This window comes from Brevundimonas sp. (assembly GCF_965227765.1).
Lineage (GTDB): Bacteria > Pseudomonadota > Alphaproteobacteria > Caulobacterales > Caulobacteraceae > Brevundimonas.
This window is the reverse complement of the sequence record NZ_OZ245778.1, coordinates 1,238,165-2,134,474: the sequence shown is the minus strand read 5'-3', so window position 1 is coordinate 2,134,474 and position 896,310 is coordinate 1,238,165. Positions and strand designations below refer to the sequence as shown.

Annotated in this window: 874 protein-coding genes, 21 tRNA genes, 1 other RNA gene, 1 pseudogene and 3 riboswitches (2 of these 900 only partly in view); of the genes and pseudogenes, 414 read left to right on the top strand and 483 right to left on the bottom strand. The window is 66.6% G+C overall.

Features of this window, described 5'->3' with window-relative positions:
• The 4 genes from ACO05L_RS10405 to ACO05L_RS10390 all read right to left on the bottom strand — a co-directional run.
• Positions 1–392, bottom strand: partial view of a lasso peptide biosynthesis B2 protein gene (locus ACO05L_RS10405; RefSeq protein ID WP_421729103.1) — the 5' portion only. The gene continues 262 nt to the left of window position 1, outside the view; 392 of the gene's 654 nt are visible here — the first part of the coding sequence; the start codon lies at positions 390–392; the stop codon falls past the left edge of the window.
• A gap of 22 nt (positions 393–414) precedes the next feature.
• Positions 415–537, bottom strand: a complete 123-nt coding sequence (locus ACO05L_RS10400; RefSeq protein WP_421729102.1) for a hypothetical protein — start codon at positions 535–537, stop codon at positions 415–417.
• 71 nt (positions 538–608) lie between these two features.
• Complete coding sequence (locus ACO05L_RS10395; RefSeq protein ID WP_421729101.1) at positions 609–731, bottom strand: hypothetical protein; 123 nt, start codon at positions 729–731, stop codon at positions 609–611.
• Positions 732–846: 115 nt separating this feature from the next.
• Complete coding sequence (locus tag ACO05L_RS10390) at positions 847–1,332, bottom strand: helix-turn-helix domain-containing protein (RefSeq protein ID WP_421729100.1); 486 nt, start codon at positions 1,330–1,332, stop codon at positions 847–849.
• 98 nt (positions 1,333–1,430) lie between these two features.
• Here ACO05L_RS10390 and ACO05L_RS10385 point away from each other — a divergent pair, with 98 nt between their 5' ends.
• From ACO05L_RS10385 to trbB, 4 genes are read left to right on the top strand one after another with little or no spacing between them, the layout of a single operon-like run.
• Positions 1,431–2,198: a hypothetical protein gene (locus ACO05L_RS10385; RefSeq protein WP_421729099.1), complete on the top strand. Its 768-nt coding sequence runs from the start codon at positions 1,431–1,433 to the stop codon at positions 2,196–2,198.
• Position 2,199: 1 nt separating this feature from the next.
• Positions 2,200–4,080 (top strand): type IV secretory system conjugative DNA transfer family protein, encoded by a 1,881-nt coding sequence (locus ACO05L_RS10380; protein ID WP_421729098.1) that lies wholly within the window; start codon positions 2,200–2,202, stop codon positions 4,078–4,080.
• On the top strand, positions 4,067–4,516 hold the full coding sequence (locus tag ACO05L_RS10375; protein ID WP_421729097.1) for a hypothetical protein: 450 nt from the start codon (positions 4,067–4,069) through the stop codon (positions 4,514–4,516). Before ACO05L_RS10380 ends, ACO05L_RS10375 begins: the two co-directional genes overlap by 14 nt.
• Positions 4,516–5,472: a P-type conjugative transfer ATPase TrbB gene (gene trbB, locus ACO05L_RS10370; protein ID WP_421729096.1), complete on the top strand. Its 957-nt coding sequence runs from the start codon at positions 4,516–4,518 to the stop codon at positions 5,470–5,472. The genes ACO05L_RS10375 and trbB overlap by 1 nt, the downstream gene beginning before the upstream one ends.
• Positions 5,473–5,478: 6 nt before the next feature.
• Here trbB and ACO05L_RS10365 read toward each other — a convergent pair whose 3' ends face one another.
• The 5 genes from ACO05L_RS10365 to ACO05L_RS10345 form a co-directional block, all read right to left on the bottom strand.
• Positions 5,479–6,321: a DUF1206 domain-containing protein gene (locus ACO05L_RS10365; RefSeq protein WP_421729095.1), complete on the bottom strand. Its 843-nt coding sequence runs from the start codon at positions 6,319–6,321 to the stop codon at positions 5,479–5,481.
• A 151-nt stretch (positions 6,322–6,472) separates the two neighbouring features.
• A complete protein-coding gene (locus ACO05L_RS10360; protein ID WP_421729094.1) occupies positions 6,473–6,652 on the bottom strand; it encodes a CsbD family protein in 180 nt (59 codons plus the stop codon).
• A 126-nt stretch (positions 6,653–6,778) separates the two neighbouring features.
• Positions 6,779–8,053 (bottom strand): Y-family DNA polymerase, encoded by a 1,275-nt coding sequence (locus tag ACO05L_RS10355; protein WP_421729093.1) that lies wholly within the window; start codon positions 8,051–8,053, stop codon positions 6,779–6,781.
• On the bottom strand, positions 8,050–8,499 hold the full coding sequence (locus ACO05L_RS10350) for a LexA family protein (RefSeq protein ID WP_421729092.1): 450 nt from the start codon (positions 8,497–8,499) through the stop codon (positions 8,050–8,052). The genes ACO05L_RS10355 and ACO05L_RS10350 overlap by 4 nt, the downstream gene beginning before the upstream one ends.
• 277 nt (positions 8,500–8,776) lie before the next feature.
• The gene (locus ACO05L_RS10345) at positions 8,777–8,962 is read right to left on the bottom strand and encodes a hypothetical protein (RefSeq protein WP_421729091.1); all 186 of its coding nucleotides are present in this window, start codon (positions 8,960–8,962) and stop codon (positions 8,777–8,779) included.
• A gap of 315 nt (positions 8,963–9,277) precedes the next feature.
• Between ACO05L_RS10345 and ACO05L_RS10340 the strand changes: the two genes are divergently transcribed.
• From ACO05L_RS10340 to ACO05L_RS10295, 10 genes are all read left to right on the top strand, one after another.
• On the top strand, positions 9,278–9,724 hold the full coding sequence (locus tag ACO05L_RS10340) for a hypothetical protein (protein WP_421729090.1): 447 nt from the start codon (positions 9,278–9,280) through the stop codon (positions 9,722–9,724).
• Between the two features lie 364 nt (positions 9,725–10,088).
• The gene (locus ACO05L_RS10335) at positions 10,089–10,646 is read left to right on the top strand and encodes a type 1 glutamine amidotransferase domain-containing protein (RefSeq protein WP_421729089.1); all 558 of its coding nucleotides are present in this window, start codon (positions 10,089–10,091) and stop codon (positions 10,644–10,646) included.
• A gap of 1,114 nt (positions 10,647–11,760) precedes the next feature.
• A complete protein-coding gene (locus tag ACO05L_RS10330; RefSeq protein WP_421729088.1) occupies positions 11,761–12,987 on the top strand; it encodes a glycosyltransferase family 4 protein in 1,227 nt (408 codons plus the stop codon).
• Complete coding sequence (locus ACO05L_RS10325; protein WP_421729087.1) at positions 12,890–15,046, top strand: catalase; 2,157 nt, start codon at positions 12,890–12,892, stop codon at positions 15,044–15,046. The genes ACO05L_RS10330 and ACO05L_RS10325 overlap by 98 nt, the downstream gene beginning before the upstream one ends.
• Positions 15,047–15,102: 56 nt before the next feature.
• Positions 15,103–16,017 (top strand): glycosyltransferase, encoded by a 915-nt coding sequence (locus ACO05L_RS10320; RefSeq protein ID WP_421729086.1) that lies wholly within the window; start codon positions 15,103–15,105, stop codon positions 16,015–16,017.
• Positions 16,014–17,063 carry a glycosyltransferase gene (locus ACO05L_RS10315; protein WP_421729085.1) on the top strand — a complete coding sequence of 350 codons (1,050 nt, stop codon included), beginning with the start codon at positions 16,014–16,016 and terminating at the stop codon, positions 17,061–17,063. The genes ACO05L_RS10320 and ACO05L_RS10315 overlap by 4 nt, the downstream gene beginning before the upstream one ends.
• On the top strand, positions 17,060–18,193 hold the full coding sequence (locus ACO05L_RS10310; protein ID WP_421729084.1) for an acyl-CoA dehydrogenase family protein: 1,134 nt from the start codon (positions 17,060–17,062) through the stop codon (positions 18,191–18,193). The genes ACO05L_RS10315 and ACO05L_RS10310 overlap by 4 nt, the downstream gene beginning before the upstream one ends.
• Positions 18,187–18,867: a PIG-L deacetylase family protein gene (locus tag ACO05L_RS10305; protein ID WP_421729083.1), complete on the top strand. Its 681-nt coding sequence runs from the start codon at positions 18,187–18,189 to the stop codon at positions 18,865–18,867. The genes ACO05L_RS10310 and ACO05L_RS10305 overlap by 7 nt, the downstream gene beginning before the upstream one ends.
• Positions 18,864–19,451 carry an SAM-dependent methyltransferase gene (locus tag ACO05L_RS10300; RefSeq protein ID WP_421729082.1) on the top strand — a complete coding sequence of 196 codons (588 nt, stop codon included), beginning with the start codon at positions 18,864–18,866 and terminating at the stop codon, positions 19,449–19,451. The genes ACO05L_RS10305 and ACO05L_RS10300 overlap by 4 nt, the downstream gene beginning before the upstream one ends.
• Positions 19,448–20,302 (top strand): glycosyltransferase family 2 protein, encoded by an 855-nt coding sequence (locus ACO05L_RS10295; protein ID WP_421729081.1) that lies wholly within the window; start codon positions 19,448–19,450, stop codon positions 20,300–20,302. The genes ACO05L_RS10300 and ACO05L_RS10295 overlap by 4 nt, the downstream gene beginning before the upstream one ends.
• A gap of 253 nt (positions 20,303–20,555) precedes the next feature.
• Here ACO05L_RS10295 and ACO05L_RS10290 read toward each other — a convergent pair whose 3' ends face one another.
• On the bottom strand, positions 20,556–21,698 hold the full coding sequence (locus ACO05L_RS10290) for an alpha/beta hydrolase family esterase (RefSeq protein ID WP_421729080.1): 1,143 nt from the start codon (positions 21,696–21,698) through the stop codon (positions 20,556–20,558).
• Between the two features lie 854 nt (positions 21,699–22,552).
• Between ACO05L_RS10290 and ACO05L_RS10285 the strand changes: the two genes are divergently transcribed.
• From ACO05L_RS10285 to ACO05L_RS10230, 12 genes are all read left to right on the top strand, one after another.
• Entirely contained in the window at positions 22,553–22,873 is a 321-nt protein-coding gene (locus ACO05L_RS10285) for a TrbC/VirB2 family protein (RefSeq protein WP_421729079.1), read from the top strand.
• Positions 22,873–23,136 carry a VirB3 family type IV secretion system protein gene (locus ACO05L_RS10280; RefSeq protein ID WP_421729078.1) on the top strand — a complete coding sequence of 88 codons (264 nt, stop codon included), beginning with the start codon at positions 22,873–22,875 and terminating at the stop codon, positions 23,134–23,136. Before ACO05L_RS10285 ends, ACO05L_RS10280 begins: the two co-directional genes overlap by 1 nt.
• 6 nt (positions 23,137–23,142) lie before the next feature.
• Positions 23,143–25,566 carry a conjugal transfer protein TrbE gene (trbE, locus tag ACO05L_RS10275; protein WP_421729077.1) on the top strand — a complete coding sequence of 808 codons (2,424 nt, stop codon included), beginning with the start codon at positions 23,143–23,145 and terminating at the stop codon, positions 25,564–25,566.
• Entirely contained in the window at positions 25,517–26,269 is a 753-nt protein-coding gene (locus ACO05L_RS10270) for a conjugal transfer protein TrbJ (protein ID WP_421729076.1), read from the top strand. Before trbE ends, ACO05L_RS10270 begins: the two co-directional genes overlap by 50 nt.
• 12 nt (positions 26,270–26,281) lie before the next feature.
• Positions 26,282–27,703, top strand: coding sequence for a P-type conjugative transfer protein TrbL (trbL, locus tag ACO05L_RS10265; protein WP_421729075.1), 1,422 nt, complete (start codon positions 26,282–26,284; stop codon positions 27,701–27,703).
• A 1-nt stretch (position 27,704) separates the two neighbouring features.
• Positions 27,705–28,388: a conjugal transfer protein TrbF gene (gene trbF / locus ACO05L_RS10260; protein WP_421729074.1), complete on the top strand. Its 684-nt coding sequence runs from the start codon at positions 27,705–27,707 to the stop codon at positions 28,386–28,388.
• Positions 28,367–29,413, top strand: a complete 1,047-nt coding sequence (locus tag ACO05L_RS10255; protein ID WP_421729073.1) for a TrbG/VirB9 family P-type conjugative transfer protein — start codon at positions 28,367–28,369, stop codon at positions 29,411–29,413. Before trbF ends, ACO05L_RS10255 begins: the two co-directional genes overlap by 22 nt.
• A complete protein-coding gene (locus tag ACO05L_RS10250; protein WP_421729072.1) occupies positions 29,410–30,573 on the top strand; it encodes a TrbI/VirB10 family protein in 1,164 nt (387 codons plus the stop codon). The genes ACO05L_RS10255 and ACO05L_RS10250 overlap by 4 nt, the downstream gene beginning before the upstream one ends.
• A complete protein-coding gene (locus ACO05L_RS10245) occupies positions 30,570–31,082 on the top strand; it encodes a S26 family signal peptidase (RefSeq protein WP_421729071.1) in 513 nt (170 codons plus the stop codon). The genes ACO05L_RS10250 and ACO05L_RS10245 overlap by 4 nt, the downstream gene beginning before the upstream one ends.
• Positions 31,076–31,681, top strand: coding sequence for a lytic transglycosylase domain-containing protein (locus ACO05L_RS10240; RefSeq protein ID WP_421729070.1), 606 nt, complete (start codon positions 31,076–31,078; stop codon positions 31,679–31,681). The genes ACO05L_RS10245 and ACO05L_RS10240 overlap by 7 nt, the downstream gene beginning before the upstream one ends.
• Positions 31,678–31,959 (top strand): hypothetical protein, encoded by a 282-nt coding sequence (locus ACO05L_RS10235; RefSeq protein WP_421729069.1) that lies wholly within the window; start codon positions 31,678–31,680, stop codon positions 31,957–31,959. Before ACO05L_RS10240 ends, ACO05L_RS10235 begins: the two co-directional genes overlap by 4 nt.
• Positions 31,960–32,082: 123 nt before the next feature.
• Positions 32,083–32,562 (top strand): helix-turn-helix transcriptional regulator, encoded by a 480-nt coding sequence (locus tag ACO05L_RS10230; protein ID WP_421731674.1) that lies wholly within the window; start codon positions 32,083–32,085, stop codon positions 32,560–32,562.
• On the opposite strand, the gene ACO05L_RS10225 is transcribed toward ACO05L_RS10230, so the two are convergent.
• The gene (locus ACO05L_RS10225) at positions 32,559–32,951 is read right to left on the bottom strand and encodes a hypothetical protein (protein WP_421729068.1); all 393 of its coding nucleotides are present in this window, start codon (positions 32,949–32,951) and stop codon (positions 32,559–32,561) included. The two genes, ACO05L_RS10230 and ACO05L_RS10225, sit on opposite strands and share 4 nt — an antisense overlap.
• 80 nt (positions 32,952–33,031) lie before the next feature.
• Between ACO05L_RS10225 and ACO05L_RS10220 the strand changes: the two genes are divergently transcribed.
• Positions 33,032–33,271, top strand: a complete 240-nt coding sequence (locus ACO05L_RS10220; RefSeq protein ID WP_421729067.1) for a hypothetical protein — start codon at positions 33,032–33,034, stop codon at positions 33,269–33,271.
• 241 nt (positions 33,272–33,512) lie between these two features.
• On the opposite strand, the gene ACO05L_RS10215 is transcribed toward ACO05L_RS10220, so the two are convergent.
• Positions 33,513–33,587 (bottom strand) — tRNA-Asn (locus tag ACO05L_RS10215).
• A gap of 65 nt (positions 33,588–33,652) precedes the next feature.
• Between ACO05L_RS10215 and ACO05L_RS10210 the strand changes: the two genes are divergently transcribed.
• The gene (locus ACO05L_RS10210) at positions 33,653–34,453 is read left to right on the top strand and encodes a TrmH family RNA methyltransferase (protein ID WP_421729066.1); all 801 of its coding nucleotides are present in this window, start codon (positions 33,653–33,655) and stop codon (positions 34,451–34,453) included.
• Positions 34,454–34,775: 322 nt separating this feature from the next.
• On the opposite strand, the gene ACO05L_RS10205 is transcribed toward ACO05L_RS10210, so the two are convergent.
• Both ACO05L_RS10205 and ACO05L_RS10200 read right to left on the bottom strand, forming a co-directional pair.
• Entirely contained in the window at positions 34,776–35,474 is a 699-nt protein-coding gene (locus tag ACO05L_RS10205; RefSeq protein ID WP_421729065.1) for a pirin family protein, read from the bottom strand.
• 160 nt (positions 35,475–35,634) lie between these two features.
• Positions 35,635–35,708 (bottom strand) — tRNA-Cys (locus ACO05L_RS10200).
• 128 nt (positions 35,709–35,836) lie between these two features.
• Here ACO05L_RS10200 and ACO05L_RS10195 point away from each other — a divergent pair.
• The 5 genes from ACO05L_RS10195 (at position 35,837) to ACO05L_RS10175 (ending at position 42,582) form a co-directional block, all read left to right on the top strand.
• The gene (locus ACO05L_RS10195) at positions 35,837–36,466 is read left to right on the top strand and encodes a protein-L-isoaspartate O-methyltransferase family protein (protein WP_421729064.1); all 630 of its coding nucleotides are present in this window, start codon (positions 35,837–35,839) and stop codon (positions 36,464–36,466) included.
• 147 nt (positions 36,467–36,613) lie between these two features.
• Positions 36,614–38,155 carry a TolC family outer membrane protein gene (locus ACO05L_RS10190; RefSeq protein ID WP_421729063.1) on the top strand — a complete coding sequence of 514 codons (1,542 nt, stop codon included), beginning with the start codon at positions 36,614–36,616 and terminating at the stop codon, positions 38,153–38,155.
• Positions 38,156–38,333: 178 nt separating this feature from the next.
• Complete coding sequence (locus ACO05L_RS10185; protein WP_421729062.1) at positions 38,334–38,942, top strand: DUF2497 domain-containing protein; 609 nt, start codon at positions 38,334–38,336, stop codon at positions 38,940–38,942.
• Between the two features lie 116 nt (positions 38,943–39,058).
• Positions 39,059–41,851 carry a valine--tRNA ligase gene (locus ACO05L_RS10180; RefSeq protein WP_421729061.1) on the top strand — a complete coding sequence of 931 codons (2,793 nt, stop codon included), beginning with the start codon at positions 39,059–39,061 and terminating at the stop codon, positions 41,849–41,851.
• Complete coding sequence (locus tag ACO05L_RS10175) at positions 41,848–42,582, top strand: TlyA family RNA methyltransferase (protein WP_421729060.1); 735 nt, start codon at positions 41,848–41,850, stop codon at positions 42,580–42,582. Before ACO05L_RS10180 ends, ACO05L_RS10175 begins: the two co-directional genes overlap by 4 nt.
• A 205-nt stretch (positions 42,583–42,787) precedes the next feature.
• On the opposite strand, the gene ACO05L_RS10170 is transcribed toward ACO05L_RS10175, so the two are convergent.
• Positions 42,788–43,507 (bottom strand): hypothetical protein, encoded by a 720-nt coding sequence (locus tag ACO05L_RS10170; protein ID WP_421729059.1) that lies wholly within the window; start codon positions 43,505–43,507, stop codon positions 42,788–42,790.
• Between the two features lie 177 nt (positions 43,508–43,684).
• Here ACO05L_RS10170 and ACO05L_RS10165 point away from each other — a divergent pair, with 177 nt between their 5' ends.
• On the top strand, positions 43,685–44,929 hold the full coding sequence (locus tag ACO05L_RS10165; protein WP_421729058.1) for a class I SAM-dependent RNA methyltransferase: 1,245 nt from the start codon (positions 43,685–43,687) through the stop codon (positions 44,927–44,929).
• Here the strand turns inward: ACO05L_RS10165 and ACO05L_RS10160 are convergent.
• Positions 44,926–45,990 carry a PA0069 family radical SAM protein gene (locus ACO05L_RS10160; protein WP_421729057.1) on the bottom strand — a complete coding sequence of 355 codons (1,065 nt, stop codon included), beginning with the start codon at positions 45,988–45,990 and terminating at the stop codon, positions 44,926–44,928. The two genes, ACO05L_RS10165 and ACO05L_RS10160, sit on opposite strands and share 4 nt — an antisense overlap.
• A gap of 272 nt (positions 45,991–46,262) precedes the next feature.
• Here ACO05L_RS10160 and gdhA point away from each other — a divergent pair, with 272 nt between their 5' ends.
• The 4 genes from gdhA (at position 46,263) to ACO05L_RS10140 (ending at position 50,837) form a co-directional block, all read left to right on the top strand.
• Positions 46,263–47,612 (top strand): NADP-specific glutamate dehydrogenase, encoded by a 1,350-nt coding sequence (gdhA, locus tag ACO05L_RS10155; protein ID WP_421729056.1) that lies wholly within the window; start codon positions 46,263–46,265, stop codon positions 47,610–47,612.
• A 308-nt stretch (positions 47,613–47,920) separates the two neighbouring features.
• The gene (gene lon, locus ACO05L_RS10150) at positions 47,921–50,338 is read left to right on the top strand and encodes an endopeptidase La (protein ID WP_421729055.1); all 2,418 of its coding nucleotides are present in this window, start codon (positions 47,921–47,923) and stop codon (positions 50,336–50,338) included.
• A gap of 90 nt (positions 50,339–50,428) precedes the next feature.
• Positions 50,429–50,704 (top strand): HU family DNA-binding protein, encoded by a 276-nt coding sequence (locus ACO05L_RS10145; protein ID WP_421729054.1) that lies wholly within the window; start codon positions 50,429–50,431, stop codon positions 50,702–50,704.
• Positions 50,705–50,763: 59 nt separating this feature from the next.
• A tRNA-Val gene (locus ACO05L_RS10140) sits at positions 50,764–50,837 on the top strand.
• A gap of 133 nt (positions 50,838–50,970) precedes the next feature.
• On the opposite strand, the gene ACO05L_RS10135 is transcribed toward ACO05L_RS10140, so the two are convergent.
• Positions 50,971–51,210: a hypothetical protein gene (locus tag ACO05L_RS10135; protein WP_421729053.1), complete on the bottom strand. Its 240-nt coding sequence runs from the start codon at positions 51,208–51,210 to the stop codon at positions 50,971–50,973.
• Between the two features lie 222 nt (positions 51,211–51,432).
• Between ACO05L_RS10135 and ACO05L_RS10130 the strand changes: the two genes are divergently transcribed.
• Positions 51,433–51,576 carry a hypothetical protein gene (locus ACO05L_RS10130; RefSeq protein ID WP_421729052.1) on the top strand — a complete coding sequence of 48 codons (144 nt, stop codon included), beginning with the start codon at positions 51,433–51,435 and terminating at the stop codon, positions 51,574–51,576.
• Positions 51,577–51,657: 81 nt separating this feature from the next.
• Here ACO05L_RS10130 and ACO05L_RS10125 read toward each other — a convergent pair whose 3' ends face one another.
• Complete coding sequence (locus ACO05L_RS10125; protein ID WP_421729051.1) at positions 51,658–55,002, bottom strand: autotransporter outer membrane beta-barrel domain-containing protein; 3,345 nt, start codon at positions 55,000–55,002, stop codon at positions 51,658–51,660.
• 302 nt (positions 55,003–55,304) lie between these two features.
• Here ACO05L_RS10125 and ACO05L_RS10120 point away from each other — a divergent pair, with 302 nt between their 5' ends.
• On the top strand, positions 55,305–56,555 hold the full coding sequence (locus tag ACO05L_RS10120) for a glycosyltransferase (protein WP_421729050.1): 1,251 nt from the start codon (positions 55,305–55,307) through the stop codon (positions 56,553–56,555).
• Positions 56,556–56,705: 150 nt separating this feature from the next.
• On the opposite strand, the gene ACO05L_RS10115 is transcribed toward ACO05L_RS10120, so the two are convergent.
• Positions 56,706–56,782, bottom strand: a tRNA-Asp gene (locus ACO05L_RS10115).
• 269 nt (positions 56,783–57,051) lie between these two features.
• Between ACO05L_RS10115 and ACO05L_RS10110 the strand changes: the two genes are divergently transcribed.
• The 30 genes from ACO05L_RS10110 (at position 57,052) to ACO05L_RS09965 (ending at position 83,742) form a co-directional block, all read left to right on the top strand.
• Positions 57,052–57,429 (top strand): NADH-quinone oxidoreductase subunit A, encoded by a 378-nt coding sequence (locus ACO05L_RS10110; RefSeq protein ID WP_421729049.1) that lies wholly within the window; start codon positions 57,052–57,054, stop codon positions 57,427–57,429.
• The gene (locus ACO05L_RS10105) at positions 57,399–58,025 is read left to right on the top strand and encodes a NuoB/complex I 20 kDa subunit family protein (RefSeq protein WP_421729048.1); all 627 of its coding nucleotides are present in this window, start codon (positions 57,399–57,401) and stop codon (positions 58,023–58,025) included. Before ACO05L_RS10110 ends, ACO05L_RS10105 begins: the two co-directional genes overlap by 31 nt.
• Positions 58,026–58,114: 89 nt before the next feature.
• The gene (locus ACO05L_RS10100) at positions 58,115–58,708 is read left to right on the top strand and encodes an NADH-quinone oxidoreductase subunit C (RefSeq protein ID WP_421731673.1); all 594 of its coding nucleotides are present in this window, start codon (positions 58,115–58,117) and stop codon (positions 58,706–58,708) included.
• Positions 58,709–58,803: 95 nt separating this feature from the next.
• Complete coding sequence (locus ACO05L_RS10095) at positions 58,804–59,982, top strand: NADH-quinone oxidoreductase subunit D (RefSeq protein WP_421731672.1); 1,179 nt, start codon at positions 58,804–58,806, stop codon at positions 59,980–59,982.
• Entirely contained in the window at positions 59,982–60,380 is a 399-nt protein-coding gene (locus ACO05L_RS10090; protein WP_421729047.1) for a hypothetical protein, read from the top strand. Before ACO05L_RS10095 ends, ACO05L_RS10090 begins: the two co-directional genes overlap by 1 nt.
• On the top strand, positions 60,377–60,712 hold the full coding sequence (locus tag ACO05L_RS10085; protein WP_421729046.1) for a nuclear transport factor 2 family protein: 336 nt from the start codon (positions 60,377–60,379) through the stop codon (positions 60,710–60,712). Before ACO05L_RS10090 ends, ACO05L_RS10085 begins: the two co-directional genes overlap by 4 nt.
• Position 60,713: 1 nt before the next feature.
• Positions 60,714–61,382: an NADH-quinone oxidoreductase subunit NuoE gene (gene nuoE, locus ACO05L_RS10080; RefSeq protein WP_421729045.1), complete on the top strand. Its 669-nt coding sequence runs from the start codon at positions 60,714–60,716 to the stop codon at positions 61,380–61,382.
• Positions 61,379–61,645, top strand: a complete 267-nt coding sequence (locus ACO05L_RS10075) for a hypothetical protein (protein WP_421729044.1) — start codon at positions 61,379–61,381, stop codon at positions 61,643–61,645. Before nuoE ends, ACO05L_RS10075 begins: the two co-directional genes overlap by 4 nt.
• A gap of 2 nt (positions 61,646–61,647) precedes the next feature.
• Positions 61,648–62,961 carry an NADH-quinone oxidoreductase subunit NuoF gene (gene nuoF, locus ACO05L_RS10070; RefSeq protein ID WP_421729043.1) on the top strand — a complete coding sequence of 438 codons (1,314 nt, stop codon included), beginning with the start codon at positions 61,648–61,650 and terminating at the stop codon, positions 62,959–62,961.
• A 29-nt stretch (positions 62,962–62,990) separates the two neighbouring features.
• Positions 62,991–63,470: a hypothetical protein gene (locus ACO05L_RS10065; RefSeq protein WP_421729042.1), complete on the top strand. Its 480-nt coding sequence runs from the start codon at positions 62,991–62,993 to the stop codon at positions 63,468–63,470.
• Positions 63,470–65,521 (top strand): NADH-quinone oxidoreductase subunit NuoG, encoded by a 2,052-nt coding sequence (nuoG, locus tag ACO05L_RS10060; protein WP_421729041.1) that lies wholly within the window; start codon positions 63,470–63,472, stop codon positions 65,519–65,521. Before ACO05L_RS10065 ends, nuoG begins: the two co-directional genes overlap by 1 nt.
• 3 nt (positions 65,522–65,524) lie before the next feature.
• Entirely contained in the window at positions 65,525–66,589 is a 1,065-nt protein-coding gene (gene nuoH / locus ACO05L_RS10055) for an NADH-quinone oxidoreductase subunit NuoH (protein ID WP_421729040.1), read from the top strand.
• 184 nt (positions 66,590–66,773) lie between these two features.
• The gene (gene nuoI, locus ACO05L_RS10050) at positions 66,774–67,265 is read left to right on the top strand and encodes an NADH-quinone oxidoreductase subunit NuoI (RefSeq protein ID WP_421729039.1); all 492 of its coding nucleotides are present in this window, start codon (positions 66,774–66,776) and stop codon (positions 67,263–67,265) included.
• A 72-nt stretch (positions 67,266–67,337) separates the two neighbouring features.
• The gene (locus ACO05L_RS10045) at positions 67,338–67,967 is read left to right on the top strand and encodes an NADH-quinone oxidoreductase subunit J (protein WP_421729038.1); all 630 of its coding nucleotides are present in this window, start codon (positions 67,338–67,340) and stop codon (positions 67,965–67,967) included.
• Complete coding sequence (nuoK, locus tag ACO05L_RS10040) at positions 67,964–68,269, top strand: NADH-quinone oxidoreductase subunit NuoK (RefSeq protein WP_421729037.1); 306 nt, start codon at positions 67,964–67,966, stop codon at positions 68,267–68,269. The genes ACO05L_RS10045 and nuoK overlap by 4 nt, the downstream gene beginning before the upstream one ends.
• An 8-nt stretch (positions 68,270–68,277) precedes the next feature.
• On the top strand, positions 68,278–70,365 hold the full coding sequence (gene nuoL / locus ACO05L_RS10035; protein WP_421731671.1) for an NADH-quinone oxidoreductase subunit L: 2,088 nt from the start codon (positions 68,278–68,280) through the stop codon (positions 70,363–70,365).
• Positions 70,366–70,367: 2 nt separating this feature from the next.
• Complete coding sequence (locus tag ACO05L_RS10030; RefSeq protein WP_421729036.1) at positions 70,368–71,852, top strand: NADH-quinone oxidoreductase subunit M; 1,485 nt, start codon at positions 70,368–70,370, stop codon at positions 71,850–71,852.
• 7 nt (positions 71,853–71,859) lie between these two features.
• Entirely contained in the window at positions 71,860–73,305 is a 1,446-nt protein-coding gene (nuoN, locus tag ACO05L_RS10025; RefSeq protein ID WP_421729035.1) for an NADH-quinone oxidoreductase subunit NuoN, read from the top strand.
• A gap of 4 nt (positions 73,306–73,309) precedes the next feature.
• Positions 73,310–74,059, top strand: a complete 750-nt coding sequence (locus ACO05L_RS10020; RefSeq protein WP_421729034.1) for a biotin--[acetyl-CoA-carboxylase] ligase — start codon at positions 73,310–73,312, stop codon at positions 74,057–74,059.
• Entirely contained in the window at positions 74,056–74,835 is a 780-nt protein-coding gene (locus tag ACO05L_RS10015) for a type III pantothenate kinase (protein WP_421729033.1), read from the top strand. The genes ACO05L_RS10020 and ACO05L_RS10015 overlap by 4 nt, the downstream gene beginning before the upstream one ends.
• Positions 74,836–76,512 carry a ribonuclease J gene (locus ACO05L_RS10010; protein WP_421729032.1) on the top strand — a complete coding sequence of 559 codons (1,677 nt, stop codon included), beginning with the start codon at positions 74,836–74,838 and terminating at the stop codon, positions 76,510–76,512.
• Positions 76,513–76,540: 28 nt separating this feature from the next.
• Complete coding sequence (locus ACO05L_RS10005; protein WP_421729031.1) at positions 76,541–77,086, top strand: hypothetical protein; 546 nt, start codon at positions 76,541–76,543, stop codon at positions 77,084–77,086.
• Positions 77,086–77,343, top strand: a complete 258-nt coding sequence (locus ACO05L_RS10000; RefSeq protein WP_421729030.1) for a DUF1467 family protein — start codon at positions 77,086–77,088, stop codon at positions 77,341–77,343. Before ACO05L_RS10005 ends, ACO05L_RS10000 begins: the two co-directional genes overlap by 1 nt.
• Positions 77,344–77,439: 96 nt before the next feature.
• Complete coding sequence (gene proS / locus ACO05L_RS09995; RefSeq protein WP_421729029.1) at positions 77,440–78,753, top strand: proline--tRNA ligase; 1,314 nt, start codon at positions 77,440–77,442, stop codon at positions 78,751–78,753.
• Positions 78,750–80,051 (top strand): lipoprotein-releasing ABC transporter permease subunit, encoded by a 1,302-nt coding sequence (locus tag ACO05L_RS09990; RefSeq protein ID WP_421729028.1) that lies wholly within the window; start codon positions 78,750–78,752, stop codon positions 80,049–80,051. The genes proS and ACO05L_RS09990 overlap by 4 nt, the downstream gene beginning before the upstream one ends.
• On the top strand, positions 80,044–80,745 hold the full coding sequence (locus ACO05L_RS09985; protein ID WP_421729027.1) for an ABC transporter ATP-binding protein: 702 nt from the start codon (positions 80,044–80,046) through the stop codon (positions 80,743–80,745). Before ACO05L_RS09990 ends, ACO05L_RS09985 begins: the two co-directional genes overlap by 8 nt.
• Before the next feature lie 80 nt (positions 80,746–80,825).
• The gene (locus ACO05L_RS09980; RefSeq protein WP_421729026.1) at positions 80,826–81,374 is read left to right on the top strand and encodes a cytochrome b; all 549 of its coding nucleotides are present in this window, start codon (positions 80,826–80,828) and stop codon (positions 81,372–81,374) included.
• A 142-nt stretch (positions 81,375–81,516) separates the two neighbouring features.
• Entirely contained in the window at positions 81,517–81,963 is a 447-nt protein-coding gene (locus tag ACO05L_RS09975; protein WP_421729025.1) for a YceI family protein, read from the top strand.
• Complete coding sequence (locus tag ACO05L_RS09970) at positions 81,960–82,880, top strand: L-threonylcarbamoyladenylate synthase (protein ID WP_421729024.1); 921 nt, start codon at positions 81,960–81,962, stop codon at positions 82,878–82,880. Before ACO05L_RS09975 ends, ACO05L_RS09970 begins: the two co-directional genes overlap by 4 nt.
• A 49-nt stretch (positions 82,881–82,929) precedes the next feature.
• Positions 82,930–83,742, top strand: a complete 813-nt coding sequence (locus ACO05L_RS09965; protein ID WP_421729023.1) for an endo alpha-1,4 polygalactosaminidase — start codon at positions 82,930–82,932, stop codon at positions 83,740–83,742.
• Positions 83,743–83,751: 9 nt separating this feature from the next.
• On the opposite strand, the gene ACO05L_RS09960 is transcribed toward ACO05L_RS09965, so the two are convergent.
• The 6 genes from ACO05L_RS09960 to ACO05L_RS09935 all read right to left on the bottom strand — a co-directional run bounded on the left by ACO05L_RS09960 (position 83,752) and on the right by ACO05L_RS09935 (position 89,779).
• Positions 83,752–83,964: a hypothetical protein gene (locus ACO05L_RS09960; RefSeq protein WP_421729022.1), complete on the bottom strand. Its 213-nt coding sequence runs from the start codon at positions 83,962–83,964 to the stop codon at positions 83,752–83,754.
• Positions 83,965–84,025: 61 nt separating this feature from the next.
• Positions 84,026–85,423, bottom strand: a complete 1,398-nt coding sequence (locus ACO05L_RS09955) for a serine hydrolase (RefSeq protein WP_421729021.1) — start codon at positions 85,421–85,423, stop codon at positions 84,026–84,028.
• 103 nt (positions 85,424–85,526) lie between these two features.
• Positions 85,527–86,609, bottom strand: a complete 1,083-nt coding sequence (locus ACO05L_RS09950) for a patatin-like phospholipase family protein (RefSeq protein ID WP_421729020.1) — start codon at positions 86,607–86,609, stop codon at positions 85,527–85,529.
• Positions 86,610–86,632: 23 nt separating this feature from the next.
• Positions 86,633–87,451 carry a 3-hydroxybutyrate dehydrogenase gene (locus ACO05L_RS09945; protein WP_421731670.1) on the bottom strand — a complete coding sequence of 273 codons (819 nt, stop codon included), beginning with the start codon at positions 87,449–87,451 and terminating at the stop codon, positions 86,633–86,635.
• 109 nt (positions 87,452–87,560) lie between these two features.
• Positions 87,561–88,325: a peroxide stress protein YaaA gene (gene yaaA, locus ACO05L_RS09940; RefSeq protein WP_421729019.1), complete on the bottom strand. Its 765-nt coding sequence runs from the start codon at positions 88,323–88,325 to the stop codon at positions 87,561–87,563.
• Positions 88,326–88,372: 47 nt separating this feature from the next.
• Entirely contained in the window at positions 88,373–89,779 is a 1,407-nt protein-coding gene (locus tag ACO05L_RS09935; RefSeq protein WP_421729018.1) for an FAD-binding oxidoreductase, read from the bottom strand.
• A 54-nt stretch (positions 89,780–89,833) separates the two neighbouring features.
• Between ACO05L_RS09935 and ACO05L_RS09930 the strand changes: the two genes are divergently transcribed.
• From ACO05L_RS09930 to ACO05L_RS09915, 4 genes are all read left to right on the top strand, one after another.
• Positions 89,834–90,271, top strand: coding sequence for an NUDIX hydrolase (locus ACO05L_RS09930; protein ID WP_421729017.1), 438 nt, complete (start codon positions 89,834–89,836; stop codon positions 90,269–90,271).
• Between the two features lie 111 nt (positions 90,272–90,382).
• Positions 90,383–90,727 carry a hypothetical protein gene (locus tag ACO05L_RS09925; protein WP_421729016.1) on the top strand — a complete coding sequence of 115 codons (345 nt, stop codon included), beginning with the start codon at positions 90,383–90,385 and terminating at the stop codon, positions 90,725–90,727.
• Between the two features lie 176 nt (positions 90,728–90,903).
• Entirely contained in the window at positions 90,904–91,902 is a 999-nt protein-coding gene (locus tag ACO05L_RS09920; RefSeq protein WP_421729015.1) for an SPFH domain-containing protein, read from the top strand.
• Positions 91,899–92,357, top strand: a complete 459-nt coding sequence (locus ACO05L_RS09915) for an NfeD family protein (protein WP_421729014.1) — start codon at positions 91,899–91,901, stop codon at positions 92,355–92,357. Before ACO05L_RS09920 ends, ACO05L_RS09915 begins: the two co-directional genes overlap by 4 nt.
• Here ACO05L_RS09915 and rnhA read toward each other — a convergent pair.
• Positions 92,354–92,836: a ribonuclease HI gene (rnhA, locus tag ACO05L_RS09910; RefSeq protein WP_421729013.1), complete on the bottom strand. Its 483-nt coding sequence runs from the start codon at positions 92,834–92,836 to the stop codon at positions 92,354–92,356. The two genes, ACO05L_RS09915 and rnhA, sit on opposite strands and share 4 nt — an antisense overlap.
• Before the next feature lie 103 nt (positions 92,837–92,939).
• On the opposite strand from rnhA, the gene ACO05L_RS09905 reads away from it, so the two are divergent.
• From ACO05L_RS09905 to tatC, 3 genes are read left to right on the top strand one after another with little or no spacing between them, the layout of a single operon-like run.
• Positions 92,940–93,158, top strand: a complete 219-nt coding sequence (locus ACO05L_RS09905) for a twin-arginine translocase TatA/TatE family subunit (protein ID WP_421729012.1) — start codon at positions 92,940–92,942, stop codon at positions 93,156–93,158.
• Positions 93,159–93,187: 29 nt separating this feature from the next.
• A complete protein-coding gene (gene tatB, locus ACO05L_RS09900; RefSeq protein WP_421729011.1) occupies positions 93,188–93,880 on the top strand; it encodes a Sec-independent protein translocase protein TatB in 693 nt (230 codons plus the stop codon).
• On the top strand, positions 93,877–94,755 hold the full coding sequence (gene tatC / locus ACO05L_RS09895; protein WP_421729010.1) for a twin-arginine translocase subunit TatC: 879 nt from the start codon (positions 93,877–93,879) through the stop codon (positions 94,753–94,755). Before tatB ends, tatC begins: the two co-directional genes overlap by 4 nt.
• Positions 94,756–95,110: 355 nt before the next feature.
• Here tatC and glnA read toward each other — a convergent pair whose 3' ends face one another.
• From glnA to cysG, 7 genes are all read right to left on the bottom strand, one after another.
• Positions 95,111–96,520 carry a type I glutamate--ammonia ligase gene (gene glnA, locus ACO05L_RS09890; RefSeq protein WP_421729009.1) on the bottom strand — a complete coding sequence of 470 codons (1,410 nt, stop codon included), beginning with the start codon at positions 96,518–96,520 and terminating at the stop codon, positions 95,111–95,113.
• Between the two features lie 70 nt (positions 96,521–96,590).
• A complete protein-coding gene (locus ACO05L_RS09885; protein ID WP_421729008.1) occupies positions 96,591–96,929 on the bottom strand; it encodes a P-II family nitrogen regulator in 339 nt (112 codons plus the stop codon).
• A 175-nt stretch (positions 96,930–97,104) separates the two neighbouring features.
• Positions 97,105–98,136 carry a cysteine synthase A gene (locus ACO05L_RS09880; protein WP_421731669.1) on the bottom strand — a complete coding sequence of 344 codons (1,032 nt, stop codon included), beginning with the start codon at positions 98,134–98,136 and terminating at the stop codon, positions 97,105–97,107.
• Positions 98,137–98,306: 170 nt separating this feature from the next.
• Complete coding sequence (locus ACO05L_RS09875) at positions 98,307–99,431, bottom strand: phosphoadenylyl-sulfate reductase (RefSeq protein ID WP_421729007.1); 1,125 nt, start codon at positions 99,429–99,431, stop codon at positions 98,307–98,309.
• Positions 99,418–101,085, bottom strand: a complete 1,668-nt coding sequence (locus ACO05L_RS09870; protein ID WP_421729006.1) for a nitrite/sulfite reductase — start codon at positions 101,083–101,085, stop codon at positions 99,418–99,420. Before ACO05L_RS09870 ends, ACO05L_RS09875 begins: the two co-directional genes overlap by 14 nt.
• Positions 101,085–101,363, bottom strand: coding sequence for a DUF2849 domain-containing protein (locus ACO05L_RS09865; RefSeq protein ID WP_421729005.1), 279 nt, complete (start codon positions 101,361–101,363; stop codon positions 101,085–101,087). The genes ACO05L_RS09870 and ACO05L_RS09865 overlap by 1 nt, the downstream gene beginning before the upstream one ends.
• Positions 101,360–102,760 (bottom strand): siroheme synthase CysG, encoded by a 1,401-nt coding sequence (cysG, locus tag ACO05L_RS09860; RefSeq protein ID WP_421729004.1) that lies wholly within the window; start codon positions 102,758–102,760, stop codon positions 101,360–101,362. The genes ACO05L_RS09865 and cysG overlap by 4 nt, the downstream gene beginning before the upstream one ends.
• A gap of 138 nt (positions 102,761–102,898) precedes the next feature.
• Between cysG and gcvA the strand changes: the two genes are divergently transcribed.
• Positions 102,899–103,828, top strand: coding sequence for a transcriptional regulator GcvA (gcvA, locus tag ACO05L_RS09855; RefSeq protein ID WP_421729003.1), 930 nt, complete (start codon positions 102,899–102,901; stop codon positions 103,826–103,828).
• Between the two features lie 203 nt (positions 103,829–104,031).
• Here gcvA and mdoH read toward each other — a convergent pair whose 3' ends face one another.
• From mdoH to ileS, 3 genes are all read right to left on the bottom strand, one after another.
• Positions 104,032–105,966: a glucans biosynthesis glucosyltransferase MdoH gene (gene mdoH, locus ACO05L_RS09850; RefSeq protein ID WP_421729002.1), complete on the bottom strand. Its 1,935-nt coding sequence runs from the start codon at positions 105,964–105,966 to the stop codon at positions 104,032–104,034.
• A gap of 124 nt (positions 105,967–106,090) precedes the next feature.
• A complete protein-coding gene (locus ACO05L_RS09845) occupies positions 106,091–107,872 on the bottom strand; it encodes an acyltransferase family protein (RefSeq protein ID WP_421729001.1) in 1,782 nt (593 codons plus the stop codon).
• Between the two features lie 105 nt (positions 107,873–107,977).
• Positions 107,978–110,896, bottom strand: a complete 2,919-nt coding sequence (gene ileS, locus ACO05L_RS09840) for an isoleucine--tRNA ligase (protein ID WP_421729000.1) — start codon at positions 110,894–110,896, stop codon at positions 107,978–107,980.
• A gap of 273 nt (positions 110,897–111,169) precedes the next feature.
• Between ileS and ACO05L_RS09835 the strand changes: the two genes are divergently transcribed.
• A complete protein-coding gene (locus ACO05L_RS09835) occupies positions 111,170–111,709 on the top strand; it encodes a DUF3828 domain-containing protein (protein WP_421728999.1) in 540 nt (179 codons plus the stop codon).
• Here the strand turns inward: ACO05L_RS09835 and ACO05L_RS09830 are convergent.
• From ACO05L_RS09830 to ACO05L_RS09820, 3 genes are read right to left on the bottom strand one after another with little or no spacing between them, the layout of a single operon-like run.
• Positions 111,706–112,641: a bifunctional riboflavin kinase/FAD synthetase gene (locus tag ACO05L_RS09830; protein ID WP_421728998.1), complete on the bottom strand. Its 936-nt coding sequence runs from the start codon at positions 112,639–112,641 to the stop codon at positions 111,706–111,708. The two genes, ACO05L_RS09835 and ACO05L_RS09830, sit on opposite strands and share 4 nt — an antisense overlap.
• A 23-nt stretch (positions 112,642–112,664) precedes the next feature.
• A complete protein-coding gene (locus ACO05L_RS09825) occupies positions 112,665–113,117 on the bottom strand; it encodes a MaoC family dehydratase (RefSeq protein WP_421731668.1) in 453 nt (150 codons plus the stop codon).
• A 41-nt stretch (positions 113,118–113,158) separates the two neighbouring features.
• Positions 113,159–114,028, bottom strand: a complete 870-nt coding sequence (locus ACO05L_RS09820) for a TIGR01459 family HAD-type hydrolase (RefSeq protein WP_421728997.1) — start codon at positions 114,026–114,028, stop codon at positions 113,159–113,161.
• A 116-nt stretch (positions 114,029–114,144) separates the two neighbouring features.
• Between ACO05L_RS09820 and ACO05L_RS09815 the strand changes: the two genes are divergently transcribed.
• On the top strand, positions 114,145–114,489 hold the full coding sequence (locus ACO05L_RS09815) for a glycine zipper domain-containing protein (protein ID WP_421728996.1): 345 nt from the start codon (positions 114,145–114,147) through the stop codon (positions 114,487–114,489).
• A gap of 3 nt (positions 114,490–114,492) precedes the next feature.
• Here the strand turns inward: ACO05L_RS09815 and ACO05L_RS09810 are convergent, their stop codons facing one another.
• Both ACO05L_RS09810 and ACO05L_RS09805 read right to left on the bottom strand, forming a co-directional pair.
• A complete protein-coding gene (locus ACO05L_RS09810; protein WP_421728995.1) occupies positions 114,493–115,767 on the bottom strand; it encodes an EAL domain-containing protein in 1,275 nt (424 codons plus the stop codon).
• A gap of 91 nt (positions 115,768–115,858) precedes the next feature.
• Complete coding sequence (locus ACO05L_RS09805; RefSeq protein ID WP_421728994.1) at positions 115,859–115,981, bottom strand: hypothetical protein; 123 nt, start codon at positions 115,979–115,981, stop codon at positions 115,859–115,861.
• On the opposite strand from ACO05L_RS09805, the gene ACO05L_RS09800 reads away from it, so the two are divergent.
• Positions 115,980–116,750 carry an SDR family NAD(P)-dependent oxidoreductase gene (locus tag ACO05L_RS09800; RefSeq protein WP_421728993.1) on the top strand — a complete coding sequence of 257 codons (771 nt, stop codon included), beginning with the start codon at positions 115,980–115,982 and terminating at the stop codon, positions 116,748–116,750. The two genes, ACO05L_RS09805 and ACO05L_RS09800, sit on opposite strands and share 2 nt — an antisense overlap.
• Positions 116,751–116,805: 55 nt before the next feature.
• Complete coding sequence (locus tag ACO05L_RS09795) at positions 116,806–117,747, top strand: lysophospholipid acyltransferase family protein (RefSeq protein WP_421731667.1); 942 nt, start codon at positions 116,806–116,808, stop codon at positions 117,745–117,747.
• Here the strand turns inward: ACO05L_RS09795 and ACO05L_RS09790 are convergent.
• From ACO05L_RS09790 to ACO05L_RS09780, 3 genes are all read right to left on the bottom strand, one after another.
• Positions 117,696–118,238 carry a response regulator gene (locus tag ACO05L_RS09790; RefSeq protein WP_421728992.1) on the bottom strand — a complete coding sequence of 181 codons (543 nt, stop codon included), beginning with the start codon at positions 118,236–118,238 and terminating at the stop codon, positions 117,696–117,698. The genes ACO05L_RS09795 and ACO05L_RS09790 overlap by 52 nt on opposite strands.
• A gap of 146 nt (positions 118,239–118,384) precedes the next feature.
• Positions 118,385–119,227 (bottom strand): M23 family metallopeptidase, encoded by an 843-nt coding sequence (locus ACO05L_RS09785; protein WP_421728991.1) that lies wholly within the window; start codon positions 119,225–119,227, stop codon positions 118,385–118,387.
• Positions 119,224–119,445 carry a DUF2093 domain-containing protein gene (locus ACO05L_RS09780; protein ID WP_421728990.1) on the bottom strand — a complete coding sequence of 74 codons (222 nt, stop codon included), beginning with the start codon at positions 119,443–119,445 and terminating at the stop codon, positions 119,224–119,226. Before ACO05L_RS09780 ends, ACO05L_RS09785 begins: the two co-directional genes overlap by 4 nt.
• Positions 119,446–119,632: 187 nt before the next feature.
• On the opposite strand from ACO05L_RS09780, the gene ACO05L_RS09775 reads away from it, so the two are divergent.
• Positions 119,633–120,523, top strand: coding sequence for an SGNH/GDSL hydrolase family protein (locus ACO05L_RS09775; protein ID WP_421728989.1), 891 nt, complete (start codon positions 119,633–119,635; stop codon positions 120,521–120,523).
• 1 nt (position 120,524) lies between these two features.
• Here the strand turns inward: ACO05L_RS09775 and xseA are convergent, their stop codons facing one another.
• The gene (xseA, locus tag ACO05L_RS09770; RefSeq protein ID WP_421728988.1) at positions 120,525–122,150 is read right to left on the bottom strand and encodes an exodeoxyribonuclease VII large subunit; all 1,626 of its coding nucleotides are present in this window, start codon (positions 122,148–122,150) and stop codon (positions 120,525–120,527) included.
• Between the two features lie 64 nt (positions 122,151–122,214).
• On the opposite strand from xseA, the gene ACO05L_RS09765 reads away from it, so the two are divergent.
• The 3 genes from ACO05L_RS09765 (at position 122,215) to ACO05L_RS09755 (ending at position 124,189) form a co-directional block, all read left to right on the top strand.
• A complete protein-coding gene (locus tag ACO05L_RS09765) occupies positions 122,215–122,373 on the top strand; it encodes a hypothetical protein (RefSeq protein WP_421728987.1) in 159 nt (52 codons plus the stop codon).
• 56 nt (positions 122,374–122,429) lie between these two features.
• Positions 122,430–123,707 (top strand): phosphoribosylamine--glycine ligase, encoded by a 1,278-nt coding sequence (gene purD, locus ACO05L_RS09760; RefSeq protein ID WP_421728986.1) that lies wholly within the window; start codon positions 122,430–122,432, stop codon positions 123,705–123,707.
• 236 nt (positions 123,708–123,943) lie between these two features.
• Positions 123,944–124,189: a type II toxin-antitoxin system RelE/ParE family toxin gene (locus ACO05L_RS09755; RefSeq protein ID WP_421728985.1), complete on the top strand. Its 246-nt coding sequence runs from the start codon at positions 123,944–123,946 to the stop codon at positions 124,187–124,189.
• Here ACO05L_RS09755 and ACO05L_RS09750 read toward each other — a convergent pair.
• The 14 genes from ACO05L_RS09750 to ACO05L_RS09685 all read right to left on the bottom strand — a co-directional run bounded on the left by ACO05L_RS09750 (position 124,186) and on the right by ACO05L_RS09685 (position 138,535).
• Positions 124,186–124,872 (bottom strand): murein L,D-transpeptidase catalytic domain-containing protein, encoded by a 687-nt coding sequence (locus tag ACO05L_RS09750; protein ID WP_421728984.1) that lies wholly within the window; start codon positions 124,870–124,872, stop codon positions 124,186–124,188. The two genes, ACO05L_RS09755 and ACO05L_RS09750, sit on opposite strands and share 4 nt — an antisense overlap.
• A gap of 377 nt (positions 124,873–125,249) precedes the next feature.
• Positions 125,250–126,263 carry a tetraacyldisaccharide 4'-kinase gene (gene lpxK, locus ACO05L_RS09745; protein WP_421728983.1) on the bottom strand — a complete coding sequence of 338 codons (1,014 nt, stop codon included), beginning with the start codon at positions 126,261–126,263 and terminating at the stop codon, positions 125,250–125,252.
• Entirely contained in the window at positions 126,260–127,555 is a 1,296-nt protein-coding gene (locus ACO05L_RS09740; protein ID WP_421728982.1) for a 3-deoxy-D-manno-octulosonic acid transferase, read from the bottom strand. Before ACO05L_RS09740 ends, lpxK begins: the two co-directional genes overlap by 4 nt.
• Position 127,556: 1 nt before the next feature.
• On the bottom strand, positions 127,557–128,243 hold the full coding sequence (locus ACO05L_RS09735) for a lysophospholipid acyltransferase family protein (RefSeq protein ID WP_421728981.1): 687 nt from the start codon (positions 128,241–128,243) through the stop codon (positions 127,557–127,559).
• 1 nt (position 128,244) lies between these two features.
• Positions 128,245–130,092 carry an ABC transporter ATP-binding protein gene (locus ACO05L_RS09730; RefSeq protein WP_421728980.1) on the bottom strand — a complete coding sequence of 616 codons (1,848 nt, stop codon included), beginning with the start codon at positions 130,090–130,092 and terminating at the stop codon, positions 128,245–128,247.
• 73 nt (positions 130,093–130,165) lie between these two features.
• The gene (locus ACO05L_RS09725) at positions 130,166–130,381 is read right to left on the bottom strand and encodes a hypothetical protein (protein ID WP_421728979.1); all 216 of its coding nucleotides are present in this window, start codon (positions 130,379–130,381) and stop codon (positions 130,166–130,168) included.
• Positions 130,378–130,650: a hypothetical protein gene (locus tag ACO05L_RS09720; RefSeq protein ID WP_421728978.1), complete on the bottom strand. Its 273-nt coding sequence runs from the start codon at positions 130,648–130,650 to the stop codon at positions 130,378–130,380. Before ACO05L_RS09720 ends, ACO05L_RS09725 begins: the two co-directional genes overlap by 4 nt.
• Positions 130,651–130,717: 67 nt before the next feature.
• Positions 130,718–130,969, bottom strand: a complete 252-nt coding sequence (locus ACO05L_RS09715; protein WP_421728977.1) for a DUF4170 domain-containing protein — start codon at positions 130,967–130,969, stop codon at positions 130,718–130,720.
• 34 nt (positions 130,970–131,003) lie between these two features.
• Positions 131,004–131,798: a 3'(2'),5'-bisphosphate nucleotidase CysQ gene (locus tag ACO05L_RS09710; RefSeq protein ID WP_421728976.1), complete on the bottom strand. Its 795-nt coding sequence runs from the start codon at positions 131,796–131,798 to the stop codon at positions 131,004–131,006.
• On the bottom strand, positions 131,795–133,150 hold the full coding sequence (locus ACO05L_RS09705) for a TldD/PmbA family protein (protein ID WP_421728975.1): 1,356 nt from the start codon (positions 133,148–133,150) through the stop codon (positions 131,795–131,797). Before ACO05L_RS09705 ends, ACO05L_RS09710 begins: the two co-directional genes overlap by 4 nt.
• Positions 133,151–133,207: 57 nt before the next feature.
• Positions 133,208–133,615, bottom strand: a complete 408-nt coding sequence (locus tag ACO05L_RS09700; protein ID WP_421728974.1) for an MAPEG family protein — start codon at positions 133,613–133,615, stop codon at positions 133,208–133,210.
• A 2-nt stretch (positions 133,616–133,617) separates the two neighbouring features.
• Positions 133,618–135,411, bottom strand: a complete 1,794-nt coding sequence (locus ACO05L_RS09695) for a M14 family metallopeptidase (RefSeq protein WP_421728973.1) — start codon at positions 135,409–135,411, stop codon at positions 133,618–133,620.
• A gap of 59 nt (positions 135,412–135,470) precedes the next feature.
• Positions 135,471–136,046 (bottom strand): hypothetical protein, encoded by a 576-nt coding sequence (locus tag ACO05L_RS09690; RefSeq protein ID WP_421728972.1) that lies wholly within the window; start codon positions 136,044–136,046, stop codon positions 135,471–135,473.
• 122 nt (positions 136,047–136,168) lie between these two features.
• The gene (locus ACO05L_RS09685; protein WP_421728971.1) at positions 136,169–138,535 is read right to left on the bottom strand and encodes an ATP-dependent helicase; all 2,367 of its coding nucleotides are present in this window, start codon (positions 138,533–138,535) and stop codon (positions 136,169–136,171) included.
• A gap of 198 nt (positions 138,536–138,733) precedes the next feature.
• Here ACO05L_RS09685 and ACO05L_RS09680 point away from each other — a divergent pair, with 198 nt between their 5' ends.
• Positions 138,734–138,949 (top strand): hypothetical protein, encoded by a 216-nt coding sequence (locus ACO05L_RS09680; RefSeq protein ID WP_421728970.1) that lies wholly within the window; start codon positions 138,734–138,736, stop codon positions 138,947–138,949.
• 42 nt (positions 138,950–138,991) lie between these two features.
• Here ACO05L_RS09680 and ACO05L_RS09675 read toward each other — a convergent pair whose 3' ends face one another.
• From ACO05L_RS09675 to ACO05L_RS09665, 3 genes are read right to left on the bottom strand one after another with little or no spacing between them, the layout of a single operon-like run.
• Positions 138,992–139,708, bottom strand: coding sequence for an SIMPL domain-containing protein (locus tag ACO05L_RS09675; protein ID WP_421728969.1), 717 nt, complete (start codon positions 139,706–139,708; stop codon positions 138,992–138,994).
• Positions 139,709–139,756: 48 nt separating this feature from the next.
• On the bottom strand, positions 139,757–139,978 hold the full coding sequence (locus tag ACO05L_RS09670; RefSeq protein ID WP_421728968.1) for a ribbon-helix-helix domain-containing protein: 222 nt from the start codon (positions 139,976–139,978) through the stop codon (positions 139,757–139,759).
• 6 nt (positions 139,979–139,984) lie between these two features.
• Positions 139,985–140,467 (bottom strand): YbaY family lipoprotein, encoded by a 483-nt coding sequence (locus tag ACO05L_RS09665; RefSeq protein ID WP_421728967.1) that lies wholly within the window; start codon positions 140,465–140,467, stop codon positions 139,985–139,987.
• Positions 140,468–140,577: 110 nt separating this feature from the next.
• Between ACO05L_RS09665 and ACO05L_RS09660 the strand changes: the two genes are divergently transcribed.
• Together ACO05L_RS09660 and ACO05L_RS09655 are read left to right on the top strand one after the other, a co-directional pair.
• Positions 140,578–141,339 carry a Coq4 family protein gene (locus ACO05L_RS09660; RefSeq protein WP_421728966.1) on the top strand — a complete coding sequence of 254 codons (762 nt, stop codon included), beginning with the start codon at positions 140,578–140,580 and terminating at the stop codon, positions 141,337–141,339.
• A gap of 115 nt (positions 141,340–141,454) precedes the next feature.
• Positions 141,455–142,399 (top strand): DMT family transporter, encoded by a 945-nt coding sequence (locus ACO05L_RS09655; RefSeq protein WP_421728965.1) that lies wholly within the window; start codon positions 141,455–141,457, stop codon positions 142,397–142,399.
• Positions 142,400–142,401: 2 nt separating this feature from the next.
• Here the strand turns inward: ACO05L_RS09655 and ACO05L_RS09650 are convergent, their stop codons facing one another.
• Positions 142,402–142,587: a DUF4169 family protein gene (locus tag ACO05L_RS09650; protein ID WP_421728964.1), complete on the bottom strand. Its 186-nt coding sequence runs from the start codon at positions 142,585–142,587 to the stop codon at positions 142,402–142,404.
• A gap of 72 nt (positions 142,588–142,659) precedes the next feature.
• Between ACO05L_RS09650 and ACO05L_RS09645 the strand changes: the two genes are divergently transcribed.
• Complete coding sequence (locus ACO05L_RS09645; RefSeq protein WP_421728963.1) at positions 142,660–142,896, top strand: DUF2171 domain-containing protein; 237 nt, start codon at positions 142,660–142,662, stop codon at positions 142,894–142,896.
• A 19-nt stretch (positions 142,897–142,915) separates the two neighbouring features.
• Here the strand turns inward: ACO05L_RS09645 and ACO05L_RS09640 are convergent, their stop codons facing one another.
• Complete coding sequence (locus ACO05L_RS09640) at positions 142,916–144,199, bottom strand: patatin-like phospholipase family protein (RefSeq protein ID WP_421728962.1); 1,284 nt, start codon at positions 144,197–144,199, stop codon at positions 142,916–142,918.
• 102 nt (positions 144,200–144,301) lie between these two features.
• Between ACO05L_RS09640 and ACO05L_RS09635 the strand changes: the two genes are divergently transcribed.
• Positions 144,302–144,694, top strand: a complete 393-nt coding sequence (locus tag ACO05L_RS09635; protein WP_421728961.1) for a YccF domain-containing protein — start codon at positions 144,302–144,304, stop codon at positions 144,692–144,694.
• 97 nt (positions 144,695–144,791) lie between these two features.
• Positions 144,792–145,199 (top strand): hypothetical protein, encoded by a 408-nt coding sequence (locus ACO05L_RS09630; protein ID WP_421728960.1) that lies wholly within the window; start codon positions 144,792–144,794, stop codon positions 145,197–145,199.
• A gap of 106 nt (positions 145,200–145,305) precedes the next feature.
• Here ACO05L_RS09630 and fumC read toward each other — a convergent pair whose 3' ends face one another.
• Positions 145,306–146,697: a class II fumarate hydratase gene (gene fumC, locus ACO05L_RS09625; RefSeq protein ID WP_421728959.1), complete on the bottom strand. Its 1,392-nt coding sequence runs from the start codon at positions 146,695–146,697 to the stop codon at positions 145,306–145,308.
• A 77-nt stretch (positions 146,698–146,774) separates the two neighbouring features.
• Between fumC and ACO05L_RS09620 the strand changes: the two genes are divergently transcribed.
• Positions 146,775–147,407 (top strand): peptidylprolyl isomerase, encoded by a 633-nt coding sequence (locus tag ACO05L_RS09620; protein ID WP_421728958.1) that lies wholly within the window; start codon positions 146,775–146,777, stop codon positions 147,405–147,407.
• A gap of 7 nt (positions 147,408–147,414) precedes the next feature.
• Positions 147,415–147,777 (top strand): RusA family crossover junction endodeoxyribonuclease, encoded by a 363-nt coding sequence (locus ACO05L_RS09615; RefSeq protein ID WP_421728957.1) that lies wholly within the window; start codon positions 147,415–147,417, stop codon positions 147,775–147,777.
• A 2-nt stretch (positions 147,778–147,779) separates the two neighbouring features.
• On the opposite strand, the gene ACO05L_RS09610 is transcribed toward ACO05L_RS09615, so the two are convergent.
• The 3 genes from ACO05L_RS09610 to miaA all read right to left on the bottom strand — a co-directional run bounded on the left by ACO05L_RS09610 (position 147,780) and on the right by miaA (position 149,681).
• Positions 147,780–148,271, bottom strand: a complete 492-nt coding sequence (locus ACO05L_RS09610) for an SspB family protein (protein WP_421728956.1) — start codon at positions 148,269–148,271, stop codon at positions 147,780–147,782.
• 161 nt (positions 148,272–148,432) lie between these two features.
• Positions 148,433–148,799: a transfer-messenger RNA gene (ssrA, locus tag ACO05L_RS09605) on the bottom strand.
• Positions 148,797–149,681 carry a tRNA (adenosine(37)-N6)-dimethylallyltransferase MiaA gene (gene miaA / locus ACO05L_RS09600; RefSeq protein ID WP_421728955.1) on the bottom strand — a complete coding sequence of 295 codons (885 nt, stop codon included), beginning with the start codon at positions 149,679–149,681 and terminating at the stop codon, positions 148,797–148,799. The genes ssrA and miaA overlap by 3 nt, the downstream gene beginning before the upstream one ends.
• 74 nt (positions 149,682–149,755) lie before the next feature.
• Here miaA and ACO05L_RS09595 point away from each other — a divergent pair, with 74 nt between their 5' ends.
• Entirely contained in the window at positions 149,756–150,838 is a 1,083-nt protein-coding gene (locus ACO05L_RS09595) for an Mrp/NBP35 family ATP-binding protein (protein WP_421728954.1), read from the top strand.
• 126 nt (positions 150,839–150,964) lie between these two features.
• Positions 150,965–152,062, top strand: coding sequence for an NADH:flavin oxidoreductase (locus ACO05L_RS09590; protein WP_421728953.1), 1,098 nt, complete (start codon positions 150,965–150,967; stop codon positions 152,060–152,062).
• Here ACO05L_RS09590 and ACO05L_RS09585 read toward each other — a convergent pair.
• Genes ACO05L_RS09585 through ACO05L_RS09575 form a run of 3 tightly spaced genes read right to left on the bottom strand, consistent with a single transcriptional unit; the run spans position 152,059 to position 153,646 of the window.
• Entirely contained in the window at positions 152,059–152,379 is a 321-nt protein-coding gene (locus tag ACO05L_RS09585) for a YbjQ family protein (RefSeq protein ID WP_421728952.1), read from the bottom strand. The two genes, ACO05L_RS09590 and ACO05L_RS09585, sit on opposite strands and share 4 nt — an antisense overlap.
• Positions 152,380–152,395: 16 nt before the next feature.
• Positions 152,396–152,923: a dihydrofolate reductase gene (locus tag ACO05L_RS09580; protein ID WP_421728951.1), complete on the bottom strand. Its 528-nt coding sequence runs from the start codon at positions 152,921–152,923 to the stop codon at positions 152,396–152,398.
• A gap of 57 nt (positions 152,924–152,980) precedes the next feature.
• Positions 152,981–153,646, bottom strand: coding sequence for an aquaporin (locus ACO05L_RS09575; protein ID WP_421731666.1), 666 nt, complete (start codon positions 153,644–153,646; stop codon positions 152,981–152,983).
• 186 nt (positions 153,647–153,832) lie between these two features.
• Here ACO05L_RS09575 and ACO05L_RS09570 point away from each other — a divergent pair, with 186 nt between their 5' ends.
• Positions 153,833–154,420: a hypothetical protein gene (locus tag ACO05L_RS09570; RefSeq protein ID WP_421728950.1), complete on the top strand. Its 588-nt coding sequence runs from the start codon at positions 153,833–153,835 to the stop codon at positions 154,418–154,420.
• 1 nt (position 154,421) lies between these two features.
• On the opposite strand, the gene ACO05L_RS09565 is transcribed toward ACO05L_RS09570, so the two are convergent.
• Entirely contained in the window at positions 154,422–155,279 is an 858-nt protein-coding gene (locus ACO05L_RS09565; RefSeq protein WP_421728949.1) for a thymidylate synthase, read from the bottom strand.
• Positions 155,280–155,419: 140 nt separating this feature from the next.
• On the bottom strand, positions 155,420–155,962 hold the full coding sequence (locus ACO05L_RS09560) for a DUF924 family protein (protein ID WP_421728948.1): 543 nt from the start codon (positions 155,960–155,962) through the stop codon (positions 155,420–155,422).
• Between ACO05L_RS09560 and ilvC the strand changes: the two genes are divergently transcribed.
• Positions 155,961–156,980 carry a ketol-acid reductoisomerase gene (gene ilvC, locus ACO05L_RS09555; RefSeq protein ID WP_421728947.1) on the top strand — a complete coding sequence of 340 codons (1,020 nt, stop codon included), beginning with the start codon at positions 155,961–155,963 and terminating at the stop codon, positions 156,978–156,980. The genes ACO05L_RS09560 and ilvC overlap by 2 nt on opposite strands.
• 42 nt (positions 156,981–157,022) lie before the next feature.
• Here ilvC and ACO05L_RS09550 read toward each other — a convergent pair.
• A tRNA-Pro gene (locus ACO05L_RS09550) sits at positions 157,023–157,099 on the bottom strand.
• Between the two features lie 155 nt (positions 157,100–157,254).
• Between ACO05L_RS09550 and ACO05L_RS09545 the strand changes: the two genes are divergently transcribed.
• The 5 genes from ACO05L_RS09545 to ACO05L_RS09525 all read left to right on the top strand — a co-directional run bounded on the left by ACO05L_RS09545 (position 157,255) and on the right by ACO05L_RS09525 (position 159,045).
• A tRNA-Gln gene (locus ACO05L_RS09545) sits at positions 157,255–157,328 on the top strand.
• Positions 157,329–157,458: 130 nt separating this feature from the next.
• Positions 157,459–157,947 carry a helix-turn-helix domain-containing protein gene (locus ACO05L_RS09540; RefSeq protein WP_421728946.1) on the top strand — a complete coding sequence of 163 codons (489 nt, stop codon included), beginning with the start codon at positions 157,459–157,461 and terminating at the stop codon, positions 157,945–157,947.
• Positions 157,948–158,003: 56 nt separating this feature from the next.
• Positions 158,004–158,327 carry a hypothetical protein gene (locus ACO05L_RS09535; protein WP_421728945.1) on the top strand — a complete coding sequence of 108 codons (324 nt, stop codon included), beginning with the start codon at positions 158,004–158,006 and terminating at the stop codon, positions 158,325–158,327.
• 15 nt (positions 158,328–158,342) lie between these two features.
• Positions 158,343–158,807 carry a hypothetical protein gene (locus ACO05L_RS09530; protein ID WP_421728944.1) on the top strand — a complete coding sequence of 155 codons (465 nt, stop codon included), beginning with the start codon at positions 158,343–158,345 and terminating at the stop codon, positions 158,805–158,807.
• A 16-nt stretch (positions 158,808–158,823) separates the two neighbouring features.
• On the top strand, positions 158,824–159,045 hold the full coding sequence (locus ACO05L_RS09525) for a hypothetical protein (RefSeq protein ID WP_421728943.1): 222 nt from the start codon (positions 158,824–158,826) through the stop codon (positions 159,043–159,045).
• Between the two features lie 3 nt (positions 159,046–159,048).
• Here the strand turns inward: ACO05L_RS09525 and ACO05L_RS09520 are convergent, their stop codons facing one another.
• Positions 159,049–159,930, bottom strand: a complete 882-nt coding sequence (locus tag ACO05L_RS09520; protein WP_421728942.1) for a LysR family transcriptional regulator — start codon at positions 159,928–159,930, stop codon at positions 159,049–159,051.
• A gap of 88 nt (positions 159,931–160,018) precedes the next feature.
• Between ACO05L_RS09520 and ACO05L_RS09515 the strand changes: the two genes are divergently transcribed.
• From ACO05L_RS09515 to ACO05L_RS09490, 6 genes are all read left to right on the top strand, one after another.
• Positions 160,019–161,161 carry an isovaleryl-CoA dehydrogenase gene (locus ACO05L_RS09515; RefSeq protein WP_421728941.1) on the top strand — a complete coding sequence of 381 codons (1,143 nt, stop codon included), beginning with the start codon at positions 160,019–160,021 and terminating at the stop codon, positions 161,159–161,161.
• Positions 161,158–162,774, top strand: a complete 1,617-nt coding sequence (locus tag ACO05L_RS09510) for a carboxyl transferase domain-containing protein (RefSeq protein WP_421728940.1) — start codon at positions 161,158–161,160, stop codon at positions 162,772–162,774. The genes ACO05L_RS09515 and ACO05L_RS09510 overlap by 4 nt, the downstream gene beginning before the upstream one ends.
• 13 nt (positions 162,775–162,787) lie before the next feature.
• Positions 162,788–163,162 (top strand): hypothetical protein, encoded by a 375-nt coding sequence (locus ACO05L_RS09505; protein ID WP_421728939.1) that lies wholly within the window; start codon positions 162,788–162,790, stop codon positions 163,160–163,162.
• A 37-nt stretch (positions 163,163–163,199) separates the two neighbouring features.
• Complete coding sequence (locus tag ACO05L_RS09500; protein WP_421728938.1) at positions 163,200–165,068, top strand: biotin carboxylase N-terminal domain-containing protein; 1,869 nt, start codon at positions 163,200–163,202, stop codon at positions 165,066–165,068.
• An 86-nt stretch (positions 165,069–165,154) separates the two neighbouring features.
• A complete protein-coding gene (locus ACO05L_RS09495; RefSeq protein ID WP_421728937.1) occupies positions 165,155–166,363 on the top strand; it encodes an NAD(P)/FAD-dependent oxidoreductase in 1,209 nt (402 codons plus the stop codon).
• A gap of 141 nt (positions 166,364–166,504) precedes the next feature.
• Positions 166,505–166,960: a response regulator gene (locus ACO05L_RS09490; RefSeq protein ID WP_421728936.1), complete on the top strand. Its 456-nt coding sequence runs from the start codon at positions 166,505–166,507 to the stop codon at positions 166,958–166,960.
• 15 nt (positions 166,961–166,975) lie between these two features.
• Here the strand turns inward: ACO05L_RS09490 and ACO05L_RS09485 are convergent, their stop codons facing one another.
• The 7 genes from ACO05L_RS09485 to ACO05L_RS09455 form a co-directional block, all read right to left on the bottom strand.
• Positions 166,976–168,166 (bottom strand): hypothetical protein, encoded by a 1,191-nt coding sequence (locus ACO05L_RS09485; protein ID WP_421728935.1) that lies wholly within the window; start codon positions 168,164–168,166, stop codon positions 166,976–166,978.
• Between the two features lie 220 nt (positions 168,167–168,386).
• Positions 168,387–168,710 carry a hypothetical protein gene (locus ACO05L_RS09480; protein WP_421728934.1) on the bottom strand — a complete coding sequence of 108 codons (324 nt, stop codon included), beginning with the start codon at positions 168,708–168,710 and terminating at the stop codon, positions 168,387–168,389.
• A gap of 53 nt (positions 168,711–168,763) precedes the next feature.
• On the bottom strand, positions 168,764–169,420 hold the full coding sequence (locus tag ACO05L_RS09475) for a hypothetical protein (RefSeq protein WP_421728933.1): 657 nt from the start codon (positions 169,418–169,420) through the stop codon (positions 168,764–168,766).
• 112 nt (positions 169,421–169,532) lie between these two features.
• Positions 169,533–170,087, bottom strand: coding sequence for a GNAT family N-acetyltransferase (locus ACO05L_RS09470; protein WP_421728932.1), 555 nt, complete (start codon positions 170,085–170,087; stop codon positions 169,533–169,535).
• Positions 170,084–172,312 carry a S9 family peptidase gene (locus ACO05L_RS09465; protein ID WP_421728931.1) on the bottom strand — a complete coding sequence of 743 codons (2,229 nt, stop codon included), beginning with the start codon at positions 172,310–172,312 and terminating at the stop codon, positions 170,084–170,086. Before ACO05L_RS09465 ends, ACO05L_RS09470 begins: the two co-directional genes overlap by 4 nt.
• A gap of 95 nt (positions 172,313–172,407) precedes the next feature.
• On the bottom strand, positions 172,408–174,192 hold the full coding sequence (locus tag ACO05L_RS09460) for an acyl-CoA dehydrogenase (RefSeq protein ID WP_421728930.1): 1,785 nt from the start codon (positions 174,190–174,192) through the stop codon (positions 172,408–172,410).
• A 100-nt stretch (positions 174,193–174,292) separates the two neighbouring features.
• A complete protein-coding gene (locus tag ACO05L_RS09455; RefSeq protein WP_421728929.1) occupies positions 174,293–174,769 on the bottom strand; it encodes a hypothetical protein in 477 nt (158 codons plus the stop codon).
• A gap of 169 nt (positions 174,770–174,938) precedes the next feature.
• Between ACO05L_RS09455 and ACO05L_RS09450 the strand changes: the two genes are divergently transcribed.
• From ACO05L_RS09450 to lpxB, 20 genes are all read left to right on the top strand, one after another.
• Positions 174,939–175,667, top strand: coding sequence for a response regulator transcription factor (locus ACO05L_RS09450; protein WP_421728928.1), 729 nt, complete (start codon positions 174,939–174,941; stop codon positions 175,665–175,667).
• A gap of 482 nt (positions 175,668–176,149) precedes the next feature.
• A complete protein-coding gene (gene dnaE / locus ACO05L_RS09445; protein WP_421728927.1) occupies positions 176,150–179,626 on the top strand; it encodes a DNA polymerase III subunit alpha in 3,477 nt (1,158 codons plus the stop codon).
• Positions 179,627–179,747: 121 nt separating this feature from the next.
• Positions 179,748–181,184 carry a D-alanyl-D-alanine carboxypeptidase/D-alanyl-D-alanine endopeptidase gene (gene dacB, locus ACO05L_RS09440; RefSeq protein WP_421728926.1) on the top strand — a complete coding sequence of 479 codons (1,437 nt, stop codon included), beginning with the start codon at positions 179,748–179,750 and terminating at the stop codon, positions 181,182–181,184.
• Positions 181,185–181,294: 110 nt separating this feature from the next.
• Positions 181,295–181,891 carry a DUF4142 domain-containing protein gene (locus ACO05L_RS09435; RefSeq protein WP_421728925.1) on the top strand — a complete coding sequence of 199 codons (597 nt, stop codon included), beginning with the start codon at positions 181,295–181,297 and terminating at the stop codon, positions 181,889–181,891.
• A gap of 227 nt (positions 181,892–182,118) precedes the next feature.
• Positions 182,119–183,027, top strand: a complete 909-nt coding sequence (gene rpsB / locus ACO05L_RS09430) for a 30S ribosomal protein S2 (RefSeq protein WP_421728924.1) — start codon at positions 182,119–182,121, stop codon at positions 183,025–183,027.
• A 90-nt stretch (positions 183,028–183,117) separates the two neighbouring features.
• Positions 183,118–184,062, top strand: a complete 945-nt coding sequence (gene tsf / locus ACO05L_RS09425) for a translation elongation factor Ts (protein WP_421728923.1) — start codon at positions 183,118–183,120, stop codon at positions 184,060–184,062.
• A gap of 148 nt (positions 184,063–184,210) precedes the next feature.
• Positions 184,211–185,827, top strand: coding sequence for a M20/M25/M40 family metallo-hydrolase (locus tag ACO05L_RS09420; protein WP_421728922.1), 1,617 nt, complete (start codon positions 184,211–184,213; stop codon positions 185,825–185,827).
• Positions 185,828–185,945: 118 nt separating this feature from the next.
• Complete coding sequence (gene pyrH, locus ACO05L_RS09415; RefSeq protein WP_421728921.1) at positions 185,946–186,689, top strand: UMP kinase; 744 nt, start codon at positions 185,946–185,948, stop codon at positions 186,687–186,689.
• A 27-nt stretch (positions 186,690–186,716) separates the two neighbouring features.
• Complete coding sequence (frr, locus tag ACO05L_RS09410; protein WP_421728920.1) at positions 186,717–187,274, top strand: ribosome recycling factor; 558 nt, start codon at positions 186,717–186,719, stop codon at positions 187,272–187,274.
• A 40-nt stretch (positions 187,275–187,314) separates the two neighbouring features.
• Positions 187,315–188,088, top strand: a complete 774-nt coding sequence (uppS, locus tag ACO05L_RS09405; protein ID WP_421728919.1) for a polyprenyl diphosphate synthase — start codon at positions 187,315–187,317, stop codon at positions 188,086–188,088.
• Positions 188,088–188,906 carry a phosphatidate cytidylyltransferase gene (locus ACO05L_RS09400; protein ID WP_421728918.1) on the top strand — a complete coding sequence of 273 codons (819 nt, stop codon included), beginning with the start codon at positions 188,088–188,090 and terminating at the stop codon, positions 188,904–188,906. Before uppS ends, ACO05L_RS09400 begins: the two co-directional genes overlap by 1 nt.
• Positions 188,903–190,114 carry a 1-deoxy-D-xylulose-5-phosphate reductoisomerase gene (dxr, locus tag ACO05L_RS09395; protein WP_421728917.1) on the top strand — a complete coding sequence of 404 codons (1,212 nt, stop codon included), beginning with the start codon at positions 188,903–188,905 and terminating at the stop codon, positions 190,112–190,114. Before ACO05L_RS09400 ends, dxr begins: the two co-directional genes overlap by 4 nt.
• 38 nt (positions 190,115–190,152) lie before the next feature.
• The gene (locus ACO05L_RS09390) at positions 190,153–191,370 is read left to right on the top strand and encodes a M50 family metallopeptidase (RefSeq protein ID WP_421728916.1); all 1,218 of its coding nucleotides are present in this window, start codon (positions 190,153–190,155) and stop codon (positions 191,368–191,370) included.
• Between the two features lie 62 nt (positions 191,371–191,432).
• Complete coding sequence (gene bamA / locus ACO05L_RS09385; RefSeq protein ID WP_421728915.1) at positions 191,433–193,970, top strand: outer membrane protein assembly factor BamA; 2,538 nt, start codon at positions 191,433–191,435, stop codon at positions 193,968–193,970.
• 34 nt (positions 193,971–194,004) lie between these two features.
• Complete coding sequence (locus ACO05L_RS09380; RefSeq protein WP_421728914.1) at positions 194,005–194,589, top strand: OmpH family outer membrane protein; 585 nt, start codon at positions 194,005–194,007, stop codon at positions 194,587–194,589.
• A 7-nt stretch (positions 194,590–194,596) separates the two neighbouring features.
• Positions 194,597–195,613, top strand: coding sequence for a UDP-3-O-(3-hydroxymyristoyl)glucosamine N-acyltransferase (gene lpxD, locus ACO05L_RS09375; protein ID WP_421728913.1), 1,017 nt, complete (start codon positions 194,597–194,599; stop codon positions 195,611–195,613).
• A complete protein-coding gene (fabZ, locus tag ACO05L_RS09370; protein WP_421728912.1) occupies positions 195,610–196,098 on the top strand; it encodes a 3-hydroxyacyl-ACP dehydratase FabZ in 489 nt (162 codons plus the stop codon). Before lpxD ends, fabZ begins: the two co-directional genes overlap by 4 nt.
• Entirely contained in the window at positions 196,095–196,883 is a 789-nt protein-coding gene (gene lpxA / locus ACO05L_RS09365; RefSeq protein WP_421728911.1) for an acyl-ACP--UDP-N-acetylglucosamine O-acyltransferase, read from the top strand. Before fabZ ends, lpxA begins: the two co-directional genes overlap by 4 nt.
• Positions 196,884–196,893: 10 nt before the next feature.
• Entirely contained in the window at positions 196,894–197,733 is an 840-nt protein-coding gene (lpxI, locus tag ACO05L_RS09360) for a UDP-2,3-diacylglucosamine diphosphatase (RefSeq protein ID WP_421728910.1), read from the top strand.
• Positions 197,730–198,905 carry a lipid-A-disaccharide synthase gene (gene lpxB, locus ACO05L_RS09355; protein WP_421728909.1) on the top strand — a complete coding sequence of 392 codons (1,176 nt, stop codon included), beginning with the start codon at positions 197,730–197,732 and terminating at the stop codon, positions 198,903–198,905. Before lpxI ends, lpxB begins: the two co-directional genes overlap by 4 nt.
• Positions 198,906–198,942: 37 nt before the next feature.
• On the opposite strand, the gene gltA is transcribed toward lpxB, so the two are convergent.
• Together gltA and gltX (ACO05L_RS09345) are read right to left on the bottom strand one after the other, a co-directional pair.
• Positions 198,943–200,244, bottom strand: coding sequence for a citrate synthase (gene gltA, locus ACO05L_RS09350; RefSeq protein WP_421728908.1), 1,302 nt, complete (start codon positions 200,242–200,244; stop codon positions 198,943–198,945).
• Positions 200,245–200,308: 64 nt separating this feature from the next.
• Positions 200,309–201,730 (bottom strand): glutamate--tRNA ligase, encoded by a 1,422-nt coding sequence (gene gltX / locus ACO05L_RS09345; protein WP_421728907.1) that lies wholly within the window; start codon positions 201,728–201,730, stop codon positions 200,309–200,311.
• Between gltX (ACO05L_RS09345) and ACO05L_RS09340 the strand changes: the two genes are divergently transcribed.
• The gene (locus ACO05L_RS09340; RefSeq protein WP_421728906.1) at positions 201,729–203,900 is read left to right on the top strand and encodes a ComEC/Rec2 family competence protein; all 2,172 of its coding nucleotides are present in this window, start codon (positions 201,729–201,731) and stop codon (positions 203,898–203,900) included. The genes gltX (ACO05L_RS09345) and ACO05L_RS09340 overlap by 2 nt on opposite strands.
• A gap of 19 nt (positions 203,901–203,919) precedes the next feature.
• Here ACO05L_RS09340 and lexA read toward each other — a convergent pair whose 3' ends face one another.
• The 4 genes from lexA to ACO05L_RS09320 all read right to left on the bottom strand — a co-directional run bounded on the left by lexA (position 203,920) and on the right by ACO05L_RS09320 (position 207,150).
• Positions 203,920–204,615: a transcriptional repressor LexA gene (lexA, locus tag ACO05L_RS09335; RefSeq protein WP_421728905.1), complete on the bottom strand. Its 696-nt coding sequence runs from the start codon at positions 204,613–204,615 to the stop codon at positions 203,920–203,922.
• A 90-nt stretch (positions 204,616–204,705) separates the two neighbouring features.
• Positions 204,706–205,509 (bottom strand): indole-3-glycerol phosphate synthase TrpC, encoded by an 804-nt coding sequence (trpC, locus tag ACO05L_RS09330; RefSeq protein ID WP_421728904.1) that lies wholly within the window; start codon positions 205,507–205,509, stop codon positions 204,706–204,708.
• Positions 205,506–206,555 carry an anthranilate phosphoribosyltransferase gene (trpD, locus tag ACO05L_RS09325; RefSeq protein ID WP_421728903.1) on the bottom strand — a complete coding sequence of 350 codons (1,050 nt, stop codon included), beginning with the start codon at positions 206,553–206,555 and terminating at the stop codon, positions 205,506–205,508. Before trpD ends, trpC begins: the two co-directional genes overlap by 4 nt.
• Positions 206,556–206,559: 4 nt before the next feature.
• Positions 206,560–207,150 carry an anthranilate synthase component II gene (locus ACO05L_RS09320; RefSeq protein ID WP_421728902.1) on the bottom strand — a complete coding sequence of 197 codons (591 nt, stop codon included), beginning with the start codon at positions 207,148–207,150 and terminating at the stop codon, positions 206,560–206,562.
• Positions 207,151–207,266: 116 nt separating this feature from the next.
• On the opposite strand from ACO05L_RS09320, the gene ACO05L_RS09315 reads away from it, so the two are divergent.
• Positions 207,267–207,473, top strand: a complete 207-nt coding sequence (locus ACO05L_RS09315) for a peptidoglycan-binding protein (protein ID WP_421728901.1) — start codon at positions 207,267–207,269, stop codon at positions 207,471–207,473.
• 15 nt (positions 207,474–207,488) lie between these two features.
• On the opposite strand, the gene ACO05L_RS09310 is transcribed toward ACO05L_RS09315, so the two are convergent.
• The 3 genes from ACO05L_RS09310 to ACO05L_RS09300 form a co-directional block, all read right to left on the bottom strand.
• Complete coding sequence (locus ACO05L_RS09310) at positions 207,489–208,811, bottom strand: acetyl-CoA hydrolase/transferase family protein (RefSeq protein WP_421728900.1); 1,323 nt, start codon at positions 208,809–208,811, stop codon at positions 207,489–207,491.
• An 84-nt stretch (positions 208,812–208,895) separates the two neighbouring features.
• Positions 208,896–210,470 (bottom strand): anthranilate synthase component I, encoded by a 1,575-nt coding sequence (gene trpE, locus ACO05L_RS09305; protein WP_421728899.1) that lies wholly within the window; start codon positions 210,468–210,470, stop codon positions 208,896–208,898.
• Positions 210,467–212,389 (bottom strand): peptidyl-prolyl cis-trans isomerase, encoded by a 1,923-nt coding sequence (locus tag ACO05L_RS09300; protein ID WP_421728898.1) that lies wholly within the window; start codon positions 212,387–212,389, stop codon positions 210,467–210,469. The genes trpE and ACO05L_RS09300 overlap by 4 nt, the downstream gene beginning before the upstream one ends.
• A gap of 175 nt (positions 212,390–212,564) precedes the next feature.
• Here ACO05L_RS09300 and tpiA point away from each other — a divergent pair, with 175 nt between their 5' ends.
• The 3 genes from tpiA to ACO05L_RS09285 all read left to right on the top strand — a co-directional run bounded on the left by tpiA (position 212,565) and on the right by ACO05L_RS09285 (position 215,601).
• The gene (gene tpiA / locus ACO05L_RS09295) at positions 212,565–213,314 is read left to right on the top strand and encodes a triose-phosphate isomerase (RefSeq protein ID WP_421728897.1); all 750 of its coding nucleotides are present in this window, start codon (positions 212,565–212,567) and stop codon (positions 213,312–213,314) included.
• Between the two features lie 78 nt (positions 213,315–213,392).
• Entirely contained in the window at positions 213,393–213,794 is a 402-nt protein-coding gene (gene secG, locus ACO05L_RS09290; RefSeq protein ID WP_421728896.1) for a preprotein translocase subunit SecG, read from the top strand.
• Between the two features lie 157 nt (positions 213,795–213,951).
• The gene (locus ACO05L_RS09285; RefSeq protein ID WP_421728895.1) at positions 213,952–215,601 is read left to right on the top strand and encodes a CTP synthase; all 1,650 of its coding nucleotides are present in this window, start codon (positions 213,952–213,954) and stop codon (positions 215,599–215,601) included.
• An 83-nt stretch (positions 215,602–215,684) separates the two neighbouring features.
• Here the strand turns inward: ACO05L_RS09285 and ACO05L_RS09280 are convergent, their stop codons facing one another.
• The 3 genes from ACO05L_RS09280 to ACO05L_RS09270 all read right to left on the bottom strand — a co-directional run bounded on the left by ACO05L_RS09280 (position 215,685) and on the right by ACO05L_RS09270 (position 219,875).
• Positions 215,685–216,662, bottom strand: a complete 978-nt coding sequence (locus ACO05L_RS09280) for a peptidase (RefSeq protein WP_421728894.1) — start codon at positions 216,660–216,662, stop codon at positions 215,685–215,687.
• A gap of 136 nt (positions 216,663–216,798) precedes the next feature.
• Positions 216,799–218,136, bottom strand: coding sequence for an HlyD family type I secretion periplasmic adaptor subunit (locus ACO05L_RS09275; protein ID WP_421728893.1), 1,338 nt, complete (start codon positions 218,134–218,136; stop codon positions 216,799–216,801).
• Positions 218,133–219,875, bottom strand: a complete 1,743-nt coding sequence (locus tag ACO05L_RS09270; RefSeq protein WP_421728892.1) for a type I secretion system permease/ATPase — start codon at positions 219,873–219,875, stop codon at positions 218,133–218,135. Before ACO05L_RS09270 ends, ACO05L_RS09275 begins: the two co-directional genes overlap by 4 nt.
• A 214-nt stretch (positions 219,876–220,089) precedes the next feature.
• On the opposite strand from ACO05L_RS09270, the gene eno reads away from it, so the two are divergent.
• The 7 genes from eno to lpdA all read left to right on the top strand — a co-directional run bounded on the left by eno (position 220,090) and on the right by lpdA (position 227,559).
• On the top strand, positions 220,090–221,367 hold the full coding sequence (gene eno, locus ACO05L_RS09265; RefSeq protein WP_421728891.1) for a phosphopyruvate hydratase: 1,278 nt from the start codon (positions 220,090–220,092) through the stop codon (positions 221,365–221,367).
• Positions 221,368–221,467: 100 nt separating this feature from the next.
• A complete protein-coding gene (locus tag ACO05L_RS09260) occupies positions 221,468–221,797 on the top strand; it encodes an FtsB family cell division protein (protein WP_421728890.1) in 330 nt (109 codons plus the stop codon).
• Positions 221,798–221,921: 124 nt separating this feature from the next.
• Positions 221,922–222,968 (top strand): pyruvate dehydrogenase (acetyl-transferring) E1 component subunit alpha, encoded by a 1,047-nt coding sequence (gene pdhA / locus ACO05L_RS09255; protein ID WP_421728889.1) that lies wholly within the window; start codon positions 221,922–221,924, stop codon positions 222,966–222,968.
• Positions 222,965–224,371 carry a pyruvate dehydrogenase complex E1 component subunit beta gene (locus ACO05L_RS09250; RefSeq protein WP_421728888.1) on the top strand — a complete coding sequence of 469 codons (1,407 nt, stop codon included), beginning with the start codon at positions 222,965–222,967 and terminating at the stop codon, positions 224,369–224,371. Before pdhA ends, ACO05L_RS09250 begins: the two co-directional genes overlap by 4 nt.
• The gene (locus tag ACO05L_RS09245; protein WP_421728887.1) at positions 224,368–225,669 is read left to right on the top strand and encodes a pyruvate dehydrogenase complex dihydrolipoamide acetyltransferase; all 1,302 of its coding nucleotides are present in this window, start codon (positions 224,368–224,370) and stop codon (positions 225,667–225,669) included. Before ACO05L_RS09250 ends, ACO05L_RS09245 begins: the two co-directional genes overlap by 4 nt.
• 5 nt (positions 225,670–225,674) lie before the next feature.
• Positions 225,675–226,163: a glutathione peroxidase gene (locus ACO05L_RS09240; RefSeq protein WP_421728886.1), complete on the top strand. Its 489-nt coding sequence runs from the start codon at positions 225,675–225,677 to the stop codon at positions 226,161–226,163.
• Positions 226,156–227,559: a dihydrolipoyl dehydrogenase gene (gene lpdA / locus ACO05L_RS09235; RefSeq protein ID WP_421728885.1), complete on the top strand. Its 1,404-nt coding sequence runs from the start codon at positions 226,156–226,158 to the stop codon at positions 227,557–227,559. Before ACO05L_RS09240 ends, lpdA begins: the two co-directional genes overlap by 8 nt.
• 32 nt (positions 227,560–227,591) lie before the next feature.
• Here the strand turns inward: lpdA and ACO05L_RS09230 are convergent, their stop codons facing one another.
• The 8 genes from ACO05L_RS09230 to ACO05L_RS09195 are packed head-to-tail and all read right to left on the bottom strand — an operon-like array spanning position 227,592 to position 233,581.
• A complete protein-coding gene (locus tag ACO05L_RS09230) occupies positions 227,592–227,774 on the bottom strand; it encodes a DUF3606 domain-containing protein (protein ID WP_013269402.1) in 183 nt (60 codons plus the stop codon).
• Positions 227,775–227,828: 54 nt separating this feature from the next.
• On the bottom strand, positions 227,829–228,956 hold the full coding sequence (locus ACO05L_RS09225; RefSeq protein ID WP_421728884.1) for a PLP-dependent cysteine synthase family protein: 1,128 nt from the start codon (positions 228,954–228,956) through the stop codon (positions 227,829–227,831).
• 54 nt (positions 228,957–229,010) lie between these two features.
• Positions 229,011–229,442 carry a GNAT family N-acetyltransferase gene (locus ACO05L_RS09220; RefSeq protein ID WP_421728883.1) on the bottom strand — a complete coding sequence of 144 codons (432 nt, stop codon included), beginning with the start codon at positions 229,440–229,442 and terminating at the stop codon, positions 229,011–229,013.
• On the bottom strand, positions 229,439–230,269 hold the full coding sequence (locus ACO05L_RS09215; protein WP_421728882.1) for an MBL fold metallo-hydrolase: 831 nt from the start codon (positions 230,267–230,269) through the stop codon (positions 229,439–229,441). Before ACO05L_RS09215 ends, ACO05L_RS09220 begins: the two co-directional genes overlap by 4 nt.
• Entirely contained in the window at positions 230,266–231,063 is a 798-nt protein-coding gene (locus ACO05L_RS09210; protein WP_421728881.1) for a TatD family hydrolase, read from the bottom strand. The genes ACO05L_RS09215 and ACO05L_RS09210 overlap by 4 nt, the downstream gene beginning before the upstream one ends.
• On the bottom strand, positions 231,063–232,061 hold the full coding sequence (locus tag ACO05L_RS09205) for a DNA polymerase III subunit delta' (protein WP_421728880.1): 999 nt from the start codon (positions 232,059–232,061) through the stop codon (positions 231,063–231,065). Before ACO05L_RS09205 ends, ACO05L_RS09210 begins: the two co-directional genes overlap by 1 nt.
• The gene (tmk, locus tag ACO05L_RS09200; RefSeq protein WP_421728879.1) at positions 232,058–232,684 is read right to left on the bottom strand and encodes a dTMP kinase; all 627 of its coding nucleotides are present in this window, start codon (positions 232,682–232,684) and stop codon (positions 232,058–232,060) included. The genes ACO05L_RS09205 and tmk overlap by 4 nt, the downstream gene beginning before the upstream one ends.
• A gap of 48 nt (positions 232,685–232,732) precedes the next feature.
• The gene (locus tag ACO05L_RS09195; protein WP_421728878.1) at positions 232,733–233,581 is read right to left on the bottom strand and encodes a septal ring lytic transglycosylase RlpA family protein; all 849 of its coding nucleotides are present in this window, start codon (positions 233,579–233,581) and stop codon (positions 232,733–232,735) included.
• Between the two features lie 109 nt (positions 233,582–233,690).
• On the opposite strand from ACO05L_RS09195, the gene ACO05L_RS09190 reads away from it, so the two are divergent.
• Positions 233,691–233,780, top strand: a tRNA-Ser gene (locus ACO05L_RS09190).
• A gap of 67 nt (positions 233,781–233,847) precedes the next feature.
• On the opposite strand, the gene ACO05L_RS09185 is transcribed toward ACO05L_RS09190, so the two are convergent.
• From ACO05L_RS09185 to ACO05L_RS09135, 11 genes are all read right to left on the bottom strand, one after another.
• Entirely contained in the window at positions 233,848–234,351 is a 504-nt protein-coding gene (locus tag ACO05L_RS09185; RefSeq protein ID WP_421728877.1) for a tyrosine phosphatase family protein, read from the bottom strand.
• The gene (gene cobS, locus ACO05L_RS09180; protein ID WP_421728876.1) at positions 234,348–235,115 is read right to left on the bottom strand and encodes an adenosylcobinamide-GDP ribazoletransferase; all 768 of its coding nucleotides are present in this window, start codon (positions 235,113–235,115) and stop codon (positions 234,348–234,350) included. The genes ACO05L_RS09185 and cobS overlap by 4 nt, the downstream gene beginning before the upstream one ends.
• Complete coding sequence (cobT, locus tag ACO05L_RS09175; RefSeq protein WP_421728875.1) at positions 235,115–236,125, bottom strand: nicotinate-nucleotide--dimethylbenzimidazole phosphoribosyltransferase; 1,011 nt, start codon at positions 236,123–236,125, stop codon at positions 235,115–235,117. Before cobT ends, cobS begins: the two co-directional genes overlap by 1 nt.
• Positions 236,122–237,609 (bottom strand): cobyric acid synthase, encoded by a 1,488-nt coding sequence (locus ACO05L_RS09170; protein WP_421728874.1) that lies wholly within the window; start codon positions 237,607–237,609, stop codon positions 236,122–236,124. The genes cobT and ACO05L_RS09170 overlap by 4 nt, the downstream gene beginning before the upstream one ends.
• Positions 237,597–238,472 carry a cobalamin biosynthesis protein CobD/CbiB gene (locus tag ACO05L_RS09165; RefSeq protein ID WP_421731665.1) on the bottom strand — a complete coding sequence of 292 codons (876 nt, stop codon included), beginning with the start codon at positions 238,470–238,472 and terminating at the stop codon, positions 237,597–237,599. Before ACO05L_RS09165 ends, ACO05L_RS09170 begins: the two co-directional genes overlap by 13 nt.
• Before the next feature lie 70 nt (positions 238,473–238,542).
• Positions 238,543–239,310, bottom strand: coding sequence for an ABC transporter ATP-binding protein (locus ACO05L_RS09160; RefSeq protein ID WP_421728873.1), 768 nt, complete (start codon positions 239,308–239,310; stop codon positions 238,543–238,545).
• Positions 239,307–240,290, bottom strand: a complete 984-nt coding sequence (locus ACO05L_RS09155) for a FecCD family ABC transporter permease (protein ID WP_421731664.1) — start codon at positions 240,288–240,290, stop codon at positions 239,307–239,309. The genes ACO05L_RS09160 and ACO05L_RS09155 overlap by 4 nt, the downstream gene beginning before the upstream one ends.
• Positions 240,290–241,180: an ABC transporter substrate-binding protein gene (locus ACO05L_RS09150; RefSeq protein ID WP_421728872.1), complete on the bottom strand. Its 891-nt coding sequence runs from the start codon at positions 241,178–241,180 to the stop codon at positions 240,290–240,292. Before ACO05L_RS09150 ends, ACO05L_RS09155 begins: the two co-directional genes overlap by 1 nt.
• A complete protein-coding gene (gene cobO / locus ACO05L_RS09145) occupies positions 241,180–241,800 on the bottom strand; it encodes a cob(I)yrinic acid a,c-diamide adenosyltransferase (RefSeq protein ID WP_421728871.1) in 621 nt (206 codons plus the stop codon). Before cobO ends, ACO05L_RS09150 begins: the two co-directional genes overlap by 1 nt.
• Positions 241,797–242,774, bottom strand: coding sequence for a threonine-phosphate decarboxylase CobD (gene cobD / locus ACO05L_RS09140; protein ID WP_421728870.1), 978 nt, complete (start codon positions 242,772–242,774; stop codon positions 241,797–241,799). The genes cobO and cobD overlap by 4 nt, the downstream gene beginning before the upstream one ends.
• A 5-nt stretch (positions 242,775–242,779) precedes the next feature.
• The gene (locus tag ACO05L_RS09135; protein ID WP_421728869.1) at positions 242,780–244,759 is read right to left on the bottom strand and encodes a TonB-dependent receptor plug domain-containing protein; all 1,980 of its coding nucleotides are present in this window, start codon (positions 244,757–244,759) and stop codon (positions 242,780–242,782) included.
• A 153-nt stretch (positions 244,760–244,912) separates the two neighbouring features.
• Positions 244,913–245,119: riboswitch (cobalamin riboswitch) on the bottom strand.
• 5 nt (positions 245,120–245,124) lie between these two features.
• Here ACO05L_RS09135 and cobU point away from each other — a divergent pair.
• On the top strand, positions 245,125–245,670 hold the full coding sequence (cobU, locus tag ACO05L_RS09130) for a bifunctional adenosylcobinamide kinase/adenosylcobinamide-phosphate guanylyltransferase (protein WP_421728868.1): 546 nt from the start codon (positions 245,125–245,127) through the stop codon (positions 245,668–245,670).
• 15 nt (positions 245,671–245,685) lie between these two features.
• Here cobU and ACO05L_RS09125 read toward each other — a convergent pair whose 3' ends face one another.
• The 3 genes from ACO05L_RS09125 to ACO05L_RS09115 form a co-directional block, all read right to left on the bottom strand.
• Positions 245,686–246,306 carry a hypothetical protein gene (locus ACO05L_RS09125; RefSeq protein ID WP_421728867.1) on the bottom strand — a complete coding sequence of 207 codons (621 nt, stop codon included), beginning with the start codon at positions 246,304–246,306 and terminating at the stop codon, positions 245,686–245,688.
• Between the two features lie 131 nt (positions 246,307–246,437).
• The gene (rpmF, locus tag ACO05L_RS09120) at positions 246,438–246,620 is read right to left on the bottom strand and encodes a 50S ribosomal protein L32 (RefSeq protein WP_421728866.1); all 183 of its coding nucleotides are present in this window, start codon (positions 246,618–246,620) and stop codon (positions 246,438–246,440) included.
• A gap of 121 nt (positions 246,621–246,741) precedes the next feature.
• Positions 246,742–247,296, bottom strand: a complete 555-nt coding sequence (locus ACO05L_RS09115) for a GNAT family N-acetyltransferase (protein WP_421728865.1) — start codon at positions 247,294–247,296, stop codon at positions 246,742–246,744.
• Between the two features lie 8 nt (positions 247,297–247,304).
• On the opposite strand from ACO05L_RS09115, the gene ACO05L_RS09110 reads away from it, so the two are divergent.
• Positions 247,305–247,646 (top strand): hypothetical protein, encoded by a 342-nt coding sequence (locus tag ACO05L_RS09110; RefSeq protein WP_421728864.1) that lies wholly within the window; start codon positions 247,305–247,307, stop codon positions 247,644–247,646.
• Between the two features lie 24 nt (positions 247,647–247,670).
• Here the strand turns inward: ACO05L_RS09110 and ACO05L_RS09105 are convergent, their stop codons facing one another.
• The 3 genes from ACO05L_RS09105 to lipA are packed head-to-tail and all read right to left on the bottom strand — an operon-like array spanning position 247,671 to position 250,208.
• A complete protein-coding gene (locus tag ACO05L_RS09105) occupies positions 247,671–248,786 on the bottom strand; it encodes an NAD(P)/FAD-dependent oxidoreductase (RefSeq protein WP_421728863.1) in 1,116 nt (371 codons plus the stop codon).
• A complete protein-coding gene (locus ACO05L_RS09100; RefSeq protein WP_421728862.1) occupies positions 248,783–249,238 on the bottom strand; it encodes a type II toxin-antitoxin system RatA family toxin in 456 nt (151 codons plus the stop codon). The genes ACO05L_RS09105 and ACO05L_RS09100 overlap by 4 nt, the downstream gene beginning before the upstream one ends.
• A gap of 7 nt (positions 249,239–249,245) precedes the next feature.
• Complete coding sequence (lipA, locus tag ACO05L_RS09095; protein WP_421728861.1) at positions 249,246–250,208, bottom strand: lipoyl synthase; 963 nt, start codon at positions 250,206–250,208, stop codon at positions 249,246–249,248.
• Between the two features lie 186 nt (positions 250,209–250,394).
• Between lipA and ACO05L_RS09090 the strand changes: the two genes are divergently transcribed.
• Both ACO05L_RS09090 and ACO05L_RS09085 read left to right on the top strand, forming a co-directional pair.
• A complete protein-coding gene (locus tag ACO05L_RS09090) occupies positions 250,395–251,951 on the top strand; it encodes an AMP-binding protein (protein ID WP_421728860.1) in 1,557 nt (518 codons plus the stop codon).
• Positions 251,952–251,977: 26 nt separating this feature from the next.
• On the top strand, positions 251,978–252,394 hold the full coding sequence (locus tag ACO05L_RS09085; RefSeq protein WP_421728859.1) for a DoxX family protein: 417 nt from the start codon (positions 251,978–251,980) through the stop codon (positions 252,392–252,394).
• A 283-nt stretch (positions 252,395–252,677) separates the two neighbouring features.
• On the opposite strand, the gene ygiD is transcribed toward ACO05L_RS09085, so the two are convergent.
• The 6 genes from ygiD to ACO05L_RS09055 all read right to left on the bottom strand — a co-directional run bounded on the left by ygiD (position 252,678) and on the right by ACO05L_RS09055 (position 255,970).
• A complete protein-coding gene (gene ygiD, locus ACO05L_RS09080) occupies positions 252,678–253,439 on the bottom strand; it encodes a 4,5-DOPA dioxygenase extradiol (protein ID WP_421728858.1) in 762 nt (253 codons plus the stop codon).
• A gap of 4 nt (positions 253,440–253,443) precedes the next feature.
• On the bottom strand, positions 253,444–254,046 hold the full coding sequence (gene wrbA / locus ACO05L_RS09075; protein WP_421728857.1) for an NAD(P)H:quinone oxidoreductase: 603 nt from the start codon (positions 254,044–254,046) through the stop codon (positions 253,444–253,446).
• Positions 254,047–254,119: 73 nt separating this feature from the next.
• On the bottom strand, positions 254,120–254,614 hold the full coding sequence (locus ACO05L_RS09070; protein WP_421728856.1) for a hypothetical protein: 495 nt from the start codon (positions 254,612–254,614) through the stop codon (positions 254,120–254,122).
• Positions 254,611–255,447, bottom strand: a complete 837-nt coding sequence (locus ACO05L_RS09065; RefSeq protein ID WP_421728855.1) for a D-alanyl-D-alanine carboxypeptidase family protein — start codon at positions 255,445–255,447, stop codon at positions 254,611–254,613. The genes ACO05L_RS09070 and ACO05L_RS09065 overlap by 4 nt, the downstream gene beginning before the upstream one ends.
• Entirely contained in the window at positions 255,444–255,728 is a 285-nt protein-coding gene (locus ACO05L_RS09060) for a type II toxin-antitoxin system RelE/ParE family toxin (protein WP_421728854.1), read from the bottom strand. Before ACO05L_RS09060 ends, ACO05L_RS09065 begins: the two co-directional genes overlap by 4 nt.
• Positions 255,725–255,970, bottom strand: a complete 246-nt coding sequence (locus ACO05L_RS09055; protein WP_421728853.1) for a hypothetical protein — start codon at positions 255,968–255,970, stop codon at positions 255,725–255,727. The genes ACO05L_RS09060 and ACO05L_RS09055 overlap by 4 nt, the downstream gene beginning before the upstream one ends.
• A 128-nt stretch (positions 255,971–256,098) precedes the next feature.
• Between ACO05L_RS09055 and ACO05L_RS09050 the strand changes: the two genes are divergently transcribed.
• Genes ACO05L_RS09050 through ACO05L_RS09035 form a run of 4 tightly spaced genes read left to right on the top strand, consistent with a single transcriptional unit; the run spans position 256,099 to position 259,497 of the window.
• Positions 256,099–257,475 carry an MFS transporter gene (locus tag ACO05L_RS09050; RefSeq protein WP_421728852.1) on the top strand — a complete coding sequence of 459 codons (1,377 nt, stop codon included), beginning with the start codon at positions 256,099–256,101 and terminating at the stop codon, positions 257,473–257,475.
• A gap of 26 nt (positions 257,476–257,501) precedes the next feature.
• On the top strand, positions 257,502–258,281 hold the full coding sequence (gene mazG, locus ACO05L_RS09045) for a nucleoside triphosphate pyrophosphohydrolase (RefSeq protein WP_421731663.1): 780 nt from the start codon (positions 257,502–257,504) through the stop codon (positions 258,279–258,281).
• A gap of 2 nt (positions 258,282–258,283) precedes the next feature.
• The gene (locus ACO05L_RS09040; RefSeq protein WP_421728851.1) at positions 258,284–258,952 is read left to right on the top strand and encodes an HAD family hydrolase; all 669 of its coding nucleotides are present in this window, start codon (positions 258,284–258,286) and stop codon (positions 258,950–258,952) included.
• Positions 258,949–259,497: a DUF1643 domain-containing protein gene (locus ACO05L_RS09035; RefSeq protein ID WP_421728850.1), complete on the top strand. Its 549-nt coding sequence runs from the start codon at positions 258,949–258,951 to the stop codon at positions 259,495–259,497. The genes ACO05L_RS09040 and ACO05L_RS09035 overlap by 4 nt, the downstream gene beginning before the upstream one ends.
• 7 nt (positions 259,498–259,504) lie before the next feature.
• Here the strand turns inward: ACO05L_RS09035 and ACO05L_RS09030 are convergent, their stop codons facing one another.
• Positions 259,505–259,909, bottom strand: coding sequence for a hypothetical protein (locus ACO05L_RS09030; RefSeq protein WP_421728849.1), 405 nt, complete (start codon positions 259,907–259,909; stop codon positions 259,505–259,507).
• Between the two features lie 113 nt (positions 259,910–260,022).
• On the opposite strand from ACO05L_RS09030, the gene ACO05L_RS09025 reads away from it, so the two are divergent.
• On the top strand, positions 260,023–260,436 hold the full coding sequence (locus tag ACO05L_RS09025; RefSeq protein WP_421728848.1) for a protease inhibitor I42 family protein: 414 nt from the start codon (positions 260,023–260,025) through the stop codon (positions 260,434–260,436).
• Between the two features lie 79 nt (positions 260,437–260,515).
• Here ACO05L_RS09025 and clpX read toward each other — a convergent pair whose 3' ends face one another.
• Positions 260,516–261,781, bottom strand: a complete 1,266-nt coding sequence (gene clpX, locus ACO05L_RS09020; protein ID WP_421728847.1) for an ATP-dependent Clp protease ATP-binding subunit ClpX — start codon at positions 261,779–261,781, stop codon at positions 260,516–260,518.
• A 199-nt stretch (positions 261,782–261,980) separates the two neighbouring features.
• Here clpX and ACO05L_RS09015 point away from each other — a divergent pair, with 199 nt between their 5' ends.
• Positions 261,981–262,628, top strand: a complete 648-nt coding sequence (locus tag ACO05L_RS09015) for an HAD-IB family hydrolase (RefSeq protein WP_421728846.1) — start codon at positions 261,981–261,983, stop codon at positions 262,626–262,628.
• Here the strand turns inward: ACO05L_RS09015 and ACO05L_RS09010 are convergent.
• The 4 genes from ACO05L_RS09010 to tig all read right to left on the bottom strand — a co-directional run bounded on the left by ACO05L_RS09010 (position 262,625) and on the right by tig (position 265,899).
• A complete protein-coding gene (locus ACO05L_RS09010) occupies positions 262,625–263,176 on the bottom strand; it encodes a cytochrome b (protein WP_421728845.1) in 552 nt (183 codons plus the stop codon). The two genes, ACO05L_RS09015 and ACO05L_RS09010, sit on opposite strands and share 4 nt — an antisense overlap.
• Positions 263,177–263,339: 163 nt before the next feature.
• Positions 263,340–263,660 (bottom strand): hypothetical protein, encoded by a 321-nt coding sequence (locus ACO05L_RS09005; RefSeq protein WP_421728844.1) that lies wholly within the window; start codon positions 263,658–263,660, stop codon positions 263,340–263,342.
• Between the two features lie 73 nt (positions 263,661–263,733).
• Positions 263,734–264,375 (bottom strand): ATP-dependent Clp protease proteolytic subunit, encoded by a 642-nt coding sequence (locus ACO05L_RS09000; protein WP_421728843.1) that lies wholly within the window; start codon positions 264,373–264,375, stop codon positions 263,734–263,736.
• Positions 264,376–264,555: 180 nt separating this feature from the next.
• Positions 264,556–265,899, bottom strand: a complete 1,344-nt coding sequence (gene tig, locus ACO05L_RS08995) for a trigger factor (protein WP_421728842.1) — start codon at positions 265,897–265,899, stop codon at positions 264,556–264,558.
• Positions 265,900–266,134: 235 nt separating this feature from the next.
• Between tig and ACO05L_RS08990 the strand changes: the two genes are divergently transcribed.
• Complete coding sequence (locus ACO05L_RS08990) at positions 266,135–266,836, top strand: MBL fold metallo-hydrolase (protein ID WP_421728841.1); 702 nt, start codon at positions 266,135–266,137, stop codon at positions 266,834–266,836.
• A 10-nt stretch (positions 266,837–266,846) separates the two neighbouring features.
• On the opposite strand, the gene ACO05L_RS08985 is transcribed toward ACO05L_RS08990, so the two are convergent.
• Entirely contained in the window at positions 266,847–267,155 is a 309-nt protein-coding gene (locus ACO05L_RS08985) for a DUF883 family protein (protein ID WP_421728840.1), read from the bottom strand.
• Positions 267,156–267,297: 142 nt separating this feature from the next.
• Between ACO05L_RS08985 and ACO05L_RS08980 the strand changes: the two genes are divergently transcribed.
• Both ACO05L_RS08980 and ACO05L_RS08975 read left to right on the top strand, forming a co-directional pair.
• Positions 267,298–267,471 carry a hypothetical protein gene (locus ACO05L_RS08980; protein ID WP_421728839.1) on the top strand — a complete coding sequence of 58 codons (174 nt, stop codon included), beginning with the start codon at positions 267,298–267,300 and terminating at the stop codon, positions 267,469–267,471.
• Positions 267,472–267,571: 100 nt separating this feature from the next.
• The gene (locus tag ACO05L_RS08975; RefSeq protein ID WP_421728838.1) at positions 267,572–267,799 is read left to right on the top strand and encodes a general stress protein; all 228 of its coding nucleotides are present in this window, start codon (positions 267,572–267,574) and stop codon (positions 267,797–267,799) included.
• A 107-nt stretch (positions 267,800–267,906) separates the two neighbouring features.
• On the opposite strand, the gene egtB is transcribed toward ACO05L_RS08975, so the two are convergent.
• From egtB to ACO05L_RS08955, 4 genes are all read right to left on the bottom strand, one after another.
• On the bottom strand, positions 267,907–270,075 hold the full coding sequence (gene egtB, locus ACO05L_RS08970; RefSeq protein ID WP_421728837.1) for an ergothioneine biosynthesis protein EgtB: 2,169 nt from the start codon (positions 270,073–270,075) through the stop codon (positions 267,907–267,909).
• Between the two features lie 92 nt (positions 270,076–270,167).
• Complete coding sequence (locus ACO05L_RS08965; RefSeq protein WP_421728836.1) at positions 270,168–271,382, bottom strand: acyl-CoA dehydrogenase family protein; 1,215 nt, start codon at positions 271,380–271,382, stop codon at positions 270,168–270,170.
• A 78-nt stretch (positions 271,383–271,460) separates the two neighbouring features.
• Entirely contained in the window at positions 271,461–271,766 is a 306-nt protein-coding gene (locus ACO05L_RS08960; protein WP_421728835.1) for an SCP2 sterol-binding domain-containing protein, read from the bottom strand.
• 61 nt (positions 271,767–271,827) lie between these two features.
• The gene (locus ACO05L_RS08955) at positions 271,828–272,388 is read right to left on the bottom strand and encodes a DUF1453 domain-containing protein (protein ID WP_421728834.1); all 561 of its coding nucleotides are present in this window, start codon (positions 272,386–272,388) and stop codon (positions 271,828–271,830) included.
• Between the two features lie 128 nt (positions 272,389–272,516).
• On the opposite strand from ACO05L_RS08955, the gene ACO05L_RS08950 reads away from it, so the two are divergent.
• The 5 genes from ACO05L_RS08950 (at position 272,517) to ACO05L_RS08930 (ending at position 277,696) form a co-directional block, all read left to right on the top strand.
• A tRNA-Ser gene (locus ACO05L_RS08950) sits at positions 272,517–272,608 on the top strand.
• 143 nt (positions 272,609–272,751) lie between these two features.
• Complete coding sequence (locus ACO05L_RS08945) at positions 272,752–274,338, top strand: exopolysaccharide biosynthesis polyprenyl glycosylphosphotransferase (RefSeq protein WP_421728833.1); 1,587 nt, start codon at positions 272,752–272,754, stop codon at positions 274,336–274,338.
• Positions 274,339–274,366: 28 nt separating this feature from the next.
• Positions 274,367–275,830, top strand: a complete 1,464-nt coding sequence (locus ACO05L_RS08940; RefSeq protein ID WP_421728832.1) for a lipopolysaccharide biosynthesis protein — start codon at positions 274,367–274,369, stop codon at positions 275,828–275,830.
• The gene (locus ACO05L_RS08935; RefSeq protein WP_421728831.1) at positions 275,827–276,759 is read left to right on the top strand and encodes a glycosyltransferase family 2 protein; all 933 of its coding nucleotides are present in this window, start codon (positions 275,827–275,829) and stop codon (positions 276,757–276,759) included. Before ACO05L_RS08940 ends, ACO05L_RS08935 begins: the two co-directional genes overlap by 4 nt.
• 1 nt (position 276,760) lies before the next feature.
• The gene (locus ACO05L_RS08930) at positions 276,761–277,696 is read left to right on the top strand and encodes a glycosyltransferase family 2 protein (RefSeq protein WP_421728830.1); all 936 of its coding nucleotides are present in this window, start codon (positions 276,761–276,763) and stop codon (positions 277,694–277,696) included.
• Between the two features lie 4 nt (positions 277,697–277,700).
• On the opposite strand, the gene cysS is transcribed toward ACO05L_RS08930, so the two are convergent.
• Positions 277,701–279,110 (bottom strand): cysteine--tRNA ligase, encoded by a 1,410-nt coding sequence (cysS, locus tag ACO05L_RS08925; protein WP_421728829.1) that lies wholly within the window; start codon positions 279,108–279,110, stop codon positions 277,701–277,703.
• A 130-nt stretch (positions 279,111–279,240) separates the two neighbouring features.
• Between cysS and folE the strand changes: the two genes are divergently transcribed.
• The 6 genes from folE (at position 279,241) to ACO05L_RS08895 (ending at position 284,630) form a co-directional block, all read left to right on the top strand.
• Positions 279,241–279,858 carry a GTP cyclohydrolase I FolE gene (gene folE, locus ACO05L_RS08920; RefSeq protein ID WP_421728828.1) on the top strand — a complete coding sequence of 206 codons (618 nt, stop codon included), beginning with the start codon at positions 279,241–279,243 and terminating at the stop codon, positions 279,856–279,858.
• 74 nt (positions 279,859–279,932) lie between these two features.
• Positions 279,933–281,297 carry a DNA repair protein RadA gene (radA, locus tag ACO05L_RS08915; protein WP_421728827.1) on the top strand — a complete coding sequence of 455 codons (1,365 nt, stop codon included), beginning with the start codon at positions 279,933–279,935 and terminating at the stop codon, positions 281,295–281,297.
• 33 nt (positions 281,298–281,330) lie between these two features.
• Entirely contained in the window at positions 281,331–281,927 is a 597-nt protein-coding gene (locus tag ACO05L_RS08910) for a CvpA family protein (protein WP_421728826.1), read from the top strand.
• 48 nt (positions 281,928–281,975) lie between these two features.
• Entirely contained in the window at positions 281,976–283,481 is a 1,506-nt protein-coding gene (gene purF, locus ACO05L_RS08905) for an amidophosphoribosyltransferase (protein WP_421728825.1), read from the top strand.
• A gap of 6 nt (positions 283,482–283,487) precedes the next feature.
• Complete coding sequence (locus ACO05L_RS08900) at positions 283,488–283,838, top strand: VOC family protein (protein WP_421728824.1); 351 nt, start codon at positions 283,488–283,490, stop codon at positions 283,836–283,838.
• 36 nt (positions 283,839–283,874) lie between these two features.
• Positions 283,875–284,630, top strand: a complete 756-nt coding sequence (locus ACO05L_RS08895) for an SDR family NAD(P)-dependent oxidoreductase (protein ID WP_421728823.1) — start codon at positions 283,875–283,877, stop codon at positions 284,628–284,630.
• Between the two features lie 12 nt (positions 284,631–284,642).
• Here ACO05L_RS08895 and ACO05L_RS08890 read toward each other — a convergent pair whose 3' ends face one another.
• From ACO05L_RS08890 to ACO05L_RS08855, 8 genes are all read right to left on the bottom strand, one after another.
• Complete coding sequence (locus ACO05L_RS08890) at positions 284,643–285,116, bottom strand: lysozyme inhibitor LprI family protein (protein ID WP_421728822.1); 474 nt, start codon at positions 285,114–285,116, stop codon at positions 284,643–284,645.
• Between the two features lie 9 nt (positions 285,117–285,125).
• Positions 285,126–286,739, bottom strand: coding sequence for a ribosome biogenesis GTPase Der (der, locus tag ACO05L_RS08885; protein ID WP_421728821.1), 1,614 nt, complete (start codon positions 286,737–286,739; stop codon positions 285,126–285,128).
• Positions 286,740–286,771: 32 nt separating this feature from the next.
• A complete protein-coding gene (locus ACO05L_RS08880) occupies positions 286,772–288,205 on the bottom strand; it encodes a PQQ-binding-like beta-propeller repeat protein (protein WP_421728820.1) in 1,434 nt (477 codons plus the stop codon).
• A gap of 44 nt (positions 288,206–288,249) precedes the next feature.
• Positions 288,250–288,987 carry a tetratricopeptide repeat protein gene (locus ACO05L_RS08875; RefSeq protein ID WP_421728819.1) on the bottom strand — a complete coding sequence of 246 codons (738 nt, stop codon included), beginning with the start codon at positions 288,985–288,987 and terminating at the stop codon, positions 288,250–288,252.
• A 109-nt stretch (positions 288,988–289,096) separates the two neighbouring features.
• Complete coding sequence (gene panB, locus ACO05L_RS08870; RefSeq protein ID WP_421728818.1) at positions 289,097–289,933, bottom strand: 3-methyl-2-oxobutanoate hydroxymethyltransferase; 837 nt, start codon at positions 289,931–289,933, stop codon at positions 289,097–289,099.
• 1 nt (position 289,934) lies between these two features.
• Positions 289,935–290,354, bottom strand: a complete 420-nt coding sequence (locus ACO05L_RS08865) for a hypothetical protein (RefSeq protein ID WP_421728817.1) — start codon at positions 290,352–290,354, stop codon at positions 289,935–289,937.
• Positions 290,344–290,901, bottom strand: a complete 558-nt coding sequence (locus tag ACO05L_RS08860) for an RNA polymerase sigma factor (RefSeq protein WP_421728816.1) — start codon at positions 290,899–290,901, stop codon at positions 290,344–290,346. Before ACO05L_RS08860 ends, ACO05L_RS08865 begins: the two co-directional genes overlap by 11 nt.
• A gap of 24 nt (positions 290,902–290,925) precedes the next feature.
• Positions 290,926–291,318 (bottom strand): DUF6249 domain-containing protein, encoded by a 393-nt coding sequence (locus ACO05L_RS08855; RefSeq protein WP_421728815.1) that lies wholly within the window; start codon positions 291,316–291,318, stop codon positions 290,926–290,928.
• A 199-nt stretch (positions 291,319–291,517) separates the two neighbouring features.
• Here ACO05L_RS08855 and ACO05L_RS08850 point away from each other — a divergent pair, with 199 nt between their 5' ends.
• Positions 291,518–291,757 (top strand): hypothetical protein, encoded by a 240-nt coding sequence (locus tag ACO05L_RS08850; RefSeq protein ID WP_421728814.1) that lies wholly within the window; start codon positions 291,518–291,520, stop codon positions 291,755–291,757.
• Here ACO05L_RS08850 and ACO05L_RS08845 read toward each other — a convergent pair.
• Positions 291,754–292,101: an arsenate reductase gene (locus tag ACO05L_RS08845; RefSeq protein WP_421728813.1), complete on the bottom strand. Its 348-nt coding sequence runs from the start codon at positions 292,099–292,101 to the stop codon at positions 291,754–291,756. The genes ACO05L_RS08850 and ACO05L_RS08845 overlap by 4 nt on opposite strands.
• 69 nt (positions 292,102–292,170) lie before the next feature.
• Positions 292,171–293,730: a carboxylesterase/lipase family protein gene (locus ACO05L_RS08840; RefSeq protein ID WP_421728812.1), complete on the bottom strand. Its 1,560-nt coding sequence runs from the start codon at positions 293,728–293,730 to the stop codon at positions 292,171–292,173.
• A gap of 149 nt (positions 293,731–293,879) precedes the next feature.
• Here ACO05L_RS08840 and ACO05L_RS08835 point away from each other — a divergent pair, with 149 nt between their 5' ends.
• Both ACO05L_RS08835 and ACO05L_RS08830 read left to right on the top strand, forming a co-directional pair.
• Positions 293,880–295,355 (top strand): sensor histidine kinase, encoded by a 1,476-nt coding sequence (locus ACO05L_RS08835; RefSeq protein ID WP_421728811.1) that lies wholly within the window; start codon positions 293,880–293,882, stop codon positions 295,353–295,355.
• On the top strand, positions 295,352–295,720 hold the full coding sequence (locus ACO05L_RS08830; protein WP_421728810.1) for a response regulator: 369 nt from the start codon (positions 295,352–295,354) through the stop codon (positions 295,718–295,720). The genes ACO05L_RS08835 and ACO05L_RS08830 overlap by 4 nt, the downstream gene beginning before the upstream one ends.
• Here the strand turns inward: ACO05L_RS08830 and ACO05L_RS08825 are convergent.
• From ACO05L_RS08825 to ACO05L_RS08810, 4 genes are all read right to left on the bottom strand, one after another.
• Entirely contained in the window at positions 295,710–298,823 is a 3,114-nt protein-coding gene (locus ACO05L_RS08825) for a class I SAM-dependent DNA methyltransferase (protein WP_421728809.1), read from the bottom strand. The two genes, ACO05L_RS08830 and ACO05L_RS08825, sit on opposite strands and share 11 nt — an antisense overlap.
• Positions 298,824–298,886: 63 nt before the next feature.
• Positions 298,887–300,110, bottom strand: coding sequence for an imidazolonepropionase (gene hutI, locus ACO05L_RS08820; RefSeq protein ID WP_421728808.1), 1,224 nt, complete (start codon positions 300,108–300,110; stop codon positions 298,887–298,889).
• Positions 300,107–300,826 (bottom strand): histidine utilization repressor, encoded by a 720-nt coding sequence (gene hutC / locus ACO05L_RS08815; protein ID WP_421728807.1) that lies wholly within the window; start codon positions 300,824–300,826, stop codon positions 300,107–300,109. The genes hutI and hutC overlap by 4 nt, the downstream gene beginning before the upstream one ends.
• Entirely contained in the window at positions 300,823–302,226 is a 1,404-nt protein-coding gene (locus tag ACO05L_RS08810) for a formimidoylglutamate deiminase (protein ID WP_421728806.1), read from the bottom strand. The genes hutC and ACO05L_RS08810 overlap by 4 nt, the downstream gene beginning before the upstream one ends.
• Before the next feature lie 116 nt (positions 302,227–302,342).
• On the opposite strand from ACO05L_RS08810, the gene hutG reads away from it, so the two are divergent.
• The 3 genes from hutG to hutH are packed head-to-tail and all read left to right on the top strand — an operon-like array spanning position 302,343 to position 306,372.
• The gene (gene hutG / locus ACO05L_RS08805; RefSeq protein WP_421728805.1) at positions 302,343–303,185 is read left to right on the top strand and encodes an N-formylglutamate deformylase; all 843 of its coding nucleotides are present in this window, start codon (positions 302,343–302,345) and stop codon (positions 303,183–303,185) included.
• A complete protein-coding gene (gene hutU / locus ACO05L_RS08800; RefSeq protein ID WP_421728804.1) occupies positions 303,182–304,846 on the top strand; it encodes a urocanate hydratase in 1,665 nt (554 codons plus the stop codon). The genes hutG and hutU overlap by 4 nt, the downstream gene beginning before the upstream one ends.
• Positions 304,843–306,372 carry a histidine ammonia-lyase gene (gene hutH / locus ACO05L_RS08795; protein WP_421728803.1) on the top strand — a complete coding sequence of 510 codons (1,530 nt, stop codon included), beginning with the start codon at positions 304,843–304,845 and terminating at the stop codon, positions 306,370–306,372. The genes hutU and hutH overlap by 4 nt, the downstream gene beginning before the upstream one ends.
• Here hutH and ACO05L_RS08790 read toward each other — a convergent pair.
• A complete protein-coding gene (locus tag ACO05L_RS08790; RefSeq protein WP_421728802.1) occupies positions 306,369–307,538 on the bottom strand; it encodes an MFS transporter in 1,170 nt (389 codons plus the stop codon). The genes hutH and ACO05L_RS08790 overlap by 4 nt on opposite strands.
• Before the next feature lie 49 nt (positions 307,539–307,587).
• Between ACO05L_RS08790 and ACO05L_RS08785 the strand changes: the two genes are divergently transcribed.
• From ACO05L_RS08785 to ACO05L_RS08775, 3 genes are read left to right on the top strand one after another with little or no spacing between them, the layout of a single operon-like run.
• Positions 307,588–307,959, top strand: coding sequence for a DUF423 domain-containing protein (locus ACO05L_RS08785; protein WP_421728801.1), 372 nt, complete (start codon positions 307,588–307,590; stop codon positions 307,957–307,959).
• Positions 307,960–308,019: 60 nt separating this feature from the next.
• Positions 308,020–308,994 (top strand): prolyl aminopeptidase, encoded by a 975-nt coding sequence (pip, locus tag ACO05L_RS08780; protein ID WP_421728800.1) that lies wholly within the window; start codon positions 308,020–308,022, stop codon positions 308,992–308,994.
• An 11-nt stretch (positions 308,995–309,005) separates the two neighbouring features.
• Complete coding sequence (locus tag ACO05L_RS08775) at positions 309,006–309,455, top strand: hypothetical protein (protein WP_421728799.1); 450 nt, start codon at positions 309,006–309,008, stop codon at positions 309,453–309,455.
• Positions 309,456–309,467: 12 nt separating this feature from the next.
• On the opposite strand, the gene rodA is transcribed toward ACO05L_RS08775, so the two are convergent.
• From rodA to ACO05L_RS08750, 5 genes are all read right to left on the bottom strand, one after another.
• Entirely contained in the window at positions 309,468–310,625 is a 1,158-nt protein-coding gene (rodA, locus tag ACO05L_RS08770; RefSeq protein ID WP_421728798.1) for a rod shape-determining protein RodA, read from the bottom strand.
• On the bottom strand, positions 310,622–312,655 hold the full coding sequence (gene mrdA, locus ACO05L_RS08765; RefSeq protein WP_421728797.1) for a penicillin-binding protein 2: 2,034 nt from the start codon (positions 312,653–312,655) through the stop codon (positions 310,622–310,624). The genes rodA and mrdA (ACO05L_RS08765) overlap by 4 nt, the downstream gene beginning before the upstream one ends.
• Positions 312,652–313,170 carry a hypothetical protein gene (locus ACO05L_RS08760; RefSeq protein WP_421728796.1) on the bottom strand — a complete coding sequence of 173 codons (519 nt, stop codon included), beginning with the start codon at positions 313,168–313,170 and terminating at the stop codon, positions 312,652–312,654. Before ACO05L_RS08760 ends, mrdA (ACO05L_RS08765) begins: the two co-directional genes overlap by 4 nt.
• On the bottom strand, positions 313,167–314,273 hold the full coding sequence (gene mreC / locus ACO05L_RS08755; RefSeq protein WP_421728795.1) for a rod shape-determining protein MreC: 1,107 nt from the start codon (positions 314,271–314,273) through the stop codon (positions 313,167–313,169). Before mreC ends, ACO05L_RS08760 begins: the two co-directional genes overlap by 4 nt.
• Positions 314,274–314,398: 125 nt before the next feature.
• Positions 314,399–315,439 (bottom strand): rod shape-determining protein, encoded by a 1,041-nt coding sequence (locus tag ACO05L_RS08750; protein WP_421728794.1) that lies wholly within the window; start codon positions 315,437–315,439, stop codon positions 314,399–314,401.
• Positions 315,440–315,885: 446 nt separating this feature from the next.
• Here ACO05L_RS08750 and ACO05L_RS08745 point away from each other — a divergent pair, with 446 nt between their 5' ends.
• Positions 315,886–317,088 (top strand): pyridoxal phosphate-dependent aminotransferase, encoded by a 1,203-nt coding sequence (locus ACO05L_RS08745; protein WP_421728793.1) that lies wholly within the window; start codon positions 315,886–315,888, stop codon positions 317,086–317,088.
• A gap of 48 nt (positions 317,089–317,136) precedes the next feature.
• On the opposite strand, the gene ACO05L_RS08740 is transcribed toward ACO05L_RS08745, so the two are convergent.
• Entirely contained in the window at positions 317,137–318,105 is a 969-nt protein-coding gene (locus tag ACO05L_RS08740) for a polyprenyl synthetase family protein (protein ID WP_421731662.1), read from the bottom strand.
• A 181-nt stretch (positions 318,106–318,286) separates the two neighbouring features.
• Here ACO05L_RS08740 and ACO05L_RS08735 point away from each other — a divergent pair, with 181 nt between their 5' ends.
• The gene (locus ACO05L_RS08735) at positions 318,287–319,066 is read left to right on the top strand and encodes a tRNA1(Val) (adenine(37)-N6)-methyltransferase (protein WP_421728792.1); all 780 of its coding nucleotides are present in this window, start codon (positions 318,287–318,289) and stop codon (positions 319,064–319,066) included.
• A gap of 22 nt (positions 319,067–319,088) precedes the next feature.
• On the opposite strand, the gene ACO05L_RS08730 is transcribed toward ACO05L_RS08735, so the two are convergent.
• From ACO05L_RS08730 to ACO05L_RS08715, 4 genes are all read right to left on the bottom strand, one after another.
• Positions 319,089–319,343, bottom strand: a complete 255-nt coding sequence (locus ACO05L_RS08730; RefSeq protein ID WP_421728791.1) for a hypothetical protein — start codon at positions 319,341–319,343, stop codon at positions 319,089–319,091.
• A 149-nt stretch (positions 319,344–319,492) separates the two neighbouring features.
• Positions 319,493–319,891, bottom strand: coding sequence for a DUF1489 family protein (locus ACO05L_RS08725; RefSeq protein ID WP_421728790.1), 399 nt, complete (start codon positions 319,889–319,891; stop codon positions 319,493–319,495).
• A 45-nt stretch (positions 319,892–319,936) separates the two neighbouring features.
• A complete protein-coding gene (locus ACO05L_RS08720; protein ID WP_421728789.1) occupies positions 319,937–320,434 on the bottom strand; it encodes a hypothetical protein in 498 nt (165 codons plus the stop codon).
• A 53-nt stretch (positions 320,435–320,487) separates the two neighbouring features.
• Positions 320,488–321,357 (bottom strand): 50S ribosomal protein L11 methyltransferase, encoded by an 870-nt coding sequence (locus ACO05L_RS08715; protein WP_421728788.1) that lies wholly within the window; start codon positions 321,355–321,357, stop codon positions 320,488–320,490.
• A gap of 85 nt (positions 321,358–321,442) precedes the next feature.
• Here ACO05L_RS08715 and ACO05L_RS08710 point away from each other — a divergent pair, with 85 nt between their 5' ends.
• Positions 321,443–322,096: a hypothetical protein gene (locus ACO05L_RS08710; RefSeq protein ID WP_421728787.1), complete on the top strand. Its 654-nt coding sequence runs from the start codon at positions 321,443–321,445 to the stop codon at positions 322,094–322,096.
• A gap of 78 nt (positions 322,097–322,174) precedes the next feature.
• Here ACO05L_RS08710 and ACO05L_RS08705 read toward each other — a convergent pair whose 3' ends face one another.
• The 3 genes from ACO05L_RS08705 to ACO05L_RS08695 all read right to left on the bottom strand — a co-directional run bounded on the left by ACO05L_RS08705 (position 322,175) and on the right by ACO05L_RS08695 (position 323,933).
• Positions 322,175–322,387 carry a DUF3126 family protein gene (locus tag ACO05L_RS08705; RefSeq protein WP_421728786.1) on the bottom strand — a complete coding sequence of 71 codons (213 nt, stop codon included), beginning with the start codon at positions 322,385–322,387 and terminating at the stop codon, positions 322,175–322,177.
• A 72-nt stretch (positions 322,388–322,459) separates the two neighbouring features.
• Positions 322,460–323,290 carry a serine O-acetyltransferase gene (gene cysE / locus ACO05L_RS08700; protein ID WP_421728785.1) on the bottom strand — a complete coding sequence of 277 codons (831 nt, stop codon included), beginning with the start codon at positions 323,288–323,290 and terminating at the stop codon, positions 322,460–322,462.
• A 22-nt stretch (positions 323,291–323,312) separates the two neighbouring features.
• Positions 323,313–323,933: an NUDIX domain-containing protein gene (locus ACO05L_RS08695; RefSeq protein WP_421728784.1), complete on the bottom strand. Its 621-nt coding sequence runs from the start codon at positions 323,931–323,933 to the stop codon at positions 323,313–323,315.
• Positions 323,934–324,050: 117 nt separating this feature from the next.
• On the opposite strand from ACO05L_RS08695, the gene ACO05L_RS08690 reads away from it, so the two are divergent.
• Positions 324,051–324,659, top strand: a complete 609-nt coding sequence (locus ACO05L_RS08690) for a nitroreductase family protein (RefSeq protein ID WP_421728783.1) — start codon at positions 324,051–324,053, stop codon at positions 324,657–324,659.
• On the opposite strand, the gene ACO05L_RS08685 is transcribed toward ACO05L_RS08690, so the two are convergent.
• From ACO05L_RS08685 to ACO05L_RS08675, 3 genes are all read right to left on the bottom strand, one after another.
• Entirely contained in the window at positions 324,656–325,414 is a 759-nt protein-coding gene (locus tag ACO05L_RS08685) for a DUF817 domain-containing protein (protein WP_421731661.1), read from the bottom strand. The genes ACO05L_RS08690 and ACO05L_RS08685 overlap by 4 nt on opposite strands.
• Before the next feature lie 119 nt (positions 325,415–325,533).
• Positions 325,534–325,995, bottom strand: a complete 462-nt coding sequence (gene queF, locus ACO05L_RS08680) for a preQ(1) synthase (protein WP_421728782.1) — start codon at positions 325,993–325,995, stop codon at positions 325,534–325,536.
• Positions 325,996–326,070: 75 nt separating this feature from the next.
• Positions 326,071–327,816, bottom strand: a complete 1,746-nt coding sequence (locus ACO05L_RS08675; RefSeq protein ID WP_421728781.1) for a class I SAM-dependent methyltransferase — start codon at positions 327,814–327,816, stop codon at positions 326,071–326,073.
• 94 nt (positions 327,817–327,910) lie between these two features.
• Here ACO05L_RS08675 and ACO05L_RS08670 point away from each other — a divergent pair, with 94 nt between their 5' ends.
• From ACO05L_RS08670 to ACO05L_RS08660, 3 genes are all read left to right on the top strand, one after another.
• Complete coding sequence (locus tag ACO05L_RS08670; RefSeq protein WP_421728780.1) at positions 327,911–330,133, top strand: RNA degradosome polyphosphate kinase; 2,223 nt, start codon at positions 327,911–327,913, stop codon at positions 330,131–330,133.
• A gap of 75 nt (positions 330,134–330,208) precedes the next feature.
• Complete coding sequence (locus ACO05L_RS08665; protein ID WP_421731660.1) at positions 330,209–331,636, top strand: Ppx/GppA family phosphatase; 1,428 nt, start codon at positions 330,209–330,211, stop codon at positions 331,634–331,636.
• A gap of 38 nt (positions 331,637–331,674) precedes the next feature.
• On the top strand, positions 331,675–332,031 hold the full coding sequence (locus ACO05L_RS08660) for a VOC family protein (protein ID WP_421728779.1): 357 nt from the start codon (positions 331,675–331,677) through the stop codon (positions 332,029–332,031).
• A gap of 3 nt (positions 332,032–332,034) precedes the next feature.
• On the opposite strand, the gene rnd is transcribed toward ACO05L_RS08660, so the two are convergent.
• Positions 332,035–333,183 (bottom strand): ribonuclease D, encoded by a 1,149-nt coding sequence (gene rnd / locus ACO05L_RS08655; RefSeq protein ID WP_421728778.1) that lies wholly within the window; start codon positions 333,181–333,183, stop codon positions 332,035–332,037.
• 79 nt (positions 333,184–333,262) lie between these two features.
• On the opposite strand from rnd, the gene purM reads away from it, so the two are divergent.
• Both purM and purN read left to right on the top strand, forming a co-directional pair.
• Entirely contained in the window at positions 333,263–334,294 is a 1,032-nt protein-coding gene (gene purM / locus ACO05L_RS08650; RefSeq protein ID WP_421728777.1) for a phosphoribosylformylglycinamidine cyclo-ligase, read from the top strand.
• 10 nt (positions 334,295–334,304) lie between these two features.
• On the top strand, positions 334,305–334,889 hold the full coding sequence (purN, locus tag ACO05L_RS08645) for a phosphoribosylglycinamide formyltransferase (RefSeq protein ID WP_421728776.1): 585 nt from the start codon (positions 334,305–334,307) through the stop codon (positions 334,887–334,889).
• 72 nt (positions 334,890–334,961) lie between these two features.
• On the opposite strand, the gene ACO05L_RS08640 is transcribed toward purN, so the two are convergent.
• Together ACO05L_RS08640 and ndk are read right to left on the bottom strand one after the other, a co-directional pair.
• The gene (locus ACO05L_RS08640) at positions 334,962–335,162 is read right to left on the bottom strand and encodes a glycine zipper 2TM domain-containing protein (protein ID WP_421728775.1); all 201 of its coding nucleotides are present in this window, start codon (positions 335,160–335,162) and stop codon (positions 334,962–334,964) included.
• A gap of 117 nt (positions 335,163–335,279) precedes the next feature.
• Complete coding sequence (gene ndk, locus ACO05L_RS08635; RefSeq protein WP_421728774.1) at positions 335,280–335,699, bottom strand: nucleoside-diphosphate kinase; 420 nt, start codon at positions 335,697–335,699, stop codon at positions 335,280–335,282.
• Positions 335,700–335,836: 137 nt separating this feature from the next.
• Here ndk and ACO05L_RS08630 point away from each other — a divergent pair, with 137 nt between their 5' ends.
• Together ACO05L_RS08630 and ACO05L_RS08625 are read left to right on the top strand one after the other, a co-directional pair.
• Positions 335,837–337,726, top strand: coding sequence for an ABC-F family ATP-binding cassette domain-containing protein (locus ACO05L_RS08630; protein ID WP_421728773.1), 1,890 nt, complete (start codon positions 335,837–335,839; stop codon positions 337,724–337,726).
• A 1-nt stretch (position 337,727) separates the two neighbouring features.
• A complete protein-coding gene (locus ACO05L_RS08625; RefSeq protein ID WP_421728772.1) occupies positions 337,728–337,988 on the top strand; it encodes a DUF2164 domain-containing protein in 261 nt (86 codons plus the stop codon).
• Between the two features lie 15 nt (positions 337,989–338,003).
• Here ACO05L_RS08625 and ACO05L_RS08620 read toward each other — a convergent pair whose 3' ends face one another.
• A complete protein-coding gene (locus tag ACO05L_RS08620; protein WP_421728771.1) occupies positions 338,004–338,312 on the bottom strand; it encodes a hypothetical protein in 309 nt (102 codons plus the stop codon).
• Positions 338,313–338,441: 129 nt separating this feature from the next.
• Here ACO05L_RS08620 and ACO05L_RS08615 point away from each other — a divergent pair, with 129 nt between their 5' ends.
• Complete coding sequence (locus ACO05L_RS08615) at positions 338,442–339,239, top strand: DUF4198 domain-containing protein (protein WP_421728770.1); 798 nt, start codon at positions 338,442–338,444, stop codon at positions 339,237–339,239.
• A gap of 93 nt (positions 339,240–339,332) precedes the next feature.
• Positions 339,333–341,312, top strand: coding sequence for a M61 family metallopeptidase (locus ACO05L_RS08610; RefSeq protein WP_421728769.1), 1,980 nt, complete (start codon positions 339,333–339,335; stop codon positions 341,310–341,312).
• 45 nt (positions 341,313–341,357) lie between these two features.
• Here the strand turns inward: ACO05L_RS08610 and ACO05L_RS08605 are convergent, their stop codons facing one another.
• The 18 genes from ACO05L_RS08605 to rpsL all read right to left on the bottom strand — a co-directional run bounded on the left by ACO05L_RS08605 (position 341,358) and on the right by rpsL (position 355,291).
• A complete protein-coding gene (locus ACO05L_RS08605; RefSeq protein ID WP_421728768.1) occupies positions 341,358–342,038 on the bottom strand; it encodes a type 1 glutamine amidotransferase domain-containing protein in 681 nt (226 codons plus the stop codon).
• Positions 342,039–342,179: 141 nt separating this feature from the next.
• Entirely contained in the window at positions 342,180–342,563 is a 384-nt protein-coding gene (gene rplL / locus ACO05L_RS08600) for a 50S ribosomal protein L7/L12 (protein WP_421728767.1), read from the bottom strand.
• A gap of 77 nt (positions 342,564–342,640) precedes the next feature.
• Positions 342,641–343,156, bottom strand: a complete 516-nt coding sequence (rplJ, locus tag ACO05L_RS08595; RefSeq protein ID WP_421728766.1) for a 50S ribosomal protein L10 — start codon at positions 343,154–343,156, stop codon at positions 342,641–342,643.
• A 323-nt stretch (positions 343,157–343,479) separates the two neighbouring features.
• Positions 343,480–343,929, bottom strand: a complete 450-nt coding sequence (locus ACO05L_RS08590; protein WP_421728765.1) for an NUDIX hydrolase — start codon at positions 343,927–343,929, stop codon at positions 343,480–343,482.
• Positions 343,929–344,930: an inorganic phosphate transporter gene (locus tag ACO05L_RS08585; protein ID WP_421728764.1), complete on the bottom strand. Its 1,002-nt coding sequence runs from the start codon at positions 344,928–344,930 to the stop codon at positions 343,929–343,931. The genes ACO05L_RS08590 and ACO05L_RS08585 overlap by 1 nt, the downstream gene beginning before the upstream one ends.
• Complete coding sequence (locus tag ACO05L_RS08580) at positions 344,931–345,584, bottom strand: DUF47 domain-containing protein (RefSeq protein WP_421728763.1); 654 nt, start codon at positions 345,582–345,584, stop codon at positions 344,931–344,933.
• A gap of 190 nt (positions 345,585–345,774) precedes the next feature.
• Complete coding sequence (rplA, locus tag ACO05L_RS08575) at positions 345,775–346,461, bottom strand: 50S ribosomal protein L1 (RefSeq protein ID WP_421728762.1); 687 nt, start codon at positions 346,459–346,461, stop codon at positions 345,775–345,777.
• Between the two features lie 3 nt (positions 346,462–346,464).
• On the bottom strand, positions 346,465–346,896 hold the full coding sequence (rplK, locus tag ACO05L_RS08570) for a 50S ribosomal protein L11 (protein ID WP_421728761.1): 432 nt from the start codon (positions 346,894–346,896) through the stop codon (positions 346,465–346,467).
• Positions 346,897–347,095: 199 nt separating this feature from the next.
• Positions 347,096–347,689, bottom strand: coding sequence for a transcription termination/antitermination protein NusG (nusG, locus tag ACO05L_RS08565; protein WP_421728760.1), 594 nt, complete (start codon positions 347,687–347,689; stop codon positions 347,096–347,098).
• A 16-nt stretch (positions 347,690–347,705) separates the two neighbouring features.
• Positions 347,706–348,008, bottom strand: coding sequence for a preprotein translocase subunit SecE (gene secE / locus ACO05L_RS08560; protein WP_421728759.1), 303 nt, complete (start codon positions 348,006–348,008; stop codon positions 347,706–347,708).
• Positions 348,009–348,080: 72 nt separating this feature from the next.
• A tRNA-Trp gene (locus ACO05L_RS08555) sits at positions 348,081–348,156 on the bottom strand.
• Between the two features lie 244 nt (positions 348,157–348,400).
• Positions 348,401–349,735 (bottom strand): hemolysin family protein, encoded by a 1,335-nt coding sequence (locus ACO05L_RS08550; protein ID WP_421728758.1) that lies wholly within the window; start codon positions 349,733–349,735, stop codon positions 348,401–348,403.
• Positions 349,736–349,786: 51 nt separating this feature from the next.
• On the bottom strand, positions 349,787–349,963 hold the full coding sequence (locus tag ACO05L_RS08545) for a hypothetical protein (RefSeq protein ID WP_421728757.1): 177 nt from the start codon (positions 349,961–349,963) through the stop codon (positions 349,787–349,789).
• A 161-nt stretch (positions 349,964–350,124) separates the two neighbouring features.
• On the bottom strand, positions 350,125–350,640 hold the full coding sequence (locus ACO05L_RS08540; RefSeq protein WP_421728756.1) for a hypothetical protein: 516 nt from the start codon (positions 350,638–350,640) through the stop codon (positions 350,125–350,127).
• Positions 350,641–350,867: 227 nt separating this feature from the next.
• A complete protein-coding gene (tuf, locus tag ACO05L_RS08535; protein ID WP_421728755.1) occupies positions 350,868–352,058 on the bottom strand; it encodes an elongation factor Tu in 1,191 nt (396 codons plus the stop codon).
• 86 nt (positions 352,059–352,144) lie between these two features.
• Positions 352,145–354,226 (bottom strand): elongation factor G, encoded by a 2,082-nt coding sequence (gene fusA / locus ACO05L_RS08530; RefSeq protein WP_421728754.1) that lies wholly within the window; start codon positions 354,224–354,226, stop codon positions 352,145–352,147.
• A gap of 147 nt (positions 354,227–354,373) precedes the next feature.
• Positions 354,374–354,847 (bottom strand): 30S ribosomal protein S7, encoded by a 474-nt coding sequence (gene rpsG, locus ACO05L_RS08525; RefSeq protein WP_421728753.1) that lies wholly within the window; start codon positions 354,845–354,847, stop codon positions 354,374–354,376.
• 69 nt (positions 354,848–354,916) lie between these two features.
• The gene (gene rpsL, locus ACO05L_RS08520) at positions 354,917–355,291 is read right to left on the bottom strand and encodes a 30S ribosomal protein S12 (protein ID WP_013269204.1); all 375 of its coding nucleotides are present in this window, start codon (positions 355,289–355,291) and stop codon (positions 354,917–354,919) included.
• A 372-nt stretch (positions 355,292–355,663) separates the two neighbouring features.
• Between rpsL and ACO05L_RS08515 the strand changes: the two genes are divergently transcribed.
• Genes ACO05L_RS08515 through ACO05L_RS08500 form a run of 4 tightly spaced genes read left to right on the top strand, consistent with a single transcriptional unit; the run spans position 355,664 to position 360,128 of the window.
• The gene (locus tag ACO05L_RS08515; RefSeq protein ID WP_421728752.1) at positions 355,664–357,301 is read left to right on the top strand and encodes an efflux RND transporter periplasmic adaptor subunit; all 1,638 of its coding nucleotides are present in this window, start codon (positions 355,664–355,666) and stop codon (positions 357,299–357,301) included.
• Entirely contained in the window at positions 357,298–358,014 is a 717-nt protein-coding gene (locus tag ACO05L_RS08510; protein ID WP_421728751.1) for an ABC transporter ATP-binding protein, read from the top strand. The genes ACO05L_RS08515 and ACO05L_RS08510 overlap by 4 nt, the downstream gene beginning before the upstream one ends.
• A complete protein-coding gene (locus ACO05L_RS08505) occupies positions 358,011–359,246 on the top strand; it encodes an ABC transporter permease (protein ID WP_421728750.1) in 1,236 nt (411 codons plus the stop codon). Before ACO05L_RS08510 ends, ACO05L_RS08505 begins: the two co-directional genes overlap by 4 nt.
• A 6-nt stretch (positions 359,247–359,252) precedes the next feature.
• Complete coding sequence (locus tag ACO05L_RS08500; protein WP_421728749.1) at positions 359,253–360,128, top strand: hypothetical protein; 876 nt, start codon at positions 359,253–359,255, stop codon at positions 360,126–360,128.
• A gap of 73 nt (positions 360,129–360,201) precedes the next feature.
• On the opposite strand, the gene rpoC is transcribed toward ACO05L_RS08500, so the two are convergent.
• On the bottom strand, positions 360,202–364,395 hold the full coding sequence (gene rpoC / locus ACO05L_RS08495; RefSeq protein ID WP_421728748.1) for a DNA-directed RNA polymerase subunit beta': 4,194 nt from the start codon (positions 364,393–364,395) through the stop codon (positions 360,202–360,204).
• Between the two features lie 97 nt (positions 364,396–364,492).
• The gene (gene rpoB, locus ACO05L_RS08490) at positions 364,493–368,605 is read right to left on the bottom strand and encodes a DNA-directed RNA polymerase subunit beta (RefSeq protein ID WP_421728747.1); all 4,113 of its coding nucleotides are present in this window, start codon (positions 368,603–368,605) and stop codon (positions 364,493–364,495) included.
• A 333-nt stretch (positions 368,606–368,938) separates the two neighbouring features.
• Between rpoB and ACO05L_RS08485 the strand changes: the two genes are divergently transcribed.
• Both ACO05L_RS08485 and ACO05L_RS08480 read left to right on the top strand, forming a co-directional pair.
• Positions 368,939–369,448 (top strand): FKBP-type peptidyl-prolyl cis-trans isomerase, encoded by a 510-nt coding sequence (locus ACO05L_RS08485; protein ID WP_421728746.1) that lies wholly within the window; start codon positions 368,939–368,941, stop codon positions 369,446–369,448.
• 103 nt (positions 369,449–369,551) lie between these two features.
• On the top strand, positions 369,552–371,516 hold the full coding sequence (locus tag ACO05L_RS08480; protein ID WP_421728745.1) for a M61 family metallopeptidase: 1,965 nt from the start codon (positions 369,552–369,554) through the stop codon (positions 371,514–371,516).
• 55 nt (positions 371,517–371,571) lie between these two features.
• Here ACO05L_RS08480 and ACO05L_RS08475 read toward each other — a convergent pair whose 3' ends face one another.
• The 5 genes from ACO05L_RS08475 to ACO05L_RS08455 are packed head-to-tail and all read right to left on the bottom strand — an operon-like array spanning position 371,572 to position 374,471.
• Positions 371,572–371,859, bottom strand: coding sequence for a hypothetical protein (locus ACO05L_RS08475; protein ID WP_421728744.1), 288 nt, complete (start codon positions 371,857–371,859; stop codon positions 371,572–371,574).
• The gene (locus ACO05L_RS08470) at positions 371,856–372,164 is read right to left on the bottom strand and encodes an I78 family peptidase inhibitor (protein ID WP_421728743.1); all 309 of its coding nucleotides are present in this window, start codon (positions 372,162–372,164) and stop codon (positions 371,856–371,858) included. Before ACO05L_RS08470 ends, ACO05L_RS08475 begins: the two co-directional genes overlap by 4 nt.
• A 29-nt stretch (positions 372,165–372,193) precedes the next feature.
• Positions 372,194–372,535, bottom strand: a complete 342-nt coding sequence (locus ACO05L_RS08465) for a hypothetical protein (RefSeq protein WP_421728742.1) — start codon at positions 372,533–372,535, stop codon at positions 372,194–372,196.
• The gene (locus ACO05L_RS08460) at positions 372,532–372,996 is read right to left on the bottom strand and encodes a DNA polymerase III subunit chi (protein ID WP_421728741.1); all 465 of its coding nucleotides are present in this window, start codon (positions 372,994–372,996) and stop codon (positions 372,532–372,534) included. The genes ACO05L_RS08465 and ACO05L_RS08460 overlap by 4 nt, the downstream gene beginning before the upstream one ends.
• Positions 372,996–374,471: a leucyl aminopeptidase gene (locus ACO05L_RS08455; protein WP_421728740.1), complete on the bottom strand. Its 1,476-nt coding sequence runs from the start codon at positions 374,469–374,471 to the stop codon at positions 372,996–372,998. The genes ACO05L_RS08460 and ACO05L_RS08455 overlap by 1 nt, the downstream gene beginning before the upstream one ends.
• A 143-nt stretch (positions 374,472–374,614) precedes the next feature.
• Here ACO05L_RS08455 and ACO05L_RS08450 point away from each other — a divergent pair, with 143 nt between their 5' ends.
• The 7 genes from ACO05L_RS08450 (at position 374,615) to ACO05L_RS08420 (ending at position 383,739) form a co-directional block, all read left to right on the top strand.
• Positions 374,615–375,745: an LptF/LptG family permease gene (locus ACO05L_RS08450; RefSeq protein ID WP_421728739.1), complete on the top strand. Its 1,131-nt coding sequence runs from the start codon at positions 374,615–374,617 to the stop codon at positions 375,743–375,745.
• Complete coding sequence (gene lptG / locus ACO05L_RS08445; RefSeq protein WP_421728738.1) at positions 375,742–376,875, top strand: LPS export ABC transporter permease LptG; 1,134 nt, start codon at positions 375,742–375,744, stop codon at positions 376,873–376,875. Before ACO05L_RS08450 ends, lptG begins: the two co-directional genes overlap by 4 nt.
• Positions 376,876–376,909: 34 nt before the next feature.
• Positions 376,910–379,360: an LPS-assembly protein LptD gene (locus ACO05L_RS08440; RefSeq protein ID WP_421728737.1), complete on the top strand. Its 2,451-nt coding sequence runs from the start codon at positions 376,910–376,912 to the stop codon at positions 379,358–379,360.
• Positions 379,361–379,445: 85 nt separating this feature from the next.
• Positions 379,446–380,786 carry a peptidylprolyl isomerase gene (locus ACO05L_RS08435; RefSeq protein WP_421728736.1) on the top strand — a complete coding sequence of 447 codons (1,341 nt, stop codon included), beginning with the start codon at positions 379,446–379,448 and terminating at the stop codon, positions 380,784–380,786.
• A gap of 5 nt (positions 380,787–380,791) precedes the next feature.
• Entirely contained in the window at positions 380,792–381,787 is a 996-nt protein-coding gene (gene pdxA / locus ACO05L_RS08430) for a 4-hydroxythreonine-4-phosphate dehydrogenase PdxA (protein WP_421728735.1), read from the top strand.
• A 9-nt stretch (positions 381,788–381,796) separates the two neighbouring features.
• A complete protein-coding gene (gene rsmA, locus ACO05L_RS08425; protein WP_421728734.1) occupies positions 381,797–382,609 on the top strand; it encodes a 16S rRNA (adenine(1518)-N(6)/adenine(1519)-N(6))-dimethyltransferase RsmA in 813 nt (270 codons plus the stop codon).
• The gene (locus ACO05L_RS08420) at positions 382,609–383,739 is read left to right on the top strand and encodes a pyridoxal phosphate-dependent aminotransferase (protein ID WP_421731659.1); all 1,131 of its coding nucleotides are present in this window, start codon (positions 382,609–382,611) and stop codon (positions 383,737–383,739) included. Before rsmA ends, ACO05L_RS08420 begins: the two co-directional genes overlap by 1 nt.
• On the opposite strand, the gene gmk is transcribed toward ACO05L_RS08420, so the two are convergent.
• From gmk to fabG, 6 genes are all read right to left on the bottom strand, one after another.
• Positions 383,736–384,377 carry a guanylate kinase gene (gmk, locus tag ACO05L_RS08415; RefSeq protein WP_421728733.1) on the bottom strand — a complete coding sequence of 214 codons (642 nt, stop codon included), beginning with the start codon at positions 384,375–384,377 and terminating at the stop codon, positions 383,736–383,738. The two genes, ACO05L_RS08420 and gmk, sit on opposite strands and share 4 nt — an antisense overlap.
• Complete coding sequence (locus tag ACO05L_RS08410; protein WP_421728732.1) at positions 384,367–385,254, bottom strand: YicC/YloC family endoribonuclease; 888 nt, start codon at positions 385,252–385,254, stop codon at positions 384,367–384,369. The genes gmk and ACO05L_RS08410 overlap by 11 nt, the downstream gene beginning before the upstream one ends.
• Positions 385,251–386,444 (bottom strand): endolytic transglycosylase MltG, encoded by a 1,194-nt coding sequence (mltG, locus tag ACO05L_RS08405; RefSeq protein WP_421731658.1) that lies wholly within the window; start codon positions 386,442–386,444, stop codon positions 385,251–385,253. The genes ACO05L_RS08410 and mltG overlap by 4 nt, the downstream gene beginning before the upstream one ends.
• A gap of 8 nt (positions 386,445–386,452) precedes the next feature.
• Positions 386,453–387,733: a beta-ketoacyl-ACP synthase II gene (gene fabF / locus ACO05L_RS08400; RefSeq protein ID WP_421728731.1), complete on the bottom strand. Its 1,281-nt coding sequence runs from the start codon at positions 387,731–387,733 to the stop codon at positions 386,453–386,455.
• Positions 387,734–387,901: 168 nt separating this feature from the next.
• Positions 387,902–388,141 carry an acyl carrier protein gene (locus ACO05L_RS08395; protein WP_421728730.1) on the bottom strand — a complete coding sequence of 80 codons (240 nt, stop codon included), beginning with the start codon at positions 388,139–388,141 and terminating at the stop codon, positions 387,902–387,904.
• A 165-nt stretch (positions 388,142–388,306) separates the two neighbouring features.
• On the bottom strand, positions 388,307–389,047 hold the full coding sequence (gene fabG / locus ACO05L_RS08390; protein WP_421728729.1) for a 3-oxoacyl-[acyl-carrier-protein] reductase: 741 nt from the start codon (positions 389,045–389,047) through the stop codon (positions 388,307–388,309).
• Positions 389,048–389,117: 70 nt separating this feature from the next.
• Between fabG and ACO05L_RS08385 the strand changes: the two genes are divergently transcribed.
• On the top strand, positions 389,118–390,422 hold the full coding sequence (locus tag ACO05L_RS08385) for a serine hydrolase domain-containing protein (protein WP_421728728.1): 1,305 nt from the start codon (positions 389,118–389,120) through the stop codon (positions 390,420–390,422).
• 124 nt (positions 390,423–390,546) lie between these two features.
• On the opposite strand, the gene fabD is transcribed toward ACO05L_RS08385, so the two are convergent.
• A complete protein-coding gene (gene fabD, locus ACO05L_RS08380; RefSeq protein WP_421728727.1) occupies positions 390,547–391,497 on the bottom strand; it encodes an ACP S-malonyltransferase in 951 nt (316 codons plus the stop codon).
• A 446-nt stretch (positions 391,498–391,943) separates the two neighbouring features.
• Between fabD and rpsF the strand changes: the two genes are divergently transcribed.
• From rpsF to ACO05L_RS08360, 4 genes are all read left to right on the top strand, one after another.
• A complete protein-coding gene (gene rpsF, locus ACO05L_RS08375) occupies positions 391,944–392,330 on the top strand; it encodes a 30S ribosomal protein S6 (protein ID WP_421728726.1) in 387 nt (128 codons plus the stop codon).
• A gap of 12 nt (positions 392,331–392,342) precedes the next feature.
• Complete coding sequence (gene rpsR, locus ACO05L_RS08370) at positions 392,343–392,633, top strand: 30S ribosomal protein S18 (RefSeq protein ID WP_421728725.1); 291 nt, start codon at positions 392,343–392,345, stop codon at positions 392,631–392,633.
• Between the two features lies 1 nt (position 392,634).
• Entirely contained in the window at positions 392,635–393,219 is a 585-nt protein-coding gene (gene rplI, locus ACO05L_RS08365; RefSeq protein ID WP_421728724.1) for a 50S ribosomal protein L9, read from the top strand.
• A 179-nt stretch (positions 393,220–393,398) separates the two neighbouring features.
• On the top strand, positions 393,399–394,883 hold the full coding sequence (locus ACO05L_RS08360) for a replicative DNA helicase (protein ID WP_421728723.1): 1,485 nt from the start codon (positions 393,399–393,401) through the stop codon (positions 394,881–394,883).
• 10 nt (positions 394,884–394,893) lie between these two features.
• Here the strand turns inward: ACO05L_RS08360 and ACO05L_RS08355 are convergent, their stop codons facing one another.
• Complete coding sequence (locus ACO05L_RS08355; RefSeq protein ID WP_421728722.1) at positions 394,894–395,217, bottom strand: hypothetical protein; 324 nt, start codon at positions 395,215–395,217, stop codon at positions 394,894–394,896.
• A gap of 57 nt (positions 395,218–395,274) precedes the next feature.
• On the opposite strand from ACO05L_RS08355, the gene alr reads away from it, so the two are divergent.
• From alr to ACO05L_RS08295, 12 genes are all read left to right on the top strand, one after another.
• The gene (gene alr / locus ACO05L_RS08350) at positions 395,275–396,315 is read left to right on the top strand and encodes an alanine racemase (RefSeq protein WP_421728721.1); all 1,041 of its coding nucleotides are present in this window, start codon (positions 395,275–395,277) and stop codon (positions 396,313–396,315) included.
• A 133-nt stretch (positions 396,316–396,448) separates the two neighbouring features.
• Entirely contained in the window at positions 396,449–396,895 is a 447-nt protein-coding gene (locus ACO05L_RS08345) for a biopolymer transporter ExbD (protein WP_421728720.1), read from the top strand.
• A gap of 131 nt (positions 396,896–397,026) precedes the next feature.
• Entirely contained in the window at positions 397,027–397,863 is an 837-nt protein-coding gene (locus ACO05L_RS08340; RefSeq protein ID WP_421728719.1) for an aldo/keto reductase, read from the top strand.
• Positions 397,864–397,883: 20 nt separating this feature from the next.
• Positions 397,884–398,132, top strand: a complete 249-nt coding sequence (locus ACO05L_RS08335; protein WP_421728718.1) for a helix-turn-helix domain-containing protein — start codon at positions 397,884–397,886, stop codon at positions 398,130–398,132.
• On the top strand, positions 398,132–398,788 hold the full coding sequence (locus ACO05L_RS08330) for a Pr6Pr family membrane protein (RefSeq protein ID WP_421728717.1): 657 nt from the start codon (positions 398,132–398,134) through the stop codon (positions 398,786–398,788). The genes ACO05L_RS08335 and ACO05L_RS08330 overlap by 1 nt, the downstream gene beginning before the upstream one ends.
• A 37-nt stretch (positions 398,789–398,825) precedes the next feature.
• Positions 398,826–400,358: a UbiD family decarboxylase gene (locus ACO05L_RS08325; protein ID WP_421728716.1), complete on the top strand. Its 1,533-nt coding sequence runs from the start codon at positions 398,826–398,828 to the stop codon at positions 400,356–400,358.
• Positions 400,359–400,409: 51 nt separating this feature from the next.
• Complete coding sequence (locus tag ACO05L_RS08320) at positions 400,410–401,750, top strand: O-antigen ligase family protein (RefSeq protein WP_421728715.1); 1,341 nt, start codon at positions 400,410–400,412, stop codon at positions 401,748–401,750.
• Positions 401,719–403,842 (top strand): DNA topoisomerase IV subunit B, encoded by a 2,124-nt coding sequence (gene parE / locus ACO05L_RS08315; protein WP_421728714.1) that lies wholly within the window; start codon positions 401,719–401,721, stop codon positions 403,840–403,842. The genes ACO05L_RS08320 and parE overlap by 32 nt, the downstream gene beginning before the upstream one ends.
• Before the next feature lie 57 nt (positions 403,843–403,899).
• On the top strand, positions 403,900–404,466 hold the full coding sequence (locus tag ACO05L_RS08310) for a peptidase S14 (protein ID WP_421728713.1): 567 nt from the start codon (positions 403,900–403,902) through the stop codon (positions 404,464–404,466).
• A 178-nt stretch (positions 404,467–404,644) separates the two neighbouring features.
• Positions 404,645–406,282, top strand: coding sequence for a DEAD/DEAH box helicase (locus ACO05L_RS08305; RefSeq protein ID WP_421728712.1), 1,638 nt, complete (start codon positions 404,645–404,647; stop codon positions 406,280–406,282).
• Between the two features lie 110 nt (positions 406,283–406,392).
• Entirely contained in the window at positions 406,393–407,448 is a 1,056-nt protein-coding gene (locus ACO05L_RS08300; RefSeq protein ID WP_421728711.1) for a diguanylate cyclase domain-containing protein, read from the top strand.
• A 44-nt stretch (positions 407,449–407,492) separates the two neighbouring features.
• Entirely contained in the window at positions 407,493–408,263 is a 771-nt protein-coding gene (locus ACO05L_RS08295) for a lysophospholipid acyltransferase family protein (protein ID WP_421728710.1), read from the top strand.
• On the opposite strand, the gene ACO05L_RS08290 is transcribed toward ACO05L_RS08295, so the two are convergent.
• Genes ACO05L_RS08290 through ACO05L_RS08250 form a run of 9 tightly spaced genes read right to left on the bottom strand, consistent with a single transcriptional unit; the run spans position 408,255 to position 415,560 of the window.
• On the bottom strand, positions 408,255–408,635 hold the full coding sequence (locus ACO05L_RS08290) for a TfoX/Sxy family protein (RefSeq protein WP_421728709.1): 381 nt from the start codon (positions 408,633–408,635) through the stop codon (positions 408,255–408,257). The two genes, ACO05L_RS08295 and ACO05L_RS08290, sit on opposite strands and share 9 nt — an antisense overlap.
• A 6-nt stretch (positions 408,636–408,641) precedes the next feature.
• Positions 408,642–409,037 (bottom strand): HesB/IscA family protein, encoded by a 396-nt coding sequence (locus ACO05L_RS08285; RefSeq protein WP_421728708.1) that lies wholly within the window; start codon positions 409,035–409,037, stop codon positions 408,642–408,644.
• An 8-nt stretch (positions 409,038–409,045) separates the two neighbouring features.
• Positions 409,046–409,444, bottom strand: a complete 399-nt coding sequence (locus tag ACO05L_RS08280; protein ID WP_421728707.1) for an SUF system Fe-S cluster assembly protein — start codon at positions 409,442–409,444, stop codon at positions 409,046–409,048.
• Positions 409,444–410,688 (bottom strand): aminotransferase class V-fold PLP-dependent enzyme, encoded by a 1,245-nt coding sequence (locus tag ACO05L_RS08275; RefSeq protein WP_421728706.1) that lies wholly within the window; start codon positions 410,686–410,688, stop codon positions 409,444–409,446. The genes ACO05L_RS08280 and ACO05L_RS08275 overlap by 1 nt, the downstream gene beginning before the upstream one ends.
• Positions 410,667–411,701 carry a Fe-S cluster assembly protein SufD gene (gene sufD, locus ACO05L_RS08270; protein WP_421728705.1) on the bottom strand — a complete coding sequence of 345 codons (1,035 nt, stop codon included), beginning with the start codon at positions 411,699–411,701 and terminating at the stop codon, positions 410,667–410,669. The genes ACO05L_RS08275 and sufD overlap by 22 nt, the downstream gene beginning before the upstream one ends.
• Positions 411,698–412,447: a Fe-S cluster assembly ATPase SufC gene (sufC, locus tag ACO05L_RS08265; protein ID WP_421728704.1), complete on the bottom strand. Its 750-nt coding sequence runs from the start codon at positions 412,445–412,447 to the stop codon at positions 411,698–411,700. The genes sufD and sufC overlap by 4 nt, the downstream gene beginning before the upstream one ends.
• Before the next feature lie 13 nt (positions 412,448–412,460).
• On the bottom strand, positions 412,461–413,927 hold the full coding sequence (gene sufB, locus ACO05L_RS08260; RefSeq protein WP_421728703.1) for a Fe-S cluster assembly protein SufB: 1,467 nt from the start codon (positions 413,925–413,927) through the stop codon (positions 412,461–412,463).
• Positions 413,927–415,072, bottom strand: a complete 1,146-nt coding sequence (locus ACO05L_RS08255) for a cysteine desulfurase family protein (RefSeq protein ID WP_421728702.1) — start codon at positions 415,070–415,072, stop codon at positions 413,927–413,929. The genes sufB and ACO05L_RS08255 overlap by 1 nt, the downstream gene beginning before the upstream one ends.
• Positions 415,069–415,560: an Rrf2 family transcriptional regulator gene (locus ACO05L_RS08250; RefSeq protein WP_421728701.1), complete on the bottom strand. Its 492-nt coding sequence runs from the start codon at positions 415,558–415,560 to the stop codon at positions 415,069–415,071. Before ACO05L_RS08250 ends, ACO05L_RS08255 begins: the two co-directional genes overlap by 4 nt.
• Positions 415,561–415,716: 156 nt before the next feature.
• Between ACO05L_RS08250 and ACO05L_RS08245 the strand changes: the two genes are divergently transcribed.
• On the top strand, positions 415,717–416,367 hold the full coding sequence (locus ACO05L_RS08245; RefSeq protein WP_421728700.1) for an alpha/beta hydrolase: 651 nt from the start codon (positions 415,717–415,719) through the stop codon (positions 416,365–416,367).
• A gap of 53 nt (positions 416,368–416,420) precedes the next feature.
• Positions 416,421–417,239, top strand: coding sequence for a transporter (locus ACO05L_RS08240; RefSeq protein ID WP_421728699.1), 819 nt, complete (start codon positions 416,421–416,423; stop codon positions 417,237–417,239).
• Between the two features lie 4 nt (positions 417,240–417,243).
• Here the strand turns inward: ACO05L_RS08240 and ACO05L_RS08235 are convergent, their stop codons facing one another.
• Genes ACO05L_RS08235 through ACO05L_RS08220 form a run of 4 tightly spaced genes read right to left on the bottom strand, consistent with a single transcriptional unit; the run spans position 417,244 to position 419,866 of the window.
• Positions 417,244–417,795 (bottom strand): 2'-5' RNA ligase family protein, encoded by a 552-nt coding sequence (locus ACO05L_RS08235; protein WP_421728698.1) that lies wholly within the window; start codon positions 417,793–417,795, stop codon positions 417,244–417,246.
• Between the two features lie 5 nt (positions 417,796–417,800).
• Positions 417,801–419,006 carry an exo-beta-N-acetylmuramidase NamZ family protein gene (locus ACO05L_RS08230; protein ID WP_421728697.1) on the bottom strand — a complete coding sequence of 402 codons (1,206 nt, stop codon included), beginning with the start codon at positions 419,004–419,006 and terminating at the stop codon, positions 417,801–417,803.
• Positions 419,003–419,542, bottom strand: coding sequence for a DOMON-like domain-containing protein (locus ACO05L_RS08225; protein ID WP_421728696.1), 540 nt, complete (start codon positions 419,540–419,542; stop codon positions 419,003–419,005). The genes ACO05L_RS08230 and ACO05L_RS08225 overlap by 4 nt, the downstream gene beginning before the upstream one ends.
• Before the next feature lie 30 nt (positions 419,543–419,572).
• On the bottom strand, positions 419,573–419,866 hold the full coding sequence (locus ACO05L_RS08220; protein WP_421728695.1) for a hypothetical protein: 294 nt from the start codon (positions 419,864–419,866) through the stop codon (positions 419,573–419,575).
• Positions 419,867–420,155: 289 nt separating this feature from the next.
• Between ACO05L_RS08220 and tyrS the strand changes: the two genes are divergently transcribed.
• The 4 genes from tyrS to ACO05L_RS08200 all read left to right on the top strand — a co-directional run bounded on the left by tyrS (position 420,156) and on the right by ACO05L_RS08200 (position 423,915).
• Positions 420,156–421,430 carry a tyrosine--tRNA ligase gene (tyrS, locus tag ACO05L_RS08215; RefSeq protein ID WP_421728694.1) on the top strand — a complete coding sequence of 425 codons (1,275 nt, stop codon included), beginning with the start codon at positions 420,156–420,158 and terminating at the stop codon, positions 421,428–421,430.
• Between the two features lie 138 nt (positions 421,431–421,568).
• Positions 421,569–422,033, top strand: coding sequence for a peroxiredoxin (locus ACO05L_RS08210; RefSeq protein WP_421728693.1), 465 nt, complete (start codon positions 421,569–421,571; stop codon positions 422,031–422,033).
• A 183-nt stretch (positions 422,034–422,216) separates the two neighbouring features.
• On the top strand, positions 422,217–423,368 hold the full coding sequence (locus ACO05L_RS08205) for a peptidoglycan DD-metalloendopeptidase family protein (protein ID WP_421728692.1): 1,152 nt from the start codon (positions 422,217–422,219) through the stop codon (positions 423,366–423,368).
• Positions 423,352–423,915 (top strand): bactofilin family protein, encoded by a 564-nt coding sequence (locus ACO05L_RS08200; RefSeq protein ID WP_421728691.1) that lies wholly within the window; start codon positions 423,352–423,354, stop codon positions 423,913–423,915. The genes ACO05L_RS08205 and ACO05L_RS08200 overlap by 17 nt, the downstream gene beginning before the upstream one ends.
• 48 nt (positions 423,916–423,963) lie before the next feature.
• Here ACO05L_RS08200 and prfB read toward each other — a convergent pair.
• From prfB to ACO05L_RS08180, 4 genes are all read right to left on the bottom strand, one after another.
• Positions 423,964–425,086 (bottom strand): peptide chain release factor 2 gene (gene prfB / locus ACO05L_RS08195; protein WP_421728690.1). Its coding sequence is split into 2 segments (ribosomal slippage): positions 423,964–425,016 and positions 425,018–425,086, totalling 1,122 coding nucleotides; the frame shifts between segments, so codons are not numbered across the junction.
• Between the two features lie 116 nt (positions 425,087–425,202).
• Positions 425,203–427,593 (bottom strand): penicillin-binding protein 1A, encoded by a 2,391-nt coding sequence (locus ACO05L_RS08190; protein ID WP_421731657.1) that lies wholly within the window; start codon positions 427,591–427,593, stop codon positions 425,203–425,205.
• Between the two features lie 101 nt (positions 427,594–427,694).
• On the bottom strand, positions 427,695–428,429 hold the full coding sequence (locus ACO05L_RS08185) for an exonuclease domain-containing protein (protein ID WP_421728689.1): 735 nt from the start codon (positions 428,427–428,429) through the stop codon (positions 427,695–427,697).
• A 54-nt stretch (positions 428,430–428,483) separates the two neighbouring features.
• Positions 428,484–429,665, bottom strand: coding sequence for an N-acetylmuramoyl-L-alanine amidase family protein (locus ACO05L_RS08180; protein ID WP_421728688.1), 1,182 nt, complete (start codon positions 429,663–429,665; stop codon positions 428,484–428,486).
• A gap of 572 nt (positions 429,666–430,237) precedes the next feature.
• Here ACO05L_RS08180 and ACO05L_RS08175 point away from each other — a divergent pair.
• From ACO05L_RS08175 to ACO05L_RS08165, 3 genes are read left to right on the top strand one after another with little or no spacing between them, the layout of a single operon-like run.
• Positions 430,238–432,997: an Rne/Rng family ribonuclease gene (locus ACO05L_RS08175; RefSeq protein WP_421728687.1), complete on the top strand. Its 2,760-nt coding sequence runs from the start codon at positions 430,238–430,240 to the stop codon at positions 432,995–432,997.
• Between the two features lie 58 nt (positions 432,998–433,055).
• Positions 433,056–434,480 (top strand): M48 family metalloprotease, encoded by a 1,425-nt coding sequence (locus ACO05L_RS08170; protein ID WP_421728686.1) that lies wholly within the window; start codon positions 433,056–433,058, stop codon positions 434,478–434,480.
• A 47-nt stretch (positions 434,481–434,527) separates the two neighbouring features.
• The gene (locus ACO05L_RS08165) at positions 434,528–435,322 is read left to right on the top strand and encodes a thioredoxin domain-containing protein (RefSeq protein ID WP_421728685.1); all 795 of its coding nucleotides are present in this window, start codon (positions 434,528–434,530) and stop codon (positions 435,320–435,322) included.
• A 12-nt stretch (positions 435,323–435,334) separates the two neighbouring features.
• Here ACO05L_RS08165 and ACO05L_RS08160 read toward each other — a convergent pair whose 3' ends face one another.
• From ACO05L_RS08160 to thiS, 5 genes are all read right to left on the bottom strand, one after another.
• Positions 435,335–437,047, bottom strand: coding sequence for a hypothetical protein (locus tag ACO05L_RS08160; protein ID WP_421728684.1), 1,713 nt, complete (start codon positions 437,045–437,047; stop codon positions 435,335–435,337).
• 93 nt (positions 437,048–437,140) lie between these two features.
• Positions 437,141–437,644 carry a DUF3224 domain-containing protein gene (locus ACO05L_RS08155; protein WP_421728683.1) on the bottom strand — a complete coding sequence of 168 codons (504 nt, stop codon included), beginning with the start codon at positions 437,642–437,644 and terminating at the stop codon, positions 437,141–437,143.
• A gap of 75 nt (positions 437,645–437,719) precedes the next feature.
• Positions 437,720–438,514 carry a thiazole synthase gene (locus tag ACO05L_RS08150; protein ID WP_421728682.1) on the bottom strand — a complete coding sequence of 265 codons (795 nt, stop codon included), beginning with the start codon at positions 438,512–438,514 and terminating at the stop codon, positions 437,720–437,722.
• Between the two features lie 65 nt (positions 438,515–438,579).
• Positions 438,580–441,000, bottom strand: coding sequence for a membrane-bound PQQ-dependent dehydrogenase, glucose/quinate/shikimate family (locus ACO05L_RS08145; protein ID WP_421728681.1), 2,421 nt, complete (start codon positions 440,998–441,000; stop codon positions 438,580–438,582).
• Positions 441,001–441,116: 116 nt separating this feature from the next.
• Positions 441,117–441,314: a sulfur carrier protein ThiS gene (thiS, locus tag ACO05L_RS08140; RefSeq protein WP_421728680.1), complete on the bottom strand. Its 198-nt coding sequence runs from the start codon at positions 441,312–441,314 to the stop codon at positions 441,117–441,119.
• Positions 441,315–441,421: 107 nt separating this feature from the next.
• Between thiS and aroQ the strand changes: the two genes are divergently transcribed.
• The 4 genes from aroQ (at position 441,422) to aat (ending at position 444,472) form a co-directional block, all read left to right on the top strand.
• Positions 441,422–441,895: a type II 3-dehydroquinate dehydratase gene (gene aroQ, locus ACO05L_RS08135; protein ID WP_421728679.1), complete on the top strand. Its 474-nt coding sequence runs from the start codon at positions 441,422–441,424 to the stop codon at positions 441,893–441,895.
• Positions 441,896–441,913: 18 nt separating this feature from the next.
• Positions 441,914–442,423, top strand: a complete 510-nt coding sequence (gene accB, locus ACO05L_RS08130; protein ID WP_421728678.1) for an acetyl-CoA carboxylase biotin carboxyl carrier protein — start codon at positions 441,914–441,916, stop codon at positions 442,421–442,423.
• A gap of 7 nt (positions 442,424–442,430) precedes the next feature.
• Positions 442,431–443,783: an acetyl-CoA carboxylase biotin carboxylase subunit gene (gene accC, locus ACO05L_RS08125; RefSeq protein ID WP_421728677.1), complete on the top strand. Its 1,353-nt coding sequence runs from the start codon at positions 442,431–442,433 to the stop codon at positions 443,781–443,783.
• Positions 443,784–443,866: 83 nt separating this feature from the next.
• Positions 443,867–444,472 (top strand): leucyl/phenylalanyl-tRNA--protein transferase, encoded by a 606-nt coding sequence (gene aat, locus ACO05L_RS08120; RefSeq protein WP_421731656.1) that lies wholly within the window; start codon positions 443,867–443,869, stop codon positions 444,470–444,472.
• Here the strand turns inward: aat and ACO05L_RS08115 are convergent.
• On the bottom strand, positions 444,439–445,092 hold the full coding sequence (locus ACO05L_RS08115; RefSeq protein ID WP_421728676.1) for a DUF2155 domain-containing protein: 654 nt from the start codon (positions 445,090–445,092) through the stop codon (positions 444,439–444,441). The two genes, aat and ACO05L_RS08115, sit on opposite strands and share 34 nt — an antisense overlap.
• On the bottom strand, positions 445,092–445,484 hold the full coding sequence (locus ACO05L_RS08110; protein WP_421728675.1) for an NADH:ubiquinone oxidoreductase subunit NDUFA12: 393 nt from the start codon (positions 445,482–445,484) through the stop codon (positions 445,092–445,094). The genes ACO05L_RS08115 and ACO05L_RS08110 overlap by 1 nt, the downstream gene beginning before the upstream one ends.
• Positions 445,485–445,686: 202 nt before the next feature.
• Here ACO05L_RS08110 and ACO05L_RS08105 point away from each other — a divergent pair, with 202 nt between their 5' ends.
• From ACO05L_RS08105 to ACO05L_RS08095, 3 genes are all read left to right on the top strand, one after another.
• A complete protein-coding gene (locus ACO05L_RS08105; protein ID WP_421728674.1) occupies positions 445,687–448,425 on the top strand; it encodes a TSCPD domain-containing protein in 2,739 nt (912 codons plus the stop codon).
• A gap of 96 nt (positions 448,426–448,521) precedes the next feature.
• The gene (locus tag ACO05L_RS08100) at positions 448,522–449,010 is read left to right on the top strand and encodes a pentapeptide repeat-containing protein (RefSeq protein WP_421728673.1); all 489 of its coding nucleotides are present in this window, start codon (positions 448,522–448,524) and stop codon (positions 449,008–449,010) included.
• Positions 449,011–449,104: 94 nt separating this feature from the next.
• Positions 449,105–449,998 (top strand): pentapeptide repeat-containing protein, encoded by an 894-nt coding sequence (locus ACO05L_RS08095; RefSeq protein ID WP_421728672.1) that lies wholly within the window; start codon positions 449,105–449,107, stop codon positions 449,996–449,998.
• 44 nt (positions 449,999–450,042) lie between these two features.
• Here ACO05L_RS08095 and aspS read toward each other — a convergent pair whose 3' ends face one another.
• Complete coding sequence (gene aspS, locus ACO05L_RS08090) at positions 450,043–451,872, bottom strand: aspartate--tRNA ligase (protein WP_421728671.1); 1,830 nt, start codon at positions 451,870–451,872, stop codon at positions 450,043–450,045.
• 173 nt (positions 451,873–452,045) lie between these two features.
• On the opposite strand from aspS, the gene ACO05L_RS08085 reads away from it, so the two are divergent.
• From ACO05L_RS08085 to ACO05L_RS08075, 3 genes are all read left to right on the top strand, one after another.
• A complete protein-coding gene (locus tag ACO05L_RS08085; protein ID WP_421728670.1) occupies positions 452,046–452,330 on the top strand; it encodes a YciI family protein in 285 nt (94 codons plus the stop codon).
• A 94-nt stretch (positions 452,331–452,424) separates the two neighbouring features.
• A complete protein-coding gene (locus tag ACO05L_RS08080) occupies positions 452,425–453,102 on the top strand; it encodes a chromosomal replication initiator DnaA (protein ID WP_421728669.1) in 678 nt (225 codons plus the stop codon).
• A 93-nt stretch (positions 453,103–453,195) separates the two neighbouring features.
• Positions 453,196–453,504: a CsbD family protein gene (locus ACO05L_RS08075; protein ID WP_421728668.1), complete on the top strand. Its 309-nt coding sequence runs from the start codon at positions 453,196–453,198 to the stop codon at positions 453,502–453,504.
• 83 nt (positions 453,505–453,587) lie between these two features.
• Here ACO05L_RS08075 and clpA read toward each other — a convergent pair whose 3' ends face one another.
• From clpA to ACO05L_RS08060, 3 genes are all read right to left on the bottom strand, one after another.
• Positions 453,588–455,903 carry an ATP-dependent Clp protease ATP-binding subunit ClpA gene (gene clpA, locus ACO05L_RS08070; protein ID WP_421728667.1) on the bottom strand — a complete coding sequence of 772 codons (2,316 nt, stop codon included), beginning with the start codon at positions 455,901–455,903 and terminating at the stop codon, positions 453,588–453,590.
• 12 nt (positions 455,904–455,915) lie between these two features.
• Entirely contained in the window at positions 455,916–456,248 is a 333-nt protein-coding gene (gene clpS, locus ACO05L_RS08065) for an ATP-dependent Clp protease adapter ClpS (RefSeq protein ID WP_421728666.1), read from the bottom strand.
• Between the two features lie 186 nt (positions 456,249–456,434).
• A complete protein-coding gene (locus ACO05L_RS08060) occupies positions 456,435–456,905 on the bottom strand; it encodes a phasin family protein (protein WP_421728665.1) in 471 nt (156 codons plus the stop codon).
• A gap of 319 nt (positions 456,906–457,224) precedes the next feature.
• Between ACO05L_RS08060 and ACO05L_RS08055 the strand changes: the two genes are divergently transcribed.
• A complete protein-coding gene (locus ACO05L_RS08055; RefSeq protein ID WP_421728664.1) occupies positions 457,225–458,709 on the top strand; it encodes a serine hydrolase in 1,485 nt (494 codons plus the stop codon).
• Between the two features lie 9 nt (positions 458,710–458,718).
• On the opposite strand, the gene ACO05L_RS08050 is transcribed toward ACO05L_RS08055, so the two are convergent.
• The 3 genes from ACO05L_RS08050 to ACO05L_RS08040 form a co-directional block, all read right to left on the bottom strand.
• Entirely contained in the window at positions 458,719–459,144 is a 426-nt protein-coding gene (locus ACO05L_RS08050; RefSeq protein ID WP_421728663.1) for a molecular chaperone DnaJ, read from the bottom strand.
• Between the two features lie 31 nt (positions 459,145–459,175).
• Positions 459,176–460,009: a division plane positioning ATPase MipZ gene (locus ACO05L_RS08045; protein WP_421728662.1), complete on the bottom strand. Its 834-nt coding sequence runs from the start codon at positions 460,007–460,009 to the stop codon at positions 459,176–459,178.
• A 122-nt stretch (positions 460,010–460,131) separates the two neighbouring features.
• Positions 460,132–460,557, bottom strand: a complete 426-nt coding sequence (locus tag ACO05L_RS08040) for a hypothetical protein (RefSeq protein ID WP_421728661.1) — start codon at positions 460,555–460,557, stop codon at positions 460,132–460,134.
• A gap of 314 nt (positions 460,558–460,871) precedes the next feature.
• Between ACO05L_RS08040 and panC the strand changes: the two genes are divergently transcribed.
• Positions 460,872–461,756 carry a pantoate--beta-alanine ligase gene (gene panC, locus ACO05L_RS08035; RefSeq protein ID WP_421728660.1) on the top strand — a complete coding sequence of 295 codons (885 nt, stop codon included), beginning with the start codon at positions 460,872–460,874 and terminating at the stop codon, positions 461,754–461,756.
• Positions 461,757–461,806: 50 nt separating this feature from the next.
• On the opposite strand, the gene ACO05L_RS08030 is transcribed toward panC, so the two are convergent.
• Positions 461,807–462,595: a chorismate mutase gene (locus ACO05L_RS08030; RefSeq protein WP_421728659.1), complete on the bottom strand. Its 789-nt coding sequence runs from the start codon at positions 462,593–462,595 to the stop codon at positions 461,807–461,809.
• 294 nt (positions 462,596–462,889) lie between these two features.
• A complete protein-coding gene (locus tag ACO05L_RS08025; protein WP_421728658.1) occupies positions 462,890–463,462 on the bottom strand; it encodes a prephenate dehydratase domain-containing protein in 573 nt (190 codons plus the stop codon).
• A gap of 99 nt (positions 463,463–463,561) precedes the next feature.
• Between ACO05L_RS08025 and ACO05L_RS08020 the strand changes: the two genes are divergently transcribed.
• Positions 463,562–464,779, top strand: a complete 1,218-nt coding sequence (locus ACO05L_RS08020; RefSeq protein WP_421728657.1) for an FAD-dependent oxidoreductase — start codon at positions 463,562–463,564, stop codon at positions 464,777–464,779.
• Here ACO05L_RS08020 and ACO05L_RS08015 read toward each other — a convergent pair.
• The 4 genes from ACO05L_RS08015 to ACO05L_RS08000 all read right to left on the bottom strand — a co-directional run bounded on the left by ACO05L_RS08015 (position 464,757) and on the right by ACO05L_RS08000 (position 469,683).
• Positions 464,757–466,127 (bottom strand): class II 3-deoxy-7-phosphoheptulonate synthase, encoded by a 1,371-nt coding sequence (locus ACO05L_RS08015; protein WP_421728656.1) that lies wholly within the window; start codon positions 466,125–466,127, stop codon positions 464,757–464,759. The genes ACO05L_RS08020 and ACO05L_RS08015 overlap by 23 nt on opposite strands.
• Before the next feature lie 81 nt (positions 466,128–466,208).
• The gene (gor, locus tag ACO05L_RS08010; protein ID WP_421728655.1) at positions 466,209–467,603 is read right to left on the bottom strand and encodes a glutathione-disulfide reductase; all 1,395 of its coding nucleotides are present in this window, start codon (positions 467,601–467,603) and stop codon (positions 466,209–466,211) included.
• 138 nt (positions 467,604–467,741) lie between these two features.
• Entirely contained in the window at positions 467,742–469,058 is a 1,317-nt protein-coding gene (locus tag ACO05L_RS08005; RefSeq protein ID WP_421728654.1) for a surface lipoprotein assembly modifier, read from the bottom strand.
• The gene (locus ACO05L_RS08000; RefSeq protein WP_421728653.1) at positions 469,051–469,683 is read right to left on the bottom strand and encodes a transferrin-binding protein-like solute binding protein; all 633 of its coding nucleotides are present in this window, start codon (positions 469,681–469,683) and stop codon (positions 469,051–469,053) included. The genes ACO05L_RS08005 and ACO05L_RS08000 overlap by 8 nt, the downstream gene beginning before the upstream one ends.
• A gap of 659 nt (positions 469,684–470,342) precedes the next feature.
• On the opposite strand from ACO05L_RS08000, the gene ACO05L_RS07995 reads away from it, so the two are divergent.
• Positions 470,343–470,687, top strand: coding sequence for a RidA family protein (locus ACO05L_RS07995; protein WP_421728652.1), 345 nt, complete (start codon positions 470,343–470,345; stop codon positions 470,685–470,687).
• Between the two features lie 13 nt (positions 470,688–470,700).
• On the opposite strand, the gene rpiA is transcribed toward ACO05L_RS07995, so the two are convergent.
• Positions 470,701–471,384 carry a ribose-5-phosphate isomerase RpiA gene (rpiA, locus tag ACO05L_RS07990; protein ID WP_421728651.1) on the bottom strand — a complete coding sequence of 228 codons (684 nt, stop codon included), beginning with the start codon at positions 471,382–471,384 and terminating at the stop codon, positions 470,701–470,703.
• A complete protein-coding gene (glmU, locus tag ACO05L_RS07985) occupies positions 471,381–472,745 on the bottom strand; it encodes a bifunctional UDP-N-acetylglucosamine diphosphorylase/glucosamine-1-phosphate N-acetyltransferase GlmU (RefSeq protein ID WP_421728650.1) in 1,365 nt (454 codons plus the stop codon). The genes rpiA and glmU overlap by 4 nt, the downstream gene beginning before the upstream one ends.
• 67 nt (positions 472,746–472,812) lie before the next feature.
• On the opposite strand from glmU, the gene ACO05L_RS07980 reads away from it, so the two are divergent.
• Positions 472,813–473,547, top strand: coding sequence for an HAD hydrolase-like protein (locus tag ACO05L_RS07980; protein ID WP_421728649.1), 735 nt, complete (start codon positions 472,813–472,815; stop codon positions 473,545–473,547).
• Positions 473,548–473,779: 232 nt separating this feature from the next.
• Here ACO05L_RS07980 and ACO05L_RS07975 read toward each other — a convergent pair whose 3' ends face one another.
• Complete coding sequence (locus ACO05L_RS07975) at positions 473,780–474,178, bottom strand: winged helix-turn-helix transcriptional regulator (protein ID WP_421728648.1); 399 nt, start codon at positions 474,176–474,178, stop codon at positions 473,780–473,782.
• A gap of 112 nt (positions 474,179–474,290) precedes the next feature.
• Here ACO05L_RS07975 and ACO05L_RS07970 point away from each other — a divergent pair, with 112 nt between their 5' ends.
• The 4 genes from ACO05L_RS07970 (at position 474,291) to ACO05L_RS07955 (ending at position 478,434) form a co-directional block, all read left to right on the top strand.
• Entirely contained in the window at positions 474,291–475,037 is a 747-nt protein-coding gene (locus tag ACO05L_RS07970; RefSeq protein ID WP_421728647.1) for an SDR family oxidoreductase, read from the top strand.
• Positions 475,038–475,204: 167 nt separating this feature from the next.
• A complete protein-coding gene (locus ACO05L_RS07965; RefSeq protein WP_421728646.1) occupies positions 475,205–476,494 on the top strand; it encodes a dicarboxylate/amino acid:cation symporter in 1,290 nt (429 codons plus the stop codon).
• A gap of 86 nt (positions 476,495–476,580) precedes the next feature.
• Positions 476,581–476,655, top strand: a tRNA-Val gene (locus ACO05L_RS07960).
• A gap of 87 nt (positions 476,656–476,742) precedes the next feature.
• Positions 476,743–478,434 (top strand): MHYT domain-containing protein, encoded by a 1,692-nt coding sequence (locus tag ACO05L_RS07955; RefSeq protein ID WP_421731617.1) that lies wholly within the window; start codon positions 476,743–476,745, stop codon positions 478,432–478,434.
• Positions 478,435–478,444: 10 nt separating this feature from the next.
• Here ACO05L_RS07955 and ACO05L_RS07950 read toward each other — a convergent pair whose 3' ends face one another.
• From ACO05L_RS07950 to ACO05L_RS07940, 3 genes are read right to left on the bottom strand one after another with little or no spacing between them, the layout of a single operon-like run.
• Positions 478,445–478,987, bottom strand: a complete 543-nt coding sequence (locus ACO05L_RS07950; protein WP_421731616.1) for a hypothetical protein — start codon at positions 478,985–478,987, stop codon at positions 478,445–478,447.
• Positions 478,912–479,802, bottom strand: coding sequence for an NAD(P)-dependent oxidoreductase (locus tag ACO05L_RS07945; RefSeq protein ID WP_421731615.1), 891 nt, complete (start codon positions 479,800–479,802; stop codon positions 478,912–478,914). The genes ACO05L_RS07950 and ACO05L_RS07945 overlap by 76 nt, the downstream gene beginning before the upstream one ends.
• Before the next feature lie 10 nt (positions 479,803–479,812).
• Positions 479,813–480,319: a flavin reductase family protein gene (locus tag ACO05L_RS07940; RefSeq protein WP_421731614.1), complete on the bottom strand. Its 507-nt coding sequence runs from the start codon at positions 480,317–480,319 to the stop codon at positions 479,813–479,815.
• A 98-nt stretch (positions 480,320–480,417) separates the two neighbouring features.
• Here ACO05L_RS07940 and ACO05L_RS07935 point away from each other — a divergent pair, with 98 nt between their 5' ends.
• Positions 480,418–481,320, top strand: a complete 903-nt coding sequence (locus tag ACO05L_RS07935; RefSeq protein ID WP_421731613.1) for a flagellar motor protein MotB — start codon at positions 480,418–480,420, stop codon at positions 481,318–481,320.
• A 163-nt stretch (positions 481,321–481,483) separates the two neighbouring features.
• Positions 481,484–482,221 (top strand): arginyltransferase, encoded by a 738-nt coding sequence (locus tag ACO05L_RS07930; RefSeq protein WP_421731612.1) that lies wholly within the window; start codon positions 481,484–481,486, stop codon positions 482,219–482,221.
• Between the two features lie 198 nt (positions 482,222–482,419).
• Here ACO05L_RS07930 and ACO05L_RS07925 read toward each other — a convergent pair whose 3' ends face one another.
• The 4 genes from ACO05L_RS07925 to ACO05L_RS07910 form a co-directional block, all read right to left on the bottom strand.
• Positions 482,420–483,460: a M48 family metallopeptidase gene (locus ACO05L_RS07925; RefSeq protein ID WP_421731611.1), complete on the bottom strand. Its 1,041-nt coding sequence runs from the start codon at positions 483,458–483,460 to the stop codon at positions 482,420–482,422.
• A gap of 10 nt (positions 483,461–483,470) precedes the next feature.
• Complete coding sequence (locus ACO05L_RS07920) at positions 483,471–484,040, bottom strand: LemA family protein (protein WP_421731610.1); 570 nt, start codon at positions 484,038–484,040, stop codon at positions 483,471–483,473.
• 74 nt (positions 484,041–484,114) lie between these two features.
• Positions 484,115–486,322, bottom strand: a complete 2,208-nt coding sequence (parC, locus tag ACO05L_RS07915) for a DNA topoisomerase IV subunit A (protein WP_421731609.1) — start codon at positions 486,320–486,322, stop codon at positions 484,115–484,117.
• 105 nt (positions 486,323–486,427) lie between these two features.
• Positions 486,428–487,591 (bottom strand): acyltransferase family protein, encoded by a 1,164-nt coding sequence (locus tag ACO05L_RS07910; protein WP_421731608.1) that lies wholly within the window; start codon positions 487,589–487,591, stop codon positions 486,428–486,430.
• A gap of 184 nt (positions 487,592–487,775) precedes the next feature.
• Between ACO05L_RS07910 and ACO05L_RS07905 the strand changes: the two genes are divergently transcribed.
• Positions 487,776–489,515: a cytochrome c biogenesis protein DipZ gene (locus tag ACO05L_RS07905; protein ID WP_421731607.1), complete on the top strand. Its 1,740-nt coding sequence runs from the start codon at positions 487,776–487,778 to the stop codon at positions 489,513–489,515.
• Here ACO05L_RS07905 and ACO05L_RS07900 read toward each other — a convergent pair.
• The 4 genes from ACO05L_RS07900 to ACO05L_RS07885 all read right to left on the bottom strand — a co-directional run bounded on the left by ACO05L_RS07900 (position 489,512) and on the right by ACO05L_RS07885 (position 493,082).
• Positions 489,512–491,098 carry an ATP-binding protein gene (locus tag ACO05L_RS07900; protein ID WP_421731606.1) on the bottom strand — a complete coding sequence of 529 codons (1,587 nt, stop codon included), beginning with the start codon at positions 491,096–491,098 and terminating at the stop codon, positions 489,512–489,514. The two genes, ACO05L_RS07905 and ACO05L_RS07900, sit on opposite strands and share 4 nt — an antisense overlap.
• 95 nt (positions 491,099–491,193) lie before the next feature.
• A complete protein-coding gene (recO, locus tag ACO05L_RS07895; protein ID WP_421731605.1) occupies positions 491,194–491,925 on the bottom strand; it encodes a DNA repair protein RecO in 732 nt (243 codons plus the stop codon).
• The gene (locus tag ACO05L_RS07890) at positions 491,925–492,410 is read right to left on the bottom strand and encodes a nuclear transport factor 2 family protein (protein WP_421731604.1); all 486 of its coding nucleotides are present in this window, start codon (positions 492,408–492,410) and stop codon (positions 491,925–491,927) included. Before ACO05L_RS07890 ends, recO begins: the two co-directional genes overlap by 1 nt.
• A 60-nt stretch (positions 492,411–492,470) precedes the next feature.
• Complete coding sequence (locus ACO05L_RS07885) at positions 492,471–493,082, bottom strand: flavodoxin family protein (RefSeq protein WP_421731603.1); 612 nt, start codon at positions 493,080–493,082, stop codon at positions 492,471–492,473.
• 129 nt (positions 493,083–493,211) lie between these two features.
• Here ACO05L_RS07885 and ACO05L_RS07880 point away from each other — a divergent pair, with 129 nt between their 5' ends.
• The 5 genes from ACO05L_RS07880 to ACO05L_RS07860 all read left to right on the top strand — a co-directional run bounded on the left by ACO05L_RS07880 (position 493,212) and on the right by ACO05L_RS07860 (position 495,475).
• Positions 493,212–493,559: an ArsR/SmtB family transcription factor gene (locus tag ACO05L_RS07880; RefSeq protein WP_421731602.1), complete on the top strand. Its 348-nt coding sequence runs from the start codon at positions 493,212–493,214 to the stop codon at positions 493,557–493,559.
• On the top strand, positions 493,543–494,046 hold the full coding sequence (locus ACO05L_RS07875; RefSeq protein WP_421731601.1) for an SRPBCC family protein: 504 nt from the start codon (positions 493,543–493,545) through the stop codon (positions 494,044–494,046). The genes ACO05L_RS07880 and ACO05L_RS07875 overlap by 17 nt, the downstream gene beginning before the upstream one ends.
• Before the next feature lie 24 nt (positions 494,047–494,070).
• Positions 494,071–494,553: an SRPBCC family protein gene (locus ACO05L_RS07870; protein ID WP_421731600.1), complete on the top strand. Its 483-nt coding sequence runs from the start codon at positions 494,071–494,073 to the stop codon at positions 494,551–494,553.
• A gap of 77 nt (positions 494,554–494,630) precedes the next feature.
• Positions 494,631–495,074: a VOC family protein gene (locus ACO05L_RS07865; RefSeq protein ID WP_421731599.1), complete on the top strand. Its 444-nt coding sequence runs from the start codon at positions 494,631–494,633 to the stop codon at positions 495,072–495,074.
• Between the two features lie 2 nt (positions 495,075–495,076).
• Positions 495,077–495,475, top strand: coding sequence for a DoxX family protein (locus ACO05L_RS07860; RefSeq protein WP_421731598.1), 399 nt, complete (start codon positions 495,077–495,079; stop codon positions 495,473–495,475).
• Between the two features lie 20 nt (positions 495,476–495,495).
• Here ACO05L_RS07860 and ACO05L_RS07855 read toward each other — a convergent pair whose 3' ends face one another.
• A complete protein-coding gene (locus ACO05L_RS07855; RefSeq protein WP_421731597.1) occupies positions 495,496–495,621 on the bottom strand; it encodes a hypothetical protein in 126 nt (41 codons plus the stop codon).
• Between the two features lie 261 nt (positions 495,622–495,882).
• Between ACO05L_RS07855 and topA the strand changes: the two genes are divergently transcribed.
• Complete coding sequence (topA, locus tag ACO05L_RS07850) at positions 495,883–498,567, top strand: type I DNA topoisomerase (protein ID WP_421731596.1); 2,685 nt, start codon at positions 495,883–495,885, stop codon at positions 498,565–498,567.
• 57 nt (positions 498,568–498,624) lie between these two features.
• Here the strand turns inward: topA and ACO05L_RS07845 are convergent, their stop codons facing one another.
• From ACO05L_RS07845 to dusB, 7 genes are all read right to left on the bottom strand, one after another.
• Positions 498,625–500,262, bottom strand: a complete 1,638-nt coding sequence (locus ACO05L_RS07845) for a Na+/H+ antiporter (RefSeq protein ID WP_421731595.1) — start codon at positions 500,260–500,262, stop codon at positions 498,625–498,627.
• A gap of 2 nt (positions 500,263–500,264) precedes the next feature.
• Positions 500,265–501,587 (bottom strand): GTPase HflX, encoded by a 1,323-nt coding sequence (gene hflX / locus ACO05L_RS07840; protein WP_421731594.1) that lies wholly within the window; start codon positions 501,585–501,587, stop codon positions 500,265–500,267.
• A gap of 184 nt (positions 501,588–501,771) precedes the next feature.
• Entirely contained in the window at positions 501,772–502,017 is a 246-nt protein-coding gene (gene hfq, locus ACO05L_RS07835; RefSeq protein WP_421731593.1) for an RNA chaperone Hfq, read from the bottom strand.
• A 138-nt stretch (positions 502,018–502,155) separates the two neighbouring features.
• A complete protein-coding gene (locus tag ACO05L_RS07830) occupies positions 502,156–503,019 on the bottom strand; it encodes a D-amino-acid transaminase (RefSeq protein ID WP_421731592.1) in 864 nt (287 codons plus the stop codon).
• Positions 503,019–504,428: a sigma-54-dependent transcriptional regulator gene (locus tag ACO05L_RS07825; RefSeq protein ID WP_421731591.1), complete on the bottom strand. Its 1,410-nt coding sequence runs from the start codon at positions 504,426–504,428 to the stop codon at positions 503,019–503,021. The genes ACO05L_RS07830 and ACO05L_RS07825 overlap by 1 nt, the downstream gene beginning before the upstream one ends.
• Positions 504,429–504,437: 9 nt before the next feature.
• Positions 504,438–506,702 (bottom strand): ATP-binding protein, encoded by a 2,265-nt coding sequence (locus ACO05L_RS07820; RefSeq protein ID WP_421731590.1) that lies wholly within the window; start codon positions 506,700–506,702, stop codon positions 504,438–504,440.
• Positions 506,699–507,754, bottom strand: coding sequence for a tRNA dihydrouridine synthase DusB (gene dusB / locus ACO05L_RS07815; RefSeq protein WP_421731589.1), 1,056 nt, complete (start codon positions 507,752–507,754; stop codon positions 506,699–506,701). Before dusB ends, ACO05L_RS07820 begins: the two co-directional genes overlap by 4 nt.
• Positions 507,755–507,831: 77 nt before the next feature.
• Here dusB and ACO05L_RS07810 point away from each other — a divergent pair, with 77 nt between their 5' ends.
• A complete protein-coding gene (locus ACO05L_RS07810) occupies positions 507,832–508,983 on the top strand; it encodes a bifunctional 2-C-methyl-D-erythritol 4-phosphate cytidylyltransferase/2-C-methyl-D-erythritol 2,4-cyclodiphosphate synthase (protein WP_421731588.1) in 1,152 nt (383 codons plus the stop codon).
• Here the strand turns inward: ACO05L_RS07810 and ACO05L_RS07805 are convergent.
• Together ACO05L_RS07805 and ACO05L_RS07800 are read right to left on the bottom strand one after the other, a co-directional pair.
• Positions 508,980–509,225, bottom strand: a complete 246-nt coding sequence (locus ACO05L_RS07805; RefSeq protein ID WP_421731587.1) for a hypothetical protein — start codon at positions 509,223–509,225, stop codon at positions 508,980–508,982. The genes ACO05L_RS07810 and ACO05L_RS07805 overlap by 4 nt on opposite strands.
• Position 509,226: 1 nt before the next feature.
• Positions 509,227–511,542 carry a fused MFS/spermidine synthase gene (locus ACO05L_RS07800; RefSeq protein ID WP_421731586.1) on the bottom strand — a complete coding sequence of 772 codons (2,316 nt, stop codon included), beginning with the start codon at positions 511,540–511,542 and terminating at the stop codon, positions 509,227–509,229.
• An 87-nt stretch (positions 511,543–511,629) separates the two neighbouring features.
• On the opposite strand from ACO05L_RS07800, the gene ACO05L_RS07795 reads away from it, so the two are divergent.
• Entirely contained in the window at positions 511,630–512,121 is a 492-nt protein-coding gene (locus ACO05L_RS07795; RefSeq protein WP_421731585.1) for a CinA family protein, read from the top strand.
• Positions 512,118–512,351 (top strand): sulfurtransferase TusA family protein, encoded by a 234-nt coding sequence (locus ACO05L_RS07790; RefSeq protein ID WP_421731584.1) that lies wholly within the window; start codon positions 512,118–512,120, stop codon positions 512,349–512,351. The genes ACO05L_RS07795 and ACO05L_RS07790 overlap by 4 nt, the downstream gene beginning before the upstream one ends.
• Here ACO05L_RS07790 and ACO05L_RS07785 read toward each other — a convergent pair.
• Complete coding sequence (locus tag ACO05L_RS07785; protein WP_421731655.1) at positions 512,317–513,159, bottom strand: YihY/virulence factor BrkB family protein; 843 nt, start codon at positions 513,157–513,159, stop codon at positions 512,317–512,319. The genes ACO05L_RS07790 and ACO05L_RS07785 overlap by 35 nt on opposite strands.
• Positions 513,160–513,481: 322 nt before the next feature.
• Here ACO05L_RS07785 and ACO05L_RS07780 point away from each other — a divergent pair, with 322 nt between their 5' ends.
• Positions 513,482–514,813, top strand: coding sequence for a diguanylate cyclase domain-containing protein (locus tag ACO05L_RS07780; RefSeq protein ID WP_421731583.1), 1,332 nt, complete (start codon positions 513,482–513,484; stop codon positions 514,811–514,813).
• A 19-nt stretch (positions 514,814–514,832) separates the two neighbouring features.
• On the opposite strand, the gene ACO05L_RS07775 is transcribed toward ACO05L_RS07780, so the two are convergent.
• The 3 genes from ACO05L_RS07775 to ACO05L_RS07765 are packed head-to-tail and all read right to left on the bottom strand — an operon-like array spanning position 514,833 to position 519,086.
• Entirely contained in the window at positions 514,833–515,327 is a 495-nt protein-coding gene (locus ACO05L_RS07775; RefSeq protein ID WP_421731582.1) for a GNAT family N-acetyltransferase, read from the bottom strand.
• 1 nt (position 515,328) lies between these two features.
• The gene (gene mfd / locus ACO05L_RS07770) at positions 515,329–518,775 is read right to left on the bottom strand and encodes a transcription-repair coupling factor (protein ID WP_421731581.1); all 3,447 of its coding nucleotides are present in this window, start codon (positions 518,773–518,775) and stop codon (positions 515,329–515,331) included.
• Positions 518,775–519,086, bottom strand: a complete 312-nt coding sequence (locus tag ACO05L_RS07765; RefSeq protein ID WP_421731580.1) for a succinate dehydrogenase assembly factor 2 — start codon at positions 519,084–519,086, stop codon at positions 518,775–518,777. Before ACO05L_RS07765 ends, mfd begins: the two co-directional genes overlap by 1 nt.
• A 218-nt stretch (positions 519,087–519,304) precedes the next feature.
• Between ACO05L_RS07765 and ACO05L_RS07760 the strand changes: the two genes are divergently transcribed.
• Together ACO05L_RS07760 and recG are read left to right on the top strand one after the other, a co-directional pair.
• Entirely contained in the window at positions 519,305–519,964 is a 660-nt protein-coding gene (locus ACO05L_RS07760; RefSeq protein WP_421731579.1) for a hypothetical protein, read from the top strand.
• Positions 519,965–519,995: 31 nt separating this feature from the next.
• Positions 519,996–522,086 carry an ATP-dependent DNA helicase RecG gene (recG, locus tag ACO05L_RS07755; RefSeq protein WP_421731578.1) on the top strand — a complete coding sequence of 697 codons (2,091 nt, stop codon included), beginning with the start codon at positions 519,996–519,998 and terminating at the stop codon, positions 522,084–522,086.
• Between the two features lie 105 nt (positions 522,087–522,191).
• Here recG and ACO05L_RS07750 read toward each other — a convergent pair whose 3' ends face one another.
• The 4 genes from ACO05L_RS07750 to kdsA are packed head-to-tail and all read right to left on the bottom strand — an operon-like array spanning position 522,192 to position 526,653.
• Entirely contained in the window at positions 522,192–523,304 is a 1,113-nt protein-coding gene (locus ACO05L_RS07750; RefSeq protein WP_421731577.1) for a DUF3089 domain-containing protein, read from the bottom strand.
• Positions 523,301–524,302, bottom strand: coding sequence for an ADP-glyceromanno-heptose 6-epimerase (rfaD, locus tag ACO05L_RS07745; RefSeq protein ID WP_421731576.1), 1,002 nt, complete (start codon positions 524,300–524,302; stop codon positions 523,301–523,303). Before rfaD ends, ACO05L_RS07750 begins: the two co-directional genes overlap by 4 nt.
• On the bottom strand, positions 524,299–525,768 hold the full coding sequence (gene rfaE2 / locus ACO05L_RS07740; RefSeq protein ID WP_421731575.1) for a D-glycero-beta-D-manno-heptose 1-phosphate adenylyltransferase: 1,470 nt from the start codon (positions 525,766–525,768) through the stop codon (positions 524,299–524,301). Before rfaE2 ends, rfaD begins: the two co-directional genes overlap by 4 nt.
• An 18-nt stretch (positions 525,769–525,786) precedes the next feature.
• Complete coding sequence (kdsA, locus tag ACO05L_RS07735; RefSeq protein ID WP_421731574.1) at positions 525,787–526,653, bottom strand: 3-deoxy-8-phosphooctulonate synthase; 867 nt, start codon at positions 526,651–526,653, stop codon at positions 525,787–525,789.
• A 121-nt stretch (positions 526,654–526,774) separates the two neighbouring features.
• On the opposite strand from kdsA, the gene ACO05L_RS07730 reads away from it, so the two are divergent.
• Positions 526,775–528,238 carry a cryptochrome/photolyase family protein gene (locus tag ACO05L_RS07730; protein WP_421731573.1) on the top strand — a complete coding sequence of 488 codons (1,464 nt, stop codon included), beginning with the start codon at positions 526,775–526,777 and terminating at the stop codon, positions 528,236–528,238.
• A 40-nt stretch (positions 528,239–528,278) separates the two neighbouring features.
• Complete coding sequence (gene sseA, locus ACO05L_RS07725) at positions 528,279–529,115, top strand: 3-mercaptopyruvate sulfurtransferase (RefSeq protein WP_421731572.1); 837 nt, start codon at positions 528,279–528,281, stop codon at positions 529,113–529,115.
• Here the strand turns inward: sseA and ACO05L_RS07720 are convergent.
• From ACO05L_RS07720 to ACO05L_RS07710, 3 genes are read right to left on the bottom strand one after another with little or no spacing between them, the layout of a single operon-like run.
• On the bottom strand, positions 529,112–529,996 hold the full coding sequence (locus ACO05L_RS07720) for a hypothetical protein (RefSeq protein ID WP_421731571.1): 885 nt from the start codon (positions 529,994–529,996) through the stop codon (positions 529,112–529,114). The two genes, sseA and ACO05L_RS07720, sit on opposite strands and share 4 nt — an antisense overlap.
• Before the next feature lie 22 nt (positions 529,997–530,018).
• Positions 530,019–531,368 (bottom strand): dicarboxylate/amino acid:cation symporter, encoded by a 1,350-nt coding sequence (locus ACO05L_RS07715; protein ID WP_421731570.1) that lies wholly within the window; start codon positions 531,366–531,368, stop codon positions 530,019–530,021.
• Between the two features lie 18 nt (positions 531,369–531,386).
• The gene (locus ACO05L_RS07710; RefSeq protein WP_421731569.1) at positions 531,387–532,508 is read right to left on the bottom strand and encodes an amino acid ABC transporter substrate-binding protein; all 1,122 of its coding nucleotides are present in this window, start codon (positions 532,506–532,508) and stop codon (positions 531,387–531,389) included.
• A gap of 99 nt (positions 532,509–532,607) precedes the next feature.
• Between ACO05L_RS07710 and metC the strand changes: the two genes are divergently transcribed.
• The gene (gene metC, locus ACO05L_RS07705) at positions 532,608–533,780 is read left to right on the top strand and encodes a cystathionine beta-lyase (RefSeq protein WP_421731568.1); all 1,173 of its coding nucleotides are present in this window, start codon (positions 532,608–532,610) and stop codon (positions 533,778–533,780) included.
• 6 nt (positions 533,781–533,786) lie between these two features.
• Here metC and ACO05L_RS07700 read toward each other — a convergent pair whose 3' ends face one another.
• The 10 genes from ACO05L_RS07700 to ACO05L_RS07655 form a co-directional block, all read right to left on the bottom strand.
• Positions 533,787–534,050, bottom strand: coding sequence for a hypothetical protein (locus ACO05L_RS07700; RefSeq protein WP_421731567.1), 264 nt, complete (start codon positions 534,048–534,050; stop codon positions 533,787–533,789).
• 20 nt (positions 534,051–534,070) lie between these two features.
• Positions 534,071–534,147, bottom strand: a tRNA-Arg gene (locus ACO05L_RS07695).
• Positions 534,148–534,273: 126 nt separating this feature from the next.
• Positions 534,274–534,579, bottom strand: a complete 306-nt coding sequence (locus ACO05L_RS07690; protein ID WP_421731566.1) for an ETC complex I subunit — start codon at positions 534,577–534,579, stop codon at positions 534,274–534,276.
• Positions 534,580–534,711: 132 nt separating this feature from the next.
• Positions 534,712–534,788 (bottom strand) — tRNA-Pro (locus ACO05L_RS07685).
• Positions 534,789–534,851: 63 nt separating this feature from the next.
• Complete coding sequence (locus ACO05L_RS07680; protein ID WP_421731565.1) at positions 534,852–535,325, bottom strand: DUF192 domain-containing protein; 474 nt, start codon at positions 535,323–535,325, stop codon at positions 534,852–534,854.
• 32 nt (positions 535,326–535,357) lie between these two features.
• Positions 535,358–535,930, bottom strand: coding sequence for a cold-shock protein (locus ACO05L_RS07675; RefSeq protein ID WP_421731564.1), 573 nt, complete (start codon positions 535,928–535,930; stop codon positions 535,358–535,360).
• Between the two features lie 249 nt (positions 535,931–536,179).
• Positions 536,180–536,254: transfer RNA gene (locus ACO05L_RS07670), tRNA-Glu, on the bottom strand.
• A gap of 69 nt (positions 536,255–536,323) precedes the next feature.
• Positions 536,324–538,156, bottom strand: coding sequence for a single-stranded-DNA-specific exonuclease RecJ (gene recJ / locus ACO05L_RS07665; protein ID WP_421731563.1), 1,833 nt, complete (start codon positions 538,154–538,156; stop codon positions 536,324–536,326).
• Position 538,157: 1 nt separating this feature from the next.
• Positions 538,158–539,135, bottom strand: a complete 978-nt coding sequence (gene glpX / locus ACO05L_RS07660; protein ID WP_421731562.1) for a class II fructose-bisphosphatase — start codon at positions 539,133–539,135, stop codon at positions 538,158–538,160.
• A gap of 63 nt (positions 539,136–539,198) precedes the next feature.
• Positions 539,199–539,645: a hypothetical protein gene (locus tag ACO05L_RS07655; RefSeq protein ID WP_421731561.1), complete on the bottom strand. Its 447-nt coding sequence runs from the start codon at positions 539,643–539,645 to the stop codon at positions 539,199–539,201.
• A gap of 84 nt (positions 539,646–539,729) precedes the next feature.
• On the opposite strand from ACO05L_RS07655, the gene phaC reads away from it, so the two are divergent.
• Both phaC and ACO05L_RS07645 read left to right on the top strand, forming a co-directional pair.
• The gene (gene phaC / locus ACO05L_RS07650; protein ID WP_421731560.1) at positions 539,730–541,751 is read left to right on the top strand and encodes a class I poly(R)-hydroxyalkanoic acid synthase; all 2,022 of its coding nucleotides are present in this window, start codon (positions 539,730–539,732) and stop codon (positions 541,749–541,751) included.
• Positions 541,748–542,122: a hypothetical protein gene (locus ACO05L_RS07645; protein WP_421731559.1), complete on the top strand. Its 375-nt coding sequence runs from the start codon at positions 541,748–541,750 to the stop codon at positions 542,120–542,122. Before phaC ends, ACO05L_RS07645 begins: the two co-directional genes overlap by 4 nt.
• A 1-nt stretch (position 542,123) precedes the next feature.
• On the opposite strand, the gene msrB (ACO05L_RS07640) is transcribed toward ACO05L_RS07645, so the two are convergent.
• The 5 genes from msrB (ACO05L_RS07640) to ACO05L_RS07620 all read right to left on the bottom strand — a co-directional run bounded on the left by msrB (ACO05L_RS07640) (position 542,124) and on the right by ACO05L_RS07620 (position 546,088).
• Positions 542,124–542,636, bottom strand: a complete 513-nt coding sequence (gene msrB / locus ACO05L_RS07640; RefSeq protein WP_421731558.1) for a peptide-methionine (R)-S-oxide reductase MsrB — start codon at positions 542,634–542,636, stop codon at positions 542,124–542,126.
• 217 nt (positions 542,637–542,853) lie between these two features.
• Positions 542,854–543,789, bottom strand: coding sequence for an N-acetyl-gamma-glutamyl-phosphate reductase (gene argC, locus ACO05L_RS07635; RefSeq protein WP_421731557.1), 936 nt, complete (start codon positions 543,787–543,789; stop codon positions 542,854–542,856).
• Positions 543,790–543,862: 73 nt separating this feature from the next.
• The gene (rpsI, locus tag ACO05L_RS07630) at positions 543,863–544,360 is read right to left on the bottom strand and encodes a 30S ribosomal protein S9 (protein WP_421731556.1); all 498 of its coding nucleotides are present in this window, start codon (positions 544,358–544,360) and stop codon (positions 543,863–543,865) included.
• A gap of 2 nt (positions 544,361–544,362) precedes the next feature.
• Positions 544,363–544,839 (bottom strand): 50S ribosomal protein L13, encoded by a 477-nt coding sequence (gene rplM / locus ACO05L_RS07625; protein ID WP_421731555.1) that lies wholly within the window; start codon positions 544,837–544,839, stop codon positions 544,363–544,365.
• A 190-nt stretch (positions 544,840–545,029) separates the two neighbouring features.
• Entirely contained in the window at positions 545,030–546,088 is a 1,059-nt protein-coding gene (locus ACO05L_RS07620) for a COX15/CtaA family protein (protein ID WP_421731554.1), read from the bottom strand.
• 150 nt (positions 546,089–546,238) lie between these two features.
• Between ACO05L_RS07620 and ACO05L_RS07615 the strand changes: the two genes are divergently transcribed.
• Together ACO05L_RS07615 and ACO05L_RS07610 are read left to right on the top strand one after the other, a co-directional pair.
• Positions 546,239–546,490: a transglycosylase gene (locus ACO05L_RS07615; protein WP_421731553.1), complete on the top strand. Its 252-nt coding sequence runs from the start codon at positions 546,239–546,241 to the stop codon at positions 546,488–546,490.
• The gene (locus ACO05L_RS07610) at positions 546,487–546,711 is read left to right on the top strand and encodes a DUF2842 domain-containing protein (protein WP_421731552.1); all 225 of its coding nucleotides are present in this window, start codon (positions 546,487–546,489) and stop codon (positions 546,709–546,711) included. The genes ACO05L_RS07615 and ACO05L_RS07610 overlap by 4 nt, the downstream gene beginning before the upstream one ends.
• A gap of 28 nt (positions 546,712–546,739) precedes the next feature.
• On the opposite strand, the gene ACO05L_RS07605 is transcribed toward ACO05L_RS07610, so the two are convergent.
• From ACO05L_RS07605 to ACO05L_RS07570, 8 genes are all read right to left on the bottom strand, one after another.
• Complete coding sequence (locus tag ACO05L_RS07605; protein WP_421731551.1) at positions 546,740–547,303, bottom strand: NADPH-dependent FMN reductase; 564 nt, start codon at positions 547,301–547,303, stop codon at positions 546,740–546,742.
• 126 nt (positions 547,304–547,429) lie between these two features.
• Positions 547,430–547,506: transfer RNA gene (locus ACO05L_RS07600), tRNA-Pro, on the bottom strand.
• 81 nt (positions 547,507–547,587) lie between these two features.
• A complete protein-coding gene (locus ACO05L_RS07595; protein WP_421731550.1) occupies positions 547,588–548,046 on the bottom strand; it encodes a MerR family transcriptional regulator in 459 nt (152 codons plus the stop codon).
• Between the two features lie 5 nt (positions 548,047–548,051).
• Positions 548,052–548,393 carry an integration host factor subunit alpha gene (locus ACO05L_RS07590; protein WP_421731549.1) on the bottom strand — a complete coding sequence of 114 codons (342 nt, stop codon included), beginning with the start codon at positions 548,391–548,393 and terminating at the stop codon, positions 548,052–548,054.
• 43 nt (positions 548,394–548,436) lie between these two features.
• Positions 548,437–549,414 carry a beta-ketoacyl-ACP synthase III gene (locus tag ACO05L_RS07585; RefSeq protein ID WP_421731548.1) on the bottom strand — a complete coding sequence of 326 codons (978 nt, stop codon included), beginning with the start codon at positions 549,412–549,414 and terminating at the stop codon, positions 548,437–548,439.
• Positions 549,411–550,481, bottom strand: coding sequence for a phosphate acyltransferase PlsX (gene plsX, locus ACO05L_RS07580; RefSeq protein ID WP_421731654.1), 1,071 nt, complete (start codon positions 550,479–550,481; stop codon positions 549,411–549,413). The genes ACO05L_RS07585 and plsX overlap by 4 nt, the downstream gene beginning before the upstream one ends.
• A gap of 155 nt (positions 550,482–550,636) precedes the next feature.
• On the bottom strand, positions 550,637–551,152 hold the full coding sequence (locus tag ACO05L_RS07575) for a YceD family protein (RefSeq protein ID WP_421731547.1): 516 nt from the start codon (positions 551,150–551,152) through the stop codon (positions 550,637–550,639).
• Positions 551,149–551,784: a ubiquinol-cytochrome C chaperone family protein gene (locus ACO05L_RS07570; protein ID WP_421731546.1), complete on the bottom strand. Its 636-nt coding sequence runs from the start codon at positions 551,782–551,784 to the stop codon at positions 551,149–551,151. The genes ACO05L_RS07575 and ACO05L_RS07570 overlap by 4 nt, the downstream gene beginning before the upstream one ends.
• On the opposite strand from ACO05L_RS07570, the gene ACO05L_RS07565 reads away from it, so the two are divergent.
• A complete protein-coding gene (locus ACO05L_RS07565) occupies positions 551,783–552,286 on the top strand; it encodes an outer membrane protein assembly factor BamE (protein ID WP_421731545.1) in 504 nt (167 codons plus the stop codon). The genes ACO05L_RS07570 and ACO05L_RS07565 overlap by 2 nt on opposite strands.
• A gap of 103 nt (positions 552,287–552,389) precedes the next feature.
• Here ACO05L_RS07565 and ACO05L_RS07560 read toward each other — a convergent pair whose 3' ends face one another.
• From ACO05L_RS07560 to ACO05L_RS07490, 15 genes are all read right to left on the bottom strand, one after another.
• Positions 552,390–554,537 (bottom strand): sodium-translocating pyrophosphatase, encoded by a 2,148-nt coding sequence (locus ACO05L_RS07560; RefSeq protein ID WP_421731544.1) that lies wholly within the window; start codon positions 554,535–554,537, stop codon positions 552,390–552,392.
• 191 nt (positions 554,538–554,728) lie between these two features.
• A complete protein-coding gene (locus ACO05L_RS07555) occupies positions 554,729–555,169 on the bottom strand; it encodes a hypothetical protein (protein WP_421731543.1) in 441 nt (146 codons plus the stop codon).
• Between the two features lie 23 nt (positions 555,170–555,192).
• The gene (gene thiL, locus ACO05L_RS07550) at positions 555,193–556,212 is read right to left on the bottom strand and encodes a thiamine-phosphate kinase (RefSeq protein ID WP_421731542.1); all 1,020 of its coding nucleotides are present in this window, start codon (positions 556,210–556,212) and stop codon (positions 555,193–555,195) included.
• A 4-nt stretch (positions 556,213–556,216) separates the two neighbouring features.
• Positions 556,217–556,747: a transcription antitermination factor NusB gene (nusB, locus tag ACO05L_RS07545; RefSeq protein ID WP_421731541.1), complete on the bottom strand. Its 531-nt coding sequence runs from the start codon at positions 556,745–556,747 to the stop codon at positions 556,217–556,219.
• Positions 556,747–557,214: a 6,7-dimethyl-8-ribityllumazine synthase gene (gene ribH, locus ACO05L_RS07540; RefSeq protein ID WP_421731653.1), complete on the bottom strand. Its 468-nt coding sequence runs from the start codon at positions 557,212–557,214 to the stop codon at positions 556,747–556,749. Before ribH ends, nusB begins: the two co-directional genes overlap by 1 nt.
• A complete protein-coding gene (ribB, locus tag ACO05L_RS07535) occupies positions 557,211–558,344 on the bottom strand; it encodes a 3,4-dihydroxy-2-butanone-4-phosphate synthase (RefSeq protein WP_421731540.1) in 1,134 nt (377 codons plus the stop codon). Before ribB ends, ribH begins: the two co-directional genes overlap by 4 nt.
• Positions 558,341–558,931, bottom strand: coding sequence for a riboflavin synthase (locus ACO05L_RS07530; RefSeq protein ID WP_421731539.1), 591 nt, complete (start codon positions 558,929–558,931; stop codon positions 558,341–558,343). The genes ribB and ACO05L_RS07530 overlap by 4 nt, the downstream gene beginning before the upstream one ends.
• Position 558,932: 1 nt before the next feature.
• Entirely contained in the window at positions 558,933–559,583 is a 651-nt protein-coding gene (locus ACO05L_RS07525; protein ID WP_421731538.1) for a RibD family protein, read from the bottom strand.
• Positions 559,583–560,056 (bottom strand): transcriptional regulator NrdR, encoded by a 474-nt coding sequence (nrdR, locus tag ACO05L_RS07520; RefSeq protein ID WP_421731537.1) that lies wholly within the window; start codon positions 560,054–560,056, stop codon positions 559,583–559,585. Before nrdR ends, ACO05L_RS07525 begins: the two co-directional genes overlap by 1 nt.
• 7 nt (positions 560,057–560,063) lie before the next feature.
• On the bottom strand, positions 560,064–561,350 hold the full coding sequence (gene glyA, locus ACO05L_RS07515; RefSeq protein WP_421731536.1) for a serine hydroxymethyltransferase: 1,287 nt from the start codon (positions 561,348–561,350) through the stop codon (positions 560,064–560,066).
• Positions 561,351–561,425: 75 nt separating this feature from the next.
• Complete coding sequence (locus tag ACO05L_RS07510) at positions 561,426–561,599, bottom strand: DUF6898 family protein (protein WP_421731535.1); 174 nt, start codon at positions 561,597–561,599, stop codon at positions 561,426–561,428.
• Entirely contained in the window at positions 561,592–561,984 is a 393-nt protein-coding gene (locus tag ACO05L_RS07505; protein WP_421731534.1) for a hypothetical protein, read from the bottom strand. The genes ACO05L_RS07510 and ACO05L_RS07505 overlap by 8 nt, the downstream gene beginning before the upstream one ends.
• A gap of 67 nt (positions 561,985–562,051) precedes the next feature.
• Entirely contained in the window at positions 562,052–563,278 is a 1,227-nt protein-coding gene (gene hemA / locus ACO05L_RS07500) for a 5-aminolevulinate synthase (RefSeq protein WP_421731533.1), read from the bottom strand.
• A gap of 128 nt (positions 563,279–563,406) precedes the next feature.
• Positions 563,407–564,279: a class I SAM-dependent methyltransferase gene (locus ACO05L_RS07495; protein WP_421731532.1), complete on the bottom strand. Its 873-nt coding sequence runs from the start codon at positions 564,277–564,279 to the stop codon at positions 563,407–563,409.
• Between the two features lie 295 nt (positions 564,280–564,574).
• Positions 564,575–565,621 (bottom strand): enoyl-CoA hydratase/isomerase family protein, encoded by a 1,047-nt coding sequence (locus ACO05L_RS07490; RefSeq protein ID WP_421731531.1) that lies wholly within the window; start codon positions 565,619–565,621, stop codon positions 564,575–564,577.
• 123 nt (positions 565,622–565,744) lie between these two features.
• Here ACO05L_RS07490 and hemB point away from each other — a divergent pair, with 123 nt between their 5' ends.
• Complete coding sequence (gene hemB, locus ACO05L_RS07485) at positions 565,745–566,752, top strand: porphobilinogen synthase (protein WP_421731530.1); 1,008 nt, start codon at positions 565,745–565,747, stop codon at positions 566,750–566,752.
• Here the strand turns inward: hemB and ACO05L_RS07480 are convergent, their stop codons facing one another.
• Positions 566,753–569,089 carry a caspase family protein gene (locus tag ACO05L_RS07480; RefSeq protein ID WP_421731529.1) on the bottom strand — a complete coding sequence of 779 codons (2,337 nt, stop codon included), beginning with the start codon at positions 569,087–569,089 and terminating at the stop codon, positions 566,753–566,755.
• A 220-nt stretch (positions 569,090–569,309) separates the two neighbouring features.
• Here ACO05L_RS07480 and ACO05L_RS07475 point away from each other — a divergent pair, with 220 nt between their 5' ends.
• Together ACO05L_RS07475 and ACO05L_RS07470 are read left to right on the top strand one after the other, a co-directional pair.
• Entirely contained in the window at positions 569,310–571,460 is a 2,151-nt protein-coding gene (locus ACO05L_RS07475) for a DEAD/DEAH box helicase (protein ID WP_421731528.1), read from the top strand.
• 135 nt (positions 571,461–571,595) lie between these two features.
• Positions 571,596–572,240 (top strand): Crp/Fnr family transcriptional regulator, encoded by a 645-nt coding sequence (locus ACO05L_RS07470; protein ID WP_421731527.1) that lies wholly within the window; start codon positions 571,596–571,598, stop codon positions 572,238–572,240.
• A gap of 28 nt (positions 572,241–572,268) precedes the next feature.
• On the opposite strand, the gene ACO05L_RS07465 is transcribed toward ACO05L_RS07470, so the two are convergent.
• A complete protein-coding gene (locus ACO05L_RS07465; protein WP_421731526.1) occupies positions 572,269–575,700 on the bottom strand; it encodes a calcium-binding protein in 3,432 nt (1,143 codons plus the stop codon).
• 174 nt (positions 575,701–575,874) lie between these two features.
• Here ACO05L_RS07465 and ACO05L_RS07460 point away from each other — a divergent pair, with 174 nt between their 5' ends.
• Complete coding sequence (locus ACO05L_RS07460; RefSeq protein ID WP_421731525.1) at positions 575,875–576,717, top strand: Ku protein; 843 nt, start codon at positions 575,875–575,877, stop codon at positions 576,715–576,717.
• 167 nt (positions 576,718–576,884) lie between these two features.
• On the opposite strand, the gene ligD is transcribed toward ACO05L_RS07460, so the two are convergent.
• Together ligD and ACO05L_RS07450 are read right to left on the bottom strand one after the other, a co-directional pair.
• Positions 576,885–579,470, bottom strand: a complete 2,586-nt coding sequence (gene ligD / locus ACO05L_RS07455) for a DNA ligase D (RefSeq protein WP_421731524.1) — start codon at positions 579,468–579,470, stop codon at positions 576,885–576,887.
• A gap of 132 nt (positions 579,471–579,602) precedes the next feature.
• Positions 579,603–580,385 (bottom strand): hypothetical protein, encoded by a 783-nt coding sequence (locus tag ACO05L_RS07450; protein WP_421731523.1) that lies wholly within the window; start codon positions 580,383–580,385, stop codon positions 579,603–579,605.
• A gap of 113 nt (positions 580,386–580,498) precedes the next feature.
• Here ACO05L_RS07450 and ACO05L_RS07445 point away from each other — a divergent pair, with 113 nt between their 5' ends.
• Positions 580,499–581,113: a TIGR00730 family Rossman fold protein gene (locus ACO05L_RS07445; protein ID WP_421731522.1), complete on the top strand. Its 615-nt coding sequence runs from the start codon at positions 580,499–580,501 to the stop codon at positions 581,111–581,113.
• A gap of 125 nt (positions 581,114–581,238) precedes the next feature.
• The gene (locus tag ACO05L_RS07440; protein ID WP_421731521.1) at positions 581,239–581,541 is read left to right on the top strand and encodes a CC_3452 family protein; all 303 of its coding nucleotides are present in this window, start codon (positions 581,239–581,241) and stop codon (positions 581,539–581,541) included.
• A gap of 108 nt (positions 581,542–581,649) precedes the next feature.
• Here ACO05L_RS07440 and gltX (ACO05L_RS07435) read toward each other — a convergent pair whose 3' ends face one another.
• A complete protein-coding gene (gltX, locus tag ACO05L_RS07435; protein ID WP_421731520.1) occupies positions 581,650–583,002 on the bottom strand; it encodes a glutamate--tRNA ligase in 1,353 nt (450 codons plus the stop codon).
• Positions 583,003–583,123: 121 nt separating this feature from the next.
• Between gltX (ACO05L_RS07435) and mutL the strand changes: the two genes are divergently transcribed.
• Genes mutL through ACO05L_RS07420 form a run of 3 tightly spaced genes read left to right on the top strand, consistent with a single transcriptional unit; the run spans position 583,124 to position 585,781 of the window.
• Positions 583,124–585,010 (top strand): DNA mismatch repair endonuclease MutL, encoded by a 1,887-nt coding sequence (mutL, locus tag ACO05L_RS07430; protein ID WP_421731519.1) that lies wholly within the window; start codon positions 583,124–583,126, stop codon positions 585,008–585,010.
• Position 585,011: 1 nt separating this feature from the next.
• The gene (locus ACO05L_RS07425; protein ID WP_421731518.1) at positions 585,012–585,320 is read left to right on the top strand and encodes a DUF3601 domain-containing protein; all 309 of its coding nucleotides are present in this window, start codon (positions 585,012–585,014) and stop codon (positions 585,318–585,320) included.
• A complete protein-coding gene (locus ACO05L_RS07420; RefSeq protein WP_421731517.1) occupies positions 585,317–585,781 on the top strand; it encodes a low molecular weight protein-tyrosine-phosphatase in 465 nt (154 codons plus the stop codon). The genes ACO05L_RS07425 and ACO05L_RS07420 overlap by 4 nt, the downstream gene beginning before the upstream one ends.
• Here ACO05L_RS07420 and rsmD read toward each other — a convergent pair.
• Positions 585,768–586,331 carry a 16S rRNA (guanine(966)-N(2))-methyltransferase RsmD gene (gene rsmD, locus ACO05L_RS07415; protein ID WP_421731516.1) on the bottom strand — a complete coding sequence of 188 codons (564 nt, stop codon included), beginning with the start codon at positions 586,329–586,331 and terminating at the stop codon, positions 585,768–585,770. The two genes, ACO05L_RS07420 and rsmD, sit on opposite strands and share 14 nt — an antisense overlap.
• Before the next feature lie 4 nt (positions 586,332–586,335).
• Positions 586,336–587,895 (bottom strand): pseudouridine synthase, encoded by a 1,560-nt coding sequence (locus tag ACO05L_RS07410; RefSeq protein ID WP_421731515.1) that lies wholly within the window; start codon positions 587,893–587,895, stop codon positions 586,336–586,338.
• 12 nt (positions 587,896–587,907) lie between these two features.
• Here ACO05L_RS07410 and tadA point away from each other — a divergent pair, with 12 nt between their 5' ends.
• Together tadA and ACO05L_RS07400 are read left to right on the top strand one after the other, a co-directional pair.
• On the top strand, positions 587,908–588,369 hold the full coding sequence (gene tadA / locus ACO05L_RS07405) for a tRNA adenosine(34) deaminase TadA (RefSeq protein ID WP_421731514.1): 462 nt from the start codon (positions 587,908–587,910) through the stop codon (positions 588,367–588,369).
• Positions 588,370–588,377: 8 nt separating this feature from the next.
• Positions 588,378–588,800, top strand: coding sequence for an MliC family protein (locus ACO05L_RS07400; RefSeq protein ID WP_421731513.1), 423 nt, complete (start codon positions 588,378–588,380; stop codon positions 588,798–588,800).
• A gap of 3 nt (positions 588,801–588,803) precedes the next feature.
• Here the strand turns inward: ACO05L_RS07400 and aroB are convergent, their stop codons facing one another.
• Both aroB and ACO05L_RS07390 read right to left on the bottom strand, forming a co-directional pair.
• Complete coding sequence (gene aroB, locus ACO05L_RS07395; protein WP_421731652.1) at positions 588,804–589,907, bottom strand: 3-dehydroquinate synthase; 1,104 nt, start codon at positions 589,905–589,907, stop codon at positions 588,804–588,806.
• 4 nt (positions 589,908–589,911) lie between these two features.
• Positions 589,912–590,490, bottom strand: coding sequence for a shikimate kinase (locus ACO05L_RS07390; RefSeq protein ID WP_421731512.1), 579 nt, complete (start codon positions 590,488–590,490; stop codon positions 589,912–589,914).
• Between the two features lie 72 nt (positions 590,491–590,562).
• On the opposite strand from ACO05L_RS07390, the gene ACO05L_RS07385 reads away from it, so the two are divergent.
• Complete coding sequence (locus tag ACO05L_RS07385; RefSeq protein WP_421731511.1) at positions 590,563–591,477, top strand: tyrosine recombinase; 915 nt, start codon at positions 590,563–590,565, stop codon at positions 591,475–591,477.
• Positions 591,478–591,486: 9 nt separating this feature from the next.
• Here the strand turns inward: ACO05L_RS07385 and ACO05L_RS07380 are convergent, their stop codons facing one another.
• Positions 591,487–591,792, bottom strand: a complete 306-nt coding sequence (locus tag ACO05L_RS07380) for a YdeI/OmpD-associated family protein (RefSeq protein WP_421731510.1) — start codon at positions 591,790–591,792, stop codon at positions 591,487–591,489.
• A 194-nt stretch (positions 591,793–591,986) separates the two neighbouring features.
• On the opposite strand from ACO05L_RS07380, the gene ACO05L_RS07375 reads away from it, so the two are divergent.
• The 3 genes from ACO05L_RS07375 (at position 591,987) to ACO05L_RS07365 (ending at position 594,093) form a co-directional block, all read left to right on the top strand.
• Positions 591,987–592,937 carry an acetyl-CoA carboxylase carboxyltransferase subunit alpha gene (locus tag ACO05L_RS07375; RefSeq protein WP_421731509.1) on the top strand — a complete coding sequence of 317 codons (951 nt, stop codon included), beginning with the start codon at positions 591,987–591,989 and terminating at the stop codon, positions 592,935–592,937.
• 83 nt (positions 592,938–593,020) lie between these two features.
• Positions 593,021–593,608 (top strand): response regulator, encoded by a 588-nt coding sequence (locus ACO05L_RS07370; RefSeq protein WP_421731508.1) that lies wholly within the window; start codon positions 593,021–593,023, stop codon positions 593,606–593,608.
• On the top strand, positions 593,605–594,093 hold the full coding sequence (locus tag ACO05L_RS07365; RefSeq protein WP_421731507.1) for a chemotaxis protein CheE: 489 nt from the start codon (positions 593,605–593,607) through the stop codon (positions 594,091–594,093). The genes ACO05L_RS07370 and ACO05L_RS07365 overlap by 4 nt, the downstream gene beginning before the upstream one ends.
• A gap of 3 nt (positions 594,094–594,096) precedes the next feature.
• Here ACO05L_RS07365 and ACO05L_RS07360 read toward each other — a convergent pair whose 3' ends face one another.
• The 3 genes from ACO05L_RS07360 to ACO05L_RS07350 are packed head-to-tail and all read right to left on the bottom strand — an operon-like array spanning position 594,097 to position 598,048.
• Positions 594,097–596,004, bottom strand: a complete 1,908-nt coding sequence (locus ACO05L_RS07360) for an ABCB family ABC transporter ATP-binding protein/permease (RefSeq protein ID WP_421731506.1) — start codon at positions 596,002–596,004, stop codon at positions 594,097–594,099.
• Positions 596,005–596,047: 43 nt separating this feature from the next.
• Entirely contained in the window at positions 596,048–597,064 is a 1,017-nt protein-coding gene (locus tag ACO05L_RS07355) for a threonine aldolase family protein (RefSeq protein ID WP_421731505.1), read from the bottom strand.
• Between the two features lie 3 nt (positions 597,065–597,067).
• Positions 597,068–598,048 carry a mechanosensitive ion channel family protein gene (locus ACO05L_RS07350; protein ID WP_421731504.1) on the bottom strand — a complete coding sequence of 327 codons (981 nt, stop codon included), beginning with the start codon at positions 598,046–598,048 and terminating at the stop codon, positions 597,068–597,070.
• Between the two features lie 121 nt (positions 598,049–598,169).
• Here ACO05L_RS07350 and ACO05L_RS07345 point away from each other — a divergent pair, with 121 nt between their 5' ends.
• Entirely contained in the window at positions 598,170–598,820 is a 651-nt protein-coding gene (locus ACO05L_RS07345) for a hypothetical protein (protein WP_421731651.1), read from the top strand.
• On the opposite strand, the gene ACO05L_RS07340 is transcribed toward ACO05L_RS07345, so the two are convergent.
• The 4 genes from ACO05L_RS07340 to ACO05L_RS07325 all read right to left on the bottom strand — a co-directional run bounded on the left by ACO05L_RS07340 (position 598,817) and on the right by ACO05L_RS07325 (position 603,390).
• On the bottom strand, positions 598,817–600,505 hold the full coding sequence (locus ACO05L_RS07340; RefSeq protein ID WP_421731503.1) for a cisplatin damage response ATP-dependent DNA ligase: 1,689 nt from the start codon (positions 600,503–600,505) through the stop codon (positions 598,817–598,819). The genes ACO05L_RS07345 and ACO05L_RS07340 overlap by 4 nt on opposite strands.
• Positions 600,506–600,605: 100 nt before the next feature.
• A complete protein-coding gene (locus ACO05L_RS07335; protein ID WP_421731502.1) occupies positions 600,606–601,103 on the bottom strand; it encodes an RcnB family protein in 498 nt (165 codons plus the stop codon).
• 94 nt (positions 601,104–601,197) lie between these two features.
• The gene (locus ACO05L_RS07330; protein ID WP_421731501.1) at positions 601,198–603,027 is read right to left on the bottom strand and encodes an ATP-binding protein; all 1,830 of its coding nucleotides are present in this window, start codon (positions 603,025–603,027) and stop codon (positions 601,198–601,200) included.
• A 117-nt stretch (positions 603,028–603,144) separates the two neighbouring features.
• Positions 603,145–603,390: a BolA family protein gene (locus ACO05L_RS07325; RefSeq protein WP_421731650.1), complete on the bottom strand. Its 246-nt coding sequence runs from the start codon at positions 603,388–603,390 to the stop codon at positions 603,145–603,147.
• A 105-nt stretch (positions 603,391–603,495) separates the two neighbouring features.
• On the opposite strand from ACO05L_RS07325, the gene ACO05L_RS07320 reads away from it, so the two are divergent.
• A complete protein-coding gene (locus ACO05L_RS07320) occupies positions 603,496–604,170 on the top strand; it encodes a J domain-containing protein (protein ID WP_421731500.1) in 675 nt (224 codons plus the stop codon).
• Positions 604,171–604,204: 34 nt separating this feature from the next.
• On the opposite strand, the gene ACO05L_RS07315 is transcribed toward ACO05L_RS07320, so the two are convergent.
• The gene (locus ACO05L_RS07315; RefSeq protein WP_421731499.1) at positions 604,205–604,414 is read right to left on the bottom strand and encodes a hypothetical protein; all 210 of its coding nucleotides are present in this window, start codon (positions 604,412–604,414) and stop codon (positions 604,205–604,207) included.
• 146 nt (positions 604,415–604,560) lie between these two features.
• Between ACO05L_RS07315 and ACO05L_RS07310 the strand changes: the two genes are divergently transcribed.
• The 3 genes from ACO05L_RS07310 (at position 604,561) to map (ending at position 607,051) form a co-directional block, all read left to right on the top strand.
• Positions 604,561–605,988: a helix-turn-helix domain-containing protein gene (locus ACO05L_RS07310; RefSeq protein WP_421731498.1), complete on the top strand. Its 1,428-nt coding sequence runs from the start codon at positions 604,561–604,563 to the stop codon at positions 605,986–605,988.
• A 71-nt stretch (positions 605,989–606,059) separates the two neighbouring features.
• Complete coding sequence (locus ACO05L_RS07305) at positions 606,060–606,287, top strand: ParD-like family protein (RefSeq protein WP_421731649.1); 228 nt, start codon at positions 606,060–606,062, stop codon at positions 606,285–606,287.
• The gene (gene map / locus ACO05L_RS07300; protein ID WP_421731497.1) at positions 606,284–607,051 is read left to right on the top strand and encodes a type I methionyl aminopeptidase; all 768 of its coding nucleotides are present in this window, start codon (positions 606,284–606,286) and stop codon (positions 607,049–607,051) included. Before ACO05L_RS07305 ends, map begins: the two co-directional genes overlap by 4 nt.
• Here the strand turns inward: map and ACO05L_RS07295 are convergent.
• Positions 607,048–608,946, bottom strand: coding sequence for an acyltransferase family protein (locus tag ACO05L_RS07295; protein ID WP_421731496.1), 1,899 nt, complete (start codon positions 608,944–608,946; stop codon positions 607,048–607,050). The two genes, map and ACO05L_RS07295, sit on opposite strands and share 4 nt — an antisense overlap.
• Before the next feature lie 122 nt (positions 608,947–609,068).
• Here ACO05L_RS07295 and ACO05L_RS07290 point away from each other — a divergent pair, with 122 nt between their 5' ends.
• Complete coding sequence (locus ACO05L_RS07290; protein ID WP_421731495.1) at positions 609,069–609,785, top strand: 2OG-Fe(II) oxygenase; 717 nt, start codon at positions 609,069–609,071, stop codon at positions 609,783–609,785.
• 4 nt (positions 609,786–609,789) lie between these two features.
• On the opposite strand, the gene ACO05L_RS07285 is transcribed toward ACO05L_RS07290, so the two are convergent.
• Positions 609,790–610,773: a helix-turn-helix transcriptional regulator gene (locus ACO05L_RS07285; protein WP_421731494.1), complete on the bottom strand. Its 984-nt coding sequence runs from the start codon at positions 610,771–610,773 to the stop codon at positions 609,790–609,792.
• A 90-nt stretch (positions 610,774–610,863) separates the two neighbouring features.
• Here ACO05L_RS07285 and ACO05L_RS07280 point away from each other — a divergent pair, with 90 nt between their 5' ends.
• Positions 610,864–611,100, top strand: a complete 237-nt coding sequence (locus tag ACO05L_RS07280) for a hypothetical protein (RefSeq protein WP_421731493.1) — start codon at positions 610,864–610,866, stop codon at positions 611,098–611,100.
• 7 nt (positions 611,101–611,107) lie between these two features.
• On the opposite strand, the gene ACO05L_RS07275 is transcribed toward ACO05L_RS07280, so the two are convergent.
• Positions 611,108–612,139, bottom strand: a complete 1,032-nt coding sequence (locus tag ACO05L_RS07275) for an acyltransferase family protein (RefSeq protein WP_421731492.1) — start codon at positions 612,137–612,139, stop codon at positions 611,108–611,110.
• A gap of 134 nt (positions 612,140–612,273) precedes the next feature.
• Complete coding sequence (locus ACO05L_RS07270; RefSeq protein WP_421731491.1) at positions 612,274–612,711, bottom strand: cupin domain-containing protein; 438 nt, start codon at positions 612,709–612,711, stop codon at positions 612,274–612,276.
• A 126-nt stretch (positions 612,712–612,837) separates the two neighbouring features.
• Between ACO05L_RS07270 and ACO05L_RS07265 the strand changes: the two genes are divergently transcribed.
• A complete protein-coding gene (locus tag ACO05L_RS07265) occupies positions 612,838–614,718 on the top strand; it encodes a patatin-like phospholipase family protein (protein ID WP_421731490.1) in 1,881 nt (626 codons plus the stop codon).
• 76 nt (positions 614,719–614,794) lie between these two features.
• Here the strand turns inward: ACO05L_RS07265 and ACO05L_RS07260 are convergent.
• The 13 genes from ACO05L_RS07260 to ACO05L_RS07200 form a co-directional block, all read right to left on the bottom strand.
• Positions 614,795–614,871: transfer RNA gene (locus ACO05L_RS07260), tRNA-His, on the bottom strand.
• A 176-nt stretch (positions 614,872–615,047) separates the two neighbouring features.
• The gene (locus ACO05L_RS07255) at positions 615,048–615,764 is read right to left on the bottom strand and encodes a TonB family protein (protein WP_421731489.1); all 717 of its coding nucleotides are present in this window, start codon (positions 615,762–615,764) and stop codon (positions 615,048–615,050) included.
• Between the two features lie 12 nt (positions 615,765–615,776).
• Positions 615,777–616,214, bottom strand: coding sequence for a biopolymer transporter ExbD (locus ACO05L_RS07250; protein WP_421731488.1), 438 nt, complete (start codon positions 616,212–616,214; stop codon positions 615,777–615,779).
• Between the two features lie 5 nt (positions 616,215–616,219).
• The gene (exbB, locus tag ACO05L_RS07245; RefSeq protein ID WP_421731487.1) at positions 616,220–617,122 is read right to left on the bottom strand and encodes a tonB-system energizer ExbB; all 903 of its coding nucleotides are present in this window, start codon (positions 617,120–617,122) and stop codon (positions 616,220–616,222) included.
• 405 nt (positions 617,123–617,527) lie between these two features.
• Positions 617,528–617,603, bottom strand: a tRNA-Phe gene (locus ACO05L_RS07240).
• A gap of 62 nt (positions 617,604–617,665) precedes the next feature.
• The gene (locus tag ACO05L_RS07235) at positions 617,666–617,845 is read right to left on the bottom strand and encodes a DNA gyrase inhibitor YacG (protein WP_421731486.1); all 180 of its coding nucleotides are present in this window, start codon (positions 617,843–617,845) and stop codon (positions 617,666–617,668) included.
• A 2-nt stretch (positions 617,846–617,847) separates the two neighbouring features.
• Entirely contained in the window at positions 617,848–618,870 is a 1,023-nt protein-coding gene (locus ACO05L_RS07230; protein ID WP_421731485.1) for a ribonuclease E/G, read from the bottom strand.
• Positions 618,867–619,475, bottom strand: a complete 609-nt coding sequence (locus ACO05L_RS07225) for a Maf family protein (protein WP_421731484.1) — start codon at positions 619,473–619,475, stop codon at positions 618,867–618,869. The genes ACO05L_RS07230 and ACO05L_RS07225 overlap by 4 nt, the downstream gene beginning before the upstream one ends.
• An 11-nt stretch (positions 619,476–619,486) precedes the next feature.
• On the bottom strand, positions 619,487–619,708 hold the full coding sequence (gene infA / locus ACO05L_RS07220; RefSeq protein ID WP_013269122.1) for a translation initiation factor IF-1: 222 nt from the start codon (positions 619,706–619,708) through the stop codon (positions 619,487–619,489).
• A 124-nt stretch (positions 619,709–619,832) separates the two neighbouring features.
• Entirely contained in the window at positions 619,833–620,315 is a 483-nt protein-coding gene (locus tag ACO05L_RS07215; RefSeq protein WP_421731483.1) for a UPF0262 family protein, read from the bottom strand.
• Positions 620,312–620,818, bottom strand: coding sequence for a DUF2948 family protein (locus ACO05L_RS07210; protein ID WP_421731482.1), 507 nt, complete (start codon positions 620,816–620,818; stop codon positions 620,312–620,314). The genes ACO05L_RS07215 and ACO05L_RS07210 overlap by 4 nt, the downstream gene beginning before the upstream one ends.
• The gene (murA, locus tag ACO05L_RS07205) at positions 620,808–622,112 is read right to left on the bottom strand and encodes a UDP-N-acetylglucosamine 1-carboxyvinyltransferase (RefSeq protein WP_421731481.1); all 1,305 of its coding nucleotides are present in this window, start codon (positions 622,110–622,112) and stop codon (positions 620,808–620,810) included. The genes ACO05L_RS07210 and murA overlap by 11 nt, the downstream gene beginning before the upstream one ends.
• A gap of 127 nt (positions 622,113–622,239) precedes the next feature.
• A complete protein-coding gene (locus ACO05L_RS07200) occupies positions 622,240–622,404 on the bottom strand; it encodes a hypothetical protein (RefSeq protein WP_421731480.1) in 165 nt (54 codons plus the stop codon).
• 95 nt (positions 622,405–622,499) lie between these two features.
• On the opposite strand from ACO05L_RS07200, the gene ACO05L_RS07195 reads away from it, so the two are divergent.
• Positions 622,500–622,574, top strand: a tRNA-Thr gene (locus ACO05L_RS07195).
• 84 nt (positions 622,575–622,658) lie between these two features.
• On the opposite strand, the gene ACO05L_RS07190 is transcribed toward ACO05L_RS07195, so the two are convergent.
• The 4 genes from ACO05L_RS07190 to lipB all read right to left on the bottom strand — a co-directional run bounded on the left by ACO05L_RS07190 (position 622,659) and on the right by lipB (position 626,246).
• Positions 622,659–623,276, bottom strand: coding sequence for a hypothetical protein (locus tag ACO05L_RS07190; protein WP_421731479.1), 618 nt, complete (start codon positions 623,274–623,276; stop codon positions 622,659–622,661).
• A 75-nt stretch (positions 623,277–623,351) separates the two neighbouring features.
• Positions 623,352–623,843, bottom strand: coding sequence for a peptide-methionine (R)-S-oxide reductase MsrB (gene msrB, locus ACO05L_RS07185; RefSeq protein ID WP_421731478.1), 492 nt, complete (start codon positions 623,841–623,843; stop codon positions 623,352–623,354).
• A 73-nt stretch (positions 623,844–623,916) separates the two neighbouring features.
• The gene (locus ACO05L_RS07180; protein WP_421731477.1) at positions 623,917–625,398 is read right to left on the bottom strand and encodes a hypothetical protein; all 1,482 of its coding nucleotides are present in this window, start codon (positions 625,396–625,398) and stop codon (positions 623,917–623,919) included.
• A gap of 131 nt (positions 625,399–625,529) precedes the next feature.
• A complete protein-coding gene (gene lipB / locus ACO05L_RS07175) occupies positions 625,530–626,246 on the bottom strand; it encodes a lipoyl(octanoyl) transferase LipB (protein WP_421731476.1) in 717 nt (238 codons plus the stop codon).
• A 73-nt stretch (positions 626,247–626,319) separates the two neighbouring features.
• Here lipB and ACO05L_RS07170 point away from each other — a divergent pair, with 73 nt between their 5' ends.
• From ACO05L_RS07170 to ACO05L_RS07145, 6 genes are all read left to right on the top strand, one after another.
• Positions 626,320–626,571 (top strand): FliM/FliN family flagellar motor switch protein, encoded by a 252-nt coding sequence (locus tag ACO05L_RS07170; RefSeq protein ID WP_421731475.1) that lies wholly within the window; start codon positions 626,320–626,322, stop codon positions 626,569–626,571.
• 64 nt (positions 626,572–626,635) lie between these two features.
• A tRNA-Leu gene (locus ACO05L_RS07165) sits at positions 626,636–626,720 on the top strand.
• Positions 626,721–626,791: 71 nt separating this feature from the next.
• Positions 626,792–628,201: a magnesium transporter gene (gene mgtE / locus ACO05L_RS07160; protein WP_421731474.1), complete on the top strand. Its 1,410-nt coding sequence runs from the start codon at positions 626,792–626,794 to the stop codon at positions 628,199–628,201.
• 64 nt (positions 628,202–628,265) lie between these two features.
• Complete coding sequence (locus tag ACO05L_RS07155; protein WP_421731473.1) at positions 628,266–629,969, top strand: lysozyme; 1,704 nt, start codon at positions 628,266–628,268, stop codon at positions 629,967–629,969.
• Positions 629,970–630,053: 84 nt separating this feature from the next.
• On the top strand, positions 630,054–630,242 hold the full coding sequence (locus ACO05L_RS07150) for a DUF3008 family protein (protein WP_421731472.1): 189 nt from the start codon (positions 630,054–630,056) through the stop codon (positions 630,240–630,242).
• Positions 630,243–630,381: 139 nt separating this feature from the next.
• Positions 630,382–631,158 (top strand): exopolysaccharide biosynthesis protein, encoded by a 777-nt coding sequence (locus tag ACO05L_RS07145; protein WP_421731471.1) that lies wholly within the window; start codon positions 630,382–630,384, stop codon positions 631,156–631,158.
• Positions 631,159–631,416: 258 nt separating this feature from the next.
• Here ACO05L_RS07145 and flaF read toward each other — a convergent pair whose 3' ends face one another.
• Together flaF and flbT are read right to left on the bottom strand one after the other, a co-directional pair.
• Complete coding sequence (gene flaF / locus ACO05L_RS07140) at positions 631,417–631,782, bottom strand: flagellar biosynthesis regulator FlaF (protein WP_421731470.1); 366 nt, start codon at positions 631,780–631,782, stop codon at positions 631,417–631,419.
• Positions 631,745–632,167 carry a flagellar biosynthesis repressor FlbT gene (flbT, locus tag ACO05L_RS07135; RefSeq protein ID WP_421731469.1) on the bottom strand — a complete coding sequence of 141 codons (423 nt, stop codon included), beginning with the start codon at positions 632,165–632,167 and terminating at the stop codon, positions 631,745–631,747. Before flbT ends, flaF begins: the two co-directional genes overlap by 38 nt.
• Before the next feature lie 137 nt (positions 632,168–632,304).
• Between flbT and ACO05L_RS07130 the strand changes: the two genes are divergently transcribed.
• The 8 genes from ACO05L_RS07130 (at position 632,305) to ACO05L_RS07095 (ending at position 637,737) form a co-directional block, all read left to right on the top strand.
• A complete protein-coding gene (locus ACO05L_RS07130; protein WP_421731468.1) occupies positions 632,305–634,107 on the top strand; it encodes a tetratricopeptide repeat protein in 1,803 nt (600 codons plus the stop codon).
• Between the two features lie 80 nt (positions 634,108–634,187).
• Entirely contained in the window at positions 634,188–634,655 is a 468-nt protein-coding gene (locus ACO05L_RS07125) for a hypothetical protein (protein WP_421731467.1), read from the top strand.
• On the top strand, positions 634,652–634,852 hold the full coding sequence (locus tag ACO05L_RS07120) for a hypothetical protein (protein WP_421731466.1): 201 nt from the start codon (positions 634,652–634,654) through the stop codon (positions 634,850–634,852). Before ACO05L_RS07125 ends, ACO05L_RS07120 begins: the two co-directional genes overlap by 4 nt.
• Positions 634,853–635,118: 266 nt before the next feature.
• Positions 635,119–635,478: an AtpZ/AtpI family protein gene (locus ACO05L_RS07115; RefSeq protein ID WP_421731465.1), complete on the top strand. Its 360-nt coding sequence runs from the start codon at positions 635,119–635,121 to the stop codon at positions 635,476–635,478.
• A 4-nt stretch (positions 635,479–635,482) separates the two neighbouring features.
• Positions 635,483–636,271, top strand: coding sequence for a F0F1 ATP synthase subunit A (locus tag ACO05L_RS07110; RefSeq protein ID WP_421731464.1), 789 nt, complete (start codon positions 635,483–635,485; stop codon positions 636,269–636,271).
• 58 nt (positions 636,272–636,329) lie between these two features.
• Complete coding sequence (locus ACO05L_RS07105; protein WP_421731463.1) at positions 636,330–636,554, top strand: F0F1 ATP synthase subunit C; 225 nt, start codon at positions 636,330–636,332, stop codon at positions 636,552–636,554.
• A 77-nt stretch (positions 636,555–636,631) separates the two neighbouring features.
• Positions 636,632–637,225: a hypothetical protein gene (locus tag ACO05L_RS07100; protein WP_421731462.1), complete on the top strand. Its 594-nt coding sequence runs from the start codon at positions 636,632–636,634 to the stop codon at positions 637,223–637,225.
• Entirely contained in the window at positions 637,222–637,737 is a 516-nt protein-coding gene (locus ACO05L_RS07095) for a F0F1 ATP synthase subunit B (RefSeq protein ID WP_421731461.1), read from the top strand. Before ACO05L_RS07100 ends, ACO05L_RS07095 begins: the two co-directional genes overlap by 4 nt.
• 62 nt (positions 637,738–637,799) lie before the next feature.
• Here ACO05L_RS07095 and ACO05L_RS07090 read toward each other — a convergent pair whose 3' ends face one another.
• The 6 genes from ACO05L_RS07090 to gcvT all read right to left on the bottom strand — a co-directional run bounded on the left by ACO05L_RS07090 (position 637,800) and on the right by gcvT (position 643,653).
• Positions 637,800–638,252, bottom strand: coding sequence for a DUF6789 family protein (locus ACO05L_RS07090; protein WP_421731460.1), 453 nt, complete (start codon positions 638,250–638,252; stop codon positions 637,800–637,802).
• Between the two features lie 162 nt (positions 638,253–638,414).
• Positions 638,415–638,819 (bottom strand): PGPGW domain-containing protein, encoded by a 405-nt coding sequence (locus ACO05L_RS07085; RefSeq protein WP_421731459.1) that lies wholly within the window; start codon positions 638,817–638,819, stop codon positions 638,415–638,417.
• A gap of 265 nt (positions 638,820–639,084) precedes the next feature.
• Complete coding sequence (gene gcvPB / locus ACO05L_RS07080; RefSeq protein WP_421731458.1) at positions 639,085–640,656, bottom strand: aminomethyl-transferring glycine dehydrogenase subunit GcvPB; 1,572 nt, start codon at positions 640,654–640,656, stop codon at positions 639,085–639,087.
• A gap of 11 nt (positions 640,657–640,667) precedes the next feature.
• Complete coding sequence (gene gcvPA / locus ACO05L_RS07075) at positions 640,668–642,014, bottom strand: aminomethyl-transferring glycine dehydrogenase subunit GcvPA (protein WP_421731457.1); 1,347 nt, start codon at positions 642,012–642,014, stop codon at positions 640,668–640,670.
• 144 nt (positions 642,015–642,158) lie between these two features.
• Entirely contained in the window at positions 642,159–642,524 is a 366-nt protein-coding gene (gene gcvH, locus ACO05L_RS07070; protein WP_421731456.1) for a glycine cleavage system protein GcvH, read from the bottom strand.
• Positions 642,525–642,534: 10 nt separating this feature from the next.
• Positions 642,535–643,653, bottom strand: a complete 1,119-nt coding sequence (gene gcvT, locus ACO05L_RS07065; RefSeq protein WP_421731455.1) for a glycine cleavage system aminomethyltransferase GcvT — start codon at positions 643,651–643,653, stop codon at positions 642,535–642,537.
• A 55-nt stretch (positions 643,654–643,708) separates the two neighbouring features.
• A riboswitch (glycine riboswitch) is annotated at positions 643,709–643,811 on the bottom strand.
• 4 nt (positions 643,812–643,815) lie between these two features.
• Positions 643,816–643,913: riboswitch (glycine riboswitch) on the bottom strand.
• A 137-nt stretch (positions 643,914–644,050) separates the two neighbouring features.
• Between gcvT and ACO05L_RS07060 the strand changes: the two genes are divergently transcribed.
• Positions 644,051–645,019, top strand: coding sequence for a class 1 fructose-bisphosphatase (locus ACO05L_RS07060; protein ID WP_421731454.1), 969 nt, complete (start codon positions 644,051–644,053; stop codon positions 645,017–645,019).
• On the opposite strand, the gene ACO05L_RS07055 is transcribed toward ACO05L_RS07060, so the two are convergent.
• Entirely contained in the window at positions 645,001–646,023 is a 1,023-nt protein-coding gene (locus tag ACO05L_RS07055) for an adenosine deaminase (RefSeq protein WP_421731453.1), read from the bottom strand. The two genes, ACO05L_RS07060 and ACO05L_RS07055, sit on opposite strands and share 19 nt — an antisense overlap.
• A gap of 71 nt (positions 646,024–646,094) precedes the next feature.
• Here ACO05L_RS07055 and ACO05L_RS07050 point away from each other — a divergent pair, with 71 nt between their 5' ends.
• On the top strand, positions 646,095–646,250 hold the full coding sequence (locus tag ACO05L_RS07050; RefSeq protein ID WP_421731452.1) for a hypothetical protein: 156 nt from the start codon (positions 646,095–646,097) through the stop codon (positions 646,248–646,250).
• On the opposite strand, the gene argS is transcribed toward ACO05L_RS07050, so the two are convergent.
• Together argS and ACO05L_RS07040 are read right to left on the bottom strand one after the other, a co-directional pair.
• Positions 646,251–648,053, bottom strand: coding sequence for an arginine--tRNA ligase (gene argS, locus ACO05L_RS07045; RefSeq protein WP_421731451.1), 1,803 nt, complete (start codon positions 648,051–648,053; stop codon positions 646,251–646,253).
• Entirely contained in the window at positions 648,050–648,493 is a 444-nt protein-coding gene (locus ACO05L_RS07040) for a hypothetical protein (protein ID WP_421731450.1), read from the bottom strand. Before ACO05L_RS07040 ends, argS begins: the two co-directional genes overlap by 4 nt.
• 431 nt (positions 648,494–648,924) lie before the next feature.
• Between ACO05L_RS07040 and ispH the strand changes: the two genes are divergently transcribed.
• The gene (gene ispH / locus ACO05L_RS07035) at positions 648,925–649,899 is read left to right on the top strand and encodes a 4-hydroxy-3-methylbut-2-enyl diphosphate reductase (protein ID WP_421731449.1); all 975 of its coding nucleotides are present in this window, start codon (positions 648,925–648,927) and stop codon (positions 649,897–649,899) included.
• Here the strand turns inward: ispH and scpB are convergent.
• From scpB to ACO05L_RS07010, 5 genes are all read right to left on the bottom strand, one after another.
• Positions 649,896–650,525: an SMC-Scp complex subunit ScpB gene (gene scpB, locus ACO05L_RS07030; RefSeq protein ID WP_421731648.1), complete on the bottom strand. Its 630-nt coding sequence runs from the start codon at positions 650,523–650,525 to the stop codon at positions 649,896–649,898. The genes ispH and scpB overlap by 4 nt on opposite strands.
• Positions 650,526–650,557: 32 nt before the next feature.
• A complete protein-coding gene (locus ACO05L_RS07025; RefSeq protein ID WP_421731448.1) occupies positions 650,558–651,382 on the bottom strand; it encodes a segregation and condensation protein A in 825 nt (274 codons plus the stop codon).
• Positions 651,383–651,384: 2 nt separating this feature from the next.
• Complete coding sequence (nagZ, locus tag ACO05L_RS07020) at positions 651,385–652,470, bottom strand: beta-N-acetylhexosaminidase (RefSeq protein WP_421731447.1); 1,086 nt, start codon at positions 652,468–652,470, stop codon at positions 651,385–651,387.
• 9 nt (positions 652,471–652,479) lie between these two features.
• Positions 652,480–653,229: an SPOR domain-containing protein gene (locus ACO05L_RS07015; protein WP_421731446.1), complete on the bottom strand. Its 750-nt coding sequence runs from the start codon at positions 653,227–653,229 to the stop codon at positions 652,480–652,482.
• An 87-nt stretch (positions 653,230–653,316) separates the two neighbouring features.
• A complete protein-coding gene (locus ACO05L_RS07010; RefSeq protein WP_421731647.1) occupies positions 653,317–654,528 on the bottom strand; it encodes a deoxyguanosinetriphosphate triphosphohydrolase in 1,212 nt (403 codons plus the stop codon).
• 138 nt (positions 654,529–654,666) lie between these two features.
• Between ACO05L_RS07010 and erpA the strand changes: the two genes are divergently transcribed.
• The gene (gene erpA / locus ACO05L_RS07005; protein WP_421731646.1) at positions 654,667–654,984 is read left to right on the top strand and encodes an iron-sulfur cluster insertion protein ErpA; all 318 of its coding nucleotides are present in this window, start codon (positions 654,667–654,669) and stop codon (positions 654,982–654,984) included.
• A 6-nt stretch (positions 654,985–654,990) separates the two neighbouring features.
• On the opposite strand, the gene ACO05L_RS07000 is transcribed toward erpA, so the two are convergent.
• Positions 654,991–655,875, bottom strand: coding sequence for a LysR substrate-binding domain-containing protein (locus tag ACO05L_RS07000; protein WP_421731445.1), 885 nt, complete (start codon positions 655,873–655,875; stop codon positions 654,991–654,993).
• A 94-nt stretch (positions 655,876–655,969) separates the two neighbouring features.
• Here ACO05L_RS07000 and bla point away from each other — a divergent pair, with 94 nt between their 5' ends.
• Complete coding sequence (gene bla / locus ACO05L_RS06995; RefSeq protein WP_421731444.1) at positions 655,970–656,911, top strand: subclass B3 metallo-beta-lactamase; 942 nt, start codon at positions 655,970–655,972, stop codon at positions 656,909–656,911.
• A 27-nt stretch (positions 656,912–656,938) separates the two neighbouring features.
• Here bla and ACO05L_RS06990 read toward each other — a convergent pair whose 3' ends face one another.
• The 4 genes from ACO05L_RS06990 to ACO05L_RS06975 form a co-directional block, all read right to left on the bottom strand.
• Complete coding sequence (locus ACO05L_RS06990; RefSeq protein ID WP_421731443.1) at positions 656,939–657,697, bottom strand: 3-oxoacyl-ACP reductase; 759 nt, start codon at positions 657,695–657,697, stop codon at positions 656,939–656,941.
• Positions 657,694–658,467: a prephenate dehydrogenase/arogenate dehydrogenase family protein gene (locus ACO05L_RS06985; RefSeq protein ID WP_421731442.1), complete on the bottom strand. Its 774-nt coding sequence runs from the start codon at positions 658,465–658,467 to the stop codon at positions 657,694–657,696. The genes ACO05L_RS06990 and ACO05L_RS06985 overlap by 4 nt, the downstream gene beginning before the upstream one ends.
• Positions 658,464–659,795, bottom strand: a complete 1,332-nt coding sequence (locus ACO05L_RS06980; RefSeq protein WP_421731441.1) for a dihydroorotase — start codon at positions 659,793–659,795, stop codon at positions 658,464–658,466. The genes ACO05L_RS06985 and ACO05L_RS06980 overlap by 4 nt, the downstream gene beginning before the upstream one ends.
• Before the next feature lie 251 nt (positions 659,796–660,046).
• Positions 660,047–661,009, bottom strand: coding sequence for a glycosyltransferase family 9 protein (locus ACO05L_RS06975; protein ID WP_421731440.1), 963 nt, complete (start codon positions 661,007–661,009; stop codon positions 660,047–660,049).
• Between the two features lie 81 nt (positions 661,010–661,090).
• On the opposite strand from ACO05L_RS06975, the gene ACO05L_RS06970 reads away from it, so the two are divergent.
• Genes ACO05L_RS06970 through ACO05L_RS06955 form a run of 4 tightly spaced genes read left to right on the top strand, consistent with a single transcriptional unit; the run spans position 661,091 to position 663,784 of the window.
• Complete coding sequence (locus ACO05L_RS06970; protein WP_421731439.1) at positions 661,091–661,636, top strand: hypothetical protein; 546 nt, start codon at positions 661,091–661,093, stop codon at positions 661,634–661,636.
• A 40-nt stretch (positions 661,637–661,676) separates the two neighbouring features.
• Positions 661,677–662,486: a YgfZ/GcvT domain-containing protein gene (locus tag ACO05L_RS06965; RefSeq protein WP_421731438.1), complete on the top strand. Its 810-nt coding sequence runs from the start codon at positions 661,677–661,679 to the stop codon at positions 662,484–662,486.
• A gap of 51 nt (positions 662,487–662,537) precedes the next feature.
• The gene (locus tag ACO05L_RS06960; protein WP_421731437.1) at positions 662,538–663,137 is read left to right on the top strand and encodes a DNA-3-methyladenine glycosylase I; all 600 of its coding nucleotides are present in this window, start codon (positions 662,538–662,540) and stop codon (positions 663,135–663,137) included.
• Between the two features lie 26 nt (positions 663,138–663,163).
• The gene (locus ACO05L_RS06955) at positions 663,164–663,784 is read left to right on the top strand and encodes a ribonuclease HII (RefSeq protein WP_421731645.1); all 621 of its coding nucleotides are present in this window, start codon (positions 663,164–663,166) and stop codon (positions 663,782–663,784) included.
• Here the strand turns inward: ACO05L_RS06955 and ACO05L_RS06950 are convergent.
• The 7 genes from ACO05L_RS06950 to bglX form a co-directional block, all read right to left on the bottom strand.
• On the bottom strand, positions 663,781–664,431 hold the full coding sequence (locus ACO05L_RS06950; protein ID WP_421731436.1) for a hypothetical protein: 651 nt from the start codon (positions 664,429–664,431) through the stop codon (positions 663,781–663,783). The genes ACO05L_RS06955 and ACO05L_RS06950 overlap by 4 nt on opposite strands.
• Before the next feature lie 66 nt (positions 664,432–664,497).
• On the bottom strand, positions 664,498–664,662 hold the full coding sequence (locus ACO05L_RS06945; RefSeq protein ID WP_421731435.1) for a hypothetical protein: 165 nt from the start codon (positions 664,660–664,662) through the stop codon (positions 664,498–664,500).
• A gap of 53 nt (positions 664,663–664,715) precedes the next feature.
• Positions 664,716–665,756 (bottom strand): DNA adenine methylase, encoded by a 1,041-nt coding sequence (locus ACO05L_RS06940; RefSeq protein WP_421731434.1) that lies wholly within the window; start codon positions 665,754–665,756, stop codon positions 664,716–664,718.
• 10 nt (positions 665,757–665,766) lie between these two features.
• Complete coding sequence (gene pyk, locus ACO05L_RS06935; RefSeq protein WP_421731433.1) at positions 665,767–667,206, bottom strand: pyruvate kinase; 1,440 nt, start codon at positions 667,204–667,206, stop codon at positions 665,767–665,769.
• Between the two features lie 131 nt (positions 667,207–667,337).
• On the bottom strand, positions 667,338–668,783 hold the full coding sequence (locus ACO05L_RS06930; RefSeq protein ID WP_421731432.1) for an alkaline phosphatase PhoX: 1,446 nt from the start codon (positions 668,781–668,783) through the stop codon (positions 667,338–667,340).
• Positions 668,784–668,889: 106 nt separating this feature from the next.
• Positions 668,890–669,918, bottom strand: a complete 1,029-nt coding sequence (locus ACO05L_RS06925; RefSeq protein WP_421731431.1) for an SMP-30/gluconolactonase/LRE family protein — start codon at positions 669,916–669,918, stop codon at positions 668,890–668,892.
• Positions 669,915–672,263 (bottom strand): beta-glucosidase BglX, encoded by a 2,349-nt coding sequence (gene bglX / locus ACO05L_RS06920; protein WP_421731430.1) that lies wholly within the window; start codon positions 672,261–672,263, stop codon positions 669,915–669,917. The genes ACO05L_RS06925 and bglX overlap by 4 nt, the downstream gene beginning before the upstream one ends.
• Positions 672,264–672,388: 125 nt before the next feature.
• Here bglX and ACO05L_RS06915 point away from each other — a divergent pair, with 125 nt between their 5' ends.
• Positions 672,389–673,675: an MFS transporter gene (locus ACO05L_RS06915; RefSeq protein ID WP_421731429.1), complete on the top strand. Its 1,287-nt coding sequence runs from the start codon at positions 672,389–672,391 to the stop codon at positions 673,673–673,675.
• A gap of 16 nt (positions 673,676–673,691) precedes the next feature.
• On the opposite strand, the gene ACO05L_RS06910 is transcribed toward ACO05L_RS06915, so the two are convergent.
• Entirely contained in the window at positions 673,692–674,795 is a 1,104-nt protein-coding gene (locus tag ACO05L_RS06910; RefSeq protein WP_421731428.1) for a Gfo/Idh/MocA family protein, read from the bottom strand.
• Between the two features lie 136 nt (positions 674,796–674,931).
• Here ACO05L_RS06910 and ACO05L_RS06905 point away from each other — a divergent pair, with 136 nt between their 5' ends.
• The 3 genes from ACO05L_RS06905 to ACO05L_RS06895 all read left to right on the top strand — a co-directional run bounded on the left by ACO05L_RS06905 (position 674,932) and on the right by ACO05L_RS06895 (position 680,171).
• Entirely contained in the window at positions 674,932–676,236 is a 1,305-nt protein-coding gene (locus ACO05L_RS06905; RefSeq protein WP_421731427.1) for an MFS transporter, read from the top strand.
• A gap of 20 nt (positions 676,237–676,256) precedes the next feature.
• Positions 676,257–677,894 (top strand): glycoside hydrolase family 43 protein, encoded by a 1,638-nt coding sequence (locus tag ACO05L_RS06900; protein WP_421731644.1) that lies wholly within the window; start codon positions 676,257–676,259, stop codon positions 677,892–677,894.
• A gap of 114 nt (positions 677,895–678,008) precedes the next feature.
• Positions 678,009–680,171 (top strand): alpha-glucuronidase family glycosyl hydrolase, encoded by a 2,163-nt coding sequence (locus ACO05L_RS06895; RefSeq protein ID WP_421731426.1) that lies wholly within the window; start codon positions 678,009–678,011, stop codon positions 680,169–680,171.
• 11 nt (positions 680,172–680,182) lie between these two features.
• On the opposite strand, the gene ACO05L_RS06890 is transcribed toward ACO05L_RS06895, so the two are convergent.
• Entirely contained in the window at positions 680,183–681,208 is a 1,026-nt protein-coding gene (locus ACO05L_RS06890) for a LacI family DNA-binding transcriptional regulator (RefSeq protein WP_421731425.1), read from the bottom strand.
• 289 nt (positions 681,209–681,497) lie between these two features.
• On the opposite strand from ACO05L_RS06890, the gene ACO05L_RS06885 reads away from it, so the two are divergent.
• The 4 genes from ACO05L_RS06885 (at position 681,498) to ACO05L_RS06870 (ending at position 687,983) form a co-directional block, all read left to right on the top strand.
• Complete coding sequence (locus ACO05L_RS06885; RefSeq protein WP_421731424.1) at positions 681,498–684,611, top strand: TonB-dependent receptor; 3,114 nt, start codon at positions 681,498–681,500, stop codon at positions 684,609–684,611.
• 126 nt (positions 684,612–684,737) lie between these two features.
• Positions 684,738–685,460 carry a SapC family protein gene (locus ACO05L_RS06880; protein ID WP_421731423.1) on the top strand — a complete coding sequence of 241 codons (723 nt, stop codon included), beginning with the start codon at positions 684,738–684,740 and terminating at the stop codon, positions 685,458–685,460.
• Positions 685,451–686,482 carry a cupin-like domain-containing protein gene (locus tag ACO05L_RS06875; protein ID WP_421731643.1) on the top strand — a complete coding sequence of 344 codons (1,032 nt, stop codon included), beginning with the start codon at positions 685,451–685,453 and terminating at the stop codon, positions 686,480–686,482. Before ACO05L_RS06880 ends, ACO05L_RS06875 begins: the two co-directional genes overlap by 10 nt.
• 10 nt (positions 686,483–686,492) lie before the next feature.
• The gene (locus tag ACO05L_RS06870) at positions 686,493–687,983 is read left to right on the top strand and encodes a tryptophan halogenase family protein (protein WP_421731422.1); all 1,491 of its coding nucleotides are present in this window, start codon (positions 686,493–686,495) and stop codon (positions 687,981–687,983) included.
• Between the two features lie 21 nt (positions 687,984–688,004).
• Here ACO05L_RS06870 and ACO05L_RS06865 read toward each other — a convergent pair whose 3' ends face one another.
• A complete protein-coding gene (locus ACO05L_RS06865) occupies positions 688,005–689,792 on the bottom strand; it encodes an IlvD/Edd family dehydratase (protein ID WP_421731421.1) in 1,788 nt (595 codons plus the stop codon).
• A gap of 92 nt (positions 689,793–689,884) precedes the next feature.
• A complete protein-coding gene (locus tag ACO05L_RS06860) occupies positions 689,885–690,616 on the bottom strand; it encodes a FadR/GntR family transcriptional regulator (RefSeq protein WP_421731420.1) in 732 nt (243 codons plus the stop codon).
• A 170-nt stretch (positions 690,617–690,786) separates the two neighbouring features.
• On the opposite strand from ACO05L_RS06860, the gene ACO05L_RS06855 reads away from it, so the two are divergent.
• Complete coding sequence (locus tag ACO05L_RS06855) at positions 690,787–693,204, top strand: glycoside hydrolase family 3 N-terminal domain-containing protein (protein ID WP_421731419.1); 2,418 nt, start codon at positions 690,787–690,789, stop codon at positions 693,202–693,204.
• A gap of 64 nt (positions 693,205–693,268) precedes the next feature.
• Here the strand turns inward: ACO05L_RS06855 and ACO05L_RS06850 are convergent, their stop codons facing one another.
• Complete coding sequence (locus tag ACO05L_RS06850) at positions 693,269–694,972, bottom strand: glycoside hydrolase family 43 protein (protein WP_421731418.1); 1,704 nt, start codon at positions 694,970–694,972, stop codon at positions 693,269–693,271.
• An 81-nt stretch (positions 694,973–695,053) separates the two neighbouring features.
• Between ACO05L_RS06850 and ACO05L_RS06845 the strand changes: the two genes are divergently transcribed.
• The 6 genes from ACO05L_RS06845 to ACO05L_RS06820 all read left to right on the top strand — a co-directional run bounded on the left by ACO05L_RS06845 (position 695,054) and on the right by ACO05L_RS06820 (position 702,429).
• Positions 695,054–696,235, top strand: coding sequence for an endo-1,4-beta-xylanase (locus ACO05L_RS06845; RefSeq protein WP_421731417.1), 1,182 nt, complete (start codon positions 695,054–695,056; stop codon positions 696,233–696,235).
• Positions 696,236–696,282: 47 nt separating this feature from the next.
• Entirely contained in the window at positions 696,283–697,440 is a 1,158-nt protein-coding gene (locus ACO05L_RS06840) for a fumarylacetoacetate hydrolase family protein (RefSeq protein ID WP_421731416.1), read from the top strand.
• The gene (locus ACO05L_RS06835; RefSeq protein ID WP_421731415.1) at positions 697,437–698,195 is read left to right on the top strand and encodes an SDR family NAD(P)-dependent oxidoreductase; all 759 of its coding nucleotides are present in this window, start codon (positions 697,437–697,439) and stop codon (positions 698,193–698,195) included. Before ACO05L_RS06840 ends, ACO05L_RS06835 begins: the two co-directional genes overlap by 4 nt.
• A gap of 57 nt (positions 698,196–698,252) precedes the next feature.
• A complete protein-coding gene (locus ACO05L_RS06830; protein WP_421731414.1) occupies positions 698,253–699,686 on the top strand; it encodes a sugar porter family MFS transporter in 1,434 nt (477 codons plus the stop codon).
• Between the two features lie 80 nt (positions 699,687–699,766).
• On the top strand, positions 699,767–701,209 hold the full coding sequence (locus tag ACO05L_RS06825) for an aldehyde dehydrogenase family protein (protein WP_421731413.1): 1,443 nt from the start codon (positions 699,767–699,769) through the stop codon (positions 701,207–701,209).
• A 191-nt stretch (positions 701,210–701,400) separates the two neighbouring features.
• A complete protein-coding gene (locus ACO05L_RS06820; RefSeq protein WP_421731412.1) occupies positions 701,401–702,429 on the top strand; it encodes a LacI family DNA-binding transcriptional regulator in 1,029 nt (342 codons plus the stop codon).
• On the opposite strand, the gene ACO05L_RS06815 is transcribed toward ACO05L_RS06820, so the two are convergent.
• Complete coding sequence (locus ACO05L_RS06815; RefSeq protein WP_421731411.1) at positions 702,411–703,943, bottom strand: tryptophan halogenase family protein; 1,533 nt, start codon at positions 703,941–703,943, stop codon at positions 702,411–702,413. The genes ACO05L_RS06820 and ACO05L_RS06815 overlap by 19 nt on opposite strands.
• Before the next feature lie 186 nt (positions 703,944–704,129).
• Between ACO05L_RS06815 and ACO05L_RS06810 the strand changes: the two genes are divergently transcribed.
• Genes ACO05L_RS06810 through ACO05L_RS06800 form a run of 3 tightly spaced genes read left to right on the top strand, consistent with a single transcriptional unit; the run spans position 704,130 to position 706,979 of the window.
• Positions 704,130–705,311, top strand: coding sequence for an SGNH/GDSL hydrolase family protein (locus ACO05L_RS06810; protein ID WP_421731410.1), 1,182 nt, complete (start codon positions 704,130–704,132; stop codon positions 705,309–705,311).
• Positions 705,308–706,228: a polysaccharide deacetylase family protein gene (locus ACO05L_RS06805; protein WP_421731409.1), complete on the top strand. Its 921-nt coding sequence runs from the start codon at positions 705,308–705,310 to the stop codon at positions 706,226–706,228. Before ACO05L_RS06810 ends, ACO05L_RS06805 begins: the two co-directional genes overlap by 4 nt.
• Positions 706,229–706,232: 4 nt before the next feature.
• Positions 706,233–706,979, top strand: a complete 747-nt coding sequence (locus tag ACO05L_RS06800) for a DUF6445 family protein (RefSeq protein ID WP_421731408.1) — start codon at positions 706,233–706,235, stop codon at positions 706,977–706,979.
• On the opposite strand, the gene ACO05L_RS06795 is transcribed toward ACO05L_RS06800, so the two are convergent.
• A complete protein-coding gene (locus ACO05L_RS06795) occupies positions 706,976–707,971 on the bottom strand; it encodes a cupin-like domain-containing protein (RefSeq protein ID WP_421731407.1) in 996 nt (331 codons plus the stop codon). The genes ACO05L_RS06800 and ACO05L_RS06795 overlap by 4 nt on opposite strands.
• Positions 707,972–708,106: 135 nt before the next feature.
• Entirely contained in the window at positions 708,107–711,310 is a 3,204-nt protein-coding gene (locus ACO05L_RS06790) for a TonB-dependent receptor (protein ID WP_421731406.1), read from the bottom strand.
• 225 nt (positions 711,311–711,535) lie between these two features.
• On the opposite strand from ACO05L_RS06790, the gene ACO05L_RS06785 reads away from it, so the two are divergent.
• From ACO05L_RS06785 to ACO05L_RS06770, 4 genes are all read left to right on the top strand, one after another.
• A complete protein-coding gene (locus ACO05L_RS06785; protein WP_421731405.1) occupies positions 711,536–713,041 on the top strand; it encodes a tryptophan halogenase family protein in 1,506 nt (501 codons plus the stop codon).
• Between the two features lie 8 nt (positions 713,042–713,049).
• Positions 713,050–714,537, top strand: a complete 1,488-nt coding sequence (locus ACO05L_RS06780; RefSeq protein WP_421731404.1) for a tryptophan halogenase family protein — start codon at positions 713,050–713,052, stop codon at positions 714,535–714,537.
• A gap of 14 nt (positions 714,538–714,551) precedes the next feature.
• Positions 714,552–716,063 carry a tryptophan halogenase family protein gene (locus tag ACO05L_RS06775; RefSeq protein ID WP_421731403.1) on the top strand — a complete coding sequence of 504 codons (1,512 nt, stop codon included), beginning with the start codon at positions 714,552–714,554 and terminating at the stop codon, positions 716,061–716,063.
• 129 nt (positions 716,064–716,192) lie between these two features.
• Positions 716,193–718,808, top strand: coding sequence for a glucokinase (locus ACO05L_RS06770; RefSeq protein ID WP_421731402.1), 2,616 nt, complete (start codon positions 716,193–716,195; stop codon positions 718,806–718,808).
• Positions 718,809–718,821: 13 nt separating this feature from the next.
• Here the strand turns inward: ACO05L_RS06770 and ACO05L_RS06765 are convergent, their stop codons facing one another.
• Complete coding sequence (locus ACO05L_RS06765) at positions 718,822–719,808, bottom strand: glycoside hydrolase family 5 protein (protein ID WP_421731401.1); 987 nt, start codon at positions 719,806–719,808, stop codon at positions 718,822–718,824.
• Positions 719,809–720,061: 253 nt separating this feature from the next.
• Between ACO05L_RS06765 and ACO05L_RS06760 the strand changes: the two genes are divergently transcribed.
• Positions 720,062–722,593 carry a glycoside hydrolase family 3 N-terminal domain-containing protein gene (locus tag ACO05L_RS06760; protein WP_421731400.1) on the top strand — a complete coding sequence of 844 codons (2,532 nt, stop codon included), beginning with the start codon at positions 720,062–720,064 and terminating at the stop codon, positions 722,591–722,593.
• Positions 722,594–722,660: 67 nt separating this feature from the next.
• Here ACO05L_RS06760 and araD1 read toward each other — a convergent pair whose 3' ends face one another.
• Positions 722,661–723,650 (bottom strand): AraD1 family protein, encoded by a 990-nt coding sequence (araD1, locus tag ACO05L_RS06755; protein ID WP_421731399.1) that lies wholly within the window; start codon positions 723,648–723,650, stop codon positions 722,661–722,663.
• 24 nt (positions 723,651–723,674) lie between these two features.
• Positions 723,675–724,820 carry an aldose epimerase family protein gene (locus ACO05L_RS06750; RefSeq protein WP_421731398.1) on the bottom strand — a complete coding sequence of 382 codons (1,146 nt, stop codon included), beginning with the start codon at positions 724,818–724,820 and terminating at the stop codon, positions 723,675–723,677.
• Positions 724,821–724,945: 125 nt separating this feature from the next.
• On the opposite strand from ACO05L_RS06750, the gene ACO05L_RS06745 reads away from it, so the two are divergent.
• The 4 genes from ACO05L_RS06745 (at position 724,946) to ACO05L_RS06730 (ending at position 731,599) form a co-directional block, all read left to right on the top strand.
• Positions 724,946–726,259: a sugar MFS transporter gene (locus ACO05L_RS06745; protein ID WP_421731397.1), complete on the top strand. Its 1,314-nt coding sequence runs from the start codon at positions 724,946–724,948 to the stop codon at positions 726,257–726,259.
• Positions 726,260–726,291: 32 nt separating this feature from the next.
• Positions 726,292–727,221, top strand: a complete 930-nt coding sequence (locus tag ACO05L_RS06740; RefSeq protein WP_421731396.1) for an alpha/beta hydrolase — start codon at positions 726,292–726,294, stop codon at positions 727,219–727,221.
• 59 nt (positions 727,222–727,280) lie between these two features.
• Positions 727,281–729,953: a glycoside hydrolase family 3 C-terminal domain-containing protein gene (locus ACO05L_RS06735; RefSeq protein WP_421731395.1), complete on the top strand. Its 2,673-nt coding sequence runs from the start codon at positions 727,281–727,283 to the stop codon at positions 729,951–729,953.
• A gap of 62 nt (positions 729,954–730,015) precedes the next feature.
• Positions 730,016–731,599: an alpha-N-arabinofuranosidase gene (locus ACO05L_RS06730; protein ID WP_421731394.1), complete on the top strand. Its 1,584-nt coding sequence runs from the start codon at positions 730,016–730,018 to the stop codon at positions 731,597–731,599.
• A gap of 357 nt (positions 731,600–731,956) precedes the next feature.
• On the opposite strand, the gene ACO05L_RS06725 is transcribed toward ACO05L_RS06730, so the two are convergent.
• Positions 731,957–733,405: a M20/M25/M40 family metallo-hydrolase gene (locus ACO05L_RS06725; RefSeq protein WP_421731393.1), complete on the bottom strand. Its 1,449-nt coding sequence runs from the start codon at positions 733,403–733,405 to the stop codon at positions 731,957–731,959.
• An 82-nt stretch (positions 733,406–733,487) separates the two neighbouring features.
• Positions 733,488–735,350, bottom strand: coding sequence for an ABC transporter transmembrane domain-containing protein (locus ACO05L_RS06720; protein WP_421731392.1), 1,863 nt, complete (start codon positions 735,348–735,350; stop codon positions 733,488–733,490).
• A gap of 131 nt (positions 735,351–735,481) precedes the next feature.
• Here ACO05L_RS06720 and rpmE point away from each other — a divergent pair, with 131 nt between their 5' ends.
• A complete protein-coding gene (rpmE, locus tag ACO05L_RS06715) occupies positions 735,482–735,706 on the top strand; it encodes a 50S ribosomal protein L31 (protein ID WP_421731391.1) in 225 nt (74 codons plus the stop codon).
• Positions 735,707–735,898: 192 nt separating this feature from the next.
• Positions 735,899–737,494, top strand: coding sequence for a L,D-transpeptidase family protein (locus tag ACO05L_RS06710; protein WP_421731390.1), 1,596 nt, complete (start codon positions 735,899–735,901; stop codon positions 737,492–737,494).
• A gap of 45 nt (positions 737,495–737,539) precedes the next feature.
• On the opposite strand, the gene ACO05L_RS06705 is transcribed toward ACO05L_RS06710, so the two are convergent.
• From ACO05L_RS06705 to ACO05L_RS06695, 3 genes are all read right to left on the bottom strand, one after another.
• The gene (locus tag ACO05L_RS06705; RefSeq protein WP_421731389.1) at positions 737,540–738,061 is read right to left on the bottom strand and encodes a DUF1465 family protein; all 522 of its coding nucleotides are present in this window, start codon (positions 738,059–738,061) and stop codon (positions 737,540–737,542) included.
• Positions 738,062–738,175: 114 nt separating this feature from the next.
• Positions 738,176–738,382, bottom strand: a complete 207-nt coding sequence (locus tag ACO05L_RS06700) for a DUF1192 domain-containing protein (RefSeq protein WP_421731388.1) — start codon at positions 738,380–738,382, stop codon at positions 738,176–738,178.
• 83 nt (positions 738,383–738,465) lie between these two features.
• Positions 738,466–739,137 carry a beta/gamma crystallin-related protein gene (locus tag ACO05L_RS06695; protein ID WP_421731387.1) on the bottom strand — a complete coding sequence of 224 codons (672 nt, stop codon included), beginning with the start codon at positions 739,135–739,137 and terminating at the stop codon, positions 738,466–738,468.
• A 237-nt stretch (positions 739,138–739,374) separates the two neighbouring features.
• Between ACO05L_RS06695 and ACO05L_RS06690 the strand changes: the two genes are divergently transcribed.
• Positions 739,375–740,040, top strand: a complete 666-nt coding sequence (locus tag ACO05L_RS06690) for a DUF1013 domain-containing protein (protein WP_421731386.1) — start codon at positions 739,375–739,377, stop codon at positions 740,038–740,040.
• A 76-nt stretch (positions 740,041–740,116) separates the two neighbouring features.
• On the opposite strand, the gene ACO05L_RS06685 is transcribed toward ACO05L_RS06690, so the two are convergent.
• Entirely contained in the window at positions 740,117–740,290 is a 174-nt protein-coding gene (locus ACO05L_RS06685; protein WP_421731385.1) for a YdcH family protein, read from the bottom strand.
• A gap of 127 nt (positions 740,291–740,417) precedes the next feature.
• On the opposite strand from ACO05L_RS06685, the gene ACO05L_RS06680 reads away from it, so the two are divergent.
• The 9 genes from ACO05L_RS06680 (at position 740,418) to rpmG (ending at position 749,049) form a co-directional block, all read left to right on the top strand.
• Positions 740,418–741,044 (top strand): UbiX family flavin prenyltransferase, encoded by a 627-nt coding sequence (locus ACO05L_RS06680; RefSeq protein ID WP_421731384.1) that lies wholly within the window; start codon positions 740,418–740,420, stop codon positions 741,042–741,044.
• Positions 741,041–741,562 carry a TIGR02444 family protein gene (locus ACO05L_RS06675; protein WP_421731383.1) on the top strand — a complete coding sequence of 174 codons (522 nt, stop codon included), beginning with the start codon at positions 741,041–741,043 and terminating at the stop codon, positions 741,560–741,562. The genes ACO05L_RS06680 and ACO05L_RS06675 overlap by 4 nt, the downstream gene beginning before the upstream one ends.
• Before the next feature lie 50 nt (positions 741,563–741,612).
• A complete protein-coding gene (locus ACO05L_RS06670) occupies positions 741,613–741,837 on the top strand; it encodes a YdcH family protein (RefSeq protein ID WP_421731382.1) in 225 nt (74 codons plus the stop codon).
• Between the two features lie 11 nt (positions 741,838–741,848).
• Positions 741,849–743,822 (top strand): penicillin-binding protein 2, encoded by a 1,974-nt coding sequence (gene mrdA, locus ACO05L_RS06665; RefSeq protein WP_421731381.1) that lies wholly within the window; start codon positions 741,849–741,851, stop codon positions 743,820–743,822.
• Between the two features lie 52 nt (positions 743,823–743,874).
• Positions 743,875–746,220, top strand: a complete 2,346-nt coding sequence (gene rnr / locus ACO05L_RS06660; RefSeq protein WP_421731380.1) for a ribonuclease R — start codon at positions 743,875–743,877, stop codon at positions 746,218–746,220.
• A gap of 16 nt (positions 746,221–746,236) precedes the next feature.
• Positions 746,237–746,908, top strand: coding sequence for a hypothetical protein (locus ACO05L_RS06655; protein ID WP_421731379.1), 672 nt, complete (start codon positions 746,237–746,239; stop codon positions 746,906–746,908).
• Between the two features lie 84 nt (positions 746,909–746,992).
• Positions 746,993–748,030, top strand: coding sequence for a DUF4424 domain-containing protein (locus ACO05L_RS06650; protein ID WP_421731378.1), 1,038 nt, complete (start codon positions 746,993–746,995; stop codon positions 748,028–748,030).
• A 145-nt stretch (positions 748,031–748,175) separates the two neighbouring features.
• The gene (locus ACO05L_RS06645) at positions 748,176–748,754 is read left to right on the top strand and encodes an NUDIX hydrolase (protein WP_421731377.1); all 579 of its coding nucleotides are present in this window, start codon (positions 748,176–748,178) and stop codon (positions 748,752–748,754) included.
• A gap of 127 nt (positions 748,755–748,881) precedes the next feature.
• Entirely contained in the window at positions 748,882–749,049 is a 168-nt protein-coding gene (gene rpmG / locus ACO05L_RS06640; protein WP_421731376.1) for a 50S ribosomal protein L33, read from the top strand.
• An 82-nt stretch (positions 749,050–749,131) separates the two neighbouring features.
• Here rpmG and ACO05L_RS06635 read toward each other — a convergent pair whose 3' ends face one another.
• Positions 749,132–750,496, bottom strand: a complete 1,365-nt coding sequence (locus tag ACO05L_RS06635; RefSeq protein WP_421731375.1) for a PleD family two-component system response regulator — start codon at positions 750,494–750,496, stop codon at positions 749,132–749,134.
• Positions 750,493–750,882, bottom strand: a complete 390-nt coding sequence (locus ACO05L_RS06630) for a response regulator (protein WP_421731642.1) — start codon at positions 750,880–750,882, stop codon at positions 750,493–750,495. Before ACO05L_RS06630 ends, ACO05L_RS06635 begins: the two co-directional genes overlap by 4 nt.
• Positions 750,883–751,024: 142 nt before the next feature.
• On the opposite strand from ACO05L_RS06630, the gene ACO05L_RS06625 reads away from it, so the two are divergent.
• The 4 genes from ACO05L_RS06625 to ACO05L_RS06610 all read left to right on the top strand — a co-directional run bounded on the left by ACO05L_RS06625 (position 751,025) and on the right by ACO05L_RS06610 (position 753,982).
• Positions 751,025–751,315: a hypothetical protein gene (locus tag ACO05L_RS06625; protein ID WP_421731374.1), complete on the top strand. Its 291-nt coding sequence runs from the start codon at positions 751,025–751,027 to the stop codon at positions 751,313–751,315.
• Positions 751,315–752,571, top strand: a complete 1,257-nt coding sequence (locus ACO05L_RS06620; RefSeq protein WP_421731641.1) for a DNA polymerase IV — start codon at positions 751,315–751,317, stop codon at positions 752,569–752,571. The genes ACO05L_RS06625 and ACO05L_RS06620 overlap by 1 nt, the downstream gene beginning before the upstream one ends.
• 44 nt (positions 752,572–752,615) lie before the next feature.
• The gene (locus ACO05L_RS06615) at positions 752,616–753,356 is read left to right on the top strand and encodes a polysaccharide deacetylase family protein (protein ID WP_421731373.1); all 741 of its coding nucleotides are present in this window, start codon (positions 752,616–752,618) and stop codon (positions 753,354–753,356) included.
• A gap of 188 nt (positions 753,357–753,544) precedes the next feature.
• Positions 753,545–753,982 carry a hypothetical protein gene (locus ACO05L_RS06610; RefSeq protein ID WP_421731372.1) on the top strand — a complete coding sequence of 146 codons (438 nt, stop codon included), beginning with the start codon at positions 753,545–753,547 and terminating at the stop codon, positions 753,980–753,982.
• Between the two features lie 16 nt (positions 753,983–753,998).
• Here the strand turns inward: ACO05L_RS06610 and ACO05L_RS06605 are convergent, their stop codons facing one another.
• Positions 753,999–754,922, bottom strand: coding sequence for a hypothetical protein (locus ACO05L_RS06605; protein ID WP_421731371.1), 924 nt, complete (start codon positions 754,920–754,922; stop codon positions 753,999–754,001).
• 108 nt (positions 754,923–755,030) lie between these two features.
• Between ACO05L_RS06605 and ACO05L_RS06600 the strand changes: the two genes are divergently transcribed.
• The gene (locus ACO05L_RS06600; protein WP_421731370.1) at positions 755,031–755,489 is read left to right on the top strand and encodes a RidA family protein; all 459 of its coding nucleotides are present in this window, start codon (positions 755,031–755,033) and stop codon (positions 755,487–755,489) included.
• Positions 755,486–756,646 carry a GNAT family N-acetyltransferase gene (locus ACO05L_RS06595; protein ID WP_421731369.1) on the top strand — a complete coding sequence of 387 codons (1,161 nt, stop codon included), beginning with the start codon at positions 755,486–755,488 and terminating at the stop codon, positions 756,644–756,646. Before ACO05L_RS06600 ends, ACO05L_RS06595 begins: the two co-directional genes overlap by 4 nt.
• Here the strand turns inward: ACO05L_RS06595 and ACO05L_RS06590 are convergent.
• The 6 genes from ACO05L_RS06590 to crcB all read right to left on the bottom strand — a co-directional run bounded on the left by ACO05L_RS06590 (position 756,643) and on the right by crcB (position 760,371).
• Positions 756,643–756,945 (bottom strand): transcriptional regulator, encoded by a 303-nt coding sequence (locus ACO05L_RS06590; protein ID WP_421731368.1) that lies wholly within the window; start codon positions 756,943–756,945, stop codon positions 756,643–756,645. The genes ACO05L_RS06595 and ACO05L_RS06590 overlap by 4 nt on opposite strands.
• Positions 756,942–757,388, bottom strand: a complete 447-nt coding sequence (locus ACO05L_RS06585) for a hypothetical protein (RefSeq protein ID WP_421731367.1) — start codon at positions 757,386–757,388, stop codon at positions 756,942–756,944. Before ACO05L_RS06585 ends, ACO05L_RS06590 begins: the two co-directional genes overlap by 4 nt.
• 78 nt (positions 757,389–757,466) lie before the next feature.
• Positions 757,467–758,231 carry an ATP12 family chaperone protein gene (locus tag ACO05L_RS06580; RefSeq protein ID WP_421731366.1) on the bottom strand — a complete coding sequence of 255 codons (765 nt, stop codon included), beginning with the start codon at positions 758,229–758,231 and terminating at the stop codon, positions 757,467–757,469.
• A gap of 6 nt (positions 758,232–758,237) precedes the next feature.
• Positions 758,238–758,927, bottom strand: a complete 690-nt coding sequence (locus ACO05L_RS06575; protein WP_421731365.1) for an HAD-IA family hydrolase — start codon at positions 758,925–758,927, stop codon at positions 758,238–758,240.
• The gene (locus ACO05L_RS06570; RefSeq protein ID WP_421731640.1) at positions 758,924–759,901 is read right to left on the bottom strand and encodes an RluA family pseudouridine synthase; all 978 of its coding nucleotides are present in this window, start codon (positions 759,899–759,901) and stop codon (positions 758,924–758,926) included. The genes ACO05L_RS06575 and ACO05L_RS06570 overlap by 4 nt, the downstream gene beginning before the upstream one ends.
• A 74-nt stretch (positions 759,902–759,975) precedes the next feature.
• Positions 759,976–760,371: a fluoride efflux transporter CrcB gene (crcB, locus tag ACO05L_RS06565; protein WP_421731364.1), complete on the bottom strand. Its 396-nt coding sequence runs from the start codon at positions 760,369–760,371 to the stop codon at positions 759,976–759,978.
• 244 nt (positions 760,372–760,615) lie between these two features.
• On the opposite strand from crcB, the gene ACO05L_RS06560 reads away from it, so the two are divergent.
• Positions 760,616–761,890 (top strand): hypothetical protein, encoded by a 1,275-nt coding sequence (locus ACO05L_RS06560; RefSeq protein WP_421731363.1) that lies wholly within the window; start codon positions 760,616–760,618, stop codon positions 761,888–761,890.
• Positions 761,891–761,895: 5 nt separating this feature from the next.
• Here the strand turns inward: ACO05L_RS06560 and ACO05L_RS06555 are convergent, their stop codons facing one another.
• From ACO05L_RS06555 to ACO05L_RS06530, 6 genes are all read right to left on the bottom strand, one after another.
• Complete coding sequence (locus ACO05L_RS06555; RefSeq protein ID WP_421731362.1) at positions 761,896–762,396, bottom strand: CC0125/CC1285 family lipoprotein; 501 nt, start codon at positions 762,394–762,396, stop codon at positions 761,896–761,898.
• 53 nt (positions 762,397–762,449) lie between these two features.
• Positions 762,450–763,181: an RluA family pseudouridine synthase gene (locus ACO05L_RS06550; RefSeq protein ID WP_421731361.1), complete on the bottom strand. Its 732-nt coding sequence runs from the start codon at positions 763,179–763,181 to the stop codon at positions 762,450–762,452.
• A gap of 9 nt (positions 763,182–763,190) precedes the next feature.
• Positions 763,191–763,634: a hypothetical protein gene (locus tag ACO05L_RS06545; protein WP_421731360.1), complete on the bottom strand. Its 444-nt coding sequence runs from the start codon at positions 763,632–763,634 to the stop codon at positions 763,191–763,193.
• 66 nt (positions 763,635–763,700) lie between these two features.
• Positions 763,701–765,011 (bottom strand): replication-associated recombination protein A, encoded by a 1,311-nt coding sequence (locus ACO05L_RS06540; RefSeq protein WP_421731359.1) that lies wholly within the window; start codon positions 765,009–765,011, stop codon positions 763,701–763,703.
• A 51-nt stretch (positions 765,012–765,062) separates the two neighbouring features.
• Complete coding sequence (locus ACO05L_RS06535) at positions 765,063–766,457, bottom strand: Do family serine endopeptidase (protein WP_421731639.1); 1,395 nt, start codon at positions 766,455–766,457, stop codon at positions 765,063–765,065.
• 96 nt (positions 766,458–766,553) lie between these two features.
• Positions 766,554–767,795 carry a TCR/Tet family MFS transporter gene (locus tag ACO05L_RS06530; RefSeq protein WP_421731358.1) on the bottom strand — a complete coding sequence of 414 codons (1,242 nt, stop codon included), beginning with the start codon at positions 767,793–767,795 and terminating at the stop codon, positions 766,554–766,556.
• A 336-nt stretch (positions 767,796–768,131) separates the two neighbouring features.
• On the opposite strand from ACO05L_RS06530, the gene leuA reads away from it, so the two are divergent.
• The gene (gene leuA / locus ACO05L_RS06525) at positions 768,132–769,799 is read left to right on the top strand and encodes a 2-isopropylmalate synthase (RefSeq protein WP_421731357.1); all 1,668 of its coding nucleotides are present in this window, start codon (positions 768,132–768,134) and stop codon (positions 769,797–769,799) included.
• Positions 769,800–769,908: 109 nt separating this feature from the next.
• Positions 769,909–771,369: a mannitol dehydrogenase family protein gene (locus ACO05L_RS06520; RefSeq protein ID WP_421731356.1), complete on the top strand. Its 1,461-nt coding sequence runs from the start codon at positions 769,909–769,911 to the stop codon at positions 771,367–771,369.
• Between the two features lie 38 nt (positions 771,370–771,407).
• On the opposite strand, the gene ACO05L_RS06515 is transcribed toward ACO05L_RS06520, so the two are convergent.
• Entirely contained in the window at positions 771,408–773,000 is a 1,593-nt protein-coding gene (locus tag ACO05L_RS06515; protein ID WP_421731355.1) for an alpha-amylase family glycosyl hydrolase, read from the bottom strand.
• A gap of 233 nt (positions 773,001–773,233) precedes the next feature.
• Between ACO05L_RS06515 and ACO05L_RS06510 the strand changes: the two genes are divergently transcribed.
• The 4 genes from ACO05L_RS06510 to ACO05L_RS06495 all read left to right on the top strand — a co-directional run bounded on the left by ACO05L_RS06510 (position 773,234) and on the right by ACO05L_RS06495 (position 780,503).
• Positions 773,234–774,067 (top strand): outer membrane protein, encoded by an 834-nt coding sequence (locus tag ACO05L_RS06510; protein ID WP_421731354.1) that lies wholly within the window; start codon positions 773,234–773,236, stop codon positions 774,065–774,067.
• Between the two features lie 95 nt (positions 774,068–774,162).
• The gene (locus tag ACO05L_RS06505; RefSeq protein WP_421731353.1) at positions 774,163–775,164 is read left to right on the top strand and encodes an NAD(P)H-quinone oxidoreductase; all 1,002 of its coding nucleotides are present in this window, start codon (positions 774,163–774,165) and stop codon (positions 775,162–775,164) included.
• A gap of 120 nt (positions 775,165–775,284) precedes the next feature.
• Positions 775,285–776,988, top strand: coding sequence for an MFS transporter (locus ACO05L_RS06500; protein WP_421731352.1), 1,704 nt, complete (start codon positions 775,285–775,287; stop codon positions 776,986–776,988).
• A 104-nt stretch (positions 776,989–777,092) separates the two neighbouring features.
• Positions 777,093–780,503, top strand: a complete 3,411-nt coding sequence (locus tag ACO05L_RS06495; RefSeq protein ID WP_421731351.1) for a PAS-domain containing protein — start codon at positions 777,093–777,095, stop codon at positions 780,501–780,503.
• Between the two features lie 18 nt (positions 780,504–780,521).
• Here the strand turns inward: ACO05L_RS06495 and ACO05L_RS06490 are convergent, their stop codons facing one another.
• Positions 780,522–781,139, bottom strand: coding sequence for a response regulator transcription factor (locus tag ACO05L_RS06490; protein ID WP_421731350.1), 618 nt, complete (start codon positions 781,137–781,139; stop codon positions 780,522–780,524).
• 164 nt (positions 781,140–781,303) lie between these two features.
• Here ACO05L_RS06490 and ACO05L_RS06485 point away from each other — a divergent pair, with 164 nt between their 5' ends.
• Positions 781,304–782,662, top strand: a complete 1,359-nt coding sequence (locus ACO05L_RS06485; protein ID WP_421731349.1) for a DcaP family trimeric outer membrane transporter — start codon at positions 781,304–781,306, stop codon at positions 782,660–782,662.
• A 72-nt stretch (positions 782,663–782,734) separates the two neighbouring features.
• The gene (gene acs, locus ACO05L_RS06480; RefSeq protein ID WP_421731638.1) at positions 782,735–784,615 is read left to right on the top strand and encodes an acetate--CoA ligase; all 1,881 of its coding nucleotides are present in this window, start codon (positions 782,735–782,737) and stop codon (positions 784,613–784,615) included.
• 123 nt (positions 784,616–784,738) lie between these two features.
• On the opposite strand, the gene ACO05L_RS06475 is transcribed toward acs, so the two are convergent.
• Positions 784,739–786,340 carry an isocitrate lyase gene (locus ACO05L_RS06475; protein ID WP_421731348.1) on the bottom strand — a complete coding sequence of 534 codons (1,602 nt, stop codon included), beginning with the start codon at positions 786,338–786,340 and terminating at the stop codon, positions 784,739–784,741.
• Positions 786,341–786,497: 157 nt separating this feature from the next.
• On the opposite strand from ACO05L_RS06475, the gene ACO05L_RS06470 reads away from it, so the two are divergent.
• Complete coding sequence (locus ACO05L_RS06470; protein ID WP_421731347.1) at positions 786,498–787,919, top strand: helix-turn-helix domain-containing protein; 1,422 nt, start codon at positions 786,498–786,500, stop codon at positions 787,917–787,919.
• A 5-nt stretch (positions 787,920–787,924) separates the two neighbouring features.
• Here ACO05L_RS06470 and ACO05L_RS06465 read toward each other — a convergent pair whose 3' ends face one another.
• The 30 genes and pseudogenes from ACO05L_RS06465 to rpsJ all read right to left on the bottom strand — a co-directional run bounded on the left by ACO05L_RS06465 (position 787,925) and on the right by rpsJ (position 805,566).
• Positions 787,925–789,436: an amino acid permease gene (locus ACO05L_RS06465; protein WP_421731346.1), complete on the bottom strand. Its 1,512-nt coding sequence runs from the start codon at positions 789,434–789,436 to the stop codon at positions 787,925–787,927.
• Positions 789,437–789,564: 128 nt separating this feature from the next.
• Positions 789,565–790,185 carry an FMN-binding negative transcriptional regulator gene (locus ACO05L_RS06460; protein WP_421731345.1) on the bottom strand — a complete coding sequence of 207 codons (621 nt, stop codon included), beginning with the start codon at positions 790,183–790,185 and terminating at the stop codon, positions 789,565–789,567.
• Positions 790,186–790,349: 164 nt separating this feature from the next.
• Complete coding sequence (gene rplQ / locus ACO05L_RS06455; RefSeq protein ID WP_421731344.1) at positions 790,350–790,766, bottom strand: 50S ribosomal protein L17; 417 nt, start codon at positions 790,764–790,766, stop codon at positions 790,350–790,352.
• Positions 790,767–790,872: 106 nt separating this feature from the next.
• Positions 790,873–791,892, bottom strand: coding sequence for a DNA-directed RNA polymerase subunit alpha (locus ACO05L_RS06450; protein ID WP_421731343.1), 1,020 nt, complete (start codon positions 791,890–791,892; stop codon positions 790,873–790,875).
• Positions 791,893–791,994: 102 nt separating this feature from the next.
• Positions 791,995–792,384, bottom strand: a complete 390-nt coding sequence (gene rpsK / locus ACO05L_RS06445) for a 30S ribosomal protein S11 (protein ID WP_013268944.1) — start codon at positions 792,382–792,384, stop codon at positions 791,995–791,997.
• A gap of 9 nt (positions 792,385–792,393) precedes the next feature.
• Positions 792,394–792,762, bottom strand: a complete 369-nt coding sequence (gene rpsM, locus ACO05L_RS06440; RefSeq protein WP_421731342.1) for a 30S ribosomal protein S13 — start codon at positions 792,760–792,762, stop codon at positions 792,394–792,396.
• Between the two features lie 148 nt (positions 792,763–792,910).
• Positions 792,911–793,627: an energy transducer TonB gene (locus tag ACO05L_RS06435; protein ID WP_421731341.1), complete on the bottom strand. Its 717-nt coding sequence runs from the start codon at positions 793,625–793,627 to the stop codon at positions 792,911–792,913.
• Positions 793,628–793,732: 105 nt separating this feature from the next.
• Positions 793,733–794,293, bottom strand: a complete 561-nt coding sequence (locus ACO05L_RS06430; RefSeq protein ID WP_421731340.1) for an adenylate kinase — start codon at positions 794,291–794,293, stop codon at positions 793,733–793,735.
• A 52-nt stretch (positions 794,294–794,345) separates the two neighbouring features.
• Positions 794,346–795,725 carry a preprotein translocase subunit SecY gene (secY, locus tag ACO05L_RS06425; RefSeq protein ID WP_421731339.1) on the bottom strand — a complete coding sequence of 460 codons (1,380 nt, stop codon included), beginning with the start codon at positions 795,723–795,725 and terminating at the stop codon, positions 794,346–794,348.
• 262 nt (positions 795,726–795,987) lie between these two features.
• Positions 795,988–796,449: pseudogene (rplO, locus tag ACO05L_RS06420) on the bottom strand (50S ribosomal protein L15); the annotation flags it as partial.
• A gap of 200 nt (positions 796,450–796,649) precedes the next feature.
• Complete coding sequence (gene rpmD, locus ACO05L_RS06415; RefSeq protein WP_421731338.1) at positions 796,650–796,838, bottom strand: 50S ribosomal protein L30; 189 nt, start codon at positions 796,836–796,838, stop codon at positions 796,650–796,652.
• 2 nt (positions 796,839–796,840) lie between these two features.
• Entirely contained in the window at positions 796,841–797,458 is a 618-nt protein-coding gene (gene rpsE, locus ACO05L_RS06410) for a 30S ribosomal protein S5 (protein ID WP_421731337.1), read from the bottom strand.
• An 11-nt stretch (positions 797,459–797,469) separates the two neighbouring features.
• Complete coding sequence (gene rplR, locus ACO05L_RS06405) at positions 797,470–797,826, bottom strand: 50S ribosomal protein L18 (protein ID WP_421731336.1); 357 nt, start codon at positions 797,824–797,826, stop codon at positions 797,470–797,472.
• A 3-nt stretch (positions 797,827–797,829) separates the two neighbouring features.
• Entirely contained in the window at positions 797,830–798,363 is a 534-nt protein-coding gene (rplF, locus tag ACO05L_RS06400) for a 50S ribosomal protein L6 (protein WP_421731335.1), read from the bottom strand.
• Between the two features lies 1 nt (position 798,364).
• The gene (gene rpsH, locus ACO05L_RS06395; RefSeq protein ID WP_183213196.1) at positions 798,365–798,763 is read right to left on the bottom strand and encodes a 30S ribosomal protein S8; all 399 of its coding nucleotides are present in this window, start codon (positions 798,761–798,763) and stop codon (positions 798,365–798,367) included.
• Between the two features lie 15 nt (positions 798,764–798,778).
• A complete protein-coding gene (gene rpsN / locus ACO05L_RS06390) occupies positions 798,779–799,084 on the bottom strand; it encodes a 30S ribosomal protein S14 (RefSeq protein WP_421731334.1) in 306 nt (101 codons plus the stop codon).
• A 19-nt stretch (positions 799,085–799,103) separates the two neighbouring features.
• Positions 799,104–799,664, bottom strand: coding sequence for a 50S ribosomal protein L5 (gene rplE, locus ACO05L_RS06385; RefSeq protein WP_421731333.1), 561 nt, complete (start codon positions 799,662–799,664; stop codon positions 799,104–799,106).
• The gene (rplX, locus tag ACO05L_RS06380) at positions 799,664–799,972 is read right to left on the bottom strand and encodes a 50S ribosomal protein L24 (protein WP_421731332.1); all 309 of its coding nucleotides are present in this window, start codon (positions 799,970–799,972) and stop codon (positions 799,664–799,666) included. Before rplX ends, rplE begins: the two co-directional genes overlap by 1 nt.
• 2 nt (positions 799,973–799,974) lie before the next feature.
• Positions 799,975–800,343, bottom strand: coding sequence for a 50S ribosomal protein L14 (gene rplN, locus ACO05L_RS06375; protein ID WP_421731331.1), 369 nt, complete (start codon positions 800,341–800,343; stop codon positions 799,975–799,977).
• A 15-nt stretch (positions 800,344–800,358) separates the two neighbouring features.
• Positions 800,359–800,610: a 30S ribosomal protein S17 gene (rpsQ, locus tag ACO05L_RS06370; protein WP_421731330.1), complete on the bottom strand. Its 252-nt coding sequence runs from the start codon at positions 800,608–800,610 to the stop codon at positions 800,359–800,361.
• 9 nt (positions 800,611–800,619) lie between these two features.
• On the bottom strand, positions 800,620–800,817 hold the full coding sequence (gene rpmC / locus ACO05L_RS06365) for a 50S ribosomal protein L29 (RefSeq protein WP_421731329.1): 198 nt from the start codon (positions 800,815–800,817) through the stop codon (positions 800,620–800,622).
• Positions 800,817–801,257, bottom strand: a complete 441-nt coding sequence (gene rplP / locus ACO05L_RS06360; protein ID WP_207870906.1) for a 50S ribosomal protein L16 — start codon at positions 801,255–801,257, stop codon at positions 800,817–800,819. The genes rpmC and rplP overlap by 1 nt, the downstream gene beginning before the upstream one ends.
• A gap of 5 nt (positions 801,258–801,262) precedes the next feature.
• Positions 801,263–802,012 carry a 30S ribosomal protein S3 gene (gene rpsC / locus ACO05L_RS06355; RefSeq protein WP_421731328.1) on the bottom strand — a complete coding sequence of 250 codons (750 nt, stop codon included), beginning with the start codon at positions 802,010–802,012 and terminating at the stop codon, positions 801,263–801,265.
• The gene (gene rplV / locus ACO05L_RS06350; RefSeq protein WP_421731327.1) at positions 802,012–802,392 is read right to left on the bottom strand and encodes a 50S ribosomal protein L22; all 381 of its coding nucleotides are present in this window, start codon (positions 802,390–802,392) and stop codon (positions 802,012–802,014) included. The genes rpsC and rplV overlap by 1 nt, the downstream gene beginning before the upstream one ends.
• Position 802,393: 1 nt before the next feature.
• Positions 802,394–802,672, bottom strand: coding sequence for a 30S ribosomal protein S19 (gene rpsS / locus ACO05L_RS06345; protein WP_013268924.1), 279 nt, complete (start codon positions 802,670–802,672; stop codon positions 802,394–802,396).
• Positions 802,673–802,674: 2 nt separating this feature from the next.
• On the bottom strand, positions 802,675–803,508 hold the full coding sequence (rplB, locus tag ACO05L_RS06340; protein WP_421731326.1) for a 50S ribosomal protein L2: 834 nt from the start codon (positions 803,506–803,508) through the stop codon (positions 802,675–802,677).
• 4 nt (positions 803,509–803,512) lie between these two features.
• Positions 803,513–803,815, bottom strand: a complete 303-nt coding sequence (locus ACO05L_RS06335; protein ID WP_131249468.1) for a 50S ribosomal protein L23 — start codon at positions 803,813–803,815, stop codon at positions 803,513–803,515.
• Positions 803,815–804,483 carry a 50S ribosomal protein L4 gene (gene rplD / locus ACO05L_RS06330; RefSeq protein WP_421731325.1) on the bottom strand — a complete coding sequence of 223 codons (669 nt, stop codon included), beginning with the start codon at positions 804,481–804,483 and terminating at the stop codon, positions 803,815–803,817. Before rplD ends, ACO05L_RS06335 begins: the two co-directional genes overlap by 1 nt.
• Entirely contained in the window at positions 804,483–805,238 is a 756-nt protein-coding gene (gene rplC / locus ACO05L_RS06325) for a 50S ribosomal protein L3 (RefSeq protein WP_421731324.1), read from the bottom strand. The genes rplD and rplC overlap by 1 nt, the downstream gene beginning before the upstream one ends.
• A 22-nt stretch (positions 805,239–805,260) precedes the next feature.
• A complete protein-coding gene (gene rpsJ, locus ACO05L_RS06320; RefSeq protein ID WP_003164367.1) occupies positions 805,261–805,566 on the bottom strand; it encodes a 30S ribosomal protein S10 in 306 nt (101 codons plus the stop codon).
• Between the two features lie 703 nt (positions 805,567–806,269).
• Here rpsJ and ACO05L_RS06315 point away from each other — a divergent pair.
• Positions 806,270–807,013 carry a hypothetical protein gene (locus ACO05L_RS06315; RefSeq protein WP_421731323.1) on the top strand — a complete coding sequence of 248 codons (744 nt, stop codon included), beginning with the start codon at positions 806,270–806,272 and terminating at the stop codon, positions 807,011–807,013.
• 70 nt (positions 807,014–807,083) lie between these two features.
• Here ACO05L_RS06315 and ACO05L_RS06310 read toward each other — a convergent pair whose 3' ends face one another.
• The 3 genes from ACO05L_RS06310 to ACO05L_RS06300 form a co-directional block, all read right to left on the bottom strand.
• Positions 807,084–807,959 (bottom strand): GIN domain-containing protein, encoded by an 876-nt coding sequence (locus tag ACO05L_RS06310; protein ID WP_421731322.1) that lies wholly within the window; start codon positions 807,957–807,959, stop codon positions 807,084–807,086.
• Between the two features lie 112 nt (positions 807,960–808,071).
• Positions 808,072–808,998 carry a cupin-like domain-containing protein gene (locus ACO05L_RS06305; RefSeq protein WP_421731321.1) on the bottom strand — a complete coding sequence of 309 codons (927 nt, stop codon included), beginning with the start codon at positions 808,996–808,998 and terminating at the stop codon, positions 808,072–808,074.
• The gene (locus ACO05L_RS06300) at positions 808,995–810,167 is read right to left on the bottom strand and encodes a GNAT family N-acetyltransferase (protein WP_421731320.1); all 1,173 of its coding nucleotides are present in this window, start codon (positions 810,165–810,167) and stop codon (positions 808,995–808,997) included. The genes ACO05L_RS06305 and ACO05L_RS06300 overlap by 4 nt, the downstream gene beginning before the upstream one ends.
• Positions 810,168–810,297: 130 nt before the next feature.
• Between ACO05L_RS06300 and ACO05L_RS06295 the strand changes: the two genes are divergently transcribed.
• From ACO05L_RS06295 to ACO05L_RS06280, 4 genes are all read left to right on the top strand, one after another.
• Complete coding sequence (locus ACO05L_RS06295; RefSeq protein WP_421731319.1) at positions 810,298–810,507, top strand: hypothetical protein; 210 nt, start codon at positions 810,298–810,300, stop codon at positions 810,505–810,507.
• Between the two features lie 29 nt (positions 810,508–810,536).
• A complete protein-coding gene (locus tag ACO05L_RS06290; RefSeq protein WP_421731318.1) occupies positions 810,537–811,364 on the top strand; it encodes an SGNH/GDSL hydrolase family protein in 828 nt (275 codons plus the stop codon).
• Positions 811,365–811,422: 58 nt separating this feature from the next.
• Positions 811,423–812,205 carry an FkbM family methyltransferase gene (locus tag ACO05L_RS06285; protein WP_421731317.1) on the top strand — a complete coding sequence of 261 codons (783 nt, stop codon included), beginning with the start codon at positions 811,423–811,425 and terminating at the stop codon, positions 812,203–812,205.
• 266 nt (positions 812,206–812,471) lie between these two features.
• Complete coding sequence (locus ACO05L_RS06280) at positions 812,472–813,071, top strand: FkbM family methyltransferase (RefSeq protein WP_421731316.1); 600 nt, start codon at positions 812,472–812,474, stop codon at positions 813,069–813,071.
• Here the strand turns inward: ACO05L_RS06280 and ACO05L_RS06275 are convergent.
• Positions 813,068–814,393, bottom strand: coding sequence for a lipopolysaccharide biosynthesis protein (locus ACO05L_RS06275; RefSeq protein ID WP_421731315.1), 1,326 nt, complete (start codon positions 814,391–814,393; stop codon positions 813,068–813,070). The genes ACO05L_RS06280 and ACO05L_RS06275 overlap by 4 nt on opposite strands.
• Before the next feature lie 269 nt (positions 814,394–814,662).
• On the opposite strand from ACO05L_RS06275, the gene ACO05L_RS06270 reads away from it, so the two are divergent.
• From ACO05L_RS06270 to ACO05L_RS06255, 4 genes are all read left to right on the top strand, one after another.
• On the top strand, positions 814,663–816,585 hold the full coding sequence (locus ACO05L_RS06270; protein WP_421731314.1) for a hypothetical protein: 1,923 nt from the start codon (positions 814,663–814,665) through the stop codon (positions 816,583–816,585).
• On the top strand, positions 816,576–817,280 hold the full coding sequence (locus ACO05L_RS06265) for a polysaccharide biosynthesis/export family protein (RefSeq protein ID WP_421731313.1): 705 nt from the start codon (positions 816,576–816,578) through the stop codon (positions 817,278–817,280). The genes ACO05L_RS06270 and ACO05L_RS06265 overlap by 10 nt, the downstream gene beginning before the upstream one ends.
• Positions 817,277–818,041 (top strand): WecB/TagA/CpsF family glycosyltransferase, encoded by a 765-nt coding sequence (locus tag ACO05L_RS06260; RefSeq protein ID WP_421731312.1) that lies wholly within the window; start codon positions 817,277–817,279, stop codon positions 818,039–818,041. The genes ACO05L_RS06265 and ACO05L_RS06260 overlap by 4 nt, the downstream gene beginning before the upstream one ends.
• Positions 818,042–818,121: 80 nt before the next feature.
• Positions 818,122–819,375 carry a hypothetical protein gene (locus tag ACO05L_RS06255; RefSeq protein ID WP_421731311.1) on the top strand — a complete coding sequence of 418 codons (1,254 nt, stop codon included), beginning with the start codon at positions 818,122–818,124 and terminating at the stop codon, positions 819,373–819,375.
• Here ACO05L_RS06255 and ACO05L_RS06250 read toward each other — a convergent pair.
• The 3 genes from ACO05L_RS06250 to ACO05L_RS06240 form a co-directional block, all read right to left on the bottom strand.
• Positions 819,288–820,643 carry an exopolysaccharide biosynthesis polyprenyl glycosylphosphotransferase gene (locus ACO05L_RS06250; protein WP_421731310.1) on the bottom strand — a complete coding sequence of 452 codons (1,356 nt, stop codon included), beginning with the start codon at positions 820,641–820,643 and terminating at the stop codon, positions 819,288–819,290. The two genes, ACO05L_RS06255 and ACO05L_RS06250, sit on opposite strands and share 88 nt — an antisense overlap.
• Positions 820,644–820,747: 104 nt before the next feature.
• Positions 820,748–821,851, bottom strand: a complete 1,104-nt coding sequence (locus ACO05L_RS06245) for an acyltransferase family protein (RefSeq protein WP_421731309.1) — start codon at positions 821,849–821,851, stop codon at positions 820,748–820,750.
• Between the two features lie 80 nt (positions 821,852–821,931).
• Complete coding sequence (locus ACO05L_RS06240) at positions 821,932–823,971, bottom strand: phytase (protein ID WP_421731308.1); 2,040 nt, start codon at positions 823,969–823,971, stop codon at positions 821,932–821,934.
• 421 nt (positions 823,972–824,392) lie between these two features.
• Here ACO05L_RS06240 and ACO05L_RS06235 point away from each other — a divergent pair, with 421 nt between their 5' ends.
• Positions 824,393–826,942 (top strand): TonB-dependent receptor, encoded by a 2,550-nt coding sequence (locus ACO05L_RS06235; RefSeq protein ID WP_421731307.1) that lies wholly within the window; start codon positions 824,393–824,395, stop codon positions 826,940–826,942.
• A gap of 76 nt (positions 826,943–827,018) precedes the next feature.
• A complete protein-coding gene (locus ACO05L_RS06230; RefSeq protein WP_421731306.1) occupies positions 827,019–828,293 on the top strand; it encodes a histidine-type phosphatase in 1,275 nt (424 codons plus the stop codon).
• A 73-nt stretch (positions 828,294–828,366) separates the two neighbouring features.
• Here ACO05L_RS06230 and iolG (ACO05L_RS06225) read toward each other — a convergent pair whose 3' ends face one another.
• Both iolG (ACO05L_RS06225) and iolG (ACO05L_RS06220) read right to left on the bottom strand, forming a co-directional pair.
• Complete coding sequence (iolG, locus tag ACO05L_RS06225) at positions 828,367–829,344, bottom strand: inositol 2-dehydrogenase (RefSeq protein ID WP_421731305.1); 978 nt, start codon at positions 829,342–829,344, stop codon at positions 828,367–828,369.
• A gap of 2 nt (positions 829,345–829,346) precedes the next feature.
• Positions 829,347–830,342: an inositol 2-dehydrogenase gene (iolG, locus tag ACO05L_RS06220; protein ID WP_421731304.1), complete on the bottom strand. Its 996-nt coding sequence runs from the start codon at positions 830,340–830,342 to the stop codon at positions 829,347–829,349.
• Positions 830,343–830,489: 147 nt separating this feature from the next.
• Between iolG (ACO05L_RS06220) and ACO05L_RS06215 the strand changes: the two genes are divergently transcribed.
• From ACO05L_RS06215 to ACO05L_RS06190, 6 genes are all read left to right on the top strand, one after another.
• Positions 830,490–831,383 (top strand): MurR/RpiR family transcriptional regulator, encoded by an 894-nt coding sequence (locus tag ACO05L_RS06215; protein WP_421731303.1) that lies wholly within the window; start codon positions 830,490–830,492, stop codon positions 831,381–831,383.
• Positions 831,384–831,473: 90 nt separating this feature from the next.
• Positions 831,474–833,420 carry a bifunctional 5-dehydro-2-deoxygluconokinase/5-dehydro-2-deoxyphosphogluconate aldolase gene (locus ACO05L_RS06210; protein WP_421731302.1) on the top strand — a complete coding sequence of 649 codons (1,947 nt, stop codon included), beginning with the start codon at positions 831,474–831,476 and terminating at the stop codon, positions 833,418–833,420.
• Positions 833,417–835,246 carry a 3D-(3,5/4)-trihydroxycyclohexane-1,2-dione acylhydrolase (decyclizing) gene (gene iolD / locus ACO05L_RS06205; protein ID WP_421731301.1) on the top strand — a complete coding sequence of 610 codons (1,830 nt, stop codon included), beginning with the start codon at positions 833,417–833,419 and terminating at the stop codon, positions 835,244–835,246. The genes ACO05L_RS06210 and iolD overlap by 4 nt, the downstream gene beginning before the upstream one ends.
• Positions 835,243–836,127 carry a myo-inosose-2 dehydratase gene (gene iolE, locus ACO05L_RS06200; protein WP_421731300.1) on the top strand — a complete coding sequence of 295 codons (885 nt, stop codon included), beginning with the start codon at positions 835,243–835,245 and terminating at the stop codon, positions 836,125–836,127. The genes iolD and iolE overlap by 4 nt, the downstream gene beginning before the upstream one ends.
• Positions 836,127–836,936, top strand: a complete 810-nt coding sequence (iolB, locus tag ACO05L_RS06195; RefSeq protein ID WP_421731299.1) for a 5-deoxy-glucuronate isomerase — start codon at positions 836,127–836,129, stop codon at positions 836,934–836,936. The genes iolE and iolB overlap by 1 nt, the downstream gene beginning before the upstream one ends.
• Before the next feature lie 67 nt (positions 836,937–837,003).
• A complete protein-coding gene (locus ACO05L_RS06190) occupies positions 837,004–837,282 on the top strand; it encodes a hypothetical protein (RefSeq protein ID WP_421731298.1) in 279 nt (92 codons plus the stop codon).
• A gap of 15 nt (positions 837,283–837,297) precedes the next feature.
• Here the strand turns inward: ACO05L_RS06190 and ACO05L_RS06185 are convergent, their stop codons facing one another.
• Genes ACO05L_RS06185 through queC form a run of 3 tightly spaced genes read right to left on the bottom strand, consistent with a single transcriptional unit; the run spans position 837,298 to position 839,031 of the window.
• Positions 837,298–837,666 carry a 6-pyruvoyl trahydropterin synthase family protein gene (locus ACO05L_RS06185; protein ID WP_421731297.1) on the bottom strand — a complete coding sequence of 123 codons (369 nt, stop codon included), beginning with the start codon at positions 837,664–837,666 and terminating at the stop codon, positions 837,298–837,300.
• A gap of 1 nt (position 837,667) precedes the next feature.
• Positions 837,668–838,303 (bottom strand): 7-carboxy-7-deazaguanine synthase, encoded by a 636-nt coding sequence (queE, locus tag ACO05L_RS06180; protein ID WP_421731296.1) that lies wholly within the window; start codon positions 838,301–838,303, stop codon positions 837,668–837,670.
• The gene (gene queC, locus ACO05L_RS06175) at positions 838,300–839,031 is read right to left on the bottom strand and encodes a 7-cyano-7-deazaguanine synthase QueC (RefSeq protein ID WP_421731295.1); all 732 of its coding nucleotides are present in this window, start codon (positions 839,029–839,031) and stop codon (positions 838,300–838,302) included. The genes queE and queC overlap by 4 nt, the downstream gene beginning before the upstream one ends.
• Before the next feature lie 202 nt (positions 839,032–839,233).
• Here queC and ACO05L_RS06170 point away from each other — a divergent pair, with 202 nt between their 5' ends.
• Positions 839,234–840,856: a response regulator gene (locus ACO05L_RS06170; protein ID WP_421731294.1), complete on the top strand. Its 1,623-nt coding sequence runs from the start codon at positions 839,234–839,236 to the stop codon at positions 840,854–840,856.
• Positions 840,857–840,877: 21 nt separating this feature from the next.
• On the opposite strand, the gene ACO05L_RS06165 is transcribed toward ACO05L_RS06170, so the two are convergent.
• A complete protein-coding gene (locus tag ACO05L_RS06165; protein WP_421731293.1) occupies positions 840,878–841,894 on the bottom strand; it encodes a ligase-associated DNA damage response exonuclease in 1,017 nt (338 codons plus the stop codon).
• 59 nt (positions 841,895–841,953) lie between these two features.
• Here ACO05L_RS06165 and ACO05L_RS06160 point away from each other — a divergent pair, with 59 nt between their 5' ends.
• The 6 genes from ACO05L_RS06160 (at position 841,954) to ACO05L_RS06135 (ending at position 844,911) form a co-directional block, all read left to right on the top strand.
• Complete coding sequence (locus ACO05L_RS06160) at positions 841,954–842,439, top strand: PaaI family thioesterase (protein WP_421731292.1); 486 nt, start codon at positions 841,954–841,956, stop codon at positions 842,437–842,439.
• Complete coding sequence (locus tag ACO05L_RS06155; RefSeq protein WP_421731291.1) at positions 842,436–842,834, top strand: PaaI family thioesterase; 399 nt, start codon at positions 842,436–842,438, stop codon at positions 842,832–842,834. Before ACO05L_RS06160 ends, ACO05L_RS06155 begins: the two co-directional genes overlap by 4 nt.
• 60 nt (positions 842,835–842,894) lie before the next feature.
• Positions 842,895–843,248: a hypothetical protein gene (locus tag ACO05L_RS06150; protein WP_421731290.1), complete on the top strand. Its 354-nt coding sequence runs from the start codon at positions 842,895–842,897 to the stop codon at positions 843,246–843,248.
• A gap of 78 nt (positions 843,249–843,326) precedes the next feature.
• Positions 843,327–843,671 carry a hypothetical protein gene (locus tag ACO05L_RS06145; protein ID WP_421731289.1) on the top strand — a complete coding sequence of 115 codons (345 nt, stop codon included), beginning with the start codon at positions 843,327–843,329 and terminating at the stop codon, positions 843,669–843,671.
• Between the two features lie 89 nt (positions 843,672–843,760).
• The gene (locus ACO05L_RS06140; protein WP_421731288.1) at positions 843,761–844,189 is read left to right on the top strand and encodes a hypothetical protein; all 429 of its coding nucleotides are present in this window, start codon (positions 843,761–843,763) and stop codon (positions 844,187–844,189) included.
• A 77-nt stretch (positions 844,190–844,266) separates the two neighbouring features.
• Positions 844,267–844,911 carry a S24 family peptidase gene (locus ACO05L_RS06135; RefSeq protein ID WP_421731287.1) on the top strand — a complete coding sequence of 215 codons (645 nt, stop codon included), beginning with the start codon at positions 844,267–844,269 and terminating at the stop codon, positions 844,909–844,911.
• Positions 844,912–844,977: 66 nt separating this feature from the next.
• Here ACO05L_RS06135 and ACO05L_RS06130 read toward each other — a convergent pair whose 3' ends face one another.
• Together ACO05L_RS06130 and ACO05L_RS06125 are read right to left on the bottom strand one after the other, a co-directional pair.
• Positions 844,978–845,454, bottom strand: coding sequence for an SH3 domain-containing protein (locus ACO05L_RS06130; protein ID WP_421731286.1), 477 nt, complete (start codon positions 845,452–845,454; stop codon positions 844,978–844,980).
• A gap of 170 nt (positions 845,455–845,624) precedes the next feature.
• A complete protein-coding gene (locus ACO05L_RS06125) occupies positions 845,625–847,295 on the bottom strand; it encodes a lysine--tRNA ligase (protein ID WP_421731285.1) in 1,671 nt (556 codons plus the stop codon).
• A gap of 195 nt (positions 847,296–847,490) precedes the next feature.
• Between ACO05L_RS06125 and ACO05L_RS06120 the strand changes: the two genes are divergently transcribed.
• The 6 genes from ACO05L_RS06120 (at position 847,491) to ACO05L_RS06095 (ending at position 852,020) form a co-directional block, all read left to right on the top strand.
• Entirely contained in the window at positions 847,491–848,777 is a 1,287-nt protein-coding gene (locus ACO05L_RS06120) for a D-amino acid dehydrogenase (protein ID WP_421731284.1), read from the top strand.
• Between the two features lie 64 nt (positions 848,778–848,841).
• Entirely contained in the window at positions 848,842–849,939 is a 1,098-nt protein-coding gene (gene queA / locus ACO05L_RS06115; protein WP_421731283.1) for a tRNA preQ1(34) S-adenosylmethionine ribosyltransferase-isomerase QueA, read from the top strand.
• The gene (locus ACO05L_RS06110; protein ID WP_421731282.1) at positions 849,936–850,418 is read left to right on the top strand and encodes a hypothetical protein; all 483 of its coding nucleotides are present in this window, start codon (positions 849,936–849,938) and stop codon (positions 850,416–850,418) included. The genes queA and ACO05L_RS06110 overlap by 4 nt, the downstream gene beginning before the upstream one ends.
• A complete protein-coding gene (tgt, locus tag ACO05L_RS06105) occupies positions 850,415–851,530 on the top strand; it encodes a tRNA guanosine(34) transglycosylase Tgt (RefSeq protein ID WP_421731637.1) in 1,116 nt (371 codons plus the stop codon). Before ACO05L_RS06110 ends, tgt begins: the two co-directional genes overlap by 4 nt.
• Before the next feature lie 15 nt (positions 851,531–851,545).
• A complete protein-coding gene (locus tag ACO05L_RS06100) occupies positions 851,546–851,863 on the top strand; it encodes a hypothetical protein (RefSeq protein ID WP_421731281.1) in 318 nt (105 codons plus the stop codon).
• Between the two features lie 80 nt (positions 851,864–851,943).
• A tRNA-Lys gene (locus ACO05L_RS06095) sits at positions 851,944–852,020 on the top strand.
• An 18-nt stretch (positions 852,021–852,038) separates the two neighbouring features.
• Here the strand turns inward: ACO05L_RS06095 and ACO05L_RS06090 are convergent.
• Positions 852,039–853,802, bottom strand: coding sequence for an ATP-binding protein (locus tag ACO05L_RS06090; protein WP_421731280.1), 1,764 nt, complete (start codon positions 853,800–853,802; stop codon positions 852,039–852,041).
• Between the two features lie 144 nt (positions 853,803–853,946).
• Between ACO05L_RS06090 and ACO05L_RS06085 the strand changes: the two genes are divergently transcribed.
• The 3 genes from ACO05L_RS06085 to ACO05L_RS06075 all read left to right on the top strand — a co-directional run bounded on the left by ACO05L_RS06085 (position 853,947) and on the right by ACO05L_RS06075 (position 860,379).
• Complete coding sequence (locus ACO05L_RS06085) at positions 853,947–854,204, top strand: hypothetical protein (protein WP_421731279.1); 258 nt, start codon at positions 853,947–853,949, stop codon at positions 854,202–854,204.
• A 77-nt stretch (positions 854,205–854,281) separates the two neighbouring features.
• The gene (locus ACO05L_RS06080) at positions 854,282–856,138 is read left to right on the top strand and encodes an autotransporter assembly complex protein TamA (protein WP_421731278.1); all 1,857 of its coding nucleotides are present in this window, start codon (positions 854,282–854,284) and stop codon (positions 856,136–856,138) included.
• Positions 856,135–860,379 carry a translocation/assembly module TamB domain-containing protein gene (locus tag ACO05L_RS06075; RefSeq protein WP_421731277.1) on the top strand — a complete coding sequence of 1,415 codons (4,245 nt, stop codon included), beginning with the start codon at positions 856,135–856,137 and terminating at the stop codon, positions 860,377–860,379. Before ACO05L_RS06080 ends, ACO05L_RS06075 begins: the two co-directional genes overlap by 4 nt.
• 4 nt (positions 860,380–860,383) lie before the next feature.
• Here ACO05L_RS06075 and ACO05L_RS06070 read toward each other — a convergent pair whose 3' ends face one another.
• Together ACO05L_RS06070 and ACO05L_RS06065 are read right to left on the bottom strand one after the other, a co-directional pair.
• The gene (locus tag ACO05L_RS06070; RefSeq protein WP_421731276.1) at positions 860,384–860,719 is read right to left on the bottom strand and encodes an arsenate reductase family protein; all 336 of its coding nucleotides are present in this window, start codon (positions 860,717–860,719) and stop codon (positions 860,384–860,386) included.
• Complete coding sequence (locus ACO05L_RS06065; RefSeq protein ID WP_421731275.1) at positions 860,716–861,258, bottom strand: hypothetical protein; 543 nt, start codon at positions 861,256–861,258, stop codon at positions 860,716–860,718. Before ACO05L_RS06065 ends, ACO05L_RS06070 begins: the two co-directional genes overlap by 4 nt.
• 99 nt (positions 861,259–861,357) lie before the next feature.
• Here ACO05L_RS06065 and ACO05L_RS06060 point away from each other — a divergent pair, with 99 nt between their 5' ends.
• Genes ACO05L_RS06060 through ACO05L_RS06040 form a run of 5 tightly spaced genes read left to right on the top strand, consistent with a single transcriptional unit; the run spans position 861,358 to position 867,681 of the window.
• Entirely contained in the window at positions 861,358–862,608 is a 1,251-nt protein-coding gene (locus ACO05L_RS06060; RefSeq protein ID WP_421731274.1) for a hydrolase, read from the top strand.
• A 1-nt stretch (position 862,609) separates the two neighbouring features.
• Positions 862,610–863,617, top strand: coding sequence for an arginine N-succinyltransferase (locus tag ACO05L_RS06055; RefSeq protein WP_421731273.1), 1,008 nt, complete (start codon positions 862,610–862,612; stop codon positions 863,615–863,617).
• Between the two features lie 4 nt (positions 863,618–863,621).
• Positions 863,622–865,040: a succinylglutamate-semialdehyde dehydrogenase gene (gene astD / locus ACO05L_RS06050; RefSeq protein ID WP_421731272.1), complete on the top strand. Its 1,419-nt coding sequence runs from the start codon at positions 863,622–863,624 to the stop codon at positions 865,038–865,040.
• Positions 865,037–866,383 (top strand): N-succinylarginine dihydrolase, encoded by a 1,347-nt coding sequence (gene astB / locus ACO05L_RS06045; RefSeq protein ID WP_421731271.1) that lies wholly within the window; start codon positions 865,037–865,039, stop codon positions 866,381–866,383. Before astD ends, astB begins: the two co-directional genes overlap by 4 nt.
• Complete coding sequence (locus ACO05L_RS06040; protein WP_421731270.1) at positions 866,380–867,681, top strand: MFS transporter; 1,302 nt, start codon at positions 866,380–866,382, stop codon at positions 867,679–867,681. Before astB ends, ACO05L_RS06040 begins: the two co-directional genes overlap by 4 nt.
• 173 nt (positions 867,682–867,854) lie before the next feature.
• Here the strand turns inward: ACO05L_RS06040 and phhA are convergent, their stop codons facing one another.
• Positions 867,855–868,730: a phenylalanine 4-monooxygenase gene (gene phhA, locus ACO05L_RS06035; RefSeq protein ID WP_421731269.1), complete on the bottom strand. Its 876-nt coding sequence runs from the start codon at positions 868,728–868,730 to the stop codon at positions 867,855–867,857.
• A gap of 69 nt (positions 868,731–868,799) precedes the next feature.
• Positions 868,800–869,114, bottom strand: a complete 315-nt coding sequence (gene hspQ, locus ACO05L_RS06030) for a heat shock protein HspQ (RefSeq protein WP_421731268.1) — start codon at positions 869,112–869,114, stop codon at positions 868,800–868,802.
• 159 nt (positions 869,115–869,273) lie between these two features.
• On the opposite strand from hspQ, the gene ACO05L_RS06025 reads away from it, so the two are divergent.
• Entirely contained in the window at positions 869,274–870,434 is a 1,161-nt protein-coding gene (locus ACO05L_RS06025; protein WP_421731267.1) for a Ppx/GppA phosphatase family protein, read from the top strand.
• On the opposite strand, the gene ACO05L_RS06020 is transcribed toward ACO05L_RS06025, so the two are convergent.
• From ACO05L_RS06020 to ACO05L_RS05975, 10 genes are all read right to left on the bottom strand, one after another.
• Positions 870,401–871,300 (bottom strand): peptidylprolyl isomerase, encoded by a 900-nt coding sequence (locus tag ACO05L_RS06020; protein ID WP_421731266.1) that lies wholly within the window; start codon positions 871,298–871,300, stop codon positions 870,401–870,403. The genes ACO05L_RS06025 and ACO05L_RS06020 overlap by 34 nt on opposite strands.
• A 22-nt stretch (positions 871,301–871,322) precedes the next feature.
• The gene (locus tag ACO05L_RS06015; protein ID WP_421731265.1) at positions 871,323–872,228 is read right to left on the bottom strand and encodes a peptidylprolyl isomerase; all 906 of its coding nucleotides are present in this window, start codon (positions 872,226–872,228) and stop codon (positions 871,323–871,325) included.
• Positions 872,225–872,713: a pantetheine-phosphate adenylyltransferase gene (gene coaD / locus ACO05L_RS06010; protein WP_421731264.1), complete on the bottom strand. Its 489-nt coding sequence runs from the start codon at positions 872,711–872,713 to the stop codon at positions 872,225–872,227. The genes ACO05L_RS06015 and coaD overlap by 4 nt, the downstream gene beginning before the upstream one ends.
• 84 nt (positions 872,714–872,797) lie before the next feature.
• Positions 872,798–874,042 carry an MFS transporter gene (locus tag ACO05L_RS06005; RefSeq protein ID WP_421731263.1) on the bottom strand — a complete coding sequence of 415 codons (1,245 nt, stop codon included), beginning with the start codon at positions 874,040–874,042 and terminating at the stop codon, positions 872,798–872,800.
• Entirely contained in the window at positions 874,039–875,097 is a 1,059-nt protein-coding gene (locus ACO05L_RS06000; RefSeq protein WP_421731262.1) for a LacI family DNA-binding transcriptional regulator, read from the bottom strand. Before ACO05L_RS06000 ends, ACO05L_RS06005 begins: the two co-directional genes overlap by 4 nt.
• Before the next feature lie 73 nt (positions 875,098–875,170).
• Positions 875,171–876,715 (bottom strand): tryptophan halogenase family protein, encoded by a 1,545-nt coding sequence (locus tag ACO05L_RS05995; RefSeq protein ID WP_421731261.1) that lies wholly within the window; start codon positions 876,713–876,715, stop codon positions 875,171–875,173.
• Between the two features lie 11 nt (positions 876,716–876,726).
• Complete coding sequence (locus tag ACO05L_RS05990) at positions 876,727–878,262, bottom strand: tryptophan halogenase family protein (protein WP_421731260.1); 1,536 nt, start codon at positions 878,260–878,262, stop codon at positions 876,727–876,729.
• 130 nt (positions 878,263–878,392) lie between these two features.
• Complete coding sequence (locus ACO05L_RS05985; protein WP_421731259.1) at positions 878,393–881,464, bottom strand: TonB-dependent receptor; 3,072 nt, start codon at positions 881,462–881,464, stop codon at positions 878,393–878,395.
• 88 nt (positions 881,465–881,552) lie between these two features.
• Entirely contained in the window at positions 881,553–883,838 is a 2,286-nt protein-coding gene (locus ACO05L_RS05980; RefSeq protein WP_421731258.1) for a beta-glucosidase, read from the bottom strand.
• A 334-nt stretch (positions 883,839–884,172) separates the two neighbouring features.
• A complete protein-coding gene (locus ACO05L_RS05975; RefSeq protein WP_421731257.1) occupies positions 884,173–886,713 on the bottom strand; it encodes a glycoside hydrolase family 3 N-terminal domain-containing protein in 2,541 nt (846 codons plus the stop codon).
• A 228-nt stretch (positions 886,714–886,941) separates the two neighbouring features.
• Between ACO05L_RS05975 and ACO05L_RS05970 the strand changes: the two genes are divergently transcribed.
• Positions 886,942–888,075, top strand: coding sequence for a L,D-transpeptidase family protein (locus ACO05L_RS05970; protein WP_421731256.1), 1,134 nt, complete (start codon positions 886,942–886,944; stop codon positions 888,073–888,075).
• Here the strand turns inward: ACO05L_RS05970 and ACO05L_RS05965 are convergent.
• From ACO05L_RS05965 to ACO05L_RS05950, 4 genes are all read right to left on the bottom strand, one after another.
• A complete protein-coding gene (locus tag ACO05L_RS05965; RefSeq protein WP_421731255.1) occupies positions 888,072–889,676 on the bottom strand; it encodes a carboxylesterase/lipase family protein in 1,605 nt (534 codons plus the stop codon). The two genes, ACO05L_RS05970 and ACO05L_RS05965, sit on opposite strands and share 4 nt — an antisense overlap.
• Positions 889,677–889,841: 165 nt before the next feature.
• Positions 889,842–891,032 carry an elongation factor Tu gene (gene tuf / locus ACO05L_RS05960; RefSeq protein WP_421728755.1) on the bottom strand — a complete coding sequence of 397 codons (1,191 nt, stop codon included), beginning with the start codon at positions 891,030–891,032 and terminating at the stop codon, positions 889,842–889,844.
• Positions 891,033–891,084: 52 nt separating this feature from the next.
• Positions 891,085–891,158 (bottom strand) — tRNA-Gly (locus ACO05L_RS05955).
• 95 nt (positions 891,159–891,253) lie between these two features.
• Positions 891,254–891,337, bottom strand: a tRNA-Tyr gene (locus ACO05L_RS05950).
• Between the two features lie 145 nt (positions 891,338–891,482).
• On the opposite strand from ACO05L_RS05950, the gene rlmB reads away from it, so the two are divergent.
• From rlmB to ACO05L_RS05935, 3 genes are all read left to right on the top strand, one after another.
• A complete protein-coding gene (gene rlmB, locus ACO05L_RS05945) occupies positions 891,483–892,376 on the top strand; it encodes a 23S rRNA (guanosine(2251)-2'-O)-methyltransferase RlmB (RefSeq protein WP_421731254.1) in 894 nt (297 codons plus the stop codon).
• A 61-nt stretch (positions 892,377–892,437) separates the two neighbouring features.
• Positions 892,438–893,247 carry a TerC family protein gene (locus ACO05L_RS05940; RefSeq protein WP_421731253.1) on the top strand — a complete coding sequence of 270 codons (810 nt, stop codon included), beginning with the start codon at positions 892,438–892,440 and terminating at the stop codon, positions 893,245–893,247.
• Positions 893,244–893,576: a rhodanese-like domain-containing protein gene (locus tag ACO05L_RS05935; protein WP_421731252.1), complete on the top strand. Its 333-nt coding sequence runs from the start codon at positions 893,244–893,246 to the stop codon at positions 893,574–893,576. The genes ACO05L_RS05940 and ACO05L_RS05935 overlap by 4 nt, the downstream gene beginning before the upstream one ends.
• A gap of 4 nt (positions 893,577–893,580) precedes the next feature.
• Here ACO05L_RS05935 and metG read toward each other — a convergent pair whose 3' ends face one another.
• Positions 893,581–895,287, bottom strand: coding sequence for a methionine--tRNA ligase (metG, locus tag ACO05L_RS05930; protein ID WP_421731251.1), 1,707 nt, complete (start codon positions 895,285–895,287; stop codon positions 893,581–893,583).
• Positions 895,288–895,357: 70 nt separating this feature from the next.
• On the bottom strand, positions 895,358–896,310 hold the 3' portion of the coding sequence (gene metH / locus ACO05L_RS05925) for a methionine synthase (RefSeq protein WP_421731250.1). 1,714 nt of this gene lie beyond the right edge of the window; 953 of the gene's 2,667 nt are visible here — the last part of the coding sequence; the start codon falls outside the window, past its right edge; the stop codon is at positions 895,358–895,360.

Below are 896,310 nucleotides of genomic sequence, written 5' to 3'. Positions count from 1 at the left end.
GATATCGGTCCGCCGCCAGACGACTGGATGAGCTGCCTGAAGGTCTTGCCGCGAAAGGCCAGTGTCGCCGTGGCGAGGACGGCCAGGGTTCTGGCCATTTCAAACAGGGCGGGCCGTTCTGCAGCTTGGATCCGGCCGTGGGGCGCGGCCGGACGGCGGTCGAGGGTCTCCGGCTTCGACGACGAGGCCAGGCCGGCCTCGATCAGCTGCTCCGCCTGCTCTTGCCCGGGCGCGATCAGGACGCAGGTGTCCGGCCGCAGCCAGTCGCCCGCGTCCGGAAGGCAGGCATATTCGTCGGCGTCCACGCACAGAACGACAAGGTCCTCGTGGACGCGGGCGAAAAAGACGCCCTCGGCGGGCCAGATCTCTCTGGTCATGACAGTGATGTGCATCTGATCGCCAGGGCCATCGGCGTCAGCCGAGCGCGTCCGGCGTGCGGTTGGGAGTCAGGCCGAGCTCGAGGAACGGTCCGTCGATCCCCTTGGTGAGGCGGGTGGCGCGGCCGAGCACGAGCAGTCGATGTCCGAAGAAGGTCATTGGGTCGTCTCCGAGATGAGGGGGAAACCGGATCGCGGGCGACCGGCGTCGCCGGCCGCCCGCGGCCTTGTTCAGCCGGCCGGGGTGCGGCTCTTGATGATGCCCAGTTCGAGGAAGGGTCCATCGAAGCCGTCGCGGGTCAGGGTCCTGGCGCTGCCGAAGCTGACGAGGCGGAGCGTGTTTGCAGTGGTCATCACAGTCTCTCCTTGGTTGATCGCCACGGATGTGGCGCAACCAGTGAGCGCGCAGACCCCGCGGCAGCCAAGCTATATCTGGAGTATATTCAGGCCCTAACAGGCCTATATTCCGCTAGCGCCCAGGCCTGGGCCGTCTGGCGTTGAGATCGTTGACGCCTTTCTCCAGCCAGTCTGCAGCGGGGTCGCCGCCGCCCAGGGACGCCGCCAGCTCCGAGAACATGCGGATGACGGCGTTGGCGAGGGTTCGGCTGTCCAGGGCCTGGATACGGTCCCCCATGAGGTCGTTGAAATTCTTCACCCCGACCGTGACGATGGTGCTCATCTGGTTGTCGCAGGCCCGCAGGGCGTAGGCCGGAGACCCTATGGCCACGGCGTGGAGAATGGCCTGGGGGTCGCTCCGCGTGACCGCCGCGAACCGATAGATCTGTTCGAGGTTCATCCGCTTCATTCCCGCTTCGAACCTCTGGTAGGTTCTCAGCGGCATATGCATGCCTGCGGCCACCTCGCCCGGGCTCATGGCCCGGTGCAAACGGATACGCTTCAGACCTTCCGACAGGACCGCGCCGTCCCAGGAGGCGGAAGCCGTCTGTTCGTTCATGGGAGCTCCCGGGCAGGCTGACGATCGAAGATCCATGGTGGGATCAGACTGTCGCCGGATCAACGCCTGCGTGTAGGGTTGCGAACAGAAACCTCCGGGTGCGCCATTTTGTGGCGCGCGTCGCGCCTCTAACCGGCGCGGTCTGGACGAAATGCGGCGCAGCGCACCGGCCACGCTTCACAACCCATTGGCGAGAGAGGCTGTGCGCTCATAGTACGGCTTTTTTCCGGGAGGGCCTCGTGAGCCGAAAGCGCGATCCTTTCACCCTTGCCCTCGAGAGCTTGCGGTCGCGGGCGGAAGAGGGGGTCTATGCGCCGGGCGCGCCCGTCATCATTATCGAGGAGGCCCGACGCCTCAGCCTCTCGACAACGCCGGTTCGAGAAGCGCTCGGATGGCTCTGCGGCTACGGCTTGATGGAGCGAGGCGCTCTGGGCGGGTTTCTGGCCCCCCGGCTTGATCCCGCGCTTGTCCGCGATCGACTGGCGTTTCGGCTGCACTGTCTCGCCACGGCGGTGAATGGCGCCGGACAGGCCCATCGCGCGCGCAACACCGGCCCTGCGCCCGACCGGGTTCGACTGAGTCTGGCGGATCATCTTCTGCGCGCCGTTCAGGAGACAGGCAACGCCGCGCTCATTGACGCCTATCAGAGAGTCAACAGCCAGCTGATCCAGCTCGCACCGGCGGAGCGAAGGCTCTTCGTGGATATCGACGCCGAAGCCGAAGCTCTGGTGTCTCTGTTCGAAGGTCCTCCCGGCGGCGGTCTGCCGGAGGCGCTGACGGCCTATCATCACCGCCGAATGGAGGCCGCGCCGCTGCTGGTCATCGAAACCAAGTCAGGGCGCAGCCCTCCGCCCGGGGAGGTTTGAGATGCGCGCCCGGCTCCTCGGCGCCACCGTCGGTCTGGTCCTGGGCCTGCAGGGCGCTAGCCAGGCCTTCGCCTGGATTTACAATTGGGATGACGCGCTGGGGGTAGGGTTTCCTGTCGGACGGCGAGCGGTGGTTTATCCGCCGTGGGCCATACTCGCCTGGAAGTCGGAGTTCGGGACAGAGGCGCAGGCCGCCGTCGCACGCAGTGCGCCCCTCGTCATGCTCGGAGCCGTCCTGGGCCTGGGGATCGGGACGGTGCTGGAGGGCGACGGGCGGGCGAAACGCATCCGCGGCTGGGGCGGGTTGAGGGAGGCCCGCGAGGCCGGTCTTCTCGCCCGGGCGGGCGCCGTCATCGGGGTGATGGACGGCCGGCTACTCGCCACGACGGACCTGCGGCCCACGCTCGTGACGGGCGGCACGCGCAGCGGCAAGGGCCGGGGACATGTGACGCCGACCCTGTTGTCCTGGCCCGAAAGCGTCCTCGTCCATGATCCCAAGCGGGAACTGTGGTCTGTGACGGCCGGGTGGCGTGCGCGCTTCTCCCACGCCCTGTATTTCGATCCGCGCGATCCGGCGTCGGCGCGCTGGAACCCGCTGTCGGAGATCCAGCCTGGGCCGGGCGAACTGGCGCAGGTGCAGCGGCTGGTGGCGATCCTGTCGGACCCGGGCGGGGCGCGCGACGACGAGGCGATCTGGGACAAGGCGGCCTCGGAGATCCTTGAGGCGGTCATCTTGCACGTCCTCTACACGGCGGACGATCGCGACAAGACCCTGCTCAAGGTGCGCGAGCTGCTCGCCGATCTCGATGACGCCGCCGACGTCATGGTCAAGACCCTGCATCGTCCCGGCGCGGGCGGCGAGCCCGAGACCCATCCCTTCATCCGGACGGCGGTCAAGGGCTACGCGGCCATGCATGATCGGTTCAGGACATCCGTCCAGGGCACGGCGCGATCCTATCTCAAATGGCTGGCGGGCGAGGATCTGGAGCGGGTGCTGTCGGCCTCCGACTTCGCCATGGGCGACCTGATGTGCGCCGAGGCGCCGGTGTCCCTCTTCGTGCAGGTCGCGCCCGCCGATGCGGCGGCGCTTCGCCCGCTCGTCCGGTTGCTGTTCTACGCCGCGGCGCAATCCTTGACGGCTGAGGAAAAGCGCGACGCCACCGGCCGGGAGAAGCACCACAAGCTGCTGATGGTGATGGACGAGTTCCCGTTGCTCGGCCGTCTGGCCTTCTTCGAGAAGTCGCTGCGACTGATGAGCGGCTATGGGGTCAAGGCGATGTTCGTGGCCCAGTCGCTCAATGACATCGTCGAGACCTATGGTCCGCACAACACCATCCTCGACAACTGCGCCGTCTACACCGCCTTCTCCGCGCTCGACCCCCTGACGCAGGACAAGGTCTCCAAACTCACCGGCACGGTGACGGAGACGCGAACCAGCCGCAGCGGACCGGCGCTGCTGGGCTCGGGTCGCAGTTCGGTGTCACGCACCGAGACGGAGCGGCCCCTGCTGGAGCCGGGCGAGATCAGGGCCCTTCCGGACGACCAGCAACTGATGTTCGTCGCCGGCCATCGGCCGCTGCGCACGGACAAGCTTCTCTACGACAGGCGCGAGCCGTTCCGGAGCCGGGCCAAACTCCCGGCTCCTGATCAGGCGGCGGGGATCGACGTCCCGCCCCGGCGACCCCACCCCTGGGCCGGCCGCCGAAGCCTGGGGGAGGACGCCGAGGCCGCGCTGCCCCTGTTCAAGGAGGTGGCGGCGGCGATGGACGACAAGAAGGTCGCCGCCCGCGCCGTCGAAATCTTCGGCCGGGTCAGTCAGGAGATGGCCGCCCAGGAGGCCGCCCTCAACGCATTGCAAGGATTGGGACATGCCCAGGACTAACCCGCCGGCCATCCGCGTGCAGGTGTATCTGGCCGACCCCAGGGTCGCCAAGGCGCTGGACCGTGAGGCCCGTGCGGCCCGCATACCCCTGAGCCAGGCGGCGGGCCGGGTCATCGCCAGAGGATTGCAGCGCTCGCCCCAGGCCGATCCGGAGGACCGCTTGCTGCGACTTGACCGGTCGCTGCGCGATCACATGCGATCCACTGCGCGCGACATGCAGATCATCCAGGAGCTGATGGTCGAGGTGGCGCGCGCCTTCTTCCTTCGTCTTCCCGACGCGCTCGTCGACGAGACCCCGACCGTGCAGGCCGCGGTCGACCGGCGGATCGAGCGGCTTCTCGACGCGACGGCGGCCCGGATCGTCGCGGGCGGCGCCCGGACCGAAGAGGCGCGGCGGGCGCCGGAGGAAGGTCGCTCGTTCGATCCGACCGCCTGATGGCGGTCCATCCGATCGTCGCGGAGCGCAAGCTGGAGGCCCTGCGCCATGCCCTGGGCCCCATCGTTCTCGCCGCCCTCGAAGAGCCGGCCGTGGTCGAGATCCTGGCCAACCCCGACGGCCGACTGATCCTCGACCGCAGCGGGGCGGGCCGGTCGGACACGGGTGAGACCCTGGCCCCGGAGGCGCGCGAGCGCGCCATCAAACTCATCGCGGACTATGTCGGAGAGGGGGTGGCGCGGGAGGATCCGCGATTGTCGGGGGTCCTGCCGGGTACGGGCGAGCGGTTCCAGGGTCTGTTGCCGCCCGTCGTGTCGGCCCCGGCCTTTTCCATACGCAAGCGGCCGGCGGTGATCTGGGGTCTGGACGACTATGTCAGGGCCGGGACGATGACGCCGGGCCAGGCGGCGGTGCTCCGGCAGGCCGCCGAGGATCGCCACAACATCATGATCTCGGGCGGCACGGGGTCAGGCAAGACCACTCTGGCCAATGCTGTTCTCGCGGAGCCGGCCTTCGCCGAGGACAGGGTGTTCCTGATCGAGGATACGCCAGAGCTGCAATGCTCGGCCTGGGACGTCGTGTCGGTCCTGACGCGAAGGGCGCCGATCTGTATCGGCGTCGTCGATCTTGTCAGAGACGCGCTGCGGATGAGGCCGGACCGGATCGTCGTCGGGGAGATGCGTGACGGCGCCGCCGCCCTGGAGACGTTGAAGAGCTGGAACACCGGCCATCCCGGGGGCCTGTCGACCATTCACGCCAACTCCGTCGACGACGTGCTCAGGCGGATCGAGGATCTGACCGCGGAAGTCAGCGCCAACCCATCGCGCCGGGCCATTGGCCAGGCCATCGACCGGATCGTCCACATCTCGCGAACCTCGAGCGGACGCCAGGTCGAGGCGATCCTGGCGGTCGACGGCTATAGGGACGACGCCTACCAGCTTCGCCGACTGGGTTGAGCGGGATCAGCCGAGGCTCAGGGTCTTGGGCGGGCGGATTCGCCGGAAGCGGGCTTCGATGAAGGCGAAGGCGCCGAAGGCGATGAAGCCGAGTGCCGTCACGCCAACCAGCCAGCCGCCGCCCGGTTGTTGGCGAATGGCCTCGAGCGAGGATCCGAAGCTGCGAACCTCGGCGGCGCGGGCGTGCCAGCCGGCGATCAGGACGAACACGCCGAGGGGCAGATAGGCGGCGCCGCGCACCGTATATCCGACGCGCGCCAGCAGGCAGAGCCGCCGGCGCCAATGTTCGGAACAGCTCAACGCCTCGCCGAAGTCCACCCGCAGACCGGTGACGATATTGCCGACGCCGACGCCCAGGACGACCAGACCGACGAGCATCAGGACGATGTCGCCGAACGGCAGGCCCAGCAGGATGGCGGCCTTCGCCTGGTTCTCGGCGATGTCTTCGGCCGCCATCCTCGGGCCGACCTCATCCAGCAGTTCGAACACCCCGGCCGCAAGGAGGGCGTAGACCAGGCCGCTGACGGCCTGTCCCAGGCGCGTCGCCGCGCCGCGCCAATCGCGACCCTCGTGATCCGCATCCCAGACCGCCTGGAGGACGCGCCAGGCGACGAACGCCCACAGGCCGAGGCCGAGCAGGATGAGCCAGAGACGCCCGAACGGCTGGGATGCGAGCCAGGGCGCCACGCCCTGCGATCCGAGGGTCTGTCCGCCCAGACCCGAAGCCGAGGCGAGCATGAGCAGGCCGACCGAGAGATAGACGAAACCCCGGGCTCCATAGCCGGCGCGCGCGGCCATGGCCGTCCAGGCCCGGACGCCTTCGGGCTTGCGGCGCCGGCGGCTGCGCAAGGCTGTGAGGTTTGCCTGGAGGCGCGACAGGACCGCAGCGGGCGCACGGGAGGTCAAGACGCGAACCTGATCAGCTCAGGCTGCACGCCACGCATGACGAAGCCGCCGACGTCGCCGCCGGCGGCTCCGACATCCGGTCTTCCGGTGAGGCTCAGTCGGTCGCCTTGTGGACAGCGTCCTTGGCCTTGCCGAAGGTCTCCTTGGCCGCGCCGGCCGCGCGATCGCCGAGGCCGTCCGCAACCAGCTTGTTGTCGCCGATCGCCTTGCCGACGCCTTCCTTGGCTTCGCCAATGTGTTTCTGGGCGGCGCCTTCGATGCCTTCCTTGCTCATGATCGTCTCTCCTGTCGGCCTTGCCGACGATACGTCCCTCGGGAGCGAATGGCGGGCTGTGGGAAAGCTCGAAATGTGTGTGTGTTCCGCACGCCGCCGCATCGAGCCTCCCTTCCGCGCCCCAAGTCATGGCGCTTTCCGCGCGAACAGGACCGGCGCCTCCGACAGTCGGGTCGTATAGGCCGGGCTTCGCATGTCCGCCTTCAGCATCCAGGCGCGCCTGACGCCGGTGCTCGCGGGAAACAGAGCGCCTCGGCCATAGCGCCCGCTGAGCGCGTCCAGCGCGACCATGAGGGCGTCACGCCGGGGGTCGGCGACATCAATCAGAGCCTTGGGCGCCTGGTCTGGCCGCAGCAGACCTTCCAGGATGACACCGGCCTTGGCGTAGCGGAATCCGTCGGCCCACAGCCGGCGCGTGACAGTCGACGCTGTCCGCACCAGTTCGAGCGTGTCCGCGGTCGGTTCGCGGAGCCGCCCCAGGCCGCTGACGGATCGTTTCGGGCCGTCGCGGAATTCGCCGGTGTGGAAGAAGACGGTCAGGTGGGGCGCCAGCACCCCGTGCCGCCGTAGCTTCTCTCCGGCGCGGGCGGCGTAGAAGGTCGTGGCCTGCAGCATGTCGGCGAGGGTGGTGACCGGCTCGCCGAAGGACCGCGTCACGGCGATGCCTTTGCGGACAGGCGGCGTCAGTTCGAGGTCCTGGCATCTCACCCCGTTCAGCTCGCGGACAAGGCGCTCGCCCGTGACGGTCAGGAGCGCGCGTGCGAGGGAGGGCTCGAGCAGTCGCAGGTCCGCGGCCGTATGGACGCCGATCGTCGCCAGCTTCGCCCTCGAGGCCCGGCCGACGCCCCAGACGTCCGCCGCCTCGACCAGGGGCAGGAGCCGATCCTGTTCGGCGCGGGCGGTAAGGTCGCAGACCCCATCGAGCTCGGGCCGTGTCTTGGCCAGATGGTTGGCCACCTTGGCGAGGACTCGCGTGGGTCCCAGGCCGACGCAGGTCGGGATGCCCGTCCAACGACGCACGGTCCGCCGCATGCGGCGGGCATGCGCGGCCGGCTCGGGCAGGCCGGTGAAGTCCAGAAAGCTCTCGTCGATCGAATAGATCTCGACCTCGTCGGCGAAGGCCCGGTAGACCTCGTTCACCCGTCGGCTCATGTCGCCATAGAGGACGTAGTTGGACGACCGGGCGACGACTCCATGGGCTTTGCAGAAGTCGCGGATCTTGAACCAGGGGGCGCCCATGGGAATGCCCAGGGCCTTGGCCTCCGAGGTCCGGGCGATGGCGCAGCCGTCGTTGTTGGACAGGACGATGATGGGCCGGCCTTCGAGCGCCGGCTCGAACACACGCTCACAGCTGCAGTAGAAGCTGTTGGCGTCGGACAGGGCGTAGACCGTCTCGTTCATCTCGGCGGGGGCCGATGCGGCGTGAGGGACCAGGTGATGACGCCCCAGATCAAGGCTTCGGAGGTCTCATCCAGAACCAGGGGCGTCATGGCCACGTCCGCGAAATCCAGCGCCAGGCGGCCGCTCGGGAGACGCAGCACGCGCTTGGCGCTGGGCAGGCCGTCGATCACGGCGACCACCACATCGCCCGCCTTGGGCACGAGAGAGCGGTCGACCACGACATAGTCGCCGTCATGAATTCCCGCGCGCACCATGCTGACCCCGGAGACCCGCCAGATGAAGGTCGCGGTCGGGTTGGTGACGATCAGCGTCGAGGGATCGAGGGCGTCTTCGACGTAGTCGTCGGCGGGGGAGGGGAAGCCGGCGCAGAGCCGCACGCCCATGAAGGGCACCGGCACGACCTGGCGCAGCCGGGCGACGGGCGTCATTCCAGCAGGCAGGGTCATCTAGAACCAGAGCTTCAGGGCGTCCGCCGAGATCGGTCCCTCCCGGGCGCTGCTGTTCCGGGTGTAGCTGACCCGCGCTTCACGGGATCCGCAATGGCATCGAAATCGCGAGGATCGTCCCTCGGTCGGCCAGTTCCGGGCCCCGCCAAACAGGGGACGGGGATCGAGCAGGGCCGCCCGGTCGCAGCCGGGCCGATCGCAGGCGACGATCATTCGGCGCCCGTGCTCGGGCTCTACGTCTTCCCGCGGGCGGCGGGGCGCGTTGGGGTCCGGCATCTCACTGGACCCGGGACGAACAGCCCAGGGCCTTGAGCTGGAGGCTGGCGGCGGACGCCAGGATCGCGCCCGGCGCACAGGCCTCCACGCGGTCCAGGACAAGTCGCGCTGCACCCGACGGATCGGCCAGTTTGCCGAGTTCTGCATCGAGCTCGGCCAGCATGGCCGCCAAGGGTCCGTCGTTCATGTCTCACTCTCCAGATTGCCGACCCGTCGAGCCTTGTGCCTCCGCCTGCCGCGCAACGGCAAGTCAATTGTTCTCTCTTTGTTCTGTTATCGACAGGTTCGGTGAAACCCGGGGCGCGAGCGGCTCAATCGCGCAACAGCATCCGTGTGGCGGTGTCGGCGCGGGGCCGGGAGGGCGGCAGCCGGCGCTCCAGCTCAGCGAGGACGTGAACTAGTATCGGCGGGCCGACTCCACCGTCGCAGCCAGAATGGTCGCGGATCGGCCGGGCCCCACCAGCGTTTTGCGCTGGGGATTGCATCCGACGTGGAGACGATCATGACGACCAAGCGCCGGAGCGTCGCTTCAAGGGGCGGTCTGAGAGCGGCGAGCGCGAAGGCGTCAACACCGCCGGTCACGCCGGACGGCCGCTACATCGTCGTGCGCGGCCGCCTGTGGCGGCGATCCAACCCCGGCTTGCCGGAGCCGCGTCGCCTGGCCCTGGTGGAGGAACTCATGGAGGCGCGCCGAGCCGTACGCGACGCCCTGAAATCGGAGGCGGACGGGGCGCTGGCGGCGGCCCGAAGGCGCGTCGACGCCGCCAAGGTCGGGCTTGGCGAGCGCGGTCCGGTCTGGTGGACCGACGGGACCGCGGACCTGAACCGCCATATGGCGCGAAACACCCCCTATGCGGATTGGTTCGCCGGCCTCGAGGCCGCCGAGGAACCCGCGAGCGGCTCCGAACATAGGGGCCGGCGGGCCAGACGTCCGTCCGGAGGCGCCTGAGCCATGGCTGACGAGAGCGGATCGTCCCCTGTCCGCACGAAGCCGCGCTGAACCTTGCCCAAGGCGAGGCGGGGTCCGGGCGCCAGATGTGGAACCTGCGGCCAGTCCCTGTTTCAGGGCGGGCCGGTCGATCTCACAGCCGCCGGTCTCGAGCGCCACGCCATGAAAGCAGATCCGCCCGTGGTGATCGACTTCTGGGCCGCCGCGACTGATCGAGACAGCGCGGTCGGCCAGACCCGCCGCCGCCCCACGCGGAGCCGGCGTTCGCGACACCCCCTGTCGAACCCACCGGCGTCGAAACCCCTGAGGGGAACGATAAGCAGGGTTCCCGGTTAGCCCTGGCTCAATCCATAGGAGTCCAGATATGGCTGACGCCGTTCTCGCCGGAAAAAAGATCGCGGTCCTCGCCACCGACGGTTTCGAGCAGGTCGAACTGACCCAGCCGGTGGAGGCCCTGAAGGCCGCCGGCGCCGAGGTCGAGATTGTCGCGCCCCAGGCCGGCCGCATCCAGGGTTTCAAACACCATGACAAGGGTGACTGGACGTCGGTGGACCGTAAACTGTCCGAGGCCGATGCAGGCGCCTATGCCGGCCTGCTCCTTCCGGGCGGCGTGATCAATCCGGACGCGCTCAGGCTTGAGGAGGACGCCATCGCCTTCATCCGGGCCTTCGTGGACGCCTCCAAGCCGATCGCCGCGATCTGCCATGGGCCCTGGACTCTGATCGACGCGGGCGGGGTTGAGGGGCGTCGCATGACGTCGTGGCCCTCGTTGCGCACCGACCTCACGAACGCGGGAGCCGAGTGGGTTGATGAGGCGGTTGTCGTCGACAACGGCCTGGTCACGTCACGCAAGCCGGACGATCTGCCTGACTTCTGCGCCAAGATGATCGAGGAGTTCGCCGAGGGTCGCCACAAGGTCTGAAGTCAGGGCTGCGTCGACCGGGCGATGACACCGTAAAGTTCCGCCGGGTAACGAGGACTGCCGAACCGTTGAAAGCCTGTGACGGGTCCGGCAGTCCTGTCGCTTCCATGGCCGCGAAGTCTCTCAATGTTTGAGCCTGCTCCCGCCGGCGATTTGGCTGGAAAGCTGACCCGGAAGCCGTCGAGCGTACCCGCTCATTGTGATGCCCAAGCCAATCGATCCAGCCCTGGCGACAGAGCGCAGCCGGGCTTTACGCGGCGAACCGTGGTTCCAACCTGCACGCTCCAGACGTTCGGCGCGCCTGGGTTGGCCGCTGGCTGATCATGGGGTCTCAACGGAGACTGACCATGACCCCCACACCCGAACTCATCCTCGCCTCGCCACCCTCGTCACCGCAGTGTCCAGCCTCGTCTGGACGCTGCGCCGGCGGCGCTAACCCTCAAAGGTCGCGCCGACGGATGGCGCCGATGATCGTCCGGGCCATGGAGATGGCCCGTCGATGTCCGCGGTTGATGAGGCCGCTGTCTCGAAGTCATCAGCCCCGAACGATGGACAGAGCCGGTCCATGCCCAGTCGCCCACTGCGATCTCAATCCATGGGATGCCGTGTCGAGCATCTGGAGAGCCGAGGGGCCCGCCAAGGCTTTGGAAGGCGGGCCCGTGCGCCCGGGATGGCGTTGAAAGTCCGGGTCACAGAACCCGGGCGCCTTGGCTTAGGGCCGGTCCTGGCCAGACCGAACTCCCGTCATCCGCGTGCAACGCCTGACGTCGGATGGCGTCGGTATCGGTAGGCGCCCATCGCGCGGCAAGGCCAGTCTCCTGGTCTGGACTGTAACACCTAGACATCATGGGCGCGCGGCAGGCAGGCGAAGACTATAGACGCGGACGAACCGTAGCGCTTGACGGCGAAAGACCAGAAGCGAGCGGGCTCGGCTTGGTCAGAACTGGGAAAGTCGTTTTCCCGACATTTTGAGCGTTTCTCGTTTCTGCGGCCGAAAAGGCGCGAAAACTCGCCGCACGCCTTCGTGTCGACTGCCCGACACTGGAACCCCGTCATCGGAGACGGGTTTGAGAGCGCCTGAAGCAACGACGTTTCGGGGCAGGGGGACATAGGCTTGCGCATCGGCGTCATCGCTCATTTGAAACATCCGATCGCCGAACCCTTCGCGGGCGGACTGGAGATGCACACCCACCTCCTGGCCTCTTCGCTGCGGCGACGCGGTCATGCGGTGACCGTCTTCGCCTCGACCCGCTCCGAACCCGCGCTTGGGCTGGAGGCGATCTGTGACGAGACCAGCCTGAACGCCGTCGGATCAGCCGAGGCCGAGGATGTGGCCTTCTTCAAGGAGCACCACGCCTATCTGTCCCTGCTGAACGGGCTGAGGGACCGGGACTTCGACCTGATCCACAACAACTCGCTGCACTATCTGCCCGTGGCCATGGCCGACACATTGCCCATGCCCATGGTGACGACCCTGCACACGCCACCGTTCTGCTGGCTGGAAAGCGGGGTTCGGGTCGCGCGCAGCCGCAACAACCGCTTCATCGGCGTCTCGGAGACCATCCGCGCCGCCTGGGCGCCGGTGACCCCGATCGAAAGTGTGATCCTCAATGGCATCGACCTCAATCGTTTCGGCTTTGCTGAACAGCCCGCCGCCGATCCCTATCTCGTCTGGTACGGTCGGATCGTGCCGGAGAAGGGGTTGCATTTCGCGCTCGATGCGGCGCGCCTCGTCGGTCTTCCCATCCGGTTTGCGGGACCGGTTCTCGACCACGACTATTTCGACACCGAGATCGCGCCACGAATGGCCGATGGCGCGAGCCTCTATCTCGGTCATCTGGGCCATGAGGAACTGGCGGTCGTCATCGGCGGCGCCCGGGCCTTCCTGTGCACGCCGTGTTGGGAAGAGCCCTATGGTCTGGTGGTGGCCGAGGCCCTGGCGTGCGGTGTCCCGGTCGCCGCCTTCGCGCGGGGCGCCATTCCGGAAATCCTGACCCAGGACTGCGGTGTCCTGGCGCGCCCCGACGACGCCGTCAGCCTGGCGGCCTCCGCGTCTCGGGCGCTGGGGCTGTCACGCCGCGCGTGCCGCCGCCGCGCGGAAAGCCTCTGCGACGCCGAGGTCATGATCGACCAATACGAAGCCCTTTACCGCGAGTGCGTCGATGCCCGCGCGCCGGTCCGTCGTGACCCCCGATACGCCGTCCTTCCCCACAGTCTGCCCCCTCTGACTCGGAGTTCCGATCATGCCACCGACCAAAGCCAAGACAACGCCGGCGAAATCGCCTTCCAAGACCTCTGCCAAACCCGCAGCCAACCCCGTGTCGGATCGTTCGACGTCTGAGGTCACTGTGGGGAACGGGGGCGAGGCGCACCAGACCGCCGCCACGCCCGAGACCCGCCTGACGACCAACCACGGGGTTCCGATCAGCGACAATCAGAACACCCTTTCGGCCGGGCCCCGCGGCCCGCACCTGCTCGAAGACTTCGTACTGCGCGAGAAGATCCAGCATTTCGACCACGAGCGAATCCCCGAACGGATCGTGCACGCGCGCGGTTCGGCGGCGCACGGGGTGTTCGAACTGACCGAAAGCCTGGCCGAGTTCACGACCGCGAAAATCCTGACAGAGGTCGGCGTCCAGACCGAACTGTTCACCCGGTTCTCGACCGTGGCCGGCGGCGCGGGGTCGGTCGACACGCCCCGGGACGTGCGTGGCTTCGCGGTCAAGATGTACACCGTCGAGGGCAACTGGGACCTGGTCGGCAACAATATCCCGGTCTTCTTCATACAGGACGCCATCAAGTTTCCCGACCTGGTCCATTCGGTGAAGATGGAGGCCGACCGGGGCTATCCGCAGGCGGCTTCGGCCCATGACACCTTCTGGGACTTCATCGGCCTGATGCCCGAGAGCACCCATATGGTCATGTGGCAGATGTCGGACCGGACGATTCCGCGCTCCTACCGGATGATGGAAGGGTTCGGCGTCAACACCTTCCGGCTGGTCAATACAGCGGGTGAGGCGACCCTGGTCAAATTCCACTGGCGGCCCCGGCTGGGAACCCAGTCGACCTGCTGGGACGAGGCGGTGAAGATCGCCGGCGCCGACCCGGACTATCACCGCCGCGACCTGTTCGACGCGATCGACAAGGGCGACTTCCCCGAATGGGATTTCGGCGTCCAGTTGCTGACCCAGGAACAGGCCGACGCCCTGCCGTTCGACATTCTCGATGCGACCAAGCTGATCCCCGAGGAGCTCTATCCGATCCGGGTCGTCGGCAAGATGACCCTGAACCGCAACCCCGACAACTTCTTCGCAGAGACCGAGCAGGTCGCCTTCCTGCCGACCAACATCCCGCCCGGCATCGATTTCTCGGAAGACCCGCTCCTGCAGGGCCGCTTGTTCTCGTATCAGGACACCCAGCTGTCGCGCCTGGGCACGGTCAACTTCCATCAGATCCCGATCAACCAGGCCAAGGGGTGCCCGTTCCAGAACTTCCAGCGCGACGGTCACATGCAGATGGCCGTGCCGAAAGGACGCGCCAACTATGAGCCCAACAGCCTTGCCGACGCCGGCGAGATCGGCGGGCCGCGCGAAGATCCCAAAGGCGGGTTCACCAGCTTCCAGGCTCCCGTGGAGGGGGCCAAGGTGCGGATCCGCGCCGAGACCTTCGCCGACCATTTCAGTCAGGCGCGGCTCTTCTTCCGCAGCCAGACCAAGATCGAGCAGGCGCACCTGGCGTCGGCCCTGGTGTTCGAACTCTCCAAGGTGACGCTGGAACACGTCAGGCTCCGCGTCCTGTCCAATCTGCTGAACGTGGACGAGAGCCTGGCGGCGCGGGTCGCCGACGGTCTCGCCATGGATCTGCCAGCGGCGTCGCCGCCGGCGTCCGAGCCCTTCGACATGGATGACAGTCCGGCCCTGCGCATCGTCGGCAAATATCCGGAGACGCTGAAGGGACGGCTGGTCGGAATCCTCGTCACCGACGGCGCCGACGGCAAGGTCGTGACGACGGTCAGGACGGCCGCCGAGGCAGCCGGCGCCCAGGTCCAGCTGATCGCGCCCAAGGTCGGCGGGGTGACTTTGAAGGACGGGTCGAAACTGAAGGTCGATCGACAGCTCCAGGGCGGGCCGTCGGTGTTGTTCGACGCGGTCGCTCTGGTCCTGTCCGAGGACGGTTGCGCCATGCTGTTGGGCGAAGGCGCGGCGGTCGATTTCGTTAAGGACGCCTTCGGCCATCTCAAGGCCATCGGGCATACGGCCGAGGCCCAGCCTCTGCTGGACAAGGCGGGAGTGGTTCGCGACGACGGGGTCGTGGATGTGACGAAGTCCGCCAAGGGGTTCATCGTGCCCGCCAGCACCCGTCAGTGGGCGCGCGAGCCCAGCGTACGGATCCTCGCCTGATAGCGGGGGCGACATGGACGGCAGACGCGCCGGGCCCCAGGCCCTGGTGCGTCTGCGTGCCCGCGCGCAACGAGGCCGAACGGCTGGACCGGCTGCTGGACGCCCTGGCCGATCAGGACATCGAGGGCCCCATCCGGGTGGTCCTGGCGCTGAACAACACCACGGATCGCTCCGCGCAGATCGCTGCGCAGGCGGGGCTCCGGCATGGGGACAGACTGTCGCTCCTTATCGACGACCATGTGTTTGCGCCGGACCTCGCCCATGCAGGCTCCGCGCGCCAACGCGCCATGGCGCTCGGGTCTGGCCTGCTGGGCCAGGATCGCGCTGGGGTGCTGATCAGCACCGATGCCGACACGCGACCACCCCCGGACTGGGTGCGCCGCAATCTCGAAGCGGTCGACGGGGGCGCCGATCTGGTGGGGGGGAGGCTGGCGTGGGACGAGGCCGAGGCCGTCTCGCCGCCCATCCGGCACGCCCGCGCCCTGTGGGATGAATACTGGACGCGGGTGCGGGCCATAGAGGACGAACTCGATCCGTCGGCCTGCGATCCGGCGCCGAGACACGGCGATCATACGGGGGCGAGCCTGGCGATCACCATCGACGCCTATTCGACAGCCGGAGGCGTGCCCCTGATCCCGAGCGGGGAGGACCGGGCCCTGGTTGCTGCGGCCGTCGGCGCCGGTCGGCGACTGGCGCATCCCCTGAACGTCTGGACCCGGGTCTCGCCCAGGCTGGACGGGCGGGCTGTGGGCGGCATGGCCGAGGATATGCGACGTCTGCAGGCGGAGGCCGTCGAAGGCCGTCACCCGACCGCCCCGGACTTCGCCCACTGGCGCGCGCGGGCCCTGTGGCGGCGCGATCTGCGGGCGCGCCTTGGTCCCGCAGCGATGCTCGCGGCGGAGGCGGCCCTGCCGCCCATGCCGCACGACATGGTCCTTCGCCGGTCAGCCGCGCCGGGCGATGCCTCATGATCGGCTACTATGTGCACCATCACGGCGCCGGCCATCTGGCGCGCGCCCTGGCGATCACATCGCCCGAACCCGACGCCTTCACCCTGCTCGGCACGGGTCTGGCGGGACGAACCCACCCGGTTGCAGCGATCGATCTGCCTGATGATCGACCGGCCGAGACGGCGGTCTTCGACGGCGAGGACGGGACGGCGGATCGGCCTGAGGCTTTGCATTATGCGCCTCTGAACCACGACGGCGTTCGGCGCCGCGTGGCTCAACTGACGGCCTGGATCCAGGCGGCGCGGCCGGCCCTGATGGTGATCGATGTCTCGGTCGAGGTCGCCATGCTCGCCAGGCTGACCGCCACCCCGACGGTCGTGGTTCGACTGACGGGCGACCGCACCGACCCGGCCCATCTCGACGCCTTCCGGGGCGCCGCCGCCATCCTGTCGCCTTTCCATCCCGATCTCGAAGACGCCGCAACCCCGGACTGGGTTCGGGCCAAGACCCGCTATGCGCCGCGTCTCGTTCGACCGGTCGCCAGGGCGACGGTCGACGAGACGGTTGTCGCGGTCGTGTTCGGCGCGGGCGGCGGGCAGGCCGATGGCGAGGCCCTCGCGGCCGCCGCGCGCTCTACGCCGGAACTGAGCTGGCGTGTGCTGGGTCCGATGTCCCCTGCGGCGAGCCCGCCGGCCAACCTGACCGTCCTCGGCTGGGTCGAAGATGTCGACGCTGAGCTCGCCGGCGCCGGGGTCGTGGTCGGCTCAGCCGGCAATGGGGTGGTCGGGGCGGTGTTGAGCGCAGACCGACCCTTCGTTTGCCTGCCCCAGCCGCGCCCCTTCCACGAACAGCTTTCGACAGCGCGCGGCCTCGCCGCCCAGGGCGCAGCGGTGCAGCTCGACGCCTGGCCCGCCGCGAAGGCCTGGCCAGACCTGCTTGCGGCCGCTCGCGGGCTGGCCGGCGTCTCGCGCCGTCGGCTGCGCGACGGCGCAGACGCCGCTGACATCCGCCGCTGGCTGCTGGACGGCGCCGGTCGACCCGCCCCCGCAACCCGAGCCCCGCAATGACCTCGCCTACCGTCCGCCCCCCGTCATCCGCCCGGCCGCCACTCCGGGATCGGACTCTCGCCCTGCAGGACGCCTTGGTCCTCCTGGGCGAGCAGTACGACGCCGCGCCGGTCTTCCCGACCGACAGCCTGAAGGCCCTGGTCGAGGCCGATCTGCACCGAAGCTTCGCGCCGGTCGACGCCGGTGGCGAGCGGTTCGAAAGCGAGACGGCGGAGGCGCTGGCCCTGCTCGACGTCTTGCGGATCCTGGGTCGCGCCGACCTGAGCGTGGGTCGGCTGTACGAGGGCCACGTCAATGCGTTGAAGCTGTACGCCTGGTATGGCTCGGCCGAGCAGACATCCTGGCTGTCCGGGGTCCTGAACGACGGGGCGATGTTCGGGGTATGGGCGACGGAGCCCCAACCCGGCGTCCGGCTGCAGGAGACGCCCGACGGGCCGCGGCTTGAGGGCGGCAAGGCGTTCGCCACGGGGGCGGGTGGGCTGGCCTATGCGCTCGTCACGGCCCAGCCCCTGGAAGGCCCCCGCCGTCTGGTCGTCGTTCCGGCGAACCAGACCCACCGCGCCGACCTCAGTGGCTGGCGGGTCCGGGGGATGCGGGCGACGGGCAGCGGGCTCTATGACCTGACCGGTCTGAGGCCGGCGTCCCGCGACCTGATCGGCGAGCCTGGGGACTATGACCAAGATCCCCGGTTCACCGCCGGGGCCTGGCGGTTCTGTGCGGTGCAGCTGGGCGGGGTCGAGGGCCTGCTGGTCGCGCTGCGCGCCGCCCTGTCGGACGTCGCCCGCGCCGATCCCATCCAGAGGGCGCGGTTCGCCGACGCCGTGGCGGCGACCCGCACGGCCGGGCTGTGGGTCCGCCAAGCCGCCTTGCGCGCAGCCCTCGACGATCCCGACGCGCCGGACTTCGCGCGTATGACGAGAGGCGTGGTCGAGCGATCCGCCCTGGAGGTGATGGAGCTTGCCGCCCGGGCGGTCGGCACACGCAGCGCCTTTGACGGTCAGAGGATCGACAAGATCACCCGTGATCTCAGCCTCTATCTGCGGCAGGCCGGACCTGACCACGCCAAGGACCAGGCGGCCAAGGCCTGGCTGGTCCGCGACGTCTGGGGCGAGGCGGACCGGCTGTGGTAGGCGCCCGCCCCCTGTCGGACAGCCGATGGCGGCGCGCCCGCTGGCTTGTGATCGCGCCCCATGCCGACGACGAGACCCTGGGCGCCGGCGCCCTGATCGCCGAGGCGGCGGAGCAGGGCCAGCTGGCGGGGGTCGTCTACCTCACCGACGGCACAGGGTCCCATCCGCATGCCGACGCCGCGAGCCGCGCGCGTCTCAAGGCTCTGCGGCGTTTGGAGGCGCTTAAGGCCTGCCGGATCCTCACGGGCGGCAGGAACTGCCCGCTGATCTTTCTGGACTGGCCCGACGCCGGGCCGCTGGTTCCGCAGAGCGCGGGCCACCAGACGTCCGTCCGACAGCTGGCCGCCCTGTGCCGCCGCAAGCGTGTGGACGCCATCGCCGTGACCTCGGAGGCCGAACCCCATTGCGACCACGCCGCCGCTGGCCAGCTGGCGCACGCGGCGGCCCGCGCCGCCCTTCGGCCCGTGGCGGTGTTCGACTATCTGGTCTGGAGCGAGACGGCGCCGCCGGGACCGGTGTTCGTCACCCGGCCTATCAACCCCGGCCGACGTCGCGCCGCCCTGGCCGCACATCGCTCCCAGCTGACGCCGGTCTTCGGCGAGGGATTCCGGCTGCCGTCGCCTCGGCGGCGCATGCCGGATCGCGACCGGCTCTATCCAAGGGCGCGCCCATGACCCGACACGACAGAAGCCTCGGCGCCGAGTATTTCGAGGCGATGTTCCAGGGCGACCCTGACCCCTGGAAGCTTGAGACCAGCCTCTATGAGGCCGCCAAGTTCGACCAGTCGATCGCAGCCCTTGGCCGCCGGGTCTATGACAGGGCTTTCGAAGTGGGCTGCGCCGGCGGCTCTTTGACCGAAAGGCTCGCGCCCCACTGCGCCCGCCTGCTGGCCATCGACATCAGCGAGACGGCCGTGGCCCGGGCGCGGCGCCGTTGCGCGGCGCTCGGCCAGGTTCGCATCGAACGGATGGCGTTTCCGCGAGCGGTCCCGTCGATGACCCCCTTCGACCTGATCGTCCTGTCCGAGGTCGCCTATTATTGGGACGGCGGCGACCTCGACCGGGCGGCCGGCGCCGTCCGCAACGCGCTGGCGCCCGGCGGCGACCTGCTGCTGGTCCACTACACCGGCGAGACCGACTATCCGCACTCCGGCGACCAGGCGGTGGAGACGCTTAAGGAGGCTTTTGCCGGCGACGTGGAGATCCTCAGGGCGGAGACCCACGACCGCTATCGCCTCGATCTCTGGCGGCGGCGATGACGGGGTTGAGCGTCCTGACCCTGGTCAAGAACCGGGCGCTTCATCTGGACCGATTGATCGAGGGGCTGGACCGCAGCGCTTACAGGCCGCTTGAACTGATCATCGTCGACATGAGCGACGAGCCCGTCGAACCCAGATCGCGCGGGGGCTTTCCGACGACGACCGTGCCGCTGGCCGCCGAAGGCCTGCCGCTGGCGGCCGCCCGCAATCTGGCGGCGGAGCGGGCCCGGGGCGATCGGCTGTTGTTCCTCGACGTCGACTGCATCCCCACGACCGGTTTGGCCGGCCGTATGGATGAGGCGCTGCGGGACGAGGACGCCCTCGTCTGCGCCGAAGTCCGGTATCTGGCGGCCGACGCCGTGCATGAGGACTGGACCGAGACCGGCCTGGCCGAGGCGGCGCGGCCCCATCCGGTCCGGGACTTCCCGACCTCGGGTCGGCGTTACGAGACGAACGCCGGGCTGTTCTGGTCTCTGACCTTCGGCATCCGGCGAGACACCTTCGCTCGCGTCGGCGGATTCGATGAAGGGTTCGAGGGCTATGGCGCTGAGGACACAGATTTCGGATTCCGGTGTCGCGAGGCGGGCCTGCCCCTGGTGTTCATCGGCGGGCCGGGGTCGTTTCACCAGCATCACGGCGTCTATGATCCCCCGCTTCAGCATTTCGAGCCGATCCTCGAGAACGCCCGCCGCTTTCGCCAGCGCTGGGGATTCTGGCCGATGGAGGGATGGTTGAAGGCCTTCGCCGAGCGCGGTCTTGTCGGCTTCGACGGCGCGACGCTGGAGCGATTGCGGGCTCCGACCCCGCAAGAGATCCAGAACGCCAGAAAAACCGGGGACGCGCGGTTCTGAAGACGGTCGGGTCGCCGCGCCGCTGCAGCCCTTCAGAGAGGACCATCGGTCGCCTTTTGGGCCGCGTCCTCAGCCCGGCCGAGGCCTTTCCCTCGCGCCTGCGCCTGCGCGGGCCTTGGGGCCCTTTTCGACGAGCTCGTCATTTCCGATCGCCTTGACCGAGGTCGTCAATGGTCAAGCCCAAGGTGCGGCGTCGGCCATGCCGTCCTCCGTCCGTTCGGCGCATCGGGCCCGGACTGGGTCGGCATCGAGCCTAGCGCATCAGCCCGGCGCGGCGCAGGGCGTCTTCGATGACGCCCTGGATCGATCCGGCTGCGGGGTGGGTCACGGTTTCCACCTGCGTGACCGACGGCGTCACCTCCCGCGGGCCGCCGCCCTGCGCCGAGGTCTCGTGCTCGCGCGGCTGGCGCTCAAGAGGCTCAGGCGATGGCGCGGGGTCGGGCCGGTCGGGCTTCGCGAGCTTCCACCGCGTCACGAGGGTGCGCGTGGCGGACAGGCCGGCTTCGAGGAAATAGGGTCCGGCGGCGCCGCAGGGCTGATCGCCGTGGGTTTCGATCGGAACCCCATGGCCCATGCCCGCAATCCGATAGTCCTCCACCACGACCTTGCCGCCGGCCCCGCGCCAGAGCCGGTGGATGTGGCCTGCGACACGGCGCACCTCGTCCGGCTCCGCCTTGAGAGCGTGCACCCCGACCCACTGAGCGACAAGGGCGTCGGCATTGACGGCTGCGACCGTCTGATCGGCGTCGCCGTGCCAGATGGATATCGGCGGCCAGGGCCCCGCATGATCGGAAGCGGCGAGGACAGCTGTGGTGGAGGCCGCAGCACCAGCAAGGCCATGGCCCCGCATTCGGTCGAACGCCTCAGGGACAGAGGCGGCCGCGCCATAGGGCAGGCCGGCTATGACGGCTCCGCCAGCGAAGATTTCGGGATAGGTCGCGAGCATCGCCGTGGCCATGGCGCCGCCCGCCGAGAGGCCGGTGACAAAGATCCGGGATCGATCGATGTCGTGCTGGAGGACGACGGTCTCGATCGCCGATCGGATCGAGGCGGCCTCGCCGCGCCCGCGTTCGACGTCCGAGGTCACATACCAGTTGAAACAGCGTCCGGGATTGTTCGCCGCTTGCTGCTCCGGATAGAGGACGACGAAGCCATTGCGATCCGCCAGGCTCGACCAGCCGGATCCGGCGTCATAGGCCGCCGCCGTCTGGGTGCAGCCATGCAGGACGACCACGAGCGCCGGGCGGCGATCCAAATCGGTCGGAACGTGTTGATGGGCCTTCAGCCCTCCGGGATTCGGCCCCATGATCGCGACCGGCTCGAGCCTGGACGATGCGGGGTGAGCGGCGGACGCGCGATGTTTCAGACGCGAGAGAGTGTCGGCGAGATTTCGCATGGCGGCTCCGCTGACAGCTTGGACCGGCCCGTCAGCTTATGTTGCAGTGCAACATATAGGGTCTTGATCGCCGACTGCAACGACCGGCGCCGGCCTTGGTTGACCGCGCCCAATGTCGCGTCTGGCTGGCGAAGGCCAGCGCGGCTTGAGCCGCGTGTCCGCCTGGCCAAGCTGGACACGGAGGCCGAGGCCGAGGCCGAGGCCGGGGTCGCGGCCGCTACGCGATCCGAGGCATCCCCTGTCTGATCCTCGTCAGGAAGGGGCGAGAGCTCGCCCGGACGTCCGGCGTGATGCCGACCTCGGCGATCATCGACTGGGTCGATCAAAACCTTCAGGGCGTGAAGCTGAGCGGTCATTGAGGCGCCCGCCAGGCTCAGGGCGTTTCGACGGTCCCGACCCGCTTTCGAACACGACGATCTGGGCACGGCGCTCGCTCTCTGACGCGCGTATCGGCGGGTCCTGGCGCCGTCAGGGTCAGGCACCGGCGGCTTGAGTCTTCGCCTGTCGAGGATCTCCGCGTCGATCGATTTGGGTCCAAAGGGGGGCGTCGGCGGCCGAACTCAAGTCCCCGGCATTAGGGGCGACCCTCGGAAGGCCAGAGAATTGTGCGGCCTGGGCGCATGAAAGCGTTGATCCCATCGCGTTCTTTTCAAGTCGTCAAAAGTCTTGGCCCAAGTCGGCTTGACGTGTTGATCAGAAATGAGGCCACGGCTTTCGCAAGTCTGGACAAGTCATATTTGACTATAGAGCAACTCAACCTAAACTTTTGAATATTTGACGTTGACAACCTGCAGGTATTTTTGCTTGCAATGAGTCGCGGCGTGCTGAAACGCGCTGAAGCACAGGAACACAACATGCAACGGATGCTTGGGCGCGGCCTGTTTGGCGCCGCGATGACGTGCGGCCTGCTGGCGGCCGGGCCCGCTTTGGCCGGAGGATCGGGAATGCCGTGGGAAGGCCCTCTGCAGCAGGTGGTCCAGTCGATCACCGGACCCGTGGTCCAGGCGGCGGCCGTGGTGGCCGTGGTGGTCTTCGGCGCCGGCATCGCCATGAGCGAGAACGGCTCTTCGATGCGCCGGGGGCTCGGGATCATGTTCGGCCTGTCCATCGCCTTCGCCGCCTCGACCTTCTTCCTCGATTTCTTCGGCTTCGCCGGCGGCGTGGAGATCGGGTGATGAGTGCGCAGCCGGACGGTTGGGAGCTGCCCGTGGCCCAGGCCCTGTCCGAGCCGGTGCTGATGGCTGGCATGCCGCGGGAATACGCCATCGCCATGGGGACGATCGCCATGGTCCTGGGTCTGGCCCTGCGGATCTGGTGGCTGGGCCTGCTGTGGTGGGCGGCGGCCCACGCCATCGGCCTCTGGGCCGCGCGGTCCGATCGTCGCTTCTTCGAGGTGCTGCGCCGTCATCTGCGCACCCCCGGCCATCTGGACGGCTAGGGCGCGATGCGGTTCCTCGACGAGCATCGCCGCCGGCCCGCCGCCCTGGCCGATCATCTGCCCTGGGCCGCCCTGGTCGCGCCGGGCGTGGTCCTCAACAAGGACGGCTCCTTCACGGCGGCCTTCCGCTTCCGCGGGCCGGACCTGGAATCCTCGACCGAGGACGAGCTGATGGCCGTGCGGGCCCGGCTGAACAATGCGCTGAAGCGGCTTGGCACCGGATGGTGCCTGCATATGGAGGCGCGCCGCCGGCCCGCCTCGGCCTATCCCGAGAGCGACTTCGACCTCGACGTCGCCTGGCTTCTGGACGCGGAGCGCCGGAGCCGCTTCGAGACCGCCGATCCGGCCTTCGAGACCGATTTCCGCCTCGCCCTGACCTGGCTGGCCCCGGCCGACGAAGCCCGCCGGATGGAGCGCTGGCTGTTCGACGGCCTGGCCCGCGGCGGCCATGACTGGCGCCAGTCGCTGGCGACCTTTTCGCGTGAGGCCGACACCATTCTGGATCTGCTGTCGGACGGCCTGCCGGAGATCGACCGCCTCGACGACGCCGACCTCCTGACTTGGCTGCACGACAGCGTCTCCCCGACGCCGTTTCCGATCCGGCCGCCAGAGACGCCGATGTTCCTCGACGCCTGGCTGGCCGACGCCGGCCTCACCGGCGGGGTCTCGCCCCGGCTCGGCGACCGTTGGCTCAAGGTCGTCGCCGTCCGCGGACTGCCGTCCGTGACCCGGCCCGGCCTTCTAGACGCCCTGGGCTCCCTGCCGTTCGAATACCGCTGGACCGCGCGCTGGATCGGCCTGGACAAGGCCGAGGCCGAGCGGGAGATCGTCAAGCTGCGCAAGCGCTGGTTCGCAAAGCGCAAGGGCGTCGGCGTCCTGCTGCGCGAGGCCATCACCAAGGAGGAGGTTCCACTCCTCGACACCGATGCGGCCTCCAAGACCGAGGAGTGCGATGGGGCGCTGGCGGCCCTGGGCGCCGAGGCCTGCGCCTTCGGCTATCTGACCCTGACAGTCTCCGTGCTGGACGCCTCCGAGGCGGGGGCGTCGGCCAAGGCCCGCGCGGTCGAGGCCGCGCTCAACGCCCAGGGACTGGTGGCGCGGATCGAGGACCTCAATGCGGTCGAGGCCTGGCTGGGGTCCTTGCCGGGCGAGCCCTATGCCGATGTGCGCAGGCCCCTGGTGTCGACGCTCAACCTCGCGGATCTGTTGCCGGTCTCGGCGGTCTGGGCCGGGCCGGCGGAGGACGCCAGTCTCCAAGCTCCGCCGCTGGCCACCGCGCGCACGACCGGATCGAGCCCGTTCCGGCTGGTCCTGCACGTCGGCGACGTCGGCCACGCCATGGTAGTGGGCCCGACCGGATCGGGCAAAAGCGCGCTGCTGTCCTTTCTGGCCCTGCAGTGGTTCCGCTATCGGGGCGCAAGGGTCGTCTTCTTCGACAAGGGCCGGTCGGCGCGCGCCGCCACCCTCGCTGCGGGCGGATGCTGGCGGGCTCTGGAGCCCGGCGCCCGGTTCTCGCTCCAGCCGCTGGCGGCGATTGACCGGGAGGAAGAGCGCGCCTGGGCGTCGGAATGGATCGCCGAGACCGTTCGCCTGGCCGGGCTCGATCCGGTCCCAAGGGTGCGGGAGGAGATCTGGGGCGCCCTGTCAGCCCTGGCGGAGGCGCCGGTCGGCCAGAGGACCCTGACCGTCTTCTGCGCCCTGGTGCAGGACAAGGCCGTGGCGGCGGCGTTGGAGCCTCTGACCCTGAAGGGCCCGCACGGCGCTCTACTCGACGGGGCGGGCGAGACCCTGGAGCCGACCCGGTTCGACACCTTCGAACTGGAGACCCTGATGGGGACGCCGTCGGCGGTGGCGCCGGTGCTGTCGGCCCTGTTCCATCATCTTGAGCAGAGCTTTGACGGCCGGCCCACCCTGCTGGTGCTCGACGAGGCCTGGCTCTTCCTGGGCGAAACGGCCTTCGCAGCCAGGATCCGGGAGTGGCTCAAGACCCTGAGGAAGAAACGGGTCTGCGTGGTCTTCGCCACCCAGAGTCTCGACGACGTGGCGGCCTCCTCGATCTCGGCCAGTCTGATCGAAAGCTGCCCGACCCAGGTCTTCCTGCCCAACCCCCGGGCGCTGGAACCCGCCTCGGCAGAACTCTATCGCGGCTTCGGACTGAACCGGCGTCAACTGGAGCTGATCGCCTTCGCCACGCCCAAGCGCGCCTACTATTGGCGCCAGCCCCGGGGACGGCGGCTCTTCGACCTGCGCCTGACCGGCGTGGCCCTGGCCCTGTGCGGATCATCCGCGCCCGAGGACCAGACCCTCATCGACGCCATCCTGGAACGAACCGGCGACGCGGACTTCGCGCGCGAATTTCTCAAAGCCAAGGGAGTGCAGAATGTGGATTCCGTCTTCGACGCCTTCGCCCCGAGCCTCGCGGCCGAATAGGCGGCTTCAACGCCTGGCCACGGGGCTGGTCACCGTCAGCCTCCTGGCGGCCGCGCCGGTTGCGGCGCCGGCCCAGCAGGTCGTGTTCGACCCGCGCAACCACATCGAGAACGCGCTGCAGGCGGCGCGTCAGCTGGAGAGCCTAGCCAATGAGGCGCGGAGCCTGGCGGGCTCGCCCTACAGCCATCTGACCCAGTCCAGTCAGGCCTTGCGCGAGATGGCCGATCTGGCGCGGACCGCGCGGGGAATAGCGAGTTCCGTCAATGGCCTGGAGCAGCAGTTTCAGTCGCTGTACCTGGATGATCTGTCCGGGTCGGACAGGTTGCGCCTGCTCGAGCAGGGCCAGGCAAGGACCGCTGTTGCGCGGCACACGGCCGAAGATGTGGCGCGTACAGCGGCCGAACTCGAACGGCTGGGGCAGGGGCGGGCGGCCCGACTGTCGGGCGCCCTGTCGGCCAGCGAGGCCGCCGAAGGCCAGACGGCGGCCACCCAGTCGACCAATCAGCTGCTGGCTGTGCTGGCCGAGGATATGGCGGCGCTGCGCACCATCATGCTGGCCCAGTCGCGCCTGATGGCCGAGGCCACGGCGCGGGACGCGGCCAGCCAGGCCGCAGGCGACGCGGCGCGGCGTCAACGCTGGGGCGGACCCGTCGCGACGCCCGCGGCTCCGGTGTTCGATCCCCTGTCCCACGCGGGCGACTGAGGGGGCTGGGCGATGTCGGTCGGATCCGAAACCCCCAATGAGCTCATGGTGGTGTTCTCCAACACCGTCTCGGCCGGGTTCGACGCCCTGCAGGGGTCGGTCAACGGCGTGTTCGGCCTGCTCATCGTCCTGGTCGTCGCCCTGACCGGCATCCAGTGGGCGATGTCGCCCAATCGCGAGATCCTGGCCGCAGGGTTCGGAAAGGTCCTGCTGATCGGGGCCTTCGCCTGGCTCATCAACGACTGGCAGCAGTTGTCGGAGACGATCTACGCCGGCTTCATCGAACTGGGGCTGACCGCGGGCGGCGGCTCGCTCAGCCGCGCCGACTTCCTCAATCCGGGCGCGATCCTCGCCCAGGGTTGGGAGATCGTGAAGGCTCTGGGTGAGACGCCGGCGCCCGTCGACAACCCCCTCGACGTGGTCCGCAACATGGCCGACGCCCTGGTTCTGGGCCTGGCCATGATCGGCATCATGCTGGCCTTCGCCGTGCTCGCGTTGCAGATCATCGTGGCCCTGCTGGAGTTCAAGATCGTCACCCTGGGCGGCTTCGTCCTCCTGCCCTTCGGCATCTGGAACAAGTCCGCCTTCCTGGCCGAGCGCCCCCTGGGCTATGTCGTCTCTTCGGGCCTAAAGGTCCTGGCCCTGGCCATCGTCATTTCGGGCGCGCGCACGGTCTTCGACCAGCTCCAGCCCTCGGCCAACCCGGACATCTACGAGGCCCTGAGCATCCTCGTCGCCTCGATCCTTCTGGCCATGTTGGCCATGTTCATTCCCAACCTCGCTTCGGCCCTGGTGACGGGCGGTCCGGCGCTGGGCGCAGGCGCGGCCCTGACCGGCGCGCTCGCCGTCGGCGGCGCGGGACTTCTCGCCGGCGCCGGCGTGGCGGGCGCGGGCGCTGCAGCGGGCGGCGGCGCACGCATGGCCGGGCCGGCGAAGGCCGCAGCCGGGGCCGGATCGGGGCGATCCCCCACGCCAGGCGGCGGCGCGACGTCTCCCGGCGGCTCGCCGCCGCCCAGACCCTCAAACGACAATCCCTCGCGTGCGGGGCCGCGGCCTTCATCCGGCGGCGTGTCAGCCCGGCCCACCGCATCGGGGCTCCGCGAGCCCACCTTGGTCTGGCGGCCTGAAGACCTCTCGGCGTCGGGAGAGACTTCCGCCGCCGATGTGGGACCGGCAGGGTCAGCGTCGGCGCCCGGCGTAGCGTCGAGCGGCGGGCGGCCGGCCGGCAAGATCGCTGCGGAAGCGGAAGGCGCGCGCCGTGACTTTCACCGGGCTGCCGCTGCCGGCTCGGACGGTCGCGCGGGCAAGGCCTCGCCGTCGGGCCGGTCGGTCGCCCTGCAGGCCTTCTTTGTCGCCAACGCCGGTCGCGGCCTGATGCCCGGCGGCGAAACAAGCGGCGTCCTGTCCCCCAATCTGAAGACCGAGGAGAGTTGAGATGCATCCCTTCTTCCGACCCAGACGCGCCATGGCCTCGGCGCCGGACTCCACCCCCTACCAGCGGGCGGGTCAGGTCTGGGATGACCGCATGGGCCTGTCCCTCGCCCACGCCCGCAACTGGCGCCGGATCGCTCTGGCCAATCTCGTCCTGGCCGGCTTCCTCGGCGCGGGCTGGTGGGTCCAGGCTGACCGGGCCGTGGTCAAGCCGTTCGTGGTCGAGGTGTCCGACTGGGGCGAGACCCAGAGGATCACCGCCATCGGCGGCCGCTATGAGCCCAACGAGGCCCAGATCGGCCATGCCCTGGCCGGCTGGGTCCGGGACGTTCGCTCCAAGTCGATCGACCCGATCGTGATCCGGCAGAACTGGCTGCGGGCCTATGACCTGATGACGCCCAAGGCCGCGAGCTTCCTCAACGCCTGGGCCCAGACCCACGACCCCTTCGCCGAGGTCGGGCGCGAGGCCGTCAATGTCGAAATCCTAAATGTTGTCAAACGGACAGAGCGGACTTTTGATCTTCAGTGGCGAGAGACGCGCTTCGTGAACGGGCAGTCGGCCGGAACCGAGCGATGGCGCGCCCTGATCACGACGACGACCCAGCCCCCTCGCACCGAGGCCGAGCTGATGAAGAACCCCCTGGGCCTGAAAATCGAGGACATCTCATGGACCCCCGACGCTTCCTGATCCTGATCGCCAGCGGCCTGCTGCTGTCCGGGTGCGCGCTCTTTCGGGGGCCGCCGCCATCGTCCGCAGCCGTTGCCTTCGAAACAGCCGTCGTTCCGGTCACTCCGGACCTTCTATCGACTGACCCTGTGGTCGACGAGGTCATCGAGGGTGTGGCGGCCGAGCCGGCCATCGCAGCGCCCGTCGATGTTGCGGGACCCCAACCTTATGAGGCGGCTGCCCCGTCGCCGGCGTCCGAACCCCTGCGGCCCGGCGCGGCCAGCGGTCGCGAGGCGATCGCGGCGGCCAATGTCGCGGCCCGGGCGGCCTCCCGGTCCGACGATTTCGTCGGCGGCGTCCAGGTGTTCGCTTGGTCGCCGGGCCGGGTGTTCGAGGTCTGGACCGCGCCCTTGCGGGTCACGACCCTGACGCTGTCGCCCGGCGAGACCATCCTGTCCAAGGCCGCCGGAGATACAGTTCGCTGGCAGATCGGCGAGGCCAGCTCCGGGGCCGGTTCCGAGGCGCGGACCCACGTGATGCTCAAGCCGCTGGCGCGCGGGCTGGAGACAAACCTCATCCTGACGACGAACCGTCGCATCTATCTCATTGATCTGAAGAGCGGGGGCACGGACGCGTTCAACGCCGCCGTGGCCTGGGACGCCCAAGCCCCCTCGGCAGGGACGATGGCCGTGTCCTCGCCCGTGGCCCTGGCAGACGTCCGCGTCCCGGACCCCGTGGTGATGCCGGACGGGCCGCTCGACGGCCGCTACCGGATCGAGCCCCAGGGCCGACGCGCGCGCTGGACCCCCACGGCCGTCTTCAACGACGGGGTGCGCACCTTCATCACCCTCGACCCTGACGTCGATGTCGACGAGGCGCCGGTGCTGTTCGTGCTCGCGGCCGACGGCGAGGCCCAGATGGTCAACTACCGCCAGGTCGGAGGCCTCTTGGTCGTCGACCGCGTCTTTGACCGGGCCGAGCTCAGGCTCGGCGACCGCCACCCCCAGATCGTTCGTATCCGCCGTGTCTCAGGAGGCCGCTCATGACAGAGTTCGACAGCCCGGAGCCCGTCCCGACGGCGCCTCCGCCAAAGCAGCCGGCGCCGGGGCTCGACGCCCGGGCGGCCCGACCTCAAGCCGTCCGGCTGCGCAAGTCGGTCGTCCAGATGCTCGTGATCGGCGGCGCCGTTCTGGTCTCGGGCTCGCTGGCCTGGGCCTTCGTGGTCCAGCCCGAGATGCGCGACGCGGCGCGTATCCGAAAGGCGGAGGATCGTGAGGACAGCGCGCGCGGCTCGGTGCGGCCGACCGAGGCCGTCACCGATCAGCCCGCCACCTATGACCGGCTTCCGGAGCCGCGCGGAGTTGGGTCGGAACCGGCGACGGCGACGACGGATGCACCAGCCGGCGCGGTCCGGAGAGAGGTCGCGTATGCGCCGTCGTACCGAGCGGCGTCGCCAGTACGGCCTGCGGGACCCAGTCCGCGCCAGCTGGCGGTTCAGTCGGGCCTGTTCTTCGCACAGGCGGCGCCGGGCCAGAGCGCCAGTGCGACGTGGTCCACGCCGACCCAGGAGCGTACGGCGCGGGCGGATCCGGATCTAGGGGCGATCTACAGCGGCCACAGCCTGGTCGCGCCCCTGTCGCCTTTCGAGCTGAAGGCGGGTGCCATCGTACCGGCGGCCTTGCTGACCGCCGTCGACACCTCGCGGGCCGGCCCGGTCGTGGCGAGCGTGACCCAGAACGTCTATGACTCGATCAGCGGACGGCATCTGTTGCTGCCCCAGGGCACGCGGCTGATCGGAACGTCCGAGGGCGAGAGCGCCTACGGCGACCGGCGCGCCTTCCTGACCTGGGAGAGGCTGATCCTTCCCAACGGCAAGAGTCTCCTCCTGACCTCGGAAGCCGGGGTCGACGCCCTGGGCGCCGTGGGCGTGCGCGGCCAGGTCGACCGACGGCTGTTTCCCCTGTTGGTCGGGACCCTGTTCGCCGGCGCCATCACCACCCTGGGCCAAGTCGCGCGGGATGGAGAGCGCGGCTCGGGCGGCCTGCTCGGCGATGCGGGCGACGCGGCGGCGATCGAAGGCTCGCAGGTCGGCGGACGGCTGGTCGATCGCGAGCTCGGCGTGAGGCCGTCGATCCGTCTGCGAGCCGGAGCGCCGGTCCGGGTCATGATCACCAAGGACCTCATCCTGGAGCCGTACCGGCCATGACCTCGCCCCTCGAGAATGGAAACCGCTGGGCGGTGCTCGGCGCCGCCGTCTTCGTCATGACCTGCGTCGGCCTGATCGTGGAACAGGTCCCGGCCATAGCCCTGGTCAATGAGAGCCCGAGCCTGCCCAAGGGCCTCTACGTCCGCCAACCCGGTGGAAGGCCGGACAGGTCCGCCATCGTGGCCGTCCTCCAGCCACCGTCGGTCCGTCAGTATCTCGCCAGCCTGGGCATGCCGACGGACGTGCTGCTGATCAAAAGGGTCGCGGCCGTCGGCGGCGAGGTGGTCTGCCGACGGGATGGCACGATTACGACGCCGGATCGCGTGGTGCAGGCCGTGATGCGGGATCGGCGGGGCGTCGTCTTGCCGGCCTGGGAAGGGTGCCGACGGCTCGCGCCCGGCGAACTCTTCCTTCTCGGGGACACGGCCTCGAGCTTCGACAGCCGCTATTTCGGGGCCGTTCGGCGCGATCAGGTCCAGGGCGTCTACCGGACGGGACTGACATGGTGAGGTTCATCGTCTTGGCATCAGTCCTTGGGACTGTGGCGTCCTCCGCGTCCGCCCAGGCCGTGGACTGGCGACGGGCGGGCGGCGATCTGTTCGGGGGGGGGGCGGTCGAGGCGGCCTCCGACATGTCTCCTGTTGAGGCGGAGCCGGCGAGGCTCCGTGCGCTTAGCCAGCCGTTCCAGGAGGCCATCGACGCCGCGGCCCTGGCGCACGGACTGGATCCGAAGCTCCTCCACGCCCTCGTCGTGACGGAAAGCGCCTATCGGGCAGACGCCGTCTCTCCGGCAGGGGCAGGCGGCCTGACCCAGCTGATGCCGGGGACGGCCTTCGACCTTGGTGTCAGGGATCGCTTCGATCCCATTGAAAACTTGAGAGGAGGGGCCGACTATCTGGCCCGCCAGATTGTACGCTTCGGCGACCTCAGGCTGGCTCTGGCGGCCTATAACGCGGGGCCGGCCAGGGTGGCGCGCCTGGGCCGGGTCCCGGACATCGCAGAGACACGGGCGTATGTCGTCACCGTTATTGATTGCTACCTCGCCCTCGCTGCAGCGCGGGGCGTCTTGAACTCGAGACAGTGTCAGCCGAGCGAGCCGACGCCATGATCGGCGGCCCAGATCCTGCCGGGAACCGGACCTGCGTCGACGACGACGATCTACTGACCCGCGCCGAGGCCTCCGCCTTTCTCGCTCTGCTGGGCGTCCGCCTGAAACCGGCGACCCTTGCGCGTCTGTGGTCGACCGGTTCGGCCGGCCCGCCGTGTCGCCACATCCGCGCCAAGCCCTTCTACCCGCGAGGGTTGCTGCGGCAGTGGGCCAACAGCCAGATCACCGATATCAGGGCCGGGGCGCCCCCCGCCGCCCAAGGCCGGCGCCGTGGTTGATCCCATGGGCGCATCTGCGACTGTCGCCTGGAAAGGCAGCGACTGCGCCGAGGGGGCGAAGGACGCGACGGTGTTGTGGCGGATGTTCGCGGTTCGGGCCTGGCGGCCATCCGGAGGGCCGTCATGACAAGCGATCCCCGGTGCGGGCCCGTAGAATCCGGAGGGCCTGACGATCGTCTGCTGACCTGGGACCGGGTCCAACCGATCGCGGGCATCAGTCGGACGACTGCGTGGCGCATGCAAAAGGCGGGCGATTTTCCGGAACCCGTGACGATTTCCCCCAAACGGGTGGGTTGGTGGGAGAGCGAACTCAATGCCTGGAAGGCCAGCCGAAAGGCCGGCGATCGTCCAAAGCCCCTTGCGCCGCCCCGGGCGCCCCGCCTGATCCAGACCGCCCGGTCGCCGCGGACGGCCCTTGAGCCGGTCCATGACCCGCACTCGGAGCCGCCGTCGCCGACGATCGCGGCGCCCAAGCGCGTGTCTCAGGAATGCACTTTCGTTCAAGCCGACTTGCCGCTGGGGGCGCCCGTCGCGAACGCCCAACGGTCCCGGTCTTCGCGGAAGCGGATCGTATCGCCGGATCAGATCGACTTCGGGTTCTAGGACGGGGTGCGGTCGTCAGAAGCCGCCGGGGCTTGCGCCAGTCGCCGTCGCACGGCCTTCATGAGGTTGGCGTCCAGCTTGGGTTTCTCCCACCTGGCGGCTCCGCCCAGCGGGCGCGCCGCCGCCTCCGGATAGGTCAAATAGGTAAACACGCGATCGACCACCTCGATCATCAAGGTCTTCATCTCGACGTTCGATATCCGGCTCAACGCGTTCCATGGAATTTCCCCATGAGGCGAGACGACCGTCACGTCGCTATAATCGCCGACCACGGAATCGGGGAAGGTTCCTGCGTGCAAATCTTCCAGGCCGGTGTTGCGCATGCAGGTCTCGACGATCGACAGGGCCAGCCATTCAAGGTCAGGCGCGCCACGGGTCTCGTCGGTCATAAGCGGATGTCTCTTGGAGGCGCGGGCCAAGGCGGGCCGCGCATATTGACGGGACGGCGGACGCGGATGAGCATCTTACCATGTGGGGAATCGTTCTGACCAACGCGGCTGGCGAGGCGATTGACCAGTTCGTCTTCGACGGCCCGATTGAAGGCGTGCGCGACGGCTGTCGCCGGCATCTCGAAGCCCGGCCTGACGCGACCCAGGCCCGGCTGGTCTCTCCCGACGGCTTGCTCGATTACGTCTACCCTGAGCGTCCGGGGCCTCTAGGGCGCGCCGCGCCCGGCCCTCGCAAGCGGCAAGTGGGCCGGGTGGCGTGAGCGGCGATGGAGATGTTGAGGTGAACCCGTCCACGCGAAACGGGACTCCCTCGCCAGAGACGTGATTCGTGCCGAATGCCGAAGACGACCGACGATGTCGTTGGTGACGTCGAAACGAGGTGCGGCGGTGTGAAAAGTTGTGGAGAACACGCCCCAGCCCGGTCGGCTTTGGGGGTGATTTTGGGGGTTGTCGATGTTCTTCAGCAAAACCGCTGTAAAAACAATCGTATAAAGCCCGAGTTGGCTCCGCGGGTAGGATTCGAACCTACGACCAGCCGATTAACAGTCGGCTGCTCTACCACTGAGCTACCGCGGAACAGATACTCGGGAGGCGGGCCTATAGCAGCGGGTTCGCGACGATTGCAACGGATAATCTCTCTGATGACCATCATCTCCATCGACGACCCCAAAGATCCGCGCATCGCCGCCTATCAAGACATCCGGGAGCGGGACCTGACAGGCAGGGAGGGGCTGTTCGTCGCCGAGGGGGAGGTGGTGCTGCGAACCCTGGTGTCGCCGTCCTCGCGATGCCGTCCGCGCTCGATCCTGCTGGCGGCCAAGCGGGTGGAAGGGTTGCGCGACGTGATCGCGGCGGCGCCTGTGGGCACGCCTGTCTATTCCGCCAGCCAGGCTGTGCTGGACGCCGTGGCGGGGTTTCCACTGCATCGGGGCATACTGGCCTTGGGCGAGAAGCCGTCGCCTATGGCGGCCGCGGATATGCTGGCCGGGCTCGGTGAGGATGCGGTGGTGGTGGCGGCCTCGGGAATCGGCAATCACGACAATATCGGCGGAATTTTCCGCAACGCGGCGGCGTTTGGTGCGGGCGGAGTGCTGCTGGACGACCTGAGCGGCGATCCCTTTTATCGCAAGTCGATCCGGGTCTCGGTCGGGGCGGTGCTGAGAACCCCGATCGCGGCGCCCCTGCCGCTACACGCCTTGGTCGATGCGCTGGAGGCGCAAGAGTTCGAGGTCATCGCCCTGACGCCATCGGCCAGTGAGCCCTTGTCGGCCCTAAGGCCGGGCGGGCGACGAGCCCTGTTGCTGGGATCCGAGGGGCCGGGGCTGCCGGATGACATTATTCGTCGCTGCCGGGCAGTGGGAATACGGATGTCGGGCGGATTCGATTCCCTGAATGTCGCCGCGACCAGCGCGGTGGCTCTGCATCAACTGACGGCGGGGTAGGGCGGCGGTTCGCTCGTTTGGCGAGTCGCGGCGAGGCAATGCGCCTGAACGGCGACAATCCTAGGAATATGAGCGCGTTAACGCTTTATGCACCTTGATGAATGGCTCAGCTTGTGACGCCATGGCGGTTCAGCGGGGGGAAGCACCGTCATGCACAGCGTCTTGTACTACGTCAGCCGCAACGCCCGGGTCGCCATGGCCGTGGGCATCGTCTTAGCCTGCGTCAGCACGGCGGGCGCGATAGGCTGGATCACCGCACCCGTCTGAGGGTGCGAGCAGAGTGCGGGAGGCGCGGCTCGCACCACGCCTCCTGCTTTCTTCATCAGGCCGCGTCGACCAAGACCAGTTCCGCGTCGTCCAGAGCCTTGACCGTCAGCCGGTCGACATCGGCGATGGCCAGGCCGTCGCGAGCCTCGGCGACGACGCCATTCACCTCAATCCGACCCTTGGCCGCGACCAGATAGCCGCGGCGCGCGGCGCCTAGGTCATAGTCGGCGCTTTCGCCCGCCCTTAGCGTGGCCGCCACGACGCGAGCGTCGGTGCGGATGCGGAGGGCGTCAGCGTCGGTGTCGAACCCGGACGCCAGAACCACGAACTGACCGGCCCGTTCGCCCTTGGGGAAGGGCTTGGCGCCCCAGGACGGCGCGCCGCCCCGCTCGGTGGGCATGATCCAGATCTGGAACAGGGTCGTGGTGGTTGATTCGGCATTGTATTCGGCATGACGGATGCCTGAACCTGCGCTCATCACCTGAACGTCGCCGGCCTCGGTCCGGCCCTTGTTGCCCAGGCTGTCCTCGTGGCTGATCGCGCCCTCGCGGACATAGGTGATGATCTCCATGTCGGCATGGGGGTGGGGCGGAAAGCCAGCGCCGGCGGCGATCTCGTCGTCGTTCCAGACGCGCAGATTGCCCCAACTCATGCGCGCGGGGTCATAATAGTTGGCGAACGAAAAATGGTGTTTTGCATTCAGCCAGCCGTGGTCGGCTCCGCCCAGGCTGTCGAACGGTCTGCGCTCGATCATCGTCGTATCTCCGGCCGCCAGCCATCCGGCAGCCTCTGCTTGAAACCCAGATAGGGATGAACCGACGAACTGCAATAGTCAAAGTTACAGATCGTGATGTGGCGCGCTGCTGGACCGGGGGGCGGTCCCCGAAGGGAAGTCTCTTCATTGGAAAGGGAGGTGGAGGCCTGACCCGGAATCGAACCGGGGTGCAAGGATTTGCAGTCCTCTGCGTAACCACTCCGCCATCAGGCCGTAAGGGACTTTTGAAAGGCCCCTTGATCGCGAGGGGCGTCAGCTATCAGATCGGATTGTCCGCTGCAACGTACCAACCTATAAGCGCGCCAGATTCCTAAGAATCCGCTGCCAAAGGACCCTTCGCCATGGATTTTGTCGCCGCCCGCAAGGTCATGGTCGATTCTCAGGTGCGCGTGAACGACGTCACGGACCGGGGTTTGCAGGCCGCATTGCTGTCCGTGCCGCGTGAGCGGTTCTGTGCGCCGGGCCGCGCCTTCTCGGCCTATGCCGAGGTCGAGGTCGAGATCGCAGGTAGTCGCCGCCTGATGATGGCGCGCGACATCGCCAAGATGATCGACGCCCTGAACCCCCGCGCCGGCGAGACCGCCCTGGCCATTGCAGGCCCCTATGCCGCCGCCGTCCTGGCCTGCATGGACCTGGCTGTCACGGCCCAGGAAGCCGACGAAGCCGTCTTCTCGGTGGTGGGCGACGCCCTGTCGGAAGCCGGCGTGCAGACGGTCGTGGCCCCGCTCGGTCAGCCGTCAGGCGACGGATACGACATCATCGTCAGCGAGGGCGGCGTCTCCGTTCGCCCCGACGCCTGGATCGCGGCCCTGAAGGTCGGCGGTCGCCTGGCCGTGGTTGAACGCACCGGACCCGGCGGAAAGGCTGTGCTTTATGTTCGCGGAGCCGAAGGCGTTTCACGGCGCGAACTGTTCGACAGCACGCCGTCTGTGCTGGCGGAAATGTCGCCCGCGCCGGTTTTCGCACTCTGAGACACGGTCGAGCGACGGACTTGGGTGGCGCTCGCGTGAAAAAAACTTAACTGGCGTATCCGGTGTGCAAGCGCGCACTAGGGCGTCATTCGAGATACTGATCACAAGAGACAGGCGAGCCCGCTGGGACGCCATCGGGAACTGAGCATGATGAAACGATCGTCCGCCCTGGCTTCGGTCGCCCTGATCGCCGTCACGAGCGGCCTTGCCGCGCCCGCCTTTGCGGAGACGCTGCAGGAGGCCATCGCCCTGGCCTATCGCACCAACCCGACCCTGCTGGCCCAGCGGGCCAACCAGCGCGCGCTGGACGAAAGCGTACCCCAGGCGCGGGCGGGCCTGCGCCCGACCATCGACGCCAGCATCGGCGCCAGCTACTCCCGCACCGATTCGAAGGGTTCTACGACCGCAGGCATCGACGTCGACGGCGATGGCATCATCGACATCCCCGGCACGACGACCGGCGGCGTGACCGAGACCGACAGCGGTTCGGCCAGCGTCGGCCTCTCCCAGACCATCTATTCCGGCGGCCGCATCGGCCACGGCATCGGCGCGGCCGAGGCCAATGTCCTGGCCGGTCGTGAGAACCTGCGCGCGGTCGAGCAGCAGGTGCTGGCCTCCGTCATCCAGGCCTATGTCGATGTGCAGCGCGACATGGAGATCCTGACCATCCGCCAGGACAACCTGACCGTCCTGCGCCGCCAGCTGGACGAATCCAACGCCCGCTTCGAGGTCGGCGAGATCACCCGCACAGACGTGGCCCAGTCCGAATCGCGCCTGGCCCAGTCGCAGGCCGACCTGGCCAACGCCCAGGCCCAGCTGTCGGTGTCGCGCGCCGCCTATGCCGCCGTTATCGGCCAGGCCCCGACCAATCTGGAAACCCCGCCCATGCTGCCGGGCGTGCCCACCGACTTCGACATCGCGCTCGACGCTGGCCTGAAGGAAAATCCCGGCGTTCTGGCCGCCCAGTACGCGCTGCAGGCGGCCGAGAGCCGTGTGGCCCAGGCGCGTTCGGCCTATCTGCCGTCCGCCCGTCTGACCGCCTCCTATGGCGGCAGCGACGATCTGGATCGGTTCGACCTGACCCAGCGCACCAGCTTCCAGGCCGGCGCCTCGGTGTCGATCCCGCTGTTCACCGGCGGGCTGAACCGCTCGCAGGTCGCCCAGGCCCTGGAACAGGCCAACGCCGCCCAGATCCAGGTCGAGGGCGAGCGTCGCGGCGTGTTGCAGGACGTGTCGTCCGCCTATGCCCAGGTGATCTCGACCCGCGCCGCCCTGACCGCCGGTCAGGAAGCCGTGCGCGCAGCCACCGTCGCCGCCGAGGGCGTGCGCCAGGAGGCTCAGGTCGGCCTGCGCACTACGCTGGATGTGCTGAACCAGGAACTGGAACTGCGCTCGGCCCAGGTCACCCTGGTCAGCGCGGTGCGCAACGAATACGTCGCCCAGGCCCTGCTGCTCAGCGCCATGGGTCGCCTGGAGGGCCAGAACCTGGATCCGGCCATTGAGGTTTATGACGCCGCAGAGAACTACCGCGCTGTGCGCAATCGCGGCGCCCTGCCTTGGGACGGCGTGATCGAGGCCATCGACCGGATCGCCGCTCCGCCGGTCATGCCCGCCAGCGACGCCGAGGATGCGCCTATCGACACCCAGCTGAAGTCCGAGATCGTCCAGACGGCTCCGGTCCAGGACTGACCGGCGCAGGACTGCCGGTTCAGGATTAACCAGACAGGCGAAAACGCCCGTTGATTCCGGCGGGCGTTGATGCGACGAAAAGGTGGTCGGGGGCGGTGACATTGTCATGACTCCCGCAATCGTTTTCGCACGTCCCTTTCGTGCGCTCCTTCCGGCGCGCTCTTCCAGGTGTTTATTGATGACCGACCAGTCCGCCCAGGAACCGACAATGGAAGAGATCCTGGCGTCGATCCGCCGGATCATTTCCGAAGACGACGCGCCTGCCGCAGAGGCTGCGCCCGAAGTCGCGCCCGAGCCCTTTGCTGCGCCGGAGCCGGCGCCCGAGCCTGCGCCGATCGCCGAGGCTGCTCCGGCGGCCGCTGAAGCCCCTGCCGCGCCGGAGCCCGCTCCCGTCGAGGAAGACGTTCTGGATCTGACCGAAATCTATCAGGCCCCCGCCGCCGAGACGATCGGCGACCTGGACGTGTCGACGCCGGAAGCCGAACCCGAACCCTATACCAGCGCCTATGCCGCGCCCGAGCCCGCCGTCGCGCCTGCGGCCTCGTATGACGCCCTGGTCGGCGAGAGCGCCTCGGCCAGCGCCGCATCGGCCTTCGCCGGTCTGGCCGCCAGCTTCGCCCGGCCCGAGCCCGTCGCCGAGACCGGCGGCACCGGCCCGACCGTCGACGAACTGGCCCGCGCCCTGCTGCGGCCGATGCTGAAGGACTGGCTCGACGCCAACCTGCCCGGCATCGTCGAGACGGCGGTACGCAAGGAAGTGGAACGCATCGCCCGCTCGGCCGGCTAGCCCTCTTCGCGCCACGCGACTACAACACAAGGGGGCGGTTCCGACGGGACCGCCCCTTCTGCTTTCTGGAATGCCCCTGAAGCCGCCTTGCGGAACGACAGGGAACAAGGACGACCATGCTCGACAAGACCTTCGACCCCAAGGCCGCCGAACCTCGCCTGTACGCCCAGTGGGAAGCCTCGGGCGCATTCGCCCCGACCGAGGGCGCGGCCGAGGCCTATTCGATCGTCATTCCGCCGCCGAACGTGACGGGGTCGCTGCACATCGGCCATGCACTGAACAATACGCTGCAGGACATCCTGGCCCGCTATCACCGGATGAAGGGCAAGTCGGTGCTGTGGCTGCCGGGCACGGACCACGCGGGCATCGCCACCCAGATGGTGGTCGAGCGCCAGATGGCGGCGAAAGGCAATGCCGGTCGGCGCGAGATCGGCCGCGACGCCTTCGTCCAGAAGGTCTGGGACTGGAAGGCCGAGAGCGGCGGGACCATCGTCCAGCAGTTGCGCCGCCTGGGCGCGTCCTGCGACTGGTCGCGCGAGCGGTTCACCCTGGACGAGGGGCTGAACGCCGCCGTCCGCAAGGTGTTCGTGCAACTGCACAAGGAAGGCCTGATCTATCGCGACAAGCGGCTGGTCAACTGGGACCCGCAGTTCCAGACGGCGATCTCGGACCTTGAGGTCGAACAGCGCGAGGTCGAGGGCGCGTATTGGCATTTCGCCTATCCACTGGCGGATGGCGTGACGTTCGAATACCCGACCGAGTTCGACGATGAGGGCAGGGCGACTGCGTTCGAGACGCGCGACTATATCGTCGTGGCGACCACGCGGCCCGAGACCATGCTGGGCGACACGGGCGTCGCCGTGCACCCTACCGACGAACGCTACAAGGGGCTGGTCGGCAAGGAGGTCATCCTGCCGATCACCGGCCGTCGCGTGCCGATCGTGGCCGATGAGTATGCCGACCCGACCAAGGGCTCCGGCGCGGTCAAGATCACGCCCGCCCACGATTTCAACGACTTCCAGGTCGGCAAGCGGGCAGGGCTGGCCTCGATCAACATCCTGAACCAGTTCGCGGCGATCCTGGACTGGAAGGACACCCCGACCGGTCTCGACGAGACACAGGACCAGTTCGATCCTGAAACGCCCGAGTTTGTGGTCGCCTCCATCCCCACCGAACTGCGCGGTCTGGACCGGTTTGTCGCGCGCAAGGCCATCGTCGCCCGCGCCGAGGCCGAGGGCTGGCTCAAGGAAATCGAGAAGACCAGACACGTCGTCCCGCACGGCGACCGTTCCGGCGTGGTCATCGAACCCTGGCTGACGGATCAATGGTACGTTGACGCTCACACCCTGGCCCAACCGGCGCTGAAGGCGGTCGAAACCGGGGCGACGGTGTTCGAGCCCAAGTCCTACGAAAAGATCTATTTCGAATGGCTGCGCAACATCGAGCCATGGTGCATCTCGCGTCAGCTGTGGTGGGGTCACCGCATCCCAGCCTGGTACGGTCCGAACGGCGAGATCTATGTCGCCGAGACCGAAGAAGACGCGCGCGAACTGGCGATGGCCGACTATGATTCCGAGGTCGCCCTGACCCAGGACGAGGACGTCCTCGACACCTGGTTCTCGTCGGCGCTCTGGCCCTTCTCGACCATGGGCTGGCCCGACAAGACGCAGGATCTGGAGCGCTTCTATCCGACCAGCGATCTGGTGACCGCCGCCGACATCATCTTCTTCTGGGTCGCCCGGATGATGATGATGGGCCTGCATTTCATGGACGAGGCGCCGTTCAAGCGCGTCATAATCAATGGCCTCGTCCGCGACGAGAAGGGCCAGAAGATGAGTAAGTCCAAGGGCAATGTCATCGACCCCCTGGGCATCATCGACGAGCTGGGCGCTGATCCGCTGCGCTTCACCATGGCCATCCTGTCGGGCACGCGCGACATCAAGTTGTCGAAGGAGCGCATTGAAGGCTATCGCAATTTCGGCACCAAGCTGTGGAACGCCGCCCGCTTCAGCCAGATGAACGAGGCCGTTCGCGTCGAGGGCTTTGACCCGGCCACCGTCGAACAGACGATCAACCGCTGGATCCGCGGCGAGCTGCTGAAGGCCGAACGCCAGGTTTCGGAAGCCATCGAGGGCGGACGGTTCGACGACGCCGCCAGCGCCCTGTACCGCTTCGTCTGGAACGTCTTCTGCGACTGGTATGTCGAGCTGTCCAAGCCGGTGCTGCAAGGCACGGACGAAGCCGCCAAGGCCGAGACCCGGGCCATGACCGCCTGGACCCTGGACCAGACGCTGAAGCTGCTGCACCCCGTCATGCCCTTCATCACCGAAGAGCTGTGGGACGAACTGGGCAAGGAAGGCCCGGCGCGGGACGAGCCGTCGTTGATCGCCGCCACATGGCCGGCTCTGCCCGACAGTTTCGTCGATACGGGCGCCGAGGCCGAGATCGGCTGGCTGGTCGATCTGATCACCGAGGTGCGCCAGCTCAAGGCCGAGATGAACGTGCCGCCGGGCGCCAAGCCGCCGCTGTCCTTCGTGTCTCCGGACGCTGAGACCGCAGAACGGATCGCATGGCATCAACCGTTGATCCTGACCCTGGCGCGGGTGTCGGAGATCACCGTGGCCGAGGCCGCGCCGACCGGTGCCGTGACCTTCGTCATCGGCGGTTCGACCGCAGCCCTGTCGCTGGCCGGGACCATCGACGTGGCGGCCGAGAAGGCGCGGTTGACCAAGGCCATCGCCGGGGCGACGTCGGACGTGGATCACATCAACAAGAAGCTGGGCAATCCCAATTTTGTGGCCAAGGCCGCGCCCCCCGTCATTGAGGAGCAGCGCGCCAAACTGGCCGATGCGCAAGAAGCCAAGGCCAAGCTGGTCGCGGCCCTTGATCGTCTCGGTTCGTTGAATTGAGCCGCGTCCGGCTGGACCAGCTTCTGGTCACGCGCGGCCTGTCCGAAAGTCGGGCCAAGGCGCGTGCAGCGATCGAGGCTGGCGGGGTGACCGTGGACGGTGAAGTGGTCACGTCAGCCTCGCGCCAGGTCGAGGACAACGCCGTTGTCACCGCCGTCGAGGCGCACCGCTTCGTCGGTCGTGGCGCGCTGAAGCTGGATCACGCCCTGACCCTGTGGCCCGTTGCGGTCGATGGCAGGGTGGTGCTGGACGTCGGCGCCTCGACCGGCGGCTTCACCGAGGTCTGTCTGGAACGCGGGGCCGCCAAGGTCTTCGCCGTCGATGTCGGTTCGGGCCAGATGCATGCGCGGGTCGCCGCTGACGCGCGTGTCGTCAATCTAGAACAGACGGACGCGCGCAACCTGGACGCCTCGATCATCACCGATGCGCCGCAGCTGGTGGTGTGCGACGCCAGTTTCATCGGCCTGGCCAAGGTGCTGCCGGCGGCTTTGGGCCTGGCCGAGGGCGGCGCGGACCTAGTCGCTCTGATCAAGCCTCAGTTCGAGGCGGCGGGCCCCAAGGCCATCGGCAAGGGCGGCGTGGTGAAGGACCCCGAGGCTCACGCCGCTGCGGTGTCGGGCGTCGCCGACTGGCTGGCCGGCATCGGCTGGACCGTTCGCGAAACGACGCCCAGCCCCATCACCGGCGGCGACGGCAATGTCGAGTTCCTGCTGTGGGCGACAAAGGCCTGACAGCCCGCCCAACGGCGAATCTGTGCAAGCCTTGAGCCTCTGTCGCTCAAGCAGCGAGGCTCCGCGAGCCGAGCGTTAGCGACCCCTCTTCAAAATTGAGAAACCGCCGGTGGAGTGATCCACCGGCGGCTCCCGTCACTTCGCCGATCGACAGGGGGGCTGAAAAAAATCGACGGAGTGAGTCTCTGTGGCCAGCGTGGCGCAATCAGCGCGGACGCCAGCCGTAATTCTGGTCGTACCAGTAGCGACCGTCCGGGCTGTACTGGACCTGGCTGGAGGCATAGCCGCCGGACGAATAGCCACCTGAGCTGTAGCCGTAACCCGACTGCTGTTGGACACCCTGCGAGCTGTAGCCATAGCTAGGCTGGGTGTAATAGCCCGCGTTGGACTGGCTGTAGCCATAGCTGGAACCGCCGCTGGAATAAGGGCCGTAGCCGTTGGCGTCATAATAGACCTGACCGCCCTGACCTTGGCTGTAGCCCTGATCGTAATAGCCACGGTTGTCGCCGTACTGGTCATAACCGGACTGATCGTAACCCGAGTTGTCGTAATAACCGCGGTCGTCGCGCCGATTGTCGGCATAGCCCTGTTGCTGATAGCAGGCGTCGCTGGAGCCACGGCCCACGCTGGCGCCGACGGCGGCGCCCAGCAGGCCGCCGATGATCCGACCGCCGGTACGACCGCCGCCGCTGGCGATATTGTTGCCGGCGACGACGCCCAGGCCGCCACCAATCAAGGCGCCTGCGCCGGTGCGGCCCGAACGTTCGCGGTCGCAACGCTGTTGCTGATAGCTCTGGCTGTTGTTGTAGTAGCCTTGCTGGCCGTAGTTCTGAGCCGAGGCGGCGGCCGGGACGGCGAGCGTCGCGGCGGCGGCCAGAGCGGCGAACACGGCCCCGCCGGAGATGTTGAACTGACGCGTGGACATCGCTGTCATCCTCGTTCCTGTGAACAGATGCGCGACCAACGGTCTGGCGGCGTCTCTGTTGCATTGAGGATTAACGGGGCGAAGCTGAACGGCCTTTGACGGCGGCGTTCATCTCCGTTCATCTTTCGAGTCCAGTGCGGATTTCGCTTCTGGGGCCGCTGAGGCTAGAAGCGCGCGATGAGTCAATTGCTGGAAATCTCGCGCGTCGGCGGACAGGGCGACGGTATCGCCCAAACCCCCGCCGGCCCCGTCTTCGTGCCCCTGAGCCTGCCGGGCGAAACCGTGCGCGCCGAGGTGAGGGACGGCCGCGCCGAGAGCGTCGAGATCGTCACCGCCAGCCCCGACCGGATCATGCCCGTGTCGCCCCATTACGGCGATTGCGGCGGTTGTTCGCTGCAGCACTGGGCGACCGGGCCGTATCTGGAGTGGAAGCGCGAGCAGGTCAGGCTGGCGCTGGGTCGCGAGGGGATCGAGACCGAGATCGAGGCGACGGTCGCCGTGCCCATGGCGTCGCGGCGTCGGGTGGCCCTGCACGCGCGGCGCACGCCGGAGGGGCGGGTCATTCTGGGGTTCAAGGCCCGCAAGTCCTGGCGTCTGGTCGAGGTCAGCGAATGCCCGGTCGCCGATCCGCGTCTGGTCGCGGCCTTTCCGGCCCTGGCCAAGGTGGCGGCGGCCTTCCTGGAACACCCCAAATCGGCGCCGACCCTGCACGCCACCTGGACCCTGGACGGGCTGGACGTTGACGTGACTGGGGTCGAACGCAAGTCGGGGGGACTGTCGCGAGACCGCCAGATGCAGGCCATCCGGGCCGCCAACGAGGCCGGCCTGGCGCGGCTGAGCCTTGCCGGCGAGACCTTGATCATGGAGCGCCAGCCGAGGGTGATGTTCGGCAAGGCGACCGTGCCCCTGCAGCCCGGAGGCTTCTTGCAGGCGGTGCCCGAGGCCGAATTGGCCATGACCTCTCGCGCCGTGGCGGCGGTGAAGGGGGCCAAGAAGATCGCCGACCTGTTCTGTGGTTCAGGGGCCTTCACCTTTCCCCTGGCGACCGTGGCGCCCGTGCTGGCGGCGGACGCTTCTCAGGCCGGGATCTGCGCGCTGAAGGCGGGGGTCGGCACCGCCTCGGGCCTGCGCCAGATCACGGCCGAGGCGCGTGACCTGTTCCGCCGCCCCCTGTCGCCCTTCGACCTGAAGGGCTGCGACGCCATCGTCTTCGATCCGCCCCGCGCCGGCGCCGTCGACCAGACCGCCCAGATCGCCGGGACCAAGGCCGCCGTCGTGGTGGGGGTGTCGTGCAATCCTGCGACCTTCGCGCGCGACGCCCGGATGCTGATCGACGCCGGTTTCCGGCTGGAGACGGTGACGCCGATCGACCAGTTCCTGTGGTCGGCCCACGTCGAGCTGGTCGGCGTTTTCCGGCGTTAGCCGAACAGTTCGAGCTGGGGCCGCGCATCGGCCGGCACCCGGAACTTCGTGATGTCCAACACATGCCGCTGCTGGTCCAGGCCATAGCGTTTAATGGCGGCCTTGAAGCGGACGCCGATCAGCTCGGCGACCGGGCCGGTTCCCTTCATGCGCTGGGACCAGTCGGCGTCGTAGTCCTTGCCGCCCCGGGTCTGGCGGATCAGGGACATGACCCGGTCAGCGCGGTCCGGGCGGGCGTCGGCCAGCCATTCGCGGAACAGGTCCTTGATCTCCAGCGGCAGGCGCAGGGTGACGTACATGGCGGTCTGGGCCCCCGCCTTGGCCGCTGCCTCGAGGATGGACTCCAGTTCGTGGTCGTTGAGGCCGGGGATGACGGGGGCGAAGCCGACGCCGACCGGAACGCCCGCGTCGGCCAGAACCTTGATAGCATCCAGACGCCGCTGCGGGGTCGAGGCGCGAGGCTCCATGGCGCGGGCCAGGCCCCGGTCAAGGGTGGTGATGGAGACGAAGGCGGTGGCCAGGCCTTCGCGCCCCATCGGCCCCAGGATGTCGGCGTCACGTGTGATTAGGTTCGACTTGGTGATGATCGAGAAGGGCTGATTGAACCGCTGCATGACCTGCAGGATCGACCGCGTCGACTTCAGCTCGCGTTCGACGGGCTGATAGGGATCGGTATTGCCGCCTATGTGGATGCGTTTGCAGACGTATTTGCGGGCGGAGAGTTCCTGTTCCAGGAGACGCGCGCCTTCGGGCTTGAAGAAGATCCGGCTCTCGAAATCCAGGCCCGGGGATAGGCCCATCCAGGCATGGGATGGACGGGCGTAGCAGTAGATGCAGCCATGTTCGCAGCCTTTGTAAGGATTGATGGAACGGTCGAAGCCGATGTCTGGACTGGTATTCCTAGTGATCAGGGTGCGGGCGTGCTCGGCCGTGAGCGTCGTCCGAAGTGGGGCAGGGGCTTCGTCCTCCGGCGTCCAACCGTCGTCGAAAGCTTCAGACGTCGTGACCTCGTAACGACCGGTGGCATTCGAACGCGCGCCTCTTCCTTTTGCGGCTTCCATAGGAGGAGGGTGAGGCAGAGTCGAGAACAAATCAAGAACAAAAGGAATGTCGCCGCGATTCAGCGGCGGTTCAAACCTTTCCACGCATGGACATTATGGAGCCTTGCCTCCCTGCGAGCGGAATTCTTGGCAGGTTTCGACCCGCTTGGGTCTCTCAGGCGGCAAGAAATAGCTCGCCCGGCGAGATAATCCTCCAGATCGACTATTTCTTGCTATGGAGCCCGCCGACCGGCGGCGCTTCTGCGTCGCCGCAGACTTATGCGGAGAACCACATGACCCTGATTGACGAAAAGCTGGAGCCCATCCTGGCGGAGGTTCTGCGCCGCAACGCCGGTGAGGCCGAGTTCCATCAGGCGGTTCGCGAGGTCCTTGAGAGCCTGGGCCGGGTCGTCGCCAAACACCCCGACTATGCCGACGACGCCCTGATCGAGCGCATCTGCGAGCCCGAGCGCCAGATCATCTTCCGCGTGCCGTGGGTGGACGACGCCAATCAGGTGCAGATCAACCGCGGCTTCCGCGTGCAGTTCAACTCGGCGCTGGGGCCGTACAAGGGCGGGATCCGCTTCCACCCTTCGGTGAACCTGGGGATCATCAAATTCCTCGGCTTCGAACAGATCTTTAAGAACGCCCTGACCGGCCTGCCGATCGGCGGCGGCAAGGGCGGGTCCGACTTCAACCCGCGGGGGCGCTCGGACGGCGAGATCATGCGATTCTGCCAGTCCTTCATGACCGAGCTGTATCGGCATCTGGGCGAGTACACCGACGTTCCGGCCGGCGACATCGGCGTCGGCGCGCGCGAGATCGGCTTCATGTTCGGCCAGTACAAGCGCCTGACCAACCGCTACGAGGCGGGCGTCCTGACGGGCAAGGGTCTGGTTTACGGCGGTTCGCGCGCCCGCACTGAGGCCACCGGCTACGGCACGGTCTATTTCGTCGAGCGTATGCTGGCGACCAAGGGAATCGAGATGGCGGGCAAGCGGGCCGTGATCTCCGGCTCCGGCAATGTCGCGGTCTATGCGATTGAAAAGGTCCAGGAGTTTGGCGGCAAGGTGATCGCCTGCTCCGATTCGAACGGCTATATCGTCGACGAGGCGGGCATCGACCTGGATCTGGTGAAGCAGATCAAGGAACGGGGGCGTGGGCGGATCAGCGAATACGTCGAACTGCGCGGCGCGGGCGCCCACTATGTCGAGGGCGGCTCGATCTGGGACGTGGCATGCGACGTCGCCCTGCCTTGCGCCACCCAGAACGAGCTGACCGGCGCCGAGGCCAGGCAGTTGATCGCCAACGGCGTTGTGGCGGTGGGCGAGGGGGCCAACATGCCCTGCACGCCCGAGGCGGTGCGTCTGTTTCAGGAGGCCGGCATCATGTTCGCGCCGGGCAAGGCGGCCAATGCGGGCGGCGTGGCCACCTCGGCTCTGGAGATGCAGCAGAACGCCTCGCGCGACAGTTGGAGCTTCGAGGACACGGAAACACGCCTGGCCGGCATCATGCACTCGATCCACGACCGTTGCGCCGAGACCGCAGACGAATACGGCGTGCCGGGCGACTACGTCCTGGGCGCCAATATCACTGGCTTTGTGCGGGTCGCCGAGGCGATGCGCGCCTTTGGCGTGATCTGAGGCCGCCGTCCGCATCGCGGGTGAGGTCGCCGGGTCACACCCCGATGCGGCGGTGATTTCGTCGGGTTCGGCGATGGGCGCATGGTCGTGCCGTTGTGGAAACGGGGGTTGCATCATCTGTGCAGCTTGGCGGCTTAATCACGCTTGTGTGGACCGTCCGCCGGTCACGCTTGAACCCTGCGTCCCAAAGACCACATACTCATCCGAACGCCGTCGGAATCGACGGGTCGCTTCGTGGGGCTGCTGCATAGCGCGGGGCATTGCGAAGGCGACGGGCCGGAGATCTCCGATGGCCCTGGAGTGCATCAATGTCTGAGTCCGAAACCAAAACCCCGTCGACCCTTACACTGCCCGTGTTGCCGCTTCGGGACATCGTGGTGTTTCCGCACATGGTCGTGCCCCTGTTCGTGGGGCGTGAGAAATCCGTCCGCGCGCTGGACGAGATCATGAAGGGCGAGAAGCAGATCCTGCTGGCGACCCAGAAGAATAGCGTCGATGACGATCCGACGCCCGACGCCATCTATCCCGTCGGCGTGCTGGCCACGGTGCTGCAGCTGCTGAAACTGCCTGACGGCACCGTGAAGGTGCTGGTCGAGGGCAAGGGCCGAGCTCGCCTGACCAAGTTCACCGACCGCGAGGAGTATTTCGAGGCCGAAGCCGAGACGATCGCCGACGAGCCGGGCGAACCCGCCCAGGCCGAGGCCCTGCTGCGCGCCGTGGTCGAGCAGTTCGAGAACTATGTGAAGCTGAACAAGAAGGTGCCGCCCGAGGCCCTCAGCTCCATCCCCCAGATCACCGAAGCCTCCAAGCTGGCGGATTCGGTCGCCGCCCACCTCTCGGTCAAGATCGCCGATAAGCAGAGCCTGCTGGAAACCATCGACGTGCCCAAGCGGCTGGAGAAGGTCTATGGCCTGATGGAGGGCGAAATCTCCGTCCTGCAGGTCGAGAAGAAGATCCGCTCGCGCGTGAAGCGCCAGATGGAGAAGACCCAGCGCGAATATTATCTGAACGAGCAGATGAAGGCGATCCAGCGCGAGCTGGGCGAGACCGACGACAGCCGTGACGAGATCATGGAGCTGGAGAAGCGCATCCGTAAGACGCGCCTGTCCAAGGAGGCAAGGACCAAGGCCGAGTCCGAGGTCAAGAAGCTGCGCAACATGAGCCCGATGTCGGCCGAATCGACCGTAGTTCGGAACTACCTCGACTGGCTGCTGTCCGTGCCATGGGGCAAGACCAAGCAAAAACCGATCGACCTGAACAAGGCCGAGGCCATCCTCGAGGAGGATCACTATGGCCTCGAGAAGGTCAAGGAACGGATCATCGAGTATCTGGCGGTGCAAGCCCGCACCAACAGTCTGAAAGGCCCCATCCTGTGCCTGGTCGGCCCTCCCGGCGTCGGCAAGACCTCGCTGGCCAAGTCGATCGCCAAGGCGACGGGGCGTGAGTATGTGCGGATGTCGCTGGGTGGCATGCGCGACGAGGCCGAAATCCGCGGTCACCGCCGGACCTATATCGGCTCCATGCCCGGCAAGATCATCCAGTCGATGAAGAAGGTGAAGACCACCAACGCCTTCATCCTGCTGGACGAGATCGACAAGCTGGGCGCCGACTGGCGCGGCGACCCGTCTTCGGCCCTGCTGGAGGTGCTGGATCCCGCACAGAACAACGCGTTCGGCGACCACTACCTCGAGGTCGACTACGACCTGTCGAACATCATGTTCGTGACGACGGCCAACAGCCTGAATATGCCTCAGCCCCTGATGGACAGGATGGAGATCATCCGGGTGTCGGGCTACACCGAGGACGAGAAGGTCGAGATCGCCAAGCGTCACGTACTGCCCAAGGTCACGACTGACAATGGCCTGACGCCGGCCGAGTTCGTGGTGCCCGACGACCAGATCCGCAACCTGATCCGCTACTACACCCGCGAAGCCGGCGTGCGGTCGCTGGAGCGGGCTCTGGGTGGGCTGGCGCGCAAGGCAGTGCGCGAGATGGCCAAGGAAAAGACGCTGTCGATCACCATCGACGACGCCAAGCTGGCTCAGTACGCAGGCGTGAAGAAATTCCGCCACGGCGAAACGGACGAGGAAGATCAGGTCGGCATCGTCACCGGCCTGGCCTGGACCGAGTTCGGCGGCGACATCCTGACCATCGAAGCGCTGAAGATGCCGGGGCGCGGTCGCATGACCGTCACCGGCAACCTGAAGGATGTGATGAAGGAATCCATCTCGGCGGCGGCGTCCTACGTCCGCAGCCGGTCGCTGACCTTCGGCGTCAAGCCGCCGGTGTTCGAGAAGACCGACATCCACGTCCACGTGCCGGACGGCGCCACGCCCAAGGACGGTCCGTCCGCCGGCGTCGCCATGACGGTGGCCATGGTCTCGGTCCTGTCGGGCGTGCCGATCAGGAAGGACATCGCCATGACCGGCGAGATCACCCTGCGCGGCCGCGTCACCGCCATCGGCGGCCTGAAGGAGAAACTGCTCGCGGCCCTGCGTTCCGGCATCAAGACGGTGCTGATCCCGCAGGAGAACGAGAAGGATCTGGCCGACGTGCCTGACAATGTGAAGGACGCCCTGGAGATCGTGCCGATCTCGACGGCCGACGAGGCCCTGAAATGGGCCCTGGTCGGCGCCCTGACCCCGGTCGAGTGGGACGAGGCGGCTGAGCCTCTGACGCCTGCGCCACCGCCCGCTGTCGACGGGACGACCGTCGTCAGCCACTGAGCAATCTGACTGCAAGCCTGTGAAACGCGGCCCGGATTCGTCCGGGCCGCGTTTTGCGTTCTAGGATCGGCGCCGAGCGGGAGCGGACGAATGACCAAGGCGGAACTGATTGCGGCGATGGCCGAGGCGGCAGGGATCAGCCGTGACCGGGCGAAACTGGCCCTAGAGGCCTTCACCGACACGGTGACCGGTTCTTTGAAGTCGGGCCGCGATGTCCGCATCATCGGCTTCGGCAGCTTCGTTGTGGTCGATCGCAAGGCCGGCGCGGGCCGCAACCCCCGAACGGGCGAATCGATCGCACGACCTGCCTCGCGCTCGGCGCGTTTCCGGCCCGGCGAAGGCCTCAAGAGCGCACTGAACGGCTGACGCGACCCTGCGCGGGGTTGAATGTCAGGACGGGGGCGGGCAAACAGGCCGCGCGGTATGGGCGGCTAGCTCAGCTGGTCAGAGCATCTCGTTTACACCGAGAGGGTCGGCGGTTCGAACCCGTCGCCGCCTACCGTATCTTACAACGACGTAGCGTGGCCCACTGACGCGCGTGCCCGGATTGTTCCCCGAAATGGAGCGAATGTTCCGTTTCAATCTATGCTCGACGGGACCGCTTCTGGCCCTGATCCGACGGGCTCAGCGGCTCAGGCGTTCGATTCGCTGGACCTGAGGGCGTCGCGCCGAGAGCGCTCTTCTGCAACCGCCGCCCGTACGAGATCCTGAATGCGCACAAAGGCCGCCGCCCGCCAAGCCATCGCCTCGCCCTGCATGTCTTGTCTTTCCGGCCCGGTCAGCAGCCGGGCGTTCCTGTCTGCTTTCCAAGCATAGATATAGCACTGCTCGATTGTGGGGCCGGGAGGAATGAACACGAGCGTCGAAACCATCAACTGTGACGGCTTCCAAACGCGCGCTAAAGGGCGGCGATCCACTCGGTTTAAAATTACGGTTTCGAAGGATTGAGGCTTGCTATCCCCGAAGGCTGAACGGCCCGAAGAACGACGATCATCGAAATTTGATTTTTACTCACGGGCGAGTGGGGTCAAGGTCGCCGGGCCGCCGTTCTCCCCGACTGTCGGCACACCGGATAGACCTAAAGGAGATGCGAAATGGCGCCTTCGCTCGCCCTATTGCTTCTGCTCGCAGTGCTGTGCGCCTGCAGCCTGCTCTGGCTCATGTTCGCCGAGCGGTTGGGCCTGAAATGGCCGATGCGGCGCCGGCGTCGGCGGCGCTCGCGCGATGACATGCTCTAGGGTCTGGGCGGAGGCCTCGACACATGAAAAAGGCCGCCGGATCGCTCCGGCGGCCTTTGTCGTTTCTTATCCAGACCCGGATCAGAACTTGAAGCTGGCCCGCAGCAGCAGGGTGTAGCGAACATAGTCCTCGATCTTTTCGGCGTCGGCCGAGAGGGAGATCATGCCCCGCTCGTTGCCCACCGAGATCCGCAGGCCGGCCAGGGGACCGCCGCCCTCGATGCTGTCGGGCGTCAGAGTGAAGCCCGAGCCGCTGGAACCGAAGCGGGCGGTCGTGTCGCCCACGTCCACCGAGATGTTCTGGCGCCAGCCCAGGCGCAGTTCCGGGCGGATCCAGCCATTTGTGCCAAAGCCATAGCCGATGTTGACGGCAGCCACCGACGACAGGATGTGTCCGTCGCGGTCGTCGATCTCGAGATCGAAGCCGTCCGCGCCGCCGGTCTCGGTGTGCGAGTCCTCCGACAGGGAGAAGTATTCGACATAGGCTTCCGGTCGGATGTTCAGCCGGCCGATGTTGCGCTCGTAGGAAGCGCCGGCCGCCAGGGCCAGGGTGAAGCCGTTCCAGCTGGATTCGTTAGAGATGTTGATGCCGTCGGCGACGATGGCGCGGGTCGAATCGAAGCTGGCGTAACCGCCGGCGGCTCGAGCCCAGGTGGTCCAGTTCTGGCCTTGGGCGCGCCAGTAGAGGCCCAGTTCCAGCAGGCTGGCCGACAGGACTTCCTCGGCCTCGGCCTCGGGGTCCTCGATATCGGACGAGGTGAAGGCGACCGAGAAGCCGAACGCGCCATAGTTGGTGCCACGCTCCACGCCGCCGGCGACGCCGAAGCCCTCGGATTCGAAGCCGTAGGTGTCGGTCTTGTCTTTCTCGGCGTAGAAATTGATCTCCTGCACCCAGGCGCTGGTGGTGCCGGGCGAGGAGACGGCGTTGCGGCCCGTGAGGGCGCGGGTGACAGCGTCGACGCCCGACGCCAACGACAGAAGCGGACCGCCAGAATGGTCGGGCAGGATCTGTTCGTACAGGTTGATGAAGCCGTCCCGCCCGGTCTGGGCCAGGAAGGCGGCCAGCAGAGCGTCGTCATCGCCCAGAGCGGAGTAGAAGGCGTCAAAGGCCTGGGCCTCGACCTTGATCAAGTCGGCCTCGGCTGCGGTGCGCCTGCGGGCGTCGATATAGACCTCGCCGGCCGCGACATCGGCGTCGGCCGTCACGACATAGAGATAAGGGGCCGCGACCAGGTCGCCGCCGACATCCACGTCGCCATAGTTCAGCGTGCCGGCCTTGATGACCGTAAAGCGATCCGGCGCTTCCAGCAGCGAGCTGAAGCGAACGCTCAGGCCCGCGCCGTCGGCCAGGGTGGCCGTGCCGGATACATTGAACCCACCGGCCGAGCCGTCGGTCGGATCGACCGTCACGACCAGGCCGCCATCGGCGCCGACGTTCAGCTCGGTGATGTTGATGGCCGAGGTCTGGCGCGCGTCGAGCACGCCCTTGGTCACGTCGATGCTGAGCAGGCCGTCGGAATCCGACAGAGCGCCGCGATAGGTCGCGCCGCCGCTGATGGTGAAGCTGTCAGCCCCGGCGCCGAAGGCGATGTCGCCCAGGACGTCGCCGTTACGCAGTTCGACAGTGTCAGCGCCCGAGCCCAGCAGGATCGAGCCGACGATGATCGGCTCCTTGCCATTGGACACGCCGTCGCCATCTGCGTCGGCCAGCGGCGTCTCGTCATCCGGGTCGATATCGACAATGCCGTCCTGGATGAAGGTGACGCCCGAGGTGTTGGCGCGCAGATCGACGGCGACCGTGACGCCCGTGACGACTTCGTCGCCCGCGTCGGTGTTGTCGTCATCCAGATCCTTGGCGTCATCATTGGGAACGATCGTCGCCAGGATGCCGCCGTTGTTGGTGAAGCTCGTCAGGGTGCCGGACAGATCACGGATGCCGGTCGCGTCCGCCTTCTCGCCACCCACGGCGGCGGTGATGGTGCCCGTATTGGTGAAGGACGGCAGCGAGGCGCCGGCGTCGATCAGGACGCCCACGATCTGATCGGCGGTTTCCGTCACCGACTGGGCGGTGATCGAGCCCGCGTTGAGGAACAGAGGCGTGGAGGCGCCGTCGGCCAGTCGCACAGCCGTGCTGTCGCCGCCGTTCGACAAGGCCGAGATGGTGCCCTCGTTGCTGATGCCGTTGGCGATGATGGTCGCCTGACCGCCGTCGACGCCGATTCGCAGCGCCTGGGCGTCAATGCCGGCGTAGATGCCGCTGGCGGAAATGGACCCCCGGTTGACCAGGCCATAGGCGTTGGCGCCCGTGCCGACCACGCCGATGTTCACCGCAGCGGTCGCCGAGCCGATCTCCAGCGCGGCGGCACCGCCGATGGAGTTCAGGGACGCCGTGCCTTCGTCTGCGTCCAGGATGCCGTCGCCGTCGCGGTCGGTGTCTTCACTGTTCTTCTTGCCGTCGCCGTCGTCGTCCTCGTCGCCGTTCTTGACGCCGTCACCGTCCTCGTCGCCATCGACGCCGCCGACATAGGCCGGGCCGGTATCCAGCAGGACCCCGCCAGCGACATTGCCCGCCACGCGAACGGCGGGACCGCCCTGCAACAGGTCTTCGGCAGGATTCAGGTTCTCGAGATAGACCCGGCCTTTGACGACACTGGCTTCGTCGGTCGGCTTGGACGGCGGCAGGGTGGTGTAGCGATAGCCGGTCGCGGCGACCGAGGTCTGGATCTGCAAGGTGCCGCCGACATCGCCGTCGACGGCGACGCCAACCGCGTTCTCGCCCTGAACCGTGATGGCGCCGGCGGAAAGCACCACGTCGCCGGAAATGTCGCCCGTGGTGTGGACGCCGAAGCTGTTGTTGCCGGTGACCGAAATGGCGCCCAGCGAGGTCAGGTTGCCCGTCAGCGGGGCTTCGATCGACACGCCGGCAGAGTTGTTGCCTTCGACCGTGATGCCGCCGGTCCGCTCGATCAGGACATTGCCGACCAGGGGCGCCGCGCCTGTGACCCGCACGCCGTAACGGTCCGTGCCATTGGCGAAGGGGCCGTCGGGAATGCCATCGTCGTCGGTGTCCAGATCGTCAGTCGAGTTGATGTTGTCGGTGATGCTGATGACGCCGCCGACCGTGACGTTGCCGGTATTGCCGCCGCGAGCCAGAATCGCCGTCGCGCCATTCGCCGCATTGGCCATGGTGATCTTGGACCCGCTGTCGAGGTCGATCGAGTGGCTCGAATCGAGGGTCGCGGCGACGCCCGAGGTCAGGGTGATGCTGCCGGCGCTGGCCAGACGAATATTGTCGGCCGCCGAACCCGTGGCGTTGGAGGTCAGGATCGGCGTCGTGCGGCCGGTGGAGACCACGAACTCAGCCTGAGCGCCTGAGGCGGCCATCAGCGGAGCGAGCGCAGCGGCGGCCGCGAGCAGTTTACGCATTCGGTAGAGACCTCTGTGGACACACACGCGAGCGGGTGCAGGCAACCCTCTAACAGGGGCCGCGCCAGACTGCCTCAAGTTTCGCGAATTTGAGGCGAATGCAAGGCCGAAACACTGTGTTTCGGCGTGAGGCCGGGTGTCAACAAGCTGCAACCCGCCCGGGGAAAGGCGCGGGTCGGCGTCGAGGGCTTGAGCTTGGCTTTGGACGGGTCTACGGGCGCTGCATGGTCAAGCGTAAACCCGCCGCACGCATCCAAAAACGCCGATCGCACGTTGGCGACGCGACAGCGGAGAGCGACCCCATGAACATGACTGGCCTGGACGTGCAGGAAAGCGAGCTGCGACTGATCCCCGGCCTGGACGAAGAGGTCGCCGAAACCCTGCGATTCCTGAAGGCCTCGACCGCCGATCCCAGGCCGCGACTGGTCGACACGACAATGTTGTACGCGCCCCGCTCGGGAGGGGTGAAACGCTACCTGCTGTCCAAGAAGGCCTGGCTGGAGACGCATCGGCCGGGAGTGAGCCATGCCCTGGTCGTGCCGGGCGCGCGCCATGAGGCGGGGGCGGACGGAATTATCAAGCTGCACGCGACCAAGCTGCCATTCGGCGACGGCTATCGCTGGCCCTCGTCGGTCAAGCGGTGGGGCGCCTGGGTGGCGTCGATGAAGCCGTCGATCATCGAGGCCGGCGACCCCTACACGCCAGGCCAGGGCGCTCTGGAGGCCGGTCAGCGGGCCGGCTGCCCCGTCGTCGGCTTCTGCCACTCCGATCCTGCCGGTCTGGCGGCGCTGCATTTTGGCGAATGGGCCAAGAAGCCCGTCGAGAAACGCTGGGCCCGGCTGTTCAGCCAGTTCGACCGCGTGGTCTCGCCCAGCAAATTCATCGCCCAGCGGCTGGAAGAGGCCGGGGTCGGCAATATCGTCGTGCGGCCCTTGGGGGTCGAGGTCGACACCTTCCATCCCTCGCGGCGTGATCGCGACTGGCTGCTGAAGCGGCTGGGGCTGGGCGCAGACGCCCGCCTGCTGTGTTTCGCCGGGCGCCCGGCGCGCGAGAAGAACATCGATGTGCTGATCGAGGCTGTCCAGAAGCTGGGCGACCCCTATCACCTGGTGTTGGTCGGGGCAGGGCAGGGGATGCCCGCCGAGGACCGCGTCATCGCCCTGCCTTATGAGAAAGACCCCCGCGCGGTGGCCCGGATCATCGCCAGCTGCGACGCCTTCGTCCACGCCAACGACAAGGAGCCGTTCGGCCTGATCGTGCTGGAGGCCATGGCCTGTGGCCGCCCTGTGGTGGGCGTCAACGCGGGCGGCGTCGCGGAGACCGTGACGAATGACGTGGGCCAGCTTGCGGCCTCTGCAGACCCTGACGAGTACGCCGCAGCCATCGAGGCCCTGTTCGAACGCGACATCGAGGCCATAGGCGCGGCGGCGCGCGTGCATACGGTCGAGCGCTTCGCCTGGAATCGGGTCTTCGAGGACCTGTGCATGGTCTATGCCGACGTCAGCGGCCAGGCGGCCTTCGTGCGCCCTGCCGAGGATGTCGCCGTCCACTAGCCGCTGATCTCGACGCGTGAGTTCCGTCGTCGCCATTGAGGTGACGAAAGGGCTAACGCCTGCGCGAAACATGAAGTGAAGATGGATTGGGACTGCTACTCCCCCGGGGCGGGGCGCGCCACTTAGACCTTGAAATCTGTAAGGAATAAGTGGCGCGAGTGACGGGACTCGAACCCGCGACCTCCGGCGTGACAGGCCGGCACTCTAACCAACTGAGCTACACCCGCATTCGTTCGCGACACTGTTGCGCCGCGGCGAGGGGCGGTGTTTAGGCGGGGGCGCCTCGACCTGTCAACGACGATTTGACGATCCGTGACGCTTTTCTTTCGACCCTCGCCAAACCGTCCTGGAGCCGAGTTTTGGCGATCACTGGCGTGCGAACCATTCGCAAGAAAAACCTTTCCCTGCTTGGGTTTGAACGGCGGCGCTCTTGGGTCTAAGAAGCGCCGAATCCCCGTTTTCGCCCGGCTCCTCCCCGGCGCGCGAGGCTATCGGAATGAATGAATTTCTCCTGCAATACCTGCCGATCGTGATCTTCGTCGGGATCGCGACCTTGGTCGGCGTCCTTTTCCTGGTCGCGGCGTGGCTGATGGCCCCGTCGAACCCCGACTCGGAAAAGCTGTCGGCCTATGAATGCGGGTTCAACGCGTTCGACGACGCACGCATGAAGTTCGATGTGCGGTTCTACCTGGTGTCGATCCTGTTCATCATCTTCGACCTGGAAGTGGCCTTCCTGTTCCCGTGGGCGGTGTCGATGTTCGACCTGTCGCGCGGCGGCATGATCTTCGCCTTCTGGTCGATGATGGTCTTCCTGGGCGTGCTGACCGTCGGCTTCATCTACGAATGGAAGAAGGGCGCCCTGGAATGGGAGTAGTCGCACCCACCAGCCCGGTGACCCCAGGCCTCGTCAACGCCGCAGGCGTTCCCTTCGGTCAGGGCGCGCGCTCGACCGTCGAGGGCTATGATCCCAAGCTGCACGACAAGTTCTTCGAGGCGGTCAACACCGAGGTGACCGAGCACGGCTTCCTGACCGCGCCGCTGGACGACGTAATCCAGTGGGCCCGCACCGGCTCCCTGATGTGGATGACCTTTGGTCTGGCCTGCTGCGCCGTGGAGATGATCCAGGCGTCGATGCCGCGTTACGATCTGGAGCGCTTCGGCATGGCTCCGCGCGCCAGCCCGCGGCAGTCCGATCTGATGATCGTCGCTGGCACCCTGACCAACAAGATGGCCGCCCCCCTGCGCAAGGTCTATGACCAGATGCCGGACCCGCGTTACGTCCTTTCGATGGGCTCGTGCGCCAACGGCGGCGGCTATTATCACTACAGCTACAGCGTGGTTCGCGGTTGCGACCGGGTCGTGCCGGTGGACGTCTATGTCCCCGGCTGCCCGCCGACGGCCGAGGCCCTGATCTACGGGCTGCTGCAACTGCAGAAGAAGATTCGCCGCACCGGGACGATCGAACGATGAGCGCGGAAGCCTTCATTCCGCCGCTGCCGCAGGGACACCTGGCGGCGGTCGCGCATAACGAGTCGGTCCTGACGCCCCTGGGCCAGGAGATGGTCGCCGAGCTGTCGGTCGATGCGACCGTGGCCTATGGCGAGCTGACCTTGGTCTGCCACCGCGACCGGATCGTCGAGGTCATGACCAGCCTGCGCGATCGTTTCGGCTTCCAGCAGCTGCTGGACGTCTGCGGCGTGGACTTTCCCGAGCGGGCCGAGCGGTTCGACGTGGTCTATCACCTGCTGTCGATGACGCGGAACGCGCGCATCCGCGTGAAGGTCTCGACCGACGAACAGTCCCCCGTGCCCAGCGTGGCGGATGTCTATTCGTCCGCCGACTGGTTCGAGCGTGAGGCGTTCGACATGTACGGCATGCTGTTCAGCGGCCACCCCGACATGCGCCGGCTGCTGACCGACTATGGTTTCCAAGGCCATCCCCTGCGCAAGGACTTCCCCATGAGCGGGTATGTCGAGGTGCGCTACGACGAGGAGCAGAAGCGGGTGGTCTATGAACCCGTCAAACTGACCCAGGAATTCCGCAACTTCGATTTCCTGTCGCCGTGGGAAGGCGCCGAATATCCGGCGCCCGTCCTGCCCGGTGACGAGAAGGCCGTCGGTTCGGCCGGCACGCCCTCGGGAGGCAAGGTCTGATGGCTGACGGACCCGCAGCGACCCCGGTCGTGAATCCCACTCTGGCTGACGACATCGACGTCTTCGGCGACGTGCGCACCAACCATGCGCGCGAGATGGACGAGCGCAAGTTCACCATCAACTTCGGTCCGCAACACCCGGCCGCGCACGGCGTGCTGCGTCTGGTGCTGGAGCTGGACGGCGAAGTCGTGGAACGCGTCGATCCGCACATCGGTCTGCTGCATCGCGGCACCGAAAAGCTGATGGAGGCCCGTACCTATCTGCAGAACGTGCCGTATCTGGACCGTCTCGACTATGTCGCGCCGATGAACCAGGAGCACGCCTTCTGCCTGGCCATCGAGCGGCTGCTGGGCATCGAGGTCCCGTACCGCGCCCAGCTGATCCGGGTGCTGTATTCGGAAATCGGCCGCATCCTGTCGCACATGCTGAACGTGACGACCCAGGCCATGGACGTCGGCGCCCTGACGCCGCCTCTGTGGGGCTTCGAGCAGCGCGAACAGCTGATGGTCTTCTACGAGCGGGCCTGCGGCGCGCGCCTGCACGCCAACTACTTCCGTCCCGGCGGCGTGCATCAGGACCTGCCGATGGCCCTGATCGACGACATCCACGCCTGGTGCGAGAAATTCCCCGCTGCGCTGAAGCAGATCGAGGAACTGGTCACCGAGAACCGCATCTTCAAACAGCGCAACGTCGACATCGGCGTGGTGTCGAAACAGCAGGCGCTGGATTCGGCCTTCACCGGCGTCATGCTGCGCGGCTCGGACATCGCCTGGGACCTGCGCAAGTCGCAGCCTTATGAATGCTATGCCGAGCTGGATTTCGATATCGTCGTCGGCAAGAACGGCGACTGCTGGGACCGCTATCTCTGCCGCGTCGAGGAGATGAAGCAGTCGAACCGGATCATGGAGCAGTGCATCCACAAGCTGCGCAACTGCCCCGGCGAGCCGGTCATGATCGAGGACAACAAGATCGTTCCGCCGCGTCGTGGCGATATGAAGCGGTCGATGGAGTCCCTGATCCACCACTTCAAGCTCTACACCGAAGGCTTCCGCACGCCGCAAGGCGAGGTCTATGCCGCCGTCGAAGCGCCCAAGGGCGAGTTCGGCATCTATCTGGTCTCGGACGGCACGAACAAACCCTACCGGGTGAAGATCTCGGCGCCGGGCTTCCGTCACCTTCAGGCCATGGACTGGATGAACCGCGGTCACATGCTGGCTGACGTTTCGGCCATCCTTGGCTCGCTCGACATCGTGTTTGGCGAGGTCGATCGCTGATGGGTTTCGAGACCGTCCCTCAGTTTACGACGACGCAAGGAGTCTGGTTCGCCGTGCTGCTGGCGTTCGGCGTCGCGGTGCAGTTCGCCTTTTCGCCCAAGCGCCGCGCGGTGATGGGGAATATCCGCTTTGTCATGGCCGACGTCTTCCGCACCGCCCCGGCCATCGCCGGCGTGACCCTGGTGCGCGGGGCCTATCGACTGGGTTATCTGAACGAGGGCAGGGGCTTTCTGGAGGCCAATCTGCGTTCGATCGTCTGGATGAGTGGCTTCATTTTCGTCGCCCAACTGGCGACGCGGTTCGTCCCGCCGATGTCTTGGCTGGCGCGCGATCTGCGCAACGCCGGTCGCAACGTCTGGAGCGAGCGGCTGAACCGCTGGATGGGGAAAGCCGCATGAGCGTCGAAGCCATCGTTCAAGGCCAACTGGACGCCTATAACGCCCAGGATATCGAGGCCTTCATCCCGCATTTCGCCGACGACATCACCGTGTCGGACCTGAACGCCGAGCCCAACCTGACGGGCCTGGACGCCTATCGCGAGCGGCATGTGAACATGTTCGCCCAGTTCCCCGGCAACCGGGCCGAGCTGGTGTCGCGCACCGTCATCGGCCGCACGGTCATCGATCATGAGCGGGTCTTCCGCTCTCCCGACGCCACGCCCTTCGAGGTCGCGGCCATCTATACGTTCGCCGGCGACAAGATCGCCCGCGTTGATTTCGTGAAGGCGTAGAATGTCTGTTCGTCGTCTCGCCAAGGTCCAGCCCGCTTCGTTCGCCTTCTCCAAGGCGACCAAGGCCAAGGCCGACTGGTGGATTCAGAAATACCCCGCCGACCGCAAGCAGTCGGCCGTGATCCCGATCCTGTGGCTGGTGCAGAAGCAGGAAGGCTGGGTCTCCGAACCCGCCATCCGCGCCATCGGCGAACTGCTGGGCATGGCCTATATCCGGGTGCTGGAGGTCGCGACCTTCTACACCATGTTCATGCTGGAGCCGGTCGGTTCGGCCGCCCTGATCCAGGTCTGCGGCACCACGCCCTGCATGCTGCGCGGCTCGGGCGAGCTGATGAAGGTGTGCAAGAGCCGCATCGGTCCCAAGCAGACCCTGTCGGCCGACGGCAAGTTCTACTGGGAAGAGGTCGAGTGCCTGGGCGCCTGCGTCAACGCGCCGATGGCCATGATCAACGACTATTATTTCGAGGATCTGACCGCCGCCGACATGGACAAGATCATCGACGACTTCGCGGCCGGCAAGACGCCCAAGCCGGGTCCGCGCGTCGATCGCGTCAACTCGGCGCCCGAGGGCGGCGCCCTGGTCCTGAACGATCCCAAACTCTATGACGGCTCGGCGGCCAAGCCGATCAAGAAGCTGCCGAACAGCGCGCCCGTGAAGGCGCCCGCATGAGCCAGAACGAACAGAACGCCGACTTCGACGTCGCCGCCTATCGCGCCGAGATCCGCACCGTTGGTCGCACCCAGCGTCTGGCCGGGTTCGGCCTGGTCCTGATCGGCGCGGTCCTGGTCTGGGCGGCTTCCCAGGCCGGCGCCGCCGCCGGTATCGTGCAGACCGTCGGCTATGTCGCCCTCGGCTGTGGCTGGGCCCTTATGCTGGCCGCCATCTTCCTGCGCACCCGTTATCACCGCCGTCGTCTGCGGGAGTTGAAGTGAAAATGGTCGGTATTCTCGAAGACAAGGACCGGATCTTCACCAACCTGTACGGTCTGCAGGACTGGGGTCTGGAAGGCGCGCGCAATCGCGGCTGCTGGAACGCGACCAAGGACATGCTGGACATGGGCCGCGACTGGCTCATCACCAACGTCAAGAACTCGGGCCTGCGGGGACGCGGCGGCGCCGGCTTCTCGACCGGCCTGAAGTGGTCCTTCATGCCCAAGGAGGTGAAGGATCGTCCTCACTACCTGGTCGTCAACGCCGACGAATCCGAGCCCGGCACCTGCAAGGACCGGGAGATCATGCGTCATGATCCACACCTGCTGATCGAAGGCTGCCTGATCGCCTCGTTCTCCATGCAGGCCCACGCCTGCTACATCTATCTGCGCGGCGAATATGTGCTGGAACGCGAGCGGATGGAGGCTGCGGTCAAGCAGGCCTATGAGGCCAAGCTGATCGGCAAGAACAACGTCCACGGCTGGGACTTCGACGTCTATATCCACCACGGCGCGGGCGCCTATATCTGCGGCGAAGAGACCGCCCTGCTGGAAAGCCTGGAAGGCAAGAAGGGCCAGCCCCGCCTGAAGCCGCCGTTCCCGGCCGGCGCCGGCCTGTACGGCTGCCCGACCACGGTGAACAACGTCGAATCCATCGCCGTCGTGGGCACCATCCTGCGTCGCGGGGCCGACTGGTTCGCCGGCTTTGGTCGCGCCAACAACACCGGCACCAAGCTGATGTCGATCTCGGGCCACGTGAACCGCCCGTGCAATATCGAAGAGTCGATGTCGATCCCGCTGCGTCAGCTGCTGGAAGAGCATTGCGGCGGCGTGCGCGGCGGCTGGGGCAACCTGAAGGCCGTGATCCCGGGCGGCGTCTCCGTGCCGCTGATCACCCGCGACATGGCCGAAACGGCGCTGATGGACTTCGACAGCTTGCGCGAAATGCGCTCGGGTCTGGGCACCGCCGCCGTCATCGTCATGGACCAGGACACCGACCTGGTGAAGGCGATCGCCCGCATCAGCTATTTCTACAAGCACGAGAGCTGCGGCCAGTGCACGCCGTGCCGCGAAGGCACCGGCTGGATGTGGCGCGTGCTGGAGCGGATGGCCGTGGGCGAGGCGGATCCGTCCGAGATCGACCTCTTGCTCGACGTCGCCGGCCAGATCGAGGGCCACACCATCTGCGCCCTGGGCGATGCTGCGGCCTGGCCCGTTCAGGGTCTGATCCGGCATTTCCGCCACGAGATCGAGGACCGCATCCAGACCTACCGCAACGCCCGTGCGAACTTCGCCGGCCACGCGATCGCGGCTGAATAATGCGGGCGGCGATCATCATCGCTGGAGGAATGCTGACGCTGGGCCTGGGCCTGAGCGCCTGCAAGCCCGAGCCGCTGAAGTCCGAGCCGACGCCGGCCGAACGGGTCGAGATGCGGGCCGCCGCGTCCGACGCCTCGACCACGCCGACCGGTCCGCTGTCGGCTGTCGATCTGCGCCGCGTCTGTCGTGCGGCTCTGGCCGCGGTTCACGGTCAGGCGACCTCGGCCATCGAGATCACCGGGCTGGAGGGCCAGGTCGTCAACGCCCAGTGGCGGGCGCCGGTCGACGGCGGGCTGATGAAGGCCCAGTGCCGCACGGATGGCGATCTGGTCACCTGGAAGCCGCTCGAACTGCCCGATCCCGCCGACATCCGCTGGATGAACGAAGCCGGTGATCCGGTGAACACCTTCGCCATCAAGGGCGATGTCGTGACGGTCACCCAGACCTATCCCGACGCAACGATTCAGGCGGAGGACTTCGACGTCCCCGCAACTCAAGAGGCCGTCTGATGCCGATCGCCAAGGTTAACGGCGTGGAAACCGAGTTCGAGCCCGGCATGACCGTGCTCCAGGTCGCCGAGCGCGCCGGACACGAGATTCCGCGTTTCTGCTATCACGAGCGGCTGTCGATCGCCGGCAACTGCCGCATGTGCCTGGTCGAGGTGAAGCCCGGACCGCCCAAGCCCCAGGCTTCGTGCGCCCTGCCGGCCGCCGAGAACCAGGAAATCTTCACCGACACGCCGATGGTCAAGAAGGCCCGCGAAGGAGTGATGGAGTTCCTGCTCATCAACCACCCGCTGGACTGCCCGATCTGCGACCAGGGCGGCGAGTGCGACCTTCAGGACCAGTCGGTCGGCTATGGCCGCGACGGCTCGCGCTATGCCGAGAACAAGCGCGCGGTCGAAGAAAAGAACATGGGTCCGACGATCAAGACCTTCATGACGCGGTGCATCCAGTGCACCCGCTGCGTGCGGTTCGTGTCGGAAATCGCGGGCGCGCCGGACATCGGCATGATCAGCCGCGGCGAAGACGCCGAGATCACCACCTATCTGGAAAGCGCTGTCGGTTCGGAACTGTCGGGCAACGTCAATGACCTGTGCCCTGTCGGCGCCCTGACGCACCGGCCCTGGCAGTACCACTATCGTCCGTGGGAACTGAAGAAGACCGAGACCATCGACGTCATGGACGCCCTGGGATCGAACATTCGCGTCGATGCGCGCGGCGCCGAGGTGATGCGCGTGCTGCCGCGCGTCAATGAGGGCGTCAACGAGGAATGGCTGTCGGACAAGAGCCGCTATGTCGTCGACGGTCTGCAGAAGCGCCGCCTGGACCGGCCCTATGTGCGTGAGAACGGCGCCCTGCGCGGCGCTTCGTGGGACGAGGCCCTGTCGACGGTGGCCGACAAGCTGAAGGCCGCTTCGGCCGACCGCATCGGCGTCATCGCTGGCGATCTTCAGGACGCCGAGTCCATGAAGGCGACGCTGGACCTGTTCCGCGCCCTGGGATCGGCCAACACGGACTGCCGCCAGGACGGATCGGTTCTGGGTTACGGCCCGCGTGAAAGCTGGCTGTTCAACTCGACCCTGCGCGGCGTCGAACAGGCGGACGCGGTCTTGCTGATCGGCGTCAATCCGCGCACCGAGGCGCCCCTGCTGAACACCCGGCTGCGCAAGATCTGGCTGTCCGGTCAGGCGAGCGTCGGCGTGATCGGCGAACAGGCCGACCTCAGCTACGAATACGCCTACCTGGGCGCCGGTTCGAAGACCCTGGCCAAGCTGCCCAAGTCGGCGATGGACTTGCTGACCCAGGCCGAACGCCCCGCCATCATCGTCGGCGGCGACGCCCTGAGCGGGGAGGGCGGCGCCGCTGTCCTGAACGCCCTGGGCGTGCTGGCCAAGAAGGTCGGCGTCATTGTCGACGGCTGGAACGGCTTCAACGTCCTGCATCACGCCGCCTCGCGCGTCGCGGGTCTGGACATGGGCTTCGTGCCGGCTGACGGCGGCCTGACGGTCGCGCAGATGCTGAAGCCGGATGCGCTGGACGTGCTGTTCCTGCTGGGCGCCGACGAGGTCAATGCGACCGCCTCGAACGCCTTCCGCGTCTATCTGGGCAGCCACGGGGATGCGGGCGCGCACGGCGCCGACGTCATCCTGCCGGGCGCGGCCTATACCGAGAAGGCCGGTCTGTATGTGAATACCGAAGGCCGGGTGCAGATGGCCGAACGCGCCGTCTTCCCCAAGGGCGAGGCCAAGGAAGACTGGGCCATCATCCGCGCCCTGTCGGAACGCGTCGGCCAGACCCTGGGCTACGACACCCTGGATCAGTTGCGCACCAAGCTGATGGGTGACCATCCGACGTTTGGCCGCATCGACGCCCTCCCGACGCCGGTTGCCGGTTTCGATCCGTCGAAGCTGGGCGCCAAGGGCGATCTGGGCGACCGTGTCTTCTCGTCGGCCGTGGCCGACCCCTATCTGAACAACCCGATCGCGCGCGCCAGTGCGACGATGGCCGAACTCAGCGCCCTGCGCATGAGCCCGGCCGCGGCCATGGCGGCGGAGTAGACGATGGAATTCTGGACCACACCTCTCGGCTGGACCCTGGCCACGACCGGCGCCGTTCTGCTGGTGACCGTTGGCGTGCTGATCGCCGTGGCCTTCCTGCTGCTGGCCGACCGCAAGATCTGGGCGGGCATCCAGATGCGCAAGGGACCCAATGTCGTCGGGCCGTTCGGCCTGCTTCAGTCCTTTGCCGACATGATCAAGTTCGTGCTGAAGGAGGTCGTCGTCCCGGCGGGCGCCGACAAGGCGGTCTTCCTGCTGGCGCCGATCATCACCGTGATCACGGCCTTCATCGTCTGGGCGGTCATTCCATTTGCGCCGGGCTGGGTCATTTCCGACCTGAACATCGGCATCCTGTATGTGCTCGCGATCAGTTCGCTGGGCGTCTACGGCATCATCATGGGCGGCTGGGCTTCGAACTCGAAGTATCCGTTCCTGGGGTCGCTGCGTTCGGCAGCGCAGATGGTGTCCTATGAGGTGTCGATCGGTCTGGTGATCATCAACGTCATCCTGCTGGCCGGGACGATGAACCTGTCCGAGATCGTCAATGCTCAGCAAGGCTGGTTCTGGAACTGGTTCGGCTTCGGCGGCGGCGCCAACACCTGGCCGACCATCATCATCATGTTGCCGATGTCGGTCATCTTCTTCGTCTCGGCCCTGGCCGAGACCAACCGTCCGCCGTTCGACCTGCCCGAGGCCGAGTCGGAACTGGTCGCCGGCTATCAGGTCGAATACTCTTCGACCCCGTATCTGCTGTTCATGATGGGCGAGTACGTCAACATCATCTTCATGTGCGCGATGATCTCCATCCTGTTCTTCGGGGGGTGGAATCCGGGCGTGTCGCAGGTCTGGCTGGACGCCCTGCCGGGCTGGCTGGAACAGACGATCTATTTCCTGACCTTCTGCGCCAAGACCATCTTCTTCTTCGTCATCATCTCGATGGTGAAGGGCTTCGTGCCGCGCTACCGCTATGACCAGCTGATGCGTCTGGGGTGGAAGATCTTCCTGCCGACCTCGCTGGTCGCCGTGGTCGCCATCTCGGCGTGGCGCGTCTTTGTGGTGGGGTCGTGATCCGGATGGCCCTGATCCTGAGCCTGACCGCAGCAGCCTCGGCCTGCGCGCCTTATGAGGCCCCTCAGCCCACGTCCTCCTATCAATGGGAGCGCCAGCAGAACGAAATCCGCGGGCGTATGTGTGCGACCATGGACAAGAACAGCCCGCGCTATGCGCGCGATTGCGCTGGAGTTTCTCACTGATGTTCAACCGCCTTGCCCAGACCGTGAAGGGTGCGTTGCTGATGGATGTCGGCGGCGCCCTGGTGCTGACCTTCCGCGAGATGCTGCGCCCGAAGATGACGGTGAACTATCCGTTCGAACGCAACCCTCAGTCGCCGCGTTTCCGGGGTGAGCACGCCCTGCGCCGTTACGCCAACGGCGAGGAACGCTGCATCGCCTGCAAGCTGTGCGAGGCCATCTGTCCGGCCCAGGCCATCACCATCGAGGCCGAACCGCGCGCCGACGGCAGCCGGCGCACGACCCGCTACGACATCGACATGGTCAAATGCATCTATTGTGGTCTGTGCCAGGAGGCCTGCCCGGTGGACGCGATCGTCGAGGGACCGAACTACGAGTTCGCCACCGAGACCCGCGAAGAACTGTATTTCGACAAGGAACGCCTGCTGGCGAACGGTGACCGCTGGGAGCGGGCCATCGCGAAGAATCTGGAACTCGACGCGCCTTACCGTTAAGGCGCAATCGCTGAACGGCCCTCGATTCCCCGGGATCGCGGCCAAGACTTTGAAGGGGGCGTCGTCCCACCCATGCTGCAAGGCATAGCGTTCTATCTGCTGGCGGTCGTCGCCGTGGTCAGTGGCCTGTTGGTCGTGACCGCGCGAAATCCCGTGCACAGCGTCCTGTTCCTCATCCTGACCTTCTTCACGTCGGCGGGCCTGTTCGTCATGCTGGGGGCGGAGTTCCTGGCCATGCTGCTGGTCGTCGTCTACGTCGGCGCGGTGGCGGTGTTGTTCCTGTTCGTCGTCATGATGCTGGACGTTGACTTCGTCAGGCTGCGCGAGGGCTACGCCCGGTATCTGCCGCTGGCGGCCATTGTCGCCCTGGTGCTGCTGGTCGAGATGATCCTGATCACCGTGACCGTGGTTTCCGGCGGTGCGGCGGCGGATGCGACCGCGCCGGTCGCGGCCACGCCGGACGCCTCGAACATCGAGACGATCGGGCGGGTGCTCTATACGGACTATGTCTACTTCTTCCAGGCGTCCGGGATCGTGCTGCTGATCGCCATGATCGGGGCCATCGTCCTGACCCTGCGTCACAAGCCGGGCGTTCGTCGTCAGAAGATCCACGACCAGGTGACCCGCAACGCCAAGACCGCCATCGAGATCAAGTCCGTCCAGACGGGCGCCGGAATCTCGACCGAGGAGCTCAACCGATGATCGGCCTGCAGCACTATCTGGTGGTCGCCGCCATGCTGTTCACCGTTGGGGTGTTCGGCATCTTCGTGAACCGCAAGAACGTCATCATCATCCTGATGTCGATCGAGCTGATCCTGTTGGCCGTGAACATCAACTTCGTCGCCTTCTCGGCCTATCTGCACGACGTGCAGGGGCAGATCATGGCGATGTTCGTCCTGACCGTCGCCGCCGCCGAGGCCGCCATCGGCCTGGCCATCCTGGTGACCTTCTTCCGTAACCGCGGCGACATCGCCGTGGACGACGCTTCCGTGATGAAGGGCTGATCGTGAATATCGAACTGCTCGTCACCCTGGGCGTCTTCGCCCCGCTGCTCGGCGCAGCAATCGCCGGCTTCTTCGGCCGCCGCATCGGCGACATCCCCTCGCAGGTCGTCACGACCGGCCTGCTGTTCTTCTCGTGCGTCGCGTCCTGGATCGTGTTCGGGTCGTGGACCTGGGGCCATATGGAGGCCTTCACGGTCGAACTGGCGCCCTTCATCACCGTGGGCGACTTCCAGTCCGTCTGGTCGATCCGCGTCGACGCCCTGTCGGCGACCATGCTGATCGTGGTGACGACGGTGTCCTCGCTCGTGCACCTCTATTCCTGGGGCTATATGTCCGAGGACGACAGCCGGCCGCGCTTCTTCGCCTATCTGTCGCTGTTCACCTTCATGATGCTGGCGCTCGTCACCGCCGCCGACTTCATGCAGATGTTCTTCGGCTGGGAAGGCGTGGGCCTGGCCTCCTATCTGCTGATCGGATTCTGGTACAAGAAGCCCACGGCCAGCGCCGCCGCCATCAAGGCCTTCGTCGTCAACCGCGTCGGCGACTTCGGCTTCATGCTGGGCATCATGACGGTGTTCTGGATGTTCGGCACGATCCAGTTCGCCGAACTGTTCCCCCTGATCGCCACCAAGGCCGACACCACCTGGCATTTCATCGGCCGCGACTGGTCGGCGCTGGATCTGGCGGGCGTGCTGCTGTTCATCGGCGCCATGGGCAAGTCGGCGCAGTTCTTCCTGCACACCTGGCTGCCCGACGCCATGGAAGGCCCGACGCCCGTGTCGGCCCTGATCCACGCGGCGACCATGGTCACCGCAGGCGTCTATATGGTCTGCCTGCTGAGCCCGATCTACGAATACGCACCGACCGCCTCGCTGATGATCGCCATCACCGGCGCCATCACGGCCCTGTTCGCCGCGACGGTCGGCCTGATGCAGAACGACATCAAGCGGGTCATCGCCTATTCGACCTGTTCGCAGCTGGGCTACATGTTCTTCGCAGCGGGCGTCGGCGCCTATCAGGCCGCGATGTTCCACCTGTTCACCCACGCCTTCTTCAAGGCCCTGCTGTTCCTGGGCGCCGGTTCGGTGATCCACGGCATGCACCACGAGCAGGACATGCGGAAGATGGGCGGGCTGTGGAAGCTGCTGCCGGTCACCTATGCGGTGATGACCATCGGCACCATCGCCATCACCGGCCTGGGCATCCCCGGCGTCGGCGGTTTCGCGGGCTTCTATTCCAAGGACTCGATCATCGAGAGCGCCTTCGCGGCGGCCTCGAGCGGTCATTCGCCGGCCGGCTATTTCGCCTTCTTCATCGGCATCCTGGCGGCGGGTCTGACGGCCTATTATTCGTGGCGTCTGGTGTTCATGACCTTCCACAACAAGCCTGTGTGGAAGGAAGAGGACGGCCATGCTCATGCGCATGACGACCATGCCTCGCACGCCCAGCTCGAAACCCATTCCGAGCCCATCGCCGACGATCACCACGACGATCACGCTCACGACGATCACGGGCATCATGGTCCGCTGAAGCCGCACGAGAGCCCGTGGGTCATGCTGGTTCCGCTGCTGGTCCTGTCGGTCGGCGCCGTGGCTGCGGGCATCGTGTTCGCGCCGCACTTCATCGGCCATCACGAAGCCGAATTCTGGCGTGGAGCTATCTTCTCGGGCGCGCACAACCACGTCCTGCACGACAGCCATTCGGTGCCGTTGTGGGTCAAGTGGTCGCCGCTGGTCCTGACGCTGATCGGCACCTTCGCCGCCTGGTGGATCTATGTGGTCCGCGAGGGCTGGGCGCGGCAACTGGCGGATCGCCAGACGCCGGTCTGGGCCTTCCTCTACAACAAGTGGTATTTCGACGAGTTGTATGACGCGACCTTCGTCAAGGGCACCAAAGCCCTGGGCGACCTGTTCTGGAAGATCGGCGACGTGAAGATCATCGACGGGTTCGGACCCAACGGCGCCGCCTGGGCGTCGCTGAAGTCGGCCGGTTGGCTGTCGCGGTTCCAATCCGGCTACGTCTATTATTATGCGTTCGTGATGTTGCTCGGCGTCGCCGGCTTCCTCGCCTTCGTCATCTATGCGTTCGGAGCGTGACCGTGCCCGCAATCCTGAGCATCGTCACCTTCCTCCCGCTGGTCGGCGCCGCCGTCCTGCTGGGCGCACGCTTCCTGTCCAAGACGGCGGATGAGGCGGCTCCTGCCGCGCGCTGGATCGCCCTGGGCACGACCCTTCTGACCCTGGCCGTCTCGGTCGTGCTGGTCATGGGCTTCGATGCGTCGAACCCCGGCTATCAGTTCGTCGAGTTCCATCCCTGGTTCGCAGGCGCCGCCTATCACCTGGGTGTGGACGGGATCTCGATCCTGTTCGTGCTGCTGACGGCCTTCCTGCTGCCGATCTGCATCCTGTCCAGCTGGAAGTCGATCGAGACGCGCGTCGTCGAATACATGATCGCCTTCCTGGTGCTGGAGACCCTGGTCATTGGCGTGTTCACCTCGCTGGACCTGTTCCTCTTCTACATCTTCTTCGAAGGCACCCTGGTGCCGATGTTCCTGATCATCGGCATCTGGGGCGGGGCGAACCGGATCTACGCATCCTACAAGTTCTTCCTCTACACCCTGCTGGGGTCGGTCCTGATGCTGCTGGCCATGCTTTGGATGGCCCATGAAGCGGGCACCACCAGCATCCCCGAGCTCAAGGCCTTCGCCTTCGACGCCCGTTATCAGCCCCTGCTGTGGCTGGCCTTCTTCGCCTCGTTCGCGGTCAAGATGCCGATGTGGCCGGTGCACACCTGGCTGCCCGACGCCCACGTTCAGGCGCCGACGGCGGGTTCGGTCATCCTGGCCGGCATCCTGCTGAAGCTGGGCGGTTACGGCTTCATCCTGTTCAACGTGCCGATGTTCCCCATCGCCTCGCAGATGTTCCAGCCCCTGGTCTTCACCCTGTCGGTGATCGCCGTGGTCTATACCTCGCTGGTCGCCTTCCGGCAGACGGACATCAAGAAGCTGATCGCCTATTCCTCGGTGGCCCACATGGGCTTCGTGACCATGGGCATCTTCGCCGGCAACGCCCAGGGCATGCAGGGCGCCGTGTTCCAGATGCTGAGCCACGGCCTGATCTCGGGCGCGCTCTTCCTCTGCGTCGGCGTGGTCTATGACCGGATGCACACCCGCGAGATCTCGGCCTATGGCGGCCTGACCGCACGGATGCCCTGGTACGCAGCCATCTTCCTGATGTTCACCATGGCCAACGTCGGCCTGCCGGGCACCTCGGGCTTCATCGGCGAGATCCTGACCATGACGGGCGTCTATCAGGCCTCGACCTGGACGGCCTTCGTGGCGGCGACGGGGGTCATCCTGTCGGCGGTCTATGCCCTGAACCTGTACCGCAACGTCATGTTCGGCGAGATCACCAACCCGGCGATGAAGACCATCATGGACATCGACCGGCGCGAGCTGGCGCTGTTCGTGCCCCTGATCGTCGGCACCATCTGGCTGGGCGTCCAGCCTGACCTGGTGCTGAACACCACCGCCGCTTCCGTCGATGCGGTAGTCGCCGCCTACAACGCCGCGATCGGCGGGTGAGACCCTGATGCCTGATCTGTCCTCCGCACTTCACCTGGCCGCCCCTGAGCTGACCCTGGCCATCGGGGCCCTGTTCCTGCTGGTCATCGGCGCCTTTGCGGGCGCACGCTCGGCCTGGGCCATCTCGATCGCCTCGGTCGTCCTGCTGATCGCCGCCTCGGCGCTGGCCGTGACCGGTCCGCTGGGCCAGGCCTTCCACGGCGCCTATGTGGCCGACCCGCTGGCCGTCTATGGCAAGGTGGTCATCTATCTGGCCTCGGCCGTGGCCATCGTGCTGGGCGCAGGCTGGATGAGCCGCACCCGGATCGCCCAGTTCGAATACCCGATCCTGATCGTTCTGGCCGCCGTCGGCATGAGCATGATGGCGTCCTCGGGCGACCTGATCTCGCTCTATGTCGGGATCGAGCTGCATTCGCTGGCCCTCTATGTTCTGGCCGCCTTCCACCGCGACAACCTGAAGGCGTCCGAAGCGGGCCTGAAGTATTTCGTCCTCGGCGCCCTGTCGTCGGGCCTGCTGCTGTACGGCGCCAGCCTGATCTACGGCTTCACCGGCTCGATGCGGTTCGAGGACATCGCCGCCGTCGCCGCGCAAGGCGATGTCGGCCCCGGCCTGATCTTCGGCCTGGTCTTCCTGGTCTGCGGACTGGCGTTCAAGGTCTCGGCCGCGCCCTTCCACATGTGGACGCCCGACGTTTACGAAGGCGCACCGACGCCGGTCGTGGCCCTGTTCGCCACGGCGCCCAAGATGGCCGCGATGGTCCTGATCATCCGCACCCTGGACGGCGCGTTCGGCGGCATTCATGACCAGTGGGCGCAGGTTCTGGTGCTGATCTCGCTGATCTCGTTCGCCGTCGGCGCCTTCGCTGGTCTGGCGCAGAAGGATCTGCAGCGTCTGCTGGCCTATTCGTCGATCATCAACATCGGCTATGCCCTGCTGGGCGTGACGGCGGGGACGGCCATCGGCATCCAGGCCACGCTGATGTTCATGACGCTCTATGTCATCGACCAGTTCGGCTTCTTCGCTCTGCTGCTCAGCCTGTCCAAGGGCGGCAAGCCGATCCGCCGCATCGCCGATCTGGCCGGTCTGAAGAAGGATCGTCCGGTCACGGCCATCGCCATCACCGTGCTGTCGCTGTCGCTGCTGGGTATGCCGCCGTTCGCGGGCTTCTGGGCCAAGTTCTACGTCTTCGGCGCCGCCGCCGAGGCGGGGTACTGGATGGTCGGCGCCGCCGGTCTGGTGGCCTCGGTCGTGTCCGCCTTCTACTATCTGCGGATCATCAAGCTGATGTGGTTCGATGCGCCGCTGGACGACGTGAAGACCGACCCGGCGCCGTTCGAGGCCAAGTGGATCGCCTTCGCCTGCGCCGCCTTCTCCTTCCCGCTGGTGATCGTCGGTCTGACGTGGCTTGAGCCCCTGACGCGCGCCGCTGCGGCCGGCTTCGGAGCCGGGTAGGGCGTTGGACGCCGCCTCCATACTGCTGCTCGAAGAGACGGATTCCACCAATGCCGAGGCCCGACGCCGGGCCGAGGCCGGCGAGACCGGCCCCCTGTGGATCGTCGCCCGGCATCAGAGCGCCGGTCGCGGGCGTCGGGGTCGCGAATGGGTCAGCGAGACGGGCAATCTGTACGCCACGCTTCTGACCACCACGGCGCGCGCCCCCGCCGAGGCGGCCCAGATCACCTTCGTCGCCGCCCTGGCGGTCGCCGATCTGCTGGACACCTTCGTGCCGCCGCCGCTGGTGACGATCAAATGGCCCAATGACGTGATGATCGAGTCCGACAAGGCCTCGGGCATCCTGGTCGAGTCGGGTCCGCACGAAGGCGGCGGGCTCTGGCTGGCAGTCGGGATCGGGGTGAACCTGGCCCAGGCGCCCTCGGGCACCGAACGCCCGGCGACGGCCATGGGCGCGCATCTGAAGGGCGACGTCCTCTATGCCCCGCCGATCGAAGCCGCCGCCGAGATCCTGGCCGAGGCCTTCGCCGTCTGGACCGAACGTTGGAACAGCCTGGGCTTCCAGCCCATTCTCGACGCCTGGATCGCCCGCATCCGGGGGCTGGACGGCCCCTGCACGGCGCGCCTGGGCCACGAGACCCTGACCGGCATGGCCGAAGGGGTCGAGGCGGACGGCGCGTTGCGGCTGCGGCTGCCGGACGGTTCTCTGCGGCTGATCTCGGCCGGCGACGTCTTCTTCGGGAAACCCGCGTGATGCTGCTGGCCATCGAACAAGGCAACACCAACACCCTGTTCGCCGTTCACGACGGCCAGGACTGGATCGCCCAGTGGCGCACGGCGACCGAGGCCAATCGGACGGCGGACGAATACGCCGTCTGGCTGACCCAGTTGCTGCACATGAACGGGCTGGCCTTCGCCAACCTGAGCGGCTGCATCATCTCCAGCGTGGTGCCTCAGTCGATCTTCAACCTGCGCAACCTGGTGCGGCGCTACATGAACGTCGAACCCCTGGTGATCGGCGAGGGCGCCAAACTCGGCATCGAGGTGCGCATTACCAAGCCGACCGAGGCAGGCGCCGACCGGCTGGTCAACGCCATCGGGGCGCATCTGGCCTATCCGGGCGACCTGCTCTTGATCGACAGCGGCACCGCCACCACCTTTGACATCGTGGCCGCAGACGGCGCGTTCGAGGGCGGGCTGATCGCCCCCGGCATCAACCTGTCGCTCCAGGCCCTGCACGAGGCCGCCGCAAAATTGCCCCGCATCGCCATCCAGAAGCCCGATCGCGTGATCGGCAAGGACACGGTGGCGGCGATGCAGTCCGGTGTCTTCTGGGGCTATATCGCCCTGATCGAAGGCCTGGTGGATCGTATCAAGACCGAGTGGGGCAAGCCCATGACGGTCGTCGGCACGGGCGGCGTCGCCTCCCTGTTCGAGGGCGCCACGACAAGTATTGACCGGTTTGATCCGGACCTGACCATCCGCGGCCTGCTGGAAATCTGGCGCCGCAATACCGATACGAAAGACTGAATGAAAAAGAACGCAAACGACGAACTCGTCTTCCTGCCGCTGGGCGGCTCGGGCGAGGTCGGAATGAACCTCAACGTCTATGGCTACGGACCCGAGGCCCGCCGCGAGTGGCTGGTCGTCGACGTGGGCGTGACCTTTGGCGACCCCTCGACGCCCGGCATCGACGTGATCGTGCCCGATCCCGCCTTCCTGGAAGGCGAGACCATCCGCGGCATCGTCCTGACCCACGCGCACGAGGACCACATCGGCGCCCTGGGCTGGATCTGGTCGCGCATGAAGGCGCCCCTCTACGCCACGCCCTTCACCGCCTTCCTGATCCGCGAGAAGCTGCGCGAAGCGGGCATCCTGGATCAGGTGACGATCCACGAGGTGCCGCTGGGCGGGACGTTCAAGCTGGGCGCCTTCGAGGTGACCATGGTCACCATGACTCACTCGATCGCCGAGCCGAACGGCCTGGCCATCAAGACGCCCCTGGGCACGGTGCTGCACACCGGCGACTGGAAGATCGACGACGGCCCGGTGATCGGTCAGAAGACCGACAGCGACAAGCTGACGCAACTCGGTGACGAGGGCGTTCTGGCCATGGTCTGCGATTCCACCAACGTCTTCGTCGAAGGTTCGGCGGGGTCGGAATCCGGCGTCGCCACAGAACTGGACAAGCTTATCGGCAGCCTGAAGAAGGGCCGGATCGCGGTCGGCTGCTTCGCCTCCAACGTCGCCCGCATGGACAGCGTGATCCGCGCCGCCGAGCGGGCAGGGCGTCGCGTCTTCCTGGCCGGGCGGTCGATGAACCGCATCACCGCCGCCGCCAAACACGTCGGCCTGTTGCAGAATGTGCGCAAATTCCTGTCGGACGAAGAGGCCCGCGTTTGGCCCGCCGACGAGATCATGTATCTGTGCACCGGCAGTCAGGGCGAGGCCAATGCGGCCCTGTCGCGCGTCTCGACCGGCACCCACCCGACGGTGAAGCTGAGCCAGGGCGACCACTGCATCTTCTCGTCGCGGGTCATCCCCGGCAACGAACTGTCGATCGGCCGTCTGCAGGACCGCCTCGCCGACCGTGGCGTGCGCCTCTATACCGAGAAGGATCACCCCGGCATCCACGTCTCGGGCCACCCCTGCCGCGACGAACTGCGCCAGATGTACGCCTGGGTCCGGCCGCAGATCGCCGTGCCGACCCACGGCATGCGCCGCCACCTGGTCGAGCACGCCCTGCTGGCCCAGGAGGTCGGCGTCAAGCAGACCGTCACCCCGCGCAACGGCGACATGGTGCGCCTGGCCCCCGGCCTGCCCACCATCATCGACGAGGTGCCCAATGGTCGCCTGTTCGTCGACGGCGGCCTGTTGACCTCCGAACAGGGCGAGGCTCTGCGCGAGCGGCGTCACGCCTCGACCAATGGCGTGCTGGTCGTGGCCTTCGCCATGGACGGACGCGGCAAGATCGCCTCGGACATCGACATCCGCGCCATCGGCATGCCCGGCGATGACGAGAACCCGCTGGGCGATGCGCTGGACGATCTGGCCGAGCGTGTCGAACAGGTGGTCGCAAGCCTGAAGAACGAACAGCGCTTCGACGACGGCGCGGTCGAACAGGCCGTGGCGCGGGTGCTGAAAAAGGCCTCGCAGCAGATCTGGGACCGCCGTCCCATCGTCGAGACGGTCGTCCTGCGTCTGTGATAGACAGGGCGGGAACGGAGACGGCATCATGCGTTCGATCCTGATCGCGACGGCGGCCGTCCTGACCCTGTCCGCTTGCGGCCAGGGTGGGGATCAGGAAGACGCTGTCACGTCGTCGGGCGCTCCGGCGCCTCTGGCGGGACCGGAAACGATCCCGCCAACGCCCGCCGGCGACTTCCAGACCGGCGAGGCGGTGATCGCCGCCCTCTACGCCCTGCCGTCGATCCCGACCGATCCGGTCGCCATCCGCCGCTTCTTCCCCGAAGAGTTTGTGGCCGGCTTGACGCCGCCCGAGGGCGAGGTCGGCATGATCGACTTCGACTACCGCATCAGCGGCCAGGACGGCGCCGCTGACGGTCTTAGCATCGAGGAGATGGCGGGCGGGCCGACCGGCAGTCTGCTGGTCAGCCATTTCACCAATCTGGGCGTGGCCAAGGACATCACCTGGGTCGTCTGTCGCCAGCCGACCGGCGCTCTGCGGATCGTCGATGCGCGGTTCCCTGGCGCAGGTGACCAAGACCCCTGGACGCTCCGAGACCTGCTCGACCTGCCCAAGCGTGGAGACGCATGCTGATGCCTATCGGTCCCCTGACGATGTTCGCCATATATGTCATCTGCTGGTGGACGGTGCTGTTCGGCGTCCTGCCCCTGGGCATGGCGCAGGAAGATCAGACGCCGCCCAAGGACGGCGCCCAGTGGGGCGCGCCGGTCAATCCGAACCTGAAGAAGAAGTTCATTACCACCAGCTGGGTTGCGGCCATCGTCTGGGCCATCGCCATGGTGCTGATCTACACGGGCTGGCTGCCGCTGCCGCGCACCGGCCAGGGTTGAGCCGCGCCCGCGGGGCGAACACCGCGGGTTCTGCCTAGCTTTCGCCCCCGATGACCCGCTAAAGCCGTGTCTTGTCTTTGCCTTGAGAGTCACGCCATGCGCCTGTCGCGCTATTTCATGCCCATCCTGAAGGAAGCCCCTTCGGACGCCCAGATCGTCTCGCACAAGCTGATGCTGCGCGCCGGCATGATCAAGCAGGAGGCCGCCGGCATCTATGCCTGGCTGCCGCTGGGCCTGCGAGTGCTGAACCGGATCGAGCAGATCGTGCGCGAGGAACAGGAGCGGGCAGGGGCGGTCGAACTGCTGATGCCCACCCTGCAACTGGCCGACCTGTGGCGGGAATCGGGGCGCTACGACGCCTATGGCCCCGAGATGCTGCGCATCACCGACCGGCATGAGCGCGAACTGCTGTATGGCCCCACGAACGAGGAGATGGTCACCGACATCTTCCGCAGCTTCGTGAAATCCTACAAAGCCCTGCCGCTGAACCTGTTTCACATCCAGTGGAAGTTCCGCGACGAGCGCCGGCCGCGCTTTGGCGTGATGCGCGGGCGCGAGTTCCTGATGAAGGACGCCTATTCGTTCGACATCGACGAGGCCGCCGCCCGCACGGCCTATAATCGGATGTTCGCCGCCTATCTGAACACCTTCGCGCGCCTGGGACTGAAGGCCGTGCCGATGCGCGCCGACACCGGCCCCATCGGCGGCGACCTGAGCCACGAGTTCATCGTCCTGGCCGAGACCGGCGAGAGCGAGGTCTTCTGCGACAAGAAGCTGGTCGAGATGGCGCCTCCCGGCCACGACCTCGACGCCGAGGCGCTGCAGGGCGTGTTCGACGAACGCACGGCCCTGTATGCCGCGACCGAGGAAATGCACGACGCGGCCCAGTTCGAGACCCAGACCGCCGAGGCCGACCGTCTGTCGGCGCGCGGCATCGAGGTCGGCCACATCTTCTATTTCGGCACCAAATACTCGCTGGCGATGAAGGCCAATGTCGCCGGTCCGGATGGCAAGGATACGCCGGTCCACATGGGCAGCTATGGCGTCGGGGTATCGCGTCTTCTGGGCGCGATCATCGAGGCCAGCCACGACGACGCCGGCATCATCTGGCCGGATGCGGTGGCGCCTTTTGACGTCGTCGTCATCAACCTGCGCGCCAGCGACGAGGCGGTTTCGGCGGCCTGCGAGGATGCGGTCAAGCAACTGGAAGCCGCCGGCAAGGATGTCCTCTACGACGACACTGACGAGCGTCCGGGCGGCAAGTTCGCCACCGCCGATCTGATCGGCGTGCCGTGGCAACTGACTATTGGTCCCAAGGGTCTGGCCGACGGCGTGGTCGAGCTGAAACGCCGCGCCACGGGCGAGAAACAGACTGTGCCCCTGGCCCAGGCGCTGGAGATCATCGGTTGACGGACACCACGGCCCCCAAGCCCATCAAGCCCGCCGGCGCCTTCTCCAGCTGGGAGATCGGCCTGGCGCTCCGTTACCTGCGCGCCAAGCGCAAGGAGGGCGGGGTGGCCCTGATCGCCATCATCAGCTTCGTCGGTATCGCCCTGGCGGTCGCCGTGCTGATCAGCGTGATGAGCATCATGGCCGGGTTCCGTTCGGAACTGCTGGGCCGGATGTTGAGCTTCAACGGCCATATGTACGTCCAGGGCCAGGTCTTGACCTCGCCCGATCGCGACGCCGCCGTGGCGCGCATCCGCGCGGTGCCGGGCGTGGTCAGCGTCAGTCCCCTGATCGAGACCCAGGCCCTGATCCGCGCCAACGGCGTGACGACCGGCGCCATGGTGCGCGGCCTGCGTCCGCAGGACCTGGGAACCATGTCCTATGTGGCCTCCAGCCTGTCGGCCCAGGCCAAGGCCAGCTTCGGCCAGGGCGCCTATGGCGGCGACCGGGTTCTGGTCGGTCAGGCGCTGATGGATCAGATGGGCCTGAAGGTCGGCGATCCGATCCAGGTCTATTCGCCCACCGGCGCCGACAGCGCCTTTGGCAATCTGGGCGGGCTGGAGAAGACCTACTTCGTCGGCGGCGCCTATTCGTCGGGCACGGCCGATTTCGACCGCGCCTTCATCTTCATGCCGCTGGAACAGGCGCAGCTGTTCTTTGGCAAGGAGGGCGTCTGGGATGTGATCGAGATGAAGGTCGCCGAGCCGGATCAGGTGCAGAAATACCTGGCCCCCGTTCGTGACGCGGTCGGGGCCGGCGCCCTGGTCACCGACTGGCGCGAGCGCCTGGCCGCCTTCTGGGGCGCGCTGAAGGTCGAGCGCGTGGCCATGAGCATCATCCTGGGCCTGGTCGTGGCCATCGCCGCCATGAACATCATCTCCGGCATCGTCATGCTGGTGAAGAACAAGGGCCGCGACATCGCCATCCTGAGGACCATCGGGGCCAGCCCGTCGTCCATCCTGCGAGTCTTCTTCATGGCCGGCGCCACCATCGGCGTGGCGGGGACGCTGGCGGGCTTGATCATCGGCCTGCTGTTCTGCCTGAACATCGGCGCGATCCAGCATTTCCTGGAAGCCCTGCTGGGGGTCCAGCTGTTCAACGCCGACGTCTATATGCTGGACGCCATTCCGGCCCTGGTCGATCCGGTCGACGTCTTCTGGGTCGCCGTCTGGTCCCTGGTCATGAGCTGTGCCGCCAGTTTCCCGCCGTCGTGGAATGCGTCGCGCATCGATCCGGTCGAGGCCCTGCGCTATGAGTAGTCCTGTCCTGAGCCTGCGCGGCATCACCCGCACCTACACCACCGGCCGGGGCGACCTGACGGTGCTGAAGGGCGTGGATCTGGATGTGAATCCAGGCGAAATCGTCGGCCTGATCGGGCCGTCGGGTTCGGGCAAGTCCAGCCTGCTGCACGCCGCCGGCCTGCTGGAGCGGCCCACCTCGGGCACGGTCATGATCGACGGCGAGGATGTCGGCGCGCTGGACGAGCGGGCGCGCACGCGCATCCGCCTGAGCCGTATCGGCTTCGTCTATCAGTTCCACCATCTGCTGCCCGAGTTCGACGCCCGCGATAACGTCGCCCTGCCGATCCGCATCGCCGGTCACAAGGAGGCTGACGCGCGGCGCATGGCCGAGGAGTCGCTGGCCGCCCTGGGTCTGGCCGAGCGTGTCCTGCACCAGCCGGCCCAGATGTCGGGTGGCGAGCAGCAGCGCGTCGCCCTGGCCCGCGCCCTGGCCAACAGGCCGCGCCTGCTGCTGGCCGACGAGCCGACCGGCAACCTGGACCCCGCCACCAGCCAGACGGTGTTCGAGGCCCTGCACGACCTGGTCAAGAACACCGGCGTCGCCGCCCTGATCGCCACCCACAACATGGAGCTGGCCGGGCATATGGATCGGGTCTTCGCGCTGAAGGACGGTCATCTGGAAGAACGTCCGGCCGAAAGCCAGGCCTACTGAGGGCTTTGGCGTCGTCGGAACGCTTGGCGGAATCCGCGACTTCGGCCAGTCTGGCGACCTGTGAATCGAGAGCGTGACCTATGGCTGAACCGAGAAACCGCTACTCGACCGTGTCCCTTGTGCTGCACTGGGGCATCGCCGCCCTGGTGCTGGGCCAGATCATCCTGATCACCGCCGCCGAGGCCGAAGGGTCCAACCGCGGTCTGTGGATGATGCTGCACAAGTCGGGCGGGATGGCGATTCTGATCCTGACCCTGACGCGGATCGGCTGGCGTATCGCCAACCCGGCAATCGCCCTGCCGTCCGCCCTGCCGAAATGGCAGAAGGTTTTCGCCCGGACGACCCATGTGCTGTTCTACGTCGTCCTGCTGGTCTTGCCCCTGACGGGATGGCTGGCTGGATCGGCCATGCAGCGCGGGTTCGAATTCTATGGCCTGTTCGACTTCCCCCTGCTGCCGGTCGGCGGCGGACGTGAGACGGCGCGCGCATTGATGACCATCCACACCAGCCTGCCCAAGCTTCTCTATGTGCTGGTCTTCCTGCACGTCGCGGGCGCGCTGAAGCATCAGTTCATCGACCGCGACAACGTCCTGCACCGGATGATCCCTCTGATCCCGCGACGGCCCTAGGTCGATGGATCGACGACTGACCCGGCGGTCTGTGTTCGGCGCTTTTGCGGGGCTGATCCTATGCTGCGCGGCCCCTGCGGGCGCCGTTCCAGACGCCGGGCGCTGGGCTGTCGTTCGCGAAAATTCCAGCATTACCCTGTCGGTGCGCGCTTTCGGGGCCAACCATGCGGGCCGGTTCGGCGACTGGTCCGGCGACATCCGCTTCGACCCCGAGCTCCCGGAGCAGGCGAGGGTGGCCATCACCGTGCGAGCGGCCTCCCTGCGAATGGACCAGACGGCGCTGACTAACCGCGCGACGGGTCCGGCGTTTCTGGACACCACGACCCACCCCGAAATCCGTTTCCAGCTTCGGTCGCTGGAGTCGCTTGCGCCTGATCGCTTCACCGCGCGCGCCGATGTGACGGTCAAGGGGCGTACCCGGCCGGTCGTCTTCCCTGTGACCTTGCGCGTCCAGGGCGACACGGCGCAGATGACCGGCGGCTTCTCGCTGGATCGCGGAGCCTATGACATCGGAACAAGTGGACCGTGGAACGGGATGATCGCCAGACAGGTGCGGGTGGACGTGTCCCTGGCCACGCGTCGCGCGTGACCCATAAAGTCGAAGACGCCGCAGCGGCTTTGAAGGCGGGCGGGCTGATCCTGCTGCCCACCGAGACCGTCTATGGGTTGGGCGCCGACGCGTCGAACGCGGAGGCGGTGGCCGCCATCTTCGAGGCCAAGGGAAGACCGCGCTTCAATCCTTTGATTTCTCACGTCTCTGATGCCGGGGCGGCAGAGGCCATCGCCGTGTTCGATCCAGCGGCGCGCGCTTTGGCCGAGGCCTTCTGGCCCGGACCCCTGACCATCGTCGCTCCCGTTCGTGACCGCGACCGCGTCTGCGATCTGGCGCGGGCGGGCCTCGATAGTGTCGCCGTGCGAGTTCCCGGCCATGCCGGGGCGCGAGCGGTGATCGCGGCTTTTGGCGGCGCGGTCGTCGCGCCCTCGGCCAATCGATCCGGGCGGCCCAGCCCGACCACCTTCGCCGACGCGGTGGAGGAGACTGGCTTTGCCGTCCAGGCCGCCGTCGACGGCGGGGACTGCGCCGTGGGGGTCGAAAGCACGGTCGTCTCGGTGCTGGGCGATGGTGTGGCCCTGTTGCGTCCCGGCGCCGTGACCCGCGCAGAGATCGAGGCCCTGGTCGGTCCGGTGAACGAGCGTGCTGACGAAGGCCACCGATCGCCCGGCCGCCTGACCACTCACTACGCCCCCGACGCCCCGGTGCGGATCGAGGCGGATGGCGCGCACGAGGGAGAGATCCTGCTGGGATTCGGCGCCGGTGTCGGCGATCCGCGCTGGAGCCTGAGCCCGACCGGAGACCTGCGCGAGGCGGCGGCGAACCTGTTTCGGATGCTGCGCGAGGCCGATCGCGAACGGCCGGTCGGCATCGCTGTATCGCCCGTGCCTTTGGTCGGGCTGGGCGAGGCCATCAATGACCGGCTGAGGCGTGCGGCGGGCTTTGTCGGCTAGGGCGGATATGCAAGGCTGCGCCGCTCGGTCCGACACGGAAACACCTCCCATGCGCGCCATCGCTACTCTCCTGATCGCGTTGATGGCGGGATCGGCCAGCGCCGACACCCGGGCTTCCGATGTCGAGCAGCGCTGGGTCGCTGCGTCTTCGGGGGCCGTCGATTACCAGCTGGGCGGCGCCTATCCGCCCCCGCCGGGCGTCACCATCGTCGTGCGGGACCGCAAGGCGGCTCCGGCCCCAGGCGTGTTTTCAATCTGCTACGTCAATGGTTTCCAGACCCAGCCGGGGGAGGCCGGCGAATGGCTGGAGCGGCATCCGGACCTGATCCTGCGTGACCCGCAAGGAAAGCCGGTCGCAGACCCGAACTGGCCGGACGAAATGCTGCTGGATACGCGGACAGAGGCGCGGCGTCTGGCCATTGCCGACATCGTCGGCTCCTGGATCGACGGCTGCGCGGATGCGGGCTTCGACGCGGTCGAGTTCGACAATCTGGATACCTGGGCGCGAGCCGAGGGGCTGACCCTGCGGGACAATCTGGCCCTGGCTGAACAGCTGGTCCAGCGCGCCCACGGGCGTGGCCTCTGGGCGGCGCAGAAGAATGCGCTTGAGCTGGGACAGTCCGCCATCGACGCAGGATTCGATTTCGTCATCAGCGAGGAATGCCTCGTCTGGCGTGAATGCGAAGGCTACCGCCGCCTGTATGGCGACCGGCACATCGATGTCGAATATATCGATGATCTTGAGCTTGAGGGTTTTCTGGCAGGGTGCGGGGCAGCCCTGCCGCATTTGTCCGTATTCCGGGATCGCGGCCTCGCGTCGCCGGGGTCTGCGGCATACACCCGCGCCGTCTGCCCGACCTGAGGCGCGGCGTCAGGGCCGGGTCTTGATTTCCCAGTCCAGCAGCCAGCGACCGGGGCCTTCGCGTTTCAACTCGGCGACGGAGGTGGTCACCTCGCGATCGAAACCGTCCAGCACCACCGTCCGGCCGCTGATCGAGGCTATGGTGGCGTTGGTCTGCCAGAAGGGGCCGGCGCCCCGGCCCATCGAGAATCGGATGTGAACGGTGTCGTTGGGTTGCGGCATGGAGGTTCCCTGGGAGGCGCGGCGATGTGCGCCTCCCAGGGAGGTCCGTCAATGCGTGGGGCTATTTCTTGCGGGCCGGAATCTCATGGCCGCCCTGATGCAGGACCAGGCCGTCGACCGCACCCGCCGCATCGCGAGAGAATATGATCCGGGCGTCGACGACGGTGAGGAAGAAGGCGTCGGGGCTCTCCGCGAACAGTTCGGACGCCTGTTGACCGGTGGCCTGGGCCGTCAACTTGCCGTCCGCCTCGACGACGGTGAAGCCGAAGCCCGGCGTGACCTCGTACACGCCGGCATAGGCAGCCAGCGCCTCGCCCGAGACCGCAATCGCCTGGCGTTCACCGGGCAGGGTCACCGTGCCGCCGCGCGCCAGGCTCATCAGGTCGGCGCCGATTTTGTCGGGCGCGCTGCCGTTCAGATTGCCCAGCACCACCACCGTCGTGCGGGCGTCGGCGTCGTATCCCAGATAGGTGTTGAAGCCCTGGATGCCGCCGCTGTGGCTGATGACCCGGCGCCCGTCGATGGTTCGGACCTGCAGGCCCAGGGCGTAGTCGTTGAGATTAGGGGTGGTCAGGCGGGCCAGGCTTTCGGCCTTCAGCACCGTGGCGCCGAACAGTCCCTGTTCCCATTTCAGCAGGTCGCGGGTGGTGGAATAGAGCCCGCCGGCGCCCTGGGGCACGGTCATGTCGGTATAGTCGGCGTTGACGATTCCGTCGTCGGTCGGCGTATAGCCAGAGGCTCGTTGGGGCAGGATGGCGGCATGGGTGTCATAGCCTGTGTCGGCCATGCCGAGCGGCTGGAACAGGTTGGCGGCCACGAACTCCGCATAGGTCTGGCCGCTCACCTTCTCGATGATAGCGGTCAGCAGGACATAGCCCGAGTTGGAATAGGCGAACTGCTCGCCAGGTGTGAAGTCCAGGGGCAGGTCCCGGAACCGTCCGATCAGGGCCGTCACAGTCGTCGGCTGCGTGGCCAGGGCGGCGTAGTCCTCGAAGCTGGTGAAGTTGGGAATGCCCGAGGTGTGGGCCAGCAGGTCCTTGACCGTCACCGCGTCCCAGGTCGCTGGCGCATCCGGCAGATAGGTCTTCACCGGCGCATCGACGTCGACCAGGCCCCGCTCGCTGAGCAGCAAGACGGACACCGCGGTGAACTGCTTGGTCACCGAGGCCAGACGGAATTTGGTGTCGCCGGCATTGGGAATGTTCCACTCGCGGTTCGCCAGCCCATAGCCTTGATCCAGCAGGATCTCGCCGTCGCGGGCGACCAGGACCGAACCGGAAAAGGCGTCGCTGTCGCTCGAGGCGCGAATGATCTGATCCATGCGGGCGGCGTCCGGTGTCACGTCCCCGGCGTTTGCGGGCGCTGCCGTGACGGCCAGGGTCGCGAAAGCGATGGCCAGAAGCCCGGTCCGACGGTGACGGTGACGGTGCGGGCGATGGGGCGGATTGAAATGGTGCAAGGCTTAGCTCTCCGGGCGTGACCGTCACGCTCGAGGTGAGAGGCTTGCGGGGCCGAGTTCGGATGCAACTGTCGAGGTTACTTCTCTGTAAGGCCGCACGACCTCAGCCGAAGCGGGCCTGGAGGTCGACGCTGGAGCGCAGGCCCACATCGGCGAAACAGGCGTCGAGCCACTCGTCCGCCGCCGCCCGACCGCGCGTCTTCAGGTCGTTGAGGAAGGTCCATTCGGTGTTGAACTTGGACCCCAGCGACAGGTCGCCCAGCCAGCCGTCAGCCTCGATGGCGTGCATCAGGATGTGGCGATAGCGGCCCTTGGCCGAGGCCTTCAGCTGGTTCTCCTCGATCAGCTCCTGGACGAAGGCGACGGCGCGCAGTTCGGCCACCAGGGGCGCAGAGAAGGCGATCTCGTTCAAGCGGTCGACGATCTCTCCGGCGGCCTTGGGCGTCTCGGCCCGCTCGAACGGATTCAACGTCATCAGCAGGACGTCGTCGGGCGTGTCGGCATAGAACAGTGGCCACAGCGGGGGATTGGCCAGATAGCCGCCGTCCCAATAGGGCTCGCCCTCGATCTCCACGGCCTGGAACAGATGCGGCAGACAGGCAGAAGCCAGCAGGACCTGATCAGTGATCTCGGCCGTTGTGAAGATGCGAGCCTTGGCGTGGCGCACGGCGGTGGCGGCGACGAACAACCTGACATCGGAGGCGCGAACCGCCTCGAAATCGATTGCCGCGCCCAGAACCCGTTTTAGAGGATTCAGATTGAAGGGATTGAATTCATAGGGGCTCATCGTTCCGGCGAGCGTCTCGACCGAACGCCACATGGGCGTGTCCTTGAGCCAGTTCGGCGTCATGGCCGAACTCCAGGCCGCGCTGTCGCCAAAGACGTTCTTGCCGCCCGACTGGTTGGTTTCACGCCACAGCTTGTCGAGGGCGGCGCGCGCGCCTTCAGCCCCGCCGGTGGCCAGTCCCGAGACCAGGGCGGCGGCGTTCATCGCACCGGCCGAGGCGGCCGTCACCGCGCGGATATCGAGGCAGTCCGCCTCAAGCAGCCGGTCGAGTACGCCCCACTGGAAGGCGCCGTGAGCGCCGCCGCCCTGCAGCGCGAGGCAGATGGGGCGTTTGGTGGGCGGTGACGCGTCTGCGGGGCCGGCGGAGCGGGGAGAGGCCTTGCGGTTGAAAAGCGCCATCCCGTTCCTTTTTCCGTCTTGAGCTATTGAGCGGTCCAGCCGCCGTCGATGGAGAAGCTGGCCCCGTTGGCCGACGCCCCCAGATCGCTGACCAGATAGAGGAAGATGCCGGCCAGCTCGTCCGTCGTGACGAACTTCTTGGTCGGCTGGGAGGCCAGGATGACGTCCTTGACCACGGCCTCTTTTGATATGCCGCGCGTGCGGGCCTGATCGGCGATCTGGGCGGCGACCAGGGGGGTCTCGACGAAGCCGGGGCAGATGGCGTTGCAGGTGATGTTGGACTGGGCGACTTCCAGCGCCACGGTCTTGGTGAAGCCGATGACGCCGTGCTTGGCCGCGACATAGGCCGACTTGAACGGGCTGGCGACCAGGCCGTGGGCCGAGGCGACGTTGACGATGCGGCCGCGCCCCTGGGCCTTCATGATCGGGATGGCCGCCCGCGTCGCATAGAAGGTCGAGGACAGGTTGATGGCGATGATCTTTTCCCACTGGTCAGAGGGGAATTTCTCGACCGCCTCGACGTGCTGGATGCCCGCATTGTTGACCAGGATGTCCACGCGACCCAACTGGTGCTTGCCATAGGCCACCATGTCGGCGACCTCCTCGCCGTTCAGCATGTTGGCGGCGTGATAGCGGACGCGGACGCCGCAGCTGGCCTCCATCTCGGCGCGGGTGCGCTCGATCTCGGACGGATCGCCCAGGCCGTTCAGCACCACGTCGCCGCCGCGCGACGCCACAGCCCGCGCCAGGGCCAGGCCGATGCCGGAGGTCGAGCCGGAGATGACCGCGACCTGACCCTTCAGGTCATTGGGATCGCGATAGACGGGACGTTGGTTGTCCATGGCGTCGGACTTGTTCCGTTGAAACATGGCGGCGTTTCCAGATGCGTTTCTGATTTGTCGGCAGACTAGGGCGTCATGACGCCGATGGCGACACGGCCGTTCGATTATTTCATTCGCGCGTGAATATCCAGTCGGTGTCGGTCGAGGCGGTCTTGTCGAGGCGATAGCCGTCGCGGTCGAACCGCTTCAGGTCCTCGGGATTGTCGATCCGCTCGTCGATGGCGAACCGGGTCATGGTCCCGCGCGCCTTCTTGGCGAAGAAGGAGACGATCTTTCGCTTCTCGCCCACGCCTTCGTAGAAGTTGGGCGTGATGATCGGCGTCTTCAGGGCCTTCTTGTCGACCGCGCCGAAATACTCCTGGCTGGCCAGGTTGACGACGACCGGATGTGCGCTGTCCGCCAGGTCGGCCTTGATCATCTTGGCGATCCGGTCGCCCCAGAAGTCGTAGAGGCTCTCGCCGCGCCGGGTCTTGAGGCGGATGCCCATCTCCAGCCGATAGGGCTGGATCCGGTCCAGCGGACGCAGCAGGCCATAGAAGCCCGACAGGATGCGGACGTGGTCCTGGGCGAAGGCGAGCCCCTGTTTGTCCAGGGTGCGGGCGTCTAGGCCCTGATAGACGTCGCCGGCAAAGGCCAGGGCCGCCTGGACGCCGGTGTCCAGCGCCTCGGGATCGAAGGCCTTGAACCGTTCCTGGTTCAGCTTGGCCAGATCGGCGGAAATGCCCATCAGGGCGCGCAATTGGGCCTGCGTCTGATTGCGCGCGGTCTTGGACAGGGTCGCCGTGTCCTCGACGAACCGGCGCTGGGTCGCCGGGGTGTCCGGCGACGGCTCGGTGAAGTCCAGCCGCTTGGCGGGGGAGAGCAGGATCAGCACGGGCGGGTCTTTCGGTAAGGCGAATCGATGACGCGGATCAGCACACCTTAGAACAGGACCGCCGGGTTCATGATCCGTTGCGGATCGATGGCGGCGCGGATGGCGCGCATGGTCTCGATCTCGAGCGGGGTCTTGTAGCGTCGGACCTCGTCGGTCTTCAGCCGGCCCAGGCCGTGCTCGGCGCTGATCGAGCCGTCGTAGCGGGCGACGATGTCGTGGACGACATGCGAGCCTTCCTTCCAGCGGCCGATGAAGGCCGGGATGTCCTGACCGACGCCGGGGATGACATCATAGTGCAGGTTGCCGTCGCCGATATGGCCGAAGACCGAGACGCGGGCGCCGGGATGGAAGCGTTCGACGGCGGCGGTGGCCTCGTCGATGAACTCGGCGATGCGGCTGATGGGGACCGAGACATCGTGTTTCCAGCCGCCGCCCTCGGGCTTCAGCGCCGCCGAATGTTCTTCGCGCAGGCGCCAGAAGGCGGCGCGCTGGGCGTCGTTCTGGGCGATGGCGGCGTCGTTGATCAGGCCTTCCTCGAAGGCGACCTCCAGCAGCCGTTCCATCTGGGCCTCGGCGCCGCCGGGCGTGCCGGAGGTGATCTCGATCAGCACCGACCAGTCGGGAATGGGGTCCAGAGGCCAGCGGGTGTCGGGGATGTTCTTCAGCACCAGTTCGGCGCCCAGGCGCTTCATCAACTCGAAGGCCTCGACCCCGCCGCCGGTCTCGGCCTTGGCGCGGGCCAGAAGTTCGATGGATGCCGCCGCCGACTCCAGCCCGACCATGGCCACGGCCCGGCTGCGCATGACGGGAAACAGCTTCAGAGTCGCGGCGGTGACCACGCCCAGCGTGCCCTCGGCGCCGATCAGCAACTGCTTCAGGTCATAGCCGGTGTTGTCCTTGCGCAGCCGCTTCAGGCCCTTGAAGACCTCGCCATTGGGCATGACGGCCTCGATTCCAAGCACCAAGTCGCGCATCATGCCGTAGCGCAGCACCTGGGTGCCGCCGGCGTTGGTCGAGATGACGCCGCCCAGGGTCGCGGTGCCTTCGGCGGCGAGGCTGAGCGGGAAATAGCGGTCGGCGGCGGCGGCGTGCTGCTGGGCCTCCAGCAGGGTGACGCCGGCCTCCAGCGTCATGGCGTCGTCCAGGGGCGTCACGTCACGCACGGTGCGCAGACGGCGCGTCGACAGCAGCACCTCGCCGAACGGGATCTGGCCGCCGACCAGGCCGGTGTTGCCGCCCTGGGGTATGATCGCCACGCCGTGCCGGGCGCAGATGGTCACCGCGCGAGACACCTCGTCGGTCGAACCCGGCTTCAGCAGAATGGGGGTCTCGCCCGTCCAGCGGTTGCGCCATTCGGTCAGATGGGGCGCAATCTCGAACGCGTCCTGGGTCCAGCCGGAGGGGCCGAGGGCAGCCTTGAGTTCGTCGATGGCGGCGGGGGAGGGAGGGGTCATGGTCGCCTTTTGTCAAAACCCTTCGCGCGGCGAAAGCGAAAGCTATGCTGAGGCATGATTAGCCGTCCTGCATCCCCCGTTCCCGCCGTCGGCGTCGTCTGCCTGAGGGGTGACGAAGTGCTATTGATTCGGCGGGGCAAGCCGCCCCGAATGGGCGAGTGGAGCCTGCCCGGCGGCCGGATCGAGCCAGGCGAGCGAGCGGTGGATGCGGCCTTGCGCGAACTGGCCGAGGAGACGGGGGTCGAGGCGCGCATCGCAGGTCTGCTCGATGTGGTCGACGGCCTCTTTCCCGAGGCCGGGATGCACTATGTGCTTATCGATTATGCGGCCATTTGGCACGGTGGCGAACCCGTCGCGGGCGACGATGCGACTGAAGCCCTGTTCATGCCGCTGGAACGGGCGCTGGCTGCCGTGGGCTGGGGCGAAACCCGTCGCATCATCCGGCTGGCGGTCGAGCGTTTCGGTTCGAGAGCGGCGACCTGCGAACCCTGATATTATGGGCGTGACAAGGCGGTGGCGGTCTGCAACACCGTGCGCGACAGAGCCGGTTCGCCGGACTGGGGCAAATACCTCGGCATCGCGCCGAACCTTGGGGACTATATCATGATCAAACTCACGATGGCCGCTGCGGCCGCCGCCATGCTGCTCGTCGCGCCTGTGGCCGCTTCGGCCCAGGTGACCGAGCCCGTCAGCTTCACGCTGAACAACGAGACGGACCACATCCTGGTCTCGCTCTACATCTCGGTGCCTTCGACCGACGAATGGGAAGAAGACATCTTCGGCGACGGCATGCTGGACGCCGGCGACAGCGTCGAGGTCACCATCGACGACAACCTGTCCGACTGCGAATACGACCTGAAGGCCGAGTTCAGCGACGGCACCGAACTGGCTCTCGGTTCGGTCGACTTCTGCGAACTGGACGGCGGCTCGATCGACGTTTCCGAGTAAGCATTTCATCTCGGTGAAATCAGAGGGGCGGTCCCGCGAGGGGCCGCCCCTTTTGCTTGTGCGGAAAGGGTGGCTCAAAGCTCGCCAGGTGCGGCGTCTCGGCCCTTATCCGGTTTTCGTGGCGCTGAGGGCCTTGGGGCGATAGCGTGTGCGTCAAAACAGGGCAGGACGCGATCATGAGCTATATCTTCTTCACCTTCGCGGTGATCTTCGCCTTCGTGCTGTTGTTCAGCGTCATCAAGATCGTGCCCCAGGGGCGTGAGTTCACGGTCGAGCGGTTCGGCCGCTACACCAAGACGCTGAAACCGGGGATCAGCATCCTGACCCCCTTCGTCGAGCGGATCGGCCGGCGCATGAACATGATGGAGCAGGTCCTGGACGTGCCCCAGCAGGAGGTCATCACCAAGGACAACGCCATGGTGAAGGTGGACGCCATCGTCTTCATCCAGGTGATGGACGCCTCGGCCGCCGCCTACCGCGTCGAGAACCTGCCCTATGCGATCACCCAGCTGTGCTCGACCAACCTGCGCACCGTGGTCGGTTCGATGGACCTGGATGAGGTGCTGTTCCAGCGTGACAACATCAACTCGCGCCTGCTGACCGTGATCGACGCGGCGACCGAGCCCTGGGGCGTCAAGGTCAATCGCATCGAGATCAAGGACCTGACCCCGCCCGTCGACATCACCAACGCCATGGCCCGCCAGATGAAGGCCGAACGCGAGCGCCGCGCGGTCATCACCGAGGCCGAGGGCGAGAAACAGGCCGCCATCGCCCGCGCCGAGGGCGCCAAACAGTCCGCCATCCTGCAATCCGAGGGCCGCAAGGAAGCCGCCTTCCGCGACGCCGAGGCCCGCGAGCGCGAGGCCGAGGCCGAGGCCAAGGCGACGGCCATGGTGTCCGAGGCCATCGCCCGCGGCGACGTCAACGCCATCAACTACTTCGTGGCCCAGAAGTATGTGGAGGCCTTCGCCGAACTGGCGCGCAACCCGACCGCCAAGACCGTCATCGTCCCGGCGGAGATGAGCGGCCTGGTCGGCACCATCGCCGGCATCGGCGAAATGGTCGGCCTGGCTCGGGATCAGCAGGGCGAGCGTCGCGCTCAGCCGGCCCCTGCGCCCCGCAATGCGCCAACGCGGACGCCCCGTGGAGGCGGCTCGGTGCCGTCCACGTCATGACCCCCTTGCTCGATCTCTACGCCAGCCAGCCCTTCTGGTTCTGGCTGGCGGCGGCCGTCCTGCTGCTGGCGGTCGAATCCGCCGCCTCGACCGAATGGCTGCTGTGGCCGGCGGTGGCGGCGGGCGTGGTGGCGGTGGTCACCGCTCTGGGCCTCAGGATCGGGTTTGCGGGCGAGGCGGGCGTCTTCGCCGCCCTGACCATTGCGGCGACCCTGTTGTCGCGGCGGCTGGTGCAGCGGGTCAATCCGGCCGACGCGCCCGACATCAATGATCGCGACAGTCGGCTGATCGGCCAGCGCGCCCAGGTCGTCGCGCCCTTCATCGAGGGCCGGGGCCGGGTCTTCGTCTCCGGCGCCGAATGGGCGGCCGAGATCGAGGGCGAACCCGTCATGGTCGGCGAGAGCGTGATCGTCGAACGCCTGACCGGATCGGGGCTGAAGGTGCGCGCGGTCTAGGAGGCCGTGCGCGAGGCTGCGCGCATCTCGGCGATGCCGCGATTGGCCAGCTGGTCGGCGCGTTCGTTGAGGGCGTGGCCGGCGTGGCCCTTGACCCAGTGCCATTTCACATTGTGACGGGCGCGGGCGACGTCCAGCCGCTTCCACAGGTCGTCGTTCTTGACCGGCTTCTTGTCCGCCGTCTTCCAGCCGCGCGCCTTCCAACCGTGGATCCAGCTTGTGATGCCGTCCATGACGTATTTGCTGTCGGTGTGCAGGTCGATCTCGCAAGGGCGGGTCAGGGCCTCCAGCGCCATGATCGCGGCGGTCAGCTCCATGCGGTTGTTGGTGGTCAGGGGCTCGCCGCCCGACATTTCCTTGGACTTGCCGCCCGCCTGAAGAATAGCGCCCCAGCCGCCGGGGCCGGGGTTGCCCTTGCAGGCCCCGTCGGTGTGGATGATTACGTGATTGGCCGGAGCGGTCTTGGCGGGTGCGTTCATGCGGGTGTGACTACAGGTTCGATTGCCGCGCCGCCAAGCATTAGCCTATATGGCGGCTGAGATTTGTAGTCGGCCGAATCCGGCCGCTTGAGGAGACGTTGTCATGGGCAGCATGAGCATCTGGCATTGGGCCATCGTCATCGTCGTGGTCGCCCTGCTGTTTGGCGGCAAGGGCAAGATCTCCAACCTGATGGGCGACGCGGCCAAGGGCATCAAGGCCTTCCGCGAAGGCCTCAAGGACGAAGACAAGAAGGACGGCCCGAGCGAAGGCGTCAGCTCGCTGCCGCGCACCGAGGCCGAAAAAGAAGAGCTGAAGCGCTAGTCGCCAGCTGAGCGGAAAGACACGCGCGCATGGGTGGCCTGGGTCCCGGTATCGGGGGCAGCGAGTGGTTTATCATCGGCCTGGTGGCCCTGCTGGTCGTGGGGCCCGAGCGGCTGCCCGGACTGTTGCGTCAGCTTGGCAAGATGGTCGCCAAGGCGCGCGGCATGGCCAACGAGTTCCGCGCCAGCTTCGACGAAATGGCGCGCCAGTCCGAGCTGGATGAACTGCGCAAGGAGGTCGAGGCGCTGCGGACGGGGCAGGGGGCCTATTCGTCTCCCGTGCAACTCGGGGCCGAGGCCAATGCCGTGTTCAAGGACATCTCTTCCGATCTGAACAAGCCGCTGTTTGCGGCGACCCCCGCCGCCCAGGTTCCCGCCGCCGCCACGCCGGCGCAGGCCGATACGCCGGCGGCGACGACCGAATGGCCGGATGGCGAGCCGGTCATGCTGCCGATCTCGGAGCCCTCGTTGGTTGAGCCCCATCCCGTGACGCCCAAGCCCGCCAAGGCCACTCGCGCCAAGGCGGCTCCCGCCAAGGCGGCTCCCGCCAAGACGGCTCTCGCCCGCAAGGCGCCGACGAAGACGGCGGCTGCCAAGACGGCGCCTGCGAAAACCTCGGCCAAGGCTGTACCCGCCGCTGCCAAGCCTAGCCATGCCAAACCCGCAGCGGCCAAGCCGAAGACGCCGCGCGCCGCGCCGCGTAAAGCCAAGCTCGACCTATGACCGACCGCAACGAAGCCGAGATCGAGGCGTCGCGCGCGCCGTTGATGGATCATCTGATCGAGCTGCGCGGCCGACTGCTGATCTGCGTTGTCGGCTTCGTGCTGGGTTTCATCCTCTGCTTCTCCTTCGCCGGGCCGATCTATGTCTTCCTGGTCAAGCCGTTCGCGGCGGCGGCGGCCCTGCATGCCCAGGCCAATGGCGGCCATGTCTCGCCGTTCGACCTGATCTTCGTGACGGCGGGCATCCAGCCGATGCCGCATGTCACCGCAGCCAACACCCAGCTGATCTACACCGCCCCGCTGGAGATCCTGTTCACCAAGATGAAGCTGGCCGGGTTCGGCGCCATCGTGGTGGCCTTCCCGCTGATCGCCTGGCAGCTGTATCGGTTCGTGGCGCCCGGCCTGTATCGCAACGAGCGCGGCGCCTTCCTGCCCTTCCTGGTCGCGGCGCCCCTGCTGTTCCTGCTGGGCGCGGCCCTGGTCTATTTCGTCATGCTGCCCTTCGTGATGTGGTTTTCGCTGAGCCAGCAGATCACGTCGGATACGGTCTCGGTCGCCCTGCTGCCCAAGGTGTCGGAATATCTGAACCTGGTGACGGCCCTGCTGCTGGCCTTTGGCCTGTGCTTCCAGCTGCCGGTGGTCATGACCCTTCTGGGCATGGCCGGGCTGATCTCGTCCAAGCTGATGGCCGCCAGCCGCCGCTACGCCATCGTGGCGGTGGTGGTCGTGGCCGCAGTCGTCACCCCGCCCGATCCCATCAGCCAGCTGATGCTGGCCGTGCCCCTGGTGCTTCTCTACGAGGTGTCGATCTGGTGTGTGCGCCTGATCGAGCTGCGCCGCGGCAAGGATGAAGAGACCGACGCCCTCGTCGTCTGAGGCCGCGTCGGGCTGAGCGTCCCTTTCGACTAGGGCGCGCATACAAGCGAAGTGCTCGTCGTAATCTGCACCGTCATCCTCGCCCTTGTGGCGGGGATCCAGAAACACCGTCGTCGATTTGGGCCGCGGTTCGTTACTGCATCCGCCAATGCCTCCAACGACCGACCAGCCCGAGTCTGGATCCTCGCCACAGGGGCGAGGATGACGATCCCACTTGGACGATCGGAGCCGGACGCGACAACGGCGCACGGGGCTCACGAATGTTCATCCGGGCGCAGACAAGCAAAAGGCGCCGGACGTTTCCGTCCGGCGCCTCAAGATCGTCGGGGCGGAGCCTAAGCTCCGCCGCCTCGGATCAGCAGCTGTAGTACATGTCGAATTCGACGGGGTGCGGGTGCAGTTGCAGGCGCGCGACCTCTTCCATCTTCAGCTCGATGTAGCTGTCGATGAAGTCGTCATCCATGACGCCGCCCTTCTTGAGGAAGGCGCGGTCCTTGTCGAGGTTCTCGAGCGCTTCCTTCAGCGAGCCGCAGACCTCGGGGATCGAGCCGCGCTCTTCGGGCGGCAGGTCGTAGAGGTTCTTGTCGGCGGGGCCGCCCGGATCGATCTGGTTCTCGATCCCGTCCAGACCGGCCATCAGTAGAGCGGTGAAGGTCAGGTAGGGGTTGCCCATGGGGTCGGGGAAGCGGGCTTCCAGACGCTTGCCCTTGGGCGACGAGACCCACGGAATACGGATCGAGGCCGAGCGGTTGCGGGCCGAATAGGCCAGCTTGACCGGGGCTTCGTAGCCGGGGACCAGGCGCTTGTAGGAGTTGGTGGTCGAGTTGGCGAAGGCGTTGATGGCCTTGGCGTGCTTGATGATGCCGCCGATGTACCACAGACATTCCTGGCTCAGACCGGCGTACTTGTCGCCGGCGAACTGGGGCTTGCCGTCCTTCCAGATCGACATGTGGACGTGCATGCCCGAGCCGTTGTCGCCGAACATGGGCTTGGCCATGAAGGTCGCCGACTTGCCGTAGGCGGCCGCCACGTTGTGGATGATGTACTTATAGAGCTGCAGGCGGTCGGCCATGGTCAGCATGTCCGAGAACTTCAGACCCAGCTCGTGCTGAGCCGGGGCCACCTCGTGGTGGTGCTTCTCGGGCTGCATGCCCATGTCGCGCATCACGCCCAGCATCTCGGCGCGCAGGTCCTGGCCGGAGTCGACCGGGTTGACGGGGAAATAGCCGCCCTTGGGCCCAGGGCGGTGGCCCATGTTGCCCTCGGTGTATTCCGAGCCCGTGTTGGCCGGCAGTTCGGTGGAATCGTAGCTGTAGCTGGTGTTGTGCGGCTGGGTGCTCCAGCGCACGTCGTCGAAGATGAAGAACTCGGCTTCGGGGCCGAAATAGACCACGTCGCCCACGCCGGCAGACTGCACATAGGTGAGGGCCTTCTTGGCCATCGAGCGGCTGTCGCGGTTGTAGGGCTCGCCGGTGTCCGGGTTCATCACGTCGCAGAACAGGAACATCGTCGTCGCCTGATAGAACGGGTCGATGTAGGCCGTCGTCAGATCGGGCTTGAGCAGCATGTCCGACTCGTTGATGGCCTTCCAGCCGGCGATGGACGAGCCGTCGAACATCGTGCCTTCGGTGAGGAATTCCTCATCGACAAGATCGATGTCGAAGGTGACGTGCTGCAGGCGGCCCTTTGTGTCGGTGAACCGGACGTCGACGTATTTCACGTCCTTGTCCTTGATCTCCTTCAGGATCTTGTCGGCGGTGCTCATTCTCGGGTGGTCCTGTTTCTTCTGGGAGGAAAACGCACGCTCGCCGACGCAGGGTCGGCGTTAGTCGGGGTCAGACCGCCTGGGCTCCGGTCTCGCCGGTGCGGATGCGGATGACGTCGATGACGTCGGTGACGAAAATCTTGCCGTCGCCGATCTTGCCGGTTCGGGCGGCGGTCTGGATCGCTTCGACCACGGCCGGATAGAGGTCGTCGGAGACCACTACCTCAAGCTTGATCTTGGGCAGGAAGTCGATGACGTACTCGGCCCCCCGATACAGCTCGGAATGACCCTTCTGGCGACCATATCCCTTGGCCTCCAGCACAGTCATGCCCTGCACTCCGATGTCCTGGAGCGCCTCCTTCACATCGTCCAGCTTGAACGGCTTTATGACGGCTTCGATTTTCTTCATGGTGACCCCGAAGTCCCTGGAACAACGCCAGACACTCGGGAATGGAGGGGACATCGCATTGCAACATAACGCAAGAGCCGAAATGCAATTTCATCATGTCCGTGCACGGATCCCGGCACGAAGAGTGCGCTGAAACCCCCGGATTCGACCTTTAGGCGAATAAAGGTCGTCGGCCTCAGGCCTGGGCGACGATCTGCTGGGTCCAAGGCGGAACCGGCAGGCCCTTGGAGCGCAGGAAGTCGGCGTTGAACAGCTTGGACGCATAGCGCGAGCCGGGATCGCACAGGCAGGTGACGATGGTCTTGCCGGGGCCCAGGTCGCGGGCCAGACGCACCGCGCCGGCCAGGTTGACGCCCGCCGAACCGCCCAGCGACAGCCCTTCCTCGCGCACCAGGTCGAACAGGATGGGCAGGAACTCCGCGTCCTCGATGCGGTAGGCGTGGTCGGGCCTGAAGCCCTCCAGATTGCCCGTGATGCGGGCCACGCCGATGCCCTCGGTGATGGAGGAGCCCTCGGACGTCATCTCGTTCTTGGTGAACCAGTTGAACATGGCGGCGCCCGCCGGGTCGGCCAGGCCGATGGCGATGGCGGAATTCTGCTCGCGCAGATACTGGGCGACGCCCGTGATGGTGCCGCCCGAGCCGACGGCGCTGACGAAGGCGTCGACCTTGCCGTCCGTCTGGGCCCAGATCTCGGGGCCGGTGGTGGTGTAGTGGGCGTCGCGGTTGGCGGTGTTGTCGAACTGATTGGCCCAGACCGCGCCGTCGGGTTCGCTCTCGTTCAGCTCACGGGCCAGCCGGCCCGAGTGATGGACGAAATGGTTGGGGCTGGAGAAGGGGGCGGCGTCCACCTCGACCAGGCGGGCGCCCAGGGACCGGATGGCCTGTTTCTTCTCGTCGGACTGGGTCCGGGGCATGACGATGACGACGGGATGGCCCAGCGCGGCGCCGACCAGGGCCAGGCCGATGCCGGTATTGCCCGCCGTGCCCTCGACGATGGTCCCGCCGGGCCTCAGCGCGCCGGACGCCAGGGCGCCCTGGACGATCGACAGGGCCGCCCGGTCCTTGATGGAGCCGCCGGGGTTCATGAATTCCGCCTTGCCCAGGATTTCGCAACCCGTCTCGTCGGAGAGGCGGTTGAGGCGGATCAGCGGGGTATTGCCGATCAGGTCGATGACGGAGCGGGTAACGGTCGGTTGGGTCACGATAGGCAGTCTTTCAGTACCGCCCCGTCGTCATCCTCGGGCTAGACCCGAGGATCGGACGCAGGGCGAGGAGAACCTGTGAGCAGGCCGCGATCCGTGCGCCCGTCTCTTCGTCTTGAATGATGACCGTCCGGCCCTCGGGTCAAGCCCGAGGGTGACGGTTCAGACCGGCCTCACGCCGCAATCGGCTGAGAGCGGCCCAGATGGATGCCGCACTCGGTCTTGTCCAGTCCCGACCAACGGCCGGCGCGAGCGTCCTCGCCCGCCTCGACAGCGCGGGTGCAGGGCCAGCAGCCGATCGACAGATAGCCCTGATCGACCAGGGGGTGACGCGGCAGGTCGTGGGCGACCAGGTGATCCTCGACGTCCTCGGCCGTCCAGGCGGCCAGCGGGTTGATCCGCAGCACCCCGTCCAGCACCTCGAAGGGCAGAAGCTCTGCCCGGTCTTCATTCTGGTAGCGTTTGCGGCCGGTGATCAGGGCGCTGAAGCCCGCCGTGGCGCGGGCCAGGGGGCGGGTCTTCCTCAGGTCGCAACAGGCGTCGGCGTCGGTCTTCCACAGGTCGTCGCGCGCATCCAGATCGGCCTTCTCGGTCGCATCCGGCGTGACCAGACGCACGTCCGACAGGCCGAGTTTCTCGCTCAGTTGGCTGCGATACTGCAGGGTCTGGAAGAAGTGCTGGCCGGTCTCGAGGAAGACGACCGGCACGGACGGGTCCTGCTCGGCGATCAGGTGCAGCAGGGCGGCGGATTCGGCGCCGAAGGACGAGATGGCGGCCGTGTTCAGCCCCAGGGCCGGGTCGAGGGCGACCTTGAGGATCTGGGCCGGGCCAGCCTGGTGCGGGGCGGTGGCGACCTGAGCGTTCAGCCGGTCGGCCAAGGCTTGCAGGTCGCCGTCAGGCTTTGGGGGCGTCTCCTCGGGAGGCGTGGACGCGCGGGCGGCGGCGCGGCGCTGCCAGATGGTCTGGGCCTTTTCCTCGGCGGGCTGATAGGCGGCGTCGAAGGCCGTATCCATCCGCTTCCAGGTCTCGATGTCCGCGCCCGGCGACAGTTCGACGGCGTCGAAGCCCGAGCGGCGCAGGTGGCGGGCCTGGTCTGGCAGGACATGACCGGCGGCGATCAGGCGACCGGCATAGCCCCGCTCGCGCAGGACCGAGGCCAGGGAAAAGCCGCGACCGTCGCGAAAGGCGTCGAACTCCAGCACCAGGGCGTCGGTGTTGGCGGCTGCGGCCTCGACCTCTTCCAGCGGGGTCGTGACGCTCAGACGGGGGCCGTTCTGGACGGATTCAAGCCACTGCATCGGCGGTCTCGTAGATGGCGTCGCGGAAGGGATCGGCGCCCAGGCGCCGGACGGTGTCGATGAAGCGCTCGCCTTCGATGCGAACCTCCAGATAGCGGTCCAGGGCGCGGCCAATAGCGGGCGCGACCTCTTCGGACGGCAGGCTGCGGCCCACGATCTCGCCCAGAGCGGCCTGTTCGTCCGGCGAGCCGCCGACCGTGATCTGGTAATATTCCTCGCCCTTGCGATCGACGCCCAGCACGCCGATGTGGCCGACGTGGTGGTGACCGCAGGCGTTGATGCAGCCGCTCATGTTGATGCGGACGGGGCCGACGCGCTCCTGATAGTCGAAGTCGCCGAGTTGGCGCGACAGGGCCTGGGCGACCGGGATCGACCGGGCGTTGGCCAGGCTGCAATAGTCCAGGCCGGGGCAGGCGATGATGTCGGTGACCAGGTCGGCGTTGGGCGTGGCCAGACCGGCGGCCAGCAACTCGCGCCACAGGGCGGGCGTGTCGTCCAGCCGGACGTGGGGCAGGACCAGGTTCTGCTCATAGGCCGCGCGGACCTCGTCGAACGAATAGCGCTCGGCCAGGTCGGCGACGAGATCCATCTGGGCGTCGGTGATGTCGCCGGGCACGCCGTCAACCGGCTTCAGCGAGACGATGACCGAGGCGTAGCCCGCCTGCTTGTGGCGGCGGATGTTGTTGCGGCTGAAGCGGGCGAAGTCGGGGTCGGCCAGGACCGCGCGGTCGAAGGCCGCTGAGGTTTTCGGCAGGTCGGCGAAGACGGGCGGGGTGAAATAGGACTGGATGCGGGCCAGCTCCGCGTCGGGAATCCGCAGGTCCTCCTGGCGCAGGGTGGCGAAATGCTTGTCCACCTCCTCGCGGAAGGCGTCGATGCCCAGGGAGGCGACCAGGATCTTGATCCGCGCCTTGTGGATGTTGTCGCGCCGTCCCAGCAGGTTCCAGGCGCGCAGGATGGCGGTCAGATAGGCCAGCAGCTCATGGCCGGGGACCGCCGGGGCGATCTCCTGGGCGATGTGGGGCAGGCGGCCCTGGCCCCCGCCGACGAAGACGCGGAAGGCGGTGCCGCCGTCTGCGCCCTTGACGATCTGCAGGCCCACATCGTGGGTGCGGATCGCGGCGCGGTCCTTCTCGGCCGCGACGACGGCGATCTTGAACTTGCGCGGCAGGAAGGAGAACTCGGGGTGGATGGTCGACCACTGGCGGATGACCTCGCACCAGGGCCGGGGATCCTCCAGCTCGTCATCGGCGGCGCCGGCGAAGACGTCGGTCGTGGTGTTGCGGATGCAGTTTCCGCTCGTCTGGATGGCGTGCATCTCGACGTCCGCCAACTCGCTGAGAATGGCGGGCAGGTCGGTCAGGGCGGGCCAGTTGTACTGGATGTTGCAGCGGGTGGTGAAGTGGCCGTAGCCCTTGTCATAGGTGCGGGCGATATGGGCCAGCCGCCGCATCTGGGCGCCGCTCATGACGCCGTAGGGGACGGCGACGCGCAGCATATAGGCGTGCAGTTGCAGATAGACGCCGTTCATCAGGCGCAACGGCTTGAACTGGTCCTCGGTCAGGGCGCCGGACGCGCGGCGTTCGACCTGGTCGCGGAATTCCTCGACCCGCTCGCGGACCAGGGCGGCGTCGAACTCGTCGTAGCGATACATCAGGCGGGCTCGTGTTTCTTCAGGCTGTTGCCGACGGTGGGGCCAGCCGAACGGATGGTTTCCTTCAGCCGATCGCGGCCCGAAGGCGTGTGGCCGGTGACCTCGACCAGATAGGGATTGACGAAGATGGCGGGCTGGCCGGCGGCTTGGGCCAGGGCGGCGTCGGCGGCCTCGGGCTCGAACACGGCGGCGGCGGTCAGGCTGTCGACCACGGCGCCGGCCTCGCCGAGATAGATGACGCGGCCGTCCGACAGGCGGTTGGCGGTGATGATCTTCATGCTGCGGCCTCTGCGCGGACATCCAGTTGGGCGGCGCTGAAGGCGGCGCATTCGCCTACGAACAGCAGGGCTGGGCCGGTCAGGCTGGCGCGGGCGACCATGGCGCCCAGGTCGGCCAGGACGCCGTTGATGACACGCTCGTCAGGACGGCTGCCGTTCTCGACGATGGCGACCGGTGTCTGGGGATCGCGCCCGGCCTCGATCAGGCTGGCGGCGGTCTCGGCCGCACGGCCTGCGCCCATATAGACGGCCAGGGTCTGGTTCGGACCGGCCAGGCGTTGCCAGTCGGGCGCTGTGCCGCCGGGCTTTTCCTGGGCCGTGACGAAGGTGACCGACTGGGCGTGGTCGCGGTGGGTCAGGGGGATGCCGGCCGAGGCCGCGCAGCCGATGGCGGCCGTGATGCCGGGCACGACGAAGACGGGGACGCCCGCCTTGCGCATGGCCTCAAGCTCCTCGCCGCCGCGTCCGAAGACGAAGGGATCGCCGCCTTTCAACCGGACGACGCGCTGGCCCTTCCTGGCCTCGGCGATCATCAGGGCCTCGATCTGATCCTGGGGCACCGAGTGGTCGGAGCGCGACTTGCCGACGTAGAGGCGGTGGGCGTCGCGGCGGGCGCGGTCCAAGATGGCTTCGGGCACCAGCTTGTCATGGATGATGACGTCGGCGTCCTGAAGCACACGCAGGGCCTTCAGCGTCAGCAGTTCGGGATCGCCGGGGCCGGCGCCGACGATGTGGACCAGGCCCTGTTCGGGGCCAGTCTCGATCTCGCTGGCGGCGTTCAGCAGACGCAGCATCTCGCGGCGGGCCTCTGCGGTCCGGCCCGAGGCGGCCAGATCGGCGGCGGGACCGCGGAAGGCCTTCTCCCAGAACCGGCGGCGCGCCATGAAGTCGGGGACGCTGGCGATGACGGTGTCACGCAGGCTGCGGGCCAGTTTCGCCACCTCGGTCAGGCCTGCGGGCAGGACGGCCTCGATGCGGCTGCGCACGTCGCGGGCCAGGATGGGGGCCGAGCCGCCGGTGGCCACGCCGATGACGACCTCGTCGCGGTCGATCAGGGCGGGGGTGTGGAAGTCGCTGAGGGCGGGCTTGTCGACCACATTGACCTGGGCGCCGGCGGCGCGGGCCAGGGCGGCTAGGTCGTGGCAGACGGCTTCGTCCTCCACGGCGATGAAGACCAGGCGGGCGCCGCTCAGGTCGGCGGCGACGGGCAGGTGCTGGATGGGGGCGGGGCCGCCTTGCAGGGCGCTGGCGCCGACAGGCGCGCCATTGGGGGCGAACCAGATCAGGTCGGCGGGCGTCTTGCCGAACAGGCGCAGCTTGGCCAGTGCGGCCTCGCCGTCGCCGATGATGACGACGCGGGCGCCGTCCATCGGAATGGATGCTAGAAAGACTCTCATGACAGCTCCGCCGGCCTCGATCGGGCGGGGGGCGTCAGTGGGCGCAGCCAGTCCGTGGGTCGTCGCAGGACAGTCGACTTTCGCCCCTTCGATCACAAACCAGATTGTCTTTGTCGCGCTGATAGGATTTCTACGGGCATGGCCAGACCGCTTCTTCCCCTCAACGCCCTGCGCGCCTTCGAGAGCGCAGCGCGGAATCTGAACTTTTCACGCGCCGCCGACGAGCTGTCGGTCACACCCGGCGCCGTCAGCCAGCAGATTCGCTTGCTGGAGGACATCGTGGGAGGGCCTCTGTTCAAGCGCGAGGCCAAGGGTCTGCAACTGACCGACCTGGGCCGCGCCGCCGTGCCCCTGCTGCGTGAGGGCTTCGAGCGGCTGATGGACGCCTCGGCCCTGCTGCGCGAGCCGCCGCGCAGGAAACAGGTCTCGATCAGCGTGGCCCCGTCCTTCGCCTCGAAATGGCTGATGCCGCGCATGGACGATTTCCACGCCGCCCATCCGGAGGTCGAGGTCTGGATCTCTGCCGACATGGAGCCTGCGGCGCTGGGCGAGGGCAAGGCGGACCTGGCCGTGCGCTATGGTCCCGGCGACTATCCCGGCCACGTCTCCGAACGGCTGATGACCGAGACGGTGCTGCCGGTCGTGGCTCCGCAACTGATGGCCTCTGGCAAGCCGATCCTCAAGCCCGCCGATCTGATCCACCACACCCTGCTGCACGACATGTCCGAGGACGGCGACGCGGGCCGCCCCGACTGGGCCATGTGGCTGAAGGCGCGCGGCGTGCGCCATCCCGATCCGCGCCGCGGCTCGCGCTTCAACCAGGCGTCGATGCTGATCGAGGCGGCCGAGGCGGGGCGGGGCGTGGCCCTGGCCAAGCGGACCCTGGCCCAGGCCGATCTGGCGTCGGGCCGGCTGGTGGCGCCCTTCCCGGACGGGTCGGAGGCCGTGGGCTTTGCCTATTATGTCGTCCTGCCCAGGGACCGGCCGCCGTCGCCCAGCGCTGCGGCCTTCGTCGCCTGGCTGAAACAGCAGGCGATCCACCACGAGAACAGCATGGGCGAGCTGTAGCGGCGGCTTCTTGCTTTCGTCGTCCTCCGGGCCGCGAAGCGGAACCGGGGGACCCAGCGGCGCCGAAGGCGATCTGTTCACGCCGGATGGTGGAAGCGATCTTGTGCGCGACAGCTTCCTGCTCGCGCAGGCCGCTGGGTCCCCCGGTCTGCGCCGCGAAGGCGCGGCTTGCCGGAGGATGACGAACGCGGGTGCGCGGTTGTTTACGCCGACTGCAACGCCCGCAGGGCGCGGACGCGGGCGTCGTCCTGCATCAGGTTGGGACGCATGGGACCGTGCAGGACGGTGGGCATGGCGCTTTGCTGGTCGCCAGCGGGCGTGACTAAAAAGCCGTTGCGGGCCAGGGCCTCGCCGGTCGCGCGGCGCGAGGTCCAGACGGCGATCAGGGCGGCCAGCAGCAGGGGCATGACGATCGGCACGAAGAACATGGCCAGGTCGGGACGGAAGGCCAGGGCGGCGACAAAGCCCAGGCCCACGGCCATCTGCCAGCGCATGGCGCGCAGGGCGTCGCCCCAGCTGATGCCGTCGGTGTCGCGTTCCTGGGCGTGCCAGCCGGCGTCCTGACCGCACAGGATCTTGAGGATGGCCTTGGTGTTGGCGACCATCAGGATGGGGGCCAGCAGGGCCGACATGGTGATCTCGGCGGCCATGCCCTTGAGGATCTGGCGACCGCCGCCGAAGGCGCGACGCTCGCGCGGACGCGACAGGACCAGGACGGCGCCCATGATCTTGGGACCGATCAGCAACACCCCGGCCAGCACCGAGGCCAGCATGAAGGGCGTGAACTGGGGCTTCAGGAAGTAGAAGAACGAGGCCCAGTCGATTGGGTAGTAGAGCTGGATCACCAGTCCGGTCACCAGTGACGCGAACCACAGCGGCGAGGCGACATAGGACAGGATGCCCATGAACAGTTGCAGGCGGCTCATGCCCGTCAGGCCGCGTGCGCCGATCAGGGCGGCGTGCTGCAGGTTGCCCTGGCACCAGCGGTGATCGCGGCGGATGAAGTCGGTGATGGTCGGCGGGGTTTCCTCGCACGAACCGTCCAGGGCGGCGGTGACGTGGACGGCCCAGCCGGCGCGGCGCAGCAGGGCGGCCTCGACGACGTCATGGCTCATGACGTGACCGCCGAAGGGTTTGCGGCCCGGCAGGTGCGGCAGGCCGCAGGCCTCGGCGAAGGCGCGGGTGCGCAGGATGGCGTTGTGACCCCAGTAGGAGCCCTCGGAACCCGTCCACCAGGCCAGGCCGGCGGCGGCGACGCGACCGTACAGGCGCACGCTGAACTGCGACACGCGGGCGAAGGGGGTCTGGGCCTTGACGATGGTCGGGGCGGTCTGGATCAGGCCGATGCCCGGATTGCGCTCCATGGCGTCGACCAGACGCAGGACGGTCTCGCCGGCCATGGTCGAATCGGCGTCGAGCACCAGCATGAAGTCGTAGGCGGCGCCGAAGCGACGGGTCCAGTCGGCGATGTTGCCGGCCTTCTTTTCCACGTTCTCTTCGCGGTGACGATAGAAGGCGTTCGAGTGGGCCCGCAGGCGGAAGGAGGCGAAGGCGGACTGTTCGGCCAGCAGGGCTTCCAGCTTGTTGGTGTCGGACAGCACGAACAGGTCGAAGGCTTCGGTCACGCCCAGGCGGGCCAGACCCGCGTCGATGGCCGCCAGACGGGCCAGGGCCGTGTGCGCGTCCTCATTGTAGAGCGGCATCAGCAGGGCCGTGCGCGTGGTCGGCGCCGCCGGATGGGGCGCGAAGGCCAGGTCTTTCTGCTCGCGGTTGGTCATCAGCACCCACAGGCCGATGGCGGCGTTCGAGAACCAGCAGCCGATCGAGGCGATCAGCACCAGGAACAGGCCAAAGGCCGTGATTTCCAGCCCATCCCAACCCTTGCGGCCGTACAGGATGAAGGGCGCCACGGCGGACAACAGGGTGATGAGGGTCGTCAAACCCGCCAGCACCAGACGGCGCCGGCCCACATCGGCCGGGGCGGTGGCGGTCGGGCCGGTCATCGCGGCGTGATCGGGGGCGACGTGGAGATCCTGGATCGCCATGTCCAGCGGCGCATCAGCAGGCAGCCAGCTGTCTGCGGGGAAATCCACCGCATCAACCAGAAAGTCCTCGCGACGCATGGCCAGGCTATTCATCGGCGTATCGATTTCCCCGAAAAGTCCGCCCGCAAAGACGGGAGCGACGTGCGGACTACTGCATTGCAGCATGAACGCATTTTCGTGAAAATCAATCACGCATCTGTGATCTGCCCGTGTTTTTTTACAGGACGGGGCTCTCGCTCTCGTGAGCATGGGCTCGGAGGCGACGTCCCATAACATAGGCGGCGATGCCGACCCAGGCCACCAGGACGAGGGCGTAGGCCCTTTCCCACCACCCGACATTGGCGTCGTTCACCGTGCCCGGAAAGACCATGTGGTGGGTGGTCAGGGTCAGGGCCGTCATCACCACGACGACGACGATCAGGAACAGTTTGAAGAGCGGGAAGTCCTTGCGCCCGCGCAGGCCCCACAGCAGCAGCAGGGGCGCGAACTGGATTCCCAGGGCCAGATTGATGGCGGTGTGGCGCGGATCGGGCCAGGGAAAGACGCAGGCCAGCGCAAGGCCGATGGCGGCCAGGACGAACACCACGGCCGTCAGGCCGCCGGTGACCCGCGCCTCGCTCAGCGCCACGATGGCCAGGCCGAAGCCGACGCCTGCGACCGCGGCCATCAGGGCGGCGATGAAGACGCCGACGTTGAAGATCATCGGATTGGTCGCCGACGCCCCGCCCAACTCGCTCAGGTACTGGCTCGCATTGTCGAAGCCCGGATAGGCCAGGATGGCGATCCCCACCGCGCTGACGGCCAGAGCGGGCGCCAGGGCACCGACGCCCAGCAGCAGGCGACGGCGGCGGTAAAGCGGCGGGTTGGGCGCAGCGGGCAGGGGACGCAGACCCCAGATCGGCCTCAGGATCGGAATCCGACGCACGATCTCGTAGATCAGCAGACTGCCGCCCAGAGTGATGGCGATCAACAGCGGCGGCTCGACCCAGATCGACAACCCGGCCGGCCGGATCAACCACAGGGCGACGACCAGAATGGTCTGGTGCGCTAGGTAGCAGGTGAAGACCGCGTCGTTCAGATAACGCAGCACGGGGCCCGATGTCTGACGCAGGTATTTGCTGGCGAACCCCAGCATGGCCGAGATCACGGCCCATTGGTCGATGGCCACGATCAGGTTGCGAGGCGCACCGAGGAAGGCCCCGCCGCCGGGATGCCAGACCTGCAGCATCATGACGGGCAGGGCGCAGGCGCCGACCGCGACCCCGACCCATCGGAAACGCTCCAGGTCGCGCCAGATGCTCTCCTGGCGCACGATGAAGAAGCCGAACAGGAAGGCGCCCAGGGATAGCAGGTGGTTGTACCAGTCCCAGAAGATGTAGTTGGTGATCCCGAACATCGGGAAAAGCAGGACGCGGATCACGATCAGATAGACCACCGGGATGATCAGCACCCGCCAGCCGCTCAGCATCGGCCCGATGCGGGCGTCGACGGCGGCGATCCAGGCCGGGCGGTTCAGCAGGCCGACGACAACGAAGCTATAGACCGCGATATAGACGACAAACCACAGGTGGTTCAGCGGCACGCCGTTCGACAGGCCGCGCGGACTGAATTCGTGCCACAGCCAGGCCAGATAGCCGCTCGAGAAGCCGCCCTTGTCCATCGCCTCGATCCACGACTGGATCGACACCAGGACCAGAACCCCGAAGATCAGCGGCGGACCCAGCCGGGCGATGCGCAGCCGGGCCACCTGACGCGGGGTCTTGCGGTCGGTCATGAAGCGGACGGCGCAGCCCGACACCAGAAACAGCAGGGTCAGCCGCCAGGGATTGGTGACCAGCACCGCCTCGCGAATCCACTCCAGCGTATGGGCCGAATGGACGTGCCAGTCATAGGGACCGTAGGCGAGACCGACGTGATAGACGATCAACAGACCGAACGCCCCGATCCGAAGCCAGTCGAGGTCGTTCCTGCGTGTCGATACGGGTGAAGCGGAGGTCACGGCCTCCCTATGGGGGAGGCGAGCGGGGCTGTCCACGCTGGGTTGCCTCCCAGTAAGTCCTCATTCCGCTCATCCCGACTTTCGCCGGGATGAGCGGAGGTGGTGTTAGCGTTGCGCGTCCCAGTAGCGCACGGCGTCCGCATCGCGAGCACTCAGCTCGGGATAGTCAGCGTCCGAGCCGACGTCCGGGACACGCCGCCAGGAACGGGCGCATTTGGGATGATCGGCTAGATTGACCTCGACGACGGGGGCGTCGCCGCCGACGACCAGTTCGGCGCCCGAGGTGCGGAACACCTCGGCGGCGTCGAGGCCGTCGAACGGGGCGAAGGCTTCGGCAGGCGCCGTCACGGTCGGCCAGGCGTCCAGCGCCCCGCCGATGGTCTTGGCGCGCCGCGATTCCTCAAGCTTCTCGTTGACCACTTCCAGCAGGGACTGGACGCCGGCCCAGCGCTGGGCCTCCGCTGCATTGCGCCACTGATCCGGCGTCTGGGGGATCACCCGCGCGCAGTTAGTCTCCGCGTCCGGGAAGCGGGTCGTCCAGGCCTCTTCCATGGTGAAGGGGGTCAGTGGGGCCAGCCAGGCGGTCAGGCGCATGAAGACTTCGTCCATCACCGTGCGGGCCGCGCGACGGCGGATCGCGTCGGGGCGGTCGCAGTAGAGGCTGTCCTTGCGGATGTCGAAATAGAGGGCCGACAGGTCGTTGGAGCAGAACTCCAGCACCGGCCGAACGACATCCTGGAAGCGATACTCGGCATAGGCCTTGCGGACATGGGCATCGAGTTCATGCAGGCGGTGGAGAATGAACTTCTCCAGCGGCGGCATCTGCTCGTAGTCGGTCAGCCGCTCGGCCTCGTCGAAACCTTCCAGCGCGCCGAGCAGATAGCGGACCGTGTTCCTCAGCTTGCGATAGGCGTCGACCGTGGTCTGCAGGATCTGTTTGCCGATCCGCTGGTCCTCGGAATAGTCCACCAGGGCGACCCACAGGCGCAGGATGTCGGCGCCGGATTCCTTGATGACAACCAGAGGGTCGGTGGTGTTGCCCTTGGACTTGGACTGCTTCTCGCCGTTTTCGTCCAGGGTGAAGCCATGGGTCAGGACGGCCTTGTACGGCGCACGGCCGCGCGTGCCGCAACCTTCCAGCAGGGACGACTGGAACCAGCCGCGGTGCTGGTCCGAACCTTCCAGATAGAGGTCGGCGGGCCAGTGGGTCGGACGGTCACCGACATAGCCGTTCTCGGGCAGGCGCGGGTCCAGAGTGAAGGCGTGGGTCGAGCCGGAATCGAACCAGACGTCGAGGATGTCCTCGATCTTTTCGTAGCGGTCGGCGTCATGGCCGCCCAGGAAGTCGCTGTCCGGCGCGGTGAACCAGATGTCGGCGCCATGCTCGGCTATGGCGGCGACGATGCGGGCGTCGACGTCATCGTCATGCAGCGGCTGGCCGGTTTGCTTGTCCATATACATGGCCAGAGGCGTACCCCATGCGCGCTGGCGGCTGACCAGCCAGTCGGGACGGCCCTCGACCATGGAGCGGATGCGGTTGCGCCCGGCCTCGGGGTGGAAGTCGGTATGGTCGATGGCCTTCAGCGCCGTCTCGCGCAGGGTGTCGCCCGACTTCAGGGGCTGATCCATGCGAATGAACCACTGGGGGGTGTTGCGGAAGATGATCGGCGCCTTGGAGCGCCACGAGTGCGGATAGGAATGCTCCATCCGGCCGCGCGCCAGCAGCGTCCCCGCCGCGATCAGCTTTTCCATCACCGCGCCGTTGGCGGGGCCGAACTTGCCGGTCTTCTTGCCCTCGGTCTCCAACACCTTGAGGCCGGCGAACAGGGGGACGTGGTCGTAATAGGCCCCGTCGGGATCGACGGTGTCGGGCACTTCCTTGTGGCCGTGCGCCTTCCAGACCTCGAAGTCGTCGGCGCCGTGGCCCGGCGCGGTGTGGACAAAGCCCGTACCCGCGTCGTCGGTGACGTGATCCCCGGACAGCAGGGGCACAGAGAAGCCATAGCCGGGATCGAGCGCAGCCAGAGGGTGGGCGCACTCCAGCCCCGACGGATTGATGGCGTCGATACGGGTCCAGGCGGCGATCTTGGCGGCCTTGAACACGTCTTCGGCCAACTTGTCGGCGACGATCAGGCGGTCGCCCGCCTTGGCCCAGGGTTCGAACTCCAGCCCCGTCTCCATCGCCTGGACCTCATAGAGGCCGTAGCTGATCTCGGGGCCATAGGAGATCGCCCGGTTGGCCGGGATGGTCCAGGGCGTGGTGGTCCAGATGACGATCGAGGGCGTCGCGTTGCGGAAGGCCAGAAGGTCGTCGTCATGGTCGTCGGACGCGGCGATGACCGGGAACTTGACCCAGATCGTGGGCGAGACGTGGTCGTGGTACTCGATCTCGGCGTCGGCCAGTGCCGTGCGCTCGACGGGCGACCACATGACCGGCTTGGAGCCACGATACAGCTGGCCAGAGTTCTTGAACTTGTGGAACTCGGTAACGATGGCCGCCTCGGACGCAAAGTCCATCGTGGCATAGCGGTTCGCGAAGTCGCCGGTGATGCCCAGGCGTTTGAACTGGTCGCGCTGCAGGTCGATGTATTTGCCTGCGTATTCGCGGCAGGCAGTGCGGAACTCTTCCTTGGAAACCTCGTCCTTGCGACGGCCCTTGGCGCGGAACTGTTCCTCGATCTTCCACTCGATCGGCAGTCCGTGGCAGTCCCAGCCGGGCACATAGTCAACGTCGTTGCCGAGCAGGAACTGCGACCGGACGACGAAGTCCTTCAGCGTCTTGTTCAGCGCATGGCCGATATGGATGTCGCCGTTGGCGTAGGGCGGGCCGTCGTGCAGCACATACAGAGGCGCGCCCTGGGCCTGACGGGTCGCGCGCAGGGTTCCGTACAGGTCGCCCCACTGTTCGATGATCAACGGCTCCTTCTGCGGCAGGCCGCCGCGCATGGGGAAGGGGGTCTCGGGCAGGAAGACCGTCTCGCGGTAATCGCGGGCGGCGGGAGCGGTGGAGGTGTCGTCGGCCATGCGGAAAAGTCTCGGCGTCTTGGGGTGATCGTTCGCGGTGTCTCGATTTGGGCTTCGGCAGGCGAAGCAGTCGATCCCAGCGTGGGCGGGGCTGAAGTCAGCCCACGGCGCTACGCCGGGCGGCTAATCGAAATCGGGCGAATAAGGACGCGGACGGTCATGGTTGGCGTTGTCTAGCAGAGCCAAAGGCCGATGCGCCAGCCTTGGCGGTGGATCGGATGCTTGTCAGTTCGGGGCGCGGGCCGGATAGTCCGGGCAGAGCCGGAGGAAGCCATGCGTCTCATCCCGATCATTGTTGCGGTAGCCACCATTTCCGCCTGTTCCGACCAGACGGCTCAGCCCGCCAAACCGCCGGCCGCCGAGACCTCGCCGCCTGGACGCCAGGCAATCTATGCTGCGGCGGGGACGACGCCCGAAGCCTTCGTCCGCGCCCTGTACGCGCCGTTCGTGGCTGGAGGGCCGCGCGAGGCCCCGCCCGCGCCAGGTCAGGACCCGATCTATACCCGGATGATGAACGCCACGATCGGCGCCGACTTCCGCATCGCCAAGGGCGAGGTTCCGTCGCTGAACTACGACCTGATCTGCGGCTGCCAGGATCAGGGGGTCTTCACGCTCGATTCGGTCGTGGTGACCCAGGGCGGGACCAATGCGGCGGACGCGGCCGTGGTCTTCACCAACGCCGGCGAGACCACCCGCCAGACGCTGAAGCTGCAGCGCGAGGGCGGTAACTGGAAGGTGGACGACATCGTCGGCGCCGACGGCAAGTCGGTGCAGGACGAGACGATCAAGCTTATCGAGGCGGCGGGGGGCTAGGGTTTCAGCACGGCCCTGGCAGCCTCCGCATCGGCGTCGATCTGGACCTTGAGGGCGTCCAGGCTGTCGAAATTCATCTCGCCGCGCAGCAGGGCGACCAGTTCCGTCTCGACCGTCTGGCCGTAGAGGCTCTCGTTGAAATCGAACAGCCAGACCTCGAGCAGGGGCTCCTCGATCTCGAACATGGGACGGACGCCCAGGTTGGCGACGCCGTCGATGACGCGACCATCCGGCAGACGGGTGCGGGTTGCGTAGACGCCGTAGGCTGGGCGCATATAGCCGCCCAGTCGCACATTGGCCGTCGGCACGCCTATGGTGCGGCCTCGCTTCTCGCCGTGAACGACCTCGCCTGCGATGGCGAAGGGGCGGCCCAGGATGACGGCGGCCCGGTCCATGTCCCCGGCCTTCAAGGCCTCTCGCACGGCGCTGGACGACAGTTTCAAGCCGTGGGGGTCGTCGTGGCGGCTCACCCTGGAAACGGTGAAGCCAAGGCCTTCGCCTTGGGCGGCCAGGGCCTGGGGCGATCCGGTCCGGCCCTTGCCATAGGTGAAGTCAAAGCCGACCGCCGCGTGGCGAATGCCCAGGCCGGTGTGGAGAACCTTTTCAGTGAAATCCGTGTCGCTCATCGCCGCCATCTCGGCGTCGAAGGGCAGGACATAAAAGCGTTCCACGCCCAGCGGCTCCAGCGCCCGCGCCATCTGGTCGAGGGTCATCAGGCGAAACGGCGCCGCGTCCGGCTGGAACCAGCGTCGCGGATGCGGGGCGAAACTGACCACGCCCAGCGGCGCACCGATCTGGTCGGCGACGACTTTCGCGGCAACGATGACGGCCTGATGCCCACGATGGACGCCGTCGAAAGCGCCGATGGCGACGGCGGCGCCCTTCGAGGTGTCGGGCAGGTCGCGCCAGTCGCGGATGACCTGAATGGTCATAGAATCAATCCTTGGACGAAGTCTCAGTCCTTGGCGGGACGGCGGCGGCGAGGGACGCGGACGGTCGCCTCGCCGTCCATGATCATGTCGTCGCCGACATAGCCTTCGCATTTCAGCACGACGCGGGCGCTGACCTCGTCCACGGACGAGACGGTGATTCGGGCCACGACTACGTCGCCGATACGGACCGGCTTATGGAAGGCCAGGGTCTGGCTCAGGTAGATGGCGCCGGCGCCGGGCAGGATGGTGCCGACCACGGCCGAGCCGAAAGACGCACTGAGCAGGCCGTGGGCGATTCGCCCGCGATAGGCCGTCTTGGCGGCGAAGGCTTCGTCCATGTGGACAGGGTTGAAGTCGTCGGACGCCTCGGCGAACTGCTGGATGCGCTGTTCGGTGATGGTCACGGGCTTTTCGGCGACCATGCCGACCGAAAGCTCTTCAAGGATATAGCCGCCCGAGGGGTGTGGTCCGGTAATCATAGGGGGGTGTTAGCCGGGCTGCGGCGATTTGGCGATAGTCACCACTTCAGATCGAGCGCGGCATAGCGGGCATAGGTCGTCTCGGCCTTCAGCAGATCGGCGGCCAAGGCCGGGTCCAGACGGCGGTCTGCACCTTTTGCAGCGTCGCCGTGGATGCCCTGGGCGATGAACAGGCAATCCAGGCCTTGCTGGTTTGCGCCCAGGACATCGGTGATCACTCCGTCGCCGATGCACAGAACGCGCGAACGGTCTGGCGCTCGGCCCAGCAGGCGCTCAGCCTCAGTCATCGCCAGGTCGTAGATGGGGGCGAAGGGCTTGCCGGCCATGGTCACCCGTCCGCCCAGGTCTTCGTAAAGGTCGGCCAGGGAGCCGCCGCAATAGATGATCTGGTCCCCACGCTGGACGATGCGATCGGGGTTGGCGCAGATCAGCTCCAGCCCCCGCTCGGCGGCGGGCGTGAGGCGATCACGATAATGTTCGGGCGTCTCGGTCTCATCGTCGATCATGCCGGTGACGGAGATGAAGGCGGCGTCTTCGGCGTTGGTCGCCAGATCCAGCCCCAGACCTTCGTACAGGACCATGTCACGGTCCGGACCGATGATCCAGACCGGGCCGGGCGCCCGCTTGGCCAGTTCGGCGCGGGTGGCGTCGCCGGAGGTGACGAAGGCTTTCCAGCTTTCGCGCGGCACGCCCAGGCCGTCCAGCTGGGCGACGACGTCGGAGGCGGGGCGGGGCGAGTTGGAGATCAGGACGACGTGCCCATTCTCGCGGTTGAACCGCGCCAGGGCCTCGCAGGCCTCGGCCCAGCTTTCGCGGCCGTTGTGGATCACGCCCCACACGTCGCAAAGCAGGATGTCATAGTCGGCGGCGATCTCGGAGAGACCGTTGAGGGCGTGGGGCAGGGTCATGGCGGCTGTCTAGCCGGTCTCCCTGCCTGGGTGAAGCGGCCCGGGTGAAGGCGGCGGTTCGGAACGGCCACGCTGGTTGGGGAGTTGAGGTCGCATCGGATCTGGAGAGACACACCATGCGCAAGATGATGATCGCCGGCGTCCTGGCCGCAAGCACTGCGGCTATGGCGGCCTGCGCCACCAACGGCGGATACGCCTCACAGTGCGAGCGCGACTATGCCGTCAACCGCGAGCGGGCCACCGCTTCCGGGGCGCTTCTGGGTGCGGCCATTGGCGCGGCTCTGGCCGGCAGCGGTGATCGCGAGAAGGGCGCCGCCATCGGCGCGGCAGCGGGCGGGCTGCTGGGCAATCAGTTGACGGCGCGGGAAGACCCCTGCGGCTATGGCTTCGGCGGCTATAACAACGACGGTCGCTACGGCTATGACCGAGTGCCGCGCCGCGGCGACTACGGCTACTACTGAGGATCAGGCGTAGCGGCGGCGCTTTTCGGCGCTGAGCAGGGTCGAGCGGACGAAGTCGGCAGGCGGGTCCGTCTCGGCCAGCACCTGTTCCTTGATGGCGCGGGGCTCGCCGAACAGATGGCCCTGTCCCATGGCGATATCGAGTTCCAGGATGTCGACGATCTGGCGCTCGGTTTCGCATTTCTCGGCAATCACCTCGATGCCGTATCGGCGGGTCAGGCCAGCGAAGTCGGCGGCCTGAATGTCGCGCAGGGACGGAATGGGCGAACCCCCGTCCAGGTCCAGAAGCTGTTCGATCAGCAGGTCGGCCGCCACCTTCACGAAGCGCACGTCCGAACGTTGCAGGTCGGCGAAGTTCAGGTCCAGTGTTTGAACCTTGTCGATGGAGAAGCGGAAGCCCAGGTCGGCCAGCCGCGCCATGTTGCGGGCCTCGACCGCGCCGCGCGCGTCGAAGGTCGCCTGGCCCAGCTCGAAGATCAGCGCCTGGTTCAAATCGCGGTTCTCGGACAGGAAGTCGAGGAACTGCGGGAAGAAGGTCTCATCGCCCAAGGAGGACAGGGCCACGTTGCAGAAGACCCCGACCTTGCGGTCCTGGCGGGCCAGCCGGCGCACGATCTGGGCGCAACGGAACAGAAGCAGGTTGTCGATGGCGGGCACCAGACCCTCGCCCTCGGCGACCGACAGGTATTCGGCGGGCATCATCACCCGGTCGGTGGAATCGCGCAGCCGAGTGAAGCTCTCGTAGAAGATGGTCCGCCGCTGCGGCAGGCTGACGACGGGCTGCAGATATAGGTCGACGCGGTTCTCGCTGAGCGCGTCGTGGACCGTCTTCAGCAGAAGGTTCGACTGCTGGTGGCGGCGAGCGTCAGGACTGTCGGGCGCGACCATGGGCGTGACCGTGAGCCGTTGCTCGATCGATTCGCTCATCTGCTGGATCAGGTCTTCCAGGATACGGACCTCGCCGGTCAGTTCCTCGGTCCGCGTCAGCGCGCCGGCCTCGATGGCGTGGGCCAGTTCGGTCATCGCGCCCTGGGTGGTTTCCATGACCTCGGCCAGCAGGCGGTGCGCATCGCGGACCTGAGCGATCTCGGCCTTCAGGGCATGACGCCCAGCGAGGCCTGTGGCCACGGCGTGGATCGCCGCCAGCAAACCGAGGGTCCCCAGGCTCGCCGCCACGCCGGGGCCGAGGCCAAGACCAGCCCGCCACAGGAAGGCGCCGACCGTCATCGCCAGGAAGACGTATCCAAACGCCAAAAATCCGGTTGTCAGTACGCGCATGGCCGCCAAACTGCGGAACGAGAGGCCGTTCCCGGGTGGAATCGCTCGAGTATCGGGGTAACCTTGAGTCGCCGCTAGTGCCCTTGGCCGATCAGTGCCGGAAATACCGCCCGGATGACGCCGGGTCACCGTTGTCGCCACCCGTCGCGGCGCCGTAGGGGTCGTTATCGGCAATCGCGGGCGACAGACCCGCATCCCCGGAGAGACGACGCATGGAACTGTTCGACCTGACCGGCAAGGTCGCCGTCATCACCGGGTCATCGCGCGGCATCGGCCTGTCCATCGCCCAGCGACTGGCCGAGCACGGCGCGCGGGTGGTCATCTCGTCGCGCAAGGCCGGCCCCTGCGACGAGGCGGCCGCGGCGATCAATGCGAAATACGGCGAGGGCCGCGCCATCGCCGTGCCCGCCAACATCGCCTCGAAGGAAGACTTGCAAAGACTGACAGACGAAACCCTGGCTGCATTCGGACAGATCGACATCCTGGTCTGTAACGCTGCGACCAACCCCTATGCCGGGCCGATGGCGGGCATCAACGACGAGCAGTTCGGCAAGATCCTTCAGAACAACGTGGTCTCCAACCACTGGCTGATCCAGATGGTCGCGCCCCAGATGCTGGAGCGAAAGAACGGCTCGATCATCATCGTCTCGTCCATCGGCGGCCTGCGCGGCAACGCCCTGATCGGCGCCTACAACATCTCCAAGGCCGCCGACATGCAACTGGCCCGCAACCTGGCGGTGGAGTGGGGGCCGTCGAACATTCGGGTCAACTGCATCGCCCCCGGCCTGGTCCAGACCGACTTCGCCAAATACCTGTGGGAGAACCCCGACCTGCTGAAGCAGGTGACCGAGCCGGCGCCCCTGAAGCGGATCGGCCAGCCCGACGAGATCGCCGGCGCCGCCGTCTATCTGGCGTCGCCGGCCTCGGCCTATATGACCGGCCAGACCCTGGTGGTGGACGGCGGGATCACCATTGCCTGGTGATCGCGACAATCGCCCCGTCAATGCCAAGCCGGGCAGCGCCAAGCCGGTCAGTGTTCTGGGCGAGGTCGGCGTCTGGCGCGACCTGAGATGGCGGCTGGAGGCGCTGGCCTTCTCTGGGCTGTTCGCCCTGCTGCGCGCCCTGGGCGTCGAGAGGGCCTCGGCCTTCGGCGGCTGGGTGCTGCGCAAGCTGGGGCCGCTGACGGGGACGCGAAAGACCGTGGCCCGCAATCTGCGTATCGCCTTCCCGGATCTGGACGCCGAGGCGCTGGCGGCGCTGACCGAGGCGCAATGGGATCAGACGGGGCGCACCTTCGCCGAACTGGCCGTGATGGATCGTCTGACGCCCGAGGGCGGACGGATCGACGTCGTCGGCCTGGAGCGGCTGCACGCCATACGCGACAGCGGTCGGCCCGTGGTGTTCGTCTCGGGTCACCTGGCCAATTTCGAGGTCATGGCGGCCGTGATCCTGGCGGCGGGGGTGCCGTGCCAGGTGACCTATCGCCCGACCAACAACCCCTATGTCGATCAGATCATCCGCAGCAGCCGCGAGCGTTACGGTATCAGGATGTTCGCGCCCAAGGGCGGGGACGGCGCCAAGGAACTGCTGGCGGGCCTGAGCCGAGGCGAGTCCGTGGCCCTGCTGAACGACCAGAAATTCTCGGAAGGCCCGGAGGTCACGTTCTTTGATCAGCCGGTGAACGCCGCGCCGGGACCGACCCGTCTGGCCCTGAGGTTCGGGACTGTCCTGTTGCCCATGTCGGTGGTCCGGCTGCCGGGCGTGCGGTTCCGCGTCACCGCACATGAGCCGATCACGGTCGAGAACACTGGCGACCGGCCGGGCGACATCCGTCGTGGCGTCCAGGCCGTGACCACCTTTGTCGAGGATCGTGTGCGCGAACGGCCCGAGGACTGGTTCTGGGTCCACAAGCGGTGGCCCGAACGGGTCTATGCGGCGCTGGGTTCCGCGGACGCAGCGTCCGAAGCCGGAGCGTCCTGAGCCTGGGGGTCTGACGACCGGCGCATGAGGCCATTGTATTTCGCGGGCTTCAGCCGCCGCCGGTCCGGGCCGAAATAGCCCTCGGTCTTCACGAAGGCGCGGGGGCGAATGATGACGGCCTGGATGCGGTCGAACAGGGCCTTGGCCGTGATCGGCTTGGCCACGAACTCGTTCACCCCGGCGTCACGCGCCTCCATAACCCGGCCCTTTTCCGAGTGGCCGGTCATCATGATGATGGGCAGGTAGGGATTGCCGCTGTCGGGGCTGTTGCGCACCAGCCGGGTAAACTCGACCCCGTCCAGCGGGAACATATTGAAGTCAACGATGGCCAGGTCGGACGGATGCTCGCGCAGGGAGTGAAGCGCCATGGCGCCGTCCGAAACCTCGCGGATGTGCCGAACGCCTGCCGACTTCAGGATCGCGCCTGTGATCGCCCTCATGTGCTGGTTGTCATCGACCAGCAGGATGTTCAGCGAATGGAGCGATGACATGAGAGCCCAGGGCAGAGTGCCGTGATCCGGCAGGCGTATTGAAACTACGGCGTTTTCACGGAGCGGTCCATCATCCCTCATTCCGTCAGGTCGCCAAGGCGGACAATCTTTTTGAGTGTGCTTCCGCGGCTATGGTCGGCAGGGTTCTAAGGTGCGCCAGCGCCGACCATCAGGGATGGGGCCAGGTTGCGGTCGCGCCATTTCATCCGCCAGCAAAGGTGCGGCCCGGTGGCGCGGCCGGTCGCTCCGACGCGGCCGATGATCTCGCCCTGCGCGAGCCGCTGGCCTGCGCTCACGTCGATGCGGGACTGATGTAGGTAGGCGGTGATCAGGCCCTGGCCGTGATCGATCAGGACAAGGCCGCCCTCGAAATGCATGCTCGGTCGGGCGAAGGCGACCGTGCCTGCGGCGGGGGCGCGGATCGGCGTGCCGGCGGGCGCGGCCAGGTCGATGCCGTAGTGGGGCCGAGCGGGCGTGCCGTTCAGCACCCTCTGACTGCCCCACAGGCTGGTGACGCGATAGGCGTCCAGCGGCCAGGCGAAGCCGTCCTTGAAATCGTCGGCATCGACACGGCTGGCGAAGCCCTCCGCCTTCATCTCCACCTCGCGCGCGATCCGGGCCAGCAGCTCCGGGTCGGAGGGTGTGACCGTGGCGGGTGGCAGGCCGTTGATGCGGGTCGAGGGAAAGGTCCCGCGCGCGATGTCGAGCGTGCGCGCGGCACGGGCGGATGGGCTGCGGGCCTCGATGCGGACACTGGCCGGGGCGTCCCGGTCGAAGCCGACGACGAACAGGCCGCGCTGTGAGGCCGTGGTCAGGGCCTCGCCGTCAACGAAGATCAGGGCGCGGGGCCAGGTCTTGCCCATGGCGTAACCGCCCTGAATCAGTCGGCCATTGAGGACGAGGTCGTTGGATTGGTTCTGCGCATGGGCGAGGCCGGCCATCAGCGTCGATCCGGCGCCGACCATCACGCCCCGCCGGGTGTTTGTCACCCGGCTGGACCCGATCCGGCAACCATCCGCGTCAGGGCCTCGGCCGGACTGGCGTAGGGCTCCTGAAGCTCGGCCGACCAGTAGCGCAGGCCTTCGAGCGGGATCGGCCGCTGGCTGACGGCGCAGATCACAAAGGCGCCGGGTTTCAGTACGGCGAACTCTCCGTCGCCATAATGGAGGGTGGCCGGGGCGGCGGAGGAGGGGTCGTGAGCGTTCATGGGCCAAGGATAGCGCGGCTCGCGCGGTGGCGCGAGACCGGCGTAGGCTGTTCACGCAGGCGTCAGCTGTCTGCCCGAGGGTTTGCCCACTGGCGGTTCGCGTTTGCCGATGCGGCGAAGCGGCGGCCTCGCCCTTGCGATCCCGCGTCCGCCGATGCGTGATGGCGGCTTGGCTGGAGGTCTGCCCGTGTTTCGCAAATGGATGGGTCGTGCGTGTCTGGCTGTGCTGACGCTTGTGTTGGCGGCGGTCGTTGCAGGCGTGGGTGTCGCCTGGCTTCAGGGACGCCACACGCCTCAGGGGCGGCCTGAATATGTCGCGCTGGGCAGTTCTTTTGCGGCTGGGGCGGGGCTGGGTGCGCTCGAACGGGGCAGTCCGCTGCTGTGCGCCCGAAGCGTCAACGGCTATCCCCAGCAGCTGGCGCGGATGCGAGGCCTGGCCATCATCGACATGAGTTGCGGCGGGGCGGTGACCCGGCATCTGCTGCACGGGGGACAGGTCTTCCAGGGTCCGCAGATCCGGGTGATCGACGCCCACACCCGGCTGGTGACCTTGACGGCGGGAGGCAACGACATCGGCTATGTCGGGGACCTGTCCCTGCTGGCGGCGCGCGACTCTGACACGGTGTTTGGCTGGCTGGTCCGGACGCTGTGGAAGGGACCAAAGGCGCCTGGCGAGCGCGACTATGCCGGGCTCGAGGCCCAGTTGACCGAGACCCTGCGCGCCGTTCGCGCCCAGGCGCCCGAGGCCGTCGTGGTCGTGGCCACCTATCCGACCCTGTTGCCGAGTGCTGGAACCTGCGCTCGGATCGGGCTGACACAGGCAGAGGCGGATCAGATGCGTCAGGTCGGCGACCAACTGGCCGCAACGACCCGCGCGGCGGCAAAAACGGGCGGCGCCATCCTGGTCGACATGCACGTCCTCGGAGCCGGGCATGACCCCTGTTCTGCATCCCCCTGGACCAACGGTTGGATCGAGGTGAAGGGCGGCGCCTTCCACCCCACTCTTGCGGGCGCGGAGGCGACGGCGCAGGCGATTTCCGCCGCTCTGAATGCGGCGCAGGCATCTGGCGCCCGTTGACCTAGAACAGGTCGCCCTGGTCGATGGACGGCGGCCTGGCGCGCGGCGGGGCCGGCTTGGGCTTGGATGCCGGAAGAGGCGCAGCCTGCCTCGCGTCACTGTCGCCGCCATCGACATGGGCACCATGGGCGCCGTCGGGGAAGACGAGGGTGATGGCCTGACCGGCCGTCAACTCGGCGGCGCTGGCCACCATCCGGCCCTCGGCGTCGTCGATGCGGGCGAATCCGGGCTTGGGCCGCTTGGGATCGAGGCTGGTCAGGGCGCGGCTCAGGGCGGCGAGCCGGGCCTCGGCCCGTTCCAGCGACTGAGGCACGGGCCGCGACAGGCGTGCCGACACGCTGTCGAGGCGAGAGACGCGCTGGTCCAGGCGACGATGGATCGGGTCCAGCGACAGGCGGCCCGCCACTTTCAACAGCCGACGCTCATGCACGGCGGCGTTGGCGCCCAGGGCCGCACCGAGGCGGGCGGATTGGCCCTCCAGACGTGCCGTGCGCTGTTCGATGGCGCGCTCCAGCAGGGCCGGGGCGAATCGGCCGCCCACCGTGACCAGGCGGCGGTGATGCAGGTCGGTGTTTCGCGTCAGACCCGAAGCCAGGCGGCTGGCGGCGTAGTCGAGCCGTTGTTGGGCCACGGCGACCAGTTCCTCTGGCCGGGCGGGCAGGCCGCGCGCGACGGCCCGCAGCCGCGTGCGACGGTCGTCCAGCAGCCTGGCCCCGGCCCGGTCCAGCCGACGCTCCATGTCCGAAACCGCGAAGCGCAGGTCGCTGAGGACCGGGGTGGCGATCTCGGCGGCGCCCGTGGGGGTCGGCGCGCGGCGGTCGGAGACGAAGTCGATCAGGGTGGTGTCGGTCTCATGCCCCACGGCCGAGATGATCGGGATGGTCGCGGCCGCCACAGTGCGGGCCAGGCCCTCGTCGTTGAAGCACCACAGGTCCTCTACCGAGCCGCCGCCGCGCGCCACGATCAGCAGGTCGGGGCGCGGGATAGGGCCGCCCGGCGTCATCGCATCGAAGCCCTTTATGGCCTTCGAGACCTGGCCACAGGCGGCGTCGCCCTGGACCACCACGGGCCAGACGATGACATGGCACGGCCAGCGCTCGGCGATGCGGTGCAGGATGTCGCGGATCACGGCGCCGGTCGGACTGGTGATGACGCCGATGGTCGTGGGGAAGGCGGGGATGGGCTTCTTGCGCGCGCCCTCGAACAGGCCTTCGCCGCTGAGCTTGACCTTCAACCGCTCCAACTGGGCCAGCAGGGCGCCGGCCCCGGCGGCCTCCATGGATTCGATGACGATCTGATAGGAGGACCGGGCCGGGTAGGAGGTGATCTTGCCGGTGACGATGACTTCCAGGCCGCTTTCCGGCTGGACGCCCAGACCGCGCACCGCGCCCTTCCAGACCACGCCGTCGATGGCCGACTTGTCGTCCTTCAGCGTCAAATAGACGTGGCCAGAGGCGTGGCGGTTGACCTTGGAGATCTCGCCCCGCAGCCGGACATGGCCGAACCGGTCCTCCAGCGTGCGTTTCAGGGCGAACGAAAGCTCGCTGATCGACAGCGGCGGGTTGTTGTCCCGCGCGGGTGCCACAGCCTCTGCTGGGCCTTCGAACACATAGGAGTCGTCTGACATGGCTGCAGACTAGCGCGGAGAAGCATTGGCGGGAACGGCGCCAACGGCGAGCCGTTCGTCTTTCATGGCCGCTGACCCTCCCGGAACCGATCCCGCAGACCAGAACCCGCGAGAACGCGATCTTCAGCGCCGCAGCGACGGACCTGCTGTCAGTCCCTGGCTGATTATCGGCCTGATCCTGATGGCCGGGGCGCTTGTCTATGCGGTTTCGGCCCTGCTCTAGGCGGCTCTTGCCAAGGCCCGCTTGACCAGAGAGGCCATCACGGCCATTCCGCGCCTATGAACATTCTGCTCGTCGGATCGGGAGGGCGCGAACACGCCCTGGCCTGGAAAATCGCCCAGTCGCCGCTGTGCCGGCGGCTCGTCATCGCGCCCGGCAATCCGGGCATGGAGAAACTCGGGGAGCTGCGCGGCGATGTGAAGGCCGATGACGCCGACGGGCTCGCGGCCCTGGCGCGCGAAATTAAGGCGGATCTGGTCGTGGTCGGGCCTGAGTTGGCGCTGGCGGCGGGTCTGGCCGACCGACTGGCGGCGGCGGGCATCCCCTGTTTCGGCCCCACGGCCAAGGCGGCGCAGCTGGAAACCTCCAAGGCCTTCTCCAAGGCCTTCCTGGAACGCCACGAAATCCCGACGGCGGGATACGGCGTCTATGACCAGGTCGCCGACGCCAAGGCCGCGCTCAGCGTGTTCAAGCCTCCCTATGTGATCAAGGCCGACGGTCTGGCCGCTGGCAAGGGAGTGGCCATCAGCCCCGACAAGCGTGACGCCGAGGCCGAGATCGAGCGGATGCTGGGCGGCCGGTTCGGCACCGCCGGCGCCCGCGTCGTCATCGAGGAGTTCATGGACGGCGAGGAGGGTTCGCTGTTCGCCCTGTGCGACGGCCAGCGCGCGGTGCTGTTCGGCGGCGCCCAGGATCACAAGCGCGCCTTCGATGGCGACACCGGCCCCAACACCGGCGGCATGGGCGCCTATTCGCCCGCGCCCGTTTTCACGCCAGAGATGGTCGAGATCGCCGACCGCGACATCGTCCAGCCGACCCTGGCCCATATGGCGGCCGAGGGTGCGCCCTATCGCGGGGTCCTTTACGTCGGGCTGATGTCGACATCGGAAGGTCCCAAGGTCGTCGAGTTCAACGCCCGATTCGGCGACCCGGAATGTCAGGTGCTGATGATGCGCATGGCGGGGGACATCGTGCCGGTGTTGCTGGCCTGCGCGCGCGGCGACGTCTCCAAGGTTCCGGCCCCGGCCTTCAAGCCCCAGACGGTGATCTGCGTCGTGATGGCGGCCAAGGGTTATCCCGACAGCCCGCTGGAAGGCTCGATCATCCGCGGCGCCGAGCAGGATTTCGGTCCCCATGTGCAGGTCTTCCACGCCGGAACCAAGCGTCGTCCCGACGGTCAATTGGTCGCCGCAGGTGGTCGTGTGCTCAGCGTCTGCGCCGAGGGCGACGACATCGCCCAGGCCCGCGAGCGCGCCTATGCGGCGGTCAGGAAGATCGACTGGCCGGGCGGTTTCAGCCGCTCAGACATCGGCTGGCGGGCGCTGGAGCCGCGCTGACGTTCATGTTATGGTCCTGTCATGGGCCAGCCTGCGATTGATCCTGAAGACGAACCCGACATCTTCGACATCCCCGACGATGCCGCGGATGAGGCGTCGACTCTGCGAGGTCTGGCGGACTTCGACGCGGGTCGCGTAATCAGCCATGAAGCCGTCAAGCGTTGGCTTTTGTCCTGGGGTACCGACAATCCTCTGCCTCGTCCAAAATGCGGCGAGTAACCTGGTCGGACGAAGCAGTGGAAAATCTGGAAGCGATCGGCGCCTATGTGGCCGGGTTCAATCCTCTTGCCGCGCAGCGCTTCACACGCAAGCTCATCGCTGCAGCGGAAAGCTTGACGGAGTTTCCTGACAGAGGCCAAGCCGTACGGTCGGGCACACGCGATCTTCTCGCCATTCCGCCCTATCTGATCCGTTATGTCGTCTTGCCCGACGAGATTCGCATCATCAAAATTCGTCATTCGGCCCGCAGGCCGGAGCGTTAAGCCCCGGCGAACAGCAGCCGGCCTTCGCCCATGCGCTCGCGCAGCATCGGCAGGTCGGTGTGGGCGGTCGAGAAGCAGCCGTAGCTGCGGCCCAGCTTGCCTTCGCGCGCCAGGAAGTCCGGGTCGGCATAGTTGGCGCCGTGGACGATGATAGCCCGTTCGCGCGCCATGTTGTTTGAGTACTCGAGCCCGTCCAGCAGGACGTTAGGTCCCTGTTGAGAGCCCCAGCCCGCACCGGCTGTGGCGTAGGCGCCGACGGAGGACATGTAGCTGTCCGGCGTGTTGGAGAAGTTGCGGGCGTAACCGGAATGCTGAGGATCCGAGCCCCGGCCGTGGGAAGTGCGGAAGGCCTGGACCTGGCCGCTGTAGAGATCGACCTCGTAGAACCGCTGTTCGCCCGAGAATTTCTGGAAATCGACCAGATACATCCGGTCGCGCAACGGGATCCGCTGGTGATGGACATCCAGCGCCTGCATGGCGCGCTGCATCAGCTCTGGGCGGACCTGGCGATAAGGGTCCAGCGGCGGCGGCGTGATCTGAGCCGTCGTGATGACGGGCGCAGGCGCCGGCGTCGGCGCGGGTGCGGCCGCCATCAAAGGCGTCTGGACCGTATCGGTGGAGGCGCAGCCGGCGAGCATCGCCGCCGATCCGCCCATGACTAGGCTTCGTCTGGATAGCCGCATGCGACGCCCCTCGCGCGGTTGATTGAAGCCGGATTGTTTCACGAACCCGCAGGTCGTTTCAACCTGAGCCGGGGTTGAAACGGTCTGAACACCTTACTGCCGCGCTTGTAACACGGGGGGTATCAGCTGGTCGTGAAGCTTCGCCTGGACGGGGATATTCCCGAAAGCGGTAGGGCCCAAACCCGCCAGTCACTCGCCCAGCGGCCATGCGGCCAGCGCTGTCAGTCCACGCCCCTTGGGGCATCGACGACCCCGATTGCGGATAGCTTTCATCGAGATAAAACTCTCGTGATCGGCGGAACCAAGTCGTCAAACTTACAACTGATTGGTCGGAACCCGGAAATCGGGCGATTATTGGGTCGCTCAGCGACTTTCCGTCATGCGTGTCCGATAGCGTTCAGCACGAAGGCCCTGAATTCTGCCTCGTCGTCGAACTTGGCGGCCACGGGCCATGACACGACCCGGTCCCGCCATGCCGGGGGCAGCCGGACCCAGTCCTTCTCGGTGGTGACGAGGCCCGCATTCAGCAGCGACGCTCGGTCGGCGAGGAAGGCCAGATCCTGTTCGCGATAGTCAGCGTGGTCCGGGAAGGGCGCGAAATCGACTAGGTCGCAACCGGCCGCGATCAGGCTGCGCTCGACCTTCCATGGCTTGGCGATGCCGGCGAAGCCCACCTGAGGGCCTGGTGGCGGAGGCGTATCGGCGATCAGCCGCGCGACGAAGACGGGCAGGCCCTCGAACGTCGTCAGCAACTCCGGATCGGCCTCGGTGACGTCGCCGGGCAGCAGGATGACGACGGCGTCGGCGCGGGCCAGGCCGGCCTTCAGCGGCTCGCGCATCGGGCCGGACGGGAATACTGAGCCATCGCCGAACGGCCATTCGTCGCCGCGCGTCTCGCCGTCGACGACGATCAGGCTTAGGGCCTTTCGCAGCGTGGGGTTCTGGTGGGCGTCGTCCAGGACGAGGGCCTGGGCGCCTGCCTCGACCATGGCGCGGGCTCCGGCGAGGCGATCGCGTGCGATCCAGGCGGGCGAGCCCAGCGCCAGCATCAGGGGTTCGTCGCCGACCGCCGCCGCATCATGGACGGCGGGATCGACGCGGATCGGTCCTTCCAGCGCGCCGCCATAGCCGCGCGACAGGGCCTGGGCGTCTATGCCTGCCGCGCGCAACAGCCGCAGCGCCTCGCGCGCGACCGGCGTCTTGCCCGATCCGCCGACCGTCAGATTGCCGATGGAAATGACCGGTGCGCCCGGATCGACGGGGACAGCGCGGGCGATGCGGCGGGCGGTGACGGCGGCCCACAGCCACGAAGCGGGCTTCAACAGTATCCGCGTAACCCGCGCATGACTGGAGCCGCGGACATACCACCAGCGGGGCGTGGACAGTTTCATCGGCCACGTCCTGGCGACCTGAGCGGCAACAGGGGCTGCAGGCTGTCCCACAGGCGATCCAACTCGCCCCCAGCCTCGCCCGCCGTGCGTCGCGCGGCCTCGCCCATGGCGCGGGCGGCGGCGGGGTTGTCCAGCAGGCGGCCGACCACGGCGGGCAGGTCGCCAGGAGTGGCGACCATCGCCAGCCCTCCCTGTTCGAGCAAGGCGCTGCTGACCGAGGCCCAGTTGGACGCGTCGGGGCCGGTGACGGCGGGCTTGCCCAGGCGCGCGGGCTCCAACGGATTGTGACCGCCGACAGGCGTCAGGCCCAGAGCGGGCGCGAAACTGCCGCCCATGATCACCACATCGGCCAGACGCAGGAACAGGCCCAGTTCGCCCAGGGTGTCGGCGACATAGATGTCGGTGCCGTTGTCCAGTCCGCCGCCGCGCGACCGCATGGCGAAACGATAGTTCTCGGCCGTCAGGGCGGTGGCGATCTCGGCCCCCCGCTCGGGATGACGCGGGGCCAGGATCAGGCAGGGCCGGGTGGACAGGGCGTCCAGGGCGCGGACGATGGCCATTTCCTCGCCCGGATGGGTGCTGGCGGCCAGGATCACCGGCCGGTCGCCAATGGCTGCGCTCAGGCCGGTGAAGGCCTTGGCGTCATGGGGCAGGGGACCGCCGGCCAGCTTCAGGTTCACCAGCCCGTCGACCTGACCGCCCAAGGCCTGCAACCGCTCGGCGGACGCCGCGTCCTGGGGCAGGATGCGGTCGAAGGCGGCCAGCAGGCGCCGGATCGCGCCCGGAAACCGCGCCCAGCCGCGCGCCGTGCGTTCGGTGACGCGCGCGCTGACCAGGGCCAGTTTCACGCCGCGCGCCCTGGCCGTCAGGATCAGGTTGGGCCAGATCTCGCTCTCGACGAAAACGCCCAGCGACGGGCGCCAGTGATCCAGGAAGGCGGCGACGGCCTGGGGGCCATCGACCGGCGCGAACTGGTGGATCACGCCCGGCGGCAGGCGCTGGGCCAAAAGCTCGGCCGAGGTGACGGTGCCGGAGGTGACGAGCACCGACAGGTCGGGTCGCGACTTCGTCAGCCGTTCGGCCAGGGGCAGCAGGGACAGGGTCTCGCCCACGCTGACGCCGTGCAGCCACACGAGTTCGCCCTCGGGCCGGAGGGCGCCGCTCAGGCCTAGCCGCTCATCCACGCGAACCGGATCCTCCTTGCCCTGTTTGACGCGGGCGTCGAGCAGGCGAGGCGCCAGGGGCTCCAGCAGCCGGGTCAACAGTTGATAGGCGACGAGGGCGGGGCTCACGTCACAGCCTTTCCAGGCCGGTGATGGCGTCGGCGCGGGCCTCCACCGCGGTCAGTCGCTCGGTCCAGGCGCGGGCGACCTCGGCCACGTCGCCGCCAGCCGGAAAGCGATCCACGTCCCAGACGATGGCCCCGCGCCCGAACGGCAGGGGGATCACGGCGCGGTCCCAACTGCTGAGCCTGGCGGCGGGATTGCAGGACATGCCGATGAACAGAACCGGCGCGCCCGACATCCTCGCCATGACGGGCAGGCCCTCGGCCATCTGGCGGGCCGGGCCGCGCGGGCCGTCGGGCGTGATGGCCAGGGCGCCGATCTTCAGCTGTTTCAACCCGTCGCGCAGGGCCTGCGATCCGCCCTTGGAGGCCTCGCCGCCATCCTTGCGACCGGACGAACCGCGCACCGCCGGAAAGCCCTGAAGGGCCACGGCCTTGGCGATGAACTGGCCATCTCGGGACAGGGAAATCAAGGCCTTGGCGGGTTGTGCTCTGTCCAGGGGCCAGCAGGCGGGGGACAGGCCGATGCGCGAATGCCAGAAGGCGCAGATGACGCCGCCGCCGTCCGCCCATACCTGTTGGGCGACCTCGCGGTTCTCGTGCGTCCAGCGGATGGTGGCGAAGCAGAAGCGCATCCAGCTGGCCATGACCCATGACAGGACGGACTGGATGACGGGGTTTCGAAGCGGCCTCATCTCAGGTGACGGCCGCTATGTCGGGGGCTCCGTCCAGCGACTGCTGTCGGGCCAGCCGGGCATAGAGGCCGCCCTTGCGGATCAAGGCCTTGTGGGTTCCGGTCTCGACGATGCGTCCGGCCTCGACCACGTGGATGCGGTCGGCGTTCATCACGGTGGACAGGCGGTGGGCGATCATCAGGGTGGCGCGGCCCTGCATCAGCCGCTCCAGCGCCGCCTGGACCAGGGCCTCGCTCTCGGTGTCGAGCGCCGAGGTCGCCTCGTCCAGCAGCAGGATGGGCGCGTCCTTCAAGAAGGCGCGGGCGATGGCGATGCGCTGGCGCTGGCCGCCCGACAGGCGCAGGCCGGCCTCTCCGGCGCGAGTCTGATAACCGTCGGGCAGGGCGGTGATGAAGTCGTGCGCGGCGGCGGACCGGGCGGCGTCGGCGATCTGTTCCGGCGTGGCGTCCGTGCGGCCATAGGCGATGTTGGCGGCGATGCTGTCGTCGAACAGGAAGGGCTCCTGCGTCACCAGGGCGATGCGGGCGCGCAGGTCGGCCAGGTTCAGATCGCGCAGATCCACGCCGTTGATCGTCACCGCACCCGAAGTCACGTCATAGAAGCGTGGCAGCAGGGACAGGATGGTGCTCTTGCCGCCGCCTGAGGGGCCGACCAGGGCGACGGTCTCGCCCGGCTTCACCGTCAGGGACACGTCCGATAGGGTGGGGGCTTCCGTGCCGGCATAGGCGAAGGCGACGTGGTCGAAGGCGATGGTTGCGGGGCCCGCAGGCAGGGCTTTGGGCGCCGCCGCCTCGCGGATTTCCGGCTCGATATCCAGGGCGGTGAACAGGCGCCGTGTCGCGGTCAGGCCTTCCGAGATCACCGTGGCCAGGTTGGTGACCTGGCGCAGCGACTGGCCGGCGGCCATCAACAGGCCGATGAAGGCGGCGAACTCGCCCACGTTCATGACGCCCGCCTGGGCCTGCCACCCGGCGAAGCCGATCACGGCGGCGACGACGGAATAGGCCACCAGATCGCTGACGGGGCCGGAGAAGGCGCGGGTGTTGGCGCCCTTGATGACGAAGCGCTGGCGGCGCGCGATGACCTCGGCGACGCGGGCCTGTTCGGCGGCCTCGCGGTTCTCGATCTTGATCAGCCGGACCCCGTCCAAGTTCTCCATCAGGGCGGTGGACAGGTTCTCGCTCTCGGCCATGGCGCCCCGCGCGGCCTTGCGCGTACGGGCGCCGAACACCCTGAGCAGCCAGGACACGACGGGAATGGCGGCCAGGACGATCAGCGTCAGCCGCCAGTCGATCCAGGCCATATAGCCGATGACCGCCACCAGGGTCAGGCCGTGCTGGGTGTAGTTGACCACGCCCGTGGTGAAGGTCTCGCGCACCAGGTTGGCGTCATACAGGACCGAGGACACGAACGAGCCCGAGTGCTGGCCGCGCAGGCGGGCCAGGTCGGCGCGGATCATGGCGCCGAACAGGCGGGCCTGGATGTCGCCGACGATGCCGTGGCCCAGCCGGTTGACCAGCGCCGCCTGAACCGCCGTGGCGATGGTCCGCAGCATGGCGACCAGCAGGATGGTCAGGGGAATCCAGATCACGGCCTGAGCGCCCGTCAGGTGGACGCCGAACACCTTGACCTCGTTGCCCGGCACGAACAGGCCGTTGATCGCCGGCTCCAGCAGGCCCAGCAGCAGGGCCGAGAAGCCGCCGGACAGGGCCGCGCAGACCATGCCGGTGATCAGCACCGCCTTGTGCGCCGACAGGTAGTCGCGCCAGATCCGGGCCAGCAGGGGACGCAGCGCTTTGTCTTCCGCGTCGGAATCAGGTGTGGTGGGAAGGGGGGACGCGGCGGTCATCGGCTCTGGGTCGGACGTGCCGGGCGCCAAGTCAACCCACAGTGCTGGTCATGCCGCAGGTAACGGCGAGGGCTCAACCCCAGGGGCCGCCGTGCGAGGGACCATCGTCGTTTCCGGTGGCGCCGTTCTGCGCTTCGCGACGTGCTTTGCGGTCGGCCTCCCAGGCGCGGAACCACCGCGCATAGCTGCGCTCGCCCCTCAGAACGAAGAGCCAGAGGATCAGGGTCGCCACCAGACCGACCAGGGCCATGATCTGCGACGACCCCAGTTCGGTTCCGAACAGGTTCATGGACGTGGCTCCGTCGTGGATAGGGGCGTGGCCAGCGGGGCGCCCGCGAACGGATCGCTGTCGTGGATCAGCGAGGGCGGCGTGATCGAGAGCGGGGTCAGCAGCGGGGTTTTGTCGAGGGGGCCGACAGTGGAACTCGCCGGATCGTTCCAGAGGATGTCCTGTTCGTGGCGCACGACCCGGGGCTGGCCCGGCCTGCGGCGGGTGGCCCAGGCGACGATGGCGACGCCGAGGACCAGAAGTCCAAGAACGATCAGTGTGGGCGCCATTCACGGCCTCCTTCGACAAGCTTGACCTGTGGCCTCACAGCGTCTCGCCGAACCGCCAGGTTCCGCATCAGGCCTGCGACGTATCCCCGCGCGGATCGATCATCTTGTGCGCGTGCAGGATGAAGAAGCGCATGTGGGCGTTGTCGACGGTGGCCTGGGCGCGGGCCTTCCAGGCCTGTTTGGCCTCGTCGTAGCTGCCATAGGCGCCGACGAACTCGACCTGCGACAGGTCGCGGAAGACGGGGGCGTCGAGGTGGCGCAGTTCGCCGCCGATGACGAGGTGGAGGAGTTGCGACGAGGTCGCTTCGTTCTTGGCCATGGGATTGAGTGTCCGAAAAAGCTGGGGAGGGCTTTTATTTTGCCAGCGGGATAGGCCTTGTGCGCCGCACGATCAACGGGTGAAGCCCCGGCGCCGAACAGATCAGGCTGGACTGTCGCGGATCTGCACGGTTGAACAGCCAGGGTCGGCCATGGTGATCGGTGACCTTGCCCCCCGCCTCGTGGACGATCAGATCGCCCGCCGCGACATCCCAGTCCCATTTGGGCGTCAGGGCGATAGCGGCGTCGAAGGCCCCGGCGGCGACCAGGGCCATGCGATAGGCGATGGCGTTGCGCTTCTCGAACCTCATGTCCGGCCAGGGCTCGTCCCACTGCGGTCCCTCCATCAGCCGGGCGTCGGCCAGGACCGAGGCGTCGTCCAGGCTGTCGGTGTCGGAGGCTGTGATCGGATGCCCGTTCAGCCGGGCCCCGCCGCCCAGGGTGGCCTCAAAGGTCTCGTTCAGCATCGGGGCGTGGATGACGGCGGCGACCGGCCGTCCGTCCTCGACCACGGCGATGGGCACGCACCACCAGGGCTTGGACTTCATATAGGCCACGGTGCCGTCGATCGGATCGACCACGAAGATGCGCGATTTCGACAGCCGGTCGGGCGTGTCGGCGGTTTCCTCCGACAGCCAGCCATAGTCCGGCCGGGCCGACAGCAGCCGGTCCTTGAGCAGGGCGTCCACCGCCAGATCGGCATTGGTGACGGGCGATCCGCCGTCCTTGTGCCGGATGGTCAGGCCCTTCTCGCGCTCCGACAGCGCCAGGGCGCCCGCTTCGAGCGCGGCGGCGCGGATCAGGTCAAGGTCAGCCGAATAGTCGCTCATTTCCCGGCGATGGCCACGCCGTCGAACAGCAGCGACGGGCTGTTGGCGCTGGAGCGGAACTCCAGGTCCGAACCCGGGACCATGCGCGACCACAGGGCGATCAGGTTGCCGGCGACCGTGACCTCGCTGACCGGATAGGCGATCTGGCCGTCCTCGAACCAGAAGCCCGACACCCCCGCCGACCAGTCGCCTGTGTTGGCGTTCAGCGACGGACCGAACATGGAGGTGACCAGCAGGCCATTGGCCGCGTCGCCCATCAGCCCGGCCAGATCGCGCTCGCCCGGCGTCAGGTGCAGGTTGTGGCCCGACACGCCCGGAGGCCCGGCCAGACCGCGCGAGGCGTGGCCCGTCGACTGCAGACCCAGTTGGGCTGCAGAGGCGCTGTTCAGCAGCCAGGTGGTCAGGACGCCGTCGTGGATCAGTTTGCGCTCCTGAACCTCCACGCCCTCGTCATCGAACGGCGTCGAGCCCAGGCCGCGAATACGGAAAGGATCGTCGATCAGGCTGACGCCCTGGGGCAGGACCAACTGGCCCAGCTTGTCCTTCAGGAAGGACGAGCCGCGCGCGATCGAGGGGCCGGAGATGGCGCCCAGCAGAGGCGACAGGACCTGGGTGGCGACGCGGTTCTCGAAGATGACGGGGGCCGTGGTCGAGGCGATCTTGCGCGGCCCTGTGCGGGAAACGGCGCGTTTTCCGGCCTCAGCGCCGATCAGGCGGGCGTCGGGCAGGTCCGATAGGTGGCGCGTCGTGCGGCTCTCGCCCCCGCGCTCCATGGCTCCGTCCTTTTCGGCGATGACGCCGACGCCCAGCGAGAAGGCCGAGCCTTCGTAGCGACCATCAAAGCCGTGCGAGGTCACCAGCCGCCACTGGCTGGCCGAGTTGGAGGCATAACCCCCCTCGGACCGGGCGACGCCCTCGACCGCCAGAGCGACGGCTTCGGTCTCGGCGGCGACGGCCTCAAGCTCGGCGGCCGAGCGTTCGGAGGGGTCGAACAGGTCCAACTCGCGATGCGGCCCCCTGTTCAGGCGGTCCTGCGGAGCCAGGCCCGCATAGGGATCTTCGGGCGCCAGTTTCGCCATGGCGACGACGCGCTCGACCAGACGCGCGCGGGTCTTTTCCGACAGGTCGGACGCCGACACCGAGGCCTGACGCCGGCCGACGAAGACTCGCAGGCCCAGGTCGCGTGATTCCTCGCGTTCGACCTCTTCCAGTTCGCCGTTGCGGACGCCGACGGACAGGGCGCGGCGTTCGGCGGTGACCGCCTCGGCGGCGTCGGCCCCGGCCTTCAGGGCGGCGGCGACCAGATCATGCAAAAAGTCGGAAGCGGAGGCGGTCTTGGCGGTATCGGACATACCCCGATATGGCCGCCCCGCCTCGTCGACGCAACCGGATCAGGCCAGAAGGGCGGATCAGGCCAGGAGCGGGTGAACCACCAGAATGATCCCGGCGCCGATCAGCGACAGCAGGGTCAGCACCATGCCGAGAAGGCGGGGCAGGGTGACGCCGCCCGTGGTCTTGACCCCCAGAGGATGGATCAGCCGGCCGATGAACATGGCTCCGCCCACCAACTGCACCGCCCAGGCGGGAGCCCCGATCAAGGCCAACAGGATCAGGGCTCCGATCCCGGCCGGAATATATTCCGCTGCATTGCCGAAGGCGCGGGTGGCGATTGTCATTTCTGCGACCCCGCCGTCGCCCAGCAGGACGCGGTGCTTCCTGCGGTTCAGCACCACTCTCGCCGACAGGACGACGAGCAGCAGCACCAGCAGCCCGCTCCAGAACGACGCGACCTGCAGGGATGTCAGGGTCGTGAACATGATCAGTTCTCCCGGCCGACCGGATAGAGTCGGTAGCGGTCATCGTAGAACGGCGTGCGCTCATAGAACCAGCCCAGCCGCGCGTCGGGGTCAGCGGCGAACGCGGGATCGGCGGCCAGCTTCGCCTCGAACTCGGATTTCAGCGTCGGATCTGCGGCCAGCATCTGTTCCGCCATCGGGGCGATGGCATAGCCCTCGATATATTCGACGCGGTTCAGCACCTCGGCGAACATCCCCCAGGCGAAGAAGCTCTCGTTCGATTGCGGCTCCAGCAGCAGAACGACCATGTCGCCGAGCGGCTGGTCGGTCGAAACCCGGACCGAGCCGGGGGCATAGGTCCAGTCCCGGCGCTCCGGCGTCACCGTCTTCACCGTGATGGCGACGTGGCCCTCGTTCGTGGCGCGGGCGACCTCGGGGTCTTCGAGGCGCAGCATCTCGACCGAGACGGTGCGCGGCGCGTCCAGCGTCTCCATCGTCACGCCATGACCGCGCAGCCGCTCGATGATGTCGGTGCGATAGGCCGGCACCCAATAGGCGGCGGGTCGGGCCAGGGTCAGGGTAGGCTCGGACGTGAACATCGGGACCTGCCACATCTGCGGGTCTTCGCGGCCCAACCAGCGCAGTTCCGACCGGCCCGAGGCGGGGCTGTCATAGGTATCGTACAGGATGCCCTTGAAGGCGCGGGTCGAAGTGGGCTCCGCGCCTTGGGCGAAATTGGCGGGGATTTCGACCGGCCGCAGCCGGCGGTCGGCGGCGATGGCGGCGGTCAGGTCGGAGCCGTGGTCGGCCAGCAGCCGCATCGCCTCTTCCAACAGGACGTAGGTCCCCAGCACACGCTGCTCATGCGGCTTCAGGCTGTGGTTCTCGATCAGGATGGTCGGGGTGTGGGCGACCGAGCCCCAGCCGTTGGAATAACGCTCGCCCAGGCCGCCGTCGCTGAGGCCCGCCTTGGGATCGCGGTCGTCCAGAGCGAAGACCAGTTCGCCGGGGATATGGCCCTGGGCCTCCAGCGCCGCATTCATCTCGGGCTTGAGCACGCCGTCCAACCAGGCCGAGATTGCGGGCGAACGCGAATAGCCGCCATTCTCCCCGTTGAAGCCGTAGGTGACGTCGTACTGGTAGTCGATGCCGTCGGTCACGTGGATGTCGATATAGAGGCTGGGGTGGTATTTCTGGATCAGGCCCATGACCGCCCGCATCTCGGGCTGGTCCAACTTCATGAAGTCGCGGTTCAGGTTCTGGTTCGTGCCGGTGTTGCGCCAGCCCTGGATACGGGGGCCGCGCTGGTTGGGGCGGGAATAGGCCGAGGCGCGTTCGTGCCCGTCCACCGACAGGATGGGGATCAGGATCAGGTTGACCCGGTCCAGCAGGCTGTCCTTGCCGTAGAAGGCGATGTCGCGCAGCAGCATCATGCCCGCGTCCTTGCCGTCGATCTCGCCCGGATGGATGCCCGCCTGGGCAAGCACGACGGGCTTGGCCGGATCGAAGGTCGCGCCGTCCTTCGAAGCGATCACGGCATAGATGGGCCGGCCCTCGGGAGAGACGCCGAACTGTTCGATGCGGATCAGGTCGGACGCTGCATCCAGCCGGTCGAACCAGGCGCGGGTGTCGATGTAGTTCGGGCTGAAGTCATGCTCCGGGTCGATCTCAAATCCGCTGGCCCAGGGATCGGAAGCGTCGCGCAGCAGAGCGCGGCTGGCGCCGTTCCAGGCAGGCGGTGGCGGCAGGAAGTCCTGATCCCAGGGCGCGGTGTTGGACACGGAAGCAGACCGCGGATTGGACGGTGTCTGGGACATGACAGAACTCGTACTCAGAAGAAGGGCCAGAATGGACGTCAGGACCAGGTGCATGGCGCTCAGCCCAGGAAATAGGAGAAGATGATGGTCGCCCCCACCACAAAGGTGATGGTCGCCGCCAGCGCGAACGCCACCGTCCGCTTTGTGGCCGCAAGGGCGGCCGTCGTTAGAAGACCGTAATAGGTCAGGTTCAGCGCGGCCCAGACCACGGTCTCGATCAGCGACTGCTGGGTGGTGAGAGCGATGTAGAGCGGCGGGACCTGAGTGATCAGATTGGCGGCGATCACGCAGAACACCACGACACGGCGGCTCTGCATGATGTGATCGTCCAGGTTCTCCTTTTCGGTCGCCTTGGGGAAGACCTGGGTCGAGGCGAAATAATACAGCAGGGACACCGAGGCGACGCCCAGGGCGGTGAGGAAACTCACCTCGCTCAGATCGCGATAGGCCCAGGCATTGGTCCAAAAGGTGATCAGGTCGATCAGCAGCAGCAGGCCAAACAGGGGCGCGACGACGCCGATCCGGCGGATGTTGCGCTCGTCATAGGCGCGCGAGAATCCGGCTGCGATCTCAGCCAGGGCCAAGCCCAGCACCAGCCCGTAAAAGGCGAACATGAAACTGAAGGCGTCGCTCAAATGTCCGCTCCAGATGTCCGGTCGACCGTTCGTCCGCTTCAGACCCTAGGGCGTGATTCCCGCCTCGTCACCCATGCAGCGATCGCCCGCCTGTGGACGGGTCAAAGACGCGACGGGCGTCGTCACTCGGCCTTCTCCACGAAGGTGTCGATGACCCGTTTCTCGCCCGCCTTCTCGAAGTCGATGAGCAGCTTGTTGCCTTCGATGACGCGCACGACGCCATAGCCGAATTTCTGATGAAACACGCGCTGGCCCTTTGCCCAGCCAGATCCTGCCTTGGGGTCGGCGGTGGCGATCAGGCGCCCTTGGCCTTCGATCACCGCCGTGCGGGCGTAGCGGTCGCCTGAGTTCTTGGACGGCGGGGGCTTGGCGGCCGTGAAGCTCTGCGCCCGCTTCCAGCCAGGCGACGAATAACCCGCCCCGAACGACGGCGCTTCGTCCCAGCGGGACTTGGCCTCCTTCATGCCGGACGAGACGCCGTAATAGCCGGTGTCGCTCTCGGCCTCGACGTGGTCGATGGGCAGTTCGTCGACGAAGCGGCTGGGCAGTTGCGTCGTCCAGCGGCCATAGACCATGCGGTTTGCGGCGAAGGATATCCGCGCCTGGGCCTTGGCCCGCGTCACCCCGACATAGGCAAGGCGGCGTTCCTCCTCGAGACCCTTTTCGCCCTTTTCGTCGATGCTGCGCTGGGACGGAAACACGCCTTCCTCCCAGCCCGGGAGGAAGACCAGAGGGAACTCCAGCCCCTTGGCGCCGTGCAGGGTCATGATCTGGACCGCGTCGTCGCCGGCCCCGCGATCCAGGTCCATGACCAGAGAGACATGCTCCAGATAGGCCTGCAGCGTCTCGTACTGCTGCATCGACTGGACCAGTTCCTTGAGGTTATCCAACCGCGTCTGGCCGCTGGTGCGGTCGGCCTTTTGCATGTCGGTGTAACCGCTCTCTTCCAGCACCGTCTCCATGACGGACCAGTGGCGGGTGTCCTCGGCCAGGGCGCGCCAGCGGTCGATGTCGCGCACGAAGTTGGACAGGGCCGTGCGCGTTCGCGCCTGAAGTTCGTCGGAGGTGATCAGGTCGCGCACCGCCGACAGGGCAGGGACGCCCGCCTGGCGCGCGAAGGCCAGGATCTTCTGCACGCTGGTGTCGCCGATGCCGCGCTTGGGCACATTGACGATCCGCTCGAAGGCCAGGTCGTCCTCTTCAGACTGGATCAGCCGCATATAGGCGTGGGCGTCGCGGATCTCGGCGCGTTCGAAGAAGCGCGGGCCGCCGATCACCACATAGGGGATGGCCAGCATGACGAAGCGTTCCTCGAACGCCCGCATCTGGAAGGAGGCCCGGACCAGCACGGCCATGTCGGCGTATTTCAGGCCGGGTTCGCCGGCATGGGGCCGCCTGGCCGTCTCGATCTCGTCGCCGATCAGACGCGCCTCGGCCTCGCCGTCCCAGACGCCACGGACCTTGACCTTGTCCCCAGACTTATCCTCGGTCCACAGGGTCTTTCCCAGCCGGTCGCGGTTGGCCGCAATAAGCCCAGACGCCGCACCCAGAATATGGTGGGTTGACCGATAGTTGCGCTCAAGTCTTACGACCTTAGCTCCGGGAAAGTCGCGCTCGAACCGCAGGATGTTATCCACCTCGGCGCCCCGCCAGCCATAGATGGACTGGTCGTCGTCGCCAACGCAGCAGACGTTGCCGGTGCTGGAGGTCAGCAGACGCAGCCAAAGGTATTGGGCGACGTTGGTGTCCTGGTACTCGTCAACCAGGATATATCGAAACCGCTGGCGATATTCCTGAGCGATGTCCGCGTGTTTCGAAAGAATCGTCAGGTTGTGCAGCAACAAATCGCCGAAGTCGCAAGCGTTCAGGTTGGCCAGCCGGTTCTGATAGGCGGCGTACAGGGCGTGGCCCTTGCCGTTGGCGAAATCCTCGCCCGGCGGCAGGGTCTCGGGCGTCCAGCCGCGGTTCTTCCAGTGATCGACCAGATGCGACAGCGACTTGGGCGTCCACCGCTTGGTGTCGATATTGGCCGCTTCCAGCAGCTGTTTCAGGATCCGCTCCTGATCGTCGGTGTCCAGGATGGTGAAGCTGGATTTCAGGCCCACCAGTTCGGCGTGCCGCCTCAGGATCTGGGCCGCCACCGAGTGGAAGGTGCCCAGCCAGCGCAGCCCTTCGGCCGACGGTCCGATCAGGTGGGTGATCCGCTCGCGCATCTCGCGAGCGGCCTTGTTGGTGAAGGTGACGACCAGCAGTTCCCAGGGCTTGGCCCGGCCCGTCGCCAGGATGTGGGCCAGCCGCGTGGTCAGCACCCGCGTCTTGCCGGTGCCGGCGCCCGCCAGCACCAGCACAGGGCCTTCGGTCGTCTCAACCGCCGTGCGCTGCTCGACGTTCAGCCCGGACAGATAGTCGGACGGGCCGCGACCTTGATCGCCCCCAGGTCCGCGCGAGCGGGCGAGGTCGGAGATGCGAGGCGCGGGCAGGTCGGTCACGGCGGCGGAAATCTCGTCATGGAGCGAATCCCGCAGGAACTCGGGAAACCGGGAACATAGGGAGTACGGTGGCCAAAGTCAGGCCCGAACCGCGTTGTTCTCTGAATGTCTGACCGTCCCGTCCGCCGCCCCCAACCGGAACCGTCAAGCCTGTCCACCGTTCCTCACGCCACAGGGAAACTGGAAGGGACAACCATCATGTCGGACAACACTAACAGCGGCGGCAACAGCGGCGGCGGCAATGCGGGCCTGGCCTTTATCGTCGGCGGCATTCTCGTGGTCGTGGCGATCCTGGCCTATTTCATGTTCTTCCGGGGCGGCATGGAGCCGGCGTCAAAGGACATCGACGTCGATGTGAACCTGCCCCGCGTCGAGGCGCCCGCCGTGCCGACGCCGGGACCGACCACCAACTGATCAACACCCAACTGATCAACACCCAACTCGCGCGGCGGCCGGCTATCTGAGACGATAGCTGACCGTCGTCACGACCCGCACCCGTTTATCCAACGAGGTGGCTTCGGCGTCCACGTCCTCGCGCGCCAGGATCTCGAACGAGCCCTGCGTCGCCCGGGCGATAGGCCCCAGGGGCGCGCCGGAATCCTTGGCGAACTGCTCGGCGCCAGTGCGGGCGGACGCGGTGGCCTCGGCGATCATTGAGGGCCGCACCTCGTTCAGCTTCGAGAACACATAGGTCGGGGCGGTGAAGTCCAGCACGACCCCCTCGCGCACCAGATCGTTAAGCGCCCGCTCGGTCTGGGCGACCCGCTTCACGTCGTTAGTCCGCACGACCACGGACTGGGCCAGGATGTAGTGGGGCGTGCCCTCCGGCGAGACGTATTCGCGGGCCTTGGTGTCGGTGACTTCCAGCCGGCCAATGGTTACGGCGTCGGCGGGATAGCCCTGGTGGTTGAGGAAGGCGCGGACCAGGGCCAGGTCGCGATCGATCTTGGCCTGCACTTCGGGCAGGGATTCACCCGCGCCTGTGAACCGCAGCGACAGCACCGCCAGGTCCGCCTGGACATTGCGCTCGGCGACGCCCCGCACCGTCACCTGACGGTCGCCAACACGGGCGTTGATGACGCCCTGTCCGATGAAGACGCCGGCTCCGACGAGGCCCACGGCGATCAGCCCCCCGAACACGGCGGCGGGCATAAGGCTCTTGTCGATCGGCATCTGCGTTACCCCGAATTCGGCGCGAGAATGCGCTCGCGTCCGGCCTTGTCAAACGCTGTTTTTTCCGGCCGCCCATTCCAGCGCCAGCACTCGACAGGCCGAGGCGAGGGGCCGTCTTCCCCGCGTCTGGTCCAGCCAAGCCAGCAGTCCGGCATGGCTTAGCCCGCGCGCCTGCGCGACCTCATCCAGCACGGCCCAGAACTCCGGCTCCAGCGCCACCGAGGTCGCGTGTCCCGACAGGGTGACCGACCGCTTCTTCAACCCGCTCATGTGCAGTCAGCGAACGCCCTGCATGGTGATCTGGGCGCTCGGCCGTGCGCCCTGGGTCAGAACGACATGGCGTTCGGTCGTCGTGAACACCAATCGCCCGTTTTCGTCGGATATGGAGGCGCGCGCTGCATAGGTGTGACGCGGGTCGATCTGCGAGGTGGGGAAGCCCAGCGTCACCGAATAGGGGGGTGCGCGACCGTTCAGCGGTTCGCTGGTCTCGGCCATGACGCGCGCCGGAGCGTCGGCAAGGCTGACATCCTCGATCTTGACGGTCAGCACATGGCCCGGCGGCAGCATGATCCGTTCGCGATAGCTGGCCTCCACAGTGACGATGGTCATACCCGTCCCCACGGTGGGACCGCCGCCGCCGGCGCCGCCGCCGTAGCCCGGATCGACGGCACAGCCTGCTGCGACCATGCCGACGCCGAGGACGCCCGCCAGCGCCAGCGTCCGGCTCCAGGGCTTGCGCGAGTTGATCGAGGGGGTCATGGGGGTCTTCCTTCGCGAAAGCGGGTCGTGAGATGTTGCGACCTCACGCGACCCATGTCCAGCCGCCCGCACCGGTTGGTATCGGCCCGTTGGCGCGCTATATCTTGGCCATGACCAGCGCCGCCTATTCCGACGACTTCGGCCGTGTCCGGCCGCAGAAACTCCGCCCCCTGACAGCGCTGCGCGCCTTCCAGCGGCTGATCCGCGACAAGGAAGACACCGCCCAGGTGTTCGAAATCATGCGCGCCCTCAGCGGTCGCTCGATCGCGCGCGGCTATGATCGGATGCTGCAGACGGTCGAGGGCGGGCGACAGGCCTTTCTTGGCTACGAGCTGGCGCAGAAGCTGGACGACCCAGCCTGGCTCGATCAGTTCCAGCCGGGCACGGTTGGCGCCGCCTATCGCCAGTTCCGCGAGGCGCGCGGCTTCACTGCCGACGGCCTGGCCGAGGCCGAGCGCGAGGTCATTCCCTTCGTCGACGCGCCTCATCCCGTCGTCTGGTATTCGCGCCGTCTGCGCGACGTGCACGACATCTGGCACGTCCTGACCGGCTATGGCACGGATGCGCTGGGCGAGGCCTGCGTCGTGTCCTTCTCCTATGGCCAGACCCGTAACCTGGGCTTCGCCTTCATCGGCTGGGGCGCAGCGCGGGAGATCCAGCGCGAGGCCGGCGCCGTTCCCGCCCGCAGGGCCGCCTTCCAGGCCTGGCGCAACGGCCGTGCCGCGCGTTGGCTGCCCGGATTGGACTACGAAGCCCTGTTCTCGGAGCCTCTGGAGGACGCCAGGGTTCGTCTCGCGATCCGTCCGGCGACCGTCTATTCCAAGGTGGCGCCAGAGACCCTCCAGACCCTGAAACTACGCGCCGCCCACTAGGGTCCTGTCGGCGAGCCATCTCACAAGTCGGCCTTATGGATCGCTCGCAACAACCGGCCTTGCGGCCGGGCGCGGGCAGGTCCATTCGAGCCATCCCCTTGCTGACAGGCCCGTCGTGACTGCACCCGCCACACCCAGCCGCCCGCTGTTCGGCCTTCCCGCCGGAGCGCTCGCCCTGATCGGCGTGGGCGTCTGTGCCCTGATCTGGGGTACGACCTGGTACGCCATCACCTTCCAACTGGGCACGGTCGATCCGACCGCCTCCATCGCCTGGCGGTTTAGCCTGGCGTCGCTGATCCTGTTTGGCATCTGCCTGGTGATGCGGCGGCCCATCCGCCTGAACCGCGCCCAGCATTTCGCCGCCGCAGGGCAGGGGGTGTTCGCCTTCGCCCTCAGCTACACCTTCGTCTATCACGCGGAAGGGTTCATCACCTCGGGCATCGTGGCCGTGGCCTTCGCCAGCATGGCGCTGATGAACCTCATCATGTTCCGGCTGCTGGAGAAACAGACGGCGGCTCCCGCGGTCTGGACTGGCGCGGCTCTCGGCGCGGTCGGGGTGGCGGTGCTGTCGGGCGGCGAGTTGCTGGGCGCCCGTCTGGGGCCGGATGCTGTCCTGGGAGTCTGTCTCGCCCTGGCCGGAGCCCTGGTCTCGACCATCGCCAACTATTTCGCCTGGAGGGGTCAGAAGGCCGGCTCACAGGTTCTGCCAGCGACTGCCTGGGCCATGGGCTATGGCGCGGCGCTGGTCGTTCTGTACGGCGTCGCCACCGGCGTGACCTGGAGCATCGAGGCCACGCCCGCCTATCTAGGCTCGCTGCTCTACCTGTCGGTGCTGGGGTCGGTCGTCGCTTTCCTGATCTACTTCAGCGTGGCCCGGTCGCGCGGCTATACCCTGGCCAGCTACATCGGCGCCCTGACGCCGCCCATCGCCCTGCTGATCTCGGCCCTGTTCGAGGGCGCAGACTTCGGCTGGACGGCCTTGGTCGGCGTGGCTCTGGTCGTCGGCGGACAGGTGTTGATCGCCCGCGCGCCCAAGCCTGCGGTCGAGACCGAAGCCTGAATCTAGCTCTGGTCGGGGTCGCGTCTGGCGCCATCCAGCAGCCGTGACGTTCGCTCGCGTTCACGCGCGATGGCCTCGCGCTCCAGTCGGGTCTGTCCGTGGACGACGCGATTGTTTGCGGCCGAGACCTTGGCCTGCGTCCTGTCGCGCGTCTTTCGCGCCTTGTTCAGGTTGACGATCTCGCCCATCGCGCCGTCCTCATGAAACCCGGAATGCTCCAAGGCGTTGAAACATCACGCCAACCGAAACAGGAGATCCCCATGGTAGACGCCTCGCTCATCAAGGAACACCTCGAAGTCGTCGGTTCCGACGGCGGCCACGTCGGACGTGTCGATCACGTCGTCGGCGATCAGATCGAACTGGCAAAGCTCGACCTCACAGGCGGGTTCAAGCATCACATGATCCCGGTCAGCTGGGTCGATCACGTCGACGAGCACGTCCATCTGAACGTCAGCCAGGACGACGCCAAGGCGCGCTGGACCGAAAAGCCGCACTAACCTCGAAACGGCGCCAGTCTCAGCTATCCGGCTGTGCACCGACCTGCGAAGCCCCGCCCTCACCGGCGGGGTTTTCTGCGTCTGGCGTCGGCGGAGCGGCGGGCATCAACACGTCGGGTATCTGGTCGGGCCGCGCCGTTTGCGAGGGCAGGGCCTCGGGCCGGCCCGAGGGGCGGACCCTCGACCAGGCCTCACCGGCCTGGGACCGCGAACGGCCCAGCTCGAACAGGGCCTGCATCGAGGCGCTGTCGAACTTCAAGCTGGAGGCTTCGACATTGTCGGGGATGGCCGACATCGACATGGTGATGCCGTTGCGGTGGGCGAAGGCCGCCGTCGCGGCCAGGGCGGTCCGCAGCGAGGCCTTGCTCATGCTGTCATAGGTTCGGGCCAGAATGCCGCTGATCCGCCCCGGCGTCACACCGTTATTGCGCCCGATCTGGCCATTGATGACGACATACAGGGCAGTGTGCGAGGTCTGGGGCGACGGGTTGGTCCACAGCAGCATATCCTCGGGAATGGCCAGGAAGGGCGTGTTGACGCCGCCGTCGACGTGCATGTCCTCGACCACCTGTCCGTTCGCGTTGAGACCGGCGATCAGCACGGGCGGGAAGACGCCGGGAATGCTGGCCGAGGCCACCAGCACGTCCTTGAACAGCGTCAGAGCCGCTTCGTCGCCCTGGCTGGCCAGTACTCCCATGTCCCAGATCACCGTCTCCTCGCTGTCCAGATTGGTCGTGGCGACCAGCAGCTTGCGACCCTTGGCATGCTCGATGGCGATCTGGCGCAGCAGTTCTGGCGTGACGTTGTCGTCGACCAGGGTGCGCAGGACTCGGGCGCTGAACAGGCTGGGATTACGGAAGGCGGCCAAGGTTCGCGCGCTCAACAGGCCGTCGCTGCCGCCGCCGGTGTAGGCGTGCTCCAGTTCGTCGTCCCACTGGGGACCCAGAAAGGCAAAGGGGGCGGCCAGGGCGCCGGTGCTGACGCCGGTGACGATGTCGAACATCGGCCGATCCCCGCGTGCGCTCCAGCCGACCAGAAGGCCGGCGCCGAACGCCCCATTGGCCCCGCCGCCTGACAGGGCCAGGATCGACTGGCCATTGCCATTGGCCAGACGTGTCGTCATGTCGGCGGCCAAGGCGTCCAGCTTCTCGGCGTCGTTGGCGCTGATGCGCGGATCGGCGACCCGCACGACCTGATCGGGCGCGATCCGCAAGGGACCGTCGGGTCGTTCAAGTGTTCCGCAGGCCCCCAGCAGCAGCGTGGCCGCCAGTCCGATGGCCGAGAATAGTCCGCGACTGGTCATGCAGGTCTCCATCGGCGCGTTCGCACCGCCTTACCGCGAATTCATGGCGCGATCATGTAAGGCCTATTGCACGGCGAGGCTTCCGGCCCCAGCTTTTCGGGCATGATCCGTTTCATTCTGAACATCCTGTGGTTTGTGCTCGGCGGCTGGATTTCCGGCCTGCTGTGGCTGTTGGGCGGCGCGATCCTGGCCCTGACCATCGTTGGTCTGCCATGGGCGTTTTCCGCCTGGAGAATCGCCAGCTACTCGTTCTGGCCCTTCGGCAGGGAAGTGATCTGGGGCGGGGAAGCGGATGGCAAGGATATCGGGTGCTTCGGGATCGGCCTGAACCTGATCTGGTTCATCTTCGCTGGCTGGTACATCGCCCTGTCGCACCTGATGATCGCCATCGCCCAATTCGTCTCGATCATCGGCATCCCGTTCGCTCTCAAGAACCTCGAGCTGACCAAGTTGGCGATGGCCCCGGTGGGCGCGACGATCCGTCGCAAACCTTGAGGCGGCTGACGGCGGCGTAGGCGCACGACGTTATCGACGTAACGAGAATCTGCGGCTAATTGCCAAGCTTCAGCATAAGCTGAAGAGGAAAAGTATCATGATTAAGTCCCTGTTGATGGTCGGCTTCGCCGCCACCCTGCTGGCCGCCTGCGGCTCGTCTGAAGAAGCCGCTGCTCCGGCTGCCGAAGCGACCGCTGAAACCGCTGCGCCTGCCGCCGCGCCCACTGCCGAAGGTTTCCAGCCCGTCAAATTCACCATCGCCAACGCCACCAGCCATACCCTGACCCACCTCTATATTTCGCCGGCTGCAGCGAAGGATTGGGATCAGGACATCCTGGGAAATCAGGTTCTTTCGGCCGGTGAAAGCGGTCTGGTCAGCATCGAAGACGGCGTCGAGAGCTGCATGTACGACTTCAAGGCCGACTTCGACGACGGCGATTCCATCGAAGTCGGTGGCGTCGACATCTGCAAGCTCGAAGGCGAGACCGTCACCGTCTCGGGCTAATCCCGATCTGACTTCGACAATGATTGACGCCGGGGCGATGCATTGCCCCGGCGTTTTTTCATTTCGTGATCCAGGTGGCCAGACGCCTTGGCGTTAAGCCCCAACCTCAGCCCGGCGAGATCATCTTCTCGGGCCGTACGGCTTCGTCGAACTCGGCTTCGGTCAGATAGCCGCCGCCCACCGCTTCCTCGCGCAGGGTGGTGCCGTTCTTGTGCGCGGTCTTGGCGATTTTGGCGCAGGCGTCGTAACCCAGCTTGCCGTTCAGCGCCGTCACCAGCATCAGCGAGTTGTTCAGGCCGCGGGCGATATTGTCCTCACGGGCCTCGATGCCGACGACGCAGTTGTCTGTGAAGCTGATCGCCGCATCCGCCACCAGTCGAACCGACTGCAGGAAGTTGTAGGCCATCACCGGGTTATAAACGTTCAGCTCGAAATGCCCTTGCGAGCCGGCGAACGTCAGGGCGGCGTTGTTGCCGAAAACCTGCGCGCAGACCTGGGTCAGGGCTTCGCACTGGGTCGGGTTGACCTTGCCGGGCATGATCGAGGAGCCCGGCTCGTTCTCCGGTAGGGCCAACTCGCCCAGGCCTGAACGGGGGCCGGAGCCCAGGAAGCGGATGTCGTTGGCGATCTTGAACAGGGAGGCGGCGACCGTGTTGATGGCGCCGTGCGAGAAGACCATGGCGTCGTGGGCGGCCAGGGCCTCGAACTTGTTCGGCGCCGTGGTGAAGGCCAGGCCGGTGATGCCGGCGATCTGTTCGGCGACCTTTTCCGCAAAGCCGACGGGCGCATTCAGGCCGGTGCCGACGGCGGTGCCGCCCTGGGCCAGTTCCATCAGGGCCGGCAGGGTCTGCTCGATGCGCTTGATGCCGTTCTCGACCTGCTGGGCGTAACCGCCGAACTCCTGGCCCAGGGTCAGGGGCGTGGCGTCCTGGGTATGGGTGCGGCCGATCTTGATGATGTGGGCCCAGCCCTTGGCCTTGGCGTCCAGGGCGGCGTGCAGGTGCTTCAGGGCGGGCAGCAGGTCATTGACCACCTGTTCGGCGCAGGCGACGTGCATGGCCGTGGGATAGGTGTCGTTGGACGACTGGCTCATGTTGACGTGGTCGTTGGGGTGGACCGGATTCTTGGTCCCCATCTCGCCGCCCAGCATCTGGATCGCGCGGTTCGAGATCACCTCATTGGCGTTCATGTTGGACTGGGTTCCCGAACCCGTCTGCCAGACGACCAGGGGGAAGTGGTCGTTCAGCTTGCCGTCGATCACTTCATTGGCGGCGCTGACGATGGCCTTGCCGATCTCGGGATCCAGCTTGCCCAGGGCCATGTTGGTCTCGGCGGCGGCGCGCTTGACGATGCCCAGGGCACGGACGACGGGCAGGGGCATCTTCTCCCAGCCGATCTTGAAATTGCCCAGGCTGCGCTGCGCCTGGGCGCCCCAGTATTTGGAGTTGTCGACCTCGATGGGGCCAAAGGTGTCGGTTTCGGTGCGGTACTGGGTCATGCGCGTCGCTCGTCTCAGGCGTGGCGGGAAGGTGCGCAGGCGTGTAGCACGCAGGGACGCGCGAACAAGGAGACACCATGCCCCGTCCAGCAGCGAAGCCTTTTCTGATCCTCGCCGCCTCGGCTGTCGCCTTGGCCGGGTGCGCCACCACGGCCGATCCCTCGCCCCAGCCCCGCGTAGCCATCGAGACCGAGGCCGGCCGGATGGTGCTGGAACTGGACCTGGCCCATGCGCCGATCTCGACGTGCAACTTCCTCGGCTATGTCATCCGTCGCGACTATGACACCGGAAGCTTCTTCCGCACCGTGGTCCGCGCCACCAACACCGCCAATCCCAACCCGATCGACGTGATCCAGGCCGCGACCGAGCATGGCTCCGACGACGCCTCGCGCCCGCCTATCGTGCTTGAGCGCACCCGCGACACCGGCCTGCGCCACACGGCGGGCGTCATCTCCATGGCGCGGGACGGTCCCGACAGCGCCACGTCCAGCTTCTTTATCGTCACCCAGGACACGCCCAGCCTGGATTTTGGCGGCGCCCGCAACCCGGACGGCCAGGGCTTCGCCGCCTTCGGCCATCTGATCGAGGGGCTTGATGTGGCCCGCGCCATCCAGATGTCGCCCGCGGACGATCAGGAGGCCCTGACCCCGGCGATCAAGATCACCTCGGCCCGTGTCGTCGGCGCCATTCCTGCGGCCTGCCATCCATGAGGCGCACATGACGGCGGGCTGGATCGGAACGGGCAAGGTCCGCGCCCGCGAGGCGGGAGAGGTTGTCGAGATCACCATCGACGGCCTGACCACCCAGGCCAAATACTACAAGCCCCTGGTCTATGAGTTCATGCGCAAGGAATGGAACTCGCGCCCGTCCTATGGCGACTATGTCGTCGAGATCGTCATGGAGCACGTCGGCGATCCGCCGTGGATGGATCTCGACAACCTGGCCAAGGCTCTGCTGGACGCCATCAAGGGCTATCTGTTCCACGACGACAGCCAGGTCGCCAGGCTTCTGGTCGAGCGGCATGAGGGCGAGCGCGAACGCATCACCATCCGCTGCTTCCCGCGTAAGCCGGTGGGTTAAGCCTATTTCTTGCGGAATTGGTCCAGCGACACGACCTTGGGACCGTCGTCGTCGCCGCCGGATGCAGGCGCGGTCGGCCGCGCCGCCGCGGGCATTTCGGCCACTTCTGCAGGCTCCAGTTCGGGCTCATCGAACTCCAGCAGGAACTGGACGCTAGGGTCGTAGAAGCGCGTCACCGCCGAATAGGGCACGGTCAGCACCTTGGGCATTCCGCCGAACTTCAGCATGACCGAGAACAGATCATGCTCGACTGACAGGTCCCAATACTGGTGTTGCAGCACCACGGTCATGTCATCGGGATATTTGGCCAACACGTCGGGCGGCACGGTGACGCCGCGGCCGCGCGTCTTGAAGGTGATGTAGAAATGGTGCTCGCCAGGAATGCCGCTCGGCTCGGCCGCGCGCAGCAGCGCCAGACGCACGGTTCCCCGCAGCGCCTCCATGGTCAGGGCTTCGTAGTCCATTTCGTCGATCGGGGGGGTGTCTTCCGCCATCGGATCCTCAAGCGCCCGCTCTGATACGATGGCGGCGGCCAGACTGATAACCGCCCAGCGCCGCAGGTGGAAGTCGAGATGTGTGGATAAGCGCCGGGGATTCTGTTGGCAGGCTCCCAGTCTCGCGGAAAAACAGGGGAGCCGTTTCCAGCTGGAACAAGCGCCGGGGATTCTGTTGGCAGGCTCCCCGACAGGCCCCGCCCCAGGAACTGATCCCTGAGGACTTAAGAGTTCGAAATCAACCGAACCGCATTACGCGGCGAGGCGGACTTCTCCAGCGAAGTTATCGTTCGCAGTTAGAAAATGGCCCGATACGGTGGGCCAGGACGAGCGAAAGCAGTCTTCTTTACACGTCCGTCGATGCTAGTCGGCCCCGCAGCTCCCGCCGATAACGCGCTGAGAGAGTTGGTGGAGCCGCCGGGAATCGCACCCGGGTCCGGTCCGCTTATTACAAGCGCGTTTATCGCCATATCCGGAGCAAGCCCCGGCAAGACCTATATAGGCGCTGCGGGCCCAGGTTCCAAGTTAGGAAGTGGAAAGGCCGTGTCGCGGCCAGTCCGCCGTCTGGTTGCGGAACCAGGTCAGCTGCCGCTTGGCGTAGTTGCGGGTCGCCTGACGCGCCGCTTCGATGGCGTCGTCCAAGGTCGTCTCGCCCGCCAGATGAGACGCGAACTCGCGCACGCCCACAGCCTTCATGGCTGGCAGGGCAGGGTTGAGGTTGCGGACGGACAGGGCGCGAACCTCGTTCAGCGCGCCCTGTTCGACCATCTCGGTGACCCGACGGTCGCAGTTGGCGTAGAGAGCCGCCCGGTCCGGCTCGATGACCAGCTTTTGATAGGTTCCGGGTTCCAGCATCGGCGTGGTCGAGGCCTGCCAGTCCGACAGCGACCGGTCCGTCGCTCGCGCCACCGCATAGGCACGCGTCAACCGTTGCCGGTCGCCGGGCGCGATGGCCGCTGCGGCGGGCGGATCGAAGGTGGTCAGCCTGAGCCGGAAGGCGGTTTCGCCCTCGGTGTCATAAAGAGCCGTGGCCTCCTCGCGCGCCGCCGCCGGGACGGGCGGGATGTCGGCCAGACCGCGCGTCAGGGCGCTGAAATAAAGGCCCGTGCCGCCCACAATCAGGGCCGGGCGGCTCTCTGCGCGCAAGCTTCCCAGCAGGTCGGCGACAGCCCGGCTCCAGTGTCCGACCGACCAGGCCACGGCGGCGTCGGCGATCCCGTACAGCCTGTGGTCGGCCCTGGCTTCGTCCTCGAGCGAGGGGCGGGCGCTCAGCACGCGCAGGTCGGCATAGAGCTGCTGGCTGTCGGCGTTGATGATGACCGCGCCGGTACGCTCGGCCATCTCCAGCGCCAGGCGGGATTTGCCCGAGGCGGTCGGTCCGGCGATCAGGGTTATCAGGGGTGATGACAAAGGAAGGCTCGCGGCGGGGTTCATGGGGCGATAGAAGCAGCGGTCTTCGCCTGCAAGCTTGAGAGCAAAGCCCGTTGTCGCATCCGCCGATCTCCCGCGCCGCCGTCACCGCCGTTCTGGACGCCATCTCCGACCCGAAAACGGGACAGGGGCTGGTCGCGTCCGGCCTGGCCAAGGGGCTGACCGTCGCCGAGGATCGCGCCGGTTTCGTCATCGAGGTCGCAGCCTCCGACACCGCCCTCTACGCCCCCGTCCGTGACGCGGCCGAGGCGTCGCTGAAGGCCATGCCCGGCATGACCCGGGTCTCGGTCATCCTGACTGCGGAAACGGCCCCCGCCGCGCCGCCCAAACGCACCGCCGGCTTGTCGCCCGCTGCTGTCGAACAGACCCGCGCCAAGGCTCCCGTGCCGACCGATCGGCCCGCCCACGTCCGACGCGTCCTGGCCGTGGCCAGCGGCAAGGGCGGGGTCGGCAAGTCCACCATCGCCGTGAACCTGGCCGCCGCCCTGCATGCGCGCGGCCTGTCGGTCGGGATCCTGGACGCCGACGTCTATGGCCCGTCCCTGCCCACCATGCTGGGTCTGTCGGGCCAGCCCGCCTACGAGGACGGGGCGATTGTTCCGCCCATGGTGTTCGGCCTGAAGGCCATGTCCGTGGGCCTGCTGACCAAGGCCAGCGACGCCATGATCTGGCGCGGCCCGATGGCGTCCCAGGCCCTGACCCAGATGCTGACCCAGACGCGCTGGGGAACCGAGGCGGCGCCGCTCGATGTGCTGGTGGTGGACCTGCCGCCCGGCACCGGCGACGTCCAACTGACCCTGATCCAGAAGACGCCTCTGGACGGCGCCGTGATCGTGTCGACGCCCCAGGAAGTCGCCCTGGCAGACGCCCGCCGCGCCCATACGCTATTCCAGCGCGTCAACGTCCCGACCCTGGGCCTGATCGAGAACATGAGCGGCGATGTCTTCGGTCGCGGCGGAGCCGAGGCGGAGGCCGGCCGGCTGGGCGTTCCCTATCTCGGTGAACTGCCGCTGGAGGCGTCGGTCCGGCAAGGCGGCGACGCCGGCCGGCCGGTTGTCGTGGCGGATGCGGACAGTGATGTCGCCAAAAGGTTCGCGGCGTTTGCAGAAACGGTGGCGAAGGCCTTGGGGCTGTAATTTCTTATCGTCATTACCCGATCCAGCCGGGCAATGACGAAAACAAGAAAAGCAGCTTCTGAGGGTTTTCAAACGCAACTTTAATCGCCACCTTGTCTGTTCCAGACCAGAACCGAGAACCTCTTCATGTCCGTCGACGCCCTGTTCCGCCCGTTCCAGATCAAGTCCCTGACCCTGCCGAACCGGATCGTCATGGCGCCGATGACGCGGTCCTTCTCGCCGAACGGCGTCCCGACCGAGGATGTCGCCGCCTATTATCGCCGCCGCGCCGAGGGCGGTGTCGGCCTGATCGTCACCGAGGGCACGGTCGTCGAACGGCCCGCCGCGCGCAACGACCTTCAGGTGCCCTTTTTCTACGGCGAGGCCCTGCCCGAATGGAAGAAGGTGGTCGAACAGGTGCATGGCGCCGGCGGCCTGATCGCGCCCCAGATCTGGCACGTCGGCTCCTCGCGCGGACAGGGCGCGGACTGGACGCCTGAGGGTCAGGTCGACAGTCCCTCGGGCATGACCGCGCCCGGCAAGGTCAAATATGAACCGATGACCGACGAGGACATCGCCGACACCATCTCGGCCTTCGGCCGCTCGGCCCGCGCGGCCAAGGAACTGGGCTTCGACGCCGTCGAGATCCACGGCGCGCATGGCTATCTGATCGACCAGTTCTTCTGGAGCGGCCTGAATGTTCGCGACGACCGCTGGGGCGGCGCCACGATCCGCGACCGCGCCCGCTTCGGCGCCGAGGTGGTCAAGGCCGTGCGCGAAGGCGTCGGCGAGGACATGGCCCTGATCCTGCGCGTCTCGCAGTGGAAGTCGCAGAACTATGACGCCAAAAACGCCGAGACGCCCGACGAACTGGTCGAGTGGCTGGCGCCCCTGTCGGACGCGGGCGTGGACGTGTTCCACTGTTCGCAGCGCCGGTTCTGGGAGCCCGAGTTCGAAGGCTCGGACCTCAACTTCGCCGGCTGGACCAAGAAGCTGCTGGGCAAGCCGACCATCACCGTCGGCTCGGTCGGCCTGGACGGAGAGTTCATCGCCGCCTTCGGTGGCGCAGGCTCGAAGCCGGCCTCGCTGGACGGTCTGATCGAACGGCTGGAGCGTGACGAGTTTGACCTCGTCGCCGTCGGTCGCGCTCTGCTGGCCGATCCCCACTGGGTCGAGAAGATCCGCGACGGCCGCCTGGGCGACCTGAAGGACTTCGAACGCAGCGCGCTGATGTCCCTCAGCTAGGCCGGCTCGACCACCACGGCGGTGCCATAGGCGAGCACCTCGGTGATGCCGTCGGCGATGTCGTTGGCGTCATAGCGCATGGCGATGATGGCGTTGGCGCCCTCGGCCTGGGCATGGGCGATCAGTTCGTCCATCGCCTCCTTGCGGGCCGCCTCGGCCAGCTTGATATAGACGCCGACCTTGCCGCCGAACATGGCCTGGACCTGTCCGCCGAAGTCGCTGATGGCGTTGCGCGAGCGCACGGTGATGCCCCGCACGACACCCAGGTGGCGCACGACGCGATAGCCGGGCAGGTCGTTGGTGGTGGCGATCAGCATGGCGGTCTCCTGTCGGTCAGACGCGTTCGAGGACGCGGAAAGTGAAGTCGTGGTCGTCCTTCTCGCCGGCCGTCCGCGCTTCGCTGGACAGTTCGCGGAAGTCGTTCTCATTGAAGGCGGGGAAGGTTGCATCGCCTTCGGGGGCGGCGTCCACCTCGGTCAGATATATCCGCTTGGCGCGCGCCAGGGTCGTCTCGAACAGGGCGGTGCCGCCAATGATGCAGACCTCGTGCATATCGTCGTCGATGGCCGTCTCGCGCGCGATATCCAGCGCCTCGTCCAGGCTGGAACAAACGACGGCGCCCTTGGCCTTGCCCTGCTCTTCGTAGGACAGGTCCTTGGTCAGGACCAGGTTCAGCCGGCCGGGCAGGGGCCGCAGCGGCAGGCTTTCCCAGGTGTTGCGCCCCATGATGCAGGGCTTGCCCAGGGTGATCTCCTTGAACCTTTGCAGGTCTGAGCGCAGCCGCCAGGGCAGGTCCCCGTCCTGGCCGATCACCCCATTACGTCCCCGGGCGACGACGAGCGCGATGGAGGGCTGGATCATGGTGGGCTCCGGTCATGGGGCGCGACGATGCCGCCGCGCCCCTTCAGACCTAGCGCCTCAGGCGTCGGGGTCCAGCACTTTCAAGCGGTACAGCAGCGCGCCGATCGCCGCCCCGATGGCCGGTGCGACGATGAACAGCCACAGTTGGCTCAATGCCGGGCCACCCGCGAGCACGGCTGGGCCGAAGCTGCGCGCCGGATTGACCGACACGCCCGTCACCTGGATGCCGACGATGTGGATGACGGCCAGGGTGATGCCGATGGCCACGCCCGCGAACGGTCCATGCCCCTTGTCGCCGCTCACGCCCAGGATGACGACGACGAAGATGGCCGTCATAACGATCTCGAACACCAGCGCCGCCTGCATCGAATATTCGCCCAGATAGCCCGGCCCCCAGCCGTTCTGGCCCAGGTTGGCGAACCCGGTCTTGGCGATGGTCCCCAGGATGGCGGCCCCGATCAGGGCGCCAAGGAACTGGGCCACCCAATAGATCAGCATATCCTTGCCGCTCATCCGTTTGGCCAGGAAAGCCCCCAGGCTGACCGCCGGATTGACGTGACACCCCGACACCGGACCAATGCCATAGGCCATGGCCACGATGGCGAAGCCGAACGCCAGCGCCACCGCCAACTGATCGAACGGCGCCGGTCCCAGCACTGCCGCTCCGCAGCCGAACAACACCAGCACCATCGTCCCGACCAACTCGGCCGCGAATTTCTTCATCATGGCGAACCTCCCCGTTTGCCTGCCCGCGTGATCGCGGATCGAGGGCGAGGGTGCGCCGAGTCTTATGGTGACGCCAGTTCGCGAACCGGCGTTATGAGTAGAGATGTTTTCCGAGAAGCGGGTCTGGAACTGTCAAGCTGTTGAGCCGCTTGGAATCTATCTCTGATCCATCCGAGGCGCCTCGTGACCAAATATATCAAGCCGATCATCGTTGGCTTCGTCGTCGCCTTCGTCATTTCCGGCGGCATCAGCTTCATGGTTGCGTCGGCGGGCGGGTCCGCAGGCTGGCTGCCAGCCTTCATCGGCGGCTTCATCGGCGTCTTCACGGCCTATATCATGGCCAATCTGGCCGGCAATCGCGCGGGTCGCGCCGCCCAGCCGGCCCAGCAGGAAGCCGCTCTGAACCTGAGGCCCGAGCCGGGCAGGGCGATGCTGATCGTGTTCCGCGAAGGCTTCGTCGGCATGGCGGCAGGCATGAATGTCAGCGTCGATGGCCGTGTCGTCGCCCAGCTGAAAAGCCCTCGCTTCACCGCCATCCCGCTCGACGTGGGTCGCCATGAGATGCAGCTGGCCTTCGGCGCTCTGGCCGGCGCTCAGAACCGAGCGGGGGTTGAGGAATTCGGTGTTGGCGCCGGCGAGGTGGTCGCCTACCGCGCCACGGTCAGCATGGGCGCGCTGAAGAACTCCGTGGCCTTGGAACGCATCACCCCCGACGCCACCCTGACCGCCAAGCTGAAGGCCATGAAGATGGTCGCACCAGAGGTCGGCTAGCTCACACCGCGATCGGCGCCTTGATGTGCGGCCACGGCGCATAGTCGCTCAGCACGAAATCGGCGGGCTCATAGGCGAACAGGTCGGTCCTTGGCGCGATGGTCATGGTCGGCAGGGCCAGGGGCTCGCGGCTTAGTTGCAGCTCGGCCTGTTCGACGTGGTTCAGATACAGGTGGGCATCGCCGAAGGTATGGACGAAGTCGCCGGGCTCCAGGCCCACCACCTGCGCCACCATCATGGTCAGCAAGGCATAGGAGGCGATGTTGAACGGCACGCCCAGGAAGACGTCGGCCGAGCGCTGATATAGCTGGCAGCTCAGTTTTCCGTCCGCGACAAAGAACTGGAACAGGCAGTGGCAGGGCGGCAGGGCCATGTCCTCGATATCCGCCGGGTTCCAGGCGGACACGATATGGCGGCGGCTGTTGGGATTGGTCTTCAGACTTTCGACCAGCCGCTCGATCTGGTCGATCATTCGACCGTCGGGCGCTGCCCAGGACCGCCACTGCTTGCCATAGACTGGCCCCAGCTCGCCTTCGACGTCGGCCCATTCGTCCCAGATGCTGACGCCGTTTTCCTTGAGCCAGCGGATATTGGTCTCGCCCCGCAGAAACCACAAAAGCTCGACGATGATCGAGCGCAGATGCAGCTTCTTGGTGGTCAGCAGGGGAAATCCCTTGGACAGGTCGAACCGCATCTGCCGGCCGAACACGCCCAGGGTGCCGGTGCCCGTCCGGTCGTCGCGCCGCGCTCCATTGTCGAGGATGTCGCGCAACAGGTTCAGGTATTGCCATTCCGGATGGTCGGCTGGAATGGCGCCGGTACGGTGCTGAAGTTCGGCTACGGCGGCGATGGCGTTCATGGCCGAACAGTGCCGTACATCGCGATTCGTCGCGAATCGATTCGATTACCGTACGGCGACTCAGCTGTGGGTATCCGCCTCCCAACCCGCTGCTTCTCGAGTATCGTACTCCCGCGCCGAGCAGCGTACTTTTTACTGGGTCAACCGCCGAACCCGCCGCCATCCAGAAAGGCCTGTTCCTCCGCCGTCGTCTCTCGCCCCAGCGCGGCGTTGCGATGCGGGAACCGACCGAAGCGAACGATGATGTCGCGGTGGATGTGGGCGTATTTCAGCACCTCGGGCATCGCGGCCGACAGGGTCACGGCCGCGTCCTGGTCCGCCAGGTCTTCAGAATGTTCAAAGGGGGTGACGAAGAACTGGCGCATGGTTTCTTCGACCTGAGCCATATAGCCCCGTGCGACGGCCTGTCTGGCGAACATCAGGCCCAGCCCGTCGGTCGCGAACTGGTGTCCCGTGCCCCGGTAGCTGTTCCTGGGATACTGATCGAGCAGGATCATCAGGGCCAGAGCGCCCTCGGCGGTGTCCATCCAGCCGTCCAACTCACGCCGGGCCGCCGCCCAATGCAGATCGTGGAACGCGTCTCGGAACTCACGGTCGAAGGCTTCGTCCTTGGCGTACCATTTGGCCGGGCCGGCCTCTTTCCAGAAGGCGAGGACGGCGGAAATCGTTATGAGGTCGGACATGAGCAGCACCCTACCCAATCCGCTTCCCGTCTTCCACGACCGCGATTGCGACCTGTCGATCATCCGCAGCAAGCGGGTCGCCGTGATCGGCTACGGCAGCCAGGGGCGCACCCACGCCCTGAACCTGCGTGATTCGGGCGTGACCGACATCGTCATCGGCCTGAAGGCAGGCTCAGCGACGCGCGAGAAGGCGATGGCTGACGGTTTCCCGGTTCTGACGGCGGGCGAGGCGACCGCCGGCGCCGACGTGGTCGCCATGATGGTTTCGGACGAGGCGCACCGTGATCTGTATCGCGACGAGATCGAGCCCAGCATCAAGCCCGGCGCCGCCTTGATCTTCGCCCACGGCCTGTCCGTGCGGTTCGGGCTGGTGACGCCGCGCGCCGACCTGGATGTCATCCTCGATTCGCCCAAGGGCATCGGCCCACGCATTCGCGACCTGTACGAGGCCGGGGAGGGGGTCTTCTGCCTGTTCGGCGTGCATCAGGACGCAACCGGAAAGGCTCATTCCATCGGCCTGTCCTATGCTTCGGCGCTGGGCTGCGGCCGCAAGGGCATCCTGGAGACCACCTTCGCCGCCGAATGCGAATCGGACCTGTTCGGCGAACAGGTGGTGCTGTGCGGCGGGGTCGCCGAGTTGATCGACGGGGCCTTCATGAAGCTGGTCAACGCGGGCTATCCGCCCGAGGTGGCGTGGTTCGAATGTTTCTACGAGGTCAAGCTGGTCACCGACCTGATGTACGAACGCGGCATCGCGGGCGCCTTCGCCAAGATCTCGAACACGGCCGAATACGGCGCCTATCTGACAGGGCCGCGCGTTATCGGCGAGGCTTCGCTGAAGGCCATGGACGGGGTGCTGTCTGACGTACAGGGCGGCGGCTTCGTCAAACGGCTGATGGCCGACTATGACGCCGGTTCGCCTGAACTGCTGGCCCGACGCAAGGCCCTGGGCGAGCGCACCATCGAATCCGTCGGCGCGCATCTGAATGCGGTCGCGGCAGCGGCCAATGATGCTTGAGAGATGAAGGGGGGTACGGCGCTCGGGCGGCGCCGGATCTAATGGTCGGAGTGAGAGGATTCGAACCTCCGACCCCTGCCTCCCGAAGGCAGTGCTCTACCAGACTGAGCCACACTCCGACTTAGGGCGCGGCTTATAGCGACGGGATTCGACCGCTGCAAGCGGCCATCTTGGGCCTCTAAAAAACACTCTCAGACGAGTGTTGCATCCCCCGCGGGCTTGGCGTATCTGACCGCCTCCCGCGGGCCAAAGGCTCTCGGGGCGCCGGACCTGCTGGGGAATGGTGTAATGGTAACACTCCGGTTTTTGGTACCGTCATTCAAGGTTCGAGTCCTTGTTCCCCAGCCATCCGCCCCGCCTGGACCGTATCTCTCGGTCGGCGCCCTCCGAAGAATTCAGTAATTTAACGAGGTTTTGCGGCTAACGCCGCTGGACCCGCGTCGCCTCGTCCCGTTAACCTTGGGAGGGGGAGAGGTTGATGACGCCGCTTACACGTTCGGAAGAAGTCTGCGTTCGTCTGGCGGGTGAAGGATTGCGCAATGGCGCGATCGCCACCCAGCTGGGCGTATCCGAACGCACGGTCGGTAATCACCTGAACCGGGCCTATCGCAAACTGGGCGTGAACGACCGGCGCGCCGCCGCCGAAAAACTACTCACTTCATACTCAGAGCAGAAAGTGAGTATCGCCAGCAGCCCGGATGTCGCCCCAGATCAGGGCGTCACCCCGGACCGGATCACCGTCTCCGAGGATGGTGAAGGCGAGCGGTCCTGGTCCCTGTACCAGGCCTATGCACGGCTCGGGGCGCTTCGAACGCCACCGCGCTGGGCCTCGGCCCGAACGGCGCTGATCCTGCTGTGGACCCTCATCGGTCTGCTGACTTTCAGCATCGTTGCGGGGGCAGTCACCCTCTTCGGATCGGCGGACAGAACGGCGGCGGCGACCTACGCATCCGCACCGCCATCATGAGGATTTCCCCTGTGAATCTCACCCCTATGTCACCGGCTGATCGCTTTGCCACGATCGTGGCCGCCGATCTCCGCAGCAGCGAACACGCCCTTGATCGCAGCCTGGCCGCCTATGGTCAGATGCTGTCCAACCTGGCCGAGGGACGGGTCTCCGCCGGCCTTGCCGCCCAGGCCGGCCAGAAGGGTCTGGACCATATCGTCGAGGCCATCAGCGCCAGCGTCGCGGCGCGCCGTTCGACCATCGCCGCCCACGACGCCTTTGCACGGGACGCCCGTCGTCTCGGCATCGAGTGGACCTCGATGGCCGCTGGCGAAACCAAGCCGGGCGGTTCCGGCAAGGAAGGCGTTCAGCCCGCCGGCTTTGAAGCCGAAGCGGCCTGATACCGGGCCACCGTCTTGCTCATCCTCGCGATGCTCATAGCCAATGTTGCGGCGGTGCTTCTCTTGCTCCGTCACGGCGAATGGCCTGAACGTGTCGCGGTGGGCCTGGTGGTCTTTTCCTGGGTCGGCGCCCGATTGCTGGCGCCGCTCGAGATCGACAACTGGCGGCTGGGCGCAGCGATCGTCGACACCATCATACTCATCGCCTTCTGGGTGATGGCGCTGCGCGCGCATCGCTGGTGGCTGCTTCCGGCGACGGGGTTCCAGAACATCGCCTTCATCACTTACCTCGTTCCCTGGATCGTTCAGGGCGAGGCGGGCCGATATTTCGTCTGGACCGGCGTGACGATCCGCATGGGCGTCTGGCTGGTCATCAGCATCATTCTGTTCGCTGGCGCCTGGGAAGCCTGGGCCGCCCGCCGTTTTCGCCTCGAGGAGGCATCCAATGGTAACCAGCTTCTCAATCCAAGGGGTGTTTGACACCTGGACAATGCTGATGGCTCAGCAGGAGTTGTCAGAGGAAGAGGGCGAACCGCTTCTCGAGGACTGCGAAACCTTCATCCTGACGCACCCCATTCACGACCATGCCGGTGCGGCCAGGCTCTGCGCCGTGCTCTCGAACGGCTTTCGCGACGGCCCGCGCAGTGACGGGCTGGACCTAGACGCCATGACACGGCTGCAGGAATGGCTGCAGCAGCGGGCCAGCAAGGACGCCTGAGTTTCAGCCGCTTGTCGCATCGGCCAGGGCCTGGAACTCCGACGCCAGGATCTCCAGCGCCCGGCTCTGGCCGATCTTTCGCCCCGCATCGGGGTGGATCAGCACCCCGATGGTCCGCGTGACGCCGAAACCAGCCAGCCGCGGGATGGCGACGCCGTCTCCGACAAAGCCGCGCGGCATGACCGTGACGCCAAGGCCCGACCGCACATAGGCCAGGGCCCGGTCGTCGCTGGTCGTCTTGGCCGCCATGAAAGGGCGCACGCCTCGTGCCGTGAAATGTCGGCTCGTCTCGGCCAGGGCTTCGCAATGCCTGCGCACGATCATGGTCTCGGCGGCGACAGCTTCGGCCTCGATCTCGACCTCATCGGCCAAGGGGTGGCTTAGCGGCAGGACCAGGCCATAGGGCTCGGTGAACAGGGCCCGTTGCACACGCGGGTCGCCATCGACGATGCAGATCGCCGCGTCGATGCGCCCACGCTCCAGAAAGCCATGCAGGTCCTTCTGCCGGCCCTCCACGATCTCGATCCGTTCGCCGGCAGCCCGGGCCGCCGTCAGGGCGCGTTCCATCCAGCGGCCGGGCAGGGTCGACAGGACGCCAAGCCGCGTCAGGGGCGCCGATCTGTCGGTATCGGCCTCGCCCACCGCCTGGGCGTCGAGGAAGGCGGCCTCGATACGCCGGGCATGGACTGCGAAGCGGACGCCTGCCGGTGTCAGGTCCACGCGCCGGTTGGTCCGATTGATCAGCTTTACACCGACCAGCCGTTCCAGCTTGGCGATGCCCACCGACAGCGTCGGCTGCGACACCCGGCACTGGGCTGCTGCCCGCGTGAACGCGCCCTGGTCCACGACGGCAAGAAAATAGCGCAGCAGATAGCGATCGATCATAGACGCCATCTATAATAAGCGCAGCCGGAATTGAAACTTCCCGATGCGGCGCAGCGGGCTATGGTGGCGGGATCAGGAGACCCGAACCATGCAGCTCGACTTCCAGCTCGGCGAGAACGCCGACATGATCCGCGAAACCACGGCCAAATGGGCCACGGATCGTCTGGCCCCCCGCGCGGCCGAGATCGATGAGACCAACACCTTCGCCCGCGACCTGTGGCCCGAGATGGGCGAACTGGGTCTGCACGGCATCACGGTGCCCGAAGAGGATGGCGGCCTGGGCATGGGTTACCTCGAACACGTCATCGCCATGGAGGAGGTGAGCAGAGCCTCCGCCTCCATCGGCCTGAGCTACGGCGCCCACTCCAACCTCTGCGTCAATCAGATCAACCGCTGGGCGACGCCTGAGCAGAAGGCCAAGTATCTGCCCAAGCTGATCTCGGGCGAGCATCTGGGATCGCTGGCCATGTCCGAGGCCGGGTCCGGCTCCGACGTCATGTCGATGCGGACGCGGGCCGAGCGCAAGGGGGATCGCTGGGTCCTGAACGGCACCAAGTTCTGGATCACCAACTCTCCGACCGCCGACACCCTGGTCGTCTATGTCCGCACGGGCGAGGGCAACGGCGGGGTCACCGCCTTCCTGATCGAGAAGGGGATGAAGGGGTTCTCGGTCTCCAAGAAGCTCGACAAGATGGGCATGCGCGGCTCGGACACCGCCGAACTGGTGTTCGAGGACTGCGAGGTTCCCGACGAGAACATCATGGGCGGCGAGGGGCGCGGAGCGGCGGTGCTGATGAGCGGCCTGGATTATGAGCGCACCGTCCTGTCGGGCGGGCCGCTGGGCATCATGCAGGCGGCGCTCGACGTGGTCCTGCCCTATGTCCGCGAGCGCAAGCAGTTCGGCAAGCCCATCGGCTCGTTCCAGCTGATGCAGGCCAAGGTCGCCGACATGTACGTCGCCCTGAACTCGGCCCGCGCCTATGTCTATGCGGTGGCGCGCGCCTGCGACGCCGGCCAAACCACCCGTTATGACGCCGCCGGAGCCATCCTGCTGGCCAGCGAGAATGCGGTGAAGGTCTCGCTGGAGGCCGTCCAGGCCCTGGGCGGCGCGGGCTATACCAAGGAATGGCCCGTCGAACGGCTGGTCCGCGACGCCAAACTCTATGACATCGGCGCGGGCACCAACGAAATCCGCCGCTTCCTCATCGGCCGGGAGCTGTTGGGGGCATGAGCGCGCCCGTTCTTCAGTCCAACCTGATCGCCGCAAGCGAGGCCTTCAAGGCCAACGCCGCGCACAATCGCGCCCTCGTGGACACCCTGCGCGCCGACGTGGCTCGCACCGGTCTGGGCGGCGATCAGCGCGCGCGGGATCGCCATACGGGACGCGGCAAGCTCTTGCCCCGTGATCGGGTGGAGCGGTTGCTGGACCCCGGCTCGCCGTTTCTGGAGATCGGCCAGCTGGCCGCCAACGGCATGTATGGCAACGTGGACCAGCCCGACGGCGCACCTGGCGCGGGGATGATCGCGGGGGTCGGGCGCGTGTCCGGTCGTCAGGTGATGATCGTCTGCAACGATCCGACGGTGAAGGGCGGGGCCTATTTCCCGATGACGATCAAGAAGCACCTTCGGGCGCAGGAGATCGCCGAACAGAACCATCTGCCCTGCGTCTATCTGGTCGATTCCGGTGGGGCGAACCTGCCGCACCAGGCCGAGGTGTTTCCCGACCGCGATCACTTCGGCCGCATCTTCTTCAATCAGGCCAATATGTCCGCCAAGGGCATCCCCCAGATCGCCTGCGTCATGGGATCGTGCACGGCGGGCGGGGCCTATGTCCCGGCCATGTCGGACGAGACGGTCATCGTGCGCAATCAGGGCACCATCTTCCTGGCCGGCCCGCCTCTGGTGAAGGCCGCGACGGGCGAGGTCATCTCGGCCGAGGAACTGGGCGGCGCCGACACCCATGGCCGCAAGTCCGGCGTCGTCGACCACGTCGCCGACAATGACGAACACGCCCTGACCATCGTGCGCGACATCGTCTCGACCCTGCCGCCCCAGACCCTGCCGCCGGTCAACATGGCCACCGTCCGCGCGCCCCTGTATTCGCCCGAGGAACTGTACGGCGTCGTGCCGCAGGACGTGCGCGCCCCCTATGACGTGCGCGAGGTCATCGCCCGGCTGGTGGACGGGTCCGAGTTCCACGAGTTCAAGGCCCTGTACGGCGCCACCCTGGTCTGCGGCTTCGCCCACATCTGGGGCATGCCGGTCGCCATCCTGGCCAATAACGGCGTTCTGTTCAGTGAGAGCGCCCAGAAGGGCGCCCACTTCATCGAACTGGCATGCCAGCGGAAAATCCCGCTGCTGTTCCTGCAGAACATCTCGGGCTTCATGGTCGGCGGCAAGTACGAGGCCGAGGGGATCGCCAAGCATGGCGCGAAACTCGTCACCGCCGTCGCTACCGCCAGCGTGCCCAAGATCACCGTCCTGATCGGCGGCAGCTTCGGCGCCGGCAACTACGGCATGTGCGGCCGGGCCTATTCGCCGCGCTTCCTGTTTACCTGGCCCAACAGCCGGATCAGCGTCATGGGCGGCGAACAGGCGGCCTCGGTGCTGGCCACCGTTCACCGGGACGCGGAAACCTGGACGCCCGAACAGGCCGAGGCCTTCAAGGCTCCCATCCGTCAGAAGTACGAAGACGAGGGCAATCCCTGGTACGCCACCGCCCGCCTGTGGGACGACGGCGTGATCGACCCGGCCCAGACCCGCGACATCCTGGGACTGTCCCTGGCCGCGACCCTGAACGCCCCCATGCCCGAACGCCCGGCGTTCGGCGTCTTCCGTATGTGATCGAGGCGCACCGATGATCCTGAACGCCCTGTTGATCAGCCTCTTGGTCGCCGTCTCGCCCGCCCAGGACGCGGCGTCGAACGCCATTCCCGAACGCTTCCACGGCGACTGGAGCAGCGACCTGTCGCTCTGCCATGACCGCGAGAGCGGCCAGAACGTCGCCATCACCGCCGACGCCCTGACCTATTTCGAGGCCGGGGATACGGTCGTCGCCGTCAGCCCGGCCGAGTCGAACGGCATCCATGTGGTGGTCGATCACGAGGACTATGACGGCATGGAGCGGCTGGGCCGGACCATGATCCTGTCTGACGATCTGCAGACGCTGTTCTTCACCTATGGCGACGGCCCCGAATGGACCGTGCTTCGCTGCCCGCCGCAGGGGGAATGACCATGGCCGCGACCCAGAATTCCCGGAGACAGAGCCGATGATCCGATCCCTGCTGATCGCCAATCGCGGCGAGATCGCCTGCCGCATCATCAAGACCGCCCGCAAACTCGGCGTGCGCACAGTCGCCGTCTATTCGGATGCGGACGCCCAGGCCCTGCATGTTCGGATGGCGGACGAAGCGGTGCATATCGGTCCATCTCCTGCGCGTGAATCCTATCTGTTGGGCGATCGCATCATCGCGGCGGCCAAGGCGACGGGCGCCGAGGCGATCCACCCCGGATACGGCTTCCTGTCCGAGAACGCCGACTTCGCCGAGGCCGTGGTGGCGGCGGGTCTGGTCTGGGTCGGAGCGCCCGCGTCCTCGATCCGCGCCATGGGTCTGAAGGATTCGGCCAAGGCTCTGATGATCGCGGCGGGCGTGCCGGTGACCCCGGGCTACATGGGCGAGAACCAGGACCCCGAGCATCTGAAATCCCAGGCCGACGCCATCGGCTATCCGGTCCTGGTCAAGGCCGTCGCCGGAGGCGGCGGCAAGGGGATGCGCAAGGTCGAGGCCTCCGCCGACTTCATCGACATGCTGGCGTCCTGCCAGCGCGAGGCGGCCGCCAGCTTCGGCGACGACCGGGTGTTGATCGAGAAATACATCCTGTCGCCGCGCCACATCGAGGTTCAGGTGTTCGGCGACACCCACGGCGAGGTGGTCCACCTGTTCGAGCGCGACTGCTCGCTGCAACGCCGCCACCAGAAGGTGATCGAGGAGGCCCCGGCCCCGGGCATGACGCCAGAGGTGCGCGAAGCCGTCTGTTCGGCGGCGGTGAAGGCGGCCAAGGCTGTCGATTATGTCGGCGCCGGCACCATCGAGTTTATCGCCGATGGTACAGAGGGCCTGCGCGCCGACCGCATCTGGTTCATGGAGATGAACACCCGGCTGCAGGTCGAACACCCGGTCACCGAGGCCATCACCGGCCAGGATCTGGTCGAATGGCAGCTGCGTGTCGCCTCGGGCGAACCCCTGCCGAAGCGTCAGGACGAACTGGCCATCGACGGCTGGGCCATGGAGGCGCGCCTCTATGCCGAGAACCCCACGGCGGGCTTCCTGCCATCGACGGGGCCGCTGGATCGCCTGCGGTTGCCCGATGATGTGCGCATCGACACCGGCGTCTATGAGGGCGGCGAGGTTACGCCCTTCTATGACCCGATGATCGCCAAGCTGATCGTCCACGCCCCGACACGCGAGGCCGCCGCCGCCAAACTGGCCGCCGCCTGCGCCCAGGTGGAGGTCTGGCCCGTCCGCACCAACGCCGCCTTCCTGACCCGCGCCGCCGCCGACGCCGACTTCGTGGCTGGCCGTGTGGACACCGGCTTCATCGAGCGGGGCCTGGACGTGCTGGTCCCGACCGCAGAGCCGTCCGACGCGGTGAAGACCGCCGCGGCCTCGGCCCTGATCAAGGCCCCGACCGGGGCGGCCTGGACCGACCTGACAGGCTTTCGCGCCAATGCCCCGACGCAGCGTCGGGTCGCCGTCTCCGTGGCCGGCTCTGTCCATCTGGCCGAGACCTCTGCCACGGCGGGCGGCCATGTGGCCTCGGTCGCCGGTCGTGACATTCTGTTCCTCGACGGCGAGGCCTGGCCCCTCGGGCCGGGTCGGGTCGATGGCGCGGGTGGGGGAGGCGGCGCCTCGGACGGGGCGATCCTCAGCCCCATGCCGGGCAAGGTGATCTCGGTCGATGTCGAGGACGGCCAGGCGGTCGTGCGCGGCCAGAAGCTGCTGACGCTGGAGGCCATGAAGATGGAGCACGGCATGGTCGCGCCCTTCGACGGCACGGTGACCGCCCTTTCCGTCGCCGCCGGAAGCCAGGTCGCGGAGGGCGCTGTCCTGGTCCGTATCGAGGCTGATGCGGGCTGATGAGGCCTGTCGGGTCGACCGTTCGGTTGACGACACAGGGTCTGACCGCCTAACCGCCTGTCGCATTGGGTGGAACAGGAACCGGCATGAGCGTCGTCATTATCGGAGCGGGTCACGGCGGAGGCACGGCTGCGGCCATGCTGCGCCAGCAGGGCTACGACGGGTCGATCGTCCTGATCGGCGAGGAGCCACACCCGCCCTATCAACGGCCGCCCCTGTCGAAGGGCTGGCTGAAGGGCGAGGTCGACGCCGACGCCCTGACCCTGCGCCCTCGCGAATGGTACGGCGAGGCCAAGGTCGGTCTGCGCACCAGCACGCGCGTGATCCGCATCGACCGCGACGCCAAGGTCGTCGAGCTGTCGACCGGCGACAGGGTTTCCTACGATCACCTGATCATCGCCACGGGCGCGCGGGCGCGCAAACTTGTGCTGCCCGGCAGCGATCTGGCCGGGTTCCTGGAACTGCGGACCATCGAGGACGCCGAGGCGATCAAGGCCTGGTTCAAGCCCGGTTTCCGCCTGGCCATCATCGGCGGCGGCTACGTCGGCCTGGAGGTCGCGGCCTCGGCGCGCGCCCTGGGCGCCGAGGTCGATGTGCTGGAGCGCGAGGACCGACTGCTGGCCCGCGTCGCCGGTCCGGTGCTGAGCGGCTTCTTCCGTGAAGTCCACGAAGAGCATGGCGTTCGCTTCCACTTCGGTTGCGACATCGCGGGCTTCGAGGGTCTGGACGGCCATGTGTCGGGCGTGCGGATGGCCAACGGCGATGTCGTCGGCTGCGACGCCGTCCTGGTCGGCATCGGGGCGCTGCCGAACGATGAACTGGCGCGTGACGCCGGGCTGACGTGCGACAACGGCGTGGTGGTGGACGCCGAGGCGCGGACCTCCGATCCCGCCATCTTCGCCATCGGCGACATGACCCAGCGGCCCATGAGCATCTATGACCGCTCCCTGCGTCTGGAAAGCGTGCCCAACGCCCTGGAACAGGCGCGTCAGGCGGCAGCCGCCATCTCGGGCGCCAATCCACCCAAGCCCGAGACGCCGTGGTTCTGGTCCGACCAGTACGACCTGAAGCTCCAGATCGCCGGGATGCCGTTCGACGTGGATCAGGTCGTGGTGCGCGGCGATCCGGGCAGCCGCAGATTCTCGGTCTTCCACCTGTCCGGCGGCACGGTCCAAGCGGTCGAGGCCATCAACATGCCCCAGGACTTCATGGTGGGCCGCATGATGCTGGGCGCGCGGCGAAGCGTCGATCCGTCTCGGCTGGCCGACACAGGCATCCCGATCAAGGAAGTCTGATCCGCCTCCGATTTGGGACAGGCGCGCCTGCGTATTTTTACGGGGCGGCCACGAACCAATTCACCATAAGTACGTTGAAGTGTCCGGTAGCCGACAAAAGCGGGTTCGCTTGGGGGTCGAATGCCGTGTTTGGGGTAGGCGTTGACTGGATTGGACGGCATCAAGGTCTTGATCGTCGAGGATCAGGCGCTGCTCGCGCTCGACCTCGAAATGGTCGTGGGAGACGCCGGTTGCCTGATCGTCGGCGCCGCCATGGATCAGCCGGGCGCTATGGCGATCGCGGCCTCTGACCCGCCAGATATCGCTCTGGTCGACATCAACCTGCTGGACGGCCAGACGGGGCCGTTGATCGCCCGCCATCTGGTCGACACCTACGGCACTGCCGTGGTCTTCCTGACCGCCAATCTGGAACAGATCCCCGAGGGTTTCGCCGGAGCCTTGGGCGCAGTGTCCAAACCGTTCGACGAACAGACCATTCGTAGCGTGTTGAGCTTCGCCGCTCGATACATTGAGAACCACAGCGTCACCGAGCCGCCGCGCAGGTTCCGGCCGGCGCCATGGTTGACGACGCCGCCGGAAAACCCGCCCGAGGGCTAGCTCAAGCCTGCGCGCTTAGTCGATCTTCAGCCGGATGAAGATCATCGCCCCGTTGGGATCGCTGCCGTACAGGGATTCAAGAGCGCCCGGCACGCGGTTGACGGCATAAAGGCCCCCTAGGCCCAGACGGGTGTTGTCGGCGATCCGCCAGTCGCGAACCACGCCGATCGAAGCCTTTGCGACCGTGTGGAGATCGCCATGGCCACCGCCGACGCCCGGGACCAGTTCATCGGTCTCGATCCGCTCCACGCGGCCGAAGACCGTCCAGCGATCATCGGGACTGACGGCCGTCTCGAAAAGCCAGCCGTCCTTGGACTCGTCATGATCATTGGTCTTTCGCCCCCAGGCCAGGGTCGAGGACCACCAGCCCTCGGTCCCGAACCGGCGGGTATGGATGGCGCTGGCCGAGAGTTTGGTCTCGTCCTCGTCGGGCTCGAGCTGTTCGGGCGCGGTGACATCGGCGTATGAGGCCTGGACCGACCAGGACGGGCTGGGGTTCCACGAGGCGCGCACGGCCCAACTGTCGAACTCGGGTTCCTCGATGTCGTAGCGATCCTGATCCGGTTCGCGGCCCCGGAAGGAAGAAGCCTCCAATTTGAAGGCGTCGTGGACCCAGCCCAGGGTCGCCACGCCGAACACGATATGGGTCGAGTCGAGCCAGTGGTGCGTAATGGGCGCCTCGGGCGAGTCCATCGCGCTCATCCTGTGCATGAAGGCGGGCGGGCCGAAGGCGGGCTCGCCGGGCAATCCGACATAGGCGAAGACGCTGTCGGTGTCGGAAAGCCGCCGCGAGTAGCTGGCTGACAACTCCATGACCAGTTCGTGGGGGTGCTGGCGGTCGACCAGAGGGTTGACGCCGTCGGCGGTTTCCCCGGCGGCCAGCAGCAGGGGATAGCCGTCCTTGCCCATCAGGGGATCGGGACTGAGCATGGCGCGCAGGTTCAGGGTCGAACCATCGGCGAAATCGCGCCGCGCCGCGCCCATGATCATGCCTGAAACGAAGGTCTGTTCGCCTCCGCGCGGCCCTTCCTGCCAGTCATAGGTCAGGTTGATCAGGGCGTGGCTCATGATCGACCAGTCGCCGTTCTGGGTGTGGACCCCGCCGTGTTCGGATAGGTCGGGTTGCCAACTGGTGCCCGACGCGTCGCGGCTCATGGGCCATGGGCCGAGCGCGCTGGTCATGGCGGCGTGATCGGTGGGCGCCATGTTTGCCATGTCATGTCCCGCGTGTGGATCGGACGCCGCCGTCTCAGCGGGCGGCCTGGCGTGATGGGAATGGTCTTGGGCCGCAGCAGCAGACGCAAGACAAAGCAGGGCGGCGCCGGCGCTCAGGCCGACGCGATAGTGGATAGCCAATGAGGCCTCCTTGAACAAAATCATGGTGGGCGCCGGCGTCAGGCCGGCGCGACGATGGTCTCGATCAGGGTCAGGCCTTGGGCGGTCCAGGCTCGGGCGCTGGCGACCGGCCAAGCGGCAGGGTCAGGCGGGCAGGCTGGCCGAGGTCGAGCGAAGGCGCGACGACGCGGCTGGCAGGGGGCTGGATGATCGCCGGCGTGACGCAGGCGATGCAGCAGGCCATGACCATGGCCTTGGCTGGCGTCTTGGGTGCTGGGTTATCGTGTCCTGCCATGGCGCTGACGGATTCGTGACAGGCCATTGGCGTGCGTTCGCTGGCCCATGCGCCGCTGGCGCCGAGCATGAGGACGGCCATGACGGAAAACAGGCCGAGGATGGAGGACAGGCCGCGCACGGTCACACATCTAGGCCGCATCGCAGGATGCGACAACCGGGCGCGACAACAGGTCAGGCGGCGGGCGCCGGATCGCGGCGGTAGTTGAGCCCGATCAACTGGTCGATCACCACCAGGTTGGCGGCGTCCTCATGCGACACGCAGGTCTTGTTGACGTAATAGGCCTTGGCGTCCCGGACGAAGATCCATGTCTTCGACAGGCCAACAGCGGTACGGCCCGCGTCCGGCCAGGTGAACCGGTCGACGATCTGGCGCACGACGGCGCTGCCCTCGACAGTCTGCGCGCTCGTGGTCTCAAGGCCCGGTCGCAGGGTCTTCATTCGCTCCAGTTCGACTGCCGAAAGCCGCAGGGCCAGGGCGTTGGCCTCTGCCTGGGACAGGGCGCGTTCGACGCGGCGGAAGGTGAAGTCGCATACGGAGGGCTCGGGCCGTTCCAGCGTCCAGGTGTCGGCATAGGTGAAGCGGATCACCCCGTCGGCGTCGATGGTCAGGGCGCTGAGGCTGTATTGGGTGCTTTCATCGACGCTGGCCACGCCGTCGTCGATGCTCAGGCCGTTGACGCCGCTGCGGGCGACGCCGCCTTCAGAGGACCAGGCGACGCCCGGTGCGACCAGTGGGACGGGCGTCGTGGGGCGGGTCTGGGAATGGGCCGCCATCGGCGCTACGCAGGCCAGAAGCAGAAGCGAGAAGGGCAGGGTGCGACGGGTCATCGGGCGATCTGGTCGGTTTCGGCGAGGCTGGACAAGGACTTTCCCCTTCGAGATCCGGCGTTAACCGCGCCAGGTCGCCGCCCTGGGGAATCACGACCGCGCGTTGTGGGCCTCAACCCTTCAGCGGCATCCCTGGCCCGTCCGGAGGCTGATCGCCGCCGGCGCCGAGCGCCTTCTGCATGAAGACAACGTCCAGCCAGCGATCGAACTTCCAGCCCACGTCTGTAATCGCGCCCGCCGGTTCGAAGCCGCAGGCGGCGTGCAGCCGCACCGAGCCTTCGTTGGCCGCGTCGCCGATGACGGCCAGGATCTGGCGCACGCCGGCGGCTTCACAACGGGCGACCAGGGCGTCCAGCAGGGCCCGACCGACGCCACGCCCCTGGGCCGAGGCAAGGATGTAGATCGAATCCTCGACCGTATAGCGATAGGCAGAGCGGGTGCGGAACGGCCCGGCGTAGGCATAGCCGACCACGGCGCCATCTATCTCCGCCACCAGCCAGGGCATGCCAACCTCGGCGATGGCGGCCATGCGGCGCGCCATCTCGGCCTCATCGGGCGGAGCCAGCTCGAAGGTGCCCGTGCCGACGAGGACCCCCTCGGCATAGACGGCTGTAATGGCCGTCAGGTCGCCCGCGACGGCGTCACGGACCAGGCAGACTTGGCTCACGCCTTTTCCCAGCCCTTTTCAACGGCCCAGACGGCGAAGGCGTAGTCGTGGGCGATGTCCTTCAGATAGTCGAACCGGCCCGACGACGCGAAATGCCCCGCCGTCATGTTGATCTTCAGCAGGATCGGCTTGCCCGAGGTGGTGGCCGGCCGCAGCTTGGCGACCCACTTTTCCGGCTCCCAGTAGGTGACGCGCGGATCGGACAGGCCGCCGGTCGCCAGCACCGCCGGATAGGCCATCGGCCCCACGTTGTCGTAGGGGCTGTAGCTCATCATGTAGTCGTAGTCCTCGGCCGACTCGATCGGGTTGCCCCACTCGGGCCACTCGGGCGGCGTCAGCGGCAGGGAGGTGTCCGACATGGTGTTGATCAGGTCGACGAAGGGCACGCCGCCGATGATCCCGGCCCACAGGTCGGGCCGCATGTTGGTGATCGCCCCCATCAGCAATCCGCCCGCCGAGCGACCCTCGGCGACGATGTTGCCCGCCGTGGCGTACTTGTTCTCGATCAGGTGTTCGGCGGCGGCGATGAAGTCGGTGAAGGTGTTCTTCTTGGTGTGGCGACGGGCGTCGAGGAACCAGTTCCAGCCCTTGTCCGAGCCGCCGCGAATGTGGGCGATGGCGTAGATGAAGCCGCGATCCACCAGGCTGAAGCGGTTGGTCGAGAAGCTGGCCGGGATCGGATTGCCGTAGGAGCCATAGCCGTACAGCAGCACCGGCGCCGAGCCGTCGACCGGCGTGGTCGCGCGGCGAAGGATGGTCACGGGCACAAGCTGGCCGTCTGGCGCGGGCGCATTCAGCCGCTCGACCACATAGTCGGCGATGTTGTGGCCCGAGGGGACTTCCTGGGTCTTTCTCAGGGTCCGTTCGCGCGTCGCCATATCGTAGTCGAAGGTCTGGCTGGGCGTGGACGGCGAGTTATAGACATAGCGCATCGTCGCGGTGTCGAACTCGGCCGAGCCCGACAGGGCCAGAGCATATGCGGGCTCGTCGACGGCGATCTCGTGCTCTGCGCCCGCGCGGTCGCGCACGATGATCCGGCTGTTGGCGTCGGCGCGTTCCTGGCGGACCAGGAAGTCCTTGAAGACCCCCATCCCCTCGATGAAATGCCCGGCCTGATAGGGGACCAGGTCCTTCCAGTTGGCGGCGGCGGGGGCCTCGGTCGGCGCCTCGACGATGCGGAAGTCCAGGGCCTCGGCATTGGTCCGCAGCACCCAACGGTCGCCCCAGTGATCGGCGTCATACAGTCGGCCGACCACGCGCGGCTCAAGCACCACGGGCGTCGCCGTCGGCGTCGCTGCGGGGATGTAGCGGGTCTCAGAGGTTTCCTGATTGGCGATGTTGATCAACAGGAAACGGTCGTCGGAACTGCGGTGGATACCGATGAACATGCCGTCGTCGGCTTCTTCATAGACCAGGGTCGCCTCGCCGCCGCGCGCCGGGCGGCGGAAGATCTTGTCGGGGCGGCCGTTGTCGTCGCGGTTGGTCCAGAAGATCCACTGGCTGTCTGGCGAGAAGGTGAAGTTGCCGCCGGTGTCGCCGATGACACCAGGCAGGACCTCGCCGGTCGCCAGATCCTTGACGTAGATCTTGTAGACCTCGGAGCCTTGCGCGTCCTCGGCATAGGCGAACAGGCTGTGGTCGGGGCTGGCCGTGGCCTCGCCTACGTCGGAATAGGCCTTGCCCTCGGCCAGCAGGTTGGCGTCCAGCAGCAGTTGCGGGTCGGGCGCGCGGATATAGTTGATGTTGACCGTCTCGCCGGCCTCGTTGACGAACCGGCCTTGGCGGGCGACGCGCATGTAGCGGGGGTGCTGCTCGCCGGTCCGGTATTCGATGAAATACTCGAACGAGCCGGTGGGGATAGGGACGGAGCTGTCGTCCTCCTTGATGCGGCCCTTCATCTCTTCGAACATCGCCGCCTGCATCGGCAGGGTCGAGGCCATGACGGCTTCGCGATAGGCGTTCTCTTGGTTCAGATGGTCGCGGACATCGGCCTTAATGAGGGACGGGTCCTTGAGGACGGCCTGCCAGTTGTCGTCCTTCATCCACTGATAGTCGTCGGTGCGGGTGCGGCCTACCTGAGTGATGGTGACGGGGACCTTCTTGGCGACCGGAGGCGTGGGCAGGCTGGACATCGAAGCTCCGGATGCGTGGGCTTGGGCGAGGCGAGGGGCGCCGACCATGGCGGCGGCGGCAGCAGTCGAGGCGATCAGTTCGCGGCGGTTCATGACGGACTCACGGACGGAAAAGGATAGTCCCGACCATGGGCGCGAGGGCGCTGGCAGGTCAAATCCTCCTTCTTCCGCCCAAGGAAAAGGCCGCCCTATGCCCCCAGCGCGGTCCGTCCCATTTTCTGCAGCAACGCCCCGCCTTGCCCCACGGCCGCGAGGCGGCTCGACGCATGGCCCAAGACGTTGGCGGCATAGACCTCATAGAGGCCGATCTTGCCTTCCAGCCATTCGACGTCGCCGTCGCCCGCATCCAGCTTGGCCTTGGCCGCCAGTGCGCCCTTGGCCAGCATCCAGCCGCCGACCACGTCGCCCAGCAGCTTCAGATAGGCGTCGGCGGCGGCCAGAACGTCGGCGGCGCGATCCTTGTCGGCCTTGGCGTCCAGCAGCCACAGGGTGGCGTCCTCGACCGCTTCGACGGCGCTGACGAACCGCTCGACCGGCTTGCCCGAAAACAGCCGGCCGAGGGCCGTCGCCGTCTCGCGCATCTCGACGATCACGGCCTTGGCCGAGGCGCCGCCGTCCTGGGACAGCTTGCGGCCGACCAGGTCCATGGCCTGGATGCCGTTGGTGCCCTCGTAGATCGGGGTGATGCGGGCGTCGCGATAGTATTGAGCCGCGCCGGTTTCCTCGATGAAGCCCATGCCGCCGTGGATCTGCACGCCCAGGGAGGCGACCTCGCAACCCACGTCGGTGGACCAGGCCTTGGCGATGGGGGTGAACAGGTCCTCGCGGCCCTTCCAGGCGGCTTTCGTCTCGTCCGAACCGGCGTGGCGGGCCATGTCGGCGGCGACGCCGGTCGACAGGCAGATGGCGCGGGCGGCCTCGATCTTGGCCTTGGACACCGCCAGCATGCGGCGCACGTCAGGCAGGTCGAACAGGGGGGCGTTGGCCTCTCCGGTCCAGATCGAGCGGCCCTGCTTGCGTTCCAGCGCATAGGCCAGGGCGTGCTGATAGGCGACCTCGGCGATGCCGACGCCCTGGACGCCGACGGCGACGCGGGCGGCGTTCATCATGACGAACATATGGGCCAGGCCCTGATTGGGCGCGCCCACCAGGGTCGCCGTCGCGCCCTCATAGGACATGACGCAGGTCGGGGAGGCGTGAATGCCCAGCTTGTGCTCGATGCCTACGGGCCGGAAGTCGTTGCGCGCGCCCAGCGAACCGTCGTCCTTGACCTCGTATTTGGACGTTAGGAACAGGCTGATGCCCTTGGGACCGGCCGGAGCGTCGGGCAGGCGGGCCAGCACCATGTGGACGATGTTGGGCGTGGCGTCGTGGTCGCCCCAGGTGATGAAGATCTTCTGGCCGTTCAGGGCATAGGTGCCGTCGCCGTTCGGCGTCGCCGTGGTGGTCAGGGCGCCCAGATCCGTGCCGGCGCCCGGCTCGGTCAGGACCATGGCGCCGGTCCACTCGCCCGAGACCAGCTTGGGCAGATAGACGCGCTTGTGCTCTTCGGTGCCGTGCTGTTCCAGCGCCTCGATGGCCGCCAGCGAGAGCATGGGGCAGAGGGCAAAGGCCATATTGGCGCCCTGGACGGTCTCGTAGGCCGCCAGCTCCAGCGCCTTGGGCAGAGCCTGTCCGCCGGCTTCGGCCGAGGCGGTCAGCCCGGTCCAGCCGCCCTCCGCGAACTGGCGATAGGCCTCGCCGAAGCCCGGCGCGGCGGTCACCGAGCCGTTGGCGTAGGTCGCGCCTTTCAGATCGCCCTGGCGGTTCAGCGGGGCCAGCACGCCGTCGGAGAAGGATCCTGCCGCCTCCAGCACCGCGTTCATCAGGTCCGCGTCGAAGTCGGGAAACGCGCCGGTGGCGGCAAGTTGATCCACGCCCGCGACCTCGGTCAGGCTGAAGGCGATGTCACGAACGGGCGAACGATAGGGCATGGTCGGCGGCTCCGGCGAGGTTTCGCAGTCCTATGACCCGATGCCGCCGCGTCAGGCAATGGGTCAGCGTCCCGGCACAGTCTGAAGGCGGGGCGGCGTCTCAGTCGTGGGATGCGTCCGGGAAACGATCCAGAGAACTGGCGGTAAAATCCAGCGTCAGACCCAGGGCCTGTTCCGTGGCGCGGAGCCTTAGCCACAGGGTGAACAGACGGATTAGCCCGGCGTCGATATCCGGAGCGGACAGTTGTCGTCGTAGCCAATCACGCTCACCCCCGAGCAGCACGGCCTCGTGCAGCTGGGCGCGCAGCCTCGCCTGTCCCGGGATCTTCCAGCGGTCGATAAGGACCAAAAGCGATTCATCGGCCTCCGGCGTCAACTGGCCCAGAAATCGATCGATATCATCGGCTTCTCCCTCCAGCCGGTAGAGCACAGCCCTACGCTCGCGAACGAATATACCGGTGATACCCAAGGCGGATAGCTGTCGAATTCTCAGGGAATTCTGAGCACTCCGCAGGTGCGTTTCTGACAGACCGGCAGAGAGGGCCGTCAGAACCAGCACCGCGTCTAACGATGACATCTTTGGTAACCTCGTACTGTGTACGATGCCTGTCACACGGGCTGGACGATCATCAACTGCGTGGTGCTACGAGGTTTTACCGTGCAGGTTGAGATGTATCCTAAGGTTCCCGGCGCGGTCGGAGGACGGTAGGGAGAGGTGGAGCAAGTTGCTGGGCGTGGATAAGGGTTTGCCGCAAAGCAGGGCGGATTCAGCGGGCAGGTTCGGAGCCAGGAACTCGCTCGCCGCCGCCGGGATCGACGGTCACGGCAGGGAGCGGCCTGCAGACCACGACGTCGACCTGAACGACGCCGAGGCCCTGTCTCCTGCGGACACAAGGACCGAGATCGTGGTGATCGACGACGATCCCTCGGTTCTGGCCATGATCGTGCTCAGTTTTGAGGTCGCGGGTTTTCCCGTGATCGGCTTCCACGATCCGCTCGACGCCCTGATGTGGGCTTCGGAAAGCGAACCCACCTGTATCGTCGTCGATCTCAAGATGCCGGGCGTCGAGGGTCTGGATCTGGTCGCCGCCTTCTGCGCCCTGGCTCGGCACTCGATTATTCTGGTCAGCGCCTATGTGGACGTGATGACAACCGTCGACGCGATGCGACTGGGCGTGGACGATGTGGTGCCCAAGCCCGCGACCCCTGAGGTGCTGATCGCCTCGGCCCGGCGCGGTCTGAAGGTACTGGCCACCGTGCCGCGCACCGATGTGCTGACCTTCACGCGCCGCGAACGCCAGGTCGCCGATCTGGTGGTGGCGGGACGCACGACCAAGCAGATCGCCCAGACCTTGGGCCTCAGCCCCCGCACGATCGAGTTCTTTCGCGCCAGCCTGCTGAAGAAGACACAGTCGCCCAATACGGCCGCCCTGGTGTCGGCCTTGACGCGGATAGGCTTCCTGCCGGGCGGCTGACGCCTATTTCTTGCCGGGTGGCTGGGTAGAGGGCGAGGTCCCCACCGCCACAGCGGGTTTCGGCTTTTCGGCCTTGGGCTTGCGCGTTTCCTTGTTGCTCCGAACCTGCCCCTTGGCCATCGGGATACTCCTGCGCAGACGCTCTCGTCGAAACGGCGGAGCAGGGGGCGCTGCGCTTCCTAGACCCTGTGGACACCAGACGCACGTTCAATCCACAGCCTGTGCTTGACGAGAACAAATCCGCAACATAGAACATTCCAAGAACGCTCAATCTGGGGATAAGGCCATGCCGAGGGTGATGAGAGATATGCTGTCGCTTGCATCGTGCGGCGGGTTTGTCTGGATGGTTTGGCAGGCCGCCCTGCTGGCGACTCAGGTCGCGTAGGCGTAGGCCGCGGTCCTGTCTCTGTCGTTTTGGGAGCAAGGCGACAGGGGTGAACATACCGAGGGCGAAGGCGTGACGATGAAGCCGGAAATGCAGAATGTCTGATCCGGCCCCATTCCAGGCGTCGGGCGACGGGTTCGTCCACCTGCGGGTCCGCTCGGCCTATTCGCTGCTGGAAGGCGCGATCAAGGCCAGCAAGGTCGGTAAGCTGGCGGCCGACGCAGGTATGCCCGCCGTGGCGGTGGCCGACCGGGTCAATCTGTTCGGCGCGCTCGAGTTTTCCGAGGCGGCCAAGGGCGCTGGGGTCCAGCCGCTGATCGCTTGCGCGCTTCCGGTGTCCGGAATCGGCGGCAAGGCCGGTCAGCGCTGGACCAAGGTTCCGACCGTGGTCCTGATCTGCCAGGACGAGGTCGGCTGGCTCAACCTGTGCGCCCTGTCGTCATCCGCCTATCTCGATGCTGGCGACGACGAGCCTCATGTGCCGTGGGAGCGAGTGAGCGCCCACTCAGAAGGTTTGATCCTGTTGTCGGGGGGACCCGATGGACCGGTCGATCCGCTGTTCGTCCAGTCCAAGCCCGCTGAGGCCCGCCTTGCGCTGGACGCCATGGCCGCCGTCTTCGGCGACCGCTTCTACGTCGAATTGCAAAGGCATGGCCTGCCGGCGGAAGGCCAGGCGGAACAGGGGCTGGTCGAATGGGCCTATGACCACGACGCGCCCTTGGTCGCCACCAACGACGTCCACTACGCCAAACAGGCCCAGGCCAAGTCGCACGACGCTCTGCTGTGTATCGCCGACGGCGCCTTCACCGGTCAGGAGGACCGTCGCCGGATCACCGACCAGCATTGGTTCAAGCCGGCTGCGGAGATGCGCAAGCTGTTCGCCGACCTGCCTGAGGCCTGCGACAACACCATCGACATCGCCCGCCGCTGCGCCTTCCTGGTCAAGACCCATCCACCGATCCTGCCGCGTTTCGACACCGGCGACGGCCGCTCCGAGCCCGACGAACTGATGCATCAGGCCCGCGAGGGTCTCAAGGAGCGACTTCGCCAGGTCACGCCTGCGATGCCGGAAGAGGAATACTGGACCCGGCTCGAGTGGGAGGTGGGGATCATCCAGCAGATGGGATTCCCAGGTTACTTCCTGATCGTTGCCGACTTCATCAAGTGGGCCAAGTCGCACGGCATCCCCGTGGGGCCGGGGCGGGGGTCGGGCGCCGGGTCGCTTGTCGCCTGGGCCCTGACCATCACCGACCTGGACCCCTTGCGGTTCGGCCTGCTGTTCGAGCGTTTCCTGAACCCTGAACGGGTTTCCATGCCCGACTTCGACATCGACTTCTGCCAGGAGCGGCGCGAGGAGGTCATCTCCTATGTGCAGCAGCGCTACGGCAAGGACCGGGTGGCGCAGATCATTACATTCGGCACCCTGCAGGCGCGGGCCGTGCTGCGCGACGTGGGCCGGGTGTTGCAGATGCCCCTGGGTCAGGTGGACCGGCTCTGCAAGATGGTGCCGAACAACCCGGCGGCGCCGGTCACCCTGGCCCAGGCCATCGACCTGGAACCCAGGCTGAAAGAGGCCCGCGACGCCGAACGCTCGGTCCAGACCCTGCTGGAAACGGCGCTGGAGCTGGAAGGGCTGTATCGCAACGCCTCGACCCACGCCGCCGGCATCGTCATCGGCGACCGCCCCCTGGTCGAACTGACGCCACTGTATCAGGACCCGCGTTCGGACATTCCGGCGACCCAGTTCAACATGAAATGGGTCGAGCCCGCCGGCCTGGTGAAGTTCGACTTCCTCGGCCTGAAGACCCTGACGGTGCTGGACCGGGCGCACGGCTATCTGAGCCGGCGAGGGGCGGCGCTCGATTTCAACCTACTGCCCCTGGACGACGGCAAGACCTATGAGCTGATGGCCTCGGGCCAGACGGTCGGAGTGTTCCAGCTGGAATCTCAGGGCATGCGCGACACTCTGCGCAAGATGCGCTGTGGCTCCATCGAGGAGATCACCGCCCTGATCTCCCTCTATCGGCCTGGCCCGATGGAGATGATCGACACCTACATCGACCGCAAGTTCGGCCGGGCCGAGGTGGATTACCTGCACCCGTCGCTGAAAGAGGTGCTGACGGAGACCTACGGGGTCATCATCTACCAGGAACAGGTGATGAAGATCGCCCAGATCCTGGCCGGCTACAGCCTCGGCGAGGCCGACCTTCTTCGCCGCGCTATGGGCAAGAAGAAGAAGGAGGAGATGGATTTCCAGAAGGCGCGCTTCATCAAGGGCGCCTCCGAAAAGTCCGTGCCGGAACAGCAGTCGGACGGCATCTTCGAGCTGGTCGCCAAGTTCGCCGGCTATGGCTTCAACAAGTCGCACGCCGCCGCCTATGCGCTGATCAGCTATCAGACGGGCTGGCTGAAGGCGAACCACCCGGTCGAGTTCTTCGCCGCCTCCATGTCGCTGGACCTGTCGAATACCGACAAGCTGGCGGTCTTCTACCAGGACGCCCGCAAGTTCGACGTGCCGGTTCTGGCGCCCGACGTGAACCGATCCTCGGCCGACTTCGACGTCAGCTGGGAAGGCGAGAAGGGCGCCGTCCTCTATGCACTGGGGGCCATCCGCAACGTCGGGCTGGAGGCGATGAAACACCTCGTCGAGGTGCGCGAAACCGGCGGGCGTTTCGTCGACATCTTCGACTTCCTGGAACGTGTCGACCCGCGCGCGGTCAACAAGCGGGCGCTGGAAGGCCTGGCCAAGGCCGGCGCTTTTGACAGTATCCATCCCAACCGGCGCCAACTGCTGGAACAGGCCGATGTTCTGATCGGCTATTGCCAGTCGGTGGCGGCCGAACGCGCCTCGTCGCAGGTCTCTCTGTTCGGCGCGGATCAGGCCAATGCGTCCAGGCCTCGGCTGCGCACCGTCGATCCCTGGATCGGGCCTGAGCAACTTGACCACGAGCTGTCTTCAGTCGGCTTCTATCTTTCCGGCCACCCGCTGGAGGACATGATCCCGGCGCTGAAGCGCAAACGGGTGACCTTCGTCGCCGAGGCTACAGCCCTGGCCGAACAGGGCCATGAAGCCTTCATGATGGCCGGGGTTGTTCGTCGCCGGCAGGAACGCGCCAGCGCCCGGACCGGAGAGAAGTTCGCCTTCGTCAACTTCTCCGATCCCACGGGCGAGTTCGAATGCCTGTTTCCGCCGGAGCAACTGAGGAAATGCCGGGATGTGCTGGAGGTCGGAACCTCGGTTTTAGTCCGTATCCGCGCCAAATCCTCGGACGGAGAGGTACGGTTCTTCGGCGACGATGCGTCCAGGCTGGACACCCTGATCGATGAGTCCACCGCCGGGCTGCGCATCCATGTCTCGGCGCGCGGGACGGACCCAGAGGCGATCCGGTCGCGGCTTGAAAGGTCGCAGTCGGCCAACGGATCGAACGGCAAGGGGGGCGAGATTTCGCTTGTGGCCTCGCTCGACGGCCGCCGCGAGGTGGAGGTGAGACTGCCCGGACGCTACCGATTGGATGCGGCCCTGCGCGGGGCGCTCAAGACGGCGCCGGGCGTGTTGATGCTGGAAGACGCCTGATGCCGGGTCGGGTTCCGTGAGATTGGTCTTGAAGAGTCTGGTGGCGGGTCTGTGCCTGTTGGCGTCAGCCTGCGCGTCACCGGGCCTGTCCAGTCACCGGGCAGCGCCTGTCGTCGGGCAGGTGGCTGCCATACTGAACACGCCGGCACTGGCGGGAACGCGCTGGGGTCTGCTGGCGATGACGGTCTCGGGTGAGACGGTCGCCGAGATTCACCCCGATGATCGCTTCATGCCGGCGTCCAACACGAAGATATTCACCACGGCGACGGCTTTCGCCCGGCTGGACGGGATCGAAGCGCCCGACCTGGGGGATGGGACCTCGGTCAGGCTGGTCATGCCTGTGGAAGGCGGTCTGCCGGATCTGGTGCTGGTCGGCGCCGGCGATCCGGCCCTGGGCGATGGGCCAGACTGTATCGAGACTTGTCTGGTAGCGCTGGCCGATGCGGCGGCGGCTTACCTTAGCCAGACCGGCGATCACATTGGAGCGGTCATCGGTGACGACCGTCTTTACCCCGACGAACGCTGGGGACCGGGCTGGAGTTGGGAGGATATGCAGGAACCCTATGGGGCTGCGGTCTCGGCCCTGACGGTCAACGACAATACCGTTTTGCTGGAAGTCGCGCCCGGTGCTGGCCTGGGAGAGCCTGTGCGGGCGGCGTGGCGGGATGGCGACGACGCCCTGGCCTTAAGCGACGTCCTGACGCTCGAGAACACGGCCCTGACGGTGGCGGACGGCGACACCGACCTGCGGATCGAGCGGCGGCCGGGTGGCAATGTCGCGCGCCTTTACGGCGTGATGGCTGTCGGCGCCGTGCCGACGACGATCCGGATCGGGCTCGATGATCCGGCCGTGGCTGCGGCTGCCCGGTTCCGCCGACTTCTGATGCAGAGGGGCGTGGTGGTCGAGGGTGGAGTCCGCGAGCGCCACCGTCCCCTGACCCTTAGCGATGACGGTCAACCCAGGGCAGGGAGCAGGGCAGGGTCCGAGCCAGTCGAGGCCGATCTTGAGGGTGTAGAGATCGCGCGTCTGCCGCGTCCGCCCCTGCTGGAAACCCTGACCCGGATTTCCAAGGTCAGTCAGAACCTGCAGGCCGAACTGATACTGCGCCGTCTGGGTGGACTGGACGGGACCGGCTCAAGGGCCGCCGGACTGGAACAGGTCGAGGCCGTCTTGGCTGAGGCGGGGGTGGATCGGGCGGCTTTCGATCTGCACGACGGATCGGGGATGTCGGCCTACAACCGCGTCACACCCCGCGCCACGACGACCTTTCTGCTGTGGACGGCCCGCCAGCCCTGGGGCGTTGCCTGGCGCGAGACCCTGCCGGTCGGCGGGCGGGACGGCACCTTGGCGCGGCGGTTCGTGGGCACACCGCTGGAAGGCCGGGTTTTCGCCAAGACCGGCACCTTGAACGGCGTCAACGCCCTGGCCGGGTTCCTGACGGCTGCCAGCGGCCAGACCCTGGTGTTTTCGATCTACGCCAATGACAGGCCTTCGACGGCGGGTTCGGCCGTCGAGGCGATGGACCGTGCTCTGGTGGCGCTGGCAGCCGCGAACTGAGCCCATCCTGCCGGTGTGGAAAGATCTCTAAGCCGTGTCGCCCAGCCGACGGAGGAACGGATGCTCGCCTAGGCGTGTTTCATCCCAGAACTTCCAAAGGAGATCGCTCAATGACACGCATGCTTCTGGCCGGCGCCGCCACCCTTGCCCTTCTGGGCGCCTGTACCCAGGCTGAACAGACCGACGCCAAACAGGATGCGGACGCCGCGGCAACGGCCGTTCAGGACGCCACCTCCGGCGTCGTCGGTCAGACCTCGGCGGGGGTGCTCGGCGCCAATACTGCGGTAGCCTTCGTGCCCGCCCTGGCCATGTCCGACATGTACGAGCTTGAGGCCGCAAAGATTGCGTCTTCGCGTTCGAGCAACGCCGGGGTCAAGGAACTGGCGGCGATGATCACGACCGATCACACCGCTTCGACTGCAAAGCTTAAGGCCGCCGCCCCCGCCGAGGCGCCTGACGTGGCCCTTCCGACGCAGCTGGACGAGCGGCGCAAGGGCTTGCTGGACAATCTGAACTCCGCAACCAATGCCGACTTCGACAAGGTCTGGCTGACCCAGCAAGTCGCCGCCCACAACGAGGCGCTGACGATGCTGAATGGCTATAAGGACAACACCGCGACGCCGCGCCTGGCCGCCCTGGCTGGCGAGATCATCCCCAAGGTCACTGCCCACCGCGACCACGCCCAGCGGATGCTGGACGCGATGTAGGCTTAGGTTGGGCCTGGATTGATTGAGGTCTTGAAGGGCGGCCCCGCAAGGGCCGCCCTTTTCTTCGGCCGCGCTTGCCTTGGCGGCCTTATCCGCCTATATGCCCGCCCACTTCACACGCAGGCGTGGCGCGTTCCGGGGAGACATCCCGATCCGCTCCGTTCCGAGGAAGCCACCTGGCCTCTTTCACCGTCTGCGGCGGAATAATCGGAAAAAGGACTTCCACAATGGCTCTGCCAGAATTCTCCATGCGCACGCTGCTCGAAGCCGGCGCCCACTTTGGTCACCAGACGCACCGCTGGAACCCGAAGATGGACCGCTACATCTTCGGCTCGCGCTCCAACATCCACATCATCGACCTGTCGCAGTCGATCCCGCTGTTCCACCAGGCTCTGGTCGCCGTGCGCGACGTGGCCGCCAAGGGTGGTCGCGTTCTGTTCGTCGGCACCAAGCGCCAGGCTTCGGATCCGGTCGCTGAATCCGCCAAGCGCTGCGCCCAATACTATGTGAACCACCGCTGGCTCGGCGGCACCCTGACCAACTGGCGCACCGTGTCGGGCTCGATCGCTCGCCTGCGCGAGCTGGAAGGCATTCTGGAACGCGGCGGCGAAGGCCGGGTCAAGAAGGAACTGGTCACGCTGACGCGTGAGAAGGACAAGCTGGAGCTGTCGCTGGGCGGCATCAAGGACATGGGCTCGATCCCCGACATCATGTTCGTGATCGACACCAACAAGGAAGCCATCGCGATCCTTGAAGCCCGCAAGCTGAACATCCCGGTCATCGCCATTCTGGACACCAACTCGGATCCGGACGGCATCACCTATCCGATCCCGGGCAACGATGACGCCGCGCGCGCCATCCAGACCTACTGCGACCTGATCGCCGACGCCGTTCTGGACGGTCTGGCCGCCGGCGCCTCGCACTCGGGCGTCGATCTGGGTGCGTCGGAAAACCCCGTCGAGCCCATGCTGGCCGAGGCTTCGGCTCCGATCGCTGCTGATCCGGCTCCGGCTGGCACTGAAGCGGTCGCTGCTGAACTTGAAGCCGCTGCTGAACCGGCCGTCGCCGACGAAGCCGCGCAGGCCGCAACGTCGGAAGCTAACGACGCCGTCGAAACCGAGAAGGCCGCGGTCTAAGCCGCACCCGGCTTTTTCCGACGGTTAAACTTTGCGGCCGGGCTCACCAGAGTCCGGCCGTTACCGCTTACAGATACTCAGGAGACTATAATGGCCGAGATTACAGCCGCCCTCGTGATGGAACTCCGCGCCAAGTCGGGCGTCGGCATGATGGATTGCAAGAAGGCGCTTCAGGAAACCGACGGCGACATCGCTGCGGCAATCGACTGGCTGCGCGCCAAGGGCCTGTCCAAGGCCGCCAAGAAGGCCGACCGCGTCGCCGCCGAGGGCCTGGTCGCCGTCGCCTCGCGCGCTGAAGGCAAGGGCGAAATCGGCGCCGCCATCGAGTTCAACTCGGAAACCGACTTCGTCGCCCGCAACGAGCTGTTCCAGAACGCCGCCAAGTCGTTCGCACAGCACGGTCTGGAGCATGGTTCGGTCGAGGACCTGCACGGCGCCGTTCTGGAAGCCGGCAAGACCGTTCAGGACGAAGTCACCAGCATGATCGCCACCATCGGTGAGAACATGCAGCTGCGTCGCGCGGCCCGTCTGGCGGTGTCGGAAGGCGTCGTCGCCTCCTACGTCCACAACGCCGTCTCGCCAGGCCTGGGCCGTATCGGCGTGCTGGTGGCGCTGGAAGGTGAAGGCGACCAGGCTGCTCTGCGCGAGCTGGGCCGCAAGATCGCCATGCACGTTGCCGCCACCGCGCCTCTGTCGCTGAACACCGACGATCTGGACCCCGCCGCCATCGAGAAGGAACGTCAGGTCCTGACCGAAAAGGCCAAGGAAGAAGGCAAGCCGGAAAACATGATCGCCAAGATCGTCGATGGCCAGATCAACAAGTTCCAGAAGGACGTGGTGCTGACCAAGCAGCCGTTCGTCATGGACCCGGACGTCACCATCGAGCAACTGGTCGCCAACTCGGCCAAGGAACTCGGCTCGTCCAACCTGCACCTGGCTGGCTTCGTGCGCCTGGCCCTGGGTGAAGGCGTCGAGAAGGTCGAAGGCCCCGATTTCGCGTCGGAAGTCGCGTCGATGATGGCGCCGCAAGCCTGATCCACGGATTGTTGCGATGCGACGAGGGCCGGCGAGCGATCGCCGGCCCTTTCGTTTGACCCCTGCGGCTTCAGGGACCTCCGTTTGGGTTTGCACCCCGGCGACCTGTCGCGGCAAATGGCGGGAGTGATTCTTGAAGAGGCTTTCCATGACGCGTCTGTTCGCCGCCGTTTCCGTCGTCGCCCTGCTGGCTGCTGGCCCATTGTCCGCCCAGCCCGTTGACCGGGCCGCCGTCAACGGCATCGTCGATCAAGGGCTGAACCACAGTGAGGTGATGCAGACAGCCGCCTATCTGACGGATCGGATCGGAGGCCGGATGACCAACTCGCCCCAGATGCGCCAGGCCGAACAGTGGACCCAGGAGCGGTTCCGCAGCTGGGGCCTGTCCAATGTCCATGCCGAGGGCTTCGAGTTCGGCCGAGGCTGGTCGGCTGTGCGATCCAGCGCCCGGATGACCGAGCCGCGTGTGATGGACCTGCGCGCCATCCCCATCGCCTGGACGCCGGGCACCAATGGCGTGATCTCGGGCCCCATCGTGGTCGCCCCCATCACCGCAGCCGCCCAATTCGACGCCTGGAAGGGCAAGCTGCGTGGCAAGATCGTCCTGATCACCCAGCCCGACAACGGCGGTGAGCCGACCGAGCCGGCGTTCAAGCGACTGACGGACGAGGATCTGGCTGATCCCGCCACCTTCGTTCAGCCCCGCAACGACCCGGCTGCCGCCGAAAAGGCCGCACTGTCCGGCCGCGCCCAATTCGCCGGGCGTCTGGACGCCTTCCTGGTCGAGGAAGGCGCATTGGCCATGGTGCGGATGAGCCAGCGCGAGGGCGGGCTGCTGCATGGCACGGGCTACACCTATCAGGTCGGCGCTACGCCCCTGACGCCGGGCATCGAACTGGCGGCCGAGGATTATCGCCGCCTGGCGCGTCTGGCCCTGACCGAGGCCCCGCCAACGCTGGAGCTGATGAGCGAGGTCCAGTTCCACGACGAGGACACCCGCGCCTATAACATCATCGCCGATATTCCGGGCTCCAGCCGGTCTGGTGAGTATGTGATGGCCGGCGCCCATCTGGACAGTTGGGCCGCATCCGACGGCGCTGTCGACAATGCTGCGGGGTCTGCTGTCATCATGGAGGCAGCCCGCATCCTGAAGACCATGGGCGTGCGTCCCAAGCGGACCATCCGTTTCGCCCTGTGGAGCGGTGAGGAGCAGGGCATCCTGGGGTCGCTGGCCTATGTCGACCAGCACCTGGCCACCCGTGCGCCGTCCAGCGATCCCGCGCTGGCCGCCCTTCCGAACAACCAGACCTGGCGCGCCCGCTGGCCGATCGAGCCGCGCGCGGGCTATCGCGATCTGGTGGCCTATTTCAATCTGGACAACGGTTCGGGCAAGATCCGCGGCATCAACGCCGAGGGCAATATCGCGGCCGCCCCTATCTTCCAGCAGTGGCTGGAGCCATTCGAGAGCATGGGTGTCTCGACCGTGTCGATGCGAAACGCAGGCGGCACCGACCACGTCTATATGCAGTCGGTGGGCATTCCCGGTTACCAGTTCATTCAGGACCCGCTGGACTACAGCAGCCGCCTGCATCACACCTCGATCGATTCCTACGATCACCTGAGGGCCGATGACCTGCGACAAGCCGCCGTGGTGCTGGCCAGTGTGCTGTTGAGCGCCGCCAACAGCGACGAACCCTTGCCGCGTATGCCGATGCCGACGCGGCCGACCCCCAGCGATCCGTTCAGCTACCCGACCCCGAACTAGGCAGGCAGGGCGTCAGCGGGGCATAATGTCCCGCTGACGCTTAAATTTTTCGGACTTTTGAAGCCCGGCCCAAGCTTCGGCTATAAGAACCCGCCCGATTCCGCCTATTGAGATCCTCATGTCCGACGCTTCCTCCTCGTCCCGTTACAAACGCGTCCTGCTGAAGGTCTCGGGCGAGGTCCTGATGGGCGATCAGGGCTATGGTATCGACATGGCGACCGTCGACGGCGTTGCGGCCGCCATCAAGCGCGTCGTCGAGAGCGGCACCGAGATCTGCCTGGTCATCGGCGGCGGCAATATCTTCCGCGGCCTGTCCAAGGCCGCCGCCGACATGGAACGCGCCAGCGCCGACTATATGGGCATGCTGGCCACGGTCATGAACGCCCTGGCCATGCAGAACGCGCTTGAGAAGATCGGCGTGCAGACGCGGGTGCAGAGCGCCATTCCGATGGCCGCCGTCGCAGAGCCCTATATCCGCCGTCGCGCCGTCCGCCATATGGAGAAGGGCCGTGTGGTCATCTTCGCCGCCGGCACAGGCAACCCCTATTTCACGACCGATACGGCAGCGGCGCTGCGGGCGGCCGAGATGAACTGCGACGCTCTGTTGAAGGGCACGTCCGTGGACGGCGTCTATTCGGCCGACCCCAAGAAGGACAAGTCGGCGACGCGGTACGATCACCTTACCTATCAGGACGTTCTGGCGCAGAACCTGAAGGTCATGGACGCAGCCGCAATCGCCCTGATGCGCGAAAGCGGCATCCCGATCGTGGTCTTCTCGATCCGCGAAGAGGATTCGCTGCGCAAGACCCTGAGCGGCGAGGGGACCTTCACGGTCATCAGCGACCCCACCGCCGCCGAATAGACGACAAGAGACCTGCAGGAGAACCCCATGGCCAAGCCCGATCTGAACACCTATCGCGACCGGATGGACAAGGCCGTCTCTTCGCTCAAGGAAGAATTTTCCGGCCTGCGCACCGGCCGGGCCAATGCCGGCCTGCTGGATCCCGTGCAGGTGATGGCCTACGGCTCGAACTCGCCTCTCAACGCCGTGGCCGCCATCAGCGTGCCCGAGCCGCGCATGATCTCGGTCAATGTCTGGGACAAGACCATGGTCGGTCCCGTCGAAAAGGCTATCCGCGCCGCGGGACTGGGCCTGAACCCCATCGTGGATGGCTTGACCCTGCGGATACCCGTCCCGCCCCTGACCGAAGAGCGCCGCAAGGACCTGGCCAAGCTGGCCGCCAAATACGCCGAACAGCAGAAAATCTCCGTCCGCAACGTCCGTCGTGACGCCAACGACGACCTGAAGAAGGCCGAGAAGGCCGGCGACATCAGCCAGGACGACCAGAAGAAGATGGAGGCCGAGGTCCAGAAGGACACGGATGCGGCCATCAAGCGTATCGACGAGACCTTGAAGACCAAGGAAGTTGAGATCATGCAGGTCTGACACCAGACCTCGCCCCCGACTTCTCCAGGACACCAGACCAATGACGGCTGCCACCGCCGATCTGTCCGGGACCGCCTCAGGTCCCAGGCACGTCGCGCTCATCATGGACGGGAACGGACGCTGGGCTCAGGCTCGGGGGCTTCCGCGCGCCATGGGCCATCGCGAAGGCGTCCAGGCGCTGAAGCGCACGGTGCAGGCCGCGCCGTCGCTGGGAATTCGGTGTCTGACGGTGTTCGGCTTTTCCACCGAGAACTGGAGCCGGCCGGCCGAAGAGGTCGCCGACCTGATGGGTCTGGTTCGGACCTATGTCACCAGCGACCTGAACCGCCTCGCGCGCGAGGGCGTACGGGTGAAGGTTCTGGGCCGCCGCGGCGGCCTGCCTGACGGCATCGCCGCCATCATTTCCAAGGCCGAGGCCGAGACGGCCCACAACGATCGTTTCCTGCTTCAGGTGGCCTTCAACTATGGCGGTCGGGCCGATCTGGTCGACGCCGCTCAGCGCCATGTCGAACGCGTCCTGGCCGGCGAGAACGTCGGCCCCCTGAACGAGGACACCCTGGCCTCCGGTTTGGCGTCCGCAGGGGCCCCGCCGGTCGATCTGATCGTGCGGACCTCGGGCGAGCAGCGGCTGTCGAACTTTCTGTTGTGGGAAGCCGCCTATGCCGAGCTGGTGTTCCAGGACGTGCTCTGGCCCGACTATGGCCACGCCGCCCTGGCTGACGCCGTGCGCCAGTACGCCCACCGGGATCGCCGCTACGGCGCCGTGAGTTCCGCAGCTGCGGCTAATCTCATGCCTGCGCGCGCGGCCGGCTGATGGCGTTCAAGGCGCGGGACATCGGTCTGAGGGCGGCGTCGGCCTTCGTGCTGGCGCCCGCAGCCGTATTGGCGACCTGGGCTGGGGGATACTGGTTCCTGGCCCTGGTCCTGGCCGCTTCCGTCCTGCTGGCCATGGAATGGGCCAAGATGAGCGCGCCCCAGGCGTCGCGGATGATGGCCTGGGCCGTTGGCGTGGCTCTGGTCGCCGCGGCTGTGGTGACCCATGTCGGCCAGTTCTCGCTGGGGCTGGTGCTGCTGGTCGTGGGGGCAGGGGCGTCCGGTCTGTTTGCTCGGTCGCGAGGCCAACTTGCGCTGAACGCGGCCTATGGCGTGCTCTATCTTGGCTGGCCCATCGTCCTGTTGATCTGGCTCCGTGACAATGACAGCCGCATCGGCCTGCACTGGACGGTGCTGGTCTTCGCCGTGGCCTGGTCGGCGGACATCCTGGCATATCTGGTCGGCAGCCTGCTGGGCGGACCCAAGCTGTGGCCGCGTTTTTCGCCCAACAAGACCTGGTCGGGCTTCATCGGCGGACTGGCGGCGGGGATGATCGCCGGCGGGGCGATGGCGGCCTGGCTCGAGATGGGCCGGCTGAATGTCTTCTGGGGCGCGGCGCTCGGTTTGCTGGCGGCGCTTGCGACCATGGGCGGCGACCTGTGGGAATCCGCTCTCAAACGGCGTTTTGGCGTCAAGGATGCGGGCGACCTGATCCCCGGCCACGGCGGCCTGCTGGACCGTGTCGACGGGCTGATGTTCGCCGTCGTGGCGGTCGCCGCAGGGCGCTGGCTGGTGCTGCTGCTGGAAGCCCAGGTTTGAGCGGGTCTTCGCCCCTGCGGCGCAAGCTAAGCGTTCTCGGCTCGACCGGCTCGGTCGGTTGCTCGACGCTGGACCTGATGGATCAGGCCGAAAAGGCCGGGACCGGCGCGTTCGAAGTCGAGGCCCTGACGGGTGGCCGCAATGTGGCCCGGCTGGCCGAGCAGGCACGGCGGTGGAAGCCCCGGGTCGCCGTCATCGCCGAACCTGGCCTGCTGAACGATCTGCGCGAGGCCCTGTCGGGTACGGGAATCGAGGTCGCGGCGGGCGATGCGGCCGTAGTCGAGGCCGCAACGCGTCCGACCGAACTGGTGATGGCCGCCATCGTCGGCGCCGCCGGCTTGCGCTCGACCTGGGCGGCTGCCGGAACCGGCGCGACCCTGGCCCTGGCCAACAAGGAAAGTCTGGTCTGCTGCGGTCCGCGCCTGATCGCGCGCGTGGCGGCGGCCAAGGGACGGTTGATCCCGGTCGATTCCGAGCATTCCGCCATCTTCCAGGTCTTTCCGGCCGATGCGCCCGAGCGGGTCGCGCGGCTGATCCTGACGGCTTCAGGCGGGCCCTTCCGCAAGACGTCGCTGGCCGACATGGCGCGGATGACGCCCGAACAGGCCGTGGCTCACCCGCGCTGGAGCATGGGCGCCAAGATTTCCGTCGACAGCGCCACCCTGGCCAACAAGGGGCTGGAGACCATCGAGGCGGCCTATCTGTTCGATATGCCCGCCGAAAAGATCGCCGTGGTGGTCCATCCCGAGTCGATCATCCATTCCATGGTCGAATACGTCGACGGCTCGACCCTGGCCCAGATGGGGCCGCCGGATATGCGCACGCCGATCGCCTGCGCCCTGTCGTGGCCTGACCGGCTGAGCTGGCCCGCCCCCCGGCTGGACCTGGCGGCCCTGGGCGCCTTGACGTTCGAAGCCCCCGATTTCGAGCGCTTCCCGGCCCTGAATCTGGCCCGGCAGGCGTTGATCGCGGGCGGCGACGCCCCGACCGTGTTCAACGCCGCCAACGAGGTCGGCGCCTATGCCTTCCTTGACCGCCGTCTGGGCTTTCTCAATATTGCCGCAGTCGTCGCCGAAACCCTTGAACGGGCGATGGCCGAGGGGGTGATGTCCGGTTCCGACGATGCGTGTGAGGCGGCCCTGGCCGTGGATGCACGGGCTCGCCGGATCGCGGGGACCATCGTCGCGCAACGCGCCTTTGCGGCCTGAGACGAGACGGAGGACGGGACCATGCTGTTAGGGAGCCGATGCTGAACCTTCTGGGTCAGATCCTGATCTATGTCGTGCCCTTCCTGCTGGTGCTGACCTTTATCGTCACCATCCACGAACTGGGGCATTTCCTGATCGCCCGCGCCTTCAAGGTGAAGATCGACCGTTTCGCGGTCGGCTTCGGTCGCGCTATCGCCAGCCGCACCGACAGGCACGGCACGGAATGGCGACTGGGCTGGATGCCGCTGGGCGGCTACGTCAAATTCTCGGGCGATCTGGACGCGGCCAGCGTGCCGGACAAGGCCGGGCTGGCCGAGCTGCGCAGCCGGGTCATCGCCGAAAATGGGCCGGGCGCCGAGCGCGACTATTTCCATTTCAAACCCGTCTGGCAGCGAGCCCTGATCACGGCCGGAGGGCCCTTCGCCAACTTCGTGCTGGCCATCGCCATCTTCAGCGCCATGTATATGGCGCTGGGCGATGTGGTCGCCCCCCCGCGGGTGACCAACGTCACGCCGGATTCGGCCGCCGCCGCCGCGGGTTTCCAGCCCAACGACCTGATCCTCGAAGCCAATGGGGGTGTGATCCGTAGCGGCGAGGACGTGATCCGCATCGTCACGCTGAGCTCGGCCACGCCCGTCGATTTCGTGGTGGAGCGGGCAGGCCAGCGGGTGGAACTGGTTGCGACACCTGTCCGCACCGTGACCCAGGACGCCATCAGCGGCGAGATCAAGGTCGGCCGTATCGGTCTTGAAATGGGCTATCGGCGCGATGAAGTCCGCTTCGTGCGCTACAATCCCGTCGAAGCCGTGGGCGCGGCGGTCAACAAGACCGGCGAGGTCCTGTCCACGACGCTGCACTATCTGGGGCGCATCTTCACCGGTCGCGAATCCGGCGACATGCTGAACGGCCCCCTGGGAATCGCCAAGGCGGCGGGCGGCATCAGCCAGCAGGCGACGGCGGGCGAGGCCCCGGTCAGTCTGAAGGCCGCCAACCTGGGTCTTTCGCTTGTCCAGCTCGCCGCCATACTTTCGATCGGAATCGGCTTCATCAACCTGATGCCCATTCCGGTTCTGGACGGGGGCCATCTGGTTTTCTACGCTTACGAAGCTGTGGCGAAGAAACCCGTTGCGGCTCGTGTTCAAGAGGCGGGATACCGGGTCGGTCTTGCTTTGCTCGCGTGTTTGATGTTGTTCGCGACCTGGAACGACCTGCAGAAGTTAAGCCTGTTCAAATTCCTCGGCGGGCTCGTCAGTTGAGCCGACGCCAGCCCCCGATGGTTTCCCGAATGATGATGACCGATACGCGCGCTTCCGCATCCATGGCCGGCCGTTCTGCGGCTCCGGTGGCCAGCGTCCTGGCGCTCGTCATGGCCGCAGGCCTGCACGGAACGGCCCAGGCCCAGAGCGTGCCGGTTCCGCCGCCCGCGCCCGAGCGCGGCCAGCCCGCCAGCGGCCCTCTGGCGCCTGCCGCGCCGCCTTCGCGCACCATCGGCGCGCCTCCGGCCCCCAGCATCACGCCTGGCGCCTCGTTGACCGCTCCCGCCCCAGCTGCGGTCGCCGCTCCGGCCCAGGCGTCCTCGCCCGCGCCTCAGGCGGCTGCGCCGGTCCAGCAGAGCGCCGTGGTCAACCGCGTCCTGGTTCAGGGCAACCAGCGGATCGACCAGACGACGGTCCTGTCCTATCTGCCGATCCAGGCTGGCGACGTGATCGACGCCGCCATCCTGGATGTCGCCATTCGCACCCTGACGCGGACCCAGTTGTTCGCCGACGTGCAGATCGGGCTTCAGCCCAACGGCGACCTGATCGTGACGATCGTCGAGAACCCCATCATCAACCAGGTGGTGTTCGAGGGGAACAGCGCGCTCAGCGAGAAGAAGCTGACCGAAGAGGTCACCATCTCCCCGCGCGGCATCTATACCCGCGCCAAGGTGCAGGAAGACGTCGGTTCGATTATTGAGCTGTACCGCCTTTCGGGTCGGATTTCCGCGACCGTGACCCCCAAGCTGGTGCAACTGGACCAGAACCGCGTCGACGTGGTGTTCGAGATCGACGAAGGCCCCGAGACGGGCCTGCGCGCCATCACCTTCCTGGGCAACGAGGCTTTCTCGGACAACGACCTGCGCGACGTGATGGTCACCAAGCAGAGCGCCTGGTACCGGCTGTTCAGCTCGAACGACAACTACGACCCGAACCGGCTGGACTACGACCGCGAGCAGCTACGGAAATTCTATACAAACCGGGGCTATTACGACTTCCGCGTCATCTCCGCCGTGGCGGAACTGGCGCCGGACAACAGCGCCTTCGGCATCACCATGACGATGGACGAGGGGGATCGGTACAATTTCGGCCAGATCACCGTCGTCACCGAGAATGACCGGCTGAACGCCGACTTCCTGCGTCTGTTGATCCCGATCCGCAGCGGCCAGCTCTATGAGAGCGACAAGATCGAAAGCTCGGTCGACGCCCTGACCTTCGCGGCGGGCTCGGCCGGTTACGCCTTCGTCGACATCCGCCCGACCTATAAGGCCAACCCGGAGACCGACACCGTCGACGTGACCTTCAACGTCAGCGAAGGCCGCCGGGTCTACATCGACCGGATCAATATCGTCGGCAACACCCGCACCATCGACCCCGTCGTGCGGCGCGAGATCATGCTGTCCGAAGGCGACGCCTTCAACCGCACCCTGATCGAGCGGTCGCGCAACAACCTTCGTTCGCTCGGCTTCTTCAAGGACGTGACGATCCAGGAGACGCGCGGAGCCAGCGACGACCGCACCGTCGTGAACGTCAATGTGCAGGAACAGCCGACCGGCGAACTGTCCGTCGGCGCCGGGTTCAGCTCGGTCGACGCCTTCGTGGTCAATGTCGGCATCAGCGAGCGCAACTTCCGCGGTCGTGGCCAGAACATCGTGGCGCGGACCGAGTGGGGCTCGCTGCGTCAGCAGATCGACTTCCGCTTCACCGAACCACGGTTCATGGGGCGCGACCTGGGCGCCGGTTTCGACCTGTTCCACTCACGCTACGACTTCCAGGAAGAGTCCTCATACGACTACCGTTCGACGGGCGCCGGTCTTCGGCTGTCCTTCCCGATCAATGGCTACACGCGCCTGAGCACCCGCTATTTCATCAAGTCGGACGAGATCATCGTTCCGTCCAGCCTGTGTAACGGTTCGACGAACTTCTCGCGCTCGCTGTGCGAACAGGTCGGATCCTCGCTGAACTCCTCGGTCGGCTATACGCTGGCCATCGACCGCCGGAACGACCCGATCCGGGCCACGCGCGGCTGGGCGGGCTCGCTGCGCCAGGACTTCGCCGGCGTTGGCGGCGACGTGAACTACATCAAGACCGAGGCCGATGCGACCTTCTACTACGGCCTGACACCGGCCTGGATCGTCAGCGTCCAAGGCTCGATGGGCTATGTTTCCGGTTGGTCCGGCGACTCGATCCGCATCAACGACCGCTTCTTCAAGGGCGGCAACAGCTTCCGCGGGTTCGAGACTGCGGGCATGGGTCCGCGAGACCTGACCACGCGCGACGCCCTGGGCGGCAACTTCTACGCCGTCAGCAGCGTCGAGCTGACCCTGCCCAACTTCCTGCCCGAGCAATACGGCATCAAGACCTCGCTGTTCGCCGATGTGGGGACGCTGGGCGTGCTTGACGACCGCTACACCCTGGGGAGCAATGGCCTGCCAGACACCAGCATCGTCGATGAGTTGGCGCTGCGGGCTTCTGCGGGTCTCAGCATCCACTGGAAGTCGCCCATGGGGCCGATCCGCTTCGACCTCAGCCAGATTCTCGCCAAGGAAGACTACGACAAGACCGAGACCTTCCGCTTCTCGACGTCCACCCAGTTTTAACCGCAGGTCCAAAAGGACCGCATAAAGGCTAGTCATGAAAACGCTTGCTATCGGCGCTGTCGCCTTCGCTTCGCTCGTCGCCGCTTCGGCCGCCTCGGCCCAGACCGCCGGCCCCGCCAACGTCGGCCCCGCCATCCCGGGCGTCTGCGTCTATTTCAACCAGCAACTGCTGGCTCAATCCACCGCCGGCCAGGCCGTTCAGGCGCGCATGGAGCAACTGGCGACCGAGGTTCAGGGCGAACTGGCTCCCTACGCCACGGCCATCCAAACCGAGGCCCAGGCCCTGCAGACCGGCGCCGCCTCCATTCCCGCCGACCAGCAGCAGCAACGTCGTCAGGCCCTGCAACAGCGCGTGGGTGAAGCCCAGCAGCTGGAACAGACCCGCAGCGAAGAACTGCGCTACACCCTGTCCGAACAGCGCCGCTTGATCTCGGAAGCCGTCGAGCCGGTGCTGGTCGCCGTCTATCAGGAAAAGGGCTGCGGCATCCTGATCGACCGCGAGAGCGTCTTCATCATGAACCCGGCCATGGACGTGACCGCGACCGTGATCCAGCGCGTCAACGCCGCTCTGCCGACCCTGAGCTTCAACCGCCTGCCGGTTCCGGCTCGGACCCAGTAGGACCAATATGCCAGACGCTCGGTTTTTCCAGAGCCTGGAACCGCTGAGCGTCAGCCTGCTCGCCGAGAGGATCGGCGGGCAGGTCGTGCGTGGCGGCGACCGGATCATTTCGGCCGTCGCACCGCTCGCCTCGGCCGACCAGAACGCCGTGGCCTTCATGGCCGACCGCAAATTCGCCGAGAGCCTGACCCACACCAAAGCCGGCTGCGTGATCGTGCCCGAGGCCGCCGTCTCGGCCGTGCCCGAGGGTATCGCCGTCATCCAGTCGCGTGAGGCCCAGGCGGCCTGGGCGCGCGCATCGGCCCTGTTCCACAGATCACGGACCCTGGACGGCGCCGCATACCCTGCGGATGTCTGCGAAGACGACAGCGTCGTCTTGTCGCCCGGCGTCGTGGTGGGCCAAGGCGCTCGCATCGGTCGGGGCACGCGGATCGGCGCCAACAGCGTCGTCGGACCGGGCGTGCAGATCGGCCGCGACTGCCTGATCGGCCCCAACACCAGTGTCGGCTTCGCTCTGGTCGGAGACCGGGTGAAGATCTACGCCGGCGCCCGGATCGGCGAGGCGGGCTTTGGCGCGGCGGGATCCAGCACAGGGCCGATCGACATCCCCCAGTTGGGCCGTGTGATCCTGCAGGACGGCGTCACCATCGGCGCCAACACCTGTATCGACCGCGGCGCCTATGGCGACACGGTGATCGGCGAGAACTCCAAGATCGATAACCTCTGCATGATCGGCCACAACTGCGTCCTGGGCCGCAATGTGCTGATGGCGGCCCACAGCGGCCTGGCAGGCTCGGTCATCGTCGGCGACAATGTCATGTTCGGCGGACAGGCCGGCGTCGGCGACCACATCACCATCGGGGACGGCGCGCGCGTAGCGGCGGGGGGCGGGGTCCTGGCCGATGTGCCGGCGGGCGAGACCTGGTCAGGCTATCCGGCCAAGCCGATACGGCAATTCTTGCGCGAGACGATCTGGGTCTCCAAACAGGCGACCAAGAAGAAGATCAAGGAATCAGACGGATGACGGACGTCGCCAACCAGGCCGCCGTGCAGGATGTGCGGATCGATTATGCCGAGGTCATGCGCCGCCTACCGCACCGCTATCCCTTCCTGCTGGTGGATCGGGCCGAGGATTTCGTGCCCGCCACCTCGATCACGGGCGTCAAGAACGTCACCCACAACGAGCCCTTCTTCCAGGGCCACTTCCCCATCGACCCGGTCATGCCCGGCGTCCTGATCGTCGAAGCCATGGCCCAGACCGGCGCTCTGCTGATGTCCAAGACCCTGGACGTCGCGGTGGCGGACAAGGTCATCATGTTCATGTCGATCGACGGCGTCCGCTTCCGCAAGCCCGTTCGTCCCGGCGACCAGTTGAAGATGAAGGTCATCGTCACCCGCGCGCGCGGGGACGCCTACAAGTTCCGCGGCGAGACCTTCGTCGAGGGCAAGCTGGTCGCCGAGGCCGAGTTCATGGCGATGGTGGTCAAGGTCGACCAACCCGCGGCATGAGCACCATCCACCCCACCAGCCTGATCCATCCGTCGGCCCAGCTGGCCGACGGGGTCCAGATCGGCCCCTGGTGCACTGTCGGGCCGGGCGTGACCCTGGCCGAGGACGTCACCCTGGTCAGCCACGTCGTGGTGCAGCAGGACACGGGCATCGGCGCGCGGACGACCGTGCACCCCTTCTGCGTCATCGGCGGCGACCCGCAGCATAACGGCTACAAGGGCGAGCCGGTGCGGCTGGAAATCGGCAGCGACAATTCGATCCGCGAGCACAGCAGTTTCAACCGGGGCACGCCCCAGGGGTCCGGCGTCACCGTCGTCGGCTCCAACGGCCTGTTCATGACGGGCGCCCATGTCGGCCACGACGCCGTGGTCGGCGACAATGTCGTCATGGCCAACAACGCCACCCTGGGCGGGCATGCGCAGGTCGGAGACAAGGTGTTTCTGGGCGGTCTGTGCGCCGTGCATCAGAACGGGCGGGTCGGACAGGGCGCCATCGTCGGCGGGCTGGCGGCGGTGACCCGCGACGTGATCCCCTACGGCTCGGCCTGGGGCAATCACGCGCAACTGCACGGGCTCAACCTGATCGGGCTGAAGCGCAAGGGCTATGGCAAGGATGCGGTTCGCCGCCTGCTGGCCGCCTATCGCGACCTGTTCGAGGGCAGCGGCGTGTTCGCCGATCGCCTGGACGGCGTGGAACAGGCCTATGCCGACCTGCCCGAGATCATGGAGATCGTCGCCTTCATCCGCGACAGCGGCAAACGCCCGCTCTGCCTGCCGGGAGATTGAGGGTGGTCCGATGACGCCCGTCCGGCTTGGCCTGATCGCCGGCGGCGGCGACCTGCCGCTGGCCATCGCCGCACGCTGCGAGGCCGAAGGGCGGGCTCTTTTCGTCATCCGCCTGACCGGGTTCGCCGATCCGCATCTGGTCCGCTATCCCGGCATGGAATGCGGCATCGCAGAGATCGGCAAGTCGCTGGCGGCGCTGAAGGCCGCCGGCTGCGGCGCGGTCTGTTTCGCCGGGATCGTCGCCCGACCCGATTTCAAAGCGCTGAAGCCCGATCTGAAGGGCGCGACCCTGTTGCCTGGCATCATCGCCGCTGCGACCCGGGGCGACGACGCCCTGTTGCGCAAGATATTGTCCATCTTCGAGGCCGAGGGCTATGCCATCGAGGGCGCCGACGACATCCTGGGCGGCGAGACCCTGACCGAGGGCGCGCTGGGGGCGGTCAGCCCCACGGCGGAGCAGCGCGCAGACCTGAAGAAGGCGCTGCACGTCGCGGAAAAGGCTGGAGAACTCGATATCGGTCAGGGGGCGGTCGTCTGCGACGGCCTGGTCCTGGCGGTCGAGGCGCAGGAGGGGACGGACGCCATGCTGGCCCGTGTCGCCGGATTGCCCGCCGACCTGCGCGGCGCACCGGGCGCCGCCAAGGGCGCACTGGGCAAGGCGCCCAAGCCGATCCAGGACCTCAGGGTGGACATGCCGGTGATCGGCGCCCGCACGATCGAACTGGCCGCCGCCGCAGGGCTGGCCGGGGTCGGCGGGGTGTCCGGTCATCTGATCCTGATCGACCGAGCCGCCGTGATCGCCACGGCCGATCGGCTGGGCCTGTTCGTCTGGGGCGAGGCGCGCTCATGAGCCGTTCTTTGAAGATCATGCTGGTGGCGGCCGAGGCGTCGGGCGACGCGCTGGGCGCCGGACTGGCCCAGGCCCTGAAACGGCGGCTGGGCGGCGACGTGGACTTCGTCGGCGTGGGCGGCCCGAAAATGGCGGCCGAGGGCGTCGTCAGCCCCTTCGACATCGCCGACCTGTCGATCTTCGGCTGGATCGACGGCCTGCGCGCCTATGGCCGGGTCAAGGCGCGTGTCGCCGACACCGTGGCCCTGGCGGTGCGCGAGCGGCCGGACGCCGTCGTGCTGATCGACAGCTGGGGCTTCACCATCCGCGTGGCCCAGGCCCTGCGTGAGGCCCTGCCGGGCGTGCCGCTGATCAAGTATGTGGGGCCTCAGGTCTGGGCCTCGCGCCCCGGCCGGGCAAAGACCCTGGCCAAGTCAGTCGATCACCTGCTGGCTCTCTATGCCTTCGACGCGCCCTGGTTCGAGAAACAGGGGCTGGCCACGACCGTGGTCGGGTCGTCCGCCCTGCATGTCGATATGTCCAAGGCTGATGGCACGGCGTTCCGCCAGGCACGGGGCATAGCCGCGGACGCGCAACTGCTGTTGATCCTGCCCGGCAGCCGGCCGTCCGAGATCGCGCGCATGACGCCCGTCTTCGAACAGGCGGCTGCTCGGCTGAAGGCCGAAGACCCTGGAATTGAGATCGCCGTGGTCGCCGCCGGCACGGTGGCCGAGGATGTGGTCGGGCGGGTCGCGACCTGGCCGTTCCGCACCCATCTGGTTCAGGAAGACAGGAAGTACGACGCCATGCTGGCCTGCGACGTCGCCCTGGCGACCAGCGGGACTGTCTCGACCGAACTGGCCCTGGCCGGGGCGCCGATGGTGATCTCGTACCGGTTCGATCCGCTCAGCTACGCGATCATGCGCCCCTTCTTCACCGGCAAGTTCGCCACCCTGTTCAACACGGCGGCCGACGCGGAGATCGCGCGCGAACTGATCCAGAAGGACGCCACGCCGGAGAAACTGGCCGCAGAAGCCAGGCGGTTGCTGGGCGATCCTGCCGCGAGAGCCGAGCAGGCGCAACGACAGACCGCCGCTCTCGACCTGATGGGCCGTGGCGGCCCCGATCCGTCGGAACTGGCTGCGGATGCGGTGCTGAAGACGATCGTCGAAACGAAAAACGCCGGGGCCTGAGCCCCGGCGTTTCCATTTTCAGTCTAGCCCGAAGCGATCAGCCGCGCTGGCTGACCGGCACGAATTCGCGTTGGGTCGGGCCGGTGTAGAGCTGGCGCGGGCGGCCGATCTTCTGGGTCGGGTCGCCGATCATTTCCTGCCACTGGGCGATCCAGCCGACCGTGCGGGCCAGCGAGAAGAGCACGGTGAACATCGAGGTCGGGAAGCCCATCGCCGACAGGGTGATGCCCGAATAGAAGTCGACGTTCGGGAACAGCTTGCGCTCGATGAAATACTCGTCGTTCAGAGCGATGCGCTCCAGTTCCTTGGCGACCTGGAACAGGGGATCGTTGGGATCGCCGACGGCGGCCAGCACTTCGTCGGCGCTTTCCTTCATGACGGTCGCACGCGGGTCGTAGTTCTTGTAGACCCGGTGGCCGAAGCCCATCAGCTTGTATTTCTTGGCTTTTACGCCTTCGATGAACTCGGGAATCTTGTCGGGCGTGCCGATTTCCTTGAGCATGTTCAGCGCCTCTTCGTTGGCGCCACCGTGCGACGGCCCCCACAGGCAGGCGATGCCGGCGGCGATACAGGCGAACGGATTGGCGCCCGACGAACCGGCCAGACGCACGGTCGAGGTCGAGGCGTTCTGCTCGTGGTCGGCGTGCAGGGTGAAGATACGGTCCATGGCCTTGGCCATCACCGGGTTGACCACATAGTCCTCGGCCGGAACGGCGAAGCACATGCGCAGGAAGTTCTCGGCGTAGTTCAGGTCATTGCGCGGCGACACGAAGGGCTGGCCGATGTGGTATTTGTAGGCGCGCGCGGCGATGGTCGGCATCTTGGCGATCAGACGGATGGCCGAGATCTCGCGCTGGCGGGCGTCATGGATATCCAGGCTGTCGTGATAGAAGGCCGACAGGGCGCCGACCGTGCCGACCATGATGGCCATGGGGTGGGCGTCGCGGCGGAAGCCTTCGAAGAAGCGGTCGAACTGGGCATGCAGCATGGTGTGCATGGTGATGCTGTCTTCGAACTTCTCGTATTGCGCTGCGGTCGGCAGTTCGCCGTGCAGAAGCAGGTGGCAGACCTCGACGAAGTTCGACTTCGAGGCCAGTTCGCCGATGGGATAGCCGCGGTGCAGCAGCGTGCCCGCGTCGCCGTCGATGAAGGTGATTGCGCTTTCGCAGGCCGCCGTCGAGGTGAAGCCCGGATCATAGGTGAAGGCGTCGGTCGCGCCATACAGCTTGCGGATGTCGATGACGTCGGGGCCGGTCGAGCCGGACAGGACCGGCAGGTCCACCGTCTTGTCACCCAGCGTCAGCGTCGCCGAACCGGCGGATTTGGCTTTGTCGTTCATGGCGGCCCTTCATTTTTATTGGTCTCGCACGGGGAGGCGCACGGGACGAAACACGACGTGAGTGTCACTTAGTCTGTTGCAGCGCATCATCCAAGCGCCCGAGGGATTCTTCGCGCCCAAGAGCGGCCAGCGTCTTGGCGATATCGGGCGAAACGCCGTCCCCGGTCAGGGCTGCGCGGACGCCTGGACCGATCTTTCCAAAGCCCACGGCCTCTTCCTCGGCAAAGACCTTCAGCTCCGCCTCGAGGGCGAAAACATCCCAGCTGGCGAAGAGTTTCAGCCGATCACGCAGCCGGCCGATGCGGGCGCCGGACTCGTCGGCCAGCATGGGCAGGGCCTTTTCGTAGATGGCCAGCGGACGGCGGCGCAGCACGAAACCGGTCTGGTCGGCCAACTCGATGATGGTCTTGGCCCGGTCCTTCACGAACGGCATGGCGCGCACCAGCCGGGCCTCATCGTCCTCGCCCAGGACATGGCCGCGAGCCAGTTGGACGTCCAGCACCTGCTTGGCCAGCCGGTCGTCATCCGCCATCCGCATCCAGTGGGCGTTCACATGGGCCAGTTTGTCGAAGTCGAGGCGGGCCGGGGCCTTGCCGATGCCGGACAGGTCGAACCATTCGGCGGCCTGCTCGTCGTTGAACAGTTCCTCGTCGCCATGCGCCCAGCCCAGGCGAGCCAGATAGTTGCGCATGGCCTCGGGCAGATAGCCCATGTCGGCATACTCATGCACTGCCTGGGCGCCGTGGCGCTTCGACAGCTTGGCGCCGTCCGGGCCGTGGATCAGGGGGATGTGGGCGAAGGCGGGCCGGGGCCAGTCGAGCGCATCGTAGATCAATGATTGACGAGCGGCGTTGTTCAGGTGGTCGTCGCCGCGAATGACGTGGGTGACGCCCATGTCGTGGTCATCGACGACCACGGCCAGATTATAGGTCGGGGCGCCGTCCGATCTCAGCAGGACCAGGTCGTCCAGGTCCTCATTGGCCCAGTTGACCGTGCCCTGAACCTCGTCCTCGACCGTCACGCGGCCGGGCAGGGGGCGACGGAAGCGGACCACGTGGGGCTGGGACAGGTCGTCCACGCTCGGCTCGCGGTCGCGCCAGGGCGATTCGAAGGTGCGGCGCGCGGCCTTGGCCTCGTCGCGCAGGCGTCCGGTTTCCTCGGCTGTGGTGAAGTCGCGATAGGCCGCGCCGCGCTCCAGCAGTTGGTCGACCACCTCGCGGTGACGGTCGGCGCGCGAAAATTGGAAGACGGGCTCCTCGTCCGCGAACAGCTCCAGCCAGCTCAAACCATCGAAGATCGCCTTGACGGCTTCGTCGGTTGAACGCTCGCGATCGGTGTCTTCGACACGGATAAGGAACTTTCCGCCCCGACCCTTCGCGTAAAGGTAGTTGAAAAGCGCCGTTCTTGCGCCGCCTATGTGCAGGAAGCCGGTCGGCGAGGGGGCGAAACGGGTGACGACAGGCGTCGAGGGCGAAGAAGAAGTCATGGGGGGAGGGTCCGTGCGGGCCGCTCTTATACCCCCCGAGACGGCAATTCCCAGCCTTGGCGCGCGGTTCGCGGCCTGGCTGGCGGATGAAGTTTCGGGACAGGGGCTGCGCTGGCGGCTGTGGACGCCGGTGGCGTTCGGCGGCGGATGCGGCGTCTATTTCCTGTTGAAGGCCGAGCCTCCGCTGTGGCCGCTGGTGCTGGCGGCCCTGGCGACCTCGATCCTGTGGCTGGCGGCACGGCGAACGGGCCAGCCTCGACGGATCACCCTGCCACTGCTGATGCTGGCCTGTTTCGCCCTGGGGATGACCGCGGCCAAGATCCGCACGGAACGGGTCGAGGGGCCGATCGCTCCGGCCATGAGCCAGCCCACCCTGGTCGAGGGCTGGGTGCTGGATGTCGACAGTCCGGGCCAACGGGGCCACCGCATTGTGGTGGCCCCAACCCGCATCCGCGGACTTGGACCCGAAGCGACGCCGATCAGGTTGCGGGCGACGATCAAGGGTGAGCCCCCGCCGCCGGGCAGCCCTGTTCGACTGTTTGGCATCCTCAATCCCCCACCTGCGCCCGCCAGTCCCGGCGCCTATGACTTTGGCCGCAACGCCTTCTTCCAGGGCATGGGCGGGGTGGTCTTCGCCCTGGGCGAGACGCGACCGGCGCAACTGGACGAACCGCCCTGGCGTCTGCGCCTGATGATGGCGGTCAACGGCGCCCGCTACGCCCTGGCGCAGCGGATCGTGGCCCGGTTGGGCGAGCGGACCGGCGGTGTCGCGGCGGCCATGGTCACCGGACACGAGACCTGGATCCAGCAGGACGATCTGGATGCGATGCGCGATTCCGGCCTGGCTCATATTTTGTCGATCTCGGGTCTGCATATGGCCGTGGTCGGGGGCTTCGTCTTCTTCGCCGTTCGACTGGGCGTCGCAGCATGGCCGTGGCTGGCGTTGCGGGTGTCGGGACGAAAGGTGGCGGCGGTGGCGGGGCTGGCGGCGGTCCTGGCCTATCTGATCGTGTCGGGCGCCCCGCCGCCGGCCGAGCGGGCGGCGATCACGGCCTCCATAGCCTTCATCGCCATCCTGCTGGATCGCCAGGCCATCACCATGCACGGGCTGGCGGTCGCGGCCCTGATCGTGCTGGCGACCCAACCCGAGGCCATCGTCACGCCCGGGTTCCAGATGTCATTCGCCGCCACCGCCGCCCTGGTGGCCCTGGTCGAAGCCTGGCCCGCGCGACCGAGAGAGATTTCGGCGCCCTGGCCGATCGTGGCGGTGCAGAGATTCGGCGGCTGGATCTTCGCCGCCTGCATGGCCAGCCTGGTGGCCGGGATGGCGACGGGGCCGTTCGCCATGCAGCATTTCAACCGCACCGCCATCTATGGGCTGTTCGCCAACCTGGCCACCTCGCCGGTCGCGGACTTCATCATGATGCCGGCCCTGGCCCTGGGCGCCCTGCTGGAGCCGGTCGGGCTGGGCGGGCCCTTCCTGTGGGTGGCGGGCAAAGGGGTCGATCTGATGCTGGCCATCGGCCACTGGACCGCCGACCTGCCGGGCGCCGTTCAGACGGTGGCCAGCGCGCCGGACTATGTGCTGCCCATCGCCTTCCTGGGCGTCCTGTGGGTATGTCTGTGGAAAGGTCGGCTGCGCTGGCTCGGTCTGCCCTTTGCCTGCGCCGTGATGATCTGGCCGCGCGCGCCGACGCCGACGCTGTGGATCGGAGACGGCGGGACCAACGCCGCTTTCAGCGAGGGTCGCGAGGCCGTGGCGATCCGGCCGGGCGTGCGCGAGTTCGCCGCCGATCTGTGGTCCCGGCGGCGGGGGCTGGCCCTGGTGGCGCGACCCGACGAAGGCTGGACCTGTCAGCGCTACGGCTGCGCGCCTGTCAGTCCGGGGGCAGGGCCGATCGCCCTGTGGTGGGGCAAGAGAGCGCCGGACGCCGAGGCTCTGGCCGCCCTGTGCGCCTCGGCCCCGGTCGTCAGCAGTCGGGCGCGGCTGAGTGTTCTACCGGCGGCATGCGAAGGCACTCTGGTGCTGGACGGCGTGGACTATGCCCGAGGCGGGGCCGTCGAACTGTGGCGCACGCCGCAGGGGTGGCGCGCGGTCTGGACCTCGGACGTGCGCGGCGACCGGCCATGGAGCCGATTGCCCGATCCCGACAGCGCTGACGGCGCCTGAACCCAAGCCGTACTGGACCCTAGTGGTACTGGCGGATCAGCCCCACCAGCTTGCCCTGAACCTCGACCTGATCGGGGCCGAAGATGCGGGTTTCGTAGGCGCGGTTGGCGGGCTCAAGCGCGATGGAGCCGCCCTTCTTGCGCAGCCGCTTCAGCGTGGCCTCCTCGCCCTCGACCAGGGCGACGACGATCTCGCCGGAGGAGGCGGTGTCCACCTTCTTGATGACCACCAGGTCGCCGCTGAGGATGCCGGCCTCGATCATCGAATCCCCCTCGATCTCGAGCATGTAGTGCTCGCCCGAGCCGAGCATGGATTCGGGCACGGCATAGCGTCCGTTGTCGCCCTGGATGGCGGCGATGGGCGTGCCGGCGGCGATCTTGCCGACCAGAACAAGCTCCCGGGTGTCGTTGGCAGGCTCCGACGCCGCAGCAGGGCGACCGCCGCCTTCGATCACGTCGGGGCGGAAGGGCGCGCGACCGCGCACAGGGCCGGTCGTCGCCTGTTCGGGCAGTTTGGTCACTTCCAGCGCCCGCGCCCTATGGGCCAGGCGGCGGATGAAGCCGCGTTCCTCCAGCGCCGTGATCAGCCGGTGGATGCCCGACTTGGACGCCAGATCCAGCGCCTCCTTCATTTCGTCGAACGAGGGGGAGACGCCCGTCTCCTTGATGCGTTCATGGATGAACATCAGGAGTTCGTGCTGCTTCTTGGTAAGCATGGAGAATCGGCCTTCAGAACAAGACGTGAACCTGTCTCGATGTTCTGTAAGTGTTCTTGCCTAATGTCAACTTAACGGCAGAGGTCGATCTCAGGCGAGCAGCGCGTGGGTCGCCGCCTCAACGTCCGCCTGACGCATCAGGCTCTCGCCGACGAGGACGGCCTGGGCGTGGGCGGCGCTGACGCGGGCGACATCCTCGGGGGTGAATATGCCGCTTTCGGCCACCAGCAGGGCCTTCACGGGGCTGAGCATGGCCAGCAGTTCGGTCGTGTCGAGATCGACCTCGAAGGTGCGAAGGCTGCGGTTGTTGATGCCGACCAGATCGCCGCCCAGCTTGCAGGCGCGAGCCATCTCGGCCTCGTCATGGGTCTCGATCAGGGCGTCCATGCCGAATCGCGTCGCCTCTGACAGCAGTTCGCCGGCCAGAACGTCATCGACCATGTCGAGGATGATCAGGATGCAGTCGGCCCCCAGGGCGCGGCTTTCGGCGACCTGCCACGGGTCGACCAGAAAGTCCTTCCTCAGGCAGGGCAGGCTGACGGCGGCGCGGGCGGCGACCAGATAGGCGTCGTCGCCCTGGAAGCTGGGGCCATCGGTCAGGACCGACAGGCAGGATGCGCCGCCGGCCTCATAGGCCCGGGCCAGAGCGGGGGGGTCGAAGTCGGCGCGGATCAGCCCCTTGGACGGGCTAGCCTTCTTGATCTCGGCGATCAGGGCGGGCTTGCCGGTTTCCTCGACGTGGCGTTCCAGGGCGTCGCGGAAACCGCGCGGGGCGTCGGCGGCCAGGGCTGCGGCCTCGATCTCGGCTTGCGGTCGGGCTAGCTTGCGGGCGGCGACATCCTCGCGCTTGTAGGCGGCGATGCGGGTCAGGACGTCTGACGTGGCGACGGTCATATGACCTCCTCGATGGGCGCGGGCGTCGAGGTGATGCGGGCCAGGGCCTCCAGCGACGCGGCGGCCTTGCCCTCGTCGATGGCGGAGGCGGCCAGGGCGACGCCCGATTTCAGATCCTCGGCCTTGTCGGCGACCACCAGGGCGGCGGCGGCGTTCAGCAGGACGATGTCGCGATAGGGGCCGGTCGCGCCGTCCAGCAGGGCGCGCAGGGCCGCCGCGTTGAACTCGGCGTCACCGCCGCGCAGGTCGGCGATGGTCGCGCGTGGCAGGCCCGCGTCCTCGGGCGTGACGGTGAAGCGGCGGACCGCGCCGTCTCTCCATTCGGCGACCTCGGTCGGGCCGGTCGTGGTCAGTTCGTCGAGGCCCTGACCATGCACGGTCCAGGCCCGCACGGCGCCGAGACGGCCCAGCACCTCGACCAGGGGCTCCAGCAGCTTGGGATCATAGACGCCCATTAACTGACGCCGCGCATTGGCCGGATTCGACAGAGGACCCAGCAGGTTGAAGATGGTGCGAAAGCCGATCTCGGCCCGGATCGGCGTCACGTGCCGCATAGCGCCGTGATAGGCGGGGGCGAACAGGAAGGCGATGCCGGCCTGATCCAGGGCCTGGCGCTGCAGCTCCGACCCCGCCATCAGATCCACGCCCAGCACCGACAGCACGTCGGACGATCCCGACTTGGAGCTGAGGGCGCGGTTGCCGTGCTTGGCCACCTTCACGCCTGCGCCTGCGAGCACCAGGGCCGCAGCGGTCGAGATGTTGAAGGTGTGCTGGCCGTCGCCGCCGGTGCCGCAGGTGTCGATCACGTCATAAGGGTGGTCCAGGGTCGCGGCGGCGTCACGCATGGAGCCGGCGAAGGCGGCGATCTCCTCGACCGTCTCGCCGCGCATCCGCAGGGCGGTGACGGCGGCGGCGACCTGGGCCGGGGTCGCCTCGCCGCGCAGACAGGCGGCGAAGAAGGCGCCGGCCTGTTCGGATGTCAGGGTATGGCCGTCCACCAGCCGGGCGAGCAGGGGCTTGAAGCCGCCTTCGACAGCGTCAGTCACGAGGTCAGACCACGGCCAGACGTTTCACGCCCGCCAGATCGAGGAAGTTGGCCAGCATTTCGTGACCATGCTGGGTGGCGATGGATTCGGGGTGGAACTGGACGCCGTGGATGGGCCGTTCGCGATGCTGGAAGCCCATGATCTCGCCGTCCTCGGTCCAGGCGGTGACCTGAAGCGCATCGGGCAGGGTGTCGCGCTGCACGGCCAGGGAGTGATAGCGGGTGGCGGTGAAGGGCGAGGGCAGGCCGGCGAACATCCCCAGCCCCTCGTGCAGGATGGGCGAGGTCTTGCCGTGCATCAGGGCCTTGGCGCGCACGACGTGGCCGCCCATGGCCTGGCCGATCGCCTGATGGCCCAGGCAGACCCCCAGGATCGGCATGTCCAGCGGCGCGGTGTCGATCAGCGGCAGACAGATGCCCGCCTGATCCGGGGCGCAGGGCCCCGGCGACAGCAGGATGGCTTCGGGTTTCAGCGCCCAGGCCTCGTCGGCGGTCAGGTCGTCATTGCGCACGACGTGAGTCTGCGCGCCCAACTCCGCGAGGTAGTGGACGAGGTTGTAGGTGAAGCTGTCGTAGTTATCGACGACCAGGATCATGGTGAGCGTCTTAGGGGCAAGGGCCGCGCTCGCCAAGCCGGATCGGGCTGGGGAGGGGGCGGAAACGCGACGTTAAGATCAGGCGGCGCCTGATAGGGGTTCTGATGGAGCCCGCCTTGCCCTTTGTCGACCCCCGCACGCCGGAGACCCTGGAACGCGCGCGCCTCCTGCTGGCCATGCCGGTCGAAAAGCCGGCCAGCGCCTGGGCGGGTCTTGGCGCGGCGGCCTTTGCGGCGATCGCGGCGGTCCTGATGGCCGGGGTCATGGTGCTGGGGCCGGGCGTGGCGCTGGAGAACGACGCCCCGCCGACCTGGATGCGCTGAGGCCCCGAACGCTCTCTAGATCAGGCCCTGTTCGTGGGCGGCGGCAGTCAGTTCGTCGCGGAACTGTGGATGGGCTAAGCCGATCAGAGCGGTGGCCCTCTCGGATATGCTCAGGCCCTTCAGGTTGGCGACGCCGTACTCTGTCACGACGATATGGACATCATTGCGGGGCGTGGTCACAGGCCCGGCCAGACGCCGCACGATGCGCGAGACGCTGCCGCCCTTGGCCGTCGAATGACAGGCGATGATCGACTGGCCGCCTTTTGAAACATAGGCGCCACGGACGAAATCCAGTTGGCCGCCCGAGCCGGTGAACTGCCGCCCATTCAAATGCTCGGAACAACAGGCGCCCTCGAGGTCAATCTCCAGCGTGGCGTTGACTGAGACCATGTTGTCATTCTGGCCGATGACGTGGACGTCGTTGACGTAGGATACCGGATAGGCCGCTACGCTGGGGTTTTCATGCAGGAACTCGTAGGTCGACCGGTCGCCCATGCAGAAGGTGAAGACGGTCTGGCCCGGATGCAGAGTTTTGCGCGCATTGGTGACCACGCCGGCCTTCATCAGATCGACCAGGCCTGGCGTCAGCATCTCGGTGTGGATGCCGAGGTCCTTGTGATCCATCAGGGCCGCGCAGACAGCGTCGGGCAGGGCGCCGATCCCCATCTGCAGGGTGGCCCCGTCCTCGACCAGACCGGCGATCAATTTGCCAATGACCGTGTCCGCCGGCTGGCTGGCCGCCTTGCCGACTTCCAGAAGCGGCGTGGGGTTCTCGACCAGAGCCGTGACGTTGGAGACATGGATGGTGCAGTCGCCGGACACGCGCGGCATCTGCGGGTTGACCTCCAGAATCACGCGCCGGGCGGTCTTCGACACCGGCTGGGCGTAGTCGGTGTTGGTGCCGAAGCTGAAGTTGCCGTCGGCATCCATCGGAGAGACCGTGGCGATCAGGGTATCGACGCCGATCTCTTCGCACAGCAGGCGCGGGGTCTGCTGGAAGCCGGTCGGGACGACCTGGACCACGGGATCGCGGCCCTCTTCGAGCGCGCGTGCGTTCAGACTGCGTTCGATGCCGCTGTGGAACAGGCTGTAGGGATGTATGCGGTCCATCAGCTCGTAGCGAAGCACCGTATCGCCCGCGATGGCCGTGGACAGCAGATAGTACAGGCGCAGGTCGTCGACCTCGCCCGCCTCGGCCCGGTCGGCGATGGCCTTCAGCAGGGCCGGCGGCTGGGCAACGCCCAGGGCCATGGCGACCTTGGCGCCCGAAGGAATCAGGGCCGCAGCGGTGGCGGCGTCCATCACGCGGTCGGCATAGAGGGCTAAGATGTCTGTCACGGGCGTTCAGTCCTGGGCCGGGCGCAGTTGTCGCTAGCCAATTAAGGACCTGCAACCGACGGCGCCAGTTCGACCAAAGGCTGACTAGACTTCGCCCGCCGCATTCAGAGGCGCGCCCAGTTCGAACCGCCAGGCGTCCTCGGCGGCGCGCATCGGGGCGCGGGCCTTGGCCTGGGTCTCGGCGTATTCGGCCGCAGGATCGCTGTCGGCCACGACGCCGGCTCCAGCCTGAACGAAGACCTGGCCTTGCGTGAACATGGCGGTCCTCAGGACGATGCAGATGTCCGCCTCGCCGCCGGCCGAGATATAGCCGACGCCCCCGCCATAGCCGACGCCGCGCCGGGTCTGTTCCAGCTCGTCGATGATCTCCATGGCCCGCACCTTGGGCGCACCCGACAGGGTTCCGGCGGGCAGGGCGGCCAGCAGGGTGTCGACGGCGTCCAGGGCCGGATCGGCCTTGCCCTGCACGTTGGAGACGATGTGCATGACCTGGCTATAGCGTTCGACGACGAAGCTTTCGGTCACCTCGACCGTGCCGGGCGCCGAGACGCGACCCACGTCGTTGCGGCCCAGGTCCAGCAGCATCAGATGCTCGGCTAGTTCCTTGGGATCGGCCAGAAGCTCGGCCTCCAGGGCCTTGTCCAGCTCGCGCGTCGCGCCGCGCGGGCGCGTGCCGGCCAGCGGACGGATGGTGACGCCGCCGTCCTTGAGCCGGACCAGGATTTCGGGGCTCGAGCCGGCCAGCTGGAAATCGCCGAAGTTCAGATAGAACAGATAGGGCGAGGGGTTCTGGCGACGCAGCGAGCGATAGAAGGCGAACGGATCTCCCGCCCAGGGGGCGCTGAACCGGTGGCTGAGCACCACCTGGAAGATGTCTCCCGCCGTTATGTACTCCTTGGCCCGCGCCACCAGGGTGTCGAAGGCGGCGCCGTCCACGGGCGAGGCGAAGGCCGGGGCGTCCTGGGGCTCCGGCGCGCTACGGGCCAATAGGGGCTGACGCAGTCGCGCTTCGAAGGCAGCCAGACGCGCGTTAGCGGCGGCCCAGGCGGCGCCGGGATCCAGGGCGCGGCCGTCGGGATAGGTGGTGGCCACCATGACGATCTCGCGCCGCACCGAATCGAACATCGCCACCAGCGACGGGCGGGTCAGGACGGCGTCGGGCAGGTCCAGCGGATCAGGATTGGGCTGGCCACCGTTCTCGGCGAGCAGCCGCGGCTCCAGCAGCCGCACCATGTCATAGCCGAACACGCCGAACAGGCCCGCCGCCATGGGCGGCAGGTCGCCATAGGGGGTGGCGGCCAGATCTAACCTGGTCGCGGCGATCAGGGCCCTGAGCGAATCGAGCGCAGGCAGGGCCTCGGGCGTGAACCGCTCGGCGGCGACATCCTCGCCGCGCGCGATCTCGGCTGCGCCGCCGCGACAGCGCCAGACCACGTCCGGCTCGACCGTGATGATCGAATAGCGGCCGTTCAACGCGCCGCCTTCGACCGATTCCAGCAGGAAGGCGTGGGTGCGGCCCAGGCCGACCTTCAAATAGGCCGACACCGGGGTCTCCAGGTCGTCGATCAAACGACGGACGACGACCTGGGGGCGACCGGCCGCGAGGCCGTCAGCGAAGGCGGTGAACGCGGCGGCGGCGTCCGGCTCTACCGGCGTCACGACGCCGGAGCGGCCGGGGCGGAACCAGCCGCGGCGTCGGTCACGCCCAGAGCCTGGAGGGCCAGAGCCGGATCGTTCTTCGCCTTTGCCTTGGCCGCAGCCGCCTCAATCAGAGATTGGGCTGCGCCATTGCCGAATTCGGCTCCCATGCGGCCCAGCACCTGCTGGGCGATCGGGGCCGCCAGCGCTGGCACCGCCGGATGGATCGCATCCACACGGCCGACGACATAGGAGGAGGCCGAGGCTGCGCCGGAGAAGACCTGGCCACGGCCCTGGCCGAACAGGCCCTGGAGGATGCCTTCGCCGATCTCCTGCTGCGCCTGCGGGTTCTGCTGGACCGAACCGCGCGTGGTCAGGGTGGCGTTCACCGAGGCGGCGACGGCGGCGATGTCCTGGCCGCTGCGAACGCGGGCGGCCAGTTCCTCGGCCTTGGCCGACAGACGACGGGCGTTCTCGCGCAGCAGCCACTGGGCGGCCAGAGGCTCGCGGACGTCGGCGAGTTCGGGCAAGGCGGCGGCCTGGATGTCATCCAGGCGCAGGACGAAATATTGGCCCTGGCCAGCGTCGATGACCTCGCTCTCGCCACCCTTGCTCAGGTTGTAGGCGGTCGAAAGGATCTGCGGCGGCGCGTTCATGGGCTGGCCGTCCGGCAGTTTGCCGTCCTGGGTGAAGGGCGGCAGTTGAACGATACGGGCGCCGACGGCTTCGGCGGCCTGGGCCAGGGTCTTGCCCTCGGTGCGAGCCTTTTCATACTGCTCGACGCGGCTGAAAACCTGTCCCTTGGCGTCTTCCTCGCGCAGTTCGGCGATCACGGCCTGGCGAGCGCTTTCCAGCGTGGCGGGGGCGCCGGGGCTGATGGCCGAGACCTGGGCGACGGTGAAGCCGACGCGTCCCTGAACCGGGTCCGTCACCTGGCCAGAGGCCGCGCCGAAGACGGCGGCGGCGACGGCCGGATCTGAGACGGCCGAACGCGGCGTGTCGGCGAAGGGCGCCGGACGCAGACCGCCGTTGGCGGAGCCGGCCTGTTCAGGGGTCTGGCCGGCGCGCAGGGCGGCGGCGATCTTGTCGGCAGCGGCCTTGGTCGGGGCTGTCAGTGTGACAAAGGTGCGGGTTTCAGGCTTGGACAGGGCGTCCTTGCGGAAGTTGAAGCGCTCGACGATGCGGGCCTCGGGGATCGGGGCGTTGGCGGCGGCCGGGCCGTTGTCGAACAGCACGACCGAGGCCATGCGGAACTCGGGGCGGCGCAGCTGGGCGGCGTTCTCGCTGATGAAGGCGTTCAGCTGGGCGTCGGTCGGGGCCGGGGCCGTGCCGGCCATGGCCTGGGTCACGGTGAACCAGCGACCATCACGGGTCTGCATGGCGCGACCGGCCAGAAGGGCGCCATAGATGCGCGGCAGGCGAACGCCCGCCACCACGGCCGAGCCGAAATGGTTGGTCGTGTACTGGTCGCGGAAGTCCTGTTCCAGCTGGGCCGGAGTGACGTTCTGTTCGGCCAGGGCCTGTTGGTACTGCTGCTCGTCGAACTGGCCGGTGACGGGGTTGAAGAAGGCGGTGATCTCGCGGATCTGTTTCAGCACCAGTTCCTTGCCGGGACGGATGCCGGCCTGCCAGGCCCATTCGGCGAAGCCCAGACGCTTGGTCTGTTCTTCCAGGTAGCGGACGTGGATGTTCTCGGCGACCAGATCATTGACCGTCAGCGGGCGACCCGCCTGCTGACTGACGCTTTCGCGAATACGGTCGAAGTCGGTGCGGAACTGAGGTCCGTCGACGCTGCGATCCCCGGCGCTGATGACGTGCTTCGGCCCCAGGCTGGAGAAGATGTCCATCTGGGCGCCCGTAACGATCAGGCTGAGGGCGACCAAAACCAGAAGACCGGCGGCCCATTTGGACTTGGCGAAGTTGCGGAACACGGAGATCATCGAGCGAACCTGAAGTGCGACGGCGGCGAGCGCCGTCTCGGCGTATAGGGCAGGGGTCGGCTGGACGGCAAGCGGGAGCGACTGTCAGACACCGGATAAGCCCCGATCCGCAGGCAGATCATTCGATTACGGCGGCAGCTTGGCTTTGCTGTTCCGGTCGCGTTAGTAAGCCAGCATGAAACAATCCGTGAAATTGATTGCCGGCAACTGGAAGATGAATGGCCTCAGCGCCTCGCTTCAGGAAGCCAAGGCCCTGCAAGATTCGCTAAATGATTCGCCCGTGGCGGTCCGCGTCGCCCTTTGTCCGCCCGCCACCCTGGTCGCCCAGATGGCCTGGACATTGAAGGGCGGGACGGTCGCAGTGGGCGGGCAGGACTGCCATACAGAGGCCTCGGGCGCCTTCACCGGCTCGATCGCCGCCTCGATGCTGGCCGACGCCGGCGCCCGCCTGGTCATCGTCGGCCACTCGGAACGACGCGCCGGCTTCGGCGAGACCGACGCCGATGTATCCGCCAAGGCCGAGGCCGCATTGGCTGCGGGTCTGGAGCCGATCATCTGCGTCGGAGAAACCCTGGAACAGCGCCAGGCCGGAGACGCCGTCGCCGTGGTCAGCGCCCAGGTCATGGGCTCGCTGCCGACCAGCCTGTCGGGACAGGCTTTCGCGGTCGCCTATGAACCCGTCTGGGCCATCGGCACCGGCCTGACGCCGACCCTGGATCAGATCGAGGAGGTCCACGCCGCCGTGCGCGCCGCCATGGTCGAGCGGCTGGGGGAAGGCGGACGCACCGCGCCGATCCTGTACGGCGGCTCGGTGAAGCCCTCGAACGCCGCCGAGATCCTGGCCGTGGCCGAAGTCGGCGGCGCCCTGGTCGGCGGAGCGTCTCTGAAGGCTGAAGACTTCCTCGGCATCATCCGGGCGGCCTGACTGCCTATTCCCTAAACCCCGCCTTGATGTTAGAGCCCGCCGCTTGATCCGCGCGCCTGCGCACACATGTAAGTCCCCATGCTCCAGACCATTCTGCTCGTCGCCATGTTCATCATCTCGGTCGCCCTGACCGGGGTGATCCTGCTGCAACGTTCCGAGGGCGGCGCCCTGGGCATGGGCGGCGGTCCTTCGGGCTTCATGACGGCCCGGGGTGCGGGCAATCTGCTGACGCGCTCGACCTCGATCCTGGCCACTCTGTTCTTCCTGTGCGCCATCTCCCTGACCATCGTCGGCAACCTGGATCGCGGCAGCCGCTCGATCATCGACGCCAACGCCGTGGGCTCCATCGCTGTCGGCGGCGATGCCCCGGCTGCACCGGCCCAGGCCGCGCCGAGCCAGGCGCCTGCGCCGACCGCCGCCCCGACCCTGCAAGATCTTGAAGCCAGCGTCGTCCCGACAACGCCCGCTCCGCAGCAATAGGATGGTCGCGGCGGTTCATCCCCGCCGCAGCCGACCCCGACTACGACCCCGTCTCCAACGAGCGCGCCCTGACCGGGCCGCGCTCGTTTTGTTTTCAACAGCTGGTTTGCGTGGCGCCCGTCCTCGCCAAACCGAATCAGCCGTAAGGTGATCTCCCATGGCCCGTTATGTGTTCATCACTGGCGGCGTGGTTTCCTCTTTGGGAAAAGGCCTCGCCTCCGCAGCTCTTGGAGCGCTCCTTCAGGCGCGCGGATACAAGGTCCGGCTGCGCAAGCTTGACCCCTATCTGAACGTCGATCCGGGCACGATGAGCCCCTATCAGCACGGCGAGGTCTTCGTGACCGACGACGGCGCGGAAACCGACCTGGACCTGGGCCACTACGAGCGGTTCACCGGCGTCTCGGCGGCCAAGTCCGACAACGTCACGACCGGCCGCATCTATTCGACCATCCTGGAGAAGGAGCGTCGCGGCGACTATCTGGGCGCCACGGTGCAGGTGATCCCGCACGTCACCGACCAGATCAAATCCTTCTGCCTGACGCCCGCCCTGACCGATGAGGGCGAGGCCGTCGACTTCGTGCTGGTCGAGATCGGCGGCACGGTCGGCGACATCGAGGGCCTGCCCTTCTTCGAGGCCATCCGCCAACTGGGCCAGGATCTGCCGCGCGGCCAGTCCTGCTTCGTCCACCTGACCCTGCTGCCCTTCATCAAGACCGCCGGCGAGATGAAGACCAAGCCGACGCAGCACTCGGTCAAGGAACTGCGCTCGATCGGCATCCAGCCCGACATCCTGCTATGCCGCTGCGAATTCCCGATCCCCGAGGAAGAGAAGCGCAAGATCGGCCAGTTCTGCAATGTGCGGGCCTCGGGCGTCATCCAGGCGATGGACTCGGCAGACATCTACGCCGTGCCGCTGGATTATCACCGCGAGGGGCTCGACACCGAGGTTCTGGCCCATTTCGGCATCACCGACGCGCCCGCGCCCGACCTGACGGGTTGGAACGAGATCGTGCGCCGCCGCCTTCAGCCCGATGGCGAGGTGACGGTGGCCGTGGTCGGCAAGTACACGGTGCTGAAAGACGCCTACAAATCCCTGATCGAGGCCCTGCATCACGGCGGCGTCGCCAATCAGGTGAAGGTCAACATCGACTGGGTCGAAGCGGACACCTTCGAGGGCGACCGTGAACTGTGCGAACAGCGGCTCCAGGGCGCCCATGCGGTGCTGGTGCCCGGCGGCTTCGGCGAACGCGGGGCCGAGGGCAAGATCGAGGCCGCCCGCTTCGCCCGCGAACGCAACATCCCCTATTTCGGCATCTGTTTCGGGATGCAGATGGCGGTGATCGAGGCGGCCCGTAACCAGGCCGGCTATCCTAAGGCCTCATCGACAGAGTTCGGACCGACCGAAGAACCCGTCGTCGGCCTGATGACCGAGTGGACGCAAGGCAACCAGCGGGTCCTGCGCCAGCAGGGCGGGGATCTGGGCGGGACCATGCGTCTGGGCGCCTATGAATCGACCCTGGCCGAAGGATCCAAGATCGCCGAGATCTATGGTTCGACCGAGATCAACGAGCGCCACCGTCACCGCTACGAGGTGAATATCAACTATCGCGAGGCCATCGAGGCCAGCGGTCTGAAGTTCGCCGGCCTGTCGCCAGACGGCGTATTGCCCGAGACGGTCGAACGCACCGACCACCCGTGGTTCATCGGCGTCCAGTATCACCCCGAGCTCAAGAGCCGGCCGTTCAAGCCCCACCCGCTGTTCGCCAGCTTTATCGGCGCAGCTCTGGTGCAGAGCCGACTGGTCTGACGACCGGCCTGCGTCAGTCGAAACGCTGACAACCTGATCAGATGCCATGTGGGGCGTCCGCTCGGCGGACGCCCCACAGTTCGTTACGGGGTTTCGGTGATCGACAGGGTGGTCGAAGCGGTGTCGTCGCCATAGGTGCCGACCCAGATGTCATAGACGCCGCTCTGTGGGCTGTTGAAACGGACCTCGGCGTCGCTGTTGCCGCCCGTGTCGTCGTCACAGTACCAGCGGCCGTCGGGACCATTGACCACCAGGGTCGTGTCCGACCGCGACCGGGCGCGGATCACCAGCGGCAGGAAGCTGCTGTCATAGGTGACCTGAAGATCCGGGGCGGCGCTGATCTTGCCGACGCAATAGCCGCCCAGGTTGCTGGCGTCGTAGGTTCCACCGGCGACCAGATCGATACGATAGGGATCGGGCGTGAAGCCCGAATCCAGGCGGATTTCGCCGAAGTTCGCCGTCAGGCTGGAATCCGGCGCACCGCCGCGATTGGCGCCGCCCCGATTGTCATTCCCGCGATTGTCGCGCCCACGATTGTCGCCGTTGTCATACATTCCGCGCGGGCGGTCCGACGAATATTGGCCGCCGCCATTACCGCCGTTGCCGCTTTCGGTCACCAGCAGGGCGCCGCTGACCAGGTCGCCGCCGTAGCTCCCGATCCAGACGTCATAAACACCGCTGCGAGGCGTGTTGAACCGGACCTCGGCGTTCAGCGAGCCGCCGCCGTCGTCGTCGCAATACCAGGACCCATCGGGGCCATTGACCACCAGGGTGGTGTCCTCGGACGCCTCGGTGCGGAAACTGAGGGCATAGCTGCCCGCCTCGTAGGTCAGACGGAAATCAGGCGCCTCGCTGATCTTGCCTGCGCAACTACTGCTGAGGCGCGAAGCGTCGGTGCCGCCGCCCGCATAGACGCTGACACGATAAGGATCGGGCGTGAAACCGGCGCCCAGCCGGACATTGCCGGAGATCGGGTTCAGGCTGGCGTTCTGGGCCAAGGCCCCGGTCGAAACGGCCATGGTCATCGCGATGGCCGACAGAGCGACAGTATGCAGCTTCATGGTTTCCCCCTCAGGATTTCCAGCGCGCCGGCCGCCGCTCCCTCTGAAGAGGGTACGCCGGTGAACTTCGCAGGAATCTACAGCGATCAGCGTGCGCCGACCATCGAAAAGATCAGCGCTCTTCGCGCCTTGCCCGCTACTGCTCGCGCCCGGAGCGCCACAAGGTGTGGGCCAGCGGCTCCAGCAGATAGTCGAGCGCTGTGCGCTTGCGTAGAGGCACGATCACCTCGACGGGCAGGCCTGGACCGACCGTCTGGGCCGCCGGCCCCAGCAGGGCCATCTGGGCGGGCGGAACCCGGATTTCCGCCGTGAAATAGCTGCGCCCCGACTGCTCATCGACGAAACTGTCGGCCGAGATCCGTGTCAGTTGGCCGTGGATGATCGGCACGGCTCGGTCGTGGATGGCCGAGAAGCGCACCTGAGCGTCCTGGCCGACGCGGATATTGTCGGCGTCGACGGGCGACACCCGGGCCGAAATGACCAGATTGGCCTCGTCCGGCACGATCTCCATCAGAATCTGGCCCGGCGCGACCACGCCTCCGACCGTATGCGTGCTCAACCCGACGACGCGACCGGCGACCGGCGCGCGGATTTCGCTGCGTTCGATCTGATCTACGATGGCGTCGCGGCGCGGCCGAAGGTCATTCAGCTGGATTTCGACCTGACGAAGCTGGTCGGCGACATCCTCGTCGCGCTCGGTCGTCACGCCGGACATCTGCAGACGGGTTTCGCCGATGGCCTCATTGGCCTGAGCGATCTGGGCGCGCAGGGCGCCGTTCTCGCCGTCCAGCGCAGCCGCCGTGCGTTCCAGGGCGCGAACACGGTTCTCCGGCGCAAAGCCGCGTGCCGCCAGTGACCGCATTCCGTCCAGTTCCTCGCCGATCAGCCGGCGCTGTTCGATATTCGACTCGACCTGACGGTTCAGGCCATCGATCTGCTTCGACAGTTGCTCGATCCGCTGCCCCAGAATGCCGACACGGGTCGATCGGCCGCTGCCGCGGGCGCCGAACTGCAGACGCTGAAGCCGCATCGCCTCCTGGGCCAAGGCCGCGTCTTCGGGGGCGAGGCCGTTGAACTCGGGCGGGGAGGGGATGGCGCGCAGGTCGTCGCGCTCGGCGATCATCCGCGCGCGCTGGGCCAGCAGGGCGAAGACCTGGCCTGTCAGGCTGCGTTCCCCGGCGGTCAGTTCGCTGGTGTCCAGCGAGACCAGAATCTGGCCGCGAGAGACGGTATCGCCCTCGGCCACGGACAAGGTGGTGATGGTGCCGCCCTCGCGGTGCTGGACCGCCTGACGACTGCCTGACACCGTGATCTGACCGGGCGCATAGGCCCCGGCGTCCAAGGGGGCGAAGGCCGCCCAGCCCAGGAAGACGACGAAGAACAGGATGGCGACCACGGCCCCAAAGATGATCTCCTTGCGGGGCGCATCTGACGGCGGGGTCGAAGCTGAGGGCAGGGATGCGAGGTCGGTCATTGTACGCTCGCCACACGGGGGCCTGGACGGTTCTGCTGGATACGAGCCAGCACATCGTCGCGCGGCCCCATAAGCTCCACGGCGCCGTCGCGCATCAGCAGCAGGCGATCGACCTTGGCCAGGACACCCGCGCGGTGGGCGATGATGACGACGGTCGCGCCACGCGCCGCAGCGCCTGCAATGGCCGTCATCAAGGCCGCTTCACCCTCCTGATCCAGGGCGGAGTTGGGTTCGTCGAGCACGATCAAGGCAGGGTCGCCGTAAAGCGCACGCGCCAGTCCGACCCTTTGGGACTGGCCGGCGGACAGGCCCGCGCCGTTCGGACCGAGCACAGCGTCATAGCCGCCGGGCAGTTTCTGGATCAGGTCGTGAGCCCCGGCGGCGCGGGCCGCGGCGACGGCGGCGGCGTCGATGTCCTGGGCCGCGCTTCCATCAGCCGCGGCGAAGCGCGAGATATTGTCCTTGATCGACCCGGCGAACAGGGTCGTTGCCTGGGGCAGATAGCCGATGTGGCGCGCCAGCCGGTCGGCGTCCCAGGATTCATAGTCCGCGCCGTCCAGCCGGATGGTCCCAAGGCCCGGAGTTTGAGCTCCGGCGATGACGCGGGCCAGGGTCGTCTTGCCCGAGCCGCTGGAGCCGATGACGCCCAGGGTCTGGCCGGGAGCCAGGCGCAGGGAGACGTTCTTCAATTGGGGTTCATCGCCGGGATTAAAGCGGACGCTGACGCCTTCGACCGAGAGGTCGCCGGTCGGGGCGGGCAGGGCGGTGCGTTCGCGGTCCAGGTCGCTGGCTCCGACGAACAGTTCGACGACGTTCTTCCAACTGGCCAGGCCCTGGACCAGGCCGGGCCAGGCGCCGACCAGTTGCTCGATGGGCGCGACAGCCCGGCTCAGGAGCACCGAGGCCGCGATGATCGCCCCGGCCGAAATCTGCCCCTCGATAGCCAGAAGGGCGCCCAGGCCCAGAGCCAGGGATTGCAGCACCAGCCGCACGAATTTGATCGCCCCGCCGTAGCGACCGCCGGTGAACTGGGCATCAACATTGGCCGAGGTCGCGGCGGCGCGTTCCTGCAGCTGGCGCGAGGTGAGCGAGCGACGCATCCCCAAGGCGCGGACCACCTCGGCCTGATGGGCGATGCTGTCCTGGGCGGCATAGGCACGGTTCTGGGCGGCGATGGCGAGTTGAAGGCGCGGCCGCGTGTCCCGTTCGTTCAGGATAGCCAGACCCATCAACAGCAAGGCGCCGACGAGGCTGAGCAGGCCCAGGGCCGGATGCAGCAGGAAGGCCACCAGAATGTATATCGGGGTCCAAGGCGCGTCGAACAGCGCCATGACGCCCGGACCGGCGACGGCGGTGCGGACATTATCGAACTCGCGCAGAGCCTGGGTCGAGCGGGACGCCGTTTCCTGCCGGGCGATGACCCGAGCGAGGACGGGGCCTGCCAGCTGTCGATCCAGCCTCAGGCCCGCTCGCACCATGAGCCGCGTCCTTAGGCCGTCCAGCAGGGTCAGGGAGGCCAGGGCGAAAACGGCCACAAGGGTGATCAGGATCAATGTCAGGACGCCGCCCGTCGGCACAACCCGGTCATAGATCTGCATCATGTAGATGGTCGGTGTCAGATAGAGCAGGTTCACCAGGGCGCTGAACACCGCCGCAGCGATCACGTGCCAGCGACAGGCACGCAACGCGGCGGCCAAGGGTTTCACGCCCGGCGAGTCAGGCAACAGGGCTTTGAGCACGTCGGTCTCCGGCGAATGCCGAATCTCTACACGCGAGATCGACCCTTAGGCGAGAGCCGCCCATGAAATCTCTGATTGAGGCGACCAGCGAGGTTCAATCTCACGCACATCGAGGCTTAGGCGAGAGGGATCCTGCCGTTGGGGTTTGTCGATTCGCGGTCGCCGGGCTAAACCGCGCCCGTTCTCTTCAACGCCTTCGCCAGAGCCCAGCCGCATGACCGACATCGCCGACATCGTCGCCCGCCAGATCCTCGACAGCCGCGGCAATCCGACCGTCGAGGTCGATGTCACACTGGATGACGGTTCGTTCGGTCGCGCCGCCGTGCCCTCGGGCGCATCCACGGGCGCTCACGAGGCGGTCGAACTGCGCGACGGCGATATGACGGTCTGGGGCGGCAAGGGCGTCCAGAAGGCGGTCGACGCCGTCAATGGCGAGATCTTCGATGCCCTCAGCGGCATGGACGCCGAGGACCAGCGCCGGATCGACGAAGCCCTGATCGTTCTGGACGGCACCGACAACAAGGCGCGTCTGGGCGCCAACGCCATCCTGGGGGTGTCCCTGGCCGTGGCCAAGGCCAGCGCCATTTCCGCCGGTCTGCCGTTGCACCGCTATGTCGGCGGCATCTCGGCCCGCGTCCTGCCGACCCCGATGATGAACATCATCAACGGCGGCGCCCACGCCGACAATCCGATCGACATTCAGGAGTTCATGATCCTGCCGACCGGCGCCGAGAGCTTCTCCGAGGCCCTTCGGATGGGCTCGGAAATCTTCCACGCCCTGAAGAAGCAACTGAAAGACGCCGGCCACAACACCAATGTCGGTGACGAAGGCGGTTTCGCCCCCAACCTGGGTTCTGCCGAGGAAGCCCTGAGCTTCATCACCAAGGCAGGCCAAGCGGCTGGCTATCTGGCCGGCGAGGACTTCCACCTGGGCCTCGACGTCGCCGCCACCGAGTTCTTCAAGAACGGCAAATACAACCTGGCCGGCGAAGGCAAGACCTTCGACGCCGAGGGCATGGTCGGCTATCTGGCCGATCTGTGCGAACGCTTCCCCATCGTCTCCATCGAGGACGGCTGCTCGGAAGATGACTTCGATGGCTGGAAGCTGCTGACCGACCGCCTGGGCGACCGCGTCCAGATCGTTGGCGACGACCTGTTCGTCACCAACCCGGCCCGTCTGGCCGCCGGCATCGGCGAAGGCCTGGCCAACTCGATCCTGGTCAAGGTCAACCAGATCGGCACCCTGTCCGAGACCCTGGACGCGGTCGATATGGCCCACCGCGCGGGCTATACCGCCGTCATGAGCCACCGCTCGGGCGAGACCGAGGATTCGACCATCGCCGACCTGGCCGTGGCCACCAACTGCGGACAGATCAAGACCGGGTCCCTGGCCCGTTCGGATCGCACGGCCAAATACAACCAACTGCTCCGCATCGAGGAGATGCTGGGCGACCAGGCCTCCTACTACGGCGACGGAATGCTGTTGAAATAGGGGAGATTATCCCCGTTTCGTAACGGCTCAGCTACGGTTCGTTAGGCATTCCCGGTCATCTTCGGTTGACCAGTATCCACGCTTAGAATGAGCGTCTGAAATGCCCGAGCGGATGAAACCGTATTTCCCAGTAGCCGTGTTGTCGTTGTTGTTCGTCTATCTGGGCGTTCAAGCTCTCACCGGAGAGCGCGGCATCCTGAGCGGCTCGGCACGCGACGCCCTTCTGGTGCAGCGAGAGGCCCAGCTTCTGACGCTGGCGGAACAGCGCGCGGACCTTGAGGTCCGCGTGCGCTATCTGCGCACCGGCAGTCTTTCGCGAGACCTCTTGGAAGAGCGCGCCCGCGCGGTGCTCGGCTTTGCCGATCCGCACGATTATGTGGTGCGCGTCTCCGCACCCGCACAGGCCGCCGCAGCACCGATCGCCTCCTGAACTATTGTTACAGTCAAGCCGGGTCGCTTTGCGTTTCGGGAACGAAGGCTGCTAAAGCCGCCTTTCCGTAACGATAGGATGCCCCAAGCCGACGTGGTTGGGGGGCACAGCCGGGAGACGCCGGATGGCGAGAGCCGCCGCAGCCAAGACTGCTTCCAAGCCCAGCAAATCGGCAGACAAGTCGATCCCGAACACGCCAAAGGCGTCCAAGGACGACCTGCTGCGGTATTACCGCGAGATGGTGCTGATCCGCCGCTTCGAAGAGCGCGCAGGCCAGCTGTACGGCATGGGTCTGATCGGCGGCTTCTGTCACCTCTATATCGGCCAGGAAGCCGTGGCTGTTGGCGTTCAGGAGAGCGTCAAACAGGGCCACGACAAAATCATCACCGGCTATCGCGACCACGGCCACATGCTGGCCGCCGGCATGGATCCCAAGGAAGTCATGGCCGAGCTGACCGGTCGCTCGGGCGGATCGTCCAAGGGCAAGGGCGGGTCGATGCACATGTTCGACACGGCCACCGGCTTCTACGGCGGTCACGGCATCGTCGGCGCCCAGGTGGCGCTGGGCACGGGCCTGGCCTTCGCCGGTCGCTATCGCGGCGATGATTCGGTCGCCTTCGTCTATTTCGGCGACGGCGCCTCGAACCAGGGTCAGGTGTACGAGAGCTTCAACATGGCCCAGCTGTGGAAGCTGCCGGCCATCTACATCATCGAGAACAACCAGTACGCCATGGGCACGAGCATCGAACGCTCGTCCTCGACGACCGAACTCTACATGCGCGGCGCCAGCTTCGGCATCCCGGGCGAGCAGGTCGACGGCATGGACGTGCTGGCGGTCAAGGACGCCGTCGAACGCGCCGTGGCCCGCGCCCGCGCCGGCGACGGGCCCTTCATCCTTGAGGTGAAGACCTATCGCTATCGCGGACACTCGATGTCCGACCCGGCCAAATACCGCTCCAAGGAAGAGGTCGACGAGGTCAAGAAGACCCGCGACCCCATCGACCACGTCAAGATGCTGCTCGACGAGGCCGGCGCCAAGGAAGACGAGCTCAAGGCTATCGACGCCGAGATCAAGGCCATCGTCGCCGAGGCCGTCCAGTTCGCTCAGGAAAGCCCCGAGCCGGACCCGAGCGAACTTTATACCGACGTCTATGTGGAGACAGCAGCGTGACCGACATCCTCATGCCGGCGCTGTCGCCCACGATGGAAGAGGGCACCCTGACCAAATGGCTCGTCAAGGCGGGCGACGTGGTCAAGGCGGGCGACGTGATCGCCGAGATCGAGACCGACAAGGCTACGATGGAAGTCGAGGCTGTGGACGAAGGCGAAGTGCTGGAAATCCTGGTCGCCGAAGGTTCCGAGGGCGTGAAGGTCAATACGCCGATCGCCCGTCTGGCCGGCGACGACGCCGCACCTGCGCCCAAGGCTGATGCGGGCAAGGCTGACGCGGCCGCCGCACCTGTCGCCGTCGCCAAGGACAATGGTGACGAAGCCAAGGCCGGCGATCCGGAGAAGGCTCCCGCCGAACCCGCCGAGGTCGAGGCCGCCGCGCCCAAGACCGAACTGCGCGACCCGGAAATCCCGGCCGACGCCAAGCTGGTCAAGACCACCATCCGCGACGCCCTGCGCGACGCTATGGCCGAGGAGATGCGCCGCGACGACGCCGTCTTCCTGATCGGCGAGGAGGTCGCCCAGTACCAGGGCGCCTACAAGGTCAGCCGCGAGTTGCTGCAGGAGTTCGGCGACAAGCGCGTCGTCGATACGCCGATCACCGAGCACGGCTTTGCCGGCCTGGGCGTCGGCGCGGCGATGGCGGGCCTGAAGCCGATCGTCGAGTTCATGACGTTCAACTTCGCCATGCAGGCCATCGACCACATCATCAACTCGGCGGCCAAGACCCTCTATATGTCGGGCGGTCAGATCCGTGCGGGCATCGTCTTCCGCGGCCCCAACGGCGCCGCCAGCCGCGTCGGCGCCCAGCACAGCCAGGACTATTCCGCCTGGTACGCCCAGGTCCCTGGCCTGAAGGTCGTCGCCCCCTATGACGCCGCAGACGCCAAGGGCCTGCTGAAAGCCGCGATCCGCGATCCCAACCCCGTCGTCTTCCTCGAGCACGAGATGATGTACGGCCTGGAGTTCGACGTGCCCGAGGTCCAGGACTATCTGGTTCCGATCGGCAAGGCCAAGGTCCGCCGCGAGGGCACCGACGTCACCATCACCGCCCACAGCCGCATGGTCGGCTTTGCCCTGCAGGCCGCCGAGACCCTGGCGGCAGAGGGCATCTCCTGCGAGGTCGTCGATCTGCGGACCCTGCGCCCGCTGGACCACGAGACCATCGTCGAAAGCGTCAAGAAGACCAGCCGCCTGGTCTCGGCCGAGGAAGGCTGGGGTCCGATGGGCGTCGGCGCCGAGGTCGTGGCCCGCGTCATCGAACACGCCTTCGACTACCTGGATGCGCCGCCGATCCGGGTGCATCAGGAAGACGTGCCTCTGCCCTACGCCGCCAACCTGGAAGCCCTGTCCCTGCCGGGCGCCGACAAGATCGTTGTGGCGGTCAAGAAGGTGATGGCATGACCGACATCCTGATGCCCGCCCTGTCGCCCACGATGGAAGAGGGCGTGCTGGCCAAGTGGCACGTCAAGGTCGGCGATACGGTCAAGGCCGGCGACGTCATCGCCGAGATCGAAACCGACAAGGCGACCATGGAGGTCGAGGCCGTCGACGAGGGCAAGATCACCGACATCCTGGTGGCCGAAGGCTCCGAAGGCGTGAAGGTCAACACCCCCATCGCCCGACTGACGGAGGAGGGCGGCGCGTCCGCTCCCGCCGCCAAGGCTGAGGCGCCCAAGGCCGAAGCCTCCAAGGCCGCTCCCGCCGCCGAGACGCCCAAGCCTGCCGAAGCGACCAAGGCTGCCCCTGCGGCTGCTCCGACTCCCGCAGCTGCTGCGGCTCCGGCGAAGTCGGGCGAGCGCATCTTCGCCTCGCCCCTGGCTCGCCGTCTGGCCCAACAGGGCGGCGTCGATCTGTCCGCCATCAAGGGCACCGGCCCGCACGGCCGTATCGTCCGCCGCGATGTCGAAGGCGCACCCAAGGGCGCCGCCAAGCCTGCCGCCACCACGGCCCAGGCCGGCGGCATCGAGGCGCGCAAGGTCCAGTCCCTGGCCGACATGGGCATCCCGGACGGCAGCTATGACCTGATCCCGCTGGACGGCATGAAGAAGGCCATCGCCCGCCGCATGGTCGGGTCGATCCAGAACGTGCCGCACTTCCCGCTGTTCATCGACGTCGAGATCGACGCCCTTCTGGCCGCGCGCGCCCGGATCAACGCCCTGCTCGAAAAGTCGGGTGTGAAGGTCTCGGTCAACGACTTCGTCATCAAGGCCGCCGCCATGGCCCTGAAGGCCGTGCCGGAAGCCAACGCCAGCTACAGCCCTGAGGGCATCGCCATGCACCACCATGCCGACGTGGCCATGGCCGTGGCGATCGACGGCGGCCTGATCACCCCGATCATCTTCAAGGCCGAAACCAAGACCCTGTCGCAGATCGCTGTAGAGTCGAAGGATCTGGCCAAGCGGGCGCGTGAGAAGAAGCTGAAGCCCGAGGAATTCCAGGGCGGCACCTTCAGTGTCTCGAACCTGGGCATGTTCGGCATCAAGTCGTTCTCCTCGATCATCAACGAGCCCCAGGGCGCGATCATGAGCGTGGGCGCAGGCGAGCAACGGCCTGTCGTGAAGAACGGCGTCCTGGCTGTGGCGACCGTGATGACGGTCACCGTCACCTGCGATCACCGCGTGGTGGACGGCGCGACCGGCGCCCGCTTCCTGCAGGCCTTCAAGCCGCTGATCGAAGACCCCGTGACGATGCTGGCCTGAGGCCCATGACGACGGCATACGATTTCACCGCGCGCGGCATCGACGGGACCGAGGTCTCGCTCGACCGCTTTCGCGGTCAGGCGTTGCTGATCGTCAATACGGCCTCCAAATGCGGCTTCACCGGCCAGTACGCCGGACTTGAGGCTCTGCATCGGGATTATGCGGACAAGCCGTTCGAAGTGCTGGGTTTTCCCTGCAACCAGTTCGGCGCCCAGGAGCCGGGCCTGGCGTCGGAGATCGCTTCCTTCTGCGCCACCAGCTTCGATGTGTCCTTTCCGCTGTTCGACAAGGTCGAGGTCAACGGCCCGAACCAGCATCCGCTCTACGCCTGGCTGACGGAGCAGAAGCGCGGCTTCCTCGGCTCCAAGGCCATCAAGTGGAACTTCACCAAATTCCTGGTCGACCGCGAGGGCAGGGTGGCAGCCCGCTACTCGCCCCAGACCGAACCCGCGGCCATCGCCGCCGACATCGAGAAGCTGATCCAAAATGGCTGAATTCGACCTCATCGTCATCGGTTCCGGTCCTGGCGGATACGTCGCCGCCATCCGCGCCAGCCAGCTGGGCCAGAAGGTCGCCATCGTCGAGCGCGAGAACCTGGGCGGCATCTGCCTGAACTGGGGCTGTATCCCGACCAAGGCCTTGCTGAAGTCGGGCGAGAAGTTCGAGAGCCTGTCCCATCTGAAGGACTACGGTCTGTCCGCCTCGGGCGCGACCTTCGACTTCGACGCCATCATCCAGCGTTCGCGCGGCGTGGCCTCGACCATGAGCAAGGGCATCACCTTCCTCATGAAGAAGAACAAGATCGAGGTCATCGAAGGCTCGGCCAAGCTGGAAAAAGGCGCGGCTGCTCCGAAGGTGGTCATCGCTCTGAAGGCGGGCGGATCGCGCACGGTCGAGGCCAAGGCGGTCATGCTGGCCGTCGGCGCCCGCGCCAAGGCCATCCCGCAGATCGGCCTGGAAGCCGACGGCGACCGGATATGGGCCTATCGCGAGGCCCTGGCGCCCAAGTCCATGCCCAAGTCGATCGTCGTCATCGGATCGGGCGCCATCGGCGTGGAGTTCGGCAGCTTCTATCGCGCCCTGGGCGCCGAGGTCACGATCGTGGAAGCGGTCGACCGCATCATGCCCGTCGAGGACGAAGAGGTCTCCAAGGCCGCTCAGAAGTCGTTCGAGAAGCGCGGCATCAAGTTCCGCACCGGCTGCAAGGTCACAAAGGTGTCCAAGTCGGCCAAGGGCGTGTCCGTCGCCATCGAGGCGGGCGGCAAGGCCGAGACGCTGGAAGCCGAGATCTGCATCTCGGCGGTCGGCATCACCGCCAACACCGACGGCATCGGGCTTGAGGCGATGGGCGTCAACATGGACCGGGGCCACATCACCATCGACGGCCATTGCGCCACGAACGTGAAGGGCCTGTACGCCATCGGCGACTGCGCTGGCGCGCCCTGGCTGGCGCACAAGGCCAGCCACGAAGGCATCCACGCCGCCGAATACATCGCCGGCTACAAGACCCCCAACGTCGTCTCGCCCATCGCCGGCTGCACCTATGCCCAGCCCCAGGTCGCCTCGGTCGGGGTGACGGAGCAGGGCGCGCGTGAGGCCAAGCGCGAGGTCAAGATCGGCCGCTTCCCCTTCCGCGTGAACGGCAAGGCCGTGGCGGCGGGCGAAATCGACGGCTTCGTCAAGGTCATCTTCGACGCCAAGACCGGCGCCCTGATCGGCGCTCACATGATCGGCCACGAGGTCACCGAGATGATCCAGGGCTATGTCACCGCCATCACCATGGAGGCGACCGAGGAAGACATCCACGGCATCGTCTATCCGCATCCCACCATGTCGGAAGCCATGCACGAGGCGGCGCTGGACGCCTACGGCCGGACGATCCACCTGTAGGAACCATCGACCGCAGGAGCGGGTGGGGAGGGCTATCTCTTCTTGCCCAGCTCCGCGGCGATATCCTTGACCATGCGGCCAGCCTTGCGGTGGGCGGCGGTGATCTGGTCGCGGGTCACGCCCCAGCGCTTCATCCAGTATTCGACGGCCTGACGCTCGGACAGATCGAGCCGATCCTTGTCGATGAAGCCGCGCTTGTCTTTCAGACCGGCCATGATGTTCTCCATAAAAATATGAACAGGATCAGATGGTAGGGGGCCTACCCTGATTCAGATCGGGAGGCGGCCGTTCGCGAAGAAGGCCTCCATCCTGACCTCCCACGGCGCGACGTCGAAGCCCTGCGTCGCCAGCCAATCGTCGTTGAAATAGGTCGAGCCATAGCGATCGCCATGGTCGCACAGGATCGAAACGATGGAGCCGCGTTCGCCCGTTGCCGCCATTTCGGTCGCCAGCAGGGCGCAGGCCCACAGGTTGGTCCCGGTCGATCCGCCGACCCGGCGGCCCAGGCGACGGCTCAGCACGCGCGCAGCGGCGATGGAGGCCACGTCCGGTACCGCGATCATCCGGTCGATGACGCCAGGAATGAAGGACGGCTCGACCCGGGCCCGGCCTATGCCCTCGATCCGGGACGGCGCCTCATCCGTGGTCTGAACCGTGCGGTCGGCCCAGTGGCGGTGAAACACCGAGGCCTCCGGGTCCGCGACGCAGACTTGGGTGTCATGAAGATTGTAGCGGGCGAAGCGGCCGATCGTCGCCGAGGTGCCGCCGGTGCCGGCGCCGCACACCACCCAGCGCGGCGTTGGGCAGGGCTCACGCGACATCTGGGTGAAGATGGACTCGGCGATGTTGTTGTTGCCGCGCCAGTCGGTGGCGCGCTCGGCGTAGGTGAACTGGTCCATGTAATGGCCGCCCAGATCTCGGGCCAGTTGCTCGGACTCGGCATAGGCGTCGCCGGGCCTGTCCACGAAATGACAGCGACCGCCGTAGAACTCGATGGCGGCGATCTTCTCTGGCGCCGTGGCGCGCGGGACCACGGCGATGAAGGGCAGGTTCAGCATCCGGGCGAAATAGGCTTCTGACACCGCCGTGGACCCGCTGGAGGCCTCGACGATGGTCATGCCTTGGCCGATCCATCCGTTGCACAGTGCATAAAGGAACAAGGAGCGCGCCAGCCGGTGCTTGAGGCTGCCCGTCGGATGGCTCGACTCATCCTTCAGGTAGAGAGCAATATCGGCGAGCGCAGGCAGGTCCACCGGGATCAGATGGGTGTCGGCCGAGCGGTTATAGTCGGCCTCGATGCGCCGCACCGCATAGGTCGCCCAATCACGCGGATTTGGTGAGCCCGGCGACGATTGGAGAGGGTTGGCGATAGTGTTCAAGCCACGGTCGAACGTCATATCTGGAACGCGCCTAAGATATATTATGCGAAATAAGGCTAGAGGGTTGAGCGCTCAAGTTCGTACCGCTCTAGCAAAGTGCCATGCAGTCTTCTGAAATCCCTCGCGTTCATAGAAGCGGTGCGCGTCGATCCGGTGCAGCCCTGAATCCAAGTGGATTTGACCGCAGCCCAGGCGCGCCGCTTCGGCGCCCAGCCACGTCAACATGGCGCGCCCGACGCCGCCTGAACGCGCGCCCGCGTCGGTAATCAGGTCATCGACCACTAGAATCCGACCGCAATACAGCATCTCGATAACCCGAATGCCCGCCACGCCACGGATGACACCTTTGGTGCGCGCGGCAATCAGCCTGAACCCATCCGTTCGCCGCATCCTGTTGACCGCATCGAGGTAGGAAACCAGATCGAGATGCGGCCTGAGTTGCTGCATGACCGGCCAGGTCTCGGATGTCTGCGCCTCGCCGACCTCATGGATTTCGACGGTCATACGCCGTCGCCAATGTTCAAAACGGTCGACCACCCGTCGTATCCGACCTCGACATTATCAGGAAGAGATGAAGACAAAGCATTGTAATCAAGGTCAATATGGAGGTTCGTAAGAACCGCGCGCTCCACGCCGGCCTGGGCGATCCACTCCAGTGCCTGATCGACGTTGGCGTGGGTCGGATGCGGCGTCCAGCGCAAGGCATCGACGATCCAGAGCCTTGATCCGCTAACCGCCTCGATAGCCGCCTCGTCCAGGCCGGATACGTCACTGGAATAGGATACATCACCCAAACGATAGCCGACCGAGCGGATCGGTCCGTGCGCCTGGTCGAACGTCGTTACAGGTACGGGGCCGCCCAACCCGACAACGGACCAAGGCTCGCCATGGGGTGGGATCGCGCGGGCCTCAACGATGGCCGAATAGCCGTGAACACTTTCGAAAATATAGGGAAACCGCGCGGTCAGGGCGGCGTGGGTCGCCGTATCCATCCAGGCTGGAATACGCTGACGGCGACGCAAGGCGAAGACCCTGAGATCGTCGATGCCGTGAGTCTGGTCCGCATGGTCGTGGGTATAGAGCACCCCGTCCAGATCGGTGACGCGGGCGGCCAGCATCTGTTCGCGAAGATCGGGCGATGTGTCGATCAGCACCGTCGTCTGCCCGTCTCGGCCGCGCCTGCGGGCCAGCATGGAGCAGCGGGTGCGCCGGTTTCTGGGCTCGGTCGGATCGCAGTCGCCCCAATCGCCGTCGCCGCGCGGAACGCCGCCCGAAGAGCCGGACCCCAGGATGACGATCTCGAGCGTGTCGGTCTCAAGCTTGTCAGTCATTGGCTCGCCTCCGCCCGCGGGCGCGGGATGCGGTCGAACAGGGCGAAGAAGGCGTCCGTCGTCATGGCGTCGGCCTGTTCCAGCGACCAGCCCCTCACCTCGGCCAGTTTGGCCAGGACCTGGGAAACATAGGCGGGCTCGTTCCGCCGCCCCCGATACGGGATGGGCGCCAGATAGGGGCAGTCGGTCTCGACGATGATCCGGTCAGCGGGCATGGAGCGGATCACCTGACGCACATCCTCGGCCGCCTTGAAGGTGGCGATGCCGGAGACGGAAAACCAGCCGCCCAGATTCGCAGCCAGATCAGCGAGTTCTTGGCCGCTAGTGTAGCAATGCATGAGAAACTTGAAGGCGCCGTCCGCCTGTTCCTCACGCAGAATTCCGGCCATGACGTCGTCGGCCTCGCGCGTGTGCACCACCAGCGGCAATCCCGTCTGTCGCGCTGCGTGGATATGCCGGCGGAACACTTCAGCCTGAAGCTCGCGCGGGCTGAGGTCATAGTGGAAGTCCAGACCGCATTCGCCGATGCCGACGACCCGCGGCCGCTGCGCCAGGGCGACCAGATCCTGGGCCGTCATCTCGGCGTGATCCTTGGCCTCGTGCGGGTGGGCGCCGACGGTGCACCAGATGTCGTCGTGGGCCATGGCCAGGGCGTGGGTGGCCTCGAAGGTCGAGAGCTTGTCCGAAATCTCGACCATGAAGGAGACGCCGGCGGTCCGCGCGCGGTCGATGACGGCGTCGCGGTCTTCGTCGAACTGCGGGGCGTGCAGGTTGACGTGGCTGTCGATCAGCATCAGCGCGGCGTTCCTTCCATGTCGACCTGTCGGCGGATGCGCGAAACCTCTGCCAAAGCACCGGAGAGGACATCACCGCGATCCAGGTTCAGGCCTGCCGTGCGTTCGCTCAGTTCCGACAATCGGCTCCACAACTCGGACCAGCGCGCCCCCTGCCCCGCCGGCGCCGCAAGGGCCTGGGACTTCACGGCGGCGACCAGCCGATCCATCACCATCTCGAACCGCGCCTGACCCTCAGCGCCCCTGAAACCATCTGCGACGGATAACTGCTCAGCCCGGTCGATGGCGGGGCCTGCCACCCACGCGCGCGCCAGGCGATCCGCCTCCAGCGTCGATCCCGAGGCCAGGGCCAGGGCCGCGCCGGGCGAACCGCCCGCCATCGCCGCCGTATAGGCCGCGTCGTCGGCGTCCAGTCCTTCCCGGTCGGCGACCAGATCGGCCAGCGCCGCCTCGGTCCAGATCGGAAACGACAGCCGCCGACAGCGCGAGCGGATGGTGGCCAGCAGTCGACCAGGCGCGTGCGTGACCAGAAACAGCACGCCGTGTTCTGGCGGCTCCTCAAGGACCTTCAGCAAGGCATTGGCGGCATTGATATTCATGTCGTCCGCCGCGTCGATGATGGCCACGCGGGCCTGGGCTTGGGACGGGCTCTTGGAGAAGAATTCCGGCAGGTCACGGGCCTGGTCCACCGAGATGGATTTCTTGGTCTTGCCGTTCTCGACCAGCCGCTCGAGCACCAGAAGGTCGGGATGGGACTGGGCCGAGATCAGGCGGCTGACCGGATCGTCGGGTCGCGCCCCCAGCAGGCCCCGCGACGGATCCGGCGCGGCCCCCAGCAGGCGTCGCGTGGCGCGATAGGCGAAGGTCGCCTTGCCCACGCCCTCTGGCCCGCACAGCAGCCAGGCATGGTGCAGCCGCCCGCGCGCACGGGCGTCCTCGAACGCGGCCTCGGCGGTGGCGGAGGGCTGCAGGTCGAACCGGTCGCGCGGATGGGTCATGGCGCGATGACCTCCACGGCGGCGCGCACCCGAGCGAACACCGCGTCCACATCACCCGTCGCGTCGATGACCCGGCATCGGTCGGGATGGTCCGCGACCACGCAGGCGAAACCCTCGCGCAGTTTCTGATGGAAGGCCGCCCCCTTGGATTCGAAGCGGGATTCGCCGCCGCCTCGCTCCAGCGCGCGCGCCAGTCCGACCTCGACCGGCAGGTCGAACACCAGGGTCAGGTCGGGCTGGTCCCGGCCAACGACGGCAGTATCCAGCTGCTCGATGAACACCGTGTCGATGCCGCCCGCAAAACCCTGATAGGCCCGGCTGGAATCGGCGAAGCGATCGCAGACGACCCACGATCCGGCGGCCAACGCCGGGCGGATGGTGCGCTCCAGGTGGTCGGCGCGGGCCGCGTACATCAGCAGCAGTTCCGTCGTCGGCGACCAGCGCTCGGGCGGGCCGTTCAGGACCAGATCTCGGATGCTCTCGGCTCCCGGAGATCCTCCGGGCTCGCGCGTGCGCACGACCGACACGCCGCGATCGCGCAGCCAGTCGACCAGGAGACCGACCTGGGTGGACTTTCCAGCCCCCTCCCCGCCTTCGAATGTGATGAACCGGCCGCGCGTCATGGGCGCACAATGGCGACCCCGGCGCTCAGCACAAGCCCGGTGCGCGCTTCAGCCGCCCGATATCAACAAGGCATCTCGAACGCCGCGTCCGATGACCGATTGGCGGGCGCGTTCGGCGCTGTTGGCGTCGTTCCAAGGGCCCAGCATGACCCGAAAGACCTGCCGGCCATCGACCGTCGCCGGATTAACCCGCGCGTCGCCACCCAGCGATTCGGCGGCCATGCGTGCAGCGAAACTGTCGGAGAAGGATCCGGCCTGGACCCAGTAGCGACTGTCGTCTCGCGTGGGGCCTCGCTCGGCGGGTTGGGGCGCCTCCGCCCGCTGAAGGCGTCCCGCGGCCGAACTGCCTGTGCCGCCGCCCCTGGGCGCCGGTCCCAGATAGCGGACCCGAACTTGGCCCACCCCCTGGTTCAGGATGCCCAGGGCTTCGGCCGAGCCGCGCGACAGGTCGATGATCCGGCCGTCCACGAACGGACCCCGGTCGTTGATTCGGACGACCAGCGAGCGGCCGTTGGCCTGATTGGTGACCTCGACCAGAGCCGGCAACGGCAGGGTCTTGTGGGCCGCCGTCATGGCGTTCATGTCGAAACGCTCGCCGCTGGCGGTTGGTCGCCCGTTGAACTGGGCGCCGTACCAGGACGCTGTTCCGGTCTCGTCATAGCGGGGCTGTTCCGCCGGCTGATACCAGCGGCCGCGCACTTGATAGCGCCGCATGGTGCCGGAAACGAACGGCGCAGGATCATTGACCACAGGCGCGCGCGACCCTCCCCCCCCGCCCCCGCCAGGCAGGCCTGGAAGATCGGGAACGCCGCCGCACGCCGCCAGAAGCGCCGTCGCCGCGAGGACGATCAGCCCCCTGGGCAGCCGGTTGCGTATCGGGATGTCGAGAGCCGTCATCCCTACAGTCTGAACGATGACATTTCCGTTTTGGTTAATCGCGCCTTTAGCCTGTCTAGGGCTTTGCCTGTCCCGGACTTTGCCGCTATGCAGCCAGCCGCGTCCGCGAGGACAGGTGGCCGAGTGGTTTAAGGCAGCGGTCTTGAAAACCGCCGTAGGTGAGAGCCTACCGTGGGTTCGAATCCCACCCTGTCCGCCATCGCCGCAGCGCCGGATCGTCGCTGCCGGCGCAAGGCAACGCAACCGCTGAACCCGCTCAAGACAAATCAGAACGCCGACAGTTGGAAGGTATTTCCAAGCGATATCTCGTCGCCCCTGCCTATGGCCTTGATCGCGTCGATCATGCCGCCCTTCCTGCCCAGAGCGTCATCGGCCAGCGCGACCATGCGGGGGTTCGGGGTGGCGAAGGGCGCTGCCGAGCGAAGATGCCGCGCCAGGCGGGTTTCTTGGCCGGCGGCAGTCAGGGCGCAGGCGACGACGTAGGCGGCTGCGGGAGAGCGACTCACTCCCGCCCAGCACTGGATCAGCATCGGCCGCTCGCGAGGCCAGCGCTTGGCGAAGGCGATGAGATCGGCGACATCGTCCTGGCTGGCGGGCTTGAGGCCTGCGCGAGGCTCGGGGATGTCGTGGAAGATCAGTTTCAGGCGTTCAGGCCCTGGCGCGATCATCGCCTGTTCGGAGGCGGGAGACGACAGGCTGATGACGTGCGACGGCCGCCAGCGGCGGAGCGCCTCGTCGACCTCATGCAGCGGACAGACGATCAGGCTCACGCGACGACCATGCCGGCGAAGGCGACCAGAAATCCGATCTCGAACGCCTGTTCGCAGGCTCCCAGGGTGTCCCCGACCCAGCCACCGATCAGCCGCCGGGCCTGTAGGGCGACGATCCCAGCGCAGAGGCCGCCCACGCCGACGGACACCGCTGCGATCACGGGTGAAAACAGGGCTGCGGGTACGATCGCCAAAGCGGTGAAGATTAGGGCGACGATGATCTCCGTGGGCCCGACGCCATCGGCGACCGGCTTGACCTTGGTCGAGGCCCGGTCTCCGGCATAGGGCGACAGACGCATGGCCAGGACCGCAACGCCCCGTCCCCCTGCGTGGGCTGCCAGGAGCGCCGCGAGAACAAGGGCGGGGCTGATCAGGCTCAGGGCCGCCACCTTCAACGAAAGCGCCAGAACCAGGGCGAGCACGCCGTATGTGCCTAGCCGACTGTCCTTCATGATCTCCAGCCGTCGCTCCGGCGTCTGGCCCCCACCCAGCCCATCTGCCGTGTCGGCCAGTCCGTCCTCATGGAAGGCCCCTGTCATCAGGATGCCAGTCCCCGTCGCCAGAAGGGCCGGCAGGGCGCCGGTCCAGACGGTGGAGGCCGCGATGAATACAGCGGCGGAAATCAGACCAACCATGCCGCCGACGAGGGGGAAGTATCGAGCGGACTGACGAATCCAGTCCGGATCGAAAGCCTTGAACGACGGTACAGGCGCCCGCGTCAGGAACTGGACCGCCGTCAGGAACAGGTAAATCTGGCGCGACATCAGACCCGCCCCGCCAAGACGTCGTCCAGGCTGGCCACGTCCGACAGGAGGGCCGCAGCCGCCCGAATCAGAGGGACCGCGAGCAGACCACCCGTCCCTTCCCCCAGCCGCAGGCCCAGGTCGAGCAGGGGTTCGGCCTGCATCGCCTTCAGCATCTGGTCGTGTCCAGCCTCGGCCGATCGATGCGCGAACAGGCAGACCTCTCGCGCCTCTGGCCGCATGCGGATGGCGGCCAGGGCGGCGGCGGTGCAGATGAAGCCGTCGATGACGACCAGGGCGCGGCGATCCAACGCCCCCAGCACCGCGCCCGCCATCATGGCGATCTCCAGTCCGCCGAACTGACGCAGGACCTCCAGCGGCTCGGTCGCGTCGCTGCGCTGGGAAGCTCGCGTCAGAACCGCTCGCTTGTGCGCCAGTCCGGCATTGTCATGGCCCGTCCCCACGCCAATGCAGTCCAGCAGCGGTGCGGGCGCCAGGCGATGCATCACAAGAGCGGCCGAGGCGGAGTTGCCGATCCCCATCTCGCCCAGCACCAGCAGGTCTGCGCCGCGATCGAGGGCCGCGATGGCTTGTTCGCTGCCGCGGGCGATGGCCAGTTCGACATCTTGAGTGGACATCGCGGGCTCACGGGCGGCGTTGCGCGTGCCTCGCGCAACCTTGGCGTCGACCAGCAAAGGATGGGGAGCCAGGTCCGCATCAACCCCGGCGTCGATGATGCGGACCTCGGCTCCTATGGCGCGGGCGAAGGCGTTGGCGCTGGCGCGGCCGGCCAGCAGGGTCGCGACCATGGCCTGGGTGACTTCGGACGGATAGGCGGAAACGCGGTCCTGGGTCAGGCCGTGATCGCCTGCGAACACCAGAAGGCTGACCGCCTCGGCCTGGGGTTTCATCGTCTGCTGGACGACGGCCAGTCGAACCGCCAGGTCTTCGATCCGCCCCAGCGATCCCGGAGGACGGGCCTGGGCATCGAGATGCGCCCGGACCGCGGCTTCGGTAATGCGCTGCGTCATGTCGGGATATCCTTGAGGCCTGCGAGTCTCGCCAAGGCGGCGATGTCGAGCTGGGTTTCCAGCACGGCGGCGATCTCGTCCAGAGCCAGATCCACCGCAACCCTGTGATCGACGCCCTCCGAGGCGCCGCCCAATTTGGCCAACAGGGCGGCGCGGGCTGTTCCGGCATCGAACAGGCGGTGCACATAGCAGCCCGAAACGCGGCCATCGGCCGACACCGCACCATCGCCTGATCCATCCTCGCGTATCAGCAGCGGACGGTTCAGGGCTTCGCCAGTCGTGCGACCGATATGCATCTCGAAGCCCTCATAGACGGCCTGACCGTCGACGATGCGCCCGCGACAGGGTTCCAGCACCTTGTCGCCGCCGAGAATGGTGTCGATCTCGAGCAGCCCCAGCCCCAGGGCTGAACCCGCACGCCCCTCGATCCCGTCAGGGTCCGCCACCGTGCGACCCAGGATCTGAAATCCGCCGCAGATGCCCAGCACGCAACCGCCCCGCCTGACGTGCGCTTTCAGGTCGATGTCCCAGCCCTGAGCCCGGATGAAGGCGAGATCGGACAGGGTCGCCTTGGACCCAGGCAGGATGACCAGGTCTGAGTCTGCTGGCAGCGGCTGGCCTGGCGCAACATAGATCAAGTCGACATCGGGCTCAGCTTGAAGCGGATCGAAGTCATCGAAGTTGGCGATGTGGCGAAGGATCGGCACCGCGATCCGGACCCGTTGACGCATCCCGTCAGCAGCCCCTCTCAAGACCACGGCGTCCTCGGCGGGCAGGCTTCGAGCGGCCGCAAGCCAGGGCACAAGACCCATGTCGGGCCAGCCGGTGCGGCTGACGATCTCGCGGCGTCCCTGATCGAACAACTCGGGATCGCCCCGGAACTTGTTGATGATGAAGCCCCGGATTGCGCCCGCATCTTCGGCCTCCAGCACCGCCTTGGCGCCGACCAGGGCAGCGATCACATGGCCTCTGTCGATATCGCCGACGAGCACGACCGGGACCTGCGCCGCCAGGGCGAATCCCATGTTGGCGATATCCCCCTGGCGCAGATTGATCTCGGCCGGACTGCCTGCCCCCTCGACCAGCACCAGATCGGCCTCCTCCTCAAGCCGGCGAAAGCTGTCGAGCACCAGGTCCAGCAGCGTGGCCTTTCGCGTCTGATAGGCCATAGCCTGATAGCTGGCCTCGATCTGGCCGCGCACGATCAGCTGGGCGCCGACATCGCTCTGAGGCTTGAGCAGGACCGGGTTCATATGAACCGACAGAGGCGTGCGGCAGGCCATGGCCTGAAGGGCTTGCGCGCGGCCGATCTCACCGCGCCGACCCTGCTCGTCGGGCTCGGTGACAGCGGCGTTGTTGCTCATGTTCTGCGGCTTGAAAGGACGAACACGGTAGCCGCGATTGGTGAAGAGACGGCACAGACCCGCCACCAGCACCGACTTGCCGACGTCCGACCCACAGCCCTGGATCATCAGCGCCGCCATGCGCGCCCTCCGAATGCGACCGCCGCCCACAACAGGCCGCAGGCGCGCACGTAAATGTCCAGCGCGCGTCTCAGATCTCGCGGCGTCGGAGGCGGCCCATCGCCAAATATCGCGCGTTCGGTCATGACCCCGTCATAGGCGACCGCACCGCCCAGTCGCACGCCCAGCGCGCCCGCCATGGCGGCCTCCGGCCATCCCGCGTTGGGGGAGGCATGATGACGCGCGTCCCTCCGCATGACGTGCAGGCCTCCCCCTCCCGCCGTGGCGATCAGCAGGCCCGCCAGCCGCGCAGGCGCCAGGTTCATGGCATCGTCGATCCGCGCCGCAGCCCAGCCGAAATCCTTCCAGCGCGGCTCTCTATGGCCGATCAGACTGTCCGCCGTATTGACCGCCTTGTAGGCATAGAGGCCCGGCAAGCCTGCAATCACGAGCCAGAACGCTGGCGCGACGATCCCATCGTTGAAGCTCTCGGCCAGGCTTTCGATGGCCGCCCCGGCCACGCCAGCCTCATCGAGAGCGGCCGTGTCTCGCCCGACGATCCGGCCCACGGCGATCCGTGCGGCGGCCAGGTCGTCCGCTTCCAAAGCCGTGGCGACCGCCGCGACATGGTCGTGCAGGCTGCGCTGGGCCAGGCCCAGGGTGGCGGCCAGAACGGGCGCCGGACCAGGCAGACGCGACGCTGCCAGACCCGTTAGAGCGGCCACACCCGCCGTCGCAGCGACGGTCGCGATCCCGGCGAGCTTGCGGCGCCGTGGCGAGTGTTCTGGACGGTTCAACCACCCCTCACCTGCCGAGATCATGGCTCCTAGAGCCGTTACGGGATGCGGCAGGCGCCGATGGAGCCGGTCGGGATATCCGACCATAGCTTCGGTCAGCATCGTCGCTAGGGCCAACTGAGTGTGGGCCAGCCGCGGGGGAGCGATTCGCGCCGCTTTACGCACGCCGGATCACGTCGATCAGCGGGCCGCCTGGGCCCTGTGTCAGGGTCGCTTCGACGCCATAGGCGCGTCGGAGAATCTCTGGCGACAGAGCCGTGGCGGGCGGCTCGTCAGCCACGACGCCTCCGTCGGCCAGGACGATGATCCGGTCAGACATCCTCAACGCCATCGACAGGTCGTGCAAGGTCACGATCACCCCCACCCCGCCGTCGGCCAGCTGTCGAAACAGGGCCGCTGCGTCGATCTGGTGTGCAGGATCCAGCCCGGTAAGGGGTTCGTCGGCGAGCAGCCACTCGGGCTCTCCGGCCAGGGCGCGCGCGATCAGCACCCGCGCCCGCTCGCCTCCGGAGAGGGTATCGACGATGCGGTGCTCAAAGTCGGTGACATGGGCCGCGGCCATGGCCCGGTTGACGGCAGCTTGGTCGTCCTGAGCCTGACCTCGTGCGCCGATGAAGGGCGTGCGGCCCAGCTCGACAAGGGTCCGGCACTCGATTGACCAAGCGATCTCGGGCGTCTGCGGCAGGAAGGCAAGGCGCCGGGCGCGGTCACGCGGGTTCATGGCGGTCAGTGCGACACCGTCCAGTTGCGCCACACCCGAGGTCGGCACTCGCAAGCCTGCCAGGCAGTTCAGCAGCGTGGACTTGCCGGCGCCGTTGGGGCCGACGACGGCGGTGACCTCGCCGGGTGCGATGGACAGGTTGACGGAGGACAGTATGGCCTTTTCGCCGATGGCGACCCTGAGGTTCGTGCAGGACAGGCTCATGCGATCTTCCTCCGCAAACGAAGCAGCAGGGTGAGGAAGAATGGCGCGCCGAGAGCGGCCATGGCGACGCCAAGCTTCACTTCGCCTGCCGCCGGGGTCATGCGGACGACAATGTCGCCGGCAAGCACGATCACCGCCCCGCCGAGGATGCTGGGGACCAGCAAGGCTCCGGGCCGGGCCCCGACCAGGGGTCTCAGCAGGTGCGGCGTCACCAGGCCGACAAAGCCGATTACGCCCGTAACAGCCACACTCGCGCCCGCGGCCAGCCCCACGCCCAGGGCCAAAGTCCACCGGGTCCGGGGCATGGACACGCCCAGCGACCGGGCGCCCAGGTCTCCCAGGGTCAGAGCGTCGAGCGCCCTGCCCGTCGTCAGCAGCAGAGCGCATCCGGCCGCGATCAGCGGCGCGGCCATCTTGAACTCCTCAAAACTGCGGTCCGCCAGGGAGCCCATCAACCAGTCAACGATCTCGTTGACGGCCCAGGGGTTGGGGGCCAGGGACAAAGCCAAAGACACCCCGGCGCTCGACAGGATGTTCAGGACGGCGCCCGCCAGGATGAAGGTGACCAGGCTCGACGCCGATCCCGACAAGAGCATCAGGACGCCCACGCCGATTAACGCACCGCCGATGGCCGCGACCGGCAAGGCCCAGGGGGCAACGGCCGTCACGCCGTAATAGAGGGTTAGCACCGCGCCTAGCGCCGCCATGGAAGACACGCCGAGCACCCCCGGATCGGCCAGAGGATTGCGCGTATAGCCCTGCAGCACAGCGCCTGAGAGACCAAGAGCGGCGCCCACGGCGATGCCCAGCAAGGTCCTCGGCAGACGAAGCTCGAACACGATGGCCCAGCGCGGATCAAGCTCCGGCTGGCTCCAGGCGCTGAAGGGCACCCAGACCTTGCCTGAAATCAGGCTGATCCCCGACAGGACGACCAGCAGGATCAGCAGCACCGCGTACAAAAGCGATCGGTTCACGGGCATCATCCCTGGAGCCCCAGTTGATCGGCCAAGACTGCTTGGCGGGCCCGCGCAAGCGCCGCAGCGGTCTGGATCAGAACTGGGCCGCCGCAGAACAGCAGCCGTTCAGGAAAGACGGCCCGCTGCAGATCGCCAGTGACGCGAGCCAGTGCCGGATGCTCCATCACACGCTCGGCCCAGCTGGGAGCGCCGGGATAGGGTTCGCCGGACAGGAGGACCTGGGGCGGATTGGCCACCACCAGTTCCAACGGCAGGTTCATCGAGCGTCTGAGGCCATAGTCCGAGGCGGAATTTCGAAAACCCATCCGCGTCATCATCGCGTCCATCAGGGTTCCGGGGCCCGAGACAAAGCCGCCAGGCATGAAGACCAGGGCTGAAAGCGGCTGAGTTCCCGGCGCGGGCTCTGCGGCGGTCAGGGCCGCCTCGATGCGGGCGACCAGAGCCTCGCCACGTTCAGGGCGTCCGACCAGCCGGGCGACCTGGCGCACCTGATCCAGGCTCTGGTCGATCGTGTCCGGGACGCCGAACAGAGCGGCGGTGATGCCCAGCCGACCGAGTGCATTTCGGGTCGCAAGACTGGAGTGTCGTCCGGTCAGGACGAGGTCGGGCCTCAGAGCCAGAACCTCCTCGGCCGTCTCGTAGGTGAACGGCAAGGTTCGGGCGACATCCGCGATCGTCGAGCCGTAATCCTCGCGAGCATAGTGGCTGAGGGCAGCGATCTGAGAGCGGTCCGCCACCTGCACCAGAATGACGTCGAGGCAGGGGTTGAGCGACACGACCCGTTGCGGACTGACAGGCGTCATCCCCGCGCCGGGGGGCATGGGCTCGACACCACACCCGGCTACGGTCAGAGCCACGCCGCCGGTCATCAGCATTCGGCGGTCAAGCATCATCAGAAGTCGACGCCTCGCTGCGCCTTGACCCCTTGATCGAAGGGATGTTTGACCAGGGTCATCTCGGTGACGAGGTCGGCGACGGCCAGAAGCTCCGGCTTGGCGTTGCGGCCGGTGATGCAGACGTGTTTGCCCTGAGGACGCGCCACCAACCCGGCGACGACCGCGTTTATGTCGAGGTAGTCATAGCGCAGGGCGATGTTCAGCTCGTCCAGCAGGACGAAGTCGATCTCAGGATCGGCGATCATCTCCAGAGACACCGCCCATGCCGCCTCGGCCGCCTCGATGTCGCGCGCCCGGTCCTGGGTGTCCCAGGTGAAACCCTCGCCCATCACCTCATAGCGGACCTGATCGGGAAACCTGCGGAAGAACTGACGTTCGCCGGTGATCCACTTACCCTTGATATATTGAACCACGCCGACCTTCTGGCCCCAGCCGAGCGCGCGGGCGACCATGCCAAAGCCGGCCGTGGATTTGCCCTTGCCGTCGCCCGTATTGACGATCAGCAGGCCACGCTCTTCGGTTTTGGAGCGCATGAGTTCGCGCCGCTCGGCCTGAAGGGTCTTCATCGCCTCGGTGTGGGCGAGTTCGGTCGTCGGCATGTCGGGGACATCGGTCATGTCGATTGCTCCAGCGCGGCTTGAAGGCGCCGCCAGTGTCTCCGGCCCGGCAGGCCGAAGCGGATGAGGGTCAGGTCGTGGGCGAAGGTGCGTACCAGGACGCCCTGCTGGGCCAGCCGGTCAGCGCGGCCAACGGCGTCAGCGCTGCGTGTGAGGCGGAACAGACTGGTTCCGCCGACGATCTCATAGTCATTTGCAGCCAGCATGCGGTCCAGCCGCGCAGCAGCCCGGCTCAGAGAAAAGCGGGACCTCTCTGCCCAGCCATGATCGGCATAGGCGGCGCGGCCCATGCCGATGGCGTCGGCCCCCACGGGCCAATCGCCGACGCGGCGACGGATGTCCTGAGCTAGGGCAGGTTCGCAGATTACGAAGCCCAGGCGAACGCCGGCCAACCCATAGAATTTCCCAAAGGATCGCAGGACGACTGTCCGATCCTGCGCCAAAGAAGCGGCGCTGAGGTCTGGCGCCACCTCGATGAAGGACTCGTCGATGATCAGCCAACGCCCCTGCGCCTGCGCGACCAGTTCGGAGCCTTGCAGGATCGCGCCGTCCGGGTTGTTGGGGTTGACGATCACCAGAGCGTCGGCCTCGGTTTCGAACAGCACCTCGCGCGCCACTGAGAGGACTGACTTCCCCGCTTGGGTCCAGGCATCCGCGTGGCTGCCATAGGTCGGTGAAGCGACGGCGACCGATCTCACCGGCAGGATTTGCGGCAGAAGCCTCAGGGCGGCTTCGGCCCCGGCCACGGCCACGACGCTCTCGGCACGAACGCCGAAAGCCGTCGCTGCCGTCTCTTCGAGGGCCTGGGTGTCGGCCGGATCGGGCAGACGGCCCAGACTCTCCAGAGCCGGCCGGCCCCGCCGCCAGCCATCGGGATTGATCCCGGTGGACAGGTCCAGCCAGAGCGCGGGCGCAGACGGATAATCCGCCTGCGCCCTGGCCAGTCGGCCACCGTGAGCGATGCACGACGCCATCAGGATCAGAACCGGGCGCGAACGCCTACGAAGGTCCCGCGTCCAGCAACGCCGTAGCCACGGGTGGTCTCGTAGCTTTCATCGCCGACGTTCTCGATGCGGCCGTAGATCTCGACCATGTCGTTCAGCGGATACGAGGCCCGCAGATCGACCAGGGTGTAGTCGTCAAGCCTGGTGGCGTTCGACGCATTGTCGAAGCTGGCTCCGGCGTACTGGACGGCAACCGAGGCCGACAGGCCGAACGGCCAGACGTAGCCCAGCGTGAGGTTGGCGGCGTCCTCGGGACGGCGGGCAAGCTGACGACCGAGATTGGCGCCGGGCGTCCGGTTCTCGGTGTTCGTTCGGGTATAGTTGCCCCGGACGGAAAAGCCGCCGATCTCATAATCTGCCGACAGTTCCACGCCATCGGCTTCGGTCAGGGCGGTATTGCCGTAATAGCCGAAGCGGCGAACGCCGTTGACGAAGCACAGCGGCGCTGTCGCCGGCGTGACCGAACTGGCGCAGGAGACGTAGTCGATCTGGTTGGTCGTTTCGCGCGCGAAATAGGTCGCCGACAGGATCAGGCTTTCGTCGAGCAGATGCTGTTCGATCCCGGCGTCCCAGCCGTCCGCCTCCTCTGGCTGAAGGGCCGTGTTCCCGTACTCGCTATACAGCTGATACAGGCTCGGAGCCTTGAAGCCCTGACCGAAGCTGGCGCGAAGAACGGTCGATCCGTCGTTCAGCGACCAGGCCAGGGCCGCCTGTCCCAGGGTCTTGCCGCCGAAGGTGTCGTGCTCGTCGCGACGCACTCCGCCCGTCAGTGTCAGGCCGTCGATGACCTCAGCCTGGACCTGCGCGTAGTAGCCGTCGATGCCGACCGAGGCGCTCGCTGGCGTCGGATTGGGGTCAAACGAGGATGGCGAGGCGCTGCGGAACTCGCTTTCCTCACGCTCGGCGCCGAAGCTGACAGTCCAGCCTTCGCGGACGTCGAACACGCCCTGGTATTCGTAGCGATTGTTTTCGCCGCGGGCCTCAAAGGTGACCGGCGTCGCGGGTTGGGAAGGGTCCTCGTTCAGACGCTCGGTGTCGGTATAGGCATAGGCGATACGGTTGCTCAGACGGCCGTCGAACAGGTTGAAGTTGAGGCCTGTGTAGGCGACCAGTTCCTTGGTGCTGACGGTTTCTCTCGTATCGGCGAACGCATACAGGGGCGCCGGGAAGCCATCGATGCCGGCCTTGCCATCGGAATAGACCGCGCGCAGATCGAGCGATACGCCCTCGATCAGACGGATATTGGCCCGGCCGCTGAGGCCGAAATTGTCGTAGCCGTCCGCCTCGGTTCCACCGGCGTAGGTCGAGAAGCCGTCCGTTTCGTAGTGAGAGGCCGCCAGACGCCAGGTGGCCCTGTCGGTCACGCCGCCGACCCCTGCGCGCAGATAACGCGTGCCGCGTGATCCGACCTCGGCGTCGACCGAGCCCTGGAAGGGCTGCGTCGGCTCGGCGGTCATGATGTTCACCACCCCACCGATGGCCTGGCTTCCCCACAAGGTCGACTGGGCGCCGCGCAGCACCTCGATGCGAGCAATGTCGCCGACCAGCAGGTTGCCGAAATTATAGCCGCCGCCCGTACCGGACGGGTCGTTCAGCTTGACGCCGTCAATGACGACGACCGTCTGATCAGCCTCGGCTCCGCGAATGCGCAGCGAGGTGGTCGATCCCATGCCGCCATTGCGCGACAGGCTGACACCTGGCGTGCGGGTCAGCAGGTCGGCGACCGCAACCGTCTGGTTGGCCTCGATCTGTTCGGTCGTGATGACGGTGACCGACTGGCCCACCCGATCAGCCGCCTGGGCCGAACGATTGGCCGTCACGACGACATCGGCCAGTTGGGTCGCATCACCGGGTCCGGCAATTTCGACAGACGCCCCGACGGTCTCGGCGGATGCGGTCGTAGCCGTCAAAAGCAACGCAGCCGTAGCGGCGCTCAGATAAAGTTCAGGTCTCATAGCGGGTCCAATCCCTAGCTCGACAACGAGCCGGCCCGCGAACAGCCGCGATCAGACACACAGACGCGCCCAGTCGCGACCGCGCGCGAACGCGGCCCAACAGACGTCGTCATTCGGGTAGATCCCGTTTCGCTCGGCACACCACGTCCGCGCGAAGGACGACCACGACGGGCAGGTCTCCTGGCTTGCGGGTCAACGCCGGTGCGCACCGCCTTCCCAGGTCCTTCAGCTTTCGCCGTTGGGCCCCAGTGGCTATTGGTGCGCGGGCTCGCCGCTTACAGTTGCGTGGGCAGCCCGGGGTTCACACCCGAGTTCCCTATTAATCCCCATCCCTGGGGAACCTGTCGCAGCGCCGCCATAGGCCAATGCTTCAGCAACGGCAAGGAGGCTGGATGACAACGACTCTGGTTCTTGGAGGAGCCCGATCCGGCAAAAGCGCCTATGCCCAGGCTCAGGCCGAGACCGCGGCAGGCGAAACCAGCCGCCCGACCATGATCGTGACGGCCCAGGCCCTCGATGACGAAATGCGCAACCGCGTCGCCCGACACCAAGCCGACCGAGACGAACATTGGCTTACGCTGGAGGCCCCTTTGGACCTCGTCGGAGCCATTTCAGGTCTGAGCAAGAACGATGTCGCCGTCGTCGACTGCCTGACCCTATGGCTCAGCAACCTGATGGCCGCAGACGTCGACATCCCGACGGCCTGCTCCGCCCTGGTTCAGGCCGTCGCCGTGACCCCGGCGAGGCTTTGGCTCGTATCCAATGAGGTCGGCTGGGGGATCGTCCCCGACAATGCCCTGGCGCGACAGTTCCGAGATCATGCCGGACGTCTGCATCAAGATATTGCCGGGGCAGCCGATGAGGCCATCCTCGTTGTCGCGGGGCTGGCTATGACATTGAAGGGGCGCTGAGGGCGGACTGTGCCGTCAGGAGCAGCCCTCGACCAGTTGGATGGCCGGGCCGCCAACGTGGATCATCGACACCTTGCCCTCGCCGTCGATCTCGTAGCGAATGCCGCGGGCGTTGGCGTCGGTAACATAGGCGGTCGACCCGCCCTGGCTCCACGCGAACAGATCCTCGGCCGGCGGGCCCACATACTTATGGGGTTGAGCCACCACGCCGCCGCCATAGGCCGCCTTGATGTCGGTCGCCGACGACCCGACGCCGAAACCGCGATCGGTCTTGATCGCCGCATTGCGGGCCACGGTGATTCGCGCCAATCGGCCGTCCTCGATCATGACGCGCAGGCCTTCGGGGGCGCGAGCGGGGTGGAACTCGTCGCAGGTTGCGGGATCGGCGCCGCCGACCGCATCGGGATTTGCATCGGCGCCAGCGACGGCCGTGATTTCAGCCACAGTCATGCCTACCCGCAACGGCCCCCAGCCAGCGCTGGTCAGCACATCGGCGGCGGGTGATTCGGACGCGTCGGGAGCCATCGGAGCCGTTGCAGGATCGGATGCCGCCGGGGCGGGCGCTGCGGGCTCGGGAGCGTTACAGGCCGCCAAGGCCAGCAGGGAGATCGAGGCGAGACAGGTCAGTCGGATCATGACGGCTCCGGGCAAAAGAGGTGCGGCGCAAGGACAACCAGCGCAGAAAGCACGAAAACGGCGCGCGAGGCTATCTCGCGCGCCGTTCAAGAGTTTCAAGCGCCGAAGAGTTCCGGCGCGCCCGTGAAAACCTAGTCTTCCTTGGGCGTCAGGACCTGGCGACCACGATAGGTGCCGGTCTTCAGATCAATGTGGTGCGAACGGCGCAGCTCGCCCGTGTCCTTGTCCTCGGTGTAGGCATTCACACCGAGGGCGTCGTGGGAGCGGCGCATGTTGCGACGCGAGGGCGATACTTTGCGCTTCGGAACGGCCATGTCCGTCTCATCTCGTATTAAGGTTGCGCGACCATCGGAACAGCGGCGCGAAAAACAGAAGCGGCGGCCCTTCGAAGAGCCGCCAGCGAGCGCGGGCTTATGCCCCAGGTCGGACGAAAGTTCAACCCTTCACAGGCGAAGACCAGCAAGACCGCTCAAGAGCGTAATACAGGCTGTCCATCCACTGGTCGCCGACCAGTATCGTGGCATTAGCCTGGCCCGTCCTGACGAAGCCCAGGCTCTCCAGCAGGCGAATCGATGCGGTGTTGGCCGGGTCCACGTCGGCGCTCAGGGCCTGGACGTCGCAGGTGGCGAAGACGTGGTCGATGACGGCGCTCACGGCCTCGCGGCCCAGCCCCTGCCCCCAGGCGCGTGGATGCAGGATATAGCCCACCTCGGGCAGGCGCCAGCATCCGGCCTTGCCGATAACCTGGCTCTGATATTCGACGACGAAGTCCGCGGCGCCTGCGTCGGCGTTCTCGATCATGGACCCAAGCCAGGTGCGGGTCTGATTGATCTCAACGTGAGGCAGGGTCGACCACCAGCGCATGGCGTCTGGATGCGCCAGGACGGCGTGCATCGCCTCCAAGTCGTCCATGCGCGCCGGACGCAGTCTCAGACGGGCGGTGACGATCTCCATGGTTTCGCCCTTGCCGCGACGGGCCAAGAAGGTCAATTGCCCGTATGGCCAAGCTTGACCCGACGCATCCTCCCCGCAGCGCGCGCCTGCGCCTCTGGCTCATCATCGGCACGGTCGCCGCCGCCCTGCTGGTCGTGCCGTCCCTGCTACTGGTCTTGATGGCGGGAATGGTGACGGATGGCGGCCCCAACGGGCGCATCTATCTGTTCTTGTGGCTGATGCTGACCTCGCCCCTCGTGGTGGTCATGGCGCCCATCACCGCCTGGATCGCCTTCGCGTTCCGGAAAGAGCGGGCGTCATGGATACTGCTGTGCTCCCCCCTGGCCTGGGTGGTTGTCGCGGTCGCCTTGATCGTGATTGGCCTGGGCGACCCGCTCTGGATCTGAGGGCCCAGGTCCGGTTTCGACGGTTCAGGCCGTCAGCAACCGATCGGCCACGGCCTCGCCGATGGCCAGGGAACTAGTCAGGCCGGGGCTTTCAATGCCGAATAGGGTGATGAGCCCCTCCAGGCCGTGAACCTCTTGACCGTAGATCTGGAAGTCCGGCTGGGGCTCGCCCTTGCCGTGCAGCTTGGGGCGGATGCCGGCGTAGTCGGGCGTCAGGGCGCCGTCGGGCAGGCCGGGCCAGAAGCGGCGGATATAGGTCGCAAAACCCTCGGCCTTGGCGGGATCGACCGAATAATCCTCGTCCGCCACGAACTCGAGGTCGGGTCCGAACACGGCCTGGCCGCCCAGATCCTTGCGGTAGTGGGTGCCCAGGGCGCCCGCGATGGGCGGCGGATAGATCAGACGCTCGAACGGCGCCTTGCCCGTCAGGCGGAAATAGACGCCCTTGCCGAAATGGCCGGCGGGGATGTGTTCGACCGGAAACCCCTCGATCCGCCCAGCGACGTCCTGGGCCTGAAGACCGGGTGCGGTGACCAGCAGGCGAGCGGTCACCGTCGCGCCCCCCTGCCCGCCCGCCACGACGGTCCAGCCGCCGCCCGGCAGGGCCTGCGCGCGTTCGAAGGGGGTCGAGACCACGACCGACCCGCCGCCGTCCTCGATCTCGCCCTCCAGAGCCAGCATATAGTCGTGGCTGGCGAACAGGCCGCTTTCGGGCGACAGGATGGCGGCGTGGGCGTTCAGGGCCGGTTCTAGCGCGCGGGCCTGAGCCCCCGTCAGATGCTCCAGCCCCTCGACGCCGTTTGTCGTCGCCTGCTGATAGATGGCCTCGATCAGGCCGACCTCGTCCTCTTGCGTCGCCACGACCAGCTTGCCGCATTTGCGGTAGTCGATCTTGCGGCTTTCGAGGAAGGCATAGAGGGCGCGACGCCCCTCGACGCAGAACCGCGCCTTCAGCGAGCCGGTCGGATAGTAGAGACCGCCGTGGATGACCTCGGAGTTCCGCGAGGAGACGCCCTGGCCGATATGGCCCTCCTTCTCCAGTACCAGGACCGTCAGGCCGCGCTTCGACAGGGCCCGACCACAGGCCAGGCCCACGGCGCCGGCGCCCACCACGACGGCGTCGAAGTCGAAACTGCTCATGGCTTGGCTCCGTAGCGACGGGCGGCCTCGGCCTCAAAACTGGCGATCAGCTTGCCGACGGCCAAATCGAAATTGGCATGCAGCATCGCATTCAGGATCGGAGACTTGAAGGCGAAGTCGATCATGAACTCCAGCCGCGTACCCTTTGGATCTTCGTGGAAATCCCAGCGGTTCTTCAGGTGGCGGAACGGCCCGCGGATCAGGCCGACCTCGACCCGCGGCAGATTGCGGTCATGGCGGACCCAGGTCGAGAACCGCTCGGTCAGGAACGAAAACCCCACCTGGGCCTCAGCGTCGATCAGGCTCACGCCGGGCGCTTCCTCACGGGCATTCCAGGTCCGCATCGAGGTCACCCATTTGACGAACTCGGGATAGGCGCGAATGTCCGCCACCAGCTCGGCCAGCTGATGCGGCTCATAGGGCAGGATGCGGGTGACGCGGTGGACGGCCAAGCGGTCGTCAGCGTCCGGTCTGCGCCAGACGCGCCGCCTTCAGCCGGGCGAAGTCGTCCCCGGCATGGTGCGAGGATCGGGTCAGGGGCGACGAGGACACCATCAGGAAGCCCTTGGCCCGAGCGATGGCCTCATAGGCCTTGAACTCTTCGGGCGTGACGAAACGCTCGATGGCTGCGTGCTTGCGCGTCGGCGCCAGGTACTGGCCGATGGTGATGAAATCGACGCCGGCGGACCGCATGTCGTCCATCACCTGCATGACCTCTTCCTTAGTCTCGCCCAGGCCGACCATGATGCCGGACTTGGTGAACTGGTTCGGGGCGCGCTCCTTGACCATCTGCAGCAGGCGCAGGGAGTGGAAGTAGCGGGCGCCGGGGCGGATCTTCAGATAGAGCCGCGGCACGGTTTCCAGGTTGTGGTTGAACACGTCCGGAGTGGCGTCGATCATCACCTCGGCCGCACCATCCTTGCGCAGGAAGTCGGGCGTCAGAATTTCGATGGTGGTCTGGGGCGCCTGGATGCGGATCTGGCGCACGACCTCGGCGAAGTGGGCCGCGCCGCCGTCAGCCACGTCATCGCGGTCCACCGAGGTGATGACCACGTGGTTCAGGCCCAGTTGAGCGACCGCTAGGCCGACCTTGCCGGGTTCCTCGGGATCCAGCGGCTGGGGCAGGCCCGTCTTGACGTTGCAGAAGGCGCAGGCCCGCGTGCAGGTGTCACCCATGATCATCAGGGTGGCGTGCTTCTGGCTCCAGCACTCGCCGATGTTGGGACAGGCCGCCTCTTCGCAGACGGTGACCAGCCCCTTGTCCTTCACGATGGATTTGGTGGCGTTGTACTGGCCGGATCCCGGCGCCTTGACCCGCAGCCAGTCCGGTTTTTTCAGCACCGCCGCTTCGGGCCGGTTCTGCTTTTCGGGGTGACGAAGCTCTGAGGGCCTGGTCGTGAGGGTGTCGATAAGAGTGACCATGGGCGGAGGGCCGGACGTCCTTGGGCGGGGAGGAGTACCGCTATGTCGGCCTTCCAGGGTCGGAAGGCAAGGCGAGACGCCCCCTGCGACCTCACGCAACGTAACCTGTCTTTTCAATGCGGGGGGACGGTTCTAGAGTCGGCGGCTTGTAACGAGGGGCGCCCGGCGTCCCCAAGGAGGATGTGCTTGCGGCCTGCTCTGGATGCCAAGGCGACCGAAGAATCGATCTTTGACGCCCTGGTCGCTGCGCGCGAGCGCTTTGGCGACAAGGAAATCCTGGAGGACCAGGATCGCAAGCCGCTGACCTATACCGGCCTGATCCGCGCCGCCTTCGTGCTGGGACGCAAGATCGCCGCCCTGACCGAGCCGAGCGAGCGCGTCGCCATCCTGCTGCCCTCCAGCATGGGGGTGGTGGTCACCTATTACGGCCTGCACGCCTTTGGCCGCGTGCCGGTGATGCTGAACTTCACTTCGGGCGAGCGGAACCTGAAGGCGGCGATCAGGGCTGCGGGCGTCAAACGCATCCTGTCGGCCAAACGGTTCGTGTCCCAAGCAAAGCTGGACGACCTGATAGCCGATCTGGCCACAGTCGCCGAGATCACCTGGCTGGACGACCTGCGCGCCACGGTCGGGCTTCAGGACAAGCTGTTCGGCCTGATGGCGGGCCTGATGCCCAAGCGGTTTAGCGTCCGCACCGAACCGTCCGATCCGGGCGTGATCCTGTTCACGTCGGGCAGTTTCGGCGCGCCCAAGGGCGTGGTGCTGAGCCAGGCCAATCTGATCGCCAACTGCCGCCAGGTCGCAACCCATATCGAGCTGAAGCCCGAGTGGGTGATGTTCAACCCCCTGCCGACCTTCCACTGTTTCGGGCTGACGGGCGGGGTCCTGCTGCCGATCAACCAGGGAATGAAGGCGTTCCAATATCCCTCTCCCCTCCACGCCAAGCAGATCACCGAACTGCTGCCTCAGGTCGGCGCTTCGATCCTGTTCGCCACCGATACCTTCCTGAACCAATACGCCCGCGTCGCCGGGCCCGATGATTTCTCGACCCTGCAGTTCGTCGTCGCCGGCGCCGAGCGGGTGCGTGACGAGACCCATCACCTGTTCAACACCCGCTTCCGGGGGCTGAAACTGCTGGAAGGCTATGGCGCGACCGAGGCCTCGCCCGTGGTGGCGGTCAACCATCCCGACCGCAACCGCCCCGGCACCGTGGGCCAGATCCTGCCCGGCATGGAATACCGGGTCGAGCCGGTCCCCGGCATCGCCGAGGGCGGACGCCTGTTCCTGCGCGGCCCCAATGTCATGAAGGGCTATCTATCGCCCGACGATCCTGACGTCATCGAGCCCCTGGCCGACGGCTGGCATGACACCGGCGATATCGTCGACATCGACGAGGACGGCTATTGCGCCATCCTGGGTCGGGCCAAGCGGTTCGCCAAGATCGGCGGCGAAATGGTCAGCCTGACCGCCGTCGAGGGTCTGGCCAGCGCTGTCTGGCCCGAGGGTCGCCATGCCGTCGTCTCGATTCCCGACAGCCGCAAGGGTGAGAAGCTGGTGCTGATCACTGACCGCCGCGACGCCGAATCCTCGCGACTTTCCGAATGGGCGCGTGAACATGGCGCGCCGGACCTTGCCGTGCCGAAGAAGATCATCAAGGTTGCAGAAGTGCCCGTGCTCGGCACCGGCAAGACCGACTATGTGGCCATCCAGCAGATGGCGGAACGCGAAGCCAAGGCCGCCTGACAATGCATTTCCTGGGGGACGATCCGGTGAACACGTCGAAGCTATCCGCCCATTCCGGCAAGGTTCTCAGCCTTCTGCGCATCGTCGCAGGGCTGATGTTCATGCAGCACGGCACGCAAAAGATCTTCAGCTTCCCGGCCGAGGCCATGGGGCCGTTCAACATCGCCTCCCAGATGGGGATCGGCGGGGTGCTGGAACTGGTCGGAGGAGCCCTGATCGTGCTGGGCCTGTTCACCCGGCCGGTCGCCTTCATCCTCAGCGGCATGATGGCCGTGGCCTATTTCCAGATGCACTGGGCCTTCGGCGCCGCATCGCCCTTCCCGCTGGTGAACAAGGGCGAGCTGGCGGCGCTGTATTGCTGGGTCTTCTTCTACTTCGTCTTCGCCGGACCGGGCGACTGGGCGCTGGACAACCTGATCGGCAAGAAGCGTCGCCGCTACTAGCCGAACGTCGATGCGCGAGAAGTATTACGTCTTTCTGGCCTTATCCCTGATAGGAATCATTGGTCTTTCAATGATCGGCCCGATTTATCTCGGCCGGCTTTTCTTCCCCGCGTGGATACTTGGTGTTGCAGCCGTCGCCTTCGGCGCCTCACAGTTCCGATGCCGTGCCTGTGGACATGCCCTCGTCCGACCTCGCACGATCATCGGCGCGCGCGAGATCACAGGCTATACGTCGTTTCCAGGTCGCTGCTGCACTTGGTGTGACTCCGACGTGGACGGCTGATCAGCCCACCCGGAAGCCGGTCATCGAGATCGAGCCGCCGGTGATCTCGTCGTTGAAGAAGGCGATGGGTTCGCCGGGCCGGGCCTGGGCCGCCACGTAGAGCAGCGGCAGGTAATGCTCGTCGGTCGGCACACTGAGCTGCGCGTCCTCGGCCAGTCCGACCCAGTCGATCAGGGCGTCGTGGTCGCCACGCACCAGGGCCGATTTCACCGCCTCGTTGAAGCTGGTCGCCCAGGGATAGGGGCTGTCCTCGCCCGCACGCTTCCAGGTCCGCAGGTTGTGCACGAAGTCGCCTGATCCGGCGATGATGATCCCCTCGGCGCGCAGGGGTTGAAGCGCCCTGGCCAGCTCATAGTGCTGGCGGGGCGTCAGGGTGCGGTCCAGTGACAGTTGCACCACGGGCACGTCCGCCTCGGGCCAGACGTGGGCCAAGACCGACCATGTCCCGTGATCCAGCCCCCAGGCCTCGACGGCATGGGCCTGGGTCAGTTCCGCGACCCGCGCCGCAAGGGCGGGCGATCCCGGCGCCGGATACTGCATGGCGTGCAGTTCCGGGCCGAAATTGCCGAAGTCGTGGATGGTCTCAGGCTGGGCCTGAGCGGTGACGCCCAGGCCCTGGGTTTCCCAGTGGGCTGAGATCATGACCACGCCCTTGGGCTTGCCCACCGCTTCGCCCAGGTCACGCCAGGCGGCGGTGAAGGGCCCGCCCAGGGCGTTCATGGGCGAGCCGTGGCCAAAGAAGACGGCGGGTTGGGTGGTCATGGTCCTAACCGTGAAGTTTCTTCGCGATTTCCGCGATATGCTTGCCCTGGTGGCGGGCGCCGCCCAGGTCGATGTCCGATGGCTGGCGCGAGCCGTCGCCGCCGGTGATGGTGGTTGCGCCATAGGGGCTGCCGCCATGGATGGCTTCCAGCGTCATCTGCTCCTGGTAGTTATAGGGCAGGCCGACGACGACCAGGCCGTGGTGCAGCAGGGTCGGGATGAAGCCCAGAAGGGTCGATTCCTGGCCGCCATGCTGGGTCGCGGTGGCGGTGAAGACGCCGCCCACCTTGCCGATCAGGCCGCCCGAGAACCACAGGCCGCCGGTCTGGTCCCAGAAGGCCCGCATCTGCGAGGCCACGGTGCCGAACCGCGTGCCGGCGCCGACGATGATGGCGTCGTAGTTCTTCAGGTCGTCGACCGTGGCGATCGGCGCTTCCTGATCCATCTTGTAGTGAGACGCCCTGGCCAGTTCCTCGGGCACGGTTTCGGCGACACGCTTGATGTCGACCGTCACGCCCTCGACCGAGCCCGCGCCTTCGGCGACGGCCTTGGCCATCGTCTCGAGGTGGCCATAGGTGGAGTGATAGAGAACCAGAACCTTCGCCATGGGGCGCTCCTTGAAATACCGGCGCCATTCCGTAACAGCGTCAGTAGCTGATTTAGCCCCTGACCGCATAGATTCAAGGGCCCCCGGCGGAATCCTGGGCAGGAAACGGACACAGGCGATCATAGAACGCGCGATCCGCCGGAACGACGCCGCCGCGCGACAGGCGAAAGCGATGCTCGATGGCCATGGCCTGCTGCTCGATGTTCAACGACGCCCAGCCGCAGGCGGGATCGAGCGGATAGCGATAGGAGGCGCGACTGTCGCCTGCCCTCAGCTTGGCGATCAACAGGTTGACGCCCTGCTGCGCTTGCCAGACGTGGACCAGCTCATGGATCAGGGTCGCCTGGCCATGCAGCGGTCCGCGCGACAGGTCATCCAGCAGGCTGACGTGCGGCCAGACGATCCAGTCACGCCCGAACCAGCGCCCGGGCACGAAGGCGCGATTAAGCGGCCGTGGTGCGGCCATCAGCCGGACCCTGTCGAGAACGACCGCCTGGCCGAAGACCGAGACCGCCAGCGCCGCTTCGCCCTGCGTCAGGCCCCGAACCTTCACGGCTTGCGCCCTCACGGCTGGGATCCGACCCATTCCCAGTGCCAGGGCTCGTACATATAGGGCACGAAGCCGAACCGCCCGGCGTTCTGGACCAGCCAGCGATAGGTCGCGCCCCGCGCCATGTGGGTGCGACTGGCGGGATCGGTGGAATCGACGCCGACGCCCTCCAGATGGCCGACATAGAGGTCAACCGCCGTTCCGGTCCGGTGCGGGGAACAGACGGCGCGGCGCAGTCCGTCGCAATTGCCCTGGGCGGCGCAGCGGGCGGCGTCCGCCTCCGGGTCACGGAAGGCCGAGAATATCTGCAGCAGCTCGGGATCGGCGGCGACCTGGGGCACTTCTCGCCGAGCGGCGGCGACCATCTGACGATAGGCGTCCAGCACGTCGCGGCGCAGCAACCGCGTCAGCCGGTCGGCGTGTTCCTCGTCCGGCGACAGATAGCCCAGCAGGTTCAGCGGCGGCGGCTCGGGGCATTCGCTGCGGGTGCGCGCCATGACGAAGGGCCGACGCTCCTGCACCACTCCCTTCAGCACCTGGAATGTCGCCGCATCGAACACCCCGGTCGGAGTCAGCGCATAGCGGCCCTGCCACTGGGCCAGGGCCTGGGCGAAATCGACGGTGCCCGGCGGACAATCCGTGCGGATATCGCGCTGAAGCAGCGGCAGATAGGCGCCCCATCCATATTCCGCCTGACCGAAGGGCGACCATTCCAGCGAATAGATCGACACCGAGTTGGCAAAGGCCGCCCCCGCCCAATCCCGCCCTGCGCCGTCGCACGACTGGGCCGAGGCACGATGGCTCAGACCCAGCAGGGCCAAGACCATGAAAAAGGCGGCCAGGGACCTCATAGCCGCGCTTCCAGACTATGCCAGACGCCCGTCACGACCACGGCGTCCGGCCGCACGACATAGCGGATCACATAGGCCGCCTGGCCGAAGCGCTGGATCAACTGGCGGTGCTGAATTTCATCGATCACGGCGTGTCTTTCCGGCAGATCGGCGAGGGATGCAAAGGCCTTTCGCAACAGCCGCCCGGCTCGCATCGCGGCTTTCGGGCTGCGTTGCGTCAGCCAGTCCTCAAGCCGCGCGACATCTCGCGCCGCGGCCTGTGAGACGAGAACAGGCTTCAACCCGGGGATCGTCCAAACCCATCCAGCCGGACGAGAAAATCATCCAAGGCGATGCCGTCTCCCGCCCGCATCGTCTCTTCGGCGATGGCTTCGTCATCGGCCCGGTCGCTGACTGGCCCGATGGCGTAGTCCAGAGCCCGCGCCAGATAGGTGTCGACGTCATCGCCCGCCGCTTTCGCCGCCTGCCGGAGACGCTCGGCGAGGTCGTTCTCCAGGTGAAGGGTCAATCCGCCATCGGCCATTGGGGGATGGTGTGGCCTGCGTCGGACGCCGTCAAGTTGAGCCGCGCAAGGCTCCGCTCCCATCGGGCGCAAAAACTGGCATTGTGGGGGCTGTTCCGCCGACTCGTTTCGGCGCCCGTGGATCGCCGATGACCGACGCCTCTTCCACCGTTCCCCGTTCCACCGCTCCGCGCCGAAGCAATGGGGTGCTGGCGGCCTTTTCAGGCCCCTGCCTGCCGCTGGCAGCCTTCGGGGTCGCCCTGCCCGTCACCCTGCCCGAGTTCTATGCGACCCATGTCGGGCTGGAGCTTGGCGTGGTCGCCGCCGTCTTCATGCTGGTGCGGCTGATCGACATCGTCTTCGACCCCTTCATCGGCTGGGGCATGGATCGGACCCGCACGCGGTTGGGTCGCTATCGCCCGTGGATGCTGGTGTCGACGCCGATCCTGATGCTGTCGGCCCTGATGATGTTCGTCGTTGTCCAGCCGGGCGCCGGGCCCGTCTATCTGTTCGCCTGGCTGCTGGTTCTCTATCTCGGCTTTTCGATCGGCACCCTGGGCCAACTGGGCTGGGCGGCGGTGCTCGCGCCCCAGTACGACCAGCGCAGCCGCGTTTATGGCTGGTGGCAGGTGTTCAACATCATTGGCGTAATCCTGATCCTGATCCTGCCGACCGTGGTCATCAAGACGGGCATAGGTGACTATGCCGACGGGGTGCGGATCATGGGCTGGGCCATCCTGATCGCCCTGCCCGTCACCATCGGCCTGGCCATGTTCGTGGTCCCCGAGCCCGTCAACGCCGGGGCCGCGCCGCACGGCGGGCCGAGCGCCTATCTGTCCCTGTTCAAGCGGGGGTCGGTCAGAAAGCTGCTTTGGGCCGATCTGGTTCTGGGCGTCGCGCCCGGCATCACCGGCTCGCTGCTGTTCTTCTTCTTCGGCCAGATCAAGGGATACGGCCACACCGAGGCCTCCCTGTTCATGCTGCTGTATTTCGTCGCCGGTCTGGTCGGCGCGCCCTTCTGGGCCTGGCTGGCGACCCGGATCGGCAAGGACAAGGCCCTGGCAGTCGCCAGCCTGATCTTCGCGGTCTTCTATATCGGCGCGACCCTGGTTCCCGGCGGAAACTTCGCCGTCACGGCCGTGGCCATGTTCATCGCCGGCCTGCCCTATGCGGCGGGGCTGTTCCTGTTGCGCGCGATGATGGCGGACGTGGGCGACGAGGTGCGGCTGGAGACCGGGGTGGACCGGACCGGCCTGATGTTCTCCATCCTGTCGGCGACGACCAAGGTCGGCCACGTCGTCGCCCTGATCCCCTACCTCGTCCTGCAATGGGTGGGCTTCAAGGCAGTGGCCCCGGCAGGCGGCAACAGCGAGATGTCGCTGATCACCCTGCAGGTGCTGTTCATCCTGGTCCCCGGCCTGTTGCTGGCCAGCGCAGCCTTGCTGCTGCGCAACTATCCCCTGACGCCCGCGCGGCATGAAGATATCCGGCGCCAGCTGGAAGCGCGCGATGGAGCTGCAGCTTGAAGCCGATCGACCGCCTGCTCGACATCATGGCTACCCTGCGCCAGCCGGACGCCGGCTGTCCGTGGGACCAGGAACAGACCTTCCAGACCATCGCCCCCTATACGATCGAGGAGGCCTATGAGGTCGCCGACGCCATCGAGCGCGGCGACATGGTCGAGCTGAAAGGCGAGCTGGGCGACCTGCTGTTCCAGACCGTCTTCCACGCCCGGATGGCTGAAGAGGCCGGGCTGTTCACCTTCGACGACGTGGCCCAGGCCATGTCGGACAAGCTGGTGCGTCGGCACCCGCACGTTTTCCCCGGCCAAGACGGCGCGCTGGAAGACGCCAAGGCCGACGCTGTCGAACAGAAGGCGCGCTGGGAGGACATCAAGGCGGCGGAACGGGCCTCCAAGGCCCAGCACGGCGTGCTGGACGATGTGCCGGTGGGTCTGCCCGCGCTGGCCCGTGCCGCCAAGCTGACCAAGCGTGCGGCGCGCGTCGGCTTCGACTGGCCCTCCACCGAAGAGGTGTTCGACAAGCTGGACGAGGAGATCGCCGAACTGAAGGTCGAGATCGCCGCCGGCGACCTGGACAAGGCCCGCGACGAGATGGGCGACATCCTGTTCGTCGTCGCCAACCTGGCCCGCAAGTTGGGCGTCGAGCCCGAGGACGCCCTGCGCGGGGCCAACGCCAAATTCGTGCGCCGCTTCGGCTTCATCGAGGCCGAACTGGCCCGGAATGGCCGCACGCCGGACCAGTCGGACCTGGCCGAGATGGACGGTCTGTGGGACGCCGCCAAGGCGGTCGAGCGCCAGGACAAGTCTTGACGGTGAGCCGCTTCGATCTCGTCATCTTCGACTACGACGGCGTGATTGCCGACAGCGAGCTTCTGAACAATCAGGCCATGGCCGAGGTACTGACCGGGATCGGCCTGCCCACCTCGCTGGAGCAGTCGCTGGCGCTCTACATGGGTCGGCGTTGGCTGGATTGTCGGCCGGACATCGAGGCCGCGCTGGGCCGTCCCTGCCCCGAGACGACCCTGGATGACTGGACGCGGCTCTGCCACAGCCGGGCCGCGACGCAATTGACGGCCGTCAGGGGCGCCGCCGACTTCATGGCCTCGCTGAGCCAGCCACGCTGCATCGCTTCCTCCAGCCCGCCGGACTGGATCGAACTCGGTCTGGAAACCATGGGGATCGCCGTGGCCGACGCCGGACCGATCTACAGCGGCGCGGTCCACGTCACGCGGGGCAAGCCCCACCCTGATCTCTTTCTCCACGCCGCGCGCGAGTTGGGTGCAGACCCCGCTCGAACCCTGGTGATCGAGGACAGCACGCCGGGCGTCCAGGCCGGCGTGGCGGCAGGCATGACCGTCGCGGGCCTGCTGGCCGGCGGACATATTCGCGATGGTCACGCAGAACGGCTGGCCGCAGCAGGCGCGCATCACATCGTGCCCGACTACGCCGCCATCCGCGCCGTGATGGAGCGACCGCATTGAGCACCGACCTGCATGATCCCGGCGGCAAGGTGCGGCTGGCCCTGATGCCCGGCGTCAACGGCGATGCGACCTTCAGCGCCGATGGCCGCTATCGCCAGCTCATGCGGCGCTGGCTGGGGCCGCAGTTTCCAGAACGCTACATCCTGTTCATCGGCATGAACCCCTCGACGGCCGACGCCAGCGTCAACGACCCCACCTGCGCGCGCGAATGGACCTTTGCCCGGCGCGAGGGCTTCGATGCGATGGTGAAGGCCAATGTCGGCGACTATCGCGCGACCGACCCGAAGATGCTGCTGGCGCCCGGCGTCGTGGCATCGTCTGCCGAAAACCTGCCCGCGATCCGCCAGGCGGCGGCCGGCGCCGGGATGGTGGTCCTGTGCCACGGCAAGCTGAACAAGGCCCTGGCCCCGGGCGGGCGGGCGCTGATCGACGCCTTGCGGGCCGACGGGGTTGCGCTGTGGTCGTTCGGGACCAATGGCGACGGCAGTCCGAAACATCCGCTCTATCTGCGCGCGGATACGCCGCTGCAGCCGTTCGAGCCCTGAGGCCTGCTCAGTCGTCGGCGGCGGACGGGTCGATGGCGCTGGCCACCAGTCCGCGCCAGGTCGGGTCGGTGTCATCGACCAGATCGACGTCTTCCAGCAGGGCCACGGCGCCCCCGCCGTCCGGCAGGACCAGACCCAGGACCTCCATCTCCTCGCCGTCCGGCCCGGTATGGCATTCGGCCTGAACGGCGACCGCGGCCTGTTCGCCCCCCTCGTCCCACCAGATCACCGGCTGGGGCAGGTCCATGTCCAGCGGGAACGGCCGTTCGGTGTCGTCCAGAGCGAAGATCGCACGACGGGCCTGGACATCGTCCAGCGTGGCGACCCTGCCGACGAAGGCGGTCAGGCGTGACCAGTCCTCGGCGTCATAGCCGTCGCCGTCCTCGTCGTGATCGTCATTGGCGTGGGTCACGCGTGCGTCGCTCCATCTGTCGCCCCTCCCTAACCTCAACCCGGTGTTCGACACCAGTGGCGCGCGGTCAGGCGCCATGCGATCCTGTCGCCGAACAAGGTTCAGGAGCCGCCATGTCGATGATGCGAACCGCCGCCGCTGCCGCCGGTCTTCTGGCTCTGGCCGCCTGTCAGACTTCCGGCGCGACACCGTCCGCAGCGGGTGATCCCGTCGTCGCCGTGCGCGACGGACAGACCACGCTGCGTCCCGGCCAGACCGTGGCCATCGCCCTGCCCAGCAACGGCAGCACGGGCTATGCCTGGTCGCTGGCCGACTTCGACGAAACGGTCCTGATGCGGTCCGAGCCCTTCGGCCAGGAGATCACCGGCGCCCACCCTGCGGGCATGGTCGGCGTGCCCGGCCAGACCCATTGGCGCCTTGTGGCCCTGGCCCCGGGCCAGACGACCCTGATCTTCAACTACGCACGCCCCTGGGAAGCGGGCTCCCCTGCGGCAGAGACAGCGCGGTTCGCGATCACCGTCCGCTGATCAGCAGCCATCGCAGCCAAAGAAAAAGGGGCGCATCCGCCGGGATGCGCCCCTTCATGTTTTGCATGAGTGGTGCGGCTTAAGCCGCGCCGTCCACGGCTTTTTTCTTCTCGGCATAGATCAGCAGAGGCTGAGCCTTGCCGTCGATGACCTCGGCGTTGACGACCACTTCCTCGACGCCTTCGAAGGTCGGCAGCTCGAACATGGTCTCGAGCAGGATGCCTTCCAGGATCGAGCGCAGGCCGCGCGCGCCGGTCTTGCGCGTGATGGCCTTCTTGGCGACGGCGTTGAGCGCGTCGTCGGTGAAGGTCAGGGCGACATTCTCCATCTCGAACAGGCGCTTGTACTGTTTGATCAGGGCGTTCTTCGGCTCGGTCAGGATGGTGACCAGGGCCGTTTCGTCCAGATCTTCCAGCGTCGCAAGAACCGGCAGGCGGCCAATGAACTCGGGGATGAGGCCGAAGCGCATCAGATCGTCAGGCTCGACGCCCTTGAGGATGTCGCCGGTGCGGCGTTCGTCGACGTTGGACACCTTGGCGCCAAAGCCGATGGAGGCCCCTGCCCCGCGCGCCGAGATCACCTTTTCAAGTCCGGCAAAGGCGCCGCCGACGATGAACAGGATGTTGGCGGTATCGACCTGCAGGAACTCCTGCTGCGGATGCTTGCGGCCGCCCTGAGGAGGCACGGAGGCGACGGTGCCTTCCATGATCTTCAGCAGGGCCTGCTGCACGCCTTCGCCCGAGACATCGCGAGTGATCGATGGGTTGTCCGACTTGCGCGAGATCTTGTCGATCTCGTCGATATAGACGATGCCGCGCTGGGCCCGCTCGACGTTGTAATCGGACGCCTGGAGCAGCTTCAGGATGATGTTCTCGACATCCTCGCCCACATAACCGGCTTCGGTCAGGGTCGTGGCGTCGGCCATGGTGAAGGGCACATCGATGATGCGGGCCAGGGTCTGGGCCAGCAGCGTCTTACCCGATCCGGTCGGCCCGATCAGCATGATGTTGGACTTGGCCAACTCGACGTCGTTGTTCTTCGTCGCGTGGTTCAGGCGCTTGTAGTGATTGTGGACCGCGACCGAGAGGACCTTCTTGGCGTGACCCTGACCGATGACATAGTCGTCGAGGACCTCGCGGATTTCCTTCGGAGTCGGGACGCCGTCCTTGGACTTCACGAAGCCGATCTTGTGCTCTTCGCGGATGATATCCATGCACAGTTCGACGCATTCATCGCAGATGAACACGGTCGGTCCCGCAATCAGCTTGCGGACCTCATGCTGGCTCTTGCCGCAGAACGAGCAATAGAGCGTGCTCTTGGCGTCTGTGCCGGCTGCTTTGGTCATTGACCCTTCTCACTCCCGCGTTGCCCGATGGTCGGCATGACCAGGAGGCTAACGCGCTTCCGTCGCGTTGATTCCACCACTATGGACGCGAAGATATTCAAAAAATGACAATCACCCATCAGATCGCCCGCCACAACCCCGCCCGGTTGAGCAGTTCGTGATGAATGCAGATTGTTTCGTCGGGTAAGGGTCGCTGCGAATGAATGAAATGGGAAGCACCGAGGCGATTCGCCAGTCCGGATCCGAAGGCCGCGCCGTCGTGGCTTTCGATTTCGACGGCACCTTGACGATTCGGGACAGTTTCACCGCCTTTCTGCGCTGGAAGGCGGGCCCTGGCGGGTGGGCGCTGGGGCTGATGAAGATGGCCCCGTCGATGGCCGCCTATGCCCGCGATCGCGACCGAGGACGGATCAAGGCGGCGTCAGTGCGTGAGTTCCTGGGCGGGATGTCGCGAGAAGCGCTCGAAGCCGAAGCGGAGCAGTTCGCCGATGTCGTCTGGGACCGTTTCATCCGGCCTGACGCCCTGGCCTGCTGGCAGGACTGGGGCCGCAAGGGCGCGCACCGGGTCATCGTCACCGCCTCGCCCGAAACGACCGTCGCGCCCTTCGCCCGACGCCTGGGGGCCGAGGGACTGCTAGGCACGCACATGGTGTTCGACGCCGACGATCGCGTGTCGGGCGGCTTCTCCGGCCCGAACTGCCGGGGAGCGGAGAAGGTGCGGCGGCTGAAGGCGGCGTTCGGGGAGAATGTGCGAATCATCGCCGCCTATGGCGACACATCCGGCGACACCGAGATGCTGGCCGCCGCCGAACAGCCCGGATTCCGCGTCTTTACGCAGCGCCCCTAGGCCATGCGCGACAAGGTGTCATCGCGCCAGACGAAGCGATGGACGATCACCATGGCGATGTGACCTGCTACGGCGGCCAGCAACAGCCAGGCCAACAGGGCGTGGGCGAGCTCGGCGGGGGCCATCAGCCAGGAAATCTTGGCGCCGCCGGCCTGCGCCAGCACCAGACCGAAGGGCTTGAACCCCTCGCCAGAGCCGAACTCGCGCATCAGGGCCAGGATGGGGATGATCAGCATCAGGCCATAAAGGGCCAAGTGGCCGACTGCCGCGGCCCGTCCGACCAAGCCTCCATGAGGGGCGGGACGCCGTCTGCGATTGGCCAGACCCCAGATCGCGCGAACCATCAGCAGGAGCGCCAGCACCAGGCCGACATCCTTGTGGGTATGGATCCAACGGTCGGTCAGGGGCGTGCGGCCGAAAACCTCATAGGCCAGGATGGCGGCGAACTGCCACGCCATCAGCACGGCCATCGACCAGTGCAGAAAACGGGTCACGATACCGAAGCGACGTGCATTGTCGGTCCATTGCAGGACGGCGGTGGCGGACATGGGACCCCTATAGACATGACCCCGGTCCGTTCAGGCGGCGCAAAGGCGGCGGCCTGAAGACAGCGGACAGGAAACAAGGATCATTTCACCGCGGTCGACACGCTGGACACAGGCTTTAGCGGGCCAGAGAACCGGTCGATCGGGTCATAGAAGACGGTGGAGGTCAGTTCCCGTCGGCGTCCACGTCGAAGACCACGACCTTGCCGCGCGACGTCGGGTCCCAACCCGCCGCCATGGCCGAGACGACGGCGTTCTTGACCGCCTCGACATTGATGCGCTGGCGTTCGAAATTGGGTGCGCCATTGGCCCGCATCGTCATGGGAAACAGAACGATCGCCTCGCGCTGGGCGTCCTTCAGCCTCAGGGCGATGCCGATGCCGTCCCAGTTGTTGCCCGTGGTCCGTTGCGGCTGGCGACGGACCTCCCATTCATAGTCGTCGCCGTCGACCTGAACGACGCCTTTGAGATCGCGGGTGTGTTGCATGGCCGTCCGATAGCACAAATGAAAAGGGCGCGCCGAGCATGGCGCGCCCTTTGCCGGTCAGTTTGGATTTAAATCAGACGGTCTTGATGCCGTCGGCGTCGGCTTCTTCGCGCTTGTCATAGACGTGGTCGACGATGCCCCAGGCCTTGGCGTCCTCGGCCGACATGAAGTGGTCGCGGTCCAGGGTCTTTTCGACTTCCTCATAGGTCCGGCCCGTGTGGTGGACGTAGATCTCGTTGAGGCGCTTCTTGGTGTAGCGGATGTCAGCGGCGTGCAGTTCGATGTCCGAGGCCTGGCCGCGGAACCCGCCGGAGGGCTGGTGAACCATGACGCGGGCGTTGGGCAGGGCGATGCGCTGGCCCGCGGCGCCGGCCGTCAGGATCAGCGAGCCGGCCGAGGCCGCCATGCCCATGCAGACGGTCGAGACCGGCGACTTGATGTATTGCATGGTGTCGTAGATCGCGAGCGCGGAGTGGACCTGACCACCCGGGCTGTTGATGTACATGGAGATTTCCTTCTTCGGGTTCTCCGATTCCAGGAACAGCAGCTGGGCGCAGATCAGCGAGGCCATGCCGTCCTCGAACGGGCCGGTTAGGAAGATGATGCGCTCGCGCAGCAGGCGCGAGAAGATGTCGAAGGCCCGTTCGCCCCGGCTGGATTGCTCCACGACCATCGGGACGAGGTTGGACTGTAGGTAGTCGATCGGATCGCGCATTCGTGGCCTTCTCGGGATGCAGGTCGGGGCCGACTCAGCGATCGGCCCTCTCAGGTACAGGATATCGCGTCCCAAACGCCCGGTTGCAAGGCGGCGAGCGGTCGGTACGCGCACGGCGCATGAAAAAGCCCCCGACGCCGGGGCGTCGAGGGCTGGATCAATCCGGTGTCGGAGAAGGGTTCAGCCCTCCTCTTCTTCCTTCAGCAGTTCTTCCTTGGTGATGGCCGTTTCCTTGACCTCAGCCTGGTTGAAGATCAGGTCGACGACCTTTTCCTCATAGATGGGCGCGCGCATCTGGGCGGCGGCGTTGGGGTTCTGGCGATAGAAGTCCAGCACCATACGCTCCTGGCCCGGATAGTTGCGGGCTTCGGCCATGATGGCGTTGTTCAGTTCCTGGTCGGTGACGCCGACATTGTTGGCGCGGCCGATCTCGGCGAGCACCAGACCCAGGCGCACGCGGCGCTCGGCGATCTTGCGGTACTCTTCCTTGAGCTTCTTGTCGGTCTTCTTGGCGTCTTCCTCAGGCAGCTTGCCGGCGGCCTTGTCGGCCTCGACCTGTTGCCAGATGCCGTCGAACTCGGCCTCCACCATCTTGGGCGGCAGGTCGAAGCTGTGGGCGGTGTCCAGCTGGTCCAGCAGGGCGCGCTTCTGCTTGAAGCGGGCGGCGCCGGCGTATTGCTGGTTCAGGTTGTCGCGCAGCAGCTCTTTGAGCTTGTCCAGCGATTCCAGACCGATGCGCTTGGCGAAGTCCTCGTCGACCTTGGATTCGGTCTCGGCCTTGATGGCCTTCACCTTGATGTCGAAGGTGGCCAGTTTGCCGGCCAGATTGGCGGCCTGATAGTCCTCGGGGAAGGTGACCTCGATGGTCTTCTCTTCGCCGACCTTGGCGCCCTTCAGCTGCTCTTCGAAGCCGGGAATGAAGCGGCCTGCGCCGATCACCAGGTCCGAATCCTCGGCCGCGCCGCCTTCGAAGGGCTCGCCGTCCAGCTTGCCCAGGAAGTCGATGGTCAGTTGGTCGCCATCGGCGGCCTTTACGGTCTTGCCCTTCTTGTCCTCGTAGGACTTGGCCTGCGAGGCCAGTTCCTTGAGGGCTTCGTCCAGGTCCTCGTCCGAGGCGGTGTAGGTCGGGCGGTCCAGCTTCAGGGTCTTGGGGTCGACCGGAGTGAAGTCGGGCATGACTTCCAGCGACATTTCGTAGGCCAGGTCTTCCTCGCCCTTGATGACCTTGTCCATGTCGGAGGTCAGCTTGACCTCGGCCGGGGCGGCGGGACGGACCTTGATCTCGTCCAGGGCCTTCTGGCTCGACTCGTTCAGCTCGGCGTTGATGATCTCGCCCATGAAGTCGCGACCGAAGGTCTTCTTCACATAGGCGGTCGGCACCTTGCCGGGACGGAAGCCCTTGAGCTTCATCTGCGGCGCGACTTCGCGCACCTTGGCGTCCAGCCTGGCGTTCAGCTCAGTGGCGGGAATCGTCACCGTGATGACGCGGCTGAGGCCTTCGGTGGTTTTTTCGACGACTTGCATGGTCGGGATCTGACGCTCTGTGGCGCGGTGCGGCCTGACGGCGTCGCGCGCGGGATGGAAAAGCAGAAAGGGCCGCCCCATTCAGGAAGCGGCGCCTCGAAGCCCGCCCTTATGTCGAGATGGACCTCAAAGGTCAACGCGAGCGGCGCGGCGGAATGCAAGTCACGCCATGTTTGGCGATCATTGTGCCGAGGACGATGTTTCGCCACAGCGCGATCATGGCTATCTGTGGCGCATGAGCCAACCCTCCCCTGCCATCGGCGTCTTCGTCACACCCGTCACCCCGCTGCAGCAGAACTGCACCACCGTGTGGTGCACCCGGACGTTGAAGGCCGCTGTGATCGACCCCGGCGGATCCGTCGACGCCGTCATCGCAGAGGTCGCGCGGCGCGGCCTGACCCTGGATCAGATATGGATCACCCACGGGCACCTGGATCATGCGGGCGGCGCCGCCGAGATGCAGGAAAAATCCGGAGTCCACATTATCGGCCCCCATCCTGAGGACCAGTTCTGGATCGACGGTATCCCTCAGCAGGGTCAGATGTACGGCCTGCCCGAAGCCCGGAGTTTCACCCCCGACCGCTGGCTGGCCGACGGGGACACGGTGTCATTGGGTGAGACGACGTGGGAGGTCTATCATACCCCAGGTCATACGCCGGGCCATGTCATCTTCTTCAACCGCGACGCCGGGTTCGCCCAAGTCGGCGACGTGCTGTTCCAAGGTTCTGTCGGACGCACAGACTTTCCGCGCAGCGATCCGGAGGCCCTGATCCAGTCCATCATAACCAAGCTCTGGCCGCTGGGTGACGATGTGACCTTCGTGCCGGGTCACGGGCCGGTGTCCACCTTCGGCGCCGAACGCCGCAGCAACCCGTTCGTGTCGGACCGGGCGCTGCAGGGCGAAAGACTGCAGCGCCCGGCCAGCGGACCCGCGTGAGGGTCGCGACCTAGCGACGCAGCAACATACCGATCAGGACGCCCAGACCGACCGCATAGGCCGTCGTCTTGAGAGGCTCGTCCTGGATCACGTCGCGTGTGCGGGCAACGCGGCCGCGAGCCCATTGGCGACCATTGTCGATGTCTTCGCGAACGGCTCGACGCAAGGAGCTCACGGGCTCGTAGCTGCGGTCCTCAGCCTGAGCCAGCAGTTCGTCGGCACGGCGGTCCAGCGAGGCCGTGCGCTCATCGGCGTCATCGACGACCTCATCAAGGGTCGGACTATAGGAGGGTGCGCCGGCGTAGGGATCGGTCATCATATCATCCTGGAATGAGGGGCTTGCGCGGATCAACCATCGACCGCACGCCCGGTTCCAGAGCCCGTTTCCGTCACGCTCACGCAGGCGTCGCCTGAACAGCTTCGAGCCTCAGACGTTGGGTCTTCGAAACAGGAGACGCGCCATGACCCATGTTGACCCCCAACCCATCCCCGAGTCGCCCCCTGAGCAACCGGCCGAGGTGGAGACCCCCGCCCCGCCGCTCGAGATCGACCCTGGCGCTACGCCGGACGAACTGCCGCCGCTCGATCCGGGCGCCGTGGAAATGGGGGATTCGATGCGCTCGATGAACGGTTGAGACAAAAACGCGCCGTGGTTGACCGTTGAAATTTCGGAACCTTGACCGGCGGCCGGGGTTCTCAATCCAAGTCACCACACGATCAGGAAGGAACAACCGAATGGCCGAAGGTCAGCCCGCCCGCCCCTCGGGAGTCTCCAAGCGGGGCTTTGCTTCGATGGACCCGGAACGTCAGCGCGAAATCGCCCGCAAGGGCGGCGCCAGCGTGCCAAGCGAGAAGCGCAGCTTCTCCCAAGATCGCGGCTTGGCGGCACAGGCCGGTCGCAAGGGCGGCGAAGCCTCCCATGGTTCGCGCCGCCCCGGAGAGCCTGAAGGCCCCGAAGAATAGTCTCGGTCCCGACAGGGATTTTCGATCAAAGTTCAAAGGGCGAGCCAGAACGGCTCGCCCTTTTGTTTTGCATCGGCGCCTGTTGGACCGGCGCGCTGAAACTGCGGTCAGTGGGGGTTGTGGAGCAAGGCCAAGGCTACTGATGGCTTGTCGCTGACCTCGAACAGAGACACCTCCCAACCGGCCGCCTCGGCCAGTTCCCGAACGGATGTCTCGGTATATTTGCGCGAACTTTCGGTGTGGATAGTCTCGCCGTCAGCAAACCGAATTCTGTGGTCCGCCACGGTGACCACCTGATCCCGCGTCGATCTCAAATGCATTTCCATCCGACTCTCGGCCCCGTTCCAGACCGCGACGTGCTGGAAGGCTGAGAGATCGAAATCGGCGCCCAGTTCAGCTTTGGCGCGGGCCAAAACATTCTTGTTGAATGCGGCCGTCACCCCTTGGGCATCATCATAGGCCGCGATCAGCAGGGCGGGTTCCTTGATCAGGTCCACGCCCAGGATGAACAGCGCGTTTGGCCCCAGCCGCTCCCGCGCCGACTTCAGAAGGCCAACCGCCGTCTCACGTTCCAGATTCCCGATCGTCGAGCCGGGGAAGAAGCCGACCCGGCGTCCCCGGCCCAGTTCAGGCAGGGCTGGCAGGTCAAGAAAATCGCCGGCCATCGGCGCGACCTCAAGGCTGGGATAGGCCGCCTCGATCCGGGCCGCCGCCTCGGCCAGGGCGTCGGGGCTGATGTCGATGGGGACGTAGGCCGAAAGACTGGGAACCTCATCCAGCAGGATGCGGGTCTTCTCGCTGGCGCCCGAGCCAAATTCGACCAGCACGGCGTCCGGGCCGAAATCCTCGGTCAGCCGAGGCGCCAAGCGTCGCAGCAGGGCCTTCTCCTGGCGAGTCGGATAATATTCCGGCAGCCGCGTGATGTCCTCGAACAGCCGCGAACCCTCGGCGTCGTAGAACCATTTTGGCGACAGGGATTTCTGAGGCCGCGACAGCCCTTCGATCAGCTCGGCGCGGAAGGCGGCCGTGTCGCCAGCTTTATCGCCGTCGTCGTCGCGCGCTCGGTCTGCAGCGACATCGGATGCCAGTCTGACGCCCATGAAGGCCCACCTCTGATGCGGATAGAAGAAGTTGCGATAGGTGGCGCGCGAGTGGCCGGGCGGCGTCGCGAACGACGAGCCGCGCAGCACCATCTGGTTGGCCATGAACTTGCCGTTGTACTCCGACGCCGTGCCCTCGGTCGGCCGAAAGCCGGGATAGGGCGCATAGGCGCTGGACGTATGTTGCCAGACCTCGCCGAACAGATTGGTCAGGTCGCCGCCGCCGCTGACGGCCGCATGCTCCCACTCGGCCTCGGTCGGCAGTCGCTTCCCGGCCCAGGCGGCAAAGGCCGCCGCCTCATAGAAGGATACGTGGCGCACCGGCGCTCCGGGATCGACGGGGGCGAGGCCTGTCAGGGTCATTAACGACCAGCCCGCATCGCCCGAACGCCAGTAGAGGGGCGCGGCCCAACCTTCGGCCTTTACCCGCGCCCAACCGTCGGAGAGCCAGAGATCGGCGCGCTGGTACCCGCCATCGTCGATGAACCGGACCCAGTCGCCGTTGGTGACCAGGTCGTTGTCCAGATCGAAGGGGCGCAGGAAGACTTGGTGGTCGGGGCCTTCGTTGTCGAAGGCGAAGCCGGCGCCGCCATGACCGATGCTGACCAGTCCGCCCTCGAACCGCGTCGTGCCGCCCTTGGGCGGCTGCATCGGCGTATCACGCGGCTCGACCGCATAGGCGGCCGGGCTCAGCGGAGAGCGCGACATCAGGTGCAGCAGGTCCATCAGGAAGAGCTCCTGATGTTGTTGATCGTGATGCAGTCCCAGCTGGAACAGATACCGCGTCGGGCCATCCATCGGACGCGTCAGCCGGTCCGCCATGCGCCGGTCGATCTCGGCGCGATAGGCCAGCACATCGGCCAGCGACGGCCGCGTCATCAGCCCGCGCTCAGCCCTGTCGATCCGCTCGCCCAGGGCCTCATAGTAGGAGTTGAACAGCCGCTGGAACCGCTCGTCGACCGAAACATAGCCGGGCTCGGCGGCCAGGATCAGGGTCTCGAAGAACCAGCTGGTATGCGCCAGATGCCATTTGCCGGGACTGGCGTCGCTCATCGACTGAGCGGCCAGGTCCTCGGGCGAGAAACCCGCGGCCAGGGCCACCATGCGGGCCCTGACCTCGCGGTATCGCGTCAGGTCGGCGTTCTGGACCGACGAAATACCGGCGGGTGCGTTCATTGGCGATCACCCTCCTCGGCGGTCCTGCGGCCAGAGAACCGCCGGGGAAAGATATGGTTCAGCCGCCCGGGCGCAACAGGGCGATTTTTCGCCTATCGGACCGGCCGCCCGCCGTGTTTTGCGTATTCCAGCCGGGCGATGGTGCGATTGTGCACCTCGTCAGGACCATCGGCCAGACGCAGGGTCCGCACCCCGGCATAGAGTTCGGCCAGGGGCGTGTCGCCCGAAACGCCCGCGCCGCCGAAGGCCTGGATCGCGTCGTCGATGACCTGAAGCGCCATGCGAGGCGCCGCCACCTTGATCTGGGCGATCTCGGACTTGGCGTTCTTGGCCCCGGCCTGATCGATCATCCAGGCGGCCTTCAGCACCATCAGCCGGCACATCTCGATATTGGTGCGGGCGTCGCCGACCCGCTGTTCCCAGACCGAATGCTCGGCCAGGGTCTTGCGGAAGGCGGTGCGGTTCAGCAGTCGCTGGCACATCAGCTCCAACGCCTTTTCCGCCGCGCCGATGGTGCGCATGCAGTGGTGGATACGGCCCGGCCCCAGACGGCCCTGGGCGATCTCGAAGCCCCGGCCCTCGCCCGCGATCAGGTTCTCGACCGGCACGCGTACGTTCTCCAGAACGACTTCGGCATGGCCGATGGGCCGCTCGTCATAGCCGAACACCGACAGCATGCGTTCGACGCGGAATCCGGGCGTGTTCGTCGGCACCAGGACCTGGGACTGCTGCTGGTGGGTCGCCGCCCCCGTGTCCGTCTTGCCCATGACGATGGCGATGGCGACGTTGGGATGGGCCATGTTGGTCGACCACCATTTGCGGCCGTTGATGACGTATTCGTCGCCCTCGCGCACGATGGAGGTCTGGATATTGGTGGCGTCAGACGAGGCCACGGCCGGCTCGGTCATCAGGAAGGCCGAGCGGATCTCGCCCGCCATCAGCGGCGTCAGCCAGCGCGCCTGCTGGGCCGCGTTCCCGTACATATGGAGCACTTCCATATTGCCGGTGTCGGGCGCGTTGCAGTTGAACACCTCGGCGCACCACAGGCCGGCGCGACCCATGGCCTCCGCCAGCGGGGCGTATTCCAGATTGGTCAGCCCGGCGCCATGCTCGCCCGGCAGGAACATGTTCCACAGACCGGCCTCGCGCGCCTCGGCCTTCATGGTCTCCATGATGGGCGGCTGGACGGTCGGGGCGGCATGGACCTGAGCCCAGTATTCCGTGGCGCGCGGCAGAACCTTGTCGTCCAGGAAGCGATTGAGACGATCCTGCCAATGCCGGGCATGGTCGCTGTGTTGGAAATCCATGGGTGTCCTCCTGAGACGAAAACGGCGCGGCCCTCGTTGGAGCCGCGCCGCGCAATCGGTGTCGCTATCGCGCCGACATCAGCGCTTCAGCAGCGGCGCCAGCTTCTGGGCGATCATCATGTCGCCGGCGATCTTCAGCTTGCCCTGCATGAAGGCCATCATCGGATCCAGCTTGCCGTCCGACAGGGCCATGAAGTCGTCCCAGCCGATCGAGACGGTGGCGTCGGCGGGCTTGTCTTCGTTGGTGACCGAGTTGGGCACGGAAGCGCCGTCGATGAAGATCTTGCCGGTGTCGCCCAGATCGATCTTCACGGTCTTGCCCAGACCGGAGTTATCGCCGACGGCGCCGCGGATATGTTCGGTGACTTGAGCCAGATCGGCCATGGAGCGTCTCCCTAAGACGGTGAAGCGCCAGACCTAGCCCCCCTCACCGTCCCTGCCAAGATCACGTCGGGGAAGCTCCGCTGCTTCCATTCGTCGCCACAACATGACCGTCGGGATCGCCCGCGAGAATTCGCCGCCCCCGAATCCACATCTCCACCCGCTGCATAACGACCAGTCCCAGGGCGAACACCAAAAACGCGTCCTGGATCGCCAGGGCGTTCAAATGCCAATCTGCGGCGTGTGTCTCCAGCCAGGGACGCAGAGCGCTGCGGCTGACCAGAAGAACCACGACCAGAATCAATCCGAGCGGCGATGCCTGGGCCCTCAGCGTGCCGTCAGCAGCTTTCTGGATCGTCACCGTCTTGCCGCGCCACCAACCCGCGGCGCAGCCCAGCACGAGCCCCGCCCCCAGGATGGCCCAGGCGCCGAAACCAAAGGGCGCGTCCGAAACGCCCGGAGCCTGGGCCATGCCCCACAGGCCGAATACGATCAGACTGGTGATCAACAAGGGCGCGACCCACATCCATTTGACGTTCAGGGTGCGCGGACGCCGGTTCCTGAGCAGGATGATGACCAGGGCCACGCCGATCCCGACAAGGGGTCCATACTGTTGTGGCGTCATGGTGCGATTGCCCCGCGGTCGATCGTGTCGTTGAGGGGCCACCCTAGACCCCTGCTGACGCTTATTGAAAGACAGTGTTGATCGGTGATTGCGTCGCGCCCCGCACTTCGCTATCGACAGCGCCTGCCGGAGACGTGGCCGAGTGGCTGAAGGCAACGGTTTGCTAAATCGTCATACCCTGTAAGGGGTATCGAGGGTTCGAATCCCTCCGTCTCCGCCAGAACCCCCTGCCTTCTTCAGCCCCGATGCGGGTCGATATCGGCGTCGGCCGAGCAGCCTCCGGGTCGGGAAACGCCGGTCGTTAACGAGACGTCCACGGGCAGCGTGCAGGATGCAGATTGCGCATTCCTGTCCCGGACACCCATGTCGATTACCCACGATCTTCGCCTGTCTTCTGGACCGGACACGCCCTTGGCGCCATCTCCGGCGCCTGCCGCCCCGAAGATCCTCGCGGCCGAGGTGATCGAACCCAGCGCCGCCGCGATAGAGGACGCCTCGGCCACGGCGCGGCGCGGACCGTTCCGTCCCGATGTCTGGCTGAACGCCCGCCAGCGCCGGTCGGCTCGTCTGGTCGTCCACTATTTCCGCGCCGCCGACGTGGCGGCCGTGATTCTGACGAGCCTCGCGTGCGGCTGGTTCACCGCCCGGGACGCATCGGTGTCGGCCATGCCCCTCTATCAGGTCCTGCCCTTCGTGGCGGGAGCCATGGCTGTGCTGGGACTGACGCGGTCACTGGGCCTCTATCGATTCTCGCGCGACGAACCTGCTGGGCGCCATCTGGCCAAACTGGGTGGGATCGCATTGGTGTCAGGGCTGATCGCTCTGGCTTTGGGAGGATTGCTCGGCGGAAGCCAGGTCGAGACCGAGGCCCTGGCGGTGTGGGCCGGACTGGTCCTTGTCGTGCTGTCGGGGCTGCACCTCGCGTGGAGCGGCGTGGTGGCGCGCTGGCGGGCCAACGGCGCCCTGACGCCGAATATCGTCGTCGTCGGCGCGACGAAGAACGCCGAACGCCTGATTCGAGATGCCCTGGCCCGCCGCGACCTGAATGTACTCGGCGTGTTCGACGACCGTTTGGCTCGTTCGCCCGACAGTATCGATGGCGTGCCTGTGCTGGGCGACGCCGCCGCCCTTCTGACCCACAAGATGACCCCCTATATCGACCGCATCGTCGTCGCCATCGACCCCAGGGCCGAGGCGCGGGTGCGCGAACTGACTTCGCGACTACAGACCTTGCCCAATGAGGTGACCTTGCTGGTCGATCCCCACGGTCAGGCGGAACGTGTCGCCGCGCTCGACAAGCTGGCCCGCGCGCCCCTGGCGTCTCTGGACGGCATGGACGACGACCGCCGCGCCTTCAACAAGCGAGTTCAGGACATCGTTGTCGCCTGTATCGCGACGGTGCTGCTGGCCCCCGTCATGGCCGTCTGCGCTCTCGCGATCCGCCTGGACAGCCCCGGCCCCATCTTCTTCCGCCAGCGTCGTCACGGCTTCAATCAGGAAGAAATCGTCGTTTGGAAGTTCCGCTCGATGCGAACCGAAGCCGCCGACGCGACAGCCTCGCGCCAGGTCACGGCGGATGACGACCGGGTGACACGCGTCGGCAGGATTCTGCGATCCACGAGCCTGGACGAACTGCCCCAGTTGCTGAACGTCCTGACCGGCGAGATGTCGCTGGTCGGCCCCAGGCCCCACGCCATCGGCATGAAGACCGGCCACGTCGAATCCGCTCTGCTGGTCGCCGACTACGCCCATCGCCACCGCATCAAGCCGGGCATGACCGGTTGGGCTGCGGTCCAGGGGTCGCGTGGACCGCTTCATACCGCTCAGGACGTGCGCCGCCGGGTGCAGCTGGATATCGACTATGTCGAGCGTCATTCGCTGTGGCTGGACCTGTGGATCATGGCCGTGACGGTGCCGGTGCTGCTGGGCGATCGACAGGCCATCCGATGAGCGCGCCCTTCCTGAGCGGCGCCGCCTGATGTTCTGGCGCGGTGTCTGGGGCTATCTGCCCGCCAATATCGTCCAGGGAGTGGTGGGTTTTCTCGCCATCTTCATCTTCACACGCCTGCTGACGCCCGAAGATTTCGGCCGTTACGCCCTGGCCTTCTCCATCGTCACCCTTTGTCACGTGGCTCTGTTCAGCTGGCTTGAGGCGGCTATGGCCCGTTTCTGGGCCGCCGAGACGCCGGGGCCAGGCATGGCCTCTCATTTCGCCAGCCTATACGGCACGGCGTTCAAGATCATCGCCGTCTTCCTGCCCCTGGCCGCTCTGGTGCTGTGGTTCCTGCCGCTGGATCCACTGTTCAAGATCGCCATCGCAGTCGGCCTGGCCGGCAGCCCTGCCCGTTGCCTCGCCAAGCTGACGCAGGAGCGGTATCGCGCCGCCGGCGAGGTGTCGCGTTCGGCCGGGCTGGACATGGCCATGACCAGCGGCGGTCTGATCATCGGCGTGGCCTTCGCCTTCGTCGGAGCCGGGGGCGCCGCGCCCCTTCTGGGTCTGGGGCTGGCTCCTCTGGCTGCCCTGCCCTTCATCCTTCCTGGAGAGCTGAAACAGGCCCGGACGGGCGTAGTCGAGCGGGCCCGACTGAAATCCTATGCGGGATATGGCTATCCGATCGCAGCATCCCTGACGCTAGGCGTCGTGCTGTCCTCGACCGACCGCTTCCTGCTGGCCGCCTTCATGGACGAGGCGGCGGTGGGCGCCTATCACGCAGGCTACAGCATCGCCAACCGGACGCTGGACGTCCTGTTCCTGTGGCTGGGTACGGCCGGTCAGCCGGCCCTTGTCATGGCTCTGGAGCGTGGCGGACTGACGCGGCTGAAGGAGGCCGCCCGCGAACAGGCCTCGACCTTCCTGCTGATCGGCCTGCCAGCGGCGGCGGGCGTGGCCCTGGTCGCCCGGCCCCTGGGCGAGGTGATGATCGGCGAGGATCTGCGCGTCGCGGCCTCTATGGTGACGCCCTGGATCGCACTGTCGGCCCTGCTCTACGGCCTGACCGCCTATTACTTTGGCCAGGCCTTCACCCTGGGCCGCAAAACAAAGCTGCTGCTGCTGGCCATGACGATTCCAGCGGCGTCCAACGTGATCCTGAACCTGATCCTGATTCCCCGGTTTGGCCTGATCGGCGCCGCATGGTCGACGGCGGCCAGCTTCGCCATCGGGCTGCTGGCGACGCGAGCCATGGGACGCCGAGTGGTGGCGCTGCCGGTGCCGCTGGATCCACTGATACGGTGTCTGATCGCCACAGGGCTCATGGCCCTGGTCGTCAGCGCCCTGCCCAGCCACGGCGGCCTGATCGAACTGATCCAGGACGCCAGTGTCGGCGCCGCCGTCTATGCAGCAGCCGTGCTGACCATGAACGCGGCCGGGGTCCGCGACATCACCATCCGGGTCATCGGCCAGATTCGCACTCGGCTGCGCGATCGACAGGCGACAGCATGAAGGCGACCCTGACCGACAACCCATCCTGGGCCGCAGCGGCGCCAACGATCTCGGTGCTGATGCCCTTTCTGCGCGACGACCCGCGCGAACTGCTGGTCCGGCTCGACGATGAGGCGAGTGGGCTGAACGGCGCCGTCGAGATCGTGCTGATGGATGACGGCACCGGCGACGCCGCCCTGACCCAGGGCCTGATCGCCACGGTCCAGGCCATGGCCCTGCCCGTCCGTCTCATCACCCTGAGCACCAACGAAGGCCGATCCAAGGGTCGCAACAGACTGGCCGAGGCTGCCCGTGGAGCCAATCTGCTGTTCCTCGACAGCGACATGCGTCCCGACCGCCCGGACTTCCTCGCGACCTGGGCGGCTTTGGTAGAGGCCGACAAGCCCGCCGTAGCGTTCGGCGGCTTCTCGCTGGATCAGGCGCCGACGGATAGCCGCTTCGCTGTGCACCGGTCGATGGCGCTGAAGTCCGAATGCGTTCCCTGCGCCGAGCGGTCGCTGACGCCTGAGAAATACGTCTACACCTCCAACCTCTTGGTCCGTCGCGACGTGTTCGAGACCGAGGCCTTCGATCCCGCCTTCAGCGGCTGGGGCTGGGAGGATGTGGAATGGGCCATGCGGGTCTCGCGCCGGTTCCAAGTGATCCACATCGACAATCCGGCGACGCACATGGGTCTCGACACGACGTCGGCGCTTGCCAGCAAATACGAACAGTCAGCCGCCAACTTCGGCCGCGTCGTCGCCAAGCATCCCGACATCATCGCCGACTATCCCAGCTTCAAGGCGGCGCGCACGCTGAAGCGCGTGCCGGCCATCGGTCTGTGGCGACCGCTGGTGAAACAGGCGGCGCTGGCGGGCTTCCTGCCGACCCCGACGCGAGCCTTTGCGTTGCGGGTCTATCGCGCCGCCCTCTATGCCGACGCGGTCTGAGATGAGAGACGTCGCCATCATCGTGCCGACGATGCGCAGGCCCGAAAGCCTGGCGCGGGCGCTTGGGTCCCTGTTCGCCCAGACCGGCGTCGAGAACCGTCTGGCGGCCATCGTCGTGGTCGACAACGACCCCCAGGCTACCGCCGAGCCCGTCATTGCGGCGTTGCGCGCGGCCTCGCCCGCGCCCCTGATCCTGGTGCATGAGCCGCGCCCCGGCGTGGCGACGGCGCGCAATACCGGCTTGGCGGCGACCGACGCGCCCCTGATCGCCTTTCTGGACGATGACGAGGCGGCGGACGCGAACTGGCTGTCGGCTCTGCTGGCCGGACTGGACCACACCGGCGCCGACGTCGTCTTCGGCCCGATCCGAGGACAGGTGCCTGAGGGTACAGGCTGGACACGCGGCTATCTCGAGCGGTTCTTCGGGCGTCAGGGTCCGTCCGAGACCGGGCTGCTAGACCACGCCTATGGCTGCGGCAATTCGCTGATGAAGCGGGCGACGGCCCTGCCCGGCCCTGCGCCCTTCGATGCGGCGTCGGACCAGAGCGGCGGCGAGGACGACGTGCTGTTTTCAGCCTTGGCCGCGCGCGGCGGCCGGTTTGGCTGGGCGGCGGACGCCTGGGTGGACGAGTTCGCCCCGTCGCATCGGGCGACCATGAAATACGCCCTCGCCCGCGCCTTCGCCTATGGCCAAGGGCCCAGCCAGACGGCGGCGCGCGACCGACGTTGGGGCGGCGTCGCGCGCTGGATGCTGATCGGCGCGGCTCAGACCGCTGTCTGGGGCGCGGCGTCACTCGGCCTGACCCTGATCTTCAGCCCCCGCCGGGCCGAGACCCTGGACCGCACCGCGCGCGGCATCGGCAAGGTGCTGTGGATGCGCGGGCTGGAGCCGCATTTCTACGGCGCACGCGAGCTGGCACGGCTGTCGAAAGCCTGAAACCTTAGTCCTTCAGCCGCCAGGTGCCGCCCGACGGGCTGTCCATGACGATGACGTTCAGCTCGGTCAGGCGGTCGCGAATGCGGTCTGCGGCGGGCCAGTCCTTGGCCGCGCGAGCGGTGACGCGTTCGGCCAGCAGGGCTTCGACCTCGGTTTTCAGCCCGTCGTCAGCGCCGCCTTCGAACCACTGGTCCGGCGTCGATTGCAAGACGCCCAGGATCGCGCCCGAGGCCATCAGCTCGGCCTTGGCCACGCCCACGGCCTTCAGATCGCCCGCCGTCATGGCGCGCTCGATCTCGCTGGACAGGGCGAACAGCTTGGACATGGCGCCGGGCGTGTTCAGGTCGTCGCAGATGGCTTCGAGGAACTCGGGCGACGGCATATCCCCCAGGGCCTCGACATCCGCCGCGCGACGCAGGGCGCCGTACAGCCGGTCCAGGTTCTTGCGCGACTGGTCCAGCAGCGACTGGTTCCAGTCCAGCGGCTGGCGATAGTGGGCGCTCAGCAGGGCCCAGCGCACGACCTCGCCCGGCATGGACTGCACCAGATCGTGCAGCAGCAGGACGTTGCCGACCGACTTGGACATCTTCTCGGCGTCCACGGTCAGGAAGCCGTTGTGCATCCAGTAGCGGCTGTATTCCGCCGGAGCCTTGTCCGAGTGGGCGTGACCGTGGGCGCAGACGCCTTGGGCGATCTCGTTCTCGTGGTGAGGGAAGACCAGGTCGATGCCGCCGCCATGGATGTCGATCGGCAAACCCAGGGTCTGCTCGATCATGGCCGAGCATTCGATATGCCAGCCGGGACGCCCCTCGCCCCAGGGCGACGGCCAGGACGGCTCGTCAGCCTTGGACGGCTTCCACAGCACGAAGTCGTGCGGGTTCTTCTTGTAGGGCGCGACCTCGACGCGGGCGCCGGCGATCATGTCGTCCAGGTTGCGACCCGACAGCGCGCCATAGGCCGGATAGCTGGACACGTCGAACAGCACATGGCCCTCGGCTGCATAGGCGCAGCCGGCGTCCACGATCTCGCCGATCTGCTTGACGATGGCGTCCATATGGTCGGTGACGTGGGGCGCGATGTCGGGCGGCGAGACGTTCAGCGCCGTCATGTCGGCCAGATAGGCCGCCTCGTAGCGGGCCGTGACCTCGCCGATGGCGACGCCTTCGCGGGCGGCCTTCTGATTGATCTTGTCGTCCACGTCGGTGACGTTGCGGGCGTAGATCACGCTGTCGGCGCCGTATTCCCGACGCAGCAGACGCACCAGCACATCGAACACGACCGGCGGCCGCGCATTGCCGATATGCGCGTAGTCATAGACCGTCGGACCGCAGACATAGAGGCTCACCCGGTTCGGATCGCGCGGTGTGAAAACCCGTTTTTCGCGGTGCAGGGTGTCGTAAAGTGTCAGCGGCATGGGGGAGAAGGCTTCAGTTTTCTTGCGAGACGCTGTGTGCGTCCCATATAGCGGCCTGATATACAGTCCCGACAGATTGTAGAAGTTAAACCGAAGGGGCCTCCCCCGCCCCCGGCTGGAATCAAAGTTCATGAGCGTCACCCCCGCAAAGCCCGTCCTGGTTTCAGGCAACGACCGTATTGCCCGTCCCAGCCGCGAGCAGGCGCTGGAGGCCGTGCGCACCCTGATCGCCTGGGCCGGCGACGATCCCGCGCGCGCGGGTCTGATTGACACGCCCAAGCGGGTGGTGGACGCCTATTCGGAATGGTTCGACGGCTATGACGCGGACGCCGCCAAGGAGCTGAGCCGCACCTTTGAGGACGTTCAGGGCTATGACGACATGGTCATCCTGCGCGACATCGAGGTCGAGAGCCATTGCGAGCACCACATGGCGCCCTTCCTGGGCAAGGCCTATGTCGCCTATCTGCCCGGTGCAAAGGTGGTCGGCATCTCCAAACTGGCCCGCGTGGTCGAGATCTTCGCCCGCCGCCTGCAGAACCAGGAAACCCTGACCAACGACATCGTCGATGCGATCCAGCAGCATCTGGAGCCCCTGGGCGTCGCCGTTATGATCGACGCCGAGCATCAGTGCATGACGACGCGCGGCGTGCATCATCGCCACGTCTCGACCATCACCACCCGCTTCACCGGCGCCTTCAAGACGGACCAGGCCCTGGCCGACCGTTTCCTGAAGCTGGCCAAGGCCTAACACCGGCGTCAGTTTCGGTCGCAGGGCGTTCGACGCCCCTGCCCCATGCCGCGCGGTTCCTGTAAGCCGTCTGCATGGCCAAAGACGGTGCGATCTATGTTTGTCAGTCCTGCGGGGCGGTTCACGGCAAGTGGGCCGGGCAATGCTCGGGCTGCGGCGAGTGGAACACCATTGTCGAGGAAAGCCGCTCGGCCCCGCCCGGCGCGCTGAAGCCGGTTGCGACCAGCCGCTCGCGCGGCCTGAACTTCGAATCCCTTGAATCCGACACGCCCGAACCGGCGCGAATCATCACCGGCGTGACCGAGTTCGACCGGGTCTGCGGCGGCGGCGTGGTGCCGGGCTCGGCCATCCTGCTGTCGGGCGATCCCGGCGTCGGCAAATCGACCCTGCTGCTGGATGTCGCCGGTCGGGCGGCGCTGAAGGGCGTCCGCGTCGCCTATATCTCGGGCGAGGAGGCCATCGAACAGATCCGCGCCCGCGCCAAGCGGATGGGGCTGGAAAAGGCGCCGGTGGCTTTGGCGTCTGCGACGGCCCTGCGCGAAATCATCGCCACCCTGAAGCGCGAAAAGTTCGACATTGTCATCGTCGATTCGATCCAGACCCTGTGGTCCGACGCCCATGAGGCCGGTCCCGGCTCGGTGACCCAGGTCCGCGCCTGCGCCAGCGAGATGGTGCGCCTGGCCAAGTCGGGCGGTCCCGCCGTGGTCCTGGTCGGTCACGTAACCAAGGACGGCCAGGTCGCCGGCCCCCGCGTGGTCGAGCATATGGTCGATGCGGTCCTGAGCTTCGAAGGCGAGCGCGGCTATCCTTTCCGCATCCTGCGCGCCGGCAAGAACCGCTTCGGCGCCACCGACGAGATCGGCGTGTTCGAGATGGGGGATTCGGGCCTGCGCGAGGTCAGCAATCCCTCGGCCCTGTTCCTGGGCGAAGGCAAGGACCGGGCGCCGGGCGCCGCCGTCTTCGCCGGCATCGAGGGCTCTCGCCCTGTGCTGGTCGAGGTCCAGGCCCTGGTCGCGCCGTCCGCCTACGGCACACCGCGCCGGGCGGTGATCGGCTGGGACACCGGCCGCCTGGCCATGGTCATGGCGGTGCTGGAGGCGCGCTGCGGCGTCGGTTTCGGCCAGCAGGACGTCTATCTGAACGTCGCCGGTGGCCTGCGCATCAACGAACCCGCGGCGGACCTGGCGGCGGCGGCGGCGCTGATTTCGTCGGTGACCGACACCCCCCTGCCCCAAGGCTGCATCGTCTTCGGCGAGATCAGCCTATCGGGCGAGGTCCGCAGCGTGGGACGAGCCGAGGCGCGGCTGCGCGAGGCCCAGAAGCTGGGCTTCGATCAGGCCCTGTGTCCGCCGCTGACGGTCAAGGGGAACGGCGTCGGCGTCACCTCCGTTAGTCGATTGACGGAAGTCGTCGAAAGAATCTCGCAGAACAGGTATTGATGCCAGCGTGACCGTGCGCCCTGAGGATCATCCGTGACCGGCTTCGACGCTTTCGCCATCCTGGTCATCCTCGCCTCGGCTGCGGCCGGCTGGGTGCGCGGGGCTACGCGCGAACTGATCACCCTGCTCAGCTTCGTGCTGGCGGCCTTCATCGCCCTGGTGACCCTGCCCCTGACCTCGCGGCTGGGCCGGGCCCTGATCGACCCGGACTGGGCGGGCTCGATCTTCGCCGCCGTCCTGACCTTCCTGCTGATCTATTTCGGCATCCGCATCTTCGGCTCGATCCTGTCCAAGCGTGCCCAGGCCCATCCACGGCTTGGCGGCGTGGATCGGCTGTTCGGCATCTTCATCGGCGCGGGCCGTTCCCTGGTGCTGCTGGGAGCTATCCATCTGGTGATCGTCGCCGCCATGCCGGGCGAGAAGACGCCCCGCTGGCTCAGCGAAGCGGCCCTGCGTCCCGTCAGCGCTGGGGCGGCGCGCGCCATCCAGATCATCCTGCCCGGCATAGGCCGAGGCGCGGACGCCATCTCGCCCGTCGTCGATTCCTCCGTCCGCAGAGGCTTTTCCGACGACGCAGCCTTGCCGAGGCCGCAAACAGGGCCTACCTCGCCGCCTACAGCCTCCCCCTGAAGTTTTCGCCTGTCATCGGAATCCGCGATGCGCAGCTTGGACGATCATATGACCCACGTCATTTCCGCCCCCGTCGTTCACCGGGAGCATCACCGAGACGCGGACGACGATCGGCCGCGCCTTGAATGCGGCGTGTGCGGCGTCTGGGGCGCGCCCGACGACGAAGCCTCCTCAATCGTCGCCCTGGGCCTGCACGCCCTGCAGCACCGCGGCCAGGAGGCGTGCGGCATCGCCAGCGTCAAATCGGCCCGTTTCCACACCGAGCGCCACATGGGCCACGTCGGCGAGGCCTTCGGCGGCACCGACCTGCCGACGCGGATGCCGGGACCGGCGGCCGTGGGCCACACCCGCTATTCCACCGCCGGCGGATCCTTCCTGCGCAACATCCAGCCGATGTTCGCCGACCTGGACCAGGGCGGCATCGCCATCGCCCACAACGGCAACCTGACCAACTTCCACTATCTGCGGAACCAGTTGGTCGGCGAGGGCTCGATCTTCCAGTCCACCTCGGACTCCGAGGTCATCCTTCACCTGATCGCTCGGTCGCGTAAGGCCAAGATCGTGGACCGCTTCATCGACGCCCTGGCGCGGATCGAGGGCGGTTACGCCCTGGTCGCCCAGACCCGTACCAAGATGATCGGCGCGCGCGATCCGCTGGGCATTCGCCCGCTGGTGCTGGGCAAGATCGGCGACGCCTGGGTCTTCGCCTCCGAGACCTGCGCCCTGGACACCATGGGCGCCACCTTCGTGCGCGACGTCGAACACGGCGAGGTCGTGGTGATCGAGCGTGAGGGCCTGCGGTCGCTCAAGCCCTTCCCGGCCCGGGCCGCGCGCCCCTGCCTGTTCGAATATGTCTATTTCGCCCGCCCCGACAGCGTGGTGAACGGCCGCTCGGTCTATGGCGTGCGCAAGCGCATGGGCCAGGGCTTGGCCCGCGAGTTCCCGATCGAGGCCGACGTCGTCGTGCCCGTGCCCGATTCGGGCGTGCCGGCGGCGCTGGGCTATGCCCAGGAAAGCGGCATTCCCTACGAGATGGGCATCATCCGCAGCCACTATCTGGGCCGCACCTTCATCCAGCCCAGCCAGGCCACGCGCCAGAAGGGGGTCGCCATGAAGCACAGCCCCAACCGCGCCGTGCTGGAGGGCAAGCGCGTCGTCCTGATCGACGATTCCATCGTGCGCGGCACCACCTCGGTGAAACTGGTCCGCGCCGTGCGCGCGGCAGGTGCGACCGAGGTCCACCTGCGTTCGGCCAGCCCGCCCATCCTGTGGCCCGACTTCTATGGCATCGACATGCCCGAGCGCGACCAGCTGATCGCCGCCAACAAGACCTTGGAAGAGATGCGCCAGTATCTGGAGGTCGATTCGCTCGGCTTCCTGTCTGTCGACGGCCTCTACAAGGCGATGGGCGAGACGGGCCGCAATGAGCGCGAGCCCCAGTTCACCGACCACTATTTCACCGGCGACTATCCGACCCGCCTCGTCGATCGCGAGATCGAGGAAAGCGGGCGCGAGACCTCGGGGCGGCAACTTTCTCTGCTGGTCAGCGCTTAAGCTTGCATGACGCAGGTTCAGCTCGGCTATTTCACCGTCGACACGCCGGATATCGGTAAGGCCAAGGCCTTTTACGGCGGTCTGTTCGGCTGGGCGTTCGACGAGGACGCGTCGAAATCGACCTATGCCCACGTCGCCGACAGCAACCCGCCCTTCGGCTTCACCAAGGTGGAGCGCGCCAAGGATTTCGCCCACCTGTATTTCCGCGTCGAGGATATCGAGGCGGCCTGTGCGCGGGTGCGCGAACTGGGCGGCAAGGCGGCCCTGCCGTCCCAGAGTGCGACAGGCCTTTCGGTCGCCGTCTGCGACGACCAGGGCGTCAGCTTTAGCCTGTGGCAGGCCGCCGAAGGCTTCTGACTTCCGCCTGCGCGACAGGCGCGCTATCAGCCCGCCATGACTTCTCCCCTCCCCCTCGAAAATCGCATCGCCCTCGTCGTCGGGGCCTCGCGCGGCATTGGCTATGAGAGCGCCCTGGCCCTGGCCAAGGCCGGCGCCCACGTCATCGCCACCGCCCGGACCCAGGGTGGGCTGGAGGAACTGGACGACGCCATTTATGCCGCTACCGGCAAGCACGCGACCCTGGTGCCGTTCGATCTGGTCGACGGCGGCGGGATCGACCGCCTGGGCGGGGCCATCTTCGAGCGCTTCGGCCGGCTGGACATCTGGGTGCACACGGCGGCGACACTGGGGGCCGCGGGCCTGACGCCGGTCGCCCATGCCGAACCGCGCGGTTTCGCCAAGATCGAAAAGACCAATTTGACCGCGGTGTTCCGCCTGATCCGCTCGCTGGAGCCGCTGCTGCGCGCCTCGGACGCCGGGCGGATGATCCACCTGACCTCCAGCATCGCCAGCGCGCCGCGCGCCTTCTGGGGCGCCTATGCCGCGACCAAGGCGGGGGCCGAGGCCCTGGTGAAGTGCTGGGCTGACGAGATCGAATCGACCCCGGTCCGCGCCTGCATCGTCGATCCCGGCCGGATGCGCACGGCCATGCGCGGTCAGGCCTATCCGGGCGAAGACCCCGAGACCCTGCCCCATCCGTCCGTGATCGGTCCGCTGATCGTCGAACTGGCGCGTCCCGACCGGACCCCGCCCCTGACGGTCAGTTTCAAGGAATGGTCAGCCGGCGCGCCGGTCACCGCTCTGATCTAAGGGCGCGGCGGTTCAGCCCTGCGGCGCGTCCTCGTCCGCAGGCGCGGCCATAACGCTGGGGATCGGCAAGGGCTCAGGCAAGATGGGCTCGCTGTCATCCATGGGCTGCAGATAGCTCCGCCACAGATGACGGGTACGCTCCTGCGTCAGGTCCAGCTTGCAGCCCAGCGCCATCAGGACGCGGATCGTGCCTGACTGCCAGTAGGTGTAGACAGCGCCGCAATCCGCCTCGACGTAGGCCTGCCAGGCCGCCTGCGCCGCCACCAGTTCGGCGCGGATCGCAGCCGCCGCTTCCGGGGCCTCGGCGTCCTGCCCGACCGTCAGAAGCACGCGGTCGAAATAGGTCTGCATTCGCTGTTCGGCGGCCTGAAGATCCGCCGCCGCGCAGGTGTTCATGTCCAGCGTGGTCAGGGCCTGGGCGCAGTCGATCGCCGCCTCGCTCGGGTCCTGAACCAGCAGTGACAGGGCGAGAGCAGCGATCAGCATGGGCTGGCCCTACTTCTTGGGTGCGTGTTTCTGGCCGGTGCGGATCCGGCCCGAACGCGAGACCTGACGCGCCCCGCCGCGCGCACCCTTCTGGATGGCGACGGAAGAACCGGCCTTCTTGGACGAGCTGCTCTTCACGGCGCTGATGACGCGCGGCTTGGCGACGCGAGTCTTCTTCTGTTCCAGCGCCTTGCCGGGCAGATGGGATTCCTCTTCCGCCTTCTTGCGCACCGCGCGCGGCGCCGTCTTTGCGTCGCCCTTGTAGCGTTCGGGGCCGGACTTGGCGCCGCCCGCCGCATAGGGGTTGTCCGAGCCGCCCTTGACGGTCAGCCGGATCGGCACGCCGGGCAGGTCGAAGCTCTCGCGGATCGAGTTCATCAGATAGCGCAGATAATGGTCCGGCAGATTGCCGCCCCGGCTGGCGAACAGCACGAAGGTGGGCGGCCGGGCCTTGGTCTGGGCCATGTATTTGGTCTTGATCCGCTTGCCGTCCACGGCGGGGGGCGGATGCCTCTGGGTCGCCATGGACAGCCAGTCGTTAAGGTCCTTGGTCTTGACCTTGACCGACCAGGTGGCGTGGGCCTTCAGCACCGCCGGCATCAGCCGCTCGACGCCGCGTCCCGAATGCGATGACAGGGCGACGAACTCCGAGCCCTTCAGCTGCGGCAGCTTGGTCTCGGCCATGGTCTTCAGCTCGGCCATCTTGGCCTGGGGCTGTTCTTCCAGGTCCCATTTGGCGGCGACATAGACCAGGGCCCGGCCCTCGCGCTCGACCAGGTCGGCCAGCTGCAGGTCCTGAACGTCGAAGGCGTTGTCCTTGTCCATCACCAGGACGACGACCTCGGCGAAGGTGATGGCGCGGATGGTGTCGGCGACCGACAGCTTCTCCAGCTTCTCCTGAACCCGCGCCTTGCGACGCATGCCGGCCGTATCGACCAGGCGGATGTTCTGGCCCTCATACTCCCAGTCGACCGAGATGGAATCGCGCGTGATCCCGGCCTCGGGGCCTGTCAGCAGGCGATCCTCGCCGATCAGGCGGTTGATCAGGGTGGACTTGCCCGCGTTGGGACGGCCGATGATGGCGATGCGGATCGGCTTGTCCGGCTCGTCCACCTCTTCGATGAAGATGTCGGCGCTGGCGGTGACGATGGCGGCGTACAGGTCGGCCATGCCCTCGCCGTGCTCGGCCGAGATGGCCACGGGCTCGCCGAAGCCCAAACCGTAGGCCTCGCCGACGCCGCCGCCGCTCTCGCGGCTCTCGGACTTGTTGGCCAGCAGGATGACGGGCTTGTGCTGCTTGCGCAGGCGGTCGGCGAAGATGGTGTCCAGCGAGGTCACGCCTTCGCGGGCGTCCATCATGAACAGGATCAGGTCGCCGTCTTCCAGCGCCGCCTCGGTCTGCTCGCGCATCCGCGATTCGAGGCTGTCGTCGGTGACGTCCTCGTACCCGGCGGTGTCGATCAGCGTCAGATCCATGTCGCCGATATTGCCGTCGGCATAGCGACGGTCACGGGTCACGCCCGGGCGATCGTCGACCAGCGCGAGGCGCTTTCCGACCAACCTGTTGAACAGGGTCGACTTGCCCACGTTGGGGCGGCCGACGATGGCGACCTTTAATGCCATGTCGGCGCTTCTAACTTATTTTAGTGTGATCGTCAGCGGATGCTGACGAGTTCGCCCTTGTCCGTGAGGACATACAGGACGCCGTTGTATGCGGCGGGCGCGATATAGGCCGGAGCGCCGAGGCGGACGGTGGCCTGAAGCGCGCCGGTCTTCGGATCGAAGGCTACGGCCTCGCCGTCCGAGTTGACCAGCACCAGCCGGTTGGAGGCGAGGATCGGGCCCGACCAGACCGGACGCACCGTGTGGTCGAAGAAGCCGAACAGGCCGCCTTCCTGACGAATGCGGCCCTCATTCAGGTCGCGCGTCCAATAGACGCCGCCGGTTTCGCGATTGACGACAGTCAGTTCGCCCGACTTGGACACGACATAGACCACATCCCCGACCGGCAGAGGCGCATTCACCCCGGCGATGGGCAGGGACCATTTGGCCTGACCCGATCGGATGTCCATGGCCTGCATGACGCCCGAATGGCCGACGGCGTACACGAAGCCGCGGCTGACGACGGGGCGACCGGCGATGTCACGGATTTCGGACAGGGCGCTGGTGCGGCTGGTGCGCGACAGGACCTCGTTCCACAGCGCCTGGCCGTTGGTGGCGCGTACCGCGACCACTTCACCAGACGAAAAGGGCGCGATGACCGTGTCGCCGCTGACCGCAGGCGACGATGCCCGCATGATTCGCGCGGGCTCGGAGATGCCGCGATAGGACCAGTCCGGCTGGCCCGTCGTCGTGTTGAAGGCGATCAGTTCGTTGTCGATATCGACGACATAGACCCGCGAGCCCGAGACGGTCGGCGCGCCGTGGATGGGCGAGACAGTCTCATAGGTCCACAGAACCGCGCCAGTCGCGGCGTCCAGAGCCGTGACGTTGCGATAGCCGGAGGCGACAAACACCTTGCCGCCGCCCACGGCGACACCGCCGCCAAAGCCGCCGCCGCCGTCACGGCTTCCACCGATGCCGAAGCCCAGGATCGAACGGCCGCGCTCGACCTCTTCGCGGCGCACGTCGGCCTGCCAGACGATGGCGCCGGTCGTGGCGTCGACCGCCGTGACCTTGGATTCGCCATCCATGACGAAGACCTTGCCACCGTCGGCGACGACAGGGGCCATGACCTGACGGGTTTTGGCCGAACCAGCGCCGATGTCGCGACGCCAGCCCAGGGTGAACTCAGGCGCGGCGATGACGTGTTCGACGCTGTTCTCGGCATTGCCGCCGGCAACCGGCCAGGCGGTCGCCGACTGAGGGCCCGGCAGGAAGAAGTCACGGCCGCTGAGCGCCGCCGAGGGCGCCAGTTGCTGTTCAAACTCGAGCACCGAAATCCGCTGACCGGCGCTGGCCACCGCCGATGGGGCTTCCTTGCCGCCCAGGCCGAAGGGCAGCATCCGCCGCTGGTTGGCGCAGGACGCGACCGTGACCGCCACACCGCAGACCAGAGCGATCTTCAACACGCGATTGATGGAAGTCATGCGAGCTCCGGTCGGGAGGATGGATGCGGGCGACACGCGCGTCGTCATTGAGCGGGGGCCTGTTGCGCCGGGGCTTGCGGCGCAGCGGCGGCCGGCAGGGCCTTCTGGGCGTCGACGATGGCCTTCAGGCTTGCGGCCGCGCCGCCGTCGATGACGTCGATCGCGGCCTGGGCGCGCTGACGCACATCATCGGGCGCGTCCTGGCCCAAGGTCAGTTGCACGAACAGGTCGCGAGCCTCGCCGGTCTTGCCGTGTTGAAGCAGGGACAGGCCCAGGGCTTCCTGGGCGAAGGGACGCAAGGGACGGCCTTCCTCGGTCAGAGGCTTCAGTCGCGCCTGGATATCTTCCAGCGAGCCGTCGTTCATGATCAGGAAGGCGGCCTTCAGCCGGGCCTGATCGCCGATGATCGGATCGCCGGCGGCCTTGGCGGCCTCGTCGAACAGCTTGATCGCCTCGGGAATATTGTCCTGAGCCTCGGCCAGCGCCGCCTGCTGGGTCAGGGCCAGGGCCTTGTATGCGCCATTGCCTTCCTTGGCTGCGCGTTCGAAGGCGATCTTGGCGGCGGGGGCGTTGCCGCCCTGAAGCGCTTCCAGCCCCTGCTCATAGGACACCGACGCCTTGTCGGCGCGGCTGGTCTGATAGGACTGCCAGCCCCACCAGCTCAGCGCAGCGATCAGCGCGAGGGCCAGAATGCCGCCCACAACAGGCAGCCAGGTGCGCGCCAGGCGCTTGTACCGATCGGAGCGAAGCTCCTCCTCGACCTGCTCGAAGACATCAACCACGGAAACGTCGCCCCAAAATCGCAAATCAGCCGTTCGGCGCGGACCCTAGAGGGTCGGCCTCCGCGCCGCAACGATCCAAGATGATCGCCGCCTCAACAAGATCGAGGCGCTACGGCGTAGCCGGCTTTTTCGAGAAGTAGGTCTCGACTTCGGCAGGAAAACGGCGGGCCTTCACGTCAGCGGCGTAAGCGGCCACAGCGCGGTCGATTTCCGAGCGCTGATCGGCGTACTTCCGCACGAATTTCGGCGTCCAGTCGAACAGTCCCAACATATCCGGCGTGACCAGGATCTGGCCGTCGCACGCGGCCGATGCCCCGATGCCGATGGTCGGCACGTCCACCGCGGCGGTGATCTCGCGAGCCACACCCTCGGCCGTGCCTTCGATGACGATGGCGAAGGCTCCGGCGTCGGCGGTCGCCTCGGCCTCGGCGATGACGCGCAGGCGCTCGTCGTCGGTGCGGCCCTTGGCCTTGAACGCGCCTTCGGTCAGCACCGCCTGTGGGCGCAGACCGACGTGGCCCATGACGGGAATGCCGCGTTGAACCAGATAGGCGATGGTCTCGGGCACCGTGGGGCCGCTTTCGACCTTGATCCCCTGAGCCCCCGTCTCCTTCATGATCCGAGCGCAGTTGTCGTAGGCGACCTCTTTGGCGCCTTCATAGGAACCGAACGGCATATCGACGACGACCATGGCCTTGCTCGAGCCGCGCATGACGGCCTGACCATGCATGATCATCATCTCCATGGTCACACCAACGGTATTCGGCAGACCGTGGACGACCATGCCCACGCTGTCGCCGACCAGAAGCACGTCGCAATGCTCGTCCAACAGAGCCGCAGTCGGCGCGTCATAGGCGGTCAGACAGACCAGCGGCTCGCCGCCCTTGCGCTTGAGGATATCCGGCGCGGCCAGACGGCGCACCGCCTCCTGCTTCTGGCTGGACATGTCAGGTCTCCTGGGAAAGCTTCATTACTGCGGCGGCGGCCAGGGCGATCATCGTCCCGGCCGCCAGCCAGAATAGCTGCATTCCCTGCATCGACCCAAGCGCCCAGTTGGCCGCGCCCAGTTGATCGACGCCGTTCTGAATCACCGACTGAGCGCCGGTCGTCAGGGAAACGACGCTCTCGCCGATGGCGCGACCGGCGACGGGGCCATTTGGAGCGGCGATATCGAGCCTGAGATTCAACGACTCACGCACCGCCACGGCCCCGCCGATCAAACCCGCCAGGGACAGGGCCAGGGTGCGGACCCGCATGCCCGATTCCAGTCGGGACTCGACATTGGCCGTAAAGGCGTCGGTATCAGCCAGGACGGGCGAGCGCGCGAACATACGCTCGACAAAGGGATCGAACTCGTCAGCCGACATGGCCAGCCTTCCCATACTGTTGCGGTTCCGGCCGAAGCCGGGCGCGGAGTTTATCCAGACCACGTTTGACATGAGACTTCACCGTACCGAGCGGCAGATTCATGGCAGCCGCGATTTCGGGGTGCGAAAGGCCGGCGCCGTGACACAGGGACACGCACAGCCGCTCCGTTTCGCTCAGGGCCTTCAGGGCTTCGTCGAGATCGACTAGGCCCGGCGTATCGATCGACGGCGCCACCTCCTCGCTCTCGATTTCAGCGACATAGCGAGCATCCTTGGACTTTCGCTTCAGATACTGGCGCGCGGCGATCCTTTTGACCCAGGCGGCGAAAGTGCCTTCACCCCTGAACTCGGCAGACCGCTGGAAGGCGGTCAGAAACGCGTCTTGGGCGACGTCGTCCGCCTCGGAGGCCTGGGCCCCCATCCGACGCAGCAGGCCGCGAACGGCCGAGCTGTGTCGCCGCACCAACTCGCCGAACTCGCGACGCCCGCCCGCCGCCGCAAGGGCGGCGAGCTCGACATCGTGCAAGTCCACAAGGGCCTTGGACATGACCGTTTCCCCCTGCCCGCTCCCTCAGCCCTTGTTCTTGTTGAAGAAGCTCAGGATGACGAAGGCCAGACCGATCATGCCGGGGATGGCCGCGATGCCGATGATCGGAGCAACCGCCTTGGTCTCTTCATAGCCGCCGATGAAGTTGAAGGTCGAACCGAACAGGGCGATGCCGATGCTGACCGCCAGCAGGATGACGCCGACGCGAAGGTCGCGCGATGCGGTTGCGGGCGGCTTGATGTTGTCCTTGGACAGGGCCTCGATGACTTCAGGCGGCAGCGGCTGCCCTTTTTCGATGGCCGCACGAAGCGTCGCCTGCATCTCCTTGCGCTCGCGGCTCTTCAACATGGCCGGCACGACGACGATGGCGATGACCATGATGAATGGCGCCAGCGGGATGAGAATTCCCAGATCCATGGTGTAACCCCTTCTAGACTGTTCGGGCGGGAGCCTGATGCTCCGGCCTCATGACTACAAGAGGTGCCGGCGACGCCGAACGGATGCGACGCCCAACATGAAATGTTCGTAAGGCTGCGCTTGAGCCTCTTTTATCTGCGGTTCCTGCGACCGGGCGGACGCGCTAGGGTCATCGTCTGATCGTCTGCAGGAGCGTCGAATGTCCCAGGTCACTTATCGCATCGTCGAGCATGACGGCGGCTGGGCTTATAAACTCGGCGACAGTTTCTCCGAGACCTTTCCCAGTCACGACACGGCCCGCGCCGCCGCGCTGCGGGCTTCGCGTGAACAGAGAGCGCCAGACGAGACCGCCTTCATCGAATACGCCGACGCCTCGGGCCAATGGGTGACCGAACGCGCCGACGGCCATGACCGGCCGGAAACCTCGGTCGAAGGCTAAATCTTCGCGGCCTCATAGACCGCCGGCTTGAAGCCTACGATCCGGCGGTCGCCAAGGTCCAGCACCGGCCGCTTGATCATCGACGGCTGCATCAGCATCAGGTCGATGGCCTTGTCGCGATCAAGGTCGGTTCGGTCGGTCTCGGCCAGTTTCCTGAATGTCGTGCCCGCGCGGTTCAGGATGACCTCCCAGCCATGCTCGTCTGTCCATTGCTCCAGCCAGGCGCGCTCCACGCCTGCCTTCTTGTAGTCATGGAAGACGAAGGCGACGCCATGCGCGTCCAGCCAGTCGCGCGCCTTTTTGACGGTGTCGCAGTTGGGAATGCCGTAGAGCGTAGGGGTCATGGCGTTCGATTAGAGCGATTCCGGTGCAGGTTTGCACCCTCCGACTACCTGCGCCTTTGCGCTGAGCGATCAGCCGGCGCACTCCGGCGCGTCCGTCCTGCTCCTGGCCTGATAGGCGGAGATCAGGTCCAGTCTGTCGGCGAACGGGAGAGGACCCGCGGCCGGGCCGGTATTGTCGAAACTCATCAACTGCTCTCGTGTTGGATCAAACGAAGGCCACATTGGCCGGGCGCCCCCATTGGGGTCACCCGTCGCGGCGAAGGTGGTCCAATAGCCAGCCATGGCGTCAGCGGCGGCCTGGTCCATCGCTTCTGTCGGCCAGGACGAAGCCGTCAGATTGTCGAAGACATAGGGCCGCTCGGATGCGTGGGTGGCGCCGGCGTGCGGCTCCGGCATGGCCGACGAAACCACGTCAAACCTATAAAGATATGTGGGACTTCCCGCGCGGGCGTGAAGTCGGGCCAGGTGTCGCGCTGGTTCGACGAAGGCCAGGTCACTGGCGATCAGGGCGTCATATGCCGCCGGGCCGCCATAGGCCTGCTCGAAGGCGGCGCATTCCTGGGCCGTCATGGCGTCGTCCATCTGGCCATAGGCGCTGAGCTCGGACGCCTTGACCCACCACAACTCCGCCGAGTTGGCTCCGATGATCATGGGCACAGGCGTCTGACGCCCCGCGGCAAAAGCAGACTCGACATTCTCGCGGACGATCTGACCGTCGATGACCAGCATATCGCCTCCATAGAAGCTTGGCGTCGGCGTCAGCAGCGCCTGGGCGTCCAGCCCCCGAAGGGCCTCGGCGGACGCGTCAGGACCGAGGCCCGCTCGGACGGCGAAGGCTTGGCCGCGCGCCTGGATCGACGGCGCGCCCTGCGGTCCTGGTCGATCCAGCGGCACGCCCGGTTCTCGCCCGAAGCCAGACTGCACCACTGTCCGATGGAACAGGCCCTTCGACGCCGGAGAGACCATCAGCCGCGTCACCGCGACGCCGCCCGCGGATTCACCGAAGATCGTCACATTCCCTGGGTCGCCCCCGAACGCCGAGATATTGCCCTGCACCCACTCGAGGGCGGCGATGATGTCCATCAGCCCATAGTTGCCGCCCGCTTCTTCCGATCCTCGCTCGGCCGCCAGCGCTGGATGGTCGAAGAAGCCCAGCCGCCCCAGCCGATAGTTCAGCGTCACCACGATCACGCCCCGTCGCGCCAGGGCGGCTCCGTCGTAAAGGTCCGCTGTCCCCGATCCGTTGACGAACCCACCGCCATGGACCCAAACCATCACCGGCGCCGGCCCCTCGGACGCCATCGGCGACCAGATGTTCAGACTCAGGCAGTCCTCGCTCATCGGCAGGGGACCGACCCCGGGATCGCCCGGCGTGAGGGGCTGGATGCAGATCGGACCGACCCGCGTGGCGTCACGCACATCGGTCCAACGCGGCGCCGGGCCGGGCGGACGCCATCTCAATGGACCGACGGGCGGGGCGGCATAGGGGATGGCCTTGAACGCGGCGACGCCGTTGGTCTCGACGCCGCGCAGTTCGCCTTGATCAATACTGACCCTGGGCGACGCGTTGGGATCAGCGGGAGAGGGCATCAGGATCGAAACCATGGCGGCAAGGCTGGCGATGAACATCGGCCGAGACTAGGCAGAGGCGCCGAATTTTCCCAAGCGGCTTTAAAAAGTAACGACGCATTGAACCTTTGCGGTGACCGAGCGTTGGGGTGCGACTATCGGCGGGGTCTGCATTGAAGGAACTGGTTAAAGCGGGCGCACCGGTTGATATGGCGAGCGCGTTCGACGCCTCGCCTAACGCCTATGTGCTGGTGACTCCCGACTTCATGATCGCCGGGGTCAATCAGGCCTATCTCGACATCACCCATAGCCGTCGATCCGACATAAGGGGTCAGCCCCTGTTCGGCGCCTTCAACGCCGGTCCCGGCGATGACGCGCCGGACAATATCCGCCAGGTTCGCGCCTCGCTCCAGAAGGCCTTGGACACCAAGGCGCGCGACCATCTGGCCGTCGTGAAATACAGCATCCCGCGCCATCTGGACGACGGCAGCGTGACGTCTGAGGAGCGCTACTGGAGCGCGACCCACACGCCGATCCTCGATGACGACGGCGAGGTCATCTATATCCTGCAGCACACGTCAGACATCACCGAGTTGGAACACTTCAGGCGCCGCGATCCGGCGACCGGATCGGGCGGGGTGCTGGATACGATGCTGGGTGGCGATGTCATGCGACGCGCCAGCTTCGTTCAGAAGGACAACCAGCGGCTGGAGACCGAGCGCCGTCGGCTGATGGACATGATCATGCAGGCGCCCGGCTTCGTCGCCCTGCTCGGCGGCCCTGAACACATCTTCGAGATGCATAACGAGGCCTACAGCCAGTTGGTCGGTCACCGCAGTCTGATCGACAAGACGATTCGCGAAGCCTTGCCCGAAATCGAGGAAGGTTATTTCGACCTGTTGGACTCCGTGTTCGAGACCGGCGAGGCCTACGAAGGCCGAGCCAGCCCCATTCACCTTCAGCGGACGCCAGGCGGCGTGCCTGAAGAGGCCTTCCTCAACTTCATTTATCAGCCCGTTCGCGGCGTCGGTGGCGAGGTCGTGGGCATTTTCGTCCAAGGCTACGACGTCACCGAAAACGTCGTCGCGGCTCAGCGGCAGAAGCTGATGATCGATGAGTTGAACCACCGGGTGAAGAACACGCTGGCCACAGTCCAGTCGATCGCCATCCAGTCAGCGCGATCGCACGATGACCCGCGCACGTTCGCCAATGAGTTCCAGGCACGGCTGATGGCCCTGTCCCATACCCACGACCTGCTGACCCGCAGTCACTGGGAGGGGGCGGATTTTCGGGACGTCCTGCATCATGAGACCGAGGCGCATGATCCGCACCGCATTGTCATGAACGGCCCTTCGGTATCGCTGAACCCTGCCATGGCCTTGTCACTGGGCATGATCTTCCACGAACTGGCGACCAATGCTGCGAAATATGGGGCCCTGTCGCGGGCGGATGGCCGGATCTTCATTGACTGGACTCTGACAGAGCCCAACTCTCCCCGGCTGAACATCACCTGGAGCGAGATCGGTGGTCCAGACATCACAGCGCCGGCCCATCGCGGCTTCGGCAGCCGACTAATCGAACGCAATGTTCGCCACGATATGGCGGGCGATCTGAAACTGGGCTACCCGAGCACCGGGTTGCATGCGGAATTCGTTATACCGCTCGATCGTGGACAGACCTCATGACTGATGCGCTAACAGGCCGTAACATCCTGATCGTCGAGGATGAATCTCTAGTCGCCATGCTGCTGGAGACGATCCTCGAAGACATGGGGTGCGCCATCGTAGGCCCCATGTCCAATATCGACGACGCTCTGAAGCTGCTGGCCGACAATGTCGCTCTGGACGGGGCCCTCTTGGACGTGAATGTCGCGGGCCGTGAAGTCTTCCCGGTCGCGGTCGCTCTTCAGGCAAAAGGCATCCCGTTCGTCTTCTCGACCGGCTATGGCGAGGGCGGTTTGCCCGTCGAGTGGCGCGGCCTGCCCGTGATCCAGAAGCCGTTTACCGAAGCCGCCGTCCATGACGCCCTGGTCAAGGCTCTCACAACCTGAGCTCGGTTTCGCTGGTGCTCGGCACAAGCGATCTAAATCCAAGGCCGCGCGCGGGGCCTGAAGGACGCTGGAATTCCGGCCTGATCCACCGAATGTCGCCGTCTCTTTCGGCATTGCTGCGCTGAAGATTTAGAGCGACCAGGCGGACGATGATCTCGGCGTCATCGAGCCCCTCGGGCCAGCCGAAGGCCGCCGTCACGCGCGCGTCGATCTCGCGATGCAGATGGTCGATAACGCCCACGCAGCCCGCCTCGAACACCAGATCATCAACCGGACGCAAGCCGCCGCCTATCCGGTCGCGTGCATTGTAAAGGGCAGTCATGCTCAGTTCCGGCCGTTGATCCAGGACGCGTCGCCGCAGTTGATCCAGTTCGGCGGCCAACTCACCAATCTCCGCTCGCGTGCGCCCGTCAGGCTCTGGAAAGGGAAAGCGGTCGAAACAGGCGCCCTTGGCATAGATCGGTCTGTCCTCCAGACGCCCGCCCGCAGCGAGGGCCCACGCCTGGTGAACGCGTGATGACAAGACGCCTAGGACGTAGGGGTCGTCGGAGGCGATACAGACCAGACGATTGTCGGCCAGCACCTCGCCGGACAGGAAGGTGAACCACCGGTGCTTTCCCGTTTCGACGGTGACGATATATCGACAAAGTCCCGTCAGGGCCTTGCGCAGATCCGGCCGGGGCTCGCCGAATATCCACCAGCGCCGCCTGTAAGCCGCCCGTTCATTGCGCTCGCGAACCGGCTTCACCGTCTCTAGCAGATGCTGGTAGATGCCGGGCCAGAGCTGTCGCACGGTCGGCTCGTCATGGCCGAACAGGTCGATGATCTGCACATCGCGCGGTCGATCGGTCAGGTCACGGCCGTTGCGATAGGGTCGGAACGGCGACCCCGCGAACTCCGCATTCGACAGAGCGGCGTCAGACTGGGCCAGCCTCGCCGCCGCCTTGCTGTCGACGATGAAGCCCTCGCCCATCGGCTGGACGCCTCGCGAGGCCAGTCGGGCATTGGCCTTTAAGGGTCTGGCCGAAGACACGCACGGCCCCACGCTGAAATCCGCGGCGATCACGCCGCGTTCCTCGACGAACTCCAGGCCGCCTGCCAGCGTCATGCCCTGCCCCGGCGCCGCCAGACGCAGAAGCCGCGCCTCCCCGTTGGCACGACCCCGCTCCACCACAGTCATGGCCACCCGGACACAAGCCGCGTCACGGCCGCTGGTCCAGGGGTGATCGGGAATGACCATAGCCAGGCGGATAGGCGGGGTCGCCTCAAGATGGTGCGCCAGTACGCGGCGCGAGAAGGTCTGGGAAATGGAGCGGGTGGTGATGAAACCGAACCGGCGCAACCGGGAACGCGGTGACTTCAGGATTTCGGCGGCACGCCCCCACCAGTAGGTCGCCAGATCGGCCGAGCGGAACCTGCCCTGCCGGACAGTCCACAAAGCGTCGACGTAGTCGTCCCCCAGCAGTCGCCTTTGGTCCTTAGCCCCCATGAAGGGCGGATTGCCGACGATGAAGTCCGCGTCGGGCCATGGCGTCGGGCGAATGCCTTCGCCTGCCGTCAGAGGCCTTGCGCTCGACTTCAGCGGCAGAAGAGCGTCCGCGTGATGGATGACGGCGGCGGTGTCGCCATATTCGTGACTCCCCAATCGGATGCACCATTGCAGATGGCCGATCCGCATGACCAGGCGGGCAATCCCGACCGCCGAGGCGTCGCGGTCCAGGCCCTCGAACTGACCGGCCCCGACCAGGCCTCGCCTGTCGCCGCTCAGACGGGCGCCAAGTTCGTCCGCAAGCGAGATCACGTCGCTTTCCAGCGCCTTCATCATCTGCAGGGCGACGTAGAGGAAATTGCCCGTCCCACAGGCGGGATCCAGGACGCGGATGCGGCGCAATGCGCGGTGATAGTCTCTGACGACCCTGAGCGCCGCACGCGGGTCGCCCGCCTCGCGCAGTGTCTGCGCCTCATCCTCTGCTTTTCGCCAATCTGCTCTCAACGGCTCCATGACCGTGGCCTGAACCAGGGTTTCAACGAACAGCCGCGGCGTGAAGTGAATGCCGGAAACCGCGCGCCAACGCGGGTCCGCCGCCTGTTCCAACAGTGTTCCAAAGGCCGTGGGCTCGACGTCGGACCAGTCCCGACGCGAGACCTCGATAAGGACCGACAGTTCGGCCTCGGTGATCTGCACCGAGTGCATGACCGGAAACAGCCCACCGCCGAACGGCTCCAGCGTCTGACGAACGGCGGATGAATAGCCGCCTCGATCCATCGCACGACAGACGTCGAAGACGGCATTGTGGACCGTGTGCGCCTCGCCGCGACAGTCCTCCAAAAGGCGCCGAAATCCATGGTCGCGGATCAGGCCGATACTGTCAGCGAACATCGCGAATATGCATTGCGACAGGAAGACAAGCGCCTGCGCCGCGCGGGCCTTGGCATGGACGGCGTCCTCATCCGCGTGCCGGCTGACGACGGATTTTAGAACCCCGGCCAGCAGGCCGGCGATATCTTTCGTTGCGGCCACCGAGGCGCGTGAAGGATCCAGGCTCATCGGATCGCGCCACACGGTCGCCAGGGTTCGGCGCACCTCGGCCCGCTTGAAATCCTGCAGGGTGAAGCGGTGCTGGCCGTCCAGCCGGAAAGGGGCATACCCCTGCCCCTGACGCGAGAAGTCTGACCACAGCTCGAACCCGCCGCCGACGTCGAGGATGATCAGGAAGGGCGGGCATTCACCTATGCGGCGGGCATAGTCTTCGGCCTGCAGCTTGGCCTGCCGGATGGTCCGCTCGATCCGATAGGGAGTCGCGGGGCGCACCGGCCCCTTTGCCAACCGGGCCTCGTCCCGCGCCCAGCCCCCCAAACGGCCGCCAGAGCATTTGATCTCCATGACGAAGCAGCCGCGCTTGTAGCAGTCGATCTGTCCCGGAGGCCCCCGGCCTTCCCCAGGAACGGAGCGTTCGAACATATAGTCGGGGTCGCTGACACAGTCTTCGTTCGGCGCCGGCACGCCGATGAGCTGACAGATCTGGTTGACATAGCTCTGACCGTGCTGTCGCTCGCCCAGCCGCTTATCCGCCCACCTGTTGACGAAGACATCGGAGTCCATGGTCGCGCGCCCCCTGCGAGGGCACAACCTTATGTCACAAGGCTGGATATATACAACCTTTGGTTAACGGGCGGGCGTTCCCGCCAGATACCGTTGGTGCAGCATCGGTTTGCCCAGCCAATAACAAAGCTCAGCAGGCCGCTCGACGGACCAAACCGCCAGATCGGAAGCCATTCCGGGCGCGATCACGCCCACCTCATGCGCAAGACCCAGAGCCGTGGCGGCGTTACGCGTAACCCCAGCCAGAGCCTCTTCAGGCGTCAACCGAAACTGCACGCAGGCCAAGGTCATGGCGTTCGTCATGGAGGCTACGGGCGAGGTGCCGGGGTTGCAGTCGGTGGCCACCGCCATCGCCACCCCGTGACGACGCAGCAGATCGACCGGCGGAAGCTGGGTCTCGCGCAGCATCAGAAAGGCGCCTGGCAAAAGGACCGCGACTACGCCGGCCTGCGCCATCGCGAGGACGCCCGCATCGGTCGAATGCTCGATGTGGTCTGCCGAAAGTGCGCCGTAACGCGCCGCCAAGGCAGCGCCGCCGCCATCGGAGAGCTGATCGGCGTGCAGCTTGACCGGCAGACCCAGGGCCCGCGCCTGTTCGAACAGGCGGCTGACTTCGTCGGTCGAAAAGGCGATGGGCTCGCAATAGGCGTCGACCGCATCCACCAGCCCCTCGGCGTGGGCGGCCGGCAGGATCTGGTCGATGGCCAGATCCAGATAGGCTTCGCGCCCGGCTGCCGAGCCTCGAAACTCGGGCGGCAAGGCGTGCAGGCCCAGATAGCTGGTGCGGACCCTAACACCCGCCTCGCATCCGATCCGGCGCGCAACGCGCAGCATTCTGAGTTCGGTCTCGGCATCTAGCCCATAGCCGGACTTGATCTCGACGGTGGTGACCCCGCTGGCGACAAGGCCCGCCAGACGGCTTAAAGCTGAAGCGTAGAGACTATCCTCGTCGGCCTCGCGAGTCGCCGCCACGGTCGAGACGATCCCCCCGCCGGCCCGCGCGATCTCCTCATAGGTCGCGCCCTCCAGCCGCTGTTCGAATTCGCCTGAACGGTCGCCTCCAAAGACCAGATGGGTGTGGCAGTCGATCAGGCCGGGGGTCACCCAGCGCCCGTCCAGCCGGTCGGTCTCGACCGCCTCGACGACAGGCATTTCGCACCGAGCCCCCACCCAGGCAATCCGCCCGTCCTGCACCACGATGGCCGCATCCTCGATCGCGCCATAGGCGACGCCGCCTGCCGCCATGGTGGCGACGCGGCAGTCGGTGATCAGTCGGTCTACTCTCATCGCGGGCCGCCTCGCGCCGGAGAGAAGCGCGCGATCAGGTCGTAGCGATCACCGGGAAAGGTCTGCGAGACCCGCGTCACCCCCTGCCCGTCTCGCCACGTCCGACGATCCACGCACAGACAGGCGGCCCCGGCCTTCAGGCCCAGATGTCGGGCCTCGGCCGGAGAAGCGGCGACAGCAGAAATCCGGTGCTCGGCGTCCGTCCAGGGCGTGGCGTCCAGCAGCCAGCTTCCGGGGGGAGTTTCGGCGAAATCCATGGCGGCGGCGTCCGGCGCGGCGATCAGGGCGATCAGCCGCCGCTCAAGCGCGAAGGGGTTGCCGTCGCTGCTGTGCAGGCTTTCCAGCTCCAGGAGCCCCCCGCCCGCCGCCAGTTCGATCTCGTCCTCGGTCACCGCCGCTCGCTCCCGCCGGACCAGCAGGCGATAGCCATAGGCCTCGCCCCGCGTCGTCACTTCGGCGCGCAGATCAGGGATCGCCAGGACGGCCGCATGGGTGCGGGGCGCCGAAACGAAGGTTCCCGCCCGCCGCCGCCGCGTGACTAGGCCCCGCCCGGCCAACTCCGAAATCGCCTTGTTCACGGTCATGCGCGAACAGCCGTATTGCTCGGTCAGTTCATGCTCGAACGGGATACGAGCGCCCGGCTGCCATTCGCCGGACAGGATGCGATCTTCGAGTTCCGCATAGATGCGGCCGTGCAGGCTTCCGGTTCCGTTCATGCCGACAGTTCCAGCACCTTCGCCAGCGCCCGTCGATAGGCTTGCTCGATGCTGGCGCGGGCGACGTGTCGGCCCTCCGCCACCACCTGCCGCCCGCGCCGCCAGACAGAAGACACCGCGCCCCGATCTGCGCCGAAGATCCAGCTGTCCAGCACGGCGTCGCCAGACCGGCCGGCGAAGGCGATCCGCGTGGTATCCAGGCTGACGATGTCCGCTGTGGCTCCCAGCGCCAAACCGATCTGTGCGCTCGCGCCGCCAGCCTGCGCCCCTCCTGCCAGCGCCCGGTCGAACAGGGCCCTGCCGGTCGATCGGGTCGCATCAGCCATGACCGCTCGCCCACGCAAAGCCAGCCGCTGGCTATATTCGAGCATTCGGAGTTCCTCGGCCAAGCCGATCTGGACGTTGGAATCCGTGCCGATCCCGAACCGACCGCCCGCCCCGGCATAGGCCGCCACAGGAAAGACGCCGTCGCCCAGGTTGGCCTCGGTGATCGGACACAGGCCCACCACGGCGCCGCGCGAGACGACCTCGCGCCACTCCGGCTCGGTCACATGGGTGGCGTGGATCAGGCACCAGCGCGAGTCGACCGGCGCATTGCCCAGAAGCCATTCGACAGGCCGCGCGCCGGACCAGGCCAGGCAGTCGTCGACCTCCTTGGTCTGTTCGGCGACGTGGATATGCACCGGGCCATCCCCGGCCAGCCCCGGCATGGCGGCCAGTTCGTGCGGCGTCACGGCGCGCAGGCTATGGGGAGCCACGCCGACGACCGCATCGCCCAGACCGGCGGTCAGCCTGCGCGACGCCGCGACGAGATCGGCGAACCCGTCCAGATCGGTGATGAAGCGCCGTTGGCCCGACACAGGTTCTGAGCCGCCGAACGTCGCATGGGCGTAGAAGACGGGCAGCAGGGTCAGGCCGATGCCCGTCGCCTGCGCCGCCGCCACGATCCGTCCGGCCAGTTCCGAGGCATCGCCATAAGCGGCGCCCGACGGATCATTGTGCAGATAATGGAATTCGGCGACCCGGGTGAAGCCGCCCTCCAGCATCTCCGCGAAGGCCAGGGCGGTGATCGCCTCGATCTCGTCGGGCCCGCCCCGGTCGAGGAAGCGATACATCAGCTCGCGCCAGGTCCAGAAATTGTCGTCGGCAGACGCGGCGCCCGCTGGCCCGCGCGCCTCGGTCAGGCCCGCCATAGCGCGCTGGAAGGCGTGGCTGTGGACATTGGCCACGCCCGGCAAGGCGGTCCCGCCGCCGCCATCCGTCGCGGTCCGCTCGGTCCCGGTCTCGACCGCGACGATCCGCCCACCCGCACAGCCGATCCGCACGCCGCTGGCCCATCCCTCAGGCAGCAGCGCCTGATCGAACCACAGGGACGTGACCTCAGCGGGCTTCGGCGGCACTGGACAACTCCACTCGCTTCGGAACAATATGTCTATACATACCACGCCCGACAGCTTTGGCTATCGGGCAGGATGCGAGGCCCGACCGGCTTCTGACTCTGGCGCGGGAGACCGGGATGTCCACACCTGACTGGCTCACCATCCGCGAGGGCTCGGCCCCGCTGATCATCGGCCTGCCGCACACGGGAACCGACATTCCCGCCCCCATCGAGGCGCGGATGACGTCGCCCTGGCTGGCGCGCAAGGACGCCGACTGGTGGGTGGACCGGCTGTATGATTTCGCCGTCGATCTTGACGCAACCCTGGTCCGAACCGCCATCAGCCGCAGCGTCATCGACGTCAATCGCGACCCCTCCGGCGCCTCCCTCTATCCCGGCATGACGACCACGGGCCTGTGCCCCACCGAGACCTTTGACGGCGAGCCCCTGTACCGACCCGGCGAGGCGCCCGACGAGGCCGAGATCGCCGAGCGTCGCCACACCTTCTTCGATCCCTACCACGCTGCCCTGACGGCCCAGATCGAGCGGCTGCGCGCCGCTGGCCCGGTCGTCCTCTATGACGCCCATTCGATCCGCTCGCGGGTGCCGCGCCTGTTCGAGGGCGAATTGCCCCAGTTCAATATCGGCGACAACATGGGCGCGACCTGCGCCCCTGCGCTGACCCAGGCCGTCGAGGCCGCCTGTGCGATCACGGGCCAGACCCATGTCCTGAACGGCCGGTTCAAGGGCGGCTGGACCACGCGCCACTATGGCCGCCCCGAGGCCGGGATCCACGCCATCCAGATGGAGTTGGCCGACCGCGGCTACATGGTCGATCCCGAGGGCGATGTGTCAGAGGCCAACTGGCCCTCGCCCTATGACCTTCGTCTCGCCGCCCCCATGCGCACCCGTCTGCGCGGCGTCCTGAGCGCCTGTATCGATTTCGCCCGACACGCCCCCGGCAGGAGCCTCCGATCATGAGCAGCACCAAGAACAGCCGCGTCGTCCGCAGCCCGCGCGGCATGGAGATGACCGCCAAAACCTGGGCCGCCGAGGCCGCCCTGCGCATGCTGATGAACAACCTCGACCCAGAGGTCGCCGAACGGCCCGAGGACCTCGTCGTCTATGGCGGCATCGGCAAGGCTGCGCGCGACTGGGCGTCGTTCGACCGCATCGTCGAGAGCTTGCGCGAACTGGGCCCAGAAGAGACCCTGCTGGTCCAGTCGGGCAAGCCGGTCGGCGTCTTTCGCACCTATGCCGACGCGCCGCGCGTGCTGATCGCCAACTCCAACCTGGTGCCCAAATGGGCGACCTGGGAGCATTTCAACGAACTCGATCGCAAGGGCCTGATGATGTACGGCCAGATGACGGCCGGGTCGTGGATCTACATCGGCACCCAGGGCATCGTTCAGGGCACCTACGAGACCTTCATGGAGGCCGGTCGCCAGCATCACGGCGGCGACTGGACCGGCAAATGGATCCTGACGGCCGGCCTTGGCGGCATGGGCGGGGCCCAGACCCTGGCTGCGACTATGGCGGGCGCCAGTTGCCTGGCCGTCGAGTGCCAGCGCAGCCGGATCGAGATGCGGCTGAAGACCCGCTATCTCGACGTCATGGCCGAGACCCTGGACGAGGCCCTGGCCCTGATCGAGGACGCCAAGGCGACCGGGAAAGCCATATCTGTCGGCCTGTTGGGCAATGCGGCGGATGTTCTGCCTGAACTGGTCAGGCGCGGCGTCCGACCCGATCTGGTCACCGACCAGACCAGCGCCCACGACCTGGTCAACGGCTATCTCCCTTCCGGCTGGACCGTCGCCGAATGGGAGGACAAGCGCGTGTCCGACCCCGCATCCGTCGAGGCCGCCGCGCGCCGGTCCTGCGCCGTCCACGTCCAGGCCATGCTGGATTTCCAGAGCGCAGGCATCCCCGTCACCGACTATGGCAACAATATCCGTCAGGTCGCCTTCGACCAGGGCGTGACCGACGCTTTCGCCTTCCCCGGCTTCGTCCCCGCCTATATCCGCCCGCTGTTCTGCCGGGGCATCGGCCCCTTCCGCTGGGCGTCCCTGACCGGCGATCCGGCCGATATCGCGAAGACCGACGCCGCCATGAAGCGGCTGTTCCCAGACAACGCGGGCCTGCATCGCTGGCTGGACATGGCCGGCGAACGCATCGCTTTTCAGGGACTTCCGGCCCGTATCTGCTGGATTGGTTTGGGTGACCGGCACCGCGCGGGCCTGATGTTCAACGACATGGTGGCGTCCGGCGAACTGTCCGGCCCCATCGTCATCGGCCGCGATCACCTCGATTCAGGCTCCGTCGCCAGCCCCAACCGCGAGACGGAATCGATGATGGACGGATCCGACGCGGTCAGCGACTGGCCCCTGCTGAACGCCCTGCTCAACACCGCCTCGGGCGCCAGCTGGGTGTCCCTGCATCACGGCGGCGGGGTGGGCATGGGCTATTCCCAGCACTCCGGCGTCGTAATCGTCGCCGACGGTACGCCCGAAGCCGCCATGCGCCTCGAACGCGTCCTGTGGAACGATCCCGCCACCGGCGTCATGCGCCACGCCGACGCCGGCTATGAGATCGCGCGCGACGCCGCCCGCGAACATGGCCTCAACCTGCCGAGCCTGAAATGAACACCCTTATTATCGGCGCTGAGCCGCTGACCCTCGCCCAGCTGCGCGCCGTGCTCGACGCCCCCGTCAGGGTCGAACTGACGCCGGCAGCCTGGGCCGATGTCGAAAAGTCCGCCGCCACCATCGCCGCCATCGTCGCCGAGGGCCGCACCGTCTATGGCGTGAACACCGGGTTCGGGCTGCTGGCCAACACCAGTATTGCGCCGGGCGATCTGGAGACCCTGCAGAAGAATCTGGTGCTCAGCCACGCCTGCGGTGTCGGCGCCCTGCTGCCCGACGCGGTGACCCGCCTTTTGATGGTGCTGAAGATCGCCAGCCTGTCGCGCGGCGCATCCGGCATCCGACGCCAGACGCTGGAGGCCCTGATCGCCCTGGTGAACGCCGACATCCTGCCCTGCATCCCGTCCAAGGGGTCGGTCGGCGCGTCCGGTGACCTGGCGCCCCTGGCCCACATGTCTTGCGTCCTGATCGGCGTCGGCGAGGCCCGTCACGATGGCCAGACGCTGGACGCCGAGACCGCCCTGTCACGCATCGGCCTGACGCCCCTGACGCTGGGTCCCAAGGAGGGCCTGGCCCTGCTGAACGGCACCCAGTGTTCGACGGCCCTGGCCCTGGCCGGCCTGTTCGCGACCGAGGCCGTGTTCGCCGCCGCCGTCGCCGCGGGCGCCCTGTCGGTCGATGCGCTGAAGGGATCGGACGCCCCGTTCGATCCGCGCATCCACGCCTTGCGCAATCAGCCCGGCCAGATCGCCGTCGCCGCCGCCCTGCGATCCCTGATGTCCGACAGCCAGATCCGCGACAGCCACCGCGAGGGCGACGCCAAGGTGCAGGACCCCTATTCCCTGCGCTGCCAGCCCCAGGTCATGGGCGCCATCCTAGACGTTCTGGGCGCGTCGGCCGGAATGCTGGAGCGCGAGGCCAACGCCGTCACCGACAACCCCCTGGTCTTCATTGAGGATGGAGACGTGATCTCCGGCGGCAACTTCCACGCTGAACCCGTTGCTTTCGCAGCAGACCAGATCGCCATGGCCCTGTGCGAGATCGGCAATATCTCTGAACGCCGCACCTCCATCCTGGTTGATCCCAAGATGAGCGAACTGCCCGCCTTCCTGGTCAAGGAGTCGGGCCTCAACTCCGGTTTCATGATCGCCCAGGTGACCGCCGCCGCCCTGGTCGCTGAAAACCGGATGCTGTCGCACCCGTGCAGCGTCGATACGGTCCCGACCAGCGCCAATCAGGAAGACCATGTCTCCATGGCCACCCACGGCGCGCGCCGCCTGCTGGAGATGGCCGAGAACACCGCGACCGTCGTCGGCATCGAGCTGCTGGCGGCAGCCCAGGGGATCGAGTTCCATCGCCCCCTGACCACCTCGCCCGCGCTGGAACAGGTCTTCGCCATCGTGCGGGAGGCCGCCGCGCCCTATGCTGAGGACCACTATTTCGCTCCCGACATCGCGCGGGCGACCGACGGGGTGCGGGCCGGACGGTATCGGCCGTTCGCCGGCGCCCTGCTGCCGTCAGCCTAGACGGCGCTCCGGGCGGGACGACGCCGCGACCCCATGAAGGCCAATCCGCCCCCCAGGACCGCCAGCGCCGTCATGGCCAGATAGCCGCCGACACCCGCCGCGTCATACAGAGGGCCGGCAGCTAGGGTCGCCAGGCCCATCAGCACCCCGGACGCGAGCATAGAGTTCAGCGTCTGAGCCGAGGTCTTGCCATTGGGCGGGCTCAGCCGATCGGCGATCTCGACGCCGGCCAGATAGGTGGCCGCGAAAGTCAGGCCATGCAGGGCCTGTAGCGGCCATAGCGCCCACAGCGGCGGGGCGAAGGCCAGGGCCGTCCAACGAACCATGGCCGCGGCCGCGCCGACGCCCAAAACCGCCCAGGCGCCGATGCCCGCACGCCGTCGCCACGGCTCCAGCCACCACATGACCCCGATCTCGACCAGGACGGAAAAGGCCCACAACAGGCCGGTCAGGCTCTCGGGCAGTCCCTGTGCCTTCCAGGCGATGGCGGAGAAACCATAATAGAAGGCGTGGGTCGCCTGGATGCAGCCGACAGCCAGGATGGCGGTCATGAAGGCCGGGTCGATCACCAACCGACCCAGGCCCCGAAACCGCTCCATGCGGGCAACCGGCGGGCCGTCCTCCACCGTTTCGGGCGGCAGGAGCCAGGTCGCACCGACAGCCGCCAAAGCCGAGGCCGCGACGATCCACAGGATCACCGCATCGACCCCGACCCCGGTCAGCACCGCCCCCATCAGGATGTTGGCGGCGACGAAGGCGGCGGATCCGAATCCTCGCGGGATGGCGAAGGAGAAGCCCTCGCGACGCGCCAGCCGCATGGTCATGGCGTCCGCCAGCGGAATCATCGCCGCCGCCGCCGTCGCGCCCAGGAACCACAGAGGTCCCCACAGCCACAGCCCTTGAACCAGGCCGGTCGCCCCATAGGCCGCTGCGGCGACTACGGCCAGGATCGCCAGGGCGGTTCGGCGATAGCGGAACCCGTCGGCCCAGACGGCGACAGCCGGGCCCGTAATCAGCCGCCCCAGCATGGGCGCGGCCAGCAGAATGCCGATGTCCGCCCCGCTCAACCCCTGCGCCCGAAACCACAGGCCTGCGAACGGCAGGCTGACGCCAGTGCCGCCAAACAGGCAGACATAGTGCAGCGCCATGCGCCGGGATGCGTTCATGGCGCACCCGATAGCAGACGAAGCCCCCACCATGCGCTACAGATTCGCCATGAACCTTGATCGAAATCTGGCCGTCTTCGCCGCCTTCAACGGAGCCATGGCCGTGGCCATCGGCGCCTTCGCCGCCCACGGCGCAGGCCCGGCGGTCAAGACGCTGCTGACCACGGGCGCCCACTATCAGATCGTGCACGCTGTACTGGCCCTGGTCTGCGCCGCCTCGCCTGCGCGGACGCGGCTGGTGTCGGTCGCCGGATGGCTGGCTGGCGTCGGTGGACTGGTCTTCTGCCTGGCCCTGACCTTCATCGCTCTGCTGAGTATGCCGGCCATGGGCGCCGTCGCCCCGATCGGCGGAGTTCTGATGATTGCGGGTTGGCTTTTGCTGGCCTTTGCCGCATTCGGGAAGGCGCAATCCGACGCCTGATCGGACCCATACGCGACCCGCCCGCCCCCCGTTCGCGCCAGCTGAAAGACCGTGTTTCGAATGGCCTTCCCCGTGCCCGACAAGCCTCGCCGCGAGCTCTATCCCGAGATCGAACCCTTTGCGTCCGGCTGGATGGCGACAGGCGGACCGCACGAGATCTATTACGAGGAATGCGGCAACCCGCAGGGCAAGGCGGTTCTGGTCCTCCACGGCGGTCCGGGTGGCGCGACCAACCCCGGTATGCGCCGCTATTTCGATCCGTCGAAGTATCGCATCATCCTGTTCGATCAGCGCGGATGCGGCCGCTCGCGCCCAAACGCGTCGCTGGAAGACAACACCACCTGGACCCTGATCGACGACATCGAACAGCTGCGCGAGCGTTGCGGCATCGAAAAGTGGTCGGTGTTCGGCGGCTCCTGGGGTTCGACCCTGTCGCTGGCCTATGCCATCACCCACCCGGAGCGGGTCGAGAGCCTGATCCTGCGCGGCATCTTCCTGCTGACCAAAAAGGAGCTGCACTGGTTCTATCAGGATGGCGCCTCGATGATCTTCCCCGACGCCTGGGAACGCTTCGTCGCCCCCATCCCCGAGGACGAGCGCCACGACCTGATGGGCGCCTATTACAGGCGGCTGATCGGGGACGACCGCGCCGAGCGCGAGCGCTGCGCCATCGCCTGGTCCAGCTGGGAAGGCGAAACCGTCAGCGCCGAGGGCCCCGCCGCCAAGCCGGACAAATTCGCCGAGGCCGACTTCGCCGTCGCCTTCGCCCGGATCGAATGCTGGTACTTCATGAATGGCGGCTTCTTCCCCGAAGAAGGCTGGCTGTTGAAGAATATCGAGCGCATCCGCCACATCCCGACCTGGATCGCACAGGGGCGGTTCGATGTGGTGACGCCCATTTCCGGCGCCTGGTCCCTGCATCGCGCCTGGCCCGAGGCGACGCTGGATATCGTGCCCGACGCTGGTCACGCCTCTTCCGAGCCCGGCATCATCGACAGCCTGATCCGCGCCACCGACTGGGCGGCGACCCTCTAAGGGGACGGATCATGGCCAGGCTGAAGGTCTTTACCTGGTCCGACGGCTTTCACGCTTTCAGCGTGGCGACGAGTTCGCGTCCCAAGGCGCTTCAGGCCTGGGGCATAGGCTCCGACATCTTCCAGACCGGCCTCGCCTCCGAAATCACGGCCGGCCCTGACTATGACGCCGCCCTCGCCTCGCCCGGCGAAGTGATCGAGCGCGGCCTGGCGATCGATGTCGGCAAGGTGGCCAAGGCGCCGAGGCCCAAGGCCAAGGCGGCTGACGACAGGGCGCGCAAGGCGCTGAAGGCGCTGGAAGCCGAGCTCGAAACCTTGGACAGCGAACAGGCGGAGCAGACGACCGAGATCGACGACCGACGCGCCGCCCTGGAGGCCGAGGCGCGAGCATTGGCGGCCCGTCAGGCTCAGGCGCGCCAGGCTCTTATGGCTCGCATCAAGTCGGCGCGCGCCAAGCTCTAGAGACGGGCCCGGCTAGATCAGGCCGTGGCCCTTGGGCAGTTCGGCATAGCGGTGGACTCGCGTGGCCATGACCAGGCCGAAGCCGATCATCACCGTCAACATGACCGTGCCGCCATAGGACAGCAGCGGCATGGGCACGCCCACGACCGGCGCCAGCCCCATGACCATCGCGCCATTGATCAACACATAGAGGGCAAAGGTCGAGGTCACGCCCGCGGCCGCCATCCGGCCGAAGTGGCTGTGCGACAGGGAGGCGATCCTGAGCGCGATCAAGATGATTCCCGCATAGCAGGCCAGGATGGTGAAAGAGCCGACGAAGCCGAACTCCTCCGACACGGCTGCGAAGATGAAGTCGGTGTGTTTCTCGGGCAGGAATTCCAGCTGGCTCTGACTGCCCAGGCCGAATCCCTTGCCCAGCAGCCCGCCCGACCCCAGGGCGATCTTGGATTGGGTGATGTGATAGCCGGTGCCCGATGGATCGCTTTCCGGCGACAGGAAGGTCAGCACCCGGTGACGCTGATAGTCGTGCATCCCGAACATGACATAGAAGGGAATGGCCACGGCGGCCGGGATCGAGACTCCGGCGATGATCTTCCAATCCAGCCCGGCCATGAACATCATGGCGGCCCCGGTCAGGCCGATAAGCATGGCCGTCCCCAGGTCCGGCTGGTGCGCCACCAGCAGGAAGGGCAGGCCCACGATCATGACCGGGTAGATCAGTTTCCAGCTGAACCGCGCGTCCTTGGCCGTCGCGCCGTGATAGTAGCGCGCCAGAGCCAGCACCACGCCGATCTTCATGATCTCGGATGGCTGGATCCGGGTGAAGCCCAGGTCGATCCAGCGCGTAGCGCCCATGGCCGTATAGCCGACGCCCGGAATCTCGATGGCCGCCAGCAGCAGCAGAGCCAGGCCGTAAACGATATAGGCCGAACCGAACCATATCCTCAGGCTGACCATCGACAGGGCCAGCATCAGCACCAGGCAGACACCGAAACGGATCATGTGGTTGGCGGCCCACGGCTCCCACGAGCCGCCGGCCACGGAATAGAGCATGCCTCCGCCGACGCTGGCGACGACGCACAACAGGGCGGCGAAACGCCAGTCGATCTCGCCGATCTTGGTCGAGAGCCGGTCACGCTCGCCGGGACGGGTCAGGGCGGATGCAGTCATTGGCCATTCGCCAGATAGGGACGCGGACCCGAAGTCGCCGTCGGTGTACGGGGACGCGCCGCCGCAGGCGCGGCGGGCGCTTCGATTGCGGGCTCGGGCGCGGCGCCGATGGAGCCCTCCTCCACCTCGGGGCCGGTCGCCTCGGGCGGCGGCGGGCGGGTGATCCGGTCGCGCATCTCCGGGTCCTTCAACAGGACGGTGCGCATGACTTCGCGTGCGCGAGGCGCCCCGGCCGTGCCGCCCCCCCGGCCGCCGTGCTCGATGATGACGGCCACGGCATAGCGCGGCGCGTCGATCGGGGCGAAGGCGATGAACAGGTTGTGGTCCTTCAGCGCCCAGACATCGGACTTGCGCGAGCCGGAGCCGTAGTCGCGCGACTGGGCCGTGCCGGTCTTGCCCGCCATCTGGATATCGCCCAGGCCCAGCTGGCTCTGGCGATAGGCGGTGCCGGAACGGTCGTTGGCCACGGCGATCATGCCCTGGCGGACGATCTCGATATGGGCCGGATTGAACGGCAGGTCCGGCACGGCCGCGCCGCTAGGCCGCTCGACGCCGCCGACCGACTTGATCAGGCGCGGCAGGATGGCCTTCTTCCCGTTGGCCAACCGCGAGGTATAGGTCGCCAGTTGCAGGGCGTTGACGGTCACGGCGCCCTGCCCGATCGCCACCGAGGTCGTCTCCCCTGGGTGCCAGACAGGGTCGCGCGGGAAGGTCCGCCGCTTCCATTCGGTGGAGGGCAGCATTCCCTTGCGCTGGTTGTCCACGCCGATGTCGAACTCATGCTCGAAACCCAGCTTCAGCGCCGCGTCGCGGATGCCGTCGACGCCCGCGCGATTGCACATGGCGTAGAAATAGACGTCGCAGGAGTTCTTGATCGCGTTGTGCATATCCTGCGACCCGTGAACGCCCCAGCAGCGTTGGGTGCGATTGCCCGTCCGGTAGCTGCCGCTGCAGTGAACGCGCTGGCTGGGATCGACCCCGGCCTGAAGCAGGGCCAGCGCCGTGCACGGCTTGAAGGTCGAGCCGGGCGGAAAGGTGCCGTTGATGGTCTTGTCGAGCAGGGGCTTGCGCTCGTAGTCGGCCAGGGCGCGATAGGTCCGCGTGGGCACGCCGCTGACGAACAGGTTGGGATCGAACGACGGCGCCGACATCATGCACAGGATGTCGCCGTTGCGAACGTCCATCACCACGCACGCGCCGCTCTCGTCGCCGAACACCTCCAGCGCCCGGTTCTGCACGTCGGCGTCCAGGGTCAGGACCACGTCCTTGCCGTTGATGGCCGGACGCGAGCCGCCGATGTCCTCGGCGACCACCCGGCCTCGTGCGTCGACCTCGACCCGCTTGCCGCCCGCCTCGCCCCGCAGGTCGGCGTCCAGCGCTTTTTCCACGCCCGAGCGGCCGATGCGGAAGCCGGGGTTGAACAGGATGGTCGGTGGTTCCTGACCCTTGTCGCGGATGGCCTTGATGTCCCGGTCCGAGACCTTGGCCACATAGCCGATGACATGGGCGAACGACCCGCCATAGGGATAGAAACGCGCCTCGTTCATGTCGGCCATGACGCCCGGCAGTTCGGGGGCGTAGAGGTTGACCTTGGCGAACTCCTCCCAGGTCAGGTCGCTCTTGACCGGAACCGGGGTGAAGCGGGGCGCGGCGTTGACGTCGCGGATGATGGCGCGCCGGCGCTCCAGCGTGTCGGGCAGCAGCCGACCCAGCAGGTCCAGTGTCTGGTCCAGGTCCTTGGTCTCGTCGCGCACGACCAGGACGCGGAAACTGGGCCGGTTGCCGGCGATGACCACGCCGTTGCGGTCCAGGATGCGTCCGCGCGGCGGCGGCACCAGGCGAAAGTTGAACTGGTTGTTGGTCGCCAGGGTCGAATATTCCTGGGCCTGGACCACCTGCAACTGCCCCAGCCGCATGGTCAGGGCGCCGATGCCCAGAGCCGTCAGCCCGCCGACGACGAAGGTCCGGCGCAGGAAGGAACCCTGACGCTCGTTGACGTCGGAAAAGAAGATGGCGGGTTCGTTGCTCATCTGAACCGGGTTTCACCGTCGTCGAACCGTTCGATCAGCCAACTGGCGACCGGAAACAGCAACAGTGTCGGAATCATCTGGCCCAGCAGAGCCAGGATGCTCGGCGCATTGCCCGCGTTCAGGCTGACGATCACATAGGTCAGAAGAAAGGCCAGCAGGGTGCAGCCGGCGTACCAGCCGAACAAAATCTGGGTCTCCTGCCCCGCCAGCAGGTTTCGCGACGCCAGGACGATGGCGTAGACGCCAAGAAGGCTCAGCGACCACAGCCCGAGCGGACTGCCCCACAACAGGTCCAGAAACAGCCCAAGACCAAAGAGCACGGCAGGGGCAACCATGGATGGCCGGATCAGCGGCCAGGCGAAAGCCAGCACCATGGGCAGGATCGGCTCAGGCAGCTTCAGGCCGAACATCTCCACAGGCGTGGCCAGGACGATGGACCCTGCCATCACCGCCAGCGCCGGCAGGGCGATCCATTGCACCGGACCGACGACCCGCACGGAAACCGGCCGTCTCACTCGGCCTGCCCCGGAGCCGTCGCGGCGGAAGGGGGTGTGGCCTGAGGTGGCGTTGCAGCGGGCGCCGGCGCGGGCCTGGGCGCCGCCGGCCTCTGCGCCGCAGGTCTCGAGGGCGTCGTCGTTGTAGCAGCGGCCGTACTGGCGGCTGCTGCCCGACGCGCGGCCGCATCAGTGATGGCTGCAGCCTGGGCCGCGCTGGGCGGCGGGGCCGCCGCCAGACCCGCCAGAGGCGGAGGCGTCAGGGCTTCAGGGCTGACCAGCTGGCCGAAATCCTGGAACAGCATGACGCGGACATAGTCGATCGCGCCCCGGTCGCTGAACAGCTTGACCCGCCAGGTGCCGTCGATCCCCTTGGCGGCGACACCGATGGGGATGCCGCGTGGGAAGCCGCCGCCGTCACCCGAACTCAACACGCGGTCGCCGGCCTGGACCGAGCCGACGCCACGCACGAACTCCAGGCGCGGGTTGCCGCTGCCGTCGCCGGTCAGCATGGCGCGCGCGTCGGTGCGGTCGATCAGAACAGGCGTGCGGCTGGACACGTCGGTCAGCAGCAGCATCCGCGAGACGCCTCCGGACGCGCCGATCACACGACCGACCAGGCCATCCTCATTGATAACGGGGTTGCCGATGCGGACGCCCTTGTCGGCGCCGGTGTCGATGAGGCGGGCGTGGACGAAGGGGCCGCGTGAATCCGAGACGGAACGACCGGTGACCATCGCCACCGCCGGCTCGGTCCGCAGGCCCAGCATCGCCTCATAGCGGGCGTTGACGTTCTTCAAGGCGATGGCCTGGTCGCGCCAGGGCTCCAGCTGAGCGATCTGCTCCCGCAGCTTGCGGTTCTCGGAGACGGCGAAGAAATACCCCTTCACCCCGTCGCTGAGCGATCCCACCCAGCGGACAGGCGCGGCCAGGACGCCGCTGACCGGCCCCATGCCCGCATCGAAACCCGCGCGCACAGGCGAATAGACATCGTGATTGCGGACCTCGCGCCGGTCGCTCATCAGCAGGATCACGGATGCGACCAAGGCAACCACGACCACGACCGCGGCGGTCCAAGCCAGCGGCACCTTGATGGTCTCGAACGGTCCGTCGCGAAACGCCACGGCAGCCTTTCCGGTAAGGGATCAGAATCAGCGGGACACTCCCGCCGACTGACGCAGCCTATTGCAAAATCCGCGCCGGGTGAAAACCCGCATCACGCTGTGAGACGAAGTGTCTGATCCAGACCCTAGAGGGCCGAATCGAGCACGCCCTTCATCCAGCGCGGATGCTCCAGCACCCGGCCGCAGCCGATGGCCACGCACGACAGGGGATCGTCGGCGACCGAGACCGGCAGGCCGGTGTGATCGCGGATTTCTGCATCCAGGCCGCGCAGCAGAGCCCCGCCGCCGGTCAGCATGATGCCCTTATCGGCGATGTCGGCGGCCAGTTCCGGAGGCGTGGCCTCCAGGGCGACCTTCACGGCGTCGATGATCTGCGAGACGGGTTCAGCAAGCGCTTCAGCAGCCTGGCGCTCCGAGATACGGACCTCGCGCGGCACGCCCTGCATCAGGTCGCGGCCCTTGACCTCGATCGACAGGCCTTCGCCGTCGGCCGGAATCCGGGCGGTTCCGATGTCCTTCTTGATGCGTTCGGCCGTCGTCTCGCCGATCAGCAGGTTATGGTTGCGACGCATGTAGCTGATGATGCTGTCGTCCATCTTGTCGCCGCCGACGCGTACCGAACGTGAATAGACGATGCCCGACAGGGACAGAACGGCGACTTCCGTCGTGCCGCCGCCGATATCGACGACCATCGAACCCGTGGGCTCATGGATCGGCAGACCGGCGCCGATCGCAGCGGCCATGGGCTCGTCGATCAGACCGACGCGACGGGCCGAGGCGTTCAGGCAGGAGTCATTGATCGCACGCCGCTCGACCGCCGTGGCGCCCGAGGGCACGCAGACGATGATCTTGGGGTTCACGAAACCCTTGCGGTTATGAACCTTGCGGATGAAGTGCTTGATCATCTCCTCGGCGACTTCGAAGTCGGCGATGACCCCGTCGCGCATGGGACGGATGGCTTCCATGTGGCCCGGGGTGCGGCCCAGCATCTGTTTGGCCTCGATGCCAACGGCATGGACGATCTTGCGTCCGCCGACATTCCGCAGCGCCACAACCGAAGGCTCGTTCAGGACGATGCCCTTGCCCTTCATATAGATCAGGGTGTTGGCGGTCCCCAGATCCATGGCGATGTCGTTGGAGATGGCGCCGAAGAGGTGTGAAAACATGGGGGTGTGGACCGAACTATCTTTGCCGAAAGGCGTGGGTGTTTCGGTCGGTTTCGGCGACGCCCCCAACCGCTGTGCATCCCCACACGCTGCGGCTACCTGATCGTCTTCGCCTTACCGACGATGGCTCGTTTGCCCGTATGAGGCCGCGAATACAACCCCTGACGCCTCGGTCGCGATAACCACGACAGCGCCATTTCGATCACGAAACCGACACCTGAGCGAACAGGTCGCCGGCCCTCACGATTCGGGCTGAGACATGGCGGCTGCGAGCGGGCTCCATGCCGGCCAATCGGCCACCCGAAAAGACCCACCCCAGCACAGCTTATGACGCCGATCAGCATTTGTGGGCATCGACGGGTTTGCGGCCAGCAGCGCTTCTGAGTAAACGGGGCCGCCGCAAGCCTTCCCACCCCGAAACCCGTCGCGGCGACCGGAAATCCTTCATGTCCCTGCAGTCCGCCGCCCTCGCCCGCGTCAAGCCATCCGCCACCATCGCCGTCAGCGCCAAGGCGCGGGAACTGGCCGCCGCCGGCCGCGACATCATCGGCCTCGGCGCCGGCGAACCCGACTTCGACACCCCGGACAATATCAAGGCCGCCGCCATCAAGGCCATCAACGACGGCCAGACCAAATACACCGACGCTGACGGCATGCCGTCGCTGAAGAAGGCGATCGCCGACAAGTTCGCGCGCGAAAACGGCCTGACCTATGCAGTGAACCAGATCCACGTCGCCTCGGGCGGCAAGCCGGTGATCTACAACGCCCTGCTGGCGACCCTGAACCCCGGCGACGAAGTCATCATCCCGGCGCCCTACTGGGTTTCCTATCCCGACATGACCCTGCTGGCGGGCGGCGAACCCGTCTTCGTCACGGGCGAAGAGGCTGATGGCTTCAAGCTGCGCCCCGAGGTTCTGGACGCCGCCATCACGCCGCGCACCAAGTGGCTGATCCTGAACTCGCCGTCGAACCCGACCGGCGCGGCCTATACGCGGGACGAACTGGTCGCCCTGGCCGACGTGCTGCGCAAGCATCCGCACGTCTGGATCCTGACCGACGACATGTATGAGCACCTGGTGTTCGATGCGTTCGAATACACCACCATCGCCCAGGTCGCGCCCGACCTCTACGACCGCACCCTGACGGTCAACGGCGTGTCCAAGGCCTATGCCATGACCGGCTGGCGCATCGGCTATGCTGGCGGCCCCAAGGCCCTGATCGACCTGATGCGCAAGGTGGCCAGCCAGACCACCTCCAACCCCGCCTCCATCAGCCAGCACGCCGCCGTCGAGGCCCTGAACGGGACGCAGGACTTCCTGCCGATCCGCAACGACGCCTTCCAGAAGCGCCGCGATCTGGTCGTGTCGATGCTGAACGCGGCGCCGGGCATCCGCTGCGCCAACCCGGAAGGCGCCTTCTACGTCTATCCGTCGGTCGAGGGTCTGATCGGCAAGACGGCGCCGAACGGCACGGTCATCACCGACGACGACGTCTTCACCAGCGCCCTGCTGGAAGCCGAAGGCGTTGCGGTGGTTCAGGGTTCGGCCTTTGGCCTGTCGCCCTATTTCCGCGTCAGCTACGCCACCTCGGAAGCCGTGCTGACCGAGGCCTGCACCCGCATCCAGCGCTTCGCCGCCAGCCTGAAATAGAACGTACGGCTCCTCCCCCTCGCCGCTCGGCGGTGGGGAGGAGGCCCGTCAGGCGACCCGACTCACCGCGAAATCGGCCAGCTTCTCCAGCGCATCGCGCCAGTCGGTGTCCGGCAGGATACGCAGCGCCGCCTTGGCCAGGTCGGCGTAGTCTCCGGCGGCGTCCAGTGTCCCACTGACAGAGCCCGTGCCGATGATCAGCTCGCGCGCCCGGCGGAAATCGTCTTCGGAGCGTTCGCCCTTGTTGATCGTGCGGTCCCAGAAGGCATCCTCGCGCCCCTTGGTCCGCGCCACCGCCAGCAGCAGGGGCAGGGTCACCTTGCCTTCGCGGAAGTCGTCGCCCGCATTCTTGCCCAGGGCTTCGGACGTGCCGCCATAGTCCAGGGCGTCGTCCGCCAACTGGAAAGCCAGGCCCAGGTTCAGACCATAGGCACGCAGGGCGGCTGTCGCCTCGGCATCCGCGCCGGCTCCGACAGCCCCGGCCTCGGCGGCGGCGGCGAACAGTTCGGCGGTCTTGGCGGAAATGATCTTCAGATAGGTCGCCTGATCCAGGTTCAGGTCGTGCGCCCGCGTCAGTTGCAGCACCTCGCCCTCGGCGATCACGGCCGACGCCCGCGCCAGAATGCCCAGGGCGCGCATCTCGCCCGTTTCGACCATCAGTTCGAACGAGCGTGCGAACAGGAAGTCGCCGACCAGGACGCTGGTGGCCGATCCCCAGATCAGGTGGGCCGCGACCTTGCCGCGGCGTCGCTCCGATCCGTCCACCACGTCGTCGTGCAACAGGGTCGCGGTGTGGATGAACTCGACGGCGGCGGCCAGCTTGACCGGATTTTCGATCTCGCCCTTGGCCGCGCGGGCTGCAGCGACGGTCAGCAGGGGCCGCAACCGCTTGCCTCCGGCCGAGACAATATGTTCCGCCAGCAGGGGGATGACCGGCACGTTCGACTGCATCCGGTCGATGATCAGGGCGTCGACAGCGGCCATGTCCATGGCGGCCAGGGCGACGAGCGTATCCACCTCGCCCTTGAGGCGGTCTGGGCGCCGGTTGTCTGCTAGGGTCACGGCGTCCACGAAACTACTCTCTCAATCCAGGATCGGCGCTGAGAATCGCGCGCGAACCTCCGCCCGTCAGCAAAGTCGTCTTGCTGCATTGCGGTCAGCGGGACAATGGTGATCGCGCCATGAAGGGTCAAGCCGCGTGACGACAGCATCTGTATTGCCGGAAACGGTCGACCCCGCGCAAACTCAGGTCGTCGAGAGCGCCCTGCTGGGCGGTCGTGTGCGTCTGCTCCAGCCTGCCAGGGGTTATCGCGCCGGCATGGACGCCGCCCTTCTGGCCGCCGCCGTCGCCGCCAGGCCCGGCCAAAGAATTTTCGAAGCCGGCTGTGGCGCTGGAGCGGTGCTGATGCAGGTCGCCGCCCGGTGTCCGGGCCTTATTCTGACGGGGCTGGAGCGGGATCCCGCCGCCGCCGCCCTCGCCCGTCGCAACGCGGACCTGAATGGCGTCCAGGGGCAGACGACGGTCATCACCGGCGACGTGGCGACGGGTTACGGCAATCTGGACCTGCCTCTCTGCGACTGGGCAGTGTCGAATCCGCCCTTCTTCGACGACGAGACCGCCCTGCGCGCCCCCTCCCCCGGCAAACGCGGCGCCTGGATCGCCGACGACGGCCTGGTCGCCTGGACAGACATCCTGTTATCCTCGGTCAAGGACGGCGGCCGCATCCTGATGATCCATCGCGCCGATCGGCTAGCCGATATCCTGGGCTTATTGAACGAAAAGGCGGGATCCTTCGCCATCTTGCCCGTCCAGCCCTTCGCCGATCAGCCGGCCAAACGCGTGCTGATCAAGGCGGTCAAACGCGGCAAGGCGCCGCTGGTGCTGCGTCCGGCGCTGGTGCTCCATGATCGATCGGGCGCCAAGCATACCGTCGAGGCCGAGGCGATCCTGCGCGGAGAGGCGGATTTGATCGTCTGAATGGCCGACCCGTTGCGGACGTTCAGATGCCGCCAATCGAAACCCAAATGCCGAAGGCCAGCACCGCAGCCGCAATGGTAATCGCAGCATTTGCGAGAAGGGCTACGACCTTCCATGCCCCACTTGCGAGAACCACTCCTCGCACCGTCAACCACAACAGCCCAGCGATGATGACCGGGTAACCGGCTGCGACCCAGAGGTGGCCGGTCCAAATGAGCGGCGCCAGCAGGACAACAGACGACAGAAGACCGACCGGGATGATGAGCCGGTAGAGCACGGCCCCCGCGTTCCCCCAGCGACTTTCATATCGTGGCTTGCTGACCATTTCCGAAGATGGATCAGGCGCTCTGTTTGGACAAGTCTCGACGTCCGCAAACCACCCTGAACGGACATCCGCGATGTCGGCTTAGTCGCCCAGAGTACGCCCTACCACGCCCCCATCTCGCGCAGCTGCCGCGCGAAATCATCCGGCAACTCGCCCGCCTCCATGGTCGATAGGTCCCGCGGCGCGTCCTTGGGCTCCAGGTAGCGCCAGCCCTGGAAAGGGCGACGCGCCTGAGGGGCCGTGCGGATCACCTCCCCGGCCAGCTTGATGAGGCACATCTTCGACTTGCCCTCGCCCGACGTGGAGATGTCGAGGATGGGCATCCGGCAGGTGACCGATCCCTTCATCACCCAGAACAGGCTGCCGCCGTCCTCGATCTCGTCAGCACGCTTGGGCGTCATCCGTGTGTTGACGGTCAGCCACTGGTTCTTGGCGACGCGGCGTTCCAGCGTCTCCACCTTGGCGACGCCGACGCACAGTTTGATCATGTGAAGAGGCACGGATGCGCCTCTATCATCGCCGCGCCGGCAACGAAACCGGCGGGTTCAGGGTTGAGGCGAGGTGCTGGTGATAACCGCCACGCCGGAAGGTTGCGCAGGCTCGACAGGCCGAGCCGCCGAGGCGGTCGCCGCCTGAACAGCGGTAGCCCTTGCGGCAGCGTCGGCCTCCGCGGTGCGGGCCTCGCTGGCGGCGCGAACGGCGTCGGCCTGGGCCCGCGCGGCGTCGGCGCGCGCCATCTCGACGCCCTGCTGGGCTCCGGCGATCTGGCCCTGGATCTGACCCTGCACCAGGGCGCTGTCGGCGTCAGCCTGGGCCTGGGCGGCCTGAGCTTCGGCCAGACGCGCCTGAGCTTCGGCGTCGTGCGGCTCACGCGAGGCCAGCAGCCATAGCGCCGCGACCAGCACCAGCGCAGCCAGAATACCTGCGACCCACCATCCGGTGTTGGAATCGCGTCTCACCACGATGGTCTCGCTGTACATCGGCTCGGATCGCGGGGTGTTCGGCTGGCGGGTCGGGTCGAGGTTGGGGTCGTACTGGCTCACGGCGAGGCCTCCATTGAGACCGATCAACGGCGCCCGCTCGCCGACGTTCCCGCTCAGCCGACGCGACGCAGCACCAGGGCGCTCCAGGCGTCGCGATGGATGCGTCGCTCCAGCTTGAAGCCCTTGGACAGATAGGCCGCGGTGACCCGGCGCTCCTGCGTCCTCAACAGGCCGGACAGGATGGCCACCCCGCCGATCCGCAGCGCCAGCTTGATGTCCTGCGACAGCGAAACCAGCGGCGGGGCCAGGATATTGGCGAACACCAGATCATAGGGGCCGTCCTTGCGCACAGCCTGGTCGTTCAGGCCCGAGGCGTGGACGAAGCGGGCCTTGGCCATGTTCAACTTGGCGTTCTCGTTGGCGATGCGCACCGAGGGCTGGTCGATGTCGGTGCCGACGGCGACGCGGCTGCCGGTCTTGGCCGCCGCGATGGCCAGGATCCCGGTGCCGCAGCCTACGTCCAGAACCCGCTCGAACTTCTCGCGCTTCAGCAGTTCGTCATAGGCGACCAGGCAGCCGACCGTCGTGCCGTGGTGGCCGGTGCCGAAGGCTGCGCCGGCGTCGATCTTCAAGGCGACGGCGCTGGCCGGGACCAGGCCCTGGTCGTGGGCGCCATAGACGAAGAACCGCCCCGCCTTGACCGGCGGCAGACCGGACAACGACATGGCCAGCCAGTCGGCGTCGGCCAGAACCTCGACCGTCGTGGTCATGCCCTCGTGCTCCGCCAGCCGAGCCTGGATGCCTGCGGCTTCCTCGGCCGTGGTCGGGAAGGCGTCGATACGCCAGATGCCGCGATCCTCGTCCTCCTCCAGGATGGAATAGGTCGCCCCCTCAAGGGTCACATCGGCGTCGATGGCCTCAGCGGCGGCTTCGGCATGGGCGCGAAGGCCACGCGCGATAATTTGAACTGCGGACTCGGACATTTCTCAAACACCGCTATCATGGCGAATCGAAGCTTCCGTAAACGCGTACTGGTGCGCGCTTTCTAACCGAGGGGTCGGGGAATACATGGCCAAGTCACCGTCTACGACTAAATCTGCGGCGCCGAAGTCGGCGCCTGCCGCTTCCAAGCCGAAACCGGCGGCAAAGTCGAGCGCCGCAAAGGCGGCTCCGGCAAAAGCCGCTGCGCCCAAGCCCGCAAAAACTGCCGCAGCGCCCAAGCCCATCAAGGCTGCGGCGCCCAAGGCTGCTGTGGTCGCCAAGGCGAAACCCGGTCCCAAGCCCAAGGCCGCAGCCAAGCCTGCCGCTGCGCCCAAGGCCGTAAAAGCCGCCGCCAAGCCCGCCGTCGCCAAGGCCAAGCCTGGTCCCAAGCCCAAGGCTGCAACGGCCGCCAAGCCGGCTGCTGCCCCCAAGGCCGCCGCCAAGCCTGCAAAGGCTCCGGCCGCCAAATCGGCGACCGCGCCCCGCGCCAAGCCCGGTCCCAAGCCCAAGGCTGCAGCGACCGCCAAGCCTGCCGTGACCGCTGCGCCTGCGCCCAAGCCGGCTGTGGCCGCCGCTCCAGTCGCCGCTGCCAAGCCCGCCGTCTCGGCGGCTCCGGCCTCGGCCCCTGCGCCCAAGCCCGCCGTGGCTCCGGCCGCTGCCGCGCCCAAGCCCGCAGCCGCTCCGGCCAAGCCCAAGAGCTTCCTCGACAAGATCGCCGACGCCATCTTCGGCAAGCGCTGAAGCCGGATCGGCTGAAAACAAAAACCCCGAGCGGTTCGCACCGCCCGGGGTTTTTATTGTCTGATGCGGCGGTGACGATCAGGCCGGCGACAGGTCCTCGGCCAGGATAGCCATCTCGAACATGAAGCTGCCGTCCTCGTCCTCGTCGTCGAACACCACGCCGATGAACTCGTCGCCGACATAGACCTCGGCGGAATCATTCACCTTGGGGCGGGGTTTCACGACAATGCCGCCAGCATTGAAAGTGCGCTTCAGATGCGCCTCGATACGCTTCATGTCGGCTTCGTTCATGGGGGGCCTCGATAGTCTTTGAGCAGGTCAGGAAGCGGCGGACCCTAGAGATTCAGCCCTCTCAAGGAAAGCTCAGATCGAAAAGTCGAACACGACATCAGCCAGGGTATGGTCCATCGTCCGGGCGGGCTCGGCCCCGGTGGGGCAGTTGACGAGCCGCGCAGGCACCCCGGCCACGGTGCAGCCCGACGGCACGGGCTTCAGCACCACCGACCCCGAAGCCACCTTGGCGTAGTCGCCGACGACGATATTGCCCAGCACCTTGGCCCCCGCGCCCAAAAGGACGCCCTTGCCGATCTTGGGGTGCCGGTCGCCGCGTTCTGCGCCGGTCCCGCCCAGGGTGACGTTGTGCAGCATGGAGACGTCGTCTCCGACCACCGCCGTCTCGCCGATGACGATCCCGGTGCCGTGGTCCAGAAACAGACCCGAGCCCAGACGCGCGCCCGGATGGATGTCGATCTGGAACAGTTCGGAAATCCGGCTCTGGAAATGGAAGGCCAGGGTCTCGCGACCCTGCGACCACAGCCAGTGGCCGACGCGCGACGCCTGAAGGGCCTGAAAGCCCTTGAAATAGAGGAAGGGCTGCAACAGCGACCGGATCGCCGGATCCCGCTCGGCCACGGCCTGAAGGTCGGCCTCGGCGGCGGCGACGATGGTCGGATCGGCGGTGAAGGCGTCGGTGCAGACCTCGCGCACGCTCATGGCCGCCAGTTCGTTGTCACCGATCTTGCGCGCGATCTGGAAGCTTAAAGCCGCCGCCAAGTCGCCGTGCGACAGCACCGTCGCATTCAGCAGCGAACCCAGATGGGGCTCGGCCCGCGCGGCCTCTTCCGCCGCCGAGCGCAGCAGCGACCAGATTTCCGACTGGGATACGACCACTTCAAACTTGGGCTGAAACGACATAACGCCTCCGAGCGATGAAATATTATACCCGCGTCAGCAGGGCGTGCGCCAGCCAACCGGGCAAAATACCCTCACGCGCCATATGGTAGGCCCGGAATGCTGTCGCCACCGTAAATGCGTCACGAACGGCGCCACGGCTGATTTCGTTGATCAGGGTCATGAACGGAACCCTCACCACGGCGATAACCTCGGTGTCGTCGGGGGCCGTCGGCACGGGATGCAGGTCCCAGGCCAGCCAGGCGATCGCCTGTTCGTCGGTGATGGAGTTCGACATCTCCATCCGCAAGACTTCGACCCAGTGATCGGCCCTCAAGCCTGCCTCCTCCGCCAGTTCTCGGCGCGCGCCGTCCAGCGGCTCCTCGTCGAACGGCGCCCCGCCCTCCGGCATCTCCCAGGAATAGTTCATGAGCGCGAACCGCGACTGACCGACCAAGGTCACCGTCCCGTCGCTGTGCAGCGGCAGGACCCCGACCGCCAGGTTCTGGAACCGCGTCACCCCATACTGGCTGGTCACGCCGGTGGGCGCCGTCACATCATGCTCGGTCACCTTCATCCACGGCGTCTCATAGACGGTGCGCGGACCGCTTAAATCCTGCCAGGGCGTCGTCGGCTCCATGCCAGCCGCCCAGACGGGCGTGAGCACGGGCCTCTTGGCCGGGATAAGCCGTGCGGACGCTTCGATGTCGCGGTCGGATTTTTCGGGAGTGTCGGTCACCGGCGACCTATGGCGCAGACGGGCCGCGAGCACTAGCTAGGCCTTATGACACTGACCGATCGCTTCGACCTGGGCGAGCCCATGCCCGCTCCGACCGCCTCGCCCGAGCATGAGCGCCGCCTGGCGCTGCGTCGTTCGGCCCCCGCCCAGGATCTGACTAAGCCGGGACCGTCGCCCGCACAGATCCAGCGCATCTTGAGCCTAGGCGCCCGCAGCCCCGATCACGGCAAGCTGTTTCCCTGGCGGTTCGTCGTCATGGGCCCGCAGAGCCGCGCCGACCTGGCCGAAAAGCTTAAGGCCCTGGTCGCGCAGAAGGGTCTTTCGCCCAAATCCGTCGCGGTGCTGGCCAAGCTGACGGCCGCGCCGGTCTCGATCCTGGTGGTCTCCACAGCCGCGCCGGGCCCAAAGCCTGTGTGGGAGCAGGAACTGTCGTCGGGCGCCGTCTGCATGAACATCGAACACGCCGCCGACGCGCTAGGATTCTCGGCCAGCTGGATCACCGACTGGTACAGCTATGACGAGGACGCCCTGCCCCTGCTCGGCCTCACGGCGGGCGAGAAGGTCGCCGGCTTCATCCACATCGGCACGGCCAGCGAACCCCTGCTGGAACGGGTGCGACCCGACGTGGCGGCGATCACCACCACCCTGCCCTAGACGCCTGCGTCGCCTTCCGGCTGGGGTCGGTGCACCAGCGAGACCAGAACGACGCTGATCATCATCAGCAGAAACCAGCTGCCCAGCTTGGCGAAGGACACCATCGACCATCCGTCCGCCTGATCAGGATAGATCCAGGCGCGAGACAGGGTGCCCAGGTTCTCGGCCAGCCAGATGAAGACAGCGACCAGGAAGAACCCCAGCAGGAAGGGCATCGACCGGCGGCTGCGATCCGGCGTGAAATAGAAGGTCCCTCGCCCGAAGAGGACAAAGGTCGCCGCAAACAGGAACCACCGGATGTCCGGCAGCCAGTGGTGGGCGAAGAAGTTGACGTAGATGGCCGCCGCCAGCAGCCAGGTCGACCACAGCGGCGGATAGTGGCGAAAGCGGATGTCGAAGATGCGCCAGATCCGGGCGATATAGCTGCCGACCGCCGCATACATGAAGCCCGAGAACAGCGGCACCTCGCCGATCCTGAGCAAGCTGGGCTCCGGATATATCCACGACCCGTGCGCCGTCTTGAACAGCTCCATGATCGTGCCGACGACGTGGAAGACGAAGATGACCCGCGCCTCCTCCCAGCTTTCCAGCTTCAGGATGAGCATCCCCGCCTGGATGGCCACGGCCGCCAGCACCAGGAAATCATAGCGGGCGATGGGCGCGTTCTGGGGCCACAGCAGATGCGTCCCCACCAGCAGGGCCAGCATCAGCCCGCCGAACAGACAGGCCCATCCCTGCTTCAGCCCGAACATCAGGAACTCGAAGCCGTAGCGCGACCAGGCGGCGCGGTCAGACCACGACTGAAGCCGCGCGAGAAGATCGCGGCCCCAGGCTTCTAATGGAAGGCGGGCCTCTAAAGGAAGGCGGGTTTCGCTCACCCCCGGCCGCGATAGGTCGGCACGCCCTGATCCGGCAGCCACAGGCCTTCGGGCGCTGCGCCGGTCTGCCAGAAGACGTCGATGGGGATGCCGCCGCGCGGGTACCAATAGCCGCCGATCCTCAGCCATTTCGGCTTCAGCAGATCGGCCAGCTTCAGCCCGATCGCCACGGTGCAGTCCTCATGAAAGGCGCCGTGGTTGCGGAAGGCGGTCATGTAGAGCTTCAGGCTCTTGCTCTCGACCAGCCAGTCGCCCGGCGCATAGTCGATGACGATATGGGCGAAGTCCGGCTGGCCCGTCACGGGGCAGAGCGAGGTGAACTCCGGCACGGTGAAGCGCGCCAGATACAGCGCATCAGGATGCGGATTCGGCACCCGCTCCAGCACGGCGGTTTCGGGCGATGTCGGTTGGACGGTCTGGACGCCGAGTTGGCTCAGACCCGAGGTGTCTGTGGTCATGCCGCTCCGTACCGCGTTCGCGGCGCGGGTTAAAGCGGCGGCGAGCGTCGCCTAAGACGCTTCACCACTACGAAATCAGGACCAAGCCCGCAGCCACAGCGGATACATCGCCGCGAACAGGAAGGGCTGCGCCTGTTCCAGCCTGTCCCACAGTCCGAGATCCAGCAGGTCCGCGCTCGCGCCATAGGCCTGCCTGAAGGCCGAAACAGCTGGCGGCGGCGCATCCAGGCCGATCACCTCCACCCCCGCCTGCATCGCCAGATCTGCAATCTGCGGCAGGGTGAAGGCCTGTTCGTGGACGTGGAACACCAGATCGCGGCACCCGCTGACGGAATGGAAGTCGTCGCTGGAGGTCAGGGCGTTCAGGGCCGAGCCCGCCGGCGCTGCGAACGCGATCCGCCTCAGGGCGCGCACCCCGGCGGCGGTCGGCTCCAGCCCTTCGCGGGCGATGACCTCGTGAGCCGCTCTGACAGGCGCGCGCGCCCGGTGGCTGTAGAGGGCGACGCGGATCGGCGCGCCGGGCCGGGCCACCGCACGCAGGGCCTTCAGCCCCTGGGTCGGGTCGGCCATGTGGTGCAGCACGCCGGTGCAGGTCACCAGGTCGAAGTCCGCCTCCAGGCCCGCCAGATCGAGAATGTCGCCGTGGCGAAAATCGAGATTGCCGATGCCCAGCTCGTCCGCCATCCGACGCCCATAGGCCAGGCTGGCGCGGCTCAGATCGACCGCGACCACGGCCGCCTGGGGCTCGCGCCGGGCGATGTCGATGGCTTCATAGCCCGTGCCGCAACCGGCGATCAGAATGCGCCTGACCTCGGGCGATCCATCCGTGAAAGGCCCCAGCCGAGCCAGATCGTCGCTCAAGCGGCGCCCGTCGGCGAGGGGCGGCGTCAGCCAGCGGGGATAGGGGTTGGCCTCATACTGCTGGCGCACCTTGCGGGACACGGCGTCCGCTTCACCCGCTAAGCCTTGCAGACCCGGAATGACCTCGGCCAGCGCCTGCTCGGTCCTCAGATCATCACGCGTCCGCTTCAGCAGCAGGCGGCCGAGGCCATCGCCGATGGCCTCGATGCCGCTGATCTGTGCGGGGTCCAGCGACTCCAGGGCCGACAGGGGCCGCGAAAAGGCGGCGATGATCACGGCGCCGACCTGGTCGCCCGCGCCATGCAGCTGTTTGACCACCGCGCCCTCGGCCGCATCCCGCGGGGTCAGATATTCGCAGGCGAAAGCCTGAAGCGCCAAGGCGCAGCCGAGACCCCGCGCTGACTCAGGCAAGGCGGCGTCCCTGCCCGCCTGTTCCACCAGTCGCCTGCGGACTTCCTCGATCCAAACCTCCATTGCGGGCTGCACGTTCAGGCATCGCGACAGGAAGGTCAGCCCCAGCGGATCCTTCGCCAGGTCGTCCAGGTCAGCCCCCGCGCCCTGCGGATATTTGGCCAGCAGCAGATCGGCTGCGGTCCTGGCCAGCACCTGGGCGTCGATTTCGGGTTCGGCCAGACAGGCCAGCACGTCGGCCTCCAGGCGCGGATGCCAGCCGGTGACGCGGATGTCGGCCAATAGGGTCGCCAGGGCGCCCGCGACTTCGCCCCTCCCCTCGTCCTCGATCCGGCCCAGGGCGTCGCTGAGCAACTGTGTCGCCCCGCCCCGGTCGCCGCGCGACAGCAACAGGCGCGCCGCCTCGACATAGGCCGGAGCATAGGCGGGATGTTCGACAGCGCAGGCCCGCAACGCCCTGAAAGCGCCCTGGGCGTCGCCAGCGGCCAGCCGCCGCCGCGCCTCGACCACCGCCGCCGCGCCCGCCTGTCGATCCCGTTCCTGCCTCATGATCTCCGCTCTAGCCCGCGATGAAGCCTGCGCAAACCGTCCGTGGAGAGCGCGAACGCTTGCAGCCGTCACATTCCCGCATCACAACCGCATCATGTCCGATACCGCCGCCATCGCCGACGTCACCACTGGGGAAACCGTTCCCTCGTCCCATGCTCCGCAACTGGCCATCAACGAGGCCCTGCTGGCCTCTCCCGAGCGGTTCTTCAACCGCGAAATCTCATGGCTCAGGTTCAACTCGCGGGTTCTGGAAGAGGCGGCCAACCCAGACCACCCCCTGCTGGAACGCCTGCGCTTCCTGTCGATCTCGGCCAATAATCTGGACGAGTTCTTCATGACCCGCGTCGCCGGGATCAAGGGCCAGATCCGTGAACGGGTCCGTGTCCTGTCCGCCGACGGCCTGACGCCGGCCCAGACCCTGGAGAAGGTCAACCTGGCGGCCGGCGAGCTGATGGCCGAACAACAATCCCGCTGGGGCCAGCTGCGCAAGGAGTTGAACGAGGCGGGCATCGAGGTCATCCATTCCGCCAAGATCACCCCGACCGAGCGGGATCGGCTGGAGCCTGAGTTCCTGAACCAGCTATTCGCCGTGCTGACGCCGCTGGCGATCGATCCGGCCCATCCGTTTCCCTTCCTGCCGAACCTCGGCTTCTCGCTGGCGCTGAAGCTGCGGCGCCACAGCGACAACCGGGTCCTCTACGCCCTGGTGCCCGTGCCGACACAGGTGCGGCGCTTCTGGGAGCTGCCCGTCGACGGCCGTTCGGCCAAGGGGCGGCGGCGCTATGTGACGCTGGAAAGCCTGCTGCTGCTGTTCATCGACCACCTGTTTCCCGGCTGCGAAGTTCTGGAAAAGGGACTGCTGCGCCTGATCCGCGATAGCGACATCGAGATCGAGGAAGAGGCCGAGGACCTGGTCCTGGAATATGAGGAGGCGCTGAAGCAGCGCCGGCTCGGCGAGGTCGTGCGTATCAAGATCGAGGCCTCCATGCCCGAGGATCTGCGCCAGTTCATTGTCGGCGAGCTGGAAGCGGCGCCCCAGGACGTGGTCCTGGTCAATGGCATGCTGGGCCTGGCTCAGCTGTCGGAACTGATCCCCGGCGATCATCCGGAGTTGAAATTCCCCGGCTATGAGCCGCGCTATCCCGAGCGGGTCCGCGACCAGGGCGGCGACGTCTTCGCCTCGATCCGCGAGAAGGACATCCTGATCCACCACCCGTTCGAGAGCTTCGACGTGGTGGTGCAGTTTCTGCGTCAGGCTGCGCGCGACCCCAACGTCATCGCCATCAAGCAGACCCTGTACCGGACCTCCAAGGACAGCCCCATCGTCGCCGCCCTGATCGAGGCGGCCGAGAACGGCAAGAACGTCGTGGCCCTGGTCGAGATCAAGGCCCGGTTCGACGAGGAAGCCAACCTGCGCTGGGCCCGCGCCATGGAGCGCGCCGGCGTCCACGTCGTCTTCGGCTTCGTCGAGTACAAGACCCACGCCAAGCTCAGCGTCGTTGTCCGCCGCGAGGGCGATGCGCTGAAGACCTATTGCCACTTCGGCACCGGCAACTACCACCCGGTGACGGCCAAGGTTTACACCGACCTGTCGCTGTTCAGCTCGGACCCTGCCCTGGGCCGCGACGCCGGACGGGTGTTCAACTACATCACCGGCTATGCCGAGCCGGACGATCTGGAGGCCCTGGTCGTCTCGCCGCTGAACATGAAATCCACCCTGATCGAGTTGATCGGCAAGGAGATGTCGGCGGCGGCGCAGGGCAAACCCGCGGCCATCTGGGTCAAGCTCAACTCTCTGGTCGATCCAGAGATCATCGACGCCCTGTACCGCGCCAGCCAGTGGGGCGTGCGCATCGAACTGGTCGTGCGCGGAATCTGCTGCCTGCGTCCGGGCGTACCGGGCCTCAGCGAGAACATTCGGGTCAAGTCCATCGTCGGCCGCTTCCTGGAGCACAGCCGCATCATCTGTTTCGCCAACGGCCGCGACCTGCCGCACGACAAGGCCAAGGTCTTCATCTCGTCGGCCGACTGGATGGAGCGCAACCTGAACCGCCGGGTCGAACTGATGACGCCGATCCGCAACGCCACCGTCCACGATCAGATCCTGGACCAGATCATGGTGGCCAACCTGAAGGACGACGCCCAGAGCTGGGTGTTGAGCGCAGACGGCGACTATGTGCGCGTCACGCCTGCCGATCCCGAGCGCCCATTCTCGGCGCACCAGTATTTCATGACCAATCCCAGTCTCTCGGGACGGGGGCGCAAAGTGAAGACCCTGCCCGGCCTGCTCCGCTACGACCGCGCGGCGGGTCGGTAGTCAGCCTTGCCCCTGACTGACATCACCACGCCCCGAGACGCAGCCGTCATCGACATCGGGTCCAACTCGGTGCGGATGGTGCTTTATCGCATCGAGGGCCGGGCCATCTGGACCGTCTTCAACGAAAAGGTCCTGGCCGGGCTGGGCCGGAACCTGCCCGCCACCGGCCGCCTGTCGCCCAAGGGCGTCGAGATGGCGATGGTGGCCCTGCGCCGCTTCGCTGCGGTGCTGGAAGGCGTCCAGCCCACCTACGCCTTCGTCGCGGCGACGGCTGCGGTGCGCGAGGCGGTGGACGGTCCAGAGTTCTGCGACCGAATCGTCGCCGAGACCGGCCTGAAGGTCCGCGTCCTGTCGGGCGAGGAAGAGGCCAACTACGCCGCTCTGGGCGTCATGGCCGGAGCCCCTTCCGCCACCGGCCTGGCGGCCGACATGGGCGGGTCCAGCCTTGAGCTGATCGGCGTCGGCGGTGGGATTTCGGAACGGCGCTCGGGCATCACCCTGCCTCTGGGACCGTTCAGCCTGGCCGGTTCTGACGATTTCGACGTGGATCGCCTGCGCAAGCGCATCGACCTGATATTGGCGCCCATCAGCAAGGATTTCGCAACCTCGGACCTGCACGCCGTCGGCGGGGGCTGGCGCTCCCTGGCCCAGTTGCACATGGCCATCAGCGACTATCCGCTAAAGATCGTCCACCAGTACGCCATGAGCGCCGACGACGCCCGCGACGTGTGCCGACTGGTGGCTCAGCAATCACGCGCCTCGCTGGATCGCCTGCCCGGCGTGTCCAAGAAGCGCGCCGAGACCCTGCCCTACGCCGCCCTGGTGCTGGCCGGGCTGATCGAGCGCCTGGGCCTGAAGACCATCCATTTCTCGGCCTGGGGCCTGCGCGAGGGCCTGCTCTACGAGACCCTGGACAGGGATGCGGCGCCCGCCGATCCCCTGGTCGCCGGTTGCGCGGCCCTGGGGGCGCGTCAGGGGATTTCGCCGACCCTGCCGGCCCATCTGCACGCCTGGCTGGGCGAGGTGATCGCCGCCCTGCCCTCTGGGTTCACGCCCGAGCGCGACGCCCTGCTGGCCCAGGCTGCCTGCCAGATGGCCGATCTCGGCGCCCGTCTGCATCCCGATCACCGGCTGGAACTGTCGTTCGACCAGGTGCTGCGTGCGCCCATCCCCGGCCAGAGCCACGCCGAACGCGCCTTCCTGGCATGCGTGCTCAACGCCCGCTACGGCGGCGGAGAGCGGACGCCCGACCCGGCGGTAGTGGATAAGCTGCTGCCCTTGGCCGCCCGTCAGCGGGCCCGCGCTTTGGGTCTGGCCATGCGGCTGGGCTGCGACCTGTCCGGCCGTTCGCCGCAACTTCTGGCCAACGCCGCCCTGACAGTGAAGGGCGGCGCCCTGCGGGTGACTGCATCACAAGGCTATGCCGATGTGCTGCTGGGCGAACAGACGCGTCGCCGGGCCAAGGCCCTGGCCGAGGCCATGGGACTGAAGCTGGAAATCTGAGCGCGACCGGCGCAGTCTGCCGCAAGCAGGAGGGCTACATGGCTGTAACCGGCATCGGCGGGCTGTTCTTCAGGGCTCAGGACCACACGGCCCTGGCGGCCTGGTATCTGGAGCATCTGGGCGTGGGCGCAGGCCCCGGCGCCTATGTCTGGGGCCAGCAGGCCGGCCCGACCGTGTTTGCGCCCTTCAAGGCGGACACCGACTATTTCCCCGCCGACAAGCAGTGGATGCTGAACCTGCGCGTCGATGACCTCGACGCCCATATGGCCAGCCTGCGCGCTGCCGGGATCGAGATCATCACCAAGGCCGAGTGGAACAGCCCTGAAGTCGGCCGCTTCGCCCGCATCCGCGACCCGGAAGGCAACCAGATCGAGCTGTGGCAGCCGGCAGCCTGACGCCTATTCGATCTCGACGACCTCGACGCGCGCGCCGCTGAGCACGAGCGCGATCTCGCCGCGCTTCAGCTTCAGCGCGTCCTCGCCGAACAGCTGACGCCGCCAGCCCTTCAGGGCCTCGACATCGGCGTCATCGGACAGGGCGATCTTTTCCAGGTCGGCGACGTTGGCGATCAGCTTGGAGGCCACACCGGCGTTGTCGCTCTTGGCCTTCAGCAGCACCTTCAGAAGTTCCACGACCGACGGCGGGGCCGCCTGGTTGTGGGCCGGGCGGTCCATCTTGGGCGCATGGGCCTCTGGATCGGCCAGGACGCGCTTCAGCTCCTCGATCAGCTCCAGCCCCAGGCGCGACCCGCCGAAGCCCTTGGGCACGGCGCGCAGGCGGTTGAAGGCGTCCACGTCGGTTGGACCCTGGGCCGCGATCTCGTCGATGGCGTCATCTTTCAGGATGCGGCCGCGCGGCTGGTCGCGTTCCTGCGCCGCCCGCTCGCGCCACACCGCCGTCGCCTTGAAGGCTGCGAGGTATTTGGCAGCGTATTTCTTGGGCTTCAGCCGCTTCCACGCGTTCTCGGGCGTGGTGTCGTACAGGGCCGGATCGACCAGATCGTCCATCTCGGACATGACCCAGTCCAGCCGGCCTTCCTTGGCCAGGCGGTCGCGCAGCTTGGGATAGAGGGCCGCCAGGTGGGTCACGTCGGCCAGGGCGTAGGTCAGCTGAGCGTCCGACAGCGGGCGGCGCGACCAGTCGGTAAAGCGGCTGCCCTTGTCCAGATCGATCTTCAGCATCTGCCGGACCAGCGAATCGTAACTGACCTGATCCCCGAACCCGGCGGCCATGGCGGCGACCTGGGTGTCGAACATCGGCTTGGGAATCGCGCCCAGCTTGACGAAGATCTCCGTATCCTGGCGACAGGCGTGGAAGACCTTGATGATCTTGGGATCGCGCAGGATGTCGAGGAAGGGCGTCAGATCCAAGCCCTCGGCCAGGGGATCGATATTGGCCTCGTCCGTCGGCGTCGCGGCCTGGATCAGGCACAGCTTGGGCCAATAGGTCGTTTCCCGCATGAATTCGGTATCGACCGCGATGAACGGAGCCTTGGACACCCGGCGGCAAAAATCTGCGAGTGCGTCATTGGTGGTGATCGGCGTCATTCGGATGCTATAGCCCCGCCAGAGCCCTTTGTGGCAAGAGCCGCAACACATTTCAGCACTGATTCCAGGCCCGTTACCCATGAGCGACAGCCCCGAAACGCTTCACAATGGCCTGACCTACGCCGATGCAGGCGTCGATATCGACGCTGGCGACCTGCTGATCGAACACATCAAGCCGCTGGCGAAATCCACGGCCCGCCCGGGTTCTGAGCCGTCCCTGGGCGGTTTCGGCGCCCTGTTCGACCTCAAGGCCGCCGGCTTTGTGGACCCCCTGATCGTCACGACGACGGACGGCGTGGGCACCAAGCTGAAAATCGCCATCGAGACCGGCCGTCACGACGGCGTCGGCATCGATCTGGTCGCCATGTGCGTCAACGACCTGTTGGCCCAGGGCGCAGAGCCGCTGCTGTTCCTCGACTACTACGCCACTGGCAAACTGGACATCGACGCCGCCCGCAGCGTGATCGCAGGCATCGCCGAGGGTTGCCTCCAGGCCGGTTGCGCCCTCGTGGGCGGCGAGACGGCGGAAATGCCGGGCATGTATTCCGGCGGCGACTACGACCTGGCCGGGTTCAGCCTGGGCGCGCTCGAGCGTGGCCACGCCCTGCCCTATCTGGAGCGCCAGAACGCCGGCGACATCATCATCGGCCTGGCGTCGTCGGGGCCGCACTCGAACGGCTATTCGCTGATCCGCAAGGTGGTCGAGAAGTCCGGCCTGTCGTGGGAAGACGCCGCACCCTTCGCGCCGGGCCGCACCCTGGCCGAGGCCCTGATGGAGCCGACGCGGATCTACATCAAGCCGGTCCTGCCGCTGATGAAGGCCGGCCTGATCAAGGGCGCCGCACACATCACCGGCGGCGGCCTGATCGAAAACCCGCCCCGCTGCATCGCCAAGGGTCTGGAAGCCTCGTTCGACTGGAACGCCTGGCCCCTGCCGCCCGTGTTCCAGTGGCTGGGCGAGGTCGGCGGTATTTCCGACCACGAACTGCGCCGCACCTTCAACTGCGGCGTCGGCTTCATGCTGATCGTCTCGCCCGAGAACGTCGAAGCGACGCTGGAAGGCCTGCTGGGCGCCGGCGAGACCGCCTTCGTCTGCGGCCAGCTGGTCTGACGATCCGCCGATGAGCCGTCTGCCCGTCGCGGTGCTGATCTCGGGCGCCGGATCCAACATGGCCGCCCTGATCGACGCCGGACAGGCGCCCGACGCCCCCTATGAGGTGGTGCTGGTCGTCTCTAACCGGGCGGACGCGGGCGGGCTCCACATCGCCCAGGCCAAGGGCGTCCGGGCCGTCACGGTCGATCACAAGACCTTTGGCGCCGACCGCGAGGCCCATGAACGCGCGATCGACGCCCTGTTGATCGAGGCCGGCGTCGAGCGCATCGCCCTGGCTGGATACATGCGGCTGCTGACGCGCTGGCTGGTCAACCGCTGGCAGGGGCGGATGCTGAACATCCACCCGTCGCTGCTACCCCTCTATCCGGGCCTCGACACCCACGCCCGCGCGATCGCCGCCGGAGACGCCGAGGCCGGCTGCACGGTCCATCTGGTGACCGAAGGGGTCGATGAAGGCCCGATCCTCGGCCAGGCGCGCGTGCCGATCCTGCCAGGCGACACCCCCGGCTCCCTGTCCGAACGCGTGCGGACGGCGGAACACCAGCTCTATCCCCGAACCCTCGACCAGCACTGTCGCTCAGTCGGCGCCTGAGTAGGACTTCACCCAAGCAAACGGCCCCGAAGCACGCGCTCCGGGGCCGCTTTTCCGGTTAAGCCTGAGGGCTTAGCGCGGGGTGGTGACCGCGCCAGCGCCGGCGCCGATCACGGCGCCTGCAACGGTCGAGCCGGTGTTGCCGCCCACGGCCTGGCCGACGACTGCGCCGCCGATGGCGCCGGTCGCAGCGCGTTGTTCCATCGTGGAGCCGCAAGCAGCCAGCAGGCCCACGACAGCAATAACCGGGGTCATTTTGATGAGGGTCTTCATGTTCAGATCTCCTGTTCCGCTTGGGAGAAGCGAAGACCCAGAAAACGAAACGACCCGCGTCCGGTTCCGGACACGGGTCGCTTTAAACAGAGCGTGCCCCTCAAGGCACAACCGGCGTTAGCCGACGATGTCGGCGTCCGTGAAGAACTGGGCGATCTCGATCGCGGCGTTCTCGTCGGAGTCCGAACCGTGGACCGAGTTCTCGCCGATCGACAGAGCGAACTGGGCGCGGATGGTGCCCTCGGCGGCTTCCTTGGGGTTGGTGGCGCCCATGACTTCGCGGTATTTGGCGACAGCGCCTTCGGCTTCCAGGACCTGGACGACGACGGGCTCGGCGATCATCTGGCCGACCAGTTCGCCATAGAAGGGACGCTCGGCGTGGACTTCGTAGAATTTCTTGGCCTGGGCCTCGGTCAGCTTGATGCGGCGTTGCGCGACGATGCGCAGGCCGGCGCCTTCGATCACGGCGTTGACGGCGCCGGTCAGGTTACGGCGGGTGGCGTCGGGCTTGATGATCGAGAAGGTGCGTTCGGTCATAGGGAGACTTCTTGTTTGGGAGTTTGAAGGTGGGGGCTTATAGACGCGCCCTCAGTCATTTCCAAGGCGTCCTTAACGCTCTCGGCGCGGCAGTCCGCCGCTAGAGAGTCGGACCCGATTCCCAGTGCGTCAGACCCATGCTCCAGATCACCGACCTGACGTTCAACGCCTGGGGCCGCAAATTCCTTGTCGACGCCTCCGTCAGCCTGCCGCCTGGGGCCAAGGTCGGGCTGGTGGGCCGCAACGGCATTGGCAAATCGACCCTGTTCAAACTGATCCTGGGCGAGCTTCACGCCGCCGGCGACGAGATCAGCCTGCCCAAGACCGCTCGCATCGGCTCGGTCGATCAGGAACATCCGGCGACCCCCGTCAGCGTCATCGACACCATCCTGGAAGCCGACGTCGAGCGGCACGACCTGCTGGGCCGCCTGGAAACGGCAGAACCTGAAGAGATGGGCGAGATATGGGCCCGTCTGATCGAGATCGACGCCGACGCTGCGCCTGCCCGCGCCTCTGAAATCCTGGTGGGCCTGGGCTTCGATCAGGAGAACCAGCAGCGGCCGATGTCAGAATTCTCGGGCGGCTGGCGGATGCGCGTCGCCCTGGCCGCCGCCCTGTTCGCCGAGCCGGATATGCTGCTGCTCGACGAACCGACCAACTACCTCGACCTCGAAGGCGCTCTCTGGCTGGAAGCGCGGCTGAAGAAGTATCCGCACACCGCCCTGATCATCTCTCACGACCGCGAGATGCTGAACGAGGTCTGCACCCACATCCTGCACCTCGCGAACCACAATCTGACCCTCTACACGGGCAACTACGACCAGTTCGAGAAGGCCCGCGCCGAGAAGGCCCGACTGCAACTGTCGGCCAAGGCCAAGCAGGACGCAGAGCGCGCCCACCTTCAGTCCTTCGTCGATCGCTTCAAGGCCAAGGCCTCCAAGGCCGCCCAGGCCCAGTCCCGCATGAAGCGCCTGGAGAAGATGCAGCCCGTCTCGACCACCATCGAGGAAAGGGTCGCACCCTTCACCCTGCCCTCTCCGCCGCGTCCGCTGGCCCCGCCGCTGATCCGGCTGGAGCGGGCCAATGTCGGCTATGACGTGGGCAAGCCCATCCTGCGCAATCTGAACCTGCGCATGGACCTGGACGACCGGATCGGTCTGCTGGGCGTCAACGGCGCGGGCAAGTCCACCTTCGCCAAGATGATCGCCGGCGCCCTCAACGTCTCGGAAGGCGAGCTGCATCGCGACAAGAAGATGCGCGTAGGCTGGTTCCACCAGCATCAGATCGAGGCCATGGACCCGACCGATACGCCGCTGGAGATCATTCGCCGCGCCATGCCCGATGCGCCTGAGAGCGCGCGCCGCTCCAAGCTGGCCCAGTTCGGCCTGGGCTATGAAAAGCAGGAAACCACGGTCGACAGCCTGTCCGGCGGCGAGCGCGCGCGGCTGCTGCTGAACATGGTGGCCATGGATGCGCCCCACGTCCTGATCCTCGACGAACCGACCAACCACCTGGACATCGACAGTCGCCGGGCCTTGTTGGACGCGCTGAACGACTATTCGGGCGCCGTCATCCTGATCACCCACGACCGCTCGCTGATGGAGATGGTCGCCGACCGGCTATGGCTGGCCGCCGACGGCACGGTGAAGCCCTATGACGGCGACATGGACGACTACGCCAAATTCGTTCTCGATCGCGCCAAGGCCGCCGTCGCCAAGCCCAGCCAGATCAAGAAGGAAGAGGCGAAGGCGGCTGCACCGGTTCAGGACAACAAGAACCGAAAGAACGACAAGAAATCCGGCCCTTCACCCTCGACGCTGCGTCACGCTGTGAAGAAGGCTGAGGAGCGGATGGCCCAACTGACTAGCGAGATCGCCCGCATCGACGACGACATCGCCAATGCCTCCGTCTCCAACCCCAAAGCCATTGAGGGTCTGACCCGCGCCCGCGCCAAGACCCAGTCCGATCTGGATGCCGCCGAACAGGCCTGGGTCTCTGCGGAAGAAGCCCTGGCGGAAGTGATCTGACATGAAACCCGCCGAACCCATTGAGTTCTCCAAGGACGAGATGCGAGACATGGTCCGGCGCCTGCAGGGCTATTTCGATGCCGAGCTGGAACAGGAACTGGGCGCCCTGCCCGCCGAAATGTTGATCGCTTTTATTGCCAGAAACCTTGGGCAGGCGTTCTACAATCGCGGCCTGCGCGACGCCCAGGCGGTGTTCGCCGCCAAGGCGGAAGACGTGTCAGACGCTCTCTATGGGCTGGAACAGAAGCCAGACGGCCAGTAAGCGCCGGCGTTCCTGTCAGGGCATGAACTGGATCGTCCGCGCAAACTGAACATCGCGCTCACCGGGCTCCACGACCTCGCCACGCATCAATGCGACTGCCGCCTCGCCAAAACCGAGGCCCGGATGGGTTTCGCCCAGAACATGGCAGTCCTCGATATGGCCATTGGCGCGGGCTGTGCATTCCAGGGTGACCGCGACGCTGGTCAAGATCGGCCCCGAAGAGACCGTCGGGGCGGCTTCTGCAGCGGACGGCGCGGCCGTAATCGAGACCTTCTGGACCGAAGGGTCAAACATCATGGCGGCGGCGAGGACGAGAGCGATCATTACAAACCTGTGGTCTGGCAGATGAATGGCCAGGACCCGCTTCCGTTCCGCGACATCCCCGGGGAAACAAGCTATATTGCAAATCATTCTCATTTAAGGCATCTCTGATCTGTCAATCGGAGATAGCTCATGCGGACCCTGCGCCAAGCCGCCCTGACCGGCTTTCTCTTCGCCATGGCGGCCGGGTCCGCTCTGGCCCACGTGCCCTATGTCCGGCCAAACGTGACCGACGCCACCGGGAGAGACCACGTCACGATCGAGGCCAGTTTCACCGAAGACATCTTCGCCGCTGAGGTCGTCATGCGCTCGGACGCCTGGCGCATCGTCGGGCCGAACGGCGACACGCCGATCACCCAGGTCACCTATCTGCGCGATCTGGCGGTGTTCGAAGCGCCGACGCCGGTGGACGGCACCTATCGCATCTCGTCCGGCGCACGCACGGGACGAACGGCCAAGATGTATCGCGCCGTCGACAACAGCTGGAAAATGGTCGGCGAGGAGGACGAGGCCCCACCCCCTGACGCCGTCCTGGTCGATGTCCAGAGCATCACGACAGCCGACACCTATGTCACCCGCGGCGCGCCTTCGGTTGAGGTTCTGCAGGCCACCGGAAGCGGGCTGGAGCTTGTGCCCCTGATACAGCCGAGCGACATCGTCGCCGGCGAGGCTGCGCCGTTTCGGCTCCTGCTGGACGGACAGCCGCTGGCCGGCGTCGCGGTCACCGTATTCCGCGAGGCCGGTCGCTATGACGGACGCAAGGTGGACGCCGAACTGATCACCGACGCAGACGGCCGCATCATGATCACCGCTTCCGACCCCGGCGCCTACATGACCCTGATCCGGCATCGGATGGAGGCTCCCGCTGGATCGGACGTCCAATATCGCAGCTACAGCCACAGCCTGACCTTCGTCGCTCAGGGCGGCTGAGCAGACGGGCGAGGCGACATCCGGCCACGCTTGACGGCGGGGGGTCTGGACCGGAGGGTGGTCGGCTTTATCGCCGCGCTTCGGGTACCGCCTATGTTTCGCTTTCGCTTGTCGACTTCCGTCATTGCGCTTTCGGCGCTCGCCTCCGGCGCATTCGCCCAGGTAGGCGTGGGCACGACGCCGACGATTACGGCGCCGTCACAGGCCTTTCTCGCCCTTCCGCGGGCCCAGCCCTCTATTCCGACGCCAGAGGACCGCGCCTATCCCGGCGTCATCCGTCTGGAGGTCGACGCCACCGATTTGGACCGCCGCATCGTGCGGGTGCGCGAGACCATTCCGGTGGCCCAGGGTCCCCTGACCCTGCTCTATCCCAAATACCTGCCGGGCAACCACGCCGACACGGGCCCGATCCAGTTGATCGCGGGCCTGACCGTCACCGCAGGCGGCCAGCGTCTGGAATGGCTTCGAGACACCGCCGAGCCCTATGCCTTTCATCTCGATATCCCCGAAGGCGTCACCGAGATCGTCGCCGAGTTCCAATGGCTGACCCAGGCCGACAACAGCGAGTGGCGCGTGGTCATGACGCCGGCCATGCTGAATATGCAGTGGGAAAAGGCCCTGCTCTACCCCGCTGGTCACGCCGCGAACCAGATCACGGTCGAACCCTCCATCCGCCTGCCCGAGGGATGGCAGTACGGCGTCGCCTTGGACACCCGGTCTTTTGAGAACGGCGTAGCCATCTTCGCCCCGGTCGATCTCTACACCCTGGTCGACAGTCCAATGTTCGCAGGCGCCCATTTCCGCCGCTACGAGATCGACCCTGAGGGTGACGCGGTCCATCTCAACATCGTCGCCGACCAGGCCAAGAACATCGCGCCGACGCCCGAACAGATCGGCTATTACGAGACCCTGGTCGGCCAGGCTGACCGGCTGTTCGGCGCGCGCCATTTCGACCGATACGAGTTCCTGCTGGCCCTCACCGACCAGATGGGCGGCATCGGGCTGGAGCATCATCGGTCCAGCGAGAACGCCGAGGCGCCGACCTTCTTCACAGACTGGCCAAAAAGCGCGGGCGACCGCGCTCTGCTGGCCCACGAGTTCACCCATTCGTGGAACGGCAAGCATATGCGGCCGGCCGACGAACTGACCGCCAACTACGAAGTCCCGACCCAGAACACCCTGCTGTGGGTCTATGAGGGTCAGACGGAATACTGGGGCGACGTGCTGGCGGCGCGGTCGGGCCTGCACAACAAGGAAGAGGCCCTGATCGCCCTGGCCATTCGGGCGGCCTTCTATCAGAACCAGCCGGGCCGCGAATGGCGCGCCCTTCAGGACACCAACAACCACAATCTGCTGGGCTATCGCGTGCCGGGCCAGTGGACGTCGTGGATGCGGGGCACCAGCGACTATTACAACGAGAGCCTGCTCATCTGGCTGGATGTCGACACCCTGATCCGCGAGCAGACGGGCGAGCGCAAATCTCTGGATGACTTCGCCCGCGCCTTCTTCGGCCAGAACGATGGCGAGATCGCACCGCGCGGCTACACCTTCGAGGACGTGGTGGCGACGTTGAACGGCGTCATGCCTTATGACTGGGCCGAGTTCCTGCGCACCCGCCTGGATGCAGTCGGTCCGGGGGCATCGGCGCCGCTGGACGGCATCAGCCGCGCTGGATACCGCCTGACCTACACGGACACGCTGAACGACCTGGAAAAGAAGGCCATGTCCAACTGGGCCTCGGACTTCCAGTATTCACTGGGATTCAGCTTGTCGGGGACGGCCAACCGGATCGGCGCCATCCGCTGGGGCGGCCCGGCCTATGAGGCGTCGATCGGCGCAGGCTGGGATCTTCTGGCCGTCAACGATGTCGCCGCGACGCCAGAGGTCCTGCGTGACGCCGTAACCGCCGCTAAGGGCGTCGACACTCCGATCACCCTAATCCTGCGCAACGGGTCGCGCTTCCGCACCGTGTCGCTGAACTACGACGGCGGCCTTCGCTACCCGCGGCTGGAGCGGGTCGAGGGCACGCGAGACCGGCTGGCCGACATCCTGCGCCCCCGCGCCAGCCGATGAGCTGAGAACAAGCCCCCTGGACGCACGCCAGGGGGCTTCACGTCCTTACGCCTTCAGGACTTTCAGCAGGGCCTCGGCGGCTTCGCGCGAAGAGGCCGGGTTCTGTCCGGTGATCAGCTTGCCGTCGACCTGAACGAACGAAGCCCAGTCCGCCCCCTTGGCGTACCGACCGCCACTGGCCTTGAGCATATCCTCGACCAGGAAGGGCACCACGTCGGTCAGGCCGACCGCCTCTTCCTCAGTGTTGGTGAAGCCGGTCACCGCCCGCCCCTTGACCAGAGGGTCACCGTTGGCGGCCTTGACCCCCTTGAACACGCCCGGCGCGTGACAGACGGCCGCCACCGGCTTGTCCGCCTTGGCCAGGGCCTCGATCAGCTCGATCGAATGGGCATCCTCGGCCAGATCCCAGAGCGGTCCGTGGCCGCCGGGATAGAAGACGGCGTCGAAGTCCGCCGCATCCACGCCGGACAGCAGCACCGTCGAGGCCAGGGTCTTCTGTGCCTCCGCATCCGCCTTGAAGCGGCGCGTGTCATCGGTTTGGGCGTCGGGGTCGTCGCTCTTGGGATCCAGCGGCGGCTGTCCGCCCTTGGGCGAGGCCAGGGTGATCTCGGCCCCGGCGTCCTTCAGCGCGTAATAGGGGGCGGCGAACTCCTCGAGCCAGAAACCCGTCTTCTTGCCCGTGTCGCCAAGCTGGTCGTGCGAAGTCAGAACCATCAGAATTTTCATGGGGGCATCCTTTGTCTGGGGGAGGGTTCAGATAGGAAACCTGCTCTCGATCGCCACAGCCCAAACGAAAACAGGCCCGATGGTTTCCCATCGGGCCTGCTGAAGTTTCGCATCCAGCCCGAAGGCTGGCAGAAACAGGTCTTACTTGACCTGGATCTTGGCGCCGGCTTCTTCCAGCTTCTTCTTGATCTCTTCGGCGATTTGCTTGGAGACGTTCTCGACAACGTTGGCCGGAGCGGCTTCGACCAGGTCCTTGGCTTCCTTGAGGCCCAGGTCCGTGCGCACGCCGCGGACTTCCTTGATCACGTTGATCTTCTTGTCGCCACCGTCCAGCAGGACGACGGTGAATTCAGTTTGCTCTTCGGCAGCTTCAGCCGGAGCAGCAGCAGCGCCGCCAGCAGCAGCAACGGCCACGGGAGCAGCAGCGGAGACGCCCCACTTTTCTTCAAGCAGCTTGGACAGTTCAGCAGCTTCCAGAACGGTCAGAGCGGACAGGTCGTCGACGAGTTTGTTCAGGTCGGCCATGGTCAATTTTCCTTCGGAGGATTGGGTTCAGTAGAGGTTTGCAGAGATGGAAGCGGGTCGCTCCGTAAGCCGATGGCTTACGCGGCGTCCTTCGTGGCGTAGGCGTTGAAAACGCGGGCCAGTTGGGCAGCCGGGGCTTGCGTGATGCCGGCGATACGGGTCGCAGGCGTGTTGAGCAGGCCGAGGAACGAAGCGCGGATCTGATCCAGCGACGGCAGCTTGGAGAGGATCTCCACGCCCTTCGCGTCCAGAACCTTGTCACCCATGAAGCCGCCCAGAACGACGAACTTGTCGTTGCCCTTGGCGTATTCGGCAGTGACCTTGGCAGCGGTCACGGCGTCGGGAGCGTAGGCGATGCCGACCGGGCCCTTGAACAGGGCGTGGTGGTCGGAACCTTCAGCGGCTTCGAGAGCCTTGAGCGCCAGGCGGTTCTTGACCACCTTGAACGCTCCGCCTGCAGTGCGCAGACGGCCCCGCAGGTCTTCCATTTCCGCAACGGTCAGACCCAGGTTGTGGGTCACGACCACGGCGCCGGCGTCAGCGAATACGCTTTTCAGCGACTCGATCGACTCGGCCTTTTGTGCGCGGTCCATTGCGGTCTCCAGTCTAGAGTTCGCCGCCGGGCTTATTCCCGACGCCGATGTGGTCTGGTCGCCACGGAGCGTGCTCCGAGACGGTCAGGCCGGTCTTATTGTCCGAAGGATGCAACTGACGCTGTCGTCCCGACGTGCGGGCCGAACGGCTGTCGTTCGCGTCCCCATCTCCCCACGGCGCCAGAGGGCTCTCTGGCTGTTACGGTCTGGATGGCCCCCAGACCCCGAAGTTCTCGGACAGGACCGCCGAGGCCGAAGCTTCGACGGGAAGCGGCGCTCTTACAGGCAGAACGCCCCAAGATCAACGCCGGAAATCGCCCAACTCAGTCCTCGAGCGGCCTATGGGCGAAATCCAGGATCAACTGCGCCAGATCCGGCTCGTGAACCGAGGCCGCAGCGTCATCCAGGCTCATCCAGCGGCGCTCTCGCTCGGCGGCCTCTGGCCAGGCGCCGAGTTGGATCAGCACCTTCAAGGGATAGACCGAGACCACGTACATCCGGTCGTCGCCGCTCTTGAGACGCTTGGCGTAGCGGAAGGCGCCGATGGGCTCGGCGGCGATGTCGCCCTGCAGGCCGGCTTCTTCCATCGCCTCGATGGCGGCGGCTTCGGGGTCTGTCTTGCCCGCCATCCGTCCGCCCTTGGGGATCACCCAGCGGCGAGTCTCTCGCGAGGTGATCATCATCACCTGGCGTTCGCCGTCGATGATCCGCCATGGCAGGGCGCCGACCTGACGACTTTTCGAGCGACTGGACCGTTTGGCTGCAATCGCCATCAGGTCAGGAACAATCCGCCGGCGAAATAGGCGATGGCGGCGATGGCGGCCGAAGCCGGCATGGTGATGAACCAGGCGGTGACGATGCTGCGCGCCACGGCCCAGCGCACGGCCGAGACCCGACGCGCCGCGCCCACGCCGACGATGGCGCCGGTGATCGTGTGGGTGGTCGAAACCGGGATACCCATGGCGGTGGCGGCGAACAGGGTGATGGCGCCCCCCGTCTCGGCGCAGAAGCCCTGCTGAGGGCTCAGGCGCGTGATGCGCGACCCCATGGTGTGAACGATGCGCCAACCGCCGAACAGGGTGCCCAGAGCGATGGCCGCCTGACAGGTGATGACGACCCAAAACGGAACATGGAACTCGGTCCCCGCAGGCGCGCGCGACAACAGCAGCACGGCGATGATGCCCATGGTCTTTTGCGCATCATTGCCGCCGTGGCCCAGAGAATAGGCCGAGGCCGAGATGAACTGCATCCCCCGGAACGCCTTGTCGGCGAAGTTGGGATTGGTCCGCAGGAAGGCCCAAGACACGATCAGAACCAGGATCAGGGCCAGCAGGAAGCCGACGGCGGGCGACAGGAAGATGGCGAACACCGTCTTCAGCGTGCCGGACAGGACCACGGCGCCGGTCCCGGCCTTGGAGATGCCCGCGCCCAGCAGACCGCCGACCAGGGCGTGCGAGCTGGACGACGGGATCCCCGCCAGCCAGGTGATGACGTTCCAGCTGATCGCCCCCATCAGGGCGCCGAAGATGACCTGATCCGAGATGATGCCCGGATCGATGATCCCCTTGCCGATCGTGCCGGCCACATGCAGGCCGAAGAACAGGAAGGCGATGAAGTTGAAGAAGGCCGCCCAGCCCACCGCGAATACGGGCGGCAGCACCCGCGTCGCCACGATGGTCGCGATCGAATTCGCCGCATCGTGCAGGCCGTTCAGAAAGTCGAACAGCAGCGCGACGCCGATCAGGAAGACCAGGATGAAAAGGGCGTGATCCACCTAGAGGTGCTCGACCAGGATGCCGCTGATGCGGGTGGCGACATCCTCGAACCGATCCACCACCTTTTCCAGGTGATCATAGATCTCGGCGCCGATGATGAAGGCCATGGCGTCGCTCTGGGAGCCGTTGCGGTTCTGGGCGTAGAGCGCTTTCATGCCCTCGTCGAACAGGGTGTCGCTTTCGCTCTCCAGCCGGGCGAGGCTCTCGGTCAGGGTGTTGAGCCGCTCATGGTGCTTGCGCATGTCGGGCAGCAGCGACACCGCCTCGACCGTCAGGGCGGCGCATTTGACGGCGATGTCGCCAAGCTCGCGCATCTTGGGCTCGAACTCGCGCACCTCGTACAGGGTGATCGCCTTGGCGGTCTTCTGCATCTGGTCGATGGCGTCGTCCAGCGAGTTGGTCAGGCCGCGGATGTCCGATCGATCGAAAGGGGTGATGAAGCTGCGGCGCACGGCGATCAGCACCTCGTGCGCGACGTCGTCGGCCTCGTGTTCATGATCGACGACCTTGGCGCACCACTGGGCGGTGTCCTCGCCGCCATCCAGCACGTGACGCATGGCGTCCGCCCCCTTGGTCAGGGTGGCGGCGTGGGCGTCGAACAGACGGAAGAAATTGTCTTCCTTGGGCAGCAGGGCCCGAAACCAGCTGAGCATCGCTATTCCTCGCGTGACCGTTCCTGGCCCTTTTCGCCTCAAGACGGCATCGACCGCCTCTCGTCAAGATGTCTCGGCACGGACGACTTCCGATCCGCGCGCCAATCCACAACGCAGTCGGACCTCAAACGAAAACGGCGGCGGAGATTGCTCTCCGCCGCCGTCGTCATTTCAGAGCTGAAGCTCGAACCTAGGCCAGCGAGGCCGGGTCGATCTTGAAGCCCGGGCCCATCGTCGAGGACAGGCTGATACGCTTGATGTAGGTGCCCTTGGCGCCGGTCGGCTTGGCGCGTTGCAGCGCGTCGACGTAAGCCTTGACGTTGGCTTCGAGGGCTTCCTGGGTGAAGGAGACCTTGCCGATGCCGCCGTGAGCGATACCGGCCTTTTCGACGCGGAACTCGACCGCGCCGCCCTTGGCGTCCTTGACCGCTTGCGCGACGTTCGGCGTGACGGTGCCGACCTTGGGGTTGGGCATCAGGCCGCGCGGACCCAGCACCTTACCCAGACGACCCACCAGGGCCATCATGTCGGGCGAGGCGATGACGCGATCGAAGTCCATCAGGCCGCCGTTGATCTGTTCGTACAGATCCTCGGCGCCGACGTACTCAGCGCCGGCTGCGCGGGCTTCGTCAGCCTTGGCGTCCTTGGCGAAGACGGCGACGCGAACGTCACGGCCGGTGCCCGACGGCAGGTTGACGACGCCACGGACCTGTTGGTCGGCGTGACGGGGATCGACGCCCAGGTTGACGGCGATCTCGATGGATTCGTCGAACTTGGCCTTGGCGTTGTCCTTGACGGCCTTGATGGCGTCGGAGAACGAGATCGGCGTCAGGGTGTCGCCGGTGCGGGCCTTGTGAGCCTTGGTTTGCTTAGCCATGGTTTAAGCCTCCACCACGTTCAGGCCCATGGCGCGAGCCGAGCCTTCGATGATCTTCGTCGCCGCGTCGAGGTCGTTGGCGTTCAGATCCTTCATCTTCTTCTCGGCGATCTCGCGCAGTTGCGTGCGCGTGATCTTGCCGGCGACTTCACGGCCCGGCAGCTTGGAAGCCGAGGTAATGCCGGCCGCCTGCTTGATGAAGTGGGTCGCGGGCGGGGTCTTGGTGACGAAGGTGAACGACTTGTCCTGATAGACCGTGATCACGGTCGGCAGGGGGGTGCCTTTGACTTCCTTCTCGGTACGGGCGTTGAACTCCTTGACGAAGCCCATGATGTTGACGCCGCGTTGACCGAGTGCCGGCCCGATCGGGGGGGAAGGTGTTGCCGAACCGGCGGGCACCTGCAGCTTGATATAGCCGAGGATCTTCTTGGCCATTGGTCTCTCCTACTGAATGACCCCGAAGCTAATCGGGGCCGGTGAGCCGTGGTCTGGCATGGCTGCCTCCCACGGATTTACGAAGGTCTCCCCTCGCCGCCCTGTTCAGAGCGAGGCGCGCGTGTACCCCACGCGGCCCTTAAAAGCAAACGGCGGCCCCAAGGGACCGCCGCTGCAAATCCTGGATCGGAGCGAAGCCTTAAGCCGCGCTCTTCTCGACCTGATTGTATTCCAGATCCACCGGCGTAGGCCGACCGAAGATCGACACCGCGACGCGCAGGCGGGCGGCGTCTTCGTCGACGCTCTCGACCTGGCCGTCGAAGCTGGCGAAGGGTCCGTCGATGACCTTGACGGTCTCGCCGATGTCGAAGCGGATGGTGGGCTTGGGACGCTCGACCCCCTCTTCCACGGCGCCGATGATCGCCTGGACCTCACGTTCCGAGACCGGCAGGGGCTTGGTGCCGCCCGCTGCGCCCAGGAAGCCCGTGACCTTGGGCGTGTCCTTCACCAGGTGATAGGCCTCGTCGGTCAGCTCCATCTTCACCAGCACATAGCCGGGGAAGAATTTGCGCTCGGAGTTCACCTTGCGGCCACGACGGACCTCGACGACGTCTTCGGTCGGCACCAGGATCTCGGAAAACCGCTCTTCCAGGCCGCGCTGCTTGGCCTGGTCGCGGATGTGTTGGGCGACCTTCTTTTCGAAGTTCGAATAGGCGTGGACGATGTACCACTTGTGCCGGGGGTTTGAAGCCGGCTTTGCGGTCTCGCCGGAAATGGGCGCTGCATCAGTCATGTGCGCGACTCCTTGATTATTGGCCAATGGCGAGAATGTAGCGCGACGCGAAACCCAGGCCCGTATCGACGATCCAGAAGAAGGCCGAGGCGATCACCACCATGACGAAGACCATGACCGAAGTGATCCAGGTTTCCTTGCGGCTGGGCCAGACGATCTTGCGAGCTTCGGCGCGAACCTGGCTGAAGAACTGCGGGATCGAGGTCTTCTTCTTGGGCGAAGGAGCGTCGATGGTGACGGTCGCCGGAGCGCCTGCCGCGACCGGCCCTTTGCCGGGACGGAAGCCGGGCCGTGTCGGCTTGCCGGGAGTCTTGGCCATCGGGGTCTCTTTGATCAAACGAACCTGTCCCCGCCAGATGGGGAGGCCCATCCGGCGGCGACAGGGGGGAAATGGCAGGAGCTGGGGGATTCGAACCCACGACCCCCGGTTTTGGAGACCGGTGCTCTACCAGCTGAGCTAAGCTCCTAGACAAAACACGAAGCGCCGGGGGCGAACCCACCGGCGCGTTGTTCTTCGCCAGACCGCGGCGTATGCCCCACCGGGCCAGACATTTCAAGGACAATCCGGCCTATTCCTCCCCCTTTGGCGGAGGGAGAACCGCGCAGCGATGGAGGGGGCCAGCCCCAAACGCCGGATTCGGGCAAGACCTCTGACACCACGATCCAATCGGGCCGTGATCCCCTCCCCCGCCGCTTCGTCAGGGGGGAGGATCAGCCCTCGTTATGGTCCTGAATCGCCTTCTTCTCGTCCTCGGCTCTGATCAGTTGCCTGAACAGCAGCTTGTCGATGCGGCGGTCGTCCATGTCGATGATCTCGACCTCGAATCGTCCGAGCTGCAGAATCTCGCCCTCGTCGGGCACCCGCGACAGCTGGTGCAGAACCAGACCCGCCACGGTGTGGAAGCTTTCATTCTCGCCGAAATCTTCGCCCAGCACATCGCACAGCTCGTCCAGATCAGTCCGGCCATCGACCAGCCAACTGCCATCCTCGCGCTGGCGCACATAGGCGTGGTCGTCGTCGTGACCCTCGTTAAAGTCGCCGGCGATCATTTCCAGGATGTCGGTCGCCGTCACCACGCCTTCGAACGCGCCGTATTCGTCGACGATGAAGGCCATGTGGACGTGGGTGCCCTTCAGGATCTCCAGCGCCTTCAGCACCGAGGTCGACTGAGGGATGAAGGCGGGCTCTTTGATGTGATCCGGCACATTCAGCTCGCCGGTCGTCAGCAGGGCGTCCAGCAGATCCTTCTTGTGAACCACCCCCAGGGGGTGATCCAGGTCGCCGTCCTTGGCCACCACGATGCGCGAATAGGGGCAGACGCGGATTTCCTCGCGCAAAACCGCGGGCGTGTCGTCCAGCGCGACCCAGTAGACGTCCGTGCGCGGCGTCATGGCCACCCGCACCGGGCGGTCGCCGAGGCGCAGGATTTCCTCGATCATCTCCTGTTCTTCAGGCTCGATCAGACCGGCCGAGGTCCCCTCGGCGATCATGGTCTCGACTTCTTCCTGGGTCACGTCGGAGCCGTCGCGATCCTTGACGCCCAACAGCTTCAGAATCCCCGAGGTCGAAGCCGTCAGCAGCAGGACGAAGGGCTTTAGCACGATGGCCAGGGTCGAGATTGGCGCCGCCATCTTGGAGGCCACCGCCTCGGGGAAGATCAGCGCGATTCGCTTGGGCACCAGCTCGCCCACGATCAGCGAGACATAGGTGATGCAGATGACCACCAAGGCAGTCGAGAATATCTGGGTATAGGCGATCAGGCCCGGGAAACTGACTTCCAGAATCTTGTCCAGTTCGCCGGCGATGGTCGCCTGGCCGTAGGCGCCCGCCAGAATCCCGATCAAGGTGATGCCGACCTGGACCGCCGACAGGAAGTGGGTGGGTTCCTCGGACAGTTTCAGGGCCGCGCGCGCCCCCTTGTCCCCTTTTTCCGCCCGGCTCTGCAGCTTGGATTTGCGCGACGACACGACCGCGAGTTCGGTCATGGCGAATAGGCCGTTTAGCACCACCAGGAGCAGAACGACGACAATAGCGAGCAGTAACATCTAGGAGGAGGAGACCAGCGCGGCGCAACAGTCGGCATCCGCTGTCGAACCCTAACCGATCAGTGGGTTTTCCGCCACGCTTTCCTTGACGGCCTCGGCCTTGTGGGTCGAACCCGCCTCGATCGAGCCATAGGCGCCGCTCGATTCGGGCCCGCCGGGGGCCGAAGCGCAGGCCGACATGCCGATCAACGTGCCGATGAACAGTCCGATATGGAGCGCGCGCCGCATGGGTTAACAAAATCCTAACGTCAGATTTTGAACCTAGGCGATATCCCGGACGCCTTCGCAAGCCTAGTCGCGCGTGAGGCGTAGAGAATGGTGAACAACTTCAAGACAAGCGAAGGCCGCCGATTCACACCGGCGGCCCCTGACCCTGTTTCAGTGTCGGTTCAGCCCGCTATGCAGGTGTCGCCCGAATACAGAACGCCGACGGTCGCATTGTCCGCGTTCAGGAAGCCGCTGACGCCGTCAACCGAGATCTGGGTCTGCTCGAAGTTCGAGGGCACGACTTCGAAGGCGTCTGTCTTGGCCGATCCCGTGTGGATCCCTGAGGACGTCGTCGGACCGGATTCGCTGGAATGCCAACCGATGAAGGCGCCGTCACGCGTGATGAGCGCCAGCCTGTTGCCCCAGGCGTAGTCGTCGGTCGCGCCGGTCGGGCAGTCGGGGTTGGGGGTTGTTGTCGGCTCGGAGCCCAGAGCCGCGGTCGCCGCGGCAATGGCCTCTGCCGCAGGCGCGCCAAAGGCGATCAGACCGGAAGGCGCGCGCAGCCCCTCCCCGTCCAGGGTCAGGGCCGCCGTCGTGGCGGCCGCATCGGCAGGCGCTGCCGTTTCACTGGAATCGCCGCCGCAGGCCGAGAGCGCGATGGCGCTCAGGCCGATGATGCAAAGGTTGCGCAGGATCATGTCTTCCCCCCGGTCGCCTTCCAACGGCGCCGTCTCGACGCTACGCCTGTGGAGAGACCTCTGTCATCGGGAAAAATAACGGCGAGATGCGACTTTAGCCGCCCGCGAGCCCCGCGCTTGCCCCGGACGCAAAACGGCCCCGGAGATCGCTCTCCGGGGCCGGTCTGTATTCACTCGTCGATCGCGCTCAAGGAGCGAGGCTCCGCGAGCCGAGCGTTAGCGCGTAACTACTCGGTGATCTTGGCCACGACGCCGGCGCCGACGGTCCGGCCGCCTTCGCGAATGGCGAAGCGCAGGCCCTGGTCCATGGCGATGGGCGTGATCAGCTCGACGTTCAGCTCGGCGTTGTCGCCGGGCATGATCATCTCGACGCCTTCCTTCAGGTGAACGATGCCGGTCACGTCCGTGGTGCGGAAGTAGAACTGCGGGCGATAGTTCGTGAAGAACGGCGTGTGACGGCCGCCTTCTTCCTTGGTCAGGATGTAGGCTTCGGCGACGAACTTGGTGTGGGGCGTGATCGAGCCGGGCTTGCACAGAACCTGGCCGCGCTCGACGTCTTCGCGCTTGGTGCCGCGCAGCAGCACGCCGACGTTGTCGCCCGCTTGACCCTGGTCCAGCAGCTTGCGGAACATTTCGACGCCCGTGCAGGTCGTCTTCTGGACCGGACGGATGCCGACGATTTCGACTTCTTCACCGACCTTGACGATACCCTTTTCGACGCGACCCGTGACCACGGTGCCGCGGCCCGAGATCGAGAACACGTCTTCGACCGGCATCAGGAAGGGCAGGTCGACCGGGCGTTCCGGTTGCGGGATGTAGGCGTCGACGGTTTCCATCAGGGCCAGCACGCGCTGTTCGCCGATTTCCGGGTTCACGCCGTCGGTCGCGGCCTTGGCCGAACCCATGGTGATCGGAATGTCGTCGCCCGGGAACTGGTAGGACGAAAGCAGCTCGCGCACTTCCATTTCGACGAGTTCCAGCAGCTCGGCGTCGTCGACCAGGTCGACCTTGTTCATGAACACGACCAGGGCGGGCACGCCGACCTGACGGGCCAGCAGGATGTGCTCGCGGGTTTGCGGCATCGGGCCGTCGGCGGCCGACACCACCAGGATCGCGCCGTCCATCTGGGCGGCGCCGGTGATCATGTTCTTCACATAGTCGGCGTGGCCGGGGCAGTCGACGTGGGCGTAGTGACGGTTGGCCGTCTCATATTCCACGTGCGCGGTGTTGATCGTGATGCCGCGGGCTTTTTCTTCCGGAGCCGCGTCGATGTCGGCATAGGCCATGGCCTTGGCGCCACCGGCCTTGGCCAGGGTCATCGTGATCGCCGCCGTCAGCGTCGTCTTGCCGTGGTCAACGTGACCGATCGTGCCGATGTTGCAATGCGGCTTGGTGCGTTCGAACTTTTCCTTGGCCATTTTCTTCTCTCCGTCCCCTGAACAGGGGGCATATTCAGGTTTTCAGGGGGTATCCAGCGGACCGAAGCCCGCTGGGATGTTGGGGTTTAGGCGGAATACTTCTTGATCACTTCGTCGGCGACGTGTTGCGGCACCGGCTCGTAGTGGTCGTACTGCATGGTGAACTGGGCGCGGCCCTGCGACATGCCGCGAAGCGTGTTCACATAGCCGAACATGTTGGCCAGCGGCACGAAGGCGTTGATGACGATGGCGTTGCCGCGCATGTCTTGACCCTGGATCATGCCGCGACGGCCGTTCAGGTCGCCGATGACCGAGCCGAGGTATTCCTCGGGGGTCACGACCTCAACCGCCATGATCGGCTCGAGCAGCTTGGGAGCACCCTTTTCCTTCAGTTCGCGGAAAGCGGCGCGGGCCGCGATTTCGAACGCCAGCACGCTGGAGTCGACGTCGTGGTACTTGCCGTCCGTCAGGCTGGCCTTGAAGTCGATCAGCGGGAAGCCGGCCAGCAGACCGCTGTCCTTGATGGAGTTCAGGCCCTTTTCAACGCCTGGGATGTATTCCTTGGGCACGGCGCCGCCGACGATGGTGTTCTCGAACACGAAGCCCGAGCCCGGCTCGCCGGGTTCGAAGGTAATCATGACGCGGGCGAACTGGCCCGTACCGCCGGTCTGCTTCTTGTGGGTGTAGTCGATGTCGACCTTGCGGCCGAGCGATTCACGGTAGGCGACCTGCGGGGCGCCGATCGTGGCGTCGACCTTGTAGGTACGGCGCAGGATGTCGATCTTGATGTCCAGGTGAAGCTCGCCCATCCCCTTCAGGATGGTCTGGCCCGACTCGTGGTCCGTCGAGACGGTGAACGAGGGATCTTCCGAAGCCAGCTTGGCCAGAGCCACGCCGAGCTTCTCCTGGTCGGCCTTGGTCTTGGGCTCGACCGAGATCTCGATCACGGGCGCCGGGAATTCCATCTTCTCAAGAATGACGGGCGACTTCAGGGGATCGCACAGGGTGTCGCCGGTGCGGGTTTCCTTCAGGCCGGCCAGGGCGACGATGTCGCCAGCGTAGGCTTCCTTGATGTCCTGACGGTCGTTGGAGTGCATCTGCAGCATCCGGCCGACGCGCTCACGCTTGTCGCGGCTGGAGTTCAGCAGGCTCATGCCCGTTTCCATCTTACCCGAGTACAGGCGGCAGAAGGTCAGCGAACCAACGAAGGGGTCGTCCATGATCTTGAACGCCAGAACCGACAGGGGCTCGTCGTCCGAAGCCTTACGCGTGACAGGCTCTTCGGTCTTGAAGTCGATGCCGGGCGTCGCGGGAATGTCGGTCGGCGAAGGCAGGTAGTCGATGACGGCGTCGAGCAGGGGCTGAACACCCTTGTTCTTGAAGGCCGATCCACCCAGGATCGGATAGAAGGCGCCGGTCAGCACGGCCTTACGGATGCACTTCTTGAGCACTTCCACCGAGGGCTCTTCGCCGCCGAGGTAGGCTTCCATGGCCTCGTCGTCGAGTTCGACGGCGTTGTCGATCAAGTACTGACGGGCAGCGGCGCATTCGTCAGCCATGTCGGCAGGGATGTCGCCGATGACGGCGTCGGCGCCAACGGCGTCGGTTTCCCAGGTGTAGGACTTCATCTCGACCAGGTCGACGACGCCCTTCAGGAAGTTCTCTGCGCCGATCGGCAGTTGGATCGGCACAGCCTTGGCGCCCAGACGGTCGCGGATCGACTGAACCGAAGCGGCGAAGTCGGCGCCGATCTTGTCCATCTTGTTGACGAAGACGATGCGCGGAACATTGTACTTATCGGCTTGGCGCCAGACGGTTTCGGTCTGGGGCTCAACGCCGGCGTTGCCGTCCAGAACGGTCACGGCGCCGTCGAGGACGCGCAGCGAACGTTCGACTTCAATGGTGAAGTCCACGTGGCCTGGAGTGTCGATGATGTTGAGGCGTTTGCCCTTCCAGAAAGCGGTCGTCGCGGCGGACGTGATGGTGATGCCGCGCTCTTGTTCCTGATCCATCCAGTCCATGGTGGACGCGCCGTCGTGCGTCTCGCCCATCTTGTGGTTCTTGCCGGTGTAGAACAGAATCCGCTCGGTCGTCGTCGTCTTGCCCGCATCGATGTGGGCCATGATGCCGAAGTTGCGGTAGTCCTCAATTTTGTGAGTACGGGCCATGAAAGCGTGCCTTGAAAATTTTCAGGACGCTCAGGCGCCCTCGGGAAGATCGAACGGTTCTGGATAAGCGGGCGCGGGCGATTTAGCTGAAATCACCCGCGCCGGATAGTCAGTAGATAGTCACCGTAGAGGGCGGTTTTAAGACGCCTACCAGCGGTAGTGGCTGAAGGCGCGGTTGGCTTCGGCCATCTTGTGGGTGTCTTCACGCTTCTTGACCGCGGTGCCGCGGTTGTTGGAGGCGTCCAGCAGCTCGGCGGCCAGCTTCTCGGTCATGGTGTTCTCACCACGCTTGCGCGCAGCGTTCACCAGCCAACGGATGGCCAGGGCGCGGCGACGGTCGGGGCGAACCTCGACAGGCACCTGATAGGTGGCGCCGCCGACGCGGCGCGAACGGACTTCGACCGAAGGCTGGACGTTTTCCAGAGCGGTGTGGAAGGTCACGACCGGCTCGAAGTCCTTCTTCTTGTCGGCCAGGATGTCGAACGCACCATAGACGATGTTTTCGGCGACGGCCTTTTTGCCCTCGTACATGACGTAGTTCATGAACTTGGTGACGGTCAGATCCTTGTACTTGGGATCCGGCAGAACTTCGCGTTTCTGGGCGCGGTGGCGACGTGACATGGGCTAGGCCTCTTAAATCGTTCTTGGTGAGCCGAGGTGAACCGGCTGAATCGGGTGGAGCGGTTCGGCTTACTTCGGACGCTTGGTGCCGTAGTGCGAACGACGCTGCTTGCGGTCCTTGACGCCTTGCGTATCGAGCACGCCGCGCAGGATGTGGTAACGCACGCCGGGAAGGTCCTTCACGCGGCCGCCGCGGATCAGAACAACCGAGTGTTCTTGCAGGTTGTGGCCTTCACCGGGGATGTAGCAAACGGCTTCATAGCCGGACTTCGCCAGACGGACCTTGGCGACCTTACGCAGAGCCGAGTTGGGCTTCTTGGGGGTCGTCGTATAGACGCGGGTGCAGACGCCGCGGCGCTGGGGCGAGCCTTCCAGGGCCGGCACCTTGTTGCGCACGGGCTTGGGCTTGCGGGGCTTGCGGATCAGCTGGTTGATTGTAGGCATTCGAAACTCGTTCTCGACGTCTGATGGAAGCGTGTGCCTGTCGGCCGAAGCGCCTCGGTTTCCTTCTTTTGGACAGCGCCGACGGCGCCGCCCGGGGTCTTTGCGAGGAAGATCGTGCGCCCAAACAGAAAAACCGGAACGCGCGCTTTGGGCGTTCCGGCGGGCACAGCCCGTCCGTCAGATTGTCACGATCCCGGCGAGAGACGAATCCCATGGCCTCGAAAGTCTGGCGCGTTTACCTGCGAAGGCGGTTTGGGTCAAGAGTTCGACAGCGCCCGGCATTATGTGTGCCCATGCGACGGAAACCGGCGCCTGCATCGTTAAGAAGCTAACACGGCCGCTCTCGACGGCGCACCAGAAGACTGACCGACCATGACCTCCACGCCGTTCTCCGCCGGTTCGACGAAGAAGCCCCGCATCCGCAGGCCCAAGGGCCCGGCGCTGTGGCTGAGCCTGGGCGCTCTGCTCGTGATCGGCGTCGCCGTCTGGTTCTTCTTCCTGCGCGGCGACGGCAAGGCTGACCCCTACCGCACCGAGGCGGTCCAGCGTGGCGAGATCGTGCGCAGCGTCTCGGCCTCCGGCACGCTCGAGGCCCTGGTCACCGTCGAGGTCGGCTCGCAGATCTCGGGTCAGGTGACCCAGGTGCTGGTCGACTACAACGACCATGTGAAGAAGGGCCAGGTGCTGGCCATCCTCGATCCGCAGAACCAGCGCTCGGCCGTCGAACAGTCCCAGGCCCAGATCCTGTCGGCCCAGGCCGGTGTCTCGACCGCCCAGGCCCAGGTCGCCCTGGCCCAGGCGGAATACGACCGCCAGAAATTCCTCTTCGACCGTGGCATCGTCGCCCAGGCGGCGCTGGATACAGCCAACGCCTCGCTGCGCACCGCCAACGCTTCGGTGCGTCAGGCCCAGGCCCAGGTCGCCCAGCAGCAGGCCTCGCTGCGGGCCAACCAGGCGACCCTGGGACGCACCACCATCGTCGCCCCTATCGACGGCATCATCATCGACCGCCAGATCGAACCCGGCCAGACCGTCGCCTCCGGCCTGAACGTCGCCGTGCTGTTCACCCTGGCCCAGGACCTGTCGCGCGTGCAGACCCTGATCAAGGTGGACGAGGCCGACATCGGCTCGGTCAAGGTCGGCCAGCCCGTCCGCTTCACCGTCGACGCCTTCCCCAGCGACAATTTCGTCGGCGAGGTGACCCAGATCCGCGTCCTGCCCGCCGCTGAATCCAGCGTCGTCGCCTATACGGTCGTCGCCGAGGCCAATAATCCGGGTGAGAAGCTGCTACCCGGCATGACCACCAATGCCGAGATCGTACTGGAGGAGCGTCGCAATGTGCTGCGCGTCCCCAACTCGGCCCTGCGCTTCACCCCGGCGGGCATGACCGCACAGACCCCGACGGCAGGCGCCTCGCCCTTCGGCGGCGCAGCCGGTGGGCAACGCGCGCAAGGCAGACAAGGCCAGGGCCAGGGCGGCGGCCGAGGCAATCGCCTGGCCCAGATGACCGAACAGCTCAATCTCGACGCCGCCCAGAAGGCCCAGGTCGATCCGATCATCGAGCGCGTGCAGCAGGAGGTTCGTAGCAGCTTCCGCGCTCAGGGCGGCGGCGCTCGCGGTGCGGGCGGAGCGGCGGGCGGACAGCGCCGGGGTCCGAACCCCGCCGTGACGGCCGCCTACAATAAGGCCTTCGACGAGATCAAACCCCTGCTCCGCCCTGATCAACAGCAGACGCTGGAGACCCTGCGCGGCCAGCTGGCTGGTGGCGGCGAACGGGGCGTGCTGTGGATCCTGCGTGACGACAAGCCGGTTCAGATTCCCGTGCGCCTGGGCGGCACCGACGGCTCCTATACCGAAATCTCGGGCGGCGAACTGAAGGAAGGCGATCAGGTCATCACCGGCGGCGGTCCTCGCGCCACGGCTCCCAGCGCGGCGGCGCAACAGCAGGCCCAACGTCGAGTAGGCGGCGTGGGCGGTATCGGCGGCGGCGCAGGCGGACCGCCCCGATGAGCCGCGCCCCTGCCCTCGCGTCCGCCGGCCCGATGATCGAGATCGAGGCCCTCACCAAGACCTATGTCATGGGCGACGAGACCATCCACGCCCTGGCCGGGGTTTCCCTGTCGATCCAGCGCGGCGAACACGTCGCCATCATCGGCCCGTCCGGCTCTGGCAAGTCGACGCTGATGAATGTGCTGGGCGGTCTCGACCGCCCGTCCAGCGGCGCCTATCGGTTCGAGAATGACTCGGTCGCCGAATATGACGACGACCAGTTGGCCAGCTTCCGAAACCGCCGCATCGGCTTCGTCTTCCAGTCCTTCCAGCTGCTGCCGCGTCTGACGGCCGTGCAGAACGTGGAACTGCCGATGATCTACGGCGGCGTCGAACCGGCCGAGCGCAAGGAACGGGCGATCGAACTGCTGACCCGTGTCGGCCTGGGCAACCGGCTGGGCAACCGGCCGACGCAAATGTCGGGCGGCCAACAGCAGCGCGTCGCCATCGCCCGCGCCCTGGCTAACCAGCCGGACCTGCTGCTGGCCGACGAACCGACCGGCGCGCTTGACACCAACACGGGCCAAGAGGTCCTGGCCCTGTTCGACGAGCTCAACGAACAGGGGCTGACGCTGTGCATCGTCACCCACGACAACGAGGTCGCCGCCCGCGCCAAGCGCCGCGTCGCCTTCCGCGACGGCCATATCGTCTCGGACGAGAGGAATCCCTCATGAACCCGATGGAGCTTGTCCGCTTCGCCCTGGGCGCCATCACCGCTCACCCGATGCGCAGCGCCCTCACCTCTCTGGGCGTCGTTATCGGCGTGGCGGCAGTCATCATGATGACCTCCATCGGCCTGGGCGCTCAGCAGAATGTCGAGAAGGCCCTGTCCAGTCTGGGCACCAATATGCTGGTCGTCCGCTCGGGCGCGCCGCGTGGCGCGGGCGGCGGGTTCGTGCGCGGCGCGGGCGGCGGCGGCACCTCCCTGACGGCCAAGGACGCCATGGCGATCCGCGAGCTGGACGGCGTTCTGGCGGTCTCCCCCGCCGTGAACGGCAATGCGCAACTGGTCTTCAACGGCGCCAACTGGTCCAGCCGGATTGAGGGCGTCACGCCCGACTATCTGGTCGCCCGCGACCTGACCGTCACCCAGGGCCAGATGTTCGACGAGGCCGCCGCGGAAAGCGGGCGCAAGGTCGCCGTCATCGGCCAGACCGTCGTCACCGAGCTGTTCGGCGAGGGCGTCGATCCGGTTGGCCAGCGCATCCGCGTCGGTCCCATCCCGTTCGAGGTCATCGGCGTCCTGGGCGCCAAGGGCCAGTCGGGCTTTCAGGATCAGGACGACATCGTCGTCGTGCCGCTGGATGCCGCGCGCTCGCGGATCATCGGCCGGGGCCTGTCGGGAGACCAGGTGAACCAAATCTACGTCAAGGCAGAGGACGAGGACGCCCTGTATCAGTTGGAGCAGGACGTGAACGGTCTGCTGAAGGAACGTCACCGCATCCAGCCGGGCGCCGAGGACGACTTCAACGTCCAGAACCTGACCTCAATTCAGGAGGCGGCGCAGTCCTCGACCGCGACCTTCACCATCCTGTTGGCGGCGGTCGCCGGGGTGTCCCTGGTGGTCGGTGGCGTCGGCATCATGAACATCATGCTGGTGTCGGTGACCGAGCGGACGCGCGAGATCGGTCTGCGCATGGCCATCGGCGCGCGCCGCAGCGACGTCCTGACCCAGTTCGCGCTGGAGAGCGTGGCTCTGTCCCTGCTGGGCGGCCTGATCGGCCTGGCGCTGGGCGTGGGCGGAGCGTTGCTGATGTCCACCTTCGGCGACTGGCCCGCCGCCATCCCTGCCTGGGCCGCGCCGCTGGCCATCGGCTTTTCGACCTTCGTCGGCGTGGTGTTCGGGGCCTATCCCGCCTGGCGCGCCGCCCAACTGGATCCCATCGAGGCGCTGAGGCGCGAATAGGGCGACGTGAACAGCCGCATTCCCGCCACTCTGGCCCTGTCCTCTCATCGACATCGGCAGGGAGACGGGGCGCGGATGCACGAGGGGTCGATGACAGATGCGACGCCTGCGCGGCCTGCACCGCCTGCCCAGGTTCGCCGCGCAGCCATCCTCGCCGCATCCCTGGGCCTGCACTCAGTCTTCCTCGGCTGGCTTGCCGTCTCCGCCCTGGGCATCAGCGGCGTCTCGCCTCTGCGTAACGATCCTTTCTACGCCATCCCTCTGGAGATGGAGCCCCGGCCAATGCTGGTCGATGAGACCGCGCGAAAGCGGCCGGTCGCAGCAAGGCCGAATGACGCCCCATCGGCCCGCCGGCCGTCCCCGCCGGTTCCACGCATCGCTGCGACGCCGCCTCAGGACGCCCCTGCCCCGCCCGCAGATCGTCCGCCGACCGCCGCCCCGTCCCTCCCTGACCCCTGGCGCGTCCAGGCGGAAGACGACCAACCCGCCATCGGTCAGGCCCTGCGCGACAGTTCGGTCGGCTGTCGGACGATGGCTGGGCGACTGTCGAACGCCGATCAGGCCCGCTGCGATCAGCAACTGGGGGCCGCCGCATCAAGGGCCAGCCCGCCGGGTCCGCGAACGATGACGGCGGCGGAGGCCCGGCGCGAAGCCGGCTTCGCGCGCGACGGCGCTCGCGCCCTGGCTCAGTACGAAGGCCGACGCGCGCCGCTGAACAGTGGAGTCGGCGTGGTCGGCCCGGCCGACTGTATCGGATCGAACTTCGGCACGGGCTGCGCCGGCGCCCACCTCGATCCCACGCTGCGCCAGGGCGCCGCCTCCAACATCCGCCAGGGCGCAAACAGTCCCGATCGGATGAAGCCCATCCCCGGCAACGAATAGGCCGCGCTCAAAAGAAAAGGGCGGGACCGTCGCCGGTCCCGCCCTCATTCGTCTCAGTCCGTCCGAAGGGCGATTACTCGCTTTCGGCCAGTTCCAGCTGCAGATCGGCCGGCAGAGGCTCGACGGCGGCTTCACGCGTCGAGGTCAGCAGGGCGTCACGCTCGTTGGCGACCTTCTGCAGGCTGCGCAGATAGGCGCCCGTACCGGCCGGGATCAGGCGACCGACGATGACGTTCTCCTTCAGGCCTTCCAGCGTATCGACCTTGCCGTTGACCGAGGCGTCGGTGAGGACGCGGGTCGTTTCCTGGAAGGACGCCGCCGAGATGAAGCTGCGGGTCTGCAGCGACGCCTTGGTGATGCCCAGCAGGACCGGCTGGGTGGTGGCGATCCGGCCGCCACGCTTCTCGACCTTGGCGTTCTCGAACACGGCTTCAGCCACTTCGACCGTGTCGCCACGGATCAGGGTGGTCTCACCCGAGTCGATGATCTCGACCTTCTGCAGCATCTGGCGAACGATCACCTCGATGTGCTTGTCGTTGATCGGCACGCCCTGCAGTCGATAGACCTCCTGCACTTCGTTCACGAGATACTCGGCCAGCGCCTCGACGCCCTGAATACGCAGCAGATCGTGCGGATCGGGGTTGCCGTCGATGATGTAGTCGCCCTTCTGGATCAGATCGCCGTCGTGGACGGAGATATGTTTGCCCTTCGGGATCAGGAACTCGACGGGTTCGCCCTGGTTGCCATCGGCATCCGGCTCCGGCGTGATCTTGATGCGGCGCTTGTTCTTGTAGTCGCGACCGAACTCAACGCGGCCATCCATCTCGGCGATGACAGCGCAGTCCTTGGGACGACGGGCTTCGAACAGCTCGGCCACCCGCGGCAGACCGCCGGTGATGTCGCGGGTCTTGGCGCCTTCGGTCGGGATACGGGCCAGGATCTCACCGGGCTTCACTTCATCGCCATTGGCGACGGAGAGAATGGCGCCGACGGGCAGCAGGTAACGGGCGTCGGAGCCCGAGGCCAGCTTGGCGTATTCATCACCCTTGGTGACGCCCATGGCCGGACGCAGGTCCGAGCCACGCGGCGAGGCGCGCCAGTCGATGACGACGCGCTGGGCGATGCCCGTCGCTTCGTCGGTTTCCTCGCGGAACGACAGGCCTTCGGTCAGGTCCTCGAACCGGACCACGCCGCCGACTTCGGTCAGGATCGGGGTGGTGTAGGGGTCCCACTCCGCCAGGCGCTGGTTCTTCTTGACCGTCTCGCCTTCCTTGACCCGCAGGCGACCGCCGTAGGGGATCTTGTAGCTTTCGCGATCCTTGCCATCGACCATGACGGTGACCAGGACGTTGCGGCTCATGGAGACCAGGTCGCCGTGAGCGGCCGTGACGGTCGGGCCGACGATCTTGATCTCACCGGCGTTGGTCGCCTCGTAGAACGAGGTTTCCGCCACCTGGGCCGTACCGCCGATGTGGAAGGTCCGCATCGTCAGCTGGGTGCCCGGCTCGCCGATCGACTGGGCGGCGATGACACCGACCGCTTCACCGATGTTGACGTTGGTGCCGCGCGCCAGGTCACGGCCGTAGCACATGCCGCAGATGCCCGCGTCGGCTTCACAGGTCAGGCCCGAGCGGACCTTGACCGACTGAACGCCTTCACGGTCGATGACCTCGACGATGTCCTCCACCAGATAGGTGTCGGCGGGGAACAGGACGGTGTCCGTACCCGGAGCCTTGATGTCCTCGGCGTTGTAGCGACCCAGGACGCGTTGACCCAGCGAGACCAGGACGTCGCCGCCCTCGACCACGGCGCGCAGGGTGATGCCCCGCGTGGAACCGCAGTCTTCCTCGGTGACGATCGAGTCCTGCGCCACGTCCACCAGACGACGGGTCAGGTAACCCGAGTTGGCGGTCTTCAGCGCGGTGTCGGCCAGACCCTTACGGGCGCCGTGGGTGGAGTTGAAGTATTCGAGGACGGTCAGGCCTTCCTTGAAGTTCGAGACGATCGGGGTCTCGATGATCTCGCCGGACGGCTTGGCCATCAGGCCGCGCATCCCGCCGAGTTGCTTCATCTGGGCCTGCGAACCACGGGCGCCGGAGTTGGCCATCATGAAGACCGAGTTGATCTCGGCGGTACGACCCGAGGCCAGGACGCGAGGCTGAGCGATCTCGCCCATCATCTCGTCAGCCACGCGGTCCGTCGCCTTGGACCAGGCGTCGACGACCTTGTTGTACTTCTCGCCCTTGGTGATCAGGCCGTCGGCGTACTGCTGCTCGTATTCCTCGACCAGGGTGCGCGTGGCGGCGACGATCTCGACCTTCTTGGCGGGAATGACGATGTCGTCCTTGCCGAAGGAGATGCCGGCCTTGGCCGCTTCCTTGAAGCCGAGGCCCATCATCTGGTCGGCGAAGATCACCGTCGCCTTCTGACCGCAGTGGCGATAGACCACGTCGATCAGGTTGCCGATTTCCTTCTTGGTCAGATTCTTCTCGAGCAGGCGGTAACCGACGTTCGGGTTCTTGGGCAGCAGGGCGCCCAGCTTCATCCGGCCCGGCGTCGAGTCGATCACCTTGGTGATCTCTTCGCCTTCAGCGTTCATTTCCGTCCAGCGCGCCTTGATGCGCGTGTGCAGGGTGACCACGCCGGCGTCCAGGGCCGCATCGATCTCGCCGACGTTGGCGAACAGCTTGCCCTCGCCGGGTTCGCCGTCCTTGACCAGCGACAGGTAGTACAGACCCAGGACGATGTCCTGCGACGGCACGATGATCGGCTTGCCGTTGGCGGGCGACAGGATGTTGTTCGTCGACATCATCAGGACGCGCGCTTCGAGTTGCGCCTCCAGCGACAGCGGCACGTGAACAGCCATCTGGTCGCCGTCAAAGTCGGCGTTGAAGGCGGCGCAGACCAGCGGGTGCAGCTGGATGGCCTTGCCCTCGATCAGCTTGGGTTCGAACGCCTGGATGCCCAGACGGTGAAGCGTCGGCGCGCGGTTCAGCATGACCGGGTGCTCGCGGATCACCTCTTCGAGGATGTCCCACACCTGGGGCTGTTCGCGCTCGACCATGCGCTTGGACTGTTTGACGGTGCCCGACAGGCCCTTGGCGTCAAGGCGCGCATAGATGAACGGCTTGAACAGCTCGAGCGCCATCTTCTTGGGCAGGCCGCACTCGTGCAGCTTCAGGTCGGGACCGACCACGATGACCGAACGGCCCGAGTAGTCGACGCGCTTGCCCAGAAGGTTCTGGCGGAAGCGGCCCTGCTTGCCCTTCAGCATGTCGGCCAGCGACTTCAGCGGACGCTTGTTGGCGCCCGTGATCACGCGGCCGCGACGGCCGTTGTCGAACAGGGCGTCGACCGATTCCTGCAGCATCCGCTTTTCGTTACGGATGATGATGTCAGGCGCGCGAAGCTCCATCAGGCGCTTCAGGCGGTTGTTGCGGTTGATGACGCGACGATACAGGTCGTTCAGGTCGGAGGTCGCGAAACGACCGCCGTCCAGCGGCACCAGCGGGCGCAGTTCCGGCGGGATGACCGGGACGACCGTCAGGATCATCCACTCGGGCTTGTTGCCGCTGTCGAGGAAGGCCTCGATCAGTTTCAGGCGCTTGGAGGCCTTCTTGGCCTTCATTTCCGAGGGGCTGTCGGCCAGTTCGCCACGGTGGCGCTCGGCTTCCGAATGCAGGTCGATGCCCATCAGCAGGTTGCGCACGGCCTCGGCGCCGATTTCGGCGGTGAAGCCGTCATCGCCGAACTCGTCCTGATAGCGATAGAACTCGTCTTCCGTCAGCAGTTGGTTCTGCTTCAGCGGGGTCAGGCCCGGCTCGGTGACGATGTAGTTTTCGAAGTAGAGCACGCGCTCCACGTCCTTCAGCGCCATGTCCAGCATCAGCGAGATGCGCGACGGCAGCGACTTCAGGAACCAGATGTGGGCGACCGGGCTGGCCAGTTCGATGTGGCCCATGCGCTCGCGCCGAACGCGGGCCAGGGTGACCTCAACGCCGCACTTCTCGCAGATGATGCCCTTGTATTTCATGCGCTTGTACTTGCCGCACAGGCATTCGTAGTCCTTGGTCGGGCCAAAGATACGGGCGCAGAACAGGCCGTCCCGCTCGGGCTTGAACGTGCGGTAGTTGATGGTCTCCGGCTTCTTGATCTCGCCGAACGACCACGAACGGATCTTCTCCGGCGAAGCCAGGGCGATCTTGATCTGGTCGAAGGTCGGGGTGACCGGGACTGCGTTGAAGATGTTCAGGACTTCCTGGTTCATCTTGATTCCTTCTGCGGCGACTGCCGCGTAATTTCAAAAGTGGAGAAAGCGAGGGACCGTCCCTGCCCGCTTGCGCGGACAGGGATCATTCGGTCGATCAGCCGTTCTCCAGCTCCACGTTCAGACCCAGCGAACGCATTTCCTTGATGAGAACGTTGAAGCTCTCGGGAATGCCGGCCTCGAAGCTGTCGTCGCCGCGGACGATGGCCTCGTAGACCTTGGTCCGGCCGGCCACGTCGTCGGACTTCACCGTCAGCATTTCCTGCAGGGTGTAGGCGGCGCCGTAGGCTTCCAGAGCCCAGACCTCCATCTCCCCGAAGCGCTGACCGCCGAACTGCGCCTTACCGCCCAGCGGCTGCTGGGTGACGAGCGAGTACGGCCCAATCGAGCGGGCGTGGATCTTGTCGTCGACCAGGTGGTGCAGCTTCAGCATGTAGATGTAGCCGACCGTGACCGGACGCTTGAACTGCTCGCCCGTCGTGCCGTCATAGACGATCGACTGACCCGAACGCTCCAGACCGGCCTTCTCCAGCAGGTCCTCGATGTCCGAGATGTGCGCGCCGTCGAACACGGGCGTCGCGAACGGAACCCCCTTCGACAGGTTGCGCGCCAGCTCGACCAGCTCGTGCTCGTCTTCCGGCAGGGGCGTGTCCTTGCCGTAGATGTCCGACAGGTGATCGACCAGAGCCTGCTTCTGGCCCCCGTCCTGCCAGGCTTCCAGCAGCCCCTGGATCTGACGACCCAGACCCGCGGAGGCCCAACCCAGGTGGGTTTCGAAAATCTGACCGATGTTCATCCGCGAAGGCACGCCCAGCGGGTTCAGAACCAGGTCAACCGTGGTGCCATCAGCCAGGTGAGGCATGTCCTCGATCGGCAGGATCTTGGAGATGACGCCCTTGTTGCCGTGACGGCCGGCCATCTTGTCCCCGGGCTGAAGCTTGCGCTTCACGGCCACGAACACCTTGACCATCTTCATCACGCCGGGCGGCAGCTCGTCGCCGCGTTGCAGCTTCTCGACCTTGTCTTCGAAGCGACGGTCCAGGGCCTTCCGGGCAGCTTCGAACTGACCCTTCATGGCTTCCAGCTCGCCCATGGCCTTCTCGTCGTCGAGGGCGATCTGCCACCACAGGCCGCGCGACAGTTCGCCCAGCTTGTCTTCGGTGACTTCACCACGGCCCAGACCCTTGGGACCGGACGTAGCGTTCTTGCCCAGCAGCAGAGGCTTCAGGCGGCCATAGACGTTGCGTTCCAGGATGGTCAGCTCGTCGTCGCGGTCCTTGCCCAGGCGTTCGATTTCCGAACGCTCGATCGACATGGCGCGCTCGTCCTTATCGACGCCGTGGCGGTTGAACACGCGAACGTCGACGACCGTGCCGGCGACGCCGGGCGGCAGGCGCAGGCTGGTGTCACGCACGTCCGAAGCCTTCTCGCCGAAGATGGCGCGCAGCAGCTTCTCTTCCGGCGTCATCGGGCTTTCGCCCTTCGGCGTGACCTTGCCGCACAGGATGTCGCCCGGCTGGACTTCGGCGCCGATGGCCACGATGCCCGCTTCGTCGAGGTTGCGCAGGGCTTCCTCGCCAACGTTAGGGATGTCGCGGGTGATTTCTTCTGGCCCAAGCTTGGTGTCGCGGGCCATCACTTCGAACTCGTCGATGTGGATCGAGGTGAACACGTCGTCGCGAACGATGCGCTCGGAGATCAGGATCGAGTCTTCGAAGTTGTAGCCGTTCCAGGGCATGAAGGCGACGAGGGCGTTACGGCCCAGAGCCAGTTCGCCCAGGTCCGTCGAGGGGCCGTCGGCGATGACGTCGCCAGCCTTCACTTCATCGCCCACGCGCACGATCGGGCGCTGGTTGATGCAGGTCGACTGGTTGGAACGCTGGAACTTGGACAGGCGATAGATATCGACGCCCGAACGGCCGGCGTCCTGCTCGTTCGTGGCGCGAACCACGATGCGGGTGCCGTCGATCTGCTCGACCACGCCTTCGCGGCGAGCCACGACCACGGCGCCGGAGTCGCGAGCGACCACGGTTTCCATGCCGGTGCCGACCAGGGGCGCGTCCGACTGAACCAGAGGCACGGCCTGCTTCTGCATGTTCGCGCCCATCAGTGCGCGGTTGGCGTCATCGTTTTCCAGGAATGGGATCAGGGCGGCGGCGACCGAAACGACCTGTTTCGGCGACACGTCCATCATGTCCACGGCTTCCTTGGCCAGGAGCTGGGATTCACCATTGATCCGGCCGGGGACCAGATCGTCGACGATCTCGCCGTCCTTCAGGGCGATGTTGGCCTGAGCGATCGTGTATTTCGCCTCTTCCATGGCCGAGATGTAGACCACCTCGTTCTGGGCCACGCCGTCCTTCACGCGACGGTACGGGCTCTCGATAAAGCCGTACTTGTTGACGCGGGCGTGGGTGGCCAGCGAGTTGATCAGACCAATGTTGGGGCCTTCCGGCGTCTCAATCGGGCAGATGCGGCCGTAGTGGGTCGGGTGAACGTCGCGGACTTCGAAGCCGGCGCGCTCACGCGTCAGACCGCCAGGGCCAAGCGCCGAAAGGCGACGCTTGTGAGTAATCTCCGACAGCGGGTTGGTCTGGTCCATGAACTGCGACAGCTGCGAGGAGCCGAAGAATTCGCGGACCGAAGCCGCGGCAGGCTTGGCGTTGATCAGGTCGTGCGGCATGACCGTGTCGATATCGACCGAGCTCATGCGCTCCTTGATGGCGCGTTCCATGCGCAGCAGGCCGACGCGGTACTGGTTTTCCAGCAGCTCACCGACCGAGCGGACGCGACGGTTGCCCAGGTTGTCGATGTCGTCGATCTCGCCCCGGCCATCCTTCAAGCCGACCAGGATCTTCAGCACTTCCAGAACGTCGTCCTTGCGCAGGACGCGGATCTCGTCCGAGACGTCCAGCTCAAGGCGCATGTTCATCTTGACCCGGCCGACGGCCGACAGGTCGTAGCGTTCCGAATCGAAGAACAGCGAGTTGAACATGGCTTCGGCGGCTTCGGGGGTCGGCGGCTCGCCCGGACGCATGACGCGATAGACGTCGAACAGCGCGTCCTCGCGGCCCGTCGACTTGTCGACCCGCAGGGTGTTGCGCATGTAGGCGCCGACCGTGACGTGGTCGATGTCCAGCACGTCGATGGTGGTGAAGCCGCGCTCTTCCAGCAGGGCGATCGACTCGACGTCCAGCTCGTCGCCGGCCTCGGCGTAGATCTCGCCGGTCTCATAGTTGACGGCGTCGGCGGCAAGGTAGCGGGTCACCAGGGCGTCAGCCGCCAGCGACAGCGACGTGGTGGTTTCGCCCAGCTTCTTGGCGGCGCGGGCGCTGATCTTCTGACCGGCTTCGGCGACCACTTCGCCCGTGTCGGCGTCGATCAGGTCAAACTCGGGCTTCACACCTCTCCAGCGTTCGGCCTTGTAGGGGGTGACCCAGCCTTCGCCGCGCTTCTCATAGGGAACGGTGTCATAGAAGGTGCGCAGGATCTCCTCGCCGTCCATGCCCAGGGCATAGAGGAAGGTCGAGGCCGGCAGCTTACGACGGCGGTCGATACGAACGTAGACAACGTCCTTGGCGTCGAACTCGAAGTCGAGCCACGAACCGCGGTAGGGAATGACGCGGGCGGCGAACAGCAGCTTGCCCGACGAGTGGGTCTTGCCCTTGTCGTGGTCGAAGAAGACGCCCGGCGAACGGTGCATCTGCGAGACGATCACGCGCTCGGTGCCGTTGACGATGAACGTGCCCTTGTCCGTCATCAGGGGGATGTCCCCCATGTAGACGTCCTGCTCCTTGATATCCTTGACCGAGCGGGCGCCGGTTTCCTCGTCCGCCTCAAACACGATCAGGCGCAGCTTGACCTTCAGCGGCGCGGCATAGGTCATGTCGCGCTGAATGCATTCTTCAACGTCGTACTTGGGATCTTCGAACTCGTAGGAGACGTACTCCAGCACAGCGCGTTCGTTGAAGTCCTTGATCGGGAAGACCGACTTGAAGACCGCCTCGATGCCCTGTTCCTTGCGGACGCCCGGACGGACCTCGCGTTGCAGGAACTGCTCGTAGGACGCGCGCTGGACCTCGATCAGGTTGGGCATCGCCACCGCTTCGGGGATACGCCCAAAGGATTTGCGAATGCGCTTCTTGCCGGTGAAGGTCGTGGCGGACGCGATCTGACCATTGATGGTGAGACCGTTGTGGACGTCAGTCATTCAGTTTTTCCCAATCCATTCGGCGTGACCCGAACGAGAAATGCAGCGGCACGGCGCGCCATCCGGCGTCCCGTGACAATCGGTTTCGGCCTCCACCCTCGGACCCCGAAGGGACCAGGAGGCCTGAAATCTGTGAGCTCCCTTGGGAAGGAGCCACGCCTTCGCTCGGTCGGAGGGCGACGGACCGGGCCTCGGCGCTTTCGCGCGGAATCATGTGAGTGATTGCGGAACGGCGACGTATACTCGCTTTTCCGACGAAATAAAGGCCATCCACAGGTTTCTTGGCTGGACTTTTCGGGTTGAGCGGGCGCAGCCAGATGTTAGCGTGGCGGTATGACACGCACCGCCCTGCTCGCCGCCTTCGTAATCGCCCTGTCTGCGGGCCTGACAGGGTGCGCCGCCACCGTGCCCAACACCTTGCTGGCGGCCTCTCCGAACAGCGCCGCATCCTGGGAACCGGCCCAGCAAGGCTATCTCGCTTGGAGTTCGACGCGGCGCGACTGGACGGTCCTGCCCTCGGGCCTGCAATTCAAGCGGATCGGCCGGGCCAAGCCCGACGCGCCCCGCCCCTCCGTCGTCGACACGGTTCGCGTCCACTATCGCGGCACGCTGATCAACGGCAAGGAGTTCGACAGCTCCTACGCCCGCAACGAACCGGCCGAGTTCCCGTTGGGCCGCGTCATCCGCGGCTGGACCGAGGGCGTGGCCCTGATGCACGTCGGCGAGACCTACGATTTCGTGATTCCCGCCGACATGGCCTATGGCCCCCGCGCCATGGGCGCCGACATCCCGGCGAACTCGACCCTGCTGTTCCGGGTCGAGCTGCTGGCGGTCAATCCTTGACGCCTTAGCGCGATCGGCGGAGCTTCCGGGCCAAAGCGCGTTCATGCGGTATGGCTACGCTCGTCCGGTGACGAGCGGGCGCATCGCTCGCCCAGGAGTTCTCATGTCTCACGCTCGCCTCTCAGCCTGCGGTCTCGCTCTTCTTCTCGTCTCGGCAGCCCCAGGGGCTCTGGCCCAGGCGGCGGCTCCGTCCACCACCGCCGCCGTCCTCTCGCCCGCATCGTCGGTGAATACGACCATCCCCGATGTCGTGGATCGGGCCTGGCCGGGCGTGATCACGCTCGACGTGGACGCCACCGACCTGAACCGCCGCATCTTCCGGGTGCGCGAGATCATTCCGGTCGAGGCGGCGGGGCCGATGACCCTGTTCTTTCCGCAATGGCTCCCGGGCGAGCACGGACCCACGGGGCCGATCGCTCAACTGGCCGGGCTGATCATCACGGCGGGCGGCCAGAGGGTGGAGTGGACGCGCGACACCCTGCAGCCCTTCGCCTTCCATATCGTGGTCCCCGCCGGGGCGACCCAGATCGTCGCCGAGTTCCAGCACCTGTCGCCGACCGCCCCCAATCAGGGTCGGGTGACGATGACGGCCGAGATGTTGAACGTGCAGTGGGAGAAGATGCTGCTCTATCCGGCGGGCCGCTATCACCGCAACATCACGACCCAGGCCAGCGTGAAGCTGCCGGACGGCTGGTCGATGGGCTCGGCGCTGGAGACTGAAGGGACGGCGGGCGCCACGACCACCTTCAAGCCCGTCACCCTGGACGTGCTGATCGACAGTCCGATCTTCGCCGGCGCCCATTATCGCCAGATCGACCTCGATCCGGGCGGCCGCTCGCCGGTTCGGATCAATATCGTCGCCGACGCCGCCGCCAATATCGCCCCGACCGACGAACATATCGGCATTCTGCGCTCCCTGGTCCAACAGGCCGACCGCCTGTTCGGCGCACGCCATTTTGACCGCTATGACTTCCTGATGGCGATGACCGACCGGCTGGGCGGCATCGGGCTGGAGCACCACCGCTCGTCCGAGAACAGCGTCGATCCGGGGTTCTTCACCGACTGGTCGTCCAAGCTGGGCGACCGCGACCTGCTGGCCCACGAATACACCCACTCGTGGAACGGCAAATGGCGTCGGCCTGCGGATCAGAACGTGGCCAACTACAACATCCCGCTGCAGGACAGCCTGATGTGGGTCTATGAGGGCCAGACCCAGTTCTGGGGCAATGTCCTGTCGGCGCGATCCGGCATGGTGACGCGTCAACAGGCGCTGGACGCCCTGGCGATGACCGCAGCCTCCTACGACGCCACGATTGGGCGCGAATGGCGCGCCATGCAGGACACCACCAACGACCCCATCATCAGCCAGCGTCAGCCCAAGGGCTGGCTCAGCTGGCAGCGGGACGAGGACTATTATGTCGAGGGGGCGCTGATCTGGCTCGATGCCGACACCCTGATCCGTGAGAAGACCAACGGCCGCAAGAGCCTGGACGACTTCGCCCGCGCCTTCTTCGGCACCAACGACGGCGAGTTCGACGAAGCCCCCTACACCTTCGAGGATGTGGTGAGCGCGCTGAACGGCGTGGTCGCGCATGACTGGGCCAGCTTCCTGCGCACCCGCCTGGATGGACATGGCCCCGGCGCCCCGCTGGATGGGCTTGAGCGCGGCGGATACCGTCTGGTCTTCACCGACACCCCGTCCGACTATCAGAAGACGCTGTACGCCGAATATGAGCGGAGCAACTTCTGGTACTCCCTGGGGCTGCAGACCGACAAGGATAGCAAGATCAACGGCGTCCTGTGGGAAGGCCCCGCCTTCAACGCCAGCCTGGCTGTCGGTATGCAGATCATCGCCGTGAATGGGGACGCTGCTTCACCCGACCGACTGGGCGCGGCCATCACCGCCGCCAAGGACACGACGACGCCGATCTCGCTGATCGTCAAGGACGGCGAGCGCTACCGTACGGTCGAGATCGATTACCACGGCGGCCTTCGCTATCCGCACCTGGAGCGCATCGCCGGCACGCCGGACCGGCTGGGCGACCTGTACACGGCGCGGCAGCGCTAGACCTTGAGCGTCTGAGCCAGAACCGCGCGGGTTCTGGCTCAGACCAAAAGCCTGGTCAGCCGCAGTCCACGGACTGGATGATGCCCGTCGCCTCGTCGAAACGCAGGTTCAGACGATCGGCCATATACTCCTTGGTCGTCGCACAGGTGGTGCAGACGATGCGGACGTTGGAGCCGGGCCCGAAGTCCACGGCGCCGACATGAGAGCCGATCAGGGACTGGGCCTGGGCGGCGTCGCATTGACGGGGTCCATCAACCGCGCCGCCATCCATCGGCGGCGAGGCCGCACAGCCTGCCAGGACAAGCGCCAGCCCACCTGCGGCGATCAGGCTCGCCCGGCTCATCCGCAAGCCATCTGAGTGACGACTTCGGTGTTGACGTCATAGGTGATGGTCAGGCGGCGAGGATTATAGTCCATCGTCACCGCGCAGGTGCTGCAGGCCACGCGCCAGGTCTCTCCGGCGGGCGCCCGCGGCAGCTCGGACCGCTTGCGGCCGATATAGGCCTGATAGAGGTCAGCCTTGCATTCGCTGGCTCCGTCGACAGGCAGGGTCGCCGCGGGACCGCCCTCCATCGGGGCGCAGGCGGCGATGGCCAGGCCTCCCAGACCCAGCAGGACGGGGGCGAACAAGATCGGCAAACGAGTCATCGTGTCGGTCTCCTTTTCAAGTCAGGCGGTCAGCCGCAACGGACTGTTTCGACCAGGCCGGTCGCGGTGTTGAAGAAGATGTTCAGGCGGTAGGGCGAATAGTCCTCGGTGATGACGCAAGTCGTACAGGCCACCCGCCGATTGACGACATCGACCGGGACGGGAATCTCGGTGCGCGGCTTGCCCACCAGCCATTGCAGGTCGTTGGCCTTGCACATGTCGGCGTCCGTCGAGGGCATCCGGGTGCCGATGGGTTGCGCCTGGGCCGCCGCCGCGACGACCGCGGGCGCCGGAGCTTCGGTCTTGGGCGTCGAGCAGCCCGCCAGGACCGCGCCCGGCAGCATCAGCGACGACAGGACCGCAACCTTCACGCCGCCTTCTCCCAACGCCCTTCGTCCGACTGCTTCCAGTAGGCGAGGTTGGCCCCCTGCCCTTTCAGCGTGCGCCAGCGCTCGCGTGCGCCGTGCAGCGCCGTCTCGTCCCGGCCCTCGAAGATGATGAAGCATCGTGCGTATGTCTCCGTTTCCCCCAGTTCAGACCCATCCACGATGAACAGCGCATGAGCACCGTTCGGGTTCTCATGCGAGGAGGTCAGCAGAATGGGCTGACGATCCGCGTGGGGCGCGTCCGAACGGCCGTGGGCGAGGAAGCTGTCCTCGCGCCACGTCCACAGGGCGTCGTCGATGTCTTCAAGCTCGGAGGGGTCGGCGACGCGCACGATGGCGCGCCACCCCCGTTGCAGCGTCCGATCCAGAAGCTCCGGCAGCACCTGGCCGAGCGAGGACTGCTCCAGATGGTAGAACCAGATTTCGGGACCGGCTGCGGCGTTCATCAGCCTTCGTAGGAATCCGCAACCATCCGGTCGAGCGTGCGCACGCCAAAGCCGACGGCGCCGTCCGGGATGGTGTTGCGCGTGGACTTGTTGACCCAGGCCGTCGGCGCGATGTCCAGGTGCGCCCAGGGCGTGCCGTTGGTGAAGCGTTGCAGGAACAGGGCCGCGGTGATCGAGCCGCCGGCGCGACCATTGCCGGTGTTCTTCACGTCAGCGATGGGGCTGTCGATGTGCTTTTCGTACTGGGGCGGAAGCGGCATGCGCCAGAAGTTTTCGCCCACCTTGTCGGCGGCGGCGAAGATCGGCCCGGCCACGGCTTCGTCGTTCGCATAGAGGGCGGCGTAGTCCAGGCCCAGGGCCACGATCGCGGCGCCCGTCAGGGTCGCCAGATCGATCATGAACTTCGGCTTGAAGCGATCCTGCGTGTACCAGAGCGCGTCGGCCAGGACGAGGCGACCTTCGGCGTCGGTGTTGATCACCTCGACCGATTGACCCGACATCGACACGACCACGTCACCGGGGCGCTGGGCGTTGCCGTCAGGCATGTTCTCGACCAGGCCCAGGACGCCCACGGCGTTGACCTTGGCCTTGCGGCCCGCCAGGGCGTGCATCAGGCCGGCGACCGCAGCCGCCCCGCCCATGTCCCACTTCATGTCTTCCATGCCGTCGGCCGGCTTGATGGAGATGCCGCCGGTGTCGAAGGTCACGCCCTTGCCGACGAAGGCCAGGGGCTGTTCGCCCGCCTTGCCGCCGTTCCACTGGATCACCGCCAGCTGGCTTTCGCGACGGCTGCCCTGGCCCACGCCCAGCAGGGTGCGCATGCCCAGCTTCTCCATCTCGGCCTCGCCCAGAATCTCGACCTTCAGGCCGAGAGGCTCCAGCGCCTTGACGCGGCGGGCGAACTCTTCGGGGTAGAGGACGTTGGCGGGCTCGGCGACCAGATCGCGCGCAAAGATCACGGCGTCAGCGACAGCCGACAGAGGCTCGAAGGCCGCCTGAGACGCGCGGATGTCGGAGGTCACGACCCGCACCGAGGTCACCGAGGCGATCTTCTCGGCCTTCAGCGTGGTGCGGTACTTGTCGAAGCGATAGGCGGCCAGGCGAACGGCGAAGGCCGCGCGGGCCGACTGTTCGGGGCTCAGATGTCCAAAGTCCAGCGTCAGCACCTCGGCGCCCGACAGGCGGACGGCATGGAAGGCGGCGGCGGCGGCGGATTCCAGCGCCAGGTCGTCAAACTTGGCAGGGTCGCCCGCGCCGACCAGCAGCACGCTGTCGGCTTCGACGCCTGCCGGAGCAGCGATGGTCAGGGTCGCGTCGGCTGAACCTGTAAATCGGCTCTTCTGCATGGCCTTGGTCAGGGCGCCGGACGCGGCCTGGTCGTAGGTCCCGCCGGCTGCGGTCAGGCTGCGATCGCCATGCACCAGCACGGCGACGATTTCCGCAGAACCCGCGGCGGCGACAAATTCGACTTTCATGAAACGCGACTCCAGCCGGAGTTGGACGCTCCGGTCATTTGATACTGTGGGAAGGACGCTGTCGGTTGGCCCCGACACGTCCGGGTGTGTATTAGATGCTCCCCATCGCCCGCCCCCGCAACCAGGGCAAGCCACTCGCACGCATGACCCTGATTCAACGCTACCTTTTTCGACAGCTCGCCGTGCCCATCGTGGCGGCGTGCGCGGCGCTGGCGGGAATCGGCCTGCTGAGCCAGAGCCTCGACCAACTCGAGATCATCGTCGAGCGGGGCCAGAGCGTCTGGATCATGGTCAAACTGACCCTTCTGGCCCTTCCTCAACTGCTGGGCGTCATCCTGCCCATCGGCCTGTTCGTGGGCGCCCTGGTCGCCCTGACGCGACTGCAGCGCGAGCAGGAACTGACCGCCGCCTTCGCCAGCGGCATGACGCGGTGGTCGGTCATTTCGCCCGCGGCCCGGCTGGCGGTGATCGTGACGATCCTGGTCCTGGGCAACAACCTGTTCGTCCAGCCCTGGGCCCAGCGCGCGTCGCGCGAACAGACCTTCGCCATCCGCACAGACCTGGCTGCGCTGCTGGTGCAAGAGGGGCAGTTCGTCCAAGGCCCGGACGGCCTGACCGTCTATGTGCAGCAGATCGAACAAAGCGGTCTGATGAAGAACCTCTTCATCTACCTGGACGACGGCAAGTCGGTGACGACCTGGGATGCCTCCGAGGCCCGGTTCGGCCGGATCGGCGGCGCGCCCGTCCTCACCATGACCGAGGGCTCGTGGCAGAAATATTCCTCTGACGGCGTGCTGAACTTCCTGTCGTTCGACCAGTACGCCTTTGACCTGTCGCCCTTCACCAACAACGACGAGACGATCCGCTACAAGCCCGCCGACCTCAGCCTGACCCAGTTGCTCAACCCTCGTCCAGCCACCCTGAGCCGATATTCCGCAGGCGAGTTGCTGGCCGAAGCTCACGCCCGGCTGTCATCGCCCCTCTATGCCCTGACCGGCATGGCCCTGGCCCTGTCGGCGATCATGGGAGGGGCCTACAGCCGAACCGGCTATGGCGGACGCATCGCAAAGGCCGCGGGTCTGTTCCTGCTGGTTCGCATCCTGGGGTATGGCGTGGTGGCGGCCAGCGTCTGGAACGGTTGGCTCAACGTCTTCCAGTATCTGCTGCCTCTGGGCGTGGCCGTCCTGGCGCTGAGAATGCTGTTCCGCGCGCTCAAGCCCCGGCGTCAGAGGACATGGCCCCTGATCGGCACGCTCAAGGCGAGGTTCGCATGACCCGGCTCAGCCTGCGCGGCGCCCACACCTCGACCCGGTTTCGTCTGGGTCGCATCGAGCGCTACGTCCTGGTGCAACAGGCCCGCGCCCTCGCTGTCGCCCTGGCCGTCATCGCCTCCCTGGTCATGTTGATCGACTTCGTCGAGATTTCGCGTGGCGTGGATGCGGACCTGTCTGCGCTCAGGCTGATCGGGCTGATGTTCCTGAAGTCGCCCGCGGTGATCGTGCAGCTTCTGCCCTTCGTCTTCCTGTTCGGCACCCTGGGGGCCTTTGTCGGACTGAACCGTCGCAGCGAACTGATCGCCATGCGGGCCGCCGGGATTTCCGCCTGGCGCTTCGTGCTGCCGGCGGCGGGCGCAGCCCTGGTATTCGGCGTGCTGACCGTCACCGTCGTGGGGCCTTTGGCGGCGGCGGGCGACGGCCTTTATCAACGCGAGCGGGCCCGGATCTCCGGCGAAAGCCGCACCGGCGAGGCGAACGAGGCGATCTGGCTGCGCGAGGGCGAGGCCCAGCGTCAGATGATCATCCGCGCCGAACGTCAGGATCGCACCAACGCCCGGCTTCTGGCCGTGACCTTCTTCATCTACACGACCGACCCCGATGGCCGCCGCGCCTTCACCGAGCGGATCGACGCCGCCTCGGCCAGCCTGAACGCCGGACGCTGGCGCCTGGTCGATGCGGTCGGCGCCCAGACGGGGCAGAGGGCTGTGCGCTACGCCACGCTCGACCTGCCTTCCAGCCTGGCGGATGAGGAGGCGTTCAATCGATTCGCCCGGCCCCAATCCACGTCCTTCTGGTCCCTGCCCGCCCAGATCGGCCGCATCGAGGACGCCGGATTCTCGTCCACGGCCTATCGGCTGCGGCTGCAGCAGTTGCTGTCGACGCCGCTCGCCTTCGCCGCCATGTCGATCCTGGCCGCGGCCTTTTCGCTGCGGCTGATGCGTCTCGGCGACCTGGCGCGGATGGCGGCGGCCGCCGTCGTGCTGGGTTTCGGCTTCTTCTTCCTGAACCAATTCTCGTCGGCCATGGGCTCGGCCGAGGTCGTACCGCCGTTCGTCGCGGCCTGGTTGCCGACAGTTCTCACCGCCCTCGCCGCCTTCACCTTGCTGTTCTATACCGAAGACGGCTAATCGGACCGGCCGAACCGGCTAGGATTATATGTGTATGCAGGGTGATCGCAGCGTCTTCGGCGGCCATGGGCGTCGCGCCCGTTTGCTGACCGGCGCAGCCTTGTTCGCCTGCGCCCCCCTGGCGCTGGCTGCCCCGACCTATGCTCAGGAGGCCGCGACAAGCGCCACCGGCGCGGACGGCCTGACCCAGGATTCCGTCTATATCGAAGCCGCGTCCGCTAGCCGCGAAGGCGATGTCGTCACCGCCTCGGGATCGGACGAACGCGCCCTGGCCCGGTTCCAGTCCCAAACCCTGCGCGCCGATCGCCTGACCTATGACCTCGAACGCGGCGTCGCCACGGCCGACGGCGACATCGAACTGACCAACGACACCGGCGACGTGGTCACCGCCAGCCATATCGAACTCGATCAGGACCTGCGTGCCGGGGTAGCCGTCGATTTCAGCACCCGCCTGAGCAATGGCGCCAGTCTGATGGCGGCGACGGCCGTTCGCCGGTCGCCCCGGGTCAACGAGCTGAACTTCGCCCTCTTCACCCCCTGCCCGATCTGCGACGACGAGGGTAATCCCAAGACACCCAGCCTCTCGGTCCAGGCTGAAAAGGTCATTCAGGACGAAGAGCTGCGGGCCATCCTGTACCGCAATGCGGTGTTCAAGGTCGGCGGCGTGCCGGTCTTCTGGCTGCCGGTCTTCGCCCACCCCGATCCCACGGTCGAGCGCGCCTCAGGGTTCCTGGTGCCGCGATTGAACTATGACGAGGGTCGGGGCGTGTCGCTGGAGACACCCTATCTCTACGTCGTATCGCCGTCCGAGGACTGGCTGATCTCGCCCCAGTTCAACGCGCGGGTCGCGCCCCTGCTGAATACCCAATGGCGCCGCCGCTTCGCCGACGGGACCATCGTGGCCCGGGCCGGCTATACCTATGATCGTAACTTCGGCGATTTCGACCGCGACGGCGACGGTGATTTCGAAAGCAACGTGGCCTTTGGCGACCGCGAGAGCCGAAGCTATCTGCTGGCTCACGGCCGATTCGATCCCGAGGGGCCCTGGCGCTGGGGTTTCACCGCCGAACGCACCTCCGACAAGACGCTGTTCGACCGCTACGACGTGCAAAGCCCCTATCAGGACAACGGTCTCTATTACGGCGACCAGCGTCGCCTGATCAGCCAGATATACGCCGAGCGTCAGACGCAGCGTTCCTACGTCTCCATCGCGGCCTTCGCCCTGCAGAGCCTGCGGCTCGACCCGGCATTTGCAGCGACCGACTTCCGCGACGCGGACGGGTTCAAGGTGTTCGAGGACGACGACACCCTGCCCATGGCGGCCCCGGTCATCGACGCCCGCTGGGAACCGGAAGGCCCGATCCTGGGCGGACGGCTGCGGCTGAAGGGCTCGGCGGCGGCTCTGTATCGCGAAGAGTTTATCGGCAGCCCGATCCTGCGGCCGGAAATCATTCCTTCGGACCTGACCGGCCTGAAAGGCGTCGACAGCCGCCGCGTGACCCTGCAGGGCGACTGGCGCCGCGCCATGGTGCTGCCCATCGGCGTGCGGGTCGAACCCTTCATCGACACCCGCGTGGACCTCTATTCCATCAGCGACCTGCCGCCCGGTCTGGAAGACGGTTCCGACGCCATAACGCGGGGCCGCGCCACCGCCGGCGTCGATGTCAGCTATCCCCTGATCAAGCGCTTGAGCGCCGACGCCAACCTGATCCTGGAACCGCTGGCCCAGGTGTCCGTGTCCAGCCAGTCCGATCTCGATCCCCGGATTCCGATCGAGGACACCCAGACCTTCGAGCTGGACGAAAGCTCGCTGTTCCGCATCGACCGCCTGCCCGGCTACGACCTGTACGAGGGTGGGGCGCGGTTCACCGCCGGCGCCCGCGCCACTCTGCGCTGGGATCAGGGACGCAGCGCCAGCCTGTTCGTGGGCCGCAGCTATCGCGAGGACGCCGAGCCCGCCTTCCGCATCGCCATCCCCGACGCGCCGGGCCAGGTCTATGATCCCTCGGGTCTGGCGTCGCGCACGTCGGACTGGGTCGTCCAGGGCGACTTCACCCCCTCGGACCGCATACGCGGCTGGGGCCACGCCACCTTCGACGGTGATGGTGAAATCCGACGCGCGGAGGCCTCGGTCGACGGCCGCTGGGGGCGGCGGAACCTCGCCTCGCTCAGCTATATCATCGACCGCTCGAACCCCGTCGACGGCCCGATGAACCGCAACTACCAGTTCGTGCAACTGGCGGGGCAGCAGTTCGTCTATGGCGACTGGGGCGTCAGCGCCGCCGGCATCGCCGACCTGGAGGCCGATGTCATCACCCGCTCCGAGATCGGCCTGCTGTTCGACGACGATTGCTTCCGCTTCGAGATCGGCTATCGCCGCGATAATACCCGCGTGCGGCCCAGTGGGCCGTCCGAGGGCGTCTATGTGCGCCTAAACCTCGCCACTTTTGGAGGTTCAGGCTATGACCAATCCGGCGTGCGATGAGCACGGCGTTTGATGGAGCGCGACCTGCCTTTTCAGAGCGGGTCGAGGGACGCTTCTTGAGGAACCAGGACTGACCATGGGTTTGATGCGTTTATCGACGAGCGTGGCGATCGCCGCGCTTATCGCAGGTTCGGCGGTCGCCCAGAGCGCTGCGCCGGCGCCGGCTGCTGCACAGGCCGCCCCACCCGCCTCTGCTGCGGCCCCCGCAGCGGCTCAAGCGCCTGCACCCTCGGCCATGCCCGACTTCGAACTCGCCGACGGCGTGGTCGCTACGGTCAATGACGCGATCATCACCGGCTACGACCTTCGTCAGCGGATGCTCATCATCATCGCCATGAGCCAGGTTCAGCCGACCGAGGAGAACCTGCCCGCCATCCAGCAGCAGGCGCTTCAGGCTCTGATCGAGGAACGGCTTCAGCGTCAGGAGATCGCGAAATACCCTGACCTGATCGTCTCCGACGCCGAGGTCGACGAGGAACTGGCCGCCATGGCCCAGGAAGTCGGCACCACGCGCGAGCAATACATGACCTTCCTCGAGCGCGGCGGCATCCGGCCCGAGACCCTGCGTGAGCAGCTGCGCACCGAGGCCGCCTGGCGCCAACTGGTCGGCGGACGCTTCTCGTCGCGTTCGCGCGTATCGCGCAGCCAGGTCGAACAGGCCTTGCGTCAATCCAGCGAGACGGCCTCCAAGCCCCAGTATCTGGTCGGTGAAATCTATATCGAGGCCACCCGCGTCGGCGGTCAGCAGGCGGCGCTGGACGGCGCTCAACAACTGGTCGATCAGATGGTGCAGGGCGCGCCCTTCCAGGCTGTCGCTCGTCAGTTTTCGGCCGCCCCTTCGGCGATCCGCGGCGGCGACGCCGGCTGGGTCGTTCAGGGCACGGTCCAGGCGCCCCTGCAGGCCGCCATCGAACAGCTTGAAGTCGGCCAGTTGTCGCGCCCTATCCCGGTCGAGGGCGGCGTCTACATCATCTATATGCGCGACAAGCGCACCGGCTCGACCACTAGCATGGTCAACCTGAAGCAGATCATGGTCGAGGCGCCGGAAACGGCGTCGGCCGCCGATATCGCCGCGGCCACCACCCGGCTGAACGCCCTGCGCCCACAACTGACCTGCGACAACATCCTGCAGCGCGCCACCTCGGAACAGGGCCTGCTGGGCGCCGATCTGGGCGAGAGCGACGTCGCCAACCTGGCGCCCCAGTTCCAGGACATCGCCCGTTCCGCCGAGGTCGGGTCGGTCAGTGCGCCCATCCGCACGCCCCTGGGTCTGCATCTTCTGGCCGTCTGTGGTCGCCGCGTCGGCGGGCCTGACGCCCCGACCTATCAGCAGGTGGAATCGCGCCTGCAGAACCAGAACCTGGCCATGCTGGCCCGTCGCTACAGCCGCGACCTGCGCGCTGACGCCCTGATCGAGTTGAAGTAACCCGGATGGTCGCGCCCCTCGTCCTCACCCTGGGCGAGCCGGCGGGCGTCGGCCCGGAGATCATCGCCAGCGCCTGGCGCGCCCTGTCCGATACAGGCGCCCCTTTCGCCGTCCTGGGCGACGTCCGGCTGCTGAAGGCGCAGGGCGTGCCGGTCAACGAGGTCGGTGCGCCGTCAGATGCGACCGGCGTCTTCGCCCGCGCCCTGCCCGTCATCCATCATCCCGCCCCGGCGCCGGTCCAGGTCGGCCGTCCCGATCCCGCCAATGCCGGCGTGGTCGCCGACTGGATCGAGCGCGCCGTCGACATGTGCCTGTCGGGCGAGGCGTCCGGCCTGGTCACCGCCCCCATCGCCAAGGCGCCCCTCTATGCCGCCGGCTTCCGCTTTCCGGGCCACACCGAGTTCATCGCCGAGCTGACCGCCGACGCGCCGTTCACCGGCACACGCGGCCCCGTGATGATGCTGACGGCGCGGAACCTGCGCGCCTGTCTGGTGACCATCCATGTCGCCCTGGATCAGGTGCCCGAACTGGTCACCGCCGAGCGCGTCTGCCGCACCGCCCGCGTCGTGCATGAGGCGATGAAGCGCGATTTCGGCATAGTCGCGCCGCGTCTGGCCCTGGCCGCGCTCAACCCTCATGCAGGCGAAGGCGGGGCTCTGGGCCTGCAGGAGATCGAGGTGCTGCGCCCGGCGGCTGCGGCCCTGCGCGCCGAGGGCGTCGATATCACCGACCCCAAGCCCGCCGACACGATGTTCCATGACGAGGCGCGGGCGACCTATGACGCCGCCATCTGCCTGTACCACGATCAGGCCTTGATCCCGGTCAAGACGCTGGACTTCTGGGGCGGGGTCAATGCGACGCTCGGCCTGCCGATCATCCGCACCTCGCCCGACCACGGCACCGGCTTCGACATCGCCGGCAAGGGTATCGCCCGCCCCGACAGCCTGATCGCCGCCATCCGTCTGGCGACAGAGATGGCGAACGCCCGCGCGGGCCGCTAGAGGAAGCGGGTGTCAGACCTGCCCCCCCTCCGCGAATCCCTCGAAGCCCACGGCCTTCTGGCCAAGAAGAGCTTCGGCCAGCATTTCCTGCTGGACCTCAACATCACGCGAAAGATCGTCCGCTTGGCCGGTCCGTTCGACGGCCGCGCCGTGATCGAGGTCGGCCCCGGCCCCGGCGGCCTGACCCGCGCCATCCTGGAAAGCGACGCGGGCGCCGTGGTGCTGGTCGAAAAGGACCCTCGCTTCGTCCCCCTGCTGAACGAACTCGACGACGGCTCGGGCCGCCTGACCATCATCCAGGCCGACGCGCTGAAGGTGACCGAGGCCGAGCTGACGACCGGGCCGACGCACCTGGTGTCCAACCTGCCCTACAATGTCGGCACCGCCCTGCTGATCAAATGGCTGACGGGTCCGTGGACGCCCTGCGCCATGACCCTGATGTTCCAGAAGGAGGTCGCCGAGCGCATCGTGGCGGCGCCGGGCGACGACGCCTATGGTCGTTTGGCCGTCATCTCCCAGGCCGTGGCCGAGGCGCGCATCGTCATGCACCTGCCCGCCGCCGCCTTCACCCCGCCGCCCAAGGTCGCCTCCGCCGTTGTGCATCTGGTCCCCCATGCCGAGCGCCCCGACCGGGCCACGCTGAAGCGGCTTGAGACCGTCACCGCCGCCGCCTTCGGCCAGCGCCGCAAGATGCTGCGCTCCAGCCTGAAGCAGCTGGGCGGCGCCGCCCTGTGCGAGGCCGCCGGCATCGACCCCGACGCCCGCGCCGAGACCATCGACCTGGCCGGCTTCCTGCGCCTGGCCCGCACGGAGATCGCATGATGGCCGCCGTTATCGATCCCTTCCGCGCCATCTCGATCAGCCGGATCGCCCACGCCCTGAAGGCCGAGGGTCGCTCGATCATCCACATGGAATTCGGCCAACCCTCGACAGGCGCCCCGCCCGCCGCCATCGCCGAGGCGCACCGCGTGCTGGACGTGGACGGCATGGGCTATTGGGAAAGTCCCGCGCTCAAGGCCCGCATCGCCAGACTGTATGACGAGCGCTACGGCGTGCAGGTCTCGCCCGAGCGCATCCTGCTGACGAACGGCGCCTCGCCCGCCCTGGTGCTGGCCCTGTCGTCGCGCTTCAGCCCCGGCGACCGCATCGCCATCGCCCGGCCCAGCTATGTCGCCTATCGCAACACCGTGAAGGCGCTGCACATGACGCCGGTGGAGATCGCCTGCGGTCCCGACGAACACTACCAGCTGACCGCGGCCGCCCTGACCGCGGTCGATCCCGCGCCCGCCGGGGTCATCATCGCCAGCCCGGCCAACCCGACCGGCTCGATCATCCCGCCCGAGGAACTGGCCGCCATCGTCGCCGTCTGTCGGCAGCGGGACATCGTCATCGTCTCGGACGAAATCTACCACGGCCTGACCTATGTCGGCCGCACGCCCTCGGTTCTGGAGTTCGATCCAGACGCCTTCGTCATCAACAGCTTCTCCAAATACTGGAGCATGGCCGGATGGCGGCTGGGCTGGCTGCTGATGCCAGAGAACCATATCGAACAGGCGCGCGCCTATATGGGCAACCTGTTCTTGACCCCGCCTTCGCTCAGCCAGCATGCGGGCCTGATCGCCATGGATCAGCATGAGGTGCTGGAGGGCCATATCGAGGTCTATCGCACCAACCGCGCCCTGATGCTGGACGCTCTGCCTGCACTGGGACTGAAGTCCATCGCTCCGCCCGACGGCGCCTTCTACATCTGGGCCGACATCGGTCACCTGACCGATGACAGCCTGGCCTTCTGCGAGCAGTTGCTGCGCGACACCGGCGTGGCGACAGCGCCCGGCGTCGATTTCGACCCCGTCGAAGGCCACCGCTTCATGCGCTTCAGCTTTGCGGTCTCGACGGCCGAGGTCGAGGACGCCCTGAGCCGTATCAAGCCGTGGTTCGCGGCGCGGGCCTAGACGTCCTCGGCCAACAGGTTGGCGCGGTAGTCCTCGACCCAGACGTTCCTGAACCGGCGTGACCGCTCGGCGTGATAGATGTGGGCCAGCTCGGCGTAGCTGCGGTCGAAGTCGTCGTTGACGAAGACATAGTCGAAGGCGTCGCAGTGTTCGATCTCGCCCTTGGCGTTGGCGATACGACGCTCGATGACGTCCTCGGCGTCCTGGGAACGGGTCACCAGACGGCGGCGAAGTTCCTCCAGGCTGGGCGGCAGGATGAAGACGCGCACAGCATCCTCGGGGCATTTGCGCGCCACCAGGGCCGCTCCCTGCCAGTCGATGTCGAACAGGATGTCTCGGCCCTCGGCCAGGGCCTGATCCACGGGAGCCCGCGGGCTGCCGTACAGGTTGCCGTGGACATCGGCCCATTCGAGGAAGGCGTCCTGATCTATCAGGGCCTGGAATTCCTCGCGGCTGACGAAATTATAGTCACGACCGGCGACCTCGCCCGGACGGATGCCGCGCGTGGTCATCGAGACGGACAGCTCCAGTCCGCCATGATCGGCCATCAGGCGGCGGCACAGCGATGTCTTGCCGGCGCCCGACGGGCTGGCGACGATCAGGAGGACGCCCCGGCGGGGCGTGCGTTCATTCGACATTCTGGACCTGTTCGCGAAGCTGCTCGATGACCGCCTTCAGATCGAGTCCGATGGCGGTCAGCGGCGTCGTAGCCGATTTCGAGCACAGGGTGTTCGCTTCACGCATGAACTCCTGCATCAGAAAGTCGAGTTTTCGCCCGGCGGGGGGTTGTTGCAACAGGGTGCGGGCCGAGGCGACGTGGGCGGCCAGCCGATCCAGCTCCTCGCGCACGTCCGCCTTGGTGGCCAGGGCGGCGGCTTCGAGGAATATCCGCTCCTGAAGGCCCGGCGCATCGGGCGCCAGTTCGGTCATGCGACGCGTGAACCGTTCGCGGATCGCCTCGGTCTGGGCGCTGGCCTCGGTTTCGGCCTGGGCGGTCAGCGCGTCGATCCGGTCGATGAAGTCGGTGATGACGGGTGTCAGTTGCTGGCCTTCACGCTCACGCGAGACCTTCAGCGCATCCAGGGCGGCCTCGACCGTCGCGGCCATGGCCGCCTCGATGGGGGCGCGAGCATCGGGGTCGTCATCCTCCTCGGCCGCGTCCAGCACGCCGCGCAGGCCCAGCAGACCGTCCGCCGATGGCGGGGTCGCCCCCTCCTCCGCCAACTCGTTGGCCAGGCGCAGATACTCAGCCAGCACGGCATGATTGACCTTCAGCCCGCCGGTCTCGGCCTCATTGCGTTTGGCCTGCACCCCGACCGTGACCTGGCCCCGGTTCAGCCGGCCTTGCGCCGCCGCCTTGGTCAGACGCTCAAGGCTGTCGAACCCGTTCGGCCCGCGAAAGCGAACGTCCAGATTGCGCCCATTGACCGAGCGCGCCTCAACCGACCAGGTCCAACCGTCCAGCGCGCCCTCGGCCCGGCCAAAGCCGGTCATGCCGGAGATCGGCGTCGTCATTGGCTCTGCATCGTGATGACGGCATTGCCTGTCGGCGCCGGCGCCTGGCCGGCGGGCGTCTGTCCGGGAGGCGCAGCTTCGGGCGCCTGGCCGGGGCCGAGGGTTCCTGGCGCCGCTGGCGGCGTCACACCCGGCGGCAGGCCCGCCTTGCGCCGCTCGATCTCGCGCCAACGGGCCACATTCTGCAGGTGCTGGTCATAGGTCGCCGCGAAGGCGTGACCACCTGTGCCGTCGGCGACGAAGAACAGGTCCTCGGACCGGGGCGGATTCAGCACGGCGGCCAGGGCCTCGCGACCCGGATTGGCGATGGGCGTCGGCGGCAAGCCGTCGATCAGATAGGTGTTGTAGCCCGTGTCGGTCCGCAGTTCGGACTGGCGGATGCCGCGCCCCAGGGGCCGACCCTTGGTGATGCCATAGACGATGGTCGGATCGCTCTCCAGCCGCATGCCGATCCGAAGCCGGTTCGAGAAGACAGCCGCCACACGTGGACGTTCGGCTGCCAGCCCCGTCTCCTTCTCGACAACGGAGGCCAGGATCACGGCCTCTTCTGGGGTGTCGACCACCGTGTTGGGCGACCGCGCCGCCCACAGCCGGGCGAGGTTGTCGTCGTGCGCACTCTTCATGCGGGCGATGACCGACATGCGGGTCTCGCCGCGCGATACCTCATAGGTCTCAGGCCACAGCGTGCCCTCGTCGGGGACCTGATCGACCGCGCCCGTCAGGACGGCCTGTTTCATCAGGATGTCCACCGCCTGGGCCGAGGACCAGCCTTCCGGAATGGTCACGTAGTGGCGCACCACCTTGCCGTCGGTCAGCAACCGCAGCACGGCCCGCAGCGAGGCCTTGTCCGGCACCAGATATTCGCCAGCCCGCAGTCGCCGGTCGGCCCCGGTCAGGGTGGCGGCGGCCTTGAACATGTCGCTGGAGCGGATGACGCCGGCGCTCTTCAGCCGCGCAGCGATGGCCGAAACGCCCGAACCGCTGGGCAGGGTGACGACGGTCTCATCGCCTTGTCGCGCCGAGGGCCCGGGCGCGTAATAGACGCTCCACCCCCAGGCCAGGCCCGCGATCAGGAACAGGCTGAACGTCGCCGAGGCCGCCAGCAGGGCCGCCACGACGCCAGAGCGGCGACCGCGCGGCGGGCGGACCGGGCTGGGTCCCTTGATCCCGCCCCGGCCCCGCCAGTTCAACGGCACGCTCAGCCGACCTTCTTGAAGATGATCGAGGCGTTGGTGCCGCCGAATCCGAAGCTGTTCGACATGGCCACGTCGATCGGCATCGGCTTGCCCTTGTGCGGCACCAGGTCGATGGCCGTCTCGTGCTCGGGGTCATCCAGGTTGATGGTCGGCGGCGCGATCTGGTCGCGGATGGCCAGGACGCTGAACACAGATTCGATAGCGCCCGCCGCGCCCAGCAGGTGGCCGGTCATCGACTTGGTCGAGGACATGGCCAGGTCCTTGGCGTGGTCGCCGACCAGCTTTTCGACCGCGCGCAGCTCGATCCAGTCGGCCATGGTCGAGGTGCCGTGGGCGTTGACATAGTCGATGTCGGTGACCTCGATCCCGGCCCGCTTCACCGCCGCCTTCATGGCGCGATAGCCGCCGTCGCCGTCCTCGGACGGGGCGGTGATGTGATAGGCGTCGCCGGACATGCCATAGCCGATCACCTCCGCGTAGATCTTGGCCCCGCGCGCCTTGGCGTGCTCGTATTCCTCCAGCACCATGACGCCCGCGCCCTCGCCCATGACGAAGCCGGCGTGGCCCCGGTCATAGGGGCGCGACGCCGCTTCGGGCGTGTCGTTGTAGGCGGTGCACAGGGCCTTGCAGGCCAAAAAGCCGGCGATGCCGATGGGCACGATGGAGCTTTCGGCTCCGCCCGCCACCATCACGTCGGCGTCGTCGAAGGCGATCATGCGGGCCGCGTCGCCGATGGCGTGGACGCCGGACGCACAGGCGGTGACGACGGCGTGGTTCGGCCCCTTCAGGCCGTGGCGGATCGAGATCTGCCCCGAGGTCAGGTTGATCAGGGCCGAGGGGATGAAGAAGGGGCTGACCCGGCGCGGTCCCTGGGCCTGGAGAATCAGCGCGGTCTCGGCGATGGGGCCCAGGCCGCCGATGCCCGATCCCATCATGACCCCGGTGCGTTCCTGGTCCTCGTCGCTCTCGGGCTTCCAGCCCGCGTCGGCCAGGGCCTCGTCGGCGGCGGCGATGCCGAACAGGATGAAGTCGTCGACGCGCTTTCTGTCCTTGGCCGACATGACCTTGTCGGGATCGAAGCTGCCGGGAACGTCCGGCCCGCCCTGGCCGCGACCGTCCACGCTGGGGACTTCGCCCGCGATGGTGCAGCCATAGCCTTCGGTATCGAAGCTGGTGATCGGACCGATGCCCGAGCGCCCTTCGACGATGCCCTTCCAGGTATGATCGACGCCCCAGCCCAGTGGGGTGACGAGGCCAAGACCGGTTACGACGACACGGCGCATACGCTGCGCTCCCACCCTGCTGAAACTCTGTGCGCAAACCATAATGAGCGTCGGCCGCGCCCGCTAGGCTTGGGGCTGATTCACCGCAGCTTTGGGCCACGAAAAAGGCCGCCCGGGCTCCGCGAGGGAGCGCCGGACGGCCCTGATCGGCTCAACGAGAGAGGCGGCTTAGCCGGCCGTCTTTTCGGTGATGAACTTCACGGCGTCGCCAACCGTCTGGATGTGCTCGGCGGCGTCGTCGGGGATTTCGATGTCGAACTCTTCTTCGAAGGCCATGACCAGTTCGACGTTGTCGAGCGAATCAGCGCCGAGGTCGTCGATGAAGCTGGCCTTTTCGGTGACCTTGTCCGGATCGGCGTCCAGGTGGTCGATAACGATCTTGCGGACGCGTTCCAGGATATCGGACATGGGTGTCTCTGCCTTCTAGGGCCGCCAGGGCGGCAGTTTTGTCAGTCTTGCCGTCTCACGACAGCGACGCTTGCGCAAGACCTAACGGGTCAGTGGTCATGCGGTTGCGCCGCCCTTTAGCACAGCCGTAGCCTCGCGAAAGAGGTCTGTTGCGATGCGTGATCTTCAGATCATCGCCATGCCGCCGTTGACGTGCAGGGTCTGCCCCGTGACGTATGCGGCTTCGTCCGACGCCAGATAGACGGCGGCGGCGGCGATCTCGTCGCCCGTGCCCAGGCGGCCTGCGGGGATCGAACCCATGATGGCTTCGCGCTGGCTGTCGTTCAGTACATCCGTCATCGGCGAGGTGATGAAACCCGGGGCGATACAATTCACCGTGATGCCCCGCGAACCGACCTCCTGGGCCAGCGACTTGGAAAAGCCGATCATGCCGGCCTTGGACGCCGCATAGTTGGTCTGGCCCGGATTGCCGGTGACGCCCACGACCGAGGTCACGCCGATGATCCGGCCCGAGCGGCGCTTCATCATGCCCTTCATGGCCGCGCGGCTCAGGCGGAAATAGCTTTCCAGGTTGACGGTGATGACGGACTGGAAGTCCTCGTCCTTCATCCGCATCAGCAGACCGTCCTTGGTGATGCCGGCGTTGGCGACCAGGATATCCAGCGGCGCGCCGGCGGCTTCCTCGGCCCGCGCGATCAGGCCGTCGACGCTCTCGGGGTCCGACAGATTCGCCGCCGCGAAGAAGGCCCGCTCGCCCAGTTCCTTGGCCAGATCGGCCAGCACGGCTTCGCGCGTGCCCGACAGGACGACGGTCGCGCCCTGGGCGTGCAGGGCGCGTGCGACGGCGCCGCCGATGCCGCCCGTGGCGCCGGTGACCAGTGCGGTCTTGCCTGAAAGGTTGAACATGGCAGGTTCCTCGTGAAATCTTCGAAGGCGGTCCTAACCGAGGGCGCGCCATATCGCCAGAGGAAGCCCCATGCAGACGACGCCGATGGACCTGTCTCGCCTCACCGCCAGCCGCCGCTCCGTCCTGCTGGGCGCCGGGGCTCTGTCTCTTGCAGGGGCCGCCTTCCCGGCCCACGCCCGCTCTGCGGCCCCCTCCACAAGCGTTCTGCCCGCCACCCAGGCGGTGCTGGACCGCTATATCGCGGAACAGAAACTGCCCGGCGCGACCGTGGGCGTGCGACTGCCCGACGGCAGCGACGTCTTCCTCCAGGCGGGCAAGCTGGACTTCGGCGACGCCCCCGCCGTCACGCGCGACAGCCTGTTCCGCATCTATTCCATGACCAAGCCGATCACCGGCGCGGCCGCCGCCCTGCTGATCGAGGACGGACGACTGACGCTGGACACCCCGGTCGCCGACTTCATTCCCGAGTTCGCCAATCTGACCGTCGCCGTCGATCCGGCGATCAGCCTGGACGCCAGGCCCGCAGCGACGGTGATGACCGTCCGTCACCTGCTGACCCACACCAGCGGCCTGACCTACAGCATCTCCGGCGACGGCCCGGTGCAGGCAGAGTACCGCCGCCTGGGCGTCTTCCCCTTCACCGGCGACCTGGGCACAGCGCCCGGCGACGGACCCAAGGTGCGCGACCTCGACGCCATGGCCGTCGCCCTGGCCCAGATTCCGCTGCTGGCCGATCCGGGCACGGCCTATAACTACAGCGTCAGCCTGGACGTCATGGGTCTGGTTATCCAGCGCGCCTCGGGCATGAGCTTCCCCGATTTCGTCCAGCGCCGCCTGTTCGATCCGGTCGGGATGGATCACACCTTATGGCGGCTGGGCGCGGGCGAGGCGCGCAACCTGGCGAGGATCTACGACTATTCCAACGGCGGGCGCGTGCCGGACGCGGGCGCCTCGGCCGAGGCCTATTCGGCGCCTGTAACCCTGTATGCCGGGGGCGCGGGCCTGATCTCGACGACCCGCGACTATCTGGCCTTCCTGACCACCATCCTGAACGACGGCCGCGCCGGGCGGGTCAAGGTGATGAAGCCCGAGACGGCGCGTCTGATCCACAGCGACGTCATGCCCCCGGCGCTGAGCCAGGACGGCAACGGCTACGGTTTCGGCGGCTTCGTCGTCAGGCCCGGCTCATCCGACGCCGGCCAATACGGCTGGGACGGCGCAGCGGGCACCAAGGCCTGGATCGACCCCGCCCGCCGCTACGCCGCCGTCATGATGGTGCAGTTCTTCCCCTGGGGCGCGATCGGCATCGCCAACGAGGTCAGGGCCGCAGTCGCCGCCGACATTGCCCGGCTGCCCGCGACCGTACCGGCCTGACGCCCATCCTGCCTTCCGTCATCCTCGGGCTTGTCCCGAGGATCCAGACTCCTAGGCCCATCCGGCAAGCCGCGATCTGGCCGCCCTTCTCAACGACCAAGAGCCATGGGCAGACGGATGACCTCTAGGCCTTCAGGCTGGCGGCGAAGGCTTCCAGGTCCTCGGGCGTGTTCAGGGCCACGGCCTCGGCGTCGGGGGCGATGCGCTTGGCCATGCCGGTCAGGACCTTGCCCGAGCCGATCTCGGCGAAACGGGTAACGCCGCCGTCGTTGGCCATCCAGATCATGCTTTCGCGCCAGCGGACGCGGCCGGTGACCTGTTCCACCAGCAGGCGGCGGATGACCTCGGGATCGCTGACCGGACCGGCGGTGACATTGGCCACCACGGGCACGACCGGGGTCAGGATGGTGGCGGACGACAGGGCTGCGGCCATCTCGTCGGCGGCGGCCTGCATCAGCGGACAATGGAAGGGCGCCGAGACGTTCAGCGGGATCGCCCGCGCGCCCAGTTCCTTGGCCTTTTCGATGGCCAGATCGACGGCGGCCTTGTCGCCCGAGATGACGATGTTCCCGGCGTTGTTGTCGTTGGCGACGACGCAGACGCCCACGGCCGATCCAGCCGCAGCAGCGGCCTCGGCCAGGGCCAGATCCGTCTTGGGGCCGATCAGCGAGGCCATGGCCCCCTTGCCGACCGGAACCGCCCGCTGCATGGCCTGGCCGCGCAGCTTCAGCAGTCGCGCCGTATCGGACAGGCTGATCGCGCCCGCCGCGCACAGCGCCGAATATTCGCCCAGCGAATGACCGGCGACGTAGGCCGCCGCCGAGACATCCACGCCGAACTCGACCTTCAGCACCCGCGCCGCCGCCACCGACACGGCCATCAGGGCCGGCTGGGCGTTCTCGGTCAGGGTCAGCTGGTCCTCAGGCCCCTCGCGCATCAACTGGGACAGGTTCTGGCCCAGGGCCGCATCCACCTCGGCGAAGACTTCGCGAGCAGAGGCGAAGGCGTCGGCCAGGCCTGCGCCCATGCCAACGGCCTGGCTGCCTTGTCCGGGAAACAGGAGAGCGAGGGTCATGATGCGTCCAAAGCCGTTGAATCAGGCGCGGAGGGGTAGGACGATCATTCCGTCAGGGCAACCCAGCAGGTCCTCCGCCAGACCTTGCGTCATGCCTCCCAGGCCCCATCTGAGGCGCTCAGCCAGGGCGAGCCTCGTGGCCGGATTTCAGACTATTCAGACTATTCAGACTGGGTTTCATCACCCGAAAGGCTGAAAATGTAAGGCGCGCCTTACATTTCCCGGTCCCCGCCCGCGGTCACCTGGATCACGCGCCGCTCGGCAGCCCGGCCGCGCTTGCTCCCCGGCCCCTTTTCCCCTATAGGCCCCCGCTTTCCAGGGCTTCGGTCCCGGTGCGGAATGCCAAAGGGTTCGGGAAGTCATCCCGGCCGCCGCTTCGGGATCCATCGTGGACCAGACTACAACCCGGTCTGTCCGCGCCGACGCCCACCAAGGGAGACTGCCGAATGGCTCTTTACGAGCACACGGTCATGTCGCGCCAGGATATCAGCGCGCAACAGGCCGAAGCCCTCAATGACACCATCAAGGGTCTGATCGAAGCCGGTGGCGGCTCGGTCGCCAAGATCGAATACTGGGGTCTGCGCAACCTGACCTATCGGGTCAAGAAGAACCGCAAGGCCCACTATTCGCTGCTCGCCATCGACACGCCTCCGGCCGCCATGGCCGAAGTCGAGCGTCAGCTGGGCATCAACGAAGACGTGCTGCGCTGGCTGACCGTCAAGGTCGAGGAACTCGACCTGGAACTGTCGCCCCTGCTGGCCCGTCGTGAACGCGAGCGTGAACGCGATCGCGAACGCCCCGCCCGTGAAGACGCCCCGGCCGTCGAAGCGTAAGGATCAGATCATATGACCGATACAACCGCATCGCGCGACGCCAAGACCCCCGGCACCCCCGCCGGCTCGGGTGGCGGCGGACGTCGCCCCTTCAATCGTCGCCGCAAGACCTGCCCGTTCACGGGTGAAGGCGCGCCGAAGATCGACTACAAGGATGTGAAGCTGCTGCAGCGTTACATCTCCGAACGCGGCAAGATCGTGCCCTCGCGCATCACCGCTGTTTCCCAGATCAAGCAACGCGAACTGGCCAAGGCCATCAAGCGCGCCCGCTATCTGGCCCTCCTGCCTTACGTGGTGAAATAAGATGAAGGTCGTTCTGCTCGAACGCGTCGAGAACCTCGGCGCCATCGGCGACGTCGTCACCGTCAAGGACGGCTTCGCCCGTAACTTCCTGCTGCCCCGTGAAAAGGCGCTGCGGGCAACCTCCAAGAACCTCGAGAAGTTCGAACTCGACCGCGTCGCCATCGAGGCCCGCAACGAGAAGAACAAGGGCGAGTCGCAGAAGATCGCCGACAAGATCGACGGTCAGTCCTACGTCATGATCCGCCAGGCTGGTGAAACCGGCCAGCTTTACGGATCGGTCGCAGGTCGCGACGTCGCCGAGGCCGTCCGTGCCGAAGGCGGCAAGGTCGAGCGCTCGCAGGTCGTGCTGCAATCGCCGATCAAGACCCTTGGCGTCCACGAAGTGCTGGTTCGCCTGCACGCCGAGGTCTCCGCCACGGTCAAGATCAACATCGCCCGCTCGGCTGACGAAGCTGAACGTCAGGCGAAGGGCGAGGACGTGATCAAGTCGGCCTACGACGAAGACCGCAATGCCGCTGCCGAACAGGCCAGCGACATGCGCGAAGGCGGCGCCGGTCAACAGGACGGCCTGGGCTCGGAAGCCTAAGCCTTTCACGATCGACGAAGACATCAGGGGCGCGCTCGCAAGGGCGCGCCCCTTTTGCGTGCCCCAGGCACGTACCCATTGAGCTTTTTCGGTCCGTCCACAGAGGGGCGAAGTTGCTAACGGTTTCCGCTGCGCCCGGGCCTGTCGCACGGCCCTGCGAAGGGTAGAGCGTTAACCCGATGAACGCCTTCGCCCCCTTCTCCGCCGAGTCCGTCGCGATCCCCTCGCTGCCCCACAACCTGGAGGCCGAGCAGGCGCTTCTGGGCGCGCTGATGTTCGACAACGCCATCTTCGAACGCCTGTCCGACCGACTGCGGGGCACGCACTTCTTCGAGCCCTTCCACCAGCGGCTCTATGACGCCGTAGAGGACCATATCCGCCAGGGGATGCTGGCCGAGCCCACCATCCTGATGGAGCGGTTCAAGCAGGACCCGGCCTTCGTGGAGTTCGGCGGCCTGCGTTATCTGGCCGACCTGATGGACCGCGCCCCTCCGGGCGCCAACGCCCCCGACTATGCCCGCGTCGTCTATGATCTGGCCCTGCGTCGCGACCTGATCCGCATCGGCGGCGACATCATCAAGGAGGCGCCGGATCCCGAGACGCCCGCCATCGACCAGATCGAGCAGGCGGAACTGACCCTGTATTCACTGGCCGAATCCGGCGCGCCTTCGTCGGGCTTCGTCAGCTTCTCCACCGCTCTGGCCGGCGCCGTCCAGATGGCGGGCGAGGCCTATCAGCGCGAAGGCAAGCTGGCCGGCCTGGCCACCCACCTCGACGACCTGGACAACAAGCTGGGCGGCATGCACCCGTCCGACCTTCTGATCCTCGCTGGACGCCCGTCGATGGGCAAGACGGCCCTGGCCACCAACATCGCCTTCAACGTGGCCCGCAACTATCGCTGGGAGCCGACCCCGGACGGACGCAAGACCGTCTCCGGCGGCGTGGTGGCCTTCTTCTCGCTGGAAATGAGCGCGGAACAGCTGGCCATGCGGATCCTGGCCGATGCGTCGGGCGTGTCCTCCGATAAGCTGCGCAAGGGCGAGATCGACGCCTCGGATTTCGGGCGCGTCCGCGACGCCGCCATCGAGATCGGCGAAAGCCCGCTCTACATCGACGCCACAGGCGGCCTGGCCATCTCTAAGCTGGCCGCCCGCGCGCGGCGCCTGAAGCGGATGGAACAGGGCCTGGACCTGATCATCGTCGACTACCTTCAGCTCATCACCGTGGGCGAGGGCAACGGCAACAAGAACCGGGTGCAGGAGGTTTCCGAGATCACCGGCGGCCTGAAGGCCCTGGCCAAGGAACTGAACGTCCCCATCATCGCCCTGTCGCAGTTGTCACGTCAGGTCGAGCAGCGCGAGGACAAGCGCCCGCAACTGTCCGACCTTCGCGAATCCGGCTCGATCGAGCAGGACGCCGACTGCGTCATGTTCGTGTACCGCGAAAGCTACTACCTGGGCCGGACCGAACCGCGCGAGGGATCGCCGGAACATATGCAGTGGCAGGAAGACATGGACCGGCTGCAGCATCAGGCCGAGGTCGTGATCGGCAAGCAGCGTCACGGCCCCATCGGCATCGTCAAACTCAGTTTCGACGCCGACACCACCCGCTTCGGCAACCTGGCCCACAGCGGCTATGGGAATTTCGCCGACATTCCAGAGTAGTAGCGGCGCATCAACTAAACAGAGAAAACCACGCGCCGATGGCTGCCGCCCAGGCCATCGGCGACAGACTCAGGCCCAGGGCCGTCCTTTCTCGCCTCAGGCCGTAAGCGATCCAGGCCAGCCCCGGCCCCGCCACCAAGACGATTGGAAAGGTCCAGATCGTCCAGAACAGCACCGAAGCGCCAACGGAGCGTTCGGCCCCCATCGCCATCAACGAAACCGCAGCCAGGGCGGCGCAGGGCGCGATGGCCAGCAGTGCGACGCCAGTCGCAAGGCAGAGCCAGACGAAGAGCCTTTTGTTGCGAGGAAGGCGGTGCAGATTGGCGGTCATCATTGCACCCTATTGTCCCTGCCCCCTTCCATCACAGAATTCTTGCGGCATAAGGCGAATATGTCTTCCCCTGCCCTGCTCTCCGTCGATCTGGACGCCCTCGCGCGCAACTTCCATGCGCTGGAGGCGCTGACGACTGCGCCGGTGAACCCGGTGGTCAAGGCCGACTCCTATGGCTTGGGGTCGGTCGCCTGCGTCACACGCCTGATGGCCGAAGGCGCGCGCACCTTCTTCGTCGCCCGCGCCGCCGAGGGGCTGGCCTTGCGCGCGGCTATCGGGCCCGAGCCGGTCATCTATGTTCTGGACGGCTGCGTCGGCCAGGACGCCGCCGATCTCAAGGCCGCCGACCTCCGCCCCGTGCTGAACCAACCAGCCCAGATGGCTGCGTGGCAGGCCGCCGGCGGCGGCGCCTGCGGCCTGCAGATCGACACCGGCATGAACAGGCTCGGATTCCGGCCCGAGGATGCACCCGAGCCGTTCGAAGGCCTGGCCCTGGTGATGAGCCACCTCGCCTGTGCGGATGAGCCGACCGAGCCCATGAACCGACGCCAGCGCGACGCCTTCGCCGCCGCGTCGCAACTCTATCCGAACGTGATCCGCTCATTCGCCAACTCCGGCGGCTGCTTCCTGGGAGCAGACTATGCGTTCGACGCCGTTCGGCCCGGCATCTGCCTTTATGGCGGCGGCCCCGAGGGACGTCCGCACGAGCGAATCGCCGCCGTCGCAACCCTGTCGGCCGAGATCCTGCAACTGCGCGACGCCCCTGCCGGCGAAACCGTGGGTTATTCACGCGGATACCTTGCTGAAACGACGCGGCGAATCGCCACCTGCGGCGCCGGCTATGCGGATGGCCTGCTGAGAACCTATAGCCCCAAGGGACAGGTCTGGATCGCGGGCCAGCTCCGACCCATCGTGGGGCGGGTGTCGATGGATGTTCACGCGGTCGACGTCACTGGCCTGGACGTCGCCCTGGGCGAAAGGGTCGAGCTGTTCGGGCCCAACCGGCTGCTGGACGACGCCGCCACGGCGGCGGGCACCATCGCCTATGAACTGATCACCTCCATCACCGCGCGTGTGCCGCGGCGTCATGTCGCCTCATAGGCGAAAACGACGCAACGGAACCCGACAAGGGCCAAGACCGCTTTACAACCGGCCCACAGGACGCCAAGAACCAAGCCACTGAACAAAGCGCCGCTCGTCAGTATGAGGCGGGCATCCAGGGAGACACTCGCGTATGGGTTCCAAACTCGCAGGCCCCGGCGGCCAAGGCGGCAAGACGATTTCGCAGAACGCTGACATCAACGTCACGCCGTTCGTCGACATCATGCTCGTGCTGCTGATCATCTTCATGGTGTCGGCGCCGCTCGCCACCGTTTCCATTCGTCTTGACCTGCCGCCCGCAACGCCGCCGCCCCCCGGCGCGCCGCCCAAGGAGCCGGTCTACATCTCCATCCAGGACTCGGGCTCGATCTTCATCGCCGACAAGCAGTCGTCGATCGAAACCCTGTCGGCAGATGTCTGCGCCGAAGTGGGCAACCCCACCGGTCTCGGCTGCACCGAGGAGCGCGTCTTCGTCCGCGCCCAGGCCGACGTCAGCTACAACCAGTTCATGGAAGTCATGAACGACCTTCAGACGCACGGCTTCCTGAAAGTCGGCCTTCTGAACGAAGACATCGAATAGGCTTTCGCCCATTCCCAGCGACAAGAGGCCGTGTCCCCCTGGGACGCGGCCTTTTTTCTGGTCTGTCATCCTCGCCTCTTCCGACACACGGCGGCGGCGCCTAGATGAAGCCCCTGCCTCCAGGAGCCCGCATGACCACCGACCAGCCCCATATCGTCGTCGACGGCGTCTCCATCCCCCTGCTCGGCTTCGGCACCTGGCAGTTGGAACCCGAGGACGCCACGCGGATGGTCGCTGAGGCTCTGCGCATCGGCTATCGCCACATCGACACCGCCTGGATCTACAAGAACGAGGCCGCCGTCGGTCAGGGCATCCGCGATTCCGGCGTGCCGCGCGACGAAATTTTCCTGACCACCAAGATCTGGGTCGAGCATTTCGATCGCGACGGCCTGCTGAGACAGGCGAAGGAGTCTGCCGACAGCCTGGGAACGACGCCGGACCTGCTGCTGCTGCACTGGCCTAAGCGCAAGCCGAGCTTCGAGGAAACCCTGGGCGCGCTGAACGAGGCCAGGGATCAAGGCCTGACCCGCAACATCGGCTTGTCCAACTTCCCGTCGAAGGAATTCCGTCAGGCCCAGGCCCTGTCGTCGGCCAAACTGCTGACCAATCAGGTCGAGCATCACCCCTATCTGGCCGTCGACGAGCTGAAACGGACGGCGGCGGACCTGGGCTCTTCGATCACCGCCTGGTCGCCCCTGGCCCAGGGCAAGATCGCCGACGACGCCACGATCGGCGAGATCGGCGAGACCCACGGCAAGTCGGCGGGGCAGGTCACCCTGCGCTGGCTGATCCAGCAGGACATCATCGCCATTCCGCGCACCACCAAGGTCAGCCGCGCCAGGGAAAGCTTCGACATCTTCGATTTCGCCCTGACAGCCGAGGAGATGGCGCGCATCGACGCCCTCAACCGCAACGAACGTCTGGGCGACTGGCTGGACGCGGACTTCCAATGGGATCAGGCTGGCTAGACTGAACGCAGGAGGTCTGAATGGGCGCCGTGCTTGAGTTTCCACAAGGTCCGCCCCGATACGCATCGGCGGGCCGCAGACTGAAGCGCTGGCGTGAGCAGCGCGGCGTGGCCATCGAGACCCTGGCCGCCGCCATCCACGCGCCCCCCGAGGTCATCCGCAGGGTAGAGGCCGGACGCAGTCGCCTAGACAGCGCCCAGCTTGCGGCTGCGACTGCAGCGCTGCACCTGCCGCTATGGGCCCTGGTGTCCGACACGCCGGCCTATTGATGAGCAGGCTGACGCGGGCATGGCGGCTGGTCTTCGCCGTCGTCGGCTGGGGCGCGCTGGTGTTCCAGTTCTGGCTGATGGCGGCTGGCCAGACCGGCTGGCCCCTGGTCGAGCGAGTGGTCAACTATTTCAGCTTTTTCACCATCCTGACGAACCTTCTGGTCGCCCTGGCCCTGACCGGACCGCTGCTGACGAACAATCGGCGTCTGGCGCGATGGAGCGCCAGCGAAGGGGTTCGGGCGTCGGTGGCGATGTATATCGTCGTCGTCGGCCTGATCTATCACTTCATCCTGGCGGCGCACTGGAACCCGACCGGGGGCACGCTGATCGCCAACATCCTGCTGCACTATGTCATGCCGATCGCCTTCCTGGTCGACTGGCTGGCCTTCACGCCCAAGGGGCGGCTGCGATGGGGCGATCCGGTAAAATGGCTGTTGTATCCCGCCCTCTACGGCGGCTGGACGGTTGTCCACGGCGTCACGACCCACTGGTGGCCCTATGGCTTCATCAATGTGGATGAGATCGGCTGGGTGGGATTCGCCGTCAGCGCCCTGGCGACAGCGATGTTTTTCCTGCTGGTCGGACTGGCCATCGTCACGCTGGATCGCACCTTCGGGCGTCGCCATCGGCGTGACTTGAAGGCCGGAGCCGCCTAAGCGTCATCGACCGACGACGCCGATCCCAGAGTATTCCATGGCCTACAAATCCCTGCGCGACTTCATGGCCATTCTTGAGGCCGAGGGCGAGTTGGTGCGGGTGTCCGAACCCGTCTCCACCCATCTGGAGATGACCGAGATCCAGACCCGGCTGTTGCGCAACGGCGGCCCGGCGGTCCTGTTCGAAAAGCCCGTCATGCCCGACGGCTCGATCAGCCCCATCCCCTGCCTGGCCAACCTGTTCGGCACCGTCAAGCGCGTCGCCATGGGCGTCACCATGGAGAAGAAGACCCGCACCACCGCCGCAGAACTGCGCGAGGTCGGCGAGCTTCTGGCCTTCCTGAGAAACCCCACCCCGCCGCGCGGCCTGGGTGACGCGATAGAAATGCTGCCCCTGATGCAGACCGTCATGGCCATGCGCCCCAGGGTGGTGAAGACCGCCCCCGTGCAGCAGGTCGTGCTCAAGGGCGACCAGATCGACCTCGGCGCCCTGCCCGTTCAGGGCTGCTGGCCCGGCGAGCCTGCCCCTCTGATCACCTGGGGTCTGGTCGTGACCAAGGGCCCGTCGGACGACCGCGAGGACGACTTCAACCTGGGCATCTATCGGATGCAGGTTCTGGGCAAGGACAGGGCCATCATGCGCTGGCTGGCCCACCGCGGCGGCGCCCAGCACTATGCGCGCCACAAGAAGGCTGGAAAGCGCGAGCCTCTGCCCTGCGCCGTCGTGCTGGGGGCCGATCCCGGCACCATCCTGGCCGCAGTGACCCCGGTGCCCGACACCTTGTCGGAGTATCAGTTCGCCGGTCTGCTGCGCGGCCAGAAGGCCGAACTGGTCCCCTGCAAGACCGTGCCCCTGATGGTCCCGGCCAATGCCGAGATCGTGCTGGAAGGCCACGTCCTGCTGGATGAGTTCGAGGACGAAGGCCCCTACGGCGATCACACCGGCTATTACAACTCGGTCGAGAAGTTCCCGGTCTTCAAGGTCACGGCCATCACCATGCGCCGCGATCCCATCTATCTGACCACCTTCACCGGCCGCCCGCCGGACGAGCCCTCGGTGCTGGGCGAGGCGCTGAACGAGGTCTTCATCCCCCTGCTGCGTCAGCAGTTCCCCGAGATCACCGACTTCTGGCTGCCGCCCGAGGGGTGCAGCTATCGCATCGCCGTGGTGTCGATGAAGAAGGCCTATCCGGGCCACGCCAAGCGGGTGATGTTGGGCGTCTGGAGCTATCTGCGCCAGTTCATGTACACCAAGTGGGTCATCGTCGTGGACGACGACATCGACGCCCGCGACTGGAAACAGGTCATGTGGGCCATCGCCACCAAGATGGACCCGGCCCGCGACATCACCGTGATCGAGTCGACCCCCATCGACTACCTCGACTTCGCCTCGCCCGAGAGCGGCCTGGGTTCCAAGATCGGTCTGGACGCCACCGACAAGTGGGAGCCCGAGACCAAGCGCGAATGGGGCGAGGAAATCCGCATGGACGAGGCCGTGGTCGAACGGGTCAACGATCTGTGGGACCGTTTGGGATTGCCGGGTGACGGGGCGCCGATCTGGAAGACCTGAAAGAGGCTCGGTCACACGCTTCGTTAAGCGTGTTCGCGGACTCTATGGCCCGTGAGTCTCGCCCGCGCAGAACCTGATTTCAGCGAACCTGAGCCCCCGTGGTGGGAGCAGGCGGTGGTGATCGCCATCATCGTCATGCTGACGGGCGCCCTGATCGGCCCCGTGTTTGCGCCGTTGCAGCAAGAGACGCCGCTGCTGAGACTGATCTGGCTGCCGGTCTATGCGGTGACGCTGGGGCTGCTGGCCCTCCGCGCTGACCAGGTCATCCGGGCCTGGCCCGCCCTGATCATTCTGGGCCTGCTGGTGCTGCATGCCTATGCCTCGAAATACTGGTCGATCGACCCCGGAGTGACCACGCGGCGGACCATCGCCCTTCTGATGTCCAGCCTCTTCGCCATCTACCTGGGCGCAGTCTTCCGGGGGAAGCATCTGGCGCGGGTGCTGATGCTGTCGGGCCTGATCATGGGACTGGGCAGTCTGGTGATGGTGTTCGGCTTCCCCAGGATCGGCATCCACCAGTACGACAACGCCGGCCTGTGGCGGGGCCTCTGGTACGAGAAGAACCAGATGGGGCTGGTGATGACGGCGGGCGCCGTAGCCGCCGCCGCCTGCCTGGCGTCACAGGACCCCAGGCGCTTGCTGCCCGCCGCGACCCTGGCGGTCTCGACCCTGCTGGTGCTGGCGACCCAGTCCAAGACCTCCCTGCTCTGTCTGGTGCTGGGCGTCGGCATCGTGGCGGCGCTGTGGGCCATGCGAAAGGGCGGACCGGCCATGGCCGTGGTCTGCATCTGGTTCGGCGTGGTCCTGACCGCCATCTGCCTCTATGTCTTCATCACCGAGCCGGCCATCGTGCTCAAGGCCCTGGGCAAGGATCCGTCCCTGACCGGGCGTACCGACATCTGGGCCGCCCTGATGCGTCGCGTCGCCGATCACCCCTGGACCGGCTTCGGATACCAGGCCTTCTGGGGCCGCGACTCCATTCCCGCCGAGTTCATCCGGCGCGAGACCCAGTGGCCCGTGCCCTCGGCGCACAACGGCTGGATCGACCTGCTGGTCCAGTTGGGCTGGCCCGGAGCCATCTCGGTCGGGCTGACGGTATTTGCGGCCTTTGCGACCACCCTGTTCCGCATTCCGGTCGCCGGCGCGCGCGAGGGCTATTTCGGCATGGCCTATTTCGCCGTCTTCCTGCTGCTCAGCCTGTCCGAGAGCGTGCTGCTGACCAACGCCAACCTGCCCTGGACCCTTTTGCTGGCGATTCTGGCGCGCGGGCTGATGCCGGATCCGGAACCCAAGGCCAAGCTTGCCCCGGAACGCAGCCGGGCCTACCTGACGCGACCCCGAATCGCCTCACAGTACGCCCATGGCTCCCGCCGATCTGTTCTCCTTCGATGACGACCAACCGCAGACGCCCCAACCGGCGGCTGCCCATGCCGCTGCGCCTGTCGCAACGGCGCCCGGTTCAGCGGCTCCGATAGCGGCCCCGACGCCCGCTCCGGCGGCTCCGCCCATCGAGGCGGCAAGGCCGGGATCGACGCCGTCTGCTGCGCCCGTGGCGGGCAACTACTCCGCCTCCTCCATCGAGGTGCTGGAAGGGCTGGAGCCCGTCCGCAAACGCCCCGGCATGTATATCGGCGGCACCGACGAGCGGGCGCTGCACCATCTGTTCGCCGAAGTCCTCGACAATGCGATGGACGAGGCCGTGGCCCGCCACGCCAAGCTGATCACCGTCGATCTGGACGCCGACGGCTTCCTGTCGGTCAAGGACGACGGACGCGGCATCCCGGTCGATCCGCACCCCAAGCATCCGGGCAAGTCGGCGCTGGAAGTCGTCATGACCGTGCTGCACTCGGGCGGCAAATTCTCTGGCAAGGCCTATGAGACCTCGGGCGGCCTGCACGGCGTCGGGGTCTCTGTCGTCAACGCCCTGTCGGACGTTCTGGACGTCACTGTCTGGCGCGACGGCTTCGAGTGGAAGCAGTCGTTCAGCCGCGGCATCCCGCAAGGCTCCATCGCCCAGGTCCAGCCGTCGAAGAAGAAGGGCACCCTGATCCGCTTCCACCCGGACGCGGAAATCTTCGGCGTGGGCGCGGCGTTCAAGCCTGCCCGCCTGTTCCGCATGACGCGGTCCAAGGCCTATCTGTTCCGCGGCGTCGAGATCAAATGGACCTGCGCGGCCGAGCGGATCACCGACGCCACGCCGACGACCGCCACCTTCCACTTCCCTAACGGCCTGGCCGACGCCCTGAACGAGCGCGTCGGAGAGCTGGAAACCGTCACGCCCGCCTTCTCTGGCAGGGTCGAGCGCAAGGGCGAGGCGGGCGCGGTCGAATGGGCCGTGACCTGGTCGCCCATCGGCTTTGGCGAGGCTGACGGCTTCGTCCAATCCTATTGCAACACCGTCTCGACCCCCGATGGCGGGACGCACGAGGCCGGCTTCCGCGCCGCCCTGGTCAAGGGGCTGAAAGCTTACGGCGAGCTGAGCAACGAGAAGCGGGCGACCCAGATCACGGCCGAAGACGTCATCGCCAACGCCGGGGCCATGATCAGCGTCTTCATCCGCAATCCTGAGTTCCAGGGCCAGACCAAGGACCGGCTGTCCTCGCCCGAGGGCCAACGTCTGGTCGAGGCCCTGCTGCGCGACCCGCTGGACCACTGGCTGACCGAGAGCCCCAAACAGGCCAACACCCTGCTGGGCTTCGTCATCGACCGAGCCGAGGACCGCCTGCGCCGCCGCAAGGACAAGGAGGTCCAGCGCGCCCAGGCCACCCGCAAGCTGCGCCTGCCCGGCAAGCTGTCGGACTGCTCGCGCAACTCGGCCAACGGCACCGAACTGTTCATCGTCGAAGGCGATTCGGCCGGCGGCTCGGCCAAGCAGGCGCGCGACCGCACGACCCAGGCCATCCTGCCCCTGCGCGGCAAGATCCTGAACGTCGCCTCGGCCACTGCCGACAAGCTGCGGGCCAATATCGAACTGTCGGACCTGACCCTGGCCCTAGGCGTCACGCCGGGACCGCGTTTCGATATCGAACAGCTGCGTTACGAACGCATCGTCATCATGACCGACGCCGACGTGGACGGCGCCCACATCGCCGCCCTGCTGATCACCTTCTTCTATCGCTCCATGCCCGAGGTGATCCGCCAGGGTCGCCTATTCATGGCCCTGCCCCCCCTCTATCGCCTGTCCAGCGGGGCCCTGTCGGACTACGCCCGCGACGAGGCGCACCGCGAAGAGCTGATGAAGACCACCTTCAAGGGCAAGAAGGTCGAGCTGGGCCGGTTCAAGGGCCTGGGCGAGATGATGGCCTCCCAGCTGAAGGAGACCACCATGGATCCCAAGAAGCGGACCCTGGCCCGCGTCACCCTGCCCGAGAGCGAGGACGAGATCGAGGATCTGGTCGAGCGCCTGATGGGCAAGAAGGCCGACGCCCGTTTCCGGTTCATTCAGGACAACGCCCAGTTCGCCGTGGCTGATCTGGACGTCTGACGGGAACTCAAGACCCGGCGACGGCGCTAAGCCATCCTGTTCCAGGATGCTGACGCCATGCCCCAGACCCTAGACGCCAGCGCGTTCGACACGCCCCGCATCCTGCTGGCCGGGACAGTCGACTACGCCATGTACGACCGATTTCGCGACCAGTTCGCCGCCGCGCCGGACAGCGGCCTGGTGGTGATCGAGCTTTCGACCCTGGGCGGCGATCCCGAGGTGGCGCGCATGATGGGCGAGGATGTCCGCTTCCAGAGCGACATCAATCCGGAGCGCCGCGTGGTCTTCCTCGGCAAGGCGGCGATCTATTCGGCCGGCGCGACCTTCATGAGCTTTTTCGCGCGTCAGAACCGATATCTGACCCGGGGCACGCGCCTGATGATCCACGAGCGCAAGATGGACAAGACCCTGCACATCGTCGGGCCGTTGACCACTTGCGTCGCCTCGGTGAAGGCGCTGCTGAACGAGTTGGAACAATCGATCGCCATCCAGAACGAGGGGTTCTCGAACCTGATCTGCGGCTCCCAGGTGTCCATGGAAGAGGTGCTCGAGCGGGCGCCCTCGAACTGGTATCTGGAGGCCCGGGAGGCGCAGGCCCTGGGCCTTATAGAGGGCGTGATCTAGACGACGCACCCGCGCTGCAAACGCTTCGGAATACTTGACTATTTCGAAGGGGCTTCTATATGCGGGCCAAGTTCGGGACAGGTCTGGCGAATTCGCGCCGCCCGCTCGCCCACCGAGGGGCGGTTCCGCGCATCGCACACGCACTCACGATGGGTGCGCCATCTGTTCCCAAGGATCCATGACAGAATTCGCACAACTGGGCCTTTCGCCCACGACCCTGCAAGCGGTCGCCGATACCGGCTATACGACCGCCACCCCCATTCAGGCTCAGGCCATTCCGGTCGCCCTCGCGGGTCGCGACGTGCTCGGCATCGCCCAGACCGGCACGGGCAAGACCGCCGCCTTCACCCTGCCCCTTATCGACCGCCTGTCCAAGGGCCGCGCTCGGGCGCGTATGCCCCGCGCCCTGGTCCTGGCTCCGACCCGCGAACTGGCTGACCAGGTCGCCATGTCTTTCGAGAAATACGCCAAGGGCACCAAGCTGAGCTGGGTGCTGCTCATCGGCGGCGTCTCCATGGGCGACCAGGTCGCCGCCCTGAACAAGGGCGTCGACGTTCTGATCGCCACGCCGGGTCGCCTGCTGGACCTGTTCGAACGCGGCAAGATGCTGCTGACCGGCGTTGAACTGATGGTGGTCGACGAAGCCGACCGCATGCTGGACATGGGCTTCATCCCCGACATCGAGCGCATCTTCAAACTGACCCCGCCCAAGCGCCAGACCCTGTTCTTCTCGGCGACCATGCCGCCCGAGATCACGCGGCTGACGACCCAGTTCCTGAAGGACCCGACCCGCATCGAGGCCTCGCGCCCCGCCATGACGGCCGAGACCATCACACAGTATCTGGTCCGCATTCCGACCAGCGATCCCAAGGCCAAGCGCGCCGCTCTGCGCGCCCTCGTCGGACGTGACGACGTCAAGAACGGCATCGTCTTCTGCAATCGCAAATCCGAAGTCGATGTCGTCGCCAAGTCCCTGAAACAGCACGGTTTCGATGCCGCGCCTATCCACGGCGACCTCGACCAGTCCCTGCGCACCAAGACCTTGGCGGACTTCCGCTCGGGCGCGCTGAAGATCCTAGTGGCCTCTGACGTCGCCGCGCGCGGCCTCGACATTCCCGACGTCAGCCACGTCTTCAACTACGATGTCTCGCACCACGCCGACGACTATGTTCACCGCATCGGCAGGACCGGCCGCGCGGGCAAGCTGGGTCAGGCCTTCATGCTGGTGACCCCGGCCGACGACAAGGGCCTGGATAAGGTCTTGAAGCTGATCAAGATGGATCCGCAGGAACTGGTTCTGGACATCGACTGGTCTGGCGCCGGCGGGTCCGCACCTCGCCGCGAAGCCTCTGAGGCCAAGGGCCGTGGCGCCGCCGGGCGCGGCGCGTCCAGCCGAAGCCGGTCGGCCCGTTCCGACGATACTCCGCGCGAAACAGAGGTCGAAGCCGTCGCTGACACCGCACCGGCCGAAACCGCCGCCAAACCGAAGCCCGTCGAAGCCGCCGCCCCGGAAGGCGAAGCCACGGCTCGCCGGACTCGCAGCCGCCGGTCGCCACGCTCCAAGGCCGAGACCACTACGATCAGTGTGCCCGCCGCAGCGCCCGACAGCCCGCCCGTGATCGCCGAGCCTCAGCCCGAGCCGGCTGTCGTAGCAGCGACCGCTTCGCCCCGCCGGGCAGCCGAGCCTCAGTTGCGCCAGGCCGACCGTCGTCCCGGCGGAAAGAACGAGCGCGAGCTTGAACCCGCCCGTGAGGGCAAGGGTTTCGGCGACGACATCCCTGCGTTCCTGCGCCGGCCGATCACGCGCAGAAGCTGAACTCGGTCGGTCGTTTCACGTTTGCGCGCCGCGTTTAACCCGGCGTTACGGATCGTGGCATAGCTTGCACCCGTTACGGCGTCAGAACAGACGCCGGTCGGGGACTTCGAATGACTACCCAGGTGGAAACCAAGCTCAGAGGCCCGGACGCCTTCGTGTTGGCGCGCCGCGCCCTGACCGAAATGGAATCCGCGGGCATCTGGCCGACTCCGCTGAACTTCGAACTTTGGCTGCACTATCTTGGCGATCCCGAAGGCGCCCTGGCGCGCGAGATCACCCGTCTGCTGGACGCCAGCGACGCCTTCACCGAAGGCACGGCGGAAATGCTGGCGGCCGAATATCTGCCTCGCGGCCGCCTTTCCGAAGAAATCCGCGACGCCGGCGCCGTGCTGAACCGCGAACTGACCAGCGTGTCGGACGCCATCGCCGCCGCCCAGAAATCCCAGGCCGCCTATGGCGTGACCCTGGCCGACGCCTCGGCCAACATGACCAAGGCTGACGCGCCGGCGAACCTGCAACAGGTGGTCAACGGCCTGACCGTCGCCACGTCCAAGGTGCAGCGCGAGAACGCCACCCTGGAGCGCCGCCTGGAAAGCTCGACCAAGGAAGTCGCCCGCCTGCGCGAGCACCTGGAACAGGTGCGCCGGGATGCGATGACGGACGCCCTGACCAACCTGGCCAACCGCAAGGCGTTCGACGAGGAACTGCTGCGCGCCTGTGACCAGGCCGACAAGGACCATAGCGACCTTACCCTGGCGGTCCTCGATATCGACCACTTCAAACGGTTCAACGACACCTGGGGCCACCAGACCGGCGACCAGGTGCTGCGCTACGTCGCCAGCGTTATCGGCCGCATTTCCAAGGCGCCGCGCGTCGCCGCCCGTTATGGCGGCGAGGAGTTCGCCATCATCTTCCCGGGCGAATCCGCCACCGTGGTCGAGGAGGCTTTGAACGCCATCCGCGTCGAAATCGGCTCACGCGCCCTGCGCCGCCGCTCGACCAACGACGAACTGGGCGCTGTGACCCTGTCGGCCGGCATCGCCCAGTTCCGCATGGGCGAGACCGGCTCCAGCCTGCTGGACCGCGCCGACGAAGCGCTCTACGCCGCCAAACGCGCCGGCCGAAACCAGGTCTGCAACGCAGAATCCATGGCCGCGGCCGCGTAAGAAGACCTGGGCGACTCCGACGCGCAGCGTGCCATAATCCCACCATGCGCAGCTTCACATTCGCCGTCGCCTATTGGCTCCTGTCCATCATCTACGCGTCCGGGGCAGCCATTGCGGCTCTGACGCCGGGACGCGGGGCGACCTCCTGGATCATCCGTCGCTATGTGAAGCGGATGGTGCAGGCGATGCGGGTTTTGGCCGGGATCACGATCCAGGTGCGCGGACGCGAGCGGTTGCCGACCGGCGCCTTCATCATCGCATCCAAGCACCAGAGCTGGGGCGACGGCTTCGCTACCTATGACCAGTTCGACGACCTGGCCTTCGTCACCGGCGACCACCTCGAAAAGTTCCCGCTGCTGGGGACGGTGCTGCGCAAGCTGGGCGCCATCGTCGTCAACAACTGCGGCGGTCGCGAAGCCCGCGAGGCCCTGCAGCAACGCGCGGCCGACGCCCACGCCCAGGGCCGCAAGATCCTGATCTATCCCGAAGGCCATCTGGCCAAGGTCGGCGAGAAGTTCCGCTATCGCTCCGGCGTCTGGCACATGTATCGCGATTTCGACATGCCGGTCGTGCCCCTGGCGTCAAACCTGGGCCTGTTCTGGCCGCGCGAGGACTATCGCAAGCATCTAGGGACGGCGACGCTGGAGTTCCTCGATCCGATCCCGACCGGGCTGGCCAAGGACGAGTTCCTGGCGCGCCTCGAAGCTGTCGTCGAGGACCGCACCGCCGAGTTGATTTCAGAAGCCACGGGCAAGCCGGTGGCGCCTGCGGTGCAGGTCCCTTGGCCGGGCGAGGCAGCGAAAGCCTCAGACTGATCCAAGCGCGATCGATCGTTTCGTGGGCCGTTTCGCCGCCGCCTTGCGCAGCGCCACGTCCAGCGCCCCGCGCGCCCATTCGGCGGCCTCGTCCGGATCATCGGTCGCGCTGTCGGGCAGGCTCCAATAGCCCAGGCTCATGATCGCCCCATCCTTGCCCGGATAGGTGAACTGGCGCGATCCCGCAGCCTCTAGCGCCGGGACATTGGTCTCGTCACCCTTCAGCCAGACCACGCCGTCGCCCAGCAGGGCGAAGATGGTCCCGTGGCGATAGACGCCCGCCCCGCCGAACATCCGCTTGATCTCCAGCGTCCCGAGCGCGGCGAAATGCTCGTGCACCCAGGCCTCGAAGTCGGGATCGCGCGCGGCCATGTCGGATCAGGCTTCGAGCGCCGCCACCGGGATGATGGTCACGCTCTCGCCGCAGCCGCAGGCGTCGGTCTGGTTCGGATTGCGGAAGACGAACTTGGACGCCAGCTTGGTCGTCTCATAGTCGATCTCGGACCCGATCAGGAACAGGATCGCCTTGGGGTCGATCAGGATGGTGACGCCCTTGTCCTCGACCACCTCGTCCAGCGGCTCGATCGCCTCGGCATAGGCGAAGGTGTATTCCTGACCCGCACAGCCGCCATTCTTCACCCCCACGCGCAGGGCGATGTAGTCCTGCTCGGCATTGGCCATGATCTCGCGGACGCGCTCGGCGGCGGCGTCGGTCAGGGTCACCGCCTTGGGACGGGGGCGGCGAACGCGCGTGGTGGTCTGGAGGTCGGTCATCGCATCTCTCAGAACATGTTCAGGGCCAGCTTGGCCTCGTCGCTCATCTTGGAAGCGTCCCACGGCGGATCGAACACCAGGTTGGCCTTGGCCGATTTGACGCCTTCGACCTTCTTCACCGCATCCTCGACCCAGCCCGGCATCTCGCCGGCGACGGGACAGCCGGGCGCCGTCAGGGTCATCTCGACCACCACGTCGCGCTCGTCGTTGACGTCGACCTTGTAGATCAGGCCCAGCTCATAGATGTCGACCGGGATCTCCGGGTCATAGACGGTCTTCAGCGCCTCGATCAGGTCGTCGGTCAGCTGATCCAGCTCGCCCTGGCTGAGGGCGGCGGCCTTGGGTTCGTCCCAGGCGGCGGCGAAGGCGTCGCTTTGCGAAATCTGGGTCTCGGACTGATCTGTCATTACACAAAGAACTCGCGCGCCTTGATCAGCGCATCCACGAAGGCGTCGGCATCCTCCACGGTGTTATATAGGGCGAAGGAGGCGCGGGTGCTCGACGTCACCCCCATTCTTTTCGCCAGCGGCTCGGCGCAGTGCATCCCAGCCCGGACGGCCACGCCGTAACGGTCCATGATCTGTGCGATGTCGTGGGCGTGGGCGTCGGCGACGGTGAAGGTCAAGAGCGCCCCCTTCCCTTCGGCCTCGCCGATGACCCTCAGCCAGTCCAGCCCGTTCAGCCGGGCGCGGGCGTGCTCGTACAGCGCATGTTCATGGGCCGCGACGGCAGCGCGGTCGAAGCCAGACAGCCAGTCCAGCGCCACACCCAGACCGATGGCCTCAAGGATCGGCGGCGTGCCGGCCTCGAACCGATGCGGCGGCGCGGCGTAGGTAATCCGCTCCTTCTCGACCACCGCGATCATCTCGCCCCCGCCCTGATAGGGGGGCAGGGATTCCAGCGCGTCTGTCGTGCCGTACAGGGCGCCGATGCCGGTGGGGCCGAACAGCTTGTGCCCGGTGATGACATACCAGTCGCAGCCAACCGCCTGAACATCCGGCGCCGCATGGACCGCCCCCTGGCAGCCGTCGATCAGGACGCGCGCGCCCGCTGCATGGGCCAGCCGTGTGATCTCGGCGATGGGGTTGATGGTGCCCAGCACGTTCGACATGTGGGTGACGGCCACGACCTTGGTCTTCGGCCCCAGCAGCTCCGCATAGGCCGCCATGTCCAGCGAGCCGTCGTCCAGCACCGGTATCCACTTCAGCACCGCCCCGCGCCGCTCGCGCAGCAGGTGCCAGGGCACGATGTTGGAATGGTGCTCCATGTCCGAGACGATGATCTCGTCGCCTGGTTCGATCGACAGACCGACGCCATTGGCCACCAGATTGATCGCCTCGGTGCCGCCCTTGGTCCAGACGATGTTGTCGGGCGTCGGGGCGTTCAGGAAGCGGGCGACGACATCACGCGCGGCCTCGAAGGCCTCGGTGGCCTCGTTGGACAGGGTGTGCAGGCCGCGGTGGACGTTGGCGTAGCTGCCCTCCATCTGGGCGACCAGGCTGTCGATTACCACGCGCGGCTTCTGGGCCGAGGCGGCGTTGTCCAGATAGACCAGCGGCTTGCCGTTCACCGTCCGCGACAGGATCGGGAACTGGGCGCGCACCGCATAGGGGTCGAAGGTCTGGCCCACTACAGGCGATCCGTCAGCCATGACCGCACCACCTCCCGCGCCTTTTCGTGTTCGATCCGGTCCACGACCTCGATCAGGAAGGCCTGGGTCAGAAGCGCCCTCGCCTCGTCCGCCGGAATGCCGCGCTGCTGCATGTAGAAGAGCGCGCTTTCGTCCAGATTGCCGACCGTATTGCCGTGAGCGCACTGAACGTCGTCGGCGTAGATTTCAAGCTCGGGCTTGGCGTCCACTTCGGCGCGTTCGCCCAGGATCAGGGCGTGGTGCCCCATGCGGGCATCGACACCGTCAGCGCCCCGCTCGATGCGGATCTTGCCCTGGAAGACGCCGCGCGCGGTGTCGCGGACGACGCCCTTGGTCAGTTGCGAGGTCACACCGTCGCGGCCGACGTGATCCACCACGCTGGTCAGATCCGTGTGGCGTGCCCCGGTCAGGGTGTAGAGGCCGTCGATGCGCACGTCGGCGCCCTCGCCGCCATGGCTCAGGGTCGTGGTCTGGCGTTGCAGTTTCGCGCCCGTCGTCACCGTCGTCTGGCGATAGACGCCGCCGGGGGCGACGCGGACGTCGATGTCGGTGATCGAGATCGCGTCGGCTGGCTCCTCGATCAGGACGATCCGGGTGACCTCGGCGCCGGCGGCGACGTCGATATCCAGCCGGTTGTGGGCGACATAGCCTGCGCCCGCGCCCTCATGGGTTTCGAGCAGCAGCAGTTTCGCCCCGGGCCGGGCCACGACGCGCGCTGACGCCGTATGCCCCGTCTCCACCGCATCAGTGATGAAGCGCAGGCGCAGGGTCTGTTCGCCCGAGGCGATGAAGTCGGTGACGCCGACGGCCCGACCATTGGCGAAGACGATGGCGTCTCCCCCCAGGTCATAGAAGGGTCCAGGCGGGCCGACGACGGCGGTCGGCGACGGCTTGGGCGCTTCGCGAAGATAACGCCGCAGATCACTGTATTTCCACGACTCGACCCGCCGCGAGGGGAAGGACGAGGCGTCGCTCAGGTCGATCCGGGGCTGGCTCTGAAGGCGGGCGGTCAAGCGGCGACCGGCAGGTATTTGTCGTACCCTTCCGCCTCTAGCTCATGGGCCAGCTCAGGTCCGCCCGAGGCGACGATGCGACCCGCCGCCAGGACGTGCACCCGGTCGGGTTTGATGTAGTCGAGCAGGCGCTGATAGTGGGTGATGACCAGCATGGCGCGGTCGGGCGAGCGCAGGGCGTTCACCCCCTCCGAAACGATGCGCAGGGCGTCGATGTCGAGGCCCGAATCCGTCTCATCCAGGATCAGCAGCGACGGCTCCAGCAGCGCCATCTGCAGGATCTCCATCCGCTTCTTCTCACCGCCCGAGAAGCCGACGTTCAGCGGCCGCTTCAGCATGTCGAAGTCCATCTTCAGCGCCTGCGACGCCGCCTTGACCATCTTCAGGAAGGCGGGCGCCGACACCTCGTCCTCGCCGCGCGCCCGCTTCTGGGCGTTCAGCGCCGTGCGCACGAAGGTCAGGGCCGGCACGCCGGGGATCTCGATCGGATACTGGAAGGACAGGAAGACGCCCTTGGCCGCCCGCGCCGCCGGGTCGAGGTCGAGCAGGTTCTCGCCCGCCCAGTTGACGGAGCCTTCGGTGGCCTCATAGCCGGGACGGCCCGACAGGGCGTAGCCCAGCGTCGACTTGCCGGCCCCGTTCGGCCCCATGATGGCGTGCACCTCGCCCGCCGGAACGTCGAGCGTCAGGCCCTTGAGGATCGGCTTGTCGCCGACGGAAACGTGGAGGTTGTTGATCTTCAGCATTGTTTCTTCTTGATTATCCGACCGAGCCTTCGAGGCTGATCGCTACGAGTTTTTGCGCCTCGACGGCGAACTCCATCGGCAGCTTCTGCATCACGTCGCGCACGAAGCCGTTGACCAGCAGGGCCACGGCCTCTTCCTGCGAAAGCCCGCGCTGCTGGGCGTAGAAGAGTTGGTCATCCGACAGACGCGTCGTCGTCGCCTCATGCTCCAGCTGGGCCGAGCCGTTGCGGGCCTCGATATAGGGCACGGTGTGGGAGCCGCAGTCGCCGCCGATGAGCAAGGAATCGCACTGGGTGAAGTTGCGTACCCCCGTCGCCTTGGGGTGCACCGAGACCAGACCGCGATAGGTCGAGTCCGACTTGCCCGCCGAGACGGCCTTGGCGATGATCCGCGACTTCGAGTTCTTGCCCAGGTGGATCATCTTGGTGCCGGTGTCGGCCTGCTGATGTCCGTTGGTGATGGCGATGGAATAGAACTCGCCCGAGCTCTCCTCGCCCTTCAGGACGCAGGACGGATATTTCCAGGTCACGGCCGAGCCGGTCTCGACCTGGGTCCAGCTGACCTTGGAGCGGTCGCCGCGGCAGTCCGCGCGCTTGGTGACAAAGTTGTAGATGCCGCCCTTGCCCTCGGCGTCGCCGGGGTACCAATTCTGGACGGTCGAGTATTTCACCTCGGCGTCGTCCAGGGCCACGATCTCGACCACCGCCGCATGCAACTGGTTCTCGTCGCGCATCGGGGCCGTACAGCCCTCAAGGTAGGAGCAGTAGCTGCCCTTGTCGGCGATGATCAGGGTGCGCTCGAACTGGCCGGTCTGGCTCGCATTGATGCGGAAATAGGTCGACAGCTCCATCGGACACTTCACACCCGGCGGGATGTAAACGAACGAACCGTCTGAAAACACGGCGCTGTTCAGGGCGGCGAAATAGTTGTCCGAGACAGGCACGACCGATCCCAGATACTGGCGCACCAGTTCGGGGTGTTCGCGAATGGCTTCCGAGATCGGCATGAAGATGACGCCGACCTTGGCCAGTTCTTCCTTGAAGGTCGTGACCACGCTGACGCTGTCGAACACGGCGTCCACGGCGTATCGGGGCGCGCCCTCGACCCCGGCCAGCACCGCCTGCTCGCCCAGGGGGATGCCCAGCTTGGCGTAGATGGCCAGCAGTTCGGGATCGACCTCGTCCAGCGACTTGGGCCCGTCCTTCTTCTTGGGCGCGGCATAGTAGAACAGCGACTGGTAATCGACCGGCGTATAGTCGACCGAGGCCCAGGTCGGCTCCTCCATCGCCAGCCAGCGCTCATAGGCGGCCAGGCGCCATTCCAGCATCCATTCCGGCTCGCCCTTCTTGTCGGAGATAAAGCGGATGATGTCGGCGTTCAGCCCGCGTGGCGCGTACTCCGTCTCGATCTCGGACGTGAAGCCATGCTCGTACTTTTCCAGTGCGGCGACGGCGTCGATGGTTTCCTGAACAGCAGCCATCAGGCGACCTTCCTGTTACGGTCTGCGGCCCGCTCACGCTGGCGGTCATAGGCGGTGGACCAAGCCAGGGCGAAAGCGGTCCAGTCGGCTTCGGTCGTGGCCCAACCGCCTGAGGCGCGCATGCCCCCCGTGGCCAGGTCGCTGCGGCCGGTGGCCAGAATGGCGCGCGACGGCTTGGTCTTGCCCGAGGAACAGGCCGATCCGGCCGAGACCATGATCCCCGCCAGATCCAGGGTGATGACCTGCTGCGGGCTGTCCCAGTCGGCGACGGCCATAAACAGGGTGTTGGGCAGACGATCTGCGCCCGCGCCGATCACGGTGGCGCCGTGGGCCTTTACGATCGTCTGGGCCGCGTCGCGCCAGGCACGGTGCACTTCGACTTGGGCCAGCGCCTGCAAGGACAGGTCGGCGGCGACGCCGAAGCCGGTGATGCCGGCGACATTCTCCGTTCCGCCCCGCAGACCGCGTTCCTGGCCTGCGCCGTGGATGACGGCGACGGCGGTGCGCCCTTCGCCCATCACCAGGGCGCCCACGCCCTGAGGACCGCCCAGCTTGTGGGCTGAGAGCGTCAAGCTGTCGGCGCCCAGGCTGCGCATGTCGACGGCGATCTTGCCCGCCGACTGCACCGCATCGACGTGCAGCCAGCCGCCCGCCTCGCGCACCAGACGGGCGGCGGCGGCGATGGGCTGGATGACGCCGCTTTCGTTGTTGGCGTGGTGGATGGCCACGACCGCCTTGCCGGGGGCGCGAAGCAGTTCGGACAGCTTGCCCGGCAGGATCACGCCATTGGCGTCGACAGGCAGCATCTTGACCGGCAGGCCCGAGGCCACAGCAGCTTCCAGGATGCAGGGATGTTCGGTGGCGCCGACGATCAACCGCTCGCAGCCGGCGGCGATGGCGCTGGCCAGGCCCTGGCCGTTGGATTCCGTACCGCCGGAAGAGAAGATCACCGCCTGGCTGTCGGCCCCGACCAGAGCGGCGACCTTGGCGCGCGCGGTCTCGATCCGCGCCCGCGCCTTGCGGCCCAGGGCATGGATGGCCGAGGCGTTACCGCCATCGGTCAGAACAGCGGTCACGGCCGCCAAGACTTCGGGGCGAACGAGGGCGGTCGCATTGTAGTCGAGATAGATAGGCGTCGCGTTCATGCCGCCGCCCCCATCCCCGGCTCGGAGCCCATGTTCTGCTCGCCGCGACGCCGGGAGCCGGTACGGTTCATAACCACGTCTTCCAGCGAGACGCCGGCCAGATAGCGATGGATTTCGTCGCCCAGGTCTTCCCAGAGATTGTGAGTGATGCAGCGCTCGCCGGCCATCATACAGCCCTTGGGCGAGGCCTGGGAGGCGCAGCGCGTGGCGCGAATGGGCTCGTCCACGGCCAGGACGATTTCGGCGACCACCGTCTCGTGCGCCGTGCGGGCCAGGCGGTAGCCGCCGCCGGGTCCACGCACGCTGAGCACCAGGCCGCCCTTCCTCAGGCGCGCAAACAGCTGCTCCAGATAACTCAATGAAATTTCCTGGCGCGCAGCGATCTCAGCCAGGGAAACAGCGCGTGCGGACCCGTCGGCGCCACGGCCGTTCTTGGCCAGATCGGCCATCGCCATCACGGCGTATCGTCCCTTGGTCGACAGACGCATTGCGCACCTTCAAAAATCTCGCGCTTTTTGGAGCCTCTGTGCTAAGACCCGCGCCTTCTGACAGGCGACGATGCGCAGGGCGGACTTAGAAAGTCCTACCCCCGCAGTCAAGTATTCCCGCCTCCAAATGATCGATTGAACGGATTCCAGAGCCCTATGCCTGAAGTCATCCTGCCCGGCGCCTCCGGTCGTATCGAAGGCCGCTATTCCCCGGGCAAGCGCGCCAACGCTCCCATCGCCCTGATCCTGCATCCGCACCCCAAGGCGGGCGGACATATGAACAACCCGGTCACGGTCACCCTGCACCAGCTGTTCCAGCAGCGCGGCTTTGCGACCCTGCGTTACAACTCGCGCGGCGTGGGCAAGTCCCAGGGCGAGTTTGATAGCGGCATCGGCGAGCTGGCCGACGCGGCCACCGCCCTGGACTGGCTGCAGTCCAACAACCCCGCCGCGACCCAGACCTGGGTCGCCGGCTATCAGTTCGGCGCCTATATCGGCATGCAGCTGTTGATGCGTCGCCCGGAAACGGACGGCTTCATCTCGGTCTCGCCGCCGTCGAACATGTACGACTTCTCCTTCCTGGCCCCCTGCCCGGCGTCCGGCCTGTTCCTGCACGGCACCGCCGACACCATCGTGCCGCCGGTCGAGGTCGAGCGCGTGGTCAACAAGCTGCGGACCCAAAAGGGCATCGTCATCGACTATGAGCTGGAAGAAGGCGCCAGCCACTTCTGGCAGAACCACATGGACGCCGTCGATCGCCGCGTGGGCCTGTATCTGGACAAGCGCCTGGAAGCCGAACCGGCCTAAGGTTCTGCCCTGCTCCGATCCGCGTTATAGCGGTGCGAAATCGGGGGATAACCATGAGACATTTACTGACGCCGGCGCTGGCTGCGGCCTGCCTGCTCAGCTTCGCCGCGCCTGCGTCCGCGCAGGACGCGGCCTTGCGCGACTTCTGCGCGGACCGGCCAGGCAAGGGCACGCCGACCTGTATCCTGGATCAGGGCCACGTCCAGTTCGAGGTCGGGCTGTTCGACGGCGCCCGCCAGCGGGATGAAGGCTTCAAATACGAGTCCTGGGGTTATGGCGATACCTTCGTCCGCTACGGCCTGACGCCCCTGACCGAGATCCAGTTCGGCATCACCCCCTATGTCTCGGAAGAGGTAACCGACCGCGCGACGGGCCTCCGCGAAAAGGTTGACGGTACCAGCGACATCTCCATCGGCTTCCGCCACTCTCTGGCCAATCCCGACGGCAGCGGACTGTCGGCGGCCGTGGCCGGGTTCGTCGGCCTGCCGACCGGGTCGGACGCCGTGCGCGCCGACGGTATCGAGGGCGGGATCGTCGTCCCCGTTTCCGTGCCTCTGAACGACGACTGGGGCCTGAGCCTGTCGCCTGAGGTGGACATCGTCCGCGACGGGTCCGGCGAGGGATCCCACGCCGCCTATACGATGGTCGCGGGCATTGGCCGCAGCTTCGGCCCCTGGGCGCTGGGGGCCGAGATCTGGGTCAGTCATGACGACGACCCCGATGGCGCATCGACGCAATCGACCTTCGACCTGACCGCCGTCTGGAGCCCGCCCTTCCTGGCCGACGCCCAGCTCGATTTCGGCGTCAATTTCGGCCTGAACGACGAAAGCCCGGACGTGGAGTTCGGCGTGGGGGTGGCGCGGCGGTTCTGACCCTCTAACCCAGAGGCCAGCGACCCAGAATTTCGTGACCGCGCTTCGGTCGGCTGAGCACCAGGCAGAACTCCGTCACCGGCCAGACGATGAACTCATCCAGCCGCCGCGCTGGGACAGGCGCATCGGTCCATGCGATCGTCATGTGCGGGTTCAGACCCACCTTGGGTTTGAAAGCCGGCCGCCTCAGTCCGAGCGCGAGGTCGCGTTGTAGTTTGATCGCGGGCGCAGGCATGATCGCCGGGGCCAGAACCGCAGTCGGCCCGCCGAACGGCAGAAGTTGGCTCAGCTCAAATGTGAACGGCTCGCCTCGCACGCCATCGGCGAGGGCGCCCGCCTTCGCGGCGATTTCCCGTGCGTCCTGATACGGCCCGGCCGAGGTCAGGCTGATGTGCCAGGTGTCAGGCGGCTGGACCCGCGAGATCAGCCCCTCGGCCTTCAGCCCGTTCACCAGTGGCGCCGTCTTTTCCACGACGGAGGGCGGCGCCTTGAAGCAGAAATAGACCTCGCCTTCTTGCGAAGCCCCGCCCGCCACGGGTCCGAGATCGAGACCCAACTGGCTCAATAGAGCAGATATGGCTTGCGCGTCTCTTCCCAGGCCGCCTCGTCGGGAAGCGCCAAGGCGTCGAGATCGGCGGGCGTGGCGGCAGCGTCATCGACCCATTCGCGCAGCAGCGGACTGCCGTTGATCACGTCGATGGCCAGCTTGCCAAACGCATACTCATACGGAAAATCGCGCCACAGGTCGTAGTCGGGATAGAGGCGCCGCACGGCCTTGAAGGCCAGGGCCTGGACCCGCCACGGCTTAAAGGCGGCGTGGTCGTAATGGGGACCTTCACAGTGGATCTGCACCCCGCTGCACAACTGGCCGACGTGCTTGTGGAAGGTCGGCTGGAACCAGCAATCGCGCAGGACGCAGCCCTTCAGCCATTCAGGAGCCAGGGCCTTCATCTCGGCGATGACGGCGCGGGCGTCGATGTCGGGGGCGCCGAACAGCTCCAGCGGACGGGTGGTCCCCCTGCCCTCGGACAAGGTCGCGCCTTCCAGCATGACCGTGCCCGCATAGGCCCGGGCCATCGACACATTGGGCGCATTGGGGCTGGGGTTGATCCAGGCGCGTTCATTCAGCGGCCAGCCATAGCCGGGCGCCGCCTCGGGTTCCCATCCCTGCATCTCGACGACGCGGTATTCCGGAACCTTCAGTTTGAAATGGTCGATGAACCAGTGGCCGAGCTCGCCCAGGGTCATGCCGTGGCGCATCGGCATGGGGCCTGCGCCGACGAAGCTTTCCCAGCCGGAACGCAGCGTCAGCCCCTCGACCGGACGACCGGCAGGATTGGGCCGATCCAGCACCCAGACGGCCTTGCCATGCTTTTCAGCGGCTTCCAGCACATAGAGCAGGGTGGTGATGAAGGTGTAGATCCGGCAGCCCAGGTCCTGAAGGTCGATCAGGATGACGTCGAACGTCGCCATCGACGCATCGGAAGGGCGACGCACCTCGCCATACAGGCTGAAGACGGGGATGCCGTGGACCGGATCGGTCTCGTCCGGGCTCTCCATCATGTTGTCCTGCAGATCGCCCTTCATCCCGTGCTGGGGACCAAAGGCAGCGGTCAGGGTGATGCCTGGCAGGGCCGCAATCGCATCCACCGCATGGGTCAGGTCCTCGCTCACCGAGGCCGGGTGGGCCAGAAGCGCGACCCGCCGGCCCTTCAGAGCGGCCTGAAGCTCGGGTTCGGACAGCAGGCGATCAAGGCCGGTCTTCATGGTCGATCCAGAACTGGCGGCGTCAGGATGAAGGAGCCAGGATGATGGAAATCGGGCTTGTCCGAGGCGTGAGCCAGGGCCCAATAGGTTTTCTCGCCATCCGGCGTCTCGATCACGGCCGAAACGGCGATGGAGACGACTTCGGACCAGTCCCGCCAGGGGATGAAGGCCTCCAGCACGAAGCCGCCGTCCGTGGCGCGCGAGCGGATGCGGGGTCGGGGCGCATCCAGAAGGCTCATGTCCTGACGATAGCCGGTGAAGCCATAGGCGGCCCAGTCGGCGGAGGGCGCCAGGTTGAACTCGGCATAGCTGCCGTCCTGGCGCATGGCGAAGACCTCGCAACAGGTGTGCTCCCACAGCCCGTCGCGATGGCTCGGCTCCCCGCGCTCCGGCAGGGTCACGCCGCCGACAAAGCCCGAGGCCTTGAAGGTCACGGCCACGCAGCCCTGGCTCTCGCGGTCCACAGTGATGTCGATGCGGCCGGAGCCATCGGGACGAGATCCGGGATAGGGTATCAGGGCGCGTTCGATGGTCATGACGTTTCGATAGAGGGTGTCAGCCCGCCGTCAACCGCGCCCGGCGAAGTAGAGGGCCAGGATCAGGACGGTCGCGATCAGCATCAGCACCTGCGGAAACAGCATGATGATCCAGGCCAGGCGCACATGACCGCGCTTCACCGTCGCCATGGCGGCTCCGCCCTGGAACATCAGGGCGACGACAGCGAAGACGAAAATCTGGGTGGCGCCGGGGTTGGTCGGCACGAAGCCGATGGCCATCAAACCGCCCAGGGTCAGAATGCCGACGACCACCCAGCCGATCAGCAGCCGGACGGCCGCCGGATTTCTCACTTCAACAGCCATCTCGAATCCCCGTCGGCAAGGCAACCTTGATCTTCTAATCGACCATGTCGGCATCTCGCTTCAAGGGCCGGCGTCGGCATTCGCCTTCATGTCGCATGGCCCTCAGGCTTGACCGACAGGTCCTGGCGGCCTTAGCTGACCTCATGTTCGCCGCCCGCGCCCTTTCCGGCCTCTATTACCGCTCGCTGAGCTAGCGAGCGGCTGCGAACCCACGCGCCGCCCCCGCTGGCGGCGCGACCCTTCCGGTAAACGGATGACGCCCGCTGGCCTCCCTGCTAACGGAACCGCCATGACCGAGACCTCTGAAAACCCGACCGCCTTCCAGTCCGACTTCCTCAAGACGCTGCAGGCGCGGGGATATATCCACCAGATCACCCATCCGGCCGAGCTGGATGCGGCGGCAAAGAGCGGCGTGGTCTCGGGCTACATCGGGTTCGACGCCACCGCGCCCAGCCTGCACGTCGGATCCCTGATCCAGATCATGATGCTGCGCCGCCTCCAGCAGGCCGGCGGGCGTCCCGTCGTCATCATGGGCGGCGGCACGACCAAGGTCGGCGATCCGACCGGCAAGGACGCCTCGCGCCCACACCTGACGGACGAGACGATCCAGTCCAACATCGCCTCGATCAAGACGGTGTTCGAGAAGTTCCTGGCCTTCGGCGACGGGCCGACCGACGCCATCATGATCGACAACGACGACTGGCTGTCGGGTTATGGCTACATCCAGTTCCTGCGCGACTACGGCACGCATTTCACCGTCAACCGGATGCTGGCCTTCGACTCGGTCAAGCTGCGGCTGGAACGCGAGCAGCCGATGACCTTCCTCGAGTTCAACTACATGCTGATGCAGTCGGTGGACTTCCTGGAGCTGAACCGGCGCCAGAACGTCACCCTGCAGATGGGCGGGTCGGACCAGTGGGGCAATATCGTCTCAGGCGTCGACCTGGTGCGGCGCGTGGACCAGAAGTCCGCCTTCGGCCTGACCACCCCCCTGCTGACCACGGCCTCGGGCGGCAAGATGGGCAAGACAGCCCAGGGCGCCGTCTGGCTGAACGCAGAGCAGCTCAGCCCCTATGACTACTGGCAGTTCTGGCGCAACGCCGAGGACGCCGATGTGGGCCGCTTCATGAAGCTGTTCACCGACCTGTCGCTGGATGAGGTCGCAGGCTTCGAGGCGCTGGAAGGCGCTGCGATCAACGATGCCAAAAAGGCCCTAGCAGATGCGGCGACCACCCTGCTGCACGGGGCCGAGGCTGCGGCGACGGCGCGAGCGCGGTCAGAATCGCAGTTTGAAAAAGGTGAGGTTCAGCCCATTGAAGTCATCGATTTCATCTGGGGAGGCGATCAGGGCTTCGAGAAGCAGTCGGCCGCCGCTCTGGTAAAGGCAGCCGGCATCTCGTCGTTCAAGGATGCCAACAAGTCGATTGCGAATGGCGAAATAAGGATCAACGGGAAGATCGCGACAGCTGCGGAGTTCTACAGTCCCGGCGACGTCGATCCCGTGCACGGCGCGTTCCTGGTCCAGAAGGGCAAAAAGACTTCAAAGCTGGTCCGCCCCGTTTAACCCATCCGCTCATCCCGGCGGACGCCGGGACCCAGTGTTTTGGGCGACGACTGGTGACGACCAATTGCGCTGCTGATCCAGAGTGCTCTGACGAAAGAACTGGGTCCCGGCGTCCGCCGGGATGAGCGGAGATTTGGAATGACCATCGAAGCCGGCATGAAAGCCCCTGCGTTCGACATGGCCACTGACGGCGGGGGGCGGGTGTCGCTTGACGGCCTGAAGGGCAAGACGGTCGTGCTCTATTTCTATCCCAAGGCCGATACGCCCGGCTGCACGACCGAGGGTCAGGACTTCACCGCCCTGGCTGAGCAGTTCGCGGCAGCCGGCGCCGTGGTCATCGGCGTCTCGCGCGATCCGGTGAAGAAGCTGGATCGGTTCAAGGCCAAACGCGAACTGGGCGTCGTCCTGGCCTCGGACGAGGACGGCGTCGTGACCGAAGCCTACGGCGTCTGGGTCGAGAAGCAGCTGTATGGCCGGGTCTATATGGGCGTCGAGCGGGCTACCTTCCTGATCGACGGCGCGGGTCAGGTCGTTCGCGTCTGGCGCAAGGTGTCGGTCAAGGGTCATGCTCAGGCCGTGCTGGGCGCTCTGTCCGGTGTCTGAGCGACTACTGCGGCCGGCCAAGCAAACACTTTGCCGTATATTACGCCTGAGGCGCGAAGATTAACCACGCCAAGATTCGTTCTGGGCGAAGGCGTCTGCAATCATGATTAACAAGACGTGAACGGGATTGCGTAATTCCCCCAGGTCTCGGATAGTGCCCTCTGGACGTGGGGGCGTGTTCAAATGTCGAATGAGAACGAGAACGGGCGTCGCCCTTTTTTCGACCGCTGGTTCCCTGAGCGTCAACTCTACCTTCGATCGCACGGCGAGGTGCGCGGCTATGTGCTGACGCCCGGCCGTCAGGTGACGGCCGCCTGCGTCGCCGTCCTCGTCGCCGGCTGGTGCCTGATCGCCTCGGGCGGTTTCGTCTTCGACATGGTCATGCGCCACCGCGCGGATTCCGACGTGGTGCGGGCGCGCGCCGCGTCGGAGCGGATCAACGCCGACCTGCAGGCCCGGTTGGAGACCGCCGTGGTGCGGATGTCGGCGACCAATGGCTCGCTGGACGAGATGGCCCAGATGGTCGAGCGTCGCCATGCGGCCCTGACCGGCGTGGTCTCCATGTTCCACGGCATCGACGGGGCCGAGGCCGCACTGAAGCCCGCCACAGGGCTTAACCCGCACAGCGCCAGCCCGATCCAGCGGATCATGGCCATCCGCCTGGATCAGGAACGGCTGATCGCCCGCGCCGACGCCTTCGCCCAGACCCGGGCCGAGCGCCTGCGCCTGGCCTTCCGCCTGGCCGGGCTGAATCCCGCCGCCTATTCGGTGCGAGGCATGAGCCTGGGCGGGCCGCTGGTCGAGGCGCGCGATCCCAAGGCGCTGGCCGCCATTCTGGATGTGGATGAATCCTTCGCCGTCCGCATCCGCCACGCCGCCGATCATCTGAACGAGATGAGAAACCTGGCCGACGTGGCCGAGGGCGTCCCGTTCGACCGCCCGACCCAATCCCGCACGACATCCGGCTTCGGCGTCCGCTTCGATCCGTTCAATGGCCGCCCTGCCCTGCATCAGGGCCAGGACTTCGCCGCCCCCCTGAATACGCCCATCTATGCGACTGCGCCGGGCACGGTGTCTTTCACCGGCGTCCGTTCAGGGTATGGCAATACCATTGAGATAGACCATGGCCACGGCTTCAAGACCCGTTTCGCCCACCTGAACTCCATGGCTGTCCAATCCGGCCAGCAGATCGCGCTTGGCCAGCGGATCGGCGCCATGGGAAATACAGGACGCTCCACGGGCGTTCATCTGCACTACGAGGTGTGGGTGGATGGTCGCCCCCAGAATCCCGCCCGCTTCCTCAGAGCAGGAGACCAACTTGTTCAACAAAACTAGCCGCCCCCTTACGCCGGGCGCCGCCCCCCGTCCGTCAGCGACTCCCATTCCGCCCCTGCCCGACCTGCCGTCGCCCGGCCGGACGGCCCAGGCCAGCCATGCCGCTTCGGCATCGCCCAGCCCCTCGTCGCCCAGCCCGTCGTCACGCGGCCTGTCGACCCTGTCGGCCGATCTTCAGTTCGAAGGGACCATCTCGGGCTCCGGCGATCTTCAGGTCGACGGTTCGATCAAGGGCGATGTCCGCGTCGGCCGCCTGATCGTCGGTGAGACCGGCGCTATCGAGGGCGGCGTCAGCGCCGATTATCTGGAAGTGCGCGGCCGTGTGGTCGGCGCCGTGACCGGCAAACAGGTCAAGCTGGTCTCGACCGCCTATGTCGACGGCGACATCACCGCCGAACAGCTGTCGATCGACATCGGCGCCTATTTCCAGGGCCGAGTCCTTCAAAGCCGACGCGAGGCCCCGGCGGCGGTTACGCCTCCGCCTCAGCCCGCTCCTGCCCGCGCGCCTGAGCCCGAGGCCCAGGTGATCGACATGAAGTCGCTCTAGATTTCATCGGCACAGACAAAAGGCCCCGGAGCAATCCGGGGCCTTTTTCTATTCCACCGTTGATCCGCGCGTTTCGCCGACCCGCTGGGCCAGGGCCGCCCCCATGAAGGCGTCCAGATCGCCGTCCAGCACCCCCGCCGTATCCGAGGTCTCGACCTCGGTGCGCAGGTCCTTGACCATCTGATAGGGCTGCAGGACGTAGGACCGGATCTGGTGACCCCAGCCGATGTCGGTCTTGGCGTCGGCCATGGCCTGCGCCGCCGCCTCGCGCTTCTGCAGTTCCAGCTCGTACAGACGCCCGCGCAGCATCTTCCAGGCCATCTCGCGGTTCTGGTGTTGCGAACGTCCCGCCTGACAGGCCACGACCGTATTGGTCGGGATGTGGGTCAAACGCACGGCCGAGTCGGTCTTGTTGATGTGCTGACCGCCCGAACCCGAGGCGCGGTAGGTGTCGGTGCGCACGTCCGAGGGGTTGATGTCGATCTCGATGGTATCGTCCACAACCGGCGAAACCCCGACCGAGGCGAACGAGGTATGCCGCTTGGCGGCTGCGTCATAGGGACTGATGCGGACAAGGCGGTGCACGCCTGATTCCGATTTCAGCCAGCCATAGGCGTTGGGCCCGGTGACCAGGATGGTGGCGTTCTTGATGCCGGCCTGATCGCCTTCTTCGGAGGCCTCGATCTGGACCTCGTAGCCGTGAGCCTTGGCCCAGCGCGAATACATCCGCAGCAGCATCCCGGCCCAGTCGCAGCTCTCGGTGCCGCCGGCGCCGGAGTTCACTTCGAGATAGGCGTCGTTGCCGTCGGCTTCGCCGGACAGCAGGGCTTCCAGCTCGGCGCGGGCGGCGCGGTCCTTGATGGCTTTCAGCGACGCGCGTGCGTCTTCCAGCGCGGCCTCGTCGCCTTCTTCGTCCGCCATCTCGGCCAGCATGACGCCGTCCTCGAGCTCGGATTCCATGGCCTTGACGGTATTGATCTGGGCTTCGAGGCGCGAGCGGTCCCGGCTCACGGCCTGGGCCTCGTCGGGCTTGTCCCACAGCGTCGGGTCTTCGACCCGTGCGTTCAGCTCATCGAGCTTTCGGATTGCGACATCCCAGTCAAAGACGCCTCCTGAGCAGAGCGACGCTCTGCTCGATGTCGGCCTTCATGGCCTCGACATCCGGTCTCATCGCGAACTCCTGCGATACCAACGTCCCTGCGAGCGCATAAGGGCTCGACCTGGCGGGACAAAAAATGAAACGGCGCGCCACGAGGACGCGCCGTTCGATGGGTCTTAACTAGAGCGTCAATACAGCCCGCTCAAGTCCTCAGCCGGAGGACGCGAAGGCGGCGGGGCCTGAGGTTGGGCTGGCGCGGTGTTCAGGCCCGGCGTCGTGGCCTCCAGCTCCTGGCGGATCACATCGTTGTAGTTCTGGGGTCCGACGTTGAGTGTAGGCGCCGGGGCCAGTTCTTCTTCGCGCTGCCGCTCGGTGCCGGGGCGGAAGGCTTCCTCGATGCCGCGCACAGTGCGGAAGATGGCGTTGCGGGGCCGAACGAATGGGCGAGCGGGTCGCTCTTTCAGGGCCGTCTGCATGAACTGGGTGAAGACAGGCACGGCGGCCGATGCCCCCGCCTCGCCGCCGCCCAGGGAGCGGTTGTCGTCGAAGCCGATGAAGACGCCGACGACGATATCGGTGGTGAAGCCGACGAACCAAGCCGAGCGGTATTCGTTGGTGGTGCCGGTCTTGCCGCCGACCCAGCGGCCCAGGCCTCGGGCGCTGGCTGCGGTGCCCCGCTGGACTACGCCTTCCAGCATGGACGAGATCTGATAGGCGGTGATCGGATCGATGACCTGGGTGCCGCGCGGTTGCAGGTGCGGCGACTCCTGGCCGCTGAAGGCCCGACCGCACTCGCGGCATGAGCGGTTGTCGGCGCGATAGATGGTTTCGCCGTTCCGGTCCTGCACCATTTCGATCAGATAGGGATCGACCCGCCGCCCGCCGTTGACGAACGCGGAATAGGCGGCGGTCAGGCGATAGGGCGTCGTCTCGCCAGCGCCCAGCGACACCGACAGATTGGGCTGCAGCGTGTCGGAGACGCCCATCTTCTTGGACAGGTCGACGATGGCGGGCATCCCGACGCTGGAGGCCAGGCGCACGGTCATGACGTTGCGCGACAGTTCCAGACCGCGACGCAGGGTCTGGGGTCCATAATACTGACGGCTGTAGTTCTCGGGCGTCCAGCGACCGCCATTGGCGCCGCCGGCGAAGCTGATCGGGGCGTCCAGCACGATGGAGGCCGGAGTGAAGTCGCCTTCCAGGGCCGCCGCATAGACGAAGGGCTTGAAGGCCGAACCGGGCTGGCGCTGAGCCTGTGTCGCTCGGTTGAAGCTGGACAGGGCGTAGGAATAGCCGCCGACCATGGCCAGGACGCGGCCCGACTGGGGCTCGATGGCCACCAGGGCGCCATTGACGGCAGGCACTTGTTTCAGGGCAAACGCGCCGGCTTTTGGCTCGACGAAGATGAGGTCGCCCCGCTTCAGCGGACGATTGGCGTTGGCCCAGGCGGCGTCGGCCGTGACCAGGCTGCCCGTGCGGTCGTCGCGGGCGGTGACGATCTGGACGCTGTTGCCGCTGACGGCGGTGACGGCGGCGGCCTGCCAGGCGCGGCGTTCCGGCGGCGCGGTCTTCTTCAGGGCGTCGGCCTGCCAGCCGTCGGCGAAATCGGTCGTGCCCCAGGCCCCGCGCCATCCGTGGCGGCGGTCATAGTTCTCCAGACCCGTCATCAGGGCGTCGCGCGCCGCGGTCTGAAGCGTCGGGTCCAGGGTGGTGCGCATATAGAAGCCGCCGGCGTTCAACTGGTCGCCGATGGCCGGATTGGCGCGGGCCTGACGGCGGGCTTCCTCAACGAAGAAGTCGGCGTCGGCATACTGGGCGCGCTTCGGCGCGTCCTGCGTCGTCAGCGGCCGTTCACGCGCGATCTGGAGATCGGCCTGGGACAGCCAGCCATTCTGGTTCATCTCGCCCAGCACCCAGTCGCGACGGCCCTTGGCCGCGCCGGGGTGGCGTTTGGGGTGATAATTGTTCGGCCCCTTGGGCAGAGCCGCCAGGAAGGCCGCCTCGTCCGGCGTCAACTGGCCCAGCGACTTGCCGAAATAGTTATAGGCGGCCGAGGCCACGCCGTAGGAGCGATAGCCCAGGAAGATCTCGTTCAGATACAGCTCGAGCAGTTGTTCCTTGGACAGGGTCGCTTCCAGGCGGCTGGAAAGGATCGCCTCCTTGAGCTTGCGGCTGAGGCTGGATTCGTTGGTCAGCAGCACGTTCTTGGCGACCTGCTGGGTGATGGTCGATCCGCCTTCCAGCCTGCGGCCGGTCAGGACGTTGAAGACGTTCTTGAACATGGCCCGGCCAAGACCAGACACGTCGATGCCGCCGTGCTGGAAGAAGTTCTTGTCCTCGGCGGCCATGAAGGCGTGGATGACCGGCTCGGGGATCTGTTCGTAGGGAACGTAGATTCGGCGCTCGTCCGAGAACTCGCCGATCAGGGTGCCGTCGCCGGCATAGACCCGCGTCGCGGTCGGCGGACGATAATCCGCCAGCTCCGAGGCGTCCGGCAGGTCGTGGAACAGCCACGCCGCATAGACGGCGACCACCAGCCCGGCCAGCGCAATAGCGCCAAGCAGGCCTATGCCCGCCATCACGAACCAGCGTTCGGCAACCTTCACCACACACTCCGACGGGAACACCCTGAAACCGGGTTTAGAGCGTGTCGCGGGGCTGGGCTAGTCGGGACAGGACGCTAGCCGACTTTTCGCCGATCCAACTCGCGGCGGGCGGCGGTGACCGCATCGACATCCATGTCGGTCTGGGCCGCCATCCATTGCAGGTAGTCTTCGGGAACCTCCGACCACGGCTTGCGTCGGTGTTTGCCGAACGGCACCAGAGCCAGGTCGCGCGGGGCGTTGGTCCATTCCAGCAGACGCTCGACCGGGTGGTCCTTCAAGAGGTCCATCAGGATGTGGGCCGTGACCCAGGCGTCCGGCCCGGCCCTATGCGCCGGATCGGCCATCGCGGGATCCAGCCGAAAGCCGCGCCAGTACCTCAGCACCTGGTTGGAATGCCCCGGAGCCTCGGGCCAGGCCTGTTTCGAGGCGCGCACCGTGCAGATCCACGGCAGGCCGCCGGTGGCTGTGTCGGCGATATAGCCGCGCTCGAACCGTGCGCTGTGGGCCACCATGACGTCGGCGGGTTCAGCGAACATCTCGCGCAGAGCGTATTCGTCATAGTGCGGGTCGTCGTCGCAGAAATGATCGGGCGTCAGGTGATGCACGGCCATGGCGTGAAACGAGATTTCGCGACGCGGCCGAAACAGCTTCGACACGGGCGGCGTGGCGCGCCAGCCCTCCCCGTCCCGGACAACGTCGACGATGCCGACCTCGATGATCTCCGACGTGTGGTCGCCCCCGGTCGTCTCGAGATCAACGACCCGCAATCTGTTGAAGCCGGTTCTCATGGCGGGGTCGAATAGCGTCATGCTGCGCCAGATAGGGACGCAGGATGGGTTTGCGAAGCCCGTAGGGCCGAGGCCCTAAGGCTGGCCGCCCGCGCCGCCGCCCGTCGACGCGATCTGCAGGGGGGCGGAGGGTTCGCGGAAATAGCGGTCGATGCCTTCGGCGACCGCGCGCATCAGGCGGCCCCGACGGCGTTCGTCGGCCAGGGCGCGTTCGTCGTCGGGATTTGTGATGAAGCCCATTTCCAGCAGGACAGCAGGCACATCCGGCGCCAGCAGAACGGCCAGACCGGCGTCGCGATGGCTGCGCCGAAGCAACGGTTGATCCGCGGCCTCGATATGGCTCAGCAGGACGCGGGCGAACTGGGCCGAGCGGTTCTGGGTCGCACGCTGGGTCATGTCCAGCAGGATGCGGTCCACCGATGGGTCGCGGCCCGGCAGGTGCAGATCGCGATGCCAGTTGTCGCCGCGCGTGACCTCGCGCACGGCCCGGCTCGCACCCTGTTCGGACAAGGTGTAAACGGACGCGCCGCGCGTGGCGGGGTCGGATCCGGCGTCAGCGTGCAGGGAGATGAACAGGTCCGCGTCCGCGTTCCGCGCGATGCGCACGCGTTGATACAGATCGACATAGGCGTCGTTCGTGCGCGTCATCATCACGCGATAACGGCCCGTGCGTTCCAGCTCGGCCTTCAGGGCCAGGGCGGCGGCCAGGGTCAGAGCGCTCTCGTTATGATTGGCGCCCCGCGCCCCGCCGTCGCGACCGCCATGACCGGCGTCGATGACGATCAAGGGCCGCTCGGTCCGGCGGGTTTCGGCGCGAGGAACAGTCGCCTGGGCCTGACGGTTGGCTGCCCGAGCCGGTCCGACGCCGCGCAGGTCGATGACATACCGGTAGTTCGGAACCCCGTCGCCCGGAGGAAGGAGGAAGCGACGCTCGACCTCGCCGGAGCGGGCCAGTTGCAGCTCGACCCGCGACGCCGTGCCGGTTCCGGTCACGCGATAGCCGCGCACCAAGCCTGAACCTGCGCCATCCAGGGCGCGCGGCGGCGCCACGCCGGCCAGAGTCAGGACGACCGATCCGCCAGAGCCGGACTCGACGATCTCGCCACGCGCGCTGGAGCCCAGGTCCAGCACCACGCGGGTCCGTTCCGCGTCACCGCCGAACCGCACGCGCAGCACGTCGCCGACCGAACCTGCCGCCAGGCCGCGGCCGCCCGCGAACATGGCGACGCACATGACGACCAGCGCCATGGACGTCATCGCCCATTCGCGAAGACCCCAACGCGACAGCCTTGAACACCACCGACCGTACATTCTTACGGCACCCACCAAACTTCTTATTGGCGGCCAACCTGACAGAAGGCCGTTTTGAATGGGTTAAGCGGCCAGGGTTTCTACCGGGATGGTGCATAATGTCGGAAAGGGGCGCAGCGGGGGCCAACCGGAGGTTCGCCTTTGCATTCCGCCGCACAGTGCTTATGCTTGATCTGCTCGCGGACTGATCGCGCCTCCCGCATGGGTCAGGCGCACCATCCCCCGCCGGCGTGACTTTCACCTATCCGAGGATCCGCCGGCCTTTGCGCCGTGGGTCCGAAGACCGGACCCGGCAACGCCGCCATCCCGATGGCGAGCCCCTTGGGTTCAGGACCGACGATACCCCATGGGCCATTTCGCCTGCGCTCCCAAACGGCCTGACACGGCCAACGTCGCCGGACACGCTCCGGTCGATGGGAAGACGCGCGCCCCGGCCCTTCATCCCGTTCGGCGAGCCGCCCCCGACCTGAAGGCCAAGGCCACAGGCTCCGGCAGAGCGCGCCAGAGAGAAATATTCCATGTCAAAGACAATGCTGATCGATGCAGCGCACGCAGAAGAAACGCGCGTCGCCATCGTGGACGGACGCTCGGTTGAAGAGTTCGACTTCGAGTCGAAAACCAAGCGTCAGCTTCGCGGCAACATCTATCTCGCCAAGGTCACCCGCGTAGAGCCCAGCCTGCAGGCCGCCTTCGTCGAGTACGGCGGCAACCGCCACGGCTTCCTGGCCTTCAACGAGATCCACCCCGACTACTACCAGATCCCGGTCGCCGACCGTGAAGCCATAATGGCCGAGGCGGCGTCTGACGACGATCACGACGACGAACACGCCCGCGACTCGGACGATGGCGATTCCGAAGGCGGCATGGCCGAGGAAGAACGCCTGAAGCGTCGCCTGATGCGCCGCTACAAGATCCAGGACGTCATCCGCCGTCGCCAGATCCTGCTGGTTCAGGTGGTCAAGGACGAACGCTCGTCCAAGGGCGCGGCCCTGACGACCTGGCTGTCGCTGGCCGGCCGCTACTGCGTGCTGATGCCCAACACCGGCAAGGGCGGCGGGATTTCGCGCAAGATCACCCAGGCCAGCGACCGCAAGCGCCTGAAGGCCGCAGCAGCCTCGCTGGAAGTGCCCAAGGGCATGGGCCTGATCATCCGCACGGCGGGCGCCAAGCGGACCAAGGCCGAGATCCGCCGCGACTACGACTACCTGCTGCGCCTGTGGGAGACGATCCGCGAGACCACCCTGGCCTCAAACGCCCCGTCCCTGATCTACGAAGAAGAGAACCTCGTCCGCCGCGCCGTGCGCGACATGTTCGACAAGGATTTCGACGGCATCCAGGTCGAGGGCGTCGAGGGCTTCAAGGAAGCGCGCGACTTCATGCGGGTGTTGATGCCCTCGCAGGCCAAGAAGGTGCACCTGTACCAGGGCTCCAAGCCCCTGTTCGCGGCCAACGGCATCGAGGAGGTCCTGACCGGCATTCACCAGCCGGTCGTGACGCTGAAGTCCGGCGGCTATCTGGTGATCAACCAGACCGAAGCCCTGGTCGCCATCGACGTCAACTCGGGCAAGGCCACCAAGGAACGCAACGTCGAGGCCACGGCCTTCAAGACCAACTGTGAAGCCGCCGTCGAGGCCGCCCGCCAGCTGCGCCTGCGCGACCTGGCCGGCCTGGTCGTCATCGACTTCATCGACATGGATGAGTCCAAGAACAACCGCACCGTCGAGCGGATCGTCAAGGACGCCCTCAGCCACGACCGCGCCCGCATCCAGATGGGCAAGATCTCGTCCTTCGGCCTGATGGAAATCAGCCGCCAGCGTCGCCGCCTCGGCGTGCTGGAAGGCGCGACCGAAGTCTGTCCGCATTGCCAGGGCGCGGGCCGTATCCGCTCTGCCGAATCGGCCGCTCTGATGACCCTGCGCGCCGTCGACATCGAGGCCGGCAAGAACGGCGCGGGTTCGATCAACCTGCGCGTCTCGACCACGGTCGCCCTCTACATCCTGAACCACAAGCGCGAGTATCTGCAGCGGATGCAGGAACAGCGCGGCCTGTCGGTCATCATCCAGATCGACGACTCCCTGGCCCAGAACGAGCACTCGATCGAGCGCACGGAGACCAACGAGGACTTCGTCTCGACCGTGCCCGCCATCTCGCTGGCCGACCTGCACGACGACTTCGACGACAGCGCCTATGACGACGAAGACGAGGACGACGACGAGATCATCGAGAGCGACGACGATCTGGCCCTCGACCGCGAGGATTCGGACGACGACGAGCCGCGTGAACGCTCCGAACGCTCCGAACGCGCCGAGCGCGACGGCGGCGGTCGCGATCGCAACCGTGGCCGTGGCCGCCGCCGGGGCGGACGCCGCGACGAGACCGCCGAGCCTGCTGCAGCCGAAGAGGGCGAAACCGTCGCCGCCTCGGACGATGACGATGACAGCGAGGCTGGCCGTCGCCGCCGTCGCGGTCGCCGTGGCGGACGCCGCGTGCGTGAGGACGGCGAAGGCTCCAGCGCCTTCTTCTGGGTCCGTGGCCGCACCCCGTCGCTGGACGACCCCTATGTCTGGTTCGACCCGATCAACCCCGAAGCGCGCCCCGAACGGGGAGAGCGCCCGGAACGCGCCGAACGTATCGACGCTCCGGTCGGCGCTGAAGGCGCCGCCAGCGATGTCGAGGAAATCGTCGGCGAACGTCCCGAGGGAGAGATCGCGGGCGACCGCGAAGGCGGACGTTCGCGCCGTCGTCGTCGCGGCCGCGGTCGCAACGGCGACCGTGCTGCACAACCGCATGACCTGAAGGTCGAGGCTCGCGCCACCAACGAGGGCATGCCGCCCGACGGCTCACCCGACACCCCGATGGCCGTGGTCATCGCGGATTCGACAGCCGACGCCGACGCGCCCGCCATCCCGGCCGAGCCGCAGCGCCGTCGCGTTCGCCGCAAGCCGGCCAGCGCATCCGCTGCGACCACGACCGTGGACCTGGACACAGGCGTCGAGCCCAACGAGGTCGAGCCGGTCGGAGCGCCCGTCGAGCTGGATGTGACGCCTGCCCAGGCCGTCGAGGAACGCGCCGAGGTCGAGGCCCTGATCGCCGCGCCGGAGGACACGCCGAAGGTCGAGGCGATTGCCGAAGCTGCGGCGGAGCCCGCTGCGGCTGTGGTCGCCGCGCCTAAGCCTACCCCTGCCCCCGAGGCCGACCTGTCGGCGATCATCGCCGATGATCCGGCGCAGATCGCCGCACCGCCCGAAAAGCCCAAGCGTGGGTGGTGGCGTCGTTGATCGGACAGGACTAGATTGGTGACCACGGCGGGGGCGTCGGTCGGTTGAGGAGTTCGTCTTGAACACCCTTGCTCGCGTCGTTTCCCGCCTGGTCGCTTCGACCACGGCCGCCGCCTTTGCGTTGGCGGTCGCTGGTCCTGCGTCTGCCCAAGGCGCCATCCGCGATACCGAGATCGAAGGCATCATCCGCGAATGGACCGACCCGGTCCTGGTGACGATGGGTCTGGATCCGGCCCAGGTCGAGATCCTGCTGATCAACGACGACAGCCTGAACGCCTTCGCCACGCGCGGGCGGATCATGGGCGTGAACACCGGCCTGATCCTGCAGACCAAGAACCCAAACGAGCTGCTCGGCGTCCTGGCGCACGAGGCGGGGCATATCAAGAACCGCCACACCCTGCGTGACGGGGCCCAGAACGCGGGCAAACAACCCTTCTTCATGACCATGGCCCTGGGCGCACTGGCCATCGCCGCCGGCCAGCCGGGCGCGGGCGCGGCCCTCTTGGGATCCGGCCAGTATTTCGGCACGCTCGGCGCCCTTCGCTATATGCAGAGCCAGGAGGGCGAGGCCGACCTGACCGGGGCACGCGCCCTGGAGGCCGCCGGCGAATCCGGCCGGGGCCTGGTCACCTTCTTCGAAAATTTCCGCTCGCAGGAAGTCTTCTCGGACGCGCGGCGCTATCCCTATTTCCGCAGCCACCCCCTCTCGGGCCAGCGGATCGAGGCCCTGCGTCGTCCGGTCGAGGCCGCCGCTCATTACAACCACCAGGACAGCCCCGAGCGGATGGCCGAGCACGCCCTGATCCTGGCCAAGATCCACGCCTTCATGGACCCGCCGAACCAGACCCTGCGCGACTTTCCGGCATCGGCGACCGACTATCCGAGCCGATACGCTCGCGCCATCGGCTATTACCGCGACGGCCAGACCGAGCGCGCCATCGCCGGGGTCGACGCCCTGCTGGCCGAAAAGCCGGAAGATCCATACCTGTGGGAACTCAAGGGCCAGATTCTGTTTGAGGAAGGCCGCCCCGGCGACGCCATCGACAGCCACGCCCGCGCCGTGGCCCTGATGCCCGAGGCGCCCCTGCTGCGAATAAACCTGGCCCACGCCCTAATCGAGACCAACGACCCCGCCAACCTCGATCGCGCCATCATAGAGCTGAAGACCGCCGTGGCGCGCGAGGGCGACAACACCCTGGCCTGGCGTCTCCTGTCTCAGGCCTTCGCCGCCCAGGGCAAGGAGGGCGAGGCGCGGCTGGCCTCGGCCGAGCTCTACTTCGCCGCTGGCGATGATCGGCAGGCGACCCAGTTCGCACTGCGCGCCCGCAATATGCTGGACCGCAACACCATCGAATGGCGCCGCGCCGTGGACATCGTCCTGGCCTCTGGCGCGACCGACCAGGACATTCAGGATCTGGACCGGCGCCAGGAAAACCGCCGTCCGACCGGCGTCATCGCCCCCGGCGCTACGCCCAGCGCCTGATCTCCAAGACACCGACTCCCGACACCTGCCTTCAAGCAAGAGACTTCATGACCGACGACGCCCCCAAGACCGAGACCGATAACGCCTCCCACCCGACTGGCGGGGCTCTGACGTCGCGGACTCTCGGCTTTGCGGCGCTGGCCATTTCGGTCGTGGCCCTGGGCTTTGCCGTCGCCCCCTATTTCAGCGGCGAGGTTCTGGGCGGCAGCGTGCGGTCGTATCTGATCGCCCACCCCGAGGTGCTGGACGAGGTCGTCGCGGCGCGTCAGTCGGGCGAGGACGGGGCCCGGGTCGACGCTATCAACGCCGCCGTGGCCGCCAATCCCGCCCTGCTGCGGCCCGACCCGCGCGACCCCGCGTTCGGTCCGGCCGACGCCAAGGTGACCGTGATCGAGTTCTTCGACTACCGCTGCCCCGGCTGCAAGGCGGTGTCCGAGGACTATCTGCGCCTCATGCGCGCCCACCCCGACGTGCGGTTCGTGTTCAAGGACTGGCCGATCCTGGATCGCGACGGCCCGCCTGTCTCGCAATACGCCGCTCGAGCCGCCCTGGCCGCCCACCAGCAGGGCAAGTATTTGGAGGTCTATGAGGCACTGATGGCCGAGCGCAGCCTGACGCCCGAGGGGATCGACCGTATCCTGGCCGAGCACGGCGTCGCGGCGCCTGCAGCTCAGAGAGCCATCGCCTCGCCGGACACGACCCGCCACATCGCTGACATCCACACCACGGCGGCGGCGTTCAAGCTCACCGGCACCCCGACCTTCCTGATCAACGGCAAGACGACGGCCAGCATCGCGCCGGAAGAAGTCGCCCGCGCCATCGAGGCGGCCAAGGCAGGCTAGCCCTCCTTCGGCTCAGGCCAGCTTGAGGTCCATGTCGCCGCCGATCCATTCGACGCGCGATTGACGCATCGCAGCTTCGGCAGCGGCGCTGTCGCCCAGCGCCGTCTCAGCCTGGGCCAGGACGTAGTAACTATAGGGGTCGGCGGGCCAGTCGCTCAGCAGTTCCATGATCTTGGCCCTCGCCCCGGCGGCGTCGCCATTGGCCAGAAGGGCGGCAGCCAGGCTGCGACGGGTCGGATACCAGATGATCGGCGGATCCCCACCCTCCCCGTCGCCAGCCGCCTGGATTTCGGCGGCGCGCGTAAAGGCGGCGATGGCGGCGGCCGGGTTGTTCTCGACCATGGCCGCACGTCCCTCCAGCACGCGCTGAGAGACCTCGGCGAAGTCCTTCATGTCCTGGGCCTTGGGGCCTGTCAGGGTCGGGATGAGGGCGGCGATGGCTGCGGCCTCGGCGCGGATCGCGACCGCATCGCCGCGCCGCGCCGCCGCCTCGCCCCGCGCATAATGCCAGCTGGCGCGCAGCAGCGGCTTGGCCTCCGGCGGCTGTTCCAGGGCCGCTACACGGGTCTGGTCGGCGAACCGGCCATAGAGGGCGTAGGCGTCATTGGCCATGATCTGACGCCAGGGGTTGTCCGACGCCACGTTCGGATAGACCGACAGGAAGCGGTCAGCCAACTTCAACCCGTCCTCCGCCCCGCCCGCCATCAGGGCGCCGCCCATGCCGAAATGGATGTTGTGGGCGTGCAGCGGCATCCCGTCCGCGATCCCGCCCGGTCGAGGCGCTGCGGCCTCATAGGCCTGATCCAGGGCCACGGCGTTGACGTTGGACTTCATGGCGTCCCGATAGCGGCCGACGCGGTAGAAGGTGTGCGACGGCATATGCACCAGGTGACTGGCGCCGGGCGCCAGTGCGGCCAGCCGCTCGCCATAGGGAATGGCCTTGTGCGGGTCGTCCGACCATTCGGTCAGATGGATATAGAGGTGGATCGCGCCCGGATCGTTAGGCGCGTGGTCCAGGGTCGATTCCAGGATCGACATCGCGCGGGTGATGCCGGGATCGGCGGCCTTGCCATCCTGGTCCCACCATTCGTCCGCGTTCAGCATCCAGGCGTCGGCGGTGACCGAGGCCACCGCAGTGTCGGTCGGATTGCGGCGGGCGATCCGGTCCATCGAGCGGGCGAAGCGAACGCCGCGCGAACTCTTGAAACCCGAGTAGCGCTGGATCAGGGCGTCGATCATCTGGCGCTGCACCGGGGTGGCGTCACGCGCCAGACGTCGCGCCTGCTGGGCCGCCGTGCGCGCGGCGACGAGCGAGTCTTCGTCGTTGCCGCCGCCGTTCAGGTTCGGACCCAGGGCCCAGGCCTCGCCCCAGGCGCACATGCCGCAGGTCGGATCGATCAGCCGCGCCTTGCGAAAGGCCCGGACCGATTCCTTGTGCTCGAAGGCCCAGCGCAGACGGACGCCGTGGTCGAACCAGGCCTGAGCCTCTGGGTTCTTGGTGTCGACAGCGAAACCACCGGTTCCGAACCCATCGACCATGACCATGTCGGCGACGGGATCAGCCGACTCGGACGTTCCGGCCGGCGCGCAGACCTGCGGACTATTGACCAGGGCCAGAGCCGCCGCCTCTTGCGCTGCGTCCGCCGTGGCGCTGGCGATCGCCGCAGGCCCGGACAGACACAGAACCGACGCGGTCGCCGCCAACAGAGCCAGTTTCAACCGCATGGATCGCCTCCCCAGACTTCGTCCGGCACTTTGGCTCAATCCTGCGCGCAATCCAACCACGAGGAACCGCGGCCCGAAGACGCGTGCCGAAGCCTATTGAGGCAGGGTATAGGCCAGGTCGTAGCTGTGAACGCCGTTGGCGATGGTCAGCGAAAACTCGCCCGCAATGCCAGCCAACGCCCCGGTCCCCGAGTTCGGCGCCACCGTGATGGCCAGACTGTAGCCCTCGGGGCTCATGTCGCCGCGATGCGCCAGCAGGAAGGCTCCCTCGCGGCCATCCAGCGCGCCGACGAAACGTTCGAGCGCAATATAGGTCGCCGTCTGAGCGCTCGGCCCGCCCGCCAGCATCTGACCGACGGCGGCGCCGCTCATGCCGCCTCTGAAGGTCTTGCTCAGGGTGTAGCGACTGAACCCCAGACCGGCCTCGACGACTTCGGGATCAGCAGGGACGACAGCGACCTCAAACGTTCCGACAGCGTGATGCACGGTTCCACTCTCCTGGGCCTGAGCCCGACCCACGCCGATCGCCAGGGCCGCAGCGGCGGCGAAAACCAGGATCATGGCGATAAGACCGCGCGGCGTGAAGGTCTTCAGCATGGCATCCCCCCTGAACAATAGGAGAACATCCTGCCCAGCAACGGAACCCTCGTCAACTGCTCAGACGCTGGACGCCTAGATCAGGCCCGCCAGGGGCGACGACGGATCGGCGTACATCCGGCGCGGCATCCGCCCGGCCAGATAGCATTCCCGTCCGGCGATGACGGCGTGCTTTATGGCGCTGCCCATCAGGATGGGATCGCGGGCGGCGGCGATGGCGGTGTTGGCGATCACGGCGTCGCAGCCCAGCTCCATGGCGATGGTGGCGTCAGAGGCCGTGCCGACGCCGGCGTCTACCAGCACGGGCACCTTGGCCTGTTCGACGATCAGGCGGATGTTGACGCGGTTCTGGATGCCGAGGCCTGAGCCGATCGGGCTGGCGGCGGGCATGACGGCGGCGGCGCCCGCATCCTCAAGCCGCTTGGCCATCACCACGTCGTCGGTGCAATAGACCATGACGTCGAAGCCGTCCTTGACCAGCAGGTCCAGCGCTCGCAGCGTCTCCACCATGTCGGGATAGAGGTGGGCCGAGTTGGACAGCACCTCCAGCTTGACCAGTCCCCAGCCGCCCGCCTCGCGCGCCAGCCTCAGGGTCCGCACCGCGTCCTCGCCAGTGAAACAGCCGGCGGTGTTGGGCAGGAAGGTGAAGCGATCCGGCTTCACATAGTCCACCAGCATGGGCTGGCTCGGGTCCGACAGGTTCACCCGCCGCAGGGCCACGGTGACGATCTCGGCGCCCGCAGCCTCGGCGGCGGCGGCGTTCTGGGCATAGTCGACATATTTGCCGGTGCCCACGATCAGGCGCGAGGTGAAGGTGCGACCGGCGACGGTCCAGGTATCGGATGCGGAAACGGGGACATGAGCGTTCATGTCCCCGTTCCTACTCTCGGTCGCGACGAAGCGAAACCTCGCCCAGCCTCCAATCAGTCGCTCAATCAGCCTCCCTGCGGCAGGGCATAGGCGATCACCTCGTCGGACACAGGCGTCTCCATGAAGTGGTGACCTCCGGGGGCGATGACCACGTACTGGCGGCCGCCGACCTCATAGGTCATCGGCGTGGCCTGCCCGCCGCCGGGCAGTCTGGCCGTCCACACCGTCTTGCCGGTCTTCAGGTCAATGGCGCGGATCAGGTCGTCGGTCGCGGCGGCGATGAAGATCAGGCCGCCGGCGGTGACGACGGCGCCGCCGTTGTTGGGCGTGCCGATCTCCATGTTCAGGCCCGAGGGGATGCCGAACGGCCCGTTCTTGCGCGCCGTGCCCAGGGGGCGATCCCAGATCTGGCGCCCGGTCTTCAGGTCGATGGCGCGGATGCCGCCATAGGGTGGCTCCTTGCACAGCAGGCCGGTGAAGGGCATCCGCCAGCCGGCGTTGACGTTGACGGCATAGGGAACGCCGACCTGCGGGTCGCCTGCGCCCTCGGCCCCGCCCTTGCGCGCGCGGGGGTCGCCACGCGGGAACCAGCCCTTGGCGTCGGCCTCCGCCCTGGGCACCAGGATGTTGTAGTTCGGCATGTCGTTGTAGTTGGCCACGATCACACCGCGCGCCGGATCGATGGCGATGCCGCCCCAGTCCGAACCGCCGTTATAGCCGGGGTACTGGATATAGTGCCGATCAGCCTCGGGCGGGGTGTAGAAGCCGTCATACGAGGCTTTGCGGAACTGGATGCGGCAGATCATCTGGTCGATCGGCGACATCCCCCACATCTGGCGTTCGGTCAGGTCGTCCTGGCGGCGCAGGGTGTGGAACAGGGAGATCGGCTGGGTCGGAGTGCGCATCTGCGGCTCGAGACCCGCCTGTGGCGCCGGGACCGTCCCCACCTGGGTCAGAGGCTGGCCGGTTTCGCGGTTCAGCACATAGATGTCGCCCTGCTTTGACGGCAGGACCACGGCGGGCGTGGTCCCCGCCCCGGTCGGGAAATCGACCAGGGTGGCCTGAGACCCCAGGTCATAGTCCCAGACGTCGTGATGCACGGTCTGGAAATGCCAGCGCGGCTTGCCGGTGTTGACGTCCAGCGCCACCAGCGAGGTCGCATAATCAAGCTGCGGGCCCGTGCGGTCCGAGGACCAGTAGTCCGCCGCCGTCGAACCCAGCGGCAGATAGACCAGGCCCAGCCGCTCATCGCCCGAAGCGGTCGTCCACATGTTGGGCGTGCCCAGGGTGTAGATCTGGCCCTCTGGCGGCGTGGTGTTGATGTCGGGCCGGTTCATGTCCCAGGCCCAGCGCAGCGCGCCCGTGACGGCGTCAAAGCCCTTGATGACGCCCGAAGGCGCATCTCGGCGCTGGCCGTCAAGGATCTGGTGGCCGGTCACGACGACGCCCTGAACGATGGTCGGCGCCGAGGTGATCGAAATCATGCCGGGGACGGTCGGTCCCATGCCCTCTGCCGTATTGACCTGCCCGTTCTGGCCAAAGCCCTGGCAGCGCTGGCCCGTGCGGGCGTCGACGGCCACGATCCGCGCGTCCAGCGTGCCCCAGATGATTCGCGTTGCGCAGGGATCGGTCGCGGCGACGCTCGGCACGACATAGTAGCTCACGCCTCGACAGGCGGCGGTGTAGGGGATCGCGGCGTCGTCCACGCCCGGATCGAAGCGCCATTTGACCTGACCAGTCGCGGCGTTGACGGCCACGACCATGTTCTTGCCCGTGCAGGCGTACAGGGTGTCGCCGATCTTCAGCGGCGTGTTCTCGGAAGCGTATTTGTTCTGGGCCGCGGGCCGGTCGCCCGGCAGGTCGCCCGTATGGAAGGACCAGACCCGTTCCAGCTTGCCGACGTTTTCGGGCGTGATCTGGTTCAGGGGGGAATAGCGCTGGGCGTGATAGCTGCCGCCATAGGCCGGCCAGTCTGCGCCGACGGGAATGGCGTCCGGATCGCTGGAGGCGAAGGGCGACGGGCCGGGCAGAGGTCCATCGACCTTGAAGGCGTTGGTCTGGGCCACCACGACCCCGGACAGCCCGGCTAGGACCACGAAGGCGACCCCGCCCCCGATGGCCCATTTGCGCCCCTCACGCCCACCCTTCAGGACGGGCAGCGCGGCGATGATCAGCGCCAGCAGGACGGCCGGGGCGATGACGCGGGGCACCAGCCCCCAACCGTCCAGCCCGACTTCCCACAAGGCCCACAGCACCGTCAGGCCGAACACGGCGAGATAAACCCAGGCGCCGAGTAACTGCTGTCGAAAAATCAGGAAGCCGCTGACCACAAGGCCCACACCGGCCAGCAGGTAATACCAGGAGCCGCCCGCCGCGATCAGCATCCCTCCGCCGATCACCAGAACCAGGCCGATGAGCGTCAATATGACGCCGAGCGCGCCGACCGCCCACTCGGCGGCTCCTTGCGGATTACGACCCATGGGCATCGGAAAGTCTCCAGCGTGACGGTTCACTCTAGGTCGAACCCCCCGCGCATGAGCGGGTTCCCGGCAAGGACTGACCTGTTTTCACCGAGCGCCGGCAGACAACGCGAAAACGCGGCTCAGCCACCGCCCACGAAGATGACCAGTTCGATGCGGTCGCCCTCGGCCAGGCGGGTCTCACCGTGCAGCGACCGGGGAACGATCTCCAGATTGCGCTCCACGGCGACCTTGCGCGGGTCCAAGCCCATCTCGCTGACGAGGTCGAGAATCGTCCCGGCCGCCACTTCGCGCCTATCTCCGTTGACTTGAATCTGCATAGCTTTACGTCAACTCAATCAAGGCGCGCTTTGACCCGCGCCATCCGTCAGTTAAAAGGCCGCCCGATTCACGCGGCTGACAGAGCCCGGAGACTCCAAGCAGCCTGATGCCCGAAACGCCCGTCATCTACGTCCTGAACGGCCCCAATCTCAACCTGCTCGGGGTTCGGGAGCCGGAAATCTATGGCTACGAGACCCTGGCCGACGTTCAGGCGCTCTGTGAACAGGCCGCTGAGGACGCGAAAATCGTCTTTCATCAGTCCAACCACGAGGGTCAGTTGATCGACTGGGTGCAGGAGGCGCGGACCCAGGCGTCCGCCGTCGTGCTGAACCCCGCCGGTTACGGCCACACTTCGGTCGCCCTGCTCGACGCACTCAAGTCCCTGTCGATCCCGATCGTGGAATGCCACCTCTCCAACCCGGCGGCGCGCGAGCGTTTCCGGCACAAGACCTATGTCTCGCTGGTCGCGACCGGCGTCGTCTCGGGCTTCGGCGCCCATAGCTATGAATTGGCCGTCAAGGCCGCGCTGAAGCTCATCCGGGAACGGGCCGCCACCGCCGCCCGTTCGTCCAAAGCATAAAAAGAAGGCACTGAACCCATGGCCGATGCGAAATCGCCCGCCAAGCTCAAGAACGAATCCGAGATCGACACCGCTCTGGTGCGGCAGCTCGCCGACATCCTGAACGACACCTCCCTGACCGAGATCGAGGTCGAGCGCGGTGATCTGCACATCCGCGTGGCGCGCGAGATCACCGCCGCCCCGGTCGTCCAGTACGCCGCCGCCCCGGCCCAGGCCGCACCTGTCGCCGCCGCTCCTGCAGCCGCCCCCGCGTCCATGCCCTCTGACCCCGCCACGATCGTGGCCAAGGCCGGCGAGCAGGTGAAGTCGCCGATGGTCGGCACCGTCTATCTGCAGGCCTCGCCCGAGGCTGCGCCCTTCATCAAGGCGGGCGACACGGTCAAGAAGGGTCAGACCCTGCTGATCGTCGAGGCCATGAAGACCATGAACCCGATCCAGGCTCCGCGCGACGGCGTCGTCGCCGACATCCTGGTGGGTGACGCCCAGCCCGTCGAGTACGGCGAACCTCTCGTCCTGCTGCAGGCCTGAGGCCGTCATGTTCACCAAGGTCCTGATCGCCAACCGGGGCGAAATCGCCCTGCGTATCCACCGGGCGTGCAAGGAGATGGGCATCTCCACCGTCGCCGTACACTCCGAAGCCGATCGCGGCGCCATGTGGGTGCGGCTGGCCGACGAAAGCGTCTGCATCGGCCCGGCGCCGGCGGCCAAGTCCTATCTGAACATCCCCTCGATCATCGCGGCGGCCGAGATCACGGGCGCCCAGGCGATCCACCCGGGCTATGGCTTCCTGTCCGAGAACGCCCGCTTCGCCGAGATCGTGGAAGCCCACGGCATGACCTTCATCGGTCCCAAACCCGAGCATATCCGGGTCATGGGCGACAAGATCAGCGCCAAGCAGACCGTGATGGACGCGGGCATCCCCGTCGTTCCGGGCTCCAAGGGCGAGGTCGAGACCGTTGAGGACGCCATCGAGGCGTCCAAAGCCATCGGCTTCCCCCTGATCGTCAAGGCGGCGGCGGGCGGCGGCGGACGCGGCATGAAGGTGGCCCTGACCGCCGATGATCTGGTCGAAGCCGTCCAGACGGCGCAATCCGAGGCGCTGGCCGCCTTCGGCAACGGCGCGGTCTATATGGAGCGCTACCTCCAGAAGCCCCGCCATATCGAGATTCAGGTCGTCGCCGACAGCCACGGCAACGTCGTGCACCTGGGCGAACGCGACTGTTCGCTGCAACGCCGCCACCAGAAGGTGCTGGAAGAGGCCCCCTCGCCCGCCCTGTCGGCGGCTCAACGCACCGAGATCGGCAAGACGGTCAACAAGGCCATCGCCGCCATCGGCTATCTGGGCGTCGGCACCATCGAGTTCCTGTGGGAGGACGGCGAGTTCTTCTTCATCGAGATGAACACCCGGCTGCAGGTCGAGCACCCCGTCACCGAGGCCATCACCGGCGTCGATCTGGTGCGCGAACAGATCCGCATCGCCGCGGGCCTGCCGCTCAGCTTCACCCAGGACGACATCCACTTCGACGGCCACGCCATCGAGGTTCGGATCAATGCCGAGAACGCCGAGACCTTCACCCCCTCGCCCGGCACCATCACCGACTTCCACGCCCCCGGCGGTCTGGGCGTGCGGCTGGATAGCGCCATCTACGCTGGCTATTCGATCCCGCCCTATTACGACAGCCTGATCGGCAAGCTGATCGTCCATGGTCGCGACCGCGAAGAATGCCTGGCGCGTCTGAAGCGCAGCCTGAACGAGGTCGTCATCGGCGGCATCGACACGACCATCCCCCTGTTCCAGAAGCTGTTGCAGGAGCCCGACATCCTGTCCGGCGACTATGACATCCACTGGCTGGAAAAATGGGCGGCGAAACGGGCGGCCAAGGCCTGACGGAGACGGGCGCCGATCGGGGTCCTTTCGGCGGCTTCGGCCCGGCCGAGCTGCTGCAATGCTACGCCACCGGCGTCTTCCCCATGGGCGAGGCGCGCGATGATCCGCGCATCTTCCTGGTCGAACCGGAGGAGCGCGGGGTCATCCCGCTGGACGGCTTTCACATCCCGTCGCGCCTGCGCCGCAAGGTCCGGGCCGAGCCGTTCGCGGTCCGGGTCGACACCGCCTTTGCGGCCGTGCTGGACGCCTGCGCCAGCCCGGCGCCGGGGCGCGAGGACACCTGGATCAACGGCCCGATCCGCAGGCTCTATCTGGCGCTGAACGCCATGGGGCGGGCGCACAGCATCGAATGCTGGAAGGACGAGCGGCTGGTCGGCGGCCTGTACGGCGTGACCCTGGGCGGCGCCTTCTTCGGCGAAAGCATGTTCAGCCGAGAGACGGACGCCTCAAAGGTCGCCCTGGTGCATCTGGTGGCGCGCATGAAGCGCGGCGGCTGGCGATTGCTGGACGCGCAGTTCCTGACCGAACATCTGAGCCAGTTCGGCGCCGTCGAGACCCCTCAGGCGGACTATCTGGAACGCCTGGCCCCGGCGCTGAACATCAGGCCGGATACGCCGTCACTGTTCGAGCCGATCAGCGGCGAGCGGGCGGTCTTCTACGCCTTGCAGCCCACGACCCAGGCGTCATAGATCGGGTGTTGCAGGCCGCTGACGCCCGGCGTCGAGGCGAACATCCAGCCCCGGAACAGCCTGCGCGGCTCGGTCTGGACCGCCGTGCCACGCGGTTGAAGGCTGATGTCCATATAGGCGATGGCATCCGAGACCAGTTCGTTGGTCGCCGACACCTCGCAGGCGCGAGCGCTGAAGATCAAGGCGTTGTTGAAACGCACGGGGCGACCGCCGACCTCGACCTCGAACCGCATCCGTTCGGCGGTGATCTTGTCGATGGCCTCGACGACCGCAACCCGGCGGCGCTGGCGCGGCAGGGGCGTCTCGGGCTCCACGACCTTTTCAGCCTCTGGGGTCTTGTCCTCGGCCTTGGCGTCCTCGGCGACAGCCAATACCTCAGCCTTGGGGAGCGCCTCGAGCGGGCCCACGGGCGTAATGGCGATGGGAGCCACAGGCGCAGCCGTGGCGGCGGGCGCAGCCTCTACAGGCGGTGCGTTCCTGAGCATATCGCCTACGGGATCGGCGGGCGCCGGTGCAGCATCCTGGGCGGGAGCTTGGGCCAGTCCGGCCGCGACCACGCCGCCGCCACCAACCGCCAGGGTCAGAGCCGCCGCTGTGACGAGCAGACGCCCGTACCGCATCACTCGGGCTTCCAGGCTTCGTAGTCGCCGGTCGCCGCAGGGCGCACACCCTCGTTGGCCAGCGAACCCTGAGGCCTCCAGGCCAGGGGCGTTCCGCTCATATTGGGCTCGTGATCCCGCTCCCAGCGACGACGCTTCAGGGGCGCGACGGTGGGGGGCTCGTCATAGGTATAGCGCAGCCAGCCGTGCCAGTCCGGCGTCACCTTGGACGCCTCGGCATAACCCTCATAGACGACCCAGCGGCGCTTGCGGCCGTCGTAGCTGATGTTGTCGCGCGACTGGTAGTAGCGGTTGCCGTTCTCGTCGGTCCCGACCAGCACGCCGCGCTTGGCGATCGTGAACAGTGTGCCGATCGTGGCGCCGTTCCACCAGGTGAAAATCTTGTCGAGCACGCTGAAATCCCGTCATCCGGCCGCACCCGAACCGGGGCGGCGACGCGGTCGCGATCATAGAAACCGCAAGGCCTGTCGTCCAGCACAAGCAGGCCTGAAGTTTAATCAACATCTTGGGGGTAACCTTAAGCCGACACCCCACATCTATTGATGCGGCCACTTGACGGGGCCTATTGTCGGGCATTCGAGGGCGGAGGTCCGTATGCGTTTCACATCCCGCTTCGCCGCCGAGGCGACCAAGGTCGCACTCAGTGAGCGCGAGATCGAGCGGCCACGGGGCTTGGCGGCAGTCGTTGCGCCGACCAGCTGGACCTCTGCGCGAATCGAAGCCTGGCTGGACTGGGCCGACCAGTTGCCTGATGACCCGCCCGCGCTGACCGTGCCATCCGATCATCCGACCTTCGGCTCCGGCGTGCTCGTTGGCGGCATCGCCGGGTGGGCAGACCGGCTTTCGGCCTGGGGACGGGCCATGGGGGTTTTCGCCGGATCGAAGGACGGCCAGGCCTTTGCCGATGACCTCGTCGCCAGCATCCTCATGGGTCTGGCCACGCCGGTGGGCAGCCTGCGTGACGGTGCGCGCATCCATCCCATCGCTGGCGATCCTCAGCCCAAGGCTCCCGCTGCCGCCGTCCTGGCCCTAAACGCGCCTCTGGACCTGACTGCGCTTAACCATGCCGTCGATGCGCGGCGAACAGCCCGACTGACCGCCAGCGCGATTGAGGCTGTGGCTGCGGCGTTGAACGCCGTGTCCGATGCGGTCGATCGTTGCCAAGGCCCGCAAGGCGACTGCAGCGATCCGAGCCGAAACCCGGCCCTCGCCCGCGCCGCCCTGGCCGCCCGGCGCGCCGGAGCCGGCGACGCCGATATCTTGAGCGCCATCTCCGGTTCTCGAATCACCCCGCAGATGTCGCCGTCGACAGGGTTCGCGCCCCTCGTCGTGCGAACCGACCGCGCTGTCATCGAATCCCAAGCCGATCTGGCCGCCGCCGCTGCGGTGACCGGCGACCTGATCCTGACCTTCTCAGATGCGGATGCGGTCGCAACGGCGGATCAGGCCGTCGCCGCCCGGTGCCTGCTGAATCTTTCTGCCCTCGCCGATACGCCCGATGCTTTGGAGGCCCTGGTCCGGCTGTGGGCTACCGCCCTGGAGATCGAGACCGCCTGCGGTTTCAGCAGCGACGGCGCCGCCGCCCGGCGTCGTGACGCGGCCCGCCCGATCGTCATCGGCCTGACTGGCGCGGTCGATGTCCTGCTGGCGCGCCACGGCCAGGGCGACGGCGACGAGACCCTGGCAGCCCTGTCGGCGCAGGTCGCCGCCTGGGCCTCGCTGGCGTCCTGCGAGCTGGCCGACGCCCTGAGGCCGTGTGCCGAGTGGAATGGAACTGCCGAGGTCCGGCTTGAGGCCCTGGCCGCCCGTCAGACGACCCTGGCCGCGTCTGAGGCCCCTCTTGCCCGCCAGGCCGCCGACCTGTGCGCCGCCGCGCACACGGCGATGCAGCGCAGCGGCCGGCGCCACGCCGCCATCGGCCTGTTCGTCGACGACCGCGACGCCGCACTACGGCTGGGAACCCAACCTTTCACCCATGTCGAAACCTTCGAGACCGGCGATGGCGAGGTCGATCGACGGCTGCTTCCCTCCCTGGCCCAGGCCATTGGAGCGGCGGGCGTTGCTCCGCAGGCCGCCGAACGTTGGCTGTTCGGTACGCGCACCCTGGTCGAGGCCCCGGGCGTGGATCATGCCGTCCTGCGCGGCCTGGGCTTCACCGACGCCGAGTTGATGGCGGTGGAGACGGCGCTGGCATCGGTCGAGACCCTGGATGACGCCTTCGGACCCCTGGTGCTGGACCCCGGCTTCGTGCGCGACGTGCTGGGCGTCGATCCCGAGGCCGGCCCCCTGCTCGGTCGTCTGGGTCTGCAGCCTGACGCCATTGCTGCCGCCCAGGCCTACGCCCTGGGCCGCCCTGACCTTCAAAACTGGCCGGATGCGCCCGCCTCGCTCGCCGATCTGCTGTCGGAGGCGCCGGAGGTTGTCGAGAGCCGGAGCCGCGGTCTGATCGAGCCGTTCAGCGACACCCCCGACGTGTCGCCGGACATTACCGACTGGCGCCTGACGACCGACGAGGCAAGAGCGCGCCTGATCGCGGCTGCGGCTTCCGGCCGCCGGGCCATCCGCCTGTCGCCCGCCCCCGCGCCTAAGGGACGCCTGCTCGACCTGCCCGAGATCGAGGCCCCGACCGCCCGTCGCCCCGAGCCAGAGCCCGAACCGAAGGAACGGATCGTCGAGCGCGTCATCGAGCGCGACCGCACGCGCCGCAAACTGCCCGACCGCCGCAAGGGCTATATCCAGAAGGCGGCCGTGGGCGGCCACAAGGTCTATATCCACACTGGCGAATACGACGACGGCGAACTGGGCGAGATATTCATCGACATGCACAAGGAAGGCGCCGCCTTCCGATCGCTGATGAATAATTTCGCCATCGCCATCTCTATCGGCCTGCAATACGGCGTGCCGCTGGACGAGTTCGTGGACGCCTTCGTCTTCACCCGGTTCGAACCGGCGGGCCGGGTCACGGGCAACGATTCCATCGGCTCTGCGACCTCGATCCTGGACTATATCTTCCGCGAACTCGGGGTCAGCTATCTGGACCGGCACGAGCTGGCCAACGCCGACGCCGAGCCGCTGGACGCCGATGGCCTGGGCTCGGGCAAGGCCGACGAACTGGTCCCGGCGGCGCGATTCATCTCCAAGGGCTTCGCCCGGGGCGCGGCGCCCGACAATCTGGTGGTCCTGCCTTTTGGGAAGCGTGAGGTCGAGGACCGGCCGATCGCCATCGCAAACGCCGATGCCTGCCCATCATGCGGCGACTTCACCCTGCAGCAGCGGGGCGGCGGCTGGGTCTGCGATTCGTGTGGCGTCTCCCCCTCGATGCAGGGCGGCTAGGCGTCCCGCAGCAAGCCACGGATCGTAAACACCTCTGGGTTAGTCTCCGGCTCCGATATTGCAGCGCTGGCCTCGCCAGCCCCGGAGCCTGCCCGAATGAAACGCCTGCTAATCCTCGCCGCCGCCGTCATGGCGACCGTCGCCACCCCCGTCCTAGCGCAGAACGCCGGCCAGATCGCCCGTGTGCGGGGGGGAACGAGTTGCCCCGGCTGCAACCTGTTCCAGGGCGACTTCGGCGGGCTGGAGGCGCGCGGCCTGAACCTGGCGGGGGCGCGACTGCGTCAGGCGGACCTCAGCCTCTCGGTCATGAACCGCACGCGGTTCTCCAACACCGACATGCGCGATGTCGAAGCCTATGGCGCGGTCTTTTCCAGCGCCAACTTCAGCCGGGCTGACCTGACCAACGCCAGCTTCGTCGGCGCCTATCTGGAGGGCGCATCCTTTGCGGGGGCCAATCTGACCGGAGCCAACTTCTCGGGCGCCCAGCTGAACCGGGCGACAGGTCTGACCCAGGCTCAGTTGAACCGCGCCTGTGGCGATGAGGCCACCACCCTGCCCGCCTCGCTTCGCATTCCGGCCTGCTGACTGCGCTCCCTATGGATCGGGCCGCCTGTCGGTCGCCGCAGGAGTTACCGCGATTTAAGTAGGGTTTCTGGGCGCTTCACGGCATGAAGACAGGGTGAAACAGATTGCCTCCATCGTCCGAACCGCCGTCGCCGCCAGCTTGGCCGGCTTGGCCCTCGCGTCGCTCGCCTCCGGCGCCTCGGCGGAAATCACCCTGCGGGTTCAGGATCGCGACGTGGCCCGCATGGTCTCGCTGGGCGGATCCTGCACCCGGTGTGAACTGTCGGGCCGCAACCTGTCCGGCGCGACCCTGACCGGAGCCAACTTCGTCAACGCCACCCTGGTGGGCGCCAACCTGCGGGGGGCCGAGCTGATCGGCGCCAACTTCTCGGCCAGTGACTTCAGCCGGGCCGACATGAGCGGCGTCGAAATGGTCGGGGCGAACTTCACCAACGCCGTCTTCACCCGCGCGAACCTGACGGGCGCCGAAGCCAGCGGCGCATCCCTGGTCCAGGCTATTTTCGAGGATGCAAACCTGTCCTCGGCCGAGTTGAACGGCGCCAATTTCAACCGCGCCAACCTGACACGCACCAATCTCAGCAACAGCGAGATGTTCGGCGTCACCCTGGCCAATGTCCGGGCGGAGCGCGCCGATTTCAGCAATGCCGAGATCAACGCCTCCAACCTGTCCAATGGCGTGTTCGACCGCGCCAATTTCTCGAATGCCTCACTGGACAGCGCCCGCCTGACCGGCGGCAGCTTCGACCGCGCCAACTTTGCGAACGCGTCGTTGAACCGCGCCGATATCCGCGGCGCCGACCTTTCCAGTGCTCGCGGCCTGACCCAGGATCAGATTTCGGAAGCCTGCGCGGACGGATCGACGCGCCTGCCGTCGGGGATGCGCCCCAATAGCTGCAGCATGAGGCTCCGCGTCCGGCCGCCTGCGCCTCCGGCGCCGCCTGCTCCGCCGCGCCCACGCAATTTCGTGATCGCCAGCTCAGAGCGCTAGACGGTGAACCGGGGCGACGACCGCCCCGGCTTTACCCACCCGTTCTATTTGAGCGGCAGGGCCGTGCGGATATGCACGTCCTTGAGCTGACGCTCGGCCGCCTCGGTCGGGGCGTTCATCAGCAGATCCTCGCCCTGCTGGTTCAGCGGGAAGGCGATGACCTCGCGAATGGCGGTCTCGCCGGCCAGCAGCATGACGATGCGGTCGATGCCGGGGGCCAGACCGCCGTGCGGCGGCGCGCCATAGCGGAAGGCGTTCAGCATGCCGCCGAACTGGTCTTCGACGACCGAGGCATCATAGCCGGCGATCCCGAAGGCCTTCAGCATGATCTCGGCCTTATGGTTCCGGATCGCACCCGAGCACAGCTCATAGCCGTTGCAGCAGATGTCGTACTGATAGGCGCGGATGGTCAGCGGGTCCTGGGTCTCTAGCGCTTCCAGCCCGCCCTGCGGCATCGAGAAGGGGTTGTGGCTGAAGTCGACCTTCTTCTCTTCTTCCGACCATTCGAACATGGGGAAGTCGACGATCCAGCAGAATTTGAACTGGTTCTCGTCGATCAGCTTCAGCTCCATGCCGACGCGCGTGCGCGCTAGACCGGCGAACTTGGCGAAGGCGGACGGCAGGCCGGCGGTGAAGAAGGCGGCGTCGCCCTTGCCCAGCCCCAGGGACGACATCAAAGCCTCGGTGGGCTCCTGACCCAGGTTCTTGGCGATCGGGCCGCCCCAGGCGTTCTGATCGTCGGACCAGAAGATATAACCCAGACCCGGCTGGCCCTCGCCCTGCGCCCAGGAGTTCATGCGGTCGCAGAAGGCGCGCGAACCGCCGGTCGGAGCCGGGATGGCCCAGACGGCGTTCTTCTCGTCCGCGCCCAGGATCTTGGCGAACAGACCAAAGCCGCCCTCGCGGAAGTGGTCGGAGACGACCTGCATCTTGATCGGGTTGCGGGTGTCCGGCTTGTCGGTGCCGTACCAGGCGATCGACTGGGCATAGGTCAGTCGCTCGAAGCCCTTGTGCTCGAACGTCTCGTTGAAGTCGTTGGTGAAGGTGTGGCCGCCGTCGATCGGCGAGACCGGCAGGCCGTTCGAGAACTCCTCGAACACGCCGTGCATGACGGGCTCGATCGCAGCGAAGACGTCTTCCTGCGTGACGAAGCTCATCTCGACGTCGAGCTGATAGAACTCCAGCGAACGGTCGGCGCGCAGGTCTTCGTCGCGGAAACAGGGCGCGATCTGGAAATAGCGGTCGAAGCCCGAGACCATCAGCAGTTGCTTGAACTGCTGCGGCGCCTGCGGAAGGGCGTAGAACTTGCCCGGGTGCATCCGCGAAGGCACCAGGAAGTCACGCGCGCCTTCTGGCGACGAGGCCGTCAGGATCGGGGTCTGGTATTCAAGGAAGCCCTGACCGACCATGCGTTGGCGGATCGAGGAGATCACCTTGGACCGAAGGACGATGTTCTTGTGCAGACGCTCGCGCCGCAGGTCGAGGAAGCGGTTCTGAAGACGGATTTCCTCAGGGTATTCCTGCTCGCCAAAGACCGGCAGAGGCAGTTCGGCGGCCTCGGACAGGACCTCGACGCCCGAGACGCGCAGCTCGATCTCGCCGGTGGGCAGGGTCGCGTTCACAACCGAGGCGTCTCGGGCGATGACCTCGCCGTCGACACGGATCACGCTCTCGGCGCGCAGACGCTCCACCGCTTCGAAACCGGGAGTCTCCGGGTGGAAGACCAGCTGGGTCAGGCCGTAATGGTCGCGCAGGTCGATGAACAGCAGGCCGCCGTGGTCGCGCTTGCGATGCACCCAGCCAGACAGGCGGACATTGGCGCCGGCATCGCTCGAGCGAAGGGCGCCGCAGGTGTGGGAACGATAGGCGTGCATGAGGAAATTCGTCTGAAACGGGCTGTCGGACAGCGGGAATTGGAAGGCGCGGAAGGGCGCATCATCGCCCCCGAAAGTCAAGGTCGGAGCCTTGGCCCGCAGCGGTCTTGCGCCTTGCCGCGCGGCCTTGGGACCGGCATATCGGAGCCATACGCACAGTCACGCAGGCCGCCATGTTCCTCATCGACATCAGCTATATCCGCCCCATCGAGGAGATCGAGGCCAAGACGGCGGAGCACCGCGCCTGGCTGGACGTCCAGATCGCCGCCGGTCATCTGATCCTGGCCGGGCCAAAGGTTCCCCGCACCGGGGGCATCCTGATCGGACGCGGCGGCTCCAAGGACGAGATGATCGCTCTGCTGGCCCAGGATCCGTTCCAGGTCGCGGGTCTGGTCAAGGTCGAGGTCACCGAGTTCGCGGGCGGCCGCTTCCATCCCGCCCTGGCCGATCTGGTCTGAGCCATCCCCAGACAGCGACGCTTGTCCCCGCTGTCCCATAGGCCAGACGGGGGACGTTAACCGCGCTTGTCCCCGGCTGTGCTAGAATGGGATCATGCCGGGCCACACGCTCACCACCGACCAGCTTCGCCTGCCCTTGCAGAGCGACGTGCCGACCGGCGCGGCGACCTTCGTGCGTTCTCCCGCCAACGCCCACGCCGCCTCTGTGCTGGATCGCTGGCCGGATTCAGCGGGGCAGGTCATGGCGATCTGCGGCCCCGAAGGCTGCGGCAAGAGCCATCTGGCCGCCGTCTGGGCCGAAAGGGTCGGCGCCCTGGCCCTCAACGGCTCGGAGGCGTCTCATATCGACCTGCTGTCGCTGGAGGGGCGGCCCGTGCTGCTCGACATCGCCCAGGACGCCGGCGACGAAACCCTGTTCCACCTCATCAACCTGGCCCAGTCGGATGGCGGCGCCCTGTTGCTCGTCTCGCGCCCCTCCCCACGCAAGTGGCAGGTCGCCCTGCCCGATCTGCGCTCCCGCCTCGACGCCATTCGGGTCGTGGCCATCGACGAGCCGGACGACACGATCCTGGCCGCCATCCTGCGGACCCGGTTCGCCGAGCGCAGCATCACCCCCGCCGAGGATGTCATCGACTACCTGATAAGGCGCATAGATCGGTCCGCCGCCGCCGCCGCCGATGTCGTGGCGCGACTGGACGAAACACATCGTCCGGTCACCAAACCCCTTGCCCGTCAGGTTCTCGACGCGGGCGAGACGAGCGACCTGTTCTAGGGCCGTTTCGGCCAGCTTGGCCGGAACCTGTGGCGCGTCCATGCGCTTTGCCAGAAGCCCCTCCCCGGCCCTCCCAGATCTGAAAGATACCCCATGACCGACAACCGCATCGAAGGCGCCGCCACCGGCCTGAACGGAAAGATCAAATCCGCTCTCGGCAACCTGACCGGCGATTCGAAACTGCAGCTCGACGGCAAGTTCGACGAGGTCAAAGGCAAGGCCCTGGACACGTATGGCCGCGCCATCGACAAGCTGGACGAACTGTCCGACCGCGCTCCGGCCGACCTGCGCGAGCAGGTCAAGACGGGCCTGGACTTCGCCCGCCGCAAGCCGCTTCTGACCACGGGCATCCTGGCCGGCCTCGCCCTGCTGATCGCCGGCTCGGGCCGCCGCCGCAGCTAGGCCTAACCCTCTACGACGAAAGGCCCGGGATCGCTCCCGGGCCTTTTTTTGTTTCTCAATCCTCCCCCGACGGGGAAGAGTTTCTAGACCGCCGCGTCTTCCTCGTCGGCGGCTTCCTTGACGGTCTCGCCGCCACCCGCCGCGGTGATGTCGAAGACGATCTTGCCGTCCTTGAGCTCGACCTTGACGTGGCCGCCGCGAGTCAGGCGTCCGAACAGGATGTCGTCGGCCAGCGGCTTCTTGATATGCTCCTGGATGACCCGGCCCAACGGACGCGCGCCATACAGCTCGTCGAAGCCGTTCTTGGCCAGCCAGTCGGCGGCGTCGTCGGTCAGCTCGATGGTGATGTTGCGGTCGGCAAGCTGAGCTTCCAGCTGCAGCACGAACTTGGTCACCACCTGACGGATCGTCTCCGGCGCCAGGGACTTGAACGACACCACGGCGTCGAGGCGGTTGCGGAACTCGGGGGCGAACAGGCGCTGAATCGCCTTTTCGTCCTCGCCCTCGACCTTGCCGCGACCAAAGCCGATGGAGGCGCGCGCGTTATCGGCGGCCCCGGCGTTGGTGGTCATGATCAGAACCACGTTCCTGAAATCGACCTTCTTGCCGATGGCGTCGGTCAGCATCCCGTTGTCCATCACCTGAAGCAGGATGTTGTAAACGTCCGGGTGGGCCTTCTCGATCTCGTCCAGCAGGACCACGGCGTGCGGATGCTGATCGACGGCGTCAGTCAGCAGGCCGCCCTGGTCATGCCCGACATAGCCCGGAGGCGCGCCGATCAGGCGGCTGACCGTGTGCCGCTCCATATATTCCGACATATCGAACCGCAGCATCTCGATGCCGAGGGTGGCGGCAAGTTGCTTGGCCACCTCGGTCTTGCCGACGCCGGTCGGGCCCGCGAACAGGAAGGAGCCGATGGGCTTTTGCGGATCGCGCAGACCGGCGCGAGCCAGCTTCATGGCCGAGGCCACCTGTTCGATCGCTGCGTCCTGACCGAAGACGGCGCGGTTCAGATCGGTCTGCAGCTCGCGCAGACCCTCCACGTCGGACTTGGAGACGGACTTCGGCGGGATGCGGGCCATCTTGGCGATGACGGCCTCGACCTCCTTCTGGCCGATGACCTTCTTGCGCTTGGATTCCGGCAGCAGCATCTGGGATGCACCCGCCTCGTCGATCACGTCGATGGCCTTGTCCGGCAGTTTGCGGTCGGTCATGTAGCGGGCCGACAGCTCGACCGCCGAACGGATGGCGGCCTCTGTGTAGCGCAGCTTGTGGTGACCTTCGTAGGCGGTCTTCAGCCCCCGCAGGATCTTGATCGAATCCTCGACCGTCGGCTCGTTGACGTCGATCTTCTGGAACCGCCGAACGAGGGCGCGGTCCTTCTCGAAATGCTGGCGGTATTCCTTGTAGGTGGTCGAGCCCATGCAGCGCAGGCTGCCCGAAGCCAGGGCCGGCTTCAGCAGGTTGGACGCATCCATCGCCCCGCCACTGGTCGCGCCGGCGCCGATCACCGTGTGGATCTCGTCGATGAACAGGATGGCGTTCTCGTGGTTCTCGAGTTCCTTGACGACCTGCTTCAGCCGCTCCTCGAAGTCGCCACGATAGCGGGTGCCGGCCAGCAGCGCCCCCATGTCGAGGCTGTAGATGGTCGCGCCTTCCAGCACGGCCGGGACCTCGTGGTTGACGATCTTGCGGGCCAGACCTTCGGCGATGGCGGTCTTGCCGACGCCGGGTTCGCCGACCAGAAGCGGGTTGTTCTTGGTCCGGCGGCACAGGATCTGGATCGAGCGGTCCACCTCGGCTTGCCGTCCGATCAGGGGGTCGATCTTGCCCTTGCGCGACTTCTCGTTGAGGTCGACGCAATAGGCTTCCAGCGCCTCTCCGCCCGATTTGACGGCGGCGGCGTCCTCGGCCTCTTCAGGCGACGCCCCCTTGGCGGGACGGGTCTCGCCGGCGCCCGCCTTCTTGGCGATGCCGTGGGCGATGAAGTTGACCGCGTCATAGCGGGTCATGTCCTGCTCCTGCAGGAAGTAGGCGGCGTGGCTTTCGCGCTCCGAGAAGATGGCGACCAGCACGTTTGCGCCCGACACCTCTTCGCGGCCCGACGACTGGACATGGATCACCGCGCGCTGGATCACGCGCTGGAAGCCTGCCGTCGGCTTGGCCTCATCACCGTCACTGGTGGCCAGAGCGGCCAGGTCGGTGTCGACGTAAAGGGTCAGGGCCGTCTTGAGGTTCTTGAGATCGACATTGCAGGCGGTCATGACGCCGGTTGCATCCGGGTCATCGATCAGGGCCAGCAGCAGGTGTTCGAGCGTCGCATACTCGTGGCGGCGTTCGTTGGCGTAGGAGACCGCGCGGTGAAGGGTCTCTTCGAGAGGACGTGAAAACGAGGGCATGGGGAGATCCTCTCAGTCTTTTTCCATAGTGCACTGTAGCGGGTGCTGGTGACGGCGCGCCGTCTCGACCACCTGGGCGACCTTGGTTTCGGCCACTTCGTAGGTGAAGACGCCGCACACCCCGACGCCATGCTGATGCACGTGCAGCATGATGCGGGTGGCCGCCTCGCGGTCCTTCTGGAAGAACCGCTCCAGCACGTAGACGACGAATTCCATCGGCGTGTAGTCGTCGTTCAGGATCAGCACTCGATAAAGCGAGGGCTTCTGAAGCTTGGGCTTCGTTTCGGTGACGGTGGCTGAGCCGAAGCCCTGCCCCTGTCCTTCACCTGGCCGCGTCGTGGGCATTCGGGGTCCGTATTCGGGGGGAGTCGAAACGCTAGATAGGCAGTCTTCGACGGTTTTTAAGATGCGTCCAGTCACGGCTTGCGTGACCGTGCGGAAATAGCCGCCTTTGGGCACTGCTCAGACAGCAAAAAGCCCCCCGGATCACTCCGGAGGGCCTTGAGTACGCTTACTGAGATCAGAGGTCGCTTAGCGTGCGGCCTGGAACTTTTCGACCGAGGTGGTGACGCGCTCGTTGATCGGCTTGAAGCTGTCCTTGACCGAGGCGGTCAGGGTCTCGGTCATCTTGGAGACTTCCGAGACATAAACTTCCATGGCCGACTTGGCGTAGGAGGTCTGCAGTTCCAGCAGTTCCTGGATCGAGCGGGCCTTGGCGATCGTCTGGGCGGCGGCGACGCCGGTTTCCCAGCTGGTCTTGCCGTACGACATGGCCTGGGCCGACAGGGCCTCGGCGCCCTTCTGAGCGGCGGTGGCCGAAGCGGTCAGGGCTTCGAGGTTGGACTTGCTCTCGGCCGACAGTTGGGCCAGCGAGGCGGTGGTCTTTTCCATGCCGTCACGCAGCGCCTGGGCGCCGGCGGCCTGGACTTTTTCGCTCTGGACCTTGGCGGTCGAGGCGGCTTGTTCGACGGTCTTTTTCACGGTTTCGGCGGCGTCGGCCATGGTGAATCTCCTGAACCAAAAAGGGCGCGATCGGATCCGCGCATAATCGTTCCGCTGCCGATGATCGGTGCGTTGAGGCTCATATGGTGCAAGTGCGAACAGAGGTCAAGTTTTTTGTGCAATGCAACATTACGGCGTCGGTCGTCTGACATCTGCGTGACCGATACTCCGTTCAAATCTCCGTTGAGACCTTGTTAACCAGGCCGAAACTCCCGACGCCCATGTTAGGGTCGGACCCGCTATCCTTGCAGGGTGCGGGCTGCGCACGTCGCCAGCTCCGCCCTTACGGCGCCACAGTTACGAGGCTAACCCGTTGCCAATGACCGCTCTTTTCCGCCGCATCACTGCGGGCGTCCTGGCCGTCGTACTGGCCACGACCCTGTCGCTGGCCGTCCCCGCCCCCTCGGTCGAGGCCCAGTCGGGGGACAACGCTCGCTATGCCGCCATCGTCGTCGATGCGACCACGGGCGAGGTTTTGTTCGCCCGACGCGCCGACAGCCAGCGCTATCCCGCGTCCGTCACCAAGATCATGACCCTGTATCTGGTGTTCGAGGCTCTGAGCGAGGGCAAGGTCAGTCTGGACGACGTGGTGACCGTGTCTCCCCTCGCCGCTTCCCAGCCGCCATCCAAGCTCGGGCTTGCCTCCGGCCAGACCATCCGGCTGGACGACGCCATGCGGGCGACTGCTGTACGGTCGGCCAATGACATGGCCATGCTGCTGGCCGAACACGTTGGGGGTTCACAGGCGCGCTTTGCGGCCATGGCCACGCTGAAGGCGCAGCAGTTGGGAATGTCCCAGACTCGCTATTCCAACCCGAACGGTCTGCCTGACAGCCGCCAAGTGACCACCGCCCGCGACCTGGCCATCCTGTCACGCGCCGTCATGCGCGATTACCCCCAGTATTACAGCTATTTCGGCCTGCACGACTGGGCCTACAACGGTCGCGACTACCGCAACACGAACGGCTTGCTGCTGAGCGGCAATGGCTATGACGGCATCAAGACCGGCTTCACCAACGCCTCTGGATACAACCTCGCCGCCTCGGCCGTGCGGGACGGACGCAGGATCATCACCATCGTCATGGGCGGCCGGACGGTGCCCAGCCGCAACGCCCACGTCGCCGAACTGATGAACACCGGCTTTGAGGTCGAGGACCGCCGTGCGCGCGGCGAGCCGATCCAGATCGCCCAGACCTTCTTCGAACAGCGCGGCTTCGGCGTCAGCGGGCCGGATGTCGGTTCCGAAGCGCCCGTCGCCTATGCCTCTGCCGACACCGAAGACGCCATGGGATCGAACGAGGTCGCCTATACGGCGGCCCCGGCCCCGAGGCCCGACCCGAGCCGCGGCGCGACGGTCTATGCCTCCATCCCCAGCCCGCCGACGTTCCGTGACGAGCCCGTCCGCCGCAACGACAGCCGCCCGGCGGCTGTGGCCAACACCCCTGTCCTGACGACATCCAATATGACGGCGTCGCTGAACGGCGGGCCCGCTTCCTCGACCCTGCGTGCGCCCGCTGCAGCGGCGCCGCGAGCCGCGTCCCCTCGCCCCGCAGCACCCCGCCCTGCAGCTCAGCGCTGGGCCGTGCAGGTCGGAGCTTTCCGCGATGAGGCGGTCGCCCGCAACTGGCTGACCGAGGTCAACCGCCGATTCCGCGCCCAGTTCGCCAACGCCGAACGCAACGTCCAGACGGCCGGAGAATGGCATCGCTCGCGGTTCACAGGCCTGACCCAGGCCTCTGCGGAATCAGCGTGCGAGGCCTTGGCCGCTCGCCGCGTCACCTGCATGGTCATCCGCCCGGAATAACGCTCGACGTCAGGGTTTCAGCAGCCGATCTCGCGCAGCATTCACCCGGGCGGCCAGGCCCTCGGTGCCGCCTTGATCGGGATGAGCCCTGGCCATGACGCGACGCCAGGCCGCCTGAATGGCTTGAGGCGACGCATCCTTGTTTATACCCAGAATGGACCGGGCCTCGGCGGCGTCCATGGGCTCTGTCCGAGCCGAAGCGGGCGCGGTGCGGATGCGTGACGACCAGATCAGGTAGGCGCCGGCCCCCACCAGGCCCGCAGATGCGATCCAGGCCCCGTGCGAACCCGCCAGCACGCCGCCCGCCAGCATCACGGCGCCCAACAGGGTCGCGGCGATCCGCCAGTGTCCCCGCCTCGGCTTTTCAGACTGACGACCCAGCCGGACAAGGGTCCAGACGGCGATGCCGGCCAGCGCCAGCCAGATCAGGCCCACCGCGTCACGTCCTCTATGTCAAAGCCGGCGATCAGGCCGCCGCTTCGAGCGCAGGAACCGCAGAGCTTTCCAGCCCCATGGCCTGCATCAGATTGCGCATCTCCTGGCGCGCGGCGACGTGGGCCAACGACACCGAAACGGGACGCACGTCCGCCGAAAGGTCCGCCACGGTCAGTCCGAACGGGAAAAGCTCGCGATAGATGACCCGGTCACGCAGGCCAGGTCCGACGCGGAAGCCGACCCGCTTGGCCAGCTTGGTCATCTTCTCTTCCAGACGGCGGCGGTTGCGCGCCTCGGCGACGGCTAGGCGGTTGGTGACGACCAGCCAGTCGATGGCTGCGTGGCGACCCTGCTTGATCGCCCGGTCCTTGCGGGCTTCCCACACGCTTTCGGAATAGATCGAGGGTTTGATCAGATCCAGGGTCACCGGATCCACCTGACCCAGCAGATCGAAGTCGACAAAGCTGTCGTTCATTGGGGTGACGATTTGATCCGCGCGCGCGTGGGCGGCGCGCGACAGGGCCGTATCGCCGCCTGGGGTGTCGATCAGGATAGCGTCGGCGCCCTGCGCCTCGGCGAAGACGCGTTCGAATGCGGCCAGTTGCTCTTCTTCCGGCGCGCGGGCCAGGGCCTTGCCATCGCCCAGATCGGGCTCGATCGGCATGGGCAGGGAATGGCCGTTGGCGGCCGTCCAGGCCGCGCGGTTGGCGAAGAAGTGCGCCATGGACTGCTGACGCAGATCCAGGTCGATGATCGCCACCTTGTGCCCGGCGTGAAGCAGGCCGGTGACGATATGGATCGCCAGGGTGGACTTGCCCGCCCCGCCCTTTTCATTGCCGACGACGATGACCTGAGGCTGCGCCATTTGGGATTCCGCTGTTTCGAAGACCCGAGCGAATCATCGCAACCGGGCGTTTCCAGTCAGAATCGGGGCCGAGGCCCAGAACGTCAACGAAAGGTTAAACTCCACCTGTGGACGGCCTAGCCTCAGGCTCGTCGCGCGCACCAGGGATCTGTCACCTGGGCCGCCCGACAGATGGCCACGGCGGTGTCGGCGGGGGCCGAGACCTTCAGCCGGGTCAGTGGCCGGCCATTGACCTCGACCACTTCATAGAGTGGCGACAGGCCGGTGAGCGCCGCCTGGGCTGCTCCCCCGCTGACGCGCGCCCAGGCGGATCGTGCGGCCTCCTGCGAAGAATAGGCGCCGAGTTGGATCGTGGTGCGGGCCTGCACCAACCCGGCCTTGGCCGGTTCGCGTGCGATGGCGGGACGGAGTTGTGTCGCCTCGGTCTCGATCCGGGCGACAGCCTGTTGCACCACGGCCTGCGCGACCACAGGCGCCGCAACCTCCGTTTCGCGCCGGATCGCGCGCCTCAGACCGTCGCGGGCGTCCCAAAGGTCGTGCGGGTCCATGACCTCGACCCTCAGGGCGTCATCCGCGGGTTGCTCGCGAGATGTCGCAGGGCGGAGGCCGAGATCCTGAGCGCTTTGACGCTCCGGCGCGGCACGCCGCCCGTCTAGCGGGATGTCGGCGACCTTCTCGGCCATCGACTGGAACCGGTTCGGGCTGTCCATCATCCCGCAGGAAGCGGTCGTGAGACCAGCCGCCGACAGGGCAAGGCAAACCAGGACTGGACGAAGCATTCTGCTGGGCGTCATAAGCCCACTCTTAGGGGCCAGATTTTGAAATCCCCTTCACGAACAGGCTTAAGGCTCAGGGTTAACACATGACTTCGGTCGAAACGGCTTCGGACCTGCCCATCGTCCGCTCGGTCGCCGACCTGCGCGCCGTCGTTCGCGACTGGCGTCGCCAGGGCCTCAGTGTCGGCTTCGTCCCGACCATGGGCGCCCTGCACGAAGGCCATCTGACCCTGGTGCGAGAGGCCGGTTGCCGCGCCGATCGCGTGGTCGCCAGCGTCTTCGTCAACCCGACCCAGTTCGCGCCCCACGAGGACCTGGGCAAATACCCGCGACAGGAAGCACGCGACGCCGAGCTTCTGGCCGGCGCCGGCTGCGCCCTGCTGTTCGCCCCCACCGTCGACGAGATGTACCCCGAGGCCTCCGTCACCACCATCAGCGTGGGGTCAGCCACAGCGGGCGGCCCCGCCCAGGGACTGGAAGGCCAGTTCCGACCGCAGATGTTCGGAGGCGTCGCCCTGGTCGTCGCCAAGCTGCTGAACCAGGTCCAGGCCGACGTGGCCGTATTCGGCGAGAAGGACTATCAACAATTGATGGTCGTTCGCCGCATGGCGCTGGACCTGGACATCCCGACCCAGATCGTCGGCAGCCCGACCGAACGGGACGGCTATGGCCTGGCCCTGTCGTCGCGCAACGCCTACCTGACCGATGCTGAACGTGAGATCGCGCGACGTCTGAACGGCGTACTGGCCGAAGCGGGCGCCGCAGCCTCCAGCAAACGTCCCCTGCCCGCCGTCGAGAAGGACGCCTATTCCGCCCTGTTGAAGGCGGGATTTGAGCGCGTCGACTATGTGGCGATCCGCCGGGCCGACGACCTTGAGCCGTTCGCCAACGGCATCGTCGACGCACCCGCCCGCATCCTGGCCGCCGCATGGCTGGGCAAGACGCGCTTGATCGACAACATGGCTGTGTAAAGCATCCGGATCTCCTCCCTGTCGCGCAGCGATAGGGAGGAGACTGGGAACTAGCCGATCGCGCCCACGCAGCCCTCGGCTTCGCCTGGCGTCAGGTCGGCGTCGGTCAGATACAGCGACCAGCCATGGTGGGTGCTCAGGCCCCAGCGCTTGGCGCCGCCGCCGTCGCCAGCATCCCCGCCCGCCGCGACCACCACGCGGCGGCCGGTTGGCAGGGCCGGCGGGTCGATCTTGCCCACGGCCAGCGCGGTCGGCTGACCGCCGCCCAGGCCGAAACCGTCGAACACCGACAGGGACGCCCATTCGCGACGCAGGCCGATCCACCAGTCGTCGTCCGTGTTGATGGCCAGGACGGCGACGCCATGCCCCTCGGCGGCGAAGGCCAGAGCCTTCTGCGGGTCGCGGACCAGCTTGATGTCGGCGGCCATGCCGAAACGCTGGCGGGCGCCGTCGAAGGCGCGGGTCGGATCGGTCGGCGCCCAAACCTGGACCTGAAGCTGGCCCTGGCGCGCCAGGCCCCAGCCGACGATCTCGCGCCACAGGCCGGCGACGGCCTCTGCGTTCTGAGGTTCAGCCTGACCGGTCATGCGACCCAGGACGGTCTGTTCGCGGTCGGGACGCAGCTTGGTGTGCGGGCCGGCCGGGGCGTCCTTCGCCTTGCCGACCATGGCGGCGACGGCCAGACGGCGCTCGAACAGCTCCAGAAGCTGATCGTCGATCGAGTTGATCTCTTCACGCAGCGCGGCCAGGGCCATCTGCTCGGGCGACATCTCGGCAGGGTTCATTTCAGACCAGACGGCTGCGGATTCGGAATTCGGATTCAGAGTGGAGACGGACATTTAAAAGGAGCTTTCGATACGGAATTTCGATGAAGGGTGCGTGGACGCGCCGCCGCTCTGGTCCAGAGCGGTCGCCGGCGAGGCTGTCAGGAGCGAGGTGCGCTCGAGGCCTCAGCCGGCGTATCGAAAGCCGTAAAAGGAGCCGCTAAAATAATAGCCGGCAACCGCGCGCGAACGGGTCGTAAGGGTCAGAACGGAAGCGCGCAGCGGGGACATGGGTTGGTCCATCTCGCGGACAGAAATGTCCGCTTGAGATGCCTTGAACACGCAATCACCTTGCGCCGTCAACCCGCGTTAGGCCTTGAGCAGGACAAATCGTGTTCGATTGTCCGGAGAATCCTGCAGATCGTGGCGCAAAATCGACAGCCCATAGACTTCAGCCGCCGCCATGGGGGCCAAGGCCGCCCGAGCCATATCTCCCGCAGCAGCCACGTCGCGGGCCGCGCCGGCGGTATCGAACGCCACGACGATGTCGACCTTCATGGTCGACAGGGTCCGACGGCACTGGTCCAGGGCGATTGGGTGGCTCTCGATCGTTCGGATGGCCTCGAGCCGTGCGCCCTCGATCGCCATCAGCGCGTGACGGATCGGCCGCCAGACATCGGCCAGCACCTCAAACCCCGAATCCCGCACGAGAGTCGCCGCCGGTTCGACGGCGCCGATGGTCGAGTTCTCGATAGGGATCAGCGCCATGTCACAGTCGCCCGAACGCACCGCATCCAGCGCCTCGGCGAAGGTCTCGAAGGGGACCGACACATCCCACGGCCTCAGGGCCACACAGGCCTCATGGCTGAATGCCCCTGGCGCGCCTTGGAAGGCGACCCGACCGGGTGCGTCGTCGTTCTCGGGGCGGCCGATGGTGTCCATGCGCCTCCTTAGCCAGTCAGGACGCCATTTCGCAAACCGGATCGCGCGGCTAGGCTTGCTGATGCAGCACAAGGCAAGGCGCCAATGACATCCATGCCCATGAAGTCACGTCGCTCCGTTCTTCTAGGCCTGACGAGCGTCGCAGGCCTGGGCGGCTGCACGACGACGAGCGAGTCCCGCCGTCCGTTGGCCACCGCGCCCGCCTTCCTGCCGCGAAGGCTGGCCCCTATCCTGACGGCGCCGGAGCGTATCGTCCGCATCACCGTCTGCACCCGCCCTTTCCGCGCGGCGGGCCCCAGGCTGGACATCGAACGGGTCGGCGATGCGACCGTGATTCACAACTATGGTCACGGCGGCAGCGGCTGGTCCCTGTCGTGGGGATCGAGCGGGCTCGCCGCACGCAAGGCCATGGCCGTGGCGGGTGAGACAGGCGGGCCGCCGACCATTGCGGTCATCGGCTGCGGCGCGCTGGGCCTGACATCAGCCTTGCAACTCCAGCGGCTGGGTGCGCGGGTGGTGATCTACGCCAAGGAGCGCACGCCCTTCACCCGCTCCATGCGCGCGACCGGAACCTGGACCCCGGACAGCCGCGTCGCCGACGCCGACAAGGTTGACGCCGACTTCCCGGATCTGTGGGAGCGGATGGCGCGAGAGAGCTTCGCCGCGCACCAGACCTATCTGGGGACCGAGGGCGATCCTGTCGTCTTCCATGACCGCTACATCCTGGCCAGCGCCACACCTGCCTCCAGCGCGCCGCCAAAGCCGGGCATCAAGACTGGCCCACCAGACATCCACTTCGCCAGCTACGGCGATCGCTTGCGCGACATCGTCCCACGCAGCATCCCCATTCCAGTCGAGACGACACCCTTCCCGGTCGCTTCGGCGCGCTTCGGAACAGGGCTTCAGTTCAACGTGACCGAGTTGGCCCACCGGCTGATGACCGAATTCCTGATGCAGGGCGGACGGATCGAAACGCGAGAGTTCCACGCCCCAATGGAGATCGCGGCCCTGCCGGAAAAGGTGGCCATCAACTGCACAGGCTACGGCGCAAAAGCTCTGTGGAACGACCAGACCATCACGCCGGTCCGAGGGCAGATCACCTGGCTCGCACCCCAGCCAGAGGTGGATTACGCCGTCTTCTATGCAGGAGTGGCCGTGGTCTCTCGGCCTGACGGCATCGTCATCCAGAACACCCAGGGCGGCGACATGGTCGGCTATGGGATCGAGGACGAGACGCCAGACAGGGCGGAGGCGGAGGCGACGATCGCACGCGTCGCCCCGCTGTTTCCCCCGATCAGGCGGCCTTCGACGCCTTGATCCGACCCGCCTTCAGCCGCTCGGCGACCAGGAAGGCCAACTCCAGCGCCTGATCCGCATTCAGGCGCGGGTCGCAGTGGGTGTGATAGCGGCTCGACAGGTCGTCCTCGGTCACCGCCGTCGCGCCGCCGATGCACTCGGTTACGTTCTGGCCGGTCATTTCCAGGTGGACGCCGCCGGGGTGGACCCCTTCGGATTCCGCCACGTCGATGAAGCTGCGGACCTCGCTCATGATCCGGTCGAAGGGCCGGGTCTTGTAGCCATTCTCGGCCTTCAGGATGTTGCCGTGCATCGGGTCGATCGACCAGACGACGCGCTTGCCGTGATCCTTGGCCGCCTTCATCAGGGCCGGCAGGCGCTTGCCGACCTTGTCGTGGCCGAAGCGGCCGATCAGGGTCAGGCGACCGGGCGTGTTGTCCGGGTTCAGGGCGTCGATCAGCCGCAGCAGGTCGTCCGGCTCCATGGTCGGGCCGCACTTCACGCCGATGGGGTTCTTGATCCCGCGCATGAACTCGATGTGGGCGCCGTCCAGCTGGCGGGTGCGCTCGCCGATCCACAGCATGTGGGCCGAGGTGTCGAACCATTCGCCCGAACCGCCGTCCAGACGCGTCAGGGCGCTCTCGACGTTCAGCAGCAGGGCCTCGTGCGAGGTGAAGACCTCCACGCGGCTCAGGTCCGGATGGGTCTCGGGGGTGACGCCGACCGCTTCCATGAAGGCCAGGGCCTCCGTGATCTTCTCGGCCAGTTCGCGGTACTGGGCGCCCGCAGCATTGTCGGCGAAGCCCAGGGTCCAGCGGTGTATGTTGTACAGGTCGGCATAGCCGCCGCTGGCGAAGGCGCGCAGCAGGTTCAGCGTCGAGGCCGACTGGTTGTAGGCCTTGATCAGCCGCTGGGGATCGGGGATCCGCTCCTCGGCCGTGAAGCCCGCGCCGTTGATGTTGTCGCCGCGATAGGAGGGCAGCTCGACGCCGCCGATTTCCTCGACGGGCGACGAACGCGGCTTGGCGAACTGGCCGGCGATACGGCCCACCTTCACCACGGGCTTGCGGCCCGCAAACGTCAGGACCACCGCCATCTGCAGGATCAGGCGGAAGGTGTCGCGGATGTTGTCGGTCGAGAACTCCTTGAAGCTCTCGGCGCAGTCGCCGCCCTGCAGCAGGAAGGCGTCGCCCGCCTCGACCTGGGCCAGCTTGGCCGTCAGCGTCCGCGCCTCGCCCGCGAACACCAGCGGCGGCATGGCGCGCAGCTCGTCTTCTACGGCGCTCAGGGCGCGTGCGTCAGGATAGTCCGTCGGCATGTGCACGACGGGCTTGTTTCTCCAGGATTCGGGGGTCCAGCGCTTGGTCATGCCGCGCTCCTTACTCTCAAGGCGTCTTTTGAACAATAAAACAGCAGCCAGAAGACTTCGTCTGCCCCGGCAGCTTAACTGTCAGCCCGTGCTCATGTTCGCAGGCGTCTGTTTCTCTTTCAACGTGACCAGTTCCTCGGCCATGGTCGGGTGGACCGCGCAGGTGGCGTCCCACTGGGCCTTGGTCAGGCCGGCCTTCACGGCGATGGCGGCCAGCTGGATCATCTCGGGCGCTTCTGGTCCGACGATATGGACCCCGACGACCTTCTGGCTTTCCGCGTCGACCACCAGCTTCATCAGCACGCGCTCGTCCGAGCCCGTGAAGGCGTATTTCATCGGCCGGAAGCGGGTCACATAGACATCGACCTCGCCCGGGCAGGAATGCCGCGCCTCGCTCTCCGACAGACCAACCACGCCGACGGGCGGCTGGCTAAACACCGCAGTGGCCACGGCCTCGTAGTCGAAATGCTGCGGATTGTTCCTGTAGACCGTTTCGTGGAAGGCCACCGCCTCGCGGATGGCGACCGGCGTCAGGTTCATCCGGTCGGTCACGTCGCCGATGGCCCAGATGTTGTCGGCCGACGTCTTGGACAGTTCATCGACCACGATGGCGCCCTTGTCGCTGAGATCGACGCCTGCCGTCTCCAGCCCCAGATCCTTGACGTAGGGAATGCGGCCCGTGGCGAACATGACCACGTCGGTTTCCAGCTTCATGCCGTTTTCCAGGTGGTTGACGATGCCGGTCGCGGTCTTCTCCAGTTTCTCGTGCTGGCAGCCCAGGATGACCTTGATGCCGCGCTTCTCGATCTCTCCGGCCAGATGCGCGCGCACGTCGTCGTCGAACCCGCGCAGGATGTTAGGCCCGCGATAGATCAGGGTCGTCTCGACCCCCAGGCCGGCGAAGATGCCTGCGAACTCCACGGCGATATAGCCGCCGCCCGCGATGAGGATGCGCTTGGGCAGTTCGGGCAGGTGGAAGGCCTCTTCCGAGCTGATGGCGTGCTCGATGCCCGGCAGCGCCTCGGGCATCCAGGGACGACCACCGGTGGCGATCAGGATCTTCTCGGCGGTGAAGCCGCCGCCGTCCGAGCCGTCGCGCTTGGTGATCTTGACCGTATGGGGATCGGTCAGCACCGCCCGGCCATTGATCAGATCGACCCCGGCCTTGCCCAGGTTGGCGGCGTAGATCCCCGACAGACGGGCGATCTCGACATCCTTGGCCTCGAGAAATTTGGGCCAGTCGAAGCTGGCCTCGACGTTCCAGCCATAGCCTTGCGCCGTCTCGAACTGGTGGGCGAAGTCGGACGCCATCACCATGAATTTCTTGGGCACGCAGCCCCGGATGACGCAGGTCCCGCCGACGCGGAACTCTTCGGCGATGGCCACGCGCTTGCCGCCCAATCCCGCCAGTCGCGCCGCCCGCACCCCACCCGAACCAGCGCCGATGACAAAGAGGTCGTAGTCGTAGGTGGACATGCTGGCTCCGGCTATTTGACCGCTCCAAGAACGGTCCAAGCATTTTGAACTCGCACAGCGGCCGTAAACTGCAGCCGATTTAGGCATAGCCATGAACAGGAACAAGGCGCTGTGACGCAAGCAGGCTGGAGTACGGGACTAAAAAGTGCGCGTCAGTCCGAACTCGACCCTTTGTCGAGAATAGTCGCCTATGACCACGTTCGACGTTGATCGCAGGAGGACCGCCTGAACGTAGGGAAAGGCATTCCGCACCGCCCAGTCGCGTTTCGACACCCTGACATTGAGGCCGATCTCCTGATCCTGTCGGCGCACGCCGAACGCCACTGACCTTCGATCAAACTCGCGCCACCGACTGTAAGGTTCGACATAGGCCAAGGTGGCGAATGGAGCCGTGAACAGCCTGCCCACAGACAGCTGAACGATCTGGTATTCGGCTTCTCGGCCCGTGAGATCATAGGTATCCACCGTCGCGCTTGCGCGCCAGAAGGCGCTGGGCCCTAGAAAGCGGGTTCGATTAACCTGCCCCCCATAGCTCCAGCCGCCCCACTCACTGGCGCGAACGTTGTCGATGCGGTCAAGGCGGCCAGCGACATTCCAGAGTGTTTTCTGATCGACATAGGCTTCGCCCTGGACCCGAACACCCGTCCAAGTCTCGAGCGGTTCGCCCCCGAAGGTAATATCTCGATAGGTCGCCGACACGCTGGCCCGGGCGTGTTGCGCAAGCTTGAATTCGGGGCCGGCGAACACCCCTATCTGTCTTTGATCAAAGGCCCCACCTGAGGCGTCCAGAACGGCCACTGACCCACCAGCCAACAGAGAAAGGCGGTCCGAAATAGGCCAGCGGCGCTCCAATCCACCGTTGAACGACGCCGAAACCCCGGAACGTCGCCGCGCGTCATCCGAAAGAACGAACGGCAGACCATACAGGTCGATGGCGCCAGCGCTGGTCGCGTTGTTGACATTGCTGTCCGGAGCGACGCCGAACGACGCGGTGATACGTGTCCGACGGCGACTTTCCAGCGCGCCGAGGCGGTCTTGAACGTGCTGACGCCGTAGCGAGTCGAGATTACCCGCCAGCGTGAGGCGGTACGCCAGGGTTGCGGATACGTCCCGTCGCGCAGCGAAATGGATCTCGCCCAGCTGATATCGGGCTAAAGCGTCGGAACCGTCGCTTGCCAGATGACCCTCCAGCAAGACGATAGCCTCATCAGCTCGAGCCAGCTGTACCAAGAGCTCAGCCCGGAGCCGCAAGCCATCTGGGGTTTGCGCGAGATCCGGATGTTCCTCCAGCAACCTTAGCGCATTCGCAAAGTCTCCGCTGGTCAAAGCGACCAGCAAGGCATTTCCAAGCGCCCGATCATCCCGCGAAACGGAACCGGCTGACTGATCCTGAACGATTACGTAAGGCGCGGGGGCGCTTTCAGCACATGCGCCGCAGAACAGAATGTCAATCACCTGTCCTGAGACCACCCACGCCGACCAGGCTGGCGCCGCTAGCATCCTGAAGGGTAAATCCCAGCGACGCTTCTGGCGGTGGCCCGGACAGGCCATGGAACACGCCCTCCACGGCTCCCGTCATCGACGATCCCTTGGCGGTCCCCGTGAAGCCGACGCCAGCGATGGTCGCGTCGAAGTCGAAATCCAACACCTGCGGCGCCGTTACTGCTGCACCAGCAGCGTCAATCAGCTTGAAGTTTGAGGTCGATCCCGTGACTTCGCCAGTGCCGAAATTGGCGGTGAGCGTCACATCGCTGGCGGTTGAATAGACGGTCCCGGCCGCATTTGTATAATCACCGCGAGTACCGCCTTCATACTTCGCAGAGCCGGTCGTCGGCATGACTTCCAATGGCGCCCTTTCACCCAGGGCGAAGAAGCCCACTGCCCCACCTCCCGGAGCCGGATCAAGGCGTCCGAGTTGCACGTAGTCCAGGCCCCCCTTCAGGACGTTAGTGATGTCGAACAGCGTCATGGAACTGCCGTCACCGGGGCCGTATCCGCTGGAAAACATATTCTTTTCGACATTCTTCGCGGTGCGGACGGGGCCCAACCCGTCATCGCCGCTTTCGAAATCCGTATACATTTTCCTCAGGACTGCAGCGCCGGCATAGGATGACCAGGTGTAAAAATCGGCGCTATCCGGAGTTGTCCCTACGCGCTCGACCGTAAGGCTCTCGAACCGGCTTATGTTCACAGCAACGCCAGCCGAAGTTCCGCCCATCCCCGGGGCCACGTAACTCGTCTTCCCGGCCTGACACGACAAGGCCGACGGCGTTGTAGCACAATCCGATTGATAGGGCGGCGGAGGAGGCGGAGGAGGCGGAGGCGGAGGCGGAGGAGGCGGAGGCGGAGGCGGAGGAGGCGGAGGAGGCGGAGGAGGCACGACTACGCCACCATTCCCAGGCGTACCGCCACCACCACCACCGCACGCTGCAGCCATCAACGCGAGCGCGATCGCCACACAGATATTTCTAGAAACTCGGACCATGAACATACTCCCCTGAGTTGTGGATAGCGGAGTCTCTGAATCCAAACAACCAGTCGCGGCTACGGCCGGAGATTAACGGCTGAACGAGCGGGATCATGGGCTTCGGCCGCTTCGCACGTCACAAATCAGTTCGCCTTTGCCCGCTCTCTGCCACGGCAAATGGCGACTAGCCCGCAGGGGCTTGCCTAGCCGCACCGAACCCGCTTCATGCCAAACCACCCGACCGCGATACACTTGAACTCAGGACCACACCCATGATCACCCGCATCGACCCCGGCGCCCGCATGAGCGAGGCGGTCATCCATGGCGACACCATCTATCTGGCCGGACAGGTCGGCAATGCGGGCGAGGATATCGCCAGCCAGACGCGCACGGCCCTGGCCGAGATCGACGAACTGCTGGCCAAGGCCGGCTCGGACAAGTCGAAGATCCTGATGGCCACGATCTGGCTGGCCGACATCGCCGACTTCGCAGGCATGAACAGCGTCTGGGACCAGTGGGTCGATCAGGCCAATCCCCCTGCCCGCGCGACCGGCGAAAGCCGGCTGGCCGATCCCGGCTGGAAGGTCGAGATCATCGTGGTCGCAGCCAAGGGCTGACGACCCATCGGCGTCACGGTAACAGCAGTTCGACCCCGCTGTCCGTGCCGATGATCGCCTCGTCGGCGAGGTCGAGGAACAGGCCGTGCTCGACCACGCCCGTGATCAGCTTCAGATCGTCGGCCAGCCGCACTACGTCGTGGATCGCATCGCACCGGGCGTCATAGATGACGTTGCCGCCATCGGTGCGGACCACGCCCCGGTCGGCCTGGCGCAGGCGGGCCGGCATCTGGATGTCGTGATCCAGCAGGACGTCGGCGATGCGGTTGGCCGTGGTCTTGTGGCCAAAGGCGACGACCTCGATGGGCAGGGGGAACTGGCCCAGCACCTTCACCACCTTGGCCGCGTCGGCGATGACGAGGCAGCGCTCGGACGCCTCCCAGACCAGCTTCTCGCGCAACAGAGCCGCGCCGCCGCCCTTGATCAGGGCCAGCCCCGGACCGACCTCGTCGGCGCCGTCCACGGTCAGGTCGATGCGCGGCGTGTCGTCCAGCGTCGACAGGGTCAGGCCCAGCTCACGCGCCAGATCGGCCGTCGCCTCGGACGTCGGCACGCAGCGCAGACCATCCAGCCCGCGCGCCGCCAGCGCCTTGACGAACCAGGCGGCGGTCGAGCCGGTGCCCAGGCCGACGACCATCCCGGCCTCTACGCGCAGGGCTGCGGCCTCGCCGGCGATTTTCTTCTGTTGGTCGCTCATTTTGCTTTCGCCGCCTTCTTTGCGCGCATGGTGTCCATGAAGCGGGCCGCCCAGCCCGTCTTCGTCGTCTGTTGTCCGCGCCCCAGGGCCAGGTCGCCGGCCGCCACGTCGCGGGTGATGACCGAGCCCGAGCCGACGATCGCGCCCGCCCCGATAGTCACCGGCGCCACCAGGGCGCTGTTGGAGCCGACGAAGGCCCCCTCGCCCACTGTGGTCCGGTATTTGAAGAAGCCGTCGTAGTTGCAGAAGATGGTGCCCGCGCCGATGTTAGCGCCCGCACCGACCGAGCCGTCGCCCAGATAGGCCAGGTGATTGGCCTTGGCGCCCTTGCCCATCGCGACATTCTTGACCTCGACGAAGTTGCCGACCTTGGCGCCCTCGCCCAGGGCGGCGCCGGGACGCAGTCGGGCATAGGGGCCGACCTCGGCGGCCGTGGCTACCGTCGCCCCCTCGATATGGGAGAAGCTGCGGATGCGCGCGCCCTCGGCGATTCGCGCGCCCGGACCGAACACCACGAAGGGCTCGACGGTGGTCCCTGCGCCGATTTCCGTGTCCCAGGCGAAATGCACCGTCTCGGGCGCGGCCATGGTGACCCCGGCGGCCAGGAAGGTCTCGCGCTGCACCTTCTGGAACAGGGCCTCAGCCTGGGCCAGTTCGTCCTGGGCGTTCACGCCCATGACGGAGTCTTCAGACGCCATCACCGCCCGCGTCGGGGCGCCGCGCTTCCTGGCCAGTTCGACCACGTCGGTCAGATAATATTCGCCCTTGGCGTTGGCGTTGGTGACCTCTGCCAGCAGCGAGAACAGCAGGCCCGCTGGCGCCGCCATGACGCCGGAGTTGCAGGCGGTGATCGCCAGAACTTCGGCGGAGGCCTCCTTGGCCTCGGTGATGGCGGAGAGCGTGTCGCCCTCCATGACCAGCCGACCATAGGCGCCGGGCTCGCGCGCCTCGAAGCCGATGACGGCGACGCCGTCGGAGACCGCGAAGACGGGCTCGATGTCGGCCGCCTTCAACAGGGGCACGTCGCCATAGGTGACGACCACCTGGCCGTCGAAATCGCCCAGCAGACCCTCGGCGGCGCGCACGGCGTGGCCGGTGCCCAGCGGCGGATCCTGAACCGCGATGGCGGCCTCGCCCAGCCGCTTGGCGACATGGGCGCGGAGCTGGGGAGAATGGGCGCCGACCACCACGACGATCCGCTCGCAGCCCAGGGCCTGGGCTGCGTCGATGGCGTGATCCAGCATGGCCCGCCCGCCGACCGGGTGCAGCACCTTGGGCAGGGGCGACTTCATCCGCGTGCCCTGTCCCGCAGCCAGGATAATGGCGGCCCGCTTCTGAGACGTCGGAGAATGGGTGGTCATGAATCGGTCCGGGGGCTAGTCGTCTCTGCGCGGTCTAGCCCATCGGGGCGGCCCTTGGGAGATGCCAATGAACGCCGTCCTCGATCTGCCCGACCGTGACCTCGAAGGCTGGACCATCGCCTTCGACCTGGACGGCACCCTGGTCGAGACCCATCAGGACCTGGTCGGCACGCTGAACCGCCTGCTGGTCCGCCACGGCCACCCGCCTGTGCCCATGGAAGGCGCGGCGGAATTGATCGGCAGTGGCGCGCGCGCCCTGCTGGAACACGGCTTCGTCGCGGCGGGCGCGTCCTGGGAAGAGGCCGGCCAGGATCAGTTGTTCGACGACTTCATCGCCGACTATGTCGACCACATCGCCGACCACTCGGTCCCGTTCGAGGGGGTGGTCGAGACGCTGGAACGGCTGAGCGAACGCGGCGCCCTGCTGGTCGTCGCCACCAACAAGCGCACCGACCTGTCGGAACTGTTGCTGACCAAGCTGGACCTGGCCCGCCATTTCGCCGCCATCGTCGGCCCGGACAAGGTCAGCGCGCGCAAACCCTCGGGCGCCCATCTGATCGAGGCGGTGACCATGGCCGGCGGCGATCCTTCCATGGCCATCATGGTCGGGGACGCGGCGCCGGATACGGGCGCGGCCCGCGACGCCGGCATGGCCTGTATCGTCGTCACCTTCGGCTATACCCAGGTCCCGCCCGAGGAGCTGGGCGGCGACGTCCTGATCGACGCCTTCGAGGACGTCGAGGAAGCGGTCGATGGGCTGCTGACGGACCTGTATGTGGCGAGGGCGCTGGCGGGGCTTTGACCTCACCGGAAGGAGGGCTCGGCCCACTCTTTCCTTCGTCATTCCGGGCGAAGCGCAGCGACGACCCGGAACAAGGCGGCGCGCGAGAGCGCGAACCTGTTGCGCATACGTTGTTCCCTCATCTCGCCTGAACAGGTCGCCTTCGGCGCCGCCAAGTTGCCCGATCAAGTCGGGCAATGACGAAAGCATAGGGCGGTCGGAGGCTCGCGCCGCACGCTCGTAAAGGCTCGCCCTACCCCGCCTTGGCCTTATCGAACGCGGCCCTGGCCTGCTCGATGCGGTCGAGGCTGGCCTCGGCCCAGGTCCAGACGCCGCAGAAGGCTTCGGCCAGGCTGAAGCCCAGGTCGGTCAGGCGGTATTCGACCTTGGGCGGGATGACCGGGTGGACAGTGCGGATGACAAGGCCGTCGCGCTCCATCTGACGCAGGGTCTGGGTCAGCATCTTCTGGCTGACGCCTCCCGACAGCTGACCAATGCGGGTGAAGCGCAGCTCGCCGTTCTCGGCCAGGACATCCAGCACGATCATGGTCCATTTGTCGGCGACCCGCCCGATGACCTCGTTGACCAGGGCCTCCACGCGCGGATCGACCGGAGGATATTCGGGGGCCTTGTGAGCCGTGGATGCCGTCATCGCCATTTCTTTCGTCTGAGTAAGTACCCTACGTTCTGGTGCCTACTTTCCGATCGTAAGTGTCAGGTATAGCTCTGTGGCCATCGGAAACAAGCGCGATGGAGACCACGCCATGGACACCACCAAAGACACCATCCTGATCACCGGCGGCGGATCCGGCATCGGCCGGGCATTCGCCGAGGCCCTGCACGCCAAGGGCGCCAAGGTCATCATCGCCGGTCGCCGCGAGGCCGCCCTGGCTGAGGTGACCGCCGCCAATCCCGGCATGGCCTACGCCGTCCTGAACGTCGCCGACGCCGCCGACATCAAGGCCTTCGCCACCCGCATCGTCGCCAAACACCCGGCCCTGAACGTGGTCGTCAACAACGCCGGCATCATGAAGGTCGAGGATCTGTCGGGCGGCGCGTTCGATCTGGATCTGGTGGACGACACCATCGCCACCAACCTGTTGGGCACGATCCGGCTGACGGCGGCCCTGCTGCCGCATCTGCTGGCCCAGCCGTCGGCGACCGTGGTCACCGTGTCGTCCGGCCTGGCCTTCGTGCCCATGGCCGCGACCCCGACCTACAACGCCACCAAGGCCGCCATCCATTCGTGGAGCCAGTCCCTGCGCCATCAGCTCAAGGATAGTTCGGTCAAGGTCGTCGAATGGGCGCCGCCCGCCGTCGCCACCGACCTGATGCCCGGTCATGCGCAGAACCCCAACTCCATGCCCCTGGCCGACTTCACGTCCGAAAGCCTGGCCCTGTTCGAGGCCGGCCATGACGAGGTGCTGGTCGAACGCGTCAAGTTCCTGTCGGGCGCCGAGCGTCGCGGCGAATACGATCAGGTGTTCGGGATGCTGAACGGCGCGCACTAGGCCCTGCACGTCCCCCGCCATCGCCCGGCCGAGCTCGGCGATGGCGGGAGGACGACTTTTTCTGAACGTGCGACGCAGATTACTACGTCTGCCCGCAGGTTGCGGTTGGATGTCGCAGGCAACACATTCGCGCACACTCTCGCGAAAGCCGCCCGAAAGCCCCGCCCATGATCGCCCGTTTCTTCGCCATCCCCCTGTGGCAGCGCACCGCCGCCGGCTTCGTGCTGGGGATCGTCGCCGGGCTGGTCCTGCGCGAACAGGCCGAGGTCTGGCTGCAGCCGATCGGCGACGTCTATCTGAACCTGATCCGCATGGTGGTCGCGCCCCTGGTGCTGTTCACCATCGCCAGTTCCATCGCCAAGCTGGGCGAAGGGGTCGGCGCGGTGCGGCTGGCGTTCCGCACCCTGGTCTGGTTCGCCTTCACCTCCCTGCTGGCCGTGCTGGTCGGGTTCGCCTTCGGCCACCTGATCAATCCGGGCGTTGGCCTGGCCAACCTGCCGCTGGGCGAGGTCAAGGACCGGGTCATCCCCTCGCCGCTCGACGTTCTGATCGGCATCGTCCCGACCAACCCCTTCGCCGCCCTGGCCGAGGGCAAGGTGTTGCAGATCATCGTCTTCTCGGCCCTGGTCGGCGCCGCCCTGGTGGCCCTGGGCGACCGGGCCCAGACGGCGCGGCGGCTGGTGGACGAAGGCGCCGCCATCGTCTTTCGCATCACGCGCTGGGTCATCCAGCTGACGCCGTTCGGGGTGTTCGGCCTGATCGGCGCGGTCGTCGGCGGCTATGGCTGGGAGGCGCTGCTGCCGCTGGGCAAGTTCATCTTCGCCATCTACGCCGCCTGCCTGTTCCATATCCTGGTGATCTATTCGGGCCTGCTGAAGCTGCACGGCCTCAAGGTCACCAGCTTCTTCCGCGGCGCCTTTGCGGCGCAGCAGACGGCCTTCGCCACATCGTCGTCGCTGGGCACCCTGCCCATCACCCTGCGCCAGACGGTCGAGCGCCTGGGCGTGCCCCAGGCCTATGCCGCCTTCGCCGTGCCCCTGGGCGCCAATGTGAAGATGGACGGTTGCGGCGCCATCTATCCGGCCATCGCCTCGATCTTCATCGCCCAGTATTTCCAGATCGACCTCTCGCCGACCCAGTATGTGCTGATCGGCCTGACCGCCGTCCTGGGCTCGCTGGGCACCGCCGGAGTGCCGGGCACATCCATCGTCATGCTGACCCTGACCCTGTCCACGGCGGGCCTGCCGCTGGAGGGGATCGGCTATATCGTCGCCATCGACCGGATCATCGACATGATGCGCACCGCCACCAACGTCACCGGCCAGATGCTGGTGCCTGTGCTGGTCGCGCGAGAGGAAGGCACGTTGAACACCGACATCTATGACGGTCGCGTCGCCTGGCTGCCGGGCGACCCCGATGCGGAAACGCCCGAGGCGACGCAAGCGGCAGGAATCTGACGTCTAACGAGGCTTGCCACCGGCAAGAGCGCGGGCTATGTCCCCGCCTCCTCGTCGGACCTCGGTTTCGACGAGCTTGAAATGACGGATGCTTAGCTCAGCGGGAGAGCACCTCGTTCACACCGAGGGGGTCGCAGGTTCAATCCCTGCAGCATCCACCATTCCTTCCCCAAAACGTCGATGCCCGGTTTCGTGACCTGCGAATAAGGCTAAGGTCTGCGCCCTTGGCGGACGGGACGATCTGACGCGTGCACCACACTCACCCCTTCATCTTCGTCGCACTGTCGGTCGGGATCGCCGTGTTCGGGTCCTGGACCGCGCTGGATCTGTTCCGACGCGCCCGGCGGCATGACGGCCTGGTTCAGAGCCGATGGGTCGTCGTCGCCGCCCTGGCCATGGGCGTCAGTATCTGGTCGATGCATTTCATCGCCATGCTGGGGTTCGATCCCGGCGGCCCGGTTTCCTACGACGTGCTGCTGACGGCGGTGTCCCTGCTAATCGCCATTCTGGGGACGGCCGTCGCCTTCTCTCTGGCCGCGCGATGGCAGGCGCAGGGCGCGCTGTTGCTCGGTGGCGCCGTAATGGGGGCCAGCGTCGGCGGGATGCATTATCTCGGGATGGCGGCGCTGAGGACCAATGCCGAGGTCGGCTATCGGATCGAATGGGTCGTGGCCTCGATCATCGTCGCCTTTGCCGCCTCGACGGCGGCGCTGGTCGCCGCACGCAGGGATTCACGACCGCGCTGGCGGGTCCTGGCAGCGGCCGTGTTGGGTCTGGGCGTCGTCGCCATGCACCATACCGCCATGGGCGCAGTGATCCTGAGCCCCAGCGAGGCGGAAACGGCGCGGGTGATCCACCACGGCATGATGACCGCCCCGCCGGCCTTTCTGGCCGCCGGGATCGCGGTCCTGACCCTGCTGCTGCTGGTTTTGGGCCTGGGCGCCTCGGTGCTGGATCAGCGCCAGACCCTGTTGTCCGCCATCGACGCAGGACGGCTGGGCTACTGGGAAATGGATATCGCCAAACGCCGACTGACACTGTCGGAGCTGGGTCGCAGCCTGCTGGGTTTGCCGTTGGACGTGCCGTTCGACCAGTCCCAGGTGCCTGCCCTTCTGACCCCCGAAAGCGCCGCCCGGCGCGGCCGCCTGCTGGAAGACGCCATCGCCCAGGGCCTCGACTTCCAGGCCGACTACGAACTGCTCGACGGCCGTTGGCTGGAGGTGCGGGGGCGGATGATCAAGGACCATGCTGGAACGCCCCAACGCCTGGTCGGCATCATCCAGGATGTCACCGAACACCGCGCCGCCTATCGCGCCCTGGCCCGTAGCGAGGCCCGCCAGAACATCCTCATCAACGAGCTGAACCACCGGGTGAAGAACACCCTGGCCACCGTGCTGTCGATCTCGCACCTGACCGCGCGGCGATCCCCCGATCTGGCGACATTCTCGGCGGCCTTCCAGGCGCGGCTCATGGCCTTGTCGGCGACGCATAACCTGTTGACCGCCCAGGGTTGGGAACAGGCTGAGATTCGCGAAATCCTAGACAGCGAAGCCCGACCGTTCGCGCCGGAACAGGTGCGGTTCGACGGCCCGGCGGTTTGGCTGGGGTCGGAACAGGTGTTGGCCCTGGCGCTGATCCTGCACGAGATGATGACCAACGCCGCCAAATACGGAGCCCTCAGCACGGCCTCGGGCTTGTTGACCGTATCCTGGCAAGCCGAGGGCGACGACGTTGTCCTGGAATGGACCGAGAGCGGCGGACCTGTCGTGGTCGCCCCCACACAGCGCGGTTTCGGCACGCGTCTGATCGAGATGAGCGCCCAGGGCGCCTTGGGCGGCAGCGCCGAGCTGCGCTATCCGCCGGAAGGCTTCAACGCCGTGCTGAAGATCAAGGTCCGAACTCGACCGGAGGCTGAGGCGCCAAACGCCCCGCCCCTATGATACGGCCTCGCTAGTCCTCTCGCAGTTCCAGCGCGGTGAAGGGCGACTGGCCCCGCTCGATGCGGATCAGGTCCAGCACCCCGACAATCTGACGCGACCGCCAATGGCTTAGGTAATAGCTGAGGGACGCCATGGTCACGCCCACAGCGCCGGAGACCACGAAGGTCATATTGCCGCGAACAAACGAAACCAGTCCGTCGCCGGCTACCTCGGCGACGATCGCCAGCACGGTGATCGGGACGGTCAGATAAGCGATCACCACGGCGCGCAGCATCTGGTCCTGACGGCGCGCGTTCAGGTTGGCCAGGGCCGACAGGGCGTCGAAAGTCGGATCGTCCACGCCGTCCAGCAGATCGAAAGCCTGTTTCGTGGACGGGTTTGCGCGAAACCCCGTGACGAAATCAACGCCCAGATAGCCATAGGCGCCGGGAGTATAGAAGGACGACGGGATCAGGCTCCAGACCGGAAAATGGCGGATCAGCCGTTTCCAGAGGCCCCAGACGTCTTCGGCTTTCGATCCTGCAGCCTCGCCGTCAGACTCGATGTGTCCCATCTCGCTCCCCCCATGGCCTGAACCTCGGCATAGAACTGATCCACCAGGGCGGTCAGCGCCAGGGTCGCTCCGTTGGTGCGGGCCTCGTCCAGCACCAGACCCAGGTCCTTGCGCATCCAGTCGACGGCGAAGCCGAACTCGAACTCGCCCTTGGCCGCCGTCTTCCAGCGGTTGTCCATCTGCCAGCTCTGCGCTGCGCCCTTTGACACGGCGTCAAAGGCGGCGTCGGTGTCCAGACCGGCGACCTGGGCGAAATGCACCGCCTCGGCCAGGCCCTGGACCACGCCGGCGATGGCGATCTGGTTGACCATCTTGGTCAGCTGGCCCGAGCCCGAAGGCCCCATGTGCTTGATCGCCTTGGAATAGGCCATGACCGCCGCCTCGACGCGGGCCAGGGCGTCGGCGTCGCCGCCCGCCATGACGCTGAGCTGGCCGTTTTCGGCGCCCGCCTGGCCGCCGGATACGGGGGCGTCGATGAAGAACCGGCCGCTTTCAGACGCCAGCGCCGCCATTTCGCGCGCCACCCTGGCGGATGTCGTGGTGTGATCAACGACAACCGCGCCAGCCGCCAAATGCGTCAGGGCCTCGCTCACCACCGAGCGCACGTCGTCGTCGTTGCCGACGCACAGGACGAACAGGTCCGCGCCGTGGGCCGCCTCAGCCACTATCGCCGCCGACCGGGCGCCATTGGCCTCAGCCCAGGCCTGCGCCTTGGCGGGCGAGCGGTTGAAACCCGTCACCTCGTGACCGGCCGCGACCAGATGACGCGCCATAGGCGCGCCCATGACGCCCAGTCCGGCGAAGCCGATTTTCATGCCACGATCCTCAAGTGGAGGGTTCCGACAGGGCGCCGTAGCGGCCACGGAAAAAGGTCAGGGCCTCACCCCCCGCGTCATCGAACGCCTCGACCCGGCCGACGATGATCAGGTGATCCCCCATCTGGATGCGGTCGTGGGTGGTGCATTCGAACCGAACCAACGCCTCTGGCAGACAGGGCGGCCCATCGGACGCCCGCACGAACTCGCCCTCTTCCAGCACAGCCACGCCCTTGGCGAAGCGGCGCGACAGGGCCTGATCGGACGACGGCAGCACATGGATGGCGAACCGCTCTGCGGCGGCAAAGACCGGCCAGCGGTCCGACCGCTCGTCCAGGCACCACAACACCAGGCGCGGCTCCAGCGAGACGGAGGTGAAGGAGTTGGCCGTGATCCCCAGCGGACCGGACGGGCTGTCGGCGGTGATCACGCACACGCCGGTAGCGAAGGCGCCCAGCGCCCGGCGATAGGCGGCGGTGTCGCGGGCGAGATCGTCGGGCAGAGGTTCAAGGGTCACGCCCTAGGCCTAGAGGAGCCCGGCATTTCGGGCAAATGGGAAACGCCGCATTAACCTCGAACCCTCACCCTGAACGCTGTTTCTCGCACGGTGAATGAATGTCCGCCTCCGACCGCCCCATCATGATCAAGAAGGTCAAGAAGGTGATCGCCGGCGGTCACCATGGCGGCGCGTGGAAGGTGGCCTACGCCGACTTCGTCACCGCCATGATGGCCTTCTTCCTGTTGATGTGGCTGATCAACACCACGGACCCTGAACAGAAGCGCGGCATCGCCGAATATTTCGCCCCCGCAAGCGTGTCGCAGACGACATCCGGATCGGGCGGCATTCTGGGCGGCACCGCCCTGGGCGACGACGGCGGCAAGGGTTCGGGTTCGCGGTCTGTGGTCGAGCAACTGGCGCCCGAGGCGCCGCCGGACCAGACCCAGGACGTGGGCCAGAGCTCAAACCTGGCGTCCGCCAGCGAAGGCGCCCTGCGCGAGGAGATCGCGCGCCGCGAGGCCGCCGAGTTCCAGACCGCCGCCGAATCCCTGCGTCAGGCCATGCAGCGGATGCCGGAACTGGCCGAGCTGTCGAAGCAGTTGATCATCGACCAGACGCCAGAGGGCCTGCGCATCCAGCTGGTCGATCAGGAAGGCCGTTCGATGTTCGATCAGAACTCGGACCGTCCCAATGCCCGTGCCCAGGTGCTGCTGCGCGCCATCGCGGGGGTCATCAACCGCCTGCCCAACCGCATCTCGATCACCGGCCATACCAGCGCCGTGGCGGGATCCAGCCGCGCCTCGGTGGCTGGCGACTGGCCCCTGTCGTCCAACCGCGCCAACGCCTCGCGCGAAGTGCTGCAACGCTCCGGCGTCGATCCCGACCGGGTCTATTCGGTGGCGGGCAAGGCCGGTTCGGATCCGCTGTACCCCGACGATCCGTCCTTGGCCGGCAACCGCCGGATCGCCATCGTCCTGTTGCGTGAAGCGCCCGTCCTGCCGATGGACACCAGCCTGTGATCCAGGCGGCGGCCTTGGCCATGACGGCCGCGGCGCCATCCTGCGGCCACACAGCGCCCCTCTGGTGTGGCGCGAATGCCCTTGCGGGACAGCCAACATGGGCGCCAAATCGAAACATGAAGCGCGCGCGTCATATCCGTCAGATAACCGGGGAGTTCCGGGCGTGACCCAGCACGTCCCGACCCGGCAGCTGCGCTTCTTCATGACGGCGGTCGCGCCCTGCCCCTACCTGCCCGGCAAGACCGAGCGGAAGGTGTTCGCCAACCTGCCCTTTTCGGACGGCGCCCACGTCAATGACGAGCTGACCCAGGCCGGGTTTCGCCGCAGCCAGAACATCGCCTATCGCCCCGCCTGCGAGGCCTGCGACGCCTGCGTCTCGGTGCGGGTGCCCGTGGACGAGTTCGCCTTCAGTCGTTCACAGCGCAAGACCCTGGCCCGCAACGCCGACCTGTCGCGCGCCCTGGTCGAGGCCGAGGCCACGACCGAACAGTTCGATCTGCTGAAACGCTATCTCGCCACCCGCCACCCCGGCGGCGGCATGACCGACATGAGCTGGCAGGACTATGTCGCCATGATCGAGGACACCGCGGTCCGCACCCACCTGATCGAATACCGCACCATATCGGCCGACGGCGGCCCCGGCGATCTGGTCGCCGTGACCCTGGCCGACCTGCTCAGCGACGGCCTGTCGATGGTCTATTCCTTCTTCGATCCCGCGATGGAGCGGCGCTCGCTGGGCGTCTTCGCCATCCTCGACCATGTGCGCCAGGCCGCCATCGTGAACCTGCCCTATGTGTATCTGGGCTATTGGGTCCAGGGCTCAACCAAGATGGACTACAAGGCCAACTTCCGCCCGATGGAAGTCCTCAGGCCCCTGGGCTGGATGCGACTGGAAGACTGACAGGCGAATTCGCCGTCCAATCTTTCGTCATTCCGGGCGGAGCGAAGCGGAGACCCGGAACCCGGCGGCGCCGAAGGCGACCTTTTCACGCGCGATGTTCGACACATGAGATACGCGACAGGTTCGCGCTACCGCGCGCCACTAGGTTCCGGGTCTACGCCGCGAAGGCGCAGCTACGCCCGGAATGACGAAAATGATTCAGCTCAGCGGCACCGACGTCGAATATCCCGTCACCGGCACGCCCGTCTCCAGCCGATCCCCATCCCACGGCCCGGCATCGCGCCCGCCGCCGAACTTGATCAGCGCGGCGATGCGCTTCTCGATGGGCGGGTGGGTCGCGAACATCTCGTCGACGAAGTTGCCCTTCTCCGGCGTGTTGTCCAGGAACATGCCCTGCACGTCGTCCGGCGCCTTTACGTATGACCGGCCGGAAATCTTCCTCAGAGCCGAGATCATGGCGTCGGGGTTCTTGGTCAGCTCCACCGCCCCGGCGTCGGCCACATACTCGCGCGTGCGCGACAGCATCATGCGGATGACGATGGACAGGCCGAACCCTATGGCGGCGATGATCAGGCCGATGATGATGAGAGGCCCCGCGTTCTTGTTCTTCCGGTCCCCGCCCGCCCGCACATAGAAGAGGCCGCGAAAGATCAGCTGGGCCATCACGCTGATGATCCCGGCGAAGATCGAGGCGATGACCATGGTCCGCACGTCCTTGTTGATGACGTGGGTCAGCTCGTGGGCCAGAACGGCCTCCATCTCGTCGCGGTCCAGAGTCTGCATCAGGCCGCGCGTGACGGTGACGCTGTAGTGGCCTTCGCTGAGACCGGAGGCATAGGCGTTCAGCGCCTCCGTCTCGATGATCCGCAGCGTCGGCGTCTTCAGACCCCGCGAGATGGCCAGGTTTTCCAGCAGGTTATAGAGGTCCGGATTCTCCAGCCGCGTGACCTTCTTTGCCCCTGTCATGGCGTCGATGATCGCCTGGTTGCTGAACCAGGCGATGGCGAACCAGATCAGGGCGATGACGATGGCCAGGGGAATGGTCCCCGCCAGCATCGACCCGGCCAGGCTCATGTCGTCGCCCAGGGTCCCGCCCGAGTTGGGCAGAAAGCCGAACCCCATCAGGATCAGCTGAAACCCGTAGATGATCCCGACCAGCAGGACCGGAAACCCGGCCAGAAGCACGATCGAGCGGGTGTTGTTGGCCCAGATATGGGTCTGAAGCCCGACGGCGCCCATGCGTGAAGCCTTAGAACTTCACCGACGGCGGGGCGGCGGTCATGGCGGCCCGGTCGGCGGCGTCCACGGCGAAGAAGGGCTTGTCCGAACCAAACCCGAACAGGCCGGCGAACAGGACGGTCGGGAACTGGGCGCGCACGGCGTTGAACTCGGCGACCGCATTGTTGAAGAAGCGGCGGGCGGCGGCCAGCTTGTTCTCGATATCCGACAGCTCGCGCTGCAGTTCCAGGAAGTTGGTGTTGGCCTTCAGGTCCGGATAGGCCTCGGCCACCGCGAACAGCTTGCCCAGGGCGCCGGTCAGCATGTTGTCGGCCTGGACCTTTTCGTTGACCGTACTGGCGCCGGCGGCAGCGGCCCGCGCCTGGGTCACGGCGGCCAGGGTGCCGGCCTCGTGCGAGGCATAGCCCTTCACCGTCTCGACCAGGTTAGGGATCAGGTCGTTGCGTTGTTTCAGTTGCACATCGATGTCGGCGAACGACTGATCCGCGCGCTGGTTCAGCGCCACCAGCTTGTTGTAGCCGCCCATGACGACGAAGCCGATCACGGCGACGATGACGATGATGACGATCAAGGCGATCATGTTCTTCTCCCAACGACGCCGGATTATCGCGCGAACGGCCGGCGTCGAATAGTGAAATCGACGTCAGACGGCGCTCAGCGGAACTTGCGCAGCCCTCTCGGCCCCATGCGACCAGCCCCGGCGCGCTTGCCCAGCCAGTCCTTCCAGTCGGGCCAGTTGCGGCGACGCCCGCCGCCGTCGACCCACTCCGGCCCCGCTTCGCCGTTGAAGGCGCTGATGTCCTGAAGCCCGCCCTGCTTGTAGGACTGCAGCTTCACACCCTTGCCACGGCCCATCTCGGGCAGTTCCTCGGCCTTGAAGATCAGGGTCTTGAGGTTCTCGCCGATGGCCGCGATGTGATCGGCCGCGCCCAGACGCAGGATGGCCAGAAGGTCGCCGTTCAGCACCTGTTTGCCGCCCCGCTTCTGGGCCAGCATGTCGTCCTCGGGCGCGATGAAGCCATAGCCCGCCTTTGACGCCACCAGCAGCTTCGATCCCGGCTGGTGGGCCAGGACGGCGACGATGTCGGCCTTTTCCTCCAGCTCGATCATCAGCCGCAGCGGCTCTCCGTGGCCGCGCCCCGAGGCCAGCTTGTCGGCGCCGATGGTGAAGATGCGCCCGTCCGACGCCGCCACCAGAATCTTGTCCGTGGTGAAGGCCGGGACCAGATAGGCCAGGGCATCCCCCTCCTTGAACTTCAGTTCCGACGGGTCCTCGACCTTCCCCTTGGCGGCGCGGATCCAGCCGCGTTCCGACAGGATGACGGTGATGGCCTCGCGCGGGATATAGGCCTCGGGCGGGGCGAACGCCGATGAGTCGACGGCGTCGGCGATGGTCGTCCGGCGCGGCGAGATCAGGGCCTTGCGCACCAGGGCCAGGTCCTGACCGATCTTCTTCCACTGCTTCGCCGGCGAGGACGACAGCGCCTGCAGCGCCGCCAGTTCCGCCGCCAGTTCGTTGTATTCATTCTCGATCGCCATCTCCTCGATCCGCGCCAACTGGCGCAGACGGGTGTCGAGGATATAGTCAGCCTGCATCTCCGACAGACCGAAACGGGCGATCAGGACGGCCTTGGGCTGTTCTTCCTCGCGGACGATGCGGATCACTTCGTCCAGGTTCAGGAAGACGATCCTGAGGCCTTCCAGCAGGTGCAGTCGCTTCTCGACCCGCTCGATCCGCCACTGCGAGCGCCGGATCAGCACGTCGCGCCGGTGATCGAGGAAGGCTTGCAGACAGGCCTTCAGCCCCATGACCCCAGGCGTACCCGTGGCGTCCAGCACATTCATGTTGATCGGGAAGCGGACCTCCAGATCGGACAGCTTGAACAGGCTCTCCATCAGGACTTCGGCGTCGATGGTGCGCGACTTTGGCTCGATCACCAGCCGCACGTCCTCGGCCGACTCGTCGCGCACGTCGCCCAACAGCGGCGCCTTCTTCAGGTCGATCAGGGCAGCTAGGTCCTCGATCAGCTTGGACTTGCCGACCTGATAGGGCATCTCGGTGACGACGATCTGATAGCCGCCGCGCTCTAGCGGAACCCGCTCCCAGCGCGCCCGCAGACGCACCCCGCCCCGACCCGTCTCATAGGCCTCCAGGATCGAGGCATGGCCTTCGACCGCAACGCCGCCGGTGGGGAAGTCCGGCCCCGGCACGATCTCGGCCAGTTCGGCGGTCGTGGCCTCGGGCCGCTCAAGCAGCAGTTGGCAGGCGTCGATCAGTTCGCCGACGTTGTGCGGCGGGATCGAGGTCGCCATGCCCACGGCGATGCCCGACGAGCCGTTGGCCAGAAGGTTGGGGAAGCCCGCCGGAAGGACGACCGGCTCCTCGCCCTGATCGTCATAGGTGGCGCGGAAATCGACCGCATCCTGGTCGATGCCCTCCATCAACAGGACGGCGGCGGCGGTCAGCTTGCACTCGGTGTAGCGCATGGCCGCGGCGTTATCGCCGTCGATGTTGCCGAAGTTCCCCTGACCATCGACCAGCGGATAGCGCTGGGCGAAGTCCTGGGCCAGCCGTACCAGGGCGTCATAGATGGAGGCGTCGCCGTGCGGGTGATAGGAGCCCATCACCTCGCCGACGACCTTGGCGCATTTACGCGCCGCCGCCTGCGGGTTCAGCCGCATCTGGTGCATGGCGTACATGATGCGCCGGTGCACGGGCTTGAACCCGTCGCGCACGTCGGGCAGCGCCCGGTTGGTGATCGTCGACAGGGCATAGGCCAGATAGCGGCGGCTCAGCGCCGTCTCCATCGGCTCGTCGACGATACGGCCGCCTTCGGGGGGCGGAGGGGTGTGAATGGTCATGCAGGATCGAATCAGCCGGTTTGAACGACAAGTCTAGACCGTCCGGGCGATTGATGGGCGATGGCTGGGGAAAGCGCGTGCACAGTGCGCGTCATCCTGCCCCCATCAGGCCGGTGTTCCCGCCCCGGGCTTACGCAGAAGCTTGCGAGTGAGCCAGCGCCTGACCGGCAGGTCAACGACCTTCAAACTCACCCAAGCGATCCCGAGGGTCAGGATCAGGACCCCCGCCCCGACAAGGGCGCCGACCAGAACGGACGGCCGGGCATCGGCCACCCAGCCGGTGTAGATATAGATCAAGGGATAGTGGGTGATGTAGAGCGGATAGGACAGGTCGCCGAACAGGCGCGCCACATGCAGTGAGCGTCCTCCCGCATCGGCCTGCCCTGCCCCTATTGCGACGATGATGGGGAACAGGATCATCACGCAAAGAACCTCATAGAGCCCGTTGAGCCAGGTCTGATCCGCCGCGCCGAACCGCGGCAGGGCCAGTGCGCACACCAGCAAGGCGCTGCACACGATGAAGCCGTTCCGAAGCTTCACCCTATGGCCCAGCCGGAATAGCAGCACACCTGCGAAGAAGGGGAACATCACCCGCGTCAGTCCGGTCTGAATGCCGACGGGGTCCATGCCCCAGCCGCCGATCAGGTCGCCGCGCGGACCAAAGACCGCGAGATAGATGAGCGCGAGGGCGGCGACGGCCACCAGAACGCCAAGCGCCCGGTTCGACAGCTTTCTAAGGCCGACCGCATACAGGAAATTGGCGACGAACTCGTAGAACAGCGACCAGGCCGGGCCATTCAACGGGTACATCTCGGTCCAGCCCCGGATGTCGGCAGACCTCGGCAGCGGGATCATGGTGAAACCCACCAGCATGACGGCCACAACCTGCCACCATGCGGCGTCCCGAACATTCGGAAAGATCGAGAATCCCTGGAAGGCGAACAGGACGGCCCCGATCACGCTCCCGACGATGATCATCGGCTGCAGGCGGATCAGCCGGCGCTTGTAGAACTCCCACTGGGACATGCCTCCCCAACGGTCGTCGTAGGCATAAGCGATGACGAATCCGGAGAGCATGAAGAAGAAGTCCACAGCCAGGTAGCCATGGTTGATGATCTGCTGCCGGGGATCACCGTGTGACCAGGCTTCGAACAGATGGAAAACAACCACCATCAGTGCGGCGACACCGCGCAGTCCGTCCAGCACGACGTAGTGGGCCTTTGCGCTGCTCACTGCGCTGCCTGAGGACGAGAGGGTCGAGGTCGTCATCGGCGATCAAGCTCGTTCAAAGCAGCCCCCTGCCGGCGGAAGTAAAGTCGGATCACACAGGATGGAAACTGGCTGAATATCTAACGACCGATCCAGCGCCCTGAATGACGAACGATTCGGCATCCGAACGCAATCCTGAGGCGTATAGTCATCAAGCGGGCGCCTCGCCCCATCGGACACGTCCATGATCCTGATCCTGCTGTCCTATCTCGCCGGGGCCCTGACCATCCTCAGCCCGTGCATCCTGCCGGTGCTGCCCTTCGTGTTCGCGCGGGCGGAACAGCCCTTCATCCGCAGCGGCCTGCCCCTGCTGGTGGGGATGGCGCTGACCTTTGCGGGCGTGGCCAGCCTGGCGGCTATCGGCGGCGGCTGGGCGGTGCAGGCCAATCAGGTCGGGCGCTGGATCGCCCTGATCGTCATGGCCGTGCTGGGTCTGACGCTGATCTTTCCGTCCCTGGCCGACCGGCTGACCCGGCCCCTGGTGGCCCTGGGGTCCAGGCTGACCGAGCGGGCCAGTCTGGAACAGGCGGCGGGCCGGTCCTCGATCTGGCCGTCCTTCCTCTTGGGCGTGGCGACCGGCCTGTTGTGGGCGCCGTGCGCCGGGCCGATCCTGGGCCTGATCCTGACGGGAGCGGCTTTGCAGGGGGCATCCGTCGGCACGACCCTGCTGCTGGCCGCCTATGCGGCGGGCGCGGCGACCTCCCTGGCCCTGGCCCTGCTGGTTGGCGGCAAGGTGTTCCAGACCATGAAGAAGTCGCTGGGCGTCGGTGAATGGGTGCGCAAGGGTCTGGGCGTCCTGGTGCTGATCGGCGTCGCCGCCATCGCGCTCGGTCTCGACACCGGCCTCTTGACCCGGCTGTCGGCCAGCGGCGTGAACAAGGTCGAGCAGAGCCTGTTGACCCGGGTCGGCGCCGGCCAGCCCTCCAACACCGCCCGCGCGCCTATCGAGAACCTGCCCATCGAGGCCGCCATGCCGCCCCTGACCGGCGCGACCGGCTGGCTGAACTCGGCGCCCATCACCGCCGAGAGCCTGAAGGGCAAGGTCGTGGTCTTCGACTTCTGGACCTATTCCTGCATCAACTGCGTGCGCACCCTGCCCTATGTGCGGGCCTGGGCCGCGAAATACGCGCCGTACGGCCTCGTCGTCATCGGGGTCCATACGCCCGAGTTCGCCTTCGAGAAGTCCGAGCCCAACGTGCGCGCCGCTATCCAGCGGTTCGGCGTCACCTATCCTGTCGCCATGGACAACGACTTCGCCATCTGGCGCGCCTTCCAGAACCAGTATTGGCCCGCCCACTACTTCGTCGATGCCGTGGGGAACATCCGCTATCACCACTTTGGCGAGGGGGATTACGACCACTCTGAACGCGTCATTCAGCAACTGCTGCGGGAGGCTGGGCGCACCGACGTCCCCACCGATCTGGTCGACATCATGGGCCAGGGCGCCGAGGCCCCGGCGGGTGTCACCACCCCCGGCGTCCGCTCGCCAGAGACCTATCTGGGCTATGCCCGCGCCGCCAACTTCGCCTCGCCCCAACCCGTGCTGCGCGACGCCGTCCAGACCTATGGCTCGGCGCCCCTGACCCTGAACCAGTGGAGCCTGACCGGCGACTGGATCGTGAGGAACGAGCACGCAGACCTGACCCGCGCGGGCGGCAAGGTGACCTATCGCTTCCGGGGGCGCGACCTGCATCTGGTCATGGGTCTGGCCGATCCGGCCAAGCCGGTGCGGTTCCGCGTCCGCATCGATGGTCGCGCGCCCGGCCCGGACGCGGGTGTCGATGTCGACGCCGCCGGCAATGGGACCGTGGACAGCCAGCGCCTGTATCAACTGGTGCGTCAGGCCCGGTCGATGGGCGAGCGCAGCTTCGAGATCGAGTTTAGCGACCCCGGCGTTCAGGTCTTCGCTTTCACCTTCGGCTAGGCGAGCGCCGTCTCGATGCCTGCCAGAAGGCTGGCGGTGGTGATGGGTTTGGAGACGTGCAGATCGGCGCCCGCCTCGGCGGCCTGCGCCTGATGCTCGGGCAGGGCGTTCGCGCTCAGCATCACGACGGCGGTCGTCGCCAGGCCCTGCTCGACCTCGAACGCCCGAATTTTCCGCGTGGCCGCCAGCCCGTCCATCACAGGCATCTGCATATCCATCAGCACCAGATCGAAGCCGCCGCGCTGGAAGGCCGCAACCGCCTCCGCGCCGTCGCCGACCGTGACCACCTCTGCGCCCTGACTGGCCAGGATCGCCTGGGCCACGCGCTGGTTGACCGGATGATCCTCAGCCAGAAGCACGCGCAGCCGTCTGCCGGATCGAAGCCCGGCGGGCCCCATGGCGTTCTCGGACGAGGTGACTCCGGTCTGGATCGCCGCGCGAACCAGCGGCAGCCGCACCTCGAACCGGCTGCCCACGCCCGGCGTCGATGTCGCTGAAATCTCGCCGCCCATCATCTCGACCAGAGAGCGGCAGATCGACAGACCCAGACCCGAGCCGCCGAACCTGCGGGTGATGCTGTCGTCGGCCTGACTGAAACGCTCGAACAGTCGGGTGGCTTCCTCGGCGTTGAAGCCGACGCCGGTGTCCTCGACGATCAGGGTCGTCGTCGTCTCGTCCAGCCGCACCGTCAGTCCGACCTCGCCCTGAGCCGTGAACTTCACGGCGTTGGACAGCAGATTGGTCAGCACCTGGCGCAACCGCGTGCTGTCGCCGACGAACTGACCCCGAGCGGCGGCGTCGATGTCGAGGCGGAACTCCAACCCCTTGGCCTCCGCCCCCAACCGAGCGACCTCCACGCAGGCGGTCAGGACCCGCTCCAGGTCGAACGGGCGCGCCTCGAGATCGACCTGTCCCGCCTCGATCTTGGACATATCCAGAATGTCGGAAACCAGCCGTTCCAGCGTCGCGCCGGAATCGCGGATCAACTCGACCAGCTCCGCCTGCTCCGCATTCAATGGGGTGCGCGCCAGCACGTCTGCGATGCCGATGACGCCGTTCAGGGGCGTGCGGATCTCGTGGCTCATATTGGCCAGGAAGTCGGACTTTGCGCGATTGGCGCTCTCGGCGGCGGCCTTGGCTTCGATCAGTTCGCGCTCGGCTGCGACCTTGTTGGTGACGTCGCGAGCAACGCCATAGATCCGGTTTTCGAACCTCTGGGCCCGCCACTCCAGCGTCCGGTAATGTCCGTCGCTGTGACGGTATCGGTTGATGAACCCCAGGATCGGCTGCCCGACCTTGCGGCTCTCGACCTCGAAGACGCTGTTGTGGGTTCCGGGCATATCCTCGGGATGGACGAGGCTGAGAAGTTTCCGGCCCTCGAGCTGGGCGGGATTGTAGCCCATCAGCGAAAGCCATGAGCGGCTGGCTTTGACGACGACCCCTTCGAGATCGCGAATGACGAGAAGATCCAGGGACACATCGAAGAAGGCGGCGATATCTGCAACGGCTTCGGCGCGCGAAAATGGATGCGCCCCCTCGTCCGTCTGACGTGACCCCGTGTCGACGAAGGCGGCTTGAGACATGCCTTGAGGACTCCTGGACACGCCAACACCGGCACGGAAAGACTACCTCGGCTAAGGTTAATCTGGTCTTGTCTCGACCGCACCTTGTGTCGCCATCACAGCCGTCCCTGCTCCCTCAGCTTGTCCACCATCCAGACCCTGGCTGGCGGAATGGGCCTGTTCTGGGGGTGGAAGACGAACTGCTCGAGGAAGTGGCCGGTCAGGTCCAGCCCGGTGCCGACATCGCCCTCGCGCAGCCCGGCCTGGGCGCCCAGCATGAAGGGCGGCAGGGTCAGCATCTTGTCGGCATAGGGGGCGCCAGCGTCGCGGCTGACCGCCCGCCCGGTGCGGGGGCTGACATAGATCAGATCGTCCATGACCCCGGTCGCCGCGCACCGCGACAGATCCAGACCGAACCCCAGATCCTCCAGCAGTCCCGCCTCGAACCGCACGAAGACCGCAGGCCAGACCTCGGGAATGACGAAGGCTGACATCAGCGCCTCAAAGGCCATGAAGGCGCCGGGGTGGGCCTCACGCTCGGGCAAGGCGCCCTGAGCCACCGCCGCCGCCGCCGCCAACCCGGCCAGGGCCAGCGCGTCCTCGAACAGGGCGCTAGGCCCCTCGCCCACCGGCTCCAGCCGCGCCGAGCCCAGATGGTCCGAGGTCCGCGCCCTATAGTCGGCAATGACCCGCGCGCCCGCCTGCAGAAAGGGCTTCATCCGACGCGACGCTCCGCCCGCGACATAGGCCGCATGGCGGCCATGGGTCTCGGTCAACAGATCGACCACCACTCCGGTATCGCCATGCGACCGCGCCGACAGGACAAAGGCTTCCTCGTGGAACTCCATCAGTGAGCGACTGCCGCCTCGGCCTCGCCCTTGATGACGGCGATGACGGCGGCGGCCTTGTCATTCGGCACCGGGAAGGACAGCACATATTGCTCGATCTTCCAGCCAGCCGGCGTCAAGCGCATAACACCCGATCCCCGCGCCGCGCCATAGGACGGGTTGGTCAGCTGCTCGTCGAACCAGGCGACGCAGCGACAGTCGATATCGGCGACGGTGATCACGCGGTCCGACGGAACATAGGTCCAGCCCCTGCCCGACGCGAACACCGGCGCTGCATAGGCGCGAAGCTCGTCGATCGTCCAACGCTCGTTCCGGTCCGTGCCGATGAAGCGGGCGTCAGGCGTATAGAGGCCGAAATAGACCTCGGTGTCCGCCGCCGTAGAGGCGACGTTCAGCTGGTCCAGCACCGCGCCGATCTGTGCCTCCGCCGTGTCGGCAGGTGCGGCTTGCAGAGCGACGGCGGCGATCAGGGCGATGAAGGACATGGCGTAAGTTCCCGGTTTGTACGCACCCCTTCTAGGGCCAGCTGCGGGTCACGCCAACGCCTATTCGCCGCTCTCGGGGGCCGGATAGGTTTCCGGCTTCAACACCTTGGCCAGGGCGACCAGATTCCGTGCAGCATTGCGGCCCACACGGTCCGAGTAGTCATGCCCCTGATCCGTCTCGACGTAGTCCGGGCCGGGTCCTGGGCCCAGATGCCAGTAGGTCCAGCTCTGCGCCGGGATGGTGAAGCCCATGTCGATCAGACCCTGCGAGATCGTCGCCACGATATGGTGGGCGCCGTCCTCGTTGCCTGTGATGACGATGCCGGCGACCTTGCCGAAGGCGATGGGGCGACCGCTGTCGTCTGCCTCCTCGAACCAGGCGTCCATCCGTTCCAGCGCCCGCAGGGCGATGCTCGACATCTGGCCCAGCCAGGTCGGGGTAGCGAAAACGACGATGTCGGCCGCCTTCAGCTTCGCGTCCACCGAAGGCCAGTCGTCCCCGTCGCCTTCGTCGCCGGTGACGCCCGGCTTGATGTTCAGGTCGACCAGCCGGATCAGTTCGGTCTCGGCCCCGCCCTTCTCGAGCTCCGCAATGACGACTTTCGCCAGGGCCTCGGTGCTGGACGTCTTTGGCGACGGCTTGAGCGTGCAGTTCAGGATGACGGCTTTCATCGGTGTTTCCTCATGTTGCGAGGATGAACCGGCGGGCCGCCACACCGTTCCCGAACCCTATTTAACCTCTCGGTTGACAAGACGAATTCGCGGGAGCATTTAACTTGTCAGTTACATACGATTGGCCCGATGCAGACCGACCCCCTATCCGCAAAGTTCGCAGCCTTGGCCGACCCGACCCGTCGGGCCATCCTGGCGCGGCTGTGCGAGGGCGAGGCCAGCGTCGGCGAGTTGGCCGAGCCGTTCGACATGAGCCTGCCGGCCGTGTCGAAACACCTGAAGGTGCTGGAAAAGGCGGGGCTGATTTCCCGCGGCAAGGAGGCCCAGTGGCGTCCTGCACGACTGGAGCCGATGGGCATGAAGGGCATGGCCGAGTGGTTGGAATACTACCGCCGCTACTGGGACAAGAGCTTCAACCGTCTGGACGATTATCTTCGCAAGATTCAGAAAGGAAACGACGATGGCAAACCTAACTGACGACAATCCCTGCGACACCGACGGCGCCGCGCACGCCTTCGACCTGACGCTGGAACGCATCCTCGACGCCTCGCCCGAGAAGGTCTTCAAGGCCTACACGGACGCGGCGATCCTGAGCCGGTGGTTCGCACCCGAGCCGTGGTCGATCACCGACGCCGTCGTCGAGCCGCGCGTCGGCGGTCGGTTCCAGTTCACCATGCACGGTCCGAACGGCGAGGCCTTCCCCAACACAGGCGTGTTTCTGGACGTCGTGCCGAACCGGCGCATCATCACCACCGACGCCTTCACCCCAGACTGGAAGCCGGCAGGTCAACCGTTCATGGCGGCTCGGATCGAGATGGAGCCCACGGCGGACGGAAAGACGAAATACACGGCCACCGCCAGCCACTGGAACGCCGAGACCATGAAACAGCACGAGCAGATGGGTTTCCACGAAGGCTGGGGCACGGTCGCCGATCAACTGGCCGAGCTGTTGAAAACGCTCTGAAGCCAAACCTCACGGAGACTGCGCATGCCAGAAGCCGTCGCCATGGCGCCCGCCACGCGCCCGACCCTGAAGATGCAGCGCCTGTTCGAGGCGCCGCGCGACCTGGTCTGGCGCGCCTGGTCGAACCCGGAGGTTCTCGTCCTGTGGATGGGGCCGGTTGAATGGCCGGCGGTCAGCGCGACCTGCGATTTCCGCGTGGGCGGCGCGTGGCGCATCTGCCTGCGCTCGCCCGAGACCGGAGAGGACCTGTGGCAGGGCGGCGTCTATCGCGAGATCGACGCCCCTCGCCGCCTCGTCTTCACCTTCAAATGGGACGAAAGCCACGAGGACGGCCCGCCGGTCGACACCCTCGTCACCGTCGAACTGAGCGAGACGGCGACCGGCGAGACGCGCATGGACTTCACCCACGAAGGCCTGAAGTCCGAACAGAGCCTGACCGGCCACAAACATGGCTGGAGTTCCACCGCAGACCGGCTGGCCGCCTGGCTGGCCGCCAACCCCGACTGACCCCAGAACGATTAGAAGCCCGAACAATTAGAAGCCCGAACAATTAGAAGCCCGAACAATTAGAAGGAGGCGCCGTCATGAAGATCGTCACCAGCCTGAGCTTGCCCGGCACATGCCGCGAAGCCTTCGACTTCTACGCCGAGGCCCTAGGCGGAAAGATCATCGCCGCCATCGCCTATGGCGAGGCCCCTCCGGGTGTCGAGATGGACCCCGCCATAAAGGACTGGCTGATGCACTGCTGGCTCCAGGTCGGAGACCAGGCGCTGATGGGTTCGGATATGCACCCGGCCTATACGACCGACATGCACAAGCCCAAGGACGGTTTCGACGTCACGCTGCACTTTGATGATGCGCGGGAGGCCCTCCGCATCTTCGATCGCCTTTCGCAGGGTGGAGAGATCCGGATGCCCTTCGCCGAAACCTCATGGTCGCCTGGCTTCGGCGGCTTCACCGACAGGTTCGGCGTGCCCTGGATGATCAACACCATCCCAGCCGCCGACTGGGCGCCGAAGGGAGCATGACGATGAAAGCCACCCCCATGGTCTGGTCCGGCCGCGTGCTCAGCGGTCTGTTCGTTCTGTTCATGTTGGGCGCTTCGGTGGCGCCGAAGCTGATGGGGATGCCCGTCGCCGGGGACACACTCGTCGCCCTTGGCTGGCCGCGCGACTATGTGCTGGCGATAGGCCTGATCGAACTGGCCTGCGTCATCCTCTATGTCTACCCGCGCACCAGCCTGCTGGGCGCGGTCGTCACGATGGGGCTGCTGGGCGGAGCGATGGCCACCCAGGTCCGTATCGGCAATCCCCTGTTCAGCCACCAGCTGTTCAGCCTGTACCTGGGCCTGATCATGTGGGGCGGGCTGTGGCTGCGCGACCCGCAGTTGCGAGCCCTGTTCCCGTTCCGCCGCGCCGGGATCGCCTGACCATTCAGCGATAGTGCGTCTTAAGCCGGCCGCGCTTCTCCGGCTCGGTTGGCCACGGCGTCCAGAAGGGCGCCCAAGGCGTCGTCGCCGTCCCAACGCGCCATCTGCGCCAGTTCCTGGGCCATGGCGCCGATATATTCTCGCACCGGATACTCCGGCTTGCTCTTCTCAATGCGTCGGCCCCGCTGAGAGGTCGCGTCATTTGGAACCGGGTGGGGCATCTCGGGCGTCCTGTGCGGCGGGTTTGGCGAGCGAGGTTCAATCAGCGAGTCTGGCCCGTACATTGGACACAACTTTAAGGCGCGCCGCAACCTTTGCGAGCATCATTTCCTATTTCGTTCGCCTCTGATTGACACGGGGCGCCGGGCCAACCACGTTCGCCGCCTCCCGAAACAGACTGCGCAGTAATGAACCTCGTCATCGTCGAGAGCCCGGCCAAGGCTAAGACCATCAATAAATACCTCGGCTCGGACTATGAGGTGCTCGCCTCATACGGCCATATCCGCGACCTCCCGTCCAAGGACGGCTCGGTCAAGCCGGACGAGGACTTCGCCATGGAGTGGGAGGTCGACGCCCGCGGCGCCAAGCGGATGACCGAGATCGCCGAGGCCGCCAAGCGCGCCGACCGCGTCATCCTGGCCACCGACCCCGACCGCGAGGGAGAGGCGATCAGCTGGCACCTGCTCGAGGTCCTGAACAAGAAGAAGGCCCTGAAGGACACCGCCGTCGAGCGCGTCACCTTTAACGCCATCACCAAGACAGCGGTGCTGGAGGCCATGGCGGCCCCGCGTCAGATCGACATGGAGCTGGTCGAGGCCTATCTGGCCCGCCGCGCCCTGGACTATCTGGTGGGCTTCACCCTGTCGCCGGTGCTGTGGCGCAAGCTCCCCGGCGCCCGCTCGGCTGGCCGGGTGCAGTCGGTCGCCCTGAGGATCATCGTCGACCGCGAGCTGGAAATCGAAGCTTTCCGGCCCCAGGAATACTGGTCCGTCGAGGCCGATCTGGCCGCCGACAGCCCGCCCTTCACCACCCGCCTGGTCAAGCACGCGGGCAAGCGGGTCCAGCGCCTGGACATCGTGTCCGAGGTCATGGCCAACGCCGCCCGCGACGCGATCAACTCGGGCGACTTCACCATCAAGTCGATCGAGAAGAAGCCGGTTCGCCGCTTCCCCTCGCCGCCCTTCACCACCTCGACCCTGCAACAGGAAGCCAGCCGCAAGCTGGGCTTCACCGCCCAGCGCACGATGCAGGCGGCTCAGAAGCTGTATGAAGGCGTCGATGAGACTGGCGGTCTGATCACCTACATGCGGACCGACGGCCTGTTCGTCAGCCCCGAAGGCATCGCCCAGGCCCGAAGCGTCATCTCCGACACCTTCGGCCCCGCCTTCGTCCCGGCCGAGCCGCGCTATTACAAGACCAAGGCCAAAAACGCCCAGGAAGCGCACGAGGCCATCCGCCCGACCAATATCGCGCGCCATCCCGAATCCTTGCGTCTCGATGGCGACCTGCAACGGCTCTACGAGCTGATCTGGAAGCGCATGGTTGCCTCCCAGATGGAGGCCGCGCGCCTGGACCGCACCACGGTCGACGTCGAGACGCCGGATGGCATGACCGGCCTGCGCGCCACCGGCCAGGTTGTCACCTTCGACGGCTTCCTGGCCGTCTATGAAGAAGGCCGCGACGAGAAGCAGAAGGGCGCCGAGACCGACGAGGACGACGATTCGACCCGCCTGCCCTCGCTGAAGGAAGGTGCCAAGGCCAAGGTCGAGGCCATCCGCACCGACCAGCATTTCACCGAGCCGCCGCCGCGCTTCTCGGAAGCCACCCTGGTCAAGAAGCTAGAAGAGCTCGGCATCGGCCGTCCCTCGACCTACGCCTCGATCCTGACCACCCTGCGCGACCGCGAATATGTCCGCATGGACAAGAACCGCTTCATCCCCGAGGACAACGGCCGTCTGGTCACCGCCTTCCTGGAACAGTTCTTTGGCCAGTGGGTGCAGTACGATTTCACCGCCGCCCTGGAGAACCAGCTCGATGAGGTCTCGGCCGGCGACGCCGACTGGAAGGCGCTGCTGCGCGAGTTCTGGTCCAAGCTGAAGCCCGCCACCGCCGCCGTGCTGGAACGCCAGGGCGTGATCGACGAACTCGACAGCGCCATCGGTCCCTTCCTCTTCCCGCCCAAGGAAGACGGCTCGGACTCGCGCCTGTGCCCGCTGTGCAAGTCGGGCCGGCTGCATCTGAAGGCCAGCTTCAAGATGAAGTCCTCCTTCATCGGCTGCTCCAACTATCCGGAATGCCGCTACACGCGCGGCTTCGGCGCCGGCTCCAACGCCGAGGGCGCCGAGGCTGGCGGCGACCGCGAACTGGGTCTGGACCCGATCACCGGCCAGCCGGTCGAGCTGAAGATCGGCCGTTTCGGTCCCTATGTGCAGACCGCCATCCCTGGCGAGGAAAAGCCCAAACGCTCGTCCCTGCCCAAGGGCTGGAGCCCCGCGACGCTGGAGCTGGAACAGGCCCTGCGCCTGCTGGCCCTGCCGCGCGAGGTCGGGATGCACCCGGAGGACGGCAAGCCGATCACCGCCGGTCTGGGTCGCTACGGACCCTTTGTCCTGCACGCCGGCACATACGCCAATGTCGCCGACATCGACGAGGTGTTCGAGGTCGGGCTGAACCGCGCCGTCGTCCTGCTGGCCGAGAAACGGGCGGGCAAGTTCGCCGGTCGCGGCGCCGCCGTCGCCCCTCTGAAAGACCTGGGCGCTCACCCGGAATCGGGCGAGCCGGTTCACGTCATGGCGGGGCGTTTTGGCCCCTATGTGAAGTCGGGCAAGATCAACGCCACCCTTCCCAAGGGCACGGCGCCCGAGGACATGACCATGGAGGTGGCCGTGCCGCTTCTGGCCGCCCGCGCCGCCGCTGCGCCCAAGGCCAAGAAGGCTGCGGTCAAGAAGGCTCCGGCCAAGAAGGCAGCGCCCAAGGCGGATGGCGACAAGGCCCCGGCAGCCAAGAAGCCCGCCGCCAAGAAGCCTGCTGCAAAGAAACCGGCGGCCAAGAAGCCGGCTGCGAAAAAGCCCGCGGCCAAGGCCGAAGACTAGGCATCATCCCTTCGGACGGACCGGCCCCGCCGCTCCGTCCGAAGCGTGCATCACGCCTCACTGATAACGGATTTCCTGCAGGTCCACTTCGCGGATCAGGCGACGGCCCACGTCCTCGTCGATCTGGCGCGTCCGCATCAGGCGTCCCAAGGCGTGGCGTTCTGCGGCCAGCCCGGCCAGACGCAGTTCGCGCTCGATCAGGTCCAGCCTGCGAGACGCCTCGACGTCATCATCGTCGGTGTGGGTGTGGCTCTCGATGCGGTGGCGATACAGGGCCATGATGCGGCTGGCGATGTCGGCGTAGCGGTCGGGATCGGCCTGCCCCTCGGCCAGCCGATGCGAGGCTTCCTCGACGGCCTTCAGCGCCGCGCCGGCAGCGGCGACCCGCGAGCGATCCTCTTCCTGCTGATGCGAGGGTTCGGGCGGCAGTTCGACGTTCTTCAGCAGGCGCGGCAGGGCGAAGGTCGCCACCACCAGGGACACGATGATCACCCCCGCCGCCAGGAAGATGGCCAGGCTGCGCGAGGGCAAGGGCGAGCCGTCGGCCAGGACGAAGGGCACGGTCAGGATACCGGCAAGAGTCACGGCCCCGCGCACGCCGGCCAGCGACATCACCATGGTCAGCCGCAGGCCCACCTTGGGCGCAGGCCCCTTGTGACGCTGGCGAAACAGGGTCAGCTTCAGCGAGGTCCACACCCAGACGAAGCGCAAGGTCGCCAGGGCTGCGACAATGCCCAGCACATAGACCGCCAGCCACCAGGTCTCGGGGCGGCTGGTGCCTGCAACCACCTGAGCGGCGCGGGCGAAGATTGAGGGCATCTGCTCGCCCAGGATGACGAAGATCACCCCGTTGGCGACGAACTGCACCGTGTCCCAGACGACGGCGCGGCGGATGCGGGTCATGGCCATGGCCTGGGTCGCGCGCACGCCCCTCTCGGTGAAGCTCATGGTGATGCCCGCGGCGACGGCGGCCAGAATGCCAGACGCGTGCAGTTCTTCGGCGGCCAGATAGGCGGCGAACGGGATCAGCAGGCTGATCAGGATCTGGGCCCCCACGTCCTCGCCCCAGCGACGGCTGACCAGGCTTTTGGCGTAGCTGATGGCCAGGGTGATCCCCACGCCGACGGTCACCCCGGCCAGGGCCAGCCAGGCGAAGGTGCCGATGGCCGCCCCGATGGAAAACACGCCCGTCGTCGCGGCGATCACGGCGATCCGCATACAGGTCAGGCCGGTCGCGTCGTTCAGCAGGGATTCGGCCTCGAGGATATGCATCAGCCGCTTGGGGATCGGCGCGCGCGAGGCGATGGCCTGGACCGCGATCGGGTCGGTCGGCGACAGGATGGCCGCCAAAGCGAAGGCCACCGGCAGGGGCATCTCGGGGATCATCCACCAGATCAGGAAGCCCAGCCCCAGGACAGTGAACAGCACCAGCCCCAGGGCCAGTTCCAGGATCACCGCCCGGTCACGAAACAGGTTTTCCTTGGGAATGCGCCAGCCGTCCAGGAACAGCAGCGGCGGCAGGAACAGCAGAAAGAAGATATCCGGTTCCAGGTCGATCGATTCACCGGTGATCATCACGACCACGGCCCCCAGGGCGATCTGGACCAAAGGCAGGGCGATCCGGGTTATCCGCGCAATCGAGCCCGACACCACCACGGCCAACAGAAGCAGCAGGACGGTCTCGATCAGGGCCATGGTCAGTCGGCTCCGAACTGCCGCTCGAACCGCCCCAGGGCCTGTGTGGCGAGCCGAACCACGACGTGGGTGCGGCCCTCCTCGTCGGTGTCGCGCGAGGTCACCCGACCGTGTTCATACAGCCAGGCCAGGGCCTCGCCCTGCGTCGGCTCCAGCGTCAGATGGGTCTCGGGATCGTCGTCGATCAGGCGGGTGATGATGTGGCGCAGGGGTTCGATCCCCTCGCCGGTCCAGGCCGAGACCGCAGCCGCCTTGCCCTCGGCGGCCAGACGCTCGGCCTGCCCCAGCACGGCCTCGCGCACGTCGGCGTCCAGCAGGTCGGTCTTGTTCCAGACCTCCAGAATCCGGCGCGGCTTCTTCTCGCCGTTGGGGCCTTCGGGGATCTCGATCTGTTTCAGCACTGCCTCGACGTCGCGGGCCTGGGCCTCGCTGTCGGGCGAGGCGATGTCGCGGACGTGCAGGATCAGGTCGGCCTCGCCCACCTCTTCCAGCGTGGCGCGGAAGCTCTCGACCAGTTCGTGCGGCAGGTCGGAGATGAAGCCCACCGTATCGGCGACGATGGCCGGTCGCCCCTGAGGCAGACGGATCGTGCGCTGGGTCGTGTCCAGGGTGGCGAACAGCAGGTCCTTGGCCAGCACCTCGGACCCCGTCAGTCGGTTGAACAGGGTCGACTTGCCGGCGTTGGTATAGCCGACCAGGGCAATGGTCGGGAACGGGACCTTCTGGCGCTGTTTCCTGTGCAGGCCGCGCGTGCGGCGCACCTCTTCCAACTCGGTCTTCAGCCGGACGATGCGGTCGGCGATCAGGCGGCGGTCGAGCTCGATCTGGGTCTCGCCGGGGCCGCCGGTCGATCCCGTGCCGCCGCGTTGCCGCTCCAGGTGGGTCCAGGTACGGACCAGGCGGGATTTCTCATAGTCCAGCCGCGCCAGTTCGACCTGCAACCGGCCTTCCTTGGTGCGCGCGCGACGGCCGAAGATTTCGAGAATCAGCCCGGTCCGGTCGATGACCTTGCAGTCCCATTCCTTCTCCAGATTGCGCTGCTGCACCGGCGTTAGGTTGTCGTCGATGACCACAGCCTCGGCCTCGGCGGCGCGGACCAGGGCGGCCAGTTCCTCGACCTTGCCGGTGCCGAACAGGGTCGCCGGCGTCACCTTGCGAATGCGCACGATTTCCTCGGCGCGAACATCCAGGTCCAGGGCGCGGGCCAGGCCCACCGCCTCCTGCAGGCGTTCTTCCGCCAGCCGCGAGCTTTCGCTGCGGCCATCGGGATGGATGACGATCGCCCGGATGAGCGGAACGGAATGGTCGATCAGCTTTGACGTCAAAGGGTCTCTGTCGGTTGGGTTTAGGCAGCGGCCCGTATTGCACAGGCCGTCATCCTCGGGCCTGGCCCGAGGATCGGATGTAGTGCGTCACGACGCGATACGAAATACCTCGCCGTTCAAACCAACGGTTTCACGCAACATTCTGCCTTGGAGTTGAGCCCGAGGGGACGATGCGGAGAGACGCTCAATCCTCGTCGGCTTCCGGCTCGTACATCTGCACGGGCGCGGAGGGCATGATGGTCGAGATGGCGTGTTTATAGACCAGTTGCGATTGGCCGTCGCGGCGCAGCAGCACGCAGAAATTGTCAAACCAGGTCACGATGCCCTGAAGCTTGACCCCATTGACCAGAAAGATGGTCAGCGGCGTCTTGGTCTTGCGGACGCTGTTGAGGAAGGTGTCCTGAAGGTTCTGGCGCTTTTCTTGCGTCATGGCAGGTTGGGCCTGTTCTTTGATTGTTGCGCTACGCCCTTCGAAGCCTGAGGGGCGCAGGACCGGATCGGATGCCCGGCCCAAACACCTTAGCCGTCTCAATTGCTGCGCCGCAACCGTCACTGTAGCCAATCACCGTTACACGGCGTCGCGCTTGGCCTTCTCGAGGTATTCGGTGCGCAGTCGCGTGGCGATCGGACCCGGCTTTCCGTCGCCGATCTTGACCCCGTCGATCGAGATCGCAGGCATGACGAAGGCGCCGGCGGCGGTGAAGAAGGCTTCCTTGGCCTCCTTGGCGTCGTCCACGCTGAAGGGGCGCTCGTCCACTTCCAGACCATGTTCGGCGATCAGGGCCATCAAGGTGGTGCGGGTGCAGCCCTTCAGGATGTTGGCCTGGGTGTCGCGCGTGCGCAGCTTGCCGTTCTTGTCCACGATCCAGGCATTGGTCGAGGAGCCTTCAGTGACCAGGCCCATCTCGTCGACCATCCAGGCCTCATAGGCTCCCCGGTCGCGGGCGGCCTGTTTGGCCAGCACGTTGGGCAGCAGGCCCACGGTCTTGATGTCGCACCGGCCCCAGCGGATGTCGGGCTGGGTGATGACAGCCACGCCCTTGGCCGCCTGGGCCTGGGCCTTGGCGAAGGAGACGGACTTGGAGGTGACGATGACGCTGGGCGGCGTACCCTCGGCGGGGAACGGATGATCGCGGCGAGCGGTGCCGCGCGTGACCTGCAGATAGACGATGCCGTCGCGCACGCGATTGCGGCGCACGGTCTCGCGCAGCACCTGGGTCAGGGATCCGCGTGTCATGGGAATGGCGATCCGAAGCTCGGTCAGGCTGCGGACCAGGCGCGTCATATGACCTTCAAAATCGGCCAGCTTGCCGTCGAAAACGGACCAGACCTCATAGACGCCGTCGGCGAATTGGAAACCGCGATCCTCGACATGGATCACAGCCTCGCTGAGTGGTTGATAGGTTCCGTTGACGTAGGCGACGCGCGACATCAGTCCAGACTTCCCTCTTCATCGTCCCCGCCCCGCGCGGGAGATACGCCCAGCGACTTCAGTTTGCGGTGCAGGGCCGAGCGTTCCATGCCGATGAATGCGGCCGTGCGCGAGATATTTCCGCCAAAACGCATGATTTGGGCCGCCAGATACTCGCGTTCGAACACTTCACGCGCCTCGCGCAACGGCAGGGCGATGGTCCGGTCCGCCCCCATGGAGCCGTTGCCGCCGGAGGATGCGACCTCCTGGGGCAGCATTTCGGCGCTGATGGGGTCGTTCAGATCGCCTGTGGCCAGGATCAGCAGCCGCTCGACATTGTTGCGCAGTTGCCGGACGTTGCCGGGCCAGGGGTGGACCTGCAACACCGCCACCGCATCGTCGCCCATGCGGCGGCGCGGCAGGCCCTGGGAGGTGGACAGGGTGTCGATGAAATAGTCGACCAGTTCGGCGATGTCCTCGCGCCGTTCCGACAGGGCTGGAACCCGGATCGGCACGACGTTCAGACGGTGGAACAGGTCCTCACGGAACCGGCCCTCGGAAATCTCGGTCTTGAGGTCGCGCGCGGTGGAAGTAACCACGCGGACATCGACCTGCACGTCCTGCTCTCCGCCGACCCGGCGAAACCGCTGATCGACCAGCACGCGCAGGATGCGGCTCTGGCTCTCGCGCGGCATATCGCCGACATCGTCCAGGTACAGGGTGCCGTTATGGGCGCGTTCGAACACGCCGATCTTGCGCGGGCGTCCATCGGCGCCCTCCTCGCCGAACAGTTCCAGGTCGAGGCGTTCGGGGGTCATGCCGGCCGCAGAGATGGCGACGAATTCACCACGAGCGCGCGGGCTGGCCTCGTGGATCTGGCGCGCGACCAGTTCCTTGCCTGAGCCCGGGGGGCCCGAGATCAGCACACGACTGTTGGCGGGCGCGACCTTGGCGATGGTGGTGCGCAGGGCCTGGGCGGCGGCCGAACGACCGATCAGGCCGGAAGGCACGGCGGCCTGGGCGCGCAGGCGACGGTTCTCACGCTTCAGCGCAGCCGATTCCAGCGCCCGCTCGATCACCACGACCAACCGGTCCGACTTGAAGGGCTTTTCAATGAAGTCGTAGGCGCCGCGCTTCAGGGCGCTGACGGCGGTCTCGATGTTGCCGTGGCCGGACATCATGACGACGGGCAGGTCGGCGTCGAGCTCCTTGATCATGTCGAGCAGTTCCAGCCCGTCCATGCCCCCGCCCTGCATCCAGATGTCGAGGACCAGCAGCGAGGGCTTCCTCGCCCGGATGCCGGCCAGCGCCTCTTCGGAACTGGAGGCGACGCGGACCGAATGGCCCTCGTCCTCCAGCAGTCCCGAGACCAGGTCGCGGATGTCGGCCTCGTCGTCGACGACCAGGATGTCGGCTCCGGTGACTCTCATATCGCCTCGCTATTCAGCCGCGACGCCGGATGCGAGCGCATCGGGCGAGGTCACGGCGTTGGGATTGAGCGGAAATATCAGGCAGACGCGCGCGCCGCCCAGGGTCTCGGCGTCCGCGAGCCGCAGCTCGCCGCCATGGTCTTCACAGATGCGCTTGACGATCGCCAGGCCCAGGCCTGTGCCCTTCTCGCGGGTCGTCACATAGGGCTCGGTCAGGCGGTCGCGGTCGCGCGCGGGCAGGCCCTTGCCATCGTCCTCGATGGCGAAGGTGGCGACACCGTTCTCGACCGTGAGCCGGGCCAGGATACCGGGCGCCGTGTCGTCCGCGGGTGCGCCCAGACGCCGCGCGCTGACGGCCTCGCCGGCGTTCTTGAAGATATTCAGCAGGGCCTGACCCACCATGCGGCCGTCCGCCTGCAGGCTCACCTTGGGCAGGGGCTCGACCAGTTCGACGGCGATCTCGGGCGCCGCCACACGCTGGGCGAAGACCGCCTCGCGCAGCAGTTCGGCGGGGTTCTGGGCCGCGAACTTGGGCGTCGGCATCCGGGCGAAGGACGAGAACTCGTCCACCATCCGGCCGATGTCGCCGACCTGGCGGATGATGGTGTCGGTGCAGCGATCGAAGATCTCGACATCCTCGTCGATCCGGCTGCGGAACTTGCGCTTCAGCCGCTCGGCCGACAGCTGGATCGGCGTCAGGGGGTTCTTGATCTCGTGGGCGATACGCCGCGCCACGTCGCGCCAGGCGGCGTTTCTCTGCGCCGTGACCAGCCGGGTGATATCGTCGAAAGTCAGGACCATCTCGCCGCCCTGCCCGCCCTCGATGCGAACCCGAAGGCGGCGCGTCTCGCCCTCGCGGCTGATGTCGATGTCTTCCTCGATATGGGCCTCGACCCGCCCCACCAGTTCGCTGAGTTCCGGCGCGACCTTGGCCAGAGCCTTGCCATGCACGTCCGCCTCGGGGATCGACAGCAGTTGCAGGGCGCTGTCGTTGATGGCCGAGATACGCCCGCGCTTGTCCAGGCCGATCACGCCGGCGCTGACGCCCGACAGCACCGTCTCGATGAACAGGGTGCGGGACTGGGCGTCCTCGCTGGCGGTCTTCAGCGCCGCCTGCTGGGCCTGAAGGTCGCTGGCCATGCGGTTGAAGGCGGCGGACAGGTCGGCGATTTCGCCTGGCGCGCCCCGGCTTTCGACCCGCGCCGTCAGGTCGCCCGCCGCCACCTGATCCGCCGCCTTGACCAGGCGACCGATCGGGGCCGAGATCGCGCTGGCCGCCGACATCCCCAGCCAGACCGCGCCGACCAGCACCAGCAGCGCCGTTTCCAGATAGCTGAGTGCAAAGGCGCCCTGGATGCGGGCGCGGCTTTCCTCGGCCTCGCGATAGCGCTGGATCGACACGTCCCCTGTCCGCATCTGGGCCACCAGACCCGGCGCCAGGGGCCGCACCACATAGAGATAGGCGTCGCCATAGTCCGGCAGAGGATAGACGGCGCGGACCACATCGGGGTTCTCGGTCACCTCGACGGGCGCCCGCTCGCCCTGGGCGGCAGTCTCCAACGCGGATCGAGGCGGCGCGACATAGGGCGGCGCGCCGGGCAGCTCTCCCCGCGCCAGCACCTGTCCGTCGCTGTCGAGAATATAAACCGCCGGATAGCCGAAGAAGTCGGCGATCTGGGTCAGGGCGTTCGAGAACTGGATGCGGTTATCGAACGCGTCCCGGATACCGCCCAGCTCGTTGGACATGACGTCCAGATCGCGCTCAAGATTCCCGCCCACATCGCTGACATAGGCCCGGCCGATCTCGGCGCCGTTCTCGACGGCGGACCGAACGTTGGAGCTGAACCACTGGTCCACGCCCCGGTTCACCAGCACACCGAACACCAGGGCGATCAGGATGGCCGGCACCACCGCCACCAGCGAGAACAGAGCAACGAAGCGCAGGTGAAGTCGCGCGCCAGGGTCCGTGACCCGATCCTGGGCCAGTCGCATGACGCGAACGCCGATGATGAGCGCCAGGCCGCCGATCAGGATCAGGTTGGCCAGAAGGATATAGAGGACCGCCTGCCCGGCCATGGCCCTCGCCCCGCCGTCGGCTCCCGCACCCGGAGCGACGGCCACAAGCCAGATCGCCGCCGCAGCAATCAGGACGGCCAGGCCATAGGCGGCGCCGAACAGGGCCCGCGCCCGACCTTCCGTAGCCCGCCGCCACCACTGAGGGGGCGGGCCTTCGGCCTGATCTTGCTCAGGAAACGATGGAGGCGTGTCCGTCATGCCGCATCAGCTTCACTCAGCTGTGGCGAAAACTCAACAACGGAGTTGCCGAAATGCGGCAGGTCGCCCAACCACAACTGCGTGAGCGCGGCCTCCACCTCGAATGGGTCGTCCAGCCGGCACAGCCGCGCCTTGGCGGACCGGCGCTCCAGGGGGTCGGCGGGCCAGGGCGCCTGTTCGATGTACCAGCCCAGATGCTTGCGGAACATCCGCAGACCGATCGGCGCCTCATAGAAGGCGACCGAGGCGCGCAGGTGCTCGATCACGATGGCCAAACGCTCCGCGCGGTCCGGCTCGGCCAGATCGGAGCCGCCCGCCAAGGCCCGCTCCAGATGCGCCGCCAGCCAGGGCCGGCCATACACGCCGCGCCCCAGCATCAGCCCGTCGGCGCCCGACTGGCGCAGGGCCTCGCGCGCATCGTCCGCCGTCAGGATGTCGCCGTTGACGATGACGGGGATCGACACCGCCGCCTTGACCGCGCCCACGGCGGTCCAGTCGGCCACGCCGGAGTAGAACTGCTGACGGGTGCGTCCGTGGACTGTCACCGCCTTGACGCCCGTCGCCTCGGCCATGCGGGCGATGTCGACGGCGTTCCTGTGGCTGTCGTCCCAGCCCAGCCGCATCTTGACGGTCACGGGGCGGCTGGTCGCCTGCACCGCCGCCTCCATCAGCCGGCAGGCCAGGGTCGGCGTCCGCATCAGGGCCGAACCGGAGGCCGAGCCCGTGACCTCCTTGGCCGGACAGCCGAAATTCAGGTCGATAATGTCGGCGCCCGCGGCCTCGGCCATCCGCGCGCCCTGGGCCATGGCCTCGGGATCGCGCCCTACCAATTGGATCACCGTCAGGTTCAGACCGTCACCTACGGCGGCGCGCCGCACCACGTCGGGTCGCGCCCGCGCCAGCTCGGCCGCCGCGACCATCTCTGTGGCCACATAGGCAGCCCCCAGACGCGAGGCGAGCAGCCGGAACGGCAGGTCCGTAATTCCGGTCATCGGGGCCATCAGCACCCGCCCGGCGATCCGCACATCCCCGATCTGCAGTCCTGATGTCATTCCAAGGTCCGTCATCGCGCCTTTGCGCCGTCTTCATGGCCTCTCGTCAAGCGGAACGGCGGCGATTAGAAGGCGCCATGACTTTTGCAGGGATCGTGGTGGCGGCCGGAACGGGCTCGCGGGCGGGCGGCGCCAAACAGTGGCGACAGCTGGGCGGCAAGCCCATCGTCCGCTGGTCGGTCGAGGCTTTGCTGCAGGCGGGCGCTGCGCCTGTCGTCGTCGTCATCCCCTCAGGCGCGCAGGACCAGCTGGCCGAAGCCCTGTCCGGCCTGTCCGGCTGGGCGGCTGTGTCGGGCGGCGAAACCCGCGCCCTGTCCGTGCAGGCGGGGCTCGCGGCCCTGACCGGCCCGGCCGACCAGATCGTGCTGATCCACGACGCGGCCCGCCCGATGCTGACCGGTCCGGTCATCGACCGGCTGTTGAACGCTCTGACCGACGCCGACGGCGCCATCCCCGCCCTGCCCGTCCCCGACACTCTGAAGCGCGGCCACGGCGGCGCCATCACGGACACTGTGGACCGAGCGGAACTCTGGCGCGCCCAGACGCCCCAGGCCTTCCGCGCCGACCGGCTGGCGCGCGCCTGGGCCAACTGGCCAGGCGATGAAGCCCCCACCGACGACGCCGCCGTGGTCGAGCGCGACGGCGGCCGCGTCGCCCTCGTTCAGGGCGACGCCCGGCTGATGAAACTGACCTTCCCCGAGGATTTCGCCATGGCCGAGGCCCTGATCGCCCAAACCACGCCTCGCATGCAGACCCGCGTCGGCACGGGCTTCGACGTTCACCGCTGGGGACCGGGAACATCCGTCTGGCTGTGCGGGGTCGAGATCGCCCACGACCAGACCCTTATCGGTCATTCCGACGCCGACGCCGGACTGCACGCCCTGACCGACGCCATCCTGGGGGCTCTGGGCGATGGCGACATCGGCGATCACTTCCCGCCCACCGATCCGAAATGGAAGGGCGCGGCCTCCGACCAGTTCCTGATCCACGCGGTCGAGCGGGTCGCGGCGCGCGGCGGCCGCGTCGTCCATGTCGACGTGACCCTGATCTGCGAACAGCCCAAGGTGAAGCCGCATCGTCTGGCCATGCGCGAACGGCTGGCCGCCATCCTGAACCTGCCGCTGGACGCCGTCAGCGTGAAGGCCACGACCACCGAGGCGCTGGGCTTTACCGGTCGCGGCGAAGGCCTGGCGGCCCAGGCAGCGGCGACGGTCGAGCTTCCCGCCTAAATCACCCCTGCGAGATAGGCTCGCACCGCCTCACGCTGTTGCCGGGCATAGGCATCGTCCTTCCGCCGAAGATCAAAATCGTCAACGAAATGCGTCACCGAAGAGGGTCGTTGAGCCAGCAACGCCATCTGATCTCGTGTCAGGTTGAGAGACAGACGCTCAACAGTCGCCCAATCTCGCGGCATTGAGGTTTCAGCGTCGAGTATTTCTCTGATCACATGGTTGAAATCGGCCTCGGTCATATCATCCACGATTAGCGATGTTGCGCCACAGCGACCCGAACAGGTTTACATAGTCGTCCGTCCAGGGCCGCACGTCGGTCTCGGGCGGCGAGGCCCAGCGCGGATCGGCGCGAAATTCCTCCAGCCCCGCCTCGGTCGGCGACAAGATCAGGGCCTCGGTCGAGGCCTCGGCCATGTCGGGAGCCTCGGCGTTCTCGACATAGATCTGGTGCAGATGCGGCACGCCCAGGGTGCGCGCGGCGGCCTCGGCCGGCTGGGTGATCTCCAGGTTCCGGTTGGACAGGTGCAGCACCACCACACCGTCAGGCTTCAGCAGCTTCAGATAGCCGGCTATGGCTTCTTCCGTCAGCAGGTGGGTCGGCACGGCGTCCGAAGAGAAGGCGTCGATCAGCAGATAGTCGTAGGTCCCCGCCGGCTCCTTGGCCATCGTCAAACGCGCGTCGCCCAGCACGGTGCGAATCTGCCCGCCGGGGCCGTCGTTCTTGGCGCAACCGTTGATGAAGGTGAACCATTTGGGATCGCGCGACAGCCGGTCGACCATCGGGTCGATCTCGAAGAAGGTCAGCCGGTCCTCTCCCCGCTTGTATCCGGCCATGGCGCCGGAGCCCTGCCCGACGATGCCGACATTGACGCCCCAGGCCCGGCGCTGGACCATCTGCATGGCCTGACCGATGGGCGTGGCGGGGGCGTAATAGAGGGTGGGCATACAGGCGAAGCCCGGATCCCGCGCCTGGGCCCCATGCAGGGTCGTGCCATGCATCAGCACATTGACCGGCCCGCCCAGCCGTTCGTCGTTCGTCGTCGCCACTCGCATGACGCCAAAGAAGCTGCGTTCCGTCAGAGCCCAGTCGTAGCCGCGCGCGATATGGAAGCCCGACATGACGACAGCGGCGAGAATGATCGTGAACAGGATCGCCCGCTCTCGCACCAGAAAGGCGCAGATCGCGGCTCCGCCCAGGATCAGCTGCGCCGTCTGGATCATGCCGGTGTTGGAGAACATCGCCCGGAACTCGGGATTGTAGCGCATGACCTCCAGCGCCATCGGCGGCACGATGGCCAGGGCGATGCCGGCCAGGAACAGTCCGATCTGCGCCCGGCTCAGCGGGTTCCAGCCGCCCCAGGGCCGCGCCAGCCCGACCAGCACCAGCACCAGCGGATACTCCCACACCATGTTGAAAAGGCTGGGCGCGATCAGGGCGGTGAAGGCGCCGCCGACCACCCCGCCCAAGGACATCAGCAGGTAGAACTCGGTCAGCCGATCCGGCGCCGGTCTGCGAGCCGCCATGGCCTGATGGCACATCAGGGCGGTGAAGAAGAAGGTCGCCAGGTGCAGGCCGAAGATCAGCGCCCACTCTCCGGTGCGGAACGCCATCATGCTGACCGTCGCCGCGCCCAACGCCGCCTGGATCATCAGGGTGATCGGCATAGGGATCGCCGGTCGGGTCTGGAACGCCACGACGAAGGTCAGCAGATACAGGGCCAGGGGCGCGACCCACAGGAATGGCGCCGAGGCGACGTCGGTCGACAGGTGGGCCGTCACGCCCAGCATGAGGCTGGACGGCGCAGCGGCCAGCAGGACAAGGACCCCCTTCTCACGCCAGGGGATCTGCGGGCTGGCGGCCAGGGGCGCGGGATCGCTCATCACCGTGCCCGCGACCTCGACCCGACGCCGCCAGACGACCCAGGCCAGGGCGACGATCAGCAGCATGAAGACCGCATAGCCCCCGCTCCACCCCGCCCGCTGGCTGGACAGGGAGGCCAAAGGCTCGATCAGGATCGGATAGGCCAGCAGCGCGAGGAAGCTGCCCAGGTTGGAGGCGGCGTAGAGGACATAGGGGTTCTGGCCGTCCGCATGGCCCGCCCGCACGCGCGCATACCAGGCCTGCAGCAGGGGCGCCGTCGCCGACAGCACGGCGAAGGGCGCGGCGACCGACAGGGCCAGGGTCGCCAGCAGCCAGCCGATCGGCGCCGAGGGGTCGGGATCGCCCAGCAGGCCGCTGATCTTCAGCGGCAGGAACAGGGCTGCGGCCACCAGCAAGGCCAGATGAACCGCCAGTTGCGACCGCAGCGCCTTCAGCCGCTGCAGGGCGTGGGCATAGGCATAGCCGACCAGCAGCGCGGCTTGGAAGAAGACCATCGAGGTGTTCCACACCGACGGTGATCCCCCCAGCATCGGCAGAACCAGCTTGGTCACCATGGGCTGGACCACGAACACCAGGGCCGCCGAGGTGAAGATGGCCACGGCGAACAGGATGGGTGTGACCCGATCGCGGGAAGCGTTGGGATCGGCGGCGGCTTCGAAGGCGGATTCGGTCATGAAGGCTCCGTCGTCTTCGCGCGCCAATCGACAGACCCGCACGAGCAGCCCACTCTAGGCCGACTCGCCGTGCTTTCGGATAGACCCATGTTTCCAGACGATATCCAGACCCTGGCTCAACAGGCGGTCGCCGCTTCGATACGTCGCGGCGTGATGCTGGCCACGGTCGAAAGCTGCACCGGCGGGCTGGTCGCGGGCGCCCTCACCGCCATCGCTGGCTCCTCGGCCGCGCTCGACCGGGGCTTCGTCACCTACAGCAACCAGGCCAAGACCGATCTGGTCAGCGTCCCCGCAGCCATGATCGAGACCCATGGCGCGGTGTCCGAGCCCGTCGCCCGCGCCATGGCGACAGGCGCTCTGTCCCGTTCCGCCGCAGGTCTGGCCGTATCCATTACAGGCGTCGCCGGCCCCGGAGGCGGGTCGCCCGATAAGCCGGTCGGTCTGGTCCATTTCGCCGCCGCCGATGCGGACGGTGTGATCCATGTCGAGAAACGCTTCGGGGACCTGGGGCGCGAGGCGATCCGGCTGGACAGTGTCCGCACCGCCCTGAAACTGCTGCTGGCGCGGCTGGAGCCATGATCGTCGTCGATGCCAGGGGCCATCTGTGCCCTGTGCCGTCATTGCGACTGCGCAAGGCCATCGAGAGCGCAGGCCCCGGTGCGGTCCTGACCCTTCTGGCCACTGACCCCATGGCGCGAATCGACGTGCCTTTTCTGATGGCGGACCTGGGCGGGCGTGTCGTTTCTGTCGTCGATGAAGACGGAGTGCTGACGCTTAAGGTCGAGACCGCCGCCGCTCCGACAGACTGACCACCGAAGCCGATTCAGTCTCTGACGGCAGGTCCGGCGCACCGCGCGAACGGTCGGCGATCTCCATTTCCGTGGCGAAGGCGCCGCCATAGAAGATGGCGTTGACGTTCCACGACAGCCAGATCAGCAGCACCACCACCGCCCCGACCGAGCCATAGGTCGCACCCAGTGATGCGATCTGCTCGACATAGATGGCGCACAGCCACGACGAGATCATCGACATGACGGTGGCCACCGCCCCGCCCGCGATCGAGGCCGACCAGGCCACACGCGTCCTGTGGGACATGGCGTAGCGGTACAGAAGCGTCAGCCCCAGGGCCAGGCCCAGACCCGGCCACAGCCCGTCCAGCGGCAAGGACCAGCCCAGGCCGCCGCCTGCCGCCGCCGTATGTTCCAGCAGACGCGAAGTGACCACGGCGCCCGACACCACGGTGAACAGTGCAAAGGCGACCAGGGCGACGAAGACGGCCAGCATATTGAACTTCACGAACCCGTGCGGCTCGGTCTCGTCATGAATCAGGTTCAGCCCGGCCAGCAGGGCCTTGAACCCGCGATGGGCGGCATAGGCGCCGATGAACAACGCAAAGGCGCTTTGGGCCGAAACGGTGCGGGCGCCGACATTGGCCAGGCGTTCGATCTCCTGCTGGAATATGGTCCGTGCCGCGTGGGGCAGGACATCGGCCAGGGCCGCCGCCTGCTCGCTGACCTGGCTGATCGTCAGCACGGCCTTGTAGAAGCCGATCAGGATGGCGATGGCCGGGAACACGGCCAGCAGGGCGAAGAAGGACACCCCGCCCGTGTAGAGCATGACGTCGCGGCCCCAGCTGCGCGTGAAGGCGCGCACGCTCAAACGCCCCCAGAACAGAGGCGATAACTCGGCGCCTCCATTGCTGGATCGGCCGCTGTTCCGAAGTCGGTTGAACAAACAGCTCTCCACCCGTGTCCCGGCGCGGACACTACTGCAAATCGCCGCCGGGGGAAGTCACGGCGAAGGACGACTGGAACGACGATGTTTTTCGGCGCGATCCGGGCCCAAAGGACGTTGCGTCCGCCGCCGCCGCGTCGTTATGGTCCGCGCGGCCCTCGGGCGCGGTTGCGAACGGTCTTCGCTGATTCTGGAGACGACTGGTTTGGGTCCCGATCCTCGTGTTTTGGTCGTCGCGCAGACGGATGATCTGCTCGAACCCCTGTGCCAGGGCCTCGACGCCCTGGGCTGGCGCACGCTGACGGCGCGCACGCCTCAGGGCGCGGTCGCGGCCTTGAACGACGTGCCTCTGGACATCGCCGTGCTGGACACGGGCCACCCCGACTATCCCGGCATGATCGAAACCCTGCGCCAGGCCTCCGGCTCGCGGCGACTTTCGATCGTGGCCATCGGCCCCGCCGCCCATGTGGACACGCCGGGCGTCGATCTGGCCATGTCGCGTCCGCCCCATCCGGCCCAGGCCGTGCTGCGGATCGAACAACTGGTCAGAGCCGCCATCGCAGAGGAGGAATTCCTCCTGCGTCAGGTGACCTTCGCCGCCCACGGCGCGGAACTGACGACCGCCGAAACACCCGACACGCCCCTGAAGATTCTGGTCGCGGGCGGCGCGGACCAGAGGTTCATCGGCCTGTCCAACGCCATGACGGCCGCCGGCGCCGAGGTCGTCGCCGCGCCTACGCCCTACACGGCCTTCGACTATTTGCACGAGACGGCGTTCGACGCCGCCATCCTGTGGGGCGCGCCCGACCACGCCCCTGCCCTGTCCATCGCGGCGGGCATGAAGCGCAACACCCGCCTCTATCACATCCCCCTGGCCCTCTATCTGCGGACGCCAAGCGAGATAAACCTGTCCGAGCTCTACAATCGCGGTTTCGCCGACGTGGCGGCCGCCGATACGCCCGAGGGCGAGACGGCCGAGCGCGTTCTGGACCTCGCCCGTACCCACCGCCGTCAGCAGGCCATCCGCAAGGCGCTGGAGGGCGCACGCGCGTCGGGTCTGATGGATTCCTCGACCGGCCTGTTCACCCGCGACCTGTTCGCCGCCCATCTGGCGCGCCTGGCCGAGGGCGCCCGCACGCGTCGCCGCCCCCTGTCCGTCTGTGTGCTGCGGGTCTCCGACAGCGACAGCCTGGCTCACGCCCGCGTCGGCGGCTGGCTGGATCGCGCCATGCCCCAGATCGGCGCCATGGTCTCGCGCCTGGTCCGTGTCGAGGATACGGCGGCCCGCCTGGCGCCAGAGGTCTTCGCCCTTGCCCTGCCCGCCACGCCCGGCCCCGCGGCGCGCCTGGCGGCCGAGCGGATCGTCGCCGTGATCGGCTGCACCGCCTTCGATGCTGGCCCCGAGCGCTCGCCTTTCGTAGTCGATTTCGATCTCGGCACGGCGGAAGTCGGACCGGGCGAAAGCCCCGCCTCGGTGCTGGAGCGCGCCTCGGCCGACCTGTCGCGGCGCAAGGCCGAGGCCCCCGCCCCCGGCTGAGGTCGCCCGAAGGCGCCCCCTAAAGCTTCCGGTGCATGACGTGCAATCCGACCAGACCTGCGGTCGGGTGATCGAAGGCCTCGGGCACGGTCCCGATGATGTCGAAACCCAGCGACCGCCACAGAGTCACCGCCGTCACATTGACCTCGACCACGGCATTGAACTGCATGGCGCGGAACCCGGCCTGACGCGCATGCTCCAGAGCGGCCTGACCCAGCAGCCGACCCACGCCCCGTCCGCGCGCCGCCGGCCCGACCATGAAGCTGCCGTTCGCGACATGGGCGCCGGGGCCCATCTGGTTGGGCGTGATCTTGGCGCTGCCCAGCACTGTGTCGCCATCCATGGCCACCAGAACCCGGCCCGGCGCGGCCGCCATCCACAGCCGCCGCGCATCAGCCTCCGACAGGTCGCGAGGCCAGGTATAGGTCTCGCCCGCCCGCACCACGGCCTCGACGATCGGCCAGATCGCGGGCCAGTCTGCGTCGGTTGCGATGCGGACCTTCGCCTCGTCCACCTCAGGCGCCCGCCACACGCGCCAGATCGGCGGTGATCCGCTCGGCGACCTTCAGCCGGTCCTCCGGCGTCGGCCAGTCGCCCTTGACGACGATCTTCTGGTCCGGCCGGATCTTCCAGAAGGCATGGTTCTTCTGGATCAGCCCGACCAACCCCATCGGGTTGGGGAATGTATTGTCGCGCAGGGTCAGGACGCAGCCCTTGGGTCCGATGTCGATCCGCTCGACACAGGCCTTCTTGCAGTTGGCCTTGATGCCGACGATGCGCAGCAGTTGCTTGGCCTCGTCCGGCAAGGGTCCGAACCGATCGATCAATTCGGCGGCCAGGGCCTCGCGGCTCTCGGTGTTCTCGGCGTCGGACAGGCGGCGATACAGGCTCAGACGAACGTTCAGGTCCGGCACGTAATTCTCTGGAATCAATACGGCGGCGCCGACATTGATGGCCGGCGACCAGCCGCGATCCACCACGCCCTCGGCCCCTGCCTCGCGCAGTCCGGCGACTGCGTCCTCCAGCATCTGCTGGTACAGTTCGACCCCGACCTCGCGGATGTGGCCCGACTGTTCGTCGCCCAGCAGGTTGCCGCCGCCGCGCTGGTCCAGGTCGTGGCTGGCCAGCTGGAAACCGGCGCCCAGGTTGTCCAGCGACTGCAGCACCTGCAACCGCCGCTCGGCCGAAAGGGACAGCGGCTTTTTCGGATCGGTGGTCAGATAGGCGAAGGCGCGCGCCTTGGATCGCCCGATCCTGCCGCGGATCTGGTGCAACTGGGCCAGGCCGAACATGTCGGCGCGGTGCACGATCAGGGTGTTGGCGGTCGGGATATCGATGCCGCTCTCGACGATGGTGGTCGAGACCAGCAGGTCGTATTCGCCGTCGTAGAAGGCGCTCATCACGTCTTCCAACTGGGTCGGCGACATCTGGCCGTGGCCGACGGTGAACTTGATCTCCGGCACCTGCTCGCGCAGGAATTTCTCGACATCCGGCAGGTCGTTCAGGCGCGGACAGACATAGAAGGCCTGGCCCCCGCGATACTTCTCGCGCAGCAGGGCCTCGCGGATCAGCACCTGATCCCACGGCGTGACATAGGTCCGCACTGCCAGGCGATCGACCGGCGGGGTGGCGATGATCGACATCTCGCGAATGCCCGACAGCGCCATCTGAAGCGTGCGCGGAATGGGCGTGGCGGTCAGGGTCAGCAGGTGAACATCGGCACGCAGGGACTTCAGCTTCTCCTTATGCTTGACGCCGAAGTGCTGCTCCTCGTCGACGATCACCAGGCCCAGGTCCTTGAACCCGACCTGCTCGGCCAGCACCGCATGAGTGCCGACGACGATCTCGAACGTACCGTCTTTCAGGCCGGCGCGCGTCTCGGCGGCGTCCTTGGCCGTGACCATGCGCGACAGGTGGCGCACCTTGACCGGCCAGCCGGCGAACCGTTCCGAGAAGGTCTTGAAATGCTGGCGCGCCAGCAGCGTCGTCGGACAGACCACGGCCACCTGCTGGCCCGTCATGGCCACGACGAAGGCGGCCCGCAGCGCCACCTCTGTCTTGCCAAAGCCCACGTCGCCGCAGATCAGGCGGTCCATCGGCGTGCCCTTGCCCAGGTCCTCCAGCACGTCGCCGATGGCGTTCAGCTGGTCGTCGGTCTCGTCATAGGGGAAGCGGGCGCAGAACTCGTCGAACAGACCCGCAGGCGGGGTGATGGCGTCGGCGGTCTTCAGGCTGCGTTTGGCGGCCAGGGCGATCAGCCCCTCGGCCATTTCGCGCAGGCGGGCCTTGGCCTTGGCCTTGCGCCCCTGCCAGGCCGCGCCGCCCAGCCGGTCCAGCTGAACGTCGTCGGAATCCGTGCCGTATCGCGTCAGCAGGTCGATGTTCTCGACCGGCAGATAGAGCTTGCTCTCGCCGGCATAGAGAAGTTCGAGGCAGTCGTGCGGCGCCTCCTGGATCTCCAGGGTCTTCAGCCCCTCATAGCGACCGATGCCGTGATCCAGGTGGACGACCAGATCGCCGGTCGTCAGGGCCGAAGCCTCGGCCAGGAAGTTGGACGCGCGGCGCTTGCGCTTGGGCCGCGCCAGCCGGTCGCCCAGCATGTCGGTCTCGGATATGACCGCCAGACTATCGGTGGTGAAGCCATGCTCGACCGGCAGGATGGCGCGCAGGTAAAGGCCCTGAGGCGCCTTTTGCACGTCGTCCCAGTCGCGAACGGCGACGATATGCTCCAGGCCGTGATCGCCCATCATGACCGACAGCCGCTCGGACGAGCCCTCGGTCCACGAGGCGAACAGGACCCGCTTGCCCTCGCTTTTCAGCGTCTCGGCGTGCTGGGCCACGGCGGCGAACAGGTTGACGCTATCCTGCGCCCGCTCGGCGGCGAAGGTGCGGCCCAGGCGGCCCCCGGCGTCCTCGCCAGTGGTGTCGAACGGCGTCAGGCGGCGGACATTGCGTCCAGCCAGGGCCGAGTTCCAGTCGCTCTCGGGCAGATACAGCCGGTCCGGCGGCAGGGCGCGGTTCGACGCACCCGACTTGGTCTTGGAGGCCTCGTGCCGGGCGTCATAGGCGTCGGCCGCCAGGGCCCAGCGTTCGCCCCGAGCCGCCTCGACCTGATTGTCCAGAAACACCGGCGCGTCGTCGGGCAGATAGTCGAACAGGGTCTCCAGCCGCGGATAGAGCAGCGGCAGCCAGTGCTCCATCCCCTGACGCCGCGCGCCCTCGCTAACGGCGACATACAGCGGATCATCGCCGCCCGCGCCGAACAGGCCCAGATAGCCGGTGCGGAACCGCGAGATGGTCTCGGCGTCCAGCAGGGCCTCGGACACGGGCGACAGCGACACCGACTTGCGCTGACCGGTGGAGCGCTGCGTCGCGGGATCGAAGGTGCGGATCGATTCCAGCTCCGAGCCGAACATGTCCAGCCGCACCGGCTCTTCGAACCCGGGCGGAAACACGTCGATGACGCCGCCGCGCACGGCGTACTCGCCGCGCTCGTTGACGGTCGAGGCCCGCATATAGCCGTTGGTGCTGAAGTATTTCTCCAGCGCGGCCTGATCCAGATCGGCGCCGACCTTGGCGTCAAAGCCCGCCCCTTGCGTGACTTCGCGCGGCGGCGTCCGCTGCATGGCGGCGGCGATGGTGGTGACGACCAGCACCGGCTTGCGGTCGCTGTCCGGTCGCCCGGCCAGCCGCGTCAGGGCCGCCATCCGCTCGGCCGAGACCGAAGACGTTGGGCTCAGCCGGTCATAGGGCAGACAGTCCCAGGCCGGGAACTCGATGACCTCGACATCCTTGGCGAAGAAGCGGAAGGCCTGGGCGAAGTTTCCAGCGCGCTGATAGTCCCGCGCCACGAACAGGCCCAGCCCGCCTGACGTCTTCAGCCGGTCGGCGACGACCAGGGCGTCCAGACCCTCGGGCGCGCCGCCCAGCTCCTGGTCCGTACGAGCGACCCGCGCATCCATCAGCCGATGCCCTCGGCCACCGCATGGGCGACGTGGGCGCGCATGAAGTCGCGGATGCGGACCATCAGGGGCGTTTCGTATGCGTCGGGCGTCGGTTCCGTGCCGATGATCCAGGCATAGATCCTGTGGTCGTCGTCATGGCTCAGCAGATGCTCGAAATCGTCCAGATCCGTCTCGCCCAGCGTCGGCCCGACCTGTTCGACGAACGGCCCCAGCACCAGATCCAGCTCCCTGAACCCACGCCTCCACGCTCGGAAGGTGATCCGGCCCAGTCGCTCTTCAGTCGTCGCACGCGCGTTCGTATCGGCCACAAGAATCCTTGCCCGGTCAGTCATCTGGAATGTGGGGGATCAGATAGCGTTCCACTGTCCGATTTGCCAGCAAGGTCGTGTGCAGTGCTCCGACAGAAGCCGCCTAAATCCACCAATCGGCGGTGATCGTGTGGAAACCGGCATAGACAAACACAGCGGCAAAGCTTCATGTTCGACGAATGGTAAACACCGGTCCGTCAAGTTTTCGCGCGCTTTTCATGGCCGAGTTGGGGACGATACCTAAGATCGGCCTGCTCTATCTAGCGCTATGCGGCGCAGCCTTAGCCGCGTCTGATTTGCTCAGTTGGGCACATGGCCCCGCGCTTCGGACTGAAGACTATGTCGTCGGTCTTGTCCTGACGACGGGTTGGGCTGTCGCGATCTACAGCGTGTCGATGATGATGATGGGTGCGCGCACTTCCCCTCTCGGATTCGCCAAGTTTGTGGCGACGTCGATCGCGATGCTTATGCCCCTACTTGTTTCGATCGCACTGTTTGTCGTCGCCGTGAAGGCGAACAGCGGCGTCGGAATAGCCGTTAGTTGCGTCGTCTTCGTGGCTGCCCTTGGCGTCACTGCCCTTCTTCCCGGCTGGCCACTACTGCAAGCCACGACAGAAAAGTTTGTTGGGCCGCTTACGGCTTTTGCCTCTACGAAGGGCTATCGCTGGCCGCTGATTATGGGAGCGCTCGTGATAAGCGCGATCAATCGAGCTGCGACCAAGGTTTCTGACGCCGACGATTTTTCTACTGCCGCAGTCCTGGCGCTTGTCGATGGAACGGTTGCGGTCGCGAGTACGGCGGCAGGACTAAGCATCGCGGTCGTCGCGTGGAAGTTGATGCGTTTGAAGATCGAGTCCCATCCTCGGACCTCGGTGTAACCCTCGCCCACACCCCGCTATACCTTCCCCAATGCGCCCCCAGATTCTCTTTCCCGTGTTTGCGGAGGTCACCAGCCTGAAGGGGGTGGGGGCCAAGGTCGCGCCCTTGGTGCAGAAGCTGGCCGGGCCGCTGGTGCGCGATCTGGTCTTCCTGTCGCCGTCCGGCCTGATCACACGGCGCCGCACGACCGCCGCAGAGGCCGTCGAGGGCGAGGTGGGGGTGTTCGAGGTCGAGATCGACCGTCTGTTCGTGCCGTCCAAGATCGGCGCGCCGCTGAAGGTGCGGGCCTCGGATGCGACCGGCTTCGTCCACTTGATCTGGTTCGGCGGCAGCCCCCAGCACATCGACCGCCAGTTGCCGCGCGGCGAGCGGCGCCTCGTCTCGGGCAAGGTCGAACGCTACAATGGCGAGGTCCAGATCCTGCACCCAGACTGGATCGTGCCGCTGGACAAGGCCGACGAGATTCCCTCGGTCGAGGCGGTCTATCCCGCCACCGCCGGCCTGGGATCGCGGGTGGTGCGCAAGCTGGCCCTGGCCGCCCTGACCGCCGCGCCCGAACTGCCGGAATGGCAGGACCCGGCCTGGATGGCCGCACGGCGCTGGCCCGGCTGGCGCGCGGCGCTGGAGGCCTTGCACGCCCCGACCAGCGAGTTCGATCTCGGCCCCGAATCTCCCGTGCGCCAGCGCCTGGCCTATGACGAGCTGTTCGCCCATCAGCTGGCCCTGGCCCGTCGCCGCCGCGCGCGCCAGATCACGCCTGCGCCCGTCATCGCGCCGGGCCAGGCCTCGGCCACCCTGCTGTCCGCCCTGCCCTTCACCCTAACCAACGCCCAGGCCCAGGCCCTGGCCGAGATCCGCCGCGACCTGGCGTCGGGCGAACAGATGGGCCGCCTGCTGCAGGGCGACGTGGGATCGGGCAAGACCGCCGTCGCCGCCCTGGCCATGGCCGACGCGGCCTCCAGCGGTTTCCAGGCCGCCCTGATGGCGCCGACCGAGATCCTGGCCCGCCAGCATCATCAGCGCCTGGCCCCCATGCTGGAGAGCGCCGGCATAACCGCCGTCCTGCTGACCGGGCGCGACACCACGGTCGAACGGCGCACCCGGCTGGAGGCCTTGGCCACCGGCGCGGCCCAGGTCGCCATCGGCACCCACGCCCTGTTCCAGGACGCCGTCCGCTTCGACCGGCTGGCCCTGGCCGTCATCGACGAACAGCACCGCTTCGGCGTCAATGAGCGCCAACGGCTGCAGGCCAAGGGCGATCCGCGCATCGGCGGCGTCCACCTGCTGACCATGTCGGCGACCCCCATCCCCCGCACGCTGGAGCTGACCCAGTATGGCGAGCTTGAGGTCAGCCGGTTGATGGAGAAGCCGCCCGGTCGCACGCCCGTGGCCACCGCCGTCTTGCCGTTGACCCGTATCGGGGAGGTGGCGCAGCGGCTGAAGGCGGCCATCGAAGGCGGCGCCCAGGCCTATTGGATCTGTCCGCTGGTGGCCGAGAGCGAGGCGTCCGACCTCGCCGCCGCAGAGGCCCGCGCCGCCGATCTGCGTCGCATCCTGAAGATCGAGGTCGGTCTGGCACACGGCCAGATGCCGGGCGCCGAGCGCGAGGCCGTCATGGCCGACTTCGCCGACGGCCGCATCCCGCTCCTGGTCGCCACCACGGTGGTCGAGGTCGGGGTCGACGTGCCCAACGCCTCCATCATGGTCATCGAACACGCCGACCGTTTCGGTCTGGCCCAGCTGCATCAGCTGCGCGGACGGGTCGGACGCGGGGCCAAGGCCAGCGCCTGCATCCTGCTGTACGGCGGCGGCGATGACGGTTTGGGAGAGACGGCGAAGACCCGGCTGGAAACCCTGCGCCGCACCGAGGACGGGTTCGAGATCGCCGAGGAGGATTTCCGCCTGCGTGGCGGCGGCGATCCCCTGGGCCTGAAGCAGAGCGGCTTTCCCGCCTATCGCTTCGCCGACCCGGTGCGGCATCGCTCGCTGATGCTGGCGGCCTCGGACGACGCGCGGCTGGTTCTGGGCCGCGATCCCGACCTGACCTCGGAACGCGGCGAGGCGGTCAAGGTGCTTGAAGCCCTGTTCGACTGGCGCAACGACAGGGCCGGGTTGGACTAGACTGCGGGGCCGATGGCTCCCATCACATCCGTCGTTGTCGGGCTTGTCCCGAGGATGACGATGCATATTTGCGGACCGCTGGAGCGAGCTAAGGGCCGCCTCTAGCTAGGGCTGGGCGGCTTCCCACGCGGTCAAGCGCGCATGAACGTCTGCCTCAGTGTCTGCGTAGAACAGATTGTAAGGTCTCGACTTCCTGCGATCCGCCCAACTGCCTGAGTTCCGCAACGATTCCGACTCCGGCTCGGAATGACGCAGGGCGCCGTTCAGGCAGCGGGTGGCGACCAGCCGGTCCAGGAACGCCGGCCGCACCCCCCATTCCAGACCCGTCGCATTGGCAGCGCCCAGGTGCCGGCGCGCGGCGACCGGAGCCTCGTCCGAGCTGCCGGTGACCGGATTGACGCACAGGGCCGCCCGTCCATCCAGCTCGACCAGACGACCGCGACCGTCCCAGACCAGGGTGCGTCTCAGCCTCTGCGCCGCAGCGCCGTCGTCGCCCTCGCCCGCCTGCCACCAGCTCAGGACGCATCCCGTCTGCTCGCGATAGGTGCAGGCCGGCACCGCCGGGCTCAGCCGTTCGACGGCGATCACGGTATCGACCAGATAGACCGCGACCAGCCGCCGCCTCAAATCCGCGTCGGGCGCCACGACGTCGCGCACCAGCCGGTCCATCAGTTCGCCGCCCTGCTCCACACCCGCCAAGACGATGGGACCGGTCGGGTGCCGCGCCAGCCAGGCGTCGAAGGCGGCCTTGGCGTCGTCATAGGCGAAGACCCGCGCGTCGCGCGAATCCCGCCTCAGCGACAGGCGGGTATAGAGGCTGGCCTGACGATATCGCGGCACGCTGACGGATCCTGCGCGCGCGAACGGCCCGGCGTAGTTGGGAATGACCACGCGGCGCAGATAGGCGTCGGCCTTGGGATCGCCGATCGGCTCGTTCCAGTCCTTGCCGCCGTCATAGGTGGTCGAATGCAGGAAGAAGACCGCCGCCGGCCCCGCGCCCGAAACCCGCGCATCCTTCAGCGCCCAGGCCGAGGGCTGGGCGTAGTCGGGGGCGGCGGGCGGATCATAGGCGGGCCAGGGAATCTGCGGGTTCAGCGCCGCCCGCAGCAGATCGCCGCGCCACACCAGGACCGCCGCGAACAGCAAAAAGACCAGGGCGAACCCGGTCCAGCCGACCCATTGGCGAAAGGTCAGCCCCTTGGTCGACTTGGCCGTCACCGATACGGATCCGGCTGGGACAGATAGTCCTGCACGTAGCGGCGGACGCCCTCTTCCAGAGGCGTCGCCTGCCCCCCGAACCCGGCGGCGCGCACCCGATCCATGCGAGCCTCAGTGAAATACTGATAGCGGTCGCGGATCACCTCGGGCGTGTCGACATAGTCGATGGCGGGCGTCTTGCCGGCGGCGGCGAACACCGCGTGGGCCAGGTCGAGGAAGGACCGCGCCTGGCCCGATCCCGCGTTGAACACGCCGGAGACGTGCGGGGTCTCCAGCAGCCACAGGACGATATCGACCACGTCCTCGACATAGACGAAGTCGCGCATCTGGCCGCCGTCGGCATAGTCGGGCCGGTGCGAGCGGAACAGGCGCACGGTCTCGCCCGCCTGAACCGAGGGCCAGATCTGGGCCACCACCGACTTCATCGACCCCTTGTGACCCTCGTTGGGGCCATAGACGTTGAAGAACTTCAGCCCCGCCCACTGGCCCGGCGACTGGCCCCGATCCGACTGGCGCGCCGCATACTGGTCGAACAGCATTTTCGAATAGCCGTAGGCGTTCAGCGGCCTCAGCGAAGACAGGCCCTCAAGACTGTCGTCGTCCTCGAACCCCGCCTCGCCGTCGCCGTAAGTGGCCGCCGAAGACGCATAGATGAACCGCGCATCCCGCAGCGAGCACCAGTCCCACAGGTCGCGCGACAGGGTGAAGTTGGTCCTCAGGATCAGGTCGGCGTCCGGCTCGGTCGTCGCCGAGATCGCGCCCATGTGCACCACGGCCTCGACGGCCTCGGCGTGGCGCTCCAGTTGCTCGAACAGTTCCTCCGGCGACCAGAAGTCGGCGATGGGGTGTTTGGCCAGGTTCTTCCATTTGGCCAGGTCGGCGGTCTCCAGCCGGTCGCAGACGACCACGTCGTAACGATCCTGGGCCGTTAGCCGGGCCACGATGTTGGAGCCGATGAAGCCCGCGCCGCCGGTGACGACGATAATCCTGCGGCTCATGCCGCGCCCTCGGCCTTGGCGGTCATCTTCTCGATGGTCTTGGTGGTGGAAAAGCCGTCCTTGAACTCGGCCAGCCGCACCTCGCCGCCCCAGCTCTCGACCAGATCGCCGCCGACCACGCCCTCGCGCGTATAGTCCGCCCCCTTGATCAGCACGTCCGGCCGCAGCCGCTCGATCAGGGCGATGGGCGTGGGGTCGTCGAATGCCGTGACGCGGTCCACGCTGGCCAGGCCGCCGATGACCACGGCGCGGCTGTCCAGATCATTGACCGGCCTGCCCTCGCCCTTCAGCCGCCGGACCGAGGAGTCGGTGTTCAGCGCCACGACCAGCCGGTCGCACCACGACCGCGCCTGGGCCAGATAGGCGACATGGCCCGAATGCAGGATGTCGAAGCAGCCGTTGGTGAAGCCGACCTTCAGCCCCTGTCTGCGCCACGCCTCGACCTGTCCAGCCAGTTCGTCCAGCGGCGCGACCTTGGCATGTGCCAGGGAGGCATGCTGGCTCATCTCGGCCTCGATCAGTTCACCCGGGCTGACGACGGCGGTGCCGCTTTTTCCGACCACGACGCCGGATGCCAGGATGGCCAGCTCGACCGCCTGCTCCAGTGATGCTCCCGACGCCAGGGCCAGGCCCAGGGCGGCCAGACCGGTGTCGCCAGCGCCCGACACGTCGAACACCTCGCGCGCCCGGCCGGGGAAATGCCTGACCGTGCCGCCGCGCTGGACCAGGGACATGCCCTTGCCGGCCCGCGTGACCACGATTGCCTTGGCCGTAGTCGCTGCCAGCAGGGCCGCCAGTGCAGCCTCGATCTCGGCGTCAGTCTCGACCGGCAGTCCGGTGGCGGCGGCCAGTTCAGAGGCATTCGGCTTGATCAGATCGACCGCGCCATAACGGGCGAAGTCGCGCCCCTTGGGGTCCACGATCACCGGCGCGCCCGAGGCCTGCGCCGCCCACAGGGCCGAGCGGATCAGCCGTTCGGTGACCACCCCCTTGGCATAGTCGGACAGCAGGATGGCCGAGGCGTCGGCGAACACGTCGTCGCGGCTGAACACACCGACGGCGATGTCTTCCTCGTCCAGACGCAGCAACTGTTGGCCGCCCGAGACGAAGCGTGTCTTGACGATGGTCGCGGCGCCGGCGGGGCGGTCGATGAAGTCCTCAATACGGTCCTCGGCGCGAACCACGTTCGCCAGTTCCGCGCCCGCCGCATCCTCGCCCGCGACGGCGCCCAGTCGGGCGATCCCGCCCAGGGCCGCGACATTGCGCGCCACATTGCCGACGCCACCGGGCATCGACACCGTGCGCTTCTGCTTCAGCACGGGGATCGGCGCCTCGGGCGACACGCGCGTCACGTCGCCGTAGACGTAGCGGTCGAGCATCAGGTCGCCGACGCAGGCGATCTTCAGCCCCGCCACGCGGTCGAGCAGGGTTTGCAGGGAGCCTAGGTCGAGGGTCGTGTCAGCCATGTCCCCGACCTATCGGATTCAGGCCCGCTTCGCCATCCGGGCCTTGGTCAGGTCGTCATAGGCCAGCAGTTCGGCGCACAGGTCTTCGAACTGGTTCAGCGGCACCATGTTGGGGCCGTCCGAGGGGGCGTTGTCGGGGTCCTGGTGGGTTTCCATGAAGACGGCGTCGACGCCGACCGCAATGGCGGCGCGGGCCAGAACCGGCACGAACTCCCGCTGGCCGCCCGAGGACGTGCCCTGCCCGCCCGGCTGTTGCACCGAATGGGTGGCGTCGAACACGACCGGGCAGCCGATCTCGCGCATGATCGGCAGGGCGCGCATGTCAGAGACCAGGGTGTTGTAGCCGAAGCTGGCGCCCCGCTCGCAGGCCATGACGTTGGGGTTGCCGGCGCCGGCGACCTTGGCGATGACGTTCTTCATGTCCCAGGGCGCCAGGAACTGGCCCTTCTTGACGTTGATCGCCTTGCCCGTGGCGGCGGCGGCCAGCAGCAGGTCGGTCTGGCGGCTGAGGAAGGCGGGGATCTGCAGCACGTCCACGGCCTGGGCGGCGATTCGGCAATGTTCCTCGGTATGGACATCGGTCAGCACCGGCAGGCCCGTGACCTCGCGAATTTCGGCGAAGATGGGCAGCGAGCCCTCCAGGCCGAAGCCGCGCGCGGCGCCCGCACTGGTGCGGTTGGCCTTGTCGAAACTGGTCTTGTAGATGATGCCCAGGTTCAGCCGCTCGCCGATCTCCTTCAGCGCATGGGCCATTTCCAGCGCGTGCTGGCGGCTTTCCAACTGGCAGGGACCGGCGATGACGGCGATTCGCGCGCCGCCGCCGATGACCACAGGGGTCTTGATACCGTTGCCGGACAGGGTGATGACGGCGTTAGGAGCACTCACGGGCGAAACCTTCTCGGCCACGGGGGCCTAAGCTTTTGGGATGTGCAGCCTTGCCGCACCTATGGGGCGCTCAGGTGGCGCTCCGGCGAGTTCGATTCAAGATATCACGGAGTTTGCCCGCGTGACCACCAAGGCCGAAGCCGACGCTGCGCCCGTCATCCTGTGGTTTCGCCGCGACCTGCGGCTGGCGGACAATCCCGCCCTCAATCACGCCGTCGCTACGGGGCGGCCGGTGATCCCGGTCTATATTCTGGACGGGGCGGGCGACGGCCGAGCGCGGGGCGAGGCCTCCCTGTGGTGGCTGGACAAATCCCTGCGCGCCCTGTCTGCCGCCTTGTCCGAGCGCGGCGCGCCTCTGGTGCTGCGCCGGGGTGATTCGGAAGGACAGATTCGCCGACTGATCTCGGAGACGGGCGCCGACACCGTCTTCATGAACCGGCTGTTCGAACCCTACGCCTGGGCGCGGGACCGCGACATCGCCCACGCCCTGACCGACGACGGCGTCGAATGCCGGGGCTTCAACGGTTCGCTGATGAGCCCGCCGGGATCGGTCCTGACCGGCGCTGGCGGGCCGTACAAGGTCTTCACCCCGTTCAAGAACGCCCTGCTGGCCCGCGCAGAACCGCCGCCGCACACGACGGGGCCGCGCAGCATCGCGACCGTCTCTGGCCTGGACAGCGACGACATCGACGCCTGGGGTCTGCATCCCCGCCGCCCCGACTGGTTGGGCGGCTTCGACTGGACGCCCGGCGAGGCCGCCGCCGTCGAGGCGCTGCACGCCTTCACCGGCGGGCCGCTGAAGACCTATTCGGTCGGGCGGGATCACCCGGCCGAGGTCGGCGGCAGTCGCCTGTCGGCCCATCTGCACTGGGGCGAACTCCATCCCTGGCGGGTTATCCAGGCCGTGCGCAAGGCCGCCGACGAGGGCCGCGCGCCGCCGGCCGAGGCCGACAAATTCATCGCCGAGATCGCCTGGCGCGAGTTCTCGGCCCATCTGCTGCACGCCTTCCCCCAGATCACCGACCGCGCCTTTCGCCCCGAATACGACGCCTTCCCCTGGCTGGACGACAACGCGGGGTTCACGGCTTGGACTCGCGGCCTGACCGGCTATCCCATCGTCGATGCCGGGATGCGGCAGCTGTGGGCCACCGGATGGATGCACAACCGCGTGCGGATGATCGTCGCCTCCTTCCTGGTGAAGGACCTGCTGATCGACTGGCGACGCGGAGAGGCCTGGTTCTGGGATACGCTGGTCGATGCGGACCTCGCCAACAATGTGCAGAACTGGCAGTGGGTCGCCGGGTCGGGCGCCGACGCCTCGCCCTTCTTCCGCATCTTCAACCCGACTGCCCAGGGCGAGCGATTCGACCGTTCCGGCGACTATGTCCGGCGCTGGGTTCCAGAGCTCAAGGCCCTGCCGCCCAAATGGATTCACGCCCCTTGGGCGGCGCCATCCGAGGTGCTGCGCGACGCACGGGTCCGCCTTGGACATGACTATCCCCGCCCCATCGTCGATCACGCCCAGGCCCGCGACCGCGCCCTGGCGGCGTTGAAGGCCATCGCCAACAGCAAATATGACGACTGATCCGCTTCCGGCTGGCGGGCGACCGGCCTAGGTTCGATCCATGCCCGACACATCCCCGCTGATCTCGACCGCCGATCTCGCCGCCCGGCTGGGCGACCCCAGCCTGAAGATCATCGACGCCAGCTGGCATCTGGACGGTCGCGACGCCCGCGCCGACTTCGAGACGGCGCGCATTCCCGGCGCGGTCTTCTTCGACCTGGACGCCGTGTCCGATCCCGACACCGACCTGCCGCACATGCTTCCGTCGCCCGAGGCCTTCGCCCGCTCGATGAGCGCCCTTGGCCTGTCCGATACCGATGCGCTGGTGGTCTATGACACCGCGGGCCTGTTCTCCGCCCCGCGCGCCTGGTGGATGCTGCGCCACATGGGCGCGAGCGATGTGCGGGTCTTGGACGGCGGCCTGCCGCGCTGGCGTCAGGAAGGGCGAACGCTGGACGCCGGTCCCGCCCCCTCGCCCCTCGCCGCCCGGTTCCAGGCGCGCGTGCGCCCGAACGATGTTGCTGACCTGCCGACGGTCCTGGCCGCCTTGACCGGGGATATCCAGATCGTGGACGCCCGCCCCGCCGCCCGCTTCCACGGCCAGACGCCCGAGCCTCGCCCCGGACTGCGCAGCGGTCATATGCCGGGCGCGCTCAACCTGCCGTTCAAGGCGCTGCTGAACGATCAGGGCGGGATGAAGCGTGGCGCCGATCTGGCCCGCGTCTTCGCCGAGGCCGGCGTAACTCCCGATGGGCCGGTCATCACCAGCTGCGGCTCGGGCGTGACCGCCGCCGTCCTGACCCTGGGCCTGGCCGAGCTGGGCCGTGACAGCCAGCTCTACGACGGCTCCTGGGCCGAGTGGGGCGGTCGGGCCGAGACACCCGTCGTCACGGATTAGCGAGCGGGCGAGCCAATCTCGGCCAAGGCGACCGGCAGGGCCTGAGCGGGCGTCATGCCCAGCCGCCGCGCCTGCGCTGACAGCCAGTCGACGTGAACCATCCTGACCTCCACCGGAATCCGCTCCAGCCCCAGACCGATCGCCGCCGCCAGCCGGTGACGCCCCGATGTGTGCCGCACCAGTTCCCCGTCAGGTCCGACCGCGACGCCGATGTCCCTCTCAATCAAATCTCGCCAGATGGTGCGCGTCGAACGATGCGCCCGCCCCGTGTGCTGTTTGGACCGCATGCGGCGGCGCGGCACGATGCCGAAGCGCTCGATGCTCTCCACAAGATCAAGATAGTAGCTGAAATAGCCATCCAGCTTGGCGACGGTGTCCAGCCGGATACCGCTGCGCGCCATCGGTCGCCCCTGCTCGATCTGCTTCACCAGCCACCGATAGCGGCTCGTTTTGCGGAACTCGGCGCGCGTCCGACAGATGTCGAGGATTTCACCGTGTACCGGCGTCTCCTCCAGAGGAAACAGCACCTGGTCCCAGCGACCCCCATCGAGGAAATGGGCGTCCGTTCGTCGCGTGGCGCGCCCGTCGAACAGCTGATCGCTCAGCCGGTGCGTTAGGCGCTGCGGGTCGATCTCCAGATTCAGGCTCTCGCCGAAATGCAACGCGCAGACATGAGGCGACATGGCCGCGCCGCCCTCGGCCGACAGCCGCGTCACCGCCTCTTCGAATCGCGCGGCGAACCCCAGTCGCGCTCCGACCAGGTGCCGAACGGGCGCGAGCTCGTCCAACCGTGCGATCAGGCTGAGCGGAGGCAAACCCTGCCCGTCAGGCGCGGGATCATAGGTCGTGCGCCCGGCAGAGGCCGGATAATCTTGGGCCATCTCAGCGTACATCGCGTTGGGGCTAGACCGCGGCCGTCTTCAGGCTTCTCCGGCCTGCGCCGGGAAGAGTCCCTGATGCATCAGGCTCGACCGGATCGTCGCTCTCGCCCCGGGACACCACGGTGGCCAGGACCAGATCGCCGGTGACGTTCAGCGTCGTGCGGCACATGTCCAGGAAGCGGTCGACGCCCAGGATCAGGCCGATGCCCTCGGCCGGCACCCCGACCATGACCAGGATCATGGCGACCACAGGCAGGGAGCCCGCAGGCACCCCCGCCGTGCCGACCCCGCCCAGGATGCAGACCAGCATGACGATGATCTGCTGGGTGATGCTCAGCTCGATCTGGAAGAACTGCGCCAGGAACAGCACCGTCACTCCCTCGAACAGCGCCGTGCCGTTCTGGTTGGCGGTCGCGCCGACGGTCAGGACGAAGCGGGCGATCTTGCGCGGCAGGCCCAGCTGTTCCTGCGCCGCCTTCAGCGACACCGGCAGGGCGGCGTTGGACGAGGCGGTCGAGAAGGCCACCACCATCGGCTCGCGCACGCCGCGGAAGAAGGCCAGCGGCGACATGCCGGCGCCGAACCAGACCACCAGCGGATAGACCACGAACATGTGGATCAGCATCGCGCCGACCGCGACCCCGACATAGGCCGCCAGCCGCAGCAGCAGGTCCCAGCCGAACAGGGCGGCCAGGTTGAACATCAGGCAGGCGATCGCATAGGGGGCCAGTTTGATGACCAGGTTGATCAGCTTCATCGTCACTTCGAGGATGCCCTCGATGACGTTCTGCAGCCGGTCGGTATTGGGCGACTTGGCCATGACCAGGCCGATGCCGAAGAACAGGGCGAAGATCATCACCGGCAGGATCTGATTGTCCGCCGCCGCCGTGAAGACGTTCGAGGGGATCAGGTCGAGGAAGAACTGGCCGAACTGCACGCTCTCCGGCGCCGAGTTGACGATGGCCGAGGCGCCTTCGCGGCCCTGGTTCAGCAGGGCCTGGGCCAGAACCGGATCGACCCCGTCGCCGGGCCGGAACAGGTTGACCATCCCCAGGCCTATGACGACGGCGATGCCCGATACGACGATGGTCAGCAGCAGGGTCTTGATCCCCGCCCGGCCCAACGACTGCAGGTCGCCCATCTCGGCCACGCCCACGACCAGGGCCGAAAACAGCAGCGGGATGACCAGCATGAACAGCAGACGCAGGAAGATCTGGCCCGCCGGTCCGGTGATGTTCGACGTCACCCAGACAACCCAGGCCGTCTCCGGCCCGATCAACATATTGACCGCCAGCCCTCCGGCCAGCCCCACCACAAAGCCGATCAGCATCAGCCAGTGCAGCGGCAGCCCGCGCGTCTTCGTCGTTTCCATACAGTCCCCGGTCTGGTGTCAGCGGATCGGCAGGCCGTAGATCAGCCCTGCCGGTCGAGCGTTCCATTGTGCATTCAACCCGCGCGTCAGGTCGAGCGCAGATTGCGCACCCAGATTGCGGTCGAAGATCTCGCCGTAGTTTCCGACCTCCGCGATCGCGTCGCGCGCCCAGGTCTTGGACAGGCCCAGCCGAGGTCCGAACTCGCCCTCGACGCCCAGCAGGCGACGGATGCGCGGATCGGCAGCGTCGGCTTCCTGGGCCTTCACATTGGCGCGGGTCACGCCCAGTTCCTCGGCCAGAACGACGGCGTTCAGCGTCCAGCGGACCAGGGCGGTCCAGCCTTCATCCCCCCGACGCACGACCGGTCCCAGCGGTTCCTTGGACACCACATCGGCCAGGATGGCGTGCTGCTGCGGGCTTCCCAGGGTGGTTCGCGCCGCGGCCAGGGCAGAGATGTCGGCGCTGAAGGCGTCGCAATCCTCGCGCGCATAGGCGTTGCGGGCAGCCTCTTCGGTCGGCAGGACGACGGGGGTGTATTCAATGCCCCGCGCCCGGAAATAGTCGGCGGCGTTGAGGGCGCTGGTCGATCCCTGCGCGACGCATACCCGCGCGCCGTTCAATTCGGCGGCGCTGTTGAGGGCCAGGGACCGGCGCACCATGAAGCCCTGACCGTCGTAATAGTTGACGCCTGCAAAGGTGAACCGGCCGCCTGTGTCCCGCTCCATCGTCCACGAACTGTTGCGCCACAGCACGTCGACCCGGCCCGAGGCCAGGGCGTCATAACGATTGTCGGCGGTCAGGGGCACGAATCGCACCCGGTTCGCCTCGCCGAAGATGGCGGCAGCCATGACCTTGCAGAAGTCGACGTCGAAGCCGCGCCACTCACCCCGGTTGTCCGTATAGGCGAACCCAACCAGCCCTTCGTGCACCCCGCAGTTCAGATAGCCGCGCCGCTTCACCGCAATCAGCGTCGGGCTCTCGACCGGCTCATCTGGGGCCGTCGCGACGGCGCTGACGGGCGCCTCGACCTCGGCGCGATCCTCATCGCCGCCCGATCCGCATCCGGCCAGAACCAGCGCCAGAGCCAGCACCGGTGCGACGCCCGACAGCCCTATCCGCGCGGAGAATCCTCTGAACATTCTGGTTCGCATCGCGCCCTGTTCCGTCTGCACTTGCGCCACCGCCGCTTTAGAGGCCTTTAGACGCCTGTTCGCAACCCGCCGAGGCCTCCCCAGACCGTGAAGACGCCGCTTTCCGACCGTACCCGCCTGATCTCCGGCGCCACCCGCCGTGGCCAGGGGCGCCGCCCCGTCAATCCCCCGATCGAACGCGCCTCGACCATGCTGAGCGACAGCTGCGCGGTCATGAATGATCCTGCCGAAGGCCCGACCTATGGCATCGAAGGCACCAGCGCCGCGCGCGCGCTGCGGTCGGCCATCGCCGACCTGGAGGGCGGGACCGAGGCCTGGCTTGTGTCCTCCGGCTTGGCGGCCGTCACCATCCCCATCATGACCCTGACCCGGCCGGGCGACGAGGTCATCGCCTCGGACGCCGTCTATGGCCCCAGCCGCCGGTTCCTGTCGCGCTGGCTCGAGCCACGCGGCGTGTCGGTCCGCTATCACCGCGCTGACGCCGGCGTGGACGAGATCGTCGCCATGTTCGGCGAGCGGACAAAACTGCTGCTGATCGAAGCGCCAGCCTCCCTGACCTTTGAGATGACCGACGTCCCGGTCCTGGCCTCGGCCGCCCGCGCACGCGGCGTGAAGACGGTGATGGACAATACCTGGGGCTCGGGCCTGGCCTTCCGGCCGCTGGCGCACGGCGTAGATGTCAGCATCCAGGCGGTGACCAAATACATCTCCGGCCACTCGGACGTGCTGATCGGATCCATGGCCGTGACCGATGATTCGATCGGCCGCGCCCTGCAGGGATCGCTCGACGACATGGGCTGGCACGTCTCGCCCGATGACGCCTGGCTGTCGCTGCGCGGCATCCGCACCCTGCCGCTGCGCTATGCCGAACAGGCGCGCTCGGCCCTGACGGTCGCCGAATGGCTGCAAGCCCGGCCCGAGGTCGCTTCCGTCCTCTACCCGCCCCTGCCCGGCGACCCGGGCCATAAGCTGTGGAAGCGCGACTTCACCGGCGCCGCCAGCCTGTTCGGCCTGGTGATGAAGGGCGGGAACGCCCCATCGGCGCACGCCTTCCTCGACAGTCTTTCCCTGTTCGGGCTCGGCTATTCATGGGGCGGATTCGAAAGCCTGGCCACCCACGAGACCATCCAGCTGACACGCCGCCAGCAGCCCCCCGTCCTGGCCGGAGAGTTGCTGCGTTTCCACGTCGGCCTTGAAGACCCGGCCGACCTGATCGCGGATCTGGACGTCGGACTGGCCGCCTGGCGCGCGGCCCTCTAGCGCGGCTTAGTTCGGGCCGACCTCGGGCATCATGCCGACCACGAAGGGCCGCATATTGCTCTGTGGGTTCAGCATCCCGCGCAGGAAGTTGACGGTGTTGGCGGCCTCGCCCTCGAACTCGAACCGGCTCTGGGTGAAGCGGCAGTTCTGGAACGAGGGCTGCTGCCCGCCCTGATAGATCAGCTGGGCGTTCTTGAACTCGCAGTCGATGAAGGTCTTGCCGTCCAGCTTCAACCGACCTTGCAGAACCTGATTGCGGATTTCGGCCATGGTGGCTCCTGTCGAAGGGATGGCGCGCCCAGCAGGACTCGAACCTGCAACATCCCGCTTAGAAGGCGGGTGCTCTATCCGGTTGAGCTATGGGCGCCTGAGGTCTCACCTAGCGCACCGACGACGCGCGCCACAACCCGCGCTGTTGCCCGAATCCAGTGCGGCATCCAGCGCGGCTCAAGCAGAGAGCCGCCGCGCGGCGAGCGTTAGCCGCACCTCGACGTCAGTGCGTCCAGGACTGCTTGCGGTTGGTGGCGAAGTTGTCGGCATAGGCCTTGAGGATCAGCGGCGGATCCTGGGGCTCGTGCAGGCGGAAGGGGATGCCGTGGCGATCGGCATAGGCGACCGCCTCTTCCTTGGTCTCGAAATTCAGGCGGACCTGACCGTTCATGTCGGTCGAGCTGGTCCAGCCCATCAGAGGGTCGATGGTTCGCGCCGAGGCGGGTTCGAACTCCAGCCGCCAGTCCCTGGACTTGGCCTTGCCCGACTGCATGGCGGTCTTGGCGGGGCGATAGATGCGGGCCAGCATGGCAAAACTCGGGCTAGCGGGAGACCCCGCGGCTCAAGCAGCAAGCGCCCGCGGCGCGAGCGGTAGCCGCCAACAAAAACCTTGGCTCAAGTAGCGAGGCGCCCGGCGTCGAGCGGTAGCCACTTAAGACAATGGTCGGAGTGAGAGGATTCGAACCTCCGACCCTCTGGTCCCAAACCAGATGCGCTACCAGGCTGCGCTACACTCCGGCGGCGGGATTTGGCACACTCGACGCTGCACCGCAAACGCGAACCGCGATCAGCGGAAGAATTTTACGGTTTGAAGAAGTCGTGCCGCACCATATCGCCCGCCTTGGCGCCGATTTCCTCGGCCCGGCCGGCCCTGAGTTCCAAGACGCCGTTGGCGGGGCCGTTCGACGGAATCTGCGCTTCGGAAAACGGCGTGGCGTGGCTGGCGATCGAAACGATGCGACCGTTCGGGGCGATATAGATGATGTCCAACGAGCTGGGCGTATTGCGCATCCAGAAGCTCTGTTCGCGCGAGGTCGGGAACTCGAACAGCATCCCGCGGTCGTCTTCCAGCGGCGGGCGGAACATCAGGCCGCGCTGACGCAGTTCATCCGTGTCGGCGATCTCGACCATGAACTCATGCGTACCGCTGGCCGTGACCACGCTCAGGGCCTCCAGCGGGCGTCCCGTAGCGTCGACAGGCTTGTCCATGCCCTGGGCACAACCGGCCAGAGCCAGGAACAGACCGGAGAGCAGCAAACGGCGCGTGAATGACATGACAGTGCCTCGTCCCTTGTCGGACGCGCTGTTCAGCCGCCCGGTTTGATTTGCGCGACCACCAGGCCCTTGGGGCCATCGGCGAACAGGACCCTGACCGTTTCACCCGGGACAAGATCGTCCAGGCCAAAGCGACGCAGGGTCTCGATGTGAACGAAGATATCGCCTGGATCGCCCTCGCGCACCACGAAACCGTAGCCCTTGGTGCGATTGAACCATTTGACCGTGGCAGGCTCGAACTGGCCGTCGTCCGTCGACGGGCTTTCGGCGGTCGATTCCAGACCTCGGCCGTCCGATCTCATGGCGTCATAGCCTGTGCGGCGCGGCGGCGCGGCGGGCGTCTCGCCCTGGCCCAGGTCGTGGACCTGCAACACCTGCCAGCCCTTGGGCCGCCGCACACAGTCACAGATGATCGGCGCGCCCTCGCCCGCCGTCTCGTGGCTGCTGTCGCGCAGGCTCGAGATGTGCAGCAGCACGTCCTTCATGTCGGTGCGCGCGGGATCGTCGGGCACGATGAAGCCATAGCCCTTGCCCGCGTCGAACCACTTCACCCGGCCGGTGATCCGGAGCACGTCCGGCGCCTCCAGCCCCTCGTAATCAGACACAGCATCTTCCCCCACCGCCTTCCCCTGACGGACGGGCCATTTACCATGGTTCTGTGAATGGCAGGAAAGACAAAAATGAGCGTTTCAAGCACAATGTCCGCACGGCTGTTGCGAAAAAGCCGTGCCAAGCCGCCGCGGTGCGCACGGATCGTCTGAACCGGCGCCCAAATGGCGATCAGCACACGCGCGCGCCATGCTTCGACGCCTGATGCAGACGCCGCAAAATCTAGATTTTGGGGGAGTTCCGCGTGGCAGTCCCTAGGGGAGTCGAACCCCTCTCTTCAGGTTGAAAACCTGACGTCCTAACCGATAGACGAAGGGACCGCTGCGCGAGAGCCGGCGATATAGCGGGCGATTTTCGGCGGCGCAACATCAAAGTCGGAGGAAGTTCCGCTATTTCGCCATACGCGGATCGGCGACGTCCTCGATCTCGAATTGCACGCCCCTGCGGCCGTTCCAGTCGTCGGCCTTCAACCGTCCTGCGACCATCAGTCCCCCCTGCCCGGCCAGAAGCGCCTTGCCCGAAGGCAGGTCGGCGCAGCGCCAGGCTATGGCTTTGACCGAGGCGCCGTCAGGTCCGACCAGTCGGCAACGCACATGGCCGCCGTTCATGGCCACGGGCTCACGCGCCTGCACTCCGGACAGGGCGAACAGGGGCTCGGGGTTGGCCGGGCCAAAGGGGGCCAGTTTCTCGAACGCCTCGAACAGCGCCCGCGTCGCCGATCCCGGCTCGACCAGGGCGTCGACCTCGACCAGGTCTATCGCCTCGGCCTCAGCCTGTTCTCCGGCCAGTCGTTCGTTGAGGAAATCACGCAGGGCGTCGATGCGGTCCGCCTTGACCGTCAGCCCCGCCGCCATGGCATGACCGCCCCCGGCCATCAGCACGCCCTCGTTCCAGGCCGCCTGGATCGCTCGGCCCAGGTTCATGCCGGGCTGGGACCGGCCCGAGCCCTTGCCTACGCCGTTCACCGCATCCACGCCGATGACGATGACGGGCTTGCGCCAGCGCTCGCGCAGACGCCCGGCGACGATCCCCACCACGCCGGGATGCCAGTCCTCGCCCGCCACCACGACGACGGCCGAGCCGTCGGCATGGGCGCCGGTCGCCTCGACCCGCCTCTGGGCCTGTTCCGTGACCTCGCGCTCGACCTCGCGACGGGCGATGTTCAGGGCGTCCAGCTCGGCCGCCAGCATCCGGGCCTCTGCCGCGTCGTCGGTGGACAGCAGGCGCGCGCCCAGGTCCGACTTGCCGATCCGTCCGCCCGCGTTGATGCGCGGCCCCAGGATGAAGCCCGCGTGATTCGACTTGGCGGGACCTTCTTCGGCCCCGGCGGCGGCCAGCAGGGCCTTCAGCCCCGGATTGCCCCAGGCCGACATGACGCCCAATCCCAGACCCGTCAGCGCCCGGTTGAAGCCTGTCAGGCCGGTCACGTCGCAGATGGCGCCCATGGCGGCCAGATCCAGCCACTGGCGGATATCGGGCTGAGCCTGCCCCTCGAACAGGCCTCGCGCCCTCGCCTCTCGGTTCAGCGCCGCCAGCAGGACGAAGACCACCCCCGCCGCCGCCAGATTGCCCTGACCGGACGTATCGCCGGGCCGGTTGGGGTTGACCACGGCCAGGCATTGCGGCGGCTGTTCGCGCATCATGTGGTGGTCGATGACCACGACATTCAGACCGATCTCGCCCGCATGGGCCACCGCCTCATTCGCCGCCGCCCCGCAGTCCACGGTGATGACCAGATCGGCGCCCGAGGCCTTCAGGGTGTCGAAAGCCTTCGCGCTGGGGCCATAGCCCTCGGTGATCCGGTCGGGGACGTAGATGGGCAGTTCCGCCCCCATGGCCCGGAACCAGCGCACCAGAAGCGCCGCGCTGGAAGCGCCGTCCACGTCATAGTCGGCGAACACATGGATGCTGGCCGTGGCCTGTAGCGCGTCGATGATGGCCGTCGCCGCGGCGTCCATGTCCATGAAGCTGGACGGATCGGGAAACAGCGCCTTCAGCGTCGGCGTCAGGAAGTCCGCGCCCTGGTCTGCCTGGACCCCGCGCGAGGCCAGGGCGCGGGCCAGGGGCTCGTCCAGGCCCAAGGCCTGCATATGGGCGCGGACCAGGGACGGCTCGGCCGGACGCTGCCGCCAGGCCCGGCCGGACAGGGATCGCGCGACATCGAGGAAGTCGGCCACGCCGCCGTCGATCAACTCACCACGAGGGTTCGCGCCGTCCGCCATCTCAGATCGGCCGGGTCATGCGGATGCGACGCACCGTGCGGGTCGAGGAATCCATCACCAGGGTGTGGGTCGAGACAAAGCCGTCCTTGATCGTCACTCCGTCCAGCATCGCCCCCTTGGTCACGCCGGTTGCGGCGAAGACCGCGTCCTTGGAGACCAGTTCGTGCAGGTCGTACTTGCGGTCGAAATCGGTGACCCCGGTGCGGCTGGCCCGCGCGCGCTCGTCGTCGTTGCGGAAGATCAGCCGTCCCTGGAAATGCCCGCCAACGCATTTCAGCGCCGAGGCCGCCAACACCCCCTCCGGCGCCCCGCCCGAGCCCAGATACAGGTCGATGCCGGTTTCCGGCTCGGCCGTATGGATTACCCCCGCGACGTCCCCGTCGGTGATCAGCATGACCTTGGCGCCGACCTCACGCAGGGCGGCGATCAGCTCGGCGTGGCGCGGGCGGTCCATGACGCAGACGGTGATGTCGTGGGGCCGCACGCCCTTGGCCGAGGCCAGGGAGCGCACGTTGTCGGCGGGCGCCATATCCAGATCGACCGTGCCGGGCGCATAGCCGGGGCCGATGGCGATCTTGTCCATATAGGTGTCAGGCGCGTGCAGCATCCCGCCGCCCGCCGACATGGACAGTACGCACAGGGCGCCCGGCATGGCCTTGGCCGTCAGGGTGGTGCCTTCCAGCGGGTCCAGGGCGATGTCGATGGCGGGGCCTTGGCCCGTGCCGACCTTTTCGCCGATATAGAGCATGGGCGCCTCGTCCCGCTCGCCCTCGCCGATGACGATGCGACCGTCGATGTCGAGCGCGTTCAACGCCGTCCGCATGGCGTCGACGGCCAGTTGGTCGGCGTTCCTCTCATCGCCTCGACCGATCTGGGTCCAGCTGGCGATGGCGGCCAGCTCCGTCACCTGCGCCGCGTCGGCGGCCAGTGATGAGGAAAAGGATGAGGCCGAGAAGCCGGGCGAAGCCGTGTCGGCCATGGTCATTGTCTCCATGCGGCGATCATCCTCGGATTCTGCCGCAAGGGCGATCCGTGTCGCGCGTCAGTCGCGCCGATCGATGGGCGGCGGGGCCTTGGCTCGGTCGCGCAGGGTCTGAGCATAGGCGTCGATGGCTGCGCCGGTCAGGGCGGTGACCGGGGCGATGCGCTGGGCTTCGATCCTGCTGGCCACGCCACGCTCGAACTCGGCGGCGTCGCCCAGGGTCCATTCGATTCGCGCCGCCGCCTGGGCCGCTTCGCTGCCGGCGGCGTCCAGGGTGTTCACCCGCTCCGCCAACTGCGCCGGGGGCGGCAGATTCGTCGGCGCCGGCGGGAAGTCTTCCCAGCGCGGATAGGCGCGATTGGCGTCCACCATGGCCTGAACGCGCGGCGCGACGGGCGACAGGGAGTCCGTTTCGGCGCTGAACCCGCCCGCACAGCCCGCCAGCATGGCGCAGGTCGCCGCAGCGATCGGGCCGGCCTTCATCTTTTTCACAAGGCGCGCGTTCATTTCAGGGTCGGTCATATGCCATGATCGCGACAGGCGGAAGGCGGCGAACACATCGGACGCCGCGAAACGCTCCAAGGACAGCCCATGGCCAAGCGCCCGACCGTGCCACCGCCGCCCATGATCGGTCCCCGAAAGGCCGGTCGCCCGACCTCGGCCAAGCCTCGTGCAGCCAAGGCGGCCGCCCCGGTCGAGGACAAACCGGCGCCCAAACCCGTCAAGGCCAGGGTCGCAAAGTCCCCGCCTCCCCCTCGCGTGGAAGCCAAGCCCGCGCCGCAACCGGCTCCCGCGCCAGAACCCGCACCGGTCGCGACAGAAGTCCCCGCCGCCTTCACCATGGGCGCCGATCAGCGCCAGATGCTGGAAACCCTGTCCCTCAACATCGCCAAGGCGGCCATGACGGCCCAGTCGGCCATCGCCGAGGCTGCCCTGTCCCAGGCGGACCGACCCGCCGCCCTGTCGCCAGACCCCTTCAACGTCGGCCCGGCCATGACCAGCGTCATGACCAGCCTGGCCTCGCGCCCGGACAAGCTATTCAGCGCCCAGGCCGACCTGTTCAACCGCTATATGGATCTGTGGGCTTCCACGACCCGCAGAGCCGCCGGTGACGAACCCGCCGCCGCGCCTTCGAAGGACAAGCGCTTCAAGGACCCGGCCTGGTCCGAGAACCCGATGTTCGACGTCATGCGCCAGTCCTATCTGGTCACATCCGACTGGATGAACGGCCTGATCGCCTCGGCCGAGGACGTCGAGCCCCTGACCAAGCGCCGGGCAGAGTTCTTCACCAAGCTGCTGACCGACGCGTTTTCGCCATCGAACTTCCTGGCCTCCAACCCCGTCGCCCTAAAGGCCATGGCCGAGACCAACGGCGAATCCCTGGTCAAGGGAATGCAGAACTTCGCCGCTGATCTGGAACGCGGCATGGGCAAGCTGCAGATCAGCCAGGCCGACTATGGCAAGTTCGTCGTCGGGGAAAACGTCGCCACCGCGCCGGGCCAGGTCGTGTGGCGCGACGAACTGTTCGAACTGATCCAGTTTGACGCCGCCACGGACCAGCAGCGCGCCATCCCCCTGCTGATCTTCCCGCCGTGGATCAACAAATTCTACATCATGGACCTGCAGCCGGAGAACTCGCTGATCCGCTGGCTGTCGGCCCAGGGCTTCACCGTCTTCGTCTGTTCCTGGGTCAATCCGGACAAGGACAAGGCTGAGTTCGGCTTCGACGACTATCTCGAAAAAGGCATCTATCGCGCAGTCGAGAAGGCGCTGGAGCAATCGGGCTCAAAGACCCTGAACACGGTCGGCTACTGCATCGGCGGCACCCTGATGGGCGCGGCCCTGGCGCACATGGCTGCGAAAAAGGACAAGCGCGTCGCCGCCACCACCTTCTTCGCCGCCCAGCACGACTTCGCCGAGGCGGGCGACCTGTTGCTGTTCACCGACGAGCACTGGCTGAGCGAGGTCGAGCAACAGATGGACGCGGCCGGCGGCGTCCTGCCCGGCGCGGCCATGGCCGAGACATTCAACGCGCTCCGCGCCAACGACCTGATCTGGTCCTTCTTCGTCAGCAACTATCTGATGGGCAAGTCGCCGGCCGCCTTCGACCTGCTGTTCTGGAACGCCGATCAGACGCGGATGCCCAAACGCCTGCACCTCGACTATCTGCGCTCGATGTACGGCCAGAACCGCCTGTCCAAGGGCGAGTTCGAGATCGGGGGCCTGACCGTCGATCTGTCGAAGGTCACCATCCCCCTCTATTTCCAGGCCAGCCGAGAGGATCACATCGCGCCGATGAACTCGGTTTATCGCTCGGCCCGCGCCTTCTCGAACGCAGCCGTGACCCTGACCCTGGCCGGCTCGGGCCATATCGCCGGGGTCATCAACCCGCCCAGCGCCAACAAATACCAGCACTGGACCCACGACGCCCTGCCCGCGACCCTTGCCGAATGGCAGGCGGCGGCAGCTGAGCATCCCGGCAGTTGGTGGCCACACTGGGCGAACTGGCTGCATGACAAGTCGGGCGACTGGATCGCCGCCCGCGATCCGAAGACTGGGCCGCTCAAGCCCATCGAGCCGGCCCCCGGCGCCTATGTGAAAGTGAAGTCTTGAACCGTCTCGAACCCAATCTGCTGCTGGCCGTCTCAACCGGCGTGGCCCTGCTTCTGCTCATCGCCACGGCGGCCCTGTTCGGCGCGCCGGGCGGAGCGATCAAATATCCGATCATCGGCTTGGTCTGCGTTATCACCTTCGTGTTCGGCAACGCCTTCATGGCGCGCCGCATGAACCGCGTGACCCCGCCGATGATCAGCCTCGACACGCCCGCGACCGCCGCCTGGGCCAGCATCTTCCCCACGCTGGTGATCCTGTTCGCCGCCATCCCCCTGTTCTGGAGCGGCCACGACTATGGGCTTCTGGTGATCATCGGCGCCGTCATGACCGGCGTGACGATCCAGTCGGCGCTCCGGGCGCGCGGAGCCTGACTCAACCCGGCCTGAAACTCAGGGCGACGCCGTTGTTGCAATAGCGTTTGCCTGTCGGGCGCGGCCCATCGTCGAACACATGGCCCTGGTGCCCCAGGCAGCGGGCGCAGTGATATTCCGTGCGCGGAAACCCGATGGCCAGGTCGCGTTTCGTGCCGATATTGGCCGGGTTAACCTGGAAGAAGCTGGGCCAGCCCGTGCCTGAATCGAACTTCCACCCCGACAGGAACAGCGGCAGCTCGCACCCGCGACAGACGAAGGTGCCCGCCCGGTGTTCGTCGTTCAGCGGGCTGGTGAAGGGCCGTTCCGTATGTTCGTGGCGCAGCACGTCATAGCTGGCCCGTGGCAACCGCTCGCGCCACTGGGCGTCGGTCAGAGCTCGCACAGGCGAGGACGCGTACTGCCCCTCATCCGCCCGTGCGGTTCTGGAACAGGCGGCGATGGCCAGAGCGCCCCCCGCCATCAGCAGGGTGCGGCGGGGGATTATGATCGGCCGTTCAGAAACCTGGGTCATGACCTACATACGTCGGCCAGACCCGATCGGTTTCAAACCACGCTTTCGTCATTCCGGGCGTAGCGAAGCGGAGACCCGGAACGAGGCGGCGCCGAAGCGTAGCGAAGGTGATGTGTCAGCAATACCATGCGCGACAGGTTCGCGCTCGCGCGCGCCGCCACGTTCCGGGTCTGCGGCGCAGCGCGCCTTCGCGCGGAATGACGAAAGACGGCAGACCTCAGCTCAGACCCGCACCCTCGTCCAGGCCCAGCATGATGTTGAGGTTCTGCACCGCCGCGCCCGAGGCGCCCTTGCCCAGATTGTCCAGCAGAGCGACCAGCCGGGCCTGACCGCCGTTGCGGTCGCCGAACACATGCAGCCGCATCCGGTTGGTGCCGTTCAGCCCCTCGGGCTCGACGCCGGCCATGGCCTCGGTGGCTTCCAGGTCGGCGACCTCGACGAACCTCTGGCCGGCATAGGCCTCGACCAGGGCGCCGTGGATGACCTCAATGGAGGTCGGATTGGGCAGGGCCGACAGGTGCAGCGGAACCTCTACCAGCATCCCCTGGCGATAGTTCGCGACCGCCGGAGCGAACAGCACGTCGCGGCTCAGGCCGGTGTGCCTGGTCATCTCGGGCACATGCTTGTGATGCAGGCTCAGCCCATAGGCGCGGAAGGGTGACGCGGGTTCAGCCCCCTCGAACTCGGCGATCATGGCCTTGCCGCCGCCCGAGTATCCCGACACCGCATTGACCGTCACCGGCCAGTCCTTCGGTACGATCCCCGCCGCCACTAGTGGTCGCATCAGGCCGATGAAACCGGTCGGATAGCAGCCCGGATTGCTGACCCGGGTCGACGCCGCGATGGCGGCCCGCTGGCCCGCATCCATCTCGGCGAAGCCATAGGTCCAGCCGTCCGCGACACGGAAGGCCGTCGAGGCGTCGATGACCCGCGTCGTCGTGTTGTCGATCATCGACACGGCTTCCCGGGCCGCATCGTCGGGCAGGCACAGGATCACCGCATCCGCCGCGTTCAGCGCCTCGCGCCGCGCGTCGTTGTCGCGCCTGCGCTCGCCCAGCAGGATCAGCTCCAGATCGGAACGCGCCTCCAGCCGCTCAAGGATCTCGAGGCCCGTGGTGCCGGCCTCGCCGTCGATGAAGATCGTGTGGGTCATGGTCGAATCCCAAGAAAAAAGGCGCTCCGGGTTTCCCCGAAGCGCCCCTTCGTAATCCAAGTCGCGGTTGCGACTAGCGCTTCGAGAACTGGAAGGACTTGCGAGCTTTCGCGCGGCCGTACTTCTTGCGCTCGACGACGCGGCTGTCGCGGGTCAGGAAGCCGTGCGGCTTCAGGACCGGGCGCAGAGCCGGTTCATAGTGCGTCAGGGCGTGCGACAGGCCATGGCGGATCGCGCCGGCTTGACCCGACAGGCCCGAGCCCTCGACCGTGCAGACCACGTCGAACTGGGTTTCACGACCGGTGACGACCAGCGGCTGTGCGATCATCATGCGCAGGATTTCGCGAGCGAAATACTGCAGCTGATCCTTGCCGTTGATGGTGATCTTGCCGGTGCCGGGCTTCACCCAGACGCGGGCGATCGCGTTCTTGCGCTTGCCGGTCGAATAGGCGCGGCCTTGCGCGTCCAGCTTCTGGACATAGACCGGAGCGGAGTTGTCGTAGCCGTTGTCGGCGGCGAGGCCCTTCAGGGCGTCAAAGCCGGTGGGGGCGTCTTGCGTCACGTCGGTCATGCTTAGGCGCTCCGGGTGTTCTTGGCCGAACGGCCGGCGAAGTCGATCGTCGTCGGCTGTTGAGCTTCGTGGTCGTGCGCGGCGCCGGCGAACAGGCGCAGGTGCGTCATCTGCAGGCGAGCCAGCGGGCTTTCCTTGGGCATCATGCGCTCGACGGCTTTTTCCATCACGCGCTCGGGGAAGCGACCGCCCAGAACCTTCTCGGGGGTCGTCGACTTGACGCCGCCCGGGTGGCCGGTGTGGCGATAGTAGATCTTGTCGGTGTTCTTCTTGCCGGTGAACACCACCTTGTCGACGTTGGTCACGACGACATAGTCGCCCAGGTCAACGTGGGGGGTGTAGGTCGGCAGGTGTTTGCCGCGCAGGCGCATGGCGATGAACGTCGCGAGACGGCCCACGACGACGCCTTCGGCGTCGATGTGGATCCACTTCTTGTCGACGTCAGCCGGCTTGAGCGCGACCGTGGTGCTCTTCAGCATGTCGGTGGTCCTTCGGGATGACGAAACGGATGGCCCGTCACGACAGGATGCCGGAACGAACGGAAGGCGCGCTGATAGAGGACAGGAAGGCGGGCGTCAATGCAGCACGACGCGTCTAAATCGCCCTATACTGCTGAAATAGAACGACTTTCTATGCGCGGTATTAAAATACCGCATAAAAGACCCCTGATCAGAACCTTGGACCCGACATAAACAGTCTCGGTTGTGACCGGCGCACCAGCCACAGGTTGGCCGTGACCAGCAACAGAACCACGGCCGCCCCGGCCTGATGCAGCCCGCCCAGCCACAGAGGCACGGCGTGGATCAGGGTCACGATTCCCAGCGCCGCCTGAAGCCACAGGGCCGCCGCGACCACGAAGGCCGCCGTGCCAAGCCCCTCGGCCAGCCGCCAGCGCCAGGCCTGGACGGCATAGACCGTGCCGCCGATCAGCAGGCCATAGGCCCAGATCCGGTGATTGAACTGCACCAGGGCCTGATCATGCAGGAAGGCGATCGCGCCCTTGCCCCAATCCGCCGGCGGGAAGAAGCCCCCGTTCATCAGCGGCCAGTCGGTATAGACGTACCCAGCCTTGGCTCCGGCGACCAAGCCGCCCAGCAGGCACTGGATGAAGACCGCGCCCCACAGGATGGCGGCGCCCCGGCTCCACCCGGCGGGAGAGCGCGACAGCTCCTGCCCGGCCCAGGCCTCCAGCCCGGTCCAGATCAGGCCGGCGAAGATCAGCAGCGCCAGCCCCAGGTGGACCGTCAGCCGCTCGGGCGCCACGTCGACCCGCTCGCTCAGCCCGCTGGTCACCATCCACCAGCCGATGACCCCCTGCAGCCCGCCCATGGCCAACAGGATGGCGCAGCGCCAGACCAGTCGGCGCGGAATGCGGCGCAGGATCAGGAAGGCCAGGAACGGCAAGGCGAAGACCACGCCGATCAGCCGCCCGACCAGCCGGTGCCCCCACTCCCACCAGAAGATGCCCTGGAACTCCGACAGGCTCATGCCCGCATTGACCTGGGCGTACTGGGGGATGGCCTTGTACTTCTCGAAGGCCTCGGCCCAGGCGGCGGCGTTCATCGGCGGCAGGGCGCCCATGATCGGCTTCCACTCGGTGATCGACAGGCCGGACCCCGTCAGCCGGGTGACGCCGCCGATCACGACCATCGCAAAGACGATGGCGGCGCAGGCGAACAGCCAGATGGCGACAGCTCGGCTCTGGTCTGGAGAAGCGAAACGGTTCATTCGACGCCTGCCGTCCTGACGGTTACACTATCGCGTCCGCCAGGATCGCGGCGCGAGGTGGCGGTATGCCCGCCCCGTGCGGCAAGATCAAAGTCGGATTTCCCTCTGCGTCATCGCGGCGGGACCAAACATCGTTGGAGGAACCGGGTCGTGGAATACGCCGACATCGCCATCGCCGTGGTCGGCGTCCTGGCCATCGCCTGGATTACCGACCAGCTGGGCGGACGACGCGGCTTCGGCGGCGCGGCCCTGGTCGCCGGCGTCGGCGCGGCCTGCGGCTGGTTCCTGGTCATCCGGGTGTTCGCCATCCTGACGATGGACGACTGGATGTGGGTGGTCTGGTCCCTGGTCGGCGCCGCCGTCACCCTGCTGGCCTACTATCTGTTTCGGACCAAGCGATGAACGCCAAAGCCCCCAACCTGCGCCTGCGTCGGGCCATCGCCAGTCTCGGCGTGCTGGTCTTTCTGGCCGCCTATGTCTGGGCCGTGATCGCCATCGGCGCGCGCCTGCCCGACCATCCGCTGATCCACCTGCTCTTCTATGGCATCGCCGGCACGGCCTGGGGCGTGCCCCTGCTGCCGCTGCTGTCCTGGGCCGAAGGCCGGAGCTGGCGCGCTAAATAGGGGACGGCCCCCAACGGCGTGATGCAGCCTATCCAGGCCGCGCCACTGTTCGACAATGGTCGGAAAATCCGGCGACGAATCGGGTCAGACGCCGACGGGTGTCCGGGTCGGTCAGGTTTCCTTCGGCGTCAAAAGCCGCAGCCGCCTGGGGGACCATCAGTCGCCCGCCGAACCAGGGCGCCGTGCCCAGGGTCCGCAGCACCGGAAGCCAGGCCGCCTGGCTCATCGCCGTCCCCAGCGGCCCGGGCGAGGCGCCCAGAACCGCGACCGGCCGTCCGCCGAACACCCGCTCGATGTCCGATGCGGGGCGACTGAGCCAGTCGATGGCGTTCTTGAACACCCCAGGAATGCCGCTGTTGTACTCGGGCGTGAACAGCAGCAGGCCGTCGCAATCGGCGATCAGGTCCTTCAGCGCCACCACGGCCTGGGGCAGGCCCTGATCGCGCTCTAGGTCGCCGTCATACAGGGGAATGTCTCGGATCGACGCCTCAATCATCTCGACATCGTCAGGCGCCATCGTCTGCGCCGCCCGCAACAGGGCGGTGTTGTAAGAGGCCGCTCTCAGGCTGCCCGACACTGCAACCAGACGCATCAGGATTCATCTCCGTAAGGGGCTCGGGCTGATCTGGACTGGGCCGGGCGGGATTGGCAAGTGGCCCAATTGCAAAGGGGCCGCCCTGAGGCGACCCCTTCAACCAACCGTCTTCTTTGCGGAAGATGGTCGGAGCGACAGGATTCGAACCTGCGACCCCTTGACCCCCAGTCAAGTGCGCTACCAGGCTGCGCCACGCTCCGAGAGGCGGTCGTATAGCGGGGCGACCCGCGCGCCGCAAACCCAAAAACACATTATCCGAACAAGGAGGCGAAAGCCCTGCCTCAACGCGCCAGAACGGCGTCCAGGCGGGACCGCGCCCCCTCCAGATCGGCCAGGATCTGCTGCAAACGGACCGGCGAGGGTCTGGCCGCCGCCGTCTGGGCCCGCACGGAAGCCTGGGGCGAGGTCGCCTGCGATTCGGCCGCACCCGGAGCGTCCATGGCGAAATCGGCCTCGGCATCGCCATAGGCGGCCAATCGGGCCAGACCCTGTTCCTTGTGCAGGCGCTGCACGCCCTTGATGGTCAGGCCTTCTTCGTGAAGCAGTCGGCGGATAGCCTTCAGCAGCACGATGTCCTGCGGGCGATAAAATCGTCGCCCCCCTGCCCGTTTCACCGGCGTCACGAAATCGAACCGGGTCTCCCAGAACCGCAGCACATGCTGGGGCGCGCCCACCGATTCGGCGGCTTCGGAGATGGTGCGAAAGGCGTTGGGGCTTTTGACGACGGGCTTTGCGGCCATGGCCGTCAGCCTTCGACGCTGGCGCCGTGAACCCGGGACTTCATGATCTGCGAGGCGCGGAAACTGATGACGCGGCGGGGATGAATCGCCGCCGGCTCGCCTGTCTTGGGATTGCGGCCCATGCGGGCGCGCTTGTCGCGCACCTGAAAGACGCCAAACCCGGACAGTTTCACCGTCTCGCCGCGTTCCAGCGACTCGACGATCAGTTCCAGGGTGCGCTCGACCAGGCTCGAGCATTCCTGCCGCGACAGGCCGACCTCTTCGTGCACGGCCTCACAGAGGTCGGCGCGGGTCAATGTGCTCGGTTCGCCCAAAAGGTCCGCTCCTGTGTGTCGGGTGCCGATCATAAAACCGACAATCCGCATTGAAGTCAAAGGCCAGAAAACACGCCTAGAGTCTAAAGGCGCAGGCGCCCCAGGTCAGGCCGCCGCCCATGGCCTCTAGCAGAACCAGATCGCCGCGCTTGATCCGACCGTCGCGGATCGCCGCATCCAGCGCCAGCGGAATCGATGCGGCCGAGGTGTTGGCGTGCATCGAAACAGTGGAGATCACCTTGTGCTCGTCCAGGCCCAGCCGGTCGCCGACGCCCTTGATGATGCGCTGATTGGCCTGGTGGGGCACGAACCAGTCCACGTCGGCGACCTCGATGTTGGAGGCGGCGCAGCAGGCGGTGATGGCCTCGGCGATATTGACCACGGCGTGGCGGAACACCTGGTTGCCCAGCATCCGCAGGTGGCCGACCGTTCCCGTCGTCGCCGGGCCGCCGTCGACATACAGCAGGTCCGTCTTGGTCCCGTCGGCGCGCAGCGCAAAGCCCAGCAGGCCGGTATCGGCCTTAGTCCCCTGCCCTTCGCGCGGCTCGACCACCACGGCTCCGGCGCCGTCGCCGAACAGGACGCAGGTGGTCCGGTCGGTCCAGTCCATCAGCCGGGTCATTTCCTCGGCGCCGATGACCAGGGCGCATTTGGCATGGCCGCGCGCCACGAAGCCGTCGGCGACGCTCAACGCATAGACGAAGCCCGAACAGACGGCCTGGACGTCGAAGGCGATGCCGACCGGCACGCCCAGCTTGCGCTGGACGATGGTGGCCGTGGCCGGGAAGGTCATGTCCGGCGTCGTGGTCGCCACGATAATCAGATCGACATCGGCCGGGGTCCTGCCTGCATCGGCCAGAGCCCGCCGGGCGGCCTCGGTCGCCAGGTCGCTGGTCGGCTGGTCGTCGCGCGCCTTGTGGCGCTGATGGATGCCGGTGCGCTCACGGATCCACTCGTCGGTCGTGTCGACGACATCGGCGAGATCGGCGTTGGTGACCACCTGTTCCGGCAAGAAAGAGCCGACGCCGGTGACGGCGCTACGGATGACGCTCACTGTAGGGTTTCTCCGGAAACCTGATCGGGATTGGCGGTCTGGGCGGCGGGTGCGGCGTGCATGACGTCGCCCAGGCGACCCAGGTTGGCGCCCACCTTGGCCATATAGTCGCTGCGGGCCAGATCGACACCGATGCGGATGGCGTTGCCGAAGCCTTTGGCGGTGGCCCCGCCGTGGCTTTTCACGACGATGCCGTTCAGCCCCAGCAGAGGCCCGCCGTTGATGGCGCTGGGGTCGATCTTGCGGCTCATGGCCTTCAGCGCCGGCATGGCGATCACGGCGCCCAGCTTGGACTGAAGATTGGCCGTCAGGGCCTCTTTCAACAGGGTCGAGATGAAGCGGGCCGTGCCCTCGGCGGTCTTCAGGGCGATATTGCCGGTGAAGCCGTCGGTGACGACCACGTCGACCGTACCCTTGGCGATGTCGTCGCCCTCGACGAAGCCGTGATAGTTCAGGTCCAGGGCGTTGTTCTTGAGTATCTGATGCGCCTCGCGCACCTCCTCATGGCCCTTCACGTCCTCGGACCCGACATTCAGGATGCCAATGGACGGGCGGCCGGAGCCGTTCTGGCCGCCGTGCACAGCGGCGTGGAAGGCCTCGCCCATGATGGCGAACTCGATCAGTTGTTCGGCGTCGCTCTCGATATTGGCGCCGACGTCCAGCACCGCCGTCACGCCCTTCAGCGTGGGCCAGCTGGCGACGATGGCGGGCCGCTCCAGGCCCGGCGCCGACATGCGCAGGATCAGCTTGGCGATGGCCATCAGGGCGCCGGTGTTGCCGGCCGAGACCACAGCCCCCGCCTCGCCGGTCTTCACCGCCTCGATGGCGTTCCACAGGCTGGATCCCTTGCCCCGGCGCATGGCCTGGGCGGGCTTTTCGTCCATGGCCACGACCTTGTCGGTATGGCGGATTTCGCAGGTGTCGGCCGTCAGCTTGCAGCGCGCCATCTCGGCGGCGATGGCCGTTTCGTCACCGTGCAGGATAAAGCGAACGCCGTCGCCGCCATGGATGCGGATATAGTCCCGGACCCCGCCGACGACGACGGACGGACCGTGGTCGCCGCCCATGGCGTCAAGCGAGATGGTGGTTGGGGTGGCCAAAGGAAATCAGCTCCGGCGCCGTTCAGCGGCGCTCATGGGGGTCGTTCGAAATACCGTCGTCCACGATACTAGGGCGCGGGACGGATGCAAATGCGGAGGACGCGACCAGCAGGTCCGGTACGTCAGCCTTCGCCGTCATTCGGCGGACGAAGTGACTTCAATACGGCGAAGGGCGAAACCTCGCGCGGTTCCTCGGGCTGAACGAACTCGGCGCCCGGTTTGCGGGGGAACGGATCCAGATTCAGCGCCAGTTGCTCGACGGCGTACTGACCCAGGTCGACCTTGCCATCCTCGATCACGTCGGGGGCGTTGTCGTCCAGATCGATGTCGACCTCGTCGCCTTCGGGCTCGACCGCCTCGGACAGGTCGATGGAGAATCGCTCGTCGATCGACACCGGCAGGGGCTCCAGCGTCAGACCACAGGTCTGAACCGCCTCGGCCGTCACACGGCCGGTCAGCCGCCAGCCGATCATGGTGGGCGCCAAGGTCACGTCGGCGGCGAAGGCGTCCAGCGACGCCAGGTCCAGGGCGCGGGCGATCTTCTGGCGCGTCGCCGCGTCCGGCTCCAGCCGACGGGTCAGGCCGGCCCCGATCTCATTGATGCGAACCGTTTCGCTGAGGGGCAGGGTCTGGGTCATGCGATGATCTCCGGCCATTGGGGTCCGGCCAATAGGGCGTCGAAGCTCTGGTCCGCCAGGGCCGCGCGCGCGCGCAACGCATAATCGGCCAGGGGCGCAGCGGTCGCCGAATCCTCGACGGCATAGACGTTGCGAGCCAGGGCCTGGGCCAGGCTTTCGGCGTCCCCGGCGCGGATCGGCGCCTCATAGGCGGTCATGCGGCCATACAGGGCCTCGCCCAGCGAGCGCATCTTGCGCGCCATCGACACGTCGCCGACGCCCAGTTCGCGCAAGGCGTGGTCCAGTGACGACACATAGACATCGAACAGCGACTGGCCGACCTCGGCGCCCCGTTCCTGGCCTCCGCGCTCGCCCGGCTCATCGCGCAGACGCAGGATCAGCAGCAGGACGTGCAGGGTGTAGAGCTCGAATCGCGCATCGATACGGTCGTCGACGCCCAGCCGCGCATAGAAGGCGGCCTGGCGCGCCTGTGCCACCGCCGCCCCATACAGGGTGTCGCCTACGCCTTGGGCGGTTCGTTTCTTGAACAGGGTCTTCAGCATGATCAGCGGCCCCTTTTCCGCCGCGCCGTTGAAGTAGGACGCGTGTACGTTTAGGTCAAAGACCTTGTTTCCCTTCAGGCGCTCGAACATGAACCGTTTCGTCGTTTCCGCAGCCCGTTCTCCGCTGCTGCGCGTTCTCGCCGTCGCCGCCCTGGCGGGTTCCGCCGTGGCCTGTGCGCCCACGGTCGGCAAGAACGGCTTCCAAGTCATCGACGTCGCCCCGCGCGACATCGTCGCCGGCACAGACACCGTCGACACCGTGATGACCAAGCTGGGCTCGCCCTCGGCGCGGTCCACATTCGAAGACAACGTCTGGTACTACATCAGCCAGACGACCGAGAAATACACCTACAACCGCGCTCAGGTGTCTCAGCGCAGCATCACCGAAATCACCTTCGACAAGGCGGACGGCAAGGTCACCAACGTCCGTGTCCTGGGTCTCGAGGACGGCGAGCAACTGGCCATGAACTCGAACACCACGCCGACGCGCGGTCGCCAGCTGACCATCATCGAACAACTCCTGGGCAACGTCGGTCGCGGCCAGCTGCCCCGGACCGAAGAAAACACCCAGGGCCAGCGCCGCCCGGACTGATGCCCCGTCCCCCCTCCCCCTGCGCTACGCCTGGGGGAGGAATAAAAAGAACGCCCCGGAGATCGCTCTCCGGGGCGTCTTTCGTTTCAGCCTGATCCTGAGATCAGACGATCTTCCCGCTCGCCAGCACCGCCAGCAGCAGCAGGGCCACGATATTGGTGATCTTGATCATCGGGTTCACCGCCGGACCGCTGGTGTCCTTGTAGGGATCGCCCACCGTATCGCCGGTCACCGCGGCCTTGTGCGCCTCGGAGCCCTTGCCGTGGACGACACCGTTCTTGTCGGTGAAGCCTTCTTCGATCACCTTCTTGGCGTTGTCCCACGCGCCGCCGCCCGAGGTCATCGAGATGGCGACGAACAGGCCTGTGACGATCACCCCCATCAGCATGGCGCCCAGCGAAGCAAAGGCGTTGGCCTTGTCCGAGATCATCATGATGGCGACGAACAGCACGATCGGCGACAGCACCGGCAACAGCGAAGGCACGATCATCTCGCGGATCGCCGCCTTGGTCAGGATGTCGACCGCCCGGCCGTACTCCGGCTTGACCTGATAGGTCATGATGCCCGGGTTCTCGCGGAACTGGCGACGCACCTCCTCGACGACCGATTCGGCCGCGCGACCGACCGCCATCATCGACATGCCGCCGAACAGGAAGGGCAGCAGCCCCCCGAACAGCAGGCCGACGACGACATAGGGGTTGGTCAGGTCGAAGGTCACCGAACCCATACCGGCGAAGAAGGGATAGTCCGCCGGGTTGGCCGAGAAATAGGCCAGGTCCGAGGTATAGGCCGCGAACAGCACAAGCGCGCCCAGGCCCGCCGAACCGATGGCGTATCCCTTGGTCACGGCCTTGGTGGTGTTGCCCACGGCGTCCAGGGCATCGGTCGAATGGCGGACTTCCGGCGGAAGCCCGGCCATCTCGGCGATGCCGCCGGCGTTGTCGGTGACCGGACCAAAGGCGTCCAGGGCCACGATCATTCCGGCCACGCCAAGCATGGTCGTGGTGGCGATGGCGATGCCGAACAGGCCCGCCAGCTGATACGAAGCCACGATGCCGACGATGATCGTCAGAGCCGGAAGCGCCGTCGATTCCAGCGACACGGCCAGACCCTGGATCACGTTGGTGCCGTGCCCCGAGACCGAGGCGTTGGCCACCGAGCGCACGGGGCGGAAGTTCGACCCGGTATAGTATTCCGTCACCACCACGATGGCGGCGGTGACGCCCAGACCCACGACGCCTGACCAGAACAGGTTCATCGGCTCGATGACCAGACCCGAGTTGGTCGTGACCGGGCCGGTCATCAGCTTGTCGATGACCCACCAGACTGCGCCGATCGACAGAACGCCGGTGACGATCAGGCCCTGGTACAGGGCGCCCATGATGTTCTGGCTCTTGCCCAGACGGACGAAGAAGGACCCGATGATCGAGGTGACGATGCAGATGGCGCAGATCGCCAGCGGCAGGACCATCATCACGTCCACATAGGGCTGGCCGCGGAAGAAGATGGCCGCCAGCACCATGGTGGCGACCGTGGTCACCGCATAGGTCTCGAACAGGTCGGCGGCCATGCCGGCGCAGTCGCCGACGTTGTCGCCCACGTTGTCGGCGATGGTCGCCGCGTTCCGGGGGTCATCCTCGGGGATGCCGGCCTCGACCTTGCCCACCATATCGCCGCCCACGTCGGCGCCCTTGGTGAAGATGCCGCCGCCCAGTCGCGCAAAGATGGAGATCAGCGAGGCGCCAAAGCCCAGGGCCACCAGGCCGTCGATGACCTCACGGCCCGTCGGCTCCAGCCCCAGGTGCTGGGTCAGGACGATGTAATAGCCCGACACGCCCAAAAGCGCGCCGCCGGCCACGAACATCCCGGTGATGGCGCCTGAACGGAACGCTAGGTTCAACCCCTTGGACAGGCTCTCAGAAGCGGCCTGCGCCGTCCGCACATTGGCCCGCACCGAGATCAGCATCCCGGCATAGCCCGCCGCGCCCGAAAGCACGGCCCCAACCACGAAGCCGATGGCCGCATAGGCGCCGATCAGCAGATAGGCGGCGATCAGGATTACGACCCCGACCATGCCGATGGTGGCGTACTGCCGCTTCAGATAGGCCGAGGCGCCTTCCTGAATGGCGGCGGCGATCTCTCGCATCTTGTCGTTGCCGGTGCCGGCTTTCATCAGCACGGCGGTCTGGACGGCGCCATACAGCACCCCCAGGACCCCGGCCGCGAAGACCAGTGTCAGTATGTTCGTCATTGGCGTTTCCATGCCCTTGCAAGAATAGGCGCGCGGACCCTTGGCGCGGCGGGCCTTTTGGCCTCTGTCCGCCTTCCGGTCCCCCCGTGCGCAACGGACGCATCAGCGCGTCCCGCGGGAATTGCCCTGAGACCGTGCCAAATGCGGCGAACCGACGCAACAGCGCTCTTTGAGTGGTTCTTGTGCGGGCCTTAGCCCTGCTGGACGCCCGTCCGGCGACGCGGCGTCTGCATCAACACCTCGGACGCCGTCACGCCTCCATGACCGACCACGACATTGGCGATGGCCATGACGGCGGCGTTGATGGCGTTTTCGTTCATGCGCGTGAAGTCGTTCGGCATGGCCAGCGACACCCGATGGGCCGTGCGGACCAGGGCGTCGCGGATGAAGGGATCCTTGGCGCGCATGGCCTCGATCGTCGTCCCGGGGCCCAGATGCACCTTCACGGTGACGAAGACATAGTTGCGGATTCGGCCGTTCGAGGTGACCGGCAGTCCGACCCCGGCGATATTGACCGAGGCGGCGGCCGTTTCGCCCTCAGGCTTTTTCCCGCCGCCGCTGGCCAGCACGGGGGATGCAACCGCAAGCGCGGCTGCGGTGGTGGCCAGGGTGATGACGTCTCTGCGAAGCATGACGCACAGATAGCCGCGATCGATTAGGATTCCGTTGCGCCGTCCACGGGCGAATGCCCATGCGTCCAACCGCCCTTGGGCACGCTCAGGGTGACGCCGCCGAACCGCACCGTTACGCCCCGGCCCGCCACCACCCGTCCGACGACGGTCAGCCGCAGATGCCGGCGCTCGGCCTCGCGCCTCAGGGTCTCCTCATCGCCGGCCTCGGCGGTGAAGGCGATCTCATAGTCGTCGCCGCCGGTCGCCAACCGCTCCAGCGCCGCCTGCTCGTCCACCCGCGTGTCGAACCAGGCCTGCCCCGCCGCCGACAGGGGCGTAGGCTCCAGGTCCAGTTCGATGCCGACGCCGCTGACGTCGGCTATATGGCCTAGGTCGGCGATCAGCCCGTCGGACACATCGACCGAGGCCCGCGCCATCTCGCGAATGACCGGCGCGAAGATGAGCCGCGGCATGGGCCTGCGGTAATGCTCGGCCAGGGCGGCCACCCGCTCGGGCGCCAGGGACAGCCGCCCTTGCGCCGCCTGCAGCCCCAGCCAGCCGTCGCCGATCTGTCCAGTGACGAAGACCAGTTGCCCCGACCGCGCCCCCGAACGCCCGACCGTCCGACCCTTTGGCGCCCAGCCCATCATGGTCACGGAGAATGAGGCCGGTCCCGGCGTCACCACGGTGTCGCCACCGATCAGGGCGATGCCGAAAGCCTTCTGGTCGATGGCAAGTCCGCGCGCAAAGGCCTCGCGCTCGGGCCAGCCGCAACGTTCCGACCAGTGACAGGCCAGCATATAGCCGAACGGCTCGGCCCCCTTGGCCGCCAGGTCGGACAGGTTCACCCGCAGAAGCTTCTGCGCCACCGTGTCCAGCGGGTCCTCGGCCAGGAAATGCACGCCCTCGACAATGGCGTCCTTGGTCAGGACCAGGTCATAGCCGGGTCGCGTCGGCAGCACCGCCACATCGTCCAGCAACCCCCGGCCCCATTCGGGATGGGCCAGGGGCGCCAGCAGCTTGCGGATGGTTTCGAACTCGCCGGTGACGTCGACGGCGGGCATGACCTTAGGCTTTCGGCCGCACGTCGCGGGCCACGCCGTCCAGGGCGGCGTTGACGAACTTGGCCTCGGCCTCGTCGAAGAAGGCCTTCGCCAGCTCGACATATTCGTCGATGACGATCTCGCGCGGGACTTCTGGCTTGTGCGCCAGTTCCCAGGCGCCGGACCGCAACAGGGCGCGCAGCGTGGCGTCCAGTCGCTCCAGCCGCCAGTTGGACGCCAGTCTCGCCTTCACGGCCGCGTCGATGTCGCGCTGGTCGCCGATCACGCCCCGGACGATGTCGGCGAACCAGACTTCGTCGGCTTCGGCCAGCGGCTCGCCCTCGATGTCGGAATCAAAGCGATGGTTCGAGAACTCGGTGATGACGGTCTCGACCCCCTCGCCGGCCAGTTCCATCTGGTACAGGGCCTGGACGGCGGCCAGTCGGGCCACGGTGCGGGCGCGGCGCTGGCGCGAGGTCAGGCCAGGCTCGGCGCGGGCTTTCTCGGCCTCGGCCAGCTGTTCCAGTACGGCCTTGATGCTGTTGGGCTCGGTCATCAGTCCGTTCCACCCAGGCCGTGGCGCAGGCGCTTCTTCAGGTTGATCAGGTCCATGCAGGCGCGCGCAGCCCCGCCGCCCTTGTCGCCCTCGCTGCGCTTGGCGCGCGCCCAGGTCTGGTCCTCATCCTCGGTGGTCAGGATGCCGTTGCCGATGCACAGCCCCTTCAGGCCCAGTTGCATCAGGCCGGCCGCCGACTGATCGGACACGATCTCGAAATGATAGGTCTCGCCACGAATGATGCAGCCCAGGGCCACAAACCCGTCGTAGCGCGGGGCTGTCGGATACTTCCCGGCCTCGTCGGCCAGGGCGATGGCGGTCGGAACCTCCAGGGCGCCCGGCACGGTGACGACGTCGAACGTCACGCCCTGAGCCGTCAGGGCGTCCTTGGCTCCGTCCAGAAGGGCGTCGGCCAGGTCATCGTAATAACGCGCCTCGACAATGAGGACGCGGGGCGGTTCGGTCAGGATTGGTCTTCTCCGTTCATGCCGCGCCAGCCGACGATGCGCAGGCCATAGCCTTCAAGCGCGGTCGGTTCAGGGCGGGTCGAGCTAATCAGGGTCATGTCGCGCACGCCGAGGTCCAGCAGAATCTGGGCGCCCAGGCCGTAGCTCTTGATGGCGCGGTCATTGGTCACCGGCTTGTCGCCGCCCGCCAGCCGTTCGGCCAGACCGTGCAGGCCCGGATCGCGCAGGAAGACCACGACGCCGGCCTGGGCGCCGCTGATCTGCTTCAGGGCGGCCGGAATATAATCCTGGCGATCTTCGCGATGACCCAGCAGGTCGGCGGCGAAATCGACCTGGTGCATGCGCACCAGGGTCGGCTTGTTGGGGTCGATCCGCCCGTGGACAAGGGCGACGTGCTCGCCGCCCTCGATGGTGTCGCGGTACAGCATCAGGCGGAACGGGCCGCCGTGGACGCTTTCGAACGGCGTATCCATCACCCGCTCGACATAGCGTTCGGTGCGGCGGCGATAGGCGATCAGGTCGGCGATGGTGCCGATCTTCAGCCCGTGCAGCTGGGCGAAAGCGATCAGGTCCGGCATCCGCGACATGGTGCCGTCTTCGTTCATGATCTCGCAGATCACGCCCGCGGGGGTCAGGCCGGCCATGCGGCTGATGTCGACCGCCGCCTCGGTATGGCCGGTGCGGACCAGGACGCCGCCATCGCGGGCGACCAGGGGGAAGACATGGCCAGGCGAGACGATGTCGTCGGCGCCGCGCGACGGGTCAGCGGCCACCTGGATCGTGCGAGCCCGGTCGGCGGCGCTGATGCCGGTCGTCACGCCCTCTTTCGCCTCGATCGAGACGGTGAAGGCCGTGCCCATGCTCTCGCGGTTCTCGCTGGCCATCGGCGGCAGGCGCAGCTGGCGCGCGCGTTCTGCGGTGATGGCCAGACAGATCAGGCCGCGCGCGTGACGGGCCATGAAGTTGATCTGGTCCGGCGTGGCGAACTGGGCCGGAATGATGATGTCGCCCTCGTTCTCGCGATCCTCGGCGTCGACCAGGATGTAGGGGCGGCCGTTGCGCGCGTCTTCGAGAATGTCCTCGATCGGGCTGATCGGGCTGTCGTTCATGTTGGAGGCCAATTGCATCATGCCGTCTCCTGCCACCGCGCGAGGTAACGCGCCAGCATATCAATCTCGAGATTGACCGGATCGCCGACTTTCAGCCGGCCCAGGGTGGTCACCTCCCAGGTGTGGGGGATGATGTTCAGGTCGAAATTGCGCCCATCCACGGCGTTCACGGTCAGGGACACCCCGTCCACCGTGATCGAGCCCTTGGCGGCGATGAAGCGATGCAGGGGCGCGGGCGCCTCGACCACGACACGGTGGGATCCGCCGACCGTCTCGATAGAGACGACGCGGCCCAGGCCGTCGACATGGCCCGACACCACATGGCCGCCCATCTCGTCGCCCAGCTTGGCGGCGCGCTCCAGATTGACCGGATCCCCGGCCTTCCACGCGCCCAGGGTCGTCTTGTCCAGGGTCTCGCCTGAGACCTCGACCGCGAACCACTGGTCGCCTTTTTCGACCACTGTCAGGCAGCAGCCCGCGTGGCTGATGGATGCGCCCATATCGATGCCGGATACGTCCCAGGCGGTCTCGATCTCATAGCGCCGGTCGCGGTCGGTTTCGCGGACGCTGCGAACGCGCCCTATGTCGGTGACAATGCCGGTGAACATTTCAGGAAAGCCTCTCGTAGCGTTCCCACAGGTCGTCACCGCAGGCCTCCGCCGCAAGGCGCCGGAACTTGGGGGCCTTATGCAATCTTCCCAGGGCCAGGGTGGCGACCGACGGACGACCGTCTCCGCCTAGCACGATGGGGGCGCGGAACCACTCGATGGCGTCCACCGCGTCGGCCAGGATGAAGCAGGCGGCGATCCGCCCCCCGCCCTCGACCATCAAACTCTGGATGCCGCGCTCGCCCAGCAGGTCCAGCACCGCCCCGACCGCCGGTCGGCCAGCGGTGTCGGCGGCGACCCGCACCACCTCGGCCTCGCCCACGGGCTTGGGCTCGCGTGTCGTCAGGATCAGGGTGCCCGCCTGGGCCAGACGCGCGAACGGCGGCGTCCTGAGGCGGCTGTCCATCACCACACGCAGAGGGTCCTTGGCCGGCTGGCCATCGGGCAGACGCGCGGTCAGGCGCGGATCGTCTGCCAGAACCGTCTCGACCCCCACCAGGATGGCGTCGCTGACGGCGCGCAGGGCGTGGCCCTGGTTGCGCGCCTCCGGCCCCGTGATCCACTGGCTTTCGCCCGACGAGGTGGCGATGCGACCGTCCAGAGAGGTCGCGACTTTCAGGGTGACGCGGGGACGCAAGATTTCGGGACGCATCAGCGCTCTCCAGATCCCGGCTCATCGAGGCCTTCGGCGCCGAGGAATTTGGCGAAGTCGCCCGTCGCCCGGAAGTCCTTGTACACCGAGGCGTAGCGGACATAGGCGACCTCATCGACGCCCTTCAGCGCCTTCATGATGAAGTCGCCGACGACGCTGGACTGGATTTCCGTCTCGCCCAGGCTTTCCAGTTGGCGGGTGATCCGGCTGACCAGCTGCTCGACCTGTTCGGCCTGCACCGGGCGCTTGCGCAGAGCGATGCCCAACGAGCGCTCCAGCTTGTCGCGGTCGAACGGCGCACGCCGTCCGTTCCGCTTCAGGATCACCAGCTCGCGCAGCTGGACCCGTTCGAAGGTGGTGAAACGCCCGCTGCATTGCGGACAGGACCGCCGACGTCGGATGGCCGAGCCGTCGTCAGACGGTCGGCTGTCCTTCACCTGCGTATCCGAATGTCCGCAAAAGGGGCATTTCATCAGAGGCTTATCCGTAGATCGGGAAACGCGCGGTCAGGGCGCGCACCTTGCCGGCGACCTCGGCGATGACGGCCGGATCGGCTTCGTCGCCGCCATTCATCGAGGACACCACGTCGGCGATCCAGTGACCGATCGACTTGAACTCCTCGACGCCAAAGCCGCGCGTCGTGCCGGCCGGCGTGCCCAGGCGAACACCCGAGGTGACCATGAAGGAGGCGGTGTCGAACGGCACGCCGTTCTTGTTGCAGGTCATCAGGGCGTGTTCGAGCTGCAGCTCGGTCGCCTTGCCGGTCACGCCCTTGGGACGCAGGTCGACCAGGACGATATGGCTGTCGGTGCCGCCCGACACGACCGCCAGGCCGCGCTCGATCAGCACCGCCGACAGGGCCTGGGCGTTGTCCACGACCTGTTTCGCATAGAGCTTGAACTCGGGCTTCAGCGCCTCGCCGAAGGCCACGGCCTTGGCGGCGATGACATGCTCCAGCGGTCCGCCCTGCAGGCCGGGGAAGACGGCCGAGTTGATCTTCTTGCCCAACTCGGCGTCGTTGGACAGGATCATGCCGCCGCGCGGTCCGCGCAGGGTCTTGTGCGTCGTGGTGGTCACGACGTGGGCGTGGGGCAGCGGGTCGGGATAGACGCCGCCGGCGACCAGACCCGCGTAGTGGGCCATGTCCACGAACAGGTATGCGCCCACGCTGTCGGCGATCTCGCGGAAGCGGGCAAAGTCGATCTTGCGGCTATAGGCCGAGGCGCCCGCCACGATTAGCTTGGGCTTTTCCTTCTGGGCCATCTCGGCGACGTGATCGTAGTCGATCAGGTGAGTGTCTTCCGACACCTTGTAGGTCACCGGGCGGAACCACTTGCCCGACTGGTTGGCCGGCGAGCCGTGCGTCAGGTGCCCGCCGCAGGCCAGGTCCATGCCCAGGAAGGTGTCGCCGGGTTGCAGCAGGGCGAAGAAGACCGCCTGGTTGGCCTGGGCGCCCGAGTGGGGCTGGACGTTGGCGAACGAACAGCCGAACAGTTCCTTGGCCCGCTCACGCGCCAGATCCTCGATCACATCAACATATTCGCAGCCGCCGTAATAGCGACGCCCCGGATAGCCCTCGGCGTATTTGTTGGTCAGGACGCTGCCTTGCGCTTCCAGCACCGCCTTGGAGACGATGTTCTCGGAAGCGATCAGTTCGATCTGCTCCTGCTGACGACCCAGTTCGCCCTGGATGCCCTTGAAGATGTCCGGGTCGGCTTCAGCCAAACCGCGCGAGAAATAGGCGTCATGAACGAAGGATGCGGTCACGGGCGGCGGTCCTGAATTGGCGTCGTGGAGGTGCGCCTATCTAGTCGCCAGCGGCCTCGACCACAACATCTTGTGTCAGGTGGTCGTCAACAGACGCCGAAGCTTGGCCACGGCCAGCCGCTCGACCGCCCTTGGCTCCATCGCCGGCCCCACAGCCGTCGCCTCGGTCCCCGTCGCCACATGGACGGCTGTGACCTTCAGATAGGTTCCGTTGCGGGTCGATTCGACGATAATCTCCTCGTCACCCACCCTGCGCTCCAAAGGCGGACTGAAAGGCCTGTAAGAGGAGACTGATCACGGCCGCGCCGTTACCGAACCGATCCATCAGTGCATCTATATCGATGCCTCTGCCTTTCAACCGATCGCCAAACCGCTCTTGTATCAGATCTATGTCTGCACCTGCTGCGATATCTGCGCGAACCGCAGTTATCAAGTCTCGGTCATCTACGTCTAAGTTGGCTAGAACTAATCTGGTTACATCTGCTGCCGTAACCGCCTGCTTGGTGTTGCGAAACCGCGTACCGTTGACGGAAACATTGTCGGAAAATCCGATATCAATTCCGACATCGCAACCACTTATGCTGCCGCCGACAATTTGAACGTTTCCACAGTTTTCAATTTTGATAGCCGCCATAACGCCTCCCGTTCGTTGGAGATTATGGCGTTCTTTTTTCGTTCCGCAACAACCGTGACGCCGGCTATCACGCCGCTACGGGCATCCGGGCGACGTTGCAGTGTGTGAACAGCTTGTCCATGGCGCTGACCAGGGCGTCCATCATGCCGTCGTCATGGTTGGGCGAAGGCGTGAAACGCAGGCGCTCGGTGCCCTTGGGCACGGTCGGATAGTTGATCGGCTGCACATAGACGCCGAAATCTTCCAGCAGCATGTCCGAGATCATCTTGCAGTGGACCGGATTGCCGATGTGCACAGGCACGATGTGGCTTTCCGACGGCATCACCGGGATGCCCGCCGCTGCGAAACGGTCCTTCAGGGCCTGGGCGCGCTCCTGATGGGCGACGCGCAGTTCCGGGCTGGTCTTGAGGTGGCGCACCGAGGCCAGAGCCCCCGCCGTCAGCGCAGGCGGCAGCGAGGTCGTGAAGATGAAGCCAGCGGCCCAGGAGCGAACGGCGTCCACGATCACCGCGTCGGCGGCGATATAGCCGCCCATGACGCCGATGGCCTTGCCCAGGGTGCATTCGACGATGTCGATGCCGTCCAGAACGCCGTCACGCTCGGCGACGCCCGCGCCCGTCGCGCCGTACAGGCCGACCGCATGGACCTCGTCCAGATAGGTCATGGCGTTGTATTTCTTGGCCAGGGCGATGGTCCCGGCCAGGTCGGCGATGTCGCCGTCCATCGAATAGACGCTCTCGAACGCGATCAGCTTGGGCGCATCGGCGGGCGCGGCGGCCAGCAGTTGCTCCAGATGCGTGAGGTCGTTGTGCAGGAAGACGTGCCGCTCGCAGCCGCCATTGCGGATGCCCGCGATCATGGAGGCGTGGTTCAGGCTGTCGGAAAAGATGATCAGGCCCGGCAGGATGCGTTGCAGCGTTGTCAGGGTCGCCTCGTTGGCCACATAGCCCGAGGTGAACAGCAGGGCGGCTTCCTTCTGGTGCCAGGACGCCAGCTCAGCCTCCAGGTCAACGGCGGATCGCGTGGTGCCCGAGATGTTGCGCGTGCCGCCCGCGCCGGCGCCCACGGATTCGATCTCGGCCTTCATGGCTTCCAGCACCACCGGATGCTGGCCCATGCCCAGATAGTCATTGGAGCACCAGATGACGCAGTCCTGCTCGGTCCCGTCCTCGCGCCGACGCACGGCCTTGGGGAATTGACCCCGCACCCGCTTCAGGTCGGCGAAGACGCGATAACGCCCCTCGCCCTTCACCTGGTCGACGGCGGATTCGAATGCAGCCCTGTAGTCGTACAAGATGGCGGTCTTTCGGGGTCCAGAAAACTGGCGGCGTATTGCGCCGATTGACCCGTTCTGTCCACGGAATCGCAAGGACAAAACGCCGCAAACCCCTAATTGATAACGGTTCTCAGTAGCGCGAGACGTCAGTCGGGCTTGCGGAACCGATAGACGAACTGGTCGGATTTGCCCCGGATGGCGGGGTCGAACACCGACAGGCTGTGGTCGTCGTCGGGGTTGGCGACCACGTCGGTCTCGCCGTCGAAGACGAAGCCCGCCGCCTCGACCTGAGCCCTCAAGGCCGAGGCCTCGATCCGGTGCAGGGTCCCGACCACGTCCGTTCCCGCCCCCGGCGCCGCCTGGTGGTCCAGAATTACGTACAGGCCGCCTGGCTTCAGCGCCGCGAACACCGCCGCATTCATCTTCGCCACATCCACCCCGAACCGGGGGATGACGAAGTCATGGTATTCCTGCCCCATGAAGACCACGTCCAGCGGGCATTCAAACGACAGCGTATCCAGGTCCCCCGTTACCCGCGTCGTGTTGGGGTAGGTGGCGGCTAGAGTGTCAGCAAAAGCGTTCTCGCGCTCGGCGGTCTGGTTGGGCACGAAGGCATAGACCCTCCCATGCTCCCCCACAGTTGGGGCGAAAAGCCGGGTGAAATAGCCTTCTTCCGGTCGGATGTCGGCGATAGTGTCCCCCGGCGTCAATCGCATGAAAGCCAGCATTTCGGCCGGGTGGCGCAGCGGATCACGCACGGTCTCTTCGGGCAGACGACGAGGATCGGCGACCGCAGCGGCCCATCCGCTGTACGTTCCGGCAGCGACAGCGGCTGCCGCGTCGGCGTCTGCAGCAGCCTCTGCCGCCGTGAAGTTCCTGGTTTTCGCCCCGTCGCAGTCAGATACTGGTGGAACGGCCGTCAACTCCGGCGGACCAGGCGGCTGGGCATATGCGCCGGAACACGCCGATGACATCAATGCCGCCACGGCGGCGGCGGCGAGGCGATGCGTCTTCGTCATGGCGATGTCCCGATCAGCGAATGCCGACAAGCTACGCCTTGAAGCGCGAAAGGATGCAAGGGGAACCTCGCGCCGACCCGTTCGACCTAGCGGTCCCTGAGGCCATGATATGATGCGGCCGGTCTTTGACATCCGCCGAACCCGACGCTCCGGTCACCCGGACCGCCGATCAGGCCTCACCCCATCCCGTCTGATTTCAGACTATTCAGACCATTCAGACTCGGTTTCACACGCCGAAAGTCTGAAATTGTCAGGCTCGCCTTTCAAATTCAGACCATTCAGACCCGGTTTCGCATCAAAGCGTGGCCCATTCCTCGTCCGCCGGCAGAGGCGCGAACAGGGCGTCGATGTCGGCGTCGCTGACCTCGGACGGGTCCGCCGCCGCCCATTTGGGTGCATTGTCCTTGTCTACGATGACGGCGCGGACGCCTTCCTGGAAGTCGTGGCTCTGCACGATCCGTCCGCCCAGCCGGTACTCCATGGCCATGTTCTCGGCGAAGGTCTTCAAGCCTGCGCTGGTCCGCAGCTGCTTCAGCGACACCTTCATAGACTGGGGCGACTTGGTCTTCAGCGTCGCCAACTGGGCCAGAGCCCATTCCGACCCGTCAGCCTCCAGCGCCGCAAAGATTTCCTCGACCGTATCGAAGGCGAACAGCCGGTCGATGGCCTCGCGGTTCGCGGCGTGGGGCGCGGGGCCTGCATCCCCGGCATGACGCGCCACGACGGCGGCAGGGTCAGCCGCCCCGGCGAGCAACTCGACCTTCAGCGCCTCGACGCCCTCGCTCGGCACGAAATGGGTATGGATGCCCAGAGCCACCGTGTCCGCCGCCTTCAGACGCGCCCCGGTCAGGGCCAGCCAGACGCCGGTCTGGCCCGGCAGGCGCGACAGGAACCAGCCGCCGCCCACATCGGGGAACAGGCCGATGCCGGTCTCTGGCATGGCGTATGTGGTCCGCTCGGTCGCCACGCGCACGGCGGCGGGCTCGGAAATGCCCACGCCGCCGCCCATGACGATGCCGTCGACGATGGCCGTGATCGGCTTGGGGTATTCGAACATCAGGTGGTTCAGCCGGTACTCGGCCTTGAAGAAGGACTTGGCCTCTTCCGCGCCCCTGGCCCCGCTCTCGGCGATCATGCGGATGTCGCCCCCGGCGCAGAAGCCCCGCTCGCCCGAATGGTCGATCAGCACCGACGACACGGCCTCGTCGTCGCGCCACGCCAGCAGGGCCTCGGTCATCGCCTCGCACATCGGGTGGTTCAGGGCGTGCAGAGCCTTGGGCCGGTTCAGGGTGATGCGGCCCACGCCGTTCTCGATACGGGTCAGGACTTCGGCTTCGGACATGACAGGCTCCAGGCTCAGGCGACCCGAACCTCCTAGGGGCCGGGGCCTCAGCCGTCGAGCGCGGCGTCGCAGCCCGCCCCTGCGATTTTGCATGGCGCCGGTCGTTGGTCTAAGCCGCCCCGCATGACCTCCCTGCCCTTCGCCCCCGCCGCCTATCCCTACGCCCGCCCGCGCCGCCTGCGCGCCAGCCCCTGGGTGAGAAGGCTGGTGGCCGAAACGACCCTGACCCCCGCCGACCTGATCTGGCCGCTGATCGTCCATGACGGCAAGGACGACCGCGTGCCGGTCCCTTCCATGCCCGGCGTCTTCCGCCTGTCGCCCAAGGCCGCCGCCGAGGCCGCCGTCGAGGCCCGCAGCTTGGGCATCCCCGTCGTCGCCCTCTTCCCCAATGTCGATGGCGCGATCAAGGATGCGGCTGGCACGGGCGCTACCGACCCCGACGGCCTGATCCCCGACTGCATCAAGGCCATCAAGGACGCCGCGCCCGAGATCGGCGTCATGTGCGACGTGGCCCTGGACTGCTACACCGATCACGGCCACGACGGCCTGGTCGAGGATGGCCGCATCGTCAACGACGCCACCCTGGAACGCCTCGCCGAACAGGCCTTCATCCAGGCCCACGCCGGCGCCGACATCGTCGCCCCCTCGGACATGATGGACGGCCGGGTCCAGGCCATCCGCGAGGCGCTGGAGGCCAATGGCTTCCACGACACCCTGATCCTGTCCTACGCCGCGAAGTTCGCCTCGGCCTTCTACGGCCCGTACCGCGACGCGGTCGGCTCGGCCAAAATGCTGACGGGGGACAAGAAGACTTATCAGATGGACTACGCCAACGCCGACGAGGCCCTGCGCGAGGTCGCCATGGACATCGCCGAGGGCGCCGACGCCGTCATGGTCAAGCCGGGCATGCCCTATCTGGACATCGTCCGCATCGTCTCGGACACCTTCAAGCTGCCGACCTTCGCCTATCAGGTGTCGGGCGAATACGCGATGATGCAGGCCTCCATCGCCAACGGCTGGCTGGACGAGGATCGCGCCATTCTGGAGACCCTGCATGGGTTCAAGCGCGCGGGCTGCGCCGGGGTGCTCAGCTATTTCGCGCCCAAGGCGGCAAGGTTGCTGGGGGCCTAGTCAGCGGCCCCCGGCCTGGCTCCGGCCCTCTGCCGACAGGCGCACGATCACGTCGTCGATCTGGACCCCGCCCCGGTCGATGACCAGGTTCTGGTAGTTGCGCTGGCCTTCCGAGGTTTCGGCCTCCACGCTCTCGACCTCGTCACGGAACTGGCGGCGCAGATAGGTGGCCAGTTCTCCCGCGGTGACGATCCGGTCGCCGTCCGTATCGGCCGAGCCCGACAGACCGGCGCGCAGGAAGTGGGCCAGGTATCCGCCAGCCTCGAACTTATCGGCCACGGCGCTGGTCAGGTCCTCTTCGGAGCTGAACAGCCCCATGACGCCCGGCCGGTCCACGACATTGCGCGCGAAGCCGCCCGAATAGCAGCTGTCGAGCACCAGCAGGGACAGGCGTGTGCGCAGCGTCCCGAACAGGTCCGCCATCTCGTCATCGCTGATCTCGCCGTCGCGCAGGACGATGGACTCGGTCTTGCCGTCCGGCTCGGTCGCGCTGACCGCGCCGTCGGTCTGGTCGCCGTGGCCCGAGAAGAAGAACAGGAACATGTCGTCTGGCCCTGCCTGCTGGGCCACGCGCTGGAAGGCTTGGCGCACACCGGCGACCGTCGCCTGGGCGTTGGTCAGGGTGACGCTGGCGGGGTTCAGCACCCCTTCGCGCCGCAGGGTCTCGGCCAGCTTCTGGGCGTCCTCGTCGGTATAGGGCAGGTTCGCCTGGTCATCGCCATAGTCGGACACCCCGACCATGATGGCGAACACCCGGGGCCCGCCCTGCACCGAAGCCTGTCGCTGCGGCCCCTCGCTGGGCGTGACCGAGAAGCGATACGAGCCGGTTTCCCCGGCCGAGAACGAGGTCACGGCGACCGAATATTCGCCGCTCTCGGACAGCACGGTGTCGAGCCGGCTGTTGGTGCCGTCCTCGCCGTCGTCATTGTCGATCTGCTCGCCCGAAGGCGTGGTCAGGATCGTATAGGCGTCGAAGGCCGACGAGGTCAGCTCCACCGCCACCCGCTGGCCGCGCTGGCCCTGGAAGGTGAAGTTGTCGACGTATTCGCCGCTGTCCAGGGTGTCGTCGCCGGCCTGCAGCGTGCCGCCCACGGTGTCGCCGATGGCGATACGCCCCGTCTCGCCGCCCGCGCGGTCGTCGTTTCCGGGCCGGGGCGGCGGAGCCTGATAGCCGGCGCCGTCGCGCACGCTAAGCCGATAGCGGCCGCGCTCGTTTGCGGCATAGCTGGTGGCCATGACCTCATAGGCCCCGTCGCTGGGCAGGGTGACGATCAGCCGGCTGTTGCTGCCGCCCGCCTCGGCGTCATCGTCGTTGAAGGCCGAGAAGCCGTTCGGTCCCTCGATCTGCACGAAGGGATCGAAGTCGGACGAGGTCATCGTCAGGTCCAACCGCTGGCCACGACGCCCGGTCAGGGTGAAGCTGTTGATGTATTCGCCGCTGGAAAGCTGACGCGCCCCCTGGCCCAGTTGGCCGTCGCGGGTTTCGCCGACGCGGATGGGGCTGTCACCCGTCGAGTTGCGGCCGCCGCCGCCGCTGGACGCCTGCGTGCCGCCACTGGATTCGCTCAGGCTCAGGGCATAGCGCCCGGTCTCGCCGGCGGAATAGCTGGTCGCCGAGATCGTGACCTCGCCATCCGCCTGCGCCGTGAAGCTGATGCGGCTGTCGGTCGATCCCCGCGAACCGGGATCGTCGTCATTGTCCTGGCTGAAGCCACCCGGAGCCCGCACGACCAGATAGGGGTCGAAATCGCTGGATTGCAGGGTCAGGGTATAGGTCTGACCCCGCCGCGCCTGGAACCGCCAGGCGTCGGCGTATTCGCCGGTGCTGAGCGTCACATCGCCCTGGCCCAAGGCCTCGCGCATGGTGTCGCCCGGCGCGATCCGGTTGTTCTGGGCCCTGTCGCCGCCCGTGCGCGTCGGAAACACCGCCGCCGTCCCGCCACCGGCGCCGCCCCGGAAGTCGAGCTGATAACGTCCGCTCTCGCCGGGCTCGTAGCTGGTGGCCGTGACGCGATATGCGCCGGTCGCGGGCAGACGCAGGTTCATGCCCGCAGAGGTGTCGCCTTCCACCGCATCGTCGTTCTCGTCGGAGAAGTCGCCCGGGCCGCTGACCATCAGATAGGTGTCGAAATCCTGCGAGGTCATCCGCAAGGAGACCTGATCACCGGCCCGCCCCTGAAATTCGTAGGCGTCCAGGAACTCGCCGCTTTGCAGTCGCTCGTCGCCCTGACGCAGGTCGCCGCTGACAGTTGCGCCGGGTTGCAGCCGCTGCTGGGCGATGGCCGCCCCTGCGCACAGCACAAAGGCCGTCGTGGCCAGTAGAATCGTCTTGCGCATAGGCTTCCCCGAGGTGCCGCACCCTTATCCGAACCGGCGCGAATGTCACGATGTTCGCTAAACTCGCTCGCATCCGCACCTGATGGTTCCTGTCACCACCTTTCGGCCTTGATCCGCGCGCAGACGCCCGCCTCTTCTGCCAGCTTTTCTGATAGAGACCCTTCGCAGTCGCACCCCCGTGCGGCTCGCCTTCGCGTTTTCGACGCCTTACGAGACCTATATGCCCTTCCCAGCCAGCCATCCCGCGCTCGACCGCGCCCTTTCCGAACGCGGCTATGCCGAGCCCACCCCCGTCCAGGCCGCCGTGCTGGAGGCATCCCTGGCCGACGGTGGCGAAGAGCGCGACCTGCTGGTCTCGGCCCAGACCGGCTCGGGCAAGACGGTGGCCTTTGGTCTGGCATTGGCTCCAACCCTCCTGGGCGACGCTGAGAAGTTCACCGACTTCGGCAATCCCCTGGCCCTGGTCATCGCCCCGACCCGCGAACTGGCGCTTCAGGTCTCCAACGAACTGCAGTGGCTCTATGCCCAGACCGGGGCGCGCATCGTCTCCTGCGTCGGCGGCATGGACCCCAAGACCGAGCGTCGTGCGCTGGAACGCGGCGCCCATATCGTCGTCGGCACGCCGGGTCGTCTGCGCGACCATCTGGAACGCGGCGCGCTCGACCTGTCGGAAGCCAAGGCCATCGTGCTGGATGAAGCCGACGAGATGCTGGACATGGGCTTCCAGGAAGATCTGACCTTCATGCTGGACGCCGCGCCCGCCGAGCGCCGCACCCTGCTGTTCTCGGCCACCCTGGCGCGCGACATCGTGCAACTGGCCAAGACCTATCAGCGCGACGCCCTGCGCATCGACACGGTCGCAGGCAACAAGTCGCATGCCGACATCGAATACAAGGCCATCCGCATTGCGCCGAACGAGATCGAACTCGGCGTCGTCAACGTGCTGCGCTATTTCGAGGCCCCCGGCGCTCTGGTCTTCGCCAACACGCGCGAGCGGGTAAAGCATCTGACCGCCAGCCTTCGTGAACGCGGCTTCTCGGTCGTCGGCCTGTCGGGTGAACTGACCCAGAGCCAGCGCTCGGAAGCGCTTCAGGCCCTGCGGGACGGCCATGCCCGCGTCTGCGTCGCCACCGACGTCGCCGCGCGCGGCCTCGACCTGCCCGATCTGGGCCTGGTCATCCACGCCGAAATCCCGGTCAACAAGGCCGGCCTGCTGCACCGTTCGGGCCGTACCGGCCGTGCGGGCAAGAAGGGCGTCTCGGTCCTGCTGGTCAGCTATACGCGCCGCCGCAAGGTCGAGCTGATGCTGCAATCGGCCTCCATCGTCGCCGAGTGGTCCGGCCCGCCCTCGGCCGACATGATCCGCGAACAGGACCGCGTGCGCCTGCTGGCCGATCCGGTGCTGACCGCCCCGACCGATGACGAGGAATCCCTGGAGCTGGGCCGTCTGCTGCTCGAGAAATCCACGCCGGAACAGATCGCCGCCGCCCTGATCCGCCTCTATCGCCAGAAGATGCCCGCGCCCGAAGACGTCTATGACGACGAGCGCATGAAGCGCGCCCAGGTCAGCGGCGTGAACGATCGCGGCCAGGCCGACGGCCCCTTGCGCGACTTCGCGCGTGGCGGCGAGATGGTCTGGTTCCGCGTCAACATCGGCCGCGACAAGAACGCCGACCCCAAATGGCTGCTGCCGACCATCTGTCGCATCGGCCACGTCACCAAAAGCGACATCGGCTCGATCAAGATCTTCGACCGCGAGACCAAGTTCGAGATCACCAAGGCCGCCGAGGCCAAGTTCCGCGCCGCCCTCGCGACGGGTGTCGAGGACGGCGTGACCGTCTCCGACGCCGTGGCGCCCGGTCCCAAGGAACGCCCCGCCAGCCGCTGGGACAAGAAGCCTTCGGGCGACGGCGGCGCCCATTCTTCTGGAGAGCGTCCCGAGCGCAAGCCCTGGGCCGACAAGGCCGAACGCGCCCCTCGCGGCGACAAGCCCGCCTGGAAGCCGCGCGAAGGCGATGGCGAGAAGAAGCCCTGGGTCAAACGCGACGACGCCGCCCCATCGGGTGAGAAGAAGCCCTGGGTTAAACGCGACAAGCCCGAAGGCGAACGAACTCCGTGGGCCGGCAAGGTCGAAATCGGCGCCCCGCCCAAGAAGCCCTGGGTCAAGAAGGACGCCTCGGACAAGCCGCGCACCCCTTGGGCGCCCTCTTCCGACGCCTCGCCCGCCGCCGGGCAGGACGACAAGCCCTGGAAGGGCAAGCCCAAGGGCGGCGACCGTCCCTGGGCGCCCAAGGATGCGCGCGGCAAGGCGGCCCCCGCCACCGGCGCCAAGCCCTTCAAGGGTAAGCCGAAGAAGAAGCCGAACGGCTAGACCGCCGCCTTTGGCCTGCGCCAGCTCCGCATGGGGACGAAACCCGTCCCCATGCGTTTGGGCTTGATGCAAAGCTCTACGCCCCTCGGCCCCACGTCCCACGACGGCCCTCTTGGCAACTGGACCTGGCAGGCCATGAGCCCGGCAGATCAGGCGGCGCTGCGCCCCCATGCCCGCCGCAGAATCCTGGAGGCCGGAGACATCCTGATGCGGGTCAGCGACCCGGTGGATCTGGTCTATTTTCCCGTCACCGCAGACATCGCCAATGTCATCCGGCTAAGCGACGGCCTGGCGGGGATGGCGACCACGGTCGGACGGGACGGCATTACTGGACTGGCGGCCTTCATGGCCGACGAGCCTCTGGGTTGGGATATCCTGGTCCAGATCGGCGGCGAAGCCTGGAGCCTGCCCGGAGACCGCTTGCGACACCAGGCACAGGCCAGCCCGGACCTCGAGGCGCTTCTGATGCGCCTGACACACAAGAACCAGGTCGAGGCGGCCGTGAACACCGTCTGTAACCTGCGTCACCCGGTCATGCCGCGACTGGCGCGGTGGCTGCTGACCACGCAGGACCGCACCGGCGCCAGCGAACTGCGCATGACCCAGGAAGAGGTCGGCGCCCTGCTCGGCGTCCAGCGCACGACAATGAACGAAGCCTTCCAGGACCTTGCGGCCAGGGACGGCGTCGTCATCTCGCGAGGCCGCACCACCATCCGCGACCGCGCTGCCCTCAAACGCTGCGCCTGCGAATGCTACGCCTCGATGAAGCTAAGCCTCTAGCTCGGCGTGTCGCCCGCTTTCCGGTTCGTCAGAAAACGAAGTTGTTGAAGGCCTCATGGTTGCCGTTGGCGACGATCTTCATATCCGCGACCCCATCGCCGTTCACGTCCATCAGGATGGTCGTCAGCTTTGTCGTGGCGGAGTAGTCCAAGGTCATCTGGCCCGCGACCCTGGTGAAGGCATCGACGATGCTGAACCCTTGGTTGCCCGCCACCTTGGTGTTGGCGTCGATGGCGGACAGATCGATACGGTCGCTATTCGTCAGGTCTGTGATGCGATCAAAGGCGGAGACCGTAGAGTCCGCTGTGGATGCATAGACGAACCGATCGGCGCCCGCACCGCCGGTCAGCGTATCGGCGCCGGCGCCGCCGCTGATGACATTGGCGCCGGAGTTACCGATGATCAGGTTGTTCAGGGTGTTGCCGGTGGCGTTGATCGCGGCGGACCCGGTCAAGGTCAGATTCTCTACGTACTGGCCTGCCAGGGAATAGGTGACAGTGCTGTAGACCAAATCAACCCCAGTCTCCTTGGCCTCGATCACCTTGTCGCCGATGTTGTCGACGTAATAGATGTCCGCGCCCTTGCCGCCGATAAGGGTGTCCGCGCCCTTACCGCCATTGATGACGTTGGCCGCGGTGTTGCCAACAATGGTGTTTGCCTGGGTATTTCCCGTGGCATTGATCGCGGCAGAGCCCGTCAATGTCAGCTTTTCAACATATTGCCCCGCGAGCGAGTAGGACACGGTGCTGTAGATCAGATCAATGCCGAACTCGTCGGCCTCGATAACCCTGTCTGCGACATCATCCACATAATAGGTGTCTGCACCCTCCCCGCCGGCCATCGTGTCTGCGCCCTTGCCGCCGTTGATGACATTGGCCGCAGCGTTGCCGACGAGGATGTTCGCCAGAGTATTGCCGGTCGCATTGATCGCGTCCGTTCCGGTCAAGGTCAGCTTTTCGACATACTGTCCCGCCAGCGAATAGGTGACGGTGCTGTAAACCAGATCGACGCCTTCGCCGCTCACCTCGACCACGACATCACCGACGTTGTCGACATAATAGGTGTCGTCGCCGAGACCGCCGATCATTCGATCCTTGCCATCCCATCCATTCAGCACGTCGTTTCCGCCGAAGCCGGTCAGAACATTATCTTTCGTGTTTCCGGAAAGCATATTGGCAAGGTCGTTACCCTTTCCCCAAACAGCATAGTATCCAAGATGCAGATTCTCGGCGTATTGCCCTAGTAGAGAAAAGCTTACGTCACTATAAACCGTGTCGACACCCTCGCCTTGGGCTTCGATAACCTGATCTCCAGCCTGATCGACGTAGTAGGTATCGTCTCCGGCTCCGCCCGACATTCTGTCGGCACCTTCATCACCGGATAGAAAGTCGTTACCGGAACCGCCTGTCAGTTCGTCGTCGCCATCCCCACCGTGCAAGTCATCATTGCCATCTCCCCCTATAAGGATGTCAGCCTCCATACTGCCATGGAGATAGTCGTCGCCAACGCCGCCATCCAAGGTCGAGGCCCAACCGGCCGCTCCGAGGTTATCGTTGCCCGCGTCGCCCCACAGATGGCCGCTGCCATAGATGTAGTCGTCTCCGTCGCCTCCGTGGAACTGGTCATTCCGAGACCAGCCTCCAGAGATTTGATCGTCGCCGGCTTCGCCGTAGATGATGTTGATAGCATTAGTGGCGTCGGCGTCATTGGCGCGATTACCACCAGCAGAGATTCTGTCGTTGCCAGTTCCGCCGTAAATTAGGTCAGACCCGCTGCCGCCCGTGATAACATCGTCCCCTTTTCCGCCGTAGATCGTATCGTCGCCATTTCCGCCCTCGAGCGTATCGTCGCCTGACCCTCCATCGATCAGATCATTACCGTTGTTGCCCTGAAGCACATCATCGCCGGGACCGCCCGAAATCGTGTCGTTGCCGTTCACGCCGGCATAGATGTCGGCACCTGCCGCACCAACGAACACATCGTCGCCAGAGGTGCCGATATTAGGCGTGGCCAAGGTTCCAGACTCGAAAAAGTCTGCGGTTATCGTGACCGTGCCTTCGAAAGTAAGGACGTAATCGGCCGCCCCCAATCGGCTGTCCTGGTCCAGATCGATGATCAGATACGTGAGCCCACCATTCACCCAAGTCCAGATTTGCGTAAAACCTGGTCCATAGTCAGACGCGGAGAAGGTGGCGCCCGAAGTCAGCGAAAACCCTGGATTATCTAGCGCACCCCGCAAAACCAGCGGGGTCGGGCCGAACACACCCAACCGAATTCGATCCCCCTCAAACAGGTTGAAATCCCTGATCAGACTGAACGACTGACGGGCAAAATTAGCCTCGGGATGGCAGTCGAATAGATCGGCGCCGCTTCCACCAGCCACAGAACTGCCCGAAGCGTAATAGCCCGAGGCCACCCGGATTTCGTCGTCGCCAGCGCCGCCATCGACCCAGTCCCCGTTGGCGATGATCAGATCATCGCCATCTCCTCCCCGCAAAATATCGGGACCGGTTTCCGCGTCATCGTCCCTGCTGTCTAAAAGGTCGTCCCCGGAGCCGCCTTCAAGCACGTCAAGACCGCGGCCTGCGATCAGGATGTCGTCGCCAGCCTCACCGTAAAGCAGATTGCTGTGCCCGAAATCCGTTCGACTCGAATTGTACCGGAAGGCCGCATAGAGGGTGTCATTTCCCGCACCGCCATACAGAACATCATCGCCAACGTCGCCGATGAGGATGTCGTCACCGGCGTCTCCGCGGATAGTATCGTTTCCATCCCCGCCATCCAGAATGTCGTCTCCGCCGCCGCCAGAGATACTGTCGTCTCCGCCATAGCCTCGATACTCTTCCGCCAGGGACGTGCCGATCCATGTGTCCGGCCCGGCGGTTCCAAAGATGATGGTTGAGATGGCGCCGGAGACAAAGGCGGCGGCAGTAATCACAGCCCCATTGTCAAACTGGACAACGAGATCGGTAGCTTCCAGTCGGTTGTTGCGATTTCTGTCGACGATCAGATAGGAAATGCCGCCAGTCACCCATGTCCAAGCCGTCACCAAGTCGTTGCTGATGCCGGGCAGAACCGCGCCCTCCGTCAGCGCGAACCCGCCGGTGGTGATCTCGCCGCCCCACCGAATATTTGTTTCCTGCAAGTCGATACGGTCGCCTGACGACTGGGAGAAATCCGTAACCCTGTCCGTGAACGCGAGCGTGCTTGAATAACCGTAGTTGGTGAACTGGAACGTATCCGCCCCGGTTCCGCCCGTGAGAATGTCAATCGACCAATCCTCTTCGACGACGATCAGATCGTTGCCGGAACCACCGTCGACAACGTCCGCACCGTAACCAGGCATTAGCGTGTCATTTCCCGCTCCGCCGATCAGATGCTCGTCGCCATCGCCGCCGTAGATGAAATCGTCCCCACTCGTGCCGGTGATTGTTTCTGCCAGAAGCTTCTTTGAAGACAACACAACTCACCCGATCCGCTGGTACAGTAATCCTGAATCAAAGCCCTATCACCGGCACAACCGTTCCGCGAGACTCAATCTTGGCGGTATCTTGTTCGGGGTTGCCCCGTCACCGCCTAGCAACGCTTCCGGCCGCACGACGTTAGCCCGCGAGCAAGAGCACGGAACACGATCATGGCTGCACGCCCGACCTGGCACGGACATCTGAAGCTGTCGCTCGTGACCTGTCCTGTGGGTCTCTACACGGCGACGGCGTCGAACGCCCATGTCAGCTTCAACCTGATCAACCCAGACACCAACAACCGCATCCGCATGGTGCCGACCGACCCCGACACCGGCCCGGTCGAGCGTTCGGACCTGGTCAAGGGATATGAGGTGTCAAAGGACGAATACGTCCTGTTCGACGACGCCGACTTCGACAAGGTCAAGCTGGAGACCACCCATACCATCTCGATCGACAGTTTCGTGGACGAGAGCGAGATCGACCGGCTCTATTGGGACGACCCCTTCTTCGTGGTGCCGGAAAAGGGCGTGGGGGCCGAAGCTTTCGCCGTCATCCGCGACGCCATGAAGGCGGCGGGCAAGATCGCCATCGGCAGCCTGGTGCTGCGCGGCCGCGAGCGTCAGCTGGCGCTGGAGGTGCGGGGCAAGGGGTTGGTCGCCTTCACCCTGCGCGCCCACGACGAGGTCCGCGACGCCGACGACTATTTCGACGACATCCCCACGGTGAAGGCCGACAAGGACATGGTCGAGATCGCCACCCGCATCATCGCCCAGAAGGAAGCGGACTTCGATCCGACCCAGTTCAAGGACCGCTACGACGACGCCTTGCGCGACATGATCAAGGCCAAGCAGAAGGGCGGCAAGGGGCTGGTCGAGGTCGAGGCGCCTGACGACACCAATGTGGTCGATCTGATGGAGGCGCTGCGCAACAGCCTCAAGGGCTCGGCGTCCGGCAAGGCGGGGGCCAAGAAGACGGCAGTCAAGAAGCCTTCCGCCCGCAAGAGCGCTGCATAACACCGCTCGTCATCACAACGCTCGTCATCCTAGGCCTTGTGCCTAGGATCCAGAGACTCCGCCGTCGCCGATGAGGAGCCGATACCGGCAGTTGCGCCTCACCTAAAGCACCGGGCGTCTGGATCCTCGGGACAAGCCCGAGGATGACGGAATGGAACGGGCGATGCCTAAACCCCCATCGTCTTCAGGGCCGGCCTCAGGCTGACCGCCGCGTCGCGAAACTCGGCCCAGGGGTCGGGCTTCTTGAGCAGGGCGGGCGCCGTGCGGATGTTGAACGCCTTGGGATCCAGGCCAGACTTCACCTGGCCCCACGACAGGGGAAAGGCGATGCCCGCGCCGGGCCTGGCGCGCGGCGACCAGGGCGCGACCGCCGTCGCCATCCGCCCGTTGCGCAGATAGTCGAGGAAGATCTTCCCGCCCCTCGCCTTCTTGGCCAATGTGGTGGTGAAACGGTCGGGAGCCTCGGCGCGGATCGCCTCCGACACCGCCTTGGCGAAGGCCTTGTTCTGCTCCCAGGTCACCCGGGAACGGGCGTCCGAGCGGATCGGCACGACGACGTGCAGACCCTTGCCGCCGGTCGTCTTGACGAAGGGCGTCAGTCCCAGAGACTCCAGTTTCGCCTTCACCACCTTTGACGCGGCGATGACGTCGGCGAAGTCCAGTCCGACATCGGGATCGAGATCGAAGGTGATCTGTTCGGGCGTCTCGGGGTCGCCGGGCGCGCAGCCCCAGGGATGCAGTTCCAGCCCGCCCGACTGACCGATCGCCACAAGCCCCCCGACATCGACCACGGCGACATAGGGTTTGCGCTCGTCCACATCGATCAGCTTCAGACGCGGGTTGGAACCCGGCATGGCGTGGCGCTGGAAGAACTGTTCGCCGCCGATGCCTTCGGGCGCGCGGATGATGGAGGTCGGCCGATCGGCGACGTGGGGCAGCAGCCGCTCGGCCGCCATCTCGTAATAGCGGATCAGCTCGGCCTTGGTTATCGCCGCCTCGCCGTCATGGGCGGGCCACAGGACCTTGTCGGGGTTGGAGATGGTCACCCCCGCGACGACCAGCTTGCCGGGTTTCGAGCCGCCTGACAGCGTCAGTTGCGGCGGCGGGGGCGACTTGGCGCCCTTGGGGGGCGCAGCCGGCGCCTGGGGCATGGCGTCCACCTCGGCGGCGGCCTTGTCCTCGCGCAGCCCCTTGAAGGCCGCCTGCCTCAGCGAGCCGCTGTCGGTGTATCCACCGTGTTCGATCTCGGCGACCAGGACGGGCTTCACCCAGTGGATGGTCGCGCCGCTGACGGTCTTGCGCGGCGCGCCCTTGCCGACGAAGGGGCTGTCTTCCGTCTCCACCGCCTTGAGGGCCGGCAGCAGCGTCTTGACCACCGCCTCGCCATATCCGGTTCCGACCCGGCCCAGATGGCGTAGGCCCTTGGTGTCCTGCACCCCGACGATCAGCGAACGGAAACGCGCCCCCTCGGAGGTCCAGCCGCCGATCACCACCTCGTCCCGGCCCCGGCATTTCGACTTGACCCAGGTGGTCGAGCGGCCCGCGTGATAGGGGGCGTCCAGCCGCTTGGAGATCACCCCTTCCAGGTCCATCCGGCACGCGCTTTCCAGCACCGCCCTGCCGCTGGAGGCGAAGTGATCGACGTAGCGGACCCGCCTGGCCGCCGTCGCGGGCAGCCGGTCCAGATAGGCCTGCAACCGCGCCTTGCGATGCGACAAAGGCAGGTCGCGCAGGTCCTCAGGCCCCTCGAACAGCATGTCGAAGGCGAAATAGATCAGGTCGCCGGTGTCCCCGTCCGAGATCGCAGCCTGCAGGGCCGAGAAGTCGGGCATGGCGTCCTCGGCCAGGGCGCACAGCTCCCCGTCGATCACCGCATCGGGCCAGCGCGCCGCATGGGCGGCGTGTTCGGCGAACCTGTCCGACCAGTCCAGCCCCTTGCGCGTCCGCAAGATCGCCTTGCCGCCGCCGACACCGATCTGGATGCGATAGCCGTCGAACTTGATCTCGTGCGCCCAGCCCGATTCGCCCGGCGGATAGTCAGCGACCTTGCACAGCTGGATCGGCACAAAGGCGGGCGGCTTGGTCGCCTTCGACGCCTGGGCCGGCGTGGGCTTGGGCTTGGGCGGCCCCTTCTTGCCCGTCGGCTTGGAGGCGGTCCATTGTTTGCGGCCCTCGGCGATCTCGGCCATCGTCCGCCCGGTCGTGACCGAGGCGTCGATCTCCATATTGGCGTCGCCCTCGCCATCGACGGTGTAGTCGTCGATCTCCTTGATCAGCAGCCAGTTGTTGCGCTTGGAGGGTTTGCCCCGGTCGGTCCTGAGCCGGATCAGGGCCCATTTCCCCTTCAGGCGCTCGCCGTGCAGCACCATCTTCACCTGGCCCTTGGCGAAGGCGGCCGCCAGATCCGGCTCCTGCGGCTCCCAGGTTCCGGTGTCCCACATCTGCACCGTGCCGGCCCCGTAGTTGCCGCCGGGGATCGTCCCTTCGAAGCCGCCGTAATCCAGCGGGTGGTCCTCGACCTCGACGGCCAGCCGCTTGATGGTGTGGTCGCGCGACGGGGCCTTGGTCACGGCCCAGGATTTGAGCACCCCGTCGACCTCGATGCGGAAGTCGTAGTGCAGCCGCGTCGCGGCATGGCGCTGGATCAGATAGCGCAGGGGCGCGGCGCCCTTGCGCGGGATCTTTCGGCCCTTGGGCTCGGGCGTCGCCTTGAAATCACGCTTGGCCCGATAGGTGTCCAGTTCGCCGCGCACGCCTGCCTCCGCTGTTCATCAGCCAACGCACGGGTGCGCCGGCCGATCCCGACGCCTCCGGGCAAGAAAAAGCCCGACGCGAACGCCGGGCGGAAAAGTCTGGTGATGGCTCTTTCTGGAATGAAGACGGTCCTAGGGCCGGGGGAACCAGCTGCTCTGGCCAATACCCTGACGCGTCGACCAGCCCATTCGCCAGCCCGCGGAATCGGCGGTTGTCACTAATCCTGCGCTCCCGACGACGGCCGCACCGGGATAGTCATAGGCCCTTCCCGCCACGGTGACCGTCGCTGGCGACGCCTGTGCGGCCAAGTCCAGCGACACGCTCCACCGCCCGTTCCGGCCCGTCCGCGCCTGAATCGGCGCCCCGCCATTGACGGCGACGGATACCATGGCGCCGGGAGTGGCTCGGCCAGAAGCCAGAGCCGCCTCGCCGTCGCTGTCGATCACGTCCAGCGGCCCGGCGGCGTCCAGCCTGACGCTGGGCGCGCCAGGAGCCAGCAGGGCCAGCGGCCCGTTCGGGTCTTGCGACACCAGCAGTTGATAGGGCGCGGGCGAGGCGTCCTGGCCGTTTCGGGCCTCGACAGCGAACAAGGTGTCGGCGGCTGGCGGCAGGATTCTCAGATCGAACCGTCCCTGGGCGTCGGCCCCGGTGGCGTAGGCGGCCTGGCCGTCGCTGTGCAGCACGACCCGCCCTTGGGGCGCGGCGAGGCCTTTGACGATCAAGGCGGTCGGGGTGCGTTCGATACTGCGCACCATGGGCGACATGACCCAGTCGGCCGCGACCGGCGCGGTCGGCTGAGCTTCGCCCACGGGCTGCGAACATCCCGCCAGCACCACGACGGCGACTGCGATGGCGGCAGCCCCGCCCCCGCGGCCTGGGCCGTCCGGTCGCCTGTTGAAGTTCCGCCGTGTCATCCGAGCCTTCGTCGCTATAAGCAGCCGTGTGATAGCGCGCCGCGGGCCGACCTGCCACGTTCCGCTTACTGCCGCGTTCTACATCCCCTTATCCTTCTCCGCCGTCGAGTTTCATGTCCGATACCCTGTCCACCAAACCCCGCATCCAGCCTTTTGACGGACTCTCCGTCTGCCTGTTCTGCGGTTCTGCCGAAGCCGTCGATCCCGCCTATCTCGAATCCGCCCGCGCGTTCGGGCAGGCCACGGCCCAGGCGGGCTGGAGGCTGGTCTATGGCGGCGGCGGGGTCGGCCTGATGGGTACGGCGGCCCGGGCGGCCCATGCCGAGGGTGGCCGCGTGTTGGGCATCATGCCAGCCTTCCTGCGCAGCCGAGAACGCCTGTTCGACGACGTCGAGACCCTGGTGGTCACCTCGATGCACGAGCGCAAGCAGCTGATGTACGACCAATCCGACGCCTTCGTCGTCGCCCCAGGCGGCATCGGCACCCTGGAAGAGGCCATCGAACTCCTGTCGTGGAAGCGACTGGACCTGCACGCAAAGCCGGTGATCTTCCTCAACATCAACGGTTTCTGGGAGACCCTGTTCGCCCTCATGCGCCACTCGGTGGAACAGGGCATGACGCCCCCGGCCTTCCTCGACGCATGGACCGTAGCCGACACGGTCGAGGACGCCATCGCCCAGATGACCGGGCCTGCGACAACCGGGTCCTTGCCTTATGATCAGCGATAAGTGATCATTAGTAAGTCAGGCACGGGTTTTCTTTGAAAACGGCCATTGACAGTTTTCCAAAGAAACTGACAAAGAAGGACCGGGCGCAACCTCACGCCCGAAACCTTCGTGCGGAGCAACCCCACATGCGTGCCATCCTCATCGCCGCCGCCCTGTTCGCCGCAGCGCCCGCCATCGCCCAGACCCCGGCCCCCGCTGCCAACACCCGCGCCGTCCTGGCCGACGCCGCCACGGCGCCGGCCGGCCGCACCATCGTCGATGGCGCCATCTGGACCTGCGAAGGCTCGGCCTGCGTCGCCACGGGCGGCGCCAGCCAGCCCGCCACCCGCGCCTGCCGCCGCGTCGCCGCCAAGCTGGGCGCCGTGTCCGAGTTCGTCTGGAAGGGCACGGCCCTGAGCGCCGAACAACTGGCGACCTGCAACGCCTGATCGGCGCTGCGAGGCCGAGCCCGGCTCGGTCTCAATGATTGATCGCAGAACGGGGCGGACCATGGTCCGCCCCGTTTTCGTATGCGTCGCTGGGTTGGCGGACAGGCCTCAGGCGGCCCCGTCGCCCTTCAGCCGGGCCACGATCCTGTCGCGCCCGATCAGGGGCGCCATGGCCGCCATGTCCGGTCCGTGCGGCTGGCCGGTCAGCATCAGCCGCAGGGGCATGAACAGGGCCTTGCCCTTGGCGCCCGTCTGTTCCTTGATCGCCGCCGTCCAGGTCGCCCACGCGGTCTCGTCGATGACCTGGGGCAACAGAGCCAGGGCCGCCTCGGCGAAGGCGGCGTCCTCGATCACCGGCATCACCGGCCCCTGAACGATCGCCGCCATTTCAACGACATCGGCGAACTTCTGAAGGTTGGCGCGCACCACGGTCCAGAAGGCCTCGCCCAGATCGACGCCCAAGGCCGCCAGGCGAGGCTGGGCGGTCTCATAGCTCATCACATGCAGGGCCTGGGCGTTCAGACGGTCCAGATCGGCGGTGTCGTAACGCGCCGGGGACCGGCCCATCTTGGCGAAGGCGAAGCTCTCGCCAAGCGCTTCTACCGAAGTCCCAACCTCGAGCGGATCGGACGTGCCGATCCGGCCCAGGTGGCTGGTGATGGCGATGGGCTCATAGCCCTGGTCGCGCATGTCCGAGATCGACAGCGAGCCCAGGCGCTTGGACAGGGCCGCGCCGTCGGAGCCGACCAGCAGCGGCATGTGGGCGAAACCGGGTGTCGCGCCTTCCCAGCCACACTTGGCCAGGGCCTCGAAGATCTCGATCTGGGCGCCGGTGTTGGTGACGTGGTCCTCGCCGCGGATGACGTGGGTGATCGCCATGTCCATGTCGTCGACGACCGACGGCAGGGTGTAGAGGAACAGGCCGTCTTCGCGGATCAGGACCGGGTCCGACATGGACGCGGTGTCGACCTCGCAATGGCCGCGCGCCAGGTCTTCCCAGGCGACCCGGCCGTGATCCAGCTTGAAGCGCCAGTGGGGTTTGCGCCCCTCGGCCTCGTATGCGGCCTTTTCGGCGTCGGTCAGGGCCAGGGCGGCGCGGTCATAGATGGGCGGCAGGCCGCGCGCCAACTGCACCTTGCGGCGGCGATCCAGCTCTTCGCCGGTCTCGTAGGCCGGATAGAGCCGCCCCGAGGCCTTCAGCAGATCGGCGGCGGCCTCATAACGGTCGAACCGTTTCGACTGGTTGTGACGCTCGTCCCACAGCATGCCCAGCCAGGTCAGGTCGTCCTCGATGCCCTGCTCGAACTCGGGCGTGGACCGGGCCAGGTCGGTGTCGTCGATGCGCAGCACGAACTGGCCGCCCTGCCCCTTGGCGAACAGCCAGTTGACCAGCGCCGTGCGGACATTGCCGACGTGCAGTTTTCCGGTGGGAGACGGGGCGAAACGGACCTTGACGGACATGATAGGCGGACCTTGGAAACGAAGGGGCGTAGGTCGGTCACGCAGATGGCCAAGTCAAGGCGGCAGCCATGTTCAAGCCGCCTCGCGCGCCGCCTCGCGAACCCCTATCTTGGCGACTCACATGCCCATTCGTCGCCTTCCCCCCGAAACCGTCAACCGCATCGCCGCCGGCGAGGTGGTCGAACGCCCCGCCAGCGCCATCAAGGAACTGGTCGAGAACGCACTCGACGCGGGCGCGACGAGGATCGAGGTCCAGGCGGACGGCGGCGGCCTATCGCGCATCCTGATCGCCGACGACGGTCACGGAATGGCCCCCGACCAGTTGGCCCTGGCGGTCGAGCGTCACGCGACATCGAAGCTGGAGCCCGATGATGCTGGGGACGTGGACCTGCTGCGCATCGCCACCCTGGGCTTTCGCGGCGAGGCCCTGCCCTCCATCGGCTCGGTCGCGCGCCTGACCATCACCAGCCGCGCCAAGGACGGCGGCGACGCCCATCAGATCACGGTCGAGGGCGGGGACCAGCGCCCGGTCGCCCCCGCCGGCTTCCCCGGCCCCCACGGCGCCCGCGTCGAGGTCCGCGACCTGTTCTACGCCACCCCGGCCCGGCTCAAGTTCATGAAGTCCGAGCGGTCCGAGGCCATGGCCATCTCGGACGAGATCAAGCGCCAGGCCATGGCGCACGAGGCCGTCGCCTTCACCCTCGACCTCGACGGCCGGACCACCCTGCGCCTGCCCGCCGAGCATCCGGGCGATGAAGGCCGCCTGAAACGCCTGGCCGCCCTCTTGGGCCGTGACTTCGAGGCCAACGCCCTGCTGATCGATCAGGAGCGGGACGGCGTGCGCCTGTCCGGCTATGCGGGCCTGCCGACCTATTCGCGCGGCAATGCGGCCCATCAGTATCTGTTCGTCAACGGCCGCCCGGTGCGCGACCGCCTGCTGCAAGGCGCCCTGCGCGGCGCCTACGCCGACTTCCTGGCGCGGGATCGCCATCCGGCGGCGGTGCTGTTTCTGGATGTCGATCCCCTCTACGTCGATGTGAACGTCCATCCGGCCAAGGCCGAGGTCCGCTTCCGCGACCCGGCCCTGGTGCGCGGCCTGATCGTCGGGGGACTGAGGCATGCCCTGGCCGCCGCCGGGCACCGGGCCTCGACCACCGTCGCCGCCGACGCCCTGGCCGGGTTCACCGCCCACACCGGCGCGTCTCCCTACCCCGCCTACAGCCCGTCATCGCCCTCGGCGGCGGGGTTCAGCGGCTGGCAGGGATGGGACCAGCCCCGCCCCACGACCGGCGTCCTGCCCGGTCTCAGCGAGCGCTCGGCCCGGGTCGAGAGCCCCGGCTTCACCCCCTGGCCTGAGCCCGCGACATCGGACCAGGCGGGCCAGTTTCACGACCAGCCCGCACCGGGTGCCCCCGCCGATCTGGTCGATTTCCCCCTGGGCGCCGCAAGGGCCCAGGTCCACGGCACCTATATCGTCGCCCAGACGCGTGACGGCATCGTCGTGGTCGATCAGCACGCCGCTCACGAACGCCTGGTCTATGAGAAGATGAAGGTGCAGATGGCCGCCGGTTCTGTCGCCCGCCAGGCCCTGCTGACGCCCGAGGTGGTCGAGCTCGACCCGTCCGAGGCCGACCGCGTCGCTGCCCGCGCCCCGGAACTGGCCGAACTGGGCCTGATCGTCGAGGCCTTCGGCGCCGGGGCCGTCCTGGTGCGCGAGACGCCGGCATTGCTGGGCGACACCGACGTTCAGGGCCTGATCCGCGACATCGCCGACGACCTGGCCGAACATGGCGCGGCCCTGGCCCTGTCCGAGCGGCTCGGCGAGGTCTGCGGCACCATGGCCTGCCACGGCAGCGTCCGAGCCGGTCGCGTCCTGTCCGCGCCCGAGATGAACGCCCTGCTGCGCCAAATGGAGGCCACGCCCCACTCCGGCCAGTGCAACCACGGTCGCCCGACCTATGTAGAGCTCAAGCTCAACGACCTCGAAAAACTGTTCGGCAGGAGGTGAGATGCACGGCCCAAAGCCCGCTGGCCACTGGACCCGATTGATCCCCGCCGAACCCTATCGGCTCCTGCGACCTGGCCGGGCCTATATCGTAACGCAGGCGTTCACTGATTATGACGAATCCGTCCATCCGGTTGGAGAGCGGTGGGTCTATCTGGGCTCCAACTTCCTGCCGTACGACGATGGACTGAGCCTGTTCGTCTCTCTCGACGGTTCGCAGGAATGGCATATTCGAATGCAACTGCGTGACGAAGAACAGGGTCCCGTGGTCAACGATCTGGACAGCTATATCCGGCGCGACACGTCACGATGACCCCGTCCGTCCTCTTCGTCTGCCTCGGCAACATCTGTCGCTCGCCCCTGGCCGAAGCCGCCCTGCGCGCCGAGGCGCAGCGGCTGACGCTCGATCTGATCGTCGATTCCGCCGGGACCGGCGACTGGCACGCGGGCGATCCGCCCGATCCGCGCGCCCAGGCCACGGCCCTGCGCCACGGCGTCGATATTTCGAGCTATCGCGGTCGTCAGGTGAAGCCCGCCGACTTCCGCCGCTTCACCCATATCGTCGCCCTGGACCACAACAACCTGTCCAACCTGCGCCGTCTCGCGCCCGCAGACGGGGTCGCCGAGCTCAGCCTGATGCTGGACCATGTGCCTGGCCGCGAGGGCCAGCCCGTCGCAGATCCCTATTTTGGTGATGAGGACGGCTTCGAAATCACCTGGGCCGAGGTCGTCGAGGGCGCCAAGGGTCTGGCCGCCCGGCTCAGATCAGCCTGAGAAACAACACCCGCGCCGCGCCATAGTCCCGCGCATCCAGCCGCTCGTATCCCGGCGTCTCGATCTCGGGTTCGCCGGAGCCGCGCTCCAGCATCACCACCGCGCCAGGCTTGAGCCAGTCGCCCGCCCGCAACCCGGCCAGGGCCTGTTCGCCCAGTCCCTTGTGATAGGGCGGATCGAGGAAGGCGATGTCGAAGGCCGGCCCGACCGACGCTGGCCGCTCGCCCAGGTCCACGGCGCTGCGCCTATGGACGCGCACGGAGCCGGTCACGCCAAAGGCCTCGGCGTTCTCCCGGATGGCGCCGCGCGCCGCGTCCTCGGTCTCGACGAACAGGCAGAAGCCCGCGCCCCGGCTCATGGCCTCGAAGCCCAAAGCGCCCGATCCGGCGAACAGGTCGATGACCCGCACCCCGTCCAGCTCCGGCGCCCAGGCGGCGTGCTCCAGCATGTTGAATACGGCCTGGCGCGCGCGGTCGGAGGTCGGGCGCGTGCCCTGTCCATCCGGTGCGACGATGGCTCGCCCCTTCAACCGTCCCGAGACGATCCGCACGCCGTCAGTCGCCCGAGCGAGGTCCGCGCGGTCCAGCCGGCCCGCGAGGTTTGAAGCCGCCCTCGCCAGGCTTCATGCCCGACCGGCCCGAGGGCCGTGCAGGACCGGAACGCGAGGCGCCGCCGCGGGCGGGCTTCTCGTCACGCGCCCAGGTCGAGGACTTGGGACCGATGATCTGGTCTTCGCGCGGTTTGAAGGTGCGGGCCGGACGATCGCCGTCTTCACGCGGCGTCCAGACCTTCTTGGGGCCGGTCGAGGCGCCGCGCGGCTTGGGCGGCGCGGCCTTGGCCCAGCCCGCCTTCTTGGCCGGGCGGTTGGCGCGCTCGATGCTCTGGGCGGTCGAAAGCTCGGCGGCGCGGACGCGGCTGGGCTTTCGCGAGGGGTCCGACAGGGCCGAGCCCGACTTGCCGGTCACCAGGGGCATGCCGCCGCGACGGCCGGGCACGGGCGCCGGGGTCTGGACGGTGTTGCCCTCGGGCAGGTTCTCGGGACGGATATGTTCGCCCAGCATCTCGCGGATCACGCGCGGGCCGACTTCCTCGACCGCTCCGCTCGGCAGGGTGCCCAGTTGGAACGGACCATAGGCCAGGCGGATCAGCCGGTTGACGGTCAGGCCGACCGATTCCAGCACCTTGCGGACTTCGCGGTTCTTGCCTTCCGAGATCTGGACGCTGATCCACAGATTGGCCGACTGGACGCCGTCCTCGTTGGTCTTGGCCTTGTCGATAGTGGCTTCGACGGGACCGTAGCGGATGCCCTCGATGGTCACGCCGTCCTTCAGGGTGTCGAGATCGGCCTGGGTGATGCGCCCGCGCGCCCGCGCCCGGTACTGGCGCACCAGGGCCGTGGTGGGCAGTTCCAAGGCCCGGCTCAGCTCGCCGTCGTTGGTCAGCAGCAGAAGGCCTTCGGTATTGATGTCCAGACGCCCGACCGAGATCACGCGCGGCAGACCTGCGGGCAGGCTGTCGAACACGGTGGGACGCCCGCCCGGATCATTGTGCGAGGTCAGAAGGCCGACCGGCTTGTTGTAGCGCCAGACCCGCGTCGCCTGCACCGCCGCGATGGGCTTGCCGTTGACGGTGATGACGTCGTCGCGCGTCACCAGGGTGGCGGGCGTCTCAAGAATGCGACCATTGACCGCCACCTTGCCCAGACCGATCAGGCGTTCGACCTCGCGCCGCGAGGCGATGCCCGCACGCGCCATGGCCTTGGCGATTCGTTCCGAACGCTTGGGCGCCTCGGGCTCGGCCTTGTCAGGCTTGCCCTTGAAACCGCCCTTGGACGCGTCCTTGCCGCCGCCCTTGGAGTCGTCGGAATAGCGTTTGCCCTTGATCGGCTTTTCCGGGCGCGCGCCCTTGTCCGGCGCATAGGCCCGGCCACCAAAGGATTTGCCGGCCGGAGACCGGCCGCCTGAGCCGCCATCCTTGGTCTCGGAGGTGAAGGCCTTGGCGCTGGCCGAGCCGGGGCGCGCGGCCCCGCTCTTGGGCCGATCACCGGGCTTATGGGGCCGCAGCTCTTGACTGGGGCGGGGCTTCTTGTCGTTGTCGTCTGTATGGCGGGCCATGATGAGCGGTTCATGCGCATGGCGATGGACCTTGCGCAAGCGGCGGCGGACGCCGGAGAGGTTCCCGTGGGCGCCGTCGTGGTCGATGAGACCACCGGCGAAGTCGTCTCGACGGGCGCAAACGGCCCCGTCGCGGCCCATGATCCCACGGCCCACGCGGAGATCGTAGCCCTCAGGAACGCCGGCGCATCGACCGGAAACTATCGGCTCACAGGCCTCACACTCTATGTAACGCTCGAACCCTGCGCTATGTGCGCCGGCGCCATCAGCCATGCGCGAATCGGCCGGGTGGTCTGGGCCGCCGACGATCCCAAGGGCGGAGCGGTCATCCATGGCCCCCGCCTGTTCGAACAACCGACGTGTCATTGGCGCCCCACCACCGACAGCGGTCTGCTGGCAGCCGAGTCATCCGAAAGGCTTCGCGATTTCTTCCGCGCCCGCCGCGGGGGAACAGTGGCCGCAAACCGGCGTTAAGCGTGGCCATGACAGATATTCGCGCGTGTATTCTCGCCTCTGCAGCCTTCGCCGCCCTGGCGATGCTCGCAGCCTGTGGTCCCAAACCGCGTGAAGCCCCCACCAGTGGTGACGAGGTCAAGGAGCGCGCGCTCGACGCCCAGACGGCGCGTCGCCGCACCGGAGCCGAGATTCAGGACCGGGCGCTGAACCGCGTCGTCCGCGCCGTCTACCTGTGCGACAATGGCGAACGCCTGTCGGTCGATTTCGACAATCCGCGCCAGATGGCCACGGTGCGCAACTCCACCGGCGAGGCGGTGGATATGTACCAGGAACGCGCCGCCGACGGCATATGGTACCGCGCCTCTGGTTTCGACCTGCGCGGCAAGGGGGTCATGGCCACATGGTCCGCAGACGGCCGCGCCCCCACTGAGTGCCGTGCCGTCGATTAGGCCTTAAGTCGCGCCCTGTTCGATCAGGAAGGCCTTCAGGTCCGCCGCATCCACCGTCTTCTCGACGAAGGCGTCGCCGATGGACCGGGCCAGGACCAGGGTCAGTCGCCCGCCTTCAGCCTTCTTGTCCCCCGCCATGCGCGCGATCAGGGCGTCGGCGGTGAACACGCCCGCCTGGATCAGTTCGGTCGGCAGGCCCGCCGCCGCCGTGACGCGGGCGACCTTTTCAGCCTCGGCAGCTTCGCAGGCGCCTAGCCGCACCGAGTAGCGGAAGGCCAGCACGCACCCAAGGGCCACGGCCTCGCCATGGGCCAGCGCCGCCTCTTCGAAACCGAGCTCCGCTTCGACCGCATGGCCGAAGGTGTGGCCCAGGTTCAGCAGAGCGCGTTTGCCGGCCTCTTTTTCATCCTCGCCGACGATGGCGGACTTGATCTCGACCGAGCGCTCGACCGCCCGCTGCAGGGCCGCCGGATCGCCCGTCGCCCCGCCCGCGCCGTCACTGGCCAGCCAGTCGAAGAAGGGCGCGTCGCAGATCATCCCGTGCTTCAGCACCTCGGCCCAGCCCGAGCGCAACTGCACCGGCGGCAGGGTGGCCAGAAGGTCGATGTCGGCCAGTACCAGCCGCGGCTGATGAAAGGCGCCGATCAGGTTCTTGCCGCGCGGGCTGTCGATGGCCGTCTTGCCGCCCACGGACGAATCCACCTGGGCCAGCAGGGTCGTCGGGACCTGCACGAAGTCGATGCCGCGCATAAAGAGCGCCGCCGCCAGCCCGGCCAGGTCGCCTACGACACCGCCGCCAAAGGCCACGACCACGTCCTTGCGGTCCAGGCCCGCCGCCAGCAGCCGGTCCATGACCCGCTCCAGCTCGGCGAAGGATTTCGATCCCTCGCCCGGCGGCACGGCGATGATCTCGTGGCCCAGGCCCGCCGCATCCAGCGACGCCGTCAGCGCCGCCGCGTGCAGGGCCGACACCGTTTCGTCGGTGATGATGACCGTGCGGCCGCGCGCCAGCGGCGCGATGCGCGCTCCGGCCTGGGCCAGCAGGCCGCGCCCGACGACGACGTCATAGGTTGCGAACCCCGCGCCGCTGACCGGCACGCACGTCATGGCTTCACTCACGCCCAACCTCTTCATTCCGGTTCCAGAAGGCGTCGAGCGCGCGAAGGATGGCGTCGACGGCGTCGCCATGCGCTCCGCCGCCCACATCGACCGTAACATCGGCCTCGCCGTAAAGTGGATAGCGGGCGTCGGCCAAACCCGTCAGCGCCTCCAGCGGATCGCGTCCCCGCAGCAGCGGTCGCGAATCCCGACGCGCCACGCGCCCAGCCACCACCTTCAGGTCCGCCCGCATCCAGACGGATGTCGCATGGCTCTTCAGCAAGGCCCGCGTCTCGGCGTTCAATATTGCCCCGCCGCCGGTCGCCAGCACCATGGGCGGCGCCTCGGTCAGCAGGCGACGCATGACGCGGGCCTCGCCCTCGCGGAACTGTGCCTCGCCCATGCTGGCGAAGATGTCGGACACCGTCATGCCCGCCGCCTGCTCGATCTCGTCGTCCCCGTCGGCGAAGGGCAGGCCCAGGCGGGCGGCCAGCCGTCGGCCCACGGTCGATTTTCCCACGCCCATCAGCCCGACCAGGGCTATGGTGCGGGTCGGACGCGAGGCAGGCAAAGGGGCGGGAGGCGCAGTCATGATGGATCGAACCTCTACACCAAGCAGAGCCGCTCGCCAGAGCCCCGATGCGCCTTCGAACAGGCCGAAATCATGACGGTCGAAGCCGCCTCGCCCCAGATCGAGGCCTTTCTGGAGATGATGGCGGTCGAGCGCGACGCCTCGCCCCACACCCTGTCGGCCTATGCCCGCGACCTGGCAGACGCCGAGGGACTTCTGCCATCGGGCGGTCTGATGGCGGCGGACGAGACGGCTATCGAGGCCTGGTTCTCCGACCTCTCCAAGCGCGGACTGTCGCCCGCCACCGCCGCCCGCAGACGCTCGGCCGTGCGTCAATTCTATCGATTCGCCATGGGCGAGGGCTGGCGCACCGACGATCCCTCGCGCCGCCTGGATGCGCCCAAACAGGGACGCCCCCTGCCCCGCACCCTGTCTCGCGAAGAGGTCGAACGCCTGCTGGCCGCCGCTGCGGCGCGCGAAGGCGGCGGCGGAGTGCGGATGCTGGCCCTGGTCGAACTGGCCTATGCCTCGGGCCTGCGCGTATCCGAATTGCTGGGTCTGCGGGTCGAGGCGGTGCGGCGCGATCCGGCCTGGCTGGTGGTGCGCGGCAAGGGCGGCAAGGAGCGGCTCGCGCCCCTCAACACCGCAGCGCGGGAGGCGGTGAAGGCCTGGCTGGCCGTCCGTGACGCGGCCCGCAAACCCAAGGCTCCCGACAGCGTCTGGCTGTTCCCGTCGAACGCCGCAGACGGCCACCTGACCCCGCGCCGTTTCGCCCAGATGCTGGATCAGGCCGCCATCGACGCCGGGATCGACGCCGCCCGCGTCAGCCCCCACGTCCTGCGCCACGCCTTTGCGACCCACCTGCTGGAAGGGGGCGCCGATCTGCGCGTGGTCCAGACCCTGCTGGGCCACGCCGACATCGCCACGACCCAGATCTACACCCACGTCGCCACCGACCGCCTGAGCCAGGTGGTGCAACAGCATCACCCCCTGGCGAAGGACGACTAGGCCGGCTGGCTATTTCGGCGTCTTGTCGATCAGCACCGCCTGTTGCCAGCGGCTGGGCGCCTTGTCGGTGCGGTGGATGCATCCGGCCCAGCAGCAGGGCCGTTTCTTGCCCTCCAGCAGCTCGCCCACGGTCCTTTCGATCCGCCGCTCGCGCGTCTTGGCCTGTTTGGCGTCCTCGACCCAGCAGATGAACTCGTTCCGCCCCAGGGGCGTCAGGCCGGCCCACAGCGCCAAGATCCCGGCGTCTGCCTGCAAGGCCTCGCGAAGGTCATCACCTGCCTGATGCACCACGCCCTGGGGGAAACCGTCCGTCATGAAGCCTCCGTTGAACCGAGCCTGGCCGCCAAGGCGGTCAAGAATTGTCCCGTAGCGCCCGTATGTCCACCACACAGCAGGATCGAGGCGGCATCTCGCTGCTTTCTGAACCCCCGCTTGCCCGCGCGCGTTGACCTCTTTAGGTTCCGCCGCTTCGACGAGCGGCTCTCCCCGCCCGCCTATCCGGACTTTCCATGGCCACCCACTATCTCGATTTCGAAAAGCCGATCGCCGATCTGGAAGAGAAGATCCAGGAGCTGGGCCTGCTGTCCGCCACCTCGGGCTCGTTCGAATCCGAGATCGCCGGCCTGAAGAAGAAGGCCGAGCAGCTTCGCAAGAAGACCTATGCCGAGTTGGACCCGTGGAAGAAGACACAGGTCGCCCGCCACCCCCAGCGTCCGCATTTCATCGACTATCTCGACGGCCTGTTCACCGACTATGTCGAGCTGCGGGGCGACCGCCAGTTTGGCGACGACCAGGCCATCCTGGGCGGCCTCGCCCGCTTCCGTGGCCAGGCCGTGGTCGTCATGGGCCACGAGAAGGGCCACGACACCGCCACCCGCCTGACCCACAACTTCGGCATGGCGCGGCCCGAGGGCTATCGCAAGGCGGTCCGCCTGATGGACCTGGCCGAGCGGTTCGGCCTGCCGGTCCTGACCTTCGTCGACACCGCCGGCGCCTATCCGGGCCTGGGCGCCGAGGAGCGCGGCCAGGCCGAGGCCATCGCCCGTTCGACCGAGCGCGGCCTGACGCTTGGCGTGCCGTCGATCACCGTCGTGACGGGTGAAGGCGGTTCGGGCGGGGCTATCGCCATCGCCACCGGCAACCGCGTCCTGATGCTGGAACACTCGATCTATTCGGTCATCTCGCCCGAGGGCGCGGCCGGCATCCTGTGGCGCGACGGCGCGCGGGCCAAGGACGCGGCCAACGCCATGAAGATCACGGGCCCCGACCTGCTCGGCATGAAGATCGTCGACCGCATCATTCCCGAGCCCGTCGGCGGCGCCCATGCCGACGGCGACGCGGCCATTGCGGCCGTTGGCGACGCCATTCACGAAGAGCTCGAGACCCTGTCCGGACTGTCGCCGGACGAACTGCGCAAGCAGCGCGCCGACCGCTTCTACGCCATCGGCCGCTTGGCGTAATCGCAACTTCGGCGAACGCCGTTAACGCCATATCCACTACGTCCTGACAGGTTTCCGGGCGTGACCCTTCGCGCGACCCCATCATGAGCAGCAGCTTCAACGAGAACCTGCGCGAAAGCGCTGTGTTCAATCTCGGCAACGCCGTGACCATGGTGGTCGACGATTCCGTCTTCGGAATGGAGCTGACCGCCGAGGCGCTGCGCGGCTTCGGGATCCAGATCCGCTACGCCTGCACCGACGCTGGACAGGCCATCGACATCATCAAGGACCACGCGATCGACCTGCTGTTCGTCGACTGCGAAATGCCTGGCATGGACGGGCACGAACTGGTCCGCTGGGTGCGGAATTCCGGGCTGGAGCCCAACGCCTTCGTCCCGATCATCATGACCACGGCCCACGTCCGAAAATCCAAGGTCGCCTCGGTCCGCGACTGCGGCGCCAACTTCCTGGTCACCAAGCCCTTCAGCGCGGCCACCCTCCTGGAACGGGTCATCTGGGTCGCGCGCGACGCCCGACCATTTCTTGAGGCGGGCGAGTACAAGGGGCCGGATCGGCGCTTCAACGCCGCCAAACCGCGCGATCACAACGAACGTCGATCGGACATGGTCGCCCTCGCCGCCAAGATCGCCAGCGACAAGGCCGCCGCGTCGGCTGGGGAGTCAGCATCATGAGCGTCGTCCTGTGGCAGCAACGCAAGTCTCGCCTATCGGCCATGATCGACCAGCCCGGCGGTGTCAGCGTCGGCGTCGCCCTCACTCAGGCGCGCGAGAACCTTGGCGCGCTCCAGGCTCGCAGCCAGGTCATCGTCGCTGAACAGATCGCTCAACTGGCGGCGCTGGCCGTGCCCGCCGCGAACGACCCCGACGCCCCGCATCTTCTGGCCAGGGCCTACGGCCTGTCCAGCGCCATAATCGACGCCGCCGGCCCATTCGAACTTCATGACCTGTGCACCGTCGCCGCAGGCCTCTGCGACCTGATAGACGCGGCCCAGGCGGGCGTGCCCTTCGACTGGCGCATCGTCACCGTCCACGCCCAGTCAATGCAACTCATCATGACCCTGCCGCCCGAGGCCGCAGACGCCCGCACCCAGGTCCTCGACAGCCTGAAACAGGTGCTGGAGAAGAAGATCCCCGGCGCGGCCCATACCGAAAACTGACGCCTAGTCCGCCGCGGGATCGACCGCCGCACCCGCCGACCGGGCGCCGCGCGTCTGCTTCTTCCACAGAGCGGCGTATTCCCCGCCGACATGGGCGACCAGTTGGTGGTGCGCGCCGCGTTCGACGATCCGGCCCGCCTTCAGCACCAGGATCTGGTCGGCGTCGGCGATGGTCGACAGCCGGTGGGCCACGACCAGGGTCGTGCGTCCCGCCTTGGCCCGCCGCAGGGTCTTCTGGATCGCCGCCTCGGTCCGGCTGTCCAGGGCGCTGGTCGCCTCGTCCAGGATCAGGATACAGGGGTCAGCCAACAGGGCTCGGGCGATCCCGACTCTCTGACGTTCCCCGCCCGACAGCTTAAGCCCTCGCTCGCCGACGCGCGTCTCCATGCCCTCGGGCAGGCCGCGAATGAACTCGGCCAGTTCCGCCTGTTCGGCAGCGGCCCAGATCGCCGCCTCGTCCGCGTCAGGCCTCGCGAAGGCGATGTTGACGCGCAGGCTGTCGTTGAACAGAGCCACGTCCTGCGGCACCAGGGCGACAGAGCGCCTCAGCGAGGCCTGGCTCACGTCGCGCATATCGTGGCCGTCGATCAGCACGCGACCGTTCTGCGGATCCAGCAGACGCAGAGCCAGCTTGACGATGGTCGACTTGCCGGCTCCTGACGGCCCGACCAGAGCCGTGGTCGTACCGGGCGCGGCGACGAAACTGACGTCTTCCAGGCCGTTGGCCCGCGCGTCGTGGCGGAAGGACACGTCCTCGAACGCGATCTCGCCGCCCCGCGCATCGACCGGCTTGGGTAGGTCCGGCGCGCCTGGCGCATCGGCGACCATCGGCCTTTGCCGCGTGATCTTGAGCATCTCCTCCATGTCGATGAAGGATTGGCGGATTTCCCGATAGGCGAAGCCCAGGATGTTCAGCGGCGAATACAGCGAGATCAGGATCAGCACCGCCGCCGTCACGTCGCCTGGCCCCATCCGGCCCGCCGCCGCCTCATAGCCCGCCATCACCGCCATGACGCCCAGGCCCAGGTTCATGATCAGGGCCTGAACCCCGTTCAGCAGGGCCAGGGAGGTGTTCGCCTTCAGCGCCGCCTCGTTATAGACGCCCAGCGCGCGGTCGTAGCCTTCAGCGGCCCGCGCCTCGGCCCCGAACGATTTCACCGTCTCGTAATTCAGCAGGGAATCGACCGCCAGACCCGCAGCCTCGCTGTCGGCGGCGTTCATCGTGCGCCGCTGCTCCATTCGCCAGTTGGAGATGGCGAAGGTCAGGACCGTATAGGTCACCACCACAACCACCGCGACGCCGGCGAAACGCCAGTCGTATTTGCCGCCCAGCACGCCCGCCGCCAGGATCAGCTCCAGCCCGGTCGGCACCAGGTTGAAGGCCAGAATCCTCAGCAGGAAATCCACGGCCCGCGAGCCTCGCTCCACTGTCCGAGACAGGGTCCCCGACCGCTTGGTCTGGTGGAAGTCGAGCGACAGGTTCAGGGCATGAGCGAAGGTTTCCGCCGCCGTCGTCCGCTGCGCCGCCTGCCGGACGGGGGCGAACACCACGTCCGAAATCTGTGGCGCGACCGAGGACAGGAACCGCACCAGGGCCCAGCCCACCGCGAAACCTGCGAACCCCAGACCCACAGCGACGCCGGTCGGCTGATCACTGGCCAGATGATTGACCGCCGCGCCCAGCACCAGGGGCGCCAGCACGCCTAGCCCCTTGCCTGCCAGTGTCAGCAGGATGGCCAGCACCAGACGCAGCTTGAGCTGCGGGGCGTTGGATCGACCCACCAGCCCGACAAGATCGGCCAGGGCTCGCCAGGTCGCAGGGGTATCGGCCCTGACCGTCACGCCCGCCATCTGGGCGCGTGTTTCGGGATCGCCCCGCCGTCCGCCTCGTTCACCGCCGCGCATGGTCATGGCGTCACATATGGGCTGTGTCGCGAGTGGGTGAAAGCTGCGATCACGACAGGCCGGCTATGGCCTCGATGACCTCGTCCACGGCCGCCTCCTGCGTAGCCCAGGAACAGACGAACCGCACTGAGCCGTCGTCGAACCGATAGCAGGCCCAGCCGAGTTCGTTCAGCCGCGAGTGAGCCATCTCAGGCATCCGCACGAAGACGGCGTTGGCCTCGACCGGATGGGCCAGGGCAAACGGCGAACGCAGCGCGACGCCTTCGGCCAATCGCAGGGCCATCTGGTTGGCGTGGGCGGCGCCGGTCTCCCACTGATCGCTTTCCAGCAGACCCAGGAAGGGGGCGGCCAGGAATCGAGCCTTGGACGCAGTCTGGCCGGCCTGTTTCAGCCGGTTATCGAGCCGCCGTGCCAGGCTCTTGTCGAACAGGACGATGGCCTCGGCGCAGTTGGCCCCGGCCTTGGCCCCGCCGAACACCAGGACGTCGACGCCGAGGCGGGCGATCTGGGTCAGGTCGAAACCCGTCGCCGCCGCATTGGCCAGACGCGCGCCGTCCATATGCACCCCGCAGCCGCGCGCCTTCACCGGCTCGATCAGGTGGCGCAGTTCCTCTTCGTCATAGACGGTGCCGTATTCGGTGGACTGTGTGATCGACAGGGCGGCGGGCGGCTGGCGATGGCCGACCTCGGGTTCGGCCAGGATGGCCTCCATCGCCCTGGGCTCGATCTTGCCCGACAGGCCCGGCAGGCCGATCAGCCCCAGACCCTGACCGAAAAATCCGGGAGCCCCGGTCTCGTCGGTGCAGACGTGAGCGGCGTGGTGGGCCATCACGGCCTCGAACGGAAAGGCCAGCATGGACAGGGCGATGGCGTTTGCCGCCGTGCCCGAAAAGACGAAGCGGATTTCCGCATCCGCATCCAGTCGCCGCCGGATCTGGTCGGCCGCGCGGGCGGTCACATCGTCGGCGCCGTAGGCTTTGGTGAAACCGGCGTTGGCCTGGATCATCCCCTCCAGCGCGGCGGGCGCCATGCCGGCGGTGTTGTCGGACCCGAAATCGTAACGCACGGCCTACCCCTCGTCCGAGTCACGACCTGCGTCGCTCTCAAAGCTCTGCGACGCCTCGTGCAGCCGCGAGATGACCTGCCCCTCGTGGAACAGGGCAGGATCACCTTCCTTGTAGGGGACCCCCACCTGATGCGGGAAGGGAATCTCGATATCGGCGGTGTCCAGGGCCTCCTTGGCCGCCTGCAGCACGTCGGCCTTGGTCTGCCAGTAATCGTCGGACTTGACCCAGGCCTGCAGCGTCATCTCGACCGAACTGTCCAGCAGATTGGTGACACCGGCCCAGGGCGGCGGGTCGGGCAGCACCTTCTCGTGCATCGCCGTTGCAGCAATCAGGACGTCCCGCGTCTGACTGAGATTCTCCCCATAGCCGACGCCGATCTTCAGCTCGATGCGACGCGTCTGCTGGCCCGACAGGTTCAGAATGGTGTCCTCGAACACCTTGGCATTGGGCACCATTATCTTGACGTTGTTGGCGTCCGCCATCTGGGTCATGAACAGGTCCAGCCGCTGCACCTTGCCGACGTTGCCGTTGATGTTGATCACATCGCCAACGCGGTATGGCCGCAGGATCAGCAGCATCATCCCCGCCGCCACGTTCGACAGCGTGCCCTGAAGCGCCAGACCCACCGCCAGGGACGCGGCGCCCAGCACGGCGATGATCGACGTCGTCTGCACGCCCAGCCGTTGCAGCACGGCGATGAAGCCGATGGCGAACACCAGCACACGCACCACCTGAACGGCGAAGCTCAGGACCGTCTGATCGTGACGGAACCCTCGGACCCTCGACAGCGCCCTGCGCGCGCCGCTGGACGCCCATTTGGCCGCAAACAAGGTCGCGCACAGGATCAACAGGGCGATGCCCAGGTTGACGGCCAGATCGCCGGCCATATCGGTCAGCTTGGCGACCACGGCGGCATCGGCGCTGATCGCGCCCTGGCCCACGGCCACGGCGTCAGTGAGGGTTTGTGCAAGTTCGAGGCTCATTCAGCGGGGTCTAACGCCTCAACCGGCATTTGGAACCGCAAATCTTCCCGCGCCCCGCAAGCTGCTGGACGGGCACGGGTTTTGGCGTAACCTCACCTGATGTCGGAGACGCACCGTGAAGATGTCCGCGCTGAAGGTCGGGGTCGATGTGCCATGGGTGACAAGCTGGACGGATGAACCGATCATCGGGGTTCGTCCCTGCGCCAGCGTCGGGGGTCGTCCTGCGCTGATCCAGGTGGAGGCTGCCGGGTTTGGCAAACCGGAATATTCCAAGAACCACCTGCTGCGACAGCGGCTCAGCGTCGCCCGAATGTTGTGCCCCATGTGCGGACAGCCGACACCGCCACAAGACCGCTGGACCCAGGTCGCCCGCCGCGTCCCCGCCGGCCTGTTGCGCAAACAGGGGCGTGGCGACGGACTGTCCAAAGAGATCGGAGACGCCGACATTCTGCTGGACGCCGGGGCCATCGCTCCGCTGCACAAGGAGTGTTCAGACCGCTCGCTGCGCTACTGTCCACACCTGAAGTCGGATCCGAACGTCAATGTCATGGCCTTTCCGACACGGTGGGCCGTGACGCCGCTATTGATCGAGGCCACCCCGCCGGAGATGTCGCCTAATCCCTTGCTACGCGGCCGTGCGTCCCCTGCCCCGTTCGCGGTCGTCACCTTCCTGCAACTGTGCGGCCTGACCGGACGGCGCGATCCGCACTGGAAGCAGAACCGGCTGCGCTATCGCCCAACACCGCGCCCCCGCCCTTCGGTCAGCGCCTAGGCCTTGGCCACCCGGCCCCCGCCGGTTTCCAACTGATCCAGCAGGTCCATCACGTCATCCAGGGTGTTGGCCTCACGCGCAGGCTTGTCCCAGCGGATGCGCGCGACGCGCGGAAACCGCATCGCGACGCCCGACTTGTGCCGGGGCGAGCGTTGCAAACCCTCAAAGGCGATCTCCAGCACTAGGCCGAAGTCCCGCTCGGCCCGGACGGATCGGACCGGCCCGAACCGCTCGACCGTGTGATCGCGCACGAACTTGTCGAGCTGTTTCAACTCCTCGTCCGTAAAGCCGAAATAGGCCTTGCCTACCGGCGTCAACGCGCCCTGATCGGTCCAGACTCCGAAGGTGTAGTCGGAATAGAAGCTGGACCGCTTACCGTGCCCGCGCTGGGCGTACATCATCACCGCGTCGATGGAATGGGGATCGCGTTTCCACTTGAACCACGGCCCCTTGGGCCGGCCGGCGACGTACGGGCTGTCCCAGCGTTTCAGCATTAGCCCCTCGGCCGCCGCCCCTACGGGCGGATCGGCCCGCAACCGGCCCAAAGCCTCCCAGTCGCCGAACGTCACCACCGGCGACAGATGCAGGCGCTCACCAGCATGACCCGCCACCACGGCCTCCAGCCGCGTCCGGCGCTCGCTTAGCGGCAGGTCGCGCAAATCCACTCCCCCTTCAGCCAGCAGGTCATAGGCGTAGAGACCGGCGGGAAAGGCAGCCATCATCTTGGCGTCCACCGTCTTGCGGTTCAGTCGCTGCTGAAGATCGCCGAACGGAGCCACGACCCCGTCCCGGACCACAAGCAGTTCGCCGTCGATCGCCCCTTCAAACGCCAGGGCCTCCATCAGGTCGGGAAAGGCGCCGGTGATCTCGTCGCCGTGGCGGGAATACAGCCGCGCCACGCCCTGTTCGCGCACCGCCTGCACGCGAATGCCGTCCCATTTCCATTCGGCAGCGTAATCGGCGGGGTTCAGCTTGGGAAAGTCCACCGCTTCGTCGATCGCGACCGAAAGCATGACCTGGCGAAACCGGCCCGGCGCGTCGGTGTCCGGTCGCTCTCCCCGCCCTTCGACCCAGGCGAACAGTTCTGCATAGGGGGGTTCCACGGCATGCCAGACCTCGACGACATCCGCCGCCGTCAGCGTCTCCAGAACCCGCCTGTCCTCGCCCCCGTCGGGCTCGGGCGGCTCAGAGACGGCTTGCGGCCGCATCATCGCCACCGCCGTCCGCGCGAGTTGAGCCGACATCCCGACCCTGAGACCGCCGGTGACGAGTTTCAGCAAGGCCCAGCGGCCTTTTGGCGCCAGGGCGTCCAGCCAGCCCTCGATCAGGCCCTGGACCTCGTTCCGCTTGGCCGATTTCAAGGCGTCGATGACCTCGCCCAGTTCAGGCTCGCGATTGGGTCTGTGGTCGGGGTCGCCGGGCCAGATCAGGGCCGCCGTCTCGGCCAGGTCGCCAACATAGTCATAGGACCAGCCGAACAGCACCGGATCGACCCGCGCCTCGACCGCACGGCGAATCATCGCGGGCTTGGCCGCGTCGAACTTCAGGTCGCCGGTGACGGCCGCCAATGCCCAGCCGCGATCCGGGTCCGGCGTGGCTTTCAGATAGTCGCGCAGCAGCACCAGTTTGGCGTTGCGCGATCCCGTCAGGGACAGTCGGTCCAGAAGCTCGGCGAAGGCGCGCATGGGTATCCATCTTGGCGCTTCATGCGCACCACGTCACGCAAACGAACGACGCCCCGGAGGTTTCCCTCCGGGACGCATAGGCTCGGCCAATCAGCAGGTCTTAGTTGAACAGACCGGCGATGACGGCGGTGATCAGACCCCCGGCGACGGCGGCCAGGACCACGTCATTGCCGCTGCGGACGTACTGGTATCCACGGGGCGGAGCGCGCAGGCCGTAGCGGCCATAGTCGCTCACGACGTAGTTGCTGGTCCGGTAGTAGGTCGGCATCGTCTGGCCATAGGACCAGCTGCGGACCTGATAGCCGCGGGGCGCTTGATAGCGACCGGCGTTGTAGCGGCGTTGCGACTGCTGCCAGCGCGAATAGCTGCGTTGGTCCTGACGGAAATCGCGACGGTCGTTGCGAGCGTCATGGCGATAGTCACGACGATCCTGGCGGGCGTCACGGCGGTCATCGCGGCGATCGTTGCGGGCGTCATGACGATACTCGCGCTCGACCTGGGCGTTGTGGCCACGGGATTGAGCAGAGGCGGCCGACGCGGCGCCCAGCGAGCTGGCGGCGATGACGGCGGCGATAGCGGCGGTAAGAACCTTTTTCATCTGACATATCCTTCAACAGGTCGAAGTGTTCGACTTGCCCAAGACTATGTCCGCGCCATTGAGCCCGACCTGAACGGCCCGGATCAGGCTGTGTTCACGCAGCCGCCACGATCCGGCCATCATTCATACCGCGCGAGCCGGATATGCCGCTCTGGATGGCCGCTCGGCCCTCGCCGACCCGGTTCATAAGCGCGGCCAGAGCAGTAAAGTCGATCGGCTTGGTCAGATAGGCGTCGGCGCCCGCATCCAGGCCTGCCTCATGGTCCTCGATCCTGGCCGAGGCCGACAGCACGGCGATCGGCGTCTCCGTGTTGACGCCAGCCCGGCGGATGAGTTGTGTCGCGGTCAGACCGTCCATCACCGGCATATTGATGTCCATGATGATCAGGTCGAATGCTTGCTGAGCGGCCACGTCCACGGCGATCTGACCGTTTTCGGCCGAGGCCGTCATATGGCCTGCGGAGCCCAGCCAGGCTTCCAGAATCATGCGGTTGACCGGGTGATCCTCGACCACCAGAACCTTCAGCGCTCGGCCGTCCGCGGTCTCGGCGTCGATGGGTTGGGCCGCCTGGATTTCACTCCACTCCACCACCTCGGCCTCGACCGTGAAGGTGAAGACCGAGCCTTCGCCCAGTTCGGAGGTCACGGTGATATCGCCGCCCATGATGTTGGCCATCCGACGAGCGATGGTCAGGCCCAGCCCCGTGCCCCCAAATCGTCGCGTCGAAGAGGCGTCGACCTGGGTGAAGGGCTGGAACAGCCGCTCCAGATCATCGGGCGCAATGCCGGAGCCGCTGTCCTTGATCCGATATTCGAACGCCACCCGTTTGTCGCTGATGCGAGTGCTGGTGATGGTGTAGTCGACCCTGCCGCCGGGTTCGGTGAACTTTATCGCGTTCGAAAGAAGGTTCTGGATCACCTGGCAGACCCGCAGCGGATCGCCGCGGACCACCGTCGGAGTTTCTCCCGCGAAACTCGAGACAAAAGTGATGTTCTTGGCCTCGGCCTGGGCCGTGAAGGGACCCGTGGCGCGTGTGTGCATATCCTGAAGCGACACGTCCACGACGTCGAACTGCATCTTGCCCGCCTCGATCTTGGTCATGTCGAGGATGTCGTTCAGCAGACCCAGCAGGCTGTCGCCCGAGTTTCGGATGATCGACAGATAGTCCTTCTGCGTCGTCTCAAGCCGGGTCGCGCTCAGGAGTTGCGCCGCGCCCAGGACCCCGTTCATCGGCGTCCGAAGCTCATGCGAGATGACCCCCAGGAAGCTGGACTTGGCCTGGTTGGCGGCGTCGGCCTTGTCGCGCGCCTCCTGCAGTTCGGCAATCAGGTGCGCCTGATGGTCTTGGAACGCCTTCAGGCGCTTCTCGCGCAGCATGGTCATCATCACCAGGACGAACAGACCAGCGACGGTGAAGGGGATCATGGCGATGAAGGGCCAGAACGACGGCGTGCCCCACAGATTGACCAGAATCACCAGCGAGGCGACGCCGTAGGGCGAAGACACGACGATGGCCTGGACCGGCGAACTTCTGAGCTGGGCGAACACCAGCACATAGCCGGCGATGATCAGTGCGACCGCCAGGGTGTGGCCGAAGACGTGCGGAGAGAACCAGGCGAGGAGAGGCGCAATGGCCCAGGCGGCGGTTGTGATCGTCGCCACGGCCGGAAAAGCCAGACCCCAGCCGATGTCCATGCGGTCGGCCATCCGGCGCTCGAATGCGCCCCGCACGGCGCCAGCGCCCAATGTGACGACGAACCAGATCAGAGCCGTCGCCCAGCCGACCGCGCCCAACAGTCCGACGGCCCAACTGGCGATGATGATGTAGCGCAGATACTGGGTCTGCAGAATCGCGGTCAGCGCTTGCGCCGCCTCGCCCGCCGTCGAACCCAGACCTTTGCCAATCGCCTCGGATCCAACCATTGATTATCCCAGAGAACATGAACAGCCCTGGGTAAGCTAATGTGGACATTCTAAGACGAAGTGAACGGGGTTTTGCTGTCCAATCCACGACATAGGGGCGAACCGGAGCGTCGCCCTTCAGGCCTGCGCCGAGAACTCTGCGGGCGTCAGGGCCTTGATCGACAGGGCATGAACCTGCCCCGCCAGTTCGGCCGCAAGCACGCCGTTCACCGCCCGCTGCCGCGCCAACCGCCCCTGGCCGTCAAACGCGCTCGAAACGATGGTCAGGTTGAAGTGGCTCTCACCGCCAGGCTTGGCGTCCATACCGCCCTCATGGTGATGACCGGCGTGTCTAGCGCTATCGTCTTCAAGCGTCAGGACCATCGGCTGTAGCGCCAAGGTCAGTTTTTCGCGCATAAGCGTCGCGATAGGGCCTTCCGGCATAGATGCGTCCTTGATGATGTCCAAATCAACCTTACACTTGGGCCAATGGCTGCGTCATTCGAATACAAACCCCGTTTCACCGATATGCGGATCTCCAAGCCCGGCAAGGCCGGAGCCGCCCAGGCGAAGGACGACGTCCTGCGCCTGAAGCCGGGCGAGAAGCCGTGCGATTTCCCCGACTGCTCCAAGGCGGCGACGGCGCGTGCGCCAAAGTCGCGCGAGCAGCTCAACGAGTTCTATAATTTCTGCCAGGGCCACGCCGCCGAATACAACAAGGCCTGGAACTTCTACGCCGGCATGAACGAGGCTCAGGTCCGTGCGGCCAAGGAGAACGAGGCCATGACCGGCGGCCGTCCCACCTGGGACATGAAGGCCTCCAAGAACAGCCGTGAAGCCGCGACCTTCGCCGCCAAGATGGGCACGGCCAACAATCAGGGCACGGGCTCATGGCGCGACAGCTATGGCCTGTTCGGGCGTCGCGGCGAGCAGGCCCCCGGCCCTGCCGAGCCCGTCCACCGCGTCGGCAAGATCGAAGGCGGCGCCCTGCGCGATCTGGACCTGGAACCTGGCGCGACCAAGGAAGAGATCAAGCTGGCCTACCACGCCCTGCTGAAACGCTGTCACCCCGACCACAACCAGGGCGATCGGGGCGCAGAGGCCAAGCTGGTGCGCGTCATCAAGGCCTACAAGACGCTCAAGAAGGCCGGACTGGCTGCGTAAACCTGCGCGGCCGGCCGTCTCGTCGAGACCCAGCCTATTCGTAGCCGTGCGCAGCTTCGTTGATGACCTGTGACGGCATGGATGAGAAATCCACGCTGACCGGTTTGGCCGTCTTCAGCTGGAAGGTCTTGATGACGTGCTCCAGGCGACGACGAACCTCACCCACGCCTTCAGCCGACGGATCGAGATTCAGCGGGGCTAGGCAGAAGTCGATGATGGCCTGCGGGCGGTTCAGCGGTTCCATGGGGTCTCTCCAGTATGCGGCCTGAAAGGCGGCACGACAGGGAAACACGCCTCGGTCATATTCGATACAGACCCGGCGGACAATTTGAAGTCATGATGTCACAACATGACTCTTGATCATTAGTCATATCGTGACATGATGTCGTCATGAGCGCCGCCGCTGATCGCAAGCTGTTCCTGGGCGGCCGCCTGAAGCGGCTGCGGCGCGACCTGTCCCTGACGCAGACCGCCATGGCGGCCGATCTCGGCGTCTCGCCCTCGTATCTGAACCACATCGAGCGTAACCAGCGGCCCGTCTCGGCTCAGCTGCTGCTGCGCCTGGCCGAAACCTATGACGTCGATCTGCGCGGCCTGAACCAGCCCGCCGGCCAGGCTGGCGAGGCCGAACTGACGGAACTGTTCGCCGACCCCCTGTTCAAGGGCCTGTCGGTGCCGCGCCACGAGGTCATGCAGATGGTCGACGAGGCGCCCGGCGCCGCCGACGCCCTTCTCCGGCTCTACCGCGCCTTCGCCGACGCCCGCACCCGCGAGCAGACCGAGGCCGGCCGCAGCGGCGCCTCCGTCGACGACAGTCCCGCTGAGCGCGTCCGCGAATACACGCAATCGCGCCATAACCATTTCCCCGAGATCGACGCCCTGGGCGAGGCCCTCTACACCGAGATGACGGCTTCCAGCGACGACTCGCTTGAAGGTCAGATCCGCGCCCGCCTCGTGGCGCGTCATAACCTGACAGTCCGCACCATGCCCGCCGAGGTCATGGTGGAATGGACGCGCCGCTTCGATCCCCATCGGCGGCGGCTGCTGATCTCCGAGACGCTCGGCCCCTCCTCGCGCGCCTTTGCCGTGGCCTATCAGCTGGCCCTGTCCGAGCATGACGCCCAACTGTCCGCCATGGCCCTAGCCGCCAACCTGCCAGACGCCGGGTCACGCGACCTGCTGAAGGTGTCCCTGACCAACACCCTGGCCGCCGCCATCCTGATGCCCTACGGCCCATTCCAGCGTGCGGCGGAGACGACTGGCTACGACCTCGCCCGGCTTCAGGCCCGTTTCGGCGTCGGCTTCGAACAGGCTGCGCATCGGCTGACCACCCTGTCGCGCCCTACGGCCCGTGGCGTGCCCTTCTTCTTGATGCGGGTCGATCAGGCGGGCAATGTGTCGAAGCGCTACGCCTCGGCCAGTTTCCCCTTCTCGCGCTTCGGCGGGGCCTGCCCGCGCTGGCGGCTGCACTCGGCCTTCCGCACACCGGGCCGGATCGTCACCCAGATCATCGAGACCCCTGACGGTGGGCGATGGTTCACCCTGGCTCGCACCGTCGATCGCCAGGGACATGACGCGTTCAGCGAAGGGGCCGACCTGGCCATCGGCATCGGCTGCGAACTGAAACACGCCCACCGGCTGGTCTATGCCCGCGGCCTGGACCTCCAGAACCCCGAGATCACCCCTATCGGCCCCGCCTGCCGCCTGTGCCACCGCCATCCCTGCGCCGAGCGGGCGGCGGCGCCGATCGACCGGGCCCTGACCGTTGACGACTGGTCCAAGTCCGTCAGCCCCTACCCCTTCTCCGACGGAATTTAGCCCCTCACCCTTGCAGGCAAAGCCACTCGACCATATACGACATATACGTTTCGTATATTCTGGAGCCGATGATGGGAATTGTCAGCATCGAGGACGACCTGCACGAGCAGCTGCGCCGGGCCAGCAAGGCCTCCTGCCGCTCGATCAACGCCCAGGCCGCATTCTGGATCAGGATGGGCATGCTGTGCGAGCTGAACCCCGGCGTGTCCTTTCAGGAGCTCATGGCGCGCGAACTGAAGGCCGCCGGCGCCGACACCGCCGCCTCGACTTCCCCTGCCCTGACCACCGTCGCCGCATGACCAAGACGCCGGAAGAGGTGGAGCTGATGGCCGAAGCAGGCCGTCTGCTGGCCTCGGTATTCACCCATCTGGACGCAATGTCCCTTGCGGGCCTCAGCACGCTGGAGATCAACGACCGGGTCGAGACCTATATCGTCGACCACCTGCACGCCCGCCCGGCCAGCAAGGGGCAGTACGACTATGGTTTCGTGCTGAACAGCTCGCGCAACGCCGTCGTCTGCCACGGCGTGCCGTCCGCGACCGAGATCCTGCAGGATGGCGACATCGTCAATCTGGACATCACCCTGGAGAAGAACGGCTTCATCGCCGATTCCAGCAAGACCTATCTGATCGGCGACGTGCCCGCCCCTGCCCGCCGCCTGGTCCGCACCACCTATGACGCCATGTGGAAGGGTATCCGCGCCGTCCGTCCGGGCGCCCGGCTGGGCGACATCGGCCACGCCATCGAACGCCACGCGACGCGCCACGGCTATTCCATCGTGCGCGACTATTGCGGGCATGGCATCGGCCGCGAGATGCACGAGGCGCCGCAAATTCTGCATTTCGGCAAGCCGGGAGCGGGAATGGCCCTGCGCGAGGGCATGGTCTTCACCATCGAACCCATGCTGAACCAGGGCCGCCGCACGGTCCGCACCGAGGCCGACGGCTGGACGGTCGTCACCTCGGACAGGAAGTTGTCGGCCCAGTTCGAGCACACTGTCGCCGTGACTCGCGACGGCGTCCGCGTCCTGACCCTGCGCCCCGACGAAGCCCAGGCGGCCTAACCGCCGGCAGCCCTCACCGCCTCCACGATCCGTCGCGCTCCGGTCAGGCTGGGGTGGACGCTGTCGAAGAACAGCACCCCCTCCGACGGATCATAGACCCGGCACATCCGGGCATCGCAGAACAGGTCGCGAGGGAGGATGACCGGAATGGCGTTGGACTGCCCAAATGCCTCCAGCCTGCGGATCACCTCTGCATTGTCCCGGTCGTATTTCGCCGTCGCCAGACCGATGCCGCGCGGGTCGCGGCCGAACCTCAGGGCCAGACCGGCCTCGGACGGGGGGTCGAAATCGAACTGCGGCAGGGGTCCGACGATGATGACCTGTTTGCCCGCCTGCTTCAGCGCCGAGGCGGCGTCCAGCAGACTGTCGGGCATTTGCGACTGCGGCTCCTCGTCATAGCCACGGTAGTTGGCGATCAGCACCACGGTGCGGATGCTGGCCTCGGCCGTCAGCCCTGCCAAAATCTGGGCATTGTGCGCCGCGCAGTTGGGATTGGCGCCGCGCCCCGCTCCGGCCAGCACCTGGGCCGGACAGCCCGACGCCGTGATCGAGCGAGCGCTTAGCCCCCCCTCGCCCAGCGCCTGGCCATAGACCATGCCCAGTTCGGCCCCGACGCTGTCGGCCCAGACCGCCGCGACGGGCGGAGTGTCCCGTTCGCCATAGATGCAGGTGTCCGCATAGGGCAGCGTGCCGCGCGAGCGCTTGTGGCACTGGTCCCGATCAGGGTTGTGGTCCTCGGCGGCGGCGAACATCTTCTGTTCAGGCGCATTGAACCGCTTGGGCAGACCGTCGGTCAGATAGATGATCAGGCAGACGCCGATCGTCGTCGCCATGGCTCCCAACGCCATCCACCACACAGGCCAGCGCCGCCTTCCATTCAGGAAGGGCTCCTCGACATAGCGACGCGACAGCCAGGCCATGACGAAGGACAGGACGACCGCAACCGCCGTCACCCAGGCCGACAACCCGAACGCCAGATGACCATAGACCAGCAGCGGCCAGTGCCAGAGGTAGAGCGAATAGGACATGTCCCCGACCACGACGAGCGGCCGGACGCCCAGCCAGCGGTTCGGCGCTCCGCCTTGCGCCAGCAGCATCGCGGCAGTCCCCAGACAGGCCGGAAGCGCCCAGAGACCCGGAAACGCGACGCCCTCGCGCAACAGGATCATGCTGCCTGCAACCCCGGCCAGCCCACCCCAGGACAGGGCCTGCCGCGCGACGCCCGTTGGCGTCCACCGGCGGGTCGCTCCATAGGCCAGGGCGCCAACCAGAAGCTCAACCGCTCGGCAGAAGGGGTGATAGAAAGCCTTGGTCGGATCGGTGCCGAGATACTGCTGCGCCTTGAACAGTGATACGCCTGCCAGCACGATCAGAACCGGCCACAGCAGACGCCGGGCAAACCGGTGCAGCGCCCACAGCAGGGGCGGAAACAGCAGGTAAAACTGCTCCTCAACGCCCAGCGACCAGGTGTGCAGCAAGGGCCTCAGCGAGGCGTCGGCGTCGAAATATCCGCTGATACGGATGAAGGCGAGGTTGGAGGTAAACAGGGTGGTGAAGAAGGTCGTCAGCGACAGTTCCTGGAAGGTCCGGGGCGCCAGCACCACGAACCCGACCGCCAGGGTGAAGGCCAGCACGACGAACAGGGCCGGAAACAGCCGGCTGATCCTGCGCCGATAAAATCCGCCCAGCGAGAACCGACCTTCGTCCAACTCGCGCATCAATATGCCGGTGATCAGGAACCCCGACAGGACGAAGAAGACGTCCACCCCGACGAACCCGCCCGGCAGCACGGGACCGAAGGCGTGAAAGGCGATCACGCCCAGTACCGCGACCGCGCGCAGGCCCTGGATGTCTGATCGTTTGTGCGCCGGTGTCGTGGGGGATTCTGTCGTCATGCTCTTGGCCTAACATGGCGCTGTAATGCGGCGAAGCCTGATGGCGTCGCGGCAGGCGCGATAGACTTCAAGGCGTCGAAAGCCTACGAAAGACGAGAATTTTCAGCATCGAGCCCTGCCCCATGTCGACCGCCGCCGCCGCAGCAACCGTCGCCGAAACAGCCGCGCCCGGCCCCGCCCAGGCCCCCCTGCTGAACCTCGACGCCCTGGCCGCTGCGCCCGCCGTGCTTGACCCGTACCAGCACGTCCTGGTCGACGACATCCTGTTGCCCGGCGCGGCCGAGAGGCTGACCGCCGACTATCCGGAAATGCCCGTCCCCGGCTATATCACCATGGAGGAAACGGCCCTGACGCCGACCTTCCTGGCCCTGGCCGAGGAACTGCGTGGTCACGCCCTGACCGAGACCCTGTCGCAGAAGTTCGGACGCGACTTTCACGCCTTTCCGCGCCTGATCACCATGCACCGCTGGTCCCACGCGAAAGAAGGCCATATCCACACGGATTCGGCGCGCAAGATCATGACCCTGTTGATCTATCTGAACCCGACCTGGGACCAGGCCGACAGCGCCGGCAACCTGCGGGTGCTGTATGACGGCAAGAACTACGAGCCCTTCGCCCGCGAGATCTCGCCCCTGATCGGCACCTGTTTCGCCTTCACCCGTGCGGAGAACTCGTGGCACGGCCACCTGCCCTACACCGGCGAACGCCGCGTGGTTCAGGTCACCTGGCTGCGCGACGCCGACGCCCTGGATCGCAAGGTCTCCAACAACAAGTTCCACCAGAAGCTCAAGGCCTTCTTCTTCGGCAAGAAGACCGACAAGTCCGACGCGATGATGTGAGGCGTCAGACGCCTTCCAGCGCCCTCTGCGCCGCCGCGAGTTCGCCGGCCATGACCGCCTTCAGCCGCTGCGGCGCGACGATGGTCACCTGATCGCCCCAGGTGAACAGGTGCCAGGCCAGTTCGCGCATGCCGCTGGCCCTGAACCGCACCACGACCCCGCCGTCGTCGCGATCCTCGATCACCTGGGTGGGGTGCCAGCGCCAGGCCCGCGCCTCGGCCGCGCCCGATGGCGACACCTCCAGCACCACATCCTCGATCTCGTCCTGATAGATTCCGAACGACTGACTGGCGAAGACGGAAAGGTCGAAGTCGGCAGGCGCCGGGGCCATGCCGTCCTGCGCCTCCACCGCGCTCATCCGGTCCAGGCGGAAGGTCTGGATCCGCCCGGTCTCCCGGTCCGCCGCGACCAGATAGTTGGCGCGGCCGAACATCACGCCGCAGGGCGCGACGCTGCGCCGACGCGCCTCTGCGCCCGGTCGTGAATAGGTGAACCCCAGCGGCTGCTGCGCCAGCACCGCGCCCCGGATGGTGGTCAGCACTGCCTCGTCGGCAGACGGTCTGGGCCCAGCCTGAACGGCGATGGTCTCGGCCCGCACCAGGGCCTCAAGGTCGGGGGCCAGCCGGTTCAGGGTGGTCGACCGCATAGCCGACTTCAGCTTGCGCTCCAGCCCCTCCAGCGCCGCCGCCCGGCCCGGCTCGCCCGCCGCCCGCAAGCCCTGCGCCGCCTTGGACAGTTCCAGCAGTTCGGTGGCCGAGGGCGCCTGCTCGAAGGCCGACAGACCGCCGCGGATGCGCCAGCGCTTGGAGGGCGGATCAGACACCTCCTCCACCGCCGGGAACAGCATCAGGACGGCGTCGCGCATTCGCTCGGCCGTGCGTCGTCCGACCCGCATCTCGCGCGCCATCTCGTCCAGCGTCAGGCCCTCGGCCGAGGCCGCCAGCCGCCGCGCCAGCTCGATCACCAGCATGGCCTTGTCGTGCCGCATGGCTGCGCCCTCCGATGATACGTCCGAAACTGGCGTAACTGTGCATCACAACACACTCAACGACAAGCACCCCGCTCACGGAGTTCTCACATGGCCAGCCGTTTCGCCCCCGCCGCTGCAATCAACTCGAGCCGCTACATGATCGTGCCCTGCGAGGCCGACGGCTGTGGCGATCTGGCCGTCATCTGGGACCGGCTGGAGGAACAGGTGGTCGACGTCATCTCCGCCGCCGCCAGCGCCCGCTACTCCGATGAGGACGCGATGTGGGACCAGGTCCGCGACGACGCCCGCAACTTCGACGACGTCGAATACCGCATGGCGGCCTGAACAGGCCTCAGCCGACCGGCTTGGGACGGGTCCAGCGGTCGATCATCCTCTGCGCCGGGGTCTCGACAAGGCGATGCGCGGCCACAGCCAGAACGACGATTACGCCAAACAGACCCACGGCGAACAGATCGTTGATCCAGGTCGCGCCGAAATCGACCCGTCGCTCTGCGACCCAGCCCAGCTTGCGAGCGCAGATCATCAGCACCGTTAGCACGAACATATGCACCATGTAGATCGCGAAGGACCAACGTCCCATTGTCACCAGGGCCGGATGATCCAGTACGCGTGACAAGAGCCCCTCCTCGCCCGCGAACACCCAGACGGCGATGACGAACAGCGGGGTGATCAGCACCGTCGCCGGTCCCGTGGCCCACCCGATGAAGACGCAGAGCGCGACCACGGTCACGACCTCCAGCGCCGTGGCGGCGACGCCCTTCAGGCGCGGGATCCGTGTCCACAAACCCTGCAGCAGGCAGCCGAGGAAGAAGCCGTACACCGCCCTCGGCACGGCGAAATCATAGGTCGTGTTCATCCAGCGCCGGGCATGGAACAGCACCACCAGCCCGCCGATCACCGCCAGCACGGCGCCGATCCAGCGGAATCGCTTTGGCGCGACCAGCACCAGTCCGGCGAATATCAGGTAGCAGGCCACCTCGGCGCTCAGCGTCCAGGCCGGACCATTCCAGGTCAGTGACGGAAGCAGATGCCAGGCCTGAACCAGCAACAGATTGGCGAAGATCGCCGCCACCGAGCGATCGCCCGTGAACGGTGTCGCGCTGTCGACGTGGAACCACAGCCGCGCCAGCTCCAGCCCGATGTAGGCGGCCAGCATGAGCACATGCAGCGGCCAGACGCGCCCCAGCCGCCGCACCATGAACCGTCCGGCCTCGCGCGCCGTCGTCAGTCGCCCGGCGTAGGCATGGGCGATGACGAAGCCCGACAGAACAAAGAAATAGTCGACGAACAGATAGCCGTGCTGGACCAGGCCCCAGTCGCGCCAATGGCTGGCGACCGGCATGTGGAACATGACGACCAGCACTGCACAGACCCCACGCAGCGAATCGAGGGCTTCAAAGCGATGATGTCCGGTGGCTTTCACGGAGGCGTGATAACGGGTCCGTGAGGCGGGCGATAGTGGCCCTGATCACGGTGTCATGCGGGCCTCAGCCCTGTTCAGGCAGCGTCTGTTTCGGCGGCTTCCAGACTGGCTGCGGGCGCGACCTCGAAGGCCGTGAAATCCAGCTCTGGACCGATCGTGCAGCTCAACAGGGTCCAGTCGCCCAGGGGCCGCGCCGCCTGCCACGCCCCGGTCGGCGCCGCCGCCTGCAGTCTCTGGCCGGCCGCCGTATCCGGCCCCAGGATCGCCGCCCGCTTGCCGCCGTCGTCGGCGACCTCCAGTTCCAGGGGCGCCCCCTCGTAGAACTGCCACAGCTCGGCGGCGTCGAGGTGCCGCCAGTCCGACCGATCGCCCTGCGCCAGCAACAGATATCCACCGATCGCGACCGGCCGCCCGTTCACGGCCTGCGGATCCCGAAACGTCTCGCGCCAATGCCCGCCCTCGGGATGGGGCTTCAGGTCCAGCATGGAGATGATCTCGGCGGCGGTCAGCATGGAACGGCCATAGCCTGAGTCTTGGAGCGGAGCCGAGAGCCAGCGCGCCCTACCCTTCGCTTGACGGCAACGCCTGCTCGGGACACGCATTAACCCTGCCCCCAGACTCACGCGATAAGCTGCGCCATGGCCTCACGACGCCCTGCTCCCGATACGCTGGAAGCCGCCCTCGCCAAGGTGTTCGAGGCGCGCGACACGACCGCCAGCTGGTTCGCCCTGACGGGCGGCGAGACCCTGTTCTCCGCGGGCGAGGACGCCGACACCCTGTACCTGCTGCGCTCGGGCCGCCTGGGCGTGTTTCAGGAGCAGGAGGGCCAGCCTCCACGCTTTGTCGGCGTCATCCGCCCCGGCGAGCCTGTGGGCGAAATGGCCCTGATCGCCGGCACGCCCCATTCCGCACGCGTCGTCGCCCTGCGCGATTCCGAAATCCTGTCCCTGCCGCGCGACGCCTTCTTCGAGGCCATCCGCAGTCGGCCGGAGGTGATGATCGAGCTGTCGCGCCTGATGCTGCACCGAGCGCGCGAACGGACCACGGGAGCCGCAGAGCCCAGCGTCTTCGGCTTCATCTCCGCCCGGTCCCGCCCTATCCGCGCCTTTGTCGAGCGGATCGCCGCCGCCATCGAGGCTCAGGGCCGCACCTGCCAGGTCATCGACCATTCCGCCCTGACCTCGGCCTCGGAATGGTTCAGCCGCGTCGAGGACAGCCACGACATCGTCCTGTACGTCGCCGAGCAGGACGAACCCAACTGGGCCGCCCTGTGCGCGCGCCAGGTGGACCGGCTGTTCGTCGTCGGCGATGTCCTGACCCTGCCCCCGACACGCATTCCGTCGCGCGAGCCCGGCGGCGGCCACCAGTTCACCGATCTGATCCTGCTGCGCGACGCCCGGATGAGCCGGCCCGCCAACACCGGCGTCTGGCTGGACGCCCTCGACCCCGGTCGCTGGTTCCATGTTCGAGACGGAGATGCTTCCGACGCCGCGCGCATCGCCCGCGTCATCACCGGGACATCGGTCGGCCTGGTGCTATCGGGCGGCGGCGCCCGGGCCTACGCCCATATCGGCGTGGTCAGGGCCATGCACGAGGCCGGCGTGGTGTTTGATTTCCTGGGCGGCTCGTCCATGGGCGCAGTTGTGGCGGCGGGACCGGCCTTGGGCTGGACGGACGATGAGCTGGATGCGCGGATTCGCAAGGCCTTCGTCAAATCAGACCCTCTGGCCGACCTCGCCTTTCCCCTGATCGCCATGACCCGCGCCGGCAAGGTCGCAGGCCTGCTTCAGGACGCCTACGGCGAAATCGACATCGCCGACATGCCCCTGCCCTTCTTTGCGGTGTCGTCCAACCTGACGACGGGCCGGATCGAGGTCCACCGTCGCGGCCTGTTGCGCCGGGCCATGCGCGCCTCGATCAGCATCCCTGGCGTCATGCCGCCCGTCGTCATCGACGGCCAGGTGTTGGTCGACGGGGCGGTGCTGAAGAACTTCCCCACCGATGTGATGCGCCAGCTGAACGCCGGCCCCATCGTCGGTTCGGACATGACCCAGGTGCGGGGCGTCGATCCCGCCACCCTGGAGAACCCACCGTCCTGGTGGCGCTGGATCCTGTCAGGGGCCTGGAAGTCAGGGCCGCCCATCGTCTCCATCCTCATGCGGTCGGCGACCATCACCACGGACATCGAACTGGCCCGTTCGCGCGCCGAGACCGACCTGCTGATCCTGCCTCGGCCAAGCGGGACCGATATTCGCGACTGGAAGATCTATGACCCGGTCGTCGCCTCGGGCCGTGTCGCGGCGGATGAGGCCCTCGCGACCCTGGAGGGGCCGCTGGGCGAACTGCGCAAGCGTAAGGCCGCGGCCCTGGTGGCGGAGATCGAACCTGCCACGGGAACGGCGTCGGATATCGCTGACGCCACAGAGCCAACCATGCCTCAGAGCCCGGCGTCGGTTCTCGAAGCTGCCGAGCCTGCCAAGAAGACGCCCGTCCGTTCGCGGCGGAAGGCCAGCGCCTGACCCAAGGCGTATGCGTCTGGAATGCGAGGGGGCAGCCGAACTCGGCTGACGGACGCCGACATTGGCGTCAAAGGGATGGTACCGCCTCTCAGGCTTGAACTGAGGACCTCCGGTTCCACAAACCGGCGCTCTAACCAACTGAGCTAAGGCGGCGCATCCACGCTGGGCGACCCAAGGGGTGCTTCGCGAGGGGCGTTGTCTAGCCGCGTCGACGCCCGCGATCAAGCGGCCATTGCACACCGTCTCAACTTCCCTGCGGAATGACCGCAACGCAACGCAAAACGCCCCGGAGCAAGCTCCGGGGCGTCCTGTTTGTCGTTTCGTATCGCCTATTGCAGGCGGAACGAGGTGGTGAACCGCACCTTGCCGCCGGTGGCGACCCCGTCGACCGAGCGGGGCGACAGGCGGGCGCGGCGAGCCGCAGAGAGAGCGGCCTGGCCGAAGCCGGCGCCGGAAGGATCTTCCGAGATGATCGAGCAGGCGCTGACCGAACCGTTGGCGTTCACGGTGCACTCGAGAGTGACGCGTCCGCTTTCGATGTTCCGCGACTGAGCACGTTCCGGGAAGTCCGGGCGTGGCGGAGACTGCCAGCTCGGGTTCGTGATGACCGCAGGACGCGGCGGAGCAGGCGGAGCCGGCGGAGGCGGCGGACCAGGGACGATAACCGGGGGTCCGGTATATTCGACGCGGTCTTCCTTCTTCGTCGGTTCGATCGGCAACGTCACCGGAGGCGGCGGCGCGTTCGGCGTGATGACCGGCGGGCGCACCTGAAGCTTCGGCGGCGGAGGCGTGTCCGGCGGCGGCGGAGGCGGCGGCGGCGGAGGCGGTGGGATGGGCTCCACCAACTCGACTTCCACGGACTCGTCGCTGTAGTCCATCAGACGCAGCTCGAACTTGGTCTTCTGAAGGTAGAAGAGCATGATCGCGAAGAGAATGGTGACCACGGACAGGCTGATCAGCCAGATGCCGGGTGCGACCCCCATGAAGCCCTTCTTGCGAGGGGCGTCATAGCGACTGCGATGGTACTCAACGGGTGTATCTGTCATGTGCGACTTCCCTTACACCGGAGAGTTATCTTCGCCGACCAGGGCGACGCTGTAGAAGCCATTGTCCTGCAGGGCATTCATAACCTGCATGAAATCGCCATAGCGCGTGCCTTGGTCCGCACGGATGAAGATACGCTCTTCCTCGGGATTACGCGTCCGGATCTGAACCCGCAGATCATCGCCGAGACTTTCGACGCTGGTTCTGAAGTCCCCCAGGAAGACGTCGCCGTCATTCTGGATCGAGATGAACACGGGCTTAGGCGGGTTGTCCTGAGGCGGTGCGACCGCGGTGGGAAGTTTCACCTCCACCGACACGGTGGCCAAAGGCGCGGCCACCATGAAGATGATGAGGAGAACCAGCATGATATCAACGAAAGGCGTAACGTTGATATCGCTGTTCTGCTCGACGTGATACCGCCCGCCGCCGCCGCCTGAAAGTTTGGCGGCCATCGGTCTTAGGCTCCCTTGTCGAGTTGACGCGAGATGGCGTTGATCAGTTCAGCGTTGAAGCCGTCCGAGCGCGTGCCGTAAGCCGAGATGCGGGTGTTGAAGTAGTTGTAGAAGATAACGGCCGGGATAGCGGCGAACAGGCCGATACCGGTGGCGAGCAGAGCTTCAGCAATACCCGGAGCAACAACGGCCAGGTTGGTCGTGTTCGACTGGGCGATACCGATGAAGGAGTTCATGATCCCGTAAACGGTACCGAACAGACCCACGAACGGGCCGGTCGAACCGGTCGAGGCCAGGAACTGCTGACCGCCGGAGAGGCGAGCGGCGAGACCGGCTTGAACGGCGGCGACGGCTTGTTGCGCGCGGCCCAGAGCCGAGTCGCGGTGTTCGCCGGTGACCGAAAGGCCGGCCTGGCGGGACAGTTCGACTTCTTCGGTCGCCGCGGCGGCCATGTCGGCCAGCGGGTTACCGTCGAACTCGTCCGACGTGGCCACGCGGCGCATGTCGGCGATGGTGCGGGTGCCCCGGAACTCTTCCAGGAAACGGTCGGTCTTGCGGTTCAGGCCACCAAACTCGAGCAGCTTGATGATCAGCAGGGTCCACGAGAAGATCGACGCCAAGATCAGGCCGATCATCACGATCTTAACGACCACGCCGGCTTCCATGAACATGGAGATCGGGGTGATGTCGCCGTGACCGGAGCCGCCGACGGCATCGCCGACGGATTCGGGATCGGCCTCAGCGGCCGGGGTCGGCAGGGTCGCCACGGGAGCGGCGGCCGGTGCGGTTGCAGCAGCGGGAGCGGCGGCAGGAGCCGCAGCGTCCTGGGCCAGAACCGGCGTGCTCGCCATCAGCACGGCAGCGCCGGCCAGGGCGAGGAAAGTGTTGGTCTTGTTGCTAATAAGCATTGGTCGCCAGTTCCTGTTGGTTTCGTCTGACTCGTGGAACCCTAGAGAAGGCCGCCTCATGCGACCGCCCCTCCATGAAATCGTTTTGTGTCCCGGATCGTCTGCCTGAGCGGTCAGACCCCCGGAACGTCTCTTCTTAGCTTCAGTTGCCCCGAAGGGTAACCTTGGCTGTCTCCTGCGCGCCTGCGCACATCGCCGCGGCGTCATTTTCCCGCCTTCATGAAGAAAGCGCTTAAGCTCCTTTGGCGAAGCGATCTCAGAGCGTCAAGGGCGCAAGGCGTCTTTTCGCCTGATGCGCGAGCGCAACAGTGATAACCCAATCGGGGCGGGCAAAAAACGACATTTTGATGGTGATTTGGGCGAACGCCGCTCGAAATCGAGGATCGGCGCTTGCAACGATGGGAGTGGTGCCTGGGGGCGGATTCGAACCACCGACACGCGGATTTTCAATCCGCTGCTCTACCAACTGAGCTACCCAGGCCTATGCGTCCCAACGCGGGAGCGGGGTCTATAGTCGAGCGACCAAACCCTGTCCAGCGCTGTTCAGTAGTCTGATGCAGGATCGTCGATGCGCCGGTCGTCCGTGGGCTCGTCGTCTCGCACTGGTATGGCGTAGCCGCCCGTGAACCACTTCTGCAGATCAAGGTCGGCGCAGCGTTTGGAGCAGAATGGCCGGTATTCCGCCTGGACAGGATTGCGCTTGCAGATCGGGCAGGTCGCCATGGTCATGTCTCCTCTATGAGCCAACGCCCCGGTGCGACGGACGGGTCCGCCAGCACCGCCACGCGCGGCCCCAGCGGCTGGACCAAATCAACGGCCAATGCAGCCTCTTCCGGCGCGCAGCGGGCGATGAAGCGCGGCGAACGGGTGTTTTGAAGCGCGGATAGGCGAAGCTGGCGGACGATTTCGATCGCCCGCGCCTGAACACCGGCGGCGTTCAGTCGCTCTTCGACAGGCGTGCGGCGCCACGGCAGCGACAGTTGCAGCAGGCCGAACCGGCTCAGCGGGCCGAATGCGACGTCTGCGTCGCCTGCAAACGCCGTCTTGGCCGCCTCGGTGATCTGACCGGCGTCCAGCCCGGTCCCGACCAGGTCGATCGCCACCAGACCGCCCCAGCTCTTCAGCCTCAGCAGGCGCGCCGTCTGCCTCAGGCCCTCGCGATTGGCGCGCGCCCGGCCCTTGCGAGCGTCCTGACCGGCAATATGAGCATAATCGATATCCACTGCGATCAGGGCGCGTGTTCGCTGAACCGACAGGTCCAGACCGAATGCAGCGAAGATCGCGCCTGGGGACATGGCCTCATCCACCGCCTCCTGGCCGGCCTGAATCGCGACGGCGCCTGTCTGGATGTCCACGCCCGGCGCGAGGCTCATCATCAGGGATCGGACATCCGGTCCCGGCGACAAGAGTCGTGGAGCCCCCTCGCCTACCCCGATATGTCGCAGCGTCGCCCCTTTGCGCTCGCGCCGTTCGGCCGTGACCTCGACCTCGACCCGGTCGCCGTCTCTCAGGGTCACGCCCTTGGCCAGAGGCAGAAAGCCGGGAGGCCCCTTGGCGCCCAGATCAACAAAGGCGGCGCGAAACGCCGGATCCAGGCTGACCACCCGCCCGATCGAACGGGCGCCCAGGCGATCCTGTGGCGTGTCATCGTCGCGCTGGATCAGAAGATGTTCGTATTGACCGTTGCGGGCGACCACGCCCCGCACTTCTCCGGGCGTCTCGTCGAGGAAGACCTCGACCTCGTTCACTGTCCCGTCGCCCGTTCCCGACGCCATCCGGCTCCGGCCAGAAGATTGGCGGTCTCGAACAATGGCAGGCCCATCACGGCGGGGTGGCTGCCGACGATTCGGGTGACGAAGGCGCCGGCCGGTCCCTGGATGCCGTATCCGCCCGCCTTGCCACGCCAGTCGCCGCCGGCGACATAGTCGGCGATCTCGGCGAGCGACAGAACCTTGAAGGACACGCGGGTGTCGACGACCCGGCTCCAGGTCCGTCCCCCGGCGACGACGGCGACGCCGGTGAAGACGCGGTGATTGCGACCGGACAGCAGGGTCAGGAACCGCGCCGCCTCAGCCTCGTCAGCAGGCTTTTCCAGCAGCCGGCGGCCCACGGCGACGACGGTGTCGGCGGCCAGGACCACGGCGTCTGGCGCGCGCGCGGCGACCACCTCGGCCTTGGTGCGGGACAGGCGAACGGCCAGCCGCGACGGTGTCTCGTCGCGGCCGGGCGTTTCGTCGATGTCGGCGGGGTCGATGCGATCGGGGGTGATCCCGATCAGCGCCAGCAGTTCGATCCGGCGCGGGCTGGCCGAAGCCAGCACTAGGTCAGGACGGTTCAGCTCAGGACGGGCCAATCGGCCAACCCTTACTTGAAGCGATAGGTAATGCGGCCCTTGGTCAGGTCGTAGGGCGTCATCTCGACCAGGACCTTGTCGCCGGCCAGCACGCGGATGCGGTTCTTGCGCATCTTGCCGGCGGTGTGGGCGATGATCTCGTGGTCGTTACCCTCGAGCAGGACGCGGAACGTCGCGTTCGGCAGCAGTTCGCTGACGACGCCGGGAAACTCGAGCAGTTCTTCCTTAGCCATGCGGCCTCTCACGCCCCGTGAATACGAATCTAGGCTCGCGCCGGGCGAAGCGCGAGCCGTAAGAAGGCGCGGCTAATGCACCAAAACAGTCGGCTAGTCGAGTTCGGAGCGCACAGGCCCTGCCTCAACCCCTCCGATAAAGGGCGCAGACCAGGGTGAAGAGGCGCCGCGCGGTCTCGTGATCGATGGCCACCTTGCCCTCCAGACGCGCTTTCAGCACCTCAGCGCCTTCGTTGTGCAGGCCGCGCCGGCCCATATCGACGGCCTCGATCTGGCTGGGCGAAGATCCGCGCAGGGCTTCGTAATAGCTGTCGCAGATCAGCAGATAGTCTTTCAGCACACCCTTCATCGGCGTCAGGCTGAGCGCATAGGTGCGGGCGAAGTCGCTGTCGCCAGCGCTGTCGGCCGTGATGTCGAACACCAGCCGATTGTCCTGCAGCGACAGTTTCAGCCGATAGGGACCGCCGGGCGAGCCCTCGGGCTCGAAGGCGTTCTTCTCGACCAGGTCGAAGATGGCGACGCGGCGCTCGTGCTCGATCTCGGCCGTGGCCGACGGCAGGGTCGCGGCGTCCAGATCGACCGCCGACAGCCTGTGTTCGTCGCTCATGATTCACCTGCCGCAGACACAACCGAATCGAGGTGGGTGGGGGCGACGCGCGCCTCCCACCGATCGGACAGATCGACGACCACGGCGTCCAGGCACTCGACCTCGGCCCTCAGATCGCCACCGCCGGCGAACATCAGGGTTACGCGGCCGCCGGGCGCCTCGGTCTCCTCGAAATCTATGGCCAGAAGCTCCAGCGCCGTGTCGGGCAGACGCGGCAGGCCCCGGCTTTTCACCGCCATGACGTCGCCGAACTGCATGGCGGCCCGCACGCGCGTCCCGCCGCATTCCCAGCAGAATCGGCTCAGCTCGACCGTCAGCCGCCGCGCCGACCGTTCCCAGACGATGTCCGCCGGGCGCAGGATGGCGTCCTGCAAGGCCGCCGAGATGATGGCCAGGTCCTCGGCGTCCTCGGCCAGCAGGCGCAGGGGCTCGTTGGCTTTCGAGGGATCGGGGGCGCCGAACACCTCGTCCAGCTGGGCCTTCAGTTCGGCGTCAGTGGTCATCGCCCGGTCCTTCGACAGGCGGGCCGTGGATGCGGCGAATCTCGGCCCCGCAGGCGCCCAGTTTCTCTTCCAGCCGCTCGAACCCGCGATCCAGGTGATAGACCCGGCCGATATTGGTCTCGCCCTCGGCGGCCAGACCGGCGATGACCAGACTGACCGAGGCCCGCAGGTCCGTCGCCATGACGGGCGCGCCGTGCAGCCACTCCACGCCGTTCACCCGCGCCTCGCCGGCGTGGACTGAAATGTCGGCGCCCAGACGCATCAGCTCGGGAACGTGCATGAAGCGGTTCTCGAAGATGTTTTCGTGGATGGTCGAGACCCCGTCGGCCGTGGTCATCAGGGCCATGAACTGGGCCTGCAGGTCGGTGGCGAAGCCGGGATAGACCTCGGTGGCCACATCCACGGCCTTCAGTCGCTGGGCGCGGTCACGCTTGACCACGACGCCGTCGGCGGTCGGCGTCACCTCGACGCCCGCCTCGATCATCCGGTCCGTCAGAGATGCGATCAGCTCTGGCCGAGCCTTGGTCAGCCGCACCTCGCCGCCCGCCATGGCGGCGGCGCAGGCGTATGAGCCCATTTCGATCCGGTCGGGAATCACCGACCAGTCGGTTCCAGCGAGCGAGGTCACGCCGGTGATGGTCAGGACGTCGGTGTCCAGGCCTTCGATCTTGGCGCCCATGGCGATCAGGCAGCGGGCCAGGTCGCCGATCTCGGGTTCCTTGGCGGCGCGGCGCAGCACCGTGGTGCCCTGGGCCAGGACGGCGGCCATCAAGGTGTGTTCGGTCGCGCCGACCGAGACGAACGGAAACTCGATCTCGGCGCCCTTCAGACCCTTGGGAGCGGTGGCCGAGACATAGCCCTCCTCCAGCTCGATCAGGGCGCCCAGCTTGGACAGGGCGTCGATGTGCAGGTCCACCGGCCGCGCGCCGATGGTGCAACCGCCCGGCAGGGAGACTTTGGCGTGGCCCGTCCTGGCCAGCAGCGGCCCCAACACGTTGAACGAGGCCCGCATCTGGCGAACCAGATCATAGGGGGCGAAGGTCGATGTGATCTCGCGGGCGTCGAACAGGGTCTGCTGACCGTCAGGACCGTCGCTTTCGGTCACCTGGACGCCGAACTGGCGCAGTAGTTGCCCGAGGAATTTGGTGTCGGCCAGGCGCGGCATATTGGTCAGCCGAACGGGCTGATCCGTCAGGATCGTGGCCGCCATCAGCTTGATGGCCGAGTTCTTGGCGCCGCTGATGGGGATGTCCCCGTAAAGCTGGGCGCCGCCGTTTACCGCGATACTGTCCATGTCGATCCTGAAGCAGGCCCCGACGGGGCCCGGCGCTCACCGGACCTGTGGCGATCCGGCGAACAGGCTTTCTAGCGCGGAGCGGCGGGGTGGCGGAAGGGGCCGTCTGATCCCGCTGCGATGACTTTCAGTTGCCGGGCCGTTTCACCACCGGCTTGGCCGCCTTGCGACGACGCAGGTTGTCACGCAGGGCGGCGGCCAGCCGATGCGTCCTGGCGGTCTTGGCGACCTGCTCCTGCGTCGGCGCGGAATCGGGCTTTGCGGCAGGCGGCGTATCGGCGGTTTCGGTCATGCGAACATCAAGCCTCGGAAATCTTTCCACGCCAACCCGTTTTCGGGCTTCCCCCCTGCGAGTCTGTTGGCTATACGGCCGCTTCCTCAGAAAAGGCCGCCGTAGCTCAGTGGTAGAGCGCATCCTTGGTAAGGCTGAGGTCGTGGGTTCGATTCCCCCCGGCGGCACCATCTGCAGACCCTGACGGAACGGCGCTTTCAGCGTCGTTCCGCAGGACCCTTTCCGAAATATCAGGTCTACCTTGCTCTGCGGCCCTATTGGCTCAGCAGCGGCAGAGGCTCTTCTGCAGCCCGCGACGGCTGCGGGGCGATTCGGTCGCGCCGATCATTGATCCCCCTGCCGTCGAACGGCCGTCCGCCTGAACGCGAACCGCTCGAATCATAGTGGACGCCGAAGCTCTGGCTGCGTCCGCCCTCGTAGCCATCACCGTATCCGGCCCCCAGGCCGCGGCCGTAACCATAGCCATACCCCCAGGGATCGTTCTTGCTCTGGCTATAGTGCAGATCGACGCGGCCATTCTCGCCAACCGGAAGCGACACCGAGGCCGAATAGGCGCTGTAGTCGCCGGTTCCCACGCCGACCGAGACCTCGCCGTGAACCTTGCGATCATCCTTCATCGACCACGGGTCGCCACCGTCGGCGAACTGCGGACGGTCGTCGGCGGCGCGCGCGGCCAGCCAGCGATCAATCTGTTCGTCCGTGGTCAGGTCGTGGGGTGTGAGGACTTGGTTGGTCACTGAGGGGGTCGCCGCAGCGACAGGGGCCACAGCCCCGACGACAACCGCCTGCTGGCCTGATGGCGCCGTGGCGATGACACCATCGGGATCGAGCATTCCCGCCAGGCTGGCCAAAACTAGGACAAGGTTCGACATCGGCCCACTCACACTCTGACGATCACGTCTGCACAGGCTGGGCGACGATTGAGGCCAAGGTCGGGCGTCCCGACCTCATGCGACCCCGTCGCCGCGTCCCAACGGATCCGGAAGCTTCTGCCCCTCGGCGACGAACTGCAAGGCCACGGAGTTGATGCAGTAGCGCAGGCCGGTCGGCGGCGGGCCGTCGGGAAAGACGTGCCCCTGATGGCTGCCGCAGCGGGCGCAGGTCGTCTCCGTCCGCACCATGCCGTAGGTTTTGTCGACGATGGCGGTGACATGGGCCTCGTCCACCGGCTGGGTGAAGCTGGGCCAGCCTGTCCCGCTCTCGAACTTGGTGGCCGCCCGAAACAGAGGCAGGCCGCACTGGCGACAGCAGAAGACGCCGGCCCGCTTTTCCCCCAGCAGAGTGCCACAGAAGGGCGCCTCGGTACCGTGGGCCAGCAGAACGCGCTTCTCTTCGGGGTTCAGATCGGCCTCCAGCGCCACGCGCTGGCCTTCGCTGGGAGGGGTCAGGTCAAAGCCGGACGGAGACTTCAGGGGGGTGGCGGGGGTGCTGTCGGTCATGCAGCACAAATAAGAAGGGCCGGACGGAGGTTCCACCCCGTCCGGCCCGATTCTCACATCGCGAAGCGCCCCTTTAGGAAAACAGGCTTCCCACCCAGGCGCGCACGGCGGCTTCGTCAGCCGGGTTGCCGGTGTAGGCAAGGCCCTGCGCGGGGGTGAAGGGCTGGTTGTTGGGGCGCTGACGCGAGGTCCAGGCCTTATGGCCGTAGCTGAGGTCGGCATAGTTGGACGGCAGACGCTCGACGGTCGGCTCGATGAAGATCGAGTCGGTCGCGGTCGGCGAACCGACGATGCGGACGTTCGGCAGGCGCGTCAGCAGGTCCAGGGTATCCAGGCAACCGCCGGCGCAACCGCCGTCCACCAGAACAACGACCTGACCCTGCACCGGGTTGGCCGCACCGGTGTCGGCGATGGCCGGACGGCCCGCCAGGGTGAAGGTCGGCTGGCCCGAAGCCAGGGCGGCGTCGAAGGCGGCGATGATGGCGCGGGTTTCCTCGATCACCGGCAGGCTTTCCTGGACGAAGCGCGAATCGGCTTCCATGCGGCCCAGGGTGGCGGCGTACCAGGCGCGGTTTCCGGCCGTGGCGCGATAGGTGATCTCGCCGGCGGCGGGCTGGCGGCTGACGGTGAACTCGGGGGTCCAGATGCGGTTGGCCAGGCCATAGCCGCGCGCCGTCGAGGTGTAGGATTGGCCGGCGGCGCCGCGCAGATCCAGCACGAAGCCCTGGGCGCGCAGGGTTGCGGCCTGAGCCACGACGGCCTCGTTGAAGGCGTCCCAGCCGGCGGTGTCGGCGAAGGAGTGGACGTGAACCCACGGACGACCGTTGACCGTCTCGATGGCCAGGGGCGTCGCGCCGGGCTGATAGACAGTGGCGCGGTAAGCGGCTTCCAGATCACCGGCCTGGATCGGCACGGGCGTCAGGCGGAATTCGCGGGCGCGGCGGTTGTTGACGCTGAAGTTGCACAGGGCGGGCATACCCGTGGCGAACGGGTTGTTCCGGTTCCACAGCAGGTAGGGGGCGCTGGAGGCGCGGCCAGCTTCGGACGTCAGGTCGGCTTCCCAGCGGTCCAGCTTGGCCTGGGCCAGGTCTTCGGCGGTCACGCCATTGCAGTCGACCACGGCGGCGCCGACCGGCGGCGCGTTGCGGGTGCCGGGCTTCACATAGGTGACCACATACTGGCCGCCGCGCCAGCCGGTGGTGAAGCCGGGCCAGCTGGTGGCGAAATACGGGCCGAGGCCTTCGAAGCTGGGCGTGATGGCGATGTTGGAGTCGCGGAAGCCGCGCGCATAGTAGCGCATCAGATAGGAGTGGCTGTCGCCGCTGTTGACCTGTCCGGTCTTGGCCTTGGCATCGGTCAGGCCGGCTTCGATCCAGCCGCGGAAGGTCTCGCTGGCCGGGCCGGTCAGGGCTGCGGCCGGGTGGTTGGCGGCCAATTGGTCATGCGCGGCCTGGAGATCCTGCCCAGCCAGGGAGCGGAAGTCCTGGGCCAGGACGCTGCCGGCGCTGAGGGCCAGAGCCATGGTGGCGACGGAAACGGTAAGCAGGCGGTTCATCAGGGAGGACTCCAAGCCAGTCACGGGATGTTGCGGGACGTTAAACCTTATCAACGTCGCGCTTGCCAAGCCCGAACCCGGCCATGCGACGCGATTGCACGTCCTCTAAAGCTCAGCTGGCGGCGACTGCTTCAGGCGAGCGGAGACGCGCCCGTCACAACAGGGCCAAATACTGTCTCGAAACTGGCTTTCAGCGCAGCATCTGCCTCGTCCATCGTCGCCAGAACGCCAAGATCCACCAGACTGGTCACGCCGTGATCGGAAATCCCGCACGGCACGATCCCGCCGAAATGATCGAGGTCGGGCTCCACATTCAGACTGATGCCGTGGAAGGTCACCCATTTGCGGACCTTGACCCCAATGGCGGCGATCTTGTCTTCGCGCGACCAGCCTGGGCCTTTTCGCTCGACCCAGACGCCGACACGCCCTTCGCGGACATCCGCCGTGACCCCGAATCTGTCCAGCGCGCCGATCACCCACTGTTCCAGTCCTCGCACCAGACCGCGCACATCCTTGCCGCGGCGGTTCAGGTCCAGCATGACATAGGCCACGCGCTGGCCCGGCCCGTGATAGGTGAACTGCCCTCCCCTGCCCGTCCGGTGGACCGGAAACCGCCCAGCATCCAGCAGGTCCTCGTCCTTCGACGACACGCCGGCGGTATAAAGGGGTGGGTGCTCCAGCAGCCAGATCAACTCGCCCGCCTGGCCTGCAGCGATGGCCGCCACACGCGCCTCCATCGCCTGGACCGCCGCCTCATAGGGCACGAGACCGGGCTCGACACGCCATTCGACGGGCTGGTCGCCATTAAAGACGATGGAATGGTCGGGGCTTAACGGCTCGGCAAGCATGAGGACTCAATGTGAGTTCGGAAGCTCGTCCGCAAGTCCGTCGGCCGCAGCTTCAGGATGAAGTGTACCCCTCGTGACCCAAATCAACTCCGTCGACGTCGAGATTTCCGTGGTGCTGGGCCGTTCGGTCCTGCCCATGTCTCAACTGCTGAAGATGGGCCGCGGCGCGGTGATCCCTCTCGACGCCTCGGAACATGACGAAGTCTGGATACTGGCCAACAATCATCCTGTCGCCCGCGGCGAGATCGAGATTCGCGATGACCGTATCGCCATCACGGTGACCCGCCCCGCCGACGTCTATGACTTCATGGCAGGCGCCGCGTAACGCGCCGCAACTTCTCGGCTTCCCTTTCTTCTTCGCCTCCGCTATCAGCCCCGCTCCGATGCGAGCGGTCGTGGCGGAATTGGTAGACGCGCAGCGTTGAGGTCGCTGTGGGGCAACCCGTGGAAGTTCGAGTCTTCTCGACCGCACCATCGATAGACGACGAATCAGGGATAAAGATCGGCTTCTACCAAGGCTGAGCACATCGAGAGGGAGGCCCCGCGTGAGCGACACCACCGCCACTCTCGACCCTGACGTCATCCCTCTCGAAGATCACGAGGCGCTGGACGAGGACTATGTCCTGACGGCGTCCTTCGTCGAAAAGGTCGTCGACGCCTCCGACGACGGCGACGGCATGCGGCTACGGTCGCTGCTGGAAGACCTGCACCCCGCCGACGTCGCCGACCTGATGGGCTTCCTGACGGCCGAGCACCGCGCCGTGGTCGTGCTGTGGCTGCCGCCCGAATTGCTGGCCGACACCCTGCCCGAGCTGGACGACAGCATCCGCGAGGAGGTGCTGGAGCGGGTTCCCCACCTGACCCTGGCCGAGGCGCTGCAGGAACTGGACTCCGACGACGCCGCCGCCGTGGTCGAGGACCTGGAGGACGACCAGCGCGAGAAGGTCCTGTCCGCCATGCCGGCGCCAGACCGGGCGGCCATCGAAAGCTCTCTGGGCTATGCGGAGGATTCCGCCGGTCGGATGATGCAGCGCGAGTTCATGGCCGCGCCTGCCTTCTGGAACGTCGGCGACACCATCGACCATGTGCGCAATCAGGGCGACGACCTGCCCGAGCTGTTCTTCGACATCTATGTCGTGGACCCCATGAACAAGCCGATCGGCGGCCTGCCGATCAGCCGCCTGCTGCGCGCGTCACGCGATGCGAAGCTCACCGACCTGATGGAGCCGATCAACGAGATCGCCGTCGATCAGGACCAGGAAGAAGTCGCCTATATCTTCGAGAAATATCACCTGATCTCAGCCCCGGTCATCGACGCAGGCGGCCGCCTGGTCGGTCAGATCACCGTCGATGACATCGTCAACATCATTCAGGAAGAGAACCGCGAGGACATCCTGCGTCTGGCCGGTGTGTCGGACGAGGACCGCGGTTCGTCCGTCAGCGAGATCGTGCGCGGTCGCGTGCCGTGGCTGACCATCAACCTGGGCACCGCCGTTCTGGGGGCCATGGTCATCTCGTGGTTCGAGGCCACGATCCAGGAGATCGTCGCCCTGGCCATCCTGATGCCGATCGTCTCGGCCATCGGAGGCAATGCGGGCACCCAGGCCCTGACCGTCACCGTGCGCGCCCTGGCGACTCGCGAACTGAACAGCTCCAACGCCACCCGCACCTTCTTCCGCGAGCTCCGGGTCGGTTTGGCCAACGGTTTCGTCCTCGCTCCCTTGATCGGCGTGGCGGCAGGGCTGTGGGCTCAGGACTGGCGGCTGGGCATGGTCATCGGTTCGGCCATGGTGCTGAACCTGCTTGTCGCGGCTTCGGTCGGGACGCTGACGCCGGTGACCCTGTCCAAGCTGAAGTTCGACCCGGCGGTTTCGTCGGCGGTCTTCGTCACCGCCACGACCGATTTCTTCGGGTTCCTGATCTTCCTGGGTCTGGCCAAGATCGTCCTGACCTGAGGCGTCCGAGCCCGCTTTCGGGTTTCCCCGTTGTCCCGCCACGCCCATTTGACTGGCCCAGCGCTTGCTCCTTCCCGTACAGGGCGAGCGCGCCTGTATCGATTTGGGTCAATCCACCGTGTCCGAACCCGTCATGAAGCGTCTGAAGGTCTCCCGCGAGGGCATCGTGCTCATCAAGAGCTTCGAGGGCTTTCGTCCGCGCGCCATCCGGCGTGAGGACGGCAGCTGGATCGTCGGCTATGGCCACACCCTGTCCGCCCGCGAAGGCGCCAGCGTCAGCGAGGCCGACGCCGAACTGCTGTTGCAGTACGATCTCCTGCCCGTCGCCCAGGCGGTGAATGAGACGGTCGGCGAACAGGTCAACCAGCACCAGTTCGACGCCCTGGCCAGTTTCGCCTTCTCCGTTGGGGTGGAGCGCTTCCAGTCGTCCGACGTGCTGGAAAGGATTCGCGCCGGCTTCTCGAGCGAGGCCGCGGACGCCATGGTCGGCTGGCCCGAGCCCGCTGCCCCTGAAGCCGCCCTGCGTCGCCGCGCCGCCGAACGCGCCCTGTTCGTCGCCGATCCGGCCTCGCCCGTGGCGCTGGCCGATCTGCTGTCCGCCCCCCTGCCCCCTCCCCCCGTGGCTGCAACTGCGCCCCCGGAGGCCCCGCTATCCGCTGAAGCCGCCACCGCCGAGGCAGAGCCTGCCGCCGATCAATCCGCTGCCGTCGATTCGCAGCAGACGGCGCAAGACGCCCGCGCCGCCGCCGTCGCGCATCTGCTTGAGGCGCCCGCAAGCCTTCGCGGCCCGGTCGCCGAACCGGGACAGCCAGTCGAACAGGAAGCCTCTCCCGAGCCGGACCCGGTGGAGATCGCCGACCAGCCTCATCTCGACACCGCGCCTGAAGACACGCCTCAGGCGGCTGCACCCGAGCCGGCAAGCGCCAGTCAGGCGTCCGCTTCCAACGACGATCACGTCGCAGACGCGGACACCGAAACTGACAGCGCTCCCTCGCTGGCGAGCCAGACCAGCCCTGACGCCAATCCCGCGATCAGCTTCCCTCCGCTGGAGTTCCAGCGTTACGCCCCCTACGGCGCGGCCAGCTTCGGCGCCCTGCCGGGCATAGAGCCCCTGATCGTGGCTGCGCCGAAGGCGGCCGCCTCGCCCTTCCCGCCCATTGAGGCCGATGAGCCGGCCGCGCTGTTGATCGACTTCGCGGCCACAGGCAGCTCCTCCTCTGAAGCCGTACCCGAAGCGGGGGCCGCTGCAGTCATCGCGATCGACACCGCTGCAGACCAAGAGGTCGCGACGGTCGTTGCCGAGGCTCCGAGCGCCCCAGCCGAGGCGGATATACTCGGCGCCAATGCAAGTCCCGCGGTCGAGCCCCTCATTCTCACGCCTTCGACCGACACCCCGTTCGGCGCCATGGGCCGCCTTGTCTGGCCCGAGGAGCAGCGCGACGGAGACGCGACGGCTCAGTCGCCACTGTTCGACGAGGACGCCATCCTGCACCGCAGCCTCGGCCCCGTCGTACGCCCCGAGATGATCGATCCCGAGACCGCCGACCGCTTCAGCTGGGGTGAAGCCGGGGCCTATCTGCTGATGGGCGGCTTCGGTCTGGTGTCCTTCGGTATGTCGATGGCGGCCTTGCGCCTGGCGTCACAGCAGTCATCAGAATCCGGCGACACCACCATGATCGCAGGCGTCCTGTTCGTCATCGGCGTGGCTTGCGTGGGTGTCTCGACCTACAACCTCTATCGCCGGTGGGGCCGTCCGAACGCGGACTGAAGCCAGGTCCCTGAGGCGAATCGCAGCGCGTTCAGGAACGCGGCTGGGTCGCGACCGTTGGCCTTTCTCGAAAGGAGAGGCCCCATGCCTGCAAAGTCAGCCGCTCAACAAAAGGCCGCCGGAGCCGCCCTGTCGGCCAAGCGTGGCGACACGCCCAAGTCCGATCTCAAGGGCGCGTCCAAACAGATGGCCCAGTCGATGACCGAGGCTCAACTCGAGGATTTCGCCCACACCAAACGCAAGGGCAAACCCGAGCACGTGGCCAAATCCTGATCTCCGTATCGGGCTCTTGGACGCACAGGTGCGGCAATATGGACGCGGGCGCATCATTAGGGTTCACGACCGCTGGCGTGTCATCATCTACGCCCCTAAATGACCCTCGGGCCGGTTTGGCGGCCAGCCAGACCTCCGCATGTCCCTGATCGAAACCCCGCCGCCTCTGCATCGCACCTTTTCCCAGGTGCTAGAGGACCTTGGCGTGTCCGATGAGCCCACCCTGTCGATGAACGAGGTCGTCGAGGCTTTCGGCGACCGGGGTCTGGGCGCACTGATCCTCGTGTTCTCCCTGATGGCCCTGTTCCCCTGGCCTCCAGGCGGCAAGGCGATATTCGCCATTCCCATCATCCTGATGTCGGTGGAACTGGCGTTTCAGCGCAACGAGGTCTGGATGCCGCGATGGGCGCTCAAGGCGTCGCTCAGCCGGCCGGCGTACGCAGGTTTGATCTCGACGCCCTTTGCGGCGCCCGCCTGGCTGCGGCGCTGGGTTCTGACACGGAAGATCAAGGTCGGCGCGGGGCCAAACGCGCCCCAATATATCTTTGCCCCACGGGTTCGTCGCGCCGTTCGCCGCAGACCCCGAGGTCTGAATTTCATCCGGCTGCTGCGCGCGGTCGAAAGCCTCACCCGACCCCGCCTGACCCTGTTCACGGGTCCGATCAGCGAAGTCATAATCGGCATACTTTGCGTCCTTCTGGCCGTCATCATGGCCATGCCGGTTCCGCTGGGCGACATGCTGCCCGGCCTGGCCCTTATTTTCTTCGCGCTGGGCGTGATGCAGAAGGATGGCGTCGCCGTTTTGGTCGGCCTGTTCTTTTCAGCGGTCACAGGCGGCTACCTGCTGCTCATATGGAAGACGGTCGTCGAAATCGGCGAGCATCTCCTCGGGTGGATTTCCCGCCTTTTCGGCTAGAGCCAGCGCACAAAAAGGGCCGCCGGGTTGCCCCGACGGCCCTCATTGTCTGACCGTATACGGCCTGACCTTAGCAGCCTGAAAGGATCAGGCCCGGACCTCGTGGGAGGACCAAGCTTGGGTCACCGTACGGGTTTGGGACAATGAGATCACTTGATCACCTCCTTTCGACTGTTGAACAGGACGTTGAAGGTAGGACCGCTTCGCGCGTTTCGCCAATGCCGCTCGCGGATAGTTTACCGCTGGCGACCGGCCGCCTCAGGCCGCCGCCTGGGACATCCCGCCGGACAGGCCCTGCATGATCGAGCGATTGATGTCGATCAGGGTCTCGAAATCCCCGTCGCCACGCATGATGTCCGACGAGTGCCGGTTCACGAACAGGCTGATCGAAATGATCTGAGCCCGCAGAGGCGCAGCCATGGCGTTGTCGGCATCCGAACAGTCGGTCGACAAGACCGACCAAAGCCGGCGGTTCCAGTCCAGGGCGTCGATTCGCGTCTTGATGTCGGAACGATCGACCGTGGCCGCGTGCATCAGCGCGCGGGTGACCTGGCCGAACAGGCGGTATTCCAGCTCACGCGGAGACTCATTGCGCGTCGCCGCCTGTTTGTACGCCTGAAGCATGCCCCAGCCTTTGCTCTTCGTATTCAACCAGTTTTCGCGCCGTCATCAGCGCCTTGTAATATTCGCGGGCCAGTACGTGCTTGGACACCGCGACGCAGTCGATCAGCACGTCGGGATTGCGGATCGCGCCCATGAACTCCGACAGGCGCAGCACGAACTCGTCATAGACTTTCGGCGCCGAAGTCTCGTCCAGGTACATCATCATGACCGGGAAATAGATCCGCTTGGCCGGGCTGTTGACGTCACTCAGCTGCATGATGTCCTTCTCGCGCAGGACACTGGCCTTGTTCTGCAGGATCAGCACGCCACGGCGATCGCCGTTCTGAACGACAGCGCCATTCAGAACGAATTTTTCGCCGGGTTTGAGCGACAGCTTCAAGGGCATCTGAGCGAGGTCTCCATCGGCCCGCGTCGCATCCATAGAAGGACCGGGACCAACGCAGGTTAAACAGCCGTGGTTAACCGTCTCTTGTGATCCCGCGGGCAGTTTGTCGGTCTCTGGATTTGTTCGAGCCGCCCACGATGACCGCAGCCGCCGCTTTCGATCACGACCCTGTCTCTTCGACGATCGGAATGCCTCGCCCGTCCCTGGGAACCGAAGCCGGCGACGCGGCGTCGCCCGCCGCCATCAGCCGCCTGGCCAAGGCCCTCGCCGGCGCTGGCCAGAGCGCCGGCCAACGCAAGGCGAACGACCGGCTCAAGACGGCGATGGCCGCGATTCGCCAGGGGGACTACGAGGCGGGCGTCCGGCGAACCTTGCAGGTGCTCAAGATGGACCCCGCAAACGGTCCAGCCTGGCACATCCTGGCCATCTGCCAGGAAAAGAGCGGAGCCCTGACCCAGGCCCTGTCTTCCTATGAAGCCGCCCTGAAGCTGTCGCCCGACAACGCGCTCATCACCCACGACCTCGGTCGTTTGGCCCTGCGCCTCGGCATGACCGAAATCGCGGAAAAGCTGATCCAGAGGTTTCTCTCGGTCGAACCTGGACACCTCGAAGCGACGAACAACCTCGCCTGCGTCTATCGCGATCAGGAGCGGTACGACGAGGCCGTCGATACGCTCAAGACCATGCTCCAGATCGAGCCTGGAAGTTCGATCCTCTGGAACACCCTGGGGGCCGTGCTCTCAGATCAGGGACGAATGAAGGAGAGCCTGGTCTTTTTCGACGAGGCTCTGCGTCTCGACCCCGGCCTGGCCAAGGCTCAGCACAACCGCGCCAACGCCCGACAGGCCATGGGCGACGAAGCGGGGGCCCTGGAAGATCTGGAGGCCGCAATCCCGGGCGCCGAGACCGATTACGAGCGGGCGATGATGCAGATGGCCCGCGCCATGGCGTTGATGGCTCTGGGTCGGCTCAAGGAAGGCTTCGAAGCCTACGAAGCACGGCTGGACCCCGCCATGCCCAAGGCCATGCGGTTCGTGATCGACTGCCCCCGCTGGGATCCGCAGACGCAGGACATCGCCGGCAAGCGGCTGCTCGTCGTCGGCGAGCAGGGCATCGCCGACGAGATGGTCTTTGGCGGAGCCCTTCAGGACATCATCGATGCGGTCGGCCCAGAAGGTCAGGTCTATGTCGCCGTGGAGCCGCGCTTGGTGGCCATGTTCCAGCGCAGTTTTCCGAGCGCGGTGATCGGGGGACACCTGACGGGCCGCCCCAAGGGCCGGTTGGCCCGACTGGCCCCCTTTGTGGATGAGATCGCCGCCCGGGAAGGCCAACTGGACTTCTGGACGCCGATGGCCAGCCTTCTGGCCGTGTATCGCACCGACCTGTCAGCCTTTCCCGACCGCGAAGGCTACCTCGCGCCGGACGCGGCCAAGGTCGATTACTGGAAGGCCGAGCTGGAGAAACTCGGGCCCGGCTTCAAGGTCGGACTGCACTGGAAAAGCTCCCTGCTGACCGGACCGCGAGCGCGGTATTTCGCCGGGCTCACCGCCTGGGAGCCCGTGTTGAAGACGCCCGGGTGCCTGATGGTCAATCTGCAATGCGGCGATATTGATGAGGATATGGCGGCGGCCAAGGCTGCGGGGGCCACGATCTGGACCCCGCCCATCGACCTGCGCAATGATCTCGAGGACCTCGCAGCCCTGTCCAGCGCGCTGGATCTGGTGGTCGGTCCCGGTATCGCAGGGGTCAATATTGCTGCGGCGACCGGAGCTCGGACCTGGCTGATCTACGCGCCCGACGACTGGCATCTGCTGTCGACAGATCATTACCCCTTCTATCCGCGGGTACGGATGTTCGGCACCGGCAGCTTTGACGGTTGGCCCCGCGCCATGGCGGAGATCCGAGAGGCGCTCGATCAGCAAGTCGCCCTCAGAGGCTGATATTTCGGCGCGCTGAGCCGGCTTGCCGACGGAACACGCGTCTGCACCGGCACGTTGGGTCTTCGAACAGGGAGGCCTTCATGCCCGATATCGACAACAGCCCCGACGATCAGGACCAGTCCGAAGTCTTTGACGAGGACAATTTCGATCCCAGTGAGACCGGCGGCGTCACCAACGAGTTCAAGACCTTCGAGGACCTGCCGGAAGTTCTGGACGTCACCCGCGCCGATGGCGACGGCGACGAGGAGGAGTTCGATGAGGACGACCTCGATCTGGACGGCGAGCTGGGCGCCGAGGGCGTAGAGCCGGACGCAGACGCTCAGTACGGCGAGGACGGCCTGCGTCTGAACCAGATTGACACCGAGAGCGATGGCGGCCGCAGCGAAGGCGAGGTTGAGCTGGTCTATGCTGGCCTGCTCGAAGACGTGAAGGGCGCCCAGGCCAGTGCAGCCCACTGGGAAGCCAAACGCCTGTCTGACGACGACATAGCGGGCCTGGGCTACGGCCCGGACGGAGACAACGAAACAGCGGAGGAGGAAACGCGATGAACGACCACGCCAAGATCAAGGAAGATTGCGACGTTGAGACCCCCCACGCCCGTCGCGCGACGCCGGAGACCGGCAAGCCTGACCAATTGAAAGAGGCGGATCGCAAGGCTGAGGACCGCCAGGAAGCCTTGATTGACGAAGGCGTCGAAGAGACCTTCCCCGCCAGCGACCCGGTTTCGGCCAAACGGATCACCTGACCCGGCTGCAGGTTTCGCCTTGAGCGCCACAAAGGCCGCCGGTCGCCCGACCGGCGGCCTTATTCGTGCGCGAACACGAACTGTTGCAGCGTCGCTTCGTCACGCCTACCCCCAAATGACGAAATCATGTTTGCGAACATAGCTTTAGAGCTAAAAAGGCGCACCTTGACCAAACCCCCCCTCGCCTATAGGTTCCGCGCCGAATTCAGACCCGTTCCGGCCCTTCGCTTTTTGCGGAAAAAGTCGGGGCGCTGAGCACACAACCCATGTCCCAGCCTACGGAATCGCGCGAAGAGGCGATCAAACGCCTCACCGAAAGCGCATCCGCTCTGGAGGCGCGCACCGCTCGCGAGGTTTCTCAAGACGCGGCGGGACAGGCAGCGGCCAGTCAGGCTTGGCGGATCATCGCCGACCTGCTGGGCGGCGTATTTGTGGGCCTGGCGCTAGGGTTCGTAGTGGACAAGCTCCTGGGCACAAACCCGTGGGGTCTGATCGGCGGGGTCCTTCTGGGCTTCGCCATCTCGATTTGGATGGCCTGGCGGACCGCGCAACGGATCACGGCCCAGGCTAAGGCAAGCGGAGTGGAGCCCAAGTCGGTTCCCTTCGACGACGAAGAAGAAGACTGAACGCATGGCCGATCCGCTCCACCAGTTCCAGGTTACGCCGATTGTCGATTTCGGCACAGTGACCCTGCCTGTCATCGGCACGCAGCAAATCGCGTTCACGAACTCGCACCTGGCGATGAGCATCGCCTTCGTCGTGATCGTCCTGTTCCTGCAACTCGCCACCTCGGGCGCCAAGGTCGTTCCCGGCAGGCTTCAGGCCGCTGGCGAGCAGATGTTCGGCATGATCGATGGCGTCACCGACTCCATTATCGGTCACGAGGGCCGTAAGTATTTCCCGTTCGTGTTCAGCCTGTTCTGCCTGATCCTGGCGATGAACCTGCTGGGCATGTTCCTGTCGTTCACGGCGACGTCGCAACTGGCCGTCACCGGCACCTTCGCCCTGATCACCATCCTGCTGGTCGTCATCATCGGCATCGGCAAGCATGGCCTGGGCTTCTTTGGCCTGTTCTGGCCGTCCGCCGCCCCTCTGCTGCTGCGCCCCGTCGTCGGCGCGATCGAGTTCCTGTCCTTCCTGCTGCGTCCGGTCACCCTGGCCCTTCGTCTGTTCGGCAACATGCTGGGCGGCCACGTCGCGCTGAAGATCTTCGCAGGCTTCGTCGTCAGCCTCGGCGCCATGGCCGTCACGGGCGAGAGCCTGGGCCTGTTCGCCCTGCCGATCGCGGCCCTGTCGATGGTCGGGGTTGTGGCCCTGACCGCCCTGGAGTTCCTCGTGGCCTTCCTGCAGGCCTTCGTGTTCGCCGTTCTGGCCGCCATCTACCTCAATGATGTGGTCAACCTGGGCCACGGCCACTAAGGCCCGTCCCAGTCCTTTCAACCCAACCCTGAACCCTCAGAAAACTAGGAATAGAATCATGGACGCTGAAGCCGCAAAATACATCGGCGCCGGCCTGGCCACCCTCGGCATGATCGGCTCCGCCATCGGCGTGGGCAACATCTTCGCCAACTTCCTGAACGGCGCGCTGCGCAACCCGTCGGCCGCCGGCTCGCAAGTCGGTAACCTGTTCGTGGGCGCGGCTCTGGCCGAAGCCCTGGGCATCCTGGCCTTCGTGCTCGGCATCCTGATCCTGAACAGCTAATTCTTTAGTTGCTCCCCAGCGGCGACGCCCCCTGACCGGGGTGTCGCCTCTTTGCTGAAATTTCGCAGACGGACACCATGGTCGCTCCCGTACCCACCGACATTCATGGCGAGACGCACGCCACGACCGAGGCCGCAGGCCACGGTGAGGCTGCATCCGGCGGCCTGCCCCAGTTCGACACCACGGTGTGGGCTGGCCAGATCGTCTATCTGCTGGTTCTCTTCTTCGTTCTCTACCTGCTGATCGGCAAGGTCTTCGCCCCGCGTATCCGCCGGGTCATGGGCGAGCGCGAGACCTCCATCTCCAGCGCCATCGCAACCGCCCGCCAGGTCCAGGCTGAAGCCGCCGAACAGGCCGCCGCCGCAAAGGCCGAGGTGGAAAAGGCCCGCGCTGATTCCCGCGCTGCATCGGCCGCCGCGAAGGCCCGCATCACCGACGAGACCGCCCGCCGCAGCGCCGAGGAAGAAGCCTCGGTCAACGCCCGCATCTCCGAGGCCGAAGCCGCCATCGCCAAGACCCGCGACGCCGCCATGGTGAACGTTTCCTCGATCGGCGCCGACACGGTTCGCGCCATCGTCGAGCGCCTGACCGGCGTCGCCCCGACCCAGGCCGAGGCCGACGCCGCTGTCGCCGCCGTGGCGACCACCGCCCGCACCGCCGGAGCCGCATGATGGAATTCTTCAACCCCCACCTCTACGCGCTCGACAATCCCGAGCTGTGGGTCGCCGTCGGTCTGGCGATCTTCTTCGGTATCCTGGTCGTCGCCGGCGTGCCCAAGCTGGTCGCCGGGGCGCTGGACGCCAAGGCCAGCAAGATCCAGTCCGAACTCGACGAGGCCGCTCGCCTGCGCGCCGAGGCCGAGGCCCTGCTGGCCCAGATCCGCAAGGAAAAGGCCGAGGCCGAAGCCCAGGCCGCAGAAATGCTGCGCGCCGCCGAAGCTGACGCGCGCATCATGGAAGCCGACGCCAAGGCCAAGCTGGAAGAGACCCTGGCTCGCCGTCAGGCCGTTGCCGAGCGTCGCATCGCCCAGGCCGAGCAACAGGCGACCGCAGAGGTCCAGGCCGCTGCTGCAGACCTGGCCGTTCGCGCCGCCGAACAAATCCTGACCGCCCGCGTTTCGGGTCAGAAGAGCGATCCACTGCTCGACGCCGCAATCAGCCAGATCGGCGCGCGGCTCAACTAGTCACGTCGACCTTCGCAAGGACGACCAAAGCCCCGCCGGTTCTCCGGCGGGGCTTTTTGCTGTCAGTGCGCCGGGATGGTGCCCGCCGCCATGGCCTTGGCCGCACGCTTCTCGCGATCGACCAGGCCGCCATAGACGTTGCCCATCACCAGGCCGAAGACGACGTTGGTGATCAGCAGCCAGGCGATGGTGCCGAAGCCATCGCTGCCGGCGAAGACCGACGGATCTCCGAACAGGAAGATCCCCGTCATCAGCAGGACGAAGGCGCCTACCGCGAAGGCGATGCCCTTTGTGGCCCAGGTATCGGTCGGCAACCGTGGGCACAGGATGCCAAACAGAGAGCCGAGCACCAGCGTGCCCATCAGGATGTGAGCGATCCAGCCCACGGCCAGATTGCCCTCCATGCCGATCATGAAGGCGACGATACTGGGGAATGAGGTGAACCAGGGTCCACCCAACAGATTGACCGCCTCAAGCACCGAGACCACCACAGTAGCGGCCAGTCCGGCGATCATGCCCTTTTTTACGCGTGACATCATAACGATAGCGCCTCCCAACGCTGTCTTCGCTTCCGATAACGCAGGGAGGAGCATACGCCTGTCCGGCGATTGTAATGCTATCTTGGGTTCACATTGCCGTGCTTCGCAACCGCGATGACGCAGTGCGAAAACATGGGTTCAGCCGAAGAAGCGACGCTTCGTGCGACGGATGCTGCGACGCAGCCGCGCCAGGCGACGGTGGGTCCGCTTCAGCACCACCTTTTCGGCCCGCAGAGCCTGTTGCCAGAAGACCGGCGCGATTTCCGGGTTCTTACGCAGCAGGCGACGGAACGGATAGACATAGCGCGGACGGGCGTACTGGGCGCGGATGAACTGCCGCTTGGCCCAATAGGAGCTGCGCAGCACCAGGATCAGACCCAGGGCGATGACCGGAATCCCGCCCGGACCGGGCAGCGGCGCGATCAGAATGCCCGCCACGATCACCAACAACCCGACAATCAGCATGGCGCTCCGCTTCATCATCTGAAGCAGATTGCCGAGCGCGCCGGGCTGGAGATCGGAAAGAGGGTTCGCGAAAGTCATCAGGTCGCCGAGGTGGGTATGCAGTCTGTTCTGGACAACGCCCCCGGATCGTTCCGGGTCCACGGCAAGGGCGATTGACCCCTACCGTGGCGACCTTGCCACAAGGGTGTTTACAATCTGCTTCGGCGGCTGAACCAAGGCAGACGGGTGAAGGATTTGTAAGCCCGCACACTCGGCCATCGCCCGTGTCCGAATAGACACAGAGCGTGGGCCTGCCCCCTGCCCCGCGCCGCCTCCTTGGGCGAACGCGGAACCTGGCGACCGGCTATTCTGCGGCGATGTTCGTGCCTTCAGGCGCCGTCCAGCGCAGGATCGGCGAACGGGCGGCGCGGGTCTCATCCAGGCGCTTCAGCGGCGCATGGAAGGGCGCGCCCTTGAAGCGGTCCACATCACCCGCTTTGGCCGCTTCCGCCAGCAACCGCATGGCGTGGATAAAGCGATCCAGCTCCTGCTTCGACTCCGTCTCGGTGGGCTCGATCAGCATGGCGCCGTGGACGACCAGGGGGAAATACATGGTCATGGGGTGGAAACCCTCGTCGATCATCGCCTTGGCGAAGTCGAGCGTGGTGATGTCCGTGCCTTTCAGCCATTCGTCGTCGAACAGGGCCTCGTGCATGCAGGGGCCGTCGGGGAAGGCCGCGCTCATCAGGTCGCCCAGGCGAGCCTTGATGTAGTTGGCGTTCAGCACCGCGTCCTCGGCCACCTGACGCAGGCCGTCCGAGCCGTGGCTCATCATGTAGCTGAGGGCGCGGACATACATGCCCATCTGGCCCTGGAAGGCGCACAGACGGCCGAAGGCCTGGGCGGCCTCGTCTTCCTCACGCTCGACCAGCTTGAAGCCGTCGCCGGTGTTCACGACCCAAGGGGCGGGCGCAAAGGGGGCCAGGGCCGCCGACAGCACCACCGGACCCGCGCCCGGCCCGCCGCCGCCGTGGGGCGTGGAGAAGGTCTTGTGCAGGTTGATGTGCATGGCGTCGACGCCCAGGTCGCCAGGGCGAACCCGGCCCACGATGGCGTTGAAGTTGGCGCCGTCGCAATAGAAGTAGGCGCCCGCTTCGTGCGTCAGGCGGCTGATCTCCAGGATGTCGCGCTCGAACAGGCCGCAGGTGTTGGGGTTGGTGACCATGATGGCCGCCACGTCCGGCCCCAGCTTGGCGGCCAGGTCGGCGACGTCCACGCGGCCGTCGTCGGTCTGGGCGACCTCGACGACGCTATAGCCGACGAAGGCGGCGGTGGCCGGGTTGGTGCCGTGGGCCGAGGTGGGCACCAGAACCTTGCGGCGCGCCTCATGCTCGCCCGAGGCCTCATGCGCCGCGCGGATGGCCATCAGGCCACACAGCTCGCCATGCGCGCCCGCCTTGGGCGACAGGGCGACCGCAGGCATGCCGGTCAGGGTCGTCAGCCAATGGGACAGGGCGTCCATCAGCTCCAGCGCGCCCTGCACCGTCGACTGCGGCTGCAGCGGGTGGATGTCCGAGAAGCCCGGCAGACGCGCCATCTTCTCGTTCAGACGCGGGTTGTGCTTCATCGTGCACGAGCCCAGCGGATAGATGGCCAGGTCGATGGCGTGGTTCTTTTGGCTCAGACGCACATAGTGGCGCATGGTCTCGGGCTCGGACAGGCCCGGCAGGCCGATCGGGTCGCGGCGAACGAGATCGCCCAGATCCGAGCCGTCGATCTTGGGCTCGGCCAGATCGACGCCGGTCTTGCCCCAGCCGTCGCTCTCGAAGATCAGGTGCTCGTCCTGCAGCAGGCCGCGCGCGCCGGTCAGGGTCGCAGGCTTCGAAGTCACGGCGTTCGGGGCGGTCGGGCGGCCGACGGTGTTCATGGTGCTCATGGTCATCTTCCTCAGGCGGCCAGGACTTTGGAAAGGGACTTGGCGAGGATCTGGATGTCGACATCCAGCGTCGTCTCGGTGGCGGCGACCAGCAGCACGTCGTCCATGCCCGCATCGGGGGCCAAGCGGCTGTAGGGCACGCCCGCCAGCACATGGTGGTCGGCCAGGGTCTGCACGACCTCGGCCGCATTCTTGGGCAACCGCACCGCAAACTCGTTGAAGAAGCGCGGGGTCAGGATTTCGACGCCGGGGATGGCGGCCAGGGCGTCGCGGGTCGCCAGCGCCTTCTCGTGGTTCAGCAGGGCCAGCTTGCGCAGACCCGTCTCGCCCAAGAGGCTCATGTGGATGGTGAAGGCCAGGGTGCACAGGCCGGAGTTGGTGCAGATGTTCGACGTCGCCTTGTCGCGGCGGATATGCTGTTCGCGGGTCGAGAGCGTCAGGACGAAGCCGCGCTCGCCGTCGGCGTCGACGGTCTCGCCGGTCAGACGGCCGGGCATCTGGCGGATCAGCTTCTCACGACAGGCGAACAGGCCGACGTAGGGTCCGCCGAAGTTCAGGGCATTGCCGATCGACTGGCCCTCGGCGGCGACGATGTCGGCCCCCATCTCTCCCGGCGACTTCAGCAGGCCCATCGAGACGGCCTCGGTGACCACGACGATCAGCAGGGCGCCGGCGGCGTGGGCGGCCTCGGCGATCCTGGTGACGTCGGTCGCCGTGCCGAACACGTTCGGGGTCTGGACGACGACGCAGGCCGTGTCCTTGTCGATGGCGTCGATGACGGCGGCTTCGGCGTCGACGGCGGGGACAAGCGCCTCGGTCTCGACGCCAACGGCGTGAACCACGGTCTCGGTGGCGCGGACATAGTGGGGGTGGACCCCGCCCGAAATGACCGCCTTGTTGCGGCGCGTCACCCGCGTCGCCATCAGCACGCCCTCGGCCATTGCGGTCGAGCCGTCATAGAGCGAGGCGTTGGCCACCGGCATGCCCGTCAGGTTCGCGACCTGGGTCTGGAACTCGTACAGGTACTGCAGGGTGCCTTGCGCGATTTCCGGCTGATACGGCGTGTAGCTGGTCAGGAACTCGGAACGCTGGATGACGTGATCGACCGTCGCCGGGACGTGGTGCTTGTAGGCCCCTGCCCCGCAGAAGAAGGGCACCGACCCGGCCGAGGCGTTCTTGCTGGCCATGGCCGACAAGGCCCGCTCGACCTCCATCTCGCCCGCCACGCGCGGCAGGTCGACAAAGCCTTCACGGCGCGCCGCCTGGGGCACGTCCACGAACAGGTCGTCAATGGATTTGACGCCGATCGCGGCCAGCATGGCCTCACGGTCGTCGGGGGTCAGGGGGAGGTAGCGCATATTCTGTTCCGCTCATCCCGGCGAAAGCCGGGACCCAGTGTTTTGGGCGATCGATCGCGTCGATCCAAAGAGTGCCGCTCACCCCACGCACCCTGCCTCGCGAAAGGACTGGGTCCCGGCTTTCGCCGGGATGAGCGGTTGATACTAAAGCGTGGCCAGGAAGGCGTCGTAGGCGGCCTGGTCCATCAGACCGTCCAGCTGGGACGCGTCCGAAACCTTGATCTTGGCGAACCAGCCGCCGGCCTGAGGCTCGGCATTGACGGTTTCAGGCGCGGTCGACAGGGCGTCGTTGGCCTCGACCACCTCGCCCGAGACGGGGGCGTAGACGTCCGACGCCGCCTTGACGCTTTCGACGACGGCGAAGCTGTCACCCTTGGCGAAGGTCTTGCCGACTTCGGGGACTTCAACGAACACCACGTCGCCTAGGGCGTCGGCGGCGTGTTTCGAGATGCCTACGGTGGCGACATCGCCGTCCAGGCTGACCCACTCGTGATCCTTGGTGAACTTCATGGCGTGATCCTCAGACGGTCTTGGGTTTGCGATAATAGCGGGTGGCGACGAAGGGGGTGGCGACGACCTCGCCGGCGGCGGGCTTGCCGCGCACGATGACCTTCAGCTCGGTCCCGAGTTCGGAGAATGCGGGGGGCGCATAGCCCATAGCGATGTTGCGCCCCAGGGTCGGCGAGGGTCCGCCCGAGGTGACCTTGCCGATGACATTGCCGTCCATGTCGGCGATCTCGGCGCCTTCACGGGCGGGCGCGCCTTCCTTGACGTTCAGGGCGATGCGGACGCGGCTGGGCCCGTCCGCCAGTTCCTTCAGGATGCGGTCGGCGCCGTTGAAGTTCGCAGCTTCCTTCCTCGACTTGGACAGGGCGAAGGTCAGCGCGCCCTCGACAGGCGAGGTCGTCGGATCGATGTCATGGCCATGCAGGGGCAGACCGGCTTCGAGGCGCAGCGAATCCCGCGCGCCCAGGCCGATCGGCTTCACCCGCGCGTCCTGCAGCAGCAGGGTCCAGACCCGCTCGGCGTCGGCGTTGGGAATGGAAATCTCGTAGCCGTCCTCGCCCGTATAGCCCGAGCGGGAGACGAAGCAGTCGACGCCGAACAGCATCAGCCGCGCCGTGTCCATGAAGCCGAACTCGGCCAGGACGGGCTCGTGCGCGATCATGACCTCGGCGGCTTCCGGTCCCTGGATGGCGATCAGGGCCCGGTCCTCGAACACGGTCAGCTTGGCGTCGCCCTGGAGGTTGGCCTTCCAGAACGCGAAGTCCTCGTCCTTGTTGCCGGCGTTGACGACAACGAACAGTCCGTCGTGATCGGGCCGCCCGGCCATCAGGTCGTCGATGATCCCGCCGTCTTCGTTCAGCAGCAGGGAGTATTTCTGTCGCCCGGCCTTCAGCGCCTGATAGTCGCCGGGCACGAACCGCTCGAACTGGCTGATCGCATCGGCGCCCGAGATCCGGCACTGGCCCATGTGGCTGACGTCGAACAGGCCGGCGTGTTCGCGGGTCCAGCGGTGCTCGGCCAGGACGCCTTCGTACTGCACCGGCATGTCATAGCCGCCGAACCCGACCATGCGGGCGCCCAGCGCGCGGTGCGCGGCGTTCAGGACGGTGGTTTTCAGAGTGTCGTCGGTCATGGATTCGGCTTTCAGAGTCGCGTGTTTTGGCGGAGCTCCGCCGTCTTCGCGCCCCCGCTGTCTGTGAAGCCTGAGAGATTCCGGCGACGCGAGAAGACGAAACGTCTACGCGCCAGCCTTGCTCCGTCGGCGCACCCTCGAAGGGTGGCTTTCCAGCGTCCGAATGTTCTCGCGGTCCGTTTGCCTGAGCGTTTCCGGGGCGGTTGCGCCTTCGGCTCCGGCCCCTGTTTCCAGGCGCCGATCTCTCCCGCGAGAGCGAGGCGACCTAGGCCCCGACTCCGCGCCGGAGTCAAGCTGTGGGTCACGCTGGGCGAGGCCACACCCCGTTGCTGGGCTCGCTAAAGCCTTGCTAGGTCGCCCGGCGCTCGCCAAGAAGATGCGCACGCCGGAGACAGCCATGACCGCCTACGCCAGTTTCGAGGATTTCATCGCCGGCTCGAGCGCGCCGGACGGACTCAAAGCCGTGCTGACCACCCTGGCCGCCACCTGCGCCGACATCAGCCGGGTCGTGGCGGGCGGCGCCCTGGCCGGGGCGCTGGGCGCGTCCGGATCGGTCAATGTGCAGGACGAGGAGCAGAAGAAGCTCGACGTCATGACCAACGACATGCTGACCCAGGCCCTGTCGGCCTGCCCGCTCGTCGCCGGGGTCGCCTCCGAGGAGATGGACTTCGTCCAGCCGACCACCAACGCCCCGGCTGACGGCTACGTCGTCCTGTTCGACCCACTGGACGGCTCGTCCAACATCGACATCAACGCCCCGGTGGGCACGATCTTTTCGGTCCTGCCCTCGCCCGCCTCGCCGGTCGAGGCCGACTTCCTGCAAACAGGCCGCAATCAGGTCGCGGCCGGATATGGCCTCTACGGCGCCCAGTCGATGCTGATCCTGACGATCGGCGAGGGAGTCGTCGGCTTCACCCTCGCCGCAGACGGCCGCTGGCTGCTGACCCATCCCGAAATCCGAGTCTCCGCCGACACCAAAGAGTTCGCCATCAACATGTCGAACCGCCGTCACTGGGCCGAGCCGGTGCGCCGCTATGTCGACGCCTGCCTGGCGGGCAAGACGGGTGCGCGGGGCAAGGATTTCAATATGCGCTGGGTCGCCGCCATGGTCGCCGACGTGCACCGTATCCTGATACGCGGCGGCGTCTTCCTCTATCCCTGGGATGCGCGTGAGCCGGAACGTCCCGGCAAGCTGCGCCTGATGTACGAGGGTAATCCGATGGCCCTGCTGATCGAACAGGCGGGCGGCAAGGCGACGACGGACGGCGTCCAGCCGATCCTCGATGTCATCCCCAGCGCCCTGCACCAGCGCGTCGCCGTCGCCCTGGGCTCGGCCAACGAGGTCGATCAGATCGCGGCGGCGTAGGCCTCGACCTCATCGATAAACGCTGACTTCTCTGCCGAGGTCAGGAAAGAACCTTCGAAGCTGTTGGTCGCGAGCAGGGTCAACTGCTCGCGCGTCAGACCGACGGCGGCGGCCAACTGGCGATAGTTCTCGTTCACATAGCCGCCGAAATAGGCAGGGTCGTCCGAGTTGATCGTGACGTGCAGACCCTGGCGCAGCATCTCGGGCACGGGATGGTCCTTCAGGTCATCGACCACACAGAGCTTGTGGTTCGACAACGGACAGACCGTCAGGGTCATGCCCGATTTCGCCAGCCGCTCGATCAGGGCCGGGTCTTCCATCGCGCGGTTGCCGTGATCCATCCGGTCGATCTTCAGCAGATCCAGCGCCTGCCAGACATAGTCAGGCGGCCCCTCTTCCCCGGCATGGGCGACCCGCTTCAGCCCCATCGAGCCGGCGGCGGCGAAGACGGATTTGAACTTGGACGGCGGATGGCCGAGTTCGGATGAATCCAGCCCCACGCCCCGGATGCGGTCCAGCCAGGGCTCGGCCTTCCTCAGGGTCGCAAAGGCCGCGTCCTCGTCCAGATGGCGCAGGAAACACAGGATCAGTTGCGAGCTGACGCCCAGATCACTCTCGGCCGCCTTCATCCCCGACAACAGGCCGTCGGCGACGACCTGGAACGGAATGCCCCGGTCGGTGTGGGTCTGGGGGTCGAAGAAGATTTCGGCGTGCCGCACCGTGTCGGCCGCCGCCCGCTGGAAATAGGCGTAGGCCAGGTCGTGGAAATCCTGCTCGGTCAGCAGGACGTTGGCCCCGGCGTAATAGATGTCGAGAAAATCCTGCAGGTTCGAGAAATCATAGGCGGCGCGGACCGCCTCCACGCTGTCGAACGGGATGGCGACCTTGTTGCGACGCGCCAACTCGAACATCAGCTCAGGCTCCAGACTGCCCTCGATATGCAGATGCAACTCGGCCTTGGGCAGGGCGGCGATGAAGGCGTCCAGCGCGGCGGTGTCGGTCATGGGCGGGCTTCCAGGAAGGGGCGGAACGGCGAACAGGGGCAGGCGTTCGGACGGGGCAAAGGAGCACCACCATGGCCAACGAACAAGAGCCCAAGACGGTCACCACCCCAGGCGTTCTGGGCGACGGCACCGAGGAGCAGAACCTGGGTCAGCCCGGCGATCCGTCCAAGCGCATCACCGAAGACGAGGTCAAAGAGGCCTTCGACAAGGCGCCCGACAAGGGCTGACTACATCCGGTCCGGCGTCTGAATGCCCAACAGCGTCAGAGCAGTTTCGAGTTGCAGCAGGGCTGCGCCCGACAGGCTCAGTCGCGAGCCACGGGTCGCCTCGTGGCCCGGGGCCAAGACCGGACACGCGGCGTAGAACTTCGAGAAGCTCTGCGCCACGCGATAGGCGTGCTCCGCGATCAGGTGCGGCATACGCTTGTCATAGGCGTCCGACACGGCGGCTGCGAAGGCGTCCAGCGTCAGGGCCAGATCGCGTTCAGCGGGCTCGGCGATGGTGATCGCGCCATGCTCTGCGCCCTGATCGGCAGCCTTCCTGAGCAGGGATTTGATGCGGACGGCCTGGTACAGCAGGTAGGGGCCGGTCTTGCCTTCGAAGCTGGTGAAACGGTCCAGATCGAAGACGTAGGACGTCGTGCGCGCATTCGACAGATCGGCGAACTTCAGGGCGGCGATGGCCACCTTGTGCGCGATGGCCTCGAACTCTGCGGGCGGCAGATCGTCACCGAGGCGCGCTTCCGTAAGACGCTCGCGCGCCTTGTCGGTCGCCATGGTAATCAGGTCGTGCAGTTTCAGCACCCCGCCCGCGCGGGTCTTGAAGGGCTTGCCGTCGGCGCCGTTCATGGTGCCAAAGCCGAGGTGCTCCAGCGACTTCTCGGGCGCGTAGTCGGCCAGGTATGCCGCGCGGAAGACCTGTTCGAAATGCTCGGCCTGACGCTCGTCTACGACATAGAGGATCAGGTCGGGGCCGATCTCCTGCTTGCGGTCCAGGATCGTGGCCAGATCGGTCGTGCCGTACATGGCCGAGCCTTCGGAAGAGATGACCAGCAGCGGCGGCGGGCTGGGCGCCTCGATGACCGATCCGTCAGCCAGCTTCTTCTTGCGGGTCTCGCCGTCACGGGCGACGTGGATCACCTGGGCGCCATCGTCCTCGACCAGCAGGGCCTTGGCCTTCAGGTCGGCGATCATCTGGGCCATGACCGGATCAGCGTCGCTCTCGCCGTTCCACAGGTCGAAGGTGACGTCCAGCGCGCCGAACTCACGCGTCAGGGCGGTGCGGCTGACGGCCACGAAATGGGCCCACAGGGCGCGATAGCCGGGACGGCCGCCCTGAAGCTCGGCCGTCGCCTTGCGGGCGCGGTCGCGGAAATCGAGATCTTCCTTGGCCTTGCCGGCCGCCAGGGGATAGAGGCGTTCGAGGTCTTCCAGCGTGACCGGGCTCTCGGCGGGGAAATCCCCCGCCCCTTCGGCCAGGAAGGCGCCGGCCTTGCCTTCGTCGCCCACCGCGACGATCAGCAGCCCCATCTGGAAGCCCCAGTCACCGAAATGGGCGTCGCCCCAGACCGTGTCGCCCCGGAAGCGGAACAGCCGCTTCAGGCTCTCGCCGATGATCGAGGACCTCAGGTGGCCGACATGCATCGGCTTGGCCACGTTCGGCCCACCGAAGTCGATGACCACCTTGCGCGGTTCGGCGACGGTCGAGGCCCCAGCCAGGACGGCGTCGACGGCCACGGCCTGCGCCCGATGCGCCAGGGCCGCATCGGCGATCTTGAAATTGATGAAGCCCGGCCCGGCGATTTCGATGGACGACAGGCGCGGGTCGCCCTCGAGCCGCGCGGCGACGCGGGCGGCCAGTTCACGCGGATTGGCCTTCAGCGCCTTGGCGGCGGCCAGTGCGCCATTGGACTGGAAATCGGCCAGGTCGGGGCGGTCGGACACGGTGACGCGCGCCAGGCTGGCGTCCACGCCTTCGGCGGCGAAGGCGGTCGCGACCGCTTCGCTCAGGTCGGTCTTGAGATCGGTCATTGTGCGGCGGGCGCTGCCGGTTCAGCGGTCGGAGCCGCCTCAGGCGCAGCGACCTGTCCCGCGTTGACGCGGAACCGGCTGCCGTTGCGGTTGAACTCGGCCATCTCGGGCGTCACGTCGAAGCCGACCAGGACCTCGAAATTACCGCCGCTGGTGGTGATGTCGGCGCGCGGGATGACGATCGACTGCTGCTGGGTCACCGAAGCGGTCTGTGCGCCGGCAAAATCGACGGGCAGATCGAAATAGTCCTTGGCCAGGACGGCGCTGTTCCGCTCGGTCACCGCCACCCAGTAGCGATATGTCCTGCGGCTGTCGGCGGCCTGGGCGCCACGGCCCAGGTTGAACAGCACGTCGAAATGGACGGTGATGGGCTCGTCTTCGCGATAGCTGCAGTTGGACGAAACGCCCTCGATCTCGCCCGTGTAGCCGACGTTGGACACCGAAGCGCGATTGTCGACCAGTTCGACGTAGCGAGCCGCATCGTAGAGGATTTTTACATAGGGGCATGGGCCCGCATTGGCGCGCTGGCGCAGTGGCGCAAACCGGGGCCCCCGCGTGCGGGTCTCGACGCCCTGACCGTCGGCGTTTTCCTGTCCGCGTGGGCGCTGTTGCTGCTGCTGCCCCCCATTATCTGAGCCGACGCGACCATAGGGGACAGGATCGTGACAGCCGCAGCGGCGGAAAGAGCGAGAATGACGCGACGCATGAAGAAGTTATCCGGCAGCCGAAAGGGCGCGCGTCGTATGTCGGCGCCGACACCGCCACGCTGGTTGCTGATAGCGGCTAAAGCGAGGCGCGGCAAACAGATGAGTAGATCGCTCTCACGACGCTCACGGTGGCGGCGGCGCTTCTGAAACGCTAGATTGACGGCATGAACGCTCACACTCCGATCAAACGCCCGCTTGCGGTGCGGCTGGCCACGCCGCGCGGCTTTTGCGCCGGGGTGGATCGCGCCATCCAGATCGTCGAGCGCGCCATCGAGAAGTTCGGCGCCCCCATCTATGTCCGCCACGAGATCGTCCATAACAAACACGTCGTTGACCGGCTGAAGGCCATGGGCGCCGTTTTCGTCAAGGACCTGGACGAATGCCCCGACGACCGGCCGGTGGTCTTCTCGGCCCACGGCGTGCCCAAGTCGGTGCCGGCGACAGCGCAGGCGCGCGAGATGCTGTTCCTCGACGCCACCTGCCCCCTGGTGTCCAAGGTCCATGTCGAGGCCGAACGCCACCACGCCGCCGGACGCCATATCCTGCTGATCGGCCACGCGGGTCACCCCGAGGTCGTCGGCACCATGGGACAACTGCCGGACGGGGCCATCACCCTGATCGAGACGGTCGAGGACGCCCTGAGGGTCCAGCGCCCCCTGTCCGAAGATGGCGGCGACCAGCCCCTGGCCTATGCGACCCAGACCACGCTTTCGATGGACGACACCGCCGAGATCCTGAAGGCGCTGAAGGCTCGCTTCCCCGAACTGCCCGATCCGCACAAGGAAGACATCTGCTACGCCACCACCAACCGCCAGGAGGCGGTCAAGGTTCTGGCCAACGGATGCGATCTGGTGCTGGTGGTAGGGTCGCCCAACTCCTCCAACTCGGTGCGGCTGGTCGAGGTGGCGCTGAAGGCCGGCGCCGGCGACGCGCGCCTGATCGACGACGCCTCTCACGTCGACTGGGCCTGGTTCGAGGGCGTGAACACCGTCGGCGTCACCGCCGGCGCCTCGGCCCCCGAACCCCTGATCCAGGGCCTGATCGCCGCCATAGGCGAGCGTTTTGAAACCACCATGATCAACGACCCGGGCGAGCGCGAGACGGTCACGTTCAAACTGCCCAGAGCCCTGACGGCCTAGCGTTCGTTGCCCACGAAGTCCTGAGCGAACTCGGGGCCGTCGCCGTCTTCGATCGGGTCTTCTTCCTCGACATCCGCTTCACGCGAAGGGTCGGGCACCTCGAAGCCGGTCGGCAGGGACAGGTCCAGCAACCCCGCAGCCTTCATCTCCGCCGCGCCCGGCAGGTCATACAGGCTGGCCAGGCCGAAATGCTCCAGGAAGCGGTCGGCCGTTGCGTAGGTGACGGGCCGCCCCGGCGTGCGGCGGCGTCCGCGCAGACGCACGAAGCCCATCTCCAGCAGCAGGTCCAGCGTCCCGCGAGAGATCGACACCCCGCGCACGCTCTCGATCTCGGCGCGGGTTACGGGCTGGTGATAGGCGATGATGGCCAGGGTCTCGAGCGCGGCCTTGGACAGGCGGCGCGGCTCCTCGCGCTCCTCGGTCATCAGGAAGGCCAGGTCCGGGGCGGTGCGGAACCGCCAGCGGTCGGCGACGCATTCCAGCTCCACCCCCCTGCCCTCATAGCGTTTGCGCAGACCCGAGATGGCGGCCCCGACATCGACGCCTTCGGGAAGGCGACGCGCGATCTCGGCGGCGGACAGCGGACCGGCGGCGGCGAACAGCAGCGCCTCGACCCTGCGCTCCATCTCGGCTTCGTCGGGCACGAACTGCAGGTCCGTCACGGCGTCAGCTCCAGCGGCTGACCGGTTCCGCGGCGTTTCAGGAAGACCTCCTCGAACGCCCCGTCCTGGCGCACGTCCATCGCGCCTTCCTTGACCAGTTCCAGACCGGCCGACAGGGTCGAGGCGGTGAAGCTGGCCTGGCTCGGTCCCTCGCCTTCCTCGTCGCGCAGGGGAGCCACCCGCTCCAGCGGCGTCCATTCCGACAGGCGGGGCATGATCTCGCGCAACCAGTCCCGCGCCGCCTCCAGGGGAAAGGCCTCGACCCTCTGGCCGGGATTATAGTGCCGCGCCTGCTCGCGCCGCCTCTGGGTCACATAGGCGTTCATCAGCTCGTACAGGCTGGCGTCGATGCGGTCGGACGGTACGATCACCGTGGCCTGAGGATCGCCGCGCGTGAACACGTCCCGCTTCAACTGAGGCCGGGCCAGCAGGGCCTCGGCGGATTTTCGCATCGCCTCCAGCTTCTGCAGCCGAAAGGCCAGGGCTGCGGCCATTTCCTCGGCCGGCGGTTCGTCGCCCTTGCCCTTTTCGGTGCGGGGCAACAGCAGGCGCGATTTCAGATAGGCCAGCCAGGACGCCATCACGAGGTAGTCCGCCGCCAGCGAGAAATTGCGCCGGCGCGCCTCGTGCACGAAGGCCAGATACTGCTCGGCCAGCTTGGTGATCGACAGCTTCAGCAGGTCGACCTTCTGCGTCCGCGCCAGAGCCAGCAGGACGTGCAGCGGGCCTTCATAGCCGTCCAGATCAACCACAAACGCCTCGCCCGCCTCCATCTGTTCGGCGGCGGAGAAGTCCAGGTTGGGCTGGAAAGCTTCGGTCATGCCTAGCCTTGCCTATCGCGCGGGGCGCTACTTGATTCGGCCCCCTGCGCCTCGCCCACGTCCGGTCCGCGAGCAGCCTCCATGCGGCTCGAAAGCGAGGCGTCCAGCCGCTCGCGTCCCTCGACGGGATCGAGCGGTTCCGGCGTATGCACCATGCGAGCCAAGGCCGCCGCCGCGCGCTGTTTCGCCCGCCCCTTCAGCTTGCCGACAGCCGCGGCCACCGCCCGCATCTCGGCCATGTCGCCATTACAGTGCAGCACCACGTCGCAACCGGCCTTCAGAGCCGCCTCGGCCCGCTCCGTCAGACTGCCCGACAGGGCCTTCATCGACAGGTCATCGCTCATCAACAGGCCGTTGAAGCCCAGATGCGCGCGGATCAGCTTGATGACCTTTTTCGAGGTCGTGGCCGGGCGTTTGGGGTCGATGGCGGCATAGACGACGTGGGCCGTCATCGCCATCGGCATGTCCGAGACCGCCTTGAACGGCGCGAAGTCCCAGGCGTCCAGGGTGGCGAAATCGGCGTGGACCACCGGCAGGTCGTGGTGGCTGTCGGCAAAGGCGCGGCCGTGACCGGGGATGTGCTTGAACACCGGCAGGACGCCGCCCGCCAGCATCCCCTCGGCGGCGGCGCGGCCCAGACGGGCGACCGTGTCGGGATCTTGGGCGTAGGCCCGGTCGCCGATGATGTCATGGGCGCCCGGCACCGGCACATCGACCACCGGCAGGCAGTCGACCGTGATGCCCAGGGCCTTCAGGTCATGCGCCATAAGCCGTGCGCCCAGCCGCACCAGTTCGCGCGCGGCCAGCGGATCGTTGGTCGCCTTCAGATAGGCGTTTCCCGGCGGGTATTTGGGCCAGTGCGGCGGGCCCAGCCTCTGCACCCGGCCGCCCTCCTGGTCGATCAGGACGGGCGCGTCGGGGTCATCGATCGAGGCCCGCAGGTCGTCGACCAGCGCCCTGACCTGTTCGGGCGTGTCGACGTTGCGGCGGAACAGGATGAAGCCCCACGGCCGGGTCTCGGCGTAGAAGTCCCGCTCCTCCGCGGTCAGGACATGGCCGGAGCAGCCATAGATCGCCGCGCTGGTCATGGTCTGGCCCTATCGAACCAGGCAGTCGCCGCCGGACGACTTGATGGCGTCGCAGAAGGCTGCGGCCCGCTCGCGGCTCAGGCCCGTGAAGGTGGTGCGATAGACCGTCGTGCCGTTCGAGGCGGTCACTTCCTGCACCCGCTTGGCCGAACCGCCGGCGAACTGCGGGAAGCGGGCGGCGATGGCGGCGAACTCGCGGTCGGCGATGGCCGTGGTCGAGAAGGCGCCGATCTGGACCGCCGAGGTCCCTGTCGCCGTCGCGGCCGGAGGGGTCGGGCGCGTAACCGGCGGCGTCGGACGTGTGGCGGGCGTCGTCGGACGCGGCGCGGCCAGCGGATCGCTCGTCGGCGCCGGCAGGGGCCGGGGCTCGGGGCGCGGCTGGGCCTTCTCGGGCGGCGGCGTGAAGGTCGGGGCCGTGGTCGGGGCCTCGGCGCCGTCGTTATAGACGTCGATGCCTTCTTCCGGGTTGATCGGCTGGGCTTCGACCGGGGCCTCCAGCTTCAGCTCGCCGACGGGCGTGCCGACAGACGGGGCGTCGCCCGATGCCCGCAGACCTGAACGGTAGAAGAGCACCACGGCGATGATCAGCACCAGCAGGACCACGGCGCTGACGATCAGGGTCACCGGCGGGGCCTTGGTCACAGGCGAACGACGGGCGTCATATCCGCCCCGGTTGAACGGCAGGTCGTCATCAGTCGGCGGCGTATAGGCCCCGCGCTCGCGGCCGCCGTCGGGACGGTGGTTGTCGTCGTGTGACATGGTGCGATCTCCGGGGCGGGGCAGACAGGCGGCGCGAATCGAAAATGCGCAGGGCACAGTCTATCCGCGCCCGTCGCCCGCTGCGAATCACAGATCGAGGCTGGGGTCCAGGCTGAACAGTTTTCTGTGCTCCTCGATTGCGTACTGGTCGGTCATCCCGGCGATGTAGTCGCACACCGCCCGCGCCCGCTTGCGGCTGTCCTCGGTCATCGCCTTGACGGACCACTCCGGCGGCAAAACCTCGGGCTCGGCCATGAACAGCTGGAACATCTCACCCAGGATCCGCCTCGCCTGGCTGCGCGAACGATTGACCCGATAGTGCCGGTACATCCGCTCAAACAGAAAGGCCCGCAACATCCCCAGGTCGGCCATCATGGGATCGGAGAACTGCACCAGGGTGCGTTTGGCCCGACGCACATCCTCGACGGACCGAACGCCATCCTCGGCGATGCGGCGTTCGCTCTCGGTCAGGACGTCCTCGACCATGACGCCGATCATGCGTCGCACGGCCTCAATGCGGATCATGCGGTCGTCGGCGTCGGGCCAGTCGCGGCGCGCGCCGTGCAGTTCGGGACCGATCAGCGGCACGTCGCCCAGGTCGCTCAGGCTGAACAGCCCAGCCTGAACCCCGTCGTCCACATCGTGGTTGTTATAGGCGATGTCGTCGGCGATGGCGGCGGCCTGGGCCTCCAGCGAGGCGAAACTGTCCAGCCGCAGGTCCCAGCCTTCGCCGGCGCGCGTGTAGTCGGCGATGGCCTGCCACGACGGCTCGTCCAGCTTGTGGCTGACGGGGCCATTGTGCTTGACCACCCCCTCGACCGTTTCCCACGACAGGTTCAGCCCGTCGAAGGCCGGATAGCGCTCTTCCAGCTTGGTCACGACGCGGAAGGTCTGGACGTTGTGATCGAACCCGCCCCAGTCCTGCATCTGCACCTGAAGCTCGTCTTCGCCGGCGTGGCCAAAGGGCGGATGGCCCAGGTCGTGGGCCAGGGCGACGGTCTCGGCCAGGTCCTGGTCCAGGCCCATGGCATGGGCGATGGACCGGGCGATCTGGGCCACCTCCAGGCTGTGGGTCAGGCGGGTGCGATAGTGGTCGCCCTCATGCGCCACGAACACCTGGGTCTTGCCCTTCAGGCGGCGAAAGGCCGTGGCGTGGATGATCCGGTCGCGGTCGCGGGCAAAGGCGCTGCGGGTGCGGCTGGCCGGTTCGGGCGTCAGACGGCCGCGCGATCTGGCGGGAGTCTCGGCATAGGGCGCACGCTCGCCGGGCTGGAACGGGGCTGACGGAGAGTTCGTGATGACCAGGGCCTTTCAGAAAGGGGGCGCGCCCCTCATATAGGCGCTGTGAGCACGGTCCAAACATCCCCCGCCGAGACAGACGCCGCCCCTGAACCGAAGGCGTTCGGCCTCTCCATCGCGCGCCGCGCGCCCGAGGGCATCGTCCTGGCCGAAAGCGCCGCGCGCCGATTGGCGAAACTGGCCGAGATCGAGGGACATGCGGTCATGCTGCGCGTCGCCGTCGATGGCGGCGGCTGCTCGGGCTTCCAGTACCGGCTCGAACTTGTGCAGACCGCCGAGGCCGACGACCTGCGGATCGAGACCGACGGCCAGACCGCCCTGGTCGATACCGTATCCGTGCCCTTCCTCAAGGGATCCGAGATCGCCTATGTCGACGAACTGGCGGGCGCGCAGTTCGTGGTGCGCAATCCGAATGCGGCGACCAGCTGCGGCTGCGGCGTCAGCTTCTCGATCTAGACGGCGTCAGCTGGACGGCGGCGATGCGCCGATCTCCTCCAACAGCCAATCTCGAAAAATCCGCATGGCTGCGCGCTCCGGTCGGGAAATCAGGCGTGTGAGCCAATACCGGCCAACGTCGACCTCGACGGCGAAGGGCTGAACCAGCAGTTCCGATGCGAGCTCCCGCGTGAACATCGCGGAGGGTGCGAGCGCGACCCCAAGACCGGCGGCGGCGGCCGACGCCATCAGAGCCGAACTATCGAAAATGGGGCCACGAAGGCTCGGCGCAGGCACGCCAGCCGCCTCAAACCATAGATCCCACTCATCCGAACGGTACGAGCGGAGCAATCGTTCGTGGAAAAGATCTGCGGGTAATTTCAGGCGGGCGGCGATGGCCGGGGCGCATACCGGCGTCATCGGGGTCGCAAGCAAGGGCTCGGCATGGGTGCCGTGCCAGGCGCCATCGCCGAAGCGGATCGCGAAATCCAGGGCTTCGGCGGCTAGGTCGACCCGATTGTTGTTGGTTGAAATCCGCAGGTCGATGGACGGATGGGCTGCGGCGAAGGCGTCGAGGCGTGGAAGCAGCCAACCTGTCGCAAAGGTGCCGACGACGCCGACATTCAGGGCTTCTCGGAAACGGCCTTCGCCATACTGATCGAGCGTCGCGGCGATGCGATTGAACATCTCGGCGAGCACTGGAACCAGCACCCGCCCCTCGTCCGTCAGCGCGAGCCCTCGCGGCAGACGATGGAAGAGGCGCGTGCCGAGGCGACGTTCGAGCTGCGCCACCTGATGGCTGACCGCGCCCTGACTGACGCAAAGTTCGATGGCTGCGCGGGTGAAGTTCAGATGACGCGCCGCAGCCTCGAAAGCGCGCAGAGCGTTGAGAGGGAGTTGAGCGCGATCCATCACATAGCCATCGATTATTCTCATGGTTTTGTCGAGAAATCATGCTTTGTCGCACGCGCGCCCGGCCCGCATCCTTGGGGGACGGGAGACACAGATGATCAGATCCATGGCCGTTGCGGCCTTTATCGCCAGCCTGAGCGCCACGTCGGGTTTTGACGCCGAACAGCCCTATCAGGCGACGGGCCCGCGCGCGGACGCCGGCGCCTCGCAAAGCCCGCCCCACGGGAACGATGACCCTCTGACACGGCCGATGGAGGTCGAACGCGCCAAGACCTGGCTTGCGCCCCTGCCGCCAGAAAAGATCTTCGGGAACACCTACCTCGTCGGCTTCGCCGGGCTGAGCGTCGCATTGATCGATACGGGGGCGGGCTTGGTCCTGATCGACGGTGCCCTTCCCCAGGCCGCGCCGGCGATCCTCGATAATGTCCGCAGCCTGGGTTTCGACCCGGCAGACATCAAATTTATTCTCAGCACCGAACCCCATTACGACCACAGCGGCGGACTTGCGGCACTGGTCCGCGATACCGGCGCGACGGTGGTTGCGAGCGCGCGCGGAGCCGACGGTTTACGGGCCGGAGCCCTTCTGGAGGACGACCCACAGCTCGCGTATGGCGGCGTCTGGCCCCGCGTGACGCAGATTCGGGTGATCGAGGACGGCGAAGAACTCAGGCTCGGGCATACGACGATTACCGCACACGCGACGCCGGGCCATACCCTGGGCAGCATGAGCTGGGGCTGGCAGGCCTGTGAGGCACAGAACTGCAAGGCCATCGTTTTCGCGTCCAGCATCAATCCTGTGGCCGCCTCCGGCTATCGCTACAGCGCGCCGTCGAGCGCAGCGATCGTCGCGGGCTTCATGGCCACCTATGATCGTCTGGACGCGCTGCCCTGCGACATCCTGATTTCGCCGCATCCCGACAATGCGGGCGCGGGGCGATACAACGACAAGCCGGACGCGTGCCGCATATATGCCGATCGTTCGCGTGGATTGCTGTCGAACAAGCTTGCGAGCGAGCGTGAGGCGGCTGCGAACTAGGGCGTCAGCGCGGCGGGCGTGATCCCGCTAGTCCCGCACCAGGCCGCCATCGACCACCAGGTTCTGCCCCGTCACCGCCCGGCTCCAGGGCGAGGCGAAGAACAGCACCGCGTCGGCGAACTCCTCCGGCGTGGTGACCGACCGCAAGGGGGTCATGCCGGCGATCAGGTCGAACACCGCGTCGGGGGTCGCCGCGCTGGCGTCGGTGGTCCGCAGCAATCCGCCCGAGACCATGTTCACCGTGATCCCCGCCGGTCCCAGGTCGCCCGCCGCCGTGCGCGTCAGGGACAGCAGGGCGGCCTTGGCGGCGGTATAGTCGTGATAGGGCACGACCGGGTTCTGGAACAGGTTGGTGCCGATGTTGACCACCCGACCGCCCCTCGCTCTCGTCATGCCGGGCACCGTCGCCTGGATGACGTTCAGGGCGCCGCGCACCACGGTCGAGAACTGGCTCTCCATCTCTGCCCAGCCGATGTCTGCGAGCAGGGAGCGGGCGTCGCCGTTGAAGCTGTAGTCCAGCGCATTGTTGACCACCGTGGTGATCGGCGCGCCAAAGGCCGCCTCGGCCTGGGCCACCAGGGCCTCGACCGCCGACCGGTCGGACACGTCGGCCTGGATGGCGATGACGCGATCCCCAAGCTCAGCCGCCAGGGCCTCGGCCCGGTCGCCGCTGGCGCGCCAGTTGATCACCACGCGCGCGCCCTGGCCCGCAAAGGCCCGGACCACGGCGGCGCCGACGCCGCGCGCGCCGCCGGTGACGAGGACGATCTGGTCACTGATGTTCATTTCTGTGTGTCCGTATCGAGGGTGGCGTCCAACCCGGCGCGCGCCTTGTCGGCCAGGGCGAAGAAGCGGTCGCGCACCTCGGCGGCGAAGGGATTGTCGCGTTCGATGGCGCGGAAGACGGCGGGGCTGTCGTGGCGCACCATCTCCACCGCCTGCATGATCCGGTCGAAGCTGGCCGTGGTCATCCGCGTCGGCAGAGGCTCCATGTCCAGCAGGACGCGGGCGATCAGATGGGTCAGGCCCTGCACCACCGCCGCTTCGCGGTCGTGATCCTCGGGCGTGACCAGAAAGACCTTGAGCCCCAATGCCTTGCGACAGAAGGCGGCCACGCGGCGCGCAGTCCGGTCGCCGCGCACGGGACAGACGGCGATCCGCAGGCCGGCGATGCCGTCACGCCCGCTCTGAGGGCCGAACAGGGGGTGGGTTCCGACGATCTCCACACCCTCGGGCAGTCCCTCGCCCATCAGCCGCGCGGGCAGGACCTTCACCGAGCCCACGTCGATGACCAGGGCGCCGGGCTTCAGGTGCGGCGCGATGTCGGCGATGGTCGGGGCCATAACCTCGACCGGCACGGCCAGGATCACCACAGGACAGGCGGCGGCCCCGGCCAGATCGGTCAGGGTGGTGGTCCCCTCGCCGTCCTTCGCCGCCGGGTCATAGGCCAGGATGTCGAAGCGAGACGACAGATGCCGCGCCGTCAGCCGCCCAAAGGCGCCCAAGCCGATCAGCCCGAGTTGAGGCCGCGCCTCGCTCACGTCGCCTGCCTTCACGCCGCCAGGGTTTCCTGGAAGCGGACCGGACGCCCGTGGGCCGTGCCGATCAATTCCTGATCCCGCATAACCACCCGGCCGCGCACGATGGTGGCCACGGCCTTGCCTGTCGCCTCGAAGCCGTCGAAGGGCGTCCAGGCCGAGCGGGTCGCCATGTCGGCGTGGCTGATGGTGTGTTTGGCCTTCAGGTCGACGATGGTCAGGTCGGCGTCATAGCCCTCGGCCATCCGACCCTTGCCGGCGATGCCGAACACCCGCTGGGCGCCGGCGGAGGTCAGATCGACGAACCGCTCGATGCTCAGGCGGCCGTTGGCGACATGGGTCAGCATGACCGGCACCAGGGTCTGCACCCCCGGCATGCCCGAGGGCGAGGCGGGATAGGGCCGCGCCTTTTCTTCCAGCGTATGGGGCGCGTGGTCCGACCCAAGCACGTCGAACACACCATGCTCGATCCCGGTCCACAGGCCTGCGATGTGATGGGCGTTGCGGATCGGCGGGTTCATCTGGGCCAGACCCTTCAGCCGGGCATAGGCCTCGTCGCCGTCCAGGCTCAGGTGCTGGGGCGTGACCTCGGCGGTGGCGACATCCTTGTGGTCGGCCAGGAAGCGGACCTCTTCGGCGGTCGAGACGTGCAGGACGTGGATGCGCGAACCCGTCTCGCGCGCCAGCTTGACCAGACGGCGCGTGGACATGATGGCGCTTTCGGCGTCGCGCACCTCGGGGTGGCTGGTCCAGTCGCCGGTGCGGGCCAGGGGCCGCCGCTCGACCAGGCGATATTCATCCTCGGAGTGGAAGGTGGCGCGACGGCGCACATTCCTCAGAACCTCGCGCACCCCGTCGTCGTCGGCGACCAGCAGGGTGCCGGTCGAGGCGCCCATGAAGACCTTGATGCCGCAACAGCCGGGCAGACGCTCCAGCTCGGCCAGGTATTTCGAGTTGGCGTGCGTGCCGCCGATATAGAAGGCGTGGTCGGTCCACATCCGGTCGCGGGCGCGGGCCAGCTTGTCTTCCAGGGTCGCCGGATCGGTGGTGTTGGGCTCGGTGTTCGGCATCTCGAACACGGCGACGACCCCGCCCAGGGCGGCGGCGCGCGACCCGGTCTCCAGGTCTTCCTTCCACTCCATGCCCGGCTCGCGGAAATGGACCTGGGTGTCGATGACGCCGGGCAGGACGGTCAGGCCAGTGGCGTCCACCACCTCTCCAGCCGAGGCCTTGCTAAGGTCGCCGACGAAGTCGATGCGGCCATCGGTGATGCCGACATCGGCCAGACCCCGCCCGGCGTGGTTCACCACCTCGCCCCCGCGCACGATCATGTCGTAGGTTTTCATCGCAGGGCTCCAGGGTTCGACGGGGTCGCCGTTCGATTAGTCCGAACCGGGCGTCATGTCTCCTCCCTGTCGCCGCTTGGCGATGGGGAGGTGGATCCGAGCCGCTTGGGCGAGGAGACGGAGGGGGCGGCGCGGTGGTGGAGCACAGGCCGCCGGACGCCCATCGGACAGACCCGGCCGCCCCCTCCGTCACGGCGCGAAGGCGCGCCGCGCCACCTCCCCATCCGCTGCGCGGACAGGGAGGACATTCCTCACCGCGCCAGCATCTTGCGCGCCACCTTCAGCACGCGCTCGGCCGGCAGGTCCATCATGTGCTGGATCGCCTGGTTCAGGCGGGGGTCCAGTTCCTGGAACTCGGCGAAGGATCTGGGGCCGCGCACCGACGCCCCCTTCCAGGGCCCGACCACAGTCTCGTCCGAGGGGCCGAACACGCCGATGGACGGCACGCCCGCCGCCACGGCCAACTGGGTCCAGATCGAGTCCGCACCCAGATAAAGGCTGGCGTGCGACAGGGCGGCGGCGGCCTGAAGCCGCGTCAGCTTGCCCTGCGTCTCGATCACCCGCTTGCGGGCGACTGCCAGCCGGATGGTGTGGGCCAGATCGCGATCCGCCTCCTCGCCCACGATCAGCAGCCGCCCGCCGGCCAGCGGCCCGTCGTCGGCCAATAGTGCAGCGGCGATCTTGGAATAGCGTTCGGCGGGCCAGCGCTTGCCGATCCACTCGGTCCCCGGCCCCACCGCCAGGATCGGCTTGCCGTCCGGCTGAACCAGGGCATCGGCCGCCGCCTGGGTCTCGTCGCCAAAGAACAGTCTGGGCGCCGGCACGTCGTCCAGCTTCAGCACCGCCGCCGCCTGTTCGACGGCGTGAGGCTCCGGCGTGTCGGCATTGGCGACGTAGGCTGCGCGCACGGCCCGCTTCTGGCGTCTCAGCTTGCCCGACAGGGTCGAGCCGCGCATGTCCACGACCAGACCCCACTTGGTCCCGCGCACCTGGTTCCACAGGGTGATCCATTCGAAATGACCGTCGCGGTCCAGCATCAGCAGCCGATCCAGGCGCGGCGTGTCGGCGAACAGCGGGGCGCTGGCGGGCGATCCGACGACCGTGAAATCGGCCTGGGGCATGGCCTCGACCAGATAGGCCAACACGCCGGACGACAGCACGGCGGCCTCGGCCTCGGCCTCGGCGATGTAGAGAATGGGAAAGCGAACCGCCATGGGATCGACCCTATACGGATTCTATCGGGGGTTTCAGTCGCTAACCATGCCTCTGTGCACAGGAACGGCTACAAGCGGATCATGAGCCTGCCCCTCCTCCCTGACCGCGACTGCGGCGGCTGCGTAGAATGCTGCCGGGTGATCCCGCTCGACCTGCCCGAACTGGCCAAGCCGACCGGCCAGTTGTGCGCCTATTGCGTCGATGGGGCGGGCTGCTCCGTGCATGCGATCCGGCCCCAGACCTGCCGCACATGGTTCTGCCTGTGGCGGGTGGTCGAGTTGTCCGACGACTGGCGGCCCGACCGCAGCGGCGTCATCGTCCGCCCCGACGGCATCGACCGGGGCGAGATCACCCTGTTCGTCGTTCGCCGAACCGACTTCCTGGCCTCCGAGGCCTTTTTCACCACTGCCGCGCTGTGGCTGGCCGAGGGCATGGAACTGGCCCTCAGCGTGCCCGGCCCGGTCGGGACCTATCCCTGCCGCGCCGTCGTCACCGACTGGCTGAGACCGGCGGTCGAGGACGGGGATTGGCCGGGTTTCATCGCCCGCGTCGAGGCCTCGCTGGACCGACTGGCCGACCACGACTGGCAACCGGACGGCATCGTAGCGCGGTATGAGGTGGCGTGACCCGCTGGCGCCCAAGCCGCAGCATGACTAGGTGCGCACCATGACCCACGTCGCCCGTCTCGACAGCCGCGCCCTGATCCGCATCTCGGGCCCCGACGCCAAGCCCTTCCTGAACAACCTGCTGACCCAGGATGTCGAGACCCTGACGGATGGGGCCCTGCGCTTCGCCGCCCTGCTCTCGCCGCCCGGCCGGCTGCTGTTCGACCTGTTCGTGTTCGGCGAGGGCGAGGCCGTCCTGCTGGACGTGGCCGCCGACCGTCGTGAGGCCCTGGCCCAGCGGCTGTCGATGTACAAACTCCGCGCCCAGGTCGAGGTCGCGCTGGACGACCGCGCTGTTTTCGCCAGTTGGCCCGAGGTCGCAGAGGGCTTCACCTCCGACCCCCGCACGCCCCTGCTGGGAGGCCGCCGGTATGGCGGCGACGCAACCGCTGCGGCGAGCGAGGCCGACTATGACACCCATCGCCTGTCGGTCGGCGTGCCCGATTCCGCGCGGGACGCCCCCGCCGACAAGACCTATCCGATCGAGGCCAATTTCGACCTGCTGAACGGCATCGACTTCCACAAGGGCTGTTTCGTCGGCCAGGAGACCACGTCGCGGATGAAGCGGCGCGGCGCCATCAAGAACCGGATGCTGCCCCTCGCCTTGGACGGCGCCGCCCCTGCCGTCGGCGCCGAGGTGCTGAACGGCGAACGGCGCGCGGGCGAGGTCATGACCGGCGGCGACGGCGCGGCCATCGCCCTGCTGCGCCTCGACCGGCTGGACGGGGATTTGACCGTCGAGGGCCGCCCCGTCGCCGTCCGCTGGCCCGAGTGGATGCCTGCCGAGGTCCGAACCACGCCCCTGGTCTGATCGTCTGCGGCGACGCTTTCCAGACCCGGCGGTCGGGTCGAGACTGTCGCCATGACCGAATCAGCCGTCGAGACCTCTGGCCGCTGCGGCTGGTGCGGGACCGATCCCCTCTATGTCGCCTATCACGACACCGAATGGGGCGTGCCCGAGTACGACGCCCGCGCCCTGTGGGAGAAGCTGGTGCTGGACGGCTTTCAGGCAGGCCTGGCCTGGATCACCATCCTGAGGAAGCGCGAGACCATGCGCGCCGCCTTCGCCGACTTCGATCCCGACACGGTCGCCGCCTACGGCGAGGACGACATCCAGCGCCTGCTGGCCGACCCCGGCATCATCCGCTCGCGCGCCAAGATCCAGGCCGCCATCGACGGCGCCCGCATCTGGGTCGCCATGCGCGACGAGGGCGAGGATTTCTCCGCCTGGCTCTGGTCCTTCGTGGACGGTCAGCCGATCCACACGCCCTATGCCGACTTCAAACAGGCCCCGACCCAGACGGACGCCTCGGTCGCCATGTCCAAGGCGCTGAAGGCGCGAGGCTTCAAATTCGTCGGCCCGGTCATCGTCTACGCCTTCATGCAGGCGGTCGGCATGGTCAACGATCACCAGACCCGCTGCTTTCGTCATCAGCAGGTTCGTGCGATGGCCCGGTCGTGACCATCGCCCCGAAGAAACCCGCCCGCATCCCGCCGACCCTGTCGCTGGAAACCACCCTGTCGATCACGGTGGGCGGCCCCGTCTGCGGCGTGGACGAGGCCGGGCGCGGTCCCTGGGCCGGGCCAGTCTCGGCGGCGGCGGTGATCTTGAACCCCGATGACATCCCCGTCGGCATCGACGATTCCAAGGCTCTGACCCATGCCCGACGCGAGGCGCTGGAAAGCGAGATCAAGGCCCGCGCCGTGGCCTGGGGCGTCGGCTTCGCCTCGGTCGAGGAGATCGCAGACCTCAACATCCTGCACGCCACAGGCCTGGCCATGTGCCGCGCCATCGAGGCCCTGTCAGTCCAACCCGTCGCGGCGCTGGTGGACGGCAACTACCGCTTCAAACTGCCGTGCGACGTACAGACGGTGGTCAAGGGCGACAGCCTGTCCCTGTCCATCGCCGCCGCCTCGATCCTGGCCAAGACGGCGCGGGACCGGCTGATGGTCGAACTGGATCAGGAATATCCCGGTTACGGCTTCGCCAGCCACAAAGGCTATAACGCCCCCATCCATTCGGCCGCGCTGCTGACGCTCGGCCCCTGCCCGGCCCACCGGCGCAGTTGGTCGCCTATCCGGGCGCTGCTGGAAGCGGCGGACGCCTAACCGCAGAGCGATCCATTGGCCGGTGGCTCCGGCCCGCGCTCGAAGTCACCGAGCGATAATGACATGATGGCATAGGGCCAGTGTTCGACCGAGAAGGCGCCGGCGCGCACGACGCAGATCGTGGTGACCTGCCACTCCATGCCCTGAACACCGGGAGCCAGCATGGCCGCATTATAGGCCAAGGGAGCGTCGGTAGCGTTCTCGACAAATAGAAGCATGTCTTCGCCGACGTCGGCTTGCCGCAAGGTCAGGCGCACGCCCTGTGTGGGCGGATCAGCGAGTCCCTTGGTTGGCACGAGGGCAACTGTCTCCTCTTGCGGATTGGGCCTGGGTGCGACCTGGGCCATCAGTTGGGCTACGCGTTGGTCGGATACGATATTCTGGGCTGCGTCCACGGCGGCGACTTCCAAAGCGCCTGCATCGTCATATTTCACCGTGACGGATTCTCCAGGGAAGATGAGCAGTCGCCCGTTGGCGTCGATCCATGGCGCCTTGCCCACTTCGATTGGGTCAGTGCGGCTGCTTCCAACCTGTAAAGCGAACGGCTGAACGGTCCGGCATTCCACAGAAGACCGGCGGTCGCAGTCTGTAAGGTCCTGGGCTGGTCCTGCCGCCGCCAGAACAAGCGCGGCGATGATCGTCAACATGTAGGCAGCCTCCCATTCCCGTGGAGGTTGCCCCAGACCGCGACGACTGGCTAGCCTGCCGAGAGCCTAGATCGACATCGCCCCGCCCAGCAGGGCGCCGACGCAGGCTGCGAAAACCCCGCCGCCGATGACGATGGCCCAGCGGATCGCCTCGGGTGAAAGCGGCGGCCAGTCCATCGCGTCGTCCTCGACGCGGGCGACCTTGGCGGACAGGGAATGGGGTGCGGCCATCTGTTCCATCCGCCGGTAACGCGACAGACTCCGGCCCGTTCCGCAAAGCCCCCTCAGGCGGCGGCAGGCAGGCTGATCGGACGTTCGGTGGCCATGAACAGGTATTCGACGTTCTTCAGCCGCCCCACCGCCCCGACCTTCTCGCCCTTGCGGTTATGGATGCCGATCCGGGCGCCGACATAGCGGGGCCGGTCGATCTCGATCACCTGGACATGGCCGCGCGCCGACAGCATTGAGACCAACTGCTCGCGTGACAGATAGCCTTCGTCGTTGAAGGAGATGATCAGGTTGGGCGTCTTCACCCCGGCGATCACCGCTTCCAGCGCGGGCGCAATGCCGGGGCGTGAGTTGAAGGGGCTCTTGCGCGTCTTCACGTCCACCCGCTTCCTCGCCACGCCATAGGTCTCGGGCCGGTCCCAAAGGACCAGGCTTTCCCAGACATGATAGTTGGCCAGATAGGAGTGCTGGTTATACGGCGGGTCCAGATAGACGAGGTCCGCCTCAACCTGTCCGGCGATCTCGACCGCATCACCCTGTGTCGCCCGGCACGACCCCGCCGTGACGCCCGGCAGCACGTCCGGCATCCTCAGATGCAGGGGCTTCAATGCCCTTGGCGCCCAGGTCTTCATATAGGCCATCTGCAATCCGGCGGTGGAATCCACCCGGTCCGCCGCCTCCATCAGGCTGACCAAGACGATGGCTTTCAGCTCCGGCTCCAGCCCCATCGCCTCGATACGGTTGCGCATCGCCTCGATCCGCGCGCCGTTGTCGGGATGAAAGAAGCGAGCCTCGTCGCAGAAGTTGGCGGTGAACCATCCCGCCTCAGGCTTCAGAGACTGAAGCTCGGCGATGATCGCCTCGGCCTGGTCTAACCAGCGCTCGCGGTCGGCCTGGACATAGGCCATCGCCAAGGTGTGGGCATAGGCGTTGTGGTCGTTCGACCAGACGCGAAACCCCTGCCCCTTCAACGCATGCCCAACCCGGGCCGTGCCGGAGAACAGGTCGCAGACCAGCCCGCCCTCGGGCAGGGCCTGACGCACGGCGCCCGTCACATGGCCCAAAAGCGCACGCTTTGAGCCGATGTATTTGATCATGCGACCGCCGCTATTTGCGGGCGGATTTCGCCCTGGCGGGAGCATGGGCCAAACGCAACAGATTTGCAGCCCCTGGCGCGCCAAAGGGCGTCCCGGCCAAAATCAGGATGCGCTGACCGGGTTCCGCCAGGCCGTATTTCATGGCGCTGTCGATGGCGTCGTCGGTGACGGACTCCAAGGAATCCGGCTCCTTGCCCAGCCGCGTCTCCAGACCCCAGACCAGGGCCAGCCGACGCGCCGTGTCGGCGTTGGGCGTCAGCACCAGGATGGGCCGCAGAGGCCGCTCGCGCGCCATCCGCCGCGCCGTCCCGCCCAGGGTGGTGAAGACCACCATACAGGCGGTCGACTGGGCCTGCGCCGCCTTGCCCGCCGCCGCGACCAGGGCGTCGACGTCGTGTTCGTCCATGCCGGCGTGTTCGGCGCTCATCAGGCTGGGCCACAGAGGATCGCCCTCCACCCGCTCGATGATCCGGCTCATGATGCCGACGGATTCCAGCGGATAGTCGCCAGACGCCGTCTCTGCCGACAGCATCAGGGCGTCGGCGCCCTCATAGACGGCATTGGCCACGTCCGAAGCCTCGGCCCGCGTCGGGGCCGGCGCCGTGGTCATGGACTCCAGCATCTGGGTGGCGACGATCACCGGCACGCCGCGATTGCGAGCCGCGCGGATGATCTGTTTCTGCGCCACAGGCACGTCCTCGGGGTTCAGCTCGACCCCCAGGTCGCCGCGCGCCACCATGACGCCGTCGCAGTAGTCGAGGATGCTTTCGAGCTCGTTCAGGGCCTGAGGCTTCTCGATCTTGGCCAGGCAGGCGGCGCGACCGTTCACGATCTTCTTCAGCTCGGCCATGTCCTCGGCCTTCTGCACGAAGCTGAGGGCCACCCAGTCCACGCCGATCCGCAGGGCGAAGGCCAGGTCCTCGCGGTCCTTGGGCGTCAGGGCCGAGACGGGAATGATCGCTTCCGGCACCGCCACGCCCTTGCGGTCCGACAGTTTCAGGCCGCTTTCGACCGTGACGTCGGCCCATTCGTCATCGCGCTTGCCGACCCGCAGCCGAACCCGGCCGTCGTCCAGCAGCAGCAGCATCCCCTCGCGCAGCGCCTTGAAGATCTCGGGGTGGGGCATCTCCACCCGCGTCTCGTCGCCGGGCGTGGGGTCCAGGTCGAACCGCATCTTGTGGCCCGGCTTGATCGAGATCTCGACGTCTTTGAACCGTCCCAGCCGCAGCTTGGGGCCCTGCAGGTCGGCCAGGATGCCCAGCGGACGCTGCAGCGCCATCTCGGCGCCGCGCACGGCCTTCAGGGCGGCGGCGTGATCCTCGTGCGAGCCGTGGCTGAAGTTCAGGCGGAACACATCGACGCCCGCCTGGGCCAGAGCCTTCACGGTTCCCGGCGACCGGCTGGCGGGCCCCAAGGTCGCGACGATGCGCGCGCGGCGTGCTCTGATCATGGTGGTCCCGTTGGCCGGATGCGTTTCCTGGGCCGGTTGTGCCAACGAAACGCCCAGTGTGTAAGGGCGGACCTATTGCCGAAACACGAAGTTACGCCGTGTTTCGCACCCTCGGGACGGTGGAATTTGCATTACGCCGCTACGTGATCGCCGCCCCGGTCCCAAGGCCCCCTGATGGCGAAGGTCACGCCAGGGTACTGGATATTGACGAACAGGGTCGAGCCGTCGGGTGAGAAGACGGCGCCCGCGAACTCGGAGTTGCCTTTGAAGACGTTGCGGGCGATCGCGTACAGTTTCCCGTCGGGCGTGACGCCCTTCACATGGTTGCGGATCTCGTCGGAATAGTTGTCCTCGCAGACCACCAGATGCCCCCAGGGCGCGACGGTGAGGTTGTCGCCCATGTTCAGCGCCTTTTCGTCCGTCGATTCGACGAACAGCTGGATGCGTCCGGGCCGAGCCGCCTCGCCCGCCTGGCCTTCGTCCGCCGAGGGGACATAGCGCAGCACCTGGCCGCGCTGGATCGGCCCGCCCGAGGTCGGCGTCAGATATAGTTCCCCATCGCCCCAGTGGATGCCCTCGCCGCGCGCGATCAGGGCGGCGCCTGCCGCGTGGCCGCGCATCCGCAGGTCGTCGTTGGGACTCTCCACGTCGTCCAGATCGATCCAGTCGACATCCTTCCAGTCGCCGACCGACCATAGCCGCGCCTCGTGGTTGGAGGTGTCGGCGCCGGGCGCGCCACGAATGACCATGGCCTGCAACCGCCCGCCCTCGATCAGCCGTCCCGGCGTGGTGGGGATGAAGCGGTAGAACAGGCTGTCGGCCTTGTCCTCGGTCAGATAGACGATTCCGGTCCTGGGATCGACGCAGACTGCCTCATGCTCGAACCGGCCCATGGCCTTCAGCGGCACAGCCTCGACCAGGCCGGTGGCGGCGGCCGGCACCTCGAAGACATAGCCGTGCTCGCGCGTCACGTCGGCGTTCGAGGGGTTTTCCTCGGTCTCCTCGCAGGTCAGCCAGCTGCCCCAGGGCGTCTGGCCGCCGCCGCAGTTGGTCGCCGTGCCGACCAGGCTGAGATGCTGGCGGATCGTCTCGCCCGTCGCCGTGTCGTAAACGACCGTGGTCGTGCCTGCGGGCAGGACCTTTCCGTCCTTGAAGGTGTCATAGGCCTTGGTCTTGTCGATCAGGTCGATCCGCTCCTGGCGATAACCCGCCGGGCCCCAGTTGCGATGGCTGGACGAACCGACCTTCAGCTCATGGTTCCGCACCAGGGCCACGCGCGTGCCCTCCAGCGCGAAACAACCCATGCCATCGAACTGTCCGGGCACCAGGAGCCCGTCGTCCATCGTCTCGCCGCCCTGTGACACGACGCGATAGGAAAACCCCTCGGGCAGGTCGAGCATTCCGTTTGGATCGGCGATCAGGGGCCCATAGCCGTGAACCTGATTGACGTAGGTTTCTTCGCGTCCGTCCTGAACCGAGCCCCGCGCCTGAGCTGCACGCGACAGCCCGCCGAACGCCAGTCCCGCCGCGCCTCCGACCAGCAGGGATCGACGGTCGGTGCGGGCGAAAGGGGTCATGCGAAACTCACTGAAAGACGACGACGCGCCTTACAGCCCCATCCCTCGCCCCGTCATCACCGTTCCATGACGATTGACGATCCCACCGCCGGTGCGACTCCAGGCCTCACCCTCGCGTTAAGGTCTTCAGCCGCACCAGCATTGCGCCCGAGGTAATGAACAGGGTGTGGCCGTCGTCGCCGAACTTGCAATTGGCCGCCGCCGTGCCGGTGTCGATCCGCCCCAGCGACCGACCGTCCGGCGTCAGGATATGGATGCCGCCCGGCCCGGTGACGAACAGATGCCCCTCCGCGTCGATGGCCAGGCCGTCAGGCAGGCCAGGGTTCTGATCCCCGACCAGGGCGGTGAAGTCCTTCAACACCCGACCATTGGAGACCGCGCCCGCGGCATCGAGGTCATAGGCCATGACGATGGCGCGCACCGGATCGGACTGGGCGACATAGAGGGTGCGCTGGTCGGGCGACAGGGCCACGCCATTGGGGAAGGTCAGGTCGTCGATCAGCAGGGTGACGGCGCCGTCCGCATCGAGCCGATAGACGCCGTTGTGCGCCTGTTCCTTCAGCGGCGACTGATCCATGTCCTTCAGGCCGTACGGCGGGTCGGTGAAGAAGATCGCTCCGGTGCGGGCCTGCACCAGATCATTGGGCGAGTTGAACCTGCGCCCCTGATAGCGGGTGGCCAACAGGGTCTTGGCCCTTGTCGCCAGATCGACCTTGGCGATGGCCCGGTTGCCATGGTCAGCCATCAGGATCGACCCGGCCGGACCCGCGATCAGGCCGTTGGAGCCCGGCTCGCGGAAGTCGGGCGTGGGTGGTCCGTCATAGCCCGACGGCTCCATGAAGACCGAAGCCCCGTCGGTCTCTGACCAGCGATGGATACGATTCTCAGGCACGTCGCTGAACAACAGATAGCCGCCGTCCTGGATCCAGACCGGCCCCTCGGACCATGTGAAGCCCTCGGCTAGCTTCTCGATCACGGCGCCCGGCGCGATCAGGCCATCCAGTGCGGGGTCTTCGCGGACGATGCGGCCGACGGTGGGTCGGGTGGATGTCGATGCGGTCATAGCGCAGCCCAGGGTTTCGATGGATGAGGCGGCGAGCGCGCCGGCAAGTATGAGGCGACGGGAGGCGGTCATGGAATGCTCTCTTCGGTGGACGGCGTCGGGATGGCGGCGGCGGGGACGGCGCTGACCCCCTCGGAGGTGATCGTGAACCGGCTGCGGGCGCGGATATCTGCGGACGAGGCGCCGATCATGACATCGATCGCGCCGCTCTGGATGCGCCAGTCATCGCCGTTCCAGAAGGCCAGTTGCGCGGGAGTGAGCCTGAAGCCGACCCGTTTCGCCTCCCCTGCCGCCAGGGCCACCCGACGGAACCCGCGCAGTTCCTGGATCGGGCGCGCCACGGCAGCGACCGGGTCGCGGACATAGAGTTGGACCACTTCGTCGGCCGGGATGTCCGAGGTATTGCGCACCACGACACTGACCTCGACCGAACCGTCTGCGGCGATCTCGGTCCGGCTGAGGCTCAGGTCGCTGTATTCGAACGTGGCGTAGCTGAGCCCGTGGCCGAAGGCGAACAGGGGGGTGATCGGCTGGTCGCGATATCGAGCGGTGTCGCGGGTCAGGTCCTCCGATGCCGGACGACCCGTGGCGACGTGGGCGTAGAAGCCCGGCGCAGCCCCGCTGGCGCGCGGGAACTCCATCGGCAACCGACCCGCCGGCGAGACCTTTCCGGTCAGGACGTCAGCGATGGCGGGGCCGGATTCGACGCCCAGGAACCAGGTCTCTAGGATCGCGGGCGCCCGGTCGGCCAGTTGCGGGATCGCTAACGGCCGCCCGTTCATCAGGATGACGACGACGGGCTTTCCGGTCGCCAGCACCGCCCCGGCCAGGGCGTTCTGGGCGGCGCTCAGGCCGATGTCGGTATAGCTGCGGGCCTCGCCCGAGCGGTCGAAATGCTCACCGACCACCAGCAGGACCAGATCCGCCGCCCGGGCGGTTTCGACCGCCTGGCCTAGGGCTTCGGCGTCCGAGATCTCGTTGACCTCATGCGCGCCTTCACCAGATGCCGTAGCCGCGATGACCTGCGCCGCCTCGGGCGCATAGCCGGCCGCATAGGTGATGACGGCCTGTGGCATGGCCTCGCGCAGGGCGGGGATCAGGGGCCGAACATCCTCGACCTTGCCCTGCGCCCGCCAACTGCCGAGCGAAGAGTTGGCGTCCTCGGCCAGGGCGCCGATCACCGCGATGCGGCGGGCGCTAGCCGCGATGGGCAGGACGCCGCCGTCGTTCTTCAGCAGCACGATCGAGCGGCGCGCGGCCTCGCGGGCGATGGCGCGGTGCTCGGGCGTCAGCATCGCCGCCGCCTCGCGCGCCGGATCGCTGCGGCCATAGGGGTCGTCGAACAGGCCCAGCCGCGCCTTGGCCAGCAGCACCGCGCGCACCGCGTCATCCAGCATGGGCATCAGCGCCGGATCGGCCTCGACCGCAGCCTTCAGCTCGGCGGAATACAGATTGCCCGCCATGTCCATGTCGACGCCGCCGCGCAGGGCCAGGGCGCCGGCTTCGCGGGGGGTGGCGGCGGCGCCGTGGTTGATCAGTTCGGGGATGGCGTTCCAGTCGCTGACGATCAGGCCGTCGTACCCCCAGTCGCCGCGCAACACGCCGCGCACCAGCGCCGGATGGGCCGTCAGAGGCACGCCCGCGATGTCGTTGAATGCGGTCATCATCGACCCCGCTCCGGCCGCGGTCGCCGCATGGAAGGGCGGCAGATAGACCTCGTGCAGGGTGCGGTCGGAGATGTCGGCGCTGTCGTAATCGCGCCCGCCCTGGGCGGCGCCATAGCCGACGAAATGCTTGGCCGTGGCCAGGATCGAAGTCGCGTCGGCCAGGGACGCCCCCTGGTAACCGCGGACCTGGGCCGTCGCCAGGATGGAGCCGAGATAGGGGTCCTCGCCCGCCCCCTCCACCACCCGGCCCCAGCGCGCGTCGCGGGCGATGTCGACCATGGGCGAGAACGTCCAGTTCAGCCCTGCCGCCGAGGCCTCCACCGCCGCCACGCGCGCGGTCTGTTCCAGCAGCGCCGGGTCCCAGCTGGCGGCCAGGGCCAGCGGCACGGGGAACAGAGTCTTGTAGCCATGCACCACGTCCATGCCGAACAGCAGCGGAATGCCCAGCCGCGACTGCTCGACCGCGACCCTTTGCAAGTCGCGGATCTGGGCGGCGCCGGCGACGTGCAGAAAGGAGCCGATCTCGCCACGCCTCACCCGCTCCAGCGCGGCCGCATCCAGGCGCGAGTTCAGCGCCCGCTGCCGGCCGCCCGGCACCTGGTTTAACTGGCCGATCTTCTCGTCCAGCGTCATCCGCCCCAGCAGGCTTTCGATCCGGTGAGCCTGATCCTCCTCGGGCGTCGGCGATTGAGCAAACGCGGCGCTCGCCATCGAAAGACAGGCAAGGCCGACGAGGATGTGTTTCAGCACAGGATGAATTCCGACAACGTTGTCATGATGTGTGGATTACCTCTAAGGCAAGGCTGAAGACGCGCAAGACCGTGATCGACGGTGCGTCGATACGGCGCCACGTCATGCTTCGGGAGGGCAAGTCCATGACCCAGGATATCGGCCAGACAACGCTGCGGCGGATCACGGGCAAGCTGATGCCCCTGTTCTGCCTGATGTACCTTATCGCCTACATCGACCGGCAGAACGTCTCCTACGCCAAGCTTCAGATGGCCGACGCCCTGGGCATGAGCGAGGCGGTCTATGGCCTGGGCGCATCCCTGTTCTTCATCGGCTATTTCCTGTTCGAAGCGCCCGCCAATCTGGTGCTGGCCAAGGTGGGCGCGCGGGTCTGGTTTACCCGCATCATGTTCACATGGGGCCTGATCACCGTGGCCTTGGGCTTCACCAGCAGCCCGGCCATGTTCTACGTCCTGCGCTTCCTGCTGGGCGCGGCGGAGGCGGGCTTCTTTCCCGGCGTCCTCTATGTGCTGACCCTGTGGTATCCCCAGTCCCATCGCGGACGGATGATCGGCGCCTTCATGATCGCCAGCGCGGCGGCCAATGCGGTGGGGGCCCTGATCGGCGGCGCGCTGCTGGACATGGATGGTCTGCTGGGGCTGGCCGGCTGGCAGTGGGTGTTCGTCGCCACGGGCATACCCGCCGTTCTGCTGGCGCCCTGGGTGCTGTGGAAACTGCCCGACGGCCCGGAGACCGCGCCCTGGCTGGCGGCGCCTCAGAAGGCCTGGATCAGCCGAACGCTTCAGGACGAGGCCGACGCAGCCCCCGACGCCGGTCACGGCTCGGCGTGGCGGGCGATGCTGGACCGGCGCGTGCTGATGCTGGCGGTCATGTACGTCGGCTTTCCCCTGGCCGCCTATGGACTCAGCTACTGGCTGCCGACGGTGGTGAAGGGGTTCGGCGTGTCCAACACCGTCAACGGGATGCTGAATGTCATTCCCTGGATTCTGGTGGGCATCGCCCTGTGGCTGTTGCCACGCCACGCCGCGCGGGTGGGTCACAGCGCCTGGCATATCGCCGGCCCGGCCCTGGTCGGCGCGGCCTGTCTGGTGCTCAGCGTCATCGTGCCGGGCGCGGTCGCCAAGTTCGCCCTGCTGTGCATCGCCGCCCCTGCCATCTTCGCCGCCCAACCCGTGTTCTGGAGCCTGCCGCCCACTTTCCTGCGCGGCGCGGGCGCAGCGGCCGGGATTGCTGCGATCAACTCGATCGGCAACCTGGGCGGCTTCGTGGCCCAGACCGTGGTGCCCGCGATCAAACAGGCGACCGGCAGCGACATCCTGCCCATGCTGTTCCCCGCCGCCTGTCTGACGGTGGCCGCGGGTCTGGTCTTTGTGGTCCTGCCCCGTCTGACACCCGGCAAGGTAAGGGCGTAGGGCAAGGCCTGATGCATCAAAGCCTGACGGTTCGGCCTTCGCGCGCGGCCAGATAGATGGCCTCGATGATCTTCATGTCCCGCAGCCCCTCCTCGCCCGCCACGATGGGCTGGCTGTCGGTCATGACGCACTGGGACAGGTGGTCCAGCATCCCCGAGAACTGATTGACCGGCAAATCCGGCGCCGGGTGATCCGCCGTCTGGCCGTTACGGCGCAGGCGCAGGCGGTTGCCGCCGTAGCCGGTGGCGGCCTCTGCATCCAGCCAGCCTTCCGTCCCGACCACGCGATATCGATTATGCCCCGAGCCATAGGTGGACACGCAGTTCGCGACCACGCCGGAGGCGAATTTCAGCTGGAAATTGATCGTGTCCTCGACCTCCTTGAATCGAATGTCGGAGCGGTCGGTGGATTCGACGGCGGATACCTCGACGGGCTCTTCGCCGGTCAGGTAGCGCGCGGCCTGAAGACTGTAGATGCCGATGTCCATCAGCGATCCCCCGCCCGCCAGGGCCCGGTTCAGCCGCCATTGCGTCGGGTCGCCGATGTTGAAGCCATGCTCGGCGGTGACGATGCGGGCCTTGCCGAGTTCGCCCTCGCGCACGATCCGCATCGCCTCGCGATTGTTGGCCTCGAAATGGCAGCGATAGCCGATCATCAGCTTGCGATCGGCGGCGCGACAGGCGGCGATCATCGCCTGTGCCTCCGCCGCCGTATTGGCCATCGGCTTTTCGCACATCACATGCTTGCCCGCCGCCGCCGCGCGCAGGGTGTATTCGTGGTGCATCCCGTTGGGCAGAATGACATAGACGATGTCGACATCCGGATTGTCGCGGATCGTGTCGAAGGTGTCGTAGGTATAGAGACCTGCCTCAGCCACGTCGTACCGCGCCGCATATCGCCTGGCCTTCTCCATCGACCCGCTGACCAGGGCTGTGACGCGCGAGTACCGGCACTCGGCGAAGCGCGGCAGGATCACATCCGCATACTGGCCCAGGCCCACGATGGCATAGCCCAGCTTGCGCTCCGTCGATGGAGCCGCGACCGCCGGATTGGCCACAAGTCCCAGCGACGCGGCGCCGCCCAGTTTCAGCAATCCGCGGCGGCTGGCGAATATGGTCATGGCGGCGTCTCTCCCGATTATGCGACCTGCCGAAGCCCCTCCGGCGGCCCTATTAATTGTCGGACATTTGTGCCACCGATTCAGGAGTGAGACCAGAGGCGCCGGGCATCGGCCGATCTGAAGGGGACCGACGACGATGTTCAGACAGGTAAAGGCGCTGCGCTGGTGGATCATCGGCCTGGTGATGATGGGCGCCATCATCAACTACCTGACCCGCAGCACCATGGGCGTCGCCGCGCCCACGCTGATGGACGATCTGGGCCTGACGACGCAGCAGTATTCCTGGATCACCAGCGCCTTCCAGCTGGGTATCATGATGCAGCCAGCCGCGGGCTATGTCCTCGACACCATTGGGTTGAAGACCGGGTTCGCCATCTTCGCCACGGCCTGGTCGCTCATCACCATCGCCCATGGACTGGCCAACTCCTGGCCCGTGTTCGCAGCTCTGCGGGGCGCGCTGGGTCTGGCGGAAGGCTCGGCCAATCCGGCCGGCATGAAGGCCGTGTCCGAGTGGTTTCCGGCGCGCGAGCGCGGACTGGCCGGCGGGGTCTTCAACATGGGAGCCTCGGTCGGATCCATGCTGGCGCCCCCGCTCGTCGCCTGGGCGATCCTGACCTATCACTGGCAGGCGGCCTTCTTCATCACCGGCGCCATGGGTCTGGTCTGGGTGGTGCTGTGGCTGTTCCTTTATCGCTCGCCCGACAAGCATCCCGCCCTGTCCGACGAAGAAAAGCGCCACATCGCCGAGGGCCGCGAGACCCACCTCGACAGCGATGGCTCCAAGCCTTCGTTGATCCGCATCCTGCGCCAGAGAAACTTCTGGGGCATCGCCCTGCCCCGGTTCCTGGCCGATCCGACCTGGGGAACCCTGGCCTTCTGGGTGCCGCTGTATCTGACCACCGTGCGCGGGTTCGACCTGACGCAGATCGCCATGTTCGCCTGGTTGCCCTTCGTGGCCGCCGACCTCGGCTGCCTGTTCGGCCCGACCCTGGTGCTGTTCCTGCAGAAGCGGGGTGTCAGCCTGATCAACGCTCGGCGCGGCGCCTTCACCGTGGGGGCCATGCTGATGATCGGCGTCGCCTTCGTCGGCTTTGTCGACAGTCCCTATCTCGCAATCCTGCTGCTCTGCCTCGGCGGTTTCGCGCACCAGACCCTGTCGGTCACCGTCATCACCATGTCCTCCGACCTCTTCCGCCGTAACGAGGTGGCCACCGCCACGGGCATGGCCGGGACCTTCGGCAACCTGGGCGTCTTGCTGTTCTCCCTGCTGATCGGCGGCCTGGTGACGACGGTCGGCTATGCGCCCTTCTTCGTGGCCCTGGCCGTGCTCGACATCCTGGGCGCCATCCTGCTTTGGACCCTGGTCAAGGATCCCGGCCGCGCCGGCCCAAGAGTGGGCCACGGCGATGATGTCTCCACGCTGGCCCAGGCCAAGCCATGACGGACCAGCCTGCCCCGCACATGATCCACAACCCTATCCTGACGGGCTTCCATCCCGACCCCTCGATCATCCGGGTCGGCGCGGACTTCTATGTCGCCACCTCGACCTTCGAATGGTTTCCGGGGGTGCAGATCCACCATTCGCGTGACCTGAAGAACTGGCGGCTGCTGACGCGACCGCTGCGACGCGCGAGCCAGCTCGACATGACCGGAGCGCCGGATTCCTGCGGCGTCTGGGCGCCCTGCCTGTCCTATGCCGACGGCCTGTTCCACCTGATCTATACCGATGTGAAGCGGTACGGCCGGACCTCGGTCGGCGGCGCCTCGGGGGCATCGCTGCGGGATTTCCACAACTATCTGGTCACCTGTCCGACGATTGACGGCGACTGGTCCGACCCGGTCCATCTGAACAGCAGCGGCTTCGATCCCTCGCTGTTCCACGACGAAGACGGGCGCAAATACCTGCTCAACATGCTGTGGGACCACCGGCCGGGCGCCGACAGGTTCGGCGGCATCGTGCTGCAGGAATACGACCCCAACGCCCGCGTCCTGATCGGCGAGCGCCAGATGATCTTCAGGGGGACGGACCTTGGTCTTACCGAGGCGCCGCATCTGTATCGCCGCGACGGCTGGTATTATCTGGTGACGGCCGAGGGCGGCACCGGCTGGGGCCACGCGGTCACCATGGCCCGGTCCCGCGACCTGCTCGGTCCCTACGCTCTGCATCCCGACGGTCCGGTCATCACGGCGCGCGACCGACCCGATGCCCCGCTGCAACGCGCCGGCCATGCCGATCTGGTCGAGACCGAAGCCGGAGAAACCTACGCCGTCTATCTGTGCGGTCGCCCGCTCAGGAATCGCGGTCGCTGCACCCTGGGTCGAGAGACAGCCATCCAGCGGATGGTCTGGGGTGACGATGGCTGGCTGAGGACAGAGGCGGGCGACGCCCTGCCCGTGCTGGAAACGCCGGCGCCGCAGGGGTTGGCCGACGCGCCCTTCCCCGCCGAGCCCGAACGTTACGACTTCAACCGCCCCGATCTGCCACTGGCCTTCCAGTGGCTGCGCTCGCCCCGGCCCGAGCGTCTGTTCAGCCTGACGGATCGCCCCGGTCGCCTGCGGCTGTTCGGACGAGAGAGCGTCGGCAGCGTTTTCGAGCAGAGCCTGGTCGCGCGCCGCCAGACCTCGCACAGCTTCAGCGCCGAAACTCGGATGGACTATCAGCCCCGGCACTATCAGCAGTCGGCGGGGCTGATCTGCTACTATGGCGCGGCCAAGTATCACTATCTGGTCTTGACCCATGACGAAGGTCTGGGCCGCTGTCTTCAGGTGATGTCGGCACTGCCGGATCAGGTCCAGGCCGACGCCTTCACGCCCCTGATCGCCGTCGCGGACGGCCCGGTCGACCTGCGGGTCGAGGTCGACGACGAGCGGCTGCGTTTCGCCTTTCGCATCGGCGGCGCGGCCTGGACCTGGCTGTCTCAGGTCTTCGACGCCAGCATCCTGTCGGACGAGGCGGCCCATCCGGGCACGGCCAACTTCACCGGAGCCTTCGTCGGCCTGGCCTGCCAGGACACCTCGGGGACGGGCCTGTCTGCGGACTTCTCGCATTTCGCCTATCGCGACCGGCCCTATCTGGCCGACCCGACCACCGCCCTCTGAACCCATCCACACCTGCGGCGCTTCACCGCCATCTAGACCCATTGGCCCGTCTTCAACCTCGTGCGATGATAGCGCTACCAGAGAGCCCGCTCACGGGCCGAGGGAGGATATTGAATGGGTTACGCCCGTTGGCTGATCTTGCTGGTCATAGCCGCCATCTTCGTAGGCGCGCCCCGCATGGCGGCGGCCGAGGACGGATACGAACTCTGGCTCCGCTATCCGCCCGCAGAGGCAAGCCTTGCCGGCGGCTATCGCAATGCTGCACGCGGCCTGGTTCCGGGCGAAAACTCGCCGACGATACAGATCGCCACCACCGAGCTGACACGCGGCCTGACCGGCATGATCGGCCAAGCCCCCGCGCCTTCCGACACCGTCGCCGACGGCGCGATCCTGTACGGAACCCCGGCCTCCTCGCCCCTGATCGCCGGCCTCGGCATCGACCTCGCGGATATGGGGTCCGAGGGCTACGCCATCCTCAGCCGCCGCATCGACGGCCACGATGTCACCGTCATCACAGCCAACAGCGACGTCGGCGTGCTGCACGGCGCGTTCGAGTTCCTGCGTCTCATGCAGACAGCCCAGCCGGTCCGCGATCTCGACATCCGCTCGGCGCCGAAGGTCCGCCTGCGAGTCCTCAATCACTGGGACAATCTGAACCGCACGGTGGAGCGCGGCTATGCCGGCCAGTCGATATGGGACTGGCAGACCCTGCCCGACTTCACCCCGGTCCTGTATTCCGACTACGCCCGCGCCAACGCCTCCGTAGGCATCAACGGCACAGTGCTGAACAACGTCAACGCCAACGCCCAGAGCCTGACCGCACCCTATATCGCCAAGGCTGCCGCGCTCGCGGACCTGTTCCGTCCCTATGGCATCCGGGTCTATCTATCGGCCCGGTTCAGCAGCCCCATCGAGATCGGCGGCCTCGACACCGCCGACCCTCTGAACCCGCAGGTGCAGGCCTGGTGGAAGGCCAAGGCGGACGAGATCTATCGCGCCATCCCCGATTTCGGCGGCTTCCTGGTCAAGGCAAACTCCGAAGGACAGCCGGGGCCGCAGGACTATCACCGCACCCACGCCGAGGGCGCCAATATGCTGGCAGATGCGGTCGCCCCCCATGGCGGCGTCGTCATGTGGCGGGCCTTCGTCTATTCGCACGAACAGCCTGACGACCGCGCCAAACAGGCCTTTGACGAGTTCGCACCGCTGGACGGCCAGTTCCGCGACAACGTCATCGTCCAGGTCAAGAACGGCGCCATCGACTTCCAGCCGCGCGAGCCCTTCCATCCGCTGTTCGGCGCAATGCCGCAGACGCCGCTGATGATGGAATTCCAGATCACCAAGGAATACCTCGGCTTCAACACCCACCTGGCCTACCTCGGCCCGCTCTACGAGGAGACGCTGCAGTCGGACACCTATCAGCGGGGTCGAGGCTCGACGGTGGCCCGTGTCGTGAACGGCGCCCTGTTCGGCGACACCCTGACCGGCATGGCCGGGGTGGCCAATATCGGCTCGGACCGGAACTGGTCGGGCTCCCATTTCGATCAGGCCAACTGGTACGTCTTCGGTCGCATGGCCTGGAATCCCGAGACGCGCGCCCGCCCCGTCGCCGAGGAGTGGCTGCAGCGCACCTTCTCCAACGATCCGGCCTTTGTCGGCCCGGTCACGGAGATGATGATGGGATCACGCGAAGCGGTGGTCGATTACATGACGCCGTTGGGCCTGCATCATTTGATGGACACCGGACACCACTACGGCCCTGGCCCCTGGGTCGATGATCTGGCGCGGCCGGAATGGAACCCAACCTATTATCATCAGGCGGACGCTGGCGGCATCGGCTTTGATCGCACGGCCACCGGCAGCAATGCGGTGGCTCAGTACGCCGCGCCCGTCGCCGCCCGCTTCGCCGATCTGGCCACCGTGCCGGAACAGGACCTGCTATGGTTTCACCATGTGCCGTGGGACTACCGCATGAAGTCGGGCCGGGACCTGTGGGACGAACTGGTGCTCACCTATGACCGGGGCGTGGCCTCAGTCGCCGCCATGCGCCAGACCTGGGCCTCGGTCGAACCCCAGATCGACGCTCAGAGGTTCGCCGAGGTCTCGACCTTCCTGGCGATTCAGGAGCGTGAAGCGAAGTGGTGGCGCGACGCCAGCCTGGCCTATTTCCAGTCGATCTCGAATCGCCCCCTGCCAGAAGGCGTTACTCCGCCGCCGGAACCGCTGGAGTATTACAAGGGCCTGACCTTCCCCTATGCGCCGGGTAACGGGGCCTGATGTCTCGAGCTTCAGTCCCTGGCCGGCGGGGCCGATGACTCGCGCAGGCACAGGGTGTGGGGATGGTCGCGCCGCATGGTGACCTTTCGCCCCTCCAACTGATCCAGCACCATCTCGGCGGCGGCATGGGCCATCTCGAAGACCGGTTGATGCACTGTGGTGATGCGCGGCCAGGTGATTTGCGACACCTCCGAATCGTCGAAGCCGACGATGGTCAGGTCTCCCGGCACGTCCAGCCCCTGCTCGCGCGCAGCCATCAGCGCCCCCACGGCCATGTCGTCGTTCTGGGCCAGGATGGCCGTTGGGCGCTCCGGCCCCGACAACAGGGCGACGGCGGCGGCGTGTCCACTCTCGCGTGTGAACTGGCCCTGGCCGATCTGGCCGGCCTTGATCGACAGGCCTGCCGCCTTGAAGGCCTGCTTGAAACCCTTCATTCGCTGGGCGCTCGACGCGTGGGTCGCGTCTCCGGCGATGATGGCGATGCGAGTATGACCCAGGCCGATGACGTGCTCGGCCATTTCGCGTGCGGCGCCTATGTCGTCGATCGTGTTGCTGGGTCCCGCCTCCAGCGACTGTGTCGGCGCAATGCGGGCAAAGCGGATGCCGGCGGCGGTCAGATCGGCGAGGATGCGCGCGCTGTCGGACGCGGGCGGGGCCAGGACGACGCCGTCCAGGGCCGCCGATCGCAACAGGCCGACGACCTCGCCCTCGCGCTCGGCGACCGAGGCCACGGGAATCACCACCAGCCGGTAGCGCTCCCCCTTCAGCCGGTCGAGCACCCCCGTCTGAAGTTCGACGACATAGCTGGGCGAAGGGTTTTCATAGACGAGGCCGATCAGGTGAGATCGGCGCCTCACCAAAGATTGGGCCATCACATTGGGATGATAGTTCAGCGTGTCGGCAGCCGCCTTGACCCGCAGGCGGACATCCTCGCTGACATGGGGTTCGCCGTTCAGGGCGCGCGAAACCGTCTTGGTCGAGACGCCCGCCAAGCGACCGACATCGACAATGGTGGAGCGACGTTCACCTCTGGCCACTAGAACAGCCTCGTTGGCCCGGGTTCAAAGACTGTCAGCTATCGGCTGCCCAACGGCCGGTCCAGCGCGATATGCACCCTGTCCGCTGCGATTCGTCGCTCCACACAACAGGTCCGCCGCCAATTTCATGCCCAGGAAGGCGTCGTTTCAAACAGGTAGCGCTAACATTTGTCATTGACAACGTAGGACAATGGACCGACGCTCAAATGGGGCGGAAATCCGCCTTTCAATGAAAACAGACGGCGGCGCTCAGCCGCTGCGGAGGGACACCATGAGGGGTACATCATTCGTGAGCACGCTTGCGCGCTCGACATCGGCCTTGGCCCTGCTGACCAGCCTCGCCTTGCCGGCCATGGCGCTGGCCCAGGACGCCGGTCAAGAAGCCACCAACGTCGACGAGATTATCGTCACGGGCGTGCGAGCCAGCCTCGACCGCGCCATGGACATCAAGCGTAATTCTTCGGGCGTCGTCGACGCCATTTCCGCCGAGGACATCGGCAAATTCCCCGACACCAACCTGGCCGAGTCGCTGCAGCGCGTGCCCGGCGTTTCCATCAACCGGGTGAACGGCGAAGGCTCCGAGGTCACGGTTCGCGGCTTCGGCGGCGGCTTCAACCTGGTCACCCTGAACGGTCGCCAGATGCCGACCGCCAACGTCGTGGCCGTCGGTGGCGACCAGAGCGTCGATTTCAGCACCGCAACCAGCCGCTCGTTCGACTTTTCCAACATCGCCTCCGAGGCGGTCAGCCTGCTGGAGGTCTACAAGACCGGCCAGGCGGCGGTGCCGTCCGGCGGTATCGGCGCGACGATCAACGTCGTCACCCGCCGTCCGTTCGACGCCCGTGAATCCGGCTGGAACGGCAGCTTCGGCGTCAAGGCCGTGCATGACGCCAGCGTCGATCGCGGCGACAACGTCACTCCGGAAGCCTCCGGTCTGCTGAGCTGGCGCAACGACACCAGCACCCTGGGCGTCCAGGTGTTCGGTAGCTATCAGCGCCGCGACAGCGCCGCCGTCAGCGCCACGTCCAACGCCTGGACGGTGCTGCGTCGCGACGATTTCCTGAATACGGCCGGCCCGTACGTGAACGGCGCGACCGTGGTGACCAATGCCCCGGCGACCAACCAACTGGTCGCCGTGCCGAACGACAGCCGCTACCACTTCTCCGAATCCGAGCGCGAGCGCTGGAACGGCCAGGCCGTGGTGCAATGGCGTCCGACCGACAACGTCACCATCACCGCCGACGCCATGTACGCGGAGAACACGACCACCGAGGACCGGACCGACCAGACCAACTGGTTCAACCGTCCCTTTGGCCAGGTGCGGTTCGACGACAACGAAGCCGTCGCGACGACCGTCTTCCTTCAGGAAACCATCGGCGGCGCCAAGGACACGGGCTTCGAGCAACAGTATCGCGCGACCAAGGACACGCTGGAATCCTTCGGCCTGAACGTGGCCTGGGACGTGTCGGACAACCTCAGCTTCGCCCTGGATGGCCATTCGTCCGTCGCCGAAAGCCTGCCGGATGGTCCGAACGGCGCCAGCTCGACCCTGGTCGGCCTGGGCGCCAAGGTGATCGGCGCCCACTCGCTCGACTGGAGCGGCGACATCCCGGTGCAGACGATCGTCTTCCGGGACGACCTGTACGGCAACAACAACGGCGTGCTCGACACGCCCGACGTCGGCAGCTCGATCGCGCGGACCAACGCCTCGCAGCAGCGTCAGGAAATCCAGGAAATCCACCTGAGCGGCGCCTATGACTTCGGCGGCGGCAGCCGGTTCGACTTCGGCGCCGAGTACATCGACTCGGAGATGATCAGCCAGCGCGTACAGACCCAGCAAACCCTGGGCGACTGGGGCGTCAACAACCCCGGCGACGTCGACGCGCTAGCGGCCGGACTACTGGAAGAGTTCTGCCTGACCTGCCACTTCGACACCTTCGATTCGGGTTCGACCGGCGCATCGCTGATCGCCTTCCGCGCCAATGCGGTCGATCTCTACAACGCCCTGTCGCCCGCCTATGCGGCGGATCGGAACCCGTTCAACGGTGTCGCCGAAGCGGGCAACCCGGTAGAGGTCAACGGTCGCGACTACAACGTCGTCGGCGAGAAGACCTGGGCCGTCTATGGCCAGGTGACCTTCGCCGGTGAACTGGGCGCCATGCCGATCCAGGTCGTCGCCGGCGTTCGCTACGAAAGCACCGACGTCGACGCATTCTCGCTGGTTTCCGCCCCGACCGGCATTCGCTGGATCTCGGACAACGACTTCATCCGCACGTTCGGCGACGACGTAACCCCCGTCGAAGGTCAGGGCAGCTACGACAACGTCCTGCCTTCGCTCGACTTCTCGATCGAGCCCCGGGACGACGTGAAACTGAGGGCCTCGTTCAGCCGCACCCTCGCCCGGCCCGACTTCTCCAACCTGTTCACCGCCACCACCGTGAACGCGCCGGGTCGTCCTACCGTCCTGGGGGGCGAAGCCACCGGCACGTCCGGCAACCCCGGTCTGCTGCCGCTGATCTCGGACAACCTCGACTTCTCGGCGGAATGGTATTTCGCCCCGTCGAGCTACGTCTCGGTCGGCTTCTTCGACAAGCGGGTTCGCAACTTCATCGGCCAGGGCCAGGTCACCCGGCAACTGTTCGATCTGCGTGACCCGACCGCAGGCGCGCCGGGCACCAACTCCGGTATCGCCCTGGATCGCCTCGCCGCTCTCGGCGCCGACAGCTCCGACGTGAACCTGTTCACCTACACGGCGCTGCTGATCGAGAACAACGGCAACACAGCGGTCACGGACGCCGAGTTCAATGCTGGACGTACGGGTCCCGGCGGTTCGCTGGACCAGGGCTTCGCCGACGAAGTGCTGGCCCGCCTGGACGTTTCGGCCACTGCGGCCGATCCTCTGTTTGACTTCGTCATCGCCCAGCCGGTCAACAACCGCGAAGCCAACATCAACGGCTGGGAACTGGCCGCCCAATACTTCCTGGGCGACACGGGCTTTGGCGTCGCCGGCTCCTACACGATCGTGAACGGAGACGTCGAAGTGGACGTCGGCGCCGATCCGAGCATCGACCAGTTCGCCCTGCTCGGCCTCAGCGACAGCGCCAACGTGACGCTGATCTACGACAAGAACGGCATCTCGGCCCGTCTCGCCTACAACTGGCGCGACAAGTATCTGACGCAAACCAACCGTGACGGCACCAGCCGCAACCCGGTGTTCACGGAACCCTTCGGAACCCTGGACTTCAACGTCAGCTATGACATCAGCGACAGCATCGCGGTATCGTTCGAAGGCATCAACCTGACCAGCGAGCCCGTCCGCACCTATGGCCGGTCCGAGCGTCAGCTCTACTTCGCCCAGGAGCTGAAGCCGCGCTACCTGCTCGGCCTGCGCGCCCGATTCTAGACCGACTGCCAGTAAGAAGGCTGAGGCCGCCGCTTGTCGGCGGCCTCATGCTTTCAGCCTCGGCTCATTCTGGTTGCGTGCGGTGGCGGCTCTGACCATCATCGACGCAAAAGTGAAGGCGCGTTCGTGACCAATATCGTGCTCCTCGACAACGTCGATCACGCCGATCTGCGGGTGGCCCAGGGCTACGGCCCGGCCTTCGGCGACGCCATCAATCAGGCGCGCGTCTTCCCCACGGAATTCGAAGCGCTTCAGCGCGAATACCCCATCCTGTTTCGCCGCGACGCCACGGGCGAAGTGCAGGCCGTGGTCCTGCTGGGCCTGGACCGCGATGAAAACCTGTTCCTCGCCGACGGCGGCTGGAGCGCCCGCTATGTCCCCGTGATCCAGCGCCGCGGACCGTTCTCGATCCGCGTCGAAACCGATCCGGGCTCTGGTGCGCAAGACCTGAAGATCAATGTTGATCTCGATCATCCCCGTATCACGCCGGGCCAGGGCCAGCTGGTCTTCAAACGCCACGGCGGCGCCACCCCCTATCTCGATGACGTCAGTCATGCGCTGCAGACTCTCTATGAGGGGGTCCAGGCCAGTGAGCCGATGTTCCAGGCCTTCTCCGACGCAGGCCTGATCGAGGCCGTGGCCATCAACATCACGGTCGGCGAAGCCCTGCGCTACGACCTGGAGGATTTCCACGCCATCAGCCGCGAGCGCCTGACGGCCCTGGACGGCGCTGCGCTGAAGCGTCTGCATCGCGCCGGCTGGCTGGCGACGGCTTTCCATGCGGCATCATCCCTGGCCAACATCGACCGGCTGATCGAGATGAAGAACCGCAAGGAAGGCTGGGCGTGATTACGCGGCGGACCCAGGTCGTCGAGGCCCCGATCGGCGCGCCGCTGCCCCTGGCCCATCTGCTTGCAGAGCAACGCCCCGTCATCTTTCGCGGCCTAGCTCGTGACTGGCCGCTCGCCGTCGCCGGCCGCGAGGACCCCAGATCCGCTATCGACTATCTGAAGCGTTTCGACGCGGGACGCCCCGTCGTCGGCTATACCGGCGGACCGGAAATCCGGGGCCGCTATTTTTACAACGAAGCTCTCGACGGTCTGAATTTTCAGGCGCAGCGCGTTTCCCTCAGCGCCTATCTGGACGCGATAGCCAGCCAGATCGATGCCGAGACGCCGCCCTCCTTCTATGTCGGATCGACCGATCTGGACGCCTATCTGCCGGGCCTGCGGGCCGAGAACGACCTGTGGCTGCCTCCGCCCTCCCCCGGTTGCGAGCCTCCCATCGTCAGCATCTGGCTGGGCAACCGGACCACGGCGGCGACCCATTTCGATATGTCGAACAACCTGGCCTGCTGCCTAGTCGGACGGCGTCGCTTCACCCTGTTTCCGCCCGAGCAGATCGACAATCTCTACCCCGGCCCGCTGGAGCCGACGCCGGGCGGTCAGGTCGTCAGCATGGTCGATCCGACGCGGCCCGATCTGGACCTCTATCCCCGCTTCGCCCTGGCGGCGGCGGCGGCCGAGATCGCGGAGTTGGAGCCCGGCGACGTCCTCTTCTACCCCGCCCTGTGGTGGCACAATGTCGAGGCGCTAGGACCGTTCAACGCCATGGTCAACTACTGGTGGAACGACGCGCCGGCATTCATGGACACGCCGATGACCACCCTGCTGCACGCCATGCTCAGCCTGCGTGACCGGCCCGAGGCCGAGAAGCAGTCATGGCGCGCCCTGTTCGAATTCTATGTCTTCGGCGATTCAGCCCGGCCCGCAGCCCATCTTCCCGCAACGGCCCAAGGCGATCTGGCTCCGCTGGACGAGCGCTCGGCACGACGCCTGCGCGCCAAGATCCTGCAAAAACTGAACCGTTAGGAGCGCCGACTTGGAACCTCGCAAGACACGGGTGGTCATCGCTGGCGGCGGCACGGCGGGCTGGCTGGCGGCGGCGGTTCTGGCCCGCCAGCTCGGTCCGCTGCTGGACATCGTCCTGGTCGAGTCCGAGGACATCGGCACGATCGGGGTGGGCGAATCGACCATCCCCACGGTCCGGGCCTTCCATGCCCTGCTGGGCCTGGACGAGCGCGAGTTCATGAGCACGACGGGCGCCACCTTCAAGCTGGGCATCTCGTTCGAGAACTGGGCGCATGACGGCGACCGCTACATCCACTCGTTCGGCGACGTCGGCAAATCGACATGGATGGGGGATTTCCAGCATTTCTGGCTGGAGGCGCGCAGGCGTGGCCTCGCAGGCGAGCTGGGCGACTACTGTTTCGAGCATCAGGCGGCCCTGGACGATCGGTTCGCCACCGGGCCGAACGGCAAGCTGAACTACGCCTATCACCTGGACGCCGGCCGCTACGCCCACTTCCTGCGCGCGCGCGCCGAGGCCGGCGGGTTGAAACGGGTCGAGGGCCGGATCGCCAAGGTGGATCTCGACGCCGAGAGCGGCCACATCGAAGCCCTGGTCCTGGCCGACGGCCAGCGGATCGAAGGCGACCTGTTCTTGGACTGCACCGGGTTTCGCGCCCTGCTGATCGGCGAGGCTCTGGGCGTGGGCTTCGAGGATTGGGGCGACTGGCTGCCGACCAACCGCGCCCTGGCCGTACAGACGGTCTCGACCGGCCCCGCCGTCCCCTACACCCGAGCCATCGCGCACGATGCCGGATGGCGTTGGCGCATTCCCCTGCAACACCGGGTCGGCAACGGCCTGGTCTATGCCTCCGACTTCCTGTCCGACGACGAGGCGCGGGCGCGTCTGCTGGAGTCCATCGAGGGCGAACGGCTGATCGAGCCGGGCCTGATCCGCTTCCGGACCGGTCGCCGCATGAAGGCGTGGCAGGGCAACTGTATCGCCTTGAGCCTGGCCGGGGGCTTCGTCGAGCCTCTGGAATCGACCAGTATCCACCTGATCATGACCGGCCTGACGCGGTTGATGCAGGCCTTCCCGTTCGACGGCGTCAGCCCCGCGGTCGTCGCCCGCTACAACGAGCAGTCGCGCGGCGAGATCGAGCGCATCCGCGACTTCATTATCCTGCACTACCACCTGAACGACCGCCCTGAGCCCTTCTGGCGACGCCAGCGCGAGATGGCCATTCCCGACAGCCTAGCCGAACGCCTGGGTCTCTTCGTCGAGAGCGCACAGGCCTACCAGGGCCCGGAAGATCTGTTCCGCGTCAGCTCATGGCTACAAGTGCTGTTCGGCCAGGGCCTGACCCCGGCCCGGTATCATCAGCTAGCCCGGCTGATCCCCGACGACCAGCTTCGCCAGGCTCTGACGGACCTGAAGACCAATATCGACCGGGCCGTGTCGCGGCTGCCGACGCATCAGGCCTTCATTCAGGACTATTGCCCGGAAAAGACCGAGGCCGCCTGAGGCCTCGGTCTTCATCAAGCCTCAGTGGTTGTCGCGGGGGTTGCCGAACTTGTCGATGATGCGGTGATATTTGACCGCTGGCTCCAGCAGGGCGCCGGTCCCCAGTTGCCCGACATTGGCGCGTTGAAGCTCCTGCCACGGCGTCTGCGACGGCGGGAATTGGAAGCCCCCGGCGGCGTCCAGCGCCGCGCGGCGCTCGGCGAACTCGGCCTCGGTGAGCTTGGCGTCGACGCGGCAGGTGTTCAGATCCACCCTCACCCGGTCGCCGGTCCGTAACAGGGCCAGATTGCCCCCGGCCGCCGCTTCCGGGGAAGCGTTGAGGATCGACGGCGAACCTGAGGTGCCGGACTGGCGACCATCGCCGATACAGGCCAGGGCGTGGACACCCTGTTTGATCAGATGCGCGGGCGGCCGCATATTCACGACCTCGGCCGCGCCCGGATAGCCGATCGGGCCGGCGCCGCGCATGAACAGGATGCTTTGTTCGGTGATGCCTGTCGCCGGGTCATCAATGCGGTGATGATAGTCCTCGGGGCCGTCAAACACGACCGCCGGACCCTCGAAGGCGTTCAGGTCGGCGGGGTTGCTGAGATATCGCTCGCGGAACTCGGCGGCGATGACGCTGGTCTTCATGATCGCGTTGTCGAACAGGTTGCCGCTCAACACCAGGAAGCCGGCGTCCTTCAGCAGAGGCGCGTCCATGGTGCGGATCACGTCGGGCAGGTTGATCTCGGCGTCACGGCAGTTGTCGCCCATGGTCCGGCCGTTGACGGTCATGGCTCCCTCGTGGATCAGCCCCTTGGACATCAGCTGAGAGACCACCGCCGGAACGCCCCCGGCCTGGTGGAAGTCTTCGCCCAGATAGGTCCCGGCGGGTTGCAGATTGACCAGCAGGGGCACCGCGTGGCCGTGCGTCTGCCAGTCCTCGATGGGCAGGTCGACGCCCATGTGCCGCGCCAGGCCGGTGATGTGGATCGGCGCATTGGTCGAGCCGCCGATGGCCGAGTTGACGACGATGGCGTTCTCGAACGCCTCACGGGTCATGATGTCTGAAGGCTTCAGATCCTCGCGGACCATGTCCACGATCCGCTTGCCTGTCAGATAGGCGTTCTGGGGCCGTTCGCGGTAGGGCGCAGGGATGGCGGCCGATCCAGGCAGGCTCATGCCAAGGGCCTCGGCCAGCGAGTTCATCGTCGTCGCCGTGCCCATGGTGTTGCAGTAGCCGACCGAGGGCGCCGAGGTGGCGACCAGGTTGATGAACCCTTCATAGTCCAGCTCACCCGCCGCCATCTGTTCGCGGGCCTTCCAGATGATGGTGCCCGAGCCGATCCGCTCGCCCTTCAGCCAGCCGTTCAGCATCGGTCCAACCGACAGGGCGATGGCCGGAATATTCACCGTCGCCGCCGCCATCAGACAGGCGGGCGTGGTCTTGTCACAGCCGATGGTCAGAACGACCCCATCCAGCGGATAGCCGTAAAGCAGCTCGACCAAGCCCAGATAGGCCAGGTTGCGGTCCAGACCCGCCGTGGGGCGCTTGCCGGTTTCCTGGATTGGATGGACCGGGAACTCGAGGGCGATGCCGCCGGCCTCGCGAATACCCTCGCGGACGCGCTTGGCCAGTTCGATGTGGTGGCGGTTGCAGGGGCTGAGGTCCGACCCGGTCTGGGCGATGCCGATGATCGGCTTGCCCGACCGCAGCTCTTCCAGCGTCAGCCCATAGTTCAGATAGCGCTCGAGATAGAGCGCCGTCATGTCGGGGTTGTCCGGGTTATCGAACCACGCGCGCGAACGAAGGGGCTTGGGCATCATCAGATCCTGGGAATAATAGTCTGACAATTAGCCAAAAGCCCTGACGGTTTCAACCGCGAAGGTGGCCCCTCGCCCAGCTTTTGGAACTCGAGTTACAGACCGGCGATCTGCTCCAGAGCGCGGTCCACCAGAACCTCCATGGCGTGGCGCGCCGCGTCGGCGTCGCTGGCCTCGATAGCGGTGAAAACCGCCCAGTGTTCGGGCATGGGATCCGGCGGCAGACGCAGCTTTCGCTGCTTGTAGTGGGTGGTCCAGCGAACCCCGGCGCCGATCGTCGAGGCCAGGCTGATGAGCGGCGGATTGCGCGTTGCTTCCAGCACCGCCTGGTGGAAGTCCCGGTCCGCCGACTGGCCTTCGTCGGTCTTGAGCGTCATCCGCTCCATCACCTCCAGCGAGTGCCGCATGAGTTGAAGGTCCTCGGTCGAGCGACGGGTGGCGGCCAGGGCGGCGGCGGCCGGTTCGACGATCATCCGCAACTCGAACAGGCCGTCGATGATGGCGGGGCTGGGCTCGCTCTCGAACAGCCAGCCCAGCACATCGCTGTCCAGCAGGTTCCAGCGCGCCATCGGCAAGACCCGAGTGCCGGTGCGTGGCCGGCTTTCGACCAAGCCCTTGGCCGAAAGGATTCGAACCGCCTCGCGATAGGCGCTCCGCGAGACGTTGAGCCGTTCGCTGAACTCGATCTCGTTGGCCAGGACGGCGCCAGGTTGATGCGCGCCCGAGACGATGGCGATGCCAAGGTCACGAGCGATAGCGCCGTGCAGCCGCTCCGAACCGAGTTTCTGGGGAGGCTTGTTGGCGTTGCTTTTGGTAGAGGAGGTCATCTGGGTTCCGGTCGATCGGCGCGCACCATACACCCAGAGGTCGAAGCGCGACACTTCGCCCATACACCTGAAACGGCGCCGGAAAGCGGTTGACCGGCGCCTTCCGACTGCTAGGCTCATGGTAGCGCTATCATCGCCGAGTAACGGCGGGACTTTTTGGGAGGATTACAATGACCGGCTTCCGCCGACTGACGACGTTTGACCGCCGCACCCTGCTGGGCGGCCTGCTCGCAACCGCCGCCCTCGCGCCGATGCGGGTCAATGCGCAGACGACCGAGAAACCAGCGGCCGACGCCGCCTATCGCAACCCCGCCCTGCCCGTCGATGCGCGGGTCGAGGACCTGCTCAAGCGCATGACGCTGGAGGAGAAGGTCGCCCAGATGATCGGCATCTGGGAAGCCAAGGGCGATATCCAGAACGCCGCCGGCGACTTCGATCCGGCCAAGGCCACGACTGCCTTCCCGCACGGCCTGGGCCAGGTGTCGCGTCCGCAGGATTTCCGTGGCGTGGACGCCAGCCTGAACGGATCTGCCGGGTCGGCGACAGAGGCCGTCAACCGCAGCGCCAAACAGACGGCGGAATACGTCAACGCGGGCCAGCGCTGGGCGGTCGAGACCACCCGCCTGGGCATCCCCATGCTGTTCCACGAAGAGGCGCTGCACGGCTATGTCGCGCGCGGCGCCACCAGTTTCCCGCAGTCGATCGCCCTGGCCAGCACCTGGGATCCCGACCTGATCACGCGCATCTTCGGCGTCGCCGCCCGCGAGATGCGGGCCCGCGGAGCCCAGCTTGCCCTCGCCCCCGTCGTCGATGTCGCCCGCGACCCGCGCTGGGGCCGGATCGAGGAGACCTATGGCGAGGACCCGCATCTGGTTTCCGAAATGGGCCTGGCCGCCATCAAGGGGTTCCAGGGTTCGACCCTTCCCCTGGCGGACGACAAGGTCTTCGTGACGCTGAAACACATGACCGGCCACGGCCAGCCCGAGAACGGCACCAATATCGGCCCGGCCAATATTTCCGAACGGACGCTGCGCGAGAACTTCTTCCCGCCCTTCGAGCGCGCCGTGAAGGAATTCCCCGTCATGGCGGTCATGGCTTCGTACAACGAAATCGACGGCCTGCCGTCCCACGCCAACCGCTGGTTGCTGCATGACGTGCTGCGCGAAGAGTGGGGCTACAAGGGTTCGGTCGTCTCCGACTATTTCGCCGTGCGCGAGCTCAACAGCCGCCACAAGATGTTCGCCACCATCGAGGAGGCCACGATCCGGGCGCTGGACGCCGGGGTCGATGTAGAACTGCCGGACGGCGAAGGCTTCGACACCCTGCCCGCCCTCGTGGCTGCAGGCCGTGTCCAGGTCGGCCAGATCGACGATGCGGTCCGCCGCGTCCTGGCCATGAAGTTCCAGGCCGGCCTGTTCGAAGCGCCCTACGTCGACGCCGAGGCCGCCGAGGCCAAGACCGCGACGCCGGACGCCATCGCCCTGGCCCGCGAGGCTGCGGCCAAGGCCATGGTCCTGCTGAAGAACGACAAGGGCGTTCTGCCGCTCGACGCGTCGAAGGTGAAGCGCCTGGCGGTGGTCGGCACCCATGCCCGCGACACGCCCATCGGCGGTTATTCCGATGTGCCGGGTCACGTCGTCAGCGTGCTGGAAGGCATCCAGGCGGCCGGCCAGGGCAGGTTCGAGGTCGTCTATTCCGAGGGCGTCCGCATTACCGAAAGCCGCTCGTGGAGCGCCGACGCCGTCGATCTGGTCGACCCCGCAGTCAACGCCCGCCTGATCGAACAGGCCACGCGTGACGCGGCCAACGCCGATGTCATCGTCATGGTGCTGGGCGACAACGAACAGACCAGCCGCGAGGCCTGGGCTGACGCCCACCTCGGCGACCGCGACTCGCTGGAACTGATCGGTCAGCAGAACGACCTGGCCCGCGCTATGTTCGCCCTGGGCAAGCCGACCGTCGTCATCCTGCTGAACGGACGGCCCCTGTCGGTGAACTATCTGGTCGAGAACGCCGACGCCATCATCGAAGGCTGGTACCTGGGCCAGGAGACCGGCCACGCCGTCGCCGACGCCGTGTTCGGTCGGGTCAATCCGGGCGGCAAGCTGCCGGTGTCGATCGCCCGCTCGGTCGGTCAGTTGCCGATCTTCTACAACTACAAGCCCACGGCGCGCCGCGGCTATCTGTTCGACCAGACCAGCCCGCTGTTCCCGTTCGGTTTCGGCCTCAGCTACACCACCTTCGACATCTCCGCCCCCCGGATCGCCCAGGCCAGCATCGGTCGTAACGGCAAGACGCGGGTCGAGGTCGATGTGCGCAATACCGGCCGGGTCGCCGGCGACGAAGTGGTCCAGCTCTATATCCGCGACGACCACGCCTCGGTCACCCGTCCGATCAACGAGCTGAAGCATTTCAAGCGCGTCACCCTGGCCGCCGGAGCCCGCACCACCGTCGCCTTCGAGATCACCGAGCGCGACCTGTGGTTCTGGAACATCGACATGGATCGGGTAGTCGAGGCCGGCACCTTCACCATCGGCGTGGGCGCGGATTCACAGACCCTGAAGACCGCAACCCTGACCGTCACCTGACGGTCTGAAGGCCCAAACAAATAGCGCTCCTGGCAAGATTTCCCTTGCCAGGAGTTCTGCTGTTCTAGTGCGCTGAACGGGCGTGGACGCCGAATACGGCCCCGACGAATCCGCCGGCCGTTCGGGTGCTCAGGATGGTGCCGTCGGCGTCGCCCATCAGCCGGCTCCAGCCCTGCCCTGTGGCGTCATAGTCGAAGTCATACAGGGCGCCGCGCGCGGTGATCTTCAACCGCACCGGCGTATCACCCTGGATCAGGGGCGCACTGGCCAGCAGGACGCCGTCCGCCGCCTCGCTGGGCCCGGCGCGGCGACGAAGCTCCATCCGGCGCTGACCGCCCTCTTCCCCCACGGCGAGGAAATACCAAAAGTCATCGCTCTGCAGCACGACCAGGCCGGCACGGTCGCCGTCATGCGAAGGGCTCCAGTCCAGCACCGTCTCGGCCGAGGCGTTCTGGTGCTGCTGTCGGCGTCCCAGGAAGGACGGATTGGCGTTGTCGCCCAGATCGACGGCGCGCGGCGTCAGGCTCAGCGAGCCGGGCGTGGACGACAGGTCGAACCAGGTCTCGCGAGGATTGCGCATCATCATCCAGGTCGGAGCCAGGCTCGGGGCGTCGAAGCTGTCCTCGACCCGGAAAGCGCCCGTCGTCGGCGTGACGGGCTGTGTCGGCTCCGGCAGCCGGGGGCGGGCCAGGACCTCGGGGATCACCTCGCCCGGCCGGGTGATGACGGGCCATTCCCCCGACCAATCGACCGGCAACAGGAAGGTCTCACGGCCCGTATTGTATTGATCGGGGCCATAGGGCCGCACCGCCAGGAAGGTCGCCCACCAATCGCCGTCGGGCGTCTGCACCAGATCCGCGTGCCCAGCCGAGGTGATCGGGCGCTCGCGGTCCATGGGCAGGCCGCGCTGGGTCAGGATCGGGTTGTCGGGATTGGCGACGAACGGCCCATCTGGCCGTCGTGAGCGCAGGGCGACCTGCGAATGGCCCTCCGCCGTCCCGCCCTCTGCGGCCAGCAGATAATACCAGCCGTCCTTCAGGATCAGGCTGGGCCCCTCGATCCAGATCGGCTTGGTCGAGAAATCGACCCCGCCATTCACCAGCAGAGTGCGCGGTCCGAAGGTCTTCTGGGTTTCCGTGTCGAACTTCTGGATCCAGATGGCGCGGTGGCCCTCGTACTCGGGCTCACCCTCAGGCGGGCCGTTGTTCATGATCCAGCCCTGCCCTTCCCCGTCGAAGAACAGCGACGGATCAATGCCGCCCTCCAGTTCAGGCAGCCAGACCGGATCGCTCCATGGCCCGGCCGGATCGCGCGCCGTGATGAGGAAATTGCCGCCACAATCGACGCAGGTGTTCAGGATGTAGAACAGGCCGTCGTGATGCTCGATCGTCGGGGCGAAAACGCCGCGCGACAGACCCAGAGTCCCGAAATCCAGCTGATCCGGCCGGTCGATGGCGTTGCCGATCTGGGTCCAGTTCACCAGGTCGCGGCTGTGCAGCACCGGGATGCCGGGGAAATAGCTGAAGGTCGATGTGACCAGATAGTAGTCCTCGCCCACACGCGTCGTCGCAGGGTCGGGATAGAAGCCGGCCATGACCGGGTTGCGATAGGTCCCGGCAGGCGAGGCCGGACCGCCGTCGTCACCCTGATAGATGAAGGTCGAGAACTTCGCCGGCGAGGGAGCGTCCTGCGCGCTCGCCCCCGATGCGGCCAGAAGCGCGAGCGCTGCGGCCAAGGCAGGGCCTGTCGATTTTCTACGCTGCGTCATCGTCGCTCCTTTTTCATTTGTCGGAGTTTTCGCGCATGAACTATGGTAGCGCAATCATAGTCTTCATCGAGGAGCCCCGTCATGACAACACGCCGCACCCTGCTCGCCGGCGCCGCCGCACTGGCCGCCGCCCCCCTCGCCACACCTCTGGCCGCCTCCGCCTTGGCCGCCCCGTCGCGCGATGCCGCCGGGCCTTCCTTGAACGATCTGGCCAAGGCCAAGGGCATGACCTTCGGCAGCGCCGTCAGCGCCGGGGTCATCGCCGGCCCACGTCGTGACCCCCGCTATACCGCCCTGCTGGAGCGGGACTGCGGCGCCCTGGTCTGCGAGAACGAGACCAAATGGGTCGCCCTTCGGCCTGACGCCCAGACCTTCGACTTCGCCGCCGCCGACACCATCGCCGCCTATGCGGGCGCCCACGACATGGCGCTGCGAGGCCATACCCTGCTTTGGCATCACCCCGACTGGTTCCCCCAGTGGCTGACCAACTACGACTTCGGCTCCCGTCCCGCGACCGAGGCGGAACGCGTGCTGAGCGATCATATTCGCCGCGTCTGCGCCCACTATCCCCAGGTCTTTTCGTGGGACGTCATCAACGAGACCGTCGACGCTCAGACGGGCGCGCTGCGTGACACCAGCCTGTCCAACGCCATGGGCCAGCGAGTGCTGGACGTGGCCTTCCACACCGCCCGCGAGGCCGCCCCGCACGCCCAGCTCGTCTACAACGACTACATGAGCTGGGAAGCCGGGCACGAGGCGCATCGCGCCGGGGTGCTGAGACTGCTCGAAGGCTTCAAGACGCGCGGCGTGCCGATCGACGCCTTGGGCGTGCAGAGCCACATCGGTTCGGGCAACCAGGATGATTCGGTCGGCTTCGACACCGCCCAGGAGCGCGAATGGCGCAAATTCCTGGACGAGGCGACCGGCATGGGCCTGGATATCGTCATCAGCGAGTTCGACGTCCACGACAAGAATCTGCCCGCCGATCCGGTCGTCCGCGACCAGGCCGTCGCCGACCTGGGACGGCGCTATCTCGACCTGATGTTCAGCTATCCGCAGACCAAGACCGTGATGGCCTGGGGGATGTACGACCCCTATTCGTGGCTGCAGGGTCGCTGGCCGCGCGAGGACGGCGGCGCCAAGCGTCCCACCCCCTTCGACGCCGAATATCGCGCCAAGCCGCTGCACGGCGCCATCGCCGACGCATTCCGCGCGGCGCCGATGCGGACGGCGCTTGACATCACCCCTGCCAATCGGAATTGATAGCGCTACCAGTAACGACCGAGCCGCTTAAGGTTCTGGCGGGGGAAATGACCAGTATTATCGATTACCTGCCAGGCGACTGGCGCGACGCCCTGCTGCTCGGCCGTCTGCAACGCCCCGAGGGGCCTTCGCCCATCCTTGTCCGCAATGGACGTGTGTTCGACGTATCGCGCACCGCCCCCACCTCGGCCGATATCATCGCCGCGGGCGGTTTCGCCGCAATGTCGGGCGAGGATCTGGGTCCGCTTGAGGACTTCGACTTCGAGGTCTCGTGGGCTTCATCCGCAGGCGCCTCGAAACTGCTGTCGCCCATCGACCTTCAGTGCGTGAAGGCCTCCGGCGTCACCTTCGCCGTTTCGGCGGTCGAGCGGGTGATCGAGGAACGGGCGCGCGGCGACGCGGGCAAGGCGGTCGAGATCCGCAACACCCTGGCCGAGCGCGTCGGCGCCGATCTCAGCGCCGTCAAGCCGGGCTCGGACCAGGCCATGGCGCTCAAGGACGCCCTGATCGCCGACGGCCTGTGGTCTCAGTACCTTGAGGTCGCCATAGGCAAGGACGCCGAGATCTTCACCAAGTCGCCCGTGCTGTCATCGGTCGGCTGGGGCGATTACGTCGGGGTTCGCGCCGACAGCCACTGGAACAACCCCGAGCCTGAAGTCGTCGTGATCTGCGATCCCTCGGGTCGCGCCATGGGCGCCTGCCTGGGCAATGACGTGAACCTGCGCGACATCGAGGGCCGCAGCGCCCTGTTGCTGGGCAAGGCCAAGGACAACAACGCCTCGGCCGCGCTTGGTCCCTTCATCCGCCTGTTCGACGACGGCTTCACCATGGACGACGTGCGCGCTGCGACCATCGCCCTCGAAGTCACCGGCACGGACGGCTTCGTGATGAAGGGCTCCAGTTCGATGAGCCTGATCAGCCGCGATCCGGAAGACCTGATCGCCCAGACCGGCGGCGAGTCGCACCAGTATCCGGACGGTTTCGCCCTCTATCTCGGCACCATGTTCGCGCCGATCGACGACCGCGACGCCCCCGGACAGGGCTTCACCCACAAGATGGGCGACCGCGTGCGCGTCTCGTCCGAACGCCTCGGCGTCCTAGAAAACACCGTGACCACCAGCGAACAGGCGCCGCCCTGGACGATGGGCGTCTCGGCTCTCATGCGGAACCTGGCCGGTCGCGGCCTTCTTGGAGCGACCGTATGAGCGGAGCTGTCTATCCATCCCTGACCGGCCGGCTGGTGGTCGTCACCGGCGGGGGCTCCGGCATCGGCGCCGCCCTGACCGAGGGTTTCGCCCGTCAGGGCGCACGCGTGGTCTTCCTCGACGTCGTCGACGACGCCTCGAAGACCCTGGCCGCGTCCCTGTCCGACTTGTCGCCCGCGCCCGAGTACCGACGCTGCGACCTGACCGACCTCACCGCGCTGCGCAGCACGCTGGACACGATCATCGCCACACATGGTCCCGTGGATGTCCTGGTCAACAACGCCGCCAACGACGACCGGCATCTGCTGGACGAGGTGACGCCGGAATACTGGGACAACCGTATCGCGGTGAACCTGCGGCACCTGTTCTTCGCCGCCCAGGCCGTGGCTCCGGCCATGCGCAGCCGGGGTCAGGGCGTGATCCTGAACCTGGGGTCCATCAGCTGGCACCTGGGCCTGCCCGACCTGTCGCTCTACGAAACCTCCAAGGCGGGGATCGAGGGCATGACGCGGGCCCTGGCGCGTGAGCTCGGGGTGGACGGCGTCCGCGTCGCCTGCATCGTGCCCGGCAACGTCAAGACGCCCCGCCAGGAGCGTTGGTACACGCCGGAGGGCGAAGCCGAGATCGTCGCCGCCCAGTGCCTGAAGGGCCGCGTCGAACCGCGCGACATCGCCGCCATGGCCATGTTCCTGGCCTCGGACGACGCACGCTTCGTTACAGGCCACGAGTATTTCGTCGACGCAGGTTGGCGATAGGGCAAGCTGATATCTGAATCATAACGGGCCGATAGAGCCCATCGGGAAGGAACGGACATGGCTGGACCAACAGGGGGGCTCTCGGGGCCGGATATTGCGGGGAACGACCGCATCAACATGGGCTTCATCATCGCCATCGTGGCGGTGGCGACCATCGGCGGCCTGCTGTTCGGCTATGACAGCGGCGCGGTGAACGGCACCCAGGCGGGTCTGCAGGCGCAGTTCAATCTGGACGCCAACGGCCTGGGCTTCACGGTCGGCTCGTTGCTGATCGGCTGTGCCTTCGGCGCCTTCTTCGCCGGCCGTCTGGCCGATGTGATCGGGCGCCGCTCGGTCATGATCATGGCCGCCCTGCTGTTCCTGATCGGCGCGCTGATCCAGGGCGTCACTGAGGTGCACATGATCTTCGTCGCCGCGCGCTTCGCCGGCGGCATGGCCGTGGGCGCCGCCAGCGTGCTTTCGCCGCTGTATATCTCCGAGGTCGCCCCTGCCCGGATCCGCGGGCGGATGAGCACCGTCCAGCAGGTGATGATCATCTCCGGCCTGACGGGCGCCTTCCTGGTCAACTATTTCCTGGCTCAACACGCCGGCAGCAGCCTGGGCGAGATCGCCGGCACGACCGCCTGGCGCTGGATGTACCTGGCCCAGGCCGCGCCCGCAGCCGTCTTCCTGCTGGCCCTGTTCCTGATCCCGGAAAGCCCGCGCTATCTGGTCATGCGCGGCAGGGATGAGGCCGCCCTCAAGGTCCTGACCAAGCTGTCGGGCGCCGAGGCGGCCGAACGCCAACTGGTCGAGATCCGCGCCAGCTTCGACCAGGGCCATCGCCCCAGCTTCGCCGACGTGTTCGCCAAGCGCACTCTGCTGCGCCCCATCGTCTGGGCCGGCATCATGCTGGCGACCTTCCAGCAGTTCGTCGGCATCAACATCATCTTCTACTATGGCGAGACGCTGTGGCGTCTGGCCGGCGTCTCGGAAGAAGTCGCCCTGGAACGCAACATCCTGTCGGGCGCCGTCTCCATCGCCGCCGTGCTCGTGGCCCTGGCCGTGATCGACAAGGTGGGCCGCAAGCCGCTTCTGCTGATCGGTTCGGTCGGCATGGCCGTGTCCCTGGCTGCCATGACCTGGGCCTTCAGCGGCGCCACCGCTGATGCGGCCGGCAACCTGGCCCTGAACGAAACGGCGGGTCTGACCGCCCTGGTCGCGGCCAACCTGTACGTCATCTTCTTCAACTTCAGCTGGGGCCCGGTCATGTGGGTCATGCTGGGCGAGATGTTCCCCAACCATATGCGCGGCTCGGCTCTGGCCGTCGCCGGCCTGGCCCAGTGGGGCGCCAACTATCTGGTGGTGCAGAGCTTCCCCGCATTGGCCGATGGCATCGGCCTGGCGGGCACCTACGCCCTCTACACCGTCTCCGCCGTGATCAGCGTCTTCCTCGTCCGCTCCTTCATCAAGGAGACGAAGGGGATGAAGCTGGAAGACATGACCGGCTGATTTTCGCGCTCTCTCTACCTATCTAACGCGGACGGCGGCGATGTTTGGCCGCCGTCCCTTCATTCCAAAGGATGCCCGCAATGACCGAAGCCCTCGCACTCTCTCACTGGATCAATGGCGAGAAGGTCGGCGGTGATCGGCCGGGCGAAAGCCACAACCCCTCCAACACCGCAGAGATCGTCGCCCGCACGCCCAAGGGCGGCGCCGCCGAGGTCGATCAGGCGGTCCAGGCCGCCAAGGCCGCATTCCCGGCCTGGTCGGAGGCCTCGCCCGAGGTGCGCCACGACATCCTCGACAAGGCCTCCAACATCCTGATGGAGCGCCGCGAACAGGTTGGCCGTCTGCTGTCGCGTGAAGAGGGCAAGACCCTGCCCGAAGGCATAGGCGAAACCGCCCGCGCCGCGCGCATCCTGAAATATTTCGCCGGGGAAGCCCTGCGTCTCCACGGCCAGAACCTGATGTCGACCCGTCCCGGCGTCGAGATCCAGACCTATCGCCAGCCCATCGGCGTGTTCGGCCTGATCACGCCGTGGAACTTCCCCATCGCCATCCCGGCCTGGAAGATCGCGCCCGCCATCGCCTTCGGCAACACCGTGGTCATCAAGCCCGCTGGCCCGACGCCGGCGACCGCTGAAGCCCTGATCGCCATCCTGCATGAAGCCGGCCTGCCCGCAGGCGTGGTCAATATGGTGATCGGCGACGGCGACGTCGGCCGCGCCATCGTCGCGCACAAGGATATCGAGGGCATCTCCTTCACCGGCTCGCAGATGGTCGGCCAGGGCGTCGGTCGCGGCGCCATGGAGCGCCAGGCGCGCGTGCAGCTTGAGATGGGCGGCAAGAACCCGCTGATCGTGCTCGACGACGCCGATCTGGACCGCGCCGTGGCCATCGCCCTGGACGGCTCCTTCTTCGCCACCGGCCAGCGCTGCACCGCCTCCAGCCGCCTGATCGTGCAGGACGGCATCCACGACCGCTTCGTCCAGGCTCTGGGCGAGAAGGTCCGGGCCATCAAGGTCGGCGACGCCCTGGACCCCACCAGCCAGATGGGTCCGGCCGTGTCCGAGAGCCAGATGGAGGTCAGCTACAAATACATCGACATCGCCCGCTCGGCCGGCGGTCGCATCGTCACCGGCGGCGAGCGCCTGAACCTCGACAATCCGGGCTGGTACGTGCAGCCGACGCTGATTGCGGACACCGACCATCTGTCCCAGATCAACAACGAAGAAATCTTCGGCCCCGTCGCCTCGACCATCCGCGTCAAGGACTACGAGGAGGCCCTGTCCATCGCCAACGGCGTCGAGTTCGGCCTGTCGGCGGGCATCGCCACCACCTCGCTGAAATACGCCCGCGACTTCCAGCGCCGGGCCAAGGCGGGGATGGTCATGGTCAACCTGGCGACCGCCGGTGTGGACTATCACGTGCCCTTCGGCGGCTCGAAGAAATCCAGCTATGGCGCGCGCGAACAGGGCTTCGCCGCCGCCGAATTCTTCACTCAGCACAAGACCGCCTACAGCGGTTCTTGACCGGCGCAGGCCGCCCGGTGGCGATCCATCGGGCGGGCCTCGCACATGGGGCGTGACCCGCCTATGTTAGCGCCGCCAGACTCAACCCTGTCCGGCCAGAGGGGACCATGGCGGTGGATCAAAGAGTGACAAGGCGCAGCGGCGGCCGTCAGACGATCACGGACGTCGCGCGGCTTGCGGGCGTCTCTCCGATGACCGTATCCCGCGTCATCAACGGCCAGAAGAACGTCAGCGCCGATATGCGTGATCGGGTCGCCAAGGCCGTCAGCGAGTTGGGCTATGCGCCCAATCTGGCGGCCCGCAGCCTGGCCAGCGCCCACGCCTTGCGGATCGGCCTGCTCTACAGCAACCCCAGCAACGCCTATCTCAGCGAGTTCCTGCTCGGTGGGCTTGAGCAGTGCAGCGCCTCGGCCATCCAGTTGACCGTCGAGAAATGCGACGCAGAATCGGGCGAGGAACGCGCGGTCCAGCGCCTGATCGAAATGGGCGTCGACGGTGTCATCCTGCCCCCGCCGCTGTGCGATTCCCACCTGATCGTCGAACGCCTGGAAGAGGCAGGCATCCCCACAGTCGTGGTCGCCACGGGCGAGCCGCCGCACGCGGCCTCCGCCATCCGCATCGACGACTTCCGCGCCGCCCAGGCCATGACCCGTCACCTGATCGACCTGGGCCATCGCCGCATCGGCTTCGTGCGCGGCCATCCCAACCAGACGGTCAGCGCCCTTCGCTATGCCGGGTTCGAGGCCGCGATGACCTCGCAAGGTCTGGACGTGGACCCCGAGCTGGTCGCCCAGGGCTATTTCACCTACCACTCTGGCCTCGACGCCGCCGACCAGCTGCTGGCCCTGCCCGTCCCGCCGACCGCCATCTTCGCCAGCAATGACGACATGGCCGCCGCCGCCATCGCCGTGGCCCACCGGCTGGGGCTGGACGTTCCGGCGGACCTGACCGTCTGCGGCTTCGACGACACGGCGCTGGCGACCACCGTGTGGCCGCCCATGACCACCATCCGCCAGCCCGTCGCCGAGATGTCGCGCGAGGCGGTCATTCTTCTGGTCGCGGCGATCAAGCGCAAGGTCGCGGGCAAGTCGCCCAAGGCCGTCTGCGAGATGGTGGACTTCACCCTGATCCGCCGCCAGTCGGACGGTCATCCCCCCGCCGGCCCCAAACGGCGTCGCAAGCCGGTCGGCTCGCCCCTGCTTCAGACTGCCGAACAATAGGCGTCGATAAAGGCCTGATGCGGCGGCAAATTGTCAGCCGCCGCAGCGATCATCTGCCTCAGCCCCTCCAGCCTCCGCCGGACCATGCCGATCTCGAGCCCGTCAGCCATCGGGTCATGGACGGCGGGCATGACCCCCTGCCCCAGCAGGACGGCGATCCAACTCGCTTCGCTGAACAGCTCGTCCTCATGACGGAACAGCCGGCCAGAAGACCGGAACAGATCCAGTTTGCGCGCCAGGCTTTCGGGCACGCTCATGTCGCGCACCTGGCGCCAGAAAGGCGTGTCGTCCCGCGCGGTCGCCTTGTAGTGCAGGATGATGAAGTCGCGGATCTGCTCGAACTGGGTCTGTGACATCCGATTGTAGGCGTCGATCATGTTCGGATCGAAATTGCGGTCCGGGAACAGCCCCATCAGACGCGATATCCCGCTCTGGATCAGGTGAATGCTGGTGGATTCCAGGGGCTCCAGGAAACCGGATGACAGACCCAGAGACACGCAGTTCTTGACCCACTGACGCCGCCGCCGCCCCGTCGTGAACCGCAGCGGCCGGGGCTCAGCCAGCATGGGCGCATCGAGCCCTGCGATCAGTTCGGCGCGGGCGTCGTCGTCGGAGATGTGGGCGCTGGAATAGACATGGCCGTTACCCGTCCGGTGCTGCAGCGGGATCTTCCAGCGCCAGCCGCTGCTGCCCGCGATCGCCCGGGTATAGGGGGTCGGCGGTCCGTTCGACTGGGTCGGCACAGCCAGGGCTCGGTCGCAGGGCAGCCAGTGGGTCCACTCCTCGTATCCGGCGCCCAGCGCCTCCTCGATCAGCAGCCCGCGAAAGCCCGAGCAGTCGATGAACAGATCGGCCGCGATGACCTCGCCATCGGCCATCTTCACGGCCTCGATGAACCCGTCCTCGCCCCGCAGCACCACCTCTGCGACCCGCCCCTCGCGCCGTCGCACGCCTCTGGCCTCGGAATAGTGGCGCAGATAGGCGGCATAGAGACCCGCGTCGAAATGGTAGGCATGGCGCAGCGACGCCACCACCGAACGGTCGTCTTCACGCGGGCGCACGAACCGCCCCCGACCCGCCGCCTGAGTCGCCAGACTATAGTCCCATAGCGAACTGGTCTCGCCGGCCCGAACCGCCCTCAGCCAGTGGTGATGGAATTTGACGCCGTCCATATCGACGCCGAACTCACCGAACGGGTGCATATAGGCGTCGCCCAGCCGGCCCCAGTTCTCGAACTGGATGCCCAGCTTGAAGGTCGCTTGGGTGCTGCGCATGAAGTCGGCTTCGTCGATGCCCAACAGGCCGTTGAAGCTCGTGATCGGCGGAATGGTCGCCTCTCCCACCCCGACCGTGCCGATTTCCTCGGACTCGATCAGCACCACCTCGGTGACGCCATTGCGCATGATCTTGGTCAGAGCCGCAGCCGCCATCCAGCCGGCCGTCCCGCCGCCGACGATCAGGACTCGACGGATCGTCGAGTTTTCCGCATTCCCTGACTGGTCTTTCGTGTTCATCCCATCTCCTGCGCCGCATGGACGGCGTTGTCACTGGTGGCTTCAAGCGGCCGTATGGTATCGCTACCATGGGTCGTTCAGACCGTGGGAGTCGATATGCGTCGTCCTTGGCATCCTATGAGCCGCGGCCTGATTTGCGCCGCCGTTTTCACCCTTGGCCTATCGACCTTGGGCGTCAGCGCTTCCATGGCCCAGGCACAGGCTGCGGATCACCCCTGGGTCGCCGTTTGGGGCAGTTCGCAGATGATGGCGGAGGCTGACAACGCCCTGCCCGCCGACGCTCTGGATGACGCCACCCTGCGCCAGGTCGTGCGCGTCACCGCCGCCGGTGACCGCATCCGCGTGCGCCTATCCAACGCCTTCGGCTCCGCCCCTCTCCAGATCGCATCAGCCGCCGTCGCCCAGCCAAGTTCGGGTTCAACCATCGCGCCGGGTTCAAGCCGCCCGCTGTTGTTCAACGGCCGCCCCGGCGTGGTCATTCCGACCGGCGCCGACTACCTGTCCGATCCAGTCGACATTAGCGTCACAGCCCTTGGCGATGTCGCTGTGAGCCTGCACGTCCTGGATGTCGAAGGCGCCCAGACCGGCCACCCCGGATCACGCGCCACCAGTTTCATCGGCCCCGGCGACCAGACTTCGGCTGCCGAATTGAGCGACGCCGAGACTGTCCCTCGCTGGTATTTCATCGCGGGGATCGAGGCGGCAGGCCCCGCCGTTGAGGGCGCGATTGTCGTTCTCGGCGACTCGATCACCGACGGCTATGGCGTCGCCCTGGACAGCAACACTCGCTGGCCCGACCTGTTCGCGGCTCGCCTCCAGACCCAGCCCGCGACGCGCGGCCTCAGCGTTATCAACCAAGGCATCGGCGGCAACCGGCTGCTTCGAGACGGCCTGGGCCCCAATGCCCTGGCGCGGTTCGAACGCGACGTGCTGTCTCAGCCCGGCGTCAGCCATGTCGTGGTGCTTGAAGGGGTCAACGACCTGGGCGTCCTGACACGCGACCAGCCCATGCCGCCAGAAGCCCACGCTGCACTGGTGGAACAGATGATCGGCGTCTATCGCCAGATGATCATCCGCGCCCGGGCCCGAGGCGTACGCATCATCGGCGCGACCATCATGCCCTATGCCGGCTCGGCCTATTACCATCCGACGGCCGAGAACGAGGCCGACCGTCAGGCTCTGAACGCGTGGATACGTGCGCCGGGGAATTTTGACGCCATCATCGACTTCGATCGGATCATGGCTGATCCCGCCCGCCCGGATCATGTGAATCCCTCTTATGATCTGGACGGCCTGCATCCTTCCGTCGACGGCTATCGCGCCATGGCCGACGCCATTCCCCTGTCGATCTTCGAGCCCGCCCCATGAAGATGCTGAACCTAATCGCCGCTCTCACCGTCGCCCTGACGAGCGCCAGCTTCGGTGGGTCAACCCGCGCCACCGCCCAAGACATGGCCCTGACGTTCGACGATCTGCCGGCGCACAACGCCCTGCCTGCAGGCACGACGCGACTGGCCGTCATCGCCCGGATCGCGGCGGCGCTCAGCGAGGCCGGCGCCCCACCCTCGTATGGCTTCATCAATGCGTCCTCTGCGGGCGAGGCCGAGAACGCGCGGGTGCTGGAACTGTGGCGCGCGTCGGGCAACCGTTTCGGCAACCACACCTGGTCGCACATCAATCTGGCCGAGACCTCGGTCGAGACCTACATCGACCAGATCACGCGCAACGAGCCGCTGCTGGCGACCCTCAGCCCCGACGCCGACTGGCGATGGTTCCGCTATCCCTATCTGTCCGAAGGCGACACGCCGGCCAAGCGCGCTGCGGTGCGCGAGTTTCTGTCGGCCCATCACTACAAGGTCGCCAGCGCGACCCTCAGCTTTGACGACTACGCCTGGAACCAGCCCTACGCCCGATGCGCCGACAAGGGTAATCAGGCCGGGATCGCTGCGCTGGAAGCCAGCTACCTGGCCTTCGCGCGCGAGACCCTGCTCTCGGCCCGCCAGATGTCTCAGGCCCTGCACGGACGCCAAATCCCGCTAGTTCTGCTGATGCACGTCGGCGCCTTCGACGCCCACATGATGCCGGCTCTATTGGCCATGTATCGCGAGGAAGGCGTCCGCTTCGTTACGCTGGAAACGGCCCAGGCCGACGCCTTCTACGCCGCTGACCTCGGCTCGAAATCCTCTGCCGCTCCTCTCTATCTGGAGACCGCGATGACAGAGAAGGGCCTGACCCCGCCTGAGCGGACGCCCGTCTTCGCCGCCCTGGAAGCCGCGTGCCGATGAGCCGATGTTGAGCCACGGCAAGACCTTTCCCGTTCGGCCGAACCTGACGCCACAGACCATCCTCGTCGGCGCCGAACGCGCACCAGTGCTGGTCATCGAAGACGCAGCAGTCGATCCTCAGGCTCTGATCGACTGCGCGGCCCAGGAGGCTGCCTTCGTCGCGCCGAAAGCGGGCAGCAACTTCTATCCGGGTCTTCTGGCGCCCGCGCCCCTGGCCTATGTGGAGGCTCTGGCGCGCGTCCTGGATCCGCACATCCGCCAAGCCTATGCCCTGGAAGACGTCGGCCTGGCCAATGCCAGCTGCAACTTCTCGCTGGCGACCCTGCCGCCTGAGCGCCTGAACCTCGCCCAACGCCTGCCTCACGTCGATACAGTCGATCCTCTGCAGTTCGCGGTGCTGCACTATCTCTGCGACGGCGTTTTCGGCGGTACGGCCTTCTATCGCCACCGCGCGACCGGCTTTGAGCGCCTGAGCCAGGATCGCTTGGAAGCCTATCAGAGCGCTCTGGACCAGGAGATCAGCGTGACGCCCCCCGCTGCGGCCTATGTCGGCAGTGACAGCCCGCTCTTCGAACAGACGGCCGAACTCGAGGCGGTGTTCAACCGCGTGATCGTCTATCGCAGCCAGGTCCTGCATTCGGGCCAGATTCCGCCCAATACCCCCCTCTCGCCAGACCCGCGCCGTGGTCGGCTGACCGCCAACATCTTCCTGAACTACCGTCCGCGCCGCCGACCTGACCCTCGGGTCTAGCCGCGCCTCAGCCCATTCATCAAAAAGCTGCTGATCCGTTGCGCCAGGCTCGGCGTCATGGGGCCAAGCACGCCCCGGCTCTCCACCGGCAGGTGCGGAACCGGATCGCCGTCACGCTCGAAGACATAGTGTTCGAAGATATTACGCCACGCCTCGCGCTGGGGCCCAGGCAGGGGTCGCACCGTCATCACGGCATGGATAAGGGCCTCGAACGCCGAAGGCGGCGCTCCCGACGCGTTCCACCAGTAGTTCACCAGCACGTTGAATGGCGTCAGCGACTCGACGTGGTGCCACCACAGGGGCGGAATATAGAGGGCGTCTCCCGGCTCCAGATCGAACACCTGCGCCGTTTTCAGCGCGTCGGCGAACCGGGGAAACCGCTCCAGATCCGGCGCTTTCAGATCGACCATGCTGACCGGCTGCCCCGCCAGGGTGAAGTCGAGCGGACCTACGTACAGATTGCCCAGCTGCTCGGGTGGAAACAGTGTGAAGCGGCGCTTTCCGGCGACGACGCAGGCGATGTTGTCCGACAGATCGTAATGGGTTGAGACGGTCACGGCATTGCCGACCCACAGTCGCGCCTCGACTGACGGATCGACCAGCGGCATCCGGTTCTGAGCCGAGAAGCCAGGCAGGCGATCATTGACCGACGCCGCTCCCAGATAGACCGACGGCGGATCGGCGACATCCATCAGGCCCAGCAGCCGCCCCAGAAAGCCCTTCAGCGTTTCCTGGCGCCGCTCGAAGTTGAGCCCGCGCATACCGGCGTCATAGAAAAAGCGGCCCTTGATCTCGGGCCGTCCCGTAAAGGTTTCCACCGGCCCGCCATTGGCCAGGCTGGCCAGATAGTTGGCGACGGCGACGGGCCCCTGGCCTTTCGCCAACGCAGGCCAGTCGGCGACTGCGCCGCGCAACAGGACCGGTCGATAGGCCGAAACCACATCGCGCACAAAGGCGGCGCTGCCGGAAGCCAATGATGCTGGATCACCCATGGATCTCGCTGTCTCCACTGCACTCTGAAACAGATTTGCCCCTGAGCAATTGGGCCGAACAACACATTGGCCACTAACGGAAAAAGGCCCCGGCGAACAGGTCGCCGGGGCCAGAGTTTTACGGAAGAGTCTAGATCAGAAAGTCGCCCGGACGATGAAGGTGAACCGCCGGTCGCTCATGAACCACGACCGGCCTGTGGTCAGGAGGTCGTTGTTCAACACCTGGGAAGTCCGGGTGATTTCGTTGGTCAGGTTCACAGCTTGAACCCCCACTTTGATGTGGTCGTTGACCGAGTAGAAGGCCGAACCGTCGAGTTGGCCGGTCGCCTCGTTCATGATCGGTGCATAGGGAACGATCACGTCGCGCACGGTGATCAGGAAGTCCGAACGCCACGAGTAGGCCAAGCGCAAAGCCACCGGACCCTTCTCGTAGAAGGCGGCCAGGTTGGCCGTATGCTTCGACAGGTTCTGCAGCGGCAGCAGGCTGGTGTCGATATTGGCGACACGTCCCGAGGCCACGTCAGGGTCGGTGTTGGACAGGGTGGTCTGCGGAACGCCGTTGCTTTCGATGTAGGTGTAGTTGGCGTTGAAGCCGAACCCGTCCCAGGCGCCGGGCAGGAAGTCGAGACCCTGCTGCCAGGCCACTTCGAAGCCCTTGATGGTGGCGTCCTCGTCCGAGTTGATCGGCGTATTGACCACGGCGTCGAAGGTGGCGCCGTTGTTGGTGAAGGACTCTCGGCGCGTCCCGTTGGTGATGACGTCGGTCAGCTTCTTGTAGAACAGCGACAGGGTGAAGGAGCCCGGATTGCCGAAATACCATTCGAACGAGGCGTCGAAATTCTCGGCCTGAATGGGCTTCAGATACGGGTTGCCCACATCGAACCGGCCAGTCGGCTTGCCGTCCACGATGTCCTGAGCCGCGGTCGACAGGCTGATGTTGTTGTAGTTCCGCGTCAGCCCGACATCCGGCGGCGTAATGGCGCGCGAATAGCCGAAGCGGAAGATCCTACCGCCCTCAAACTCGGCCTTCAGGTTGAAGCTGGGCAGGTAGTAGTCGTACGAGGTGTTCACCGTGCTGGCGATGACGGCGCCGTTGGCGAAGTCGCGGGCGGCCTGACGATTGGCCGGCGAGACAAGCCGGCAGAAGTCGCTCGGCGTTTCGCCAGGAGGCGTCGCGGCGCATTCCGCATCCGTCGCGAACGACTGCTGCGTGAAGGCCTGGAAGCCTGAGGCCTCTCGGTCCGTGGTCGTGTAACGCAGACCCAGGTTGCCGCTGAGTTCCACGCCGTTGGACAGTTCGCCGGCGTAGCGCAGCATGACATAGGCCGCGTCGTTTTCCTCCAGGATCGGGTTGATCTCGTTCAGACGGAACGGCGTGCCAGCCACCACGCCGCAACGCATCGCCAGAGGCACCCAGTTCTGCGGACAGCCGTCACCACCCAAGCGATCGCGCCACTCATCGCCGATCAACAGGCCGAAGTCGGAATAGGCCTGATAGCTCTTGGCGGTATTGCCGGCGTAGAACAGGCGAGGTTGATCACCGGTCGGAACCGGGATGTCTCCGCCCATGAAGTTGTCGAAGGCGAAGGTCTCGAACATCGAGCTCGGCAGGATGCCCTCGGTGCCTGGGACGCCGGGCTGGCCCGTACTGGGCACGCCGTCCGCCCGGTCGGTCAGCCAGACAGGCCCGCCGCCGCCCCACTGTTCGCTGACAACACCCCAGTTGTATTGAGAGAAGCGCGTGGTCTGATCACGTTCGGCACGGCGATAGCCGAAGCGGACGGATTCCAGCCAGCTGTCTTCCTGGAACGTATATTCACCATCCAGCCGAACGGCGGTCAGCTTGCCTTCGCTCTGTTCGATATGGTCCATATTGTTGCGGAAGAAGCTGTTGTACGGGTCGCTGAAGCTGTTGTGCGTCCCGGTGTAATAGGTCGAGCAATCGCCCGGCAGAGTTCCGTCGGCGGGGCATGGGGCCACGGTCCCGTTTTCCGAAGGCGGCAGGAAGGTCACCAGCGGAATGTCCGAGCCGCGCAGCTCGATTGCGGCGTTCTGATAGGTCGAGGCCCAGGTCGTCGCTGACAGCACGTCGACGGTGGACTTGACGTGCTGAACATCCAGGTTGACCCGGAAATTGTCGGTCAAGGCCCATTTGAAGTTGAAGCCGATGTCCGTTGTGACGTTTTCAGAGATTTCGTCGCGGCGCTGGTTGTTGCTCTGAAGGCCGAATGCGGGGTTGCGGTTGTCGCGACCGTCCAGCGAGTCGTCACGCCAGCCGGTCGGGCCGGTGATGACGCCATTGGTGAACACGCCGTCTTCGTCGAAGTCGAAGGTCGTGCCCAGAACGGGACGCGAATCGCCGGCTGAGGTGACGTTGTCAGTCGCGATCTCGACCGCATGCTCGGTCGATTCCTGCGAGGCTTCCGAGCGCAGGAACTGCAGGGTCGCGCTCATCCGGTGGTCAGGGCTGCGCCACTGGCCGGCGGCGGCATAGCCGGTCCGCTCACGGTCGAAGATGGTCGAGCGGAAGGACGCCCCACGGGGGAAATAGATCGGCGTCGCGCCAAGGTCCGTCCGGAGCCCGAAGTTGGAAATCTGCTGGCCATCTGCGCGCGTCGTCAGCTGCGAATGCACCATGTTGGCCATCAGGCCGAAGTCGCCGTGTTCCGTATCCCAACGCTTGCTGCCCAGGACGGACACGGTCGGCGTCGCCTTCTCGGCGAAGTCGCCGTAGCTGACCTCGGCCGAGGCCGCGAACAGATCGCCGGAGGTGTCGAAGGGCACGCGGGTCCGCAGATTGACCAGGCCGGCAATGCCGCCCTCGATCATGTCGGCCGACTGGTTCTTGAACACATCGACGCCGCTCAGCAGCTCGGACGGCACGTCGGCGAAGCCGAGGCCACGGCCGTTGTTGGCGGTGAAGGCGTCGCGCCCGTTGAACTCGGAGCGAATGAAGGTCAGGCCGCGAACGACGACGCCGCTGCCCTCGACGGAGAAGTGGTCCGGGTCGACACCGGCCTGGAAGCGGTCGATGGACACGCCGGGGACGCGTTGCAGGGCTTCGGAAACCGAACGGTCAGGCAGGGCGCCGATGTCCTGGGCGCTGATGGAGTCGACGAACACCTCGGCGTTACGCTTGGTGTTCTGCGAGCTTTGCAGGCTTCCGCGAATGCCGGTGACGACAACTTCCTCGATCGTCGTCGCGTCGGGATCGGCGTTGGCGGTCTGGGCCATGGCCGGCGCGGCCGAGATCATGGCGGCCAGGGCGAGAGCGGAGACACCGCCCTTCAGAAATAGCGTTCCCGCGCCTCGATCAAGCGCACGTGTGGCGTCAAACATATCGGTTAGCCTCCCCAACCTATGATGTGGTGCGTCTTGGTAACGCTACCATTGAGGCAATTTCTAACTGAAGAGTTTGTGGCCTTCAAGTGGCAAAACGTGCAATTGTCTGAGTGTTGCAAGAGTACCCTTGCTGCACTGCAGCAACTTCGCCGCCTATCCAGCAGGGATTGCATCCGCCATTCTCAACGTGGTCATCTGCGTTCTAAGAGGGAGCGCTACCATATGTCTGAGCAGGCGGTTCGAAGCATCGTCATCGTCGGAGGCGGCACCGCCGGATGGATGACGGCGGCCGCCATGGCCGCGATGCTCAAGGACCAGAACCTGAGCATTACCCTGATCGAATCGGAGGCGATCGGCACGGTCGGCGTCGGCGAAGCGACCATCCCGCATATCCGAAACTTCAATGCCCGGATCGGTCTCGATGAGACCGAGTTCATGGCTCGGACCCAGGCGACATTCAAGTTGGGAATCGAGTTTCGCGACTGGGCCAGATTGGGGGATTCCTACATCCACCCGTTCGGCGCCTATGGTCGGCCCGTCGAGCGGATCGGCTTTCACCATCACTGGCTGAGGTTGCGTCGTCAGGGCGCGGCGGCCGATATCGACGCCTATTCCCTGCCCGTCGTCGCCGCGCGCTTAGGGCGTTTCCAGAAGCCCGATGCAGACCCCTCGTCGCTGCTGTCGACCTTCTCCTATGCCTTCCAGTTCGACGCTGGCCTCTACGCCGCCTTCCTTCGCAGTCACTCGGAGGCCCGCGGCGTTGTGCGTCGCGAAGGCAAGATCAACCGCGTCGTCGCAGACCAGCAGACCCAGCGGATCGAATCGGTTGTCCTTGAATCCGGCGAGACGGTGGAGGGCGACCTCTTCATCGACTGCTCAGGCTTCCGCGGCCTGCTGATCGGCGAGGCGCTTGGAACGGGCTACGAGGATTGGCGCGAATGGCTGCCCTGCAACCGTGCAGTCGCCGTCCCTTGCGATACAGTCGAGAAATCGACGCCCTATACCCGCGCCACCGCGCTGGAATCAGGCTGGGCCTGGCGGATCCCGCTGCAGCACCGCGTGGGCAATGGCTATGTCTATTCCAGCGACCACATCACGGATGAAGCGGCAGCCGAACGTGTCGTTGGACAGCTGGAGGGGCCTGCCCGCGCCGACCCGCGCTTCCTGCGCTTCACGACGGGCCGCCGCCATCGCCAGTGGGTCGGAAACTGCGTCGCCATCGGTCTGTCGAGCGGGTTTCTGGAACCACTGGAATCGACCAGCATCCACCTGATCCAGGTGGCCATCACCAACCTGATCGAACTCTTCCCAGAGCGGAGCTTCGACCCCGCCGACGCCGCCGAGTTCAATCGGGTCATGGACATCGAGTACGAACGAATCCGCGACTTCCTGGTGCTCCACTACAAGGCGACTGAGCGCGACGACACGCCCTTCTGGAACCACTGCCGGGCCATGGCCGTGCCCGATTCACTGGCCGAGAAGATGGAGTTGTTCCGCGAGCGAGGCGTGGTGGCGAAGTACCGTGACGGCCTGTTTCTGGAGCCCAGCTGGCTGGCGGTCTACTTTGGACAGAGGATCGAGCCCGACACCTATGACCCGCTCGGCGACCGACTGCCGACCGAGGCCTTGGGCCAGTCGATGGAGGCTCTTCGCGTCGCGGTCGATCGCGCCGCGCGGTCGATGCCCGGACACGACGACTTCGTCAGCCGCTATTGTGCCGCGACATGAGCGAGGCTTTGTATAAGGCTGCCCCCTCCCCGCCGCTGCGGCGCATCGTCATCGTGGGCGGGGGCTCCGCAGGATGGATGGCGGCCGCAGCCTTGTCGCGCGCCGTGCCAGGGGACACCCGCCTGGAGCTCATCGAAACCAACCCCGGCCAGGATTCGGGAATTCTGACCCCGTTCGATTCCACCCTGCCCTCCCTGCGCGCCTTCAATCACAGCCTGGGGCTTAACGAAGATGCGCTGATCGCGGCGACGGGCGCGACGATCAAACTGGGCACGCAGTTTTCGCAATGGACCCGAAAGGGCGTGAGCTACGTCCATCCGTTCAGCGACTTCGGCGCGGTCATGGAGGGCGTCGCCTTTCATCACTGCTGGCTGAAGCTGCGCCAGGCGGGCCAGGTGGAGCCGCTGGAAAGCTTCGCCCTGGCCGCCGTCGCCGCCAATCTGGGGCGGTTCGATCGGCCCAGCGACGACCCTCGCTCGGTCACATCGACCATGTCCTATGGTCTGCATTTGAATGCGGAAGCCTACACGGCCGTGCTTCGAAGCATCGCCGAACGCGCGGGCGTTCAAGGGGTGTCCGGAAGCCTGGCCGCCGTCATTACGGACGCCGAGCGCACACGCGTCACCGGCGTGACCCTGAGCGACGGACGGCTCGTCGAAGGCGACCTGTTTATCGACTGCACGGGCACAGCCGCGTCCGTCATATCCGCCTTGGGCTCGACGTGGGAATCCTGGAGCGAGCACCTGCCCTGCAACCGGGTTCGCTGGTCCCTCGACCCGGCTCAGGCGGTGCCGTGTCTGCTGACCGAGATCGAGGCGCAACGCGCCGGCTGGCTCCAGACCGTGCCGCTTCGGACAGCGACCGGCGTGGCTGTGTTCGACGCCGTCGCCCCGGGCGAGCCGGCGCCTCAGGGCGGTAACGAACGCCTGTTCGAGAACGGACGTCGCACACCCTGGATTGGCAACTGCATCGCCATCGGCCTGTCTGCGACCTGCCTGGAACCTCTGGAAGGAACCGGCCTGCATCTGTTGCAGAGCGCCGTGACCAAGCTGCTGGCCCTCTTTCCCACACCCGGAGGAATGGCCGTCTCGGCGCGGGAGTACAACCGGCTGATCCAGGCAGAGGCGGAACGGCTGCGCGATTTCCTGATCGCCCACTACAAGCTCAACCGGCGCAGCGGACAGAGCTTCTGGGACGCCCGCGCGGCGGCTGAACCGCCCGCCGAACTGGCCTGGAAACTGCTTCAGTTCGAGAGCCGGGGCCGCATCCCGATGGGTGACGAAGAAACCTTCGAAGAAGCCAGCTGGCTGGCCGTCTTCATGGGCCAGCATCTCCAGCCGCGCCGCTACCACCCCCTGGCGGACAAGTTCTCGCTCGTCGACACGCGCGACCGTCTGGATCGCACCCGCGCCGTCATGCGTCAGGCGGCCGAGGCCATGCCGACGCACCGCGACTACCTCGCGAGCCGCGCGCCGACGCGTCACAGCCTTCTTTGAGAGCCTGACAAGATATGCCTCCCGCCGACCAACGCATTCGCAAAATCGCCATCGTCGGCGGGGGCACCGCTGGCTGGATGGCCGCGGCTGCCCTCGGCAAGGTGCTGGGGCCGGACTATGCCGAAATCACCCTGGTCGAATCCGAAGAGATCGGCACGGTCGGCGTCGGCGAAGCGACGATCCCTCAGCTGCGCCTGTTCAACAGGATGCTAGGGCTGGACGAGGACGAGTTCGTCCGCCGTACCCAGGGCACGTTCAAGCTGGGCATCCAATTCCGCGACTGGGGACGGATCGGAGAGACCTATTTCCATCCGTTCGGCCCGTTCGGCGTCGACATGAAAGGCGTCTCCTTTCACGCCTACTGGCTGCGCCTGAACCAGCTGGGCGACGCCCCGCCGATCACCGATTATTCCCTGCAGTCGGTAGCCGCTGCTCAGGGCAAGTTCATGCGCCCGATCGACGCCGGCCCGTCGCCCCTTTCCAGGATCGCCTACGCCTTTCACTTCGACGCCGGCCTCTATGCCGCATGGCTTCGCGAGCACGCCGAGGCCAGCGGCGTGCGGCGCGTCGAGGGCCGCATTGTGGATGTCGCCCTGCGCGGCGATGACGGGTTCGTCGAGTCCGTGCGAACCGACAAGGATCAGACGATCGAGGCCGACCTGTTCATCGACTGCTCCGGGTTCCGGGGCCTACTGATCGAGGGCGCGCTCCAGACCGGCTATGACGACTGGACCCACTGGCTGCCCTGCGACCGGGCGGTGGCGGTGCCCTGCGCCCGCGTGGAGAATCCGACCCCCTACACCCGCTCCACCGCCCGCCCCGCCGGCTGGCAATGGCGCATCCCCCTGCAGCATCGCACCGGTAACGGCTATGTCTATTCCAGCCGCCACATCGACGACGATGCGGCCGCCGCCGACATACTGTCACAACTGGACGGCGCGCCCCTGGCCGATCCGCGCGTACTGAGGTTCGTGACCGGGCGTCGCAAGAAGGCCTGGAACCGGAATGTCGTCGCCCTAGGCCTGGCGTCCGGCTTCATCGAACCGCTGGAATCGACCAGTATCCACATGGTCCAGAGCGGCATCGCCAACCTGCTGGCCATGTTCCCGACCCTAAGGTTCGAACAGGCGGAAATCGATCGCTACAACCGTGTCGTCGCCTATGAGGCCGAGCGCATCCGCGACTTCATCATCCTGCACTACAACGCCAACCAGAGGGACGACAGCCCGCTCTGGCGCGAATGCCGCGAGATGAAACTGCCCGACAGCCTGGTCGAAAAATACGACATCTTCCGGAGCCGTGGACGGATATTCCGCGAGAACGAAGAGCTGTTCAACGACACCAGCTGGTTCGCGGTCATGATCGGCCAAAACATTCGGCCAGAACGCTTCGACCCGGTCGCCGAAATCCTGTCGGTTGAAGAAACCCGCCGCCGTCTGCACCAGACGGCCGAGGCCATTCGTAATTCGGCGGACCATATGCCGACGCACGAGGCCTTCATCCGCGAGCATTGCTCGGCGGCATAGTCCGAACATTTCTCGCAAGCTCGAAGCAGCGCGATAGGTTTACAACGATCAGGAGTCGCCGAACGGTCATAACTCAGACTATTTTAACTATGCTGCTGTTCCCTAACGCAAAAGCCTTAGGGAGGCGTCGTGACATTTGCTGTCGTCGGGGATATCGCGCCTCACGTCTGCCGCTTCGCCTTTCTTGAAGGGTTCGATGGCGGTCGCCCGCTGTTCTCCGGCTACGCGGAACGCCAGGTTGGGGATTTCGCCACGCCAGTCGATGCCCTGGCCGATTTCCTCGCCGTTGCAAGCCGACCAACGCCCACGCGACTGTGCCTGTCCGTCGCGGCGCCCGTCACTGCCGACGAGGTGACGGTCACCCAGTCGGGCTGGCGGTTTTCCGGCGGTCAGTTCGAGGCCGCCTTCGGCTTCACCGACGTGCGGATGATCAATGATTCCGCCGCTGTGGCCCTCAGCGTCCTCAACCTCGATCCCGGCGACGCCCAGCCCATCGGCCCGTCGCCCGCGCCTGTCGCGGGGCTACGGCCCGGCCGATACGCCATCGTGAGTCCGGATTTTGGCCTGGGGGTTTCAGCGCTGGACATCGACGCCTCGGGGTCGCGCATCATCGACACCGAGGCCGGTCATTTGGCCTTTGCCCCCTCCACCCCCCTGGAATGCGAACTGCTGAAGGTCTTCACCCAGAAGCACGGGCGCGTGTCGTACGAACGGCTCATTTCTTGGCCCGCCCTGGGAGAACTGCACGCCGCCCTCGCTCTGGTCGAAGGCCGCGCCGCCGACCGACTGACGCCATTGGAAGTCCTGCTTCAGGGCCAGACCTTGCAGGACGCGACCTGTCGCCAGTCGCTGGACTGTTTCATGGGCATACTGGGCGATTTCGCTGGCCAGATCGCACTGTCGCTCGGCGTCTCGGAGGGGGTCTTCCTGACCGGACGATTCACATTGGAAGCCCAGCGCCATTTCGACGAAAGCGCCTTCCGCGCCCGGTTCGAAGACAAGGGTCGCCTGTCCCCCGTCGCCGCCGCTCTTTCAACCTGGGCCCTGGTGAACCCGGCTAGCACCCTGGTCGGGGCCGGGGCGCGCCTGCGTCTCGACAGCCCCGCCGGTCAGGGCGAAATCGCCGCGTCCGACGCCTTGGGCCTCAGCGTTCGCAAGACCCGCCTGCTGAAGACCGACATCGCCCGGTCCGCCATCGCCGCCGCCGACATCGGCCTGCTGATCCTCGACGCCGAACTGCGCATCATGGCCGCGAACGAGCGACTGTCATCCAGCCTGGGTCTCGGCTCTGAAGCGCTTAAGCCGGGCATCGACCTGGAGACTGTTCTGTCCGACCTGCAACAGCGTGGCTGCTGGTCGGAACAGGAGGCGGAAGCCTTCACCAACGCCATGCGGGATGCCGACACAGCCTCGTCAGAGTGGCGCGGAGCCGGCGGCCGGGTCCTTCGGCCCGTCGCCCGCAGGATGGAACACGGCGGCTGGATCATCACCAGCCATGACATCTCCTTGGCCACCCAGAGAGCGCGCGACCTTGAGGCGACCGCCGCCAGCCTGCGCCATGCGACACTCGAGGCCGAGGCCGCCAATGTCGCCAAATCCTCATTCCTGGCGATGATGAGCCACGAGATTCGCACCCCGTTGAACGGTGTCCTGGGGATGGTCCAGGCCATGGCCAACGACCCCTTGTCGAAATTGCAGAGCGAGAGGGTCGACATCATCCGACAGTCGGGTGAAAGCCTGCTGGCCATCCTCAACGACATGCTGGACCTGGCCAAGATCGAGGCTGGGAAACTGGCTCTGGAGGATGTCGACTTCGATCTCGACGATCTGCTGATGGGCGCCCATGCCGCCTTCACGGCCCTCGCCAACAAAAAGGGCCTGTCCTTCTCGCTGGTATCGTCGCCCGAGGCTCGGCACGGCTGGCGGGGCGATCCGACCCGGGTGCGCCAGATCGTCTATAATCTGATCTCAAACGCCCTGAAGTTTACCGAGACCGGGGAGGTCAGGGTCTCTGCTTGCGTCCAGGACGACGGCGCCCTGCGCCTGTCCGTCAGCGACACCGGCATCGGCATCCCTGCCGACAAGATCGACGCCCTGTTCGAGAAATTCACCCAGGCCGACATCTCCACCACCCGCAAGTTCGGCGGCACGGGTCTGGGCCTGGCGATCTGCAACGATCTGGCCGCTCTGATGGGCGGCGCCATGACCGTCCATAGCGTCTTCGGCGAAGGCACGACCTTCGAGGTCGTCCTGCCGCTGCAGCGCGGTGTGATCGCATCGGGAGAGACTGGCTGTGCTGAGCGCAACGACGGCTCCGACCTGGCTGGCGACCTCAAGGTGCTGGCTGCCGAGGACAATCCGATCAATCAATTGGTGCTCAAGACCCTGCTGCATCAACTCGGCATCGACGTCACCGTGGTCGACAATGGCCAGTTTGCCGTGGACGCCTGGGAGGCCGAACCCTGGGACCTGATCCTGATGGACGTGCAGATGCCGGTCATGGACGGTCCCGCCGCCACCCGCCGCATCCGCCAGCGCGAGAATGACGACGGCCGCAGCCGGACGCCGATCATCGCCCTGACCGCCAATGTCATGAGCCATCAGGTTCAGGAATACCGCGCCTGCGGCATGGACGCCTGGGTGGCCAAGCCGTTGCAGATCCAGGCCCTGGTGGACGCCATCAACACCGTCACCTGCGAGGACGCAGCGCCGGAAGCCGCGCCCGTCCTCGATGTCGCCTGTTAGACCTTAGCGCCGACTAGCGATCGAGCGTCCGCAGTCGCTCGCGGACCAGCCGGCCCGAGGGCGAAATCTGATCCAGCGTCCAGCCGCCTTGTCCTGATGCGCCAGGCAGAAGCGCGGCCGAGGCCTCGTCCTTGTCCGCCACGGACCAGTTCAGGTCGCTGAGCTGGTTGTCGGCGATGAACCGCCACCACAGTTCGGTCTCCGCCGCATCCACGCCGCCGTCGCCGTCCGCGTTGGTCGTGCCCCATTCGGTGACGAAGATCGCCACCCCTTTCGACAGGGCCGTTGCGGCCTTGGCGCGCAGGTCTCCCCTGTGACTACCCGCGTAAAAATGCAGGGTGTAGGCGACGTTGTCGAACGTCAGCGGTGTCTCGGCGGCGATATCGACGTCCTGGGACCAACGGGGCGTGCCGGCGATCACCAGATTGTCGGGATCCTGCGCCCGGATAACGCCGATGACCGCCTCATGATAGGGCCGCACCGATGTCGCCCAGTCATACTGAGGCAGGGGCTCGTTCCATGTCTCGTAGATCAGGTTGGGCAGGTCGCCGTAGCGGCTGGCGATGCTGGCAAAGAACCGGCTTGCCGCCTCGGGCTCCGGATCGTGGGCGTGCCAGTCTATGATGACATAGACGCCAGCGGCGACCGCGGCGTCGATAGCCGCTTCGGCCCGCGCCATCTCGGCCTCTGGATGCTCCATATATCCGCCCGCATGAACCGCGATGGCGGCGCGGATCACCGAGATGTTCCAGTCGTCGGCGAGCCACTGGATGGCGTCCCGGTTGTAGTACTGCGGTTGCCACTGGCTCCAGAACAGGGACATTCCGTGCAGGGAGACCGGCGCCCCGTGCTGATCGACAATGCGATTGCCCTGGACGCTCAACCGGCCATGGCGCTCGACCGGGGTCTCGGCGCTGGCGGGCGCCGAGACCTGCATCAACAAGACCATCGCCAAGGCCGCCATCACAGGCCTGGCCCATCGTCGCAGCATTCTGTCCATCTGGCCCATCCTCACCACTCCCTGATCTGCATTCCGATCGATGCAGTTGAGGTAACGCTATCACGCGAGAACCTGTTGTCGAATCCGCGCACCATGGCCTGACGCCTCCCATCGGTGAGAGCGGTAACAATTTGTCGCAGCCCCATCGACGGATCGAAACTTGCTGGTTAGGAGAGGAGTCAAGCGGAGCCACTCCCGCGAGCCCAAAGGCTCAAATCTCGGAGTGAGACTGGCCGCATCGGGACGGAATCATATGCGCATCCTTACTTCTATCCTCATGATGACCGTGGCTTCCGCGCCACTGACAACGTTGTCGTACTCGACGGAGGCCTCCGCCCAATCGCAATCGGCGCCCCCCGCCATCGCCATTCCGGCGAATGCAACGGCGCATCCTTCGCTGTGGCCCTCGGCGTCGTCGCCGGATGCGATGAGCGATGCGGCGACCGAGGCGTTCGTGGCGCAGTTGCTGTCGACCCTGACGCTGGAGGAGAAGGTCGGGCAGATGATCCAGGGCGACCTGGCCTCGGTGAAGCCCGAGGATCTGGCCCGCTATCCGCTGGGGTCGATCCTGGCGGGGGGCAACTCGGCGCCGGGCGGCGACGAGCGGGCTCCGGCCCAGGCCTGGGTCGAGCTGGCCCAGGCGTTTCGCGCGGCGGCGGCGGCGCGGCCGGGCGCCAAGGTCCCGCTGATCTACGGCATCGACGCCGTGCACGGGCACAACAACGTGGTCGGCGCGACCATCTTTCCCCACAACATCGGCCTGGGCGCCGCGCGCGATCCCGACCTGATCCGGCGCATCGGCGAGGCCACGGCGATGGAGGTGGCGGTGACGGGCGCCGACTGGACCTTCGGCCCGACCCTGGCCGTGCCCCAGGACGACCGCTGGGGCCGCACCTACGAAGGCTATGCCGAGAACCCCGAGGTGCAGCGCAGCTACGCCGGGCCCATGACCCTGGGTCTGCAGGGCGAGCTGTCGGCGGATCATCCCCTGGCGCCCGGCCGGATCGCCGGCTCGGCCAAGCATTTCCTGGCCGACGGCGGCACCGCCGGCGGCAAGGACCAGGGCGACTATCAGGGCGACGAACAGGGTCTGATCGACACCCACCTGGGCGGCTATGTCCAGGCCATCGACGCGGGCGTGCTGTCGGTCATGGCCAGTTTCTCGAGCTGGAACGGGGTCAAGCATTCGGGCAATCCGACCATCCTGCGCGACGTGCTGCACGGCCCGCTGGGCTTTGACGGCTTCGTGGTCTCGGACTGGAACGCCCATGGCCAGCTGCCCGGCTGTTCCAACGAGAGCTGCGCCCTGGCGGTCAACGCGGGCATCGACATGCTGATGGCGCCCGACAGCTGGAAGCCCCTGTACGAAAGCACCCTGGCCCAGGCCCGTTCGGGAGAGATCCCCATGGCGCGGATCGACGACGCCGTGACCCGCATCCTGCGCGCCAAGGTCAAGGCCGGGGTCTTCCGCGAGGATCGCCCGGTCGAGGGGCGGCTGGAGATGCTGGGCTCGCCCGAGCACCGCGCCCTGGCCCGCCAGGCGGTGCGCCAGTCGCTGGTGCTGCTGAAGAACGAGGGCGCGGTGCTGCCGATCCGGGCCGGCGCGCGGGTGCTGGTGGCGGGCGCGGCCGCCGACGACATCGGCCAGGCGGCGGGCGGCTGGACCCTGACCTGGCAGGGCACGGGCAACGCCAACGCCGACTTCCCCAATGGCCAGTCGATCTGGTCGGGCATCCACGAGGCGGTGACCGAGGCCGGCGGCGCGGCGACGCTGAGCGCCGACGGGAGCTTCACCGACAAGCCGGATGTCGCCATCGTCGTCTTCGGCGAGACCCCCTATGCCGAGTTCCAGGGCGACGTCGACACCCTGGACTTCGTGCCTGAAGGCCCCCTGGCCACGCTCAAGGCCCTGAAGGCGGCGGGGATCCCCACCGTCTCGGTCTTCCTGTCGGGCCGTCCGATGTGGACCAATCCCGAGATCAACGCCTCGGACGCCTTCGTCGCCGCCTGGCTGCCGGGCACCGAGGGCGCAGGCGTCGCCGACGTGCTGATCGGCGATGCGGCGGCCAAGCCACGCCACGACTTCACCGGAACCCTGTCGTTCAGCTGGCCCAAGACGGCCGAGGGCCAGCCCCTGAACGTCGGCCAGCCCGGCTATGACCCCCAGTTCGCCTACGGCTACGGCCTCAGCTACGCCGCGCCGGCCAGCGTCGGCGTGTTGTCCGAAGAATCCGGCATCACCGGCGAGACCTCGAGCATCGACCGCTATTTCGTCGATGGCCGCTATGTCTCGCCCTGGGCCCTCCTGTTGAACGACGCCGGAGGGCAGCTGAAACCGCCGGTCGGCGGCGAGGGCCAGAGCCCGCGCGGGGGAGTGGTCTCGCATGCGGTCGACGACCTGGCCCAGGAAAGCGGCCAGCAGTTCGTGTTCGCCGGAACCGGCGAGGCATCCGCCCAGATCTGGGGCATTCCGGTGGACCTGACGCGTCAGAGCAATGGCGAGATGGCCCTGGGCTTCCGCTATCGCGTCGACGCCCGGCCGACCGCCCCGGTCGGCCTGGGCATGGGCGGGGCCACGCTGGATATCGCGTCGATCTTCGGCGCCGCCCCCATCGGTGAATGGCGCACGATCAAGGTGCGGCTGTCCTGCTTCCGCGATAGGGGCGCCGACCTGGCGGCCGTCGATATCCCCTTCCAGCTGACCACCGTCGGCACGGCCGCCTTGTCGGTGTCCGAAATCCGCGTCGTCTCCAACGAGGGGGATGCGATCTGCCCACCGGCCTAAAAGCCGGCGCCGGGGCCGCTTCCGTTCGGAACGGCCCCCGTCAAATGCCTTCCCTAGCCTGAGGCGATTAGAGGGACTGGACCGCCATGGCAGGGGTCTCGTCTCGGGCCAGGACGTTTCGCAGAGGCAGGCTGAAGGGCGCCGCCTCGATCTCGAACATGTCTCCAGCCCGGGTCTGGACGCCGTCCGCAAAGGACAGGGTCGCCGTGCCGAAGAAATGCACATGCACGTCGCCCGGACGGCGGAACAGATCGTATTTGAAGTGGTGCGCTTCCAGGTTGGCCAGGGCGTGGGACATGTTGTCTTCGCCTGACAGGAAGGGCTTTTCCCACAGGATGGCGCCGTCCCGGATGATCCGGCTCTGGCCCCGGACATCGGCCGGAGGCGAGCCCACGAGCAGCTCGGGCCCCAGCGCCGCCGGTCGCAGCTTGGAGTGGGCCAGCCACAGGTAGTTGTGACGTTCGGTGACGTGGTCGCTGAACTCGTTGGCCAGGCAGACGCCCAGCCGCCACGGCGCGCCGTCCGGACCGATCACATAGACCCCGGCGAGCTCAGGCTCCTCGCCGCCATCCTGGGCGAAGGCGGGCATCGTCAGGGGACGGCCCGGTCCGACCAGTTGGGAACCGTCGCCCTTGTAGAACCACTCGGGCTGCTGGCCGACGCGGCCCGCTGCAGGCTTTCCGCCCTCGACCCCTTCCAGAAACATCCGCATGGAGTCGGTCTGGTGCTCGGCCGATGCGGCCGCACGGTGCATCTGGTCACGCCCTTCGGCGGAGCCCAGATGCGTCAGGCCCGTGCCCGTCATGATCAGATGGGCGTCGTCGGGGTGGTCGATGGGCGCCAGCAGACGCCCCTCCTCCAGCGCCTCGTTGATATCGACAGCGCCGCCCGGCCCCTGACGCCGACAGGCCTGTGACAGGTCAATGCCGGCGCCGATCGCCATCAGCGCGAGATCGCGCACGGTCTCGACATTCTGGATAAAGGCCGCCGTGTCGCGCTCGGCGGCGATGACCTGACGACGACCGTCAGGGCTGAAGTGCTGTAGAAGGCGCATCATAGTTCTCGTCGGAAGGCTCGAAGGTCAGTCTGCGGTCGACAGGCGATAGACCATCACATGGCGATAAGGCTGGCCGGGATCGACGCGCGCCGAGATGAAGGCCGGCGTATTGGGGGCGTTGGGAAACTTCTGCGGCTCCAGCGCCAGTCCATCGCCCATGCGGTAGAGATGACCTCCCTTGCCGACCAGCAGAGCGTCGAGGAAATTGCCCGAATAGACCTGAACCCCCGGCTCAGTCGTCAGCACCTCCAGCACTCGGCCGGAGGCGGGATCCTCAAGCCGGGCGGCCAGTTCGGGCTGTGCCGTCACACCCTTGTCGAGGGCGAAGTTGTGGTCGTAGCCGCGGCCGAGCCGGATCTGCTCGTCACGTCCGTCGCGCAGGCCATCAGAGATCAGGCGCGGAGTGCGGAAGTCGAAAGGCGTGCCCTCTACCGCGCGCGATTCTCCCGTCGGAATCAGGGCGGCGTCCACGGGCGTATAGGCCGCCGCAGGGATCGTAAGACGATGGCCCTCGATACCGCCCGGAGCCCCCTCGCCTGCCAGGTTGAAGATGGCGTGATTGGTCATGTTGACGACGGTGGGGCGGGTCGTCTCCGCCTCGAAGGCGATGGTCAGGGCCCCCGCCTCGTCCAGCGAATAAGCGACCGTGGTTTCAAGCTGCCCCGGATAGCCCAGGTCCCCGTCCGGGCTGGTCAGAGCCAGGACGACGCTCGGGCTGTCGCCGTCGCTGACAGAGACAACCCGCCAGACCTTCTTGTCGAAACCCTGCCCGCCGCCGTGCAGAGAGTTGGTGACGTCGTTCAGAGGCAGTTGATAGGTCCGACCGTCCAGCACGAAACGCCCCCCGGCGATCCGGTTGGCGTAACGCCCCACGGTGACGCCGAAATAGTTGGGATGGGTCTCGTAATCAGCCAGGGCGTCATATCCCAGGACCACATCCGCCGGACGCCCGTTTCGGTCCGGTCCGACCAGGGATTGCAGGGTCGCGCCATAGGTCAGGATGCGGGCCGAAACCCCATGGCTGTTGCTTAAGATGATGACCTCCACCGCCTGACCATCCGTCAGACGACCCGCCGGAGCGCGCTGCGCTTCGCCTGCGAAGACCGCGCCTGGAGCAGCGACCAAACCCAATATGGCTGCCGCCGCCAGCACCCCTGTCCGCCTATCCATGACCCGTCCCTCACACCGTTCGCCCACCGTTGACGAGGGCCTGAGGTCCATATAGTCAGACAATTAAAAGTAGGACAAGTTGCGGCGTCGAATGGCGTGAACGCGCTGCCGACAGGAGGGAAATCATGGCTGTACCGACAGGCTCGTTCACCGCTTCCGCCCCCAAGCCGGGCAGCGCGGCCTATCGCCCGGCCTTGGCGCTGCTGGCCACGCTGTTCTTCATGTGGGGCTTCATCACCGTCATCAACAATACGCTGCTACCGCACCTGCGCAGCGTGTTTGACCTCAGCTACACCCAGACGACTCTGATCGAATCCGTCTGGTTCATCGCCTATTTCGTCGCCTCGATTCCATCCGCCAAACTGATCGCCCGCCTTGGCTACCAGCGCGCGATCGTTATCGGCCTGGGCGTGATGGCTGTCGGCGCCCTGATGATGGTGCCGGCGGCGCGTCTGCCGTCCTACAATCTGGTTCTGACGGCCCTGTTCGTCATCGCCAGCGGCATCACCCTGCTGCAGGTTGCCGCCAACCCCTACGTCACCGTGATTGGTCCGCCCGAGACGGGTTCGTCGCGGCTGAACCTGGTTCAGGCGTTCAACTCGCTGGGCACGACCCTGGCGCCCTTGTTCGCGGGCTATCTGATCCTGGGCCGATCCAAGGGCGGGACCAGCGAGGCGGACGTCGTGCTGACCGCCGCCGAGCGATACGCCGACGCCCAGTCGGTCATCCTGCCCTACCTGATCGTGGCGGTCGTCCTGATCGTCCTGGCCGTGGTCATCGCCCGCTTCCCCCTGCCCGCTCTGGGCCAGGCCTCGCAGCGCGCGACCCGCGAGGCCCGCAAGGGTCTGTCGCTGTGGCGACACCGCAACCTGGTGTTCGGGGTGCCGGCCATCTTCATCTACCTGATCGCCGAGATCGGCGTGGCCAACCTGTTCATCAACTTCGTCGCTCAGCCCGACATCGCCGCCATCACCCACGAACAGGCCTCGCGCTATCTGGCGATCCTGTGGGGCGGCATGATGGTGGGTCGCTTCCTGGGCGCGGTGCTGATGCAGCGGATGCGAGCCGAGACGGTCCTGGCCATCTTCTCGGTCGGCGCCTTTGTCGTGATGCTGGTCACCACGTTCGCCAGCGGCCCGATCGCCATGTGGGCGCTGATCGCAGTCGGTTTCTTTCACTCGATCATGTTCCCGACCATCTTCACCCTGGGCATCAAGGGGCTGGGCCCTCTGACCGAGGAGGGCTCGGGCCTGCTCATCATGGCCATTGCAGGCGGCGCCCTTGTGATCGTCCAGGGCTGGCTGGCCGACCGATACGGGCTGCAGCTGTCCTTCCTGCTGACCGCCGCCTGCGAGCTCTACATCCTGTTCTACGCCCTGTGGGGCTCTCGCGTGACGGGCCCGGCGGCCATTCAGGCCACGCCCCCATCGCCGGCGTGACGCCGCTTCGACCCCATGCTCTGGAGACGACCATGACCCGCCTGAAAATCTTGCTGCTCCTGACCGCCGCCAGCCTTGCCCTCGCCGCCCCGGCGCTGGCGCAACAGGCTCCGATGACCGAGGCCGCCGCTCCGGCGGAACCGAACGCCATCATCCTGGGCACCGGCGGCGTTGCGGCATCGACGGGGCCAGAGACCTGGTTCAACCAGTATGGCGACACCTTTGTCCGCAATGTCACCACCGCAACCCTGACCCCGGTTTTGCCCAAGCCCGGCACGGCCAACGGAGCCGCCGTGATCGTGGCCCCCGGCGGCGGCTTCATGTTCCTGTCGATGAGCAACGAGGGTTGGGAAGTCGCCCAGGCCCTGGCCGACCAAGGCGTCGCCGCCTTCGTGCTGAAATACCGCACGCGCCCGACCCTGCCCGATCTCGGAGAGTTCGAGGCCTCGGTCAACGCCATGTTCTCGGGCGCCGGAGCTCGTCCCGCCCGTCCGGCGACGCCGGGCCAACCGGGCGCCGAATTCGCCGATCAGATAGATGACGCCACGGCGGCGTTCGCCCTGGTGCGGTCCAGGGCTTCGGAGTGGGGCGTCGATCCAGAGCGTATCGGCATGGTCGGCTTTTCGGCCGGCGCCATGACCACCATGGCCACCACCCTATGGGCGCCCCAGACCCGCCCCGCCTTCATCGCGCCCATCTATGGAGCCATGACCGCCGTCGAGGTTCCGGCCGATGCACCGCCGATGTTCGTGGTGCTGGCGGCGGACGATCCCCTGTTCGCCAATCGCGGCTTCGGCGTCGTCGAAGCCTGGCAGAGCGCGGGCCGTCCGGTGGAGTTTCACCTCTATCAGAACGGCGGCCACGGGTTCGGTCTGGGCAATCCCGGCAAGACCAGCAACGGTTGGCTCGACGGCTTCCTGCGCTGGCTGGACGTGAACGGGTTCCTGAAGCCCCAGGCCTGACCTGGTCGCCACATCCCGAAATCGTCCGCCTGAACGTCTGACAAGAAAGCACTGATCTCTTGACCCGATCCTGGCCTCGCCTCGCCGTTGTGACCTTTGGCCTGTCGGTCGTCGGCACCGCCGCCCTCGCACAGGCCGCGCCTGCCCAGCTTCCGGGCGGTCCCGTCGCAGTCGTCCAGACGGCCGCCTATCAGGACGTGCAGGCGACGGCGGTCGCGCGCGCCACCGACCTGGTGTCGCGCATGACGCTGGAGGAGAAGGCGTCGCAACTGGTCAACGACGCCCCTGCCATCCCACGGCTACAGATCCGCGAATACAATTGGTGGAACGAGGGGCTGCACGGCGTGGCCGCCGCCGGTTACGCAACCGTGTTCCCGCAGGCCATCGGTTTGGCCGCGACGTTCGACGTGACCCAGATCCGCGCCGTCTCCGATCTCATCAGCGTCGAGTTCCGGGCCAAACATCTGGCCGAGCAGCACCGCTTCGGCGGATCCGACTGGTTCGCGGGCCTGACCGTCTGGTCGCCCAACATCAACATCTTCCGCGACCCTCGCTGGGGACGAGGCCAGGAGACCTATGGCGAGGACCCCTACCTGACCTCGCGCCTGGGTGTAGCCTTCGTCGAGGGTCTGCAAGGCGACGACGACCGCTATTACCGCACCATCGCCACGCCCAAGCATTTCGCGGTCCATTCAGGCCCAGAGGCCAGCCGCCACCGCGACGACATCCACCCCTCGGCCCACGATCTGGCCGACACCTATCTGCCGGCCTTCCGCGCCACGGTCATGGAGGCCAAGGCCCAATCGATCATGTGCGCCTATAACGCGGTCGACGGTGTACCCGCCTGCGCCAGTTCGCCCCTGCTCACCCACTATCTGCGCGAGGCCTGGAAGTTCGACGGTTATGTGGTCTCGGACTGCGAGGCGGTCGCCGACATCTATCGCCCCGACCATCACGGATACGCGCCGACGCCCGAACAGGGCGTGGCCGCCGCCTTCGATGCCGGGATGGACCTGATCTGCGGCGGCGCGGTGGAGAGCGACCATATCGTCAGGGCCGTCCGCTCAGGCGCTCTGGCCGAGGCCGTCATCGACCGATCCCTGGTGCGGCTGTTCACGGCGCGGATGCAGTTGGGCCAGTTCGACGATGCCGCCCAGGTCTTTCCCGCGATCACCGCCGCCGACTACGACACCGAGGCCGGGCGCGCCCTGTCGTTGGCCACGGCCGAGAAGGCCATCGTGCTGCTGAAGAACGACGGCCTGCTGCCCTTGGGGACCGCGCCGCGCCGCATCGCCGTCATCGGCCCCAACGCCGACAGCCACGCGGCCCTCGTCGGCAACTACAATGGCGAGCCGTCCCAGCCCGTCACCATCCTGGACGGCATCCGCCGCCGCTTCCCCGACGCTGAAGTGACCTATGTCGAGGGATCTGGCCTGATTGATCGGTCGCTGGATCAAGTGCCCGGAGCCGTCCTGTGCGCTGACGCTCAGTGTCGCCAGCCCGGCGTCCGTGTCGAACGGTTCGCTGATCGCGCCTTGGCGACGACCGCAGGCGCGACCACCACAGCTCCGACGCCCGAACTGGCATGGTCGGGCGAGATGCAGAGCGGCGCGGTGCGTTTCACCGGCTTCCTGACGGCGCCCGAGGATGGCGACTACATCTTCCGCTACGACGCCAACGGCGGCTATCGCATCTTCATCGACGACGCCCCCATCGTCGATGCCTGGGCCGTGGACTGGCGACCGTCCGTGGCCGCCGGCACGGTGTCTCTGAAGCGGGGCCAGACCTACCGGCTGCGGGTCGAGGCCTTCCAGCGCGCCACAGGCGGACACGAACGCCTGTTATGGAGTCTGCCGTCAGATCCCGCAGGCGCCTCGGCTGTGACCGCAGCACGAAACGCAGATGTCGCCATTTTTGTTGGCGGTCTGACGTCCCAACTCGAAGGCGAAGAAATGCCGATGGCGACGCCCGGCTTCGCGGGCGGCGATCGCACCAGCCTTGACCTGCCCACACCGCAGCAAGCGCTGCTCGAACGTGTCCACGCGACCGGTACGCCCGTGGTTCTGGTCCTGATCAACGGCAGCGCGCTGAGTGTGAACTGGGCTGACGCCCACGTCCCGGCCATCGTCGAGGCCTGGTATCCGGGCGGCCAGGGCGGCGACGCCGTGGCCCGCGTGATCGCCGGCGACGTCAATCCGTCAGGGCGACTGCCCGTCACCTTCTATCGCTCTGCCTCAGACCTGCCGCCCTTCGAGGACTACGGCATGCAGGGGCGGACCTACCGCTATTTCGAACGGCCAGCGCTCTACGCCTTTGGGCACGGCCTGTCCTACACCCGCTTCACCTACGCCGAGGCGCAGGTGTCGAGGTCTCGCATCCGCGCAGCCGACACCCTGGAGGCCAGCGTCGTGGTGACCAATACCGGCGACCGAGCGGGCGACGAGGTGGTCCAGCTCTATCTGAGCCGCCCCGGCCTGGACGGCGCCCCGATCCGCTCTCTTGTCGGGTTCCAGCGCGTCACCTTGGACAAGGGCGAAAGCCGCCGCGTGACTTTGACCATCGACAATCGCAGCCTCAGCACCGTCGACGCGGCAGGCGTGCGCAGCGTCGTCGCCGGCCCGGCTCAGCTCTGGATCGGCGGCGGCCAGCCCCAGGACCGTGGCGAAGGCCCCGCGGTTCCCGGCCGAAACATCGACTTCACCATCACCGGCTCGGCCGTCCTGCCGGACTGACCGGGTTCTCCACTCGCACGACGACGACCTCACGAAAGGCTACCAACATGGCTCGGACCCCGATGACCCGCCGTCTTCTGTGGGCGACCGCGACGACCCTGCTGTTCGCCCATCCTGCGCTGGCGACAGCGCAGTCCGCCGATGCGCCAGTGGTTGTTCAGGTGTCTGCTGACCAAGCCGGGGCGACGATCGACCCGAACATCTTCGGCCAATTCGCTGAGCATCTGGGGACAGGCATCTATGGCGGCGTCTGGGTCGGCCCCGATTCGGCCATCCCCAATGTCCGCGGCATTCGCAGCGACGTGGTCGCCGCACTTCGGGCGATCAAGGTTCCCAATGTGCGCTGGCCCGGCGGCTGTTTCGCCGACGAGTATCACTGGCGCGACGGCATCGGCCCGGCGTCCGAGCGGGTGGCGAGACTGAACGCCAGCTGGGGCGGGGTCATCGAGCCCAACACCTTCGGCACGCACGAGTTCATGGATTTCGCCGACCAGGTCGGAGCCTATGTCTTCCTGTCGGTCAACGTCGGTTCGGGCACGGTGCAGGAGGCGGCGGACTGGCTCGAATACCTGACCGCCGACCAGCCGACGACCCTGGCCCAGGAGCGAGCGGCCAACGGCCACCCAGAGCCCTACCGCATCAAATACCTGGGTCTGGGCAACGAGAACTGGGCCTGCGGGGGCGCCATGTCGGCCGACCACTATGTCGAGGAGATGAAGCGGTTCGCCCACTTCTCGCGCAATCTCGATCCGGCCCAGACCGGCGAGAACGCCATGCAGCGCGTGGCCGTGGGCTGGGACAGCGGCAAGGACGACTACACCGAAGCCGTGATGCAGGCGTGGAAGACCAAGGTATGGAGCTGGGACATCGAGGGCGTGTCGCTGCACGCCTACACCATCCCCAACACCTGGGAAGCCAAGGGCCCCAGCGTCGGCTTCGGCGAGGACGAATACGCCAAGGCCATCAAGGCGACGCTTCAGATGGAAGGCTGGGTCACCAGCCAGACCGCCATCATGGATCGCTATGATCCCGAAAAGAAGCTGGCCCTGTTCGTCGATGAATGGGGCATCTGGGCCGATCCCATGCCCGGCAGCAACCCCGGCTTCCTGCAACAGCAGAACACCATGCGTGACGCGGTGATCGCCGCGCTGAACCTGAACATCTTCATGCGCCACGCGGACCGCGTGCGGGGCACGAACATCGCCCAGATGGCCAATGTGCTTCAGGCCATGATCCTGACCGACGGCCCGGCCATGGTGCTGACGCCCACCTATCATGTCTATGAGATGTACGTGCCCTTCCAGGGCGCAACTCAGGTGCAGGCCCAGATGGATGCGGGCGCCTATGTCTTCGGCGATATCCAGCTGCCCCGCGCAGACGCCGTGGCGGCGCGCGACAAGGAAGGCAGGCTGTGGCTCTCGCTGGTCAATGTCGATCCCGTGCGCCCCATCACCCTGACCGTGCGCCTGCCGGGTGACCTCCAGGCCGCGACGGGCCGGATCCTGACCGCGCCTGCCGTGGACAGCCACAACAGCTTTGCGCACCCACACGCCGTCCAGCCCGCAGCCTTTGCAGGCCTGGTCGCCAATGGACAGCTGTCCTTCGACCTGCCGCCCAAGTCGGTCGCCGTGGTGGAGGTCAGATAGGGGGGCTGGTGCGGGCGGCCGGGATCGAACCGGCATGGGCAAAGCCCGACGGATTTTCATACCACTTCGGCTTTCGCCGCCGCTCGGATGAGCGTTCGTGGTCTGGACTATCCCTTCGTCATAGCCCGCGAAGGCCTTAGACGCCGCCCGTCTAGTCTCTACACCTTCCCGTCGTGAAACGGGCTTGGCTCGGGATCGCCATTTGACAGGGTTCCCCGACTTTGAGCGGTTCTACGTCCGGGATTTCCCCCGGCGCACTCAATCCTCAGCTTAAGTCCGTAGCGTCTACCAATTCCGCCACGCCCGCAGGCCGAGGTCGCTGTATAGCCACCCCGGCCCTGTTGGCCAATACGGGCGTCAGTGGGCCGGAGCGGCCTCGGTCGGGCGCATGGCGCGGAAATCGACGTCGGAATCGGCTGCCAGCCAGACCAGGGCGGTCCAGGCGGCGACATTCTGGCTCAACTGGGCCGGGTCGATCTTGTCCAGGGTGTCGTCGGCGGTGTGGTGCAGGTCGAAATAGCGCGTTCCGTCCTGGTTCAGGCCGAACACGGGCACGCCCGCCTCGACGATGGGGCCGATGTCGGCGCCGCCGTGCAGTTCGGGGTCGGGCGAAGGCAGGACGCCGATCGGATACAGCACACGCGCCGCCGCCTTGGCGAAGTCGCTGTCCTTGGCGCCGATCGGCAGGCCCAGGGCATAGATGCGGTCTGCGCCGAAATCGCTCTCGCCCGTAAAGACGTGGTTGGCCAGTTCCTCAGGCGTCAGGCTGCGCAGATAGGCGCCGCCGCCGTTGCCGGTGTCGGTCGGTTGGGCCACCTCTTCCGATCCATACAGGATGACGCGGACAGTCCGGGCCGGCCGGCCATGCTCGGCGATGGCTTTTGCTGCGGCCACGGTGATCCCGCCGCCCGCCGCATCATCAATGGCGCCGGTGCCCAGGTCCCAGCTGTCCATATGAGAGCCCAGGACGATGATCTCCTCCGGACGGGTGCGGCCGGGAATGTCGGCGATAACGTTGCGCGAGGTGGTCTCGTAGGTATGCGCCGTCGAATGCAGTCGCAGGGTCACCGGCTCGCCCATAGCGACAATCCGGCTCAATTGATCGGCGTCGGGGGCCGACAGGGCGAAGCCGGGCACGGCCACCTTGCCGCCGACATAGGCCGTGGTGCCGGTGTGCGGCATCCGATGCTCGTCCGAACCGGCCGACCGCATGACGAAGGCCAGGGCGCCCTTGGAGGCCGCGACGGTCGGCCCGGCGGCGCGCAGATAGGCCAGCGGGCTGTACCCGGCGCCGTTCTCGCGCGGGATCAGCTGTCCTGCGTCGACATAGGCGATCTTGCCGGCCAGCGAGCCCTCGGGCGCGGCCATCAGCTCGGCCAGGGTGGTGAAGCGCACGATCGGGGCCTGAATGCCCTCAGCGGGCGTGGCGATCGAATGGCCCAGCGCGGCGGCGACCAGACGTTGGGCGTGCGGCCCGACGATGGCGACGCTTTCCTCGCCCCGCTCCCATCCGACCAGCGGGAACTCCTGGATGCGGACGTTCTGGAAGCCAAGGCCGCGCAGATATTCAGCGGCCCATTCCGCTGCCGCAGTCTCGGCCGGCGATCCGGCGGGGCGGGGTCCGAATCGGGTGGTGATCTGGGTCACATAGTCGAGCGCGACATTGCTGCTCAGCGCCCGGTCACGCAGTTGCTCGGCCGTGCGAATGGTGGATGCGTCCTGAGCTTGGCTAGCTCCGGCCGATGCGGCGAGGACCAGGGCGATGGCGGTGGCGGTGGCGGTGGCGGCGAAAGGACGACTGAACATTCACGACTCCGGAAAACTGAACGCCAAAGCTTCTAGACCCCGTTATGCGACGCGAGAAGCCTGACTGTTCCCGGAGCCTCGTTCATTCCGCGCCGAACTGGAGCCGGGCCAGCCGGCTGTAGAGGCCGCCGCGCGCGACCAGGTCCGTGTGGGTTCCCTCTTCGACCACGCGCCCCTCCTCCATCACCACGATCCGATCGGCGCGCAGCACGGTGGCCAGTCGGTGGGCGATGACCAGGGTGGTGCGGCTTTCCATGGCCTGGTCCAGGGCCTGCTGCACCAGTTGTTCGTTCTCGGCGTCGAGCGCGCTGGTCGCCTCGTCCAGCAAAAGGATCGGGGCGTCGCGGACCAGGGCGCGGGCGATGACCAAGCGCTGGCGCTGTCCGCCCGACAGGCTCTTGCCCCGTTCGCCCAGCGGCGTGGCGAAACCTTCGGGCAGGGCTTCGATGAAGCCCAGGGCCTGGGCCTCATCGGCGACGGCGCGGGCCTCGTTCTCGGTGGCGGCTTCGCGGCCGAACCGGATGTTCTCCAGCGCGGAACCCGAGAACAGAGGCGCCTCCTGCGACACCCAGGCGAAGCGGCTGCGCACCTCGGTAGGATCGGCCTGGCGCACATCGACGCCATCCAGCGACACCAGCCCCGACTGAGGATCATAGAAGCGCAGCAGCAGGCGGAAGACCGTCGACTTGCCCGCACCCGAAGGCCCGACCAGGGCCACGGTCTCCCCCGGCCGCACGGTCAGGCTGAAGCCCTTCAAGGCCGGAAGATCAGGGCGTCCGGGATAGGCGAAATGCACCCCGGCCATCGCCACCTCGCCCAAGGGCGGTTCCGGCAACAGCAGCGGCTGGGGCGGGGCGGCGATGGACGGCTCGCTGCGCATCAGTTCGTCGACCCGCTCCATGGCGCCAGCCGCCTTCTGCACATCGCCCCAGCTTTCGCCCAGCGCGCCCACGGCGCTGGCGACAAAGACCGACAGCAGCACGAATTGCAGCAGGGCTCCCGGCGACATGGACCCGGCTAACACGTCTTGCGCGCCCAGCCACAGCACCAGGGTCACGCCGCCGAACATGACGACGATGATCATCACCGTCATGATCGCCCGAGCCTTGATCCGGGTCAGGGAGACGGCGAACGCGGCCTCGACCGCGTCGCCGAACCGAGCGACCGCGCTGCCGACCCGGCCAAAGGCCTGTACCGTCTCGATGGCGTCGACGCTTTCACCGGCGAACCCGACGGCGTTGGCGAAACGGTCCTGGGACTTGACGGTCAACTGACGCACCTTGCGCCCGAACAGGAAGACCGGCCCCAGCAGCAGGGGGGTGATCAGCAGCACCATGCCGGTCAGCTTGGGGCTGACGATGAACAGCATGATGATCCCGCCGATCATGGTCAGGAAGTTGCGCAACGCATACGAGACCGAGGTCGTCAGCAGGGTCTCGACCAGGGCGATATCGGTCGTCAGGCGCGACAGCACCTCGCCGGTCCGCATGGAGGCGTAGAAGGAAGGGTCTAGCGTCAGGATGCGACCGAACAGACCGGTGCGCATATCCGCCACCATCCGTTCACCGGTCTTGGTGACATAGAAATACCGGGCCGCTGTCGCCGCGCCCAGCGCCAGGGCGTTGACGCCCAGCACCCCGAACCACAAGTTCAACTGCGCCCCGCCCGCCTCGAAACCCTGGTCGATGGCCCCGCGCGCCGTCGCCGTCAGGGCCAGCGAGGCCGTGGTGGACATCAACAGCCAGAACATGGCCAGCAAGGCGTCCAGCTTGTGCTGCATCAGATAGGGCAGCAGTCGCCCCAGGGGCCGCACGTCGCGGCGGCGGTCGCGGCGTTGCCCGGCCTCTCCCATCTGTTCGGCCAGCAGGGCGCCGGCGCCGGGACGACCGGCGGCGCCCCCCGCACGGGCGGAAGGTGATACGTCTGCCGTCTGGATATCCGTCATGAGGCGCCTCTTGCCCCGGATCGCCCCCCAGTGTAAACGCCGCCGCTCATTCCCGCCCCTCGCAGGCGGGATTTCTCATTTTCGCGCACAGACGGTCGGCATCGTCACCGCGCAGAGACCGGACGACGACCATGAAAGCGGACACGCACCCCGACTACCACTTCATCACTGTCACCCTGACGAATGGCGACACGTATCAAACGCGTTCGACCTACGGCAAAGAGGGCGAAGTGCTGAACCTGGACATCGACCCCTCGACCCACCCGGCCTGGACCGGCGGCAACCAGCAGATGCTGGACCGTGGTGGTCGCGTGTCGCGCTTCAACAACAAGTTCGGCGGCTTCATCAAGAAGTAGGCCGTATCGGGCCGGCACGCCGCGCCCCCTGCGACATCACGAAAGGCGTCGGTCGCGAGACCGGCGCTTTTTGTTTGGCCAGAACCTCGATACCATGAGCCCAGCGGGTCCTTCCGGTCCCGCGGCGTCCCCTGATCCCCGGCCTTCCAGCGATCAGGACGATGTGGCGATGACCTTATAAAGCGGACGACGATGAATCGACGGGAACTCAGCTTCGGCATCGCGACAGCCGCCATGGCCGCTGCGGGAACGAGCGCCGCCCAGAGCAATACAGGCCAGACCACGCCGCGTCGCGGACGGGGCGCGCCCGCGATCCAGCCTGCGCCGATCGACAGCGAGGCCCTTTATACCGCCCAGGTCGCTCGCCTGCCCGCCGCCATCCAGGCCGACGTGCGCGCCTTCTATCACCTGAATGGCTGGCGCCCGATCTGGACCCCGGCCCGGCTGTCCAAGCTGAACACGGCGTCGCGCAAGGCGGATCGTCACGGGCTGTCGGCCGCCGACTTCTTCGACTTCGTGGGTCTGGCCGCAGATCCGGCCAGCAGCGACGTCCGCACAACCGCCGCCGCACTCGCCTATGGCCGCGTGCTGGCCGAAGGGCGTGTCGCGCCCGAGACGGTCGAAGAGCTGTGGGAGATGGAGAAAAACCGCGTCGATCTGCCGGTCGGCCTCTCGGACGCCATCGCCCGCGACCGGATCGTCGAATGGTTCGACGGCCTGGCCCCCTCGGACATAGGCTATACCAACCTGTCGGCTGGCTACACGCGCTATCGCCGCCTCAGCCGCGACGGCGGCTGGCCGACGTTCAACCAGGGCGCGGGCATCGAGCCGGGCCAGAGCGACAACCGCATCCCGGCCCTGATCACCCGACTGGTGGCCGAAGGCGACCTCAGCGCCGCCGACGGCGCCCGCCTCAAGGCCGAAGGCCTGGTCTATGGCCCCGAACTCCAGACCGCCGTGCGCGGCTTCCAGACCCGCCACGGCCTGGCCGCTGACGCCCGGATCGGCGCGGGCACCCAACGCTCGCTTGGGGCCTCGGCCGACGATCGCGCACGCCAGATCGCGCTGAACCTGGAACGCCGTCGCTGGCTGAAGCGTGAGCTCAGCCCCGAGCGGATCGAGGTCAACACCGCCGCCGCCATCATGGTCTATTGGAAGGACGGTCGCCCGGTTCACTCCAACCGGGTCGTGGTCGGCAGCCCCGAGAACCAGACACCCAGTCTCGAAAAGCCCTTCGCCTCGGTCGTGGCCAACCCGCCCTGGTATGTCCCGGCCGGCATCGCCCGTCGCGAAATCCTGCCCAACGGCCCGGCCTATCTGGCCGCGCGCGATATGTACGTCCAGAACGGCCAGGTCATCCAGCGCGCCGGCCCCCAGGCCGCGCTTGGCTATGTGAAGTTCGAACTGCGCGACAGCTACGCCATCTTCCTGCACGACACCCCGTCCAAGGGCGCCTTCAACCTGACGGTCCGCCAGCGTTCGCACGGCTGCGTGCGGGTCCAGGGCGCGGTTGAGTTCGCCCGTCTGCTCCTGTCGCCCGATCCCACGCGCCTGTCCCAGTTCGACAACGCCCAGGTGACGCGCGAGACTGAACGCATCCAGACCGGCCGCGAGATCGGCGTCCGCTTGCTCTATTGGACCGCCTTCGTCGACGGCCAGGCGCGCGTCGCCTTCCGCGAGGACGTCTACAAGCGTGATGAGAAACTGGCCCAGGCTTTGGGCATCGCCGTCAGCCTGCCCAGCGTCGTCGCCGACGCGCCGGTCGACGCCAACGACGTCGGGCCGTAGCGAAACCCTCCCTTCCCTCAGGGGAATGGAGAAGGCCGGTACCGATTACAGCCTGAACGCGGCTTCCAGCATCCCGTGCTGGCTCAGCACCGGGTTGACCTCGGCCTCGGCCGGGGCGTCCAGATACATTCGACGATCCAGATACAGCACCCGGTCATGCAGTTTGTCCGCACGGACCATGTATTCGATCAGGGCGATGGGCAGCTCCGTACCGACCGGCTGATCCTCGATCTTGCGCTCGTTCAGGCGATAACGGGGGTCGCAAGCCGCATCAGGCTCCATATCCCCTTCCCGCACCGCCCGCTGCACCAGCAGCCAGGAGGCGATCTGCATCAGCCGGGTGGTCAGCTTCATGCTTTGACCGGCATAGGTCAGGGCAGCCGCGCGTGACAGCAGCTTGGATTCCCGCCGTCCGTCGCCATCCAGATAGGCTGCGGTCTCCTCGACCAGATCCATGCCCTCTTGGAAGGTGCGGTCGAACAGTTCCGAGCGCGCGAAATCCCGGATCTCGCCTGAGCGGGACCTTTGCCCCTTCGGAGCGGCGGACTGTTCTGCGTCGCTGGCCATCAACTCAACCATACCCATGGATTATACCTGCTCGCGTCCCGTTGTCGGGCCACGAGGGCGCCGTCGAGCCCATACCTGCAACGGCCATGCCACGCGAGATGGCATCGACAAATGTCATCCGCGAAAACTGAACAGGGCGTCCGCAGCGCTCTTCTTGGCCTGTTTTGCGTCGATAGCGCTCCGGGCCCGGTCGATTTCCGACTGCAGGGCCCCGATCCGCTCGTGCAATTCTTCCTGGGAATAGAGGTCCAGGTCCTCGCGCGACAGGGCCGCTACAGAGGCTCCCCGCGCCGACCGGGGTTCAAGATCCTCGAAACTCATCACCGCCTCCCTGGACGACAATCTTGCGATACGACCGTATCCGGCAGGCATTTGAGCGCCCGGACACGGCCGAATGCAAGGTCTTACCGGCCGCCGCCCCGGCGGGCAGGCCGCATCGACGAAATCCGGTCGTTCAGGCCCATGTCCCGCAGGGTGCGGACATCACCTTGCACGATCTGACACCGCCCCCGGAAATAGCTGTCCTCACACACCTCCCAGGCGCCACGCAGGCGGATGGAGCTGATCTCGTCGTTGAAGCCCAAGGGCCGCAGATCGACCACCTCATCATTGAAACTCATCGACCGGCCGCTGAAATCGCTGTCTTTGAAGACAGTGATGGAGTCGCGCTGTGATCCGCCGCCCCATCCTCCGCCATTGCCGCCTCTGCCCGACGGACGCAGCGACGAAATCCGGTCGTTCATGCCGACGCGGGCCAGATCACCGACACTGTCACTGAAAGTCTGGCATTGGCCGCGGAAATAGGCGTCGGTGCAGGCTTCCCATCGCCCGTGGAACCGCATCGAACTGATCTGGTCGTTAAAGGGCGTACGGCCCAGGTCGGCGATCTCGCCCGAATAGGTCGTGCTTTGGCCCTGATACCAGGCGTCGCGATAGACGGTGATCGACGCGCGGTCGTCGTTCCAGCCGCCGCCGGGGCGTCCGTGGCGGGCGTTGTCCTGCGCAGCGGCGGACATGGGAGCCAGCGCGGCCAGGGCGGCGGCGACGGCCAGGGTGGAAATGGCGATCTTGGTCATGTGTCCCTCCTCAACATCCTTCCGACAACAATGCGTCCGAAGGCCCGGTGTTCATCCGATGGCCCATTGTTGAACCGCCAAGGTGAACCTGCGCTGTACGTCATCGACAGTAACTGTCGGACTCCGTTTTCTTTTACTCCAAAACCGCCTATATCTCGATCATCGCGCCCGGCCGAAAGGTCGGGCGCCGCCGTATCAAGCGCCCGCCGAGACGGGCCAACCCCCGGGACGACCGCCATGACCGACATCCTGATGCCCAAGGCCACCGCCGTCTGGATGGTGGACAACACGTCCCTGACCTTCGAGCAGATCGCCGACTTCTGCGGCCTGCACCCGCTGGAAGTGCGCGGCATCGCCGACGGCGACGTGGCGCGCGACATCCGCGGCGTGGACCCCATCACTGGCGGCCAGCTGACCCGCGAAGAGCTGGACAAGGCCCAGGACAACGCCGACTACCGCATGAAGGCCATCGTCAGCCGCCACGCCGAACTTTTGAAGTCGGCCAAGCCCGCGCCGAAATACACCCCCGTCTCGCGTCGCCAGGATCGCCCTGACGCCATCGCCTGGTTCGTCCGCAACCACCCCGAGGTGACGGACGCCCAGATCTCCAAACTGCTCGGCACCACCAAGTCGACCATCGAGAGCGTGCGCAGCCGCACCCATTGGAACTCGGCCAACATCAAGCCGGTCGATCCCGTGACCCTGGGCCTGGTCGGCCAACTGGCCCTGGACGACCTGGTCTCCAAGGCCGCCGACAAGAAGAACAAGGACGACCTCAAGAAGGGCGGCGGCACGATCCAGCCCGTCGAGGCCGAACCCGCCGAGCCCGAGTTCGTCCCCGAGGCCCGCGAACGCCACGTCGCCGAACCCACCGCCGCCTCGGTCTTCGGCACCAAGGACTGACGGTCCTCTCGTCGGAAAAGAAAAAGGCCCCGGGATCGCTCCCGGGGCCTTCGCAATTCTTCGACCTGGCAGCCGGCTATCCGGCCCGGGCCTCAAGACCGGTGATCTCTTCCTTGAGCCGAAGCTTTCTCTGCTTCAGCTCCCTGACCTGCAGCGGGTCCACGGCCGGTCGGTGCATCTCCCGCTGGATAGTCTCATCCAGCTGACGGTGACGATTTCCCAGTTCGCGGATACGAGCTTCGATGGTCATGGCTTGCGCCTCCATGTCTAAGGGACCACGGTAGTGAGCGCCTGGATTTGCGGCCTGTGAAATCACGGTTCGGTGACGTCAACGGGCCGTTCATCATCTCCAGACACTCAAGAGCCTGACCACCAATATGGACCATGATGTGAACGGAGCCGTACGGAACCTTTCGGCTGAGCCGGCGCCCTCCAGGCTGATCGTTGGAATATCCGGAGCCTCCGGCGCGGCCTACGGGGTCCGGGTTCTGGATGCGCTCAATGATCTCGGGATCGAGAGCCATCTGGTGGTCACCCGCGCGGCCCTGCTGACCCTGTCGCAGGAAACGGATCTGAGCCCCGACGACCTGACCGGGCGCGCCACCGTGTCGCACCGGCTGGCCGATGTCGGCGCCTCCATCGCGTCTGGATCGTTCAAGACCCTGGGCATGATCGTCGCACCCTGCTCGGTGAAGACCATGAGCGAGATCGCGACCGGCGTGACCTCCTCCCTGCTCACCCGCGCAGCCGACGTGGTGCTGAAGGAACGGCGTCCACTGGTGCTGATGGTGCGCGAGACGCCTTTCCACCTGGGTCACCTGCGCACCATGACAGCCTTGGCCGAGATGGGAGCCGTCATCGCGCCCCCCCTGCCCGCCCTCTATGCCAAACCCGCCTCCATCGAAGAGATGATCGACCAGTCCGTCGGCCGCGCCCTGGACCTGTTCGGCCTCGACTGGTCGCCGGTAAAACGCTGGAGCGGGCTGAAGGGCGCGGGCGAATGAGCCTGGCTGAGAAGAGTCCGGCCGATCTGTGGGACTGGTCCCTAATCGCCTATGGCGCGCCCGGTGTCGCCGAGGCCTGTCTGGCGCTTCAGGATCATCACGACCAGAACGTGCCGCTGCTGCTGTGGTCAGGCTGGTGCGCCGCAACGGGACGCCGCCCGGACGCCGAAGACATCGAGGCGGCCTGCGACACGGCCCGGACCTGGGCGGACACGACTATTGAGCCCCTGCGGGCCGTTCGCCGCACCCTGAAGCGCATGATCCCCGACCTCGACCCCGCCGCCCGCGAAGCCGTGCGCGAGCAGGTCAAGGCTGCGGAGCTGGCGGCCGAGCGCCATCTGCTCGCCGCCCTGCAAGGCATTGGCCCTACATCTTCAGCCGCACCTCGACCCTATATCGACGGCCTGACCGCGACGGCGCGGGTCTGGGATCGGGTCGTCCCCCGCCAGGCCCTCCAATTGCTTGCGGCCCGACTGGACGATGCGCCGGCGCTCCTCGACGGCCTTCCGGCTCGGTGACGGCTCGGCTATACAAATCGGGCCTCCGTGAGGATGGCCGGGACTGATTCATGAACGACGACGACCCCTTCCTGAGCGACGACGAGCAGGCGCTCCACGCCGAGGTCAAGCTGATGCGCCAGGAGCATTCCGACCTCGACGCCGCCATCGAGGCGCTCAGCCATATGCCGGTGCCCGACCAGCTGCGGATCGCCCGGCTGAAGCGCAAGAAGCTGCAGTTGCGCGACGAGATCGTGAAGATCGAAAGCCGAATTCTTCCCGACATCATCGCCTGACCCGCAATCAGATGAGCAACGAACCCGCCATCTTCTTTTCCGACGTCAACGAGCGTCAGGGTTCCTTCCTGCGCCGGACCTTCGTCGTCGGCGGGCTGACGGCTCTGGGCATCGGCGCCCTGACCATGCGGCTGGGGCAGTTGCAGGTGGTCCAGGCCCAGGAATATTCGACCCTGGCGACCAATAACCAGTTCAACTTTCGCCTGGTGCCGCCGCCGCGCGGACGCATCCTGGACCGCAACGGCGTGGTCATCGCTGGCAACCGGCCCAGTTTCCGCGTCCTGGTCGTGCGCGACGAGACCAAGGACCTGGACCAGACCCTGGACCTGCTGGGTCGGCTGCTGCCCGACACGCTGGAGCGCCGGCGCGCCATCATCCGCGACGTCAACGCCGCGCCCCGCTTCACCCCGGTTCCGGTCAAGAGCGACCTGACCTGGGAGGAGTTCGCCAAGGTCAACCTCTACGCCCCCGAACTGCCGGGCGTCATGGCCGACATGAACGAGGCGCGTTTCTATCCCTATGGCGGGTCGTTCGCCCATGTCATCGGCTATGTGGCCAAGGTCTCGGACCGGGACATCAAGGCCATCCGCGACAAGGGCCAGGAACCACCGACCATCCTGTTCAACCCTGGCTTCCGCATCGGTCGCTCGGGCGTGGAAAAGGCGCTGGACGCCGACCTGCGCGGCGAGGCGGGCGGCAAGCGGGTCGAGGTCGACGCACGCGGCCGGGTGGTGGCGGAGGACATCGGCGGCTCGCGTCCGGCCATCAACGGCAAGGACGTGGTCCTGACCCTGGACGCCGACGTGCAGAACCGGGCGCTGGAGGTGTTCGGCGACGAGAGCGGCGCGTGCGTGGTGATGGACGTGAGGAACGGCGACATCCTGTGCATGATGTCGGCGCCGTCGTTCGACCCCAACCTGTTCGTCAGCGGCGTGCCCACGCGGACCTATCGCGCCCTGGCCGATTACGAGCGCAAGCCCCTGCTCGACAAGACCATCAACGGCACCTTCGCACCCGGTTCGACCTTCAAGCCCATCGTGGGTCTGGCGGCGATGAAGCGCGGCGTGGACCCCAACCGCCGCATCGTCTGCACCGGCGGCTTCTATCTCGGCCGCCGCTTCGCCTGCCTGGGACGGCATGGGGCGCTGGACATGCGCGGGGCGATCAAGAATTCCTGCAACGTCTACTTCATGACCCTGGCCACCGAGATGGGTCCCGACGCCATCGCCCAGACCGCCCGCGACATGGGCTTTGGCCAGGACTTCGACATCGGCGTCGACAATCAGAAGACGGGACTGGTGCCGGACCGGGAATGGCGTCGCCGAAATCCCGTTCGGGGCGACGGCAACTGGTATCCCGGTGAAACCCCCAGCTATGGCATCGGCCAGGGTGCCCTGACCGTCAACGCCCTGCAGTTGGCCGTCTATACTTCCCGCATCGCCAATGGCCGAAAGGCGGTCATGCCGCGCCTGTTCAAATCGGTCGGCGGCGTGGAACAGACGGGCGCGCCCTTCAGCGACCTGCCCTACGATGCGGATCTGTTCCAGGTGCTGCGCGACGGCATGGAGGCCGTGACCGACGTGGGCGGCACCGGCTTCCGCAACAGCCAACTCGGCCTGGGCGCCGTCAAGATGGCGGGCAAGACCGGCACGGCCCAGGCGCAGAACTATGGCGCGGGCTCGCGCAAGAGCGGCGGCAGGCCTTGGCTGCAGAAGGACCACAACCTGTTCATCGCCTATGCGCCGACCGACAATCCGCGTTACGCCGTATCGGTGATCGTGCAGCACGGCGGTCTGGGCGGAGGCACGGCCGGGGCGCCTCGAGCGCGCGAAGTGATGAAGGTCGCCCTGCTGAAAGATCCCGAGATCCGCGCCCGCATCGAGCAGGCAGGTTTCGAAGCCCCCGAGGACGCCGGGGTCCGCGAGGCCGAGGCGCGAGGCGAAGACGCAGCCGCCGCAACGCCGGATACGCCGCCACCCACCTGAATCCCGGCGTCTTTCTCGCGCCCGGCCGCGACTCGCGTGCTAGGCTGGCGTCATGGCCAAAATGCCCCAACGTCCCGCCTCCGGCCTCCCTGACAAGGAGACCCTGCTGCGCTTCCTGCGCGAAGCGGGGGAAGCCGACAAAACCGACCTGGCCCGCGCCTTTGGCCTGAAGGGCGCAGAACGCCGCGCCTTGCGCGAAATGCTTCGCGAACTGGAGGCCGAGGGCAAACTCGGCAAGCGCGGCAAGAAGGGCTTCTCCGAGGCCGGCGCGCTGCCCCCCGTCGGCGTCGTCGATGTGGTCGAAAAGGACATCGACGGCGAGATGTATGTCCGTCTGGTCGAGGCATCCAAGGACGCGCCGCGCGCCGTTCTGGTGCCCGACAAGTCCGGCAAGACCGGCCCCGCCCCCGGCATGGGCGACCGGCTGCTGGTCAAGTTCGAGCGCGGAGCCGAGGGCTGGGAGGCGCGAGTCGTCAAGAAGCTGGATTCGGACGGCAACCGCGTCCTGGGCGTCATCCGAAAGTCCAACCGCGAGACCCGCGTCGAGCCGGTCGACCGCCGCTCCAAGGACGTGCTGATCATCCCGCAACTGCTGGCCGAGGACCTGCGCGACGGCGACCTGGTCCTGGCCGCCATCGAGAAGTCGGAGCAGCGCTATGGTCCCAAGCGCGGCAAGATCCTGGAGAAGATCGGCAAGGAGGACGACCCCCGCGCCGCCTCCCTGATCGCCATCCACGCCCACGGCGTCCCGACCGGTTTCTCGGAGGCTGTCGAGAAGGAGGCCGAGAACCAGGACCTGCCGACGCTGAAGGGCCGCGACGACCTGCGCGACATCCCATTCATCACCATCGACCCCGCCGACGCGCGCGACCACGACGACGCCGTCTATGCCCAGCGCGACGATGATCCGAAGAACGAGGGCGGCTGGATCGTCTGGGTCGCGATCGCCGACGTCGCCGCCTATGTCCGCTACGGCACCCAGCTGGACCGCGAGGCCAGGGCCAAGGGCAACTCCACCTATTTCCCCGACCGGGTCGAGCCCATGCTGCCCGAGCGGTTGTCGAACGGCCTGTGCAGCCTGAAGGAGGGCGAGAACCGCGCCACCCTGGCCGTGCGCATGGTCTTCGACAAGAACGGCAAGAAGACGGGCCACAAGTTCCACCGCGGCCTGATGCGCAGCCACGCCAAGCTCAGCTACGAGCAGGCCCAATCCGCCATCGACGGTGTCGAGAATGGCGGCGGGACCGACGACACGACCGGCCCCATCATGGAGGCCATCCTCTATCCGCTGTGGAACGCCTACCACACCATGCTGAAGGGGCGGCTGAAGCGCAGCCCGCTTCAGATCGAGAGCGCCGAACGCCGCATCCTGATGGGCAAGGACGGGGGCATCGCCGCCATCGTCCCGCGCAAATCCCTCGAAGCCCACCGGCTGATCGAGGAGATGATGATCCAGGCCAATGTCTGCGCCGCCGAGACGCTGGAGCAGAAGAAGGTCCCCCTGATCTACCGCGTCCACGAGACGCCCAGTCAGGAGAAGACGTTCAACCTGGCCGACTTCCTGACCACCATCGCCATGCCGTGGAACAAGGGTGAGCCCCCCACCACCAAGCGGTTCAACAAGCTGCTGGACGAGACGCGCGACGGCCCCCACGCCGATGTCGTCAACGAGGTGGTGCTGCGCTCGCAAATGCAGGCGATCTATTCGCCGGACAATGTCGGTCACTTCGGCCTGAACCTGGATCGCTACGCCCACTTCACCTCGCCGATCCGGCGCTATTCCGACCTGATCGTCCACCGGGGTCTGATCCGGGCGCTGAAGCTGGGTTCGGATGGCCTGACGGACAAGGAGATCGCCGAGCTTCAGTCCACCGCCGAACACGTGACCCAGACCGAGCGCCGCTCGATGGCCGCCGAGCGCGACGCCATGGACCGCTATGTCGCCGCCTTCCTGGAAGATCACATCGGCGCCACCTTCGAAGGACGGATCACCGGCGTCACCCGGTTCGGCCTGTTCGTGCGGCTGGAGGACACCGGCGCCGACGGCCTGGTGCCCGTATCGTCCCTGGGCAACGAGTATTTCACCCACGACGACCGCGCCCACGCCCTGGTCGGCGAGCGCTCGGGGCAGCGCTACACCCTGGGCCGCCCCGTACAGGTCAAGCTGAAGGAAGCGACCCCGGTCACGGGGGGCCTGCTGTTCGAGATGCTGTCCGACCCCGAACCGCGCGATCCCAACGCCCCCGCCCCCCGCTACGGCGTCCGCGCGCGTGACCGAGGTCCTGGCGGCAATGGCCCGCCCAAGCGTGGCAGCGGGCGTCCCGGTGGTCCCAAGCCCCCAAAGGGCGGTCGCCCCTCAGGCGGTCTCAAGGGCGTGCGCAAAGGCAAACGGAAGTAAGGCGGAGGGCTGGCGGGTGGATTTCCTGAAGATCCTGCGGAGCTTCGAGGAGTTCCTGTTCGAAGCCGCCAGCTGGTTGATTTTCTATCCGCTGACGATGTGGCGGATCGTGCGCAATCCCATCGCCGCCATGGACTATTCCGACCGCGAACAGGCCGACGACGAGGCGCACCGCTACGATGACGCCCTCAGCCCTCCGCTTGTGCTGCTGGCGACCATTGTCATCGTCAACGCCCTGGCCACCGCCCTGCACGTCCCGGCCGAACGGATGGACGGGTCCGAACTGCTGCATACGGTGACGGCGTCGCCCCAGAACCTGATGCTGTTCCGCTCGCTGGTGTTCAGTCTGATCCCACTGGTAGCCGCCGCCAGCCTGTTGCACCGGCAGGGAAAGAAGATCGGCCGCGAAAGCCTGCGCGCGCCCTTCTATGCGCAATGCTATCTGGCCGCCCCCTGCACCGTCTTCGTCTCGGCGGGCGGTGTCGTCTTTCAGCGGCCTGACGTTCCCAACGCTCTCGGCCTCGCCATGATGGCCGGCGGCGGCCTGTGGTTCCTCGCCGTCCAGACCACATGGTTTCGAAACAAGCTGGCGACCTCATGGACCAAAGCGAGCCTGATCGCTGCCTGGGCCGTTGTGCGAGCCCTTGTCTTCCTGATTGCGATCCTGATCCCCATCGCCCTGATCTAGACATCTGAAGCCGATCGACCACGCATCGGCTTGATCGCCGCGCCAACCCGCCTAACGTCGGTCTCTCCAAGAGGGAGAAGCCGAATGTTCCGATCCAGATGGGCCGCCCCGTTCTCCGCCGCGATCATCCTGACGGCTGCCCTGTCGGGGACGGCGTCGGCGAACGACACCACCGCCTCCATGGGCGCGGGCGGGCTGGTGCTGGAACGCACCGACGGCATCGTCATGCGGTCAGAGGACCTCTATGTCTCGGCCCGCGAGATCCGGGTGAAATACCGATTCTTCAATCGCACAGCCGCTGATATCTCCACCATTGTCGCCTTCCCGATGCCCGACATTCCCGGCGGCTCCGAAAGCGATCTGGGCGTCTCGTTCGAAGACCCGACGGAACCGACGCCCTTCACCACCACGGTCGATGGCGTCGCCGCCCCGACCCACGTCGAGCAGAAGGCCTTGCTGGGCGGCGTCGACTTCACGGCTGAACTGACGGCGAACGGCGTGCCGGTGCATCCCTATCTGGATCAGACGCGAGCCGCGCTTACCGCCCTGTCGCCGGAGGTACTGGCCAGGCTTGAGGCCCAGGGCCTGGTCGAGGATCGCGGCTATACCGGCGACGACGGCGTCGCCCATCCCGACATCACCCCCCTGTGGACCCTGAAAACCACCCACTACTGGACCCAGGTCTTTCCCGCCGGACGCGAGATCGGCATCGACCACCGCTATACCCCCGCCGCAGGCGGCACGGTGGACACCCTGATCGGTCGCACCGACCTGGAAGGCGACGCCGAGGCTCAGGCCTACTGGCAAGGCGAGCAGGCCCGCTATGCCGCCCAGTATTGCACCGACCCCGACTTCATCGCCGCAGCCCGGCGCAAGCGCGTTCCAGATCAGGTCCTGCCCGAAACCTGGATCGACTATGTCCTGGTCACCGGGGCCAACTGGGCCGAGCCCATCGGCGATTTCCGCCTGGTCGTCGACAAGGGATCGCCCAGCGCCCTGGTCAGTTTCTGCGCCACCGGGGTTCGGAAAATCAGCCCGACCCAGTTCGAGGTGCGCCACCGCGATTTCGTCCCCACGCGCGATCTGTCGGTGCTAATTCTTCACGGTGACTCAGAACCCTAAAGCGGCCCCTCGCCCGCCCCTTAACCCTTTCGACGCCGAACAGGACCTCAGGGACGCCCCCAGAGGCGCACCGGGCGTGCGGATGCGTCCCAAGGATGCCGCCACCGTTATCATTGTCAGGGGCCGAAGCTCGCCGGCGGTGCTGATGGGCCGCCGTGCGGCAGGCCACGTCTTCATGGCGTCCAAATGGGTCTTCCCGGGCGGACGAATCGAGCGGGCCGACCATCACGCGGCGTCTGCGACCGACCTGGATGCCCAATCGGCCGCTCTGCTGGCGCGAGAAGTGACGCCGTCGCGCGCCCGCGCCTTGGCGCTGGCCGCCGTGCGAGAGACCTTCGAGGAGACGGGACTGGTATTGGGCCGGCCGGCCCCCGCAGCATCAGTCGCCGGCCCGTGGCGAGAGTTCCGGGCCCTAGGCGCCCTGCCCGACCTGGCGTCCCTGACCTATGTCGCGCGGGCGATTACACCGCCCGGTCGCACCCGCCGGTTCGATGCGCGTTTCTTCATGGCCGACGCCGACGCCCTGATGTCCAAGGACCAGATCTCCGGTTCGGGCGAACTGGACGAGATCGCCTGGCTGCCCCTGGACGAGGCGCGCGCACTGGAGCTTCCCTCGATCACCCGCTTCGTTCTGGCCGAGGTCGCGGAACGGTTGGAGACGCCGAATCGTCCCCTGCCCTTCGTTCGCATGGTCGCCGGCCGACACGTCGTCAGCCACGAATAACCGCTTCCGATAAAAGAGCTGGGCTTTCACACGGCGAAGCCTCTCACAGGCGTTGACTTCCCGCCTTTCCTGAGTATGTTCCGCCGCTCTCATTTTAGCGGCTTTCGCCGTCGCAAAGGTAATTCCGATGGCCAAGCCAGCTTCCATTAAGATCCGCCTGAACTCGACCGCCGACACCGGTTTCTTCTATGTCACCAAGAAGAATGCCCGCACCATGACGGAGAAGATGGTCGTCAACAAATACGACCCCGTCATCCGCAAGCACGTCGAATTCAAGGAAGGCAAGATCAAGTAAGGTCTTCGCCACCGCCGAATTGAAAACGCCCGGTCAGCGATGACCGGGCGTTTTTCGTTCTGGGATCCGGCGGGGTTCGCCATCAGGCCGCCCGGGCGATGACCTTGTTTCGTCCGCCGGCCTTGGCCTCGTACACACCCTCGTCGCCGCGCTTCAGCAGGGCTTCGGGCGTGTCACCCTGTCCCAGGGATGCGGCCACGCCAATGGACACGGTGATGGTGATCAACTCCTTGCCGCCCATGACCCGGAACGGGGCCGAGGCCACGTCGCGCCGGATACGGTCGGCGATGCGGTGAGCGTCGGCCAGTTCGGTGCCTGGCATGACGACGACGAACTCTTCGCCGCCGAATCGGCACGGCAGGTCCACGGCCCGCACATTGGTCGCCAGCCGCACGGCGAACTCGGTCAGCACCTCGTCACCGGCGTCATGACCGAAGCCGTCGTTGACCGATTTGAAGTGATCGATATCCATGACCAGCACGGCGACGGGATCGCCGCCATGGCTGGCGCGCTGCACCAAAGCCTGAAGCTGCCCGGCCATGTAGCGGCGATTGTGCAGTCCGGTCAGGGCATCGGTGACGGCCATTTCCAGGCTGTAGTCCAGCTTGTCGCGCAGGAAGTCGGTATAGCGTTTGCGCCGGATCTGGGTTCGCGCGCGCGCCGACAGTTCGCCAGGATCGACCGGCCGGCTCAGGATATCGTTGACGCCCAGTTCCAGCGCCTTCAGCAGGCGCGGTCGGTCGGCGTTGTCGACGACAGCCAGGATGGGCAGGTGGCGGGTGGCGTCCACCGAACGGGCCTGGGCGATCAGCCTGAGCCCGTCGAAGCTTTCGGCTCCGATATTGACGATCATCAGGTCGATCAGACCACGCGAGGCGACCAGGGCGGCGCCGGCGTCTGCCTCGATCACCGGGCGGTGCTCGCCGCTCAATTCTGCTGCAATCGTCTCGGCCTGTCGGGCATTGTCATCGACGATCAGGACGCGTCCGCCGGACCCGCGCAACCGCCCCGCGCCATCGGTCGTCACGCCCATGCGGCGACCGCTTTCCTCGCGCTCGCGCAACTCGTCCATGATCAGCTTCAACCGCGTCAGCGAACGCACGCGGGCAAACAGAATCACGTCGTCGATAGGCTTGGTGACGAAGTCGTCAGCCCCCGCTTCCAGACCCTTGATCCGGTCTTCGCGTCCGTCCAGCGCCGTGACCAGCACCACGGGAATATGCCGCGTCTCGGGATCGGCCTTTAACCGCTTGCAGGTCTCGAACCCATCCATGCCGGGCATCATCACATCCAGCAGGATGATGTCGGGCTTCTCCGCCCCAGCCAGGGCAATGGCCGTCATGCCGTCGTGGCAGCTGAGGACGTCGTAGTATTCCAGCGTCAGCTTGGCTTCGAGCAGACGAACATTCGCCTCCACATCGTCGACGACCAGAATCCGGGCGGTCATGGGATCGTCACCAGGGCGGGCTGGCCCAGGTGCTTCCTGACGGTCTCGAGGAAATGCATCACCGAAATGGGCTTGGAGATATAGGCCTCGCAGCCGCCCTGACGGATCCGTTCCTCGTCACCCTTCATGGCGAAGGCCGTCACGGCGATGATCGGGATATGGGCCAGCTCCTCGTCGTCCTTGAGCCATTTGGTCACTTCCAGGCCCGAGATCTCAGGCAGCTGGATATCCATCAGGATCAGATCGGGGCTGTGCTGGCGCGCCAGGGCCATGGCCTGCAGGCCCTCGCGGGTCTGGAGGGTCTCGTACCCCTGCGAGTCGAGCAGATCATGAAACAGCTTCATGTTCAGCTCGTTATCCTCGACGATGAGGACTTTCTTGGGCATCATCACCTGGCCTGTTCACCGCTGACGCGGCGCGTTTGCTCATGCGGCGCTCACGCCGTCTTCCCGTGCAATATGCAGGGTCCAGTCTTAAGTTGACGTGAAGCGTGGATACGACCCCGCCGATCAGGACAGGAGGCTTATTTTGACGCTGCCAAACGTGTCGGATTTGGTCACCATCTTTTTCTGCTCGTTCGCGTTTGGCGTAGTGGCTTTCAGGGTGGCCGAAGGCATCTGGGGGGCATCCCTGTGGCCGCAGCTCGCGTCCGGCTGGGGGCTGGTCGCCTTCTGCTTCCTTTTTACCTACGCCAATGGTGCATATGACCCGTTCACCCTGCCTGGCGTCCTGCTCCTCGCGTCTACGGCCGCCGGCAACAGCCTGATGATCTTGTTCTGCAGGCGCTACCTGCCGCCTGCCAAAGACTCTCGGCTGTGATCACCGCCATCTGTCGGGACTGTCTATGCGCCGGAGCCCAAGCGCCGGGCGATGGACGCTGTCCGGACTGCGGGTCGCGCCGCATGGTCTGCGATCGCGAACTGTCGGAACTGACCATCGCCCACCTCGACTGCGACGCCTTCTACGCCTCGGTGGAGAAGCGCGACCGCCCGGATTTGCGCGACCGGCCGGTCATCGTCGGCGGCGGAGTTCGAGGCGTGGTCTCGACCTGCTGCTACATCGCCCGAATGTACGGCGTCCATTCCGCCATGCCGATGTTCAAGGCGCTGAAGGCCTGCCCCGAGGCCGTGGTGATCAAGCCGGACTTCAGCAAATACGTGTTCGAATCCCAGCGCATCTTCGGCTTCGTCGGCGAACTGACGCCCCTGGTCCAGACCCTGTCGCTGGACGAGGCCTGGATCGACCTGGCCGGCACCGAGCGGCTGAACGGCGGCCCGCCCGCCCTGCAACTGATCCGCCTGCAAAAACGCATCGAGGACGAGACCGGCCTGGGCGTCTCCATCGGCCTGGCCCCCAACCGGTTCCTGGCCAAGATGGCGTCGGAAATGGACAAGCCGCGCGGGTTTTCCGTAGTCTCGAAGCGCGACGCCGTCGCCATCCTGGCCCCGCGCAAGGTGACCGCCCTGCCCGGCGTCGGCCCGGTGTTCGGCAAGACCCTGCGCAGCGACGGCTTCGAAACCATCGGCGACCTGGCTAGAGCGGACGTGCGCGATCTGGTCAAACGCTACGGCGAGACGGGTCTGCGCCTGCACGACCTCAGCCACGGCCGAGACGCCCGCGCCGTCAAACCCGAGCATGACCGCAAGGGGATGAGCGCAGAGACCACCTTCAACCTCGATCTAACCTCGGCCGAAGACCTCGACGCCGAGCTTTGGCCCCTGTGCGAGAAGCTGGCGTCAAAGGCCCGCCGCGACGGTGTGGCCAGCCGCTCCATCGTGCTGAAACTGCGCCGCACCGACTTCAAGATCATCACCCGCCGCCACACGGTCGCCGAGCCCGTCCAGACCGCCCGCGCCCTGTTCGCGATCGGCCGCGAACTGCTGAAGCCCGAACTGGGCATACCCTATCGCCTGATCGGCATCGGCATGGCCGATGTGCAGGATGCGGTCGAAGGCGCCTCCGGCCTGTTCGCCTCGACCGAGACCCGCGCCCTCAAGACCGAGACCACCATCGACAAACTGCGCGCCAAGTTCGGCAGCAATGCCGTGGTGGCCGGGCGGGCGCTCAAGAAATAGCCGCGTTCAACCGACCTTAACGGCGACCTGCGATGGTCTGGCCCATGTCCGCTTTCATCGACAAGATGCGCCGCCGCGCCGGCCGCTACCTGGATGTCCGCTCGGTGGAGATCGCGCCTGCGCGTGGCGTCTTCAGCCTGTCGTTCGACGACATCCCGGTCAGCGCCTGGACCGAGGCCGGCCCTATCCTGGCCGAACACGGCATCAAGGCCACCTATTATGTCTGCGGCGGTCTGTCGGGCGGTTTCAACATGGACCTGCCCCAGTTCGAGACCGAACATCTGCTGGCCCTGCACGAGGCCGGGCACGAGGTCGGCTGTCATACCTATGAACACGCCTCGACCCTGACCCTGTCGCCCGCCGAGCTAGACGCCAGCCTGGCGCGCAACGCCGAGTGGGTGTCGGAACGTCTGGACGGCCACGTCATGCGCACCTTCGCCTATCCCTTCGGAGACTGCGCCCTGGGGTCCAAGGCCGTGATCGACGGCCGTTTCCTGTGCGGACGCGGCGTGCGCGACGGCGTCAACACAGGCAAGGCCGACCGCAACCTGCTCCAGGCCATCGGTCTCGAAAGCCGGCGCCTGCCCGGCTATGATCTGGAAGCGATGATGGCCGCCACCGCCGCCTCAAAAGGCTGGCTGATCGCCTACGGCCACGACGTGATGGACGGGCCCACGCCCTACGGCTGCACCCCCGACGATCTGGATCGCGTCATCCGTCTGGCCAAGGCCGCCGATCTGGACATCCTGCCGGTGGACATGGCGTGGGAGCGCATTGCGGCCTGATCTCGGCCTGAACGCTAGGTGGCTGGGACTGGCGAGAAGCACTCGCCGTTGATGTCTCGCGCCCGGCGCCCGGCAGATTGCTGCTTGTGACCCATTGCAGACATGAATTTGGTCAGCAATGTTGAGCGATCATCGATTTCCGGCGTCTTCGCGCCGCATCGCGCACCCGACCCGAGGAGACGTGCATCATGTCACGCATCATGGCTCTTGGCCTTGCCGCCATCGTCCTTGCCGCCTGGGGGCCTGCGGACCAGAAGCTAGCCGCCAAACCTGCCACGCCAGAGGCATCGGCAATGACCCCGGTGGCAGCGGCAGAGCCAGCGGCCGCTCCTCAGGCCGCCGCGCCGATGTCGTGGGAAGATACGCAGGAGCGCTATCGGAACGTCGAGGCAGAACCCGCCGACCCACTGGAAGCCCTCGAGTATCGCGGTGTCCTTTGTCAGCACTACTCAGGTGAGATCGGCGGCGACGGGTCGGAACGGGATCAATGGCTGAACGCCCGGATGGACGAGCTTCGCTGCGAGCCGGAGCTTGTCGCGGAGGCCCGAGCTCTGCGGGCCGCACATAAGGGGCAAGCCGATATCGTATCGCGGCTCGACGCAGTGATTGCGGTTTACGAGCCATAGGCGCGCCTAAGGCGACCTAGGCCGCCGCCTTCTCGTCCGCCTTCATCGCCGCGGCGCGCGCATCGGCCCACGGGATCAGCGTCGATTTCGGCCAGGCCACCAGCCACGAACGCGGCAGGTATTCACCGCTCTCGATCATCGCCCGCCGGGTCGGAGAGGTTGCGCCGCAGCGTTCCGAATGGATCGGCGCCGGGCCCTGGTGGATGATGAAGGCGCCGCCCTTCAGCGGGTTTAGGCGCAGATACCCCAGACGCGGGCTGATGGTCTCCAGTGGCGGGTCATAGAACCAGCTCGATCCGATCATGCCCGCCAGCTCCGGCCGGCGCTTGCAGATGGCGGCGGCGGTGGCCCAGGCGCGGTCCCAGCCGGCCTCGTTGAAATCATGGGTGTGGCGGCTTTCGGTGTGGACCTCCAGCCAGGCCTTTTTCCAGCCCTGCGCCTTCACATAGGCGATCAGTTGCGACCAGCCGTAACCGTCGCGACCGTTCCGCACCACCTGCCCCGGCCCCATGGGCGAGGAGAGGTCGATGGTCTGGGTCAGGGCGCCGGGCACGCTCAGCGCCAGCGAGAAGCGCACGTCCTTGGCCCAGAAGTCGCGGTCGTATTCGCCCTCCGACGCCGCCAGGAACTCGGCCAGCCGGTCCAGCCAGAAGGGATAGAGCTCCATCACCTCGGGCGGCAGGTCGGCGGCGACGGCGCGCCCTGGCAGTTCCAGCGCCCAGGTGGCGACCAGAGCGCGACGCATCTCGTCGGTCGCATCCTCGCCCAGAGCCAGGTCCGCTGCGTGCGAAGGCAGGTCGAAATTCCAGTGGCTGGCGGCGGCCTTGGCCGGGTCCACGGCCTCGACCGAGGCGATGTCGACCCGCGTCAGGGCGGCGGCATCCAGGCGGTTGCGGACGGCCTTGAAGGCTTCGATATTGTTCTGCGACAGCGTTTCCATGTCGCCCAGCCTGCCACACAGCGGTGTGCGAACCTTTAAAACCACCGCACAGGATGACGCGCCCCGGCATCCGGGCTAAACCGCGCCCGAGTTTCAGGAGCCCATGCCATGACCGTCGCCGCCCGCCTTGCAGCCCTCGACATCACTCTGCCCGAACCCGCCAAGCCGGTCGCCAGCTATGTCTCCTATGTCCAGACCGGCAACCTGGTCCACGTCTCGGGCCAGCTGTCGAACGACGCCTCGGGCGGCATCAAGGGCACCGTCGGCGTCGATGTGACCGCCGAAGAGGCCGCCGCAGCCGCCCGCCTGTGCGCCATCAACCTGATCGCCCAGATCAGGGCCGCCGTGGACGGCGACCTGGAGCGCGTCGTGCGCATCGTCAAACTGGGCGGCTTCGTCCAGACCGGACCGGGCTTCACCGCCATTCCCGCCGTCATCAACGGCTGCTCGGACCTGATGGTCGAGGTCTTCGGCGAGGCCGGCAAGCACGCCCGCTCGGCCGTCGGCGTCTATCAGCTTCCGCTCGGCTTCGCCGTTGAAGTCGACGCCATCGTCGAGGTGCGGTGACCCCACCGCCCGACTTCACGATCCACGTCCATGACAGCCTCGCGGCCATAGGTCGCGAGGCGTGGGACGCCTGCGCCGCCCCGACCGGCGATCCCTTCGTCAGCTATGACTTCCTGCACGCCTGCGAAGCCTCGCTCAGCGCGGCGCCGCGTCAGGGCTGGGGGCCGCGTCATCTTAGCCTGCGCGACGCGGACGACCGGGTCTTGGGGGTCATGCCCCTCTATCTGAAGGGCAACAGCCAGGGCGAATACGTCTTCGACCATGCCTGGGCCGAGGCCTATGAGCGGGCGGGCGGGCGCTATTATCCCAAGCTGCTGGGGGCCGTGCCCTTCACCCCCGCCAGCGGCCCGCGATTCCTGAACCACCCGGATGCGGACCCTGCGACGGTGCGCCAGGCCCTGATCCAGGGCGCCCTTGGCCTGACGGAACAGACCGGCGTCTCGTCCCTGCACGTCAACTTTCCCACCCGCGCCGAGTGGGAGGCGATGGGCGAGGCGGACATGATCCGGCGACAGGACATGCAATATGTCTGGCGCAACAACGGCTACCAGACCTTCGACGACTTCCTGGTCGCCCTGTCGTCCAACCGGCGCAAGACCATCCGACGCGAACGCCGCGACGCCCAGGCCGGCCTCGAGATCCGCGTGCTGACCGGCGCCGAGATCACCGAGGATCATTGGGACGCCTTCTTCGCCTTCTACATGGACACCGGCAGCCGAAAGTGGGGTCGTCCCTATCTGACCCGCGACTTCTTCTCGATGGTGGGTCAGACGATGGCCGACCGCGTCGCCCTGGTCATGGCGTTCCGTGACGAGACGCCCATCGCCGGCGCCCTGAACTTCATCGGCCGCGACGCCCTGTACGGTCGCCAGTGGGGCGCGCTGGAGGAGGTTCCCTTCCTCCACTTCGAGCTCTGCTATTATCAGGCCATCGACTTCGCCATTTCGCGCGGCCTGTCCCGCGTCGAGGCCGGGGCGCAGGGCGAGCACAAGATCGCGCGCGGCTACCTGCCCTCCCCCGTCTATTCCGCCCACTGGATCGCCGACCCGGCGCTGCGAACCCCGGTGGCCCGCTATGTCGAACAGGAACGCGCCGGGGTCGATGCGGAGATCGCGGCCATGACCGCGTACCTGTCCCCCTATCGGACGGCGGATTAGGTCGAGGTCGCCACCATCCCGGCCAGCCGGTTCAGCTCGGCGACATGACCGGCGAAGGCCTTTCGCCCCGGTCCGGTCAGGCTCAGCCAGGTGCGCTGTCGCCCCGCCGCCGCAGCCTTGCGCGGGAAGACGTAACCGGCCTCCTCCAGTTGCTTGACGTGTTTCGACATGACCGAGTCCGACACGCCGATCTGGTCGCGGATCATGGCGAACTCGCCCTCGTCCACGCCGGACAGGATGGCGCAGATCTGCAACCGTCCCGGCGCATGGATCACGGCGTCGAAAACGGGCGCGCTCATGCCCCCGTCTCCATCTCGCGGCGATAGACCCGGACCCACAGACGGTTGATCAGATAGGCCAGGACGGTCATCACCGCCGCCAGCGCCAGCGGAATGCGCCAGTCGCCCGTGGTGCGCATGACATACATCGCCGTGACCATGGCCGCGCCCGCCACAAGGCCGCCTCCGATCGCCACCCACCGCGCCCGCTTGGGCGAAGTGCCATAGACCCAGACGCCCACCTTGCGCTTCCACAGGGTGGCGTAGAGCGCCAACAGACAGATGCAGACGCCGATGCCGATCACGCCGAAGGGCGCAGGCGCGATCTGGCTGGCCACCATCCCGCCCACGGCGACGGCATAGAGGGCGTCATAGGTCCAGGGCAGGACCATGCGATCGGCGACGCTGCTGCGCGCGGCATGGATCGAGGCCAGGGCCTCGTGCGGGTTGGGATCTTCAGTCATCGGATTTCCTCACTTTCCAGACTGGAAAATGACCGTGACTTTCCATATCGTCAAGTGATTACTTTCCAGTTCGGAAAGTTACTTCGCCAGCGCCCGGAACCAGCGGTCCAGCAGGATCGCCTCTTCGCGGCGGGCGGCGGTGCGCTCGGCGTTGTCGGCGTCCACGCCCCACTGGTTTTCCTGGAAGGCCTCTTCCAGCCGCGACAGATCAAAGGCCTCTTCGCCCGACAGGGCGCCGCGCATGACGGCCAGGCCCAGCACAGCCGACCCCAGCAGAGGAACCGCCATGCCCAATCCGGTCAGGGCGTGGTCGTCCGCGTCCAGCGCCAGGGCCTTCACGCGGGCGATGGCTTCAGGGTCCTGGGCGCGGTGGATTATGCCCTCGGCCACGACCAGATTGACGCCCAGCTCGCTGGCCGCCCAATCCCGCCATGGGCCCCACGACTGGGCCTGTTCGCGCACCAGGGGCGTCGGGTGTTCGGCCAGGTAACAGATCACGTCCGACCCGGCATAGGCGGCGATCTCGTCGGCGACCGGCTCGCGCGTCCGGCTGACGCGGTCGATGGCGGTGGCGGCCAGGCGGGTGGCGGGCATGGTCCCCGGCTCGATGAACTCGCCCTGAGCGGCCCACTCCTGCGCGACCATGCGCGCCGCCGCCTCGGTGGGCAGGACATAGGCCGCCTTGGCCGGGGTCTTGGGCGACCGGCCGTCCAGCACGACCTTCCAGCCGTCGCCCTCGGCGACGATGTCGGCCACGGTCCAGAACCGTTTCAGCCGCTCCTCGGATTCGCGAAAGCCCTTCTTGGCGGCGACCATGGGATCAAGCGGGGGGATGTGGCTCATGGTGTCTCAGGCCGTCTGTCGAAGGGTCGAGGGTGCGGAGGCGAAACGATCGAGCTCAGCCTCCAGGTCGGGGAAATCGACGGCGACATGGCGGGCGCCGCCGGCGATCTGTTCATCGACGGTGTGAAAGCCCCAGCCGACGCCCAGCGGATCGACGCCCGCGCGGACCGCCATGGTCATGTCGTGGGCCGTGTCGCCGATCATCACGGTCGTCTCGGGCGAGGCGTCGCAGGCGGACATGGCGGCCAGCAGCATGGCCGGGTCCGGCTTGCCCGGCCCGTCCTCGGCGCAATGAGAGGACAGGAACAGGTCGGCCCACCCCTCGCGCGCCAGATTGCGGGCTACGCCGCGCCGATTCTGTCCGGTGGCCAGAGCCAGTTTCCAGCCATCCCGGTGCAGACGACGCAGGTGCGCCATCACGCCGTCGTACAGCGGCTCCTTGTGGCCCGCCGCGTACATCCGGCCGAAGCTGGCCTGGAAGGCCGCCACGAAATCGGCCAGCTCGGCCTGGGTCAGGTCGGGCTCCAGCGTGTGCAGGGCCTTGGGCAGGGACAGGCCGACGATCTGGCGCACGCGGTCGTATTCGGGCTCGGGCAGGCCCAGGTCGCGCGCCGCCTCGGTCGCCGCACGAAAGATCGAGGCGCGGCTGTCCACCAGGGTGCCGTCGATGTCGAAGATTGCGAGCGGCCGGTTCATCGCTGACGCTTCACGCCTTCGAACGGGTCGTAGTTGGCCTCGCCCTCGTCAAAGCCGAAATGCTGGAAGCCAGCGCGCAGTTCGGGGCTGATCGGCGCCTCGACGATCAGCTTGCCGCCGCCGGGATGGTCAAGCTCGATGCGCCGGGCATGCAGTTGCAGCTTCAGCGGCCCGCTGAGTTCATTGGAGCGCTCGTCGCCGTATTTGGGATCGCCCAGGATCGGATGGCCGATGGCCTTCATGTGCGCCCGCAGCTGATGGGTCCGCCCGGTAAAGGGCCGCAGCGCCATCCACGACGCCCGCTGGCCCGCATGGCTGATCAGGGCGAAGGCGGTCTCGGCCGGTTCGGCGCCGTTCTCCTTGGGATCGGCCGGTCGCATGATCTCGTAGTCGTTGATGCCCGACTTCTTCAGATGCATGTCGATCTGACCGGCGCTGGGCTTGGGCATGCCCATGACGATGGCCCAGTAGGTCTTCTTGGCCTGACGCCGCGCAAAGGCGCCCGCCAGCCGCTTGGCCGCCTCCGGTCCCTTGCCCAGCAAGAGGACGCCCGAGGTGTCGCGGTCCAGCCGGTGCACCAGACGAGGCCGGTCCATCCCCTCGCCCCAGGCCGACAGCAGACGGTCGACGTGCTTGGTCGTCTTGGTCCCGCCCTGTACCGCCAGGCCCCACGGCTTGTTCAGGGCGATGACCAGCTTGTCCTCATAGATGACCAGGGACTTGGCATAGGCCACGTCCTTGGCGCTCAGCGTCTCGCGTTCGCCCTCGGCTCGGACGATCGGCTCGGGGATCGGCGGCACGCGCACGGCGGCCCCGGCGGTCAGGCGACCTTCGGGCTTGATGCGGGCGCCATCGACGCGGATCTGACCGCCGCGCGCCATCTTCTGCACCTGGATGTTGGACAGGTGGGGCCAGCGCCGCCGGAACCAGCGGTCCAGCCGGATGCCGTCCTCGGCCTCGGCCACGTAGAGGATCTGCGCCTCCGCCGTCCCCGCAGCGCCTTTCGGAGCGGGCGCCGCCTCGGCTTCGTCTTCCCTGGGGTCGTAACTCACAATACCGCTCCAAACGCCCGTCGCGCGATGAACAGTCCGACCATCAGGGCCGTGACCGCCAGGACCACCGACAGGCCAACATAGGCGCCCGCCATTCCGTACTGACGGCGCTCGATCATGAGCACCGTCTCCAATGAAAAGGCCGAGAAGGTCGTGAACCCGCCCAGCAGGCCCACGGCGGCGAAGACCCGCACGTTCTCGGCGCCCGCTCCGCCCTTCAGCGCCAGCCAACCGGCGACCAGTCCCATGACCAGGCCGCCGACAACGTTCACGCTCAGCGTCGCCCATGGCCAGGCAGCGCCGGGCGCGAGACGCGCAGCCGCCGCCCCGACGCCATAGCGCGCCATGGAGCCCAGGGCCCCGCCCAGGCCGACAAGAAGCAAACGTGTCATGATGCCGGGCTTATAGCGCGATCTGCCCGGTTGCGAAGGAAGACTATGCCCCCCTCGCGCCGATGGGGGTTCGGCCAAGTCGGTCGCCACGGTCCCTGAACGAAACGTCACTTGCCGGGCGGTACGGTTAACGGCGATAGCTGGCGTAACGGCGCCGCTTCGCGCCTTACGAGAACGCCGTCCGCCCAGTGTCGTTCTCTGTCATACTGCCGGGCTGAAACCGCCGAGGCCCGAAGCGTCCGACATGTCGAACGATCATCCCCACGACCACAACCCGCATCCAGGCCACGCGCCGGATCCAGGCCACGCACCCGCGGCCGACGCCTATCCGTCGTCGCCGTTCGAGCCCGCGCCGATCCAGCCCGCGCCTCAACCGCAAGCCTATACGCCGCCGCCCGGCTATATCGCCCAGACACAGACCAATCCCCCGCCCCCCGGCGCGCAGGATTCGCACAATCGCGCCGCGCCCCAGGGCGTGCCGGATCGCCCCGCCCCCTTGCGCGAGGCCGACGGAATCCTGAGGCCGATCCAGGACGCCGAGGTCTTCTCATCCGATCCGGCGACGATCGCGGCCGTCTCGGCCCATATCAACGAGTATTTCAACCAGCCGCTCGACATCTTCCCCTTCTGGGAGACCGAGGGCAAACCCGACCGTTTCCACGTCCTGTTCGCCCGCCAGATCGAGGAACGGTTCCCGGTCGACAAGGATTTGCGCGCCCACATCCACGCCTATGGCCGCCGCGTGTTCCGCGCCCTTTGCGTCCATGTCGGCACCAAGCGCCTGTGCCAGTTCCTGGCCATGGTGGGGTTCGCGCTCCTGGCCACCCTGGGTCCGACCTGGTTCAGCCAGTGGACCGGATCGCTGATCTCGGGCGCAGCCATCGCCGCCGGAGCCATGGTCGCGGTCGTCGGCCTGTGGTGGGGCGTGCAGCAAATCCTGTTCATCCAGTACCGCTTCCGGCTGGAGAACGACTCTTACGAACTCTCGCGCGAGATCGTGCAGAGGACGCGCGAGTTGCAGAACCTGTTCACCTCGGCCCGCGCCATGGCCGACCAGGCCGAGACCCAGTACCAGATGGACGGCAAGGGCTGGGGTCGCCGGTCACACTTCCTCACCCGCCTGACCATGTGGCTGGGCGCGCGCATGGAATATCTGGAAAAGCACGTTCAGATGGAGCTGTGGCGGGTGCGGCGAGAGCGTTACTGGATGCGGTGGTTTGCCCGTTTCGTGACGCCGCTGGTCTTCCTCGTCTGGCTGGGCGCCTTTTTGCTGGAGCCCGCACCGGTCGAGGCGGCCTGGTTCCGAGGCCTGCAGGGGCTCGCCATCATACTGGGCGCACTGGTCAGCACCCTGTCCTACTTCCTGTGGACCACGCCCGTCGGCGCAATCCAGAACAAGCTCGGGGTCGAGGGCTGGGTTCGCTACGCCTCCCTGGACGTGGACGACGCCGTCGCCGATCAGGTCCGGCGCGACAAGGAACGGCTGGTCGAATACCGGGCGCTGACGCGGGGGCGCTAGCGGGTTCAGCGCCTCAGCGCGCGCTGAACCTCGCGCGCGTCATAGGCCTCTGCGCGATCCGGAGCCTGGCCTCGGCCGAGACGAACCTCCAGCACGGTCGAGGTCGGCGACGGCCCGCTGAAGTTCAGGCCCACGCCGACGCCGACGCCGGATGACCGATAACTGCCGTAGCGACCGCCGTACCGGGACGATCCGCCGCCGATGGACACGCTCGGGCGGACGCCGCCGGCGCTGTCTGGCCGACCATCGATGTAGCGTTGCGTGACCTCGAACCAGTCATAGCCCTGCTGGGTGGTCAGTTCGGCTGCGCGCAGCAGGGCGTAGTCCGCGACCGGCCCCGGCTCGCCTACGCCGCGATAGGAGACGCGATAGCGGTCCATCTCGATCCGCTGCTCGGAATAGCCCTGCCCGCTCGGCCCGACCTGGGCGCCGTAGGGCGCCAGGCTGGCGCAGGCCGTCAAGGCGAGTGCAGAGGCCGAAATGGCCAGGACAGATAGGGGCTTCATAGGCGTAACTCCCTGTTTCGTTTGTGATAGCGTTGCGGTCGGCGACAAGTTCCTTAACGGCTCAATCCCATGGCCTGAGCCAGGGCCTGAAAGTCCTCAGGCAGGGGGGCCTCAACCGTCGTGCGGCCGCCCTCGGGATGCGGGAAGGACAGTTTCGAGGCGTGCAGCATCAGCCGGGGCGCCCCCCTCCCCGCCGCCGTCAGCGCCCCGCCGTAGCGCACGTCCCCAACCAGAGGCCTTCCGATCGAGGCCATATGCACCCGCAACTGATGCATCCGCCCCGTCTGCGGCTCCAACTCGACCAAGGCCCCCTCATCAGACGCGGCCAGGGTTCGATAGCGGCTGACCGAGGCCTGGGCGCCTTCCACACCGGGCTCGACGACCCGCATGTAGCTTTCGCGCCCGATCTCCTGGCGCAGCAGCGGCGCGTCGATCACTCCGGCTCGTGGCTCGGGCGCCGCCGACAGCAGGGCCAGATAGGTCTTGGAAAACTTGCGCGCCTGCATCGCCTTGCCCAGGAACCCCGCCGCCGGCTTGGTCTTGGCCGCCAGGATGACGCCAGAGGTGTCGCGATCCAGCCGATGCACGAGTTCGGGCCGCTTGCCGTTGGAACGAGCAAAAGCCCACAGCAGGTCGTCCAGCGTATGGGCCTGGATCCGCCCGCCCTGGCTGGACAGGCCGGACGGCTTGTTGAAGGCGATCACATGGGCGTCTTCGTGGATCACCCACGAACGGACGGCGGCGACGTCTTCGGGACTGAGGGAAACTGGCTGGCGCGGGCTCACCCGCCTCGCTTAGCGGAGCACGCCCCGCTTCGCCATGGCCCAGGCGTACCAAGCCAGAAGGGCGGCGATCAGGACGATGACGTAGGGCATATTCGTCATCATCGCCAAGGCCGGCGGTGGGGGCGGCGGAACGTCGATGATCTTCTGATAGATCAAGCTGATCAGAGCGCCGAGGAACGACAGAGCCAGCACCGGCGCGGCCAGCTTGCGGCGCACTAGCAGCAGGATCGAGCCCAACACCGCGCCCCAGACGCCGATCGCCCACGGCCCGTACATCCAGGCCGGCATGGCGTTGAAATAGTCGATCATCGGCTGATCGAAGCCAGAGGCGCGGAAGTAATTCTCGCCCTGCGTCGTCGTCATGATGAAGTCGTAGCCGCCGAAAGCATTCCACAGCAGCGACACCCCGCCCACGACCCAAAGATGCCAGGGCGTCTTCGTCGATTCAGCCATAGTCCCCTCCCAAGGATATTTGGGAGAGGTTATGCCTTCTACGCAGGCCCCGACAATGAACGGCGTTCAGTCATCCGCTCCGGCCATCGCCGCCCGCATCGCGGCCCAGCGTTCCAGCCGCGCCTTGACCTTCTCCTCATGCCCCTCGCCCTTGGGCTTGTAGAAGGTGCGACGCTCCATCTCGTCGGGGAAGAAGTTGGCGCCGGAGAAGCCTTCGGGCGTGTCGGGATCGTACTGGTAACCCTTGCCGTAGCCGAGCGACTTCATCAGCTTGGTCGGGGCGTTTCGGATATGGGCGGGCGGCATCAGCGAGCCGGTTTCATGCGCCGCCTTCCGGGCCGCCTTGAAGGCCTCATAAACCCCCACCGACTTGGGCGCGGTCGCCAGATGGACCACGGCCTGGGCCAGGGCCAGCTCGCCCTCGGGACTGCCCAGGAAGTCGTAGGTGTCCTTGGCCGCATTGGCGACGAGGATGGACAGGGGATCGGCCTCGCCGATGTCCTCGACCGCCATCCGCACGATCCGACGCGCGAGATAGAGCGGATCCTCGCCGCCGTTCAGCATCCGGGCGAGCCAGTAGAGGGCCGCATCAGGATCCGACCCGCGAACCGATTTATGCAGCGCGGATATCAGGTTATAGTGTTCTTCTCTCGATTTGTCGTAAGCTGGAGCCCGCTTCTGAAGCGTTCCGGCCAGCCCCTGCACGTCCAGCATGACGTCGTCCGGCAGGGCGAACAGCACCTCTGTCATGGTCAGCAGGTAGCGGCCGTCGCCATCGGCCAGGGCCAGCAAAGCGTGGCGCGCCTCCGGGGTCAGCGGGAGCGGCTTCTCCTCATGCGCCTCGGCTCGAATCAACAGTTGATTCAGCGCTGCATCATCCAGCCGTTTCAGCACATAGACCTGTGACCGCGACAGCAGAGCGCCGTTCAGTTCGAACGACGGGTTCTCGGTCGTCGCGCCGACCAGGGTGACGACCCCCTCCTCCACGAAGGGCAGAAAACCGTCCTGCTGCGCGCGATTGAAACGGTGGATCTCGTCCACGAACAACAGGGTCGATTGCCCCGCAGCGCGACGCATCCGAGCCGCCTCGAACGCCTTCTTCAGATCGGCGACGCCCGAGAAGACGGCCGAGATTTGCTGGAACTCATAGCCCGCCGCCTTGGCCAGAAGACGGGCGATGGTCGTCTTGCCGGTGCCGGGAGGTCCCCAAAGGATCATCGACCCCAGACGCCCGGCCTCGATCATCCGCCGGATCGGCCCGCCTTCGCCCAGCAGGTGATCCTGGCCCACCACCTCTTCGAGGGTGCGCGGTCGCAGCCGGTCGGCCAAGGGCGCGTCGGGAGGCAGGATGCCGGAGGCTTCGAAGAGGTCAGTCATGAGCCGCTACGGATAGGCGCTCAGCCGTGGCATTTCACGCACAAACAGCGATCAACGCACCGTGCCCTGGATACGGCGACCCTGACGCTCGATGGTCAGTTGGGTCGGGCCGGTAACGCGCTCCACCATCTCGACCGAGGTCACGCTTCGCCCATTGATGTCGCGGATCAGGTCACCCGGCTGGAAGCGATAGCGATAGGCGTTCGAGCCTCTGGCGACCTGGGTGATCATCACCCCTCGCGCAAAGGGATCGCCGCCCAGACGGTCGGCCAGGGCGGGGGTCAGGGAGGCCACCTTCAGGCCGGTCAACGGGCCACGGGCGATGATCACACCCTGTTCCAGATCGGCATTGCCCGGCAGAGCCTGGACCCGCGCGTCCAGCGTCATCGGCCGTCCGTCACGCAGGATCGAGACCCGCACGGTTTCGTTCGGATTGTGAGTACCGACGCGGAAGTTCAGGCCGCTCTGGTCATTGATCTCCTGGCCCGAGACAGCCGTGATGACGTCGCCTTCCTGGATGCCTGCACGCGCGCCGGGACCGCCGACATAGACCTCGGTCACGATCAGGCCCTGTGGCCGCTCCAGGCCTAGGCTGCGGGCGATGTCGGCGCGGACGCTTTCGCCCTTCACGCCCAGCCAGGGTCGAACGACCGCAGTGGCGCCGCCGATCGCGCTGTCGATTACGCGCTTCACCATGGCTGCAGGGACCGCGAAGCCCACACCCGCCGATGAGCCCGACCGCGAGAAGATGGCGGTGTTGATGCCGATCAGGTCGCCGTCCATGTCGACCAGGGCGCCGCCGGAATTGCCCGGATTGATCGCCGCGTCCGTCTGGATGAAAGAGCCGGAGTCAGAAATGCCTGTCTCGGTCCGGTTCAGGGCCGAAATAATGCCGTTGGTCACCGTCTGGCCCACGCCAAACGGGTTGCCGATGGCCAGGACCAGGTCGCCGACCTGCTGTTCCTCGCGGTCGTCGACAGCCAGGACGGGCAATTGGTCGGTGACCCCCTCAAGCTGCAGCACGGCGATGTCGGAGCGGGCGTCAGCCAGGATTACGCGGGCCGGGAACTCGCGCCGATCATTGAGGACCACGCGGATCTGCTGAGCGTTCTCGATGACGTGGTTGTTGGTCACGACGATTCCGTCCGAACGCACGATCACGCCCGAGCCGGCGGATTCGGCGACGCGCTGGCGCGGCATCCCGCCGCCGAACATCTCGAAGAAGGGGTCGGACACCCGCTGCACCGACCGGGCCGAAATATTCACCACCGCGGGCGCCGCCTGCCGAACCACAGGCGCGAAACTGGACTTCATCGCCAGGGCGTCGGTCGGGACGCTGCGTGTCGTGGGCTCCGCGAAGACGCCGTCCTGGGCCTTGGTCTCGTTGGCGTTGCCGCAGGCGGCCAGCAGCAGGACGGAGGCGATCGCAACAGTGGACGACTTCATGAGAACCTTCAGATCGGGCACGGAGTGGGTCATTTGATTGTATTTCTCTCCGCCAATCCGGCGGCATGATGGCGGCCACGCTTGATGGACTGAGGCTTAAGCGGCGGCGGCCTCGCTCCGTTCCGCCCGGCGCGCGACGACCCAGCCGATGACGGCCGCCGCCAGCAGGATGGCGCCGGCGATGTAGAAGGCGAAACCGGACACCGCCGGCGCCGTCCCCTGCCCCACGGATATTGAATAGACCCAACCGAAGAACAAGGGCGACATAACGCCGGCGACCGATGCCACGCTCATGTTCGCGCCCTGAAGCTGACCCTGTTCGCTTTCGGAGACCTGACGCGTCATCAGCGACTGGATCGTCGGCATCGCCAGCCCCCACAGGGCGTTGGGCAGCATGGCCAGAGCGAACATCAGGCCCGTCGGCGCCCAGCCCATCATGGCCACGCCCAGAGCGCCGCCGAACAGGCCCAGGATCATCGTCCCCCGGTCGCCCAGCCGCTTCACCACCGGGCCGATCACCACGCCCTGGACCGCCATGTCGAGCAAACCCACCATGGCCAGAAGGAAGCCGACCTCGCGCGGACCCCAGCCGTAACGATAGGCGGCGTAGAGCACGAACACCGCCGAAAAGACGTGATGTGCGAAATAGAGCAGGAAGTTCACAATCGAGAGCCCGGTCAGCTCGCGGTGCCGCAGCAGCAGGACCATGGCCCCGACCGGGTTGGCGCGTCGCCAGCTGAAGCGCATCCGTTTTTCCGGGGGCAGGCTCTCGGGCAGGACCACCGCCCCATACACGAAGGCCGCAGCCGACAGGGCCGCCGCCGCCCAGAAGGGCAGCCGCGCGTCATACTCGCCCAGGAACCCGCCCAGCACTGGCCCCAAGACGAACCCGCCCGAGAAGGCCGCGCCGATCAGCCCATAGGCCCGCGCCCGCTTCTCCGGCGCGGTGATGTCGGCCATATAGGCGTAGATGGTGGTGAAGCTGGACGAGGTCAGACCGCCCAGCAGTCGCCCGACCGCCAGCCACCACAGGCTGGGCGCCAGGGCCATCAGCACCCAATCGGCCGCCATCCCGGCGCAGGACAGCAGGATCACCGGCCGGCGCCCGTATTGATCCGACAGCGATCCGATGACCGGCGAAGCGATGAACTGCATCGCCGCCCACATGGCGACAAAGGCTCCGTTCCAGATACCGGCCGCGGCGTTCGAGCCCGCGAACTCCTCGATCAGGGATGGCAGGACCGGGATGACCAGCCCCATCGAGATGACATCGAGCACGGCGGTCACGAAGATGAAGCCGAGCGCGGCCTTGTGGGAACGCAGGTTGAGGATGGACATGCAACAGCCAGGAGAAGGGCCGCTCTGGATACTCCCAAGCAAGGACGCGCGCTATCCATCCTGCGTGGACCGGACACTGTGCGGATCGGCAGGGGTTACACGTTGAGAACCGAAATGGTCGGCCCGTGCGCATTTTTGATGCGCGCATCGCCAAAGCGGGCTAGGTCGCGGGCATGGATCGTTCCATGTCGCCCCTTCTGACGCTTGCCGCACGCCTTACGGGCGTTGCGCAGCTTCGACTTATGGGCGGCCGCCGGGGCTGACGGCTATCCGGCGGCGGCAAGCGATGCCGTTCGCACCTGATCCAAACACACTGATTTAAAAGGAGACGCGTCCATGTTGCGCGATCCGTCCGTAAAATACCGCGCCTTTCCTCAGGTCGACATCCCCGACCGGACCTGGCCGTCCAAGACGATCACCAAGGCGCCGCGCTGGCTGTCGACCGATATGCGCGACGGCAACCAGGCCCTGATCGACCCGATGAACGCCGAGAAGAAGCAGCGCTTCTTCGACCTGCTGGTGAAGATCGGCATCAAGGAGATCGAGGTCGGCTTCCCCTCCGCCGGGGCGACCGAGTTCGACTTCATCCGTTCGCTGGCCGATCGCGGCGCCATCCCTGACGATGTCATGCCCCAGGTCCTGACCCAGGCCCGCGCAGATCTGATCGAGAAGACCTTCGACAGCCTGGACGGGGCCAAGCAGGCGGTGGTCCATGTCTACAACGCGGTCTCGCCTGCATGGCGACGCATCGTGTTCGGCATGGAGCGTCCCGAGATCCGGGGCATCGCCGAACAGGCTGCCAAATGGCTGCGCGATCAGGCGGCCAAGCGCCCAAACACCGACTGGCGTTTCGAATACAGCCCCGAGACCTTCTCCACCGCCGAGCTGGATTTCTCGCTGGAGTGCTGCGAGGCGGTCATGGACATCCTGCAGCCGACGCCGGATCGGCCGCTGATCCTGAACCTGCCGGCCACCGTCGAGTGCGCCACGCCCAACATCTATGCCGACCAGATCGAATGGTTCGGACGCAACATCTCGCGCCGAGACAGCGTCATCATCTCGGTCCACCCGCACAATGACCGGGGCACCGGCGTCGCCGCCGCGGAACTGTCGGTCATGGCCGGCGCCGACCGGGTCGAAGGCTGCCTGTTCGGCAATGGCGAGCGGACCGGCAACGTCGATCTGGTGACCCTGGCGCTGAATATGTACACGCAAGGCGTCGATCCGGAGCTGGACTTCTCCGACATCGGCGAGGTCGTCCGCACGGTCGAACACTGCAACCAGCTGCCGGTTCATCCGCGCCACCCCTACGCCGGCGAACTGGTCTTCACCGCCTTTTCCGGCAGCCATCAGGACGCGATCAAGAAGGGCTTCGTGGCCCAGCAGGCGCGTAACGACCAGTTCTGGGACGTGCCGTATCTGCCCATCGACCCGGCCGACATCGGCTGTTCGTATGAGGCCGTGATCCGGGTCAACTCCCAGTCCGGCAAGGGCGGCGTCGCCTGGATTCTGGAACAGGACAAGGGGCTGAAACTGCCCAAGCGCCTGCAGGCCGACTTCAGCCGCCCGGTGCAGCAGATGGCCGACGACCTGGGCCGCGAGCTGAACGCCGCCGACATCTGGACCGCGTTCGAGATCGCCTATCACCTGAACGGCGACCAGCCGCTGAAGCTGATCGATTATCAGGAAACCGGCGCGGCTGGCGGCGAACGCCTGTTCTCGGGCCGCATCAGCCTGGACGGCCAGGAGCGTCATGTCTCCGGACGCGGCAACGGCCTGATGTCCAGCGTGCTGGACGGGCTGCGCGACGGCGCCGGGGTCGATCTGGACATCGCCGACTATCAGGAACACGCCATCGGTCACGGCTCCGACGCCCAGGCCGCCGCCTATGTCGAGTGCCGCACCAGCCAGGGTCGGACCGTGTTCGGGGTCGGCATCGACACCGACGTGGCGACAGCTTCGGTCAAGGCCATCCTCAGCGCTGCGACCAACGCGAGGAGCTGACTGGGCCGTTCGGCATAGTCTTCCTGCATCCAGGCCGCTGCGGGCCGCCGATCGATCTGGCAGAAATGTCAGGTCGGCGGCCCGCCACCGTCGCGTGTCGGAATGCCGAATGACCTCAAACGCCCTTCCCCGCCTGTCGCGCGACACCCTCGGGTCGCTTGCGCCGATCATCGCCACCCCGACCTATGATTTAGCTGCGGTCACGCCGGGCATCGTCCATCTGGGCTTTGGCGGTTTTAATCGGGCGCATATGGCGCGCTATACCCACGACCTGATGCAGCGACGCGCCGACGCCCTGTCGTGGGGCATCATCGGCGCGGGACTGATGCCCGCCGATGCCCGCATCCGCGATGCGCTCGCGCCCCAGGACGGCCTCTACAGCCTGGTCGAGCGGGACGCGGACGGCGAGCAGGTCACAGTCATCGGCTCGACCCCGCAGGTCATCTTCGCCGGTCAGGATTCCGCGGCCCTGCTGGACGCCATAGACGGCGAAACCATACGCATCGTCAGCCTGACCGTGACCGAGCACGGCTATTGCCTCGACGCGGCGACCAAACGGCTGGCCCTCGACCATCCGGCCATCGCCGCCGATCTGCGCACGCCCGACCGCCCCCACACCGCCATCGGCATCCTCGTCGAGGCCTATCGCCGCCGCAAGGACGCCGGGCGCCGGGCCTTCACCGCCCTGAGCTGCGACAACATCCAGCACAATGGCGAGGTGCTGAAGACCGCCGTGCTCGACTTCGCCGCCCTGCGCGACCCCGCCCTGGCCGACTGGATCGCGACACACGCCCGTTTCCCCAGCACGATGGTCGATCGCATCACGCCCGTCAGCCAGCCCTCCGACATCGCCGCCTTCGCCGAACGCTATGGTGTCCAGGACGCCTGGCCGATCTTCTGCGAGACCTTCAGTCAATGGGTGATCGAGGACGACTTCGCCGATGGCCGCCCGGCCTGGGATGAGGTGGGCGCTCAGTTCGTCGCCGATGTCGCCCCCTATGAGTTCATGAAACTGCGCCTGCTGAACGCCAGCCACCTGGCGATCTCGGGCCTGGGTCGGCTGATGGGTCACACCTTCATCGATCAGACCATGAGCGACCCGCGCATGACGCGCTACATGGCGGCGCTGATGGATCGCGAGACGGGTCCGACCCTGATGCCTGTGCCCGGCGTGGACCTGCCGGCCTACAAGGCCAGGCTGGTCGAACGGTTCGCCAACCCGACGATCAAGGACACGGTCGATCGCGTGAACGCGGACGCGGCCCTGAACTATCTGCTCGACCCCGTCCGCGACCGGCTGGCGTCGGGCGACAGCGTCGATCTGCTGGCGCTGGGCGTGGCCGCCTGGATTCGTCGCATGACCGGCGTGGACGAGGCCGGATCGAAATGGATATCCGCCACCCTCAGGCGGCGCTACTGCGTGACAAGGCGTTGGAGGGGATGGGCGATCCCTGTCCCGTCCTGTCCATCCGCTCGCTGTTCGGCGACCTGGGCGATGACCCGGAATTCGTCGAACCGCTTGGCCGCTGGCTGGCTTCTCTGCACACGGTCGGCGCTTCGCGGACGCTGAACCTGGCTGCGGCCGAACTCGGTTTCTAGCCCGCTCCGTCAAGCACGGGCCAGCACACATCCAGCCAGCGCAGGCAGATGGCCACTGTCGGGCGCCATGTTGACGCTCGCGATCACACGCCAGCCCTCCGGCGCCGCCCAGTCCTCGGCGCCATGTCCCAGGTTGAAGACGCAGAGCAGAGCCTCCGCCCCCTCCCCCCTCTCAAACACCAGCAGGGTCGAGGATGCCGAGACGACCTTCATCGCGCCAGTTCTCAGAACGGGGTGGCTCCGTCGCAGCCCGATCATGCGCCGCGACAGATTCAATGTGGACTGCGGGTCGGCTTCCTGAGCATCGACCGCCAGCGCAGGATGGCGAGGATCGACAGGCAGCCAGGGCTCGGTGGTCGAGAATCCCGCCCACGGCTGGTCGGCTTGCCAGGGCATCGGCGTCCGCGCGCCGTCGCGCCCCAGGGTCTCGGGCCAGTTGGCGATAGCCTCGGGATCGACAAGGCGATCGAACGGCACCTCGGCTTGGGGCAGGCCCAGTTCCTCGCCCTGATAGACGAAGACATTGCCGCGCAGCGTCATCAGCAGCAGCATCAACACAGCCGCGACCGCCTTCCCGTCACGACCCTCGGACCACCGCGACGACGCCCGTGGCGCATCGTGGTTGGAGAAGGCCCAGGACGGCCAGCCCTCGCCCGGCTCGCCCGGCCATATCGCCGGCCCCGCCTCGATCAGAGCCGGTGTCAGCCGGTCGGCATAGAGGTAGAGAAAGCCATAGGCCGACTGCAGCCGGTCGGGACTGCGAGTATAGAGTTTCATCTCCTCGTCGGCGCGGTCGCCTACGACTTCGGCCACCAGAAAGCGATCGCCGTCATAGCTGTCCGCCAACTGTCGCAGACGGCCCAGGAAGGCCGGGATCTGGGGCTGGGACTGGTTAAACAGGTGGTCCTGAAAATCGAACGGTCGGCTCCGCTTGCCGGGTTTCAAGGACGGCGGATTATCGGTCAGTGCCGGATCGTGCATGGCGAAGTTGATGGCATCCAGCCGGAACCCGTCCACGCCCCGGTCCAGCCAGAACCGCATCGCGTCAAGAAGGGCGTCCTGCACCGCCGGCAAGGCCACGTTCAACTGGGGCTGAGAGGCCAGGAAATTGTGCATGTAATACTGGCCGCGACGGGCATCCCACGTCCAGGCGGGGCCGCCGAAGACCGATTGCCAGTTCGACGGCGGCGAACCGTCGGGTTTGGCGTCTGCCCACACATACCAGTCGGCGCGATCATTGCTCCGCGATGTCCGGCTCTCGGCGAACCAGGCGTGGCGGTCCGAGGTGTGTGCATAGACCTGATCGATGATGACCTTCAGCCCCAGCGCGTGAGCTTTCGTCACCAGAGCGTCGAAATCCTCCAGGCTGCCGAAGATCGGATCGACACCAACATAGTCCGAAACGTCGTAGCCGAAGTCGTCCATCGGCGACGGAAAGAAGGGCGAAAGCCAAATGCCGTCCACGCCCAGCGACGCGATATGATCCAGATGGGCCGTGACGCCCGGCAGGTCCCCCACCCCGTCGTCATTCGTGTCCGCGAAACTGCGCGGATAGACCTGATAAAGGACCGCGCCGCGCCACCAGGGCTCCGTGATATCCATATCCTGTCTTTCCCGATCCACCCCGCCGAACAGATCATATGGAGCGCTGCGGCATCGACAAGCCAAGGATAGGAACAGACTTCGCCAGCGGCTCGCGAACGCCCCTCCTGGGTCCGTGTTCCGCACCCGAGACGTGACATGATGCCACCGCATCCGGCCGCAACACCCCCTCGTAGTTGACGTTAGGCGCTCACAACTGGCGTCGATATCGACATCCAGAGGGCTCCAAGCACATGAAAATCCTGTCCACATCGGCCGCTGCGGCCGCGCTAGTCCTGGCCTCAGCATCGGCCTCTCCCGTCCTGGCTCAGGACTGGGCCGGTGGTTACATCGGCGTCTATGGAGGGGCCTCTATGGCCGACGACGACGGCAGCGAAACCCTGCTGTTCGACCGCAATCTGGACGGCGACTACGGCGACACGGTCACGACGCCCTCGGGCGCCGACGCCTTTGCGCCAGGCTTCTGCGGCGGTCGCGCCAACTCGAACGCTGCGCCCGGCGGCTGTAGCGACGACAACAAAGGCGTTCAGGGCGGTGTTCGCGCCGGTTACGACTGGCAGTTCGGCCAGTTCGTCGTCGGCGGCGTCGCCGATGTCAGCGCCTTCGACCTGAAGGATGCCGCGACAGGCTTCAGCGTCACGCCGGCCGCCTATCAGTTCACGCGCAAGCTGGAACACGTCGCCGCAGCCCGCGCCCGCGTCGGCTATGCCTATGGCCCCGCCCTGATTTACGCCACCGGCGGCTACGCGGTCGGCAAGGTGGATAATCGCTTCTACACCACCAATGGCGCCAACAGCTTCACCGCCAGCACCGACGACGACAAGGCTGACGGCTGGCAGGCGGGCGGCGGCGTCGAATACAAGCTGGCTCCGAACCTCAGCATCACGGGCGAGTACCTCTACACGTCGCTGGACGCGGGGGACTATGTGATCCGCGTCGGACCGGGTTCAGCCGGCCCGGCCAACCCCTTTATCCTCGCGCCCAACACCACCGGCACGGACATGATCCGTTCCAGCAGCAGCTTTGACGTCCATGCAGTGCAGATCGGCATGAACTACCGCTTCTGATCCCTTTCAGAGATCGGATCGAGCCCGTCGTCCCGCTGGACGGCGGGCTCTTTGCGTATCAAGGGAGGCCTTCTGATCGCGATGGAGCTTCGCCGATGACTTCCATGATGACGGCCGTCGTCGCGCCAGAGCCCGGCGGACCCGAGGCGATGATCCTGGTCGAGCGCCCGATCCCGACGCCCGGCGCCGACGAGATCGTGATCGCGGTCGAGGCGGCGGGCGTAAACCGTCCCGACATCATGCAACGGCGCGGCCTCTATCCGCCCCCGCCTGGCGCTTCCGACATCCTGGGCCTTGAGGTCTGCGGCCTCGTCACGGCCACGGGATCGGACGTGACCCGCTGGACGATCGGCGATCGGGTGATGGCACTGGTGTCCGGCGGCGGCTACGCCGAGTTCGTGCTGGCTCACGAAGATCTGGCCATCGCGGCGCCGGCGGACATGTCCAGCGTCGAATGCGCGGCCGTGCCCGAGACCTTCTTTACCGTCTGGACCAATGTCTTTGATCGGGGACGGTTGTCGCCGGGAGAAACCCTGCTGATCCACGGAGGCTCGTCAGGGATCGGCACGACCGCGATCCAGATGGCCAAGGCTTTCGGCGCCAAAGTCATCGTCACCGTCGGATCTGACGCCAAGGCCGACGCCTGCCGGGCGTTGGGCGCCGATCACGCCGTTAACTACCGCACACAGGATTTCGTCGCCGAAGTCCGCGCCGTAACCGATGGCGGCGGCGCTGACGTGATCCTCGACATGGTCGGCGGGGACTATGTGGCGCGCAACTACCGCGCCGCCGCGGTGGATGGCCGGATCGTCCAGATCGCCTCGTCAGGCGGTCGGACGGGCGAGGCCGACATGGGGTTGATGGTGCACAAGCGGCTGACGCACACCGGATCGTCGCTGCGACCGCAGTCCATCGGCGCCAAGGCCCGGATCGCCGAAGCCCTGCGCCAGTTCGTGTCGCCCTGGCTGGAGAGCGGCCGCATCCGCCCGGTGATCGACTCCACCTTCGCCCTCGATCAGGTCGCCCAGGCTCATGCACGAATGGAAGCGGGCGAACACATCGGCAAGGTCGTCCTGACCGTTTCTCGCCATGCCTGAATGACGTTCGACCAAAGTCGATCTGCCAGCCCGACCTGATCTGCGTCAACCTGCCCACAACGCGTGTCCAAAATCGGCGCGAGAACGGTCGATAACGACCTTGCTGGGAGGCAACACATCATGACGGACGCAACCATCGGGGCGCCCCCCGGGTCAGGCTCTGGAGGCGCTGGAGCCGGCGATCCAGACCACACGGTCGGCCGCAACGATAAACTGGTGATCCTGGCCTCGTCCGTCGGCACGGTGATCGAGTGGTACGACTTCTATCTGTACGGCTCGCTGGCCGCGATCATCACCGTCCAGTTCTTCTCGGGCGTGAACGAGACCACCGGCTATATCTTCGCCCTGATGGCATTCGCCGCAGGCTTTGCGGTCAGGCCCTTTGGCGCCATCGTCTTCGGGCGGCTGGGCGACCTGTGGGGACGCAAGAACACCTTCCTGGTCACCATGCTGCTGATGGGTCTGTCGACCTTCGTGGTCGGCCTGTTGCCGCCCTATGCGGCCATCGGCATCGCCGCCCCGATCATTCTGGTGCTGATGCGCCTGATCCAGGGCCTGGCCCTGGGCGGTGAATACGGCGGCGCAGCCACCTACGTCGCCGAGCACGCGCCGCACGGCAAGCGCGGCTTCTACACCTCCTTCATCCAGATCACGGCGACCGCCGGCCTGGTGCTGAGCCTGGCCGTCATCCTGGGCGTCCGCTTCGCCGTCGGCGAGGAAGCCTTCCTCGACTGGGGCTGGAGAATTCCCTTCCTGGTCTCGATCCTGCTGCTGGGCGTCTCGCTGTGGATCCGCCTGAAGCTGGCCGAGAGCCCGTCGTTCAAGAAGATGAAGGCCGAAGGCAAGGGTTCCGCGACCCCGCTGAAGGACAGCTTCATGAAGTGGCCCAACCTGAAGCTGGTGCTGATCGCCCTTGTCGGTCTGACCGCGGGTCAGGCTGTCATCTGGTACACGGGTCAGTTCTACGCCCTGTTCTTCCTGGAGCGGGTGCTGCGGGTCGACGCCACCCTGGTTTACGTCCTGCTGGCCATCGCCCTGCTGCTGGCCTCGCCCTTCTTCATCTTCTGGGGCTGGCTGTCGGACAAGGTGGGCCGCAAGCCGATCATCCTGGCGGGCTGCCTGCTGGCGGCGATCACCTATTTCCCGCTGTTCAACGCCCTGACCGAAGCCGCCAACCCTCGTCTGGCAGCCGCAGCAGCGTCTGCGCCAGTGACGGTCTATGCCGATCCGGCCGACTGCCACCTGCAGTTCGACCCCGTGGGCAAGACGGTGTTCAACCACTCGTGCGACGTGGCCAAGTCCTATCTGGCCAAGGCCGGCGTGACCTACACCAATGTCGCCGCCCCCGCAGGCACGCTGGCCGAGGTCCGCATCGGCGATCAGGCGGTCATCTCAAGCTTCCGTGGCGACGCCATGACCCCCGCTGACTTCGAAGCCCAGAAGAAGACCTGGGAAACGGGTCTGGGTACGGCCCTGTCCTCCGCCGGCTATCCCCCCAAAGCGGACAGCGCCCTGGTCAACAAGCCGCTGGTGGTGCTGATCCTGTTCATCCTCGGCTTCTACGTGACCATGGTCTACGGACCGATCGCGGCGGCCCTGGTCGAGATGTTCCCGACCAATATCCGCTACACCTCGATGTCCCTGCCCTATCACATCGGCAACGGCTGGTTCGGCGGCTTCCTGCCGACCACGGCCTTCGCCATGGTCGCGGCCACGGGCAACATCTACTACGGCCTCTGGTATCCGATCGTCGTCGCCCTCGCGACGGTGGTTCTGGGCTTCCTGCTGGTCAAGGAAGGCAAGGACGTGGATCTGAACGCCTAAGACTTCTTCCCCCGGAGCGACTGGGGCGGGTCGGTCTTCGGACCGGCCCGCCTTTTCTTATGAACCCTCCTTTTCCTTGCGGGACCGCCTCGAAGGCCATCTAGATGACCGCGATGTTCGCCTTTGTGATCCTGTCGCTGGTCGCCGCCTATATGATGGCGCTGTTCGCCATCGCTTGGCGCGGAGAGCGGAATGCAGCCTCGAGCTCCGGTCGGCGGTTCGGGCCGTGGGCCTACGCTCTGTCACTGGCCATCTACTGCACCTCCTGGACCTATTACGGCGCGGTCGGCACGGCGGCGCGCGACGGTTGGGAATATGTCGCCATCTATCTGGGTCCGATCATCGGTGTGGTGGTCCTGTTTCCGATCTGGCGCAGGATCGCGGCGGCCGCCAAGCGCGAGAACATCGGCTCGATCGCCGACTTCATCTCGTCGCGCTACGGCAAGAGCCAGACCTTGGGGGCCCTGGTCGCCTGCGTCGCCATCTTCGGCTCCCTGCCCTATATCGCCCTGCAGCTGAAATCCCTGTCCATGGCCTGGCGCCTGGTCACCGAGGGCACGCCGGTCGCGGGATCTGAACAGTTGACCGTCAGCGTCATCGCGGTGGTCCTGGCCGGTTTCACCATCCTGTTCGGCGCGCGACGGCCCGACCTGACCGAGCATAACCGGGGCCTGATCCGGGCCATCGCACTGGAATCCATCGTCAAGCTGGCGGCCCTGATCGCGGTCGCCGTCTTCGCCGCCCTGATGCTGTTCGGATCGCCCGACCACAGCGCGATCATCACAGCCATGGGCAGCTTGGCGGAGCCGCCCCAGATCAACGGTCGCTTCATCGCCATCACTCTGCTGGCCATGCTGGCGGTCTTCTGCCTGCCGCGCCAGTTTCATGTCGGCTTCGTCGAGGCCACCGAGGCGGCTCATATCCGCCGCGCCCGCTGGGTGTTCCCTGTCTATCTGCTGATCACCTCGATCGCCGTCATTCCCCTGCTGGCCGCCGGGGGACTGTTCGCCGACATAGCCGATCCCGACCTGTTCGTGCTCGCCCTGCCGTTCCAGCAGGGCGCCGGAGCCCTGACGGCAATCGTCTTCGTCGGCGGGTTTTCCGCTGCGACCGCCATGGTCATCGTCGAGACGGTCGCCCTCTCGGCCATGGCCTCCAACAGCCTGATCCTGCCCCTGGTCGCGCGTGAACGTTGGCGGATGCGCGAAGACGCCTCCGACATGGCCGGTGCGATCCTGCAGGTCCGCCGCGCCGTCATCTGCGCCATCCTGTTTCTGGCCTGGGTCTATTTCCAGGCGATCGACCGCTCCAGCGGCCTCGCCTCGATCGGACTGACCTCGTTCGCGGCCCTGGCGCAGCTGGCGCCCGCCCTGTTCGGCGCCGTGCTGTGGCGCGGCGGTCAGGCCAAGGGAGCCATCGTCGGCATCCTCGTGGGCTCGGCGATCTGGCTGGTGATGCTGGCCGTGCCTCAGATCGCCGCCGCCCTGGGCGCCGCAGACCTGGTGCTGTTCGGGCTGGAAGACCCCCTGCCGCTGGGAGTCTTCCTCAGCCTGGGCGCCAATCTGGCCTGTTACGTCCTGATTTCACGCGCGGCGCGCCCCCGGCTAATCGACCGGGTCCAGGCCCGCGCCTTTGTCGACCGGCTTAGTCCTGACTGGCGCGAGCGCAGCACGGCCCCGTCAGGCGCCTCGGTCGGCGACCTGAAGGCCCTCGTCGCGCGTTTTGTCGGCGATGCGAGCGCCGAACGGGCCTTCGCCGCCTTCGGCCGTGAGGCTGGACGCACGATGAGGGATGCTGATCCCGCCGACGCAGGTCTGGCGCGTTCCGCCGAACGGATGCTGGCCGGGGCGGTTGGCGCCTCGTCAGCCCGACGCGTCATCTCGGCGGCCCTGGCCGGCGGCGGCCGCGCGCCCGAAGACGTGGTCCGGATGCTGGATGAGGCGTCACAGGCCGTCCAGTTCAACCGCGAACTGCTCCAGACCACGCTCGACAATATCGACCAGGGCGTCAGCGTGGTGGACGAGGATCTGCGGCTGATCGCCTGGAATGCGCGTTACGTCGAACTGTTCGACCTGCCTTCCGGGTTCGTCCACGTGGGTCAGCCGGTCGCCGCCGTCTATCGCCTGAACGCTGAGCGCGGCGAGGTGGACCCGGACGGGATGGAGGCCTGGATCGACCGCCGCCTGGACGCCCTGCGCCGTCGCGCCGCTCACGACCACGAGCGGGCCCAGCCGAACGGGCGCATCCTGAAATCCACAGGCGCGCCAATGTCGGGCGGCGGCTATGTCACCTCCTACACCGACATCACCGAGTTGCGGCGCGCCGCCCAGGCGCTGGAAGAAGCCAACGAACAGCTCGAAGCCCGCGTCGCCGACCGGACCGAACGTCTGAACGAGGCCCGCCAGACCGCAGAGGACGCCGTCGCCTCCAAGACCCGGTTCCTTGCCGCCGCCAGCCACGACCTGTTGCAGCCCCTGCACGCCGCCCGCCTGTTCATCGCCGCCCTGAAGGATGAACCCGGCAGTGACCCGGCGGCCCGCACCCTGGCCGAAAATGCGGACCGCTCGATCGAGAGCGCACACGGTCTGCTGAAGGCCCTGCTGAACCTGTCGAGGCTTGAAACGGGCGGCATACGGCCTGCAGTGACGCCGCTTTCGGTCGAGGCCTTGTTTGTCGACCTGCGACGCGAGTTCACGCCGTTGGCCGCCGCCAAGGGGCTGAGCCTGCGGATTGTGCCGTCGCGGCTGTGGGTGGCGTCGGATCGCGACCTGCTGCGCTCTCTGCTGCAGAACCTGATCGGCAACGCCATCCGCTACACCGACCGGGGCGGCGTGCTGATCGGCGCCCGCCGCGCAGGCCAAGGCCTCCGGTTCGAGGTGCATGACACCGGGCGCGGCATCGCGCCCGAACAGCAGGAGACGGTCTTCGCCGAATTCACCCGGCTGCCAGGCCGCGGGGGCGACGAGGCTGGGGTCGGCCTGGGCCTGGCCATCGTTCGCCGGGTCGCCAGCCTGCTGAGTCACCCCCTCGGCCTGCGCTCGCAGCTTGGCCGGGGGTCGACCTTCACCGTCGTCGCCCCCCTAGCCGAAGCGGTCGCCGCGCCATCCGCGCCTGCCACGCCGCTTGTCGGACCTGACGCGTCGCTGCGCGGTCTAAGGGTGCTGTGCGTGGACAACGAGCCCGCCATTCTGGAAGCTATCGTCGCCCTTCTCAGCCGCTGGCGCGCAGAGCCAGTGGCCGCCACCGACTTTGCATCGGCAACCGACCTTGCGTCCAACTCTACCTTCGATGCGGCCCTGGTCGATTTGCATCTGGGCGAGGGCCCTAACGGGCTGGCCTTGGTGTCTGCGCTGAAAGCCGCCGGGCTGGATCACATCGCCCTGATCACCGCAGACGCTGACGAGACTCTTCCCACCCGCGCCGCCGATGTTGGAGCCATCATACTGGCCAAACCGGTGAAGCCTGCGGCTCTCAAGGCTTTCCTGTCCCGTCGCACCCACACCGATATCGACTGATGATGCAGCAAAGTCGCTTCACTCTTCCAGGCTGAGGGCCTGGGCCGCGATCACGGCCTGGGTGCGGTTTTGGACGCCCAGTTTGCGGAACACGCTGGTCAGGTGCGCCTTGATCGTCGCCTCGGTCACGCCCAGGTCAAAGGCGATCTGCTTGTTCAGACGGCCCTGCTGCAATCCGATCAGGATCTTCAGTTGCGACGGCGTCAGGCTGGCGATCCGAGCCTCCATCGGATCGGCCGCGCCGTCGTCTTCTAGGTTCGGGAACCAAGCGTCCCCCCCCAGGATGGCCGACAGGCCCGCGACCATTTCGTCCAGGGTCGCAGACTTGGGAATGAAGCCCGCAGCGCCGAACGCCAAGGCTCGACGGATGGTGGCGCTATCCTCGCTGGCCGAGACAACCGCCACAGGAACGGCAGGAAAATCGCTGCGGATTTCGACCAAACCGGCAAAGCCATCGCTGTCGGACAGTTTCAGGTCGAGCAGAAGCAGGTCGACCACGCCTTGGGACAAAGCCTCTCGGGCGCCGGCCAGGCTGGAGGTCTCCGCGATAGCCGCACCGGGCGCCGCACGCATCAGGGCCGAGCCCATCGCGGCCCGGAACAGGGGGTGATCTTCAGCGACCACGATGCGGTCCAAATCTCGCACTCCCGAACCTGGTCACGATCTGACGCCGCGACTTCATGCGCCACTCTGCCACCCCTAGACCTTGGTCGAAAGTAGACCATTGGCTAATGGCCCCCAAGAGACGACGACCAGAAAGTGACTTCGAGGTTCGCATCAGACGATCCCCGGAGGACACCATGATCAGACCATCACTGATGGCTGGCTGCGCCGCCATAGCCCTGTTTGCCGTTCCCATACTGGCCCAAGCCCAGGACACGACGGCTCTTGAGGCGCGCATCGCCCTTCTGGAAGCACAGCTCGACGCGTTGAAGACCGAGGTGCAGGCCACGCATGGCGAGTACGTCGTCCAGCCGTCGTCTGGAGCCCAAGACGTCATTCGCATCGAACAGCGCGCCGTTACGCCTGCGTCGCCGGGGCCCGTAGGAACTTCCACTGAAGGCTTCCGCATCGGCGACAACACCCTGAAGCTCGGTGGCTTCGTGAAGGCCGACTATATCCTGTCGCAGTATGATGGCGGCGACCCGACAAACGGCGACGCAATTCGAGACTTCTACCTGCCCGGCTCCATCCCTGTGGGTGGCGAGGATGAAGGCGCGGCCGCCGACTTCAACGCCCGCCAGACCCGGTTCTGGCTGACGACCGACGGCCTGATCGGCGGTCAGAAGATCGGCACGCGTATCGAGATGGATTTTCAGGTCCTGCCCGGAACCGGCGACCAGCGCACGACCAGCCCGTCCAACCTGTCGCTGCGTCGGGCCTTCATCACCATCGACAACTGGCTGTTCGGCCAGGAGTGGAGCAACTTCCAGAACATCGCCGTCCTGCCGGAGACGGCCGATTATATCGGTCCCAGCGAAGGCTCGGTCTTCTCCCGCCAGGTCCAGGTCCGCTACACGCGCGGCCCGTTTTCGATCTCGGTGGAGAACCCGGAGACGACAGTTACCCCTTTCGCCGGGGGCGCTCGCATCGTCGCCGACGATAACAGCCTGCCCGACGTCACAGCGCGCTACGGCCTGAGCCGCGCCTGGGGCGAAGCCTCGGTCGCGGGGATCGTGCGCCAGCTGGCCTATGAGACGACCGGCCTGGGCGCCGTCGATTCCACCGCCACCGGCTGGGGCGTGTCGGCGGCGGCCAAGATCAAGGTCGGGGAGACAGACGACTTGCGCCTGATGCTGTCGGGCGGCGAAGGCATCGGCCGCTACATCGGCCTGAACTTCTCCAACGACGCCGTGCTGAACGCCTCTGGCGAACTGGAGGCCATCGGCGTCGTCGCCGGCTTCGCCAGCTATCGCCATGTCTGGTCGCCCCAATGGCGGTCCAACCTGACCTATTCGGCTCAACGGGTGGACAATGATGTCGCCCTGACCGGCCTCATGGCAAACCGGTCGGCGCAGAGCGCCCGGGTCAACCTGATCTGGACCCCCGTCCCTTCTCTGGATCTCGGAGCCGAACTCTCGTTCGGCGAACGGGAGCTGGAATCCGGAGCCTCCGGTGAGCTAAACCGCCTGCAGATCTTCGCCAAATACGGCTTCTGAGTCGCAAGGACATCCGCGTTGAACGATCCCGAACTCTATCCCGTCCCCACAGAATGGGCGTCGCGCGCCCACATGGATGCGGCCGCCTATGACGCCGCCCGCATCGCCGCCCGCGAACGGCCCGACGCCTATTGGGCCGAACAGGCCAAACGGCTGGACTGGATCACGCCCCCAACGGTCATCAAGGACGTGTCCTTCAACAAGGACGACTTCCGCATCCGCTGGTTCGCCGACGGTGTGTTGAACGTCGCCTACAACTGCGTCGACCGGCATCTGGCGACGCGGGCCGACCAGACGGCGATCATCTGGGAGGGGGATGACCCAGCCAAGTCGGGCTCCATCACCTATGCGGAACTGCACCTTCAGGTCTGCCGAATGGCCAATGTGCTCAAGGACCTGGGTGTCCAGAAGGGCGACCGCGTCACCATCTATCTGCCCATGGTGCCGTCAGCCGCCGTCGCCATGCTGGCCTGCGCCCGCATTGGCGCCGTGCATTCGGTGATCTTCGGTGGTTTCTCGCCCGACAGCATCGCCGGCCGGATCGAGGACTGCGGCTCTCGCTTCGTCATCACCGCCGACGAGGGCGTGCGCGCCGGCAAGCGCATCCCTTTGAAGGCCAATGTCGACGCGGCGCTGGAAAAGGTCTCGGTCGAAACCGTCCTGGTCATCGCTCACACCGGCGCCGACACCCCCATCGTCGAGGGCCGCGACGTGCGCTTCGAGGATGTGGTCGAGACCGTCTCCGACGACTGCCCCTGCGAGCCGATGAACGCCGAGGATCCGCTGTTCATCCTCTATACCTCAGGCTCGACGGGTAAGCCCAAGGGCGTGCTTCACACCACTGGCGGCTATCTGTTCTGGGTCAGCTATACCCACGAACTTGTCTTCGATTATCGGCCGGGCGAGGTCTTTTGGTGCACCGCCGACGTGGGCTGGGTCACGGGCCATTCCTATGTCGTCTATGGCGCCCTGGCCAATGCGGCGACGACCCTGATGTTCGAAGGCGTGCCCAACTACCCGGCCAACGACCGCTTCTGGCAGGTTGTCGACAAGCACAAGGTCGAGATCTTCTATACGGCCCCGACCGCCCTTCGCGCCCTGATGCGGGACGGCGACGAGCCGGTCCTGAAACACTCGCTGGCGTCCTTGCGCCTGCTCGGAACCGTGGGCGAACCGATCAACCCCGAGGCCTGGCGCTGGTATCACGAGGTGGTCGGCAAGGGACGTCTGCCCATCATCGACACCTGGTGGCAGACCGAGACGGGCGGCGCCCTGATCGCCCCCCTGCCCGGCGCGACCGACCTCAAGCCCGGCTCGGCGACCAAGCCCCTGCCCGGCGTCGAGCTTGAGCTGGTGGATGCCGAGGGCCTGGTGCTGGACGGCGCGGTCAGCGGCAACCTGTGCATCACCGACAGCTGGCCCGGCCAGATGCGGACCGTCTGGGGCGATCACGCCCGCTTCTTCGAGACCTATTTCTCGACCTATCAGGGCAAGTATTTCACCGGCGACGGCTGTCGCCGCGACGAGGACGGCTATTACTGGATCACCGGCCGGGTCGATGATGTCATCAACGTCTCGGGCCACCGCATGGGCACCGCCGAGGTCGAGAGCGCCCTGGTCCTGCACGACGACGTGGCCGAGGCCGCCGTCGTCGGCTTCCCGCACGATATCAAGGGTCAGGGCATCTATGCCTATGTGACGCTTAACGCCGACGTCGAAGCGACGGACGATCTCAAGAAGGCGCTGGTCGCTCATGTCAGGAAGGAGATCGGCCCCATAGCCGCGCCCGACGCGATCCAGTGGGCGCCCGGTCTGCCCAAGACCCGATCTGGCAAGATCATGCGCCGCATCCTGCGCAAGATCGCCGAGAACGACACCGGCAGCCTGGGCGATATCTCGACCCTGGCAGATCCCTCGGTGGTCGAAGATCTGGTCAAGAACCGCGTCGGCTGACGCCCGGCTTCTTGAGCCGATCCTGAATACAAAGACGCCACCGGGGCGCAGGCCCCGGTGGCGTCGTCGTCTGAAGCGGACCGGTGGCGACCAAGCCCCGGCTCGCACCAGTGTCCTTCCGTGTCAGGCGGCCTCTCCGAACTGGTTCATGGTGTTGTCCTTGCCGCCGGCCTTGAGCGCGGCCTCGCCGGCGAAGTATTCCTTGTGGTCGTCGCCGATGTCAGAACCCGACATGTTCTGGTGCTTCACACAGGCGATGCCCTGGCGGATCTCTTCGCGCTGGACATTCTTGACGTAGCCCAGCATCCCCGCCGCGCCGAAATACTCGCGGGCTAGGTTGTCCGTGGACAGGGCGGCCGTGTGATAGGTCGGCAGGGTGATCAGGTGGTGGAAGATGCCCGCCCGCCTGGCGCCGTCCGCCTGGAAGGTGCGGATGCGCTCGTCGGCCTCGTCGGACAGATCGGTGCCGTCATACTCGACGTTCATCAACTTGGCGCGGTCATAGGCCGAGACGTCCTTGCCCGCCGCCGTCCATGCATCGAACACCTGTTGGCGGAAGTTCAGCGTCCAGTTGAACGAGGGCGAGTTGTTATAGACCAGCTTGGCGTTGGGGATGACAGCGCGGACGCGGTCCATCATGCCCGCGATCTGCTCGACGTGGGGCTTTTCGGTCTCGATCCACAACAGGTCGGCGCCGTTTTGCAGCGAGGTGATGCTGTCCAGGACGCAGCGGTCCTCGCCCGTTCCGGCGCGGAACTGGAACAGGTTGGACGGCAGGCGTTTGGGACGCAGCAGCTTGCCGCCACGGTTGATGATGACATCGCCGTTCGACAGTTGGTCGGCCGAGATTTCCTCGCAGTCGAGGAAGGAGTTGTACTGGTCGCCCAGGTCGCCGGGCTCGTTGGAGACGGCGATCTGCTTGGTCAGGCCGGCGCCCAGGCTGTCGGTGCGGGTGACGATGACGCCATCCTCGACGCCCAGTTCCAGGAAGGCGTAGCGGCAGGCGCGGACCTTGGCCAGGAAGTCCTCGTGCGGAACCGTGACCTTGCCGTCCTGGTGGCCGCACTGCTTCTCGTCCGAGACCTGGTTCTCGATCTGCAGGGCGCAGGCGCCGGCCTCGATCATCTTCTTGGCCAGCAGATAGGTGGCCTCGGCATTGCCGAAACCCGCGTCGATGTCGGCGATGATCGGCACAACGTGGGTCTGATAGTTGTCGACCGCGTGCAGCAGCTTCTGCTCTTTGACCGTGTCGCCAGCCTCGCGGGCGGCGTCGATGTCGCGGTAAAGGCCGCCCAACTCGCGGGCGTCGGCCTGACGCAGGAAGGTGTAGAGTTCTTCGATCAGGGCCGGGACCGAGGTCTTCTCGTGCATCGACTGGTCGGGCAGCGGGCCGAAGTCCGAGCGCAGGGCTGCGATCATCCAGCCCGACAGATAGAGGTAGCGACGCTCGGTCGTGCCGAAATGCTTCTTGATGGAAATCATCTTCTGCTGGCCGATGAAGCCGTGCCAGCAGCCCAGGGACTGGGTGTATTTCGACGGATCGGCGTCATAGGCCGCCATGTCCTTGCGCATGATGGCGGCGGTGTAGCGGGCGATGTCGAGACCGGTCTGGAAGCGGTTCTGCAGACGCATCCGGGCCACGGCTTCTGCGGAGATCCCGGACCAGGGGCCGGCCTTGGCTTCGATCAGGGCGCCGACCTGGCGGATATGGTCTTGATAGGACATCGGACTGTTCCTGGGATGCGGGTGTCGAGACACGTTGAACGCCGGATAGACCTGGATGCTGCGCCTGCGAAGGCTCCGCGAAGTCGAGTTGTCAAACTTTACAGATTTTCGATGTAATGTTGTAAGGATGGTCTGAGACCGCTGGAGCCTGGGCCTGATGATATCGCCGCGCCGCCTGTTCGTGGGGCCGTCCCTGCGCCGTATCCGTCGCGATCTGGGGCTAACCCAGGCCGACATGGCCGCCGATCTGGAAGTCTCCGCCTCCTACATCGCCTTGCTGGAGCGCAATCATCGCCCGCTGACGGCCGATGTTCTGTTGCGTCTGGCCCAGACCTACAAGATCGACATGGCCGCCCTGGCTCGCAGCGACGGCACCGAGATCACCGCGCGACTGCACGCGGTGCTGAAGGACCCGATGTTCGCCGACATCGACCTGCCGTCGCTCGAGAACGCCGACCTGGCCGCCAACTTCCCCGGCGTGACCGAGGCCCTGCTGCGACTCCACACCGCCTATCAGGAAAGCCACCTCGCCCTGGCCGACCGGGGCGTCGAGGGCGAAGAGACGGACGACACGCCGGACCCAGTCGCGGAATCCCGCCGGTTCCTGGCTGCCCGGCGCAACAGTTTTCCGACGCTGGACGAAGCTGCCGAACGCCTGTCACAGGCGGTGACAACCAGCGGCGGGTTGGACGCCCATCTTCTGAGCCGCCACGGTCTGACCGTGCGCCGCCTGCCGACCGATGTGATGGTGGGGTCGGTGCGTCGGCTGGATATGCACCGCAAACAGGTCCTGCTGGACGATGCGCTTGATGGGGCCAGCCGCCAGTTCCAGACCGCGCTGCAACTCGTCCACCTGGAACTGACCGAAGAGATCGGCGCCGTCTGCGGGCGCGGCGCGTTTGCGACCGAGGGCGGGGAACGCCTGACTCAGCGGGCTCTCGCCAGCTATGCAGCCGCGGCCCTCGTGATGCCCTACGCCGCCTTCGCCCGCGCTGCAGAAGCCCGCCGTTATGACGTCGAGGCCCTGGCTCGCCAGTTCGGGACCAGTTTCGAACAGACCGCCCACCGGCTGACCACTCTGCAAAAGCCCGGTCAGGAGAAGGTGCCCTTCTTCTTCATCCGCGTGGACCCGGCGGGCAATGTGTCCAAGCGGCTGGACGGGGCAGGCTTTCCCTTCGCCCGCCATGGCGGCGGCTGTCCGCTGTGGAGCGTGCACCATGCCTTCCGCACCCCGCGAGAGATCGTCACCCAGTGGCTGGAACTGCCAGACGGCCAGCGGTTCTTCTCCATCGCTCGCACGGTCACGGCTGGCGGCGGCGGCTTCGGCGCGCCTCGGGTGGATCGCGCCATCGCCCTGGGCTGCGCCGCGGAGCACGCCCACAAATTGATCTATGCCCGCGCGCCCGATGACCTAGTGGCCCCCGCAGTGCCGCCCGCGACGCCGATCGGCATCACCTGCCGCCTTTGCCATCGACTGGACTGCGCCGCACGCTCCGCCCCGCCGATCGGGGTTCGGATTCTCCCGGACGACATCCGTCGGACAACGGCCCCCTTCGGCTTCTCGGGCCCCTCCGTCTAGGGCGTCTATTCGACCGCGAGCGACTGGCGCAGGCGCGAGTTCTTGCGACCGAACAGGGCGTAGATCACGGTGCCTGCCACGAGGTAGAGCACCAAGATGGCTGCGGCCGCCCGGTCGCCGCGACTGAACTTGTCGATCATGTCCACGAGCACCGGGCCCGACATCGAAAGGCTGGCGACGATGCCCAGCACCGGCGTGACGCCGACCCACACGCCGAAGATGCGGACACCGCCGAACGGGACCTTGAACGGCCGCGCCAGTTCCGGGTGAGTGTTGCGCAATGCGATCACGCTGAGCGCGACAACGCAGAAGACCAGCGCCGTTCCAAGGCTGACCAGGTCGGCCAGCAGGGAAATCGGCAGGAAGGCTGCAGCAACGCCGGAGATCAGCGCTAACAACAGCGTCCCCTTGGCTGGGGTCAAGGTAGTCACGTTCAGGCTGGAGAACAGACGCGGCAGCAGCCCGTCCTTGGACATGGCGAAAGCCACACGCGACTGTGCGTAGGTATTGACCAGCAGGACGGATGCCAGCCCCGTCACGGCGCCAGCCTTGATGATGACGGCCCATACGGGCTGGCCGATAGCCGACACGGCCACGGCGATCGGATCGGCGACATCGAGCTCGCGATACGAGACCAGGCCGGTCATGACCAGGGCTACGGAGGCGTACAGCAGGGTGCTGGCGAGCAGCGCGCCCAGGATGCCGAAGGGTACGTCGCGGTGAGGATTGCGGGACTCGGACGCCGCCGTCGCCACCGCCTCGAAGCCCAGATAGGCGAAGAAAAGGATCGAGGCCGCGCGCACTACCCCGGGCACGCCGAAGTGGAACCCGCCCTCGTTTGCCGGAAGGAAGGGCGTCCAGTTCGCCGGCTCGACATGGCCGATCCCGACCAGCACAAAGCCAATCAGAACCCCCACCTTGATGACCACCAGCAGCGCGTTAACAGCTGACGACTTCGACACGCCGCGCGCCAGGACCAGGGCGACAGCGACAAGGGCGAGGAAGGCGACCAGGTTGACGCTCCGGGAAGCGACCAGGCTCGACACGCCGTCGGCATAGTGGCTCTGCAATGTCGGTGCTGTCAGCACGGCCGGCAGCAGGATGTTGAAGTCGCTCAACAGACTGACGAGATAACCCGAGAAGCCCACGGCGAGGGCTGCGCCTGCAAGGCCGAATTCGAACATCAGCATCCAGCCCAGGATCCAGGCGAACACCTCGCCGATGGCCGTATAGGCATAGGTGTAGGACGCTCCCGAAACCGGAAGGACGGACGCCAGCTCCGCATAGCAGAGCGCGATCAAGGCGCAGGCCAGACCGGCCAGGGCGAATGAGATGATGACGGCGGGCCCCGCGTAGTTGGCCGCCGCCGCGCCGGTCATGACATAGACCCCTGCGCCGACGATGCAGCCGATGCCCAGCATCAGGAGTTGGACGGGGCCCAGCGAACGGTGCAGGCCGGTCGTGTCCGCCTCGCCCCTCACCGACTCGACGGTTTTCCGAATGAAGATCGAGCTCATGGTTTAGTCCCCTGCTTGCCGTTAGAGGACCATGGCGTCCCGCACCTCGCCCTCGTGCTGAGGACCAAAAACCATCGCGAACAGGCCGAAATCATGATGCCCGAGCGCACGTCGAGGCAGACGATCCTCTAGCGGTCCGGATTCAGGCGGTGGGTCCAGCCCAGCAGATCCACAGCGCCTTGCGCCTCCAGGCCGCGCAGGATGTCCGCGTAGGGACCAGCGCCCTCATCCTGCGCCAGTTTGAACCGGGACTCTTCATGAAGGACGACCGCGCGGAAGCCGATCACGCCGCGCGCCACGCCATGAAAGCGTTCGCCCATCTCGTCGGCAGACCAGGCGGCCGGCCGCCCCGCCTCCATGACATCGACCAGTTCGCGCAGGTGAGCCTCGACGGCGTCAGCCTGATCGAAGAACTCCAAAGCGACACGGAACTGAGCCTGAGCGAAGTTCCAGGTCGGCCCCCAGTCGCGGTTCTGCATCCACGACGACGAAATATAGCTGTGCGGCCCCTGGCACAGGATCAGCGCCCTTGGGTCAGCCTGAAGAGCCGCGACATGGGGGTTACTGCGCGCGAAATGACCTTCAAAGCCGATGATGGCGCCGTCGCCTCCGCACCTGACCAACAGAGGGGCCGAGATCGCCCCGGCCTCGTTGCCGATGCCCACCACCCAACAGAAGGGTTGGGCGCGAACCAGATCGGCGACGTCTTTAATCGATCGGGGAGCGAACTTGCTGGTTACGGTGTCCATGCCCCCGGCCTAACACGGGCCAATAAAGCGCGCACCGCTTGCCAGGCCCAAGGCTGTGTCGGACGGGCCATGGAAGATTGCGCGCCGAGGCCGACTTCAGGCACGAAAAAGGGCGGCTGGTCTGCACCAGCCGCCCTCATTCGCCTTGGCTATGAAGCCTCGGCCTATTCTTCGTCGCCTTCGACGGCGTAGACCGGACCGGAGTCCAGGCCCTTGGCGTCGACGTCACGATCCACGAACTCGATGACGGCCATCGGGGCGTTGTCGCCGTGACGGAAGCCCGCCTTCATGATGCGGATATAGCCGCCGTTACGTTCGGCGTAGCGCGGGCCGATCGTGTCGAACAGCTTGCCGACCTGGGTCACGTCGCGGACGTGGCTGATGGCCTGACGACGGGCGTGCAGGTCGCCCTTCTTGCCGAGCGTCACCAGCTTTTCGACGAAGGGGCGAAGCTCCTTGGCCTTGGGCAGGGTCGTGGTGATCTGCTCGTGCTTGATCAGCGATGCAGCCATGTTGGCGAACATCGAGGTCCTGTGTGCGCTCGTGCGACCGAGCTTGCGATAGGCGGCGCCGTGGCGCATCGGGGTCTCTCCTACTCCGGTCCTAGTTTCCTTCGAGAAGGACCCTGAACCGCTATCATTCTAACCGCCCCGGCATCCCCCTGAGGGAACGGGCGGAGGGTTGAAACTAGATCTGGTCGTCGAACTTCTTGGCCAGGTCTTCGATGTTTTCCGGGGGCCAGTTCGGCACATCCATGCCGAGCGACAGACCCATGGAGGTCAGCACTTCCTTGATCTCGTTCAGCGACTTGCGGCCGAAGTTCGGGGTGCGAAGCATTTCACCCTCGGTCTTCTGGATCAGGTCGCCGATGTAGACGATGTTGTCGTTCTTCAGGCAGTTGGCCGAACGCACCGACAGTTCCAGCTCGTCCACCTTCTTGAGGAGGGCCGGGTTGAACGGCAGGTCAGGCTTGCCTTCAGACGCTTCAACGGCCTTCTTGGGCTCATCGAAAGTGATGAAGATCTGCAGTTGGTCCTGCAGGATGCGCGAGGCGTAGGCCACGGCGTCCACAGGCGAAACCGCACCGTTGGTTTCGACTTCCAGCACCAGCTTGTCATAGTCCAGCGACTGGCCCTGACGGGTCGGCTCGACGCGATAGGCGACGCGCTTGACCGGCGAATACAGGGCGTCGACGGCGATCAGGCCGATCGGGGCGTCTTCGGGACGGTTGAACTCGGACGCGACATAGCCCTTGCCGTTCTGGACGGTCAGTTCCATGCGGACCGAAGCGCCGTCATCCAGGGTGCAGATGACGTGGTTCGGGTTCAGCACTTCGATGTCCGAAGGGACTTCGATCTGGCCGGCGGTGACCGGGCCAGGGCCGGTGGCCTTCAGCGTCATGCGCTTGGGACCCTCGGCGTGCATGCGCAGCGCGAGTTGCTTGATGTTCAGAACGATGTCGACCACGTCTTCGCGAACGCCTTCCAGCGACGAGAATTCATGAACGACGCCGTCGATCTGAATCGCGGTGACGGCGGCGCCTTGCAGCGACGACAGCAGCACGCGACGAAGGGCGTTGCCGAGCGTGACGCCGAAACCGCGTTCGAGGGGCTCGGCGACCAGGCGCGCCTTGCGCTGGGCGTCGGAGCCGAGTTCGATCTGCGGCTTCTCGGGACGGATCAGCTCTTGCCAGTTACGTTCGATCATAGGTGTCCCTAACGAGTGTCGCCGGTTCCCCAAGTCCTTCAATAAGGACTGCCCTCGTCAGGGAGGCGGAACCGGCGGAGAATGGGCGGCGGCGGGGTACGCTTAGACGCGGCGGCGCTTGGGCGGACGGCAACCGTTGTGCGGCATCGGCGTGACGTCGCGGATGGTGGTGATGGTCAGGCCGACCGACTGCAGAGCGCGCAGAGCCGATTCACGACCGGAACCCGGACCCGAAACGTTCACTTCCAGCGTCTTCACGCCGTGCTCTTGAGCCTTCTTGCCCGCATCTTCGGCGGCCATCTGGGCGGCGTAAGGAGTCGACTTGCGCGAACCCTTGAAGCCCATGTGACCAGCCGACGACCACGAGATCGCGTTGCCCTGGGCATCGGTGATCGTGATCATGGTGTTGTTGAAGGACGCGTTCACGTGGGCGACGCCCGAGGTGATGTTCTTGCGCTCGCGCTTCTTTACGCGACCCGGTTCCTTGGCCATGTGTCTGTCTTACTTCTTCTTGCCGGCGATCGGCTTGGCGGGACCCTTGCGGGTGCGGGCGTTCGTATGGGTGCGCTGACCGCGGACCGGCAGGCCCTTGCGGTGACGCAGGCCGCGGTAGCAGGCCAGGTCCATCAGACGCTTGATGTTCATCGACGTTTCGCGGCGCAGGTCGCCCTCGACCGTGTGATCCTTGTCGATCGTCTCGCGGATCTGCAGGACCTCAGCGTCGGTCAGTTGGTTCACGCGACGGGCGGGCTCCAGGCCCACCTTGCTCACAATGTCCTTGGCGGCGGCTGGGCCGATGCCATGGATATACTGAAGCGCGATTTCGACGCGCTTGTTGGTCGGAATGTTGACGCCAGCGATACGGGCCACGAAGATCTCCAAGTACGCGCAAAACCGACGCAAACAACGCTCCGGTCAACAGACCAGGAGCGTGGCGCCCTTCGCGGGAAGTTGGGTCTTATAGCGATGATTCCGTTTGCGTCAACGGTCGATGCCGAAGCGCGTGCATCTCGACCACTCAGGGCCGCCCGAACTGCACGAAAACCGTGACCCGAAAGCCTTCAACCGTCCGGCCGGACGCGGTGGTGGGCGGGCGGAAGCGGAAATACTGCGGCACGATCCTCAGCGCGGCGTCGCCAAAGCCGAATCCCTCCGGCGTCTCGCTGACCAGGCGGCAGGCCTCCAGGCGCGTATCGGCGCGGATGACGCAGCTGACTGATCCCCGGCCCGACTGACGGGCGCGGCGGGCGGCCGGGGGCACCAGAGGCAGGATCTCCGCTTGGCTGGCGCCGCGCAGGATCAGGGCGGGAGCGCCGGATCCCGGACCGTCGCCATCGCCGTCCCCTGTTCCGCTGCCGCTACCTGTGCCCCCCTGCCCCATTCCTGGGGTCGGTCCGGCGACGGGGGCAGCGCCGATGACCAGGGGCTGTTCGGGCGCCTTGGCGGGCGGAGCCACGACCTCGGGCCGGGCGATCGGCCTGGGCGGCGGCGTGTGCACGACCGACGGCGCAGCGGGCGCGCCCCCGCCCGAGGTCGGGGCAGGCGTCGGCGGGGGTGGCGGTGGGGGCGGAACGATCGGCGAGAACAGCTCGACCTCGATCACCGGGGACGGCGCAACCTCGGGCTGAGCCTGGGTGATGGACAGCAGGGCGAAGACGCAGCCATGGACCAGTGCGATCGATCCCAGGACCCCCGCCTTGCGCCACTGTCTGTTTGTCCGCGTCCGCGCCGTCATGCCGTCTCCTGTTCGGCGCTCCCCGTGCAGGGAACATCTCCTAAACAGCAGATTGCGCAAGAAGGTGGCGCCATGGCGTCATGGACGCCAACCCAGCCGCCAGTCTTAGGCCAGCGCCTTGTCGATCTCGCCGGCGACCGCTGCGATGGCGCCCATGCCGTCGATCTCGGTCAGAAGACCCTTGTCGCCGTAATAGGGCAGCAGCGGCGCGGTGTTGCGATTGTAGGCGTCCAGACGAACCTTGAAGCTGTCGGGATTGTCGTCGGGACGGCCCTGCTCGGCAAACCGCTTGGAGACGCGTTCCAGCAACTGGCCGTCGTCGACTTTCAGCCGCACAACGTGGTCGATCTTCTTGCCCAGCTTGGCCAGCATGACGTCCAGCGCCTCGGCCTGGGCCAGGGTGCGGGGGAAGCCGTCAAAGATGGCACCACCGGCGTCCTCGGCCTCTTTAAGGCGAGCCTCGATCAGGGCGATGACGATGTCGTCGGCGATCAGGCCGCCTTCGGACATGATCGTCTGGCACTGTTTGCCTAGGTCCGAGCCCGAGGCGATGGCCTCGCGCAGCATGTCGCCGGTCGACAGCTGAACCATGCCGCGTTGCTCGACAAGCCGCTTGGCTTGCGTGCCCTTGCCCGCTGCGGGCGGTCCGAACAGGATCAGGTTCAAGGCCGCCCTCCCAAGCGTCAGTCTAAGCGTCGTGCAGGTCTAACGTACGAATCTAGCGTCGTACGGGCGTCGGTGCGCCGCGTCCACCACGTCCACGCAGCTTGGCCTTCTTGATCAGGCCCTCGTACTGGTGAGCCAGCAGTTGGGACTGGATCTGCGCCACGGTGTCCATGGTCACCGAGACCACGATCAGCAGCGAGGTGCCGCCAAAATACAGGCTGTTGCCCAGCTGGCTGACCAGGAACTCGGGCAGCAGACAGACGGCGGTGATGTAGGCCGCGCCGATCACCGTCAAGCGGGTCAGCACATAGTCCAGATACTCGGCCGTGCGCTTGCCCGGACGGATGCCCGGCAGGAAACCGCCGTATTTGCGCAGGTTCTCGGCCGTGTCCTCGGGATTGAAGGTGATCGAGGTGTAGAAGAAGCAGAAGAAGATGATCAGGACCGCGTACAGCACCATAAACAGGGGCTGGCCATGCGTCAGCTGCGCCGTGACCATCGGCAGCCAGCCCAGCCAGGCAGGCAGGTTGGCCGTCGCCGTGAAGGTGGCGACCGTGGTCGGCAGCATCAGCAGGGACGAGGCGAAGATCGCGGGGATGACGCCGGCGGTGTTGACCTTAAGCGGCAGGAACGAGCGTTCGCCGCCGGCCATGCGGTTGCCTTCCTGACGCTTCGGATACTGGATCAGAAGGCGGCGCTGAGCGCGCTCCATGAAGACGATGAACATCACGACGGCGACGGCCATCGCAGCGATGAACAGCAGGGTGAATGCCGACATCTGACCCTGTTGGGCCAGGCCGAACAGACGGGCCACGGTGCCGGGCAGGACGGCCACGATACCGGCGAAGATGATCAGCGAGATGCCGTTGCCGACGCCGCGCGCCGTGACCTGCTCACCCAGCCACATCAGGAACATGGTGCCGCCGGTCAGCGAAACGACCGTCGTGGCGATGAAGAAGATGCCGGGCGCGTCGACCAGGTTGGCCTGGGCGTTCAGGCCTGCGGCAATGCCGAAGGACTGGGCCAGGGCCAGGAACACCGTCAGGTAACGGGTATACTGGTTCAGCTGCTTGCGGCCGCTTTCGCCGCCTTCCTTCTTCAGCTTCTCCCAGGGCGGATACACCGCGCCCATCAGCTGGACGATAATCGAGGCCGAGATGTAGGGGGTCACGTTCAGCGCGAAGACCGCCATCCGCTCCACCGCGCCGCCCGAGAACATGTTGAACATGTCCAGGATGCCGCGTTGTCCGTCCGGGTTCTGGAAGAACTGCAGGAAGGCTTCGGAGTTGATCCCCGGGATCGGCACATAGGTGCCGATGCGATAGACGAGCAATGCGCCCAGGGTGAAGAGCAGCCGCTTATGCAGGTCGGTCGCTTTCGCGAACGAGCCCATGTTCATATTGGCGGCGAGTTGTTCGGCGGCCGAAGCCATATGTCGTTACCCCGACTGATCAGAACGCAGCGCCCAAACTCGGGAATCCTTGGGGACTCAGAATCCGGGGCCACTGTCCAGATAGGCGAAGGGCGGCCTCTTAGCGAGACCGCCCTTCAAGCTTTATTCGTTACGCCTTGGCGGCGGTACGGGTCGTGCGAGCCGAGATCTTGTTGGCGTCGCCGCGCGGAGCCTTGGGAGCCGGAGCCTTGCCCTTGGCCAGGTTGCGCTTCTCGACGCGGGCCGCAGCCTTGGCTTCAGCAGCGATACGCTCCTGAACGACCGAACCGCCGGCGTCTTCGATGGCCTTGATGGCGCCGGCCGTGGCCGACCAGACGACCAGGTTCAGCTTGGACTTCAGTTCGCCGGTGCCCAGCAGACGGACGCCGTCCTTGACGCGGCGGATCACGCCGGCGGCGACCAGGGCGTCGCCCTTGATCTCGCCCTTGATGTCCAGCTTGCCGGCGTCGATGGCGTCTTGCAGGCGCCACAGGTTCACTTCAGCCAGCTTCAGGGCGTTGGGGTTGTTGAAGCCGCGCTTGGGCATACGCATGTAGAGCGGCATCTGGCCGCCTTCGAAGCCGCCGATGGCGACGCCCGAACGCGACTTCTGACCCTTGACGCCGCGACCGGCGGTCTTGCCCTTGCCCGAACCCGGGCCGCGGCCGACGCGCATACGCTTTTTGTGGGCGCCTTCGTTGTCGCGAATTTCGTTCAGTTTCATGTGCCTGATCCTTTCGGGTGCTAGCGCCCGCTGCAGCAGCGGACTCGGCGTTTTTTCAATATGTGGGCCTGGCGAAATCAGCCGAACCCGGAACTTCAAGGTCGCGCGCTATAGCGGCTCCCCAGATAGCAGTAAAGGCGACTCTTGCGAGCCGCCCCTACCTGGTCACCCTGCCCTCCCCCAAGGGAGAGGAAAAAGGCTTACTTTTCGACGATCTGTGTCAGGTGAGCCACCTTGGCGATCATGCCGCGGACCGAAGGCGTGTCTTCCAGCGTGGACTCACGGCCCATGCGGTTGAGGCCCAGGCCGACCAGAGTTGCGCGCTGGTCGTTCTTGCGGCGGATCGGCGAGCCGGTCTGCTTGACGGTGACGGTTTTCTTCTCGGCCATGATCAGGACTCCACGGCTTCAGGCGCCGCTTCCGGAGCCGAGGCGCCGTCGTTGCGGCGGCCCATCAGGTCAGCGACCTTCTTGCCACGCTTGGAGGCGATGGTACGCGGCGACGACTGGACCTTGAGGGCTTCGAACGTTGCGCGGATCATGTTGTAGGGGTTCGACGAACCGCTCGACTTGGCCACGACGTCCTGGACGCCGAGGGTTTCGAGGACGGCGCGCATCGGACCGCCGGCGATGACGCCAGTGCCCGGAGGCGCTGCGCGAACCATGATCTTGCCCGCGCCCCAACGGCCGTTGCCGTCGTGGTGCAGGGTGCGGTTCTCGCGAAGAGGAACGCGGATCATGGTCTTCTTGGCTTCTTCGGTCGCCTTGCGGATGGCTTCCGGCACTTCGCGCGCCTTGCCGTGACCGAAGCCGACGCGACCCTTGCCGTCACCGACGACCATCAGGGCTGCGAAGGAGAACCGGCGACCACCTTTGACGGTGGCGGCGACGCGGTTGATGTGCACCAGCTTCTCGACGATGTCCGAATCCGGACCATCGACGGGAGCGTTGCGGTTGTCGCGACGGTTGCGGTCGTTTCCGCCGCCGCCACGCTGGGGTTGAGAGGCCATGCTGACGATCCCTAGAAGTTCAGGCCGGCTTCACGCGCGGCTTCCGCCAGCGCCTTCACCCGTCCGTGATAGATATAGCCGCCGCGGTCGAACACGACGTCGGTGACGCCCTTTTCGATGGCGCGTTCAGCGACCAGCTTGCCGATGGCGGCAGCAGCGTCCTTGTTCGAACCGCTCTTGCCCTTGCCGCCTTCCAGCGACGAGGCGGCGACCACGGTAACGCCATTGGCGTCGTCGATGATCTGAGCCGAGATGTTCTTGTCCGAGCGATGCACGGACAGACGCAGGCGACCATTGGCCACGGCCTTGAGGCGGCGGCGGTTGCGCTCGGTACGGCGCTTGGCTTGTTGTTGCAGAGAAAGAGCCATGGCTTACTTCTTCTTGCCTTCCTTGCGACGAACCTTCTCGCCGGCGTAGCGGACACCCTTGCCCTTGTAGGGCTCCGGCGGACGCAGCTTGCGGATGTTCGCGGCCAGCTCACCGACGACTTGCTTGTCGGCGCCCTGGATGCTGATTTCGGTCTGCTTGGGCACCACGAAGGTCACGCCTTCGGGAGCCACGACGTCGACTTCGTGCGAGAAGCCGAGCTGCAGCGACAGGTCGCGACCCTTCAGAGCCGCCCGGTAACCGACGCCGACCAGCTCGAGCTTGCGCTCGAAGCCTTCGGTGACGCCGACGACCAGGTTGTCGACCAGGGTGCGCGACAGACCCCACATCGCGCGAGCGCGCTGGGTGTCAGTCTTGGCGACCAGGTTGATCTCGTCGTTCTCGAACTTGACTTCGATCTCGTCGGCGACGGTCCAGGAGCGTTCGCCCTTGGGACCCTTCACGCTCACGGTCTGACCATCGACGTTGACGGTCACGCCCTTGGGCACGGAGATGGTGCGTTTTCCGATACGGGACATCTTAGTAGACCCTGCAGAGGACTTCGCCGCCAACGTTGGCGTCGCGAGCAGCAGCGTCGGACATGACGCCCTTCGAAGTCGAAAGGATCGAAATGCCCAGGCCATTCTTGATCGGCTTCAGATCGGAGATCGCGGAGTAGACGCGGCGGCCCGGCTTGGACACGCGAGCGATCTCGGCGATGACCGGCTGGCCGTCGAAATACTTGAGCTCGATCTCGAACTGCGGGAATTCACCGGGGTTCTGAACCAGCGAATAGCCGCGGATATAGCCTTCGTCCTGCAGCACGTCGAGGACGCGCTGGCGAAGACGCGAAGCGGGCGTGAGCACCTTGGAACGCTTGCGCATATGCGCGTTGCGGATCCGGGTGATCATGTCGCTCAGGGGATCGTTGATCATCATTGTGTGTGCCTCCCCTTACCAGCTGGACTTGGTCAGACCCGGGATCTGACCCAGGTTGCCGAGTTCACGCAGGGCGATACGGCTCATCTTGAGCTTGCGATAGAAGGCCCGCGGACGGCCCGTCACTTCGCAGCGGTTGCGGATGCGGACGGCTGCCGAGTTACGCGGCAGTTCGGCCAGCTTCAGGCGGGCGTCGAAACGCTCTTCCAGAGGCAGGCTCTCGTCGTTGGCGGTCGCCTTAAGGGCGGCCCGCTTTGCGGCATACTTCGCCACGAGGGTTTTCACCATCTCGTTGCGGTTTACGGCGCTTTTCTTTGCCATTGTCTTTTTCCCTTCCCGCTCAGTTCTTCACGAACGGGAACTTGAACTCGGTCAGAAGCGCGCGGGCTTCGTCGTCAGTCCTGGCCGTGGTGCAGACGATGATGTCCATGCCCCACATCTGGTCGATCTGGTCGTAGTTGATTTCCGGGAACACGATGTGTTCCTTCAGGCCCATGGCGTAGTTGCCGCGACCGTCAAACGACGTCGGCTTCAGGCCACGGAAGTCCTTCACGCGCGGCAGGGCGATCGTGATCAAACGGTCCAGGAACTCGTACATCTGGTCGCCGCGCAGCGTAACCTTGCCACCGATGATCATGCCTTCGCGCAGCTTGAAGCCGGCGATGGAGTTGCGAGCCTTGGTGGCGACGGCCTTCTGACCGGCGATCTGCGTCAGATCCTTGAGGGCCGCGTTGGCCTTCTTGGAGTCGGCGACAGCTTCACCGATGCCCATGTTCAGCACGATCTTGTCGAGCTTGGGCAGTTGCATCGGGTTCGTGTAGCCGAACTTTTCCGTCATCACGCCACGAATGCGGTCGACGTACTCGGTCTTGAGCCGGGGTGTGTATTTCGTATCGGCCATCAGATGACGTCTCCGGTCGTCTTGGCGAAGCGGACCTTCTTGTCGCCTTCGACGCGGAAGCCAACGCGGGTCGCCTTGCCGTTGGCGTCGGCGATCGCGACGTTCGACAGGTGAAGCGAGGCTTCCTTGTTCTTGATGCCGCCCTGCGGGTCGCCTTGCGACGGACGCGTGTGGCGCTGCACCATGTTGACGCCCTGGACCAGGACGCGGTTCTCGGTCGGCAGGACCTTGGTGACAGAGCCGGTACGGCCCTTGTCCTTGCCGGTCAGGACGACGACGCGGTCGCCCTTTTTGATCTTGGCGGCCATGACTACAGGACCTCCGGAGCCAGAGAGATGATCTTCATGTGGTTCTTGGCGCGCAGTTCGCGGGGAACCGGGCCAAAGATCCGCGTGCCGACCGGCTCGTTCTGCTTATTGACGATGACGGCGGCGGACTTGTCGAAGCGAATGACGGAACCGTCCTTGCGCTGGATGTCCTTGGCGGTGCGCACGACGATGGCGCGAACCACTTCACCTTTTTTGACGCGGCCGCGAGGAATCGCTTCCTTGACCGCGGCGACAATAGTGTCGCCCACCGAGGCGTAGCGACGCTTAGCGCCGCCGAGCACCTTGATGCACATGACCCGGCGGGCGCCCGAATTATCGGCCACTTCCAGGTTAGTTTGCATCTGGATCATAAGATCAGGATCCTTTTACGATGCCGAAGCCGGAGCATCCTTGGACAGGACCTCCCAGCGCTTCAGCTTGGACTTAGGGGCGCACTCACGAATGCGGGCGATGTCACCTTCCTTGAAGGCGTTCGCTTCGTCGTGGGCGTGGTACTTCTTGGACAGGCGCACGATCTTTTTCATGACCGGGTGCAGCAGCGTGCGTTGGACGACGACGACGACAGTCTTGTCGCCCTTGTCGGATACAACCACACCTTCCAGGATACGTTTGGGCATGGTGTTTCCTTACGAAGCCGAACGCTTCTCACGCAGAAGCGTGGAGATGCGAGCGATGTCTTTGCGGACTTCACCAACGCGGTGAGTCTTTTCCATTTGGCCGGTGGCCGCCTGGAAACGCAGGTTGAACTGTTCCTTCTTGAGGGACAGCAGCTGGTCGCCCAGCTGGTCCGTCGTCTGGAAACGAAGGTCGGCGATCTTGGTCATCAGGCGGCGTGCTCCACGTGAGCGATACCGGCGTCGAGGCGGGTGACCACCTTGGTGCGAACCGGCAGCTTGGCGGCGCCCAGACGCAGCGCTTCACGCGCAACGTCGTCGGCAACGCCGTCGATTTCGAACAGGATCCGGCCCGGGTGGCAACGCGCCGCCCAGTGGTCCACGGCGCCCTTGCCCTTGCCCATGCGGACTTCGGCAGGCTTGCCCGTGACGGGCAGGTCGGGGAACACGCGGATCCAGACACGGCCTTGGCGCTTCATCTGGCGAGTGATCGCGCGGCGAGCCGCTTCGATCTGACGCGCGGTGATGCGTTCCGGCTCCAGCGTCTTCAGGCCATACGACCCGAAGTTCAGCGAGAAGCCGCCCTTGGCAGCGCCGTGGATACGGCCCTTGAAGGCCTTCCGGTACTTGGTTTTCTTAGGCTGCAGCATTTTCCTTAGCCCTCACGACCACGACGGGGACCACGGTCACCGCGGGGACCACCGCGTTCGCGGCCTTCGTTCGACGACGGACCGGCGGCTTCTTGAGCCCAGCGCTTGTCCTGGGCCATGGGATCGTGCTCGAGCACCTCACCCTTGAAGACCCAGACCTTCACACCGATGATGCCGTAGGTCGTCTTAGCTTGAATGAAGCCGTAGTCGATGTCGGCGCGCAGCGTGTGAAGCGGCACGCGACCTTCGCGGTACCATTCCATACGAGCGATTTCAGCGCCGCCCAGACGACCCGAGACGTTGATCCGAACGCCCTTGGCGCCGAGGCGCATGGCGGACTGCATCGAACGCTTCATGGCGCGGCGGAAGGCGATACGGCGTTCCAGTTGCTGCGCGATGTTCTCGGCGATCAGCTGAGCATCGACTTCCGGCTTGCGGACTTCGACGATGTTCAGGTGAACTTCGCCTTCGGTGCGAGCCGAGATGTCCTTGCGGAGCTTCTCGATGTCGGCGCCCTTCTTGCCGATCACGACGCCCGGACGGGCGGCATAGATCGTCACGCGGCACTTCTTGTGCGGACGCTCGATGATGATGCGCGACACGCCGGCGGCGTTCAGGCGTTCCTTGAGCCACGTGCGCAGCTTCAGGTCCTGGTGCAGCAGGCGAGCGTAGGACGCGCCGTCGGCGAACCAACGGCTGTCCCAGGTGCGGTTCACGCCGAGGCGGAAACCGATCGGATTGATTTTCTGACCCATCAGGCGGCCTCACCGGCTTCGCGGACCACGATCGTGATTTCCGAGAAAGGTTTCAGGATGCGCGAGGAGCGACCGCGAGCGCGGCTCGCGAAACGCTTCATCACCAGGTTCTTGCCCACGAAGGCCTCGGCGACGATCAGGTTGTCGATGTCGAGGTTGTGGTTGTTCTCGGCATTCGAGACAGCCGAATACAGAACCTTGCGGACGTCGTCCGAGATGCGCTTGCGGCTGAACTCGAGTTCGTTCAGCGCCTTTTGCACCGGCAGACCACGAATGGACTGCGCGACCAGGTTCAGCTTCTGAGGGCTGATGCGAACGTTGACCAGCTTGGCGCGGGCCTCCGTATTGCCGACGCGGCGGGGATTGTTGGTCTTGGGCATGTTACTTCCGCTTCGCCTTCTTGTCCGCGGCGTGGCCGGGGAACGAACGGGTGGGCGAGAACTCGCCCAGCTTCATGCCGACCATGTCCTCGTTCACGTGCACGGGAACGTGCTTGTGACCGTTGTGGACGCCAAAAGTAAGGCCCACGAACTGCGGCAGGATGGTGGAGCGACGCGACCAGGTCTTGATCACGTCCTTGCGGCCCGACGTCGAAACGGCGTCGGCCTTCTTGAGCAGATACCCGTCGACGAACGGGCCTTTCCAGGAGGAGCGAGCCATCTTTAGCGAGCCTTCTTAACGTGGCGGGTACGGATGATGTATTTGTCCGTCGCCTTGTTCTTGCGGGTACGGGTGCCCTTGGTGTCCTTGCCCCACGGCGTAACCGGGGTGCGACCACCAGAGGTCCGGCCTTCACCACCACCGTGCGGGTGGTCGATCGGGTTCATGGCGACGCCGCGAACGTGCGGACGGAAGCCCATGTGACGAACGCGACCGGCCTTGCCGAGGTTCTGGTTCATGTGGTCGGCGTTCGAAACGGCGCCAACCGTGGCCATGCAGCCGTCCAGGACCATGCGCAGCTCGCCCGAGCCGAGACGGATCTGGGCGTAACCCTGATCGCGACCCACCAGTTGGGCGTAGGCGCCGGCCGAACGGGCCAGCTGAGCGCCCTTGCCGGGCTTCATCTCGACGCAGTGGATGATCGTACCCACCGGGATCGAGCGCAGCGGCATGGCGTTGCCAGGCTTCACGTCGGTCTTTTCGCCGGCCACGATCGTGTCGCCAGCCTTCAGGCGTTGCGGCGCGACGATGTAGGCCTTTTCGCCGTCCTCATAGGTGATGAGGGCGATGAAGGCGGTACGGTTGGGGTCGTACTCCAGCCGCTCGACGGTCGCCGTCTGGAACTTGCGACGCTTGAAGTCGATCTTGCGATACAGGCGCTTGGCGCCGCCGCCGCGGAAGCGGACAGCGATGCGACCGCCCTGACCACGTCCGCCCGACTTGGTCAGGCCTTCGGTCAGCGACTTCTCGGGACGGCCCTTGTGGAGTTCCGAGCGGTCGATCAGCACCAGGGCGCGACGGCCCGGCGAAGTCGGATTGTATGTTTTCAAGGCCATCTGATCAGAGCCCCGTCGTGACGTCGATCGACTGGCCGTCGGCCAGGGTCACGATCGCTTTTTTGATGTCGACGCGACGACCGAGGATACCCCGGAAGCGCTTGGTCTTGCCCTTGGTCACCATGGTGTTGACCTTGAGAACGTTGACCTTGAACAGGCTTTCGACCGCAGCGGCGATTTCGTCCTTGGTGGACGTGCCGGCGACGCGGAAGACGACCTTGTTCTGCTCGGACAGGATCGTCGCCTTCTCGGTGATGATCGGCGACAGGATCGTGTCGTAGTGTTTGGCGGTGGGAGCGGCGGCCATTACGCGGCTTCCTTCTCAGCTTGCTCGCGACGCGAGGGCTTGTAGTCGGCGTAGTTGGCCTCGATGGCTTCAACTGCGGCCTTCGACAGGACCAGTTTGTCGGCCCGCAGGATGTCATAAACGTTCAGGCCGGCGTTCGGCAGGACGTGAATGTGCGGGATGTTGCGCGAAGCCAGGGCGAAGTTGGTGTCAACTTCCGGACCGGCGATGATCAGGGTCTTGGTCCAGCCAAGCTTGCCGAAGGTTTCGCGCAGACCAGCGGTCTTGGCGTCCTTCAGAGCGATGGAGTCGACCACGACCAGGCTGCCCGACTTCACCTTGGAAGACAGGGCGTGACGCAGGGCCAGGGCGCGGACCTTCTTGGGAAGATCAAAGCCGTGATCGCGAACGATCGGGCCGAAAGCGCGCGAACCACCAACGAACTGCGGTGCACGGCGCGAACCGTGACGAGCGCCGCCGGTGCCCTTTTGCTTGTACATCTTCTTGCCGGTGCGAGAGTTCTCGTTCCGGGTCTGAACCTTGTGCGTGCCAGCGCGGCGCTTGGCCAGCTGCCAGGTGACGTAACGGGCCAGCAGGTCGCCGCGGATGTCGGAGATGCCGAAAACGACATCCGACAGTTCCACGTCACCGGCAGCCTTGCCGTCGAGCTTGATGACAGAGAGTTTCATTACGCTTCACCGCCTTCGGTCACTTCGGCAGCCGGAGCTTCCGCAGCAGGGGTCTCGGCCGCAGCAGGAGCAGCCGAAGCGCCCTTGGCCTTGAACGAACCGGGGAAAGGCAGGTCGGCGAAGGGCTTCTTATGAGCGTCGCGAACCTTGACCCACGAACCTTCGTGGCCGGGGACAGCGCCCTTGACCATGATCAGGCCACGCTCGGCGTCCACGCGGACGACGGTCAGGTTCTGGGTGGTGACGACTTCCATGCCATAATGGCCGGCCATCTTCTTGCCCTTGAAGGTCTTGCCCGGATCCTGGCGCTGGCCCGTCGAACCGTGCGAACGGTGCGACAGCGAGACACCGTGAGTGGCTCGCAGACCGCCGAAGTTCCAGCGCTTCATGGCGCCGGCGAAGCCCTTACCAATGGTTTCGCCCTGGATGTCGACCTTCTGACCGGCGACGAAGTGGTCTGCCGAGAGGGTCGCGCCGACTTCGATCAGCGCGTCTTCAGACACGCGGAACTCGGTGACGTGGTGCTTCGGCTCGACTTCCGCGGCTGCGAAGGTCGTGCGTTGAGCCTTGTTGGTGTTTTTTGCCTTCTTGGTGCCGGCGCCCAGTTGCAGGGCGACATAGCCGTCCCGCTCCTGAGTACGTTGACCCACGACCTGGCAGCCATCCAGCTCCAGAATCGTGACCGGGATATGCGCGCCATCTTCAGCGAAGAGACGCGTCATTCCCAGTTTTTTGGCGATCACGCCCGTGCGCATATCGGATCCCGCCTTACTTTATTTAAATCTTGATCTCGACGTCCACGCCAGCGGACAGGTCGAGCTTCATGAGCGCGTCCACGGTCTGCGGGGTGGGGTCGACGATGTCGAGGACACGCTTGTGCGTGCGGATTTCAAACTGCTCGCGCGACTTCTTATCGACGTGCGGCGAGCGGTTCACGGTGAACTTTTCGATCAGGGTCGGCAGCGGGATCGGACCACGAACTGTGGCGCCCGTGCGCTTGGCCGTATTCACGATTTCGCGCGTCGAAAAGTCGAGGACGCGGTGATCGAAGGCCTTGAGCCTGATGCGGATGCTTTGATCCATATCGGTCGTATTTCCCAAGCAGGCGAACCTGCGTCCCTGTGAACCATTTCAAAGACCGGAGGCCTTCAGGGGAAACCCCTTCAGAGTACGCACGTCCGCAAAAACGATCGGCCCACGCAGCGAACCGCGAGAGCCGTTGGAGTCCTGGATCGCTACAAAGAACGGGCCGAGGTCGTTCCTGCGAACCGCGTCTGCAACTCGAGAGCTGCACAGCCGGTCCAACAAGAGTTGGCGCTTATGCCTAGTGAGTCCCGTTTCGTCAAGCGCCGAGACCGAGTCACAGCGGGCTTTATTCAGGAAAGTCGACCGAACCCGCCCGACGATCCGATCGGCGCCCAAAACCCCCCGGTTTGAGCCGTTTGCACGCCCTCGCGCGCTGACCTTGCACCACGCCGCCGCTCCGGGACACGACCGTACCCAGCCCAAACACCATACGCCTTTATATAGGGCCTTCAGCGCGCGAACCGGATCAGCCCTCAGCACAAGGGGCAGCGGCCCCCTGGAACATCCTATCCATCAAGGCACCCCACGCGTAGGCGACATCGCCAACTAACTGTGTTATTTGCGCATCATTGTTCGTGTCATAAACGCCACAATACTCATAAGCTTCCGTTCTACGGGCGTTTGAGTGTGACTTGCCGGACCCACTCCCTTAGCGGACCGCCCGGGTCGCGAGTTGATGCGACCGACTAAGGATAAGAAAATGAAAGCTACCCTCCTCGCCACGGCCGCTGTCGCCGTCTTTGCTGCTGCTCCCGCCATGGCCCAAGACGCCATCGGCTCGGTCGGCCTGGGCTACGTCCACACGGATTACGACGGCTACAAGGATGACGGCGCCGCCATCAATGGCTCGGTCGCCACTTCGGCCTTCGGTGACTGGACTGTAACCTTCGACGGCTCGCTGAGCTATTCGGACGAGAACGACTACCTGGGCGACACGACCAGCGCTCTGGGCGCGCACGTCAGCCGTATCGTCAACGACATCCGCGTCGGCGGTTTCGTCTCGGTCCAGAACAACGAGATCCTCGACATGGCCTCGGTCGGCGCCGAAGCTCAGAAGACCTTCCAGCAAGCCACCCTGACCGGCTCGGTCTCGTACAGCGACGCCGCTGGTGCAGAAGCCTGGAACGTCGGCGTCGACGGCGCCTACTACCCGATGGACAACCTTCGTCTGAACGCCACGATCGGCTTCGGCGATTTCGACGCTTCGGGCGCTCACATCGACGCCTGGACCTACATCGCCGGCGCAGAATACCAGTTCACCTCGACGCCCTATAGCGTCTTCGCCAGCTATGAACTGACCGAGATCGACGACATCAACCTCGACGTCGAAACCTTCAAGATCGGCTTCCGCTACAACTTCGGTGGCAGCCTGCAGGCTCAAGACCGCTCGGGCGCCAACATCGGCCGCGCAACGCTCGCACCGATCGGCGTCCTCGGCTTCTAGGCCGCCTAGGTTCAGTCAAGACGAGGCCCCGGCGAAGCGATTCGCCGGGGCCTTTTTTTGTCACCTATCTCTATTGGCCAATGTTCAGGCGGCCCGACCCCATCACGCTCTGGGACACGGCTCCGGACACCGCCTGCACATGAACGTCGCCCGAGCCGACGATGCTGGCTTCGACCGAGGCGACGCGAGCGTTGACGTGGACATCGCCCGATCCGGCAATGCTGGCCTCGACGGCGCCGACGTCCCCTCCCCGCACCGTGACATTGCCGGATCCAGCGATGCTGGCCTCGACCGCCCCGTCGACGCGCGCCACAGTGATATTGCCTGAACCGGCGATGGCGGCTTCCAGATCGCGGGTAGCGCCCGCGGCGATACTGCCCGATCCTGCCAGGCTGACCTCAAGCGCGCCCGATGTCCCTGCCCACATATCTCCGGACCCCGCCAGCGACAGCTCGAGCCGTCCGTCCGTATTGGCCACGGTCCAGTCGCCGCAGCCGGCATTGCCCAGCGAAATGCTGGAAGCGCCGCGCCCCACGGCGCCGAACACCGCACCGCCCTCGATATTGACGTCCACGTCGCGCGGCGTGCGGACAACGATCAGGGGAGCCGCCGACATATTCATGCGACCCTGGCGACGCAGCTGGACCGTTGCGCCCTCGCCGGGTTGCCGGGCCGGACCGGTCGAGCCCTCACAGCTGCGGATGGCGCCACGCCCCAGTTCACCTTCGATGCGAACGTCGTTCCCGCGGCGCGTGACGCGAGGAACCGCCAGGCCAGCGGCGCCCGGTTCGATCTCTACGGCGATGTCAGCGCGGTCTTCGACGATCACCACCATGCGGGCGACGGCGTTCTTGACGTGGACGTCAGGTCCGTCACCGGCGGCTGCAGGCGCTGCAGCAATGGCCAAAAGCGCCAGCGAGGCGGCGGATACGAGAATGGCTTTCATGACGTCGGTTCCTCTCCGAATGTTGGCGGAAAGGTGGCCTGCCTGGCGGCCGATGTCATTTTAACTCCACGTCATGACGCCGATTTAACCTGAGACCACGACTTGGAGCCCGTTAGCCGCGTAGCGCGCCCGCTCCATCCGCGACGCCAATCTCGGGCTCGAAGTCGCGCTGGAAGTCGGACAGCTTGCTCTTGAGCCCGCCTACTCGCTTCAATGCCAGGGACGCGGCCCAGCGCGCGGCCAGTTCCGGCTCGCTCATGCCGTCGGTGAAGCGAGGCCTGCCGCCCCGGCTGCGGATCACGGCATTGGTATAGAGTGCGCCGTTGCGGAACCGCGACCCCCAGGTCTGGAAGTCCATCGATAGGGAGACGCAGAATTTGTCCAGGTTATCGACCCGATGCGGCGCGTACAGCGGCCAGGTCAGGGCCTCGCCCGGCTCCAGGTCCACGACCTGAGCGTCGGTCTCGAAGGCGCGAACATAGGGCAGTTCCTCGGTCGTCTGTCGCGCCACCACCTGTTCCATGTTCCGCTCAGGCAGATGGCGTTCGTCGCCAGGGTAGACGAAGATCCGCTTCCTGCCTCGCAGATGGAACAGCACCACGCCGGCGGCGTCGAAATGATAGGGCACCTTGGCCACCGGGGACGAGATGATCAGCTGACCGGCGTTGGTTACGGCCCGCATTCCGGGATAGGCCGCCTGAATATTGGCGAACTCGGCCATCGACGCAGCCCACAGCTCGGGACAGCCCTTCTCGGCGTTTCTTAGATTGACCCAAAGCCTCCCGGCCTGGATCGCCTCCAGGAGCTTGTCGCCCGACAGCTTGCCTCGAGCACCGGTGCGCAGCGACACCTGACCTTCGTCGTCGTAGTCGTACAGATTGATGTCGAAAAGCTCGGTCGGATAGCGATCCAGCACCTGGGCGAGAGCCTCATCGGTGGCGAACCCCTTCTCCACCAGACGATGCGAATGCTTCTTCGCCTCGGTGATTGGGCCGGGATAGCGGGTCCGGGTTTCCGGCTGCATGACGATGTCTCTCATCCCGTCACCTCGGGCTGGGCCATGCGCGTGGCCGCGCGGTCGGCGCCCTTGTGCAGGGCCACCTGGGCCGCGGCGACAGCCCCCTTGAAACGGTTCATCGGCGTGGTCTCGCAAGCCTCGATGGCCGCCCAGCGACGCCGCACGCTGGTCCTCAAGCGGTCGCCGCGCGCCTTGCCCGCCGTATTCAACAAGCCAACAGCCGCGTTCGAGACACTGAGGCTCAGACCCCGACGCAGCACCACGGCCTCGCCGACGCTCTGTGTGACATTGCAGAAGTATTTCTTGTAGCCCTCGCCGCCGAAGCCGAAGTCGAACACGCGATAGCCATGCTCGGACGCCAGCCGCATCGTGTCCATGCTCAGCAGAATGCCAGGCGAGCAGCGGGCAAGGGACGGCTCATACACCGGGAACCAGAAGTGATAGCGGCCGCCTGCATGCAGCGAATACTCGACCGCAGTCAGCTTGCCGCCCGCCCACATCGCGGCCATCGAGGCGCCGAAGTCATCCTCGCCATGGGCCTGCAGCAGCGCGTGCAGCAGGTCGGCGGTCCAACCACAGTCGAAGATGTCGTGTCGTCCAGTACGCCGATACTGGTCGCGCTTCAGGGCGATCAGCTCGTCCAGCAGCGCGGGATCGCGCAGATTGCGCTCGACCCTCACCTCGCCCAGCTCCGTCGCCAAGCTGCGGCGGGCGCGTTCCTTGTCCTTGAAATACTTGCCCCAGGTCTGGCGGCGTTCAGCATACCAGGCCTCGAAGCCCTCTTCAGGCATCGACACCATCAGGGTCTCGCGCGTCTCGGCATCAGGCGCGTCTCCGACCCAGGCGCCGACCCTCAGACAGGGCGCGTCCAGCAGGCAGGCGACAGTATCCAGATCTGGCGCTTCACCGGGTCGGGCGATGACGCCGTGATAATCGTTCATCGGCGCACCCAGGGGCTGGATCGTCCCGCCACGGCGCTGATGAGGGAAGAAGCCCACGATCTGGTCGCCGCGCCGGAAGATCGCGACGGCGGCGTTCGGACTGATCGAACCCGCGATACGTGTGAACTCGGGTCGGAAATAGGGACTGGCCAGATCGGGATTGGAGGCGACCATTTCCCGCCACATCGCCACGTCTGCAACGCTCAGCGCATCCGGCTTGACGATCTCGACCTGCAGTATTCCGGCCATGCGGCGCTCCGAAGCGGACCGGCCACGCGCCGATTCCTGGGGCCAACCTGCCCCGCCTCCTGTTTCAGGACGGTTTAGCGGGATGGTGAACGGATCCTTGCGGGAGCTTCCGCCGCGACGGAGCGTTGCCGTGAACGTCTCCACCATGGATAATCAGGAACGCCCGATGACCCAGCCCACCACCCCCAATCGCCCCAAGGATCGCGCGACCGAGAACGAGAACCTGCGTCCCGACGCGGATGGTCAACCGCCCCGCCCTGCAACCGAACCCGCCGGGTCCGAGGGCTCCAGCAATTCCGGCGAAACCGCCACCGATCCCGCGACCGGAGAAGAAAACTGAGACGCAGCACTTTTCTGCTGACCGCCCTTGTGGGTTTCGGGGCCGGCGCTCTTCTGGCCGCCGTCGCCGGATCGGCTCGCGCCCAAGCCGTGTCGCCCTCGGCGAGCGAACCCGTGATCCCCCTGCCGTCGGAAGCCCCGGCCTTGGACGCGCCAGCCTGTCCAGTCAGCAGCGACAGTCTGGTGCTGGCCGGGGACGGTCTGCTGCGAAGCCGCATGGCGGTTGAAGCGGGTCACTTGACCATCCTCGCCATCGGCTCGTCCAGCATTGAGGGCATTGGCGCCAGTCGGGTGGAGTTCGGCTTCGTTCCCCTGCTGCAGGCAGACCTGCAACAGCGGCTAACCGATATCTCCGTCACCGTGATCAACCGGGGACGTGGCGGCGAGACGGCCTGGGAGACCGCCAACCGTCTCGAAGCGGAAATCGCGGCCTACAAACCGGACCTGGTCATCTGGCAGATCGGCACGAATGACATCCTGCGCGCCCGGCCATGGAGCGCGATCGTCTCGGACCTGCATCGCGGATCGGCCATCTTGGGCCAAGCAGGGGTGGACGTTCTGCTGGTCGATCCCCAGCGCCTGCCCGAAGACGCCAACAATGTGAATTTCGGCCAGATGAACGCTCCTCTGGCAGAGACCGCCCGCCTCATCGCCCTGGAGGGAAGCCGCATCGGTTATGCCGTGCAGCGTCGGTTCGAGGCCATGCGCGGCTGGGATCGTCTCACACGCGGCGGCGTCGGCCCCGACGGCCTGCATCTGAATGATGAGGGTTATGCCTGCTGGGCTGCCCTGACCGCCGAAACCCTCGCTCAAGCCCTCCGGCCGGACGCAACTTCGAAGACCTCGAAACAACCTTAGGTTAACTCGTAGCGATTATCTTCCCTGATAACGGGAGGATATTTTGATACGCAAGGCGATGAGGACGGCACAGAACTATGCGCCCTGGCTGCGCGAGCCCAAGAACCTCGCCTATCATTCTGTTCGCCAGACGTTCGGCCTTGTCCATGATCGGGACTTCCGCTTCATCGCGCGGCTGCCGGCGCGACACGACGACCTGTTCCTGGATATTGGAGCCAATCGCGGCCAGAGCATCCTGTCGATGCGCCACTATCGGCCTGATGTGCCTATCGTCTCGTTCGAGCCTGACCCAGCCATGTTCCGCTGGCTTGTACGGCGTTTTGGATCGCGAACGGGTCTGAGACTGATCAACGTCGGCCTGGGCGAGACCGAAGGTGCAAGGGTGCTGCACACACCCACCTATCGCGGCTTCGCCTACGACGGTCTGGCGACGTTCTCACGCGAGACGGCCAGCCTTTATCTCTCGGACAAGACCCTGTTCGGCTTCGATCCCGAGCGCCTGGCGATCGCAGAACAGATCTGCCTGACACGCCCCCTCGACAGCTTCAACCTGAGGCCCACTCTCATCAAGATCGACGTAGAGGGTTGCGAGCACGAGGTCCTGCAGGGCGCCGTCGAGACCCTGAGGACGCATACGCCGGTTCTGTTGATTGAGCGGTTCTATGACAACCCGTCTGTCACCGACCTTCTCGACAAGCTCGGCTATGTCGAGGTGCGCCTACGCAGCGGGAGTTTCGAGGCGGGTGCGACGACACGCGAAAACATGATCTGCATGACGCTCGCTACCCTGACATCGGTCCGGGCTTCAGGCGCGCAACCTCGATCTGGACGGAAGATATGAGCCTGTTCCGCCGCCTCCGAAAGCTGGCTGCTGAGCCCGCCTTCCGCGCCGATCCTGCCCGCGTTGTCTGGCGTGCCGGGATTTTGACCGGCTCGGCGGCCTTTCGTCGGCGACCTGTGTTTTCGTTGACCCGCTTTGGCGAACGCCTCAGACCCCCGCTAGGCCTACGCTACACGGCGGTCACCGCTTTCCTGCTGCGCGATTGGGTCGAGCCCGAGTTACGCGAGTTGGACCAGTTGCTCAGGCCCGGTGATGTCTTCATCGACGTGGGCGCCAATATCGGCCTCTACAGTCTGAAAGGCGCGCGGCTCGTTGGGCAGGCTGGCCGTGTCCTGGCGCTCGAGCCCGGCCGAGAGGCCTTCGACCACCTTACCGACAACCTCCTCCTCAACGCCTTCACATGGGTCGAGCCCCTCAGGCTCGCAGCGTCCGACCGCAACGGAACGGCCGTTCTGCACCATGTGCCCTTGGGCCATGACCCTCAGGCCTTCTCATTGGTGCCAAACGAACGCGCGATTGACGGCGAGCAGGTCGAAACCATCACGCTGGACCGCTTGACCACGATCAAGGCGCTTTCGCGCATCGACCTGATCAAAATCGACGTCGAGGGCGCCGAGCCCATGGTGATCGCGGGGGCTCGCGACGTACTGGCCCGCCTGCGCCCGGCCATTCTGTTTGAATGCAACGCTCATTTGAACGCCGGAGGCCAAGGCGGAGCGGCGGGCGAGGCCTGGGATTTGCTGGCGGAGTGCGGCTATCGCTTTCTGCGCCTGCGCGACGGGGCTTTCGTGCCGATCAGCCAGCCGCCCGAGGACTTCTGCAACCTGCTGGCCGTCCATAAACTGAGACAGACGGCCCTCGGCTAGACCGGCTCGCCCGCACGCTGGCGGAGCTGCGGGATACGTCGCCGCACCGCCAAGGCCAGGCTGATCGCTCCCAGCATCCATGTTCCCGAACTGACCAAAGCCGCCCCAACCGGCCCCGCGATCGGGATGACGAGCACACACAGACAGGTGCACAGCGCCAACTGCCACAGGCTCAGCGTCCTCAGCACCCGCCCCTCCCCCGCCATGGCCAGGATAAGGTCTTGTGACGGCAATAGGCAGAACACCAATTGCCCTGCCAGCAGGATCAACAGCACCGGAACTCCAGCCGCTGGATCAACACCCAGCGCATTGAGCAAGGGCGCGGCTCCTACGGCCAGCGCCAGGATCAGCGGCAGACCGATACTGGCGGATGCCAGCCGGTTGCGGTCATCCTCCCGGCGCAGCGCTGCCCACTGGCCCAGCCGGTAATGACGAGCATAGGCCGGCGCCGCCATCGCACCGAGACTGAGCACTACGGTCGCCACCAGCATCGACAGTCTGTTGCACAGGCTGAACACGCTGACAGAAGTCGGATCGGCGAACGCGCCCAGCAACAGCACCGGTACGCTCAGCAGCGCGGCCTGCGCCGTCTCCACCACGAACAGCGGCATGGCGCTGACCCTCAGGCTGGGCAGCGGCGCATGTTGTAACGCACTCTCAACACGCGGTCGCTTGATCTCGGCCAGCAGAACCGCACCTCCCAAGACCACACATCCAGCATAGGCCAAGGCATAGGTCGTCAACAGGCCGTCCAGGGACCTTACGCCGAACACCATGGCGATCAGGCACACGAGAGGAGTCAGGGCGTTCATCACCACCTGGGCGGCGACGCTGCGCTCCAACCCGATCAGGACGTAGGCCATAGCATAGGCCGTGTTCTGGATGGGCACGATCAGGGCGATCAGCCACAGCACGGGTTCGAGGTCGGCGCGGCTCAGCACCTCGCGGGCCACGACAGGCCCGATCGTGGCCAGAAGGATCGCCGCTCCCGTGCTTGCGGCCAGAACCACCAGTCCGCCTCGCAAGGCCGTGTCGAGCGCGTCCCGGGGCCGTCCGATACCCAGTTCCGCCGCAACATGGCGGGTCAACGGCTTTTCCAGCCCCAACCGCCCCAAAGTCCCGACAATGTGGACCAGGCTCAGGGCCAGAAAGAAACGCCCCGCGTCATGCCCTCCCAGGCCCCGGGCCGCCAGGGCGTAGAGACCAAACTTTGCACCCGCCTCCAGGCCGCGCGCGCCCAGCGAGGTCCCAATATCGAACAGACGCCGACGTGACGGTCCTGCCCGCAGAACCCTGCCGATCCGACCTCGCCATGGTTGCATCTCGTTTACCATCAAATGCTACCTATGCGGGCGTCAAGGCCGGACCTGATGTTTGATCGAGAGAGCAACAACTGGAATCTCTTATTGATATTAATGATGTTTCAAAGCCGACAAGCAATCTCGAGCTGCGCGGATCATTCTCCATGAGGATCGGCCTGATACACGCACTATACAATCTTAAGACGATTTTAGGCTGTCTTGGACTCGGACTGGCTCTGGGATTGTTTGCGGCCCTGATCACCCCACCGACGTACACCGCCGAAACATCGTTGCTCCTCCGGGTCGGGGCAGCCGAAGCGTCGCAGGATGGCCTGGGCGAACCTCGACCGTATCAGGGTGAAGAGGCGGTCGACCGCGCGCTGCAGTCCGATGTGGCCATCATCCGCAGTCAGCCCGTCATCACCGACGCCCTCGACCGGATGTCGCCCGAACCGCCTTCGACCGGTCTTCGCAACCGGGTCGACAGGGTCCTGAGGGCCAGAGCGGAGCGCCGAACCCTGGAACGATTCAATCGTGACCTGTCGGTCGGTGTGAAGCCCCGCTCCAGCGTGATCCGCATCGCCTTCACCAGCCCTGACCGCGAGCGCGCCCTGGCGGCGGTCGAGGCCGTATCGGCGGCCTACGTCGCCCGCCGCAGCCTTCTCTACCTGAACGGTGGCGGCGGCAGGCAGGATGGCCAGATCGAGCATTACGCCGCGATGCTTGACGCGACCGAGGCGGAAATCCAGCGCGTCCGTCTCGACTACGACGTGCTCGACATCACCAAGGATGTCGCCCTGACCTCGGACAGGCTGGACGGTTTAACCGGCCGAATGGCCCAGGCCCGCGAACGCCTTTCGGTCGTCGGCGCCGAGCTCATCGCCACCGACCGCACCCTCAGCCGCGAGCCAGCGCGCGTGTTGGACAGCCAGGAACGCACCAACGCCACACCGAATGACGAGGCCCGCAATACGCTGCTGCGTCTTCGCCAGGAGCGCACCCATGTCGCGGCCCAGTATGCCGCCGACTGGCCCGGCCTGATCGAGCTAGACGCCAAGATCGCCTCTGCCCAAACCCAGATCGCCGAAAACAACCTGGATATCCGCAGCAGCGAACGCACCGTTCGCAACCCCGTCATCAGTGAACTCGCTTCGCGCCGGGCCGGTCTGGCGATCGAGCGGGACGCGGTCTCGCGCCAGGCCGCCGAACTGGCCGCCCAGGTCGAAGCGGTGCGGCAGCGGGCCAACCAGCTGCGCGAGGCGGATATGCGGCTGCATGATCTGGAACGCAGTCGCGCGGCTTCCGAAACCATTTACCGCGCCCTGCTGGTCAGCCGCGCCGGGTCCAGGATCGAGGACCAGGCTCTCGATGACCACTCCACCAGCCTACGTGTCGTGCAGCCTCCGACTGCGCCGCTGCGGGGACGCAGTGTTCGGCCGGCGCTGGCGCTGGCGGGATTGTTGCTGGGCATCGCCGCCGCCATCGTCGCCGTCACGGTCGCCACCGTGCTGCGCCAGACCTTCATCACCCCGGATGAGGCGGAACGGGCTCTGCGCGTGCCGCGCTTCATGGATTTCGACGCGCACGAAAGCGCTTGGCGGTCCCTGGCGGGGTCGAAGGCCGCAGATCGCCTGGCCGACCGGCTGGCCGACGTTCGCATCGACGCCCAGCCCGTCCGGATCGTGCAGATTCTCGGGGAGGACCCGACGTCCAGGGCGCGACTGGCCCTGGCCCTGGCGCGCGCCATGGCTCGACGCGGCGAAGGTCAGGTGCTGCTGATCGATGGCGACATGGCCGACCGCTATCGAGCGTCCGCATCACCCCAGAACCTTCGTCGGCTACCGACTGGCCCCGGCCATCTGGATGTTGCTCAAATGGGCGAGCCGGCCCTGTGGGCAGCGGTCGCGCCCGGGACATCGTCGATTGGCGACGCCAGATCCTCCATCGAGGATCTGGGGCGGACCATGATCCTGCTTCGAAACGCCTTCGCTCGCGTCATCATCGCCGCCGATGGTCCCTTCGACAGCCCGGCGGCCCTCAGACGACATTCCGTCGCCGACGCCAACCTGCTGATGATCACGGCAGAGGTCACGCGCGGGCCGGTAGCCGCTCGGATGCGCGACACGGTCCTGAGCGCAGGTGGCGACCTATTGGGCTTCCTCTTCATCCAAAGGCGGCGCTACATCCCGGAGGCGATCTACCGATGGCTTTGAAACCCTTGCTGCTGGGGCTCGCGCTCCTGGCGTTCGGCGGATGCGGCTCTATCCAGCCCGTCGAGCGCGAACCGACCGGGTTCGCCCCATGGTCTTCTGCAGCGCCGGCCTATCGCCTGGGTGCTGGCGACCGGGTCCGCGTCGATTTTCTGATGACACCCGAGATGAGCCAGGACGCCGTGGTCGAACCCGACGGCGCCATAAACCTGCGCGCAGGTGGCCGGATCTCCGCTCAGGGCCTGACCACGGCCCGACTCGAAAACGACATCCGCCACGCCGCCGGCCGCACCCTGAGAACGCCCGTCGTCACCCTGGCGGTGACCGAGGCGCGGTCGGCCCGGGTCATCGTCGGGGGCGCCGTCGCCCGGCCAGGAGCCTATCCCCTTCCAGCCCGGCCGTCGCCGCTGGAGGCCGTGATGCTGGCGGGCGGGTTCTCGCCCGAAAGCCGTGTCGACCAGGTGATCATCATCCGCCAGCGCGATGGCGCGCCGCCCATGCTCAGAACTGTCGACCTTCGTCGCTTCCTGTCTGACGGCGCGACCTCGGAAGCCATTCTCCTGGCGTCAGAAGACATCGTCTTCGTTCCCCGCAGTCGAGTGGCCGAGGTCAATCTGTGGATCGACCAGCACATCGACCGGATGCTGCCGTTCAACCGCTCCGTCTCGATCACCAATGTCACCGAGGGTCTGCGATGAGCGAAATCGCCCTGCCCCGCCGCAACTTCCTGGGCATTACCTTCACCCCGCTGGACCTGGAGGACGCCGTTCGCCGCATCGTCGCGCGCGAACCGGCATCGCCCTTTGCCTATGTCGTCACCCCAAACGCCCAGCATGTCGTGGCGGCGTATCGTGGCGACGTCCGCTTTCGGCAAGGCCAAGCCGGCGCCTGGATGACGCTGAACGACAGCCGGATCCTGCGCCTGCTGTCGCGCCGGCTGTGGGGCGTCGAGTTGCCATTGGCGGTGGGCAGCGATCTGGTGGCGCGGTTGTTCGAGGTTGGCATGGCGCCGGACACGCCCATCGTCGTCATCGGCGGTGACCCGCGGCTGGAGGTTCAGTTGCGCGAGCGTTTCGGCCTGCGCGCCATCGCGCGGCACGAACCATCGTTCGGGTTCTATCGCGATGAAATCCAGATTGAAGCCTGCCTGGACTTCATCCGCACCCACCCTGCCCGCTATATCTTCTTGGTCGTAGGGGCCCCGCAGTCGGAAATCCTGGCTCGGCGGCTGGTCGGTTCGCCCGGGCTGACCGGCGTGGCGCTGTGCGTCGGTAGCGCGCTGAACTTCCTGACCGGCCGCATCCGCCGCGCGCCGCTGGTGATCCGCGTCGCCAATCTGGAATGGGCCTACCGTCTGGCCCAGCGCCCCATCGGTCACTTCCGCCGCGTCTTCATCGAATCCCTCCCAATTTTGTGGATCGCGCTGAAGGAGAAGGCGGCGCACCCGCGCTCGACGTGACCGATCCCTGCGCGCCAGGTCGCATCATAGGCGCCTCAACGGTCGCGGCCGCGTCAGCGCGTCGACCGCCAGCCACGACCGTGAGAACCGCAGCCCTGCTGATCGGACTGCCGCTGTTTGTCGGCAGCTTCCAATATGTGATCGACGCGCCGCCCGCCTATCTTCTGTCCAAGGCCTGGCCGGTCCTGACCGCGCCGCTGGCGATCTGGGCGGCTCTGCGTCTCAGCCCGTGCTTCTTGCCCCTGCTGTTGGGCGCCTGTGCCTGGCTGATGGCGTTCGCCGCCTTCATCAGTGTCGCCCAGTTGGGCAATGACGCCGTCGGCGCCCTGGCCGCCTCGGTCAAGATATGGCCCCTGAGCGGCGCACTCGGCGGCCTGGCCTGCCTGACGCTGATGAGGCCGACCGACGACGATATGCGCCGCGCCATTTGCATCCTGGCGGCGGCGACTTTCGGTTTTCTGATCGGCGCCTGGGTACTGGCCCCCTCCTCCGCGTTCGAAAAGGGCATCGAGCACACCAAGGTGTTTCTCTCCGACCCCGAGCGCGGCCGGCGAATCAACGCCCCCTCGATGTTCGCTATCCTGGGTCTGTTCGCGTTGAACCGAGCCTTCTGGCGCCGGCCTGCCGTTTGGAAAGCGGCGCTGATGCTGGCCGGGCTGCTGACGCTGATGTTGATCTACAAGCAGAGGGCGCAGATTGCAGGGACTGTCATCGGTCTCGTCCTGGGCGCCGTCCTTAGCATGAAGCGGTGGCGGGCCCCGGCCTTCGCCGCCTTGCTCGCTCTCATCTTGGCGACCGCTGTCCCGGCCTGGCTATGGCTGCAGGACTCGGTGATCGAAAGCCTCGGCGGGTCTCTTTCCATGCGCCAGGAAGAGGCCAGAGCCGCCGTCGCCTTCCTCAACGCCGAGCCCTGGCGCTGGATCACCGGCGTCGGCAGCACGACCCGGATTGGCGAGGTCAGCCTGGGCGACATCGTCGGCATGGACTTTTTCTTCCTCTCCGACCTGGGCTGGCTGGGCGTCGTGTTCGAGTACGGCCTGATCGGCGCCGCGCTGATGCTGGCCCTGCACCTGACGGCGATCCGCCTGTGCTGGAACGCGGCGAGGTCGGGCGCGCCTCTGCAACAGGCGCTGTTCGACTACAGTCTGTTTCTGCTGGTCGTGTCGCCGATCGTCTCGGTCGTCCTATCTCCCGGCGAACTGGCGACCTGTCTGGCCCTGGGCGCATGGTGGGCTGGCGGCTTGCGTCAGAACACGTCCGACCCGGCCATATGCAGAGTGAGGGTTCGCAGGATGATCCGCACATCCAGTTGCAGCGACCAGTTGCGCATATAGTGCAGGTCCAGATCGACGCCCCGCCTCGCCTTGTCCAGCGTGTCGATCCCCCCCCGCATCCCGTTGATCTGGGCCCAGCCGGTGATGCCGGGTCTGACCTGGTGCCGCGCGGCATAGGTGCGGACCAAGTCTGCATAGGGACCGTCCGCGATCCTCATGTTGGCGACATGCGGTCGGGGTCCGACGATCGACATTTCGCCACGCAGAACATTGAACAACTGGGGTAGTTCGTCGATCGAGGTCCGTCGCAGCAATGCGCCGAGCTTGGTCACACGCGGATTGTCCCGGCACGCGACGCCTGCCCCGTCGTCGCCGACCTCCACCGACATCGAACGGAATTTGTAGATGCAGAAGGGCCGCCCGTTGAAGCCGATCCGCTGCTGACGAAACAGGATCGGTCCACCCCCGCTCAGACGGAGAGCCGCGGCGGCGGCCAGCATGACCGGGGCGGCGAGTAACAGCCCCACGGCCGCCACCACATAGTCCTGCACCAGCTTTACCAGTCCCTGAGTGCCCCTGAAGGGATGCCGCGTCAGTTGCAAAGCAGGCAGGCCAGCGATCTGGGTGATCACGCTGGACCGGCTCAGGAAACCGGGGTCGTCCACCGGCGTGACAATGTCTGCCGAGATCCACTGGACCTTCTCACCCAGCTGGAACAGTCGTTCCGTGTCTCGCCAGGGCAACGCCAGGACGATCAGATCTATCCGGCTGTTCTGCGCCAAACGACGCAGGTCGGCGATATTGCCGGTGATTGGTCCCTGTCCAGTCCGCGGCCGATCCGCGGCGCGGTCGTCAAACAGTCCCACGCTTTCGTAGTCGCCCTGTGCCTCAGGACTGCGGATACGGCTGAGGATATGGTCGGCGATGGCTGTGGCCCCGACGATGGCGACCCGTCGCCGCAGAAGCCCCGACCGCCCCAAGGCGTACACGGCCTGATCCGCGAGCGCCCGCTCGATCATGAGGGCCGACGTCAGCGCCAAGAAGCCCGCCATCAGCGCCGTAGCTGACAGTGGAGCCAGCAGCACCTGCCCGGCTGACAGCGCCATGACGGCGCCGAGCATCAACTCCAAAGCCTGCGAAACGGGCCGCCGATAACGTTCGACGCGGTATCCCTCTACGGCGTCGAGCACAGCGACGAAGATCACCGCCGAGACAGCCGTGGCGATCAGCGTCTGCAGCCGGGGCTCGCCAGGGCCGACCGCCCTGATGGTCAGGATCACAGTCGCCGCCACCAACCCGTCGGCGACCCGCACCAACCGATTGATCATGCCGAGGGATAGCCGCACGGCGGGGTGAGGCGCATGGGGCCGAACGCGAGCTCGACGGCGTCGCTCGAAACCGTGCGGACGGCTGTCAAAGAGCATCGGCGCGCTCATGGCTGCGCGCCTTGGGCCGCCGCCGCGCCCGCCGCAGACGGTCGTCGCGGCGGGCGCTGGAACATCTTGATCAAGGGGCGTTCCAGCGTGACGTGGGCCAGATACCCGACCCCCGACGCGACAATAAGCGACACCAACACATAGACCCAAGGCGACAGGTCGGTCGCCCCGAATGCTCGCCACGCCTGGGCCATCGCCGACAGCAGAATGGGATGGAGCATATAGAGCGGATAGGACGCATCCCCCAGCATCTTCAGAAGGCTCAGGCGCGGCAGACCCCCTGTCTCTTCCCAGGCCACTAGGCCGCCCACGATCAGGGTCGCGGGAATGGCGAAGGTCACCAGACGAAACTGCTCCGCTCCGGGCGCAGATCCCACCGCCAACAGCAGGATGAGACCCAGGCCAAAGGACCATCGGCCTAAGCGACGCACCGCCAGCGGCAGACGAGGAAGAACCATGGCCAGGCCGATGCCCAGCACGAACTCGATCATGAAGGGCGAGGCGTAGAAATGGGCGATCGGCCCCAGCGGCAACAGGGACATCGCCCCCAGAAGGCTGAGCGTCCCGACCGTGAACCCCGCCCGCCACCGCGCAGGCAGCGCCAGCGCCGCCGCTAGCAGGGCGTAGAAGAACATCTCGTAGTTCAGCGTCCAGCCGGGGATCATCAGCGGCTTCAGCCCCGACTCCGCCACCGGGTTGGGCCAGGGCAGGAACAGGTAGGACATGATGGTGTGAACGGGATCGAACCGGGTGCTTTGCAACATGCCGGGCGCCACCAGCAGCATGACCAGGATCACCGTCGTCAAAGTCCAGTAGAGCGGCACGACCCGCGTGATCCGCTTTCTCAGAAAGGTCGCGGGCGAGACCGGGCGCTCGCTCAGGATCAGCCACATCACATAGCCGCTGACGATGAAGAAGACTTCGATCCCTGCTTGGAGCACCTGCGTCTCGCCCAGCCCCATCTGGCTCTGCGCGTGCCAGGCCACGACGCCCAGCGCCGCGACGCCGCGCAGATACTGAATGGACATCAAGGCCTTCGGTCCCCGAGGCGGGACGCCAGGATCGACGGAAGCCGGGACGGTGTCGGCTGAATTGGTCATGCGGGCTCCCACACTCTCTATGAGAGCAGGGTAGCCCGCCGATCATTACTTAAGGTTGTAGCCGATTGGGCTGGCTCGCGTCAGCGCATCTCCAGGTTCAGCGCGCGAGCGATACTCTCCCACGGCACATACTTGTAGTTCTGGTTCTCGACAGGAAGGACGTTACGGCCATCCTGCGCGACCATGGCGCCGTGCTCGAACCCCGGTCCCAGATTGCGGCTGGAGATATCCAGCCCGTCGGTTTCCGAAATGCCGTCGATGCCCGCCTGGGGATTGGCGGCCACGGCGAAGGAGCCGAGATACTCCTGCTCGCCCTCGCGACGGAACACCGCATAGGTGTCGTTGCCCTGACTGGACAGGACGATGTAGCCTCGCCCGTCACCCAGGTCATAGATGCCGATCCCCTCATAGTCGTCCTTGGTCGTCGGCAGATCGGCTACGGCGCGGACCAGGGTCATGTCGGAGCCGCCTTCTGCTGCGGCGCGCGCCCGCCACATCCCGACATCCTCCTCGTTGACGTAGAGAGCGCCGGTCTCGTCATCGGCGACGCAACCTTCAGTCTGGCTGGCGAAGGTCAGTTCGCGCACGAACACCGCCCGCACCTTGCCGTTGCCGGCGTCGACCAGCTCCCACTGACGCTTCCTGGTGTCGTCGCCGTTGATGAAGACATAGGTGCGGCCGGTCGCAGGGTCGCGGTACATGCACTGGCCATAGGGATCGTCCAGCTCAGTGGGCTGCACACCGTCGGCGACATTGGTCAGCTGCCGGGTCGCCGGATCCAGGGTGTAGATGGCGATGCTTTTGTCCGTGCGATTGCTGGCCGTGACCAGGGTCACCGGGTGGCCGCCCAGCATGAAGTGATCGCGCAGGTCGACGTTGTTCATCTTGCCGTCGCGCAGGTCCTGAATGACCCGCCCCTGCATGTCATAGACATAGAGGCCGCCCTTCTTATCGGTGCCGACGACGGCGCTCAGGCTCGGATCGGTCGGGTGCTGCCAGATGGCGGGATCGTCGGCGGCGTCGCCAAAGCTGGACACCGGCGCAGTCTCCACCGTGGCCAAGACGGTCACCACGGGCGGCTGGACGCGGACGCGCGGATCGACCGGCGCACCGGTGGTGATATTCAGGGCGCTGGCGATGTCGGCAAAGCTGACGGCCTTGAAGTTGGAGCCGTCCTCGTCGGTGACCAGCAGCAGGCCGGACGGGAAGCCGGGCATGGGCTGGCTGAGGGCGAACAACGGGCCGGGTTCGCCGATCGCCTCGCCGCCCTCGAGGCCAGACACGGTGACCGAACCTACATAGGCGTCGTCCTGGTCGCGATTATAGACGTTCAGCCGTCCGCCCTTGGGGTCGGCTGCGATCAGCCAGCGCGCGCCCTCGCCGCCGTCATAGACCGCCAGGCCGCCGCTCTCCTCGGTGATCTTGCCGAAGCGCGGGCTGTCGATCAGCACCGGATCGGCGAAGGCCTCGGGGTTGGCGTCGAACCGCCAGACGCCGACCGATTCCTCGGACGCATAGACCGTGCCGGACCCTGCATCGACAGCGCACTGCTTGACGGTGGAGATGACGTTCAACCGGCGCATCTGACGCGCATCTAGGCGACCATTGGCATCGGCATAGATCAGTTGCTGGTCGATCTCTCCGCCGTCACCGACGACGAAGGCATACAGCGCCCCGTCGCGAATGCCGCGATAGAGGCAGACGTTCTCGGCCGCAAAGCCCAGCGGAACCGAGCGAGCGCCGACCTCGGTCAGGGTCGCGCCATCCAGACGATAGAGTCGCAGCGAGTTATCGGTCGTGTCGATGGCGGCCACCACCGTGGAGGAGCGGCCTGCGATGTCGAAGCCGTAGGCCACATCGACCCCGCCAACCTCGCCCGCCGGGGCCGACCCGACCCGAGCGCCCGCCCGGTCATAGACTTCCAGGCCGCCCAGGGCCGTCGCACCGACGAACCCACCGCCTGCGCCGTCCAGATATGGAACCGCCGCCGCCACCGCGCCCGATGCGCTGGGCGCCGTGCCCAGCGTCGCCTTCACCGTGGGAAGGCCGGCGTCCTGAGCCATCGCCGAGGCGCCGATCACGGCCAGGGCGGCGGCCATGGCCGTCGATTTCATAAGCATTCCAGCGGTCCTGCGAACGGCCATCGTCTCTACTCCCCTGTTCCACGCCTATCCGGTTGGACGGCGCTATCGTGTCGGCGGCTTAACAGGCGTTCCTGACAACTCGCTGACGGTCAGGCTTGCGACCGTCAGCGAAATATCGCTTCGAAACACCTGATCGGCGTTGCCCCGCCTTATCCTTGGCCAGGTTCAATCGTCAGAACCCGTACGTTTTTTCACATGAAGATCAGCAACTTGAACCGATCCGGCGGACTGGCGACCGCGGCCTGACCGCGCTCTTGAGCCCGACGATACCCGACCAAAAACAGTCTGCAAGAAATATTCTATATTGGTTGCAGTTTGGAAAGTTTGTTCGTAACCTACGGTCAACAAGCCACCTGGTCGATGTGTATCGGCACGGGCGGATGTGGGGAGGATAACTATGCGCGCCTATCGTCGTACGGCCCTGCGGGCCATGCTGCTGTCGACATGCTTGCTGACGCCAGCGCTTCTTTCGCCGGCCATCGCCCATGCCCAGGACGCCGGAGACGCCACCGAGATCGACGAGGTCGTCGTCACCGGTCGCCGCGCCGCAGACCGGGCCGCGCTGGAGAATAAGCGCAACTCCGACAGCCAGGTCGACCAGATCCAGGCCGATGACGTGGGTCGCCTGCCAGACCAGAACGTCGCCGAGGCCCTGCGCCGCCTGCCCGGCCTGTCCACGTCGAACGACATGGGCGAAAGCCGCTATCTGACGGTTCGCGGCGTGTCGCCCGACCTGCTGAACGTGACGCTGAACGGCCAGACCGCCGCAGCCCCCGAGCCGGAAAGCCGCCAGGTCAAGCTGGACGACATCCCCTCGGCCCTGATCGGCTCGGTCACCGTCGTGAAGACCCTGACCCCCGATCTGGACGCCAACGCAATCGCCGGTCAGGCCAACATCGTCACCCTGACGGCGTTCGACCGCAACCGCACCTTCGGCACCCTGCGCGGCGCCTATGGCTACAACGAGCTGGCCGAAGACAATCCCTACGAGTTCGACGCCAGCTTCGGCACGGTGTTCGGTGATCGCGGCCAGTTCGGCGTGGTCCTGGCGGCCAACTTCTCCGAACGCTTCATCGCCGCCGAGAACCTGCAAGGCGGCGAGGGTCGTTTCGAGGTCGACGGCAACGAAATCCCCGAAGAGTTCACAATCCGTCCGTACACCACCGACCGCAAGCGCACCGGCGCCGTCGCCAACTTCGACTGGCGTCCGAACGACCAGTCCAAGCTGTTCGCCCGGTTCCTGTATTCCAAATACGAAGACTCCGAGACGCGCGACAATTTCTCGATCGAGCTGGACGAGGACGACACCGTCTTCGCCAACACCACGGCGACGACCGGCGACTTCTCCGAAGCGGAGGCTAACCGCCGCGTCCGCACCCGGGCGGAGAACACTGACACCTTCACCGCATCCCTGGGCGGCGCGTTCGAGATCGGCGAGAGCCTGCTGAACATCGAAGGCACCTATTCGCGCGCCAACAAGCGCGACCCGATGCGCAACGAGTGGGAGTTCAACCGCGACGGCGTCTCCGGCTCCTACGACATAGGCCCCGACCTCTACATCTTCACTCCGACGGCCGACGCCTATGACGCCTCGACCTACGAGGCCGACAACACCAGCTATGAAAGCCGCGAGGCGATCGAGGACCTTTATCAGGCCCGTATCGACTACCGCTTCCCGCTGTCGATCGGCGACGGTTCGACCTTCAAGCTGGGCGCAAAATACATCAATCGCCAGAAGTCCAACGACGCAAACGCCGAAACCTATGATTACGAAGGGCCCGGCCTGACGTTGAACCACGTCGACCGCCGCGATATCGACTCGCTCTATGACGGTCGCTATCGCTTTGGTCCGACGGTCAGCCAGCAACTGGCCGACGCTTATTTTGTCGCCAATCGCGGCGAGTTCGAGCTGGACGAGGAAAGCACCCTCGGCGACAGCCTGGCCTCCGATTACGACATCGAGGAAACCATCACCGCCGCCTATGTGATGGCGACCCTGAAGTGGGGCCAGTGGACGGCCATTCCGGGCATCCGCGTCGAGCACACCGAGGGCGACTACGCGGCCAAGAGCGTCACCGAGGACTCGACCCTGGACCAGGCGTTCGACACCTTCGGCTCGCGCAAATACACCGACTACTTCCCCGGCCTGAACCTGCGCTATGACGCCTCGGACAATCTGGTGCTGCGTGGCGCCGTGACCACCGCCATCGGCCGTCCGAACTACGAGGACATCGCCCCCTACGTCGTCGTCAACGAGGGCGACGAAGAGGTCTCGGTCGGCAACCCCGATCTGAAACCCCTGACCTCGACCAACTTCGACCTGGCGGCGGAATACTATATCGGTCGCGGCGGCGTGTTCTCGGTGGCCCTGTTCCGCAAGGACATCGAAAACCCGATCTTCTTCTCGACCCAGGACCTGGAAGACGTCGTCTATGCCGGCATCGCGCTGGACGAGGCCGAGGTCACGACGCCCGTCAACGCCGACAAGGCCGTGGTCATGGGCGCCGAGTTCAACCTGCAGATGGAGCTCGACTTCCTGCCGATCTCGGGCTTCAGCGGCGGCATCAACCTGACGCTGGTCGACTCCGAAGCCGAGGGCGTTCCCGGACGTGACGACAAGGTGCCGCTGCTGACGCAGTCGGACACGGTCGCCTCGGCCCAGCTTAGCTATGAGAACGCCGGCTTCTCGGCCCGCGTCGCCTACACCTTCCGCTCCGCCTATCTGGACACGGTCGGCGGCGACGAGACCGAAGACCTCTACGTCGACGACTTCAACCAGTGGGACGCCCGCGTGGCCTACAAGCTGAACGACCGCGTTTCGATGTCGCTGGAAGCGTCCAACCTCAACGACGAGCCCCAGCGGTTCTATGTCGGCAGCCGCAGCCGGATCGCCGAGAACGAGCGCTATGGCTACTCGCTGCGAGCCGGTGTCCAGCTGTCCTTCTAGGTTTTTCCATCCAGACCTGAGCAACTGCGGCGGCGTCATTCGTGATGCCGCCGCTCTTTTTTGTACGGAGTGACCCATGCGTAGCCTGATCCCCCTCCTCGGCGCCGCCCTGGCGCTCGGCGCCTGTGTGACGACGCCGGTCGCCGATGAAGCCAAGCCCGCCGCGCTTGCCGAAATGCCCGACATGACGCTGGAACGTGTCGTCATGCTGATGCGCCACGGCGTGCGCCCCCCGACCAAGGATCCCGTAGAGACGGGCGTAACCGATGAGGTCTGGCCGACCTGGTCCGTGCCGTTCGGCGCCCTGACCCCGCATGGCTACGACGCCGTGAAACTGCTGGGTCAGTGGGATCGGACTCAGTGGGTCGCCCGCGGAATCCTGCCCGCACAGGGTTGTCCGTCGCCTTCCGAAATCACCGTGGCCGCCAGCTTCAAGTCCCGCACCCAGGACACGGCGCGCGCCCTGGTCGAAGGCATGCTGCCGGGTTGCACCGTCGCCGTCGCCCACCCGGCGTCCGAGGAGGAGGACGCCGAGTTTCATCCGCTTGAAGCCCATTCAGTGGCGATCGACAGCGACGCCGCGTTCGCAGCGCAACTGGCCCTAGCCCCTCCCGGAGGCCTTCTTGCCGAGCGCGAGCGCCAGTCAGGCCGGCTTCAGTTGCTGAGCCGTGTTCTGGGCTGCTGCACCGCGCCGCTCTGCGCCGAAAGCGCCCTGCCCGCCGGCTGTGACCTGTCCCAGATGCCGGTCGGCCTGGTCCGCAACGCCAATGATCGCGCCGACGTCGGCCAGCCCTTCGGCACGGCTTCGACCGCCAGCCAGACGCTTTTGCTGGAATATCTGGAAGGCTTCCCGATGTCCCAGGTGGGCTGGGGCCGCGTCACGCGCGACCAGATCGAGGACCTGCTGGAGCTGAACACCCTGAAGTTCCGCTATGAAGGCCGTGCCCCCTATGTGGCGGCCCGCGCCGCCTCGCCGCTGATGTCGCGGATGCTGACGGCGATGGAGAGCGGTCCCAAGCTGACGGTTCTGGCCGGGCATGACACCAATATCGCCGACCTGGGCGGGATGCTGGACCTGCACTGGCATATGCCGACCTATCCGCGCGACAACCCGCCCCCCGGCGGCGCTCTGGGCTTCGAGGTGCTGAAAGATGCGTCGGGCGCCCGCTTCGTCCGCGCCTTCTACCGCGCCCAAACGATGGACCAGATCCGCTACCTGCAACCTCTGACGGGCGACAACGCGCCGTCCCACCAGTATCTCGACATCCCCGGCTGCGACGCCCCCTGCGCCCTGCCGACATTCGAGCGGCTGGTGCGCAGCCGCCTGGTGCCCTTCACGCCCGCCGCCTGACAGCCGGGTTGCAGACATGAAAACGGGCGGGGGCCGCACAGCCCCCGCCCGTCGTCGTTTCAGCAATCGGGTCTCAGAGGCGGACGACCGAGCCCGTCTTCACCGACTGCGCCGCCGCCTCGGCCAGGGCCAGGGCTGCAACCCCGTCGGCGTAACCGACCGAGGCGGCGCCGCCGTCCAGCATGTCGGCGAAATGCTCCATCTCGCGGCGATAGGCCTCGGCGTAGCGGTCGAGGAAGAAGTTCTGGAAGCGGTCGGCCGCAGCCCCCGCCTCGCCCCAGACCTGCACCGTCGATTCCAGCACATTGTCCGCCTTGACCATGCCCTTGGACGCATAGGCCTCGATCCGCTGGTCATAGCCAAAGCCCGACCGGCGGCTGTTGGAGATGACGCACAGCTTGCCCGACGCCGTCTTCAGCACCGTGCGCGCCGTATCGACGTCGCCCAGCTTGCCGATCTCGGGATCGACCAGGCAACTGCCGGCGGCATAGACCTCGGTCACCTCTTCGCCCAGCAGCCAGCGGGCCATATCGAAGTCGTGGATGGCCATGTCCTTGAACAGACCACCCGATACGGCGACGTAGGACGGCGGCGGCGGCGACGGATCGTTCGAGGTGATCTGCACGCTTTCCAGACTGCCCATCACGCCTGAGTCCAGCCGCGCCTTCAAAGCCTGGAAGTTCGGATCGAAACGGCGATTGAAGGCCAGCAGGATCCTGGCCTGACCCAGGTCGTCCGCCGCGCTTTTCGCCCGCTCCAAATCCTGGTCGATCGGCTTCTCGCAGAAGATGGCCTTGCCCGCCTTCGCGGCGCGCACGCTATAGTCCAGGTGGGTATCGGTGGAGCTGGCGATGATGACCCCGGCGATCGAAGCATCGTCCATCGCCTCGTCTAGCGACATGACCTTTGAGCCCCATTCGGCGGCCATCGACGCGGCCGCATCCGCCATCGGATCGACGACGCCCGCCAGTTCGATTCGGCGGTTCAGAGCGGCGTTCTTGGCGTGGATGCGGCCGATACGGCCCGCACCGATAATCGCGACCTTGTGCATGTTCAGTTTCCTTTCAGCAGGACAGGCTCGCCGGAGCGGACCGATTGATCGCAGGCCTCGGCCAGCACGAGCGCGGCCAGCCCTTCGGCATAGCCCACGCGGGACGTCTCGCGGCCGTGGGCCACCTCGGCGAAATGGTCCATCTCTGCCTTGTAGGCGCCGGCGTATCTTTGCAGGAAACCCATCTCGATGGGGGCGGCAGTCGCCCCGGTCTCGGACAGGCTCTGCACCGTGTCCTGATGCACATTGCCAGCCGTGACCATGCCCCTGGAGCCATAGGCCTCGATCCGCTGATCATAGCCGTAGCCGCTGCGGCGGGTGTTGGAGATGACGCACAGACGCCCGGACGTCGTCTTCAGCACCGTCCGCGCCGTGTCCACATCGCCCAGCCGGCCGATCTCGGGATCGACCAGACAGGACGCCGCCGCATAGACCTCGACGATCTCCTCATCCAGCAGCCAGCGGGCCAGATCCAGGTCGTGGATGGTGAAGTCCTTGAACAGGCCGCCGCTGGTCGGGATGAAGCCGGGCGGCGGGGCGGCGGGGTCGTGGTTGACCAGATGCAGGCTTTCCAGCGTGCCGACGGCGCCGGAATCCAGCTGCGCCTTCAGCGCCGTGAACTGCGGATCAAAGCGGCGGTTGAAGGCCAGGACCAGCCGCGCATCGGCGAACTTCGGCGCCTGTTCGCGCACCTTGGCCAGGTCCAGGTCTATGGGCTTCTCGCAGAAGATGGCCTTGCCCGCCGCATGAGCCGCCAGGGCGTGTTCCAGATGCATGTCGGTCGAGCTGCAGATCAACACCCCGCCGATGGACGGATCGGCCAGGGCCTGTTCCAGCGTCGCCTGGCTGGCGCCGAACGCATCGCCGATGGCGGCGGCCGCGTCGGCGCGCGGATCGACCACATACTTCAGCCTCAGGCCGGGGTTTCGCCCCGCGTTAGGCCCATGGATGGACCCCATCCGTCCGGCGCCGATCAGCGCCACATCGATTCTGCTCATGGTCGTTTCCCGTCTTTTCACCGGAGACAACATGGAACCGATATTCTGTCTATCCATGAAATGGAATTTCTACGCGCGCCGACGGCATTCCATTCATCGCCGCCTCGTGCGAGGTTCGTCACGCATCGCTGCAAGAGACGGAATCGCATGATGGATCACCTCCCCGCCCCCACGACCGCCGAGGAACTGAGGGCCGCGATCCTTGATCGGTATGAATCCCTCAGCAAGCGGTTGCAGCAGATCGCCCGCTATGTGCTGGACGAGCCGAACGCCGTGGCGCTCGAGACCCTGGCGGTGCTGGCCGAACGCAGCGGCGTGCAGCCCTCGGCCATCGTCCGCTTCGCCAAGTCGTTCGGCTTCGACGGCGCCACCCAGATGCAACGTCTGTTCCGCGACGGTCTGCTGTCGGGCAATGCGGCCCTGGCCTATGGCGAGCGGGTGCGCCAGTTCAGCGAGACGGTGGACAACAAGGCCGTGGGCCAACCCGGACAGGTTCTGGCCGAGTTCATCGAAGGCAACACCCTGGCCCTCCAGAACCTGGGCGAGATCGTCAGCTCTGCGGATCTCGAAGCCGCCGTCGATCTGATGGCCCAGGCCGACACCATCTATGTCGCCGGTTTCCGCCGATCCTTCCCGGTCGCCGCCTACATCGCCTACTCCCTGCATCAGGTGGACAAGCGCACGGTGTTCATCGACAGCATCGGCGGCATGACCCGCCAGCAGATCCACGCGATCACGCCGCGCGATCTGCTGCTGGTCGTCAGCTATCATCCCTATGCCGAAGAGGCGGTCCAGCTGATCGACGCCGCCGTCGAACGCTCGGCTCCCGTCCTGTCGATCAGCGACAGCCTGGTCAGCCCCGTCGCCAAGCCCGCGACCCAGGTGCTTCAGGTCCGTGAGGCCGAAATCCGCAAATTCCGCTCGCTGTCCACCTCCATGTGCCTGGCCCAGGCCCTGGTGATTTCGTTCGCCTTTACAACGTCACAGCCGGCGCGGAACGCGTCCACGATGAAAGGTGCGTCAAAGCGCGCGAAGCAATGAAACAGACGTTGCGAGCGTTCTGAAACTGGAATATACGTTACATATCCCGAGGCGATTTGCGCTCGGGGGCTGTTTCGAGAGACGAGTTCGATGGCGAACGACAGACATCGGCTTGACCTCATCACGCTCGGTCGATCCTGCATCGACCTGTACGGCCAGCAGGTCGGCGGGCGTCTGGAGGACATGATGTCCTTCGCCAAATACATCGGCGGCAGCCCCACCAATACGGCGGTCGGATCGTCGCGGCTGGGACTGAAGGCCGGGCTTCTGACCCGCGTCGGCGCCGACCATTTCGGGCGGTTCATTCGTGAACAGCTGACGGTCGAGGGCGTGGAAACCGACGGCGTCCTGACCGATGCGGAACGGCTGACGGCCCTGGTGTTTCTCGGCATCCGCGACCCCGACACCTTCCCCTTGATCTTCTATCGCGAGAACTGCGCCGACATGGCGCTGAGCGTCGAGGACGTGGATCCCGCCTTCATCCAGTCGGCCGGCGCCCTGCTGATCAACGGCACCCACCTGTCGCGCCCCAACGTCTTCGATGCGACGATGAAGGCCTGCCAGCTGATGCGCGAGGGCGGCGGCCGGGTGGTCTTCGACATCGACTATCGCCCCGTCCTCTGGGGCCTGACCGGCAAGGACATGGGCGAGAACCGCTTCGTCGCCGACGCCGCCGTCACCGCCCGCCTGCAACAGGTCCTGCCCCTTTGCGACCTGATCGTCGGCACCGAGGAAGAGATCCACATCCTGGGCGGCTCGACCGACACTATCGCGGCGCTGAGGGCGGTTCGTGAACGCAGCGCCGCCCTGCTGGTCTGCAAGCGCGGGCCGGATGGTTGCTCGGCCTTCCCCGACGCCATTCCCGACAGTCTGGACGACGGCGTCGTAGGCCAGGGCTTCCGGGTCGAGGTGTTCAACGTCCTGGGCGCCGGCGACAGTTTCATGGCTGGCTTCCTGCGCGGTTGGCTGAAGGGCGAGCCGCTGGAGACCTGCTGCGCCTTCGGCAACGCCTGCGGCGCCATCGTCGTCTCGCGCCACGGCTGCGCTCCGGCCATGCCGACGTGGGACGAGCTGCAGCTTTTCCTGGACGGAACAGAACGTCCGTTCCGCCTGCGCGAGGACGTGGAGCTTGAGCACGTCCACTGGGCCACCACGCGCCGGGGGACCTATGACGAACTGACCGTTCTTGCCATGGACCACCGCAGCCAGTTCGAGGAGATGTGCGCCAAGGTCGGCGCCGATCCCGCCCGCATCCCCGCCTTCAAGGCGCTGGCGCTGCAAGCCGTCGATAGGTTGGCCAAGGGCGATACCCGCTATGGCGTCCTGCTGGACGGCCGGTTCGGCATGAGGGGTCTGGAGGCCGCCGCCGACCACGACTACTGGATCGGACGCCCCATCGAACTGCCGGGATCCTGCCCGCTGGTGTTCGAAAGCTCGGCCGACGTGGCGACCGAACTGGCGACCTGGCCGCCGAACCACGTCGTCAAATGCCTGGTCTTCTATCACCCAGACGACCCCCAAGACCTGCGCGACCGTCAGGAGCGCCAGATGCTGCGGTTGCAGGACGCCTGCCGCAAGACCGGCCACGAACTGCTGCTGGAGATCATCGCCTCCAAGAACGGCGCGATCGATTCCAACACCATTTCGCGCACCATCCAGCGGCTCTACGATCTGGGCATGAAGCCCGACTGGTGGAAACTGGAGCCGACCGAGGATCAGACCGCCTGGGTCAATATCGAGCGCGCCATCGAGGCCAATGACCCCCTGTGCCGCGGCGTCGTCCTGCTGGGCCTGTCGTCGCCCGAGGCAGAGCTGATCGCCTCGTTCGACGCCGCCGCCGCCCGCCCGATCGTCAAGGGGTTCGCCGTCGGCCGCACCATCTTCGCCGACGCGGCCGAGCAATGGCTGGCCGGCAAGATGGACGACGAAGCCGCCATCTCTGACCTGTCGTCGCGTTTTTCCGTCTTGATCGCCGCTTGGCGCGCCGCAAAGTCGCGCGCGGCCATCACTCCCGTTCCCGAGGCTCTGAGCGCGTGACCACGATCCGACTGACCGCTTCCCAGGCCGCCGTCCGCTGGCTCGCCGCACAGCATGTCGTCGTCGATGGCGTCGAGGTTCCCTACTTCGCCGGTTGCTGGGCCATCTTCGGCCACGGCAATGTCGCCGGCATCGGCGAGGCCCTGCACGCCCATCGCGATGTCCTGCCGACCTGGCGGGCGCACAACGAACAGGGCATGGCCCATTCGGCCATCGCCTACGCCAAACAGATGCGCCGCCGTCGCGCCATGGTCTGCACCACCTCAATCGGCCCCGGCGCGACCAACCTGGTGACCGCCGCCGCCCTGGCCCACGTCAACCGCATCCCGGTCCTGTTCATGCCGGGCGACGTCTATGCCAGCCGCCGCCCCGATCCCGTGCTGCAACAGATCGAGGATTTCGGAGACGCCACCGTCACAGCCAATGATTGCTTCAAGCCCGTGTCGCGCTTCTTCGACCGGATCACACGGCCCGAACAGATCCTCGACGCCCTGCCCAAGGCCCTGGCGACCATGCTGGACCCGGCGACCTGCGGCCCCGCGACCATCGCCTTTTGTCAGGACGTGCAGGCCGAGGCCTTCGACTATCCCCTCGCCTTCTTTGAGCGCCTCCTCTGGACCGAACGTCGCCAGCCCGCCGACGCAGGCGAAATGGCGGCTTTGGTCGATGCGCTGAAAGCCGCCAAACGGCCCCTGATCGTGTCTGGCGGCGGCGTCCTGTTCAGCCAGGCCGAAGGCGCGCTGCAATCCCTGGCGGAGGCGACCGGCCTGAAGGTTGCGGAGACCCAGGCGGGCAAGGGAGCCTTACCCTGGGACCATCCCAACACCCTCGGCTCCATCGGCGTCACCGGCTCCAGCGCCGCCAATGAGGCCGCCTCGACCGCCGATGTGATCGTGGCTATCGGCACCCGCCTTCAGGACTTCACCACCGGCTCGCGCAGCCTCTTCCCCGACCGCAAGCTGTTTCAGGTCAACGTCCAGCCCTTCGACGCCCACAAGCACGCCGCCGTCCCTGTCATCGGCGACGCCCGCACGGTGATCAAGGCCCTGTCCGCCGCCCTGTCCGCGTGGCGCGCGCCTGATCTCGGCGTCGACATGGCGGGGTGGACCGCCGCCGTCGAAGCGGCGACCGCGGGTTCGGCTGACAAAACCCTGCCCAGCGACGCCCAGGTCATCGGCGCCGTCCAGCGGTCCATGGGCGACGACGCCGTCGTGGTCTGCGCCGCGGGCGGCCTGCCCGGCGAACTGCACAAGCTGTGGCGCACGGCCCGGCCCGGCGGATACCACCTGGAATACGGCTTCTCCTGCATGGGCTACGAGATCGCCGGCGGCCTGGGGGTCAAGATGGCCGAGCCGGACCGCGAGGTCGTCGTCATGGTCGGGGACGGCAGCTACATGATGCTGAACTCCGAACTCGCCACCTCGGTGATGATGGGTCACAAGCTGATCGTCGCCCTGCTGGATAACCGCGGCTTCGGCTGCATCAATCGGTTGCAGCAGGCGACCGGTTCGCCCGGCTTCAACAATCTCTTGGCCGACAGCCGTCACGAGACCCTGCCCGAGATCGACTTCGCCGCCCACGCCCGCAGCCTGGGCGCAATGTCGGAAAAGGTCTCGACCCTGGGCGAGTTCGAGGCCGCCATGGCCCGCGCCCACGCCGCCGACCGGTCCTATGTCGTCGTCATCGACACCGATCCGCTGAAGACCACCGAGGCCGGCGGCTGGTGGTGGGATGTCGCCGTGCCCGAGGTCTCGGACCGGCCCCAGGTCAACGCCGCCCGCGCCGACTACGAGAACCAGATTCGAATGAAGAGAGACCTGTCATGAGCATCCGCTGGGGCGTCAGCCCGATCGCCTGGTCCAACGACGACATGCCCGAACTGGGCGGCGACACGCCGCTCGAGGACATCTTCAACGACATCCGCGAGGTCGGTTTCGAAGGCGTCGAACTGGGCGGCCGTTTCCCCAAGGACCCGAGCGAGCTGAAGGCCATGCTGGGCGGGCTCGACCTGATCGGCGGCTGGTACTCCGGGTCCCTGCTTGTTCAGGACGCTGACGCCGAAATCGCCGCCATGCAGCCGCACTTGGACCTGCTGAAGGCCATGGGGTCCAAGGTCTTCGTCTTCGCCGAGACGTCCAACGCCGTCCACGGCAACCGCTCGGTGCCCTTGTCCGGCACGCCCCGTCTGGCCGCCAATGACTGGAAGGCCTTTGGCGAGCGCATGTCAGGCGTCGCCGACTATGTCGCGTCTCAAGGTCTGAAGTTCGCCTATCACCACCACCTCGGCACGGTGGTCGAGACCGCAGCCGACATGGACGATTTCATCGCCGCCACCAGCCCCTCAGTCGGCTTCACCCTCGACACCGGCCACGCGGCCCTGGGCGGGGTGAATTCCCTGGCCGTGATCCGCGACCATCCTGAGCGGGTCGTCCACGTCCACTGCAAGGACGTGCGTTGGGAGACCTTCACCAAGGCCAGGAAGGGCGGCTCCAGCTTCCTGGATGGCGTCTTGTCGGGGATGTTCACCGTCCCCGGCGACGGTGGCATCGACTATGCCGAGATCATGCAGGCGCTGCGCCGCATGGACTATTCCGGCTGGATCGTCATCGAGGCCGAACAGGACCCCGCCTTGGCCAACCCGCGCAAATATGCCGAACTGGGTCTGAAGACGCTGAAGGATCGCGCTGCGGAAGCGGGCCTGATCTGATGCCCAACCTCAAGGTCCGCCCCCACGCCCCCGACGCCGACGGCGCCGTTCTTGAGGTCACGCCGCAAAGCGCGGGTTGGGAGCACGTCGGCTTCAAGGTCGTTCGGCTGAAGTCAGGCCAGACGTACAATGGCGGCGAGGCGGGACGCGAGGCCTGCCTAGTGATCGTCGCCGGCACGGCCGCGATCACGGCGGGTGGTCAGACCTTCGAGGGCGTCGGCGGCCGCGCCACTCCGTTCGAGGATCGCGCACCTGGAGCCGTCTATGTCCCCGCCGGGACCGACTACGCCGTCACCGCAGGGGGCGCTGTCGAGTTGGCCGTCTGCACCGCGCCGGGCAAGGGTCTGGGCGCGCCCCGCCTGATCGCCGAGGCCGACATGCCGCGCGAGGTTCGCGGCTCCGGCACGAACCAACGCCACGTCCGCAACATCCTGCCCGAGACGGAAGCCGCCGAAGGCCTGCTGGTGGTCGAGGTCATCACGCCGGGCGGCCACTGGTCCAGCTATCCGCCACACAAGCACGACACGGCGACGCCAACCGAAGAGACCGCGCTGGAAGAAACCTACTATCACCGCATCGACCCGCCCCAAGGCTTCGCCATCCAGCGCGTCTATACCGACGACAGAAGTCTGGACGAGACGGTCAGCGTCGAGGACGGCGACGTGGTCATGGTCCCGCGCGGCTATCACCCTGTCGGCGCACCACATGGCTATGACGTCTATTATCTGAATGTCATGGCTGGACCGAAGCGCAACTGGATCTTCCGGAACGACCCGGCGCACGAATGGATCGTCAAGCCCAAGGCGTGATGGGCGAGCACGCTCAGGGTCCGTTCACCCTTTCGCGGTTAATGACGGGTCTCGGGGAGATTCAGCCATGACCACCGCCATCGTCGCCAAACGCGCCAGCCTGCTCGCCGTCCTAATCGGCGGCTCGCTGATGCTTCAGGGGTGTCTCGTCGGCGCCGTGGTCGGCACAGGCGCCGCCGTCGTGGGCGCAGGGGCCAAGGTCACGGGCGCGGCGGTCGGCGCCGGCTTCGACGCCGTCACCACGTCGGACGAGGAAACCCGCGCCCGGCGTGAACGCGAGCAGCGCGACGCCGATCGCGCCGAGCGCCGCTGCCAACAGCGGCAGGCGCAGGGCAAGGACTGCTAGGCAGTCACCAGCGCCTTAGAGGGTCAGGGTGCAGCGCTCGTGAATGGTCGGGCGAGCCACGGTGATGCGGCACAGGCCGGGCCATTCCGGCTTCATCCGATTGGCGAACCACAGGCACAGGTTCTCCAGGCTGGGCAGTTCCAGACCCGGATGATCGTTCAGCATGCCGTGATCCAGTTCGCCAGCCGCCGTCTTCAGCGCCCGGTCCAGCGCGCCAAGGTCGGCGACCCAGCCGTGCTCGGCGTCCAGGGTCTCGGACCGGACTGTGGCCTCAACGGTGAAGGAGTGACCGTGGACGCGGCGATAGATGCTGCCCTCGGGCTCGTTGGGAAAGTGGTGCGCGGCGTCGAACGTCGCCTGTTTGGTGATCTCGAACACGGTCATACTAACGGACGCCAATAAATTTGTGGGTCTGGACGCTGAGCCGCCATTGCGGATTCGTCAGGCAATATTCCATCGCCGCCTCGGTGTTGGCGGCCTGATCCGGCCCATCCATCGGCTGCAGCCAGAACCGCTCGAACTCCAGGCCTTCAAACCGATCCGGCATGGCCAGGGCCTGCGGATAGACCAGTTTCAGCTCCTGCCCGCGGGTCTGGACCACCGGCGCATCGGCCTTGGGACTGACGCAGACCCAGTCGATGCCCTCGGGCGCCGAAACCGTCCCATTGGTCTCCACCGCGATGTCGAAACCCCGGCCTTTCAGCGCCGCGATCAGGGCGCGGTCCAGCTGCAGCAGGGGCTCGCCCCCGGTGCAGACCACCAGCTTGGGATCGCCGTCGCGACCGCGCCAGAACCAGGCGACATGGTCCGCCAGGGCCTGGGCGTCGGCGAACTTGCCCCCGCCATCCCCGTCCACGCCGACGAAATCGGTGTCGCAGAACGAACAGACGGCCGTCTCGCGGTCCCGCTCCAGCCCGTTCCACAGGTTGCAGCCGGCAAAGCGCAGGAAGACGGCCGCGCGTCCGGCCTGCCCACCCTCGCCCTGCACCGTCAGGAAGGTTTCCTTGACCGCGTAGGTCATACGCCAACCTCGCCAGGCTGGGCCCACTCGGCATAACCCGCAGCCCTCAGTTCACACGCCGGGCAGGTGCCACAGCCATAGCCCCAGGCGTGGCTATGCTCGCGGTCGCCGAGGTAGCAGGTATGGCTGTCCTCGACGATCAGATCGACCAGACGCCGGCCGCCGATCTGATGAGCCAGAGCCCAGGTCTGGGCCTTGTTCAGCGCCATCAGCGGCGTCTCGATCGGGACAGGTTTGTCCAGCCCCAGGCTGAGGGCCTGGCTCATGGCGTCGATGGTGTTGCGGCGACAGTCGGGATAGCCAGAGAAGTCCGTTTCGCACATCCCGCCGATCAGCACCCCAAGCCCCCGCCGGTCGGCCAGGGCCGCCGCATAGGTCAGGAAAACCAGGTTGCGGCCGGGCACAAAGGTGGTGGGCAGGCCGCGCGCGTCGATTTCGATCGCCCGTTCTGACGTCAGCGCCGTCTCGGCAATAGCGCCAAAGCCGGCCAGGTCGATGACGTGATCGGGGCCGAGACGGTCGAACAGATCGGGAAGCACCCGCTCCATGCCATCGCGCACCTTGATCCGGGCGTCCATCTCGACGGCGTGGCGCTGGCCGTAGTCGAAGCCGACGGTCTCGACGCGGTCGTACCGCTCCAGCGCCCAGGCCAGGCAGGTGGCGCTGTCCTGCCCGCCGGAGAACAGGACAAGGGCGGATTTCGAAGGGTTTGGCTGGATTTCGCTCATGACAAGTCTGCGGTCGGCCGGTCGGCCGCGCGCATTCGGGTTCGCCTGATGATGTGATGGCCCGGACGTCGGGGCCGAGGCGGGCTTCTACACCAACCGCCCCGCGCACGCAAAAAGGCGTGAGAAATGACCAGTTCCCGCCTTAACCCTTCCGCAAACCGTTTCCCCGTATTGTCCACAGGTAGACGGAGTAACAGGCAGTATGCCGACGATCGAAGTCCTGACGGAACGAATGGAGCCGGCGTCCCCCGATGTCTCGGCCGGCGATATTTTCGCACGTTTCCAGCAGAACCCTGACGCCCTGGTCATTCCCGTCGTCGACAACGGCCGTCCGCTCGGCCTGGTCGAGCGCAACGCTTTCCTGCTGAAAATCGCAGGCCCATTCGGCCACGCCCTGTTCGCCCATCGCCCCGTGCTGCACGTGATGGATGCCGAACCGGCCATCGTCGAAGCCGGCGTCAGCATCGACACCTTCTGCGACATCCTTTTGCGCAGCGGCCCCGGGGCCCTGATGCGCGGCTTCATCGTCACCCACGAAGGCCGTTACCGCGGCGTCGGCACCGCCGTCTCCCTGCTTCAGGCCGTCAACGATCAGCAGCGCCGCCAGAACGCCGAACTGGCCGAACAGGCACGCGCCCTCAGCGATTCCAAGACCCAGGCGCTGTCCGCCGCGCGCGCAAAGAGCCAGTTTCTGGCCATCATGAGCCATGAGCTGCGCACGCCCATGAACGGCGTCCTGGCCGTCGCCGAACTGCTGCGTCGACAACCCCTGTCGGAGGGCGCCCATGCCCACGTCCAGACCATCGTCGACTCCTCGGAAAGCCTGATCCGCATCCTTCAGGACGCGCTGGACCTGTCGCGCGCCGAGGCCGGCGAGCTGGAAATGTCGCCTTCGGCCACGCCGCTGCGGTCCATGATGGACGACATCGAAAGCCTGTGGGCGCCGCGCGCCTCTCAGGACGGCGTGACCCTGATGGTCGGCTATGAGGGCGACACCGAACTTTGCGCCGAACTGGACGCCGTCCGGGTCAAGCAGGTATTCAACAACCTGATCGGCAACGCACTGAAATTCGCCCGCAACGGCATGGTCGAGGCTCGCCTCAAGGCCTGGGTCGAAGGCGGCGAAGTCCGCATGGAGGCTCGCGTTCGCGACGACGGTCCTGGCGTCGACGTCAATCGCGTGGACGCCATCTTCGAACCCTTCGTGCATGGCTCCGGTCCGGACGGCGCAGGCCTGGGTCTGTCGATCTGCCGCCATATCGTCGATCGACTGGGCGGTCGCATCTGGGCCGAGAACAACGCCGGTCGCGGCGCCACCTTCGCCTTCGATTTCACCGCCAACCGCGCCATCGCCCAGTCTGAAGGCCCGTCCAACGTTCAGACGATGGCCGACCTGGAACTGACGTCCAACCCGCACATCCTGATCGTCGACGACAACGCCACCAACCGCGTGGTGGCCCAAGCCCTATGCGAAATGTTCGGCTGCACCTCCGAAACCGCCGAGGATGGTCTCGAAGCCCTCGAAGCGGTCCAGGCGCGCCCGTTCGACATGGTGCTGATGGACATCAAGATGCCACGCATGGACGGGGTCCAGGCCACGCTGGCTATACGCGCCCTGTCGGGGCCGGAGCGCAACATCCCCATCGTCGCCTTGACGGCCAACGCCGACCCCGACGACGCCAAGGCCTATCTGGCTACGGGCATGGCCGCTGTGGTCGAAAAGCCGATCAAACCCGAACGTCTGCGCATGGCCATGAACGCCGCCCTGTCCGGCGAGCCCATGCCGGTCGCTGAGGCCGCGCCCCGTCGGGTCCGCGCCGCCTAGGTCTCAGCCGATACGCCGCCGTCAGGACGTTTCGTCGTCCTCCTCGTCATACCCTATCAGCCTCAAGGCGCGCGCCTTCTGGCCGTTGATCTCGCACCAGCGCAGCAGGCCCTCCTCGCGCCCGTGGGTGATCCAGACCTCCTGGGGCTTCAACTCGGTGAAGGTATCGACCAGCTCGCCCCAGTCGGCATGGTCCGAGATGACCAGCGGCAACTCCACACCCCTCTGCTTGGCCCGCGCCTTGACCAGCATCCAGCCCGAAGCGAAGGCCGTCACCGGATCCGCGAACCTGCGCGCCCAGCGGTCCTGGATGGCCGACGGCGGAGCCACCACGACCTCGCCGCCCAGCGAGTTCTTGGGCAGGTCCTTGGTCGGCAGGATCGGTCCCAGATCGACGCCTTCGCGATCATAGAGCCGGTTCAGCCGCTCCAGAGCGCCGTGGACATAGATGGGTCTTTCCCAGCCTGCGTCGCGCAGCAGGCGGATGACCCGCTGCGCCTTGCCTAAGGCATAGGCCCCGACCAGGTGGGCCCGCTCGGGAAACTGACCCAGGGACTGGATCAGCCGCCCGATCTCTTCGCTGTCCGGCGGATGGGTGAAGACCGGCAGGCCGAAGGTCGCTTCGGAGATGAAGACGTCGCAGGCCACGGGCTCGAACGGCGCGCAGGTCGGGTCGCGGCGACGCTTGTAATCGCCCGCCGCCACCATGGTCATACCCTTCCAACTGATCACGGCCTGGGCAGAGCCTAGAACATGGCCCGCCGAAACCAGGCGCACATCGACGCCGCCGATCGAGGTCTGTTCGCCATAGGCCGCTGCCTGACGGGCCTCGGTAAAATCCTCGCCATAGCGTTCAGCCATGATGGCCAGGGTCTGGGGCGTGGCCAAGACGGCGCCGTGGCCGGCCCGCGCATGGTCGGAATGGCCGTGGGTGATCACCGCCCGCGCCACTGGCCGCACCGGATCGACGTAGAAGTCGCCCGGCGGACAATACAGACCCGCCGGGGTCGGTCTCAGCAGGTCTTCGAAACGGATCATGGCGGACGAAGGGTCCCGAAAGGCTTGCGCGCGAGCCTGCGCCCGGTAAGGACGGCTGAATGAGCGAAGCGTTCCGTACCGAGGTCCTCCCGATTCTGGCAGGTGGCTCGGCCCACACCCGCGCCCTGGGCTTCATGCTGGAGGGCATCAACGAGGATCGCGTGACGTTGCGCGCCCCCTATCGGGCCGATCTGATCGGGGATCCCGAAAGCCAAGTCCTGGCGGGCGGATTCGTCACCACCCTGCTGGACCATGTCGGCGGCCTGGCTGTGTGGCTCAAGCTGAACGAGTTCCAGCCCATCGCCACACTGGATCTGCGGGTCGATTATATGCGGGCCGCCCGGCCCAATCAGGATTTGCTGGCAGAGGCGCGCTGCTACCGCCTGACCAAATCCATCGCATTCATCCGCGCCTGGGCCTTCGAGACCTCTCCGGACGATCCGGTCGCCGCCGCGCAGGGAGCCTATGTCCTGACCGGCGACGGCAACGACCAGTTGGGCGCCAATCTGAAGGCACGCACGCAGTTGACGGGGAAACCGGCATGACCGCTCTGCTCAACACCCTGCCCTATGCCCGCTTCCTTGGACTGCAGAGCCACATGGAGGGCGACGATCTGGTTGTGGTCATGCCGTTCGCGGATCACCTTATCGGCAATCCCGTCCTGCCCGCCCTGCATGGCGGCTCTACGGCCGCTCTGCTGGAGTTCACAGCCGTGGCCCAGGTGGCCCTGGCCTATCCGCGCCTGCGCCTGCCTCGCCCCATCGACGTCACCATCTCCTATCTGCGGTCGGGCCGACCCGTCGACACCATGGCCTCTGCCCGGATTTCGCGCGCCGGTCGACGTCTGGCCCACGTCCTGGCCCAGGCCTGGCAGGACGATCCGGCCAATCCGATCGCCAGCCTGACCGCAAACTTTCTGCTCAGCGACGACAACGCTTAGTTGCCACAGGCGTAAACTCATGGTTGCCTGAAGCTCCGCCACGCGGACTCGGGGGCTGATGTGACCAAGCAGACGACGGCTCATGCCCTCGCCGGACAGTTGTTCGCCGCAGAGGCCGCCATCGACGCGGCCCTGACCGAGACGGCTTCCCTGATCGCCATGTTCCCGGCGGCGCGGGCCGAGGCGCTGCTGTCGGCGGTGGTGGGCCAGCGCGCCTTCCACACGACGGCCGCCGCCGTCAGCGCTCTGACCGAGGCGCGCGGCCAGTTGGTCGCGACGCACCATACCCTTTCCGCTCTCGCCCGCCGCATGGGGCTAGAGACACTGGCGGTCGGCCCCTTGGACAAACCGCGCGAACGCAGAGCCCGTTTCGCTGCTGGCGGAGGCGGCTCACACGAAAGTCATACGGCTTAAGGTTAACTAAATCCTACCAACATCGCTCGATGCGTGTTAAGCATTCCTTCATTAGTTATTAACCGGAGGGATACTGTTATGGATCGTGCCCAAGTCGTCACCGGCGTCGCCATCGAGCTCAACGCCAGCGAACAAGCTATCGACACCGCCATCGCCCAGGCCACGACCCTGGTTCAATCGATGATCGGCGCCCGCTCGGCCCTCTCGATCTCCCCCGTCGCCGGCGCCGTGGCCCAGTCGAAGGCCATCGAAGCCATCGCCGCCCTGGCGAATGCGCGTGAAGCCATGGTGGCCTGCCACGCCGAGCTTCAAAAGGATCATCGCAAGCTGGGCTATGGCACCTATGCCGTTGGCCCGCTGAACAAGCCCGAGAAGTTCGATGCCGGCGAAGAAGTGGTCAGCCACCTCCGCGTCGCCTCGTGAATTTGACGTAATGTATGGCCCCGCTTGTTGGGGCTGCAGCAGACTCGCTACAGGATCGCCCTCGTGTCCACAGACGCGAGGGCGATTCCATGTTTGATACTCCAGCGGCTCAGATTGGCGCCTTTTTCGTCGTCGTCATCTGTGGGTTCGCCTTTTTAAAGGGCGATGACACGGAACGGATCGGCGGCGGCGCCTATATCCTGGGCTGGTTCGCGTCCCTGCTGGTTCAAAACGATGTCGGGATTTACCGCGACCAGATCGGCCTGGTCATCCTCGACGTTCTCATGCTGATCGTTCTGGCCGCCCTGGCATGGAAGTCGCGCCGCGCCTGGCCCTTCTGGGCCGCAGGCTTCCAACTGCTCAGCGTCATGAGTCACATCATCGCACAGGTGGACGTCCGTCCGCCTGCGATGGCCTTCATCACCGTGCTGAATATGTCGGGCTACGGTGTCCTGATCGCTCTCGCTGTGGGCACCTTCTGGGCATGGCAGGAACGTCGAGCCGCCGGGCTGGAATGACAGGCGCCTGGAATAGGCGGATATTCCTATATATGCTGACCGAATCGCGCCGCCTTCGCGGCTGATCGGACGACGTTTTGCCCCTGTCCCATGCCAAGCTCTGGAAGGCGCTCGACAACCTGGCGAGGCGTGAGGGCTTGTCGGCGTCCGGCCTGGCGCGCCGAGCCGGTCTGGACGCCACCAGCTTTAATCCCTCCAAACGGTTCGGCCCGCCGGTGACGGCGGGTCAGCCTCCCCGTCCACGCTGGCCCTCGACCGAAAGCCTGACACGGATCCTGGAGGCCACGGGCATTTCCCTGGGCGATTTCGCCGACCTGGCCGAGGACCCGACGGGTCCGGCCACCGTCCCTTTGCTGGGGTTGGCCCAGGCGGGCGCCGATGGGTTCTTCGATGATGCTGGCCTTCCTACGGGCGACGGCTGGGACCAGACCGAATTGCCCCGCCCTGCCGACGGCTTGTTCAGCCTTCAGATCAACGGCGAGTCGATGGCGCCCCTGTATCGTCCCGGCGACCGGGTCATCGTCGATCAGGGCGGGGCCGAAGTTCGCAAGGGGGATCGCGTCGTCGTGCGCACGACGTCGGGCGAAACCATGGCCAAGGAACTGGCCGCCCTGTCCGCGCGGCACGCCACACTGGCCTCGATCAACCCGGCCTTTCCGGCCCGCACCCTGGCTCGCACCGAGATCGCCTGGATGGCCCGTATCCTCTGGGTCAGCCAGTAGGCGGCCCACGACGAAAGGGCCGCCCCTTCCGGAACGGCCCTCCCATGATCTGCCTAACGGGTCAGCCTATTGCGTGACGTAGTGGGCGTTGACCCAGCCGCCACCGGCGATCTGGACCCATTCACCCTGCGAGCCGATGGCCGTGAAAGGCTGCCCGGCGGACAGGGTGCCGCGCTGGGCGTAGTTGGTGCCCGGACCCGAGCGAATGCGCAGGTTCGAGGATGCGCGATACTGGGCGCCGCTGTTGGCCTGGACGCCTTCAGCGCGTGTGCGTTGCTGGGTGCAGCCGACATAGGAGCCGGCCGCCGCACCGGCCGCGCCGCCGGCAAGGGCTCCGAGACCGCGTTCGTTGCGCGAAAGCTGGCTGCCGGCCAGGGCTCCGACGACGCCGCCGATCAGGGCGCCGGCCTGCTGGCGTCCGCCTGGGGCGTCACAGCTGGTGATGCCGTTGGATTGCTGGGCCGAGGCGGTCATGGGGGCTGCCGTGACCAGGGCCGCCAGTGCGGCGGCGGTGACCAGGCTGGTTTTAATCATCTTCGACATGGCTCTCTCCGTTCATCGAGGTTGGTCGATGCCGTCAGAATGCCTGAACCGACATGAAGGCTCCCGGAGCTTGGCCGTTATTTTCGGTTCATGTTCCTTACGACGCCGAAGCGCGCACGCGGCCGCACGCGGCTTGAGCGCTTCCCCGCAAGACCGCCCCCGTCGCTGGGCTACTTGGCCAGGTCGCCCCGCGCGCCCGCCTCGATGAGTTCGACCGTCTGCGGCAGGCCGTAGATGGCGGCGAACGACCCGAAACGCGGCCCCTGCGAGGCCCCCAACAGGACTTCGTACAGCGCTCCGAACCAGGCCCGCAGCGGCTCGAAGGCGTGTTCCTTGCCCACCGCATAGACTTCGTTCTGGATCAGTTCGCCGTCGGTCGTATCCGCCGGCAGCGCCTTCAGTCGCGCGGCCAGATCCAGCAGAGCCTTGGCCTCGGCCTCGCTCGGCGCGCGATAGGACTTCGCCGGCTTCACGAAGTCCTCGTAGTAGTTCAGCGCGTGGCCCATCAGCCGGTCGAGCAAGGGCTCGTTCTGCGGCGTCGCGTCCGGCAGATATTTGGCGAAATAGGCCCACAGCTGCGCCTTGGACGAGGCGTTGGCCACCCCGACCAGGTTCAGCAGCAGGCTGAACGAGACCGGCGATGTATGGGTCGGCGGCGCGCCCGAATGGATCGACCAGACGGCGTTGTCGATGCGCTTGGCGGGTTCCTGGGTCTTGTAGGCTTCGATCGCGGCCAGATAGTCGTCGATGGCGCGCGGAATGACGTTGAAATGCAGGCTCTTGGCCGACTTCGGCGACTGGAACATGTACCAACTCAGGCTCTCGGGCGTGCCGTAGCGCAGCCACTCCTCCATCGTCAGGCCATTGCCCTTGGACTTGGAGATCTTCTTGCCTTCGACGTCCAGGAACAGTTCGTAGTTGAAGCCCTCGGGCGGCGTCCCGCCCAGGGCGCGGCAGACCTTGGAGCTTTCGCGCACGCTCTCGATCAGGTCCTTGCCCGACATCTCGTAGTCGACGTCCAGAGCGGTCCAGCGCATGGCCCAGTCCGGCTTCCATTGCAGCTTCACATGACCGCCGGTGACCGGAACGGTCGTCTGGCCCGCAGCGGGATCATCGAAGGTGATCGTGCCCTGCTCGACATCCCGACCCGTCGTCGGCACCTGCAAAACGTGGCCGGACACCGGGCTGACCGGCAGGAAGGGCGAATAGGTGGCGCGACGTTCCTCGCCCAGGGTCGGCAGCATGATGGCCTGCACCGCGTCGAACCGCTCCAGCAGGGTCCGCAGCGTCTTGTCGAACCGACCTGAGCGATAGGTCGCCGTCGAGGACATGAACTCGTAGTCAAAGCCGAAGCCGTCGAGGAAGGCCCGCAGACGCGCATTGTTGTGGGCGCCGAAGCTGTCGTGGGTGCCGAAGGGATCGCGCACCACCGTCAGGGGCTTGTGCAGGTCCTCGGTCAGCATCTCGGGGTTGGGCACGCCCTCGGGCACTTTCCTGAGGCCGTCCATGTCGTCGGAAAAGGCGATCAGCCGCGTCGGCCAATGGTCGCCGGTCAGGGCGCGGAAGGCGTTGCGCACCATGGTCGTACGCGCCACCTCGCCGAACGTCCCCATGTGCGGCAGGCCGGACGGACCATAGCCCGTCTCCAGCACCACCGGCGCGCGCAGGGCCTCGAACGTGGCCAGGGCCTCGTCGGCCTTGCCCGCATCGATCAGCAGCTTGGCCGCATCCCGCTCGGAATCCGTCAGGCGTTTCTTCAGAACGTGGGCGAGCAGATTGCGCGCCTGTTCAAACGGCCAGGACTTGGCTTCGCGAGCCAGGGTTTCGAGGTTCTGCAACATGGCGGCGGGTTTGCAGTCTGCGTCCCCTGCGGTCAACCGCCGGGGGGCGTGATGTCGTGGGGATGGAAGCAAAGGCTGCAGACACGGCCAATAGCATATATGCGCGCCGCGACTTCTATTCGCCGCAGATTACTGCGATATCGGCTCCACTATCGCAATCATCCGCGCGCTCAGCGGAATCGGCAGGACAACGAAATGCGTATTCTGGTGCTCGGCGCAGGCGTTATCGGCGTCACCACCGCCTGGTATCTCAATCAGGCAGGGCATGAAGTCATCGTTGTCGACCGCCAGCCTGGCCCCGCGCTGGAGACGAGCTTCGCCAATGCTGGACAGGTCTCGCCCGGCTATTCCGCCCCCTGGGCCGCGCCCTCCATCCCCGTCAAGGCGATCAAATGGCTGCTGATGCGCCATGCCCCCCTGATCGTTCGGCCCCGGCTGGACCTGGCCATGATCCGCTGGACGGCGGCCATGCTGCGCAACTGCACCTCCTACCGTTACGCCCTGAACAAGAGCCGAATGGTGCGTCTGGCCGAATACAGCCGCGACCAGCTGGACCTGCTGCGCCGCCAGACCGGCATCGCCTATGACGGCCGCCAGCAGGGCACGCTGCAACTGTTCCGCACCGAAAAACAGCTGGCCGACGTGCACAAGGACGTGGACGTGCTGAAAGCCCAAGGCGTGCCTTGCGAGGTTCTGGACCGGGCGGGCTGCATCGCCGCCGAGCCGGGCCTGGCCGCATCCGCCGTGGATTTCGTCGGCGGACTGCGCCTGCCGCATGACGAGACCGGCGACTGTTTCCTGTTCACCAACGCCCTGGCCGCTCTGGCCGCCGAACAGGGCGTGGTCTTCCATGCCTCGACCGAAATCCAGTCCCTGATCACCACCGACGGCCGGGTCACGGGCGCGAACACCAGCAAGGGACCCATGACCGCCGACGCCGTGGTCGTGGCCCTGGGCTGTCATTCGGCGGCCATGGTCAGGCCGGTCGGCCTGGGGCTGCCGGTCTATCCGGTGAAGGGCTATTCGATCACCGCCGACATCCTGGACGCCTCGGCTGCGCCCGTCTCCACCGTCATGGACGAGAGCTACAAGGTCGCCATCACCCGTCTGGGCGACCGGATCCGGGTCGGCGGCATGGCCGAGCTGTCGGGCTACAACAATGTCCTGCCGCCCCAGCGACGCGCCACCCTGGCCCATTCGGTCGGCAGCCTGTTTCCCGGCGGCGGCGATCTGGAAGGCGCGACCTACTGGTCCGGCCTGCGCCCCATGACGCCCGACGGCACGCCGGTGATCGGCTCGACCCGCGTCGAGGGTCTGTACCTGAACACCGGCCACGGCACCCTGGGCTGGACCATGGCCTGCGGCTCGGCCCGCGTCCTGGCCGACATGATCGACGGCGCGGCGCCCGAGATCGACGTCCACGACCTGTCCCTCAACCGCTATAGCGCCTGGGCCGGACAGTTCGCCGAGGGGTTTGGCTGAGGCCGCCATTCAAACTCCGCCCAATGATGGCGCGCAGAAGCCTGCGCCCGTATAGAACCGCCGGATGAAGACCGCCGACTTCGATTTCGACCTGCCTGACGACCGCATCGCCCTGCGCCCCGCCGACCCGCGCGATTCCGCCCGGCTTCTGGTGGTGGACGGCGAGACGCTGCAGGACCGGACCATCGCCGACCTGCCGGGCTTCCTGCGCGCCGGCGACGCCCTGGTGTTCAACGATACGCGGGTGATCCCGGCCCGGCTGTCGGGCGTGCGTCAGCGACCCGATCCCGAAAATCCGGGTCAGAGCCTGACCGTCGAGGTCGAGGCCACCCTGCACCACCGCGACGCCCCCGACGTCTGGTCCGCCTTCATGAAGCCCGGCAAACGCATCAAACCCGGCGACCGCATTTGCTTTGGGAAGACTGCCGACGCCGCCTGCGACCTGGGCCGTCTGGACGCCACCGTGACCGACAAGGGCGACGACGGCCTGATCACCCTGAAGTTCGACCTGTCCGGCCCTGTGCTGGACGACGCCATTCGCGATGTCGGGGTCATGCCTCTGCCGCCCTATATCGCCGCCAAACGCCCCGAGGACGACCGCGACCGCTTGGACTATCAGACGGTCTTCGCCGAGCATGACGGATCGGTCGCCGCCCCCACGGCGGGCCTGCATTTCACCCCTGCCCTGCTGGACGCGATCCGCGCGGCGGGCGTCTCGACACACGCGGTGACCCTGCATGTCGGAGCTGGGACCTTCCTCCCGGTCAAGGCCGACGACACCGCCGATCACAAGATGCATTCCGAGTGGGGCGAGGTCTCGGCCCAGACGGCCGCCGCCCTGAACGCCGTCCACGCCGCCGGCGGCCGCATCGTCTGCGTCGGCACCACCAGTCTGCGGCTGCTGGAAAGCGCCACAACGGAGGACGGCGTGATCCAGCCCTTCCACGGCGACACCGCCATCTTCATCACGCCGGGCTATCGGTTCCGCGCGGTCGACGTGCTGATGACCAACTTCCACCTGCCCAAGTCGACGTTATTCATGCTGGTCTCCGCCTTCGCTGGGCTGGAGACCATGCGCGCCGCATACGCCCATGCGGTCGCGGACGGCTACCGATTCTATTCCTACGGCGACGGGTCCCTGCTGTTCAGGAGCGCGCCATGATCGAGGACCCTTCCGAAGACCTGCCCGAGGACCTGATCGCTACGCTCGACATCCTCGCCTCTGCAGCCGCAGGTCTGCGCGATCCCTGGTGGATATTCGGCGGGGCGGCCATGGCTTTGGCCGGACTAGAAGACCTGCACTTGCCCGACGTCGATGTCATGGCCAGCCCCCGCGATGCGCGCAGTTTGATCGAGGCCCTGCACGGCAATCTGATGGAGGATCCGGGCCAAGGCCTGTTCCGTTCCCAGGTCTTCGGCCAGATCCTGACCACGCCCGTCCCCATCGATGTGATGGCCGAGATGGACGTGCGCGCCGGCGCCGACTGGACCCGCGTCGACTTCCAGTCCCGCATGCCGGTCGATCTGGAAGGCGCGACCGTCTTCATCCCCTCGGTGAGCGAACAGATCGCCACCGCCCGCCTGTTCGGCCGCCCAAAAGACCTGGAGCGCGCCCTGCGTCTTGAGACCCTGATCCGCTGATGCCCTTTCCGTTTGAAATCTCCGCCACAGAAGGCCGAGCCCGCACCGGCGTCCTGAAGACTGCACGCGGAGACATCCGCACGCCCGCCTTCATGCCCGTCGGCACGGCGGCGACGGTCAAGGCCATGACCGTGGATCAGGTGGCCCAGACGGGCGCCGACATCCTGCTGGGCAACACCTATCACCTGATGCTGCGCCCTGGCCCGGAGCGGATGGAGCGGCTGGGCGGCCTGCACAAGTTCATGGGCTGGGACAAGCCCATCCTGACCGACAGCGGCGGCTTTCAGGTCATGTCCCTGGCCGGGATTTCCAAGGTGAAGGAAGAGGCCGTCACCTTCTCCAGCCATATCGACGGCTCCAAACACATCCTGACGCCCGAACGCTCGATCGAGATCCAGGCCGACCGTATCGGCGCCGACATCTCGATGCAGCTTGACCAATGCGTCGCCTATCCGGCCGAGAAGGACGCGGCGCGCAAGGCGATGGAGCTTTCGATCCGCTGGGGCGCGCGGTCAAAGGCCCGCTTCGGCGAGCGCGAGACACAGGCCCTGTTCGGCATCCAGCAGGGGTCAACCTTCGAGGACCTCCGCCGCCAGTCGTCGGATCAACTGCGCGAGATCGGTTTTGACGGCTACGCCATTGGCGGCCTGGCCGTCGGTGAGGGCCACCAGGCCATGTGCGAGGTGCTGGACTATGCGCCCGAGATGCTGCCCGCCGACCGCCCCCGCTATCTGATGGGGGTTGGCAAGCCGGTCGATCTGGTCGAGGCGGTCTATCGCGGCGTCGACATGTTCGACTGCGTCCTGCCCACCCGCGCCGGTCGTCACGGCCAGGCCTGGACCTGGGACGGCCCGCTGAACCTCAAGAACGCCCGCTTCGCAGAGGATCAGGACCCTCTGGACCCGACCATCGAATGCCCGGCCTCCAGCCGCTATTCAAAGGCTTACCTGCATCACCTGATCCGTGCCGACGAGATCCTCGGCAAGGTGCTTCTGAGCTGGCACAATATCGCCTTCTATCAGGCGCTGACGGCGGCCATGCGCGACGCCATCGCCCATGGCAGGTTCGAACAGTTCCGGCGCGAGTTTCACGCCCGCCACACCTCGAACTGAGGCTGGGGTCGTTTCATGCGCATCGAGAAATCTGGCTTCCACGCCTACAACACCTACTTGGAGGATACGGCCCGCCCCGACGGCAACGAGACCGCGCTTCATCGGCACGTCATCATCATCGGCGGCGACAAATATTCCTTCTTCGCCCACTGGTCCGGCAAGTTCGCCCACAAGGGCGAGCGGATATCCTTTGACTGGGACTGGGACCGGACCGGCGAGTTCCGCAACATCGACAAGCCATCGTTTCAAGCCTTCGCCAAGGACGGCACGGTTCATGTGCGGGGCGATCGCAGCGACAAATTTCGTCGCTCCGGCGCCGCGCCCCGTCGCTAAACCTATCCTTTGCGTCGTCTTTGGCGTCTGCGCCCCTTGACCCGTTCGCCGCGATGCAACAGAAGGCGCTCCCCGATAGTGCGTCCTTAGCTCAGTTGGTTAGAGCATCTGACTTTTAATCAGAGGGTCCTCGGTTCGAGCCCGAGAGGACGTACCATCGGTCTTCCCTGACATCTCAGGCGGCGGCGCTTTCGCTGGCCTCCAGCGTCTCGCCCGAACAGGCGTCGGCCAGTGTCCGTGCCAGCAGGACAGGATCGATCGGCTTGGTCAGGAAGGCCTCGGCGCCGACGGCGTCCCAGGCCGCGCGATGCACGTCCATGGCGTTGGCGGTCAGGGCGATCAGGGGGGTCATGCGGTTCAGGCCCTCGGCCCGGATGCGGCGCGAGGCTTCAAGCCCGTCCATGATCGGCATCTGCATATCCATGAGGATGGCGTCGAACGGCTGTTCCGCAGCGGCGGCTACGGCCTCCTCGCCATTCTCGACCAGGGTCAGGCGACAACCGTGCGGCTCAAGCAGTAGGCTGAGGATGCGGCGGTTCACGGCATGGTCGTCGGCGGCCAGGATGCTCAGGCCTTGCAGCGCGTTGGCGTCGGCGACGCGGCGCGCCTTGTCGGTGCCGGCGGCGGGCTTGGCCACCACCTCCACCGGCAGGGTCACGGTGAAGGTCGAGCCTTCACCCAAGACGCTCACCACCGTCAGGTCGCCGCCCATGATCTGGGCCAGGCGGCGGCTGATGGCCAGGCCCAGGCCCGTGCCGCCATAACGGCGTGTGGTCCCGGCGTCTGCCTGTTCGAAGCTGTTGAAGATCTCGCTCAGCCGGTCCGCGGGGATGCCCACGCCATTGTCGATCACGCTCATCGCCAGGGCGCTGGTCGCGGCGTCCCACCTCACGGAGACCGTCACGTCACCGTCCTTGGTGAACTTCACGGCGTTGGAGATCAGGTTGAACAGAATCTGTTGCAGACGCAGCGGATCCGTCATCACGCATTCAGGCGCATCGTCGGCGACCACAACCTTGAGCCGGACGCCGTTGGCCGCCGCCTTGGGCTCCCACAGGCGCTGCAGGGACACCAGCCGGGCGCGCACGTCCGTCGCGCTGGATTCCAGCTGCATCTTGCCGGCTTCGATCTTGGAGAAGTCGAGCACGTCGTTCAGCAGGCCGACCAGAACGTCGCCCGCGTCGATCAGCATGGCGACGTGTTCGCGCTGCTCGGCGTCCAGCCGGGTCCGGCGCAGCAGATTAGCCGCCGAAATGACCGCATTCATGGGCGTGCGGATCTCGTGGCTGATGACGGCCAGGAAGTCGGACTTGGCCGCGCTGGCTACCTCGGCCTTGCTGCGTTCGACGCCAGCAATGTCGTGGGCGTCGCGCAGCACCTGGGTCGTCAGCGAACTCTGCCGCACTGCGACGACCAGATGGGCCATGTAAAGAATGCCGCCTAGGGATACGAGCATCTCCAGCGGCTGATGATCGGCGATCGCGCCGGCGATCGGCAGACCCAGAAAATACAGGCCATGGGGGATCACCGCCGACAGCAACAGCGGCTTGTGCTGATGCATGTGCAGGCTGACGTGCAGCAGCCCGCCCGCTACCTGAACAATGGCGAACAAGCGCCCGGCTTCGCCGCCATTGAGCCAGAGATAGGCGGTGATGGCTGAATAGACGGCCACGCTCACGAAGGATGTGGCGCAGCAAACGACGCGATAGCCGCGTGAAAGAGCGATCTGCGGGCGCACTCGAACGGGCCGGAAAACGAGCCAGTCGAGCCCTTGACTGATGACCACCGCGGCAAACCAGAGCGCTGGCCAGATCGAGGGGGCCAGAAACCAGGCCATGGCTCCGATGAATGCGGCCAGGGCGATGCGTGTTCGCAACTCCCTGGAGCGGACGTGGGCGACCTGCTCGTAACCGTTCATCGTCGAGGCGAAATCTGGCATAGCAGCGTTCATACCCGCAAAAGACGAATGATTGCCTAAGTCGCGCAACTGTCCCCCGTTGCTCGCTGCGCGTGACCCCGGACGCGATCCTCGCTATGGAACAGGCTTGGGCGTGGCGCGTTTGCCGCCCATGGGGAGAACACGATGAAGCGACTGGCATTGGTCCTGGCTTTCGGCGCGGCCGTGGGCGTGCTGGCGGCGTGCGACGACCGTCCACCCGAGCCGGTCGAACCCCCTGCTCCCGTTGTCGAAGACCCGCTGCCCCCGCCGGTCGAGTCCCCTGCTCCCATTAACGACGGCGCTCAGCCGGCGCCTGCCTACCCGTACAGCGACGCCCTGCCGCCCGAGCAGCGCGAATCCGCCGAGACCGTCAAGCCGGAGAGCGAGACGCTATTCTACTGACCGCCACATGTCCGCCACCAACGGATGATTGTGCAGCGCGGCAGGCGTGATCTTTCGACGACCACCAGAGTATGTGTTTGAGCCCACGGCTTCTTCTTCCGCCCCTTCAGGGCCCGAGCCGGATCGACGGAAAGCGGATCGCCGCGCTTGGCGTCCTCCTGGCCGCCGCCTCCCTGATGGCCAACCAGGCCCACGCCGATCCGCGAGCCCAGGTTCGTGGCGATGTCAGCGGTGAGCTGAGGGAGCAATTGGTCCGCGCGATCGGCGAGGCCGACGATCCACCGACCAACCGTTTCGACGCTCGTCGGCGTGCGCGAGGCGCCATGGAAGCGGCCGAGGCCCTGTTGCGGTCCGAGGGCTATTACCAACCGACCCTGGAAGACATCGTCGAGGGCGAACAAACCTCCACCGCCATCGTCAATGTCACCCCCGGCCGTCGCTTCGTGCTGGGCGAGCCGGCGGTGAACTGGATCGCCCCAGCGCCCGCGCCCGACGTGGCGCAGGCCGTCATCGGCGGCATCGGCTTGAAGCCCGGCGACCCGGGTCGGGCGGTAGAGGTCATCGCCGCGGAGGGGCGGCTGATCGCCGGACTGACCCGTCGGGGCTATGCAGACGCCGCCACCCAACCGCGTCGCGTCGTGGTCGATCACGCCGCCTTCACCGTCCAGCCAACCTATAACATCGCTTCAGGCCGTCTCGTCCTGCTGGACGGGATCCAGGTCCAGACGACCGGACGCACCAATGTCGACTGGGTCGCCGGTCTCGCCCCCTGGTCCGAGGGCGACCGCTACGATCCCGAACTGGTTGCCGAGCTGGAGCGCCGCCTTCTGGATACGGGCGTCTATGACGGCGTCGGCGTCGCCCTGGCGGCGACCGACCAGACCACGCCCGAGGGACACCGCCCCGTTGTCGTGACCCTGACCGACCGGCCCCGCCGCATCCTGGAGACCGGGGCCACCTTCTCGACGGCGGAGGGTTCCGGCGTCGATGTCATCTGGACCCACTACAATCGCCTGCGCCGCGCCGACACGATCCGCTACGAGGCGCGCCTGGCCGACATCGACAGCCGCCTGGGCGTCGATCTGTCCCTGCCCCACTGGCGTCGTCCGGCCCAGACGCTGAAGCTGTCGACCGCCGTGGTTCACGAAAACACCGACGCCTACGACCGCACGGCCCTGACCCTGGCCGGCGACCTGCAGCAACGCATCGGCCGGACCTCCTATTACAGTTATGGCCTCGGCCTGGACGCCGGCAACTACAAGGAGGACAGGTTCGCCCCTGACCTGTCCACGCCCGATCCCGACGACGGCGCCATCATCGGTCTGGACCGCAACCTGGTGATTCTGACCGGACGCGGCAGCGCCTATCTGGATCGCTCGAACGACCCATTGAACCCCACGAACGGCTATCGCCTGACCGTGAATGTCCAGCCCACCGCCGTGTCGGGCGAAGACACCGTCCTGTTCCTGCGGACCGAGGCCCAGGGGACCGGCTATTTGCCCCTGCAGAACGGCAAGACCATTCTGGCGGGCCGCCTGCGGATCGGTTCGATCATCGGCGGCGAGGAACTGACCGTGCCGTCTGACCGCCTGTTCTATTCGGGCGGCGGCGGTTCGGTGCGTGGCTATGAGTATCAGGGCGTCAACCCGGAGCTCTCGAACGACACCCCGCGCGGCGGCCTGTCCCTGTTCGAGGTCTCGGCCGAGGTGCGTCGCGATCTGGGCAAGAATTTCGGCGCCGTCGCCTTCATCGACGGTGGCGCCATCGGCTTCCAGGAGACGCCGGATCTCAGCAGCATGCGCTACGCCGTCGGCATCGGCGCGCGCTACAACCTGTCCTTCGGCCCGGTGCGCGCCGACATCGCCTTCCCGCTGAACAAGCGCGACGGTGACGCCAACTTCCAGATCTACATCAGCATCGGCCAGGCGTTTTGACCGAGGACGCCACACCCGACGCCCCGGAGCCCGAAGAAATCTCGGCGCCCGAGACTCCGGCGAAGGCGGCCAAGCGGAAGCGGACGCGGCTTCAGCTGATCGTCTTCATCATCGGCTGCATCGTTGCGGCGGCTGCGGTGCTGGCCCTGGTCGCGGTCATCGGCGGACGACAGTATCTGTTGTCAGATTCCGGCCGCGGCCTGGTCACCAGCTTCGTCGCCGGCAAGAAGATCAGCCGCTACGGCCGGATCAATGTCGAGGGTCTGAGCGGCGACCTGTTCAACGACTTCACCCTGGCGCGCGTCACCATCACCGACTCGAAAGGCGTCTGGCTGGAGGCGCGCAATGTCCGCGTCGACTGGTCCTACCTGCCTCTGATCACCCGCCGGTTCCACGCCGACAGCATCAGCGCCGATGTCATCCGCCTGGTCCGCCGTCCCGAGATCGACCCGCCGGACGGCAAGCCGCCCAAACCCTCGCCCATTTCCGTCGACATCGACAAATTCCAAGCCAATGTCGAACTACTGGAAGGGTTCTCCAAGGAATACGGTCGCTGGCGGCTGACTGGCTCGGCCGAAATTCCGCGCTTCGGCGTCAAGGAGGCTCAGGTCAACGCCTACAGCCTGACCCGCCAGGGTGACTACCTGCGCCTGAACGCGGCGTTCGGCGGCAAGATCGACGACCTGCGCGTGAACCTGCGCGCCAACGAGGCGCAAGGCGGTCCCATCGCCGGTTCGCTGGGCTATTCGCCAGACCAGCCCTTCTCGGCCGTGGCCATCGTCAACGGCGAGATCGTCAACGCCACGATCCGCACGGGCCAGTTCCAGCCGCTCAGCATCCTCGGCCACTACGGCAAGGCGGGCGCGCGGATATCGGGCTATGCCGACTTCAGCGGCTCGGACCTGCTTCAGCCCTTCGTCGACCGGATCGGGCGCACCGCCCAGTTCGGCTTTGCGGCCGTGCCCGATGCGAAACGCGACGGTTGGCAGGGCGTGGCCTGGCGGCTGACCTCCGACAACTTCAGTTCCAGCGCCCAGGGCATGGTCCGCCTGTCGGATCGCAGTTCGCCCGATGGGGTGCGCGTCGAGGTCTCGACGCCCTCCCTCGCCCGCCTCGTCGGCTCCGACATCGGTGCGGGGGGCAGCTATGATGGGGTGTTCAAGGGCAACGCGGCAAAATGGACCCTTTCGGGTCAGGCCACCCTGCTGAACGCCAACCTGGCCTCGTATCGCGCCACCCGGATCGCTGGCCCGCTGAACGTCCAGGTCTCGGAAAAGCGGTTCGACGTCGATGGCGACATCCGCGCCTTTGGCGGGCAGAGCCAGGGCATCGTCGGCGCCCTGCTCGGCGCGACGCCGCGTTTGAAGTTCGAAGGCGCGCGGCTGGCGGATGGCGGCGTCCTGCTGGAAAGCGTCGAGGCCCAGGGTCAGGCCCTGACCCTGACCGGGTCCGGCGCGCGCAACCTGTTGGGCGGCCTGGGCTTCCGTGGCCAAGCCAGGATCACCGACGTCGGCCGTATTCGGCCCGGCGCCAAGGGCCAGTTCGGCGGCGCTATCAGCGCATCTTCGGCCCGGACCGGCGCGCCCTGGGTCCTGAGTTTCGACGGTCGAGGTCAGCGACTGGCCGTCGGCATGGAGGAGTTGGATCGTCTGCTCGGACCGACGCCTCGCCTGCAGTTGGCCGGCCAGCTGAATGGCGGACGCATAGAGATCGACAATGGCGTCCTGACCGGCGCCGCCGGACAGGCCACGGCCAAGGGATTGATTGAGCCCCAGGGCAGACTGCGCCTCGCGCTGGACTGGAACGCACGCGGTCCCTTCGGCGTCGGTCCCGTGGCCATCGACGGAGCCATGACCGGCAATGGCGCCCTGACCGGCACCCTGGCGCAGCCGCGTCTCGATCTAACCGGCGCCTTCGACAAGGTCGCTGTGGGTCCGATGACCCTGACCGAAGCCAACCTCGTCTTGAGTTTCCGCAAGGGCGCCGATGCCTCGGATGGCCGCGTCGTCCTGAATTCCGGCTCCAACTATGGCCCGGCTCACGCCGAGGGGAATTTCTTCCTCGGCGGCGATCGGGTCCGGCTGACGGAGGTCGACCTGAACGCAGGCGGGATTACCGCCGCCGGCTCCCTCGCCCTGTCCAACAACACCCCCTCCAGCGCCGACCTGAAATTCACCGCACGCCCTGGCGCCTTCCTGGCCTCGGGCAGCGCCGAAGGTACGATCAGGCTGAGAGACGGCGACGGAGCCGAGACCGCCATCCTCGATGTTACGGCCCGAAACGCGCGTCTGGCCGGCTCGACCTATGTGATCCGCCGCCTGGATCTGGACGGGCGCGGAACCTTGTCGAACCTGCCCTTCACCCTGGCGCTGGATGTGGGTGGGGGAACGCCCGTTCAGTTCAACGGCACCGGCGTCTATGCCCGCACAGGTGACAATCAGAGCGTCACCCTGCGCGGCGGCGGCCGGGTTCGCGAAGTCGCCTTCACCACGCGCGGCCCTGCCGTGGTCGCTTTGGCCGGAGACGGTCGCGTCGCGCGCGTGGATCTGGCCGTCGGCGGCGGCATCCTGAAGGGCGAACTGCGTCAGGATAAGGAGGCCGCCTATATCCAGGCGGATCTGACCAGCGTCGAACTGGGCTCCATCGCCCCCGATCTGCGTGGCCAGGTCACTGGCCAGGTCTCTCTGCGCGGCGCTGGCGATCAACTCGCCGGTTCGGCCAATGTCACCCTGGCGCAGATTCGCGCCGTTGATGCGCCCGCCGGCATGGCGGTGAACGGCACCCTCAACGCCACCCTGACCGACGACACCCTGCGGATTCAGGCCGCTGCTCGCGACACGACCCAGGTCCAGGCCAGCGCCGACCTGACCCTGCCCGTAGAGGCCTCGGCCGCGCCGCTTCGGTTGGCCATCGCCCGCACCCGGGACATGTCGGGCGAAGTCTCCATCCAGGGCCAGATCAAGCCGATCTGGGACCTGTTCCTGGGCGGCGAACGCTCGCTGGAGGGTCAGGTCAGCGGCCGCGCCACCATCGCCGGCACCCTGGCCGCGCCGCGCCTGAACGGTCGGTTCGATGTGCAGCAGGGCGCCTTCCGCGACAATGCGACGGGCCTGCGCCTGGCCGGCCTGACCCTGGCCAGCCGGTTCGACGACACCACCGCCCTGATCGAAACCTTCACCGCCAACGACGGCGCGGGCGGGACAGTCGAGGGAGACGGCCGCATCGGTCTGCGCGAAGGCTCGGGCTCCAGCTTCCAACTGGCCCTGAAACGCTTCCGCATCATCGACAATGACTTGGCCGAGGCGCGGGCGTCCGGCCCCATCACCGTGGTCCGAGGCGCCGACGGCAATATCCAGCTGACGGGCCAGATCGACGTCGACGAGGCCCTGATCCGCGCCAATCCTCCCGGAACCACCGGCGTCGTGCGCATGGACGTGGTCGAGATCAACAAGCCCGGCGGCGATACGCCCGAAGATCAGCAGACCACCAAGCGCGGCCCGCAGTTCGGCCTCGACATCCGCCTGCGTTCGCCCGGCGGCGACATCCGGGTCGCGGGGCGCGGCCTGAACGTCGAGATGAACGTCAACGCGCGCGTCACCGGCACCATCGCCGCCCCGGTCCTGACCGGCAATGCCCGCGTCGTGCGCGGCGATTACGAGTTCGCGGGCAAGCGGTTCGTGTTCGACGATCGGGGCACGGTGTCGCTGTCCACCGACCCGGCGCGTATCCGGCTGGACCTGACCGCGACCCGCGAAGACCCTGCCCTGACGGCCACCATCAAGGTCACGGGCACGGCCGCCACGCCGATCATCGCCCTGACCTCGACCCCATCCCTGCCCCAGGACGAGATTCTGTCCCAGGTGCTGTTCGGGCGCTCGGCATCCCAGTTGTCCGGCTTCGAGGCGGCTCAGCTGGCGGCGGGGGTCGCATCCCTGGCCGGCGGCGGAGGTTTCGACGTCATTGGCAACCTGCGCGAACTGGCGGGTCTGGATCGGCTGTCCTTCGGCGGCGAGGCCTCGGCCCTGACCGTGGCTGGCGGTCGCTATCTGACCGACGACGTCTATCTGGAGATCATCGGCGGGGGTGAAGGCGGGGCGGCGGTCAACGTCGAGTGGCAGGTCCGCCGCAACCTGGCCATCTCGTCCAAGTTCGGCGGCACAGGCGACGCCACCCTGTCGGTCCGCTGGCGGCGTCAATCGCGCCAGCCCGGCGCTCGCGAGGACCGGCGTCCCAACCGATAGGGCTTTAGAGAACCTCGAGGACCCGCTCGACGGGTCGACCGATCCGCGCGCCCTTCGGCGTCTCGACGATCGGCCGTTCGACCAGCACCGGGTCTGCGACCATTGCGGCCATCAGAGTCTCGTCATCGGCGTCAAGCAACGCCTTGGCGGCCGGCTCCTTTGTCCGCAGCAGACCGCGCACGCCATCGCCGGTTGCACGGCCAAGCCGCTCCAGCGTCGCCCTGTCCCAGCCGACCTTCATGTAGTCGACGACGATCGGCTCGATTCCGCGCTCTCGCAGCAGGGCCAGGGCGTTGCGCGAGGTGCTGCACGTCGGCTTGTGGAACAGGGTAACGCTCATGCCCGCCTCCCCATCACCTGCAGAGCAAGCGCGCCCTGCAGGGCGGCGACATAGATGACGCCGCAGACGATGGCGGCGATCCAGGACAGGAGGGTCAGGCCCATCGGGATCCCGGTTTCCGGCATAGATCCCAGCAGCATCATGCCGACGCTGGACACCAGGCTGTAGAGGGTCAGCCCCAGCATGATCATCGGGATGGCGCGCGTCTTGTAGCGCCATTGGACGAAGGCCAGCGCGCCATAGAGGACCACGGTGACCAGGGCGCCGAAGCCGAGGGCATAGGGCGTGACCACCTCCATCATGGCCTGCTGCATCGCGACCTCTTCGGTGCTCAGGTTCATGGCGGCGTACTGCTGATCCATCATCCGGGCGAAGTTGTCGGAGGTGAACATCCACACCGAACTCGGCACGCTGGCGGCCAGAGCCAGAAGCAGGCCCAAGGACATGGCCTGCGCAGACCGCCCGGCCTCAGCCTGGTCCGCCGGCTTGTGCAGCGGATTCATGGCCTTCAGCCATCGGGTGATCATCGAATCCGCCATCGTCGTCGTCCTCAGTTCGGCGCGGAACCTAGCGAGGTCGGGGGCTGACGGCAAAGGCCGCCTTCACCTTTTGCTCGCTGCCGTTTAGGGTCGGGCCATATGCAGATACATCCCCAGGATCAGATCGTGCTCGACCATGTCGCGGCGCGCGGCGACGCCATTGTCGCAAGAGCGGTGGGTTGGGCCGACATCAACTCCGGCAGCCGAAACGCCGCCGGGCTGGACGCCGTGCTGGACCTGCTGGAGGCCGAGGCGCGCAACCTGCCGGCCCAGGTCGAACGGATCGCGACGCAGGGCTCCACCACCGTCGGCGACGACGGCGCGGTCCAGGCCGTGGCTCACGCCGATGCGCTGAAGATCACCAACAGACCCGATGCCCCGATCCAGGTCATCCTGACCGGCCACTACGACACCGTCTTCCCGACCGAGAGCGGTTTCCAGACGGTGACGACGCGCGCCGACGGCGCCCTGAACGGCCCCGGAATCGCCGACATGAAGGGCGGCATCTCGGTCATGCTGGCCGCGCTGGAAGCCTTCGAGACCCACCCCCAGCGTGAGCGCGTCGGCTGGACCGTGCTGCTGTCGCCCGACGAAGAGATCGGCTCGCCGGCCTCCGCCCCCCTGCTGGCCGAACTGGGCGCTATGGGCCACGTCGGCATGACCTATGAGCCGGCGCTGGCCGACGGAACCCTGGCCGGGGCGAGGAAGGGCAGCGGAAACTTCCACCTGATCGTCACGGGCAAGGCGGCCCACGCCGGGCGCGCCTTCGATGAGGGCAGGAACGCCGTCGCCGGCGCCGCCATCATCGCCGCAGCCCTGCACGGGCTGAACGGCCGGCGCGAAGGCGTAACGGTCAATGTGGCCAAGATCTCGGGCGGCGGGGCCCTGAACGTCGTCGCCGACAACGCCGTGGTCCGCTTCAACGTCCGCGTCCCCGACGCCCAGTCCGCGGCCTGGGTCACCGATGCGGTCGCCGACATCGCCGCGACCCCGCCTTTCGACGGGCTGACGCTGGACCTGCACGGCGGCATGACCCGCGCGCCCAAGCCGATGGACGCCAGCCAGACCGCCCTGTTCGAGGCTGTCCGCCAGACCGGCGCCCTGTTGGGCCAGACCATCGCCTGGAAGCCTTCGGGCGGCGTGTGCGAAGGCAACAACCTGCACGCCGCCGGCCTGCCAAACATCGACACCCTGGGCGTCCTGGGCGGCGACATTCATTCGGATCAGGAGTTCGCCTGGCCCGCCAGCTTCGTCGAGCGCGCCCAGCTCAGCGCCCTGATCCTGTGCAAGCTGGCGTCGGGCGAAATCGACGGCCTGAAACTGAAACAACTGCGTCTGGAGACGATGTAGGATGCTCGTCGTCAGACCCGCGGCTCCGGCCGACCTCGATCACCTGCTGGAACTGGCCATCCTGTCCGGCCCCGGCTTCACCAGCCTGCCTGAAGACCCGGATCAACTGGTCGAGCGTCTGGACCTCAGCCGCGACAGCTTCACCGCCGCCATCCCGCCCCGGGAACGCTGGTACACCCTCATGCTCGAGGAGACCGACACCGGCGACATCGACGGCATCGGCAGCGTCAAGGCCGCGGTCGGGCTGAAACGCCCCTTCTTCTCGTTCCGCCAGATGTCGAACACGGCCCAGTCGCCTTCCTTGGACATCAAGCTGGAGCACCAGACCCTGGTGCTGGTCAATGAATGCAGCGGCTGGACCGAGGTGGGCTCGCTGTTCCTCAAGGCCGACCGGAGGAAGGGCGGCGCCGGGCGTCTGCTGAGCCAGTCACGCTACATGCTGATCGGCGCCGAGCCGGATATGTTCGCCGAAAATGTCCTGGCCGAGCTGCGCGGCGTCTTCACGCCCGACGGCGCCTGCCCCTTCTGGGATCACGTCGCGCACAAATTCTTCCCCATGCCCTTCGACCAGGCGGACATGATGACGGGCTCGACGGACAAGCAGTTCATCCTCGACCTCGCCCCGCGCCACCCCATCTACATCGACCTCCTGCCCGAGCCCGCGCGCGCCGTGATCGGCAAGGTGCATCCGCAAGGCGTGCCGGCCATGGCCCTGCTGGAAAGCGAGGGCTTCCGCACCAACGGCCTGATCGACATCTTCGACGCCGGCCCGACCGTCTCGTGCTCGCGCGACAACATCCGCACCGTCCGCGACGCCCGCAACCTGACCGTCGCCCTCGCCGACGAGGTCGAGGCCGAACTGCCCAGCCTGATCTCGACCGACAGCATCGGCGGCTTCCGCGCCGTCCGCCAGAAGGTCGGCCTGGCCGGCGACGTCGCCACCCTGTCGGCCGAGACCGCCGACGCCCTGAAAGTCCGCGCCGGCGACACTGTCCGCGTAAAGGCCTGATCCCATGACACAGTTCACCTCCACCAACCCCGCCACCGGCGAAACCGTTTGGGAAGGCGAGGCCGCCACCCCAGCCCAGGCCGCCGCCGCCGTGCAGGCCGCTCGCGCCGCCTTCCCCGACTGGGCCGACCGCCCGCGTCAGGACCGCATCGACGCCGTGAAACGCTATCAGGCCGTCCTGAAGCGCCGCGCGCCCGAGATGGCCGAGGCCATCAGCCGCGAAACCGGCAAGGCCCTGTGGGAGACCACCGCCGAGCTGGGCTCCATGGCGGGCAAGGTCGACATCTCGATCCGCGCCTATGACGAGCGGACCGGCGAACGCACCGCCGACACCGCCTTTGGTCACGCGACGCTGCGCCACCGCCCGCACGGCGTGGCGGCGGTGCTTGGCCCGTTCAACTTCCCCGGCCACCTGCCCAACGGCCATATCGTCCCCGCCCTGCTGGCGGGCGACACCGTGGTCTTCAAGCCCTCGGAAGAGACCCCCCACACCGGCCAACTGATGGCCGAATGCCTGGCCGAGGCCGACCTGCCGATCGGCGTATTCAACCTGCTGCAGGGCGGACGCGAGACCGGGGCGGCCCTGCTGGACCAGCCTATCGACGCCCTGATGTTCACCGGCTCTGGCGCAGCAGGCGCCCACTTCCGCAGGAAGTTCGCCGACGATCCCCACGTCATCCTGGCGCTGGAACTGGGCGGCAACAATCCGCTGGTCGTCTGGGACGCGGCGGATGCTGAGGCCGTCGCCGGCATCGTGGTCCAGTCGGCCTTCGTCACCACCGGCCAGCGCTGTTCGTGCGCCCGCCGCCTGATCCTGCCCGAGGGTCCGCAAGGCGACGCCATCATCGAGGCTGTCGCCGCCCTGATCGACCGGCTGATCTTCGCGCCGTGGGATTCCTCGCCCGAGCCCTACGCCGGGCCGCTGATCTCGGAAAAGGCTGCCCAAGCCGCGCTTCAGGCGCTGCAGCAACGCATCGACCTGGGCGCCAAGGTGATCCGCGCCTCGGGTCCGGTCGGCAACCTGCCGGGATCCTTCGTCAAGCCCGCCCTGATCGACGTCACCGGCCTGAACGTGCTGGACGAAGAGATGTTCGCCCCCTTCCTGCAGGTCACCCGCGTCCCGACATTCGAAGCCGCCATCGCCGCCGCCAACGCCACCCGCTACGGCCTTTCCGCCGGTCTGGTCAGCGACGATGCGAAGAATTGGGACAGTTTCATTCGCCGCATCCGCGCAGGCGTGGTCAACTTCAATCGCCCGACCACGGGCGCGGCCGGCGACATGCCCTTTGGCGGTCTCGGGGCCAGCGGCAACCACCGCCCCAGCGCCTATTACGCCGCCGACTACTGCGCCTATCCGGTCGCCAGTTTCGAGGCCGGCTCGGTCAAGAACATCGAAGGCGAGATCAAGGGACTAAGGGCGTGAGCGTCAGGGCCGTCGAAGCCAATGCTGACGGCCTGATCGGGCCGACCCACTCCTACGCCGGGCTCAGCCCTGGCAACCTGGCCTCCAGCCTGAACAAGGGCGAGGCGTCGAACCCGCGCGCGGCCGTCCTGCAAGGTCTCGACAAGATGAAACGGCTGGCCGACCTCGGCCTGCCCCAGTTCGTCCTGCCGCCGCATGAGCGGCCGAACATTCCCTTTCTGCGCAGCCTTGGCTTCACCGGGTCCGACGCCCGCGTCTTGGCGCAGGCGTGGAAGGATGCGCCCGCCTTCGCCGCCGCCGCCTGTTCGGCCTCGCCCATGTGGGCCGCCAACGCCGCGACCGTGACACCCAGCGCCGACGCCGCAGATGGCCGGGTCCACTTCACCCCCGCCAACCTGCATACCAACCTGCACCGCAGCCTCGAGCACGCCCAGACGAAGCGCGCGCTGGACGCTCTGTTCCCGGACGCCTCGAAGTTCGCCGTCCATGACGCCCTGCCCGCCGTCGCTCATCTGGCCGACGAGGGCGCGGCCAACCACGTCCGCCTGTGCGCTGACCACGGCGGTCGCGGGGTTAATCTGCTGGTCTGGGGCCGCGACGCCTTTGAGGCCTGGGACGGCCCCTATCCTGCCCGCCAGACCCGACAGGCCTCCGAGGCCATCGTCCGCCGTCATGAGGCCGGACGCCCGGTCTTGGCCCAGCAAAGCCGCGCGGCCATCGCCGGCGGGACCTTCCACAACGACGTGGTCTGCGTCGGTGCCCTGGACACCCTGTTCTTCCACGAACTGGCCTTCGAGGACACGGACGCAACCAAGGCCGCCATCCGCCGCGCCGCCGACGGCCTGTTCGAGCCGCAGTTCGTCGAAGTCTCGAACGACGACCTGCCCCTGGCCGACGCCATCAGCTCCTATCTGTTCAACTCCATGCTGATACAGATTCCGGGCGAGGACCGCCTGACCCTGATCTGCCCGACCGAGACGCGCGACAACGCCCGCAGCCATGCGGTGGCGCAAGCGCTCGCCGCCTCCAACGGTCCGATCGGCCGGGTCGAGTATGTCGATGTGCGACAGTCGATGCGCAACGGCGGCGGCCCCGCCTGCCTGCGCCTCCGCGTCGTCCTGACCGAGGCCGAACTGGCGGCGACCAACCCCGCCATGCGGATGACGGACGAGCTCCACGCCCGCCTGTCGATCTGGGCCGCCACCTGGTATCGCGACAGCCTGACCGCCGCGGATCTGGCCGATCCCGCCCTGATCGACGAGACGCGGGGCGCGCTGAGCGAACTGACCGACATCCTCGAACTCGGCGACGACTTCTATCCGTTCCAGAGCGCAGGCGCATGACCGACACAGCCGCCGCGCCCATCTCGGCGGCACGCCGTCTGCGCAACATCATCGGCGGCTCTGCGGGCAATCTAGTCGAGTGGTTCGACTGGTACGCCTATGCGGCCTTCACCCTGTATTTCGCGCCCGTCTTCTTCCCCAGCGACAACGCGACCACCGAATACCTTCAGGCCGCCGCCGTCTTCGCCGTCGGTTTTCTGATGCGGCCCATCGGCGCCTGGATCATGGGCGTCTATGCCGACCGCAAGGGACGAAAGGCCGGGCTGACCCTGTCGGTGACCCTGATGTGCACCGGCTCGCTGATCATCGCCTGCACCCCCGGTTACGCCACCATCGGCATCGCCGCCCCGGCCCTGCTGCTGTTCGCCCGCATGATGCAGGGGCTCAGCGTCGGCGGCGAATACGGGTCATCGGCCACCTATCTGTCCGAGATGGCCACGGCCAGGCATCGCGGCTTCTGGTCCAGCTTCCAGTACGTGACGCTGATCTCGGGTCAGCTGCTGTCGCTGATGCTGCTGATCTTGCTGCAGAACACGTTGTCGGAAACGGCCCTGTCGTCGTGGGGGTGGCGCATCCCCTTCTTCGTCGGCGCCGGGCTGGCGGTCATCGTCTTCTGGCTGCGTCGCGGGCTGGACGAGACCCGCGCCTTCGATTCCGAGGAACGCCGCGCGGCGCCGAAATCCAGCGCCCTGCTGCTGGTGCTCAAGCATCCGAAAGAGGCGCTGCTGGTGCTGGGGCTGACGGCCGGCGGCACGCTCGCCTTCTATACCTACACCACCTACCTGCAGAAATTCCTCGTCAACACGAGCGGCTTTTCCAAGACCGCCGCCACCGAGATCAGCGCCGCCGCCCTGGTGATCTTCATGCTGCTGCAACCCGCCGTCGGCGCTCTGTCCGACCGTATCGGCAGAAAGCCCGTGATGATCGCCTTCGGGGTGTTGGGCATGGTCTGCACCGTGCCGATCATGACCACCCTGGCGACCACCACCAATCCGTTCGCCGCCTTCGGACTGGCCCTGGCCGCCCTGGTCATCGTCTCGGGCTATACGGCCATCAACGCCGTGGTGAAGGCCGAGCTGTTCCCGGCCCATATCCGGGCTCTAGGCGTCGCCCTGCCCTACGCCATCGCCAATGCGGTGTTCGGCGGCACGGCCGAGTACGTGGCCCTGTGGCTCAAGATCGACGGGCGCGAGAGCCTGTATTTCTGGTACGTCACGGTGATGATCGGCGTGTCCCTGCTGACCTTCATCTTCATGCGCGACACCAAGCATAAGAGCCTGATCGTCCACGACGACTGACCTATCCTTTCGTCATTGCCCGGCTTGACCGGGCAACCCAGCAGCCTGCTCCAGCAGGACACTGTGGCACTGCCGATCCCTTCCGAGATATCGCCTCAAGAGGTCGCCTTCGGCGCCGCTGGGTCCCCCGGTCTCGCTGCGCTCGCCGGAGAATGACGAAAGAAAGCGTAAGATCAGGCGGCGAAACGCCCGCCTCTTGCGGCATAGGTCTGCGTCCCGTGCGTCAGCACCCGGTCCTGCGGCAGGACCACATCGACCGGAAGGTCCTCCGATCCACGCAGGCGGTCATAGATGGGGCCGAAGTCCTGGAGCGTGTCCCACTTCAGCTGTTCGATGGAGTCGATGACGAAATAGACCTGCTGGAAGTCGTCGATCCGGTACAGGGTCCGCATCACCCGCTCCATGTCGAAGCCGATCCGGTTGGGCGACGGATCGTCCAGGGCGAAGACGCTCTCGGTCGCCGACGACACGATGCCGGCGCCATAGATCCTGAGGCCCTGTGGTGACTGCGCCAGGCCGAACTCAACCGTGTACCAATACAGTCGCGCCAGTTGCGGCAGCAGGCCCAGCGACGCCGCCCTTTGCCCGCCCTTGCCATAGGCCTGCATATAGTCGGCGAAGTCGGGGTCAGTCAGCATCGGCACATGGCCGAAGACGTCGTGGAAGATGTCGGGTTCCTGAATATAGTCCAGCTGATCCGGCTTCCTGATGAACTGGCCTGAGACGAACCGGCGGTTGGCCAGGTGGTCGAAGAAGACATCGTCGGGCACCAGTCCGGGCACGCAATGCACGGTCCAGCCGGTCAGGGCCTTCAGCTTGGGGTTCATCACCGCAAAGTCGGGAATGCCGCCGGTGTTGAGGTCCAGGGCGTTCAGCCCGTTCAGGAAGGCGTCGGACGCCCGGCCGGGCAGGATGGCCATCTGGCGCGCGTACAGTGTGTCCCAGGTGTCGTGTTCGACCTGCGTATAGGCGTCCCAGTTCTGGTCGATGGTCCAGTCGGCCGCCGCTCCGGGCGGGGGCGTATCGAAGACGTGTTCAAAATCGGACATGGGCGGTCTCCTCGACGGCAATCTAGGCCCGGCGCAGGACCCCGCCAAGCGCGGCCGCAAATGCCCGTGTCAATGGATCGGCTGGGCGCGCGGCGCGTGGTGGCCCGCGTCGTCAACGGTGAACCACCGGGCGGCCTCTTCGGGCGAGAGGCCCTTCACATTCGGATCAAGCTCCAACACGTCCTCGGCGGCATAGACCAGAAAGCCGCTGTCCTCGCCCATGGCAAGAACGCGATAGAAGGGCTGGTTGCAACGCTCCGCGTCTGGTTGATCTCCGGCGGCGGCATAGGCGGCGTCAACGTCGACGACCAGGCCGCGAAAAGACTCGGCCGTATGGCGAACGATCTGGCCGAGACCGAATTTGGCGTGAGAAGACTGGGTCATCCCCCAACCTAGCTCCGCCAAGCTGAGCCGAATGCCCGTGCCGCCGTTCATCCCCGCTTCACATAGGCCGCGCGTCACATTCGCTTGGCGGGACGGTGTTCACAGGTCTAGGTTGATCGCGACGGGGGCCGTTTCGGCGTCCAAATGAAAGCACGGCCCATGCCGGATCCAGACGGCGCGCCTTCGGGGCGCGACGGACGGTCCCAGCGCCGGTGGCCCCGACGACAGGCTTCGACCGGCGAGACACGCCCGGACGCCAGCCCTCGGGACCCCCCCGCCGATGGTCGCGACGCGCCTCTGTATGGCGCGCTCGATCTGGGGACCAACAATTGTCGCCTGCTTATCGCCCGCCCGGCGCGGGAAGGTTTTCGCGTGGTCGACAGCTTCAGCCGCATCGTTCGCCTGGGCGAGGGTCTGTCCCGCACCGGGCGACTCGATCCGGCCGCCATGGACAGGGCCTATGACGCCCTGGGCTTCTGCGCCGAACGGATCGCGCGCAAGGGCCTGTCGTCCAACCGCCTGACCGCCGTCGCCACCCAGGCCTGTCGCCAGGCCGAAAACGGCCAAGCCTTCATCGACCGGGTCCGCAGCGGCACCGGCCTAGACCTGCGCATCATCGACCCTGCCGAAGAGGCGCGCCTGTCGGTCGAAGGCTGTCTGAACCTGTTCGATCCCCGGGCCGAAGCCGCCCTGGTCATCGACGTGGGCGGCGGTTCGACCGAACTGTCATGGCTGAGGCGGCGAGGCCGAACGATGGAGACGGTCGCCTGGCTATCGGCGCCTCTGGGCGTCGTCACCCTGGCCGAGCGCCATCCCGAACCGGCCCAGGCCGGCGTCGAATGGTTCGAAGCCATGGTCGCCGATATGCAGGACGCCATGACGGCCGGGGGTTTCGCCGATGCCGAATTCCAGCGCCTGTTCGACGAGGGCCAGGGCCATCTGGTCGGCACCTCGGGCGCGATCACCAGCCTGGCGGGGGTTCACCTGAACCTGCGGCGCTATCAGCGGGACCGGATCGACGGCCTGTGGATGACACGCCAGGACTGTGTGGCGGCGGTCGAGCGACTGAAGGCCATGGGCCCCGCAGGTCGCGCCGCAGAGGCCTGTATCGGCCCGGATCGGGCGGATCTGGTGCTGGCGGGCGCGGCGATTCTCGAAGCGGTGCAGCGCGCCTGGCCCTGCGAGCGGGTGCGCGTCGCCGACCGGGGCCTGCGCGAAGGCCTGCTGTTGCGCCAGATGGCCCATGATCGCCAGAAGGCGCACCGACGTCGTCGGCGTGGGCGGCCTCAGGCGGCGGGGGCGGCCGCTCCCGAAACCTGAACCGGCAGGGTGATGTCGCAGACCGAGAAATCGGCCCCGCGCGCCGCGCGGGTCTGTTCCAGCAGGGTTCGGAAACCCGCCGAGCCCGTGTCCATCACCTGAACCACGGGACGATCCGCCTCGGGCAGGTCGGACGCCATGCGAACACGCGTCATCCGGTCGGGCGCGACGACCATCCCGCCGTCGCCCTCGCCCACCTTGATGGCGCGCACGACGTCGAGGCCCGAAAGCACCACGCCCCACACCGTGTAACGCTTGTCCAGCGACGGATAGGGCTGGCGCATCAGGAAGAACTGGCTGTTGGCGGTGTCGTTGCCCTCGTCGCGCGCCATGCCGGCCACACCGGGACAATAGACGCCCCAGGCATGGACCTTGCCGTCCGCCGTCGTGGCCATGTTGGCGTCGGGCTGGGTCATGACGGGCAGCGAGCGGATAAGGCCGACCTGGGCGCCCGCCGGGGCGGCGACGGCGGCGAACGGCATCGAGACGTCGCGCCGGAAAGTGAACTCGCCGGGCAGGTCGGGATAGGCGCTCTGGCCCTCGCCCGTACCCAGCGGGTCGCCGGTCTGGGCCATAAAGTTGTCGATCACCCGATGCCAGAACAGCCCGTCGAAGAAGCCGTTGCGCGCCAGAAGCCGCATCCGCTCGACGTGCAGGGGCGCGGCCTCGGGCGCCAGTTCGACCAGGACCCGGCCCTTGGTGGTGTCGATCACGAGCAGGTTTTCGGGCGTCACCGTCCGCATCTCGCTGACCGGCGCGGCCGTCTGGGGCGCCGCGACCGGGGCCGTTGCCGGGGCCGCGTCCTGAGCGGTCGCGACGGCCGGAACCAGCATGGCGACGGCCAATGCCGTGATCAGTGAACGCATGGCTCGTCTCCCCGGATAGCGATTAGTTGGCGACGACCTCGGCCGGCACGTCCACGTCGCACAGGTTGAAGTTGGTGCCGCGCGTCCCGCGCTTGTAGGTTACGCGAGCAGCGAAGGCGGCGGCGCTGGGCAGCATCACGCGGACCACGGGACGTTCGGCCTCGGGCATGGATGACGCCATGCGCACGCGGGTCATAACGTCGGGCGTTTCGACGCGACCATCGTTCTCAGAGGTTCCTGCGTTCAGCGCCTTGACCACGTCCAGGCCGGAGACGATGCGGCCAAAGGGGGTGTACTGGCCGTTCAGGCTGGCGTTGGCGCCCATCATGAAGAAGAACTGGCTGTTGGCGCTGTCCAGCGCCTGCGACCGGGCCATGCCCAGAACGCCGGGGCAGAACAGGCCTTGGGCCGCCACCCGCGCATCGGCGGTGACGAACATCTGGGCGTCTGGCTGGGTCTGGATCGGCATCGAGCCAAAGACGGCGTTGGTATTGGCGTTCACGTTCGGCACGACGGCGAAATCGGCAACGCGGCCCCGGCGGAAATTCAACTCCGCGGCCAGATCCGGCAGATCGCTGCCGCCACCGCCTGTGCCCAGAGGATCGCCCGTCTGAGCCATGAAGTTCGGGATCACTCGGTGGAATTTCAGCCCATCATAGAAGCCCCGGTCTGCCAGCGTGCGGACCCGCTCGACGCTGAGAGGGGCCACGCGCGGCTCCAGTTCGGCCAGGATCCGTCCCTTGACCGTGTCGACGACCAGCAGATTCTCGGGCGCGACCAGCCGCCAGTCGGCGTCGGTGGTGACATCGGCCGGCGGGGCGGCGCGCTGGGTCAACAGCACCGACTGAGCCGCTGCGGGAGCAGCGCCTGTCAGCAAAGCTCCGACGGTTGCGATGGCCGCCAGACGGCCGAGAGAAATCTGTGTCATGCGTGTTTCTTGACCCTGGCCCGCACGCGCTCGGCGATGGCGGGACTGACGAAGCTTTCGATATTCCCGTCCAGACGGGCGATCTCCTTGACCAGTCGGGAGGCGATCGCCTGATGGCGCGGATCGGCCATCAGGAACACGGTCTCGATGTCGTCATTGAGGCGCTGGTTCATGGCGGTCATCTGGAATTCGTATTCGAAGTCGGCGACAGCCCTCAGTCCCCGCACGATGACCTGGGCGTTCAGTTCCTCGGCGAAGTGCATCAGCAAGCTGGAGAAGGGCTGGACGACGATGTCGCGACCCAGCTTCGCCACTTCGCCCTGGACCATCTCGACGCGCTCGGCCGTCGAGAACAGAGGACCCTTGTCGTCATTCTGCGCCACGCCGATGACCAGCCGGTCCACCAGCTTTGTGGCGCGACCAATGATGTCCATGTGTCCATTGGTGACGGGATCGAAGGTCCCTGGATAAAGCCCAATACGCAAATTCGTCCTCCCGGCCCAATGTCCGCTTAGCAGGTGCGAAACCTCGAGCCTAGCCACCCCCACTTTCGCCGGCAAAGGGTCGCGTCAGGCGGACTTGGCGTCGTCACGCACCAGCAGCGTCAGCCCCCCCGCCGCAGCGGTCAGCGCCGCCAGAGTCAGAATCAGCGGACCGAACCCATAGGCCGTAACCACGGCGAAGGTCAGGGTGGGCCCCAGGATGGCCGGCCCGGTATTGGCCAGGTTCAGGATGCCCAGGTCGCGCCCCCTGTGACCGGGAGCCGGCAGCAGCTGCATGGCGTAGGCCGCCTGCAACGCCAGGAACACGCCGCTGGCGCAAGAGAACATCACATAGCCCGTCGCGGCAGGCGTCCATCTGGGGAAGGCCGCCATGATCACCAGACCCAGAACGGCGATGCCCGCTGTCCAGATCAGGAAGGGCTTGCGCTTGCCGATCCGATCCGACGCCCGGCCGATCAGGATGGACAGGGGCACGGTCAGGACGGTCACCAGTCCCGAGAGCCAGGCGATTCGGCCCGCCAGCTTGCGCGTGTCCGACACGGCACCGGAATGATCGACGCTTTCGAAATAGAACAGGAAGAAGGCGAACAGGATGATGCCCGCCATCTGCACCAGCAGACGCGCGGCCCAGACCAGCGCCAGGTTTCGCCGACCCACTGCGCGCGGTTGCGGCGCGGAAAGCGCGACGATTGCGCCCTCACTGACGCGCATCGGACGCAAAAGGATCAGGAAGGGCAGTAACCCCGCCGAAACCAGCGCCCCGACGACCATGAGTTGGGTCGTCTCGGTCAGGCCCGGCGTGGCGGTGATCAGGATGGCGGCGATGGAGCCCAACGGATAGGCCGAGCCAAGCAGCCCGCCCATAACCCCCTTCTGGTCGTCCGGCACCTCGTCCGCTGCGATGGCGACCAGCGGCCCAAGCATGACGTTCAGCGCGACCTGAAACACGATGATCGCCAAGACAAGGCTCGCCGGACTATCGCAAAGCCGCAGGCCGACAAAGGACACCAGGGTGGCGACCATCCCGCCCAGCACCCAGCCTCGACGACCCTTTCCCCGGGCCACCGAACGATCGCTGAGCATTCCGGCCAGGATATTGGTCACGCTGGCGGCCACGGCTCCGGCCAGTGTGGTCAAGCTCAGCAGGGCCACCTTGTCGGCCATGGCGATCTCTTCGACCTTGAGCGGCAGAAGCAGGCTCAGCAGCGGCACATAGGCGATCACACCGCCGCCGTAGGCCAGGGCGTAGAGCAGCAGATAGCGCCACGAACGCCGCTGCGATCCCGTCGCCTGATCCAGGGATGCGATCATCCGCCCCGGGGCCTGCCGGTCGATCCCCGCACGGTCAGGCCAAAAGGAAGAAGGAGGCTTTCCGGCAGGTCGTCCTCGCCCGCCTTTGACCGGATCAGAAGATGGGCCGCCTCGGCCGTCATGGCGGCGATCGGCTGGACGATGGCGGTCAGGGGCGGGTTGCTGAACCGCACAATGGGGGTGTCGTCGAAGCTGACGATGGACAGGTCGCGAGGCACAGCCAGGCCTCGACGTCCCGCCACCCGTAACGCCGCCAGGGCCATCTGGTCGTTGCTGGCCACCAGGCCAGTGGGCGGTTCCGCCAGGTCGCACAGAGTCTCGGCCGCCGCCTCGCCCGACTTGAAGCTGAAGTCGCCCCGGCCGATCAGGCATTCGTCGGACGACAGGCCGCGCCGCGCCAAGGCCTTGCGGTAACCGTCCAGGCGCGCGCCGCTCAGCGCATATTCGTCGCTGCCGGTGATGAAGCCGACGCGGGTATGACCCAGGTCCAGCAGATGGTCGGTCGCAACCTCGGCCGCCTCGCCGTCGTCCATGCAGATGGCGAAACCTTCGCCGGGCGTGACCGAGCCGATGCGCGCGAACGGCAGACCCTGTCGCGCCAGCAGTTCGGTGATCAGCGGATTGTCAGAGTGCGGCGGCGTCAGGATGACTCCATCCGGGTGCAGCGCCGACAGGGCCGCCTGGACCTCGCGCTCGACATGGGACGAATGGGTATCGACCAGCTCGAAGATCATCCGATAGCCGAACTCGCTGGTCTTCAGCATCCCGCCCAGCAGCATCTGATCGACCCAGTCGGTGCCCTCGCCCGAGCGCCAGCCCTCGATGGTGCGGTCCCGGTCGTTGATGGCCAGCAGCAGATAGGACCGCGAACCGCCCATGCGCCGCGCGGCCAGGCTGGGGACATAGCCCAACTTGGCGACCGCCGCGTGGACACGCTCCTGCACCACCGGCCGCACGTTCGGCTCGTTGTTGATGACCCGCGATACGGTCTGGAGCGAGACGCCGGCCTCGGCGGCGACGTGCTTGATCGTGACGGCCTGACGCTTTGTTTTCATTCTTCCCGCCCAACGGCTCGGACCCTACCGCCAGGACCTATCATCGGTCCACTGGCCGCCGGATGAAAAGGCTTCACGCGGGCATGGTCACGCGTTCGGGCGGCTGGGCAGCGCAGTGCTGGCGGATGAAGTCCTCATGGCTGGGCACGCCGGCGACCGCCTGACCCAGGGTCTCTTTGGCCCGATCCAGGTTCTGCAACATGCCGTCGAACGGGATGCGGTCGACCAGGGGATGGTAGCCTGCAGGACGAACCCCCATGCCCTCAAGCACCGACTGCCAGCTGACGCTTCGGAACAACTCGTCCAGCCCTTCGCTGAGCGAGCCATTGACGCGGAACAGGTCGAGCTTGGCCTGCAGGGATTCCGGCAGGACCATGTCGCGGCATTCGCGCCAGAACGGCGTGTCGTCTCTCTGGGTCGTGCAGTAGTGCAGGATGACGAAGTCGCGGATCTCCTCGTAGTCGGCCGCCATCCGCCGATTGTATTCGGCGACCAGGGAGGCGTCGCAGTCCCGGTCCGGCAGATAGCGGAAGAAGAACTCCATTCCGCGATAGACCAGATGGATCGCCGTCGATTCCAGGGGTTCGATGAACCCGCTGGCCAGACCCAGGGACAGGACGTTCTTGTCCCAGATCCGGTCGCGCATCCCGGTCTTGAACGGCACCACCATGGGCTTGACCACCGGCTCGCCCTCGACCTGGCTCATCAGGGTCGCGGTGGCCTCGTCATCGCTGAGATATCTGGAGGCGAAGACGTATCCATTCCCCGTCCGGTGTTGCAGGGGGATGCGCCAGCGCCAGCCATGATCCTGGGCCTGGGCGAGAGTATAGGGCGGCGGCGGGCCGACGTTTTCGGTCTGCACGGCGATGGCGCGGTCGCACAGCAGCCACTGGGACCAGTCCTGGTAGCCAACCTTCAGCGTCTTTTCGATCAGCAGGGCGCGGAAGCCCGAGCAGTCGATGAAGAAATCGGCCTCCACCGTCTTGCCGCTCTTGAGCACCAGTTGCTCGATGAAACCGTCGTTACGCTGGACCACGTCCTCGACGATGCCTTCGGTGCGCTTGACGCCTCGTGCCTCGGCGAAGGTTCTCAGGAATTTGGCGACGCGGCGCGCATCGACATGGATGGCATAGGCGGCGCCGCCGACGGGCGTTTTCAGCGCCTTGAACGGCAGGGTGAATTTCTTCGCCTCCGCCATGGCCGCGGCAGGGGCGAAATCCTGCAGTTCGCCGGGATAGCCATTCGCCTTGGCCTTGAGCCACAGCTGGTAGAACTCGCTGATATCCACCGGCACGCCGATGGCGCCGAACGGATGGAAATAGGCCTCGCCCTTGCGCAGCCAGTTCTCGAACCGGATGCCCAGCTTGAAGCTGGCCTGGGTCTCGCGAATGAAGTCCTGCTCGTTGACGCCCAGCTTGGCCAGCAGTTGCAGGAAGGGCGGCACGGTGGATTCGCCGACGCCGATCGTGCCGATGTCATCGGACTCGACCAGTTCGATCTCGTACAGGCCCCGGAAATGTTCGGCCATCAGGGCGGCGGCTATCCAGCCGGCAGTACCGCCGCCGACGACGCAAATCTTGCGCAGAGCGCGGGGGTCCCGGAGGACAGAGGTGTTCATAAGCATGGGTCCTATGCAGCTCGCGAGCGATCCAGTCCGGTCGGGAACTGGGCCAGGAACTGGGCATGGTCAGGTGTGGCGTCGACGGTCTTGGCCACGGCGGCGCGCATTTCGCTGAGCCCCCGCGACAGGTCCGCGATCGCAAAGGACTCGACGCCAGGATCATAGGTATCCGGCATGGCGTTGAAGCCGTCGTAGATGGCCAGCCAACTGGCGGGATGGAACATCTCCCAGCGATAACGGACGAACTGCCCCCTCGCCTTCCACAGGTCGATCTTGCGTTGAAGCGTCTCGGGCACGGCAGCCTCACGACAGTCGCGCCACATCGGCTCATCACGGCCATTCAGCTTGTAATGCAGGATGATGAAGTCGCGCGTCCGCTCCATCTCCCGCGCGGACTGGTCATTGTACTCGTCGATGACGGGCTGGGCGAAATTGCGGTCGGGGAACAGGGATTTCAGCCGTTCGATGCCGTTCTCGATCAGAGCGATACTGGTGCTTTCCAGCGGTTCGAGGAAGCCGGCGGACAGGCCGATGGCGACGCAGTTCTTCACCCAGGCCTGACGCCGGCGACCGGGCCGGAAGCCGATCCGGCGAGGCTCGGTCAGGGGTTCGCCCATCAGGTTGGGCATCAGTGTGTCCAAGGCCTGTTGGTCCTCAAGATGGGCGCTGGAGAAGACGATTCCGTTGCCCGCGCGATGCCGCAGGGGGATGCCCCATTGCCACCCGGCCGAGCGAGCCGCCACGCGAGTGAAGGGCTGGGGCGCGTCGCCCGGCGCGTTCTCGCTCTGCACCGCATAGGCCGTGTCGCAGGGCAGCCATTGCCCCCAGTCCTCATAGGTCGAACCCATGGCCTCGCCGATCAGCAGGCCTCGGAACCCGGTGCAGTCGACAAACAGGTCACCCTCGATCTTGCGACCGTCTTCCAGCGTGATTGTTTCGATGAAGCCGTCGGTCGAGCGGAGCTCGACGCTGCCCACCTTGGCGTCGATCCGGCTGCAGCCGCCCGCCTCCGCATAGGCGCGCAGATGCTGGGCGAACAGCGACGCATCCAGGTGTAGAGCCCAGTCGAACACCGACAGGGACGACGGCGGATTGGGCGACGGATGGGTGAACTTGCCCGCGCGGGCCAGAGACGCGCCCAGCGAGAAATCGGACAGCGGCGTCGTGTCGCCGTGCGCCCTCAGCCGCATCCAGTAGTGATGGAAGCCGATGCCCTTCAGCTCCTGACCATAGAGGCCGAAGGGATGGATGAAGTCCGATCCCGGACCGCTCCAGTCAACGAAGCGGATGCCCAGCTTGCAGGTCGCCTGGGTCGCCTGCATCACTTCGGCGTCCGTCATGCCCAGTTGGGCGTAGAAGCGGCGGATGGTGGGGATGGTCGCCTCGCCCACGCCGATCGTGCCGATCTCGGAGGACTCGACCACGGTGATGGTGACCGGCGCCTTGCGGAAATGCTGGACCAGCGCCGCGGCGGTCATCCAGCCAGCCGTCCCGCCACCGACGATGACGATGGAACGGATTCTGCTGTCTTGGGGTGCGTCCATCAAGTCCGCCTGTCGTCCTCTGCCCGCGTCCCTGCCCCGTCTGTGCGCAGGCTTGGGTTCAGGATTACGTAAAAAAAGGCCGGCGACAACGTGAAGTCATCACCGGCCCAGTCACCTCAGGGGTAGTCCTTTAGAAGCGGGCGCGAACGCCCACCGAGAAGCGCGGCTCGAACTGGTTGCGCGAGTGGAACTGCTCGGCCCCCTTCTCGAACTCGACGTAGTATTCCTCGATCTCGCCAAAGACGTTGGAGCCGTTGGCATAGACCGTGATGTTGTCGGTCACGTCGTAGGTGACGTTGACGTCAACATACTGCTGGGTGTCCTGATAGATCGGGATCTGGCCGAAGATGCCGGTCAGACGCGGGGTCCGACGAGTCCAGGCGACGCGGGTCTGCAGACGATCGCCCTGATACCAGACAGCGGCGTTGACCGAGTGTTCCGAGTTGTCCTGGAACGGCAGGTCGTCGCCCGACAGGTTCTTGGCGTTCTGCGAGCTGTCGGAGAAGGTATAGCTGCCATCGAAACCGAAGTCGCGGAAGAAGCTGTCGTCCGAGAGGAAGTCGGTCAAGGCCAGCTTGACGCCCACTTCGATGCCCTGAAGTTTGCCGCCCGCACCCTGGACCGGACCGCTGAGCGCGACCTTGCGGCGGATGATGCCGTCCCCGTCAGGGTACTCGACCGCGTCCGGCACCGTGGCGTTGGTGACGAAGCTGTCGATATTGAGCTTGAACAGGGCGATGTTCACCAGCGACGCCCGACCCAGATAATATTCCAGGCTGAGGTCGAAGTTGTCCGAACGCCAGGGGTTCAGGTTGGGGTTGCCGCTTTGCGACGCCGCGGTGACCCGCCGCACGCCGACGGGCGGAGCCGTCGGATCTTCCGGGGTCGGCCCGAGGGAGTCGGAGGTGGAGATCGACAGACCGCCCCCATAGTTGCCCAGATCCAGCGGGATCATCGTCTTGTTGTAGCCGAACCGCAGCTTGATATCGTCGGTGAAGGCCAGGGCCAGGTTCGCGGACGGCAGATAGTCCATGTAGTCCCGGGTTGTGATCGTATCGCCCGTATCCAGGTTGGTGTCGCCATAGGCGCGCGTGGCGCCGGTCAGGTTCTGACGAACAGTCAGTTCCGTGCGGATGACCTTGAAGCCCACATCCCCGGTCAGTTTGCCGAAATCAATCGCGCTGTTCAGGTAGAAACTGTCTTCGACTAGACCCACGTCATAGGACGTGCCCGGCTTGATGACCTCATAGGCTCCGCCGAAGACCCGTTGCTGGAAGCTGGCGACATCGTCGAAGTCACGCGGATCAACAACCCAAACACCCGGCAGACCCTGAGTGATCGAACCGTAGTCGCTTAGGAAGTAGGTGTTGTTGTACTCGTTCAGCTTGGTCGGCTTGTTGACCGTATAACCTTGGAAGATCGTGACAGGGTTGGTGGCGCTGACGGGTTCAGCCGGGTTGTAGGAGGGGTTCGGCACCTGCTCGCCGGCCGCGCACTGCGGGTTATCCATGACAACGTCGATGGCTTTCCACTGGGCCGAGCAGCCGTCGGGACTGGCCGCGCCGTTGCCCGCATAGAAGTCGGAGAACAGGTGGAATTCCGAGATCTGGACGTTGCGGTCGCTGTGGCGCAGGCCCGCATCGATACGGGTGATAAAGCCGAACAGGTTCTCGTTCTGGAACTCATAGGAACCGTCGAAACGAGCGACTGTCAGATCGGAATTCGCGCGGTTGTTGCCCTCGGATGAGAATGCCGCGACAGCGTAACTGTCCTGATTGGCCATGTACTGCGACAAGGGAACGCTGCCGAGGCCGCCCGAGATGGTCTTGTCGAACCCGCTCCACACTGTGTTGCCGCCACCAATGTTCAGGTGAACCAGCGGATCCTCCCCGATACCCATCGGGTTGGGGTCGATGTAACGGCCGCCGTTCACGCCGACGATGGCGTTGGAATATTGCGAGGTCGGGAACATGGCCGCGATATTGGCGGGATAGAAGGGCCCACGGGTCCGATCGGCCGGGTTGCGGAACAGGGTGAAGGTCCGGTCCGGCGAATATTGCCAGTTGGACAGGTCGCCCTGGACCTGGCCGTTCATGCTGAGCCGCGAGGCGTCGTTATAGACCGCGCGCGCCGAGAAGGTCAGCGGCCCGCCCTTGTCGTAGTCCATCTCCAGGTTGAAGGCCTTGGATTCGGTGTCCGTCACGCGGTTTACGGTGAAGGAGTTCAGCCACCAGACGTCGAGGTCGTACTCGGACACGTCCAGCCACGGATTACCGTTGCCGCCATTGACGCCCGTGACCTCAAAGTCGGTCGGCGTCGTCCAGCCCAGCGAACTCCAGCGGTTGGAGATGTTGAGGCCGGCGGCGCGATTGTATTCGGTCTGCTTGGTGTAGAAGGCCTCGCCGGTGACGCTGACGCCGTCTTCGATGTTCCATGTGAAGGCGCCGTTGACGCCCAGGCGCTCACGCTCGACCACGCGGCGGAAGGTGTCGTAGCCGTGCGGCGCGATCCAGTTGTTGGCGTCGCCGCCCCAGTCGTTGTTGCCGTTCAGCCCGCCGGAAATGCCCGAGTAGTTATTGCCCAGGTTGGATTCGCTATAGACGCCTGACAACATCGCGCCGAAGCGGTCATTGCGCCAGTTGATCAGGCCGTTGACGAGGTAGTCGTTCTCCCCCGTCTCCTCGCCCGTCGCGTATTCGACGTTCATCGCCGAAGTCGTGCCTTCGCTGAAGTCGAACGGCCGGCGTGTGCGCAGGTCGATGGTGCCGGAAATGCCTGAGACGGCGTTGCGCACGTCCATCGACTTGAACACGACGATCGAGTTCATCAGCTGGGCGGGAATGTCATTCAGGTTCGGCTGGGCCGAGCCCAGATTTCCGGCGCTGAGGTACTGTTCGCCATTCAGCAGGGTGACGACCTGCGGCAGGCCGCGGATATTGACGTTGGACCCCTCGCCGGCGTTGCGGGTGATCTGGATGCCCGAGATCCGCTGCAGGGCGTCGGCGACGGTGACGTCGGGCAGCTTGCCGATATCCTCGGCCGAAATGGCGTCTACGATGGCCGTCTCGTTGCGCTTGATCGCGACCGCCTGCTCCTGCGAGGCGCGAATGCCGGTGACGATGATCTCGTCGACGACGCTGGCGTCATCCTGCGGATCCACCGACTGTGCGAATGCCGGCGATACCAGTGCGGAGCTCGCCATCAACGCGGCAAGCATGGATTTCCCGTGCCTCATAATCCAAGTCTCCCTTCCATGAGCACCGCCTCTTCGAGCGGCTTTATTCGTTGTTTCAAGGTTGTCGTGTCGCCGCCGTCAGCGTGGCCTGGGCGGTGAGGTCGTCATCGGCTGCGTCGCGGGCGATCGACAGGCGGTAGGAACCGCCCGCGATGCGCCAGCCCGGCAGGGATGTGTCGTAGTCGGCAAGGATGCGCGGCTCCGCCTGGATCGTGACGCGTTGCGTTTGTCCGGGAGCCAGGGTCACCTTGGTGAAACCGGCGAGGCGTCGGGGGCTCCGCGGAACCTCGACATAGAGCTGGGGAGTGTCCGAACCGGCGCGATCGCCCGCATTGGTCACGTCGAAACTGACCGACAGACTGTCACCGTCCGACACGCTCACCGGACCATAGGTGAAGGTCGTGTAGCTGAGGCCATGACCAAACGGGAACAGCGGCGTGCGGCCCTCGCGAGCGTACCAGCGGTAACCGACATCGGCGCCCTCGGGATAGTCGACGGCGAAGGGCTGCAGGCCTGCGGCCGGCCCTGCTCCGGGGTTGGAGGCTGCAGCGGCGTCGACCGCCTTCAGGGCTTCCAGACCCGGAACTTCAGGACGCGGCGCCTGGTCGGCCGAGCGCGGGAAGGTGATCGGCAGTCGGCCCGATGGGTTCACTTCGCCGAACAGAATATTGGCGATGGCCTCGCCGCCGCGCTGGCCCGGATACCAGGCCTGGACCACGGCAGGCACGGCGTCGATCCAGGGCATCAGCACGGGACCGCCGGTTTCCAGCACGACGACCGTCTTGCGGTTGGCAGCGGCGACGGCGGCGATGGTCGCGTCCTGATCGTCCGGCAGGGCCAGGGTCTCGACGTCCTGGGCCTCGGTCGTCCACTGGGTGGCGAAGACGATGGCCAGGTCGGCCGAGCGCGCGGCGGCGACAGCTGCCGGAACGTCATCGCCCGAGAGGAAGGTCACCGTCGCGTCGGGGGCCAGGGCGCGGATGGCGGCCAGGGGCGACGATGCGTGATAGGTCACACGGGCAAAGGACATGGCCGCGCCTGAGGTCAGGGGGATCTCGACCGGCGCGCCGCCGACCGAACGGACCTGGGACGACCCGCCACCCGACAGGACGCCGACATCGGCATGACCGCCGATGACGACGATGCTCCTGGCCGACTTGGCCAGAGGCAGAACCTCGCCCTCGTTCTTCAGCAGCACGATGCCCGCCTCGGCCGCGCGCTGGGCGACCAGGGCGTTGGTGGCGTAGTCGATGTCCTGGGCCGTCTCGACGACGGGCGCGTCCATCACGCCGGTCTCGATCAGGCCGACCAGATAGCGGGTGACCATGTCGTCCAGCCGCGCGGCAGGGACGCCGCCGGCGGTGATGGCGGCGGCCAGGGGCTCGGCGAAGAACAGGGCGCTGTCCAGTTCCTGGCCCGAGGCCTGGTCCAGCCCGGCCAGGGCGGCCTTCTCAGTCGAATGAACCGCGCCCCAGTCGGACATGACCCAGCCCGCATAGCCCCAGTCGCGCTTCAGCACCTGGTTCAGCAGGAAGTCGTTCTCGCAGGCCCAGTCGCCGTTGATCTTGTTGTAGGCGCACATGACCGAGCCGGGACGCCCGCGCTCGATGGCGATCTGGAAGGCCAGCAGGTCGCTTTCGCGCAGAGCCGCCTCGTCCAGCCGCGCGTCCATGATCATCCGCCCGGTCTCTTGCGAGTTGAAGGCGAAGTGCTTGATCGTCGAGACGATGTGGTTGGCCTGGACGCCGCGAATATGCTCGCCAGCCATCACGCCGGCCAGCAGGGGATCCTCGCCCAGATATTCGAAGTTGCGGCCGTTCCACGGGTCGCGGGTCAGGTTGACCCCGCCGGCCAGCAGGACGTTGAACCGCTTGGCCCGCGCCTCGGCCCCGATCATGACCCCGCCGTCGAAGGCGATGTCCGGATCGAAGCTGGCGGCGGTGGCCAGACTGGACGGCAGGGCGGTGGCGACGTCGCCCTTGCGCTGCTCGACCTGGTTGGCGACGCCCAGGCTGGCGTCGCTCTCGCGCACCGTCGGAATGCCGAGGCGGGGAATGCCGGGGATATGACCGGCGGAAGGAATCATGTCGGCGACCGGAGCCCCGGGCGTCCGGTCGGCCCAGGGCGGGAAATAGCCGTGGACCATCTGCAGCTTTTCAGTCTGGGTCATCCGCGCGACCAGGGCGGCGGCGCGCGCATGGGCCTCCGCAGGCTGAATCGCTACAGGCTGAGCGGCGATCGCCGGACCGGAAACGGGCTGCGCGCCCACGGCCGCAGGCACGGCCAGCACGCCCGAGGCGGCCAGGGCGGCAAGACTGACGAGGGAGCGAAGCTTGATCATTCTGAAGGCGAAATCCAAATGCGAAAAAGGTTGGAAGCGTCGCGGTCGCGCCCCCTGCCCCGCCGCTCAAAGAGCAACGCGGAGGCTTTAGACCAGGCAGAGCTTGGAAGTTTTACCGTACGAACAGTGTCAGCCAGCCGACATTTGCCGGGCTAGCCACGACATCTGTTAAGCACAGCACTCTTTGCTGACGGCCGCAGGCCGTTATGTCCCCTCTCCCATAGCCCCGAAGATCTGCGTCCTCTGATGCTGATCTAAGCATGGCTTGAGAGCGTTCTCAACCACAAATTGGCCATGATGTCGCACCGGGTTACCGAACGTGATCGAACGCTGGTTATCCTGCCGGACAGACCGCGTCGGCCTCGTTCGCCTCCAGGCGAATGCTCTCCACAGCCAGGCTCAGCGGGCCTTCGGCGGTCAGGACGAAGGGTTGGGAGACGGCCGACATGTCGGCCCCGGCGTCGCGCAGACACGACAGGCGAACCTTCATCTGACGCCATTCGCCCCTCGGCGCGGCGGCCAGGATCGAGGTGATGTCGACCAGTCCCTGATCGCCGTCGCCGCCCATGCCGAGCATGACCTTGCCGTCTGCGGGCGCCTCGACGCGGTAGCGGAAGGTCAGTCCCATCTCGCCATTGGCCTGGCGGACGAGGTCGATGGGGGCGGCGGCGATGACGGCCTGGGTGGCGGCGTCGCCTGTGCCGGTGAAGGTCAGGGTGCGGGCCGATTCCTGGCCGGCGCCGTCGGTCGGGGCGATGGAGACCGCGCCGCGCGGCGAGCGGCCGGCGCGTTCTTCGCCCAAGCGGAACTCACCGCCTGCATCGCGCAGCATCAACGACCAGGGAGCGATGAAGCGCCCGTCGGCGAAGTAGCGATCGACGTTGGAGGCGGACCCGGTGATGCCCGACTCCTCGGACAACACGCCGACGCTGGCCGGTTTGGCGTAGCTGAGGCCGTAGCCATAGGCGAACTGGGGGTCATAGCCGGGCTGGCCGACGTTCAGGGGCTGGCCCTCGGCCGTCTTGGGCCAGCTGAACGACAGGGTTCCGGTGAAGTCGTGGCGCGGCTTGGCCTCGGCATCGCCGATCAGCACATCGGCGACGCCTGCGCCCTCGGTGCCCGGCAGCCAGGCGGCGACGAAGGCGTCCGAGGCGTTGATCTCGGGATTGGTCCACATCGGACGGCCCGACAGGAAGACCGAGACGGTGGGGATCCCCGCCGCCTTCAGGGCCTTGAGCGTGGCCAGGGGGCCTTCAGGCACGAAGTCCAGGGTGTCGACGTCGCCCTGGAACTCGGCATAGGGGGTCTCGCCGAAGACGACGATGGCGACATCCGGCTTGTCGGTGAAGCTCCCGTCGGCGCTCAGCGTCGCCGCGCCGCCGGCCTCGGTCACCGCCTCGTGGATGCCCGACCAGATCGACTGGCCATTGGGGAAGTCGGCGTTGGCGTTGCCCGTGCCCTGCCAGGTCAGGGTCCAGCCGCCCGCCGCCTGGCCGATGTCGTCGGCGGCCGCGCCCGCCACCAGCACACGCGCGCCGGCCCGGATCGGCAGCACCGAGCCCTCGTTCTTCAGCAGCACCAGCGATTGGCGCACCGCCTGGCGGGCCAGGGCGCGGTGCTCGGGCGAGCCCAGCATCTCCAGCCGCCCCTCGACCGGGCGATCCTCGCGGAAGACCCCGGCCTTGACCTTGGCGCGCAGGATGCGGGTCACGGCGTCGTCGATCCGCGCCATGGAGATCTCGCCCGAACGGGCCTGGGCCAGGGTGCTCTCGTACAGGGGCTTCCAGCTGTCGGGCGCCATCAGCATGTCGATGCCCGCGTTGACCGCCAGGGCGCAGCTCTCGTTGGAACAGCCGGGCAGCTGGCCATGGGCGTTCCAGTCCGAGACCACGAAGCCGTCAAAGCCCAGCGGGCCGTGCAGCACGTCGCGCAGGATGGTCGGATTGCCCGAATGCTTGACCCCGTTCCAGCTCGAGAAACTGGCCATGACCGACAGCACGCCCGCGTCGATGGCCTGGACATAGCCGCCCAGGTGGGTGTCGATCAGACCCTGTTCGTCGCCCTGATAGTCGCCCTGGTCCTTGCCGCCGGCGGTGCCGCCGTCGGCCAGGAAATGCTTGGCCGAGCCGGCGATCCGGCCGGGCGCCAGGGGATGATCCGCCGACAGTTCGCCCTGCAGACCCAGGGTCATGGGCCCGGCGTAGCTGCGCTGCACCTCGGGGTTCTCGGCATAGCCCTCGTAGGTGCGGCCCCAGCGGTCGTCCTGGGGCACGGCCAGGGTCGGGCCGAAGGTCCAGTCGGCGCCCGTCACCGCCACCTCCATCGCCGTGGCCTCGCCGATGCGCCGGATCAGGTCGGGATCGCGCGCCGCGCCCAGGCCGATGTTGTGGGGAAAGATGGTCGCGCCGACGACGTTGTTGTGCCCGTGCACGGCGTCGATGCCGTAGATCAGCGGGACCTTGGCGCCCGGCCGGGCCGCCGCCGCCGCGCGAAACGCCTGGGCCAGATCGACCCAGGCCCGGGCCGGAGCCCGCTCGTCGCCGCCGGGCGCCGAGTTGCCCCCCGCCAGGATCGACCCCAGCGGATAGCGGGCCAGATCCTCGGGCTTCACCGAGGCCAGGTCGCCCTGGATCATCTGCCCGACCTTCTCCTCCAGCGTCAGGCTCGACAGCAACTGCGCCACGAAGGCCTCCGTCGCCGCATCGCTCATCGCATCCGGCGACGACGCCGATGGCCACAGCGAAGGATGCGCCCTGGCATTCGCCGGGATGGCGATGGCCGATTGCGCCGACGACACAGCGGCATTCTGGGCCAGCGAGACAGCCGGGATGGACAGACCAAGCGCGAGGGCGAGGAGGGATGTGGCGGTGCGCATGGCGTTTTCCTGTCGAGCGGTTCGGCCCTCGTCGTTGATCGCGAGGCCGTCATCCGCAGGCTGTTTCCGTTGTTGAGAACGTTATCAACATTTCGTCCTTTCGCAATCACCTGCGACAACCTGCCCCCACGTCGGGCCGATGGATGGGGCTCCGAGCGGAACGGATGCACCGGCGACGGCTTCATAAAGGCCAAGCCTTGATGGATGCCGCCCCAGGACTCGCCTGCCATGTATCGACTGCGTTTCTCTCCCGCCCTCGTTTCCGCCCTGGCCCTCAGCGCCGCCCTGTCGGCCTGCGGGTCGCCTGAGCCAGAACCCATCTCGACGGATGGGGGCGTCGCCATCGTCGCTGCGCCCGAGCGACCGATGGCCAACGGCCTGTCGGTTCAGGCCATCGAACAGGCCGTGTTCGCCGCGCCTCAAGCCTCAGCCCCAGCCCAGGCTCCTGCTCCGGCGCAGCCGCAGCCCGGCCAGACGCCGGCCGCCTCCACGCCCCCTGCCCAACCTGCGCCCGACATGCCGCGCGCAGACCTGATTCGCGCCCAGATCCTGCTGGATCGCTCGCCCTGGTCGCCAGGCGCCATCGACGGACTGGACGGCGTGGCCATGAAGCGGGCGGTGAAGGCCTTCCAGACCGCCAGCGGCGTCACCGCGACCGGCGAACTGGACGCCGCGACCTTCGCCAAGCTGATCGGCTCGGACGACCGCCCGGTGCTGTCCGGCTATCAGATCACGGCCCAGGACGTCGCCGGCCCCTTCATCGGGACCCTGCCCGACACCACCGAGGCCAAGGCCCAACTGTCGGCGCTGGGTTTCGCCACCGCGCGCGAGGCCCTGGCCGAAAAGTTCCACATCACCGAGGCCCTGCTCGAAGCCCTCAATCCCGGCGTCGATTTCGCGAGGGCGGGCCAGACCATCGTCGTGCCGGCCATCGCCACCGCGCCCCTGTCGGCCGAGGTGGCGCGGATCGAGGTGCGCAAGGCGGACGGCACGGTCGCCGCCTTCGACGCATCGAACCGCCTGCTGGCCGTCTATCCGGCCACCATCGGCAGCGAGGAGCGCCCTGCCCCTTCGGGCGACCTGAAGGTGGTCGGCGTCGCCAACGAGCCCGACTACACCTATGATCCAACCCGTCTTACCTATGGAAACGGCAAGGAAAAACTCGTCGTCGCGCCCGGCCCCAACAACCCTGTCGGCACTGTCTGGATCGACCTGTCGCGCGACACCTATGGCATCCACGGCACGCCCGAGCCTCAGGAGATCGGCAAGACCGCCTCGAACGGCTGTGTGCGCCTGACCAACTGGGACGCCGAGCAACTGGCCGCCGCCGTCAAACCGGGCGTGGACGTGAAGTTCATCTAGTCGGGCTCCACGGCCCCGAACATCGTCGCGTCCCAGAAATCGCACTGGTGACGCGGGCCGAAACCGCTGTCCATGCGGTCGCCCTCCGGGTCGAAGATGCGGATCGGCCCGCCGGTCGCGTCGGAACGGGGCCATGCCGCGTCGAAGTCGGGATCGTGGCCAAACCCGGCCCACAGCGTCATCATCCGCTCCGACAGGGCGCGCTGTTCCGGTGTGAACTTGGCAGGGTCGGCGAAAACCCAGCGCGTGCCGAACAGATAGACCAGCTCCGAGGCATGGAAGGCGCCCATGTCGTAAGGCAAGAGCCAGTCGGGCACGACCATCGGCGCGTCCCGGTCCACGAACTCATATCCGTAAACCGGCACATGGCGGGCCAATAGCCGCCGCATCGCCTGGGCCGGGCACGAGAACCTCTGGTCGGTGAAGCTGCGCGCCATGGTCAGGCCCGGTCCATCCGGCCCGACCGGATAACGCTCGATGACCTCGGCGCCATGGGCCCCGTACATCCAGCGCGTCTCGTCGTTGTAGCGGTGCATATCCTTGACCTCGACCGCAAACAGCCGACCCTCGTCGGCGTTAGAGCCGATGATGACGGGCGTCTTGACGAAGGCGCCCGTGGCGAAGGCCTCGGGCGGGCTCAGCGGAACCATGGCGTCGCCGTACACCGGCCCCCAGGACCCCGGCCCGTTCAGGCCGCTGCGCGTAGAGGCCGCGCGGGCGATCCGCCGGTTCGAGGTGGCGCGCAGGCAGGCCACGGCGTCGTCGCCCTCGCATCCCACAGACGCCGCAAAACCGGGTCCGGCCAGAACCGCCGCGTCCACCGCGTTGACAGAGGTCGGTTCAAGACACGGGCCGCTCTGCAGGATCAACCGGCTCCACAACCCTTCCGATCCAGGCGAGGCCATCAACGAACAGGCGCTCCAGGCGCCGGAGCTTTCGGCGAACAGGGTCACGTCGCCGGGATAGCCGCCGAAGGCTGCGATATTGTACTGAACCCAGCGCAGCGCCGCCTGCTGGTCCATCAGGCCCCAGTTGCCGCCGCGTCCATCGCCATCGGCCTCGAAACCCGGATGGGCCAGCCAGCCCAGGGCGCCGAGCCGCGAATTGACCGTGACGACGATCCGGTCCTGTTCCCTGGCCAGTCGCGAGGGATCGTAATTGGCGCCCGAGCCGATGGTGAAGGCGCCGCCGTGCAGATAGACCATCACGGGCCTGGGCCCGCTCGTCTGCGCCGCCGGGGCGTAGATGTTCAGGTACAGACAGTCTTCGGAGCCCACCACGATCCCGCCGCCGCCGCCCAGCACCGCGTGCCGCCCCAGCGCCTGGGTGCAGTCCGATCCGGTCCGCGAGGCGTCGCGCACGCCCTCCCATGACGCCACCGGGGCCGGGGCCCGCCACCGACGCTCGCCCACGGGCGGCGCGGCGAAGGGCACGCCGAGGAAGGCTGTGACGCCCGCCCCCTGAACGCCGCGAAGGGTCCCCTCCCGCGTCGTCGCCAATACGCGCTGGGCGTCGGAGGCGAAGCGGACCGGGAAGACCTTGCCCGGATGTGTGGCGCAGGCGGACAGCAACAGCAGAAGGCACAGGGAGAAAAGACGCATGCCCCTTATTGCCCTCGGATCACGGCCGAAAATAGAGGGCCTCTTCACCACTGCCCCCCGGACGCAAAACGGCCCCGGAGATCGCTCTCCGGGGCCGGTCTGTATCATCAGTCACGGTGTGCGCTCAGGTAGCGAGCGACCGCGTCGTGAGCGTAGCGCCCTCGACTATTCCGTGATCTTGGCCACGACGCCGGCGCCGACGGTCCGGCCGCCTTCGCGAATGGCGAAGCGCAGGCCCTGGTCCATGGCGATGGGCGTGATCAGCTCGACGTTCAGCTCGGCGTTGTCGCCGGGCATGATCATCTCGACACCTTCCTTCAGGTGAACGATGCCGGTCACGTCCGTGGTGCGGAAGTAGAACTGAGGGCGATAGTTCGTGAAGAACGGCGTGTGACGGCCGCCTTCTTCCTTGGTCAGGATGTAGGCTTCGGCGACGAACTTGGTGTGGGGCGTGATCGAGCCGGGCTTGCACAGAACCTGGCCGCGCTCGACGTCTTCACGCTTGGTGCCGCGCAGCAGCACGCCGACGTTGTCGCCAGCCTGGCCCTGGTCCAGCAGCTTGCGGAACATTTCGACGCCCGTGCAGGTCGTCTTCTGGACCGGACGGATGCCGACGATTTCGACTTCTTCACCGACCTTGACGATACCCTTTTCGACGCGACCCGTGACCACGGTGCCGCGGCCCGAGATCGAGAAGACGTCTTCGACCGGCATCAGGAAGGGCAGGTCGACCGGGCGTTCCGGTTGCGGGATGTAGGCGTCGACGGTTTCCATCAGGGCCAGAACGCGCTGTTCGCCGATTTCCGGGTTCACGCCGTCGGTCGCGGCCTTGGCCGAACCCATGGTGATCGGAATGTCGTCGCCCGGGAACTGGTAGGACGAAAGCAGCTCGCGCACTTCCATTTCGACCAGCTCGAGCAGCTCGGCGTCGTCGACCAGGTCGACCTTGTTCATGAACACGACCAGGGCGGGCACGCCGACCTGACGGGCCAGCAGGATGTGCTCGCGGGTCTGGGGCATCGGGCCGTCGGCGGCCGACACCACCAGGATCGCGCCGTCCATCTGGGCGGCGCCGGTGATCATGTTCTTCACATAGTCGGCGTGGCCGGGGCAGTCGACGTGGGCGTAGTGACGGTTGGCCGTCTCATATTCCACGTGCGCGGTGTTGATCGTGATGCCGCGGGCTTTTTCTTCCGGAGCCGCGTCGATGTCGGCATAGGCCATGGCCTTGGCGCCACCGGCCTTGGCCAGGGTCATCGTGATCGCCGCCGTCAGCGTCGTCTTGCCGTGGTCAACGTGACCGATCGTGCCGATGTTGCAATGCGGCTTGGTGCGTTCGAACTTTTCCTTGGCCATGGCCAAACTCCTGATGGCCCGGGTTGAGGGGCGCTGTGTGCAATCAAAAACCTGGAGCGGGTAGACGGAATCGAACCGACATATTCAGCTTGGAAGGCTGCTGTACTACCATTGTACTATACCCGCACGGAGACGGCCTCAGCCCGCACGATCCCGAAGGACTGAGCGGGGCCTCGACCGCCGAACCGATATAGGGACCCGATCCTCGTTTCGAAAGCGCGTGGTGGGGGAAGTAGGACTCGAACCTACGAAGCTTACGCAGGGGATTTACAGTCCCCCCCCTTTGCCACTCGGGACATTCCCCCAGCGCGTTCTCGAACCGTCCAGACCAAGTGATTTCGATGTTTCCACCGTCATCACGACAAAAGCCTTCGGTATCCTGACACGCCTGAGATAGAGGGGGCGCCAGACCCGAAAGCCCTAGGGCTCCAAATCGGAGGGCGTCTTATAGTGTCGAGAAATCCAGAACGCAACGACCGGAAACCAGGCAAAAAGCCTGTCTTCGGCGCCAAGGGTCCAGGCGGGCCAGATATGCCTCGAAAGGGCGGGTGGAACCCGAACCCCAAGGAAAAAAGCTTCGCAGATTCAGGGCCTCGCGCTCCGGCGCGCGCCAAGGAAGGCGCAGACAATTTTGTCTGGGGCCGTCATCCGGTGCTGGCCGCACTGGCCAATCCGGCTCGAAAAGGCATGGGGCGGCTGCTGGCCACCGAGGATCGCGCCGCCGAGCTTGAGCGCGACAAACTGAATCACGGCCACAAGATCGAGGTGATTGATTCTCAGCTTCTGGAGCGGATGCTGCCCGTCGGCGCCGTCCACCAGGGCCTGGCCTTCAAGGTTACGCCCCTGGACGGCGTGCCCCTGGACGAGATCGCCGATCCGGCCGAAGGCGTCATCGTCATGCTGGACCAGCTGACCGATCCTCAGAACGTCGGCGCCATCTTCCGCTCGGCGCTCGCTTTCGGCGCACGGGGCATCGTGGTGCAGGACCGGCATTCGCCCGCCCTCGCCGGCGCCCTGGCCAAGGCGTCTGCCGGCGCCACCGAGCGCCTGCCCTGCGCGCGGGTGACGAACCTGAGCCGCGCGCTTGAGCGACTGGCCGACTTGGGCTGGCGCGCCGTGGGTCTGGACGGATCGTCGGAAGAGACGTTGGAAACCGCCCTGGACGGTCGCCCGACCGTGCTGGTCATGGGATCCGAAGGCGACGGCATCCGCCGCCTGGTGGCCGAACATTGCGATGTCCTGGCCAAGATCCCCATGCCGGGCGGCTTCGAAAGCCTGAACGTCTCCAACGCCGCCGCCGTCGCCCTCTATGTCGCCACCCAGAAGCAGGGCTCGACGAAATAGGGCGCCAAATCGTCGCACGAACCGTCTTGGCGCATCCCCGCCGCCTCGCTAGAGACCGATCATGGAATCCCTGATCACGCCCCTTCTCGCCAGTCAGTTGGCCGCCCTCGGCCAGGTGCTGATGATCGACCTGGTCCTGGCCGGCGACAACGCCGTCGCCGTGGGCCTGGCCGCAGCCGCCCTGCCCGCCGAACAGCGGCGCAAGGCGATCCTGGTGGGGCTGGCGGCGGCGGTGGTGCTGAGGATCGGGTTCGCCCTGATCACCGTCCAGCTTCTGGCCATCGTAGGCCTGTTGCTGGCCGGCGGCGTCCTGCTGCTGTGGGTCTGCTGGAAGATGTGGCGCGAACTGCGCGAGGCGGCGACCCACGACCAGGCCGAGGCCCAGGCCGAACTGGAACTGGCCGCCCAGATCGAGCACGGCACCGGCCCGTCGCCCGAGGAACTGGGCCTGAAGCGCAAGACCTTCGGCGCCGCCCTGCTGCAGATCATGATCGCCGACGTGACCATGTCGCTGGACAATGTCCTGGCCGTCGCCGGCGCCGCCCACGACCATCCCTGGATCATGGTGTTCGGCCTGATCCTGTCCATCGCCCTGATGGGCCTGGCCGCGACCTTCATCGCCAAGCTGCTGAATAAGTATCGCTGGATCGGCTATATCGGCCTGGTCATCGTCCTGTACGTCGCCCTGCACATGATCTGGGACGGCGCCCGGTCGGTCATCGTCCGCACCGACCGGATGGAGGCGTTCAACGCCTCGGCCCCCGCCTTCCTCGACATCTCGGATGAGGATGCGGCCAAATACCTGCGCGGAACCAAGGGCGGCGCGCATGGCGCTCCAATGGGCGCGGCCCCGGCCGGAGCGGGACATTGAGCCCCGTCGCCGCGATCACGGTCGAAGAGGCCCATGCCCTGCTGACGGCGGATGAGGCTGTGCTGATCGACGTGCGCGAAGCCGACGAGTTCGCGGCCGCCCGCATCGACGGCGCCGTCTTTGCGCCGCTGAGCGAGATGCCCGCCGTCTGGCAGACGCTGACCTTCCCGGCGGGCAAGACCATCATCGTCCAGTGCCTGAAGGGCGGACGCAGCGCCCAGGTCTGCGGCTTCGTCGGTCCGACCGGCCCGGACGGCCAGGCGGTCGTCAACATGACCGGCGGCATCCAGGCCTGGCACGCGGCCGGACTGCCGATCCTACAGGGCTAGAGGCTTAAGCCTCGGCGCCGCCGAAGCGCTCGGTCCATTCGGCGACCTGGACATCCTCGATCTTCTTGAACAGGACCTCGGCGGCCTGAACCTTCTGACCGATGGGCAGGGCGTTGAGCACGTCCTCACCCGCCGCCGGCCATGACAGGTCCGATGCGCCCACCGAGGCCGCGATCTTCTCGGCGCTGAAAGGCATGACCGGCGCCGCCAGCCGGGCGAACAAGGCGACCAGGTTCAGGCCTGTGCGCACGCCCACGGCCGAGCGTTCGACATCGGTCTTGAACGCGGTCCAAGGCGCGGCTTCCTGCAGGTACTCGTTGCCCAGCACCCAGGTGGCGCGCAGGGCGACGGCGGCCTTTCGGAACTCCATCGCCTCGAACTGGGCCGTGGCCTCGGCGATACCGGCGGCGATGTCCTCGGCCAGCTTGGCTTCCAGGGGGCCGGGTTCGCCCGCGTCTGGCACCACGCCGTCGAACTTGGATTCCGTGAACTTGACGATGCGGTTGACGAAGTTGCCCAGCACGTCGGCCAGATCCTTGTTCGTCGTCGACTGGAACTGTTCCCAGGTGAAGGCCGCGTCCGAGCCCTCGGGGCCATAGGCGGTGAGGTGCCAGCGCCAGTAATCGGCGGGCAGCAGCTCCAGCGCCTGGTCCATGAAGACGCCGCGCTTCTGGGAGGTCGAGAACTTGCCGCCGTACCAGTTCAGCCAGTTGAAGGCCTTGAGCTGATCCACCGTCTTCCAGGGCTCGCCCGAGCCGATGATGGTCGCGGGGAAGCTGACGGTGTGGAAGGCGACGTTGTCCTTGCCCATGAACTGGACGTAGCGCACGTCGTCGGCGCCTTCGTCCAGACGCCACCAGTCGCGCCAGGTCGTGCCGTTCTTCTGCGCCCACTCCTCGGTCGCGCCGATGTATTCAATGGGGGCGTCGAACCAGACGTAGAAGACCTTGCCCTCCATGCCCGGACGCGGTCCGCCGTCGGGGCCGACCACCGGCACGCCCCAGGCCAGGTCGCGGGTGATGCCCCGGTCGATCAGGCCTTCGTCCAGGTGTTTGAAGGCGATGGACTTGGCCAGGGTCTGCCAGTCGGATTTGGATTCGACCCAGGCGCGGATTTGGGGCTCGATCTTGGTCTGCAGCAGATAGAGGTGGCGGGTGTCGCGCACCTCGATATTGCGGCTGCCCGAGACCGACGAATAGGGATTGATCAGGTCGGTCGGGTCCAGCAGGCGGCCACAGTTGTCGCACTGGTCGCCGCGCGCCTTTTCATAGGCGCAGTGCGGGCAGGTCCCCTCGACATAGCGGTCGGGCAGGAAGCGGGCGTCATCGACCGAATAGACCATCTGGTCCACCCGCTCCTCGATCAGGCCGTTCTTCTCCAGCGCCTCGGCGAAATGCTGGGTCAGGCGCTGGTTCGGCGCATTCGACGACCGGCCGAAATGGTCGAAGCTCAGGCCAAAGGCTTCGCCCGCGGCCCGCTGGATCTCGTGCTGCTCGTCGCAATAGGTGCGGACGTCCTGACCGGCGGCGGCGGCGGCCAACTCGGCCGGGGTGCCATGCTCGTCGGTGGCGCAGATATAGAGGACATCGTTGCCCTGCCCCCGCTTGAACCGCGCCCAGACGTCGGCCGGCAGCATCGAGCCCGCCAGATTCCCCAGATGCTTGATGCCGTTGATGTACGGCAGGGCCGAGGTGATCAGAATGCGAGACATGGGAATCCGGTCGTCAGGGAAGCGGTGGATATAGAGTGACGAAGGCCGGACGGCAAAGGCGTCGCAAAACCTAGGCCGCCACGCCCCTCGCCGCCTGACCCGGCTCGTAGTTCAGGATGGGCGACAGCCAGCGTTCGGCGGTCGCCACGTCCCAGCCCTTGCGCCGCGCATAGTCCTCGACCTGGTCCAGATCGATCTTGCCCACCCCGAAATAGTGGCTGCCCGGATGGCCGAAATACAGGCCCGAAACCGAGGCCGGCGGCGTCATGGCATAGCTTTCGGTCAGGGCCATGCCGGCGTTCTGCTCGGCCTGCAGCAGGCGGAACAGGGTGGCCTTTTCCGTGTGGTCGGGCTGGGCCGGATAGCCGGGGGCGGGGCGGATGCCCTGATACTGTTCGGCGATCAGGTCGTCGACGCTGGTGGCCTCATCGGGCTTGTAGCCCCAGAGTTCGGTGCGGACCTTCTTGTGCAGAGCCTCAGCGAAGGCCTCGGCCAGGCGGTCGGCAAGCGCGGTGGCCATGATGGCGGAATAGTCGTCGCCCGCGTCCTTGAACCGCTTGGCGATTTCCAGCTCGCCGTGACCCGCGGTGACGGCGAAGGCGCCGATATAGTCGTCGCCTTCCTCGGCGATGAAGTCCGACAGGGCCAGGTTGGGCTTGCCGTTCGACTTCTTGATCTGCTGGCGCAGGGTGTGGAAGCGGGCGATTTCCTCGGAGCGCGTCTCGTCGGCATAGACGGCGACGTCGTCGCCGACGGCGCGGGCGGGCCAGAAGCCGACCACGCCTTTGGCCGTGAACCATTTCTCGTCGACGATCCGCTTCAGCATGGCCTGGGCGTCTTTGAACAGGTCCTGCGCGGCCTCACCGACGATCTCGTCTTCCAGGATCAGCGGATAGCGACCGATCAGCTCCCAGCTGGCGAAGAAGGGGGTCCAGTCGATGTGATCGGCCAGGTCGGCCAGATCCCAGGCGTCGAAGGCCTTCACCCCGATGAAGGACGGCTTGCCGGGCATGACGGCGGCGG

Excerpts from the sequence above, each read along its gene's own strand:
- sufC (WP_421728704.1), bottom strand. The coding sequence starts at position 412,447 with ATGCTGAAGATCAACAACCTCCACGTTTCCGTCGGCGACAAGCCGATC.
- ACO05L_RS07555 (WP_421731543.1), bottom strand. The coding sequence starts at position 555,169 with ATGCTTCGCAGAGACGTCATCACCCTGGCCACCACCGCAGCCGCGCTT.
- ACO05L_RS10355 (WP_421729093.1), bottom strand. The coding sequence starts at position 8,053 with ATGAACGAGACGGTCTACGCCCTGTCCGACGCCAACAGCTTCTACTGC.
- ACO05L_RS06015 (WP_421731265.1), bottom strand. The coding sequence starts at position 872,228 with ATGACACAGATTTCTCTCGGCCGTCTGGCGGCCATCGCAACCGTCGGA.
- ACO05L_RS06860 (WP_421731420.1), bottom strand. The coding sequence starts at position 690,616 with ATGACCTCCTCTACCAAAAGCAACGCCAACAAGCCTCCCCAGAAACTC.
- ACO05L_RS06335 (WP_131249468.1), bottom strand. The coding sequence starts at position 803,815 with ATGGCCGCCGCTCCCACCGCCAAACACTACGACACGATCCTGTCGCCG.
- ACO05L_RS06575 (WP_421731365.1), bottom strand. The coding sequence starts at position 758,927 with ATGAACCGGCCGCTCGCAATCTTCGACATCGACGGCACCCTGGTGGAC.
- ACO05L_RS06700 (WP_421731388.1), bottom strand. The coding sequence starts at position 738,382 with ATGAGTTTCGAGGATCTTGAACCCCGGTCGGCGCGGGGAGCCTCTGTA.
- ACO05L_RS09500 (WP_421728938.1), top strand. The coding sequence starts at position 163,200 with ATGATCCGATCCCTGCTGATCGCCAATCGCGGCGAGATCGCCTGCCGC.
- ACO05L_RS06850 (WP_421731418.1), bottom strand. The coding sequence starts at position 694,972 with ATGACGCAGCGTAGAAAATCGACAGGCCCTGCCTTGGCCGCAGCGCTC.
- fumC (WP_421728959.1), bottom strand. The coding sequence starts at position 146,697 with ATGACCCAGTACCGCACCGAAACCGACACCTTTGGCCCCATCGAGGTC.
- ACO05L_RS06065 (WP_421731275.1), bottom strand. The coding sequence starts at position 861,258 with ATGGCGGATTCGATGATCACCCGATGGCTGAAGGCCATGAATCCGCTG.
- ACO05L_RS07320 (WP_421731500.1), top strand. The coding sequence starts at position 603,496 with ATGGCTGCGTCATTCGAATACAAACCCCGTTTCACCGATATGCGGATC.
- nuoH (WP_421729040.1), top strand. The coding sequence starts at position 65,525 with ATGGAATTCTGGACCACACCTCTCGGCTGGACCCTGGCCACGACCGGC.
- ACO05L_RS07800 (WP_421731586.1), bottom strand. The coding sequence starts at position 511,542 with ATGACCGAATCCGCCTTCGAAGCCGCCGCCGATCCCAACGCTTCCCGC.
- ACO05L_RS10130 (WP_421729052.1), top strand. The coding sequence starts at position 51,433 with ATGGCGCCTTCGCTCGCCCTATTGCTTCTGCTCGCAGTGCTGTGCGCC.
- rplR (WP_421731336.1), bottom strand. The coding sequence starts at position 797,826 with ATGGCTCTTTCTCTGCAACAACAAGCCAAGCGCCGTACCGAGCGCAAC.
- ACO05L_RS06745 (WP_421731397.1), top strand. The coding sequence starts at position 724,946 with ATGGCTGTACCGACAGGCTCGTTCACCGCTTCCGCCCCCAAGCCGGGC.
- ACO05L_RS10280 (WP_421729078.1), top strand. The coding sequence starts at position 22,873 with ATGAGTGCGCAGCCGGACGGTTGGGAGCTGCCCGTGGCCCAGGCCCTG.
- ACO05L_RS07050 (WP_421731452.1), top strand. The coding sequence starts at position 646,095 with ATGGCCAACGAACAAGAGCCCAAGACGGTCACCACCCCAGGCGTTCTG.
- ACO05L_RS07215 (WP_421731483.1), bottom strand. The coding sequence starts at position 620,315 with ATGAGCGACGAACACAGGCTGTCGGCGGTCGATCTGGACGCCGCGACC.
- ACO05L_RS09635 (WP_421728961.1), top strand. The coding sequence starts at position 144,302 with ATGATCCGTTTCATTCTGAACATCCTGTGGTTTGTGCTCGGCGGCTGG.
- ACO05L_RS06965 (WP_421731438.1), top strand. The coding sequence starts at position 661,677 with ATGACCCACGTCGCCCGTCTCGACAGCCGCGCCCTGATCCGCATCTCG.
- ACO05L_RS06190 (WP_421731298.1), top strand. The coding sequence starts at position 837,004 with ATGACCACCGCCATCGTCGCCAAACGCGCCAGCCTGCTCGCCGTCCTA.
- ACO05L_RS06305 (WP_421731321.1), bottom strand. The coding sequence starts at position 808,998 with ATGAGAGACATCGTCATGCAGCCGGAAACCCGGACCCGCTATCCCGGC.
- ACO05L_RS09805 (WP_421728994.1), bottom strand. The coding sequence starts at position 115,981 with ATGCGTCGTCTCTCCGGGGATGCGGGTCTGTCGCCCGCGATTGCCGAT.
- ACO05L_RS06315 (WP_421731323.1), top strand. The coding sequence starts at position 806,270 with ATGAAAGCTACCCTCCTCGCCACGGCCGCTGTCGCCGTCTTTGCTGCT.
- ribB (WP_421731540.1), bottom strand. The coding sequence starts at position 558,344 with ATGATGCAATTGGCCTCCAACATGAACGACAGCCCGATCAGCCCGATC.
- ACO05L_RS07980 (WP_421728649.1), top strand. The coding sequence starts at position 472,813 with ATGAACGCCGTCCTCGATCTGCCCGACCGTGACCTCGAAGGCTGGACC.
- infA (WP_013269122.1), bottom strand. The coding sequence starts at position 619,708 with ATGGCTAAGGAAGAACTGCTCGAGTTTCCCGGCGTCGTCAGCGAACTG.
- ACO05L_RS09870 (WP_421729006.1), bottom strand. The coding sequence starts at position 101,085 with ATGTATCGCTACGACGAGTTCGACGCCGCCCTGGTCCGCGAGCGGGTC.
- ACO05L_RS08960 (WP_421728835.1), bottom strand. The coding sequence starts at position 271,766 with ATGGCCGATCTGGCTCAAGTCACCGAACATATCCGCGGCGCCGTCGGC.
- ACO05L_RS06930 (WP_421731432.1), bottom strand. The coding sequence starts at position 668,783 with ATGACCCCTTTCGCCCGCACCGACCGTCGATCCCTGCTGGTCGGAGGC.
- rplX (WP_421731332.1), bottom strand. The coding sequence starts at position 799,972 with ATGGCCGCCAAGATCAAAAAGGGCGACCGCGTCGTCGTCCTGACCGGC.
- ACO05L_RS07920 (WP_421731610.1), bottom strand. The coding sequence starts at position 484,040 with ATGATCGCCTTGATCGTCATCATCGTCATCGTCGCCGTGATCGGCTTC.
- aroQ (WP_421728679.1), top strand. The coding sequence starts at position 441,422 with ATGCCCGAAACGCCCGTCATCTACGTCCTGAACGGCCCCAATCTCAAC.
- ACO05L_RS06725 (WP_421731393.1), bottom strand. The coding sequence starts at position 733,405 with ATGTTCAGTCGTCCTTTCGCCGCCACCGCCACCGCCACCGCCATCGCC.
- accC (WP_421728677.1), top strand. The coding sequence starts at position 442,431 with ATGTTCACCAAGGTCCTGATCGCCAACCGGGGCGAAATCGCCCTGCGT.
- iolG (WP_421731305.1), bottom strand. The coding sequence starts at position 829,344 with ATGCACAAGGTCGCGATTATCGGTGCGGGCCGTATCGGCCGCATCCAC.
- ACO05L_RS10010 (WP_421729032.1), top strand. The coding sequence starts at position 74,836 with ATGAAAAAGAACGCAAACGACGAACTCGTCTTCCTGCCGCTGGGCGGC.
- ACO05L_RS09150 (WP_421728872.1), bottom strand. The coding sequence starts at position 241,180 with ATGATGCTTGACCGCCGAATGCTGATGACCGGCGGCGTGGCTCTGACC.
- ACO05L_RS10225 (WP_421729068.1), bottom strand. The coding sequence starts at position 32,951 with ATGACCGACGAGACCCGTGGCGCGCCTGACCTTGAATGGCTGGCCCTG.
- ACO05L_RS10240 (WP_421729070.1), top strand. The coding sequence starts at position 31,076 with ATGGTGAGGTTCATCGTCTTGGCATCAGTCCTTGGGACTGTGGCGTCC.
- ACO05L_RS06765 (WP_421731401.1), bottom strand. The coding sequence starts at position 719,808 with ATGGACAGAATGCTGCGACGATGGGCCAGGCCTGTGATGGCGGCCTTG.
- ACO05L_RS06645 (WP_421731377.1), top strand. The coding sequence starts at position 748,176 with ATGGGCCGCCGTGCGGCAGGCCACGTCTTCATGGCGTCCAAATGGGTC.
- ACO05L_RS08105 (WP_421728674.1), top strand. The coding sequence starts at position 445,687 with ATGCGTTTCACATCCCGCTTCGCCGCCGAGGCGACCAAGGTCGCACTC.
- ACO05L_RS07330 (WP_421731501.1), bottom strand. The coding sequence starts at position 603,027 with ATGGTTGGATCCGAGGCGATTGGCAAAGGTCTGGGTTCGACGGCGGGC.
- ACO05L_RS08255 (WP_421728702.1), bottom strand. The coding sequence starts at position 415,072 with ATGAACGCGACGCCTATCTATCTCGACTACAATGCGACCGCCCTCGTT.
- ACO05L_RS10250 (WP_421729072.1), top strand. The coding sequence starts at position 29,410 with ATGACAGAGTTCGACAGCCCGGAGCCCGTCCCGACGGCGCCTCCGCCA.
- ACO05L_RS08275 (WP_421728706.1), bottom strand. The coding sequence starts at position 410,688 with ATGGCTGACGGATCGCCTGTAGTGGGCCAGACCTTCGACCCCTATGCG.
- ACO05L_RS08030 (WP_421728659.1), bottom strand. The coding sequence starts at position 462,595 with ATGTCCGTCTCCACTCTGAATCCGAATTCCGAATCCGCAGCCGTCTGG.
- parE (WP_421728714.1), top strand. The coding sequence starts at position 401,719 with ATGGCTCCCGCCGATCTGTTCTCCTTCGATGACGACCAACCGCAGACG.
- ACO05L_RS07830 (WP_421731592.1), bottom strand. The coding sequence starts at position 503,019 with ATGTCGCGCGTCGCCTACGTCAACGGAACCTATCAACCACTCAGCGAG.
- ACO05L_RS10195 (WP_421729064.1), top strand. The coding sequence starts at position 35,837 with ATGGATTTTGTCGCCGCCCGCAAGGTCATGGTCGATTCTCAGGTGCGC.
- ACO05L_RS10135 (WP_421729053.1), bottom strand. The coding sequence starts at position 51,210 with ATGGTTTCGACGCTCGTGTTCATTCCTCCCGGCCCCACAATCGAGCAG.
- ACO05L_RS06090 (WP_421731280.1), bottom strand. The coding sequence starts at position 853,802 with ATGCCAGATTTCGCCTCGACGATGAACGGTTACGAGCAGGTCGCCCAC.
- xseA (WP_421728988.1), bottom strand. The coding sequence starts at position 122,150 with ATGTCAGACGACTCCTATGTGTTCGAAGGCCCAGCAGAGGCTGTGGCA.
- ACO05L_RS09935 (WP_421729018.1), bottom strand. The coding sequence starts at position 89,779 with ATGACCCCTCCCTCCCCCGCCGCCATCGACGAACTCAAGGCTGCCCTC.
- acs (WP_421731638.1), top strand. The coding sequence starts at position 782,735 with ATGGATGCGGCCGCCTATGACGCCGCCCGCATCGCCGCCCGCGAACGG.
- argC (WP_421731557.1), bottom strand. The coding sequence starts at position 543,789 with ATGACCCACACGATCTTCATCGACGGCGAGGCCGGCACCACGGGCCTC.
- ACO05L_RS09815 (WP_421728996.1), top strand. The coding sequence starts at position 114,145 with ATGCGCAAGATGATGATCGCCGGCGTCCTGGCCGCAAGCACTGCGGCT.
- ACO05L_RS06070 (WP_421731276.1), bottom strand. The coding sequence starts at position 860,719 with ATGAGCGTTACCCTGTTCCACAAGCCGACGTGCAGCACCTCGCGCAAC.
- ACO05L_RS09965 (WP_421729023.1), top strand. The coding sequence starts at position 82,930 with ATGCGCGCCATCGCTACTCTCCTGATCGCGTTGATGGCGGGATCGGCC.
- tuf (WP_421728755.1), bottom strand. The coding sequence starts at position 352,058 with ATGGCCAAGGAAAAGTTCGAACGCACCAAGCCGCATTGCAACATCGGC.
- ACO05L_RS06695 (WP_421731387.1), bottom strand. The coding sequence starts at position 739,137 with ATGACCAAGATCGCCATTTCCACCCTGGCCGTCGCCGCCGCCCTGGCC.
- ACO05L_RS08180 (WP_421728688.1), bottom strand. The coding sequence starts at position 429,665 with ATGACGTCCATGGCGCTGGTCGTCATGTGCGTCGCCATGTTCGCGGGC.
- ACO05L_RS08245 (WP_421728700.1), top strand. The coding sequence starts at position 415,717 with ATGCCTGAAGTCATCCTGCCCGGCGCCTCCGGTCGTATCGAAGGCCGC.
- ACO05L_RS07885 (WP_421731603.1), bottom strand. The coding sequence starts at position 493,082 with ATGAAAGCCGTCATCCTGAACTGCACGCTCAAGCCGTCGCCAAAGACG.
- ACO05L_RS08825 (WP_421728809.1), bottom strand. The coding sequence starts at position 298,823 with ATGGACTCCGATGTCTTCGTCAACAGGTGGGCGGATAAGCGGCTGGGC.
- queA (WP_421731283.1), top strand. The coding sequence starts at position 848,842 with ATGAAGACCGCCGACTTCGATTTCGACCTGCCTGACGACCGCATCGCC.
- ACO05L_RS07950 (WP_421731616.1), bottom strand. The coding sequence starts at position 478,987 with ATGGGACACATCGAGTCTGACGGCGAGGCTGCAGGATCGAAAGCCGAA.
- ACO05L_RS07345 (WP_421731651.1), top strand. The coding sequence starts at position 598,170 with ATGTCCGCGCTGAAGGTCGGGGTCGATGTGCCATGGGTGACAAGCTGG.
- parC (WP_421731609.1), bottom strand. The coding sequence starts at position 486,322 with ATGACCATTCACACCCCTCCGCCCCCCGAAGGCGGCCGTATCGTCGAC.
- ACO05L_RS08340 (WP_421728719.1), top strand. The coding sequence starts at position 397,027 with ATGACCACCGACCAGCCCCATATCGTCGTCGACGGCGTCTCCATCCCC.
- ACO05L_RS10325 (WP_421729087.1), top strand. The coding sequence starts at position 12,890 with ATGCCACCGACCAAAGCCAAGACAACGCCGGCGAAATCGCCTTCCAAG.
- ACO05L_RS06470 (WP_421731347.1), top strand. The coding sequence starts at position 786,498 with ATGATATCGCCGCGCCGCCTGTTCGTGGGGCCGTCCCTGCGCCGTATC.
- ACO05L_RS10075 (WP_421729044.1), top strand. The coding sequence starts at position 61,379 with ATGAGCCAGAACGAACAGAACGCCGACTTCGACGTCGCCGCCTATCGC.
- ACO05L_RS07015 (WP_421731446.1), bottom strand. The coding sequence starts at position 653,229 with ATGTCACACGACGACAACCACCGTCCCGACGGCGGCCGCGAGCGCGGG.
- accB (WP_421728678.1), top strand. The coding sequence starts at position 441,914 with ATGGCCGATGCGAAATCGCCCGCCAAGCTCAAGAACGAATCCGAGATC.
- ACO05L_RS06510 (WP_421731354.1), top strand. The coding sequence starts at position 773,234 with ATGAAAATCCTGTCCACATCGGCCGCTGCGGCCGCGCTAGTCCTGGCC.
- ACO05L_RS07100 (WP_421731462.1), top strand. The coding sequence starts at position 636,632 with ATGGTCGCTCCCGTACCCACCGACATTCATGGCGAGACGCACGCCACG.
- ACO05L_RS08250 (WP_421728701.1), bottom strand. The coding sequence starts at position 415,560 with ATGCGTCTGTCGACCAAGGGACGATACGCCGTGATGGCGATGGCCGAT.
- ACO05L_RS07335 (WP_421731502.1), bottom strand. The coding sequence starts at position 601,103 with ATGAAAAAGGTTCTTACCGCCGCTATCGCCGCCGTCATCGCCGCCAGC.
- ACO05L_RS09025 (WP_421728848.1), top strand. The coding sequence starts at position 260,023 with ATGTCGATGATGCGAACCGCCGCCGCTGCCGCCGGTCTTCTGGCTCTG.
- ACO05L_RS07280 (WP_421731493.1), top strand. The coding sequence starts at position 610,864 with ATGGCCAGCCGTTTCGCCCCCGCCGCTGCAATCAACTCGAGCCGCTAC.
- ACO05L_RS06140 (WP_421731288.1), top strand. The coding sequence starts at position 843,761 with ATGTTTGATACTCCAGCGGCTCAGATTGGCGCCTTTTTCGTCGTCGTC.
- ACO05L_RS10390 (WP_421729100.1), bottom strand. The coding sequence starts at position 1,332 with ATGAACGAACAGACGGCTTCCGCCTCCTGGGACGGCGCGGTCCTGTCG.
- ACO05L_RS08285 (WP_421728708.1), bottom strand. The coding sequence starts at position 409,037 with ATGACCGACCTCCAGACCACCACGCGCGTTCGCCGCCCCCGTCCCAAG.
- ACO05L_RS09210 (WP_421728881.1), bottom strand. The coding sequence starts at position 231,063 with ATGCTGATCGACAGCCACGTCAACCTGCACGCCCCGCAGTTCGACGAA.
- ACO05L_RS08335 (WP_421728718.1), top strand. The coding sequence starts at position 397,884 with ATGGGCGCCGTGCTTGAGTTTCCACAAGGTCCGCCCCGATACGCATCG.
- ACO05L_RS10170 (WP_421729059.1), bottom strand. The coding sequence starts at position 43,507 with ATGTCCACGCGTCAGTTCAACATCTCCGGCGGGGCCGTGTTCGCCGCT.
- ACO05L_RS06805 (WP_421731409.1), top strand. The coding sequence starts at position 705,308 with ATGAAGATGCTGAACCTAATCGCCGCTCTCACCGTCGCCCTGACGAGC.
- ACO05L_RS06925 (WP_421731431.1), bottom strand. The coding sequence starts at position 669,918 with ATGACCGCCTCCCGTCGCCTCATACTTGCCGGCGCGCTCGCCGCCTCA.
- ACO05L_RS08040 (WP_421728661.1), bottom strand. The coding sequence starts at position 460,557 with ATGGACCCGCACGACCTTTGGGACGCCCGCGACGGTCTGAGGCGCGCG.
- nuoF (WP_421729043.1), top strand. The coding sequence starts at position 61,648 with ATGGTCGGTATTCTCGAAGACAAGGACCGGATCTTCACCAACCTGTAC.
- secG (WP_421728896.1), top strand. The coding sequence starts at position 213,393 with ATGCTCCAGACCATTCTGCTCGTCGCCATGTTCATCATCTCGGTCGCC.
- ACO05L_RS09520 (WP_421728942.1), bottom strand. The coding sequence starts at position 159,930 with ATGATCGATCGCTATCTGCTGCGCTATTTTCTTGCCGTCGTGGACCAG.
- ACO05L_RS08395 (WP_421728730.1), bottom strand. The coding sequence starts at position 388,141 with ATGTCCGATATCCTGGAACGCGTCCGCAAGATCGTTATCGACCACCTG.
- lipA (WP_421728861.1), bottom strand. The coding sequence starts at position 250,208 with ATGGTCACTCTTATCGACACCCTCACGACCAGGCCCTCAGAGCTTCGT.
- ACO05L_RS09645 (WP_421728963.1), top strand. The coding sequence starts at position 142,660 with ATGGTAGACGCCTCGCTCATCAAGGAACACCTCGAAGTCGTCGGTTCC.
- ACO05L_RS07900 (WP_421731606.1), bottom strand. The coding sequence starts at position 491,098 with ATGTCTCAAGCCGCCTTCGTCGACACGGGGTCACGTCAGACGGACGAG.
- plsX (WP_421731654.1), bottom strand. The coding sequence starts at position 550,481 with ATGGGCGGCGACCACGGTCCGTCCGTCGTCGTCGGCGGGGTCCGGGAC.
- ACO05L_RS10285 (WP_421729079.1), top strand. The coding sequence starts at position 22,553 with ATGCAACGGATGCTTGGGCGCGGCCTGTTTGGCGCCGCGATGACGTGC.
- ACO05L_RS08240 (WP_421728699.1), top strand. The coding sequence starts at position 416,421 with ATGAGACATTTACTGACGCCGGCGCTGGCTGCGGCCTGCCTGCTCAGC.
- ACO05L_RS06940 (WP_421731434.1), bottom strand. The coding sequence starts at position 665,756 with ATGATCAAATACATCGGCTCAAAGCGTGCGCTTTTGGGCCATGTGACG.
- ACO05L_RS06800 (WP_421731408.1), top strand. The coding sequence starts at position 706,233 with ATGTTGAGCCACGGCAAGACCTTTCCCGTTCGGCCGAACCTGACGCCA.
- map (WP_421731497.1), top strand. The coding sequence starts at position 606,284 with ATGACCAAGACGCCGGAAGAGGTGGAGCTGATGGCCGAAGCAGGCCGT.
- ispH (WP_421731449.1), top strand. The coding sequence starts at position 648,925 with ATGAACGCTCACACTCCGATCAAACGCCCGCTTGCGGTGCGGCTGGCC.
- ACO05L_RS07715 (WP_421731570.1), bottom strand. The coding sequence starts at position 531,368 with ATGGAAACGACGAAGACGCGCGGGCTGCCGCTGCACTGGCTGATGCTG.
- purD (WP_421728986.1), top strand. The coding sequence starts at position 122,430 with ATGAACATTCTGCTCGTCGGATCGGGAGGGCGCGAACACGCCCTGGCC.
- purN (WP_421728776.1), top strand. The coding sequence starts at position 334,305 with ATGAGCCGTCTGCCCGTCGCGGTGCTGATCTCGGGCGCCGGATCCAAC.
- ACO05L_RS09885 (WP_421729008.1), bottom strand. The coding sequence starts at position 96,929 with ATGAAGAAAATCGAAGCCGTCATAAAGCCGTTCAAGCTGGACGATGTG.
- rpmE (WP_421731391.1), top strand. The coding sequence starts at position 735,482 with ATGAAAGCGGACACGCACCCCGACTACCACTTCATCACTGTCACCCTG.
- nuoI (WP_421729039.1), top strand. The coding sequence starts at position 66,774 with ATGTTCAACCGCCTTGCCCAGACCGTGAAGGGTGCGTTGCTGATGGAT.
- ACO05L_RS10300 (WP_421729082.1), top strand. The coding sequence starts at position 18,864 with ATGACCCGACACGACAGAAGCCTCGGCGCCGAGTATTTCGAGGCGATG.
- tsf (WP_421728923.1), top strand. The coding sequence starts at position 183,118 with ATGGCCGAGATTACAGCCGCCCTCGTGATGGAACTCCGCGCCAAGTCG.
- ACO05L_RS07470 (WP_421731527.1), top strand. The coding sequence starts at position 571,596 with ATGAGCCCGGCAGATCAGGCGGCGCTGCGCCCCCATGCCCGCCGCAGA.
- ACO05L_RS06170 (WP_421731294.1), top strand. The coding sequence starts at position 839,234 with ATGCCGACGATCGAAGTCCTGACGGAACGAATGGAGCCGGCGTCCCCC.
- lptG (WP_421728738.1), top strand. The coding sequence starts at position 375,742 with ATGACCCGGCTCAGCCTGCGCGGCGCCCACACCTCGACCCGGTTTCGT.
- ACO05L_RS08675 (WP_421728781.1), bottom strand. The coding sequence starts at position 327,816 with ATGAGGCAGGAACGGGATCGACAGGCGGGCGCGGCGGCGGTGGTCGAG.
- ACO05L_RS07340 (WP_421731503.1), bottom strand. The coding sequence starts at position 600,505 with ATGCGCGCCTTCGCCGAGCTTCTGGACCGACTGTCCCTGACGGGATCG.
- ACO05L_RS08880 (WP_421728820.1), bottom strand. The coding sequence starts at position 288,205 with ATGACTTCCATCAATCGCGTGTTGAAGATCGCTCTGGTCTGCGGTGTG.
- ACO05L_RS07945 (WP_421731615.1), bottom strand. The coding sequence starts at position 479,802 with ATGAAAATCGGCTTCGCCGGACTGGGCGTCATGGGCGCGCCTATGGCG.
- gltX (WP_421731520.1), bottom strand. The coding sequence starts at position 583,002 with ATGTCCGTCAAGGTCCGTTTCGCCCCGTCTCCCACCGGAAAACTGCAC.
- ACO05L_RS06545 (WP_421731360.1), bottom strand. The coding sequence starts at position 763,634 with ATGGCTGAATCGACGAAGACGCCCTGGCATCTTTGGGTCGTGGGCGGG.
- ACO05L_RS06310 (WP_421731322.1), bottom strand. The coding sequence starts at position 807,959 with ATGAAAGCCATTCTCGTATCCGCCGCCTCGCTGGCGCTTTTGGCCATT.
- ACO05L_RS08205 (WP_421728692.1), top strand. The coding sequence starts at position 422,217 with ATGTCGAATGAGAACGAGAACGGGCGTCGCCCTTTTTTCGACCGCTGG.
- ACO05L_RS08705 (WP_421728786.1), bottom strand. The coding sequence starts at position 322,387 with ATGAACGAAGCCGACATGAAGCGTATCGAGGCGCATCTGAAGCGCACT.
- ACO05L_RS08900 (WP_421728824.1), top strand. The coding sequence starts at position 283,488 with ATGACGCAGGTTCAGCTCGGCTATTTCACCGTCGACACGCCGGATATC.
- ACO05L_RS09945 (WP_421731670.1), bottom strand. The coding sequence starts at position 87,451 with ATGGACAACCAACGTCCCGTCTATCGCGATCCCAATGACCTGAAGGGT.
- ACO05L_RS09280 (WP_421728894.1), bottom strand. The coding sequence starts at position 216,662 with ATGAAGCTGCATACTGTCGCTCTGTCGGCCATCGCGATGACCATGGCC.
- aat (WP_421731656.1), top strand. The coding sequence starts at position 443,867 with ATGGGCGAGGCGCGCGATGATCCGCGCATCTTCCTGGTCGAACCGGAG.
- ACO05L_RS08940 (WP_421728832.1), top strand. The coding sequence starts at position 274,367 with ATGTTCTGGCGCGGTGTCTGGGGCTATCTGCCCGCCAATATCGTCCAG.
- ACO05L_RS09510 (WP_421728940.1), top strand. The coding sequence starts at position 161,158 with ATGAGCGCGCCCGTTCTTCAGTCCAACCTGATCGCCGCAAGCGAGGCC.
- rplL (WP_421728767.1), bottom strand. The coding sequence starts at position 342,563 with ATGGCCGACCTGAACAAACTCGTCGACGACCTGTCCGCTCTGACCGTT.
- ACO05L_RS08620 (WP_421728771.1), bottom strand. The coding sequence starts at position 338,312 with ATGATCGCTCTCGTCCTCGCCGCCGCCATGATGTTTGACCCTTCGGTC.
- cobS (WP_421728876.1), bottom strand. The coding sequence starts at position 235,115 with ATGTCGCGCCAGATTTACCTGTTCCTGACGGCGGTCCAGTTCCTGACG.
- ACO05L_RS05990 (WP_421731260.1), bottom strand. The coding sequence starts at position 878,262 with ATGGACGCACCCCAAGACAGCAGAATCCGTTCCATCGTCATCGTCGGT.
- ACO05L_RS08935 (WP_421728831.1), top strand. The coding sequence starts at position 275,827 with ATGAAGGCGACCCTGACCGACAACCCATCCTGGGCCGCAGCGGCGCCA.
- trbL (WP_421729075.1), top strand. The coding sequence starts at position 26,282 with ATGTCGGTCGGATCCGAAACCCCCAATGAGCTCATGGTGGTGTTCTCC.
- fabD (WP_421728727.1), bottom strand. The coding sequence starts at position 391,497 with ATGACCCTCGCTCTCCTGTTTCCCGGACAAGGCAGCCAGGCCGTTGGC.
- ACO05L_RS08330 (WP_421728717.1), top strand. The coding sequence starts at position 398,132 with ATGAGCAGGCTGACGCGGGCATGGCGGCTGGTCTTCGCCGTCGTCGGC.
- ACO05L_RS06120 (WP_421731284.1), top strand. The coding sequence starts at position 847,491 with ATGCGTATTCTGGTGCTCGGCGCAGGCGTTATCGGCGTCACCACCGCC.
- ACO05L_RS09195 (WP_421728878.1), bottom strand. The coding sequence starts at position 233,581 with ATGACGGCTCTCGACATCCCGATACGCAACCGGCTGCCCAGGGGGCTG.
- ACO05L_RS06840 (WP_421731416.1), top strand. The coding sequence starts at position 696,283 with ATGACCAGTATTATCGATTACCTGCCAGGCGACTGGCGCGACGCCCTG.
- crcB (WP_421731364.1), bottom strand. The coding sequence starts at position 760,371 with ATGACACGTTTGCTTCTTGTCGGCCTGGGCGGGGCCCTGGGCTCCATG.
- ACO05L_RS08715 (WP_421728788.1), bottom strand. The coding sequence starts at position 321,357 with ATGTCCGAGTCCGCAGTTCAAATTATCGCGCGTGGCCTTCGCGCCCAT.
- rplD (WP_421731325.1), bottom strand. The coding sequence starts at position 804,483 with ATGAAACTCTCTGTCATCAAGCTCGACGGCAAGGCTGCCGGTGACGTG.
- radA (WP_421728827.1), top strand. The coding sequence starts at position 279,933 with ATGGCCAAAGACGGTGCGATCTATGTTTGTCAGTCCTGCGGGGCGGTT.
- rpsB (WP_421728924.1), top strand. The coding sequence starts at position 182,119 with ATGGCTCTGCCAGAATTCTCCATGCGCACGCTGCTCGAAGCCGGCGCC.
- rplQ (WP_421731344.1), bottom strand. The coding sequence starts at position 790,766 with ATGCGCCACGGCGCCGCCTATCGCAAGCTCGGTCGCACGAGCGCACAC.
- ACO05L_RS06240 (WP_421731308.1), bottom strand. The coding sequence starts at position 823,971 with ATGCTTATGAAATCGACGGCCATGGCCGCCGCCCTGGCCGTGATCGGC.
- ACO05L_RS08460 (WP_421728741.1), bottom strand. The coding sequence starts at position 372,996 with ATGAACGCCGCAGCCGGTCCCGAAATCTGGTTCTACCATCTGGAGCAG.
- ACO05L_RS09515 (WP_421728941.1), top strand. The coding sequence starts at position 160,019 with ATGCAGCTCGACTTCCAGCTCGGCGAGAACGCCGACATGATCCGCGAA.
- rplF (WP_421731335.1), bottom strand. The coding sequence starts at position 798,363 with ATGTCCCGTATCGGAAAACGCACCATCTCCGTGCCCAAGGGCGTGACC.
- ACO05L_RS06630 (WP_421731642.1), bottom strand. The coding sequence starts at position 750,882 with ATGCCCAAGAAAGTCCTCATCGTCGAGGATAACGAGCTGAACATGAAG.
- hutI (WP_421728808.1), bottom strand. The coding sequence starts at position 300,110 with ATGAGAGTAGACCGACTGATCACCGACTGCCGCGTCGCCACCATGGCG.
- ACO05L_RS09580 (WP_421728951.1), bottom strand. The coding sequence starts at position 152,923 with ATGATCCAGCCCTCCATCGCGCTCGTCGTCGCCCGGGGACGTAATGGG.
- ACO05L_RS07000 (WP_421731445.1), bottom strand. The coding sequence starts at position 655,875 with ATGGATCGCGCTCAACTCCCTCTCAACGCTCTGCGCGCTTTCGAGGCT.
- ACO05L_RS08985 (WP_421728840.1), bottom strand. The coding sequence starts at position 267,155 with ATGATGACCGATCCCTACGCCGGCGCACCCTCCTATAGTCCGACCCTT.
- clpS (WP_421728666.1), bottom strand. The coding sequence starts at position 456,248 with ATGCCCACGACGCGGCCAGGTGAAGGACAGGGGCAGGGCTTCGGCTCA.
- ACO05L_RS09640 (WP_421728962.1), bottom strand. The coding sequence starts at position 144,199 with ATGACCAGTCGCGGACTATTCTCGGCCATCGGACTGGCGGCCACGCTG.
- rpsL (WP_013269204.1), bottom strand. The coding sequence starts at position 355,291 with ATGCCTACAATCAACCAGCTGATCCGCAAGCCCCGCAAGCCCAAGCCC.
- ACO05L_RS10345 (WP_421729091.1), bottom strand. The coding sequence starts at position 8,962 with ATGAACGACGGACCCTTGGCGGCCATGCTGGCCGAGCTCGATGCAGAA.
- ACO05L_RS06210 (WP_421731302.1), top strand. The coding sequence starts at position 831,474 with ATGGCGAACGACAGACATCGGCTTGACCTCATCACGCTCGGTCGATCC.
- rnr (WP_421731380.1), top strand. The coding sequence starts at position 743,875 with ATGGCCAAAATGCCCCAACGTCCCGCCTCCGGCCTCCCTGACAAGGAG.
- ACO05L_RS07250 (WP_421731488.1), bottom strand. The coding sequence starts at position 616,214 with ATGGCCGCCAAACTTTCAGGCGGCGGCGGCGGGCGGTATCACGTCGAG.
- ACO05L_RS09725 (WP_421728979.1), bottom strand. The coding sequence starts at position 130,381 with ATGAACCTGTTCGGAACCGAACTGGGGTCGTCGCAGATCATGGCCCTG.
- ACO05L_RS06055 (WP_421731273.1), top strand. The coding sequence starts at position 862,610 with ATGCTCGTCGTCAGACCCGCGGCTCCGGCCGACCTCGATCACCTGCTG.
- ACO05L_RS08855 (WP_421728815.1), bottom strand. The coding sequence starts at position 291,318 with ATGGATCTGGGAATTCTCATCCCGCTGGCGCCATTCATCATGGTCATC.
- ACO05L_RS10310 (WP_421729084.1), top strand. The coding sequence starts at position 17,060 with ATGACCTCGCCTACCGTCCGCCCCCCGTCATCCGCCCGGCCGCCACTC.
- lpxK (WP_421728983.1), bottom strand. The coding sequence starts at position 126,263 with ATGAAACTGTCCACGCCCCGCTGGTGGTATGTCCGCGGCTCCAGTCAT.
- ACO05L_RS08085 (WP_421728670.1), top strand. The coding sequence starts at position 452,046 with ATGTTCCTCATCGACATCAGCTATATCCGCCCCATCGAGGAGATCGAG.
- trbF (WP_421729074.1), top strand. The coding sequence starts at position 27,705 with ATGCATCCCTTCTTCCGACCCAGACGCGCCATGGCCTCGGCGCCGGAC.
- secY (WP_421731339.1), bottom strand. The coding sequence starts at position 795,725 with ATGGCTTCGGCCGCCGAACAACTCGCCGCCAATATGAACATGGGCTCG.
- ACO05L_RS07360 (WP_421731506.1), bottom strand. The coding sequence starts at position 596,004 with ATGACCATGCGCGGCGGTGAACGAGGCGGACGGCGGGGCGATCCCGAA.
- ACO05L_RS06460 (WP_421731345.1), bottom strand. The coding sequence starts at position 790,185 with ATGGACACCGTAACCAGCAAGTTCGCTCCCCGATCGATTAAAGACGTC.
- ACO05L_RS06530 (WP_421731358.1), bottom strand. The coding sequence starts at position 767,795 with ATGTCCATCCTCAACCTGCGTTCCCACAAGGCCGCGCTCGGCTTCATC.
- ACO05L_RS08865 (WP_421728817.1), bottom strand. The coding sequence starts at position 290,354 with ATGTCGGCTGACGAGTTCGATCCCTTTGTCGAGCGTATGTTCGCGCGC.
- ACO05L_RS10395 (WP_421729101.1), bottom strand. The coding sequence starts at position 731 with ATGACCACTGCAAACACGCTCCGCCTCGTCAGCTTCGGCAGCGCCAGG.
- ACO05L_RS06835 (WP_421731415.1), top strand. The coding sequence starts at position 697,437 with ATGAGCGGAGCTGTCTATCCATCCCTGACCGGCCGGCTGGTGGTCGTC.
- ACO05L_RS08590 (WP_421728765.1), bottom strand. The coding sequence starts at position 343,929 with ATGGCGATTGCAGCCAAACGGTCCAGTCGCTCGAAAAGTCGTCAGGTC.
- ACO05L_RS07595 (WP_421731550.1), bottom strand. The coding sequence starts at position 548,046 with ATGGCCGCAAAGCCCGTCGTCAAAAGCCCCAACGCCTTTCGCACCATC.
- hutU (WP_421728804.1), top strand. The coding sequence starts at position 303,182 with ATGAGCAGCACCAAGAACAGCCGCGTCGTCCGCAGCCCGCGCGGCATG.
- ACO05L_RS07560 (WP_421731544.1), bottom strand. The coding sequence starts at position 554,537 with ATGACGAACATACTGACACTGGTCTTCGCGGCCGGGGTCCTGGGGGTG.
- ACO05L_RS07925 (WP_421731611.1), bottom strand. The coding sequence starts at position 483,460 with ATGGGCGCCGTCGGGCTTCAGACCCATATCTGGGCCAACAACACCCGC.
- ACO05L_RS06915 (WP_421731429.1), top strand. The coding sequence starts at position 672,389 with ATGACCCAGGATATCGGCCAGACAACGCTGCGGCGGATCACGGGCAAG.
- ACO05L_RS08630 (WP_421728773.1), top strand. The coding sequence starts at position 335,837 with ATGCTCCAGATCACCGACCTGACGTTCAACGCCTGGGGCCGCAAATTC.
- ACO05L_RS06540 (WP_421731359.1), bottom strand. The coding sequence starts at position 765,011 with ATGACTGACCTCTTCGAAGCCTCCGGCATCCTGCCTCCCGACGCGCCC.
- ACO05L_RS10270 (WP_421729076.1), top strand. The coding sequence starts at position 25,517 with ATGTGGATTCCGTCTTCGACGCCTTCGCCCCGAGCCTCGCGGCCGAAT.
- ACO05L_RS08020 (WP_421728657.1), top strand. The coding sequence starts at position 463,562 with ATGAAGTCACGTCGCTCCGTTCTTCTAGGCCTGACGAGCGTCGCAGGC.
- cobD (WP_421728870.1), bottom strand. The coding sequence starts at position 242,774 with ATGGCGTCGTGCATCGCTCACGGTGGCCGACTGGCCAGGGCGCAGGCG.
- ACO05L_RS08470 (WP_421728743.1), bottom strand. The coding sequence starts at position 372,164 with ATGACTCGTTTGCCGATCTTGTTCGCCCCCGTCCTGCTGGGTCTGGGA.
- trbE (WP_421729077.1), top strand. The coding sequence starts at position 23,143 with ATGCGGTTCCTCGACGAGCATCGCCGCCGGCCCGCCGCCCTGGCCGAT.
- ACO05L_RS10165 (WP_421729058.1), top strand. The coding sequence starts at position 43,685 with ATGAGTCAATTGCTGGAAATCTCGCGCGTCGGCGGACAGGGCGACGGT.
- ACO05L_RS06900 (WP_421731644.1), top strand. The coding sequence starts at position 676,257 with ATGATCCACAACCCTATCCTGACGGGCTTCCATCCCGACCCCTCGATC.
- ACO05L_RS07655 (WP_421731561.1), bottom strand. The coding sequence starts at position 539,645 with ATGAACGCGCGCCTTGTGAAAAAGATGAAGGCCGGCCCGATCGCTGCG.
- thiL (WP_421731542.1), bottom strand. The coding sequence starts at position 556,212 with ATGCCCGCCGTCGACGTCACCGGCGAGTTCGAAACCATCCGCAAGCTG.
- wrbA (WP_421728857.1), bottom strand. The coding sequence starts at position 254,046 with ATGGCGAAGGTTCTGGTTCTCTATCACTCCACCTATGGCCACCTCGAG.
- glnA (WP_421729009.1), bottom strand. The coding sequence starts at position 96,520 with ATGAGCACCGCCGACAAGATCCTGAAGGAGATCAAGGACAAGGACGTG.
- ACO05L_RS06685 (WP_421731385.1), bottom strand. The coding sequence starts at position 740,290 with ATGACCATCGAAGCTCGTATCCGCGAACTGGGAAATCGTCACCGTCAG.
- ACO05L_RS06815 (WP_421731411.1), bottom strand. The coding sequence starts at position 703,943 with ATGAACACGAAAGACCAGTCAGGGAATGCGGAAAACTCGACGATCCGT.
- gltA (WP_421728908.1), bottom strand. The coding sequence starts at position 200,244 with ATGAACGACAAAGCCAAATCCGCCGGTTCGGCGACGCTGACGCTGGGT.
- ACO05L_RS08625 (WP_421728772.1), top strand. The coding sequence starts at position 337,728 with ATGAAACCCGCCGAACCCATTGAGTTCTCCAAGGACGAGATGCGAGAC.
- ACO05L_RS06245 (WP_421731309.1), bottom strand. The coding sequence starts at position 821,851 with ATGACCAATTCAGCCGACACCGTCCCGGCTTCCGTCGATCCTGGCGTC.
- ACO05L_RS10120 (WP_421729050.1), top strand. The coding sequence starts at position 55,305 with ATGAACATGACTGGCCTGGACGTGCAGGAAAGCGAGCTGCGACTGATC.
- cobT (WP_421728875.1), bottom strand. The coding sequence starts at position 236,125 with ATGACGCAGCGCATTACCGAAGCCGCGGTCCGGGCGCATCTCGATGCC.
- ACO05L_RS09830 (WP_421728998.1), bottom strand. The coding sequence starts at position 112,641 with ATGACCATTCAGGTCATCCGCGACTGGCGCGACCTGCCCGACACCTCG.
- clpX (WP_421728847.1), bottom strand. The coding sequence starts at position 261,781 with ATGACCAAAGCAGCCGGCACAGACGCCAAGAGCACGCTCTATTGCTCG.
- alr (WP_421728721.1), top strand. The coding sequence starts at position 395,275 with ATGTCTTCCCCTGCCCTGCTCTCCGTCGATCTGGACGCCCTCGCGCGC.
- ACO05L_RS08975 (WP_421728838.1), top strand. The coding sequence starts at position 267,572 with ATGGCCGAAGGTCAGCCCGCCCGCCCCTCGGGAGTCTCCAAGCGGGGC.
- metG (WP_421731251.1), bottom strand. The coding sequence starts at position 895,287 with ATGTCTCGCATTCTGATCACCTCGGCCCTGCCGTACATCAACGGCATC.
- ACO05L_RS08545 (WP_421728757.1), bottom strand. The coding sequence starts at position 349,963 with ATGCGGCGCGCGCTCCATATCGGACTGTTCATCGGCACGTTGATCGGC.
- ACO05L_RS10400 (WP_421729102.1), bottom strand. The coding sequence starts at position 537 with ATGACCTTCTTCGGACATCGACTGCTCGTGCTCGGCCGCGCCACCCGC.
- ACO05L_RS06825 (WP_421731413.1), top strand. The coding sequence starts at position 699,767 with ATGACCGAAGCCCTCGCACTCTCTCACTGGATCAATGGCGAGAAGGTC.
- ACO05L_RS08150 (WP_421728682.1), bottom strand. The coding sequence starts at position 438,514 with ATGAACGCTCATGTCCCCGTTTCCGCATCCGATACCTGGACCGTCGCC.
- ACO05L_RS07370 (WP_421731508.1), top strand. The coding sequence starts at position 593,021 with ATGAGCAGCAGCTTCAACGAGAACCTGCGCGAAAGCGCTGTGTTCAAT.
- ACO05L_RS07710 (WP_421731569.1), bottom strand. The coding sequence starts at position 532,508 with ATGTTCAGAGGATTCTCCGCGCGGATAGGGCTGTCGGGCGTCGCACCG.
- ACO05L_RS06610 (WP_421731372.1), top strand. The coding sequence starts at position 753,545 with ATGTCACGCATCATGGCTCTTGGCCTTGCCGCCATCGTCCTTGCCGCC.
- ACO05L_RS10245 (WP_421729071.1), top strand. The coding sequence starts at position 30,570 with ATGACCTCGCCCCTCGAGAATGGAAACCGCTGGGCGGTGCTCGGCGCC.
- cysG (WP_421729004.1), bottom strand. The coding sequence starts at position 102,760 with ATGAGAGTCTTTCTAGCATCCATTCCGATGGACGGCGCCCGCGTCGTC.
- ACO05L_RS08830 (WP_421728810.1), top strand. The coding sequence starts at position 295,352 with ATGACTGATGCGCTAACAGGCCGTAACATCCTGATCGTCGAGGATGAA.
- ACO05L_RS06535 (WP_421731639.1), bottom strand. The coding sequence starts at position 766,457 with ATGAAGTCGTCCACTGTTGCGATCGCCTCCGTCCTGCTGCTGGCCGCC.
- ACO05L_RS08025 (WP_421728658.1), bottom strand. The coding sequence starts at position 463,462 with ATGGACACCATCGGCCGCCCCGAGAACGACGACGCACCCGGTCGGGTC.
- ACO05L_RS06740 (WP_421731396.1), top strand. The coding sequence starts at position 726,292 with ATGACCCGCCTGAAAATCTTGCTGCTCCTGACCGCCGCCAGCCTTGCC.
- rplJ (WP_421728766.1), bottom strand. The coding sequence starts at position 343,156 with ATGGACCGCGCACAAAAGGCCGAGTCGATCGAGTCGCTGAAAAGCGTA.
- ACO05L_RS09525 (WP_421728943.1), top strand. The coding sequence starts at position 158,824 with ATGGCTCAGCAGGAGTTGTCAGAGGAAGAGGGCGAACCGCTTCTCGAG.
- ACO05L_RS06145 (WP_421731289.1), top strand. The coding sequence starts at position 843,327 with ATGGATCGTGCCCAAGTCGTCACCGGCGTCGCCATCGAGCTCAACGCC.
- ACO05L_RS07760 (WP_421731579.1), top strand. The coding sequence starts at position 519,305 with ATGGCCGAGTTGGGGACGATACCTAAGATCGGCCTGCTCTATCTAGCG.
- ACO05L_RS06515 (WP_421731355.1), bottom strand. The coding sequence starts at position 773,000 with ATGGATATCACGGAGCCCTGGTGGCGCGGCGCGGTCCTTTATCAGGTC.
- ACO05L_RS09320 (WP_421728902.1), bottom strand. The coding sequence starts at position 207,150 with ATGATCCTGGTCGTCGATAACTACGACAGCTTCACCTACAACCTCGTC.
- ACO05L_RS09720 (WP_421728978.1), bottom strand. The coding sequence starts at position 130,650 with ATGGCGCCCACACTGATCGTTCTTGGACTTCTGGTCCTCGGCGTCGCC.
- ACO05L_RS06690 (WP_421731386.1), top strand. The coding sequence starts at position 739,375 with ATGACCGACATCCTGATGCCCAAGGCCACCGCCGTCTGGATGGTGGAC.
- ACO05L_RS08990 (WP_421728841.1), top strand. The coding sequence starts at position 266,135 with ATGAGCCAACCCTCCCCTGCCATCGGCGTCTTCGTCACACCCGTCACC.
- ACO05L_RS06450 (WP_421731343.1), bottom strand. The coding sequence starts at position 791,892 with ATGATCGAACGTAACTGGCAAGAGCTGATCCGTCCCGAGAAGCCGCAG.
- rnhA (WP_421729013.1), bottom strand. The coding sequence starts at position 92,836 with ATGAACGCACCCGCCAAGACCGCTCCGGCCAATCACGTAATCATCCAC.
- ACO05L_RS08225 (WP_421728696.1), bottom strand. The coding sequence starts at position 419,542 with ATGACCATCGAACGCGCCCTGATACCCTATCCCGGATCTCGTCCCGAT.
- ACO05L_RS07480 (WP_421731529.1), bottom strand. The coding sequence starts at position 569,089 with ATGCGCAAGACGATTCTACTGGCCACGACGGCCTTTGTGCTGTGCGCA.
- ACO05L_RS05940 (WP_421731253.1), top strand. The coding sequence starts at position 892,438 with ATGGAATCCCTGATCACGCCCCTTCTCGCCAGTCAGTTGGCCGCCCTC.
- ACO05L_RS09205 (WP_421728880.1), bottom strand. The coding sequence starts at position 232,061 with ATGACCCATCCGCGCGACCGGTTCGACCTGCAGCCCTCCGCCACCGCC.
- ACO05L_RS09780 (WP_421728990.1), bottom strand. The coding sequence starts at position 119,445 with ATGAACGCTCACGACCCCTCCTCCGCCGCCCCGGCCACCCTCCATTAT.
- ACO05L_RS07285 (WP_421731494.1), bottom strand. The coding sequence starts at position 610,773 with ATGCGGCACGACAAGGCCATGCTGGTGATCGAGCTGGCGCGGCGGCTG.
- ACO05L_RS06235 (WP_421731307.1), top strand. The coding sequence starts at position 824,393 with ATGCGCGCCTATCGTCGTACGGCCCTGCGGGCCATGCTGCTGTCGACA.
- ACO05L_RS06855 (WP_421731419.1), top strand. The coding sequence starts at position 690,787 with ATGACCGGCTTCCGCCGACTGACGACGTTTGACCGCCGCACCCTGCTG.
- queC (WP_421731295.1), bottom strand. The coding sequence starts at position 839,031 with ATGAGCGAAATCCAGCCAAACCCTTCGAAATCCGCCCTTGTCCTGTTC.
- ACO05L_RS07505 (WP_421731534.1), bottom strand. The coding sequence starts at position 561,984 with ATGGCGGCTATCAAAATTGAAAACTGTGGAAACGTTCAAATTGTCGGC.
- tpiA (WP_421728897.1), top strand. The coding sequence starts at position 212,565 with ATGAAACAATCCGTGAAATTGATTGCCGGCAACTGGAAGATGAATGGC.
- ACO05L_RS09225 (WP_421728884.1), bottom strand. The coding sequence starts at position 228,956 with ATGACGTTCGACCGTGGCTTGAACACTATCGCCAACCCTCTCCAATCG.
- ACO05L_RS07790 (WP_421731584.1), top strand. The coding sequence starts at position 512,118 with ATGATCGTCGTCGATGCCAGGGGCCATCTGTGCCCTGTGCCGTCATTG.
- topA (WP_421731596.1), top strand. The coding sequence starts at position 495,883 with ATGAACCTCGTCATCGTCGAGAGCCCGGCCAAGGCTAAGACCATCAAT.
- ACO05L_RS06040 (WP_421731270.1), top strand. The coding sequence starts at position 866,380 with ATGACCGACACAGCCGCCGCGCCCATCTCGGCGGCACGCCGTCTGCGC.
- ACO05L_RS08775 (WP_421728799.1), top strand. The coding sequence starts at position 309,006 with ATGGCCAGGCTGAAGGTCTTTACCTGGTCCGACGGCTTTCACGCTTTC.
- tyrS (WP_421728694.1), top strand. The coding sequence starts at position 420,156 with ATGACCGAGACCTCTGAAAACCCGACCGCCTTCCAGTCCGACTTCCTC.
- ACO05L_RS07605 (WP_421731551.1), bottom strand. The coding sequence starts at position 547,303 with ATGCGTCTGGTTGCAGTGTCGGGCAGCCTGAGAGCGGCCTCTTACAAC.
- ACO05L_RS08045 (WP_421728662.1), bottom strand. The coding sequence starts at position 460,009 with ATGGCGCAGCCTCAGGTCATCGTCGTCGGCAATGAAAAGGGCGGGGCG.
- ACO05L_RS08155 (WP_421728683.1), bottom strand. The coding sequence starts at position 437,644 with ATGCTGAAGACCTTCACGCCGCGCGGTCTTATCGCCATGATCCTGGTT.
- uppS (WP_421728919.1), top strand. The coding sequence starts at position 187,315 with ATGACGGCTGCCACCGCCGATCTGTCCGGGACCGCCTCAGGTCCCAGG.
- ACO05L_RS07380 (WP_421731510.1), bottom strand. The coding sequence starts at position 591,792 with ATGACGGACGGTTTCCCCCAGGGCGTGGTGCATCAGGCAGGTGATGAC.
- ACO05L_RS05975 (WP_421731257.1), bottom strand. The coding sequence starts at position 886,713 with ATGCGCACCGCCACATCCCTCCTCGCCCTCGCGCTTGGTCTGTCCATC.
- ACO05L_RS06060 (WP_421731274.1), top strand. The coding sequence starts at position 861,358 with ATGCAGATACATCCCCAGGATCAGATCGTGCTCGACCATGTCGCGGCG.
- araD1 (WP_421731399.1), bottom strand. The coding sequence starts at position 723,650 with ATGATGCGCCTTCTACAGCACTTCAGCCCTGACGGTCGTCGTCAGGTC.
- ACO05L_RS09630 (WP_421728960.1), top strand. The coding sequence starts at position 144,792 with ATGATTAAGTCCCTGTTGATGGTCGGCTTCGCCGCCACCCTGCTGGCC.
- ACO05L_RS07680 (WP_421731565.1), bottom strand. The coding sequence starts at position 535,325 with ATGTCATTCACGCGCCGTTTGCTGCTCTCCGGTCTGTTCCTGGCTCTG.
- ACO05L_RS09750 (WP_421728984.1), bottom strand. The coding sequence starts at position 124,872 with ATGCGGCTATCCAGACGAAGCCTAGTCATGGGCGGATCGGCGGCGATG.
- ACO05L_RS07450 (WP_421731523.1), bottom strand. The coding sequence starts at position 580,385 with ATGACACGGCGGAACTTCAACAGGCGACCGGACGGCCCAGGCCGCGGG.
- ACO05L_RS08580 (WP_421728763.1), bottom strand. The coding sequence starts at position 345,584 with ATGCTCAGCTGGTTTCGGGCCCTGCTGCCCAAGGAAGACAATTTCTTC.
- iolB (WP_421731299.1), top strand. The coding sequence starts at position 836,127 with ATGCCCAACCTCAAGGTCCGCCCCCACGCCCCCGACGCCGACGGCGCC.
- ACO05L_RS08945 (WP_421728833.1), top strand. The coding sequence starts at position 272,752 with ATGTCGATTACCCACGATCTTCGCCTGTCTTCTGGACCGGACACGCCC.
- ACO05L_RS08850 (WP_421728814.1), top strand. The coding sequence starts at position 291,518 with ATGTCCCAGGTCACTTATCGCATCGTCGAGCATGACGGCGGCTGGGCT.
- ACO05L_RS07440 (WP_421731521.1), top strand. The coding sequence starts at position 581,239 with ATGCGTGCCATCCTCATCGCCGCCGCCCTGTTCGCCGCAGCGCCCGCC.
- ACO05L_RS08000 (WP_421728653.1), bottom strand. The coding sequence starts at position 469,683 with ATGTATACGGATTTCGAAAGCGGCGATGACGGGTTGGGCCCCGTCCGC.
- ACO05L_RS08325 (WP_421728716.1), top strand. The coding sequence starts at position 398,826 with ATGGCCTACAAATCCCTGCGCGACTTCATGGCCATTCTTGAGGCCGAG.
- cysS (WP_421728829.1), bottom strand. The coding sequence starts at position 279,110 with ATGCCGCTGACACTTTACGACACCCTGCACCGCGAAAAACGGGTTTTC.
- ACO05L_RS06670 (WP_421731382.1), top strand. The coding sequence starts at position 741,613 with ATGAACGACGACGACCCCTTCCTGAGCGACGACGAGCAGGCGCTCCAC.
- argS (WP_421731451.1), bottom strand. The coding sequence starts at position 648,053 with ATGACCGATCTCAAGACCGACCTGAGCGAAGCGGTCGCGACCGCCTTC.
- ACO05L_RS08980 (WP_421728839.1), top strand. The coding sequence starts at position 267,298 with ATGACCCATGTTGACCCCCAACCCATCCCCGAGTCGCCCCCTGAGCAA.
- ACO05L_RS08660 (WP_421728779.1), top strand. The coding sequence starts at position 331,675 with ATGGCTGTAACCGGCATCGGCGGGCTGTTCTTCAGGGCTCAGGACCAC.
- ACO05L_RS08290 (WP_421728709.1), bottom strand. The coding sequence starts at position 408,635 with ATGGCCGCGCGCGATCCCGACTTCGAGGCCTGGGTGCACGAGCATTTC.
- ACO05L_RS06275 (WP_421731315.1), bottom strand. The coding sequence starts at position 814,393 with ATGCAACCATGGCGAGGTCGGATCGGCAGGGTTCTGCGGGCAGGACCG.
- ACO05L_RS07610 (WP_421731552.1), top strand. The coding sequence starts at position 546,487 with ATGAACGCCAAAGCCCCCAACCTGCGCCTGCGTCGGGCCATCGCCAGT.
- ACO05L_RS10190 (WP_421729063.1), top strand. The coding sequence starts at position 36,614 with ATGATGAAACGATCGTCCGCCCTGGCTTCGGTCGCCCTGATCGCCGTC.
- rpsN (WP_421731334.1), bottom strand. The coding sequence starts at position 799,084 with ATGGCAAAGAAAAGCGCCGTAAACCGCAACGAGATGGTGAAAACCCTC.
- ACO05L_RS09615 (WP_421728957.1), top strand. The coding sequence starts at position 147,415 with ATGACGGCGGGCTGGATCGGAACGGGCAAGGTCCGCGCCCGCGAGGCG.
- nuoG (WP_421729041.1), top strand. The coding sequence starts at position 63,470 with ATGCCGATCGCCAAGGTTAACGGCGTGGAAACCGAGTTCGAGCCCGGC.
- ACO05L_RS09230 (WP_013269402.1), bottom strand. The coding sequence starts at position 227,774 with ATGGCCGGTCTGAAAGACAAGCGCGGCTTCATCGACAAGGATCGGCTC.
- ACO05L_RS09920 (WP_421729015.1), top strand. The coding sequence starts at position 90,904 with ATGAGCTATATCTTCTTCACCTTCGCGGTGATCTTCGCCTTCGTGCTG.
- ACO05L_RS08515 (WP_421728752.1), top strand. The coding sequence starts at position 355,664 with ATGACCTCCACGCCGTTCTCCGCCGGTTCGACGAAGAAGCCCCGCATC.
- gcvPA (WP_421731457.1), bottom strand. The coding sequence starts at position 642,014 with ATGCGCTACCTCCCCCTGACCCCCGACGACCGTGAGGCCATGCTGGCC.
- cobU (WP_421728868.1), top strand. The coding sequence starts at position 245,125 with ATGCTTCAGCAACGGCAAGGAGGCTGGATGACAACGACTCTGGTTCTT.
- ACO05L_RS07785 (WP_421731655.1), bottom strand. The coding sequence starts at position 513,159 with ATGCTCTACACGGGCGGGGTGTCCTTCTTCGCCCTGCTGGCCGTGTTC.
- ACO05L_RS06560 (WP_421731363.1), top strand. The coding sequence starts at position 760,616 with ATGTCGAACGATCATCCCCACGACCACAACCCGCATCCAGGCCACGCG.
- ACO05L_RS06795 (WP_421731407.1), bottom strand. The coding sequence starts at position 707,971 with ATGGGTGATCCAGCATCATTGGCTTCCGGCAGCGCCGCCTTTGTGCGC.
- ACO05L_RS10125 (WP_421729051.1), bottom strand. The coding sequence starts at position 55,002 with ATGCGTAAACTGCTCGCGGCCGCCGCTGCGCTCGCTCCGCTGATGGCC.
- ACO05L_RS09125 (WP_421728867.1), bottom strand. The coding sequence starts at position 246,306 with ATGATCCGACTGACCTGTCTCGCCTCGATCTCCCTGCTGGCCTTGGCG.
- rplB (WP_421731326.1), bottom strand. The coding sequence starts at position 803,508 with ATGGCCTTGAAAACATACAATCCGACTTCGCCGGGCCGTCGCGCCCTG.
- ACO05L_RS08640 (WP_421728775.1), bottom strand. The coding sequence starts at position 335,162 with ATGAAGACCCTCATCAAAATGACCCCGGTTATTGCTGTCGTGGGCCTG.
- ACO05L_RS07295 (WP_421731496.1), bottom strand. The coding sequence starts at position 608,946 with ATGACGACAGAATCCCCCACGACACCGGCGCACAAACGATCAGACATC.
- rpsI (WP_421731556.1), bottom strand. The coding sequence starts at position 544,360 with ATGACCGACGTGACGCAAGACGCCCCCACCGGCTTTGACGCCCTGAAG.
- ACO05L_RS06285 (WP_421731317.1), top strand. The coding sequence starts at position 811,423 with ATGAGGACGGCACAGAACTATGCGCCCTGGCTGCGCGAGCCCAAGAAC.
- ACO05L_RS07400 (WP_421731513.1), top strand. The coding sequence starts at position 588,378 with ATGACAGATATTCGCGCGTGTATTCTCGCCTCTGCAGCCTTCGCCGCC.
- ACO05L_RS06500 (WP_421731352.1), top strand. The coding sequence starts at position 775,285 with ATGACGGACGCAACCATCGGGGCGCCCCCCGGGTCAGGCTCTGGAGGC.
- ACO05L_RS09055 (WP_421728853.1), bottom strand. The coding sequence starts at position 255,970 with ATGGCCGATGGCGGATTGACCCTTCACCTGGAGAACGACCTCGCCGAG.
- ACO05L_RS07720 (WP_421731571.1), bottom strand. The coding sequence starts at position 529,996 with ATGGCCCAAGATTATCCGGCCTCTGCCGGGCGCACGACCTATGATCCC.
- ACO05L_RS07390 (WP_421731512.1), bottom strand. The coding sequence starts at position 590,490 with ATGACTGCGCCTCCCGCCCCTTTGCCTGCCTCGCGTCCGACCCGCACC.
- ACO05L_RS07565 (WP_421731545.1), top strand. The coding sequence starts at position 551,783 with ATGAACCGTTTCGTCGTTTCCGCAGCCCGTTCTCCGCTGCTGCGCGTT.
- ACO05L_RS05985 (WP_421731259.1), bottom strand. The coding sequence starts at position 881,464 with ATGGCGAGCTCCGCACTGGTATCGCCGGCATTCGCACAGTCGGTGGAT.
- exbB (WP_421731487.1), bottom strand. The coding sequence starts at position 617,122 with ATGCTTATTAGCAACAAGACCAACACTTTCCTCGCCCTGGCCGGCGCT.
- ACO05L_RS09765 (WP_421728987.1), top strand. The coding sequence starts at position 122,215 with ATGGCCGCTGACCCTCCCGGAACCGATCCCGCAGACCAGAACCCGCGA.
- ilvC (WP_421728947.1), top strand. The coding sequence starts at position 155,961 with ATGAGCAGCACCCTACCCAATCCGCTTCCCGTCTTCCACGACCGCGAT.
- ACO05L_RS10185 (WP_421729062.1), top strand. The coding sequence starts at position 38,334 with ATGACCGACCAGTCCGCCCAGGAACCGACAATGGAAGAGATCCTGGCG.
- gmk (WP_421728733.1), bottom strand. The coding sequence starts at position 384,377 with ATGTCGAATGAACGCACGCCCCGCCGGGGCGTCCTCCTGATCGTCGCC.
- ACO05L_RS07180 (WP_421731477.1), bottom strand. The coding sequence starts at position 625,398 with ATGAACCGCCTGCTTACCGTTTCCGTCGCCACCATGGCTCTGGCCCTC.
- ACO05L_RS08750 (WP_421728794.1), bottom strand. The coding sequence starts at position 315,439 with ATGTTTTCACACCTCTTCGGCGCCATCTCCAACGACATCGCCATGGAT.
- ACO05L_RS07875 (WP_421731601.1), top strand. The coding sequence starts at position 493,543 with ATGGCAAACCTAACTGACGACAATCCCTGCGACACCGACGGCGCCGCG.
- gcvA (WP_421729003.1), top strand. The coding sequence starts at position 102,899 with ATGGCCAGACCGCTTCTTCCCCTCAACGCCCTGCGCGCCTTCGAGAGC.
- ACO05L_RS09930 (WP_421729017.1), top strand. The coding sequence starts at position 89,834 with ATGATTAGCCGTCCTGCATCCCCCGTTCCCGCCGTCGGCGTCGTCTGC.
- mrdA (WP_421731381.1), top strand. The coding sequence starts at position 741,849 with ATGAGCAACGAACCCGCCATCTTCTTTTCCGACGTCAACGAGCGTCAG.
- ACO05L_RS08305 (WP_421728712.1), top strand. The coding sequence starts at position 404,645 with ATGACAGAATTCGCACAACTGGGCCTTTCGCCCACGACCCTGCAAGCG.
- ACO05L_RS09680 (WP_421728970.1), top strand. The coding sequence starts at position 138,734 with ATGTCGGACAACACTAACAGCGGCGGCAACAGCGGCGGCGGCAATGCG.
- ACO05L_RS09620 (WP_421728958.1), top strand. The coding sequence starts at position 146,775 with ATGCCCCGTCCAGCAGCGAAGCCTTTTCTGATCCTCGCCGCCTCGGCT.
- rpmF (WP_421728866.1), bottom strand. The coding sequence starts at position 246,620 with ATGGCCGTTCCGAAGCGCAAAGTATCGCCCTCGCGTCGCAACATGCGC.
- rpsE (WP_421731337.1), bottom strand. The coding sequence starts at position 797,458 with ATGGCCTCTCAACCCCAGCGTGGCGGCGGCGGAAACGACCGCAACCGT.
- ACO05L_RS07265 (WP_421731490.1), top strand. The coding sequence starts at position 612,838 with ATGGCCTCACGACGCCCTGCTCCCGATACGCTGGAAGCCGCCCTCGCC.
- msrB (WP_421731478.1), bottom strand. The coding sequence starts at position 623,843 with ATGACCGACAGCACCCCCGCCACCCCCCTGAAGTCTCCGTCCGGCTTT.
- panC (WP_421728660.1), top strand. The coding sequence starts at position 460,872 with ATGACTTCGGTCGAAACGGCTTCGGACCTGCCCATCGTCCGCTCGGTC.
- ACO05L_RS09505 (WP_421728939.1), top strand. The coding sequence starts at position 162,788 with ATGATCCTGAACGCCCTGTTGATCAGCCTCTTGGTCGCCGTCTCGCCC.
- recG (WP_421731578.1), top strand. The coding sequence starts at position 519,996 with ATGCGCCCCCAGATTCTCTTTCCCGTGTTTGCGGAGGTCACCAGCCTG.
- ACO05L_RS09575 (WP_421731666.1), bottom strand. The coding sequence starts at position 153,646 with ATGAAGAAATTCGCGGCCGAGTTGGTCGGGACGATGGTGCTGGTGTTG.
- ACO05L_RS09695 (WP_421728973.1), bottom strand. The coding sequence starts at position 135,411 with ATGTCCCAGACACCGTCCAATCCGCGGTCTGCTTCCGTGTCCAACACC.
- proS (WP_421729029.1), top strand. The coding sequence starts at position 77,440 with ATGCGCCTGTCGCGCTATTTCATGCCCATCCTGAAGGAAGCCCCTTCG.
- nagZ (WP_421731447.1), bottom strand. The coding sequence starts at position 652,470 with ATGACCAGCGCGGCGATCTATGGCTGCTCCGGCCATGTCCTGACCGCG.
- ACO05L_RS09165 (WP_421731665.1), bottom strand. The coding sequence starts at position 238,472 with ATGGTCGGATATCCCGACCGGCTCCATCGGCGCCTGCCGCATCCCGTA.
- ACO05L_RS08015 (WP_421728656.1), bottom strand. The coding sequence starts at position 466,127 with ATGACCAAGCGCTGGACCCCCGAATCCTGGAGAAACAAGCCCGTCGTG.
- ACO05L_RS07375 (WP_421731509.1), top strand. The coding sequence starts at position 591,987 with ATGGCCACCCACTATCTCGATTTCGAAAAGCCGATCGCCGATCTGGAA.
- lpxA (WP_421728911.1), top strand. The coding sequence starts at position 196,095 with ATGAGCACCATCCACCCCACCAGCCTGATCCATCCGTCGGCCCAGCTG.
- ACO05L_RS06485 (WP_421731349.1), top strand. The coding sequence starts at position 781,304 with ATGATCAGACCATCACTGATGGCTGGCTGCGCCGCCATAGCCCTGTTT.
- ACO05L_RS08310 (WP_421728713.1), top strand. The coding sequence starts at position 403,900 with ATGCCCCAGACCCTAGACGCCAGCGCGTTCGACACGCCCCGCATCCTG.
- hutH (WP_421728803.1), top strand. The coding sequence starts at position 304,843 with ATGAACACCCTTATTATCGGCGCTGAGCCGCTGACCCTCGCCCAGCTG.
- ACO05L_RS06980 (WP_421731441.1), bottom strand. The coding sequence starts at position 659,795 with ATGAAAACCTACGACATGATCGTGCGCGGGGGCGAGGTGGTGAACCAC.
- scpB (WP_421731648.1), bottom strand. The coding sequence starts at position 650,525 with ATGGAGCGCAGGGTCGAGGCGCTGCTGTTCGCCGCCGCCGGTCCGCTG.
- ACO05L_RS07235 (WP_421731486.1), bottom strand. The coding sequence starts at position 617,845 with ATGGCGACCTGCCCGATCTGCAAGCGCAATCCTGTCCAGGCGGAATAC.
- ACO05L_RS08190 (WP_421731657.1), bottom strand. The coding sequence starts at position 427,593 with ATGGCGGGCATAGGCCTGCTTGGCGCTATTGCGCTGGCCGGGCTGGTG.
- ACO05L_RS10315 (WP_421729085.1), top strand. The coding sequence starts at position 16,014 with ATGATCGGCTACTATGTGCACCATCACGGCGCCGGCCATCTGGCGCGC.
- ACO05L_RS09710 (WP_421728976.1), bottom strand. The coding sequence starts at position 131,798 with ATGAGCGACTATTCGGCTGACCTTGACCTGATCCGCGCCGCCGCGCTC.
- glpX (WP_421731562.1), bottom strand. The coding sequence starts at position 539,135 with ATGGCCGACACGGCTTCGCCCGGCTTCTCGGCCTCATCCTTTTCCTCA.
- rplC (WP_421731324.1), bottom strand. The coding sequence starts at position 805,238 with ATGCGCACGGGCGTGATCGCCAAAAAACTGGGAATGACGCGTCTCTTC.
- ACO05L_RS07975 (WP_421728648.1), bottom strand. The coding sequence starts at position 474,178 with ATGACGGCATCCACGGCTCACAAGGCCCCCGAATATCCTCCGGTCGAT.
- pyk (WP_421731433.1), bottom strand. The coding sequence starts at position 667,206 with ATGATCAGAGCACGCCGCGCGCGCATCGTCGCGACCTTGGGGCCCGCC.
- ACO05L_RS08485 (WP_421728746.1), top strand. The coding sequence starts at position 368,939 with ATGACACGCACCGCCCTGCTCGCCGCCTTCGTAATCGCCCTGTCTGCG.
- hemB (WP_421731530.1), top strand. The coding sequence starts at position 565,745 with ATGACCTCCCTGCCCTTCGCCCCCGCCGCCTATCCCTACGCCCGCCCG.
- ACO05L_RS09050 (WP_421728852.1), top strand. The coding sequence starts at position 256,099 with ATGACCGACGCCTCTTCCACCGTTCCCCGTTCCACCGCTCCGCGCCGA.
- ACO05L_RS09835 (WP_421728999.1), top strand. The coding sequence starts at position 111,170 with ATGCGTCTCATCCCGATCATTGTTGCGGTAGCCACCATTTCCGCCTGT.
- nusB (WP_421731541.1), bottom strand. The coding sequence starts at position 556,747 with ATGACCGAGCCCAACAGCATCAAGGCCGTACTGGAACAGCTGGCCGAG.
- ACO05L_RS09610 (WP_421728956.1), bottom strand. The coding sequence starts at position 148,271 with ATGGCGGAAGACACCCCCCCGATCGACGAAATGGACTACGAAGCCCTG.
- ACO05L_RS09065 (WP_421728855.1), bottom strand. The coding sequence starts at position 255,447 with ATGAGGTCCCTGGCCGCCTTTTTCATGGTCTTGGCCCTGCTGGGTCTG.
- ACO05L_RS09110 (WP_421728864.1), top strand. The coding sequence starts at position 247,305 with ATGGCCAAGCTTGACCCGACGCATCCTCCCCGCAGCGCGCGCCTGCGC.
- ACO05L_RS06775 (WP_421731403.1), top strand. The coding sequence starts at position 714,552 with ATGCCTCCCGCCGACCAACGCATTCGCAAAATCGCCATCGTCGGCGGG.
- ACO05L_RS06635 (WP_421731375.1), bottom strand. The coding sequence starts at position 750,496 with ATGACCGCCCGGATTCTGGTCGTCGACGATGTGGAGGCGAATGTTCGT.
- ACO05L_RS06960 (WP_421731437.1), top strand. The coding sequence starts at position 662,538 with ATGACCGAATCAGCCGTCGAGACCTCTGGCCGCTGCGGCTGGTGCGGG.
- gcvT (WP_421731455.1), bottom strand. The coding sequence starts at position 643,653 with ATGACCGACGACACTCTGAAAACCACCGTCCTGAACGCCGCGCACCGC.
- rplE (WP_421731333.1), bottom strand. The coding sequence starts at position 799,664 with ATGGCCGATACGAAATACACACCCCGGCTCAAGACCGAGTACGTCGAC.
- rpmD (WP_421731338.1), bottom strand. The coding sequence starts at position 796,838 with ATGGCCGAGAAGAAAACCGTCACCGTCAAGCAGACCGGCTCGCCGATC.
- ACO05L_RS09435 (WP_421728925.1), top strand. The coding sequence starts at position 181,295 with ATGACACGCATGCTTCTGGCCGGCGCCGCCACCCTTGCCCTTCTGGGC.
- lpxD (WP_421728913.1), top strand. The coding sequence starts at position 194,597 with ATGCCAGACGCTCGGTTTTTCCAGAGCCTGGAACCGCTGAGCGTCAGC.
- mrdA (WP_421728797.1), bottom strand. The coding sequence starts at position 312,655 with ATGAGCAACGAACCCGCCATCTTCTTTTCCGACGTCAACGAGCGTCAG.
- ACO05L_RS09585 (WP_421728952.1), bottom strand. The coding sequence starts at position 152,379 with ATGCTGATCGCCACCACCAACGACCTGCCCGGCTATCGCGTCGTGCGC.
- ACO05L_RS06975 (WP_421731440.1), bottom strand. The coding sequence starts at position 661,009 with ATGGCGGTTCGCTTTCCCATTCTCTACATCGCCGAGGCCGAGGCCGAG.
- ACO05L_RS09650 (WP_421728964.1), bottom strand. The coding sequence starts at position 142,587 with ATGGGCGAGATCGTCAACCTGAACAAGGCGCGAAAGACGCGCGACAGG.
- dusB (WP_421731589.1), bottom strand. The coding sequence starts at position 507,754 with ATGACATCAGGACTGCAGATCGGGGATGTGCGGATCGCCGGGCGGGTG.
- ACO05L_RS06580 (WP_421731366.1), bottom strand. The coding sequence starts at position 758,231 with ATGAGCCACATCCCCCCGCTTGATCCCATGGTCGCCGCCAAGAAGGGC.
- ACO05L_RS10100 (WP_421731673.1), top strand. The coding sequence starts at position 58,115 with ATGGTCGCCGAGCTGTCGGTCGATGCGACCGTGGCCTATGGCGAGCTG.
- ACO05L_RS06465 (WP_421731346.1), bottom strand. The coding sequence starts at position 789,436 with ATGAGCTCGATCTTCATTCGGAAAACCGTCGAGTCGGTGAGGGGCGAG.
- ACO05L_RS07055 (WP_421731453.1), bottom strand. The coding sequence starts at position 646,023 with ATGACCGACACCGCCGCGCTGGACGCCTTCATCGCCGCCCTGCCCAAG.
- folE (WP_421728828.1), top strand. The coding sequence starts at position 279,241 with ATGAGCGTCACCCCCGCAAAGCCCGTCCTGGTTTCAGGCAACGACCGT.
- ACO05L_RS06720 (WP_421731392.1), bottom strand. The coding sequence starts at position 735,350 with ATGACGGATATCCAGACGGCAGACGTATCACCTTCCGCCCGTGCGGGG.
- mutL (WP_421731519.1), top strand. The coding sequence starts at position 583,124 with ATGCCCATTCGTCGCCTTCCCCCCGAAACCGTCAACCGCATCGCCGCC.
- rpsR (WP_421728725.1), top strand. The coding sequence starts at position 392,343 with ATGACCGATACAACCGCATCGCGCGACGCCAAGACCCCCGGCACCCCC.
- ACO05L_RS07525 (WP_421731538.1), bottom strand. The coding sequence starts at position 559,583 with ATGCGTCCCGAAATCTTGCGTCCCCGCGTCACCCTGAAAGTCGCGACC.
- ACO05L_RS10375 (WP_421729097.1), top strand. The coding sequence starts at position 4,067 with ATGCCCAGGACTAACCCGCCGGCCATCCGCGTGCAGGTGTATCTGGCC.
- ACO05L_RS07910 (WP_421731608.1), bottom strand. The coding sequence starts at position 487,591 with ATGACGACCTCGACCCTCTCGTCCTCAGGCAGCGCAGTGAGCAGCGCA.
- ACO05L_RS08345 (WP_421728720.1), top strand. The coding sequence starts at position 396,449 with ATGGGTTCCAAACTCGCAGGCCCCGGCGGCCAAGGCGGCAAGACGATT.
- ACO05L_RS08845 (WP_421728813.1), bottom strand. The coding sequence starts at position 292,101 with ATGACCCCTACGCTCTACGGCATTCCCAACTGCGACACCGTCAAAAAG.
- ACO05L_RS09135 (WP_421728869.1), bottom strand. The coding sequence starts at position 244,759 with ATGAGACCTGAACTTTATCTGAGCGCCGCTACGGCTGCGTTGCTTTTG.
- ACO05L_RS07025 (WP_421731448.1), bottom strand. The coding sequence starts at position 651,382 with ATGACCGAAGCTTTCCAGCCCAACCTGGACTTCTCCGCCGCCGAACAG.
- ACO05L_RS06100 (WP_421731281.1), top strand. The coding sequence starts at position 851,546 with ATGCGCATCGAGAAATCTGGCTTCCACGCCTACAACACCTACTTGGAG.
- ACO05L_RS08385 (WP_421728728.1), top strand. The coding sequence starts at position 389,118 with ATGCAGACGACGCCGATGGACCTGTCTCGCCTCACCGCCAGCCGCCGC.
- recO (WP_421731605.1), bottom strand. The coding sequence starts at position 491,925 with ATGGAGTTCCACGAGGAAGCCTTTGTCCTGTCGGCGCGGTCGCATGGC.
- ACO05L_RS06710 (WP_421731390.1), top strand. The coding sequence starts at position 735,899 with ATGAATCGACGGGAACTCAGCTTCGGCATCGCGACAGCCGCCATGGCC.
- ACO05L_RS07460 (WP_421731525.1), top strand. The coding sequence starts at position 575,875 with ATGGCTGCACGCCCGACCTGGCACGGACATCTGAAGCTGTCGCTCGTG.
- rnd (WP_421728778.1), bottom strand. The coding sequence starts at position 333,183 with ATGACGCCGATCACCACCAATGACGCACTCGCAGATTTTTGCCGCCGG.
- tmk (WP_421728879.1), bottom strand. The coding sequence starts at position 232,684 with ATGACGCGCGGCCGGTTCATCACATTCGAAGGCGGGGAGGGGGCTGGA.
- mazG (WP_421731663.1), top strand. The coding sequence starts at position 257,502 with ATGGCTACCCTGCGCCAGCCGGACGCCGGCTGTCCGTGGGACCAGGAA.
- ACO05L_RS07935 (WP_421731613.1), top strand. The coding sequence starts at position 480,418 with ATGTCCGCCTCCGACCGCCCCATCATGATCAAGAAGGTCAAGAAGGTG.
- ACO05L_RS10295 (WP_421729081.1), top strand. The coding sequence starts at position 19,448 with ATGACGGGGTTGAGCGTCCTGACCCTGGTCAAGAACCGGGCGCTTCAT.
- iolG (WP_421731304.1), bottom strand. The coding sequence starts at position 830,342 with ATGAGCAGAATCGATGTGGCGCTGATCGGCGCCGGACGGATGGGGTCC.
- ACO05L_RS07255 (WP_421731489.1), bottom strand. The coding sequence starts at position 615,764 with ATGACAGATACACCCGTTGAGTACCATCGCAGTCGCTATGACGCCCCT.
- ACO05L_RS07125 (WP_421731467.1), top strand. The coding sequence starts at position 634,188 with ATGCCCGATATCGACAACAGCCCCGACGATCAGGACCAGTCCGAAGTC.
- ACO05L_RS09215 (WP_421728882.1), bottom strand. The coding sequence starts at position 230,269 with ATGACTGACAAGCTTGAGACCGACACGCTCGAGATCGTCATCCTGGGG.
- mdoH (WP_421729002.1), bottom strand. The coding sequence starts at position 105,966 with ATGAATAGCCTGGCCATGCGTCGCGAGGACTTTCTGGTTGATGCGGTG.
- ACO05L_RS07200 (WP_421731480.1), bottom strand. The coding sequence starts at position 622,404 with ATGACCGAAACCGCCGATACGCCGCCTGCCGCAAAGCCCGATTCCGCG.
- flbT (WP_421731469.1), bottom strand. The coding sequence starts at position 632,167 with ATGCCCTTGAAGCTGTCGCTCAAACCCGGCGAAAAATTCGTTCTGAAT.
- ACO05L_RS09665 (WP_421728967.1), bottom strand. The coding sequence starts at position 140,467 with ATGACCCCCTCGATCAACTCGCGCAAGCCCTGGAGCCGGACGCTGGCG.
- ileS (WP_421729000.1), bottom strand. The coding sequence starts at position 110,896 with ATGGCCGACGACACCTCCACCGCTCCCGCCGCCCGCGATTACCGCGAG.
- ACO05L_RS08955 (WP_421728834.1), bottom strand. The coding sequence starts at position 272,388 with ATGACGCCACAACAGTATGGACCCCTTGTCGGGATCGGCGTGGCCCTG.
- ACO05L_RS07150 (WP_421731472.1), top strand. The coding sequence starts at position 630,054 with ATGCCTGCAAAGTCAGCCGCTCAACAAAAGGCCGCCGGAGCCGCCCTG.
- nusG (WP_421728760.1), bottom strand. The coding sequence starts at position 347,689 with ATGACTGATGCAGCGCCCATTTCCGGCGAGACCGCAAAGCCGGCTTCA.
- ACO05L_RS09015 (WP_421728846.1), top strand. The coding sequence starts at position 261,981 with ATGAATGAAATGGGAAGCACCGAGGCGATTCGCCAGTCCGGATCCGAA.
- ACO05L_RS06260 (WP_421731312.1), top strand. The coding sequence starts at position 817,277 with ATGAGCGAAATCGCCCTGCCCCGCCGCAACTTCCTGGGCATTACCTTC.
- ACO05L_RS09985 (WP_421729027.1), top strand. The coding sequence starts at position 80,044 with ATGAGTAGTCCTGTCCTGAGCCTGCGCGGCATCACCCGCACCTACACC.
- ACO05L_RS06130 (WP_421731286.1), bottom strand. The coding sequence starts at position 845,454 with ATGTCGAAGATGATTAAAACCAGCCTGGTCACCGCCGCCGCACTGGCG.
- ACO05L_RS09420 (WP_421728922.1), top strand. The coding sequence starts at position 184,211 with ATGACGCGTCTGTTCGCCGCCGTTTCCGTCGTCGCCCTGCTGGCTGCT.
- egtB (WP_421728837.1), bottom strand. The coding sequence starts at position 270,075 with ATGAACGCACCCGCCGGTATTTCGTCGGTCCAGAACGCCGACCTGACG.
- ACO05L_RS06615 (WP_421731373.1), top strand. The coding sequence starts at position 752,616 with ATGTCCGCTTTCATCGACAAGATGCGCCGCCGCGCCGGCCGCTACCTG.
- rpiA (WP_421728651.1), bottom strand. The coding sequence starts at position 471,384 with ATGAGCGACCAACAGAAGAAAATCGCCGGCGAGGCCGCAGCCCTGCGC.
- ACO05L_RS09960 (WP_421729022.1), bottom strand. The coding sequence starts at position 83,964 with ATGCCGCAACCCAACGACACCGTTCACATCCGATTCTCGATGGGCCGG.
- ACO05L_RS08220 (WP_421728695.1), bottom strand. The coding sequence starts at position 419,866 with ATGGCTGTTGAAGTGAGAAATCCGGCGGCCGTCCGGCTGCTGATCGGC.
- lipB (WP_421731476.1), bottom strand. The coding sequence starts at position 626,246 with ATGCTTGCCGAGCCGTTAAGCCCCGACCATTCCATCGTCTTTAATGGC.
- ACO05L_RS10045 (WP_421729038.1), top strand. The coding sequence starts at position 67,338 with ATGCTGCAAGGCATAGCGTTCTATCTGCTGGCGGTCGTCGCCGTGGTC.
- ACO05L_RS06605 (WP_421731371.1), bottom strand. The coding sequence starts at position 754,922 with ATGGAAACGCTGTCGCAGAACAATATCGAAGCCTTCAAGGCCGTCCGC.
- eno (WP_421728891.1), top strand. The coding sequence starts at position 220,090 with ATGACCGACATCGCCGACATCGTCGCCCGCCAGATCCTCGACAGCCGC.
- ACO05L_RS06810 (WP_421731410.1), top strand. The coding sequence starts at position 704,130 with ATGGCCCAGGCACAGGCTGCGGATCACCCCTGGGTCGCCGTTTGGGGC.
- rpsS (WP_013268924.1), bottom strand. The coding sequence starts at position 802,672 with ATGGCTCGCTCCTCCTGGAAAGGCCCGTTCGTCGACGGGTATCTGCTC.
- ACO05L_RS07845 (WP_421731595.1), bottom strand. The coding sequence starts at position 500,262 with ATGGCCCTGATCGAGACCGTCCTGCTGCTTCTGTTGGCCGTGGTGGTG.
- rpsF (WP_421728726.1), top strand. The coding sequence starts at position 391,944 with ATGGCTCTTTACGAGCACACGGTCATGTCGCGCCAGGATATCAGCGCG.
- ACO05L_RS08455 (WP_421728740.1), bottom strand. The coding sequence starts at position 374,471 with ATGAAAGTCGAATTTGTCGCCGCCGCGGGTTCTGCGGAAATCGTCGCC.
- ACO05L_RS09980 (WP_421729026.1), top strand. The coding sequence starts at position 80,826 with ATGGCTGAACCGAGAAACCGCTACTCGACCGTGTCCCTTGTGCTGCAC.
- ACO05L_RS06475 (WP_421731348.1), bottom strand. The coding sequence starts at position 786,340 with ATGTCCTATCAAGACCATATCCGCCAGGTCGGCGCCCTGATCGAAGCC.
- ACO05L_RS07590 (WP_421731549.1), bottom strand. The coding sequence starts at position 548,393 with ATGATCGGCACCCGACACACAGGAGCGGACCTTTTGGGCGAACCGAGC.
- ACO05L_RS06185 (WP_421731297.1), bottom strand. The coding sequence starts at position 837,666 with ATGACCGTGTTCGAGATCACCAAACAGGCGACGTTCGACGCCGCGCAC.
- panB (WP_421728818.1), bottom strand. The coding sequence starts at position 289,933 with ATGTCCAGCCAGAAGCAGGAGGCGGTGCGCCGTCTGGCCGCGCCGGAT.
- ACO05L_RS09485 (WP_421728935.1), bottom strand. The coding sequence starts at position 168,166 with ATGGCGCCCACCGATCACGCCGCCATGACCAGCGCGCTCGGCCCATGG.
- ACO05L_RS09590 (WP_421728953.1), top strand. The coding sequence starts at position 150,965 with ATGTCCGTCGACGCCCTGTTCCGCCCGTTCCAGATCAAGTCCCTGACC.
- tatC (WP_421729010.1), top strand. The coding sequence starts at position 93,877 with ATGACCGACCGCAACGAAGCCGAGATCGAGGCGTCGCGCGCGCCGTTG.
- ACO05L_RS05995 (WP_421731261.1), bottom strand. The coding sequence starts at position 876,715 with ATGAACACCTCTGTCCTCCGGGACCCCCGCGCTCTGCGCAAGATTTGC.
- ACO05L_RS10160 (WP_421729057.1), bottom strand. The coding sequence starts at position 45,990 with ATGGAAGCCGCAAAAGGAAGAGGCGCGCGTTCGAATGCCACCGGTCGT.
- rplK (WP_421728761.1), bottom strand. The coding sequence starts at position 346,896 with ATGGCCAAGAAGATCCTCGGCTATATCAAGCTGCAGGTGCCCGCCGGT.
- ACO05L_RS10340 (WP_421729090.1), top strand. The coding sequence starts at position 9,278 with ATGACGACCAAGCGCCGGAGCGTCGCTTCAAGGGGCGGTCTGAGAGCG.
- ACO05L_RS07190 (WP_421731479.1), bottom strand. The coding sequence starts at position 623,276 with ATGTCGAACCTTGTCCTAGTTTTGGCCAGCCTGGCGGGAATGCTCGAT.
- ACO05L_RS06675 (WP_421731383.1), top strand. The coding sequence starts at position 741,041 with ATGAGCCTGGCTGAGAAGAGTCCGGCCGATCTGTGGGACTGGTCCCTA.
- der (WP_421728821.1), bottom strand. The coding sequence starts at position 286,739 with ATGGCATTAAAGGTCGCCATCGTCGGCCGCCCCAACGTGGGCAAGTCG.
- ACO05L_RS07110 (WP_421731464.1), top strand. The coding sequence starts at position 635,483 with ATGGCCGATCCGCTCCACCAGTTCCAGGTTACGCCGATTGTCGATTTC.
- ACO05L_RS06590 (WP_421731368.1), bottom strand. The coding sequence starts at position 756,945 with ATGAGCGCGCCCGTTTTCGACGCCGTGATCCATGCGCCGGGACGGTTG.
- ACO05L_RS06730 (WP_421731394.1), top strand. The coding sequence starts at position 730,016 with ATGACCCGCCGTCTTCTGTGGGCGACCGCGACGACCCTGCTGTTCGCC.
- ygiD (WP_421728858.1), bottom strand. The coding sequence starts at position 253,439 with ATGACCACCCAACCCGCCGTCTTCTTTGGCCACGGCTCGCCCATGAAC.
- ACO05L_RS06970 (WP_421731439.1), top strand. The coding sequence starts at position 661,091 with ATGAGCCTGCCCCTCCTCCCTGACCGCGACTGCGGCGGCTGCGTAGAA.
- ACO05L_RS06000 (WP_421731262.1), bottom strand. The coding sequence starts at position 875,097 with ATGAAAACAAAGCGTCAGGCCGTCACGATCAAGCACGTCGCCGCCGAG.
- rplV (WP_421731327.1), bottom strand. The coding sequence starts at position 802,392 with ATGCCCAAGACCAACAATCCCCGCCGCGTCGGCAATACGGAGGCCCGC.
- ACO05L_RS07805 (WP_421731587.1), bottom strand. The coding sequence starts at position 509,225 with ATGACCGAGGCCGATTTCAACCATGTGATCAGAGAAATACTCGACGCT.
- ACO05L_RS07905 (WP_421731607.1), top strand. The coding sequence starts at position 487,776 with ATGATCCTGATCCTGCTGTCCTATCTCGCCGGGGCCCTGACCATCCTC.
- ACO05L_RS06585 (WP_421731367.1), bottom strand. The coding sequence starts at position 757,388 with ATGACTGAAGATCCCAACCCGCACGAGGCCCTGGCCTCGATCCATGCC.
- ACO05L_RS09155 (WP_421731664.1), bottom strand. The coding sequence starts at position 240,290 with ATGCCCGTGAACCGATCGCTTTTGTACGCGGTGCTGCTGATCCTGCTG.
- lon (WP_421729055.1), top strand. The coding sequence starts at position 47,921 with ATGTCTGAGTCCGAAACCAAAACCCCGTCGACCCTTACACTGCCCGTG.
- ACO05L_RS09105 (WP_421728863.1), bottom strand. The coding sequence starts at position 248,786 with ATGAGCAGTTTCGACTTCGACGCCGTCGTGGTGGGCGCCGGCGCCGTG.
- ACO05L_RS07445 (WP_421731522.1), top strand. The coding sequence starts at position 580,499 with ATGTCCGATACCCTGTCCACCAAACCCCGCATCCAGCCTTTTGACGGA.
- ACO05L_RS08540 (WP_421728756.1), bottom strand. The coding sequence starts at position 350,640 with ATGATCCTGCGCAACCTTTGCATCATCGGCCTGAGCGCCATCGCGCTC.
- gltX (WP_421728907.1), bottom strand. The coding sequence starts at position 201,730 with ATGACTTCTTCTTCGCCCTCGACGCCTGTCGTCACCCGTTTCGCCCCC.
- ACO05L_RS08100 (WP_421728673.1), top strand. The coding sequence starts at position 448,522 with ATGAAACGCCTGCTAATCCTCGCCGCCGCCGTCATGGCGACCGTCGCC.
- ACO05L_RS08420 (WP_421731659.1), top strand. The coding sequence starts at position 382,609 with ATGGCCGCCGTTATCGATCCCTTCCGCGCCATCTCGATCAGCCGGATC.
- ACO05L_RS07210 (WP_421731482.1), bottom strand. The coding sequence starts at position 620,818 with ATGACCACTGACGCCGAACTGAAGGCCCAGCTGGACGAGGTGTTCGGC.
- ACO05L_RS07620 (WP_421731554.1), bottom strand. The coding sequence starts at position 546,088 with ATGAACCGTTTCGCTTCTCCAGACCAGAGCCGAGCTGTCGCCATCTGG.
- ACO05L_RS06300 (WP_421731320.1), bottom strand. The coding sequence starts at position 810,167 with ATGGCCGGAATACTGCAGGTCGAGATCGTCAAGCCGGATGCGCTGAGC.
- hutC (WP_421728807.1), bottom strand. The coding sequence starts at position 300,826 with ATGAACGGAACCGGAAGCCTGCACGGCCGCATCTATGCGGAACTCGAA.
- ACO05L_RS07365 (WP_421731507.1), top strand. The coding sequence starts at position 593,605 with ATGAGCGTCGTCCTGTGGCAGCAACGCAAGTCTCGCCTATCGGCCATG.
- ACO05L_RS06160 (WP_421731292.1), top strand. The coding sequence starts at position 841,954 with ATGAGCGAAGCGTTCCGTACCGAGGTCCTCCCGATTCTGGCAGGTGGC.
- ACO05L_RS06520 (WP_421731356.1), top strand. The coding sequence starts at position 769,909 with ATGACCTCAAACGCCCTTCCCCGCCTGTCGCGCGACACCCTCGGGTCG.
- ACO05L_RS09340 (WP_421728906.1), top strand. The coding sequence starts at position 201,729 with ATGGGGGGAGGGTCCGTGCGGGCCGCTCTTATACCCCCCGAGACGGCA.
- ACO05L_RS06250 (WP_421731310.1), bottom strand. The coding sequence starts at position 820,643 with ATGATCAATCGGTTGGTGCGGGTCGCCGACGGGTTGGTGGCGGCGACT.
- ACO05L_RS07095 (WP_421731461.1), top strand. The coding sequence starts at position 637,222 with ATGATGGAATTCTTCAACCCCCACCTCTACGCGCTCGACAATCCCGAG.
- ACO05L_RS08440 (WP_421728737.1), top strand. The coding sequence starts at position 376,910 with ATGCAGGGTGATCGCAGCGTCTTCGGCGGCCATGGGCGTCGCGCCCGT.
- ACO05L_RS08835 (WP_421728811.1), top strand. The coding sequence starts at position 293,880 with ATGGCGAGCGCGTTCGACGCCTCGCCTAACGCCTATGTGCTGGTGACT.
- ACO05L_RS06820 (WP_421731412.1), top strand. The coding sequence starts at position 701,401 with ATGACCGTATCCCGCGTCATCAACGGCCAGAAGAACGTCAGCGCCGAT.
- pdhA (WP_421728889.1), top strand. The coding sequence starts at position 221,922 with ATGGCGAGAGCCGCCGCAGCCAAGACTGCTTCCAAGCCCAGCAAATCG.
- ACO05L_RS07995 (WP_421728652.1), top strand. The coding sequence starts at position 470,343 with ATGATCACCCGCATCGACCCCGGCGCCCGCATGAGCGAGGCGGTCATC.
- dnaE (WP_421728927.1), top strand. The coding sequence starts at position 176,150 with ATGTCTGATCCGGCCCCATTCCAGGCGTCGGGCGACGGGTTCGTCCAC.
- cysE (WP_421728785.1), bottom strand. The coding sequence starts at position 323,290 with ATGTCGTTTCAGCCCAAGTTTGAAGTGGTCGTATCCCAGTCGGAAATC.
- ACO05L_RS08230 (WP_421728697.1), bottom strand. The coding sequence starts at position 419,006 with ATGAAGACCGGCCTTGATCGCCTGCTGTCCGAACCCGAGCTTCAGGCC.
- ACO05L_RS07085 (WP_421731459.1), bottom strand. The coding sequence starts at position 638,819 with ATGACTTTCGCGAACCCTCTTTCCGATCTCCAGCCCGGCGCGCTCGGC.
- ACO05L_RS08060 (WP_421728665.1), bottom strand. The coding sequence starts at position 456,905 with ATGGCCGACGCCGCCGAAACCGTGAAAAAGACCGTCGAACAAGCCGCC.
- rfaE2 (WP_421731575.1), bottom strand. The coding sequence starts at position 525,768 with ATGGCTGACACGACCCTCGACCTAGGCTCCCTGCAAACCCTGCTCGAC.
- ACO05L_RS08145 (WP_421728681.1), bottom strand. The coding sequence starts at position 441,000 with ATGCCCATGGGTCGTAATCCGCAAGGAGCCGCCGAGTGGGCGGTCGGC.
- tadA (WP_421731514.1), top strand. The coding sequence starts at position 587,908 with ATGCGCATGGCGATGGACCTTGCGCAAGCGGCGGCGGACGCCGGAGAG.
- queF (WP_421728782.1), bottom strand. The coding sequence starts at position 325,995 with ATGACCACAGACACCTCGGGTCTGAGCCAACTCGGCGTCCAGACCGTC.
- rpsG (WP_421728753.1), bottom strand. The coding sequence starts at position 354,847 with ATGTCACGTCGCCACCGCGCCCAGAAACGCGAAGTTCTGCCGGATCCC.
- mfd (WP_421731581.1), bottom strand. The coding sequence starts at position 518,775 with ATGGATGCGCGGGTCGCTCGTACGGACCAGGAGCTGGGCGGCGCGCCC.
- ACO05L_RS07290 (WP_421731495.1), top strand. The coding sequence starts at position 609,069 with ATGTCGACCGCCGCCGCCGCAGCAACCGTCGCCGAAACAGCCGCGCCC.
- ACO05L_RS10180 (WP_421729061.1), top strand. The coding sequence starts at position 39,059 with ATGCTCGACAAGACCTTCGACCCCAAGGCCGCCGAACCTCGCCTGTAC.
- ACO05L_RS07090 (WP_421731460.1), bottom strand. The coding sequence starts at position 638,252 with ATGATCGCCGGACTGGCCGCTACTGTGGTGGTCTCGGTGCTTGAGGCG.
- ACO05L_RS06945 (WP_421731435.1), bottom strand. The coding sequence starts at position 664,662 with ATGGCCGCACCCCATTCCCTGTCCGCCAAGGTCGCCCGCGTCGAGGAC.
- ACO05L_RS07350 (WP_421731504.1), bottom strand. The coding sequence starts at position 598,048 with ATGAGCCTCGAACTTGCACAAACCCTCACTGACGCCGTGGCCGTGGGC.
- hspQ (WP_421731268.1), bottom strand. The coding sequence starts at position 869,114 with ATGACCCAGTCTTCTCACGCCAAATTCGGTCTCGGCCAGATCGTTCGC.
- rpoB (WP_421728747.1), bottom strand. The coding sequence starts at position 368,605 with ATGACTGACGTCCACAACGGTCTCACCATCAATGGTCAGATCGCGTCC.
- fabF (WP_421728731.1), bottom strand. The coding sequence starts at position 387,733 with ATGCGCCGTGTCGTCGTAACCGGTCTTGGCCTCGTCACCCCACTGGGC.
- ACO05L_RS10255 (WP_421729073.1), top strand. The coding sequence starts at position 28,367 with ATGGACCCCCGACGCTTCCTGATCCTGATCGCCAGCGGCCTGCTGCTG.
- ACO05L_RS07145 (WP_421731471.1), top strand. The coding sequence starts at position 630,382 with ATGTCCCTGATCGAAACCCCGCCGCCTCTGCATCGCACCTTTTCCCAG.
- leuA (WP_421731357.1), top strand. The coding sequence starts at position 768,132 with ATGTTGCGCGATCCGTCCGTAAAATACCGCGCCTTTCCTCAGGTCGAC.
- phaC (WP_421731560.1), top strand. The coding sequence starts at position 539,730 with ATGGCCAAGCGCCCGACCGTGCCACCGCCGCCCATGATCGGTCCCCGA.
- ACO05L_RS08160 (WP_421728684.1), bottom strand. The coding sequence starts at position 437,047 with ATGCGGTTGAAACTGGCTCTGTTGGCGGCGACCGCGTCGGTTCTGTGT.
- ACO05L_RS07870 (WP_421731600.1), top strand. The coding sequence starts at position 494,071 with ATGCCAGAAGCCGTCGCCATGGCGCCCGCCACGCGCCCGACCCTGAAG.
- ACO05L_RS06085 (WP_421731279.1), top strand. The coding sequence starts at position 853,947 with ATGAAGCGACTGGCATTGGTCCTGGCTTTCGGCGCGGCCGTGGGCGTG.
- ACO05L_RS09245 (WP_421728887.1), top strand. The coding sequence starts at position 224,368 with ATGACCGACATCCTGATGCCCGCCCTGTCGCCCACGATGGAAGAGGGC.
- ACO05L_RS10145 (WP_421729054.1), top strand. The coding sequence starts at position 50,429 with ATGACCAAGGCGGAACTGATTGCGGCGATGGCCGAGGCGGCAGGGATC.
- clpA (WP_421728667.1), bottom strand. The coding sequence starts at position 455,903 with ATGCCCTCGTTTTCACGTCCTCTCGAAGAGACCCTTCACCGCGCGGTC.
- murA (WP_421731481.1), bottom strand. The coding sequence starts at position 622,112 with ATGGACAGTATCGCGGTAAACGGCGGCGCCCAGCTTTACGGGGACATC.
- rodA (WP_421728798.1), bottom strand. The coding sequence starts at position 310,625 with ATGACTGCATCCGCCCTGACCCGTCCCGGCGAGCGTGACCGGCTCTCG.
- secE (WP_421728759.1), bottom strand. The coding sequence starts at position 348,008 with ATGGCCAAGACTCCCGGCAAGCCGACACGGCCCGGCTTCCGTCCCGGC.
- ACO05L_RS08075 (WP_421728668.1), top strand. The coding sequence starts at position 453,196 with ATGACCGACAACCGCATCGAAGGCGCCGCCACCGGCCTGAACGGAAAG.
- ACO05L_RS09170 (WP_421728874.1), bottom strand. The coding sequence starts at position 237,609 with ATGGCGGCGCTGATGATCCAGGGCTGTGGGTCGGACGTCGGCAAGTCG.
- ACO05L_RS09875 (WP_421729007.1), bottom strand. The coding sequence starts at position 99,431 with ATGCAGTGGCTTGAATCCGTCCAGAACGGCCCCCGTCTGAGCGTCACG.
- aroB (WP_421731652.1), bottom strand. The coding sequence starts at position 589,907 with ATGACGTGCGTGCCGGTCAGCGGCGCGGGGTTCGCAACCTATGACGTC.
- ACO05L_RS09810 (WP_421728995.1), bottom strand. The coding sequence starts at position 115,767 with ATGCGCGTACTGACAACCGGATTTTTGGCGTTTGGATACGTCTTCCTG.
- ACO05L_RS07305 (WP_421731649.1), top strand. The coding sequence starts at position 606,060 with ATGGGAATTGTCAGCATCGAGGACGACCTGCACGAGCAGCTGCGCCGG.
- frr (WP_421728920.1), top strand. The coding sequence starts at position 186,717 with ATGGCCAAGCCCGATCTGAACACCTATCGCGACCGGATGGACAAGGCC.
- ACO05L_RS10095 (WP_421731672.1), top strand. The coding sequence starts at position 58,804 with ATGGACGAGCGCAAGTTCACCATCAACTTCGGTCCGCAACACCCGGCC.
- msrB (WP_421731558.1), bottom strand. The coding sequence starts at position 542,636 with ATGACCCAGGTTTCTGAACGGCCGATCATAATCCCCCGCCGCACCCTG.
- ACO05L_RS09160 (WP_421728873.1), bottom strand. The coding sequence starts at position 239,310 with ATGAGCCTGTCCTGCACGAACCTCAGGGTCGCCATCGGCGAAAAGGCC.
- tig (WP_421728842.1), bottom strand. The coding sequence starts at position 265,899 with ATGCAAGTCGTCGAAAAAACCACCGAAGGCCTCAGCCGCGTCATCACG.
- ACO05L_RS07860 (WP_421731598.1), top strand. The coding sequence starts at position 495,077 with ATGAAAGCCACCCCCATGGTCTGGTCCGGCCGCGTGCTCAGCGGTCTG.
- gcvPB (WP_421731458.1), bottom strand. The coding sequence starts at position 640,656 with ATGAGCACCATGAACACCGTCGGCCGCCCGACCGCCCCGAACGCCGTG.
- nuoE (WP_421729045.1), top strand. The coding sequence starts at position 60,714 with ATGTCTGTTCGTCGTCTCGCCAAGGTCCAGCCCGCTTCGTTCGCCTTC.
- ACO05L_RS06785 (WP_421731405.1), top strand. The coding sequence starts at position 711,536 with ATGTCTGAGCAGGCGGTTCGAAGCATCGTCATCGTCGGAGGCGGCACC.
- ACO05L_RS09010 (WP_421728845.1), bottom strand. The coding sequence starts at position 263,176 with ATGTCCGCCACCGCCGTCCTGCAATGGACCGACAATGCACGTCGCTTC.
- gcvH (WP_421731456.1), bottom strand. The coding sequence starts at position 642,524 with ATGAAGTTCACCAAGGATCACGAGTGGGTCAGCCTGGACGGCGATGTC.
- ACO05L_RS07820 (WP_421731590.1), bottom strand. The coding sequence starts at position 506,702 with ATGACGGACACGCCTCCATCGTTTCCTGAGCAAGATCAGGCCGAAGGC.
- ACO05L_RS09730 (WP_421728980.1), bottom strand. The coding sequence starts at position 130,092 with ATGACCGCCGCGTCCCCCCTTCCCACCACACCTGATTCCGACGCGGAA.
- bla (WP_421731444.1), top strand. The coding sequence starts at position 655,970 with ATGATCAGATCCATGGCCGTTGCGGCCTTTATCGCCAGCCTGAGCGCC.
- rpsC (WP_421731328.1), bottom strand. The coding sequence starts at position 802,012 with ATGGGTCAGAAAATCAATCCGATCGGTTTCCGCCTCGGCGTGAACCGC.
- ACO05L_RS09260 (WP_421728890.1), top strand. The coding sequence starts at position 221,468 with ATGCCCGAGCGGATGAAACCGTATTTCCCAGTAGCCGTGTTGTCGTTG.
- ACO05L_RS08895 (WP_421728823.1), top strand. The coding sequence starts at position 283,875 with ATGACTTCTCCCCTCCCCCTCGAAAATCGCATCGCCCTCGTCGTCGGG.
- ACO05L_RS07105 (WP_421731463.1), top strand. The coding sequence starts at position 636,330 with ATGGACGCTGAAGCCGCAAAATACATCGGCGCCGGCCTGGCCACCCTC.
- ACO05L_RS06760 (WP_421731400.1), top strand. The coding sequence starts at position 720,062 with ATGCGCATCCTTACTTCTATCCTCATGATGACCGTGGCTTCCGCGCCA.
- rplA (WP_421728762.1), bottom strand. The coding sequence starts at position 346,461 with ATGGCTAAGCAAACCAAGGCTCACAAGGCCCGCACCGGCGACACCCTG.
- ACO05L_RS06705 (WP_421731389.1), bottom strand. The coding sequence starts at position 738,061 with ATGGCCAGCGACGCAGAACAGTCCGCCGCTCCGAAGGGGCAAAGGTCC.
- ACO05L_RS08410 (WP_421728732.1), bottom strand. The coding sequence starts at position 385,254 with ATGACGACGCCGATCTCCGGCATGACCGGCTTTGGCCGGGCCGAGGGC.
- fabZ (WP_421728912.1), top strand. The coding sequence starts at position 195,610 with ATGACGGACGTCGCCAACCAGGCCGCCGTGCAGGATGTGCGGATCGAT.
- nrdR (WP_421731537.1), bottom strand. The coding sequence starts at position 560,056 with ATGAAATGCCCCTTTTGCGGACATTCGGATACGCAGGTGAAGGACAGC.
- ACO05L_RS06895 (WP_421731426.1), top strand. The coding sequence starts at position 678,009 with ATGGGTTACGCCCGTTGGCTGATCTTGCTGGTCATAGCCGCCATCTTC.
- ACO05L_RS08450 (WP_421728739.1), top strand. The coding sequence starts at position 374,615 with ATGACCCTGATTCAACGCTACCTTTTTCGACAGCTCGCCGTGCCCATC.
- rplI (WP_421728724.1), top strand. The coding sequence starts at position 392,635 with ATGAAGGTCGTTCTGCTCGAACGCGTCGAGAACCTCGGCGCCATCGGC.
- ACO05L_RS08355 (WP_421728722.1), bottom strand. The coding sequence starts at position 395,217 with ATGATGACCGCCAATCTGCACCGCCTTCCTCGCAACAAAAGGCTCTTC.
- ACO05L_RS09475 (WP_421728933.1), bottom strand. The coding sequence starts at position 169,420 with ATGACCCGTCGCACCCTGCCCTTCTCGCTTCTGCTTCTGGCCTGCGTA.
- gdhA (WP_421729056.1), top strand. The coding sequence starts at position 46,263 with ATGACCCTGATTGACGAAAAGCTGGAGCCCATCCTGGCGGAGGTTCTG.
- ACO05L_RS09565 (WP_421728949.1), bottom strand. The coding sequence starts at position 155,279 with ATGAACGCCATCGCCGCCGTAGCCGAACTTCAGCACCGTACCGGCGCC.
- ACO05L_RS08280 (WP_421728707.1), bottom strand. The coding sequence starts at position 409,444 with ATGACAGATCAGTCCGAGACCCAGATTTCGCAAAGCGACGCCTTCGCC.
- ACO05L_RS09800 (WP_421728993.1), top strand. The coding sequence starts at position 115,980 with ATGGAACTGTTCGACCTGACCGGCAAGGTCGCCGTCATCACCGGGTCA.
- ACO05L_RS10230 (WP_421731674.1), top strand. The coding sequence starts at position 32,083 with ATGACAAGCGATCCCCGGTGCGGGCCCGTAGAATCCGGAGGGCCTGAC.
- ACO05L_RS08300 (WP_421728711.1), top strand. The coding sequence starts at position 406,393 with ATGACTACCCAGGTGGAAACCAAGCTCAGAGGCCCGGACGCCTTCGTG.
- ACO05L_RS07315 (WP_421731499.1), bottom strand. The coding sequence starts at position 604,414 with ATGGAACCGCTGAACCGCCCGCAGGCCATCATCGACTTCTGCCTAGCC.
- ACO05L_RS07425 (WP_421731518.1), top strand. The coding sequence starts at position 585,012 with ATGCACGGCCCAAAGCCCGCTGGCCACTGGACCCGATTGATCCCCGCC.
- ACO05L_RS06495 (WP_421731351.1), top strand. The coding sequence starts at position 777,093 with ATGACCGCGATGTTCGCCTTTGTGATCCTGTCGCTGGTCGCCGCCTAT.
- ACO05L_RS09455 (WP_421728929.1), bottom strand. The coding sequence starts at position 174,769 with ATGTCATCGTTAGACGCGGTGCTGGTTCTGACGGCCCTCTCTGCCGGT.
- ACO05L_RS10210 (WP_421729066.1), top strand. The coding sequence starts at position 33,653 with ATGACCATCATCTCCATCGACGACCCCAAAGATCCGCGCATCGCCGCC.
- ACO05L_RS06435 (WP_421731341.1), bottom strand. The coding sequence starts at position 793,627 with ATGACGGCGCGGACGCGGACAAACAGACAGTGGCGCAAGGCGGGGGTC.
- ACO05L_RS08175 (WP_421728687.1), top strand. The coding sequence starts at position 430,238 with ATGTCAAAGACAATGCTGATCGATGCAGCGCACGCAGAAGAAACGCGC.
- ndk (WP_421728774.1), bottom strand. The coding sequence starts at position 335,699 with ATGACCGAACGCACCTTCTCGATCATCAAGCCCGACGCCACCCGCCGT.
- rpsH (WP_183213196.1), bottom strand. The coding sequence starts at position 798,763 with ATGATGATCAACGATCCCCTGAGCGACATGATCACCCGGATCCGCAAC.
- ACO05L_RS06125 (WP_421731285.1), bottom strand. The coding sequence starts at position 847,295 with ATGTTGCAGAACCTCGAAACCCTGGCTCGCGAAGCCAAGTCCTGGCCG.
- ACO05L_RS06950 (WP_421731436.1), bottom strand. The coding sequence starts at position 664,431 with ATGTTGACGATCATCGCCGCGCTTGTTCTGGCGGCGGCAGGACCAGCC.
- ACO05L_RS10205 (WP_421729065.1), bottom strand. The coding sequence starts at position 35,474 with ATGATCGAGCGCAGACCGTTCGACAGCCTGGGCGGAGCCGACCACGGC.
- ACO05L_RS06505 (WP_421731353.1), top strand. The coding sequence starts at position 774,163 with ATGACTTCCATGATGACGGCCGTCGTCGCGCCAGAGCCCGGCGGACCC.
- rpmG (WP_421731376.1), top strand. The coding sequence starts at position 748,882 with ATGGCCAAGCCAGCTTCCATTAAGATCCGCCTGAACTCGACCGCCGAC.
- ACO05L_RS06905 (WP_421731427.1), top strand. The coding sequence starts at position 674,932 with ATGTTCAGACAGGTAAAGGCGCTGCGCTGGTGGATCATCGGCCTGGTG.
- fabG (WP_421728729.1), bottom strand. The coding sequence starts at position 389,047 with ATGTTCAACCTTTCAGGCAAGACCGCACTGGTCACCGGCGCCACGGGC.
- ACO05L_RS08745 (WP_421728793.1), top strand. The coding sequence starts at position 315,886 with ATGTCCCTGCAGTCCGCCGCCCTCGCCCGCGTCAAGCCATCCGCCACC.
- ACO05L_RS07270 (WP_421731491.1), bottom strand. The coding sequence starts at position 612,711 with ATGCTGACCGCCGCCGAGATCATCTCCATGCTGGACCTGAAGCCCCAT.
- gor (WP_421728655.1), bottom strand. The coding sequence starts at position 467,603 with ATGTCCACCTACGACTACGACCTCTTTGTCATCGGCGCTGGTTCGGGT.
- ACO05L_RS08080 (WP_421728669.1), top strand. The coding sequence starts at position 452,425 with ATGCCGGGCCACACGCTCACCACCGACCAGCTTCGCCTGCCCTTGCAG.
- ACO05L_RS09000 (WP_421728843.1), bottom strand. The coding sequence starts at position 264,375 with ATGCGCGATCCGATCGACTACCTACAGTCCAACCTCGTCCCGATGGTC.
- ACO05L_RS10110 (WP_421729049.1), top strand. The coding sequence starts at position 57,052 with ATGAATGAATTTCTCCTGCAATACCTGCCGATCGTGATCTTCGTCGGG.
- lpxI (WP_421728910.1), top strand. The coding sequence starts at position 196,894 with ATGACGCCCGTCCGGCTTGGCCTGATCGCCGGCGGCGGCGACCTGCCG.
- ACO05L_RS09285 (WP_421728895.1), top strand. The coding sequence starts at position 213,952 with ATGGCCCGTTATGTGTTCATCACTGGCGGCGTGGTTTCCTCTTTGGGA.
- ACO05L_RS09220 (WP_421728883.1), bottom strand. The coding sequence starts at position 229,442 with ATGACCGTCGAAATCCATGAGGTCGGCGAGGCGCAGACATCCGAGACC.
- ACO05L_RS07115 (WP_421731465.1), top strand. The coding sequence starts at position 635,119 with ATGTCCCAGCCTACGGAATCGCGCGAAGAGGCGATCAAACGCCTCACC.
- pip (WP_421728800.1), top strand. The coding sequence starts at position 308,020 with ATGGCCTTCCCCGTGCCCGACAAGCCTCGCCGCGAGCTCTATCCCGAG.
- ACO05L_RS09390 (WP_421728916.1), top strand. The coding sequence starts at position 190,153 with ATGCTGAACCTTCTGGGTCAGATCCTGATCTATGTCGTGCCCTTCCTG.
- ACO05L_RS09005 (WP_421728844.1), bottom strand. The coding sequence starts at position 263,660 with ATGCAACACACCCGCGATCTCAAAGGCGTCGTTCAGGTCGACGGCGAC.
- ACO05L_RS06215 (WP_421731303.1), top strand. The coding sequence starts at position 830,490 with ATGATGGATCACCTCCCCGCCCCCACGACCGCCGAGGAACTGAGGGCC.
- ACO05L_RS07385 (WP_421731511.1), top strand. The coding sequence starts at position 590,563 with ATGACGGTCGAAGCCGCCTCGCCCCAGATCGAGGCCTTTCTGGAGATG.
- ACO05L_RS08890 (WP_421728822.1), bottom strand. The coding sequence starts at position 285,116 with ATGCTGATCGCTGCTCTCGCCCTGTCACTGCTGGTTCAGGACCCGAGC.
- ACO05L_RS07880 (WP_421731602.1), top strand. The coding sequence starts at position 493,212 with ATGCAGACCGACCCCCTATCCGCAAAGTTCGCAGCCTTGGCCGACCCG.
- ACO05L_RS09915 (WP_421729014.1), top strand. The coding sequence starts at position 91,899 with ATGACCCCCTTGCTCGATCTCTACGCCAGCCAGCCCTTCTGGTTCTGG.
- ACO05L_RS09660 (WP_421728966.1), top strand. The coding sequence starts at position 140,578 with ATGACCAGCGCCGCCTATTCCGACGACTTCGGCCGTGTCCGGCCGCAG.
- ACO05L_RS10105 (WP_421729048.1), top strand. The coding sequence starts at position 57,399 with ATGGAAGAAGGGCGCCCTGGAATGGGAGTAGTCGCACCCACCAGCCCG.
- ACO05L_RS10350 (WP_421729092.1), bottom strand. The coding sequence starts at position 8,499 with ATGACCCTGCCTGCTGGAATGACGCCCGTCGCCCGGCTGCGCCAGGTC.
- ACO05L_RS10360 (WP_421729094.1), bottom strand. The coding sequence starts at position 6,652 with ATGAGCAAGGAAGGCATCGAAGGCGCCGCCCAGAAACACATTGGCGAA.
- bamA (WP_421728915.1), top strand. The coding sequence starts at position 191,433 with ATGGCCGGCCGTTCTGCGGCTCCGGTGGCCAGCGTCCTGGCGCTCGTC.
- ACO05L_RS08605 (WP_421728768.1), bottom strand. The coding sequence starts at position 342,038 with ATGAAAATTCTGATGGTTCTGACTTCGCACGACCAGCTTGGCGACACG.
- ACO05L_RS07825 (WP_421731591.1), bottom strand. The coding sequence starts at position 504,428 with ATGAGAGTCACCGGAGCCGACATCCTGGTCGTCGACGACGAGGCCGAC.
- ACO05L_RS07060 (WP_421731454.1), top strand. The coding sequence starts at position 644,051 with ATGACCGCCTACGCCAGTTTCGAGGATTTCATCGCCGGCTCGAGCGCG.
- ACO05L_RS05980 (WP_421731258.1), bottom strand. The coding sequence starts at position 883,838 with ATGATCAAGCTTCGCTCCCTCGTCAGTCTTGCCGCCCTGGCCGCCTCG.
- ACO05L_RS09460 (WP_421728930.1), bottom strand. The coding sequence starts at position 174,192 with ATGCCCTATCGTTCGCCCGTTCGTGACATCGCCTTCAGCCTGACCGAG.
- cobO (WP_421728871.1), bottom strand. The coding sequence starts at position 241,800 with ATGACCGATGTCCCCGACATGCCGACGACCGAACTCGCCCACACCGAG.
- ACO05L_RS09820 (WP_421728997.1), bottom strand. The coding sequence starts at position 114,028 with ATGACCCTGCCCCACGCCCTCAACGGTCTCTCCGAGATCGCCGCCGAC.
- ACO05L_RS09400 (WP_421728918.1), top strand. The coding sequence starts at position 188,088 with ATGGCGTTCAAGGCGCGGGACATCGGTCTGAGGGCGGCGTCGGCCTTC.
- ACO05L_RS06265 (WP_421731313.1), top strand. The coding sequence starts at position 816,576 with ATGGCTTTGAAACCCTTGCTGCTGGGGCTCGCGCTCCTGGCGTTCGGC.
- ACO05L_RS06600 (WP_421731370.1), top strand. The coding sequence starts at position 755,031 with ATGACCGTCGCCGCCCGCCTTGCAGCCCTCGACATCACTCTGCCCGAA.
- ACO05L_RS08360 (WP_421728723.1), top strand. The coding sequence starts at position 393,399 with ATGAACGCCTTCGCCCCCTTCTCCGCCGAGTCCGTCGCGATCCCCTCG.
- ACO05L_RS06165 (WP_421731293.1), bottom strand. The coding sequence starts at position 841,894 with ATGATCCGTTTCGAAGACCTGCTGAGACCGACCCCGGCGGGTCTGTAT.
- ACO05L_RS07325 (WP_421731650.1), bottom strand. The coding sequence starts at position 603,390 with ATGGTCCTGACGCTTGAAGACGATAGCGCTAGACACGCCGGTCATCAC.
- ACO05L_RS08615 (WP_421728770.1), top strand. The coding sequence starts at position 338,442 with ATGCGGACCCTGCGCCAAGCCGCCCTGACCGGCTTTCTCTTCGCCATG.
- ACO05L_RS08860 (WP_421728816.1), bottom strand. The coding sequence starts at position 290,901 with ATGTCCAAGGCCCTTGTGGACTTGCACGATGTCGAGCTCGCCGCCCTT.
- trbB (WP_421729096.1), top strand. The coding sequence starts at position 4,516 with ATGGCGGTCCATCCGATCGTCGCGGAGCGCAAGCTGGAGGCCCTGCGC.
- astD (WP_421731272.1), top strand. The coding sequence starts at position 863,622 with ATGACACAGTTCACCTCCACCAACCCCGCCACCGGCGAAACCGTTTGG.
- ACO05L_RS07420 (WP_421731517.1), top strand. The coding sequence starts at position 585,317 with ATGACCCCGTCCGTCCTCTTCGTCTGCCTCGGCAACATCTGTCGCTCG.
- trpC (WP_421728904.1), bottom strand. The coding sequence starts at position 205,509 with ATGACCGTCGCCACGTCAGACGTCCTGACCCGCATCGCCGCCTACAAG.
- flaF (WP_421731470.1), bottom strand. The coding sequence starts at position 631,782 with ATGCTTCAGGCGTACAAACAGGCGGCGACGCGCAATGAGTCTCCGCGT.
- ACO05L_RS06005 (WP_421731263.1), bottom strand. The coding sequence starts at position 874,042 with ATGATCGCATCCCTGGATCAGGCGACGGGATCGCAGCGGCGTTCGTGG.
- ACO05L_RS09865 (WP_421729005.1), bottom strand. The coding sequence starts at position 101,363 with ATGAAGATCATCACCGCCAACCGCCTGTCGGACGGCCGCGTCATCTAT.
- hfq (WP_421731593.1), bottom strand. The coding sequence starts at position 502,017 with ATGACGCAAGAAAAGCGCCAGAACCTTCAGGACACCTTCCTCAACAGC.
- ACO05L_RS09300 (WP_421728898.1), bottom strand. The coding sequence starts at position 212,389 with ATGATCTCCGTGTTCCGCAACTTCGCCAAGTCCAAATGGGCCGCCGGT.
- rpoC (WP_421728748.1), bottom strand. The coding sequence starts at position 364,395 with ATGAACCAGGAAGTCCTGAACATCTTCAACGCAGTCCCGGTCACCCCG.
- ACO05L_RS06990 (WP_421731443.1), bottom strand. The coding sequence starts at position 657,697 with ATGAACATCAGTGACCAGATCGTCCTCGTCACCGGCGGCGCGCGCGGC.
- recJ (WP_421731563.1), bottom strand. The coding sequence starts at position 538,156 with ATGGCGGACGGCGCGAACCCTCGTGGTGAGTTGATCGACGGCGGCGTG.
- ACO05L_RS08610 (WP_421728769.1), top strand. The coding sequence starts at position 339,333 with ATGTTTCGCTTTCGCTTGTCGACTTCCGTCATTGCGCTTTCGGCGCTC.
- rpsQ (WP_421731330.1), bottom strand. The coding sequence starts at position 800,610 with ATGCCCAAACGTATCCTGGAAGGTGTGGTTGTATCCGACAAGGGCGAC.
- ACO05L_RS08785 (WP_421728801.1), top strand. The coding sequence starts at position 307,588 with ATGAACCTTGATCGAAATCTGGCCGTCTTCGCCGCCTTCAACGGAGCC.
- ACO05L_RS07130 (WP_421731468.1), top strand. The coding sequence starts at position 632,305 with ATGACCGCAGCCGCCGCTTTCGATCACGACCCTGTCTCTTCGACGATC.
- tatB (WP_421729011.1), top strand. The coding sequence starts at position 93,188 with ATGGGTGGCCTGGGTCCCGGTATCGGGGGCAGCGAGTGGTTTATCATC.
- ACO05L_RS06020 (WP_421731266.1), bottom strand. The coding sequence starts at position 871,300 with ATGCGTTCACTGATCACGGCATTGGCCGTCGCCATGCTGGTTCCGGCC.
- iolE (WP_421731300.1), top strand. The coding sequence starts at position 835,243 with ATGAGCATCCGCTGGGGCGTCAGCCCGATCGCCTGGTCCAACGACGAC.
- ACO05L_RS06790 (WP_421731406.1), bottom strand. The coding sequence starts at position 711,310 with ATGTTTGACGCCACACGTGCGCTTGATCGAGGCGCGGGAACGCTATTT.
- ACO05L_RS09905 (WP_421729012.1), top strand. The coding sequence starts at position 92,940 with ATGGGCAGCATGAGCATCTGGCATTGGGCCATCGTCATCGTCGTGGTC.
- rfaD (WP_421731576.1), bottom strand. The coding sequence starts at position 524,302 with ATGAGCCGCAGGATTATCGTCGTCACCGGCGGCGCGGGCTTCATCGGC.
- ACO05L_RS06230 (WP_421731306.1), top strand. The coding sequence starts at position 827,019 with ATGCGTAGCCTGATCCCCCTCCTCGGCGCCGCCCTGGCGCTCGGCGCC.
- ACO05L_RS09670 (WP_421728968.1), bottom strand. The coding sequence starts at position 139,978 with ATGAGCGGGTTGAAGAAGCGGTCGGTCACCCTGTCGGGACACGCGACC.
- rplP (WP_207870906.1), bottom strand. The coding sequence starts at position 801,257 with ATGCTGCAGCCTAAGAAAACCAAGTACCGGAAGGCCTTCAAGGGCCGT.
- rpmC (WP_421731329.1), bottom strand. The coding sequence starts at position 800,817 with ATGACCAAGATCGCCGACCTTCGTTTCCAGACGACGGACCAGCTGGGC.
- rpsJ (WP_003164367.1), bottom strand. The coding sequence starts at position 805,566 with ATGGATCAAAGCATCCGCATCAGGCTCAAGGCCTTCGATCACCGCGTC.
- ACO05L_RS07475 (WP_421731528.1), top strand. The coding sequence starts at position 569,310 with ATGCCCTTCCCAGCCAGCCATCCCGCGCTCGACCGCGCCCTTTCCGAA.
- ACO05L_RS09715 (WP_421728977.1), bottom strand. The coding sequence starts at position 130,969 with ATGGCCAAGAACGAAGCGACCTCGTCGCAACTCCTCCACCTCGTCATC.
- ACO05L_RS10065 (WP_421729042.1), top strand. The coding sequence starts at position 62,991 with ATGCTGACGCTGGGCCTGGGCCTGAGCGCCTGCAAGCCCGAGCCGCTG.
- nuoK (WP_421729037.1), top strand. The coding sequence starts at position 67,964 with ATGATCGGCCTGCAGCACTATCTGGTGGTCGCCGCCATGCTGTTCACC.
- phhA (WP_421731269.1), bottom strand. The coding sequence starts at position 868,730 with ATGTCCGATTTTGAACACGTCTTCGATACGCCCCCGCCCGGAGCGGCG.
- ACO05L_RS06910 (WP_421731428.1), bottom strand. The coding sequence starts at position 674,795 with ATGACCATATTCGCCAGCCGCCGCGGATTGCTGAAACTGGGCGGCGCC.
- pdxA (WP_421728735.1), top strand. The coding sequence starts at position 380,792 with ATGGTCGCGCCCCTCGTCCTCACCCTGGGCGAGCCGGCGGGCGTCGGC.
- ACO05L_RS09790 (WP_421728992.1), bottom strand. The coding sequence starts at position 118,238 with ATGTCATCGCTCCATTCGCTGAACATCCTGCTGGTCGATGACAACCAG.
- ACO05L_RS07965 (WP_421728646.1), top strand. The coding sequence starts at position 475,205 with ATGATCGCCCGTTTCTTCGCCATCCCCCTGTGGCAGCGCACCGCCGCC.
- ACO05L_RS08670 (WP_421728780.1), top strand. The coding sequence starts at position 327,911 with ATGTCCGATACCGCCGCCATCGCCGACGTCACCACTGGGGAAACCGTT.
- hutG (WP_421728805.1), top strand. The coding sequence starts at position 302,343 with ATGTCCACACCTGACTGGCTCACCATCCGCGAGGGCTCGGCCCCGCTG.
- ACO05L_RS08840 (WP_421728812.1), bottom strand. The coding sequence starts at position 293,730 with ATGTTCATCGCCAGCCTTGCCGCCATGGTTTCGATCCTGATGCCCTCT.
- ACO05L_RS07700 (WP_421731567.1), bottom strand. The coding sequence starts at position 534,050 with ATGGCCGAAATCCGCAATCAGGTTCTGCAAGGTCGGTTGAAGCTGGAC.
- ACO05L_RS07690 (WP_421731566.1), bottom strand. The coding sequence starts at position 534,579 with ATGCTGGCCCGCATCTATCGCCCCGCCAAGACCGCCATGCAGTCGGGC.
- ACO05L_RS09950 (WP_421729020.1), bottom strand. The coding sequence starts at position 86,609 with ATGGCGCTTTTCAACCGCAAGGCCTCTCCCCGCTCCGCCGGCCCCGCA.
- ACO05L_RS08295 (WP_421728710.1), top strand. The coding sequence starts at position 407,493 with ATGCGCAGCTTCACATTCGCCGTCGCCTATTGGCTCCTGTCCATCATC.
- ACO05L_RS06025 (WP_421731267.1), top strand. The coding sequence starts at position 869,274 with ATGCCGGATCCAGACGGCGCGCCTTCGGGGCGCGACGGACGGTCCCAG.
- ACO05L_RS08790 (WP_421728802.1), bottom strand. The coding sequence starts at position 307,538 with ATGAACGCATCCCGGCGCATGGCGCTGCACTATGTCTGCCTGTTTGGC.
- ACO05L_RS09495 (WP_421728937.1), top strand. The coding sequence starts at position 165,155 with ATGAGCGTCGTCATTATCGGAGCGGGTCACGGCGGAGGCACGGCTGCG.
- ACO05L_RS08550 (WP_421728758.1), bottom strand. The coding sequence starts at position 349,735 with ATGTTACTGCTCGCTATTGTCGTCGTTCTGCTCCTGGTGGTGCTAAAC.
- sufB (WP_421728703.1), bottom strand. The coding sequence starts at position 413,927 with ATGGCTGCTGTTCAGGAAACCATCGACGCCGTCGCCGCACTGGAAAAG.
- ACO05L_RS06680 (WP_421731384.1), top strand. The coding sequence starts at position 740,418 with ATGGACCATGATGTGAACGGAGCCGTACGGAACCTTTCGGCTGAGCCG.
- ACO05L_RS08930 (WP_421728830.1), top strand. The coding sequence starts at position 276,761 with ATGAGAGACGTCGCCATCATCGTGCCGACGATGCGCAGGCCCGAAAGC.
- ACO05L_RS06555 (WP_421731362.1), bottom strand. The coding sequence starts at position 762,396 with ATGAAGCCCCTATCTGTCCTGGCCATTTCGGCCTCTGCACTCGCCTTG.
- ACO05L_RS09275 (WP_421728893.1), bottom strand. The coding sequence starts at position 218,136 with ATGACCGACCTCGCATCCCTGCCCTCAGCTTCGACCCCGCCGTCAGAT.
- lpdA (WP_421728885.1), top strand. The coding sequence starts at position 226,156 with ATGGCTGAATTCGACCTCATCGTCATCGGTTCCGGTCCTGGCGGATAC.
- fusA (WP_421728754.1), bottom strand. The coding sequence starts at position 354,226 with ATGGCCCGTACTCACAAAATTGAGGACTACCGCAACTTCGGCATCATG.
- lexA (WP_421728905.1), bottom strand. The coding sequence starts at position 204,615 with ATGCTTACCAAGAAGCAGCACGAACTCCTGATGTTCATCCATGAACGC.
- glmU (WP_421728650.1), bottom strand. The coding sequence starts at position 472,745 with ATGACCACCCATTCTCCGACGTCTCAGAAGCGGGCCGCCATTATCCTG.
- ACO05L_RS06110 (WP_421731282.1), top strand. The coding sequence starts at position 849,936 with ATGATCGAGGACCCTTCCGAAGACCTGCCCGAGGACCTGATCGCTACG.
- pyrH (WP_421728921.1), top strand. The coding sequence starts at position 185,946 with ATGTCCGACGCTTCCTCCTCGTCCCGTTACAAACGCGTCCTGCTGAAG.
- ACO05L_RS08510 (WP_421728751.1), top strand. The coding sequence starts at position 357,298 with ATGAGCCGCGCCCCTGCCCTCGCGTCCGCCGGCCCGATGATCGAGATC.
- ACO05L_RS05970 (WP_421731256.1), top strand. The coding sequence starts at position 886,942 with ATGTATCGACTGCGTTTCTCTCCCGCCCTCGTTTCCGCCCTGGCCCTC.
- ACO05L_RS09735 (WP_421728981.1), bottom strand. The coding sequence starts at position 128,243 with ATGAGGCCGCTTCGAAACCCCGTCATCCAGTCCGTCCTGTCATGGGTC.
- purM (WP_421728777.1), top strand. The coding sequence starts at position 333,263 with ATGAGCGACAGCCCCGAAACGCTTCACAATGGCCTGACCTACGCCGAT.
- ACO05L_RS08435 (WP_421728736.1), top strand. The coding sequence starts at position 379,446 with ATGCGTTTATCGACGAGCGTGGCGATCGCCGCGCTTATCGCAGGTTCG.
- ACO05L_RS09560 (WP_421728948.1), bottom strand. The coding sequence starts at position 155,962 with ATGTCCGACCTCATAACGATTTCCGCCGTCCTCGCCTTCTGGAAAGAG.
- ACO05L_RS10000 (WP_421729030.1), top strand. The coding sequence starts at position 77,086 with ATGCCTATCGGTCCCCTGACGATGTTCGCCATATATGTCATCTGCTGG.
- nuoN (WP_421729035.1), top strand. The coding sequence starts at position 71,860 with ATGCCTGATCTGTCCTCCGCACTTCACCTGGCCGCCCCTGAGCTGACC.
- ACO05L_RS08185 (WP_421728689.1), bottom strand. The coding sequence starts at position 428,429 with ATGACGCTATTCGACCCCGCCATGAGAACCGGCTTCAACAGATTGCGG.
- ACO05L_RS07970 (WP_421728647.1), top strand. The coding sequence starts at position 474,291 with ATGGACACCACCAAAGACACCATCCTGATCACCGGCGGCGGATCCGGC.
- ACO05L_RS07530 (WP_421731539.1), bottom strand. The coding sequence starts at position 558,931 with ATGTTCACCGGCATTGTCACCGACATAGGGCGCGTTCGCAGCGTCCGC.
- ACO05L_RS09380 (WP_421728914.1), top strand. The coding sequence starts at position 194,005 with ATGAAAACGCTTGCTATCGGCGCTGTCGCCTTCGCTTCGCTCGTCGCC.
- ACO05L_RS08165 (WP_421728685.1), top strand. The coding sequence starts at position 434,528 with ATGACCGACGACGCCCCCAAGACCGAGACCGATAACGCCTCCCACCCG.
- ACO05L_RS07795 (WP_421731585.1), top strand. The coding sequence starts at position 511,630 with ATGTTTCCAGACGATATCCAGACCCTGGCTCAACAGGCGGTCGCCGCT.
- ACO05L_RS08210 (WP_421728693.1), top strand. The coding sequence starts at position 421,569 with ATGACCATCGAAGCCGGCATGAAAGCCCCTGCGTTCGACATGGCCACT.
- rpsK (WP_013268944.1), bottom strand. The coding sequence starts at position 792,384 with ATGGCCAAGGAACCGGGTCGCGTAAAGAAGCGCGAGCGCAAGAACATC.
- ACO05L_RS10335 (WP_421729089.1), top strand. The coding sequence starts at position 10,089 with ATGGCTGACGCCGTTCTCGCCGGAAAAAAGATCGCGGTCCTCGCCACC.
- ACO05L_RS09540 (WP_421728946.1), top strand. The coding sequence starts at position 157,459 with ATGACGCCGCTTACACGTTCGGAAGAAGTCTGCGTTCGTCTGGCGGGT.
- ACO05L_RS07120 (WP_421731466.1), top strand. The coding sequence starts at position 634,652 with ATGAACGACCACGCCAAGATCAAGGAAGATTGCGACGTTGAGACCCCC.
- ACO05L_RS10005 (WP_421729031.1), top strand. The coding sequence starts at position 76,541 with ATGCGTTCGATCCTGATCGCGACGGCGGCCGTCCTGACCCTGTCCGCT.
- ACO05L_RS07865 (WP_421731599.1), top strand. The coding sequence starts at position 494,631 with ATGAAGATCGTCACCAGCCTGAGCTTGCCCGGCACATGCCGCGAAGCC.
- aspS (WP_421728671.1), bottom strand. The coding sequence starts at position 451,872 with ATGCACGCCTATCGTTCCCACACCTGCGGCGCCCTTCGCTCGAGCGAT.
- ACO05L_RS08710 (WP_421728787.1), top strand. The coding sequence starts at position 321,443 with ATGGCCAAGTCACCGTCTACGACTAAATCTGCGGCGCCGAAGTCGGCG.
- ACO05L_RS07495 (WP_421731532.1), bottom strand. The coding sequence starts at position 564,279 with ATGACGAAGACGCATCGCCTCGCCGCCGCCGCCGTGGCGGCATTGATG.
- ACO05L_RS09705 (WP_421728975.1), bottom strand. The coding sequence starts at position 133,150 with ATGTCCGATACCGCCAAGACCGCCTCCGCTTCCGACTTTTTGCATGAT.
- ACO05L_RS07570 (WP_421731546.1), bottom strand. The coding sequence starts at position 551,784 with ATGTTCGAGCGCCTGAAGGGAAACAAGGTCTTTGACCTAAACGTACAC.
- ACO05L_RS08690 (WP_421728783.1), top strand. The coding sequence starts at position 324,051 with ATGACACTGACCGATCGCTTCGACCTGGGCGAGCCCATGCCCGCTCCG.
- ACO05L_RS08665 (WP_421731660.1), top strand. The coding sequence starts at position 330,209 with ATGGTGCTTTATCGCATCGAGGGCCGGGCCATCTGGACCGTCTTCAAC.
- ACO05L_RS05965 (WP_421731255.1), bottom strand. The coding sequence starts at position 889,676 with ATGCGTCTTTTCTCCCTGTGCCTTCTGCTGTTGCTGTCCGCCTGCGCC.
- sseA (WP_421731572.1), top strand. The coding sequence starts at position 528,279 with ATGCCCGACACATCCCCGCTGATCTCGACCGCCGATCTCGCCGCCCGG.
- ACO05L_RS06830 (WP_421731414.1), top strand. The coding sequence starts at position 698,253 with ATGGCTGGACCAACAGGGGGGCTCTCGGGGCCGGATATTGCGGGGAAC.
- ACO05L_RS08115 (WP_421728676.1), bottom strand. The coding sequence starts at position 445,092 with ATGCGGTACGGGCGTCTGCTCGTCACAGCGGCGGCTCTGACCCTGGCG.
- rplM (WP_421731555.1), bottom strand. The coding sequence starts at position 544,839 with ATGCTGAAGAGCACCACGGTCGCGCTCAAGCCGGCTGACGTCGACAAG.
- ACO05L_RS09675 (WP_421728969.1), bottom strand. The coding sequence starts at position 139,708 with ATGCCGATCGACAAGAGCCTTATGCCCGCCGCCGTGTTCGGGGGGCTG.
- ACO05L_RS09925 (WP_421729016.1), top strand. The coding sequence starts at position 90,383 with ATGATCAAACTCACGATGGCCGCTGCGGCCGCCGCCATGCTGCTCGTC.
- ACO05L_RS06865 (WP_421731421.1), bottom strand. The coding sequence starts at position 689,792 with ATGATGCCCAAGCCCCTTCGTTCGCGCGCGTGGTTCGATAACCCGGAC.
- ACO05L_RS07490 (WP_421731531.1), bottom strand. The coding sequence starts at position 565,621 with ATGTCCGAAGCCGAAGTCCTGACCCGTATCGAGAACGGCGTGGGCCGC.
- ACO05L_RS08475 (WP_421728744.1), bottom strand. The coding sequence starts at position 371,859 with ATGAGCCGGGCGAGCCTGATCGCCGCAGGTGGGCTGGCGCTTGTCCTG.
- ACO05L_RS09240 (WP_421728886.1), top strand. The coding sequence starts at position 225,675 with ATGACGACGGCATACGATTTCACCGCGCGCGGCATCGACGGGACCGAG.
- ACO05L_RS10085 (WP_421729046.1), top strand. The coding sequence starts at position 60,377 with ATGAGCGTCGAAGCCATCGTTCAAGGCCAACTGGACGCCTATAACGCC.
- ACO05L_RS06650 (WP_421731378.1), top strand. The coding sequence starts at position 746,993 with ATGTTCCGATCCAGATGGGCCGCCCCGTTCTCCGCCGCGATCATCCTG.
- ACO05L_RS07810 (WP_421731588.1), top strand. The coding sequence starts at position 507,832 with ATGACTTTTGCAGGGATCGTGGTGGCGGCCGGAACGGGCTCGCGGGCG.
- queE (WP_421731296.1), bottom strand. The coding sequence starts at position 838,303 with ATGACCTACGCGGTCAAGGAAACCTTCCTGACGGTGCAGGGCGAGGGT.
- ACO05L_RS09700 (WP_421728974.1), bottom strand. The coding sequence starts at position 133,615 with ATGTTCACGACCCTGACATCCCTGCAGGTCGCGTCGTTCTGGAGCGGG.
- ACO05L_RS10090 (WP_421729047.1), top strand. The coding sequence starts at position 59,982 with ATGGGTTTCGAGACCGTCCCTCAGTTTACGACGACGCAAGGAGTCTGG.
- ACO05L_RS10235 (WP_421729069.1), top strand. The coding sequence starts at position 31,678 with ATGATCGGCGGCCCAGATCCTGCCGGGAACCGGACCTGCGTCGACGAC.
- ACO05L_RS08480 (WP_421728745.1), top strand. The coding sequence starts at position 369,552 with ATGTCTCACGCTCGCCTCTCAGCCTGCGGTCTCGCTCTTCTTCTCGTC.
- lpxB (WP_421728909.1), top strand. The coding sequence starts at position 197,730 with ATGAGCCGTTCTTTGAAGATCATGCTGGTGGCGGCCGAGGCGTCGGGC.
- ACO05L_RS06155 (WP_421731291.1), top strand. The coding sequence starts at position 842,436 with ATGACCGCTCTGCTCAACACCCTGCCCTATGCCCGCTTCCTTGGACTG.
- thiS (WP_421728680.1), bottom strand. The coding sequence starts at position 441,314 with ATGCAGATTCAAGTCAACGGAGATAGGCGCGAAGTGGCGGCCGGGACG.
- ACO05L_RS08055 (WP_421728664.1), top strand. The coding sequence starts at position 457,225 with ATGACCGCTCTTTTCCGCCGCATCACTGCGGGCGTCCTGGCCGTCGTA.
- ACO05L_RS07410 (WP_421731515.1), bottom strand. The coding sequence starts at position 587,895 with ATGGCCCGCCATACAGACGACAACGACAAGAAGCCCCGCCCCAGTCAA.
- ACO05L_RS07310 (WP_421731498.1), top strand. The coding sequence starts at position 604,561 with ATGAGCGCCGCCGCTGATCGCAAGCTGTTCCTGGGCGGCCGCCTGAAG.
- ACO05L_RS09465 (WP_421728931.1), bottom strand. The coding sequence starts at position 172,312 with ATGAACCGCCGCGAACTGATCGCCTCGACTGCTGCCGCCGCCGCCATG.
- ACO05L_RS08965 (WP_421728836.1), bottom strand. The coding sequence starts at position 271,382 with ATGGATTTCCAACACAGCGACCATGCCCGGCATTGGCAGGATCGTCTC.
- ACO05L_RS10380 (WP_421729098.1), top strand. The coding sequence starts at position 2,200 with ATGCGCGCCCGGCTCCTCGGCGCCACCGTCGGTCTGGTCCTGGGCCTG.
- ACO05L_RS07890 (WP_421731604.1), bottom strand. The coding sequence starts at position 492,410 with ATGTCCTTCATCGCCCTGATCGCCGCCGTCGCTCTGCAAGCCGCACCT.
- ACO05L_RS07575 (WP_421731547.1), bottom strand. The coding sequence starts at position 551,152 with ATGACCCAGACCCTGCCCCTCAGCGAAACGGTTCGCATCAATGAGATC.
- tuf (WP_421728755.1), bottom strand. The coding sequence starts at position 891,032 with ATGGCCAAGGAAAAGTTCGAACGCACCAAGCCGCATTGCAACATCGGC.
- ACO05L_RS10290 (WP_421729080.1), bottom strand. The coding sequence starts at position 21,698 with ATGCGAAATCTCGCCGACACTCTCTCGCGTCTGAAACATCGCGCGTCC.
- rplN (WP_421731331.1), bottom strand. The coding sequence starts at position 800,343 with ATGATCCAGATGCAAACTAACCTGGAAGTGGCCGATAATTCGGGCGCC.
- ACO05L_RS08505 (WP_421728750.1), top strand. The coding sequence starts at position 358,011 with ATGAACCCGATGGAGCTTGTCCGCTTCGCCCTGGGCGCCATCACCGCT.
- purF (WP_421728825.1), top strand. The coding sequence starts at position 281,976 with ATGACCCACGTCATTTCCGCCCCCGTCGTTCACCGGGAGCATCACCGA.
- ACO05L_RS06845 (WP_421731417.1), top strand. The coding sequence starts at position 695,054 with ATGACAACACGCCGCACCCTGCTCGCCGGCGCCGCCGCACTGGCCGCC.
- ACO05L_RS10220 (WP_421729067.1), top strand. The coding sequence starts at position 33,032 with ATGTGGGGAATCGTTCTGACCAACGCGGCTGGCGAGGCGATTGACCAG.
- ACO05L_RS06750 (WP_421731398.1), bottom strand. The coding sequence starts at position 724,820 with ATGGATAGGCGGACAGGGGTGCTGGCGGCGGCAGCCATATTGGGTTTG.